This window comes from Bradyrhizobium sp. CCGUVB4N, assembly GCF_024199945.1.
Taxonomy (GTDB): Bacteria; Pseudomonadota; Alphaproteobacteria; order Rhizobiales; family Xanthobacteraceae; genus Bradyrhizobium.
The window spans coordinates 6,251,720-7,174,465 of record NZ_JANADP010000001.1; the positions used below are offsets into that span (position 1 = coordinate 6,251,720).

842 protein-coding genes, 1 tRNA gene, 2 other RNA genes, 4 pseudogenes and 1 riboswitch (2 of these 850 only partly in view) are annotated in these 922,746 nt (G+C 64.0%); of the genes and pseudogenes, 364 read left to right on the plus strand and 485 right to left on the minus strand.

Annotated elements, in window-relative coordinates:
• Positions 1-525: the 5' portion of an aldehyde reductase gene (locus NLM31_RS29100; RefSeq protein ID WP_254194487.1), read on the minus strand. The gene continues 504 nt to the left of window position 1, outside the view; 525 of the gene's 1,029 nt are visible here — the first part of the coding sequence; its start codon is at positions 523-525; the stop codon falls past the left edge of the window.
• A 95-nt stretch (positions 526-620) separates the two neighbouring features.
• Between NLM31_RS29100 and NLM31_RS29105 the strand changes: the two genes are divergently transcribed.
• A complete protein-coding gene (locus NLM31_RS29105; protein WP_254194488.1) occupies positions 621-1,019 on the plus strand; it encodes a helix-turn-helix domain-containing protein in 399 nt (132 codons plus the stop codon).
• 240 nt (positions 1,020-1,259) lie between these two features.
• Here the strand turns inward: NLM31_RS29105 and NLM31_RS29110 are convergent, their stop codons facing one another.
• From NLM31_RS29110 to NLM31_RS29120, 3 genes are all read right to left on the minus strand, one after another.
• Positions 1,260-2,060: a phytanoyl-CoA dioxygenase family protein gene (locus NLM31_RS29110; RefSeq protein WP_254194489.1), complete on the minus strand. Its 801-nt coding sequence runs from the start codon at positions 2,058-2,060 to the stop codon at positions 1,260-1,262.
• A 261-nt stretch (positions 2,061-2,321) separates the two neighbouring features.
• Entirely contained in the window at positions 2,322-2,687 is a 366-nt protein-coding gene (gene dksA, locus NLM31_RS29115; protein WP_008142458.1) for an RNA polymerase-binding protein DksA, read from the minus strand.
• A gap of 215 nt (positions 2,688-2,902) precedes the next feature.
• Positions 2,903-3,514: an NAD(P)-dependent oxidoreductase gene (locus NLM31_RS29120; RefSeq protein WP_254194490.1), complete on the minus strand. Its 612-nt coding sequence runs from the start codon at positions 3,512-3,514 to the stop codon at positions 2,903-2,905.
• A gap of 133 nt (positions 3,515-3,647) precedes the next feature.
• Between NLM31_RS29120 and NLM31_RS29125 the strand changes: the two genes are divergently transcribed.
• Positions 3,648-4,019 (plus strand): helix-turn-helix domain-containing protein, encoded by a 372-nt coding sequence (locus tag NLM31_RS29125; RefSeq protein WP_254132587.1) that lies wholly within the window; start codon positions 3,648-3,650, stop codon positions 4,017-4,019.
• Positions 4,020-4,044: 25 nt separating this feature from the next.
• On the opposite strand, the gene NLM31_RS29130 is transcribed toward NLM31_RS29125, so the two are convergent.
• Entirely contained in the window at positions 4,045-4,458 is a 414-nt protein-coding gene (locus NLM31_RS29130; protein WP_254132588.1) for a flagellar assembly protein FliX, read from the minus strand.
• Positions 4,459-4,727: 269 nt separating this feature from the next.
• Here NLM31_RS29130 and NLM31_RS29135 point away from each other — a divergent pair, with 269 nt between their 5' ends.
• The 4 genes from NLM31_RS29135 (at position 4,728) to NLM31_RS29150 (ending at position 7,276) form a co-directional block, all read left to right on the plus strand.
• Entirely contained in the window at positions 4,728-5,864 is a 1,137-nt protein-coding gene (locus tag NLM31_RS29135; RefSeq protein WP_254132589.1) for a flagellar basal body P-ring protein FlgI, read from the plus strand.
• Positions 5,864-6,247 (plus strand): flagellar assembly peptidoglycan hydrolase FlgJ, encoded by a 384-nt coding sequence (gene flgJ / locus NLM31_RS29140; RefSeq protein ID WP_254132590.1) that lies wholly within the window; start codon positions 5,864-5,866, stop codon positions 6,245-6,247. The genes NLM31_RS29135 and flgJ overlap by 1 nt, the downstream gene beginning before the upstream one ends.
• A gap of 11 nt (positions 6,248-6,258) precedes the next feature.
• Positions 6,259-6,756 carry a hypothetical protein gene (locus tag NLM31_RS29145; protein ID WP_254194491.1) on the plus strand — a complete coding sequence of 166 codons (498 nt, stop codon included), beginning with the start codon at positions 6,259-6,261 and terminating at the stop codon, positions 6,754-6,756.
• Positions 6,757-6,916: 160 nt separating this feature from the next.
• The gene (locus NLM31_RS29150) at positions 6,917-7,276 is read left to right on the plus strand and encodes a flagellar protein FlaG (RefSeq protein ID WP_148778243.1); all 360 of its coding nucleotides are present in this window, start codon (positions 6,917-6,919) and stop codon (positions 7,274-7,276) included.
• A gap of 14 nt (positions 7,277-7,290) precedes the next feature.
• On the opposite strand, the gene NLM31_RS29155 is transcribed toward NLM31_RS29150, so the two are convergent.
• From NLM31_RS29155 to NLM31_RS29180, 6 genes are all read right to left on the minus strand, one after another.
• Positions 7,291-7,659, minus strand: coding sequence for a hypothetical protein (locus NLM31_RS29155; protein WP_254132592.1), 369 nt, complete (start codon positions 7,657-7,659; stop codon positions 7,291-7,293).
• Positions 7,660-7,671: 12 nt separating this feature from the next.
• Entirely contained in the window at positions 7,672-8,040 is a 369-nt protein-coding gene (flaF, locus tag NLM31_RS29160) for a flagellar biosynthesis regulator FlaF (protein ID WP_027534793.1), read from the minus strand.
• A 292-nt stretch (positions 8,041-8,332) separates the two neighbouring features.
• Positions 8,333-10,636 (minus strand): DUF1522 domain-containing protein, encoded by a 2,304-nt coding sequence (locus tag NLM31_RS29165; protein WP_254194492.1) that lies wholly within the window; start codon positions 10,634-10,636, stop codon positions 8,333-8,335.
• 219 nt (positions 10,637-10,855) lie between these two features.
• The gene (locus NLM31_RS29170) at positions 10,856-13,147 is read right to left on the minus strand and encodes a DUF1522 domain-containing protein (protein WP_254194493.1); all 2,292 of its coding nucleotides are present in this window, start codon (positions 13,145-13,147) and stop codon (positions 10,856-10,858) included.
• A 324-nt stretch (positions 13,148-13,471) separates the two neighbouring features.
• A complete protein-coding gene (locus NLM31_RS29175) occupies positions 13,472-15,763 on the minus strand; it encodes a DUF1522 domain-containing protein (RefSeq protein ID WP_254194494.1) in 2,292 nt (763 codons plus the stop codon).
• 450 nt (positions 15,764-16,213) lie between these two features.
• Entirely contained in the window at positions 16,214-18,505 is a 2,292-nt protein-coding gene (locus tag NLM31_RS29180; protein ID WP_254194495.1) for a DUF1522 domain-containing protein, read from the minus strand.
• A gap of 323 nt (positions 18,506-18,828) precedes the next feature.
• Between NLM31_RS29180 and flbT the strand changes: the two genes are divergently transcribed.
• The gene (gene flbT, locus NLM31_RS29185) at positions 18,829-19,266 is read left to right on the plus strand and encodes a flagellar biosynthesis repressor FlbT (protein ID WP_254194496.1); all 438 of its coding nucleotides are present in this window, start codon (positions 18,829-18,831) and stop codon (positions 19,264-19,266) included.
• Positions 19,267-19,338: 72 nt separating this feature from the next.
• Here the strand turns inward: flbT and NLM31_RS29190 are convergent, their stop codons facing one another.
• The 9 genes from NLM31_RS29190 to NLM31_RS29230 form a co-directional block, all read right to left on the minus strand.
• Complete coding sequence (locus tag NLM31_RS29190) at positions 19,339-20,835, minus strand: aspartate aminotransferase family protein (RefSeq protein WP_254194497.1); 1,497 nt, start codon at positions 20,833-20,835, stop codon at positions 19,339-19,341.
• Entirely contained in the window at positions 20,832-22,067 is a 1,236-nt protein-coding gene (locus tag NLM31_RS29195) for a RimK family alpha-L-glutamate ligase (RefSeq protein WP_254194498.1), read from the minus strand. The genes NLM31_RS29190 and NLM31_RS29195 overlap by 4 nt, the downstream gene beginning before the upstream one ends.
• A gap of 16 nt (positions 22,068-22,083) precedes the next feature.
• Positions 22,084-23,688: a hypothetical protein gene (locus NLM31_RS29200; protein ID WP_254194499.1), complete on the minus strand. Its 1,605-nt coding sequence runs from the start codon at positions 23,686-23,688 to the stop codon at positions 22,084-22,086.
• 10 nt (positions 23,689-23,698) lie between these two features.
• Positions 23,699-24,481: a hypothetical protein gene (locus tag NLM31_RS29205; RefSeq protein WP_254194500.1), complete on the minus strand. Its 783-nt coding sequence runs from the start codon at positions 24,479-24,481 to the stop codon at positions 23,699-23,701.
• 72 nt (positions 24,482-24,553) lie between these two features.
• Complete coding sequence (locus NLM31_RS29210; RefSeq protein ID WP_254194501.1) at positions 24,554-26,947, minus strand: flagellar hook associated protein; 2,394 nt, start codon at positions 26,945-26,947, stop codon at positions 24,554-24,556.
• A gap of 18 nt (positions 26,948-26,965) precedes the next feature.
• Positions 26,966-28,849 carry a flagellar hook-associated protein FlgK gene (gene flgK, locus NLM31_RS29215; protein WP_254132603.1) on the minus strand — a complete coding sequence of 628 codons (1,884 nt, stop codon included), beginning with the start codon at positions 28,847-28,849 and terminating at the stop codon, positions 26,966-26,968.
• Between the two features lie 34 nt (positions 28,850-28,883).
• Positions 28,884-30,716 carry a flagellar hook protein FlgE gene (locus tag NLM31_RS29220; protein ID WP_254132604.1) on the minus strand — a complete coding sequence of 611 codons (1,833 nt, stop codon included), beginning with the start codon at positions 30,714-30,716 and terminating at the stop codon, positions 28,884-28,886.
• 190 nt (positions 30,717-30,906) lie between these two features.
• Positions 30,907-31,419, minus strand: a complete 513-nt coding sequence (gene msrB, locus NLM31_RS29225) for a peptide-methionine (R)-S-oxide reductase MsrB (protein WP_254132605.1) — start codon at positions 31,417-31,419, stop codon at positions 30,907-30,909.
• A gap of 86 nt (positions 31,420-31,505) precedes the next feature.
• Entirely contained in the window at positions 31,506-32,960 is a 1,455-nt protein-coding gene (locus NLM31_RS29230; RefSeq protein WP_254194502.1) for an FAD-binding oxidoreductase, read from the minus strand.
• Between the two features lie 110 nt (positions 32,961-33,070).
• On the opposite strand from NLM31_RS29230, the gene NLM31_RS29235 reads away from it, so the two are divergent.
• Genes NLM31_RS29235 through NLM31_RS29245 form a run of 3 tightly spaced genes read left to right on the plus strand, consistent with a single transcriptional unit; the run spans position 33,071 to position 34,566 of the window.
• Positions 33,071-33,607, plus strand: coding sequence for a histidine phosphatase family protein (locus tag NLM31_RS29235; RefSeq protein ID WP_254194503.1), 537 nt, complete (start codon positions 33,071-33,073; stop codon positions 33,605-33,607).
• Positions 33,608-33,663: 56 nt separating this feature from the next.
• The gene (locus NLM31_RS29240; protein ID WP_234679478.1) at positions 33,664-34,089 is read left to right on the plus strand and encodes a universal stress protein; all 426 of its coding nucleotides are present in this window, start codon (positions 33,664-33,666) and stop codon (positions 34,087-34,089) included.
• A gap of 15 nt (positions 34,090-34,104) precedes the next feature.
• Positions 34,105-34,566, plus strand: coding sequence for a hypothetical protein (locus tag NLM31_RS29245; protein ID WP_254194504.1), 462 nt, complete (start codon positions 34,105-34,107; stop codon positions 34,564-34,566).
• A gap of 135 nt (positions 34,567-34,701) precedes the next feature.
• Here NLM31_RS29245 and NLM31_RS29250 read toward each other — a convergent pair whose 3' ends face one another.
• Entirely contained in the window at positions 34,702-34,938 is a 237-nt protein-coding gene (locus NLM31_RS29250; protein ID WP_128958298.1) for a DUF1127 domain-containing protein, read from the minus strand.
• Positions 34,939-35,124: 186 nt separating this feature from the next.
• Between NLM31_RS29250 and NLM31_RS29255 the strand changes: the two genes are divergently transcribed.
• Entirely contained in the window at positions 35,125-36,468 is a 1,344-nt protein-coding gene (locus NLM31_RS29255; RefSeq protein WP_254194505.1) for a PLP-dependent aminotransferase family protein, read from the plus strand.
• A 17-nt stretch (positions 36,469-36,485) separates the two neighbouring features.
• Here the strand turns inward: NLM31_RS29255 and NLM31_RS29260 are convergent, their stop codons facing one another.
• Positions 36,486-37,079, minus strand: coding sequence for a YdcF family protein (locus tag NLM31_RS29260; protein WP_254194506.1), 594 nt, complete (start codon positions 37,077-37,079; stop codon positions 36,486-36,488).
• A gap of 65 nt (positions 37,080-37,144) precedes the next feature.
• Complete coding sequence (locus NLM31_RS29265) at positions 37,145-37,732, minus strand: hypothetical protein (protein WP_254194507.1); 588 nt, start codon at positions 37,730-37,732, stop codon at positions 37,145-37,147.
• 60 nt (positions 37,733-37,792) lie between these two features.
• Between NLM31_RS29265 and NLM31_RS29270 the strand changes: the two genes are divergently transcribed.
• Positions 37,793-38,227, plus strand: a complete 435-nt coding sequence (locus NLM31_RS29270) for a hypothetical protein (RefSeq protein WP_254132612.1) — start codon at positions 37,793-37,795, stop codon at positions 38,225-38,227.
• A gap of 6 nt (positions 38,228-38,233) precedes the next feature.
• On the opposite strand, the gene NLM31_RS29275 is transcribed toward NLM31_RS29270, so the two are convergent.
• The 3 genes from NLM31_RS29275 to NLM31_RS29285 form a co-directional block, all read right to left on the minus strand.
• Positions 38,234-40,633, minus strand: coding sequence for an EAL domain-containing protein (locus NLM31_RS29275; RefSeq protein WP_254194508.1), 2,400 nt, complete (start codon positions 40,631-40,633; stop codon positions 38,234-38,236).
• Positions 40,634-40,738: 105 nt separating this feature from the next.
• Positions 40,739-42,154, minus strand: a complete 1,416-nt coding sequence (locus NLM31_RS29280; protein ID WP_254194509.1) for an MFS transporter — start codon at positions 42,152-42,154, stop codon at positions 40,739-40,741.
• Between the two features lie 132 nt (positions 42,155-42,286).
• Entirely contained in the window at positions 42,287-42,793 is a 507-nt protein-coding gene (locus NLM31_RS29285) for a ferritin-like domain-containing protein (protein ID WP_254194510.1), read from the minus strand.
• Positions 42,794-43,221: 428 nt separating this feature from the next.
• Here NLM31_RS29285 and NLM31_RS29290 point away from each other — a divergent pair, with 428 nt between their 5' ends.
• The 14 genes from NLM31_RS29290 (at position 43,222) to NLM31_RS29355 (ending at position 63,429) form a co-directional block, all read left to right on the plus strand.
• Entirely contained in the window at positions 43,222-44,304 is a 1,083-nt protein-coding gene (locus NLM31_RS29290; RefSeq protein ID WP_254194511.1) for a YbhN family protein, read from the plus strand.
• A gap of 98 nt (positions 44,305-44,402) precedes the next feature.
• Entirely contained in the window at positions 44,403-46,355 is a 1,953-nt protein-coding gene (locus NLM31_RS29295) for a hypothetical protein (RefSeq protein WP_254194512.1), read from the plus strand.
• 166 nt (positions 46,356-46,521) lie between these two features.
• Positions 46,522-48,069 carry a DUF1800 domain-containing protein gene (locus tag NLM31_RS29300; RefSeq protein ID WP_375167504.1) on the plus strand — a complete coding sequence of 516 codons (1,548 nt, stop codon included), beginning with the start codon at positions 46,522-46,524 and terminating at the stop codon, positions 48,067-48,069.
• 15 nt (positions 48,070-48,084) lie between these two features.
• Entirely contained in the window at positions 48,085-49,278 is a 1,194-nt protein-coding gene (locus NLM31_RS29305) for a DUF1501 domain-containing protein (RefSeq protein WP_254194513.1), read from the plus strand.
• Between the two features lie 201 nt (positions 49,279-49,479).
• Positions 49,480-51,078 carry an alkaline phosphatase family protein gene (locus tag NLM31_RS29310; protein WP_254194514.1) on the plus strand — a complete coding sequence of 533 codons (1,599 nt, stop codon included), beginning with the start codon at positions 49,480-49,482 and terminating at the stop codon, positions 51,076-51,078.
• Between the two features lie 248 nt (positions 51,079-51,326).
• Positions 51,327-52,667, plus strand: a complete 1,341-nt coding sequence (locus NLM31_RS29315) for an MFS transporter (protein WP_254194515.1) — start codon at positions 51,327-51,329, stop codon at positions 52,665-52,667.
• 127 nt (positions 52,668-52,794) lie between these two features.
• Positions 52,795-53,700, plus strand: a complete 906-nt coding sequence (locus NLM31_RS29320) for a LysR substrate-binding domain-containing protein (protein WP_254194516.1) — start codon at positions 52,795-52,797, stop codon at positions 53,698-53,700.
• 128 nt (positions 53,701-53,828) lie between these two features.
• Positions 53,829-54,773, plus strand: a complete 945-nt coding sequence (kdgD, locus tag NLM31_RS29325; RefSeq protein WP_254194517.1) for a 5-dehydro-4-deoxyglucarate dehydratase — start codon at positions 53,829-53,831, stop codon at positions 54,771-54,773.
• 26 nt (positions 54,774-54,799) lie between these two features.
• Positions 54,800-56,158, plus strand: coding sequence for a glucarate dehydratase (gene gudD, locus NLM31_RS29330; protein WP_254194518.1), 1,359 nt, complete (start codon positions 54,800-54,802; stop codon positions 56,156-56,158).
• Positions 56,159-56,181: 23 nt separating this feature from the next.
• On the plus strand, positions 56,182-57,630 hold the full coding sequence (locus NLM31_RS29335) for an aldehyde dehydrogenase family protein (protein WP_254132624.1): 1,449 nt from the start codon (positions 56,182-56,184) through the stop codon (positions 57,628-57,630).
• Between the two features lie 117 nt (positions 57,631-57,747).
• Positions 57,748-59,289, plus strand: a complete 1,542-nt coding sequence (garD, locus tag NLM31_RS29340; RefSeq protein ID WP_254194519.1) for a galactarate dehydratase — start codon at positions 57,748-57,750, stop codon at positions 59,287-59,289.
• 40 nt (positions 59,290-59,329) lie between these two features.
• The gene (locus tag NLM31_RS29345; protein WP_254194520.1) at positions 59,330-60,535 is read left to right on the plus strand and encodes a mandelate racemase/muconate lactonizing enzyme family protein; all 1,206 of its coding nucleotides are present in this window, start codon (positions 59,330-59,332) and stop codon (positions 60,533-60,535) included.
• A gap of 191 nt (positions 60,536-60,726) precedes the next feature.
• On the plus strand, positions 60,727-60,996 hold the full coding sequence (locus NLM31_RS29350) for a hypothetical protein (protein WP_254194521.1): 270 nt from the start codon (positions 60,727-60,729) through the stop codon (positions 60,994-60,996).
• A gap of 180 nt (positions 60,997-61,176) precedes the next feature.
• On the plus strand, positions 61,177-63,429 hold the full coding sequence (locus NLM31_RS29355) for a TonB-dependent siderophore receptor (protein ID WP_254194522.1): 2,253 nt from the start codon (positions 61,177-61,179) through the stop codon (positions 63,427-63,429).
• Positions 63,430-63,432: 3 nt separating this feature from the next.
• Here NLM31_RS29355 and NLM31_RS29360 read toward each other — a convergent pair whose 3' ends face one another.
• Positions 63,433-63,789, minus strand: coding sequence for a hypothetical protein (locus NLM31_RS29360; RefSeq protein ID WP_254132631.1), 357 nt, complete (start codon positions 63,787-63,789; stop codon positions 63,433-63,435).
• Positions 63,790-64,141: 352 nt separating this feature from the next.
• Here NLM31_RS29360 and NLM31_RS29365 point away from each other — a divergent pair, with 352 nt between their 5' ends.
• Positions 64,142-65,284 carry a hypothetical protein gene (locus NLM31_RS29365; RefSeq protein ID WP_254194523.1) on the plus strand — a complete coding sequence of 381 codons (1,143 nt, stop codon included), beginning with the start codon at positions 64,142-64,144 and terminating at the stop codon, positions 65,282-65,284.
• Between the two features lie 30 nt (positions 65,285-65,314).
• Here NLM31_RS29365 and NLM31_RS29370 read toward each other — a convergent pair whose 3' ends face one another.
• On the minus strand, positions 65,315-65,911 hold the full coding sequence (locus NLM31_RS29370; protein WP_254194524.1) for a DUF2147 domain-containing protein: 597 nt from the start codon (positions 65,909-65,911) through the stop codon (positions 65,315-65,317).
• 108 nt (positions 65,912-66,019) lie between these two features.
• Entirely contained in the window at positions 66,020-67,048 is a 1,029-nt protein-coding gene (locus NLM31_RS29375; RefSeq protein ID WP_254194525.1) for an NAD(P)/FAD-dependent oxidoreductase, read from the minus strand.
• Between the two features lie 182 nt (positions 67,049-67,230).
• On the opposite strand from NLM31_RS29375, the gene NLM31_RS29380 reads away from it, so the two are divergent.
• Positions 67,231-67,698, plus strand: a complete 468-nt coding sequence (locus tag NLM31_RS29380; protein ID WP_254194526.1) for a thioesterase family protein — start codon at positions 67,231-67,233, stop codon at positions 67,696-67,698.
• 64 nt (positions 67,699-67,762) lie between these two features.
• Here the strand turns inward: NLM31_RS29380 and NLM31_RS29385 are convergent, their stop codons facing one another.
• Both NLM31_RS29385 and NLM31_RS29390 read right to left on the minus strand, forming a co-directional pair.
• A complete protein-coding gene (locus NLM31_RS29385) occupies positions 67,763-68,083 on the minus strand; it encodes a 2Fe-2S iron-sulfur cluster-binding protein (RefSeq protein WP_148775221.1) in 321 nt (106 codons plus the stop codon).
• 175 nt (positions 68,084-68,258) lie between these two features.
• Positions 68,259-68,633, minus strand: coding sequence for an Hpt domain-containing protein (locus NLM31_RS29390; RefSeq protein ID WP_254132636.1), 375 nt, complete (start codon positions 68,631-68,633; stop codon positions 68,259-68,261).
• 393 nt (positions 68,634-69,026) lie between these two features.
• Between NLM31_RS29390 and NLM31_RS29395 the strand changes: the two genes are divergently transcribed.
• Positions 69,027-74,750, plus strand: a complete 5,724-nt coding sequence (locus NLM31_RS29395) for a negative regulator of septation ring formation (protein ID WP_254194527.1) — start codon at positions 69,027-69,029, stop codon at positions 74,748-74,750.
• A 73-nt stretch (positions 74,751-74,823) separates the two neighbouring features.
• Here NLM31_RS29395 and NLM31_RS29400 read toward each other — a convergent pair whose 3' ends face one another.
• The 7 genes from NLM31_RS29400 to NLM31_RS29430 all read right to left on the minus strand — a co-directional run bounded on the left by NLM31_RS29400 (position 74,824) and on the right by NLM31_RS29430 (position 84,177).
• The gene (locus tag NLM31_RS29400) at positions 74,824-75,477 is read right to left on the minus strand and encodes a response regulator (protein ID WP_254132638.1); all 654 of its coding nucleotides are present in this window, start codon (positions 75,475-75,477) and stop codon (positions 74,824-74,826) included.
• The gene (locus NLM31_RS29405) at positions 75,474-79,037 is read right to left on the minus strand and encodes a PAS domain-containing hybrid sensor histidine kinase/response regulator (protein ID WP_254194528.1); all 3,564 of its coding nucleotides are present in this window, start codon (positions 79,035-79,037) and stop codon (positions 75,474-75,476) included. Before NLM31_RS29405 ends, NLM31_RS29400 begins: the two co-directional genes overlap by 4 nt.
• A 196-nt stretch (positions 79,038-79,233) precedes the next feature.
• Positions 79,234-80,724 carry a monocarboxylate uptake permease MctP gene (mctP, locus tag NLM31_RS29410; protein ID WP_254132640.1) on the minus strand — a complete coding sequence of 497 codons (1,491 nt, stop codon included), beginning with the start codon at positions 80,722-80,724 and terminating at the stop codon, positions 79,234-79,236.
• The gene (locus NLM31_RS29415; RefSeq protein WP_254132641.1) at positions 80,714-80,890 is read right to left on the minus strand and encodes a DUF3311 domain-containing protein; all 177 of its coding nucleotides are present in this window, start codon (positions 80,888-80,890) and stop codon (positions 80,714-80,716) included. The genes mctP and NLM31_RS29415 overlap by 11 nt, the downstream gene beginning before the upstream one ends.
• 470 nt (positions 80,891-81,360) lie before the next feature.
• The gene (locus NLM31_RS29420) at positions 81,361-82,242 is read right to left on the minus strand and encodes an MlaD family protein (RefSeq protein WP_254132642.1); all 882 of its coding nucleotides are present in this window, start codon (positions 82,240-82,242) and stop codon (positions 81,361-81,363) included.
• A gap of 16 nt (positions 82,243-82,258) precedes the next feature.
• A complete protein-coding gene (locus NLM31_RS29425) occupies positions 82,259-83,041 on the minus strand; it encodes an ABC transporter ATP-binding protein (protein WP_187437178.1) in 783 nt (260 codons plus the stop codon).
• A 2-nt stretch (positions 83,042-83,043) separates the two neighbouring features.
• Entirely contained in the window at positions 83,044-84,177 is a 1,134-nt protein-coding gene (locus NLM31_RS29430) for an ABC transporter permease (protein WP_254194529.1), read from the minus strand.
• A 134-nt stretch (positions 84,178-84,311) separates the two neighbouring features.
• Between NLM31_RS29430 and dgcA the strand changes: the two genes are divergently transcribed.
• Positions 84,312-85,307 (plus strand): N-acetyl-D-Glu racemase DgcA, encoded by a 996-nt coding sequence (gene dgcA / locus NLM31_RS29435; RefSeq protein WP_254194530.1) that lies wholly within the window; start codon positions 84,312-84,314, stop codon positions 85,305-85,307.
• Here dgcA and NLM31_RS29440 read toward each other — a convergent pair.
• Positions 85,277-86,473, minus strand: a complete 1,197-nt coding sequence (locus tag NLM31_RS29440) for an MFS transporter (protein ID WP_254194531.1) — start codon at positions 86,471-86,473, stop codon at positions 85,277-85,279. The genes dgcA and NLM31_RS29440 overlap by 31 nt on opposite strands.
• Before the next feature lie 75 nt (positions 86,474-86,548).
• On the opposite strand from NLM31_RS29440, the gene NLM31_RS29445 reads away from it, so the two are divergent.
• The gene (locus NLM31_RS29445; RefSeq protein ID WP_254194532.1) at positions 86,549-87,877 is read left to right on the plus strand and encodes a hypothetical protein; all 1,329 of its coding nucleotides are present in this window, start codon (positions 86,549-86,551) and stop codon (positions 87,875-87,877) included.
• Positions 87,878-87,960: 83 nt separating this feature from the next.
• Here NLM31_RS29445 and NLM31_RS29450 read toward each other — a convergent pair whose 3' ends face one another.
• Both NLM31_RS29450 and NLM31_RS29455 read right to left on the minus strand, forming a co-directional pair.
• The gene (locus tag NLM31_RS29450; RefSeq protein WP_254194533.1) at positions 87,961-89,241 is read right to left on the minus strand and encodes an acyltransferase; all 1,281 of its coding nucleotides are present in this window, start codon (positions 89,239-89,241) and stop codon (positions 87,961-87,963) included.
• Between the two features lie 145 nt (positions 89,242-89,386).
• Positions 89,387-89,581: a hypothetical protein gene (locus NLM31_RS29455; RefSeq protein WP_254132649.1), complete on the minus strand. Its 195-nt coding sequence runs from the start codon at positions 89,579-89,581 to the stop codon at positions 89,387-89,389.
• A 224-nt stretch (positions 89,582-89,805) separates the two neighbouring features.
• Here NLM31_RS29455 and NLM31_RS29460 point away from each other — a divergent pair, with 224 nt between their 5' ends.
• Entirely contained in the window at positions 89,806-91,614 is a 1,809-nt protein-coding gene (locus tag NLM31_RS29460; protein ID WP_254194534.1) for a caspase family protein, read from the plus strand.
• A gap of 67 nt (positions 91,615-91,681) precedes the next feature.
• Here the strand turns inward: NLM31_RS29460 and NLM31_RS29465 are convergent, their stop codons facing one another.
• From NLM31_RS29465 to NLM31_RS29480, 4 genes are all read right to left on the minus strand, one after another.
• A complete protein-coding gene (locus tag NLM31_RS29465) occupies positions 91,682-92,665 on the minus strand; it encodes a threonine/serine dehydratase (RefSeq protein ID WP_254194535.1) in 984 nt (327 codons plus the stop codon).
• A gap of 63 nt (positions 92,666-92,728) precedes the next feature.
• Positions 92,729-93,772: a glycosyltransferase family 1 protein gene (locus NLM31_RS29470; RefSeq protein WP_254194536.1), complete on the minus strand. Its 1,044-nt coding sequence runs from the start codon at positions 93,770-93,772 to the stop codon at positions 92,729-92,731.
• Positions 93,772-94,584: a UDP-2,3-diacylglucosamine diphosphatase gene (locus tag NLM31_RS29475; protein ID WP_254132653.1), complete on the minus strand. Its 813-nt coding sequence runs from the start codon at positions 94,582-94,584 to the stop codon at positions 93,772-93,774. The genes NLM31_RS29470 and NLM31_RS29475 overlap by 1 nt, the downstream gene beginning before the upstream one ends.
• A 208-nt stretch (positions 94,585-94,792) precedes the next feature.
• A complete protein-coding gene (locus NLM31_RS29480) occupies positions 94,793-95,365 on the minus strand; it encodes a TetR/AcrR family transcriptional regulator (RefSeq protein WP_254194537.1) in 573 nt (190 codons plus the stop codon).
• 117 nt (positions 95,366-95,482) lie between these two features.
• On the opposite strand from NLM31_RS29480, the gene NLM31_RS29485 reads away from it, so the two are divergent.
• Both NLM31_RS29485 and NLM31_RS29490 read left to right on the plus strand, forming a co-directional pair.
• On the plus strand, positions 95,483-95,863 hold the full coding sequence (locus NLM31_RS29485) for a DUF4267 domain-containing protein (RefSeq protein WP_254196287.1): 381 nt from the start codon (positions 95,483-95,485) through the stop codon (positions 95,861-95,863).
• 1 nt (position 95,864) lies between these two features.
• Entirely contained in the window at positions 95,865-96,185 is a 321-nt protein-coding gene (locus NLM31_RS29490; RefSeq protein ID WP_254194538.1) for a DoxX family protein, read from the plus strand.
• A gap of 36 nt (positions 96,186-96,221) precedes the next feature.
• On the opposite strand, the gene thiD is transcribed toward NLM31_RS29490, so the two are convergent.
• Positions 96,222-97,022, minus strand: coding sequence for a bifunctional hydroxymethylpyrimidine kinase/phosphomethylpyrimidine kinase (gene thiD / locus NLM31_RS29495; protein ID WP_254194539.1), 801 nt, complete (start codon positions 97,020-97,022; stop codon positions 96,222-96,224).
• 259 nt (positions 97,023-97,281) lie between these two features.
• Here thiD and NLM31_RS29500 point away from each other — a divergent pair, with 259 nt between their 5' ends.
• The 5 genes from NLM31_RS29500 (at position 97,282) to NLM31_RS29520 (ending at position 101,841) form a co-directional block, all read left to right on the plus strand.
• A complete protein-coding gene (locus NLM31_RS29500; RefSeq protein ID WP_254194540.1) occupies positions 97,282-99,261 on the plus strand; it encodes a PAS domain-containing sensor histidine kinase in 1,980 nt (659 codons plus the stop codon).
• 97 nt (positions 99,262-99,358) lie between these two features.
• Positions 99,359-99,604, plus strand: coding sequence for an Lrp/AsnC ligand binding domain-containing protein (locus NLM31_RS29505; protein WP_045008738.1), 246 nt, complete (start codon positions 99,359-99,361; stop codon positions 99,602-99,604).
• 104 nt (positions 99,605-99,708) lie between these two features.
• A complete protein-coding gene (locus tag NLM31_RS29510; protein ID WP_254194541.1) occupies positions 99,709-100,155 on the plus strand; it encodes a PqqD family protein in 447 nt (148 codons plus the stop codon).
• Positions 100,156-101,148, plus strand: a complete 993-nt coding sequence (locus NLM31_RS29515) for a hypothetical protein (RefSeq protein WP_254194542.1) — start codon at positions 100,156-100,158, stop codon at positions 101,146-101,148. It begins immediately after the preceding gene.
• A gap of 12 nt (positions 101,149-101,160) precedes the next feature.
• Entirely contained in the window at positions 101,161-101,841 is a 681-nt protein-coding gene (locus NLM31_RS29520) for a glycosyltransferase family A protein (protein WP_254194543.1), read from the plus strand.
• Here NLM31_RS29520 and NLM31_RS29525 read toward each other — a convergent pair.
• Together NLM31_RS29525 and NLM31_RS29530 are read right to left on the minus strand one after the other, a co-directional pair.
• Complete coding sequence (locus tag NLM31_RS29525) at positions 101,816-103,405, minus strand: nucleotidyltransferase family protein (protein WP_254194544.1); 1,590 nt, start codon at positions 103,403-103,405, stop codon at positions 101,816-101,818. The two genes, NLM31_RS29520 and NLM31_RS29525, sit on opposite strands and share 26 nt — an antisense overlap.
• 180 nt (positions 103,406-103,585) lie before the next feature.
• Positions 103,586-104,512 (minus strand): cytochrome c, encoded by a 927-nt coding sequence (locus NLM31_RS29530; RefSeq protein WP_254194545.1) that lies wholly within the window; start codon positions 104,510-104,512, stop codon positions 103,586-103,588.
• Positions 104,513-104,666: 154 nt separating this feature from the next.
• On the opposite strand from NLM31_RS29530, the gene NLM31_RS29535 reads away from it, so the two are divergent.
• A complete protein-coding gene (locus NLM31_RS29535) occupies positions 104,667-105,086 on the plus strand; it encodes a CHRD domain-containing protein (protein ID WP_254194546.1) in 420 nt (139 codons plus the stop codon).
• A 74-nt stretch (positions 105,087-105,160) separates the two neighbouring features.
• On the opposite strand, the gene NLM31_RS29540 is transcribed toward NLM31_RS29535, so the two are convergent.
• Positions 105,161-105,784, minus strand: a complete 624-nt coding sequence (locus NLM31_RS29540; protein WP_254194547.1) for a class I SAM-dependent methyltransferase — start codon at positions 105,782-105,784, stop codon at positions 105,161-105,163.
• A gap of 87 nt (positions 105,785-105,871) precedes the next feature.
• Between NLM31_RS29540 and NLM31_RS29545 the strand changes: the two genes are divergently transcribed.
• On the plus strand, positions 105,872-106,261 hold the full coding sequence (locus tag NLM31_RS29545; RefSeq protein ID WP_254196288.1) for a VF_A0006 family four-cysteine protein: 390 nt from the start codon (positions 105,872-105,874) through the stop codon (positions 106,259-106,261).
• Between the two features lie 7 nt (positions 106,262-106,268).
• Here the strand turns inward: NLM31_RS29545 and NLM31_RS29550 are convergent, their stop codons facing one another.
• On the minus strand, positions 106,269-107,552 hold the full coding sequence (locus NLM31_RS29550; protein ID WP_254194548.1) for a cystathionine gamma-synthase family protein: 1,284 nt from the start codon (positions 107,550-107,552) through the stop codon (positions 106,269-106,271).
• Positions 107,553-107,717: 165 nt separating this feature from the next.
• Positions 107,718-108,143 carry a DoxX family protein gene (locus NLM31_RS29555; protein WP_375167505.1) on the minus strand — a complete coding sequence of 142 codons (426 nt, stop codon included), beginning with the start codon at positions 108,141-108,143 and terminating at the stop codon, positions 107,718-107,720.
• A 317-nt stretch (positions 108,144-108,460) separates the two neighbouring features.
• Between NLM31_RS29555 and NLM31_RS29560 the strand changes: the two genes are divergently transcribed.
• Positions 108,461-108,748 (plus strand): hypothetical protein, encoded by a 288-nt coding sequence (locus NLM31_RS29560; protein ID WP_254194550.1) that lies wholly within the window; start codon positions 108,461-108,463, stop codon positions 108,746-108,748.
• Positions 108,749-108,845: 97 nt separating this feature from the next.
• Here NLM31_RS29560 and NLM31_RS29565 read toward each other — a convergent pair whose 3' ends face one another.
• The 5 genes from NLM31_RS29565 to NLM31_RS29585 form a co-directional block, all read right to left on the minus strand.
• Positions 108,846-109,295 (minus strand): cytochrome c, encoded by a 450-nt coding sequence (locus NLM31_RS29565; protein ID WP_254194551.1) that lies wholly within the window; start codon positions 109,293-109,295, stop codon positions 108,846-108,848.
• Positions 109,296-109,391: 96 nt separating this feature from the next.
• On the minus strand, positions 109,392-111,701 hold the full coding sequence (locus NLM31_RS29570; RefSeq protein WP_254194552.1) for a xanthine dehydrogenase family protein molybdopterin-binding subunit: 2,310 nt from the start codon (positions 111,699-111,701) through the stop codon (positions 109,392-109,394).
• A 114-nt stretch (positions 111,702-111,815) separates the two neighbouring features.
• Positions 111,816-112,751, minus strand: a complete 936-nt coding sequence (locus NLM31_RS29575; protein ID WP_254194553.1) for a DUF1152 domain-containing protein — start codon at positions 112,749-112,751, stop codon at positions 111,816-111,818.
• 37 nt (positions 112,752-112,788) lie between these two features.
• On the minus strand, positions 112,789-113,313 hold the full coding sequence (locus NLM31_RS29580; RefSeq protein ID WP_254194554.1) for a GNAT family N-acetyltransferase: 525 nt from the start codon (positions 113,311-113,313) through the stop codon (positions 112,789-112,791).
• Positions 113,314-113,344: 31 nt separating this feature from the next.
• A complete protein-coding gene (locus NLM31_RS29585; protein WP_309143710.1) occupies positions 113,345-113,668 on the minus strand; it encodes a DUF1127 domain-containing protein in 324 nt (107 codons plus the stop codon).
• Positions 113,669-114,413: 745 nt separating this feature from the next.
• Between NLM31_RS29585 and NLM31_RS29590 the strand changes: the two genes are divergently transcribed.
• Entirely contained in the window at positions 114,414-115,520 is a 1,107-nt protein-coding gene (locus NLM31_RS29590) for an acyltransferase (protein ID WP_254194555.1), read from the plus strand.
• Positions 115,521-115,528: 8 nt separating this feature from the next.
• Here the strand turns inward: NLM31_RS29590 and murJ are convergent, their stop codons facing one another.
• From murJ to NLM31_RS29615, 5 genes are all read right to left on the minus strand, one after another.
• On the minus strand, positions 115,529-117,055 hold the full coding sequence (gene murJ, locus NLM31_RS29595; RefSeq protein WP_254194556.1) for a murein biosynthesis integral membrane protein MurJ: 1,527 nt from the start codon (positions 117,053-117,055) through the stop codon (positions 115,529-115,531).
• Positions 117,056-117,102: 47 nt separating this feature from the next.
• Positions 117,103-118,254: a DegT/DnrJ/EryC1/StrS aminotransferase family protein gene (locus NLM31_RS29600; protein ID WP_254196290.1), complete on the minus strand. Its 1,152-nt coding sequence runs from the start codon at positions 118,252-118,254 to the stop codon at positions 117,103-117,105.
• Positions 118,255-118,318: 64 nt separating this feature from the next.
• A complete protein-coding gene (locus NLM31_RS29605; RefSeq protein ID WP_254194557.1) occupies positions 118,319-119,323 on the minus strand; it encodes a Gfo/Idh/MocA family protein in 1,005 nt (334 codons plus the stop codon).
• A 182-nt stretch (positions 119,324-119,505) separates the two neighbouring features.
• Positions 119,506-120,918, minus strand: coding sequence for a mannose-1-phosphate guanylyltransferase/mannose-6-phosphate isomerase (locus NLM31_RS29610; RefSeq protein ID WP_254194558.1), 1,413 nt, complete (start codon positions 120,916-120,918; stop codon positions 119,506-119,508).
• A gap of 7 nt (positions 120,919-120,925) precedes the next feature.
• On the minus strand, positions 120,926-121,915 hold the full coding sequence (locus NLM31_RS29615) for an SDR family NAD(P)-dependent oxidoreductase (RefSeq protein ID WP_254132677.1): 990 nt from the start codon (positions 121,913-121,915) through the stop codon (positions 120,926-120,928).
• 190 nt (positions 121,916-122,105) lie between these two features.
• Between NLM31_RS29615 and NLM31_RS29620 the strand changes: the two genes are divergently transcribed.
• Together NLM31_RS29620 and NLM31_RS29625 are read left to right on the plus strand one after the other, a co-directional pair.
• On the plus strand, positions 122,106-123,065 hold the full coding sequence (locus tag NLM31_RS29620; protein ID WP_254194559.1) for a lysylphosphatidylglycerol synthase transmembrane domain-containing protein: 960 nt from the start codon (positions 122,106-122,108) through the stop codon (positions 123,063-123,065).
• A gap of 28 nt (positions 123,066-123,093) precedes the next feature.
• Positions 123,094-123,861 (plus strand): glycosyltransferase family 2 protein, encoded by a 768-nt coding sequence (locus NLM31_RS29625; RefSeq protein ID WP_254194560.1) that lies wholly within the window; start codon positions 123,094-123,096, stop codon positions 123,859-123,861.
• 286 nt (positions 123,862-124,147) lie between these two features.
• On the opposite strand, the gene NLM31_RS29630 is transcribed toward NLM31_RS29625, so the two are convergent.
• From NLM31_RS29630 to rfaD, 4 genes are all read right to left on the minus strand, one after another.
• Entirely contained in the window at positions 124,148-126,064 is a 1,917-nt protein-coding gene (locus NLM31_RS29630; RefSeq protein ID WP_254194561.1) for a nucleoside-diphosphate sugar epimerase/dehydratase, read from the minus strand.
• A gap of 86 nt (positions 126,065-126,150) precedes the next feature.
• The gene (locus tag NLM31_RS29635) at positions 126,151-127,434 is read right to left on the minus strand and encodes an O-antigen ligase (RefSeq protein WP_254194562.1); all 1,284 of its coding nucleotides are present in this window, start codon (positions 127,432-127,434) and stop codon (positions 126,151-126,153) included.
• A complete protein-coding gene (gene rfaE1 / locus NLM31_RS29640) occupies positions 127,431-128,915 on the minus strand; it encodes a D-glycero-beta-D-manno-heptose-7-phosphate kinase (protein WP_254196291.1) in 1,485 nt (494 codons plus the stop codon). Before rfaE1 ends, NLM31_RS29635 begins: the two co-directional genes overlap by 4 nt.
• Before the next feature lie 28 nt (positions 128,916-128,943).
• A complete protein-coding gene (rfaD, locus tag NLM31_RS29645) occupies positions 128,944-129,924 on the minus strand; it encodes an ADP-glyceromanno-heptose 6-epimerase (protein ID WP_254194563.1) in 981 nt (326 codons plus the stop codon).
• A gap of 173 nt (positions 129,925-130,097) precedes the next feature.
• On the opposite strand from rfaD, the gene waaF reads away from it, so the two are divergent.
• Both waaF and NLM31_RS29655 read left to right on the plus strand, forming a co-directional pair.
• On the plus strand, positions 130,098-131,168 hold the full coding sequence (gene waaF, locus NLM31_RS29650) for a lipopolysaccharide heptosyltransferase II (protein ID WP_254194564.1): 1,071 nt from the start codon (positions 130,098-130,100) through the stop codon (positions 131,166-131,168).
• Positions 131,161-131,706: an HAD-IIIA family hydrolase gene (locus tag NLM31_RS29655; protein ID WP_254194565.1), complete on the plus strand. Its 546-nt coding sequence runs from the start codon at positions 131,161-131,163 to the stop codon at positions 131,704-131,706. The genes waaF and NLM31_RS29655 overlap by 8 nt, the downstream gene beginning before the upstream one ends.
• Here the strand turns inward: NLM31_RS29655 and NLM31_RS29660 are convergent.
• From NLM31_RS29660 to NLM31_RS29670, 3 genes are all read right to left on the minus strand, one after another.
• Positions 131,703-132,086 (minus strand): XRE family transcriptional regulator, encoded by a 384-nt coding sequence (locus NLM31_RS29660; RefSeq protein ID WP_309143711.1) that lies wholly within the window; start codon positions 132,084-132,086, stop codon positions 131,703-131,705. The genes NLM31_RS29655 and NLM31_RS29660 overlap by 4 nt on opposite strands.
• Positions 132,086-132,367 (minus strand): type II toxin-antitoxin system HigB family toxin, encoded by a 282-nt coding sequence (locus NLM31_RS29665; protein WP_375167506.1) that lies wholly within the window; start codon positions 132,365-132,367, stop codon positions 132,086-132,088. Before NLM31_RS29665 ends, NLM31_RS29660 begins: the two co-directional genes overlap by 1 nt.
• A gap of 272 nt (positions 132,368-132,639) precedes the next feature.
• Positions 132,640-133,677, minus strand: coding sequence for a glycosyltransferase family 4 protein (locus tag NLM31_RS29670; protein ID WP_254194566.1), 1,038 nt, complete (start codon positions 133,675-133,677; stop codon positions 132,640-132,642).
• Positions 133,678-133,802: 125 nt separating this feature from the next.
• Between NLM31_RS29670 and galE the strand changes: the two genes are divergently transcribed.
• From galE to NLM31_RS29685, 3 genes are all read left to right on the plus strand, one after another.
• Positions 133,803-134,816 (plus strand): UDP-glucose 4-epimerase GalE, encoded by a 1,014-nt coding sequence (gene galE, locus NLM31_RS29675; RefSeq protein WP_254194567.1) that lies wholly within the window; start codon positions 133,803-133,805, stop codon positions 134,814-134,816.
• Positions 134,817-134,935: 119 nt separating this feature from the next.
• The gene (locus tag NLM31_RS29680; protein ID WP_254194568.1) at positions 134,936-136,738 is read left to right on the plus strand and encodes an ABC transporter ATP-binding protein; all 1,803 of its coding nucleotides are present in this window, start codon (positions 134,936-134,938) and stop codon (positions 136,736-136,738) included.
• Between the two features lie 36 nt (positions 136,739-136,774).
• Positions 136,775-137,476, plus strand: a complete 702-nt coding sequence (locus tag NLM31_RS29685) for a fumarylacetoacetate hydrolase family protein (protein ID WP_254194569.1) — start codon at positions 136,775-136,777, stop codon at positions 137,474-137,476.
• A gap of 75 nt (positions 137,477-137,551) precedes the next feature.
• Here NLM31_RS29685 and NLM31_RS29690 read toward each other — a convergent pair whose 3' ends face one another.
• Complete coding sequence (locus NLM31_RS29690; protein WP_254194570.1) at positions 137,552-138,010, minus strand: nuclear transport factor 2 family protein; 459 nt, start codon at positions 138,008-138,010, stop codon at positions 137,552-137,554.
• Positions 138,011-138,144: 134 nt separating this feature from the next.
• Between NLM31_RS29690 and NLM31_RS29695 the strand changes: the two genes are divergently transcribed.
• Both NLM31_RS29695 and NLM31_RS29700 read left to right on the plus strand, forming a co-directional pair.
• Positions 138,145-138,957 carry a uridine kinase gene (locus NLM31_RS29695; protein WP_254194571.1) on the plus strand — a complete coding sequence of 271 codons (813 nt, stop codon included), beginning with the start codon at positions 138,145-138,147 and terminating at the stop codon, positions 138,955-138,957.
• 13 nt (positions 138,958-138,970) lie between these two features.
• The gene (locus tag NLM31_RS29700; RefSeq protein WP_254194572.1) at positions 138,971-139,798 is read left to right on the plus strand and encodes a molybdenum storage protein subunit alpha; all 828 of its coding nucleotides are present in this window, start codon (positions 138,971-138,973) and stop codon (positions 139,796-139,798) included.
• An 81-nt stretch (positions 139,799-139,879) separates the two neighbouring features.
• Here the strand turns inward: NLM31_RS29700 and NLM31_RS29705 are convergent, their stop codons facing one another.
• The 3 genes from NLM31_RS29705 to NLM31_RS29715 all read right to left on the minus strand — a co-directional run bounded on the left by NLM31_RS29705 (position 139,880) and on the right by NLM31_RS29715 (position 142,180).
• Entirely contained in the window at positions 139,880-140,809 is a 930-nt protein-coding gene (locus NLM31_RS29705; protein ID WP_254132692.1) for an aspartyl/asparaginyl beta-hydroxylase domain-containing protein, read from the minus strand.
• Positions 140,810-140,953: 144 nt separating this feature from the next.
• Entirely contained in the window at positions 140,954-141,109 is a 156-nt protein-coding gene (locus tag NLM31_RS29710) for a hypothetical protein (protein ID WP_254194573.1), read from the minus strand.
• 147 nt (positions 141,110-141,256) lie between these two features.
• Positions 141,257-142,180 (minus strand): LysR family transcriptional regulator, encoded by a 924-nt coding sequence (locus NLM31_RS29715; RefSeq protein WP_254194574.1) that lies wholly within the window; start codon positions 142,178-142,180, stop codon positions 141,257-141,259.
• Between the two features lie 204 nt (positions 142,181-142,384).
• On the opposite strand from NLM31_RS29715, the gene NLM31_RS29720 reads away from it, so the two are divergent.
• The 3 genes from NLM31_RS29720 to NLM31_RS29730 are packed head-to-tail and all read left to right on the plus strand — an operon-like array spanning position 142,385 to position 144,607.
• Positions 142,385-143,095, plus strand: a complete 711-nt coding sequence (locus NLM31_RS29720) for an SDR family NAD(P)-dependent oxidoreductase (protein ID WP_254194575.1) — start codon at positions 142,385-142,387, stop codon at positions 143,093-143,095.
• 15 nt (positions 143,096-143,110) lie between these two features.
• Complete coding sequence (locus NLM31_RS29725) at positions 143,111-143,347, plus strand: 4-oxalocrotonate tautomerase family protein (RefSeq protein ID WP_254194576.1); 237 nt, start codon at positions 143,111-143,113, stop codon at positions 143,345-143,347.
• A 30-nt stretch (positions 143,348-143,377) separates the two neighbouring features.
• The gene (locus NLM31_RS29730) at positions 143,378-144,607 is read left to right on the plus strand and encodes a YbfB/YjiJ family MFS transporter (RefSeq protein ID WP_254194577.1); all 1,230 of its coding nucleotides are present in this window, start codon (positions 143,378-143,380) and stop codon (positions 144,605-144,607) included.
• Between the two features lie 17 nt (positions 144,608-144,624).
• Here the strand turns inward: NLM31_RS29730 and NLM31_RS29735 are convergent, their stop codons facing one another.
• From NLM31_RS29735 to NLM31_RS29750, 4 genes are all read right to left on the minus strand, one after another.
• Positions 144,625-146,085, minus strand: a complete 1,461-nt coding sequence (locus NLM31_RS29735) for an NAD(P)/FAD-dependent oxidoreductase (RefSeq protein ID WP_254194578.1) — start codon at positions 146,083-146,085, stop codon at positions 144,625-144,627.
• Between the two features lie 160 nt (positions 146,086-146,245).
• Positions 146,246-147,667, minus strand: a complete 1,422-nt coding sequence (ahcY, locus tag NLM31_RS29740; RefSeq protein ID WP_254132698.1) for an adenosylhomocysteinase — start codon at positions 147,665-147,667, stop codon at positions 146,246-146,248.
• A 116-nt stretch (positions 147,668-147,783) separates the two neighbouring features.
• Complete coding sequence (gene metK / locus NLM31_RS29745) at positions 147,784-148,980, minus strand: methionine adenosyltransferase (RefSeq protein WP_254132699.1); 1,197 nt, start codon at positions 148,978-148,980, stop codon at positions 147,784-147,786.
• Between the two features lie 59 nt (positions 148,981-149,039).
• Positions 149,040-150,395, minus strand: coding sequence for a hypothetical protein (locus NLM31_RS29750; protein WP_254135466.1), 1,356 nt, complete (start codon positions 150,393-150,395; stop codon positions 149,040-149,042).
• Positions 150,396-150,588: 193 nt separating this feature from the next.
• Here NLM31_RS29750 and NLM31_RS29755 point away from each other — a divergent pair, with 193 nt between their 5' ends.
• The 4 genes from NLM31_RS29755 to NLM31_RS29770 all read left to right on the plus strand — a co-directional run bounded on the left by NLM31_RS29755 (position 150,589) and on the right by NLM31_RS29770 (position 154,585).
• Positions 150,589-151,677, plus strand: a complete 1,089-nt coding sequence (locus NLM31_RS29755; RefSeq protein ID WP_254194579.1) for a retroviral-like aspartic protease family protein — start codon at positions 150,589-150,591, stop codon at positions 151,675-151,677.
• A 99-nt stretch (positions 151,678-151,776) separates the two neighbouring features.
• A complete protein-coding gene (locus NLM31_RS29760; RefSeq protein WP_254194580.1) occupies positions 151,777-153,495 on the plus strand; it encodes a caspase family protein in 1,719 nt (572 codons plus the stop codon).
• 34 nt (positions 153,496-153,529) lie between these two features.
• Positions 153,530-153,826, plus strand: coding sequence for a hypothetical protein (locus NLM31_RS29765; RefSeq protein WP_254194581.1), 297 nt, complete (start codon positions 153,530-153,532; stop codon positions 153,824-153,826).
• A 138-nt stretch (positions 153,827-153,964) separates the two neighbouring features.
• Complete coding sequence (locus NLM31_RS29770; RefSeq protein WP_254194582.1) at positions 153,965-154,585, plus strand: DUF2939 domain-containing protein; 621 nt, start codon at positions 153,965-153,967, stop codon at positions 154,583-154,585.
• A 1,672-nt stretch (positions 154,586-156,257) separates the two neighbouring features.
• On the opposite strand, the gene NLM31_RS29775 is transcribed toward NLM31_RS29770, so the two are convergent.
• The 9 genes from NLM31_RS29775 to NLM31_RS29815 form a co-directional block, all read right to left on the minus strand.
• Entirely contained in the window at positions 156,258-156,980 is a 723-nt protein-coding gene (locus NLM31_RS29775) for a hypothetical protein (RefSeq protein ID WP_254194583.1), read from the minus strand.
• 494 nt (positions 156,981-157,474) lie between these two features.
• Positions 157,475-157,705 carry a hypothetical protein gene (locus tag NLM31_RS29780; protein WP_254194584.1) on the minus strand — a complete coding sequence of 77 codons (231 nt, stop codon included), beginning with the start codon at positions 157,703-157,705 and terminating at the stop codon, positions 157,475-157,477.
• Between the two features lie 579 nt (positions 157,706-158,284).
• Positions 158,285-158,614: a hypothetical protein gene (locus tag NLM31_RS29785; RefSeq protein WP_254194585.1), complete on the minus strand. Its 330-nt coding sequence runs from the start codon at positions 158,612-158,614 to the stop codon at positions 158,285-158,287.
• Between the two features lie 520 nt (positions 158,615-159,134).
• Positions 159,135-160,253, minus strand: coding sequence for a cobalamin-independent methionine synthase II family protein (locus tag NLM31_RS29790; protein WP_254194586.1), 1,119 nt, complete (start codon positions 160,251-160,253; stop codon positions 159,135-159,137).
• 21 nt (positions 160,254-160,274) lie between these two features.
• A complete protein-coding gene (locus tag NLM31_RS29795; RefSeq protein ID WP_254194587.1) occupies positions 160,275-160,991 on the minus strand; it encodes an ABC transporter ATP-binding protein in 717 nt (238 codons plus the stop codon).
• Positions 160,984-161,739 (minus strand): ABC transporter ATP-binding protein, encoded by a 756-nt coding sequence (locus NLM31_RS29800; RefSeq protein WP_254194588.1) that lies wholly within the window; start codon positions 161,737-161,739, stop codon positions 160,984-160,986. Before NLM31_RS29800 ends, NLM31_RS29795 begins: the two co-directional genes overlap by 8 nt.
• Positions 161,736-162,764 (minus strand): branched-chain amino acid ABC transporter permease, encoded by a 1,029-nt coding sequence (locus NLM31_RS29805; RefSeq protein WP_254194589.1) that lies wholly within the window; start codon positions 162,762-162,764, stop codon positions 161,736-161,738. Before NLM31_RS29805 ends, NLM31_RS29800 begins: the two co-directional genes overlap by 4 nt.
• A gap of 8 nt (positions 162,765-162,772) precedes the next feature.
• Entirely contained in the window at positions 162,773-163,642 is an 870-nt protein-coding gene (locus tag NLM31_RS29810; RefSeq protein WP_254194590.1) for a branched-chain amino acid ABC transporter permease, read from the minus strand.
• 74 nt (positions 163,643-163,716) lie between these two features.
• Positions 163,717-164,907 (minus strand): ABC transporter substrate-binding protein, encoded by a 1,191-nt coding sequence (locus NLM31_RS29815; protein ID WP_254194591.1) that lies wholly within the window; start codon positions 164,905-164,907, stop codon positions 163,717-163,719.
• A 532-nt stretch (positions 164,908-165,439) separates the two neighbouring features.
• Here NLM31_RS29815 and NLM31_RS29820 point away from each other — a divergent pair.
• Together NLM31_RS29820 and NLM31_RS29825 are read left to right on the plus strand one after the other, a co-directional pair.
• Positions 165,440-165,706 carry a hypothetical protein gene (locus NLM31_RS29820; protein WP_375167507.1) on the plus strand — a complete coding sequence of 89 codons (267 nt, stop codon included), beginning with the start codon at positions 165,440-165,442 and terminating at the stop codon, positions 165,704-165,706.
• A gap of 37 nt (positions 165,707-165,743) precedes the next feature.
• Positions 165,744-166,619 carry an NAD(P)-dependent oxidoreductase gene (locus tag NLM31_RS29825; protein ID WP_254194592.1) on the plus strand — a complete coding sequence of 292 codons (876 nt, stop codon included), beginning with the start codon at positions 165,744-165,746 and terminating at the stop codon, positions 166,617-166,619.
• A gap of 3 nt (positions 166,620-166,622) precedes the next feature.
• On the opposite strand, the gene NLM31_RS29830 is transcribed toward NLM31_RS29825, so the two are convergent.
• The 3 genes from NLM31_RS29830 to NLM31_RS29840 all read right to left on the minus strand — a co-directional run bounded on the left by NLM31_RS29830 (position 166,623) and on the right by NLM31_RS29840 (position 169,131).
• A complete protein-coding gene (locus NLM31_RS29830; protein WP_254194593.1) occupies positions 166,623-167,186 on the minus strand; it encodes a sugar transferase in 564 nt (187 codons plus the stop codon).
• A gap of 85 nt (positions 167,187-167,271) precedes the next feature.
• Positions 167,272-167,769, minus strand: a complete 498-nt coding sequence (locus tag NLM31_RS29835; protein ID WP_254194594.1) for a hypothetical protein — start codon at positions 167,767-167,769, stop codon at positions 167,272-167,274.
• A gap of 24 nt (positions 167,770-167,793) precedes the next feature.
• Positions 167,794-169,131 (minus strand): FGGY family carbohydrate kinase, encoded by a 1,338-nt coding sequence (locus tag NLM31_RS29840; RefSeq protein WP_254194595.1) that lies wholly within the window; start codon positions 169,129-169,131, stop codon positions 167,794-167,796.
• 136 nt (positions 169,132-169,267) lie between these two features.
• Between NLM31_RS29840 and rfbF the strand changes: the two genes are divergently transcribed.
• The 13 genes from rfbF to NLM31_RS29905 all read left to right on the plus strand — a co-directional run bounded on the left by rfbF (position 169,268) and on the right by NLM31_RS29905 (position 184,770).
• Positions 169,268-170,035 (plus strand): glucose-1-phosphate cytidylyltransferase, encoded by a 768-nt coding sequence (gene rfbF / locus NLM31_RS29845; RefSeq protein WP_254194596.1) that lies wholly within the window; start codon positions 169,268-169,270, stop codon positions 170,033-170,035.
• On the plus strand, positions 170,026-171,114 hold the full coding sequence (gene rfbG, locus NLM31_RS29850) for a CDP-glucose 4,6-dehydratase (protein ID WP_254196294.1): 1,089 nt from the start codon (positions 170,026-170,028) through the stop codon (positions 171,112-171,114). Before rfbF ends, rfbG begins: the two co-directional genes overlap by 10 nt.
• 24 nt (positions 171,115-171,138) lie before the next feature.
• On the plus strand, positions 171,139-171,936 hold the full coding sequence (locus tag NLM31_RS29855; RefSeq protein WP_254194597.1) for an aldolase/citrate lyase family protein: 798 nt from the start codon (positions 171,139-171,141) through the stop codon (positions 171,934-171,936).
• Positions 171,937-171,969: 33 nt separating this feature from the next.
• Positions 171,970-172,686, plus strand: coding sequence for an SDR family NAD(P)-dependent oxidoreductase (locus tag NLM31_RS29860; protein WP_254194598.1), 717 nt, complete (start codon positions 171,970-171,972; stop codon positions 172,684-172,686).
• Positions 172,670-173,794 carry a 3-dehydroquinate synthase family protein gene (locus NLM31_RS29865; RefSeq protein ID WP_254194599.1) on the plus strand — a complete coding sequence of 375 codons (1,125 nt, stop codon included), beginning with the start codon at positions 172,670-172,672 and terminating at the stop codon, positions 173,792-173,794. Before NLM31_RS29860 ends, NLM31_RS29865 begins: the two co-directional genes overlap by 17 nt.
• Before the next feature lie 147 nt (positions 173,795-173,941).
• Positions 173,942-174,898 carry an NAD(P)-dependent oxidoreductase gene (locus tag NLM31_RS29870; RefSeq protein WP_254194600.1) on the plus strand — a complete coding sequence of 319 codons (957 nt, stop codon included), beginning with the start codon at positions 173,942-173,944 and terminating at the stop codon, positions 174,896-174,898.
• Positions 174,895-176,700, plus strand: coding sequence for a thiamine pyrophosphate-binding protein (locus NLM31_RS29875; RefSeq protein ID WP_254194601.1), 1,806 nt, complete (start codon positions 174,895-174,897; stop codon positions 176,698-176,700). The genes NLM31_RS29870 and NLM31_RS29875 overlap by 4 nt, the downstream gene beginning before the upstream one ends.
• Positions 176,700-177,149: a GtrA family protein gene (locus NLM31_RS29880; protein ID WP_254194602.1), complete on the plus strand. Its 450-nt coding sequence runs from the start codon at positions 176,700-176,702 to the stop codon at positions 177,147-177,149. The genes NLM31_RS29875 and NLM31_RS29880 overlap by 1 nt, the downstream gene beginning before the upstream one ends.
• Complete coding sequence (locus NLM31_RS29885; RefSeq protein WP_254194603.1) at positions 177,146-178,075, plus strand: class I SAM-dependent methyltransferase; 930 nt, start codon at positions 177,146-177,148, stop codon at positions 178,073-178,075. The genes NLM31_RS29880 and NLM31_RS29885 overlap by 4 nt, the downstream gene beginning before the upstream one ends.
• A 1-nt stretch (position 178,076) precedes the next feature.
• Positions 178,077-179,015 carry a glycosyltransferase family 2 protein gene (locus NLM31_RS29890; protein WP_254194604.1) on the plus strand — a complete coding sequence of 313 codons (939 nt, stop codon included), beginning with the start codon at positions 178,077-178,079 and terminating at the stop codon, positions 179,013-179,015.
• A complete protein-coding gene (locus tag NLM31_RS29895; RefSeq protein WP_254194605.1) occupies positions 179,012-180,376 on the plus strand; it encodes a glycosyltransferase 87 family protein in 1,365 nt (454 codons plus the stop codon). Before NLM31_RS29890 ends, NLM31_RS29895 begins: the two co-directional genes overlap by 4 nt.
• A 62-nt stretch (positions 180,377-180,438) precedes the next feature.
• The gene (locus NLM31_RS29900) at positions 180,439-181,221 is read left to right on the plus strand and encodes a hypothetical protein (RefSeq protein WP_254194606.1); all 783 of its coding nucleotides are present in this window, start codon (positions 180,439-180,441) and stop codon (positions 181,219-181,221) included.
• 408 nt (positions 181,222-181,629) lie between these two features.
• Complete coding sequence (locus NLM31_RS29905; protein WP_254194607.1) at positions 181,630-184,770, plus strand: hypothetical protein; 3,141 nt, start codon at positions 181,630-181,632, stop codon at positions 184,768-184,770.
• A 40-nt stretch (positions 184,771-184,810) separates the two neighbouring features.
• On the opposite strand, the gene NLM31_RS29910 is transcribed toward NLM31_RS29905, so the two are convergent.
• Positions 184,811-186,451, minus strand: a complete 1,641-nt coding sequence (locus tag NLM31_RS29910; RefSeq protein ID WP_254194608.1) for a hypothetical protein — start codon at positions 186,449-186,451, stop codon at positions 184,811-184,813.
• Positions 186,452-186,879: 428 nt separating this feature from the next.
• On the opposite strand from NLM31_RS29910, the gene NLM31_RS29915 reads away from it, so the two are divergent.
• Positions 186,880-188,394 (plus strand): hypothetical protein, encoded by a 1,515-nt coding sequence (locus NLM31_RS29915; RefSeq protein ID WP_254194609.1) that lies wholly within the window; start codon positions 186,880-186,882, stop codon positions 188,392-188,394.
• Here the strand turns inward: NLM31_RS29915 and purU are convergent.
• The gene (gene purU, locus NLM31_RS29920) at positions 188,391-189,254 is read right to left on the minus strand and encodes a formyltetrahydrofolate deformylase (RefSeq protein ID WP_254196295.1); all 864 of its coding nucleotides are present in this window, start codon (positions 189,252-189,254) and stop codon (positions 188,391-188,393) included. The two genes, NLM31_RS29915 and purU, sit on opposite strands and share 4 nt — an antisense overlap.
• A 159-nt stretch (positions 189,255-189,413) precedes the next feature.
• On the opposite strand from purU, the gene NLM31_RS29925 reads away from it, so the two are divergent.
• Positions 189,414-190,253, plus strand: a complete 840-nt coding sequence (locus NLM31_RS29925) for a uroporphyrinogen-III synthase (RefSeq protein ID WP_254194610.1) — start codon at positions 189,414-189,416, stop codon at positions 190,251-190,253.
• 10 nt (positions 190,254-190,263) lie between these two features.
• Here NLM31_RS29925 and NLM31_RS29930 read toward each other — a convergent pair whose 3' ends face one another.
• Positions 190,264-190,944 (minus strand): redoxin family protein, encoded by a 681-nt coding sequence (locus tag NLM31_RS29930; protein ID WP_254194611.1) that lies wholly within the window; start codon positions 190,942-190,944, stop codon positions 190,264-190,266.
• 21 nt (positions 190,945-190,965) lie between these two features.
• Positions 190,966-194,289: an adenylate/guanylate cyclase domain-containing protein gene (locus NLM31_RS29935; RefSeq protein WP_254194612.1), complete on the minus strand. Its 3,324-nt coding sequence runs from the start codon at positions 194,287-194,289 to the stop codon at positions 190,966-190,968.
• Positions 194,290-194,592: 303 nt separating this feature from the next.
• Here NLM31_RS29935 and NLM31_RS29940 point away from each other — a divergent pair, with 303 nt between their 5' ends.
• The gene (locus tag NLM31_RS29940) at positions 194,593-195,849 is read left to right on the plus strand and encodes an MFS transporter (RefSeq protein WP_254194613.1); all 1,257 of its coding nucleotides are present in this window, start codon (positions 194,593-194,595) and stop codon (positions 195,847-195,849) included.
• Positions 195,850-195,942: 93 nt separating this feature from the next.
• Here the strand turns inward: NLM31_RS29940 and NLM31_RS29945 are convergent, their stop codons facing one another.
• Positions 195,943-196,617 carry a Crp/Fnr family transcriptional regulator gene (locus tag NLM31_RS29945; protein ID WP_254132732.1) on the minus strand — a complete coding sequence of 225 codons (675 nt, stop codon included), beginning with the start codon at positions 196,615-196,617 and terminating at the stop codon, positions 195,943-195,945.
• A 337-nt stretch (positions 196,618-196,954) separates the two neighbouring features.
• Between NLM31_RS29945 and NLM31_RS29950 the strand changes: the two genes are divergently transcribed.
• The 6 genes from NLM31_RS29950 (at position 196,955) to NLM31_RS29975 (ending at position 204,070) form a co-directional block, all read left to right on the plus strand.
• On the plus strand, positions 196,955-197,776 hold the full coding sequence (locus tag NLM31_RS29950) for an ABC transporter ATP-binding protein (RefSeq protein ID WP_254132733.1): 822 nt from the start codon (positions 196,955-196,957) through the stop codon (positions 197,774-197,776).
• A complete protein-coding gene (locus NLM31_RS29955; RefSeq protein WP_254194614.1) occupies positions 197,773-199,704 on the plus strand; it encodes a long-chain fatty acid--CoA ligase in 1,932 nt (643 codons plus the stop codon). The genes NLM31_RS29950 and NLM31_RS29955 overlap by 4 nt, the downstream gene beginning before the upstream one ends.
• Positions 199,705-199,780: 76 nt before the next feature.
• Positions 199,781-200,674, plus strand: coding sequence for a branched-chain amino acid ABC transporter permease (locus NLM31_RS29960; RefSeq protein ID WP_254194615.1), 894 nt, complete (start codon positions 199,781-199,783; stop codon positions 200,672-200,674).
• Between the two features lie 3 nt (positions 200,675-200,677).
• Entirely contained in the window at positions 200,678-201,751 is a 1,074-nt protein-coding gene (locus tag NLM31_RS29965) for a branched-chain amino acid ABC transporter permease (protein ID WP_254194616.1), read from the plus strand.
• 45 nt (positions 201,752-201,796) lie between these two features.
• Positions 201,797-203,080 carry an ABC transporter substrate-binding protein gene (locus NLM31_RS29970; protein WP_254194617.1) on the plus strand — a complete coding sequence of 428 codons (1,284 nt, stop codon included), beginning with the start codon at positions 201,797-201,799 and terminating at the stop codon, positions 203,078-203,080.
• Between the two features lie 150 nt (positions 203,081-203,230).
• On the plus strand, positions 203,231-204,070 hold the full coding sequence (locus tag NLM31_RS29975) for an ABC transporter ATP-binding protein (protein ID WP_254194618.1): 840 nt from the start codon (positions 203,231-203,233) through the stop codon (positions 204,068-204,070).
• Between the two features lie 3 nt (positions 204,071-204,073).
• On the opposite strand, the gene NLM31_RS29980 is transcribed toward NLM31_RS29975, so the two are convergent.
• Complete coding sequence (locus NLM31_RS29980; protein WP_254194619.1) at positions 204,074-205,225, minus strand: AGE family epimerase/isomerase; 1,152 nt, start codon at positions 205,223-205,225, stop codon at positions 204,074-204,076.
• 86 nt (positions 205,226-205,311) lie between these two features.
• On the opposite strand from NLM31_RS29980, the gene NLM31_RS29985 reads away from it, so the two are divergent.
• Positions 205,312-206,535: a phenylacetate--CoA ligase family protein gene (locus tag NLM31_RS29985; RefSeq protein ID WP_254194620.1), complete on the plus strand. Its 1,224-nt coding sequence runs from the start codon at positions 205,312-205,314 to the stop codon at positions 206,533-206,535.
• Here the strand turns inward: NLM31_RS29985 and NLM31_RS29990 are convergent.
• From NLM31_RS29990 to NLM31_RS30045, 12 genes are all read right to left on the minus strand, one after another.
• The gene (locus NLM31_RS29990) at positions 206,532-207,629 is read right to left on the minus strand and encodes a DegT/DnrJ/EryC1/StrS aminotransferase family protein (RefSeq protein ID WP_254194621.1); all 1,098 of its coding nucleotides are present in this window, start codon (positions 207,627-207,629) and stop codon (positions 206,532-206,534) included. The two genes, NLM31_RS29985 and NLM31_RS29990, sit on opposite strands and share 4 nt — an antisense overlap.
• A 6-nt stretch (positions 207,630-207,635) precedes the next feature.
• Positions 207,636-208,100 carry an acyltransferase gene (locus tag NLM31_RS29995; protein ID WP_254194622.1) on the minus strand — a complete coding sequence of 155 codons (465 nt, stop codon included), beginning with the start codon at positions 208,098-208,100 and terminating at the stop codon, positions 207,636-207,638.
• Positions 208,097-209,158 carry a Gfo/Idh/MocA family protein gene (locus tag NLM31_RS30000; RefSeq protein WP_254194623.1) on the minus strand — a complete coding sequence of 354 codons (1,062 nt, stop codon included), beginning with the start codon at positions 209,156-209,158 and terminating at the stop codon, positions 208,097-208,099. The genes NLM31_RS29995 and NLM31_RS30000 overlap by 4 nt, the downstream gene beginning before the upstream one ends.
• A 135-nt stretch (positions 209,159-209,293) precedes the next feature.
• A complete protein-coding gene (locus NLM31_RS30005; RefSeq protein ID WP_254194624.1) occupies positions 209,294-210,499 on the minus strand; it encodes a glycosyltransferase family 1 protein in 1,206 nt (401 codons plus the stop codon).
• On the minus strand, positions 210,465-211,397 hold the full coding sequence (locus NLM31_RS30010) for an NAD(P)-dependent oxidoreductase (protein WP_254194625.1): 933 nt from the start codon (positions 211,395-211,397) through the stop codon (positions 210,465-210,467). Before NLM31_RS30010 ends, NLM31_RS30005 begins: the two co-directional genes overlap by 35 nt.
• Positions 211,398-211,401: 4 nt before the next feature.
• A complete protein-coding gene (locus NLM31_RS30015) occupies positions 211,402-212,253 on the minus strand; it encodes a class I SAM-dependent methyltransferase (protein ID WP_254194626.1) in 852 nt (283 codons plus the stop codon).
• A complete protein-coding gene (locus tag NLM31_RS30020) occupies positions 212,243-212,848 on the minus strand; it encodes a DapH/DapD/GlmU-related protein (protein WP_254194627.1) in 606 nt (201 codons plus the stop codon). The genes NLM31_RS30015 and NLM31_RS30020 overlap by 11 nt, the downstream gene beginning before the upstream one ends.
• A 42-nt stretch (positions 212,849-212,890) precedes the next feature.
• Entirely contained in the window at positions 212,891-213,883 is a 993-nt protein-coding gene (locus NLM31_RS30025; RefSeq protein ID WP_254194628.1) for a glycosyltransferase, read from the minus strand.
• Between the two features lie 99 nt (positions 213,884-213,982).
• A complete protein-coding gene (asnB, locus tag NLM31_RS30030; RefSeq protein ID WP_254194629.1) occupies positions 213,983-215,818 on the minus strand; it encodes an asparagine synthase (glutamine-hydrolyzing) in 1,836 nt (611 codons plus the stop codon).
• Between the two features lie 3 nt (positions 215,819-215,821).
• A complete protein-coding gene (locus NLM31_RS30035; RefSeq protein ID WP_375167508.1) occupies positions 215,822-217,435 on the minus strand; it encodes a lipopolysaccharide biosynthesis protein in 1,614 nt (537 codons plus the stop codon).
• 585 nt (positions 217,436-218,020) lie between these two features.
• Positions 218,021-218,443 carry a hypothetical protein gene (locus NLM31_RS30040; RefSeq protein WP_254194631.1) on the minus strand — a complete coding sequence of 141 codons (423 nt, stop codon included), beginning with the start codon at positions 218,441-218,443 and terminating at the stop codon, positions 218,021-218,023.
• On the minus strand, positions 218,443-218,655 hold the full coding sequence (locus NLM31_RS30045; RefSeq protein WP_254194632.1) for a hypothetical protein: 213 nt from the start codon (positions 218,653-218,655) through the stop codon (positions 218,443-218,445). Before NLM31_RS30045 ends, NLM31_RS30040 begins: the two co-directional genes overlap by 1 nt.
• A gap of 417 nt (positions 218,656-219,072) precedes the next feature.
• Here NLM31_RS30045 and rffA point away from each other — a divergent pair, with 417 nt between their 5' ends.
• Entirely contained in the window at positions 219,073-220,215 is a 1,143-nt protein-coding gene (rffA, locus tag NLM31_RS30050; RefSeq protein WP_254194633.1) for a dTDP-4-amino-4,6-dideoxygalactose transaminase, read from the plus strand.
• A gap of 61 nt (positions 220,216-220,276) precedes the next feature.
• On the opposite strand, the gene NLM31_RS30055 is transcribed toward rffA, so the two are convergent.
• Positions 220,277-220,978 carry a hypothetical protein gene (locus tag NLM31_RS30055; protein ID WP_254194634.1) on the minus strand — a complete coding sequence of 234 codons (702 nt, stop codon included), beginning with the start codon at positions 220,976-220,978 and terminating at the stop codon, positions 220,277-220,279.
• A gap of 315 nt (positions 220,979-221,293) precedes the next feature.
• On the opposite strand from NLM31_RS30055, the gene NLM31_RS30060 reads away from it, so the two are divergent.
• Complete coding sequence (locus NLM31_RS30060) at positions 221,294-224,899, plus strand: autotransporter domain-containing protein (protein ID WP_254194635.1); 3,606 nt, start codon at positions 221,294-221,296, stop codon at positions 224,897-224,899.
• A 1-nt stretch (position 224,900) separates the two neighbouring features.
• Here the strand turns inward: NLM31_RS30060 and gspM are convergent, their stop codons facing one another.
• The 9 genes from gspM to NLM31_RS30105 form a co-directional block, all read right to left on the minus strand.
• Entirely contained in the window at positions 224,901-225,482 is a 582-nt protein-coding gene (gspM, locus tag NLM31_RS30065; RefSeq protein ID WP_254196296.1) for a type II secretion system protein GspM, read from the minus strand.
• Between the two features lie 8 nt (positions 225,483-225,490).
• On the minus strand, positions 225,491-226,528 hold the full coding sequence (locus NLM31_RS30070) for a PilN domain-containing protein (protein WP_254194636.1): 1,038 nt from the start codon (positions 226,526-226,528) through the stop codon (positions 225,491-225,493).
• A gap of 1 nt (position 226,529) precedes the next feature.
• Complete coding sequence (locus tag NLM31_RS30075; RefSeq protein WP_254194637.1) at positions 226,530-227,372, minus strand: general secretion pathway protein GspK; 843 nt, start codon at positions 227,370-227,372, stop codon at positions 226,530-226,532.
• A 143-nt stretch (positions 227,373-227,515) separates the two neighbouring features.
• Positions 227,516-228,235: a general secretion pathway protein GspJ gene (locus NLM31_RS30080; RefSeq protein ID WP_254194638.1), complete on the minus strand. Its 720-nt coding sequence runs from the start codon at positions 228,233-228,235 to the stop codon at positions 227,516-227,518.
• A complete protein-coding gene (locus tag NLM31_RS30085; RefSeq protein ID WP_254194639.1) occupies positions 228,232-228,630 on the minus strand; it encodes a prepilin-type N-terminal cleavage/methylation domain-containing protein in 399 nt (132 codons plus the stop codon). The genes NLM31_RS30080 and NLM31_RS30085 overlap by 4 nt, the downstream gene beginning before the upstream one ends.
• The gene (locus NLM31_RS30090) at positions 228,608-229,105 is read right to left on the minus strand and encodes a prepilin-type N-terminal cleavage/methylation domain-containing protein (protein WP_254135469.1); all 498 of its coding nucleotides are present in this window, start codon (positions 229,103-229,105) and stop codon (positions 228,608-228,610) included. The genes NLM31_RS30085 and NLM31_RS30090 overlap by 23 nt, the downstream gene beginning before the upstream one ends.
• 19 nt (positions 229,106-229,124) lie before the next feature.
• Positions 229,125-229,580 carry a type II secretion system major pseudopilin GspG gene (gspG, locus tag NLM31_RS30095; RefSeq protein ID WP_254194640.1) on the minus strand — a complete coding sequence of 152 codons (456 nt, stop codon included), beginning with the start codon at positions 229,578-229,580 and terminating at the stop codon, positions 229,125-229,127.
• Positions 229,581-229,605: 25 nt separating this feature from the next.
• Positions 229,606-230,817, minus strand: a complete 1,212-nt coding sequence (locus NLM31_RS30100) for a type II secretion system F family protein (protein ID WP_254194641.1) — start codon at positions 230,815-230,817, stop codon at positions 229,606-229,608.
• Positions 230,818-230,872: 55 nt separating this feature from the next.
• Positions 230,873-232,558, minus strand: a complete 1,686-nt coding sequence (locus NLM31_RS30105; RefSeq protein WP_256561805.1) for an ATPase, T2SS/T4P/T4SS family — start codon at positions 232,556-232,558, stop codon at positions 230,873-230,875.
• A gap of 212 nt (positions 232,559-232,770) precedes the next feature.
• Here NLM31_RS30105 and gspD point away from each other — a divergent pair, with 212 nt between their 5' ends.
• Both gspD and NLM31_RS30115 read left to right on the plus strand, forming a co-directional pair.
• Positions 232,771-235,074 carry a type II secretion system secretin GspD gene (gene gspD, locus NLM31_RS30110; protein ID WP_254194642.1) on the plus strand — a complete coding sequence of 768 codons (2,304 nt, stop codon included), beginning with the start codon at positions 232,771-232,773 and terminating at the stop codon, positions 235,072-235,074.
• A 4-nt stretch (positions 235,075-235,078) separates the two neighbouring features.
• On the plus strand, positions 235,079-235,675 hold the full coding sequence (locus NLM31_RS30115) for a prepilin peptidase (RefSeq protein WP_254194643.1): 597 nt from the start codon (positions 235,079-235,081) through the stop codon (positions 235,673-235,675).
• 134 nt (positions 235,676-235,809) lie between these two features.
• Here the strand turns inward: NLM31_RS30115 and NLM31_RS30120 are convergent, their stop codons facing one another.
• Positions 235,810-236,316 (minus strand): tetratricopeptide repeat protein, encoded by a 507-nt coding sequence (locus tag NLM31_RS30120; protein ID WP_375167555.1) that lies wholly within the window; start codon positions 236,314-236,316, stop codon positions 235,810-235,812.
• Positions 236,317-236,550: 234 nt separating this feature from the next.
• Between NLM31_RS30120 and NLM31_RS30125 the strand changes: the two genes are divergently transcribed.
• On the plus strand, positions 236,551-237,255 hold the full coding sequence (locus NLM31_RS30125; RefSeq protein WP_254194644.1) for a WbqC family protein: 705 nt from the start codon (positions 236,551-236,553) through the stop codon (positions 237,253-237,255).
• A gap of 70 nt (positions 237,256-237,325) precedes the next feature.
• On the opposite strand, the gene NLM31_RS30130 is transcribed toward NLM31_RS30125, so the two are convergent.
• A complete protein-coding gene (locus NLM31_RS30130) occupies positions 237,326-238,246 on the minus strand; it encodes a right-handed parallel beta-helix repeat-containing protein (RefSeq protein ID WP_254194645.1) in 921 nt (306 codons plus the stop codon).
• Positions 238,247-238,833: 587 nt separating this feature from the next.
• Between NLM31_RS30130 and NLM31_RS30135 the strand changes: the two genes are divergently transcribed.
• A complete protein-coding gene (locus tag NLM31_RS30135; protein ID WP_254194646.1) occupies positions 238,834-239,496 on the plus strand; it encodes an acetyltransferase in 663 nt (220 codons plus the stop codon).
• 14 nt (positions 239,497-239,510) lie between these two features.
• A complete protein-coding gene (locus tag NLM31_RS30140) occupies positions 239,511-240,434 on the plus strand; it encodes a hypothetical protein (RefSeq protein WP_254194647.1) in 924 nt (307 codons plus the stop codon).
• Positions 240,435-240,444: 10 nt separating this feature from the next.
• Here the strand turns inward: NLM31_RS30140 and NLM31_RS30145 are convergent, their stop codons facing one another.
• The 3 genes from NLM31_RS30145 to NLM31_RS30155 all read right to left on the minus strand — a co-directional run bounded on the left by NLM31_RS30145 (position 240,445) and on the right by NLM31_RS30155 (position 244,600).
• The gene (locus tag NLM31_RS30145; RefSeq protein WP_254194648.1) at positions 240,445-241,083 is read right to left on the minus strand and encodes a class I SAM-dependent methyltransferase; all 639 of its coding nucleotides are present in this window, start codon (positions 241,081-241,083) and stop codon (positions 240,445-240,447) included.
• 14 nt (positions 241,084-241,097) lie between these two features.
• Positions 241,098-242,093: a glycosyltransferase family 2 protein gene (locus tag NLM31_RS30150; RefSeq protein WP_254194649.1), complete on the minus strand. Its 996-nt coding sequence runs from the start codon at positions 242,091-242,093 to the stop codon at positions 241,098-241,100.
• Between the two features lie 152 nt (positions 242,094-242,245).
• A complete protein-coding gene (locus NLM31_RS30155) occupies positions 242,246-244,600 on the minus strand; it encodes an FG-GAP-like repeat-containing protein (RefSeq protein WP_254194650.1) in 2,355 nt (784 codons plus the stop codon).
• A gap of 204 nt (positions 244,601-244,804) precedes the next feature.
• Between NLM31_RS30155 and NLM31_RS30160 the strand changes: the two genes are divergently transcribed.
• On the plus strand, positions 244,805-245,107 hold the full coding sequence (locus NLM31_RS30160) for a hypothetical protein (protein WP_254194651.1): 303 nt from the start codon (positions 244,805-244,807) through the stop codon (positions 245,105-245,107).
• Between the two features lie 128 nt (positions 245,108-245,235).
• Entirely contained in the window at positions 245,236-246,429 is a 1,194-nt protein-coding gene (locus NLM31_RS30165; protein WP_254194652.1) for a CaiB/BaiF CoA-transferase family protein, read from the plus strand.
• A 644-nt stretch (positions 246,430-247,073) separates the two neighbouring features.
• Here the strand turns inward: NLM31_RS30165 and NLM31_RS30170 are convergent.
• Positions 247,074-247,542: pseudogene (locus tag NLM31_RS30170) on the minus strand (enoyl-CoA hydratase/isomerase family protein); the annotation flags it as partial.
• 205 nt (positions 247,543-247,747) lie between these two features.
• Between NLM31_RS30170 and cysQ the strand changes: the two are divergent.
• Genes cysQ through cysN form a run of 3 tightly spaced genes read left to right on the plus strand, consistent with a single transcriptional unit; the run spans position 247,748 to position 251,333 of the window.
• Positions 247,748-248,539, plus strand: coding sequence for a 3'(2'),5'-bisphosphate nucleotidase CysQ (gene cysQ / locus NLM31_RS30175; RefSeq protein ID WP_254194653.1), 792 nt, complete (start codon positions 247,748-247,750; stop codon positions 248,537-248,539).
• 23 nt (positions 248,540-248,562) lie between these two features.
• Complete coding sequence (gene cysD / locus NLM31_RS30180) at positions 248,563-249,462, plus strand: sulfate adenylyltransferase subunit CysD (RefSeq protein WP_254194654.1); 900 nt, start codon at positions 248,563-248,565, stop codon at positions 249,460-249,462.
• Complete coding sequence (gene cysN / locus NLM31_RS30185) at positions 249,462-251,333, plus strand: sulfate adenylyltransferase subunit CysN (RefSeq protein WP_254194655.1); 1,872 nt, start codon at positions 249,462-249,464, stop codon at positions 251,331-251,333. Before cysD ends, cysN begins: the two co-directional genes overlap by 1 nt.
• 30 nt (positions 251,334-251,363) lie before the next feature.
• Here cysN and NLM31_RS30190 read toward each other — a convergent pair whose 3' ends face one another.
• The 10 genes from NLM31_RS30190 to NLM31_RS30235 form a co-directional block, all read right to left on the minus strand.
• Positions 251,364-252,164 (minus strand): YdcF family protein, encoded by an 801-nt coding sequence (locus NLM31_RS30190; protein ID WP_254194656.1) that lies wholly within the window; start codon positions 252,162-252,164, stop codon positions 251,364-251,366.
• Between the two features lie 84 nt (positions 252,165-252,248).
• Positions 252,249-253,586 carry an FAD/NAD(P)-binding protein gene (locus NLM31_RS30195; protein WP_254194657.1) on the minus strand — a complete coding sequence of 446 codons (1,338 nt, stop codon included), beginning with the start codon at positions 253,584-253,586 and terminating at the stop codon, positions 252,249-252,251.
• A gap of 271 nt (positions 253,587-253,857) precedes the next feature.
• Positions 253,858-255,375: a tripartite tricarboxylate transporter permease gene (locus tag NLM31_RS30200; protein ID WP_254194658.1), complete on the minus strand. Its 1,518-nt coding sequence runs from the start codon at positions 255,373-255,375 to the stop codon at positions 253,858-253,860.
• A gap of 11 nt (positions 255,376-255,386) precedes the next feature.
• The gene (locus NLM31_RS30205; RefSeq protein WP_254194659.1) at positions 255,387-255,929 is read right to left on the minus strand and encodes a tripartite tricarboxylate transporter TctB family protein; all 543 of its coding nucleotides are present in this window, start codon (positions 255,927-255,929) and stop codon (positions 255,387-255,389) included.
• 136 nt (positions 255,930-256,065) lie between these two features.
• Positions 256,066-257,040 carry a tripartite tricarboxylate transporter substrate binding protein gene (locus tag NLM31_RS30210; RefSeq protein WP_254194660.1) on the minus strand — a complete coding sequence of 325 codons (975 nt, stop codon included), beginning with the start codon at positions 257,038-257,040 and terminating at the stop codon, positions 256,066-256,068.
• A gap of 236 nt (positions 257,041-257,276) precedes the next feature.
• The gene (locus tag NLM31_RS30215) at positions 257,277-261,194 is read right to left on the minus strand and encodes a VCBS domain-containing protein (RefSeq protein ID WP_254194661.1); all 3,918 of its coding nucleotides are present in this window, start codon (positions 261,192-261,194) and stop codon (positions 257,277-257,279) included.
• Positions 261,195-261,778: 584 nt separating this feature from the next.
• Positions 261,779-262,576: an enoyl-CoA hydratase/isomerase family protein gene (locus NLM31_RS30220; RefSeq protein WP_254132776.1), complete on the minus strand. Its 798-nt coding sequence runs from the start codon at positions 262,574-262,576 to the stop codon at positions 261,779-261,781.
• Positions 262,577-262,600: 24 nt separating this feature from the next.
• Positions 262,601-263,800, minus strand: coding sequence for an alanine--glyoxylate aminotransferase family protein (locus NLM31_RS30225; RefSeq protein WP_254194662.1), 1,200 nt, complete (start codon positions 263,798-263,800; stop codon positions 262,601-262,603).
• Between the two features lie 115 nt (positions 263,801-263,915).
• Complete coding sequence (locus tag NLM31_RS30230) at positions 263,916-265,199, minus strand: MFS transporter (protein WP_254194663.1); 1,284 nt, start codon at positions 265,197-265,199, stop codon at positions 263,916-263,918.
• A 53-nt stretch (positions 265,200-265,252) separates the two neighbouring features.
• Entirely contained in the window at positions 265,253-266,455 is a 1,203-nt protein-coding gene (locus tag NLM31_RS30235) for an alanine--glyoxylate aminotransferase family protein (protein WP_254194664.1), read from the minus strand.
• Positions 266,456-266,587: 132 nt separating this feature from the next.
• On the opposite strand from NLM31_RS30235, the gene NLM31_RS30240 reads away from it, so the two are divergent.
• The 4 genes from NLM31_RS30240 (at position 266,588) to NLM31_RS30255 (ending at position 271,848) form a co-directional block, all read left to right on the plus strand.
• Positions 266,588-267,325, plus strand: a complete 738-nt coding sequence (locus NLM31_RS30240) for a GntR family transcriptional regulator (RefSeq protein WP_254194665.1) — start codon at positions 266,588-266,590, stop codon at positions 267,323-267,325.
• Between the two features lie 105 nt (positions 267,326-267,430).
• The gene (locus NLM31_RS30245) at positions 267,431-270,406 is read left to right on the plus strand and encodes an FAD-binding and (Fe-S)-binding domain-containing protein (protein ID WP_254194666.1); all 2,976 of its coding nucleotides are present in this window, start codon (positions 267,431-267,433) and stop codon (positions 270,404-270,406) included.
• Complete coding sequence (locus tag NLM31_RS30250) at positions 270,399-270,827, plus strand: heme-binding protein (RefSeq protein WP_254194667.1); 429 nt, start codon at positions 270,399-270,401, stop codon at positions 270,825-270,827. Before NLM31_RS30245 ends, NLM31_RS30250 begins: the two co-directional genes overlap by 8 nt.
• A gap of 784 nt (positions 270,828-271,611) precedes the next feature.
• The gene (locus NLM31_RS30255) at positions 271,612-271,848 is read left to right on the plus strand and encodes a helix-turn-helix domain-containing protein (protein ID WP_254194668.1); all 237 of its coding nucleotides are present in this window, start codon (positions 271,612-271,614) and stop codon (positions 271,846-271,848) included.
• Positions 271,849-273,100: 1,252 nt separating this feature from the next.
• Here NLM31_RS30255 and NLM31_RS43460 read toward each other — a convergent pair.
• The 7 genes from NLM31_RS43460 to NLM31_RS30280 all read right to left on the minus strand — a co-directional run bounded on the left by NLM31_RS43460 (position 273,101) and on the right by NLM31_RS30280 (position 278,303).
• On the minus strand, positions 273,101-273,307 hold the full coding sequence (locus NLM31_RS43460; protein WP_375167556.1) for a DUF3363 domain-containing protein: 207 nt from the start codon (positions 273,305-273,307) through the stop codon (positions 273,101-273,103).
• A complete protein-coding gene (locus NLM31_RS43465; protein ID WP_375167509.1) occupies positions 273,277-273,717 on the minus strand; it encodes a DUF3363 domain-containing protein in 441 nt (146 codons plus the stop codon). The genes NLM31_RS43460 and NLM31_RS43465 overlap by 31 nt, the downstream gene beginning before the upstream one ends.
• Before the next feature lie 182 nt (positions 273,718-273,899).
• On the minus strand, positions 273,900-274,157 hold the full coding sequence (locus NLM31_RS30260) for a hypothetical protein (protein ID WP_254194669.1): 258 nt from the start codon (positions 274,155-274,157) through the stop codon (positions 273,900-273,902).
• 796 nt (positions 274,158-274,953) lie between these two features.
• Positions 274,954-276,042, minus strand: a complete 1,089-nt coding sequence (locus NLM31_RS30265; RefSeq protein WP_254194670.1) for an IS110 family transposase — start codon at positions 276,040-276,042, stop codon at positions 274,954-274,956.
• A 393-nt stretch (positions 276,043-276,435) separates the two neighbouring features.
• Positions 276,436-276,882 (minus strand): hypothetical protein, encoded by a 447-nt coding sequence (locus NLM31_RS30270; protein ID WP_254194671.1) that lies wholly within the window; start codon positions 276,880-276,882, stop codon positions 276,436-276,438.
• Between the two features lie 99 nt (positions 276,883-276,981).
• The gene (locus tag NLM31_RS30275; RefSeq protein WP_254194672.1) at positions 276,982-277,431 is read right to left on the minus strand and encodes a hypothetical protein; all 450 of its coding nucleotides are present in this window, start codon (positions 277,429-277,431) and stop codon (positions 276,982-276,984) included.
• Between the two features lie 548 nt (positions 277,432-277,979).
• Positions 277,980-278,303 carry a DUF736 family protein gene (locus NLM31_RS30280; RefSeq protein ID WP_254194673.1) on the minus strand — a complete coding sequence of 108 codons (324 nt, stop codon included), beginning with the start codon at positions 278,301-278,303 and terminating at the stop codon, positions 277,980-277,982.
• A gap of 1,043 nt (positions 278,304-279,346) precedes the next feature.
• On the opposite strand from NLM31_RS30280, the gene NLM31_RS30285 reads away from it, so the two are divergent.
• A complete protein-coding gene (locus NLM31_RS30285) occupies positions 279,347-280,513 on the plus strand; it encodes a hypothetical protein (protein WP_254194674.1) in 1,167 nt (388 codons plus the stop codon).
• A gap of 390 nt (positions 280,514-280,903) precedes the next feature.
• Here the strand turns inward: NLM31_RS30285 and NLM31_RS43470 are convergent, their stop codons facing one another.
• From NLM31_RS43470 to NLM31_RS30300, 5 genes and pseudogenes are all read right to left on the minus strand, one after another.
• Positions 280,904-281,086: a transposase gene (locus NLM31_RS43470; protein WP_375167557.1), complete on the minus strand. Its 183-nt coding sequence runs from the start codon at positions 281,084-281,086 to the stop codon at positions 280,904-280,906.
• Between the two features lie 97 nt (positions 281,087-281,183).
• Positions 281,184-281,480: pseudogene (locus tag NLM31_RS43475) on the minus strand (transposase).
• Positions 281,477-281,653 carry a hypothetical protein gene (locus tag NLM31_RS43480; RefSeq protein WP_375167510.1) on the minus strand — a complete coding sequence of 59 codons (177 nt, stop codon included), beginning with the start codon at positions 281,651-281,653 and terminating at the stop codon, positions 281,477-281,479. Before NLM31_RS43480 ends, NLM31_RS43475 begins: the two are co-directional and overlap by 4 nt.
• 791 nt (positions 281,654-282,444) lie before the next feature.
• Complete coding sequence (locus NLM31_RS30295) at positions 282,445-283,227, minus strand: enoyl-CoA hydratase/isomerase family protein (protein ID WP_254194675.1); 783 nt, start codon at positions 283,225-283,227, stop codon at positions 282,445-282,447.
• 132 nt (positions 283,228-283,359) lie between these two features.
• Entirely contained in the window at positions 283,360-285,450 is a 2,091-nt protein-coding gene (locus tag NLM31_RS30300; RefSeq protein WP_254194676.1) for a molybdopterin-dependent oxidoreductase, read from the minus strand.
• A 252-nt stretch (positions 285,451-285,702) separates the two neighbouring features.
• Here NLM31_RS30300 and NLM31_RS30305 point away from each other — a divergent pair, with 252 nt between their 5' ends.
• The 4 genes from NLM31_RS30305 to NLM31_RS30320 are packed head-to-tail and all read left to right on the plus strand — an operon-like array spanning position 285,703 to position 289,959.
• A complete protein-coding gene (locus tag NLM31_RS30305; RefSeq protein ID WP_254196299.1) occupies positions 285,703-286,659 on the plus strand; it encodes a tripartite tricarboxylate transporter substrate binding protein in 957 nt (318 codons plus the stop codon).
• An 8-nt stretch (positions 286,660-286,667) separates the two neighbouring features.
• Entirely contained in the window at positions 286,668-287,138 is a 471-nt protein-coding gene (locus tag NLM31_RS30310) for a (2Fe-2S)-binding protein (protein WP_254194677.1), read from the plus strand.
• On the plus strand, positions 287,135-289,264 hold the full coding sequence (locus tag NLM31_RS30315) for a molybdopterin cofactor-binding domain-containing protein (protein WP_254194678.1): 2,130 nt from the start codon (positions 287,135-287,137) through the stop codon (positions 289,262-289,264). The genes NLM31_RS30310 and NLM31_RS30315 overlap by 4 nt, the downstream gene beginning before the upstream one ends.
• Positions 289,261-289,959 carry a substrate-binding domain-containing protein gene (locus tag NLM31_RS30320; protein WP_254194679.1) on the plus strand — a complete coding sequence of 233 codons (699 nt, stop codon included), beginning with the start codon at positions 289,261-289,263 and terminating at the stop codon, positions 289,957-289,959. The genes NLM31_RS30315 and NLM31_RS30320 overlap by 4 nt, the downstream gene beginning before the upstream one ends.
• Before the next feature lie 9 nt (positions 289,960-289,968).
• On the opposite strand, the gene NLM31_RS30325 is transcribed toward NLM31_RS30320, so the two are convergent.
• The 4 genes from NLM31_RS30325 to NLM31_RS30340 all read right to left on the minus strand — a co-directional run bounded on the left by NLM31_RS30325 (position 289,969) and on the right by NLM31_RS30340 (position 293,719).
• Positions 289,969-290,775, minus strand: coding sequence for an SDR family oxidoreductase (locus NLM31_RS30325; RefSeq protein ID WP_254194680.1), 807 nt, complete (start codon positions 290,773-290,775; stop codon positions 289,969-289,971).
• 77 nt (positions 290,776-290,852) lie between these two features.
• Positions 290,853-292,145 (minus strand): TRAP transporter large permease, encoded by a 1,293-nt coding sequence (locus tag NLM31_RS30330; RefSeq protein ID WP_254132798.1) that lies wholly within the window; start codon positions 292,143-292,145, stop codon positions 290,853-290,855.
• Positions 292,136-292,681, minus strand: a complete 546-nt coding sequence (locus NLM31_RS30335) for a TRAP transporter small permease (protein WP_254194681.1) — start codon at positions 292,679-292,681, stop codon at positions 292,136-292,138. The genes NLM31_RS30330 and NLM31_RS30335 overlap by 10 nt, the downstream gene beginning before the upstream one ends.
• 66 nt (positions 292,682-292,747) lie before the next feature.
• Positions 292,748-293,719, minus strand: a complete 972-nt coding sequence (locus tag NLM31_RS30340) for a TRAP transporter substrate-binding protein (protein WP_254132800.1) — start codon at positions 293,717-293,719, stop codon at positions 292,748-292,750.
• A 561-nt stretch (positions 293,720-294,280) separates the two neighbouring features.
• On the opposite strand from NLM31_RS30340, the pseudogene NLM31_RS30345 reads away from it, so the two are divergent.
• Positions 294,281-294,616: pseudogene (locus tag NLM31_RS30345) on the plus strand (cyclase family protein); the annotation flags it as partial.
• 13 nt (positions 294,617-294,629) lie between these two features.
• On the opposite strand, the gene NLM31_RS30350 reads toward NLM31_RS30345, so the two are convergent.
• The 6 genes from NLM31_RS30350 to NLM31_RS30370 form a co-directional block, all read right to left on the minus strand.
• The gene (locus NLM31_RS30350; RefSeq protein ID WP_254132801.1) at positions 294,630-295,358 is read right to left on the minus strand and encodes a Crp/Fnr family transcriptional regulator; all 729 of its coding nucleotides are present in this window, start codon (positions 295,356-295,358) and stop codon (positions 294,630-294,632) included.
• 246 nt (positions 295,359-295,604) lie between these two features.
• Entirely contained in the window at positions 295,605-295,739 is a 135-nt protein-coding gene (locus tag NLM31_RS43115; RefSeq protein ID WP_256561808.1) for a hypothetical protein, read from the minus strand.
• Between the two features lie 91 nt (positions 295,740-295,830).
• The gene (locus tag NLM31_RS30355; RefSeq protein WP_254194682.1) at positions 295,831-296,544 is read right to left on the minus strand and encodes a helix-turn-helix domain-containing protein; all 714 of its coding nucleotides are present in this window, start codon (positions 296,542-296,544) and stop codon (positions 295,831-295,833) included.
• A 106-nt stretch (positions 296,545-296,650) separates the two neighbouring features.
• A complete protein-coding gene (locus NLM31_RS30360) occupies positions 296,651-297,754 on the minus strand; it encodes an ABC-type transport auxiliary lipoprotein family protein (RefSeq protein WP_254194683.1) in 1,104 nt (367 codons plus the stop codon).
• A gap of 3 nt (positions 297,755-297,757) precedes the next feature.
• Positions 297,758-298,528 (minus strand): ABC transporter ATP-binding protein, encoded by a 771-nt coding sequence (locus NLM31_RS30365; protein WP_254194684.1) that lies wholly within the window; start codon positions 298,526-298,528, stop codon positions 297,758-297,760.
• 2 nt (positions 298,529-298,530) lie between these two features.
• On the minus strand, positions 298,531-299,667 hold the full coding sequence (locus NLM31_RS30370; protein ID WP_254194685.1) for an ABC transporter permease: 1,137 nt from the start codon (positions 299,665-299,667) through the stop codon (positions 298,531-298,533).
• A gap of 211 nt (positions 299,668-299,878) precedes the next feature.
• Here NLM31_RS30370 and NLM31_RS30375 point away from each other — a divergent pair, with 211 nt between their 5' ends.
• Together NLM31_RS30375 and NLM31_RS30380 are read left to right on the plus strand one after the other, a co-directional pair.
• Complete coding sequence (locus tag NLM31_RS30375) at positions 299,879-300,154, plus strand: hypothetical protein (RefSeq protein WP_254132806.1); 276 nt, start codon at positions 299,879-299,881, stop codon at positions 300,152-300,154.
• Positions 300,155-300,643, plus strand: coding sequence for a phage holin family protein (locus tag NLM31_RS30380; protein WP_254194686.1), 489 nt, complete (start codon positions 300,155-300,157; stop codon positions 300,641-300,643).
• A gap of 11 nt (positions 300,644-300,654) precedes the next feature.
• On the opposite strand, the gene NLM31_RS30385 is transcribed toward NLM31_RS30380, so the two are convergent.
• The 3 genes from NLM31_RS30385 to NLM31_RS30395 form a co-directional block, all read right to left on the minus strand.
• Positions 300,655-303,345 carry a bifunctional acetate--CoA ligase family protein/GNAT family N-acetyltransferase gene (locus tag NLM31_RS30385; protein ID WP_254194687.1) on the minus strand — a complete coding sequence of 897 codons (2,691 nt, stop codon included), beginning with the start codon at positions 303,343-303,345 and terminating at the stop codon, positions 300,655-300,657.
• A 603-nt stretch (positions 303,346-303,948) separates the two neighbouring features.
• Complete coding sequence (locus NLM31_RS30390) at positions 303,949-307,977, minus strand: FG-GAP-like repeat-containing protein (protein WP_254194688.1); 4,029 nt, start codon at positions 307,975-307,977, stop codon at positions 303,949-303,951.
• A gap of 705 nt (positions 307,978-308,682) precedes the next feature.
• Entirely contained in the window at positions 308,683-309,522 is an 840-nt protein-coding gene (locus NLM31_RS30395) for a universal stress protein (protein ID WP_254194689.1), read from the minus strand.
• 195 nt (positions 309,523-309,717) lie between these two features.
• On the opposite strand from NLM31_RS30395, the gene NLM31_RS30400 reads away from it, so the two are divergent.
• The 3 genes from NLM31_RS30400 (at position 309,718) to NLM31_RS30410 (ending at position 313,066) form a co-directional block, all read left to right on the plus strand.
• The gene (locus tag NLM31_RS30400; RefSeq protein ID WP_254194690.1) at positions 309,718-311,241 is read left to right on the plus strand and encodes a bifunctional aminoglycoside phosphotransferase/ATP-binding protein; all 1,524 of its coding nucleotides are present in this window, start codon (positions 309,718-309,720) and stop codon (positions 311,239-311,241) included.
• A 25-nt stretch (positions 311,242-311,266) separates the two neighbouring features.
• A complete protein-coding gene (locus NLM31_RS30405) occupies positions 311,267-312,241 on the plus strand; it encodes a CHAD domain-containing protein (RefSeq protein ID WP_254194691.1) in 975 nt (324 codons plus the stop codon).
• Positions 312,242-312,337: 96 nt separating this feature from the next.
• The gene (locus NLM31_RS30410) at positions 312,338-313,066 is read left to right on the plus strand and encodes a CBS domain-containing protein (RefSeq protein ID WP_254194692.1); all 729 of its coding nucleotides are present in this window, start codon (positions 312,338-312,340) and stop codon (positions 313,064-313,066) included.
• A 33-nt stretch (positions 313,067-313,099) separates the two neighbouring features.
• Here NLM31_RS30410 and NLM31_RS30415 read toward each other — a convergent pair whose 3' ends face one another.
• The 3 genes from NLM31_RS30415 to NLM31_RS30425 form a co-directional block, all read right to left on the minus strand.
• Positions 313,100-313,558: a RidA family protein gene (locus tag NLM31_RS30415; RefSeq protein WP_375167511.1), complete on the minus strand. Its 459-nt coding sequence runs from the start codon at positions 313,556-313,558 to the stop codon at positions 313,100-313,102.
• 21 nt (positions 313,559-313,579) lie between these two features.
• Positions 313,580-315,271 carry a benzoate-CoA ligase family protein gene (locus NLM31_RS30420; protein WP_254194694.1) on the minus strand — a complete coding sequence of 564 codons (1,692 nt, stop codon included), beginning with the start codon at positions 315,269-315,271 and terminating at the stop codon, positions 313,580-313,582.
• Between the two features lie 146 nt (positions 315,272-315,417).
• Positions 315,418-315,936, minus strand: a complete 519-nt coding sequence (locus tag NLM31_RS30425) for a MarR family winged helix-turn-helix transcriptional regulator (RefSeq protein WP_254132816.1) — start codon at positions 315,934-315,936, stop codon at positions 315,418-315,420.
• Positions 315,937-316,189: 253 nt separating this feature from the next.
• Here NLM31_RS30425 and NLM31_RS30430 point away from each other — a divergent pair, with 253 nt between their 5' ends.
• Both NLM31_RS30430 and NLM31_RS30435 read left to right on the plus strand, forming a co-directional pair.
• Positions 316,190-317,365 (plus strand): ABC transporter substrate-binding protein, encoded by a 1,176-nt coding sequence (locus NLM31_RS30430; RefSeq protein ID WP_254194695.1) that lies wholly within the window; start codon positions 316,190-316,192, stop codon positions 317,363-317,365.
• Positions 317,366-317,395: 30 nt separating this feature from the next.
• The gene (locus NLM31_RS30435) at positions 317,396-317,854 is read left to right on the plus strand and encodes a cupin domain-containing protein (RefSeq protein WP_194481488.1); all 459 of its coding nucleotides are present in this window, start codon (positions 317,396-317,398) and stop codon (positions 317,852-317,854) included.
• 9 nt (positions 317,855-317,863) lie between these two features.
• On the opposite strand, the gene NLM31_RS30440 is transcribed toward NLM31_RS30435, so the two are convergent.
• From NLM31_RS30440 to NLM31_RS30455, 4 genes are all read right to left on the minus strand, one after another.
• Positions 317,864-319,114, minus strand: a complete 1,251-nt coding sequence (locus NLM31_RS30440) for a flavin-dependent oxidoreductase (protein WP_254194696.1) — start codon at positions 319,112-319,114, stop codon at positions 317,864-317,866.
• A gap of 53 nt (positions 319,115-319,167) precedes the next feature.
• On the minus strand, positions 319,168-321,519 hold the full coding sequence (locus tag NLM31_RS30445) for a bifunctional salicylyl-CoA 5-hydroxylase/oxidoreductase (protein WP_254194697.1): 2,352 nt from the start codon (positions 321,517-321,519) through the stop codon (positions 319,168-319,170).
• Positions 321,520-321,615: 96 nt separating this feature from the next.
• Positions 321,616-322,452 (minus strand): enoyl-CoA hydratase family protein, encoded by an 837-nt coding sequence (locus NLM31_RS30450; protein ID WP_254194698.1) that lies wholly within the window; start codon positions 322,450-322,452, stop codon positions 321,616-321,618.
• Positions 322,453-322,478: 26 nt separating this feature from the next.
• On the minus strand, positions 322,479-323,240 hold the full coding sequence (locus NLM31_RS30455) for an SDR family NAD(P)-dependent oxidoreductase (protein WP_254132821.1): 762 nt from the start codon (positions 323,238-323,240) through the stop codon (positions 322,479-322,481).
• Between the two features lie 194 nt (positions 323,241-323,434).
• On the opposite strand from NLM31_RS30455, the gene NLM31_RS30460 reads away from it, so the two are divergent.
• The 5 genes from NLM31_RS30460 to NLM31_RS30480 are packed head-to-tail and all read left to right on the plus strand — an operon-like array spanning position 323,435 to position 329,160.
• Positions 323,435-324,253 (plus strand): alpha/beta fold hydrolase, encoded by an 819-nt coding sequence (locus NLM31_RS30460; protein ID WP_254194699.1) that lies wholly within the window; start codon positions 323,435-323,437, stop codon positions 324,251-324,253.
• A gap of 7 nt (positions 324,254-324,260) precedes the next feature.
• The gene (locus NLM31_RS30465) at positions 324,261-325,550 is read left to right on the plus strand and encodes an acyl-CoA dehydrogenase family protein (RefSeq protein ID WP_254194700.1); all 1,290 of its coding nucleotides are present in this window, start codon (positions 324,261-324,263) and stop codon (positions 325,548-325,550) included.
• 2 nt (positions 325,551-325,552) lie between these two features.
• Positions 325,553-327,079 (plus strand): class I adenylate-forming enzyme family protein, encoded by a 1,527-nt coding sequence (locus tag NLM31_RS30470; protein ID WP_254194701.1) that lies wholly within the window; start codon positions 325,553-325,555, stop codon positions 327,077-327,079.
• On the plus strand, positions 327,076-328,164 hold the full coding sequence (locus NLM31_RS30475) for an NAD/NADP-dependent octopine/nopaline dehydrogenase family protein (RefSeq protein WP_254194702.1): 1,089 nt from the start codon (positions 327,076-327,078) through the stop codon (positions 328,162-328,164). The genes NLM31_RS30470 and NLM31_RS30475 overlap by 4 nt, the downstream gene beginning before the upstream one ends.
• Positions 328,165-328,167: 3 nt before the next feature.
• Positions 328,168-329,160 carry a 3-hydroxybutyryl-CoA dehydrogenase gene (locus tag NLM31_RS30480; RefSeq protein WP_254194703.1) on the plus strand — a complete coding sequence of 331 codons (993 nt, stop codon included), beginning with the start codon at positions 328,168-328,170 and terminating at the stop codon, positions 329,158-329,160.
• Here the strand turns inward: NLM31_RS30480 and NLM31_RS30485 are convergent.
• The 6 genes from NLM31_RS30485 to NLM31_RS30510 all read right to left on the minus strand — a co-directional run bounded on the left by NLM31_RS30485 (position 329,157) and on the right by NLM31_RS30510 (position 335,502).
• Positions 329,157-330,203, minus strand: a complete 1,047-nt coding sequence (locus tag NLM31_RS30485) for a peptidase M29 (protein WP_254194704.1) — start codon at positions 330,201-330,203, stop codon at positions 329,157-329,159. The genes NLM31_RS30480 and NLM31_RS30485 overlap by 4 nt on opposite strands.
• 37 nt (positions 330,204-330,240) lie before the next feature.
• Positions 330,241-331,008 (minus strand): ABC transporter permease, encoded by a 768-nt coding sequence (locus NLM31_RS30490; protein ID WP_254194705.1) that lies wholly within the window; start codon positions 331,006-331,008, stop codon positions 330,241-330,243.
• Complete coding sequence (locus NLM31_RS30495; protein ID WP_254194706.1) at positions 331,005-331,790, minus strand: ABC transporter permease; 786 nt, start codon at positions 331,788-331,790, stop codon at positions 331,005-331,007. The genes NLM31_RS30490 and NLM31_RS30495 overlap by 4 nt, the downstream gene beginning before the upstream one ends.
• Positions 331,787-332,632, minus strand: coding sequence for an ABC transporter ATP-binding protein (locus tag NLM31_RS30500; RefSeq protein WP_254194707.1), 846 nt, complete (start codon positions 332,630-332,632; stop codon positions 331,787-331,789). The genes NLM31_RS30495 and NLM31_RS30500 overlap by 4 nt, the downstream gene beginning before the upstream one ends.
• 123 nt (positions 332,633-332,755) lie before the next feature.
• Entirely contained in the window at positions 332,756-334,450 is a 1,695-nt protein-coding gene (gene ilvD / locus NLM31_RS30505; protein ID WP_254194708.1) for a dihydroxy-acid dehydratase, read from the minus strand.
• A 68-nt stretch (positions 334,451-334,518) separates the two neighbouring features.
• Positions 334,519-335,502 (minus strand): ABC transporter substrate-binding protein, encoded by a 984-nt coding sequence (locus NLM31_RS30510; RefSeq protein ID WP_254132832.1) that lies wholly within the window; start codon positions 335,500-335,502, stop codon positions 334,519-334,521.
• A 177-nt stretch (positions 335,503-335,679) separates the two neighbouring features.
• Here NLM31_RS30510 and NLM31_RS30515 point away from each other — a divergent pair, with 177 nt between their 5' ends.
• A complete protein-coding gene (locus NLM31_RS30515; protein WP_254194709.1) occupies positions 335,680-336,588 on the plus strand; it encodes an NAD(P)-dependent oxidoreductase in 909 nt (302 codons plus the stop codon).
• A gap of 23 nt (positions 336,589-336,611) precedes the next feature.
• Here NLM31_RS30515 and NLM31_RS30520 read toward each other — a convergent pair whose 3' ends face one another.
• The 7 genes from NLM31_RS30520 to NLM31_RS30550 form a co-directional block, all read right to left on the minus strand.
• Entirely contained in the window at positions 336,612-337,175 is a 564-nt protein-coding gene (locus tag NLM31_RS30520; protein ID WP_254194710.1) for a flavin reductase family protein, read from the minus strand.
• A 9-nt stretch (positions 337,176-337,184) separates the two neighbouring features.
• Positions 337,185-338,414, minus strand: a complete 1,230-nt coding sequence (locus tag NLM31_RS30525) for an acyl-CoA dehydrogenase family protein (RefSeq protein ID WP_254194711.1) — start codon at positions 338,412-338,414, stop codon at positions 337,185-337,187.
• Between the two features lie 64 nt (positions 338,415-338,478).
• Positions 338,479-339,747: a CaiB/BaiF CoA-transferase family protein gene (locus NLM31_RS30530; RefSeq protein WP_254194712.1), complete on the minus strand. Its 1,269-nt coding sequence runs from the start codon at positions 339,745-339,747 to the stop codon at positions 338,479-338,481.
• 1,276 nt (positions 339,748-341,023) lie between these two features.
• Positions 341,024-342,235, minus strand: coding sequence for a hypothetical protein (locus NLM31_RS30535; RefSeq protein ID WP_254194713.1), 1,212 nt, complete (start codon positions 342,233-342,235; stop codon positions 341,024-341,026).
• Complete coding sequence (locus NLM31_RS30540) at positions 342,232-343,317, minus strand: glycosyltransferase family 2 protein (protein WP_254194714.1); 1,086 nt, start codon at positions 343,315-343,317, stop codon at positions 342,232-342,234. Before NLM31_RS30540 ends, NLM31_RS30535 begins: the two co-directional genes overlap by 4 nt.
• Before the next feature lie 13 nt (positions 343,318-343,330).
• Positions 343,331-344,974, minus strand: a complete 1,644-nt coding sequence (locus tag NLM31_RS30545) for a hypothetical protein (RefSeq protein WP_254194715.1) — start codon at positions 344,972-344,974, stop codon at positions 343,331-343,333.
• 329 nt (positions 344,975-345,303) lie between these two features.
• Positions 345,304-345,654: a hypothetical protein gene (locus tag NLM31_RS30550; RefSeq protein ID WP_254194716.1), complete on the minus strand. Its 351-nt coding sequence runs from the start codon at positions 345,652-345,654 to the stop codon at positions 345,304-345,306.
• Between the two features lie 695 nt (positions 345,655-346,349).
• Here NLM31_RS30550 and NLM31_RS30555 point away from each other — a divergent pair.
• Positions 346,350-346,604: a DUF3551 domain-containing protein gene (locus NLM31_RS30555; protein WP_256561816.1), complete on the plus strand. Its 255-nt coding sequence runs from the start codon at positions 346,350-346,352 to the stop codon at positions 346,602-346,604.
• Positions 346,605-347,103: 499 nt separating this feature from the next.
• On the opposite strand, the gene NLM31_RS30560 is transcribed toward NLM31_RS30555, so the two are convergent.
• Positions 347,104-347,271 carry a hypothetical protein gene (locus NLM31_RS30560; RefSeq protein ID WP_254132865.1) on the minus strand — a complete coding sequence of 56 codons (168 nt, stop codon included), beginning with the start codon at positions 347,269-347,271 and terminating at the stop codon, positions 347,104-347,106.
• Positions 347,272-347,516: 245 nt separating this feature from the next.
• On the opposite strand from NLM31_RS30560, the gene NLM31_RS30565 reads away from it, so the two are divergent.
• The gene (locus NLM31_RS30565) at positions 347,517-347,714 is read left to right on the plus strand and encodes a hypothetical protein (protein ID WP_254194717.1); all 198 of its coding nucleotides are present in this window, start codon (positions 347,517-347,519) and stop codon (positions 347,712-347,714) included.
• On the opposite strand, the gene NLM31_RS30570 is transcribed toward NLM31_RS30565, so the two are convergent.
• From NLM31_RS30570 to NLM31_RS30585, 4 genes are all read right to left on the minus strand, one after another.
• Positions 347,711-348,103 (minus strand): VOC family protein, encoded by a 393-nt coding sequence (locus tag NLM31_RS30570; RefSeq protein WP_254194718.1) that lies wholly within the window; start codon positions 348,101-348,103, stop codon positions 347,711-347,713. The two genes, NLM31_RS30565 and NLM31_RS30570, sit on opposite strands and share 4 nt — an antisense overlap.
• A 330-nt stretch (positions 348,104-348,433) precedes the next feature.
• Positions 348,434-348,682, minus strand: coding sequence for a hypothetical protein (locus tag NLM31_RS30575; RefSeq protein WP_254132868.1), 249 nt, complete (start codon positions 348,680-348,682; stop codon positions 348,434-348,436).
• A 112-nt stretch (positions 348,683-348,794) separates the two neighbouring features.
• Positions 348,795-349,043: a hypothetical protein gene (locus NLM31_RS30580; protein WP_254132869.1), complete on the minus strand. Its 249-nt coding sequence runs from the start codon at positions 349,041-349,043 to the stop codon at positions 348,795-348,797.
• A gap of 243 nt (positions 349,044-349,286) precedes the next feature.
• Positions 349,287-349,547, minus strand: coding sequence for a hypothetical protein (locus NLM31_RS30585; RefSeq protein ID WP_254194719.1), 261 nt, complete (start codon positions 349,545-349,547; stop codon positions 349,287-349,289).
• Positions 349,548-349,763: 216 nt separating this feature from the next.
• Between NLM31_RS30585 and NLM31_RS30590 the strand changes: the two genes are divergently transcribed.
• Positions 349,764-349,949, plus strand: coding sequence for a hypothetical protein (locus tag NLM31_RS30590; protein ID WP_254194720.1), 186 nt, complete (start codon positions 349,764-349,766; stop codon positions 349,947-349,949).
• 72 nt (positions 349,950-350,021) lie between these two features.
• On the opposite strand, the gene NLM31_RS30595 is transcribed toward NLM31_RS30590, so the two are convergent.
• Positions 350,022-350,195, minus strand: a complete 174-nt coding sequence (locus NLM31_RS30595) for a DUF3606 domain-containing protein (RefSeq protein WP_254194721.1) — start codon at positions 350,193-350,195, stop codon at positions 350,022-350,024.
• Positions 350,196-350,473: 278 nt separating this feature from the next.
• On the opposite strand from NLM31_RS30595, the gene NLM31_RS30600 reads away from it, so the two are divergent.
• Positions 350,474-351,205, plus strand: coding sequence for a Crp/Fnr family transcriptional regulator (locus tag NLM31_RS30600; RefSeq protein WP_254194722.1), 732 nt, complete (start codon positions 350,474-350,476; stop codon positions 351,203-351,205).
• 17 nt (positions 351,206-351,222) lie between these two features.
• Here NLM31_RS30600 and NLM31_RS30605 read toward each other — a convergent pair whose 3' ends face one another.
• On the minus strand, positions 351,223-351,891 hold the full coding sequence (locus NLM31_RS30605; RefSeq protein WP_254194723.1) for a phytanoyl-CoA dioxygenase family protein: 669 nt from the start codon (positions 351,889-351,891) through the stop codon (positions 351,223-351,225).
• 267 nt (positions 351,892-352,158) lie between these two features.
• On the opposite strand from NLM31_RS30605, the gene NLM31_RS30610 reads away from it, so the two are divergent.
• Complete coding sequence (locus NLM31_RS30610) at positions 352,159-353,406, plus strand: NRAMP family divalent metal transporter (RefSeq protein WP_254194724.1); 1,248 nt, start codon at positions 352,159-352,161, stop codon at positions 353,404-353,406.
• A 138-nt stretch (positions 353,407-353,544) separates the two neighbouring features.
• Here NLM31_RS30610 and NLM31_RS30615 read toward each other — a convergent pair whose 3' ends face one another.
• A complete protein-coding gene (locus NLM31_RS30615) occupies positions 353,545-353,730 on the minus strand; it encodes a hypothetical protein (RefSeq protein WP_254194725.1) in 186 nt (61 codons plus the stop codon).
• 172 nt (positions 353,731-353,902) lie between these two features.
• Between NLM31_RS30615 and NLM31_RS30620 the strand changes: the two genes are divergently transcribed.
• A complete protein-coding gene (locus NLM31_RS30620) occupies positions 353,903-355,117 on the plus strand; it encodes a mandelate racemase/muconate lactonizing enzyme family protein (RefSeq protein ID WP_254194726.1) in 1,215 nt (404 codons plus the stop codon).
• Positions 355,118-355,120: 3 nt separating this feature from the next.
• On the opposite strand, the gene NLM31_RS30625 is transcribed toward NLM31_RS30620, so the two are convergent.
• From NLM31_RS30625 to rocF, 4 genes are all read right to left on the minus strand, one after another.
• The gene (locus NLM31_RS30625) at positions 355,121-355,405 is read right to left on the minus strand and encodes a hypothetical protein (RefSeq protein ID WP_375167558.1); all 285 of its coding nucleotides are present in this window, start codon (positions 355,403-355,405) and stop codon (positions 355,121-355,123) included.
• Between the two features lie 114 nt (positions 355,406-355,519).
• Positions 355,520-356,056 (minus strand): c-type cytochrome, encoded by a 537-nt coding sequence (locus tag NLM31_RS30630; protein ID WP_254194727.1) that lies wholly within the window; start codon positions 356,054-356,056, stop codon positions 355,520-355,522.
• A complete protein-coding gene (gene soxC / locus NLM31_RS30635; protein WP_254194728.1) occupies positions 356,043-357,314 on the minus strand; it encodes a sulfite dehydrogenase in 1,272 nt (423 codons plus the stop codon). Before soxC ends, NLM31_RS30630 begins: the two co-directional genes overlap by 14 nt.
• 160 nt (positions 357,315-357,474) lie before the next feature.
• Positions 357,475-358,452, minus strand: coding sequence for an arginase (rocF, locus tag NLM31_RS30640; protein ID WP_254194729.1), 978 nt, complete (start codon positions 358,450-358,452; stop codon positions 357,475-357,477).
• A gap of 243 nt (positions 358,453-358,695) precedes the next feature.
• Here rocF and NLM31_RS30645 point away from each other — a divergent pair, with 243 nt between their 5' ends.
• Positions 358,696-358,956 carry a hypothetical protein gene (locus NLM31_RS30645; protein WP_254132878.1) on the plus strand — a complete coding sequence of 87 codons (261 nt, stop codon included), beginning with the start codon at positions 358,696-358,698 and terminating at the stop codon, positions 358,954-358,956.
• Between the two features lie 15 nt (positions 358,957-358,971).
• On the opposite strand, the gene NLM31_RS30650 is transcribed toward NLM31_RS30645, so the two are convergent.
• Entirely contained in the window at positions 358,972-361,716 is a 2,745-nt protein-coding gene (locus tag NLM31_RS30650) for an EAL domain-containing protein (RefSeq protein WP_254194730.1), read from the minus strand.
• Between the two features lie 65 nt (positions 361,717-361,781).
• Entirely contained in the window at positions 361,782-362,969 is a 1,188-nt protein-coding gene (locus NLM31_RS30655) for a FecR domain-containing protein (protein ID WP_254194731.1), read from the minus strand.
• A 130-nt stretch (positions 362,970-363,099) separates the two neighbouring features.
• Here NLM31_RS30655 and NLM31_RS30660 point away from each other — a divergent pair, with 130 nt between their 5' ends.
• Positions 363,100-364,896, plus strand: a complete 1,797-nt coding sequence (locus NLM31_RS30660; RefSeq protein ID WP_254194732.1) for a ShlB/FhaC/HecB family hemolysin secretion/activation protein — start codon at positions 363,100-363,102, stop codon at positions 364,894-364,896.
• A gap of 148 nt (positions 364,897-365,044) precedes the next feature.
• Complete coding sequence (locus NLM31_RS30665; RefSeq protein ID WP_254132882.1) at positions 365,045-365,875, plus strand: alpha/beta fold hydrolase; 831 nt, start codon at positions 365,045-365,047, stop codon at positions 365,873-365,875.
• 450 nt (positions 365,876-366,325) lie between these two features.
• On the opposite strand, the gene NLM31_RS30670 is transcribed toward NLM31_RS30665, so the two are convergent.
• The 3 genes from NLM31_RS30670 to NLM31_RS30680 all read right to left on the minus strand — a co-directional run bounded on the left by NLM31_RS30670 (position 366,326) and on the right by NLM31_RS30680 (position 367,856).
• Entirely contained in the window at positions 366,326-366,667 is a 342-nt protein-coding gene (locus tag NLM31_RS30670; protein WP_194481422.1) for a phasin, read from the minus strand.
• A 146-nt stretch (positions 366,668-366,813) separates the two neighbouring features.
• Positions 366,814-366,999, minus strand: a complete 186-nt coding sequence (locus NLM31_RS30675; protein ID WP_027531907.1) for a hypothetical protein — start codon at positions 366,997-366,999, stop codon at positions 366,814-366,816.
• A 392-nt stretch (positions 367,000-367,391) separates the two neighbouring features.
• A complete protein-coding gene (locus NLM31_RS30680; RefSeq protein WP_254194733.1) occupies positions 367,392-367,856 on the minus strand; it encodes a hypothetical protein in 465 nt (154 codons plus the stop codon).
• Positions 367,857-368,052: 196 nt separating this feature from the next.
• Between NLM31_RS30680 and NLM31_RS30685 the strand changes: the two genes are divergently transcribed.
• Positions 368,053-368,409, plus strand: coding sequence for a hypothetical protein (locus tag NLM31_RS30685; protein ID WP_254132884.1), 357 nt, complete (start codon positions 368,053-368,055; stop codon positions 368,407-368,409).
• 46 nt (positions 368,410-368,455) lie between these two features.
• On the opposite strand, the gene NLM31_RS30690 is transcribed toward NLM31_RS30685, so the two are convergent.
• Complete coding sequence (locus tag NLM31_RS30690; protein ID WP_254194734.1) at positions 368,456-369,019, minus strand: hypothetical protein; 564 nt, start codon at positions 369,017-369,019, stop codon at positions 368,456-368,458.
• A gap of 49 nt (positions 369,020-369,068) precedes the next feature.
• The gene (locus tag NLM31_RS30695; RefSeq protein ID WP_254194735.1) at positions 369,069-369,602 is read right to left on the minus strand and encodes a GcrA family cell cycle regulator; all 534 of its coding nucleotides are present in this window, start codon (positions 369,600-369,602) and stop codon (positions 369,069-369,071) included.
• Between the two features lie 163 nt (positions 369,603-369,765).
• On the opposite strand from NLM31_RS30695, the gene NLM31_RS30700 reads away from it, so the two are divergent.
• Both NLM31_RS30700 and NLM31_RS30705 read left to right on the plus strand, forming a co-directional pair.
• Positions 369,766-370,374: a S24 family peptidase gene (locus NLM31_RS30700; protein WP_027531902.1), complete on the plus strand. Its 609-nt coding sequence runs from the start codon at positions 369,766-369,768 to the stop codon at positions 370,372-370,374.
• 106 nt (positions 370,375-370,480) lie between these two features.
• Positions 370,481-370,756, plus strand: a complete 276-nt coding sequence (locus NLM31_RS30705) for a hypothetical protein (RefSeq protein ID WP_148776744.1) — start codon at positions 370,481-370,483, stop codon at positions 370,754-370,756.
• A gap of 39 nt (positions 370,757-370,795) precedes the next feature.
• On the opposite strand, the gene NLM31_RS30710 is transcribed toward NLM31_RS30705, so the two are convergent.
• Positions 370,796-371,770, minus strand: coding sequence for a quinone oxidoreductase (locus NLM31_RS30710; protein ID WP_254194736.1), 975 nt, complete (start codon positions 371,768-371,770; stop codon positions 370,796-370,798).
• A 224-nt stretch (positions 371,771-371,994) separates the two neighbouring features.
• On the opposite strand from NLM31_RS30710, the gene NLM31_RS30715 reads away from it, so the two are divergent.
• From NLM31_RS30715 to NLM31_RS30725, 3 genes are all read left to right on the plus strand, one after another.
• A complete protein-coding gene (locus NLM31_RS30715) occupies positions 371,995-372,195 on the plus strand; it encodes a hypothetical protein (protein ID WP_057749711.1) in 201 nt (66 codons plus the stop codon).
• A gap of 147 nt (positions 372,196-372,342) precedes the next feature.
• Entirely contained in the window at positions 372,343-373,290 is a 948-nt protein-coding gene (locus NLM31_RS30720; protein ID WP_254132889.1) for a MoxR family ATPase, read from the plus strand.
• 6 nt (positions 373,291-373,296) lie between these two features.
• Entirely contained in the window at positions 373,297-374,676 is a 1,380-nt protein-coding gene (locus NLM31_RS30725) for a VWA domain-containing protein (protein ID WP_254194737.1), read from the plus strand.
• 20 nt (positions 374,677-374,696) lie between these two features.
• On the opposite strand, the gene NLM31_RS30730 is transcribed toward NLM31_RS30725, so the two are convergent.
• Positions 374,697-374,882: a hypothetical protein gene (locus NLM31_RS30730; RefSeq protein WP_254194738.1), complete on the minus strand. Its 186-nt coding sequence runs from the start codon at positions 374,880-374,882 to the stop codon at positions 374,697-374,699.
• 352 nt (positions 374,883-375,234) lie between these two features.
• Between NLM31_RS30730 and NLM31_RS30735 the strand changes: the two genes are divergently transcribed.
• Complete coding sequence (locus tag NLM31_RS30735) at positions 375,235-375,456, plus strand: hypothetical protein (RefSeq protein ID WP_254132892.1); 222 nt, start codon at positions 375,235-375,237, stop codon at positions 375,454-375,456.
• A gap of 9 nt (positions 375,457-375,465) precedes the next feature.
• Here the strand turns inward: NLM31_RS30735 and NLM31_RS30740 are convergent, their stop codons facing one another.
• The 3 genes from NLM31_RS30740 to NLM31_RS30750 are packed head-to-tail and all read right to left on the minus strand — an operon-like array spanning position 375,466 to position 379,414.
• Positions 375,466-376,857 carry an NCS2 family permease gene (locus NLM31_RS30740; protein WP_254194739.1) on the minus strand — a complete coding sequence of 464 codons (1,392 nt, stop codon included), beginning with the start codon at positions 376,855-376,857 and terminating at the stop codon, positions 375,466-375,468.
• Positions 376,858-376,871: 14 nt separating this feature from the next.
• Positions 376,872-378,737, minus strand: coding sequence for an adenine deaminase (locus NLM31_RS30745; RefSeq protein WP_254194740.1), 1,866 nt, complete (start codon positions 378,735-378,737; stop codon positions 376,872-376,874).
• Between the two features lie 8 nt (positions 378,738-378,745).
• Positions 378,746-379,414: a TetR/AcrR family transcriptional regulator gene (locus tag NLM31_RS30750; RefSeq protein ID WP_254194741.1), complete on the minus strand. Its 669-nt coding sequence runs from the start codon at positions 379,412-379,414 to the stop codon at positions 378,746-378,748.
• A gap of 232 nt (positions 379,415-379,646) precedes the next feature.
• Here NLM31_RS30750 and NLM31_RS30755 point away from each other — a divergent pair, with 232 nt between their 5' ends.
• Positions 379,647-380,660 (plus strand): formamidase, encoded by a 1,014-nt coding sequence (locus tag NLM31_RS30755; RefSeq protein ID WP_254194742.1) that lies wholly within the window; start codon positions 379,647-379,649, stop codon positions 380,658-380,660.
• A 35-nt stretch (positions 380,661-380,695) separates the two neighbouring features.
• Here NLM31_RS30755 and NLM31_RS30760 read toward each other — a convergent pair whose 3' ends face one another.
• On the minus strand, positions 380,696-382,492 hold the full coding sequence (locus NLM31_RS30760; protein ID WP_254194743.1) for a GAF domain-containing protein: 1,797 nt from the start codon (positions 382,490-382,492) through the stop codon (positions 380,696-380,698).
• A 174-nt stretch (positions 382,493-382,666) separates the two neighbouring features.
• Here NLM31_RS30760 and NLM31_RS30765 point away from each other — a divergent pair, with 174 nt between their 5' ends.
• Positions 382,667-383,986 carry a dicarboxylate/amino acid:cation symporter gene (locus NLM31_RS30765; RefSeq protein WP_254194744.1) on the plus strand — a complete coding sequence of 440 codons (1,320 nt, stop codon included), beginning with the start codon at positions 382,667-382,669 and terminating at the stop codon, positions 383,984-383,986.
• A 101-nt stretch (positions 383,987-384,087) separates the two neighbouring features.
• Here NLM31_RS30765 and NLM31_RS30770 read toward each other — a convergent pair whose 3' ends face one another.
• Together NLM31_RS30770 and NLM31_RS30775 are read right to left on the minus strand one after the other, a co-directional pair.
• Entirely contained in the window at positions 384,088-385,461 is a 1,374-nt protein-coding gene (locus NLM31_RS30770; RefSeq protein ID WP_254194745.1) for a hypothetical protein, read from the minus strand.
• A gap of 97 nt (positions 385,462-385,558) precedes the next feature.
• Complete coding sequence (locus NLM31_RS30775) at positions 385,559-386,818, minus strand: allantoate amidohydrolase (RefSeq protein ID WP_254196301.1); 1,260 nt, start codon at positions 386,816-386,818, stop codon at positions 385,559-385,561.
• A gap of 402 nt (positions 386,819-387,220) precedes the next feature.
• Between NLM31_RS30775 and NLM31_RS30780 the strand changes: the two genes are divergently transcribed.
• Genes NLM31_RS30780 through NLM31_RS30805 form a run of 6 tightly spaced genes read left to right on the plus strand, consistent with a single transcriptional unit; the run spans position 387,221 to position 393,085 of the window.
• Complete coding sequence (locus tag NLM31_RS30780) at positions 387,221-388,333, plus strand: BMP family ABC transporter substrate-binding protein (RefSeq protein WP_254132899.1); 1,113 nt, start codon at positions 387,221-387,223, stop codon at positions 388,331-388,333.
• Positions 388,330-389,442, plus strand: coding sequence for an ABC transporter permease (locus NLM31_RS30785; protein ID WP_254132900.1), 1,113 nt, complete (start codon positions 388,330-388,332; stop codon positions 389,440-389,442). The genes NLM31_RS30780 and NLM31_RS30785 overlap by 4 nt, the downstream gene beginning before the upstream one ends.
• Complete coding sequence (locus tag NLM31_RS30790) at positions 389,442-390,368, plus strand: ABC transporter permease (RefSeq protein WP_254194746.1); 927 nt, start codon at positions 389,442-389,444, stop codon at positions 390,366-390,368. Before NLM31_RS30785 ends, NLM31_RS30790 begins: the two co-directional genes overlap by 1 nt.
• 11 nt (positions 390,369-390,379) lie before the next feature.
• A complete protein-coding gene (locus NLM31_RS30795) occupies positions 390,380-391,063 on the plus strand; it encodes a cysteine hydrolase family protein (protein WP_254194747.1) in 684 nt (227 codons plus the stop codon).
• Positions 391,060-392,592, plus strand: a complete 1,533-nt coding sequence (locus NLM31_RS30800) for an ABC transporter ATP-binding protein (protein WP_254194748.1) — start codon at positions 391,060-391,062, stop codon at positions 392,590-392,592. Before NLM31_RS30795 ends, NLM31_RS30800 begins: the two co-directional genes overlap by 4 nt.
• A gap of 13 nt (positions 392,593-392,605) precedes the next feature.
• Positions 392,606-393,085: a nucleoside deaminase gene (locus tag NLM31_RS30805; RefSeq protein WP_254194749.1), complete on the plus strand. Its 480-nt coding sequence runs from the start codon at positions 392,606-392,608 to the stop codon at positions 393,083-393,085.
• Between the two features lie 170 nt (positions 393,086-393,255).
• Here the strand turns inward: NLM31_RS30805 and NLM31_RS30810 are convergent, their stop codons facing one another.
• A complete protein-coding gene (locus tag NLM31_RS30810; protein ID WP_254132904.1) occupies positions 393,256-394,362 on the minus strand; it encodes a hypothetical protein in 1,107 nt (368 codons plus the stop codon).
• A gap of 572 nt (positions 394,363-394,934) precedes the next feature.
• Between NLM31_RS30810 and NLM31_RS30815 the strand changes: the two genes are divergently transcribed.
• From NLM31_RS30815 to NLM31_RS30830, 4 genes are all read left to right on the plus strand, one after another.
• Positions 394,935-396,506: an ABC transporter ATP-binding protein gene (locus NLM31_RS30815; protein ID WP_254194750.1), complete on the plus strand. Its 1,572-nt coding sequence runs from the start codon at positions 394,935-394,937 to the stop codon at positions 396,504-396,506.
• A complete protein-coding gene (locus NLM31_RS30820; RefSeq protein WP_254194751.1) occupies positions 396,490-397,581 on the plus strand; it encodes an ABC transporter permease in 1,092 nt (363 codons plus the stop codon). The genes NLM31_RS30815 and NLM31_RS30820 overlap by 17 nt, the downstream gene beginning before the upstream one ends.
• Positions 397,568-398,485: an ABC transporter permease gene (locus NLM31_RS30825; RefSeq protein ID WP_254194752.1), complete on the plus strand. Its 918-nt coding sequence runs from the start codon at positions 397,568-397,570 to the stop codon at positions 398,483-398,485. Before NLM31_RS30820 ends, NLM31_RS30825 begins: the two co-directional genes overlap by 14 nt.
• 79 nt (positions 398,486-398,564) lie before the next feature.
• Positions 398,565-399,641, plus strand: a complete 1,077-nt coding sequence (locus tag NLM31_RS30830; protein ID WP_254132908.1) for a BMP family ABC transporter substrate-binding protein — start codon at positions 398,565-398,567, stop codon at positions 399,639-399,641.
• Positions 399,642-399,741: 100 nt separating this feature from the next.
• Here NLM31_RS30830 and NLM31_RS30835 read toward each other — a convergent pair whose 3' ends face one another.
• Positions 399,742-401,091 carry an 8-oxoguanine deaminase gene (locus NLM31_RS30835; RefSeq protein ID WP_254132909.1) on the minus strand — a complete coding sequence of 450 codons (1,350 nt, stop codon included), beginning with the start codon at positions 401,089-401,091 and terminating at the stop codon, positions 399,742-399,744.
• Positions 401,092-401,244: 153 nt separating this feature from the next.
• Between NLM31_RS30835 and NLM31_RS30840 the strand changes: the two genes are divergently transcribed.
• Both NLM31_RS30840 and NLM31_RS30845 read left to right on the plus strand, forming a co-directional pair.
• On the plus strand, positions 401,245-402,072 hold the full coding sequence (locus NLM31_RS30840) for an FAD binding domain-containing protein (protein ID WP_254132910.1): 828 nt from the start codon (positions 401,245-401,247) through the stop codon (positions 402,070-402,072).
• The gene (locus NLM31_RS30845) at positions 402,069-404,798 is read left to right on the plus strand and encodes a molybdopterin cofactor-binding domain-containing protein (RefSeq protein WP_254132911.1); all 2,730 of its coding nucleotides are present in this window, start codon (positions 402,069-402,071) and stop codon (positions 404,796-404,798) included. Before NLM31_RS30840 ends, NLM31_RS30845 begins: the two co-directional genes overlap by 4 nt.
• Before the next feature lie 22 nt (positions 404,799-404,820).
• On the opposite strand, the gene NLM31_RS30850 is transcribed toward NLM31_RS30845, so the two are convergent.
• The 5 genes from NLM31_RS30850 to NLM31_RS30870 form a co-directional block, all read right to left on the minus strand.
• Positions 404,821-405,763 (minus strand): IS630 family transposase gene (locus tag NLM31_RS30850; protein ID WP_254128247.1). Its coding sequence is split into 2 segments (ribosomal slippage): positions 404,821-405,423 and positions 405,425-405,763, totalling 942 coding nucleotides; the frame shifts between segments, so codons are not numbered across the junction.
• 97 nt (positions 405,764-405,860) lie between these two features.
• Positions 405,861-406,748, minus strand: a complete 888-nt coding sequence (gene uraD / locus NLM31_RS30855; RefSeq protein WP_254132912.1) for a 2-oxo-4-hydroxy-4-carboxy-5-ureidoimidazoline decarboxylase — start codon at positions 406,746-406,748, stop codon at positions 405,861-405,863.
• A 7-nt stretch (positions 406,749-406,755) separates the two neighbouring features.
• Positions 406,756-407,691 carry an allantoinase PuuE gene (puuE, locus tag NLM31_RS30860; RefSeq protein ID WP_254132913.1) on the minus strand — a complete coding sequence of 312 codons (936 nt, stop codon included), beginning with the start codon at positions 407,689-407,691 and terminating at the stop codon, positions 406,756-406,758.
• The gene (locus NLM31_RS30865) at positions 407,692-408,105 is read right to left on the minus strand and encodes a DUF3830 family protein (protein WP_027531871.1); all 414 of its coding nucleotides are present in this window, start codon (positions 408,103-408,105) and stop codon (positions 407,692-407,694) included.
• A 99-nt stretch (positions 408,106-408,204) separates the two neighbouring features.
• Complete coding sequence (locus NLM31_RS30870; protein ID WP_254132914.1) at positions 408,205-408,483, minus strand: hypothetical protein; 279 nt, start codon at positions 408,481-408,483, stop codon at positions 408,205-408,207.
• Positions 408,484-408,728: 245 nt separating this feature from the next.
• Between NLM31_RS30870 and NLM31_RS30875 the strand changes: the two genes are divergently transcribed.
• Positions 408,729-408,947 carry a hypothetical protein gene (locus tag NLM31_RS30875; RefSeq protein WP_254194753.1) on the plus strand — a complete coding sequence of 73 codons (219 nt, stop codon included), beginning with the start codon at positions 408,729-408,731 and terminating at the stop codon, positions 408,945-408,947.
• 286 nt (positions 408,948-409,233) lie between these two features.
• Here the strand turns inward: NLM31_RS30875 and NLM31_RS30880 are convergent, their stop codons facing one another.
• On the minus strand, positions 409,234-409,632 hold the full coding sequence (locus tag NLM31_RS30880; RefSeq protein ID WP_254132916.1) for a hypothetical protein: 399 nt from the start codon (positions 409,630-409,632) through the stop codon (positions 409,234-409,236).
• 278 nt (positions 409,633-409,910) lie between these two features.
• Here NLM31_RS30880 and NLM31_RS30885 point away from each other — a divergent pair, with 278 nt between their 5' ends.
• The gene (locus NLM31_RS30885) at positions 409,911-411,149 is read left to right on the plus strand and encodes an MFS transporter (RefSeq protein WP_375143595.1); all 1,239 of its coding nucleotides are present in this window, start codon (positions 409,911-409,913) and stop codon (positions 411,147-411,149) included.
• Positions 411,150-411,156: 7 nt separating this feature from the next.
• Here NLM31_RS30885 and NLM31_RS30890 read toward each other — a convergent pair whose 3' ends face one another.
• The 4 genes from NLM31_RS30890 to NLM31_RS30905 all read right to left on the minus strand — a co-directional run bounded on the left by NLM31_RS30890 (position 411,157) and on the right by NLM31_RS30905 (position 415,864).
• Positions 411,157-412,476 carry an alpha/beta hydrolase gene (locus NLM31_RS30890; RefSeq protein WP_254194754.1) on the minus strand — a complete coding sequence of 440 codons (1,320 nt, stop codon included), beginning with the start codon at positions 412,474-412,476 and terminating at the stop codon, positions 411,157-411,159.
• A gap of 139 nt (positions 412,477-412,615) precedes the next feature.
• Positions 412,616-414,403, minus strand: coding sequence for a chloride channel protein (locus tag NLM31_RS30895; RefSeq protein WP_254132918.1), 1,788 nt, complete (start codon positions 414,401-414,403; stop codon positions 412,616-412,618).
• Positions 414,404-414,411: 8 nt separating this feature from the next.
• Entirely contained in the window at positions 414,412-415,065 is a 654-nt protein-coding gene (locus NLM31_RS30900; protein WP_254194755.1) for a class II aldolase/adducin family protein, read from the minus strand.
• 172 nt (positions 415,066-415,237) lie between these two features.
• The gene (locus NLM31_RS30905) at positions 415,238-415,864 is read right to left on the minus strand and encodes a MarC family protein (protein WP_254194756.1); all 627 of its coding nucleotides are present in this window, start codon (positions 415,862-415,864) and stop codon (positions 415,238-415,240) included.
• Positions 415,865-416,014: 150 nt separating this feature from the next.
• On the opposite strand from NLM31_RS30905, the gene NLM31_RS30910 reads away from it, so the two are divergent.
• The 4 genes from NLM31_RS30910 to NLM31_RS30925 all read left to right on the plus strand — a co-directional run bounded on the left by NLM31_RS30910 (position 416,015) and on the right by NLM31_RS30925 (position 419,717).
• Entirely contained in the window at positions 416,015-416,584 is a 570-nt protein-coding gene (locus tag NLM31_RS30910; protein ID WP_254194757.1) for a ferritin-like domain-containing protein, read from the plus strand.
• Between the two features lie 187 nt (positions 416,585-416,771).
• A complete protein-coding gene (locus NLM31_RS30915; protein WP_148771077.1) occupies positions 416,772-417,155 on the plus strand; it encodes an Hsp20/alpha crystallin family protein in 384 nt (127 codons plus the stop codon).
• Positions 417,156-417,163: 8 nt separating this feature from the next.
• A complete protein-coding gene (gene lon / locus NLM31_RS30920; RefSeq protein ID WP_254194758.1) occupies positions 417,164-419,557 on the plus strand; it encodes an endopeptidase La in 2,394 nt (797 codons plus the stop codon).
• A 4-nt stretch (positions 419,558-419,561) separates the two neighbouring features.
• The gene (locus NLM31_RS30925) at positions 419,562-419,717 is read left to right on the plus strand and encodes a hypothetical protein (protein ID WP_254132923.1); all 156 of its coding nucleotides are present in this window, start codon (positions 419,562-419,564) and stop codon (positions 419,715-419,717) included.
• 76 nt (positions 419,718-419,793) lie between these two features.
• Here the strand turns inward: NLM31_RS30925 and NLM31_RS30930 are convergent, their stop codons facing one another.
• The 3 genes from NLM31_RS30930 to NLM31_RS30940 form a co-directional block, all read right to left on the minus strand.
• Entirely contained in the window at positions 419,794-420,096 is a 303-nt protein-coding gene (locus tag NLM31_RS30930; protein WP_148771079.1) for an HU family DNA-binding protein, read from the minus strand.
• A 333-nt stretch (positions 420,097-420,429) separates the two neighbouring features.
• Complete coding sequence (locus NLM31_RS30935) at positions 420,430-421,662, minus strand: acetyl-CoA C-acetyltransferase (RefSeq protein ID WP_254194759.1); 1,233 nt, start codon at positions 421,660-421,662, stop codon at positions 420,430-420,432.
• Positions 421,663-421,902: 240 nt separating this feature from the next.
• Positions 421,903-422,544 carry a general secretion pathway protein GspN gene (locus NLM31_RS30940; RefSeq protein WP_254194760.1) on the minus strand — a complete coding sequence of 214 codons (642 nt, stop codon included), beginning with the start codon at positions 422,542-422,544 and terminating at the stop codon, positions 421,903-421,905.
• Positions 422,545-422,976: 432 nt separating this feature from the next.
• Here NLM31_RS30940 and NLM31_RS30945 point away from each other — a divergent pair, with 432 nt between their 5' ends.
• Positions 422,977-424,782 (plus strand): multicopper oxidase family protein, encoded by a 1,806-nt coding sequence (locus tag NLM31_RS30945; RefSeq protein ID WP_254194761.1) that lies wholly within the window; start codon positions 422,977-422,979, stop codon positions 424,780-424,782.
• Positions 424,769-426,937 (plus strand): alkaline phosphatase family protein, encoded by a 2,169-nt coding sequence (locus NLM31_RS30950; RefSeq protein WP_254194762.1) that lies wholly within the window; start codon positions 424,769-424,771, stop codon positions 426,935-426,937. Before NLM31_RS30945 ends, NLM31_RS30950 begins: the two co-directional genes overlap by 14 nt.
• Positions 426,938-427,048: 111 nt before the next feature.
• Here the strand turns inward: NLM31_RS30950 and NLM31_RS30955 are convergent, their stop codons facing one another.
• From NLM31_RS30955 to NLM31_RS30970, 4 genes are all read right to left on the minus strand, one after another.
• Entirely contained in the window at positions 427,049-428,512 is a 1,464-nt protein-coding gene (locus NLM31_RS30955) for a GH1 family beta-glucosidase (protein WP_254194763.1), read from the minus strand.
• 145 nt (positions 428,513-428,657) lie between these two features.
• Positions 428,658-429,065: a hypothetical protein gene (locus tag NLM31_RS30960; protein WP_254194764.1), complete on the minus strand. Its 408-nt coding sequence runs from the start codon at positions 429,063-429,065 to the stop codon at positions 428,658-428,660.
• 143 nt (positions 429,066-429,208) lie between these two features.
• Positions 429,209-431,677, minus strand: a complete 2,469-nt coding sequence (locus NLM31_RS30965) for a TonB-dependent receptor (RefSeq protein ID WP_254194765.1) — start codon at positions 431,675-431,677, stop codon at positions 429,209-429,211.
• Between the two features lie 169 nt (positions 431,678-431,846).
• Positions 431,847-433,205: a histidine kinase gene (locus NLM31_RS30970; protein ID WP_254194766.1), complete on the minus strand. Its 1,359-nt coding sequence runs from the start codon at positions 433,203-433,205 to the stop codon at positions 431,847-431,849.
• A gap of 193 nt (positions 433,206-433,398) precedes the next feature.
• Here NLM31_RS30970 and NLM31_RS30975 point away from each other — a divergent pair, with 193 nt between their 5' ends.
• Together NLM31_RS30975 and fghA are read left to right on the plus strand one after the other, a co-directional pair.
• Entirely contained in the window at positions 433,399-434,019 is a 621-nt protein-coding gene (locus tag NLM31_RS30975; protein WP_027534106.1) for a response regulator transcription factor, read from the plus strand.
• An 82-nt stretch (positions 434,020-434,101) separates the two neighbouring features.
• On the plus strand, positions 434,102-434,947 hold the full coding sequence (gene fghA, locus NLM31_RS30980; RefSeq protein WP_254194767.1) for an S-formylglutathione hydrolase: 846 nt from the start codon (positions 434,102-434,104) through the stop codon (positions 434,945-434,947).
• 12 nt (positions 434,948-434,959) lie between these two features.
• On the opposite strand, the gene NLM31_RS30985 is transcribed toward fghA, so the two are convergent.
• Positions 434,960-435,463 (minus strand): DUF3280 domain-containing protein, encoded by a 504-nt coding sequence (locus NLM31_RS30985; protein ID WP_254194768.1) that lies wholly within the window; start codon positions 435,461-435,463, stop codon positions 434,960-434,962.
• A 127-nt stretch (positions 435,464-435,590) separates the two neighbouring features.
• On the opposite strand from NLM31_RS30985, the gene NLM31_RS30990 reads away from it, so the two are divergent.
• The 6 genes from NLM31_RS30990 (at position 435,591) to NLM31_RS31015 (ending at position 440,444) form a co-directional block, all read left to right on the plus strand.
• Positions 435,591-436,772 (plus strand): ABC transporter substrate-binding protein, encoded by a 1,182-nt coding sequence (locus NLM31_RS30990; protein ID WP_254132935.1) that lies wholly within the window; start codon positions 435,591-435,593, stop codon positions 436,770-436,772.
• On the plus strand, positions 436,757-437,740 hold the full coding sequence (locus tag NLM31_RS30995) for a YVTN family beta-propeller repeat protein (RefSeq protein WP_254194769.1): 984 nt from the start codon (positions 436,757-436,759) through the stop codon (positions 437,738-437,740). The genes NLM31_RS30990 and NLM31_RS30995 overlap by 16 nt, the downstream gene beginning before the upstream one ends.
• Positions 437,737-438,543, plus strand: a complete 807-nt coding sequence (locus NLM31_RS31000; RefSeq protein ID WP_254194770.1) for an ABC transporter ATP-binding protein — start codon at positions 437,737-437,739, stop codon at positions 438,541-438,543. The genes NLM31_RS30995 and NLM31_RS31000 overlap by 4 nt, the downstream gene beginning before the upstream one ends.
• Positions 438,540-439,388, plus strand: coding sequence for an ABC transporter permease (locus NLM31_RS31005; protein WP_254194771.1), 849 nt, complete (start codon positions 438,540-438,542; stop codon positions 439,386-439,388). The genes NLM31_RS31000 and NLM31_RS31005 overlap by 4 nt, the downstream gene beginning before the upstream one ends.
• 29 nt (positions 439,389-439,417) lie before the next feature.
• The gene (locus NLM31_RS31010) at positions 439,418-440,011 is read left to right on the plus strand and encodes a hypothetical protein (RefSeq protein WP_375143596.1); all 594 of its coding nucleotides are present in this window, start codon (positions 439,418-439,420) and stop codon (positions 440,009-440,011) included.
• A gap of 133 nt (positions 440,012-440,144) precedes the next feature.
• On the plus strand, positions 440,145-440,444 hold the full coding sequence (locus tag NLM31_RS31015; RefSeq protein WP_254194772.1) for a copper-binding protein: 300 nt from the start codon (positions 440,145-440,147) through the stop codon (positions 440,442-440,444).
• 152 nt (positions 440,445-440,596) lie between these two features.
• On the opposite strand, the gene NLM31_RS31020 is transcribed toward NLM31_RS31015, so the two are convergent.
• Together NLM31_RS31020 and NLM31_RS31025 are read right to left on the minus strand one after the other, a co-directional pair.
• Positions 440,597-441,154, minus strand: a complete 558-nt coding sequence (locus tag NLM31_RS31020; RefSeq protein ID WP_254194773.1) for a PQQ-dependent catabolism-associated CXXCW motif protein — start codon at positions 441,152-441,154, stop codon at positions 440,597-440,599.
• Positions 441,151-442,029 carry a substrate-binding domain-containing protein gene (locus NLM31_RS31025; RefSeq protein WP_375167512.1) on the minus strand — a complete coding sequence of 293 codons (879 nt, stop codon included), beginning with the start codon at positions 442,027-442,029 and terminating at the stop codon, positions 441,151-441,153. The genes NLM31_RS31020 and NLM31_RS31025 overlap by 4 nt, the downstream gene beginning before the upstream one ends.
• Before the next feature lie 126 nt (positions 442,030-442,155).
• Here NLM31_RS31025 and NLM31_RS31030 point away from each other — a divergent pair, with 126 nt between their 5' ends.
• Together NLM31_RS31030 and NLM31_RS31035 are read left to right on the plus strand one after the other, a co-directional pair.
• Complete coding sequence (locus NLM31_RS31030) at positions 442,156-443,079, plus strand: quinoprotein relay system zinc metallohydrolase 2 (RefSeq protein WP_254194774.1); 924 nt, start codon at positions 442,156-442,158, stop codon at positions 443,077-443,079.
• A 44-nt stretch (positions 443,080-443,123) separates the two neighbouring features.
• Positions 443,124-443,942, plus strand: coding sequence for a quinoprotein dehydrogenase-associated SoxYZ-like carrier (locus NLM31_RS31035; RefSeq protein ID WP_254194775.1), 819 nt, complete (start codon positions 443,124-443,126; stop codon positions 443,940-443,942).
• A 178-nt stretch (positions 443,943-444,120) separates the two neighbouring features.
• Here NLM31_RS31035 and NLM31_RS31040 read toward each other — a convergent pair whose 3' ends face one another.
• Positions 444,121-444,480: a hypothetical protein gene (locus NLM31_RS31040; protein WP_254132944.1), complete on the minus strand. Its 360-nt coding sequence runs from the start codon at positions 444,478-444,480 to the stop codon at positions 444,121-444,123.
• Positions 444,481-444,567: 87 nt separating this feature from the next.
• Between NLM31_RS31040 and NLM31_RS31045 the strand changes: the two genes are divergently transcribed.
• The 5 genes from NLM31_RS31045 to NLM31_RS31065 are packed head-to-tail and all read left to right on the plus strand — an operon-like array spanning position 444,568 to position 448,234.
• The gene (locus NLM31_RS31045) at positions 444,568-445,548 is read left to right on the plus strand and encodes an ABC transporter substrate-binding protein (protein WP_254194776.1); all 981 of its coding nucleotides are present in this window, start codon (positions 444,568-444,570) and stop codon (positions 445,546-445,548) included.
• Position 445,549: 1 nt separating this feature from the next.
• On the plus strand, positions 445,550-446,287 hold the full coding sequence (locus tag NLM31_RS31050) for an ABC transporter permease (RefSeq protein WP_254132946.1): 738 nt from the start codon (positions 445,550-445,552) through the stop codon (positions 446,285-446,287).
• Positions 446,277-447,017 carry an ABC transporter ATP-binding protein gene (locus NLM31_RS31055; protein WP_254194777.1) on the plus strand — a complete coding sequence of 247 codons (741 nt, stop codon included), beginning with the start codon at positions 446,277-446,279 and terminating at the stop codon, positions 447,015-447,017. The genes NLM31_RS31050 and NLM31_RS31055 overlap by 11 nt, the downstream gene beginning before the upstream one ends.
• A gap of 48 nt (positions 447,018-447,065) precedes the next feature.
• Positions 447,066-447,860, plus strand: a complete 795-nt coding sequence (locus NLM31_RS31060) for a pentapeptide repeat-containing protein (RefSeq protein WP_254194778.1) — start codon at positions 447,066-447,068, stop codon at positions 447,858-447,860.
• A 26-nt stretch (positions 447,861-447,886) separates the two neighbouring features.
• A complete protein-coding gene (locus tag NLM31_RS31065; protein ID WP_254132949.1) occupies positions 447,887-448,234 on the plus strand; it encodes a hypothetical protein in 348 nt (115 codons plus the stop codon).
• 10 nt (positions 448,235-448,244) lie between these two features.
• Here NLM31_RS31065 and NLM31_RS31070 read toward each other — a convergent pair whose 3' ends face one another.
• The 4 genes from NLM31_RS31070 to NLM31_RS31085 form a co-directional block, all read right to left on the minus strand.
• Entirely contained in the window at positions 448,245-448,454 is a 210-nt protein-coding gene (locus NLM31_RS31070) for a hypothetical protein (protein WP_188104815.1), read from the minus strand.
• A gap of 105 nt (positions 448,455-448,559) precedes the next feature.
• Entirely contained in the window at positions 448,560-449,471 is a 912-nt protein-coding gene (locus tag NLM31_RS31075) for a hypothetical protein (protein ID WP_254194779.1), read from the minus strand.
• 24 nt (positions 449,472-449,495) lie between these two features.
• Positions 449,496-449,576, minus strand: a complete 81-nt coding sequence (pqqA, locus tag NLM31_RS31080) for a pyrroloquinoline quinone precursor peptide PqqA (protein ID WP_012029362.1) — start codon at positions 449,574-449,576, stop codon at positions 449,496-449,498.
• Between the two features lie 171 nt (positions 449,577-449,747).
• On the minus strand, positions 449,748-450,140 hold the full coding sequence (locus tag NLM31_RS31085; RefSeq protein WP_254194780.1) for a calcium-binding protein: 393 nt from the start codon (positions 450,138-450,140) through the stop codon (positions 449,748-449,750).
• A gap of 333 nt (positions 450,141-450,473) precedes the next feature.
• Between NLM31_RS31085 and NLM31_RS31090 the strand changes: the two genes are divergently transcribed.
• The 5 genes from NLM31_RS31090 to NLM31_RS31110 all read left to right on the plus strand — a co-directional run bounded on the left by NLM31_RS31090 (position 450,474) and on the right by NLM31_RS31110 (position 455,268).
• Positions 450,474-452,138, plus strand: coding sequence for a methanol/ethanol family PQQ-dependent dehydrogenase (locus NLM31_RS31090; protein WP_254194781.1), 1,665 nt, complete (start codon positions 450,474-450,476; stop codon positions 452,136-452,138).
• 21 nt (positions 452,139-452,159) lie between these two features.
• A complete protein-coding gene (locus NLM31_RS31095) occupies positions 452,160-452,504 on the plus strand; it encodes a cytochrome c (RefSeq protein ID WP_254194782.1) in 345 nt (114 codons plus the stop codon).
• Complete coding sequence (locus NLM31_RS31100; protein ID WP_254194783.1) at positions 452,501-453,427, plus strand: ABC transporter substrate-binding protein; 927 nt, start codon at positions 452,501-452,503, stop codon at positions 453,425-453,427. Before NLM31_RS31095 ends, NLM31_RS31100 begins: the two co-directional genes overlap by 4 nt.
• A 293-nt stretch (positions 453,428-453,720) precedes the next feature.
• On the plus strand, positions 453,721-454,761 hold the full coding sequence (locus NLM31_RS31105; protein WP_254194784.1) for an FUSC family protein: 1,041 nt from the start codon (positions 453,721-453,723) through the stop codon (positions 454,759-454,761).
• A gap of 81 nt (positions 454,762-454,842) precedes the next feature.
• The gene (locus tag NLM31_RS31110; RefSeq protein WP_254132956.1) at positions 454,843-455,268 is read left to right on the plus strand and encodes a hypothetical protein; all 426 of its coding nucleotides are present in this window, start codon (positions 454,843-454,845) and stop codon (positions 455,266-455,268) included.
• A 55-nt stretch (positions 455,269-455,323) separates the two neighbouring features.
• On the opposite strand, the gene NLM31_RS31115 is transcribed toward NLM31_RS31110, so the two are convergent.
• The gene (locus NLM31_RS31115) at positions 455,324-456,292 is read right to left on the minus strand and encodes a helix-turn-helix domain-containing protein (RefSeq protein ID WP_254132957.1); all 969 of its coding nucleotides are present in this window, start codon (positions 456,290-456,292) and stop codon (positions 455,324-455,326) included.
• A gap of 513 nt (positions 456,293-456,805) precedes the next feature.
• Between NLM31_RS31115 and xoxF5 the strand changes: the two genes are divergently transcribed.
• The 7 genes from xoxF5 to NLM31_RS31150 all read left to right on the plus strand — a co-directional run bounded on the left by xoxF5 (position 456,806) and on the right by NLM31_RS31150 (position 464,678).
• Positions 456,806-458,611 (plus strand): lanthanide-dependent methanol dehydrogenase XoxF5, encoded by a 1,806-nt coding sequence (gene xoxF5, locus NLM31_RS31120; RefSeq protein WP_254132958.1) that lies wholly within the window; start codon positions 456,806-456,808, stop codon positions 458,609-458,611.
• 111 nt (positions 458,612-458,722) lie between these two features.
• Positions 458,723-459,211 (plus strand): c-type cytochrome, methanol metabolism-related, encoded by a 489-nt coding sequence (locus tag NLM31_RS31125; RefSeq protein ID WP_254135484.1) that lies wholly within the window; start codon positions 458,723-458,725, stop codon positions 459,209-459,211.
• Between the two features lie 61 nt (positions 459,212-459,272).
• Entirely contained in the window at positions 459,273-460,382 is a 1,110-nt protein-coding gene (locus tag NLM31_RS31130) for an S-(hydroxymethyl)glutathione dehydrogenase/class III alcohol dehydrogenase (protein WP_254132959.1), read from the plus strand.
• 33 nt (positions 460,383-460,415) lie between these two features.
• Complete coding sequence (gene gfa, locus NLM31_RS31135; RefSeq protein ID WP_254132960.1) at positions 460,416-460,976, plus strand: S-(hydroxymethyl)glutathione synthase; 561 nt, start codon at positions 460,416-460,418, stop codon at positions 460,974-460,976.
• A gap of 621 nt (positions 460,977-461,597) precedes the next feature.
• Positions 461,598-462,050, plus strand: a complete 453-nt coding sequence (locus NLM31_RS31140; RefSeq protein WP_254132961.1) for a (2Fe-2S)-binding protein — start codon at positions 461,598-461,600, stop codon at positions 462,048-462,050.
• A gap of 1 nt (position 462,051) precedes the next feature.
• A complete protein-coding gene (locus NLM31_RS31145) occupies positions 462,052-464,364 on the plus strand; it encodes a molybdopterin cofactor-binding domain-containing protein (RefSeq protein ID WP_254194785.1) in 2,313 nt (770 codons plus the stop codon).
• Between the two features lie 53 nt (positions 464,365-464,417).
• Complete coding sequence (locus tag NLM31_RS31150; RefSeq protein WP_254194786.1) at positions 464,418-464,678, plus strand: hypothetical protein; 261 nt, start codon at positions 464,418-464,420, stop codon at positions 464,676-464,678.
• A gap of 166 nt (positions 464,679-464,844) precedes the next feature.
• Here the strand turns inward: NLM31_RS31150 and NLM31_RS31155 are convergent, their stop codons facing one another.
• The 4 genes from NLM31_RS31155 to NLM31_RS31170 all read right to left on the minus strand — a co-directional run bounded on the left by NLM31_RS31155 (position 464,845) and on the right by NLM31_RS31170 (position 469,188).
• Positions 464,845-466,572, minus strand: coding sequence for a methanol/ethanol family PQQ-dependent dehydrogenase (locus NLM31_RS31155; protein ID WP_254196303.1), 1,728 nt, complete (start codon positions 466,570-466,572; stop codon positions 464,845-464,847).
• Between the two features lie 127 nt (positions 466,573-466,699).
• Positions 466,700-467,350 (minus strand): Rieske 2Fe-2S domain-containing protein, encoded by a 651-nt coding sequence (locus tag NLM31_RS31160; RefSeq protein ID WP_254132965.1) that lies wholly within the window; start codon positions 467,348-467,350, stop codon positions 466,700-466,702.
• A 265-nt stretch (positions 467,351-467,615) separates the two neighbouring features.
• Positions 467,616-468,080, minus strand: a complete 465-nt coding sequence (locus NLM31_RS31165) for a group III truncated hemoglobin (protein ID WP_254194787.1) — start codon at positions 468,078-468,080, stop codon at positions 467,616-467,618.
• A gap of 256 nt (positions 468,081-468,336) precedes the next feature.
• A complete protein-coding gene (locus NLM31_RS31170; RefSeq protein WP_254194788.1) occupies positions 468,337-469,188 on the minus strand; it encodes a 3-hydroxybutyryl-CoA dehydrogenase in 852 nt (283 codons plus the stop codon).
• 272 nt (positions 469,189-469,460) lie between these two features.
• Here NLM31_RS31170 and NLM31_RS31175 point away from each other — a divergent pair, with 272 nt between their 5' ends.
• From NLM31_RS31175 to NLM31_RS31195, 5 genes are all read left to right on the plus strand, one after another.
• Complete coding sequence (locus NLM31_RS31175) at positions 469,461-469,805, plus strand: helix-turn-helix transcriptional regulator (RefSeq protein WP_254194789.1); 345 nt, start codon at positions 469,461-469,463, stop codon at positions 469,803-469,805.
• A gap of 11 nt (positions 469,806-469,816) precedes the next feature.
• Entirely contained in the window at positions 469,817-470,287 is a 471-nt protein-coding gene (locus NLM31_RS31180; protein ID WP_254132969.1) for an ArsI/CadI family heavy metal resistance metalloenzyme, read from the plus strand.
• Positions 470,288-470,298: 11 nt separating this feature from the next.
• Positions 470,299-470,709 (plus strand): arsenate reductase (glutaredoxin), encoded by a 411-nt coding sequence (gene arsC / locus NLM31_RS31185; protein WP_254132970.1) that lies wholly within the window; start codon positions 470,299-470,301, stop codon positions 470,707-470,709.
• A complete protein-coding gene (locus tag NLM31_RS31190; RefSeq protein WP_254132971.1) occupies positions 470,709-471,395 on the plus strand; it encodes an MIP/aquaporin family protein in 687 nt (228 codons plus the stop codon). Before arsC ends, NLM31_RS31190 begins: the two co-directional genes overlap by 1 nt.
• Before the next feature lie 136 nt (positions 471,396-471,531).
• Complete coding sequence (locus tag NLM31_RS31195; protein ID WP_254132972.1) at positions 471,532-472,230, plus strand: ABC transporter permease; 699 nt, start codon at positions 471,532-471,534, stop codon at positions 472,228-472,230.
• On the opposite strand, the gene NLM31_RS31200 is transcribed toward NLM31_RS31195, so the two are convergent.
• Positions 472,204-473,013, minus strand: a complete 810-nt coding sequence (locus tag NLM31_RS31200) for a substrate-binding domain-containing protein (RefSeq protein ID WP_254194790.1) — start codon at positions 473,011-473,013, stop codon at positions 472,204-472,206. The genes NLM31_RS31195 and NLM31_RS31200 overlap by 27 nt on opposite strands.
• A gap of 105 nt (positions 473,014-473,118) precedes the next feature.
• A complete protein-coding gene (locus NLM31_RS31205) occupies positions 473,119-473,394 on the minus strand; it encodes a hypothetical protein (RefSeq protein ID WP_254132974.1) in 276 nt (91 codons plus the stop codon).
• Between the two features lie 222 nt (positions 473,395-473,616).
• Between NLM31_RS31205 and NLM31_RS31210 the strand changes: the two genes are divergently transcribed.
• From NLM31_RS31210 to NLM31_RS31220, 3 genes are all read left to right on the plus strand, one after another.
• Positions 473,617-473,889, plus strand: coding sequence for a hypothetical protein (locus NLM31_RS31210; RefSeq protein WP_254194791.1), 273 nt, complete (start codon positions 473,617-473,619; stop codon positions 473,887-473,889).
• A gap of 163 nt (positions 473,890-474,052) precedes the next feature.
• Complete coding sequence (locus NLM31_RS31215) at positions 474,053-475,408, plus strand: hypothetical protein (RefSeq protein ID WP_254194792.1); 1,356 nt, start codon at positions 474,053-474,055, stop codon at positions 475,406-475,408.
• Between the two features lie 63 nt (positions 475,409-475,471).
• Entirely contained in the window at positions 475,472-475,756 is a 285-nt protein-coding gene (locus NLM31_RS31220; protein WP_254194793.1) for a TonB-dependent receptor plug domain-containing protein, read from the plus strand.
• Positions 475,757-475,769: 13 nt separating this feature from the next.
• Here the strand turns inward: NLM31_RS31220 and NLM31_RS31225 are convergent, their stop codons facing one another.
• The gene (locus NLM31_RS31225) at positions 475,770-477,086 is read right to left on the minus strand and encodes an esterase family protein (RefSeq protein WP_254194794.1); all 1,317 of its coding nucleotides are present in this window, start codon (positions 477,084-477,086) and stop codon (positions 475,770-475,772) included.
• On the opposite strand from NLM31_RS31225, the gene NLM31_RS31230 reads away from it, so the two are divergent.
• The 3 genes from NLM31_RS31230 (at position 477,079) to NLM31_RS31240 (ending at position 480,554) form a co-directional block, all read left to right on the plus strand.
• The gene (locus NLM31_RS31230; RefSeq protein ID WP_254194795.1) at positions 477,079-477,282 is read left to right on the plus strand and encodes a hypothetical protein; all 204 of its coding nucleotides are present in this window, start codon (positions 477,079-477,081) and stop codon (positions 477,280-477,282) included. The two genes, NLM31_RS31225 and NLM31_RS31230, sit on opposite strands and share 8 nt — an antisense overlap.
• 68 nt (positions 477,283-477,350) lie before the next feature.
• A complete protein-coding gene (blaBJP, locus tag NLM31_RS31235) occupies positions 477,351-478,241 on the plus strand; it encodes a BJP family subclass B3 metallo-beta-lactamase (protein WP_254194796.1) in 891 nt (296 codons plus the stop codon).
• A 303-nt stretch (positions 478,242-478,544) separates the two neighbouring features.
• The gene (locus NLM31_RS31240) at positions 478,545-480,554 is read left to right on the plus strand and encodes a bifunctional diguanylate cyclase/phosphodiesterase (RefSeq protein ID WP_254194797.1); all 2,010 of its coding nucleotides are present in this window, start codon (positions 478,545-478,547) and stop codon (positions 480,552-480,554) included.
• 4 nt (positions 480,555-480,558) lie between these two features.
• Here NLM31_RS31240 and NLM31_RS31245 read toward each other — a convergent pair whose 3' ends face one another.
• The 8 genes from NLM31_RS31245 to NLM31_RS31280 are packed head-to-tail and all read right to left on the minus strand — an operon-like array spanning position 480,559 to position 488,924.
• Positions 480,559-481,278, minus strand: a complete 720-nt coding sequence (locus NLM31_RS31245; RefSeq protein ID WP_254194798.1) for an ABC transporter ATP-binding protein — start codon at positions 481,276-481,278, stop codon at positions 480,559-480,561.
• Positions 481,271-482,026 (minus strand): ABC transporter ATP-binding protein, encoded by a 756-nt coding sequence (locus tag NLM31_RS31250; RefSeq protein WP_254194799.1) that lies wholly within the window; start codon positions 482,024-482,026, stop codon positions 481,271-481,273. The genes NLM31_RS31245 and NLM31_RS31250 overlap by 8 nt, the downstream gene beginning before the upstream one ends.
• The gene (locus tag NLM31_RS31255) at positions 482,023-483,021 is read right to left on the minus strand and encodes a branched-chain amino acid ABC transporter permease (protein ID WP_254194800.1); all 999 of its coding nucleotides are present in this window, start codon (positions 483,019-483,021) and stop codon (positions 482,023-482,025) included. The genes NLM31_RS31250 and NLM31_RS31255 overlap by 4 nt, the downstream gene beginning before the upstream one ends.
• On the minus strand, positions 483,018-483,893 hold the full coding sequence (locus NLM31_RS31260) for a branched-chain amino acid ABC transporter permease (protein WP_254194801.1): 876 nt from the start codon (positions 483,891-483,893) through the stop codon (positions 483,018-483,020). Before NLM31_RS31260 ends, NLM31_RS31255 begins: the two co-directional genes overlap by 4 nt.
• A gap of 12 nt (positions 483,894-483,905) precedes the next feature.
• Positions 483,906-485,147, minus strand: coding sequence for an ABC transporter substrate-binding protein (locus NLM31_RS31265; protein ID WP_254194802.1), 1,242 nt, complete (start codon positions 485,145-485,147; stop codon positions 483,906-483,908).
• A gap of 23 nt (positions 485,148-485,170) precedes the next feature.
• A complete protein-coding gene (locus NLM31_RS31270; protein ID WP_254194803.1) occupies positions 485,171-487,546 on the minus strand; it encodes a xanthine dehydrogenase family protein molybdopterin-binding subunit in 2,376 nt (791 codons plus the stop codon).
• Entirely contained in the window at positions 487,543-488,067 is a 525-nt protein-coding gene (locus tag NLM31_RS31275; RefSeq protein ID WP_254194804.1) for a (2Fe-2S)-binding protein, read from the minus strand. The genes NLM31_RS31270 and NLM31_RS31275 overlap by 4 nt, the downstream gene beginning before the upstream one ends.
• Entirely contained in the window at positions 488,064-488,924 is an 861-nt protein-coding gene (locus NLM31_RS31280; RefSeq protein WP_254196304.1) for a xanthine dehydrogenase family protein subunit M, read from the minus strand. Before NLM31_RS31280 ends, NLM31_RS31275 begins: the two co-directional genes overlap by 4 nt.
• Before the next feature lie 252 nt (positions 488,925-489,176).
• On the opposite strand from NLM31_RS31280, the gene NLM31_RS31285 reads away from it, so the two are divergent.
• Positions 489,177-489,797, plus strand: a complete 621-nt coding sequence (locus NLM31_RS31285) for a TetR/AcrR family transcriptional regulator (RefSeq protein WP_254135486.1) — start codon at positions 489,177-489,179, stop codon at positions 489,795-489,797.
• Here NLM31_RS31285 and hutU read toward each other — a convergent pair whose 3' ends face one another.
• Genes hutU through hutI form a run of 3 tightly spaced genes read right to left on the minus strand, consistent with a single transcriptional unit; the run spans position 489,798 to position 494,249 of the window.
• Positions 489,798-491,468 carry a urocanate hydratase gene (gene hutU, locus NLM31_RS31290; RefSeq protein WP_254194805.1) on the minus strand — a complete coding sequence of 557 codons (1,671 nt, stop codon included), beginning with the start codon at positions 491,466-491,468 and terminating at the stop codon, positions 489,798-489,800.
• A 10-nt stretch (positions 491,469-491,478) separates the two neighbouring features.
• The gene (gene hutH / locus NLM31_RS31295) at positions 491,479-493,038 is read right to left on the minus strand and encodes a histidine ammonia-lyase (RefSeq protein ID WP_254194806.1); all 1,560 of its coding nucleotides are present in this window, start codon (positions 493,036-493,038) and stop codon (positions 491,479-491,481) included.
• On the minus strand, positions 493,035-494,249 hold the full coding sequence (gene hutI / locus NLM31_RS31300; protein ID WP_254194807.1) for an imidazolonepropionase: 1,215 nt from the start codon (positions 494,247-494,249) through the stop codon (positions 493,035-493,037). Before hutI ends, hutH begins: the two co-directional genes overlap by 4 nt.
• Before the next feature lie 85 nt (positions 494,250-494,334).
• On the opposite strand from hutI, the gene NLM31_RS31305 reads away from it, so the two are divergent.
• The 6 genes from NLM31_RS31305 (at position 494,335) to NLM31_RS31330 (ending at position 500,319) form a co-directional block, all read left to right on the plus strand.
• Positions 494,335-495,693, plus strand: coding sequence for a formimidoylglutamate deiminase (locus NLM31_RS31305; protein ID WP_254194808.1), 1,359 nt, complete (start codon positions 494,335-494,337; stop codon positions 495,691-495,693).
• A complete protein-coding gene (hutC, locus tag NLM31_RS31310) occupies positions 495,690-496,418 on the plus strand; it encodes a histidine utilization repressor (protein ID WP_254194809.1) in 729 nt (242 codons plus the stop codon). The genes NLM31_RS31305 and hutC overlap by 4 nt, the downstream gene beginning before the upstream one ends.
• Before the next feature lie 106 nt (positions 496,419-496,524).
• Positions 496,525-497,469 (plus strand): ABC transporter substrate-binding protein, encoded by a 945-nt coding sequence (locus NLM31_RS31315; RefSeq protein WP_254194810.1) that lies wholly within the window; start codon positions 496,525-496,527, stop codon positions 497,467-497,469.
• A 69-nt stretch (positions 497,470-497,538) separates the two neighbouring features.
• Positions 497,539-498,312 (plus strand): ABC transporter permease, encoded by a 774-nt coding sequence (locus tag NLM31_RS31320; RefSeq protein WP_254132995.1) that lies wholly within the window; start codon positions 497,539-497,541, stop codon positions 498,310-498,312.
• Entirely contained in the window at positions 498,309-499,094 is a 786-nt protein-coding gene (locus NLM31_RS31325; RefSeq protein ID WP_254194811.1) for an ABC transporter ATP-binding protein, read from the plus strand. The genes NLM31_RS31320 and NLM31_RS31325 overlap by 4 nt, the downstream gene beginning before the upstream one ends.
• On the plus strand, positions 499,087-500,319 hold the full coding sequence (locus tag NLM31_RS31330) for a Zn-dependent hydrolase (protein ID WP_254194812.1): 1,233 nt from the start codon (positions 499,087-499,089) through the stop codon (positions 500,317-500,319). The genes NLM31_RS31325 and NLM31_RS31330 overlap by 8 nt, the downstream gene beginning before the upstream one ends.
• Here the strand turns inward: NLM31_RS31330 and bamA are convergent.
• A complete protein-coding gene (bamA, locus tag NLM31_RS31335; protein WP_254194813.1) occupies positions 500,316-502,832 on the minus strand; it encodes an outer membrane protein assembly factor BamA in 2,517 nt (838 codons plus the stop codon). The genes NLM31_RS31330 and bamA overlap by 4 nt on opposite strands.
• 240 nt (positions 502,833-503,072) lie before the next feature.
• Between bamA and NLM31_RS31340 the strand changes: the two genes are divergently transcribed.
• Positions 503,073-503,441: a hypothetical protein gene (locus NLM31_RS31340; RefSeq protein ID WP_254194814.1), complete on the plus strand. Its 369-nt coding sequence runs from the start codon at positions 503,073-503,075 to the stop codon at positions 503,439-503,441.
• Between the two features lie 34 nt (positions 503,442-503,475).
• On the opposite strand, the gene NLM31_RS31345 is transcribed toward NLM31_RS31340, so the two are convergent.
• From NLM31_RS31345 to NLM31_RS31365, 5 genes are all read right to left on the minus strand, one after another.
• Complete coding sequence (locus NLM31_RS31345) at positions 503,476-505,044, minus strand: GMC family oxidoreductase (RefSeq protein WP_254194815.1); 1,569 nt, start codon at positions 505,042-505,044, stop codon at positions 503,476-503,478.
• Between the two features lie 40 nt (positions 505,045-505,084).
• Positions 505,085-505,942 (minus strand): carbohydrate ABC transporter permease, encoded by an 858-nt coding sequence (locus NLM31_RS31350; RefSeq protein ID WP_254194816.1) that lies wholly within the window; start codon positions 505,940-505,942, stop codon positions 505,085-505,087.
• Entirely contained in the window at positions 505,939-506,826 is an 888-nt protein-coding gene (locus tag NLM31_RS31355) for a carbohydrate ABC transporter permease (protein ID WP_254194817.1), read from the minus strand. Before NLM31_RS31355 ends, NLM31_RS31350 begins: the two co-directional genes overlap by 4 nt.
• Before the next feature lie 65 nt (positions 506,827-506,891).
• On the minus strand, positions 506,892-508,175 hold the full coding sequence (locus tag NLM31_RS31360; protein WP_254194818.1) for an extracellular solute-binding protein: 1,284 nt from the start codon (positions 508,173-508,175) through the stop codon (positions 506,892-506,894).
• A gap of 104 nt (positions 508,176-508,279) precedes the next feature.
• A complete protein-coding gene (locus NLM31_RS31365) occupies positions 508,280-509,314 on the minus strand; it encodes a substrate-binding domain-containing protein (RefSeq protein WP_254194819.1) in 1,035 nt (344 codons plus the stop codon).
• Positions 509,315-509,451: 137 nt separating this feature from the next.
• Here NLM31_RS31365 and NLM31_RS31370 point away from each other — a divergent pair, with 137 nt between their 5' ends.
• Genes NLM31_RS31370 through NLM31_RS31385 form a run of 4 tightly spaced genes read left to right on the plus strand, consistent with a single transcriptional unit; the run spans position 509,452 to position 513,423 of the window.
• Positions 509,452-510,222, plus strand: a complete 771-nt coding sequence (locus NLM31_RS31370) for a glucosamine-6-phosphate deaminase (protein WP_254194820.1) — start codon at positions 509,452-509,454, stop codon at positions 510,220-510,222.
• Complete coding sequence (locus NLM31_RS31375) at positions 510,219-511,367, plus strand: N-acetylglucosamine-6-phosphate deacetylase (RefSeq protein WP_254194821.1); 1,149 nt, start codon at positions 510,219-510,221, stop codon at positions 511,365-511,367. Before NLM31_RS31370 ends, NLM31_RS31375 begins: the two co-directional genes overlap by 4 nt.
• Positions 511,368-511,376: 9 nt before the next feature.
• Positions 511,377-512,411 carry a Gfo/Idh/MocA family protein gene (locus NLM31_RS31380; protein ID WP_254194822.1) on the plus strand — a complete coding sequence of 345 codons (1,035 nt, stop codon included), beginning with the start codon at positions 511,377-511,379 and terminating at the stop codon, positions 512,409-512,411.
• Positions 512,412-512,433: 22 nt separating this feature from the next.
• Positions 512,434-513,423, plus strand: a complete 990-nt coding sequence (locus NLM31_RS31385) for a Gfo/Idh/MocA family protein (RefSeq protein ID WP_254194823.1) — start codon at positions 512,434-512,436, stop codon at positions 513,421-513,423.
• Positions 513,424-513,439: 16 nt separating this feature from the next.
• Here NLM31_RS31385 and NLM31_RS31390 read toward each other — a convergent pair whose 3' ends face one another.
• The 6 genes from NLM31_RS31390 to NLM31_RS31415 are packed head-to-tail and all read right to left on the minus strand — an operon-like array spanning position 513,440 to position 519,311.
• Complete coding sequence (locus NLM31_RS31390; RefSeq protein WP_254194824.1) at positions 513,440-514,489, minus strand: LacI family DNA-binding transcriptional regulator; 1,050 nt, start codon at positions 514,487-514,489, stop codon at positions 513,440-513,442.
• A complete protein-coding gene (locus NLM31_RS31395) occupies positions 514,486-515,130 on the minus strand; it encodes a ThuA domain-containing protein (protein WP_254194825.1) in 645 nt (214 codons plus the stop codon). Before NLM31_RS31395 ends, NLM31_RS31390 begins: the two co-directional genes overlap by 4 nt.
• Positions 515,131-515,140: 10 nt before the next feature.
• Positions 515,141-516,238, minus strand: a complete 1,098-nt coding sequence (locus NLM31_RS31400; protein ID WP_254133011.1) for a Gfo/Idh/MocA family protein — start codon at positions 516,236-516,238, stop codon at positions 515,141-515,143.
• A 22-nt stretch (positions 516,239-516,260) separates the two neighbouring features.
• A complete protein-coding gene (locus NLM31_RS31405; RefSeq protein WP_375167513.1) occupies positions 516,261-517,109 on the minus strand; it encodes a carbohydrate ABC transporter permease in 849 nt (282 codons plus the stop codon).
• Positions 517,102-518,043 (minus strand): carbohydrate ABC transporter permease, encoded by a 942-nt coding sequence (locus NLM31_RS31410; protein WP_254194826.1) that lies wholly within the window; start codon positions 518,041-518,043, stop codon positions 517,102-517,104. The genes NLM31_RS31405 and NLM31_RS31410 overlap by 8 nt, the downstream gene beginning before the upstream one ends.
• A gap of 2 nt (positions 518,044-518,045) precedes the next feature.
• Positions 518,046-519,311 (minus strand): extracellular solute-binding protein, encoded by a 1,266-nt coding sequence (locus NLM31_RS31415; protein WP_254194827.1) that lies wholly within the window; start codon positions 519,309-519,311, stop codon positions 518,046-518,048.
• A gap of 165 nt (positions 519,312-519,476) precedes the next feature.
• Between NLM31_RS31415 and NLM31_RS31420 the strand changes: the two genes are divergently transcribed.
• A complete protein-coding gene (locus NLM31_RS31420; protein WP_254194828.1) occupies positions 519,477-520,235 on the plus strand; it encodes an SDR family NAD(P)-dependent oxidoreductase in 759 nt (252 codons plus the stop codon).
• Between the two features lie 130 nt (positions 520,236-520,365).
• Positions 520,366-520,719, plus strand: a complete 354-nt coding sequence (locus tag NLM31_RS31425; protein ID WP_254196306.1) for a RidA family protein — start codon at positions 520,366-520,368, stop codon at positions 520,717-520,719.
• Positions 520,720-520,776: 57 nt separating this feature from the next.
• On the opposite strand, the gene NLM31_RS31430 is transcribed toward NLM31_RS31425, so the two are convergent.
• From NLM31_RS31430 to NLM31_RS31445, 4 genes are all read right to left on the minus strand, one after another.
• The gene (locus tag NLM31_RS31430; protein ID WP_254194829.1) at positions 520,777-521,934 is read right to left on the minus strand and encodes a tryptophan 7-halogenase; all 1,158 of its coding nucleotides are present in this window, start codon (positions 521,932-521,934) and stop codon (positions 520,777-520,779) included.
• The gene (locus NLM31_RS31435) at positions 521,931-525,704 is read right to left on the minus strand and encodes a LodA/GoxA family CTQ-dependent oxidase (protein ID WP_254194830.1); all 3,774 of its coding nucleotides are present in this window, start codon (positions 525,702-525,704) and stop codon (positions 521,931-521,933) included. Before NLM31_RS31435 ends, NLM31_RS31430 begins: the two co-directional genes overlap by 4 nt.
• A gap of 89 nt (positions 525,705-525,793) precedes the next feature.
• On the minus strand, positions 525,794-527,395 hold the full coding sequence (locus NLM31_RS31440) for a S10 family peptidase (RefSeq protein WP_254194831.1): 1,602 nt from the start codon (positions 527,393-527,395) through the stop codon (positions 525,794-525,796).
• Positions 527,396-527,664: 269 nt separating this feature from the next.
• A complete protein-coding gene (locus NLM31_RS31445; protein ID WP_254194832.1) occupies positions 527,665-529,398 on the minus strand; it encodes an alpha-keto acid decarboxylase family protein in 1,734 nt (577 codons plus the stop codon).
• Between the two features lie 214 nt (positions 529,399-529,612).
• On the opposite strand from NLM31_RS31445, the gene NLM31_RS31450 reads away from it, so the two are divergent.
• Positions 529,613-530,674, plus strand: coding sequence for a LysR family transcriptional regulator (locus NLM31_RS31450; RefSeq protein ID WP_254194833.1), 1,062 nt, complete (start codon positions 529,613-529,615; stop codon positions 530,672-530,674).
• A gap of 78 nt (positions 530,675-530,752) precedes the next feature.
• Here NLM31_RS31450 and NLM31_RS31455 read toward each other — a convergent pair whose 3' ends face one another.
• Positions 530,753-532,348: a protease pro-enzyme activation domain-containing protein gene (locus NLM31_RS31455; protein WP_254133024.1), complete on the minus strand. Its 1,596-nt coding sequence runs from the start codon at positions 532,346-532,348 to the stop codon at positions 530,753-530,755.
• A gap of 622 nt (positions 532,349-532,970) precedes the next feature.
• Between NLM31_RS31455 and NLM31_RS31460 the strand changes: the two genes are divergently transcribed.
• The 6 genes from NLM31_RS31460 (at position 532,971) to NLM31_RS31485 (ending at position 539,305) form a co-directional block, all read left to right on the plus strand.
• Positions 532,971-533,969 carry a LacI family DNA-binding transcriptional regulator gene (locus tag NLM31_RS31460; protein WP_254133025.1) on the plus strand — a complete coding sequence of 333 codons (999 nt, stop codon included), beginning with the start codon at positions 532,971-532,973 and terminating at the stop codon, positions 533,967-533,969.
• Between the two features lie 153 nt (positions 533,970-534,122).
• Complete coding sequence (locus tag NLM31_RS31465) at positions 534,123-535,622, plus strand: sugar ABC transporter ATP-binding protein (RefSeq protein ID WP_254133026.1); 1,500 nt, start codon at positions 534,123-534,125, stop codon at positions 535,620-535,622.
• 51 nt (positions 535,623-535,673) lie between these two features.
• Positions 535,674-536,726: an ABC transporter permease gene (locus tag NLM31_RS31470; protein WP_254194834.1), complete on the plus strand. Its 1,053-nt coding sequence runs from the start codon at positions 535,674-535,676 to the stop codon at positions 536,724-536,726.
• A gap of 122 nt (positions 536,727-536,848) precedes the next feature.
• Positions 536,849-537,934: a substrate-binding domain-containing protein gene (locus NLM31_RS31475; protein WP_375143654.1), complete on the plus strand. Its 1,086-nt coding sequence runs from the start codon at positions 536,849-536,851 to the stop codon at positions 537,932-537,934.
• Positions 537,935-538,042: 108 nt separating this feature from the next.
• The gene (locus tag NLM31_RS31480; RefSeq protein WP_254196307.1) at positions 538,043-538,381 is read left to right on the plus strand and encodes a hypothetical protein; all 339 of its coding nucleotides are present in this window, start codon (positions 538,043-538,045) and stop codon (positions 538,379-538,381) included.
• A gap of 18 nt (positions 538,382-538,399) precedes the next feature.
• Positions 538,400-539,305 carry an SMP-30/gluconolactonase/LRE family protein gene (locus NLM31_RS31485; protein ID WP_254194835.1) on the plus strand — a complete coding sequence of 302 codons (906 nt, stop codon included), beginning with the start codon at positions 538,400-538,402 and terminating at the stop codon, positions 539,303-539,305.
• 15 nt (positions 539,306-539,320) lie between these two features.
• Here NLM31_RS31485 and NLM31_RS31490 read toward each other — a convergent pair whose 3' ends face one another.
• Both NLM31_RS31490 and NLM31_RS31495 read right to left on the minus strand, forming a co-directional pair.
• A complete protein-coding gene (locus NLM31_RS31490; RefSeq protein WP_254194836.1) occupies positions 539,321-540,202 on the minus strand; it encodes an NAD(P)-dependent oxidoreductase in 882 nt (293 codons plus the stop codon).
• Between the two features lie 35 nt (positions 540,203-540,237).
• A complete protein-coding gene (locus NLM31_RS31495) occupies positions 540,238-540,993 on the minus strand; it encodes an SDR family oxidoreductase (protein WP_254194837.1) in 756 nt (251 codons plus the stop codon).
• 100 nt (positions 540,994-541,093) lie between these two features.
• Here NLM31_RS31495 and NLM31_RS31500 point away from each other — a divergent pair, with 100 nt between their 5' ends.
• The gene (locus tag NLM31_RS31500; protein WP_254194838.1) at positions 541,094-542,041 is read left to right on the plus strand and encodes a 2-hydroxyacid dehydrogenase; all 948 of its coding nucleotides are present in this window, start codon (positions 541,094-541,096) and stop codon (positions 542,039-542,041) included.
• A gap of 88 nt (positions 542,042-542,129) precedes the next feature.
• On the opposite strand, the gene NLM31_RS31505 is transcribed toward NLM31_RS31500, so the two are convergent.
• The 5 genes from NLM31_RS31505 to NLM31_RS31525 form a co-directional block, all read right to left on the minus strand.
• Complete coding sequence (locus NLM31_RS31505; protein WP_256562333.1) at positions 542,130-544,148, minus strand: alpha-glucosidase; 2,019 nt, start codon at positions 544,146-544,148, stop codon at positions 542,130-542,132.
• Complete coding sequence (locus tag NLM31_RS31510) at positions 544,145-544,999, minus strand: carbohydrate ABC transporter permease (protein WP_254194840.1); 855 nt, start codon at positions 544,997-544,999, stop codon at positions 544,145-544,147. The genes NLM31_RS31505 and NLM31_RS31510 overlap by 4 nt, the downstream gene beginning before the upstream one ends.
• Positions 544,996-545,943 carry a carbohydrate ABC transporter permease gene (locus tag NLM31_RS31515; protein ID WP_254194841.1) on the minus strand — a complete coding sequence of 316 codons (948 nt, stop codon included), beginning with the start codon at positions 545,941-545,943 and terminating at the stop codon, positions 544,996-544,998. The genes NLM31_RS31510 and NLM31_RS31515 overlap by 4 nt, the downstream gene beginning before the upstream one ends.
• Before the next feature lie 29 nt (positions 545,944-545,972).
• Positions 545,973-547,214 carry an ABC transporter substrate-binding protein gene (locus NLM31_RS31520; protein ID WP_254194842.1) on the minus strand — a complete coding sequence of 414 codons (1,242 nt, stop codon included), beginning with the start codon at positions 547,212-547,214 and terminating at the stop codon, positions 545,973-545,975.
• Between the two features lie 75 nt (positions 547,215-547,289).
• Complete coding sequence (locus NLM31_RS31525; RefSeq protein ID WP_254194843.1) at positions 547,290-548,363, minus strand: ABC transporter ATP-binding protein; 1,074 nt, start codon at positions 548,361-548,363, stop codon at positions 547,290-547,292.
• Between the two features lie 286 nt (positions 548,364-548,649).
• Here NLM31_RS31525 and NLM31_RS31530 point away from each other — a divergent pair, with 286 nt between their 5' ends.
• On the plus strand, positions 548,650-549,636 hold the full coding sequence (locus tag NLM31_RS31530) for a LacI family DNA-binding transcriptional regulator (RefSeq protein ID WP_254194844.1): 987 nt from the start codon (positions 548,650-548,652) through the stop codon (positions 549,634-549,636).
• A gap of 68 nt (positions 549,637-549,704) precedes the next feature.
• On the opposite strand, the gene NLM31_RS31535 is transcribed toward NLM31_RS31530, so the two are convergent.
• The 18 genes from NLM31_RS31535 to NLM31_RS31620 all read right to left on the minus strand — a co-directional run bounded on the left by NLM31_RS31535 (position 549,705) and on the right by NLM31_RS31620 (position 569,905).
• Positions 549,705-550,406, minus strand: a complete 702-nt coding sequence (locus tag NLM31_RS31535; protein ID WP_254194845.1) for an HpcH/HpaI aldolase/citrate lyase family protein — start codon at positions 550,404-550,406, stop codon at positions 549,705-549,707.
• 12 nt (positions 550,407-550,418) lie between these two features.
• Positions 550,419-551,222, minus strand: a complete 804-nt coding sequence (locus tag NLM31_RS31540) for an SDR family NAD(P)-dependent oxidoreductase (protein ID WP_254194846.1) — start codon at positions 551,220-551,222, stop codon at positions 550,419-550,421.
• Between the two features lie 7 nt (positions 551,223-551,229).
• A complete protein-coding gene (locus NLM31_RS31545) occupies positions 551,230-552,912 on the minus strand; it encodes a hydantoinase B/oxoprolinase family protein (RefSeq protein ID WP_254133042.1) in 1,683 nt (560 codons plus the stop codon).
• Positions 552,913-552,924: 12 nt separating this feature from the next.
• A complete protein-coding gene (locus tag NLM31_RS31550; protein ID WP_254133043.1) occupies positions 552,925-554,991 on the minus strand; it encodes a hydantoinase/oxoprolinase family protein in 2,067 nt (688 codons plus the stop codon).
• Between the two features lie 161 nt (positions 554,992-555,152).
• Positions 555,153-556,094 carry a nitrogen assimilation transcriptional regulator NAC gene (nac, locus tag NLM31_RS31555; RefSeq protein ID WP_254194847.1) on the minus strand — a complete coding sequence of 314 codons (942 nt, stop codon included), beginning with the start codon at positions 556,092-556,094 and terminating at the stop codon, positions 555,153-555,155.
• 122 nt (positions 556,095-556,216) lie between these two features.
• Positions 556,217-557,425, minus strand: coding sequence for an aspartate transaminase (locus NLM31_RS31560; protein ID WP_254194848.1), 1,209 nt, complete (start codon positions 557,423-557,425; stop codon positions 556,217-556,219).
• Between the two features lie 29 nt (positions 557,426-557,454).
• Positions 557,455-558,195 (minus strand): ABC transporter ATP-binding protein, encoded by a 741-nt coding sequence (locus NLM31_RS31565; protein ID WP_254194849.1) that lies wholly within the window; start codon positions 558,193-558,195, stop codon positions 557,455-557,457.
• Positions 558,188-558,958, minus strand: coding sequence for an ABC transporter ATP-binding protein (locus NLM31_RS31570; protein WP_254133047.1), 771 nt, complete (start codon positions 558,956-558,958; stop codon positions 558,188-558,190). Before NLM31_RS31570 ends, NLM31_RS31565 begins: the two co-directional genes overlap by 8 nt.
• The gene (locus NLM31_RS31575) at positions 558,955-559,941 is read right to left on the minus strand and encodes a branched-chain amino acid ABC transporter permease (RefSeq protein WP_375167559.1); all 987 of its coding nucleotides are present in this window, start codon (positions 559,939-559,941) and stop codon (positions 558,955-558,957) included. Before NLM31_RS31575 ends, NLM31_RS31570 begins: the two co-directional genes overlap by 4 nt.
• Positions 559,942-559,984: 43 nt before the next feature.
• Positions 559,985-560,857, minus strand: coding sequence for a branched-chain amino acid ABC transporter permease (locus tag NLM31_RS31580; protein WP_254133049.1), 873 nt, complete (start codon positions 560,855-560,857; stop codon positions 559,985-559,987).
• Positions 560,858-560,877: 20 nt separating this feature from the next.
• Positions 560,878-562,062, minus strand: coding sequence for an ABC transporter substrate-binding protein (locus tag NLM31_RS31585; protein ID WP_254194851.1), 1,185 nt, complete (start codon positions 562,060-562,062; stop codon positions 560,878-560,880).
• Between the two features lie 205 nt (positions 562,063-562,267).
• A complete protein-coding gene (locus NLM31_RS31590) occupies positions 562,268-563,749 on the minus strand; it encodes an aldehyde dehydrogenase (protein ID WP_254194852.1) in 1,482 nt (493 codons plus the stop codon).
• A 290-nt stretch (positions 563,750-564,039) separates the two neighbouring features.
• Positions 564,040-564,618 (minus strand): histidine phosphatase family protein, encoded by a 579-nt coding sequence (locus NLM31_RS31595; RefSeq protein WP_254194853.1) that lies wholly within the window; start codon positions 564,616-564,618, stop codon positions 564,040-564,042.
• Positions 564,619-564,675: 57 nt separating this feature from the next.
• The gene (locus NLM31_RS31600) at positions 564,676-565,755 is read right to left on the minus strand and encodes an ABC transporter ATP-binding protein (protein ID WP_254194854.1); all 1,080 of its coding nucleotides are present in this window, start codon (positions 565,753-565,755) and stop codon (positions 564,676-564,678) included.
• A gap of 8 nt (positions 565,756-565,763) precedes the next feature.
• Entirely contained in the window at positions 565,764-566,597 is an 834-nt protein-coding gene (locus tag NLM31_RS31605; protein WP_254133054.1) for a carbohydrate ABC transporter permease, read from the minus strand.
• Positions 566,598-566,610: 13 nt separating this feature from the next.
• Positions 566,611-567,528: a carbohydrate ABC transporter permease gene (locus NLM31_RS31610; RefSeq protein WP_375167560.1), complete on the minus strand. Its 918-nt coding sequence runs from the start codon at positions 567,526-567,528 to the stop codon at positions 566,611-566,613.
• Between the two features lie 171 nt (positions 567,529-567,699).
• A complete protein-coding gene (locus NLM31_RS31615) occupies positions 567,700-568,962 on the minus strand; it encodes an ABC transporter substrate-binding protein (RefSeq protein WP_254194856.1) in 1,263 nt (420 codons plus the stop codon).
• 1 nt (position 568,963) lies between these two features.
• Positions 568,964-569,905: an N-acetylmuramic acid 6-phosphate etherase gene (locus tag NLM31_RS31620; RefSeq protein WP_254194857.1), complete on the minus strand. Its 942-nt coding sequence runs from the start codon at positions 569,903-569,905 to the stop codon at positions 568,964-568,966.
• A gap of 93 nt (positions 569,906-569,998) precedes the next feature.
• Here NLM31_RS31620 and NLM31_RS31625 point away from each other — a divergent pair, with 93 nt between their 5' ends.
• Genes NLM31_RS31625 through NLM31_RS31645 form a run of 5 tightly spaced genes read left to right on the plus strand, consistent with a single transcriptional unit; the run spans position 569,999 to position 574,931 of the window.
• The gene (locus NLM31_RS31625) at positions 569,999-570,877 is read left to right on the plus strand and encodes a BadF/BadG/BcrA/BcrD ATPase family protein (protein WP_254194858.1); all 879 of its coding nucleotides are present in this window, start codon (positions 569,999-570,001) and stop codon (positions 570,875-570,877) included.
• On the plus strand, positions 570,868-571,623 hold the full coding sequence (locus NLM31_RS31630; RefSeq protein WP_254133059.1) for a GntR family transcriptional regulator: 756 nt from the start codon (positions 570,868-570,870) through the stop codon (positions 571,621-571,623). The genes NLM31_RS31625 and NLM31_RS31630 overlap by 10 nt, the downstream gene beginning before the upstream one ends.
• The gene (locus tag NLM31_RS31635; protein WP_254194859.1) at positions 571,620-572,645 is read left to right on the plus strand and encodes an SIS domain-containing protein; all 1,026 of its coding nucleotides are present in this window, start codon (positions 571,620-571,622) and stop codon (positions 572,643-572,645) included. Before NLM31_RS31630 ends, NLM31_RS31635 begins: the two co-directional genes overlap by 4 nt.
• The gene (nagA, locus tag NLM31_RS31640) at positions 572,645-573,787 is read left to right on the plus strand and encodes an N-acetylglucosamine-6-phosphate deacetylase (protein ID WP_254194860.1); all 1,143 of its coding nucleotides are present in this window, start codon (positions 572,645-572,647) and stop codon (positions 573,785-573,787) included. The genes NLM31_RS31635 and nagA overlap by 1 nt, the downstream gene beginning before the upstream one ends.
• A 46-nt stretch (positions 573,788-573,833) precedes the next feature.
• Positions 573,834-574,931, plus strand: coding sequence for a Gfo/Idh/MocA family protein (locus NLM31_RS31645; RefSeq protein WP_254194861.1), 1,098 nt, complete (start codon positions 573,834-573,836; stop codon positions 574,929-574,931).
• Between the two features lie 131 nt (positions 574,932-575,062).
• Here the strand turns inward: NLM31_RS31645 and NLM31_RS31650 are convergent.
• The 5 genes from NLM31_RS31650 to NLM31_RS31670 all read right to left on the minus strand — a co-directional run bounded on the left by NLM31_RS31650 (position 575,063) and on the right by NLM31_RS31670 (position 579,643).
• Positions 575,063-575,138 (minus strand) — tRNA-Lys (locus NLM31_RS31650).
• Positions 575,139-575,304: 166 nt separating this feature from the next.
• Positions 575,305-575,901, minus strand: a complete 597-nt coding sequence (locus NLM31_RS31655) for a Spy/CpxP family protein refolding chaperone (RefSeq protein ID WP_254133212.1) — start codon at positions 575,899-575,901, stop codon at positions 575,305-575,307.
• Positions 575,902-576,127: 226 nt separating this feature from the next.
• Positions 576,128-577,024 carry a DctP family TRAP transporter solute-binding subunit gene (locus tag NLM31_RS31660; protein WP_254194862.1) on the minus strand — a complete coding sequence of 299 codons (897 nt, stop codon included), beginning with the start codon at positions 577,022-577,024 and terminating at the stop codon, positions 576,128-576,130.
• 288 nt (positions 577,025-577,312) lie between these two features.
• The gene (locus tag NLM31_RS31665) at positions 577,313-578,875 is read right to left on the minus strand and encodes a 2-isopropylmalate synthase (RefSeq protein WP_254194863.1); all 1,563 of its coding nucleotides are present in this window, start codon (positions 578,873-578,875) and stop codon (positions 577,313-577,315) included.
• Between the two features lie 522 nt (positions 578,876-579,397).
• The gene (locus NLM31_RS31670) at positions 579,398-579,643 is read right to left on the minus strand and encodes a hypothetical protein (protein WP_254135493.1); all 246 of its coding nucleotides are present in this window, start codon (positions 579,641-579,643) and stop codon (positions 579,398-579,400) included.
• A gap of 300 nt (positions 579,644-579,943) precedes the next feature.
• Between NLM31_RS31670 and NLM31_RS31675 the strand changes: the two genes are divergently transcribed.
• The 10 genes from NLM31_RS31675 to NLM31_RS31720 all read left to right on the plus strand — a co-directional run bounded on the left by NLM31_RS31675 (position 579,944) and on the right by NLM31_RS31720 (position 591,543).
• Positions 579,944-581,167: an SMP-30/gluconolactonase/LRE family protein gene (locus tag NLM31_RS31675; RefSeq protein WP_254194864.1), complete on the plus strand. Its 1,224-nt coding sequence runs from the start codon at positions 579,944-579,946 to the stop codon at positions 581,165-581,167.
• Positions 581,168-581,263: 96 nt separating this feature from the next.
• On the plus strand, positions 581,264-582,007 hold the full coding sequence (locus NLM31_RS31680) for a 3-deoxy-manno-octulosonate cytidylyltransferase (RefSeq protein WP_254194865.1): 744 nt from the start codon (positions 581,264-581,266) through the stop codon (positions 582,005-582,007).
• A 50-nt stretch (positions 582,008-582,057) separates the two neighbouring features.
• A complete protein-coding gene (locus NLM31_RS31685; RefSeq protein WP_254194866.1) occupies positions 582,058-583,176 on the plus strand; it encodes a D-alanine--D-alanine ligase family protein in 1,119 nt (372 codons plus the stop codon).
• A 55-nt stretch (positions 583,177-583,231) separates the two neighbouring features.
• Positions 583,232-584,329, plus strand: a complete 1,098-nt coding sequence (locus NLM31_RS31690) for an FAD-binding oxidoreductase (RefSeq protein WP_254194867.1) — start codon at positions 583,232-583,234, stop codon at positions 584,327-584,329.
• A 227-nt stretch (positions 584,330-584,556) separates the two neighbouring features.
• A complete protein-coding gene (locus NLM31_RS31695; protein ID WP_254133219.1) occupies positions 584,557-585,801 on the plus strand; it encodes an ABC transporter substrate-binding protein in 1,245 nt (414 codons plus the stop codon).
• Between the two features lie 91 nt (positions 585,802-585,892).
• On the plus strand, positions 585,893-586,768 hold the full coding sequence (locus tag NLM31_RS31700) for a branched-chain amino acid ABC transporter permease (protein WP_254133220.1): 876 nt from the start codon (positions 585,893-585,895) through the stop codon (positions 586,766-586,768).
• 1 nt (position 586,769) lies between these two features.
• Positions 586,770-587,696, plus strand: a complete 927-nt coding sequence (locus NLM31_RS31705; RefSeq protein ID WP_254133221.1) for a branched-chain amino acid ABC transporter permease — start codon at positions 586,770-586,772, stop codon at positions 587,694-587,696.
• Positions 587,696-589,177: an ATP-binding cassette domain-containing protein gene (locus tag NLM31_RS31710; RefSeq protein ID WP_254194868.1), complete on the plus strand. Its 1,482-nt coding sequence runs from the start codon at positions 587,696-587,698 to the stop codon at positions 589,175-589,177. The genes NLM31_RS31705 and NLM31_RS31710 overlap by 1 nt, the downstream gene beginning before the upstream one ends.
• Positions 589,178-589,231: 54 nt before the next feature.
• Positions 589,232-590,470: an ABC transporter substrate-binding protein gene (locus NLM31_RS31715; RefSeq protein WP_254194869.1), complete on the plus strand. Its 1,239-nt coding sequence runs from the start codon at positions 589,232-589,234 to the stop codon at positions 590,468-590,470.
• Positions 590,471-590,643: 173 nt separating this feature from the next.
• Entirely contained in the window at positions 590,644-591,543 is a 900-nt protein-coding gene (locus tag NLM31_RS31720; RefSeq protein ID WP_254194870.1) for an SMP-30/gluconolactonase/LRE family protein, read from the plus strand.
• 16 nt (positions 591,544-591,559) lie between these two features.
• Here the strand turns inward: NLM31_RS31720 and NLM31_RS31725 are convergent, their stop codons facing one another.
• From NLM31_RS31725 to NLM31_RS31760, 8 genes are read right to left on the minus strand one after another with little or no spacing between them, the layout of a single operon-like run.
• Positions 591,560-592,825 carry an MSMEG_0569 family flavin-dependent oxidoreductase gene (locus tag NLM31_RS31725; protein ID WP_254194871.1) on the minus strand — a complete coding sequence of 422 codons (1,266 nt, stop codon included), beginning with the start codon at positions 592,823-592,825 and terminating at the stop codon, positions 591,560-591,562.
• A gap of 12 nt (positions 592,826-592,837) precedes the next feature.
• Positions 592,838-593,125 (minus strand): MSMEG_0570 family nitrogen starvation response protein, encoded by a 288-nt coding sequence (locus NLM31_RS31730; RefSeq protein ID WP_254194872.1) that lies wholly within the window; start codon positions 593,123-593,125, stop codon positions 592,838-592,840.
• Positions 593,118-594,284, minus strand: coding sequence for an MSMEG_0565 family glycosyltransferase (locus NLM31_RS31735; protein ID WP_254194873.1), 1,167 nt, complete (start codon positions 594,282-594,284; stop codon positions 593,118-593,120). Before NLM31_RS31735 ends, NLM31_RS31730 begins: the two co-directional genes overlap by 8 nt.
• The gene (locus NLM31_RS31740; RefSeq protein ID WP_254194874.1) at positions 594,281-595,276 is read right to left on the minus strand and encodes a sll0787 family AIR synthase-like protein; all 996 of its coding nucleotides are present in this window, start codon (positions 595,274-595,276) and stop codon (positions 594,281-594,283) included. The genes NLM31_RS31735 and NLM31_RS31740 overlap by 4 nt, the downstream gene beginning before the upstream one ends.
• A gap of 2 nt (positions 595,277-595,278) precedes the next feature.
• Positions 595,279-595,827 carry an MSMEG_0567/Sll0786 family nitrogen starvation N-acetyltransferase gene (locus NLM31_RS31745; protein ID WP_254194875.1) on the minus strand — a complete coding sequence of 183 codons (549 nt, stop codon included), beginning with the start codon at positions 595,825-595,827 and terminating at the stop codon, positions 595,279-595,281.
• Positions 595,824-596,942, minus strand: coding sequence for an MSMEG_0568 family radical SAM protein (locus NLM31_RS31750; protein ID WP_254194876.1), 1,119 nt, complete (start codon positions 596,940-596,942; stop codon positions 595,824-595,826). Before NLM31_RS31750 ends, NLM31_RS31745 begins: the two co-directional genes overlap by 4 nt.
• On the minus strand, positions 596,869-597,924 hold the full coding sequence (locus tag NLM31_RS31755) for a Nit6803 family nitrilase (protein WP_254194877.1): 1,056 nt from the start codon (positions 597,922-597,924) through the stop codon (positions 596,869-596,871). The genes NLM31_RS31750 and NLM31_RS31755 overlap by 74 nt, the downstream gene beginning before the upstream one ends.
• Positions 597,925-597,962: 38 nt before the next feature.
• Positions 597,963-598,445 (minus strand): MSMEG_0572/Sll0783 family nitrogen starvation response protein, encoded by a 483-nt coding sequence (locus NLM31_RS31760; RefSeq protein WP_027526573.1) that lies wholly within the window; start codon positions 598,443-598,445, stop codon positions 597,963-597,965.
• A gap of 331 nt (positions 598,446-598,776) precedes the next feature.
• On the opposite strand from NLM31_RS31760, the gene NLM31_RS31765 reads away from it, so the two are divergent.
• Positions 598,777-600,165, plus strand: a complete 1,389-nt coding sequence (locus NLM31_RS31765) for a PLP-dependent aminotransferase family protein (RefSeq protein WP_254194878.1) — start codon at positions 598,777-598,779, stop codon at positions 600,163-600,165.
• Between the two features lie 26 nt (positions 600,166-600,191).
• Here NLM31_RS31765 and NLM31_RS31770 read toward each other — a convergent pair whose 3' ends face one another.
• The 4 genes from NLM31_RS31770 to NLM31_RS31785 all read right to left on the minus strand — a co-directional run bounded on the left by NLM31_RS31770 (position 600,192) and on the right by NLM31_RS31785 (position 605,004).
• A complete protein-coding gene (locus NLM31_RS31770; RefSeq protein WP_254133233.1) occupies positions 600,192-601,151 on the minus strand; it encodes an ABC transporter permease in 960 nt (319 codons plus the stop codon).
• On the minus strand, positions 601,148-602,260 hold the full coding sequence (locus NLM31_RS31775) for an ABC transporter permease (protein ID WP_254133234.1): 1,113 nt from the start codon (positions 602,258-602,260) through the stop codon (positions 601,148-601,150). The genes NLM31_RS31770 and NLM31_RS31775 overlap by 4 nt, the downstream gene beginning before the upstream one ends.
• Positions 602,253-603,800 carry a sugar ABC transporter ATP-binding protein gene (locus tag NLM31_RS31780; protein ID WP_254194879.1) on the minus strand — a complete coding sequence of 516 codons (1,548 nt, stop codon included), beginning with the start codon at positions 603,798-603,800 and terminating at the stop codon, positions 602,253-602,255. The genes NLM31_RS31775 and NLM31_RS31780 overlap by 8 nt, the downstream gene beginning before the upstream one ends.
• 73 nt (positions 603,801-603,873) lie before the next feature.
• Entirely contained in the window at positions 603,874-605,004 is a 1,131-nt protein-coding gene (locus tag NLM31_RS31785) for a sugar ABC transporter substrate-binding protein (RefSeq protein WP_254194880.1), read from the minus strand.
• 453 nt (positions 605,005-605,457) lie between these two features.
• Here NLM31_RS31785 and NLM31_RS31790 point away from each other — a divergent pair, with 453 nt between their 5' ends.
• A complete protein-coding gene (locus NLM31_RS31790; RefSeq protein ID WP_254194881.1) occupies positions 605,458-606,768 on the plus strand; it encodes an ABC transporter substrate-binding protein in 1,311 nt (436 codons plus the stop codon).
• Between the two features lie 573 nt (positions 606,769-607,341).
• Positions 607,342-607,521 (plus strand): hypothetical protein, encoded by a 180-nt coding sequence (locus NLM31_RS31795; protein ID WP_254194882.1) that lies wholly within the window; start codon positions 607,342-607,344, stop codon positions 607,519-607,521.
• Positions 607,522-607,697: 176 nt separating this feature from the next.
• On the opposite strand, the gene NLM31_RS31800 is transcribed toward NLM31_RS31795, so the two are convergent.
• From NLM31_RS31800 to NLM31_RS31840, 9 genes are all read right to left on the minus strand, one after another.
• Positions 607,698-608,867 carry a Gfo/Idh/MocA family protein gene (locus tag NLM31_RS31800; protein WP_254194883.1) on the minus strand — a complete coding sequence of 390 codons (1,170 nt, stop codon included), beginning with the start codon at positions 608,865-608,867 and terminating at the stop codon, positions 607,698-607,700.
• A gap of 44 nt (positions 608,868-608,911) precedes the next feature.
• A complete protein-coding gene (locus NLM31_RS31805; RefSeq protein WP_254133240.1) occupies positions 608,912-609,226 on the minus strand; it encodes a septal ring lytic transglycosylase RlpA family protein in 315 nt (104 codons plus the stop codon).
• A 103-nt stretch (positions 609,227-609,329) separates the two neighbouring features.
• The gene (locus NLM31_RS31810; protein WP_254194884.1) at positions 609,330-610,175 is read right to left on the minus strand and encodes a CmcJ/NvfI family oxidoreductase; all 846 of its coding nucleotides are present in this window, start codon (positions 610,173-610,175) and stop codon (positions 609,330-609,332) included.
• 366 nt (positions 610,176-610,541) lie between these two features.
• Complete coding sequence (locus tag NLM31_RS31815; protein ID WP_254194885.1) at positions 610,542-611,480, minus strand: ABC transporter substrate-binding protein; 939 nt, start codon at positions 611,478-611,480, stop codon at positions 610,542-610,544.
• Positions 611,477-612,571: an LLM class flavin-dependent oxidoreductase gene (locus tag NLM31_RS31820; protein WP_254194886.1), complete on the minus strand. Its 1,095-nt coding sequence runs from the start codon at positions 612,569-612,571 to the stop codon at positions 611,477-611,479. The genes NLM31_RS31815 and NLM31_RS31820 overlap by 4 nt, the downstream gene beginning before the upstream one ends.
• Before the next feature lie 27 nt (positions 612,572-612,598).
• Positions 612,599-613,771, minus strand: coding sequence for an acyl-CoA dehydrogenase family protein (locus tag NLM31_RS31825; protein WP_254133244.1), 1,173 nt, complete (start codon positions 613,769-613,771; stop codon positions 612,599-612,601).
• Complete coding sequence (locus NLM31_RS31830; protein WP_254133245.1) at positions 613,765-614,565, minus strand: ABC transporter ATP-binding protein; 801 nt, start codon at positions 614,563-614,565, stop codon at positions 613,765-613,767. The genes NLM31_RS31825 and NLM31_RS31830 overlap by 7 nt, the downstream gene beginning before the upstream one ends.
• Entirely contained in the window at positions 614,559-615,581 is a 1,023-nt protein-coding gene (locus NLM31_RS31835) for an ABC transporter permease (RefSeq protein ID WP_254133246.1), read from the minus strand. The genes NLM31_RS31830 and NLM31_RS31835 overlap by 7 nt, the downstream gene beginning before the upstream one ends.
• On the minus strand, positions 615,559-616,662 hold the full coding sequence (locus NLM31_RS31840) for an ABC transporter substrate-binding protein (protein WP_254133247.1): 1,104 nt from the start codon (positions 616,660-616,662) through the stop codon (positions 615,559-615,561). Before NLM31_RS31840 ends, NLM31_RS31835 begins: the two co-directional genes overlap by 23 nt.
• A gap of 487 nt (positions 616,663-617,149) precedes the next feature.
• On the opposite strand from NLM31_RS31840, the gene NLM31_RS31845 reads away from it, so the two are divergent.
• Positions 617,150-618,130 (plus strand): ABC transporter substrate-binding protein, encoded by a 981-nt coding sequence (locus NLM31_RS31845; RefSeq protein WP_254133248.1) that lies wholly within the window; start codon positions 617,150-617,152, stop codon positions 618,128-618,130.
• A gap of 136 nt (positions 618,131-618,266) precedes the next feature.
• Here NLM31_RS31845 and NLM31_RS31850 read toward each other — a convergent pair whose 3' ends face one another.
• On the minus strand, positions 618,267-618,701 hold the full coding sequence (locus NLM31_RS31850) for a hypothetical protein (protein WP_254194887.1): 435 nt from the start codon (positions 618,699-618,701) through the stop codon (positions 618,267-618,269).
• A gap of 333 nt (positions 618,702-619,034) precedes the next feature.
• Between NLM31_RS31850 and glgC the strand changes: the two genes are divergently transcribed.
• Positions 619,035-620,297 (plus strand): glucose-1-phosphate adenylyltransferase, encoded by a 1,263-nt coding sequence (glgC, locus tag NLM31_RS31855; RefSeq protein ID WP_254133250.1) that lies wholly within the window; start codon positions 619,035-619,037, stop codon positions 620,295-620,297.
• Positions 620,294-621,730, plus strand: coding sequence for a glycogen synthase GlgA (gene glgA, locus NLM31_RS31860; RefSeq protein WP_254133251.1), 1,437 nt, complete (start codon positions 620,294-620,296; stop codon positions 621,728-621,730). The genes glgC and glgA overlap by 4 nt, the downstream gene beginning before the upstream one ends.
• 84 nt (positions 621,731-621,814) lie before the next feature.
• Here glgA and NLM31_RS31865 read toward each other — a convergent pair whose 3' ends face one another.
• A complete protein-coding gene (locus NLM31_RS31865; protein WP_254133252.1) occupies positions 621,815-622,609 on the minus strand; it encodes a class III extradiol ring-cleavage dioxygenase in 795 nt (264 codons plus the stop codon).
• A gap of 157 nt (positions 622,610-622,766) precedes the next feature.
• On the opposite strand from NLM31_RS31865, the gene NLM31_RS31870 reads away from it, so the two are divergent.
• Positions 622,767-622,946 (plus strand): hypothetical protein, encoded by a 180-nt coding sequence (locus NLM31_RS31870; protein WP_027519499.1) that lies wholly within the window; start codon positions 622,767-622,769, stop codon positions 622,944-622,946.
• Between the two features lie 7 nt (positions 622,947-622,953).
• Here NLM31_RS31870 and NLM31_RS31875 read toward each other — a convergent pair whose 3' ends face one another.
• Positions 622,954-624,423: a carboxylesterase/lipase family protein gene (locus tag NLM31_RS31875; RefSeq protein ID WP_254133253.1), complete on the minus strand. Its 1,470-nt coding sequence runs from the start codon at positions 624,421-624,423 to the stop codon at positions 622,954-622,956.
• A gap of 319 nt (positions 624,424-624,742) precedes the next feature.
• Entirely contained in the window at positions 624,743-624,991 is a 249-nt protein-coding gene (locus tag NLM31_RS31880; protein WP_309143731.1) for a hypothetical protein, read from the minus strand.
• A gap of 189 nt (positions 624,992-625,180) precedes the next feature.
• Between NLM31_RS31880 and NLM31_RS31885 the strand changes: the two genes are divergently transcribed.
• The 3 genes from NLM31_RS31885 to NLM31_RS31895 all read left to right on the plus strand — a co-directional run bounded on the left by NLM31_RS31885 (position 625,181) and on the right by NLM31_RS31895 (position 628,707).
• Entirely contained in the window at positions 625,181-627,871 is a 2,691-nt protein-coding gene (locus NLM31_RS31885) for an alpha/beta hydrolase fold domain-containing protein (protein WP_254194888.1), read from the plus strand.
• Positions 627,872-628,000: 129 nt separating this feature from the next.
• Positions 628,001-628,273 (plus strand): hypothetical protein, encoded by a 273-nt coding sequence (locus NLM31_RS31890; protein ID WP_254133256.1) that lies wholly within the window; start codon positions 628,001-628,003, stop codon positions 628,271-628,273.
• A 128-nt stretch (positions 628,274-628,401) separates the two neighbouring features.
• Positions 628,402-628,707: a hypothetical protein gene (locus NLM31_RS31895; protein WP_254133257.1), complete on the plus strand. Its 306-nt coding sequence runs from the start codon at positions 628,402-628,404 to the stop codon at positions 628,705-628,707.
• A 273-nt stretch (positions 628,708-628,980) separates the two neighbouring features.
• Here NLM31_RS31895 and NLM31_RS31900 read toward each other — a convergent pair whose 3' ends face one another.
• The 8 genes from NLM31_RS31900 to NLM31_RS31935 all read right to left on the minus strand — a co-directional run bounded on the left by NLM31_RS31900 (position 628,981) and on the right by NLM31_RS31935 (position 638,776).
• Positions 628,981-629,133, minus strand: coding sequence for a hypothetical protein (locus NLM31_RS31900; RefSeq protein ID WP_254133258.1), 153 nt, complete (start codon positions 629,131-629,133; stop codon positions 628,981-628,983).
• Positions 629,134-629,226: 93 nt separating this feature from the next.
• Positions 629,227-629,751 (minus strand): septal ring lytic transglycosylase RlpA family protein, encoded by a 525-nt coding sequence (locus NLM31_RS31905; protein WP_254194889.1) that lies wholly within the window; start codon positions 629,749-629,751, stop codon positions 629,227-629,229.
• Between the two features lie 148 nt (positions 629,752-629,899).
• Positions 629,900-630,058, minus strand: a complete 159-nt coding sequence (locus NLM31_RS31910) for a hypothetical protein (RefSeq protein WP_254194890.1) — start codon at positions 630,056-630,058, stop codon at positions 629,900-629,902.
• Between the two features lie 149 nt (positions 630,059-630,207).
• On the minus strand, positions 630,208-632,727 hold the full coding sequence (locus tag NLM31_RS31915) for a M56 family metallopeptidase (protein WP_254194891.1): 2,520 nt from the start codon (positions 632,725-632,727) through the stop codon (positions 630,208-630,210).
• A complete protein-coding gene (locus NLM31_RS31920; RefSeq protein ID WP_148753097.1) occupies positions 632,724-633,116 on the minus strand; it encodes a BlaI/MecI/CopY family transcriptional regulator in 393 nt (130 codons plus the stop codon). Before NLM31_RS31920 ends, NLM31_RS31915 begins: the two co-directional genes overlap by 4 nt.
• Positions 633,117-633,404: 288 nt before the next feature.
• Positions 633,405-635,057 (minus strand): NAD-dependent malic enzyme, encoded by a 1,653-nt coding sequence (locus NLM31_RS31925; protein WP_309143712.1) that lies wholly within the window; start codon positions 635,055-635,057, stop codon positions 633,405-633,407.
• Positions 635,058-635,356: 299 nt separating this feature from the next.
• On the minus strand, positions 635,357-636,355 hold the full coding sequence (locus tag NLM31_RS31930; RefSeq protein ID WP_254196309.1) for a tripartite tricarboxylate transporter substrate-binding protein: 999 nt from the start codon (positions 636,353-636,355) through the stop codon (positions 635,357-635,359).
• Positions 636,356-636,445: 90 nt separating this feature from the next.
• The gene (locus tag NLM31_RS31935) at positions 636,446-638,776 is read right to left on the minus strand and encodes a mechanosensitive ion channel domain-containing protein (protein WP_254194892.1); all 2,331 of its coding nucleotides are present in this window, start codon (positions 638,774-638,776) and stop codon (positions 636,446-636,448) included.
• A 253-nt stretch (positions 638,777-639,029) separates the two neighbouring features.
• Between NLM31_RS31935 and NLM31_RS31940 the strand changes: the two genes are divergently transcribed.
• Together NLM31_RS31940 and NLM31_RS31945 are read left to right on the plus strand one after the other, a co-directional pair.
• Positions 639,030-639,653: a hypothetical protein gene (locus NLM31_RS31940; RefSeq protein ID WP_254133263.1), complete on the plus strand. Its 624-nt coding sequence runs from the start codon at positions 639,030-639,032 to the stop codon at positions 639,651-639,653.
• 412 nt (positions 639,654-640,065) lie between these two features.
• Complete coding sequence (locus tag NLM31_RS31945; protein WP_254194893.1) at positions 640,066-640,950, plus strand: MBL fold metallo-hydrolase; 885 nt, start codon at positions 640,066-640,068, stop codon at positions 640,948-640,950.
• A 361-nt stretch (positions 640,951-641,311) separates the two neighbouring features.
• Here the strand turns inward: NLM31_RS31945 and NLM31_RS31950 are convergent, their stop codons facing one another.
• The 8 genes from NLM31_RS31950 to NLM31_RS31985 form a co-directional block, all read right to left on the minus strand.
• Positions 641,312-642,241, minus strand: a complete 930-nt coding sequence (locus NLM31_RS31950) for a polyphosphate kinase 2 family protein (protein WP_254194894.1) — start codon at positions 642,239-642,241, stop codon at positions 641,312-641,314.
• Complete coding sequence (locus NLM31_RS31955) at positions 642,201-643,220, minus strand: branched-chain amino acid ABC transporter permease (protein WP_254194895.1); 1,020 nt, start codon at positions 643,218-643,220, stop codon at positions 642,201-642,203. Before NLM31_RS31955 ends, NLM31_RS31950 begins: the two co-directional genes overlap by 41 nt.
• Positions 643,217-644,098: a branched-chain amino acid ABC transporter permease gene (locus NLM31_RS31960; protein WP_254133267.1), complete on the minus strand. Its 882-nt coding sequence runs from the start codon at positions 644,096-644,098 to the stop codon at positions 643,217-643,219. The genes NLM31_RS31955 and NLM31_RS31960 overlap by 4 nt, the downstream gene beginning before the upstream one ends.
• 7 nt (positions 644,099-644,105) lie before the next feature.
• Complete coding sequence (locus NLM31_RS31965; RefSeq protein ID WP_254194896.1) at positions 644,106-644,810, minus strand: ABC transporter ATP-binding protein; 705 nt, start codon at positions 644,808-644,810, stop codon at positions 644,106-644,108.
• Entirely contained in the window at positions 644,810-645,580 is a 771-nt protein-coding gene (locus NLM31_RS31970; protein WP_254194897.1) for an ABC transporter ATP-binding protein, read from the minus strand. Before NLM31_RS31970 ends, NLM31_RS31965 begins: the two co-directional genes overlap by 1 nt.
• Positions 645,581-645,595: 15 nt before the next feature.
• The gene (locus NLM31_RS31975) at positions 645,596-646,906 is read right to left on the minus strand and encodes an ABC transporter substrate-binding protein (RefSeq protein ID WP_254194898.1); all 1,311 of its coding nucleotides are present in this window, start codon (positions 646,904-646,906) and stop codon (positions 645,596-645,598) included.
• 93 nt (positions 646,907-646,999) lie between these two features.
• Positions 647,000-647,704 (minus strand): NUDIX hydrolase, encoded by a 705-nt coding sequence (locus NLM31_RS31980; RefSeq protein WP_254133271.1) that lies wholly within the window; start codon positions 647,702-647,704, stop codon positions 647,000-647,002.
• A 29-nt stretch (positions 647,705-647,733) separates the two neighbouring features.
• Positions 647,734-648,759: an ABC transporter substrate-binding protein gene (locus NLM31_RS31985; protein WP_254194899.1), complete on the minus strand. Its 1,026-nt coding sequence runs from the start codon at positions 648,757-648,759 to the stop codon at positions 647,734-647,736.
• A 139-nt stretch (positions 648,760-648,898) separates the two neighbouring features.
• Between NLM31_RS31985 and NLM31_RS31990 the strand changes: the two genes are divergently transcribed.
• Complete coding sequence (locus NLM31_RS31990; protein WP_254194900.1) at positions 648,899-649,348, plus strand: cupin domain-containing protein; 450 nt, start codon at positions 648,899-648,901, stop codon at positions 649,346-649,348.
• A gap of 45 nt (positions 649,349-649,393) precedes the next feature.
• On the opposite strand, the gene NLM31_RS31995 is transcribed toward NLM31_RS31990, so the two are convergent.
• Positions 649,394-650,179: an ABC transporter permease gene (locus tag NLM31_RS31995; protein ID WP_254194901.1), complete on the minus strand. Its 786-nt coding sequence runs from the start codon at positions 650,177-650,179 to the stop codon at positions 649,394-649,396.
• Positions 650,179-650,997 (minus strand): ABC transporter ATP-binding protein, encoded by an 819-nt coding sequence (locus tag NLM31_RS32000; protein ID WP_254133275.1) that lies wholly within the window; start codon positions 650,995-650,997, stop codon positions 650,179-650,181. Before NLM31_RS32000 ends, NLM31_RS31995 begins: the two co-directional genes overlap by 1 nt.
• Positions 650,998-651,116: 119 nt before the next feature.
• Between NLM31_RS32000 and NLM31_RS32005 the strand changes: the two genes are divergently transcribed.
• Both NLM31_RS32005 and NLM31_RS32010 read left to right on the plus strand, forming a co-directional pair.
• Complete coding sequence (locus tag NLM31_RS32005; RefSeq protein ID WP_254194902.1) at positions 651,117-651,899, plus strand: ABC transporter ATP-binding protein; 783 nt, start codon at positions 651,117-651,119, stop codon at positions 651,897-651,899.
• Positions 651,896-653,455, plus strand: coding sequence for an ABC transporter permease/substrate-binding protein (locus NLM31_RS32010; RefSeq protein ID WP_254194903.1), 1,560 nt, complete (start codon positions 651,896-651,898; stop codon positions 653,453-653,455). The genes NLM31_RS32005 and NLM31_RS32010 overlap by 4 nt, the downstream gene beginning before the upstream one ends.
• 28 nt (positions 653,456-653,483) lie before the next feature.
• Here NLM31_RS32010 and NLM31_RS32015 read toward each other — a convergent pair whose 3' ends face one another.
• The 3 genes from NLM31_RS32015 to NLM31_RS32025 form a co-directional block, all read right to left on the minus strand.
• A complete protein-coding gene (locus NLM31_RS32015) occupies positions 653,484-653,861 on the minus strand; it encodes a rhodanese-like domain-containing protein (protein ID WP_254133278.1) in 378 nt (125 codons plus the stop codon).
• 138 nt (positions 653,862-653,999) lie between these two features.
• Positions 654,000-655,712, minus strand: a complete 1,713-nt coding sequence (locus NLM31_RS32020; RefSeq protein WP_254194904.1) for an LTA synthase family protein — start codon at positions 655,710-655,712, stop codon at positions 654,000-654,002.
• A 190-nt stretch (positions 655,713-655,902) separates the two neighbouring features.
• On the minus strand, positions 655,903-656,568 hold the full coding sequence (locus NLM31_RS32025) for a TetR/AcrR family transcriptional regulator (protein ID WP_254194905.1): 666 nt from the start codon (positions 656,566-656,568) through the stop codon (positions 655,903-655,905).
• A gap of 106 nt (positions 656,569-656,674) precedes the next feature.
• On the opposite strand from NLM31_RS32025, the gene NLM31_RS32030 reads away from it, so the two are divergent.
• Complete coding sequence (locus NLM31_RS32030; protein ID WP_254194906.1) at positions 656,675-657,292, plus strand: hypothetical protein; 618 nt, start codon at positions 656,675-656,677, stop codon at positions 657,290-657,292.
• 5 nt (positions 657,293-657,297) lie between these two features.
• On the opposite strand, the gene NLM31_RS32035 is transcribed toward NLM31_RS32030, so the two are convergent.
• From NLM31_RS32035 to miaA, 10 genes are all read right to left on the minus strand, one after another.
• Positions 657,298-657,669: a lysozyme inhibitor LprI family protein gene (locus NLM31_RS32035; protein ID WP_254194907.1), complete on the minus strand. Its 372-nt coding sequence runs from the start codon at positions 657,667-657,669 to the stop codon at positions 657,298-657,300.
• A 3-nt stretch (positions 657,670-657,672) separates the two neighbouring features.
• Complete coding sequence (locus NLM31_RS32040) at positions 657,673-658,524, minus strand: SDR family oxidoreductase (protein ID WP_254194908.1); 852 nt, start codon at positions 658,522-658,524, stop codon at positions 657,673-657,675.
• 524 nt (positions 658,525-659,048) lie between these two features.
• Positions 659,049-660,068 (minus strand): ketol-acid reductoisomerase, encoded by a 1,020-nt coding sequence (ilvC, locus tag NLM31_RS32045; protein ID WP_028145443.1) that lies wholly within the window; start codon positions 660,066-660,068, stop codon positions 659,049-659,051.
• Positions 660,069-660,200: 132 nt separating this feature from the next.
• Positions 660,201-660,803 carry a LysE family translocator gene (locus NLM31_RS32050; RefSeq protein WP_254133284.1) on the minus strand — a complete coding sequence of 201 codons (603 nt, stop codon included), beginning with the start codon at positions 660,801-660,803 and terminating at the stop codon, positions 660,201-660,203.
• A gap of 7 nt (positions 660,804-660,810) precedes the next feature.
• Positions 660,811-661,686, minus strand: coding sequence for an EamA family transporter (locus NLM31_RS32055; protein WP_254194909.1), 876 nt, complete (start codon positions 661,684-661,686; stop codon positions 660,811-660,813).
• Between the two features lie 49 nt (positions 661,687-661,735).
• The gene (locus tag NLM31_RS32060; protein WP_254194910.1) at positions 661,736-662,431 is read right to left on the minus strand and encodes a class I SAM-dependent methyltransferase; all 696 of its coding nucleotides are present in this window, start codon (positions 662,429-662,431) and stop codon (positions 661,736-661,738) included.
• A 3-nt stretch (positions 662,432-662,434) separates the two neighbouring features.
• Positions 662,435-662,977, minus strand: coding sequence for an acetolactate synthase small subunit (gene ilvN / locus NLM31_RS32065; protein ID WP_254133287.1), 543 nt, complete (start codon positions 662,975-662,977; stop codon positions 662,435-662,437).
• 23 nt (positions 662,978-663,000) lie between these two features.
• Complete coding sequence (locus NLM31_RS32070; RefSeq protein WP_254133288.1) at positions 663,001-663,972, minus strand: threonine dehydratase; 972 nt, start codon at positions 663,970-663,972, stop codon at positions 663,001-663,003.
• A 4-nt stretch (positions 663,973-663,976) separates the two neighbouring features.
• Positions 663,977-665,752 (minus strand): acetolactate synthase 3 large subunit, encoded by a 1,776-nt coding sequence (locus tag NLM31_RS32075; RefSeq protein ID WP_254133289.1) that lies wholly within the window; start codon positions 665,750-665,752, stop codon positions 663,977-663,979.
• A 329-nt stretch (positions 665,753-666,081) separates the two neighbouring features.
• Positions 666,082-667,023: a tRNA (adenosine(37)-N6)-dimethylallyltransferase MiaA gene (miaA, locus tag NLM31_RS32080; RefSeq protein ID WP_254194911.1), complete on the minus strand. Its 942-nt coding sequence runs from the start codon at positions 667,021-667,023 to the stop codon at positions 666,082-666,084.
• 11 nt (positions 667,024-667,034) lie between these two features.
• Between miaA and serB the strand changes: the two genes are divergently transcribed.
• Positions 667,035-667,940, plus strand: coding sequence for a phosphoserine phosphatase SerB (gene serB, locus NLM31_RS32085; protein ID WP_254194912.1), 906 nt, complete (start codon positions 667,035-667,037; stop codon positions 667,938-667,940).
• A gap of 128 nt (positions 667,941-668,068) precedes the next feature.
• On the opposite strand, the gene NLM31_RS32090 is transcribed toward serB, so the two are convergent.
• The 12 genes from NLM31_RS32090 to NLM31_RS32145 form a co-directional block, all read right to left on the minus strand.
• On the minus strand, positions 668,069-669,580 hold the full coding sequence (locus NLM31_RS32090; protein WP_254133292.1) for a Do family serine endopeptidase: 1,512 nt from the start codon (positions 669,578-669,580) through the stop codon (positions 668,069-668,071).
• 142 nt (positions 669,581-669,722) lie between these two features.
• Entirely contained in the window at positions 669,723-669,929 is a 207-nt protein-coding gene (locus NLM31_RS32095; RefSeq protein ID WP_057747247.1) for a DUF2065 domain-containing protein, read from the minus strand.
• Positions 669,930-670,000: 71 nt separating this feature from the next.
• Entirely contained in the window at positions 670,001-670,897 is an 897-nt protein-coding gene (gene hflC / locus NLM31_RS32100) for a protease modulator HflC (protein WP_254133293.1), read from the minus strand.
• Positions 670,894-672,030 (minus strand): FtsH protease activity modulator HflK, encoded by a 1,137-nt coding sequence (gene hflK, locus NLM31_RS32105; protein ID WP_254133294.1) that lies wholly within the window; start codon positions 672,028-672,030, stop codon positions 670,894-670,896. The genes hflC and hflK overlap by 4 nt, the downstream gene beginning before the upstream one ends.
• A gap of 160 nt (positions 672,031-672,190) precedes the next feature.
• Positions 672,191-672,706 carry a dihydrofolate reductase gene (locus NLM31_RS32110; RefSeq protein WP_254194913.1) on the minus strand — a complete coding sequence of 172 codons (516 nt, stop codon included), beginning with the start codon at positions 672,704-672,706 and terminating at the stop codon, positions 672,191-672,193.
• Entirely contained in the window at positions 672,706-673,191 is a 486-nt protein-coding gene (locus tag NLM31_RS32115) for a GNAT family N-acetyltransferase (protein WP_254194914.1), read from the minus strand. The genes NLM31_RS32110 and NLM31_RS32115 overlap by 1 nt, the downstream gene beginning before the upstream one ends.
• Positions 673,192-673,196: 5 nt before the next feature.
• A complete protein-coding gene (locus NLM31_RS32120) occupies positions 673,197-673,991 on the minus strand; it encodes a thymidylate synthase (RefSeq protein WP_254133297.1) in 795 nt (264 codons plus the stop codon).
• Positions 673,992-674,162: 171 nt separating this feature from the next.
• On the minus strand, positions 674,163-675,143 hold the full coding sequence (locus tag NLM31_RS32125; protein ID WP_254133298.1) for a tripartite tricarboxylate transporter substrate-binding protein: 981 nt from the start codon (positions 675,141-675,143) through the stop codon (positions 674,163-674,165).
• Between the two features lie 136 nt (positions 675,144-675,279).
• Positions 675,280-676,794: a tripartite tricarboxylate transporter permease gene (locus NLM31_RS32130; protein ID WP_254133299.1), complete on the minus strand. Its 1,515-nt coding sequence runs from the start codon at positions 676,792-676,794 to the stop codon at positions 675,280-675,282.
• A gap of 7 nt (positions 676,795-676,801) precedes the next feature.
• Positions 676,802-677,566 (minus strand): tripartite tricarboxylate transporter TctB family protein, encoded by a 765-nt coding sequence (locus tag NLM31_RS32135; RefSeq protein WP_254133300.1) that lies wholly within the window; start codon positions 677,564-677,566, stop codon positions 676,802-676,804.
• Positions 677,567-677,660: 94 nt separating this feature from the next.
• Entirely contained in the window at positions 677,661-678,191 is a 531-nt protein-coding gene (locus tag NLM31_RS32140; protein ID WP_254133301.1) for a chromate transporter, read from the minus strand.
• A complete protein-coding gene (locus NLM31_RS32145) occupies positions 678,188-678,793 on the minus strand; it encodes a chromate transporter (RefSeq protein ID WP_254133302.1) in 606 nt (201 codons plus the stop codon). The genes NLM31_RS32140 and NLM31_RS32145 overlap by 4 nt, the downstream gene beginning before the upstream one ends.
• A gap of 95 nt (positions 678,794-678,888) precedes the next feature.
• Here NLM31_RS32145 and ssrA point away from each other — a divergent pair.
• The 10 genes from ssrA (at position 678,889) to NLM31_RS32195 (ending at position 687,076) form a co-directional block, all read left to right on the plus strand.
• Positions 678,889-679,264: a transfer-messenger RNA gene (gene ssrA, locus NLM31_RS32150) on the plus strand.
• A 114-nt stretch (positions 679,265-679,378) separates the two neighbouring features.
• The gene (locus tag NLM31_RS32155; RefSeq protein WP_254133303.1) at positions 679,379-679,897 is read left to right on the plus strand and encodes an SspB family protein; all 519 of its coding nucleotides are present in this window, start codon (positions 679,379-679,381) and stop codon (positions 679,895-679,897) included.
• A gap of 89 nt (positions 679,898-679,986) precedes the next feature.
• Positions 679,987-681,420 carry a class II fumarate hydratase gene (fumC, locus tag NLM31_RS32160; protein WP_254133304.1) on the plus strand — a complete coding sequence of 478 codons (1,434 nt, stop codon included), beginning with the start codon at positions 679,987-679,989 and terminating at the stop codon, positions 681,418-681,420.
• Positions 681,421-681,699: 279 nt separating this feature from the next.
• Positions 681,700-681,888 carry a DUF4169 family protein gene (locus NLM31_RS32165; protein WP_254194915.1) on the plus strand — a complete coding sequence of 63 codons (189 nt, stop codon included), beginning with the start codon at positions 681,700-681,702 and terminating at the stop codon, positions 681,886-681,888.
• Positions 681,885-682,136, plus strand: coding sequence for a ribbon-helix-helix domain-containing protein (locus NLM31_RS32170; protein ID WP_254133306.1), 252 nt, complete (start codon positions 681,885-681,887; stop codon positions 682,134-682,136). Before NLM31_RS32165 ends, NLM31_RS32170 begins: the two co-directional genes overlap by 4 nt.
• 139 nt (positions 682,137-682,275) lie before the next feature.
• Positions 682,276-682,551: a FeoA family protein gene (locus NLM31_RS32175; RefSeq protein ID WP_148754161.1), complete on the plus strand. Its 276-nt coding sequence runs from the start codon at positions 682,276-682,278 to the stop codon at positions 682,549-682,551.
• A gap of 24 nt (positions 682,552-682,575) precedes the next feature.
• On the plus strand, positions 682,576-684,447 hold the full coding sequence (locus tag NLM31_RS32180) for a ferrous iron transporter B (protein ID WP_254194916.1): 1,872 nt from the start codon (positions 682,576-682,578) through the stop codon (positions 684,445-684,447).
• 387 nt (positions 684,448-684,834) lie between these two features.
• Positions 684,835-686,160 (plus strand): MFS transporter, encoded by a 1,326-nt coding sequence (locus tag NLM31_RS32185; protein ID WP_254194917.1) that lies wholly within the window; start codon positions 684,835-684,837, stop codon positions 686,158-686,160.
• A gap of 98 nt (positions 686,161-686,258) precedes the next feature.
• Positions 686,259-686,510 (plus strand): ABC transporter substrate binding protein, encoded by a 252-nt coding sequence (locus tag NLM31_RS32190; RefSeq protein ID WP_256562340.1) that lies wholly within the window; start codon positions 686,259-686,261, stop codon positions 686,508-686,510.
• A gap of 296 nt (positions 686,511-686,806) precedes the next feature.
• Complete coding sequence (locus tag NLM31_RS32195) at positions 686,807-687,076, plus strand: antibiotic biosynthesis monooxygenase (RefSeq protein ID WP_254133310.1); 270 nt, start codon at positions 686,807-686,809, stop codon at positions 687,074-687,076.
• A 191-nt stretch (positions 687,077-687,267) separates the two neighbouring features.
• On the opposite strand, the gene NLM31_RS32200 is transcribed toward NLM31_RS32195, so the two are convergent.
• On the minus strand, positions 687,268-688,260 hold the full coding sequence (locus NLM31_RS32200; protein ID WP_254194919.1) for a helix-turn-helix domain-containing protein: 993 nt from the start codon (positions 688,258-688,260) through the stop codon (positions 687,268-687,270).
• 803 nt (positions 688,261-689,063) lie between these two features.
• Here NLM31_RS32200 and NLM31_RS32205 point away from each other — a divergent pair.
• The 3 genes from NLM31_RS32205 to NLM31_RS32215 all read left to right on the plus strand — a co-directional run bounded on the left by NLM31_RS32205 (position 689,064) and on the right by NLM31_RS32215 (position 691,589).
• A complete protein-coding gene (locus tag NLM31_RS32205) occupies positions 689,064-690,239 on the plus strand; it encodes an OpgC family protein (protein WP_254196310.1) in 1,176 nt (391 codons plus the stop codon).
• 30 nt (positions 690,240-690,269) lie between these two features.
• Entirely contained in the window at positions 690,270-690,704 is a 435-nt protein-coding gene (locus NLM31_RS32210; RefSeq protein ID WP_254194920.1) for a GNAT family N-acetyltransferase, read from the plus strand.
• Positions 690,705-690,905: 201 nt separating this feature from the next.
• Entirely contained in the window at positions 690,906-691,589 is a 684-nt protein-coding gene (locus NLM31_RS32215) for a helix-turn-helix domain-containing protein (protein ID WP_254194921.1), read from the plus strand.
• Between the two features lie 98 nt (positions 691,590-691,687).
• On the opposite strand, the gene NLM31_RS32220 is transcribed toward NLM31_RS32215, so the two are convergent.
• Together NLM31_RS32220 and NLM31_RS32225 are read right to left on the minus strand one after the other, a co-directional pair.
• Positions 691,688-692,443, minus strand: coding sequence for an outer membrane protein (locus NLM31_RS32220; protein ID WP_254194922.1), 756 nt, complete (start codon positions 692,441-692,443; stop codon positions 691,688-691,690).
• 165 nt (positions 692,444-692,608) lie between these two features.
• Positions 692,609-692,875 carry a hypothetical protein gene (locus NLM31_RS32225; RefSeq protein ID WP_254194923.1) on the minus strand — a complete coding sequence of 89 codons (267 nt, stop codon included), beginning with the start codon at positions 692,873-692,875 and terminating at the stop codon, positions 692,609-692,611.
• A gap of 122 nt (positions 692,876-692,997) precedes the next feature.
• On the opposite strand from NLM31_RS32225, the gene NLM31_RS32230 reads away from it, so the two are divergent.
• Positions 692,998-693,495 carry a GNAT family N-acetyltransferase gene (locus NLM31_RS32230; protein ID WP_254196311.1) on the plus strand — a complete coding sequence of 166 codons (498 nt, stop codon included), beginning with the start codon at positions 692,998-693,000 and terminating at the stop codon, positions 693,493-693,495.
• 42 nt (positions 693,496-693,537) lie between these two features.
• Here NLM31_RS32230 and NLM31_RS32235 read toward each other — a convergent pair whose 3' ends face one another.
• Positions 693,538-693,963, minus strand: a complete 426-nt coding sequence (locus NLM31_RS32235) for a cupin domain-containing protein (protein ID WP_254194924.1) — start codon at positions 693,961-693,963, stop codon at positions 693,538-693,540.
• A gap of 60 nt (positions 693,964-694,023) precedes the next feature.
• On the minus strand, positions 694,024-694,617 hold the full coding sequence (locus NLM31_RS32240; RefSeq protein ID WP_254194925.1) for a TetR/AcrR family transcriptional regulator: 594 nt from the start codon (positions 694,615-694,617) through the stop codon (positions 694,024-694,026).
• 98 nt (positions 694,618-694,715) lie between these two features.
• Between NLM31_RS32240 and NLM31_RS32245 the strand changes: the two genes are divergently transcribed.
• Entirely contained in the window at positions 694,716-695,453 is a 738-nt protein-coding gene (locus tag NLM31_RS32245; protein WP_254194926.1) for a 3-oxoacyl-ACP reductase family protein, read from the plus strand.
• A 123-nt stretch (positions 695,454-695,576) separates the two neighbouring features.
• Positions 695,577-695,939, plus strand: a complete 363-nt coding sequence (locus tag NLM31_RS32250) for a hypothetical protein (protein WP_254133319.1) — start codon at positions 695,577-695,579, stop codon at positions 695,937-695,939.
• 186 nt (positions 695,940-696,125) lie between these two features.
• Here NLM31_RS32250 and NLM31_RS32255 read toward each other — a convergent pair whose 3' ends face one another.
• The 4 genes from NLM31_RS32255 to NLM31_RS32270 all read right to left on the minus strand — a co-directional run bounded on the left by NLM31_RS32255 (position 696,126) and on the right by NLM31_RS32270 (position 702,763).
• Positions 696,126-696,371 (minus strand): hypothetical protein, encoded by a 246-nt coding sequence (locus NLM31_RS32255; protein ID WP_254133320.1) that lies wholly within the window; start codon positions 696,369-696,371, stop codon positions 696,126-696,128.
• A 25-nt stretch (positions 696,372-696,396) separates the two neighbouring features.
• Positions 696,397-697,521 (minus strand): DUF2336 domain-containing protein, encoded by a 1,125-nt coding sequence (locus tag NLM31_RS32260; protein WP_254194927.1) that lies wholly within the window; start codon positions 697,519-697,521, stop codon positions 696,397-696,399.
• A gap of 220 nt (positions 697,522-697,741) precedes the next feature.
• Complete coding sequence (locus NLM31_RS32265; protein ID WP_254194928.1) at positions 697,742-701,374, minus strand: AsmA family protein; 3,633 nt, start codon at positions 701,372-701,374, stop codon at positions 697,742-697,744.
• A 159-nt stretch (positions 701,375-701,533) separates the two neighbouring features.
• Positions 701,534-702,763, minus strand: a complete 1,230-nt coding sequence (locus NLM31_RS32270) for a cytochrome P450 (protein ID WP_254194929.1) — start codon at positions 702,761-702,763, stop codon at positions 701,534-701,536.
• Positions 702,764-702,895: 132 nt separating this feature from the next.
• Between NLM31_RS32270 and NLM31_RS32275 the strand changes: the two genes are divergently transcribed.
• Positions 702,896-703,519, plus strand: coding sequence for a TetR/AcrR family transcriptional regulator (locus tag NLM31_RS32275; protein WP_254194930.1), 624 nt, complete (start codon positions 702,896-702,898; stop codon positions 703,517-703,519).
• Between the two features lie 59 nt (positions 703,520-703,578).
• Here NLM31_RS32275 and NLM31_RS32280 read toward each other — a convergent pair whose 3' ends face one another.
• Positions 703,579-704,274, minus strand: coding sequence for an alpha/beta fold hydrolase (locus NLM31_RS32280; protein ID WP_254133325.1), 696 nt, complete (start codon positions 704,272-704,274; stop codon positions 703,579-703,581).
• A gap of 178 nt (positions 704,275-704,452) precedes the next feature.
• On the opposite strand from NLM31_RS32280, the gene NLM31_RS32285 reads away from it, so the two are divergent.
• On the plus strand, positions 704,453-706,126 hold the full coding sequence (locus tag NLM31_RS32285; protein ID WP_254194931.1) for a serine hydrolase: 1,674 nt from the start codon (positions 704,453-704,455) through the stop codon (positions 706,124-706,126).
• A 54-nt stretch (positions 706,127-706,180) separates the two neighbouring features.
• Here the strand turns inward: NLM31_RS32285 and NLM31_RS32290 are convergent, their stop codons facing one another.
• Positions 706,181-707,395, minus strand: a complete 1,215-nt coding sequence (locus tag NLM31_RS32290; RefSeq protein ID WP_254194932.1) for an ABC transporter substrate-binding protein — start codon at positions 707,393-707,395, stop codon at positions 706,181-706,183.
• Between the two features lie 179 nt (positions 707,396-707,574).
• On the opposite strand from NLM31_RS32290, the gene NLM31_RS32295 reads away from it, so the two are divergent.
• Positions 707,575-708,024: an ester cyclase gene (locus tag NLM31_RS32295; RefSeq protein ID WP_254196312.1), complete on the plus strand. Its 450-nt coding sequence runs from the start codon at positions 707,575-707,577 to the stop codon at positions 708,022-708,024.
• Positions 708,025-708,105: 81 nt separating this feature from the next.
• On the opposite strand, the gene NLM31_RS32300 is transcribed toward NLM31_RS32295, so the two are convergent.
• From NLM31_RS32300 to NLM31_RS32310, 3 genes are all read right to left on the minus strand, one after another.
• Positions 708,106-710,691 carry an EAL domain-containing protein gene (locus NLM31_RS32300; RefSeq protein ID WP_254194933.1) on the minus strand — a complete coding sequence of 862 codons (2,586 nt, stop codon included), beginning with the start codon at positions 710,689-710,691 and terminating at the stop codon, positions 708,106-708,108.
• A gap of 157 nt (positions 710,692-710,848) precedes the next feature.
• A complete protein-coding gene (locus NLM31_RS32305) occupies positions 710,849-712,141 on the minus strand; it encodes an MFS transporter (protein WP_254135499.1) in 1,293 nt (430 codons plus the stop codon).
• 91 nt (positions 712,142-712,232) lie between these two features.
• Positions 712,233-714,662, minus strand: coding sequence for an EAL domain-containing protein (locus NLM31_RS32310; protein WP_254194934.1), 2,430 nt, complete (start codon positions 714,660-714,662; stop codon positions 712,233-712,235).
• A gap of 285 nt (positions 714,663-714,947) precedes the next feature.
• Between NLM31_RS32310 and NLM31_RS32315 the strand changes: the two genes are divergently transcribed.
• Positions 714,948-716,114 (plus strand): ABC transporter substrate-binding protein, encoded by a 1,167-nt coding sequence (locus tag NLM31_RS32315; RefSeq protein ID WP_254194935.1) that lies wholly within the window; start codon positions 714,948-714,950, stop codon positions 716,112-716,114.
• Between the two features lie 6 nt (positions 716,115-716,120).
• Here NLM31_RS32315 and NLM31_RS32320 read toward each other — a convergent pair whose 3' ends face one another.
• The 4 genes from NLM31_RS32320 to NLM31_RS32335 form a co-directional block, all read right to left on the minus strand.
• Positions 716,121-717,098, minus strand: coding sequence for a hydroxyacid dehydrogenase (locus NLM31_RS32320; protein ID WP_254194936.1), 978 nt, complete (start codon positions 717,096-717,098; stop codon positions 716,121-716,123).
• Positions 717,099-717,110: 12 nt separating this feature from the next.
• Complete coding sequence (locus NLM31_RS32325) at positions 717,111-718,847, minus strand: TRAP transporter large permease subunit (RefSeq protein ID WP_254194937.1); 1,737 nt, start codon at positions 718,845-718,847, stop codon at positions 717,111-717,113.
• A gap of 37 nt (positions 718,848-718,884) precedes the next feature.
• Positions 718,885-719,916: a TRAP transporter substrate-binding protein gene (locus NLM31_RS32330; protein ID WP_254133333.1), complete on the minus strand. Its 1,032-nt coding sequence runs from the start codon at positions 719,914-719,916 to the stop codon at positions 718,885-718,887.
• 363 nt (positions 719,917-720,279) lie between these two features.
• Positions 720,280-720,723: a DoxX family protein gene (locus tag NLM31_RS32335; protein WP_254194938.1), complete on the minus strand. Its 444-nt coding sequence runs from the start codon at positions 720,721-720,723 to the stop codon at positions 720,280-720,282.
• Between the two features lie 96 nt (positions 720,724-720,819).
• Between NLM31_RS32335 and NLM31_RS32340 the strand changes: the two genes are divergently transcribed.
• The 4 genes from NLM31_RS32340 to NLM31_RS32355 all read left to right on the plus strand — a co-directional run bounded on the left by NLM31_RS32340 (position 720,820) and on the right by NLM31_RS32355 (position 726,263).
• A complete protein-coding gene (locus NLM31_RS32340; RefSeq protein ID WP_254133335.1) occupies positions 720,820-721,740 on the plus strand; it encodes a LysR family transcriptional regulator in 921 nt (306 codons plus the stop codon).
• 144 nt (positions 721,741-721,884) lie between these two features.
• Positions 721,885-723,381 (plus strand): caspase family protein, encoded by a 1,497-nt coding sequence (locus NLM31_RS32345; RefSeq protein ID WP_254194939.1) that lies wholly within the window; start codon positions 721,885-721,887, stop codon positions 723,379-723,381.
• Between the two features lie 151 nt (positions 723,382-723,532).
• Positions 723,533-725,200, plus strand: coding sequence for a SulP family inorganic anion transporter (locus tag NLM31_RS32350; protein ID WP_254194940.1), 1,668 nt, complete (start codon positions 723,533-723,535; stop codon positions 725,198-725,200).
• Positions 725,201-725,285: 85 nt separating this feature from the next.
• Positions 725,286-726,263, plus strand: a complete 978-nt coding sequence (locus NLM31_RS32355; RefSeq protein ID WP_256561875.1) for an ABC transporter substrate-binding protein — start codon at positions 725,286-725,288, stop codon at positions 726,261-726,263.
• Between the two features lie 8 nt (positions 726,264-726,271).
• Here the strand turns inward: NLM31_RS32355 and NLM31_RS32360 are convergent, their stop codons facing one another.
• Together NLM31_RS32360 and NLM31_RS32365 are read right to left on the minus strand one after the other, a co-directional pair.
• Positions 726,272-726,631 (minus strand): hypothetical protein, encoded by a 360-nt coding sequence (locus NLM31_RS32360; RefSeq protein WP_254133339.1) that lies wholly within the window; start codon positions 726,629-726,631, stop codon positions 726,272-726,274.
• A 52-nt stretch (positions 726,632-726,683) separates the two neighbouring features.
• On the minus strand, positions 726,684-728,108 hold the full coding sequence (locus tag NLM31_RS32365) for an FAD-binding oxidoreductase (RefSeq protein WP_254194941.1): 1,425 nt from the start codon (positions 728,106-728,108) through the stop codon (positions 726,684-726,686).
• Positions 728,109-728,195: 87 nt separating this feature from the next.
• On the opposite strand from NLM31_RS32365, the gene NLM31_RS32370 reads away from it, so the two are divergent.
• Positions 728,196-728,699 carry a thioesterase family protein gene (locus tag NLM31_RS32370; protein WP_254194942.1) on the plus strand — a complete coding sequence of 168 codons (504 nt, stop codon included), beginning with the start codon at positions 728,196-728,198 and terminating at the stop codon, positions 728,697-728,699.
• A 16-nt stretch (positions 728,700-728,715) separates the two neighbouring features.
• On the opposite strand, the gene NLM31_RS32375 is transcribed toward NLM31_RS32370, so the two are convergent.
• A complete protein-coding gene (locus tag NLM31_RS32375; RefSeq protein WP_234679956.1) occupies positions 728,716-728,886 on the minus strand; it encodes a DUF1328 domain-containing protein in 171 nt (56 codons plus the stop codon).
• Positions 728,887-729,126: 240 nt separating this feature from the next.
• Between NLM31_RS32375 and NLM31_RS32380 the strand changes: the two genes are divergently transcribed.
• The 8 genes from NLM31_RS32380 to NLM31_RS32415 all read left to right on the plus strand — a co-directional run bounded on the left by NLM31_RS32380 (position 729,127) and on the right by NLM31_RS32415 (position 737,170).
• Positions 729,127-731,703 (plus strand): ATP-dependent helicase, encoded by a 2,577-nt coding sequence (locus NLM31_RS32380; protein WP_254194943.1) that lies wholly within the window; start codon positions 729,127-729,129, stop codon positions 731,701-731,703.
• A 7-nt stretch (positions 731,704-731,710) separates the two neighbouring features.
• Positions 731,711-731,998 carry a type II toxin-antitoxin system HicB family antitoxin gene (locus NLM31_RS32385; RefSeq protein ID WP_254133343.1) on the plus strand — a complete coding sequence of 96 codons (288 nt, stop codon included), beginning with the start codon at positions 731,711-731,713 and terminating at the stop codon, positions 731,996-731,998.
• A gap of 88 nt (positions 731,999-732,086) precedes the next feature.
• The gene (locus tag NLM31_RS32390; protein WP_254133344.1) at positions 732,087-732,503 is read left to right on the plus strand and encodes a hypothetical protein; all 417 of its coding nucleotides are present in this window, start codon (positions 732,087-732,089) and stop codon (positions 732,501-732,503) included.
• Positions 732,503-733,171: an OmpA family protein gene (locus NLM31_RS32395; RefSeq protein ID WP_254196313.1), complete on the plus strand. Its 669-nt coding sequence runs from the start codon at positions 732,503-732,505 to the stop codon at positions 733,169-733,171. The genes NLM31_RS32390 and NLM31_RS32395 overlap by 1 nt, the downstream gene beginning before the upstream one ends.
• Before the next feature lie 172 nt (positions 733,172-733,343).
• On the plus strand, positions 733,344-733,862 hold the full coding sequence (locus NLM31_RS32400) for a DUF962 domain-containing protein (RefSeq protein ID WP_254194944.1): 519 nt from the start codon (positions 733,344-733,346) through the stop codon (positions 733,860-733,862).
• 32 nt (positions 733,863-733,894) lie between these two features.
• On the plus strand, positions 733,895-734,926 hold the full coding sequence (locus tag NLM31_RS32405) for an NAD-dependent epimerase/dehydratase family protein (protein ID WP_254133346.1): 1,032 nt from the start codon (positions 733,895-733,897) through the stop codon (positions 734,924-734,926).
• Between the two features lie 31 nt (positions 734,927-734,957).
• A complete protein-coding gene (locus NLM31_RS32410; protein ID WP_254133347.1) occupies positions 734,958-735,584 on the plus strand; it encodes an isoprenylcysteine carboxylmethyltransferase family protein in 627 nt (208 codons plus the stop codon).
• 281 nt (positions 735,585-735,865) lie between these two features.
• Entirely contained in the window at positions 735,866-737,170 is a 1,305-nt protein-coding gene (locus NLM31_RS32415) for a sorbosone dehydrogenase family protein (RefSeq protein ID WP_254133348.1), read from the plus strand.
• 3 nt (positions 737,171-737,173) lie between these two features.
• Here the strand turns inward: NLM31_RS32415 and NLM31_RS32420 are convergent, their stop codons facing one another.
• Positions 737,174-737,998 carry an aspartate dehydrogenase gene (locus NLM31_RS32420; RefSeq protein ID WP_254194945.1) on the minus strand — a complete coding sequence of 275 codons (825 nt, stop codon included), beginning with the start codon at positions 737,996-737,998 and terminating at the stop codon, positions 737,174-737,176.
• Between the two features lie 37 nt (positions 737,999-738,035).
• A complete protein-coding gene (locus NLM31_RS32425) occupies positions 738,036-738,953 on the minus strand; it encodes a LysR family transcriptional regulator (protein ID WP_254194946.1) in 918 nt (305 codons plus the stop codon).
• Positions 738,954-739,084: 131 nt separating this feature from the next.
• Between NLM31_RS32425 and NLM31_RS32430 the strand changes: the two genes are divergently transcribed.
• Together NLM31_RS32430 and NLM31_RS32435 are read left to right on the plus strand one after the other, a co-directional pair.
• Positions 739,085-740,383, plus strand: coding sequence for an MFS transporter (locus NLM31_RS32430; protein ID WP_254194947.1), 1,299 nt, complete (start codon positions 739,085-739,087; stop codon positions 740,381-740,383).
• 21 nt (positions 740,384-740,404) lie between these two features.
• Positions 740,405-741,478, plus strand: a complete 1,074-nt coding sequence (locus tag NLM31_RS32435; protein WP_254194948.1) for a tartrate dehydrogenase — start codon at positions 740,405-740,407, stop codon at positions 741,476-741,478.
• A 7-nt stretch (positions 741,479-741,485) separates the two neighbouring features.
• Here NLM31_RS32435 and NLM31_RS32440 read toward each other — a convergent pair whose 3' ends face one another.
• The 3 genes from NLM31_RS32440 to NLM31_RS32450 all read right to left on the minus strand — a co-directional run bounded on the left by NLM31_RS32440 (position 741,486) and on the right by NLM31_RS32450 (position 744,125).
• Positions 741,486-742,433, minus strand: a complete 948-nt coding sequence (locus tag NLM31_RS32440) for a LysM peptidoglycan-binding domain-containing protein (RefSeq protein WP_254194949.1) — start codon at positions 742,431-742,433, stop codon at positions 741,486-741,488.
• 523 nt (positions 742,434-742,956) lie between these two features.
• Positions 742,957-743,199: a hypothetical protein gene (locus NLM31_RS32445; protein WP_254194950.1), complete on the minus strand. Its 243-nt coding sequence runs from the start codon at positions 743,197-743,199 to the stop codon at positions 742,957-742,959.
• 62 nt (positions 743,200-743,261) lie between these two features.
• Entirely contained in the window at positions 743,262-744,125 is an 864-nt protein-coding gene (locus NLM31_RS32450; protein ID WP_254133354.1) for a DUF3313 domain-containing protein, read from the minus strand.
• Positions 744,126-744,296: 171 nt separating this feature from the next.
• Here NLM31_RS32450 and NLM31_RS32455 point away from each other — a divergent pair, with 171 nt between their 5' ends.
• Positions 744,297-744,974 (plus strand): TetR/AcrR family transcriptional regulator, encoded by a 678-nt coding sequence (locus NLM31_RS32455; protein WP_375167515.1) that lies wholly within the window; start codon positions 744,297-744,299, stop codon positions 744,972-744,974.
• Between the two features lie 102 nt (positions 744,975-745,076).
• Positions 745,077-745,469: a PRC-barrel domain-containing protein gene (locus NLM31_RS32460; protein ID WP_254194952.1), complete on the plus strand. Its 393-nt coding sequence runs from the start codon at positions 745,077-745,079 to the stop codon at positions 745,467-745,469.
• A 147-nt stretch (positions 745,470-745,616) separates the two neighbouring features.
• Here NLM31_RS32460 and NLM31_RS32465 read toward each other — a convergent pair whose 3' ends face one another.
• Positions 745,617-746,333 carry a hypothetical protein gene (locus NLM31_RS32465; protein WP_254133357.1) on the minus strand — a complete coding sequence of 239 codons (717 nt, stop codon included), beginning with the start codon at positions 746,331-746,333 and terminating at the stop codon, positions 745,617-745,619.
• A gap of 282 nt (positions 746,334-746,615) precedes the next feature.
• Between NLM31_RS32465 and NLM31_RS32470 the strand changes: the two genes are divergently transcribed.
• Both NLM31_RS32470 and NLM31_RS32475 read left to right on the plus strand, forming a co-directional pair.
• A complete protein-coding gene (locus NLM31_RS32470; protein ID WP_254133358.1) occupies positions 746,616-747,539 on the plus strand; it encodes an ABC transporter ATP-binding protein in 924 nt (307 codons plus the stop codon).
• A complete protein-coding gene (locus NLM31_RS32475) occupies positions 747,536-748,297 on the plus strand; it encodes an ABC transporter permease (protein ID WP_254133359.1) in 762 nt (253 codons plus the stop codon). The genes NLM31_RS32470 and NLM31_RS32475 overlap by 4 nt, the downstream gene beginning before the upstream one ends.
• Positions 748,298-748,350: 53 nt before the next feature.
• On the opposite strand, the gene NLM31_RS32480 is transcribed toward NLM31_RS32475, so the two are convergent.
• Positions 748,351-748,674, minus strand: a complete 324-nt coding sequence (locus NLM31_RS32480) for a hypothetical protein (RefSeq protein WP_254133360.1) — start codon at positions 748,672-748,674, stop codon at positions 748,351-748,353.
• 359 nt (positions 748,675-749,033) lie between these two features.
• Between NLM31_RS32480 and NLM31_RS32485 the strand changes: the two genes are divergently transcribed.
• Complete coding sequence (locus tag NLM31_RS32485) at positions 749,034-749,828, plus strand: L,D-transpeptidase (RefSeq protein WP_254133361.1); 795 nt, start codon at positions 749,034-749,036, stop codon at positions 749,826-749,828.
• 2 nt (positions 749,829-749,830) lie between these two features.
• On the opposite strand, the gene NLM31_RS32490 is transcribed toward NLM31_RS32485, so the two are convergent.
• Both NLM31_RS32490 and NLM31_RS32495 read right to left on the minus strand, forming a co-directional pair.
• Positions 749,831-751,093, minus strand: a complete 1,263-nt coding sequence (locus NLM31_RS32490) for a hypothetical protein (RefSeq protein WP_254194953.1) — start codon at positions 751,091-751,093, stop codon at positions 749,831-749,833.
• A 53-nt stretch (positions 751,094-751,146) separates the two neighbouring features.
• The gene (locus NLM31_RS32495) at positions 751,147-754,338 is read right to left on the minus strand and encodes a CHAT domain-containing tetratricopeptide repeat protein (RefSeq protein WP_254133363.1); all 3,192 of its coding nucleotides are present in this window, start codon (positions 754,336-754,338) and stop codon (positions 751,147-751,149) included.
• Positions 754,339-754,558: 220 nt separating this feature from the next.
• Between NLM31_RS32495 and NLM31_RS32500 the strand changes: the two genes are divergently transcribed.
• Positions 754,559-754,813 (plus strand): acyl carrier protein, encoded by a 255-nt coding sequence (locus NLM31_RS32500; protein ID WP_254133364.1) that lies wholly within the window; start codon positions 754,559-754,561, stop codon positions 754,811-754,813.
• Between the two features lie 23 nt (positions 754,814-754,836).
• Positions 754,837-756,537 carry a fatty acyl-AMP ligase gene (locus tag NLM31_RS32505; RefSeq protein ID WP_254194954.1) on the plus strand — a complete coding sequence of 567 codons (1,701 nt, stop codon included), beginning with the start codon at positions 754,837-754,839 and terminating at the stop codon, positions 756,535-756,537.
• A gap of 6 nt (positions 756,538-756,543) precedes the next feature.
• On the opposite strand, the gene NLM31_RS32510 is transcribed toward NLM31_RS32505, so the two are convergent.
• Genes NLM31_RS32510 through NLM31_RS32520 form a run of 3 tightly spaced genes read right to left on the minus strand, consistent with a single transcriptional unit; the run spans position 756,544 to position 760,086 of the window.
• Positions 756,544-757,485, minus strand: coding sequence for a hypothetical protein (locus NLM31_RS32510; RefSeq protein WP_254194955.1), 942 nt, complete (start codon positions 757,483-757,485; stop codon positions 756,544-756,546).
• Positions 757,486-757,522: 37 nt separating this feature from the next.
• Positions 757,523-758,905 (minus strand): MBOAT family protein, encoded by a 1,383-nt coding sequence (locus NLM31_RS32515; protein ID WP_254194956.1) that lies wholly within the window; start codon positions 758,903-758,905, stop codon positions 757,523-757,525.
• 38 nt (positions 758,906-758,943) lie between these two features.
• On the minus strand, positions 758,944-760,086 hold the full coding sequence (locus NLM31_RS32520; protein WP_254194957.1) for an acyl-CoA desaturase: 1,143 nt from the start codon (positions 760,084-760,086) through the stop codon (positions 758,944-758,946).
• Between the two features lie 137 nt (positions 760,087-760,223).
• Here NLM31_RS32520 and NLM31_RS32525 point away from each other — a divergent pair, with 137 nt between their 5' ends.
• Positions 760,224-761,081 (plus strand): alpha/beta hydrolase, encoded by an 858-nt coding sequence (locus NLM31_RS32525; RefSeq protein WP_254194958.1) that lies wholly within the window; start codon positions 760,224-760,226, stop codon positions 761,079-761,081.
• 200 nt (positions 761,082-761,281) lie between these two features.
• Positions 761,282-762,205, plus strand: a complete 924-nt coding sequence (locus NLM31_RS32530; protein WP_254194959.1) for a glycerophosphodiester phosphodiesterase — start codon at positions 761,282-761,284, stop codon at positions 762,203-762,205.
• A gap of 7 nt (positions 762,206-762,212) precedes the next feature.
• Here the strand turns inward: NLM31_RS32530 and NLM31_RS32535 are convergent, their stop codons facing one another.
• Positions 762,213-764,495 carry a fused MFS/spermidine synthase gene (locus NLM31_RS32535; protein ID WP_254194960.1) on the minus strand — a complete coding sequence of 761 codons (2,283 nt, stop codon included), beginning with the start codon at positions 764,493-764,495 and terminating at the stop codon, positions 762,213-762,215.
• A gap of 171 nt (positions 764,496-764,666) precedes the next feature.
• Here NLM31_RS32535 and NLM31_RS32540 point away from each other — a divergent pair, with 171 nt between their 5' ends.
• Positions 764,667-766,277 carry an NAD(P)/FAD-dependent oxidoreductase gene (locus NLM31_RS32540; RefSeq protein ID WP_254194961.1) on the plus strand — a complete coding sequence of 537 codons (1,611 nt, stop codon included), beginning with the start codon at positions 764,667-764,669 and terminating at the stop codon, positions 766,275-766,277.
• Positions 766,278-766,564: 287 nt separating this feature from the next.
• Here NLM31_RS32540 and NLM31_RS32545 read toward each other — a convergent pair whose 3' ends face one another.
• On the minus strand, positions 766,565-766,720 hold the full coding sequence (locus tag NLM31_RS32545) for a Flp family type IVb pilin (RefSeq protein ID WP_148754203.1): 156 nt from the start codon (positions 766,718-766,720) through the stop codon (positions 766,565-766,567).
• 165 nt (positions 766,721-766,885) lie between these two features.
• Here NLM31_RS32545 and NLM31_RS32550 point away from each other — a divergent pair, with 165 nt between their 5' ends.
• The gene (locus NLM31_RS32550; RefSeq protein WP_254194962.1) at positions 766,886-767,773 is read left to right on the plus strand and encodes a 50S ribosomal protein L11 methyltransferase; all 888 of its coding nucleotides are present in this window, start codon (positions 766,886-766,888) and stop codon (positions 767,771-767,773) included.
• Positions 767,774-767,936: 163 nt separating this feature from the next.
• On the opposite strand, the gene NLM31_RS32555 is transcribed toward NLM31_RS32550, so the two are convergent.
• The gene (locus NLM31_RS32555; protein WP_254194963.1) at positions 767,937-768,119 is read right to left on the minus strand and encodes a hypothetical protein; all 183 of its coding nucleotides are present in this window, start codon (positions 768,117-768,119) and stop codon (positions 767,937-767,939) included.
• Positions 768,120-768,304: 185 nt separating this feature from the next.
• On the opposite strand from NLM31_RS32555, the gene NLM31_RS32560 reads away from it, so the two are divergent.
• Together NLM31_RS32560 and NLM31_RS32565 are read left to right on the plus strand one after the other, a co-directional pair.
• The gene (locus NLM31_RS32560; RefSeq protein ID WP_254194964.1) at positions 768,305-770,134 is read left to right on the plus strand and encodes an aminopeptidase P family protein; all 1,830 of its coding nucleotides are present in this window, start codon (positions 768,305-768,307) and stop codon (positions 770,132-770,134) included.
• A gap of 225 nt (positions 770,135-770,359) precedes the next feature.
• Positions 770,360-771,640 carry a multidrug effflux MFS transporter gene (locus NLM31_RS32565; protein ID WP_254194965.1) on the plus strand — a complete coding sequence of 427 codons (1,281 nt, stop codon included), beginning with the start codon at positions 770,360-770,362 and terminating at the stop codon, positions 771,638-771,640.
• A 171-nt stretch (positions 771,641-771,811) separates the two neighbouring features.
• Here the strand turns inward: NLM31_RS32565 and ligA are convergent, their stop codons facing one another.
• The 20 genes from ligA to rsmH all read right to left on the minus strand — a co-directional run bounded on the left by ligA (position 771,812) and on the right by rsmH (position 798,218).
• Entirely contained in the window at positions 771,812-773,959 is a 2,148-nt protein-coding gene (gene ligA, locus NLM31_RS32570; protein WP_254194966.1) for an NAD-dependent DNA ligase LigA, read from the minus strand.
• 96 nt (positions 773,960-774,055) lie between these two features.
• Positions 774,056-775,729, minus strand: coding sequence for a DNA repair protein RecN (recN, locus tag NLM31_RS32575; protein WP_254194967.1), 1,674 nt, complete (start codon positions 775,727-775,729; stop codon positions 774,056-774,058).
• Positions 775,730-775,755: 26 nt separating this feature from the next.
• A complete protein-coding gene (locus NLM31_RS32580; RefSeq protein WP_254133378.1) occupies positions 775,756-776,643 on the minus strand; it encodes an outer membrane protein assembly factor BamD in 888 nt (295 codons plus the stop codon).
• Positions 776,644-776,877: 234 nt separating this feature from the next.
• Positions 776,878-777,840: a UDP-3-O-acyl-N-acetylglucosamine deacetylase gene (gene lpxC, locus NLM31_RS32585; protein ID WP_254133379.1), complete on the minus strand. Its 963-nt coding sequence runs from the start codon at positions 777,838-777,840 to the stop codon at positions 776,878-776,880.
• A 361-nt stretch (positions 777,841-778,201) separates the two neighbouring features.
• Complete coding sequence (ftsZ, locus tag NLM31_RS32590) at positions 778,202-779,998, minus strand: cell division protein FtsZ (RefSeq protein ID WP_254194968.1); 1,797 nt, start codon at positions 779,996-779,998, stop codon at positions 778,202-778,204.
• Between the two features lie 87 nt (positions 779,999-780,085).
• On the minus strand, positions 780,086-781,408 hold the full coding sequence (gene ftsA, locus NLM31_RS32595) for a cell division protein FtsA (RefSeq protein WP_254133381.1): 1,323 nt from the start codon (positions 781,406-781,408) through the stop codon (positions 780,086-780,088).
• A complete protein-coding gene (locus tag NLM31_RS32600; protein WP_254133382.1) occupies positions 781,405-782,421 on the minus strand; it encodes a cell division protein FtsQ/DivIB in 1,017 nt (338 codons plus the stop codon). Before NLM31_RS32600 ends, ftsA begins: the two co-directional genes overlap by 4 nt.
• A gap of 349 nt (positions 782,422-782,770) precedes the next feature.
• Positions 782,771-783,757 carry a D-alanine--D-alanine ligase gene (locus NLM31_RS32605; protein WP_254194969.1) on the minus strand — a complete coding sequence of 329 codons (987 nt, stop codon included), beginning with the start codon at positions 783,755-783,757 and terminating at the stop codon, positions 782,771-782,773.
• A 22-nt stretch (positions 783,758-783,779) separates the two neighbouring features.
• The gene (murB, locus tag NLM31_RS32610) at positions 783,780-784,700 is read right to left on the minus strand and encodes a UDP-N-acetylmuramate dehydrogenase (protein WP_254194970.1); all 921 of its coding nucleotides are present in this window, start codon (positions 784,698-784,700) and stop codon (positions 783,780-783,782) included.
• Positions 784,701-784,945: 245 nt separating this feature from the next.
• The gene (gene murC, locus NLM31_RS32615; RefSeq protein ID WP_254194971.1) at positions 784,946-786,349 is read right to left on the minus strand and encodes a UDP-N-acetylmuramate--L-alanine ligase; all 1,404 of its coding nucleotides are present in this window, start codon (positions 786,347-786,349) and stop codon (positions 784,946-784,948) included.
• A gap of 122 nt (positions 786,350-786,471) precedes the next feature.
• Positions 786,472-787,572, minus strand: a complete 1,101-nt coding sequence (murG, locus tag NLM31_RS32620; RefSeq protein WP_254194972.1) for an undecaprenyldiphospho-muramoylpentapeptide beta-N-acetylglucosaminyltransferase — start codon at positions 787,570-787,572, stop codon at positions 786,472-786,474.
• Positions 787,573-787,702: 130 nt separating this feature from the next.
• Positions 787,703-788,854: a putative lipid II flippase FtsW gene (gene ftsW, locus NLM31_RS32625; RefSeq protein WP_254133387.1), complete on the minus strand. Its 1,152-nt coding sequence runs from the start codon at positions 788,852-788,854 to the stop codon at positions 787,703-787,705.
• Positions 788,855-789,082: 228 nt separating this feature from the next.
• Positions 789,083-789,394: a hypothetical protein gene (locus NLM31_RS32630; RefSeq protein ID WP_254194973.1), complete on the minus strand. Its 312-nt coding sequence runs from the start codon at positions 789,392-789,394 to the stop codon at positions 789,083-789,085.
• 90 nt (positions 789,395-789,484) lie between these two features.
• Complete coding sequence (gene murD, locus NLM31_RS32635) at positions 789,485-790,882, minus strand: UDP-N-acetylmuramoyl-L-alanine--D-glutamate ligase (RefSeq protein WP_254194974.1); 1,398 nt, start codon at positions 790,880-790,882, stop codon at positions 789,485-789,487.
• 10 nt (positions 790,883-790,892) lie between these two features.
• On the minus strand, positions 790,893-791,996 hold the full coding sequence (gene mraY / locus NLM31_RS32640; protein ID WP_254133391.1) for a phospho-N-acetylmuramoyl-pentapeptide-transferase: 1,104 nt from the start codon (positions 791,994-791,996) through the stop codon (positions 790,893-790,895).
• Between the two features lie 176 nt (positions 791,997-792,172).
• Entirely contained in the window at positions 792,173-793,552 is a 1,380-nt protein-coding gene (gene murF / locus NLM31_RS32645; protein ID WP_254194975.1) for a UDP-N-acetylmuramoyl-tripeptide--D-alanyl-D-alanine ligase, read from the minus strand.
• Positions 793,549-795,006: a UDP-N-acetylmuramoyl-L-alanyl-D-glutamate--2,6-diaminopimelate ligase gene (locus tag NLM31_RS32650; RefSeq protein ID WP_254133393.1), complete on the minus strand. Its 1,458-nt coding sequence runs from the start codon at positions 795,004-795,006 to the stop codon at positions 793,549-793,551. The genes murF and NLM31_RS32650 overlap by 4 nt, the downstream gene beginning before the upstream one ends.
• 80 nt (positions 795,007-795,086) lie before the next feature.
• Positions 795,087-796,835 (minus strand): penicillin-binding protein 2, encoded by a 1,749-nt coding sequence (locus tag NLM31_RS32655; RefSeq protein WP_254133394.1) that lies wholly within the window; start codon positions 796,833-796,835, stop codon positions 795,087-795,089.
• The gene (locus NLM31_RS32660) at positions 796,832-797,224 is read right to left on the minus strand and encodes a hypothetical protein (protein WP_254133395.1); all 393 of its coding nucleotides are present in this window, start codon (positions 797,222-797,224) and stop codon (positions 796,832-796,834) included. Before NLM31_RS32660 ends, NLM31_RS32655 begins: the two co-directional genes overlap by 4 nt.
• A gap of 4 nt (positions 797,225-797,228) precedes the next feature.
• Positions 797,229-798,218 carry a 16S rRNA (cytosine(1402)-N(4))-methyltransferase RsmH gene (rsmH, locus tag NLM31_RS32665; RefSeq protein WP_254133396.1) on the minus strand — a complete coding sequence of 330 codons (990 nt, stop codon included), beginning with the start codon at positions 798,216-798,218 and terminating at the stop codon, positions 797,229-797,231.
• Positions 798,219-798,730: 512 nt separating this feature from the next.
• Here rsmH and NLM31_RS32670 point away from each other — a divergent pair.
• Positions 798,731-799,513, plus strand: coding sequence for an N-acetylmuramoyl-L-alanine amidase (locus NLM31_RS32670; RefSeq protein ID WP_254133397.1), 783 nt, complete (start codon positions 798,731-798,733; stop codon positions 799,511-799,513).
• A 115-nt stretch (positions 799,514-799,628) separates the two neighbouring features.
• A complete protein-coding gene (locus tag NLM31_RS32675) occupies positions 799,629-800,651 on the plus strand; it encodes a D-cysteine desulfhydrase family protein (protein WP_254133398.1) in 1,023 nt (340 codons plus the stop codon).
• On the opposite strand, the gene NLM31_RS32680 is transcribed toward NLM31_RS32675, so the two are convergent.
• The 3 genes from NLM31_RS32680 to NLM31_RS32690 form a co-directional block, all read right to left on the minus strand.
• Positions 800,648-801,880 (minus strand): RNA polymerase sigma factor, encoded by a 1,233-nt coding sequence (locus NLM31_RS32680; protein WP_254135502.1) that lies wholly within the window; start codon positions 801,878-801,880, stop codon positions 800,648-800,650. The two genes, NLM31_RS32675 and NLM31_RS32680, sit on opposite strands and share 4 nt — an antisense overlap.
• Positions 801,880-802,230 (minus strand): YciI family protein, encoded by a 351-nt coding sequence (locus NLM31_RS32685; RefSeq protein ID WP_254133399.1) that lies wholly within the window; start codon positions 802,228-802,230, stop codon positions 801,880-801,882. The genes NLM31_RS32680 and NLM31_RS32685 overlap by 1 nt, the downstream gene beginning before the upstream one ends.
• 87 nt (positions 802,231-802,317) lie before the next feature.
• A complete protein-coding gene (locus tag NLM31_RS32690; protein WP_254133400.1) occupies positions 802,318-802,668 on the minus strand; it encodes a YciI family protein in 351 nt (116 codons plus the stop codon).
• Positions 802,669-802,817: 149 nt separating this feature from the next.
• Here NLM31_RS32690 and rnpB point away from each other — a divergent pair.
• Positions 802,818-803,234, plus strand: an RNA gene (gene rnpB, locus NLM31_RS32695) — RNase P RNA component class A.
• Positions 803,235-803,368: 134 nt separating this feature from the next.
• Here the strand turns inward: rnpB and NLM31_RS32700 are convergent.
• The 3 genes from NLM31_RS32700 to NLM31_RS32710 all read right to left on the minus strand — a co-directional run bounded on the left by NLM31_RS32700 (position 803,369) and on the right by NLM31_RS32710 (position 805,087).
• Positions 803,369-803,854: a hypothetical protein gene (locus NLM31_RS32700; RefSeq protein WP_254194976.1), complete on the minus strand. Its 486-nt coding sequence runs from the start codon at positions 803,852-803,854 to the stop codon at positions 803,369-803,371.
• Between the two features lie 14 nt (positions 803,855-803,868).
• Positions 803,869-804,582 carry an alpha/beta fold hydrolase gene (locus NLM31_RS32705; RefSeq protein ID WP_254133402.1) on the minus strand — a complete coding sequence of 238 codons (714 nt, stop codon included), beginning with the start codon at positions 804,580-804,582 and terminating at the stop codon, positions 803,869-803,871.
• A gap of 73 nt (positions 804,583-804,655) precedes the next feature.
• Positions 804,656-805,087, minus strand: coding sequence for a DUF983 domain-containing protein (locus NLM31_RS32710; protein ID WP_254133403.1), 432 nt, complete (start codon positions 805,085-805,087; stop codon positions 804,656-804,658).
• Between the two features lie 79 nt (positions 805,088-805,166).
• On the opposite strand from NLM31_RS32710, the gene NLM31_RS32715 reads away from it, so the two are divergent.
• Positions 805,167-806,537 (plus strand): PLP-dependent aminotransferase family protein, encoded by a 1,371-nt coding sequence (locus NLM31_RS32715; protein WP_254133404.1) that lies wholly within the window; start codon positions 805,167-805,169, stop codon positions 806,535-806,537.
• Positions 806,538-806,655: 118 nt separating this feature from the next.
• A complete protein-coding gene (locus NLM31_RS32720; protein WP_254194977.1) occupies positions 806,656-807,399 on the plus strand; it encodes a TSUP family transporter in 744 nt (247 codons plus the stop codon).
• Here the strand turns inward: NLM31_RS32720 and NLM31_RS32725 are convergent.
• The 5 genes from NLM31_RS32725 to NLM31_RS32745 all read right to left on the minus strand — a co-directional run bounded on the left by NLM31_RS32725 (position 807,386) and on the right by NLM31_RS32745 (position 815,484).
• A complete protein-coding gene (locus tag NLM31_RS32725; RefSeq protein ID WP_254194978.1) occupies positions 807,386-808,672 on the minus strand; it encodes an O-antigen ligase in 1,287 nt (428 codons plus the stop codon). The two genes, NLM31_RS32720 and NLM31_RS32725, sit on opposite strands and share 14 nt — an antisense overlap.
• Positions 808,673-808,755: 83 nt before the next feature.
• Entirely contained in the window at positions 808,756-810,162 is a 1,407-nt protein-coding gene (locus tag NLM31_RS32730) for an MATE family efflux transporter (RefSeq protein ID WP_254194979.1), read from the minus strand.
• 75 nt (positions 810,163-810,237) lie between these two features.
• The gene (locus NLM31_RS32735) at positions 810,238-812,037 is read right to left on the minus strand and encodes an ABC transporter ATP-binding protein (protein WP_254133408.1); all 1,800 of its coding nucleotides are present in this window, start codon (positions 812,035-812,037) and stop codon (positions 810,238-810,240) included.
• Positions 812,038-812,558: 521 nt separating this feature from the next.
• Positions 812,559-814,145, minus strand: coding sequence for a DHA2 family efflux MFS transporter permease subunit (locus NLM31_RS32740; RefSeq protein ID WP_254194980.1), 1,587 nt, complete (start codon positions 814,143-814,145; stop codon positions 812,559-812,561).
• Positions 814,146-814,173: 28 nt separating this feature from the next.
• Positions 814,174-815,484: an HlyD family secretion protein gene (locus NLM31_RS32745; RefSeq protein ID WP_254194981.1), complete on the minus strand. Its 1,311-nt coding sequence runs from the start codon at positions 815,482-815,484 to the stop codon at positions 814,174-814,176.
• Between the two features lie 197 nt (positions 815,485-815,681).
• On the opposite strand from NLM31_RS32745, the gene NLM31_RS32750 reads away from it, so the two are divergent.
• From NLM31_RS32750 to NLM31_RS32760, 3 genes are read left to right on the plus strand one after another with little or no spacing between them, the layout of a single operon-like run.
• Positions 815,682-816,317: a TetR/AcrR family transcriptional regulator gene (locus NLM31_RS32750; RefSeq protein ID WP_254194982.1), complete on the plus strand. Its 636-nt coding sequence runs from the start codon at positions 815,682-815,684 to the stop codon at positions 816,315-816,317.
• Between the two features lie 54 nt (positions 816,318-816,371).
• A complete protein-coding gene (locus NLM31_RS32755) occupies positions 816,372-816,716 on the plus strand; it encodes a DUF6665 family protein (protein WP_254194983.1) in 345 nt (114 codons plus the stop codon).
• The gene (locus NLM31_RS32760; RefSeq protein WP_254194984.1) at positions 816,713-817,906 is read left to right on the plus strand and encodes a LanC-like protein; all 1,194 of its coding nucleotides are present in this window, start codon (positions 816,713-816,715) and stop codon (positions 817,904-817,906) included. The genes NLM31_RS32755 and NLM31_RS32760 overlap by 4 nt, the downstream gene beginning before the upstream one ends.
• Before the next feature lie 57 nt (positions 817,907-817,963).
• Here NLM31_RS32760 and NLM31_RS32765 read toward each other — a convergent pair whose 3' ends face one another.
• From NLM31_RS32765 to NLM31_RS32775, 3 genes are all read right to left on the minus strand, one after another.
• The gene (locus NLM31_RS32765; protein WP_254194985.1) at positions 817,964-819,151 is read right to left on the minus strand and encodes an extensin family protein; all 1,188 of its coding nucleotides are present in this window, start codon (positions 819,149-819,151) and stop codon (positions 817,964-817,966) included.
• 330 nt (positions 819,152-819,481) lie between these two features.
• Positions 819,482-819,814, minus strand: coding sequence for a hypothetical protein (locus tag NLM31_RS32770; RefSeq protein ID WP_254194986.1), 333 nt, complete (start codon positions 819,812-819,814; stop codon positions 819,482-819,484).
• 112 nt (positions 819,815-819,926) lie between these two features.
• A complete protein-coding gene (locus NLM31_RS32775) occupies positions 819,927-820,817 on the minus strand; it encodes a DUF2147 domain-containing protein (protein ID WP_254194987.1) in 891 nt (296 codons plus the stop codon).
• A gap of 187 nt (positions 820,818-821,004) precedes the next feature.
• On the opposite strand from NLM31_RS32775, the gene NLM31_RS32780 reads away from it, so the two are divergent.
• The gene (locus tag NLM31_RS32780) at positions 821,005-821,778 is read left to right on the plus strand and encodes a DUF2147 domain-containing protein (RefSeq protein ID WP_254133417.1); all 774 of its coding nucleotides are present in this window, start codon (positions 821,005-821,007) and stop codon (positions 821,776-821,778) included.
• Between the two features lie 187 nt (positions 821,779-821,965).
• Positions 821,966-823,426 (plus strand): FecR domain-containing protein, encoded by a 1,461-nt coding sequence (locus tag NLM31_RS32785; protein WP_254135503.1) that lies wholly within the window; start codon positions 821,966-821,968, stop codon positions 823,424-823,426.
• A 130-nt stretch (positions 823,427-823,556) separates the two neighbouring features.
• Here NLM31_RS32785 and NLM31_RS32790 read toward each other — a convergent pair whose 3' ends face one another.
• Together NLM31_RS32790 and asd are read right to left on the minus strand one after the other, a co-directional pair.
• On the minus strand, positions 823,557-824,126 hold the full coding sequence (locus tag NLM31_RS32790; protein WP_254135504.1) for an NUDIX hydrolase: 570 nt from the start codon (positions 824,124-824,126) through the stop codon (positions 823,557-823,559).
• A 66-nt stretch (positions 824,127-824,192) separates the two neighbouring features.
• Positions 824,193-825,056 carry an archaetidylserine decarboxylase gene (gene asd, locus NLM31_RS32795; RefSeq protein WP_254133418.1) on the minus strand — a complete coding sequence of 288 codons (864 nt, stop codon included), beginning with the start codon at positions 825,054-825,056 and terminating at the stop codon, positions 824,193-824,195.
• Positions 825,057-825,091: 35 nt separating this feature from the next.
• Between asd and NLM31_RS32800 the strand changes: the two genes are divergently transcribed.
• Positions 825,092-826,756, plus strand: a complete 1,665-nt coding sequence (locus NLM31_RS32800) for an aminotransferase class III-fold pyridoxal phosphate-dependent enzyme (RefSeq protein ID WP_254133419.1) — start codon at positions 825,092-825,094, stop codon at positions 826,754-826,756.
• Positions 826,757-827,061: 305 nt separating this feature from the next.
• On the opposite strand, the gene NLM31_RS32805 is transcribed toward NLM31_RS32800, so the two are convergent.
• From NLM31_RS32805 to NLM31_RS32815, 3 genes are all read right to left on the minus strand, one after another.
• Entirely contained in the window at positions 827,062-827,721 is a 660-nt protein-coding gene (locus NLM31_RS32805; protein WP_014492925.1) for a hypothetical protein, read from the minus strand.
• A gap of 155 nt (positions 827,722-827,876) precedes the next feature.
• Positions 827,877-828,566, minus strand: coding sequence for a methyltransferase domain-containing protein (locus tag NLM31_RS32810; RefSeq protein ID WP_254133420.1), 690 nt, complete (start codon positions 828,564-828,566; stop codon positions 827,877-827,879).
• 33 nt (positions 828,567-828,599) lie between these two features.
• Positions 828,600-829,652, minus strand: coding sequence for a glycosyltransferase family 1 protein (locus NLM31_RS32815; protein WP_254133421.1), 1,053 nt, complete (start codon positions 829,650-829,652; stop codon positions 828,600-828,602).
• A 274-nt stretch (positions 829,653-829,926) separates the two neighbouring features.
• Here NLM31_RS32815 and NLM31_RS32820 point away from each other — a divergent pair, with 274 nt between their 5' ends.
• Positions 829,927-830,631 (plus strand): L,D-transpeptidase, encoded by a 705-nt coding sequence (locus NLM31_RS32820; protein WP_254133422.1) that lies wholly within the window; start codon positions 829,927-829,929, stop codon positions 830,629-830,631.
• A gap of 106 nt (positions 830,632-830,737) precedes the next feature.
• Positions 830,738-831,157, plus strand: coding sequence for a cytochrome c family protein (locus NLM31_RS32825; protein WP_254133423.1), 420 nt, complete (start codon positions 830,738-830,740; stop codon positions 831,155-831,157).
• Between the two features lie 11 nt (positions 831,158-831,168).
• Here the strand turns inward: NLM31_RS32825 and NLM31_RS32830 are convergent, their stop codons facing one another.
• Positions 831,169-831,564 carry a nuclear transport factor 2 family protein gene (locus NLM31_RS32830; protein WP_254133424.1) on the minus strand — a complete coding sequence of 132 codons (396 nt, stop codon included), beginning with the start codon at positions 831,562-831,564 and terminating at the stop codon, positions 831,169-831,171.
• A 132-nt stretch (positions 831,565-831,696) separates the two neighbouring features.
• Between NLM31_RS32830 and NLM31_RS32835 the strand changes: the two genes are divergently transcribed.
• Positions 831,697-832,182, plus strand: coding sequence for an Lrp/AsnC family transcriptional regulator (locus NLM31_RS32835; protein WP_254133425.1), 486 nt, complete (start codon positions 831,697-831,699; stop codon positions 832,180-832,182).
• Positions 832,179-832,694 carry a GNAT family N-acetyltransferase gene (locus NLM31_RS32840; protein WP_254133426.1) on the plus strand — a complete coding sequence of 172 codons (516 nt, stop codon included), beginning with the start codon at positions 832,179-832,181 and terminating at the stop codon, positions 832,692-832,694. The genes NLM31_RS32835 and NLM31_RS32840 overlap by 4 nt, the downstream gene beginning before the upstream one ends.
• Here the strand turns inward: NLM31_RS32840 and NLM31_RS32845 are convergent.
• Entirely contained in the window at positions 832,628-832,909 is a 282-nt protein-coding gene (locus NLM31_RS32845) for a hypothetical protein (protein WP_254133427.1), read from the minus strand. The two genes, NLM31_RS32840 and NLM31_RS32845, sit on opposite strands and share 67 nt — an antisense overlap.
• On the minus strand, positions 832,906-833,685 hold the full coding sequence (locus tag NLM31_RS32850) for a thioredoxin family protein (protein ID WP_254133428.1): 780 nt from the start codon (positions 833,683-833,685) through the stop codon (positions 832,906-832,908). The genes NLM31_RS32845 and NLM31_RS32850 overlap by 4 nt, the downstream gene beginning before the upstream one ends.
• Before the next feature lie 99 nt (positions 833,686-833,784).
• On the opposite strand from NLM31_RS32850, the gene NLM31_RS32855 reads away from it, so the two are divergent.
• The 7 genes from NLM31_RS32855 to NLM31_RS32885 all read left to right on the plus strand — a co-directional run bounded on the left by NLM31_RS32855 (position 833,785) and on the right by NLM31_RS32885 (position 841,854).
• A complete protein-coding gene (locus tag NLM31_RS32855) occupies positions 833,785-835,005 on the plus strand; it encodes a helix-turn-helix domain-containing protein (RefSeq protein WP_254133429.1) in 1,221 nt (406 codons plus the stop codon).
• 27 nt (positions 835,006-835,032) lie between these two features.
• Entirely contained in the window at positions 835,033-835,671 is a 639-nt protein-coding gene (locus tag NLM31_RS32860) for a PQQ-binding-like beta-propeller repeat protein (RefSeq protein ID WP_254133430.1), read from the plus strand.
• A gap of 141 nt (positions 835,672-835,812) precedes the next feature.
• Positions 835,813-837,381 (plus strand): DUF4403 family protein, encoded by a 1,569-nt coding sequence (locus tag NLM31_RS32865; RefSeq protein WP_254133431.1) that lies wholly within the window; start codon positions 835,813-835,815, stop codon positions 837,379-837,381.
• 135 nt (positions 837,382-837,516) lie between these two features.
• Positions 837,517-838,620 carry an ABC transporter ATP-binding protein gene (locus NLM31_RS32870; RefSeq protein WP_254133432.1) on the plus strand — a complete coding sequence of 368 codons (1,104 nt, stop codon included), beginning with the start codon at positions 837,517-837,519 and terminating at the stop codon, positions 838,618-838,620.
• A 63-nt stretch (positions 838,621-838,683) separates the two neighbouring features.
• Positions 838,684-839,742 carry an ABC transporter substrate-binding protein gene (locus NLM31_RS32875; protein ID WP_254133433.1) on the plus strand — a complete coding sequence of 353 codons (1,059 nt, stop codon included), beginning with the start codon at positions 838,684-838,686 and terminating at the stop codon, positions 839,740-839,742.
• A 22-nt stretch (positions 839,743-839,764) separates the two neighbouring features.
• Entirely contained in the window at positions 839,765-841,027 is a 1,263-nt protein-coding gene (locus tag NLM31_RS32880; protein WP_254133434.1) for an ABC transporter permease, read from the plus strand.
• Positions 841,024-841,854, plus strand: a complete 831-nt coding sequence (locus NLM31_RS32885) for an ABC transporter permease (RefSeq protein ID WP_254133435.1) — start codon at positions 841,024-841,026, stop codon at positions 841,852-841,854. Before NLM31_RS32880 ends, NLM31_RS32885 begins: the two co-directional genes overlap by 4 nt.
• A gap of 59 nt (positions 841,855-841,913) precedes the next feature.
• Here the strand turns inward: NLM31_RS32885 and NLM31_RS32890 are convergent, their stop codons facing one another.
• Complete coding sequence (locus NLM31_RS32890; RefSeq protein ID WP_254194988.1) at positions 841,914-843,653, minus strand: caspase family protein; 1,740 nt, start codon at positions 843,651-843,653, stop codon at positions 841,914-841,916.
• A 328-nt stretch (positions 843,654-843,981) separates the two neighbouring features.
• On the opposite strand from NLM31_RS32890, the gene NLM31_RS32895 reads away from it, so the two are divergent.
• Complete coding sequence (locus tag NLM31_RS32895) at positions 843,982-845,196, plus strand: ABC transporter substrate-binding protein (RefSeq protein ID WP_254133437.1); 1,215 nt, start codon at positions 843,982-843,984, stop codon at positions 845,194-845,196.
• A 209-nt stretch (positions 845,197-845,405) separates the two neighbouring features.
• On the opposite strand, the gene NLM31_RS32900 is transcribed toward NLM31_RS32895, so the two are convergent.
• Both NLM31_RS32900 and NLM31_RS32905 read right to left on the minus strand, forming a co-directional pair.
• Positions 845,406-845,936 (minus strand): PRC-barrel domain-containing protein, encoded by a 531-nt coding sequence (locus tag NLM31_RS32900; protein WP_254133438.1) that lies wholly within the window; start codon positions 845,934-845,936, stop codon positions 845,406-845,408.
• Between the two features lie 219 nt (positions 845,937-846,155).
• Complete coding sequence (locus NLM31_RS32905) at positions 846,156-846,731, minus strand: hypothetical protein (RefSeq protein WP_254133439.1); 576 nt, start codon at positions 846,729-846,731, stop codon at positions 846,156-846,158.
• A gap of 180 nt (positions 846,732-846,911) precedes the next feature.
• On the opposite strand from NLM31_RS32905, the gene NLM31_RS32910 reads away from it, so the two are divergent.
• Together NLM31_RS32910 and NLM31_RS32915 are read left to right on the plus strand one after the other, a co-directional pair.
• Positions 846,912-847,652: a response regulator gene (locus tag NLM31_RS32910; RefSeq protein WP_254133440.1), complete on the plus strand. Its 741-nt coding sequence runs from the start codon at positions 846,912-846,914 to the stop codon at positions 847,650-847,652.
• 15 nt (positions 847,653-847,667) lie between these two features.
• Positions 847,668-849,005, plus strand: a complete 1,338-nt coding sequence (locus NLM31_RS32915; RefSeq protein WP_254133441.1) for an ATP-binding protein — start codon at positions 847,668-847,670, stop codon at positions 849,003-849,005.
• Here NLM31_RS32915 and NLM31_RS32920 read toward each other — a convergent pair.
• On the minus strand, positions 849,002-849,217 hold the full coding sequence (locus tag NLM31_RS32920; RefSeq protein WP_254133442.1) for a hypothetical protein: 216 nt from the start codon (positions 849,215-849,217) through the stop codon (positions 849,002-849,004). The two genes, NLM31_RS32915 and NLM31_RS32920, sit on opposite strands and share 4 nt — an antisense overlap.
• 237 nt (positions 849,218-849,454) lie before the next feature.
• On the opposite strand from NLM31_RS32920, the gene NLM31_RS32925 reads away from it, so the two are divergent.
• The 7 genes from NLM31_RS32925 (at position 849,455) to NLM31_RS32955 (ending at position 855,857) form a co-directional block, all read left to right on the plus strand.
• Positions 849,455-850,009, plus strand: coding sequence for a lytic transglycosylase domain-containing protein (locus NLM31_RS32925; RefSeq protein ID WP_254194989.1), 555 nt, complete (start codon positions 849,455-849,457; stop codon positions 850,007-850,009).
• 52 nt (positions 850,010-850,061) lie between these two features.
• A riboswitch (TPP riboswitch) is annotated at positions 850,062-850,206 on the plus strand.
• Positions 850,194-851,204, plus strand: a complete 1,011-nt coding sequence (locus NLM31_RS32930; protein WP_254194990.1) for an FAD-dependent oxidoreductase — start codon at positions 850,194-850,196, stop codon at positions 851,202-851,204. It overlaps the preceding riboswitch by 13 nt.
• Positions 851,205-851,211: 7 nt before the next feature.
• Positions 851,212-851,409 carry a sulfur carrier protein ThiS gene (gene thiS / locus NLM31_RS32935; RefSeq protein ID WP_254133445.1) on the plus strand — a complete coding sequence of 66 codons (198 nt, stop codon included), beginning with the start codon at positions 851,212-851,214 and terminating at the stop codon, positions 851,407-851,409.
• A 4-nt stretch (positions 851,410-851,413) separates the two neighbouring features.
• Complete coding sequence (locus NLM31_RS32940; protein ID WP_254133446.1) at positions 851,414-852,196, plus strand: thiazole synthase; 783 nt, start codon at positions 851,414-851,416, stop codon at positions 852,194-852,196.
• The gene (locus NLM31_RS32945; RefSeq protein WP_254133447.1) at positions 852,183-852,788 is read left to right on the plus strand and encodes a thiamine phosphate synthase; all 606 of its coding nucleotides are present in this window, start codon (positions 852,183-852,185) and stop codon (positions 852,786-852,788) included. Before NLM31_RS32940 ends, NLM31_RS32945 begins: the two co-directional genes overlap by 14 nt.
• A gap of 164 nt (positions 852,789-852,952) precedes the next feature.
• Positions 852,953-854,851 carry a phosphomethylpyrimidine synthase ThiC gene (gene thiC / locus NLM31_RS32950; protein WP_254133448.1) on the plus strand — a complete coding sequence of 633 codons (1,899 nt, stop codon included), beginning with the start codon at positions 852,953-852,955 and terminating at the stop codon, positions 854,849-854,851.
• A gap of 235 nt (positions 854,852-855,086) precedes the next feature.
• The gene (locus NLM31_RS32955) at positions 855,087-855,857 is read left to right on the plus strand and encodes a hypothetical protein (protein WP_254194991.1); all 771 of its coding nucleotides are present in this window, start codon (positions 855,087-855,089) and stop codon (positions 855,855-855,857) included.
• Between the two features lie 150 nt (positions 855,858-856,007).
• Here NLM31_RS32955 and NLM31_RS32960 read toward each other — a convergent pair whose 3' ends face one another.
• Together NLM31_RS32960 and NLM31_RS32965 are read right to left on the minus strand one after the other, a co-directional pair.
• Positions 856,008-856,553, minus strand: a complete 546-nt coding sequence (locus NLM31_RS32960; protein ID WP_254133450.1) for a phosphohydrolase — start codon at positions 856,551-856,553, stop codon at positions 856,008-856,010.
• 25 nt (positions 856,554-856,578) lie between these two features.
• Entirely contained in the window at positions 856,579-857,064 is a 486-nt protein-coding gene (locus NLM31_RS32965) for a DUF4262 domain-containing protein (RefSeq protein ID WP_254194992.1), read from the minus strand.
• A gap of 96 nt (positions 857,065-857,160) precedes the next feature.
• Between NLM31_RS32965 and NLM31_RS32970 the strand changes: the two genes are divergently transcribed.
• On the plus strand, positions 857,161-857,670 hold the full coding sequence (locus NLM31_RS32970) for a mismatch-specific DNA-glycosylase (RefSeq protein WP_254133452.1): 510 nt from the start codon (positions 857,161-857,163) through the stop codon (positions 857,668-857,670).
• Positions 857,671-857,783: 113 nt separating this feature from the next.
• On the opposite strand, the gene NLM31_RS32975 is transcribed toward NLM31_RS32970, so the two are convergent.
• Positions 857,784-858,329: a hypothetical protein gene (locus NLM31_RS32975; protein WP_254133453.1), complete on the minus strand. Its 546-nt coding sequence runs from the start codon at positions 858,327-858,329 to the stop codon at positions 857,784-857,786.
• Positions 858,330-858,658: 329 nt separating this feature from the next.
• Here NLM31_RS32975 and NLM31_RS32980 point away from each other — a divergent pair, with 329 nt between their 5' ends.
• Complete coding sequence (locus tag NLM31_RS32980; RefSeq protein WP_254127844.1) at positions 858,659-859,591, plus strand: transposase; 933 nt, start codon at positions 858,659-858,661, stop codon at positions 859,589-859,591.
• Between the two features lie 310 nt (positions 859,592-859,901).
• Positions 859,902-860,546 carry a glutathione S-transferase family protein gene (locus NLM31_RS32985; RefSeq protein WP_254133454.1) on the plus strand — a complete coding sequence of 215 codons (645 nt, stop codon included), beginning with the start codon at positions 859,902-859,904 and terminating at the stop codon, positions 860,544-860,546.
• A 167-nt stretch (positions 860,547-860,713) separates the two neighbouring features.
• Here NLM31_RS32985 and NLM31_RS32990 read toward each other — a convergent pair whose 3' ends face one another.
• Together NLM31_RS32990 and NLM31_RS32995 are read right to left on the minus strand one after the other, a co-directional pair.
• Positions 860,714-861,442: an SDR family oxidoreductase gene (locus NLM31_RS32990; protein WP_254194993.1), complete on the minus strand. Its 729-nt coding sequence runs from the start codon at positions 861,440-861,442 to the stop codon at positions 860,714-860,716.
• A gap of 277 nt (positions 861,443-861,719) precedes the next feature.
• Positions 861,720-862,157, minus strand: coding sequence for a VOC family protein (locus tag NLM31_RS32995; protein ID WP_254133456.1), 438 nt, complete (start codon positions 862,155-862,157; stop codon positions 861,720-861,722).
• A 228-nt stretch (positions 862,158-862,385) separates the two neighbouring features.
• Between NLM31_RS32995 and NLM31_RS33000 the strand changes: the two genes are divergently transcribed.
• The 3 genes from NLM31_RS33000 to NLM31_RS33010 all read left to right on the plus strand — a co-directional run bounded on the left by NLM31_RS33000 (position 862,386) and on the right by NLM31_RS33010 (position 863,931).
• Positions 862,386-862,610 (plus strand): hypothetical protein, encoded by a 225-nt coding sequence (locus NLM31_RS33000; protein WP_254133457.1) that lies wholly within the window; start codon positions 862,386-862,388, stop codon positions 862,608-862,610.
• A 207-nt stretch (positions 862,611-862,817) separates the two neighbouring features.
• A complete protein-coding gene (locus NLM31_RS33005) occupies positions 862,818-863,210 on the plus strand; it encodes a hypothetical protein (RefSeq protein ID WP_254133458.1) in 393 nt (130 codons plus the stop codon).
• Between the two features lie 25 nt (positions 863,211-863,235).
• A complete protein-coding gene (locus NLM31_RS33010; protein ID WP_254133459.1) occupies positions 863,236-863,931 on the plus strand; it encodes a glutathione S-transferase family protein in 696 nt (231 codons plus the stop codon).
• A gap of 117 nt (positions 863,932-864,048) precedes the next feature.
• Here NLM31_RS33010 and NLM31_RS33015 read toward each other — a convergent pair whose 3' ends face one another.
• The gene (locus NLM31_RS33015) at positions 864,049-864,483 is read right to left on the minus strand and encodes a hypothetical protein (protein WP_254133460.1); all 435 of its coding nucleotides are present in this window, start codon (positions 864,481-864,483) and stop codon (positions 864,049-864,051) included.
• Positions 864,484-864,830: 347 nt separating this feature from the next.
• On the opposite strand from NLM31_RS33015, the gene NLM31_RS33020 reads away from it, so the two are divergent.
• The 4 genes from NLM31_RS33020 (at position 864,831) to NLM31_RS33035 (ending at position 866,786) form a co-directional block, all read left to right on the plus strand.
• Positions 864,831-865,217 carry a RidA family protein gene (locus NLM31_RS33020; RefSeq protein ID WP_254133461.1) on the plus strand — a complete coding sequence of 129 codons (387 nt, stop codon included), beginning with the start codon at positions 864,831-864,833 and terminating at the stop codon, positions 865,215-865,217.
• 107 nt (positions 865,218-865,324) lie between these two features.
• Positions 865,325-865,585 (plus strand): hypothetical protein, encoded by a 261-nt coding sequence (locus tag NLM31_RS33025; RefSeq protein WP_254133462.1) that lies wholly within the window; start codon positions 865,325-865,327, stop codon positions 865,583-865,585.
• A gap of 218 nt (positions 865,586-865,803) precedes the next feature.
• A complete protein-coding gene (locus NLM31_RS33030; protein WP_254133463.1) occupies positions 865,804-866,055 on the plus strand; it encodes a hypothetical protein in 252 nt (83 codons plus the stop codon).
• Between the two features lie 92 nt (positions 866,056-866,147).
• Positions 866,148-866,786, plus strand: a complete 639-nt coding sequence (locus NLM31_RS33035) for a hypothetical protein (RefSeq protein WP_254133464.1) — start codon at positions 866,148-866,150, stop codon at positions 866,784-866,786.
• 6 nt (positions 866,787-866,792) lie between these two features.
• On the opposite strand, the gene NLM31_RS33040 is transcribed toward NLM31_RS33035, so the two are convergent.
• The gene (locus NLM31_RS33040; protein WP_254133465.1) at positions 866,793-867,278 is read right to left on the minus strand and encodes a J domain-containing protein; all 486 of its coding nucleotides are present in this window, start codon (positions 867,276-867,278) and stop codon (positions 866,793-866,795) included.
• A 111-nt stretch (positions 867,279-867,389) separates the two neighbouring features.
• Between NLM31_RS33040 and NLM31_RS33045 the strand changes: the two genes are divergently transcribed.
• The 3 genes from NLM31_RS33045 to NLM31_RS33055 all read left to right on the plus strand — a co-directional run bounded on the left by NLM31_RS33045 (position 867,390) and on the right by NLM31_RS33055 (position 869,279).
• On the plus strand, positions 867,390-868,157 hold the full coding sequence (locus NLM31_RS33045) for an SDR family NAD(P)-dependent oxidoreductase (protein ID WP_254133466.1): 768 nt from the start codon (positions 867,390-867,392) through the stop codon (positions 868,155-868,157).
• A 214-nt stretch (positions 868,158-868,371) separates the two neighbouring features.
• The gene (locus NLM31_RS33050; protein ID WP_237865850.1) at positions 868,372-868,620 is read left to right on the plus strand and encodes a helix-turn-helix domain-containing protein; all 249 of its coding nucleotides are present in this window, start codon (positions 868,372-868,374) and stop codon (positions 868,618-868,620) included.
• Between the two features lie 122 nt (positions 868,621-868,742).
• Entirely contained in the window at positions 868,743-869,279 is a 537-nt protein-coding gene (locus NLM31_RS33055) for a collagen-like protein (RefSeq protein ID WP_254133467.1), read from the plus strand.
• A 3-nt stretch (positions 869,280-869,282) separates the two neighbouring features.
• Here NLM31_RS33055 and NLM31_RS33060 read toward each other — a convergent pair whose 3' ends face one another.
• On the minus strand, positions 869,283-869,495 hold the full coding sequence (locus NLM31_RS33060; RefSeq protein ID WP_254133468.1) for a hypothetical protein: 213 nt from the start codon (positions 869,493-869,495) through the stop codon (positions 869,283-869,285).
• A gap of 96 nt (positions 869,496-869,591) precedes the next feature.
• Positions 869,592-869,858 carry a DUF2277 domain-containing protein gene (locus tag NLM31_RS33065; protein ID WP_254133469.1) on the minus strand — a complete coding sequence of 89 codons (267 nt, stop codon included), beginning with the start codon at positions 869,856-869,858 and terminating at the stop codon, positions 869,592-869,594.
• A 128-nt stretch (positions 869,859-869,986) separates the two neighbouring features.
• Between NLM31_RS33065 and NLM31_RS33070 the strand changes: the two genes are divergently transcribed.
• From NLM31_RS33070 to NLM31_RS33085, 4 genes are all read left to right on the plus strand, one after another.
• Positions 869,987-871,048, plus strand: coding sequence for an alpha/beta fold hydrolase (locus NLM31_RS33070; protein WP_254133470.1), 1,062 nt, complete (start codon positions 869,987-869,989; stop codon positions 871,046-871,048).
• 143 nt (positions 871,049-871,191) lie between these two features.
• A complete protein-coding gene (locus tag NLM31_RS33075; RefSeq protein ID WP_234680080.1) occupies positions 871,192-871,536 on the plus strand; it encodes a hypothetical protein in 345 nt (114 codons plus the stop codon).
• Between the two features lie 76 nt (positions 871,537-871,612).
• The gene (locus tag NLM31_RS33080; RefSeq protein WP_254194994.1) at positions 871,613-872,014 is read left to right on the plus strand and encodes a DoxX family protein; all 402 of its coding nucleotides are present in this window, start codon (positions 871,613-871,615) and stop codon (positions 872,012-872,014) included.
• Positions 872,015-872,045: 31 nt separating this feature from the next.
• On the plus strand, positions 872,046-872,648 hold the full coding sequence (locus NLM31_RS33085; protein WP_254133472.1) for an MSMEG_1061 family FMN-dependent PPOX-type flavoprotein: 603 nt from the start codon (positions 872,046-872,048) through the stop codon (positions 872,646-872,648).
• Between the two features lie 190 nt (positions 872,649-872,838).
• On the opposite strand, the gene bfr is transcribed toward NLM31_RS33085, so the two are convergent.
• The 3 genes from bfr to NLM31_RS33100 all read right to left on the minus strand — a co-directional run bounded on the left by bfr (position 872,839) and on the right by NLM31_RS33100 (position 874,198).
• Positions 872,839-873,327 (minus strand): bacterioferritin, encoded by a 489-nt coding sequence (gene bfr, locus NLM31_RS33090; protein ID WP_011089420.1) that lies wholly within the window; start codon positions 873,325-873,327, stop codon positions 872,839-872,841.
• A gap of 132 nt (positions 873,328-873,459) precedes the next feature.
• On the minus strand, positions 873,460-873,732 hold the full coding sequence (locus NLM31_RS33095) for a bacterioferritin-associated ferredoxin (RefSeq protein WP_148750587.1): 273 nt from the start codon (positions 873,730-873,732) through the stop codon (positions 873,460-873,462).
• Positions 873,733-873,898: 166 nt separating this feature from the next.
• Entirely contained in the window at positions 873,899-874,198 is a 300-nt protein-coding gene (locus NLM31_RS33100) for a hypothetical protein (protein WP_254133473.1), read from the minus strand.
• Positions 874,199-874,332: 134 nt separating this feature from the next.
• Between NLM31_RS33100 and NLM31_RS33105 the strand changes: the two genes are divergently transcribed.
• Entirely contained in the window at positions 874,333-874,671 is a 339-nt protein-coding gene (locus NLM31_RS33105) for a hypothetical protein (RefSeq protein ID WP_254133474.1), read from the plus strand.
• A gap of 239 nt (positions 874,672-874,910) precedes the next feature.
• The gene (locus NLM31_RS33110; RefSeq protein ID WP_254133475.1) at positions 874,911-875,195 is read left to right on the plus strand and encodes a hypothetical protein; all 285 of its coding nucleotides are present in this window, start codon (positions 874,911-874,913) and stop codon (positions 875,193-875,195) included.
• Between the two features lie 84 nt (positions 875,196-875,279).
• On the opposite strand, the gene NLM31_RS33115 is transcribed toward NLM31_RS33110, so the two are convergent.
• The gene (locus NLM31_RS33115) at positions 875,280-876,503 is read right to left on the minus strand and encodes a lytic murein transglycosylase (protein WP_254135505.1); all 1,224 of its coding nucleotides are present in this window, start codon (positions 876,501-876,503) and stop codon (positions 875,280-875,282) included.
• A 99-nt stretch (positions 876,504-876,602) separates the two neighbouring features.
• Here NLM31_RS33115 and NLM31_RS33120 point away from each other — a divergent pair, with 99 nt between their 5' ends.
• Positions 876,603-877,094, plus strand: a complete 492-nt coding sequence (locus tag NLM31_RS33120; RefSeq protein ID WP_254133476.1) for a hypothetical protein — start codon at positions 876,603-876,605, stop codon at positions 877,092-877,094.
• Here the strand turns inward: NLM31_RS33120 and ettA are convergent.
• Complete coding sequence (gene ettA / locus NLM31_RS33125) at positions 877,054-878,703, minus strand: energy-dependent translational throttle protein EttA (RefSeq protein WP_254133477.1); 1,650 nt, start codon at positions 878,701-878,703, stop codon at positions 877,054-877,056. The genes NLM31_RS33120 and ettA overlap by 41 nt on opposite strands.
• Before the next feature lie 234 nt (positions 878,704-878,937).
• Between ettA and NLM31_RS33130 the strand changes: the two genes are divergently transcribed.
• Positions 878,938-879,153 carry a hypothetical protein gene (locus NLM31_RS33130; RefSeq protein ID WP_254133479.1) on the plus strand — a complete coding sequence of 72 codons (216 nt, stop codon included), beginning with the start codon at positions 878,938-878,940 and terminating at the stop codon, positions 879,151-879,153.
• Between the two features lie 159 nt (positions 879,154-879,312).
• Positions 879,313-880,275: a D-2-hydroxyacid dehydrogenase family protein gene (locus tag NLM31_RS33135; protein WP_254133480.1), complete on the plus strand. Its 963-nt coding sequence runs from the start codon at positions 879,313-879,315 to the stop codon at positions 880,273-880,275.
• Positions 880,276-880,348: 73 nt separating this feature from the next.
• Here the strand turns inward: NLM31_RS33135 and NLM31_RS33140 are convergent, their stop codons facing one another.
• Positions 880,349-881,512, minus strand: a complete 1,164-nt coding sequence (locus tag NLM31_RS33140; protein WP_254135506.1) for a L,D-transpeptidase — start codon at positions 881,510-881,512, stop codon at positions 880,349-880,351.
• Between the two features lie 364 nt (positions 881,513-881,876).
• Between NLM31_RS33140 and NLM31_RS33145 the strand changes: the two genes are divergently transcribed.
• Positions 881,877-882,800, plus strand: coding sequence for a hypothetical protein (locus NLM31_RS33145; RefSeq protein WP_254133481.1), 924 nt, complete (start codon positions 881,877-881,879; stop codon positions 882,798-882,800).
• Positions 882,801-882,863: 63 nt separating this feature from the next.
• Here the strand turns inward: NLM31_RS33145 and sseA are convergent, their stop codons facing one another.
• The 3 genes from sseA to NLM31_RS33160 form a co-directional block, all read right to left on the minus strand.
• Positions 882,864-883,721, minus strand: a complete 858-nt coding sequence (gene sseA, locus NLM31_RS33150) for a 3-mercaptopyruvate sulfurtransferase (protein ID WP_254133482.1) — start codon at positions 883,719-883,721, stop codon at positions 882,864-882,866.
• 137 nt (positions 883,722-883,858) lie between these two features.
• A complete protein-coding gene (locus tag NLM31_RS33155; RefSeq protein ID WP_254133483.1) occupies positions 883,859-884,272 on the minus strand; it encodes a rhodanese-like domain-containing protein in 414 nt (137 codons plus the stop codon).
• 38 nt (positions 884,273-884,310) lie between these two features.
• Positions 884,311-885,486, minus strand: coding sequence for a VWA domain-containing protein (locus NLM31_RS33160; protein WP_254133484.1), 1,176 nt, complete (start codon positions 885,484-885,486; stop codon positions 884,311-884,313).
• Between the two features lie 123 nt (positions 885,487-885,609).
• Between NLM31_RS33160 and NLM31_RS33165 the strand changes: the two genes are divergently transcribed.
• Together NLM31_RS33165 and NLM31_RS33170 are read left to right on the plus strand one after the other, a co-directional pair.
• The gene (locus NLM31_RS33165; RefSeq protein ID WP_254133485.1) at positions 885,610-885,855 is read left to right on the plus strand and encodes a GlsB/YeaQ/YmgE family stress response membrane protein; all 246 of its coding nucleotides are present in this window, start codon (positions 885,610-885,612) and stop codon (positions 885,853-885,855) included.
• Between the two features lie 105 nt (positions 885,856-885,960).
• Positions 885,961-886,803, plus strand: a complete 843-nt coding sequence (locus tag NLM31_RS33170; RefSeq protein ID WP_063201884.1) for a MoxR family ATPase — start codon at positions 885,961-885,963, stop codon at positions 886,801-886,803.
• Positions 886,804-887,064: 261 nt separating this feature from the next.
• Here NLM31_RS33170 and NLM31_RS33175 read toward each other — a convergent pair whose 3' ends face one another.
• The 5 genes from NLM31_RS33175 to NLM31_RS33195 all read right to left on the minus strand — a co-directional run bounded on the left by NLM31_RS33175 (position 887,065) and on the right by NLM31_RS33195 (position 892,152).
• Positions 887,065-887,607 (minus strand): transposase, encoded by a 543-nt coding sequence (locus NLM31_RS33175; RefSeq protein ID WP_254133486.1) that lies wholly within the window; start codon positions 887,605-887,607, stop codon positions 887,065-887,067.
• A gap of 144 nt (positions 887,608-887,751) precedes the next feature.
• The gene (locus tag NLM31_RS33180) at positions 887,752-889,398 is read right to left on the minus strand and encodes a GMC family oxidoreductase (protein WP_254133487.1); all 1,647 of its coding nucleotides are present in this window, start codon (positions 889,396-889,398) and stop codon (positions 887,752-887,754) included.
• Positions 889,399-889,414: 16 nt separating this feature from the next.
• Positions 889,415-890,008 carry a GNAT family N-acetyltransferase gene (locus tag NLM31_RS33185; protein ID WP_254133488.1) on the minus strand — a complete coding sequence of 198 codons (594 nt, stop codon included), beginning with the start codon at positions 890,006-890,008 and terminating at the stop codon, positions 889,415-889,417.
• 128 nt (positions 890,009-890,136) lie between these two features.
• A complete protein-coding gene (locus NLM31_RS33190; RefSeq protein ID WP_254133489.1) occupies positions 890,137-891,075 on the minus strand; it encodes an SMP-30/gluconolactonase/LRE family protein in 939 nt (312 codons plus the stop codon).
• Positions 891,076-891,318: 243 nt separating this feature from the next.
• Positions 891,319-892,152, minus strand: a complete 834-nt coding sequence (locus tag NLM31_RS33195) for an AraC family transcriptional regulator (RefSeq protein WP_254133490.1) — start codon at positions 892,150-892,152, stop codon at positions 891,319-891,321.
• Between the two features lie 174 nt (positions 892,153-892,326).
• Between NLM31_RS33195 and NLM31_RS33200 the strand changes: the two genes are divergently transcribed.
• Positions 892,327-893,430: a mandelate racemase/muconate lactonizing enzyme family protein gene (locus NLM31_RS33200; protein ID WP_254133491.1), complete on the plus strand. Its 1,104-nt coding sequence runs from the start codon at positions 892,327-892,329 to the stop codon at positions 893,428-893,430.
• 9 nt (positions 893,431-893,439) lie between these two features.
• On the opposite strand, the gene NLM31_RS33205 is transcribed toward NLM31_RS33200, so the two are convergent.
• Positions 893,440-893,790 carry a hypothetical protein gene (locus NLM31_RS33205; RefSeq protein ID WP_254194995.1) on the minus strand — a complete coding sequence of 117 codons (351 nt, stop codon included), beginning with the start codon at positions 893,788-893,790 and terminating at the stop codon, positions 893,440-893,442.
• A gap of 183 nt (positions 893,791-893,973) precedes the next feature.
• Between NLM31_RS33205 and NLM31_RS33210 the strand changes: the two genes are divergently transcribed.
• A complete protein-coding gene (locus tag NLM31_RS33210; protein ID WP_254133493.1) occupies positions 893,974-894,198 on the plus strand; it encodes a hypothetical protein in 225 nt (74 codons plus the stop codon).
• A 279-nt stretch (positions 894,199-894,477) separates the two neighbouring features.
• Here the strand turns inward: NLM31_RS33210 and NLM31_RS33215 are convergent, their stop codons facing one another.
• Positions 894,478-895,134 carry a glutathione S-transferase family protein gene (locus tag NLM31_RS33215; protein ID WP_254133494.1) on the minus strand — a complete coding sequence of 219 codons (657 nt, stop codon included), beginning with the start codon at positions 895,132-895,134 and terminating at the stop codon, positions 894,478-894,480.
• A 120-nt stretch (positions 895,135-895,254) separates the two neighbouring features.
• Between NLM31_RS33215 and NLM31_RS33220 the strand changes: the two genes are divergently transcribed.
• Positions 895,255-896,478: a polyhydroxyalkanoate depolymerase gene (locus NLM31_RS33220; RefSeq protein ID WP_254133495.1), complete on the plus strand. Its 1,224-nt coding sequence runs from the start codon at positions 895,255-895,257 to the stop codon at positions 896,476-896,478.
• Between the two features lie 3 nt (positions 896,479-896,481).
• On the opposite strand, the gene NLM31_RS33225 is transcribed toward NLM31_RS33220, so the two are convergent.
• From NLM31_RS33225 to NLM31_RS33260, 8 genes and pseudogenes are all read right to left on the minus strand, one after another.
• Positions 896,482-899,856 carry an adenylate/guanylate cyclase domain-containing protein gene (locus NLM31_RS33225; protein ID WP_254194996.1) on the minus strand — a complete coding sequence of 1,125 codons (3,375 nt, stop codon included), beginning with the start codon at positions 899,854-899,856 and terminating at the stop codon, positions 896,482-896,484.
• Between the two features lie 294 nt (positions 899,857-900,150).
• Complete coding sequence (locus NLM31_RS33230; protein WP_254194997.1) at positions 900,151-900,666, minus strand: hypothetical protein; 516 nt, start codon at positions 900,664-900,666, stop codon at positions 900,151-900,153.
• A 337-nt stretch (positions 900,667-901,003) separates the two neighbouring features.
• A complete protein-coding gene (locus NLM31_RS33235) occupies positions 901,004-902,872 on the minus strand; it encodes an ABC transporter ATP-binding protein (RefSeq protein ID WP_254133498.1) in 1,869 nt (622 codons plus the stop codon).
• A 9-nt stretch (positions 902,873-902,881) separates the two neighbouring features.
• Positions 902,882-903,803 (minus strand): annotated as a pseudogene (locus NLM31_RS33240) (2-hydroxyacid dehydrogenase).
• Between the two features lie 7 nt (positions 903,804-903,810).
• On the minus strand, positions 903,811-905,139 hold the full coding sequence (locus NLM31_RS33245) for an FAD-binding oxidoreductase (protein ID WP_254133500.1): 1,329 nt from the start codon (positions 905,137-905,139) through the stop codon (positions 903,811-903,813).
• A 40-nt stretch (positions 905,140-905,179) separates the two neighbouring features.
• A complete protein-coding gene (locus tag NLM31_RS33250; protein WP_254133501.1) occupies positions 905,180-906,055 on the minus strand; it encodes an ABC transporter permease in 876 nt (291 codons plus the stop codon).
• 4 nt (positions 906,056-906,059) lie between these two features.
• Entirely contained in the window at positions 906,060-907,010 is a 951-nt protein-coding gene (locus NLM31_RS33255) for an ABC transporter permease (RefSeq protein WP_254133502.1), read from the minus strand.
• A gap of 27 nt (positions 907,011-907,037) precedes the next feature.
• Complete coding sequence (locus tag NLM31_RS33260; protein ID WP_254133503.1) at positions 907,038-908,729, minus strand: peptide ABC transporter substrate-binding protein; 1,692 nt, start codon at positions 908,727-908,729, stop codon at positions 907,038-907,040.
• A gap of 201 nt (positions 908,730-908,930) precedes the next feature.
• Between NLM31_RS33260 and NLM31_RS33265 the strand changes: the two genes are divergently transcribed.
• Positions 908,931-909,566: a cupin domain-containing protein gene (locus NLM31_RS33265; RefSeq protein WP_254194998.1), complete on the plus strand. Its 636-nt coding sequence runs from the start codon at positions 908,931-908,933 to the stop codon at positions 909,564-909,566.
• Between the two features lie 136 nt (positions 909,567-909,702).
• Positions 909,703-911,556, plus strand: a complete 1,854-nt coding sequence (locus NLM31_RS33270) for an ATP-binding protein (protein WP_254196314.1) — start codon at positions 909,703-909,705, stop codon at positions 911,554-911,556.
• 19 nt (positions 911,557-911,575) lie between these two features.
• Here NLM31_RS33270 and NLM31_RS33275 read toward each other — a convergent pair whose 3' ends face one another.
• Entirely contained in the window at positions 911,576-912,601 is a 1,026-nt protein-coding gene (locus tag NLM31_RS33275) for an AraC family transcriptional regulator (RefSeq protein WP_254196315.1), read from the minus strand.
• 185 nt (positions 912,602-912,786) lie between these two features.
• On the opposite strand from NLM31_RS33275, the gene NLM31_RS33280 reads away from it, so the two are divergent.
• Both NLM31_RS33280 and NLM31_RS33285 read left to right on the plus strand, forming a co-directional pair.
• Positions 912,787-913,236, plus strand: coding sequence for a cupin domain-containing protein (locus NLM31_RS33280; RefSeq protein ID WP_027529369.1), 450 nt, complete (start codon positions 912,787-912,789; stop codon positions 913,234-913,236).
• A gap of 108 nt (positions 913,237-913,344) precedes the next feature.
• Positions 913,345-914,838 carry an NAD(P)/FAD-dependent oxidoreductase gene (locus NLM31_RS33285; protein WP_254194999.1) on the plus strand — a complete coding sequence of 498 codons (1,494 nt, stop codon included), beginning with the start codon at positions 913,345-913,347 and terminating at the stop codon, positions 914,836-914,838.
• On the opposite strand, the gene NLM31_RS33290 is transcribed toward NLM31_RS33285, so the two are convergent.
• Positions 914,835-916,397, minus strand: a complete 1,563-nt coding sequence (locus NLM31_RS33290) for a TadE/TadG family type IV pilus assembly protein (RefSeq protein ID WP_254195000.1) — start codon at positions 916,395-916,397, stop codon at positions 914,835-914,837. The genes NLM31_RS33285 and NLM31_RS33290 overlap by 4 nt on opposite strands.
• Before the next feature lie 323 nt (positions 916,398-916,720).
• Here NLM31_RS33290 and NLM31_RS33295 point away from each other — a divergent pair, with 323 nt between their 5' ends.
• Complete coding sequence (locus NLM31_RS33295) at positions 916,721-917,794, plus strand: hypothetical protein (protein WP_254195001.1); 1,074 nt, start codon at positions 916,721-916,723, stop codon at positions 917,792-917,794.
• Here the strand turns inward: NLM31_RS33295 and NLM31_RS33300 are convergent.
• Entirely contained in the window at positions 917,791-919,161 is a 1,371-nt protein-coding gene (locus NLM31_RS33300; protein WP_254195002.1) for a cytochrome-c peroxidase, read from the minus strand. The two genes, NLM31_RS33295 and NLM31_RS33300, sit on opposite strands and share 4 nt — an antisense overlap.
• Positions 919,162-919,178: 17 nt before the next feature.
• The gene (locus NLM31_RS33305; RefSeq protein WP_254195003.1) at positions 919,179-920,879 is read right to left on the minus strand and encodes an alkaline phosphatase family protein; all 1,701 of its coding nucleotides are present in this window, start codon (positions 920,877-920,879) and stop codon (positions 919,179-919,181) included.
• Positions 920,880-921,111: 232 nt separating this feature from the next.
• Between NLM31_RS33305 and NLM31_RS33310 the strand changes: the two genes are divergently transcribed.
• Entirely contained in the window at positions 921,112-922,287 is a 1,176-nt protein-coding gene (locus NLM31_RS33310) for a beta-propeller fold lactonase family protein (protein ID WP_254195004.1), read from the plus strand.
• Between the two features lie 4 nt (positions 922,288-922,291).
• Here the strand turns inward: NLM31_RS33310 and NLM31_RS33315 are convergent, their stop codons facing one another.
• A protein-coding gene (locus tag NLM31_RS33315; RefSeq protein ID WP_254195005.1) for a S9 family peptidase crosses the window boundary here: on the minus strand, positions 922,292-922,746 show its final stretch. The gene runs 799 nt beyond the window's last position; only the last 455 of its 1,254 coding nucleotides appear in the window; its start codon lies beyond the right edge, outside the window; it ends in the stop codon at positions 922,292-922,294.

Genomic DNA, 922,746 nt, shown 5'->3' on the forward strand with positions numbered 1-922,746 from the left:
GCCCTCGCGCGCGATGAAATCCCAGGCCGCCCGCTCGGCCAGCGTCTTGGACTTGATATACGGCTGCACGTCGCTGCCGGCGAGATTGGTCCACTCGGTCTCGTCGAACGGCTTCTCCCGCGGCAGATGGCCGTAGCCGATAGCGCCCAGCGACGAGGTGATGACGACCCGTCTGACTCCGGCATCGCGCGAGGCGCGCAGCACCCGCAGCGTGCCGTCGCGGGCCGGGACGATCATCTCGTTCTCGTCCTTGGGCACGCTGGTCGATAGCGGCGAGGCGACGTGGAGCACGTAGTCGCAGCCCGTCACCGCCGCCTGCCAGCCCTCGTCCGCCGTGAGGTCGGCGGTGAAGAAGGACAGATTCTCCGGCGACGCCGCCCCGCCCTCGCGCAGCATGGCCAGCACATCGGTTTGCCGGTCCGGCCGCCGCACCGTCGTTCGCACCACATGACCGGCGGCCAGAAGCTGCAGGACGACATGGATACCGACGAAGCCGGATCCGCCGGTGACCAGAACGATGCTCATTGCCAAATTCCCCTTAATCGCTCCGGGTGGCTAGATTGGTTCCGCCACCCTGCTCAGAGCCGCATCTGGTCACTATCTCCGGGGGAACAAGTAGAATGGATTTCGAGACCGGTATGGAAAACCTGACCAGCGCTTGCGACGGCGACTGCGATTGCAGCCCGGACCCCACCCTGCTCGCCGATTTCAAGCGCGCGATCCATGCGCTCGGCGGCAAGTGGAAACTGGAGATCCTGTTCGCGCTGATGAACGGTGCGGTTCGTTTCGGCGCGTTGCGGCGGTCGATCGGCGGCATCACCCAGCACATGCTGACCACGCAGCTGCGGGAGCTCGAGCAGGACGGCTTGGTGTCGCGCACCGCTTTCGCGGAGAAACCGTTGCGGGTCGAGTACGAGCTGACGGACGCGGCTTACGGCTTGCTGCCGGCGCTTAAGGAAATATTGAGCTGGTCCAGGGTTTATGGGGATGCACGCCTTGCTGCATCGCATGAAGCCTGATTGCAGCGATGTGTGAAGCTGCTGGATCAGGGCCTCAGCATCCGAGACGATCTCGTTGATGCGACTCGCAAAACCTCCCGCACGTGAAGTGAAAGCTGTTTCTCATGTGAACTCACGTGAGCTTGCAGGAATCGACTCCAGGTCCTTGATCCTGATTCACTTTCCGCCATCGCGACGATAAGCGCGATGTCGTGGTGCCCGAACCGGCACCACGACATGACGAGATCGAAGCTCCGCGTCTCAGGCGTAGCCGAGCGCGAGCCGGATTGCGGTCTCGACCGGCGAGTAGACGCCATCGGGCCGCTTCAGCCTGTACGGCTCGGCGAGAGGAAGCGACGGCTGTGCCATGAAGCGCGGCCGCGTCCCCTGGTGCCTCTGCGCGGCATGAACCAGGAAGGGATGGCAGAGATAGACGGTGCCGGCAGCGCCGGTCGCCAGCGCAATCGGACAATCGGCTCCCATCTCGTCCAGCACCATGCGCGCCCTGCCCGCGTCGCCCGCCGGCGCCAGATAGCGCGCCATCGGAACATGCGAGCCGACCCGGATGCGCGTCGGCGCATCGTCCTCGCCGACGTCGGAGAACAGGAACAGGAGCAACAGCGCCCGTCCGCGCGAGGTGACGTTGACGCGCCAGGCCGAGAAGTCGCGCGTCTCGTTCGGGTCGCAATCCGCGCCGGGAAAGCTGAGATCGACGTGCCAGCCGGCGTCGCCCGGATCGTCCGGATGCGGAAAGCGCACTGGAATCGTGCCGATGTCGCGACGCGGGCGCCAGCGTCCAGACCCGACGATCTGGTCGAATGCCGCATGGAGGACGGCCGTGTTGATGGCGTCCCGGAACGGAGGATCGCCATAGCCCGGCAACCGGATCACCGGCCGCGTCCAGGTCGACGGGTCATCCTCCCTGCACGGCAGGTCGCGCCACATGATGGCGCGCGCGGCCTCGGCGAGGTCGCGGGGAAAGGCATTGTCGATCCGGACGAAGCCTTCGCGAATGAATTGGTCGATTTGCGCCTCGTCGAGCGCGCGGGAATTGGCAGTCATGCTGTCTCTCAATTGCTCGCCAGCCTTCGTCGTCCGCGCGTTGCGGAACCGGCCGGCTCAATCGGTTGGGAATCCGCGAGTGGAACTCGCGGGACGCGATGCCTCTGCGATGGAGGCGCCTGCGCTCAGCCCAGGAAGAAAACCGAAGCGATATTGAGAGTGCAAATCATCATGGCGGCGCAAATTTACGCGCCAAACCAGCGGCGCTCAAGCGGCACCGTAAGCTCAAAAATAAAGAGCCGCATCGCTGCGGCTCGGACTCTATTCGTCGCGATAGACCTTCTCGCGTTTCTCGTGGCGCTCCTGCGCTTCCACCGAGAGCGTCGCGATGGGCCGGGCCTCGAGCCGTTTCAAAGAGATCGGCTCGCCGGTATCCTCGCAATACCCGTAGGTGTTGTCCTCGATGCGCTGGAGCGCGGCGTCGATCTTGGCGATCAACTTGCGCTGGCGGTCGCGGGCGCGGAGTTCGATGGCGCGGTCGGTTTCGGACGATGCCCGATCGGCGAGATCGGGGTGGTTCACGTTCTCCTCCTGCAGAGCCTGCAGGGTGAGCTTGGACTCTTTGAGGATCTCATCCTTCCAGGCGAGGAGCTTCATACGGAAGTACTCCTTCTGCCGGTCGTTCATGAAAGGCTCTTTTTCGGTCGGTCGGTAGTTTTTCAACTTTTCCAAGGGCGGCCTATCTTCTTAAGCAACGACTCGTGAACGGAACGAAGTCCGTTGAGCCGGGGCTTATATAGCTACCCCATGTGACAGACAATATTTCCTTAATAGCGCGGTTACCGCCCCCAAGCCCTTGCACAGGAAGGTTTATCCGTAAGGGCCCGGGGGCGGCCAAAAGCCTAGTAACCGACCGTGAAACGCTGCCTCAGATGGGCCGGCTTCTCGATCTCGTCGGCGAGCGCGATGGCGTAGTCGGCGAAGCTGATCCAGCTCTTGCCGTTCGCATCTGCGAGAAGCTGATCGGTGCCGAGACGGAACTTGCCGGTGCGTTCGCCCTCAATGAACAGTGCCGAGGGCGAGAGGAAGGTCCAGTTCAGCTCCTTTTCCTGCCGTAGCAGGTCGAGGAAAGCGCCACCCGCCTCCGCCTCGGCTTTGTATTGGGCCGGAAAACCGGGGGTTGTGACCAGTTTGACGCCGGGAGCGACCTCCAGGCTGCCGGCGCCCCCGACAACCAGGTAACGACCGACCTTGGAGTCCTTGGCAGCAGCAATCAGCTTGTGCGGGTCGCTCGCCAGGAAGTGGACGGAACTCACCGCAACATCATGCCCGGCCCAGAGTTTGGTCAGGCCGGCCTGATCGAGCACATCGCCTTTGGTCGGCGTGACGTTCGGCAGGCCTGCGATCTTCTCCGGGTTCCGCGCGATGGCGGTAACGCCATGGCCACGGCGGGACAGTTCCTTGGTGATCTCCGAACCGGCCCGGCCCGAGGCGCCGGCAACTGCGATTTTCATGGAAGGCTCCTTCGCTTCTATAGTAACCAATGGTGACTAGATATCGCAAAGAATGCTGGTGTTAAGAGAGCACTTTGTGCTTACCTGCTTACGCAGGAGTAACCGGCAAGCCGAAGCAAGTGCGAGGATTGAGATGAAACCCAATGTCTATGCCGCCGAGTGCCCGACACGCCAAATTCTCGATCGCGTCGGCGACAAATGGGCCGTGCTGATCCTGTTGCTGCTGCGCGAGGAGCCGATGCGCTTCAATCAGTTACGCCGCACCATTGAAGGTATCTCGCAGAAGATGCTGAGCCAGGTTCTCAAGTCACTCGAACGCGACGGCCTGATCAAGCGCCGCGCCATCGCGACCGTGCCGGTGACGGTTGAATATTCGATCACGCAGCTCGGCGTGACACTCGCTGCTGCGGTCGACCCGTTGCGCGATTGGGCCGAGGAGAATCTGAAAGACGTGCTCGCCGCCCAGCGCCGCTACGATTCGCAGCAGAAGGAGGAAGCGGCGTAAAGCCGTTGTTCTCGCGGGATCGCGGTCAGCCCCGCCCGGCCTTCGCCAGTTCGACCTCGACGCGCAGCTCGATCTCGGACAGCACGGAATCGAGACCGGGATCGCCGGAGGACGATTTCAGGTTTGCGGCCGCGTCGCGCAGCCGCATCACCGTCGAGGCGTCGAGATTGCCGGACAAGAGTCCCATCTTGAGATCGTCGAGCACGTCGAGCGCGGTCTTGCCGCGGGCGACCGAGCGCTTGCGGCGCTCGACCGGATCTTCCTCGATGCCTTGCAGCGCGAGCAGCGCGTCGATGTTGGCGGAAGCTTTCGGTGCGGCTGCGGCGCGCGTCTCTTGCGCCGACGAGGTGTCGGGCAGCACGAAGGTGCCGGAGCTCGTTCGCCTGGCCTGGCTGGCCGGCGTTCCAAGCGTGGTGCCATTCGGTCCGTAGATGCGCATCGGAGCAATCCGGGTGATCGATGCGCCACATTCGCCGCTTTATGGTTAACGGGGCGTAAACGGCCCGGCAAAATCTGCCGACAGGCGGCAGTTTCGCTCCTCAAGGCGAATGCCTGCTGGCGTCGATCCCAAGAGATTTATTCAACCTATTCAATCGACTATCCCCTCTGCCCCGTGTTGGCACAGCGCTCGCAAGGAAAGCGTCGGACCAGCTCGTCATGGGAGTGTCGCAGAGGGTCCGAGATGTGAGGAGCCTCGGGGAGCAGAGGATGCCAGGCGTTCGTTGGGTAAGGATTCTGAGTGGGGTTTTTGGGGTGGCCTGTGCCGCGCTGTCAGCGCTGGCGCTCTCGGCGGCCTCTGCAAACGCGACCTCGCGCATCAAGGATCTCGCCAATATCGAAGGCGTGCGGCAGAACCAACTTATCGGCTACGGCCTCGTCGTCGGCCTCAACGGCACCGGCGACACCCTCAACAACATCCCCTTCACCAAGCAGTCGCTGCAAGCGATGCTCGAGCGCATGGGCGTCAACATCCGCGGCGCTACCATCCGTACCGGTAACGTCGCCGCCGTGATGGTGACCGGCAACCTGCCGGCTTTCTCCACGCAGGGCACGCGCATGGACGTCACCGTCTCCGCGCTCGGCGACGCCAAGGATCTGCGCGGCGGCACCCTGCTCGTCACCCCGCTTCTCGGCGCCGACGGCAACGTCTATGCGGTCGCGCAGGGCTCGCTCGCGATCTCCGGTTTCCAGGCCGAGGGCGAAGCGGCGAAAATCGTGCGCGGCGTTCCGACCGTAGGCCGGATCGCCAACGGCGCCATCATCGAGCGCGAGATCGAGTTCGCGCTGAACCGGCTGCCGAACGTGCGCCTGGCGCTCCGGAACGCAGATTTCACCACGGCCAAGCGCATCGCAGCTGCGATCAACGATTATCTCGGCGTCAAGAGCGCCGAGCCGATCGATCCCTCGACGGTGCAGCTGACCATCCCGCCGGAGTTCAAGGGCAACGTGGTCGCCTTCCTGACCGAGATCGAACAGCTCCAGGTCGATCCGGATCTCGCCGCCAAGATCATCATCGACGAGCGCTCCGGCATCATCGTGATGGGCCGCGACGTCCGCGTCGCCACCGTCGCCGTTGCACAGGGCAACCTCACGGTCACGATCTCCGAGAGCCCGCAGGTGAGCCAGCCCAACCCGCTGTCGCGGGGCCGGACCGTGGTCACGCCGCGATCGAGCGTCGGCGTCACCGAGGACGGCAAGAAGTTCGCCGTCGTCAAGGACGGCGTCTCGCTGCAGCAGCTCGTCGATGGCCTCAACGGCCTCGGCATCGGCCCGCGCGACCTCATCAGCATCCTCCAGGCGATCAAGGCCGCGGGTGCGATCGAAGCCGACATCGAGGTGATGTGATGCAAACCGGCATGCTCAACACCGCGCACGTCGTCACCGCCGCGCTCTCGAACCCTGCCTTCTCGGTTGAGAGTCGCAACAACCGGCCCGACTTCGAGCTCGCCGCCGCGCTTCAGAAGGTCTCGCCGCAACAGCAGGCCAAGGCGCAGAAGACCGCAACCGACTTCGAGGGCATGTTCCTCAACAGCATGTTCGCGCAGATGACGTCGGGCTTGAAGGGTGAAGGCCCGTTCGGCGACACGCCGGGCACCGGCGTCTGGCGCTCGATGCTGACCGAGCAATATTCCAAGAACTTCGCCAATGCCGGCGGCATCGGCGTCGCCCGCGACGTCTACCGTACCCTGATCATGCAGCAGGCCAAAACCACTCTTCGTACGGCATAAGGTCAAACGAGATGAACCACTTCAGCCCGTCACGTCAGCCGATGCCATCGCAGCGCCCGAACAGCACGCCCGAGAGCGTCGCGGCGCGCAAGCTCGCAGAGGACCTGATGGACGCGATGAGCGCCCTGCTCGGCCTGATCGAGCGCGAGACCGAGCTGGTTCGTGCCGGCAAGGTCCGCGAGGCGATGACGATGGAGAGCCAGAAGCAGGAGCTGTCGCGGCGCTACGTCGGCGCCGTCGGTCAGTTGAAGGCGAACCAGGCCCAGCTCTCGAAATCCGCGCCCGAGCTGCTCTCGACGCTGCACCGTCACCACGACGCCTTCCGCGCCATGCTTCAGGTCAATCTCACCGTGCTCGCGACCGCTCATGCGGTCTCCGAGAGCGTCGTGCGCGGCGTCAACGCCGAGATCCAGAAGCGCAACGTGCCGAACACCTATACGGCCGCGGGACGCCGCGCCACGCCTGGTCCGCGTCACATCACGCCGCTCGCGGTCAGCCGCACGCTCTGAACGCAGACAAGAAACTCGATCCAATTTTACGAAAAACCGCGCGGCGATAGCGTCGCGCGGTTAGTCACGTTTGCTTACCGGGTGTTCAACCCTGGTGTTCCATGGTTGCGCATTGAGAGGGGTTGGGATTTGACTCACACAAGGCAACCAGGAGGCTGCCATGAGTACAGATTTCAGCATCAGGCCGGTGGGGATACCGGCCCCCGTACAGATCGTCACGACGTCGAATTCGGCGGCGAACGATGCCGTGCAAACCGATTTGCCGGTGAGCCAGACGGTCGCCGCAAGCGATACGAGCGCGGCTGCGAGCAATGATCTGCAGAGCAATGCGAACATCTCGCGCCAGGTCGTGTTCGACCAGGCGTCCGCATCGATGGTCTTCCAGGTCGTCAACGACCGGACCGATGCCGTGGTCAATCAGTTCCCCGACGAGGCGATGCTGCGCCGGCGAGCCTATTTCCACGCACTGGATTTGAAGTCGGAGCCCTCGCGTCCGCTCAATACGGACCTCAGCGCTTAAAGAGCGCCCGCCGATCAGCTGTCGAGCGTGGCCTGGGCGGTGTCGAGATAGCTCGAGCCGGTCGCCGGGTCCGTGACGACGTTCTTGATCTGCGCCGTGCCGGTGTCGGTCAGCGTGAACTTCGTGTTGCCGAAGCGGAACGACGAATCCTTGATCAGCACCTGCTGGTATTGCGAGGTCCCCTCGCTCTGATAGTGGATCTGCGCGCGGAAGCCGTTGACCTGCGAGATGTTGAGCGAAAACTTCTTGCCGTCGGCGTAGGTGCCCGTCCAGTTGCCCTGGTACAGCGACGAATCGACCGCAACGTATTTGGACGAGCCTGTCGTGCTCGAAAGCGTATTCGCCTTATACGCGGTCGACAGGATGCTCATGATGTCGGACATCACGAGTCTCCGTCAGGGCCGGCCGGACAGACCGGCAGCAATATTGCGGTTGATCTCGATCAGCGGGCGGAAGTGATCGAACTGCGGGCTCATCTGCAGCGCCGCGGTCTGGCTCAGCACGAACACGCTGATGTTGGCGATCTTCTGCCGGACATCGAGCGGCTGCGGGTTGTTCTCGCGCATCGCTTCGCTGAGGAAGATGGTCCAGAGCTTGCGGTTGAACATCAGCGCCTGCGTGGTCTGCTCGCTGAAGGGGTCAGCGGCATTGATCGCGTCCTGGAGCTTGTTGGCCGCCTTCAGCAAGGTCTGCGCCTCGACATCTCGAGGAGATGCGGTGGTCGTTGCAACACGCGCGTAGGCCGAGGCAGCGGAATTCGACATCAATCACACCTTGGAAGCTTCCTAGCCCGTTGAACGGACTTAAGGATTTCTTTCCCAACCCTATGCAGTAGCGCTTAAGATTTGCTTACATGTGCGCCTGGAAGCACTCCGGATTATTACGGGTCGCGGAGTCCTTGTAGGCGCGAGGCTAGATGCGCAAACGCAGGCTGTAAACTTGCACTGCATCATGCCCATCGATCTCAGCTAATCTTGTCTTAGCGAACTCCCTCAAAAGAACGGCGGAGCTTTAGCCCCGCCGCGCTGTCTCAAGATTCGATTCTGCGTTTGCGACTTAGCGGAGCAGCTGCAGTACGCTCTGCTGCGACTGATTGGCCAGCGACAGTGCGGAGACCGCGATCGACTGGCGGGTCGACAGCGCCTGGCTGTTGGCCGCTTCCTCGTTGGTGTCCGCAAGCGTCAGGTTGGACGAGCCGGTCTGCAGCACGTTGATCAGGTTCTTGGAGAAGTCCTGGCGGACCTGCACGATCGACAGGTTCGAACCGAGCGAAGAACCTTCCGAGCGCAGCGTGCTCGAAGCAGCGTTCAGGCTCTGGAGGACCTTGTTGGTGGCGCCGTTGTCGATGAAGTCGGTGCCGGGGACGAGATTGCTGAGGCCAAGACCGGCCGCGTTGAACACCACGCCGTTGATGCCGAGCGTGGAGCTGCCGGTCTCGTTGAAGACCAGCTTCAAGGTGTCGCCGTTCAGCAGGTTGACACCGTTGAAGGAGGAGTCCTGCGAGGTCGTGTCGATCTGCGCCAGGATGTTGTTGAACTGGCTGACCAGGCTCGAACGCGCGGTCTGCGCCACGGGATCCTGAACCGGGGGCTGCGCGGTGGTGAAGGCAAGCACGCTCGTGAGCGTACCGCCGACCGCGCCGCCTGCGGTCGACGAACCGAGGGTCGACGATGCGTATTCGTTGACGGTGGTGACCGTCAGTACGCCGTTGGCGTCGATCGTCGCGGTCAGGTGGTTGGCCTGAAGCTGGACGTTGAGCTGGTCGAGCGTCTTGACCGTGCCGTTGGTGCCGTCGCCGAAGGTGACGGAAACCGGCGTGCCGCCGTTGAACGAGGAGAACGTGAGGGTTTTGCCACTGACGCCGCCCACACCAGACTTGCGGTCCGCGCTGAACGCGGTCGCCGTTCCAGTATTGCCGCTGAGGCCGAAGGCGTTCAGCGCGTTGCCCGTGCCGGTGATCGAGAGGTCGGCGTTGATGCCGGTCGAGATCGACAGCTGGCCGCTCGAGTTCACCGACGACGGGATCTGGCCCGAAGTGGTGCTGAGCGTGGCAGCACCGTTGAAGAGGCTGGCGGTCTTGACGCCGGTCGCCAGGTCGATCGAGTTGAGCAGATCGGTCAGCGTTGCGCTCTGGATGTAGACCGTCGAGTTGCCGTTGCCGTCGGTCGCGACGTTGCCGCTGACGCCATACCCGTTGGCCACGCTCGAGGCCGATTGCGGCGTCTGCGCGTTCTTGAAGGTGATGGTGTGACCATCGACGTTCAGCGTCGAGCCGTCTTGGACCAGCGAGCCGAGCGAACCCGCAGTCGTCGACCGGTTCGCCGACACACTGGCATTGCCCGCGCCCGTCGCGACCGTCAGGCCGAGAGCGTGGAGAAAGTCGGCGTTGCCCGTTACGCTGAGATCTGCGCCGGTCGAACTCTTCAGCGTGACGACACCACCTGCCGAGATGGACGATGCAGTCTGTGCCGTACCGACAGGCGGCGTGCCGCTGGTGCCGCTCACCGAGATCGTCGCAGCGCCGGCGCTGATTGCCGCGGTATTGACACCGCTGGCGAGATCGATCGCGCTGAGGACGTCGTTGACGGTCGCCTTGGGCGATGCGGCCGTTCCCTCATAAACGATCGAGTTGCCGTTGCCGTCGGTGGCAATGCTTCCGGTGGCATTGAGGCCCCAGCCAGTCGGTTGCGTTGTCGGAGCCGAGCCGGTGCGGAAGGTGACGGTCTTGCCGTTCACCGTGATCGTGTCGCCGTCCGCGGGCGGGGTGCTGAATGTCGTGGATGTCGTGCTGCCGAGCAGCGTGTCGGTGCCGATGAGCGCGGTGCTGCCGTCGGCGGCCTTTGCCACGGTGCCGGTATTCAATGTACCAGCGCTCGAACCGAGCGAAGCACCGAGGGCGGCCGCTGCCGTCACCGGCGTGACACCGCCGGGCGCACCGGTATAGAGCACGTTGCTGTTGGCGGTCGCGCTGGCATAGGAGGTCGTGCCGCGCAGATCCGCCGGCGTCGCACCTGGGATCGTGGTCGAGACGTTGGACTTGGTGGAGTAGCCGACCGTGGTCTGCAGCGCCTGGTTGGCGATCGACTTCGCGCTGTCGATCAGCTTCTGCAGCGAGGTGATGCCGGTATTGGCGGCCTGCAGCACCTGCACACCGTTGTTGATGCCGTCGAGCAGGTTGCTGATGTCGCTTGCTCGGTTGTCCAGCCCCTGCGCCGTGAAGAAGTTGGTGGGATTGTCGAGCGCCGTGTTGACCTTCTTGCCGGTCGACAACCGCTCCTGCGTCGTGGCCAGCAAGTCGGCCGTCGACTGCAGCGACAACAGGTTCTGGCGAACGGACGCCGAGAGAACGATGTTGGACATTGGCAGGTCTTCCTCTTGAACCGGATACGAATCGGCCGCGCGGGTCTGGAAGCGGGCTTTTGTCCAGTTTTAGGACCTGTCCTTTAAAGTATGGTTAACGCCGGTTTAAGGGATAGGGTTAATGGCGGGTTTACGCCCCACCCCTGCCCCAGGACGCAAAAAAGAGCGGCGGGGCAAAAGCCCCGCCGCCTGTTTTTATTGAGTAATTTCAGTCGCTTGTTAGCGGAGCAGCTGGAGCACGCTCTGCTGCGAGGTGTTGGCCAGCGACAGCGCCGAGACCGCGATCGACTGGCGGGTCGACAGCGCCTGGCTGTTCGCCGCTTCGACGTTGGTGTCGGCCAGGGTCAGGTTCGACGAGCCGGTCTGCAGCACGTTGATCAGGTTCTTGTTGAAGTCCTGACGCACCTGCACCACCGAGAGGTTCGAACCGAGTGCGGAAGCCTCGGACCGCAGCGTGCTCGACGCAGCGTTCAGATTTGTCAGCACCTTGTTCGACGCGGCGTTGTCGATGAAGTCGACGCCGACGGTCAGCGCAGCGAGGCCCAGACCCTTCGAGTTGTAGGTCACGCCGGTGATGTTCAGGCTCGACTTGCCGGTCTCGTCGAACACCAGCTTGAGCTGGTCGCCGTTCAACAGGTTGACGCCGTTGAACGAGGAGTCCTGCGAGGTCGTGTCGATCTGGTTCAGGATGTTGTTGTACTGCGACACCAGATTGGCACGAGCGGTCTGCGCCACCGCATCCTGGACGGGAGTCGATGCCGTCGAGAAAGTCAGCGCGGTGGTAAGCGTCCCGCCGATCGCACCGCCCGCAGTGGTCGAGCCAATCGTCGAGGACGCGTAGTCGTTGGATGCCGTAATGGTCAGCTGACCGTTGGCGTCGATCGTCGCGGCCAGGTTGTTGGCCTGGAGCTGCGTGTTGAGCTGATCGAGCGTCTTGACCGTGCCGTTGGTGCCATCGCCGAAGGTGACGTTGACCGCCGTGCCACCGTTGAAGGAGGCGAAGGTCAAGGTCTTGCCGGCAATGCCGCCGATGCCCGAGGTGCGGGCCGCGGTAAAAGCGGTCGCCGTCCCGGTGTTGCCGGCAAGGCCAAGTGCGTTCAGCGCATTGCCCGACCCAGTAATCGTGAGATCTGCATTGATGCCGGTTGCAAGCCGGAGCTGGCCAGAGCTGTTGATCGACGAGTTGGACTGGCCGGTGGCGGTCTTCAGCGTCGCAGCGCCTGCGGCGTTGATGGTCGCGGTCTGCACGCCGGTGGCGAGGTCGATCGCGTTCAGCACATCGGAGACCGTGCCGGACGACAGATAGACCGTCGAGTTGCCGTTGCCGTCGGTGAGGACGTTGCCGCTGACGCCGGAGCCGCTCGGGATCGCCGGAGCACCCGTGGAGCCCGGAACGGCGCCGTTCTTGAAGGTGATGACATGACCGTCGACGTTCAGCGTCGAGCCGTCCTGGATCTGCTGACCCAGCGAGCCGGAGCTGGTGGTGCGGTCCACGTTCACCGTCGCGTTGCCGCCGCCGGTGGCGGTGGACAGGCCGAGGGCCTTCAGCAGGTCGGCCTTACCGGTGATGCTGAGATCAGCACCGCTCGAGCTATGCAGCGTGAGCTTGCTGGCCGTCGTGACACCGACGTCCGAAACGGCGGTCGCGTTGGCGCTCTGGGAGATCGTCGCCGCACCGGAGGTGATCGACGCAACCTTCACGCCGCTGGCGAGGTCGATCGCGGTGGTGAGATCACCGACCGTCCCCTTCGGCGTCGTGGTGTCGCCCAGGTAGATGGTCGAGTTGCCCGCGCCGTCGGTGGTGATGTTGCCGCTGGCGCCGAGGCCGCTGGCAACGGTCGAGGAGGTCGGAGCCACGCCGGAGCGGAAGGTGATCGTGTGACCGTTGACGGTCAGCGTGTCGCCGTCCGAGGGCTGGGCGTTGCCGACCAGGCCGGTCGCGGTCGCAGCACCGGTGCCGAGCAGCGTGATGCCCGCCGTGATGGCCGTCGAACCGTCGCCGGCGGTTGCCGTCGCACCGGTGAGAACGCCCTGGGTCGCACCGAGGGTCGTGGTGCCGCTCGCAGCGTGGATGCCGCCGGCGGTGCCGTCATAGAGCACGTTGCTGGAAGCAGAAGCACTGGCGAAGCTGGTCGTGCCGCGCAGGTCCGCCGCCGTCGCACCCGCGATCGTGGTGGAGACGTTGGACTTGGTGGAATAGCCGACGGTGGTCTGCAGCGCCTGGTTGGCGATCGACTTCGCGCTATCGATCAGCTTCTGCAGCGAGGTCAGGCCGGTGTTGGCCGCCTGCAGCACCTGCACGCCGTTGGCGATGCCATCGAGCAGGTTGTTGATGTCGCTGGCGCGGTTGTCGAGCGACTGGGCGGTGAAGAAGTTGGTGGGATTGTCCAGAGCCGAATTGACGCTCTTGCCGGTCGACAGACGGTTCTGTGTGGTGGCGAGAAGATCGGCGGTGGACTGGAGAGAGAGCAGGTTCTGACGAACCGACGCAGAGAGAACAATACCGGACATGACTCTTACCCTTCTGGCTTACGCGTCTTCGTTCGATCGCTTCTGGATCGAGTGACGGCCACAGGGTGCGCTGACATGGCTAACAAAGGGTGAAACGCGTCTCACTGTCATAAGCGCCGGTTCACCATAAACCATTGTGACGCGTTGCCAGGCCTCGCAATCGGCCTGAAATCATTGGCGATTCTGCGCGCTTACTCTCCATTAACCATAACCGCTGGTTACTTTTTCGATCGCTCCCGCCTCCTCGAATGCCGATGGCGAACGAAAAAAGCGGCGGGGCCGAAGCCCCGCCGCCTGGATCTTGCTTGCGATGTCGTCCGCTTGTTAGCGGAGCAGCTGCAGCACGCTCTGCTGCGACTGGTTGGCCAGCGACAGCGCGGAGACCGCGATCGACTGACGGGTCGACAGCGCCTGGCTGTTCGCCGCTTCGACGTTGGTGTCGGCCAACGTCAGGTTCGACGAGCCGGTCTGCAGCACGTTGATCAGGTTCTTGTTGAAGTCCTGACGAACCTGCACGATCGTCAGGTTCGAACCCAAGGCGGAGGCTTCCGAACGCAGCGTGCTCGACGCGGAGTTCAGGTTGGTCAGCACCTTGTTGGTCGCGGCGTTGTCGATGAAGTCGACACCGCCTGTCAGCGCAGCGAGGCCCAGACCCTTCGAGTTGTAGGTCACGCCGGTGATGTTGAGGTTTGACTTTCCGGTTTCATCGAACACCAGCTTGAGCTGATCGCCGTTCAAGAGGTTGACACCGTTGAAAGACGAGTCGAGCGAGGTCGAGTCGATCTGCTGGAGGATGTTGTTGTACTGGCTGACCAGATTGGTACGGGCCGTCTGGGCAACAGTATCTTGCGTGGGCGTAGACGCCGTCGAGAACGTCAGCGAAGTGGTGAGTGTACCACCGATGACGCCGCCCGCGGCACTCGAACCGATGGTCGAGGACGCGTAGTCATTGGTGCTCGAGACCGTCAGCAGGCCGTTGGCGTCGATCGTCGCGGTCAGGTTGTTGGCCTGGAGCTGCGAGTTGAGCTGATCGAGCGTCTTGACCGTGCCGTTGGTGCCGTCGCCGAAGGTAACGTTGACTGCCGTGCCACCGTTGAAGGAGGAGAAGGTCAAGGTCTTGCCGGTGATGCCGCCGATGCCCGAGGTGCGGGCCGCGGTGAACGCGGTCCCGGTGCCGGTGTTGCCGGCGAAGCCGAGCACGTTCAGCGCATTGCCCGTGCCGGTGATCGACAGGTCGGCATTCACGCCGGTCGAGACCTTGAGCTGGCCCGAGGCGTTGATCGACGAGTTGGTCTGGCCGGTCGCGGTCTTCAGCGTCGCCGTGCCGTTGGCCGCGATGGTCGCGGTCTGCACGCCGGTGGCGAGGTCGATCGCGTTCAGCACGTCGGAGACCGTGCCGGACGACAGATAGACCGTCGAGTTGCCGGCACCGTCGGTGAGGACGTTGCCGCTGACGCCGGCGCCGCTCGGGATCGCCGGAGCACCCGTGGAGCCCGGAACGGCGCCGTTCTTGAAGGTGATGACATGACCGTCGACGTTCAGCGTCGAGCCGTCCTGGATCTGCTGACCCAGCGAGCCGGAGCTGGTGGTGCGGTCCACGTTCACCGTCGCGTTGCCGCCGCCGGTGGCGGTGGACAGGCCGAGGGCCTTCAGCAGGTCGGCCTTACCGGTGATGCTGAGATCAGCACCGCTCGAGCTATGCAGCGTGAGCTTGCTGGCCGTCGTGACACCGACGTCCGAAACGGCGGTCGCGTTGGCGCTCTGGGAGATCGTCGCCGCACCGGAGGTGATCGACGCAACCTTCACGCCGCTGGCGAGGTCGATCGCGGTGGTGAGATCACCGACCGTCCCCTTCGGCGTCGTGGTGTCGCCCAGGTAGATGGTCGAGTTGCCCGCGCCGTCGGTGGTGATGTTGCCGCTGGCGCCGAGGCCGCTGGCAACGGTCGAGGAGGTCGGAGCCACGCCGGAGCGGAAGGTGATCGTGTGACCGTTGACGGTCAGCGTGTCGCCGTCCGAGGGCTGGGCGTTGCCGACCAGGCCGGTCGCGGTCGCAGCACCGGTGCCGAGCAGCGTGATGCCCGCCGTGATGGCCGTCGAACCGTCGCCGGCGGTTGCCGTCGCACCGGTGAGAACGCCCTGGGTCGCACCGAGGGTCGTGGTGCCGCTCGCAGCGTGCGTGCCGCCGGCGGTGCCGTCGAACAGGACGTTGCTGCTCGCAACCGTGCTCGCAAACGAGGTCGTGCCACGCAGGTCGGCGGCCGTCGCACCGGAGATCGTGGTGGAGACGTTGGACTTGGTGGAATAGCCGACGGTGGTCTGCAGCGCCTGGTTGGCGATCGACTTCGCGCTATCGATCAGCTTCTGCAGCGAGGTGATGCCGGTGTTGGCAGCCTGCAGCACCTGCACGCCGTTAGCGATGCCATCGAGCAGGTTGTTGATGTCGCTGGCGCGGTTGTCGAGCGACTGGGCGGTGAAGAAGTTGGTGGGATTGTCCAGCGCCGAGTTGACGCTCTTGCCGGTCGACAGACGGCTCTGCGTGGTGGCGAGAAGATCAGCGGTGGACTGGAGGGAGAGCAGGTTCTGACGAACCGATGAGGAGAGAACAATACCGGACATTGAGTGTTACCCTTCTGGTACGCAACGCAACAAACTTCGATTAGGATTAATCGATGCCGGGACGGTGAACGTTGAGGGCTAACAAAGCATGAAGCGTGTCGCGCGAGTCCTTGCTTGGATTCACCATATGCGCGCTTCGCACCGCATCGCGCCCGCTTCTATCGTCATGATCGAATGATGCTTTTCGATGCAGCGGCGGCGCGTTTGCCACTTGTCAACCATAACTCAGAGTGAGCAATTCGCTGCATTCAATTGCATTGTCTCCATCTAGGCGCGTTGGTGCAGCGGCAGGACATTTGCCATTTGTCAACCATAACGCGCAGTACACAAACTGCTTGCCTTCGAAGGCATCGTCTTTATCCGAGGCAGCGACACCGTAATGCCGCGCAAAAAGAAAGCGGCGGGGCCGAAGCCCCGCCGCCGGATCTTGCTTGCGATGTCGTCCGCTTGTTAGCGGAGCAGCTGCAGCACGCTCTGCTGCGACTGGTTGGCCAGCGACAGCGCGGAGACCGCGATCGACTGACGGGTCGACAGCGCCTGGCTGTTCGCCGCTTCGACGTTGGTGTCGGCCAACGTCAGGTTCGACGAGCCGGTCTGCAGCACGTTGATCAGGTTCTTGTTGAAGTCCTGACGCACCTGCACCACCGAGAGGTTCGAACCGAGGGTCGACGCTTCCGAGCGCAGCGTGCTCGACGCAGCGTTCAGGTTGGTCAGCACCTTGTTGGTCGCAGCGTTGTCGATGAAGTCGACACCGTTGGTCAACGAGGCAAGACCCAGGCCCTTCGAGTTGTAGGTCACACCCGTGATGTTCAGGCTCGACTTGCCGGTCTCGTCGAACGTCAGCTTGAGCTGGTCGCCGTTCAAGAGGTTGACGCCGTTGAACGAGGAGTCCTGCGAGGTCGAGTCGATCTGGCTCAGGATGTTGTTGTACTGAGACACCAGGTTGGCGCGAGCCGTCTGGGCAACCGTGTCCTGGACGGGGCTGGAAGCCGTCGAGAACGTCAGCGCCGAGGTCAGCGTACCACCGATGACACCGCCCGCGGCGCTCGAACCGATGGTCGAGGACGCGTAGTCATTGGTGCTCGAGACCGTCAGCAGGCCGTTGGCGTCGATCGTCGCAGACAGGTTGTTGGCCTGGAGCTGCGAATTGAGCTGATCGAGCGTCTTGACCGTGCCGTTGGTGCCGTCGCCGAAGGTAACGTTGACCGCCGTGCCACCATTGAAGGAGGAGAAGGTCAAGGTCTTGCCGGCAATGCCGCCGATGCCCGAGGTGCGAGCCGCGGTGAACGCGGTCCCGGTGCCGGTGTTGCCGGCGAAGCCGAGCACGTTCAGCGCATTGCCCGTGCCAGTGATCGACAGGTCGGCATTCACGCCGGTCGAGACCTTGAGCTGGCCCGAGGCGTTGATCGACGAGTTGGTCTGGCCGGTCGCGGTCTTCAGCGTCGCCGTGCCGTTGGCCGCGATGGTCGCGGTCTGCACGCCGGAGGCAAGATCGATCGCGTTCAGCACGTCGGAGATCGTGCCGGACGACAGATAGACCGTCGAGTTGCCGGCACCGTCGGTGAGGACGTTGCCGCTGACGCCGGAGCCGCTCGGGATCGCCGGAGCACCCGTGGAGCCCGGAACAGCGCCGTTCTTGAAGGTGATGACATGACCGTCGACGTTCAGCGTCGAGCCGTCCTGGATCTGCTGACCCAGCGAGCCGGAGCTGGTGGTGCGGTTCACGTTCACCGTCGCGTTGCCGCCGCCGGTGGCGGTGGACAGGCCGAGGGCCTTCAGCAGGTCGGCCTTACCGGTGATGCTCAGGTCGGCACCGCTCGAGCTGTGCAGCGTGAGCTTGCTGGCCGTCGTGACACCGACGTCCGAAACGGCGGTCGCGTTGGCGCTCTGGGAGATCGTCGCCGCACCGGAGGTGATCGACGCAACCTTCACGCCGCTGGCAAGGTCGATCGCGGTGACGAGGTCACCGACCGTCCCCTTCGGCGTCGTGGTGTCGCCCAGATAGACGGTCGAGTTGCCCGCGCCGTCGGTGGTGATGTTGCCGCTGGCGCCGAGGCCGCTGGCAACGGTCGAGGAGGTCGGAGCCACGCCGGAGCGGAAGGTGATCGTGTGACCGTTGACGGTCAGCGTGTCGCCGTCCGAGGGCTGGGCGTTGCCGACCAGGCCGGTCGCGGTCGCAGCACCGGTGCCGAGCAGCGTGATGCCCGCCGTGATGGCCGTCGAACCGTCGCCGGCGGTTGCCGTCGCACCGGTGAGAACGCCCTGGGTCGCACCGAGGGTCGTGGTGCCGCTCGCAGCGTGCGTGCCGCCGGCGGTGCCGTCGAACAGAACGTTGCTGCTCGCAACCGTGCTCGCAAACGAGGTCGTGCCACGCAGGTCGGCCGCCGTCGCACCGGAGATCGTGGTGGAGACGTTGGACTTGGTGGAATAGCCGACGGTGGTCTGCAGCGCCTGGTTGGCGATCGACTTGGCGGAGTCGACGAGCTTCTGCAGCGAGGTGATGCCGGTGTTGGCAGCCTGCAGCACCTGCACGCCGTTGCCGATGTTGTCGAGGAGGTTGTTGATGTCGCTGGCGCGGTTGTCGAGCGACTGTGCCGTGAAGAAGTTGGTCGGATTGTCCAGGGCCGAGTTCACGCTCTTGCCCGTCGACAGACGGTTCTGCGTGGTGGCGAGAAGATCAGCGGTGGACTGGAGGGAGAGGAGGTTCTGACGAACCGATGCCGAGAGGACGATACCGGACATAACTCTGTTACCTTTCTGGTAAACGACGCTACTGTTACGCGTCTGCATGGATCTTGATTGATCCAGCGACCGGCGGACCGTGGCGCCGAGAATCTAACGAAGCATGAAATGAAATCGCCGCTTTCGCTGAGTCGCGGCGTGATTCGGGCAATCAGTGCCGACGTGACGCGGCGCCGCCGGGCAATTTCAACATTGATATGATTGAGCTTTTCCGTGGCGCTGGCCCGGATTCACAACTCGTTAACTAATGTTGAGGGAGTATTGCACCCTGATACGCCGCAACACGCGCTTCGGTTACGAAAGCGTTGATGGAGAACAGGCAAATGGCCCTCAAGGTCGAGCTCAGGCCGCACGAACGCATCATTGTCGGGAACTGCGTCATCACCAACACCGACCAGCGCGCCCGCCTTCTGATCGACGGCGAGAACGTGCCGATCCTGCGCGAGCGCGATATCCTCACGCCCGAGACCGCGGATACGCCCGCCAAGCTCGTCTATCTGGCGGTCCAGCTCATGTACATCTCGCCGGATCCGCAGGGCCAGCACGGCACCTATTTCAACCTGGTACGCGACATCGTCACCGCCGTGCCAAGCGCCTGGCCGATCATCGAAGAGATCAACAACCACATCATGAGCGGCGATCTCTACCGGGCCCTGAAGGATGCCCGCAAGCTGATCGCCTATGAAGACAAGCTGCGTGAGCAGTTCGAGGCCACCCACCCAAAGGGTGGCATCAAGGGTGACGTCAGCTCGGCCGCCTGAGCGCTTCGCACATCTGAAACGAAGCCGCCCCGGACCATGTCCGGGGCGGCTTTATTTTGACGCTCTCTGATATCACTGCGCCGCGAGCGGCGGCGCAGCGACCTCGATCAATCCGCCGGTCCGCCGCGTACCGAACTTGATCACGGCCGACACCAGCGCGTCGATGTCCGTCTCCGCGGTGCGATGATTGACGATCGCCGCGCGGATCGCGAACCTGCCGTCCAGCGTCGTGCTTGACGGTGCGGCAATGCCGGACTCCTGGACATCGGCGACAATCTCCCGATTGATCGCATCGTCGGCGCGATAGCGGAAGCAGACGATGTTGAGATTGACCGGCGCGAGCAATTCGAGCCGGGGCTCGGCGAGCACGCGCGTCTCGAGATATCGCGCGAGCGCGCAGCTGCGTGCGATCACCTCACCCAGCCGGTCGGTGCCGAATGTCTTCAGCGTGAACCACGTCTTCAGCGCGCGAAAACCGCGCGACAGATCCGGACCGAGATCGCACGGCCAGACAGCACCGGCCGCAAGCCCCCTCGCCTCGCGGCTCAGATAGGCCGCCGGCTGTGCAAAGGCCTGCCGATGCCGTTCACCGTCACGCACCAGCAGGAAGCCGGCGTCATAAGGCACCTGCCCCCATTTGTGGAAGTCGAGCGCGATCGAATCCGCAAGCTCGATGCCAGCGAGCAGCGGCGCAAGCTCGGGCGAGAGGATCGCGAGCGCACCAAAGGCACCATCGACGTGAAACCAGATGCCCTCTTCGCGGCACAGATCTGCGATCGCCTTGAGATCGTCGATCGCGCCGATGTCGACCGTGCCGGCCGATGCCGTGACCAGGAAGGGCTTGAAGCCGACCTCACGATCAACAGCGATCTGCGCGCGCAGCGCGGCGACATCGATGCGATGATCGGTGTCGACACCAATCTTGCGCAGCGCGTCGGTGCCGAAGCCAGCGATGTCCATCGCGCGGGAGATACAGCCATGCGCGGCCTTCGACGCATAGGCCGTGAGCAACGTCCCGTCATTGCCGATGCCGTGTTGGCGCGCCAGCGTACCGAGCGCGCTGGTGCGCGCCACCAGCACCGCCATCAGATTGGCCATCGACGTACCGGTGACGAAAATGCCGCTCGCACCTTCCGGAAAGCCGAACAAGCCGCGCATCCACGCGACGATCTGACGCTCGACCTCGATCGGCATGTGATCGCGTCCGCCGAGATTGGCATTGAGGCCTGCTGCAAGCATCTCCGCGACCATGCCGACGGCGGTGCCGCCGCCATGCACCCAGCCCATGAAGCCGGGATGAACGTTGCCGGTCGCGTAAGGCGCGACGTGCTCGGAGAATTCGCGATAGACGTCGGCGAGAGACGTCGCTTCGCGTGGCACGTCGGTCCGGACTGCCGCGCGAACCTCGTCGGGGATCGGCTGCCAGACCGGCCGCGCGCGGACATTGGCGATGCCGTCGATCGCCTCGTCCAGCATGCGATGGGCGAGTGCACGAAACTCGCTCCAGTCCTGCGGATCGAGCGATCCGTTCGTGACAGATGCCTGCGCGTTGCGGATGATCTCGTTCATGCTGCACTCTCCACGCCCGCTTTGGCATGCCGCGACAGCATCGCGGTGAACGCGGCAAAGATCTTGCGCATCTGCGGCGGCTTGTACGGAAACACCACCGGCGAATCCATGTTGTGCACGACGGCGGTGTTGTCGGCCTCGAACACCAGGAGCTCGCCGTTCTGGTTCTCGGCGCAATCGACGATGAAGTAATCGAGGCCGACGCGCCGGCTCATCTCGTCGAGTGCATTCTGGTGACGTGTTGCGAAGGCGCGATCGAAGTCTTGCATGAAGATGGCTTCTTCGGCGCGCTTCTCTTCGCTGAACGCCATGTAGGCGTTGAGATACCAGATGTCCCAGCGATCGGCGATCGCCATGTGGCAGGCATAAGGCTTGCCGTCGACCATGGTGAGCCGGATCTTGCGAAAGAGTCCGTCGGGGCTCGCGTAGTTGACGAAACGCGCCACGAAGAAATCCAGCTCCTGCCGTTCGGCAAGATAGGCCGCGAGCGCCGTAGCATCGTCAACCTTCGCAAGCCCGACGCCGGCATGCGTGCCGCGCGGCCGTGCGATCATCGGAAAATGCAATTCGCCCGAGATCTCCGCGCAAGCGATCCGCCCTTCCGAAAGAGCCGTCAATTGCGCACGCGTCGCGTTGGCGGTCACGGGAATGTCGAGACCGGGGATATCAGCCAGCAACCGGTAGAGCTTGTCGCGATCGAGATTGCCGATCAACTCGGGGCGATTGAGCAGCGGTCGCGGCCAGCGCGGCGCGGCTTTCTCGATCATCGCCAGCGCTTCGCGGCATTCCTCGGAGTCGGATGCGACCACGATGGCAACGTCGTGCTCAGGCAGCGTTTCCGGCAGACCCTTGTCTTTGGTCACATAGAGCGTCAGGAGTTCGATATCGGAGCCTTCGAGCAGAAATTCGATCGGCGTGTTGCCGCCCATGTCGATGTCGGCCGCAAGCGCAAGCACGCGCAAGCCGGGCTTCGGCGCCGCAGACGGCGTGCGAAACAATTGATGGAAGGAGAGCACCTCGGACTGGATCACGAGGCCTGCTTCCTTCTCGCCCATCAGCTGGGCGATCAGCGACAGATCCAATCCCTCGCCAGCCTGCGCCGTCCCCTCCGCGATCCGCGCCAGCAACCGCTCGCGCAACGGGTGCAGATCGATGCCCTCGAAGGCCTGGCGGGTCAAATGCGCAAAGCCGATGCGATCGGCAAAGTTCGGCGCGGCAAGCGGATGCAACATCTCACACCTATGAGGGCTACGCCGGCACAGCGGCGGTATGGTCAAGCAGCAGCTCGGTCTTCACCAGGACGTGGGCGATGCGATCGAGGATATGCTGCACATTGTGTTGCGCTTGCGCGCCGTCCGGCGACCAGGCGTCGGTGACGAGCCGTGCGCCGATGCAAAGGCGCAACGCAGCCTGCGGCGCGCCGTCCGGTTGCTCCAACCGCACCGGCTGGCCGACGAGACAGCGTTGTGCGGCAACCTGCCGGTCCGCCACGCTCCCGACGATGTCGTCGTTCATGTCCCGCGCCAGAGCGCGATGAACGGCGCTGGTATCGGCGATGGATACCGGCTTGCCGTTACGAAGCAGCGTGAATGGAAAGATCGTAGGCCGCGCGAATTCCTCGTCGTCCACGCCCGCCTCGTCGAGGGCCGCCGGTACGGCGCGCAGCGACGGCGACAGCGCGATCATGCTGCCGATGCCGGCTGCAAGCTCGGCGACCGCCTTGGCACGGAACGCCCCCGGCACGGCGTAGTAGTTGCCGATCTCGGCCAGCGCCGCTTCCCAGCGCAGCCACTGGCCGAAATTCGGACGGCGTTCGAAGCGCGAGCGCAGCGCCGTCCACATCATCGGCCAGTCGCAGCGGCCGGCATAATCGAAGAAGCCCGGCGCGATCCCTTCAATCCGGTCGAGCGCGCGCGACAGTCCTTTCGGCACCAGCAGTGCACCGCTGAAGGCAGGACCGCCGAAGAACTTCGAGCCGGTGATCAGCACCATGTAACCGCGATCGAGATAGGAGCGCAGCCGGCGACGGCCAAGCCGCGCCTGACAGGCATCGACGACGACCTGAACCTTGCGCGGCCAGCGCCGCGCGATCTCATCGAGACAGGCGGCGCTCGGCGCACGCCAGCCGAGCTTTGACGAATCCATAATGTGCAACAAAACGCGCCGGCCTTGCGCGAGGCTGTCCTCGATTGCACGCATGACCTCGGCATCCGCGTCGGTGCGCATCGCGAGGCCGGACGTGGCGTCGAGCAGCGGTACCGCGATGCTGTCGCCGGAAAGACCCGCGATCGCAGCGTCCTTTCGCACAGCAACGCCGCTCGCCGTCATCGTGCTGAAATGGTGCCCGCGTGCGGTATGAGCCGTTCCGCTGCCGGTCTGGTCGGCCCCGACCACGATGGACACGGGCGGTCCTCCAAGCACCGCGTGCGCCAGGAACAAGGCATGGAGCTGGGAATCGGTACCCGATGGCGAGAACACGACATCGACGCGCGGCGAGAGCTGGAAGTGCCCGCGCAGTTCGTCGCGCAGGTCCTCGCAGCGCCGGTCGAAGGCGATCTCGACTTCGTCGAACAGCGATTTATGGACCAGCTCCTCGCGCGCCAGCGCGGCTCGGTCATAGCCTGCCTGCGAGATCGTCGACGCAGTCGATGAGGCGAAATTCCAGATCTCGGGTTCGGGCGACGGCGCGCAGCCATAGGCATTGACGCGCTCCCTCGGGTCGAGCGCCAGCCGCTGGTCGCCGCCGGAGACCAGCAGCGTATCCAGCGGCGTGAAGAGATCACGCAAGCGATAGCGCGAGCCGCCCTCGGACGCTCGCTCGATATCTGCGAGGTGGGATGCGCCGATGCTCATCCCGACAGGCTCACGCCGCGTCAGCCGCCGCCGCAGGGGCTGGCGCGAATTGCGAGGCGATGTCGCCATGGAACACCGAAGGACCGACGTGGTCGAGCGAGCTCTGGATGTCGGCCCAGATCTCGCCGCCGATATCGGTCCAGCGCTTGCAGAAGGCGAAGTCTTCCGAGAGATAGGTGCCGGTCGCCGGATCGATCATGCATTCGAACAGTGCGAAGCGGTTCTGGCTCGCGACCAGCGAGTCATGCGAATGCTCGCGGAAGAATTGCAGATTGGCATAGTCCGGATGGCGGCACATCGCCTCCAGCGCCTGGCGCCGGATCATCAGGAAACCGGTGCCGGCATAGCGCACGCGGGTAAAGCCGTTGACCACCACGATGCGGTCGGGATCCTCGATCTCGAGCACGTAGTCGAGCGAGGCCGCCGTGACGTCGGTCCGTCCCGCCTTGATCGCGCGCGTCGCCTTGTCCCAATTGACCCGCTTGATCGGATAGCAGCCGGCGACAACGTCGGCGCCGGATTCGATCAACCGGAAGACCTGCTCCGGCTTGAAGCCGATATCGGCGTCGATGAACAGGAAATGCGTCGCGTCCGGGTCGTCCAGGAACATCGCGACCAGATTGGCCCGCGCGCGCGTGATCAGCGCGTCGCCGTCGCGCAAGTGCACCTTGAGCCCGAGATTGGACATGCCATGCACGGCGCGCTGCAGCGCGAAGATCGAGCTCGCGTAAATGCTCGACACCTGCCCGCCGAAGCATGGCGTAGCCACCACCAGTTGCACCTTGTCCGACATTGACGGCTCCGCCCCCGCTCAAATCCTCACCAAGAGGTAAACAGGCATGGTTAACGGCGCCTTAATGCGCCCTTACAGGTACTTGACCAACGAGAGCTGCGCGAGGTTGGCGGTAGTCTGGTAAGACGCCTGCAGCGCGTTCTGAAGCGACAGGATTTCGCTCGCCACCTGGTCGGGCGAGGCCGACTCCGCCTGATCGACGATGTTCTGCAGCTGCGCCTTGGCCTGGGTCTGGCGCGTAGTCGCGTCCTTCATGGTGTTCTGGGCCATCGCGATGTCGGTCTGGATGTCCTCGATTTTCTGTTGGCCCGCCTGCGGGGTCAGCGCCTGGGTGGTACGCAGGCTCAGCGCAGCGACTTGCGCGCCCGAATACTGCCCGGTCGGCGACGTCGAGAACGTGCCGTACACGGCGACCGCCTGCAGCTGCTTGCGGATCGCGTCCTCGTCGGCCTGGGCGCCATATTGCACCGTGACGGAATCATCGACCCGCGCCACCGCGGTCGAGCGCGCCGAGCCCGGCCCGTCATTGCCGGTGTACCATTTCACGGTGTTGGCCGTGCCGTTCACCAGCGTCGTCGCCGAGCTTGCCGGCGACGAGCCGACGCGCAGCGGAGCCTTTGCCGCCGTGACCGGGGAGGACGTGAAGCCGAGCGCCGCGAACGCCGTGCTGTTCGAGCTCGTGATGTTGAGGCTGCCGGGATCGTCCGTGTTGATCGTGATCACGCCACCATGGATGGTCGATGGTTTCGAGGTGCCAGTGAGCTGATCGATCTTGCTAAGCAGAGTTGAGACATTGTCGGTAATGTTGATCTGGTTCGGGCCGGTGGCGCCCGAGGCGACAAAGGTCAGCGTCTGACCGTTCACCGTAATCGTATCGGGGCTAACGGCAGGCGGACCCGCCGACCCCGCCTGGAACGCCGTCGAGAGGACTGAGGGACCGCCCGTCGTCGCAGTGCCGCTCAGCACAGTTGAACCTGTGATCGGAGCCGTCGACGGCACGCTGCCGCGCGTCACGCTGCTGAGACCGAGCGCCGTGGCCGCCGCACCGCCGGTGACCGCCACGTCTGTGCCGGTGCCAGTGGCGATCTGGATATTGCCGCTGGCGCTCAGGGTCACGTTGGCGGAGGGGACGCCTGCGGCCGTCGCGATCGCATTCAAGATATCAGACACCTTCGCGGTGCTCCCCGACGCCAGTCCGATCGTGGTATTGCCGCTGGCCGTCGTGACCGTGGTGACGGTGGGGTCGAAGGTGATCGTGTGGGCGCCGCTCGCGCCGGTGATGGTCAGAGTGGTACCGGTCGGAGCGTTGGCGAGCGCGTTGAGAATGGTTCCGTTGAGATGGGGTGTCGCCGAAGAATCGAGCGACGTGGCCGTCGACGCAGCCGCCAATGCGCTGTCCTGCAACGCGACCGAGCCTGTTCCGGTCGTCGAGGTATAGGAGCTCAGATTGCCGGTGGCCGCCGCATTCGCGGTGGCCGATCCCGCCGTATTGAAGAAATTGTCGCCGGCGGCAACGGCCGATGCTGCCACCAGCGAGGTGTTGGCGAGCTTCGTGATCGCGGTGTTCAGCGCGGTGTTGAGGTTCGACGAGGTAATGGCTGGGTTGGGTGGTACCGCCGGAATGACATTGGGGTTGCCGGGATCGATCGCAAAGCTGCCGACCGGCGTCGGCGTAGCGCTGGACGCCGTCAGGTCGATCTGCTCGGTCGAACCATCCGGCAGCGTGAACTGTACGCTGAGCTTGTCGCCGTTCTTCGGATTGACGCCGTTGAGATTGACCGAGAACGACACCGGCGAGCCGCTTGGGCCGGTCACGGTCGCACCCGTTAGTGTCGAGGAGACCGCCGCGATCTTGAGCCCGAACGGCGACGTCGCCGAATCCTCCTGCACCTGGATCGCGCCCGAGGGCAGCGTCGACTGCACAAGCCGCCCCATGCCATTGGTGCCGAGGTCAGCCGCCTGGCGCTCCGCCATGACTTGCTTCAGGCCGGCCTGCGTCGTCGTGCCGTTGATGATGTCGCCGGCGTTGGCGACCGATTGCGTGTTGTAGGCGGTGCCGGAGAACAGGTAGCGGTTGCCGGACTGCGTGTTGAGAACGCCGACCATCGAGCCGAACTGCGCGGCGGCGGTGTTCTGCGCCACCGTCTGGCCGTTGACGTTGAGATCCTGCGACGAGGTGGCCGAGCCCGTCTGCACAGTGTTGCGGATCGTGGTCAGTGACTGCAGCGCGGTGTTGGCGAGGTTGATGTTGACGTTGACGTTGGTGATCGTGTCCGTATAGGCGGCGATGTTCGAAAGCTGCGCGCGCGAGGCGATCGCAAAGCCTTCGTTGGTGCCCATGCCTGAATAATTCTGCGACAGCTTGCCGGTCGAGAGCTGCGTCGACAGGTCGGTGAGCTGCTGGTTGATGTTGCGGATCTGCGCGCCGAGGACTGACGAGCCGTAATTAATGCTGCTGATCGACATGTTTCAGCGCCCTACTGATTACCCTTGAGCCTGGATCAACGTATTCATCATGCTCTGCACCACCGACATGACGTGGGCGTTGGCGGCATAGGCATTTTGAAGCTGGATCAGGTTCGACATCTCCGAGTCCAGGTTGACGCTGGAGGTCGAGTTGAACTTGGCCTGGAGCGTCGAAACCACGACGCTCTGGCCCTGCTGGAGCGCGGTCGCCTGGGTCGAGGCGTTGGCCTGCACGCTCAGGAACTGCTGCAGATAGTTCGAGACGCTGCCGGTGAACGGCTGGCTCGCCGAGCCGAGACCGGTCTGCGGTGAATAGGAAAACACCGTGTTGGTGAGCTGCGAATAGAGATAGTCCGAGCGCGTGGTGTCGCCCGTGGGCGTCACCGGCGAGGTGCTGTAGATCGACAGCCTTGTCGGATCGGTGACCAGTGACGGGTTGACCGAAATGCGGCCGGCAAGGCCGGTCATCTGCGAACCCGACGCCGTGATCGCACCGGTGTAGAGCGCCGTGCTGCCGTCGGTGAACAGCGGCAGTTGCGGGCTGCCCGACGTCAGCGACGAGATCGTCTTGGTGGCGGCCGACGAATTGACCTTGGCGAGACCGGTGCCGTCATCGGTGATCCGCAACGTCGTGGCGGTAGCCGGCGACGGGGCGGCGGAAAACGACAGATGCGCACCGGAAAGCGTGGCACTGAGCGCCGACGCGATCGCGCCCATGCCGGCGGAGAAATTGACTCCAACTTGCATCGGATTAGCGTTAGCAGCGTTCTGAAGCGGCAAAGCCGCCGGATCGGTGACGTTGACCAGCGTGATCTGGCGCTGCGTGTTGGTCGTTGTATCCGTGTAGGTAATGTTGACGGTGTTGCCGGGCGCCGCACCCGCGAGGTCGACGTCGAAGCCGGCCGGCGGGCCCGCAACCGCGCTGCCTGCCGTGGTCTTGTCGGACAGTGCGCTCGACATCGTCGCGGCGAGCTGGTCGACCTGGTTCTGCGCCTGCACCAGCGTCTGGTCGCGCAGCTTGAGATCGGCTGCGATCTGGCCGGAGGAGACAACGTTGTTGGCGACGACGTCGAGCGATGATCCGTTTGGCAGCTTGATGGTCAACGCCCCCACACCGGACTTGGTCGGATCGACGTTGTAGAGCGAGGTCGCCGAAAGCGTGCCGGTAGATGCGAAGGAGAACTGCGAGGCCAGTCCCGCGCCGACAAGCTGAATGCCGGTGGTGGTATAGATGTTGGTCTGGTTTGATCCGTCGGTGGTGACACGAACGTCGACGAATTTCGACAGCGTGTTGATGGCCTGGTCGCGCTGGTCCATCAAAGATGCGGCGGATGGATCGCTCGGAGCCAACCCCTGGAGCTTGGTGTTGATGTCGGCGATCTGGCTCATCGCCGCGTTGGCCTGCTGCGATGAGGTGCCGAGATCCTGCTCGACATTGGAGCGCAGCGACTGGATGCCCTTGGTGGTGACGTTGAGCTGCGTCGCCAGCGACTGCGCGGCACCGAGCGCGACCGTTTGCGCCGACGACGAGCCCGCACTGGTCGAGAGCGCCTGGAGCGAAGAGGTGAAATTGTTCAGCGCGTTTTCGAGCGTGCCGCTGTTGCCGGGCGTGCCATAGACATTCTGAAGCTGCTTCAGAATGTTGGCCATCTGGTCGGCATACCCGCTGCCGCCGGTCTCGGTGCGCAGCTGGTTCTGCACATAGCTGTCGATGTCGCGGCTGACGCCGGTCGTCTTCGCGGTCGAGCCGAAGTCACCCGTGGTGACTTCGATCTGGTTCGGCGTCTGGGCGACGTAACCCGGCGTCTGCGAGTTTGCGACGTTCGACGAGACGATCGACAGCGCGGCCTGGTTGGCACGCAGACCGCTCATCGCACTGGCAAGGGCTGAACTCAAACCCATCTTACTTGCCGCCTTTGGTTACGTTACGCGCTGATCAGCGCAACACGTTGAGGAGGTCCTGGACCATCGAATTCGCCGTCGTGATCACCTTGGTGTTGGCCGAATAGGCCTGCTGGGTCACGATCAGCTTGGTGAATTCGTCGGCGATGTCGGTGTTGGATCCCTCCAGGGACGAGCCGCTGATGGTGCCCGAGGCGCCGTCGATCGCCGGACCAGACTGATCGGTGACGGCATAGGCGCCGCCATCCAGCGCCTTGAGGTAGTTGGTGCCATTGAAGTGCGACAGCGACACCTGAGCGAGGTCGAGGTTTTGGCCGTTGGAGAAGGTGCCGACTACGAGGCCGTTGTTGTTGACGGCGACCGAACGGAGCTGGCCGGCGGCGTAGCCGTTCTGCGTGATGGTGTTGATGGTGACGGCACCGCTGGTGCTGGCATATTGCGTCAACCCACCCGAAGAGATGTTGAAAGCGACCGAGCCGAGTGATTGGCCGCTGACGCTGACGTTGTTGATGGTGATGCCCGAGCCGGTCGGCGTCGACAGCGAACCGTCGCTGGCAAAGGTGAAGGTCTGGCCGCTATTGACCCAGCCGACCGTCGTACCGGTCGCGTTCGGGTCGGTCTGATAAAACAAGTTCCAGCTGTCGGTATGTCCTGTGCCCAGTGCCGCGCTGTCGGTCTTGGCCCAGCGCAATTGCATGTTCACGGGCGTGCCGGCCGCGTTGTAGGCCGTCACGGCACCGCCGCTGATGGATTCCTTGGTGAAGGTCGCGATGTCGTTGCCGATCACCGTCCCAGTGCCGGCCGTGCCGCCGCCGTTGCGCGCCTTGGTCACCGGGCTCGTGAATCCGAGCGCTGAGAACGCGGGCGCGGTGCTCGTGATGCTGAGATCCTGCGCCGTGCCTGTGTGGAAGGTGATGGCGCCGGTCGAGGCGTTGATGGTCGGCTGCACGCCCGTGGCGGTCCCGATCGCCGTGAGCAGGTCACCGACTGTATCGTCGGCGCGGACGTGGGTTGCGTCCTGCGCGCCGGTGCCTGCTGCAGTGATAGTGATGGTAGTCGCGGGCGAGGTGCCCACGACGATGGTGTTGCCGGCGACGAAGTTCGACGTCAGCGAGTCGCTCGGCGCGGTGCCCGACAGCTTTGTTGCAGTGGTGATCGGCACTGGCGTCGTATTCTCGTTGTGGACGGACGTGCCGGTGATCGAGGCATCCGAATAGGGCGTCGCCGGCGTGCCGATCGGCAGCGGGTTCGCCGCAAAGTCGGACGGATTAAGACCACCATTGGCCAAGAGCGAACCGCTGGCCGCCGTCGAACTTGCCACCGTGTTCGGCTGAGTCGGAAGGTTCGCCGCATACTGAATCGCGGTGGTCGCCTGGGCCGGAACGAAGTTGTTCTGGAATTGCAGCACCGTCGGCACGTTGCCGGTCGGGTTGCCGGTCTTTGGATCGACCGCGACGCCCATCAAATAGTAGCCGGCACCGTTGACGAGGTTGCCGTTGGCGTTGACCTGGAAGTCGCCGCGGCGGGTGTAATTCGTGACGCCGTTGAATACCGGCACGTTGTCGACGACGCCGGTCGCCTTCTGCACCGAGAAGAAGCCGTCGCCGGTGATCGCCATGTTGGTGGCGACGGTGGAGGACGAGATCGTGCCCTGGGTGGTGATGGTCGCCTGCGCATGCGCAGTGACGCCGCCGGCGACCTGCTTGCTCGGTACGGAGGCGTCGGGGATGAGATCTTCGAATGAGGTCCCGATGCCCTTGTAACCGGTGGTGGACGAGTTCGCGATGTTGCCCGAGATGTTCTGAAGCGCGTAGGACTGCGCCTGCAGGCCACCCACCGAGGTGTTCATTGCATCGAAGATACCCATAACTTTGTCTCCAAATCCGATCTCGGCGGCCGGCAGACCATGGCCGCAGTCGGAGGAGACGTCGCAAGGTCTATGCCAATGCGGGTATTCTCAGGAAATCAATGACTTAAATAGACATGCCCCGGTCGGATGACCGGGGCATAATTGCCGGACCGGCAACAATTGCCGGGGAAACACTTCATATAACGCCCTAAGTCGCCGACGGCGCCGCGGGATGAAACACCAGCCCGAAACCGTCGATGCAGTAGCGCAATCCGGTCGGCTTCGGACCGTCGTCGAAGACGTGGCCGAGATGGCCGCCGCAGCGACGGCAGTGCACCTCGGTGCGCACCATGCCGAAGGTGCGGTCCTCGGTCTTGCCCACATTGCCCTCGATCGGCTGGTAGAAGCTCGGCCACCCCGTGCCGCTCTCGAACTTGGTCTCCGAGGCGAACAGCGGCAGATCGCAGCCGGCGCAGGCGAAGGTACCCTTGCGATGCTCCTTCAGCAGCGGGCTGGAGCCCGGCCGTTCGGTGCCTTCCTTGCGGAGGATCTCGTATTGCTGCGGGGTGAGCTGGGCCCGCCACTCAGCGTCGGTCTTCTCGATCTCGAACTTTTGCGCGGCCTTCTCTCCAGCCTCGGCGGGCGTTGCCCTCAACCAGCGGAAGGCCGAAAGGCCAAACAGGCCGGCGACGGTCGTCAACAGGATGCGGCGGTCAAACATGTCATTCTCCGTGCGCAGGAAGTCCACGCCCTGAGATACGGGTTCTAACGGCGGACGTTACACTTCCAGGCGGGATTTTTCTCAACTTATTGCGAGACGCCCTGCTCCTGGGAGGCCGGTTCCGCCTGCTCCGTCGCTGGCGGCTGCGGAGCCGGCCGCGGCCGAACCCCGGGCGGCGGACGGCGCGGACCGGTGCCGGCAGCCCGATTGGCCTCGGCCAGCCGCGCCTCGCGTTCCCTGTCCTTGACCCGGGCCCGCTCGCGGTAGCGGGCGAGCGACCCCGCGGCGGCGGAACTTGCCCTGCCCCAAACTCCGACCAGTTGGCCTGCGACCCGTCCGGTGGTGCCGCCGGCCCAGACCAGCTCGAACGGTGAGAACAGCTTCCAGCGCTCGTCGCCCCACAGGATGCTGCGTGCGATCAGCTGTCCGGCCATGGCGGAGGTGTTCATGCCCTGGCGGCCGAACCCGCTCGCCACCCACAGGCCTTTGCGCAGCTGGCCGATCTGCGGCATGCCGTGCACGGTCTGGCCGGTGGCACCGCCGAAGGTGTCGGTGATCTCGACATTGCCGAGCTGGGGAAAGATCGTGCGGATCCGCCGCTTGACGGCGCCGGCAAATCGCTGCGGCCGCGCCGCCCAGGTCGTCTCCGGGCTCTCCCACATCAGGCGATCGCCATCGACGATGCGGAAATGATCGACGCCATCGGAATCCATCACGGATCCCTTGAAGCCGATGATCTCGTGCACGCGCTCGCCGAGCGGCGCGGTGATACCGGCATAGCGCCAGACCGGTAGCAGCGTCTCCGAGAGGCGCCGCAAGGGCGCGCCGAGATGAATGTTGCCGGCGAGCACGATGTGCGTGGCGCGCAGCCGCGCCGACGGCGTGACGATGCGCTTGCGGATACCGGAATGATCGATGCTGACGACCGGCGTATCCTCGAAGATGCGGGCACCGGCGCGCCGCGCCAGCACGGCAAGGCCATGCACATATTTGCGGCCGTCGACCTGGAATGCTTTGGGATAGTAGATGCCGTGGAAGTAACGATCGGTCTTGAGCGCCTCGCGAACGCGATCGACCTGCCAGCCCTCGACCTCGGTGTCGAAATCCTCGTTCAGCATCTGGAGCCGGCTGATCAGCCGGTCGCCGGCATCGACGTTGGAGACTTCCAGAACGCCGTCGGTGAGGCCGATGCCCGGCATGTTCTCTTCAGTGGCATTGGCGCGGACGAACTCGGCGCCCTCCTTCGAGAGCGTCCACAATTCGCTGGCGTCCTCGAAGCCGATGCGCTCGATCAGCTCCGTGAGCGGCAGCGCGAAGCCCGGCGTCACGGTGCCGAGCTGGTTGCCGGAGGCGTTCCAGCCGATATGGCGGCCCTCGAGCACCGCGACGCTGGCCCCGAGCCGGGCCGCCTCCAGCGCAATGGAGAGGCCGGCAAGCCCCGCCCCGATCACGCAAATGTCGGCGTCGAGATCAAACGACAGCCGCGCACGTTCACGAAAGCCGGCTTCTTCCTGGGACACGCTTGTGAAAGTCTCGCTCATGTCGTTTTGTCAACGGAGCAATCTTCTTAAAGGACCAATCGGGCGCTTGTCACCTTGTCCTCAACCGGCGCCTGTAGATTATTCTGGACGTGGAACGATTCGAGAATGCCATGCGCCGTTTGATGCTGCTGCGTCACGCCAAGACCGAGACCGACGCGCCGAGCGGCCGCGACCAGGACCGCCGGCTCGACGACCGCGGTCAGCGGGACGCCGCCGAGATGGGCGACTGGATCGCCGCTCACCCGCCCGTGCCCGAACTCGTGCTGGTGTCGCACGCCGTCCGTGCCCGGCAGACCTGGGACATTGCCTGGCAGGCAATGAAGGACCGCATCGCAGCACCGCAGGTCGAGATCCTGCCGGAACTCTACGGCGCCGATCCCGCGCAGATCCTTGAAACCATTCGCACTGCAACCGTCCCGGCCAATCCCAGGCAGTTGCTGCTGGTCGGGCATAATCCGGGCATGCACGAGGCCGGCCTGATGCTGATGGGCAGCGGCGATCCGGCCGGCGCCAAGGCTCTCGCCGGCAATCTGCCCACGGCGGGGCTTGCGGTCCTCGACTTTGACGTCAAGGATTGGGGTGACGTGGCCTACCGCCGCGGCAAACTGGTGCTGTTCGTCAGCCCCAAGTTGCTTCGACTGGGATGAGACGCGCGGGCGCCGTCTCGACCGGTTGATGCAGCTTGGTCACTAGGGAGGCGCAGATGTTCAAGTCCATTCTCGTGCCCATCGACCTCGCCGACACCGATCTGGCAAAGCCTGCGATCGCGACCGCGACAACGCTGTCGCAGAACTGGAGCGGATCGGTCCGGCTGCTCAACGTGCTGCCGATGACGCCGGTGATGCTCGCCGAATACGTCCCGGCCGACTTCGACGAACAGCAGCGCCAGACCTCGGAAGAAGCGCTCGCCATCGTCGCCCGCGAATCCGGAATCGAGGCCTCGCACATCTCAAGCGTCGTGCGCCAGGGTGGCATCTATCACGAGATCCTGGAGGAAGCCGCGCACATGAAGGCCGACCTGATCGTCATGACCTCGCATCGGCCTGCGATGCGGACCTATTTCCTCGGCTCCAACGCCGGGCATGTCGTGCGCTACGCGAAATGCTCGGTGCTGGTGGTGAGGCACTGAACTCGGAGCAATGTCGTGAAGCAATGGTGGCGGAGATGGACCTACGAGGTCCCGCTTGCAATCGGCGATGCACTGTGGGAAGTGCTGGTGGTGCAACTGGCCGCGCTGCTGGACAGGCTGACGGTGCGGAAGGTCATCGCCTTCATCCCCGTCGTCATCCTGATAGGCGCCTACTACCACAGCATCCCGATTCCGCCGGAACTGATGCTGATCGGCGACTTCCTCGCCTATATCGACATCTTCTCGGTGCTGTTCCTGATCGGGGTGCTCAGCCGCGTCACGACGATCTTGTTCGTCGTCAAACAGGCGGCGGCACGCGTCGCGATGCTCGCAGGCCACGTCGCCGCTCAGTTGCAGCGGCTCGATGTCCGGCATCGGCGCACGCGCAGCGCTCCGGCGAGGCCTCGCCGCAAGCCTGATCGGTCCGAGGACGATCGAGCCTATGGCGGCGTATGGGGCCAGGTCGCGCTGGCTTGATTACGGTCCGGATTATCCGCTGCGCTCGCAATGACGATGCGGCGGCTGTTGCGGGCTAAAACTCCGCTCTCGTCTCCCGGCTCTGCGCCGCAACACCAAGGCGTTGCAGCGCGTCCGGGGCGAGAGCGAAGGCACTCACAGATACCGCGTCAGCTCGGCCTTGAACTGGCCGTAGACGGCGTCTTCGATCTGGCTGCGGTTGATCCCGATGTCGCGCAAAGCGCGGTCGTCGAGCTCGTTCAGCGTCTTGACGGCGGAGCGGCGCTCCAAGCGGTCGAACAGGGCATAGGCGGCGTTGACGAGCGTGGCAAAAAATCCGCTCGACGAGGATGGGCGTAAACTCCGCCCGGCAGTTTGCGAGATCGTGGTCATGTTTCTTCTCCGGCCTTTGGTCCTGCGCGGCGAAGCGGATGCCGTTGGCGCAAATGCCTTAAGCATCTGCACCTCATTTGCCATCGGATTGCTCTCGCTTTCCTCGGCTCAATCGCGGACCTTGATGGAACTTAAATGCTCCAGTACATTGCTCGGAGCAAGGAAAACATTGCTCTCGGTGCAATAATGTCCAAGTTCGAGTACGTGAAGCTTGCGGATGCCATTGCCGCAGATATCTCTAAAGGCACGTTAAGACCCGGCGACCGGCTGCCGCCGCAACGCAATTTTGCCTATGACCGTGGCATAGCGGTCTCGACCGCGAGCCGTGTTTATACGGAGCTGCTGCGCCGCGGGCTCGTGGTCGGCGAAGTCGGGCGCGGCACCTTCATCTCCGGCGACATCAGGCGCGAGGTCGAGACCATCACCGAACCGCGTGATGCGCGCATCGATTTCGAGGTCAATTATCCGTTATTGCCGCAGCAATGGGCAATGATCGCCAAGAGCCTCGCCGGGCTCGAGCGCGTCGACGCTTTGGAAGCCGTGCTGCGCTCGTCGACCAGCACCGGCACCAAGAGTGCACGCAACGCGGCTGCCGCCTATCTGGCGCGCAAGGATTTCACGCCTCAGGCCGAGCAGATCCTGTTCACCGCCAACGGCAAGCAATCGCTCGCGGCCGCGCTCGCAGCGCTCGTGCCGACCGGCGGCCGTTGCGGCGTCGAGGCGCTCACCTACCCCTACGTCAAGAGCATCGCGGCACGGCTCGGTATCACGCTGGTGCCGATTCCGATGGACGAATTCGGCGCGCGGCCTGACGCGATCCAGAAGGCGCATCGCGAAGCGCATCTGTCGGCGCTGTATCTCCAGCCCATCATCCAGAATCCGCTCGGCGTCACCATGAACGCGACACGGCGCGCCGACATCATGCGCGTTGCCGAGAAGCTCGACCTCACCATCATCGAGGATACCGTCTACGGTTTCCTCGCCGACGACACGCCGCTGGCGGCGCTGGGGCCGGACCGCTGCATCGTGCTCGACAGCCTCTCGAAGAAGGTCGCGCCGGGTCTTGCGCTCGGCATCCTCGTCGCGCCGCCTCACTTGCGCGAGAGCGTGATGAGCGCGGTCCGCACCGGCGGCTGGATCGCCTCGGGCCACGCGCTCGCATCCGGTCAGCGATTGATGGCCGACGGCACCGTCGCCGAGCTGACACGGCTCAAGCGCATCGACGCCGCACGTCGCCAGCAGACCGCGGCACGATTGCTCGCCGGTTACCAGATCGCCGCCGATGCGCGCTCCTATCATCTCTGGCTGACGCTGCCGCCACACTGGCGCTCGCAGACATTCGTCGCCGCGGCGGCCCGGCGCGGCATCGCGCTGACGCCGTCCTCGACCTTCGCGGTCGCGCATGGCCATGCCCCGAACGCCGTGCGGCTGGCGCTCGCCCCGCCCTCGTTCGAGCAACTCGATTCCGGCCTGCGCACGATCGTGTCGCTGCTCGGCACCAAGGAGGAAGATTTCGACTCGACGGAGTAGCCCCTCGCCGGTCAACGCTACGGCCATTCGGCGATGAAGCCTCTCGCCTTGTACGGCCCGATCTTGTCCCATTCGTGCAGGACACGACGACGAAATTCATCGTCGGTATGCCAGAGCGTGCGTGGCGTCGCAAAACTGTCGACGGTGAGCAGCAGCTTCGTCACCTCGGGCCAATGCCGGTGCAATGTCATCGGATAGCGCCGCGCGGTCCAGGTGTTGCCAAGGCAGATCACGCTGCGGATATTGTGCAGTCCCAGCGCCGCATCGATGATCGGCAGCGAGAAGATCACGTTCTCGCCGGTGTTCATCGCGCGATGCTCCTCGAGAATCCGATCCCCCGGAATGCCCGCATCAACCATGGCCGCCTTGATGATCATGCACTCGGATTGCTCCGAGCCGGGCGTTACGCCGCCGCTGACAATCGACCAGCGGAAAGAGCCCTCGCGCCAGAGCCGCGCGGCGGTTTCGGCGCGCAGCACCACGTCCTCGCGGGTGCCGAACAGAAACAGCAAGTCGGCCGGCTGAAGCGGCGTATCGATCAGATGGGTGCGATTGATCTCGGCGATCTCGTCCGCCGTCGGCAGGCGCGTACTGCGATTCCCAACTGTCATCGCGGCACGATGCGGGACCGGCGCGCGGCTGCGAAGTCAATTTTGATTGCGGCCGGTTACGAGCGCTAGGGCAGCAGGCCAGCCGGCAGCCGATCAAAACTGTAGCTGCGCGGCTGGTTGCGCCGGACGAAGCCGCCGACTTGCCAGGCGAACAGCGCGGCAAAGCCGAGGATGAACAGGAGACCGGCGACTTCGCCGATCATCAGCGCGCGGATCAACAGTCCGGCCATCGCCACGGCCAGCACCGCGAGGAACGCCAGCACAGCCGCATAGGTCTTGCGGCCGAGGCCTGCGGTCAGCGCGGCGCGGCTGCCGGCCTTCGCCATCCGCGCGTGCAGCTCGACGAGAAAATCGCGAAACCCGCGGTCCTGCGGCGCCATCAGCGCCGCGGTCTGCCAGCTCGTCGACAGGATCGCGATGCGGCCGCCGCTGGTACGGCAGACATCGGCGCGAAAGCGGTGCTGCTGCATCGAAACCGGTCGGAACGACAGCCGGATTGCACTGATCTCATCATAGCGCCAGACGCCCGAGCGGCCGGCGATGTGCCAGGACAATCCCTCATCCGTCAGCTCGAAGCGATGTGCCGAGCCGATCAGCGACGCCTTGTAGGCGTAGCTCGTGACCGACCGCCCCTTCCCGTCCGAAACCTGCATCACTCAATCCCGTCCGCGATCCGCTTGCGCGACCGCCCTCCCCCATCCTACAAGCAGGGCATGGCTGAGACGACCTATTTCCCGCGCCACCTGATTCTCGGGGCCGCCATGATCTCGGGCGTGCTGCTCGCGCTCGCGGTGCACATGTTGGGTGCACGCTACGGGCTCGACCTCGGCGGTCTCTGGCGCTCGGACACGCATGAGTTCATGCCGACCGGAGCTGCGATCGCCTGGTGGCTGATTGCGACCGTCGGATTCTCCGGCGGTTATTTCACGGCGTCGTTGATGCAAAGCGCCGTCTCCGGCCAGATCCCGCAGCGGATGCGTCAGTTCCTGATCGCGGTCGGCGTGCTCCTGCTCGCCGGCGCCGGACAGGCGGCCTCGGCGCCGAGCCCGATCCCGACCATTTCCGGCGTGCTCGCAGGCCTCGCGGCGCTGTGTCTCGGCGCCGTGATGGCATTCTGCGGCGCGCATTTCGCGCTTCGCCGCGGCTAGGCCTTTTCAGGCCGAAGCGCGCAGCCGCGGCCGTTCCAGCATCATCGCGACCTCGGAAGCGGGCCGCGGCATGCTGAACAGATAGCCCTGCGCCTGGGTGCAGCCTTCGCGCCGGAGCAGCTCGAGCTGCGCATCATTCTCGACGCCCTCCGCCGTGGTGACGATGCCGAGGCTGCGGCCAAGACCGGTCACGGCGCGGATGATCGCGACCGAATCCTCGCGCGTGGCGAGCTCGGAGACGAACGAACGATCGATCTTGATCTTGTCGAACGGAAAGCTGCGCAAGTAGCTCAGCGAGGAATAGCCGGTGCCGAAATCGTCGAGCGAGATACGCACGCCCATGGCGCGCAGATCGTGCAGCGTGGTCAGCGTCGCCTCGCTGTTCTGGAGCAGTACGGATTCGGTGATCTCGAGCTCGAGGCGGCTCGCCGCGAGCCCCGATTTCTCCAGCGCCTCGGTCACCGATGCAATCAGGTTCGGATTCTTGAACTGCACCGGCGAGAGGTTGACGGCGACGCCGACGTCATCCGGCCAGGTCGCAGCATCTGCGCAGGCACTGCGCAACACCAGCTCACCGAGCTGGATGATCAGGCCAGTTTCCTCGGCGAGGGGAATGAAGTTGAGGGGCGAGATCAGGCCGCGCTGCGGATGGTTCCAGCGCATCAGCGCTTCGAATGCCACCACGCGATCGCTGGCGACGTCGCGGATGGGCTGATAATACGGCTGGAATTCATCGCGCTGCAGCGCCGCCCGCATATCCATTTCCAGCAGGCGCCGCGCCTGCGCGCGCGCGTCCATGCCGGTCTCGAAGAAGCGATAGGTGCCGCGGCCGTCGGCCTTGGCGCGGTACAGAGCGAGGTCGGCGTTTTTCAGCAGCTCGTCGGGATTGCTGCCGTCCTGTGGCGACAGCGAGATGCCGATCGAGACGCCGATCACGATCTGATGGTCGTCGATCGCGTAAGGCGCGGAGATCACCTCGACCAGACGGCCGGCGAGCGCCCGCGCGGCAGCCTCTTCCGAGCGACCGATCTGGACCACGGCGAACTCGTCGCCGCCGAGGCGGGCGACGGTGTCGTGTTCGCCCACGGTGGCCTTGAGCCTGCGTCCGACTTCCTTCAACAGCGCGTCGCCAATGGGATGGCCGAGCGAGTCGTTGATGTCCTTGAAATGGTCGAGGTCGAGGCAGAGCACCGCGAGCTGGTCGTTCGCGCCCGCCCGACGCAGCCCCTGCTCGAGCTGCTCGTGGAACAGGACGCGGTTCGGCAGATTGGTCAGCGCATCATGGCGCGCCATGTGCGAGATCTTGGCCTGCGCCTCCAGCCATTCGGTGATGTCCTCGAAGGTGGCGACCCAGCCGCCGCCCTGCATCGGCTGATTGACGACACGGATCGAGCGATCGAACCGGGTCACGACCTGGCTGGTCGTGCGGCCCTCCCGCGCGTCGGCGACGAGCCGCGCGAAGAATTCGTTTGCATCGCCCTGCCACTGGCCTTTGGCCTGCTCTTCCCGCAACACGTCGACGAGCAGCCGGCCGGTGAGCGGAATGTTGGTGCGACCGAGCATCGCGGCGTAGCGCTCGTTGAACAGCTGGATCTTGCCCTCCGCATCGAACATGCACAACCCCTGCGACATGTTTTCAAGAGCGGTATCCAACACGACCTGCTGGCGTCCGATCTCGCCCTTGGCGCGACGGTCGAGTACGGCGGCCGCGAGCGCGATGACGAGAATGGCAGCGGCCGCGCTGGCGGTCAGGATGGACAACGACGCCGGCGGGATCGAAAGACCACTGATCACGAGCGTCGGATCGGGCGTCAATTCCAGTGCGCCCATCGCGGTGAAATGGTGAGAGACGATGGCAACCGTCAACAGGATCGTCGCGGCAATCGCGTCGGACAGGCTATCGCCTCGTCCCGCGACGTGCAGGGCGAACGATCCAAACAGGATGCCGAGCACGATCGAGACCGTCACGGTTCCGGTGGCCCAGCCGACATGGGCGGGAATCTCGAACGCCATCATGCCGGTGTAATGCATCGCGGCCACGCCTGCGCCAACGACGGCGCCGCCGACAGCGACCAGCCCCCTATGCGTGGACGAAACCGAGATGCTGAGACCGATGAAGGTGACTGCGATCGCAAACAGCAGCGACAGGATCGTCACGGGAATGTTGTAGGCGCCGCCGGCGCCCGGCCCGTAGGCCTGCATCGCGATGAAATGGGTTGCCCAGATACCGCAGCCGGCCACCATGGCATCGAGCGTGATCCACACCAGACGCGCCGACCCGCTCGCCGCACGCGCGCGGTGAAACAGGCTGATTGCCGCCGCGCTGGCGAGCAGACATACCACCCCGCCGAGTGCGACCAGGCGCAAATCATGCTGGTCCGTGAGACAAAACAGAACTTGATACATTGCCGGCCCCTATTCCATCGGGCACTAGAACCGGCAGAAATGGACAGTCGGTAACCGGCTATGCGCCGGTTACCGGAATGGTGAACAGGGAATGTGTGCGCTTACTCACATTTGTTCGCCGCCCGCCTTTGCACCGAAGCCGATCACGCCGGCCGCCAGCAGCAGCACGGCCGCTGATATAATTAGCGACTGGTGAAGGCCGATCATGAATGCGCTGTCGGAGGCTACCAGCGAACCGAACAGTGCAACGCCGAGGACACTGCCGGTCTGTCGCGTCGCGTTGAGCACACCCGCAGCGATACCGGAGCGCGCCTTCTCGACGCTGCCGAGCAAGGTGGAGGTGAGAGGCGGCACCAGGAGGCCAAGTCCGCCGCTGATCGCGATCATCTGCGCGAAGATCGCCCAGTAGCTCGTCTCCGGCTCGATCCAGAGCAGACCAAGACAGCCAAGCGCCGAGATACAGGCGCCGACAACGATGGTCGGGCACGGGCCGATGCGCTCGGCGAGGCGCGGCGCCAGCAGATTGACCGGCAACACCGCGCCCATCATCGGTACGAAGGCGAGCCCGGTCCACCAGGCCGACAGGCCGTTGATCCGCTGGAAGTAGAGACTGAGCACAAAGATCAGGCCGTAGATCGCGATATTGACGAGCAGGCCGACGACCGTGGTCAGGGTAAACAGCCGATGACTGAACAAGGACAACGGAAGCATCGGTTGCTCCGTGCGGCTCTCGCGCCAGACGAACAGCGTCGCGAAAACGGCGGCCGCCGCGAAGGCCGAAAGCACGAGCGGATGCTCCCAGCCGAGCCCGCCACCCTCGATGATTGCGCCGGCAAGCGCCCCCAGCGCGCCAATCGCGGCGAGCTGGCCAGGCAGATCGATCTCGCGCGAACGCGCCCGCGTGGTCTCTGTCGCATAGCGCCAGCTCAGCCACAGACCGGCGAGGCCGATCGGCAGATTGACGAGGAAGATCGCGCGCCAGCCGACCAGCGTGATCAGCGCGCCGCCGACGAAGGGACCGGCGGTCAGCGCCAGGCTTGCGCCCGCCGCCCAGACCGCGACGGCACGGCCGCGCGCGCGGTCGTCCGTATAGGCATGATTGAGCAACGCCAGCGAATTCGGCACCAGGATCGCCGCCGCCAGCCCCTGGACCAGCCGCGCGCCGATCAGCACGATGGTGTTGGGCGACAGCGCGCAGGCGAGCGAGGCCGCGGTGAAGATCGCGAACCCCGCCATGAAGATGCGCTTGGCGCCGATCCGGTCGCCGAGTGCGCCGGCCGTAAGGATGAAGGCGGCAAAGGCGATGGTGTAGGCGCTCACCACCCATTGCAGTTCGGCAACGCCGCCGCCGAGCGTTTTGCTCATCGCATCGAGCGCGGTGTTGACGATGGTAACGTCGAGCTGCACCACGCCGTAGCCGAGGCTCATCGCCGCCAGCGTCAGCGAGGTCGCAAGGCGCGAAGCGGTGCGCGTGACATCCTTCGCGCCGAAGGTTTCATATTTGACGGTGTTGGCTCGCATGCTGCCACCTCGATTGCAGCCCCATGCGACATATACGCGCCCGGCCCGTCGTCATGTTTCGACAATGACCGAATGATGGATGCGCGAGCGCCGCGCGGATGACCGCGCGGCGCTTTGGCGGCCAGGCCGGCGTTAGCTCGCGGCCCGCAGGTTCACCTTGCTCTCGGCAAGCGTCGTCAGTTTCTTGTCGGTCGCCTTCTCTTCCTCGAGCGTTTTGGCCAGCACGGCGGCACAGTCGCTGCGGCCGAGCTGCTTGGCCCAGGCGATCAGGCTGCCGTAACGGACGATCTCGTAATGCTCGGCGGCCTGCGCCGCGTTGATCAGCGCGGCGTCGAGCACCGCCTTGTCCGCGACCTCGCCGGCGGTCTCGTCGGCCTCCTCGATGATGCCGTCGATCGCCGGGCAGTCGACCGCCTTCACCTGGGCACCATGCATCTTGAACACTTCCTCGAACCGCTTGACGTGCTGCCTGGTTTCTTCGAGGTGCGTCAAAAAGCCCTGCTTCAGCTGCGGATCGGTCGCCTTATCCGCCATTTTCGGCAGCGCCTTGGTGAGCTGCTGCTCGGCGTAATAGATGTCCTGTAGCTGATGCACGAACAGGTCGTTCATGGTCTTGATGTCTTTTGTGAACAGTCCCATCGTTCCGATCCTCGCAGGTTTCGGGAACATGGCAGCACCGGCCCGCACGAGAAGCCTGTGTTTTGCCGTGTTCGATTGCTGATGGGGCGCTAACCGGTCCGCAGCAGCGTCGTTCCAAAAAATGCCCGGATCGTTTGCTTCGGAACAACGCTTGCGACCGCAGGATTTGAAACCATCTGAACATGCGGGTGCACGATGCAGGGTCGCTCCCTCGACTCATATGCTTAACGCGCGCGCCATGTGAACCACTTATGACAAAAACAGCCGGTCCGGCGCAGAACCAGTCGTTGTCAAGGGCTGCACAAGTCGCTGTTTTTGCCTTAAATGAGCTACATCATGCCTAGCGATCGACGCCCATTTCGGGCAGTGATCGCAACCGACCGGCCAATGTCTGGCCCGGTCGGTCTTGCCCCCCGCCGGGAGGATGAATGCACGGACTGCTGCCCGCGCTGAAACGCGGCTTCAAGAAATGGATCGGCTGGCGACGGCTCGGTATTGCCGCGAGCGTGATGATCATCGCCTTCGCGGTCACCACGCTGCTGCGGACCCTCAAGGGCATCGATACCGGCGTCATCCTGACCGCTTTGACCGATATTCCCCGCGGACATATCGGCCTGGCTGCGATCTGCGTGTTCTTCGCGTTCTGTACGCTGACGTTCTACGACTTTTTTGCACTGCGAACGATCGGCAAGAAGCACGTGCCCTACCGCATCGCAGCGCTGTCGAGCTTCACCTCCTATTCGATCGGCCACAACATCGGCGCCACCGTGTTCACGGGCGGCGCGATCCGTTTCCGGATTTACTCGGACTACGGGCTGAATGCGATCGACGTCGCCAAGATCTGTTTCCTCTCCGGCCTGACCTTCTGGCTCGGTAACATCTTCGTGCTCTCGATCGGCATGACCATCCACCCGGATGCGGCCTCCTACATGGATCAGCTGCCGTCGTCGATCAATCGGCTGATCGCGCTCGGCGGCCTCGCCTCCATCGCCGCCTATCTGGTCTGGCTCTGCATGGGCGACAAACGCCGCGAGCTCGGCCAGAAGGGCTGGAAGGTCGTGCTGCCGTCGGCGCCGCTGACGCTGGTGCAGATCCTGATCGGTGTGGTCGATCTCGGCTTCTGCGCGCTTGCGATGTACCTGCTGATGCCGGCCAATCCGCCGATCGACTTCCTGTCGCTCGCCGTGGTGTTCATCCTGGCGACGCTGCTGGGCTTTGCCAGCCACGCCCCGGGCTCGATCGGCGTGTTCGACGCCGCCATGCTGGTGGCACTGCCCGAATTCGGCCGCGAGCAATTGCTGGCAACCCTGCTCGTGTTCCGCATCCTCTATTTCGTGATCCCGTTCGGCCTCGCCATCTCCATCATGGGCACCCGCGAGCTCTGGATGAACGTCGTCCGTCCCTGGCAGGAGCGGCGGCGGCTGGCGGAAGCCTGCGCGCAGGCCAACCTGCCCAATCAGGTGACGCCGATGGAGCGCGAGCGATTGGTGCGCCAGGCCAGCAAGCGATAAGGCACGCCCGAGCCCGTAAGAGCCTCAGACAAAGGTTGCGGGGCGGAGAGCAATGCTCTCTTATTTCCGCCTCAACTTTGCCGTTGAAGACGCGGGCCATGATCCCTGTTTCCCTACGCCATTTTCTCTCGAGCGCCCTGCTGCTGGCCGGGCTCCTCACCGTTTTGCCGCTTCCGCGCGCCGTTGCGCAGGATGCCGGCGCCATGCAGATCACCTGGGAGGTCCGCAACCGCTTCCGCCTGTTCCGCGAGGAGCGCGACTTCCTGCTGCATGTCGAGAATGCGCGTAACCGCAGCATCCTCGCCGCCGAGCAGTCGCTGGAGCTACAGAGCGAGGGCCGCGGCTGGGCCCGCAACATGGTCAACCGCCTCTGCATCGATCTCCAGGGCCGGGTCAACCAGCCCTGCACGCGCGACAACGTCAAAGAGAACTACATCACCCCGATCGACCACCCCATCACCGTGCGCCTGACCGGCGCGGTGCCGGTCGGCGCCACCTGCGCGTGGACGTTCGACGACGGCGACGGACCGCAGACCTCGACCTTCGACTGCGCCGAACCGGTCAATCTGCGGGTCCGCTATGGCAAGCAGACGGTGGCGAGCGTCGACGTCTCCTCCGGCTCCGATCCGAGCCAGCGCATCCAGACCGAGATCCAGGTCCGCGACATCTTCATCGCCGGCCTTGGCGACAGCATTGCCTCCGGCGAGGGCAATCCGGACCGGCCGCTGGCGCTGTCGGACGAGGGCTTTTGCTTCCGCTCCTATCTCGGCACCGCCGGCGGACAGTATTACCGGCCGAGCCGCGCCGGCTTCAAGGGCGGTCGCGCCTGCGAGGCACCGGATACGCTTGCCAATTGGCAGCACTACAGCGCGCTCTGGCTCAACTCGCCCTGCCACCGCTCGCTCTACAGCTACCAGACCCGCACCGCGCTCGCGCTCGCGGTACGCTACACCCATATCGCCGTCACCTATCTGCCGCTCGCCTGCACCGGCGCCAGCATCAGCGACGGGCTGCTCGGCTCGCAGCGCGCCCGCGAATGCCCGCCCGGCAAGTCCGGCGTCTGCAACACCAGCGTCAATGCCCAGGTTGCGGAGTTGCGCGAGGCGGTCACCGCGGCCAAGAAGCGCCAGCCGGATCGCAATCTCGATCTGGTGCTGCTCTCGATCGGCGCCAACGACGTCTACTTCTCCGGCCTCGTCGCCGACGTCATCGTCGATACCGCGACCGAACGCGCGCTGTTTCGCCGCTCCGGCGTGATGGCGAGCGTCGACGATTCACGCGATGCGCTCCAGCGCGAGCTGCCGAAGAATTTCGTCAAGCTGCGCGAGGAGCTGAAGCCGCTGCTCGGCGGCGACCTCTCGCACGTGGTCTACGTCTCCTACGCCAATCCGGCGCTCGCTGATGGCGGCGTGCCCTGCCGCGGCGGCCGCGCCGGCTTCGACGTTCATCCCGCCTTCAATGCCGATCCGCAACGTCTCGCCCGCGTCTCGACCTTCGTCGACACCGAGTTCCTGCCACAGCTGAAAGGGCTCGCAACCTGCACGCAGGGCGCGCTGTGCCGCGATCCCGAGGCTGACCGAATGACCTTCGTCGACACGCATCAGGCTGCGTTCGCAGATCACGGCTTTTGCGCTCATTCCGGCAATGATCCCGAATTCGATCGCACCTGCTTCGCCGAGAACGGCCAGAGCTTCAATCCGGACATCGTCAGCGCGGCGAGCCAGCCGATGCTGTGCGGCCGGGGCGCCTCGGAATATCGCGCCTATCTGCCGCGCGCGCGCTGGATCCGCGATGCCAATGACAGCTATTTTGCCGCGATGACCTATCCGCAAGGATTGCCGGCGGCGAGCCAGCCGAACGACATCCACGACGCGACCTGGGGCGTGCTGTCGGCCGTCTATGGCGGCGCCGTGCATCCGAGCGCCGAAGGCCACGCGGCAATGGCGGACGCCACACTGCCGGCCGCGAGCGCGGTGCTGGGCCTGGATGCCGTGCCGCCAGGCGTCACGCGCGGACTATTGGCCCCACTCCTGCCGGCCGCTCGGCAATAGCGGACTTGGCGGCAACGGAACCATTGTTGCCGCTCGCTAGAAATTGATGCGCTGCCGTCAATTGAGTCCATTCCATTCAGGGCAGGTTCAGCCGGCCGGCGCATGATGACGCACGCGTCATGGCATGTGGGCGTCCTCATGCAGTCCGAACCCGTCGGGACCGATCGTGGATAGCAGAAGCGGATGTCGTCGGCTGCACTGGTCGCGCGTTGCGGCGTTCGTGGCGCTCGCTGCGGGCCTGCAAGCGAACACGACCCGCGCCGACGACCTCAATCCGCACGATCTCGCTCTGCTCGATCGGCTGACCTTTGGCGTCAGCACCGCGAGTGCCGCGCACATGCACGGCCTTGGTGCCGAACGCTGGCTGCAGGAGCAGTTGCATCCGGCCGGCAATCCGGTTTTGCCCGACGCGGCCAAGGCGCAGATCGACGCGATGCCCGACGTCCACAGCTTCCCCTTCGACATTGCGGTTGCCTTCGAGCAGCAATCCAAGAGCGCCAATCAGGTCGCCGATCCCGAGCAGAAGAAAGCCGCGCAGCAGGTCTTTCAGCAGGCGATGAACGATCGCGCCAAGCAGGCCGCGACCCGTACCATCCTGCGCGCGCTCTATGCGCCCGACCAGCTGCGCGAGCGCATGGTCTGGTTCTGGTTCAATCATTTCAATGTCCACCAGTACAAATCGAATCTGCGCGTTCTGGTCGGCGACTACGTCGATCACGCCCTTCGTCCCAACTCGCTCGGCAAGTTTCGCGACCTGCTCGCGGCGACCGTTCGTCATCCCGCGATGCTGCGCTATCTCGACAACGCCGACAACGCGGCAGGCCATCTGAACGAGAACTACGCCCGCGAGATCATGGAGCTGCACACCATGGGCGTCGGCTCCGGCTACACGCAGGCCGACGTCGAGGCGCTCGCGAAGATCCTCACCGGGGTCGGCATCGACACCAAGCCGGAAGACCCGAAACTCAAGCCGGAATTGCAGTCCCAGCTCGTGCGCGAGGGCGCCTTCGAGTTCAATCCGTCCCGTCACGACTACAGCGACAAGAGCTTCCTCGGCCACACCATCAAGGGCCGTGGACTTGCCGAGGTCGACGAGGCCATCGACATTCTGGTCCGCCATCCGGCGACCGCGAGCCATGTCTCGCGCAAGATCGCGACCTATTTCGTCTCGGACAATCCGCCGGAGACGCTGGTGCAGCGGATGGCGCAGAGCTTCAAATCCACCGACGGCGACATTGCGTCGGTCCTCGCAACGATGATCCATTCGAGCGAATTCGAAGCCGCGCTGAAACCCGGCACGCGCTTCAAGGATCCCGTGCAATACGTGCTGTCTGCCGTCCGCCTCGCCTATGACGACCGGGTCATCCTGAACACGGCGCCGATCCAGGGCTGGATCAACCGCCTCGGCGAGGGCCTGTTCAACCACGAGACGCCGGACGGCTACGCGCTGACCTCGGCATCGTGGAACGGCCCTGGACAGATGATGGTGCGCTTCGAGATCGCGCGCCAGATCGGATCGGGCTCGTCCGGCCTGTTCAAATCAGACGGACCGAACCCGGTCGAGCAGCCCGCGTTCCCGCTGCTCCAGAATGCACTCTACTTCAACGGCCTTCGCAAGACGCTGGGCCCCGCGACCTTGGCCTCGCTCGACCGGGCGATTTCACCGCAGGACTGGAACACGCTGTTCCTGTCGTCACCGGAATTCATGCACTGAGCTACGGAGATCACCATGAACCGTCGCGAGCTGATCAAGACGTTTGCCGCACTCGCGCCGCTCACGGTGGCAGGCCGCGTCTGGGCCGCGCCGGCAACCGATGCCCGTATGCTCGTGGTGTTCCTGCGCGGCGCCTATGACGCAGCGAATGTCGTGGTGCCGGTCTTCAGCGAATTCTATCGGGCATCGCGACCGACACTCGCCATTGCCAAGCCCGATGTCGGCAATCCCAACGCCGCGCTTTCGCTCGACGCCGATTGGGGACTGCATCCGGCCCTGCGCGACAGCATCTATCCGCTCTGGGCCAAACGCGAGATCGCCTTCATTCCCTTCGCCGGCACCAGCGACGACCTGACCCGGAGCCATTTCGAGACCCAGGACACGATCGAGCTCGGCCAGTCGGCCTCCGGCTCGCGCGACTATCGTTCGGGCTTCATGAGCCGGCTCGCCACCGAGCTGACGCGGGTCAAGCCGATCGCGTTCACCGACCAGCTCCCGCTGATCTTCCGCGGCAAATCGCAGGTGCCGAACACCGGCATCAACAACGTCGCCAAACCCGGCGTCGACGACCGTCAGGCCGATCTGATCAAGAAGATGTATGCCCAGTCCAACCTGGCATCCTCGGTGTCGGAAGGCTTTCGCGTGCGCGACGACGTCTACCGCTCGGTCTCCGAGGAGATGAATGCCGCCAATCGCGGCGCCGTCTCGCCGCGCGGCTTCGAATTGTCGGCCCGCCGTATCGGCCGATTGATGCGCGAGCAGTTCAACCTCGGCTTCGTCGACGTCGGCGGCTGGGACACCCATGTCAACCAGGGTGCCGCCAACGGCTATCTCGCCGACCGGCTCGGCGAGCTCGGACGCGCGCTCGTCGGCTTCTCCGAGGAAGTCGGGCCGGCCGCGTGGCGCGATACGGTGGTGGTCGTGATCTCGGAATTCGGCCGCACCTTCCGCGAGAACGGCGACCGCGGCACCGATCACGGCCATGGCAGCGTCTATTGGGTGCTCGGCGGCGGCATCAATGGCGGCCGCACTCTCGGCGAGCAGGTCAAGGTCGAACAGCCGCATCTGTTCCAGAACCGCGACTATCCCGTGCTGACCGATTATCGCGCGCTGTTTGCCGATCTGTTCGGCCACGTCTTCGGCCTCGGCAACGAGAGCCTTCAGCGCATCTTCACCGGCGTGCACCCGACGAACCTGGCATTAGTTTGAGTTGACGATCGCGCGCACAGAAAAATTTTCGCGCGCCACGTAGTCGCGACGTCATCCAACGGTCATCGCCGTTACCTAGTTTTCCCAACGCTACAATTTGACGCAGGTGTTGACGCACGTGGCGGGAGCGCAGGCTCACCGCTGCGCGTGGTCGTTCGCCTGCACGTCAATCCGCAACAGACATCATTGGGGAGCTCCATCATGACGATCGAAAAGCGGCCGCGCGCGGCCGTCGCAATCGCTTTTGCCTCGACTCTTGGTCTTTCGCTGCTCGCCCATTCGTTCGCGCGCGCGGACGATAAGGACAAGGGCGACGTCAAGCATGTGCTGCTGATCAGCGTCGACGGCATGCATGAGGTCGATCTGCAGCGCTATGTCGGCTCTCACCCTTCGTCGAGCTTGGCCAGGCTGCTCGCGCATGGCGTCCATTTCGCCGATGCGCACACCTCTCGCCCCTCGGACTCCTTCCCTGGTCTCCTTGCATTCATGACCGGAGGGACGCCGAAAACCCACGGCGTGTTCTATGACGATTCCTACGACCGCACGCTGTTCGCGCCCGGCAGCAACTGCCAGGGCAGCCCCGGAACCGAGACGCTGTTCGATGAATCGATCGACTACGACTTGACCAAGCTCGACGGCGGCGGCCCTGCCGGCTCCAGTCATATCGATCCGACGCATCTGCCGATGCGCCTGACGAACGGCAAATGCGAACCGGTCTATCCGCATCAGTTCCAAAGGCTCAACACCATCATGGAAGTGATCCACGAGGCGGGTCGGCGCACGGCCTGGTCGGACAAGCATCCCGCTTACGAGATCATCAGCGGTCCGTCCGGCAAGGGCCTCGACGAGCTCTATGCGCCCGAGATCAACTCGACCTCGGTGCCGGGTCAACCCGGCGCGGACTGGACCACCGACCCGAGCTTCACGCGCACCTATGACCAGCTCAAGGTCACGGCCGTGCTCAACTGGATCAAGGGCTTTGATCACACCGGCAAGGCCAAGACCGGCGTTCCCGCAATCTTCGGCATGAACTTCCAGGCTGTCAGCGTCGGCCAGAAAGTGACCGCCGACGGATATCTAGACGCCGCGGCAACGCCGAGCCCGCAACTCCAGGCCTCGCTCGACTTCGTCGACGCCTCGCTTGGTCAGATGCTCGATGCGCTGGCGGACCAGCACCTCGCGCGCGATACGCTGGTCATCGTCGGCGCCAAGCACGGCCAGTCGCCGATCGACGTCAACAAGCTGCACATGCTGACCGGCAGCACCAATCCGAAGCTGGGCGGCGGCGCGCGCGCCGACGTGACCGATCCGGCCGATTTGTTGACCAATGGGGGCGTCACGCTGGCCCAGGAAACCGCCGACGACGTTGCGCTGATCTGGCTGAAGAACCAGGCTGATGCCGAGAAGGCTGTCGCAATCCTCGAAGCCGACCGCAAAGGCAGCAACAAGGCTCACATCGAGAAAATCTATGCCGGTGAGGATTTGGTCGATCGGTTCGGCGATCCGGCCGGCGGCCGTACGCCTGACATCATCATCCAGCCGATCGCCGGCACGATCTACAGCAAGAGCAAGGCCAAGATCGCCGAACATGGCGGCTTCGCCGAGGACGACACGCATGTCCTGCTCGTCGTCTCCAATCCAAAGCTCGCGCCCACACTCGTTCGCGAGCGCGTCGCGAACAGGCAGGTGGCGCCCACCATCCTGAAAGCGCTCGGCCTCGAGCCGGACGATCTCGAGGCGGTGCGCGGCGAGGACCATACGCGCCTGCTGCCGGGCGTGCGGCTGCGCGACCGGGACTGACCTTTCAAAGAAGCGCGGGAGGACGACAATCCTCCCGCCGCATTCACATCGTCGCCCGCCCTTGTGCGCAATGGCGCACTGAAACGGGCGACGCTTTTTCTCCTGGCGCTCACACTCCGTTCCGGCCCCTGCCGTTCCATCAATTCAAAAACGGCATCAATCGATACTCCCTTGAACTTGGACACTTTCCCGCGTGCGCCTCTAGGAGTCGCACCGAGGAAACATTTCAAGTTCTAAGGAGGCGCCAGATGAGCGCAGTGGTGTCCGCAACGGACGTGAGGAGGTCTCGCGTCAGGCTGTTCATCGTGACCATGCTGTTCCTGGTTACGACGGTGAATTACGCCGACCGCGCCACGCTCTCGATCGCGGGCGCCGCGCTCTCCAAGGAACTCCATCTCGATCCCGTCGCCATGGGCTGGATCTTCTCGGCCTTCGGCTGGTCCTATGTGGCCGCGCAGGTGCCGGGCGGCTGGCTGCTCGACCGCTACGGCTCGCGCCTCGTCTATGCCTTCAGCATCATCATCTGGTCGCTGTTCACGATGATGCAGGGCTGGGTCGGCTTCTTCAGCGCCGGCACTGCCGTCGCCGTGCTGTTCGCGCTGCGGCTCCTGGTCGGCGTTGCGGAAGCACCGTCCTTCCCCGCCAATGCCCGCATCGTCGCGGCTTGGTTTCCCGGAAATGAGCGCGGCACCGCATCGGCCTTCTTCAATTCCGGGCAATATTTCGCCACCGTGATCTTCGCACCGCTGATGGGCTGGATCGCCCATGATTACGGCTGGCGCTACGTGTTCTTCGTCATGGGCGGGCTCGGCGTCATCATGGGCCTCGTCTGGGTCAAGACCGTTTACGGGCCGAAGGAGCATCCCGGCGTCAACGAGGCCGAGTTCGACTACATCAAGGACGGCGGCGCGCTGGTCGATCTCGACGCACCCAAGGACGAGCGCGCGCCGGACTCCGGTCCGAAATGGGACCATATCCGCCAGCTGCTCTCCAACCGCATGATGCTCGGCGTCTATCTCGGCCAGTACTGCATCAACACGCTCACCTATTTCTTCCTGACCTGGTTCCCGGTCTACCTCGTCAAGGAGCGTGGCCTGTCGATCCTGCAAGCCGGCTTCGTCGCGACGCTGCCCGCCCTGTGCGGCTTCATCGGCGGCGTGCTCGGCGGCGTCATCTCCGACGCCATCCTGCGCAAGACCGGTTCGCTGACCATGGCGCGCAAGATCCCGATCGTCGGCGGCATGCTGCTGTCGATGTCGATCATCGCCTGCAACTATGTCGACGGCCAGGCGCTGGTGGTCGGCTTCATGGCGCTCGCCTTCTTCGGCAAGGGCATCGGCGCGCTCGGCTGGGCGGTCGTCTCCGACACCTCGCCCAAGGAAGCCGGCGGCGTCTCCGGCGGCCTGTTCAACTCCTTCGGCAACCTCTCCTCGATCACCACGCCCATCGTGATCGGCTACATCGTGGCCGCGACCGGCTCCTTCAACGGTGCCCTGGTGTTCGTCGGCATCAACGCGCTGGTGGCCGCGGTCGCCTACCTCGTCGTGGTCGGCAAGATCGAGCGGGTGGTGCTCAAACGTTCCTCCTGAGCGCTCCGAGTGATCGGAGCGGGACAGGCAACTCAACGGCGGCCCTCAAAAGCCGCCGTCTTTGTTTTGGGGATGATCGATGCTAGAAGTGCCGGGGAAACGCCTTATTCATCTAAGGCATGTATCGATGTTCGACCTCAACCAGCTCCGCTGTTTCGTCACGGTGGCGGAGGAACTGCACTTCGGCCGCGCCGCCGCGCGGCTGAACATGACCCAGCCGCCGCTGTCCCGGCAGATCCAGGTGCTGGAGCACATCATCGACGCACCGCTGCTGGAGCGCACCAGCCGCTCGGTGCGCCTGACGCCGGCCGGGCGCAGCTTCCTGCCCGAGGCCCGTCGCATCCTGAAGCTCGCGGAGAGCGCCTCGCAGGTCGCCCGCCGCATCGCGCTCGGCAAGACCGGCTCGCTGAAGATCGGCTTTACGGCCGCAGCCGCCTACGGCTTCCTGCCCGAGCTGGTCGCGGCCTGCCGCGCCAAGCTCCCGGAGGTCGATTTCTCGCTGAAGGAGATGGTCTCGGGCGATCAGTTCGAGGCGCTGACCTCGGGCCAGATCGATGCCGGCCTGCTGCGGCCGCCGATCGCGCGGCCCGAGCTGACCAGCCGCCGCGTCGTCGCCGAGCCCCTGCTCGCCGCGATCCCGAAAAAGCATCCGCTGGCCAATGCCGACAGCATCACCATCAAGGATTTCGACGACCAGCCCTTCGTGATGTATTCGCCCTATGAGAGCCGCTACTTCCACGACCTCCTGGTGGCGCTGTTCACCCGCGCCGACATCCTGCCGCGCTACGTCCAGCACCTGAGCCAGATCCACTCAATCCTGGCGATGGTGCGCGCCGGCCTTGGCCTCGCCATCGTGCCGGCTGCGGCCGCGGGCCTGAAAATCTCCGACGTTCGGCTGCGCCCCCTGAAGCTGCGCAACCGTGTTCCGGTCGAGCTCTTCATGGTCTGGCGCCGCGACGACGAGAATCCGCTGCTGTCCGCGCTGGTCAAAATCGCCAGCGAACTATCTTCCGCCGAGGTGTTGGAAGATTGATGCTCAATTCGCATCGGTCGATATAGGCTTTGGCTTGGACGCGCATCGAACGGTTGCCTAAACAGCAGCCCATGGACGCGCGCCTCAGGTTGCGTCCCCGATAAACACGAGAGCAGGGAGCAGCGCCCATGAGCAAGATGACCCCGCAGGAAATGGCCCAGAAGATCGGATCCGGCCTCCTGTCCTTCCCCGTCACGCCGTTCAAGGCGGACTATTCCTTCGACGAGGCGACCTACCGCGCCAACATGGATTGGCTGTGCGGCTATGATGTCGCAGGTCTGTTCGCCGCCGGTGGCACTGGCGAGTTCTTTTCGCTGACCCCGACCGAAGTTCCGCAGGTGGTCAAGGTCGCCGTCGAGGAGACCAAGGGCCGCGTGCCCGTGCTCGCCGGCACCGGCTACGGCACGGCGATCGCCCGCGAGATCGCTGTTGGCGCCGAGAAGGCCGGCGCTGACGGCCTGCTGCTGCTGCCGCCCTACCTCACCCATTCCGAACAGGAAGGCCTTGCCGCTCACGTCGAGGCCGTCTGCGCCGCCGTCAAGATCGGCGTCATCGTCTACAACCGCGACAACGCCATCCTCCAGCCCGACACGGTCGCCCGCCTCGCCGAGCGCTGCCCGAATCTCGTCGGCTACAAGGACGGCATCGGCGACATCGAGCTGATGACCCGCGTCTACACCAAGCTCGGCGACCGCCTGACCTATGTCGGTGGCCTGCCGACCGCCGAGACGTTCGCGCTGCCCTATCTCGACATGGGCGTGACGACCTATTCCTCGGCCGTGTTCAACTTCGTGCCGGAATTCGCCACCAATTTCTACGCCGCGGTGCGCAAGCGCGACCATGCGACCATCCACGCGGGCCTGAAGGATTTCATCCTGCCGCTGATCGCGATCCGCAACCGCAAGAAGGGTTATGCGGTCTCGATCATCAAGGCCGGCATGAAGGTGATCGGCCGCGATTCCGGCCCGGTCCGGCCGCCGCTGACCGATCTCACCGAGCAGGAGATTGCGGAACTGACCGCGCTGGTGAAGAATCTGCCCGCCGCAGGATCGACACAACAGGCGGCAGAATAAAACAACACAACAGGGAGGAGCGTGCGATGGCCCAGACTGATATTTCCGGCGCGCCAATCGCTGGCGCACCGGTCGTCACAACGATGCAGGTGATTCCGGTCGCGGGCCGCGACAGCATGCTCCTCAATCTGAGCGGCGCGCATGCGCCGTTCTTCACCCGCAACATCGTCATCCTCACCGACAATGCCGGTCACACCGGCGTCGGCGAGGTGCCGGGCGGACAGAAGATCTGGCAGACGCTCCAGGACGCCCGCGATCTCGTCATCGGCAAGACCGTCGGCGCGATGGACAACATCCTCGCCGACATCCGCACCACCTTCGCCGACCGCGACGCCGGCGGCCGCGGCAAGCAGACGTTTGACCTTCGCGTGATGATTCATGCGGTCACGGCAATCGAATCCGCCCTGCTCGACCTGCTCGGCCAGCACCTCAATCTTCCCGTCGCGGCGCTGCTCGGCGAAGGCCAGCAGCGCAAGAGCGTCGAGACGCTCGGCTACCTCTTCTTCGTCGGCGACCGGCGCAAGAGCAAGCTCGACTACGTCAAGGGCGAGACCGGCAAGCCCGACTGGTTCAACCTCCGCCATCAGGAAGCGATGACGCCTGAGACGGTGGTGCGGCTCGCGGAAGCCACCCAAGACCATTACGGCTTCGCCGACTTCAAGCTGAAAGGCGGCGTGCTCCGCGGCGAGCAGGAGATCGAGGCCGTCACGGCGATCGCAAAGCGCTTTCCCGATGCGCGCGTTACGCTCGATCCGAACGGCGCCTGGTCGCTCGACGAGGCCATCGGCCTCTGCAAGAACATGCACGGCATCCTCGCCTATGCCGAGGATCCCTGCGGCGCCGAGGCCGGCTTCTCCGGCCGCGAGATCATGGCCGAGTTCCGCCGCGCCACGGGCTTGCCGACCGCAACCAATATGATCGCGACCGACTGGCGCCAGCTTAGCCACGCGCTGCGCCTGGGTGCGGTGGACATTCCGCTCGCCGACCCCCATTTCTGGACCATGCAGGGCTCGGTGCGCGTCGCCCAGACCTGCCGTGACAACGGCCTGACCTGGGGCTCGCACTCCAACAACCATTTTGACATTTCGCTCGCGATGTTCACCCATGTCGGCGCCGCGGCCCCCGGCAAGGTCACCGCGATCGACACCCACTGGATCTGGCAGGATGGCCAGGCGCTCACCAAGGAGCCGCTGCAGATCAAGGGCGGCAAGATCACGGTCCCGGATCGCTCAGGCCTCGGCATCGAGATTGACCGTGCGGCCATCGAGGCCGCACATGAACTTTACAAGCAGCATGGACTCGGCGCCCGAGATGACGCTATGGCCATGCAGGACCTGATCCCCGGCTGGACCTTCGACGACAAGCGTCCTTGCCTCGTGCGTTAGAAAACTTTCCCTGGAGGAACGAGATGACTGCGATCCTGAAGAACTTCATCGGCGGTGAATGGGTCGACGGCTCCGGCGTCACCAAGAACATCAACCCCTCCAACACCAACGATCTGGTCGGCGAATACGCCAAGGCCGACAAGGCGCAGACCGAGAAGGCCATCGCGGCCGCGAAAGCCGCCTTCCCCGCCTGGGCCCAGTCGACGCCTCAGGTGCGCTACGACGCGCTGAACAAGATTTCCCTCGAGATCCTCGCCCGCAAGGAAGAGCTCGGCCGCCTGCTCGCCCGCGAGGAAGGCAAGACGCTCCCCGAGGGCATCGGCGAGGTCGCCCGCGCCGGCCAGATCTTTGCGTTCTTCGCCGGTGAGGCGCTGCGCCTGATCGGCGAAAAGGGTGCCTCGGTGCGTCCCGGCCTCGACGTCGAGCTCACCCGCGAGCCCGTCGGCGTCGTCGGCATGATCACGCCCTGGAATTTCCCGATCGCGATCCCGGCCTGGAAGATCGCGCCCGCGCTCTGCTACGGCAACACGGTGGTGTTCAAGCCGGCCGAACTGGTTCCCGGCTCGGCGCATGCGCTGTCCGAGATCATCACGCGCTCCGGCATTCCGGCAGGCGTCTTCAACCTCGTGGTCGGCTCCGGCTCCGTGGTCGGCCAGACCCTGCTCGACCACCCTGACGTGGCGGCGATCTCCTTCACCGGCTCGGTGCAGACCGGCCGTAAGATCGCGCAGGCCTGCGTGCTCTCGAACCCGATGAAGAAGTTCCAGCTCGAGATGGGCGGCAAGAACCCGCTGGTCGTGCTCGACGACGCCGATCTCAAGACCGCCGTCGAGGTCGCCGTCAACGGCGCCTATTTCTCGACCGGCCAGCGCTGCACGGCGTCGTCCCGCCTGATCGTCACCGAAGGCATCCACGACCGCTTCGTCGCGGCGGTGGCTGAGCGCCTGAACAGCCTTTCGGTCGACGACGCGCTCAAGGCCGGCGTCCATATCGGCCCGGTGGTCGACCAGAGCCAGCTCGACCAGGACCTCCGCTATATCAAGATCGGCCAGGATGAAGGCGCCAAGCTCGCCTTCGGCGGCGAGCTGCTCAAGCGCGAGACGCCCGGCCATTATCTCGCGCCGGCGCTGTTCACCGAAGCCAACAACAACATGCGCATCGCGCGTGAAGAGATCTTCGGGCCCGTTGCGGCCGTCATCCGCGCCAAGAACTACGACGAGGCGCTGGCGATCTCCAACGACACCGAGTTCGGCCTCGCCTCCGGCATCTGCACCACCAGCCTGAAATACGCCTCGCACTACAAGCGCAACAGCGAGTCCGGCATGGTGATGGTCAATCTGCCGACCGCCGGCGTCGACTATCACGTTCCGTTCGGCGGCCGGAAGGGCTCGAGCTACGGCGCCCGCGAGCAGGGCTCCTATGCGCGCGAGTTCTACACAACGGTGAAGACGGCCTATACCTATCCGGGTTGATCGGTCGATATCGTAGGGTGGGCAAAGCGAAGCGTGCCCACCGCTTATGTTCGGCGTGAAGCATGGTGGGCACGGCGCGTTGCGCCTTTGCCCACCCTACACTTTCGGAGTCCGACCATGGACCAGGACGTCGCAGCGAAAGAACAGCCCCGCTACATCAAGCTCAACGCGCGCGACAACGTCGCGATCGTCGTGAATGATTTCGGGCTTCCCGCCGGCTCTCGCTTCGCCTGCGGACTGACGCTGCGCGCCTTCGTCCCGCAGGGACACAAGACGGCGCTGGTCGACATCGCCGAAGGCGCGCCGATCATCCGCTATGGCGAGGTGATCGGCTACGCACTCTCGCCGATCCTGGCCGGCGAATGGGTGGACGAGGCGCGCATCCGCATGCCGGAGGCCCCGGCCCTCGACAAGCTCGAAATCTCCACCGCCGTGCCTGCGCCGCTGCCGCCGCTCGAAGGCTTCACCTTCGAAGGCTTTCGTAATCCCGACGGCTCGGTCGGCACCAAGAACATCCTCGGCATCTCCTCCTCCGTGCAATGCGTCAAGGGCACGATGGAATATGCGGTGAAGCGCATCCGCGCCGAGCTGCTGCCGAAATACCCGAACGTCGATGACGTCGTGCCGCTGACGCACGCTTATGGCTGCGGCGTTGCTATCACAGCGCCCGATGCGGTGGTGCCGATCCGAACGCTGCAGAACCTCGCGCTCAATCCGAATTTCGGCGGCGAGATCCTGGTCATCAGTCTCGGCTGCGAGAAGCTTGCGCCCGAGCGGCTGGTGCCCGAAGGCATCAGCGACGCCATCGTGCGCATGCAGGACGAAGCCTTCGACGGCTTTGGCGCGATCGTCGATGCGATCATGACGCAAGCGGAAGCCCGCCTGAAGATCCTCAACAAGCGTACCCGCGAGACCTGCCCGGCTGCCGATCTCGTGATCGGCCTGCAATGCGGCGGCAGTGACGCATTCTCCGGCGTCACGGCGAACCCCGCCCTCGGCTTCGCCGCCGATCTCCTGGTGCGCGCAGGCGCCACCGTGATGTTCTCGGAAGTCACCGAGGTGCGCGACGCCATCCAGCTTCTCACCCGCCGCGCCATCAACGAGGACGTCGGCCGCGCGCTGGTGCGCGAGATGGCCTGGTACGATTCCTATCTGGCGCGCGGCGGTGCCGATCGCAGCGCCAACACCACCCCCGGCAACAAGAAGGGCGGCCTCGCCAACATCGTCGAAAAATCATTGGGCTCGATCGTCAAGTCCGGCTCGTCAGCCATCACCGGCGTGCTCTCGCCCGGTCAGAAGGCGACGCAGAAGGGCATGCTGTTCGCGGCGACGCCGGCTTCCGATTTCATCTGCGGCACGCTCCAGCTTGCCTCCGGCATGACCTTGCAGGTGTTCACCACCGGCCGCGGCACGCCTTACGGCCTCGCGGCGGCGCCCGTGATCAAGGTCGCGACCCGCACAGAGCTGGCGCGACGCTGGAAGGACCTGATCGATTTCGACGCGGGCGGCATCGCGACCGGCGAGAAGACGATCGAGGAAACCGGCTGGGACCTGTTCCGCCTGATCCTCGATGTCGCCTCCGGCCGTACCAAGCCGTGGTCGGATCGCTGGGGCATTCACAACGACCTCACGCTGTTCAATCCGGCACCGGTGACCTGAGCACCGGCAACTCGTCCAAGAGGACTCCAAGAGGACCTCGATGTCCCGCGTCACGACCCTGCGCACGATCCGCATCGACGAGCGGCCGAACCTGATCTGGGTCGAGATCGAAACCGACGAGGGACTGAGCGGCCTCGGCGAAAGCTTTCGCGGCGCGCAAGCGGTCGAGGCGGCCGTGCACGAACTCGCGGCGCCGCTGGTGCTCGGCCAGGACTCCCGCCGCATCGAGGCGATCTCGCGCCAGTTGCTGACGCCCTATCTCGGCTTTCACAGCGTCAGCGCCGAGGTGCGCGCGGCCAGCGCTATCGACATCGCGCTATGGGACCTCAAGGGCCAGCGTCACGGCATCCCCGTGCACGAGGCGCTCGGCGGCGCGAGCCGGCTCGAGATCCGCGCCTACAACACCTGCGCCGGCTATGCCTACAACACCAAGAGCTCGAAGCGCCGCGAGATCGGCGCCGACGATGCCGCGCTCGGCCCCTACGACGATCAGATCGCCTTCATGCGCGACTCCGGCGCGCTCGCCGAAAGCCTTCTGAGCGAAGGCTACGGCGCCATGAAGATCTGGCCGTTCGATCCGTTTGCCGCGAATGGCGGCCATGCGATCTCGCTCACGGATCTCAAGACCGGACTGGAGCCGTTCCGCAAAATCCGCGACGCCGTCGGCGACCGCATCGAGATCATGTGCGAGTTGCACAGCCTGTGGGGCATGCACACCGCCGAACGCATCTGCCGCGCGCTCGAAGATTACGGCGTGTTCTGGGTCGAGGATCCCCTCAACAAGATGGACGACGTGCAGGGCCTTGCCGATCTCAGGCGGCGCGTGAAGACACCGATCTGCGGCAGCGAGACGCTGGCGGGCGCAGCCAGCTTCCGCAATCTGCTCGCGGCCGATGCGGTCGACGTCGTGATGCTCGACATCGCCTGGTGCGGCGGCCTGAGCGAGGCGCGCAAGATCGCGGCGTTGAGCGAGGCCTACAACAAGCCGCTCGCCCCGCACGATTGTACCGGACCGGTCGCGCTGATGGCGGGGCTGCATCTGGCGCTGCATGCGCCGACGGCGATCTTCCAGGAGGTCGTGCGCGCGACACTGTCGACCTGGTACCGCGACCTCGTCACGGCGCTGCCTGTCGTGACCAACGGCATCGTGTCGGCACCGACGGCCCCCGGTCTCGGGCTCGCACTCAATCCGGATTTGCGCCGCCGCGCCGACGCGGTGGTGCGAGAAACCAAACTCGGCGCGTAAAGCACGATCGTCCGTCGCTCGCGAAACCTTGCGGAAACATTGGCGCGGAAAACTTCTTCCTCGTTTCGTCCTGCCGTCGCACGCAACCAAATTGACCCGCCCGCGGAAGACGAATGTTCGCACACAAGCGAACCTGCCGCGGCACTGCCGCGACCAAACCTCCGATTGATATCTTCAACGGAGATTTTGAAATGCGTATTCTCTCGATGATTGCCGTTGCCGGCGCAATGATTGCAAGCACAGCCAGCGCATTTGCCGGCGAACTCCCCTCTTACGAGGCGAAGTCGTTTCCGATCTCGACGGTGCAGGTTCAGGTGCTCGGCGGCGCCGGCGTCGAGGAGCAATCGACTGCCCCCACGATGATCGTCGCCGGCATGCCGGCCTCGCCCGCGCAAATGTCGGTGCTGTCGCCGCGCGTCAAGCGGCTCGCCAGCGCGGACGCAGATGGCCAGGCGCGTTGATCGGCGCGGACTCCGCCATTTTCTTATTCACGCATCCGCGCGCCGACATCAATCGGCGCGCGTTCGCTTTACATGAATACTAATTCCAAATCTGATGATTGAGGGCCATTGCGTCCCTCCTGCACTTCAAGCTCCGGACCATGCTTGTTAGTCGTCCCGTCGCAAATGATGGGGTCGCGAATGACAACATATCTGAGGACAACGGCGGGATTGATCGGCGGCGCACTGCCGCTGTTGGCGGGCTTGCTGGACGCAGCGCCGGCCGAGGCGCAATCATCGCCGCAGGAACTTCCCGCCGTCGTCGTCGAGCAATCGCGGCCCGCGGCGCGCTCGCATCAGGTGCGCTCGCAGCGCGCACAGACGGCAAGCCGCCGTCGTCAGGCCCAGCACGCGCCATCCAGCACCGACGCAACCGCAGCCGGCACCGGCGCAGAGACCGCGACGAGTCCTGTCCGCGGCTACATCGCAACCCGCAGCGGCACCGGCACCAAGACCGACACGCCGCTGCGCGAGACACCGCAATCGATCAGCGTGGTGACCGCCGACCGCGTCACCGACCAGGGCGCGACCACCGTGCAGGAAGCGCTGCGCTATGTTCCCGGCGTGTTCGCCGACGCCTATGGCGCCGACTCGCGCGGCGACTATCCACGCATCCGCGGCCAGGACCCGAACATCTATCTCGACGGCACGCGCATGGTGAACACCAACAACTTCAACGAATGGCGGCCCGAGCCCTATACGCTCGAGCGCATCGAGGTCTTGCGCGGCCCCGCTTCGGTGCTCTACGGCGACACCTCGACGGCAGGCTTGTTGAACCTGATCTCGAAGCGGCCGCAGGCGGAGGCCGCCAACGAGATCGGCGTGCAATATGGCAGCTTCAACCGCAAGCAGGTGCAACTCGACTCCACGGGAAAGCTGACGAAGGACGGCGAGTGGCTCTATCGTTTCATCGGCGTATACCGCGACAGCAACACGCAGACGGACTACGTCAAGGACGACCGCATCCTGCTCGCACCGTCGCTGACCTGGCGGCCGACCAACAACACGAGCTGGACCGTGCTCGGCACCTACCAGAAAGACACGACTGGCTCGTCTACGGCGTTTCTGCCGCATGAGGGCACACTGTTTGCGGGCCCAAACGGCTTCATTCCGGTGCAGCGCTTTGCCGGTGAGCCCGGCTTCGACAAATACCAGACCGCGACCGGCGCGATCAGCAGCTTGTTCGAGCACAGCTTCAGCGACGGCCTGAAAATCCGGCAGAACCTGCGTTACGCCCATGTCGAGGGCATCTACCGGTCGACATGGCCGGATCTGAACTTCGTCGATCCAAGCGATCCGAACTATCCATTTCTCGATGCCAGCCGCCGCACCGTGGCCCGCAGCGTGTGGAGCCGCCAGACGACCAAGGACAATCTGAGCTCGGATACCAACGCAGAGCTGAAATTGCACACCGGGCCGGTCGCACACAAGGTGCTGTTCGGCGCGGACTACCGCGAGGTCAGAGAGCGCGCGCAATCTGGTTTCACCACGGACCCGACGCCGTTCGATCTCTACGCCCCGGTCTACAGCGGCGTGACCGCGCCGGCGATGGCCCCCGAACCGGATCTGCGCCAGAACCAGCTCGGCCTCTACGCGCAGGACCAGTTACGGCTCGGATCATGGCTCGCCGTGCTCGGCCTGCGCCACGACTACGTCACCAGCGATACGCAGGGCTCTCCGGTCGAGCATTACCAGGCGACCACCGGCCGCGCCGCGCTGATGTACGAGCTGCCGTTCGGCGTCACGCCCTACGTGACCTATGCGCAGTCGTTCAACCCGGTCTTCGGCAGCGGCATCTGCGTCACGGTCTGCGCGCCGCAGCGCGGCGAGATGGTCGAGCTTGGCTTCAAGTACAATCCGACGCCCGGCAATGCCGTCAATGGCGCGATCTTCGACACGACCGAACGGAACCGGCTGGCCAGCGACCCCGACAATGCGATGTTCTCGATCCAGACCGGCAAGGTCCGCATCCGCGGTGTGGAACTCGAGGTGCTGACGCGCATCACGCCGGAGCTCGACCTGATCGGCGCCTATACCTACCTCGATGCACGCGTGCTGAGTGGCGACAATGCCGGCAAGCATGTCGAGACTGTCCCGGATCATCAGGCCTCGCTCTGGGCGAAGTACCGCCTCTCTTTACTCGGCTTGCCCGGCGTCACGCTCGGCGGCGGCGTCCGTTACATCGGCACCTCCTGGGACGGCACCGACACCATCCGAACGCCAGAATACACCCTGTTCGACGCGATGGTTCGTTATGAGACCGGCCCCTGGCGGCTTCAGGTCAACGCCAGCAACCTCTTCGACAAGCGTCACGTCACCACGTGCCTGGCGCGCGGCGACTGCTTCCTCGGCATCGGCCGCACCGTGCTCGGCAGCGTGACCTATAAATTCTAGGAGCTACGTCATGCTGCCCGGCATGAAGCAGCGCACGCGCGGGTGGCCGTCGATATAGTGCTTCCACACCATGGTGCGACCGATCTTGTTCGGCTCGGTGATCACGGCACCGTCGGGCACGACGACCCACTCCTCGTCGAGAAGCACACGATAGTGTCCCTTGTCGGATTCCCAGTCGACATCGGCGACGACATAGCCGTCGGCATCCGAACAGCACTGTCCGTACTGGCTGCGCAGGCTCTCGAACCAGGGTTTTAACGGCGAGTTGGCATAGCGCCCGTCGTCACGCGCCAACGCCGATGTCGCCAGCAGCATTGTCAGTCCCAGCAACGTCGCCGCACACGGTCTTGCGAGTTTCATAACGTCATCTCACGGATCGAAGTTGGCGCCGCGAGGAACAGGCGACGTCGCTCGCGCCCTCGAACAGGCACGGCAGCGGCGACTCGCTCCTCCGGCGGATTTGCCGATAGCTATGCAAATCCAGCGCCACCGCGCATTCCGGGGAACTACTGGCGCGGCCGCCTTCCTCGATCCGACTGCATGTCCTGCATGTGTGATGTGCCGACGCTCCGCCGCGCCTCACTTCGGAGGCTTTCCTTGTCGTGTCAGGACGTGTACGAAGCGGGCGCGGACGCGCCCGCTATCCGCTTAACCGACTGTTTCGAATGGAAGAATTGGGTATCGGCGTGACAGGCCTTGGACCGTCAGCGCTATGAGTGACTCGAGGGACCTGCTTCCCGGTCAACAGGACCCGACCGATTTGCCCGCAAACCAGGTGCAGTTTGCGCTGGTGATTTCGCGCATGCTCGAGACGGTGAAAGACGACGCCGAAGCCCGGCGGCAGATGGTCTACGATCTCGCCCGCTACAAGCTCCAGGAGCAGTTCACCTACGCCGACGCGAAAAACATCGAGCAGATGAAGCAGGCCCTCGAGGTCGCGATCGATGAGGTCGAGAAGTTTTCGCGCGAACAGGCACCGCTGGAGCGCTTGCCGCCGCAGCAACTCACGTCATCCAGGGTCACCGAAGCAGGCACTCTTCTGGTCTCCGGCGATACAACGGTTTTGCCTTCGGCGATCAAGTCCCGCAGCAAGCTGCCAGTGGTCTCTGGTCCGCTCTGGCCTGTGATCAAGCGTACGGCGGCCATCCTGCTTGTCGTTGGCGCAACCGTCGTGATCGTCTCGCAGCGAGACCGGATCGCCGCACTGCGCCGGCAGATGTCGTCGCAGACGCCGGAGACCGCGCAGGTCGCGCCAAAACCCGAGACGACGATCACGGTGGCCAAGCCGGAAATGGTGCCCTCTCCGCCACCTCCACCCACGCGCGTGCTTCCCAGCGATTACGGCATCTATGCCTTGATCGACGACAAGTCGCTGGCTGAGCTGAACGCGACCGGCGTGATGGCGCCGGACATGCGCATTGCGATTTCACCGGAATTCAAGAAGCCCGATCGGCCGCATCTGCCGAACGGCCACGTCAAGTTCATCGTGTTCCGCCGGGATATTGCAAATGTGATCCCCGAGCGCGTCGAGGTCCGCGTTGTCGCGAAGGTCAAGGAGTTTTCGACCGACGCCGCAGGCAAGACGACAAGTGGCGGAGACGACGTCGGCGTGATCCGCAACTTCTCTTACCCGTTCCGGATCTCGCCGATTCCGGGGAAAGCCGAAATGTACGAGCTGCACGCCAGTGATGTGGAGCTCGAGCTTCCGCCGGGACATTACGTCCTGAGCCTGGGACCGCAGGCCTATTATTTTCAGGTCGACGGCGAGATCACCGATCCCCGGCAATGCCTCGAGCGCGTCGTTGCCGGCAACGGCACGTTCTACGCGCCTTGCAAGAAGGCGCGGACGTATTGATGTCCGTTGCCCGGGCGGCGTGAAAGCCGTCTACTTCTTGGCCGCCGGCGCCATCATCATGGCGCCACCTTTTTTGGTCGCGGGCACGGGCGCCGGCTTGGTCGCGGCGGCCTGCGCGGGGAGATATTTGGCGATGATGGCGGGATCGACTTCGGCCATACTTGTATCCGGCAAACGCTGCCAGGTCTCGTCCTTGCCGAACAGGGAAATGCCGAGGAAGCCGCGCATGGTCAGGACCTGACCATCCGGGCTCACCGTCATCTTGGCCTTCCAGATGTTGCCGTCACGCGGATTGACGACGTTGCCACCCTCATACTTCAACCCGTCACGCTTCATGTCGCGGATGAAGGAGAGGCCGAGCACCGGCTGGTTCTTGCGATCGTCCGTGCATTTCGTGCAGGCTTCGTTCGGATCGTCGCCGGGGCGCGGAAACGTCTTGGCGATGACGCCTTCGAAGATGCCGTTGTGGTCGATGAAGAGGAACCAGCCCACCGTCTTGCCGTCCTCGACCTTCTGCCAGAGACCCGCAGCGGTTGGCTGCTGCGCTTGTGCCGCAGTCGGGCGCGCCGCGCCGAGCGACAGCGCGAGGAACGCGATCAGCCCAAAGCTGGAAAAGAGTTTCCGCATTATGATCACCTTGCTAAGCCGCCACTGCAATGGCCGCAGACTACGGCGATTTCGCGAACGATTCCAGCACCAGGAACATGGGGCATCGCTCGTCCGCTCCCGTCGCGATCAGTTGACACCGAGCTTCTTTTGCAGGCTAGAGGACGAGGTCGTGTACTGGAACACGAGCCGCTTCTCCGGATACACGTAGCGGTGGGCTTTTTGCGACATCAGTGCGCCCTCGTGGAAGCCGCACAGGATCAGCTTGATCTTGCCGGGATAGGTGTTGATGTCGCCGATGGCGAAGATGCCCGATACGTTGGTTTCGAACGCAGAGGTCTCGACCGGCACCAGATTGTTCTCCAGCGCAATGCCCCAGTTCGCGACGGGGCCGAGCTTCATGGTCAGGCCGAAGAACGGCAGCATGGTGTCGCAGGCGATATCGCTGACATTGTTGTCGTTGCCCTTGACGGTGGCACCGGTCAGCTGGCCATCGGCGCCTGAGAGCGCGGTGACCTGGCCGAGCCGCAGGTCCATCTTGCCACTGGCGACCAGCGCGCGCATCTGCTCGACGCTGTGGGGGGCGGCACGAAAATCGTCGCGCCGGTGCAGCAGCGTGATGCGCTTCGCCAACGGATGCAGATTGAGCGTCCAGTCGAGCGCGGAATCGCCGCCGCCGACGATCAGCACATTCTTGTCGCGGAACGTTTCCATCTTGCGCACGGCGTAGTGCACCGAGGTGCCTTCATAGGCTTCGATCCCCGGCACCGGCGGACGCTTGGGCTGGAACGAGCCGCCGCCGGCCGCGATCACCACCACCTTGCATTCGAACACCTTGCCGGCGTCGGTGGTGCAGCGAAACGCGGGATCGCCGATCTTCTCCACGGTCTCGATCATCTCGCCGAGATGGAAGGTCGGGTGGAACGGCTTGATCTGCTCCATCAGCGCCTCCGTGAGGCCCTGCCCCGACACCTGCGGGATGCCGGGAATGTCGTAGATCGGCTTTTCCGGATAGAGCTCGGCGCACTGGCCGCCGACCTTGTCGAGGATGTCGACGAAATGCGCCTTCATGTCGAGAAGGCCAAGCTCGAAGGCGGCGAACAGACCGCAAGGGCCAGCGCCAATAATCAGCACATCGGTTTTGATCACGTCGCTCATGTCGTCTCTTTATCGGTCGTTATCGGTTGGACGGCGCCCGGCGGGCAGAGGTGACCCTGCCTGTCTAGCCAACGGGGATGGATCAGGGAAGGCATAAAAGCGGGAGCGCCCCGCAGCCGCGCCCACTTGCCGGGTCAAAATAACTGGGCTGTAACGAGGTTGGATATGACGGAGATCAATCGGTGAACGCACCAAGCCGCCTCGATACGACGCCGCGCCTGGAGGACTTCCCTTTTCGCCTCAGTGACAACGTCCGCTTCGGCGATCTCGACCCGAACCAGCACGTCAACAACGCGGTCTACGCCACCTATTTCGAGACCGGCCGCGTCACGCTGATGAAGCTCCCGGAATACGGGCTGACACCGCCGGGGCTCGCCTGGATCATGGTGCGGCTCGACATCCATTTCCGCGCCGAGCTGCACTGGCCGAACACGATCGAACTCGGCCTCGGCGTGGTCAAGCTCGGGCGCACGTCGGTGACCTTCGAGCAGGTCGTGTTTTCGAACGGGACGTGCATCGCGTCAGCGACGTCCGTCGGCGTCTTGCTCGACGAGGCGACGCGCCGGCCGGCACCGCTGACCGCAGAGGTGATCGGGAAATTCAGACCCTGGCACAAGCGCGGCATCGAGGTCACGCCGCCGAGCAATTAAGTGCATGATCCGGAAAAGTGTGTAGCGGTTTTCCGGAAAGATCATGCTCTCTTGGAGGGACGGATCAGGCCTGACGTTCCGGCGTCGACACCACGAGCCCGTCGAGCTCGTCGGCGACCTTGATCTGGCAGGACAGGCGCGAGTTCGGGCGCACGTCGAAGCCGAAGTCGAGCATGTCCTCTTCCATCGGCGTCGGGCTGCCAACCTTCTCGCGCCAGGCTTCGTCGACATAGACATGACAGGTCGCGCAGGCGCAGGCGCCGCCGCATTCGGCTTCGATGCCGGGAATGCTGTTGCGGATGGCGGCTTCCATCACGGTCGCGCCGTTCTCGACATCCACCGTGCGGGTTTCGCCCTTGTGGTCGACAAAGTGAATTTTGGCCATGGGTGCTCGTGCTGCCGCGATCTGGGGAAAAAGGAGGGTCCGGGCTGTCCTATAACGGGTCGGTCAGGGCAGCGCCATAGCGTTTTCAAGCGAAGTGGATACCGGTTCGCGGGAAGAAAACGCGTCAAAACAAAAGACTAATGCGCAAGTCCCCGACTTCCAAGGGGGCGTCGGCCTAGTGCTTGAGGATGCTCGCAATGGCCGCACGAACCTCGGCGACCGCCTCCTTCAGCGCGGCGAAGGCGTGGGGCTGGTTGTGGCCGATCCGGATCGCGGTTTCCAGGCTGGCGGCGGCATCCGCCACCGCAAAGGCGCCGATCCCGCGCGCCGAGCCCTTGAGCTTGTGCGCGAGCGCGCCGGTCTCGGCCGGCAGCGCCGTCATCGCCGCGATCAGCCGAACGGCCTGCTCGGCGAACATCGCAAGCACTTCCTGCTCCAGCTCGGCATCGCCGAGCGTCATCCGCGCGAGGTGGTCGAGGTCGAGGGGGCTGTCGATGGGCGCAAGCGGGGGCGAGGGCATCCAGTCCATCCGTTGCAGTTCAGGCATCATGGCGCAGGCCCCGGCATCGCGCGACGGTCCGCCGGTCCGGCGGTTCGCCCCCACCGAAGCATGGAAATGGTTAACGAAGTGTTTGCGCCGTTTTACGCAAATCCGCCCGTTTATTGACGAAAAGTTGCCGCAATCGACCGAGTTCCGTGGAGAATTTCATTTAGGCCTAAGGTGTTACGGCGCGATCCTGTTAACGATGATTAAGATTGTATTAATCGCAGGCATTTCATTCGCGACGCTCTGCCAATAGGATGTTGCGGAAATTGGCGGACAAGCCGTCCGGGTGGGGACGGCTCGGAGATCCGCGCAAGCGGCATGATCCGGTCTGTGGGCTTGCGCAGCGCGCAGGGCTCGCGGGGGGACGCGTACAAGTAACGAGGGCTCGGACTGAACATGGCCAACACTCCCAAGAAGGTCAAAGACCCCACAGAAGTTGCGCTTTCTGCGATCCAGGAAGCCCTCAACATCAGCGACACGGCTGCCGACACCAGCCGCAACGCATCGATGCGCAACGAAACGGCGCCGCAGGTGGCGCCGCCGACACCTCCCGCGTTCGACGAGCCGACATTCGAGCCGCGGCCGGCCGCCAACGAGCGCGCCGTGTTCGATCCGATCGAGGAACCGCGCGCCTCGCGCCGCGCCGCCAATGACGACCGCGAGACCATCGGCCAGCTGCTCCAGTCGCTGCAGACGGGCCGCCCTGCCCGCAACATCTACACCGGCGCGACCATCTTCACCGTCGTCTGGCTTGCGGCCTGCGCCGCGCTGACGGTCGGCTTCCTGCCCTCGATCCGGGCGGCCATGGGCGAGAGCGGCGGCGTGCTGGCGATCGCCGGCCTCGCCACGATGTTCTTTGCGCCGATCATGCTGTTCTACTTCCTCGCCAGCCTGGTCTGGCGCGGCCAGCAGATGAGCCAGGTCGCGCAGGCGATGGCGCAGGTCGCGATCCGCTTCTCCGAGCCGGAAGGCTCGGCGTCCGATTCCATGGTCACCGTGGGTCAAGCCATCCGCCGCGAGGTCGCGGCGATGGGCGACGGCATCGAGCGTGCGATCGCGCGTGCCGGCGAGCTCGAGACGCTGGTCGCCAACGAGGTCGCCGCACTCGAGCGCGCCTATTCCGACAACGAAGTGCGCATCCGCGCCCTGCTCCAGGACATCGCGCATCAGCGCGACAACCTGGTCGGCCAGGCCGAGCAGGTCCGCAGCGCCATTTCCGGCGTGCAGATCGACCTCCGCCACGACATCGCGCTGATCTCGGACGCGATCGCCTCGCGCGTCGACGAGGTCGCGAAATCCATCACCGGCGCGCTGGAAGAGCGCGGCGCCCACATCACGGGTGCACTGAGCCACGCCGGCGACAACATGATCCTGGCGCTCGGCGAGCGCGGCGGCGACCTGCTCGACCGCCTCGAGGAAGCCAGCGCCGAGACCACCCGAGCGGTGCTCGACGCCAGCGAGCGGCTGACCACCAGCCTCAACTTCAAGACCGGCCACGTCCACGACGAGTTCGTCGACCTCGCCGACCGCGTCCACGAGATGCTGAACGAGCGCATCGACCGCATCACCGGCGAGTTCGAGCAGCGTTCGGCCGCGATCGTCGACGGCATCTCCGAACGCACCGAGCAGGTGCATGACTCCTTGAAGAATTCGTCGGACTCGCTGCTGCTCGAGCTCGAGCTGCGCTCCAACGACCTCTCCGCCAAGATCGACGACGCCGGCAACCGCCTCGCCGGCCAGATCATGACCTCGGGCGACAAGGCGAGCGAGGCGCTCGACGCCACGGTCAACACCCTCGTCGCCAAGGTCGTCAGCCAGACCGAGACCGCGCACGACTCGCTGTCGCTGCAGATGAGCGCGTTCGACGAGCTGGTGAAGAACCAGGGTTCCGAGCTGGTCGAGAAGTTCGCCCGCGATTCCGGCACGCTGGGTGCCCTGATCACGCGCCACATCTCCGAGTTCGACCGCACCGTGAAGACCTTCGGCGGCGAGATCGTCGAACGCATGGGCCAGCGCACCCACGACATCCATGAGTCGCTGAAGACCTATGTCGAGAACTTCGACACCCGCTTCACCTCCAACGGCGGTGCGATCACGGCCGTGCTCGACCAGCGCCTGGTGCAGTTCGAGACCACGATCGGCGAACGCGTCACCAATCTCGACGCCTCGCTCAACGGCAAGATCACGAGCCTCGACGGCACGATCGAAGGCCACATCAGGACCTTCGACGAACAGCTCATCGGCCGCGTGGCCGCGCTTGAGGAGTCGTTCGACACCCGCGCCAAGTCCGTCACCGAAACCATCGACGGGCGTCTCAACACGCTCGCGATGTCGCTGACCGATGGTGCCGCCCAGGCGATCCAGTCGGTCGACACGCGCTTGACGCACCTCACGACGACACTCACGGGTGGCGCATCGCAGGCGCTCGAGTCCATCGACGCCCGCCTCACCCACCTCACGTCGACGCTGACCGACGGCGCCTCGCAGTCAATCCAGGCGATCGATACGCGGCTGACGCACCTCACGACGACGTTCAACAGCGGCGCATCGCAGGCGCTGGAGTCCGTCGACAGCCGCCTCACCTATCTGACGACCGCTTTGACCAACGGCGCCTCGCAGGCCGTGCAGTCGATCGACACCCGCCTCACCTTGCTGACCTCGACGCTCACGGACGGCACGGCGCAGGCGATCGAGGCGGTCGACCGCCGCATCACCGGCGTCGCCGACCTCATCGACGGCCGCAGCATGCACCTGACCGACACGGTCACGGCGCGCTTCCAGGACATCCACCAGGCGATCGAGACCAAGGTCGGTTCGGTTGCCAACGACATCGACGTCCGCGTGGCGCAGTTCGAAGACCTGCTCGGCTCGCGTGTCGAGGCCGTTGCCGGCCGCATCGAGAGCAGCGGCCGCCAGGCCAGCGAGGACATGATGTCCCGCGCCGAGATGATCTCGACCGCGATCCGCTCGCATGTCGAGGACGCCGAGCGCTCGCTCACGAACCTGGTCGTCAACACCAGCGAGACGATCCAGACCGGTGCGCGCACCGCCCAGCAGTCGCTGATGACGGTCTCCTCCGACGTCAACGCCCAGCTCAAGATGACCTCCGCCGAGGTCGAGCGCGCGCTGACCGCGGTCGGCACCGGTGCTGCGAACTCGATCCTGACCAGCGCCCGCGAGGCGCAGTCCTCCCTGGTCGCGGCCTCGGGCGATGCCTCCAACCAGATCAAGGGGCTCGCCGCCGACGTCGAACGCACGCTGTCCGCAGCCGGCTCGGCCACCGCGGCCTCGATCCTGGCCGGCGCCCGCGAGGTACAGACCACGCTCGTCACCGCCTCCTCGGACGCCGCCAACCAGGTCAAGACGCTCACCGCCGACGTGCAGCGCTCGCTGTCGCTCGCCGGCACCAGCACGGCTGAATCGATCACGGCCGGCGCCCGCGATGCGCAGGGCACGCTGATCGCGGCCTCGACCGAGACCGCCAACCAGATCAAGGCGCTGTCCTCCGACGTCCAGCGCTCGCTCTCGATGGCGGGCACCTCGACGGCCGAGAGCATCATGACCGGCGCGCGTGAAGCCCAGAGCACGCTGGTCAACGCGTCCTCGGATGCTGCGAGCCAGGTCAAGTCGCTCGCGGCCGAAGTGCATCGCTCGCTCTCGCAGGTCGGCCAGTCCACCGCCGAGACGATCACGGCGAGCGCCCGCGACGCCCAGAGCACCCTTCTTGCTGTCTCGGCAGAACAAACCGGCCAGGTCCGTTCGCTCGCAGCCGAGATGCAGCGCGCGCTGGCGACCGCCGGCGGCGCCACCATCGAGGCACTCACCAGCGGCGTGCGCGAGGCCCAGGGTACGCTGATCACCGCGTCGACCGATGCAGCCACCCAGATCAAGTCGCTGACGACCGACATCGAGCGCACGCTGACCGCGGTCGGCGCCGACACCGCCTCGACCATCCTCAGCAGCGCACGCGAGGCCCAGACCTCGCTGACCTCGACCTCGGCGGATGCCGCAAGCCAGATCCGCACGATCTCGACCGAGATCGAGCGCGCGCTGAGCACGGCGACCGCGAACGCGACCAACGACATCCAGACCAGCGCGCTCAACGCCCAGAATGCGCTGATCAACGCCTCCAACGAGGCGAGCTCGCGGGTCAAGTCGAGCTCGGCCGACGTCGAGCGCTCGGTGCTCTCCGCCTCGAGCAGCTTCGGCCAGGCCATGACCGGCAAGACCGACGAGATCGTCACCTATGTGCAGCAGCAGGCTGACCGCCTCTCGAACATGATCGACGCCAAGCGCGGCTCGCTCGTGGATGCGATCGGCTCGAAGACCAGCCAGCTCACGCTCGACATCGACCGCGTCACCTCCGACGCGCTGAAGTCGATCGAGACGCGCGGCACGGCATTCTCGCAGACCATGATGGGCAACGGCAACGAAGTCGCGCGCACCATCAACGCGGCGAGCGAGATCGCGACCAGCGCGGTCGGCCGGTCGCTGAAGGACCTCGAGACGGCCTCGCGTGCGGCGATCGACCAGTCGCGCCAGGTGTCGATTGCGGCCGTCACCGAGATGCAGGAGACCAGCAAGATCCTGCGCACCGACACGGTCGCCCTGTTCGAGCGTCTGCGCGAAGGCAACATCCTCCTCCAGGAGGTGCTGACCGGTGCGCACGACAACCTCAACTCGCTTGAGCGGGCGCTGGTGACGCGCGTCGCCGACTTCGTCTCGGCGATGAACGACGTCACCTCGCGCAACGGCGCGGCGACCCAGAACCTGGAAGACCAGCTCAACGTCTTCAACACGAAGACCACCCGCGCGCTGCAGGATCTCGGCGAGCTGTCGACCCAGTTCGACGCGCACGGCAAGGCGCTCGTCGATGCCGCGCAGGTCGTCGAGCAGAGCAACAAGAACACCACCGCCTCGCTTGCCGAACGCAAGGCGGCGCTGGAATCGCTGGTCACCACCATCGACCTGCGCACCGCCGATCTCGACCAGCGCCTGTCGCGCTTCACCGGGCTGCTCGATGAGTCGCTCGCTGCAGCCGAAGAGCGTGCCCGCGACATCGCCCGCGTGGTCGCGGAGACCGCCGGCGCAGGTTCGGCCGCGATCACCCGCCAGTTCGAGGCGGTGCGGTCGGCGTCCGAAGAAGAGCACCGCCAGACCATCGAGGCCATGCACGACATCTACCGCACGACCACCGACGAAGCGGATGCGATGTTCAAGCAGTCGACCGAGAAGTTCGGCAACCTCGTCTCCAGCATGAAGCAGATGGCGTTCGAGATGCACAACGAGCTCGAGGCCACCCGCAACGAGCTGCGCCGTGGCGTCCTCGAGATGCCGCAGGAGGCCGCCGAGAGCACGGCGCAGATGCGCAAGGTGATCGTCGACCAGATCGAGGCGCTCGCCGAGCTCAACCGCATCGTCGCCCAGCACGGCCGCGGCCTCGACGTCACCACGGCGGGCCGCGCTTCCGTCGCCGTCCAGCGCCAGGAAGAGCCGGTGATGGCAAGCACGGGCGGTCGTGGCACCGAGACGCGCATGCGCGACACCGGCAGCGCCTCGACGCTGCCGCCACCGGACCTCGGCATGCCGGCCTCCTCGCGTCGCACCGAGGCTCCGTCGGTTGCCCCCGGCAGCAACGGCAACGACCCGGGCCGCGACGGCTGGCTGTCGGACCTGTTGAACCGCACCGACGCCAATCAGCCTGCTCCGGCCGGTCGTGAGGCCCCGCGCGGCCGCCAGACTGCAGCACCCGCTCCGCAGCCGCAGGCCCCGCAGAGCAACGGCAATCCGCTGGAATCGCTGTCGCTCGACATCGGCCGGCTGATGGACCGCAACCTCGCCTCCGAGATGTGGGATCGCTACCAGCGCGGCGAGAACAAGGCCTTCACCAAGCGCCTGTACACGCCCGCCGGCCAGAAGGCCTTCGACGAGGTCGCCCGCAAGTATCGCGCCGACCGCAACTTCAAGGGCACGGTCGACCGCTATATCAGCGAGTTCGAACGCCTGCTCGACGAAGTCGCCCGCGACGGCCGCGGCCCGCAGGAACTGCGCAGCCACCTGACCTCGGAGACGGGCCTGGTGTACACGCTGCTTGCCCATGCGGCGGGCCGGCTGGGGTAAGGCGCGTCACGACAGCGCACAGGACTGAAAACGGAGGCCTCACGGCCTCCGTTTTGTTTTTGACCTGGAGACGTCAGGTTCCCCCGGGCTGCCCGAACGACAGCCGCTCGGCCAGAACGGCGGCCTGGGTCCGCGAGCCGACACCGAGCTTGCGCAGGATCGTCGAGACATGTCCTTTCACGGTCTGCTCGGCGATGTCGAGCTCGCCGGCGATCTGCTTGTTGAGCTTGCCCTCGACAATCATCGCGAGAATGCGCAGCTGCTGCGCCGACAGCGAGGCCATTCGTGCGGCAAGCTCGACATCGGCGCTCTGGATCGAGCCACGGCCGCCGGCATTCGGCGGCATCCAGATTTCGCCGGCGAGGATCTTCGTGATCGCATCCGCCATCTCGGGCAGACCGAGCGATTTCGGGATGTAGCCGGATGCGCCATAGGCAATGGCGCGGCGGATCGTGGCGGCGTCCTGCCGGGCCGAGATGATCGCAACCGGCACCGTCGGGAACTGCGCCGACAGAATGAACAGCGCGGCAAATCCCTGGATCCCCGGCATCGTCAGGTCCCACAGGATGAGGTCGATCTCGTCCGACTGGGCCGAGAGCACGCCCACCGCTTCGTCAAGCGACTGGCACGCGATGATGTCGAGATCGGGCAGCACGGTCGACAGCGCGCTGCGCAAGGCGGCCTGCACCAGCGGATGATCATCGCCGATAAGGATGCGCATGGTCACGCCGAGGCGGCTCCCTGTTTCGTCCCGAACTGCCGGCTCAGGGCTTCGTTGCCGAGGAAGCGCCGCAACGCCGCCGGCTTGACCGGCTTCGACAGGACCTCGCAGCCGCGCGCCCTCGCCGCGGCGCGCACGGCCTCGCTGCGATCTCCGGTGACGACGAGCGCGCAGATGCCGCGTCCCGACTTCTGCCCGAGATCGTCGAGAAAGTCCAAGCCGGTGCGTTCCCCGTCGAGATGATAGTCGACCAGCACGACGTCGGGCGGGCTTGCCGCAGCCACAGCCATCGCGCTGGCGGCATTGGTGGCGACCAGCACGCGATGGCCCCAGCCGCCGAGCAGCGCCGTCAGGCCGTCGAGGATCGTCGCATCATTGTCGAGACACAGGATCGTCAGCGGCCGCTCCGTCACCGCAGGTGCCGCTGTCGCCGCCTTGCGCTGGAGCGGCGTTCCCGGTCCGAGCGCCAGCGGCACCGTGACGGCAAAGCATGAGCCCTGTCCCGGGCGCGAACGGACATCGACGCGATGCGCCAGCAGCCGCGAAACGCGATCGACGATCGCGAGCCCCAGGCCCAGCCCCTTCTCCGATCCAGGCGCCAGGCGCTGGAACTCCTCAAAGATCCGCTTCTGATCCGCTACGGCGATGCCGATGCCGGTATCCCAGACCTCGATGCGCAGATCGCCGCCACGGCGCCGGCAACCGAGCAGGATGCGTCCCTTGGATGTCTCCTTGGGCGTGTAGCGCAGCGCATTCGACAGCAGGTTCTGCAATATCCGCCGCAGGAGATGCGGATCGCTGCGCACCGCGCGGTGACAATCGACGACGCGGAAGACCAACCCGCGCTCGCGCGCCATCGCGGAAAATTCCACGTTCAACTGCACGAGGAGATCCGCGATCGGAAAGTCGAACGGCTCGGCGCGGACGGCGCCGGCATCATAGGAGGAGATGTCGAGCAGCCTGTCCAGCACGTGCTCGGTCGAGCGTAGCGCCGTGATGGCGCTGCCTGCCAGGGCGCGTTCCTTCTCGGCCGCGCCGGCTTGCGAGGACGCATGCAGGCTCTCGTCGAGCGCCGACAGGAACAGGCGCGCCGCGTTCAGCGGCTGCAGCAGATCGTGGCTCGCCGCCGCCAGGAAGCGGGTCTTGCCGAGATTGGCCTGCTCGGCCTCCGCCTTCGCCTGCTCGAGTGCCTCGGTCCGCTCACGGACGCGCAGCTCGAGGTCCTCGTTGGCGTGCCGCAGGGCTTCCGCGGCGCGGTGACGCTCGGTCACGTCGGTGTAGGTCGAGACGTAGCCGCCCTCGGCAGCGCGATCGTAGACGATCTCGAGCACGGTGCCGTCCGGCCGCTTGCGCTCGTAAAGATAAGGCCAGCTCTGCGTGGCGACGTCACGATTGACCAGGAGCGCGGCGAATTCGGACGCGGCATATTCGCCGCGCTCGACGTTGAAGGCAATGAGCTCCGCGAGCGAAAGGCCGACGCGCACGAAATCCGGTGGCAGGTCGAGCAGCGCGATGAACCGCCCGTTCCACGCCGTGATGTTGAAATCGGCGTCGAAGGCGCAGATGCCCTGCGGCACGCTCTCGAGCGTGCTCTGCAGCAGGCTGCGGTTGAAGCGCAGGGCCTCCGAGGCCTCGTCCAGCATCGCCATCGCCGCCCGGCGTGACAGCGAATGCCCTTCCAGCGAGGCCGCGATCACCACGCGCGCCGAGGCCGCGCCGATCGCCCCGGCGAGAAGATTCTCGGTGAAGCGGATCGAGTCGAGATCGACCAGGCCCGATGGATCGAGGCGCGGCCCCGTGCCCGACATGCGCGCCGCGAGATAGCCGTCGAAGGCTGCCGCGCCGCGCTCGGCACCGACAAAGCGCCGCGCGAGCGCACGAAGATCGTCGAGCCGGATCACCACGCGTGATGACAGTTTTGGTACCGTCTCGCGGACGACACCATCGGCAAACGCCGCGGCCTGGTTGCGCTCGATGGTGGTTTGCCGCCCCAGCACCGAGAACACCAGGAAGCAGGCGAGGTTGGCGGCCAGGCTCCACAGCGTCGCATGCGAGATCGGATCGAGCCCTTCGAGGCCGAACAGCGCGTTCGGCTTGAGGAACGCGAGCTGCCACGGGCCGGTGCGAACGATCTCCTCAAAGGCGGGCCATAGCGGTGCGGCCGAGGGAAGCAGCAGCGTATAGGCCCAGATGAAAAATCCGGCCGCGATCCCGACCGAGGCGCCGATCTTGTTGGCACGCTGCCAGAACAGGCCTCCGACGAACGCCGGACCGAATTGCGCGACCGCAACGAACGACAGTAGGCCGATCACGGTGAGCGGATAGGCCTGGTTGACCAGGCGGTGCATCAGATAGGCCAGCAGCAGGATGCCGAGGATCGAGAGCCTGCGCACCGTCATCAGCACCGAGGTCACCGGCCGGCTTTGCGCGCGCAGACCGAAAAAGCGCGAGCGCAGCAGCAGCGGCATGATGACGTCGTTGCAGAGCATGGTGCTCAGCGCGACGGAGGTCATGATGACCATGCCGGTGGCAGCCGACAGTCCGCCCAGAAAGGCGATCAGGCTGACCGTGCCGGCATTCGCGGCAATCGGCAGCGAGATGACGTAGGTGTCGGGGTCCATCATCGCACCGAACCTCGTCAATCCGGCGGCGGCGATCGGCAGGATCAGCAGGCTGAACAGCGCGAGATAGGTCGGGTAGAGCCACGCTGCGGTGCGCGTGTGGCCCGGGCTCTCGTTCTCGACAACGGCAACGTGGAACGCCTGCGGCAGGCACAGGAAGGCGATCGCCGAGATGATGATCGTCGTGGGCCAGACCGGCTGCGCGGGATCGAAGGTCAGGATATTGGCCAATTGCGGATCCGAGGCGAACTGCGACACCAGCGCGACCGGTCCTCCGGACAGACCGAACAGCACGAACAGCGCGACAACGAGGAATGCGACCAGCTTGACCACGCTCTCGAAGGCGATCGCGAGCATCAACCCGCGATGATGCTCGCTGGCGTGGACATGCCGGACGCCGAACACGATCGCGAAGAGCGCCATCGACGCGGCGACGCCGAATGCGGAGTCCTGCCAGAACCGCAGCGCCTCGCCGCCCGCGCGCTCGGGCTGGAGGATCAGGTAGTCGAAACTCTTGCCGACGGCCTTGAGCTGAAGCGCAATATAGGGAAGCACGCCAAGCAGCGAAGCGAGCGTCACGAAAGCCGCAAGCACCTGGCTCTTGCCATAGCGCGCGGCGATGAAGTCCGCGATCGAGGTGACGTTCTGGGCTTTCGCGATCGCGATCACCTTGGACAGCAGCGGCTGGCCGAACAGCAGCACGAGTGTCGGGCCGATATAGATGGTGGCGAAGTCCAGCCCGCTCGTGGCGGCACGGCCGACCGATCCGTAGAAGCTCCACGAGGTGTTGTAGACCGCGAGCGTCAGGCAGTAGCTGACGGCCGCCGCCCCGGATCTCGGCGAAACCAGCGGTCCGTCCACGCTCCGCCGATCGCCCCACCAGGCAATCAGGAACAGCGTGGTCACGTAGCCAGCCGCGACCGCAAGAACGAACCACGCCTGCAAGACATCCTCACTCGAGATCGATCCGCGCGCCCGTGGACGGGTCCGGAACGCGGGCGGATACTAGAGCGTTTTCCAGCGAAGTGGACACCGGTACGCGTAAAGAAAACGCGTCAAAACAACAATCTGGAGCTTTCAATCCCGGAAGGCACGCTTGGGATTGGCGGCCGGATGTCCGGCCGCCAATCAAGGCCTGCGGTCAGGCCGCCTCGCGCGACACCCGGGCCTGCGGCAGGCCCTTGAGCACGAGGTTGACCACGACGGCGACCACGATGTTGAGCGCGAGCGCCAGCACCCCGGTGTAGATCGCGACCTTGCCGGCACCGAAGTCGATGCCGTGCAACGGCTTCAGCCCGTCCGACCAGGCCAGCCACGATCCGCCTGCGAGCCCGACGGCCCAGCCGGCCAGCAGCGCGGTGCTCGAGAACCAGTTCAGATAGAGGCCGAACACCAGTGCCGGCAGGGTCTGCAGGATCCAGAGGCCCCCGAGCAGCTGCAGGTCGAGCGCGAACTGTGTCGGCATCAGCAGGATGGCGAGCAGCGCGCCGACCTTCACCAGCATGGAGGTGATCTTGGCGACCTTGGCCTCGCCTGCCGGCGTCACCTTCGGATCGATCCACACCTTCCAGAAATTGCGGGTGAACAGATTGGCCGCACCGATGCTCATGACCGCCGCCGGCACCAGCGCGCCGATCGCGATCGCCGCGAACGCAAAGCCTGCGAACCAGCTCGGGAACAGCGTCTTGAACAGCTCCGGCACGACGTCGTTGTTGCTCGCAAGCTTGAGTCCCGCCGCATGGCCCATGTAGCCCAGCAGCGCGAGCAGGCCGAGCAGCAGCGTGTAGGCCGGCAGCAGCATCGCATTCTTGCGAATGGTGTTGCCGCCGGAGGACGCGAAGATGCCGGTCAGCGTGTGCGGATACATGAAGGCGGCGAGTGCCGAGCCCAGCGCCAGCGTGGCGTAGGGCACGATCTGCGCCGGCGCCAGCAGGATGCCGCCCGAGCCTTTCGCCGCGAATGCGGCATCGGCCGCCGTGAAGATCGCGCCGTAGCCGCCGAGCTTGGACGGCACGATCGCGATCGCGGCGATCACCACGATGTAGATCATGATGTCCTTGACGAAGGCGATCAGCGCCGGGGCGCGCAGGCCCGACGAATAGGTGTAGAGCGCCAGCACCAGGAACGCGAGAACGAGCGGTACCTCGCCGGTCAGCCCCAGCGCCTTGATCGCCACTTCCATGCCGATCAGCTGAAGCGCGATATAGGGCATCGTCGCCAGCACGCCGGTTGCGGCGACGGCAAGCTCGAGCCCACGTGAACCGTAAGCGCCGCGCACGACGTCGCCTGCGGTGACATAGCCGCGCTCCTTGGCGACCTTCCACAACACCGGCATCACCGCGAACACGAAGGGATAGACGATGATGGTGTAGGGCAGCGCGAAGAATCCGTAGGCGCCGACCGCGTAGACCAGCGCCGGCACGGCGATCACGGTGTAGGCGGTGTAGAAGTCGCCGCCGACCAGGAACCAAGTGATCCAGGTCCCGAACTTGCGGCCGCCGAGGCCCCACTCGTCGAGATGAGCGAGCGTCTCCGGCTTGCGCCAGCGCGAGGCGACGAAGCCCATGCCGGTGACGAGGATGAACAGGGCGAGGAATACGGCAAAGGCCGCGCTATCGACATTAGTCAGCACGGCGCACGCTCCTGTAGACGATGTAGGTGAGCAGCGAGGTCAACGGCACCCAGGCGAGCTGGTACCAGTAGAAAAATGGGAAGCCGAACAGAAGCGGCTCCCGGACGTTGTAAAACGGCACGATCATCAGGCCGATGAACGGCAACAACAGCAACAGACGTATCACGCTCTCTCCTCCCCTGTGAGTGAAGTCGACGCGCTTTTCGTGAAGCGCACCTTGAGCGCGATATAGCTGACATCGCCCGCCAGCCCCTCCCCCTACCTTGGCTCGGCCGGACCCCCATACTTTCGTATCGCTGCCCGGGTTGGAGCGGAGATCGCGAATAGCGAGTGGCGAATGGAGACGGAGGCCTTGCGGTCTCAGCCTTTGTTCGAGCTTGTCATTGCGAGGAACAATCGTAGCCCGCATGGAGCGGAATGCTGGAAAGGTCCCGGATTGTGCTCCGCTCCAATCTCTCACCGTCACCCTGAGGTGCGCGCTCAGCGGCGCAACCGCGCCGCTGAGTAAGCCTCGAAGGGCGACGGCCCGGCTGCATCGGGGCCGCGCATCCTTCGAGGCTCGCTACGCTCGCACCTCAGGATGACGGGACCGATAGCGAAGTCGACACGACGAGGAGTGGCCCGTGGACTACACGCCTACTGCCGCCTGCCGCTCGCGGCCGGTGCCGGCTTCGGCGCCTCGGCCGGCGGGGGCGCTGCTGCCGGTGCGCTGTTGCTGGCACCGAACAGCACCCGGGTCGGGTTGCGGTCAAAATTGTTCACCGCGCGGCTGATGTCGCCGAGCGTGCGGCGGCCGTCGGTCATCAATGCACCGGAGCGCTTGTCGAAATCCTCGGCGAGCTCGCGGATCGACTTGACGGTCAGGAACAGCTCGCCGCCGTCCTTGCCGCCGGCGAGCGTGTTGAGACCGAGCATGAGGTTGTCGGCCTTCAACATCACGCCATCGACCTTGGCCATCACGCCGTCGATCTTCTCGGAGTTGCGGGCGAGCGAGTTGGTGAAGGTCTCGAGGTTCTTCAGCGAGTTCTTCACCGACTCCTGATTGTCGGCGACGATCTTGTTGATGTTCTGCAGCGTGCCGCGGATCGCCTCGGTGACGTCCTGGAGCTTGTTGGGATCGGCCGTCAGCGTCGGGATGCCGTCTTCGTCGAGCGGCGGCGGCGGCGCCGCATCCTCGCCGCCCTTGAGCGAGATCGCGGCAACGCCGGTCAGGCCCTGGAATTCGAGGCCCACGAGGGTGTCCTTGCGAAGCGGCGTGTTGTTCTCGATCATGGCGAGTGCGACAACCCGCCTCGGATTGTCGAGCTTCACCGAGACCACTTCACCTACCCGGATACCGTTGAAATTGACGCTGCCGCCGTTGCGCAGGCCCGCGGCCGGGCCCTCGAACACGACGCGGAAGGGGCTGCGCTGCTTGGTGGTGTGCAGCGACTGGAACCACAGCACGAAGCCGATCGCAGCCGCGAGCACCGCCAGCGTGAAGGATCCGATCAATACGTAGTTCGCCCGCGTTTCCATCAGCTGCTCCAGCACCTCAAGTCACGACCGCGCGGGCGCGCTTGCCATGGAAATACTGCCTCAGCCAGGGATGCTGCGAGGCCTGCATGTCGGCGATCGACCCTGCAGCAATGATCTTACCGTTCCCTAAAACGGCGATCCGATCGCAAGCCGTGTAAAGGCTGTCGAGATCGTGGGTTACCATGAAAACGGTCAGCCCCAAAGTCCGCTGCAGCGTCCTGACCAGATCGTCGAAATCACCGGCGCCGATCGGATCGAGGCCCGAGGTCGGCTCGTCCAGGAACACGAGATCGGGATCGAGCGACAGCGCGCGGGCCAGTGCGACGCGCTTGATCATGCCGCCGGACAGCTCCGAGGGAAAGCGCTCGGCCACTTCCGGCTTGAGACCGACCATGGCGAGCTTGGCCATGGTGATCTCGTCCATCAGCCGCTGCGACACGCGAAGATATTCGCGCATCGGAAACTGGATGTTCTGCCGCACCGTGAGCGAGGAAAACAGCGCGCCCTGCTGGAACAGCACGCCCCAGCGCCGCTCGACGTTACGGCGCTGCGACGTGTTTGAGGAATCCAGATCGACGCCGAACACTTCGATGGAGCCCGCGACCTTCGGGACGAGACCGATGATGGTCCGTGTCAGCACCGATTTGCCCGCGCCCGACGGGCCGACAAATCCCAAAATCTCGCCGCGCTTGACGTCGAGGTTGAGGCCGTCGAGCACCCGCGTCGCGCCGAACTGCACGGTGATGTCGCGGACGCGGATGATGGGGTCTTGAATCGCGTTTTGAATTTCTTGCGCCATCGTCACATTCCGATCGAGGCGAAGAAGATGGCGAACACGCCGTCCATCACGATGACGAAGAAGATGCCCTTCACCACCGAGGCGGTCGTGTGCTGTCCGAGCGATTCCGCGCTGCCCTGCACGGCGAGGCCCTCGACGCAGGCGACGATGCCGATCACCGCGGCCATGACGGGCGCTTTCACGATGCCGACGATGAAATGATCGATCGAGATGGCGTCGCGCAGCCGCAAAAGAAACGCCTCCGGATCGACGCCGCCATAGAGCCAGGCGACGAGCCCGCCGCCATAGAGCGCAGCCATGGCGCCGAGGAAGGCGAGGATCGGCAGCGCCAGCACCAGCGCCAGCATGCGCGGCAGCACCAGCACCTCGATCGGGTCGAACCCCATGGTGCGCAGCGCGTCGATCTCCTCGCGCATCTTCATCGAGCCGAGCTCGGCGGTGTAGGCACTGCCCGAGCGGCCGGCGACCATGATCGCGACCAGCAGCACGCCGATCTCGCGCAACACCAGCACGCCGAGCATGTCGACGACGAAGATGTCGGCGCCGAAGCGGCGGAAATGGAAAATGCCCTGCTGGGCGATGATGCAGCCGATCAGGAACGTGATCAGCACGATGATCGGCACCGCACGCCAGCAGACCTGCTCCATGTGATGCACGGTCGAGGTCAGGCGGAAGGAGCGCGGATGAATCAGCACATGCGCGACCGCGGCCAGCACCGCGCCGAGCATGTCGATCAGGCTCGCGATGGTGCCGCCGACGCCGGCGACGGCGCGGCCGATCTGCTCCAGCATGCCCGAGATCGTGATCGTGCTGCTGTCGACCACCGGGGTCGCGCGGACCCGGCGCACCTCGTCCACGAGGCTCGAATAATTCGCCGACAGCCCGGCGATCTGCGCCTCAACGGCGCCTTGGGTCAGGCTGCGGCGCAGCCGCTCGATCAGCCACGCACCGAAGGTGTCGAGCTTGGCGACCTCGGAGACGTCGATGAAGATGCTTTGGGAGCTGCCGGCGAGCTTCTCGGCGTCGGCCACCATCCGCTCCAGCACCGGCGCGAAGCTCGCGGTCCAGGTTCCGGTGGCGCAGAGGGCCAGCGCGTTGCCTTTGGCTATCCGTTCCAGCTTCGGATCGCCGCTCAAGATATCCGCTCCCGTGCCGGGGCGGAGGAAATCAGATAGTTGCGCACGCGCCCTTACCCAGAAAAGGTATCCCCAACTGGTTAACGTTAGTTGCTAGAGGTAACCAGCAGGTTCAGATTTCGCCAGAGTTCAAAATGACTTCCAGCAAAGTTCCAGCCCTGGCCGCACGAATCGAGCGGTTTCCCATCGCCGGCAGTTTCACGATCAGCCGGGGCGCCAAGACGGAAGCGGTGACAGTTGTGGCCGAAGTGAGCCGAAACGGCCTGATCGGCCGCGGCGAATGCGTGCCCTATCCCCGTTATGGCGAGACGCCCGAGGCGACGCTGGCCGCGGTCGAGGCCATGCAGGCAGCCGTGGCGGGCGGCCTGACGCGGCAGGCCCTCCAGGCCGCCATGCCGCCGGGAGCTGCCCGCAATGCGCTGGATTGCGCCCTGATCGACCTGGAGGCCAAGACGGCGGGCCTGCGGGCCTGGAACCTGCTGGACCGCCCGATCCCGGGCGAGCGCACCACGGCCTACACGATCTCGCTCGGCACGCCTGAGGCCATGGCGGCGGCGACTGCGAAAGCGGCGCGCCGGCCGCTACTCAAGATCAAGCTCGGCGGCGACGGCGACCCGGAACGGATCGCGGCCGTGCGCAGGGCTGCCCCCGAGTCCGAGCTGATCGTGGACGCCAACGAATCCTGGACCGAAGCCAATCTGGAAGCCAACCTCGCCGCCTGCGACGCCGTCGGCGTCACCCTGGTCGAGCAGCCGCTGCCGGCCGGCAAGGACGACGCGCTGGCGCGGATCAAGCGGCCGCTCGCGGTCTGCGCCGACGAGAGCGTGCATGATCGTGGTTCGCTGGCGCCCCTGCGCACGCGCTACGACGCGGTGAACATCAAGCTCGACAAGACCGGTGGTCTCACCGAGGCGCTCGCCATGGCCGATGCAGCGCAGGCACTCGGCTTCGAGATCATGATCGGCTGCATGGTCGCGACCTCGCTGTCGATGGCGCCCGCCATGCTGGTGACGCCGCAGGCGCGCTTCGTCGATCTCGACGGACCTCTGCTGCTCGCGCGCGATCGCGATCATGCCCTGCGCTATGACGAGAGCCTGGTCTATCCGCCGGACGCTTCGCTCTGGGGCTGAGCGATGAGCCGACGCCGCGCCGTCCAGATCAGAAGCGCGCCGGCCGCTGCCATCGCCGCCATGACGTAATAGAGGCTGTCGCCGATGTGGGCGTAGATCGCGCCTGAGGCGATCGAGCTTGTCGCGCCCACAACTCCGCTGCACGCGGCATAGTAACCCTGCCCCCGCGCAATCTGATGCGACGGCACGCGCTGCACCAGCAAATTCATGGTGCCGACGATGGTGATGCCGAACGTGAGGCCGTGGCCGAGCTGCGCGATCGTGAGCAGCGCCAGCGACGGCTCTTGCGCCGTGACGATCCAGCGCAGCACCGCGCTGACGCCGCCAATCGCCATCAGCGATGACGGATGCAGCGAGAAGCGCGGCGACAGCGCGAACACGACGATCTCGGCGATCACGCCCAGCGTCCAGAGTCCTGCGATGGTGAACCCGCCGAGCCCGTGGGCCTGCCAGCTGATCGCCGAAAATGAGTAATAGGCGGCATGACTGCCCTGGATCAGCGCGGCCGAGATGATAACCAGCCAGAAGCCGGCATCGCGCAGCAGGGCATTGCCGCCATGCTTTTCCGCGGTCCTTCGCCTGACATCGTCGAGCGGCTGGAGCAACAGGCCTGTGATGGCCGCAACCAGGGCCCATGCGACGATGATCCAGATCAGCTCGCGCGTGGCGATGCGCTCCACGAGATAGCCGCAGGCGAGTGCGCCGGCGGCAAAGGCTGCCGAGCCCCACAGCCGAACTGGCCCATAGTCGAAGCCGTAGCGAATGACGCCGCGCAACGCGTACGCATCCGTCAGCGGGACGACCGGCGTCCACACGATGCAGGTCAGCGCATAGAGCAGGAGCAGTGCCAGCGGCTGGTGCTGCAGGCCGACCAGCGCAAATCCCGCCGCCGTCGCGACGACCGAGACCATCATGCCGGCGCGAATCGCATGGCGCTTTTCAGCAAAGGCGGTTGCGTAGGGCAGCGTGGTGAAACGCGTGATCCCCGGCAGCGCGTTGATGATACCGATCCAGGCCGCATCGACGCCGACCGCCTTGAGCCAGACCGGGAAGAACGGCAGATGCGTGCCCGACACCGCGAACACGGCCGAGTAGAACAGCGCGAGACGCACGGCGAATCGCCGCTTGACGGATGTCGCGATGGGGATTTGTGATTCGCCTGCCATCAAACCAATTGCGATTCGGTCGATATCGTGGTGATCGTTACAGTAACGCGCACTGATTTGCGCGACGAGATTGTCATGGCCAACGAAGCATTCGCCCTCTCGCCCATGTCTGCCCGCGCGGCCGAGCCGAACGAGCAGGATTACGACGCGATCCGCGAAGCTTTCATGGAGACCGCGCGCGGCCGCTGGTTCCTCGGCGAATACGCCAAGCGCAACCGCAATGCCGACACGCGCATGGTGCTCGACGCGGTCGCCAAAATCGAAGAAACCCTTGCGGCACAGCGACAACCCGTCGTCGAGGACCGCCTCCCCGAAGCGCTGGTCGCGATCCGCCGTGCCATTGACGACGCAGAAAACGCCGCCGCCAAGGCGTGCGATCCGGCGGCGCTCGAGGCAAGCCTCGCACCGATCCCCCGCGGCGTGCGCATCATCAAGGAGATCTCCTGGCGCTGGCGCGAGATCGGCGCCGACGGGCGAATCTGCGACTTGATTGATTCGCAGCTCGCCTCGATCGAGGCGGCCTGCGCGCAGATTTCGACCATCGACCCGCGCGGCGACCTCAAGGCCGCCTTCGATCTGCTCAAGGACCGGGTCGAGCAAACCGACGCTGACGGCGTCGCAGCGTCGCAGGCCGCGGTGCGGCCGGCACCTGCGCAGGCCACACCGCCGGTGGCCGAAGCGCCCGCTGCGATGGCGAGCGAAGCACCCGTGGGTTCTACGGAGACGCCACAGGACATCGCGGCCGAGGCCGTCGATGACGCGAGCGACATTGCCGAGGACGCGACGATGGACGTCGCGATCACGCCCGAGATCGCCGAAGGCCACGTCGCCGTCGAAGCCAGCCTTGCGGTCGAGGACGGCCTCGCCGATCCCGCGTCCGTCGCCGAGATCACGGACGAGTTCTCGCTCGATGCCGCGGCGGAAGCCGAGGATGAAGCGATACTCGACGCCATCGCGCTGGAGATGGCCGCGCCCGATCCGGAGTTCGACGCGATCGTCGAGCCCATGGAGATGGAAGCGGCTGTTCCCGAGCCGATGGTCGCGGAGGTCGCCGAACCGGTCGTCATGGAGGCGCCGATCGCGCCACATATCGAGGCGCCGGTCGTCGAGGCGCCGGTTGCCGAAGCACCGATCGCGATGGAATCGCTCGCGCGCCTCACCGATGCCATTGCGGAAGCCGCGGCTGAAGTGATGGAGCAGCCGGCCCCCGCCATGGCGGCCGCGGCGACATCCGGCGCAGCACCGACCGCGTCGCTTCCGATGCCGTCCCCCTTGCCCGAACCCTCGCTCGGCGCCACCATTCTCGCCAGCGGCATCGTGCAAAAACCCCGCGCTGCGGCCAACGACGCGCTCGCGCCGATCCGCCGCATGACCCAGGCCGAGAAGATCGCGTTCTTCTCGTAAGCCTCTCGACTCTCTCCATCGTCCTCGTGAGCGCAGCGAAGCGGTCTCGCTTTCGCGGTCCCATCAGGCCGGAAGAGAGCTGATCAATACCCTTGTTTGCCCAATGCTTCTTCGCGGCGAAGCGGGGAATGGATCCCGGCAGCCAGATTGGTCGATGCGGCGTCGATGGCGCCGCTGTCGGGATTGACCAAATCGTCGGCCGTCGAAGCAGCTGCGGCGTTCCGCCTATCGACGAGTTGCTTGCCATATCTTCGCAGCGGCGTCTCAAAATATCGGAACGACAGATCGCTGAGCAATGCGAGCAGCCCGACAATGGCAAGGACGATGACGGCCTTCATCGTGGCATCCGGCAACTGTCCGGGATGGGCGCGTTCCCAGGTCTCGCGCACGAAGGCAATCACAGGGTTGTGCATGAGGTAGAGCCCGAACGACCTCGCCCCGATCCAGACCAGGATTGACCTGAGCAATCCGGGTGCAAGCAGGTATCCACCGTTGAAGGACGCGATATAGACCAGGGCGCCGCAGATCAGTGTCACGATCACCGGGAAGAACGTGACCAGGCCGGGGCCGCCGCCTACCGCCGCGAGCGCAAACAGCAGGATGACAAGAAGTGGCCATCGCACAAAACGGTTTTGCAGGAAGTACGGCGTGAAGGCCACGTCGGCGGCGCTCTGCTTGAACAGCGCGATCAGCACGCCGAGCGAGATCGCATCGAAGCGGGTCATCCAGGTCAGGGATGTCCGCTCTCGCATCGCCATCCAGGCGACAATCCCGGCCAGTACCACCGCCATGGCGCGGCGAGGAAGCAGAACGAGCAGCGGAAAGGCCAGATAAAATTGCTCTTCCAGACTGAGGGACCAGTAGACGCCGGAGGAGCCGCACCAGAGGTTCGGCGAGGAGGTACAGTACGCGTAGTGAAAATTATAGACGTTGAGGGCCGCGGCAAGAAAATCGCCGACATTGCCGAAGAAGGAAAAGTAAGCCCCGGATCGATTGTAGACGAGCGACATCACGATCGGAATGAGCAGCCACAACCATGCCAAAGGCATGATGCGAAAGGCGCGGCGGATCCAGAAATCGGTTACGACGCGCCAATAGGCGGGCGCCCCCTTGCCGGCAGCCAGGACGAAATCCCGATAGAATGCACGCGTGATCACGAATCCGGAGACGCAGAAGAACAGGTCGACGCCGAATGCAAAGTTAAGATAACTCTCCAACGTCGGCGGGAGCCACCACATCGCCGTACGATGGTGAGCAATCAGGACGAATAGGATCGCAATCGCGCGCAACACCTCGATTTCCGGCAGGATCCGATGGCTCGCACCACCTTGCGAATGGCGGCCATCCCCCTGTTTGCCGTGCATGCTATCCACTCGATCTCTGCTTCTTGGCGGCACGGTTCTTGCCGTCCCGCAATTAGAGCGCCCGTAGCAGCCTGAATACCACCTCCCACCCTGGTTAAGTCAATCCTGCGAGGTCACTAGGGGGGCCCGGGGCCAGCGCAAGGCGTCACGCCACACGCTTCGTCTCTGCGATGACCACGCCGGCTGCCTCCGAAGCCGGGTCCGGGCCCGACTGGATCATGCCGTCACCGCGAACGCGCAGGTCTGCGTGAGGATCGATGGCAAGCCGCTCGAACAGGGCTTGCAATTCCGGCCTGAGGCCGTCGCCGCGAAGCGCGGCGATGGCATGAAGCTTGTGCATGTCACGCTCCTTCGTGTTTGTCGCACGATAGGACCCGGCACAGGTCGATCCACCCGATTTCGGATGTGCAACACCCTTGGGGATCGGAACGCACCATAGGCTCCGACGTGATCTACATCACGCACGGGACAACGGGTGATCGCGATCACGGACCGTGGGTTCGAACGCGCCCTAGCTTCCTCGCAACCAATCTCGCATCGAGATGAGCCCCGAGGGAGCACGCCATGTTCCGCCTGAAATCCGCCCTGATGACCGCCGGCCTGCTGGGAAGCCTGTTCGGCTTCGCCTGCGGCCCTGTTGCCGCGCAAGTCGCCCCTGTCGAGCCGGCCGCGCCTGCCGCCCTGCAAGGCCCGGAGCAGCGGGTGGCGCTGGTGATCGGCAATTCGAACTACCGGAACGCACCGCAGCTCGCCAATCCCGACAATGACGCACAGTCGATGGCGCAGTTCCTCAACTCCGCCGGCTTCGAGGTGATCTCGGCGACCGACCTCGGCCAGAACGACATGCTGCGCGTGGTGCAGGATTTCTCCGCAAAAGTGTCCGCGCGCGGCCCGAACACGGTGGCGATGGTCTATTACGCCGGTCACGGCGTGCAGCTCGCCGGCGAGAACTATCTCGTCCCTGTCGACGCGAAGGTGTCGAACCCGACCGAGCTCGTCAACGACTCGGTCCGCCTGGTCGACGTGATGTCGACGCTGGAGACGATCCCGAGCCGGATGCGCATCGTCATCCTCGACGCCTGCCGCAACAACCCGTTCCCCAGCGTCAACGACGCCGGCCGGGGCCTTGCCATCGTCGATGCGCCGAACGGCTCCATCGTCGGTTATTCGACCGCACCGGGTGCCGAGGCACTCGACGGGAACAACGGCCACAGCCCCTACACGCAGGCCTTCCTGAACGTCGCGCGCGAGCCCAACGTGCCGATCGAGCAGCTGTTCAAGCGCGTGCGTCTCCAGGTGAACCAGACCACCAGCGGCGCGCAGATTCCGTGGGAGAGCTCCTCGCTCACCTCCGACTTCACCTTCTTCGGCGATACCTCCGTTGCCGCCAACCGCGCGCCGATGAATGCGCCGGTGGTGCAGATGGCCTCGAACCTGCCGAGCCGCTCGACCCGTCAGGCCTATGACTACGTCGTGTCCGAGGGACGGCCGGAGTACTACCAGGAGTTCATCCAGATGTATCCGCACGATCCGCTGTGCGATCACATCCGCTGGCTGCTGTCGAACCTGCTGCTCTCGCAGGCCTGGCACCAGGCGGTGCTGGCGAACTCGCCGATCGGCTACCAAGCCTTCTACAACAACTACGGCAACAGCCCCTATGCGCAGATGGCGCACAAGCTCGAGGTACAGCCGAAGCTGATCCCGCTGATGCAAGCGACGAAGTTTCTGGCCCCGCAGAACATTGCCCCGACGCTCAAGATCGGCAATCTCGGCCAGCCCAAATACATGCCGCTGATCCAGCAGGGCAACGGCGGCTCGCAGATCAACGCCAACCTTCCGGTCGTGCAGAAGCCGGTCGACAGCAACGTCATCGGCAAGCTCGGCAATGGCGGCCAGATCGTCAACCTGCCGGCCGGCAATTCGCAGAACGGCGCGCCGTCGCAGACCCCGGGCAAGATCGTCACCCTGCCCGCGCCGACCAACACTGCGACGAACAACAACGGCATCGGCAAGATCACGACACTGCCGGTGACCACCACCAATCAGAACACCGGCAACAACAATGCCGGCACGGCCAACGGCAACCCCGGCAAGGTCGTGAGCATGCCGGTGACGATCGGCAAGGGCGGCTCGACCGTCGATGTGAAGACCACGGACGTGAAGACGACGAATGTTCAGACGCAGAACAACCCGATCCACATCAACAACGGCGTGAAGCTCAACAACAATCCGGTGAACAAGGTGCAAGTCCAGAACAACCACCAGAACAACCGGCCGCAGTTCAATGCGATGGGGAATGGCGGCGGCAACAATGTCCGTCAGTCGATGAACCAGTCAAACGGCGGCAACAACCACCGCAGCTTCTTGCACTGATTGCGGCAACCGCACACGACAAAGGGGCAGAGCGGCAACGCTCTGCCCCTTTCGTCATGTCAAAAGCTCAGGCGACCAGCTCGGCAAACAGATCCGCATCGACATTGCCGCCGGAGAGCACGATCACCACGTTCTTGCCGGCGGCGTCGAGACGGCCCGCGAGCAACGCGGCAAGGCCCACCGCGCCGCCGGGCTCGACCACGAGCTTCAGCTCGCGATAGGCAAAGGCGACGGCCGCCCCGACTTCCTTGTCCGACGCGGTCACGCCGCGTGCCAGAAGCTTGCTGTTGATCGCAAAGGTCATCTCGCCGGGGATCAGCGCCATCAGCGCATCGCAGATGGTGCGGCCCGCCGGCGGATGCGGCTCGCGATGGCCTGCGGTCAGCGACAGGCCGTGATCGTCGAACGCCTCGGGCTCGGCCACCACGATCTGGGCTTGCGGATAACGCGCCTTCACGGCCGTGGCGACGCCCGCGATCAGGCCGCCGCCGGAGGCCGGCGCCACCACGATGTCGGGCGACAGGCCGAGCGTTGCCATGTCTTCCGCGATCTCCCGGCCGGCGGTGCCCTGCCCCGCGATCACGAAGGGATCGTCATAGGGCCTGACCAGCGTCGCGCCGCGCTTCTCGGCAATGCCGCGCGAGATTGCCTCGCGGTCGTCGTTGTAGCGATCGTACAGCACGACCTCGGCGCCGTAGGATTTGGTGCGCTCGCGCTTCGACAGCGGCGCATCCGCCGGCATCACGATGGTCGCCTGCATGTCGAGGATCTTTGCCGCCGCCGCCACGCCCTGGGCGTGGTTGCCGGAGGAGAACGCGACGACGCCGCCGGCGCGCTTGTCCTGCGGGATCGAGAACACCTTGTTGAAGGCGCCCCGGAACTTGAAGGAGCCGGTGCGCTGGAGCATCTCCGGCTTCAGGAACACCTTTGCACCGACGCGCTCGTTGAGCACGGGAAACGACAACAGCGGGGTGCGGACGGCGAAGGGCGCGAGCACGCGCGCTGCGGCGTCGATATCGGCGGGGCCGATCGGAAGGGGCTGTTCGGACATGAGGCGATGTTATCGCGGCGGACGCGGCGCGGGCAAGACACCTCCGCGCGAGGATTTTACCCTTTAAGCGACGAAGCGCGGCTGTTCCGCGCCCGCCCGGCCAGGCAGCACCGCACCGACCGCCCGGATGCTGTCCACAAAGGCCCGCGCCGAGGCTTCCCAGGTGTAGTTGGCGGCGAATTCGACGCAGGCCTGCCTGGAAACATCGAGCGCGGCGAAGCAGGCGTTACGCAGATCATGATCGAGCGCCCCGACCGGCGCATCGCCGATGACGTCGCGCGGCCCCTTCACCGGGAAGGCCGCGACCGGCAGGCCGCTCGCCAGCGCCTCGAGCAGGACCAGGCCGAACGTGTCGGTCTTGCTCGGAAACACGAACACATCGGCCGCCGCATAGATGTCGGCCAGTTCTTCGCCGTGCTTCTCGCCTAAAAAGATCGCATCGGGATAGGCTTCTTCCAGCGCGTTGCGCGCCGGGCCGTCGCCGACGATCACCTTGGTGCCGGGCAGGTCGAGGTCAAGGAACGCCTCGAGATTCTTCTCCACCGCAACGCGGCCGACCGACAGGAACACCGGAGCCGGCAGGCAGAGGTCGACGGCGCGGGGATGGAACAAATGGGTGTCGACGCCGCGCGGCCACAGCACGACATTGTCGAAACCGCGCTCGCCGAGCTCCCGGGCCAGCGCCGGCGTTGCCGCCATCACGGCCCGGCTCGGGCAGTGGAATCGGCGCAGCGCCCGCCAGATCAGGGATTCCGGAACCGGCATCCGGGCACGGACATATTCGGGAAAGCGGGTGTGGAAGCTGGTCGTGAACGGCAACTTGCGCTGCCGGCAATAGCGGCGGACCATCAGGCCGATCGGCCCTTCCGTCGCGATATGGATACTGTCGGGCCGCGCTTCCTCGATCAGCTTTGCGATGCGCGCCGGACGCGGCATCGCGAGCCGCACGTCGCGATAGCTCGGCATCGCAAAGGTGCGGAACGATTGCGGCGTCAGAAACGTGAACTCGACACCGAGCGTCTTCGCAGCGTCAGCGAGCTTGGTCAGCGTCCGAACCACACCGTTGACTTGCGGGTGCCAGGCGTCGGTCGCGACCAGGATGCGCATCAAGCGGCCCTTGCTGCCACCTGCGGTACGGCGGCAGGCTTCTGCGCGTGATCCGCCCAGGTGATGATCTCGAAACGGCCGTCATCGTGCTCGACCAGCGCCGTGCAGCTCTCGACCCAGTCGCCGCAATTCATGTAGCGGATGCCGTTCTCGTCGCGGATCACGGCGTAGTGGATGTGGCCGCAGATCACGCCATCGGCGTCATGACGCCGCGCTTCGGCAGACAGCGCCTGCTCGAACGCGCCGATATAGTTGACCGCGTTCTTGACCTTCTGCTTGGCCCATTGCGACAGCGACCAATACGGCACCTTGAACATGCGGCGGAAGAAGTTGACGAAGCGATTCATCTGGATCGCGAAGTCGTAGGCCTTGTCGCCGAGATGGGCGAGCCAGCGCGCGTTCTGCACCACGAGATCGAAGATGTCGCCGTGGATGACGAGATAGCGCTTGCCGTCCGCGCCGGTGTGGACGGTGTTCTCGACGACGTCGATGCCGCCGAAATGCGTGCCGTAATAGTTGCGCAGGAACTCGTCGTGATTGCCGGGCACGTAGATGATCTTGGCGCCCTTGCGCGCCTTGCGCAGCAGCTTCTGCACCAGATCGTTATGCGATTGCGGCCAGTGCCAGCTCGATTTCAGCGCCCAGCCGTCGACGATGTCCCCGACGAGATAGATGGTGTCGGCATCGTGGTAGCGCAGGAAGTCCAGCAAAAGGTCGGCTTGCGAGCCGCGGGCTCCGAGATGAACGTCGGAGATGAACAAGGTGCGAAAGCGCCGTTCAGGGCTCTCGTCACTCACATCGTAACTTCCCATGCGACAGCCTAACAATGTCCCGTGACAGGGGGATGACCAATGAACCTTTGAGGCACCCTCAGATACGAATCAAACCTCGCCTCGCCCTCCCCGCGAATATCAGTCGCATGCGACAATCAGGCGACATGGGGCGGCATTGGTTGCCCGCAAAAGCCCGGACCGGAAGCGCGGCACACGCCAGAGACGACGCGAGCCACGGGCGGGCGCGCTATTTTCCGGAAACGACCATCGCCCGAACAAGGAGTGCGATTCGTTCACTACGTGCGCCGAGCCTAATTCGGCCCGATCGTTCGAGTTCAACGAGCCCGTGCAGGGCCGCCCAAAACGTCTCGGTCGCGACATCCACATCGACGCAAAACGGCGTTACCACTGCCGCAAGGGCCTCGAACCCGGCCCGTAATTCCGGTCTGGTCCCGGCTTCGGCGAAGCGCAGATCCGTCGGAAGAGTGAACATGGCCTCATAGAGCGCGGGATTTCGGTGGGCAAAGGCGAGGTAGGCCGTCGCGACATTCTTGATTGCGTTTCGCCCGGTCGACCCACCTGCCGCCTCCCGAAGAGCCACAGCGATGTCGCGGAAACCCTCGAGGGCTACTGCGGTAACGATCGCATCCCTGTTTTCGAAATGTGAATAGAGGACCGGCTGACTGTGTTCGATCTCATCGGCAAGCCGACGGATCGTCACGGCGTTCCATCCCTCGCGCTCTGCGATCACGCGCGCTGCCGCGACGATGCGGCGTTCGCGTTCAGCGCGTTGCCTGTCTTTCCGCTCGGCGATCCCCAACCTTCGATCTCCCAGGCCAAGATGGTCGACACTTATTATCGATGCTTGACGATCTAGCAACGCTAGAATATGTATTCTAGCAATGCTAGATTATCTTGGATCGATATAATGAATCTCATGCACTGGCTTCCGCTTGGAACCGCGCTGCTCGTGGCTCTCGGGATTATCGCGATCGGCATCCAATATGTCGTCAGTCCGCGGACCGCGACACGCAGTTTCGGCCTGCCACTCCCTGAAGACGGTGCCAACACCGACTGGTGGCTTCGCCTCAAGGGCGTTCGCGACATCGCGTCGGGATTGACCGTGCTGGCATTCATGGCGTGGGGTGTCCCCCGGGGGATCGGCATCATCCTGTTTGTCGAAGCCATCATCCCCGTCGGCGACATGCTGGTCGTGCTCGGCGGCCGAGGCTCCGCAAGACGCGCGTTCGGCATTCACGGCCTCACGGCGGCGATCATGATTCTGGCAGCCATCCCCATGATGATGGATGTGCCCTGAGATGACCCATATTGTTTCGGTTTGTCTGCTCGTTGCCGGGCTCTTTGGCGCGGGCCTCCATAACGCGATCGCCGGTTCCGCGACGCAAAGCAGCTTCGTTCGATGGGGTTACCCGCGCTGGTGGGGCAGCCTTACCGGCGGATTGGAGATCGTGAGCGCCGTTCTGATTGCGCTCCCTGCGACTCGCGTCGTTGGCCTGGTGCTGGGCGCAGCAATTATTTTGGCCGCTGTTCTGACCGTGGTGCGCCACCGCGAATTTTCGCACCTTGTACCGCTCGGTGTGTTTGCCACCTTGATGGCTCTCGCAGGAACGTTGTCTTGAGGGCCGAAATTGCCGGCCGGCTAGCCGCAGCCGACGTCAGTAGAACTTGTGGAAATGATGGACCGGCCCGTGGCCGTGACCGACGCTGAAGCGGTCGGCAGCTTCGATCGCCGCGCTGATCCAGGCTTTGGCGTTGCGCACGGCCGTCTCGAGATCCTCGCCCCTGGCGAGGCCTGCTGCAACCGCCGAGGACAGCGAGCAGCCGGTGCCATGGGTGTTGCGCGTAGCGACGCGCGACGCGGCAAGCGCGATCGTCTTGTCGGCGCCGACGAGATAGTCGATGCTCTCGCGGCCCTCACCGTGTCCGCCCTTGATCAGGACCGCGCGGCAGCCGAGTTCGAGAAGGCGGCGCCCCTGGCTTTCGATCTCGATCTCGCTTCGTGCGATCGGCTCGTCCAGCAGCGCGGCCGCCTCCGGCAGATTGGGTGTGATCACCGATGCCAGCCGCATCAGCTTCGTGCGCAACGCCTCGACGGCCTCCGCCGCCAGCAGGCGATCGCCGGAGGTCGCGACCATCACGGGATCGAGCACGATATGGCGCGGCTTCCAGCGCACCAGCGCAGAGGCGATCGCGTCGATGCTCTCGGCCTGCGCCACCATGCCGATCTTCACCGCGCCGACATCGAGATCGGAGAACACTGCATCGATCTGCGCCGTGACGAACGCGGCGGGCACCGCATGAATGCCGGTGACGCCTTTGGTGTTCTGCGCGGTCAGCGCCGTGATCGCGGACGCGCCATAGACGCCGAGCGCGGCAAAGGTCTTCAGGTCGGCCTGGATGCCGGCGCCGCCGCTCGAATCCGAGCCGGCGATGGTGAGCGCCACGGGCGTGGTCATCGCAGGATACGCTTGCTTGAGGAAAACTCGGCCATAGCCAGTCCTAGCGCGCCCCCGCAGCCCCAGCAAGCCGGCGAATCAGGCACAGCCGGTGCTGCGCGGCTGTCGCCCCGGAAGCGGGCATAACCTGAGAAAATAAGACCAGGGCATCGTCCGGCCTTGGCGCCCATCCCCGCGAATGACACGTTAGCAGGTGGATTCGTCCAGCGACGCCTTGTTGCGGGCCGGCCTCGGCCCGCAATCCTTTCGGGAAGAAATCATGTGGGCCTATTTTGAACGTATCCTCGATTCCTCGATGTTTTCACCGCACGGCATCTGCCTGCTGTGGGAGCCCGAGCTGATCTGGCTCCATGTCGTCTCTGACGCCTGCATCGCGGCGGCCTATTTCTCGATCCCGTTTGCGCTCGCGATCCTCGTCACCAAACGGCGTGACCTCCAGTTCGGCTGGGTCTTTTGGGCGTTCGCAGCCTTCATCATGGCCTGCGGCCTGACCCATGTGCTGTCGATCTACACGCTGTGGGTGCCGATCTATGGTATCGAGGGCCTGGTCAAGGCGATGACCGCCATCGCATCGATCTTCACCGCGGCCGCGCTCTGGCCGCTCCTGCCAAAGATCCTGGCGATCCCCTCCCCGTTCGAGCTGCAGAAGGTCCAGGCCGCGCTCCAGGAGGAGGAGATCAAGAGCCGGGACGCGACATTGTTGCTCAGACAGGTGGGAGAGGCCCAGCGCGCGATGCGCGAAAGCGTGACGCGTCTCACCGCCATCGTCGAGACCGCGGTCGACGGCGTCATCCTGTTCGACGCGCAGGCCCGCATTCTCCTTTTCAATCCCGCGTGCGAACGGCTGTTCGGCTATCGCGCCCAGGAGGTGATGAATCTCGACATCGGCATGCTGATGTCGAACGACGAGAGGCGCCCAACCACCGGTCATGCGCGGCGTTTCGCAACCGGTGAAGCCATCGGCCTGTGCAAGGACGGATCGAGCTTTCCGATGAATTTGTCGGTTGGCCAGGCATGGCAGGACGGCGAGCTGATCTATGTTGGCATCATCCACGATCTGACCGCGCGCAAGCTGACCGAGCAGCAGCTCCAGCAGGCGCAAAAGATGGAGACGGTCGGCCAGCTCTCCGGCGGCATCGCGCATGACTTCAACAATCTCCTGACCGTGATCATCGGCAACGCCGAGCATCTCAGCGAGCAGCTGAAGGCGCGGCCCGATCTGCGGCAATTTGCCGACGATATCTGCGAGTCCGGCGAACGCGGCGCGGAGCTGACGCAGCGACTGCTGGCATTCAGCCGCCGCCAATTGCTGCAGCCAAAGACGATCGATTGCCGCGAGCTGCTGCAATCCATGCTCAAGCTGCTCAAGCGCACCTTGCGCGAAAACATCGAGATCAAGACGGCGTTCGGCCCTGGCACCATCCAGGCCTTTGCGGACCGTGCCCAGCTCGAATCCGCCGTGCTGAACCTGGCGCTCAACGCACAGGATGCGATGCCGTCCGGTGGACATCTGACGCTGAGCACCGAGCTCGCCGCAATCGACGAGGACTATCGTGCCCTGCACCCGGAAGTGACATCCGGCGCCTACGCGCTGATTTCCGTCACCGACGACGGCGAAGGCATGACGCCCGAAGTGATCGAGCACGCCTTCGAGCCGTTCTTCACCACCAAGGAGGTCGGCAAGGGTTCAGGGCTGGGACTGAGCATGGTCTACGGCTTCGCAAAGCAATCCGACGGCCATGTCTCGATCTATAGCGAACAGGGCCTGGGGACGACGGTCCGGATCTACCTGCCGCGCACCGGCGGCGGACAATCGCCGACCGACGTGCTGGACGGCGAGGACACAGCGCCGCGCGGCCACGAGACCATCCTGATTGCCGAGGACGATCCGTTCGTGCGCTCCTCGGTGATCCTCCGGGTGGAGGCGCTCGGCTATCGCGTCGTCGCCGCCGTCAACGGCCAGGAGGCCCTGCAGCGGCTGCGCGCCGATCCCGGCATCGACATGCTGTTCACCGATATCGTCATGCCCGGCGGGATGAGCGGCTGGGAGCTCGCCGATCAGGCCCGGCGGATTCGGCCGGGCCTGCCGGTGCTGTTCACTTCCGGCTATGCGCTGGAGACCCTGGTCGAGCAGGGCCGCGCGCAGGCGGAGGCCGTGGTCCTGACCAAGCCCTATCGCAAGATCGAGCTCGCCCAGCGGCTCAGGGACGCCTTCGCCGCGGCGACGGCGGCTTCGTAGGGCATCGGACCGTCATATGACGGCCTGCAAGTCCGCTTGCTAAATCGGGCTGATTTTGGCCTATTAGCCGGCAAGATATGCCTTCGGAGTGACTGCAATGGTTCCCTTTTTCGTCCAGATCAAATGCAAGCTTGGTCAGTCCTATACGGTCGCCAATGCGCTTGCCGAAGCCGAGATCGCCTCCGAGATCTACTCCACGGCCGGCCATTACGATTTGCTGGTGAAGTTCTATGTCGACAACGACACCGACATCGGCCACTTCATCAACGAGAAGGTGCAGGTGCTGCCCGGCATCCAGGACACGCTCACCATCATCACCTTCAAGGCGTTCGGCGCCAGCTAGCAGGCGCAATTGGCGCAAGCGGCGATGTTGCGCAGCCGCTCGCCTGTGCTAGCGTCCGGGCCTTGGAATTGAAGTGAGTACTGCAAGTCATGGTACGATAAGTCATGGCCCTCACCACGACGGTGCCGCTGCTGATCAGCCAGCAATTCGATAGTGAAGTCGTGTTGGCCAACTATCAGAATGGCGTCTACTACAACCTCGACGGCAGTGCTGCGCAGATCTGGCTCGGCCTCAAGGTCAACCGAACGGTTGAGGAGATCGGACGCGCGCTGGCTGCTGCGACTGAAGGAGATGTGACGTCAATCACGCAACAGGTGCAAGCCTTCGTCGACAGCATGCTGGCGGAAGGCCTCATCGCGAACGGTGCCGCCGATGCGCGCAGTGAGAGCCCCGTTGAGACGTCCATTAGCGCTTGGACACCGGTGCTGTCGAGCGCATTCGTCGCCCCGGAATTCCAGCGCTTCGACAATCTGCGGGAGCTGCTGTTGATGGATCCCGTGCACGACGCCGGCGAGGAAGGCTGGCCGCTGCGCGAGACCCAAGAGAACTAGATGAAGGCGAGCGACCTCATCCGGCGGGAGATCGCGGGGGTCTTCGCCAGGACAACGTCGGAGCCGATCGAGGCGCATGCGCGCTGCGGGCCGTTCGGCTTGCATCTCGGCTTTGCCTCGCAGGATTTGGCCCGCATGTTCCTGCCGGCCTATGTCCAGCGCGCGGCCGATGGCGTCGATCTCGAGCTTCGCTTCGTCACAGCAACCGACCATGATCTCTCGGCGCTGGTGCCGGAAGCTTCCGAAAAACCGCGGCTGCTGATCGAGGACGGCATCTATTCGGTCTGGCAGCCGGCCATCATTCCCGTGCTGTACGCGATCGACCTGGTGGCGCGGCGCGGCATCGCGTGGTTGCCGAAGGGCGAGGCACCGCCCTGGATCCGCAGCCGGCCCGCGATCTCCCTCATCCACGCCCTGATGCAGGAGACACCCTGGTGCGCCGTCCACGCCGCGGCTGTGGGGAATACGACCGGATTCACGCTGCTCGCGGGCGAGGGTCACAGCGGCAAGACCACCGCGGCGCTCGCCTGCGTCAAGGCCGGCTGGCGCTACGCGGGCGACGACTTTGTCGCGGTCAACAGCGTCACCGGCGCGATCGAGCCGCTGTTCTGCTCCGCGCGGCTGCGCCCTGCCCTTGTCGACGCGTTTGGCGACCTGATCGGCGACACCACGCCGGTGTCGGATTTCAACGGCGAGCTGCGCCACGAGCTCAGCCTGGCCGGTCTCGGCGAGCGCCTCGGTGGCGGCAAGCTGCGTGCGCTTTTCATTCCGCGCCGGCGCGGCGCGGCCTCACCCGAATTCACACCTGCGAAGCCATCGGATGCGTTTCGCGCGCTGCTGCCGACCACGGCCTACGAGCTGCCGGGCTGGCCGAACCAGATCGCGGAGAAGGTGGCGCGGATCGCAGGTCTCGCGCCGGTGTTCTTTGCCGATACCGGCACCGCGCCTGCCGAGATTCCCGCCGCGTTCGCCGATCAATTGCAAAGACTTTGAGGCCGCACCGACATGCGTGTCTCCGTCATCATCGCCGCCTACAATGCCGAGACCTACATCGCCGAGGCGGTCGAGAGCGTGCTCGGCCAGACCGTGCCGCCCGATGAGGTGATCGTCATCGACGACGGCTCGACCGACGACACGCGCAATGTGCTCGGCGAATTCGGCGACCGCATCACCGTGCTTGCCCAGAGCAACAACGGCCAGGCCGTCGCCGTCAACAAGGCGCTCGCGACCGCGCAGGGCGAGCTGATCGGCTTCTGCGACGCCGACGACCTCTGGACGCCGCGCAAGCTCGAATTGCAGCTGGCACTGCTGGACCATCAGGGCGGCGTCGACGCCGTGTTCGGCAAGGTCGAGCAATTCATCAGTCCCGACGTGCCGGACGCGCAACGCGAGCGCCTCAAGCCCGCGGTCGCGATCATGCCGGGCGAATTGAAGCAGTGCATGCTGATCCGGCGCGCCGCGCTCGACCGGGCCGGGCCGTTCGACGAGAGCCTGCCCGCGACCTTCTTCATCGCCTGGCTCGGCCGCGCCAAGCAGAACGGGTTGAGGAGCGCGCATGTCGACGACATCGTGCTGCGCCGCCGGCTGCATCTCGGCAACGGCGGACGCATCAACACGGACGCCCAGAACCGCGAGACGCTCCTGGCGCTGCGCCAGGCCATCAAGGCCCGGCGCCCGCCGGAGTGAACACCGTCTCGCCGTTCGCCGACACGGATTTCACGAACAGCCCGAGCAGACGCGGATCGATCGAATGGCCGATGTCGGTCGGGCGCTGGCAATCGAGCATCCGCAGCGCGACGACGATCTTGCGTTGGTGTTCGCCAATGACTCTTGCCTGCAGCGCGATTCTGAACGGCATCGGATCGGTGCGCCCCGCCGCCATCTGCTGCACCGATCCGATGCCGGCATAGGCGACGAAGCGGAAATTGTCCGTGCCCGGCGGCAGGAACGGCACGACCACGAGCTCCACGGCGACGGGATCGCGGGTCCTGTCGTCGACGGGCATTTCGAGGACGGCGAATGGACGGTCGGTCCACCGCCCCTCATCCTCCGGAATGGAAAAGCCCTGCCCGAACCAGATGCCGCTCCCGCGCGACGGATACGCCGCGCGCGCGATCTGCTGCCAGATCCGCTTCAGGATCGCATCCCGAAACAAGGGAAACTGCACGATGCCCGCATCGAATGCCGCGATCGCCGCGCCGGGCAGCCGCAGCCAGTCCCAGCCCCGGAACGGCACCTTGAAACGCGCGCGAAGCGCCGAGAAGAAGGCAGCGCCAAAGTGCTGCCACTGCGTGCGCCGCGCGCGCGGCACGGCGCGGATCGAAATCTCGATCGACTTCCCCGGCGGCCCGTAGTCCCATAGCTGCTCGACGAGGCGATCCGGCACAAGGGCCGGCATCTCGCGCGCGACGACGTCGAGCAATTGCGCGGCAAACAGGCTGCCATTGTAGCGCGTCACGATCGCGCGGAAGCGGTCCCAATCGACCCTGGCGCCGGCCTTGCTCTCGAGCACATGGACGATCTCGAGCGCGCGCGACACCATCTCGTTCTGATCGGCGGGCTCCGGCCGCATCGCCGCGATCGCCAGATGCTCGGCAACGCCGGGGATCAGCACCTCATGGGTCAGCAGCGTCCCGGTCTCGGCGGTCGCGAACAGCTCTTCAGTAAAGCCTTCGTCGTCGAGCCAGAACAGTGCCCGCCAGTGCAGGTCGATGGCGCGGGCGAAGCCGGCCCGCGACATCGCCACCGCATGGATGTCGCGATCGAAATCGGCTTCCTGGAACAGCTCGACCCGCATGCCGTGGCTGCGGAAATCGGCCTGCCGCAGCACCTCGATCGCGCGCGGCGCCTCCGCGCGGCGGACCAGGAGATCGTAATCCCCCGTCATGCGCTTCGCCATGTAGCTCTCGTCGCGCGCGAACAGCGCGCCGCCCTTGATCAGCAGCGCGGCGATGCCGGCGGCCTTGAGCGCTGCGGACGCCGCGACGACATCGCGCACCCGCGTCGCATTCGACAGCCAGACATGCTTGACGACGCCGCGCATTTTCCTGGTGTCGGCATCGACGATCCCGGCCATGTCGGCGGTTGCCACAAGCAGCGGCATGGTGCGGTAGACGACCTCGTCGGCCGCATCGAGCGGCTCCGCGGCGCGCCAGGCCAGATAGGCATCGATTGCAGTCCGGCCCTGTCCGAGCGCTGCGCGAAACAGCGTGAGATGACGTGGGCCCAGCGCGGCCGGAAGTTTTGGCACGATCTCAACCGAACGGTTGAGCCGCGGGGCGTGCTTCGTGCGACACGGTCAAATCACACGCCGAAACGATCAGCCAGAGCTGCACGAAAAACTCACGCCCCATGTGACGCAATTCCAATTCTCAACCCGCGACCGACGATGGGGGCGCAATCACGGCGTGTCAATTGGAAAGGACCTGCTTCAGCCGCCACTCTCCTTGCGTTTGGGCGGCGTCGGTCCGTCGACCGGCGGCAGCGACTTCAGATAGGCGGCCATCGCGGCGCGATCCTCCGGCGTCAATTGCGCGAGGTTCTTGATCACCGGTCGCATCGCGCCCGATGCGGTGTCGCCCTCGGGCATGTCGCCGGTCTCGAGGAAGTCGGCGATGTCCTTCTCGCTCCAGCCGCCGATCCCCTTCTGCGTGATGTTCGGCACCCAGCCCTCGCCGTCGGGATTGGGACCGCCGGCGAAGCGCTCGCCGCGGTTGATCCCGCCGAGGGCGTTGCGCGGACTGTGGCATTCGGCGCAATGGCCAAATCCGTTCACGAGATAAGCCCCGCGATTCCATTGTGCGGACCGCGCGGCATCCGGCTTGAACGGCCTGACATCCATGAACAGCAATTTCCAGATGCCGACGTTGCGGCGGATGTTGAAGGGAAACGGCAGATCGTGGTCGCGCACCCGCCCCGCGACCTGCGGCAGCGTCTTCAGATAGGCAAAGAGATCGCGAACGTCGTCGACTTTCGCAATGTGATACGAGGTGTAGGGAAACGCCGGAAAATAGTGCGTGCCCTCAGGCGAGATGCCGCGCATCACCGCGTTGACGAAATCGGCCTCGCTCCAGCGGCCGATGCCGTCGGTCGGATCGGGCGAAATATTCGGCACATAGAACGTGCCGAACGGCGAGCCGAGCGCCAGGCCGCCGCCGAGCCGCAGGCGATCGGGCTGGTTGGGTACGGCGTGGCAGGACGAGCAGCCGCCGGCATTGAACAGCTCCTGCCCATTGGCGAGATCAGGCCCGCGCGTCGGTGCCGGCAACGCCAAGGCGGTCGGCGCGGTCAGCCACCAATAGACGGCAAGGGCTGCGACGGCGGCGATCAGGATGGCAGAAATTGTTCGTCGCAGCATTTAGGGATCCCATCAGGCTCTGGCGAATTTACGGATCATCCCGCAGCCGCTCCAGCCACGAATAATTTAGATGGTTTGAGCGGAATCCGGGAATAAAGTCGGAACCGCACTGTTTGCAAGTTGACAGCAATCAGGCGTCAACAGGGAGAGACCCATGAACAAAGCGCTTTTTGCCACGCTGGCGCTCGGAGCCGCCGTCGCATTCGCCGGCCCGGCCAGCGCGGAGAAACTGAAGGCGACGCTGGACGGCAAGTCCGAAGTCCCCGCCAATGCCAGCGCCGGCACGGGCACGGCCGATATCGACTATGACGCCGCCACCAAGAAGCTCTCCTGGAAGGTGACCTACTCCGGGCTCTCCGGCCCCGCCACCGCCGCGCATTTCCACGGCCCCGCCGAAGCCGGCAAGAACGCCGGCGTCATGGTGCCGATCCCCGGCATTGCAACGAGCCCCGCCGAAGGCTCGGCGACGCTGACCGACGCGCAGGCCTCCGATCTGCAGGCCGGCAAGCTCTACGTCAACATTCACACCGCGGCCAACCCGGGCGGCGAAATCCGCGGCCAGGTGACCAAGTAGATTTCATAAAGACGTCATCGACGAAGGCCGGACGCGAGGAGCGCGTCCGGCCTTTTCGATTCCGGCGGAGCGCGTCAGGCCGGGCGCTTGCGCACGGCGACCTGGTGGCTCCTGAGGATCACCTCGGCATCGTCGTGCCAGGCGAGGAATGTGTCCACGGCGGGCGCGACACGCATCCAGTCGGGATTGTCCGGCTTCCAGGTGTAATCGTCCATCAGCATCACGCCGCCCTCGCGCAACAGACGCCAGGCGCCGAGGCAATCGATCATCACGTCGTCGCGCTGATGGCTGCCGTCGACATAGATGAAATCGAACATCGCGTTCTCTTCGCGCAACATGCCGAGCGCTTTGATCGAGGTGCCCACGATCTTGCGCAGCCGCGGACCATAGGTGGCGAGGTTGCGGTCGAAGCGAGCGGCATCGTCGCCATCGAAGAGATCCACGCAGGTGAGCTGCGCTCGCGCGAAGAATTCGAGCCAGAACAGCGCAGACCGCCCCTCCTTGGAGCCGATCTCGAGCACGCTTGCGGTCGTCTCGCGTATGTCGCCGAACAGCGCGCTCCAGGCAACCGTCCGCGCGGCGACGTAATCGCGCCGAAATTCCTTGCCCGCAAAGACGTGCGCGTAGGGGTCCTGGGCCCGCGCCAGCGCGATAACCCGCGCGCGAAGCTGCGCCTGTCGGGCGGAGGGATCGCTCACGAGCGCCCGGAATCTGACTGCGCGACGCCGACCATTGTGTCACCGATCTGGCGCTTTATGATCGCTCCCAGAGCAAAGGTGCGCAACATGACCACTCCCAACGCGAACCATCCCGCCTTCTCTGACAAACTATCGCAGCCAGGGTCCTGCGGGAAGCCTGCCCCCACACCATTGCATCATCTGGCGGGCCTTGTCGTTGCCGCAGCAATCGTTGCCTTCTCCGGACCGGTCGTCGCGCAAAACGACCTGGAAAGGCAGGCTCAATGCGAACTGTCGGCGATCCGCGATACGAGATCGCCGCTTGCCGTCCAGACCATCCGTTCGGCCTGCAACTGGCTCGTGGTCAATGGCGACTCGCTGCTGAATGCGTCCAGCAAGGGCTATTACATCTGCCTCGTGCGGCAGCTCTCGGGCGCGCAGAGCAACGAGGCCGCCGCGGCCATCATGTCGGCATGCCGCGCGTCCAATCCGCTCTGAGGAGCGCTTAGGCCGCGCTCAGCGCATGCTCGAGATCCGCGATCAGGTCCGACGGATTTTCGATGCCGATCGACAGGCGGATGGTGCAATCGAGCACGCCGATCTTGCGGCGGATGTCGGCTGGCACGCCGGAATGGGTCATCGTCGCCGGCAGGCTCGCCAGCGATTCCGTTCCGCCGAGACTGACTGCGAGCTTGAAGATCTGCAGGGCGTTGAGGAATTTCTCCGCCGCCGCCTGGCCGCCGACGATGTCGAACGAGAACGTCGACCCCGCGCCGAGACATTGCCGCGCGAACACGCGCCCCGCCGGCGAGGTCTCCTCGTGATGACCGAGATAGTGGACCTTGGCCACCTTGGCGTGGTCGCGCAGATAGTCGGCCACGAGGCGCGCGTTGCTGTCGGCCTTCTCCATGCGCAGGCTCAGGGTCTCGAGCGAGCGGTTGATCATCCAGCAGGAATGCGGATCGAGCTGGGTGCCGATGGCGCCGCGCAGCGCCTTGACGCTTTTCATCATCGCCTTGGTGCCGAGCGCGGCGCCTGCGATCAGGTCGGAATGACCGCCCACATATTTGGTCAGCGAGTACAGCGAGATATCAGCGCCATGCTCGATCGGCCGCTGAAACACCGGCCCGAGCAGCGTGTTGTCGCAGGCGATGATCGGCGTGTGGCCCTGGGCCTTGCCGATGGTGTCGGCGACGCGGCGCATCAGCGCGACATCGACGAGGCCGTTGGTCGGGTTGGCCGGGGTCTCGATCAGGATCATGGAAACCCGGCCCTTGCGCATCGCCTCCTCGGCGGCCTGATTGACCGTCGCCTCATCGATGCCGTCGGCAAAGCCGACCGCGCCGATCGAGAAACGCGACAGCGTGTTGGTCAGCAGCGTTTCCGTGCCGCCATAGAGCGGCTGCGAATGCAGAATGACGTCGCCCGGCCGGACGAACGCCAAAATCGTCGTCGAGATCGCGGCCATGCCGGACGAGAACAGCGCGCAGCTCTCGGTACGCTCGTAGATGGCGAGCCTGTCCTCGACGATCTCGCTGTTGGGATGGTTGAAGCGCGAATAGACGAGCCCGGCGCCCATGCCTTCCGGCGGCTCGCGGCGGCCGGCCACGAAATCGAAGAAGTCCTGCCCGTCCTCGGCCGTCTTGAAAACGAAGGTCGAAGTCAAGAACACCGGCGGCTTGATGGCGCCTTCCGAGAGCTGCGGATCATAGCCATAAGTCAGCATCAGCGTTTCCGGATGCAGCATATGGTTGCCGATATGGGTTTTCGACGGAAACGGTTTTGCCATGGCCTGTCTCGCTGTTCCTGATTCACATCCGCCCCGCTTGTGCTCAAGGATAGCTGATGTAGGGCCCGCTGACAGTGACGCTCAGATCAAATTTGCGGCTGGACTCGCCGCAACGTGCACAAAAAACCCGCCGTCACCGGCGGGTTTTTCAGAGTTCTCGCTTGTTCAGCGCGCTGGCACTGCTCCCGGCAGGACGTCCCCGTCGCGCGACAAGCGCGCATCGAGGCTGAGGGCACCGGCGCCAAACGCGACGATCTGAAGCAGGCCGCCTGCCATCATCACGTTCTTGAGGAAATGAATCATCTGGTTCTGGTCGGCGAAGTTGCCGTGGAAGACGACGGCCGTTGCGAGCGAGAACACGGCGAGCGCGAGCGCAACCGAGCGTGCCTGGTAGCCGGCGATCAGCAGCAGACCGCCGCCGAGCTCGACCAGAACTGCGATCGCATAAGCGGCCGGCGGCACCGGAAGTCCGGCTGAGGCGATGTAGGCGGTCGTGGCGCCATAGGACGCAAGCTTGCCAACGCCGGTGAAGACGAACGGCAGACCGATCAGCAGGCGGCCGAGGAGAGAAGCGTAACGCGTGGTATCCATGATCATTACTCCTGTGCTTTGTCAGGCGTGACGGGTGTGATGGGGGCTCATCGTTCGCCGCCGCTGCAATTTCGTTTTGCGGGGGATCAGCGGGCGACGAACTGCTTCGTTGCGTCCTCACAATGGCCCGGGATCATTGGACTAAAAATAGAAATGATGGAAAATAACCGTTTCCAATTTCGACCCTTTGACCAACCAGGGTTTGCGCCCCAAGAGTCCGCGCCCAGTTGTGCTGGCGCGCTTCGCCCCGTCCAGATTCAAAGCTAGACTGCGACCTGACGCGCGCTCGCTTGTCGCGCCCGAGCCCGGAGCGGTCGATGATCAAGGTCCTGATGGAACGGGATATGCCGCAAAACTTCGACCCCAGCGACGCGGCACAAGCGAGCCGTCATGCGCGCATTGCGCTCGACGCGGTGACTGCGACCGCCGGAAAAATGCACTGGCTCTGCACTTACGCGACGGATGACCGCAAGTTGTTCGGCCTCGTTGTCGTCGAGAACGAGGATGTCATCGCCGAATATGTGAAACGCGCCGGCATCGACAGTGGCATCAAGATCCACCGCGTCACCTGCGTTCTCGATCCGGCGCTGGCTGCTCCGAAATAGTCCTGTGGCCCGGATGGAGCGCAGCGCAATCCGGGTCTCACCGTGCAACAGCTGTCCCGGATTTCGCTACGCTCCATCCGGGCTACAAGCAAACGGATTACTTCAGCTTCACCCGATACGTCTCGTGGCAGTCCGTGCAGCGGTCGTTCATCGCAGTGTAGGCGGCCTTCAGGCTCGCCAGATCGGTGACCTTGCCCTTGACCTCGGCGATCGCCTTCTGCACCGGCGGAATCTTGGAGTCGAAATCGGCCTTGTTCTGCCAGACCTTTGGCGAGGAACCATAAGTCGCGTTCACAACGTCCTGCTTGGGATTGACCTCGAAGGTCTTTGCGATCTTGGCGACGTCAGCCTCGAGACTGGCGATCGCCTCGTCGACGGCCTTCTGATTGTAGGGGATTTCGCCTTTCGTCATCTTGAGGATCACGCCGTACATGCTCTTGGCCTGCGAGCGCATCAGATTGTCCTGCTGGACGGCAACCTCCTGCTGCGCCATCACGGCGCTCGCACCCAGAACAAGGGTGCCGGCGACAATCAAAATTCGTTTCATCGGCGTGTTTCTCCGGCTCGCAAGTCGGTTTGGGGGGAGATCATTCATGGTTAGAACCCGGCGGCGGGCGATTATTCCCGCCGCCGGCGCCACGCCTTACAGGCTGTGGCGGCGGTGATGCTCGTTGATCGCGATCCAAACACGTTCTGGTGTCGCCGGCATGTCAATGTGGTCGATCTTGTATTCGCGCCAGAGCCCGTCGACGATGGCGTTGACGACGGCCGGACAGGAGCCGATCGCGCCGGCTTCGCCCGCGCCCTTCACGCCCATCGGATTGGTCGTGCAGGGAATGTTGTTGGTCTCGAACACGAAGGACGGGCCGTCGGCTGCGCGCGGCAGCGCGTAGTCCATGAAGGTCGCGGTGATGAGCTGGCCGTCGCCCGCGCCGTAGACCACCTGCTCCATCAGCGCCTGGCCGATGCCCTGCATGGCGCCGCCATGCACCTGGCCCGCCAACAGCAGTGGATTGAGCGTCTTGCCGAAATCGTCGACGATCACATAGTTGACGATTTTGATGATGCCGGTCGCCGGATCGATCTCGACTTCCGCGACATGCGTGCCGTTGGGATAGGTGCCGTCGGCGCTGGCAAACGTCGCGCTGGCGTTCAGCTTCGACGGATCGGCGCCCGGCCGCTTGGCGAGATCGGCGAACGAGATCGAACGGTCGGTGCCGGCAATACGCACGACACCTTCCGAAATCTCGAGGTCGCCGGCGCTCGCTTCCAGCGCCTGCGCCGCGATCTCTTTCAGCTTCTGCCCGAGCTCGCGTGTTGCGCGCTCGACGCTGACGCCGCCCGAGGGGATCGAGGCCGAGCCGCCGGTGCCGAGGCCCGTGGCGATCATCGCGGTGTCGCCCTGATGGACGTGCACCCGCTCCGGCGCGACGCCGAACTGTTCGGCGACGATCTGCGCATAGGCGGTCTGGTGGCCCTGCCCGCTCGACTGCGTGCCGATCAGCACGGTGATGTCACCATTGGGGTCCATCCGCACATTGGCGGTCTCCTCGCCCATGGTGCCGCAGACCTCGACATAGCTCGCAAGCCCGATACCGCGGATCAGGCCGTTCTTCTTGGCCGCCTTGGCGCGCTTTCCAAACTCCTTCCAGTCACCGATCTCCATCGCGCGCTTCAGATGCGCGGCGAAGTCGCCGGAATCGTAGACCTTGCCGGTCGCGGTCTTGTACGGCAGCGCCTTGGGCTGGATGAAATTCTTGCGGCGGATCGCGTCCGGCGTCATGTCGAGTTTTCGCGCGCAGGCATCGACCAGGCGCTCGATGACATAGGCCGCCTCGGGCCGGCCCGCACCGCGATAGGCATCGACCGGCACGCTGTTGGTGAAGATGGTGCGCACCCGGCAGTGGAAGGCCTGGATGTCGTAAAGGCCCGGCAGCATGCCGGCGCCGCCATGCGGAATGTAGGGCCCGAAGGTCGAGAGATAGGCGCCCATGTCGCCCATCAGGTCGCAATCCATCGCGAGGAATCTGCCGTCCTCGGCCATCGCCATCTTCGCGGTGGTGACGTTGTCGCGACCCTGCGCATCGCCCATGAAGTGCTCGGAGCGGTCGGCCGCCCATTTCACCGCCTTCTTCAGCTTGCGCGCCGCGACCGCCACCAGGGCGTATTCACGATAGGGAAACAGCTTCGTGCCGAAGCCACCGCCGACATCGGGGCAGATCACGCGCATCTTCTCGGTCGGGATATTCAGCACGTTCTGGCAGAGGATGTCGCGGAGGCGATGGCTGCCCTGGCTGCCGATTGTCAGCGTGAGATGATCGTTCTTGGCGTCGTATTCGCAAACCGCCGCGCGCGTCTCCATGAAGCTCGCGACCACGCGCGGATTGACGATGGAGATCTCGGCGACCGTATGCGCCTTGGCAAACGCGGCTTCGGTCGCGGCCTTGTCGCCGATCGACACATCGAACAGCACATTGCCGGGCTTGTCTGGCCAGACCTGCGGCGCGTCCTTCTTGACGGCGTTGACGAGGCCGGTCACCGACGGCAGCGGCGACCATTTGACGTCGATGGCTTCGATCGCGTCGCGGGCCTGGTCGATGGTCTCGGCGACGACGAAGGCGACGGAATCGCCGACATGGCGCACCTCGTCCTTGGCAAGGATCGGGTAAGGCGGGCCGGTGAAGGGATCGGTCTCGAAATTGAACAGGCAGGGCAGATTGCCGAGATCGCCGACTTCGGCGGCGGTCAGGATCAGCGCCACCCCGGGAAGGGTGCGGGCGCGGCTGGCGTCGATCGTGAATTTGGCATGCGCATGCGGCGAGCGCAGCATCAGGCAGCGAAGCGCAGCCTGCGGCGCGTAATCGTCGGTATAGCGGCCCTTGCCGCGGATGAGCGCGTCATCCTCCTTGCGCAGCACGCTTTGGCCAACGCCGAACTTGATGGGAGCCGCCATTTTTTCTTGTCCCGTCCTATGGTTGTTTTGCCGGCATATTGCCGTGGAAAAAGTGGCAAGGCAAACGGCTTTAGGCGGCCTCGACCTGCGAAAAAATGCCCTTGCCCTCCTCTGTCAGAGGGGGATCGAACGGAATGGCCGCAGTTCGGTCATTTCCCTGTGAAGATCGATGATCCGGCGAGCATCTTCGGTACGCTCGGTCTCGGCCAGCTGGCCGGCATAGGCCATGCGATGCGCCACCGCGGAAGACTGGAACGTCCAGTACTGCGTCATCAGCGGGTTGATGAAGAGCTCGTTCCCGCTGGTCCGGTTAGTGGCATGATAGTTGCCAAACTCACCCCGCAGTGCACTAGCGATCGAATTACAAACAATGCTCGGGTGCTGCGGCTGACGCTGGTTGGCGTAATCGACCAGATCGAGGAACGCATCCGCCTCCTTGCTGCCCTGCGACAACGAGAACGCACCGAGAAACCCGTCGTCCCGAATCAACCGGGCAGCGTTCTCCAGGAACGCATGGTGCGAAACACCATGATAGTGATCCACGCCGAAGCCGATCGCGGCAAGCAACGTCTTTTCACCAGCCGCTTGATCAGCGGCCACAAGCGAGACCGCATCCTCGACTACGCTGCCGACGCCGGGTTCGTCGCCAAACACGAGACTATCCGTTCCACCATCGACCAGCAGCACGGTGTCGATGTCATGGCGATCGATGATTGAACGATATGCAGCCGCGAGCGGGCGAACGCCGCTCTTCGCAAACGCGTAGATCGGCACGAGTTGCTCGCGCCGGCTGAGCCATTCGGCCAGCCATTTCTCCGGAAAGTACGGAATCTCTGCGGCACGCTGGTCTATTCGCCAAGTCGTCTCCCCGACACGTTCGCCGCCGCACAGCCATAAATTCGTGAAGGAAAGGCTGGCGAACACTACCCGCTTGCCCTGTGCCATCAGATGCTCCGCAAGCGGAACACCGGCAAAGACGTCAAAGCCTCCGCCGCAGCCGGCAATCAGCACATTGGTCCCGCCGTTCAGTCGTTCGAGAAATGGAATCATGTGACGCTAAATCCGTTGCAGCCGCATCAGACCGACGTTAGGGACCGAATTTCCTCACCATAAGATAATGGTCATAAGTCGCGTCACCCACGCGAATGACACCGGGGTCCGTGCCGTAGATTTCAAACCCGTTGCGCTCATAGGTCCTGATCGCAGCGGTTGCCGTTGATCCCACGGCAAGATGCACCTGCTCGACACGTGCCTCGGCTCGGGCAAGAATATCCTTGATCAACCGATCTCCGACGCCTTTGCCTCGATCGCTCTCCCGGACATAGACCGAGAAGATGTGCCCCCGATGCTTTGATTTCTTGTACCGCGAGACATAGAAGCCTGCGACTCCGATTAATCCGCCACATTCAAATGCGCCGAGAACGGTGTCGCCCAGCCAATGGCGATAGGCGGCCACCATCGCGTCGCCGCCTTCGTCCTCTTCGGGAGAACCAAACGTTTGAGGGTACATCTGGATTGCCTCCGCGCGAATTTCGCGAAGACAATCCAGATCATCGAGAGTCAATCGTCGGATTTTCATATCCGACTGAGCTGGCATTGCGTCTGACGTCATGATGTCAGCCTTTCTATTGCGGTCGCATCGCTTACATCCCGCCACGACTCAACAGATACCGCGTGCTGTCTCTCAGCGCATCGATCGATCGCTGAGGCGTGAGGTGGTCGATCTCGCCGCGCGTCAGGCCGATATCCATCAGCTCCCTGTCACTCAGGTCCTGCAACGACAGCCGTGGGCTCTGGCGCCGTTGCTGAAACGCAAGCCAATATTGCCTGATCAGGCCGAGGATACTTCGCGTCGAGGCCGCCGCGGGTCCGGCAGCGTCCTTGTCCGGCAAGGCGTTGTCCAGCGCTGCGGCCGACGCCTTGAGGCGTGCTGACAAAGCCTGGTCGACCGCGCTCTTCGCCGACACGATCGAGAGCCTGAGGCCGCGCCTCGCGGCGTCGCCCTCTATCCCGGGAGAAACGTCCGTTAGTTGTGGTGGCATCGCATGCTCCTGCTGTTGTGCCGGCAGGGAGCGTGGCCAAACAAAAGGCCCCGTCCGATGCCGGCGGGGCCTGGTGGAAAAGATGTCGTCGACGAATTCCTAGCGCGCGACTCCTTCCACGGCCCAGCCGAAGCGGGTCATGTGCGAGAAGTTAACGTCGCGCGACCATTTAATCATGGGCACGCCGATAGCACGGCGATCGTGCAAAATCAAGAGATGTGCGGAGTGTGGCCACATCCTGCAGGCGAGCCTCACTCCGGCGCGACGACGCTGCGACACATCGGACAGCAAGGCCATAACTGAACCAAGTCGCTCGACGAGTCTTTCCCAGGCGATCGGATCGCGCGTTCGCGTCGTGGTCGAGGCCGTCTCAGCTGACGTAGCCCGCTCCGAAATGTGCGGGCGCATGGGCGGGCGGTGGCGGAAGATTCGCTCAAGTTGTATCTTTAATTTAACTCGCGCGATACACCCTCTGGTTTAGTGATATCCCCGTTGGGAATGGGGGAACTCGCATGATGAGGGATGTTTTTGACGCTGCGGCTGCAGGGCCGGGCGTCAGCCGTCTCCAACGACCAGAGGTCACGGAACGGAACCCGCGAGAGCATCATATCGCTCACACAGATCGTGAATCGCCGGCGCATGCGTCCGGGGCAGCGCCTGGCCGATGATTATGCCGCCGCTCACAAGGGTGAACGCCTCGCCAGCCTCGCCATTTGACCCTCGGCTGGAATCCCTGCGTGGCCTCGCCTGCCTGACGGTGTGCGTATTCCATGCGACGCACGTCTTCACGAACAATCCGCAATCGGTTTTCTTTGACACGCTGCTGCTGGCCGCGAATCCAGCCGCGGCCGTGATGTTCTTCTTCGTGCTGAGCGGCTATGTGCTCGGGGCCTCGCTGGAGCGCGACCTTGCAATCGCGCCTTACTTGGCGCGGCGGCTGTTCCGGCTGATTCCACCGTTCGCGGCAGCGGTCCTGTTCGCTTTCGCCTGCGAGCGCCTTTGGCGTCTTGATCCGGCCCCGGCCGGGCTCACACCCGGCTTCGAGCACCTGTTCTGGCCGCAACCGACCTGGAACGATCTGTGGGACAATCTGCTGCTCGGCTCCAATCGGGTGAACGGTCCGACCTGGACGCTCTTTCCCGAATTGTTGGGATCCATGATGCTGCCGTTCGCGGTCGCTGCGCACGGCAGGATTGAACCACGATGGCGCTGGGCACTGTTCGCCGCGGTCACGGTCCTGCTCGCGAGCGGCCCTTACCGAACGCTGCTGTGGTTCTATTTCGGCTGTTTTCTCGTCAAGGAGTTTGCCGCACTGCTCGCAGGTCGCAGGCAGCTTGCCACGGTTGCGTTCATCGCGGGCCTGGTCGGACTGGAGATAGCCGGCTCCTACGATGAGTTCTACACGGCGGGCATTGTGCTGGTTTCGGCCACTGCAGCCGCGCTGATGATGGGTGCCGTGGTGTCGTCACGCGACATGCTGCAATGGGCGACGACCGCGCCGCTGCGGTTTCTTGGCCGAATCTCGTTCAGCCTCTACCTCGTGCACTGGCCGATCTTTTATCTCTGCGCCCTCGTCGCGGTCGATCTTGGCTCGATCGCGCCGACGCAGGTCTGGGGCAATTTGTTCGTCATGGTAACGTCGCTCGTCGCGGCGATCGCCATCGCGGCGCTGGCGTATCGGTTCATCGAAGCCCCTTCGATTCGGGCAGGTGCGTTCGCGGCACGTCTCCTGGCGGGGATGTGGCGAAGCCGGGCAGCTGTCCACGGCGCCGGCTGATATCCGCTCTAGCTGCGCACCAGCGAGACCAGCCAGCCGCGGCCGAACAAGACCAGGATCGCGAGCGCGTAGACGATCGTGCCGCCGAGGGCCAGCAGGACCAACGTCACTTCGTCATGGAAGCGCATCGCGCCCAGCGCAGAACCGCCAAAGCGTGCGATCAGCCAGAAGGCGCCGGCGAGGATCAGTCCGGTCAGCAGGAATTTGCCGAGCGACAGCAGCCAGGCCCGGTCGAGCACGAGGAAGCCGCGCCGAACGGCGAAGAACAGCACCAGCAAGAGATTGGTCCAGACGCCGACGGCGGTTGCCAGCGCCAGGCCGATCTGGGCGAACGATCCCATCAAAGCGAGTTTCAGCGCGACGTTGACCGCGATGCCCGACAGCGAGGCGCGGACCGGCGTCGCGGTGTCCTTACGCGCATAGAAGGTCGCGACCGCGCTGCGGATCAGCACGAAAGGGATCAGGCCGATCGCATAGGCCGCGAGCGTGCTGCCCGCGGCAACCGCATCGGCCTTGGAGAACGCACCGCGGGCGAACAGCGCGCGCATGATCTCGTCGGGCACGGTGAGGAAGGCCGCGACGAACGGCACCGAGAACAGCAGCGTGAAGTCGAAGGCGCGGCGCTGCGCCTTCATCGCGCCGTCATGATCGTTGGCCGTGATCCGCCGCGACATCTCCGGCAGCAGCACCGTGCCGATCGCAATACCGATCACGCCGATCGGCAATTGATTGAGGCGGTCGGCGTAGTACAGCGCCGACAGCGCGCCCGCGGGCAGGAAGGTCGCGATGATGGTGTCGGCGAACAGCGCGACCTGCGTGCCCATCGAGCCCAGCGTCGCGGGTCCCAGTGCCCTGAAGAAGCCGCGGACGTCTTCATCGAGCTTGAGCGGCGCAAAGCGCGGCAGTCCGCCATGGCGGGCTAGATCGCCGGCGAGCAGGAAATATTGCAGGAAGCCGGAGATCAAGACGCCCCAGGCGGCTGCGTGCCCCGCAGTCGGAAACCAGGCGGCGAGCGCCAGCGTCATCATCATCGCGACATTGAGGAAGATCGACGCGGCAGCCGCACTGGCAAAGCGCTGCATCACGTTGAGCATGCCGCCATAAAGCGTCACCAGCGTGATCAGCAGCAGATAGGGAAAGGTGATCCGGGTCAGCTCGATCGCGAGCTTGCGCTGCTCGGCATCCTCGGAAAAGCCAGGCGCCAGGATGCTCATGGCCTGCGGCATGAACAGCCAGGCGACGACCAAGAGCACCACCTGCGAGGCCAGCAGCAGCGTGAAGATGCGGTCGGCGAACAGCCGCGCCGCCCCCTCCCCGCGCTCGCCATGGACATGGGCATAGGCCGGCACCCAGGCGGCGTTGAAGGCGCCTTCGGCGAAGATCGCGCGGAAATGGTTGGGCAGCCGCAGCGCCACGAAAAAGGCGTCGGCCACGGGGCCGGCGCCGAGGATCGCCGCGAGCATGATGTCGCGGGCAAATCCCGTCAGCCGCGAGAGCAGCGTGTAACCACCGACCGTGAAGATGCGTCCGAGCATGCGTCCCTTCTAGAGGAAGAGACGGCTCGCTGCAAAATCAGGGCGAATCAGCTCGCCAGCGCGCCGCGCACGGCCGCGATTACCCGCTCCTGGTCGGCTTCGGTCAGATAGGCGTGCATCGGCAGGCTGATGACGTCCTGCGACAGGCTCTCGCAAGCAGGCAGGCCGCCGTCGGCGACCGGATACTGCTTGTAGGCGGTCTGCTGGTGCATCGACTTGCCGTAATAGATCGCGGTCGGCACGCCCTGGGCCTTCAGCGCGGCGGCGAAGCCATCGCGGTCGGTCCCCTCGGGGAGACGGATCGTGTACTGCGCCCAGACCGAGGTATTGCCCGGCGCCAGACGCGGCACGGTCACGACGTTGGACAGGCCCCGCGCATAGCGCTCGGCGACCTTGTTGCGGGCGGCAATCTCGTCGTCGAAGATCTTCAGCTTCTCGATCAGGATCGCGGCCTGCATGGTGTCGAGCCGCCCGGTCAGGCCGAGGCGGACGTTGTCGTATTTGTCGACGCCCTGCCCGTGCACGCGGATGCTGCGCAGCGTCGCCGCCAGCTCGTCGTCATCGGTGAGAATAGCGCCGCCGTCGCCGAAGCAGCCGAGCGGCTTGGCCGGGAAGAAGCTGGTCGTGGTGGCGAGCCCGAAGGTGCCGAGCTTGCGACCCTTGTAGCTTGCGCCAAAACCTTGCGCGGCGTCATCGATCACGAACAGCCCTTCGGCCTGTGCGATCTCGGCGATGGCATCGTGGTCGGCGGGCTGGCCGAACAGATCGACCGGGATCACCGCGACAGGCTTCAGGCCAGCCTTGCGCGCAGCCGCAATGCCGCGCTTGAGCGACTCCGGGCTCATGTTGAAGGTCGTCTCGTCGACATCGACATAGACCGGCGTGGCTCCGGTCCGTGCCGCCGGCGACGCGGTTGCAATGAAGGTGAAGGAAGGACACAGCACGGCATCCCCGGGCCCGACGTTCTTCGCCATCAGCACCATCAGAAGCGCATCCGTGCCGTTCGAACAGGACACCACGTGCTTGGCGCCGCAATAGGCGGCGAGCTGCTTCTCGAGTTCGAAGACCTCGGGTCCATTGACGAACTGGCAATGGTCCATCACGCGCTTCACGGCGGCATCAAGCGAGGCACCGAGCCGGGTGCGCTGCGAGGCAACGTCGATGAAGGGAATGGGTTCGGGACGCAGATGCTGGTTCATGGCCTGGTTCTTCGCCTGGTTCTTGGCGCCTTGCGGGTTTTGAGCGGTCGACATGGAAAGGGTTTTAGCCGGCGATGCGGCACGGACCCTTGCGGGCGGGCGACGTGGCTGCGGGCCGCGACGGCGTCTCGAGGCACTGCGTCGCGATCTCGAGGCTGGCGACACCCTCGTCACCGGTGACTGCCGGCGTCTCGCCGTTGCGCACCGCCTTGAGGAAGGCGATCAGCTCGGCGCGGAGCGGCTCGTCGTGACCGACCGGCAGATGCCGCATCGAGTAGCTGCCGTCCGGCTTGAAGCCGAAGCATTCGGTGACCTGGCGCGTCAGGAGATCGCCCATCACGTATTTGTCGCGGGTCGCGACCGTGACGCTGCGCGCCTTGAACGGCGTCAGCCAGTTGGTGTTGATGTGCGCGAGCACGCCGTTGGCGGTCCGGAACTGCAAGAGCGCGATGTCCTCGCGCTCGGCGACCGCGCTCGACAGCTGCGGCTGCACCTCGACGATGTCGGATTCGGTGAACCAGCGGATCAGATCGATGTCGTGCACGGCCAGATCGATGACCACGCCGACATTGGACATGCGCGGCGGGAACGGACCGACGCGCGTGATCGCGATCGAGAGAATGTCCTCGCCCGCGATCGCCTGCTTGACGGCGGCGACCGCCGGATTGAAGCGCTCGACATGGCCGACCATCAGCGTGACGCCGGCCTTTTGCGCGGCGGCGACGATCTCGCGGCCCTCGGCGACCGTGGACGCGATCGGCTTCTCGACCAGCACGTGAATGTTCTTGGCGATGCAGGCGAGCGCAACCTCGTGATGCAGATGGGTCGGCGCCGCGATGGTGACGGCATCGACGCCTTCGGCCAGGAGCTGGTCCAGCGTCTCGAAGCTCGCGCAATTGGCGAGTTCGGTCGCGCGCGTCCGATGCGCCGGCGAAGGATCGACCACGCCGACCAGGCTGACGCCGGGCAGACCGCTCAGCACGCGCGCATGGTTGCTGCCCATCACGCCCGCGCCAATGACGCCGACGCGCAAGCCGGCCTTTGCCGGTTGTGACCCTTTGGAACTCATCTGATCGAACCCCGATTCAACGCAAATCCCCGGGCCGCTTCTAGCACGGGTGCCACATTTGTGGCGAATGCCGGCCAAACTGCCCGGACACGATTTGATTCAAAAAGTTACACGTTCTCCGGGCCTTAAGCCGCACAAAGCGGGCTTTCCAGGCCCGGATTCCGTGATTCGGAGTTGGCTGGTTACGACCTTTGATAGTCGTCTTCAATCCGGATGATGTCGTCCTCCCCGAGATAGGAGCCGGTCTGGACCTCGATCAGTTCCAGCATGATCTTGCCGGGATTCTCCATCCGGTGGACGGCGCCCATCGGGATGTAGATCGACTCGTTCTCGTGCACCGTCTTCACGGTCTCGTTCACGGTGACGCGGGCCGCACCACGGACCACGATCCAGTGCTCGGCGCGGTGATGATGCTTCTGCAGCGACAGCCGCCCGCCCGGCTTGACCACGATGCGCTTGACCTGATGGCGCTCGCCATTGTCGACCGACTGGTAGCTGCCCCAGGGGCGATGCACCTTGAGATGCTCCTCGGTGACCTTCGGCGCGACCGCCTTGAGCTTGGTCACGAGGCGCTTGAGGCCGTTGGCGTCCTTCTGGCGCGAGACGAGAACCGCGTCCGCGGTTGCCACGACGACGAGATCGTCGACGCCTTCGAGCGCGACGAGCGCATGATCGCTCGTGACGTTGCAGTTGCGCGAATCCTCAAACACGGCGGTGCCGTGCGCGGAGTTGCCCTGCGCATCCTTGTCGGACAATTCCCACACCGCACGCCAGGAGCCGACGTCGGACCAGCCGCAGGACACCGGCACAACGGCTGCGCGCGAGGTCTTCTCCATCACCGCATAGTCGATCGAGATCGCCTTCGCCGCGCCAAAGGCCTGCGGCTCCAGCGTGACGAAGCCGAGATCACGGCCGGCATTGGCGACCGCATTGGACACCGCCTCCACGCTCGCCGCATCGACCTTGCGATATTCGTCGAGCAGCAGGGAGGCGGGAAACATGAAGTTGCCGCTGTTCCAGAGATAGCCCGAATTGACGTAGTCGGCGGCCTTCACGGCATCCGGCTTCTCGACGAAGCGCGCGACCGCGTGGACTTCGCCGGAGATCACCTCGCCCGGGCTGATATAGCCGTATTCGGTTGCCGGCCGCTCCGGCTTGACGCCGAAGGTGACGATGCGCCCGGTGCTCGCGGCCGTGAGGCCCTCGCGGCACGCCGCGACGAAGGCGGCATTGTCCTGCACCACGTGGTCGGCGGCGAGCGCGAGCACGATCGCTTCGCCGGTGCGGTTCTGCGCGAACGCCGCGCCGGCGGCGATCGCGGGACCGGAGTCGCGCCGCATCGGCTCGAGGATCACGTCGGCCTCGATGCCGATCTCGACCAGCTGCTCCAGCACCATGAAGCGATAGGACGCATTGGTGATGACGATGGGGCGATCGAACAGCGAAGCCTCCGAGACGCGCAGCAGCGTGTCCTGGAAGGTCGAGCGCGCGCCGAACAGCGGCAGGAACTGTTTTGGGCGCACCTCGCGCGAAGCCGGCCACAGCCGCGTGCCGGCGCCGCCGCACATGATCAGGGGGATAATGCGTTTGTCCATCGTCATTTCAAACCTTGTAGTGGTCGCGATACCAGGTGACAAAATTGTGGACCCCGTGCTCGATCGGCGTTGACGGTGCAAAGCCGGTGTCGCGCATCAAATCCTCGACATCCGCGAACGTTTCCACCACATCTCCCGGCTGCATCGGCAGCAATTCTTTGACCGCCGTCCGACCCAGCTCCCGCTCCAGAAGTCCGACGACATGCATCAGCTCTTCGGGGCGGTGATTTCCGACATTGTAGACCCGAGACGGCGCATTTGCGGCAGCCGGATTGTCCGCAGGCACAAGATCGATCAGCTTGGACACTACACGGGTCACGTCGTCAATATAGGTGAAGTCGCGGCGCATCTTGCCGTGGTTAAAGAGCCGGATCGGCTGGCCCGCCATGATGGCGTTTACAAACAGAAACATGGCCATATCAGGCCGTCCCCACGGGCCATAGATCGTGAAAAAGCGCAAGCCCGTGACCGGCAGCCGGTAGAGATGACTGTAGGACTGCGCCATCACCTCGTTGGCCTTCTTGGTCGCGGCGTAGAAGCTCACGGGATGATCGGTCCGGTCCTGCACGGAAAACGGCAGTTTAGTGTTGGCGCCGTAAACGGACGATGACGAGGCGTAGACGAGATGGCGACAGCCGCACGTCCGGCAGCCCTCGAGCAGATTGAGAAAACCCTGCAGATTGGAATCGGCGTAGCTCTGCGGATGCTCGATCGAGTGGCGCACGCCGGCCTGGGCGGCGAGATGCACGACCTCTGGAAAGCGATGCCGCGCAAACAGCGCCGCCATCGTCTCGCGATCGGCGAGATCAGCCTGGACAAAAGAGAAACGGGATTCGTTGCCGAGCAGCGAAAGGCGCGCCTGTTTCAACGCTGGATCGTAATAGCTGTTGAGATTGTCGAGCCCGACCACGGGCCGCCCCTCGGCCAGGAGCTGCCGGGCGACGTGAAAGCCGATGAAACCGGCGGCACCCGTCACCAAAATCGCCTGATCCGTCATCCTGTTCCCAAGCGATCCCGAGCAATCCCTGAAGCCAGCCCGTAAAGTTTCTCTGGCCGGTATCAAGGGGGCGCAATAGACCGCCGCCCTTCGTGATAGCTATTGCAAGATCGGCGCCAAAACCATACCAAAGCGGCCGAATTCGGCGCCTCGCGTCGGGTTGCCCCGAAACCCTGTTCAAGCGGGCGAGATGCGCCGAATCCTGCTGTCGACGGCCAAAATCCTGATCTCTGCAGCGCTGCTCTATCTGGCGCTACGCAAGGTCGATCTGACCGAGCTGTTCTCGCGATTCACCGTGTCCAGCCTGTTCTGGATCGGCATGGCGATCGCGGTCACGTTCTTTCAGATCTTCGTCGGTGTGTTGCGCTGGCGCGAGGTCAGTGCCGCATGTGGCGCGCCGCTCGGGATCAGCCGGGCCATGCGCTACAACGTGATCGGCTCGTTCTTCAACCAGACCCTGCCGTCCGCTATCGGCGGCGATGCCGTGCGCCTGTGGATGGTCGCGCGCGCTGGCGCTGGCTGGCGTGCGGCGACCTATTCGATCTTCGTCGATCGCGCGATTGGGCTGATTGCGCTCGCAGTCCTCATCGTCGCGAGCCTACCCTGGAGCTACAGCCTCATCGCCGATCCGCACGGGCGTTCGGCGCTGCTTCTGCTCGATCTCGCGGCGCTAGCCGGCGGCGTCAGCTTCATGATCTTCGGTATCCTGCCGTGGCCGTGGCTGAAGACCTGGTGGGCCACCCACCACGTGCACGCCTGTGCCGTGATCGCCAATCGGGTGATCTTCCACCCAACGCGCTGGTTCTATGTCGCGGTCCTGTCGATCGCCATTCACGTGCTGGCAGTGGTGATGGCCTGGTGCGTCGTTCAGTCGATCTCAGCGCCGGTTTTGTTCGGTGACGTTTTTCTGCTGATTCCACCGGTCATGCTGATCACCTTCGTGCCGATCTCGATTGCGGGCTGGGGCGTGCGCGAGGCGACGATGGGCCTGGCTTTCGGCTTCGCCGGCCTCGCGGCCCATGAAGGAGTTAACGTCTCGCTGCTGTTCGGCGCAGTCCTGTTTATCGTCGGTGCGATTGGCGGTCTGGTCTGGATCTTCAGCGCCGAGAAGGCGGCGCAAAGATCAGAATCGATCGAGCCGCGTGAATGAACATTCATAGGCCTTGACGGACCCGGGCATGAAGATCAGCGTCATCACAGCCAGCTTCAACTCCGAGGCGACGATCGGCGCGACCATCGCGTCCTTCCTGGAACAGACGCATCCCGACAAGGAGATGCTGGTCATTGACGGCGTCTCCAGAGATTCGACGCTCAGAATTGTGGAGTCGTTCGGCTCGAGCGCGATTCGCGTAATCTCCGAACTTGACAACGGCATTTACGACGCAATGAACAAGGGCTTGCACCAGTTTACGGGCGATGCGATCGGCTTTCTTAATTCGGACGACACCTTCCACGACAGCACCGCGATGGCGGCAATCGCGGTTGCGCTAGAAAATTCAGACATCGTCTACGGCGATCTCGACATGGTCACCGATCATCGCACCAAGACGCTGGTTCGTGTCTGGCGTGGCGGACAGTTCCACCCATGCGCGTTCCAGCTTGGCTGGGTCCCGCCCCATCCTACCTTCTACATTCGAAGAGAAGTCGCGGAGAAAGTCGGTGACTACGACACCAGTCACGTCACCACTGCCGACTACGACTACATGCTGCGCGCGATGGCGTTGAACGACTTCAGGATCAAATATCTCTCGCGCGTGCTTGCCGATTTCCAGATGGGCGGAATCAGCACGAGTAGCTGGCGCCTCACGCTGCGGGCTAATCTCGAATGCCTCCGCTCCCGCCGGGAACATCTTAACGCGCCGCTGATCGACGCCGCGTTCTTTCTGCGCTTCATCAGACGGATCTTTCAGCTTCGACCTCGACCGTTTTCGTCCACACGCGATTGAGACGGCGCCCGTCCCACTGTCAGAGAGCCTCTGCGAACAAGGCGCCCAAATCGATCCCGAAGGTCATGGCAGCAGTGATATCAGCAATCCAATCCACTGCAGATCGCGATGAGTGTCAGTTTCTCGGAGTGCGTGCTGGGGCTGACTACGCGAGCGAGCCCCCTGACGAGCGCGCTCATTTCCTGAACCTCGGATGCTGGTGGAAACGTAGTTGCGGAGCGGAGCCTCCACCCCGCCGGAATATCTGTGATTAACCGGCCTCAGCGACCGGACGGCGCTTTGCGCCTTACGACGCCGCGTTGATCGCGAACTCCGGAACAACATCCTTCAGGATCGTCCGGATCGCATTCGGATCGTCGCGCGCGATGGCGTCTTCGAGCGCTGAGATCCATTTGCGCAACGCTTGCATCGGCGGCTCGTTCGGCTTGGCGGCCATGATGCCGGCGATGCCGATCTCGACAGCCGGCTCCTCAGAAGCGAACAGGATCTCGTTGAGCCGTTCGCCGGGCCGCACACCGCTGAACACGATCTCGATGTCATGGCCGGGCTGCAGGCCCGAGAGGCGGATCATGCGTTCGGCGAGATCGACGATCTTCACCGGCTGGCCCATGTTGAGCACATAGACCGACACGCTTTGCCGCTCGGTCGCGAGCGCATGGGTCGCGGCCGTGATGACGAGATCGCAAGCTTCGCGGATCGTCATGAAATAGCGGACCATATCCGGATGCGTCACCGTCACGGGGCCACCCGCTTCGATCTGCGCCTTGAACTTCGGTACCACCGATCCGTTCGAGGCCAGCACGTTGCCGAACCGGACCGAAATCAGACGCATCGGCGGCTTGCCGCCGATGGCTTGAACCGCGAGGTCGTGGTCGAGCGCCTGGCAGTACATCTCGGCGAAACGCTTGGTCAGGCCGAGCATCGAGACCGGCTCGATCGCCTTGTCGGTCGAGATCATCACCATAGCCTCGGCGCCAGCCGCTAGCGCCGCATCGGCGACGTTGAGCGAGCCGAATATGTTGGTCTTGACGCCCTCGCTCCAGTCCCGTTCCAAGATCGGAACGTGTTTGAGCGCCGCGGCATGGAACACGATGTCTGGCTTGAACTCGCTCATCAGGTGCATGATGCGGGTGCGGTCGCGGATGTCGGCGATGCGTCCATCGATCTCGGCGCTGCTTTCGAGGACCGCGAGCGCCTCGGTCACCGAGTAGAGCGCTGGTTCCGAATTCTCGATGACCAGAAGCCGGGCGGCGCCGAACGCGACCACGCGCTCGCAGATCTCCGCCCCGATTGAGCCGCCGCCGCCGGTGACGATCACGGCCTTGTTCTTGATCAGTGCCTCCAGCCGCGCATAGTCGATCTTTTCGCTCGGACGTAGCAGCAAATCCTCGACCGCGACCGAGGTCAGCCGCGGCGTGTCGCCGCCCTCGAGCGAAGGCAGGCGACTGACGATCAGCCCGAGCCGCCGCGACCGCATCAGCACGGACTCCGGATGCGCGTCCGGCTCGAACGCAGACGGCGTCATGATCACCCGGGAGATCGGCTTGTTGCGCTTGCCGAAATCGTTGATCACGTCTTCGATGTCGTCGAGGCCGCCGACGACGGGCACGTTGCGGATGAACTGCCCGAGATCGGACCGTGACGGCGACAACACACCGATCGGGCGCAGATGCTTGATCGCGCCGCTCTCGATCCCACGCAGAACGACCTCGGCGTCAGCGGCACGCCCGACTAAAAGGGTAGGCGCGGCATCCCCGCTCCTAGCGTGATGTAGCACGCGGGTGTAGCGGAAATAGCGATAGGCAAACCGCAGTGCGCTCAGCGCTGAAACTTCCAGAAACCAATAGAGAACGATGGTCACCTTGCCGAGGAAGAAGCTGCCGCGGACGTTGGGGGCGACGAAGATGTAGTCGAGCACGAGCAGCGCCACCGTCAGCACGGTCGCGACGCGGATGACATTCAGCGCGTCCGGCAGCGAGATGAAACGCCACTTTGTCGTGGTTAGGTTGAAGATGAAGAACACTACCACGCTGAAGGCGAGGAAATAGGGCAGGATCTGGAGCAAGAGCGGCAGGCGCTCGTAAAAGCCCTCCCCACCCTCGAAGCGCAGGTAGAAGGCGGCGAACAGCGCCGCCGCGGTGGCCAGCAGGTCGTGGAGCGCGATCAAGAAATTGCGCAAGGTGAGATGCGAAAAACGCGTCATCCGCCGACCGGTGCATATCCAGTTTGATTTGAGGCCCGACTGCGCTGATAGCTCATCTGGCCGCGACTTGCCAGCATCGGCGTGGATCAGGAACGGCCTTCTTCCGGCGTCGGCGCCTCGCGCCGCACTCTGGCGACCATGCCGCCGGCAACGCCGACGCCGAGGACGTACATCCAGCCCTCGTGGAAATCGAACAGGTGGGAGTTGAATAGCGAGGTAAAGACGTTCTGCGCGACGACCAATAGGCCGATCCAGTTGGCAAGTCCATCGCCACGAAATAGCCAGAGATGCGCGAACCAAATTGTGTAGAGGATGACCACGCCGATGATGCCCCACTGCACGGCCACGTACAGGGTCTGATTGTGCGGATTGCCGATCACCGCGTGGGAGGCTTGGTCGTTGTTGCCAGTCACGACCTGCTCGAATAGCCCACGCGTCGAGCCCGTGCCGTGGCCCCTAATCGGCGCCTCCGCGAAAAAGCCGAGGGACTTTCGCCAGAATTCGAGCCGCAGCCCGGCCGAGGTAGACTCGCCCTTCTCTACGTAGCGCGAGTAGTCGCTCGCAAACGTATCGGCCGTCTTTCGCAACTGCGGCGAGGCCTGCCAGGCGAGCAGCGCGCCAGCAGCGATTGCAGCCGAAGCGATAAGGACGCTGCGCCAGTTCAGATGCAGCAATGCGAACACGGCGAGCATGATCGGAACGGTGACGAGCGCAGTGCGCGACACCACGACGAAGGCCATGTTGGCGAAGAAGCTGAGCGCTAGCGATGTGAGTAGCGCGGCCAGCCAGTACCGCTTCGCGCGCAGCACGCGCACGATCGGGTATGCAAGCGCGACAGCGCACAAGGTGAATTCCTGGCTCTGGTCGATGTAGTTCTTTACAAAGATGCCGCGCTCGACATTGCCGGGTTTGATCGAGAGGTGCGGGTAAAAGGCGACCAGCCAGGACATCACCGACAGAAACGCACAGGAGGCGAGGAAGGCAAGAAACACCCAGTGCCCGCGCGGGGAGCGCTCGAAATGATAGAGCAGGACGGGAAGCACGAGCAGCTTGACGGTCGGCCCCACGGCATAGAGGCGCGCGCCCCAGGCCGCGTCCGACCACAGCGTTCCCACCAGCGCCAGCAGGAACAGCGCGATCGGCGCCGCAGAGATCGGACGCTTCAGCGATTGCATGAATGCATGGACATCGAGAAACGGCACCATGCAGACCAGGAACGCGGCGTTGAAGATCGCCACGAGCGACGTCGACCAGGGCAGCGAGGCCACGGTCAGGATCGCGAACAGGTCGACCGTCTCGCCCCAGGCCGCCGGGCTTCGAATGCGCCGCCCCAGCATCTGGAGGGTCGTCTCCCGCGCGAGCGCCGTCACTTCGTCTCTCCGCGCGCGCGATGAACCAGCGCGGTCGTGCTGAAGCCCTTGAGGATGTCGACCAGCACGACCACCCCGCCGGCGGCTTCGACGACCTCGTGGCCGACCACCTGCTCGCGGGTGTAATCGCCGCCCTTCACCAGGACGCTCGGCGTGATGCGCGTGATCAGGTCGATCGGCGTGTCCTGCTCGAAGATCACGACGAGATCGACGGCTTCGAGTGCGGCGAGCACTTCGGCACGCGCGCGCTCGTCCTGGACCGGGCGATCCGCGCCCTTCAGCCGCCGCACCGAGGCGTCGCTGTTGAGACCGACGATCAGCCGGTCGCAGGCGGCGCGCGCCGCGGTCAGAACCTTGACGTGGCCGGGATGCAGGATGTCGAAGCAGCCATTGGTGAAGCCGACGCGCAGCCCCTCGCCCTTCCACTCGGCGAGCTGGGCCTCGAGCGCGCCGGGCGCGCTCACGACCTTCTCCTCGGCCGCGAGATAGGCATGCGGCAGGATCTTTCGCCGCAGCTCGTCGGCGCTCACGCTGGCGGTGCCCTGCTTGCCGACCGCGACCGCGGCCGCCGCACTCGCCATGCGCAGCGCCGTATCCCAATCCGCCCCCGCCGCGCGCGAGACCGCGAGCGCGGCGGCGACGGTGTCGCCGGCGCCGGAGACGTCGCGCACCTTCACCGGGAAAGCCGGAACATGGACGGCCTCGCCCTTGCGCGGCACCAGCGTCATGCCGTGCTCGCCCTGCGTGACCAGGATCGCCTCGCAATCGGCGAGCCGCATCACGTCCTCGCTGGCATCGACGATGCTCTGCGGCGTGTCGGCACGGCTGCGGGTGGCTTCCGAGAATTCCTTGCGGTTGGGCGTGAGCAGCGTGGCGCCGCGATAGATCGCCCAGTTCAGGCTCTTGGGATCGACGATCACGGGCTTGCCGAGCTTTCGCGCGGCGTCGATGGTATGGCGGATCACGCGCGCGGTCAGCACGCCCTTGGCGTAGTCGGACAGCAGCACGATATCGGCGCGCGCGATCTGCGGCACGATCGCCTCGATCAGCTTCGTCTCGACCTCGTCGGAGGCCGCTACCGCCTGCTCCCAATCCGCGCGCAGCATATGCGTGGAGAAATGCTCGGAGACGAAGCGCACCTTTCGCGTGGTCGGCCGCGACGGATCGCACACCAGCGCGCTGTCGATGCCGGCATGGTCCGCCAGCGCGGCCTTGAGTCGCGCTCCCGCATCGTCCTCGCCGACGAGGCCGACGAAGATGCAGCGCGCACCGAGCGAAGCGATATTGCGCGCGACGTTGCCGGCACCGCCGATATGGATCTCGCTGCGCTGGGCCGCGATGACGGGCGTCGGCGCTTCCGGCGAAATCCGCGACACCTCGCCGTAGACGAACTCGTCCAGCATGATGTCGCCGATGCAAAGCACCGTGCGGCCGGAGATGGCTTGCGCGAGGGCATCGAAATCGAGAATGGGCGTCGGCATGGTCATTGGGCCTCAGATCCTTGGGGCCTTATCGGAAACGGTCGGGCCGGTCGAGATAGTCCCCGACAAAGGCCTTCACTGCGTCTTCGAGCGTCGTGAAGCCGCCGTTATAGCCGGCGCGGTGGAGACGATCGACCTTGCTCTCGGTGAAATATTGATAGCTGCCGCGGATCTGCTCGGGCATGTCAATGTATTCGATGTTGGCCTTCGTACCGAGCGCAGCATAGGTCGCGAGCATCAGATCCTTGAAGCTCCGCGCCTTGCCGGTGCCGACATTGAATAGCCCCGACACCGCAGGCGTCGCCAGCAGCCACAGGATCACGCGCACGACGTCGTCGACATAGATGAAATCGCGACGCTGGTCGCCGTCGGCGATGCCGTCGCGATGCGACTTGAACAGCTGCACAACGCGGCCCGCCTTGACGTCGTCGAAGCGACGCGCCAGCACGCTCATCATCGTGCCCTTGTGGTATTCGTTCGGGCCGAACACGTTGAAGAATTTCAGGCCCGCCCATTGCGGCGGCAGCGGATCGCCGTTCGCTACGCGCTCGGCGACGGCGAGATCGAACAGCTGCTTGCTCCAGCCGTAGAGATTCATCGGCCGCAGTTTCTTCAGCGCCGGCAGCGAGGCATCGTCGTCAAAACCCTCCGCGCCGTCACCATAGGTCGCCGCCGACGAAGCGTAGATCAACGGCGCCGCATTGGCCGTGCACCAGTCGAGCAGGCGCATCGAGAAGCGGAAATTGGTCTCGATCACGAGATCGCCGTCGGTCGCGGTGGTCTCGGAAATCGCCCCGAGATGGATCACGGCATCTAACTTGCGCCCCTTCAGCCAGTCGGCAAGCTCGGCCGGTGGAACGATATCCACAAGCTGCCGCTTGGCGAGATTGCGCCATTTGCCGTCGCTGCCCAGGAGATCGCAGATCACGACGTCGCTGCGGCCCGCCTCGTTGAGCGCGGCCACGACATTCGATCCGATAAAACCGGCTCCGCCGGTCACCAGCAACATTCCAACCACCCTGCCCGATCTTCGCGGCCCGATACCTGCCCTAGCGCATCATCTACCAAAGTGTAAGCATTTTGGGCCTGACGCTCGGGGCTCGCGCTTCTGCCCGCTTTACCTGCCGGCCGGGAGCGGCTAACCGAACCGCCACATCAGGGCGCCCGCGGCACAATTAACGAATGAACAACGATTCGCAATTTGGCGGAAATGAGGATCGGAGCGACACAAGCCCGATCCTGATCGTCCCTTATATGTGGATCGGCGATTTCGTCCGGAATCACACCGTCGTGCGTGTGCTGAAGGAGCGCTGGCCGAATCGGCCGGTCGATCTCCTGACCACGTCCCTGTGCGCCCCCCTGGTCGACTACATGCCCGGCGTGCGCGCTGGGCTCGTCTGGGACCTGCCCCGCAGCCGCCTTGCCGTCGGGCGCCAGCTTGGCCTCGCCCGGTTCCTGCGTGAGCGGAACTACGGCACCGCCCTTGTGCTGCCGCGGACCTGGAAGGCGGCCATTGCGCCGGCGCTGGCCGGCATCCCGGAACGGGTCGGCTTCGTCGGCGAGTTCCGGTTCGGCCTGCTCAACCGCTGGCGCTGGGGCGAGAAGAAGCTGCCCCGCTTCATCGACAAGAACGCCGCGCTGGCCCAGCCCGACGGCGCGCCCCTGCCGCCGGAATGGCCGGTTCCGCAATTGCGGGTCCCGGCTGACGAGATCGCCCGCTGGCGCCAGGCCAACGGCCTCAGCGCCGGAGCCGCCGTGGCGCTCGCGCCAGGCTCGGTCGGTGTGTCGAAACGCTGGACCTATTATCCGGAGGCCGCCCGCCTGCTGGTCGAGCGCGGGCTCGAGGTCTGGGTGGTCGGCGGTCCCGCGGAAAAGGGCCTCGCCCAGGAGATCGTCGCGGCCGGTGGCCAGCGCGTCCGCGACCTCACCGGCAACGATCTGCGCAACGGCGTTCTCGCCATGGGCGCGGCCGGTGTCGCGATCTCGAACGATTCGGGCCTGATGCATATCGCGGCCGCGCTCGACACGCCCACCATGGGCATCTTCGGCCCGACCAGCCCCTATCTCTGGGCCCCGCTCAACGGCCTCGCCGCGACCGTGGTGCAGACCAAGAGCGTGCTCGCCTGCCAGCCCTGCCAGAGCACGATCTGCAAAATGAACGACCACCGCTGCATGCGGGATATCGCGGCGTCGGAGGTCGTCGAGATCGCAAGAGACGTGCTGGCAAGGACGCAAGGACGTGCAAATGTCTGACGGCCGCGCGGCGAAGCCCGCCGCATTCCTCGATCGCGACGGCGTCATCAACCTCGACGATGGCTATATCGGCACGCGAGATCGCATCCGTTGGACGGAAAACGTCGCCAGGGCCATTCGCCGCCTCAACGAAGCCGGCTATTGGGTGTTCGTCTTCACCAACCAGTCCGGCGTCGCGCGCGGCCTCTACAGCGAAGCCGATGTGAACGCATTGCACGGCTGGATGCGCGACGAGCTCGCGCGCGACGGCGCAGGCATCGATGACATCCGCTTCTGTCCGTATCATCCGCAGGGAACGGTCGCCGGCTACAGCAAGGAGCACGACTGGCGCAAGCCGGCGCCCGGCATGTTGCGCGATCTCATCCAGCACTGGCCGGTGCAGCTCGACGGCAGTTTCGTCATCGGCGATCAGCCGAGGGATCTCGAGGCCGGCAAGGCGCTTGGACTGCCGGGCTTTCTCTTCGAAGGCGGCGACCTCGATGCGTTCGTGGCTGAGGTGATCAGTAGCTTGAGTGGCCCAGTCAGCGCACCCGACTAGCCATATGCGCGCCCAAGCTCATATTGAGCTGTCAGAGCACCAATTGGAATGCTCCATTCCTTGGCAATGGTGCGGATCATTTCCAATGTCAGTGGACGGACGCGATTCAAGATTTCGGATGCCCGATTGCGTCCAATCAGAGCCGCCAATTCGGCTTGCGATCGTCCCATGGACTCGATTGCGAAATGGAGAACGTCGACTGGATCGCCGTGAGTGGTTGCGAAGTGATTGTCTTCGTACTCCTTGATGAGCGACGACAAAACTTCGAATCGATCACCGTCGGGCGTGCCGGGCGTTGGCTCGACCTCGAAATAACGAGATACTTCGCGGATCGCCCAGTCATAGTCGTGTTCATTGTGAAGGGGCCTTACGTCCATCATCACACCGTCTCCGCGTCTATTCCGTCGTACTCTTCGTGCGTGCCGACAAACTTGATGAGGGCCTTTTTGAACTTGTAGGAGAAATGAACCACTAGGCGATACTCTTTGCCGCCGATGTCGAAGATAGCTCTGTTGTCTCCAACAAAGTCCACGTTGTTTCCAAATGCCTGTTTGAGGTCTGCCGGGCTCTTCCAGTCCCCCTTGGAAACGATTTCGTACCAAGTACCCAGCGGCGTCTCCGCTGGGGGTATCCCTCCCAGAAGGCCCTGAGTGCCCTTCAAGCAATTACGTTCATTGCCACAGCACGTTCCCAAAATGGGATCAATTCAAATTCCCAAGACGGGAACAAAGTCTCTGCCCGCAGCATGAGCGCGAGAGGTGCCCGACGGCACACAACTTTTGCGATCATGACTGTCTAAAGGTGTTTTGCCCGACGAGTCAAATAAATTTCGTAAAATCAGCAATCGTATTACCCCAGCACTGACGAGCTATTGATGCCGCCGGCACGCGCTACTGTGCATGGGGTTGTTTTCACGTTTTTGTCCGCGCTCAATCAGAGCAACGGACGATAGACCTCGCCGATCCGCGCCGCCTCGGCATCGAGGCTGAACTTGGCGAGCACCCGCGCCCGCCCCTGCTCGCCCATCGTGGTCGCCAGAGCCACGTCGCGCATCAGCGGCTCGAGCGCTACAGCCAGCGCCTCCGCATCACCGGTCGGGATCAACGCGCCGCTCACGCCGTCCTCGACCGCGAGCTCGGCAGCTCCAGCGCGGGCGGCGACCAGCGCGCTGCCGGCCGCCATCGCCTCGATCAGCGTCAGGCCAAAGCCTTCGTTGCGCGAGGTGAAGGCGTAGATCGTCAGCCGCTGATACCAGCGCTGCACGTCTTCGATCGGCAGCTCGCCGGTGATGACGATGCGCGATTGCAGGCCGGCTGCCGCGATGCGCTTCTTCAGATCGTTGGCGAAGGGCGTCTGCTCGGCCGTGACTTGTCCGACGATCACGGCCGTGAAATCCGGATAGCGCGGCAGCAATCGGCACATCGCATCGACGAACACATCGGTGCCCTTCTGCGCACGCACGCGGCCGAAGCAGCCGATGGCATAACGGCCGGGCAGCGCGGCTTCCGCGAACGCCGCGGCGCGATCGACCGGCGGCGCATAGACGTCGGTGTCGACGCCGTGCGGGATCACCGTCGCTTTGACTTTGAGGAACGAGGCCGAGCTGTCCGATGTCGCGATGATCGCGTCCATCTGCCGGATCAGCCAGCGCGTGATCCAGCTGTGATGCCGCTGCGCCGCGGAGGTGAACACCAGCTTGAGTGGCCAGCCGAGCGCGCGTAGCAAAACGCCCGCGATCATCTCGTTGTTGCGGCGCGCATGCCAGATCAGGGGCGACTTGCGGCGCCATAGCTTCAGGACATCGGCGACGCCCAGCCGCGCAATCCCCTCCGGCGCGTCCGATCCGAACCACGCGGCGCGATAGAGTTTTGCCAGCCGCGGCGCCACCATCCGGTTGGTCGCGGTGACCCCGGAATAGCGCCTGTGCAGATTTGGCACGATCACTTGCAGATCGCCCGGGAAATTCGCCACGTCATGCTCCGTTTCGCAAAGTCCTATACGCAACATTAAGCATAGTGACCAGTTCAGCCGGCCCGAAACCCCCTCTTCACCGCGCAAACGTTAACTTGGTGCGTTGATCGAAGACGGGTGAGATCATGACTGTGCTAGTCACCGGCGGCGCCGGCTATATCGGAAGTCACACGGTCCTGGCGCTGGCGGAAGCCGGCGAGGACGTCGTCGTGATCGACGATCTCTCCACCGGTTTCTCCGCTTATCTGCCCGAGGGCGTGCCGCTGTTCATCGGCGATGCCGGCGATGAGAACCTGCTCGAGGGCGTGATCGCCCAGCACAACATCGAGAGCATCATCCATTTCGCCGGCTCCGTGGTCGTGCCGGATTCGATGCGCGACCCACTCGGCTACTACCGCAACAATTTCATGACCGCGCGCAATCTGCTCAACGTCGCGGTGAAGCGCGGCATCAGCCGCTTCATCTTCTCCTCGACCGCCGCCGTCTACGGCAATCCGGACCAGGTGCCGGTGCCCGAGCACGCGCCGACGCGGCCGCTGTCGCCCTACGGCTCCTCGAAGCTGATGACGGAGATCATGCTGCACGACGTCGCCGCCGCCTACGGCATGCAGTACGTGACGCTGCGCTATTTCAACGTCGCGGGTGCCGATCCGCAGGCCCGCATCGGGCTTGCCACCGTCGGTGCCACGCATCTGCTCAAGATCGCGGTGGAAGCCGCGACCGGCCAGCGCGCCAAGATCGACGTGTTCGGCACCGACTACCCGACCCAGGACGGCAGCTGCATCCGCGACTTCATCCACGTGACGGATCTGTCGCAGGCGCATCGCTCCGCCCTCGCCTATTTGCGCAACGGCGGCGCCTCGACCACGCTGAACTGCGGCTATGGCCGCGGCTATTCGGTGCTCGAAACCATCGACGCCGTGCGGCGGGTGTCGGGCCGCAGCTTCGCCGTGCAATACGCCCCGCGCCGGCCCGGCGACATCATGACCATGGTCGCCGACACCAGCCGCATCCGCGGCCTGCTCGACTGGAAGCCGCAATACGAGGACCTCGAGACCATCGCGGCGCACGCGCTGGCCTGGGAGGACAAGCTGTTCCGCGAGCGCCATGGCGAGCTCCGCCACGCCGTCTCGGCCTAGAATCCATCCGGGCGCAAGCCCTTAATTGGGCTTGAAAACCGTAGCTTTAGCGGGCACAGAGGCCATTCGATCCCTGACGCGCGGGCAGGCTTTTCGCCTTGGCCGTCAATGGACTACGGATGGCCCAGTTTCCAAAGAAAATCACCGACGATCCCTATGAGGCGATGGTCCTCATTCGCCGCCTCGTGGCGGAACAGGGGATCATCTACTGGCGGCGCTACCTCGTTGCCTTTGCGCTGATGGCGGCGGCCGCCGGCGCCACTGCGGGCGCGACCTACGTGCTCGGCCAGGTCATCAACCAGGCCTATGTCGACAAGAACATCCCGGGCATCGCGATGTTCTCGGGCATCACGGTGATCCTGCTGTTCATCAAGGGCGTGGCGACCTACGGCCACATGGTGATCCTGACCAAGATCAGCAACGCCATCCTCGCCACCAACCAGCGCCAGCTGTTCGCCAAGCTGATGCGCGAGAGCGTCGGCTTCTTCTCGGAGCGGCATTCATCCGAATTTCTGGCGCGGCTGACGGCCGGCGCCAAATCGATCACCGACGTGCTCAACATGCTGGTCAACGCCATCGGGCGCGACCTGCTGATGCTGCTCGCCATGATCGGTGTGATGGTGTGGCAGGATCCGCTGATGTCGCTGATCGGCCTCGTCGCTGTGCCGCCGGCGATGCTGGTGCTGCGCAAGCTGGTCAAGCGCATCAAGGGCCTCGCCTACAACCAGTTCACCGGCACCGCCGACATCCTGGAGACGATGCAGGAATCGCTGCAGGGCATCCGCACGGTGAAGGCGTTCACGCTCGAAGACACCATGCAGAGCCGCATCGACGAGAACATCGCGATCGTCGAGCGCAACGCCAACAAGATGGCCCGCGTCGCCAACCGCTCCAACCCGCTGATGGAAATGCTCGGCGGCTTCGCGGTCGCCGGCTGCCTGCTCTATGGCGGCTACAGCGTGGTCGCGCTCAACGCCACGCCCGGCGCGTTCTTCTCGTTCATGACCGCGTTCCTGATGGCAACCGAGCCGGCCAAGCGGCTGGCGCGGCTCAACATCGACCTCAACAGCCAGCTCGTCGGCGCGCGCATGCTGCTCGAAGTCGTCGACAGCCCGGCCAGCGAGCATTCCGACGACGACAAGCCCGCGCTGAAGCTCTCCGAAGCGAAGATCGAGATGCGCGACGTCAGCTTCTGCTACCGTGCCAACGAGACCGTGCTCAACCGCATGAGCTTCGTCGCCGAGCCCGGCAAGGTCACCGCGCTGGTCGGCCCATCCGGCGGCGGCAAGTCGACCGTGCTGGCGCTGCTGCTCCGCTTCTACGAGGTGACGCAAGGCGACATCGTGATCGACGGCCAGTCGATCGGCGCGGTGTCGCGCAAATCGCTGCGGGCGCAGACCGCCTATGTCGGCCAGGACGTCTATCTGTTCCGCGACACCATCCGCAACAACATCGCCTTCGGCAAGCCGGGCGCGAGCGAGAATGAGATCATCGAGGCGGCGAAGGCGGCCTGCGCGCATGATTTCATCATGGGCTTCCCGCTCGGCTACGACACGCCGGTCGGCGAGCACGGCACGCAGCTGTCCGGTGGGCAGCGCCAGCGCATCGCGGTCGCCCGCGCGCTGCTCAAGAACGCGCCGATCATCCTGCTGGACGAAGCCACCGCCGCGCTCGATTCCGAGTCCGAGCGGCAGGTGCAGGAGGCGATCGAGCATCTCTGCCAGAACCGCACCACCATCGTGATCGCGCATCGTCTGCACACCATCATGCACGCCGACGCGATCCTGGTGGTCGAGGGCGGCGAGATCGTCGAGCAGGGCCGGCATGAAGACTTGCTGCGCCGTGGCGGCCGCTACGCCTCGTTCTTCCGCCTGCAGCACTACGACACCGGCGCGCTGGCGCCGATCAGCGCAACCGCATAGAGTTCCCTATCAACCCAAGAGCAGCGAGACCGCTTCATGAACGCCGCCTCCTATGTCATCCCGCTTCCGCCCCAGGCTTCGCTCCCCGTCGTCGGCGAGGCCGGCCGTTATCCGGTGCGCCGCATCTGGTGCGTCGGCCGCAATTATCTCGAGCACATCCGCGAGATGGGCAATGACGAGCGCGCGCCGCCGTTCTTCTTCGCCAAGCACGCCGACATGCTGGTGCCCGATGGCGCCACCATCCCTTATCCACCGCTGACCAAGGACCTGCATCACGAGGTCGAGCTGATCGTCGCGCTGAAGAGCGGCGGCCTCAACATCCCCGCCGAGAAGGCGCTCGATCATGTCTACGGCTATGCCGTCGGCATCGACCTCACCCGCCGCGACCTCCAGATCGCCTCGCGCAAGAAGGAGCGTCCGTGGGAGATCGGCAAATCGTTCGATGGGTCGGCGCCCGCCTCCGCCATCCAGCCGGCCTCCAAGATCGGGCATCCCACCAAGGGCAAGATCTGGCTCACGGTCAACGGCAAGGAAGCCCAGACGGGCGACCTCGAGCAGATGATCTGGAACGTGCCGGAGACGATCTGGCAGCTGTCCCAGCAGGTGAAGCTCGCTGCCGGCGACATCATCATGACGGGCACGCCGGCCGGCGTGTCGCAGCTCCAGCCCGGCGACAAGCTCGAATGCGGTGTCGACGGCGTCGGCACGCTGAAGGTCAGCATCGGCCAGCCGGAATAAGCTGCCCGGCATCTGGAAATCGAAAGGCCCCGGACAGGTCCGGGGCCTTTTGCATGTCGAGCATGTGATCGCGATCTACCAGGCCTTCACTGGCCGATCGGCGTGGCTCGTCTGCGGCACGCCGCGATTGAGCGACATGTGCGAATGCACGCACAGCCAGCGATCGCCATCTCTCGAAAAGATCATGGTCGCACGGCCGGGGCGCGGAAACGCGCTGCCGTCGGGATGATAGCCCGTGCTCGTCCACGGTGCGATCACGGTCGCCGTCGTGCCGTCTGGTGAGGCCAGAACCGAGATCTGCTCGAGCACGAAGCGGAAGTCGGTCGTCTTCGGCCAGACATTATTCCATTGCGTCGTGACCCACTGGTCGAGGCCGGGGATGACGTCGTTATGCGTCCCGAACGCCAGCACATCCGGATGGAACAGTGGTCGCGCCGAGGCATAGTCGACCTCACGAACGTACCCTGAGAAGGTATCCAGCCACGCGCGGAAGAATTGCACGGTCTCGGTGTTCGCAAGTGGCAATTGGGCCATTGCCTGCTCCATGTTTGGCCGGTAAATCGCGACGAACCTTGTTGCCATGGACCGGCCAGTGCAGCAAGATTCGCGTGTCGGGACCGGAGGGTCCCACCGCAGAGACCGCATCAGAAAACGAGAGGATGTCTCGGATGTCGAACACAATCACGGAGCTCGAGGGGCTGCTGATGCAGCGCCCGCTCACCGACCCACAGCTTGTCGCGGCCGCAGAGAAGGCTTCGGACTTCCGCATCCTGCCGGATGCAACGGTCATCAAGATCGGCGGGCAGAGCATGATCGATCGCGGTCGCGCCGCGGTCTATCCGATCGTCGAGGAGATCGTTGCGGCCCGTAAAGCCCACAAGCTCCTGATCGGCACCGGCGCCGGCACCCGCGCGCGGCATCTCTATTCGATCGCCGCCGGGCTTCGCCTGCCCGCCGGCGTGCTGTCGCAGCTCGGCGCCTCCGTAGCCGACCAGAACGCCGCGATGCTCGGACAGCTCTTGGCCAAGCACGGCATCTCCGCCGTCAGCAGCGCCGGGCTCTCGTCCGTGCCGCTGTTTCTCGCCGAGGTGAACGCCGTCATCTTCGCAGGCATGCCGCCCTATAGCCTCTGGATGCGGCCCGCGGCGGAAGGCGTGATCCCGCCCTACCGCACCGATGCCGGATGCTTCCTCGTCGCCGAGCAGTTCGGCTGCAAGGCAATGATCTATGTGAAGGACGAGAACGGTCTCTACACCGCGAACCCGAAAACGTCGAAGGACGCGACCTTCATTCCAAAAATCTCGGTGGCCGAAATGAAGGCCAAGGGTCTGCAGGATTCCATCCTGGAATTCCCGGTGCTCGATCTCCTCACCGCAGCGCGCCACGTCCGCCAGGTGCAGGTCGTGAACGGCCTCGTTCCCGGCAATCTCACCCGCGCGCTCGCGGGCGAGCATGTCGGCACCATCATCACCGCGAGCTGAAGAGAGCACCGTCATGGCTGACACCAACCAGATCAAGCACGTCGCCTCGCCGCTCGCGCGCCAGACCCTTCTGGACAGCGATCTCACCCGCCCCGTCGCCGGCAATCGCCCGATCAAGCTGCTGCCCTGGCTGCAGGTCATCAAGATCGGCGGTCGCATCATGGATCGTGGCGCTGAGGCCATCCTGCCGCTCGTCGACGAGCTGCGCGCGTTGCTGCCGGAGCATCGCCTGCTGATCCTGACCGGCGCCGGCATCCGTGCCCGCCATCTCTACAGCGTCGGTCTCGACCTCGGCTTGCCGGCCGGCTCGCTCGCGCCGCTCGCCGCCAGCGAGGCCGGCCAGAACGGCCACATCCTGGCAAGCCTGCTTGCGCCCGAGGGCGTCTCCTATGTCGAGCACGGCACCATCGCGAGCCAGCTCGCGATCCACCTCCAGGCGGCGCGCGCGGTCGTCGGCAGTGCGTTCCCGCCCTACCACCATCACGAGTTCCCGACCGCGCGCATCCCGCTGCATCGCGCTGACACCGGCGCCTTCCTGCTCGCCGACGCGCTCGGTGCCGCGGGTTTGACGATCGTCGAGGACGTCGATGGCGTCTACACCACCGATCTCAATGGCGCAGACGGCAAGAAGGCCGAGCTCTTGAAAGAGACGAGCTTCGCCGAACTTGCGAAGCTCAAGGGCACACTGCCGTTCGATCCCGCGCTGCTCGAGGTGATGGCGAATGCACGCCACATCGCGCGCGTGCAAGTGGTGAACGGCCTCGTGCCCGGCCGGATCAGCGCGGCCCTGCGCGGACAGCATGTGGGGTCGATCATTCAGACCGGTGCCAAGCCGGTGTGATCGCGGCTGCGGCGTCTCCACAAACAGAAAGCCCCGGAGATTGCTCCGGGGCTTTTTGATTCAGGCAATGCGATGCGCCGATCAGGTCAATGCCGAATACACGATGAGGCCAAGAACCAGAGCGGTCAGCGAATATTTCAGCGTGTAGTAGACGTTACGATTCCACTCCTTGACCTTGCGGCTGCCGAGATGGATCTCGTAGAGCTTGCCGAACACCTTGTTGAGCACGCCGACGCTCTCGCCTTCGACGTTCTGTGTCGCTGACGCCTTGACGATGTGATGGCTGACCCAGCGGTTGATCGCGGTCATGAAGCCGAACTTCATCGGACGCTCGACATCGCAGAACAGGATGATGCGATTGACGTCAGTCTGGTTCTCGGCGCTGTGGATGAAGGTCTCGTCGAACATGAAGGCCTCGCCGTCGCGCCAGACGCATTCGACGCCGTCAACGAGGATGCGGCACTTGTTCGAGTTCGGCGTGACGAGGCCGAGGTGATAGCGCAGCGATCCGGCAAAGGGATCGCGATGAGCGCCGAGCTTGCCGCCCGGAGGCAGCATCGCGAACATGGCGCCGTGCACGCTCGGGATCGACTTGAGCAGCTCCACCGTCTTCGGGCACAGCGTGTTCGCCGAGGGCAGGAAGTCGTCGTACCATTTCAGGTAAAAGCGTTTCCAGCCGCTCTTGAAGAATGAGTAGAAACCCCAGTCGTTGTTCTTCGCTGCCGCGCGGATAAAGCCTTCGTCGAACAGGCGGACGGCCTCGTCGCGGATGGTCTCCCAGTTCTCGCTGAGCGGCTTCAACTCGGGAAACTGCTCGACCGAGATGACAGGCTTGTTCGGCACGGCCGAGCCCGCATACATCAGCACGTTATAAGGTGCGAGATAGGTCGAGTGATCGCCGAGCTGGCGCGCGAAGCGCAACCGCTGCTTGCCCCGAAAGTGAACGTAAATCGTCGATGCCGCCAGCACATACAAAATGACAAGCTGCGGCGCAAAAAGCTGTTTCAGCATTTCCCCAAATCCCGAGTAACCCAGCCGGGGACGTGATCTACCGCGGCCGGCCCCCACCGGCAAGATATTCACCGGGGGGTTGCGGTCACGCTGGGGAGAGTTCGGGGATGGAACCCGGGCTAAAATGGACCAAAACCGGCCGAATCACGCCCGGGACAGCGCCTGGAGGCCCTTGAAGGTCAGGCGCTTAGGGTCGGTAACGCCGGCGAGATAGAGCCGGCGGATGAAGGTAGTGACGGCGTCGCGGTCGCAATCGGTCAGCGCGACGACGGCGTCGACCGCGATCTTCTGGGCTTCCATTGGGCTCACCTCGGCCATGCGAGTAACCCCGGCCGAGACAGGCTAGGACTCATCCGTTAATCCGGCGTTAACCGTTCGGAACCATCGCCGATTCAGCCCAGCGGCCGTATACGCAAAACAACGCATTGGCAGTCGCGGCGCGACACCTCAGCGAGCGCCAATGCTCTTCCTGAACTGTGCAAAGTGCTTCTTCAGACGGGGCACGGCAAAATCGGCGAAGGCACGCACCTTCGGCACCGAGAGCCGGCCCTGCGGCGAGATCAGGTTCGCCGGCATCTCCGGATCCTCGTCGCTCGCAAGCAAGACCTCGAGTTCGCCGCGCGCAACCTGCTCGGCAACTTGATAGGAATACATCCGCGCGATGCCACGCCCGGCCACCGCGGAGGCGACCGCCGCATAGGTGCTATTGACCATCAGGCGCGGCGTGAACTGAACCGTCCGCGGCACCGTTGAATTCCTCGACGGCGCAAAGGTCCATGAATTCGGCAGATGCGCCATCGCCACGATCTGGTGTTTGGCGAGGTCGCCTGGCTCCGCGATGCGCGGATGCTGCTTCAGATAGCGCGGCGCGGCCACCACGACCCGACGGACCTCACCGAGAGGCATCGCCACCATCGCTGAATCCGCCAGCGGACCGATGCGAAGCGCGATATCGAACCCCTCCTCGATCAGGTTGACCGCACGATCGAACAGCAGAAGCTTTGCCGAAACGGTCGGATAAGCGTCCAGAAACGCATCCAGGATCGGGCGCAGCACCATCTCGCCTGACACCACTGGCGCCGTGATCGTCAGCAGGCCACGTGGCGCCGCGCGCGGGCCGGCCGCAATGGCGTCGGCCTCTTCGAGTTCGGTCAGCACGCGCCGGCAGATAGCGACATAGCGCTCGCCCTCCTCGCTCAGCTTGATCGACCGCGTGGTCCGGTGCAGCAGCTCGGCGCCGACGTGCCCCTCCAGGAAGGCGATGGCGCGGCTCACCGCCGCCGGCGAGCGACCGAGCTTGCGGCCTGCGGCGGCCAGGCTGCCCTCGTCCACCGCGAGGACGAACACCTTCATCGCATCCAGACGATCCATGCCTTCCCGCCGCCCCGTGAAATTCCAATGACAAATTAAGCCCTTGTCCCAGTCGCGACAACTGCCGCCGGACGCCGGTCCGGCATTCATACGCGCCGCGAAAGAGTGTCTGCCGGACGGCGTGTATTCGCGAGCAGGCCGGCGCGGCGTACCTCAACGCCCAAGCCAGCCGGTGCTGGCGCGGATCAACAACAGGAGCCCGTCATGGGTATCGAGCAAAAGGTTGCCATCATTACCGGTGCATCGCAGGGCATCGGCGCCGCCCTCGTCCAGGGTTTTCGCGATCGCAATTATCGCGTCGTTGCGACGGCGCGCTCCGTCAAGCCGTCCGGCGATGACGATGTCCTTGCCATTCCCGGCGACATCGCCGACCGGAAGACTGCGGAACGCGTGGTTGCGCAGGCCGTCGCCCGCTTCGGCCGCGTCGACACGCTGGTCAACAATGCCGGCATCTTCGTCGCAAAGCCATTCACGCAGTACACGGCCGAGGACTATGCGGCGGTGATGGGCACCAACGTCGCCGGCTTCTTCAACATCACGCAGCTCGCCATCGCCGAGATGGAGAAGCAGGGTTCTGGCCACGTCGTGCAGATCACGACCACCCTGGTCGATCAAGCCAACTCGAACGTACCCTCGGTGCTGGCCTCGCTGAGCAAGGGTGGACTGAACGCCGCGACCAGGTCGCTCGCGATCGAATACGCCAAGCGCGGCATTCGCGTGAACGCGGTTGCGCCCGGCATCATCAAGTCGCCGATGCACCCGGTCGCGACGCATGCCCAGCTCGGCGCGATGCACCCGGTCGGTCACATGGGCGAGATGTCCGACATCGTCGATGCCGTGCTCTACCTGGAGCAGGCAAGCTTCGTGACCGGCGAGATCCTGCATGTCGACGGCGGCCAGAGCGCCGGCCACTGACCGCGGAGCAGCACCATGCCCATCGTCACCATTCAAGTGACCCGAGAAGGGACGACGCCGGGAACGGCGTCGCTCACGGCGGAGGAGAAAGCCGCGCTGATCAAGGGCTCGAGCGAGCTGTTGCGCGACGTTCTCGGCAAACCGCTCGATTCCACCTTCGTCGTGATCGAGGAAGTCGACACCGACAATTGGGGCTGGGGCGGCCTACCCGTACCGGAATTCCGGCGCCGCCGCGCGAGCCCAACAGAATGATCCGTGCGCCATCGTGCGCAGGAGGATGACATGACCAACGCAAACACGAAGCAACACATCGAGACCCGGCTGCACCCGCAGCCGGGATCAGAATCACAACGAACCTGGCGCTATGCGGTGGCAGGACTGTCCGCATCGCTGGTCGGACTTGGCCTCGCCCGCTTCTCCTACACGCCGCTGATCCCGGCGCTGATTGCCGCGAAGTGGTTCAGCGCGTCCGACGTCGTCTATCTCGGCGCCGCGAACCTCGCCGGCTATCTCGCGGGCGCGCTCGCCGCACGGACTGTCGCGGCGCGCGTTGGCGCAGTTCTCGCGCTGCGGGCGATGATGGTGCTGGCGACCCTCTCGTTCTTTGCCAGCTCAGCGCCTGTGTCCTTCACCTGGTTCTTCGCCTGGCGATTCCTCTCCGGGCTCACCGGCGGAATCATCATGGTGCTGGCGGCGTCCGTCATTCTGCCGCACACCTCGCCTGCCCGGCGCGGCATCGTCGGCGGCGTGATCTTTGCGGGCGTCGGTCTCGGTGTCGCGGCATCGGGCACGCTGGTGCCGCTGTTGCTGCAACAGGGCCTGCAGCAGAGCTGGGTTGGCCTTGGCGTCCTCTCGGCCGTGCTGACGCTCGCGAGCTGGTGGAATTGGCCTGCGGACACCACGACCGGCGCTGCGCCCGCGCATCAAGCGAAGCACCATCGCACGCCGACTGCGGCCCGTGCGCTGCTGATCCAGTATGGGCTCAACGCGGTGGCGCTGGTGCCGCATATGGTCTTCATCGTCGATTTCGTGGCGCGCGGTCTCGGCCAGGGCATTGCGGCCGGATCGCGCTATTGGGTGCTCTACGGCCTCGGCGCCATCGTCGGCCCGCTCGTCACCGGTCATCTCGGTGACCGATCCGGCTTCGGCCCGGCGCTGCGCGCGGCCTTTTTGATCGAGGCGGCCGCCGTGTTGCTCCCGACCGTCAGCACCGCGCCGGCGTCACTGATCGTGTCGAGCATCGTGGTCGGCGGCTTCACGCCGGGCATCGTGCCACTGGTGCTCGGACGTATCCACGAGCTTGTCCCGCACTCGAGCGAGCAGCAGCGCGCGACATGGGGCCATGCCACCACCAGCTTTGCGCTATTCCAGGCTGCCGCGGCTTACGGCTTCTCCTGGATCTATGCGAACACCGGCGGCGACTATCTGGTTCTGTTCGCGCTCGGCGGCGGTGCCGCGGTGCTGGCGCTCGCGATCGACCTTGGCCTCGCGCTCACCACGCGCAAGGCATAGAAGCGGCGGCGGCGTGATCAGGAATATCGCATCACGCCGTCGTCGATGCGGCCGAAGCGCAACGAGACGATGTCCAGCGCATAGTTCTGGTACAACCGCCATGGCTGCTTCGAGCCTTGTTTCGGCATCTTGGCGACCGAACGCTGCACATAGCCCGAGGTGAAGTCGAGCGAAGGCTGCGCGGTGATCTCGGGGTCGTCATTGTGCGGCATGGCCTGGCGGAAATTATGCCGGTCCATGTAGTTGATGAGACGGCAGACATATTCACAGGTGAGATCGCATTTCAGCGTCCAGGAGGCGTTGGTGTAGCCGAAGGCCGACGCCATGTTCGGCACGTCGGCATACATCATGCCCTTGTAGGTCAGCGTGTTGGCGAAATCGACGGCACGACCGTCGACGCTGACATCCAGGCCGCCGACGACCTGGAGCACCAGCCCCGTCGCCGTCACGATGATGTCGGCCGCAAGCTCGCTGCCGTTCTTTAGCCTGATGCCGTCGTGGGTAAAGCTGTCGATCTCGTTGGTGACCACGGCGGCACGCTTTTCGCGGATCGCCTTGAACAGATCGCCGTCGGGCACGAGGCAGAGCCGCTGGTCCCAGGGGTTGTAGCGCGGCGTGAAATGGGTTGCGATGTCGTAGTCGGGGCCGAGCGCCATCCGTACGCCACCGAGGATCAGGTTCTTCACCTTGTCCGGCCGCCGCCGGCTGAGCTGGAAGAAGAACATTCCCCACATCACGTTGCGCCAGCGGATCAAATGATAGGCCAGCCGCGCCGGCAGATTGCGGCGCAACTTGTTGGCGACGGGATCCTGGGCGGGACGCGACACCACATAGGTCGGCGAGCGCTGCAGCATGGTGACCTGCGCCGCTGTCTTGGCGAGCTCCGGCACCAGTGTTACCGCGGTCGCGCCCGAGCCGATCACGACGACGCGCTTGCCCGCATAGTCGATGTCCGCGGTCCATTTTTGCGGATGCACGATGCGGCCGGCAAAATCGGCGACGCCCTTGAACTCCGGCGTATAGCCCGCCTCGTATTTGTAATAGCCGGAGCACATGAACAGGAAATTGCAGGTGAAGCGCACCAGCTCGGTCGCCCCCTCCCCCGTGATACGCTCGGCCTCGACGGTCCAGCGCGCCTCCGGCGTCGACCAGGCCGCGCGCTTGACGCGATGACGGAAGCGGATGTGCTTCTCGATGCCGTTTTCGGTCGCGGTCTCACGCACATAGTTCAGGATCTGCGGCCCGTCGGCGATCGCCTTCGGATCGGTCCACGGCTTGAAGGAATAACCGAGCGTGAACATGTCGCTGTCGGAGCGGATGCCGGGATAGCGAAACAGGTCCCAGGTGCCACCGATGCAGTCGCGCCCCTCCAGGATGACGTAGCTCTTGCCCGGGCACTTGCTCTGAAGATGATAGCCCGCGCCGATGCCGGATAGGCCGGCACCGACGATCAGCACGTCGAAATGTTCTTGTTGCATGGTTTCCTCCGCAGGGGAGGATTGTCCGCCCGCCAATGGTGGCCGTCAATTGGCAATCAGCCGTGCAGCAACTGGAAAGCGAGTTGAATTCCATGCGCCGAAACAACAAAGCCCCGGATCGCTCCGGGGCTTTGCGTCGTTGATCTCTGCGATCAGCGGCTCAGTAGCGGTAGTGGTCGCTCTTGTACGGACCTTCCTGCTTCACGCCGATATAGTCGGCCTGGTCCTTGCGGAGCTCGGTGAGCTTGACGCCGATCTTGGCGAGGTGGAGGCGCGCGACCTTCTCGTCGAGCGACTTCGGCAGCACGTAGACTTCCTTCTTGTACTTGCCATCCTTGTTGTTGGCGTACAGCTCGATCTGCGCCAGCGTCTGGTTGGTGAAGGACGCCGACATCACGAAGGACGGGTGGCCCATTGCGTTGCCGAGGTTCACGAGGCGCCCCTCCGACAGCATGATGATGCGGTGCTTGTCGGGGAATTCGATCTCGTCGACCTGTGGCTTGATGTTGGTCCACTTCAGGTTACGCAGACCCGCAATCTGGATCTCGTTGTCGAAGTGGCCGATGTTGCAGACGATGGCGCGATCCTTCATCGCACGCATGTGCTCAATGGTGATGATGTCCTTGTTGCCGGTCGCGGTGACGAAGATGTCGGCGCGGGGCGCGGCGTCTTCCATGGTCACGACCTCATAGCCTTCCATCGCCGCCTGCAGCGCGCAGATCGGATCGACTTCGGACACCATCACGCGGCAGCCGGCCTGGCGCAGCGAGGCGGCCGAACCCTTGCCGACGTCGCCGAAGCCCGCGACCATCGCGACCTTGCCCGACATCATGACGTCGGTGCCGCGGCGGATGCCGTCGACCAGCGATTCACGGCAGCCATAAAGGTTGTCGAACTTCGACTTGGTGACGCTGTCGTTGACGTTGATAGCCGGCCACAGCAGCGTGCCCGCCTTCTGCATGTCGTAGAGACGATGCACGCCCGTGGTGGTCTCTTCCGAAACGCCCTTGATGCTCTCGGCGATCGCGGCGAAGTAGCCCTTCGGCTTTTCCTTGAGCTGCTTCTTCAGAAGCGCGAAGAAGACTTCCTCTTCTTCCGAACCGGGCTTGTCGAGGAAGGCGGTGTCGCCCTTCTCGGCGCGCAGACCGAGATGGACGTACATGGTGGCGTCGCCGCCGTCATCGAGGATCATGTTCGGGTGACCGCCGCCGTGCCAGTCGAACAGCTTTGCGGTGTAATCCCAGTAATCCTTCAGCGTCTCGCCCTTGACCGCGAACACCGGAATGCCGGCAGCGGCGATCGCAGCCGCAGCGTGATCCTGCGTCGAATAGATGTTGCAGGAGACCCAGCGAATGTCGGCGCCAAGGGCAGCCAGCGTCTCGATCAGCACGCCGGTCTGGATGGTCATGTGCAGGGAGCCGGCGATACGCGCGCCCTTCAGCGGCTGCTTCGGGCCGTACTCTTCGCGGGTGGCCATCAGGCCGGGCATCTCGGTCTCGGCGAGCGAGAGTTCCTTGCGGCCGAAATCGGCGAGCGAGATGTCCTTGACGATGTAATCGGTGAAGCCGGGCTTCGCGTTCATTGCGAGTGTCCTGTTGTTGAACGGGCATTCCGGGACGCCTCCAAGAGGAGCCCCGGAATCGCGACGTGAGGATTAAGGATTCCGGATTCGTGCGAACCCGGAATGACGTACAAAAATTAGACCGCGCGCTTGAGCGCTTCGACGAGATCGGTCTTCTCCCAGGAGAAGCCGCCCTCGTTGTCCGGCGTGCGGCCGAAATGGCCGTAAGCCGAGGTGCGCGCGTAGATCGGACGGTTGAGATCGAGATGGCTGCGGATGCCGCGCGGGGTGAGGTCCATCGCCTTGGCGGCGGCCTTCTCGAGCTGGTCCTCCGACACCTTACCGGTGCCGTGGGTGTCGATGTAGATCGACAGCGGACGCGCCACGCCGATGGCGTAGGCGAGCTGCAGCGTGCAGCGGTCGGCAAGACCGGCGGCGACGATGTTCTTGGCGACGTAGCGGGCAGCGTAAGCCGCGGAGCGGTCGACCTTGGTCGGATCCTTGCCGGAGAACGCACCGCCGCCATGCGGAGCCGCACCGCCGTAGGTGTCGACGATGATCTTGCGGCCGGTCAGGCCGGAGTCACCATCGGGACCGCCGATGAAGAACTTGCCGGTGGGGTTGATGTGCCAGATGGTCTTCGGCGTGATCCAGTCCTTCGGCAGCGCCTCGCGCACATAGGGCTCGACGATGTCGCGGATCTGCTTCGACGAGATGTCCTCGACCAGATGCTGGTGCGACACCACGATCTCGCGCACGCCGACCGGCTTGCCGTTCTCGTACTGCACGGTGACCTGGCTCTTGGAGTCCGGACCCAGCACCTTCTCCTTGCCGGAGTGGCGCGCTTCGGAGATGAGGCGCAGGATCTTGTGGGCGTAGAAGATCGGCGCCGGCATCAGGTCGGGCGTCTCGTTGGTCGCGTAACCGAACATGATGCCCTGGTCGCCGGCGCCCTCTTCCTTGACTTCGCCCGGCTGCAGCGCGTCGACGCCCTGTGCGATGTCGGCCGACTGCGGATGCAGCAGGATTTCGATGTCGGCCTTCTGCCAGTGGAAGCCGTCCTGCTCGTAACCGATGTCCTTGATGGCATCGCGCACGACGCCCTCGATCTGCTCGTTGGTGACGGACGACGGACCGCGCGTCTCACCGGCGATCACCACCTTGTTGGTGGTGGCCAGCGTCTCGCAGGCGGCGCGGATCTGCCAGGGATCGATGCCGGCCTTCGGCCCTTCCCGGTAGAACAGGTCGACGATTTCATCGGAAATCCGGTCACAGACCTTGTCCGGATGGCCTTCGGACACGGACTCGCTGGTGAAAAGATAGGACGCGCGCATCAGTAACCCCTTGTTCCGCCGCTTCAGGCGGAGTTTGCGATGTTTACCCTTGGATTATGTCAATCACGCCGGCGCGAGATGACGTAGGATTCGTCGAGAAACCAGAGCCCGTTGTACTTTCGCAGCACATCCCTGGCGGCATCCAGAGTGCGGCCGTTTTGAGTCATATCTGTCAACCGGTCGTCCTCAATCTGAGCGACATACACCGCCGCATTCCACGCTGCAAAGGCCGTCGAGGTTCCGATGGTACCCGTCACCTCGTTGGGCAGCGCTTCCATATCATACCTGAAGATCGAACGGTTATCCGCGTAAGCATTAAAATTTAAGTCGCGGCCCAACGACCCAAGCTCATACTTCACGGCGCGCAATAGCTCATGGCGGCTCACCGAGAAAGGATTTTCTCCGGGCCAGATCGCCTGGATCATTTCCATGCCGGGATCGTGACCATGGGAGTGAATACCGATCAGCCGGCCGCCCGGCCGCAACGCCCGCGCCAGCGGTGCAATGATCCGTTTGGCCCGGAAATTGACCGAGGACAGCGCCCGGTATGGCTGGGATGCAATGACGAGGTCGAAATTGGCCTCGGTCTGGCCCGGCCGCGGAATGGTCGAATCCAGCAGGAATCGGTGGTCCTCGCGATAGAGCACCAGCACCACCGGCCGCTCATACAGCGGCATGGCGGTGCGCGGGCTGATCGCGGCACGCCAGTTCTGCTCCAGGAACGGCCGCAGCTCGGCGATCTGCTGCTCGAATTCGCCCGATGAGCCCCCCCGCAGCGGGACCTCGTGCCAGACGGTGGCAGCGGCGGCCGCAGGCGACGCGGGCGTCAGCCAGGGCGCCTCCGAATAGAACATGTTGGTGAAGACGAAAACCGACGCCGGATGCTCGAAAATGCGGTCCGGCACCTTCTCCAGCGTCAGGCGCAGATCCTCGAGACTGAGCTCCTTGCCGGCCACATAGAACGGCATGTGCGGGTAGCGCTGGTGCGTCGCGCGCAGCACCCGTGCCAGCACCGTGCCGTCGCCGACACCGGCATCGAAAATGCGCAACGCCGGGGGTCGCGGATGGATGCTGGCGAGTTCCAGCGCGACGCGCTCCGCAACCACCCGCTTCTCGCTGCAGGTGTGGACAAACAGCAGATATTTCTGCCGGTTCTCGAAGAAACGGAAATTGCCGCGCGGATCGCGCTTTTCCGGGGGCACCTGAAGACCCCGCGGCGGCGGCAGGCCGCCCGTCGTGGACGCGGCGATATAGGCCTGGATCCGCTCCAGCGTGTCGATGGTGATGCGCTTGCCCTCGCGCAGCCGGTGCACGAGCTTCCCATCGTTCACCGCACGCCGGCCAAACGTCGATTCCGCCATGTCCGCCTTGCGGCAGAACTCGGTGATTTGGCTCAGGATTTCGTCGTTTTTCATGAGTGGGACGGCGGTGGGCAGGAATGTTGGGCACGGCCCTCCTAGCAAATTCTGCCCATTGAGGGAATACCCCCTGGAATTGCTCAACAGCCGATCGATCGGCCGCACCACGCTCCGGGACACCCCCATCGTGCGTTTGGCCGCCCCCACACTTCCCGGTATACGTAGCGAACGGGGATGTTCGGGGCAGGATATGTTGAGGTCATTGTGGCTCGCCGCTTGTGTTCTGGCGGCAGTATCGGGCGGCGCACGCGCAGGTTATCTGGACGACAATCCCGACGAAGTGTTCGCATCCGTCTATGAAAGGATCGGCGTCCTGCCCGTTGCGGCCGCGCGCGACCCGTTCATCTGGCTGCGCCTGGAAGAGCTGAAGCGCGAGCCGTGCGACCAGAAGAGCATCGGCGATCTCGCACTGACGCTGGACAAGCTCGGCTACCGTCGGCAGGCCGCTGATGGGCTCTACAAGTTCGTCATGAATTGCGGCGCGCCGATCACGGCACTGCATCGCTCGATCAACATCTATCTCAGGCTCACGGATTATCCCCGAGCGGTCGAGGTCGCCGACGAGTTCATCCGGCGTGCACCGACCAATCACGACGCGCATTACTTGCGGGGCGTCGCGCTTGACGGCGTGCAAGACTACCGCCGCGCGCTGGCCGATTATTCCGATGCCATCGAGCTCTATGGCACGGACAAGAAATCGATCTCGAGCCGCGTCTTCCTGCGCATGGCTGGCGCCTATGCCGCTCTCAAACAGTTCTGCGAGGCAACAGCGCCGATCAGTCTATGGGTCGCGCTCGATCCGGCCGCTCGCGATACCAGCCAGACGCGGAAAATCATCGCGGACTACGAGAGCCAGGGCAACTGCGTCGCCTCGACCGAATCCCGCAAGGAAAGCTTCCCTCTGCGCGGGGGAAGGGACGTCGTCACGGTGAAGGCTGCGATCAACGGCGTCTCCGGACTATTCGTCCTCGATACCGGCGCGAGCTACGTGTCCGTGAAGGCCGCGTTTGCCGACCGCGCCAAGATCTCCGACACAGGCGCCAGTGAGATCACTCTCATAACGGCCAACGGCCAGATCAAGGCGAAGCTATCCAGGGCCGACAAGGTTGCGCTCGGCAAGCTGGAAGCAACCAACGTGCCCGTGGCGGTTCAGACGACGGATGACAAGAGCTTCGGCGCCGGAGTGGATGGCCTGCTCGGCATGAGCTTCCTGTCGCGATTCGAAGTGCAAATGGCCGGCGGCTTCATCGAGGTCCGCACCCGCCAACCGAAGAAGTAGGCCTGCCCTCGCAACTCACGGGATCTGAACCGGCGATCCCTCAGGGGCGACAAAAGGGGCATGTCCCCCTTCCGTCGTATCGCCCGCATCCGAAGCCCCATGCGCCGCCTGCTTTTGGCATTCGGCCTGCTGGCCGCTGCGTTCTGGTCGGCGCCCTGCTCCGCCCAGTCGCGCAGCCAGCTCGGGCCGCTCTGCACCACCGAGACCACCCCGGCGGACCAGATGGTCGACGCCTGCAGCAAGATCATCGCGCTGAAGGTTTTCAAGGGCGAGCAGCTCGCGACCGTCTATTTCTGGCGCGCGGTGGGCTGGAACAAGAAGGGCGACTACGCCCGGGTCATTGCCGACACCACCGAAGCGATCCGGCTGCAGCCGAGCCAGGCAGTCTACAACATGCGGGGCTCGGCCTATTACGACAAGGGCGACTACGACATCGCGATCGCGGATTTCGACGATGCGCTGAAGCTCGGACCGCCGAGCGGCATCATCTTCCACAACCGCGGCAATGCCTGGCGCGGCAAGGGCGACTACGCCAAGGCGATCGCCGATTACGACATGTCGATCAAGGCCGATCCGAAATCGGCATTCTCGTTCCAGAACCGCGGCATCGCGAAGGAGGCGCTCGGCGACCTCGACGGCGCGCTCGCCGACATCAACCAGGCGATCCGGCTCGATCCGACGCTGCCGCAGCCGCTGATCAACCGCACAGCGATCTGGCGCGCGAAGAACGATCTCGATCGGGCGATCGCCGACGGCAGCGAGGCGATCCGGCTCGCCAAGGACAAGCCGCCGGTCAACATCATGACGCCGCCGAACAGCGTGCTGATCTCCGCCTACACCCAGCGCGCGCTGGCCTATGAAGCCAAGGGCGACTACGCGCGTGCGAAGGACGACTACAACGCCTCGCTCGCGATCGTGGCCTCGGACGCCGGCAGCAAGGCCAATCAGGCCACCGCAAAAGTGAGGCTGTCGCTCGTGACGGACGCGACTGCCCCGATCCCGCGCGATGCGCCCGCCTCGTCGGGACAACAGCAGACCACGCCCACGCAGCAGCAGGCTAACGCCGCGTCTGCGCCCTCGCCTGCCCCCGCGACACCCGGCAGGCGCATGGCGCTCGTGATCGGCAACGGCGCCTATGCCCATGTGAAGGCACTGCCCAACCCACCCAACGACGCGCGCGCCGTCGCCAAGAGCTTGCGTGAGATCGGCTTCATCGTATCGGAGGGCGTCGATCTCGACCGCGCCGCGATGCAGAAGATGACGCGCGAGTTCTTGCGTGATGCGGCGCGGGCGCAGGTCGCACTCGTCTACTATGCCGGTCACGGCGTGCAGGTCGACGGCCGCAACTATCTCATTCCCATCGACGTCGAGCTCAAACCCGGCGCGAGCATGACCGAAGCGATGATCGACATGGACACCATCATGGCCGGCCTCGATGACCAGGTTCGTACCAACATCCTGATCTTCGATGCCTGCCGCAACAATCCGATGGCGCAACAGGTTGCAAGCACCGGCGGCAGTCGCGGCATCGAGGGCGCGCCAGGCCTCGCGGCACCGTCGAGCCTCGGGTCCGGCGCAACGCTGGGGGCCGGCACACTGATCGCATTCGCGACAGCGCCGGGCCAGGTGGCGCTCGACGGCGAAGGCGCGAACTCCCCCTTCTCCGCAGCACTCTCCCGCCACATCGGCACGCCCGGCCTGGAAGTGCAGCAGATGCTGACACGGGTGCGAGCCGAGGTGGTCTCGGGCACGAAAAACAAGCAAGTGCCGTGGTCGAACTCGTCGCTGCTGGGCGAGGTTTATCTGGTGGAGAAGTGAGGGCCGCGCAGCTCCCGGGCCCTGCTACGGCGTCTTGACCACCGTCTCTAACGCGGCATACGCCACCGACGTCAATAAATTGATCCAGACCGATGATGACGGCTTCCGGATCGGGATTGGCGACGTCGATCACAATCCACACTTCAACTCCCTGCTGGCTCAAGAGGCCAGCGGCTTTTCTTCTAGGCGCCAGAGCCGCGTGCTACACTGGCTCATGATCAGGGGGAATCTGCGGACCGCATTGCGATCGATGGGCACCTGGGCTTGTTATGGCCTGATGCTCTGGCTCCTTGCTAAGCTCTGGCCAGTTTTGCTTGCCCTCGGCGGTTGACACTCGCCGTGGGGGGGAGCGCTGTTTCGTTCCATCTTCCGGTTGGCGATACTAACCGCACAGGTTTTCCATCCTGTCGTACTAGGCCGGCCAACTTGCGCGGCCGAAGACGAGCCAAAATAGTTTGCGACGGGCCCCATGGGGGCCCTGCTTGTTCGAGGAACGATGCACTTGTTGGGTTGGAACAGCGTGAGATGGTTCCTTTACACAATAGCCACTTTGGCAATCTGCCTGGTCATCTATGTTGGCTCAGCGTTTGCTTCTTTGGCTGCCCTTGTCGTGGCTGTTCGCCGTGGGGACGTCGAACTGGTCATGGCGCACACAGATTTGCCACGGGTGCACCATGCTATGGTCGATCAACTCGTTGAAGCGTATCTCCGACGGCTGGGACGGGCGCGACCGATAAAGCCGTTGGAGCGGCTCGCAATCAATACGTTCGGCGCCGGCATCGCGGACGAGCTGACGGGTAAGCTGATGACCCACAAAAATATCGCGGCGCTGCTTCAAACAGGCGCTGTCCGAGGCGATGTCGACATCGAAGCCATACCTCCACTAGCGAATGTCGATCTGTCAAACGTTGCGACTTACATGGGACGGATCGTGCCGATCAAACCGGTCGAGTTCTCATTGCAACTGGGCCCCGGGGAAGATACTGGAAGCATAAGCATGCATTTCAGCCGCGGCGGCTGGAAACTCTCGGCCATAAATTTGCCTTCCCGCGTGCTGGCCATGCTCGTGGAGCGATTGCCGGTGCGCTAGAATCGAATGTTGTTTTGCTGCGCCAAGCAGCGACAGTCCAACACCGCCGACTTCATTTCAATCCCCCCATTCCGCAGGAAAAATCGTTCCAAGATTGCTCTTCGCGCTGCTATATCGGTCGCGGCCGTTTGGTCGCGACTTCAGGTGTTCAGCGTTAGTCCAAGCCTGTGGGCCTGCGGGCCGCGATAATGCCTCAGCGAACGTCGCCGGGTTTTTCGTGCGCGCGACTGCCGGGGCGCGCGCTGCGGGCCGAGGCCGGAACACGTGGCGCGGCCCAAGAACCTCGCCCGCGAGCGCGGGCACGGCCTGATGGCGATCATGCTGGCGAAGCGTTTTTACAGGTGATGGATTCGCGCCGGCCGGCTGCTCATCAATATAAGACGCGGGAACTGAAAGGCGTCATTAACGAGCTGGTTGAGGCTGAGCTGATTTAGATTGAGAAGGTTGTACCGCAGCAGGGCGGCCCGTCGACGTTTCGGTATTCAATACGGGCTTCGGACCACCTTCTCGATAACGCTTGATGCCGTCCAGCGGTAATCCTGATTCCGGCAACGACGACAACAATTCCCACGATTGCATTTGCAGCTCGCAATGACATACATGCTGACGCTAAGTCGAAGCTGATCTCGATCGCGCCATATGCTTTGATTTTGCCAACCCTCTCGGCAGTAATAGGCGATCGACCCGATTGCGAGGGTGGCCGCCGAAATCAACGCTACGTTCCAATACGTTGGGTCGACCGAGGTCTGTCCCCACAGCGCGACGAGCCATTTGAGGACCCCCAAAAAAATAGCACGGTCCTTCCTACCACGTAGATCGCAAGTGCGAGAAAGTCCACTACGCTGAAAGGCTCGTCAACGCGAAGCGAGTCACTCGCGAGTTTTCATCGTGGAAGACAGCATCTTTGATATCCATCCCACCTGACGTCAGTCGATCAGCTTCTTGCTTTTTTCGGAATGCTTCGACTTTCGCCTCAACGATACCCGACACGCAAGAACACGACGTTGGTCCATTCAAAACCAAGACTACAGCGCTAGCTGAGGCGGAGCGGTTAGCAGCCTTCCACAAACGAAGAGTGCAGAGATCCGCCGACGCCTCCGACAGGTGTGTTCGGAACAACGCTTACAGATCATCCGTGCAACTTCACACGAGAATCCACCGCTTCTCACGCCGCTGATTCTCGACTTTCCAAGCACGGAGCTCGTTACGGGGAGCGGGCTGTATGGCTGGAATTTAATTAACCTTGAGGCGCTTAGTCTTGGCAATCATGCACAATTCAGTCGGTAATGTGTTTGGCAAGCTGGAGTGGACACGGGCACTCTAGGCGCGATTTGTTTTACGGGCGCTAACACAAGCGACGGGATAGACAGCGGCTGATGATGCACCGCCGTCGGCTGAACGGTGAAACGACAAGGGCGCGCCGGATCATCGGCGATCACTTTGCACCAGCCCAACTTAAGATTTTGGATCGAAGAAAGTGCATCGCCGAAAACAAAAACAGCAATTGATAGCTTCCAATCGGCATCTTGAGCGCACGGTTGTCTTGATGTCCAACCTTCTAGAGCCACAATCCCGAACGCAACGATCGCGCGAATCCGTAAAGCATTTTTCGGTCACGTAAAATTCCTTGCGCCAATATGCATTGCCCGCGCTCGGTCAGTATATTTTTGATTCAATCTATCCCTTGCGGGACCGCCTCCCGATCCCGCCGCGCAATATAGCTTCCAACCAACCACTCTCTCCAGCGCACCATGATGGTGGTCACGATCGCAGCGAGGGCGCCGAGCAGCATGAGGAGATACGGTCGCCTCGGCGGCAGTACCACCGTTTCCAAGGTCATGCCGCTCTGGCTTTTTGTGATCGCCGCCGACACCGCACTTTCGAGCGAGGTGCGGCTAGCGATGCGGGCCGCAACCGGATCGGTGGTGGCAAGCTTGGGCATTTGCGAGAAGTCGGATAGCGCTGCGACAATGGACGCCGTCTTAACGGCCTGGAAGTCGAGCAGCTCAGTGCCAGCGGCCTCCACGACGGCGCGCGCCAGCGCCGGATCTGCGGAAGCGAACTTGATCTCGACCGCAGACGATCCTGGCGTCGGCGGCGCACTCGGGAGCGCCCTGACGTTGACGGCTGGCCTGCCTAGCACACTGGCCGTCTCGAATACGTGCGCGGCAGCGGGGTTGCCAGCGTGACGGGCGGCGCCCATAGCAAAGCCGGCCGAGCGCACGAATTCCATCAGGAAGTTTGTATCGATGATCGGCGTGGGCGTCAGGCTGCCCACGACCGTCACGCGGTCGATCGCAACGATCTTCGTGGCCGTGTACCCTGAAAACTGGAGCCACCACGAAGTAAAGCCAAATAGCGCACCAAGAAGCGCTACCGACACGTAAAGCAGCACGGAACCAGAATTTCTCATAAGGCTGACGTCCCCGTCTCCGCCCTGCACGTCGGAAAACTAGCACACGGTCTGGTTGAGTATCAATTAGTCAATTTGTCGAATTGGTTAGTTTCGTAGCCGTCAATTCAAAGGGCCCGCCAGTCAGGCTGGCGGGCCCTTTGATCTCTCTTCAGCTTGGGCCTATCGCAAGCGGTTCTTTCCCCACAGCTGCACGTCAAGGGCTTTGTCTCGCACAACACCTTTGTGCAAGCGCTGATCGAGTTCGGCTGAATCGCCGGCCTAGCCCTGATGCTGCTGTTCCTCTTCATAATCGAAGCGCCTGGCGTTGCGATGGCGAGGATTTCGTCAGAATTTCGCTTCGCGTTTGCCGGCCTCGTTTTCATCGGGCTGATGGCTTCCGCCCATGGCCGTGTCAGCCGCGACCAGATGTTGTTCCTAGTGCTGGGTTATGTAGCTTCACTTCGGAGTTCCAGGCTCAAGGCGAGTTAGAGCCATCAGCACTTGTGCCACGGCCGCGAACGGCGTCGATCGCCGCGGACCTCGCGGACCTGGGCGTAGCTGATCTGGAACTGCAGGTCGGTCAATGCGGCAAGGAAGGCACGTTTCACGGCTTCGAGATTTCCGGTACGCTCGCGATGCGAGCTGGACTGCGGAACATTGGGGGGGCGCACGATCAGGCGCCGTGGCCGCCAACGACGATGGTCTTGTTGGATGCGGCCGATCATCCCAGATGACCGTCTAGTCGGCCGGGATGGATTCACCGAGGCGGGTCATAGGGCGACCTCATCAGTTCGGCCGCTTGCGATACGAAACGGACTTCGCCGCCGGTAACGCCTAATTGTCGAAAGCTAGAAGCTTCCCGCCGCGATCGACCAGAGCTAATCAGTTCAAATTGCGAAGCATCGATCCGTGGTTGCGCGGAACGCTTGCGACGCGGAGCCGTAGATTGTGCGCACTTGGGCTCGGGCTTAGCGCCTTCCTCGAGGCCGAGAACAGCAGCCCGGATTTCAGAACGAACCAGACAACAAAGCCCAGGACCATCTTCGTGATGATCCCGGCCATCTCCTCGGATTCTGGTTCTTTCACTGATAGATTCGTTCAACTTGAGTCGATGATCTTGCAAGCAGCAATATCGAGAGATCCGCACAAATTGTTGATAGGACTTCGGTTGTTGGCATGAATATCGATAGAGCGCAGCGCATCAGAATAATTCGTGAATCGTCAGGAGCGAGTTCAGATCATGGAATGCAGACGAAGGCCTATCGGGTGATTCAAATGAAAGCGCGGGATCGTGGCTCCGCGTTTTATTCGGAACCCAGCTTCGTGGTGATCTCTCTGACCCAATGATCGGCTTTCTTGCGCACCCGCTCTGACGGGTGCCCGTCGCGGATTTGCGCGAGGTAGGGAACGACCTGCCGAAGGATGCGTTTGCATTCGCGCGCATTCTTGCGGTCCAAGTCCGTACGTGCCCGCCCCACTGGAGGATGGATAAGTCGAACAGCGACCTCGGTCCATTTCAACCTATCTGTAGCGCTCAACTTTGGCTCGAAAATTGCTGAGCGGATGATTTCAGGCATCTTCTCAAGAGATTCGCGGAGAACTTGTTGGTACTCTCTCTCGATCTCATCAGGCATGGTACGTTAGCCGCTCAATGGAATCAGGGCACGAACCTATTAAAGCTCCGCGCCCTAGCGTTGTCACTGTGTGGAAAACTACCGCCTCAGCCGGTGCGCGCTCACCCGCGCGCGCAAGTCGTTGCGAACTGCAACATAGTCCCCGTACCGGTTCCCGACACCATATCGAGCCGGCGGAGACTGTCCCTGGTGTTGGCAAAAGCCGTTTCCTCGATGCCTCCTTTTTCGCACAGTCGTGGCTCGATACGGCTTGCCTATGCGACAGCTCCTCGCCCGGACAAGCCTGCACCCCAGATTATTGCCAACCTGCCTACCCCTGCGAAGCAGTCGCCAATCGAAGCTATGACAGCAACGCCGTCCTCTATCTAATCCCTAATTCGCGTGTTCAACCGCCACCGGAACCTGATCGCGCGCTTGTTCTCGATCGGCCTTGGCCCAGAGCTTCTCCCCAACTAGGACGAAGGTGGGGACCACGCTAAGAATTGCGAAGCTTTCTGGCCTCCCTAAGAGACGTCGAGCTTCAGTTGCCCCAAACTTCCTTCGCTATCTCGACCGCTAGGCCCAGCTTGGCCCACTGCTCCTCCTCGGAGAGGATATTGCCCTCCTCCGTGGAGGCAAAGCCGCATTGCGGTGACAGCGCGAGCTGGTCCAGAGGTGCGAATTTTGAGGCTTCTTCCAGACGACGCTTAATGTCGTCCTTCTTCTCGAGCTCGCCGAACTTCGAGGTGATGACGCCGACCACAACGACCTTGTTGCCTTTGGGCAGGAAGCGCAGCGGCTCGAAGCCGCCGGCGCGGTCGCTGTCGTATTCGAGGAAGTAGCCGTCGTAATTGGTGCCGGCGAGCATGGTCTCGGCCACAGGCTCGTAGCCGCCCGAAGAAATCCAGGTCGAGCGGAAATTGCCGCGGCAGACATGCGTGGTCACCACCATATCTGCTGGCTTCTCGGCCAGCGCGTAATTGATGATGCGCGCGTAGATCTGCTGGAGGCCTTCCGGATTGTCGCCGCGCTCGCGCGCCTTCTGCAATTCGTCCGGCGAGCAGAGATAGGCCCACACGGTGTCATCGAACTGCAGATAACGGCAGCCGGCGTCGTAGAACGCCTTGACGGCCTTGCGGTAGGTCTTGCCGAGATCCTCGTAGAAGGCGTCCAGATCGGGATAGACGTCCTTGGAGATCGCCTTGCGGCCGCCACGGAAGTGCAGCACGGCGGGCGACGGGATCGTCATCTTGGCGGTGACGTGGGCCTGGTCGGCGACCTTCTTCAGGAAGCGGAAGTGGTCCAGCATCGGATGGTCATCGGGGAAATCGAGCTTGTCGATGACCCGGACCGCGTCATGCCGCGTCTCGACGCCTGCGAACTGGATGCCCGTGTCGGGGTGGAACATTTCGCAGCCGGTGAGCTTGGCCAGGAAGTCGAAATGCCACCAGGAGCGGCGGAATTCGCCGTCGGTCGCGAGCTTCAGGCCGACCGAGGCCTGCTTGTGCACGACCTTCTCGATCTCCATGTCCTCGATCTTGCGCAGATCGTCGGCCGAGATCTCGCCCTTCTCGAGCTTCGCGCGGGCTTCCTTGATCTTGGCGGGGCGCAGGAGGCTGCCGACCTCGTCGGCGCGGAAGGGGGCTTTGGTTCGCTGCATTCTCAAACTCCCAAGAATTTTTTAGTGGGCCGCCGCCCCAGCGACGCCGAGGTGGCGCTCCAGGACCGAAGGGTCGGCCTTCAGCGCGGCGCTCGGGGCGTCGTGGACGATCGTTCCGCGCTCCAATATCACAACACGGTCGGCGAGCCCCAGAATCTTTTGCGCGTTCTGCTCGACGATGATCGAGCAGATGCCGCCCGCCCGGGTGATGGTCCCGATCGCCTTCAGCAGTTCCTCGACAATGATGGGGGCCAGGCCCTCGGTCGGCTCGTCCAGCAGCAGAACCTTCGGGTTGAGGGTCAACGCGCGGCCGATCGCCAGCATCTGCTGCTCGCCACCGGAGAGCTCGTTGCCGAAATTGCTCCGCCGCTCTTTCAGCCGCGGAAACATCTCGTAGACCTTCTCGACGGTCCAGGGACCGGGCTGGGCTACCGCGGTCATGTTCTCCTCCACCGTCAGCGAGCGGAAGATGTTGCGCTCCTGCGGCACCCAGCCAATGCCGGCACGCGCGCGCTGATCCGGCCGCATGGTCGTGACGTCGGTGCCGCCGAGGGTGACGTTGCCGGAGAAACGGCGGGTCACGCCGACGATAGAATTGATCAGCGTGGTCTTGCCGGTGCCGTTACGCCCGAGCAGCGCCAACACCTGCCCCTCGGCAAGGCGCAGCGACATGTTGGGCAGCACCACCGCCTCGCCATAGCCGGCGCGAAGTGAATCGATGGCGAGCAGGTCAGACATTGACCGCCTCCTCGCCGAGATAGACCGCCTTCACCTGCGGATCGCGCGCGACCTGGTCGGGCGGGCCTTCAGTCAGCAGCGCACCGGAGACCAGCACCGAGATACGGTCGGCGAACGAGAACACGAGGTCCATGTCGTGCTCGATCAAGAGCACGGTCACGTCGCGCGGCAGGCTGCCTACGACGGCAAGGATGTCGTGCCGCTCGCTTTCGGGCACGCCGGCGGCGGGTTCGTCGAGCAGCAGCACCCGCGGCTTGGCGGCGATCGCGACCGCGATCTCGAGCAGGCGCTGCTTGCCGTAGGGCAGCGTCACGGTCTCTTCGTTCATGACGTCGAGCAGATGGAAGCGCGTCAGGAGATCGGCAATCTCGCCGTTGACGTCGCTCCGCGTGCCCATCCGCCGCCACCAGTCGCCGCCATGGCCGAGGCGTTCGGAGACGGCAAGGCCGATGGTCTCGAGCGGGGTGAGATCAGGATAGAGCTGATTGATCTGGAAGGTGCGCGACAGGCCCCGCAGCACGCGCTTGTGGACGGGCAGATCGGTGATGTCATGGCCTTCGAGCAGGATACGCCCGGAGTTCGGCTTGAGCACGCCGGTGAGTTGGTTGATCACCGTGGTCTTGCCAGCACCGTTCGGACCGATCAGCGCATGGCGGGCGCCCTGCTCGATCTTCAGCGACAGGTCGCGGGTGACGCGGAGGCCACCGAAGGTCTTTTCGAGATTCTGGGTTTCGAGCGCGATGGTCATGAATCGCTCTCCGGCACGGCGACGACGGCTTTTCGTCCGGCGACCTGCTTGATGATCAGGTTCGGCACATAAAGCACCCAGCGATGCAGACGCTGGCGGCCGACCAGCACGATCACGACCAGCACGAGGCCGATCCAGAACTGCCAGTATTGCGGGGTGATGGTGGAGAACACTTCCTGGAGCATACGAAAGATCACCGCGCCGATCAGCCCGCCATAGAGATAGCCGGTGCCGCCGATGACGAGCACCAGCATCAGATCGGCCGAGCGGTCGAAGGCGAACACATCGAGCGAGGCGATCGCCGTGGTCTGGGTGAACAGCGCGCCTGCGATACCCGCATAAAACGCCGCGAGCGTGTAGATCGCGATCAGGCGGCGGTTGACGGGAATGCCGATGGCAGCGGCGCGCAGCGGGTTGTTCTTGATCGCACGCAACGACAGGCCGAACGGCGAATGCACGATGCGACGGGCGAGCAGGAACAGCACGAACAGCACGGCCAGCGAATAGAAGAAGCCGGTCTTGCCGAACATGTCGAACGGGATCTCGCCGAGGATCGGCTGCATCTCGATGCCCTGCAGGCCGTCGGTACCGCCGGTGATGTTGGAGAAACGCTCGGCGAGCGCCTCCAGCAGCAGCGCGATGCCGAGCGTGACCATCAGCCGGGTCAGGTCGACGCCGCGGATCACCAGGAAGCTGGTGGCGAAGCCGAGCACCATTGCGGCGAGACCCGCCGCGATCAGCGCCAGCACCGGCTCATTGATGATGCCGTGAAGCGCCAGCAATCCCGCAGCGTAGGCGCCGACGCCGAAAAAGGCGGCGTGGCCGAGCGAGACGATGCCGGCATAGCCAAGGATCAGATCGAGCGACATCGCGAACAGCGCCAGCCGCAGGATGTCGGTCATGATCAGATAGCGCGTGGGAAACAGGAAGCCGCACGCGAGCACGACGAGCCAGAAGGCAGCCTCGCCATAATGCCAGCGCGCCTGCCGCTGGGCGTGATAACCGACGTCGGAAGAAGCGTTCATCGGCAAACTCAACGCGCGGCCGTGCGGCCGAACAGGCCGTTCGGGCGCCAGATCAGGATCACGATCATCATGGTGTAGATCACGAAGGGCCCCATCTTCGGCACGTAATATTTGCCGGCGACGTCGCCGATGCCGAGCAGCAGCGAGGCCAAAAACGGTCCGGTGATCGAGGACGAGCCGCCGACGGTGACCACGATCAAAAAGTAGATCATGAATTTCAGCGGGAAATACGGATCGAGGCCGAGGATCTCGGCACTCAGGGCGCCACCGAGGCCTGCAAGGCCGCATCCGAAGGCGAAGGTGAAGGCGAACACCTGCGGCACGTTGATACCGAGGCCGCTCGCGGCGCGGGGATCATCGACGGCGGCGCGCAGGCGGCTGCCGAAACGGGTCTTGGCCAGCACCATCTGGAGACCGATGGTCAGCAGGCCGCAGATCACGATGATCATCAGCCGATAGCGGCCGATGCCGACGCCGAACAGGTCGAATTGGCCCTGCAGCGCGGCCGGCAGGTTGATGAAGACCCGCGACGAGCCCTGGATGTAGTCGACGGCCGCGACCGACATGAACGTCAGTCCGATCGTGAACAGCACCTGGTCGAGATGACTGCGCGCATAGAGATGGCGATAGAGCGTACGCTCAAGCGCAATTCCGATCGCAGCCGCGGAGACAAAGGCGAGCGGCAGCGCGGCGAAGAACGGCCACCCCATCCTGTTGACCAGCACCATGCAGACATAGCCGCCGGCCATGGCGAAGGCGCCATGAGCGAGATTGACGAAGTTCATCAGGCCGAGCGTAACCGCGAGCCCGCAGGCCAGCACGAACAGCAGCATGCCGTAGGCAACGCCATCGAACAGGTTGGTGAGGATTGAGGTCATCGTCTCAGCTTGAAGTTAATCGTCATGGCCGGAGCGCGCCAAGCGCGCCCCCGGGATGACGCGCTTTTCGCGCGTCACTTCTTGGTCTTGCCGAGATCCTTGACGGCCTCGAAGGTCGCGAATTCGATGTTGTAGAGCTCGCCGTCGACCTTCTCGACCTTGCGGATATAGACGTTCTGGATGATGTCGCGCGTTTCCGGATCGATCGAGATCGGACCGCGCGGGCTCTCCCACTTCTGACCCTTCATGGCTTCGACCAGCTTGGTGCCGTCGGTGTCGCCATTGGTCTTCTTCAGCGCCTCGTAGATCAGGTGGATGCCGTCATAGCCGCTCACCGCCATGAAGCCGGGACGCGTGCCGAAGGCCTTCTTGTAGGCGGCCACGAAGTCCTTGTTCATCGGCGAGGGATGCGCCGCCGAATAGATGTGCGCGGTCACGGTGCCGAGAACGGCGTCACCCATGTTGTTGAGCAGGTCGTCGTCGGTGACGTCGCCCGGCCCGATCACCTTGATGCCGGCCTTGTCGAGGCCGCGCTCGGCATATTGCTTCATGAAGTTGCCGCCCTGGCCCGCCGGCACGAACACGAAGATCGCGTCGGGCTTGGCATCCTTCATGCGCTGCAGGAACGGCGCGAAGTCGGGATTGGCGAGCGGCGTCTTGACCTCCTCGACCACCTCGCCGCCACCAGCGGTGAAGTGCTCCTTGAAGAAGTTGAGCGCGTCATTGCCCGGCGCGTAGTCCGAGGTCAGCGTCGCCACCTTCTTGATGCCGTTCTTCACCGCCCAGTCGCCGATGATGGTCGAGGACTGCGCGAGCGTGAAGCTGGTGCGCACGATATAGGGCGAGCGCTCGGTGATGATCGAGGTGCCGGCCGCCATCACGACTTCCGGGATCTTGGCCTGGGTCGCCAGCGGTGCCGCGGCGAGCGCCGCCGGCGTCACGCCGAAGCCGCCGATGAAATTGACCTTGTCGTTGACGATCAGCTCCTGCGCGGCAGTCTTGGTCTTGTCCGGGATCGCGGCATCGTCCTTGACGATGATCTCGATCTTCTTGCCGGCGATGGTGTCGCCCTTCTGCTGCATGTAGAGCTTGATCGCGTTCTCGATCTGCTTGCCGGTCGAGGCCTGCCCGCCGGTCATCGGCAGGATCAGGCCGACCTTGACGGTGTCTTCCGCCTTGGCCGGCGCGACGGCCGCAAGGCCCGCGATGGCGGCAACCGCAGCCGCCCAAGAGACCGTTTGCGTAAACTGCTTGCGTCCGAACATCAGATGTCCCTCCCCTTCATTCCTAACTTTTTGTGCGCCGGACCGAGTGCCCGGTCCTTGCCTCACCTTAACCCACACACGAGCGAACTCGCGCGTCACAAGGCGTCTTTCGCGCCCTCATTGTCAATCGGACGTTTGGCGACCATTCGGCGCAAGCGGCGCGTCCCGATAACCAAGCGTGGAGTGCGAAGTCGCGGTTACGCCGGGGTAACCCGAGCACCTCGATCCTAGCCGCGTCCATTTGTACGATTGTACAAATAAAATGGACCTGTCAACGAAAAAGCCCGGCCACCGACCAAGCCAGATTGTCGCGAGCCGATGGTGGCACTCTAGAAAGGCGAACTGCCGGGTGGATGGAGGATTTCGCCTTTCATTTGCAGAATTTGAACATTGGCGAGCGAGGCGCCCATCTATTTCGGTATTTTGATACCCATCTCGAATAAGCCAATTTTACCTTGTTGAAGGCTACCGTTCCTGACCCGCTGGTTATCCGGCGTTTGACCATCCCCGTCCCGATTCCGGCGCCCGCACGATGTCCATGCGTTTCCATTCTCTCCTGCTACTCGTCGGGTTTGCCGCGGGCCTGTCCGGCTGCGGCACCGTCAACGAGAAGCTGTCGGCCGGTATGGGCGACTACGTCCCGCAATGGGCCGGCGGTCTGCCTGCGGACGCCCCGCCGCGACCAGGAACGCCGCAATACGATGCATGGATGAAGGAACGGGAGCAGAGACGACTACAGCCTGCAGCGACGCGCGACGACTCGAAAACCGGGCAAAGCAGGCTTGACGCCGCGCAATAGCGTTGCTTGTAAACGCCGGTTGAGGGTGGATTAGAGCATGCAGGACGACAGCACAGGCAAGTGCACGGAATGTCTCGTGATCGGCGGCAGCGGACTTGTCGGCAGCTACCTCGTCGACCATCTCGCCCGCCGCGGCGAACGCGTGGTTGCGATGTCACGCGCTCTCCGCGAAACGGCCGGGGTGCGCTGGATCCAAGCGGACCTCCGGCACGCGGATGCGCCGACGGACCTGAACTTCACGACGCTGTACTGCACCGCCAGCGCCATCCTGCTTGCCGACGCCCTGCCTCGCCTCCTCACCCCATCCGTAAGGCGCGTGGTGGCGTTTAGCTCGACGAGCGTGTTAACTAAGCAGGACACCGAGGTCGACGAGGAGCGCGAGATGATCCGCTCGCTGACGCGGGCCGAAGAGGCGGTGGTCGCGGCCTGCGAGCGCGCGCACATCGACTGGACCATTTTGCGCCCGACTTTGATCTACGCTGAGGGACGGGACACTAACATCACACCGCTGTCGCGATTGATTCGCCGTTTCGGCTTCATGCTGCTGGTCGGGGGCGCCCCAGGACTGCGGCAGCCGGTCCACGCCGAGGATCTCGCGATCGGCGCGATTGCCGCTGCCGCGAGCCCGGCGGCCCGCAACAAGTTCTATGCGCTGCCGGGCGCCGAAACACTAACCTATCGCGAAATGATCGGCCGGATATTCGATGGCATGCGGCGACCGCGACGACTGATCTCCGTCCCGCCCTGGCTTTGGCGCACCATCTTCGGTGCGGCGAGGCCGCTCTTCCCGACCGCGAACGTCGCTATGGGCCTGCGCATGATAAAGGACATGACCTTCGATGCGAGACCCGCAACCGAGGACTTCGGCTGGAAAGCGCGCAGCTTCCATCCGGTGTTTGATCAAGGAGACTAAATCTCAGCCGATACGTGCCACGCGATCTACGGCCATGCCGTGCCCGCGCAACGTTGCCCAGAGCAGCTTCAGGTCTCCCAGCAGGCTTCTGCTGTTGACATACTGGGCATCAACCTCCGCTAGCCGCTCCGGCTCCGACATGTCAATGTCGTTGACCTGGGCAAGGCCGGTGATGCCGGGGTACACATTGAACACACCCAGCCGGCGCCTTGCTTCGACCAACGCTGTCTGCGACGGCAGGCACGGTCGCGGCCCGACCAAGCTCATTTGACCGGCTAGCACATTGCACAATTGCGGAAGTTCATCGATCTTGAAGCGCCGAAGATATTCACCGAGAGGCGTGACCGAGGAGGCCTGCACCTCGTGGGTGGGCAGCTCGCAGGTGCCAATGTACATTGTCCTCAGCTTATAGCAGGTGAACGGCTCGGCGTTCCTGCCGATCCGAACTTGCGCAAAGATCGCCGGTCCCGTTGACTGCAGCCGGATCAAGATGATGATCATCAGCAGGATCGGCCAGAACATCAGCAGGAACGCCGCACTGACGAGTATGTCGAACAGCCTCTTCATCTCTTACTGTCATCTCTCACGCGTTCCGCCCTTTCCTTCCGATCCATCTGGCGCGCATGGACAATCGGGACCAGATCGATCGCAGCTACCGCTTTCCTTCGAGCCAGTCTCTATAAAATAGCTGGGCCGGATAAAAATCCTTCGGCAGGCCCTCGATCCAGCTCAGCGCGCCGTTCGCGGGTCGGCCCTCACCTGAATGCATCCGCACCGGGTCGAGCTCGCTGGTCAGACTGCAACGATACAACAGCGAGATGAAGTGGCCGCGGTCATGTTCGCGGAGCTCGGCAATGTTGCAAGGCGCCGCGTCGCTCTCGACAGTCGCGCCGATCTCCACACGCGCCACCGCATCGATCCGCGACTGGAATTCTTCGCGGAAGCGGATGATGCCGCCGGGAATGTGCCAGCCGGTGTCGTATTCATCTTCGCGCCAGGCGAGCAGCGTGCGTCCGTTGCGCTGAATCAACAGGTCGACGTTGATTAGCGGCGTCACCTTGCGAATGAAATGAAAGACCTCGTCGGACAAGCCCTTGCGCGGGTCTCTCATCTTCGCGAGCACGTTCTCAAGATCGACTTTGGCAGTCATCGGGAGCTCCTTAACGACGGGCAATCAACTGGCAGGCGTGTGGGCTCGCGACAAAGCCAGCAGTCCATCGAGCGTTTCCTCTCCGCTGGCGGTCTCGGCGAGGCGCGGCGTTCGACCACTCAGCGCTGCGAGCACCGGCAAGATGAATTGAGCGCGCCGGCTAAGGCCTCCCGAAACAAGAACGGTCTGCTCATGTCGGTCCGGATCGAGATGATCCATCGCCAGAATATACTGGGCGAGCCAGGCCTTGGCGATTGCGGACATGACGGCTCGCGCTGAGAGGCCGCCCTCCCTGATGGCACTGATTGCGCCGCCGCCACGATAGCGCCAGGCCGCCTCGAACACGTTCAGGTCGACATCGAGCGCCGCCTCCAGCACCTCGGCCGCCGACAGCTCGGCAAACTGACTCCAGAAGAAAGGCTTGCCACCGCCGAGCACAGCGCTTCCGTCCAAGAGCTCCGCGAAGACGCTCAGCGCGCGACCGGATGGGATGAAAGGGATGGCCGCGAACTCGGCACCATCGGCTCCTGGACGCCGCTCGACGTCGGGCGGGATGGTAGCCGTCTTGAACAGGACCTGCGACCCCGTGCCGAGATTGATGACCACCTTCGCGACTTTCGGGAAGCCCGTGCCTGCCGCAGTGGATTGTACATCGCCTAGACATCCAAACACCGGTAAGTCAAGACCAGCGAGGCGAATGCGGCCAGCCATCTCACCCATCGGCACGATCCGAGACTTGGCGATGTCGAATTCACCGAGCCCCGCCAATGCGGCGAGTTGGGGCGACCAGCTGCGCCGCGTCAGATCGTAGAGGCCGGTGCCGGCCGCCATCGACACGTGGACTCCAGGATCACGCTCGCCGCCCCGCCACAGCAGCCAGTCCGGCAACGTGAAGATCCTGAACCGCTCGGCCAGACGGCGGTGGGCCGCAAGATGCGCCAGGGACGACACCGGCAAACCCGGTCGAACGCGCATGCCGGTCAGCGACAGCAATCGTTCTGACGAGGCGCTGATGCGATCAAAGATCGAGGAACCCGACGCATCGGTTGAGGACGCACGTCCGTCACGCCAGCTGATATAGGGGGTCACAGGCAGGCCTGCGGCGTCGGCGACGATGACACCGTGCAGCTCGGAGCAGAGCCAGAGCGCCGCGACCTTCGGATGCCTGCTCGCGAGGGCGCCCGCCGTCGCCTCGAGCGCGGCCCAATAGCCCTCGGGAGATATCTCCACCTCGCCTGCGGGACCAAAGCTCGGGACTGGCGAGGCGGTCTGGGCTTCGTCCAGGACCTTGTATGATCCCGTGGAAACCACTACAGATTTCACGCGGCTGGTTCCGAAATCGACGAGCAGAATGTCAGCCATTGGGCACCTCTTCGATCTGTACCATCCCTGAACATTTCGATAGGACGATTGAGGACATTGCAAGGCTTTGCAATCGGGCAGCCTTGCAGAGTCAGGACGGCAGACGAATTGGTTCACACATGAGAGGTCTTCTCAGATGAAGGTCGTGCTTCTTGCAGGCGGTCTTGGCACTCGTATCTCAGAAGAATCCGCGCTGCGGCCGAAGCCGATGATCGAAATCGGAGGACGGCCGATCCTCTGGCATATCATGAAAATTTACCTCGCGCATGGTCTCCGCGACTTCGTCGTTTGCTGCGGTTACAAGGGGTACATGATCAAGGAGTACTTCGCAAACTACGCGCTGCACATGTCCGACGTGACCTTCGACATGGAGACCAACTCCATTGAGGTGCATCAGAAGAAGGCCGAGCCGTGGCGCGTCACGCTGGTGGATACCGGCGAGTCGACCAACACCGGCGGACGGTTGAAGCGCATCTCCGATTACGTGCAGGAAGACTTCTGCATGACGTATGGCGACGGCGTCGGCTCGATCAACATCACCGAGCTGCTCGCCTTCCACCGCCAGCACGGCAAGCTCGCGACAATGACCGCGACGCAGCCTCCCGGCCGCTTCGGCGCCGTGAAGATCGAGGATCATACGGTGACGTCGTTCCTCGAAAAGCCCACGGGCGACGGCGCCTGGATCAATGGCGGCTTCTTCGTGCTATCGCCGAAGACGCTGGAGCTGATCGAGGGCGACAGCACGATCTGGGAGCGGGAACCGCTCGAAACGCTGGCACGCAGCGGTCAATTGCAGGCATTCTTCCATCGTGACTTCTGGCAGCCGATGGACACACTGCGCGACAAGAACCACCTTGAGGAACTCTGGCAGTCTGGCAAGGCTCCCTGGAAGGTCTGGTCGTGACTCCGCGCGAATTCTGGGCGGGCCGCCGCGTCTTCCTGACGGGCCATACCGGCTTCAAGGGAAGCTGGCTGTCAATCTGGCTGAAGGACCTCGGCGCGAACCTCACCGGATTTGCGTTACCGGCGCCGACCAAGCCGAGCCTGTTCGAAGCGGCAGACGTTGCGTCCGGGATGAATTCGATCATCGGCGACATCCGCGATGCGGATACGCTTATCAACGCGATGCGCGATGCGCGGCCGGAAGTCGTTATCCACATGGCGGCGCAGCCGATCGTGCGGCTGTCGTACGAGCAACCGATCGAAACCTATTCGACCAATGTGATGGGCCTCGTTCATATGTTCGAGGCCGTGCGCAAGTCGCCGGGCGTGCGGGCCGTGGTCAACGTCACCAGCGACAAGTGCTATGAGAACAAGGAATGGGTTTGGGGATACCGCGAGACCGAAGCGATGGGCGGTCACGATCCCTACAGCAGCAGTAAGGGCTGCGCCGAGCTCGTCACCACGGCCTATCGCCGCTCGTTCTTCAATCCAGACACCTACAACCAGCACCGCGTCGCGCTGGCCAGCGCGCGCGCGGGTAACGTCATCGGCGGCGGCGACTGGGCGCGTGACCGACTCATTCCCGACATCATGCGCGCCATCGAAGCGAAGCAGCTGGTGCGGATCCGCAATCCGCATGCGATCCGTCCCTGGCAGCACGTGCTGGAGCCGCTCAGCGGATATCTGAATCTGGCGCAAAAACTGTTCGAGGCGGGGCCGGCCTTTGCCGAAGGCTGGAACTTTGGGCCGTCCGAGACCGATGCACGCCCGGTGCAATGGATCGTCGAACATCTGACACAAATGTGGGGCGATGGTGCGGGCTGGCAGCTCGATCAGCAGGACAATCCACTGCACGAGGCGCACTATCTGAAGCTGGATTGCTCCAAGGCCCGGTCGGAACTTGGATGGAAGCCGATCTGGAGCCTGGAACAGGCGCTCAGCCGGATCGCAGATTGGCACAAGGTGGCTTTACAGGGTGGTAGTGCGTATGCCAAGACACTCGCGCAAGTGCGGGATTATCAGGAAGAGCTTGGGTTCTAGGCTTCGATTGCGTCGGGGAAAATCATGAATAAGCGCGAACGGGAAATGCTCGAAATTCTGAAGAAGCTGCGCCAGGAGTATGGTGCGGTTTCCGTCAAGGCGGAGTTCGAGGCGGAGGGTACCCGCACGGACGAATTACTTCGCCTGATTGATTTGGCGCGTCGCGCCGATCTCAAAATCGGTCTGAAGATCGGCGGCTGCGAAGCGGTGCGGGACCTGATCGAGAGCAAGCAGTTCGGCGTCGAGTACATCATCGCGCCGATGGTTGAGACTCCCTATGCGCTGAAGAAGTTTATCGACGCGAAGAACAAGGTCTATACGGCCGAGCAGAAGGAAGACACGAGCTTCCTCGTCAACATCGAGACCATCACGAGCTTCAACAGCCTCAACGAGATGGCCAAGGTCGCGCAGGTCAAGGACGGCATCCAAGGACTCGTGTTCGGCCGCGTTGACTTCGCGGGCTCGAACGGTCAGGACCGCTCGGTGATCGACAGCGAAGGCGTCACCAACTACGTGCTCAAAACCGCCGCGGTGTCCAAGGCCGCCAAGCTCGAGCTGGTTGTCGGCGGTGCGATCGGCATCGACTCTATTCCCGAGCTGAAGAAAATGCGCGAGGTTCACCTCACCCGGTTCGAAACCCGCAAGGTGATCTTCGGCGCCGACGCGCTCTCGAATCCGAAGATGGCCGAAGGTCTCAAGAACACGGTGAACTTCGAGCTCCAGTGGCTCAAGAACAAGCGCGACTATTACGGCGAGATTCAGGGCGAAGACGCTGCGCGCATCGAGATGCTCGACAAGCGCTGGGAAAAGATCAAGGGCTAAGAGACGCCCGTCTCTCTGCTCAAGGCAAACGTCATGAATACCGCCGGATTTTCCGTTGCCGTTTTCGGAGCAACCGGCGCGATCGGTCAGGCGATCTGTCACTGGTACCAGGCGCGCGGCCATCATGTTGTAGCGATCGGTCGCACGTCGTCGGTTCCCAAAGCCGCCGACAGCACGCAGCGGATTAATTGGGACATCGGTTCACCGGATCGCTTCCCTGAAGCTCTTGCATCGCGACGACTGAATGCCGTGGTCTGGGCCCAGGGCATGAACTTCAACGACGACATCTTTTCGTTCGACGCCACCGAGCATCAGCGGATCTATTCCGCGAACGTCGTGTTCGTGCTGGAAAGCCTTAAGACGCTGCTGAAGGACGAACTGCTGGCGCCAAAGGCGCGGCTGTGTGTGATCAGCTCGATCTGGCAGAACATTGCCAAGCAGAAGAAGATGTCCTACGCCATCACCAAGTCTGCGCTCCAGGGCCTGGTGCAATCTCTATCGATCGATCTCGGAAGCTCGGGGATCCTGGTCAACGCGGTCCTGCCGGGCGCGCTCGATACGCCAATGACGCGGGCGAATTTGAGTGCAGACCAGATCGCGCGTCTTGAGCACATGAGCCCGCTTGGAACACTGCCGTCGCTCGACGACGTCTGCAACTTGGTAGGGTTTCTGTGCTCCGAGGCAAATACCGGCATCACCGGCCAGTTCATCGCTGCGGACCGAGGCTTCTCCCATGCAAGAATCATTTGAGATAGCGGCATCGACCGGTAGCTATCCCGTCACCGTCGGCCAGAACCTGTTCTCGCAGATCGTCACCGAAAATCCCGACGCGATCTACATCATCGACAAGATCCTCGAGCCGCGGCTGCCGGCGAACATCAAGAAGCGCATCGTGATCGAGGCGCTGGAGAGCAACAAGTCGCTCGAATTCGCGCCGCACGTGATCGGGGAATTGCGCAAGCTCGGCGCCGACCGAACCAGTCATCTGTTCGCGATCGGCGGTGGCATCATCCAGGACATCACCACCTTCGCCGCATCGATCTACATGCGCGGCGTCGATTGGACTTACCTTCCGACCACGCTGCTCAGCATGGTGGACTCCTGCATCGGCGGCAAATCGTCGATCAACGCCGCCGGCTACAAGAATCTCGTCGGCAACTTCTTTCCGCCCAACAACGTTGTGGTCGACGTCTCCTTCATCGACACGCTGGACGCGGAGATGATCGTCGGCGGCCTCTATGAGGCCGGCAAGATCTGCTATGCCAGCGGCTATCAGGGCTTCCTCGACTATCTCGCCCAGGAACCGGCGCGCGCGATGACCGCCGAGCGGGCCCAGCGCGTGATCCTGAAATCGCTGCGCACCAAGAAGTGGTTCATCGAGGTCGACGAGTTCGACCGCAAGGAACGCCTGCTGCTCAATTTCGGCCACACCTTCGGCCACGCGATCGAGGCCGCGACGGAGTTCGCCGTCTCGCACGGCATCGGCGTCGGCCTCGGCATGCTGGTCGCCAACGAATATGCCAAGCGCCATGGCAACCTGACGAGCGACGGACAGAAGCGCGCCGATCATCTTGCAAGCCATGTCAGGGCGCTGCTCGGAAACGGCGCGTCGTCCTGTCTGCCGCGGGGCATGCCGACGATCGATCTTGCCCTGGTGATGGACAAGTTCGATTACGACAAGAAGCATCGTCCCGGCTTCTACCGCACCATCGTGCCCACCGGCGACGGCGCTCTCGAGCTGATCTCGGTGCCGAAGACCGACGAGACCCGCCGCAACATCGTTGCGGCCTACGAGGCTGCGCTCGGCGACATCCCCTGGCCGTTCGCCAAATTCGAGCGCGCCGCGCTGGCGTCGTAACGTCCGCACACACTTCACAGGCCAGACATGACAGCTCCGTCCGAGACGAACGCAGGTTCCGATTGGTCGCTGACGAGCGACCTTGAATTCGTCACCGAGGCCGTGGGCAAGGAGGTCTGGGCCGAGCTGAAGGGCGCCAGCATCTTCATGACCGGCGGCACCGGCTTCATAGGCTGCTGGCTGCTCGAATCCCTACGCCACGCCGACATCAAGCTCGGCCTCGGCCTCAACGTCATCGTGCTCACGCGCAATCCCGCCGCCTTCCATCGCAAGGCGCCACATCTGGCCGGCTACGAGAGCTTCCGTTTCGTCGCCGGCGATACTTCGGACTTCGCGAGCCCCGACGGCGCATTCTCGCACGTGATCCACGCGGCGACCGACGCCAGCGCCGAGCTCAACGAGAAGGACCCGCGCCAGATGTTCGGCACGGTGGTCCAGGGAACCCGGCGGGCGCTCGATCTGGCGGTGGAAAAACAGGCAGGCCGCTGCTTGTTTCTGAGCTCCGGCGCAGTCTATGGGCGGCAGCCCTGGGAGATGATCCAGGTCGGTGAGGACTGGATCGGCGCGCCCGACTGCACCGACCCGAAGAATGCCTATGCGGAAGGCAAGCGTGCCGCCGAAATGCTGTGCGGCATCTACCGCAAGCAGTTCGGCCTAAACGTCACGATCGCCAGAATTTTCGCCCTGCTCGGCCCTTACCTCGCGCTCGACATTCATTTTGCCGCCGGCAATTTCATCCTCGACGCCATGCGCGGCCAGACGGTCGTGGTCCAGGGCAATGGCCAGCCCTGCCGGTCCTATCTCTATGCATCCGATCTAACCGTCCAGCTGCTCCACCTGCTCGTCCGCGGGGCGCCCGGCAAAGCCTATAATGTCGGCTCGGACGAATCGATCTCGATCAAGGAACTGGCGGAACGGACGTCCCGGCTGCTCGGGACGGGCGAGGTGAAGGTGCTGGGCACGGCCGATGCGGGCTGGAATCCGGGCCGATATGTGCCCAAAACCGACCTTGTGACCAAAGAGCTGGGCCTGTACAGAACTGTGACATTAGACGAGGCGATCCGCCGAACGGCCCTCTGGCACGGATGGAAACCGAAAAAATGATGAAGTTATCGGACTGGGTAGCGCAGAAAGTCGCCGAGTTGGGCGTTCGCCACGTGTTCATGGTCACGGGCGGCGGTGCCATGCACCTCAACCACTCGTTCGGCAGCCACAAGCAGCTCGAAGCGGTCTTCAACCATCACGAGCAGGCCTGCGCGATGGGCGCCGAGGCGTATTATCGCCTCACCAACCGCCTCGCCGTCGTCAACGTGACCTCCGGACCCGGCGGCACCAACGCCATCACCGGCGTCTACGGCGCCTTCGTCGATTCCATTGCCATGGTGGTGATCTCCGGCCAGGTCAAGTTCGAGACCACGGTCCGCAGCACCGGCCTGCCGCTGCGCCAATACGGCGACCAAGAGCTCGATATCGAGGAGCTCATTCGCCCCATCACCAAATACTCGGCGATGGTCACCGATCCCAAGACCATCCGCTATCACCTCGAGAAGGCCTTCTACATCGCGACCTCGGGACGTCCGGGTCCTGTGTGGCTCGACATCCCGCTCGACGTCCAGGCTTCAAAGATCGATCCCGATGAACTGCAGGGCTTCGATCCCTCCGAGCTCGACGAGCCCTGGAAGAAGACCGACCTCAACGCCGCCTGCAAGGCCATCCTCGAGAAGGTCGCCTCCGCCAAGCGCCCGGTCGTGTTCGCCGGCGGCGGCGTGCGCCTGAGCGGCCAGCACGATGCCTTCCTCAAGGTCATCGACAAGCTCGGCATTCCCGTGGTCACGGGGTGGAACGCGCATGACGTGATGTACGACGCGCATCCGACCTATGTCGGCCGGCCCGGCAGCCTCGGCGATCGCGGCGGCAATTTCGTCGTCCAGAACTCCGACTGCCTGCTTGTACTCGGCAGCCGGCTGAACATCCGTCAGGTCAGCTACAACTGGAAGACCTTCGCCCGCGAGGCCTACAAGATCTGGGTCGAGATCGACGAGGTCGAATTCAAGAAGCCGTCGGTGAAGCCGGACATGCCGATCCTGGCGAGTCTGACCGACCTGCTTCCGGTCCTTGCCGAGATGCCCTATGCGGGGCCGACCGAGGCGCACCGCACCTGGCTGGCCTGGTCCAAGGACAAGCAGGCGCGTTTCCCCGCCGTGCTGCCCGAGTACTGGAACAACCAGCTCGTCAATCCCTACTGCTTCATGAAGAGCCTGTTCGACGAGCTCGACGAGGACCAGATCGTCGTCACCGGCAACGGCAGCGCCTGCGTGATCAGCTTCCAGGTCGCCGACATCAAGCGCGGCCAGCGGCTGTGGACCAATTCCGGCTGCGCCACCATGGGCTACGATCTGCCGGCAGCGATCGGCGCCTGCAAGGCCTCTGGCGGCAAGCCCATCGTCGCCCTCGCAGGTGACGGCAGCATCATGATGAACCTGCAGGAGATGCAGACCATCATCGGCATGAACCTGCCGATCAAGATCTTCATCCTCAACAACAACGGCTACGTCTCGATCTTCCAGACGCACCGCAACTTCTTCAACGGCGTCGAGATCGGCGGAGGACCGAAGAGCGGCGTGAGTTTCCCCGACTTCGAGCCGCTCAGCAAGGCGTTCGGCTTCCCGTATACGCGTTGCTCGCGCCACCAGGACATGGCCGAGGCGATCAAGAGCACGATGAGCGTCGACGGTCCCGCGGTGTGCGAAATCATGCTCGACGAGAACACCAAGTTCGAACCGAAGCTGGGCGCCAAGGCGCTCCCGGACGGCCGCATCGTGTCGCCGCCGCTGGAAGACCTCTCGCCGTTCCTGCCGCGTGACGTGTTCCGCGACAGCATGATCATAGATACGATCGAAGAGTGATGGTGGCTTCCGTGCGCTCGCAGGCGTGGGATGCTTTGAAGTATCTTCGTCAGCACGAGACGAAGATCCGCTTCCTGCTTGCGGGTGCGCTGAACACCGCCTTCGGCCTCGCGGCCTATCCGAGTCTGTTCTTCCTGCTCGCTCCGCTCAAGCTGCACTACATGGTCGTGCTCGGAATCACTCAAGTCACCTGCGTGACATTCTCCTATTTGACCAACAAGTTTCTGGTGTTTCGCACGAGCGGCAATTACCTTCGCGAGAGTGGGAAGTTCGCCTCATTTCATCTCGGCTATTTCCTCCTGAACCTGGTCGCGCTGCCGTTTCTCGTTGAGGTCATGGGTGCCTCACCGGTCTGCGGGCAGACGTTTTTCGCATTTGCGGTGGTGGTCACCAGCTATTTCTGGCACAGCAGGATCACGTTTGCCGCTGCACCGACGAGCAAAGAATGATCCAGAACGGCTACCTCACAAGGCACTGCCCGATCTGCGGCAGCAAGCCGCCGGCCAAGCCGGAAATCTCCTCGGAGGTCCCCGCCGAGACCAAGGACTTCGAGTCCCTGGTTCCCTATTGGAACGGGTTCTTCAAGAACAAGGTCTTCTTTTCCTATTACCGCTGCGAGACCTGCGGACTGCTCTACACGCCCACATTCTTCACCGGGCCTCAGCTCGAGCAGCTCTACGCGCAGATGCCGCCGAACATGGACGTGGTGCCGCTCGATTCGCTCGAGCGCACCCAGCGCGGCTATTTCGACATACTGAAGTCCGCAACGCCCCTCAAGGGCGGCTTCATCGAAGTCGGCCCGGACGTCGGCCTGTTCACCAAGAACTGCGTCAAGGACGGAGGCTTCGACCAGTATTGGCTGTTCGAGCCCAACCGCGACGTCGAGCCGGCCCTGAGCTCGACGATGGGCGCTGCGAAATTCCACATCATCCACGACATGTTCGGCTTCTCACAGGTCCCAGACGGTGCCGCGTCGGTGGCCGTGATGGTTCACGTCATGGATCACCTGCTCGACCCCGTCGCGACCTTGCGCGAGCTGCGGGGAAAACTCGCCGCTGGCGGAAACATCATGCTCGTCACCCACGACGAATCCTCGCTGCTTCGCCGCGCGATCGGCTGGAAGTGGCCCGCCTTCTGCCTCCAACATCCCGAGATCTACAATCTCGATACCATGCGCAAGCTGTTCGAGGCCGCAGGCTATGACGTCGTAAAGCAGGCCAAGACGGTGAACTACTTCCCCGTCGCCTTCCTTCTCAAGCAGCTGTTGTGGGCCTTAGGGCTCAGGGTCAGTTCCTTTCCGAGCTTCGGACAGATCGCCATCGGGCTCAAGCTCGGCAACATGCTGACCATTGCGACCCCGAAGAGAGCCGTCTAACATGGCTGACCGCAAGCTGCTCAGCATCGTCACGCCCTGCTACAACGAGGAAGACAACGTCGACGAGCTCTATCGCCGCATCAAGGCCGCGATCGCCAGCGAGACTGCCTACGATTTCGAGATCATCTTCATCGACAATGCGTCGAGGGACGGTACGGTCGCCAAGGTGAAGACGCTCGCCTCGCTCGATCCTTCGGTCAAGCTGATCGTGAACACGCGCAATTTCGGCCACATCCGCTCGCCCTATTACGGCATCACGCAGTCGAGCGGCGCGGCCACGATCTATCTCGCCTCCGACCTCCAGGATCCGCCCGAGATCATTCCCCAGTTCATCCGCGAATGGGAGAACGGCTACAGGTTGGTGATGGCGATCAAGCCCGTCAGCAAGGGCAACGCCATCGTCCACTCGCTGCGCAAGAGCTACTACCGCTTCCTCGACGGCATTTCGGACATCTCGCTGCTCAGCGACTCGACCGGGTTCGGCCTCTACGACAAGGAAGTTCTGGACCACGTCCGCGAGATCGCCGACCCCTATCCCTATCTGCGCGGACTGATCTGCGAGCTCGGATACGAGATCAAGACGATCCCGTTCGAGCAGCCGCGCCGGTTGCGCGGCATTTCCAAGAACAACATTTACACGCTCTACGACATCGCGATGCTCGGCATCGTCAGCCATTCCAAGGTACCGATCCGCATTGCCGCCTTCTTCGGCTTCCTGATCGGCTTTCTCAGCATCCTGGCCGCCCTCGGCTATCTTGCGCTAAAGCTGATGTTCTGGGACGACTTCCCGTTCGGCCTCGCCCCGATCATGATCGGCGTCTTCTTCCTATTCGGCATCCAATTGCTGTTTGTCGGCATCATCGGCGAATACATCGGCTCAATCCACACCTACGTGCAGCGCCGGCCGACCGTCGTGGAAAAAGAAAGGATCAATTTTTGATCCTGCCCGCCAGCAGCAAGCGAACGACGCCTCTCCTTCTCGCATGTTGTGTCGTTCAGCTGGCGGGATGCGCGTACTACTGGCTGTTCTTCAAGGAGAACGGCTATCTTCCCTCGCCGTTCGTGTACGACAAGGCCGATACGTTCATGGATCTGTTCCATACAATGTATTGGGCCGACGAGTCCGGCCGCTACACGGCCTGGAGTTCGGTCTACCCGCCCCTCAACTTCCTGTTTCTGAACGGCGTGAGATGGTTGATGTTGGGCAGCGCGCACGAGTCGGATGCGTTCAACCTGCGCGACTCGGCGCAGCCCTTCTTCCTCTACGTCCTTGCCGCCTACGCCGTCGCTGTCCTCTTCATCTTCCGCGACGAGTTGTGGCGTGACTTCACCCGGCCGCAGAGGGCGCTGATTTTCGTCGCGGTTCTGTTCTCCCCACCGATCCTGTTCACGGTGGAACGCGGCAATCTGATCATCTTCGCATTGGGATTTCTCGCGCTGGCGCTGTCGAGTCGCGGCTGGGTACGGGTATTCGCGATCGGCATGCTGATCAACATCAAGCCGTACTTCGCGCTCTATCTGATCGCCTTCGCCGTGACGCAGAGGCCGAAGGAACTGGTCTCCTCCACCCTGATGGCGGCGGCCATCTATCTCGTCACCGGTATCGTCCTCGACGCGCAATTCCTCACCTTCGTGACCAACCTCTTCCAATTCTCCCAGGAGTTCAGCCTGTTCTCGCCGCGCGAGCTGCTCGGCCTGCCCTCGAGCGTCTCGGCCTTCAGCTCCGTGCTGCGGCTCTACCAGTACAGCGGCGGCAGTCTGTCGATCGCCGGCTTCGATATCGATGCGATGGCCGGCCTGATCGAAGCCGCAAAATGGGCGTTGATCCTCGCGCTGTTCATCTCGCTCTGGCGCGCGAGGGAACGTCTCCCCGTCGAGGCCACACTTGCGGCTACGACCGTCGCGATCACGAATCTCGGTGTCTGGGTCGGCGGCTACTCGTTCATCTTTTATGCGTGCCTGATACCGATCTTCTGTCGCCTGACCTACAGCAGGATCTATCTCGCCTGCGTCTGTGTGATCCTTTTGCCGATCGACGTCATCACGCTATTCAATGAGAATCTCGGCAATCGCTACTCGTTTCTTTCCGACGCGACGGTGCCTATCTCCTTTCAACTGACTATCGGCGCCTTCGTGCGTCCCGTCATCAATCTGTTCCTTCTGTTCGTCATGACGATCGAGATGCTGACGAACCGCTCATTTTCGATGCCGCAAAGTCTGACAGATGCCCGCTTGGCGGTCGACGATCCTTCGTCGCCGCTCGCCACCTTCCAACACGACGTACTCACGAGGCCGGCATGACCGATCTGCCAGAGGTCAACTCGAAACCGATCTCCATCAGGAGAATCGCGATGATCGTCCTGGTGGCCGCCATTCTCGGCACCATGGCCGGCGTTGCGGCCACGCGCCTGACTGCCGCAAGCAACCAGGCGATCGCCATCATCAGCATCGGGCGGCAGGATCAGGCCGGCCAACCCGCCTACATCGAAGAACCATTCGGCCTGATCGAACGGATCAAGTCGAGCGGATTTGCCAAGACGGTGTCGGCGCGGGCCGGCATTTCCGAGCTGTCCACCCAACTTCCTGCGCGGCAATATGGCGGCGGTGGCGCGCTTGAAGCCCGTACCCTCAGGGATCTCGGACTGATCGAGATCAGGATCAACCTGCCGCATGCGGAATCGGCGCAAAAGGCCATCTCGGCCGTCGTCGACCAGCTGCTTGCCGACCACGAGGCGAACGCCGCTGCACTGGGTGAAAACATCCGCTCGGCCTTGCCGCTGGTCGAGAAGGGCGTGTCGCAAATGGTTGAATCGCGCGACATGATCACCAAGCGCCTCGCAAATCTGCCACAGGATGGACAGACCGATGAGGAGGCCACGCGCCTTCGTTCCGCCCTTGCCTTGACGGAAAGCGGACTGAGTTCACTTGTGAACAGCGCAAAGGATCTGACGATCCTGGCGGCCAACGTCCGAAAGACCCAGATCGTCGCCGCTCCGACCGTGACGACGACCAGTGCCAGCGCGTTCTATCGGATCGTTGCGATGGGCACGCTGGCGGGTGTGGTCATCGCATTTCTCCTGCTCCAATTGTTCCCAGGCCTTTTCCGCGCAAACCACCCCAGCGGTATGAAACCTGCCTCTCGCTGACATATTGCGGAACGCCTGTCACGGCTCTGCTGCGCCAGGAGTATGAATTTCGCGGCACGGACCTTGGCAGCCAAGCGATCTGGGCACCGTCGCTCGCGGAAGAAGACAGCCTCGCAGCCAAATCGGTCACGACGGAGACCCGGTCGTACGCGGCGAGCGTACTTTTCCGGTTGTCGAATAACCCATAGCTCCACATTCAATCTCCAAGTGTAGTTTTAAAGGAACACACAACTGTCAATAAAATGCCGATCAAACCGCAAGACGCCAAAAGACCTGAAGCAACAGGCCGTAGCATCTTTGAAGATGAGATCGCCTGCTGTAAGAGCAATCGTGCGCATGCGGGTTTTTCCCAACATTCGGTTCTCCCGAGCGGTTCAAGAGCACAGGCAGCGCTGAGGCGATGACTTCATGACGGTCTCTGAAAAAACGGCCAGTGCATACGGCGCCAGCGGCCGGTTGCACAGAGACCCGATCCTGATCCTGGTCCTGGTTCTTGTCGCCATCGGCCTGCTCTCCAAGCTCACGCAGGGGCGGGAGCTCGTCTCGGACAGCCTGATCTTCAATCAGTCGATGATCTTAGGCAAGAGCCTGTCCGAGCAGCAATCCCCGATCGAGCTGGGAGCCCTCGAAGCAAGGTTCCCGGCGCTGAAGTTCGATCTCGACTTCAAGGTCGCGGATGCAACGGGCCATCCCAATTTGCTCCAGACTGACACCGTCAATCAGGGCCTTCGCCTCGAGCTGAGTGGCCGCGTTCTCGCGCTCATTGTCGGCAGTCCACGTGATGGCGTGCCATATCAGATCTCCCCCATTTCCACGAACCTGTCGACCGGAACATGGCATCATCTGACCCTTCGCACGTTGATCGGGCGCTACATCGACGTCACGCTCGACGGCATCCTTCGCGGCATCGTGCGGGTGGACAAGCCCTTCTCCCTCCAGGACATCAGGATTGGCGCCGGGTTCGACGACGCAAGACGCTTCCAGGGCGAGTTGAAGAACATTCAAGTCTCGGCTGGGTCGTCATTCCTGTTTCGCGTGTGGTTCTCGATCGTGGATATTCGATTTGCCTGGTACCTTGGCCTATTCGCCATCGTCCTCCTGCAGAGGTTCTTGGCGCATCATCCTCTACTCTACGCCCCCGCGAGCGTCGACATTCGGCAGGCAGCCGTCCTAAGAAGCCGACTGCAGCAGATTCCGCAAACCTTGCTGCCGTTTGCGCTGATATGTCTGGCTGTGCTTCTGAACGTGAGCGCCTGCCTGTACTCGGCTGTGGTCCGCCACTTCCTCCAGGAATCCGAAATCGTCACGCAAACACTCCTGCCGGGTTTCGAGCGGTTGGAGGGGGCGCCACCGTTCAACTCGACGCTTCTCCTCTTCCTGCTCGTCCAGATGTCGCTGGTTGGCACTCTGGCCATTTTCTGGGGTGCGACGCTTCTTCTAGCACCGAAGCTCGATCGCATCCCTCGCAGGCTGGTTGCGGTCGCCTGCGGTTTGTCCGCGGCTCATCTGCTGATCACCCATGGCATTTCGTCGAAGGTCCTCGTTGCCTGCGCGACCCTCATCCTGCTGGCCGCAATCATGCCTTGGCCCTATCTGGCCTTTACGCTGGCGAGAACGCCGATCCTGGCGACATTGACGGTGACGCGGCGCAGCTATCGGTCGCTGCAACTCGCCGCCGCTGCGATCAGGCCTTTCTGGGCCGCCGCGACGCCGGTGATCGCCAGGCTTTCGGTGCGCAACCTAGCGCGCGTCCGTCGCGGAGTTGCCCTGGTCGCGGGGCTGCTGCTGTGCGCCGCTCTGGCGTGGCCTGTCCTTGCGGCCTGGTATCCGGTCGTCATTCCCAACGACTATGTGGAGGCGGCCGACCATTTCCGTCTCAGGACACCGTCAGGGACGATCGACATCAGCAGGGACCAGATATCCGACTGCGTCGGCAAGATCGACGTGAAGAACAGCACGGATGAGGCCTCCTCGCCGAAAGGGCCGTCACCGACGTTCAGTTGCGGCGGAGTCACCCTTTCGGTCGACGAATGGAGCCGTTTCCAGGACTCGCTGGCGACGACCGCCAACTGGCAGGGAGAGGTCGGGCGCACGCTGTTTCATCACTCCTACATTTTCGTGCCGGCCCAGCATCTCCTGACCTACGGAATCGATCGGGCCGTTCCTTATCTCTACGGATACGGCAACACGCTCCTGCACGCCGCTCTGATGCGGCTTGACGGCGGCTCGTCGCTGAGCTCCTATTTCTCGACGTTCCCGATTGCAGAGTTGATGGGCCTTGTCGCAATTGCCTTTCTGGTTCTGCTCGTCACCCGCAACGGCTGGATGGCTGTTGCGGCCTTCGCGCTGTCGCTCGCTGCGTTTTACTCCATCACCTATGTCCCGGTCTTCCTTGCCGCGAGCTTCAGCCCGGTGCGCTATCTGGGCCTGCTGCTCCAGCTCGCGTCAATCTACTTATGTTGCAGGAATCCGACGAGCCTCCGGGCGCAAATGCTGCTGCCGCTCACCGCGGCCGCCTCGCTGTTCTGGAATAAGGAGTTTGCGCTTGTCGGCCTCGTCGGCCAGGGACTGCTGACGGTTGCCCCCCTCATGCAACTGACTCTGGCGCGGCGGATCCTCCTGGTCGGATCGCTGGTGGCGTGTGTCCTGGTTTATCTCATGCTGTTCTGGACCTCGCCCGACATCATCAGGACGGTTGAGCTGTCGTTCTTCAATATCGGCATGCCCTTCATGGGACGGAGGGACGCGGCATGGTTCTTTGCGGGCCTGATCGCGTTCGAAGCCGGTCTGTTCAGCCTGGCGCTGCTGTTTCCGAAGCCCGAACGCACACTGCGGCTGTGCTATCTGCCCGTGCTCGGCCTGTTGATCGTCAAGTACATCTACAACCCGTCGTCACCGCACCTCTATCTGGTTCACACGCTGCTATGGCCGGCGGTGCTGCTCTATCTGCCTCCGATCACGGCGAGGATGAGGCCCCTTATCGCGGTCATCGCGGTCTGCGTCGCCGCGATCGCCGGCGGCGCCTACAAGTCGGATGCCGCGGCGTTCCGGGCCCTTCTCATCGATGACTACGTGGTCAGTAACTGGCCCTCGCTGGGCGAATCCATAGGATTCGTGACGCCGGAGAAGTCGATCAGCGAACGGGTCGCGAGCATCCGTGAACAGATCGGTCCCAACGATACGCTGATCATTCTGTCACCCTACGACCAAGTCCTGAATTTCTACGTCAATCCGAAAACGCTCTGCGGCCATTTCGATATCTTGAGCAACCTCGCCAGCCACGCGATCGAGGATATCATCCTGGCCTGCGCGACCCGATCGCCCAATACGCTCATCGTCTATGATCGCGCAGCAGAGAGCCCGTGTCCGACAGGGTACCTTCAAGCCCAGTCGCGGTGCCCGCTGAGGGCAACAACGAAGGCCAACTTAACCGCGCTCAGAGACAAGTTGCTGCCCTCCGTCAAGCTCGTCGGATCAGACCAGAATCTGCTGTTCTACCGGCCGGGGATCGACGCCAACGAAGACAAAAGCGCTTCGCGCGAACAGTGAGCGGCAACAACTCAAAGCTGCGCGATACCTCGAAGGAACCTCACAGCTTGGCACAGCAGAGATCATCCATGCGGACGTCGGGATCGATCTTGTATATCGGCAGATAAATGCATCGCGCGAGCACATAGGTGGCGCCGAAGCTTCGAATGAATTTTTCCGGTGTCTTCGCGCCCGGATCCTTCGGATCGTAGGCAACACCGAGATAAGTGATCGGCATCAGGTGCGGATGGCCCTTCATCGCGTCGAACGTCATGTCGTCGATGAAGATGCGCGCTTCCTGTGGCCTGATGCCGCACTTGCCGACAATCTTCGTCACGTTCGATCTCACCGCATTCCAGTCCGTATCGAGGGGGATCGACGGTCCCGACCAGCCGGCGACGAATTTCGGCTTAAATTGAACGAGCACCAGGCTCGCCGACAGAACACACACTGCAAGGCTGATGCCACCGATGGGCCACAGCGCCAGTCGCATGAAACCTCGGATATGACCGAGTGCCATGGCATTGATGAGCACGAGTGCGAAGTTGATGTAGAAGGCGCGATAGAAGTTTGTCGGCACATCGATGAAGAAGAGGCCGAGATGCCCAGCGATGGCGAGGAACAGGTAGAGCTGTGGCACCGTCACCAATAGCAGCGCCTTGGCATGAACGGAGTGCTCATTCGAGACGAGGCGTCGAACGATCTCGATGCCTGCATAGATGAACAGACAGCACGCAATGAGCAGGTTGAGCACAACCAGCACCGAAATGAAGACATTAAACGATACATAAAGCGTCTTGCTCTTGTCCGTCTCCGTGCCCGGCAGATAGCCGTGCTCGTAGGTCGGTTCGAACAAGAACTGGTGTTGATATTTGTTGAGCTTGTCGGCGAGGTAGTCCGAGACGGCGCCTGGCCCTTCCTGTTTCGCGAGTCCTGGCAAGGTCATGACATCGACGAAGCGCTCGACACCAGGAAGGCCAGGACAGTTGAGCGCAGGGACTTTCGAGCTCACCAACGCGCCGGTTGCGATGCAAGCAACGCACAGTCCGGCGAAGATCCGCACCGTGATCAAACGCTGCTTGATGAAGAGTCCCGTTGCGATCAGAATACCGATCGGTGCGAGAACAAGGCTCTGCAAATGGGTAAAGAAGGCGAACAACCCCAGCACCGTTGACACAGCAAGGTACAGGCCGACAAGTATGGGATGTCTGTTGTCGCGCTGCAGAAGCGCATATCCTGCCACGCAGGCCGCGCCGTAATAAAGGAGAGCGGTCTCCATCCGGAACAGCACGAGCCCTGCCCCGGCCACGCCGATGAAGCCGGCAGTCACGAGCAACGTTGCTGCCGGAGCACGATCGCGACGAAGCAGCATCAAGGCGGCGGCCATGGCAAGAATGACGCCGACAGTCGGAATTTCCCGAATCAGCAACCACCCAAAGGAAAAGTCGAAAGCGGAGAAAGAGTAAGCGACCGGACGAAGCAGGAGCGGAATTCCCCGCGTTGTCGACAAGCACTGCGGAAACAGCAGGTATTCCTGCACGCCATCGGCGAGATATCGCGCCTTCAGAATGCGGAAAGCAACCTCGTCGGGGTAGAGCGGCATTTGCAGCCACTGCGCGAGATAGAAGACCGCGGCCCCGAGAACTGTCAGTCTGCACGCCCACAAAGAAAGAGACTGTTTCTTATTTAATTCGGATCCCATGAAGTCGTCCGTCCAACCAGTTACCACGTTCGCCGGCGACTTCGTCGCGCAGCTTCAACCGCCCAAATCGGACCTCTTGATAGCACGACCATGGCTTTACCGCTGAAACACCGCAAGATCAGGAGAATACTTCGATTTCCACCAAATAATCACGTTCCGAGACCGCAACCGGACCATATGCATAGGGTTGTTTTGCGGAATTTGGGACCGAAGGACAGCCGGCCGGATGGATAGAACGTTGGCCGCCGACAATAGTCGCTTGATTTGGTCGCTCGGGACGGATAGCTCACTCTACCGACGTGAGCGCGCGGGCGCACCTTTCAGCGTTGACTTGAAAGCCATTTCACGCCGATCCTCTTGATACATTTGACCACGCCCGGATGTCCTCTCCCATCGCACATCGGTTGAAAGTCCATTCAAACCTGTACGTGGTAGCCTGGATCGCGGCGGCCGCGCTACTCACGTGGGGCATCGTGCTGTGGGGCACCGGGCGAGGCCTCGACGTGACCGACGAGGGCTTTTATCTCAATTCAATCAACCGGCCTGATTTGTACCCCGCGACGTATACGCAGTTCGGATTTCTGCTGCATCCGATCTATCTGTTACTTGGCGGAGACCTCGTGCTGTTGCGGTTGAGCGGCGTCCTGCTCATGACGCTCGCCGCTGGTTTTTTCGTGTTGTCGTCCTTCCGCCTGCCCGCCATCCCCGCTCTGCCGAGCGCCGCGCGCCTTGCTCTCGTGCTCGGCGGCTCATCCGCGGTCCTGCTGGCTTACTATTCCTGGGCCCCGACGCCGAACTACAATCTCCTCAACTTGCTCGGCGTCATGCTGATCTTCGGCGGCTGGTTCCGATTTCTGACGATTCCGGAACGGGCCATGCTGGTCGGGTGGCGCAGCTCACTCGTAACCCTCGCGTTCGCGATCGGATTTGCCATCGTGGCCCTGGTCAAGCCGACGTCGGCGCCCGTGCTCGCTCTCGGCGTAATGGCACTGACCTTGCCTTTCGGCCGGCGCGCGTTGATCGAGGTGATCGCGGGCGGAGCGCTGTCGATCGTCCTCGCCGTGCTGGCGCTCGTGGCGATCGACGGCAGCCTCGCCGGCGCGATCATGCGCTATCGAAACGTGCTTGCGCTCAACGAGCTCTCCGGGACGGGCCACGACCTCGACAGCACCTTTGCAGTCGGTGCGGGAATGCTTCTCGGCATTGCCGGCAGCTATGCGCTTGGACGCTGGCTGATGCCCAAGGCGGACCGACGCCACCTTGCCGCGATCCTGGCGCTGATCCTTGCGCCGCTCGCGCTTGCGCTTGGAACGAATACGGGGATCCTGCAAAGTGTCCCGCGGGCCGGCATCTTCTGGGTCGTCGCAGCCGCCCACATTCTCATTTTCGTTGCGCCTTCGAACGTCCGCCTGCCACTTGCATGCGTCGCGATGGCGATCTGTACCACCCTGGTGGCGATGGTCATCGTGCGGGCGATACAGAAGCCCTATCGGCTGAATGGCCCGTTGTGGGCCCAGACCGAATGGATCTCGTCGGCAAGCCGCAAGCATGTCGTAAAGGTCGATCCGGTCACAGCCAACTACTTTCGCACGCTTGTGAGCGGCGCAAAATCGGCCGGCTTCAGAAGCGGCACGCCGATCATCGATCTGACTGGAATGGGACCGACCACGGTCTATATGCTCGGTGGCGCCGCCGTCGGACTGCCGTGGATCAACGGTGGCTATCCCGGCAGCCGGGGCCTGGCACTGTACGTCCTGTCAACCGTCCCCCGCGACCAGCTGCGACACGCCTGGATACTCACCTCGCCCGGCGGCCACGGCTATCTGCCGACCGATATCTTGACGGATCTCGGCCTCAAATTTCCAGACGACTATGAAGAAGTCGCGCGCGGGACGACGAGCTTTATGAACTCGCTCCACATCCTCTGGCGTCCGCGCGCTTAATCAGTGAAGACCACCGTCTTGCGACCGTTGGGGATCACGCGATCGTCGAGGTGATAGCGGATAGCACGCGCGAGCACACGGCGCTCGATGTCGCGGCCCTTGCGGACGAGATCTTCCGGCCTGTCGCGGTGGCTGATGCGCTCGACGTCCTGGTCGATGATCGGGCCTTCGTCGAGGTCGCGCGTGACGTAATGGGCGGTCGCGCCGATCAGCTTCACACCGCGCTCATGCGCCTGGTGATAGGGCTTTGCGCCCTTGAAGCCCGGCAGGAACGAGTGATGGATGTTGATGCAGCGGCCGGAGAGCTTGGCCGACAGGTCATCCGACAGGATTTGCATGTAGCGGGCGAGCACCACCAAATCAGTCCCGGTCTTGGCGACGAGATCGAGAATCTGCGTCTCCTGCTCGCTCTTGGTCTCCTTGGTGACCGGCAAATAGTGAAACGGGATGCTGCCGAAATCGAGCCCGGCATAGACCTCGCGCGGATGGTTGGAGACGATCGCGGCGAGCGTCATCGGCAACTCGCCGGTGCGCCAGCGATAGAGGATGTCGACCAGGCAGTGGTCCGACTTCGACACCAGCAGCATCACCTTGCGATGCGCGGCGCGGTCGCGCATCTGCCACTCCATGCCGAAACGCTCGGCGATCGCAGTAAAGCCGGTCTGGAGCGCAGACAGTTCCACGGCAAGATCGGCCGCGGTGAAGACGACGCGCATGAAGAATTTCTTGGTCTCGACGTCGTCGAACTGCTGGGCGTCGAGAATGTTCTGTCCGGAATTCGCCAGGAAGGTCGACACCGCCGAGACGATGCCGGGTCGATCCGGACAGGACAGGGTCAGAACATATTGATGATCGGGCATGACTTTGAAGAACTGGCTCTTGATGACGGTTTGTGCAACGGCGGCGGAACGACCCGCGATTTGCATCCTGCTCTAGCACCGAGGCGACCCTTGCGCCAATCCCGGCGACGGTGTCAAAGTGAACGGACGATTGCGATTTTTGCTCACCGGAGCACGCCCATGGCCGACCGTTTGACCGGCACCCGCATCCTGATCCTGGAAACCCGCGAGGAGGCGCAGTTTTCGAAACTCCTGGCCGAGCAAGGCGCCGAGGTCGTGCAGTGCCCGATGTTCACCATCCAGGACGCCCCGGACCCTGCCCCGGTCGAGGCCTGGATCCGCCGCGCCATCGACAGGCCGTTCGACGACCTCGTGCTGATGACCGGTGAGGGCCTGCGGCGGATCATGAAGCTCGCGCGCGCACGCGGCCTCGACCAGGCATTTGTCGCGGCGCTGGCCCAATCGCGAAAATTCACCCGCGGGCCGAAGCCCGGCAAGGCGCTGCGCGAGATCTCGCTCGAGGCGCAGCAGACCACTGAGAAACCCACCACCGAGGGCGTGATCGAGATGCTGGGCAAGCTCGACCTCAGGGGACGCCGCCTCGGGCTTCAGCTTTATCCGGACAAGGATCACAGCGCACTGACCGGCGCGCTGGCCGCGCAAGGCGCCGAGGTCGATACCGTGCTGCCTTATGCCTATGACTCGAAGGCTGCGGACGCCAACATCGTCGCCGCCATCGACGACATGGCGGAGGGACGGATCGATTCCATCGCGCTCACCAATCTCGGCCAGGTCCGCCGCCTGATCGAGGCCGCCAAGGCCCATGGCAGCGAGGCGACGTTGCGCGCGGGATTCGAGCGGACGCTGATCGCCTCGGTCGGACCGGCCGTTTCGGGCGAGCTCGCCGCGCACGGTCTGCGCACCGACATCTCGCCTGCGGAAGACGCCTATTTCATGCGCCCGCTGATCTCGGCGATGGCGGCGGCGCTCGCGGAAAAACGGTCGAGGACAGCAAGCTGATCCCCTATGTCTAGCCCGCCACCTGCGAAGCAGCCGACATCAACTCCTGCGGGCTCGGCATTCCGAACATGCGCCGGCCGCCTTCGGGGACCTCGGTAAAGGTCCAGCGCACGATCCCTTCCCGATCGAGCAGGAACTGACCGAACAACTGGCCATTGCCAGTTGCCGCCATGCTCTGATCGGCTTCCATCATCTCATATCCATCCTTGTTGTTGAGCTGCTCGGAAGCCGCCACGCGATTCATCGGCCCGGATAATTCCCCGGGAAGCTCCACCTGCATGCTCATGACCACGTCCATGCCCACCTTGCGCGGCCAATCGGTTTCCTTCTCGGTGAACTCGAGATTGGGCAGGCCGAACGCACGGTGCGACACCCGCTGGGGATCGGACGCGGCGAGCAGATTGGGCAATGGGTGATATCGGAAGTAGAGCCGCGCCCGATCGATCGGCGTGTTGACGACGGTGAGGCTCTCGACACCCTTGTCGCGCAGGGCCGCATCAAGCTGCGCCTGGGCCGCAATATGGCGGCGGCAGAACGGGCAGTGCAGACCTCGAAACAGGCCCACCAATATCGGACTATGCCCGCGAAAATCCTCGAGTGCGACCTTTCCTTCGCGCGTGATGGCGTCCAGCACGATGTTGGGCGCGCGATCGCCCGGTTGAAGCGGTCCATCGACATGATGTTCTGACATGGTTGAACTCCTTCACATGACCTAGTCAAGAAATGGCAGTACAATCAGTCCGGCAGGATCAAGCCCGTGCCTGGTGCAGACATCATCGGCCAGCGCGAAATAGCGCTCCGCCTCGGGCATGTCGCCACGATCAAGGTTCAGTGTCGCAAGACCATCATAGCACGGAAAGAGCTGCTGTGGCTCGCCGATCTCGCTCGCCACCTCGATGGCCTCGTTGTAGCAGCGCGCCGCGAGATCAGGACGGAAGTGGCATTGATGGATCTGCCCGAGCACGATCAGGGGCACCGGGAGATGCTCGCGCTGGTCGAGCGCACGATCGATCTCGATCGCCTTTTCGGCCGCCGGCACCCCTTCGTCGGTACATCTGTCCGTGAAAGTACAGCAGGCGACGGCAAAGTTGGCCAGGAGACGCGCCTGGAAGCCGAGATCGCCGATGCGATGCGCGACATCGAGCCCACGCCGGCAAACGTCGATGGCTTGCGCCGGGTCGATCAGCGTGTAGAGCACCCCGAGGTTGGTGTAGCCGCGGCACGCCACGTTGAGGATGCCGGCGGCTTCGGCAGCCGCGACACTTTGCTCCACCTCGCGCACCGCCTCCTGGTGTCGCCCAAGCCGTGCCAGCGCAACCCCTTTGGTGTTGAGTGCCTCCGCAATGGCGCGCGCCGCCTCGAGCCCGGCCTGCCCGTCCGCGTCCACCGGCACGGAGCGTGCGTAACCGAGAGCCTCGTCGGCCCATCGCGCGGCAGCGACGTGATCACCCACGCGACATGCGAGACGGCCGCGCTCCTGCAGGAGATGCGCCCACTCGATCGGCGCTTCGGTGCCGGCCAGCCGTTCTGCCGCCTCTGCATAGTGCGTCTCTGCGTTGACGCGCTTGCCGGCATCCCACAACAAGCGGCCGAGCTTGCGAAGAATTCGCGCTTCGCCGATGCGATCTTCCACCGCGCGGTGCCCCTCCAGCGCGCCCTGGTAGTGCTCCTCGGCCACGCTTCGGCGGCCGGCCACGCGACAGAGGTCCGCGATCCGCTCGTACAGGACCAGGCATTCCGGCTCCCGTTCGACGCCGGTCAGTACGGCGAGGGACTGCTGGTAGAACCGAAGCGCATCGTCATTGGCGTGACTTCCGCGTGCGCGATCACCGGCCGCGCGCAGATAGCGCGCGCCTTTCGGCTTGTTCGCGCTCAGACTGAAGTGGTGTCCGAGCAGCACCAGATCTTCGAGCCGCTCCGGCTCGTTGCCATAGAGCCGCTCCAGCGCGGCTCCGATCCGTCCATGAAGCTCGATCCGGCGCTGCAGGAGCAGGTTCTGATAGATGACGTCCTGAAGCATGGTTTGCGTGAAGCGGTAGGTCCGCAGCGAAATCGAGTTCGAGCCCGCGACCTCCTCGATGATCTCGGCGTCGCACAGGAGTTCGAGCCCTGCTTCGACGCTCGCCCGCTCGGTCGCCGCAGCACCGAGCACAGCCGCATCAAAGCGCGGGCCGATCACTGCGGCCTCCTGGGCCAGGTGGCGCACCCGATGCGGCAAACGGTCGAGACGCGCCAGCAACAGAGCCTGAATGCTCGCCGGAATCTCCGCGGCGGCTTCCTCCGACTTCATTCGCCATAGCGCGCCATCGCGTTGCAGGGCGCCGGCTTCGATGAGGCCGCGGATGATCTCCTCGAGGAAAAGCGGATTGCCGCCCGCGCGTTCGAGGATTCGATTGAACAGCCGTCCCGGTGGCTCGCACCAGCCGTGACTGAAATAAGCCGCCAGCAGCTTTTGTCCGTCGGTGTCGCCAAGTGGAGGCAGCCGAAGGGTCGTATGACTGATCCGGCCGGAGCCGAACTGGTCCAACTCCAGCATTGGCCGATGTGTAAACAGCAGCATCAGCCGCGTCCGCTCCAGACGATCCATCAGGAACCGCAGCGCTTCCAGCGATACCGCATCGGCCCAATGCAGGTCCTCGACGATGATCAGAAGCGGCGACAAGGCGAGGCGCCGTTCGAAGACGGTGCGGATCGCGAAAAAGATCTGCCGGCGGAGCTGTTCCGGCTCGACATGCCTGAGCACGGCGTTGGGGTCGCCAAGGCCAAGGACGTGCAAATAGAGAGGCATCAGGCGGTCGGCCTCCTCGGCCGGGATGCCAAGCTCTGACAGCGCTTCGGCAACCTTTGCCTCCGTCTCCGCGGCGTCGGCCTTCTGCGCGATGCCGTAGGCACTGCGCAGCACGGCGGCGAGTGTGCCGTAGGATTGTTCGCCCAGCGGCGAACAGACTGCATGCCGGATCGCCACGCCTGCGAAGGGATCCTCATCGCGAATGCGCGCGACGAATTCGTTGACCAGGCGCGTTTTTCCGATCCCCGCTTCGCCGACCAGCCGCACCAGTTGAGCCGCCCCGCCGCACGCGCGATCAAGGCTGCCGATCACGCGCGCAAGCTCGGCGTCGCGCCCGATCAGCGGCGCATCGAGGCCCAACGCGTCGAGGCCTCGTGCCGCACGGGGCGTCTCGAGCGGTCCCCTCAAGCGATGGACCAGAACGCTGCCCATCTTGCCCTTGAGCGAGACCTCGCCAAGCGAGTCATAGGAGAACGCGTGCCGCGTCAGACGATGGGTCAAGGGCCCGACCAGCACCTCGCCCGGAGCCGCCATGGACTGCAGTCGCTGGGCGGTATTCACGGTATCGCCGGTCACCGAGTAGGATTTGGCAACGCCAACGCCCAGCCCACCCGCGACGACGTGCCCGGTGTTGATTCCGACATGGAGCAGCAGTGGCGAACCGGCATACGTCTTCGCGCGTTCGCTGAGCCGCGCCGTCCGGCTGATCATGTCGAGGGCTGCGCAGACCGCCCGCTCCGGGTCGTCCTCGTGCGCGGCCGGTGCGCCAAACAGGGCAAGCAGCGCATCGCCGATGAATTTGTCCACGAAACCGCCAAAGCTTTGCACCGCGGCGGTCAGCTCCTCGAACAATTCGTTCTGCAGCGTCTGCATAACCTCGGGATCGAGCCGCTCGCTCATCGCGGTGAAGCCGCTGAGGTCGGCAAACAGCACGGTGACGGTGCGGCGGTTTGCTTCGCTATCGATTTTATCCGCCTGCGGTCGAAATGCGTTTTGAGTCTCGAACGCCGGCACGAGCGGTGGAGAGGACGACGACCTGATCGGAGCCGTCATCGCGCTCGTTCGCTGCAATGCCCGCTCGCCGCTCGGGGGGGCCTGACCGACAAGCATGCCGCATTTCGGGCAGTAGACGAAATCGGGAGCGCATGGAAAACCGCAGCCAGCGCACGCGCACGGCTGCTTCGTGCCGCACTTCGGGCAGAAGGCAAAACCGCTCTGAACCTCAGAACCGCAACCCGAGCACGTCATGGCTCAAGACCTGGCGGAATCCGCTATCTGCTGGACCGATCCAATCGGCCCAGGATATGGCCACAATGGGCTCGGTGCGCAGGAAGTGCAAGCGGCGGGCCGGGCTACCCCTCCCGTAGGGGACCCGCACGGCGAGGCGACGTCGTGGATGGGCACGCGAACGGCAGCTGCTGCGCGCCAACCCGCAGCCACATGCTGGCATGCGATAGCGTCAATTGACACAACCACCATCACCGCTACCCTGCCGGACAGAAGAACAAATAATTAAGGGCCGGGAATCGCCGTGAAACCCGTCAACGCATCTTGAGCACACCCACAAGACCATCCGCGCTCGCGCCATTCCGCATCCGCAACTATCGCTTCCAGTGGCCGTCCGACCTGCTCACGTCCTGGGCGTTCGAGATCGAGACGCTGGTGCTCGGCTGGTACATCCTGGTCGAGACGGGCTCGGTGCTGCTGCTCACCATTCTCGCATCGCTGCAATATGTCGGGACGTTGGTTGCGCCCGTGCTCGGGATGGTCGGTGATCGCATCGGTCATCGCGATCTTCTCGTCATGCTGCGTCTCACCTATACGGTCCTCGCCTCGACCATCATGCTGCTGGCGCTGACCGGTCACCTCGCACCGCTCAAGGTGATGATCATCGTGACGATCATGGGCCTGATCCGCTCCTCGGATCTCGGCCTTCGCAGCGCACTGCTCGCCGACATCATGCCGAGCGAGCTGCTGGTGGGGGCGATCAGCCTGTCACGCACCACCCAGGACAGCGCGCGCATCGCCGGGGCGCTGACCGGAGCCGGACTGTTCGCGACCTTCGGCATCGGCAAGGTCTACATGGTGATCGCCTGCCTGTATTTTGCGGCAGCTATTCTCATGTTCTGCCTGACACGACCGGCGAAGTCCGCGGAGCATCGCCTGGTGGAAAGCCATTCGGGCTCGCGGCTGCTGCGCGATCTCAGGGAAGGCATCGTTTATTCCTGGAACGGGCCGGCCATGCTGGCGGCGCTTTGCGTCGCGTTCCTCGCCAATCTCACCGCGTTTCCGCTGACGAATGGATTGCTGCCCTTCATCGCGCGCGACATCTTTCATACCGACCAGACCGGCCTCGGTTATCTCTCGGCGAGTTTCGCCCTGGGCTCGCTGATCGGCTCCATCACACTCAGCCTGGTGGGTGGCCTGCGCATTGCCCGGCTTCTGATCGGCGCCACGCTAGCCTGGTACACGTTGCTGCTGGTGTTCGTCGAAATCAGGACCATGCCTGTGGCCATGGCCTGCCTCGTGCTGGCCGGCATCGCCCAGAGCATGTCGATGATCTCGGCAGCCGTGATCCTGATGCGGACGGCGAGCGCACACCTGCGTGGCCGCGTCATGGGAGTGCGCATGATGGTGATCTACGGCCTGCCGATCGGATTGCTCGCGGCCGGCAGCCTGATCGACGTCATCGGCTATTCCGCAACGGGGTCGCTCTATGCAGCGGCGGGCTTCATCGCGATGCTGGCCATCGCCATCCGCTGGCGCGCCGACCTCTGGCCGGTGCACGCGCCCGCCAATGCGCGCTAGAGTCGCGTTCCGATGAATCGGAACGCGACTCTAGATTCTCGTTTTGACGCGTTTTCTTAACGCGAACCGGCATCCACTTCGCTCGAAAACGCTCTAATCCCCGTATCCGCGCAGCCGCTCGACATTGAGGATCGTGACACCGCCATATTCGAGCCGCAGCAGCCCCTCCTTCTCCAGCCGGTTCAGCGCGCGGTTGGCGTTCTGCCGCGACATGCCGGAGAGCGCGCCGATCTCCTCCTGGGTAATCTCCAGATGCGCGGTCGATTCCGGATAGAGGATCGGATTGAACAGCGAAGCGATGCTGCGCGCGAGGCGCGAAGTCGCATCGAGCGTGCGGTTGACCTCGAGCATGCCGATGAACTGGCCGAGCCGCTCGTTGAGCTGGCGCACCAGGAAGCGGTTGAAGCCGACGCTGTTCTCGAACAGCCACATGAAGGCGCTGCGCTCCATCAGCGCGACCCGGCTATCGCGCAACGCGACCACGTCGTAGCGGCGCGGCTCGTTCTTGAGCACGCTGCCTTCGCCGAACCAGGCGCCCGCCGTAAGCCCCGCAAGGCTGGTCTCCTTGCCGTCACGCGAGACGCCGCCCATGCGGGCAAGCCCGCTCACCATGCCGGCCCAATAATCGAATTTGTCGCCGCGCATGAACACGGTCTCGCCGGTGCCGTAGGACCGCTCCGTGATCCCGGCGCGGGCCACCTCGATCTCCGCTGGCGTGAGCTCGCGCGACCAGGCGGCCACGCGCTTCAGTTGATCCTCTGAAATCATGATCGAGAGGCCAGCCGCACCGTTTCGTCACTCCATCCTTCTGCTGCACTGCAGCACGATCGTTCCGGCCTCCATCCGACGAAAGGAGTAAGCCGCTGCAGCCCTGAAAACTTTGTCGCAGAATTGTCAGGTCGGAGACATTTCAAAATAGCGCTTTCCCCTATTGAGAGCCACCTCGGGTGATGCGGCTTTTGATCCCAAACGGGGACGAAAGTGGCGCGGCTCCGGTCGGGACCATGTGTTGCATGGCCTCACCGGCACGACCGTACTAGGATTGCCCGAGAGGAACGGACGAAGAGCGCCACTGAATGCGCCATCACCGGGAGGGATTTGTTTGGTGGCTACCAGTCTCGAAGTGCGCGGCGTGTCCTTGCGGTTCGGCGGCGTTCGCGCGCTGACCGACGTCAGCTTCGCCATCAACGAGGGCGAGCTGTTCTCGATCATCGGCCCCAACGGGGCCGGCAAGACCTCGATCGTGAATTGCATTTCCGGGCGCTACAAGCCGACGGAAGGCCAGCTGTTCTACCAGGGCCGCGACATCACCGGCCTGACGCCGAATGCGCGTCCCAAGCTCGGCATCGGCCGCACCTTCCAGAACCTGGCGCTGTTCCACCACATGAGCGTGCTCGACAACATCATGGTCGGCCGCCATCACCTGTTGAAGAACAATTTCCTCACGGGTTCGCTCTACTGGCTCACCGGCGCGCGCAAGGAAGAGCTCGAGCACCGCCGCAAGGTGGAAGAGATCATCGACTTTCTCGACCTCCAATCGGTGCGCAAAGCCACCGCCGGCACCCTCTCCTACGGCCTGCGCAAGCGCGTCGAGCTTGCGCGTGCCATGGCGCTGGAGCCGCGCCTCATCCTCCTCGACGAGCCGATGGCCGGCATGAACTTCGAGGAGAAGGAGGACATGGCCCGCTACATCGTCGACCTCAACGAGGAATTCGGCATGACGGTGGTGATGATCGAGCACGACATGGGCGTGGTGATGGACATCTCCCACCGCGTCATGGTGCTGGACTTCGGCCGCAAGATCGCCGAGGGCGACCCCGCCGCCGTGCTCGCCGACCCCCACGTCAGGCGCGCCTATCTCGGCGAGGAAGACGAGACGCTGGTCGATCCGGACGATGCCCCTCCGGCGCAGGAGAGCGCGGCATGATGGATTACGCAGCCCGCGTCGCCCAGGCCGACACCTATCCGAAAATGCTCCGGCTCAACGCCAAGGAGCACGGCAACGAGATCGCGCTGCGCGAAAAGGATCTCGGCCTCTGGCGCCCCTTCACCTGGACCGATTACCAGACCCGCGTGCGCCACTTCGCGCTAGGCCTGGTCGAACTGGGCCTTGGCCGCGGCGATGTCATCGGCATCATCGGGGATAACCGTCCGGACTGGGTTGCGGCGGAAGTGGCGGCGCATGCGATCGGCGGATTGAGCCTCGGGCTCTATCGCGATGTGCTCGATGAAGAGGCCTTGTATCTCCTCAACTATGGCGAAGCGCAGCTCGTCTTCGCCGAGGACGAGGAGCAGGTCGACAAGCTGCTGGCGCTGGCCGAGCGCGTGCCGCGGCTCAAGCACATCATCTATTCCGACCCGCGCGGGATGCGGAAATATGACGACCCGCGCCTGATGTCGGCAGAAAAATTCGCCGAGCTCGGCCGTGCCCGGGCCGCGCGCGAGCCGGAGCTTTACGACAGGCTGGTCGATGCCACCAAGGGCGAGGATGTTGCGATCCTCTGCACCACGTCGGGCACGACGTCGCATCCGAAGCTCGCGATGCTCGCCGCCGGCCGCGTGCTCGGCCATTGCGCGACCTATCTCGCCTTCGACCCGAAGGGCCCCGACGACGAATATGTCTCGGTGCTGCCGCTGCCCTGGATCATGGAACAGGTCTATGTGCTCGGCAAAGGCCTGCTCTGCCGGATGAAGATCAACTTCGTCGAAGAGCCGGATACGATGATGAACGATCTGCGCGAGATCGCACCGACATTCGTGCTGTTCGCGCCGCGGGTCTGGGAATCCATCGCGGCGGACGTCCGCGCCAAGGTGATGGATGCGACGCCGTTCAAGCAACGGCTGTTCGACGTCGGCATGAAGTCGGGTCTGGCCGCGCTCGAACAGGGCAAGCGCTCGGGCTTTGCCGACGCGATCCTGTTCCGCGCGCTGCGCGACCGGCTCGGTTTCACGCGGCTGCGCTCGGCCGCGACCGGCGGCGCCGCGCTCGGGCCCGACACCTTCAAGTTCTTCCAGGCCATGGGCGTGCCGCTGCGCACGCTCTACGGTCAGACCGAGCTGCTGGGAGCTTACACGCTGCATCCCGCGGGCAAGGTCGACCCAGACACGACGGGCGTGCCGATGGCGGACAGTGTCGAGATCCGCATCGACAATGCCGACGTCCATGGCGTCGGCGAGATCGTGGTGCGGCATCCCAACATGTTCCTCGGCTATTACAAGAATCCCGAGGCCAGCGTCGCCGACATCCGCGATGGCTGGATGCTGTCGGGAGATGCCGGCTATTTCAACGCGGACAGCCAGCTCGTCGTCATCGACCGCATCAAGGATCTCGCGGAGACCTCGCGCGGCGAGCGCTTCTCACCGCAATTCATCGAGAACAAGCTGAAGTTCTCGCCCTACATCGCGGAAGCCGTGGTGCTGGGCGCCGGCCGCGACGCGCTCGCCGCGATGATCTGCATCCGCTACTCCATCATCTCGAAATGGGCAGAGAAAAAACGGCTTTCCTTCACCACCTACAGCGACCTCGCCTCGCGGCCCGAAGTCTACAGGCTGCTCCAGAAGGAAGTCGAGACCGTCAACGCCACGCTGCCGCCGGCACAGCGCATCTCGCGCTTCCTGCTGCTCTACAAGGAGCTCGACGCCGACGACGGCGAGCTCACGCGCACGCGAAAGGTGCGCCGCAGCGTCATCAACGAGAAATACGAAGGCATCATCGACGCCATCTATCGCGGCGCCGCCGACATCCCCGTCGACACCGTGATCCGCTTCCAGGACGGCACCACGCAGCGCGTGCGCACGACGCTCCGCGTGGTAGATCTGGGCGAACACGGGCCCATGGCGGAGGCCGCGGAGTGAATTCGCTTCCGATGCAGAACCCGCAATTGATCCACCCCTTCTCGCGCCGTTGCGGAGAGGCGAAGGACAGCATCACATGAACAGCGCCTTCCTCATCCAGCTCCTGGTCAACGGCCTCGTGGTCGGCACGCTCTATGGCGTGGTCGCGATGTCGTTCGTGCTGATCTACAAGGCGACGCAGGTCGTCAATTTCGCGCAAGGTGAACTGCTGCTGGTCGGCGCCTGGGTATGCTGGGCGCTGCTCGCCAAATACCAGGTGCCGTTCTGGATCGGCATGCCGATGACGCTGGTGTTCATGTTCGTGTTCGGCATCGCGATCCAGGTGCTGATCCTGCGGCCGATGATCGGCGAACCCATTATTTCTGTCATCATGGTGACGATCGGCCTCTCCACCGTGCTGCAGGCGACGCTGAAATGGATGTTTGGCGTCAATCCGCAGCCGTTCCCGCGCGTGTTCGAGAGCCAGTCGGTCGGCCTGTTCGGCCTCCAGATCCAGACCGTCTATGTCATGAGCCTGGTCGTGTCGGTCGCTATGATGATCGGTATGGCCTGGTTCTTCCGCGCCTCGAAATACGGCCTTGCGATGCGCGCCACCGCGTTCAACCAGCAGGTGGCGCAGTCGCTCGGCATTTCCGTGAAAAACGTGTTCGCAATGGCCTGGGCGATTTCGGCGACAGTGTCGGCGGTCGCCGGTGTGGTGGTTGCGGTCGTAAACGGCGTGTCGTCAGGCCTTGCCGCCTACGGCATAAAAGTGTTTCCGGCGGCGATCCTGGGCGGGCTCGATTCCGTCGGTGGGGCCGTGCTCGGCGGCATCATCATCGGGGTGCTCGAGAACGTCGCGCAATATGTCGACAGCCAATACCTGCACTGGGGCAATCTCTACGAGATCGCGCCGTTCTACGTCCTCATCATCGTGCTGATGATCAAGCCCTACGGCCTGTTCGGCACCCACGACATCGAGCGGATCTGATCCATGGCCGGCCCTGCCCTCATCCCTGCTGGTGATTTCCGCACCTCCTACGCGGCCGACACCACGATTTTCCCGACCACGACCAGCCGCAACTTTGCGATTGTTGGCGTCTTGCTGCTTTGCCTCGTGCCGCAGGTCCTCGGCGGCTACTGGCTCAGCATCCTGATCCAGATCGGCATCTTCTCGATCGCGGCGCTCGGGCTGAACATCCTGGTCGGCTTCACCGGCCAGATCTCGATCGGGCATGCCGCCTTCTTCCTGCTCGGCGCCTTCACCTCGGCCTACATCTCCAACAACGCGCCGATCCCGGTGTTCTTCGCGATCCCGCTCGCCGGTGTCGTCACCGCGCTGGTCGGGCTGATCTTCGGCATTCCGGCGGCGCGCCTGAAAGGGCTCTACCTCGTCATCGCGACGCTGGCCGCCCAATATATCCTGCTCGACTTCTTCTCACGTGCCGAATGGTTTTCCGGCGGCTCCGTGCCGGCGAGCGCCGAGCCGTTCTCGATTCTGGGCTACACCTTGCGCGGCGATAAGCAATATTTTTACGTCGTGCTGGCCTATGTGCTCTTCAGCTACATCCTCGTCACCAATTTGATGCGCACCCGCGATGGCCGCGCGCTGGTGGCGATCCGCGACCATTATCTCTCCGCCGAGATCATGGGCATCAACCTCACCAAATACCGCACGCTGTCGTTCGGGCTCGCCGCCTTCTTCGCCGGCATCGCCGGCGCGCTCTACGCGCATTACCAGCTGGTGGTCTCGCAGGAAGGTTTCGGCATCGAGCGCTCGATCCTGTTCCTCGCCATGATCATCATCGGCGGCACCGGTTCGATCATGGGCACGCTGATGGGCACGGCGTTCGTGGTGCTGTTGCCGGAGTCCATGGAGTTCATCAGCCTCTCACTGAAGGGCGGCGCGATCGACAAGGCGTTGTCGCTCAACAACAACATCACCTTCCTGCGCGAAATCGCGATCGGGGTGATCATCATCGCGTTCTTGATGTTCGAGCCGGACGGGCTCGCGCATCGCTGGCGGCAGATCAAGGCATACTGGAAACTCTACCCGTTCTCGCACTGAGCGCGGGCTGCTTCACTTAAACAATAAAACCGGAGGAACCGACCCATGACAATGAAGTCCCTTTTGAGCACCGCATCGCTCGCGCTTGTGATCGCGGCCTTCTCCGCGAGCGCGCAGGCGCAGATCGCGATCGGGCATCTCGCCGACTATTCCGGCGGCACCTCCGACGTCGGCACGCCCTACGGCCAGGCCGTCGCCGACACCTTTGCCTGGGTCAACAAGAACGGCGGCGTCGGCGGCAAGCAGCTCAGCGTCGACACCAACGATTACGGCTACCAGGTGCCGCGCGCGATCGCGCTCTACAAGAAATGGTCGGCGCCGGACAGCAAGGTCGCCGCGATCATGGGCTGGGGCACGGCTGACACCGAGGCGCTGACCGGCTTCCTCGCCCAGGACAAGATCCCCGACCTCTCCGGCTCCTATGCCGCCGCCCTGACCGATCCCGAAGGTACCAGCGGCAAGGCCAAGCCCGCGCCCTACAATTTCTTCTACGGCCCGAGCTATTCGGACTCGCTGCGCGCGATGCTGATCTGGGCCGCCGAGGACTGGAAGGCCAAGGGCAAGCCCGGCAAGCCGAAATTCGTCCACATGGGCGCCAACCATCCGTACCCGAACGCGCCGAAGGCCGCCGGCGAAGCGATGGCGCAGGAGCTCGGTTTCGAGGTGCTGCCGCCGCTGGTGTTCGCGCTCGCGCCGGGTGACTACAGCGCGCAGTGCCTGAGCCTGAAATCCTCAGGCGCCAACTACGCCTATCTCGGCAACACCGCGGCCTCCAACATCTCGGTGATGAAGGCCTGCAAGACCGCCGGCGTCGAGATCCAGTTCCTCGGCAATGTCTGGGGCATGGACGAGAACGCCGCCAAGACCGCGGGTGACGCTGCCAACGGCGTGATCTTCCCGCTGCGCACCGCGGTGAGCTGGGGCGGTGACGCGCCCGGCATGAAGACGGTGATGGAGATCTCCAAGATGTCCGACCCCACCGGCAAGGTCTATCGCCCGGTTCACTACGTCGCGGCGGTTTGCTCGGCGCTCTACATGAAGGAGGCGCTTGACTGGGCCACCAAGAACGGCGGCGCCACCGGCGACAACGTCGCCAAGGGCTTCTACCAGAAGAAGGATTGGGTGCCGGCCGGCATGGAAGGCGTCTGCGCGCCCTCGACCTGGACCGACAAGGACCATCGCGGCACGCTCAAGGTCGAGCTCTATCGCACCAAGATCTCGGGTGCGACCGACGGCGACCTCAACGACCTCATGGCCAAGGGCACGATCAAGCTCGAGAAGGTCAAGACCGTCGAGCTGCCGCGCAAGCCGGAACTGCTGGGCTGGTGATGCGATCTCGGACGTCATGGCCGGGCAAAAGCGCGAAGCGCGTTTTCGCGCAGATGTCCCGGCCATCCACGTCTGACCTCACGCACAAAGTACGTGGATGCCCGGGACAAGCCCGGGCATGACGAGCGCAGCAAATTGGCGGCACCGAACATGACCGACATCCTCGAAGCATCCCGCGCCAAACCGACGGCCGTGGCCCCCGCTCCCCTCCTCGCCGTGCGCAACATCGAGGTCGTCTATGACGACGTCATCCTGGTGCTGCGCGGCCTCAGCCTCGACGTGCCCAAGGGCGCGATCGTGGCGCTGCTGGGCGCCAATGGTGCCGGCAAGTCGACGACGCTGAAGGCGATCTCGGGATTGCTCAAGACCGAGGACGGCGAGGTCACGCGCGGCGAGATCCTGTTCGAGGGCGAGCCCATCGCCGGCATCGATCCCGACAAGATCGTCCGCCGCGGCATCTTCCAGGTCATGGAGGGCCGGCGCATCGTCGCCGACATGACGTCGCTGGAAAACCTCAGGCTCGGCGCCTTCACGCGCAGGGATCGCGAGGTCGATGCCGACCTCGATATGGTCTTCAACTATTTCCCGCGCCTGAAGGAGCGCACGGGACTGGCCGGCTATCTCTCCGGCGGCGAGCAGCAGATGCTCGCGATCGGCCGCGCGCTGATGGCACGCCCGAAGATGATCTTGATGGACGAGCCGTCGATGGGCCTGTCGCCGCTTCTGGTGAAAGAGGTGTTCTCGATCATCCAGAAGATCAACCGCGACCTCGGCGTCACCATCCTGCTGGTGGAGCAGAACGCGCGCGCCGCGCTGTCGGTGGCAAGCCACGGCTACATCATGGAGCAGGGCAAGGTCGTGCTCGACGGCACCGCCGACGAGCTGCGCGACAACGAGGACGTCAAGGAATTCTACCTCGGCGGCGCCGGCGACCAGCGCAAGAGCTTCAAGAACCTGAAGAGTTTTAAGCGGCGCAAACGGTGGCTCTGAGCTCTAGCTCAGCACCTGCTCCGCTTCCGTGACCGCGCAGAGAACATGATAGAACGACGACGCAGGAATGGTGTCGACCAGCGATTTGCCGTCGCTGTCGAACTGGTCGTACCAGCCGCCCCGCACGGGATGGCTGAGATAATGCCGTTCGAGCCGCACCAGCGACGCACGCGCTTCGTCCGCCGCACCCGCTTCGCCGGACTCGGCCTGCGCGATCCAAGCTTTCGCGATCTCGGTCTGCGGCCACAGCCGGCGCGTCGCGCGGCGGATATTGCCGGTGTCGTCGCCCTCGTCGACGAGACAGCCGGTGGCCGTGTCGCGATAGCGCAGCGCCGTCGCCAGCAGCTCTGCGCGCCGCTGTCCGGTCGGACAGCCCGTGATGCGTTCAAATCCCTTCAGCAGCCAGACCCATTCCGCCTGGTGGCCGGCCTCGACGCTGACCGGCTCGATCTTCGACCAGTCCTCCTCGAAATATTCGCCGAGCGCGCATTTCCGCTTGTCGTAGAGATTGGCCAGGAACAGCGCGAAGAACTCGCCGGCGCGGTTCTGGAACGACAGATCGTGGGTCGCGTCGAAGCACGCGATCATCGCCTCGAACAGATGCATCTGCGGGTTTTGCCGCCGCGGCAGCGACACCGGCAGGCTCTCATGCACACCGCCATGCGGCGAGCGCAGATGGCCGTCGAGGAAGCCGAGCAGCGCGTCGATCTCGGCGCGGATCTGCGCGTCCTGGTCGAGCGCATAGACGGTTGCCAGCGCAAACAGGATGAAGGCGTGGTCATAGGCGTCGCGCCGCGCATCGAGCACCGCGCCATCCGGCGTCAGCCGGTGGACATAGCCGGGCTTTCCGTCCGGCGCCTTGGCCTTTGCGAGCAGATGCTCGAGCCCCTTCAGCGCGATGGCGCGGCCTTGCGGATACCAGCCCATCTGCGCCGCCTTGGCGTAGCACCAGATCTGGCGCGCCTGCACGAATACGCGGCGCGGCGCGGCTCTGTCCGCCGTGCCGTCGCAGTGCAGCCGATCGATGAAACCGCCCGTTTCATGGTCCCAGCCAACGGTCGACCACAGCGGGATCGCGTCCTCGATCATCCGGCGCTTCAGGCGCGCGACGACGTCGGCCGCCTCTTCCGCCGGAATGATGCTCTCGTCCGCCATTGCGTCCCCTCCACGCCCCGCCAATGGCCGTCTGATACCCATGCGAGCGGCGGCGTGCAACCGATGCCAACCCGGAAAGACCTACCATGACCGCCCATTACGACGCCCTCGAGACGCGTGAGCCAGCGGCGCGCGAGGCCGAGCTGTTCGCCCGCCTGCCGGACGTCCTGCGAAGTGCGATGTCCGCCCCGGCCTATGCCGAGCGGCTCACAGGCGTAGATCCCGCCGCCGTGACCTCCAGGGCGGCGCTGGCGCGCCTGCCGGTTCTGCGCAAGTCGGAACTGCCCGCTCTGCATAAGGCCTCAGTGCCCTTCGGAGGCTTCGTGACAACCGCTCCGGGATCCTTCGCCCGCCTGTTCACCTCCCCAGGCCCGATTTTCGAGCCGGAGGACACCCGGGCCGACCCCTGGCGGGGGGCGCGGGCGCTGTTTGCCGCCGGCCTCCGGCCCGGCGACGTCGTGCTCAACACCTTCAGCTATCACCTTACCCCCGGCGGGTTCATCTTCGATGCCTCGGCTCGCGCCCTCGGCTGCGCGGTGATCCCGGCCGGCCCCGGCAACACCGAACAGCAATTCGAGTTGATCGAGGCCTATCGGCCGGTCGGCTACAGCGGCACGCCGGATTTTCTGAAGATTTTGCTCGACGCCGCCGCAGCCTCGGGGCGCGACGTCTCCTCGATCAAGCGGGCGCTGGTGTCGGGCGCCGCCTTCCCGCCTTCGCTCCAGGCAGAGATCAAGGCGCGCGGCATCGACGCCTACCAGGCCTTCGGCACCGCCGATCTTGGCCTCATCGCGTTCGAGACCGAGGCGCGCGGCGGCATGGTCGTGAACGAGGACCTGATTTTCGAGATCGTCCGGCCGGGCACCGGTGATCCCGTTGCGCCGGGCGACGTCGGTGAGATCGTGGTGACGTCGCTCGACCCGCACCATCCCTGGATCCGCCTCGCGCTCGGCGACCTCACCGCAGCTCTGCCGGGCGTGAGTGCTTGCGGCCGTACCAACATGCGCATCAGGGGCTGGATGGGCCGCGCCGACCAGACCACCAAGGTCAAGGGCATGTTTGTGCGTCCCGAACAAGTCGCCGAGATTGGCAAGCGCCACCCAGCGCTCGGCCGCCTGCGCCTCGTCGTGAGCCGCAATCGCGAGACCGACGCGATGACCCTGCGGGCGGAAACCGGCGCACCAAGCGATGTGCTGCGCGAGGAACTCGCCGCAAGTCTGCGCGCGGTGACCAAGCTCGGCGGCGGCGTCGAACTGGTGTCGCCTGGCGCGCTACCCAACGACGGAAAGGTGATCGTCGACGAGCGCTAGAACGCGCGGATCGCGCGAATGACTTCGTCCTGCTGCGCGGGCGTGATCTCTGCGAACATCGGCAGCGACAGGATGTTGGCCTGGTCGGCGCAGGCGTGCGGAAATTGCTCGGCCGTGTGCTCGAAGCGGCTGTACGCGGGCAATAGAGGCAAGGCTGTCGGATAGTTGATCGCGGTCTGGATGCCCTTCGCGTTCAAATGCTTTGCGAGCGCATCGCGCCGCACATGTTTGATCGTATAAAGATGATAGACATGCTGCCGCCCCGCGGCGACCTGCGGCACATCGATGTCCTCGACCTGCTTCAGCGCCGCATCATAGATAGCGGCTGCTTCCTGGCGTCCCTTGGTCCAATCCGCCAGATGCGGAAGCTTGGCCGACAGGATCGCGGCCTGCATGCCGTCGAGACGGCTGTTGATTCCCTCGATCTGGTGCTGATGCTTCACGAGGCCGCCGTGGCGGGCCAGCATGGTCATCCGCTTGGCCAACACATCGTCATTGGTGACGACGGCGCCGGCGTCGCCCATCGCGCCGAGATTTTTGCCGGGATAGAAGGAATAGGTCGCGGCGGAGCCAAACGTTCCGACCATCTTACCCTTGTAGTGCGCCAGATGCGCCTGCGCGCAATCCTCGATTACCCACAGGCCATGCCTGCTCGCGATCGCCATGATCGCGTCCATGTCGGCCGGCTGCCCGTAGAGATGCACCGGGATGATGCCCACGGTCCGCGGCGTGATCGCTGCTTCAATCGCCGCGGGATCGATAGTAAACGTCGTGCCGTCGGTGTCGCAGAACCTAGCGCTTGCGCCGGCATGCGTGATCATCGCCGACGTCGAAATCCACGAATGTGCGGTCGTGATCACTTCGTCGCCCAGCTTCACCTTCAGCGCCGCCATGGCGAGATAGAGCGCGTCGGTGCCATTGGCGCAGGAGACGCAATGTTTGACGGATGCGGCCCTCGCGAAGTCGCGTTCGAAGGCGTCGACATAGGGACCGCGAATGAAGGCGTTGTCGCGGATCACGCCGGCCATCGCCGCGTCGATCTCGCTCTTGATGTTCTGGTACTGGAGCTGAAGATCAGCGAAAGGGACTGCCATGCGCCTCTATCTCAGCGGCACGAGCCGCGCCGGATTGCCGGCATAGGTGCCGGCGACCGTGATGTCTTTAGTTACCACCGCGCCAGCGCCGACCACGACATCGTCCACGATCCGCACCGGCATGATCGTCGCATTGGAGCCGATCGACACGCGGTTACCGATCCGGGTCTCGCGCCACAATTCCCTGCGGCCACGCGCCGGTCCGCCGGTTGCGAAGGTATCGTTGATGAACATCACGCCATGGCCGATGAAGCAGTCCTCGCCGATGGTGACGAGTTCGCAGACGAAGCTGTGCGACTGCACGCGCGTGCGGGCACCGACAACGACGCCCTTCTGTATCTCAGTGAAGGGACCGATGAAGCAATGGTCGCCGATCGTGCAACCATACAAATTGCAGGGCTCGACCATCTTGACGCCGCTGCCGAATGCGACATCGCGAATGCTGGCTTGATAGAATTCGGGTTCGCTCATGAAGCGACACCGAGCCGGCTACGGCGCGGCACGAAGTGCAGCGGCACCTCCTCCCCGGTCTCGATCGATTCATAGAGCGCCGAGATCAGCTCCAGGCTCTTGCGGCCCTGCAATCCGTCGACCAGGGCGGCACCGCGATCAGCGAGACATTCGATGACGTGCTGGTAATAGGCCTGATGGCCGAAGCCATAGACGTTCGGCGGATTGACCGAGAATTTCTCGACCACCTCCTTGTCCGACGGACGCACGTCGACGAAGCGCCAGTGCCGGATCTGGTTCATAGCGAAGCCGCCGACTTCGACGGCGCCCTTTTCGCCGAGGATCGACAGCGATCCCTCGAGATCGGCCGGGCGCGCGGCGGTGGTCGCCTCGATGATGCCGAGCGCGCCGTTGCGGAACTTGAGCGTCGCGACCGCCGTGTCCTCGGTCTGGATCTTGACCAGCGCGGTGGTGCTACGCGCATGAACGCTGACGACGTCGCCGAAGAACCACTCCAGCATGTCGATGTGGTGGCTGGCCTGGTTAGTCAATACTCCTCCGTCCTGCGCCCAGGTGCCGCGCCAGGAATCCTGATCGTAATAGGCCTGGTCGCGGCACCAGCGCACGCGCACCGTGCCGAGCACGAGCTTGCCGAAACGGCCGGCGTCGAGTGCCTCGCGCGCCTTGACGATCGGAACGTTGAAACGATTCTGCTTGACGACGAACAGCTTGACGCCGGCCTCGTCACATGCGCGGATCATGTCATCGGCGTCCTGAAGACGCAGCGCCATCGGCTTCTCTACGATCACATGCTTGCCGGCGCGGGCGCAGGCGATCGCATGCTGCGGATGCAGGCCACTTGGGGTCAGCACCGCAACCGCGTCGATATCCTTGCGCGCGAGCATCGCGTCGAGGTCGTCATGCGCGTCAACCCCGAACATTGCCGCGATCGTTTCCGCGCGTGCCCGCTGGGAATCGCAGACGGCGACGAGTGTCGCGCCGGCGATGTGATTGCCGCCGAGCAGGTCGGAGTGACGCTTGGCGATGCGCCCGCAGCCGAGCAGACCAAATCTGATCATGGGACCTCGATCTTCAACGGGCGCCCGAAGCAACTGCGCCTGGCGCCTCGCCCAGAATGAGCTATATTAACAAAAGGCTGAACAAATCAAGGCTTTAGACCGGCGCTGGCCCACCTTTACGAAGCCCAATTGGGGCTAGCGGGCCGCTGGACCGCCCATTACGTCGGTCGTAAGCCGGACAAAATCGTCAACGAAGCCCCGAACCCGGTTTTCGAGGTCCGGCTGCAACTGCCTGACCACCATGACTGGCCCCGTCGCGGCGATCTCGCGCATGTGGTCGGCCAGGGCGCGGGCGTCGTCGATGCCGAAATAGCGCGCCCCTCCGCCGGTTTGCTCGCGGTGAACATCGAGATCCGACAGCAGCATCGGCACGCCGAACGATTTCGCTTCCTCGACCGTTGTGCTCCATCCCTCGCATCGCGACGGGTTGATCAGCGCGATCGATGTGCGCAGCAGCGCGTAGACGTGACCTAGCGGGATCATGCCGAGATGGCGGAAGTTCCGGGCAACGCCGCGCGCCTCGGCCGCGCGCATTACGCTGGCGAAATATTCAGGCTCGCGCGCGTCGTAGGTGCTGCCGGAAGCCGCGACGACGACGTCGAACCCGTCTCGCTTGAGCAGATCGAGCGCATCGACCACGAGCTGGTGGTTCTTGTGCCGCCAGAACTGGTTCGGCAGATAGAAATAGCGCCGCGGCAGCCCGTATTGCGCGACGACATCGGCTGGATCGGTTGCGAGCAGATGTGCCGGCGGCGCGGTGGCGAAGCGCACCACGGAAACGCCATTGGTGAGGCCGGGATAAAACCGCCTGAGATCGCCCAGCGCGCTCTCGCTGCTCAGCATGATGTGCCGGCGCGAGGCGATCTGAACGCGAAAGCCGAGATCGCGGCGCCAATAGGCGGACCGCGAGAACAGATGCGGCAGCAACCGGTGCTGAAAATCCGGGAACCACGCGATCGTCGGAAACGGCAGGCGCCAGCCGAAGAAGCGCGCAGATTCGAACACCATGTCGATCTTCCGCTCGCGGAAAAGCGCAGCCGCGGGCCGGTCGAGCCCGAATGCAAGTGCCTTGATGAGCGTGCCGCCGGCGCGGTCGAACACCGGCGAGCGGACCACCTCCACGCCCGGAATCCGCGCAAAGATGGCGATCTCGTCAGCATCATCCTTGGCGCCCGCGAACAGGACCGGCGCGATCGCACCGGGACGATAGCGGTTCAGGACCTCGAACAGGTTGCGCTGATAGTTGTACCCCCCCGCCCACAGCCGGCTTGGGATGTTGGTGAAAGCGACCCGCAGCGTCGACTGCTCAGTCACGATGCCGGCCTTTGAACCAATCGACATAGTCGGCAAGTCCGCGCGCGAGCGGGATCCGCCAATCGAACTTCATGTCGCGCAAACGACCGTCATACGCAAGCAGGCTCGCCGGATCGCCCGGCCGCGCAGCACCGGAGAAGCGGAGCTCCGTCGCTCCACCCCAGCATCCAATGAGGCTTCGTGCAATCTCGGCAACGCTCGTTCCCTGCCCCGAGCCGCCATTGATCACGCGAAAGCCCTGGTGCTGCGCACCTTCCCCGACCTGCGCCAGCAAGCGCGCGACGTCGCGAACGTCGGTCCAGTCACGTATCTCCGCCCCGGTTCCGCCGAGCGTGAGTACCGGCCCTCCGGCATCCAGCCGCGAACACATGTCCCAGAGCAGTTGCTTGCGCAGATTTGGCCCATAGACCGAGAACAGCCGCACGATGGCGCAGCGGACGCCGTAGCTGCGCACATAACTCCGGCACAAGTGCTCCATGATCAGCTTGTGCTCGCCATAGGGCGACATCGGCGTCAGGGAAGCGTCCTCCGGGATCGGACCCGGGTGATCCGAACCATAGACCGCCGCACTCGAGGCCACGACCAGTAGGCATTCGGGCGCAGAGCGGCGCAGCCATTCCAACAGGCGCGCCGTGCTCGCCACGGTCCTGGAAAAATCCTCGAACGGGCGTTCGATCGAGAGCCCGACGGAAGATCCGCCAGCAAGGTGAAAGATCCGCGAAGGCAATCCGTGCGCGGCCGCAAGCGCATTCAGATTGGCCGCATCGACCTCGCCATTGATCCAGCTCTGCAAGCCGAGCGCACGCGCATCACCCGGATCGAGCGCCCCGTGGCCGACGCCATGCACCACGCCGCCGGTATCCGCCAGTTCGCGGACGAGGTGGCGGCCGATGAATCCGTTGGCACCAGTGATCCATGTGGACATGGCTTTAGGCCTTGTGACAGACGAACGAATAGAGCCGTCCGGGCCGCTGGTCAAAGCGCTCGGCGAGCGGAAGCAGGGATGCGAAGACGCGCGGCGAGGCCAAGACAACGCGCCACAACGGCCCGACGGGGATCTTCCGGGTCAGTCCTTCGATGACCGCGGACCGCAAGGTGTCCATGGTGTACGGGAACAGATTGATGGGACTTCGCAGCGGCGCAAGGGTCTCGATCGCGGCAAAGCCGGCCGACTTCAAGGCGCCAGTATAGCGGTCGAGCAGATAGGCGCGTTCTCCCCCGTAGAGATGGTGCAGCGGATGCTGATCCAGAAATTGCTGAAGGTCGGCTTCCTTGCTGATGACGTGCTCACGCGCCGCGATGAGCACACCGCCCGGACGGAGCACGCGAAACATCTCGCGGCAGGCATCGTCGAGATCGCGCATGTGGTGCAGCACGGCGCGCGCAAAGACAACGTCGAAAGAGCCGCCGGCGAATGGAAGGCGCTCGGAGAATTCCTCGACCACGTGGATAGGCAGCTGCGCACGTGCTGCGAGATCGCGGATCGCCGCAGCGCCGACGACCGCGCTGCTATCCGGCTCAAGTGCGGTGACCTCGAAGCCGCTGCGGGCGAGCGCATAGCTCGCGATGCCGCGACCGGCGCCGACATCGAGCGCCGAGCCGGACCGCCCGGACAGGAGAGCGGCGACCGCCTTCCATTCGGTGCTCTGGAAATAGCGCTCGGCAGCGTCAGCGAGAGGATCATCGTAAAATGCATCACGCATGAGCTGACCTTGATCCGGCTGATTGCGCAGCCAGATCACGGCCTCCTCCCATGTCGTGAACTTGTCTTTACCGCTCATCGGGCCGGAGCTCCCTGACCAGCACCGCCGGATTGCCGGCCACGATCGAGAAGGCCGGGACGTCCTTGGTCACGACCGCGCCCGCCGCCACCACGGCGCCCTCTCCGACCGTCACGCCGCGCAGCACCATCGCGCCGGCGCCGACCCAGGCGTCATCGCAGATCCTGACCGGAGCTTCGTCGAGCGAGATGTCGCGGGGATGGCCACGCGTGAAGATCCGCCGAACCTGGTCGTGACGTGCGGCCGCTTTGATCGGATGAGTCAGGTTGTCGAAGACGTTGACCGAATGCGAGATCAGAACACGATTTCCGATCTCGATGGAAGCGGCCGACCAGATCCGAGTGCCCTCGCCGACGAAGCACCACTCGCCGATTTTGATCTCACCGCCATGGGCGAACGTCATGAGCTCACCAAAAATCCGGCTCTGCGGCCCGACGACGATCTTGTCGGAGTCGCCATAGACATTCCTAATCCTCGCGCTTGCACCGAGTGCAGCGCCGCTCCGCAACCGGCAGGTCGCACGGCCAACCACCCGCTGTATGAGGTAGTCGGCATTGCGACCGGTGAGCCTTTGGATCACGAAATTGAAGCTCATGCGATCAACTGAAAGCGCGTCGTCTCGGAGGCTCTAACACAGCTAGATGCGTCCGACGAGGTCACAGAACTGCTTCCACTGCACATCTTTGCTGTAGATGGTCCGGATACGATCCCGGCCGCGGGCGGCAATCTCGGCCGATGCTGGCCAATCCAGCAAACGGCGTGAAATGACCTCGACGGCCCGTTCCGGCGTGTTGTAAATCGCGATGGTGACATCCTCCTCCATGGCGTCCGGATAGCTGCCGGCGTCGGACACGAGCAAGGCGCCGCATCCCATCGCCTCGAAGCAGCGCATGTTGCCGCGCTCGGTGCCCGCCATGTCGATCGAGCCATTGAGCACGATCTTCGACGAACCGATCAGCTCATAGAGGTCTCGCCCGAACACCGGCGGCCTGGCAATGGCGGCGATGGCCGCGGGGCGCCGATGCTGCCGCATCGGCAGCAGCCGCCCGATCGCGCTTTCGGCGAGCTTGGTCAGGCGCGAGGCATCGAGGCAAAACACGACATTGTGGTTTTCGGCGAGCTGCGCCACCTGCTCCAGCGTCCGCGCGCGGGCGCGATGATGTCGCGAATAGCCGCCGACGAAGGAAACATCGATCGGGCGCTCTCCGCGGCCGTACTCGTCCATCACGGGATCATGCGCCGGAAAGAACGGTTCGGCCCGGCATCCCGCGCGACGCCACATCTCGAGGATCGACGGAAAGTTGCCGAGCACGGCGCCATAGGCCGTGAAGTCGGCGCCGCCCGACGGCGCGACGCGCCAGCACAGAGCCGTATTCACGCAGCCCGGCAGCTTGGCGACGAACGCACTCGGATAGCGCACGGGATCTAGATTGTAGAACACCTCGGTTGCGTGGTGTTCGATCTGGGCGAGCAGGATGGCCTCGAGCGCGGGCTCGCCCGGCATGCCCTGCTCACGTGCCCAGCGGCGCTGCAAGACCTCGTCGTCGCCGTTGGTGAAGAAGGCCTCGGCCGATCCGTCCTGCACCGGCTTCAGGACATGCGATGCGCCGAAGCGGTCGTCCAAAAACACACGTCGCCGTTGGGCGAAACTTTGAGTGTTCGCCGCAAGCCGGTTCAGCCGCGCCAGATAAGACGGATAAAGGCCGCTATTTTGGAAAAGACGCATTGCTTATGTGGACCTTGCCAGCATCCATTTCATATTGAGGTAGGGCCAGATCCGGCCGACCGTCTCCCAGTCCCATGTCTTCGAGGCCGTCAAGCGGCCGACCGTGCGGGACAGGCTGACTTCATCGACCATCTCGGTGAAGGCCGGCACATTCTGGTCGAGCAGGGCTGCGACCCAGCCCGCGAGCGGTCCGTTCAGCCATTCCGGCATTGGCGAATTGAAGCCGACCTTGCGCCGCGCGGTCCGGATCGATTCCGGCATCTGGCCCGCCATTGCCCGCCGCGCGATGGCCTTGGTCATGCCATTGGCAAACTTGCTCGATTCCGGCAGCGCCATCGTATAGGCCACGAGACGCCAGTCCATGAACGGCATCCGCACCTCGATGCCGTGGGCCATCGAGATGCGGTCGAAATTGCGCAGGAGGGTCGGCAAGACCGTGCTGTGAAACATGCGATAGAGCCGCCGGTTCAGCCCGCCCCATTCGGCCGGCAGTTCATCGTCTTGAGCAACCAGCGGGAGCTCCTCGGGCACGGTCAGACCACCGCGCAGGAAGCCGTGGCCTCTGGCCTTGATGGTCCAGGCCCGCACGAGGTCAACGCTACGTCGCGCCAGCGCCGAACGGGAGGCGAGGTCGGCCGCAGCATTTCTGATCCGGAAGGCGCCGGATTGCCCAGCTTGCAAATAGGCCCCCATCAATTCGTCCGCGCCGTGCCCGTCCAGCGACACCGTCACGTTGTGACGCCGCAGTTCCCGATAGATCAACCACACCGCGCTGGGCAAGCTGATATAGACGTCGTCATGGTCGTCCAGAATCCGGTCGATATCGGTCAGCGCGTCCCCTCGCCCGATTTCGAGAAAGGTGGGCGCGACATCGGCCCAGGCGGCCGCCTGCTCGGCCATCGGCCGCTCATCATGTGCTGCGCCCGGAAACGTCGCGACGAAGGCGTGGCGCCATGCGTTGCTGTCGCGCGGCCCCATTCCGGCCTTCTCATGCGCGGCCATCGCGCAGATCACCGCCGATGAATCGAAGCCACCGGAGAGACATGTTCCGATCGGTACGTCGCTGCGCATCCGCAAGGCGACAGCGTCCAGGAACAACTCGCGAAAACGATCGACGCGTTCGGCTTCGGTGCCCGGAATCTCCAGCAGATGATCGACCGTGCGCCACCAGCGCCGGACGCTGACCTTGCCATCGCGCAGCCACATGCAATGCCCGCCCTGCAAGCGGCGGATGCTCCGAAACAGCGTCCACTCGCTGCCCTCGATACTGAAGGCATCGAGCAACAGGCGCCGCGCCACATCGGTATCGACCGTCGCGTCGACCAGGCCGCACCGCGCCAGCGCCCGCTGCTCGGAGGCGAAGACGAAACGCTCGGACGACAGGCTGTACAGCAACGGCTTGATACCGAACCTGTCGCGCGCGAGAAACAACTCGCCGCTGATGGTATCGAAGATCGCCAGCGCCCACATCCCGTTGAAGCGCGGCAGCATGTCCTCGCCCCAGGCCTGCCAGGCCGCGAGAACCACCTCGGTGTCGGACTGGGTGCGGAAGATCGCACCGCGATCTTCGAGTTCGCGGCGAAGCTCGAGGAAATTGTAGATCTCGCCATTGTAGACGATCACATGGCGACCATCGGCCGAGATCATCGGCTGACGACCGCCTTCCCCGGGATCAATGATCGCGAGGCGGCGATGTCCGAGCGCGAAGTTGCCGTCCGCACTGAACCAGGCTCCCTCGCCGAACGGCCCCCGATGCGCGATCAGATCCGTCAGACGGCTGAGGTCCGCGGGCGATACGGCGCGACCATCAAGATTCACGATGCCGGCAATTCCGCACATGCTCTAGACCGCCTTGAACGGCACGAAACGGCTGACGATGGCGCGGAGGTCACGCAAGCAGACCGCGCGATAGGGGCCGGCTTGCGACGCCGCGACGGCGACGACGAAGATGATCGCCGCCGACAAGGCCCCCATACCACCAACGTACCACCATGCCGCCGAAACCACTACTGCATGACTGAGGCCATAACGCAGAGCAAGCGACGTCAAAATCCCCACGCCCAGCGGTACCAGCATGAAATGGACAACGCGTGACCACACGCCGGCTGCGCTGATGCTGCGGCGGACCAGCGCCATGGTCGCGATCATCTGCGCGATCATACCGATGCATGTGCTCCAGCCCGCGGCCTGCCAGCCGAACCGCGGTAGTGCAATGAGGCTGGTCGCGAGGGTGGCCGCGCCGGTGCACAATGCGATCAGCGCATTGTCGCGCGAGCGTCCCTGCGCCAAGAGATAGAACGCCAGAACGTTGGCGCTCGAACCCAATATGCCGGCGATCGACAGCACCACCAGTACAGTCTCGGCCTCGGCGGCAACCTCGGCCCCCGTCCACAGATGAAGCAACGGTCCGGCGATGGGAATGAGGCCGCCCAGCGCACTGGCGGCGAGCACGTTCAATATCCACGAGGAACGCAGCAGCAGGTCGACCTTGCGGTCCTCGTCCTCCTCCTGAAGCGAACTGAAAAAGGGAAACAGCGTCTCTCCAACTTTCAGCACGCCGATATAGACGGCTTCCTCGAGGCGTTGCGCGACGCCATAGAAACCGACGAATTGCGGCTGGAGCAGCGCGCCAAGCAAATAGCGGTCTGCCTGTCCGGCAAACAGCGCACCGCCCTGTGCCGTAGCCTGCCAACCGCCGAGCCGCACCAGCCGTCCGAGGGCGTCTCGATGAATCGCCGGTCGCGCCAGCCATTCCCCGACGGCGCTGCGCGACCAGGCCAACGCCACGATCAGGCTGGTGGCAAAACCGAGTGCCTGACATCCGAGGAACGTCGAGGCGCGCGGCGCAGCCGGAATCATAAGAAGCATGGAGACTGTCGCAGTCACGGTGCTAGCGATGTTGATGGAGGCGATGCGCCGGTAATCCTGGCGCGCCGTGAACAAAGTGAGGAAAATCGCCGACAAGCATTGGCACAGCCAGCCAAGACCGGCCAACACAAAAGCGAGCCCGAGATCGTCGGCCGCAGTCCCGCCGAGATGGAAACCGAGCCGTGCGAGGGGCGCGCCAGCGACGCAGACGACAATCACGATCGGGCCGCCGACGCCGACCGCGAGCGCCACTGCGGTTGCAAACAGGCGTCGCGCATCGCGGCGGTCGGACGGCGTCAATCTCTGCGCGAGCTCGCGCGCCGTCGACAGGGCCAACGAGTTGCTGAACACGAGCGCCGGCGCGATGCAGGCCGTAACCAGCCCTGCGACACCGAACGCTCCGGGACCGAGGCGAGTGACGACGAACGGCAGAATGGCAAGGTTAAGCAGCACAGCGACCACAAATGCGATCGCATTCCAGGCAGAATTTCCGAGCAGATCGGACGAAACTTTTCTCACGTCTGTCCAACCCGCGCCGCCGTGCCAATTCGCGCGCGCTCGACAGTCGATTCTGGAGGCGGAACACATCGCATGGGTCTGATCTTGGACATGGCATGTGAATCGAATGGTAGCCAATGCCATTCAATTGGGCAGGAAGCAAGGGCGCCCGCTGCGTCAATACCCACGCCCCCAGCGGCGTTCAAGAACTGGCCGCTTTCTGGCTCTTAATCGCGCCAATGCAGGCGTTCCCGCGACCGGTCGATGTGGTCGAAAGCATCCCTAAACACCGCCGGAATTGAGAAATTGAGCACCTCTAGCAAGCAATTGGGCAGCTCTCGCAATGGCGACCAAATTTATCCCATTCAATTGGCCCTACGTCACGGACAATGAGCAGGCCAATATCGAGCTCTCAAGAACCATCATTTGTTGGGCCATGGCGCCGTCACCCGGCGCTCCCATCAGTGGCTGGAAGAGCGCCGGTTGCGCCAAGGCGCTACTCACACACTCCTGCCGCGCTCGACCTCGCGGCCATTCTGCTCGACCTCAGAAGCGGTGACGAGGTCATGCGGAGCCGCTCTTTGTCGCCGATTGAACAATCGTGGCCGAGCTCGGCACCGAGCGGCAAGGCGGTTTGGAGACATAGCCCGCGCACCAGGCTCGCCATCACGCGCGTCAGCCCCATTGCACCACCGCGACACGACCGGCGACGAGCGCGGAGACGAGCAGGACCGGAATGTTGACGAGCGCAAGCTCGGTGATGTTGGCGATCGCAAAGGACAGTGCGCGGCCGAACTGGCCGATGCTTGAGCGCCGGGATGGCGCGATGAACGGCGGCCTTGCGGCACGGCGCGGGAACGGGAAACGGCGCAGCGCATCGAAGCCGGCGATAAAGATCGCGAACAGCAGCTGCAACAACACGAAGGCGATCGCCACCGCGAGCAGGCTTCCGAACATGGCGAGCGCGAAAAGCTGCGAGATCTGGCCGAGCAGCAGTGCAGCGTTTTGCATCCACACGGCCCGGCTATACAGGCCGCGGACGCGATAAAGGCCGGAGCAGAGGTTGGCGGGCAAGCTCAGCACCATTCCCAGTGTCATCACGGCATCGCGGCGGCGAACGTCGGCATGGCGTCAAAACCGAGCACGGCCGACGGCGGTGCAAGATACAGGGCCGCGCAAAGCAGGACACCAAGCAAGGTGACGATGGCGAGATAGATGCGCAGCATCCCGAGGTAGACGCGCGCAGTGCGTCCGTCGCGCTCGACAGGGGACTTGAAGGAGAGAAACCGATTGATGGCCCGAAACTGCAATCCGGCTCCGCCACGATGACGAGGCTTCCGGCAGCATAGATCGCAAGCCACGCTGCGAGCACGTCGCCACTCCAGAGGTGCAAGAAAGCGGAAATCAGCAGTAATTGCCGGGTCAGCCCCAACACCGTCTGGACTAGGTTCGCCGACCAGCCACGAACAAACCGGTGATTGCGGCCGCTCCCTTCGTCGCTTTTGGGGCCATCCGTCCTGCCTGGCGCGTTAACTTGCGTGTCGGTCAAGCCGCATGCTTCCCGGCGAAAACACGCCGCGATCCACCGAGAGTGCTCGCGATGGTGCAGCGCGGCCGTTCCACCGGACTGCGCACGATCGCCAGTTGATTTTCGCAGCGGGAGACGTCAACGTGGGTTCGAAGCAGCGCGTTAGTGCGGTTCTTAAGGTGGTTCAACGGCTTAGGCAATGGCATTCGAATTCATCCCGTTCAATCGGCCCTACGCAACCGGAAAAGAGCACGGCTACATCCAGAATGCGCTGGACAGCCTTCACGTGTCCGGCGACGGTCGCTTCACCAAACTTTGCCATCAATGGATCGAGCAGCGCACCGGATGTACGCGGGCGTTGCTGACACACTCCTGCACCTCAGCCCTCGACCTTGCTGCGATGCTGCTCGACCTCAAGAACGGCGACGAGGTGATCATGCCTTCGTTCACCTTTGTTTCGACCGCGAACGCGTTCGTGCTGCGCGGCGCCGTCCCGGTCTTCATCGACATCCGCGAAGACACCCTCAACCTCGACGAACGGCAGATCGAGGCCGCGGTCACCCCGCGTACGCGCGCGATTGCTCCAGTGCATTATGCCGGCGTCGGTTGCGAGATGGATGCGATCGTCGCGATCGCCCGGCGTCACAATCTGCGGATCGTCGAGGACGCCGCGCAGGGAGTCGAGGCGAGCTACAAGGGCTCGCCGCTCGGCGCCATCGGTGACTTCGGCAGCTTCAGCTTTCACGAAACCAAGAACGTCATCTCGGGCGAAGGTGGCTGCCTGCTGGTGAACGACCCTGAGCATGCGTTGCGCGCCGAAATCATGCGCGAGAAGGGCACCGATCGCAGCCGGTTCTTCCGCCGCGAGGTTGACAAATACACCTGGCAGGACATCGGCTCCTCCTTTCTGCCGAGCGATATCACCGCGGCCTTCCTCTGGGCCCAACTTGAGGAGGCCGAGCGCATCACCCGCGAGCGGCTGACGATCTGGAACAGGTATCACGACATGCTGGCGCCGATGGAGCAGCGCGGCCTTCTGCGCCGCCCTATCGTGCCCCACCATTGCCGCCACAATGGACATCTCTACTACGTGCTGCTGCCACCGGAGATCGATCGCTCCATGGTGCTGGGAAAGCTCAGAGACGCGAACATCTCTGCGGTCTTCCATTACGTCCCGCTGCATTCCTCACCCGCGGGGCAGCGGTTCGGACGGAAGCACGGCGATCTGGCAATGACAACCGAACTCTCGGAACGTCTGATCCGGCTGCCGATGTGGATGGGTTTGCAGGAGGTCCAGCAGGACCGGATCTGCGACACGCTCGGGACGATCCTCGGACGGTAGAGCGCTTTCCGGCCAAGCGGACACCGATTGGCGTCGAGAAGCGCGTCAAAACGAAAATCTGCTAGAGCCCGTCCGGTTCGCCATTCTTGGGTTTCGAGTGCGGCACGAACGGCGCAAACGACGGGCCGCCCGGGGTCGGCATCGTCAGTTGGCCATTGCTATCCGCGGAAGCGGCCGCCATCCCAGGCGCGCTTACAGGACCGGACGTGCCTTCCGGCCGCTGAAGCGCCAGCACCTCGCTGCGATCGCCCTGCTTGAATGTCACCTCGCGCGGCTGGACCGAGGCCAGCGACCAGCCGTCCAGCGTTTCGCCCTGCCGCAGCCGAACGATCTTCTGATCCGTGCGGTTGACGAGGATCGCGATCGCATCACCCTCGCCCACCACGGCCCCGACCAGCATCAGCGGTGGCGGCGCCTCGACCGGCTTCGGAGGCGGCGGCACGTGCACCTCGTCCGCCGGTGCCGCGGCGACCGCGCGCGGCGGCGGCCGGCGCGAGGCCGAAAAGATCGGGCGCTCCTGCGTCCCGGTCAGCGCCTTCAGCGGCACCGACCAGAGCGGATTGCCGCGAGGCGCAGGCTTGCTCGCGGCCGGCGCGGGCCGGGCAATCGGTCTGACCGCACCGACATCGACGCTCTCGGCGGGACTGCTGACGGCATCGTCAGGCAGGATGTCCATGCGCGACGAAGTGGCCGCCAAGCTACCGGTGATGCCGAGGGCCGCACAAAATACAGCCAATCCGACCGATCTCAGCCACCCGGACATCGAACTCCCCAGCGATCGGCCAGCGCGCGGCAAGCCAGATGCACCAAACTAGTTCTGATAGGCCCCACGATCAACCCGTAGCCGTCCCCTTAGACCCAGCTGAAGCCGCTGCGACTTCCGGCATGTTGCGACGCATGAAATTGTTGCCCAATGGCCACGATCGCTGGAATTACAAGCGAAACGACCGGGAACCCTATGCAAATCAATGGTCATTCATTGCGGCCGGTTGCAACGCCATGAGATCATGGCGCCGGGGGCATGCTGTTACATCTTGCTCGATTGCATTGATTTATCTTGACGATTTGCGAAGGGCCGATGGCAGGATCAATCATAGCGCGCGCGAGGACCGATAAGCGGCTGCGTGCCGTCGTCCGGCACTCGCTGGCGGCTCTGCTCGCGACCACGGCGCCTGGCCTCGTCGCCGCCCATGCCGGGGACGGCACTTGGGTTGGTGGTACGTCCACTGACTGGACCGACGGCACGAACTGGACCTCGACGCCAACCGTGCCGGACGGCACTGCCACCTTCACCGACACGGGCTTGAGCGCGGTCGACAGCAACGGCCTCGTCAACATCGGCGCCGTAGTGTTTACGGCTGCGCCGAATGCGCAGGCCTATACCATCAACACCAACGACATCTTCGTGGTCAATGGCGTCGGCATCTCTAACAATTCGACCAACCCGCAGACGTTTAACGTCGGCGCCAGCATGGTGTTCACGAACTCGAGCAGCGCTAGCGGCGGCAGCAATTTCGTGACGTACAACGTCAGCGGCGGCGCGATGAGCTTCAACGACACCTCGACCGCAGGCACGGCACACATCACCAATGCCGGCGACATCGAATTCAACAACAGCAGCGCTGCCGGCACCGCGACGATCGTCAACAGCGCGGTGATCAATTTCAACGACACGACCTCGGCAGGCGGATCGAGCATCACGAACAACGCGACCGGCTTTGTTACCTTCAACACCTCGTCCACCGCCGGCACCGCGACGATCTCCAACAGCGGCTTTCTCATTTTCAGCAACTCCGCCACCGCGGCCGGCTCCACGATCACGACCAACAATAACGGCACCACCAGCTTCACGGGCACGTCGACCGGTGGCAGCGCCCGCTTCATCACCAATGCCGGCGGCACCGTCGACATCTCTGGCCTGACCAGCGGCGGCATGACGTCCGGGTCGATCGAAGGCGCAGGCAATTACGTGCTCGGCGCCAACACGCTCACCACCGGCAGCCTCAACACCTCGACCCAGGTCGACGGCGTGATCTCCGGCACCGGCGGCGGCCTGACCAAGGTCGGCACCGGCACGCTGACGCTGACCAACTTCAACTCCTACACCGGCGCGACCACGATCTCGGCCGGAACGCTGGCGCTGTCGGGGACCGGCAGCATCGCAAGCTCGAGCGTCGTCACGGTGAATGCGACGTTCGATATCTCGGCAATTACCCCGTCAGCCACCGCTATCACGACGCTCGCCGGCAGCTCGAGCGGTGTCGTCAACATGGGCACCAAGGGGCTGTTCATCACCAACGGCTCAACCGAGTTCGCGGGCGTGATTCAGGGCAGCGGCGGCTTTGAGGTCGGCGGTGGAACGCAGACGCTGTCGGGCGTGAACACCTACACAAATGTCACGCAGATCGATGCCGGCGCGACGTTGGCGCTGAAGGGCAGCGGCTCGATCGCGAATTCGCTCTACGTCGCGTTCGCGGGCGCGGGCGCAACGCTCGATATCTCACAGACCACGTCCGGCGCATCGGTTACGCAGCTGTTCTCGTTCGGCGCCACCGGCGTCGTCGCGCTCGGATCGAAGACGCTGACGATTACGTCCAACAGCGGCACGGCCTTCGGCGGCGTGGTCCAGGACGGCGGTATCGGTGGCGGCACCGGCGGCAATCTGTTGATCGCGACCGGGGGACTGCAGCAGCTCTACGGCACCAACACCTATACCGGCACCACCACGATCGCGAGCGGCGGCGAGCTCGACCTGGTCAATCTCGCCGGCAGCGACGGCAGCATCGCGACCTCGAGCAACGTCGTCGCCAACGGCATCTTCGACATCTCGGCGCTGAGCACCGGCACCGCGATCAAATCGCTGTCCGGCTCGGGCAACGTCAATCTCGGCGCAAACACGCTGACCATCACCAGCGGCAACGGCACTTTCGCCGGCGTCATCGGCGACGGCGGCGCAGGCGGCGGTCTGACCATGGCTGGGGGCACCGAAACCCTGACCGGCGCCAACACCTATACCGGCGCCACCACCGTGAACGGCGGCACGCTGGTCGTGAATGGCTCGATCACGAGCGCGTCGACCGTCAATGCCGGGGGCACGCTCGCCGGCACCGGCACCGTCGGCAATGTCGCGGTGACCGGCGGCACGCTGGCACCGGGCAACACCGGCGCGGTCGGAACGCTTTCGATCAACGGATCGCTGAGCTTCACCGCGGCCTCGACCTATATGGTGCAGGTCTCCTCCAGTACCGCCAGCCTCGCCAACGTCACGGGCGCAGCCACGCTCGGCGGCGCGACGGTGAGCGCGACCTTCGGCTCCGGCACTATCAAGAAGCAGTACACGATCCTGACCGCGGCCGGTGGTCTCGGCGGCTCGACCTTCAATTCGGCCGTCGTCTCCAACATGCCGTCGATCAACGCGACGCTGAGCTATGACGCCAACAACGTGTTCCTCAGTATCGGCGTCAACTTCACGCCGATCGGCGGCGGCCTCACCGTCAACCAGCAGAACGTCGCCAACACGCTGACCAATTTCTTCAATTCGACCGGCGGCATTCCCGCCGCCTTCGCCGCGCTGACGCCGGCGGGGCTGACCACCGCCTCGGGCGAGCTCGGCACCGGCATCATCCAGTCCGCGATCAACGCCGACGGCCAGTTCCTCAACCTGATGCTCGATCCGACCGTCGTCGGACGCTCGAGCGGCTTCACCAAGGCCGGCAGCGTCGCGCAATTCGCCGACAGCGATGACGCGGCCGCCTATGCGTCGATGCGTCCGGCCACCGCGCGCGAGCGCGAGGCCTATGCCATGGCGACCAAGGCGCCGCTGCTGTCGTCGCAGCCGATCAATCGCTGGAGCGTCTGGGCGGCCGGTTATGGCGGCTCGGCGCAGGTCGGCGGCAATGCCGCGGTCGGCTCGCAGGACCTCACTGCGCGGGTCTGGGGCGGCGCGGCCGGTGCCGACTACCGGATTTCGCTGGACACGCTCGTCGGCTTCTCGCTCGGCGGCGGCGGACTGAACTACTCGCTTGCCAACGCGATGGGCGCGGGCTCCGCCGACCTGTTCCAGGCCGGCGTCTACGGCTGGCACAATTTCGGCCCGGCCTATATCGCCGCCGCCCTGGCCTATGGCTGGCACGACGTCACCACCAACCGTACCGTGGCGCTCGCCGGTGCCGACCAGCTCCAGGGCCGGTTCAGGGCCGACACCTTCTCGGCCCGCTTCGAGGGCGGCTACCGCTTCACGACGCCGCTGATCGGCATCACGCCCTATGCGGCCGCGCAGGTGACGAATTTCAACCTGCCCAGCTATTCCGAAGTCAGCCTCAATGGCGGCGGCCTGTTCGCGCTGAACTATGCCGCGCAGCCGCTGAACGATACCCGCTCCGAGTTCGGCCTGCGCACCGACAAATCCTACGCGATGCAGAACGGCGTGCTGACCCTGCGCGGCCGCGCCGCCTGGGCACACGACTACAATCCGAGCCGCGCCGTTACCGCGCTGTTCCAGACCCTGCCCGGCGCGAGCTTCGTCGTGAACGGCGCCAGGGTCGACGCCGATTCCGCCCTTGTCAGCGCCAGCGCGGAAATGAAATGGCTGAACGGCTTCTCGCTTGCCGGCACCTTCGACGGCGAATTCTCCGGCAACGTCACCAGCTATTCCGGCAAGGGCGTGTTCAAATACAGCTGGTGAGCTACTTCCCCGCCTGCCACTGCCCGGAAACACCCAGGATCACCCTGACGCGGCCGGTGCTGGCCTCGTTCAGGGCCGTCGATTGCGGCACCTGGACGTCGAGCTGGTCGACGAACAGGAACGGCATGCCGGCTTCGAGATCGTAAAGCACCTTCTGCAGCGCGGGCTGCTCCAGCTCACAGCTGACGACGAGGCCGACGAATCCGTCCTTTGCTTGCGCGCCTGAGACGTCGACCTGTGAGGACTGCACCGAGCCACCGACATTGCCGACCGCGGCCGCAACCCGCTGCAGCAGATTGGCGCCCGCGACCGTCACCGTCGGCCCCTCCAGGAACGGCGTGCCGGGATGCTCGGCCGAGATCGCCGCGGCGTTCTTGGCGGCGCCCTTGCGGCCGCGCAGCTGGTCGAGCAGGTCGGAGGTCTGGGCCAGGGCCTGGCGGTGGGCGATGACGTCGGCGATCGACAGGCCCGCCGTCAGCAACAGCCCGGCCGTCACCGCGAGATAGAGCGTGACCGCGATCAGCGGCGAGGCGTGCAGCCAACGCGCGATTGCGCTTCCGCTTGTCATCCCGGCGCTGCTCATGCCGCTTTTCATGGCGCATTCCTCGGTTCGATCTGCGCTTCGATGTGAAAGCGCTCTCCGGGATCGGTCGAGCTGCGCGTGGTCGGCGCGTAGAAGGTCGCGCGGGTGAAATGCTGGGACTGCTCGATCAGCGGGATCAGCGAAGGTGCATCGCGGGTGATGCCGGCAATCTGGAGCTTGTTGCCGGCCAGATGCATCTCGGTGACATAGGTGTGGTCGGGCAAGAGACGGCTGAGCGATTCCAGCACGATCACGCTCGCCGGCGTATCGTATTTGCGCCGCTCCAGCAGCGCCAGCGGCGAACGCTCGCCGCCGTCGGCACCGCGGATCGCGGCGCGGCGCTGGGTGATCTGCTGCTCGAGCTCGCTCTCCTGCGCGCTCAAGCTGTCGGCCAGATAACCCGCGACGATCGAGCCGAATATGGCGGCGATCGCGGCGACGACCAGCACCGCCTGCAGCATCCGGCTCAACCGCACCGGGTCGATCGCGCCGCGCGACTTCTGCTCGAATACCTTGATGCGGCCGCCCTCGGCCGGCTCCGTCAGAACCGCGATCGCAGACGGATGAAATCCGGACACGGCCTCGACATAGCCCATCGCCAGCCGGCGCGGCGCCGCCGCGATCATCGTGGTGATGCCCTCTGCGCCTTGCGCCACCGGCGCGCTGCAACCGAACACGGCGTCGCCCGCGCTCCACGGCGTCAGCCGATCGATCTGTGCCCGCACGATGCCCTCGAGGAAATCCGCCGCGCGCGCCGGCAGCTCCAGCGGACGGAACAGGAAGCGCGTCGGCCGCAGCACGATCTCGACGCGGCAGCCGCGGACGATGGGCGCGAGATTGGCGCCGGTGAACTTGCCGTCCGCGAACGCGATCTCCTTCGGCGCGTTCTCCGGCTTCGCAGCCTCCAGCACGAACGCGCCGGTCTCGCCTTCGACCAGCCGGACCAGGCGCGGCGAGACCATCCGCTCCAGTCCGGCCACGGCAGCACCGGCCACCGTGCCGGTCCAGGCATCGAAGATCGCGCGAATGGAATTGAGCGAACTCATCTCACAGGGGCTTTCCGGCAGAGCCGTCGAAGGCGTTGTGCCACGACAATACACGATAGGGCTCATCGCCGCTTTCGAGAAGCAGGATGACGATCTCGGCCGAGCTTTGCCGGTGCGATGGCGCCTCGGTGGTAACAGTCACGCGGTAAGCCTTCGAACCCTCGATCGTTGCGCTGGCACTGCCGGCGAGCCCTATCAGGGACCGCGGGTCCACGCTGGGGTCGGCACGGTCGCGCAGCAGGCGCTGCAGGTTCTCCGGCGTCATATTCGGCAGCGCCGCCACCACCTGCGGCGCGGCATCCAGCACGTTCACGGTGCGCATGTTGCTGAACACGGTGACGAAGGGGAGCACGCGCTCGATCACCGCCGGCGGGATGCCGCGCACCAGCCACAGCTCGTCGCTATGCGGAAACGGCGCGTGGCGCGGCAGATAGGGCGCGCCGATCGTACGGTAGTAGGAATCCTCCGGATTGTCCTGGCCGGTCTCCGTCGACGACCGCCACGCCAGAATCCGATCCGCATAGTCCGGCGCATCCGACGCGGAGACGCCGAGTCCTGTCATCAGGCCCGCGAGGACCGCCTTCGGCGCCATGTTGAGATCGATGCGCGCGGCCTCCGAGCGGAACGTCACGGCCACCCTTCCCGCCCCGACGCGGGCATTGAAGGTGCCGCTGGTCGGGCGCGTCGCCTCGCTTTCCGCGGTCAGCCGATAGGCCGCGAGCTCGACGCCCGCATTCACCAGTGCATCGGCCTGCAAGCGGTCGGTGTTGACGGCGACGGTGACCGCGGTGTTGGTCACATAGGTCAGATAGACCAGCGCGAGCGTGGCGAGCGCAGCCAGCATCCAGAGCACCACGATGACGATGAAGCCGCGGTCGTCGCCGAGTGGTCTTTCACCGACTGTTGTTTGACCAAGTATTCTTTGGCCAAGTATTCGCGGGGCAAGTGTTCGCCGGCACAGCGCGTCCCGATCATCCGCGGCGCCGCTCACAGCTGCTGCTCCTCTTTCTTCTCCGCCTGTTGCGGCGTCGGGCCCGCCGTGACGCAGGTCGTCGGATTCTTGGCGCGTGCGCATTCGGCCGGCGCATTGATGTGCGGCAACACGGCGGCCGAAACCGCCAGCACCTGACCGTTGGCGCCGTCGCGCACTGTGATGCGGATGCGATCCGGCAGTTGCGACTGACCGTGCCAGGTCGGCTGCCACTGCCGATCGTGCCCGGCATAGGCGAAGCTGACGCGGAACGGCGCGCGGATCAGCACCACCTGATCGACGAAACGGATCTGCCCGTCGGTCGGCATCGGCTGGAACGGCGCGCGCTCGCGCACCAGCGCCAGCCCCTGCGCGTCGGCCTTCTCGATCAGGCGGATGAATTCCAGGCCCGGGCGCGCGCTCGGGCCGAGCGCGGTGCGCAGGAAGGTCACCGACAATTCAGCGCCGTCGAACAGCGGCACCTTGGCGTCGCCGTTCACGGTCATCTGCTCGGCGACGGAGAGATCGGCGACGATGCGGTCGAGCCCGGTGGCGAGGCGCTCCGCGCGCTGCACCCGCGCGATGCCGCGATTCCAGTTCGGCAGCCACTGTGCCGTCACAGTCGCCAGCGCGGCCAGGATCACGGTCATCAGCAGCGTCGCCAGCAGCACTTCGAGCAGCGTGAAACCCGCCTCGGAAGCGAGCGCGCGGCAGAGGCGTTTCGTTGCGCGGGTCATTGCGTGGACCTCGGCACCAGCTTCACCGTCGTGACCTGGATCGTGCTGCCGTCGGGGCGCTGGAGGCGCAAATTGACCGCCAGCGGCACGAAGCGATCGGTGGCGGGATTGCCGCCGGCCACATTCATCGGCGCGATATCGACGCGCCAGCGGCTGCCGGCGAGCTGGCCGCTCTGCCGGCCGGGTTTCAGCAGTCCGCGCGCCGGCAAATCCGCAAGCAAGGTCTCGGCCGTACCGGCCAGCGCCAGATGCTGGTCGATCGAGCGCGTGCCCTTGGTCGTGACGGATATGACCGAGCCGATGGTCCCCAGCACGATGACGATGATCGCAAGCGCGACCAGTGCCTCGATCAGCGTGAAACCGGCGGCGCCGTCAGAGCAGCTTCTGCGGGACAATCTCGACGCCTCCGGTCAGCCAGTTGACGCGCACCTCGTAGCCCATGCCGGGCCGCGCCAGCGCGATCGTCCCGCCGCACGACATGCCCGACGGAAAGAAATCGATCGACCGCCCGGTGGCACGATCGGCGCAGCGCGCGGCCAGCGTCGCCTGCACGACCACGTCGCGCGGCAGGCGGATGATCTGTCCGGTGACGCCGGAACGGATCGCGCGCGCCTCGGCGTCGACCAGGGTCGCGACCCTGACCTGGCGGCGCAGCGCGCTGTTGCGATCGGATTTCAGCAGCGCCGCGGTCTCGACCGCGTAACTCTCGAGCTTCGCCCGCGTCGTCGAACGCGGGATCGCGGGAAGGATGATCGCCGCGAGCAGGCCGATGATCGCGAGCACGCACAGGATCTCGATCAGCGCGAAGCCTTCGGCATCGACGGCCCGCGCGTCGAAGGCTTGCGCATCGAAGGCTTGCGCGCCGAACACCGGCGCCTCACCAACCGGCTTAGCGCGCGCCGCTGACAATGTCGGACGCCGTTCCACTGCCGCCTTCCTGACCGTCTGATCCGAGCGAGATGATCTCGTAGGGAGCGCTCGCGCCCGGTGAACGATAAACATAGACGTGGCCCCAGGGATCGTTGGGCACCACACCGCCACGCAAATAAGGCCCGTTCCAACCGGCCTGGTTGTTGCTGCGCGTCAGCCCGGCGAGACCCTCGTTCGACGTCGGATAGCGGCCGAGATCGAGATAATAGAGATCGAGCGCGCTGGAGAAACTCTCGATCTGGATTTTCGCCGCCTTGGCCTTGGACTCGCTGAGATAGTTCAGCACCCGCGGACCGACCAGCGCCATGATCATGCCGATGATGGTGATGACGACGAGCATCTCGACCAGGGTGAAGCCGGCCTCTCCGCAAGCGACGCGCCGCCGGCGTCGCCTTGACGATGGATATCTGGTCACTTCATGCCCCTCCCACTACATCCGCCTAACCGACAATCTGGCTCACCGACATCAGCGCCGTCATCACCGATGTGATCAGGCCGCCGACGACGAGCGAGATCGCGATGATCGCCGCAGGTCCGGCAATGCCGACGGCGCGATCGAGCGTGCGTTGCAGCTTCGCCTCGTAGAATTCGGCGACCCGGCCCGACAGCATCGGCAATTGCCCGGTCTCGTCGCCCAATCTCAACATGCGCACCGCCATGGGCGGCAACGCCTCGGTCTCGGCGAGCGCATCGGAGAGTTTTGAGCCATGGCGGACACGGTCGGCAGCATCGCTCCAGACCCCGGACGATCCGGTCGTCGCCATCATGTCGACGAGGATGCGCAGCGTTGTGGTGAGGTTGACGCCGCTGCCGAGCAGCAGGCCGAGATTGCGGCAGAACAGCGCCGTGCGGTAGGCGCCCATCACGTTGCGGATCGCCGGCAGCCGCACGATCGCATTGGTCAGTCCGCGGCGGACACGCTCCTGCCGCAACACGAGCCACGTCGCCGTGACAATGGTCGCAAGCCCGGCCAACACCGCGTCGGAATTGCCGCGCAAGAACGTCGAGATGTTCAGGAACACGCCGACGATCGGATCGACCTTGGCACCGAAATCCTGCAAGACGCTGGCGAACTGCGGCAGCACGAATGTCAGGAAGAACAGCAGCACGCAACCGGCCGCGCCGAGCACGAAGATCGGATAGCGGATCGCATCCGTCAGACGCCGCTTCAGCGCCTCGCCGCGCGCGCGTTCGCCGGCCAGCACCTCCAGCACCTGATCCAGCGATCCCGACGCCTCGCCGACCCGCACCAGCGCGATGTACATCGGTTGAAACAGTCCCTCATGCCGCGCCAGTGCCTCACCGAAGCTCTCGCCGGAGACGACGCGCGCCCGGATGTCGGCGACGACGGACCTCAGCCGTCCGAAATCCGGATCGGCGGCGAGCAGCTCGAGCCCGTCATTGATGCGGGCGCCGGCGCGCAGCAGCAGCGCGAGGTCACGGGTGAAGATGGTGACGTCCTCGGCCGTCGGCCTGTTGAAGAGGCTGAGCGCACCACGCGCCGCGCCGCCCTCCTCCGGCGTGACGTTGTCGACCAGCACCAGGCCGAGCCGTTCGATCCGCTGCGCCACGTCGCCCGGCGCCGGCGCGGCGATCGCGCCGGAAACCAGTTCGCCGTTGGCATTGAGCGCGCGGTAGCGAAAGTTCGGCATGGTTTCTAGGACACCTGCATTCTCTGAGACACTTGGACGTCAAGACATTTGGATGTTAGCGCACCGTGGTGACGCGGAAGACCTCGGGCACTGTCGTCAGCCCCGAGCGGCATTTTGCGACGGCATCCTCGAGCATCGTCGTCATGCCGCCCCGCATCGCGGCGGCATCGATGGAGTGGGAGTCGGTCTGCGGCCCGATCAGCGCACGGACCTCGTCGGACATCTCGAGGATCTCGAACACGCCGTTGCGGCCGCGATAGCCGGTGCCGCCGCAGCGCTCGCAGCCGCCGGCCTCGTGCACGACCTCGCCGCACTTGAAGCCGATCACGGCGAAGCGCGGGTCCTTGGCGAGATCGGCCTCGGTCAGCGCGTGCGGCACCTTGCAACGGTCGCACAGCATGCGCACCAGCCGCTGCGCCACCACCGCGCGCAGCGTCGACTTGAGCAGGAAACCCTCGATGCCGAGATCGATCAGGCGCGGTACGGCCGCAGCCGCGGTCTCGGTGTGCAGCGTCGTCAGCACGAGATGGCCGGTGAGCGCGGCATGGATCGCGATATGCGCGGTCTCGGCGTCGCGGACCTCGCCGACCATGATCACGTCGGGGTCCTGGCGCACGAAAGAGCGCATGGCGGCAGCGAAGGTCAGGCCGATCGACGGCTTCACCTGGGACTGGTTGATGCCGGGGATCTCGTACTCGACGGGATCCTCGATGGTGAGAATCTTGCGCGTCGGCTCGTTGAGGATCGACAGCATGGTCGCAAGCGTGGTGGTCTTGCCGCTGCCGGTCGGACCCGTGACCACGATCATGCCGTGCGGCATCGCGAGCAGGCGCGTCATCACGCTCTCGTCGCGGGTCCGCAGGCCGAGCTTGCTCATCTCGAGCAGGCCGCGATCCCGCGGCAACAGGCGGATGACGGCACTCTCGCCATGTTGCGTCGGCATGGTGGCGACACGTACGTCGAGCTCGCTACGTCCGACGCGGACGCGTGCCGCGCCGTCCTGCGGCAAACGCCGCTCAGCGATATTGAGGCTTGCGAGAATCTTGATGCGCGAGATCAGCGCCTGCGGCGGGATGCCATGCGGTGACGGCAGCGGGCGCAGCAGGCCGTCGACGCGCATGCGCACTACGAGACCAGTCCGGAACGGCTCGACATGGATATCGCTGGCACGCAGATCGACCGCGCGCTCCAACAGATCGTTGAGCGCGCGCACCACAGGCGCACCGCTGGCGAGATCGCGCAGGCTCTCGATGTCGTCGTCAGACTGCCCCGCGCGGCCGGTGCTTTGGTCTGCATTCGCATCGTCAGCATCGGTTCGCTGGTCCAAGACCGTCGTAATGTCCTCATATGACGCTACGACGACATCGACCGGCGTTCCGAACACGATTTCGGCGGCACGAATGGCCGCCGTGTCGGAGGGATCGGCAACAGCCAAGCGAAATCCACCATCCGGCGCGCCAAAGGGAAAGATGGTGGATTCGCGTAAAAATCGCCGCGAAAAACCTTCGAGGCTGGGCGTGGTCGTAAGCAGTTGCGGAAGGCTCATCCGCGGCAGGGCAAAATAGTCGGACAGTTCGTCGGCGAATTCCGCCGCCGACAGATCTGTGGTCTCCCAAAATTCTCGCAGTGGATGCGTCTGCGCCGGATTGGCTGACCGCTCGACACGAACATGCGCTCGCGGCGGCAGTGAATATTTTTCCAGGAGATGCTGCCTGAAGCTATCGGCGGAGCGGTCGCGCATCGCATTCACGGCGTTGACCTTGTTACTTGAATACAACAGCTTCTATGGAGCACGGAAGGTCCTTTGCCCTTGACTTATTTCTTAGCAAAAACATAATCGTGCGGCAAATTATTGCGCGTCCGAGCCAAGGGGGATCGGGCGCTTTTTCTCGCAGCGTTGGTAGGCGTATCTTGTTCGAAGTGGTCCGACCGCTTTTGCGCCACCGCTCAGCGTTGACTGGAACGCTCGTCCTCCTGTCGTCTGCCTTCCTGCTGACAGCGTGCATCGTCACCGCCGACCAGTCGGTCGAGGCGGACCCGAAGGACCCGCGCGCACAGGACCTTGTCGACAAGATCCGTGGCATCGATCTCCAGCCCCGGCAACCTGCGGATGCAGGGGCAACGGGTGTCGGCCAGCCGAGATCGTCGAAACCTGCGATCTATCTGAGCGATGGTGCGCCGCAAGGCGGCGCGCTGGCCGAGCGCGATGATGGCGGCGGCAGCGGATACGACCTCAATTTCGAGAATGCGCCGGTCGCGACCGTGGCCAAGGTCATCCTCGGCGACGTCCTCAATGTCGGCTACACGATCGATCCCCGCGTACAGGGCACCGTGACGCTCGCCTCGGTGCGCCCGGTTCCGAAGGCGGACGCGATCTACGTTTTGGAGAATGCGCTGCGCATGTCCGGCGTGGCGCTGGTGCGCGACCGCACCGGCTATCGTCTGCTGCCGGCGCCGGAAGCCGGCCCCGGCGGCATCGACCGCTCGGCCAGCACCGAAGCCGGCCAGGGCATCACGGTCGTGCCGCTGCGCTACACGTCGGCGCAAAACATCTTCAAGCTGCTCGATGCTTTCGGCGTGAAGGCCTCGACCATGCGCCCCGACAATTCCCGCAACACGCTGATCGTGAGCGGCAGCGGCACGGATCGGGCGACCGCGGTTGACACAATTCTGTCATTCGACGCCGACTGGATGCGTGGACAATCGGTCGGCATCTTCCCGGTGCGCAATTCTGCCCCCGAACCTGTGATCTCCGAGATCGAGAAGATCATGGATTCCGGCGAAGGCGGCATGGGCCAGAACGTCATCAAGCTCCAGCCGATCGCGCGGCTCAACTCGATCCTCGTGGTGAGCCAGAAGCCGGAATATCTGAAGCGCGCACAGACCTGGATTGCGCGGCTCGACCGTTCCGATACCGATGGCGTGAACCTGAAATCCTATCCACTGCGCTACGGCAATTCCAAGGTGGTCGTCGCGCTGTTGAACGACATGTTGTTCAACCAGAGCTCGGCGAGCAACTCGTCGCTCGACAGCGCGTCGAGCCAGGTCGCTCCCGGCGCGGGTCTCACGACGTCGACCTCAACCAATCCTATCGCCTCGCTGAGCGCACTGCCGACCGCCGCTTCAGGCGCCGCAACGCCGGTGACCGGACCGGCGGGCTCAGCGCTAGGTGCCCGCGCCGCTCCGGCGGCAGTCGCGACGCCGGCGCAGGACAACAACAACTTCGGTAGCCCCAACGGCAATGGCGCGAAATCCGGCGTCAACGGCATCCTGCAGAACGTGCGGATCACCGCCGACGTCACCAACAATGCCGTTCTCGTCTATGCCAACCAGGACGCGCAGCGTATCGTCGAGCAGACCATCCGCCAGATCGACAGGCCGCAGCGCCAGATCGCGATCGAGGCGACGATCGCCGAGGTGACGCTGAACGACCAGTTGAATTACGGCGTGCAATTCTTCCTGGCGAGCCAGAAGGGCTCGGTCTCCAACGTCATCTCCGGTGTCAGCAATGCCGCTACGGTCGGCAGCGGTGCCGTCGAAGCGGCGTCCAACGCCGTCAACGCCGCCTCCGGCGCGCTGCTGGGACGCGTCTTGCCGGGCTTCAACTTCCTGATCGGCTCGGAAAACTCGCCGCGCGTCATTCTCGACGCGCTGCACGGCGTCACCGACGTCAAGGTGTTGTCGAACCCGTCGCTGGTGGTGCTGGACAACCAGGCCGCGACCTTGCAGGTCGGCGATCAGGTGCCGTTCTCGACCGGCACCGCGACGGTGCTGACCGCCAACAACACCGTCGTCAACACCATCGACTACAAGAACACCGGCATCATCCTGCGCGTGCTGCCGCGCGCCAATGCCAACGGCAACGTCGTGCTCGATATCGAGCAGGAGATCTCGAGCGTGGCCGCCGGCAGCGCGAACTCGCTGACGCCGACGATCTCGCAGCGCCGGGTCAAGAGCTCGATCGCGGTGACGAGCGGTCAGACCGTGCTCCTCGCCGGCCTGATCAGCGAGACCGAGAACAAGCAGCGCCAGGGTATTCCCGTCCTCGATTCCATTCCCGGCGTGGGCGACGCCTTCTCGCACCAGACCACCGCACGCGCCCGCACCGAGCTGATCCTGTTCATCCGCCCGACCGTCATCAAGGACGGCGTCGATGCCCATGTCATCGCCGAGGAGATGCGCTCCAAGATGAACAGCCGCCTGGTCGGGACCAGCAATCCCGTGGTCACCGTCAGCCCGCCCAGGGCCGCGCGCTGACGGCGTGACCGGGGAAGATGCGCATGACGGGATAAGCGCCCCGCTGGCCCTCAGCCTCGCGCTGCTCGTCGCCGTGTTCGCAAGCCTCGTCACGGCCCCCGCCGCGGAAGGCCTCTATGGCGCGTTCCTGGCCGCTCTGATGCTCGCCATCGCCACGAACGATGCCCGCCATTACCTGATCCCGAACGAGCTGACCGGGGCCGCGTTCGCGCTCGCCCTGCTCCGCGCTGCCGCTGCCGTGCCCGATGCGGGCGCCCAGGCGCTGCTCTGGCCGGTCGCGCGCGCCGTGGCTGTGGCGCTTCCGCTGCTGCTGCTGATGCTGGCCTACCGGTACTGGCGCGGCCGCGACGGGCTCGGGCTCGGCGACGTCAAGCTCGCCGCCGTCAGCGGGGCCTGGCTCGATCTTGCGACGGTGGCGGCGGTGATCGAGCTCGCGGCGCTGCTGGCGATCGGCGCCTATCTCGCCAACGCCGCATTGCAGCGAAAACCGCTGCGCGGGACCGCTTTCCTGCCGTTCGGACTGTTTTTGGCGCCATCGATCTGGATCGGGTGGCTGGGCGAGACCTGGTATCTGAACTGGCTCGGCGGCTGGGCTGGCTAAAGCCCGGTGCGCTCAGGGTGAATCCCCAACGCGGCACAGGCGCGAGGCAACCGACCTCCTACCGTCGTCTACTGTGCGTGGGGTTGTTTTCGACCTTTTTGCCGAAGGCGTCCTGGAACCCCGGGCGACCGGCGTCAGCGCTCGCGGCTCGGCGCCCATTCCAGCGCCCGCAGGCGGGCCTGGGCGATCTCCCCGCGCGTCATCTTGGTGGTGACGGCGTCGCGGATCCGGGCCCGGGATTCCCGAACCCGCGGCGGCGACGCGGCGGTCGACAGGTTCAGCCATTTGGAGGCTTCGACGATGTCCTGCGGCACGCCCTGGCCGCGGTCGTAGAGCAGCCCCAGCGAATACTGCGCACGGGTATCGCCCTGCTCCGCCGCCCGCCGGTACCACATCGCGGCTTCCGTGTAGTTCTGCGGCACGCCGCGCCCGGTCTCGAACAGGAAGCCGAGATAGGACTGCGCCGCCACGTTGCCGCGCTCGGCGAGCGGGATGAAGACGCGGGACGCCGTGACATAGTCCTGCCGCTTGAGGGCGGAGATGCCCTGGCCGAGGGATTGGGCGTGGACCTGTCCGCCCGCGAGCAGCAGCACGGCGAACACCGCCGCCACGGCGCCCCGCTTCCAGTCATCGCCAAGCACCAGCAAGATCCTCTCCGCGCGATCGGCCACTGTCGCATCGACCCATGTTCATCCCGGATGACCCGCACCGTAGTCGCCGCGTGCCGGAAAATCCATAGCAAGGCGGACCCACACCGCGGGCTTGTTCGGGCGCAACCACCGGGATGCCGTCGTGCTCCGTAACAATGGGGAGTGAATTCATCGCGCAGCCACTGTAAACACGGTCCTGATGCAACTGCCCCAGAAGCCATAGCTGTGCGAATTTCGATTATCCAATCCTGCTACATTCCCTGGAAAGGCTTCTTCGACCTGATCGGGCAATGCGACGAATACGTGATCTTCGATCGCATGCAATATGTGAAGCGGCACTGGCACAACCGCAACCGGATCAAGACCGCCAGCGGCGTCGAATGGTTGACGATTCCCGTCGTGACCAAGGGACGGTTCGACCAGCCGATCGACGAGGTCGAGATCGAAAAGCCGTGGGCCGAGAAACACTGGCGAACGCTGGAGCTCGCCTATCGTCGCGCGCCATTCTTCGACACATACGCGCCCGCGGTCCGCGCCTGGTACGAGCGCGCCGACAAGGAGGAACGGCTCACCAACGTCAACGAGCTGTTCACACGCGAGATCGCAAGCCTGCTCGGGCTGACCACGCGAATTGTCAGGGACACGGCCTATCCGGCGGAGGGCGTGAAAACGGCGCGGCTGCTCGCGATCGCACAGGCCGCCGGCGCCGACTGCTATCTCAGCGGCCCTTCAGCACGCGCTTATTTCGACGAGTCCCTGTTCGCCACCGCCGGAATCGCCACGGAATGGATGAGCTACCAGGGCTACCTCGAGTATCCGCAGCTCCATGGCGCGTTTGAACACGGCGTGTCGGTGCTCGACCTGCTGTTCCACACCGGCACTGACGCTGCTCGCTATATCCAGCGTTCGGCGTCCCTACCGTTGCCCTGACTGGCCTCCAGACACGAAAGGGCTCCGAATGACGCTTCGCTCGGAGCCCTCGTCGGTGTGGAGGTATTGCCTATTTCAGCGGGATTGCCGTCATCGTGCCGTCGCTTCCATTACCATTGAGCTGGTTGGTGGAGTAGGACGAAACGGTGCCAGAGACGCCCGTCGTATTGCCGGTGATCGCCGATTGACCGACCTGGACCGTGGTCGCGCCGCCGGAGTTGTTAACGCCCGTGGCGTTGCTGTTGGCCTGCGTCCGCATGATCATGACGTTGGTCGTTCCGGCACTCGCTGTCGCTACGATACCGGAGAGCGTGTTGTTGCTAGCTACGCTGTCCTCGATTGCAACCTTGACATTGCCGTTGCTTCCGTCTGCAGCAATACCGAACACGTTGCGATCGACCACGGCTTTGTTGATCGTGCCCGTGGCAGAGCCGCCTGAACCCGGGACGACGCGAATTCCCGCACCGGTGGAGCCCGTGCCATTGCCGAACACGGTCGTGCGGTCCACTAAAAACCCCACGCTCGTGGTCGCCTGAATCAGGATTCCCGACCCAGTGAAGCGTCGGATCACGCAATCCTCGACATGGAGGAAGCCACCCGAATTGAACAAGATGCCGTTGATGCCGGATCCAAGACCTTCGATATCGAGCCCCTTCAGGTAGAGGTAGTCAGTTGAAGCGCCCGCGAAGACGATGCCGTTGGTGCCCGAGACCAGAACGCCGGCAGTCCCCGCCTCGCAGGAAATCGTCAGCGATTTGGTGACGGTCACTGCACCGAACCCACCTGGATCCAGGCAGTTAATTTCGCCCGCCGGTGCGGTTTTCGAGATCGCGCCCGCGAAGGTCTTGCAGGGCGCCGTGCGGCTACAGGGATTGGCATCGTCACCGACGCCGGAGACCCAGGTTCGGGTCGCCTGGGCGTTGGCCGGTGCCGACGTTAGGACAGGCAGGAACAGTCCAATGGCCAAGGCCATCAAAGCAATACGACGCATGGAATATCTCCCTAAGAAAAGTGAGCGTTTGTTGACCAAGACGAGAGCCCCGAGCGATGTTCAAGGCTTGTTAAGCGTAGGACCAATGGGATAGGCGCTCAAACATCACTCATACTTGCTGTCACACGCGTAGGGCGCGCCGCCTCCAGACATCTTCCCGATGTTCGCAGATTTTCCGCCGCTGAGTTTTCGAACCGCGCCAAATCGTCGAACGATAGGCCGCGCGGTCCAGTACCACAGTGACATAGTTCCGAAACCGCCCTGATAGGTCGGTTCGCCCCCCGGTAGAGGTTCAACGCATAAGCACGTTTTCTTTGTGAAAACTCCCCCTTTGGCGCCACCACGGACGAAAATGCGTCATATGACAAGTAGAACACGCCAAACAACAGCAGATTGAAGCAAGAACTCTAGCCAGAGTCGGAAAGGCGTGTCTTTGAGGGCGGCGATGAGGACCAGTTCATCAGTCGTGATCGGCGAGCCCCACGCCCTTGATCCTCAAAATAATTCCAGCGGCCGCATCAATCGTTGACGCGTTCCTCCCCACATCGCAATACTTGTCTAAGGCACTAGCGTGAGGTCCAGTAGCGATGCAGAAGATCGTCATTTTCGGTATAGGCGAAATTGCCGAACTCGCCGATTTCTATTTCACGCATGATTCCGATTTGGAGGTTGCGGGCTTCACCGTAGATCAAGCCTACGTCAAGGATCCCATGTTTCGCGGGCGCCCGCTGGTATCGTTCGAGAACGTGACACAGTCGTTTCCACCATCGGATTTTGGTTTTTTCGTTGCAGTGAGCTACTCGAAGCTCAACGAGTTGCGGGCATCCCGGGTCGCGGCTGCTCGCGCTGCCGGCTATCGGCTGGTCTCCTATGTGAGCAGCAATGCAACGACCTTTCGCGGCCTGGAGATCAGGGAGAACTGCTTTATTCTCGAGGACAATACCATCCAACCCTTTGCGCAGATCGGGGCCAACGTCACGTTGTGGAGCGGCAATCATATCGGTCATCATTCCGTGATTGAGGACGACGTTTTCATTGCCTCGCATGTAGTCATTTCAGGCGGAGCAAGGATCGGTCAAGGAAGCTTCCTCGGCGTCAACGCTACCGTCCGCGATCACGTTACGATCGGCAAGAAATGCGTGATCGGCGCGGGAGCGCTCGTGCTCGAGGATCAACCCGATCTTTCGGTCCTGGCGCCACGCGGCACTGAACGATCACCCGTCCCCAGCAACCGGCTTCGCCGCATTTGAGAGACTGCCGAAAGATGCGCTGGAAGAAACTCGGACGCGTTTTCGTCGCTAACGGCACCTCGGAGTGGGTCCACAGCCACGGCATCGTTCCGATTGCGCGGGCGCTGGATGCGCATCGCTATAGAATTTATTTTAGTCCACGCGACCGGCAGAACCGGTCCAATGTGAGCTGGCTCGACCTTGATATTCGCGATCCGACCAAAGTCCTGCGGCTCTCGGAGCACCCACTCCTGTTGCCTGGACCGCTTGGAGGCTTCGACGACAGCGGGGCCATGGGGTGCTGGGTTGTCGAGCATGACGGTGTCGAGCGGCTTTATTATCAGGGCTGGATGCGCGGGGTGACCGTGAGCTTCTACGTCGCGGTCGGCGTGGCCGAACGTCCGGCCGGCAATCCGGATCGTCCCTTTGAACGAATCAGCGAAGGGCCAATTCTCGACCGTTGCCGCCAAGAGCCGATTTTCATCGCCGACCCTGCCGTCGTGATTGAGAATGGACATTGGCGAATGTGGTATCAGTCCGGGCGCCCATGGACGCGCCCGGCCGACGTCGCTCTGCCATCGTACGACATCCGCTATGCGCAGTCGGCCGACGGCTTGAACTGGAATCTGACGGGCATTCAGTCGCTAGCCTTCCAACATCCGGGCGAGGTGGCCATCGCTCGCTTCTGTCCCTTGAGGGAGCCCGATGGAAGCTACAAGGCATGGTATTCATACCGAGCTAACGATTGGGGTTATCGCATCGGCTTCGCAACTTCGAGCGACGGCATTTCATGGACGCGTCGCGACGAAGAGGCCGGCATCGAACGCGATGCCAGCTGGGAAGGCCCAATGATATGCTATCCGTTCGTGTTCGATACCGTCCTCGGCCGGATGATGCTGTACAATGGCGGACGCTATGGCGACGCCGGGTTCGGGATCGCGGTGCTGGAGCAGGATTGACGCGGAAAAGTCAGATGTGCCTGACGATCATCGTGAATTCGTAAAGTCCGTAGTCCTGCAGCAGCGCCACTGCTCGCCCGTAGTGACGCAGGCAGTGCGAAAGCATCGCGCCGGGATCCGCGTAGTACAAGTTCGGCGACCGGCGCTCAGGGTCGCTTGACAGGCTGAGAACATTGAACGCGAAGCCGCCCCGCCCCGCCTTGGCTAGCGTCTCGATGGTCTCGTAGACGTAACGTTCCCAATTCTCCTGGAGCACATCACCCTTGACGTTGAAGATGCCGCTGGCCACGGCGAAATCCGCGACAGCGTGCGGTTCCGCGCCGACGTGCCACTGGCGGTCTGCTCCGTCGCCGTGGATTCGTCTCGCCTCTTCAATCATGGCTGGCGCGATATCGTAGCCGATAAACGGGCCGCGATGTCCGGCGTGGCGGAGGAAGCGCAGGAAGTCGCCATATCCGCAGCCCAAATCGAGAACCGAGCTCTCCGCGGAGCCATCCAGCAGCCGGAGAAATTGTTGATGCCGAAGGTCGTGAGAGGGCGCGCCGTTCCAATCCACGCCGCGCGGCGTCGCACCATGAACCTGGACCTTGGAGGTGTAATACGCAGCAACACTGCTCAAAATCGGAGATTCAGCGCTAACCGTCGTCATAGGATTCTCCGACACTAGGTTCGCGGCCCGCTGTCATGCCGGGCTTCCCGAGATGGAACATGAACGACATTGGAGAGGCTAACCGCTGCGTCACGGGCACGGTGGACCGATCGAACCACCGTGTAGGGCCGGCGTTTGACTTCGGCGACCACATTGGCAATGTAAATTCCCAGAATTCCAAGAATGAGCGTTGTTAGCCCGCCGAAGAACCAGATCGAGACGATGATCGACGTGTAACCATCGACGCCAATGCCGGAAAGAAGATAACGGCTAACATAATATCCGATCGCGAGCGTCGACAGCACAAAAATGCATAAGCCCAGATATAAAACCCCGTAGAGTAACTTCGTCGACGTGGTTGTCAGAAACTTGACCGCCATCGCAACGCGCATTCTGACGGAGTAAGTCGTTGGCGACTCCGAGAGCTTCTCGACCGGGAGCTGAACCTGCCGAAACCCCGTCACTTGCCACAAATGCGCGATCAAAAACTCCCGATCACGATGACGGATGAGCGCGCGGACGTAGTCGCGCGTCATTAGGCGGGCCACTACGACATTGCGCGGGAGCCTATGATCACTGAGAATGTTTACGAGCGAGAAGAACAGCGCCCCGGTGGTACGCTCGAACAAGCCTCCGCGTCGCGCCGTCTGCACTCCGAACACGACGTCGCAATCTCCCTCCATGTGCCGCACATAGAAACGCGTGAGGAGCTCGGGCGCCTCCTCGAGATCGCTATCAATAAGAAAGATGAGATCGCCTGTTGCATGCGCGAGTCCCGTCATCAAGGCCTTGTGGTGACCGAAATTGCGGGACAGGTCGACGACAACAACACGAGGGTCCGCTTCGTGGAGCGCTACGGCACGCGACAGACTATCGTCAGGAGAGCCGTCGTTCACCATCACGATTTCGATGTCTTGGGTGATGGGCTCGGCGGCGACAACCGCGCGGCGATAGAAGTCGTCAATCGTCGCCTCTGACCGGTAGAGCGTAGTCACGATGGACAGCTTCACGGGAAAATCCCTCCAGATCATCGAACGTTCCGGGATTTGCCGCATTCTCCAGGCGCGTGCAAGAGCAATCTATGCAGGCGGCGGTGGGGCCGGACAAGTGTCGAATCGTGGAGGTCTCAGTGGCCGGCAGCCGTACAATCCGCCGCGCCCGACTAGGTGACGATATGCCATCCGGCACTGTCGTTGACGGTCCCGATCTGCTGATTGACCGCGACCTGCGTCCCGTTCATCTCCCACACGACGAGGGCATGCGTAGTGGAATTCTCAAACAAGAGATCGGTCTTGTGATCGCCGTTGAAATCGTTGGTGCTGTCGAAGGAGAAGCCCGATGCCATCGTTCCGATCTGCGGATTGGCGATGACCTGCGTGCCGTCCAGCTCCCAGATTGCGACCCCCTTCGTGGTGCTGTTGAGCAGCAAGAGGTCGGTCTTGCCGTCGCCGTTGAAGTCGCCGGTGCCAGCGAAGGCCCAGCCGGCCCCCGCATTGATCGTGCCGATCTGAGGATTCGCCATGACTTGGGTGCCGTTCATTTCCCAAATCGCAACGCCCTTCGTGGTGCTGTTGAGCAGCAAGAGGTCGGTCTTGCCGTCGCCGTTGAAATCACCGCTTCCCACGAAGCTCCAGCCCGACGCCGCGTTGATCGTGCCAATCTGCGGGTTCGCAGCGACCTGGGTTCCGTTCATCTCCCATATCGCAACGCCATGGGTCGCGTTGTTTAACATCAGGAGATCGGTCTTGCCGTCGCCGTTGAAATCCCCCGTACTGCCAAATCTCCAGCCCGACGCTGCATTGATCGTGCCGACTTGGGGATTGGCGGTGACCTGGGTGCCGTTCATGGTCCAGATCGCGACACCATTCGTCGTGCTATTGATTAATAGCAAATCGGTCCGGCCGTCGCCGTCGAAGTCGCCCGTTCCGGAATATTGCCAGCCGTCGGCGGCATTGATCGTTCCGATGGTCTGACTCGCCAAAATCTGAGCGCCATCCATCTCCCAGACGACGACATCATGGGAGGTGTCGTTGACCATCAACAGATCGGAATTTCCATCATTGTTGAAATCGCCATGCGTGGCATAGTGAGAGCCGGAGGCCATCGTCCCGACCTGCGGTTTCACCGAAACGGCAACACCGTTCATCAGCCATTCCGTGACACCTTGTGTGCCGCTGTTGACAAGGAGCAGGTCCGTGTTCTGGTCGCCATTGAAGTCGAATCCAGTCGCGCTGGCGTGCTTTGCACCACTTGCGGTGGCGCTGGTTGCGAAGTTGCCGTCGCTGAACTGGAAATACTCCACCCCGCTCACCGTATCGGTCCCGTCCGGCGAACCGGGGCGCTCATCGACGATCGTGTAGGCCTGCGTGTTCTCGTCGTAGGAAATAAGGTAGTTCAGCTCGCTTCCGGAGTAGACGGCGGTGTCGATGCCCGCACCACCAATGATGGTATCGTTGCCGCCGCCCCCCGTGATGGTGTCGTTCCCCGCGCCACCTTTCAGCACGTTGGCGATGACGTTTCCAATGATCGTGTCGTTGCCGGAGCCGCCCGTGGCGTTGTCGATATAGGAGCGCGCGTCACCATTGTAGAGATAGGCGTTGTAGACGTTGCCAGCCGCGTAATGGCCATTGCCGAGATAGGCCAGCTGCGTGGTGGAGAACACCGACGAGGCGCCGGGATTGAGATTGATGGTGAGATTCGTCGTGTAGTTCGACAGATCGTAGGTATCGACGCCATTGCCGTCCCAGACCGTGTCGTAGATGCGGTTGGCCGAGCCGCCGACGCCGCCACCCGGCGCGAGCTGCCCGACGCCGTTGATGAACTCCTGCCCCGTCGTCGGGCTCCAGGTGTAGACGGTGTTGCCGCTCTGGGTGTTGTAGTTCGCGCCATACAGTGTCTGCAGGGCGAGGATATCGTTGGCCATATAGGTCTGCGGATATCCGTAGGCTTCATTGGTGTAGCCGGTCAGGGGCCCACCGACATAGCTGCGATAGCTCATGACGGTGTATTCGCTGTCGTCATGCGCGCTCGGCACCGCGACATTGGCGACGCCGCCGGTCTCCTGGCTATGCTTGAGGCCCATGGCATGCCCGAGCTCGTGCAGAGCCGTCGTGAAATAGTAGTTGCCGAGCTGTGCCTGCGTGTAGTCGTACTGCGTGCCGAACCAGACGTCGCCGCCGGCCGCGTAGTTGCCGGGGTAATAGGCGTAGGAGGTCGGATTGGCCGCGGGCGATTGCGCGACCATGATGTCGGCGGAGCCCGAGCCGTTATACGTGATGCTGGCGTTGGTGTAGCTCTGGATCAGCGCAATGGCGTAGTTGATCGCCGCTTGCATCTGGGTCGGCGCAGCCGAAAAGCCCGACGTCGTCGGTTCGCCACTGCCGCCGGAGTAGGGATTGGCATAGGTGCTGGACGACGTGGGGAAGCTGTAGCTGATCGTGCCGGACCATTTGGTACCCGCCAGCAGGCCGTCGATGTCTGCGTTGTTGGTCGCACTAACGTTGACGGAGGTGGCCAAGGGTATCTCCGGAGGAGCAAGCCCCCGGTCGATTCGGGGCGCGGACGGTTGATTCTATCTTCAGAAACATACGTTTGGTTTAAATTTGGCGATGCGGCCAGACCTCTTCCATAATGCCGTGTGAGGAGCCAGATTCAGTACTTATACGGGCAACGACCACAAGGCCGGTTCCAGCTGCCCCACCCATGATTATAAAGGGCAATCATGAAACTACGCCTGCTCTCGGCCGGCTTTTTCGGTGCCCTGGTGACATTCGCCGGGATGGATCACCTACCCCTCGGAGGAGTGCCTGTCATGGTCGGAAAAGCCAATGCGGACGACGGCGGCAACGCGCTGCGCGCGCCCTCGGTTCCACCGGCCCGCGCCCCTTCGGCAGCCGTCGCCGAGGAATACGAGCTTGCCCGCCAGAAGGGGACGCCGGAGGCGTTCGAGCTCTTCATCGCACGCCACGGTGACGACCCCCTGGCCGAGAAGGCGCGCGCCGAGCTGAAGCGCTTGGCGCGCTGATCTCTCCAAGGGACACAGGAAGCACGAGGCATCGCATTTTGGCAGACGGCATCGGCGCCGGGCCGGACTTGCCGCATGATCTTTCGGCACTATGGTAGGCCCGCAATCTGGTCCCGGAGCCGCCCAAAATGCCCTTTCCGCATGCCTCGGAAGCCCTGTCACGCTTCACCGTGCTCGATCTGACCCGCGTCCGCTCCGGGCCCACCTGCGTGCGCCAGCTCGCGGACTGGGGTGCCACGGTGATCAAGGTCGACGCGCTCACCGAGGATTCCGGCGGTGAACAGCCTGGCGGACCGCGGCGGGGCTCCGACTTCCAGAATCTGCACCGCAACAAGCGGGCCATGACGCTGAACCTGAAGGACGAGCGTGGGCTCGCCGTCTTCAAGCGCCTTGCGGCCAAGGCCGACGTCGTCGTCGAGAATTTCCGGCCCGACGTGAAGAAGAAGCTCGGCATCGACTATGAGAGCCTGCGCGAGATCAACCCGCGCATCGTCTATGGCAGCATCTCCGGCTTCGGCCAGGACGGCCCCTATCACAAGCGGCCGGGCTTCGATCAGATCGCACAGGGCATGGGCGGGCTGATGTCGATCACCGGTGCGCCGGGCGAGGGCCCGATGCGGGTTGGCATTCCCGTCGCCGACCTCACCGCCGGCCTGTTCTGCGCCATGGGCATCCTCACCGCGCTGCTCGAGCGCGAGGTCTCCGGCAAGGGCCAGTGGGTCCAGACCTCGCTGCTGCAGGCCCAGATCTTCATGCTGGACTTCCAGGCCGCGCGTTGGCTCATGGAAAAGGAAGTGGCAAAACAGGCCGGCAACAACCATCCGACCAGCATCCCGACCGGCGTGTTCAAGACCTCGGACGGCTACATCAACATCGCCACGACGGGCGGGCGGATCTGGGAACGCTGCGCGCAGGCGATCGGCGCGCCGGAGCTCTACAGCCATCCCGATTATGCGACGGCCCCTGCCCGCTCCAAAAACCGCGATGCGCTCAACGCCGAGATCGAAAAGCGCACGGTGACGAAGTCGACCGAGACCTGGGTCCGCGAATTCAACGAAGCTGGCGTGCCCTGCGGGCCGATCTATGCCATCGACCAGATGTTCGAGGATGCGCAGGTCAGGCATCTCGGCATCGCCCAGGATGTGCCGAACGACGAGGACCGCCACATCCGCCTGGTCGGTCAGCCCGTGACGCTGTCGCGCACACCGAGCAAGATGGTGACGCGGCCGCCGGAATTCGGCGAGCAGACCGACGAGGTGCTCGCCGAATTCGGTTTCGATGCCGAGGAAATCGCGAAACTCAGGCAGGCCAAGGTGGTGTAGGCGTCGGCGCGGCCGCCCCGTAAAAAGGGCAGGCCCTTGCGGAGCCCGCGCCCAAATCCGCAAAAACCGGCGGCCTTGACTAGGCGATCAGGAGTTGTGCGCGTTGATCACCGCGCCGGCTTAGACGGCCACAACAGCGACCGCCGAGGCCTGGCTGCCATTCACGCTGAAGTACAGGGTCCGATTGCCTGCCTCAGGTCCGGGCCCGCGCGCGACGTCCTTATTTTTCTCGACAAAACAACGAGATAGATGCAATTCGCTGAGATGGGCGGCCGCGTCAACCGCGAATGGAAGAGAAGAACGTCGTCTGAATTGCCGCCTGATCCACACACGGCTCGCCCCGCACGTGCTCGGAGCCACTGGCGTGCTCGGGTACAAGCTAGTCCAGAGGCTGCCGGCGCCGAGGTCTCAGATTTTCGGAACGAATCGTCGCCAATTCAATGCTTCCGCAGGGAGGATGCGCCGCGCCCGCCTGATCCAGTTCTGCACCGATTGCGCATGCGCCGGCCGGAAGGCTCCGTTCGCAGAAAACTCGCCTTCGTATGCTCAGGATATGTAGCGGCATCGAGTAGGTGGACGCAGCCCTGCCCCGACGATCGGCAAGAACGGTATAAATACACCGCAAATTCTCCCCTCGGCAGTCCTCACTGCCCCGTCGAGGACGACGACTTGCGCTCCTCGCAAAAGGCCTTCAAGCATTCCCTAGTGTCCCTGGTCATCGCAAGCAGCCTAATCTGGCGGTCGGTATCGGCAATGCTCTCATCGAACGACATCGATGCGATTGCGCACACAGCGGATTTGCCTCGGCGGCTCACAGGAGGTGACTCGTCGACGATGCGGCTGATCAGCCAATCTACGTTGGCGTCGAGCTCGGCCGCCGGGACGACTTAGTTGTGCAGGCCTGCCGGCGGGCGCCCACTCGTTTGACAAGCCGCGGCGGCGCGACAGCAGGCTCAGTCCCTGTAGCGGGAAGTCGCCAACCTTCACCTCGGTCAGGCCGAAGACGACATCGTCGACCGCGAACGCCATGGCGGTCATGCAGAGCAGCCCCATACAGCTGGCGATTGCTGTCGCCCGACCCGCGGCCGCACTTGTCTTTCCGGCGGATTCCGAAAATACTCCCCACACCCGTAAGTGGTTCTACCTGCGGCATACCCGCCGCCAACGGCCGGTCTGCTATATTTCCGAACAATGGATCTTGTGAGGGGGTTATGAAGGGGATCATCCTGGCTGGCAGCGCCCGCTCGCGCCTTTGTCCGGTCGCAACCGCCATGTCTGGGCAACGCACCGGTCAAACGCACCAATGAGCAGCGCCGGAATGTTGGCCGAGACGGATCGCTTTGCGCGCCTGTTCGGCTTGATCGCCGTTCGCGCCGGCGAAGCCATCATGAGGGTCCGCGCGACGGCGAGCGATCCACAACACAAGAGCGATGGCTCGCCGGTCACCGCCGCCGATCTTCAGGCCGACGAGGTCATTCGGTCGTGCCTCGCACGCAACCTTGCGGACCTGCCCGTCATTACGGAAGAAACCTGCGACGGCGCCGTGACGATACGGCAACCGCGCTTCATCCTCGTCGACCCCCTCGACGGCACCAAGGAATACATCCAGGGAGCCGCCGAATTCACGGTCAATATCGCCCTGATCGAAGACGGGTCGCCGGTCGCGGGCGCGGTCTATGCGCCAGCCCTGTCCCAGCTCTATCTCGGCGGATCAAACGCCTACAAGCTGCATGTCGAACCCGGCTCGTGTGGCCCCTCGTTCAGCGACATGCAGACCATCGAGGTGCAGGTCCCCTCTCCCGAAGGCTTGCGGGCCGTCACGAGCCGGTCGCACCTCGACGAGGCCACCCAGGCATGGATCAGCCAGCGCCGGATCCGGGAACTGAAGCCCTCCGGATCGTCGCTCAAATTCTGCGCAATCGCAGAAGGTGCGGCAGACGTCTATCCGCGTCTGGCTCCCACCATGGAGTGGGATACGGCCGCAGGGCATGCGGTGCTGCTGGCGGCCGGCGGACGCGTTGTCGGCCTGGATGGAGATGACGTTCGCTACGGCAAGCCGGCCTACCGCAACGGACACTTCGTTGCCTGGGGCGGACACATCGGCGAATAGCGCAACTGGATCAAAAGAAAAACATGTTGCCCCGACATCTCCGCCGCCTCGAGGCTGAATCGATCGAGATCATGCGCGACGTGGTCGCCGAATTCAAAAAGCCGGTCATGCTCTATTCGATCGGCAAGGATTCGAGCGTGATGCTCCATGTGGCGATGAAGGCGTTTCATCCCGCCAGGCTCCCCTTCCCGCTGCTCCATGTCGACACGACGTGGAAGTTCCGGGAGATGATCGCTTTCCGCGACGAGACGGCCAGGCGCATCGGCGCCGATCTGATCGTCCATGTGAACAAGGAAGGCGTCGAGCGCGGCATCAGCCCGATCGCCTCGAGCTCCTCTTTGCACACCCAAATCATGAAGACCGACGCACTGAAGCAGGCGCTGGATCTCTACCAGTTCGATGCGGCCTTCGGCGGCGCAAGGCGCGACGAGGAGAAGAGCCGGGCCAAGGAGCGCATCTTCTCGTTCCGCTCCGCCGGCCATGTCTGGGATCCGCGCAACCAGCGACCGGAGCTATGGAACCTGTTCAATACCCGCATCCGGCAGGGTGAGACGATGCGCGTGTTCGCGATGTCGAACTGGACCGAACGCGACGTCTGGGAATACATCATGCTCGAGAACATCCCGGTCGTGCCGCTTTATTTCGCCAAGACGCGCCCCGTCGTGCGGCGCGGCGGCACGCTCATTATGGTGGACGACGACCGCCTCCCACTGGAGCCGAACGAGACGGCTGAAATGCGGATGATCCGCTTCCGTACATTGGGATGCTATCCCCTCAGCGGCGCGATCGATTCCAGCGCGACGACGATCAGGGACATCGTCGCGGAGATGCAGACGGCAACGGCCTCCGAACGGCAGGGCCGTCTTATCGACTCTGATGAGGCCGCCTCGATGGAAAAGAAGAAGCGCGAGGGCTATTTCTGATGGATGCCTCCGTTCTTCGCGAGCCGCATGCGACCGGGACCAAGGACCAGCTCCGCTTCATCACCTGCGGCTCGGTCGACGACGGCAAGTCGACCCTGATCGGGCGGCTGCTGCACGACAGCAAGCTGATCTTCGAGGATCAACTGGCCGCACTCGCGCGCGACAGCGCCAAGCATGGCACCACCGGCGACGACATCGATTTCGCACTCCTGGTCGACGGCCTCGAGGCCGAGCGGCAACAGGGCATTACCATCGATGTCGCCTACCGCTTCTTCACGACCCAGCGGCGCTCCTTCATGGTTGCGGACACGCCGGGCCACGAGCAGTACACGCGCAACATGGCCACCGGTGCCTCGACCGCGCAGCTTGCGATCATCCTGATCGATGCCCGCAAGGGTGTCCTGGTGCAGACCAGGCGCCATTCCTTCATTTGCTCGCTGCTCGGCATCAAGCACGTCGTCGTTGCCGTCAACAAGATCGATCTGGTCGATTACAAGAAGGACGTGTTCGATCGCATCGTCGGCGACTACGTCGCCTTCGCCACCGGCCTTGGCTTCTCCTCGATCGTTGCTGTCCCGATGTCGGCGCGCTACGGCGACAACGTCATCGAGCGCTCGGGCAATACCGAGTGGTATAACGGCCCTTGCCTGCTCGATTATCTCGAAAGCATCGACATCGCGAACGAGACGACCGGACTGCCATTCCGCTTTCCCGTGCAGTGGGTCAACCGCCCCAATCTCGATTTCCGCGGCTTCACTGGAACGGTGGCATCAGGCAGCATCTCGCCCGGCGACGAGATCGTGGTGTCAGCGTCCGGCCATGCGAGCCGCATCAAGGAGATCGTGACCTACGACGGCGAATTATCGAAAGCCGAGGCCGGCGATGCCGTGACGATCACGCTCCAGGACGAGATCGACATCGTCCGCGGCGACATCCTGGCGAAGCCGACCGAGCGTCCCGAGGTGGCAGACCAGTTCGCCGCCCATCTGATCTGGATGGATCAGGACCTGCTCGTACCCGCGCGCAACTATGTCGTCAGGATCGTCAACCAGACGATCACGTCGGCGAGCATCACCGCGATCAAATACCGCATCGACGTCAACACCCGCGAGCACCTTGCAGCGACCACGCTCGGCCTGAACGAGATCGCGTTCTGCAATTTCGCCACGGCGCTGCCGGTTGCCTTCGACCCCTATGAGGCCAACCGCCGGACCGGCGCCTTCATTGTCATCGACCGCTACACCAACCGGACCGTGGGCGCCGGCATGATCGCATTTCCGTTGCGGCGTGCCAGCAACATCGCCTGGCAGCCGCTCTCGATCGGCAAGGCCGAACGTTCCGCGCTCAAGAACCAGAAGCCACGGATCATCTGGTTCACCGGCTTGTCCGGTGCAGGTAAATCGACGATCGCCAATATTCTCGATCAGAAACTGTTCGCGACCGGCAACCACACCATGCTGCTCGACGGCGACAATCTCCGCCACGGGCTCAACAGGGACCTCGGTTTCACGGAAGCCGATCGGGTCGAGAATATCCGGCGCGTGGGCGAGGTCGCCAAGCTTATGGTCGACAGCGGCCTGATCGTGATCTGCTCGTTCATCTCCCCCTACAAGGCCGAGCGTGACATGGTCCGCGGCCTCGTGGCCGAGGGAGATTTCATCGAGGTGTTCGTCAACACCCCGATCGAAGAGTGCATGCGGCGCGACCCCAAGGGGCTCTATTCCAAGGCGAGGGAAGGCAAGATCAAGAACTTCACCGGCATCGACGCGCCTTATGAAGCGCCCGAACGCCCGGAAATCCGGCTGGAGACGATCGGTCACCGCCCGGACGAGCTCGCCGATCAGATCGTCGAGCTCCTCAGGCGCCATTGAGCCGCGTTAGGTTGACCTTGGGCTGAGGTCTCAGCCCTGCGGCCCCGGAAGCAATTCGTCGATGCGGCCGGTGGCCCGATAGGTGATCAGGCCGAGCCACTCGCGGACCGCGATGTTGGTGCGCGACAGACCGTCCTGTGCAACGTCCGAGAAAGAGAGAACGTCCCGTCCCGTGCCGACACGCCAATCGACCGGACAAGGCTCGACCGCAAATCCCACTTTCCGAAACAGACCGATCGACCTCGGCATGTGAAAGGCCGACGTCACGAGCAGCCAGCGCTCGCCGGGTTTCGGATCGACCAGGGCTTTGGTGAACAGCGCGTTCTCGTAGGTGTTGCGGGCGCGGCTTTCGAGGATCAACCGGCTCTTGTCGATCCCCAGGCTTTCGAACAGCCCGGCTGCGAAGTCGGCCTCCTTCGCCTCGCCGAAGATCAGGTTGGCGTTGCCGCCCGTATAGACCACGCGCGCGGTGGGATATTTCCGAGCCAGCGCAGCGGTGACGATGATCCGGTCGGACGCCGCTGTTACAACCGGCGTGCCGTGAGCCGCGGACAGATCGACGTCGATCGACGCACCGAGGACGATGATGCCATCCGGCGCGGCCTGGGATGGGCTCCAGGCCGGGAAGCGGGACTCCAGCGGATAGAGCAGCAGGTTTCCGACCGGTGCGAACCCGCATAACGCGAGCATCAATGCAGCCAGGACCAGAAGCGTGCGACCGAGCCTGAGGAATAGCGTCATGAGCAGGAGCGAGCCGAGTACGCCGAGGGCGATCAGGAAATTCAGCGGCAGCGCCATGATGCCGAGCGTCTTGGACAGAACGTAGAACACGATTTTCCTCCGGCCACAAAGATGGCCGTCATATCATCGATTGACGGAGGAAGCAGGCCTCGCCCCCAAGCCACCAAACGAGGTTCAGGCGCGAGCCAGGCGCGCGGCCAGTTCGGCGCATTGATTGCGGATGTCGGGAATCGCGATGATTTCCCAGAAGGCGGCACGCGTGAGGGGCCCAACGACGAAAAGCCGTTGGGACGGAGATCCGCTCCCGTCAATGATCGCGCAATCCGCGCTGACATCGATCCCGATGCCCAGTGGATCGATGCGTGCCCGTCCCTCCTGCAAGAGGCTGCGCACCACGGGATTTGCGGTCGCGCGTGGATCCTTCACCACGCCCGTGCAGTCCACGACGGCTCCGACCTGCGTCGTGTGGATGTCGCTGCCGCCGCGGGGGCGATATCGAACCGATACTCCGCCTTCGCCCGGCGTCACGGCGACAACTTTCGCTGCCATGACCTTCAGCTTCTGCTCGGAAAGAGCGCGTGCAATCCGCGCCTCCACCTCGGGCGCCATGCGATGACGGTGAACGTCCCACCACGCGCGCGCATGCTCGAGAAAGCGTCGCCGCGACGGCATCGAAAGCTCACGCCAGATTCGCTGGGTGTAGGGGCGAATGGCGTCGACGACGCTGCGCCAGTCGCCGCCATCGGCCATGTGCGCTTCGACCCTGCGCCGGAACCATCGGAACAGCTCTCCGCTCCCGTGTCCGAAGGGAACATCGGCCTCTTCGATGCGCATCGGCGGGACGCGCCGATGGGCCGTCGCCAGCAGACCGCGTCGCGACATCGCGACGATCTCTCCTCGATGGCCATCCCGCAGCAGCGACAAGACGTAGTCGACCATGGTCAATCCGGTTCCGAGAATGAGAACCGCGCCGTCCGTGTCCATTCCGACCGGCGGCGCCCAGGGATTGGCGTAAGCGCCCGGCTTTGGCTCCGCCGTATCGTGGCCGGTCGCGAGGACCGCGATTTCGCCGGTCAGGCGCTGACCGCCGGCCAGAGTCACCTCCACGCTCGCGGCATTTTCCCGAACCTCGACACAGGTGTCCTGGACGATCGTCAGTCTGCGCGAATTGCTCGCGATGATCGGCTCGATCAGGCTTGCGATATAGGTTCCATAGACCCGCCTGGGAACGAAGCAGTAGGGATCGGGACAGATGGCGATATCTTGCGACGCAGCCCATCGCCAGAAATGGTCAGGCTGATCCGGCAGCGCACTCATATTGGCTGCCCGAACATTGAGAAGGTGGTCGGGATTCCCGGTGTGGTAGGCCAGACCTCGCCCGATCTCGGCGCGTGTTTCGATCAGCGTGACTCGGAAATTCGAAGCCGGTTGATGCAGAAGCTGGTGCGCGAGGAGGACACCGCTTGCCCCGCCCCCTATGACAATTGCGTGTCGACTAGCGGACTGAGACATAGACTTGCAAACCATCGTTGGTGCGCGTTACGAGCCTCGTCATATACCATGGGATGTTTTGCAACCGATCGCAACCCGGCACCGATATCCGATGCGGTCGTCCGATCAACGACAAAGCCCGGCGCGAGCCGGGCTTTGCAGAGGCGAATTCGTTTCTCTCAGTACTTTCTCTTAGTACTTGGCAACCACCGGGCTAGCGAACTTGTAGTTCACGCCGACCCGGAGGATGTTGTCGGTGATACGCGAACTGTAGTTGAATTGTTGCTCAGTCCTAGCGCGATGTCGTCCTGGGCCGTTGCGTCCATCCGACGCGGCCAAGCAACGCGTCGATCGCCGGCCAGAACAGCAGCACGATGGCCAGCGTCGTGATCGAGCCGACCAGCCCGTTCGACCAGAACACCTTCAAGTCGCCGCCTGAGCCGATCATCGAGAGGCGGAAGGCGTCCTCGGCGCGGTTGCCGAGCACGAGTGCCAGCGTGAACGGCGCCAGCGGAATGCCGATCTTCTTGAAGACGTAGCCGACGACACCGAAGCCGAGCATCAGCCAGATGTCGAACATCGCATTCTGGATCGCATAGGCGCCGATCGCGCAGGACACCACGATCATCGGCGCGACGGCCGCGAACGGCACGCGCAGGATCGAGGCGAAGATCGGCACCGTGGTCAGCACCAGCACGAGCCCGACGACGTTGCCGAGATACATCGAGGCGATCAGGCCCCAAACGAAATCCTTGTGCTCGACAAACAGCAGCGGTCCGGGATTGAGCCCCCACACCATCAACCCGCCGAGCAGGATCGCAGCCGTGCCGGAGCCGGGAATGCCGAGCGCCAGCATCGGCAGCAGCGCCGAAGTGCCGGAGGCATGCGCGGCCGTCTCCGGCGCGAACACGCCCTCGATGCGGCCCTTGCCGAAACTCTCGGGCTCCTTGGCAAAGCGCTTGGCCAGATTGTAGCCCATGAAGGACGCCGCGATCGCGCCGCCCGGGGTAATGCCGAGCCAGCAGCCGATGAAGGAGGAGCGCAGCAGCGTCACCCAATATTTCGGCAGGTCCTTCCACACGCTCAGCACCACGCGCAGCGAGATGCTCGCCGCATGCCCTCGCAGCGCCAGCCGTTCCTCCATCGTCAGCAGGATCTCGCTGATGCCGAACAGGCCGATGACGGCGACGAGGAAGTTGATGCCGCGCAGGAGCTCGGACGAGCCGAAGGTCATGCGCAACTGGCCCGACACGGTGTCCATGCCGACGCCGGCGAGCAGAAGCCCGAGCGACATCGAGATGACCGTCTTGTGCTTGGCCTCGCGCCCGAGGCCGACGAAGGAGCAGAAGGTCAAGAGATACACCGCGAAGAACTCGGGCGGGCCGAACTTCAGCGCGAAGGACGAGATCATCGGCGCCAGGAAGGTGATGAGCAGCACCGCGACCAGCGAACCGATGAAGGACGACGTGAACGCCGCGGTCAGCGCCTCGGCCGCCCTGCCCTGCTGCGCCATCGGATAGCCGTCGAAGGTGGTCGCGACCGACCAGGCTTCGCCGGGGATGTTGAACAGGATCGAGGTGATCGCGCCGCCGAACAGCGCGCCCCAATAGATGCAGGACAGCATCACGATCGCCGAAGTCGGATCCATCGTGAAGGTGAGCGGCAGCAGGATCGCGACCCCGTTGGGGCCGCCGAGGCCGGGCAGCACGCCGACGAAGATGCCGAGCACGAGCCCGACCATCATCAGCACGAGCGTCTTCCACGTCAGCAGAACGGCGAAGCCGTGAAGCAGGAGACCAAAAGCTTCCATCGCGGGTCCGCCTAGTAGCCGAAGGCCGCTTCGAGCGGCCCCTTCGGCATGATGACGTCGAAGGCGATGTCGAAGGTGACGAACATGATCGCCGTGAACAGGAAGGCCGTGAGCAGCGACTTCCACAGCGCGATCTTGCCGATCGCCCGCATGAAGCCCGCGATCAGCAGGAAGCTCGCGACGTAGAGGCCGAAGAACTGCGTCACCACGCAGAACAGCAGCGTCGGCACGAACACCGCCATCACCCGGCGCGCCTGCGCACGCGTGACGAAGGTGTCCGCGGCCCCGCGGCGCGCGACCAGCGCGGCGATCAGGCCGTAGAGGCTGCCGCCGCCGAGGATGAGCGACAGATAGAACGGGAAATAGCCGGGCTCGGGCCCGGTCGAGTCCCAGGAGGCACCGGAGCGCCAGTTGTCGTAGCCGAGGGTCGCGGCCAGCGCGAGCAGCAGGAGGCAGACGATGATTTCGACCGTGCCTGAGCTCGTGACGGAGGAGGAATTCTCTTCAGGCGCGGTCGGATCGTCGACGACGATTTCAAGATCGGTTTGGGACATGCTCTGCCAGATTAAATTACGCTGTCATCATCCGCGAAAGCGGATGATCCAGTACGTCGTGCAGAAGCCGTCTTTCGTCGAACTCTGTGCAAGACTGGATGCCCCGCCTTCGCGGGGCATGACGTGGAGGATGTGGTCACTTCGCGACGAAACCTGCTTCGGTCATCAGCGCCTTGTTCTGCGCATCGTCCTCCTCGAGGAATTGCACCATGTCCTTGCCGGTCAGGAAGATCGGCTTCAAGGCCTGCTTTTCCATGTAGTCCTTGTACTCCGCGGTCTGCGTCACCTTGTGGAACAGCTCGACATAGAACGCCTGCTGCTCCGGCGTGACCTTGCCGGGCAGGAACATCGCGCGCAGCATCAGATACTGGACGTCGACGCCCTCCTCCTTGCAGGTCGGGATGTCGGCCCAGGACTGCGTGTCGGTCACCTTGCTGGTGTAGGAGATGCGCTCCTTGTCGAACACGCAGAGCGGCCGCACCTGGCCGGCACGCCAGACCTCGAGATTTTCGCTCGGGTTGTTGACGTTGGATTCGGTGTGGTTGCCGACCAGCTGGGTCGCGGCCTCGCCGCCGGACTTGTAGGGCAGATAGGAGAATTTCGCGCCGGTCTTCTGCTCCAGGAACACGGTCAACACGTGATCCTCGCGCTTGGAGCCGGTGCCGCCCATCTTGAACGGGGCGCTCGCCGCCTTCGCGGCCGCGACGAACTCCTTCACCGTCTTCGGTCCCGCGCTGTTGTCCCACAGCACGAACTGGTCGAGCGCGATCACCGAGACCGGGGTCAGCTCGCGCCAGTTGAACGGGATCTTGGCCGACAGCGGCAGCATGTAGATCAGCGAATAGGCGATCAGCACCTTGTTCGGATCGCCCTCGCTGGACTTCATGTACATCAGCGCTTCCGCGCCGGACGCGCCGCCCTTGAGCGAGACCACAATGGGCTGCTTCATCAGATTGTTCTTCTGGATCGCGGCCTGCATCATCCGCGCCATCTGATCGGAGGCGCCGCCCGCGCCCGCCGCCACCACGATCTCGACGGGTTTGGTCGGTTCCCAGCCGGCGGTCGCCGGTGCGACCCAAAGCGCAGCCGCCAGGGTCATTGCGGCCTTCATTCCATGTCCCACGCGCGTCTTCCTCAATTCCAGTCTATGTTCTTGTTCGGATTGGCAATTCGTGAAAGCCAAAGACCAGCTGCATTGTGCGGGCGAACGCCGGCCAGTTCAAGCCGCCCGGCGTCGCACCGCTTATGACTTTGGAATGAGACCGATTGCAAGCGCCGCCGGCCCGCAAAAAAGCGCGGACCCCTTGCGGAGCCCGCGCCCGGTTCGCAAGGCCGGTGCGGCGACGGCTACACGATCAGGATGTCATGCGGATTGATCACCGCCGCGGCCTGGACTGCGACGATCGCATGCGCCGAGCCTTGCGTCCCGTCCGCGCTGAAATAGAGCGTCTGGTTGGCCGTATCGAAGTGGAATTCGGCCGCGCCGGTGAACGTATCGTCGGCCGAGCTTTCGAATATCGACGTCACGTCCATGCCTGCCGTCAGGCCGCCACCGAAGCCGCTCGCCGAGATCGCGATGCGACCGTGCTCGGTGGAGGTGTTGAAGTCGGTGATCTGGCCGGGCGCGGTCGGCGGCTGGAAGAAGGCGAAAGTATCGTTGCCGCTGCCGCCGGTCATGACATGACCGGCCGGCGTTCCGATCAGGACATCGTTGCCTGCGCCGCCATTCAGAGCCTCGGTCCCGTTGGTAGCGATGAGGATGTCATCGCCGCCGGTCCCGTTCAGCACTGACGCGCCGGCTGCGTTGTTGATGATGGTCGCGGTTGCAGTATTGGCCGATGTCGTCATCCCGTCCGAAGCCGTGTAGTCGAACGAACCGCCGGGCGTAGCGTCGTCGGTGAAAGACGCCTGACCCAAAGTTACGCTTGCGCTGCCGCCCGAGCTCGCCGTGATCGCGCCGAGCGCGAGGTGGTCCGTCGTATCGGGGTCGGTGTCGTTCAGCGCCAGCGCCCAACCGGGGATCGCGACGGAGCCGCCGGCACCGACATCCGTGACCACGGTTTCGCCGACCGCGGTCGGCGCGTCATTGGTGCCGTCGAGGGTCACCGTGACATCCTGCGTGGCCGTACCGCCATGACCATCGTCGATCGTGACGAAATAGTCCTGGGTCAGCGTCTGGCCCTGTGCCAGGAACTGGATGTCGGCGTTGTTCACCGTGAAGTGCCAGCCGACCGATCCCGTTCCTCCGGACTCGCTGAGCGGATCGAGCGAGAACGTGCCGAGATAGCCGCCGCTCGCCGGCGCGAAGCTCGCGGTGTGCGTATCGCCCGTCTCTGCATCGGAGAACGAGATCGAACCCGCGGAGGATTCGGTTGGGGGGCCCATCGCCGGATTGACGTTGACGGAGTCCAGGATCATACCGTCGGCATCGTCTGCATAAGAGAATTGCAGGGTCGACGTCGAGAGCAGGGAATCTCCGGAAACCTCGAAGGCGTAGTGATGGATTCCTGGCGCGACGTCGCTCACTGACATGAGACTGACGCCGTCCCAGGTCAACGAGAACGGGGTACTGAAGCCTTCGGGATCGCCGATGAGATCGAAACTGAGGAAATAGTGCTGTCCCGGCGTGGTCGCGACGTTTTGGGACAATGTCTCCTCGCTGCCGGTCGGTGCGAGTTGTACCGAGTAATGGCCGAAGCTGCCGCCGACCTCGAGCTGTGCGACATGGATGTGCGAACCGCTGGTGGACCAGCCCGACAGGTCGCCGGTCTCGAAATCGCCGTTGACGATTGCCGCGGGGCCAGCGTCTTCAGTGACCGACCCGCTCACATTGGCGGCCATGACGATCGGGAAATCGTCGGCGCCTGCAATGTTGAAGGTCAGCGTCGTCGTCGCCTGATGGCCCTGGCCATCATCGACCGTGAAGTTGAACTGGTCGCTGACATGGTCGCCGGCCTGAAGCGGATCGACCGAGGCATTCGCGTAGTAGGCGTAGCTGCCGTCCGCGTTGAGTTGCAGAGAGCCATAGGTGCCGGCGACCAGCGCGCCGACATTGGCCGCGCTGCCGTTCACCTCCGAGATGTTGCGCGGCATCGACAGGTCGACCGGATGGCTCGCATCGGCGATGGCACCACTGGCAAGCAGGGCGCCGGTATCGGCAACTGACGTGTCGGACGTATCCAAGCTCACCGGACTCACCAGCAGCGGATCAGACGCGCCGTCAATCGTCACCGTCACCGTCTGTGTCGAGCTTGTCGTCGCGTCGGCGACGATGACGTCATACTGCACGGTGAGGGTTTCGCCGAGACTCAGGAAGTCGAGGTCGGAATCCTTGATAGCGAAGCTCCAGTCGACGCTGCCCGTGCCCGCTCCGGTCGAATCATGCAGTGCCGTGGCGAGCGCATTCTGGAGGTCCGCGAGCGTATCCGGCGGCACGAAGCTGGGATTGACCGACCACACCGCAGAATCCAGCGCGACACTGACGGAATGGGCGTCCGACAGATCGACATCATTGAAGCTCAGCGTTCCCGTCGGCACTGGGCTCGTGGTGTCGATGGCGCTCGATCCGGTCACGCCGGGCTGCTCGGACAGCGACGCCGATTGCGGCCCGCTGGTGATGACGGGTGCATCATTGGCGCCGGTGATGACGACGGAGACGGTCTGGGTCGAGCTGGTCGAGCCGTCCGCGACCTTGATGTCGTAGTTCACCGTCAGCGTCTCGTTGGCCGCGAGATAATCGAGATCCTTGTCGGGAATCGCAAAATTCCAGTCGATGCTGCCCGTGCCTGTGCCTGCGGAATCGTGCAGCACCGTCGTCAGCGCCGCCGCAAGATCGGCCTGCGTCGCGGCCGGCGGCGTCGCGCCGGAGGTCGAATCCAGCGTCACGGCCACCGTGTGCGTGTCGCTGGTGTCCTGGTCGGTGAAGGCGAGCGTGCCGGCCGGCGTGGTCGGCGTCGTGTCGGGCGCGGACGAACCCGTGGTGGCGTCCTGCTCGGCCACGGTGGAGGATTCTGGAGCGCTGGTGATGACGACGGGATGATTGACCCCGAGGATCGTGATGGCGACGTCCTGCGTGGCGGTGCCGCCGTGACCGTCGTCGACCGTGACGTGATAGACGAGCTTGAGCGTCTCGCCATTGCCAAGGAAGTTGGCCTCGGAATTGGGAAACGCGAAATTCCAGTCGATATCGCCGATCACATGCCCGGTCGAATCGTGGAGCGAGGTGCCGAACGCGGCCAGCAATTGCGCATTGGTCAGCGGGATCGCGCCGCCGCCCGAACGGGTCGCCGTCACCGTCGTCGAGACAGTATGCGCGTCGGCGAGATCGATGTCGGTGAAGAGCAGGCTGTCATGCGCGGTCAGATTGCCGGTCGGATCGACATGATGATCCTCGACGAGGGCGGCCGATTCCGGGCACGACAGGAACGCCGGCTTGTCGTTGGTGCCGATCACGGTGACCGTGACCGTCTGCGTCGAGAGTCCACCGGCATGATCGTCGAGTTGCACGGTGTAGGTGATGTCGAGATGCTGGCCGGCCGCAAGATAGTCGAAGGCGAGGTCGGGCGCCGAAAAAGTGGTGTTGATGGTGCCGGCGCTCGAGCCGGAATTCTTGATGACATTGTCGACATGATAGAACGCCATCAATTCGGCGTCGCCGAGCGCGCCCGGCAACAGGCCCGCGGTGGCGCCGGATGCGGATACGCCGATCACGGTCGCGGTGTGGCCGGTGTTGGTGAGATCGTCGTCGGTGAAGTTGAGCGCGACGTGGACCGTGTCGGGCGATAGCGACAGCGTCTGGTTGGCCTGCTCGCTGACCGTCGCCGTCGTCGTCATGTTGATGACGGGCTTGTCGTCGGTGCCGGTGACGGTGACCTTGACGGTCTGGATCGCGGTGCCGCCGTGATTGTCGGAAACCGTCATGTCGTAGGTCAGAACCAGCGTCTGGTTCTTCGCAAGGAAATCGAAATCCTCATCCGCGTCGCTGAAATTCCATTTGAGTTGGCCCGAGCCGTTGGAATCGCCGAGAATCTGCGAATGCATCGCAGTCTGGAAATGCGCCAGGGAGGCCGCCGGAATGATCGTTCCGCTGGACAGCACCGCCGACTGCAGCGTCGCCGACGTGGTGTGGATGTCGGTCTTGTCGCTGTCCTTGAAACTCATCGTGCCTGACAACGTGTGCAACGTCGTGGAATCGGTGGTGTCGGCGAATTCGGTGAAGCTGCCCGTTGTGGATGAGGACGTGAAAACCGGCGTATGATTGGTCATGGAAAATCCCTGCCTGCGTTTGTCATCAAGGCGCAGCCGCACGAGGGCACGGCGACGCAACTAATCGCGTCCGCAAGATCGGACGTGACTCAACGTTCGGGAATCAAAGGCCTTGGCTTAAGGGTCTTGGCTTAGGAGTTTGGCTCAGGAGCTTGGCGTGTTCGCGATGCCGTGCCTGGCTTCGGGAGGTCAGCAGCAATGAATTTTGGCGCGGCTCGCGTCGTCGAAAGCTAGTTCATTACGTCTACAGTTCAATTTCAGTTCAATGACGTCGGGTTGCAGCAAGGTCGGCCGGAACGCTTCACGCAATTCACGTCACTCAATTTGACTGGACTTGAAATCACTTGCCGGCCGGCCCGTCAAAAATGCGAGACGGCCCCATGCAACCTCTGCGATATTATGCCCGGCCGCATCGCGGCGTCAACGTGAACGCGCAAGAGCGCACGCTTGCAATTGCGGTTCCGGGCAACGGAACCGCTTGACTCATTTGTGACATCGGGAGTTGTGCTGAACGACTGACGATTGACAGAGATCGCCTTGGCTTTTCGTGCCAGTGCAATGGCGCGAAAAGCAAAGTGCCGGCGCTACTTGCCCTTCCAGTTGGGCGTGCGCTTGTTGAGGAAAGCGTCCATGCCCTCGCGGAAATCCTCGCTCATATAGGCCTTGAGGATCAGGTCCTCGCCCTGCTCGCGCGACAGCGTGGGGCGGATGCGGCGTACCGCTTCCTTGGTCGTTTCGAGCGTCAGCGGAGCGTGGCTTGCGACGAGCTTTGCCGTCTCGTCAGCGCGGCGCTGCAGGGTCTCGACATCAGGCACGATTTCGGTGAGCAGGCCGAGCGACAGCGCTTCCTGCGCCTCGACCAGCCGCGCCCTGAAGATGAGATCCTTGGTGCGGGCGGGACCCACCAGCGAAACGACGCGGCTGATGTTGGACATCGACAGGCAATTGCCGAGCGTGCGCGCGATCGGGAAACCCATGCGCGTCGTCTCGGTGCCGATGCGCAGATCGCAGCATGCGGCGATGCCGGCGCCGCCCCCGGTGCAGGCGCCGGCGATGGCCGCGATCACGGGGACGCGGCACTGCTCGAGCGTGCCGAGCACACGGTCGATCCGCGCCTCGTAGTCGAGCGCATCCTGTGCCGTCTTGAACGCGCGGAACTGCGAGATGTCGGTGCCGGAGGCGAACGCCTTGTCGCCGGCGCCGGTGAGGATCAGCGCCTTGATCGAACGATCGGCGTTGATCTCCAGGCAGATCTCCGCCATGCGGTCATACATGGCGAAGGTCATGGCGTTGCGCGCCTGCGGGCGGTTGAAGGTGATCCGCGCGATGCCGTCCGTGACGGAGTAGAGCAGGTCTTCGTTGGTCGTCGTCGGTGCGTTCATCGCGCTATCACCTTCCAAGTTAGTTCAGGCCACCTGAGCCTTGGTCATCGGCACCGCGTCGCGTCCCTTCAGGACGTCCATGGCCGCCAGCACGCCACCGCTCCGGTGCGGAATCTTTGCAAGATCCAGGCCCATCTCGACGCCGGCGAGCGTGCCCATCAGCATCAGATCGTTGAAATGACCGATATGGCCGATGCGGAACACCTTGCCCTTGACCTTGTTCAGGCCGGTGCCGAGCGACATGTCGAAGTTTTCCAGCACCACCTTGCGGAAGGCGTCGGCATCGTGTCCGTCAGGCACGCGCACGCCGGTCAGCGCCGGCGAATGCGCGGCCGGATCGACGCACTGCGTCTCCAGGCCCCAGACCTTGGCCGCAGCACGCGTCGCGGCGCTGTGGCGCTTGTGGCGGGACCAGACGTTCTCGAGCCCTTCCTCTTCCAGCATCTTCACCGCTTCACGCAGGCCGTAGAGCAGATTGGTCGCGGGCGTGTAGGGGAAGGTGCCGAGCTTGTTGAAGGTGATGACTTCCTGCCAGTCCCAATAGGAGCGCATGCCGGGGTTGGCCTTCGCCACCGCGAGCGCCTTCTCCGAGACGGCATTGAAGCTGAGACCCGGCGGCAGCATCAGGCCCTTCTGCGAGCCGGCGACCGACACGTCGATGCCCCAGGCGTCGTGCTCGTATTCCATCGAGCCGAGGCCGGAGATGGTGTCGACCATCAAGAGCGCCGGATGCTTGACGCGGTCGAGCAGCTTGCGCACGTCGAGCGGCGGCGTCACGCAGCCGGTCGAGGTCTCGTTGTGGACGACGCAGACCGCCTTGATCGCGTGCTGCTTGTCGGCGACGAGGCGCTTCTCGATCTCGGCGAGGTCGGCGCCATGGCGCCAGTCGCTCGGAATGAAGTCGACGTCGATCTTGAATTTTTCGGCAATGCCGCGCCACAGCACGGCGAACTGGCCGGTCTCGCACATCAGCACCTTGTCGCCGGGGGCGAACACGTTGACCATGGCCGCTTCCCAGGCGCCGGTGCCGGACGAGGGGAAGATGATCACGGGCTGCTTGGTGCGGAATACCCGCTGCATCGAGGCCAGGACCGCGAAACCGAGCTCGGCGAACTCCGGACCGCGATGGTCCAGCGTCGGCATGTCCATCGCCCGCAGCACGCGGTCGGGCACGTTGGTCGGTCCTGGAATCTGGAGAAAATGCCTTCCAGTATGCACGGTCATAGGCGTCCTTCCCGGTCTAGCCTTGTTTTGATGGCCGCCGAATAGCACCATTTGACCGGCTTGTCCCCTCTCCAAAGGGCTGCTCCCATGCATAAGCGGGGCCCCTCCGCCGCCCCTACTCCGCGGCCACCACGTTGCCGGACGGCAGGCGCCCTTCGGCCTCGGTAAACGGCCGTTCCGGGTGCATCAGGAAGGCCGAGACACCGCCGAGCAGCAGCAGCCCCATCGACATCAGGAACGGCAGGTACCAGTTTCCGGTCGCGTCGATCACGAAGCCCGCGACCAGCGGCGAGACGATGGCCGCAAAGGCCGAGCCGGTGTTCATCAGCCCCGACGCGGTCCCCGAATATTTCGGGGCGATGTCCATCGGGATCGACCACATCGGGCCGATCACCAGTTCGGCACAGAAAAAACCGGCCGACAGGCACAGCGCCACGATCGTGATGTCGTGGACGAACAGGATCGGGAACAGCGAGAGCAGCGCTCCCGCAAACCCCGCAGCGGTGACGCTGAGCCGCGCCAGGCGGACATTGCCGGTGCGATCGAGGATTTTGTCCGAGATCACGCCGCCGACGCTGTCGCCGATCACGCCGGCGAAGAAGACCCCGGAGGCGAACAGCGCCGAGTTCTTGATGTCGAGATTGTAGTTGTTCTTGAAGAACAGCGGCAGCCAGTTGAGATAGAGCCACAGGCACCAGCCGTAGCAGAAATATGTCAGCGTCACAGGCCACATCCGCCCCAACAGCGGGCCCCAGGGCACGCGGGGTCGCTCGCCGGTCGGGCGCGGCGGCAGCGCGGCAAGCTCCGCTTCCGTGATGGAAGCGTGTTCTTTCGGCTCGTTGCGGAAGTACCAGACCCAGATCACGCCCCAGACCAGGCTGACGAGGCCGAGCACGACGAAGGCGCCGCGCCAAGTCAGCCAGAGGATCAGGAGCGCCACCACCGGCGGCGTCACGGCATTGCCGAGCCGGGCAAAGGAATGAGTGAGGCCTTGCGCAAAGCCGCGGCGATTGGCCGGCGTCCAGTATTGCATCGCGCGCGTCGCGGTCGGGAACGTCGCGCCCTCGCCGAAGCCGAGCGCGAAGCGGGCGACGAACAGCGCCGTGAGCCCGTTGACGAAGCCGGTCGAGATGGTCGCGACCGCCCAGATCATGCCGCACCAGAACAGCGTCTTGCGCGGCCCGAACCGATCGCCGACCCAGCCGCCGATCACCTGGAACAGCAGATAGGGATAGGCGAAGGCCGAGAAGACGAGGCCGAGCTGGGTATTCGAGAGCGCGAGCTCCTTCTGGATCTCGCTCGCAGCGGTGCCGATGTTCACCCGATCGACATAGGTGATGAAATACATCGCGCAGAGCATCGCCAGCACGACATGCGTGGCCTTGAACCGAATTCCCATCTCCACCCCTCCTGATCGTTCTTATGATTGGCCTTGCGTGTCCCTGCGCAATTCTAGGTGCTGACCACTTTCAGATGCGGCGATGCATTGCCCTGCGGGCGCTGCTCCAGCAGCTTCATCGCGACGTCGACGCCGCCGGAGCGGTGCGGCACGCCGGCGACCGACAGGCCCATCTCGACACCGGTGAGCGCGCCGAGCAGCGTCAGCGCATTGCATTCGCCGAGATGGCCGATGCGGAAGACCTTTCCGGCGACCTTGGAGAGGCCCGAGCCGAGCGACATGTTGTAATTCTCGAGCACGATCTTGCGGAACTGGTCGGCATCATGTCCCGGCGGCATCAGCACCGCGGTCAGCACCGGTGAGAATTCCGACGGCTCCTGGCAGAGCACTTCGAGGCCCCAATGATTGACGGCGGCGCGCGTCGCGGCCGCAAGCCTCTCGTGTCGTGCGAACACGTTGTCGAGCCCCTCTTCGAGCAGCATCGCGATCGCTTCGCGCAGGCCGTAGAGCAAATTGGTCGCCGGCGTGTAGGGGAAGAAGCCGTTGGCGTTGGGCTTGAGCATCTCCTCCCAGTCGAAATAGGAGCGCGGCGTCTTGTTGGTCCTCGCCGCCGCGCGCGCCTTCTCCGAGATCGCGTTGAAGCCGAGACCGGGCGGCAGCATAAAGCCCTTCTGCGAGCAACTGACGCTGACGTCGACCTTCCACTCGTCGTGGCGATAGTCGACCGAGCCGAGCGAGGAGATGGTGTCGACCATCAACAGCGCCGGATGCGCGGCGCGGTCGATCGCGGCGCGGATCTCGGCGATGCGACTGGTGGCACCGGTCGAGGTCTCGTTGTGCACGACCATCACGGCCTTGATCGCGTGCGTCTTGTCCTCGGTGAGTTTTGCTTCGACCATGGCCGGGTCGGCGCCGCGACGCCAGTCGCCGGGCACGAAATCGACCTCGATGCCGAAGCGCCCGGCCATCTGCCGCCACAGCGTGGCGAAATGGCCGGTCTCGACCATCAGCACCTTGTCGCCGGGCGAGAGCGTGTTGACGATCGCGGCCTCCCAGGCGCCGGTGCCTGATGAGGGGAAGATGATGACCGGCCCCTTGGTCTGGAAGATCTTCTGGCTGCCTTCGAGCACGGCGCAGCCGAGTGCGCCGAATTCGGCGCTGCGGTGGTCGATGACCGGCATGTCCATGGCGCGCAGGACGCGCTCGGGGACCGGGCTCGGACCCGGAATCTGAAGGAAATGGTGTCCCTGATGCATGAAAACCTCCCTGGCAACGGATTTTGGCCTGCTCGATCGCCATTTTGCATTCATTTTTTGTCATTTCAATCGAAATTTGGTATTTGATTGCGGGCGTCGACGCGGTTAATCGAGCAAACTATTGTGCTGCAAATGAAATCCACGATTCCCGACACCGGGGTCCCGATCGCCCCACCCGCCACGAATGGCGGCGACCGCGAGGCGGCCTCGCTCCATGGCGAGATCCTACTGCGGCTGCGCGACTACGTCGTGGAAGGCAACATTCCCGACGGCGCCCGCGTTCCCGAGCGTCAGCTCTGCGAGATGCTCGGCATCTCCCGGACACCCTTGCGCGAAGCGCTGAAGGTGCTCGCGGCCGAGGGCCTGATCGAGCTGCTGCCCAACCGCGGCGCCCGCATCCGCCAGCTCAGCCAGCGCGACCTGGAGGAGCTGTTCGACGTGATGGCCGGACTTGAGAGTCTGGCCGGGCGCCTTGCCTGCGAGGCGATTACGGACGAGGAAATCACCGCGATCGAGCAGCTGCATTACGAAATGTACGGCCACTATCTGCATCGCGACATGCACGGCTATTTCCAGGCCAACCAGCGCATCCACGAGAGCATCGTCGCAGCCGCGCGCAATGAGACGCTGAAGACCGCTTACGCCAATTTCGCCGGACGCATCCGCCGCGTCCGCTACTCCGCAAACTTCGCCCGCAAGCGGCAGCGCTGGGCGGAGGCGATGCGCGAGCACGAGGCGATCCTGGACGCCCTGCGCCGGCGCGCCGGCAGCGAGCTCAGTGACATCCTGTTCCAGCACCTGCGCAACAAGCGCGTGGCGGCGATCGAACACCTGGCCGAGCCCGAAGCCGACGCACCGGCCGCGCCTTAACAGGCAGCAGGCTTGCTCATTTTGAATTCATAATATATTCGATCAGAAACAAGAATGCATGCCCGGCTTAGCCAACGGCCGCGCTGGATCGCTCCAGGACCAGGGATGACAAACGCCTCCTCGCTCGAACGGCGCCTGCGCGCGGACATGACCGGCGACGTCCTGTTCGACGGCTTCAGCCGCGGCCGCTACGCCACCGATGCCTCGTTCTACCAGATCGTGCCATCCGGCGTCGTGGTCCCCAAGACCATGGACGAGGCGCTGCGGGCCCTGGCGATCGCCCGGGATGAGGGCGTGAAGGTGACCCCGCGCGGCGGCGGCACCTCGCAATGCGGCCAGACCGTCAATGACGGCCTCGTGGTCGACCTCTCGAAGCACCTCAACGAGATCCTGTCGCTCGACGTCGCGGGCCGGACCTGCGTGGTCGAGCCCGGCATCGTGCTGGACGACCTCAACCGCCAGCTCAGGAAGCACGGCCTCTGGTTTCCGGTCGACGTCTCCACGGCCTCGCGCGCCACCATCGGCGGCATGGCCGGCAACAATTCCTGCGGCGGCCGCTCGCTGCGCTACGGCACCATGCGCGACAACACCCTGTCGCTGGAGGCTTCGCTCGCCGACGGCACGCTGAGCCGATTTGGCGAGGTCTCGCGCGATCTCTCCGACCTCGATGCCGGCGACGGCATGCGCGCGCTGTTCCGCGACATGCTCGATCTCGGCACCCGCGAGGCCGACGAGATCGCGGCGCGCTTTCCCAAGGTGCAGCGCCGCGTCGGCGGCTACAATCTCGATGCGCTGACGCCGCGCAATGCGCGCAACAACATGGCGCATCTCCTGGTCGGCTCGGAAGGCACGCTGGCCTTCACCACCAAGGTCGAGCTGAAGCTGTGGCCCGTCATCCGCAACAAGGCGCTCGGCGTCTGCCATTTCGGCAGCTTCTACGAGGCGATGGATGCGGCCCAGCATTTGGTCAAGCTCAAGCCGATCGCGGTCGAGCTGGTCGACCGCACCATGATCGCGCTCGGCCGCGATATCGCGATGTTCAAGCCGATCATCAATGCCGCGATCAAGGGCGACCCGGACGCCGTGCTGGTCGTCGAGTTCGCCGAGGAAGACCAGGCCGACAATCTCGCACGCCTCAAGCAGCTCGGCGAGCTGATGGGCGATCTCGGCTTCGGTTGGAACAACGACACCCGCAAATGGGGTGGCGTCGTCGAGATATCAGAGCCCGCACTTCAAAGCGGCATCGCCGATTTCCGCGCTGCCGGCCTCAACGTCATGATGTCGATGAAGCAGGAGGGCAAGCCGGTCTCCTTCGTCGAGGATTGCGCCGTGCCGCTGCCGCATCTCGCCGACTACACTCAGCGCCTGAACGAGGTGTTTGCCAGGCACGGCACCAGCGGCACGATGTATGCGCACGCCTCCGAAGGCTGCCTGCATGTGCGCCCCGTGCTGAACCTCAAGCTCGACAAGGACGTCAAGGCGATGCGCGCCATCGCCGAGGAGGCCTTTGCGCTGGTGCGCGAGTACAAGGGCTCGCATTCCGGCGAGCACGGCGACGGCCTGGTGCGTTCCGAATTCCACGAGACCATGTTCGGCGAGCGTCTCGTCGCCGACTTCAGGGAGGTGAAGCACCGCTTCGATCCCGACGGCGTCCTCAATCCCGGCAAGATCGTCGATGCGCCGAAGATGGACGACCGCTCGCTGTTCCGCTTCAAGCCGGACTATCGCGTCGCAGACCTCAAGACGAAGCTCGACTGGTCGGCTTATCCCGGCGCCGGCGGCGGTTTCCAGGGCGCGGTCGAAATGTGCAACAACAACGGCGCCTGTCGCAAGCTCGAGGGCGGCGTGATGTGCCCGTCCTATCGCGCCACGCGCAACGAGAAGGACGTCACGCGCGGGCGCGCCAACACGCTGCGGCTCGCGATCTCAGGCCAGCTCGGCCCCGATGCGCTGTCCTCCGACGAGATGATGGAGACACTGAAGCTTTGCGTCTCCTGCAAGGCTTGCCGCCATGAATGCCCGACCGGCGTCGACATGGCCAAGATGAAGATCGAGGTGCTGGCCGCGCGCGCAACCTCCCACGGCCTGACGCTGCGCGATCGCCTGGTCGGCTATCTCCCGCGCTATGCCGGCCTCGCCTCGCGTTTTGCTCCGCTCGCCAATTTGCGTAACCACAGCCCGGTGCTGCGAAAGCTGTTCGAGCGCTTTGCCGGCATCAGCGCGCGCCGCGCCCTCCCCGCCTTCCGCAGTGACGTCTTCGTGCCGCCGGCAGAAGCGGTCGGCCCGGCGGACGGACGCGAAGTCGTGCTCTTCGCCGACACTTTCAATCGCATCTACGAGCGCGAAAATCTCGAAGCCGCGTTGCGCGTGCTGACGGCCGGTGGCTATCGCGTGCATCTGCCAAAACCTGCGAGCGGCAACCGGCCGCTGTGCTGCGGCCGCACCTTCCTTTCCGCCGGTCTCGTCGACGAAGCCAGGTCCGAGCTCGATCGTCTCGTCGCCGCCTTCGCGCCCTTTGCCGCGCGCGGCGTGCCGATCGTCGGCCTGGAGCCGAGCTGCCTCCTGACGCTGCGCGACGAGCTCGCCTCGCTGCGCAAGGACGATGACGCCAAGGCGGTCAGCGCGCATGCGCTGACCTTCGAGGAATTCCTGGTGCGCGAGGCCGAGGCCGGCCGGCTGCAACTGCCGCTCGGCACCGTCGCCGACAAGGCGGTGGTCCACGGCCATTGCCATCAAAAATCATTCGGCGCGTTCAAGCCGGTCGAGCAGGTGCTGCGGCTCGTCCCGGGCCTTGAGGTCAAAACCATCGAGTCGAGCTGCTGCGGCATGGCGGGCGCTTTCGGTTACGGCGCCGACACCTATGATGCCTCGATCGAGATGGCCGAGCTGTCGCTGCTGCCCGCGGTACGGACGGCTGATCAGGCCACGCTGGTCGTCGCCGACGGCACCTCCTGCCGCCACCAGATCCACGACGGCGCGCAACGCGAGGCGCTGCACGTCGCCCGCGTGCTGGCGATGAGCCTCGATCGCGCCACAACCAATTCCACTTCAACCGCTGTAAAGGAACCCAGCCATGGCTGATCTCACGCTCGACACCGCCCGCAAAATCCTCGACGCCGCATTCGCGAAGGCGACCGAGCTGAAGCTCAAGCCGCTCGTCGTCACCGTCCTCGACGCCCGCGGCGTGCTCAAGATCGCCGCCGCGCAGGACGGCACCAGCCTGATGCGCGCCGAGATCGCCCACGGCAAAGCCTATGGCGCACTCGCCATGGGCCTGGGCTCGCGGGCGCTGTTTCAGCGGGCGCAGGAGCAGCCCTATTTCATCGACGCCATGAACACGATCGCAAAAGGCGCGCTGGTGCCGGTCCCCGGCGGCGTGCTGATCATCGACGGCACGACGCTCCTCGGCGCTGTCGGCATCTCTGGCGACACCTCTGACAATGACGAGGCTTGCGCGATGGCCGGCATTCAGGCGGCGGGGCTAAAGGCCAGCGCTGGATAGTACTCGTTCCTGATGCTGCCCCCGAGCTGGGTGAGCCCAGCGGCGCAATGCCGCTGACTTGTCTCAACCGTCTGAGATTCATGTCCAAAGCGCGCGGCCGCACCGACGATATCGCATCATCGAACTTGCTCAAAGTAGCGTGAGTCTAATGACTGCGGGTTCGGCTGCGTCAGGAAATATTCGCCGTCACTGGGGGCGAGGCAACCTTCCCAAGATGGCGACACGAATGCTCAGACTTTCGTACCTCAGCATTTTGCCTCCTCAACGCCGCGAGCGAGCGCATCTCTCACTACGTTTGCTGATTCTTCAAGCCTTTGTAGGAGCGTGTTCAGCTTCGCGGTCGTTGCCTCCTCCAGGTGAAGGTTTTGAGGAGTTAAGGTCGTCCGTATCAGTTGATCGAGCGGCAATGAGTCAATTCTTAAGCTCGTCGGAGAACCCTTATCGCATTCAAACGATGACTCAGGAATCAAATTACCGTCCGGGGTAAGCCTACACGATAGCGTCAAGCTGGATAAAATTGCTTCTTCTAGTAACCCGGCTGGAATTTCAATCATTGCGACAACGGTACCCGTCCCAACAACTCTGTATCCAAACTGGTATAGATAGCACGACGCGCAAACCTCGCGCAGATAAGCGCGTTCGACGAAGGGTTCAATTGCTTGTGGAACGGAAAGAGCCAATACCGAGAACTCCGTCAGCCAATAAGTTGGGCGCCCCAAGGAATACCTAATTTATCGGTATCTGAAAAGTAGTTCTATGTGTCTCGCCTCTTTCCGGAGGCTAGATGCCCAAAACGGTTACCTCGCCTATTCAAAAAAAGCTCGCCACAATGTTGGTTGAGCTGAGAAGGGGTGCAGGTCTCCGGCAGGTCGATCTCGCCAATAAGCTCGGGGTGTACCAGTCTTGGGTAACCCACATGGAATCCGGACAACGTCGAATTGACGTTGTGGAACTGATCGAGCTGGGACGAGCAATTGGGTTCGATCCGGCCGAGATCGTACGGAAACTCAACAAGCGCTAGGCGTGGTCTGAAGCCACTTTTCGGTGATGACGCCGCAGGTTAGCCCTTAACAAACCTTCCCATACTCTGGCTCGATTTCAACTTTTCTCGCTGCCGATCCTGGCTCCTCTAGCGCGTTATCCCGCGCTTGATAGCCGACGATCACGATATGCCCTCCCGCCAACGCAAGCACGTGCCCTCGCGCTAGCACCAAACCGGCTGCCAAGGCACCGGCGCGAAGTCGTGAGGTCGCTAGATCACGGCAAAGCGGCCGCTGTACGACATCAGCATCCACCGGTGCACGCGGCTAACTTTGTCAGTATCCACCTGGTGAAGGCCCCCGGCCTCCAGCTGCCCATCATTCCCGTCTCGAACGCCAAGGCTGCTGACATGAAGTTGTCAGCAGCCAGCGAATAAGATTCCCGTCGCGGGATCGATGGGAGTTCATGCCGCGACACATATCGGTGCGGCCGGTCGCAATCCACATCCGCACGTCCCACGCAACGGGGATCACCTTAGGCGTCCATCTGCCAGCGCCGCGACCGCGGCCTTCAGTGTCGCTACATCGACCGCACCCGTGATCCGCATCCGGGGCCCGGCCGCAAACTCGATCTCAATCGTCCCGCTGCCAGCCGGCCCGACTGAACCGGGCGCCCCCGGGTCCGGGACTATCCTCGCTGGCACGACCCCGATTCGTCGCCCGGTCGCCTCCTTAGGCTCGAGGCGAAAAAACTGCCGCCATCGTAGCAACAATGAGCGCGAAATATCGCCCCGCCGACGCGGTCACCTGGCGAGGTCCCTGTAAGCTCTCTCCATGACGATCCTTGAGCTTCTCATCCTAGGACCAGCGCCGCCGCCGACCCGTGTCCACCACCTCAAGCCGTTCGAGTTGGGCACTGCGCCTATCACTGTCCATAAGGACGGTTCTCAACAACACGCCTCATTCGGCAAGGCGGCGTTCGCCGGACGGATATTTTGGTCACCGAACTTCGCGTTCCGATATTCGAGCCCGGTGCGAACCGAGATGTCTGCAGCGGCGCGGGACAGTTCGCCCCCTTAAAGCATGCCCGGCATATTCCGCGCGTAGAGAACCTGCTTTCTCCCTAGATACTAGCTTACAGTATAGCCGGGGCGCACCGACCGCCTGAAATAAATCCTCGAGCCGTTGTCAAGACAGAACTGCGACTCGAACAGCATTGCGCGAGCGGTGCACCTTTTTCGTGCCGAAGCGCCCAATCAAGATCGCCCGCGCCGACTTTCCAGCTCCAGTCAGTCAGCTGGCGACCATTCCGTCCTGCCGCAGAGCCTCCAATCCCCGCGCATGAGACGCGAAAAACTCCCCGGAGGCATTCGGGTCGAACTCCCGAAGGAGTTCGTCCCTGTCGATCCCATGATTTGCTACAGCCATCTTCGAGATAGTCCGATTAATCTCCCGCCGTTCAGTACTACTCAATCTGAGCTCAACGATCGTGTTCCGAATGACGGATCATCGTTGACGCGCAAGCCGCCAATCTCGGCAAAGTTCGTCCTCCCCCCTGCACCATCGACCACAAAATGACGACGTTCGCTAAATTCATCCGAAAACCGCTCACCGATGATCCGTCCGACCAGGCACCGACCATCTAGCTCAGGGGCGAAAATCGGGTAGTTGCTGGCCGGCCTCTCGATGCTCGATCCAGTGGGCTCGCGGTGCATGGTCCTGATGACGTCGCCGCGCTCATGCAAGCGCCTGATCTTTGATTCAAGCGCGGCACGAGCCGCCAGCGGCCGGGGAGCCCTGTTCGGCAAGTCCCATCTGTTCAAGGGTCCGCGGCCGTCCAGTTCGTGCCGTACGCCGAGACGAATTCCTTTGAGGCAGCGCCGCAAGGCTAAGGCGCCCATCGGTCGCATCCCGGACAATGGCCGCTAGCGCGCAGAAGCCAAGGGAAGTGCAGCCGTGCTGCGATAGCAAGATCTTGGTCTTGGTCATCCCTGCCTCTCAGCACCACGTGACTATGTGAATGCCGCGTGAAGTAATCGGCTGCGCCCCAATCGAGCTTGGCACCAAAATCCGGTTCCATCTGACGCACGACTCAGCGAATAGACCGCTTCATATCTGACCGTTCTGCGCCGTCCTCAGGCGCGACGATGAAGCGGAACTGGTGGCGGTCCCCCGCCTTGCGCTCGGTGAAAGCCTTAGCGTCGGCGCGGTCCGCCTCAGCATCGCGCAGCCCACCTAGCGCCCCCTCGCGCGTGACACTGTCGCATTGAACGTAACGCAAATGCGCTCGAACTGTGCCTCTCTCGTCCGACTTGATACGGACGATGCGTTCCCTGATCACGACACGCACTGGCCGCTCGCGCGCCCGCATCGCGCAAGCGTCGTTCCGTAGGTATGACAGCGGGCCGATCTTACCGCCCGAGAATGACGAGCCTCGTCGCGAGCTCGGCGCGGCCTTCTGAGCCACCTGCCGAACGCGTCTCAATTAGCTTGCCGTTTTTCTGGCTCGACGATTGCCAAGCTTGCCGAGCTTTACGTCAATTCGTCGTCGGTCGCATCCATGGTGAGCGCCCACATCAAGAATGCCGCCGATATGTAGGACCAATGGCAACGCGGCAATACGCAGACGCAATCGACAAAGGAAACCTTCGCTATACGTTTGGTTTGGCGACATCGCAAGGCCTGACGGCGCTAAATCTGGGATGTGCAGACAACGGCTTCGGCGCTCTGTATCGCCAATGGTTTTATCTTGCAGGTTTAATCGGGCGTGTTGGTTGTTTGCTCTGGCCCATTCTCGCTTCCTCTCTCTGCTGTGACAAGGTCCTTGCATCTACGCCGCGCAGCCTCGCCGAGCACGAGAGTCCCGGTGCGCCGTGCAGGTTTCCGCGCTCGTCGACGGGGATAAATACGCTGCAACAAGGCAGCCGGTAACCGTCGCGGCGCATCTTTCCATCGGTCTGACGGAGCCACATCACAGGCACTTCGGCGTGGTCCAGTCGCTCCTTCCGGAGCGTGGCCACACGCAAGATAACGTGCGTTCCGTCGTCGTGGATCTGCACCAGGTCTCATCCGCTCGTCGCGGAGCTCCGTGTTCAAAACGTCGCGTTCATCAGCTCAATCGGTCTCCCAAATCTGCCCCTGCGACCTCACGCGAGGGGCGCGAGCAGCCTGCGTTCCTTGACGGCGGCGCGGGCGCTGACGTCCGCTTTTGCAGCATCGGGATCGCCGCAATAGAATGTGCCATCGACCCACATCGCGTGCATGATCACGGCGAGCTTGCGCGCCACCGCCACGGTTGCCTTGCGGTGCGAGCTGCGCTTGGCGAGCGCCAGACCCCAGCTCCTGACCTTGTCTTTCTTCTTGTAGCGGGTCAGAAGCGCGCTCGCCGCCTCGTACAGCGCGCGGCGCACGTCGCCGTCGCCGGCCTTGCTGATCCGGCCCTGGATGTCGATCGAGGAGCCGGACTGCCAGCGCCGCGAGGTCAGGCCAAAATAGGCGGCGACGTCGCGCGAGCGCCTAAACCGGGAAGGATCGTCAATCGCGGTCATGAAGCTCAGCGCCGCGATCGGACCAACGCCCGGAATCTGCATGAAGCGCCGGCACAGCGCGTGACCGGCGACCAGCTTCACCACCAGATTGTGCAGCCGGCAGTACTCCTTCCACAGCGCCGCGCGCGCGTTCAGCATGGCGTCGATCAGCTCGCTGACTAGCGCATCCTCTGCCACCGCATCGCGCACCGCTTGCGCAAAACCGCCCCGCCCGACCCGGTTCAGGCGGATGCCAAACGCCTTCAGCGAGTGCCGGACCGCATTCTCGAGGTCCAGAAACTTGCGCTTCAGATTGCGCCGGTGCGTCAACAAAAGCCGCAGCCGGTAGCAGGCTTCGCTCTTGATATGAGCCCGCCGGAACCAGCCGGTGCGCATGATGTGGGCGATGCCGAGCGCATCCGTCTTGTCGGTCTTGTTGCGCTGCGCCTTGAGCGCCGCGCGGACGTGCTGGGTCTCCAGACAGACCGCCGGCAAGCCGAGTTTGACGAGCTCCGGATGCAGCCAGGGCGACAGCGCACCGGCCTCATGACCGAGCCGCCGTAAGCGGCCGAGATACGGTCTGAGCGCCGCCTTGATCGCCTCCGGATCGGTCACGACCGCGGTTTGCAGGGCCACCTCCCCCTTGTCGTCGACCACGCAAATCGCGCTCTCATCCATGCCGACATCCAGTCCACAGAACCATTCCATCGCACGCCTCCCGCGTTGCTGAGGCGGCGCAGTGTGCGGTTTATTCGGCCGCTGAGCCACGTCAGCAGCGGCAAGTCCCGGCGCAGACCGATTACGGGCGGCACTCCGAATTTTCGCATTTTCGCCCCTCGCTCTCCCACCCGTTCACGCTTCCTCTCTCTGCTGTGATGGGACCTTTGCAAGCACACCATGAAGCGTCGCCAACAGCAAAATACTGGGCGGGACGTCCGCATTTTAGGGAGCTGACGCCTAGCAAAAATATGAAAAATCTAACCGCTTAACGGGCGCCCTCCTTCGAACTCCGCGGATTGGTGCAGATTCCTGCGTCGGTAAGGTGATTTTCTGTCTCGAACGAGAAAAAACGTCGAGCGCCTTCAAACTTCACGTGAAAATCTACTCAGTGGGAATGCGACTCTTCGATGGAAACGGGGCGCTTCGAGCCCTGATCGTGGTCGGACCGACGGCGCATTCTTCGCCGGGCCGGGCATCGACCTTGATGCGACAGGTTGCCTGCGCTAGCCAGCTCGGCGCCAAGTGGCGCTGAGCTGGCAACGGCGGGTTGCCCTCTAGGACATCGAAACTGAGCAGCCCAACGGTCAGCTCCATGCGAAGTCCGGCCGAATTGACTGCGGAAGCGTGAGCGCTTCGCCCCGGAGGGACCACTTCCGTGAACAAGTCCGCTTGAATCAGACGCTCTTCGAGCCAGATTCCAGCCTCCGCGCTGGCCTCGATTTCGGGAAGCGGCGCGTCCTGTCGCTCCGCCGACGGCCCCGTTTCGACCCAGATCAGGCGCAGTTCGGTCTTTGGATTGACCGATGATTGAGCCTTCTTGCGCAGCATGTCCTCGAAATTCGCGCAGACGATTTCGACGTTTGGCGGCAAGCTCGATCAGGTGAAACTCAAACGACCGCCCGGTGTAGCGCGGTCCATTTCCGGCCCTTAGAGTGGGGTGCCGTGCGGACTCTCCTTGTCAGCACGACGGCTGGAAAGGCACGTTCCAAACGGTGGGTTTGCTATCGCGCAGTGGAAGTGTCCTAGGCTCGCGACGCGAAAATCGAACAGATCCGCGAAGATCCATTTGGCCTCCGGAACCGCCTTGCGGCCAACCTCGACATAGGAAGGATTGCGCTCGATACAGACGATTTCTGGCTGCGCGTCGCCCCGCTCGCGGGCATATTGCGCTCGACAAAACACGTGAAAAGCAAGCGCCCCAATTCCCGCACAGAGGGTCGATCGTCCGCCCGCCGCTGGCGTCGATCGCGAAGTCTCGCGCAAGCCCTGTCGGCGTAAAAACGCCCCCGACGCTCCATTAATGCTGTTTGCACCCTCGTGCCAATGATCGAGAACGAACCTCCCCTCCTCGTATTTGAGAACGTCTTTTTTCAGCAATTCCTCGGCCTAAGCATGGGCTCTGGCTTCCGCTTTCGTCAATTTTGCCATCGTGACTTCTCGCTTTCGGACCCTCGAAAGGGCGTCTGACAGTCTGCGCGGCGTGCGTGGCCACCGCCATGCCGCCTGCCCGTCGGCGAGACCGGGGTTTCGGGGGCAAGACCTTGTTTTGGCGCCCCCGCGAGGAGCGCGTATCCGACGGTGCGCAACGCGGTTGCGCTGAGCAGCAGAGCTGCGACGCGCGACCGACTTGTCGCAACGGAGGGCAAAAGAAGGTCTTGCAGGTGAGGGGCAGCGCCAACCAAGCCCCTCACTGAGCGAGAAATGTCCTGAAGACCTCCTCCCAATGAAGCTCACGGTCGCTGTGGTACGGCGCTCCAGAAGCACACAGATCGAGAACCGTTCCGTCTCCGATTGCCTACGCTGGGAACGCGCCATCGGGCGGAAAAATTCGTCCTGGTTACGAGCGACAGCGATCCAAAGCTGGCATCCTAGACACAAGATAAGGGCTCCCGAACGATGCGCGGGAGCCGAAAATATTGAGCTAGCTACTTCTCGGGATTCCAAATCAAGAGGAAGCCGCCTTCGTCGCCCAAACCAACAGCTTGGCCGAGGTTGGCGTAGAGCTTGCGGGAGCCAAGCTCTGGTGCAGCGACCGACAGGCTGACGTAGTCTTTGCCGCTGCTCTCGCCGCGTCGGATCCAGCCGGCTCCGATCTCGACGCCCTGGGTGATGACACGGAAATCTGGCTGGGTATCGGCCGATTTGTCGCGGTTGAGCACGATGTCGATATCGGCACGGGTGGACAAGGTTTTGAGCTGCCCTCTGAAGCCGCCGTTATCATTGCGAGTGACGACTCCGATTGCAGTCATTGTCTGTCTCCTTCATTGCCGCAGGGCAGATCCCCTGCGATGGCGAGACCGCTATGGCGGCCGGGACCGCAGCCGAACCCTTGGGGCGAAGCACAGCGGCGCACCCGAGTGAGCGCTTTTTGGGAGCGCAGCGCCGCGAGGAGCCGTCATGCCGGCGGGGAAAAAGCAGCGTGCGAGGGTTTCGGACGGCGCGACAGCTGCCATAGGTCGTAGCGTCATGAGCAGGGAATCGTGTCTTACGGAACTGAAGAGCAAAATGTGCGGCAGAGCGCGTCACTTCGCGGAAATTGGCGCGATGTGCATCTCGATACTGATCAATACGACGATCGCTAAGAGGCAAGCAAAGAGACTAAAATCGAAGCGATCCGGGCTCCTTCATCATCACACCGTGCAGCGAGGCTCACGGCCGGAAACGCCGCTGCTGACGCAGCGAGGTACGTCAAAAGGCTCAATAACGCGAAGATGATCGATTTGACGAAATAGCGATCAGCCTGATCGAGATGACGCCGGTACTCCGACCTGGGCGCATGATGCGGCAATTTTGCTTGTCTTGGAGTTGCTTAATCCGTTGAATGATGTTTGCTCTGCTTCATGACGATCGATAGCTCCGCAGCCCAACCAAGTAGCGATAGCGATTCGCTTGTTGCCACATCTCGGCATTGCACGCGCTTGCCTCGCTATCCCGCAAACGCTGCTTGGCCAGCTGAGATGCGAATTGACATGCTCGCTGCCTATCTCGATTTCCGGAGTGTGAACGAACTCCTGCGCGCCATCTCCAAGGGACTTGCGCCAGCGCCGACGAGCTGCCGAATCCGGGGCCGATCGCGGGAGCCAATTTGGTCTAAGGTGGTCGTAGACGACTATGTCGCGCGGGCCTGCGCTATCCGGCAGAAGCGGCCGTCAACCGATCTGGCAGTGCTGGTATGAGGCCCCCGAAGACTGCTTCAAAATTACCTCGGTATTGCAGAAGGAAGCCCTTAAAGAGCGGCCGATGGGCCTACTTTTTCGAGCCTCCGAGTTGGGCCCGTGAACAGGGATGTCATGTGAAGGCGGAGCCTCTCGGCGAGGATTACGCCGCGGCCGTCGAACGCGCGGAGTACATTCTCTTGCCGGCTTTCGACAGCTGGCGTTCTCGTGGCCTTACGGACTTGGTGCCCCTCGGCATCACGCCCGGATCATTTGACTGGCTCGCCGGCGTGTTCAAGGCTCATCAGAAATTTAGGGAAATCGACCACAAAACCCGACGTCTTTATGAGCAAGGCTTGGCACTGTTCTCCGATCACCTGTTGAAAGATGGCACACGCGCGGGGTCGAAGCAGATTGACGACTTTACGAAAGGTTTCGTCGACGCCGTCTATGCGAAGCTACTCATTGTCGAAGAACAAGGTGCCGACGGAAACGTCGTCCGACGTGAACGCCGCCGCTTCGCCAATGCCGCGATGACGGCGTGTCGTCGCGCCTGGTTCGTCGGTCAGCGGGCAGAAGAAAAGAGAGTGCCCGCCGTCAACCCATTCTCAAAGATGGGCCTGAAAACGCGCGCGCCAGGACAGCCGATACGCGAGACACCCACTGCGACGTGGGACGAACTCGTCGCATTTCGTGTCAAGGCGAGCGAACTTGGCTATCGATCTGTGGCGACGGCAGCACTTGTCGCGTGGGAGTGGCTCCAGCGAGAAGAGCACGTATTCGGTGCTTTCGAGATCAGGCACTATCGACCGAAGGAGCGCCCAAATAGTGTGCGCATCGTCCATCCCAAGAATGGCGAAGAAGCTTGGTGGCCACTTTTCGACGAGAATGGCGAGACTTTGTTTCCCGAATTGATGACCGAACTCGACGAGATCAAACAGGTCTACGTTTCAGGGCTCGTCTTTCGACGCGACCATAAGCACCGGAGATCACCTAACCCGCTGCCATGGATCACCGCTAGACGGGATCTTCGCTACCTGCGAGGTGTCGTGAAAAAGGTAGTTCGCGCGGCCGGTCTACGAGAAGAGCTTTCATTCACCTCGTTTCGACACGGCGGCTTTACCGAAGGGGCAGATAGCGACCTCACAGATTCTGAGCTGCGAACCGCAAGCCGACACCGCTCATTGCGACAGCTGCCGACTTATGCGAAGCGTACTCGGAAACAGTTAATCTCAGGCACCAAAAAGCGGCGAGAGGAAAGAACGAAGGTGACCAGTCCATCAGACGCCAGTCTACTGGAATGACGGCTGGTGGCACAAATCGCTGTTCTACGGTTAGTGCAGCGTCACCTTCTTCGTATTCATTATTGACCCGACAATTTCGCGGTTCACTTACTCATAAAATGGGGCGATATACCGCACAGTTTCATCACGACTTCCTCTGTTTGCTGGCGGTGGACGAGAGAAGACGAAAAGGCCCGCCAGGAGCCCGTTGCAGCTCAACGATTGGATGCGGTCCCGGGCTTTTTGGAAGGCGATTATTCCTGCACTGAAAAAGTCAAACCGCGATGGCCCGCTGCACCTCAGCATCATGTCACGTTGGATGATGTAGCTGGCGGCGGGAGACCGCGTTCAGCAGCAAGAGCCGGGAAGGTCAGCCAACGATCGCCGGAAGACTGACGATCGGTTCATCGCTCAATGGCGCGATGGTTTCCAGCGCCATGTAGCGAGCGCGCTGGACGGCCCAGTCGTCGTTTGCTCGAGCAAGATCGCACCAATGAGGCGAACGATGGTGTCTTCATTGGGGAAGATGCCGACAACCTCGGTCCGGTGCTTGATTTCGCCGTTGAGGCGCTCGATCGGATTGGTCCAGTGCAGATTGGTTCGGTGCTACGGGGAACGTCATTTAAGCGAGCACACCGGTCTCGGCCTCGTCCGGGAAACCGGTAAGCTTGGCCAGCATGGAGACCTTGCGTTATTGGGCGCGAGCGGCTTCGCCATCGTCCTGTGCAAACGTGGTGGCGATGAAGGCCGAGACGATCCGGCGGCCGCATTTCCGGCATGGGCCAAGAGCATTGCGTATGAGGGGCACGCGGCAGCGTTGCCGGCTCGCGTTGAGCACCTTGGCGACGGTGGCCCTGATTCCCCCATGGGCGTCGGAGACGACCAACTTGACGCAGTGGCTAGAACTTCCCGCCGGCCATCGCTGTTATAAACCGACTGCGACGATCACCGCGACCGACACGACGCGGCCCTGCTCGCGCACCTTCACATAGTTGGCGTCGATGCACCGATGCGGCCAGTCGTCCTCGTTCCGCCGGGCGAGTAACGCTTCACTTTGCCGTCGATCTCTGCGCAGAGCCGACTCACTTCGCTCGTGCAGACACCGATCATGCCCATCGCCTGCACAACGTCGTCCACCGAGCGGATCAAAACGCCCAGCACATAGGCTTCCTAGACCACGGTGGTAAGCGCCTTCTCGGCCACCCGGCGCGGCTCGAGGAAACCGTCAAAGCAGGAGCCCTTTCACAGCTTGGGGTGCGAACCTCGACCGTGCCTACCCGAGTCTCCAAGGTCCAGTGCGCTAGCCGTTGAGCTGAGCCAAATGCCTGGCTTCCTTCGCGCCGTAGGCTGCACCGGTTTGGCCTGCGGCTTCCATCTCCATCAGCCGCTGGGCACCAGCTCATCATCTCGCGCAAGAGGTCGGCAGCCGATAACCACCGCAAAGCCGCTCGCCGCTACGGCGCTTTTGGAGGCGCGCGGTCGGGCGGCTTTACTCTACCGAGCTAGACCAGCACAGTGGACACGACAAGTTGGTACCATTCTGTTTGAACCATCAAACAGTCTACTGTTTGACCAGATCAAGTTCAAGATGCAACCCTCATCATAAGGCCTTCGTGCGGTATAGGGCTGGATGAGGGCATCGCGTCGGGAAACTGAGCCGCAACAGCAGGGCGCCTAGTTTGCAAGATTGCACAAAGTAGCCCCAAATCCCACGTCAAGAATGCCCCCTTAAGTCGGCCAACGTTCCAACAACAGGATGCTTCGCTGCAGCCTCAATATGCGATGAGTGACAAAATTATGGGATTTCGCATTGAATCGCCAGCAGAAGCAGCTGACTCTCTGTTAGCGGCACTAGAGGCAGCAAGCCCCCGAATATAAGCTAATTACCTCGCGGATGGAGCCACCGCCTGCTCAAGCAATAGCCGTGCCTAGAGGTAGGTCCAGCTTGACTATTATCTCCCCGGCCACAAAGGCCTGCGCTTCTCACTGAATGCTTTCATCCCCTCTTTCGCGTCCTCGGTCATTGCGAGCAGTGCGATCTGGCATTCGGTGTAGGCGATGCTCTCGTCGAACGACATCGAGGCGATGGCGCGCATGGCGTATTTGCCGCGGCGGATTGCGGTCGGGGATTTGTCGACGACGCGGCCGATCAGCCAGTTGACCTTGGCGTCGAGTTCGGCTGTCGGCACGACGTAGTTGAGCAGGCCCGCAGCTTGCGCGGCTTTCGCATCGAACGGCTCGCCGGTGAGCGCCCATTCGTTGACGAGGCGTCGCGGTGCGATCTCCTGCAACAGGCTCAGCACCTGCATCGGGAACACACCGACCTTCACCTCCGGCAGGCCGAAGATGACATGATCGGCCGCGACCGCCATGTCGGTCATGCAAAGCAGGCCCATGCCGCCAGCCATGCAGACGCCGCCGACGCGGGCGATCGCAGGCTTCGTCGCGTTCTGCGACAGACGCAGCAGATCGGCATAATCGACGTTCGGCCTGGAATGATCCATCGCGAAGGCCGCACCGGAGTTCTGCAGATCGGCGCCGGCGCAAAACGCCTTGTCGCCCGCGCCGGTCAGCACGATGACGCGGACGTCCTTGTCGTCATGCGCATCGCGATAGCCGCGGGTGATGCCCGCGATCACGTCGCCGTTCAGCGCGTTGCGCTTCTCCGGCCGGTTGATGGTGATCCAGAACGCCTGCCCGCGCTTCTCGGTGATGACGCCTGTGGTGTCGGTCATGACGCAGCTTCCTTGCTTCCGGTTTGCAGCCATTTGCGGCAGCTCGGGCGCGCGGTGCAAGGGCAATTTATCACGCGCGACGGCTTTAGCGCCTCGACGCAAATTTGCGCGCGATCAGGGCACGAGCGCGGCTCAGGCCGCGGCCGCTTTCCTGATCCAGACCTTGTTGTCGTGGAACGCAGCGCCGCCGATCGGGGCGATCGTATCAGCACCGGTCAGCATGTTGATGCCGCGGCCACCGATATGATTCTTGTTGGGATGCACGGACTCCGCGATCAGCACGCCCCGCCGCACGCCCTCGAACAGGGCCGCAATCAACGTGGTCTCGCCGCGGGTATTGCCGAGCGTCACGGCGTCGCCGTCGGCGATGTCGAGTGCAGCCGCATCCAGCGGATGGATCATCACGCTCGCCTTGCCCTCGCGCGCCTGCGAGGACGGGGTCTCGTTGAAGGACGTATTGAGGAAGCTGCGCGACGGGCTGGTCGCAAGCCGGAACGGATGGGCCTGATCGGTGTGCTCGATCACGGCCCAATGATCCGGCAGCGACGGCATCTTGTCGAAATCGCCCATGGTCTGGCCGAACGGCGGATGCGCCCAATCGGCCTTGAAGTGGAATTTCTTGTCGGGATGCGCGAAGCCGTCGAGATAGTGCGAGGTGCGGAAGTCCGGCTGCAGGTCGCGCCAGATGTCGGCTTCGAGACCGGCAATATCCCCGTGGTCGCTGAGCTTCAACGTCGCGTCGATCAATTCGCGCGGCGTCATCTCGAAGCCCGGATGCTTGGCGCCAAGCCGCGGCGCCAGCGCCTGCAACACCTGGTGGTTGGAGCGGCATTCATCGGGTGGGTCGATCAGCTTGGGGCCGACCGAGATGTGCTGGTGGCCGCCGCCGTAATAGAGATCGTCATGCTCCATGAACATGGTCGCGGGCAGCACGATGTCGGCCATCAGCGCGGTCTCGGTCATGAACTGCTCGTGCACTGCGACGAACAGATCCTCGCGCGCAAAGCCCTGCCGTACCAGCGCCTGCTCCGGCGCTACTGTCATCGGGTTGGTGTTCTGGATCAGCATCGCCTTGACCGGACCCTTGCCCAGCAGGGCCTCGGCATCGCCGGTGAGGATGCGCCCGATCTGCGACTGGTCGAGCGCACGGACCGTCTTGTCGATCGCATCATGGCCCTCGATGACGGCTTCATTGAAGCGCCACAGCGCGTAATTGTTGAAGAAGGCGCCGCCGCCCTCGTACTGCCAGGCCCCGGTGACCGCGGGAATGCAGTTCGCCGCATGCATCTGCGTCGCGCCGTTGCGCGACCGCGTAAAACCGTAGCCGAGCCGGAAGAAGGTTCGCTTGGTCTCGCCGACGGCCTTGGCGAAGGCCTCGATCTCCGCCACCGGCACGCCGCAGATCGCAGATGCCCATTCCGGCGTGCGCGTCTGCAGATGCGCCTCGAGCTCGACGGGGCAGTCAGTGTATTTGTCCATGTAAGCGCGGTCGGCATAGCCGTCGCGGAAAAGAACATGCATCACGCCGCAGGCAAACGCGCCGTCGGTGCCGGGCCGCAGCAGGATCTTGATATCCGCCTGCTTCATGGTCTCGTTGTCGTAGATGTCGACAGCTGCGATCTTCGCGCCGCGCTCCTTCCGCGCGCGCGCAGCATGTGTCATCACGTTGACCTGCGTGTTGACGGGGTTGGTGCCCCAGATCACGACGAGGTCGGAGAGCGCCATCTCGCGCGGATCGACGCCCGCGATCTTGCCGGTGCCGATGGCGAAGCCGATGCGCCCGACATTGGCGCAGATGGTCTGGTAGAAGCGCGAGTATTTTTTCACATGCGTGAGACGGTTGAGGCCGTCGCGCATCACCAGCCCCATCGTGCCGGCGTAATAGTAGGGCCAGATCGACTCCGCGCCGAACTCGCGCTCGGCCTGATTGAGGCGATCGGCGATCTCGTCGAGCGCCTCGTCCCACGAAATCCGCGCAAACTGGCCGGAGCCCTTTGGCCCGATCCGGCGCATCGGAAACGTCACCCGCTCCGGATGATGGATGCGCTCGGCGTAGCGAGCGACCTTGGCGCAGACCACGCCAGCCGTATAGGTCTGCTTTTTCGAACCGCGAACGCGGCCGATGCTGCGGCCCTCGACCACCTCGATATCGAGCGCACAGGCCGACGGGCAATCGTGCGGACAGGTGGAGTGGCGGATCTCGATCTTGGCGTGCTGGTTCATGACCAATTTGGTAACACCAAAATAAGAGGCAGCCGAGGGCATTTATCCGGCAATGCCCATGCAAAATGCTCAAACCGTGCGCCCGGCCTGTTCCTCCCGCGACTGCGAAATGCCCCGCGGCCACACCGAAAACGGCCCGATACTCCAACCGAAATCGACTTTGGGAGGCGTCGACAGTCTGCGCCCGCTGCCGCTACAGTGCCGGCCAATAAAAACGAGTTCAGGGAGGTGGGTGTGACGGCCCGACAATTGATGCTGGCGCTTGCCGCCGGCCTGCTCACCGCTTTCTCCGCGAGCCCGTCCCTGGCGCAAGGCTACCCCGCGCACGCAGTCCGCATCGTTGTTCCCTTCGGCGCCGGCGGACCGGCGGATGTCGCTGCCCGGCTGATCGGCCAAGTGCTACAGGAGCGCTTTGGCCAGCCCTTCGTGGTCGAGAACCGCACCGGTGCCGGTGGCGTCATCGGCACGGTCGAGGCCGCGAAGTCGCCGGCCGACGGCTACACGTTGCTGATGATGTCCAACACCCAGACCGCGAATGAATCGTTGCTGACGCCGGAGCAGCGCAAATACGAGTTGATGCGCGACCTCGCGCCGATCGCACCCGTGAACTATTCCGATCTCGTCATCGTGGTGAACCCGCAAGTTCCCGCGAAGACGCTCCGGGAGTTCATCGCGCTCGCCAGGGCGCAGCCGGGCAAATTGAACTACGCCTCGTCCGGCCAGGGCACGCCCTACCACATGGCGGGCGAACTGTTCAAAGCGATGGCCGGTATCGAAATCGTCCATGTCCCCTATCGCAACAGCGGCGAGGCGCGCAGCGGCGTGATCGGCGGGCAGGTGCAGATGATGATCGACGCGGTGCCCGCGATGGCGCCGAACATCGGCGAGAACCAGGTCCGCGCACTCGCGACCACCGGCCAACAACGCTCCGCAGTGCTGCCCAATGTGCCGACCGCCGGCGAAGCGGGTGTTCCCGGCTATGAGGCGACGATCTGGCTCGGCCTGATGGCCCCTGTGGGCACGCCAAAACCCGTCATCGACAAGCTCAACGCCGCCGTGAACGCGATGGTGAAGCGGCCCGACATCGTCAAGCTCTGGACCGAACAGGGTGCCGTGCCCATGTCGATGACGCCGGAGGAGTTCGACAAGTTCCTGCGGGGCGACATCGCGAAATGGGCGGATGTCGTCAAGAAGTTCGACAAGTCCTGAGGCAGGTCATGCCCACCATTCAGTTCCAGCTCAACGGCGCGCCAGTGGCAGTGGACACCGATCCAGACCAAACACTGCTCGACGTTCTGCGTAACCGGCTCGGCATCAGCAGTCCGCATTTCGGCTGCGGCGCCGGCGAATGCGGCGCCTGCTACGTCCTGGTCGACGACCGCGCGATGGCCTCCTGCGACATGCCGATGTGGTCGGTGGCGGACAAGCAAGTCGTCACACTGGAGGGCCTCGGCACGGCCGAACAACCGCACCCGCTGCAACGCGCCTTCATCTCCGAACAGGCGATGCAATGCGGCTACTGCGTCTCGGGGATCCTGATCAGCGCGGCGGCGTTGCTAAAGCGCAATCCGTCACCGACAGAGGCGGAGGTCAGAACGGCGCTCGATCGCAATCTGTGCCGCTGCGGATCGCATAACCGCATGGTCCGCGCCGTCCTTCGGGCGGCGTCGGAGATGGCGACGTCATGAGTGCGCCGGCCCCTGCCCCGAAACTGCCGGTCAGCCTGGCCGCCAATCCAAAGCTATCGTCGTGGGTGAAGTTCACCGGCGAAGGCCGTGTCGCGATCTCGCCCGGCAAGGTCGAAATCGGCCAGGGCATCGTCACGGCACTGGCGCAGATCGCGGCCGACGAGCTCGACGTCGAGATCGGCCGCATCGAGATGATCCGCGCCTCGACGGCTGCGAGCCCGAATGAGGGTGTCACCTCCGGCAGCCTGTCGATCCAGCAGTCCGGCCGAGCGCTGCGCCACGCCTGCGCCGAGATACGCCAGCGCTTCCTCGCGGCAGCCTCGGATCGTCTCGGCGTCGACGCATCGCTGCTCGGTGTCGAGGACGGCACGATCTCCGGGCCCGGTAATGTCAGAACCAGCTATTGGGAGCTGGCTGGTGACGTCTCGCTGGATCGCGATGCGACCGCAGGGGCTTCGGCGAAGACTGCCGCCAAGCGCGCGGTCGCCGGGCATTCGGTCCAGCGCGTCGACATACCCGACAAGGTGTTCGCGCGGCCGCGATTCATCCATGACCACGCGTTGCCGGGGCTGGTCCATGGACGCGTGCTGCGGCCGGACACCGCGGGCGCCAGGCTGACTGCGCTCGACGAAAAAGCCGCGCGCGCTGTGTCCGGGCTCATCGCGATCGTCCGCGACGGTGGCTTTGCGGGCGTTGTCGCCGACAGCGAGATCGCCGCGGAAGCGGCGCTGAAAGCCCTGCGTAAGGGCGCGACATGGACGGCCGGCGAGCCGCTGCCGGATGAAAACGATCTTGCTGGCTTCCTGAGAAGCCAGCCGGTCGAAACGACCGTCATCGACACCAAGGCGGCGGTGACGACAAAGGCTGCACGCACGCTCCGCCGGCAATATACCCGCCCTTACATCGCACACGGCTCCATAGCACCGTCCTGCGCGATGGCGCGATGGGATGGCGAGCGGCTCCATGTCTGGACGCACAGCCAGGGCGTCTATCTGCTCCGCGCCGATCTCGCGATCGTGCTCAAGCTGCCGGCCGAGAACATCGTCGTCGAGCATATGGAGGGCGCGGGCTGCTACGGGCACAATGCCGCCGACGATGTCGCGCTCGATGCCGTGCTGCTGGCGAAAGCTGCCGGCGGCCGTCCCGTACGGGTGCAATGGTCGCGCCACGACGAGATGTCCCACGCACCGTTCGGCGCCGCGATGGCCATCGAGATCGAGGCCGATCTCGATGCGGATAACGAGATCGTCGGCTGGCGCCATGCGATCTGGAGCAACGGCCACGCGGCGCGGCCCGGGCGTGCGGCGCAGCCTGCCCTGCTCGCCGCATCCGAGATCGCAAGTCCATACCCTCGCATGATCTCGACGAATCCACCGGCCGCCAATGGCGGCGGTGGCGACCGCAACTCCGTTCCGCTCTACGATCTCCGGACCTGGACGATCACGAGTCACCGCCTGCTGACCATGCCGGTGCGCACCTCGGCTCTGCGGACTCTCGGCGCACGGGGCAACGTGTTCGCCATCGAATCCCTGCTCGACGAAATCGCAGCCTTGCGCGGCGAGGACCCGATCGCGTTTCGCCTGCGGCTCCTCCGCGACGAGCGGGCACGCGAGGTCATCTGCGCAGCGGCGCGACGCGCGGCCTGGAAACCCGAGAGGCGATCCGGCATCGGCCATGGCGTCGGCTTTGCCCGCTACAAGAACACCGGCGCCTATTGCGCCGCCATCGCCGAGATCGAAGGCACCGACGACATCCGCGTGAGGCGGCTCACGCTTGCGGTCGACGTCGGAGAGGCCATCAATCCGGACGGCGTCATCAACCAGATCGAGGGCGGCGCGATCCAGGCGACGAGCTGGGTGCTGAAGGAACGCGTCCGGTTCGATCCGTCGCGCATCACATCGACCTCCTGGACGGGCTATCCGATCCTGACCTTCAGCGAGGTGCCCATGGTCGATGTCGAGATCATCCAGCGACCGGAGATCGAGCCCGTCGGCGCCGGCGAAGCCGCGCACGGACCGGTGACGGCGGCGATCGCCAACGCGGTTTCCGATTGCCTCGGCGTACGCGTGCGCGACCTCCCGATCACACGCGACAAGATCATCGCAGCCATGGAGCTTGCATCGTGACCACAGTCAACATCTTGAGCGGCGGCGCAGCGCAAGGCCTGGTACGCGGCATCAGCGAGCCCTTCAAGGCGAAGAGCGGATTTGGCATCGACGGCGAGTTCGGCGCGGTCGGTGTCATGGCGGACAAGCTGCGCGCGAGCACGCCGGCCGATCTCGTGATCCTGACGCAGGCCCTCCTTGCAAAGCTTGCCGCGGAGAAGCTTGTCGTTCCCGCCTCGATCGCCAATGTCGGCCGGGTCGAGACCGCGCTGGCGGTCCGCAGCCGCGATCCCAGGGTGACCGTAAGGACGGAAGCCGATTTGCGCGAGGTCCTGCGCTCCGCCGACGCCATCTACGTTCCCGACACCAAGGCCTCGACCGCGGGCCAGCACGTTGCAAAGGTGCTGGATCAGCTCGGTATCGCCTATGAGCTCACGTCGCGCCTGAAGATCTTTCCGAACGGCGCAACGGCGATGCGCGAGCTGGCGACGTCCACTGCGACGCGGCCGATTGGGTGCACGCAGGCGACCGAGATCATCGCGACCGACGGCATCGCGCTGTCGGGTTCGTTGCCGCCGGGCTGCGAGCTGGTGACGATGTACACGGCTGGCGTGACCACACAAGCGGCGCACCCGAACGAAGCGTCCGCGCTGATCGCCCTGCTCACTGGCGCAGATCACAAAGAGCTGCGCCAGCGCGTCGGATTTGCCGGCTAGATGCGAACCTTATGTGTGCAGCTGGGTGAGACCGGTCGGCGGGCCATCGACCCCGGTCCAGCCGCCGTCGACAAAGAGCGTGCTGCCACTGACATAGCTCGCGGCATCGGAGGCGAGATAGGCGACGGCGGTGGCGACCTCGTCGGCGCTGCTCCAGCGGTTGAACACGGTGTGGCCAGCGTAGAGATTGTAGATGTCGGGCCGCTGCTTGAACGGGCTGGTCAGCGCGGTCTCGGCGATGCTCGGCGCGATCGCGTTGACGCGCACGCCGGAGCGGCCGACCTCGGAGGCAAAGCCCTTCACGAGGAGACCGATCGCCGCCTTGGTCGATCCGTAGACGCCAAGGCCGGGCTCGATGGTCACCGCGCGCACTGACGAGCAGGCGATGATGCTGCCGCCCTTTTGCTCGACCATGATGCGGCCAAAGGCTTGGAAGAACCACACCGTGCCCTTGACGTTGAGGTTCAGCACGCGGTCGAGATCCTCCTCGGTATAGTCGAGGATGGTCTTGCGGATATTGAGCCCGGGCGTGGTCACGGCGATGTCGAGCCGCGAAAATTTCTGCATCACGGTTTTGGCGAGCGCATTGACGTCGCCAGCGCTCGCGGCGTCGCAGCTAGCTGCTTCCGCCCAGCCGCCCTTGTCGCGGATGCCCGCAGCCGTCGCCTCTGCCGCGTCAAGCGCGCGATCGGCGCAGACGACGCGGGCGCCGAGCCCGGCCAGCGCCTCGGCCGACGATTTGCCGATGCCCGATGCGGCGCCGAGCACCACGGCCGTCTTGTCGGTGAGGTCGAAGAGCTTGCGATAGTCAGTCACGGACAGATTCTCCTGTTGCTGTGACGCAAACTATCGCAAGCGCGGTTCGCCGGCCAATGCCGGCGAACGCACGACAGCTATCCCTTGTATCCCATCAGCAGACGGGGCAGCCACAGCGAGAAAGCCGGGACGTAGGTCACGAACATCAGCGCTGCGATCAGGGCGGCGTAGAACGGCAGGATGGTCCGCATCACCGCGCCCACCGAGATGCCGCCGATGGCGCAACCGACGAACTGCGTGGTGCCGACCGGTGGGGTGTTCAGCCCGAGCGCGCAGTTGATCAGCATCAGCATGCCGAACTGCACCGGATCCATGCCCGCCTTCATCGCGATCGGCAGGAAAATCGGGGTGCAGATCAGGATGGTCGCCGCCATGTCCATGAACGTGCCGAGCACGAACAGGATGATGTTGATCAGCAGGAAGATCATCCAGGGCTGCGAGGAGACCTTGCTCATCAGGTCGCCGGCGAAGTCGGCCACCTCATACAGGCCCATCAGATACTGGAACATGGTGGAGACGCCGATCAGCAGCAGCACCACGCCTGTCGTCTTCACCGCCTTGGCGGCGGCGTGCAGGAAGTTGCTCCAGGTCATGGTCCGGTAGATGAAGAACGTCAGCACGATCGTGTAGGTGACGGCAACAGCGGCAGATTCAGTTGCCGTGAACACACCGGACAGGATGCCCGTCAGGATGATGCCGACGATCAGGAGGCCCGGCAGTGCGGCCGCGAACGAGCGAAACACCTCGGCCCAGCCGGGAAACTTGCCGGCGGGATAGCCGCGCTTCACTGCGACGGCGTAAGCGGCAACCAGCATGCAGATCATCAGCACCAGCGCCGGCAGGAGGCCGGCCGCGATCAGCGCACCGATCGAGACCTTGCCGCCGGCGGCGAGCGCGTAGATGATCATGTTGTGGCTGGTCGGCATCAACGCGCCGACGAGCGAGGCGTGGGTGGTGACGTTGACGGCGTAATCGGTGTCGAACCCCTCTTTTTTCATCATCGGGATCATCACCGCGCCCATCGCCGACACGTCGGCCACGGGCGAGCCGGAGACGCCGCCGAACAGCGTGCAGGCGACCACGTTCGACATGCCGAGACCGCCGCGGATGTGGCCGACGAGATTCTTGGCGAGTTGCACGATCTTGTCGGCAACGCCGCCGTGCAGCATCAGCTCACCGCTGAAGACGAAGAACGGGATGGCCAGGAACGAGAAGATGTTCATCCCCGACATCATCTGCTGGAAGATGACGGCGACCGGCAGGCCCTCATAGAGGATGGTGCAGATGGCCGAGAGACCGATCGCAAAGGCGACCGGTACGCCGAGGATCAGGAAGCCAAAGAACGTGGCGCCGAGAATAATCAGTTCCATGAGGGGACGACCTCTTCGCCACGCAGGAGAGCAATGATGTGCTCGATTGAAAAGGAGACGATCAGAATGCCGGAGGCAACCAGCGGCACGTAGCGAACGACCTCAGGGAAGCCGAGATTGGGGATATGCACGGTCCCGACCGAAGCACCGAGGATCCAGCCGTTGTAGACCATCGCCACGCCGAACAGAGCCACAAGGACATGGATGACGAGCTCGACCTTCTCTCGCAGGTGATCCGGAAGCATCACCAGCAGACTGTCCATGCCGATGTGTCCGGCATCGCGAACGCCGACGGCGGCGCCGATCAGCGTGACATACAGGATCAGGACCAGCGCGAGATTTTCAGTCCAGGTCGGACTGGAGTTGAGAACGTAGCGCCCAAACACCTGGTAGAACACGATGGTGACGATGACGAGCAGTCCGGTCACGGACAGGTACATCCCCGCCCGGGCGATGGGCGCATTGATCCGCGACAGCAGACTGGTCGACGGACGTCCCGCCTTCTGCTCGTTGTCTGCGACGTGTGGGTCTGTCATCTCGCCCCTCCTTGTGAGGATCCGGTGTCACCTCGCGGCGACACCGGACCCGATCCCCGCTGTGTTTTACTTGGTGTCCTGGATCCGCTTGACGAGGCTCGAGAGCTTCTCGTCGCCGGCGAACTTCTGGTAGACCGGCTTCATTGCGTCCACGAACTCCTGCTTGTTCGCGATCGTGACGACCTGCACGCCGGCCGCCTCGACGGTCTTGCGCGACGCTTCCTCACGTTCGTCCCAGAGCTTGCGCATGACCGGCACCGATTCCTTCGCCGCCTTGCGGATCATCGCCTGATCCTCCTTGCTCAGCGTGTCCCAGACCTTCTTGGACATCACGAGGACTTCGGGGGCCAGCGAGTGCTCGGTCACGTTATAGAATTTGGCGGCCTCGAAATGGCGCGAGGACTCGTAGGAGGGCCAGTTGTTCTCGGCGGCGTCCACGAGACCGGTCTTGAGCGCGGTGTAGACCTCGCCATACGGCATCGGCGTCGGATTGGCGCCGAGGCTCTGGATCATGCCGACCCACAGATCGGACTGCTGGACGCGGATCTTCAGGCCCTTGACGTCTGCGAGCGACTTGATCGGTGCCTTGACGGTGTAGATCGAGCGGGCACCGCTGTCGTAATAGGCAAGACCGACCAGGCCCGCCGGCTCCATGGCCGCCAGGATCTCGTCGCCGATCGGACCGTCGAGCACGTTGCGCATGTGCTGGGTGTCCCGGAAGACGAAGGGCAGACACAGGGCGACGGTTTCCGGCACGAAGTTGTTCAACGGCGAAGCGTTGATCCGCATCATGTCGAGCGCGCCGATCTTGAGCTGCTCGATGGTGTCCTTCTCCGACCCCAGAGCGCCGTTCGGAAACACCTTGACGCCAAGCTTGCCGCCGCTCGCGGTGGCGAGCTGCTTGCCCATGAACTTCACGGCTTCGACGGTCGGATAGTCGGCGGGATGGACGTCGGCCGAGCGGAAATCGCGTGCGGTTGCGAGCGGCGCCGACACCGCCAATGCAGCGGCTGCGATGATACCGATTAACGTCTTCATCTGGGGTCTCCTCCTGAGTTGATTATGTCGTCGTTGGGCACGTATTGCGGGCCGCCTTGGGTCGCTCCACTTCAGGTGTGAAGTCAAGCGCTGCAACTGCACCACCTTCGTAGGATTGCGTGGCGGAGTCGAGGGGATTTGGCTGATTGGTAATGTCTGCCCGGGACAGTGCGACGCGCATCGCGCCCGCTGCTGCGGGGGACCTGTGCGGCAAATGCCGGCTCCCCGGCAATCGAGCCGCGTCACCGGCCGATGCCGGATGCGCGGTAACGATGCTCATCGTATCCATGGACGTTCCTCGGGTTTCGTGCTCGACCGCTATTGATTGCGGCTTGAGGTTCGGGCGAGACGATCGGCTCATCCTGTACGAACGCGCCGCATCGGCGCGATATCGCCAGTGTCGTCCCTAAGGCGGGCGGCATTCTGAGTCCAAGCCAAATGCGGCATTGATCGATGCTGGAGTTGCATTGATCAATCACGCGGCACCCCCGAGAACGATCGGCGGAAAATTTCAATTTTCCGAATATTGCCACGAGGGAGCGTTAGTTGACGTCGCAGCCGGAGGACCTGCCGGACCGTCAGGGCTGGGCTGTCGAGCAGGTCTCGCTATCCACCCACAACGGCACGCATCTCGACGCGCCCTGGCACTTTCACGCGACCATGGATCGCGGCGAACGGTCATGGACCATCGACGAGGTTCCGCTGGAGTGGTGCTTGCAGCCCGGCGTGAAGCTCGACTTCCGGCATCTGCCGGATGGCTATGTCGCAACCGTCGACGACGTCGCGAAGGAGTTCAAGCGGATCGGCCACACGCCCTCGCCGCTCGAGATCGTCGTCGTCGACACACGCGCCGGCGCAAAATTCGGCCAGGCGAATTACGTCAACTCCGGCTGCGGCTAGGTAAACGCGATCACTCGCCGTCGAGGCCGCTTTCGGCAAGCTCGCGCAGCGCATCGGTATCGAGCACGACGATCGCGCCATGCTCGAGGCGCACCCAACTCCGTCCGGCCCAGGCGCGCAATTGCTTGTTGATGCTCTCGCGAGTCATGCCCACCATCTCGCTGATCTCCTGCTGGGTGATCGCGAGCGTGCCACTGCCGGAGTCGAGCTTGCGCTCCTCGGTGAGGCCGAGCAGCGCGCTCGCCAACCGGCCCGGCAGATTTTGCAAGATCACCTGCTCGACCTGCTGGCTGGTCCAGCGTAGCCGCGCGCAGAGCAGTTCGATGAATTTCATCGCCAGCGCCGGCTGACTCTTCACGAACGGCAGGAAGTCGCGGCGGTCGATGATGTAGAGCTCACAATTGGTGTTGGCGGTCGCATCCGCCGACCGCGGTGCACCATCAAGCACAGCGATCTCGCCGAAGATTTCCCCGGGACCGATCAGATTGAGAATGGCGTTCCGCCCGTCCGGCGACGAAGAGGAAATCTTCACTGTTCCGGAGATCACCGCGAACAGATTATTGCCGGGGTCGCCCTTGGCGGCGATCGTCGCGCCACGCTTGACGGTGGTGTGCTTGGCATAGCGGCAGAGCTGATCGAGCGCGTCCGGATCCAGATCTGCGAAGATCGGATGCTTGCGCAGAACCGACAGTTTGTTACCCGACGGCTGCCGGGGGTCGCCGGTCTTGTCCTGAGGCACGCCGGGACTCCTAAGACTGCGAGGCACTTGCAGTTCCTGCGTAGTCAACGTTAGCAGGCTTTTCAACCGGAAAGCACGGACACAGTTTGAGGCAAATGCCGCTAAAGTGCCGCGTTCGTGCTGCGAAATCGCACCCGCAGGGTGCGTCGATACTTTTCACGCCATGCAGAGTTGCATGGACGGCAAGCTACAGTTGGGCCTGCCAACCAAACTTACCGGCTGTCGCGTCAAAATGCGACAATGATCTCAGGAGCTTCGGCGCTGCGTGTCCGAATCGAGCCGGCCCGCGCTGGTTTGTCGATCCGCCCAAGCCAGCGCGGCTGCGAATGTCACAAAGATCGCCACGACGGCAATGATTACCAGCAATGCGTCAATCGGCATCGCACCCTCCCACCTTGTTCCGGCCATTATTCGCGACGCGCGACCGGCGTCATTGATCGGAATCAAAAATGGGCCGGGGGCGGGCTGGGACTCAGGCCGCAGCCAGTGCCTCGACGCGTGCGGGATCGCGCAGGCTGATTCCGCCATGGAGGATCTCGATCGCTCCATGCCGTTCCAGTTTGGTGAAGGTGCGGCTGACGGTCTCGATGGTCAGGCCGAGATAATCGGCTATGTCCTGCCGGCTCATCGGAAGCGGGACAGTACGCGACGATCCCTTGAGCGAAACCAGCCGCTCGCGCCAGCCAAGCAGAAACGTCGCAACCTTCTCCTCCGCGGAGCGACGGCCGAGCAGGACCATATGGTCGCGCGCCTGGCTCAGCTCACGGATCGCCAGCTCGTTGATTCGCCTGAGCAGATGCGGCCGGTCCTCGATGAAGCGACCGAACGGCGCCTTGGCGAACTGGCACACGGTCACCGCCCCAATCGCATCAGCCGAGAAATTGTGGCGCCCGGATATATTCATCCCCAGGAAATCACCGGGCAGCGCAAAACCCACGATCTGCCGCCTGCCGTCAGGCAGCAACTTGTAGAGCCGCATGACGCCTTCGAGCAGATTGTAGAACGAGGTCGTGATGTCCTCCTCGGAGAACACGGTCTCTCCCGCGACGAAATGAACGCGACGCCCGAGATGCTCGAACTCCCTCAGCTCGGCCGGGTCCAGCGACGAACAAACCGCGAAGCCGCGAACCGCGCAATCGCTGCAAAAATGACCATTCGGCTCGATCCTCACCACGGAAGTCCTCATCCATCGTTCAAGCGCCGGCTGCATTTTACTGCACTGCGCCAAAGGCGATTGACCCAGATCAATTTTGCCGGACATGCCCGCCCCCCTTCTGTTGAAGAGCCGAGTGTCAGACCGCCTGCACCGTCCAGCCAATCAGCTCCTTGGCGATGCGGGCAAAGGCCGCGTCGAACGCCGCGACCGCTGCAGCAGGCTCGACCTTGTCGAGCTTCTCGCTGGTTTCGACGAGGCGTGAGGCGATGACCTTGCCGGCCTTGTCGACGATCCGCGCCGACAGTCCGATCTCGACCCGGGTCTCGCCCTCCGTCGTGATCCGGAAGCGCCGGATGTCGATCAGGAGCTGGTAGTCCGCTTGCCCCAGGTCGGTCGTCCGCAGCGGCGCATGCGCGATGTCGTAATTCTCGAAGCTGTCGATCAACCGCGCCTGCACCAGCTTCGGAATGCTGTCGGCCCACATGAAGTCGGCAAAGCCCTGGTTGTCGCCAACCGGTGCGAACAGCATGCGCTGCGTCTGCAGCATCGCGACAGCGGTCGGCTCGGGAATGGCCAGCGACGCCGAGAGCGTCTTGCCGGCCGGCCCAAGATTTTGCGGCGCGCGGAGATCATAGGTGATCTTCTGCGCCGGTGTACCGCCACCGGTCATCTTTTCGAGGCCCGCCAGAATGCCGTCAAGCTTGCCGGTGTTGCGCGCCAGGCCGTCGGAGAATGTCTTGAAATTGGCGATGGTATCCTTGAGCGGACCGGAATTGTCCTCCAGCACGGTGTCGACGCGCCGCAAGGCATCGCGCGCCGCCTGCGTCATGCTCTGGCCTGCGCCGGCCTCGGCGATCAGGATCCGCGGCTCGCCGGATTTGGCGAGGATCGTGCCCCCCTCCAGCGTCACCACCGGCACGCCGGTCAGCCCCTGGAAATCGAGCCCGACCTTGGTGTCGGTGTGCACCGGCGTTGCCGATGCGACCGAGATCGTCGCGTTGACGAAGCGAGGATTGTCAGGCGCCAGGCCGAGTTGGGTCACCTCACCGACACGGATGCCGTTGAACAGCACACCGGCCCCGACCAGAAGACCCGGCACCGGCCCCTGGAACTGCACGTGGTAATTCGTCCGTGGGCCGACGCCGCCGCTGTTGTTCAGCCAATAGACGAAGCCAAACACCGCGACGATCGCGGCCAGCACGAAGCTGCCGATCAGCACGTAGGGAGCGCGCGTTTCCATGTCTCATCTCATCTCGTGGTGAAGCATCTGCGAGCGTTTGCCGTGGAAATAGGCCCGCACCCAAGGATGCTCGGATTGCAGCAATTCGCGCATCGGGCCGATCGCCACGATCTTGCCGTCGGCAAGTGCGGCGACGCGGTCGCAGACCGTCGTGAGGCTCGCGAGATCATGGGTCACCATGAAGACGGTGAGCCCCAGGGTCTTTTGCAGGGTCCGGATCAGCGCATCGAAATCGCCAGCTGCGATCGGATCGAGACCCGATGTCGGCTCGTCGAGGAAGAGGATCGGCGGATCGAGCGCGAGCGCGCGTGCCAGCGCCACGCGCTTGGTCATGCCGCCGGACAGTTCTGACGGATATTTGTCGCCGTCCTGCGCCCGCAGCCCAACCATCTCGAGCTTGGCCGTCGCGATCTCGTCCATCAGTTCCTGTGACAGCGCGAGATTTTCGCGGAGCGGAAATTGCACATTCTGCCGGACCGTCAGCGAGGAGAACAGCGCGCCCTGCTGGAACAGGATGCCCCAGGTCGCTGCCCGGCTGCGGTCCTGCGCGCCATCAATCGGCCGTCCCATAACTTCGATAGTCCCGCTGCGACGCGAGATGAGGCCGATGACGGTGCGCATCAGCACCGACTTGCCGCCTCCGGACGCCCCCACCAGCCCGAGGATCTCGCCACGGCGGACGTCGAGAGACAAATGATCGAGCACGGTCTGGCGACCGAAGCCGACCACGAGGTCATGGACGCGGATCGCGAACTCACCCTGAGGCTCGGGCATCGTCACATCCCGATCGAAGCAAAGAAGATCGCGAACAAGCCGTCCAGCACGATCACCAGGAAGATCGACTTGACCACCGACGTCGTCGTCTGCCGACCAAGCGACTCTGCGCTGCCCTTCACGCGCAATCCCTCGCTGCAGGCGACGATACCGATCACCAGCGCCATGAACGGCGCCTTCAGGATGCCGACCTCGAAATGGGTGACGGAAATGGCCTCATGCAGCCGCGCGACGTAGATCGCCGGCCCCATATCACCGTAGAACTGCGCAACCAGGCCGCCACCATAGAGCGCGGCAATCGATCCGATGAAGGCGAGAATTGGCAGCGCGACAACAAGCGCGGCCACGCGCGGCAAGATCAGAACTTCGACGGGATCGAGCCCCATGGTCGAGAGCGCATCGATCTCCTCGCGCATCTTCATCGAGCCGAGCTCGGCCGTATAGGCGCTCCCCGAACGTCCCGCGACCATGATGGCAACGATCAGCACGCCGAGCTCGCGCAAGACGAGGATGCCGACCATGTCAACGGTGTAGGATTCCGCGCCGAACCGGCGGAAATGAAAGAATCCCTGCTGGGCGATGATGGCGCCGATCAGGAACGTGATGAGCACGACGATGGGAATCGCCTGAAACCCGATCCGGTTGAGCTGATAGACCAGCGACGTCAGCCGTAGCGAGCGCGGCCGGCGCAAGACGCCGATGAGCGCCATGAACAAAGCGCCCAGCATTTGCAGAAAAATCGTGACGTCTTCGCGGGCACCGATCGTGGCCTTGCCGAGATCGTTCAACCTGAGCAGCACCGGATTGGTCGGGGCCGCTGGCGGCGGCGTGTGCCGGTTGACCTGGCGCACTTCCTCCAGCAGGCCGCTGAAACGATCGGCCACACCGACGATCTCGGCTGGCCTGCCGGATGATGCAGCCTTGCGCGACAATTTCTCCAGGATCCAGGCACCGAGCGTATCGAGCGCGCTGATGCCGGACATGTCCAGCGTCACGGTCCTCGACCGATCGACATCCGTTCCAACAGATCGGGACAGGGTTTCAAGCTTTGCGACGTTGGCCGCAATCCATGGCCCCTCGGGCCGCAATTCGAGCGCATCACCCGACGGGGTTGCCAGCAGCAGAGGTTCCGAATTCACGCGCATATCCTCATGGGACGACCGGCCCCAATGGTTCTATTCTAGGCCGGCAACGAGCGGGTCGATTGACTTGCCTCAAACAGACTTGCCTCAAACAGACCTGTCTCAAACAGATCTGCCTCAAACACAGGCGCACTCTCGCCCCCTTGACCCAAATCAAAGGCCGTCAGGCTTGTCCGCATAGGCTCGCGCCATTGAATGGAGACCGCCAATGTTCGACACCGGCAGAATGAGCGACGAGCTGAAAGCGCTGAAGATCGACGTCACAAATCTGCTGAGCACCGCTGGCGAGGGGATGTTCGAGACCTCGAAGGATCGGACCGAGGCCCTCGCCGCTCAGATCAAGGCCGCGCTGGCCGAACTCGGCGAAACCGTCGGCGACGAGCAGGAGCAGCTGCATGATCTTGTCGCCGAGCGTCCAGTGGCCTCGCTCGCGTCCGCCTTTGCGCTCGGCGTGGTCGTCGGCTTCATGCTGAGGAGGCACTAGGTGAATACGGAGAATGTGGTCAAGCATCTGCGCGCCTTGTGGCGCACGGACAGGATCATCGCGGATATCAGGCTCCGCCATCTGCTGACCGGACTTGGTCTGCGCGCCTTCGCGGCGCTGATCGCCGCATTCGGACTGCTGATGCTGGAGTTGTCCGCCTATTTCGCCCTCGTCCAAATCTGGAGCGCAATCGCCGCGGCGGCGGTGCTCGGAGCGATCAACTTTGCCATCGCTGCGGTTCTGTTCATCATCGCCGGACGCCCGCCCTCGGGCCGCGACATCGAGCTTGCCAATGAAATCCACGGCACGTCGATCGAGGCTCTCCAGGTCGAAGCCCGGGCGCTTCAGGCTCAATTATCGGGCGCGGTCCATCATCCGCTCAGCACGATCGTACCGGTATTGGTGCCGCTGATCGCAATCATCGTCAAGAACATGCGAAAGACGGCCAGAGAACCCGCCGCAGATGCAGCGCCCGAAGCACGCTCTTAGCTGGCCACGCGTCAGAGTTTCAGGCGGACGTCGCAGATATCAGGTTCCGTCGGATCGGGCTTGATCTCAAAGCCGAGCTGCCGGCACATCTCCAGCATCACGACGTTCTCCTTGAGCACGTCGCCAGAGATGGTCTTGAGCCCTTCCGACCTGGCGTAGTCGATGATCAGCTGCATCAGGGCCCAGCCGAGCCCTCTGCCCTTGAGGTCGGAGCGCAGCAGGATCGCATATTCGCCGCTCTCGTAGATCGAATCCGAGTGAAGCCGCACCACGCCGACCATCTCGCTGTTCTCGTCAAACGCGATGAAGGCCATGGCACGGGCATAGTCGAGCTGGGTCAGGCGCGCGATGAATTCATGGGTGAACTCCTTCATCGGCGCGAAGAAGCGCAAGCGGAGATCCTCAGGCGTGACGTGACGCAGGAATTCGTGAATGGTCGGCTCGTCTTCGGGCCGCAGGGGCCGCACGAAGATACGCCAGCCGTCCTTGAGCGCGAGCCGGCGCTCCCATTGCGAAGGATAGGCGCGGACGGCGAAATTGGCGGGGCCGGAGCCCGCAAACTTCCGCTGTGGCGGCCCCACCGCGACGCGGGCGTCGACCGCCGTCGCACCGGTCTCATCCGCGAGCAGCGGATTGATATCGAGCTCGCGGATTTCGGGGATGTCGGTCGCCATCTGCGCCAGCTTGACCAGTACCAGCGCGACGGCGTCCTGCTTGACCGCCGGCACGTCCCGGTAGGCGGGCAACAATCGCGACACCCGCGTGCGCTCGATCAGGTCTCGGGCGAGCTGGAGGTCGAGCGGCGGCAGCGCCAGGGCCTTGTCGTTGATGATCTCCACCGCGGTGCCGCCCCGGCCGAACACGACGACGGTGCCGAACGTCGGATCGTCAGCGAGGCCAAGAATCAACTCACGCGCCTTCGCCTTGACGACCATTGCCTGGACGATGAGGCCATCAATACGGGCTTCGGGACGCAGCTTCCTCGCCCGCGCGAGAATGCCGGCGGCGGCCGCGCGTACCACACCCGGATTGGTCAGATTGAGCACGACACCGCCGACGTCGGACTTGTGCACAATGTCGCGCGACATGATCTTGAGTACGACGGTGGCGCCTTGGGCGAATATCTCATCCGCACAGGCGACCGCCTGCTCGACATCTGCAGCCGCGTAGGTCGGCACCATTGCGATGTCATAGCAGCCAAGCAGATGCTTGATCTCGACGGGATCGAGCCATTTGCGCCCGTCAGCGATGGCCGTCGTGACGATTTGCTTGGCAGCCGCGACATCCGGCACGAAGGTGTCCGGCATCGCCGGCGGAACCTGGCTCAGCTCGTCCACGACCTCGCGATGCCGGACCATATGCATGAAGCCACGCACCGCGTCGTCTTCGGTCGGATAGTTCGGAATGCCAGCGGCGGACAGCTTTGCAATGATGTCCTGATCGGCACCGACCCAGGCGGCGAGCACGGGCTTGGCCCAACTGCGATGCTTCGCGCGATACTTGAGGACGAGTTCAGTCACGGTCGTCGCGATCTCGGCGGCCGATGCGATCGCGGTCTGCACGTTGAGCACGAGAATTGCGTCATTGCCGGGATCGTCGAGCAGCACCTCCAGCGCAGCGGCATAGCGCGCCGCATCGGCGTCGCCGACGATATCGACGGGATTGGCGCCGGACCAGGTCGACGGCAGCACCGCGTCGAGCTTCTCGCGCGTATCGGGTGTCATGGGCGCGGGAATTCCGCCGAGATCCGCGAGCCGGTCGACCGCCAGGACACCGATGCCGCCACCATTGGTCAGGATAGCGAGGCGCTTTCCCGCCGGCGATCCGATCCGGCCGAGCGTCTCGGCACAATCGAACAGTTCGCGTAGATCGGATACCCGGAGGACGCCGGCGCGCCGGAAGGCCGCATCATGGACGGCGTCGGCACCTGCGAGCGCGCCCGTATGCGTGGCCGCAGCCTTCGCGCCATGCGCCATGCGGCCTGATTTCACCACGACGACCGGCTTCACGCGCGCCGCAGCGCGCGCCGCCGACATGAATTTTCGCGCGTCCTTGATGGCCTCGATGTAGAGCAGAATGGCGCGGGTTTTATGATCCATCGCGAAATGGTCGAGCAAATCAGCGATGTCGACGTCGATCTGGTCGCCGATCGTAACGATGCCGGAGAAGCCGACGCCGCGTTGCGCAGCCCAATCCACCATGCCGGCCGCAATCGCCCCCGATTGCGAGATCAGCGCGAGATTTCCAGCCCGCGGCATGTGCGCGGCGAAACTCGCATTCAGATTTGCGCCAGGCATCATGATGCCGAGGCAGTTGGGGCCGATCAGCCGCATGCCGTATTTGCGGGCAGCCGCGATGGCGGCCTCCTGAAGCGATCCCGGTCCATGACCGAGTCCCGCCGAGACGATCAGGGCGCCGGCCGAACCGCGCCGACCGGCCTGGTCGATGATGTCAGGGATCTCTCGCGCCGGCGCGGTGATGACGACGAGCTCAGGTACGAAGGGCAGCCGGTCCAGGCGGCTCACCGTCGCGACGCCGCCGATCTCGGCATGGCGTGGGTTCACCAGGCCGAACTGCCCCTTGAATTCCGCCTTGCGAATGTTCTCCAGGACAGCGCGTCCAACGGAGACCGGGCGGGAACTTGCGCCGACCAGCGCAACCGACCGTGGCGACAACAGGTTTTTCAGGCGATAAGTCGACATGATCACAATCATCCGATCGGGCAACGGACCCGATAGATGCGATGCTAGCCCGGATATGGAGTGAGCGCACCTGGTGTCCTGAACCGGAAGTTGCGGAATCGCGTTGCGCTCTGCTGGGGCATTGTATCGGCAGAAGCGCTCGATGAGGCAAGGATGTCGTCAGCGGACCAGTCTCCCGCCGGAATGACTTGGGATCGGCGTTGTGTCGGTCGATGAACGATGGGATGCCGGCCTGACGGCAGCGACGTTGCGATAGGCGTCGGGCCTAATCTTTTTAATCGGTAAGAAGCCTGAAGAAGCGCTCGACTTGGTTGAGTCATGACGAACTGGTCGGAGTCAGGTGCGCGTGCCAACCGCGCTTTTTAGCCAGTCAGTATTGGATCGGGGGAGTGGTCGCTGCTGCGGCCCCCATCCTGGTACAGCGACGCGAACCCACTGCAAATCCATCATTACGAACCAGTGACTCGCGACACCAAATTGTGCCAAGCACCGATGAAATGGATAAACGAACCTCGGTCATTATCCGCGAATTCGAGCGCTGGCGCTGAAAGCGGGCCACTGGTGGCGAGCAGAATCTGACTGGACGTCGTGCCAGCCTGGATCCTAGCTCACGAGATGCCAATCGGCAGCAGCATTGATCGTTCCGATTTGAACCTTGGCCTCGACCTGTGTGCCGTTCATCTCCCAGACCTGCAACGCGTGGGTGGTATTGTTCTCGAACAGAAGATCGGTCCTACCGTCGCCGTTGTAGTCGCCCTTGCCGACGTATTGGAAACCGGGATCCATGACGCCGACCTGCGGGTTGGCCATGACCTGGGTGCCGTTCATCTGCCAAACCGCGACGCCGCCAGTCGTGCTGTTGAGCAACAGCAGGTCGGTCTTGCCGTCGCCGTTGAAGTCACCCGTGTCGGCGAAGTGCCAGCCAGCCGCGGCGTTGATGGTACCGATCTGCGGATTGGCCATGACCTGGGTTCCGTTCATCTCCCAAACCGCCACACCATTGGTGGTTGAGTTGACAAGCAGAAGGTCGGTCTTGCCGTCACCATTGAAGTCGCCGGTACCCTCGAATTGCCAGCCGGCCGCGGCATTGATGGTACCGATCTGCGGATTGGCCATGACCTGGCTGCCGTTCATCTCCCAGACCGCCACGCCATGAGTGGTTGAGTTGAGAAGCAGCAGATCGGTCTTGCCGTCACCGTTGAAGTCACCCGTGTCGGCGAAATGCCAGCCGGCCGCGCCATTGATAATACCGATTTGCGGGTTGGCCATGACCTGGGTGCCGTTCATCTCCCAGATCGCAACACCATCACTGTTGTCATTGAAGAGAAGCAGGTCGGTCTTGCCATCACCGTTGAAATCGCCGGTGCCTTCGAATTGCCAGCCGGCCGCGGCATTAATGGTGCCGACCGTGGCGTTCGTCATCACCTGGGTACCGTTCATTTCCCACATCGTAACAGCATGGGTCGTGTCGTTGATGAACAGCAAGTCGGCTTTGCCGTCACCGTTGAAGTCTCCCGTGGCAGCCAGTTCGGACCCTGACGGCGCGGTGCCGATCTGGGGATTCGCCACTACCGTAGTTCCGTTCATTTCCCAGACCGCAATGCCATGGCTGGTGTCGTTCTGGAGCAGCAAGTTGGACATGCCGCCAGACGTACCGAAATTGACGTCCGTCTGGTCGAGCGTGAAGGTGATGCTGGCACTGGCCGTGTTGCCGGCGGTGTCGGTATCGGTCACGACCACGGTATGGCTGCCGTCCATCACCGGCGCGACGTAGCTCGCCGATGGCAGCCCGCCGTCCACTGAGTAGGTGCGGGTGACATCGCCGGCCGCCGCGCTGATGGTGAGCGCGTCATCCCGTGTGATGTGGTCGCTGTCCGAGATGCCGGTGTCGTCGGTCAGCGCCACAGTTGGCGTCGCGATCGTGGTGTCGAGCGTGACCATCAGCGCCGCGGTCGTTGATGAATTCCCGGCCGCGTCGTCAAAGATCGCGGTGATCGACTTCGTGCCGTCCGCGCCAAGATCGCCGGCCGTCACGGTCAACTGGACGGATCCGGCCGACACGTCGCCTGCGGTGATGGTGTGCAGCAGGGGATGCGTCAGCGATGCTCCACCGAGTTTCAGCTCGACCGTATCGCCCGCCTGCACGGTTGGATCGAGGGCCACCTGGAACGTTGGCGTGGTATCCTTGGTGATGTTGTCCGTGCTCGATACGCCTGTATCGGAAGCCGCGGTGAGATCGGGCGTGCCGCCTGTCGGCACCGTAGTGTCCTCCATCACGGCAAGGACGGCGGACGCAGTGCTCGTATTTCCCCACGCATCGGTCGCTTTCGCGGTGATATTATGCGTCCCATCAGCCAGCGCCGATGTCGTGATACTGAACGCACCAGTCGTCAGGCTCGCGGTGCCCGTGCCAAGTACTGTAGTGCCGTTGCTGTCATACAGTGTCACCGTGCTGCCGAGCTCGGCCGTGCCGTCGATCTTGACGTGCGAAAAGTTGGTAATGCGATCGCCGATCGTAGCGCTGTCCGTCGTCGCGTCGAGAGACAGGCCGGTCGGCGCGACCGGCGGCGTCGTATCCGGATGGACACTGACCTGAGCTACCGCCGTTTGCCACCATCCGTTGGCAATATATTCATTCGATATCCAGAATCCGCCCGGGTTGTTCGGATCGGCGATTGCGGTCGAATAGGTGCCCCAGCGCTGGTCGTTCAGAGCACCGGAATCGAAAAACGTAGTGCTCGCCTGGTAAAGCGTCGGCGCGGTGAAGGCGGAAGCGCCGGCGCCGAGCACCGTATAATAGTCGGCGGGATACATATTCGACCCGGAGGCCGAAAAATTGATGAGCACGTCGCCGTTGTGGTCGACCGCAATCGAAGGATTGAACACCGCGACACCCGCGCCGATGGAGGCGCCGGAAATCACGTTCCCGATGACAAATTGCGGATTCGTGGGATCGGTGACATCGAGCTTGAACCACTCGATTTCCGCGGGCGCCCCCGCGCTCGGCATGACTTCGCTCACGCCAAAGACGTAGTTGTGTCCTCCGGAGGAGGTGTAGGCAAGGCTTTGGAGGCGCCCGTCGTTAATGTCGAGCGTCTTGGTCGTGCCTAGCTGCGCGGCGGTGAAGTTGTTTCCGCCCCCTCCCACATCGGCATCGCCGAGGAAGAGCGTTTGGGTCCCGCTGAAGCCGTGCGTCGGATCGTAGGTTTGATATGTGAGCCCTGTCTCCCTGCCGGTCGAATAGGTGCTCAAATAGTAGGTTTCCCCGTTATCGCCGGCGATATTGCGCGCGATGCCGCCGGTCGGTGACACGCTTTGGCTGGCGTCGGGTGTGATCGCGGCGTTTCCGGCGGCTATGACGCTGCTTTCGTTGACGACGAGTTCGCCGTTGTTGTAGCCGCCTCCCGCGTCGAGATATTCGGGCGTGGAGATGTAGATCTTGCCGTTGCTGACCGACAGATAGGGCATGTCCGCTTGGGTCGTGTTGCCGTTGGACGTGTCGATCGAAGCCAGATACCAGCCGTCGTTCGGATTACTGTCCACCGACACGGCGATATCGATGTTGGTGGCGAAATTCCCGGTTCCCGGCTGGAAATTTTCCGCGATGATCACATAGTGACCGGTCGAACTGTCATAGGCGGCGCGCGCGTCGAGCAGCCTGTTGTCGAGCGTGGCGCCAAGCGGCGAGAACAAGGTGGACAATGATCCATTGGATACGATCGGATGCCCGCTGAGGTCGGTTATCTCGTAGTGAGTGGTCTCCGCGGTGAGAATGTAATTCGAACCGACCGCTAGCGCATTTTGGGGCGGAGTGTTGGTCAGATCGGACAATCCGGAAAATGACAGGTCGACCGAGGTGGAGCTCGTCGGTGGCGTCGCCGAATAGAAATTGAGCGCCGGCACGCCGGCGCTGGCACCGATCGCCGTGGCGCCGTAAAGGCTTTCGATCGTGGCAAGCAGGGAATATTGATCCGCCGGCGAGTCGTTGACGACCCCCGCGGGGACGCCCGCGCCGACGACGATGCCCGCAATGTGATCGGGGTAGGTCACCGCCGGATTGGTGTTGTTTTCGTCGAAGGTGACGATCAGCAGCGAATTGTTTGCCTGCGCCCAGGCAACGTAGGAGGAGAGATTGGCCTGGACCCAGGCGTCGCCCGCCGGAATGCCGCCACCATTGTCGCTTGTCGGCGTCATGTTGTCGGCGTCGTTGGGCGAAACAAAGGAAACGGTCGGAAGGTTGGCAAAGCCGGCCGCGGTCTGCGGAAAGGTGCTGAAATCGTGACCGTCGTTGGCCGAATTGGCGAAGTCCATCCAAGGTTGCCGTTCGGGGTCCGCCGTGGTTTCGGCATAACCGCCGAAGGTGTAACCGTGCGCGGCGAGTGTGCTCGCCAGCGTCGGCACGCTGGCCGGAAGCTGGGCAACGGCGCCGTTGGTGGTCACGCCCTGCGTCGAGCCGGAAAACAGGGCAATGTAATTGGGCTGACTCGGATGGGTCACACCGTAGTAGTTGGTGAGAAGCATCCCCTGAGAGATCAGCGAGTTCAGGTAAGGCGCCTGGGCACTCCCTACGATGTCGGAATAGTTCTCATTTTCCAGGGAAAGGACGACAATGTGGCTCGGAGTCGTGGTCATGATCGTCAGCCCTCCATTGCGGTTCGATCGCAGTGCCTGTTGGTCGAGAGTGCAGGTTCCGAGACGACCGCTGCCACGGTCTCGAAACGCGGGCTACTTGGCGTCCGCATGAATTTCCCTCCGGAGCGCGGCAATAGACATCCAGGCGCGCCGCTACCGCGGTTCGCTCGGCCTCTCCAAAACAGCCGCTAACAGAAAGTCCCAACTCGCTGAATCCGAGACGCGACAAACTGCGATTTGTCTCGATACTCGCTGAGTTCACCTATCGAGCCAATGGCTCGGAGGGGGTACCTCATTCAATCACATGAGGCATGATGTGCTGAGAACTCAATAACCATTTTGGTTATCAGCGCCCACCAAAGGCCTGCTTGCGACCGACGATGAAGCTTGTAATTGCAACAAAGAAAACGATCCGGCTCACTGTCGTGCAGAAGCATTTCATGGTCCTGCACGCGCCCGAGCGCGCGGAGGATCTAACAAGAACGGCGTAGGCACCAAGCGTTGACGTCCACCCGATCAAGCGCCCCAGAAAGATGTCGAGAGAAACGACCGGCAGGCCACCATCGCAATCTGTTGCCGACTACAATATCCGGCGCCCTGCCCCGTCGCAGAAAAATTTCATCCCAGCAGCGGATGCCAGCCACCGCAACGGACGGCCGGCTGCGACAGCGTCGACGCGATGTTGCGAACTTCCGGTTCAGGACGCTAGTGCGACATCATCACCCAGCACGGTGGCTGGCCGATGATGGTCTTCGTTACGCCGCCCCAGACGATCTCGTTCAGACGCGAATGGTGGTAGGCGCCCATGACGATCGCATCGACAGCATGCGACTGCGCGAAGCTTCCCAGCACCTTGCCGATCGAGCTACCACCGCCCTTCACGGTTTCGAAGGATGCATAGACCCCATGCTCCCTGAGATGATGGACGAGACTGGTGCCGGATTGCGTGACCGCTTCGTCCTTGTCGTCCGCCACCGTGATCACCCGCACCACAGCGGCAGCCTGCAGGATCGGTAACGCGTCGCCGACCGCACGTGCCGCGCGTGCCGAATGGTCCCAGGCAATCACGACGTTCTCGAATTCCGGCCGCAACGCCTCTACGTGCTGCTCCGGACAAAGCAGCAATGGCCGGCCGGATTCGAACAGGAGCGTGTCAACGATGTTTTCCGTTCGGCTGTCGTGCGGCTTCACGGGGACCATGGTGAGGTCGCTGAAGCGCGCGTGCTCGGCCAGGGTCTGGGCGATCTGGTCCGCCGGGACTCTGCCTGACCGGCTTTGGGCGCGAATCCCGGCACGCGAGGTCGCAGTGGAGAACGTGTCCAGGAGCTGCTGCATGTCGTCCGCCTCGCGCGCGGCACTGAATTCGGCGGCCTCCGGATCGTCAGGGAACACCACCTTCGGTCGCGCGAAGGCATCGTCCTCGAGCGCAAGCCCGGTTATCCTGGCGCCGAGATCGGCGGCAACGGCGACGCACTTCTCAATCGTGGCCAGCGTGGACGAGCGCGGCTGGCCAATGAGCGGCAGAAACACGTCCTTGATGGGCATCGGATTCTCCTTGCCGGCCAGAATAGGCCGCCTTCGGTCCGGGGCCTTGATCTTCCTCAAGCCGGGAAAACTCCGCATCGCCAACCGACGACCGGCCTTGACGGACGTCAAGGACTGGTCGCAGTCCCGACCTAAAGGTTACCTTGGTGTGCGGCCGGACCGCTTGGCGCCCTCATCTGCAATAGGCCGGAAGGGATGACCGACAATTCTGCGACCCAGGAACGGATCTTCGCGGCACTGACCGCACATCCCGGCGCGAAGCGGATCGACACACACGCGGCCTCGGTCTTCCTCGACGGGACGCGCGCGCTGAAGATCAAGCGGGCGGTCAAATATCCCTTTCTCGATTATGCGACACTTGGGAAACGCAAGATGGCGTGCGAGGAGGAGGTCAGGATCAACCGGCCGCATGCGCCACAGATCTATCATCGCGTCGTGGCCATTACTGAAGAACCGGACGGGTCGGTGAAGGTCGACGGCAGCGGCAAGCCGATCGAATATGCCGTGGACATGTCGCGTTTCGACGAGAGCCGAACGCTGGATCATCTGGCGAAGGCCGGACGGTTCGACGCGGACTTTGCGTCGGCCGTCGCCGACGCGATCGCGGCTTCGCATGCGGCAACGACGCCCGCCGACGGCAAGGCCTGGATAACCTCTATCCCCGCCCTGATCGACGGCAACAGCAATGGCCTGCGAATCGGCAATCATCTCCCGGCCATAGAGATCGAGCAGCTTGCGCAGGCCTCGCACGCGGCATTCCTGCGCACCCGTCCCTGGCTCGAAGAGCGCAGCCGCCAAGGCTTCGTGCGCCGCTGTCACGGCGATCTGCATCTTGCAAATATCGTGATGATCGAGCAGCAGCCCGTGCTATTCGATGCCATCGAGTTCGACGCACAGATGGCGACTGTCGACGTATTCTATGACCTCGCGTTTACGCTGATGGATCTGCTCCACCACCATCAACCGCTTGCAGCCAATACCGTTCTGAACCGGTACCTTGCCGCGACGCGGCTGGAAAACCTCGACGCGCTCGGCGCGCTGCCGCTGTTCATGTCAATGCGCGCAGCGATCCGGGCCCAGGTGGCGTTGGCACGGCTGAAGCCACCACATTCCGACGATGCCGGCATTCTCGATGAGGCGCGCCATTATTTCGACCTTGCCCAGGCGCTGATCCAGCCTCCCGCTCCCCGTCTGATCGCGGTGGGTGGACTATCTGGCACCGGCAAGACAGTTTTGGCACGCGCGCTCGCGCCTACCGTCGCTCCGCAGCCTGGCGCCGTCGTGCTGCGTAGCGACGTCATTCGCAAGCAGATGTTCGGTGTTGCCGACACGGACCGGCTGCCGCCGTCCGCCTATACGCCCGAGCTTGCGGCCCGCGTCTACGAGGCAATGGCCGAGCGCGCCCGGCGTGTGCTGGTTCAGGGCCATTCAGCAATCGTCGATGGCGTGTTCGCCCGCGATTTCGAGCGGGATGCCACCGCCACGCTGGCGAGGAATTGTAACGTACCCCTCACCGGCCTCTTCTTGGTCGCGGATCTGGCGACCCGCCAGGCCCGAATCGGCGGTCGCAGCGGTGACGCATCCGACGCGACGCAAGAGGTTGCCGCGTTGCAAGAGCACTATAATATCGGCCATATCGGTTGGACGACCATCGATGCATCCGGGACACAAGCGCAGACGCTCCAGAGCTGCCAGGACGCGATCGCTGAGGGCAGGTAAGGCAATCTGATTGGCGCGGGCTAGGATGGCGCGACCCACCACGAATTCTACGGCGACCGCCCTCGCCAGGCCGGCGGCGAGCCGCAATACGCTGCCCGGGCGCCTCAGCCCCGGCATGGCCTGCGACACCGCCTTTCGGATCATCGCCCGCCGTCACCTCGCCGCCGTCCTTGCCCAGCACGACGGGACCTGTCGAGGCGATCCGGAGGCGCTGCATCAGATCCGAATCGCGCTGACGCACCTGCGGACCGCGATTCGCTTCTTTTCGCCCATGGTCGACGATGCGCTGCGCCCCAAGGTCTGGGCCGAGTTGAAATGGCTGAACAGCCAGCTCGGCATGGTGCGGGATCTCGACGTCGCCATCGAACGCGTCGTGGCCGAGACCGGGAACGAGCTCGCGGTGATCGCCGAGCTGCAGCACTGGGACGACAAGCGCGCCGAAAGCCATCGCCTGCTGGCCCGCGCGCTGCAATCGGCGCGATATCGCCGCCTGGTCGAACAGACCTCGAGCTGGATCGAGAGCGGCCCTTGGTCGACCCGGCGCGGCAAGGAGGCCATCAGGCTGCGCCGTTGCCCGCTCGCCGACCACGCGACGGCGCAACTGACCGAATGGGAAAAGACGCTGCTCAGGAAGGCCAAGAAGCTGCGCAAGCTCGACGTCGAGAAGCGGCACAAGCTGCGGATTCTCAACAAGCGACTGACCTATTCGATTGAGTCGCTGGAGGACCTGTTCGCCGAGAAGTCGCTGACGAAGCAGAAGTCGATTCTCAAACAATTGCGCAGGGCGCAAAAATCGCTCGGACAGCTGAACGACGATGCGCGCGGCCAGACGCTGGCCGCGTCGTTGAACGAAGCCGCCCCCGAGGCCGCCGTTCGCTTTCTCGACCGCAAGCGGGAAAAGAAGCTGTTGCGAACGGCTTCGACGGCCTATCGCAAGCTGGACAAGGCAAAGCCCTTCCGCTCCTCCGACCTGACGCCAGACCCGGAACCGGAGGACTAGCTCGACGCCAGCGCTGCTTGACCTGCGTCAAACCAGGCCGCTGCCGCTGATCTAAGCTCCGCACATCGATATTCGTGTGAACTTGCGGAGCCCCCCATGCGCGCCCACCAGATCATGACCCGCTCGGTTATCTCGGTCACCCCCGACACCAGCATCGTCGAGGCCGCGAACATCATGCTGAAGCGCCACGTCAGCGGCCTGACTGTTGTCGACGGTAGCGGCAAGCTGGTCGGCGTCGTCTCGGAGGGCGACTTCATCCGCCGCAGCGAAATCGGCACCGGGCGCAAGCGCGGCCGCTGGCTGCTATTCATCCTCGGTCCCGGCAAGACAGCCAGCGATTTCGTCCACGAGCATGGCCGCAGGGTGTCGGAGGTCATGACCGCCTCGCCCGTCACCATTACCGAAGACGCCGCGCTTGCGGAAATCGTCGATCTTATGGAACGGAATAACGTGAAGCGGCTGCCGGTGGTTCGCGGCGACAAGCTCGTGGGCATCGTATCACGCGCCAACCTTCTGCAAGCCGTGGCGGGCCTCGCTCGCGACGTGCCGGACCCGACCGCCGACGATGATCACATCCGCGGGCGCATCATCGATGCCATGGAGAAGAACGATTGGTGCCCGTTCGGACTGAACGTCATCGTTCGCGACGGCATCGTTCATTTGAGCGGCGTCATCACCGAGGAGCGCGCGCGGCAGGCTGCGGTCGTTGCCGCGGAGAATGTCGCGGGCGTCAGGAAGGTGCACGACCATCTATGCTGGGTCGACACCATGTCCGGCGTCTATCTGAACTCACCCGAGGACGATGATCTCGCCAAGGCAAGCTGACAAGGCAAGCTGACGCGGCGAGCTGAGTGTCGTTCAGCGAGGAATGACGGCGGTTGCTTCGATCTCGACGCGTGCCGCTTTCTCAACAAGGCGGACGACCTGGACAAGCGCCATTGCCGGATAATGCGCGCCGAAGATCGTGCGGTAGATCTTGCCGAGCTCCTTCAGGTTCGTCAGGTATTCGTCCATGTCGACGACATACCAGGTCAGGCGCACGAGGTGCTCGGGCCGCGCACCGGCCTCGGCAAGGATTTCCGCGATGTTGCTCAGGGTCTGACGCACCTGCGCGACAAAGCCGTCCGCGAGACGCTCCTCGGCATCCCAGCCGATCACGCCGCCGGTCACCACGAAGCGCCCTTCGGCAGCCATGCCGTTGGCATAGCCCTTCGGCATCGGCCAGCCGGATGGCTGGAGCACCTGTGCCCTCGGGCTGACGTCATCCTCGGCTGCACCGGGCAGCACCGCGAGCTGTGGGCCTTTCGGCGTCGTCACGGACAAATCCTGATCCTCATCTCATTCTGCCGCGACGCCCGAGGACGTCGCCGTCGCTTGCGCCAATTGCCGCAAGGCGAAGCGCTTCAATTTTCCGGTCTCGGTTTTCGGCAGCTGGGTCACGAACTCGATCGCGCGCGGATATTTATACGGCGCGATCTCGCGTTTGACATGCTCCTGCAACTCGGCTGCGAGCTTTGCATCCGGCGTCACGCCGGGTGCGGCAATGACATAGGCCTTCACAATCATCCCGCGCGCCTCATCCGGCGCACCGACGACGCCACACTCGGCAACCGACGGATGGGTGAGCAGCGCTGCTTCCACATCCGTTCCCGCGATATTGTATCCGGATGACACGATCATGTCGTCGGAGCGCGACTGGTACCAGAAATAACCGTCGCTATCCATCAGATAGGTGTCGCCGGTGATGTTCCAGCCGTTCTGGACATATTTGCGTTGCCGCTCGTCGGCAAGGTAGCGACAACCAGTCGGCCCGCGCACTGCAAGCTTCCCCATCGTGCCCGGCGGCAGGTCATTGCCATCATCGTCGACGATCTTCGCCTCATAGCCAGGCACCGGCTTGCCGGTCGCGCCGGGGCGAATTTCGTCCTCCGTCGCGCTGATGAAGATGTGCAGCAGCTCAGTCGAGCCAATTCCGTCCATCAGCTTGATGCCGGTGGCCTTGAGCCAAGCGTCGAATGTCGGCTTGGGCAGCGTCTCACCCGCGGACACGCACTTCCTTAGCGAGGAAATGTCGCGCCCCGGAAGCTTGCCGATCATGGCGCGGTACGCGGTCGGCGCCGTAAAGCAGACCGTGGTCTTGTACTGCTCGATCGCCGTCAGGATGTCGTCGGGCGTCGTCTTCTCGAGGACGACAAAAGAAGCGCCGATGTGCATCGGGAACAGCACGCCGCCGAAGCCGAAGGTGAAGGCCAGCGGCGCGGAGCCGACGAAACGGTCTTTCTGCTCGGCCTGCAGGATGTTGCGCGCATAGCCGTCGCACACCGCCAACATGTCCCGATGGAAATGCATGGTGCCCTTTGGATCGCCGGTGGTCCCCGACGTGAAGGCGATCAGGCAGATATCGTCAGCGGCGGTATCGACCGCGGCGAACTCGGCGCTCGCATCTGCGATCAGTGCTTCGAGCGAGTCGGGTGCACCGTTGCCCCAATAGACCACGTGCCTGAGATCCGGCGCAGTCAGCTTCGCCTTCTCCATCTCGTCGGAGAGTTTTCCGTCGCAAAGCGCAATCGTGATCTCCGCCTTCTGGATCGGATAGGATAGCTCCTTGGCGCGCAGCAGCGGCATCGTCGCCACGCAAATGCCGCCGGCCTTGATCACCGCAAGATAGGTCGCAACCATCATCGGGCTGTTGGCGGAGCGCAGCATCACGCGGCCGCCGGTGACGAGACCGAGTTTTCCGACCAACACATTGGCGATGCGGTTCACGAGCGCCTGCAGCTCGCGATAGGTGTAGCTGACGGCGGGGCTGATGACGCAAGGCTCATCGCCCTGCCCCTGCTCGACCCAGCGGTCGAGGAAATAGCTGACGCAATTCAATCGCTGCGGATAGCGCAGCTCCGGCCGTGTGAAGATGAACTCCGGCCACAGCTCTGGCGGCGGCAGATGCTGCCGCGCAAACGTGTCGACGTGGGCAGTCACGGCGTTGCCGTCATGCGAGCCCGAAACTTGAACCTTGGCGGCGTTGGCCATCGCACGCTCCTTTCAGCATGGAAAGCACCCGGCAGCACTCAACGGAAAACATTTTAGGCTTAAAACAATTCGGCGCAATAGCGGATTTTGGGCATCCCATGCATTTTCGTGCGGCAAAAGGGATTGGCGACCGGTCGCCCGCGGACCTAGGGCCGGCGGCGGCCGGCCGATTTCTGCGCCGACGCCTTGGTCTTGGCCAGGAGCCGCATCAATTCGCGAACGTCCTTCGGCGTCAAATCGGCGAAGAGATCAGCGATCCAGGTCTCGTGTTCCGAGGCCATCCTGCGAAACTCGGCACGACCAAGCTTCGTGAGGCGGATCACCTGGACGCGGCGGTCGGTCTCCGAGGTCCGGCGATCGAGATGGCCGGATTCGACCAAGCGCTCGACGAGGCCGGTGACGTTGCCGTTGGACACCATCATGCGCTTGGAGACATCCGACAGCGTCATGCCGTCAGGCGCCTTGTCGAGCTGCGCCATCAGATCGAAACGGGGCAGCGTGACGTCGAAACGTTGTCGCAGCCGGCCGCGGACTTCTCCCTCGATCAGGGTCGTGCAGGTGAGCAGGCGCAACCACAGCCGAAGCTCTTCGGCATGGTCCTCCGGCGTTTCGACGGCCTTGGTCTCGGAATCGAGCATCTCGCTGCAGTCACTCACGGCCGGCATTGGCGCCGGCACGGATTCCCAACGTTTTGAGCTTCAAATAAATCGACGCCGGCCGCAAGCCCAAAGCTGCAACAATCGACCGCACATCAATTTCTTTAGGCTTCAAATAATTGGCGCGCGGCTTGCATGCACCGCTTCCGCGCGAGATGGCGACGCCTTGAGCTCAGCTTGCCGCGGTAGCCATCATCGGCATAAGCTTGGATCGAAGTATGGGGCCTGCAGCGCAGGCCCGATCGCCACGGGGGGACAGATCATGAAGACGCAAATGACCTTGGCCGCAGCCGCCTTGCTGCTCGGGACCGCGATGAGCCCTGCCCTCGCACAAGAGAAGATCAAGCTGGGCGTGATCGTGACGCTGTCGGGGCCCGGCGCGGCGCTCGGCCAGCAGGTTCGCGACGGCTTTGCCCTCGCGGTAAAGGATCTCGGTGGCAAGATGGGGGGCCGCGACATCGAGGTCGTCGTTGTCGACGACGAGCTGAAGCCCGACGCTGCGGTGACGAAGGTCAAAGGCCTACTCGAACGCGACAAGGTCGACTTTGTCGTCGGGCCGATCTTCTCCAACATCCTCCAGGCCATCCACCGGCCGGTCACGGAATCCAAGGTATTCCTGATCAGCCCCAACGCCGGCCCATCGACCTTTGCCGGCAAGGACTGCAACCCGTTCTTCTATGTGACGTCCTATCAAAATGACCAGGTGCACGAGATCCTCGGCAAGGTGGCGCAGGATCGCGGCTACAAGCGCATGTATCTGATGGTGCCGAACTATCAGGCCGGCAAGGACTCGGTCGCCGGTTTCAAGCTCGACTACAAGGGCGAGATCGTCGAAGAATCTTACATGCCGCTCAACACGCTGGACTTCCAGCCGGAGCTTTCCAAGATTTCCTCGCAGAAGCCCGATGCGCTGTTCACGTTCATGCCGGGCGGCCTCGGCGTCAACCTCGTCAAGCAATACAAGCAGGCCGGTCTCGCCGACAACATTCCGGTGCTCTCAGCCTTCACGGTGGATGAATCGACCCTGCCGGCACAGCAGGACGCGGCGGTCGGCATGTTCGGCGGCGCGAACTGGGCGCCCAATCTCGACAATCCCCAGAACAAGAAGTTCGTCGCCAGCTACGAGGCCGCCTATAACGGCGTGCCCGGCACCTACGCCTTCCAGGCTTATGACGCTGCAATGCTGATCGACAGCGCGGTCAAGGGCGTGAAGGGCGACCTCTCCAACAAGGACGCCGTTGCGGCCGCCCTGAAGAAGGCGGACTTCACGTCGCTGCGCGGGTCGTTCAAGTTCAACACCAACGGCTATCCGATCCAGGATTTCTACCTGACCAAGGTCGCCAAGCGTCCAGACGGAAAATTCCAGACCGAGATCGTCCAGAAGGTTTTCGAGAACTACGGCGACCGCTATGCCAAGGACTGCAAGGCGGCGAACTAACGCCGCGCGTCGCGTTAAGGGAGGACTGCAATGAAGAGCGAAATTACCGGCATCACGCGGGCTAACGAGGGGATCCAGGGCATCTCCTGGAACATCCTCGGCCAGACCTATGTGCCGAAGAGCAACACCGAGAACAGCTTCTCCTGGCACGCCACACTGCCGCCGGGCACGTTCGTGCCGCCGCACATTCATCCCGACCAGGACGAATATCTCTACATGCTGGAGGGCAAGCTCGACTTCGTGCTCGGCAATTCGGAGGCGCAGGCGACGCCCGGCGATCTGATCCGCCTCGGCATGGGCGTGCCGCACGGCATCTTCAACAAATCGGACCAGACCGCAAAAGTGCTGTTCTGGGTGTCGCCGACCAAAAAGCTGTTCGACCTGTTCTGGGGCCTTCACAACATGAAGGAGCAGAAGCCCGAGGATGTTGTGGCGATGGCCGCCGAGTTCAACATCCACTTCCTGCCGCCGCCGCCGGGCGCCGGCTAAGGGCTCACGTCAGGCGCGCACCGCCGCGAGGCCGGGTACCGCGGCAAAGCCGGCTTTTGTGGCATAACCACGCACGATCGCCTCGCGCTGGGAGTAGCTCAGCACGTTGTCGACATTGTCAAAGCCGTCGGGCGCCAACTGCTCGACGGCGTCGATGACGCCCTCGGGCCCGCCGCGCCGGTTGGAGCGGACGATATCCGCCGTCATCGGCAGGCGCTTCTTCTCATATTCCATCAGGGCCTGACGCGGATGCTCGGCGCGTACCAGCGCGTCCGCAAGGCAGCGCGCATCGAGGATCGCCTGCGAGGCGCCGTTGGAGCCGACCGGATACATGGGATGCGCGGCATCGCCGAGCAGGGTGACGCGTCCGGACGACCAATAGGGCAACGGATCGCGGTCGCAGGTCGGATATTCATAAAACTCCGGCGTCGCCGAAATCAGGCTCTTCACGTCGATATAGGGCACCGAGAAGCGCGCGACATGCGGCATCACCTCCTCGCGCCGGCCCGGCCGTGACCAGTCTTCCTTCCGCGGCGGCGGCGCATTGCCCTCGCCCACTTTCACGAGCACCGCCCAGTTGGTAAGACGGCTCGCCGGGCTCGATCCCTCCGCGATCGGATAAATCACCACCTTGGCGTTGAGGCCACCGGCAACGATCATCGATTTTCCGGTGAGGAACAGCGGCCAGTCACGCGCACCGCGCCACAGCATCAGGCCGTTCCAACACGGCGGCCCTTCGTTCGGGAACAGCGTGTCGCGTACGCGTGAGTGGATGCCGTCGGCGCCGATCAAAATATCGCCGCGCGCGGTGTGGATATGCGAGCCGGCACGATCGAAGAAATAGGCCGTGACGCCGCCCTCGTCCTGCGTGAACGCACCGAGCCGGCAGCCGGTGTGGATCGCCTCCGCTCCGAGCCGCTCCTCGACGGCGCGATGGATGACACCCTGAAGGCGGCCGCGGTGGATCGAGAACTGCGGCACGTCGTGACCCGCATCGACGCCGCGGGCTTCGCGCCAGACCTCCTGGCCATGGCGGTTGAGGTAATAGAGCTGGTCGGTGCGGATCGCGACGTCGTCGAGCTTTTGCAGCAGGCCGAGACTGGCAAGCTCACGCATGGCGTGGGGCAGCGTATTGATACCGACGCCGAGTTCGCGGATCGTATCCGATTGCTCGAAAATCTCGCAGCCGATGCCGCGGGCCCGCAGCATCAAAGCCGTGGTGAGACCACCGATACCGCCGCCGACGATAATCGCCTTCATCGCCCTTAACTCCACTCAATACACAGGCAACGGGGTTAACGTCGCACGAGCGGTCACTCCGCCGCAAGCGGCTTTGTCGCCTCCGCCTTGAGCTCAGCGCGGGTCTTGGGCTTAGCCTTAATTCTCAGCTCCTCGAGATCCTGCCGATCGCGCACGCTGTTGCGGAAAATCTGGTCCTTCCCGGGCAGATATTGCGGCGGGCAGAATGCGTCGTTTGCGCCATACCAGGCCGCCGCCTTCATGGTGAAGAAAGGATCAACCAGGTGCGGCCGCCCGAGCGCGACGAGGTCGGCCCGACCAGCTGCCAAGATGGTATTGGCCTGGTCTGCGGTCGTGATGTTTCCGACGCACATGGTTGCCACGCGCGCCTCGTTGCGGACCTGGTCGGAGAATGGCGTCTGGAACATGCGGCCATAGATCGGCTGTGCATCGCGCACGGTTTGCCCGGTCGAGACATCGACGAGATCGACACCGGCCTCGGCAAAGGCGCGCGCGACGGCCACCGCATCATCGCCGGTAATGCCGCCGTCGGCCCAGTCGGTCGCAGAAATACGCACCGACATCGGCTTGTGCCTCGGCCACACTGCCCGTAGTGCCTCAAATATCTCGAGCGGGAAGCGCAGCCGATTTTCAAGCGAACCGCCATACGCGTCAGTGCGGGTGTTCGTCAGCGGTGAAATGAAGCTGGCAAGAAGATAGCCGTGGGCGCAGTGCAGCTCCAGCATATCGAAGCCGCAGCGCTCACCACGCTTCGCCGCGGCGACAAAAGAGCCCTTCACCGCATTCATGCCGGCGCGGTCGAGCTCGCGGGGCACTTGGCTGTCTGGAAAATAGGGTAGCGGCGACGCCGAGACGACATCCCAGCCGCCTTCGTCCAGCGGACGGTCGATGCCATCCCACATCAGCTTGGTCGCACCCTTGCGGCCGGAATGGCCGACTTGCAGGCAGATTTTTGCGGCGGAGTTGCCGTGGACGAAATCGACGATGCGCCGCCACGCCGCCTCCTGCTCGTCATTCCACAATCCGGCGCAGCCGGGTGTGATCCGGGCGTCGCGGCTGACACAGGTCATCTCGGTGAAGATCAGGCCGGCGCCACCGATGGCGCGCGAGCCGTAATGTACGAGGTGGAACTCACCGGGAACACCTTCCTTCGCCGAATACATGCACATCGGCGACATCACGGCGCGGTTGGCGATCTCCATCTCGCGCAAGCGGAACGGCTGGAACAGCGGCACCATCGGCTTGTCGGTGTTGACCTCGAACCCATTGCCGCGCACTTGCCTGGCGAAGGACTTCTCGACCTCGGCGACGAAATCCGGCGCGCGAAGCTTCAGATTGTCGTAGGTAATCGCCTTCGAGCGCGTCATCACGCCAAAGGCGAACTGCACGGGATCGAAATCCCAGAAGCGGTCGACATGCTCGAACCAGACCAGCGAGACGTCGGCCGCGTGCTGGGTCTTCTCAACCTCTTCGCGGCGACCATGCTCATAGACGTCCAGCGCAGCTTTGATGTCGGGCGCCTTCGCCATCGCTTCGGCCAACGCGATCGCATCTTCCATCGCGAGCTTGGTGCCGGAGCCGATCGAGAAGTGCGCGCTGGCCTTGGCGTCGCCGAGCAGCACCATGTTGTCCTTGACCCAGCGCTTGCTGCGGATCATCGGGAAATTTCGCCACATCGAGCGGTTGGTGAGCAGCTTGTGCTCGCCCAGGAACCAGCCAAAGATCTCGGCCATGCGCGTGGCGGATTGGCTCTCGTTCAGCCCCGTCAGTCCCGCGCGCTCGAACGTCTCCGGATCGGTCTCGAAGATCCAGGTCGAGTGGCCCGCTTCATATTGGTAAGCGTGGGCGATGAACGGTCCCCACTCCGTCTCCTGGAAGATGAAGGTGAAGGCATCGAGCGGCCTGGTCGAGCCCATCCAGGCAAATTTGTTGGTGCGGAGGTCAACCTCCGGCTCGAAGTGCCCGACATGCTTCTCGCGGAATCGGCTATTGATGCCGTCGGCGAGCAAGACGAGATCGGCATCGGCAAAGCGCGACTCGTCCTCGACATCGACTTCGAAATTCAGGCTGACACCGAGCTCTCGCGCGCGCTCCTGCAGGATCAGCAACAATTTCTGCCGCGAGCAGCCGCAAAAGCCGTTGCCCCCGACCCGATGCACGGTGCCGCGAAAATGCACGGCGATATCATCCCAATAGGCGAACTCCTGGGTGATGCGACGATAGCTTGGAAGGTCGTGCTTTTCGAAATTGTCGAGCGTGGCATCCGAGAACACCACGCCGAAGCCGAACGTATCGTCGGCGCGGTTGCGCTCATAGACAGCGATGTCGGCGCCAGGGCGCTGTTTCTTGAGCAGGATCGCTGCGTAGAGACCCGCGGGTCCACCACCGATGATCGCGACTTTCATGGGAGCCTCGCCAATTCACCCGGCCATGAAAACTATTTTAAGCCTAAAATAATTTCTGGCAAGTCCCCATTCCAGGCCTTCGCAGGAAAAGGCTGGTCAGTCGCCCCTGAAGACTGGCTTGACCTTGTTGGCAAAAGCCTCGAAGGCGCGCTCGAAATCGGCCGTCGTCATGCACAGGGCTTGAGCAACGGCCTCCGCTTCGATCGCTTCCTCCACCGACATCGCCCATTCCATGGCCAGCATCCGTTTGGTCATGGTGTTGCCGAAGGTCGGGCCTTCCGCGACCTGCTTGGCCAACAACTGCGCCTGGGGCAGAACCTGCTCAGGCGTGACGATGCGGCTGAAGAACCCCCAGCGCTCGCCCTCCTCCGCGGTCATGAACCGGCCGGTGAACAGAAGCTCGGAGGCGCGGGACTGACCGATGATCCGCGGCAGGATCGCACAGGCGCCCATATCACAGCCGCCAAGACCCACCTTGTTGAACAGGAACGCGACCTTGGCTCCGCTCTCGGCGAGCCGCATGTCGGATGCCATGGCGATGATCGCGCCGGCGCCGGCGCAGATGCCCTCGACCGCCGCCACGATCGGCTGCGGGCAGGCCCGCATCGCCTTGACGAGGTCACCGGTCATCCGCGTGAAAGCGGTCAGCCCCTTGGTGTCCATCTTGACCAAAGGCCCGATGATCTCGAACACGTCGCCTCCGGACGAGAAATTGCCGCCGGCGCCGGTGACGACGATCGACTTGACCGCGTCGTCAAATGCGCAGGCGCGAAAGAAATCCGTCAGCTCGCGATAGCTCTCGAACGTTAGCGGATTCTTCCGCTCGGGCCGATTGAGTGTCACGGTGGCAACGCCATCGACCACCGCCAGCAGGAAGTGTTGCGGTGAATAGTCGGCGAGCGGCACGGTGACGGGATTGGCTGGTCTGCTCATGAGATTTCCTTCCTTGTTCCGCGCGGTTAGATCTCGCCACCGGCGACAGCAATCGCCTGCCCCGTGATCGCACTGGCGTTCGCGCTGCACAGCCAAAGCACGGCATTGGCCACTTCCTGCGGCGAGATCAGGCGTCCTTGCGGATTGTGTTTTGCGAGCTCGGCGATCGCCTGCTCACGGGTTCGCCCGGTCTTCTTCATGATGTTGTCGATGCTGCCGGCAACGAGATCGGTATCGGTAAAGCCCGGGCAGACCGCATTCACGGTGATGTTGCTGCCGGCCATCTCCAGCGCGAGCGAACGCACGAGACCAATCACAGCGTGCTTGGCCGCCGCATACGCGCTCACATAGGCGTAACCCTTCAGCCCCGCCGTCGATGCAATCGCGATAACCCGGCCGTAGGGGCGATCCTTCATTCCCGGCAGGACTGCGCGGACGGCATGGACAACGCCCATGAAGTTGACGTCCATCATGCGCGCAAAAAGGGCGCTGTCCGATTTCGCGAACGGCGCGGATTCGGCGCTGCCGGCATTTGCGATCAGGATATCGATCGGCTTTCGCGCATGCGCCGCGGAGATAGCCGCCTTCAGCCCAGCCTCGTCCGAGACATCGGCAACGGCTGCATGATGCGCGGCCCCTGCGCTTACCGCCTCTTCGAGAGTAGCCGCGTTCCGACCGAGCACCGTCACGGTGGCACCAGCGTCGACAAGGGACGCTGCGATCGCGCGGCCAATGCCGCGACCGCCACCGGTCACCAGTGCGTGCGGCGAATGCGGCAATGCGGACATGAGCGGGCTCCCTCGAGATCTGCTGATCCTTCCTCCGATATATTTTAACCTTCAAACTTTTGCAACGAAAGCGCAGATCGGCGACGCAAACGCCCGCGCGCGAAGCGGCCCGAAAATTGCTTTAAGTATAAAATTATCTCTTCCCATCGCCCGCAGGCCTGTTAGCATCGCCGGGCCAAGCAAAAGGATGTCGCGTGTCGCAGCCTGCGCCAATGATAACAAGGGACGGACGTTTCGCCTATGAAACTGCGGGCGATCCGGCAGCGATACCCCTTGTTTTCCTGCATGGCATTGGTGGCGCGGCGCGGGCCTGGCGGCAGCAGCTTGCCACGTTCGGCAACCGTTTCCGCGCGATCGCATGGGACATGCCGGGCTATGGCGGCTCGGCACCACTGGCCAGCGTCAGCATCGCTGCCCTGGCCGATGCGCTCCAGCAATTCATCGAGCAGATCGGCGCGACAAGCCCCATTCTGGTCGGCCATTCGATCGGCGGCATGATCGTCCAGAAATGGCTGGTGCAATCGCCGACACTCGCGCGCGCTGTCGTCCTCGCGCAAACCAGCCCGGCCTTTGGCAAGACCGACGGCGACTGGCAGAAATCGTTCATTGCCGCACGCCTGGGTCCACTCGATCGCGCCGAGACCATGAAATCGCTGGCGCCGTCGCTGGTGAAGGAGCTCGTCGGCGACGAACCCGATCCCAAGGGGATGGAGCTTGCACGCGATTGCATGGGGAGTGTACCCGAAGCGAGCTATCGCGCCATGATGCTGGCCCTGATCGGATTCGACCAGCGCAGCACGCTCAAGGACATTTCCGTACCGACGCTGTTGCTCTCCGGTTCGAAAGACAACAATGCGCCTGCGCCAATGATGGCAAAAACGGCAACTTACATTCCCTCGGCCGAATATGTCGAACTCCCCGGCGTCGGCCATCTCGCCAACCTCGAGCGGCCCGATGCCTTCGACAAGGCTCTTGGCAACTTCGTCGACTCCGTTGCTGCAAAACACCGGTAACTGCGCCATGACCATGCAAGTCAGCAAGACCATTGGCACGAGCGACAAGGTCGCGCTGGATGCGCCGATCTTCGATCCCGTGGCTTTCCGCTTGAGCGACGAACAAGCCGGGATCATCGCGCGGGCGCGCGAGATCGGCCAGAGCGTGTTCGCGGCTCGTGCGGCGGCTTACGATCGCGAGGCGATCTTCCCGACCGAGAATTATCGCGACCTGCACCGCGTCGGCCTCCTCGGCATCGCCGTACCGAAGAAGCATGGGGGGCTCGGAGCTGACTACCAGACCTACGCCCTTGCAGCGGCGGAGATCGGCCGCTATTGCGGCGCGACCGCGCTGACCTGGAACATGCATGTCTGCTCCACCCTGTGGTCGGGCCCTTTGGCAGATGATCTCGACATGGATGCGGAGACCCGCGCGGAACACGAAAAGCGGCGGGCCGTCCACTACAAGCGCATCGTCGAGGACGGCGCGATCTATTCGCAACCATTCTCCGAAGGTGGCGCGGCAGCCGCAGGCGGCGTTGCCTTCGGCACGGAAGCGAAGCCTGTCGAAGGCGGCTGGATCGTCAACGGCAAGAAGATCTTTGCATCCCTCTCCGGCCACGCCGACTATTACGGCGTGCTCTGCACCGAGATCGAGGAAGGCGAGAAGGCCTCACGACGCAATACGCTTTACCTCGCGATCTCCGCCAAATCACCGGGTGTTTCCGTCGTCGGCGACTGGGATCCGCTCGGCATGCGCGGCACGGTCTCGCGGACGCTGCTGTTCAAGGATGTATTCGTGCCGGAAGACTCTGCGCTGATGCCGCGCGGCGTCTACTTCCAGGCGGCGATGCGCTGGCCGCATATGTTCCTGACGCTTTCGCCCACCTATATGGGGCTCGCGCAAGCCTCTTACGATTTCACGGTGCGCTATCTGCGCGGCGAGGTGCCGGGCATGCCTCCGGTCAAGCGCCGGATGTACCCGACCAAGCAGATCGCGGTCGCGCAGATGCAAATCAAGCTCGAGCAGATCAAGGCAATCTGGTTCCAGGCCGTTACCGAAGCGCGCGCCAATCCAAGCAAGGAGCAGACCCTGCGCGCCTATGCCGCGCAATATTCGGTGATGGAAGGCGCCAATGAACTCGCCGCGCTTGCGATCCGCACCTGTGGGGGACAGGCGATGCTCCGCTCGCTGCCGCTCGAGCGCATCTATCGTGACAGCCGCTGCGGCTCACTGATGCTGCCCTGGACGGCCGAGCTCTGCCTAGACCGGATCGGTCGCGAGGCGCTGTACGAGGCCGGCGAAACGGACGACTGACGGTGGACCTCTGCAGTCTGATCGATCGCAACGCGGCGTTTTCGCCGGACAAGACCGCCATCGCCTTCGAGGGAGAGCGGCTGAGCTATGCTGCGTTCGCCGATCGCATCGAACGGGCGGCAACAGCCCTGAAGCAGGAAGTCGGTGTCGGCCGAGGCGACCGCGTCGCGATCCTGAGCCTGAATCGGCCGGACTATCTGGTCCTGCTCTATGCATGCGCGCGGCTCGGCGCGATGCTTGTGCCCTTGAATTGGCGGCTGGCGGTCGCCGAGCAGCTCTTCATCCTCACCGATGCCGGCGCCAAGGTGCTGGTGCTCGAGCAGGCATTTGAGGGAATTCTTCCCGAACTCGCGCCGGGCACCACCTGCATCGGCCTCGATTTTGCGCCACCGCACGGCATGGCCTTTGAAGGCCTGCTGGCGCGCAAGGGAAGCAGCGGACGCAATCCGCACACCGATCTCTCCTGCCCGCTGCTGATCGTCTACACGTCGGGAACGACCGGGCGGCCGAAAGGCGCGGTGCTGCGCCAGGAGGCGCTGTTCTGGAACGGCGTCATGAGCCAGCACATGCACAACATGACATCCGACGATCATGTGCTGACGGTGTTGCCGTTCTTCCACGTCGGCGGGCTCAACATCCAGACGACCGCCGCGCTCCAGCTTGGCGCAACCGTCACGATTCACGCCCGCTTCACGCCCGACACGGCGCTCGCCAGCATCGAACGGGAGCGGCCGACGCTGACAGTCATGGTGCCGGCGATCATCCAGGCCGTCAGCGAGCACCCCGCCTGGGCCAAGACGGATCTCTCATCGCTGAAGGCCGTCGCCACCGGCTCGACAATCGTACCGCCGCACCTGATCGATCGCTTCGTCGCGCGCGGCGTGCCGGTGCTACAGGTTTACGGCTCGACGGAAACTTGCCCCATCGCCGTCTACACCCGCCTCGGCGGCGACCTGTCGCGCGCCGGATCGACGGGGCTTGCCGGCCTGTGCTGCGAAGCGAAGGTGATCGATCAGGCCGGCAACGAGGTGCCGGCGGGCACGCCGGGCGAGATTGCGGTCCGCGGCCCCAACGTCCTCTTCGAATATTGGGGCAATGCCGACGCCACACGCGAAGCGCTGCGCGACGGCTGGTACCGCACCGGCGATATCGGCCTGTGCGACGCGGACGGCTACTTCTGGGTCCGCGACCGCAAGAAGAACCTGATCATTTCCGGTGGCGAGAACATCTATCCGGCCGAGGTCGAACGGGTGCTGCTCGAGCATCCCGACGTCAGCGAATGCGCCGTGATCGGCCGGCCGGACCCGCGCTGGGACGAAGTCCCCGTCGCCTATGTCATCCGGCGAGCCGACTGCCATCTCGAAGCGGACGAGCTGAGAGCGCACGTTCAGGCGCAGCTCGCCCGCTACAAGGTTCCACGCGACATCGTCTTCGTCGCTGACATGCCGCGCACAGCGCTCGGCAAGGTCCAGCATTTCTTGCTGAAGCAGATTGATGCGCAGTCGCGCGCGCAAGGAGAAGCATCTTGAAGATTGCGGTTCTGGGTGGGGGAAACGGCTCTTTCGCGGCCGCAGGCGACTTTGCGCTGTCGGGGCATGAGGTCCGGCTGTGGCGCCGGGACGCAGAGCAGGTCGCTGCACATCGCGCCGCTGGCTCACGCATCCTGGTGAAGGATCACAACGGGCAGCACGATGTGAAGCTCGCGCTTGTGACGACCGATATCGCCGAAGCCGTCAACGGGGTCGAACTGATCGTGTGCCCTGCTCCCGCCTTCGCGCAGCAGGACATCGCCCGGCTCCTCGCACCGCACCTGCGGGATGGCCAAGTCGTGTTTCTGCCACCCGCGACATTCGGCTCAATGATCTTCGCGCAGGCCGCGCGCGACGCCGGCAATCGTGCCAAAGCAAGCTTCGCCGAAACCGGAACGCTGCCGTGGCTCACCCGCAAGCACGGGCCATTCGAGGTCGCGATCACCATCCGTGCCAAGCGGCTGCCAGTCGGTGTGTTCCCGCTCGACCAGGCGTCACATGCGCTCGAGGTGATCGGACGCGCCTTCCCGGGCGTGATCGAGCCGTGCGGCGACGCGCTGTCCGGCGCGCTGATGAATGCAGGCTGCATCATCCACCCGCCGCTAATCGTGATGAACGCCGGCCCGATCGAGCATTTCGAGCGGTGGGACATCCACAAGGAGGGAACGCAAGCCGCGATCCGGCGAGTGACTGACGCACTCGACGCCGAGCGGATCGGCGTGCGCGAGGCGCTCGGCTATGGCGCACCGCATTTTCCGCTCGCCCACCATTACGCCAAGGAAGGCGAGATCTGGATGTACGGCCGTGGCTCGCATGACCGCCTGACGGATTCCGGCGACTGGCGAGAGCGGATCGTGCTGAGAGAACACCGCTACATGCGCGAGGATCTGCGGCTTGGGCTATCGCTGCTGGTCTCGGTTGCGGGGCTCGCGGGCGTGGCCGCGCCGCTCGCCAAGGCCTTCCTGGCCATCGGCGGCGCCATCTGCGGCGAGGATTTTGCGCAAGGCGGGCGGACGCTGGAAACGCTGGGGCTTGGCAAACTTCACAAGGCCGAATTGCAGTTGCTGCTTCGCGAAGGATTCTGACCGATGACTCGTCGCGCCAACATTGCCTGCCTCGGGGCCGGACGCATGGGCCGCGGTATCGCCGTCGCGTTCGCCTATGCGGGGCATACGGTCACGATGATCGACATCAAGGCCCGTTCAGCCGACGATTTCGCCAGGCTGGAGGCGGACGCGCTCGGCGAAGTCCGTAAGACCTTTACCAGCCTCGCAAAGCTGGGGCTGCTGACCGAGACCGACGTCGATCCGCTGATCGCGCGGGTTTCGGTGGTGCCGGCGAGCCAAAGCAGCGCCGCGCTGTCGGAAGCCGGAATAGTGTTCGAGGGCGTTCCTGAGGTCGTCGAGCTCAAGCGGGAGGTGCTGGGAGCGGCTTCAAAACAGGTCGGCCCCGACACGATCATCGCATCGACCACGTCGACCATCCTGGTCGACGATCTCTCCGGCGCGATCGTGAACCCTCGCCGCTTCCTCAACGTGCACTGGCTCAACCCGGCCTATCTGATCCCGCTGGTCGAGGTGTCGCCCGGCAAAGCCACCGATCCCGCCATCATCGACGAGGTCAAGTCGCTGCTCGAAGGCATCGGCAAGGTGCCCGTCGTCTGTGCGGCGACGCCCGGCTTCATCGTTCCGCGCATCCAGGCGCTGGCGATGAACGAGGCCGCGCGCATGGTCGAGGAAGGTGTCGCCAGCGCGGAGGAGATCGACAAGGCGATCCGCTACGGCTTCGGCTTCCGCTATGCGGTGCTTGGATTGCTCGAATTCATCGACTGGGGCGGCGGCGACATTCTCTATTACGCCAGCCGCTATCTCGAAGGCGCGCTCGGCAGCGACCGCTATCGGGCGCCGGACGTCATCTCACGCAACATGCATGAAGGCCGGATCGGCCTCCGCACGGGCGCAGGCTTCCTCGACTATTCAGGCATGGACGTTGACGCCTATCGCGCAAAGCGGCTCCAGGCCATGGTCGACCTGCTCCGGCACTTCGACCTCGCTCGCCCGCCGGTGCTCGACCGCGGCTAGCCAAAAACGTCCTGAAGCATGCCATCCCGTACGACCGCCACGCCATCAAGCTCGATGGTCGTCCCCATCATCGGCAGGTCGAAATGGCCGGCAGTATAGCGACCGGCAAATTCATTGGCACCGGTCGAGAACAGGAAGTTGCCGGAGACGGCGCGGATCTCCGTGCCGTTGGTGTCGCGCTGGTCGTACATCGACAACGCCTCGTAGCGCGCACCCGGGTTCATGCCGAAACCGACATGCGACACCGCATAGGCCTCCCGATCGCCCCAGGCGGCAAGATAGGCGCGCATCATGGCGGCATCCGTACCCTCGCCCTCCAGCTCGACCACGTAATCGTCCTTCAACGTCATCTTCACCGGCGACGCCAGGTAGCGCTTGAAGGTGAGATTGATGTCGCCTGGGGCCATCACCAGCGTGCCATTGATCGTCCCACTCTTCGGGAAGCAGACGACGATGCCGCCTGGCCAATGCGCCAGCGTTCCCGGCTTGTCGGTCCAGCCCCACACGCCGACCGTCGAAGCGCCGACCATGTCGACATCAAGCGACGTGCCGGCCTTCGAGGTGACCCGCATGCGCTTCGTTCCACGCAGCATTTTGGCCGCTGCGCGAACGCGCTTCTCCAGCGCCGGGTCCGGCACCATGCGCTCCAGCGCCTCGGGATGTTCGTTGGAGATCACGAGTATCCGCGCACCGGCCTTCAGAATTTCGGGCGTTTCCACCGCATGCATCAGGCCTTCGATGGTGCAATCCACCACGAAGCCGGCTTGCTGAAGTGCAGTGATGACCGGCCCCAGCTTTTGGATCGCTTCGCTGGCGCCGGTTGAGCGGACCGGAACGATGTTCCGATTGCGTGGCGTCGGCATGATGACATGAAAAGGCTTCGCCCCCATGCGCAACAGCGCGAGCTCCGCCAGATGTACATTCAACGCGCGCGACTGCGTCTCCGAGAGAATCGCCGCGGTATCACCGGCCTTGACGGCGCAACGCTCAAAGATCTCGCAAAACGCGTCGATCCATTTTGCCTCGATCCGATCAGCCAGCATGGTTCACTCCCGGTCTTCTGGTTTCTTGTTTGTCAGGTCACGCTTCGGGGAAGCCCCGCAAGAGGTACGACCGCACGGCGCCCAACAGGCCGTTCAAGATCAACCCCAGCAGCGAGATCGTAATCAACGGTACGAACATGTCGACGGCCTGGAAGGTACGCGCCGCCGTCACGAGGGCATGGCCCAATCCGTCCGTCGACGTGATCATCTCGGCCAGAAACACCACGATGCAGGAAATGACAAGGCCGATCCGGCACCCCGTCAGGATCGACGGCATCGCCGCCGGCAAGACGACCTTGAACAGGATTTCATAGCGCGGCGTTCCCGCCGCCATGGCCGACCAGATCAGCTTCTGCTCCACCGTTGAAGCCCCGTAGTAGGTGGACAGCAGAATGGGAAAGAGCGCGTCCGCCGCCACCAGCGTGATCTTCGATCCGTGGCCGAAGCCGAGCAACAGCAACAGGGCCGGATAGAGCGCGACCTTCGGCAATGGCGCCAGCACCCGCACAATCGGCCGGACGATGGCATTGATCGCCGGACTGGCAGCAGCCGCGATGCCGATACCGACGCCAAGGACGACCGCAATCGCAAAACCTGCGAACAGCCGGATCAGGGTCGCCGCGATCTCCTGCTGGAAGGTCCATGTCACGAGTTGCTGGAGCAGCCGGCCGAAGACGGCACCCGGCGGCGGCAGCAAAACCGCGGGCGCGAAGCCGAATGATACCAGGCCTTGCCACAGCGCAATCACCAGTACGATTGGCGCGAGCCCAAAGATGACGTTTGCTGAGAGAGAACGCGACATCATGAGAAGCTCAACGGCATGTCGAACTGAGGTTCGGACCAGCGCACCAGTCTTGCGCGGACGCGCTCGAAGACCGCATCGAGGCAGATGCCCATGGCGCCGACGATGATGATCATCGCGTAAACCGTATCGTATTGGCCCATGTCGAGCGCGTTGAACAGGATGTTCCCCGCTCCCGACTGGCGTGCGATCATCTCGCTGGTGATCATCGTAATCAGCGCCAGCACCAGGCCGGTGCGGCACCCGGTGAGGATCTCCGGGAGCGCGGCAGGCAACACGATCCGGACCAGGCGCTGCAAGGGCGACAGCCCCATCGCCGCGCCCGACCACAGCATCTTCTCCTCGACGGCCTTCGCACCTTCAAAACTGTGATAGATCACCGGAAGGCTGACGCCGAGGAAGATCACCAACGTCTTGGTGATGTCACCGACGCCGAGCCACAACATGATGATCGGCATCAGCGCCGCCTTCGGCACCGGATAGATCACCATCAGGAGCGGATTGAAGAAGGCTGCGACGGCCCGGCTACGGCCCATCAACAGGCCCAGTGGAATCGAAACCAGCACCGCGATGCCGAACCCGATCGCCATGCGACGGAGCGAAGCCAGGATGTTGATCAGGGATTCCTTATCGCCGAGGATATCCGGGATCGCGCGAATCGCTTCGATAGCCGTCGGAAAGCTGTCGTTCTTCAGCGCAAGCGACGCGACCTGCCATACCGCCAAAAGTCCAATGCAGGCCAGCACTGGCGCGGCACGTTTCGCCATGGCAGACGGCGAGATCATGAGGGCGAACCCGCTTCGTCGCTTTCATCGAACATACGCTCGATGTCGACGACGTATTTCTGGTAGCGCGGATCGAGCAGCAGCTCGTTGCGACGCCGCGGCCGCGGCAGATCGATATCGATGATTTCCCGGATGCGGCCCGGAGACTTCGACATCATCACAACCTTGTCCGAGAGGAAGACGGCTTCGTCGACCGAATGGGTGACGAACAGCACCGTCTTGCGGTCACGCTCCCAGATATTCAGGAGATCGTTCTGGAGACGCGTCCGGGTATGAGCATCGAGCGCACCGAACGGCTCGTCCATCAACAGGACTTCTGGATGATAGGCGAGCGTCCGGGCCAGTGCGACGCGCTGCTTCATGCCACCCGACAGCTCCTTGGGATAGAAATTCTCGTAGCCCTTGAGCCCGACCATTTCGATCAGAGCGCGGCTCTGCGCTTCCGCCTCTACGGCTCGCACACCTTGCTGGCGCGGGCCATACATCACGTTGCCAAGTACGGTCTTCCACGGGAACAGCGCAAACTCCTGGAATACCGGCCCGCGATCCGGACCCGGGCCCGTGATCGCCTGTCCTTTCATTCTCGCCGCGCCGCTGGTCGGGCTGACGAAACCGCCGACGATGTAAAGCAACGTCGACTTGCCGCAGCCGGACGGACCGAGAATCGAGACGAACGCTCCCTCTTCGATCGTTAGCGAGATGTCAGACAGCGCAAGATGATCCTTGCGCGCCGAGGTCTGGAAAACCTGCGAGACGCGGTCGATCTCGATGATTGCCGAAGCCGGCTTCTGTGACGTCACCGGTCTCACCCATTCGCTCGATCTCGAAGGCACTACCTTCATCCCGTCTCTCGCTTCACTCGCGCGCAAACGTCACGCAACCGACCTGCTGAATGTCCTCCATCAGCGGAGCAAGCTTAGCAAGAAACCTGCCAAACGGGCCGCCATTTTCGCGCGCGCGACTTCTTAGTCGAACCACGGCCACTCTGCGGGTCCCTCATGCGTGACCGCTCCACCCGGTGCCTGGCCGACAAGACGCGCATATTTCGCCAGCGCACCGGCACGATGACGCGGCGGGCGTTGCTTCCAGTCGCGTCGGCGTGCAGCGAGTTCCTGCTCATCGACCAGCAGGTCCATGCGGCGACCGGCGGCGTCAATCCGGATCTTGTCTCCATCGCGGACAAGTGCCAGCGGACCGCCGACAAATGCTTCTGGAGAGACATAGCCGATACACATGCCACGCGTGGCACCGGAGAACCGACCGTCAGTAATGAGGGCCACCTTCTCACCCATGCCCTGGCCGTAGATCAGCGCGGTGACACCGAGCATCTCGCGCATGCCAGGACCACCCACCGGCCCTTCATTGCGGATCACGAGGACCTCGCCAGCCTTGTAGCTGCGGTCACGAACGGCCGCGACGCAAGCCTCTTCATCCTCGAAGACGCGCGCTACGCCCTCAAAGAACTGGCTCTTCAAGCCGGCGACTTTGATGACGGCGCCGTCGGGACAGAGATTGCCCTTGAGAACCGCGACACCGCCGTCGGGCATGATCGGCGCGCGCGCCGTGTAAACCACCTCGCCATCGGGCACGTTGGCCGCGTCATATTCTTCCGCGAGCGTACGGCCGGTGATGGTGAGGCAACTACCGTCGATATGCCCGCTTTGAATCAACTCGCGGATCACAACGGCCGCACCGCCGATATCGTAAACATCCTTCGCGGTGTATTTGCCCCCCGGCCGCAGATTTCCGATCAGCGGCGTCCTGGCAAAGACCTCGCCGACATCATCGATCGTGAACGCAATGCCGGCTTCGTTTGCGATCGCAGGCAGATGCAGCGCCGCATTGGTCGATCCGCCCGTGGCGGCAACGATTGCGGCTCCATTCTCCAGGGACTTCCGCGTCACCATGTCACGCGGTAGCGGCCCACCTCGTTCGAGCATCTCCATGATCAACCGCCCTGCGTGGCGCGAGATCTGCGCACGCTCCGCATAGACGCCGGGCACCATCGACACATTGGGAATGGTCAGGCCCATGGCCTCCGATACCATTCCCATGGTGTTCGCGGTGAACTGACCGGCGCAGGCACCAATGGTCGGCAGGCAGGCGCGCTCGATCCGCTCGAGCGTCGGGGCGTCGATCTCTCCGGTCATGAAGCTGCCGACAGCCTCGTACGAGTCGAGGACGGTCAGCGTCCGTCCATCCACGCGACCCGGCAGCGAGCTGCCGCCATAGATGAAGATGGAAGGCACGTTGCAACGAACCATGCCCATCATCACGCCCGGAAGCGTCTTGTCGCAGCCGCCGTATCCGATCAGCGCGTCGTAGGCGAGACCATGGACGACGGCCTCGATGGAGTCGGCAATCAGCTCACGCGAGAGCAGGGAGAACTTCATCCCCTCGTGATTCATGCTGATGCCGTCGGACACCGAAATGGTCGAGAATTCACGCGGTGTGCCGCCGGCCTCCTCGACCCCGGTCTTGGCTGCAGCCACCTGGAAGTCGTGGGTCATGTTGCAGGGCGTCTGCTCGCCCTTCATGCTGACGATGCCCACCATCGGCTTGGCGATGGCCGCGTCGTCCAGCCCCATGGCGCGCATGAACGCACGGTGCGGAGCCCGGTCGAGGCCGTCGGTCGTTATCCGTGATCGCAACTTCTTCATGCCTGCATCATCTTCATGCAATGTCCCGCACGTGGCGGGACATTGCGACCTCATGGTCCTGCAAACACCTATTGCAGTGGCGCGACGATCGTCGGGTGCTTGAACTGAGCAACATCCAGCTTCGGCAGCATTCCCGTTTCCGCATAGATGTCGAGCATCTTCTGGATTGCCGGGAAATTCGGCGCCGCGCCGGGATCGCGACCGAAATCGTTGTCCTTGAGCAGATAGGTCTCGAGCACCGGGATGGGTGCTTTCAAGACTTCATTGACGACCTTCAACGTCTCTTCGCGGTTCGCGAGTGCCTTTTTCATGCCCGACGTGATGTCACGGACATAGGCCTTCACCAATTCCGGGTTCTTGTCGACGAAATCGGCACGGCAAGCTTCAAGGATGTGCACGATGTTCGGCATGGCCTGCGACAGCGAGAACAGTTTTCTCGTGCCGCCCTTGGCCTCAGCTCGCGCCGCAAACGGCTGGTTCATGTTGACCGCATCGACCCGACCCTGACGCAGAGCATCCTCGGAGACGGCAAAACCGACCTCGACCAGCTTGATGTCCTTGGCCGGATCGACGCCGTTCTGCTTCAAGAGCAGGTTGAACGGGCCCTGCGTGCCGCCGCCGATGACGGAAATGCCGACCGTCTTGCCCTTGAGGTCTGCAATCGTCTTGATCGGAGAGTCATCCATGACCGCCCAGTAGACCGAGAAGCCACCGGGTTTCTCGAAGACGTGTTGGGCCACGATGTAGGCCTTGAGATTACCGCCGACCACGCCGTTCGCGAGTGAGAGCGGCGCCTGCGTCGCGCAATCCAACGCACCAGCCGCCAACGCCTGCGTCATCGGCGCCGTACCCTGAAACTGGGTCCACTCGATGTTATAGGTCTTGCCGATATCGGGAAATTCGGCCGGCCTGCGCATCATCCAGTATTTGGATTCCTCGGCCGGGATGGTCCAACCCACGCGGATCGTCTGCTGCGCCCATGAGGGGCTCGCACCGGCGATCATAGCCGCCACAGCCCCTGCTGCCAGCATCCACCTCGAAACTGCCCGCATCGTGCCCACTCCGTTGCTCCGGCGTCGACCGACGCCACCCAACCCGACCACCTCAAATGTTTCATGGTTCAAACAATCAGGCAAGCCATGCAAGCGGACCCGGTTTCGCTACGGGATGCGTTATGTATGGTGCGCAGCGGTCGCGCGGCGTTGCGCCGCGACAGAAGGAGGCAACCTATGGCTGATGCGAGCAAGGCAAACCCGCAGGGCGTCGAGAGGCTCGGCTATCTCGGCCTGGGACTGATGGGGACGCCGATGACCCGGCGCCTCCTCAAGGCCGGCCATCACCTCAGCGTCTGGAACCGCTCGGAAGGCAAGCTCGCTCCACTCGTGGAGGCTGGCGCCAAGCGCGCGGGCACGCCACGTGACCTGTTGGCGAACTGCGACATCGTCTTCATGTGCGTGACGGATGCCGCAGCCGTCGAAGAGGTGATCTTCGGACCGGAAGGTTTTGCGGCGGCTCCCGGCGCAGGCAAGCTCGTGGTCGATTTCTCGTCGATCCATCCCGACGCTGCGCGCGAGCTGGCAGCGCGGTTAAAAGCTGCGAACGGCGCAGGCTGGATCGATGCACCAGTGTCAGGCGGCACCAAGGGTGCCGAAGAAGGCACGCTTGCCATCATGGCCGGCGGAGAGGCCTCCGATATCGAGCGGGCACGGCCCTATGTGCTGGCTATGGCGCGCAGGTTCACTCATATGGGTCCCACCGGCGCAGGCCAGACCACAAAGCTTTGCAACCAGGTGATCGTCGGCTGCGCGATGGCCGTGCTCGCAGAGGCAACGCGCCTTGCCTCGAATGCCGGAATTGATGCAAGCCGGCTGCCTGAGGCGCTCGCCGGCGGCTTTGCGGATTCGATCCCGCTTCAGCTCTTCGTGCCGCGCATGGTCCACGGCATTCATTCGCCTCCTCTCGGCCACATCGCGACGATGCTGAAGGATCTCGACACTGTCGCCGAAGTTGCCCAGACAACGTCAACACCGGTGCCGATGGCGACCCTCGCCGGACAGATCTTCAGGCTCGCGAAGGCTGCGCGTGGCGCAGACGCGGACGCTCTGGAAATCTACAAGCTCTCGGCCACGGACCGTTGACCGACGAGCGTCCGTGGATCGCCCTATGGCGACTTCTTGCGCTCGTCGTCGGACAGAAACCGGCCATATCCGCCCCGCGCAAACAGCAGCGGCTCCTTTGCGTTGTAGGCATAGGCCTCGACCGCACCGAGAAAGATCACGTGATCGCCGCCATAATAGCGATTAACGGACCGGCACTGGAAATTGGCCACGCTCTCGGCGAGCACTGGCGCATTGCCGAGGCCCGGCGCCCAGTCGACGCCGGCGAACTTATCCTCGGACGATTTTGCGAACTTGTTGGCAAGTGCCTGTTGCGTTGTGCCGAGCACGTGCACGGTGAAATGGCTGGCGTTCTGAAACACGCTCAAGCTCGAGGAATAAACTCCAAGGCTCCAGAGCACGAGGGGAGGATTCAAGGAGACCGATGCGAATGAATTACAGGTGATGCCATACGGCTTACCATCGGCGGCCGTGGCTGTAATGATCGTTACGCCCGTTCCATACGCGCCGAGCGCATTGCGAAAATCACGCGGATCAATCTGCGAGCTGTCGCTCGCGAACTCGTTGGCTGGATCGGGAGCGGCAGGCTGCTTTGGCTGGTCATTCATCGGCCGGCCTCACAAGGTGAGATTCTCGGACGGCAGGCCGAGTGCCACGCGTCCATAGTTGGTTCCGGCCGCATCGAAATTGAATGCGAGGTGCGAATTGATGGCATGCGCATCTCGGAACTGCCGTTGCAACACCCCCGTCGTGAACAGGCCGCGCGCGCCACTTGCCGCAAACAGCATCGAGACGACATCCGTACAGAGATTGACCGAGAATGCCCCATCACGCCGATACCTGGTCTTGATCGCCATGTCGGGCGTGTGCTTGCCGCGCGCGTGCTCCATCGCCTCGATGCAGGCCGCACGCATGATGAGGCGCGCAGCATCGATCTTGGCGGAAGCCTCCGCGATCTTGATTTGCGTGCTTTGGAAGTCGCTCAGCTTGGCGCGGTTGTATGTTGATATGCGGTGACGTGCGACCTCCGCATAGTCGTCGAGGCACGCCTGCGCATTTCCGAGCGCGACGCCGGAGAGAACATAAGGAAACAGTGAGAACACCGGCAGCGCGTAGAGCGGATTGGGATTCACACCGCTTCCGGGCGTTGCGCCTCCAGCCAAATCACGGACAGCGACCGTCATATGCTCGGGCACGAAGGCGTCCCTGACTTCGACATCCGACGATCCGGTGCCGCGCAGTCCGGCGACGTTCCAGGTGTCGAGGATCTTGTAATCGGCCTTCGGCAACAGGAAGATGCGGTATTCGATGCCGTCAGCCTCGTCGTCGGACGACACGACGCTCGCGAGCATGTTCCATTCACAGGAGCCGACACCAGACGAGAACGGCCAACTTCCGTGCAGCCGGTATCCGCCCTCGACCTTACTGGCGCGGCCGGCGGGGAAGATGAACGATGATGCGATCAGAACGTCCGGATCACGGCCCCAGACCAGATCCTGCGCGCGCGGCTCGAACATGCCGAGCATCCAGTGGTGGCTTGCCAGATTGGCCAGATTCCAGGCGACCGACGCATCAGCGCGACCGAGCAGCTCGGCGCAATCGATCAGGGCGACGTAGTCAAGCTCCGAACCGCCGATGCGTCTCGGCTGAAGTATCCGAAACAGGCCGGCATCATGCAGGTCGTGTTCGGTTTCCGGTGGCAGATGCCGCAGTTCCTCGGTGCGAGCCGCGCGTTCCCGCAATTGCGGCACGAGTGACTGGGCCTTGGCAATCATCGTCGCATAGGCTAGTTCGCCGGGATCCGTCGCTACCGACCGACCCATGTTCGGCTCCTGACCAGGCACCATTCGTGTCCCTCGCTCTGACGCATTTATGCGGCGGGAACCTCGCCAAATCAAGCTGGTGCAACGGTCAGTCGGACGTCGTGGCCTTGCGCAACCCAAATGCCCCTTTTTCGGCCAAAGCCACAATCCGGTCCGCGTCGTAACCGAGCGTCTCGCGCATGACGCCCTCGGTATGCTGGCCCAGCAGCGGCGCCGCCACGGGATCTATCGCCGCTGTCAGGCTCATATTGATCGGCGGCTCGATATTGGGCACCCACTCGGCTGTGCGATGCGGGATCCGGCTTAGGCGCGCGCGCTCGCGCGCCTCTGGCGCATTGAAGCCCTCCTCGACGGTCCGGAGATAGCCAACCGGGATGTTGGCCAGCTTCATCTTCGCCATCCAATTCTCGAGCGTGTCGCTCGCGAACACTTCGGCGATGGCTGCGCGCAACAGCTCCTTGTTCTCGGATCGCGCCCTTCGCGTGGCGAATTGCGGCTCGTTGATGAGATCCGGGCGGTTCATCACCTCGACCACCAGTCGCCGATACAGCCGATCATTGGCGCAGGCCATGTAGAGCGGACCGTCGGATGCCTCGTAGACACCGACAGTGGGAGAGCCACTCGGCGAATTGCCGAACCGGCCGGGATTCTCGCCGCTGATGAGATAGGCCATGCCGTAGAATCCAGTCATCCCCATGGCGACGTCGAACAGCGCGACCTCGACATGCTGTCCGCGGCCGAGTCGATCCCGCGCTATCAGTGCCATCAGGATGGCATTGCAGGCCGACATTCCCGTCGCCATGTCGACAATCGGCGGGCCGGTCCGAACCGCCGGACCATCGGCAAATCCGTTGAGCGACATGAAGCCGCTCTCGGCTTGCGTGATAGGATCAAACCCGGGGCGCGAGGCAAATGGTCCGGTTCGTCCGTAAGCGGAGATCGAGCAATAGACCAGCCGCGGGTTGAGCGGCGCAACAGCCTCGTAGTCGAGGCCGAACTTCTTCATGACCCCGCTGGAAAAGTTCTCGACGACCACGTCCGCCTTGCGGATCAAATCCAGTGCGATCTCGCGCGCCTCCGGCACGGCGAGATCGAGCGCGATGCCGCTCTTGTTGCGGTTCAGGCTGAGATAAGCCGCACTCTCACCGCCGATGTCGGCATGTTCATAAGCACGGGTGTCGTCGCCCCCATCGGGATTCTCGATCTTGATGACGCGCGCGCCGAAATCCGCGAGCGTCTGCGTGCAGGCCGGACCCGCGACCACGCGGGTGAAATCGACGACCAGAAGACCATCAAGCGCGGTTGGTCCTCCCCCCGACCGCGAGGGCCGTTCCGGCAATTGAGGCTTGGTGGACATCCTGGGCGCTCCCTTACATCGGCTTGTGCTCGCCGAATTTCCTGCAAGCGAACTTAAAGCCTGACGGGGACGGCTGTGCAAGTGCTGCAACAGCAGGGCTTCAATACGCAAAAGAACCCGGCAGCGGTCAAGCTGCCGGGTCCAAAAGCATCTGCGAACGGTACCTTCCGCACCACGGGAAACCCCACTCAGCGAAGCGACCTTTGCCAATAAAGCGTATTCGACCAGGCCCAGGGCACCTCCGGTTCATACAGCCGATAGCCCGCCCTGATGAATTATTCGTAGAGAAGCGTCTGTCTGTTGCGTCCGAAACAATACTGTCCAATCGGCTACTCCGGCCCCCGCGCTTCGACGGCCCGCATCAATCTGCGCTGAAGTCCTCTTGCCCAATGTCGTTGCACGATGCCGACGCTCGATAGGTAACTTAGTTTCGCGCGTCGGTTGGGGTACGACGCGGGCGAAGGCGGTTAGAACATCACAGTAGCAGGCAAACCACGACGCCCCGAGATCGAAATCTGTCATGGTCGCGCATCGAAGAACGTAAATCGATGCAGATCGACCAACATCTCGACAACCTCAGCGTCGAACGCATCAACCATCCAAATCTTGTGCATGGCACACCCATCGGAACAGAACGACCTCAACCCGGCCACGCGAAGACATCACCACCACGGGAAGCTCACCTGCCCAGCGCGACCTTCACGCCGAGCCAGACGGCTCCCATCGGGCCGGCCGCAAGTAGTCTCGTTCGCATTCCAATCGCTGCAGTTAGGCTTTGGCCTAACTTTCGATAATTGGCGATTATCAAAACATCGCGACAGGCGGCGCCTTAGAGGAGATGAATTTCGCCATTGGCCGGCACACGGATTTTGTCTTTAAAAGCGCAATTGAGTCTACCGCAGGCGCGTTTCCTCAGATCACACAAGCGTCCGCCGCGTAGTCGATCGCGCGTAGCTATGAGATCAGGCTTCGCTTCAGCGCGGATCAATTCAGCTGGCCGCTTGAATCTGCTCCGATTACGCTTGCTCAAGACTGCCTCCGTCATGATCAATGGACGATCCGGAAGTTCGGACACAAACGTCAAAATGATGTCTATGGGCGTTTTGTTCTCTTCGTCCAACCTAGCGACGACGACGAGCCCGGGCGGGTCTTCGCGCTACGCCGCAGCGTCCACGCTAGGCATTTCCACACACCCGCGACAGACTGGAGCTCGTTCGCATTCCGAGGCCCAAGGAATTGATAACTTGACTCTCGCCGCCGCCGCGTCTCGATGGCGTCATGCTTGGCCAAGTACGCCGCCATATCCGCACCCACGCGACGCCCCCCCCTCAAGATCACCTTCGGCGAGATGGGCGTGCGCGACGTCTTGAAGGTTTAAGGCACGATTGGGCGGTATCAGTAATGCAAACAGTAGCGTCCAGAGCGTCAGTGCACAGATCGGGATCGTATAGTACTGGGTGAATATCGGGTGGGTGATGAAGAAAGTAAGATTGATCGCAAGCCCGCTTCCGAGCAAGAGCGCAAGACGGTTCTTACCCTGATGCCAGACCCCGAGCGTCCAAAGCAGCGAAAGAACAACGAAGAGCGACTGGGGGTCGCCGAGATAGGCTCGAATGGTCTCACCGTCTAATGAAGGAGCAACCACATCACCGGCGCCATAGGTGGTCGAGAAGGGACTACCTGCGTTGATGGCATTGGCCGCGAGGGTCGGGCTCATGCCAATCACGAACGCGATAGCGAACAGCACTCCCTCACAGAACCTCGCTGCCTTGCGCGTCGCAAGAAAGGCTACGAGCAAATAGGTGCAATAGCCCGCCGACAGAAGAATGTTCGGCACCCGCATGTTGACCGCAGTGCCGATCAAAAGGCCTATGATCGGAATGAGAAGCATCCTCTGCCTTTGCCGCTCTTCAGCGAACAGCCGAGCTGTCAACAATCCGACAGCGGCGCAAAGCACCATGGTTGGCGCGATTGAGTAACTCGCCTTGACTGGATTGATCATCACGTAAATCGCGACAAAACCGAATGCGCTCGCAAGGGCCAGCTGCGCTCTCGATCGCGATAGCCAAATCGCGGCACAGACAAACAGGAAGATGATCAGCGTACAAACGGAATAAAGCGCCACGACCTGGTGACCAGACGGGAATAGCGCCAGCATCAGGCCGGTGCCCGGCGGGTACTGAAGGACCAACTTACCCGTCGCTGACATCGGCGTGTGGCAGACCGGGCCCTGACCCTCGAACCAGGTCGGCAGCTTCTTCATCTTGGCGAGAAAATAGCCGTCGTCATCCCGCGCGAAGTTGGTATCGAGGCCGCCAAGACCAAAGCGCTGAAACAGATGCGCCTGCCGCAGGTAGCATATATCGTCGTTGACGCCCCGGTCCTCGGACCATCGCGACATCGAGATTAGGTGGCTCGCAAGGATCGCCGCACAGACGAGGATTCCGACAACCTTGCCGATTCGCAGAAAGCCTTCAGGTGGGGTCAAGGTAATAGGTCCCGCTTGGTGAGGAAAAGCCCATGCAGGTCTGACGGGCCCTGGGGAGTTCGGGATTGCGGGCTAAAGGGGACAGGCTTTCCTGACGCTGCGCCATCGTGCTCGCTCGTTTCGATCGCATCAACAACAAACAGAGGCCTTTCCTTGCTGCTTAGATAAATCCTGCCGACATATTCGCCGATAATGCTGAGCGAAACGAGCTGGAAAAGCGAGGCCAAAATGGTCGAGATCATTAGGCTGGTCCAGCCCGGCACGACTTCAAGATACATCCAGGAATAGAGGGAATAGCCGGCTACGATCAGGAGAACGAGAAACATGCCGAGCGCAGCCAGTGACGAGAACCGCAGCAGCACCATGGAATAGCCAAGGAAGGCATCGGTCGCAAAGGCGACCATCTTGCGGAACGGGTATTTGGTCCTGCCGGCGAAGCGTTCCTGCCGGTCATAGACAAACGCCACTTGTCTGAAGCCCAGCGAAGCGACCATGCCGCGGATGAACCGGTCCCGCTCGGGCATCCTTGCAATGAGGTCGGCGACTCGGCGGGACATCAGCCGGAAGTCGCCAGTATCGCGCGGTATGATGATGTCGGTGGTACGCTCCAGCAGGCGATAAAACAAGGTTGCGGACTTTTTCTTGAACCACCCCTCCCCGGCACGGCTGCGCCTTTGGCCGTAAACCACATCTGCGCGGGTTTCTCGCATACGCTCAAGCATCGGTCCGATCAGCTCCGGCGGGTCCTGCAGGTCGGCGTCAATGACAAGGACCACGCTGCCACTCACCGCGGCAAGGCCTGCGGTGAGTGCGATTTGATGCCCGAAATTCCGCGATAGCCGGATACCGGTAACCGCGCCACACTTGGCAATCTCGCCGTGAATCATGTCCCATGTGTTGTCGGTCGACCCGTCGTCGATGAGGATAATTTCGTAGCTATCGCCGAAGATGGCCGCAGCGCTAACGCGGCAACGCTCGACGAGATGAGCGACACCTTCCTGCTCGTTGAAGCAGGGCACAACGATCGATAAAAACGGCGGAGCCGAAGCGTCAGAAGAACTAGCGACCGATGCGTGTGTCATGGGGGACAATGCCTTAGGGGGCTGAACGGGAGGTGGCCGCCGGGTCGAGACCGTTGCTGATCCGAAAGCCCACACAGGCAGGGTCAGGACGGGTATAAAGTCCGACGCTGAAGCAGCCTCCGACATGTTTCGCCCATGCCTCGGCCAGAGGCGTGAAGGGATTGGCCCGTGCCGTCTCCATGTCTGTCAGCTGCTGCTGAAGGCTTTCGAGATAAGGGCCGAGTGAGTGCTCATCCGGATGGTAGCGGACGGAAATCGTATTCTTCACGCCTAAGGCTGTCAAAAATTGCGGGAGCGAGTGGACTCCTTCATAGGCGATCGGTCCTCCGGCCTCGATGATGATGGGCCGGTCGGGCGTCGCCCTCGCGAGCTGCGCAAGCCTTTGCAACTCGATAAAAAACGTCCTGGTCGTTTCGATATTTCGTCTAACGGCCGCCGCCAGCGCTGGCGGCCGGCCGAGATGGCTCGTCACCAGGAAGAAAATGACGAAGAACGCGGCGGCGCACAGCGCATGATCCACGGTTCGCTTCGGGTAGCGAAGCCCGACTCTAGATGCAATCTCGGCAATCAGGATGCATGCCGTGAGCGGGATCAGCAGCATTGCCGGAAAGTCATAGCGGTTGTTGTGCGGGAATAGCATGCGATAAAGCCCGCACTGGGCGGCGTACATGGCGATCACGAAGGCATAGGCGGCGAATGCCGGCGCCGACTCCAAAACCCGCTCCTTCCAGGTGCGGGTCGGTATGACCCTAAGCAATTGAAGCACAACGATCGGCAGGAGCCACACCCACCAAGTGCGCGCCAAGCCGTCTAGCAAGCCGAGCGCCGCGTACCGTAACGTGACGACAGCTCCGGCGGAGTGGCCATAATAGTCGGCACCTGCCGAGCGCAACTCGCGAAGGATGACAAGGCCGATGGCGAGGATACAGGCCACGAGCAGCAAGCCGAGCACAGCGACAAAAAACAGGGACATCCGCCGGCCAATGACCGCATAGCCAAGGACAAAAGCCGGCAGTCCGGCGGCAATCGGCAGGAAGGTTTCCTTGAGACCGGAGAGAATGATGGCGAACATAGTGAGCGCCGCGGCTGCACAGAGCCTTACCGGTTGTCGCTCGGCAAAAAGGATGGCATCGGCTGAGAACAGCATCAGCCCAAGGCAGGCCGCGCCAAATATCTCGGACGGTCCCAGCCGAGACCAGACATCGGCCCACATGGGCAGCAGTGCTATGGCCGCCGTCAGGGCGCCGCTGAGCCACAGGCCGACGAAGCGCGAAAGTCCCCAGCAGATCGAAGCCAAGAAGATAGCGAAGCAAATGCTGTTAACCAGATACCAGAGATGAACGTCCGCTCCGAGAAGCGAGGTTTCCGCAACCTTCAAGAAGTAGAAGCTTGGACGAAACCGGCCCTGCAGCTGACCAACTTCGGTCTTAGTGATCAGCGTTTCCCATATCTCGCCGAATGGCAGCCGGAGATCGGGTCCCAGGTAGGTGAAGACTTCATGATCGTCGATCAGCCCCCAGTCCGCCTCCGTCACTTGCCTGCCGGTGAGCGATAGAGAAAAGGCGCAGGCCAATATTGCAACTGCGAACAACTGACGAGCGCGACCTTCCGGAAAAAGCAGCCGCTCAACCATTGATTTTATAGAAATATTCTGCAACGTCCTTCAGCCTATAATTGGTCCTACCCGACGGGTTGCACACTTGCAAGTCGCACCAGCAACATCGTTTGGACTTTCGAGGTAGCGATTACTGGCAGGCCTTCGCGCCGCGAGATCCGACGTCAGCGCCGCTATGTCGGAGTAGCTCCCCCACAATCGAATCTGCGCGGACCATCTAGCGACATCTCCACACCCACGACCCGCCGTGGCTTGCTGGCGCACGCAAGCCATAGGATCGATAGTTTGACTCTCGCCGACGCCGCGTTTCGATGGCGGCGATGCCTCGCCAAATCTCTGGCAAGCTCACGATAATCGGGCCTTATCGAGACTCAGCTCTGACCAACATTTATCCACGAGTGCGCTCGATAGATTAACACGCTTTCTCTTCGATAAGGTTGCTTGCTCAGCGGCCGGTGCGGATAAATTAGCGTACGATCGAACGTCATCCCCTTGGCATTGCCGAAGTTGAATGGAGCACCAGTAATTCCGGTGTGGGTACGGTTGTATCGCAGCGTCTGCGGTGCGAAGCGGGCGAAGTACGTTTTGACGTGGCTTTCCTCGATAGCGAAAACGCCGTCATGACCAGTAGTCGTGTCGTTGCGCGAGGTAGTCCTTCGGAACGACGGATAGAATTGATCGGCGAGATCGCAGATGGCCTGGATGCAACGGGCGGCCGGCAAGGTGTTCGAGTTCGTCTCTTTCCAAGGCTGCCCCCAGTTTCGAATTTTAGAAATCGTACAGAGCGGCTGCGATCTGAGCAATGTTTTCCAAATGGAGTCCAGGCGCTCGACCTAGTCGGCCGAACCTGCGCAACTTTAGGACAAGAAGCGAATTCCGCCTTGTTCCGCCGCCTGCGATAACCGTCGCGTATGGGCAGGAAGCGAGAGGTAGCTATTTGAGGCCGCAGAAAGTGGGCCCGCCTAAGCAAGGAGTTAATTCGCTGACCAGATGTTATAGAGTTTGGCAACTGATAAGCTTTCGGCAATTTCCATATAGTCAGCGAGCGGCCTCTGTTTCGCGTAAAATCCTATTAGCCTGCCGACTGGTGCCGCTGCCATTTTTCCTTGCCAGTCTTCAATGAACGATTCTGGCCGAAGTGCGAGATCTGGTCTCATACATGACGCGAGGCGTTCGCGCGAACTAACTATGGTTTGGATCCCGACAGATCCATCGGTTAGAACAGATTGCGTGCTTAACTACTGTTTCGTAAAGCTCGGTAGGACAAAAAGGGTTTCCGATTGCAATAAAAAAGGCCCGCGGCGGATTGCTCCACGTGGGCTGAACCGAACTTGCCGATGATGTGATCCCGCCGGTGTTTTGTCCGACGTGCCAAAGCCTATATTGAAACGGATTCGCACATCCCCGGAGTACCATCATGCGCGCGCTTCCCACTCTCCTGTTGATCGGGATCACAATGGCTGTGGCCGCTCCGGCCTCAGCGCAACGGTTTGCCGGCAATGCGCCTGTGTGCCTGCAGAGGTGGCAGTGGGGCGGCTCCAGCTACATCACGTGCCAGTACAATACGTGGGACGAATGTCGCGCGACCGCTTCGGGTCTTTCCGCCATGTGCCTGCAGAACCCCTATGTGCCGCAGCCGCCGTATCCGGAGCGCGGTCCGCGTTATCGATAGCGTCTTCCGACTGTAATCGTCGCGTCAGATTCATCGATTTAACTTCGGGCACCGGTCCTATGCCGCGCGCGGACCGGTTGGAATGGGAATGGGGGCCTTGGCGCATGCAAGCGACGCCGGGGCCCTTTTTGATTACCCCCGAATAACCCTCTCGAAAATCGATCAAGTCATCCGAGACCCTGCGGGAACAGGCCTGTCGGCACAGCATCCGATGACATGAAACAGGCCGCCGAACGGCCCTACCCGGGTCCGCCGATGAGCTTGTCGAAGCCCACCAAAGCGCCAAAGGCGATCCCGGTGACGACAATAAAGGCGGCAAAATACCAGATGCGGCTCATACGGGCATAATCCGCACGCAGCCGAATGGTTCTGGGGAGCAAGCTCTCCGCCCGTCTGGTGGTCTAGGCCGAGGTTCGGACGGAGAGCTGCGCGCCGGGCCCCCGTCGCGTGACAATGCTAGGAACGTGCCATGACAGTAGTGTGAAATTTTCGGCGCAGCTTAGTGGACGTTGATCCTGTCCAGAGGAAGCCGAAGTTCGGCCGCGCGCTCCGCCTGATCCCTCTTGCGGAACTCGGTTTCGACCTGTTCGAACCTGGCGAATTCCTTCTGCGCTGCCTCCAGGAGGCGATTGCGCCGGTCTGAATCACGCTGCGTGCTTTCCGACATGATCAGACTCCCCAGGCTACTCACAGGACCTGTCCCAGATAGACTGGCCATCGCGAAAAAGGTTCGACGGAGATGGCGGATTTATGACGGCGCTCTGTTGACCCAATTGCCTCACGGCAGCGGAGGATGCGTCCCGCGCAGGCTGATCAAACTCTTCCGATGATGCCATTGTGCCGGTGTTTTGCCCGACGTGTCAAACGAACGAAGCCACACGGCCCGCGTTGACCGGTCCGAAAGGATCGGCCATGACATCAAAGCTGACACAAAAAACCTCACGCGACATGCCGGGACCCGAGCCGCGCAACGACAGCGAACGCGACACGCAAGAGGCGATCATCGCGGATGCCGACAAGACCGACGGCGACGACCGCGATCTCGTTCACGGCGACGGCGGCACCCTCGACATGCCGACGAAGCCCGGCGATCTCTCGCGGGACGATTAGCGTTTCGCGTCTGTCCGCGCGCGTGCGCGGAGCCAGCTCGGCCAACCGACACGGACCAGCGTCTCGTCCGGATCGGAGAGCGCGAATTCGTACATTCCCCACGGCTTGTCTTCGGGTGATTGCCGGAATTCGCGCGCGGCAGCGTCGACATCCTCGAGGTAGAGATAGAGCCCGAACGGATTCCTGCCCGGCGTGAGCCATCCCTCGACCGCGTCCGTCAGATGCAGATACCCGCCCTTCGCGTTCGCGAGCATGCGATAGGTATCGGGCTCTCCCGGAGCCGGCCTTTCGCTGTCCGGGCGCACAAAGCCCAGCCGATTGTAGAACCGCTCTGACGCATCGAGGTCATTGCACGGCAAGATCGCGATCAAGGCTCCGGAAGGGCTCATCCGTGCACTCCAAGTCAAACACTTCAAGTCAAACCGGCAAAATCACCGGCCATTCCCAAACCCGTTTTATCGCGTCGCGTGGGCCTGCGCAAAAAAGCCCGCAGCGGATTTCTCCACGCGGGCCGAACTCTTTCGATGATGCGATGGTGCCGGTGTTTTGCCCGACGTGTCAACGCGACCGGACGGCCCCGGCGCGGACGGGGGGCTCGGGCGCCGGAGCCGCCATTCCAGGCCGGTCGATCGGCGGGAAGACCGGCCACATAACAAAGTCGCGTCCGGAACCGAAAGTTCCCGGCGAAGGCACTATGATTTTAAGGACGCGACAATCGCTCACGCCGCGTGCGACATCGCCGCCGCGCGCCCTTCCCGTTCCTGCAGCATGGCGATCGAGGCGCGCAGATTGTCCCTGCGCGACCGCAAGGCCTGGGCCAGCATCGAATAGGTGGGACTGCGGGGGTCGGCATTGCCGGCGTTGCGCTCCTCCTCGGCAATGTCGCTGTCGAGCATCTGGATCCGCCAGCGCAGATCCGAGATCAGAGCGTGGAGCGCGGTCGCTTCGAAACGGGACGTTGACTGCATGGGATCGCCTCAATCTGAAACGGCTCGATGGGCCGGGCCGTGATGAAGACGTCATGCAGCAAGAGCGATGCCAGCTCGCTTCGAGGGGAACCGGAGCAAGAGCTAGAGCCTCTCACTCCTCCTTCAGCTTCCGCTCGATGTAAGCATCCACCGTCTCGGCGAATGAGCGCTGCACGCCGACCGAGGTGACATGCAGCTCGAGCGCGTCCTGCTGGAGCGCGCGCAGGCCGCGGCTGCGCGCGCTGACCGGCGCCATCGCGACATAATCGTCGATGGCGCTCATCGCGAGCGGAATGCCCTTCGGGTCTCCTCGCGCGATCAGCAACCGCAGAAAGCTCAGGCAATCGGCCAGGCCCGGCATGGGTCGTCTCTCAGCCTTGCTGCGATTTCGACTTCGGCTTCCTGACGGGCTGGGTATGGGTGCCGAACAGTGCCAGCAGCAACGCGACTTCTTCCTTCGAACCGACCTGGATCATGATGATCTCCTTTTCGCTCCGTTGGTCGGACCCAACGGCTAAGGCGTTCAGGACGATCTGGTTTCAGGAATGTTTCAGTTCTGTTTCGTCCTCAGGACCGGCCGCATCGCGCAAGGCCGACGCGCGCGTCAGACGTTCGGCTGCCACCCGATAATCGCACCGACGAGGCAGAGCAGCGCGCCGAAGGCCGTGCCGGCCATCTGCATCCAGTACCGGATCGGCATGGTGTCGCGGTAAAATTCCTGCCGCGACCACCGCGACCAGTCCCACCAGTCATCGCTGACGAACAGGATCTTCCGCTCGACATAGCCGTACCAGGCCTTGCGGGCGCAATAGATGCTGATCCCGATTGCAGCGAAGCGATAAAGGAGATCGAGCGCGGGGTTCATGCAAGCATCCGTTCGGCAGGCCGGGCCCAGAAGCCCTGGCCACAGCTCCGCTAGTCTTGGTGTCGCCGACGAGGATGCTGGTTCAATCGCAGCCATCGCCGGGCACAGGTTTTACCGGACGGGTTAAATTTTAATCGAATGCTTGGAAGCGGATTCGGCGGAACGAAATGTCTTCGCGCCATGCTGGCACACACGCGCTCCGAGGAGAGATGTGCGATGTATTACGTCGCCGCCGCATTGCTGGGACTGTCAGGACTGTTCTATTCCGCGAGCCATCACGAGCTCGGCCAGTTCGGCTCGAACGTGTGCAGCTATGGCGGCCCCTTCTGCGACAATCCGGTGGTCGTCTTCACCGGTGCCGCGCTCGCCGCCGCCTGGGGCATGTTCGTCAGCATCAAGTAGGCGCCCATCACGGCCGGAGCTGGTGATCGCAACCTGGCGATCGCCTGCGCCCCGCCTGACCGGCGGGCCGGCTCAGGTCGCCAGCTCCTTGCGGACCGCTGCGGCCGAATTTCCGACCTTGTCGACGGCCCGCTGCAGCTTCTCCCTGGAGACGCCGAGCGCGTGGGTCCAGTACTTGACCTCCCAGGCCTCGTGCATGTTGATCTTGCTGCGGTCCGGCTGCTCGCGCTTCGTCAGATGGTCCATCGCCACGTCCTCCCTCGCACAGAAGAACGCCACCCGGCACCCGCCGTTCCGAAACGGATCGGCGGCGCGGGGGCATCGCGCGCTGGGGATCGGGATGTCCCGTCGCGCACACCGCGAGGCCTGCCGCGCTTAACATTTGTTGTGTTTGCGCCTTTCGCTAACCCCTCGTCCACAATGTTGAGAAGCCGGTCCGGCGTCACTTAACCTTTGTTGTCAACAGCACGGCGGGGTCTGTGCTTTTTGGCCATCACGCGTCCAGGCGCGTGGGGGTGAAGGACGTGACAAGCGACAATATCTGGGCGCCGCTGTTTCAGCGCCTGAAGACGACGACCGGGGCGGACGACAAGGACCTGCAAGCTTTCGCGGCGCTGCCGTTCACGCTGCGCCACTACCGCGAAAACCAGACGGTGCTGCGCGACGGCGAACAGCCGAACGAATGCTGCCTGATCGCCGTCGGCTTCTGCGCCCGCTCCAAGACCATCGCGGACGGAAGGCGCCAGATCCTGTCGATCCACATTCCCGGCGACCTGCCCAACCTGCAAAACCTGCACTTTCCGACCGCCGACCATGATCTGATCGCGCTATCCGACTGCACGCTGGCCTTCATCGCCCACAAGGCGCTGAACGACCTCATTGGCGCGCGGCCCGGCGTCGGCGTCATGTTCTGGCGCGACACGCTGGTGGATGCCGCGGTGTCCCGGGAATGGATCGTCAATGTGGGCCAGCGCTCGACCCACAGCCGGCTTGCGCATCTGATCGTCGAGTTGCGCGAGCGGTTGCGCCTGATCGGCCGCGTGATCGACAACACCTTCGCAATCCCGCTGACGCAGGAGCAGTTCGGCGAAGCCATGGGCGTGACCAGCGTTCACACCAACCGCATCCTGCGCGAGCTGCGCATCGACGGCGTTCTGGAGCTTCAGCGCGGCACGGTGCGGATTCTCAACGAGCACAAGCTGCAGGAGCTCGCCCAGTTCGACGGCCGCTATCTGCATCTGTCGCCGTCGTCCTAGACCGGCCGGCTGCGCCCCTAGGGAATAAACACCTCGGACGTGTCCATGCGCACATTGCGAAGGGCGCGGCAGGACTCGTGTGCCTCGCGCATGCGCTCCGGCATGAAGCTCAGCAGCAGAGAACGCCGCCGCGCGCCGGAGCGGTTCAGCGTCGCGCCGTGCGGCAGGTCGGCGTCGAACACCAGGATGTCTCCCGCCTCGCCCGCAAGGATCAACGACGAGGACTCATCCGGCTCGCTGCGATCAAGATGGCGCGGCACGACGCGCGTGGCGCCGTTCTCCGGCCCGTAAGCGTCGAGGAAAACGAGAGCGGCGACGGCGTTGCTGCCGACACCATCGCGGTGCAGAGGCTGATGGCCACCGTCCTTTCGCGGCTCACGCCCCTCGACCTGGGCGAGAAAGAACGGGCCGGCCAGCAGCGCGGCCCCCGCCGCCAGCAGCGGCGCCAGACGGCAGGTCTGCTGCACCGTCGGATCCAGATCGACCAGCGCGTGGCGCCAGCCGGCGCCGCGGGGCACCGCCCATTGATCGCCGGTCCCCACCCCCGCATCGAACGCAGCCCGCAGCGCCTCGCGCCAGGCTTCGGGCACCGCACCGCGGAGCAGGAGATAACCGTCGCGACCAAGCGTCAGCGCCTGGTCCGGAGCGAGCGGGGCAACCTTGGTCGGCGTCGGGCCATGGCTCATGATGCTCCGTACAATCTCAGCGTGTTTTTCGCAAGGGCGTCGCGCCCTGCCGCCTGCGAGGTCACTGCCTTGTCTTGAAGCGGAGCTGGATCGCCGTCGGAGAGCGGCCACGGCCACGGCATGTCGCTGGCCCGCCCAGGAACTTTCCGGCTATGATCGCGCTTAGGCCTTGAATTCGCAATTTCCGGAAGGTCAGCCCTGTCGAACCGATCGCAACATCGCCCCACCAAGCACGAGCGCACCGACGCGCCGGCGAAGTCCGCTCCGATGCTGCTGCAGCGGCTCGGTCCCGGCCTCATCACCGGCGCGGCCGACGACGATCCGTCGGGCATCGCCACCTATTCGCAGGCCGGCGCTCAATTCGGCTACGGGCTGCTCTGGACGATATTCCTGACCCTGCCGTTCATGATCGCGATCCAGCTCGTCAGCGCGCAGATCGGCCGGGTCACCGGCAAGGGGTTGGCCGCCAACGTCCTGCAGCTCGCACCGCGCTGGATCGTGATGGGGCTCGTGGCGCTGCTCGTCGTCGCCAACACCTTCAACATCGCCGCCGACATCGCGGCGATGGCGGAGGCGCTTTCGCTGGTCATCGGCGGGCTCAATCACGAGCACGCGCTGATCTTCGCGGCCGGATCGACCCTGCTCCAGGTGTTCGTGCCCTATCGACGCTATTCGCCGGTGCTGAAATTCCTGACGCTGACGCTGTTCGCCTATGTCGCCACCGCCTTCACCGTGAACATCCCGTGGAGCACGGCGCTGCTTGCCACGGTGTGGCCGAAGGCGACCGTCAACGCCGATTATCTCATGATGGTGGTCGCGGTCCTCGGCACCACCATCAGCCCCTATCTCTTCTTCTGGCAGGCCTCCCAGGAGGTCGAGGAGATGAACCAGGGCACGCGCGACAAGCCGCTGCGCGACCTGCCGAGCGGCGGCGATCCCGAGATCGCGCGCATCAGGGCCGACACCACCGTCGGCATGCTGCTGTCGAACGGCATCGCCTTTTTCATCATCCTGACCACGGCTTCGGTGCTGAACGCCAACGGCGTCACCAACATCAATTCGGCAACGGAGGCGGCCGAGGCGCTGCGGCCGCTCGCCGGCAACTTCACCTTCGCGCTGTTCGCGCTCGGCATCATCGGCACGGGCCTGCTGGCGATCCCGGTGCTCGCGGGCTCGGCGGCTTACGGCGTTGCGGAGATCTTCGGCTGGCGTGCCACGCTGGAGGCAAAGCCGGAGAAGGCGGTGGGCTTCTACACCATCATCGCAGCCGCGACCGTGATCGGCTTCGGCCTCGGCTTTACCGGCATCAGCGCAATCCACATGCTGGTGTGGAGCGCCGTGCTCAACGGCATCGTCGCCGTCCCGATCATGGCCATGATGATGTTGATCGTGTCGAACGGAGCCATCATGGGGCGGTTCAAGGCCCGCTCCTGGCTCATCGCGCTCGGTTGGCTCGGCACCGCGCTGATGGCGCTGGCCGTCCTCGCCCTGCTCGGCTCGTCCGCGATCGGTTAGAGCGGCGACAGCGCCGCCGAAATCTGCGACGCGATGACGAAGGCCGCGAACACGGCCGGCACGCTGATGAACCGCAAGAACTGGTCGACCGAAAGCATTGTTGTCTCCCCCAAGACAAGGCGCCCTCGCACGTGCGCGCTACTCCACCCCTTGCGCGACGTGCTGATCGGCTGTCAGCAACCGATCGGAAACGGCAGCTCCGCTGATCGTGAGGAGCGCCAGAACCGAAATCATGGCCAAGAACTGCATGCCCCCTTGATCGGTTCCGATTGTGGCCAAAAACGTCTGGGCTTGGCGCAATTTCGGGACGATCCAGAGAAACATTCATGATCACCCGGAATCCCCGGGCTTTCCGCCACACCGCCGAAAAACGACACCCGGCCAAGCGCTTGCAGGCTTCACGGCCGTCGGTCGTTAGCCTAACAATTGTGGCTGGGCCCGAGCTTGCGCCCGGACCACAAAACCAACAACGCCCGGCCGGGCGACAGGGAGCGACATGACAAAATCATCAAAAGCAATAAGTCTCGAAATCCTCGCTTGCGACGCCGGCTGGAGAAACTACCACTTCGTCAAGGTGACGACGGAAGACGGCATCGTCGGCTGGAGCGAGTTCGACGAAGGCTTTGGCTCGCCTGGCGTGGGCGCTGCGATCCAACGCCTGTCCGCCCGCGTCATCGGCCAGAATGTCTTTCAGCACGAGCGCATCTTCGCCGAACTGTTTGCCGCCACCCGCCCCGCGGCCGGCGGTGTCGTGGCGCAAGCGCTCGGCGCCATCGAGAATGCATTGCTCGATGCCAAAGCGAAATGCCTGGGCGTCCCCTGCTACGAACTCCTTGGCGGCAAGATCCGCGACCGTGTTCGAGTCTATTGGTCGCATTGCGCGACCTGGCGGATCAATCATCCGTCCTGGTACAAGCCGCCGATCGAAAATCTCGACGGCGTCAAGGCGATGGGCCGCGAGGTGCGCGAGAAGAGGTTCACCGCGCTCAAGACCAACATCTTCTCCTATGACGACGGCAAACCGACCGGCTGGCGGCCCGGCTTCGGCTCGCCCTTTGCACCCGAGATCAATGTCGACCGCAAGATCCTGCGCGATTTGCGTACGCATCTGGAAGCGATCCGCGACGGCGCGGGCCCCGACGTCGACATCTTGCTGGACTGCAACTTCAACGCCAAGACCGAAGGCTATTTGAAGATCCTGCGCACGATCGCCGACCTCGACATGTTCTGGATCGAGATCGACAGCTTCAACCCGCAAGCCCTCGGCTATATTCGCGGGCAGAGTCCGCATCCGATCTCGTCCTGCGAGACGCTATTGGGCCTGCGCGAATTCCTGCCCTATTTCCACGAGCAGGCGATGGACGTGGCGATCATCGACACACCCTGGAACGGTGTGTGGCAATCGATGAAAATCGCCTCAGCCGCGGAAGCCTTTGAGGTCAACGTCGCGCCGCATAATTTCTACGGCCATCTCTGCTCGATGATGAACGCGCATTTCTGCGCGGCGGTGCCGAACCTGCGCATCATGGAGATCGACATCGACCGCCTCGCCTGGGACCGCGAGCTATTCACGCATGAGCCGGAGATCCAGAACGGTCACCTGATCATTCCGGACCGTCCGGGCTGGGGTACCGAGCCGAATGAGGAAGCCTTGCGCGCCCATCCGCCAAAGACGACAGGCGGGCTCCTCAGCTACGGCCGCAAGAGCTGACGCTCACGGCGTTACAGGATTGACGGTCGGGGACGTCTTGGGCCCCGGCCGTTCCGGCTCGACCGGCGATTTTGGTTCGGTCGGAAGCACCTTGGCGCCTGCCGCATGAGCGGCTTCACCCGTGTTCGCATACATTGCGACATGAGCCGGCTGAGTCTTGGCACGGCTCCACGGCCCATGGTCGACGACCAACATCGCAGCAATCGTCAAGGCGGCCACAATCATCGCGATCACGCCGGGATGGCGAAGCGCTGAGGACATGGAGTTTGCGAAGCGGCCAGTTGTCATCGAAAGACCCATCATTTTTCCTCTCGCAGGTTAATTCAAATGCGGCCCACGAGTTCCGCGCCAGACTTAAGCAAGTTCCAAGCCAATCCCCGGAACTCGACCGTCTCGCTTCGTTCACTTTACGTCGGGGCGCGCGTCACCGACGAACCTGTCTCGGTTTGGCATTTTGATCGCCGCGAGCGATTTGGCATCGAGCGTCGCATCCGCGCCGACCAATCCATTCAAGTTTAGGATGTAGGCTGACACTGCGTACACATCTTCATTGCTCAGCGACTGCGGCGCATTCTGCGGCATGGCGCGACGGATGTAGTCGAACAAGGTCGGCGCATAAGGCCAGAAGCTTCCGACAGTGCGGATAGCCTTGGCGGTCGCGATTGTGCCCTGCCCGCCGACAAGGCGATCGCCGATGCCACCCTCGCCCTTGTCGCCATGGCATGACGCACATTGCTGGGCGAACACCTCGCGCCCATGATTGACCGAACCGCTCCCTGTCGGAAGATTGCTGCCATCACGCCCGACATCGATATTCCAGCCCGCGATCTCGGCCGCCGTCGCCGGCCGCCCGATGCCATAACTTTGCGCCCGCGCGGCGCTCGCCGAAGCGCCGAGCAACATTGCGAGGACGACGCCGCAGATCTCACGCCAGCGCATTGGTCACCTCCCCGTCGGCAGCGACACGCCAGGGCCAGATCGCGTTGTTGTGGTAGAAATAATTCTCGCCACGCACCGCAAGCAGCTCGGCGAGCGTCGGCTGCACATAGCCGGTCTCGTCGATCGCACGGCTCTGGATCACCGCGGGCTTGCCGTCCCATTGCCATGGCAGGCGGAAGCGCGTGAGGGCTCGGGTCAGCACCGGCTCTTGCAATTGCGCGTCTTGCCAGCTCTTCCCATCATCGACGGATACCTCGACCCGCATGATCTTGCCATGGCCGCTCCAGGCGATGCCGGTGATTTCGTGGAAGCCGGGTGCGTTGAGACGCTGACTGCCCGAGGGACGCGTGATGATGGACTTCGCTTCCATGTAGAAGGAAAACTCACGTGCCGTACCATCTGGTAGGAGATCGGTGTACTTTGAGGTCTCCTCGCGCGAATAAGCGGGCTCGGCCGTCACGTGCAGGCGCCTCAACCACTTCACATTCATATTGCCTTCAAAACCCGGCAGGAGCAGCCGCAACGGATAGCCCTGCTGCGGGCGAAGCCGCTCGCCGTTCTGGCTATAGACGAGCATGGCATCCTCAAGACACTTCTCAATCGGAATGCTGCGGGTCAGCGCGGCGGCGTCCGCACCTTCTGCGATGATCCATTTGGCTTCCGGCTTCAGCCCGGCCTCCTGGAGCACCAGCTTCAGGCTGACACCGGTCCATTCGGCACAGCTCAGCAGGCCGACGAGGTCTGACGCAGTCTTGCCGTAAGGCTTGGTGTAACCGGGATTGCCGGAGCATTCGAGAAAGTGGATGCGCGACTCCGACGGGAAGCGCCGCAGATCGTCCATGGTGAAGATCAAAGGCCTTTCGACGAGGCCGTGCAGCATCAGTCGGTGCTGCGCCGGGTCGATGGTGGGAACACCGCCGTGATGACGCTCGTAGAACAGGCCGTTCGGCGTGATAATGCCGTCGAGTTCCTGCAGCGGCGTCCGGCCGGACGCGGAGATGTACTGTTTGAGGCTCTTCGAGATGTTCTTGACGACGCCCTTCTCGAAGGGTGACGGGGCTCCGTAGGGCTGGCTGCCCATCGGCTCACCCGGCGCTTTCATCCAATCCGGAACGTTGGGCGGAAGATTTTCGCTCTCCGCGGCGGCTGATGCACCGGCTCCCAGGACAACGCCACCAGCCACGGCACCACTCCCTTTCAGGAAGCGACGACGTGTGGTCGTTGCGGATTTGTCGCTTGTGTCGATCGTGCTGCTCATAGCGGACCCTCGGATGAAGCTCGGCCCGCATGAAACCTTTCGCGACGCGCATTTGCAATTCGCGTGCATTTCAAAAACAGGCGATTTCGATCGGGACTGACCTAAATCCGCCAGCTACGACAGCAGTTCCATTCTTTGCGATGCACAAACGGCTCGCGCGTCACTCACCGGGCGCGATTGCGTTACTGGGGGTCGGCCGATCTGTGATCTGCTGGCCGAACAGGCTGCCGATCAGTTCGACCGCGGTGCGTGCCGTGCGGCCACGCTCGTCCAGAAACGGATTGAGCTCGACGATGTCGACCGATCCCACCACGCCGGAATCGTGCAGCAACTCCATGATCAGATGCGCCTCGCGATAGGTTGCCCCTCCCGGCACCGTGGTGCCGACCCCCGGTGCGACGCAAGGGTCGAGAAAATCGACATCGAAGCTGACATGCAGCACGCCGTTGCTCGCCTTGACGCGTTCGATGACGCGCCGGATCAGCACTGCGACGCCGAACTCGTCGATCTGGCGCATATCGACAACCCTGATCCGGCGTGCACGCATCAGCTCCTTTTCGAGCTTGTCGATTGAACGCGCACCGAACAGGTCGAGCCGATCCGGATCAATCGAGGCGCGCGGATCGTCGCCGAGCAGGCCGTCGAGCCCGGCCTCACCGCACAGGAACGCCGCCGACATTCCATGCATATTGGCTGTGATCGTCGTCTCCGGCGTATTGTAATCGGCATGGGCGTCGAGCCAGAGCACGAACAGTTCACGGCCGCGCTCCTGCCAATATCGGGCCATGGCATTGACCGACCCCATCGACAGCGTGTGATCGCCCCCGAGAAAGATCGGCAGGGCACCGGTTTGCGCAATCTCATAACCGCGACGACTGAGTGTACGCGTCCAGCGCTGGATCTCGCGATAGTGATTGGCCTTCTCCGGCGGCCTGTCCGCGAGATCCCCGACCTCGGCCACGGAGAGATCGCCGTAATCGACGACCTCGAAATCCAGGCTTTCAAGCAGCGTTGCAAGGCCCGCAGTCCGCAGCGCCGCAGGACCCATCAAGGTGCCGCGCTGTGAAGCGCCCATATCGATGGGCGCGCCCAGCAACGCGATGCGCCGGGCTCGATCCGTGCTGGTTCGATCGGTCACGGCAATCTCCTGAGATCAGCAAGGCTGCACTAGCGTAGCAGAGATTCGCATCCGTCGTTTCACGGGGGGAGCCGGAACAAATTCCCGCCCGCCGCATTGTCCCTGCAAGGCCGGCACCCGCCGTTCAAAACGGCGCCTGTCGCGGATAGCCAAAGGTCTTCGGGCCCGCTGTTCAAAACGAGCGCACGCGCGGATAGCCAAAGGTGCCGGCCTCAGTTTCGTCGTCAGGTCTGGAGATCGTACTTGAGCACGGACATTCCGCAGCCCAATCCTCAGCCAGGCATGGCCGAGCGCGCCATCGATGCGGCGACCGACGTGTCCCACACCATCGGCGAGGTTGCAGGAGGTTTGCGTGCCGCCGTCGATCGCCTCACCTACGCGATCGATGAAGCGCGAAAGCCCGGACGGCCGCTCGCGACAGTCGCGGCGATCACGCGCGAAGCCCCCTTAGCCAGCCTGTTTGTCGCGTTCCTCTTTGGCGTGGCGGTTGCGCGCCGGCGCTAGGATCAAAACAGGCACTCAGGCCGCGCTGACCGTTTCCAGCCGGTTCACCAAAAATTGCTTCTCGAACGCGTCTGCAGGCATCGGACGGCCGAAGAAGTAGCCCTGCCCCTCCTCGCAGCCCATGCTGACGAGGAAATCCGCCGTCGCGCGATTCTCGATGCCTTCGGCAACAACGGTCAGACCGAGTTGCCTGCTGAGGCCGATGGTCGAGCCGACGATCGCCGCGTCGTCGGAATCCGCGAGCAGATCGAGCACGAACGAGCGGTCGATCTTGAGGCCATCGAGAGGAAACTTCTTCAGGTAGCTGAGGCTTGCATAGCCTGTTCCGAAATCGTCGAACAGAATGCGGACGCCGAGCTGCTGGATCCGCTTGAAGATGTCGAGCACCCGGCCCTCGTCATGCAGCAGGATGTCCTCGGTGACTTCGATCTCGAGCAGCGAGGGGGTCAGCCCCGTCGCTTTGAGCAGCTCCGCGACTGAATGCGCGAGATCACCGGAGTCGAGCTGCGACGGCGAGAGGTTGATTGCGACGCGGACAGCGTTGCCCGACAGCTCCCACGCACGCGCCTGCCGGCCGGCGGTCTCCATCACCCAGTTCGCGATCCGCTCGGACAATGCCGAGGTGTTGACCACCGGCATGAACTCACCGGGCGAGACATAGCCGCGCACCGGGTGCCGCCAACGGATCAGCGCTTCGGCCCCAATCAGGCCACCATCTATCAGACGAACCTGAGGTTGGTAGAACAACTCGAATTCGCCGCGGTCGGCGGCAAGCGCCAGTTCGCTCTCAAGCGTCAGCCGGCTCTCCAGCTCCTGCCTGATCGCGTTTTCGAAGATCACATGGCTGCCACGCCGGGTCGCCTTGGCGCGGCTCAGCGCCAGATGGCCGTTGCTCAGGAGATCGTCCGCGCTCTGTCCACCCTCCGGATAGACGGCGACGCCGACGCTGATCTTGACGCGGTGCTGGCGCGAGCCCGTCACAAGCGGCGCCTCGAACGCGCGCGCAATCCGCTCGGCAAACGCGGCAATCGGCTCGTCGCTCGCCGCGCAATCCAGCGCCATCGCAAACTCGTCGCCACTGAGCCGGGCGACCACCGCCCTGCCGTCGGCCTCAGTCCGCAGGCGCTCGGCGACCGCCCGCAGCACGAGATCGCCGATCGCGTGTCCAAGCATGTCGTTGATCTGCTGAAAGCCATCGAGGCCCAGCACGAGCAGTGCGACCTCGGAGGAACGCCGCTGCGCCACGGTAAGCAGGCTGGCAAGCCTGGTGTGGAGCGTATTGCGGTTGGCAAGACCGGTCAGCGCGTCATACTCGGCGAGATATCTGACACGTTCGGCCTCCCGCTTGCGCACGGAGATGTCGCGGAGGATCGCGCCATACTGGAAGCCCTCTGTCCCCTGCCAGCCCGAGAAACTCGCCTCGACCGGGAAGGTTTCGCCATTCTTGCGCCGGCCCTCGAACTCGACGACCACGGCTCCGCCGGGGACCAGAAGCGCCTGGCGCGCAGCGTCGCGTATGGCGAAGGTTTTCGAGCCGTCCTCTGTCGGCATCGCGCAAAGCGTTTCGAACGGGCGACCGATCATCTCGGTTGGCATGTAGCCGAAGATGGCACTCGCGCCGGGATTCCAGACCGTGATCCGGTGATCTTCGTCGGTGCAGACCAGACCGTCGCCGAGCGACATCGCGATGCGATGAAAGCGGCTTTCGGCGATGCGGCCCAGCAGGCTGCGGAAATCGATCTCGTCCAGCGCGATCGCCGTCAGATAGGCGACGATCGCGATGTGGAACAGAGACGTGTCGATGACGAGCGGCCAACGTTCCTGCACAAGCGCCGCAGTCAATTCGATGCCGGCTCCGGCTGCGACCAGGATCGCGACGCGGACACCCGGTGCGACACGGCGCCATGAGTACATCATCAACAGGCAGATCAGGCCCAGGCCCATGATCATGCCGGCACTAGACGTCCAGCGCAGCATGCGGTTCTGAAGGACCGATTCAGTCGCCAACGCCTGCAGGACAGGGCCCGCAACGATGCGGCCATTCGGGACACTGAACCGGTCGCCCAGCTCCAGTGCCGTGGCACCGACGATGACCTTCTTGTCCCTCAGCTTGTCGAGCGCTGCCGCATCTCCTCGCAGCACGTCGACATAGGACACGATCGGAATGGAAGCAGCACGAATGCTGAAGTCGATCAGGAAGGGTGGCCGGCGATTGGCGTCCTGCCCGGCCAGCACGACGGCCATCGACGGCATCTGCGCGTCGCCCAGCTTCTCGCCGACCGGATAGCGGCGGACGAGGCCATCGGATTCGACCGCGACATTGACGACGGCCGGCCACGACTGGTTGCTGAACGGCTTCAGCGGACGATTGACGTGAGCCGCACCACCGTTGGGCGTCGGCTGCTTGAAGGACGGCAGGATCGTCGAGCCGCCGACTTCCCGAAGCGCGGTGAGGAAGGCGTCGTCGGAGGCCGAATCCGACGGCGTGCTGAAATCGATGTCAAAAGCAACATCCTGCGCACCGGCGGCTTCGAGCCTGTGCAGGAGGTCGGCGTGCAGGCTGCGCGGCCAGGGCCACACGCCGATCCGATCGATCGAGGGCGCATCGATGGCGACCACGACCACGTTGCCGCTAGCCGCCCGCGACTCCCAGGCGAAGCGAAGGTCGGTGAGCGCGTTGCGGAGCGAGCCGTGCCAACCCGTGGACAGCACGACCGCCAGCGCGATCACGACAAGGATATGTGGTCGATAGCGTTTCACCTTGCTCCCCCGCACTGGCGACGCTCGCCGCCAAGTGCCCCCCGCATTATTCCGACAGCACGGCCCTAGTGATGCTTGTACCAACCGTAGTGGTTGCCGTTGTTGCCGCTATTGCCGTTTCCGTTGCCGTTGTTGCCGTTGCCGCTATTTCCGTTGCCGGTCGCACCGCTCACACCACTTATGGTTCCCGAGACGCTGTCGGTCGCGTCCTTGGTCGACTGGGCGATGGGCGCCACTGTCGTCGTCGGACTCGATGCCGTTGATGCCGCGGTAGAAGCGGAGGCACTGCTGCTCACGCTGACGGCCGTCACGGTCGTGCTGTTGGCGGTCGCGGTCGTCGTGCTCGACTTGCTGTCGCTCCACACCGTGTCGGTGCTGGCGTTCGCGTTACGCACCCGCCCCGGCGCGACGGTGTCGTGGGCGAGCCCGTGCGTAACCTTGTGGAAGTTCAGCTTGACCTCACCGAGCGAGCTCGAGATGCGGACCACGCCGGATTTGGGCGCGGCCTGGTGTGATTGCGTCGGCGCGCCGGCTGTCCTGGTGCCCTTGTCGATTGCACCAAGCGCATGGATCGGATGGCCGTTCGCCGCATCGCGCGGCGCCGAGAGGCCCGACTTCGGCACGAGAACGCGCTCGATCGTGGAAGCGCGCGGCTTGCCTTGCTCGATCGGATTGAGCGTACCGGAACCGCTGAGGCTGAGACCGGGCTTGCCGTGCTCGAAGGCGGTGGCCACCTGCCCCGGCATGACCTGGGCGATCTGGCCAGTCTTGAAATCGGAGACTTCAACCTGGCCGCGGAGCACGCCGACCTTGGTGCTGCCTGCGCCCACCGTGACGCTGAAATGCGTGCCCTTGACCACCGCGGCGAGATACGGCGTCTCGACCTCGAAATGCTTGACGTTGCGCTTCTCGACCTCCAGCAGGATCGAACCCGCCTGCTGGATGATGGTGGTCGAAAGCCCATCCTTCTTTTCGGCCGGCACGCCGACCACCGAGTTGGGCGAGATCAAGATCGTCTCTTCACCACGCACGAGCAGCACGCGTCCGTTGCGCCCGGTGCGAATGGTATCGCCCGGTTTCAGGGTCTCCTGCTGATTCAATGACACCTGCTGGGCGCCGCTGGTCGCGAGCCAGACCTCGCCCGACGACTTGCTCACCGACCAGACGCCGTCGTCCGCAGCGGACGCACCAAACGCAGTTCCCAGGATCAGCGCTGCCATCACGGCGCACTGCATTCCAATTCGGACGAACATGATGACCCTCAGCCTGAAGTAACTGCGAGCCTGATGCGTATCCGAGATCACTCAAGATTGGCTTAGCGGGAACCCGGGAGTCCGGAGCCCGCATTAACCAATCGTTGACCATAAAAACCTATGAAAAATCATGTGGCTACTGAATTCTTACCGGCGCCTGGAGACCTCTCCGTCAAAGTACGGAGAACGGTGCGCGCTTGGCGCAGCTGGACGGTATCTTGCTGCCGTGCTGGCACTGCTCGGACCGACGCTTGCGGGAAATCCTCAGGCGTTCGCGCAGCAGGCGAACCAGCCGGGGTTCGATCCGCGCCAGCCGGAGAAGTATTTTGAAAACCAAACCGAGCAGGAATCTCTGAGCCGGCCTCCGGTGAAGTTACCCTCGGTCGGCCAGCCCAATACCGGCGGCGACACCAAGCCGCAATTTGTCCTGCGCGGCATCAACGTCAGCGGCGCCCACGTCATCCCTCAGGATCGCATGGCCGCCCTCTATCAGCCCTATCTCGGCAAGAAGGTCTCGCAAGCCGACCTCGCTGCGATCGCCGGCGCAATCAGCGATCTCTACCGTGCCGACGGCTTCCATCTCAGTCGGGCGATCGTGCCACCGCAGGACATCGCCGATGGCCGCGTCCGGATCCAGGTGATCGAAGGCGCCATCGTGCAAGCCGATCTGAAGGGTGACGGCGCCGAGCAGTTCGGCGTGAGGCCTATGCTCGGGCCGGTCCTGGCCGAGCAGCCGTCGCGGCTGTCAACGCTCGAACGCCAGCTCTTCCTCATCAACGGCAGGCCGGGCGTACGGATCACCGATACCGCACTTGAGGAGATCGGTGGCGCGACCGGTCGTTTCCGCCTCACCGTCTATCTGAAGACCTGGCACGTCTTCACGTCGTTCGGCCTGGACAATCTCGGCTCGTCGTCGGTCGGCCCATGGCAGACCTACGCTACGGGCGCCTTCAACTCCTATCTCACGCCGGGCGACACGCTCGCGGTCAACCTGTCGACCATTGCGAACGATCCGCGCGACCTCGGCTTTGCGCGACTGTCCTATGACGCGCCAGTCGGCGTCGACGGCGTGCGCCTCGGCGCCTCCGTCCTCTACAGCGCAGTCCGGCCGGGAGATGCGCGCCGTCTCGACAGCGACATCACCACGACCGAGGCTTTCGAGGTACGTGCAAGCACCGTGCCCTTCATGTCGCAATCGTCCGGACTGACGCTCACCATGGCCGGGACTTTCAGCAACGTATCGGAGCACGATCTCTACGGCCCCTGGTACAACGACCACATCAGGACCGCGAGCCTCACAGCCGATTACCGCCTCCAGGATCGCTTCGGCGGCACCAACTACGCGACGATGACCTTCCGCCAGGGCCTCGACGTCTTCGGCGCTTCGCATTTCGACGACGATCTGTTGTCGCGCGACGGCGCGTCCTCGAATTTCTCGGTGCTGAATGTCTGGTTCACGCGCTACCAGACGCTCAATGACGCCTGGTCACTCAAACTGTCTGCGGCGAGCCAGACCGCATCGCGGCCACTGTTTACCTCGCAGCAGTTCTATCTTGGCGGCGCGGCCTTCGGCCGCGGCTACGGTGCGGCCGAGATCAGCGGCGATAATGGCCTTGCCGGCTCGCTCGAAGTTCGCTTCGACCAGAAGCTCAACTACCGCTATTGGAGCGGCTACCAGCTCTACGCCTTCGGCGACGCCGGAGCAGTCTGGAACCACGGCTACCGTCTGAGCGACGGCCTTGCGCTGACATCGGCCGGTGCCGGCATACGGTTCTTCCTGCCGCAGGATTTCCAGGCAGATCTGGGCGTCGCCGTGCCACTGAGCTATCGGGCGCCCGACAATGAGCGGCGCAGCCCGCGCTTCCTGTTCACCCTGTCGAGCGCGTTCCGGCTTTGCCCCGAACGCGGCAGGCCGAACTGCCTCTAATCTTGCGCCCCGGCGACGCCGGCACGCGGGCCGTTTTGGGGCCCCTTCTCGCAGACTTGCCTAAATTTAATCCCGTAATGTGCTCACGATTTCTCGATCTGGGCGTTTTCAATGGCCATGTTCAGTCAAAAGTGATTGAGACGGAACAATGAAAAGGGTTTTTGCAATTCTGGCTTTTCTGTGCGTCCTTGCGGCGGGCCAGTATGTCGTCGTCAGCAAATTCGCGATCCGTCACGAGATGCTGTCCTTGTTCGACGCCACGCGTCAGCGGCCGATCTCGGTCGAAATCGCGGTGCGGCGCGATTACGAGACCAAGGCCAATCTCGGGCTTTGGAAGCTTCCGGTCGCCATCATCAGCAACGGCAACACGGTCAAGGCCACCGAATATTCGTTCCTCGCCAACGTGCTTGCCGCGCGCGGCTATCTCGTTGCCAGCATCCAGCAGGATCTGCCGAGCGATCCGCCCCTGATGACCCGTGTCGGCCAGCAATATGTCGGCCGGCGCGAGGTCTATATGCGTTGCGAGGCCAACATCCTCTACGTGCTGACCACGTTGAAGGGGCGGCAGGAGAACGCTGACTACGATCACATCACGCTGGTCGGTCACTCCAACGGCGGCGACGTCTCGATGTATGTCGCACAGCAGCATCCCGAGTTGGTGTCGAAAGTGATCACGCTCGACAATCTCAGGGTGCCCTTCGTGCTCAACGACCGCATGAAGATCCTGTCATTCCGCTCCAAGGATCCGCATTTCCAGACCGACCCCGGCGTGCTGCCGACGCCTGAGGAGGCCAAGGCGCGCGGCATCGACATCATCCACACCGGTGCGCAGCATACCGAGATGAGCGATCGCGGGCCCGACTCGGTCAAGGAGAAGATCCAGGCGACACTCGATCGCTTCCTACGCGACAGCGCCAGCAGCGCGCTCGCGCCGGCCGATACGACCTCCCCGATGATCATGAATCCCGGCGACTACTAGCCGGGATCCTTTGCGGCAGATCAACGCAGCTCCATGCCGGCCGCGATAGCAGGGCGGTACAGCATGGGAGAGGCAATTGTCGCACCATCTCGAAAGGCTTGATACGGCGAGGCTTGGCCTGCCCCCGGCGCGGTCGCCCGGGCTCGTACGACATATCTATCGCTCGGCCCGCAAGCTGCTGCGGTCGATCATCGCCCGCATCGACCTCTCGCAATTTCCGGGATCGTGCTGCGGCTGAGTTTTGCGCGGAACGCGGCAACAAGCCCTTGAAATGCAAATCCCTGCCGGAAGAACCGACAGGGATCAGCAGAAAGGACGACGGACGGCGAATGAGGTTCATCCGGTGGCCCATCATGGACCTGCACCGGAATTGAAATGCGCAGCGCGTCCCTGCGCAAGATCAATTTGTAAGCACACGCGCGTGGCGCGAGAAATCAGAACTTTCCCTTGTCAGGACTTGCCCTTGCCGGGTTGCATGAAGTTGCCGGTCATCTGGCGCATGTGATCGCCGGCATTGGTGAACTGGCTTCGCAGGAACTCGGACTGGATTCGCATCGCTTCCTGAAGGTCGGTTGCGTGAACCAGCTTACGAGCGTGTTCGAATGCCGCTTTCATGTTCTGCTCGGTGAAGGCGAGCGCCTGCTTGGATACGTCCGCGCTTGCTCCGGGAACGGACGACATCGATTTGGTGGCGGCATCGAAAAACATGCCGAATGCCTTCTCGGCCTGGTCGATGGTCTTCTCAGCCAGGTCGCGCAGTTCGGCCGGAACTTCGAGCTTCGGTTCGATCATGGTCGCACTCCTCCCTCTTTTTCCTGACTGATTATCACATTTGCCGCACCGCCTTCCAGCGGCCAAGCGCCGGCGACGGACGCCATCTGGCGGTCCGTTTTCCGGCTTGAAAGGTGGACAAAGCGTGATTCCGGCCCGTGGCCGGCTCAAGACAGCGGATGTTCGGGGATGGTTTCGTCGGTGACGAGGTCTTCGACGAGCTTGATGACCTCAAAGCGCTGCCGGGGAGCGAGCTTGAGAAAGGCGCGCAGCAGGCGGAGACTTTCGACGGTACCGTTCGCGGGGGCGCCGAGCTTGAGATGCAGTTCAGCCGCGAAATTGAGGTTTTTCATCTCGCACCTATGACAGGATTCGGCCCTTCGGTGTCGGGCATCGGGAGCCCGGCCGATAACCGTATGCCGTTACCGAACATCATGGCGACGGCGAACTCTAGGTCGGAACACCCCAGCAGATTGACATGCTGAGCTGCATATCTGGAGAGACTCGGCTCGACCCGAGAAGTTGTAATTATGGCAAGGAACAACCCCTCGAGCAAGCCAAACCGTTGGGCTTAGCGATGCTTCGTCGGCATCGTGGCACGGCAATTCCGGATAACAGGAATACGCGCTGCCGTCACCCACCTGCGTCAAGAAGCAGCAATCAGTCACCACACGGCCCCGATCGCTGTCAATTAGACCTGCGTTTCATCTTGTTTCCCGTGTGAACCGCGATTGGCAGCCACGGACTAACGCTTCTTGAGCGTATACACGTAATCGTTGAGCCCGATTTCGGCGGTTGTATCGTCCACGAAATGAACGTCGATCTCGCAGCCGGTCTCGAGCGTCCTGATATGAGCCGCGGTGAAGCCGAGCGAAACGGCAAGGGCCTTGGGATCCACCTTCTTGTCGGCGCGCTGCATCTCGTCGAATGCGCCCTGGAAGAGCATTTCGGGACCGTAGTCCGTCACCTTGTACTGTAGCTTGGCGCAGGCAAATGGACGCGGACCGGAGATCTCCCTGGCCTTCAGGACCACCGTCTTGCCCATCAGCCGCGTGCGCTCGGCATCGTCTGGCTTGCGGTGCGGATCGGCCCATGGTGCGACCACGGCCGTCGTCAGCGTCCAGCTGCCGATATAGAAGGGATCGGCGGCCACGGCAGGGCCAGCCATCGCGATCGATGCGAGCAGACAAATCGTGCGGGTGAATTTCATCCAACGAGTCCCCTTGATCTCCTGGCTTGGACTCGCCGCCCCGCGTCGGGGTTCATCGCTCCCGATATTTCTCGCTCCATGAACCGTTGTTCAAGATCGTACGACCAAGCGATTGCGAAACGGCCACGCAGATCACGGGCGCCATGGCTGATGGACTGTCTGATTCGGGCGCGCGTCAGCACCAAAGGACGACGGCATGCTTTCTCGCTGCGATCTCATCAAGGGCGCCGCGGTTGCGCTTCTCACACTCTCGACACAGGGCGCATGGGCGCAGGAGACCAAGATGAACCTTTTCAAGATCGTCACCATCAAGGACGAGATCATCATCGGGCTGTCGCCCGAGGAGCTTCAGGCGCTCGGCGGTAATGACGCGAGCGCGATTGCGCACGCGTTGGCGCAAAAGGGCGACCTCACGGTCTGGCAGTACAACGTGCATCGCGGACAGAACGGAGAGATGCAGCAGGCGCCCACTGCCAAGATCGGCTTGCTGGCCAACGCCTCGCTCCGTGTCGAGCCCTACACCACGCCCTACCAGATCATGCCGCATCCGTAAGGAGAGACGGAAGAACGCCGGCGGCGCAAGCCGCCGGCGGCCACATTCAGCGGCGCCGCGCCGATACATTGGTGGCAAAGCCGTAGACCAGCGCCAGCCGGTCGAGACATTCGCGAAAACGCCGCGCAAAATAGTCGTTCCAGCGCTGGGTGCGGACGGCGCGTCGCAGCCCGATCTGATCCATCGTCAAACCAAGCACCAGCACGTCATGCACCAGCGCGGCGCCGTCGGTGCCGAGCTCGCGCTCGACCTGGTTCAGCCGCAATACGGCCTGACGCTGGCTCTCGGTGATGGGCTCGCGGGAGCGCGCGCCGTCGACATATTCGCGGGTCGGGTCCATGGCCTGAGGGCCCCGCTCCGCCCGCTCCCAGTCGCTCTGGTAGGCGCGGCCACCCCGATATTGCGCCTCGTCGATCTGGTGATGCGAGTGCAGCCGGCCGAGCGGATCGTTGCGGATCGACCGCACCGCCACGATCTTGTCGTCCTGATCGAGCGCCAGGGGATTGTCGACCTCAACCTCCGCCAATTCTGCATTGAACGGCAGGTCGCGCGACCGGCGGTCGTGAAGCCCGGTCAATTTGTAGGACATGTTGCGTCTGGCACGTGCCACTCGGAGACTCCTTGCGAATTAAGATCAGAAGGAATGCTGGCCGCGCCGGTCAGGCGGTGGAGACCAGCCTCAGCACGACGGCACCGGCGGTACGGCCGGATACTGCTCCGGGACCGCGGGTCAGGTGCGCATGCGGCGCGCAATAGCTCGAACCAGGCTGGCGCGGGTGACCGCAGAAGCTGATCTCCTCTCCCTCACCGTCACCACCATAGGGATAGCGGCAATCGCCTCGCTCGAGCTCGAGCAGTGTGATCAGTCGCGGCTGGACACCGACGCAGCGCAGTTTGACCGGATTGGCCGGTCTTAATGCTGAAGGCGGCGGCAGGTTCAGGCCGGGTATTGCAACACGAGGCGGCGAGAGCGGACCGGGCTCGCCCGGCAAGGACGGTACGATCGATGGACTCGTCATCCGTTCGGGCTCGGCGAGCCCAAGCCGCTTGGCACGACCGATCACCGCATTGCGCGTGTAAGCTGTTCCAAACCTTGCGTTAATCTCCCTTCCGATCTCCGCATATGACAGTCCCTTGAAAAAATAGTCGCGAAGCGCGTCGGAATGCTCCGACGACCAGTGGCCCGGTTCCATGCTGCTGTCCTGTGATGCGCCCCGATCGCACGATCCTGAGGCGGAACGCACATTCCGTTATTCCGAAGACAAAGTCAAGCGCGAATTCTGATATTCATAATTGCATCAATTCCGAATTTCGGATTACAAGAGGCGGAGCCAATCGGCAATCGAGGGAATCACCATGTTGGACGTTGCGATGATCGAGCGGGGCCTGGAGAAGACGGGCAAGAGCAAGGGCGGGCTGGCCGCGGCAATGGGCGTTCGCCCGGGCGCGGTGTCGGAGATCCTCGGTGGCGAACGCCTGGTGAAGGCCTCTGAAATCATTCCAATCATGGAATATCTTGAGCTCAATCTCGCGCCGATCATGGGGCGCGTCGGTGCCGGCGCCGTGATCGAGCCAGATGTCGAGCAGGTGCCGCCGGAGGGGCTCGGCGATATCGCGCTGCCGTTCCCGATCATGGAAGAGACCGTGGCCTTCGAGATCGTCGGCGATTCGATGCTGCCCAAATACGAAAGCGGCGACGTGATCGTGGTCTACAAGGACCAGCGTCATCCACTGTCGAGCTTTTACGGCGAAGAGGCCGTGGTCCGGCTCAAGACCGGTGAACGCTATTTGAAGACCATCGAACGCGGGAAATCTCCCTCCGTCGTCAATCTCAACAGCTTCAACGCCAAGCCGATCGTCGGCGTCAAGCTCGACTGGGTCGGAGAGATCTGCCTCTCGATGCCCAAGGGCCAGCTCGAACGGCTGCGCGCGAAGTCGGCCCGCCCCCGCAAGAAGGGGCGATAGGCGCGAATTTCCGATTTTTGGAAATTGACCTTGACTTAATTCCGTTTTTCGGAAATAATCTGCCGCGCCCTCGCCGATTGGGGGGGGGGGGCGGCAGGATCGCTTCATGCAGTATTTCGTCGTGATGATCGACTACGGGCGGCGCGGTCGCGAGGCGATCGTCGACCCCGAGATCACAAGACGCGAGGTCATCTCCCGCGTCACTTCCGGCGAATACCAGAACATCTCGTTCATCCACGAAATCGCAGAGAATTCGGTCGAGGACGTCACCGAGGCCATCCTGGCCGAGGCTGCCCTTCCCCAGATCCCGCCTGAAGATGTCGACCTCCAGGCCATCCGCCACGATCACGCCCGCGACCTGCGCAAGCACGAGAAAGCGTGACGCAGGCCCAGGCGGCTTGCGCCACGATTGCGTTGGAGATCACACCGTCAGAACGGTCGATCCCGTGGTCTTGCGCGCGGCGAGATCGGCGTGCGCCTTGGCAGCATCCTTCAACGGATAGGTCTGGCGCACCTCGATCTTGACCGCCCCGGACTTGACGACGTCGAACAGCTCGTTCGCCATCGCGACGAGATTCTCGCGCTTGGCGGCGTAAGTGAACAGCGTCGGGCGGGTGACGTAGAGCGAGCCCTTCTGCGCGAGCAGGCCGAGATTGAGCGGCTCGACCGCACCGGAGGAGGCACCGAACAGCGCGGCAACGCCGAGCGGCGCGAGGCAATCCAGCGACTTCAGGAACGTGTCCTTGCCGACGGAATCATAAACCACCGGCACCTTCTTGCCGCCGGTGATCTCGTCGACGCGCTTCACGAAATCCTCGCGCGTGTAGATGATGACGTGGTCACAGCCGTGCGCCTTGGCGAGTTTTGCCTTCTCGTCGCTGCTGACGGTGCCGATCACGGTCGCGCCGAGATGTTTTGCCCACTGGCTCAGGATCAGGCCGACACCGCCGGCCGCCGCATGCAGCAAAATGGTGTCGCCAGCCTTCACGCGATAGGTCTGCCGGATCAGGTACTGCGTCGTCAGCCCCTTCAGCATCATTGCGGCCGCCGTCTTGTCGTCGACACCGTCAGGCAGCTTCAACAGCCGGTCGGCCGGGATCAGCCGCGCCTCGGAATAAGCGCCGAGCGGTGATGCACCATAGGCGACGCGATCGCCCGGCTTCAGATCGGTGACACCTGGCCCGACCTCCTCGACAACGCCCGCGGCCTCACTGCCGAGCCCGCTCGGCAATGGCGCCGGATACACACCCGAGCGGTTGTAGATGTCGACGAAGTTGAGACCAACGGCAGTGTGGCGGATGCGCGCCTCGCCCTGGCCGGGCTTGCCGACATTGACCTCCTCCCAAACCAGGACTTCCGGACCGCCGGTCTTGTGAAAGCGAATGGCATGCGTCATGGGCGTTGCTCCCTTATCGTTGCAGTGAAGGTCCGAGAACCGGATCGGCCTGTGAAATAGGCATTTGGTCCGCCCGTTACAGTACAGAGACGTAACAAGAATGTCACAGCGAACGACAAACGCTCGCCGTTCCGCCTCTGTTCGAAAGAGTTGATGACGGCATCGACGCAACCGGCAGTAGCCTTTGCGCGGGGTTTGGTGGTCGCCTGCGAAGGAGAGCCGAGATGCCAGCCTATGTACAGCATCATCAGGACATCGAAATCGCGCCTGTGATTTGCCCGACATGCATGGGGTTCCTGCCGATGTACGTGCGCGAGGTCGAGCCGCACTGGAGCCTCGCCAAGATCGACTTCGTCTACGAGTGCGCCGATTGCGGCGCTGAGGTCCGGCAGACCATCCGCAAGCCGGAGCTGCTGCGGCACTGACCGCACCGTCGGTCGCCCCTTAAGTATTTGCGCTGAACGGAAAAAGCGGCCGTCGGCGCGGATCAGGCCCATCCCAAACGAGGCTTGTTCTTTGCCGGGAACGCAGGCAGAACAAGCCTCAAGCAAGACCTTTGGGAGCGCCCTTTCGTGGCTGAACAGAAGGCCTCGACCTCGATCGAGGCAGTGGAGAGCGGCCTCGCCGCGCAAGGCTATATCGCGAGCCGGCAGATCGCGACCGCCGTCTATTTGTCGCAACAGATCGAAAAGCCGATCCTGGTCGAGGGCCCTGCGGGCGTCGGCAAGACCGAGCTCGCCAAGGCAATCGCCGCCTGGCGCGGCATGAAGATGATCCGCCTGCAGTGCTACGAGGGCCTCGACGAGGCCAAGGCGCTCTATGAGTGGAAATACGCCAAGCAGCTGCTCTACACGCAAATCCTCAAGGACAAGCTCGGCGAGGTCCTTGGCGGCGCGCAGACGCTGCACGCCGCGCTCGAACAGCTTCATGATTTTGGCGACGTGTTCTTCTCCAAGGAATTCGTCGAGCCGCGTCCCCTGCTCCAGGCACTGGAGCAACCGGGCGGCTGCGTGCTGCTGATCGACGAGATCGACAAATCGGATGCCGAGTTCGAATCGCTGCTGCTGGAAATCCTCTCGGACTTTCAGGTCACGATCCCCGAACTCGGCACCGTCTCGGCGATCACGCCGCCGACGGTGATCCTCACCTCCAACAGCGAGCGCGATCTCGGCGACGCCTTGAAGCGGCGCTGCCTGCACCTGCATATTGGCTTCCCCGAGCAGCGGCTGGAAGAGCGCATCGTCGAGAGCCGTGTCCCCGGCATCTCGCAGACGCTGCGCCGGCAGATGGTCGGCTTCATCCACGAAATTCGTTCGCTGGATTTGAAGAAGCTGCCCTCGGTGAGCGAGACGATCGACTGGGCCCGCGTGCTCGTGTTGCTGCAGGCCACCGAGCTCGACACCGAGATCGTCAAGGACACCCTCAACGTGCTCCTGAAATACGAGGCCGACATCGAGGCGGCTCACCCGCAGATCACGACCTTCATTGCCAAGGCGACCCGGTCCAACGTCTTCGGTTGACGCCCGATGCGCGAGAACCTTCATCGTTTCTTTCGAGCTGCGCGGGGGGCGGGCGTCCACGTCTCGCCCGCCGAAAGCATCGATGCGATGCGCGCCGTCGCGCAGGTCGGTCTCACCGACCGCGCCATCCTGCGCGACGCGCTGCTCCTGACGCTCGCCAAGTCGCAAGACGAGAAGCTCGCGCTGGGCGACTGTTTTGATCTGTTCTTCAGCCAGCCCGAGCCTCGACAGGATCAACCCGAGGCCGACGATAGTGACGACGCCTCGCAAGACCCGGATCAATCGCCGTCCGCAAGCTCGGCCAGCGACGCGGGCGAAGCACAGCCTCCGGAAGGATTGGGCCCGCTTGCACAGATGCTGATGTCGCAGGATCGCAATGCGATCTCAGCTGCGATCGCCAGCGCCGCGGGTGCAGCCTCGCTCTCCGACATCCGCTACTCCACCCAGCGCGGCATATTCTCCAGCCGTATCCTCGACGCCATGGGCCTTCAACGCCTGCGCGACGATCTCGACGAGCTGACCGCGACGAACCCGGCGCTCGCCGAACGCCTGCGCGCCGCGCTCGATGGCCTGCGCGAGGCGGTGCGCGATACCGTCTCGCAAGGGCTTGCGCTCTATGCCCGCGAAGAGGCTGAAAATCTCCGCAACGAGATCCTGCGCAACGCGCCGCTGGCTCGCATCGAGCGGCGCCAGGTCGCTGAGATGCGGGCGCTCATCCGCCAGATTGCGCGCCGCCTGCGTGAGCGCTACTCCAAGCCGCGTAAGCGCCAGCGCCGTGGCCATCTCGATGTCCGCCGCACGCTGCGCCGTAACGCCGCCTGGGGCGGCGTACCGTTCCTGACCGCGTGGAAACGCAAGCACCGCGATCGGCCAAAGATCGTGGCGATCTGCGACGTCTCGGGCTCGGTCGCACAGGTCTCGGACTTCTTTCTGCTCCTGATTCACTCGCTGCACGAAGTCGTGGACGACGTCCACTCCTTCGCATTCTCGTCACATCTGATCGAGGTCAGCGAAATCCTGGAGAAGAAGTCGCCCGAAGAGGCGATGGCGGAGATCATGTCGAAGGTCGGCTTCGGCTCGTCGGACTACGGCTCTTCGCTGGTCGACTTCGAGCACGACTTCATGAGCACGCTGACGCCGCAGACCACGGTGATCGTGCTCGGCGATGCCCGCAGCAACAACCTCGACCCGCGTGCCGACATCCTGCGCCGCATCTCCGAACGCTCGAAACGACTGGTCTGGCTCAACCCCGAAGGACGGCTCGCCTGGGGCTTTGGCGATTCCGAGATGCCGCGCTATGCGACCTTTTGCAGCGTGGTGCGGCAATGCGCCACCGCGCAGCAGCTCGAGCGCGCAGTCTCGGATATCGTTGCGACCTACCAGTAAATCCTCAGTTCAGGCCGACGTCAGCTTCGCGCAAGCTCGACGTGGTGAACGGCATTGCACTCGCGAAAGTGATGGGCAGTTTCGTCGAGCGCGCGCTGTTCCCATTCCTGCGCTTGCGTCAGCCAGAAAACCCGACGCTCAAAATCGAGCGCGGCGCGCTCACGGCACAGGGATTCCTGACTGCGAATTTCCACCAGCCTGTTCATGCACTCACACTCCTTGTCGTGTGAAGCCATTCCCTAGGAATCAGCGTAGCAGAGTCACGAACCCAGCGTCTCATCATTTCTGTGCATAACGCGACGCAGAATGAGACAGCAACGCTTCCCGTGCACTGCGGCCGTCGCAGCGCAACATCAAATGAAGATCATCAATTAGTGATAAGCGACCGGGACGATAATCGTGTCCGAGCGATCTTAACTATTGTGGCGCAACAGACTGCGGCAATTCGTGAAGAGAAGTTCTAAACAGCGCACCGAATTCCCGACTCATTGTCGTCGCATGGTTTTCATGCAGCGCCGCTAACAGGGGCGCACGAACGTGACTATCGCTTGAGGCAACATGAACGACGATTTCGAACTCGATCTTTCGCCGGATCAATGGGCAGCCCTGCGCACACTTCGTAACCCCGTAGCGAACAATCGCCTCGCGAAGGCCTATCTCCTCGACAGCCTCGTCAAGCTTGGTCTCGTTGTCATTGATGACGGCGTGCCCGCCATGACCCCCATCGGACGCAAGGTGCTGGTGCGCGGATCGTGCCGGCTGCTGGACCTCGCGGCCTGACGACCCGCGTCAGAAGATCTGTGCGATCACGATCGCGTATGCGACGAACACGACCCCGAGCCCCCACACCATCGCCGGAATCTGCGACCGGCGACCGACCGCCACTTCGAGAGCGATGTAGCTCAGCGTCCCCAGCGCCATTCCGTTGATGAGGTTATTGGTCAGCACGGTGATCAGCAGCGTCAGCACGATCGGAACCGCGTTGGCCAGATCGGTCATGTCGATGCGGGCAAGTCCCTGCATCATGAGCACGCCGACGAGCACCAGCGCGGGCGCGGTCGCTTGCGCCGGGATGATGACGAAGATCGGCCAGAAGAACAACGCAAGGAAGAAGAATCCCGCGACGGTCAACGAGGTCAGGCCGGTGCGACCGCCGGCCTGCACGCCGGTGATGGATTCGATATAGGCCGTGACGACGGAGGTCCCGAGCAGCGGCCCGACGATTGAAGCCGTCGCATCCGTCGCGAATGCGGCGGTGGCATTCGGGATCGAGCCGTCCGGCTTGCGCAGATTGGCGGCCCCTGTCACGCCGATCAGCGTGCCGAGCGTCGAGAAGAATTCGGCGCACAGGAAATAGAACAGCAGCGGCAGCGCGACGACGAAATGGCTGAAGAGATAGCCGATGTCGAGCGCCATGAAGGTGCTGGTCGGCCAGCGCGGCCATGCCATGATGGCCGATGGCACTGACGTCACCATTTTGCCGTTGGCGCCTGGAACGAAGAAGCCGATCAGCGTGAGCACCGCAATCGACAGAATCAGCGCAGCCGGCACTCGGCGCACCACCAGCACCGGCGTGAGCAGGAGACCGAACAGCGTCAGCAGCACCGGCGGGCTGCGCAGGGAGCCCATGGCGATGTAAGTCGACGGATTCTGGACCACGAATCCGGCGCCCCGCAGCGCAATGAAGACGATGAGGGTACCGACCGCCGCCTGGATGCCGATCTTTAGCGCTTCCGGCACGTCCTTGGCGACTTTCTCACGCAGCTTCGACAGGCTGAGAATCAGGAACAGCACGCCGGTGAAGGCGACCATGGCGAGTGCGCCCTGCCAGGGCATTCCCATCTGCTTGACGATGACATAGGTGAAGATGACGTTCGAGCCCATCGCGGGCGCCACCGCAAGCGGCAGATTAGCCCACAGCCCCATCATCACCGAGCCGACGATCGCGGCGAGCGCCGTGGCGCTGACGAGATCGGCACGGTCCATCCCGGCGTTGGACATGATCGCGGGATTCACCGCGATGATATAGGCCATCGCCGCGAACGTCGTCGCGCCGGCCATCACCTCGCGGCCGACGGTGGTGCCACGCTCGGTGAGGCCAAAAGCACGATCAAGCAGCCCCAAGGCTGCGGGTGGTACTGGCTCCGCGGGAGCGGCTTGCGGCTTCGTCATGTCGTCCATCCCCAGTCCTCCCCCTACCACACCACCGGATGCGCTTCGCCGGTCTGCACGTTGATGAATCCAAGCGGCGCCTGCTCGCACGGTGCCACCAGCACCCAACTCCAGGGCGCGCAGGTCAGCGTCGCAAACATGAGCCTCTCCGGAAATCCCGGATACCAGCGCGGCCGGAACGTCGGCTCGTACATCCAGTCGACCTTGCGACCTTCCGCATAAAGCGCCTGCATCTCGGCATCGAGTGCTTGCGCCGAACGACAGCTCATCAGCCCACCGACTTCGAAGCGCACCGTGGCGACGAGTTCGCCCTCGCGCACCAGCGCCCAGCCGCCCTGAAGCTCGATCAGCGCGTTGACCGCCTTTGCCATCGCCGCATCGGACGAGCCGACCACCCAGATATTGTGCTTGTCGTGCGCCACCGAGCAGGCAACGGCCGTCTCCGACGTGCGCGGACCACAGCCGCGCCAAAACATCTTTGCGACGCGCCCATCGCCGGAAAACCGATCGACGATGGCGAATTTAGTGATGGCCTCGCTCTCGTCGCGCTGGACCGCCCCGTCACGCACCGGCAGTTCGAGGGTGTAGAATTCGGGATGCCAATGGAAGGGACGGATCACCGCCGCCTTCATCGTGGTACGGCCCGGCTCGGCCGGCAGTTCGAAATCTTGAGGTTTGATCGAGCGCTTGATGTTGACCGTCTTGGTGGCCCAATCCGGCCACTGGATTTCGGGCACCTGCCCGAGATAGCGCTTGCCCTCGGAGACCTGCGCGCCATCGGCCCACACTTCGGCGATCGTAAGCTTGGTGACGTCCGAGAGCAGCACGACATCGCCGAAACGTCCTGGAGCCAGGCTCCCGACGAACGGCGTGATGCGCATATGCCGCGCCGGGTTGATGGTGAGACACTGGATTGCGATTTCGGGCGCGAGACCCGCCTCGATCGCGACCCGCGCATTGTGATCGCTGGCGCCGAGCTCGAGCGTGTGGCTGGCGCTGCGGTCATCCGTCGTGAATGCGATCTGCGACCAATCCTGCAGGCCCTTCGCAAGCAGCCATTTCACGATCTCATCCATCGCGTAGACGCGCAGCTCGACGAACAGGCCGCGGGTGAGCTTGTCCCAGGTCTCCTCCGGCGTCTGCACTTCGTGATCGGAGGCGAGCCCCGCGGCGGCAAAGGCATTGATGGAAGGCAGATCCCGTAAGCCCGACGCGTGGCCCTCGACGACGCCGCGCGCCGCGAACGTCGCCTCGATCATGCCCCAGAGCCGCTTGTAGGAGGGATTGTCGGGATTCCACACCGCCGGCCAGTCCATGACCTCGTCGAGACCGGTGACCATCAGGCTTTCGGCCATGAAGCCCGCCTGCTCATCGCGGCCATACCAGCCGCCGCCCCATTCGTAGGCCGTGGGTGGCACCGCCGAGCCCGGCTGCGGGAAGATTTTGAGCGGCGAGCCGCGGCGGCGCGCCTCGAACCAGAACTCGAGATTGCGGGCGCCGTTGACGTTGGAGAACTCGTGGCTCGCCTCGCAGGTCCAGGTATTGCCGTGCGGCAGCACCAGCGCCGCCTCCCATTCCGGCGTCAGATGCGAGCTTTCGATGTGCTTGTGCACCTCGCCGAAGCCGGGGACCGCCGCAAGATCCGGCCGATGCACGCGCTCGCGGACCTCGCCGGGGTAGCTACCGGCCGGCCCGACCCAGGCAATGCGCCGGCCCTTGAAGACGATCTCCTGATCCTCGCTCCAGGTCCGGCTGTGCACGTCGAGCAACCTGCCGACCCGCAAGGAGCGATCGGCCGGGCGACGGCCGAGCGCCGTCAGCACCAGATCCTGGCGGATGCGAACTTCGTCGGGTGCGTTGATCAGGAGATCATCGGGGATCGCATTCATGGCCTGTCTCACTCCACGCCGGTGTTTTCGCGCGCCGGGCTTCGCTTACGCGGCGATTTGCCGGCCTTGCCGTTGCGCGCCGCCGCGGCATCGCGCTGACGGACATCGTTCAAAAGGGTCTTGAGCGCCCACTCGACCGTGTCGGCGATCTCGGCACTGGACATTCCAAAGTCCTCGCGCATTGCATTCCAGGCCAGCACGTTGTTGAGGTAGGAGGCGAGCGCCTCCGCCTGTCGGACCTCCTTTGCGGGGAGATGCCGCACCAGCGGCGCCATCGCCTTGCGATGCTGGTCAATCAGATGCCGTCGGAAACCGGCGCGCACCCGGCGGCCCGCCCGCGTCATCGCAATGGCGCGCGCCAGATGCGGGTGACGGTCGAACCGCTTGCACAGCTTGCGGAAAATATCCGGCAGCTCGTCGGGCGAACTGAAGGGAATGTAGCTGAAGACGTTGTCCTCGATCCACTCGCCGGCCGCCGCAAACAGTTCGGCGCGGGTCTTGAAGTGGCGATAGATGGTTCGTTCGGCCACCTTTGCCCGCTTGGCGACCGCGGCCATGGAGATGTCGTCGGCCGCCTCATCCTCCAGCGTCTCGACGAAGGCCGCGACGATGCGCTGTCGCGTCATCTCGGCATATTCGTCGCGAAGGCTGGCGATATGTCGCTTTGCTGTACTCATGTCATAAGTCTGACATCAGGCGGATTGGAGGGTCAAGCCGAGACTTGAGGCACGCCGCGCCGCGACAATGGGCGCCTGCACGCTCCGGGGCTGGCGACCCAGGCGAGCACGGCTATCGCCTTCCGCCTGAAAAATGGACTTTTGCGCGTCACCAAAATCGGATTTGCTCGCCCAAGAGCTGCGCGCAACGGCGTCGCGCGGACGGCAAGGGAGCCGACGGAAGGAGTTGATCATGAACGGGCTTGGCGGGCTGAACAAATCGCCTGAGGGCGTGGTCATCGGGCTGGTGCAATTGCAGTTGCCAACCGTCGTGACCAAGGCCGATCTCGCCAGGCAGACCGAGCGTATCGTCTGGATGGTCGGCAAGGCCCGCCGCAATCTTTCCACCATGGATCTGGTGGTGTTCCCCGAATACTCGCTGCACGGCCTCTCGATGGACACCAATCCCGAGATCATGTGCCGGCTCGATGGGCCGGAGGTCGCGGCATTCAAGAAGGCCTGCATCGACAACAAGATCTGGGGCTGCTTCTCCATCATGGAGTTCAACCCGCACGGCAATCCCTACAATTCCGGCCTGATCATCGATGACCACGGCGAGATCAAGCTCTATTACCGCAAGCTTCATCCCTGGATTCCTGTCGAGCCGTGGGAGCCGGGCGATATCGGCATTCCCGTGATCGAAGGCCCGAACGGCGCCAAGATCGCACTCATCATCTGTCACGACGGCATGTTCCCGGAGATGGCGCGGGAATGCGCCTACAAGGGCGCGGAGATCATGATCCGCACCGCCGGCTACACCGCGCCGATCCGCGATTCCTGGCGCTTCACCAACCAGGCCAATTCGTTCCAGAACCTGATGGTCACCGCCAACGTCTGCATGTGCGGCTCGGACGGCTCGTTCGATTCCATGGGCGAAGGCATGATCGTCAATTTCGACGGCAGCGTGCTGGCGCACGGCACCACCGGCCGTGCCGACGAGATCATCACCGCCGAGGTGCGCCCCGACCTCGTGCGCGAAGCCCGCATCAACTGGGGCGTCGAGAACAACATCTACCAGCTCTGGCACCGTGGCTATGTCGCGGTGAAGGGTGGCGCGATGGACTGCCCCTACACCTTCATGCAGGACATGGTCGCGGGCACCTACCGGCTGCCATGGGAAGACCAGGTCAAGGTCACCGACGGCACCTCCTGCGGCTTCCCGGCACCGACACGGATGTTCGGAAAGACGGCAAGGGCCGCCGAATAAAGGTCTGCACCCGAGAGGCGGCAGCAAACGACTTGCTACGCAAACCGCTTAACTTTGGAGTCGATCGCGCGGATTTCATCCGCGGCGATCCCCGCCAGATCCTTTAACTGCGCCAGCTGGTCCTCGGACATGTCCCGCGGGCGGGTGTCAAGCAAGCAGAGCGTACCGATACAGGTCCCGTCGGCCAGATTTAACGGATAGCCGGCGTAAAACCTGATCCGCGGCCCGCCACGCACCAGTGGATTATCGGCAACGCGGTCATCCCGGAGAGCATCGGACACGATGACCGGCTCCCGATGATAGACGACGTGGGCGCAGAAGGAGACGTCGCGAGGATTCTCTTGCACGGCAACCCCTTGCCGGGACTTGAACCATTGACGGTTCTCGTCGATGAAAGTGATGGTTGCCATCGGCACGTTGAACAGAGCCACCGCAAGGCGCGTAATCCGATCGAACCGTTCCTCCGGCGGGCTGTCGAGAAGTCCAAGTTCGCGCATTGACGCCAGCCTTTTCTCCTCATCCTCTGGCACCGGCGCCCGTACCCAGCGACAGGCCTCCCGCAGAACCCACGCACGCATCTTCGTGCGCGCGTAGCTCTCCGTAAACGGCGTGATGAGCCAGTCTTTGACGCCATCCTCGGTATCCTCATCTCCGGCAATCGCTACAACCGGGAGGTTGTCGTCGTTCATCCCGCGGATCGCCTCGCAAATGCCCCGACTGTCTCGAGCTGCATCACGGTCGATAATTGCCAGTGACGGCGGGTCCCTGGAGATGATGGCTTGTGCGGCCTCGGCGCTTGCGCAGAAATTGGCACGAAGGCCTTCGGCGCTCGCTGCGCCTGTGAGCGCCGCGGCAATCTTGGGATCGGTCACGCTGATGAGTATTGAGCGTTGGACCAGTGCCGGCTCCAGGGGCGTCAGGGCGCTGAATTCCTCGCCAGCCACGTGAGGCGCACGGGCGTCTGACGCCTCCAACGAAATGACCTCCCCTTCAGCCGACGCTGAGACAACGAGCGCCGATCCGTCAGCGCGCAGATCAGCTCTCAGCTTTTCGACGATGCGCTCGACTGCGTCATCGTTTCGGAGCGGATCGTGATGTGCCAATGCAACATGCTTCACATGGGACCGCTGCGCCAATTTGACAACGAACTCACCGGTGCTGTGGCCCCAGCCGACTTTCGAGGGATACTCCGCCGCGGTGTATTGCGCATCGTGGATCAGCAGATCCGCGCCTTCGATGAAATCAGCATGCCGCTGATCCAGAACAGAAAACTCTCCATTCCCTTCGGCAAGGGCGCGGGAGAATGGCTCATGGTCACAGCAGTACACGGCCGCGACGCCGTCGGCCTCCAGGCGATAGCCCAAAGTCAGGGCAGGATGGTTCAAATACTGCGTGGTCACCTTGACGTCGTCGATCTCGAAGGTGCCCTCCACCAGGTCGTGATAGCGGATCGTGGCGCCAAACTCGTCGGTGGTGACCGGAAAATACGTGTGCTGCATCTGTCCTGCGAGCGTCTCCCGCAGTGATTGGTTGAGCCCCTTCGGTCCGTAGATGTCCCATTTGGTTCCTGACACGAAGAACGGGACAAAGAACGGAACGCCTTGAATGTGATCCCAATGCGTATGGCTGATCAGGATATGGCCGGCGAGATTCTTGACGCCTCCGGACATCAGCTTGAGGCCCAGGCCGTGGAGACCCGTCCCGCAATCGATGATCACGAGCGTCCCACGCGCCGTCCTGACCTCGACGCAGAGCGTGTTGCCCCCATAGCGGATGGTGGTGGGTCCAGGCTTTGGTATCGAACCGCGTGTGCCCCAAAACTGAACTTGCATCAGTTCCTCCGAGCCATCGTACCTGCAGCGGTATCCTATCGGTTCTGCCGCTCGACGGGACCAAAATCGGCGCACCGGCGGCAGGATCGGCCGCTCGCTTTCGCCAAATCGCGACAATCTGGCACGGTTGTTGCTCCATTGTGATGTTCTGAACGCCACAACGGGGGATTTATCATGTCGACCATTGCCGCGGCCCCGGCCGCAGAGCGCAAGCCACTTTACGCCTCGCTGTTCGTCCAGGTGCTGGCGGCGCTGATCCTGGGCATCATCCTCGGCGTGGTCGCCCCGGACTTCGCCATCAGCCTCAAGATCCTCAGCGACGCCTTCCTGAAATTGATCTCGATGATCGTGGCGCCGATCGTGTTCTGCGTCGTCGTGCACGGCATTGCCGGCGCCGGCGATCTCAAGAAAGTCGGCCGCGTCGGCGTCAAGGCGCTGTTGTATTTCGAAGCGATGACGACGGTGGCGCTCGTGGTTGGCCTTATCCTGGCCTACGTCTTCGGCCCCGGCCACGGCATGAATATCGATCCTTCGACGCTCGATGCCAAGGCGCTCAGCACCTATGCCGATAACGCCCACAAGCTGCAGGGCGCGGGCATCGGCTCCTTCCTGATGAACGTGATCCCGACCACTTCGTTCGACGCGTTGTCGCGCAACGACGTGCTCCAGGTGCTGTTCTTCGCCGTGCTGTTCGGCGTCGGCCTCGCGCTGGTCGGCGGCGAGAAGGGCGCGCTCGTGACCTCGATGATCGACGCGGCCTCGACGGTGCTGTTCCGCGTGATGGGGCTCATCGTTCGCGTTGCCCCACTCGGCGTGCTCGGTGCGGTTGCTTACACCGTCGGTAAATATGGCGTCGGCTCGCTGAAGCAGCTCGTCTCGCTGGTCATGCTGTTCTACGTCTCGGTCGGCATCTTCGTGCTGGGCGTGCTCGGTGGCGTCATGGCACTCGCCGGCATCAACATCCTCAAATTCCTCGCCTACCTGCGCGAAGAGCTGATGATCGTGCTTGCGACCGCCTCCTCCGACGCCGTGCTGCCGCAGATCATGAAGAAGCTGGAGCGGATGGGCGTGAAGGATTCCGTGGTCGGTCTGGTCATTCCGACCGGTTATTCCTTCAACCTCGACGCCTTCTCGATCTACCTGACGCTCGCCGTCGTCTTCATCGCGCAGGCCACCAACACGCCGCTGTCCTTTGGCGATCTCCTGCTGGTGCTGGGCGTCTCGCTGATCACGTCAAAGGGCGCGCACGGCGTACCGGGCTCGGCGATCGTGATCCTCGCTGCCACGCTGAATGCGGTGCCGAGCATTCCCGCGATCGGCCTCGTGCTGGTGCTCTCGGTCGACTGGTTCATCGGCATGGCCCGCGCAGTCGGGAACCTCATCGGCAATTGCGTGGCGACGGTCGTCGTGGCCGCCTGGGAAGGTGACCTCGACCGCGCCAAGGCGGCCAAGGTTCTCGAGGGTGGCGAGCTCGTGGATGTGACGGCGGGCTAGAGCATGATCCGGAAAAGTGTGCAGCGGTTTTCCGAAAAGATCATGCTCAAACCATAACCCAGGCGCGATGACGATTCGTTTCATCGCGCTTTGTCCGCAGGTCAGTCATTCCACTGGAGGAGCGGCGTTCCATACGCCCTCCTCCAGACCGACAGGAAGCGCGGAAACCAGGAATGGGCGACCGCGCCCTTGTAGGCCCAGGTGCGGTATTTCAGGCCCTGCTCGGAGATCAGCTCCTGATAGCCACCGTGGACTTCGGTCGCGGTGCGAATGTCCTTCAGTATCCCTTGCGCGCAAGCGCGGTAGGTCTCGCTGCCTGAAGCCTCGTCGAAGTCCAGCATGCGATCCGCGAACTCGACGTTGAATGTCGGCCAGGACGAGCGCCCCTGATAGGCCGGCGCCGCGATCTTGTGAATCATCTTGTTGCGCGGATTATCCGCCGACACCAGGAAGTGGAACGTGCTGGGAATGCGGAAGCGCGGCTCGGCAATGATCAAATCCGTCGTGGCCGCAAACAAGGCGCGCTCGCTCGCATCGCTCATGTCCCAGAAGCCGCGATGCACGCCGACGAAATCCAGCGCGACCAGGGACACCGGCGTGCCCGCCGATCCATCCAGCGAATGCCTGATATGGCCGTCCTTGCCGAACAGGCGGAGCAGGTCCCGCTTGTACTGCCTGAGGTCGCGCCCGAGCAGGCGCTTCAGCTCGTTCTCGTCGACCACACCGAGCTGCACACCCCACACGAAGGTCGTGTAGACGCAGGCATTGGTGACAAACCGCCGGCGCTCGGCGCGCGTGTCCGTTGCCGCAGAGCGAGGCCCGCTGGCGTCGCACAGCAAATATCTGACGCCGTCAGCGTCGAACGGCTCGAGCTCGCTTGCGAGCTTCAGGATCGCGCGCTTCAGATCGCCGCCGTATTCGGCCAGCAACAGCCGGCCGGCATGCGCGCATTGCGACATCGCCAGATAGGACGACGCCCGCTCTTCGGCGGAGAGCATCTGCTGGAGGCCGGCGAGAATGCCGAGCAGCGTATCCGAAGGACGCGAAAAATAGTTCACGCCGAGATACCGGCCGCGTCCCGCTGGAACGATGGTCGTCGTGACGACGTCGGCGCGAACCGCCTCCAGCAACAGGCGCACGCTCATTTCGAGCAGCCGCGCCCGGCGCACCGCGTCCTGCGCATCCATGATGGTCTCGGGGTCGAGAACGTCGGGATAGAACCAGGCGAAGTCGCGTGGGTAGTAGGCGGAGGCGTGCGGCGCGCCCGTGACGAGGAACGCCTCGGTCACCGAAAAGGCGCTGTCCATCGAGTGCCGGTAAAGGTCCTCGATCGCCGACAAGGAATGATGCGACTGTCTCAGGAAACGATCACCGAGAAAATTGACCGCCTGAAGCGCATTGGCGACAAAGGTCGCGGCCATGCCCTGGTAAAACCGGTTCTCTCGATGGGCTGGAAAGGAAATATCGCTGTTCATTCGCTTACGTCGGCTGATGTCTGGTGATCCCGCGGCTGGGCAGTCGCTATTTTAGCCCTGTCTGATTCGTATCTCTACCCGGTGACTTGCGGGGGCCTTAGCCCTCCCGCGGCCTGAAATTCTCGATCACCCGCAGCAGCACCCGCGCGCCGGCGTCGACGTCCGCGAGCTCGACATGCTCGTCCGGATGATGGCTGATGCCGCCGCGGCAGCGGACGAAGATCATGCCGACATCGGCAATATCGATCATTGCCATGCCGTCGTGCCCTGCTCCGCTCGGCAGTTCGAAGGCGGAAAAACCTTCGGCGGCGATGGCGTGCGCGATCTGATCCTTCAGCCAGGGCGCACACGGTGCGGTGCGGTTCTCATGGGTGACGTCGAGCTGAAGCGCCAGTTGCCGGCGCCTTGCGATGGCCTCGATCTGCCGGACGACGTCGGCGACCGCGCGCTTGCGATGCATATCGGTCGGCGCGCGCATGTCGATGGTGAACGATACGTCGCCCGGAATGACATTGGTCGCGCCGGGCCTCGCCTGGATATAGCCGACGGTGCCGACCAGGCCGGCCTCGTCGGTCCGGCAAAACTGCTCGATCGCGCCAATGCATTCGGCCGCGCCACTGAGGGCGTCACGGCGCAGTGCCATGGGCACGGTGCCGGCGTGGCCGGCCATTCCGGTGAGCCGAGCTGCCAGCCGCGTGGCGCCCGCAATCGCAGTGACGACACCGACGGGGAGATTCTGCGCTTCGAGCACCGGCCCCTGCTCGATGTGCAATTCGACATAGGCCAGCAGCTCGCGCCGGGCGCGCGCGGCCGCGCCGATATGGTCGGGGTAGAGGCCAAATTTGACGAGCGCTTCGCGGATCGATACGCCGTCGCGGTCGCGCGTGTTCAAGACGCTCTCGTCGAAAGTGCCGGCGACTGCGCGGCTGCCGAGCAGCGTCGAGGCGAAGCGCACGCCCTCCTCGTCGGCAAAGCCGACCACCTCGAGCGCAAACGGCAGGCGCTCGCCACGGCGGTTGAGCTCGGCGACGCAGGCGATCGCCGTGATCACACCAAGTGGTCCGTCCCATTTGCCGGCGTCACGCACCGTGTCGTAATGCGAGCCGAGCATCAGGCAGGGTGCTCCCGGCCGCTCGCCTTCGTAGCGGCCGCAGACATTGCCGATCGCATCGAGATGGGCGCTCATGCCGGCCTCGCGCATCCAGCCAAGGATGAGGTCCGAAGCCGCGCGCAGTTCCTTGGTGAGATAGATGCGGGTGAGCTTGCCGTCTTCTTCCGAGATCGCCGCGAGCTCGTTGATCCGACGCACGATCTCCTCGCCGAGCGATGCATTTTGAACGGCGGTCACGGCAGCCATCTCGATCAAGCTTTCATCCTGAAGACCGCGCGGGCGGTCGCAACCCTAACCGATACAAGTTCGGTGCCAGCGAATTCAGGCAGCCGGCGCACTTCGACCCAGCGCGTGGTTAGCATGAATGCGGGTGATCGGCCGACCGTCCCAGTCTCATCATGCGCACGTGAGAGCCGGTTAAGGCTGCTTAACTACCTTGCATACAATCAGACGATACTGCTCATAATTTAAGCTGGTGATTTCCTGATCAGGATTTCTAAAGCGAATAAAACTTATATTTTACAATATCTTATGAAGAAATGCCTGCCCCGCAGCCTCTGGCATGAAGCTTGCGACATCCTATCCCGGGCTCCGCCAGACCGGCGCAGCCGCGAGATTAAGGCGGTTCATCCGCCAAGGGAGCAACCAATGGATTTTGGCAGGATTTCACGACGGCATTTGTTGCAGGGCGGTGCCGCCCTCACCCTCGGCGCAGCGGCCGGCGCCCGTCCGGCCTTCGCGGCCGACACGACCATCGGCTTCATCTATGTCGGCTCGCGCGATGACTACGGCTACAACCAGGCGCACGCGCAAGGCGCTGCGGCGCTGAAGAAGATTCCCGGCCTCAAGGTGGTCGAGGAAGAGAAGGTGCCGGAGACCGACGCTGTCGAGAAGACGATCGAGTCCATGATCAACCTCGACGGCGCCACGCTGATCTTCCCGACCTCGTTCGGCTACTACAACCCGCACATGATCAAGATGGCTGCCAAGTACCCGAAGCTGCGCTTCGAGCACTGCGGCGGCCTGTGGAGCGACAAGGATCCGAAGAACGCCGGCAGCTATTTCGGCTACATCGACGAAGCCCAGTACATCTCCGGCATCGTCGCGGGCCTGACGTCGAAGAGCGGCAAGCTCGGCTTCGTCGCAGCCAAGCCGATTCCCCAGGTGCTGCGCAACATCAACGCCTTTGCGCTGGGCGCCAAGTCCGTCAATCCGAAGGCCACCACGCAGGTGATCTTCACCGGGGACTGGTCGATGCCGGTCAAGGAGGCCGAAGCCACCAACAGCCTGATCGACCAGGGTGTGGACGTGCTGACCTGCCACGTCGACGGCCCCAAGACCATGGTCGAGAACGCGGCGCGACGCGGCGCCTTCGTCTGCGGCTATCACACCAACCAGTCGGCGCTGGCGCCCAAGGCCTATCTCACTGGCGCCGAGTGGAACTGGGAAGCGCTCTATCCGAAGTTCGTCAAGATGATCGCCGCCGGCGAAGGCATCCCGAATTTCTACCGCGGCGGCCTGAAGGAAGAGATCGTAAAGGTCTCGGCCTATGGCGAGGCCGTCTCGGCCGAGGCGCGCAAGGCGGCAGACGAAGCCAAGGCCAAATTCCTGTCCGCGGACGGGTTTGCCATCTTCAAGGGCGGCCTGGTCGACAACAAGGGCAAGACGGTGATCGCGGCCGGCACCGATCGCGGCCAGAAGGATCCCGAACTCGAGAAGATGGACTATCTGGTCGAGGGCGTGATCGGAGCGACTTCGTGACAGCGGAAGCAGCGGATTCCGCCGAGGCGGTCGGGGCAGTTGCCCCGGCCGCCAAGCCGGGGTTTCTCCAACGCCACGGCGGCACGATCGAATATGTCCTGATCCCGGGCGCGGCGCTCGCCGGCGCGCTCGTGGTGTTCGGCATCTTCGTCATGCTGTTCGGCAAGAACCCGCTCGACCTCTATTTCTACATGTATTACGGCGCCTTCGGCACCTGGTTCTCCTGGCAGAATACGCTGACGCGCGCAGCGCCCCTCATCCTCACCGCGCTCTGTACGGCGCTGCCGGCGCAACTCGGCATGGTCATCATCGGCGGCGAAGGTGCGTTGCTGATCGGCGCGCTGTCGGCGACGAGCGCCGCGCTGTTGCTTCAGGGCATGCCCCCGCTCGTCGTGCAGATTGCCATGGTCATAGCCGGCGTTATCGGCGGTGGATTGTGGATCATGCTGGCCGGCGCGCTTCGGCAGTATCGCGGCGTCAACGAGACGATCTCGAGCCTGCTGCTCGTCTACATCGCGCTCGCGATCCTCAATCATCTCGTCGAAGGCATGATGCGGGATCCCGCGAGCCTCAACAAGCCATCGACACGCGAGATCGGCGCCGCCAACATGATCGGCACGATCCCCGGCACCGACGTGCATTGGGGCCTCGTCTTCGGCCTGATCGCGGCGGTCGCTGCCTACATCCTGATCTATCATACCGTGTTCGGCTTCGCCGCGCGGGTTGCCGGCGGCAACATTCGCGCCGCGAAGATCGTCGGCCTCGGCGTCAGCAGGCTGATCCTGACCATCTGCTTCCTCGCCGGCGGCGCCGCTGGTCTTGCCGGCATGGTCGAGGTTGCCGCCGTGCAAGGCCGCACCAACGCCAATCTCGCGGCAGGCTACGGCTTCACCGGCATTCTGGTTGCCTTCCTCGCCCGACAAAATCCGCTTGCGATCATTCCTGTCGCGATCCTGCTCGGCGGCATCAGCGCCAGCGGCGGTCTGTTGCAGCGCCGCCTCGGACTGCCGGACGCGTCCGTGCTGGTGCTCCAGGGCATCATCTTCGTCTTCGTGCTCGCCAGCGATGCGCTCTATGGCCGCATCGGTTTCCTGAAAGGCAAGTCCTGATGGCAGACGGATCGATCGGACTCTGGACCGTCCCGCTCGCCGTGCTCGGTGGCGCCATCCGCGTGTCGACGCCCTTCCTGTTCGTGAGCCTGGGTGAGTGCATCACCGAGCGCTCGGGGCGCATCAATCTCGGCCTTGAAGGCACGCTGGTGATGGGCGCGATGAGCGCCTACGGTATCTCCTATCTCACGGGCTCGCCGTGGTTAGGGGTGCTCGCCGCCGGCATCACCGGTGCACTTCTCGGTGCGCTACATGCCAGCATCTGTTCGTTGCCTCGCGTCAACGACGTTGCGGTCGGCATCGCCCTGATGCTGTTCGGCACCGGCCTCGCCTTCTATCTCGGCAAGCCGCTGATCGAGCCGACCGCGCCAAGGCTGCCCGCGATCGATTTCGGCTGGTGGAGCGACATCCCGCAGGTGCGCGCCGCGCTCCGCGTCAACGTCCTGTTCCTGATCGGCGTCGCGCTGGCACCGATCCTCTATTGGGCCTTCCGCACCACGCGGTGGGGCCTGCTCATCCGCACCGCCGGCGAGAGTTCGGATGCTGCGCGCGCGATGGGCCATTCCGTGCTGCTGATCCGCCTGCGGGCCACCATGGTCGGCGGCTTCCTCGCCGGCATCGGCGGCTCGTTCCTGTCGCTGTTCTATCCCGGGAGCTGGAACGAAGGCCTCTCCTCCGGCCAGGGCATCACGGCGGTGGCGCTCGTGATCTTCGCGCGCTGGGATCCCCTGCTCTGCCTGTGGGCCTCGCTCGCCTTCGGCGGCGCGGCGGCGCTCGGACCCGCGCTGCAATCGGTCGGGGTCACCTCCGGCTATCACCTCTTCAACGCCGCGCCCTACATCCTGACGCTGGCGATCATGATCATCACCTGCTCGCCGAAACGCACGTTGACCGGAGCCCCGGCCGAATTGTCGATCACCCGCTAGAGAGCCCAATCATGCCCGAGCGCTATCTCAAGTCCGAGCCCTACGCCTGGCCCTACAATGGCGATCTCCGCCCGCTGAACACCGCGCTCATCATCATCGACATGCAGACCGATTTCTGCGGCGTCGGCGGCTATGTCGACAAGATGGGCTATGATCTCTCGCTGACACGAGCGCCGATCGAGCCGATCAAGAGGCTGCTCACAGCGATGCGCGCCCAAGGCTTTCACATCATTCATACCCGCGAGGGCCACCGCCCCGATCTCTCGGATCTTCCCGCCAACAAGCGCTGGCGCTCACGCCAGATCGGCGCCGGCATCGGCGATCCCGGCCCGTGCGGCCGCATCCTGGTGCGCGGCGAGCCCGGCTGGGACATTATCGAGGAGCTCGCGCCGCTGCCCGGCGAGCCCATCATCGACAAGCCCGGCAAGGGCTCGTTCTGCGCCACCGATCTGGAGCTGATCCTGCGCGTGCGTGGCATCGAGAACATCGTTCTCACCGGCATCACAACCGATGTCTGTGTCCACACCACCATGCGCGAGGCCAACGACCGTGGCTTCGAATGCGTGCTGCTGCACGATTGCTGCGGCGCGACCGACAAGAGCAACCACGATCACGCGCTGAAGATGATCAAGATGCAGGGCGGCGTGTTCGGCGCCGTCTCGACGTCGGATGCCTTCATCGGAGCGATTTCGTGATCATCGGCGAGCCGCCTCCGCCGTCAGGTGCGTTTGGCGTCGACGCCATCGCCATGACCATGCGCTTCGGCGACTTCCTGGCGCTGGATAATGTCGAACTGAAAGTGCGGCCCGGATCGTTCCACGCGCTGCTCGGCGAGAACGGCGCCGGCAAATCGACGCTCGTCAAATGCATCATGGGCTATTACCACGCGACCGAAGGCGACATCCTCGTCGGCGGCCGCGAGCAGGCGATCGCCAATCCGAAGGATGCTCATGCGCTCGGCCTCGGCATGGTCTACCAGCATTTTACGCTGGTCCCGGCCATGACGGTCGCCGAAAACCTCGTGCTGGCGCGCGATGACGTGCCGGCCGTGGTGAACTGGCCGAAGGAGATGAAGGAGCTCGAAACGTTCCTCGCCCGCATGCCCTTCAAGGTGCCGCTCTCTGCAAAAGTCTCCGACATCTCGGCCGGCGAGCGGCAGAAATGCGAGATCCTGAAGCAGCTTTATCTGAAGCGTCGCTTCCTGATCCTGGATGAGCCGACCTCGGTGCTGACGCCGGCGGAAGCCGACGAGGTGCTCGGCATGCTCCGCGACATGGTCGTCAAGGGCGAGCTGACCATTTTGATGATCACGCACAAATTCCGCGAGGTCATGGCCTTCGCCGACGAGGTCACGATCCTGCGCCGCGGCAAGCTCGCCGGTGCCGGCAAGGTCGCCGAGCTGACGCCGGACGCGATGGCGCGCACCATGATCGGCGCCGAGGAATTGACCGTGCAACCACCGCGGACCGGCGAAGCGGGACAGGCGCGGCTGGAGCTGGCAAAGGTTCGCGCGCTCGACGATGCCGGTGCCATCGCCGTGCATGACGTTTCCCTCACCGTGCGCGCCGGCGAGATCGTCGGCATCGCCGGCGTCTCCGGCAATGGCCAGCGCCAGCTGGTCGAAGTCCTGGCCGGCCAGCGCGAAGCGGAGGGCGGCGAAATCCGCGTCGCAGGCGATCCCTATCATGCCAGCCGCGAGGAGATGCGGCGCCACAAGATGTCGCTTCTGCCCGAGGAGCCGTTGAAGAACGCCTGCGTCGGCGGTATGAGCGTCGCCGACAACATCGCCTTCCGCGAGTTCGACCGGGCGCCCTTCGCGAGCGGCGGCTGGTGGCTCAATCGCGGCGCCTTCCGCGACGACGCGAAGAAGAAGATCGGCCAATACAAGATCAAGACCCGCACCCCGGATACCCCGATCTCGGCGTTATCAGGCGGCAACGTGCAGCGCGCCGTGCTCGCCCGCGAACTCGGCAGCGAGGTAGAGGTGCTGATCGCGGCCAATCCCTGCTTCGGCCTCGACTTCGCGGCCGTGGCGCAGATCCACGCCGAGATCATGGCTGCGCGCAACCGCGGCGCCGCGGTGCTGCTGGTCAGCGAGGATCTCGACGAATTGCTCGAACTGTCCGACCGGCTCGTGGTGATGTTCCACGGCGAATTCGTATATGAAGCACGGACCAGCGAAGCCGATCTCACCGAGGTCGGCCGGCACATGGCGGGGCACTAACCGCGGAGGCGCAATGAACGGCGAGCGCGACGAGCACTTCCTTCGCCAGTCCTTCGCGGTCGCCCGCCGCTCCCTCACGCACGGCAATCATCCCTTCGGCTGCATTGTCGTCGATGCCGACGGCAAGGTGCTGATCGAGACCGAGAACGGCTACATGCCGGATCACGACGGCACCGCGCATGCGGAGCGTCTGGCCGCCACGCAAGCGTGCCGCACGCTCGGCCGCGAGGTGCTGGCGACGGCCACGCTCTATTCCTCCGCCGAACCCTGTGCGATGTGCGCCGGCGCGATCTACTGGGCCGGGATCGGCCGCGTGGTCTACGGGCTCAGCGAGCACCGCCTGCGCGGCGTCACCGGCAATCACCCGGAGAACCCGACCCTCGACCTGCCCTGTCGCGAGGTGTTCGCGAGCGGCCAGCGGCCAACCGAGGTCGTGGGACCGCTACTCGAAGACGAAGCCGAAGCCCTGCACGACGGCGTGTGGACGAAGTAGGTATCCAGCAATCAGTATCGTAGGGTGGGCAAAGGCGCCCTTGCGCCGTGCCCACCATCTAGAAGTCGTGGGCACGCTTCGCTTTGCCCACCCTACGGCAGCGTCGCTCACCGCAAACACGAATGGCGCCACGCATCCCTGCGCGGCGCCATCCGGAGATCGTCGCCCGATCAGAACTTCACAGTGATACCACCGTAAACCGTGGACTCGGTGCAGCTCTTGGTGCTCTGGCCGGTGGCGGCGACCGTGCAGACGCCGGGCATCGCATTGTGGTCGAGGCCGAACTTGTTCTGCCAGTAGCGATAGGCGACCCAGAGATCAACGAAGTGCGAGTACTTGTCACCCCAAGCCGCCTTCGAGGCGTCGAAGGTCAGACGGATCGGTTCGCTGTTGAGCTCGGTCTTGGACGCGGTCGAGAACCGGCCGATGCCCGAGAGCGCAGGAAGTCCGTTGGAGTCGCCCTTCGGGCCGTACCAGCCGGCGCGGCCGCTGATCGACCAGAACTGCATGTTCGGCGGCAGGAAGCCGAGGTCCATGTAGTAGTTGACTTCGACGGCCCAGGTCGGGTTGTAGCTGACATTGCCGTCGGAGTTACAGGTCACGCCGGGCGTACCCGCGCCGAACAGACCGCACTGCGTGAAGGAGTTGTGGTTCGAGAACTCCCAATACATCAACGGAGCGACGTTGATATAGCCCTTGTAGGGAAGGTCGAAAGCGAACTGGAGACCGGCGACGACGTCACGCTTGGCGGGCGCGAGGAAGGTGTTCTCGCTGTTGGCGTCCATACCCACTTCGAACGAGATGTTGTGCAGCGGACCCATGGTGAAGGTCTTGGTGTTGAACAGCTCGTTCCAGCCGAGGGTCGAGCGGAACAGGCCGTAGATCTCGGTGGCACCAGCGCAATTGCTGGCGGTGCCGTTGATGTTCACGCCGGGTGCAGTACAGGGCGAGGCCGGATCGTTTTGACCCGACTTGAACATCGAGATCGTGAAGAAGTTGGTGCCGTAGGCCCAGAGATCGAAATGGGTGAAGGAGTAGACCTGCTTGGCGGTGGTGCCGTTGATGCTGCCGTCGGGGCGAACGCTCCACATGCCGGGATCGGTGCCCTTGGGCATCCAGGAGAACGACACGCGGTTATCGATCACCAGGAAGAACGGGAGGTCAGCCGCCTTCTTCGGCGCCTTGACCTGCATATCCGCCGCGTGAGCCAAGCCACCGATGGCCAGCGTAGCAAGTGACAGCGCCGTTGCTGCAATTGCCTTGAAACGAAACGACATCGTGAATACCCCCAAGTTTGGACACGTAAAGATGAATGTCCCTTGGGGGCGACACTTGCGCTGAAGTCCTGAGGTGAGAAGCCTCAACTTTTTTCAAGGCATGCCGCTTGTTTCGGCAGCGCACCGCGCTTCACTGTGGAATTTTGCAGAGTTAGATGCTGCACCGTCGGCGGCCGTCGACAACGTCTTGCCGAACATTCCCGTCTGATTCTGTTTGGCTTTTGCGTCGACGCGACAACCCGAGCGCGACTGTCGAAGACGCCTGTCGTGGTCACCGCGGAATGCATACGAGCGCTGGCGCGACTTTGCTCAACTTCACGTCAAGCCTGCATAGCGGGTTCCGATTTGGCTTGTACCGTCACAAATTTGCAACAGCCGCCATGCGCGGCGCGCGACCGCAAGAGCCGTGCAAGGGGCCGTCGGTGACGTCCGACGGCTGAAAACGGCCGCGACTCACGCGGACGGCCGCCTGCCGAAGCGTTAAGCAAGGGATGACGCTTTTTCACACCTTACGCGGCGGTTCAAACTAGCCCACTATTGAGGCACTTCATCCCATGCAAGCGCATCAGCGAATGTTAGATCCGACGCCTAACGGCCTGCATTCCGGCGAGTCCCCGTTGCTTCAAACGGTGGGGCTCACCAAACGCTATGGGGATTTCCTCGCCAACGATTCCATCGACATCGACATCTGGCCGAAGGAAATCCACGCGCTGCTCGGCGAGAACGGTGCCGGCAAGTCGACCCTGGTGAAGGCGATCTATGGGCTGATCCAGCCCTCTGCCGGCGAGATCCGATGGCAGGGCGATCGAATCGTGCTGTCCGGCCCGTCGGAAGCGCGCAGCCGCGGCATCGGTATGGTGTTCCAGCACTTTTCGCTGTTCGACAATCTCACCGTCGCCGAGAACGTCGCGCTTGGCCTCGACGGCAGGGAAACCTTCAAGGACATGTCGGCGCGGCTGGAGCAGGTGTCGAGGACCTATGGCCTGCCGCTCGATCCCAGGCGCGAGGTCTGGCAGCTCTCCGTCGGTGAACGCCAGCGCATCGAGATCGTTCGCGCGCTGATGCAGGACCCGAAATTCCTGATCCTGGACGAGCCGACCGCGGTGCTGACCCCGCAGGAGGCCGACCAGCTCTTCATCGTGCTGGAGCGGCTCAAGGCCGAAGGCCGCGCCATCCTCTACATCAGCCACAAGCTCGAGGAGGTGAAGCGGCTCTGCGATACGGCCACGATCCTGCGCGGCGGCAAGAAGATCCAGACCTGCAATCCCCGGCTCGAGACCGCCGCATCGCTCGCACGCATGATGGTCGGCAGCGAGATCAAGGAGGTGAAGGCGCCCGCAGGCCGGCAGACGACGATACCGCGGCTGGTCGTCAACGATCTCTCGCTCGCGCCCGACGAAGCGCATGGTGTGCGGCTCGAGCATATCTCTTTCGAACTGAAGGGCGGCGAAATCCTCGGCATCGCCGGCGTTGCCGGAAACGGCCAGGACGAGTTGTTCGCAGCATTGTCCGGCGAGCGGCTGTCGAAGGATCCCGGCACGGTCGTGATCGAAGGCATCGCCGCCGGCCATCTCTCGATCACCAAGCGGCGCAAGCTCGGCGCCGCCTTCGTGCCCGAAGAGCGGCTCGGCCACGGCACCGCGCCGCGCATGAAGCTGTCGGAGAATGCGCTGCTGACAGGACACGCCGCCAGCGGCATGGTCAATCACGGCTTCATCGACACCGCAGCCACGCTGAAGACCGTGGACAAGGCCACCGAAACCTTCGACGTGCGCAAGGCCAAGCGCGATCCGGAAGCGGCATCCCTCTCCGGCGGGAATCTGCAAAAATTCATCGTCGGCCGCGAGATCCTGCGCAACCCGGCCGTGCTGGTGGTGAGCCAGCCGACCTGGGGCGTCGACGCAGGTGCTGCCGCCGTCATCCGCCAGGCGTTGCTGGATCTCGCGACTGCAGGCGCCGCGGTGCTGGTGACCAGCCAGGACCTCGACGAACTCGCCGAGATCGCCGACCGCATCGCCGTCATGTTCCACGGCCGACTGTCGGAACCGCTCGCCACGCGCGACGCGACACGCGAAAAGCTCGGCCTGTTGATGGGCGGCAGCAGCCTGGAGCCGAAGGAGGCCGCGCATGCAGTTGGTGCTTGAGAAGCGCGCCGAGCGCTCCAACGCGATCGCGCTGGTCTCCCCGCTCATCGCGATCGGCCTGACCATCGTGACCATGACCATCCTGTTCGCGATCCTCGGCAAGAATCCGCTGCTCGCCCTGCAAGCCTATTTCATCGCGCCCCTGACTGACGGCTATTCGCTGCAGGAGATCGCGGTGAAGGCGACACCTTTGGTGATGATCGCGATCGGGTTGTCGCTCTGCTATCTCGCCAACGCCTGGAACATCGGCGCCGAAGGGCAATTCCTGATCGGCGCCGTTGCCGGAAGCTGGATCGCAGTGAAGACGCAGGGCACCGACGCCGGTGCATGGGTTCTGCCGGCGATGCTCGTGCTCGCCGCAGCCGCGGGCGCGCTCTATGCGCTGATCCCGGCGATCTGCAAGGTGAAGTTCGGCGCCAGTGAAATCCTCACCAGCCTGATGCTGGTCTATGTCGCCGACCTCCTGCTGGACTATCTCGTCCGCGGCCCCTGGCGCGATCCGAACGGCTTCAACTTCCCGACCACGGCTGAGTTCGATCCTGTCGCGACAGTGCCGCTGCTGATCGAAGGTGGCCGGCTGCATCTCGGCTCGATCATCGCGCTGCTGGTCGTTGCGGCGGCTGCGATCCTGCTCGGGCGCACCATCAAGGGGTTCGAGATTCGCGTCGTCGGTGCCGCGCCGCGCGCGGCGCGTTTCGGCGGCTTCAACGCCAACCAGCTCATCATCCTGACCTTCGCGGTGTCAGGCGCACTGGCCGGCCTTGCCGGCATCATCGAGGTCGCCGGCCCCGTCGGACATCTCCAGCCCGGCATCTCGCCCGGCTACGGTTTCACCGCGATCATTGTCGCCTTCCTCGGCCGATTGAATCCGATTGGAATACTAATTGCAGGCCTTTTTCTCGCACTGACCTTTATCGGCGGCGAGCAGGCGCAGATCACAATGAAGATCCCGTTGGACGTCACCAAGGTCTTTCAGGGCATTCTGCTGTTCTACGTGCTCGCCTGCGATTCCCTCATTCTCTACCGCTTCAAGCTGGTCTTCCCAAACCGTCAGGTGACCCGTGGAGCTGGTTGAAGCCATCATCCTGTCGGTGCTCGCTGCATCGACACCACTGTTGATCGCGGCGACCGGCGAGCTCGTCACCGAACGCGCCGGCGTGCTCAACCTCGGCGTCGAGGGCATGATGATCGTCGGTGCCGCTTGCGGCTTTGGCGGCGCGTGGCTGACCGGCTCGATTCTGATCGGCGCATTGTTCGGTATCGTCGCGGGAACGCTGATGTCGCTGATCTTCGCGCTGATGGCGCTCGGGCTCGCCGTCAATCAGGTCGCGACCGGCCTCGCGCTGACCATTCTCGGCGTCGGTCTCTCCGGCCTGATCGGGGCCGGCTTCGTCGGCGAGCGCATCACTCCGGTGGCGCATCTTTATATTCCCGGCCTCACCGACATTCCGCTGGTCGGCCGCGTTCTGTTCGGCGAAGACGCCTTCGTCTATTTCTCCATCGCGCTCATTATCGGCGTCTGGTGGTTCCTGTATCGCACACGCGCGGGATTGATCCTCCGTGCCTGCGGCGACAACCACGTCTCCGCGCATGCGCTCGGCTATCCCGTGCTGCGCATCCGCACTTTCGCCGTGATGTTCGGTGGCGCCTGCGCCGGGCTCGCTGGCGCCTATCTGCCGCTCGCCTACACGCCGTTCTTCATTCCCGGCATGACGGCGGGCCGCGGCTGGATCGCGCTGGCGCTGGTCGTGTTCGCGTCGTGGCGCCCGGGCCGGCTGGTGGTCGGCGCCTATCTGTTCGGCGCGGTGACGATCCTGCAACTGCATGCGCAAGGCTGGGGTGTCGGCATTCCCTCGCAATTCATGTCGGCGCTGCCTTACCTCGCGACCGTCATCGTGCTGGTTCTGCTCTCCCGCGCGCGCTCCGGCGGCTCGACTGCACCGGCCGCGCTCGGCACCGTGTTCGTGCCTGACCGCTAGAGTGTTCATTTCCACGGCGTGCGCGATGGGGCGCACACGTCGCGGATCGTGGCTTTCCCCTGATGTTTGGAGATTGATGATGAGGAAATCACTTCTTGCGCTGGCTGCCGGCCTTCTGCTTGCCGGGAGCGTCAGCACAGCCTCCGCCGCCGACAAGCTGAAAGTCGGCTTCATTTACCTCGGCCCGATCGGCGATCTCGGCTGGACCTATCAGCACGAGCTCGCTCGCCAGGCGCTGGTGAAGGAGCTCGGCGACAAGATCGAGACCACCTATCTCGAAAACGTGCCCGAGGGTCCCGACGCCGAGCGCGCCATCGAGCAGCTGGTCCGCGCCGGCAACAAGCTGATCTTCACGACGTCGTTCGGCTACATGGACCCGACGCTGAAGGTCGCCAAGAAATATCCGAACGTGCATTTCGAGCACGCCACCGGCTACAAGCGCGACAAGAACATGTCGACCTATTCGTCGAAATGGTACCAGGGCCGCTACATCCAGGGCCTGATCGCGGCCAAGATGTCGAAGTCCGGCGTGCTCGGCTATATCGGCTCGTTCCCGATTCCGGAGGTCGTCTCCGGCATCAACGCCACGATGATCGCGGCGCAGACCATCAACCCGAACATCAAGGTCAAGATCATCTGGGCCAACACCTGGTTCGATCCGGGCAAGGAGGCCGACGCCGCCAAGGCGCTGATCGACCAAGGCGCCGACGTCATCATGCAGCACACGGATTCGCCCGCAGCGATGCAGATCGCCAGCGAACGCGGCAAGTTCGCCTTCGGCCAGGACTCCGAGATGATCAAGTTCGGGCCCAAGACCCAGCTGACCTCGATCCTCGACACCTGGGGCCCCTACTACATCGAACGCGTCAAGGCCGAGCTCGACGGCACCTGGAAGTCCGAGGACAGCTGGGGCGGTCTCGACAGCCACATGTTCGCGATGGCGCCGTATACCAACATGCCTGACGACGTGAAAAAGATGGCCGAGGATGCCCAGGCTGCAATCACCGCGGGCAAGCTGCATCCGTTCAAGTGCCCGGTCGTTGGGCAGGACGGCAAGGAAATCGAGTGCAAGGGCGGCGCCAATCTCGCGGACGGCCAGATCCTCGGCATGAATTTCTACGTCAAGGGTATCGACGACAAGCTGCCGGGCAAGTAGCACGCTTCTTGCATTGTCTAAAACACCTGCTCCTCCCGGAGGAGGTTCGGAGGGGGTGGCCAGAAGCACCCGGCACTTGTGGTCGCCCCCTCCTTCTATTTCACCCCGCGTGCATCGCCCGCGCCGCGGAACTATGCCGGCGGATGAGGTCCGGGACGTCCAGTCCCGGGATCGCGCCGTCGACCACGGCCCAATTCCCCGCCACCATCACCCGATCGGCCCGATGAGCCCCGCACAGCACCAGTGCAGCCAGGGCATCGCCGTGGCCGGAAAAGCGCAGCTCGTCCAGCCTGAACAGAGCGAGGTCGGCGGCTTTGCCGACCGCGATCTCGCCGAGCTCCGGCCGACCGACGCACGCGGCCGAGCCCTTGGTGGCCCAGCGCAGCGCATCCTTGTGGCTGACCTTGGTCACGCCGTAGCGCGCCCGCTGCAGCAGGAAGGCGGCACGCACCTCCTGCATCAGATTGGATCCGTCGTTGGACGCCGAGCCGTCCACGCCGAGCCCGATGCCGACACCGGCCTCTTCCATCTCGCACACCGGGCAGCAGCCGGAGGCCAGCAACTGATTGCTGCACGCGCAATGGCTGATGGTGGTCTTCGCCTTGCCGAGGCGCGTCATCTCGTCGGCGTTGAAAAAGATGCCGTGAGCGAGCCAGGTCCGCGCATTGAGCCAGCCGCATTGCTCGAGATAGTCGAGCGGACGACAGCCATACATCTGCTGGCAGAATCTGTTCTCGTCCTCGGTCTCGGCGAGGTGGGTGTGCAGGCGCACGTCGAGCTTGTCGGCAAGGTCGGCGGTGGCGCGCATCAGCGAGGTCGTCACCGAGAACGGCGAGCAAGGTGCCAGCGCAATCTGCACCATCGCATCCGCACCGCGCTGGTGATGCTTTGCCACGACGCGCGCGCTGTCGGCGAGGATCGTGTCCTCGTCCTGCACGACGCTATCCGGCGGCAGGCCGCCATCGCGCTGCGACAGGTTCATCGAGCCACGCGTCAGCAGCACGCGCATGCCGAGCCGTTTGGCGACGCCGACCTCGATGTCGACGGATTCTTCAAGCCCTGCCGGGAAGACGTAGTGATGATCGGTCGTGGTGGTACAGCCCGAGAGCAGGAGTTCGGACATCGCAACGGTGACGCCGAGTTCGAGACGCTCCGGCGTCAGCTTCGCCCACACCGGATAGAGCGCCTGCAGCCAGGGAAACAGCTCGCGGTCCATCGCCGCCGGCAGCGCCCGCGTCAATGTCTGATAAAAATGATGGTGGGTGTTGATGAGGCCCGGCAACACGACGTGCTCGCGCGCATCGAACACCCCGACATCGGCAGTTGCCGGTGTTCCGCCAGCCGGCACGAGTTCAACGATACGGCCATCCTTAACGACGATGCCGCCCGCGGCGCCGTCGGCGAGGATGGCCAGGGGATTCCTGATCCAGATCGGCTTTGCGTCGCTCATGAACCTGTTTCTCCTCGCCGTCGTTAACGAAGGGCCTGCAAGGCAGAGGCCATCCCGAAGGCGTTATTGCTGCGACTTGTTGTTGCCACTTGGCGCTGGTCTTGCAAGACTTTCCCTTGGACAAATTCACCCGGCGCAGGCGTCGTTGCAGCCATGGACTTGAATACCATCACAGCGGTCGCCCATCCGCAAACGCGCGGCGACTTGCCCGTTTGGACGCCAGGTGATGCTTGGCTCGCGGGCGGCACGTGGCTGTTCTCGGAGCCGCAAGTCCACCTCACGCGACTGATCGATCTCACCGACCTGAAATGGCCGGCGCTGGCGATCACTGAGAGCCATCTCGCCATCGCCGCCACCTGCACCATCTCGCAACTCGATGCGCTCCCCTGCCCGACCGACTGGCTCGCGGCACCGCTGATCAGTCAATGCTGCCGCGCGTTTCTCGCCTCCTTCAAAATCTGGAAGACGGCGACCGTGGGCGGCAATCTCTGCATGTCGCTGCCGGCAGGGCCGATGATCTCGCTCACCGCTGCACTCGACGGCGTCTGCACGATCTGGAAAGCCGGCGGCGGCGAGCAGAGGATTCCCGTCGCCGAATTCGTCACGGGCAATCAGCGCAATCGCCTGTCGCCGGGCGACCTGCTGCGGCAGATCGACATTCCGCTTGCTGCACTGAAACGTCGCTCCGCGTTTCGCCAGATCTCGCTCGCGCCGGTCGGCCGCTCCGCGGCCCTTCTGATCGGGAGCCTCGATGGCGCCGGAGCGCTGAAGCTAACCGTGACCGCATCGACCGTGCGCCCCGTCCTGTTGTCGTTTCCAAAGCCGCCCGACGCGGCCGCACTTCGCACAGCAATCAGCGAGGAGATCACCGACGATCTCTATCACACCGACATTCATGGCAAGCCGCTCTGGCGCAAGCACATGACGCTGCGGCTCGCAGAGGAGATCCGCGCCGAACTCCTGGGTGCAACGCCGCCATGAGCGTCGAGGTCAATGGCGCGAAATTCCCGCAAGCGCCGCGCGCCGGCCAGTGCCTCCGCACGTTCTTGCGCGAGCTCGGTCATTTCGGGGTGAAAAAGGGCTGCGACGCCGGCGATTGCGGCGCCTGCACCGTGCTGCTCGACGGCGAGCCCGTGCACAGCTGCCTGATCCCCGCGTTTCGCGCGGAAGGCCGCTCGGTCACCACCATCGAAGGTCTCGGCGGCGAACATGGCGCGCACCCGATGCAGCAGGCCTTCCTCGACGCGCAGGGGTTCCAGTGCGGCTTTTGCACCGCCGGCATGATCCTGACCTGCGCCTCGCTGAACCAGGGGCAGCGCACCGATCTCGGCGCTGCGCTGAAGGGCAACATCTGCCGCTGCACCGGCTACCGCTCGATCGAGGATGCGATCCACGGCAAGACCAATGTCGAGGACAGCGTCGAGGCCGGCGGCGCGTTCGGCCGCAGCCTGCCGGCGCCCGCGGGCCCGGACGTCGTCCGCGGCAAGGCGCGCTACACGTTCGACACAGAGGTCGACGGCCTGCTGCACATCAAGCTGCTGCGCTCGCCGCACGCGCACGCACGAATCGTCGCAATCGACAGATCGGTAGCGATGACGGTGCCTGGCGTGCACGCGATCCTCACGCATGAGGATGCACCGTCGGTGCTGATCTCGACGGCGCGGCACGAGAAGGACTGGATGGACCCCGAGGATACCCGCATCCTCGACGACGTCGTCCGCTTCATCGGCCAGAAGGTTGCGGCCGTGGTCGCCGAGAGTGAGGGGGCTGCCGAGGAGGCCTGCCGTCGGCTGAAGGTCAATTACGAGATCTTGCCTGCGCTGATCGACGCTGAACAGGCGATGATGCCGGGCGCGCCTCTTGTTCATCCCGATCGCACCACGGCGAACCGGGTCGCTGATGCCCGGCGCAATCTCGTCGCGGAGACGCACGGCGAGTTCGGCGATGTCGCTTCCGCCCTCGCTACATCCGCAGTGACCTACGAAGCCACCTTTCACAGCCACCGCGTGCAGCACGCGGCGCTGGAGACCCATGGCGGCCTCGCCTGGCTTGACGATACAGGCGTCCTCAACGTTCGCACCTCGACACAGGTGCCGTTTCTGACCCGGCGCGCGCTGTCGGACATCTTCCAGCTTCCCATGGACAAGGTCCGCGTGTTCTGCGAGCGCGTCGGTGGCGGTTTTGGCAGCAAGCAGGAGATGCTTGTCGAGGATATCCTGGCACTCGCCGCGCTGAAAACGGGACGACCCGTCAAGCTCGAGCTCACCCGCGAGGAGCAGTTCATCGCGACCTCGACACGGCATCCGATGCGGGTCCACATCAAGGCCGGCGCCGATGCCGACGGCAAGCTCACCGCGCTGCAGCTCGACGTGCTCTCTAACACCGGCGCTTACGGCAATCACGGCCCCTCCGTGATGTTCCACGCGGTGAACGAGTCGATCGCCGTCTACAACTGCCCGAACAAGCGCGTCGACGGTCACGTCGTCTACACCAACACGGTGCCATCGGGTGCGTTTCGCGGCTATGGTTTGCCGCAGACCGTGATCGCGGTGGAAGCCGCGATCGACGAGCTCGCCAGGCAGCTTGGCATCAGCCCCTACGACATGCGCCGCCGCAACATCGTCAGGCCCGGCGACCCCATGCTGTCGCCGCCTGAGTCGGAGTATCACGACGTGCTCTACGGCTCCTACGGGCTCGATCAATGCATCGACCTCGTCGAGCGCGCCATGCGGGCCGATGGCCCGCAGCCCGAGCTGTCGGCTGACTGGCTGACCGGCGACGGCATTGCGCTGACCATGATCGACACGGTGCCGCCCGCCGGCCACATCGCGGACGCAATGATCGTGCTCAACGACGACGGAAGCTTCGATCTCACCGTGGGCACCGCCGAGTTCGGCAACGGCACCAGCACCGTGCATCGGCAGATCGCGGCGACAATTCTCGCCACCACCGTCGACCGGATCTGCCTGCGCCAATCCGACACCGCCCATGGCGGCCACGACACCGGCGCCTATGGCAGCACGGGCACGTTCGTGGCAGGCAAGGCGACGCAAGCCGCGGCCATGCAGCTTGCGACCGAGTTGAAGGCGGTCGCTGCCGACGCGTGGCTTTGCGACGCCGGGACCTGCACCCTCGAAGGTGAGTGCGTCGTCAGCGGTGTGCGGCGGATGTCCTTTGCCGAACTGGCGAAGTTTTCGCGCGAAGCCGGCCGTCCTCTCACAGCGCAGGGCAATTCCGGGGGAACGCCGCGCTCGGTCGGCTTCAACGTGCAGGGCTTTCGCATCGCCGTGAACAAGGGCACCGGTGAGATCAGGATTCTCAGGAGCGTGCAGGCCGCGGATGCGGGCGTCGTCGCCAATCCCATGCAGTGCCGCGGCCAGGTCGAGGGCGGCGTTGCGCAGGCCCTCGGCGCGGCGCTCTACGAGGAGATGGTGATCGACGCGAACGGCCGTGTCACCAATCCCAAGTTCCGCGATTATCACCTGCCGTCCTTCGCGGACGTCCCACGCACGGAAGTGTTGTTCGCCGAGACGTCCGACACGATCGGGCCGTTAGGGGCGAAGTCGATGAGCGAGAGCCCGTACAATCCGGTCGCCGCCGCGCTCGGCAATGCGATTGCCGATGCCACCGGCATCCGCTTCACCGCACCGCCGTTCAAGCCGGACCGGCTGTTTCCGGCGCTGCACGACAAGTTCGGCGACGACTAGAGCATTTTCCGCTTGATGTGGATCAGGCCCCGTATCCTGCATGTCGAAAGTAGTTGTCGCACTGGTCGGGCGCAAATGTCTTCATGAGCTTGCCGATCAGTTTCATGAGCGCCTTGACGGTGCGTGCCGCGCCCTTGCGCAGCGCGGTCTTCAGCTTCGAGAATGCCATTTCGATCGGGTTGAGATCGGGCGAGTAGGCCGGCAAATAGCGCACCTTGGCGCCGACCGCTTCGATCGCCTGGCGAACGCCGTCGATCTTGTGGGTACGCAGATTGTCCATGAAGACGATGTCTCTTTTGCGCAGCGTCGGCGCGAGGATCTGCTCGACATAAGCGAGGAATGACGGCCCGTCCATCGCCCCGTCGAAGACATACGGCGCCGTCAAGCCATCGATGCGCAGCGCGGCAACGAGTGTCAGCGTCTTCCAGTGGCCGTGCGGCACGCTCGCAACGAGACGCTCGCCACGCGGTGAGCGGCCGTAATGCCGTACCATCTTCGTCGTGACCGCCGTCTCGTCGATGAACACGAGGCGCGGCGCTTCAAGCTTGGATTGCTCGGCCTTCAGCTCGGCGCGCGCGGCAGCGACATCGGAGCGATCCTGTTCAGCGGCGTGCAGAGTTTTTTTTGAACGTGATGTCGTGGCGTTCGTAGAAGCGCCAGACCGATGTCGTCCCGACTTTCAGCCGCTTCTCGGACTTGAGCCGCGCGCGAATCTCTTCGAGTGTCAAGTCCGGCTCCGCGGCGATGAGATTGAGCAGCCACTGGCGATGCGCCTCGAGCGGAGAGCGGCTCTGGCCCGTGCCGGGCAATGCCGCCACACTGCCCGTCCTCGTCCAGCGCTCGATCCAGCGGATCGCGGTCGAGGCGCTGAGACCGAGCACGCGCGCGGCTTCCCGTCTGCTCTCGCCGTCTTCGACAAGTGCCACCGCACGCACTCTCAGGTCTTTCGAATATCCCTTCGCCATCGCTCGCCCCGTCGTTAAAGCCAGAGCAATCGAATCTGATTTGCGCGACCGAGGGAATCCCCTGTACCCTTCCGATTCACATAAAGTGGAAACCGCTCTAGCTCCCGCGATACGTCGAATAGCTCCAGGGTGTCACCAGCAGCGGCACGTGATAGTGCGCCTCCGGTTCGCTGATCGCGAAGCGCAGCGGGATCTCGTCGAGGAACGGCGGATCTGACAACGGCACGTTGCGCTCGGCGTAATATGTGGCGACGCGGAAGCGGAGCTCGTAACGGCCGATCGGCAGCGGGCGACCGCCGATCAGCGGTTGATCGGTACGGCCATCCGCATTGGTGACGCTGCGCGCGATGACGCGGCTCTCGCCGAGCGCAGCGAGCTCGACGAGCTCGACGGGAATGCCCGGCGCGGGCTTGCCGGCGTGATTGTCCAGGACGTGGGTCGAGAGTCGGCCGTGCACCTTCAGCTTGTCGTCGGCGACGACGAGCTGATCGAGCCGCAGCGCCGAGATGCGGCCGATCTCCTCGATCGCGCGGCGCGTCTCGGTCTTGGCAATGTTGCGCAGGCGCACCTCGAAGTCGCTCAGCACGGAATCCTTGGTGTGACGGCGCACGCAGACGATATAGGGGATACCGAATTTCTCGCGATAGGCGTTGTTGACGCGCTCGAACGCGGCGTACTCCGCCTCCGACAGCCGGTCGAGGCCGGCGCTGTTCTGCTCACTGGTGGATTCCGCCGTCAGGCCCGCCGCGCGCTGGGTCTTGTTGGCGAGATCGGGATGCGCACGGATCAGTGCCAGTTGCACATCGGGTTCGGCGGCCTGTATCGCCGAAATCAGTGCTGCATACAGCTGGTTGACGCCGGCAAACGGCCGCTGCGCTGCGAGCTGCTCGGCGATCCAGGGCGAATATTCGACGACGTTGGCGAGCGCGGCGACGAAGTCGGCCTTGCTTGCAGCGTTGAGGTCGGCGAGCGAGATTTGCGCCATCGTGACTTTACCCGATCCCGAACGCATCGGCGGCAAGATGCGCATGCTTGTCGTGCCAATGCTGCGCGATCTGCAGCCGCGTCGGCACCCAGACGCGCTCGTGCTTGCCGATATAATCGAGAAAGCGGATCAGGCCAGCAGCGCGACCGGGCCGGCCGGCGAGACGGCAATGCAGCCCCACCGACATCATCTTCGGCGCGGTCTCGCCTTCGGCATAGAGCACGTCGAACGCATCTTTCAGATAGGTGTAGAACTGCTCGCCTTCGGCAAACCCTTGCGGGTTGATGAAACGCATGTCGTTGGCATCGAGCGTATAGGGAATGATGAGCTGCTTGCCGTTTGCGCCCTTGACCCAATAGGGCAGATCGTCGGCATAGGAATCGCAGAGATAGAGGAAGCCGCCCTCCTCCATCAGCAGCCGGTTGGTGTTGATCGAGGAGCGCCCGGTGTACCAGCCGAGCGGCCGCGATCCGGTCGCCTCGGTGTGGACGCGGATCGACTCGGCAATCTCGGCGCGCTCCTGCGCTTCCGTCATGTCCTTGTGCTCGATCCATTTCAGGCTGTGGCTCGCGATGTCCCAGCCGGACTCCTTCATGGCAGCTACGATTTCCGGATTGCGCTTCAGCGCCGTGGCGACGCCGAACACGGTGGTCGGCCACTTCCGCTCATCGAACATCCGCCACAGCCGCCAGAAGCCGGCGCGCGAGCCATATTCGAACATGGATTCGATATTGGCGTGGCGCTGGCCGGGCCAAGGCTGCGCGCCCAGCACGTCGGACAGGAACGCTTCCGATGCGCGGTCGCCGTGCAAAATGTTGTTCTCGCCGCCTTCCTCGAAATTAACGACGAACTGCACCGCGACCCGCGCGTTGCCGGGCCATTGCGGATGCGGCGGATTGCGGCCGTAACCGCGGAGATCGCGCGGGTAGCTGCTATCAGTCACTCAGACTTCCTCGAAGCGGATCGGCAGCGCGCCCTTCCACAGCACGCTCTTGCCCAGCGTCGCCAGGTTCTCGAGGCCCGAGGTCACCGTGATGAAGTGATTGCCGGCGAGCTGGCCCATCTTGCTGGCGAAGTGGACGCCGCCATAGGCCATCAGGATCTCGGTTTCGCTGATGCCGCCGGGATAGAGGATGATCTGGCCCGGCGCGGGATAGCTGGTGTGGTTCTCGTAGCCGACGCCGAAGTCGAGATCGCCGAGCGGCATCCAGACGCCTTCGCCGCTCCAGCGCACATGGATGATGTGGCTCTCGAACGGCAGCGCCTTGCGGAACGCCGCGACGGTCTTGGGCGCCGCCTGCTCCTCGAAGCGGGCGTCGAAGGTGAAATCGCCTGCGCGGATAACGAGTTTGCTCATCTCATCTCTCTGGATCGGGGGCCAAGGGATCGGAGGCCCACGGGGAACCTGCAAGCAAAGAGCATTCCGGCGGGCTTCGCGCAAGTGGCGCCGAGCCCCTCACCTGCGGTCGTAAGACCAGCCGAACAGTCCGCTCCGCCGCACCTCCGGCTCGGGCTCCGCGGCCGGTGCGGGAGCCTCCTTCAGTTCCGCCTGCGGCGGGGGCGGCGTGGGCGCCGGCAGGTTCTCGCATTTCATGGAATAGACCAGCTTGCCGTCGGCCGTGCGCCCGATCGGCGCGCAGGGGTCGGGATGCGCCGCCGAGGTTTTCGGAGTCAATTTGACCTGCGCCGCAGCCGGCGCCGCGATCAACAGCAGGATCAGCAGATATTTCGACATCGTTGTCGGGCCTTAAACCGTCATTGGCCCCATTCAACCGGATTGCGTCCGTCAAGTCCATCGGGCCCGGTGGGGCGATTGCCGAATATTTAGCCGGGACCAAAAAACTTGCTCGCCCCTTCGTGAAAGCGGCGCGACCGATCGTGAAGCCAGCGCTGCTGATGCCGGGCGGCCCGCATCGCCATGTGAGGCGTGACGACGATGACACTTCTGACAACCGGGACGTCGTCACGGGAGAAACAACCATGCAAAAGACTTTCACGATTCTCAGCGCTGCTCTGATCGCCGCCGTCACCGTCCAGACCGCTGCGGCGAGCGACCGCCATCATGTCCGCAAGGCGCAACCCGCCCCCATCAGCCAATCGGCCCGCGACTCCAACGCAGCGATGTGGCCATCGCAACCAACGGCCCCCGACTGGTCGCGCTACGCCAACGGCGCAATGTCGGCGCCGGCGGGACGGTGATGGTGGAGGCGTAGAGCGGCTGCAACGCGCAGTGCCGTAGGGTGGGCAACGGCGCGAAGCGTCGTGCCCACGATTCCGGTGATGAAACGCAAAATGCGTGGGCACGCTTCCGCCCTCGCTCTTCGAGCTACGGCGGACAAGTCGCTTTGCCCATCCTGCCCGCACCTCTCGTGCCGACGCTGCCGCGTCCACTGCAAGCCCGGCTCGCGATCAGTGACAACGTACGATCGCCCCTTACCGGCGAAGGTTGACAGGCCGTGCAGGTGTTTTGCCCGTTGGGCAACCGTCAGTACGGATTGTAGTAGCGTGGCCCGCCATAGTAGCCGTAGCCCGGCCCATAATAGCCCGGGCCGCCACCATAATAGCGCGGGCCGCCATAGTAATAATTGTCGTAGTAGTCCTGGCGCCGGCTCTCGGCGATCGCGCCTCCGATCAGGCCGGCCGCGGCGCCCATGAAGGCAAGGCCGGCGGCGCTCGGTCCGCGCCGATAATAGCGGTGACGTCGCGCGGCGCTGAAATCGGTCGCGCTTGATGAGCCTTGCCCTGCCGCCGCGGCCGTTGCCTTGGCCGGCGTCGGGGACGCAGCAGCCGACGGCGATACGGACGCCGCGACCAGGGCGAGAGTGGCGAATGCGGCGAGCGCAGTGCTGCGGCCGACCTTCGAATTCACGGACTTGTCACTCATTTGAACGTCCTCTGCTCTCGCCCAAAAAGGAGATATGGAAACGATAGATAATGCGCAAAGCACTGAAATGGTTTCGTGATCGCGGCAATCTGCCACGCTTTGAACGATTGTAAACTGAACCGCCCGATCCAGCTTGCTCCATTCAACCTGAGCGGATAATGAACAGGCGCGCCGTTTTCCGGCCGCCGTAAGCGTTCACGTGAACCAACGCATCAACCGACGCCGTCGGAATCGATGCTATTTTTTTGGTTCAACGTGACTGACGCGTCCTGCCATGAATGCCTATTCCCTTGGATCAAGCTTCCACATTTTCGTCTTCACCGGTCGCGCTGTCGCGACACCCACCACTGCTGCTCTATATCGCCTCGCGCACCCTGTCGGAATTCTCCTATCAGGTCGCCACGGTCGCCGTGGGCTGGCAGATCTATGCGCTGACCGGCAGCGCCTTCTATCTCGGCCTCGCCGGTCTGGTGCAGTTCATTCCGAGCGCGCTGCTCGTGTTCGTCGCCGGACACGCTGCCGACCGCTACGACCGCCGCCGCATTGTCCAGCTCTGCGAGCTGACACAGGGCCTGGCAGCCGGCTACCTCGCCATGCGACTGCTCACGGGGACGTTGATCGCGCCCGAGATCTTCATCGTACTCGGCGTCTTCGGACTGTGCGGCGCCTTTGAGGCTCCGGCCTCGTCGGCGCTGCTGCCGGCTGTTGCACCTGACGGCATGCTGCAACGCGCGACTGCGCTGTCGACCGGCACCTGGCAGGTCGCGACCATCGGCGGCCCGGCCGTTGGCGGCCTGGCCTATGCATTGTCGCCGAGCGCGCCGTTCACGCTGATGGCAGTGCTGTCCCTGATCGCCTGCGGCCTCAGCGGTCTGATCCGTGTCGAGCGAACGGCGCCTTCCGAGCACGAAAGCATCGACGGACTCTTCGCCGGCCTTCATTTCGTGCGCAACAACCCGGCGATCCTCGGCACGATCTCGCTCGACCTGTTTGCGGTCCTGCTCGGCGGCGCCACCGCGCTGCTGCCGATCTATGCCAAGGACATCTTGCAGGCCGGTCCCTGGGCGCTCGGCGTGATGCGCGCAGCGCCCGCGGTCGGCGCGCTCTGCATGACCGCGGTGATCGCACGCCATCCGATCGCTCGGCGCGCAGGTCTACGAATGTTCCAGGCGGTGATCGCCTTCGGGCTCGCGACCATCGTGTTCGCGCTGTCGCGCAACATCTGGCTCTCGGTGATCGCGCTCGCCGCGATGGGTGCCGCCGACACCATCAGCGTCGTCGTCCGCGTCGCGCTTGTGCAGTTGGCGACGCCCGATGCGATGCGCGGCCGCGTCGGCGCGGTCAACTTCCTGTTCATCAACGCCTCAAACCAGCTCGGCGAGTTCGAGAGCGGCATGGCGGCGGCGCTGCTCGGCGCGATGCCGGCCGCCGCGCTCGGCGGCCTCGGCACCATCGCGATCGCGCTGCTCTGGATGAAGCTGTTTCCGGTGCTGCGCGAGGTCGACAAACTCGAGTAAGCGACCTCTAGGCTCGGTAGCTCCAGTACTTTCGGAGCGCATCGCCTGAGGCCTGGAGGTCGAAGCGCTGGTCGGGCGCGAGCTGCTGCACGATCAGATTAAACATGTCGTTGAGGATCGAACGCTTCTCGCCGAAATAGGAGTGATGCAGGCCGACCAGGCTGGTGTCGACCAGCGACGCATCGATCGTATCGATGCCGTCGACCACCGTCAGGGCATCGCCGGCCTCGCCTGCCCGGGGATAGCCGTGCACGAATTTCGAGGCCAGCAACGCCACATCGCGGGACGAGGCATAGAGCGTGACACGCGCCGCGCAACCCTTGAATTTTGCGGCGAGCTGGACGAAGCGATCGCGGTCGATGTCGGGCGCGGCGAAGATGATCTGGCCGAGCTTTGCGGCGCCGGCCGGCAACTGCCAGGAGGTGACGCGTTCGAGCGTGTTGATGACCGCGCGATTGCCCATGCTGTGGGCGATGATGTGAACCTTGCCGGCGCCGACCTCGCCAAGCGCGAGTTGGAGGAACGCCTCGAAATGATCGCGCGACCAGTCGATCGTGCTCTCGTCCACGGTGTATTTCTTGGTGTCGGCCGCCGACGCCCAGCTGTACAGCAGCGTCCGGCCTGCAAATTTCAGATCGACTGCAAGCTGCCCGGCCCGCCGCGCCGCATCCTCGAACGTCACGTTGTAGCCGTGCACGAAGATCAGGACGTCATGCTCGCTCGCAGCGGCAAGCGACTCCTTCAGGCTCGTGACGAAGGCATCCCGGCCAAGCGCGGCGACAGTTTTGAGGATCACGTGCTTTTCGGGATTGGCCGAGAGTTCGAGACGCCACCAGCTCGGGCTGGTGAGTTCGCCGAGGTCGCGGCCGCGCGTGGGCACGCTGACCTCTGCGACGCCCAGGGACAGCGTGCCTCGCGCGCCGCTGAAATAATGCGCCGGCGTGTCGTCGCCTCTGGCGCGATCAGTGCCGTAGAAGACGGGGATGGTGACGACGCCGGTTGTCTCATCCGTGGTCGGCCGGACGGTATCGGAGACGACGGGCGGCGACACGCGGCCGCGACGGGTCACGGTCTCCCTGGTAGCAACGGGCGCTGCCATGTCTGCCATCACGCGTTCGACGAGTTCCATCGCCGGGGGCTCGGCGAGCAGCCGCACGACCAAGAGATCGAGCGTCTGGCGAAGCTTGGCCGGATCCTCGCCCTGGCCGGCGCGCGCGGCGAGCTCCTGCAATTCCTCGCCGTAAGCGGGCCATTTGTCGCCCAGCAGATCCTTCAACCGGGGCCCGAGTTCGAGCAAGGCAAGCAACAGGCGAAGCGTGTCCGACATCGCACGTCCCTCGTCGCTGAATGCGGCCAAGGCACTGGCCCGGCCGTCCATCCCTAGCCTAGAGGTTGTGAACGATCTGGCAAGTCCGCTGCGCGTGCCAGCGTCAACTTGCCATCCTGATCTGTCTGGGGCGCGCGCTTTACGACAACGCGCCCAGCACGCCGCGCGTGGCCTTGTCGATCTCCTCGACATAGCGGCGGCGGGCGAAGGTCTCGGTCAGGAAACCGACCACCTTGCGGCTGTCGGTTGAATCGACCACCGCCAGCATTTCGGCTTCCGCCTCGTCGAACACCGCCATCGCGCTCTTCACGTTCATCTCCGGGATCAGCACGATCTCAGTCAGGCGCGCGAGCTCGATGACCTGGATGTCGTCGGCGATGGTGTCGAGATCGCTGGAGAACAAATCGGGCAGCAGCACGAGTCCCACATATTCGTCAGCATTGTTGACAATGACGATGCCGGGCCGCGATCCCAGTGCGAATTCCCGCCGTGTCGCGGCGATCGTGGTGCTCGACGGCACCTTGCCGACGTCGGAGCGCATCAGCCGCTCGACGGTGAGGTTGCGCAGCCAGCCGACGTCGTTGGCGCTGCGGATGGTCTCGCCACGCAGATGCAGGCGCCAAGTCGAGAACGAGTGGCCGAACATGAAGCGCACGCAGATCGAGGTGACGATGCAGCCGGCCAGCACCACGGCGGTGACGTCGACATTGCGGGTCATCTCGAGCACGAGGAACGACATGGTCAGGGGACCGCCGACGATGGCGACGCCGAGCGTCGCCATGCCGGTCAGCATCGCCACCAGCGGATCGATCACGAAGTTCGGACTGATCAACAGCAGCACCGCCGAGAAAAACTTCCCGATCAGGCTGCCGACGAACAGCGAGGCGAAAAAGAGCCCGCCACGGAAACCTGATGCCAGCGAGATCAGGCAGGCCGTCACCTTCAGCGCGATGATGATCGCGATCAGGCCGATCGTCATCTCGTGGAAGAGGTCGAGCACCATGGCGCCGTGGCCCGCCGCCAGCACCTGCGGCGTGACGATGGCGAAACCGCCGACGATGAGGCCGCCGATCACCGGGCGCAGCCAGACCGGCAGCCATTTGAACAGCCGCTCGAACATCGAGGACGAGCGCATCACGGCGATGCCGACGCCGCTGGTGACGAGCGCAAGCCCGATCAGCGCCAGATATTGCTCGACGCCGACGGCGCTGACCTTCGGGATTTCGAGGGAGTAAGGCGCGCCACCGAGCCATTGCGCGGTCAGCGCGCCGGCGAGCGAGGCTGCCAGGATGGGGGCCGCGCTGCCGACCGAATAGACGCCGACGATCAGCTCGCAGGCGTAGAAGGCGCCGGTGATCGGCGCGCCGAAGGCCGCCGCGATCGCCGCCGCCGCGCCGCAGCCCACGATCAGGCGCAAATCGTTGCGCCGGAGATTGAAGAACTTGCCGAACAGCGAGGCGATGCCCGAGCCGATCTGGGTGTAGCCGGCCTCGAGTCCGACCGAGGCACCGCAGCCGTTCGAGATCAAGGTCTGGCTCGACACCACCACGCTGTCGCGCATCGACAGATTGCCGCCGCGCAGCGCATTGGCCTCGATCGGGTCGACCGCGCTGGAGATCTTCCACCGCCGCCGCCACCATTCCATGATGCCGAGCACGAGGCCGCCAAGCGCCGGCGCGATCATCGCCGCCCAGGGGTTGATATAGGTGTTGGCGGAGAGGCGCACGTCGATCGGGATGCCGTAGATCACGACATGGGCGATCTGCGCGATCTCGGCCATCAGCGTCACGATCGCGCCGGCCAGCGTGCCGATCACGAGCGCCAGCGGGATCAAATAGAACTCGTTGCTGCGCAAAAGGGCGCGCAGCCGGACCATGGTGCGGTTCGTCCCCTTGCCGTCGACGATATGCCTGATCCGCGCGAACACCAGCCGCCCTACCCGTCCGACACGCCGTAGCCGGCCATGCGCTGGCGGACCCGCTCGATTTCGGCGCTCGACAGCAGCGGCGGTTTGCCGATCTGGAGACAGCCGTGATATTGCCGCGCCAGCGTCTCGACCTCGACGGCGAGCCACATCGCCTTGTCGAGCGTCTTGCCAACCGCGATCATGCCGTGATGGTCAAGCAGGCAGGCGAGCCGGCCGACGAGCGCGCGCACCGCGTGCTCGGACAGCTCTGCCGTACCGAAAGTGGCATAGGGCGCGCAGCGGATGTTGTCGCCGCCGGCGGCCGCGATCATGTAGTGCACGGGCGGGATGTCCAGGCCCATGATCGCCAGGATGGTGCAATAGGTCGGATGGGCGTGCACGACGGCGTTGACGTCGGCGCGCGCCTTCAGGATGTCCAGATGGAAGCGCCACTCGCTGGACGGCTTCTGGCCGGGGGCATGCGAGCCGTCCATCGCCATGAAGACGATCTGGTCCGGCGTCATGGTGTCGTAGGGCAGGCTCGTGGGCGTGATCAGCAGCCCCTCCCCGTGTCGCAGGCTGATATTGCCTGACGTGCCCTGGTTGATGCCGAGCGCATTCATGCGGCGGCAGGCGTCGATGATGGCCTGTCTCTTGTCGAGCTCGTCCGCTGTCATCGACATCCCGATTTCATCTCGACCTTCTTGGCGATGGGCGCTTCTTGAGAGGGGAAGTACGTCAAAGCAATGTGGCAGTGCAAGCGAAAGCGGACCTGTTCAGGCGCCGTCTTGCCGGCGGATCAGCCACATCATGAATTAGGTCGTAAAATCAACAGATTAACAGATTGCCACAGCCCTATGACAGGCTGGCCCGGACGGCCGCAATCCCGTTGATCACGAACTGCACCGAATAGGCCGCGAGCAGCATGCCGAGCACGCGTGACAGCACGGCATTACCGGTGCGCCCCAGCGTCCGCGCGATCAGGTGAGCCGAGATGAAGCAGAACATGCAGATCAGGCAAACCGTGAGGACGACCGCGATGATGATCGCAAGCCTCGGCCCATAGCCGGCATTGCCCGTCAGCAGCAGCGTGGTCGCGATCGCGCCGGGGCCGGCCATCATGGGAATGGCCAGCGGAAACACCGCGACATCGGAGGCGTGCTCCGCGGTCGCCTTGTCGGCCTCCCGCGCCTCGCGATGCGGCCGGTCGCCGAAGATCATCTGGTAGGACACGCCGAACAGCAGCAGCCCGCCCGCGATCTGGAACGCGGGGATGCCGATCCCGAGCTGGCGCAGCAGCCAATTTCCGACGAGCGCAATCACGATCAGGATCGAGGCCGCGATGAAGGGCGCGCGCAACGCCACCGTCCGCTTGATCTTGTCGGGCATGCCCCCGGTCGCAGCCAGGAACGCCGGCGCAAGGCCGACGGGATCGACCACCAGCAACAACGTCACGAAGGCGGACAGGGCGAAGTCGAGCATGGGCTGGGCGTCTCGGGCGAGCGTGGTTGTCGTAGCCAGCCATAGCTGCTCGCGGGCGCCTTCGCGAGGAACATTTGCCGATCCCGGATCTTGATCGCGTGAGGATTGAGGAAGGCCATGCCTTCCCGTGTCACCTCATGAGGAGGATCCATGGCTAAGAAAGCAAAGAAACGTGCATCTAGGAAAAAGACCGCATCGCGGCGCCCGCGTCAGGCGCCTAAGATGCTCAGCGACCTGTTTCTGGAAACGCTGAAAGACATCTATTTCGCCGAGAACAAGATCATCAAGACGCTGCCGAAGATGGCCAAGGCCGCCCATTCGAAGGACCTTGCCGCCGCCTTCAACAAGCATCTGCGGGAGACGCAGGGCCAGGTCAAACGGCTCGAGCAGATCTTCAAGATGCTGGACAAGCCGGCGCGCGGCAAGCCGTGTGAGGCGATCAACGGCATCACCGAGGAGGGCGCCGAGATCATGAAGGATTTCAAGAACGCCCCTGCCCTCGACGCCGGCCTGCTCGCCGCGGCGCAGGCCGTCGAGCACTACGAGATCTCCCGTTACGGCACGCTGCGCACCTGGGCCGAGGAGCTCGGCATGCCCGAGGCGGCAAGGCTCCTCCAGGACACGCTGGACGAGGAAGAGGCCACCGACCACACCCTGACCGAGCTTGCCACGTCGGTCATCAACCTCGAAGCGGAGGCCGAGTACCGCGAAGCCGCCTGATTCCGACCATCCCGCCCAATTGTTGCCTCCGGCGCCGCGGAACATCTCCGCGGCGTCGATGCGTCTGAGCGCAAGGGCCTCGTCTCGATCGAGGGCCAGACATGCCCTGAACGCGCGATGCTGGAATTTGCGGGAACCATCACCATATCCCCGTTTTCCAACCGCAGCGCCTTTCCCGAGTTTTGCCATGCAACCCAAAAACCCCTTCGACTGGATGCTGTCCGAAGCCCTGGACCAGCTGACCCGCGGCGAACGGCTGCGCCAGCAGTTCGGCCGTCAGGAAGCCTGCTGGGAGCCGCCGATCGACGTGCTCGAGACCGAGCATGAGCTTTTGATCCTGGTCGCGCTTCCCGGCGTCAATCCGGACAATGTCGAGACGGTGATCCAGGACGGCGTGCTTATCATCTCCGGCCAGCGCACGCTGCCGCCGGAGCTTCGCAACGCCCGCATCCACCGCCTCGAGCTGCCGCAGGGGCGCTTCGAGCGCCGCATCGCATTGCCCCTTGGCCGCTACGCCATCAGCCGCTTCGTGATGGACGGCTGCGTCGCACTGCGCCTCGCCAAATCCTGAGGTCGATCATGGCCACCGAACAGATGAATACCGCACAGACCAATCCAGACGTGAAGATCCCCGACGACGCGCTGATCATCATCCCCGTGCGCGAGATGGTGCTCTTCCCCGGCGCCATCGCGCCGATCGCGATCGCGCGGCCGAAGTCCGTCGCCGCCGCGCAGCAGGCGCTGCGCGAGCAGCGGCCGATCGGCATCGTCCTGCAGCGCAGCCCCGAGACCGACGAGCCCGGCCCGGACGATCTCTACAAGGTCGCGACCATCGCCAACATCGTGCGCTACATCACCGCGCCCGACGGCACGCATCACATCGTCTGCCAGGGCGTGCAGCGCGCGCGCATCCTCGACTTCCTGCCGGGGACGCCGTTCCTGGCTGCGCGCTTCCAGCAGATTCCGGAGCCGACCACGTCGTCGGCCGAGATCGAGGCGCGGGCGCTGAACCTGCAGCGCCAGGCGATCGAGGCGGTCGAGCTGCTGCCGCAGGCGCCGCCCGAGCTGGTCGCGATGTTCCAGAGCACCACCGCGCCCGGCGCGCTGGCCGATCTGGCGACCTCGTTCATGGACATCAAGCCGCAGGACAAGCAGGAGGTGCTGGAGACCATCGACCTCGCTTTGCGCGTCGAGAAGGTGTCGAAGCATCTGGCCGAGCGGCTGGAGGTGCTGCGCATCAGCAATGAGATCGGCCAGAAGACCAAGGCCTCTTTCAACGAGCGGCAGCGCGAGGCGATCCTGCGCGAGCAGATGGCGACCATTCAGCGCCAGCTGGGCGAAGGCGACGGCAAGGCTGCCGAGGTCGCCGAGCTGACGGCTGCCATCGCCAAGGCCAACATGCCGCCGGAAGCGGATGCCCACGCCAAGAAGGAGCTGCGCCGCTACGAGCGCATGCCCGAGGCCGCCGGTGAATCCGGCATGGTCCGCACCTATCTCGACTGGCTGATCGAGCTGCCGTGGGCGCTGCCCGCGGAGAAGCCGATCGACATCAAGGAAGCGCGTCGCATCCTGGATGCCGATCATTTCGGCCTGGAGAAGATCAAGGGCCGGATCATCGAATATTTGGCGGTGCGCAAGCTCGCGCCGCAGGGCAAGGCGCCGATCCTGTGCTTCGTCGGACCGCCCGGCGTCGGCAAGACGTCGCTCGGCCAGTCCATCGCACGCGCGATGGATCGCCCCTTCGTGCGCGTCAGCCTCGGCGGCGTGCATGACGAGGCCGAGATCCGCGGCCACCGGCGCACCTATATCGGCGCGCTGCCCGGTAACATCATCCAGGGCATCAAGAAGGCGGGCGCACGCAATTGCGTCATGATGCTGGACGAGATCGACAAGATGGGCCGTGGCGTGCAGGGCGATCCCTCTGCCGCCATGCTGGAGGTGCTCGACCCCGAGCAGAACGGGACGTTCCGGGACAATTACCTGGGCGTGCCCTTCGACCTGTCGCGCGTGGTGTTCATCGCGACGGCCAACATGCTGGACCAGATTCCGGGTCCGCTGCTGGACCGCATGGAGCTGATCAGCCTCGCCGGCTATACCGAGGAAGAGAAGCTGGAGATCGCCAAGCGCTATCTGGTGCGGCGGCAGCTGGAGGCCAACGGCTTGACGGCCGAGCAGGCCGAGATCGAGCCGGAGGCGCTGAAGCTGGTCGTCAAGGGTTACACCCGTGAGGCCGGCGTGCGTAACCTCGAGCGCGAGATCGGCAAGGTGTTCCGCCATGCCGCGGTGCAGGTTGCCGAAGGCACGGCTGCGAAGGTCGTGGTGACGCCGAACGACATCGGCACCGTGCTCGGTCAGCCGCGCTTCGAAGGCGAGATCGCGCAGCGCACCAGCATCCCGGGCGTGGCCACCGGCCTTGCCTGGACGCCGGTCGGCGGCGACATCCTGTTCATCGAGGCCTCGCGCGTGCCCGGCCGCGGCGGGATGATCCTGACCGGCCAGCTCGGCGACGTCATGCGCGAGAGCGTGCAGGCGGCGATGACGCTGGTGAAGAGCAAGGCGTCGCAGCTCGGCATCGATCAATCGGTGTTCGAGAAGAACGACATCCACGTTCACGTTCCGGCGGGTGCGACCCCGAAGGACGGACCGAGCGCGGGCGTGGCGATGTTCACGGCGCTGACGTCACTGCTCACCAACCGCACGGTGCGGAGCGACACGGCGATGACCGGCGAGATCTCGCTGCGCGGGTTGGTGCTGCCGGTCGGCGGCATCAAGGAGAAGGTGGTGGCTGCGGCCGCCGCCGGATTGAAGCGAGTGATGCTGCCGGCGCGCAACAAGCGGGATTACGACGACATCCCGAAGAGCGCGCGGGACAAGCTCGAATTCATCTGGCTGGAGCGCGTCGACGAAGCCATCGCCGCAGCGCTCGAGCCGGCGGAAGCCCAAGTCGATGCGAAGATCGAAGCGGCGGAGTGATGCGATGAAGAAACTGCTGGAAGAAGCGAAGCGATCGCGGAAGACGCAGCGGCTGCGCCAGCTGCTCGATCGTGCCATCGACCGGGTGCGCGATGCGCTCGCCGGGCCCGAGCCGCGGCTTCAGCCGATCCCGGTTCGGGCCAGGCGCCGCAAGGGCTGAACCCCTCCGCTTCAGCCCTCGCGGTCACTTAACTCAAACCAAAAGGCCCCCTCTCATCGAGGGGGCCTTTGCGTTATCAGGCCACGGCGTCCTTGGCGGCCTTGACCGGGCGGGCGCGAACGATCTTCCGGGCCGGCTTGGCCTTGAACATCATCTCTTCACCCGTGAACGGGTTGGTGCCCTTGCGCGCCTTGGTCGCGGGCTTCTTGATGACCACGAACTTGGCGAAGCCCGGCACCAGGAACAGGCCGTTCTTCTTGAGCTCCTTGTGGCCGACGTCCGTCAGCGTCTCCATGACGCTCTTGACGTCGCGCTTGGAAAGCTCGGTGGCGGTCGCGATCTTTTCGATCAGCTGCGATTTGGAAAGTTGGGTCGGCATCGTGTCTCCTCTGATTCGTTGCCGGTTGCATATTAGACCAACCGGCGAAGGCCTATAGCCTTCTGCACAGTTTTGTCGCGGTTTTACGGGCTTTTTTGGCCCCCTGAGGCAAAAAACCCTGCATTTTAGCGGCTTCCTGCGCGGAAGGCGCCTCGGGCAGCGGTTTTTGCCTTGTTTCAAAGGCCCGCAAGCAGCCTTGCTAAAGCTGATTCGATGCTTTCGACAAGCGACGACCGGCATCTTTGTAGGATGCCGGTCGCATTTCACCCTAGAAAATAAGGCTGGATCGCCATCGTGCGGCGTTTTTCCCTGCTTTTTACGGGTCGCAGCACACTAAACACGCTCGATGATGACGGCAGGCGCCATGCCTCCCGCGGCGCACATGGTGACGAGACCGCGCTTGAGGTCGCGCCGTTCGAGCTCGTCGAGCACGGTGCCGATCAGGATCGAGCCGGTCGCGCCGATCGGGTGACCAAGCGCGATCGAACCGCCATTGACGTTAACCTTGGCGCGGTCGAGCTTGAGATCGCGGATATATTTTTCCGCAACGACCGCAAAGGCCTCGTTGATCTCGAAGAGATCAATGTCGTCGATGGTGAGCCCGGCTTTCGCCAGCACCTTGCGCGTCGCCGGCACCGGCGCGTTCAGCATCAGGGTCGGCGAGTCCCCCATGTTCGCCATCGCCACCACGCGGGCGCGGGCCTTGAGACCATGCGCCTTGGCATAGGACGGTGACGCCAGCAGGATCGCGGCGGCGCCATCGACGACGCCGGACGAGTTGCCGGCGTGATGCATGAAGTCGATGTCGAGGTCCGGATATTTCTGCAGGATCAGGCCGCGATAGGTCGTGCCCTTGTCGTCCAGCGCATAGTCGGCGACCGCCGGGAATGCGGGCTTGAGGGCTGCTAGACCTTCCATCGTGGTCTGCGGCCGCGGATATTCCTCGTGGTCGAGTGCGAGGCTGCCGTCCTCGCGATGCACGGGCACGAGGCTCTTCTTGAAGTGGCCGCCGGCAATCGCCTGCGCCGCACGCTTCTGGCTTTCGAGGCCGAGCGCATCGACGTCCTGCCGCGTGATGCCTTCCAGCGTCGCGATCGCATCGGCGCAGACGCCCTGGTGCGACTGTGGATGCCGCGCACGCAAGCGCAGATTGCCCGAGTCCATCATCATCGGACCGCCGCCACGGCGTCCCTCCATCGACATCATCTCGCATCCGCCGGCGATGACGAGATCTTCCGCGCCTGCCATGATCGAGGATGCCGCCATGTTGACGCTGGTGATGCCGGAGCCGCAGAAACGATCGAGCGTCACCGCGCTGGCGCGCACGTCATAGCCGGCATCGAGCGCCGACATGCGGCCGAGATCGCCACCCTGCGTTGCGACCTGCGCGCTGCAGCCCCAGACGATGTCGTCGACATCGGCAGTGTTGATGCCGGTGCGGTTCGCAAGCGCACGGAGCACGGTGGCGCCGAGCTGCTGCGGGTGAATGCCGGAGAGTGCCCCCTTGCCGGCCTTGCCGACACCGCGCGGGGTGCGGCAGGCATCGATGATCAGCGCGTCGGTCATGGGCGTTGTCCTCTTGTTCTTGACTGTTGAGGACGGTTTTGAATCAGGGGGACAACGGAGTCAATCGGCGCGCCGCGCGCCCGCTTCCCACCCCTTCGCAAAAAACGCGAAAACAACCCCATGCAAAGTAGGGATTGGGGTGCCGGGTGCTACCTCGCCTATTCGTAGAGCAATTGACACGTCGGGCAAAACAGGAGCAACAATCTATGATCGCCAGAATATCAGCCGCTACCTGATCGGCTAACGATGGACGTGCGGCCGCCTGGGTTCATCGGTCGGCGACGCCACAGCCGCGACTTCAACGCGCGGCGCCATCGGCGCAGCCGTTCCGGGCTCCGGAAAATTCAGCACGACGGTCTGCTGGTCGCGCACGAACGTCGCCTCGCGGCCCTGCACCGCGCGCAATCTCCAGCCCTGATAGTCGTCGCCTGTTCTCAGCCGCACGGCAGCCTTGGAGGTCTGGTCGACGAAAATGCCGAGGCTTCGGTCGTCGCCGATAACGGTGCCGACCAGCGAAAGCGGTGGAGGATGCGCCTCCTGCGCCGGCTTCGGCGGCGGTGGCTTCGCGACCGCGACCTCGGTCACCGCGACCGGCGGCGGCCGTCGCGAGGGCGAAAATACCGGACGCTCGCGCGTGCCGCTGAGGATCTCAAACGGGACCTCCCACAGCGGATTGCCTCTTCGCGCGGGCTCACCCGGCTGCTCGGCGGGCGTGCGCGGCGCCCAAACGGAAGCCGCGATGGAATCCCCGAGCGGTGTTGCGGCGAGATCACCGACGCCACGCGCGGCTTCGTCACTGAAATTATCCGCGGTCAGCGCCGCATGTGGTGCAAGCACGCAGAGCGTGGAGACCAGGAACAGATACCATGTCAGTTTCGCCACGGTTGTCCGCTCCGCCATCCAGTGCGCTCGTTGTTGCATGCGACGTGACCCTGATCAAGCAGATCGACCAAGCCAACACCGCACGCAGGCGCCGACGACTCTCGCGCACGACTGACGACGTCGTCGGACGTTGCTCGCGATGTCTTTCGTCTCCGTCGCCTGCACAGCCCTGATCGTCGTCGCCTGCCAGGTGTGAGTTCCATCGCCTGCGATCGTGCCTGTCATCGTCGTGTAAACAACCTGTCAGAGAGCGGGTGCTACACAACTACCCGCGTCGATACGACGCAGCAATTGTCATCTCTCCGTCATTCCTCAGCGAAGCGGGATCCGGGTCTGTCCATGATTGATTCCGAAGCGCGATCACGTGGTTGGCTTGGTCGGATCGCGCGAAATCAATCGACACGACGATGGCCGATCGGCGTGTTCGCTGTCGTGTCCTGGTTTGCAATGCTGGGGCTCGGAGCGATCAGCTTCGTGGCTTTGCTCGGAACCAGCGGGTTTACTCAGCCCTCACAACCACAACGCGAAGCCTGTCAGCGGCCGACATCCGGCAGCGCCATACAGGAACCGCAGGACCTTCGCAGCCACGACGGGATCCTGCAGGTCGAGCTTTCCATTCACAACAGCAAGCAGCCGGACGGCTCGACCCGTTACTGCTACCTGACGCCCGATGGCGAGATGTCGCCGACATTACGGGTCCAGCCGGGCGATCTGCTGATCGTGCGCTTCAAGAATGATCTGACCGAGCTTGCGCCGGCACGCCCGGTCGCGGATCAGCCGCAAGCACTGCCGTTCCCCGCGCCGCTATGTGTGTCGAAAAGGATCTCGGATCCGTGCGGCAGCGACGCCATGCGAGCGACATCGGCCAATCTGCACTTTCACGGGCTGACGGCGCCGCCGGTATGCCATCAGGACGATGTGCTGAAGACCTCGATCCAGCCGGAGGATCCGCCCTTCGAATACCGGTTGCGCATTCCCGCCGACGAGCCGCCCGGAGTCTATTGGTATCACCCGCATATTCACGGCTTCAGCAAGGCCCAGGTGCTCGGCGGGGCGTCGGGCGCGCTGATCATCGAAGGCGTCGAGCGGGCCGCTCCGGAACTGGCTGGTCTCCCCGAGCGGGTGTTGGTGATCCGCGACCTCGACCTTTTGAACCCCGACGCACCGCCCGCAAAATCCGAGCCGATCGTCCCGAAAAATCAGATCGACAGTGACGGTGACACCACCAACAACGGCACCGGCTTCGGCAGGCCGGCGAAAGACCTGTCCGTCAACTTCGTGCCGGTGCCTTATCCCGATTATCCGCCGGCATCGCTCAAGATGAAGCCGGGCGAGCGACAGCTATGGCGCGTTCTCAACGCCTCGGCGATCACCTATCTGAATCTCGCCGTCGTGTTCCGGCGCGCGCCGCAGCCGCTCGGCATCGTCGCCATCGATGGCGTGCCGGTCCATTTCAACGGCAGCCCGGCGCTTGCGGTCGAATGGGTCAATCGCATCGGCGTGCCGCCCGGCTCCCGCGTCGAGTTCATCGTCGAAGGTCCGCCGCTCGGCGTACCGGCGCTCTTGGTGACGCGAACGGTCGATACCGGGCCGGCCGGTGAGAACGATCCGAACCGCGCGCTCCTGTTGATCACGGCCGCGGACGATGCACCCGAACCGCAATCGAGGCTGCCGGCAAATCCGCAACCACTGCCATCAGCCGTTCGCCCCTGGATCGGAGACGTCACGCCGGCGCGCGTCAGGAAACTGTACTTCTCCGAGCAGCCGACCAATCCGGACGATCCCAACAGCCCCGTGACGTTCTACATCACCGTTGATGGCGAAAAGCCAAAGCCGTTCGATGCGGGTTCGGACATTGCGGACATCGTCGTCAGGCAAGGCGACGTCGAGGACTGGATCATCGAGAACCGCTCGACGGAATTGCACGACTTCCACACCCATCAGCTTCACTTCGAGCTGCGCGAATGGTCGGGCATGCAGGTCAACGAGCCGTTCGTGCGCGATACCGTCAACGTCCCTTATTACAACGGCCGCATGCTGCAATATCCGAGCGTGCGGCTGCGCATGGATTTTCGCGACCCGAACATCGTCGGCACCTTCGTCTACCACTGCCACCTCCTCGAGCACGAGGACAACGGCATGATGGGACGAATCCGCGTCGAGGCTGCCAACACCGCCGTTTCCACCGAGTCGTCAGGTCAACTACTACCCAAGGGAGCGCAGAATGAGCCTAAATAGACGCAAGTCACGTTTGCTAGACAGTTGCCGCATCGGACTGAGTGCATTGGCGATGGGGCAATTCTGCCTGAGTCCGGTGCTTGCGGGCGGCGCGCCGTCCCCCGCCGATCACTACACGCGGTCACCGATCAAGCACGTCATCGTCATCATCGGCGAGAACCGCAGCTTCGACCACGTGTTCGCCACTTACGTGCCGAAGGATCGCCGGCACACCATCAACAATTTGCTCTCCAGGGGCATCATCAAGCTCGACGCCAACAAGAATGCGGTCCCCGGCCCCAACTTCGAGCAAGCGCATCAGCTGGCGGCAAAGGACATCGGTTCAAAGGACGCGTTCCTGCTGAGCCCGCCGAAGCAGACTTTCCCCAACGACCAGCTGCCGGCTCCGCTGGTCGGCGGACCCAAGGTCTCCTACATCCCCAACCAGTGCGGCAGCACGCCGATCGCGCAATGCCAGGCGAGCCTGACGCTCGCGCAGCAAACGGAAACCGGCCTGGACCCGAACTACTATTCTTCACTGCTGACCGGCGGCACCGGCCAGACCTCGAAGACGCCGGACCAGCGCATCACCGCCGTCAACACCCTGCCGGCCGGCCCGTTTCAGCTGACCAACGGCAACACGTTCCTCTACGAAAGCTACGCAGCGAGCCCGGTGCATCGCTTCTACCAGATGTGGCAGCAATTGAATTGCGGTAAGGGCTCCGCCAGCCGGGACAATCCCTCGGGCTGCACCGGCAATTTGTTCGCCTGGGTCGAAGTGACCGTCGGTGCCGGTGCCAACGGCGCTGCGCAGCCGGAGACCTTCAGCACCCAATATGCGCCGGACGCAGTGACCACGGGAGAAGGTTCGACCGCGCTCGGCTTCTACAACGTGCAAAAGGGTGACGCGCCCTATTTCACGAGCCTGGCGGACAAGTACGCGATGAGCGACAACTTCCACCAATCCGTCAACGGCGGCACCGGCGCCAACCACATCATGTTCGGCCATGCCGACGCGCTCTGGTTCAGCGACTCCGACGGCAAGCCGGCGGCTCCGCCGAACGGCGTGCAGGTCTTCGGCGGCACCCCCGATGCCGGCGTCGTCCATATGATCGAGAACCCCAATCCGGCGTCCGACACCAACAACTGGTACACCGAGGACGGTTACGGCAATAGCTTCAACTCGGGCTATCCGCCTCCGTTCTCCGTCTCGCCCGCCTCGGGCGGCGGATCGTACAGCGACTGCTCCGATCCCACCCAGCCCGGCGTCAAGCCGATCAGGGATTACCTGCAGTCACTGCCGCGCCCGATTGATCCCCACTGCGAGCCCGGCCACTATTACCTGCTGAACAACTACAATCCCGGCTGGTTCGGCAACGGCAAGAACGCCTACGTCGACCATAATCCGTCGAATACGCCGTTCACCATTCCGCCGTCGTCGACCCGCAGCATCGGCGACCTCCTCAACGACAAGAATATTTCCTGGAAGTATTACGGCGACCAGTGGGACAACTACGTCGACGATCCGTACCAGCTCAATTGGGGTGCGACGGGTCCGACCGCGGATGAATACTGCAACATCTGCAATCCGTTCCAGTACGACACGTCCATCATGTCGCATCCGGACCAGGTTGCCGAGCACCTGCACGACTCGACGAAACTGTACGCAGATATTTCCGCCCGCACCCTGCCTGCAGTCTCGATCGTCAAGCCGAGCGGCTTCGTCGACGGCCACCCGGCGTCCTCCAAGCTCGATCTGTTCGAAGGCTTCACCAAGAAGATCGTCGACCAGATCCAGGCCTCGCCCTACGCGCACGACACCGCCATCTTCATCACCTTCGACGAAGGCGGCGGCTATTACGACTCGGGCTACGTGCAGCCGCTCGACTTCTTCGGCGACGGCACCCGCATTCCGTTGATCGTGGTTTCACCGCTTGTGAAGCCAGGCCATATCTCGCACCACTACGCGGATCACGTCTCGATCATCAAATTCATCGAGCGCAACTGGCAGCTGCCGACGATCACGCATCGCAGTCGCGACAACTTCCCGAACCCGGTCGCCGAGTTCGGCAATCCCTACGTTCCCCTCAACAGCCCGGCGATCAGCGATCTCTTCGACTTCTTCGAGTTCGCGGAGCACGGAGAGCCTGGATTCCCCGGCTTCCCGGGGCATTAGTCAGCCGGATCCCAATCCGGATAGCGAATGATGGCGGCCGCCCTCACGGGCGGCCGTTGCTTTTTGGAGATCAGCGAACCGCTCGACGGCAATGGAGATGCGGGAGAAAGATCACGCCCCCGCCGCGTTGTTTGCGATCACGTTGCGGTAAAAGCTCGCGCTGAGCTTTGGCGTGCGCACCTGGGTATCGAAATTGACGTGATAGAGCCCGAAGCGCTTGTTGAGCCCAAACACCCATTCGAAATTGTCCATCAGGCTCCAGAGGAAGTAGCCGCGCACCGGCACGCCCTCGGTGGTGGCGCGCTGGAGCTGGGCGAGATAATTGCGCAGATACATGATGCGGTCGGTGTCGTAGATCTTGCCGTCCTGCATCACCTGGTCGTCGCCGGACGTACCATTCTCGCTGATATAGATCGCATCCGTCTTCCAGATATTTGCAGCCAGCTTCGGCACCCAGTAGATCGTCTCGGGGCCGACGCGCAGCCAGTTCGAATTCATGTGCGGAAAGTCTTTCGGGACCGGCAGCGGCATGAAGCCCGCCCCCTGGTCGGAGGCGACGATGTAGTGCTGCGGCGCATAGATGTTGAGGCCGAGGAAGTCGACCGGCGACGAGATGATCTTCAGCTCGGCGTCAGTGTATTTCGGTGCATCGGCCCCGGCGTAATTGAGGAACGCCTCGGTGTATCGGCCCGTCATGATGACGTTGAGATAACCGGCGTTCAGCTCCCGCAACGCAATCTCGGCGGCACGGACGTTCGCGGGCGTGTCGATCGCCGGAATACAGGCATCGATGTTTTCGGCCGGCCCGACGCGCGTGCCGCGGCGGCCATGAGCGCGCACCGCCTGCACGGCGAGCCCATGCGCGAGCGCGCTGTTGTGCCGGATCTGGTTCACTTCGGCCTGCGGCAGGGTCAGGCCCGGCGCATCGATGCCGACGCCGTAACCGAAATAGACGAAGCGGCCGCTCTCGTTCAGCGTGAAGACATTCTTGACGCGATCGGTCAGGTGCTCGGCGACATAGGCGGCGTAATCGCCAAAGATCTTGCAGGTCTCGGTCGAACGCCAGCCGCCAAACCGGTCCTGCAGCGATTGCGGCAAATCCCAGTGATAGAGCGTCAGCCACGGCTCGATGCCGTTCTTCAGGAGTTCGTCGACCAGGCGATTGTAGAAGTCGAGCCCTTTCGGGTTCGGCTTGCCGTCTCCGTCTGGAAACACCCGCGGCCAGGCCACCGAGAAGCGATAGGCCTTGCAGCCGAGCTCCTTGATGAGCGCGATATCGTCCTTGTAGCGGTGATAATGCTCGTTGGCGCGGTCGCCGGTGGTGCCGTCCTCGATCTTGCCGGGGAGGCGGACGAACTTGTCCCAGATCGAGGCCCCTCGCCCGTCCTCCTCGACCGCACCCTCGACCTGATAGGACGAGGTCGCCGTGCCCCAGAGGAAATTCTGCGGAAAGCCGCCGGCGCTGCGCGACACCACTGCGGACATGGCGTCGGCGCGTTCCAGCGGAGCGGTCATGCCGGCTGCGGACAACCCCGCGATTTTCGCGAACTGGCGACGCGAGACCTTGTCCGACATTGATGCTGTGCCCCGAATTGATTGATGCGGCGGCACAATGACGGGGCGCAGGCGGTTTGAAAAGCGCCGGAACCGAAGTTTGAGGATGCAGAATTGCGCGGCCCAGGGGCGCGACATGTCGATGCAGGCGGCGGATTCGCCGCGATCAGCGCGAGCGTTTCGGCAGCTTTGGCAACCTGTCGGGATTGAACGCCGGGACCTGCCCGGTTCGTTCGGAGGCAGCCGCCGGCTGCTCCGTCAGGATAAGCGTTCCCTGGAGGATGACGCCTCCTGCCTGCCCGGCCGTCGCCGTGTAGGTCGCGATCTTGTCGGGGCACGTGCCCTTGATGTCCAGCGTCAGTTCATCATAGACGCCGAAGACGGTGACACGTCCTTCGGTATGACGCTTCGTCGACACGGTCGCGGTGAAGCGATCGCCATCGAGCTCGAGGGAACCGTGATACGTCATCAGGCTGTCGCGGCCCCAGATCTGGCCGTCCGCGACATGGACGATGCCGGTGCCCTGGTCGAGCGGCGTTTTGTACCACGCTGCGTAGGTGCCGTCCTTCAGCATGGGAGCAGTCTCCCTTGGTCTATCCGTGCCAATCATCCGCACGGTCAGCACTAAGGAACGGTTAATCACGCGGCCCGTGTCATTCCGGGCTCCGACGAGCCAGGCGCAGGGCGTTGGGCGGGCGTCCGCTTCCCCAACCCGCCTCAGAACGTCACCTGCGCTCCCGCGTAGAACGCGCGCGGACGCGCCGGGCTCAGCGAGCGGGGGTCATTGAAATTGTTGCCGCCATTCGCAAAGTTCGGCAGCGCGGTGGTGTCGAAGAAGGTGCCGTAGGTCGAATATCGGTTGTCAAAGACGTTGTCGACCTTGCCGTAGATCTGGAAGTTCTTGGTGATCTGGTAGGACGTGTGCAGGTTGAACACGGCGTAGCTCGGCAGCTTGGTCTCGAGATTGGCTTCGTCGCCGACATAATACTGGCTCGAGACCCAGAGTGCGTCGCCGCCGATTTTCCAGGCATCGGTGAGGGCGTATTCGATACCGGCCTTGATGCGATGGCGCGGGATGGCCGGGATCTGGTTGCCGGGCACAATCGATATGATGCCGCCGTTGGCGACGGCTGTCGGACTGTTGGAGGCGACGTCGAGTGCATCGAGGAAGCGGGCGTCGACGAAGGCATAGCTCGCGTGGAACTGAACCTCGTTGGACTTGAGGCTGATCTCGGCCTCCAGGCCCTGCCGGCGCGTCGAGCCGACGTTCTGGAAGAAGCCGAAGCCCTGCAGCCCCGCGATCGGCAGCGCCAGGATGTCATCATAGTTGGTCGCGCGGAATCCGCCGATCTTCCAGCCGAGCTGGCCGATGGTCAGATCCTTGGTGCCGCGGAAACCGGCTTCGACGGTCTTGGACACCACCTGCTTCAGATCGGGATCGGAGACGAGAAACGCCGCGATCAGGCAGGGATTGTTCGGATCGGCGCAGCCGAGTTCGAGCGGCGTCGGCACGCGGTTGGCTTCCGAATAGCCGGCATAGGCGGTCAGCTCCGGCGTGATCTTGTAGGTGCCGCCGATCACCGGATTGAAACGGTTGTAGGTGTGGTCGCCGTTCAGGGCGGTGCCGAGCTGATCCTCCAGCGTGACACGGGCGGCATTGAAGCGGCCGCCGCCGGTGATCGCGAAGGCGTCCGTCACGTTGAACGTGTCGAGCGCGTAGAGACCCTGATACTGGTTGACGGTACGCAGCGACACCGGACCGATCGAGGTCGGGTTGCCCGACTGTCCCAGAAAGATGCCGTTGCCTGTGACGACGTAGTTCTCGCCGATCGTCCCGAGCTCGGAGCTCGCGTCGAAATGGGTCACGCTGGCGTCGTAGCTCGCGCCGAGCACGAGACGGTTCTCGTGCCCGAACAGCCTGTCGCTGTTGGTCGCCTGGCCGGAGATGCCAAACGAGGTCGAACGCGTCGTGGTGCGATCGATCTCGCCGAGCACCGCTCCGGCCGCGAAGGGATTGGCGAGCTGGACGCCGTTCAGGCCGAAGGCGGGTGTGGAGTCGTCGCCGAAGCACAGCGTTGTCGGATCGGCGCCGCAGGGTTGAGCGTCGGTCGGGTTGCCGTCCTGGGTCTTCTGGTTGAAGCCGCGCACATGCGCCGTGCCTTCGAAGGTCCAGGTCGGCGTCGCCTCGACCTTACCGGTTAAATTGACGTAGCCGACCTTGTTGGTGTTGGTCTGCGGCGTGGTGTACGTCGCGCCCCAATAGTTTTGGAGCAATTCAATCGGCACGGTGCTAGGGCCGGCCAGATGATTGTCGGCGACGCCCATGTTGACGTGGAATTCGTTGCCCTCGAAGCGGTAGCCGACGTCGCCGTAGAAACGACGAATGTCCGAGGATGAGAAATTGCGGAAGCCGTTGTCATGCGCGCCTTCCAGCGCGCCATAGACCGCCCAGTTGTTGTCGATCTTCTTGCCCCACTGCGCGGAGCCTTGGATGCGGCCGAACGAGCCGCCCATGACGTCGATCTCGGCGCCCTGATAGGTAAAGCCGTCCTTCATCAGCAGGTTGACGGCGCCGCCGAGCGCGTTGAGGCCGAAAGCGGGATTGTTGGTGACGATCGTCGCCGAGCGGATCGCCGCGGTCGGGATCGCGTCCCAGTTCACGGTGTCGGAGAACGCTTCGTTGATGCGCACGCCGTTCTGATAGACGGCAAGCCCCTGCGGCGTGCCGGCCAGCGGCGAGGCGACATAGCCGCGAAACTCGATGTTCGGCTGAAATGGGTTGCCGGTGACTTCGGTGAGATTGACGCCCGGGACATATTGCTGAAGCGCATCGCCGATGTTCAGCGAGCCCGTGCGCTTGATCTGGGACGGATCGACGGCGCTGACGCTCGCCGGGATCTTGTCGACATCGATGCTGCCGGAGGCACCAGGCGAGGTCGGGTAGACGTAGATCCTGGGTGCCGTGGGCTTGCCGACGCTCGCAGCCGTGCGCGCGACCGGCCGCGACGGCGCTCGCCGTGCGGCTGGCGGCGGCGCCACCACCTCCACCGCGGGCAGGTTCTGAACGTTGGTCTCCTCGTCCTGCGCCGCGCGCGCGCTCGTTCCGAAACAGAGTCCGGACACCAGCCCGGTCGAAACCGAGGCCATCAGCAGAATTCGCGTGTGTCCCAGCTTGCGCATTCCCATTGTCCCACCCGTAACCCTCGGCTGTTTTTCGCCGTTTGGTTACGACGAGTGTATTCGGCGGCGGCTCGGGCACCAGCCACAAAAGGTCGCGCACAATCCGCACCCGTTTTCCCGACGAAATCGGGAATTTTTCCCGATCGGGACTTTTCCCCGACTTGACCGGGCGCAATCAGGCCGCCGCGGTCGGAACCAGCGCCTCCACAGTGACGCCGCCCTCGCCGGATGCCACGTTGAGCGTGCCGCCCAGCGCCAGAATGCGCTCGCGCATGCCGACGAGGCCGAAGCCGAGTTTTTGGCCGGGCTCCATGCCGCGGCCGTTATCGCTCACCCGCACCCGGGCGCAGGAGCGGCCGTCGCGGCCCGGCTGCTCCGCCGGCTCGATCACCACATTGATCGCGGTCGCGCCGGCGTGGCGGAACGCGTTGGTGAGCGCCTCCTGCACCACGCGATAAATCGTCAGGTCCGCGGTCTCGCCCGTCACGCCCAGCGCCGGCGAGATCGTGGTTTCGATGGTCACCTCGGGATGGGATTCCCGCCACAGCCGCGACAGCGATTCCAGCGCCTTGCCGAGGCCGAGCTCGGCGAGGCCGACCGGCCTCAGGCGCTCCAGCACGCGACGGGTGAACTGCTGCAGCGCGTTGATCTGCTCAAGCAGCGCGCCGCCGTGTTTTCGCACGGCCTCCGCGCTCGGCGCACGTCCGTCGGCGAGCTTGGCCAGCGCGCTGGCATGCGCGCGCAGCGAGAACAGATACGGCCCGAACTCGTCGTGCAGTTCGCGCGCGATCTCCTTGCGCTCGACGTCCTGGAGCGACACCGCGCGCTCGGCAAGCCGCCGCTTGCCCTCGACCGCCTCGCCGAGCGTCGCCGCGAGATGATTGAGCTTGGTGCAGATCGCAGCGAGCTCGGGCGCGCCGCCGGGCGCCGCGCGCGCGTCGTAACGGCCGTCCTCGAGTTCGCCCATCGTCTGCGTCAAGGATTGGAGCGGTGCGAGCGCCCTGCCGACCACATTCATCATCACCAGGAACAGCACCAGCGCGATGACCGAACCGACCTCGAGCTGCGTCACGATGGCGTCCCAGATCTCGGCGATCTCGTCATTGGGATGCGAGGTAATCACCAGCGAGCCGGGCTTGCCATGCACCGAGACCGGCACGCTGACGGCGGTCTGCTCGGGGTGAACCAGGCTGACGAACCAGGCGGGCGGCCCGGAGGTGTCGTCATCGGTCTCCGTGCGAGGCGGCGTCAGCGGGTTCCCGCCGGCGTCCCGGAGCGCAATGCTGACATGGCGGAGCCGATTGAGGTCACGCGCGATCTGGTTCAGCCTGGCATCGGGATCCGGCGCCTCGTTGAGATCGGCAACGATCATCTCGATGAATTCGCGCGCCAGCCGGATCACGCTCTGGTCCTCGGCCTGCACGCGCGGCCCCGCCTCCGCGACCTGGCGGCCGATGTTGACGGCGAGCCCGAGCGCAAGCAGCAGCGCCAGCAGGAGGTTGATGCGCCCGCGCAAGGATAGATTTTGCCACATTGCTCTCGCCTGCCCCACGAAGGATCGCTCGCGCCCGTCCGATAGCGTTGACAGAGACGAAGCGCCCGATATCTAATCGGAAGCGTACAGCAATCCCGGCCGGGTTGCATGACCCGACATGAGGCGCACGTCTCGCCTTGTCCGGCATCATGCGGCACGAAAAAAGAGTCCGGTGCTGTCGCGGGGAACGCTTATGCGCATTCTGATCGTCGACGATCATCCCATTGTCGCCTCCGGCTGCCGCGCCGTGCTGGCCGACGAAGGCGAGATCGAGATTTTGGAGGCCGCCGACGCCGAGGACGGCGAATGCGTCTTCATCGTCGAGCGCCCCGACCTCTGCGTGATCGACATCAACCTGCCGACCGTCTCCGGCTTCGAGCTTGCGCGCCGCATCCTCGAGCGCGCGGCCGATGCCCGCATCATCATGTTCAGCATGAACGACGACCCGGCCTTCGCCGCGCGCGCGATCGAATGCGGCGCCAAGGGCTACGTCTCCAAGACCGGCGACCCCGATGATCTCGTCGAGGCGATCCGCACCGTCGGCGGCGGCGGCACTTATCTGCCGAGCGCGATCGCGCGCAGCATCGCCTTCGCAGGGCCGACGCTGGCGCAAAGCCCGCTGTCGAAGCTGAACGCGCGCGAGATGGAGATTTTGCGGCTGCTCAGCGCTGGAAAGAGCCTGTCCGAGATCGCCTGGCTGGTACAATCGTCCTACAAGACGGTCGCCAACACCTCCTCGATCATGCGCCAGAAGCTCGGGGTGAAGACCTCGGTCGAGCTGGTGCGGCTGGCGATCGACAGCGGCGTGGCCTGACCCAGAGTTTGCGCGCGCCGCAAATTTCGGTCACACAAGCATTGCATTCTTGATGTGGTGAGATGCCACGGAGCACAATTGCATGACGATCCAGACTGTCTCGACCAACACTTCCTATGGCGGCGTGCAGGGCGTGTATCGCCATGCGAGCCAGGCGACCGGAACCGACATGGTGTTCTCGGTCTATATTCCGCCGCATGCCGACGGCGCCATGCTGCCCGTGGTCTGGTATCTCTCCGGCCTCACCTGCACCCATGCCAACGTCACCGAGAAGGGCGAATTCCGCAAAGCCTGCGCCGAGCTCGGACTGATCTTCGTCGCCCCCGACACCTCACCACGCGGGCCCGACGTGCCGGGCGATGCCAACAACGCCTATGATTTCGGCTTGGGGGCCGGCTTCTATGTCGATGCCACGGAAGCGCCGTTCGCGCGCAATTATCGCATGTGGAGCTATGTCACCGACGAGTTGCCCAAATTGGTATCGGGAAATTTTCCCGTCGATGCCAAGCGGCAGTCGATCATGGGTCATTCCATGGGCGGCCATGGCGCGCTGACGGTGGCGCTGCGCAACCCGCACCGCTATCGCGCCGCCAGCGCCTTCGCCCCGATCGTGGCGCCGTCGCAGGTGCCATGGGGCATCAAGGCCCTGACCGGCTATCTCGGGCCGAACAAGGAGGCCTGGCGCAGCCATGACACGGTGGCGCTGATCGAGGACGGCGCGAAATATTCAGGCTTCCTGGTCGACGTCGGCGAGGCCGACAATTTCCTGAAAGAGCAGCTCAAGCCGGAGCTGCTGCAGGCGGCCTGCAACAAGGCCAACATCCCGCTGACGCTGCGGCGCCAGCCGGGCTATGACCACAGCTATTATTTCATCTCGACGTTCATGACCGACCATCTGCACTGGCACGCGGAGCGGCTGAAGGGGTGAGTTCTCTCACCCCTACTCCGGCTTGCCGTAGTTCGGCGCCAGCAGGCGGTTGCGGATCAGATAGCTCATCGTGCGCGACCAGGATTCGTCGGTGTTGCCGCGCATGTCGGCGCTGGCGGCCGTGATCATCTTGCCGGTCTTCACGTCGCGCAGATAGATGTTGAGGTTGATGATCAGGTTCGAAACCTTCTGCACCATGCCGGTGATCTCGAGGTCGGCTCCCAACTGCCCGGCCAGCTTGAGGTCGCAGTCACCGCAGGCCTGCAGATTGGCGTGATGCGCGGCATCCCTGATCGGCGCGATATCGAGCATCTGGAACCGGCCTGACTCAGCCAGTTCCTTGCGCAGCTGGTCGCTGATATGCGCGAGCCGCGCCTCTTCCGGCCTGGAGCCGTAGAACTCGCCGGGCAGGCTGGTGTCGATCAGCTCGAAATCGAACACGGCGAGCTTCGGCGGATCGGCGGCTGCCTGCGATCCCATCAGCAGCAAAGCCGCGAAACATATCAGCGCTCGCATGATCGTGATTCCGCCCGTGGTGTCGCGACGACCAAATGCGGGGTTGCAAGCCCGGCCAAATCGGTCATGCTTCAAGAGAGACAATTCTTCACCGACGGTCAAGCCGGGGAGAACGTCAGGAGGAAGCATGATCCGATGGTTGCTCGGCCCGATCGGCCTGTGTCTGGCAGCGATGCAAGCGCTCGCGGCCGACCCGGTCACGATCGGCGTCGGCTATCTCGGCGTCGCCGGCACCAGATCGACGCTCTCGCTGGTCGAGCAGCCCGCGGACAATGACGGCGTCGCCGGCGCGAAGCTCGCGATCGAGGACAACAACACCACCGGGAAATTCCTCAACCAGCGCTTCACGCTGGAAGAGCGCCGCATCAAGGAAGGCGAGGACGTGGTCCAGGCCGCGACCGCGCTTGCCGAGCACAACGGCTTTGTCATCACCGACCTTCCGGCCGACGCGCTGTTGAAGGTCGCGGACGCCCTGCGCGACCGCGGCACGCTGCTGTTCAACGCCGGCGCGATCGACGAGCGGCTGCGCGAGGCCGATTGCCGCGCCAACGTGATCCACAGCGCGCCCACGCGGTCGATGCTGGCCGATGCGCTCGGCCAGTATCTGGTGTGGAAGCGATGGCCGCGCTGGCTGCTGGTGGTCGGCTCGCATGACGAGGACAAGCTCTACGCCGATGCGCTCCGTCGGGCCGCCACGCGGTTCGGCGCCAAGATCGTGCAGGAGCGCACCTTCGAAGACACCGGCGGCGCGCGCCGCACCGACTCCGGCGTGACGCTGATCCAGCGGCAGATGCCGGTGTTCACGCAACAGGCGCCCGCCTATGACGTGCTGGTCGCCGCCGACGAGAGCGAGGTGTTCGCGGCCTATCTGCCCTACCGCACCTGGGATCCCCGCCCGGTCGCAGGCTCGGCTGGCCTGGTGCCGCGCAGCTGGGACGCCGCGCAGGACCAGTGGGGCGCGACGCAGATGCAGAACCGCTTCATGAAGCTGAACTCACGTCGCATGACCGCGCTCGACATGCAGGCCTGGACGGCCGTGCGCATGATCGGCGAGGCCACCTCGCGCACCAATTCGGGCGACGTCAAGAAGGTCACCGATTTCATCAAGGGACCGGACTTCTCCGTCGCCGCTTTCAAGGGCACCAAGCTGACGCTGCGCGACTGGAATCTCCAGCTCCGCCAGCCGATCCTGCTGGTCGACGGCCGCATGGTGGTATCGGTGTCGCCGCAGGAAGGGTTTCTGCACCAGGTCTCCGAGCTCGACACGCTCGGCTACGATCGTCCGGAGAGCAAATGCAAGCTGAAATGAGGACACGGATGTTGCGCGTGGGACTGCTGTCCGGACTGGTGCTGGCGGCAGCGCCCGCGCATGCCTTCGTCGCCTATGTCTCGAACGAGAAGAGCAACACGGTGTCGGTGATCGACACCGACAGCTGGACGGTGACCAAGACCATCAAGGTCGGCCAGCGTCCGCGCGGCATCGAGTTCACCCGCGACGGCAAGTTCGTGATGGTCGCGGTCGGCGACGACGACACCATCCAGGTGATCGATGCCAAGACGCAGGCCATTGTCGACACCCTGCCCTCCGGGCCCGACCCGGAATTATTCACCCAGGATGCCGCCGGCAAGACGCTCTATGTCGCCAATGAGAACGACAACACGGTCACCGTGATCGATCTGGAGAAGCGCGTCCGCCTCGGCGATATCCAGGTCGGCGTCGAGCCCGAAGGCATGACCATCAGCCCCGACGGCAAGACTTTGATCAACACGTCTGAGACGACCAACATGGCGCATTTCATCGACACGTCGTCGCGCCAGATCGTCGCCAACGTGCTGGTCGATGCACGGCCGCGCTTTGCCGAGTTCAAACACGACTCGTCCGAATTGTGGGTGTCGTCCGAGATCGGCGGCACCGTGTCGATCGTCGATCCCCAAAAGCACGAGGTGATCGGCAAGGTCAATTTCGAGATTCCGGGCTTGAGGAAGGAGGCGATCCAGCCGGTCGGCATCGGCATGACCAAGGACGACAAGACCGCTTTCGTCGCGCTCGGCCCCGCCAACCGCGTCGCCGTGGTCGATGTCGCCACGCGCAAGGTGACGAAATATCTGCTGGTCGGCCAGCGCGTCTGGCACATGGCGTTCACGCCGGATGAAAAATATCTGCTCACCACCAATGGCGTGTCGAACGACGTTTCCGTCATCGACGTCGCCGCGCAAAAGGTGATCAAGACCATTCAGGTGGGCGAACTGCCCTGGGGCATCACGATCGCACCATGACCAGCCCTGCTCCCATCGCCGAACCTCGCGAGACACCACGGCCCGATCCCGCCACGGTGCCGGCGCTGTCGATCGACGGCGTCAGCCATTCCTACGGCCCGCGCCGGGCTCTGATCGATGTCTCTTTCAACGTGCAGCCGGCGAGCTTCACCGCCTTGCTCGGCCTCAACGGCGCCGGCAAGAGCACGCTGTTCTCGCTGATCACGCGGCTGTTCGGCATCCAGACCGGCCGCGTCGGCATTTTCGGCCATGACATCAGCCGTTCACCCGGCGAGGCGCTGCGGCTGCTCGGCGTCGTGTTCCAGCCGCGCACGCTCGATCTCGATCTGTCGCTGACACAAAACCTGCTCTATCACGCCGCGCTCCACGGCATCAGCCGTCGCGAGGCGGCCGCGCGCAGCGCCGAGCTGCTCGCGCGCATTGGCCTCTCGGACCGCGCCGGCAGCAAGGTGCGCGATCTCTCCGGCGGGCAGATGCGTCGGCTGGAGATCGCACGCGCACTCTTGCACCGGCCGCGGCTGTTGCTGCTGGACGAGCCGACCGTCGGGCTCGACGTCAAGGCGCGCGCCGACATCATCAGCCATGTCCGCCAGCTCGTGACCGAGCAAGGCATCGGCGTGCTCTGGGCCACTCATCTGTTCGACGAAATCATGGCCGGCGACGACCTCGTGGTGCTGCACCAGGGCAAGGTGCTGGCGCAGGGGCCGATGAGCCGCGTCATCACCGAGGCCGGCGCCCAGGACGTCAACACCGCCTTCATGCGCCTGACCGGTGCGCAAGTGATGCCGGGAGGCGGCGCATGAGCAGCATCACCACGCGCCACGCGCCGCGCGGCTTCTCGGCCGGCGAGTACATGACCTGCCTGACCGGCATCGTCTGGCGCGAGGGCCTGCGCTTCCTGCATCAGCGCGAGCGTTTCGTCTCGGCGCTGGTGCGGCCCCTGGTGTGGCTGTTCATCTTCGCCGCCGGCTTCCGCCAGGTGCTCGGCATCTCCATCATCCCGCCTTACGAGACCTACATCCTCTACGAGGTCTTCATCGCACCGGGGCTGATGGCGATGATCCAGCTGTTCAACGGCATGCAGTCCTCGCTCTCGATGGTCTATGACCGCGAGATGGGCAATATGCGTACGCTGCTGGTGAGCCCGCTGCCGCGCGGCTTCCTGCTGTTCTGCAAGCTTCTCGCCGGCACCGCGGTGTCGCTGCTCCAGGTCTATGCCTTCCTGATCATTGCCTGGTTCTGGGACATCACGCCTCCGCCGATCGGCTATCTCACCGTGTTGCCGGCGCTGATCCTGTCCGGGCTGATGCTCGGCTCGCTCGGCATGCTGATCTCCTCCGGCATCAAGCAGCTCGAGAACTTTGCCGGTGTCATGAACTTCGTGATCTTCCCGATGTTCTTTGCCTCCTCCGCGCTCTACCCGCTCTGGCGGGTGCAGGAGGGCAGCCCCTATCTCTATTATGTCTGCCAGGCCAACCCGTTCACCCATGCGGTCGAGCTGATCCGGTTTGCACTGTATGGGCAGATCAACTGGATCTCGCTCGCCGTGGTCGCCGGCTGTACAATCGTCTTCATGATCGCCGCGATCTATGCCTATGATCCCTCGCGCGGGCTGGCACGGCGCGGGCCTGCGGGAGGCGAAGGATGACGGTTCGAACACTTGCTCGGACACTTGCCATGGCAGCGCTTGCGTTTGCGGTCTCGACCGCCGCCGCACGCGCAGCCGATCCGCGCTATCCCGACTGGCCCTGCTCGCAGGCCAAGGTGCCCGAGATCTCGCTTGCGGCGGTCTGGGCCGGTCCTGCGCTCGACGACGCCGCGAGCAAGTGGAAGGACGACAGCAAGGTCAGCGCCCTGGTCTCGAAGCTCGCGGCGCGCAAGACGCCGCTGGATGAAGCCGAAAAGTCGGTGAAGGAATTCTTGAGCGGCTCCGCGGCCGACAAGACCGCCAACGCAAAACTGCTGTTCGCCGGCCTGTTCGACACGCTGAACGCCCAGCGTTCCCAGGTCATGAGCGGGCTCGAACGCGTCAGCCGCAAGCAGCGCGAGGCCGCCGACAAGATCCGCGACGAGACCATCCAGCTCCAGGCGCTGCAGGACGCGACGCCGCGCGACGACACCAAGGTCGACGCGATGAGCAACCAGCTGATCTGGGAGACCCGCATTTTCGAGGATCGCCGCAAGGTGGTGCGCTTCGTCTGCGAGGTTCCGACCACGATCGACCAGCGCCTGTTCGCGCTCGGCCGCGTTATCCAGCAGGAAATGGAATAGCGTCAGTCCCTCTGACGGCTTTCGTAAAAGTTCCCGCGATATCAAGGTGATCATTCATGTTTGCCGCGCTATCTGCCGGAACCAAATCGTTCTAGGATGGCTTGTCCTGTGAATCCAGTAACGGGAGGCCTCGATGGGAACAGCAAAATTCATCCTCGCAGGTGCTGCAGCCATCACCGTGCTCGCATCCTCCGCCTTTGCTGACGACATGACCGGAATGGTCACCAGCATCAATCGGCTCAACAACACGATCTCGATCCAGCAGATGCAGAAGGGCACGGTCGGCGGCAGCGCCGGCGGCGCGGGCGCGCTCCAGCAGTACAAGGCCAAGGACGCCGCGATGCTGGATTCCGTCCATGCCGGCGATCGGGTGACATATTCCGCGACGGACAGCGATGGCACGGGCACACTGACGAAGCTGCAGAAGCAATAGCAATCTCATTTGTAGCCATCCTTCGAGACGCCCGCCTTTCGGCGGGCTCCTCAGGATGAGGTCTGGCTTCGCGGCGAGATGTTAGACCCTCATGGTGAGGAGACCGCGAAGCGGTCGTCTCGAACCACGAGGCCACCGCTGTCGCGTCTCGCCTACTGCTCCGGGCGAGGCTCCGGCTGTGCCTCCTCCGTCGGCAGATTCGCGCGCTCCCAGCCGTCGGTGCCATCAGGGTACCAGGCGACGTTGGCATAGCCGTAAGCGAGCGCGCGCTTGGCGGCGTTCCAGGACATCCAGCAATCGGCGAGGCAATAGATCACGAGCAGCGCGGCCTTGTCGCCGTGCGACGCCTGCGCAAGACCGCGCTGAAGATAATCGTCCATCGCCGACGGCAGCGCGCCGTAGCCTGTGTCGGGCAGCCAGACGCTGCCGGGAATGTTTTTCCGCGGCGCATCCCGCCACACCGTGCCCGCAGGCAGGTTCTTCGGCTTCGGCGCGCGCGGCAGCACATCGATGAAGGCACCGCTCTTCGCGCGCCAGATCGCCTCGGTCTCCGCCGTCGTCAGCACGCGCGCGCCTTGCAGCGTCGCCGGCACCGGCGCGCGGTAATTGTCGGTGCGATAGCCCCCGGGCTCGAACGGCTCCTGCTGCTGCGCCAAAGCCGGCCCCGCCAGCATGGCGGCGACCAGCGCAGCGGCAAGAGGTCGCCTCATGGCGCCTTCTTGGCCGCCTCCACACCGAGCGGCTTGTCGTTTTCATCCAGCAACGGCACGCCGAAGTCGAGCAGGATCTTGTTGATCTCGCCCTGGTTCTCCTGAATCAGCTTGTTGAGCTGGCGCTTCCAGTTCTGGTCGGCGGCGCGCACGCCCATGCCGATGCGATAGACCAGCTTGGGGCCGGTGGTTTCCTTCACCAGCGGGGTCACGTGCATCGCGCCGACCTTCTTGGCGTAGTAGCCCGCCATCGGTCCCCACAACACGCCGGCGTCGATCTTGCCGGCAGCGAGATCGTCGATCATGGCCTGCGCCGAATTGTCGTAGCGCGTGTCGATCATCAACGGATAGGGTTTTGCGTCGCCCATCAGCCCTGCGATGGCCATGTTGGTCGCGGGCGGCGTGCCGGCGACGATGCCGACATGCTTGCCTTTCAGCTTCGGGTCTTCGAGCGTGTCGACGTCCTCCAGCCCGCTGCCCGCTTTCGCAACCAGCGCATAGGACGTGCGATAATAGGGATTGGTGCCCTGCACGAGGTCGTCGCCTTGCGGGAAGCCCATGATGACATCGCAGCGATGCGCACCCAGCGTCATGCGCACGAAGCCCGTGGCCTGCGGGAAGAAGACGTAGTCGAGCTTCTTCTGAAGCTTGTCCGCGAACAGCTCGGCGAGCTTGTTCTCGATGCCCTCGCCCTTCTCGTTGGAGAACGGCAGATTGCGCGGATCGGCGCAGACGCGCAGCACCTTGGGGTCGACCAGCTCGAACGAGAGGTCACCACCATCGGTCGTCTGCGCGCGAGCGATGTCGCCGATCGCACACGACACCGCCATCACACACAGTGAAATCAACCAGCGACGATGTCGTCCGGCCTCCATCGCGCTTCCTCCTCATTTCATTCGAATGCTATCCATGCAACGCAGGACGCACCATGTTCTGCCAAACTTCGCGTTGGCTTGTTGTGCTGCAGTGCAATGCGGCAAACCCTGAACTGAGGCGGAAACGTGTCGCATCTCGCGTCAAAGATCGCAGCCCTGTCCCTGCTGGCAGCGACGCTAGCACGCGCCGGGGCGGCCGAATTGCCTGTGAGCGAAGTTGCACCGGGAATCTTCGTGCACTCCGGGACCATCGCCCTGATGACCCGCGGGAACGAGGGCGACATCGCCAATGTCGGCTTCATCGTCGGCGAGGCTGCGGTGGCCGTGATCGATACCGGCGGCAGCCTTCGTGAAGGCGAAGCCCTGCTGGCCGCGGTGCGGGCCCGTACCAGCAAGCCGATCCGCTACGTCATCAACACCCACGGCCACCCCGACCATGTCTTCGGCAATGCGGCCTTTGTGGCGGAGGGAACCAGCTTCGTCGGCCACAGCAAGCTGCCCCAGGCGCTGGCCACGCGCGGGCCGTATTACCTCGATAATTTTCGGCGCATCATGGGCGATGAGCTGATCGATCCCGTGAAGATCGTGCCCCCCACTGAGCTGGTTCGGGACACCATGACGCTCGATCTCGGATCGCGCCGGCTGACCTTGCGCGCCTGGCCGGCCGCGCACAGCGACAACGACCTGACGGTGTTCGACGAGACGACCAGGACCCTGTTCGCAGGCGATCTGGTCTTCCTCCGCCACATCCCGGTGATGGATGGCAGCATCCGCGGCTGGCTCGCCCTGCTGAAGGAGCTGGAGGCCGTTCCGGCAGTTCGCGTCGTTCCCGGTCACGGCCCTGTGAGCGACTGGCCTGCCGCGCTCTCGGATGAGCGGCGTTATCTCTCGACGCTGCTGTCGGACGTCCGTGCCTCGAACAAGAAGGGCGAGCCGATCCGGACCGCAGCCGAGAAGGCCGCGGCCGCCGAGCGGTCGCATTGGGAACTGTTCGACGACTACAACGCCCGCAACGCAACCGCAGCATTTTCTGAAATTGAATGGGAGTAGCGGCCGCGCTACCCTTGTCCAATAATTCGCACGAGACCCTGACCATGATGGGATGCACACGCCGCCTGCCGTTGATCGCCGCGTTGCTCGGCATCGCCTTCGCGCTGCCCGCGAGCGCCGAGGAGGCCTACGATCCCTGGCCTGGCCTGGTGCAGGATATCTTCAGCAACCGTCCGATGAACGACGGCAACGCTGTCATCGCCATCGAAATGCCCTATCGCGCCGAGGACGCGGCGATCGTGCCGGTGACCCTGCGCAGCAAGCTGTCACCGGGCGATGCGCGCCGCATCCGATCGATCACGCTGGTGATCGACCGCAACCCGGCGCCGATGGCTGCGAAATTCGAGCTTGGCGCGGATGCCAATGTCACCGAGATCTCCACGCGCGTGCGTGTCAATAATTACACCGACGTTCATGCGGTGGCGGAGCTGAGCGACGGCCAGCTCTACGTCTCCAAGACCTATGTGAAGGCGTCGGGCGGTTGCTCGGCCCCGGCGGGGAAGAACGCGGAGGAAGCCCAGAACCGCCTCGGCCAGATGCGCTACCGGCAATTCGCGCGCGAGGAGGCGCCCGCGAGCCGCATCCGCGAGGCCCAGATCATGATCGGCCATCCCAACAATTCCGGCCTGCAGATGGATCAGGTCACGCAGCTCTACATTCCCGCCTTCTTCATCAACCAGCTGAAGCTGACGCAGGACGACAGCCCCGTGCTGTCGATGGAAGGCGGCATCTCGATCTCGGAAGATCCCAACCTGCGCTTCACCTACGTGTCCAACGGCGCGAAGCGATTCCGCGCGGAAGCCAAGGACACGGACGGGCACGTGTTCCGCAACGAGTGGGACGTGGAGAAGCCGGGGACGTGAGAGCCACTTACTTCCCCTCTCCCCTTGCGGGAGAGGGTGGATCGCCGCGATTAGCGGCGAGACGGGTGAGGGGTATCTCTCCACACGCAAGCACGCGGAGAGATACCCCTCATCCGGCGCTTCGCGCCACCTTCTCCCGCAAGGGGAGAAGAAAGATGGCTCCGTCCATGCCGCTATACTAGAAACACCTCACCTCGGCCTCGGCCTGGGCCCGCCGCAAATCATTCACGGCCGAATTGGCCTGCTCTGACGTCCGGAACTGGGTGCCGAGATTGCCGCGAACCTGGGACATGCTGAGCGCGGTCTCGGCGGTGACATAGCGTTCGTAGCTGACAATCGAGGCGACCACGTCGATCGAGCAGGAGCATTGCTCGATCGCCTGCCGCGTCTCACCATTGGCTTTCATGCAGCCATAGACGTATTCCGCGCGCGCCGACGTCGGATAATCATTGGCCTCCTCGGCCCGCACCGTGCAGACGGTCGCCGCAAGCACGACCATAGCGGCGACAATCGGTCGTACCTGTCCCGCAAAACTCATGAGCGTCCTCCCGCTGGTTGCGATGGAAGCTATGCTATGCCTATTGTCCTGAAAAGCACCCTATCCGAGGAAATGGCTCACAAGGTGATGAGAGTTTTGGCACGAATATTGGCGCTCGCAACGACGTTGGCGCTGACGCTGGGTACGGCGGCCCATGCCGCCGACACCATCCGCCTGGCGGTGCAGAAGACCGGAACGTTCTCCTGGGAACTGGCCACCATCCGCGAGGCCGGACTCGACAAGGAGGCCAATCTGGCGCTGGAAGTCACCGAGCTTGCGAGCCCCGAGGCCGGCAAGATCGCGCTGCGCGCCGGCAATGCCGACATCATGCTGTCGGACTGGCTGTGGGTGTCGCGCGAGCGCGCGCTCGGCGCCAAGCTCACCTTCTATCCCTATTCCAGTGCGCTCGGCGCTGTGATGGTGCCCGCGGCATCACCGATCAAGACACTTGGCGATCTGAAGGGCCGCAAGCTCGCCGTCGGCGGCGGTCCCCTCGACAAGAGCTGGCTGCTGCTGCAGGCACGGATGAAGCAGGACGGCATCGACCTGAAGTCGGATGCGACGATCGCCTATGGCGCGCCGCCTTTGATCGCCGCCAAGGCGCTCGACGGCGAGATGGATGCGAGCCTGAATTTCTGGAATTTCTGCGCCCAGCTCGAGGCCAAGGGTTTTCGGCGCCTCGCCGGCATCGAAGAGATCTTGCCGAAGCTCGGCGCCAAGGGCGCGGTCTCTGCCGTCGGCTACGTCTTCGACGAGGGCTGGGCCGCGAGCCATCGCGACGCCGTGGCGCGTTTCATCGCCATGACCCGCAAGGCCAAGCAGTTGCTGGTGACCTCGGATGCGGCCTGGGACAAGATCGCCCCGCTCACCGGCGCGAGCGATCCTGCCATGCTCAAGACCTACCGCGACCGCTATCGTGACGGCATTCCACGCCGGAACATCAGCGATGAGGAAGCGGACGCGCGCGTGCTCTATCGCGTGCTGGCCGAAATCGGCGGCCGCGAGCTGGTCGGTCCGGCGGCCGAGCTCGATCCCGGCACGTTCTATCACGCCGTCCCCGGAGACTGAGGTGCTGCGCCTTCTCTCGTTCGCCCTGTTTCTCGCGATCTGGTGGACCGCCGCGCTGTTCGTCGGAGGCGCAAAGCTGCCCTCCCCGCCCGCCGTGCTCAATGTCATTGTCGCGGAAGCGTCGAGCGGCGCGCTGTTCCTGCATCTCGGTGCGACGCTGGCACGCGTGGCGCTCGCCTTCGTGCTGGCGATGTCGCTCGGCAGCGCCATCGGCTATCTGATGGGCCGGGTCAAGCTCGCCGACCGGCTCGGCGATCCCTGGCTGATCCTGCTGTTGAACCTGCCGGCGCTGGTGGTGATCGTGCTGGCCTATATCTGGGCCGGGCTCACCGAGACCGCCGCGATCGCAGCGATTGCCATCAACAAGCTGCCGACTGCGGTCGTCACCTTGCGCGAGGGCACCCGCGCGCTCGACCGTTCGCTGGACGAGATGGCGATGGTCTTCGCGATGCCGCGCTGGCGCGCGTTCCGCCATGTCGTGCTGCCGCAGCTTGCGCCCTATATCGCGGCCTCAGCCCGCTCCGGCCTGTCGCTGGTGTGGAAGATCGTGCTGGTCGCCGAGCTGCTGGGACGGCCGAACGGCGTCGGCTTCGAGATCGGCGTTGCCTTCCAGCTGTTCGACACGCCGCGCCTGCTGGCCTATTCCCTGACATTTGCCGCGGTCGTGCTCGTGATCGAGACGGCGCTGGTGCAACCGTTCGAGGCCCGCGCAACGCGGTGGCGGCCCCGTGCGGCTTGAGGTCGAGATCACAGGCAAGACTTTCAAAAGTGCCGCGGGCGGAACGCACGAGGTGCTGGCACCCGTCAAATTCGCGCTGCAGTCCGGCGAGGTCGGCGTGCTGATCGGCCCCTCAGGCTGCGGCAAGAGCACGATGCTGCGCATCATCCTCGGGCTCGACCGCGAATTCGACGGCCATGTCGCGCGCCCGCCCGAGGTGCGGATCGGCATGGTGTTCCAGGAGCCGCGGCTGCTGCCGTGGCGATCGGTCGAGCAGAACGTGCGATTGGCGGCACCCGATGTCGCCGAGGCCAAGCTGTCGGAGCTGTTCAAGATCCTGGAGCTGGAGGCGCACCGCAGCCACTTCCCGGGCGAACTGTCGCTGGGCCTCGCCCGCCGCGTCGCGCTCGCGCGCGCCTTCGCGGTTGAGCCCGACCTGCTCGTGCTCGACGAGCCGCTCGCCTCGCTCGACGACGCGCTCGCCGGCCGCCTGCGCGACGAGATTGCGACGCTGGTGGCGAGCCGCTCCGTGATGACGCTGCTCGTCACCCACAGCCTCGACGATGCCATCCGTCTCGGCGACCGCCTGTTCTTCCTGTCGCCGCGCCCGGCGCGCATCGTGCAGGAGGTGCCGATTGCCATCCCGCGCGCCGAACGCGGCGAAGCCGAGATTGCGGCGATCAGGGCGGGGCTTGCGCTGCGCATCCAGGCGGAACAAGGCGACGAACGCGCCGGGCGGGATGTCTCATAGGCAATCGCGCGAGGCGCGTGCTAGGTTGGGTCGCAGCGGAGTCTTCTGATGAAGCGAACGATCGCCCTGACGGCGCTTGGCCTCGCTCTGCTCGCGCCAACATCCCGCGCGCAGGACATGATGCGGGACCTCGATCTGACGTCGCCTGCCATGGTCTCCGCCGAGATGAGCCGGCAGGAGGTCGAGGCGACGCTGGCCAATGCGAGCGCCGGCGCGCCCGCCGATTTGACCGGCAAGCGGCTATCGGGGCTCGATCTCAGTGGTCTCGACCTGACCAAGGCCATCCTCCGCGCGGCACGGCTCAACAAGACGAAACTCGCCGGCGCCCGGCTTGACGGGGCGGTCCTCGATCAGGCGTGGCTGTTGGATGCGGACCTCACGGGCGCGAGCCTGAAGGGGGCCAATCTGTTCGCGTCACAGATGGCGCGCGCTCGCCTCGACGGCGCCGATCTGACCGGTGCGCGCATTGCGGCCGATCTCAGCGGCGCGAGCCTGGTCGGCGCGTCGATCGCGGATGCGCATCTCGGTGCCGACATGCGCAACCAGTCGATGGGACTGATGCGCGCCGTGCTGCGATCTGCCAATCTGGCGCAGTTGAACGCGCGCAACGCCGACCTGTCCCGGGTCGATCTCGAATTTGCTTCCCTCAAGGGGGCCGACCTGACCGGCGCGTCGCTCAGGAACGCTCAGCTCGGCGGCGCCGACCTGACCGGCACGACCATCATCGACGCCGATTTCGACGGCGCCGATCTCGCCTCCGCCAGGCTGATTGCACCGATCGGCCTTGACCGGGCCAAGAATTTCGACAAGGCAAAGAACCGTGAGCGCCTGATCAGGGAATAGCGGCGCACTTTTGGGAGGACTGGCTGATGCGTTGGTGTCTCGTTTTGATCGCGGTGTTGGCGTGTGCCGGTGAGGCCGCCGCGCAGACCAAGGGCAAGGGCATCCGGCTCTGGAATTTGACCAGCGAGACGATCTCCGGCTTCCAGCTCGCACCCAGCGGCAAGACCGATTGGGGCCCGAACCAGTGCCTGAACGACAAGGACAAGGAGGTCGACCACGACGAGCGGCTGCGGATCACCGGCGTCGAGCCCGGCCGCTACGACGCCAAGGTCAGCTATCCCAATTCACGGCAGTGCGTGGTCCGTGACATCGAGATCAAGGCCGATGCGGTGTTCTCGATTGCGGATAAGGATTTGAAGGACTGCACGAAGTAGCGCGAGCCGCTCACGCCTTGTCGTTCGGATGCGGATATTCGCAACGCCAGCGCACGGCCTGCCACTTCGGATGCTCACCGACCCATTGCGCGATATAGGGCGGTGCGGCCATGGAGCATTGCGCCGGCGAGCCGCCAAAGTTGAACACCAGATGCTGCTCCTCGCAGGTCGCAGGCGAGAGCACCGCACACACAGTCACCACCAGGTCGATCGGATTCATGCCGGGATCCTTGCGCGAGAGCACTTCAGACTAGCACAAGGGGATACGTCCCGAGGAGCCGGAAGTTTCAATCCGGCGTGAGGAGCAGGCGGGGAACCCGCTTTGCTAGAAGTTGATGCCGAACACCACCCGCGCCTGGTGCCGTTCGAAATTGACGAGATCGAGATTGGCCCCGGATCCGGCCGGCCGGCCCCAGGCCTGCATGCTCCAGCTCAAGGTGAGCCGCGATTGCTCGGAGAGCTGGAAATAGGCGGTCGGTCCGACGAACAGGGCTTGCCCTGAGAACTCGCCAAGGCCGATGCCTTCATACTGGCGGAAGTAGCGCATCTCGCCGCCGAGCAGGAAATTCGGCCGCACGCGCACCATGCCGGCGACAGCGGCGCCGATGGTGGAGCTCTTCTCGGACAGCCCGCTCACCTCGAACCGCGCCCATTCGGGCTGGTAGATCAAATTGAGCGCGCCGATGACGAAATTCGGGATCAGCTCGCGATCGAAGGCGAGCGTGAAGTCGGTGCCGTACATCCGTCCCTTGGCGCCGCTGACCTCGTCGATGCGATCGCCATGGGTCTCGGCAGCGATCGTCATCCCGAATGGGGCCTTCTCGCGATCGAGCAGGCGATAACGCAGGTCGAGCGAGAGGCCCTGGAAATTGAACTGACGGCGGTCGTCGATATCGGGGACGCCGGTGATGTCGTGCAGCGTCGCGGTGCCGCCGACCTCGACGCGAAAATTGGGCAACGGCACGATTTCGATCTCGACCTCCTGGCCGAGGGCGCGATAGGTGCCGCCGCCCTTGCCGAAGCGTCCCGTCGTCTGGGTCTGGAATTCGCGCTCGCCGGGATTGCCGACATCACTGCCGATCATGAAGCCGAAGATATGCTCGGTATCGAAGCCCTCTTCGGCCCTGGCGCACATTGGCAGGAGCGTGAGCGTGAGCGTGCACGCGATCGCCGTCCGGAATGTGTGAGCTCCAATGCGCATCACGAACACTACCACGGCTTCGATGGCCCACGCCATCGAAGCCGTGGCAGGTCGTCAGTCTTACTTGCGCGCAGCGCAGGCGTACATGTTGATTTCCATGCCGACCGGCACTTCCACGATCTTCGGAGCTTTCCAGGCCATTCGGGGTCTCCCCAGGGATTGAGCGCGACATCGCGCCGGGCAAAACCTAGGGCTGCGTCAGTCACGGCGCAAGCCTGGAATCGGACCACGAACACAGCGAACTGTCGCGCGGGACGCGCACAGTTCACTCTCGGGCAAACCGCCTTCGCTCCCAGTCAAGCGCGGCTGTGCTCAACGCAACAAGCGCAGCAATGCGCGGCCGGCGCGCGAGTTCAGCTCCTTCGCATCCAGCGTTCCATCCTTGTCGGGATTCGCCGCATTGAAGCGCTGCTCCACCACTGCAAGATATTCATCGAGCGTCAGCGTGCCATCGTGATCGGGGTCGGCGGCGGCGAGCTCTTTCGCCGTTAACCGTCCGCGCAATTCGCGCATGTCGAGCGTCCCGTCATGATCGGGATCGAGCTTTGCGAACAGCGCGGCGGCGGCCTTCTTCACCTCGGCCAGATCGAGCGTGCCGTCATTGTCGGTGTCGAACATCTTGACCGCGCCGCCGGATGCCGACCAGGCCGGACCGGAGAGCACGGCGAACGTGAGCGCAAGCGCAATTGAGCGACGCGATATCATTTTGACCTCCCTCATCATGAGCCCCGATTCGCGCAGGCTCGCGACAACATAAGTCCGCAAGCCGGCCGCGGTTCAAGCCGAATTGCCATGGTCACCGCGACGAAACCGGGGCCGCGCCAAAATTCTCGCGCTGCGCCAATCTTCGCACCGTGGAAATTGGTGCAGCGCATTCGCGCAAGACGAGCAGAATTCTTCGAAGATTACCGCATCAAGCCCGGCATCTGGCGTCCAAACTATCGGCAGCGCGCTTTCGACTTTCGTATTGACGGGTTTTGCTTTCGGGCGGAGTGTTGCAATCGCAGCGTCAAAAGGCGCGCATATTGGGAGGAACGGATGAAACGCTTTGCGATGGCCGCGAGCCTCGTCATATCCGCATGCTCGGTTGCGAGCGCACAAACGACCGATCAGTTGGTCAAGGGCGCAACCGATACGTCGAACGTTCTGAACTACGGGATGGGCTACAATCTGCAGCGCTTCTCGACGCTGAACCAGGTCAACAAGGACACCGTCAAGAACCTCGTCCCGGTCTGGAATTATTCCTTCAACGACGATCGCAGCGAGGAATCGCAGCCGCTGGTGTACCAGGGCGTGATCTACGTGACCTCCCACAATGCGACCATGGCGGTCGACGCCAAGACCGGCAAGCAGATCTGGAAATCCAAGATCGAATATCCGGCGGAGACGCCGCGCATCGTCTGCTGCGGCATCATCAATCGCGGTGCCGCCCTGTTCGACGGCAAGCTGTTCCGCACCACGCTCGACGCCAACGTGATCGCGATCGACGCCAAGGACGGCAAGGAGCTGTGGCGGCAGAAGGCGGCCGACATCAAGGAAGGCTATTCGATGACGGTGGCGCCGCTGGTCGCGGACGGTGTCGTCATCACCGGTATCTCCGGCGCCGAATTCGGCACCCGCGGCTTCATCGACGGCTGGGATCCGGCAACGGGCAAGCATCTCTGGCGCACCAATTCGATCCCCTCACCGGACGAGCCCGGCGGCGACACCTGGAAGGGCGACACCTGGAAGCTCGGCGGCGGCTCGACCTGGATCACGGGCTCCTATGATCCCGAGCTGAACACGGTCTATTGGGGTATCGGCAATCCCGGCCCGTTCAACGCGGCCGTGCGGCCCGGCGACAATCTCTACACCTGCTCCGTGCTGGCGATGGATCCCAAGACCGGCAAGATCAAGTGGCACTACCAGTTCTCGCCGAACAATCCGTTCGACTATGACTCGGTGGCCGAGATGGTCCTCGCCGACATGAACGTCGAGGGCAAGCCGACCAAGGTGCTGATGGATGCCAACCGCAACGGCTTCTTCTACGTGCTCGACCGCACCAACGGAAAGGTGCTCGCGGCCAATCCTTACGTGAAGGTGAATTGGGCAACCGGCGTCGATCTGAAGACCGGCCGTCCGATCGAAACCGACGTCGTCAAGGATGCGCGCGAGGGCAAGAAGGTCACCGTCTATCCGTCGATCCTCGGCGGCAAGAACTGGGAGCCGATGTCGTTCAACCCGCAGACCGGCCTCGCCTACGCCAACACGCTCGCCTTCGGCGGCAAGTACAAGTCGGAGCCGGCCACCTTCAAGCAGGGTGAATGGTATCTCGGCATGGACCTGACCGATCCCTGGGAATGGGGTGACGGCGCGCGCGGCCATCTGAAGGCGATCGATCCGATGACCGGCAAGGCGAAGTGGGAGGCGGCAAGCGACATCCCGCGCTTCTCCGGCGTGCTGTCGACCGCGGGCGGCGTCGTGTTCACGGGTGCGCTGACCGGCGAGTTCGAAGCCTTCGACGCCGACACCGGCAAGAAGCTCTGGCAGTTCCAGACCGGCTCCGGCATCGAGGGACAGCCGGTGACCTGGCAGCAGGACGGCGTGCAGTACATCGCCGTCACCAGCGGCTATGGCGGCGTCTACTCGCTGTTCTCCGGCGACGAGCGGCTGGCCAAGGTGCCGCCCGGCGGCTCGCTCTGGGTCTTTGCGGTGAAGCAGTAACGGCAAGACACGTTGAGAGACATGGCTCACAAGACGGTGGCGATCCTCGCCACCGTCGCGGTGCTGACGGTCGCGCTTGCGGCGACCGTTCGTGCCGCGGATGATTCGAACGGCAATCCGCTGCAGGCGCAGATCGACCACGGCAAGTCGACCTACGCCGAAAAATGCTCGCACTGCCACGGCCCCAACATGATGAATTCCGGCACCATCACGCCGGACCTGCGCGCCTTTCCCGACGACAGGACGCGCTTCGTCACCACCGTGAAGAACGGCAAGAACAACAAGATGCCGCCCTGGGGCGACATCCTCAACGATGACGAGATCGGCGATCTCTGGGCCTTCATCTCGAGCCGGAGGAAGCCATGAGAGGCCGGTTGGCAGCACTCGGTCTCGCCGCGACGCTTGCGGCTTCGGCAACGGCGGCGTGGGCGGCGGATCCCCTCAATGTCTGCCTTGACGAGGACCGGCCGCCGCTCTCGGCGCATCACCGCGGCAAGCCGGACTCGGGCTTCGACGTGCTGCTGGCGCAGGCGATCGCGGACCGGATGGGGCGCCCGCTCAGGATCCAGTGGTTCGAGAGCAAGCTGGATGAGGATTCGAGCCCGCAGCTCGAAGCCAATGCGCTGCTGTCCGACGGCCGTTGCTCGCTGGTCGGCGGCTACGCGCTGACAACGGATTCCCTCGTCAAGCCCGGCGTGCCGACGGCGCGCCTACCGGATTTCGCAGGCGCCACGCGCGATGACCGGCGCCGCCGCGTCACGCTCGGCGAACTCGCGCCGACCCGGCCTTACGTCTATTCGCCGATGACGGTGGTGCTCGGGCCGAAGGCGCGCGACCACAAGGTCAACGATATCGGCGACCTCGCAGGCCTGCGCCTCGCCATCGAAAGCGGATCGCTCGGCGACGCCATCCTGATGACCTTCGACAAGGGACGGCTGATCGACAACATCACCCATCTCGTGCCCGCCCGCGACGACCTTCTCGGCGCGCTCGATCGCGGCGATTATGATGCGACCCTGATCGATCTCGCCCGCTACGACGCCCACCGCGCCGCGCATCCGGACACTACGATATCAGGCTCCGGCTATTATTATCCGATCGGGGCCAATCGCGGCTATGTCGGGCTTGGCAGTGATCCTGCCCTGATCGAGGCCGTCAACAAGGCGCTCACGGATCTCGCGGCCGAGGGCAAGATCGCCGAATTCGGCAAGCAAGCCGGCCTGACCTATCTGCCGCCGCGCGAGCCGGCGATCCTCGGGGACGTCTGGACGAAGATCATTCAGCGGTGATGCGGCCTCACGTGCCGCCCCATCACCACTGTCATGCCCCGGCTTGACCGGGGCATCCAGTACGCCGCGGCCCATCGGATCAATCACTCACGTTTCGGAATACTGGATCGCCCGGTCCCGGCTCCGCCAAGGCTACGCCGAGGCCCACAAAGGCGCTCGGCGCGCCGAAGCTTCAGCGAAGGCGGCAAGCCGGGCGATGACAGCGAGGGTGTGGCGAGATCATCGTTGAACGTGCTGAAATCACGAGGCCGCTTCTGTGCTATCTCTGAAGTCTCATTTCACGACGGTGCCCCTTGAACGCCCCGACCATCCCGCCCTCCTCGGGCCTCCGCGATCTCCTCGCCCGCGAGATCAAGAGCAGTGAGCTGCTGCGCGCCCTGATCGTGGTCGGCCCGTTCGTGGCCGCCTGGTTCATCTCGCGCGAGACGGCGCTGTTGAATCTGGGACTGATCGCGGTGTCGCTGCTGATTCCGGCCCTGCGGCAGCACTTTCCGCCCAAAGTGGTCGCATGGCATTATCTGGTGATACTCGTGACGTTTGCGGCACTCTTCCTCGCCGCCCCGATCAAACCGCTGTTCGTGGTTCTGACCGCGCTTGCCGGCTTCCTCGCGGTGGCGGTGACACGTAACGGCGAGCATTTTCGTACGCTCGGCAATTGGGTGTTCATTCCGGCCGTCTACCTCGCCTGCGAAGTGCGCGAAGGCGTGAGCGCCTCGGAGGCGCTGCGGCATGCCGGCATCATCATCGTCTCCTCGCCGGTGGCACTGGCGCTGGTCTGCGGCATCCAGATTTACGATCAGCGGCGGCGCGGCAATGCCGCGACCTCGTTCGGGCCGCCTGCGGCCGAGTGGATGCTGCCCGCCGCGGCCACCGCCATGGCGGTGTTCGCCGCGGCGGCGCTGGTCGAGATCCTCGACCTTGCGCAGGGACAATGGGTGATGTGGTCGGCCGCGAGCGTCGTGGTCGGCGATCTCTCGGCCTCCACCGACAAGCTGAAGCAACGCGCCATCGGCGCCTTCGTCGGTGTGCCCTCGGGCTTCCTCGCCGGTCTCGCACTGCCGCAGAACCGCGTCGGCTATGCGTTTGCGGTTCTCGCAGCCACACTGACGCTGATCTCGTTCTCCCGCTATATCGTCGGCTTCGGCCTGCGCTGCTTCTTCATCGCGCTCGCCGCATCCTTTGCCGGCGGCGCCAGCGGCATTGCGGAGGAGCGCGTCGCCAATGTGATCATCGGCGGCGCGTTTGGCCTCATCGCGGTTGCCCTGACCGATATCGTCTGGCAGCGCGTGATGCGGAAAGGTGGTTCGCCCCCTTCGCATCCGACCAAAGCCTAGTGTCGGGAACGCATTTGCGAGCTATGATCGGACGGTACAACCGGACGCCTCTTGCCGTCAGGGACGAGAAAGGCCGCTCGCATGAGACCCGATGCCGTCGCCGTGGCCGCCCTGGTCATCCTGCTTTTCCCGATGGGCTATTTCCTGCTGGCCTCGCCCGCTTTCCTGCTGGTCAAGCTCGACATCCCGCCGGTGACGCAGCTGCTGCGCGGGATGTTCAACATCCAGTTCAGGATGATTAGCGTGGCCGGCATCATCGGGACGGTGGCTTTCATCTTCGCGGGACGACCGCTGTTCGCAGCGGGCATCGGCCTGATCGCGGCCCTCGCGATCTGGGGACGCCCGTGGTTCATGCGCCAGATGGACGATCAGCTCAGCGCCAGAGATGCGGGCAATGCGGACGCGGTGCGCCAGCTACGTCGTTTGCATTGGAGCGGAATGCTCTGCAACGCGGTGCTGGTGGCCGCTCTCGTGGCCAGCATTCCCTACGTTGCCACATCGACGTGAGGGGATCGCGGGTCCGGCCAACGCAACCCGCGACGAGCCGCAGCGTGACGCCCGCTTAATTCTCGTCCACGGCAACAGCGCTCTGCTGCCCCTTGTGGATCGAGGACGGCACCACGCCGAAATATTTCCGGAACACGCGGCTGAAATGCGATGAGCTGGAGAAGCCCCAGGAGAATGCGACATCGGTGATGGTCTTGCCGCCGTGCGCCTCGAGCTCCTGGCGACAGTTCTGCAAGCGGGCCTGCCAGATGTAGTCGCTCACCGTCGTGCCGCGCTCGGAGAACAGCATGTGCAGATAGCGCTTGGAGCAGCCGAGCTCGGCGGAAATCTGGTCGATGCACAGATCGGGATCGCGCAAGTGCTCGCGGATGAAGAATTGGGCACGCACATACATCGCCTCGGGCCCGACCCGATCGAACATCGTGTCGGCTTCGCGCAGCGGCAGCAGCAACAGGTCGATCAGCGAATCAGCAACACCGACCGCGCTGTTGGCCGACAGCTTCGCCGCCTCGTCGAACGTGGCATGGACGAAATCATGGGCGATCCGCCCGGTCCCCGTCTTCGCCGACAGCTTGCAGGCCGGCATGCGCTGAGACGGAAAGCCGCGATCGCGCAGCAGCGCCTTCGGCACGATCACCACATCGTGGCGCGTGAAGGCGGGACTGACGATCAGATGCGGGCATGAGACGTCATAGGCGATGATGTCGCCGGGGTTCAGCTCGATGTGGCGGCCTTCCTGCTCGAAATAGGACACGCCGTAGGTCTGGAAGTGAATCTTGATGTACGGGTGTTCATTGGCCTTGGCGCGCGCCAGCGTGTGCGCGATGCGATGCTGGCTGACCTCGATCTGACAGAGCTTCAGGCGCGAAACGGTGGTGTAGTCGATGCGCCCCTCAAGCGAGGATGCTTCGAGCGGATCGACATCGAAGTGTCCGCACAGACTCGTCAGCCCGTCGATCCAGCTTTGGATCTGGCGCTTCGGCGTCAGTCCGGTCGTCGAGAGCGTGTGAATTGTGTCGGACATTAATCCAGCCACTGGTGATACCCGGAGATTCTACGCGAATCGCGGCCAGCGCCTGCTGGAGCCCTCAGCCATGATTGCGTGACGTTTACCTCAAATTTGGGCGGTCTTTTGAACGAGCGCCATCGTTCCTTTGCCACCCTTGAAAGTTAATCCTCCGCCTTAGTTGCAGCGCCGTCAAGGGGAACCTGATCGCTGCGCGCGGCGCCAGGCCGCACGGAAGCCGCTGAATTCGCTACCGCAAAATCAAAAACTTTGCCTCCGTGCGCTGTCGAGCAAAGCGGGTTCACTCTTGGGCAAGTTTCCCGTTGGCGAAGTCGTTAGGGATTGCGGCAGGAACAAAAAGAACGGGCCGCTCCTGCACGTGGACCCGTAGCTCTCATCGGAGGAGGAAACAGCACAGCATCGTTTCTGGTCCCCAACGTGACCGCCCTGCACGAGCAGACGCCGGACGAGAAGCCCGGTGATTGAGCAATGCTTCGGAAACAATAAAACGAGACCAACGGAGGAATGACTATGCGCAAGGTGCTACTGGCGACCTTTCTTGGCTCCGCGGCGGCTCTCGCCGTCGGGAGCGCGTCAGCCAATGACGAAGTGCTCAAGATGTCGCAGAACCCGAAAGACTGGGTGATGCCGACCGGCGACTATGCCAATACCCGCTACTCCAAGCTCAACCAGATCAATGCACAAAATGTCGGCAAGCTCCAGGTTGCCTGGACCTTCTCGACCGGCGTGCTGCGCGGCCACGAAGGCGGCCCGCTGATCGTCGGCAACATGATGTACGTCCATACGCCGTTCCCGAACAAGGTCTACGCCATTGACCTTTCCAACGAGAACAAGATCGTCTGGAAGTACGAGCCGAAGCAGGATCCGAACGTCATCCCGGTGATGTGCTGCGATACCGTTAACCGCGGCCTCGCTTTCGGTGACGGCAAGATCTTCCTGCATCAGGCCGACACGACCCTCGTCGCACTCGACGCCAAGACCGGTCAGGTTGCATGGACCGCCAAGAACGGCGATCCGAGCAAGGGCGAGACCGGCACCTCGGCACCGATGGTCGTCAAGGACAAGGTGCTGATCGGCATCTCCGGCGGCGAGTTCGGCGTTCAGGCTCACATGAGCGCCTACGACATCAAGACCGGCAAGCTGGCCTGGCGCGGCTTCTCGGAAGGCCCGGATGACCAGATCCTGGTCGACGACAAGACCACTGCGCTCGGCAAGCCGATCGGCAAGGACTCCAGCCTGAAGACCTGGCAAGGCGATCAGTGGAAGATCGGCGGCGGCGCGACCTGGGGCTGGATCTCCTACGATCCCGAGATGAACCTGATCTATTACGGATCGGGCAACCCCTCGACCTGGAATCCGAAGCAGCGTCCGGGCGACAACAAATGGTCGATGACCATCTGGGCGCGTAACCCGGACACCGGCGTCGCCAAGTGGGTCTACCAGATGACGCCCCATGACGAATGGGACTATGACGGCGTCAACGAGATGATCCTCTCGGACCAGTCGATCAACGGCCAGGCCCGCAAGCTGCTGACGCATTTCGATCGTAACGGCCTCGGCTATACGCTCGATCGCGGCACCGGCGAGCTCCTGGTCGCCGAAAAGTACGATCCGAAGGTGAACTGGACCTCCGGCGTCGACATGGACAAGAACTCCGCCACCTATGGCCGTCCGAAGGTGCTCGACGCAGCTTCGACCGACAAGGCCGGCGAAGATCACAACGTGAAGGGCATCTGCCCGGCCGCGCTCGGCACCAAGGACGAGCAGCCGGCAGCCTACTCGCCGGACACGCAGCTGTTCTACGTTCCGACCAACCACGTCTGCATGGACTACGAACCGTTCAAGGTGAGCTACACCGCGGGCCAGCCCTATGTGGGTGCGACGCTCTCGATGTATCCGCCGCAGGGCGATACCCATATGGGTAACTTCATCGCCTGGGACGGCAAGACCGGCAAGATCGTCTGGTCGAACAAGGAGCAGTTCTCGGTCTGGTCGGGTGCCCTCGCGACCGCCGGCGGCGTGGTGTTCTACGGCACGCTCGAAGGCTACCTGAAGGCAGTCGACGCCAAGACCGGCAAGGAGCTCTACAAGTTCAAGACTCCCTCCGGCATCATCGGCAACGTCACCACCTATGAGAACGGCGGCAAGCAGTATGTCGCAGTGCTCTCCGGCGTGGGCGGCTGGGCCGGCATCGGTCTGGCAGCTGGCCTGACCGATCCGACCGCAGGTCTCGGCGCAGTCGGTGGCTACGCCGCGCTCAGCAACTACACGGCGCTCGGCGGTACGCTGACCGTGTTCTCGCTGCCCGCGAACTAGCCTCAGCTCCGTATCGCTCCGGCGCGTGGATCAACTCCACGCGCCGGCTCGTCTCCACCGAACGCCTTCGAGGAACACCTCTTGCGTAAAATCTGCTCTGTCATTGCTGCGATGATCTTCGTTGCGTCCGGAGGAATTGCTGTCGCGGACGGCTCGGGCGACCCGACCGCCGTCAAGCAGAACGAAACTGGCGAATGGCTCGATAAGGAAGGTAACCCGACCTACAAGGTCAACGGCGAGACCGTCGACTGGTACACCTATTCCGGATACCGCCGCTATCACTCGGACTGCCATGTGTGTCATGGCCCGGATGGCATGGGCTCGACCTATGCACCCGCACTGAAGGATTCGCTCAAGACGATGAGCTATGCCGATTTCCTCGGCGTCGTCGCCTCGGGCCGCAAGAACATCTCCACCGCCGCAGAGAACGTGATGCCGGCCTTCGGAGATAACCCGAACGTCGCCTGCTACATGGACGATCTCTATGTCTATCTGCGCGCCCGCTCCAACGAGGCCTGGGGCCGCGCCCGTCCCGGCAAGCATGAGGACAAGAACGACGCCTATACCAAGAATGAAGACTCGTGCATGGGCAAGAAGTGAACGTTTGGGACCCGGCTGAGACTCAGGTCTTGGCGCCCTGCGAGAATTTGAGGAGTTACCGATGAAGACACGTGCCGCCGTTGCTTTTGAAGCCAAGAAGCCGCTCGAGATCGTCGAAGTCGATCTGGAAGGACCGAAGGCCGGCGAAGTCCTGGTCGAGATCAAGGCGACGGGTATCTGCCATACCGACGCCTACACGCTCGACGGTTTCGACAGCGAAGGAATCTTCCCGTCGATCCTCGGCCATGAGGGCGCCGGCATCATCCGCGAGATCGGTGCAGGCGTGACCTCGGTCAAACCGGGCGATCACGTCATTCCGCTCTACACGCCGGAATGCCGGCAGTGCAAAAGCTGCCTGAGCCAGAAGACCAATCTCTGCACCGCGATCCGCGCGACGCAGGGCAAGGGCGTGATGCCCGACGGCACCAGCCGCTTCTCCTACAAGGGCAAGCCGATCTACCACTATATGGGCTGCTCGACCTTCTCCAACTTCACGGTGCTGCCCGAGATCGCGGTGGCGAGGATCCGCGAGGACGCCCCCTTCGACAAGAGCTGCTACATCGGCTGCGGCGTCACCACCGGCGTCGGTGCCGTCGTCAACACCGCGAAGGTCGAGCCAGGCTCGAACGTCGTCGTGTTCGGCCTCGGCGGCATCGGATTGAACGTGATCCAGGGCGCCAAGATGGCCGGCGCCGACAAGATCATCGGCGTCGACATCAACGACACCAAGGAGGAATGGGGCCGCCGGTTCGGCATGACCGATTTCGTCAACCCCAAGAAGATCACCGGCGACATCGTCCCGCATCTGGTGACCCTGACCGACGGCGGTGCCGACTACACCTTCGACTGCACCGGCAACACCACCGTGATGCGCCAGGCGCTGGAAGCCTGCCATCGCGGCTGGGGCACCTCGGTCGTCATCGGCGTCGCCGAATCCGGCAAGGAGATCGCAACCCGTCCGTTCCAGCTCGTCACCGGCCGCAACTGGCGCGGCACCGCCTTCGGCGGCGCCCGCGGCCGCACCGACGTGCCGAAGATCGTCGACTGGTACATGAACGGAAAGATCCAGATCGACCCGATGATCACCCACACGCTCAAGCTCGAAGACATCAACAAGGGCTTCGACCTGATGCACGAGGGTAAATCGATTCGTTCAGTCGTCGTGTTCTAGCTCGCAAGCGTCACACCCAAGGAGGATCGACCCATGACTGCACTCCATCCCTCGATCGACAACGGTCTCAAACAAGGCACCGGCCACTTTGCCGGCGGCACGCTCGCCTGCAAATGCAAGGACCATCAGGTCAAGGTCGGCATCAAGGGCGACGTGGCGCACAACCACGCCTGCGGCTGCACCAAGTGCTGGAAGCCGCAGGGCGCGAACTTCTCGGTCGTGGCGGTCGTGCCGCGCCAGAACCTCACCGTGCTCGAGAACGGCGACAAGCTCCAGATCGTCGACGCCTCGGCGGTGATCCAGCGTCACGCCTGCAAGGCCTGCGGCACCCACATGTTCGGCCGCATCGAGAACAAGAACCATCCGTTCTACGGGCTCGATTTCGTTCATCCGGAGCTGTTCCAGGAGCAGGGCTCGCAGGCGCCGCAATTCGCCGCCTTCGTCTCCTCGGTGATCGAATCCGGCGTCAAGCCCGAACAGATGGCCGGCATCCGGTCGCGGCTGAAGGAAATCGGGCTCGAGCCCTATGATTGCCTGTCGCCGGCGCTGATGGATGCGATCGCGACCCACGTGGCGAAGGCCAAAGCCGCCTGACAAGGCCGCAAGACAATTGTCCGTCCCCTCGGGAGTCATCAGAGGGGACGGACAGCTCTCGAATGATTGCGGCGAGTTTGCCGCCTGTGCACTTTGCGTATGCGAGCGCGTTCCGCTCCCTCAGTCCTGGTCTCTGAATGACTGCGCAGTGCCGCCCTCTTCCTGCTTGAAGTCAGCGCGCCTTGCGATTCTCCCTCCCTCGACTGAGGACTACTGCTTCGTCCGCGCAGTCCCTCTGGCGGACGAAGCTTTTTTCACCTCGCGCAGATTTTGTATTTGCCGATCGCGCGGCGTGTTGCCGCGCCCTGCTTTTGACAACCTTCGTTGCGATCTTTTCCCGTCGAGAACAGCTCGTTAAGAACACTTGGCTGTGAACGCCGACCCGGCGCGATGTCTGCTACCATTCCGCCGTGATGATGCCGCGCGACATTCAATCAATTAAGAACAAAACGGGAGGTATCGAGCACATCCGCACATGACGATTCGCATTTCAGCTTCCTGCCGGGATTTGCCCGCGGAGGATCACAGGCGGAGATGCGACGGCACGACGTACGGACCATTTCGCCGATCGACATCGGCAAATCCTGAAATCATCGAGCTTATGAAGAGCGAGGGACGATCATGATCAAATTGAAGATCAACGGCCAGGAACAGAGCTGGGATGGCGACCCGGATCTCCCGCTACTCTGGTTCCTGCGCGACGAGGCCGGGTTAACCGGCACGAAATTCGGTTGTGGCCAGGCCCTGTGCGGCGCCTGCACCGTCATCGTCGACAAGGAGGCGGTCCGCGCCTGCATCACTTCGGTCAACGACGTCGCGGGGCGCGAAATCACCACGATCGAGGGGCTGCACCCCAATGGCGATCATCCCGTCCAGAAGGCCTGGCGCCAGGTCAATGTTCCCCAATGCGGCTTCTGCCAGGCCGGCCAGATCATGCAGGCGGCTGCGCTGCTGATGGACAACCCCAAGCCCTCGCATGACCAGATCCGCGAGGCGATGTCCGGCAACATCTGCCGCTGCGGCTGCTACCAGCGCATCGAGAACGCCGTCCACCTCGCATCGACGGGAGTGTGACATGAATTTCATCGACAATCCCCGGAAGCTTCGTGGCTTCGAAAAGCATCTGAAGGTCGAGAAGGTCTCGCGTCGCAGCATCCTGAAGGGGCTCGGCGTCACCGGCGGCTTCGTGCTCGCCGCCCCCGTGATGTCGCGCCAGGCCTTTGCCTATGAGACCGGCGCCGGCAAGATGCCGCATGGCGTCGTGGTCGATCCGCGCGTGTTCGTCGCGGTCGCGCCCGACGGCACCGTCACCATCCTCGCCCACCGCTCCGAGATGGGCACCGGCGTGCGCACCAGCCTGCCCTTGATCGTGGCCGAGGAGATGGAGGCCGACTGGTCCAAGGTCAAGGTGCAGCAGGCCCATGGCGACGAGGTCAAGTTCGGCAACCAGGACACCGACGGCTCGCGCAGCACGCGGCATTACCTGATCCCGATGCGCCAGATCGGCGCCTCTGCCCGGACCATGCTGGAGCAGGCTGCGGCCAAGCGCTGGAACGTGCCGGCGACCGAGGTGAAGGCCGTCAATCACGAGGTCGTCCACAGCGCCAGCGGCCGCAAGCTCGGCTTCGGCGAGCTCGCGGCAGATGCCGCCAAGGAATCGGTGCCTGCCATCGAGGGCCTCAAGCTGAAGGACCCGAAGGACTTCCGCTATCTCGGCAAGGGCCAGGTCAGCATCGTCGATCTCCACGACATCACCACCGGCAAGGCGCGTTATGGCGCCGATGTGCGCCTGCCCGGGATGAAATACGCCGTGATCGCCCGCCCGCCGGTGACCGGCGGCAAGCTCACCTCGTTCGATCCGGACGCCGCGCTGAAGGTGCCGGGCGTCGAGAAGGTGATGAAGGTTCAGGGCTGGCCGTGGCCGTCGAAATTCCAGCCGCTCGGTGGCGTTGCCGTGATCGCCCGCAACACCGGCGCGGCGATCAAGGGCCGCGACGCGCTGAAGCTCGTCTGGGACGACGGCGCCAACGGCAAATACGACTCGGTCGCCTACCGCAAGGAGCTCGAGGACGCCTCGCGCAAGCCGGGCCTGGTCGTGCGCCAGGAGGGCGACGCGGACGCCGCGCTGAAGTCCGCCGCCAAGGTCGTGGTCGGCGAATATTACTTGCCGCACCTTGCCCATGCCAGCATGGAGCCGCCGGTCGCGGTCGCCGACGTCAAGGGCGACAAGGCGGAGATCTGGGCGCCGGTGCAGAGCCCCGGCGGCACCCGCGAGGACGTCGCCAAGACACTCGGCATCCCCGAGGGCAATGTCACCGTCAATGTCACGCTGCTCGGCGGCGGTTTTGGCCGCAAGTCGAAATGCGACTTCGCGCTCGAGGCTGCGCTGCTGTCGAAGGAGCTCGGCACGCCCGTCAAGGTGCAATGGACGCGCGAGGACGACCTCCATCACGACTTCCTGCACACCGTCTCGGCGGAGCGGATCGAGGCGGGTCTGGACAAGGACGGCAAGGTGATCGCCTGGCGCCACCGCAGCGTGGCGCCCACCATCGCCTCGACCTTCGCGGCCGGTGCCAAGCACGCGGCGGCGTTTGAGCTCGGCATGGGTCTCGTCGACATGCCGTTCGAGATCGCAAATATCTCTTGCGAGAACCCGGAAGCTGCGGCGTTCACCCGCATCGGCTGGTTCCGCTCGGTCTCGAACATCCCGCGCGCTTTCGCCGTCCAGTCGATGGTCGGCGAGATCGCGAACGCAACCGGACGCGACCAGAAGGAGACGCTGCTGGCGCTGATCGGCAGTCCCCGCATCGTCAAGCCGGCGGTGAAGGACTTGTGGAATTACGGCGAGCCCTATGACAGCTACCCGATCGACACCGCGCGCCTGCGCAAGGTGGTCGAGCTGGTCGCCGAGAAGGGCGAATGGGGCCGTCAGGTTCCAAAGGGCCACGGCCTCGGCATCGCCGTGCACCGCAGCTTCGTCAGCTACATCGCGACCATCGTCGAGGTGGCCGTCGACGAGAAGGGCAAGCTGACGGTGCCGCGGGTCGACACCGCGATCGACTGCGGCACCTATGTCAACCCCGAACGCATCGCGTCGCAGATCGAGGGCGCCGCCATCATGGGCTTGAGCCTCGCCAAATATGGCGCGGTCACCTTCAAGGACGGCAAGGTCGAGCAGAAGAATTTCGACGACTTCCAGGTGATCAGGATCGACGAGGCTCCGCTGGTGACCAACGTCTACATCGTGCCACCCGGCCCCGACACGCCGCCGAGCGGCGTTGGCGAGCCCGGCGTGCCGCCGTTTGCGCCTGCACTGACGAACGCGATCTTCGCAGCGACCGGCAAGCGCATCCGCGCGCTTCCGATCGGCAAGCAATTGGAGGCTTGACGGAACAGACACGGCCTCGCGCCGTTTCTCTTCGATCTGACAGGAGCAGATCGATGACCAACATTCCAAGGGCGCTCGCAGTCTCGCTGCTGTCGAGCGCCTTTCTTTTGACGGCTGCAGCCGCGTTCGCCCAGAGCACCACCGCGCCGCCGACCACGGCGACACGCCCCACCGCGCCGGAACAGAATTCGCTTCCCAACGCCAGCGCCCCACCCGCCTCCACGACCCAGACCACCGGACAGAGCCCGAGCGATCCAAAGGTTCGCGAGATGAATCAGGCGGAGAAGGACAAGGTGGATCGGCAGGGGAAGTAGTGCGGGACGCTCTCGCGCACTGATGTTCTCTCATGACCGGGCTCGTCCCAGTCATGACGAGCAACGGCGGCAATCCCATCACCCCACGCAAAATGCGGCGGACGTTGACCGTCCGCCGCACTCGCCACCCCCCTGCTGCTCCGCCTAATTCGATCCGCCGCGGAGCTTACTTCTTCAGCGCGAACACCCAGATCACGCCGCCTTGCGGCACGTTGGACTCGATGCCGATATTGTTGGTCGCGAGCGCGTCCTGGATGCGCTGCGCGTCCACGCCCCATCCCGACTGGATCGCGATATATTGCGTGCCGTCGATCTCATAGGACACCGGCATGCCCATGATGCCGGAATTGGTCTTCTGCTCCCACAACACTGCGCCGGTCTTGGCGTCGAAGGCGCGGAAGTTGCGGTCGTTGGTGCCGCCGGCGAAGATGAGATCGCCTGCGGTCGCCGTCACCGAGCCGAACAGCTGCGACTTCGGGAAATTGTGCTGCCACACCTTCTTGCCCGTCGCAGGATCCCAGGCCTGGAGCTCGCCGAAATGATCGGCGCCGGGCTTCGCCTTCAACCCGATGTCCTCGGGCTTGGTGCCGAGCCAGAGCTCGCCCGGCTTGAGCGGCACCTTCTCACCGGTGAAGCCGCCGCAGAAATTCTCGTTGGCGGGGACATAGACGAGACCGGTCTTCTGGCTGTACGCGGCCGACGGCCAGTCCTTGCCGCCCCACAGTGACGGACAGAACTCGACGCGCTTGCCGATCGCCGGCTTGTGATCGATGTCGACGATCGGACGGCCGCTTTCGGCGTCGATGCCCTTCCAGACGTCGGTGGCGACGAACGGCCAGCCGGCGACGTAGTTGATCTTCGTCGGCGTACGTTCGAGCACCCAGAAGATCGCGTCGCGGCCGGGGTGGATCAGGCTCTTGAAGCTGCGGCCGTCGCGCTGCAGATCGACCAGCATCGGCGCGTCGACCTCGTCCCAGTCCCAGGAATCGTTCTGGTGGTACTGGTGATAGGTCTTGATCTTGCCGTTGTTAGGATCGAGTGCAATCACCGACGAGGTATAGAGATTGTCGCCGGGATGGGTTTCGCCGGGCCACGGCGCGGCGTTTCCGACACCCCAATAGATCGTCTTGGTGTCCTTGTCGTAAGTGCCGGTCATCCAGGCCGAGCCGCCGCCGGTCTTCCAGTCATCACCCTGCCAGGTATCGTGACCGGGCTCGCCTTCGCCGGGAATGGTGAAGGTGCGCCACAGTTCCTTGCCGTCCTTGGCATCGTAGGCGACGACGTAGCCGCGCACGCCGAGTTCGCCGCCGGAACCGCCGACGATGACCTTGCCGTCGACGATCAACGGCATCAGGGTCATGTACTGACCCTTCTTGTAATCCTGCACCTTGGTGTCCCACACCACCTTGCCGGTCTTGGCATCGAGCGCGACGACGTGGTCATCGGTGGTGGCGAGATAGAGCTTGTCCTCCCACAGCCCGACGCCGCGGCTGGTCGGATGCAGCTGGAACAGATCATCGGGAAGCTGACGCTTGTAGCGCCAATATTCGTCGCCGGTTTTCGCGTTCAGCGCGATCACCTGCCCCATCGGCGTCGCCACGAACATCACGCCGTTGTTGACGATCGGCGGCGCTTCGTGGCCTTCGACCACGCCGGTGGCAAACGTCCAGACCGGCGTAAGGTCTTTCACGTTCGAGGTGTTGATCTGCTCGAGCGGGCTATAGCCCTGCCCGTCATAGGTGCGCCGATAGAGCATCCAGTTGCTCGGTTCCGGATTCTCCAGACGCTGCTGGGTGACGGGCGCGTAGCTCTCGATCGGGCCCGCGATCGCGGCGGTCGAGGCAACACAGGTGAAGGCGACGAAGCCGGACAGCAGTAATTGCTTCCTGGTCATTGACCTCATGGACGTTTCCCCTTTTTCATCCGATTGAATTCTTGTGTTGAATTCTTGTCGTTCGTCCCGAAATCCGCCCCTCGGCGGATGCGGCCTCTCGTGAGGCGGGCACATCCCGCAACGTCCATCATCCCGGCTGCGCGCCACCTACCTTTCCGATGAAACCGCCCGCGACGCTGAGCGAACCGTCAGCGAGCGCCAGCGGCAGCGCGGCAAGCCGCCGCGGCGCCGGCCCGAACACCACCTGCGCACCCGCGCGTGGGTCGTATTCGGAGTTGTGGCACATGCACTTGAACACGTCCTTGTCGCCGACATCGCTCTTGACCCAGGCGGTGACGGGACAACCGGCGTGGGCGCAGATCGCCGAATAGGCGACAATGCCGTCGACGGCACGCGCGCGCGTCTGTTCGTCGAGCTCGGCAGGATCGAGCTTGATGATCAGGATCTCGTTGAGCCGCGAGGCACTGCGCACCACCGATGTCTTGGGATCCTGCGGCCAGGCATGCACCGGCGGCCCGCCAAGCGTCAGATCGGATGCCTTGATGAGCTTTCCTTCGTTGTCGCCTTCGGAGAACACGAGCGCATCGCCCTTCTGCGGCCGCTCGTCCGAGCCGGGCGGATCTTCGCCTGCGCGCGCGGGCGCGGAGCAGCCGAGACAGGCGGTGGTGGCGAGCGCGCCGAGCAGCAGCGTTCGCCGCGTTTGCTCCGCGCTCACATCGGCTTCGGTTTCCGCATTGCTGTCGGATGATGATGAGGTGCTGAATGATGCGCGCGACATGCATGCTAGCAGGCGCTGGAACTCTGCCGAAATGAAGGCGAAGAATTGGCGCCGCAGTGCATCAATATGGCTATGCTCGCTTTGATTGAACACGATCGCACGCATTCAAACGCGTTTTTGCCATTTCAATGTCATGCCGCGCGATCTGCATGATGATTTTGCAGATCAGACCGATGATGTTGGAATTGGTGCAACGCGCTAGTCGTGGCGCGATGCAACCGGAAAGCGATTCAACTGCACGTTTATCGAGCAGGCATTTTGTATTTCAGGACCGGAGCACGTGGCGCGGCGCCGCAATGCGTCCCGCAATGGTGGCCGACGCCATCTCAAAACTGTCGGCGATGCGTCGCGCCTTGTCGATGAAGAGGCTGGCTGCCGGCGGCGGGCAGACCTCGCGCGCGGTCTGTTCGAACAGGTTGAGCCAGCGATCGAAATGATCGCCGACCAGGCTGAGCGGCACATGCGCCCGCATCGGCGAGCCGTGGTAGCGCCCGCTCATCAGCACCACCGACGACCAGAAGTCTTTGAGCTTGGCGAGATGTTCGTCCCAATTCTGCACGATCGCGAACACCGGCCCAAGCAACGCATCCTCGCGGACGCGTCCGTAGAAACGGGTGACGAGTTCCCCGATCATCTCCTCGGTGATCCCGGTGCGCTCGATTGCATCCTGCGTCAGCAGGTTCCGCCGTTCGGCCGCAGCTTCGCGCTCGGCCTTCAGTCGATCCGACATGTCGTAGTCCGTTGTTTCTTCCCCTCTCCCCTTGTGGGAGAGGGTGGCTCGCCGCGGAGCGGCGAGCCGGGTGAGGGGTTGTCTCCACAAACTCACACATTTGAGTTTGCGGAACCAACCCCTCATCCGGCGCTTCGCGCCACCTTCTCCCACAAGGGGAGAAGGAAAAGGAGCGCCTGATCCGATGTTAGACAAATCACGCGACCGCATCTTTGCGATAGCGCAAACTGCGGGTACTTAGCACCCCGCCTCGCAATCACGTGCCGTAGCTGTAAAAGCCCTGCCCGGTCTTGCGGCCGAGATGGCCGGCATCGACCATTTCCTTGAGCAAGGGGGCCGGACGGTATTTGGGGTCGTTGAAGCCCTTATAAAAGACCTCCATCACCGACAGCATGGTGTCGAGGCCGACGAGGTCGGCCAGCGCCAGTGGCCCGATCGGATGGTTGCAGCCGAGCTTCATGCCGGCGTCGATCTCCTCCGCAGTCGCAATCCCCTCCTGGAGCGCGAAGATCGCCTCGTTGATCATCGGGCACAGGATGCGGTTGACGGCGAAGCCCGGGCTGTTCTTGGCGGTGATCGCCACCTTGCCGACGCGCTGGGCGAAGTCGAGTGCCTTGGCGTGGGTGTCGTCCGAGGTCTGCAAGCCGCGGATCAGTTCCAGCAGCGCCATCACCGGAACCGGGTTGAAGAAGTGCATGCCGATGAAGCGATCGGGCCGATCGGTCGCAGCCGCGAGCTTGGTGATCGAGATCGAGGAGGTGTTGGTCGCAAGCAGCGTGCGCGGCGACAGCGTGGCGCAGAGGTCCTTCAGGATCTTGACCTTGAGCTCCTCGTTCTCTGTCGCAGCCTCAATGACGAGATCGCAATCGGAGAGCTTGGCGCGGTCGGTCGTGCCGGTGATGCGCTTGAGCGTGGCGTCGCGATCGGCCGCCGACATCTTCTCTTTCTTGACCAGGCGCTCGAGGCTGCCGCCGACGGTGGCGACACCGCGGCTCACCGCCGCATCGGAGATGTCGACCATCACGACCGAAAGCCCGGCCGCGGCGCAGATCTGGGCGATGCCGTTGCCCATGGTCCCTGCTCCGATGATGCCAACGGTATTGATCATGGAATGACGTCCTTCTCGTTGAACGGGCCCGGCCTTGAGCGGCGTACCCGGTTTGACCTGAATTTCGAGCCGCGGGCCGCCCTAAGTGCTGCACCGCATCCAGGCTCTTCCTTAACCCATCCGTGGCGAGAATAAAGTCGCCTTTCCGCTGTCAAAGGGCATGATTTCGTGGTCTCGCGGCCTGATCGGCCCGCGTTTTGCGGCCCGTTCCGCCCCTGGGAATGCCGAGATTCAAGTTGACGCGCAACCATCATTTCAATAATCGTTGAAATATGGAAAAGACAGACGCCGTCGCGGCGCTCGCCGCTCTGGCGCAGGACAATCGTCTCGATGTCTTCCGCCTGCTGGTGCAGGCCGGCCCCGAAGGCATGACTGCAGGCGCGATCGCGGCGGCGCTGGATCTCGCGCCCAATACGCTGACGTTTCACTTCGACCGGCTGCGGATGGCCGGCCTTGCCACGGTCCGGCGCGAGGGGCGCTCGATGATCTATGCGGCGCGGTTCGAGACCATGAATGCGCTGGTCGGCTTCCTCACCGAAAATTGCTGCGGCGGCGTCTCCTGCACGCCCGCATCGTCCTCGAAATCCGCGCGAAAGCGCAACAAGGTTTTGGCCTGAAAGGACAGAGCATGAAGCGCCTGCACGTTCACGTGTCCGTCGACGATCTCTCCCGCTCGATCGGGTTCTACTCCGCCCTGTTCGCGAGCAAGCCTTCCGTGGTGAAGCCCGACTACGCCAAATGGATGCTCGAAGATCCCCGCGTGAACTTCGCGATCTCGACGCGCGGGCGCACACCCGGCCTCGACCATCTCGGCATCCAGGTCGAGACCCACGACGAGCTGCAAGAGGTCTATGCGCGGCTGCACCAGGCCGGCGGCGACATCATCGAGCAGGGGCAGACGGCCTGCTGCTACGCCAAGTCGGAGAAATCATGGATCGACGATCCCGCCGGCATCGCGTGGGAGACTTTTCATACCACCGGCGAAAGCATCGACTACGGCGATGGCAGCGGTGAGAACCGCGCGCGAGTTGCGCATGAGAAGACAGGCGCCTGCTGCGCGCCGCAGGCCGCGCCAAAGCCGTCACAGGCCTGTTGCTGAAGGTGGCGGCAATGGACGCAATCATCTACCACAATTCCGCCTGCGGCACCTCGCGCAACACGCTTGCCATGATCCGGCACGCCGGCATCGAGCCGCATGTGATCGAGTATCTCAAGACGCCGCCGTCACGTGCCCTGTTGCAGCAGCTGGCCATACGCATGGGTCTTTCGGTGCGCGAGCTGCTGCGCGAGAAGGGCACGCCCTATGCCGAGCTCGGGCTCGACAACCCTGACCTGACCGACGACGAGCTTCTCGACGCCATGATGGCGCATCCGATCCTGATCAACCGGCCGATCGTGGTCACGCCGAAAGGCGTGAAACTCTGCCGCCCGTCCGAGCAGGTGCTGGATCTCTTGCCCCCGCAGCAGGGCGAGTTCGTCAAGGAAGACGGCGAGCGCGTCCGGCTGGATCGCAGCGCCTGATGCCGGGCCTTGCACAGCGCGCATTTGCCGAATGGCTCGGGACGGCGTTCCTGCTCGCCGCGGTGGTCGGCTCGGGGATCATGGCCGAGAGGCTCGCGGGCGGGAATGTCGCGCTGGCGCTCCTGTGCAACACCATCGCCACCGGCGCCATTCTCGTCGTGCTGATCCTGATGTTTGCTTCCGTGTCAGGCGCCCATTTCAATCCGGCGGTGACATTGGCCTTTGCGCTACGCGGCGAAGTGGCCTGGATCGACGCTGCGATCTACATTGTCGCGCAGATCGCCGGCGCAATCATCGGCGTGTGGATTGCGCATCTGATGTTCGGGCTGCCCGTCCTCCAGATGTCGCTGACCGAACGAAGCGGTGCGGGACAGTGGCTCGCCGAAGCGGTGGCGACCTTCGGACTGCTGCTGACGATCTTCGGCGTCGCGTCGCGAGCCTCGGCTGCCGTTCCCTACGCGGTCGGCCTGTACATCACATCGGCCTATTGGTTCACGGCCTCGACGTCGTTTGCCAATCCCGCCGTCACCATGGCCCGATCGCTATCCGACACCTTTGCAGGCATCGCCCCGCACGACGTGCCGGCCTTCATGATCGCTCAGCTCATCGGGGCAGCCCTCGCCATTCCGCTGGCGGGCTGGCTGTGGGGCAGAGCAAGCGTGAAGCACGCTGCTGCCTACGAATGAATAGAGTGTCCAAACCGCTCGTCACCTGTATTCTCTGACTGTCGGCGGGAACGGCAGGGACCAGTGTGAAGCGGCATCGCAGCCACGATATCGACCATCTCATGACATGCGGCCTGGCCCTGGGGCATCAGGCCGGATGAACGACTTCGCACGCTCCATCGTTGCCGCGTTCACGCTGATTGGCGAAGCCGATCCGGAGCTGCTCGGTATCGTCGCCTTGTCGGTGCGCGTGAGCCTGACGGCCAGCATCATCGCGCTGCTGATCGGCGCGCCGCTCGGGGCACTGCTGGCGATCACCCGCTTTCGCGGGCGGCAGGTGGTCATCGTGCTGACCAATGCGCTGCTCGGACTGCCGCCCGTCGTGGTCGGGCTTGCACTCTATCTTCTGCTGTCGCGCTCCGGCCCGCTCGGCGCAGCGGGCCTGCTGTTCACGCCGGCGGCCATGGTGATTGCGCAGACGCTGCTGGCGACCCCGATCGTGGTTGCGCTGGTGCATCGGCCGGCAAGCCTGCTGTGGGCGGAATATGGCGACCTCGCACGGATCGACGGACTGTCGACACTGCGCAGCATCGGCCTCTTGTTCGCACTCGGCCGGACCTCGCTGCTGACCGCCTTTCTCGCGGCGTTCGGGCGGGCGATCGCCGAGGTCGGCGCCATCATCATCGTCGGCGGCAACATCCGCGGCTTCACCCGCACCATGACGACGGCGATCGCGCTTGAGACCAGCAAGGGCGATTTGCCGCTGGCGCTCGGGCTCGGACTGATCCTGCTCGCGCTCAGCGTCGCCGTCTCGACCGTCGCCTTCCTGCTAGTGGGACGCGTTGGGGAAAAATAGCTGCTCGCCGCCGACCTTGTAGCCGGCGATCGCATCCTGCCCCTTTGGCGCGATCAGCCAGTCGATGAAGGCCTGCCCGTCCTTCGCCTTCACATTCGCATGCTTGTCCGGATTGACGAGCATGACGCCGTACTGATTGAACAGCCGCTTGTCGCCCTCGGTCAGGATCGCAAGCTCGCCCCGATTCTTGAACGACAGCCAAGTGCCGCGGTCGGACAGAAGGTAAGCCCCCGACGACGACGCCATGTTCAGCGCCGGCCCCATGCCTTGCCCGATCTCGCGATACCAGCTGTCCTTCCCGGTCGCAGGATCGATGCCGGCGTCCTTCCACAATCTCAGCTCGGCGGCATGCGTGCCGGACTTGTCGCCACGCGAGATGAACGGCGCCTTTGCCGCCGCGATCCTGCGCAGGGCATCAGCGACGTCCTTGCCGCCGGCAATCTTCGCGGGGTCGCTCTTCGGGCCGACGATGATGAAATCGTTGTACATGACGTCAAAGCGCTTCACGCCCTGCCCTTCGGACATGAACTTGTCTTCGGCCGGCCTGTCATGGACGAACACCACGTCGGCATCGCCGCGCCGCCCGATATCCAGCGCCTGGCCGGTGCCGACGGCAACGACCTTCACCTCGATGCCTTCGGCCTTCGAGAACAACGGCAGCAGATAGCCGAACAGGCCCGACTGCTCCGTCGACGTCGTCGAGGCCACGGTGATGCTGCGGTCCTGCGCGTGGGCGCCTGTCGACCAGACCAGAACCGCGGCGATGGCGGCAAGTTTCTTCATTGCGTCGTCCTCACTCCCCCGATGTTTCAAACTAGGCGGGAAGGACGACGCAGGAAAGCCCGACATTCGGCGCAAGATCAGCGGCCGGGGCAGTACCGCATGACGTCATGGCGGCCGCAGCCTCGTGATGATGTTTGATATCTCGTCGAGCTGGGCTTTGGCCGTCGCCAGCAGACCGATCAGATCGCGCGCCGACTGCGCCGATGCATCTGCCCCCGCCTGATCGATCACGCTCAGGCCTTCGGTGAGACGGGCGATGACACGCACGAGCTCGTCGCGGCGCGCCTCGAGATCCGCAAGCGTTGCATCGAAGCGCTCGTCAAGCCGCGCGCTTTGCAACGAGCGGATCGGAACGATCCTGTCTTCCGGAGGATCGGACATGCGAAGGTTCGCCTTGCTGCCCGAATATCCTAAGCGAGGCGGCGCGGAACGTTGCGGCGGTGCTTTGTCGCATCCGGGTTCCCGGACCGGTTTGCGAAGGGAACGCCCTCACGCCGGCCTCACGGCCGTTGAACCCCGCGTGAGCTGCCGCGCAATCATGTGGCACCGCGGAATATCGCCCGTTTCGCCTGATCCATTCAGTGAAACGGTTTGGAGCGTCCCATGACCAAGACAAGCATCATCGCCGCCCTGCTGATCATTCTGCCGCTTGCGATCGCGGGCCCGGCCCAGGCGTGGCCCGGACAGTCGTCGAGCATCGACTGCGCCTGGGGCGGCGAACCCACGGACTGCGAGGCGCTCACCATGGCGCTGGTCCACAAGCACGCCCTTGCGCATCAGCACATCCGCAAGGCCGAGCACGCGGCCGTCCCGCATGCACCAACGCATCAGCCGGATCGCGACGAAGATCCGCTCGCATCGATGCATTTCGAATGAACGCTGTGGCGCGTGGCTGTGCAGATGTTCTGCAATTGGTCCCGCCTAGATTGACAGGGGTGTGACGGCCGGGGCAGTTTTTCACATTGCTGGCGAATCAGCGATTGCCCTTACGGCCCGAGTACCTCTTGGACAACTCCCAGTGCTTTCGAGACTGATATCGTTGCTGAGCCGCATTCCTGCGGTGAAATGGGCGTTCAACCGGCTTCGGCCCCTGCCGCATAGCGGCAGTCTCGACGCGGCGCCGATCGCAGCGGAAGAAGAGCCTGCCGTCATCGCTGTTGCCGAAGCTGCGCCGGCCCTCGATACCGACATCAGCACGGAACCGTTGCATCGCGATGCCGGCATCGAAGTCGCGGCCCCGGTCACCGAAGACAACACCATTATCCCTGTCATCGAAGAGAGCCCGATCGCGGCTGCGACCGATATCAGCGTCAACGACGATTCATCGCTGGAGACGCCGGCCGGCGTCGGGCCTCTCGTCGTCGAAGAGATCGCAGTTCCGTCGCTTGAGGTCGCAATCGCGCCGGTTGATGCGCCCGAACTCACCAGCAGCGAGCCGCCCGCGGAACTCGTGACGGATGTTGAACCTGACGTCGTCGAAGAGACCTCGATCTCCGCTGTCGAAGTCGAAGTCGTTGATGCTCCCGAATCCGTTGCCGTGAGCGATCTGCCTGTCGAACTCCAGGCGACACCCGAACCCGAGGCCGTGAACGAGACACTGGTCTCCGCTGTCGAGGTCGAGGCAATCGAGACACCTGAGCCCGTCATCGGTAGCGATGCTGCTCCGGAACTCCCTGAAGATGTCGAGCCGATCGTCGCGGAGCAAGTCGTCGTTGCGCTTGTCGAGATGGCGACGATTCCGGTCGAGGTCTCCGAGCCCGTCACCGAAGACGAACCTGTATCCGTCGCTTCCTTGGAGATCGAGCCGGTCGCGGTCGATGAGACGCCCGTCGTCGTCGTCGACGCTGAGGTCCCCGCGCCTGTCGTCGTCGAGGCCAGCATCGACAGCGAGCCCGCTCCCAGCGTCGCCGCAGAGATCGACCCGGTCGTCGCGAACGATCCCGAACCCGTCGCAGCCACTCTTGCCGAGGCGACGATCGCCGACGCACCCGTTGCCGCCACGCACGTCGACCCTGAGCCGGCGCCCACCCCGAAGAGCCCGAGCACGCCGAAGGCGCGCGCAAAGATCGTCGAGCCCGCCGATCGTGCCGCGCTGGTCCGGCAACGCTGGACGGAGACCGGGATCAGGATGTGGAATCCGCGGCTTCACGGCACCGGCGAAGCCACACTGAATATCCAGGGACGCATCGGACTGCTGCCGCCCGAGCCCGGCGAGACGATGCCGCGTTACGACAAGCTCGAATTCAAGATGCTCGGCGGCCAGATCGTCTGCGAAGGCGTGATCGTCGAGGCCCCTGTGCATGCGGGCCAGCGCAGCTTCACCCGGCTCGCCGAGCCGCGTGGCACCGATCGCACCCGCGAGCCGGTGCGGGAACGCCAGGCCGCCCTCGCCTGATCCTTTTCCTCTGCGATGACGCGCCCCATATGCTAGGCTGACGCCCGGGATGTGGGAGATCGCATGTCCGCAAAATTACAAAGCCTGATCGTGATCGCCGCGCTCTGCGTTTCGCAAGGCGCGCTCGCCGCGTCCCATAAGCGGCCGCGCCACGTCCATGCGGCGCCGCCTGCCACCGATCCGGCATCCCCTTACAAGGCCAACCGGCTGTCCTTCTCACGTGGCGAGACCATCCTCGACACGCCCGGCCAGACCACCGTGCTGACGCGGCAGATGCTCGACGACATGAATGCGACGAGCTTGCGCGACGCCATGCGCTCGACCGCCGGTGTGACGATCGGGCGCTAGGCCATTTCGCGCATCAAGGGATCGGATAGCCCTTCCAGACCCATTCCAGTGCCGAGGGCAGCGTTTGCGCGATCGTGGGACGATCGACATGCTTGGCATTGCGCACGAACAGGAACTGGTAGTGGTAACCCTTCTCCGCCAGCACCTTTGCCGTCAGCGCGTTCGACAGGGTCCAGTCGTGCATGCCGTCGGGGATGGTCGGATTGGGATAGAACAGATCCTGGTCGCCGCCGAAGAACCAGAAGCGGATCGGCTTGGTCGGCGCGGCGACGATCAGCGGTACGCCGGGCGGCTCGGCCGGCGTCAGCACGCCGGCCTTCGAGATGAGATTGGGCGTGGCCGGTCCCGTCCATGCGCTGTGATATTCCCATGCGCCACCGCGCAGTGACGGATCATGCGGCCATTGCTGGTTGACCATGGTCGGCGAGAACGCTAGCACGCGGTGATAGAGTTCGGGATGGAACCAGGCCATGGTGAAGGCTGCCACGCCACTCGAGCTCAGCCCCATGGTCGCGCGTCCTTCGGGATTCCTGGTAAGCTTGACGCCGGCGTTCTGCTCGACCAGCGGCAGCACCTCGCGCTCGATGAACTGCGCATAGACACCCGACACCGCGTCATATTCGCGGCCGCGCTGGCTGCCCTGCGCATCCTGCCCGCCATTGCCGACCTGGATCGCGATCATCGGCGGCACACGGCGCTGCGCGATCAGATTGTCGAGCGTGGTCGGCAGATCCTTGTAGGCAGCGGAGCCGCCGTCGCCGATCACGATGAAGGGCGCTTCGGTACCAGGGACGTATTGCGCCGGCACATAGACGTCGATGGTGCGCGACCAGATGCCGGGATGGCTGGTGGTGACGATCATGTTCGACTTGTCGTCCGGCGCAGTCACCGTCGTCATGATCGAGGAATTGGTGCAGCCGGCGACGTCGTCGCGGATCAGGCCGGGATTGTAGATCGTGCTGTCCTTCGACGACAGCGTGAAGGATTTTATCGTGCCGCGCGGAACGCCCTCTTTCGCAATGGTCTCGGGCGCCGGATTGTGGGTAGGACCGATGATGAAATTCCCCTCGGCGCCCGGCGGCGGCAAGGTGCCATCGGGCAGCTCGGTCGCGCGCGGATAGTTCGGATTGGAGGGATCGCGCGTCGGCGGCGTGGTCTTGAAATCGAGGCCGGTGGTATCGATGAAGAACGGCGCCGCCTTGTCGCTGGTGTTGGCGCCCGGCGGCACGGCCATGTTCTGGGTCACGCAGGCCGGCTGCGCGAAGGCGATCGATGTGAAGGAGACGAGGGACATCAGCGTCCCCGCAAGGACGGACAATGATTTGGTCATTTCAGCTCCCGATGTTGACGTGTCTTTCTGGCCCGTCTTGACGCAAATTATGGCGGCCGGCTCGCACGCGGTCAAACGCGATGGGCGCAGTGCAGCAATCGTCGCCATGCTCAAACCGGACAGCGGCCGTTATTCCGCGCATGACGTGGCATTTTTCGAACATCAGGCCGTTGCTGCCGCATCGCGCAACATCTAGCGTGCGACCCGACGATCCGCGGCCTCACCCGCGGTCGCAACGACAACAACAATCCGGGAGGACGATCCATGAGAAAGCTCACGGCCGCGCTATGCGCGATGGCGCTCTTCACCCCAGTTGCGCAAGCCCAGACCATCAAGGACTTCCTGGCGGCAGTCATGGTGAAGTGGACCGCGCCGTTCGAGCCGTTCCAGCTCATCGACAATATCTATTATGTCGGCACCGACGGCATCGCCGTCTATGTCATCAAGACGTCGCAGGGCCTGATCCTGATGGACACCGCGATGCCGCAGTCGACTGGCATGATCAAGGACAACATCGCCAAGCTCGGCTTCAAGGTCGCCGACATCAAATACATCCTCAACACCCACGCCCATCTCGACCACACCGGCGGCTTCGCCGAGATCAAGCAGGACAGCGGCGCGCAGCTCGTCGCCGGCGCGCGCGACAAGCCGCTGCTCGAAGGCGGCTACTATCCGGGCGACGAGAAGAACGCGGACCTCGGCTTTCCTCCGGTGAAGGTCGATCGTACCGTGAAAGAAGGCGACAAGGTCACGCTCGGTGATACCACGCTGACGGCGCATGAGACGCCCGGCCATTCGCCGGGCTGCACCAGCTGGGAGATGACTGTGAAGGACGGCGGCCAGGACCGCGAGGTGCTGTTCTTCTGCAGCGGCACCGTCGCGCTAAACCGCCTGGTCGGCCAGCCGACCTATCCCGGCATTGTCGACGACTATCGCGCAACCTTCGCCAAGGCCAAGGCGATGAAGATCGACGTGCTGCTCGGGCCGCATCCCGAGGTCTATGGCATGCAGGACAAGCGCGCGCAGCAGATCAAGAACCCCACGCCGAATCCATTCGTCAAGCCGGGCGAGCTTCCGGCCTACGCCACTGGCCTGTCGGACGATTTCGACAAGGCGCTCGCCAAACAAACGGCCGCGCTTCAACCGGCGAAGTGACGGCCGCCGTCACCTCTGCGCGGCGGTCGTCCGCGACCGCCGCCGCGATCGGCGGCACCACGCGGCCGAGATTGCTATGGTTAGCAGACCGTAGCCGCGATCATCTCGGACGATCTGCCGCGCGAAACGCCGCTCGCTTCCGCGGCATATCCTTAACAGCCCCTCACCAATGCACGCGGGTGGAAAATCCTGCGGTCGCGTGCAACCAGCGCTGGCGCATCCTCGTGGAACCCGTCTAACGCGCTCTTTACCCCCGCTGTGCAAGATCGCCTTCGTTTGAAGGGATTTGGGGCGCGTATTGCAATGCCTGCCGTCGATTTGAAAGCCTATCTCGCCGCCACGGTGCGGCTGTTTCGCGTGCCGACCGATCCGGATCTGACGCGCGCGCAATTCGACGCCTTCTCCAAGCAGATCCCCCTGCTCTACTTCATCCTGATCACCAACACGATCGCGGTCGCCTATACCTACGTGCCGTTGGCGCCGGCCTCGCTGAGCATGATCGTGCCCGCCGTGTTGACCGCGGTGACCGGCCTTCGGACCGTCTGGTGGCTGCGTCAGCGGCATGTTGTGCGTAGCGACGCCGACATTCTGCGCAATTTGCGCCTCACCAACTTGATCGCGGCGCCGATCGCGGCGGGTTTCACGGCCTGGTCGTTCGCGCTCTATCCCTATGGTGATGCCTTCGCCAAGAGCCAGGTCGCGTTCTACATGGCCGTGACCGTGATCGGCTGCATCTTCTGCCTGATGCATCTGCGTTCAGCCGCGCTGATCGTGACGCTCGTCGTCAACGTCCCCTATGTGCTGTTCTACTTCGTCACCGGCGAGCCGACGCTGAAGGCAATGGCCATCAACAATCTGCTGGTCTCCGGCGCGATGGTAACGGTGCTGTTCATCTACTACCGCGACTTCGCCGATCTCGTCTCCAATCGCAAATCGCTGCTGATGCAGCAGGCGGCCACGCAAGCGCTATCGGACGAGAACTTCCGCCTCGCCAACCTCGATTCCCTCACCGAGCTGCCGAACCGCCGTCGCTTCTTCGCCGAGCTCGCGAGCGCCTTCAATGATGCCGAGCGCAGACACGTTCACGTCGCGGTCGGCATCATCGACCTCGACGGCTTCAAGCCGATCAACGACAATTACGGTCATTCCGTCGGCGACCGCGTCCTGATCGAGGCCGGCCGCCGCACCCGCGAGGTCTGCGAGGGCTTTGGACCGCAACGGGTGGAGTTTGCGCGCCTGGGCGGCGACGAGTTCGGTCTCGTCGTGTGCGGCGACCCCGAGGATGTCGATCTGGCGCGGCTCGGCGAACGCATCGGCGAGCAGGTCAAGCTGCCCTACCAGCTCGACACCGCCCATACCGGACTGTCCTGTTCGATCGGCTTCGCACTTTATCCAAACTCCGCGACGACGTCGGAAGCGCTGTACGAATGCGCCGACTATTCGCTCTACCACGCCAAGCGCCACCAGCGCGGCCGCACCGTGATCTTCTCGGGCGAACTCGAGGCGGAGATCCGCAGCCGTGGCGTCATCGAGAACCTGCTGCGGACGTCCGATTTCGGCGCCGAGATGGAGCTGGTGTTCCAGCCGATCGTCGATGCCATGAGCGAGCACACGGCAGGCTTCGAGACCCTGGCGCGCTGGCACAGCCCTCGCCTCGGCTGGGTCTCGCCCGCCGACTTCATCCCGGCGGCCGAGCGCATCGGCCTGATCCGGCCGCTGACGCAGGTGCTGCTCGCGCGCGCGCTCGCGACCGCAAAGTCCTGGCCCGACCACATCCGCCTGTCGTTCAATCTCTCCGCCCACGACGTCTGCGCGGCCGAGGGCATTTTGCCGCTGATCGCCATCATCGAGAGGAGCGGCCTGCCGCCGCACCGGATCGATTTCGAGATCACGGAGACGGCCGTCACCTTCGACTTCGTCCGTGCCCAGCAATCGATCGCGACGCTGAAGGCGATGGGCTGCGGCATCTCGCTGGATGATTTCGGCACCGGCTATTCCTCGCTGAGCCATGTGCACCGCCTGCCGCTGGACAAGCTCAAGATCGACCGCAGCTTCGTCGCGGACATCAACGAGAATCCGGTCAGCCACAAGATCATCAAGTCGCTCACGGGCCTTTGCGACGACATGGAGATCGCCTGCGTGGTCGAGGGCGTCGAGACCCGCGCCCAGCTCGACACGCTGCGCCGGCTCGGGTGCGACTTCATCCAGGGCTATTATTTCGCAAAGCCCATGCCGGGCGCGGCAATCGAGGACTATCTCGCCAAGGAACGCGAGCGCCTGGACCACGGCTCAACCAGCAAGGTTGTCGCCTGAGGCATTACACCGCGCAATAGCGCTCCTGGATGTCCTTGTCCGCGAGCAGTGCGGCCGCACTGCTCTCATGCACGACCTCGCCCTGATCGATGATCACGGCGCGGTCGGCCAGGCGCAAGGCCCATTCGACGTTCTGCTCGACCAGCAGCAGCGTCTTGCCTGCGTCGCGCAGGCGGCGGAACAGCACGCCCATCTCCTCGACCAGCACCGGCATGATGCCTTCCGAGGGCTCGTCCAGCAGGATCATCCTGGGATCGGCGATCAGCGCGCGCGCGATCGCCAGCATCTGCTGCTCGCCGCCGGAAAGCGTCACGCCCTCCTGGTCGAGCCGCTCCTTCAGCCGCGGAAACGTCTCGGCGATCTCGTCGATCGCTGCGCGCTCGTCGATCGCGCGGCCGGCTGCCACGAGGCCGAGCCGCAGGTTTTCGCGCACGGTGAGACCGGGAACGATGCGCCGTTCCTCGGGGACATAGGCAAGCCCAAGGTGGAAACGCTGATGGGCGCGGAGCGGCAACAGCTCCTTGCCAGCAAAACGGACGTGCCCCGTCGCCTTCGGCATCAGCCCCATCATCGCCCGCAAGGTCGTGGTCTTGCCGGCGCCGTTGCGGCCAACCAGCGCGACCACCTCGCCCTCCTTCACGTGCAGCGAGATGCCGTGCAGGATGTGGCTCGCGCCGTACCAGGCATGGAGATCGTTGATATCGAGCAGCGCGGTCTCAGCCATAACCTTCACTCTGTCCGAGATAGACCCGGCGGACCTCCGGATTGCTCCTAATCTCGTCGGGCGCGCCGTCCGCCAGCAGGCGGCCGTGATGCAGCACCACAACGCGCTTGGAGAGGCCCAGCACCATCTTCATCTTGTGCTCGACCAGCAGCACGGTGCGCTTGTCGGCGAGCCGCTCCAGCAGCGCGACCATGTCCTTGGTCTCTTCCGGCCCCATACCGGCGGTCGGCTCGTCGAGCAGCAGCAGTTCCGGCTCCGAGACCAGCGCGATTGCGATCTCCAGCGCGCGCTGCTGGCCATGCGAGAGGAATTTTGCCAGCTCGCCGCGCTTGCCGAGCAGGCCGACCGCGTCGAGCGCGGCGTCGGCCTTGGCATTGAGCTCCGGCAAATGCGCGCGGTTGTGCCAGATGTCATAGCTGACGCTCAGCGCCTGCGCCGCCACGCGCACGTTCTCGTGCACGGACAAGTCCGGGAAGATGTTGGTGATCTGGTAGGAGCGCGAGATGCCCTGATGCACGAAGCGATGCTGCGGCAAGCCGTTCAACTCGCGCCCGCGGAAGTGCAGCTTGCCCGAGGTCGGCGTCAGCGCGCCGGAGAGGATGTTGAAGAAGGTGCTCTTGCCCGCCCCGTTCGGCCCGATGATCGAGGTGAGCTGGCCCGCGGCAAAGGACACGGTGATGCCCTCGAGCGCGGTGAAGCCGCCAAAGCGCTTGCCGATGCCGTCGGCGCGAAGCAGTTCGCCGGTCATGGCCGCGCCTTTCCGACACCCAGCGCGTCCAGCAGCGTGCCCCAGATCCCCTTGGGCAGGAACAGCACGAACAGCACGAAGATCGCGCCGACGAAGATCTGCCAGTGCGGCGTCCAGACCGAGATGACGTCCTCCAGGACGAGGAATGTGGCCGCACCGACGAAGGGCCCGAAGAAGCTGCGGGCGCCGCCGAGCAGCACCATCATCACGATCATGCCCGACGTCTGGTAGTGCAGGATATCCAGCGGCACGATCGACAGATGCAGTGCCAACATGCAGCCGCCGAGCGAGGAGATCGCGCCCGACAGCATGAACACGATCAGCTTGCTGCGCTCGACATTGTAGCCGCAAGCCCGCGCCCGCTGTTCGTTCTCCCGGATCGCCTCGATCACCGCGCCGAATGGCGAGTTCAGGATGCGCGACTGGAACCACATGGCGAGCGCCGCGAGCGCCATCAGCACGTAATATTTGTTAACGGGATCGAGGAAGTTGACGGAGAGACCAAACAGGTTGATGCGGTCGACGGTGAAGCCGCGCAGGCCATTCTCGCCGCCGGTGAAGGACGCGGCCTGCAGTGCGACGTAATAGACGAGCTGGGCCAGCGCGAGCGTCACCATGGAGAAATAAATACCGCGCGTCCGCGTCGAGACGATTCCGATCGCGGCGGCAAGGCAGGTGCTGAGCAGAACGGCGATCGGCACCGCCAAGAACCAGGGCAAACCGTAGCGGCCGATCGCGATCCCGGTGAAATAGGCACCCGCGCCAAAGAACGCCGCCTGGCCGAACGACAACAGCCCGGTGTAGCCGAACAACAGATTATAGCCCATCACCACGACGCCGTAGATCAGGACGTTGACGGCCAGCGCCTGCGACGGCAGCAGCCAAGGCAACACGGCCAGCACCGCGACCGACAGCAGCACGCGCTGCTCAAGAAGCCAACCGAGGCCTCCGGACGCTGGCTTGGCGACCGCTTCGCCGCTCGATGGTGACGTCACGCGGTCCTCCCCCTCACGCCGAACAGGCCTTGCGGGCGGATCAGCAGCACCACGGCCATCAGGGCGAACATGACGATGGTCGCCATTTCCGGCGCAAACAGCGCCACCAGGCTGATGGAAATGCCGACCATGAGACCGGCGACGACGGCACCAACGATCGAACCGAGGCCGCCGATCACCGTGACCACAAAGGCTTCCGCCAGCACCAGCGAGCCCATTTCCGGATTGACGCTGCGCATGGGGCCCGCAAGCACGCCGCCAAGCGCGGCAAGCCCGACACCGAGGCCGAAGATCGCGAGCCAGACCCGGCCGATATCGACGCCGAGCACCTGCATGATCATGGGATCACGCGCGCCGGCGCGCACGATCAGGCCGATACGGGTCTTCTCCAGCGCCAGCCACAGCAAAAGAAGTACCACGGCGACCAGCGCAATCACGAACAGGCGATAGCGCGGGAAGAAGCCGATGCCGAGATCAAGCACGCCGATCAACTGCGGCGGGGTCGGGAACGGAATGCCGTCGCTGCCGAACACGATGCGTACGCCCTCAACCAGGATGTAGCTGAGACCGAAGGTGAGTAGCAGCGGATCGTCGATCGAGCGTCCGTAGAGTCTGCGGATCAGGACGAACTCGATCAGCATGCCGAAGGCGCCCATCAGGATCGGCGCCAGCAGCAACCCCCACCAGAAGCTTCCGGTGAGAGACGCCAGATACAGCCCCGCATAGGCGCCTATCATGAACAGCGCGCCGTGGGCGAAATTCACCACGCCCAACATGCCGAACACGATCGTCAGTCCAAGCGCAGTGATCACCAGGACCGCCCCAAGGGCGATCCCGGAGAGAAGCTGCATGATGATCAGCGACAAGTCCATCGTCACGCTGCTTCAGGTCGCGTGGCCGAGCTCGCTGCAGCTGCGCAGCATATCGTCGGAGCCGGCGTCGTTGGCGAGAATCGCGAACAGATCATTGTCGTTCGCCATGGCCGACTTCTTCTTGGACTCCAGCACCAGCACCGACTGCACCGACTGATGGTCGCATTTGCGGTAATGCTGCGGACCCTTGGTCAGATCGTATTGCAGCTTCTCCAGCGCATCGACGACCTTGTCGGTGTCGGTAACGCCGGCGGTCTGCATCGCCGCCAGCAGCGATCCAACGCCGGAATAGCCGTACGCACCGTAGTCGGTCGGGATCGCGCCGGCATTGGCCGCTTTGAAGGCCGCGTTGAAATCGGCCGCTGTCTTGCTCTGGGTCTCCAGACCCCAATAGTAATTGGCGCCGCCGACCACGCCCTCGAACACGTCGGGGCCGACCGCGAGGCGCTGGTTATGCAGGATCACGGGCACGACGATCTTCATCTGCTGCTTCACGCCGAAATCGACCGCCTGCTTGATCGCATTGGCCTGGTCGCGGCCGAAATTGGAGATGCAGAGCACGTCCGGCCGCATCGACATCAGGCGCGGCATGAAGGTGGAATAATCGGCGGCACCGAACGGATGCAGGATCTCGCCGACATTGTCGGCGCCGATCGCAGCTTGCGCGCGCTTGAAGCCGCGCAGCATTTCATGGCCGTAGGCATAATCCGCGACCAGATGTGCGACCTTCATGCCCTTCTTCAGGGTCTGCCGCGCCACGGCAGAAGTCGTCATGTGCGGGTTCAGCGCCTCATGGAAGGTGTATTTGCTGAAATCCTTGGCCTCGTTGATGGTGTCTGACTGGCTGATCGACACATAGATCACGCCGCGGGCACGGGTCACCTCGTTGACTGCGAGCTGCACGGCGCTCGAGAGCGCGCCGACCACGGCATGGACCTTGTCCTTTTCGATCAGCTCCAAAGTGCGGGTCGCGGCCTCGCCGGCGTTGAGCTTGTCGTCGCGCACCAACAGCTCGACCTTGCGGCCGCCGATGCCGCCCTTGTCGTTGACGAGCTTGACGGCGAGCTCCGCACACTTGACCTGGTCGCACGCTTCCGCGGCGAACGGGCCGGTCAGCGGCGTCGGAAAGCCGATGCGGATCGTTTCATCCGCTGCGCGTCCGAGCCGGGGCATGGCGAGCAGCGCCGCACCGGCCGAGAGGCCGGCGAGCGCGGTACGGCGGGATATTTTCGCGGTCGAACCGGATTTGGGCATGATCTCCTCCAACTGTCTTTTTTCTAGAATCGCTTCAGGGCTTTCAGGACTCTTGTGGGCGTAATCGGGATCGCATTGATCGTGGCATCGAACGGCGAAAGCGCATCGTTGACGGCGTTGAGCACGCAGGCGGACGCTGCGGCCGTGCCGGCCTCGCCGACCCCCTTGGCGCCGAGCTCGGTGTCGGCGGTCGGCGTCTCGACATGCGCGATCATGATGTCGGGCATCTCCATCGGCATCGGCACGAGGTAATCGGCAAGCGAACCGTTCATGAGCTGGCCGGTTTCGCTGTAGCGGCATTCCTCGAACAGGGCCGCACCCAGCCCCTGCACAATGCCGCCGCGTAGCTGCTCATCCACCAGCATCGGATTAATGACGCGACCGCAATCCTCGACGATGAAATGCTTCAACACCTTGATGAAGCCGGTCTCGACATCGACCTCCAGCGAGCAGCCCTGGATGCCGTTGGTGAAGGCGAAGGGATAGCCTTGCGGCGAGAAGTGGTGACTGACGGTGAGCTGCGGCTGCGTCCCCGGTGGCAGGGTGTCCGAGCGGAAATAGGCAATGCGCGCGATCTCGGAGATCGGCAGACGCTGCTGCCGCGTCGCGGCATCCACCACCTGGCCGTCGATGATATCGAGCGCCGCCGGTTGCTCCTGAAGGATGAGCGCCGCGATCTCCAGAATGTTGCGTTTGAGCACGCGCGTGGCCTGCAGTGCGGTCTCGCCACCGATGCCGGCGCCGCGGCAGGCCCAGGTGGCGCCGCCATGCGGCGTGACCTCGGTATCGCCGGTGACGACCTTCACGTGGTCCTGCGCGATACCGAGCTGATCGGCCACGATCTGGCTGATGATCGCCTCCGTGCCCTGTCCCTGCTCGGTGACGGAGATCAGGCAACGTACCTCGCCGGACGGCGTCAGGCTCAGAATGGCACCGTCCTGCGAGGAGATGCGCGCACCGCCCACACCATAGAAGGCCGGCCCCGGATTGGTGATCTCGATGAATGTCGCAATCCCGATGCCGCGATAGACGCCGCGCTTGCGCAAGTCCGCCTGCCCGGCGCGCAAGGAGTCATAATCCATCATCTCGTGCAGGCGCTTCAAACACGCCTGATGCGACAACGCCTCGAAACGGTAGCCGGTCGGCGAAGTCTGCGGATAGGAATCGTCGGCGATGACGTTCCGCGCACGGATCGCGAAGGGATCGAGGCCAACCTTGCTTGCAGCCATATCGACCAGCCGCTCGGTGACGGCGCAGGCGATGGGATGGCCAACGGCGCGATACTGGCTGGTCTGCACCTTGTTCTGGAACAGCACTTCCAGCGTGGCGCGATAGTTCTTGAAGCGATAGGGACCACCCATCAGGCGGATCACCTGGTTGCCCTCGACCACGCTGGTGCGCGGATAGGTCGAGAAAGCGCCGATCGCAGTGAGATCGAGCACGTCCATCGCGAGAATCTCGCCCTTGGCGTCGAGCGCCATGCGGGCCCGGACGCGATGATCGCGGGCGTGGATGTCGGAGACGAAGGATTCGATGCGGTCGGCGACGTATTTGACGGGGCGACCGAGCAGGATCGAGAGGCCGACTACCGCCATGTCCTCATGATAGACGTGCAACTTCATCCCGAAGGAGCCGCCGATGTCGGTCGCGATGACGCGGACACGGGCCTCGGGGATGCCGTAGTGGCGCGAATAGAGGTCCTGGAACTGATAAGGCGTCTGCGTCGCGTGATGCACGGTGAGCATGCCCGCGGACGGATCGTAGTCGGCGACGATGGCGCGCGGCTCCAGCGTCACCGCGGTGTGACGGCCGAACGAAAATTCCTCTTCCACCACGTGGGCGGCGTGCGCGAAGGCATCATCGACGGTGCCGCTATCGAGCTGGCTACGGAAGCAGACATTGTTGGTGCTACCGGCATTGATCAGCGGCCCGCCGGCCCGGCGCGCCGCGTCGATATCCACGACCAGCGGGAGGTCCTCGTAGTCGACCCCGATCAGCTCCAGCGCGTCCTCGGCAATCGCCCCGCTCTCGGCAACGACCGCGACCACCGCCTGCCCGGCCCAGACGACGCGCTCGAGCGGCAGTGGCCATTGCGGTGTGGAGGTCATGCCCTTGAAGTGATCGAGCGTGCCGGTCCAGGACGTGCAGATCTTTGCCAGATCCTCGCCGGTCGCGACGAGATGCACGCCTTCGAGGGCGCGCGCTTCGTCTGTCTTAATCGCGACGATCTTCGCATGGGCATGCGGGCTGCGCAGGAACGCGGCATAAAGCATACGCGGCAGCTTGAGATCACTGACATAGCGTCCACGTCCAGCCAGCAGGCGCTTGGCGTTGGGCCGCGGCACCGAGCGGCCGATATAGGAGTTGGGACGATCGAGCGAGGTCAGCGGCGCGCTCATGGCGTACCCCCGGCTTCCCGCCGTGCTTTGGCAACGGCGTCGATCGCATCGACGATCGCCTCGTATCCGGTGCAACGGCAGTAATTGCCCGACAGCGCGTCGCGGATGTGCTCGCGGCTCGGCTCCGCCACCTGCGAGAGCAGCTCTTGCGCGTTCACCAGCATGCCCGGCGTGCAGAAGCCGCATTGCAGCGCGTTGCGGCGATGGAATTCAGCTTGGAGATCGGCGATGACGCCGCTCTCGGTGAGGCCTTCAATGGTGTTGATCTCGGCGCCATCGGCCTGCACCGCGAACATCAGGCAGGAATGCACGGCGCGACCGTCGAGCTGCACGAGACAAGCGCCGCAAGCGCCCATCTCGCAGCCGGCATGGGTGCCGGTCAGCTCCAGCGCGTTGCGCAGGCAATCGACCAGCGTCTCGCGCGGCGCAACCTCGCAGGCGACCTTGCGGCCGTTGACGACGAAGCGGACGCGCACGGTCTCGTCGACTTCATCCAGCAGGGATTCGTCGAAGCCACTCATGCACCGTCCCTCAAGCGCCCGAGCAGGCGCCCCAGCAGCACGCGCGCGAGATGCAGCCGCATCGCCGGCGGCACCTCATCGCTGTCGGGCGGCGCGAGGTCGCTTTCGAGCGCAACTTGTGCAGCGGCGATACGCTCCGCATCCAGGCTCGACCCGATCAGGGCCCCCTCGGCGCCCTTCACGCGCGTTGGAATATTGCCGACCGAGAAGAAGGAGATGCGGATGTCGTCGATGTGGTCGCCGGCGCAGGTTGCAAGCATGCCGCAGCCGACCAGCGCATAATCGCCGCGCCGGCGTGCCAATTCATCGAAAGCAAAGCGCTGGTCAGCCTTGAACAAGGGAATGTAGATTGCGGTAATCAGTTCACCGGGCTGCAAGGCGGTCTCGAACAGGTCGAGGAAGAAATCGTCGGCCTTGATGCGTCGGGTACCGGAGGAGCCGGCGATCTCGATCTCGGCATCGAGCGCCAGCGTCATCGCCGGAAATTCGGAGGCGGGATCGGCGAGCGCGACGCTGCCGCCGAACGTGCCGCGATTGCGGATCGCGGGGTGGGCAACGAAGGGCGCGGCCGCGTGCAACAGCGGCGCGAACTCGGCGATCAGCGGCTCGCTCAGCATTTCGCAATGGCGCGTCAGCGCGCCGATGCGCAAAAAACCGCCTTCGCGCCTGACGCCGCGCATCTCGGCAATGTGGGTGATGTCGATCAGGAGCCGCGGCGCCTGCAGCCGCAGCGACAGCGCCGGCACGAGGCTCTGGCCGCCGGCAATGAAGCGCGCATCGTCGCCAGCGCGCGCATGAGCATCCAGCGCCTGGTCGATCGTCGCAGCACGAAAATAGCTGAAAGCCCTCGCCTTCACCGCCGTTTCCTCGAGATCCATCGGCTCATCAGCCGGGATGCCAGATTTGTAACCATCTGGTCTCAAAATCCTGACACGCCGCCGGAGAGCGGTCAACAGGAAATGACCATTTGGTCACAAATGCACCTTTAGGCTAAGAAGGCGGAAGAGATCGCGATTCACGGTCAAATGGCGAAGAAGACGCAGAAGACGGCGAAGCGACCGGCCCGACGAAGGGCCGAGACGGACAAGGCCGCGCCAAAGCGCCGCAACATGCGCGCGCCCGACCGCGAGCGCGCGATCGTCGACGAGGCCATCCGCTTCTTTGCCGAGCGCGGTTTTGAGGGCCAGACCCGCGAACTGGCAAAACGCATGGGCATCACCCATTCGGCGATCTATCGCCACTTCCCGAGCAAGGAGGCGCTGATCGAGCGGGTCTACCAGGAGGTCTATCTCAGCCGCTGGTCGCCGGACTGGGGTCCACTGATCCGCGACCGCTCACAGTCGCTGGAGGCGCGGCTGACGCGCTTCTATCTCGACTATGTCGAGCGCGTGTTCGAGTACAATTGGGTGCGGATCTTCGTCTCATCCGGCATGAAGTCGTTCGGCATCACGGGCCGCTATCTCGACATCGTCCGCCGCGAGATCATCGAGCCCGCGGCGGCCGAGCTGCGGCACGATCTGAAATTGCCCGATGCAAAGGCCCATCCGCTCGGCGAACGCGAGACCGAGCTGTTCTGGGGCCTGCACGGCCGCATCTTCTATCTCGCCATCCGCAAATTCATCTACGAGACGCCGATCCCGTCCGATCTCGACGCCATCGTCCGTGACGCCGTCCAGACCTTCATGGACGGCGCCAAGACGACGATGCCGAAGCTCCTGGTTCGCGGCTAGCTACTTCGCAAGGCTCGGCAGGTCGAGCCCCTTGTCGCGGGCGCAGTCGATCGCAATGTCGTAGCCCGCATCCGCATGGCGCATGACGCCGGAGGCCGGGTCGTTCCACAGCACGCGCTCGATGCGCTTTGCTGCCTCGGGCGTACCATCGGCGACGATCACCATGCCGGCGTGCTGCGAATAGCCGATGCCGACGCCGCCGCCATGATGCAGCGAGACCCAGGTCGCGCCGCTGGCGCAATTGAGCAGCGCATTGAGCAGCGGCCAGTCGGATACCGCATCCGAGCCATCCTTCATCGCCTCGGTCTCGCGGTTCGGGCTTGCCACCGAGCCGCTGTCGAGATGGTCGCGGCCGATCACGATCGGCGCCTTCAGCTCGCCGCGCGCGACCATCTCGTTGAAGGCAAGGCCGAGGCGATGGCGATCGCCGAGGCCGACCCAGCAGATCCGCGCCGGCAGCCCCTGGAACTTGATGCGCTCCTTGGCCATGTCGAGCCAATTGTGCAGATGCTTGTCGTCGGGCATCAGCTCCTTGACCTTGGCGTCGGTCTTGAAGATGTCCTCGGGGTCACCCGACAGCGCGGCCCAGCGGAACGGCCCGACGCCGCGGCAGAACAGCGGACGGATATAGGCCGGCACGAAGCCGGGGAAGTCGAACGCGTTCTTCAGCCCCATGTCCTGCGCCATCTGGCGGATGTTGTTGCCATAGTCGAGCGTCGGAATGCCTTGCGCGTGGAAATCCAGCATGGCCTGGACGTGCTCGACCATCGACGTCTTCGACGCCCGCTCGACGCCCTTCGGATCGGAGGCACGCTTGCTCTCCCAATCGGCCAGCGTCCAGCCTTTCGGCAGATAGCCGTTGATCGGATCATGCGCGCTGGTCTGGTCGGTGACGATGTCGGGCTTGACGCCGCGGCGCACCAGCTCGGGGAAAATCTCCGCGGCATTGCCGAGCAGTCCGACCGAAACGGCCTTCTTCGTTGTCGCGGCTTCCGCCATGATCGCCAGCGCTTCGTCGAGGGTTGCGGCCTGGCGATCGAGATAGCCGGTGCGCAGGCGCATCTCGATGCGGCTCGGCTGGCATTCGACCGCAAGCATCGAAGCGCCCGCCATGGTCGCCGCCAGCGGCTGCGCGCCGCCCATGCCACCGAGGCCGGCGGAGAGAATCCATTTACCAGAAAGACTGCCGCCATAGTGGCGGCGCCCAACCTCGACAAAGGTTTCGTAGGTGCCCTGCACGATGCCCTGGCTGCCGATATAGATCCAGGAGCCCGCGGTCATCTGGCCGTACATCATCAGGCCCTGGCGATCGAGCTCGTTGAAATGGTCGAGCGTCGCCCAATGCGGCACGATGTTAGAGTTGGCGATCAGCACACGCGGCGCATCCGCATGGGTTCGGAACACGCCGACCGGCTTGCCGGACTGAACCAGCAGCGTCTGGTCGTTCTCAAGCTTGCGCAAGGCGGCCGTGATCCGATCAAAACTCTCCCAATCGCGCGCGGCGCGGCCGATGCCGCCATAGACGACGAGCTCGCTCGGGCGCTCGGCGACATCGGGATCGAGATTGTTCATGAGCATGCGGAGCGGTGCTTCGGTCAGCCAGCTCTTGGCGCTGATGTCGCTGCCGCGGGGGGCGCGGATGGTGCGGTCATTGTCCAGTCGGCGGTTCATGAAGACCTCTTCAGACAAGTCTTGGAAATGGATCGGGTGAGAGCGAAGTGAGCGCGACGGCCGGGAGCGCATCAGCTTCGATCAGCGCGGCGGCTATGGCGAGGTCGTCGGCCATGTAGCGATCGGCACCGAGCTCCGCGACCTGCTCGCGAAGCAAGGCGATAACCGCAACGAGCGGCGCGCTGGTCGCATGCGGCGCGCGCAGCGTGATGCCCTGGGCTGCGACCAGAAGCTCGATGCCGAGGATCGCGGCAAGATTGTCGGCCATATCGGAAAGCCGCCGCGCGGCATGCGCGGCCATCGAGACGTGGTCTTCCTGGTTGGCGCTGGTCGGCGTCGAGTCGATCGAGCAAGCCGCGGCGCGCTGCTTGTTCTCGGCATAGAGTGCGGCCGCCGTCACCTCCGCGATCATGAAGCCGGAATTGATGCCGGGATCCGGCGTCAGGAACGGCGGCAGGCCGAAATTGAGCGCTGGATCGACCAGCGTGGCGATGCGCCGCTCGCTGATCGCGCCGATCTCCGACAGTGCCAGCGCGATCGTATCGGCGGCAAAGGCGACCGGCTCGGCGTGGAAATTGCCGCCGGAGACGATCTCGCCGGTCTCCACCAGCACCAGCGGATTGTCCGTGACGGCGTTGGCTTCGACAATCAGCGCGCGTGCCGCCTGCGTGATCAGGTCAAGCGCGGCGCCTGCGACCTGCGGCTGGCAGCGCAGGCAATAGGGATCCTGCACGCGCTCGTCGCCCTCGAGATGCGACAGCCTGATATCGCTGCCGTCGAGCAGTGCGGTCAGCGTTGCTGCCGCGGCGATCTGGCCAGAGTGGCCGCGCAGCGCCTGGATTTCGGGCCGGAACGGCGCCGTCGACGCCATCGCCGCATCGACCGACAGCGCGCCGGTCACGAGCGCGGCGCGGGCGAGGCGAAACGCGCGCAGCACGCCGGCGATGGCGTAGGCCGTCGAGAACTGCGTACCGTTGATCAGCGCGAGCCCTTCCTTGGGGCCGAGCGTCAGCGGCGCAAGGCCGGCCGCGGCCAGCGCCTCGCTGCCTGACACCGTCTTGCCATCGACGATCGCCTGCCCTTCGCCGATCATCACTGCGGTCATGTGCGCGAGCGGTGCGAGATCGCCGGAGGCGCCGACCGAGCCCTGCTGCGGGACCAGCGGATAGACACCGCGCGCCAGCATGGCCTGCAATTGCTCGATGACCTCGCGGCGCACACCGGAGGCGCCGCGGCCGAGCGAGACGATTTTGAGCGCCATCATCAATCGCACGATCGCCTCCGGCGTGGCCGGGCCGACACCGCAGCAATGCGAGACGATGAGATTGCGCTGGAGCAGCGCGGTCTGATCGGGCGGAATCCGTTTTGAGGCCAGCTTTCCGAAGCCGGTGTTGATGCCATAGACCGGCGCGGCAGCCTGCGCGGCCTTGGCGACAATCTGCGCAGCCGCCTCGACGCGCGGCCAGAACGCGGGATCGAGTTCGACGGAATCGCCAGCCAGCACACGCGCAAGATCGTCGAGGCTCACCGTACCCGGCCTGACGACGATTGTTGCGCCCTGCCCGGTCACTGGCCCCTCCAGACACGGCGGTGCAGCGGATTGAAGCCGATGCGGTAGACGAGCTCGGCGGGACGCTCGATGTCCCAGATCGCGAGGTCGCACCATTTTCCGGCTTCCAGCGTGCCGGTCTCCTCCAGCACACCGAGCGCCCGCGCGCCTTCGCGGGTGACGCCGGCGAGGCACTCGGCCACATTCATCCGGAACAGCGTCGCGCCCATGTTCATGGCGAGCAGCAAGGAGGTCAGCGGCGAGCTGCCGGGATTGCAGTCGGTCGCCAGCGCCATGGGGACGCCGTGCTTGCGGAACGCCTCAACCGGCGGCTTCTGGGTCTCGCAGATGAAATAGAAGGCGCCGGGCAGCAGCACCGCCACCGTTCCGGCCTTCGCCATCGCACTCGCGCCGGCTTCGTCGGTGTGCTCCAGGTGATCGGCAGACAGCGCCGAGAACTTCGCAGCGAGCGCAGCGCCGCCGAGATTCGAGAGCTGATCGGCGTGGAGCTTGACCGGCAGACCAAGCGTCCGCGCCGCCTCGAACACCAGCGCAGTCTGCGCCGCCGAGAACGCGATGCCTTCCATGAAGGCATCGACAGCATCAGCAAGGCCCGCCCTCGCGACAGCCGGCAGCATCCCGTTGCAGACGAGATCGATATAGCGATCCTTATCGCCTTCGGCTTCCAGCGGCAGCGCGTGCGCGCCGAGGAACGAGGTGCGGATTGCGATCTTCCGCTGGCGACCGAGGCTCCGCGCGGCCGTGAGCTGGCGCATCTCGGTCTCGGTGTCCAGGCCATAGCCGGACTTGATCTCGACCGTGGTGGCGCCCTCGCCGATCAGCGCATCGAGCCGCGGCAATGCGCTTGCGACGAGTTCCGCTTCGCTTGCCCTGCGCGTCGCAGCCACGGTCGAAACAATGCCGCCGCCGGCGCGCGCAATCTCCTCGTAGCTCGCGCCCTTCAGGCGCAGCTCGAATTCATGGGCGCGGTTGCCGCCATAGACGAGATGGGTGTGGCAGTCGACGAGGCCCGGCGTGATCCAGCGGCCCTCGCAATCGACCCGCTGGATCGCATCCGCATCCGTCGGGAAGTCTGCGGCTGCGCCGGCATAGGCGATGTGGCCGCCGCGTATGGCGATGACGCCACGTTCGATCTCGCCGAGGTCGGGACGATCGGCCCGCATCGTGGCAAGCCGGGCGTTGTGCCAGATCCGGTCGAAGCGCTCTGCCATGCGTGTGTCCCTTGGCCGTGGGATGCTTGACTTATATGTCTAGACATATAATCGTAAGGCGGTTCTGTCCAGCCGGTGTGCAAACATGACCCGACTGCATTTCGCCTCCGCGCTCCTGCCCTCGGGCTGGGCCAATGACGTGCAGGTGGTGATCACCGCCGGCGCGATCGCGGAGGTGACGCCGGACGTAGCGCCTGCCGCCGGCGACGAGCGCCACGCCATCGCGATTCCGGGATTGGCGAGCCTGCACAGCCACGCCTTCCAGCGCGGCATGGCAGGGCTTGCCGAACTGCGCGGCAATAGCACCGATACGTTCTGGACCTGGCGCGAAACGATGTACCGCTTTGCGCTGGCAATGACGCCGGACGATGTCGCCGCCGTCGCGACCCTGCTTTATGTCGAGATGCTGGAGCAGGGATTTACCCGCGTCGGCGAATTCCATTATCTACATCACGATCGCGACGGCTCGCACTACGCCGATCCCGCCGAGATGGCCGCACGCATTGCGCAGGCTGCCGAAGCCTCCGGCATCGGGCTGACGCTGCTGCCAAGTTTTTATGCGCATGGCTCCTTCGGCGGCGCCGCGCCGCACGACGGCCAGCGCCGCTTCATCAACTCTGTCGATCAATTCGCGAAGCTGATGGCCGCCTCGCGCAAGGCGATCGCAAACTTGCCGGGCGCCAATATCGGCATCGCACCGCACAGTCTGCGCGCAGTGGCGCCGGACGAGCTCGCGGCGATCATTCCGCTCGCAGAGGGCGGACCTGTGCACATTCATGCCGCCGAGCAGGTGAAGGAGGTCGAGTTTTGCCTGGCCTGGTCGGGACGACGCCCGGTGCAATGGCTGCTGGAGCATGCGCCGGTCGATCGACGCTGGTGCCTCATTCACGCGACCCACATGACGGATGAAGAAGTCGGTGCATTCGCGAAGACCGGCGCAGTGGCGGGTCTCTGCCCTGTCACCGAGGCGAGCCTTGGCGACGGCATCTTTCCAGGGCGGGAATTTCTCGACGCCGGCGGGCTGTTTGGTGTCGGTACCGATTCCAACGTGCTGGTCGGCGCGGCCGACGAGCTGCGTCAGCTTGAATACGGCCAGCGGCTGAAGCACCGCGCGCGCAACGTGCTCTCAGCCGGCGCCGGCCGTTCGACCGGTCGCACGCTGTTCGACGTCGCTCTTGCGGGAGGCGCCCGGGCTCTGGCACAGCCGATTGCAGGCCTCACACCGGGTGCCCGTGCCGACATCGTCACGCTGGACTCTGCACATCCGTCGCTGGCAGGACGCGCGCGCGACCCCGCGATCGACGGCTGGATCTTTGCGGCAGGCAACGGCGCGATCGATTGCGTCTGGGCCGGCGGCAACAAGCTTGTCGAGAGTGGCCGACATCAATTGCGTCAGGCTGCGCGCGGACGCTTCAACGCAGCCGTACGGAGGCTCGTTGCATGAGCCTCGCCACCGACGCGACCGACAAGCCCACGCTCTACAAGCGCATCCGCGCCGACATCGAAAAGCGTATCCTGACCGGCGAATGGCCACCCGGCCACCGCATTCCCTTCGAGCACGAGCTGGTCGCACGCTACGGCTGCTCGCGCATGACGGTGAACAAGGCGCTGTCGGAGCTCGCGCAGGCCGACCTGATCGAGCGCCGGCGCCGCGCCGGCTCGTTCGTCCGCCGGCCGCAGCATCAGTCTGCAGTGCTGAAGATCGCCGACATCCGCGCCGAGATCACGGCGCTCGGCCGCGGCTATGGCTATGAGCTGATCAGCCGCAAGCTTCGCGCGGCGACCGCGGCCGATCGCGAGCGTCTTGGTGTCAAGAAAGCCGGCAAGGTGGTCGCGATCAGCTGCCGCCACAGCGCCGACAACGTGCCGTTTGCGGTCGAGGACCGGCTGATCGATCTCGCGTCCGTGCCAAATGCCGCGTCCGCGGATTTTTCGCGCGAGCCGCCGGGTTCGTGGCTGCTTCATCATGTCCCATGGACAGAGGCCGAGCATACGATCAGCGCCATTGTCGCGGATGACCGCACGGCGGAAGCGCTCGACATCGCCGTCGGAGCACCCTGTCTCGTGATCGACCGCTATACCTGGCGCAGCGCGCGCACCATCACCGCGGTGCGGCTGCTCTATCCCGGTGACTCTCACCGCCTTGTCGCCCGATTCAAGGGAGGCTGAGAGAACGATGTCGGCACAAATCGTGCAACGCTTCGGGCAACGGTCCATTGGGGCCGACAGAGATCAACAGGACGTCAAACCATCGATCGGCAAGAGGACGACAATCATGCGTAGTTCGACAGTTTTTGCGACAATCATTGCTCTCGCAGCCGCCACTCCCGTGCTCGCCGACGACGTCAAGGTCGGCGTCGGCATCTCCGGATGGACGGGCTTCGCGCCGCTGACGCTGGCGAAGGAAGCCGGCATCTTCAAGAAGAACGGCCTCGACGTCACCATCAAGAAGATCCCGCAGAAGGACCGCCATCTCGCGATCGCCTCCGGCGACGTGCAGTGCGCGGCGACCACGGTCGAGACCTGGATCTCCTGGAACGCCAACGGCGTCGCGACCAAGCAGATCTTCCAGCTCGACAAGAGCTTCGGCGCCGACGGCATGGCCGTGCGCAACGACGTCGCCTCGATCAAGGAGCTTAAGGGCAAGACCGTTGCCGCATCCGCGCCAGGCACCTCGCCCTATTTCGCGCTGGCCTGGATGCTGAAGAAGAACGGCCTCACGGTGAAGGACGTCACCGTCGTGAACCTCGAGCCGGCTGCGGCTGCGCAGGCCTTCGTCTCCGGCCAGAACGACGCTGCGATGACCTACGAGCCGTATCTGTCGACCGTGCGCGCCGCGCCGGACAAGGGCAAGATCATCGCCACCACGCTGGACTACCCGATCGTGATGGACACATTCGGCTGCACGCCGAAATTCCTCAGCGAAAACCCGAAGGCAGCGCAGGCACTGGCCGACAGCTATTTCGAATCGCTCGACATGATCGCCAAGGACCAGGCCAAGGCCTATGAGATCATGGGCGCCGACGTGAAGCAGACCGGCGAAGCGTTCGGCAACTCGGCCAAATATCTGCGCTGGCAGGACAAGGCCGCGAACCAGAAGTTCTTCGCGGGCGACTTCCTCGCCTTCAACAAGGATGCCGCCGACCTCCTGCTCGAGATCGGCATCATCAAGTCCGCGCCGAAGGTCGAGGACCTCTACGACGCAAGTTTCATCAAGTAAGCCCCGACACAGCGCTGGTCCTGCCCCGCGGCGGACCAGCGCAAGATCGACCATTCGGATAGACCATCGATGCGTCCCCTGGATTCCGTGACATCGAGGCAGCGCGTGGCCTATGGCCTCGCGTTCTTCGTGCTGTTCGTTGCCCTCTGGTCCTGGGCCACCTTCGGCGGCCATGTGTCAAAAACCTTCCTCGCCAATCCGCTGACCATGCTGCAGGAGGGCTATGACCTTCTGGCCAAGCAGGGATTTCTGTTCGACATCGGCATGACGATCTGGCGCGTCGTCGGCGGCTTTGCCCTGGCCGCGATCATCGCGGTACCGCTTGGCGTGTTGATGGGCGCCTACAAGCCGATCGAAGCCTTCCTCGAACCGTTCGTCTCCTTTGCGCGCTATCTGCCTGCCTCGGCCTTCATTCCGCTCCTGATCCTGTGGGCCGGCATCGGCGAATTGCAGAAACTGCTGGTCATCTTCATCGGCTCGGTATTCCAGGTCATCCTGATGGTCGCCGTGACAGTTGGCGCGACGCGGCGCGATCTGGTGGAGGCCGCCTATACTCTCGGCGCCAGTGACCGCGGCATCATCCGCCGCGTGCTGCTGCCCTCCTCCGCGCCCGAGATCGCGGAGATCCTGCGGCTGGTGCTGGGCTGGGCCTGGACTTACGTCATCGTCGCCGAGCTGATCGGCTCGTCCTCCGGCATCGGCCACATGATCACCGACAGCCAGGCGCTGCTCAATACCGGTCAGATCATCTTCGGCATCATCGTCATCGGGCTGATCGGCCTCCTCTCGGACTTCATGTTCAAGGCATTCAACGCCTGGCTGTTTCCGTGGAGGCTCGCATGACGACCCTCAAGATCGAACAGGTCTCGCGGACTTTCCCCGCGCGCCACGGCAACGCTCCCACGAGAGCGCTGGAGCCGACCGACCTCACCATCGGCAACAACGACTTCGTCACGATCCTTGGGCCCTCCGGCTGCGGCAAGTCCACTCTGCTTCGCATCGTCGCCGGCCTCGATCGCCCGACCGGCGGGCGTGTCACGCTTGACGGGCGCGAGGTCACCGGCCCCGGCGCCGATCGCGGCATGGTGTTCCAGTCCTACACGCTGTTTCCCTGGCTCACCGTGCGCGAGAACATCGCCTTCGGCCTGCGCGAGCGCGGCGTGTCAGAAGCGGAGCGCACCAAGATCGCCGACGCCTTCATCCGCCAGGTCGGCCTGTCCGGCTTCGAGAACCACTGGCCAAAGCAGCTCTCCGGCGGCATGCAGCAGCGCACCGCGATTGCGCGCGCGCTCGCCAATGATCCGAAGATCCTGCTGCTCGACGAACCTTTCGGCGCACTGGACAACCAGACCCGCGCCCTGATGCAGGAAATGCTGCTGGGCATCTGGGAGCGCGACCAGAAGACGGTGCTGTTCGTGACCCACGACATCGAGGAGGCGATCTTCCTCGGCAGCCGCGTCATCGTCATGAGCGCGCGTCCCGGCCGGATCAAGGCCGAGATCAATGTGGACCTGCCGCATCCACGCTCCTACAAGATCAAGACCACGCCGGAATTCGTCCAGCTGAAGGAACGGCTGGTCGAGGAGATCCGCACCGAGGCTCTGAAGGTTGCCGAACATGCCTGACACTCACCCCCGCGCCAATGGCGAGCGCGTCCTCGCCGATCTCAATGCGCTGCGTGCCCTCGGCGCCTACAAGACCGGCGTGCACAAGCCAACATTCTCGGCGCCGCACAAGCAATCGCTGGACTGGCTGGTGCGGAAGCTGCCCGAGGCCGACCTCACCGGCGCGATCGACGGCATCGGCAACATCGTCGGCACCAGCACGAAGTCGGGTCCAAAACTGCTCGCTGGCTCGCATCTGGAAAGCCAGAACTACGCCGGCTGGCTCGATGGCCCGCTCGGCGTCGTCTATGCGCTCGAGGCCGCGCGCGTGCTCAATACCGATCCCTCCGTGAACGGCTCGGTCGAGGTGGCCGCATGGGTTGACGAGGAAGGCCATTTCGGCAGCTTCCTCGGCTCGCGCTCCTATGTCGGGCAGGTGACCGAGGCCGAGATCGACGTCGCGCGCGATCGCACCAATGGACGCGCCATGCGAGATGCGCTCGGCGACATGGGGCTCACTGGACGACCGCGCGTCACGGCCGAGCCCGGACGGCATGTCGGCTATCTCGAGGCGCATATCGAGCAGGGCGACACGCTCGAGAGCGGCAAGCTCGCGATCGGCGTGGTGACCTCCATCGTCGGCATCTGGCAGTACCGCATCAATTTCACCGGCGAGCAGAACCACGCCGGCACCACGCGCATGGCCGTGCGCAAGGACGCCGGCCTCGCGTTGGCCAGATTTTGCGTGGCGATCGACGAGCGTTTCCCGGCAGCGTGCGGCCCCCGTACGGTCTGGACCACCGGCCGCATCACGCTCGATCCGGGCGCGCCGAGCATCATTCCAGGCGGCGCGGAGATGCTGTTCCAGATCCGCGACGACAATCCGGCCGTGATCGCGCGGCTGGAAGAGCTGTTGCGAACCATGGCGGACGAGGCCAACGCCAAAGGCCCGTGTACCGCGACCGTGGAGCGGATCCGCGTGGGCGCGCCCGCCATGATGGATACAGGCTTCCAGGACGCGATAGATGCCGCGAGCAAGGCCCTGGCCGGCGGACGATCGCTGCGCATGCCGAGCGGCGCCGGTCACGATGCACAGATGCTCGCGACGATCATGCCCGCCGGCATGCTGTTCGTGCCCTCGATCGGCGGCATCAGCCATCACTGGACCGAAAACACCGCCGATGCCGACATCGTCACCGGCGCGCAAGTCTTCGTCGACGCCTGCCGACGAATACTGGCACCCTAGAACGACGTACCGCCGCCGAACCTGAACTGCTGGACGATGTCGTATTTACCCTTCGTCAGCGGCACCGCGTAGTCGAAGCGCAGCGGGCCGAACGGCGAGGCCCAGATCAGGCCGACGCCGACCGACGAGCGCACCACACTGCTGTCGTCATATTGCAGTCCGCAGGTCGGACAGGCCTTGGTATTGACTTCACCCGTCGCCGCCCATGACGTCGGCCCCTGATAACCCCAGAGCGAGCCGGCATCAGCGTAGACTGCGCCCTTCAGGCCGACTTCCTTGGGCAGGAACCAGAACGGCATCTGCATTTCCATGGACGCGCCCCAGTACTTCGTACCGCCGAGCGCATCGCCGGTGGCGCCGAAGCTTGCATAGGTGATGTCACGCGGACCGATACCGTTGGGCGCGAAGCCGCGCACGAGGTTCGGGCCCATCTGGAAGTGATCCAGCATCCGCAGATCGTTGTTGCCGATCTTGTTGAGAACACCGCCCTGGAGATGGATCACACTGATAATCTCGGACACCAGCGGCGTGTAGTATTTGGTGTCCAGCGCGGTCTTCAGATAAGTGACGTCGCCGCCCACTCCGGCAAAATCCTGCTTGAAGTCGACGAGCAGGCCGTCGTTCGGGTTCTTGGTGTTGTCGAGTGTGTTGTAGGTGAGCGTGTAACCCACGGCCGACGTCAAGGTCGGGCCGTTCGCCAATTCCTTGCGGATCGGCAGGCTCGATTCGCCGTCAGCATAACAGCCGTAGCCGTAGTATCCCGAGCTCGTCGAGTTGGTGGGATCCACTCCGCCCAACACGTTCTGGATATAGGCCGGCGTCGGGTTGAAGGCCAGCGACGTGTTGGCTGCGTTGTTGTTGCAATTGTTGTAGGCGGTGGGGAGCGTGATGGTCTGCTGATAGAGCGAGTAGCGGAGCTGGAGCGACAGGTCCTCGCGCAGCGCGAAGCCCAGGCGCGGCGAGAAGCCGAGCGTCGTCACCGAGTAGCTGGTATAGCTGTTCGACAAATTCTCGCGCCAGTAGGTGTCAAGTCCGAGTGCGATCCGGTAGTCGAGCAAATAGGGCTCGACAAAGGACAGCGACACGCCGCGGGCATATTGGCCGTAGGTCACCGACGCCTTGGCATAGAGGCCCTTGCCGAACAGGTTGCGCTCGGAGACCGAGACCTCGGCGAGCGCGCCGTCGGTCGTGGAGTAGCCGCCAGAGACCGAGAAATCGCCGGTCGACTTCTCCTCCATGTCAACAATCAGGATCACGCGGTCGCTGGACGAGCCGGGCTCCGTGGTGATCTTGACGGTCTTGAAATAGTCGAGGTTCTTCAACCGGCGCTCGGCGCGGTCGACCAGGGCGCGGTTGTAGGCGTCACCCTCGGAGATGTCGAACTCGCGGCGGATCACGTAGTCTCGCGTGCGGGTATTGCCCCGCAGGCTGATACGCTCGATATAGGTGCGCGGGCCTTCATCGACGTTAAACACCACCGAGACGGTGTGTGATTCGAAATTGCGGTCGCCGCTCGGTCGCACCACGGCAAACGCGTAGCCGCGGCGCGAGGCCTCGATCTGCATCTCCTCGGTAGACTTCTCGACCAGCTCGACATTGTAGAGCGAACCGACATTGACGCGCGAAATGCCGCGCAGCGTACTCGCGTCGAAATTGGCGATGCTGGAGCGGAACTCGACCGCGCCGACACGGTACTGCTGACCTTCCTCGATCTTGAAAGTGACGAGGAAGCCCTTCTTGTCCGGATCATATTCGGTCAGCGCCGCTACGACCTGCGCGTCGGCGAAGCCGTTCTTGAGATAGAATCGGCGGATCAGGTCACGGTCGGCCTCGACACGGTCGGGATCGTAGATGTCACCGCTTGAGAGGAAGCTCAGCAGATTGGTCTCATGGGTCTTGATCACGTCGCGCAGGCGCGCGGCCGAGTAAGCGCTGTTGCCGATGAACTCGATCGATTTGACGCCGGTCTTGGCGCCCTCCTCAACCGTAAAGACGAGATCGACGCGATTGTTCGGCTGCTCGATGATTTCAGGCGTGACGCGCACGTCGTAGCGGCCCGAGCGGCGATAGATCTCGGCGATCCGCAGCGTGTCGGATTGCACCATCGCGCGCGAGAAGGTCCCGCGCGGCTTGGACTGGACCTCCGCCGTGAGCTGCTCGTCCTTGATCTTCTTGTTGCCCTCGAAGGCAACGCGACCGATCACGGCGTTTTCCACCACCGACACGACGATATGGCCGCCCGCCCGGTTGACTTTCACATCCTGAAACAGACCGGTCTCGATCAATGCCTTGAGACCGTCGTCGAGAGCCGCCTGGTCGAACTGCCCGTTGGGGCTGGCCTTGAAGTAGGAGCGAACCGTCTCGGCCTCGACGCGGCGATTACCTTCGACCACGATCGTATCATTGACTTGCGCCGCCGCGACCGGCTGCGGCAACAGCACCGAGGTCAGTGAAGTTGCAATCGACACGCCACCCACGACCGCCGCGACAAGCCAGGCCCGCAAAAACGACATTCCACACCTCAAGAGCACCTGACTTGCTCTGAAACGGGAAAGCTGTGGCCACGGTGTGGCTTTCAGATTGCTGTACTGTTTCTGCGGATTGAGTTTGATTGATCCGCCGAAGCACATAGCGCCCTACGCACGGCGTTTGCGCAAATCGCCAGACATATCAGGCAAAACAAGGCTTGTTTACACGCCGCTGGAGCGATGCGAGAGCCGCGGACATCAGCCAACGCGCATGGGATGTCCGCAATGAAGCCGATCGTCACGACCAGTCTGGCGCTGGTCGCCATCCTCGCCTCGACCGTGGCCACCAACGCCGACACGGTCGGCAGGCGCGACCGCCTGCAGTTGTCGAAAGAGGCCGTCTATGAGTACGGCCCGCACGGCCCTAATCGGACCTATCAATCCGGCTCCCGCACGCGCATCTATGTCAGCAAGCGCTCCTGGCTGGATGGCGGGACCGAGGTTCTCCCCGGCGACCGCAAGTTCAGCGACTACGCCTATCCACCCGGCACGTCATTCGCCAATCAGAATAACAACCGCCCGCTCGACCGGCAGCCGCTCAGCCCGGCTTCGGACCTCGGCGGATTTGCGCAGAGGATCCCGCTCGCCTGGTAACGGGCTTGGGACCATCTCGCACGCCCGTCACATCTTATGCCGCGCCCTTCAACCGATCGGCCATGCGCTCAGCGATGGCGACCGTGGTCAAGTGAGTGTTGGCGCGCGGCACTTCCGGCATGATCGAAGCATCGATCACGCGCAATCCCGTGCATCCGATCACCCGGCATTCGGGATCGACGACCGAACGCGCGTCGCCAATTGCGCCCATTCTGCAGGTGCCGCTGGCGTGCTGCGCGTCGCTGCACTCGGCGAACAGCCAGTCGTCGAGCTCCGCGTCGCCCAGCGGCTCGTCCATGGAGCGTCCACTGGCGCCATAGTCGACGCGATGAGCGATCTCGGCCACCGCAGGCTGCAGGCAGATATCACGCAGGCGACGAACGCCGTCGCGCATCCGCGCGAGATCGCTGGGGTCGGACAGCATGCGCTCCTCGACGTCAGGATCGACCTCGGGATCGGCCGAGACGATGCGGACGTGCCCCTGGCTGAACGCCTGATAGACGGAGACGGCGATGCGCCCCAGCGTGACTTCCACCATCGATTGCGACGAGCGCGCAAGATTACCGGCGATCATGATCATGTCGTTCTCGCCGGCGCCCGCGAGACCGGACGAGTAGCGCAGGCAGCAATTGGTGTGCCGGTGCATCAGCGTGCTGACCTGACTGCCTTCGCGCAGATGCAGCAATGCGTTGACGATCGGATGGTCCAGCAAATTCTCGCCCGCCGGCAAGTCGGCACGGACCGGGATGCCGAGCCTCTCCAGCACGGCGGCGGGCCCGATGCCGGAGCGCTGCAAAATGGCCGGCGAATGGATGGCACCCGCGCAGAGGATGACGTCACGCGTCGCGCGGGGTGTGTAGGATCGGCCGTTCACGCGGACCATGACGCCGTTGGCGTGCAGCCGGTTGCCCTCGAAGGTGATGGTGTCGACCAGCGCCTGACCGACGATGTCGAGATTGGCGCGATCGCGCGCGGGCTCCAGATAGCCGTCGTTGGTGGAGATCCGTAAGCCGCCCTCGCTGTTGATGGCGTAGGGCGAGACGCCGGTGCCCACGGGCGCGTTGTGATCCTCGCACCAGCCATAGCCGAGGCCGAGCGCCGAGGCGCGCAGCGCGCGGTCGACATTGCCCCAATCCGGGATCGGCGCGCGGTACACCGGGATCGGACCGCGATCGCCGTGATAGGACGCATCGGAGAAATTCTTGTCCGTTTCGAGCTTGCAGAAATAGGGCAGAAGCTCGTCCCACGACCAGCCGGTGCAGCCCGCGGCCGCCCAGCGGTCGATGTCGTCAGGAACGGCGCGGATTGCGATCTGGCCATTGATTGTCGAGCTGCCGCCCATGGCGCGGCCACGCCAGAGCAGCAGCGGCTGCTGCCGCTCGGTGCGGCGCGCCAGCAGCTTCGGCCAACGGAAGTCGTCGTCACCGATGGCGCGCATGGGGTTCGGGATGCGAATGTGGTCCGGCGTGGTGGCGGTGCGAAGATCCTGCCCCGCCTCGAGCAGCAGCACACGATGCGACGGATCTTCGCTGAGGCGCGCGGCCAACGTCGCTCCGGCGGAACCTCCGCCGATGATGATCGTATCGTATTCCTGTTCAATCACGTCCTGTGCGCTCCTTCGACAGCCCCATGGGACGCGACGATCATTCCTTCAAACCGGTCCCGGCCACACCACGCACGAAATTTCGTCGCATCAGCGAGAAGAACAGCGCGCTGGGAACAAGGGCGACCGCAGCAGCCGCGCTGAGATGGCCGATATCCACGGTGAAGCCGGTCTGGAACAGGGCCAGCCCGACTTCGAGCGTATACGTATCCTTGTTGGTGGTCACGACGAGCGGCCATGCGAACGCGGTCCAGGCCTGGAAGAATGCCAGCACCCCAAGCGCCCCCAGCGGCCCCCGCATCAGCGGGAGCACGATCCGCAGAAAGATCCACCCCTCGCCTGCCCCATCCACCCGCGCGGCTTCCAGCAGCTCGTCGGGGATCGACGTCGTCACATATTGCCGCACCTGGAAGATGCCGAAACTCATGACGAGATAGCCGACCAGGAGGCCGGGCAGCGTGTTCAACATACCCGCGGCCTGAACATTCAGATAGAGCGGGATCATGTAGACTTCGAAGGGCACGACTGACGTCGCGATGATGACGCCGAAGACGGCCGGAAACCAGGGAAGATCGAACTTGCCGAGCACGTAGCCGGCGATGGCGGAGGTGGCGACGATGCTGGTCGTCGAAATCCCTGCAAAGATCAGTGTATTGCCGATCCAACGCAGCAGCGGCGTTTCGTGCAGCACGCCGAGAATGTTCTCCAGTGTCGGCTGGTTTGGAATGATGGTGGGCGGCCAGGCCAGCAATTCTGGCGGCGTCTTGAACGCGTTGCTGATCAGGAAGACCAGCGGCAGCAGCATCATCAGGCCGACAACGGATAGGACAACGTCGATCGCGAGGCCGGCTGGCGTGTTGCGATCGATATCGCTGGACGGATGGTCTGGATCGCTCACGCCCGGCTCCGATCCCGAAACAACCTGAACTGCGCGCCCGTGAGAATGAGCACGATCACGAGAAGGACGACGGCCTCGGCGGCGGCATAGCCGACCCGGTAATTTCGAAAGCTGTTTTCGAGCATGTCGAGGACGAGCACGCGAACCAGATGCCCCGGCGCACCCTGGACGTCCGAGGCCAGGACGAAGGCTTGCGCATAGATGTTGTACGACGAGATCAGCGTGATCACCGACACGTACAGCATCACCGGCTTCAGCAGAGGGATTGCGACGTAGCGGAACGCCTGGAACGCGGATGCGCCGTCGAGCCGCGCCGCCTCGTAGAGCGCCTCCGGAACGTTTTTCAACCCGACGAGAAAGATCAGTACGGCATAGCCGATCGCCTGCCAGGAGCACAGAACGATCAGGCAGACCACCGACAGGACGGGGTCGAACAGCCAGGACTGCGCCGGGATTCCGAACCATCCGATCAACGCGTTGAGCGGCCCGAGCCGCGCATCAAAAATCCATTTCCAGGCCATCGCCGCCGGCACCAGCGACACGACATGGGGCAGGAAGATCGAGGTTTCGTAGAAGCCGCTGCGCCGGAGCCCCTGCCGGCTGTTGATCAGCGCAGCGAGCGCGAGCCCCACGGGAATCGTGATCACCAGCACGCCGAAGGCGACGATGGTGGTATTGAAGATCGCTTCGATAAACAGCGGATCGCTCATCAGTTCGACGAAGTTGTCGAACCCGACGAACGGCTTGCGCCGCGAGATGATGTTCCACTTGAACAGGCTGAGACGCAATGTCTCAGCGATCGGGTAAACGCGCAGGCAAGCATAGAGGCCGAGAACCGGAAGCAGCGCCAGAACCGGAAACAGCCATTTCGGCTTGGAACGCATGGAGTCTCCCGGAGTGGCCGCCGGCTAGCGCTGCAAATGTGTCGACGCGACCATCGATTGCGAGCTCACTTGGCCAGCAGATCTTCCCGGGCGAGGATCTTGTCACTCTCCTCAGCAGCAGATTTCAGGAAAGCGTCGACGGCGGCATCATTTCCTGCCAGCGATTTGTCGGTGAAGGCCTTCTCGAGCCGGGCCGCGAGCCGGGTGAGAATTTCACTCGCCGGACTGATCGCCGGCACCGTGAAGAAGACGTGGTCGGCGGGGGTATTCACGAACGCGCCGAGCTGGGGAATCTTGCTGATGACCGCGGAGTAGTCGAGCCCCTTGCGATTGGGCACCCACGCCGTGTTCTCGACCAGCCACAGCAAATTCTCCGGCTCGTTCGCCTTCTGAACGAAGTCCCAGGCGATCTGGCTCTTCGGCCCCTTGTTGGGGACGTAGAGATCCACCGGGACCATCAGCGTGCCCTTCGGCAATGGCGCCGTCGCGTATTTGAGGTTGGGCGCCTTCTTGGCAACGTCGCCGATCACCCAGGACTCCCGGATGAACATCGCGGTCTGGCCGAGCTCGAAGGCTTCGGCGTCCGCCTTCATCTCGGGCAACACCGTCCGATAGGTCACGACGTTGTCGAGGTACTGCTTGAGCGCGTTGCGGCCGGCTTCGTTGGCATAGGCGGCGCGCCACTTGCCGCCCTTCTCCTCCAACAGCGTGCCGCCGTGATTATAGAGGATGGTCCAATATTTCTCCGCGATGCCGGAGCCACCACCGCTGAGACGCAGGCTCCAGCCGCTGACGGTCGGCGTGCCGGATGCGTCGCGTTGGACGAGCTTCTGCGCATAGGCCGTGTATTCCGCCATCGTCTTGGGAGGCGAATTGAGACCGGCCTTGGCAAACATGTCGGTGTTGTAGAACAGCGCGCCCTGCCCCTGGAACAGCGGCACACCGTAAATCTTGCCGTCATACGTGGCGGTCTTCACCCGCGTCATGTCGTAATTGGCTTTGACGAAACCCACGATCGCGGCCGGCGGCTCCGGGATGAGGCCCGCCTCCAGATATCGCGCAGCCTCGACCTCCATCTCGATGACGTCTCCGGCGGAGCCGGATGGAAGCGAGAGCGCCAGCCGCTTCTCATGTTCACGCAAGGCGATGGCCTCGACGCTGATGTCGAGATCGGGATACTTCGCCTTCAGCTGGTCTCCGACGCGCTTGTAGAACGGGGCGAGGTCGGGCCAGCCGCTCCAGATGGTCAGCTTCTCCGCCGACGCAGGCAAAGCCAGCATCGGGAGGGCGGCAGCCACCGCCAGCAACCGGGCCGCCGACAGCCAGAAGGATTTCGCAATGAAGGCCATGTCCCCGCTCCCAGAACTCTAAAATTCCGATCAAAGGCTGTCATGCAACCGGTTGCGTGTCAATTGCGATCCGTTGCCGCTTTCCAAGGCTGTTGACCAAATCGTCAGCGGTTTTTTCGTTTCGCAGGCGCCGGACCGGTGCTCGCGCGAACGACGAGATGAGAGTTCAGCTTGTGGCGGATCTCGCCTGATGCGCCACCATTCATCTGGCTGAGCAGGAGGCCAACCGCGACATCGCCGGCATCGGCGCAACGCGCCGACACCGTGGTGAGTTGCGGGTACGTGGTTTCGCCGAGAACATCATCGCAACCGACCACGCTGAACGATTTGGGCACGTCGACATCGAGGGCCGCAAGCCCGGCCAGCAGCCCCTGGGCTACAAGGTCGTCAAACGCGATGGCCGCGGTCACTCCGCTGGCGACGATCGGGGCAGCGGCCAATCGGCCGGTGTCGTAGGATGGCGGGCGAGCCGGAATGGCGATCACCTTGAGCCCGCGCTTCGCCGCCTCTTTTCGGACCGCATTGCGCCGCTGCTGATTGGACCATGACGTCGTGGGGCCGCTGACATAGGCGATGTGCCGGTGCCCAAGCTCGGCGAGATGCGCGATCGCGGCCGCAACACCAGGCGCGGTATCGATCAGGACCCGCGTGATTCCGTCGATGTCGCGATTGATGAGCACCAGCGGCCGGCGCGCGGCATAGATGCGGATTTGCGTCTCGTCCAGACGGGAGGAGGCGAGCACAAGCCCCTCCACCTGGCCGATGAACCGCCCGAGCAGCAATTCCTCACGCGCGGGATCCTCGTCCGAATTGCCCAGAAAGACGCAAAGTCCCGCCCTGTCGGCATGAAGCTGCGCGGCTCTGATCAGCGGCGGAAAGAACGGGTTCGCAACGTCTGAGACGATGAGTGCGACATTGCCGTGCCGCCCGGTCGACAATGCGCGCGCAACCTGGTTGGGCACATATCCCAGTTTGTCGGCGACCGCCTTGACGCGCCGGACGGTCTCCTCGCTCAGCATTCCGGGGCGCGTGAAGGCGCGCGAGACGGTCGCACGAGAGACCCCGGAGATCTTTGCGACCTGACTGATGGTCGGCGCAATCTCCGAGCGCCGCTCCCTGCCGTCGGAATCGCGTTTCACCGGTGGCGTCTCCTGTGCGGGATCTCGACATTACACATGCCTTGATCGCCGCCGGGGCGCAAGCTTGACATGCAACCGATTGCATAACATTCTTGCCCTTGTAGGTTGATCTGCGGCCGGACAAGACACGAGTAGATATGATGGCTTCGGTCGCGCCAGGGATCGCGATATCAGAGACGCGGGATGCGATGGGCCGGGCTGCGGCCCTGGACATCGCCGTCGCGCTGCGCGATCGCCTCGCGCGGCAAGATCGCGTGAGGATGGTATTCGCCGCCGCGCCGAGCCAGGCGGAGATGCTGGACGCGCTGGTCGCAGAGCGCGATATCGATTGGCGACGCGTCATCGCCTTCCACATGGACGAATATCTCGGGCTTCCCGCGCACGCGCCCGAGCGCTTCGGCGTGTGGCTCACCCGCCATTTCTTCTCGCGCGTCCCTCTGGGCGCCGTCCATTTGATCGGACAAGAACCGGATCCGGACCGCGAAGCGGCGCGTTATGCGGCCCTTCTCAGCGATGCCCCGATCGATATCGTGTGCCTCGGCATCGGAGTCAATGGGCATCTGGCGTTCAACGATCCGCCCGTCGCGGATCTGCACGACATCAAGCAGGTCAAGATCGTCGAGCTCGACGCGATCTGCCGTCAGCAGCAGGTCGACGACAAGTGTTTTGCGACACTGGGCGACGTGCCGACGCACGCGATCACCCTGACGGTTCCCCGGTTGCTGGACGCGGATCAGCTTTTCTGCGTGGTGCCCGGCGCGGCGAAGCGAGCGGCCGTCGAGCAATCCCTGTACGGCCCGATCGGCGCGGCCTGTCCGGCGAGCGCATTGCGTACGCATCCGCGATGCATGCTGTATCTCGATCGGGATTCCGCACCGCCACGGCTCCAAGCCACGGCACGCGCATGAGCGATCAGGAGACACAAATCTCGGGCCGCGATCCGGAGACTGGTCAGCCTCATACGATCACCATTTCCGATGGCTGCATCTCCGACATCGCGCCCGGCGGTGCTGATGACGAGCACTGGTTGTCGCTCGGACTGTTCGATCTGCAATTGAACGGTTTTGGCGGCCATGACCTCAATGGCGGCACCGATCCACAGACGGTCCGCGATCTCGCCCTCGCCGTCCATGGCAGCGGCGTATCGCGTTTTGCGCCGACGCTGATCACGGCATCACGTGCTGCGCTCATCGATGCGTTGCGGGCGATCGCAGAGGCGCGCGACAGTGACCTGCTGGTCAGGCACGCGATCCCCTTCGTCCATGTCGAAGGGCCCCATATTGCGCCCGAGGACGGTCCTCGCGGCGCGCACCCGGCCGAACACGTCAGACCACCGGATCTCGATGAGTTCGACGCCTGGCAAGCGGCCTGCGGCAACCTCGTCGGCCTGGTGACCTTGTCACCGCACTGGCCGAAGACGGCCGACTACGTGCGAGGCCTTCGCGCTCGCGGAGCCCATGTTGCGCTCGGCCATACCAACGCCACGACGGATCAGATCTCTGCAGCGGTCGAGGCCGGTGCCATGTTGTCGACGCACCTCGGCAATGGCATCGCGGCCCAGCTACCGCGGCATCCCAACCCGATCTGGACGCAGCTCGCGGAAGATCGGCTCTGGGCGAGCTTCATCGCCGACGGCCACCACCTTCCGCCCGAGACTTTCAAGGCCATGCTGCGGGCAAAGGGCCTCGGGCGATCCATGCTGGTTTCGGACGCCGTCGCGCTCGCCGGCTGTCCACCCGCGATCTACGACATGCCCGTCGGCGGGCGCGTCGAACTGAAGGCGAATGGCCGGCTGGAAGTCGTGGGCACGCCGTTTCTGGCGGGCGCAGCGGCCAGCCTGCCGTTCGGGATCGCGACGGCGAAACGCATGACCGGATTGACGCTGGCCGAGGCATTGAGGCTGGCAACGATCAATCCCCGCGCGCCATTCCAGCTTCCGGCTCTCACAGTCGGCTCGCCCGCCGATCTGCTTCGATTTCGTCTCGGCGATGATGGCTCCATCATTCCCGAGACCACCTATGTTGCCGGCCAGCCCTTTCCGGCCAAGCCTTGAGGAATTGAGATGAGCCAACTTCGCATCGGGTTGGTCGGTCCGGGCGCGATCGGCGAAACGCACGCGCGTGCGATCAGGGCGCTCGACGCAACCGTGTTGGCTGCTGTCGCCGGCGGCACGCCCGAGCAGATCGCCGCGTGCATCGATGGCCAACCCGTTCCGACATTTGCAACCACCGAAGCCATGCTGGCCGGCTCAGAGATCGACGCCGTCGTCATCTGCACGCCGAGTGGCGCGCATCATGACGCAGCCCTCGCCGCCATCAGGTCGGGGCGGCATGTGCTTGTCGAGAAGCCGCTTTGCGTCGATCCAGCCGAGGCTGCATCCCTGGTCCGCGCGGCCGAGAGCTCGCAGCTGACATGCGGCGTGGTCTCGCAGCGCCGCCTCGAGCCACAGCACCAGGCGATCAAGACGCTGCTCGAGGCAGGCCACCTCGGGCAACCGCGCCTGATCGAAGCGGCGATCCACTGGTATCGATCCGACGCATATTATGCCGAGAAGCCATGGCGCGCCGAAGCCGATCACGGCGGCGGCTCGCTCTTCAATCAGGGCGTCCACAATCTGGATCTGATGCTTTGGCTGTTCGGACCGGTTGCGAGCGTTCAAGGCAAGACGGCGACGCTCGGACATTCACACGCGATCGAAGATACGACGGCGGCGCTGCTGTCCTTCGCCTCCGGCACGCTCGGCGTGATCGTGACGAGCACGGCACTGCCACCGGGACGGCCGGCCATGCTCCGCCTGTTCACTGATCGCGGCAGTTGCGAGCTCGCGCACGACAGCATCGTTCGCTGGGATTTTCCCGGTGTCTCACAGCCGGCGAGCGCGACGGGACCGGGAAGTGCCGCCAACGACCCAAAGGCGATCGGCATCGAGGGGCATATCGCGCAATGGCGCGACTTCGTCGGGGCGGTCCGGGAACGACGAGCACCCGCCACGCCGTTCCGGGATGGATTCGAGGCTACGCGCGTGGTCACCGCCATCTATCGCTCGGCCGCGGAAGGCCGGGCCGTCACCCCGAACGACATCTCGCCACTGGTATAGCTCGATGGCCGATAGCGCCCCCATGCTCGACATCGCCATCATTGGCGCCGCTCATCCACACGTCGAATACGTGCTCTCGGAGATCGCTGTCAGGACCGACGTTAGGATCGCGGCAGTCGCCGATCACGACCCGGTGCGTCTCGTCGAGCTCGAACGGCGCACGCAGGCGCGCGGCTACACCGACCCGATCGCGCTTTTGGACGCGCATAAGGTCCAGGCCGTCGCGGTCTTCACCGAATTCGGCCTCCGAGCTCCGATCGTCGCCGAACTGCTGCGCCGGAATGTTTTTGCGATCGTCGACAAGCCTATGGCGGTGACGCTTCCCCAGCTCGCCCTGATCGAGGACACCCTCGCAGGCCGCAACCTGCTGACACTTCTGCTCGAGAAGCGCTTCTATCCTGTGACGCTCGCGCTTCGTTCGGTGCTCGACAGCGGCGAACTGGGAGACATCGTCTCGATCAGCTCGACCGGACCCCACAAGCTCGTACCAAGCCGGCGTCCCGCATGGATGTTCGAGCCGTCGACCTATGGCGGCATTCTCGCCGACCTGACGGTCCACGACATCGATCTGGCGCTTTGGCTGACGGGCTGCACCAGCGGCACGATCAGCGGCTGGGTCTCGCCTACCCCCGCTGCCGGCACAACGAGCTTCCCTGCCCTGGGACGCGCCATCCTCGCCTGCGACAACGGCCCGCAATTCTCGATCGAAGTGGACTGGATTCAGCCCGAAGCTTCTCCCCGTCACGGCGACTATGCCATGCGGATCTCGGGGACACGCGGGCGCGCGGACGTTCTCTTCGCCGAGAACCGCCTGCTCGTCGAAACCGCGACACGAGCGAGACGTGAGGTCGAACTTCCCCCGGGCGGCTCGCCTGCCGGCTTCGCCTTCGATCATCTCGCGCGCGGCGAAGCCTTGCAAATTTCGGCAACGGACGCCCTGCGCGCCACGCGCATCGCGATCCTCGCCGAGGAAAGCGCGAAGCAAGGCGGCAAACCGATACGCTGGGGCTGAGAGGCGATGCTCGACGTTACGGCAGATTGTCCCGCAGAAAAATGTCGATGCGGATGCGCTCCTGGTCGGGGCTGATCGGCTCGCCGGAGCAATGCGCAAGCAGGACGCGCGCCGCGGACCGCGCCTCGTGGCCGGGATCCTGGTTGATGATGGCATCGAGCGTGCCGCGAACCAGGAAGCGCCGCGTGTATTGCGTCAGCTCATGGGTGATCCAGACCACCTCGCGCGCGCGACCGGAGGCCTCGAGCGCATCCGCGATGCCGCGGTTTCCGGCGCCGCAGCAATAGATGCCGCGCAGATCGGAATGACGTGCGAGCAGCGCGGCGGTGAGCTCCCGCGTGCGCTCGCTGTCGTCGCGCCCCTCGATGACTGGTAACGCACGCAGGTTCGGATATTCGCTGGACAGGATCTGGTGGAAGCCGAACTGCCGCTCGGTGTGATCGCGCAGCGACAGCGATCCCGCGATCACGGCGACCGTCCCCTCGCCCCCGGCCAGGAAACGTCCCATCAGCGTCGACGCAGTCCGTCCCGCGGCCGGGTTGTCGATACCGACATAATGCAGGCGGCGCGAGCTCGGCGCGTCCGACACTAGGGTGACCACGACAACCCCGCGCGCGGTGAGTTCGTCGATCGCGGCGCGCACCCGGGGATGGTCGAGCGCGATGACGGCGACGCCCTGATAGGCCGGCGACAGGTTTTCCAGCGCACCGGCCAACACATCCGGATCGAACACGTCGACATGGAGGATATCGATGAATCCGCGCTGGCCGGCGATCCAGTCCGCGGTGCGCTGGACCTGCTCGGTCAGGTTGGTCATGAAGCTGTTGCTGCCGGACGGCAGCACGAAGGCGAAGCGAAAACTCTGCCCACGTGCGAGCCGCGCGGCCGCCACGTCCGCGCGGTAGCCGAGCTTGGCGACCGCAGCCTCGACGCGCGCGACGGTCTTGGCGCGCACGCCCTCGCGCCGGTTGACGACGCGATCGACAGTAGCGAGCGAAACGCCCGCCGCACGCGCGACGTCTTCCAGCGTGGCACGAACGGCCGGCTGCGTCGCGCCAGCTGTCATTCGCGCGCCGCCCACAACATGCCGCGGGTCATCAAGGTCCGGATCTCCGGGACGTCGAGCTCGTAGGCACGATGGCCGAGTGAGGAATAGAACACCCTGCCCGCGCCGTAGCGCTTCTTCCAGACCACGGGCATCACCACCCCATCGATCCAGGATGCGTGCTCGCCGGTAAAGGTCGTCGTCGCCAACACCTCAATGGCGGGGTCGATATGCATATAATATTGCTCGGACCGATGCTCGAAGTCTTTCAAGCCTTTCATGATGGGGTCGTCAGGCTTGGTCACGTCGACCTTGTAATCGATGATGTTGCCGGGATGCGCAACCCACTGCCCACCACACAGAAACTGGTAGTCCACAGAATCGCGGAACGCATCGCACATGCCACCATGATGGCCGGCGAGCCCGACGCCCCCACGCACCGCTGCACAGAGATTGAGCGCGTCCGCCTTCTCGATCTTCGACATGGTGTAGATCGGGATGATCAAGGAGAGATCATGGATTTTGGGATCGCCGAACGCCTCCGTCGTGGTTTCGATCCGGACCTCGAAGCCTTCCGCCTTCAGCCAGCCGCGGATCATCGAGGCACAGAGATCGGGATCGTGTCCCGGCCAGCCACCCCATACAATCATTGCCTTGCGCATGGTCATTTCCTCAGTCGATCTGTCCGGTTTCACGTCCGGCCGGCAGCATCGCCGGCCGCTCGACGCGGTTCTCGATCTTGACGCGCCGCCCTTCGTCGGCGGAGGTCTGGAACGCCTCCATCACCTCCAGTACATGGAAGGCGAGCGCGCCGCTGGCGCGGTGCGGCCGGTTGTTCAGGATCGCGGAAGCCATGTCGGCGACGCCGATGGAACGGAACTCGCCTTCGACATGACCGTGTGTCAGCGGCACCGTCTCAAATTCGCCGCCGGTCTTGGCGACCTGCACCTCACCCCCGAAGCGGTTCGGGTCCGGCACCAGCATGCTGCCTTTGTCGCCATAGATCTCGATCGGCGCGTGCCGATGCTTTGGCACATCAAAACTCATTGCGATCGAGACGACCGCCCCGCTCTCGAATTCCAGCGTGCCCGCGACGTGGGTCGACACCTCGACCGGGATCAAGGTACCGTTCATCGGCTGGCTGGTGACCAGGCGCTCGGATCTCGGGCGCGCGGTCGAGCCCATCACGCTGGCGACCGGACCGAGCAGCTGCACGAGATCGGTGATGTAGTACGGACCCATGTCGAGCATTGGTCCGCCGCCGCGCAGATAATAGAATCCCGGCGCCGGATGCCAACGCTCGTGGCCAGGGCAACCGAAGAAGGCGCTGCCTGCCACTGGCGTGCCGATCGCGCCGTCGTCGATCAGCTTGCGTGCGGTCTGGTGGCCGCCGCCGAGGAACGTGTCGGGCGCGCAGCCGACGCGCAAACTCTTCTGCGCTGCAAGATCCATCACCTTGCGGGCTTCCGCGACGTTGATGCCGAGCGGCTTCTCGGAGTGAACGTGCTTGCCGGCGTTCAGCACCGCGAGGCTGACGTCGGTGTGGGCGAGCGGCACCGTGAGATTGATGACGATCTCGATATCGTCGCGCTTGAGCAGCTGATCGACCCGCATCGCCGGCAGTCCGAACGCGGCGCCCTGCCGCTCCGCGACATCGCTACGCATGTCGGCCAATGCCCTCACCTCCATGACCGGGAAGCGCTGCGCCGCCTTGATGTAAGCGGTGCTGATGACACCGCAGCCGATGATTCCGACGCCGACTTTTCTCATTTTTTTCTCCGTGAAGTCCTGCTCACCCCTTGACCGCGCCCGCCGTGAGGCCGGCGACGATGTGCTTCTGTGCCAGCAGGAACAGAATGATCGTCGGCAGGATGGTGAGCGTGATGAAGGCCAGGATCAGGTGCCACTCGGACGAATATTCGCCTTGATAAATCATGATGCCGAGAGGCCAGGGATAGAGCGCATCGGTGTTGAGCATCACCAGCGGCAGCAGATAGGCATTCCAGCTGTTGACGAAGGTAATGGTCCCGACCGTCGCCAGGATCGGCCGCGACAAGGGCAGCGTCACGTAGCGGAAGAATTTGATGTAGCTGCAACCGTCGACCAACGCCGCCTCGAGCAGCTCATGGGGGATGTCCTTGAAGAAGCGCCGCAGCAGCAGCACGCTCATGGCTAGGCTGAAGGCGACCTGCGGCAGCGCGACGCCGAAGTAGGTATCGAGCAGTCCGAGATCGCGCACTTTGATGAACAGCGGCAGCACGGCGGTCGCGGCAGGAAACAGCAGGCCAAGCGTCAGGTAGCTCAGCAGCATCGATGAGCCGTAGAACCTGACATGGGCAAAGGTGAACGCTGCCATCGAGGCGGTGATCAGGGTCAACGTCACCGTCAGCGTCGAGATGATCAGCGAGTTACGCAGGAGCTGCCAGTAGCGCCCGGAGAACAGGATGTCGGCATAGTTCTGCCATTCCCAGTGACGAGGCAAGCCAAACGGACTCACCCGCAGTTCGCCCAGCGATTTGAAGCCGCCGAGCAGGGTCGCGAGTAGCGGCACCAGCACGAAGATGGCAACGACGGCGAGGAACGCCGCCTTGAACAGCATGGCGGGATCGAACGGCGCGCGGGTGGTCTCGGCACTACTCATCGCGCATGAACCATCGCTTGTAGGTGAAGGCAAAGGTCACGCAGATCACGAACAGGATGACGCCGATGGCGCTGCCGTAGCCGACCCGCATGCGCGAGATGCCGTTGTTGTAGAGGAAGCTCACCATGGTGTTGGAGGAATCCGCCGGTCCCCCGCGCGTCAGCGGCATGACGAGATCGAACAACTGCAATGAGCCGACGATGGCGAAGAACACGGAGAGCCGGATCGTGGGATAGAGCAAGGGGATGACGACATGCCGCAGCGTTTGCGAGCGCGTTGCGCCGTCGATCCGCGCCGCCTCGACCAGGCTCTTGTCGAGACTCTGAAGCGCCGCGATGAACAGCATCATGTGGAAGCCAAAGTACTTCCAGACGATCACGATCAGCACCGCCAGCATCGCCGTGTCTGTCGAGGCCAGCAGATGCGGCGGCTCGGCGCCGAAGGTGCGCCAGATCGAAGCAACGAGGCCGTAGTCGCCGTCGTAGACAAAGCTGAAGATCAACCCGGTCGCGATCTCGGCCAGGATGTAGGGCATGAAGAACAGCATCCGCAGCGCCACCGCGCCGCGAAACTTCTCGGCGAGCATCAAGGCCAGCGTGAGCGCGAGCGGCAGCTGGATCGCGAGCGAAACTGCGATGATCAGCCCGTTGTTGCGCAGCGCGAGCCAGAAGGCGCGCGTCTCCAGCACGAAGCGGTAATTGTCGAAGCCGATCCAGTTGGTCGGCTTGCCAAAACCGTTCCAGCTGAAGCCGGAATACCAGGCGGCCTCACCGATCGGCAGCACCACGAACAGCGTGAACAGCAGCAGCGCCGGCGGCAGGAACAGGATCAGGACAGTGAAGCGGCCGTCCCAACTCGGGCCGCGGGCCACGACCTGCGGGGCCGTCTCGTCAGCAACGCCCATCGGCGACGCGATCGCGATCCGTCGCGCCACCGTCAGTTACCCTGCTTGTACGCCGCTTCGATCGCTTTCGCAGCGTCCTGCGGGCTCATGCTGCCACCGGCGATCTCTGCCGTGACATCGTTGACGACACGACCGACGGAGGGTCCAAGGCTCTGGTCGTAGAAGTTCTGGTGATAGTTGGACTTCGCCAGATTGGCCGCGATCTGCTTCATGAACGCGCTGTTGAGGCCGGCCTCGCCGCCCTTGACGACGGGAACGATGAAGTTGCCGGCGGCAAGCCGCGCCTGCACGTCCTTGGAGATAAAGTACTTGAGGAAGTCGGTGGCTTCCTTGGGCGCCCCCTTGGTGATCAGCCAGCCGGTGATGCCGCCGAGCGTGTCTGACGGATCACCCTTGCCACCGGGGACGACCGGAAAATCGAACCAGCCGAGCTTGTCGTCGGTGAGACCGACCTTGTCGGCGGCGAGCGCGCGCTGGGTGTGGTAGAAGGACGAGATGGCCAGGATCATCGCGGCCTTGCCGTCACCGAAATAGCCGACGGCCTGCGGGTTCTTAAAGCCGAGGAAGCCGTTCTGGAACGGCTGCAGATCGACAAGCTGCTTGAACAACTCGCCGGATTTCTGAAAAGTTTCACCGGCGAAGCCACCGTTTTCACCCTTCAGCGCTGCCTCGAAGGCCGGCTTACCGCCGACGCGCACGGCGAGATGCGTCCAATAGAAATGCAGCGGCCATTTGTCGGCACCGCCAACCACAATCGGCGTAACACCCGCGGCCCTTAGCGCTTTCACCGCGCCGAGCAGATCGTCCCATGTCTTGATCTTGCTCGCATCGACATTCCCCTTGGCCATCAAATCCTTGTTGTAGAGGAAGCCGACCTGCGACAGCGCGATCGGAAGTCCAAAGACGCGGCCGTTCTGGGAGAAGGCGGCGAGCGCCGCCGGTGCGATCGTGTCGCCGTAGCCCCCGCTCCTCACGGAATCGGTGATGTCTTCCAGCACGCCCGCGTCGATCTGCGTCTTCAGCACCCCGCCGGCCCAGCTATAGATGATGTGCGGCCGGTCCTTCGATTGCAGCATGGTCGGCAGCTTGGCCTTGTAGGCCTCGTTCTCGAGGTACTGCATCTCGATTTTCACACCCGGATGCGACGCCTCATAGGCACGCGCAACCTCCTCCCAGATCTTCACCTGGGCCGGATTGACCTCGATATGCAGCCATTTGACGGTGGTGTCGGCCGACGCGGAACTGGCCCAAAGCAGGCATGCAACAGCGGTGAGTCCCAGCTTGGCAAGCAGCCTCATCACATCCTCCCGATCGAGTCTTATTCTTTGACTGCAATCCTGCCTTCAATTTTTGAGGTACGCAACTAAAATTCTGACCTATGCACCTCACGGGCAGAATGGCTAAAGTGCGGAAAAGAGTCGGGGCGGCCTGATCGCCGCCCGCAACAAACTTGAGAGGTGCCCATGGCTGCCATCTATTCCGACCTCGCCGGCAAGGTCGTTCTCGTCACCGGTGGTGCAGCGGGAATTGGTGCTGCGATCGTGCGGCGCTTCGCGGAGCAGAAATCCAAGGTCGTGTTCTTCGACATCAAGGTCGACGAAGGCCAGCGCCTGGCGCGCGAGCTATCCAATCAGGGACTGGCTGCGCATTTCCAGCACGTCGACCTGACCGACATTCCCGCGCTACGCGCCGGGGTGGCGGAGGCACGCAAGGCGCACGGCGCGATCAACATCCTGATCAACAACGCGGCGCATGACGAACGGCACAAGACCGAGGAGATGACGCCGGAATATTGGGACGACCGCATCGCGGTGAATCTGAAGCACCAGTTCTTTGCGTCGCAAGCCGTGCTGCCTGACATGAAGGCAGCGAATGCCGGGGCCATCATCAATTTCGGCTCGGTGTCGTGGATGGCCGGACAAGGCGGCATGGCCGCCTACACCGCCAGCAAATCAGGCGTGATCGGTCTGACGCGCTCGCTGGCGCGTGACTATGGTCCCTACAATATCCGCGTGAACGCGATCGCGCCGGGCTGGATCATGACCGAGCGCCAGCTGGAGAAATGGATGACGCCGGCGGGCGAGGTCGAACTGCAGCAGCGACAGTGCCTGAAGCGCAGGCTGGTGCCGGACGAGGTCGCGAAGTTCACCGTCTTCCTCGCTTCCGACGAGGCTTCCGCTTGCACCTCGCAGCACTATGTCGTCGATGGCGGGTGGGTCTAAGATGCTTTGAGGATGGCCGGCGCACAAGCTTCGAGCCGGGACGCGTTGATGATGAGGCGTGTTGACTTGTCAGGTGGGCGATTATACGCCGTACAGCTTTCGTCGCACCGGCAACGTCAAAGGCAGCATCATGATCAAGCGCGTCCTACCGTATGAGGGATTGCTCCACGAGGTTGTCGAGCACAACGGTGTGCTCTACATCGGCGGGATTGTCCCCGAGGACACAAGCCTCGATATGGCCGGCCAGGCACACGATGTACTGGGCCAGTTGTCGCGCTTGCTGGACACACTGGGATCCGACCGGTCTCATGTGCTGCAAGTGACGATCTTCCTGACGAAGCTCAGCGAGAAGGCCGCATTCAATACGGCCTGGAAAGCATTTTTCGCGGAGACTTCTCTACCGGCGCGCGCGGCTATCGGAGTGGCCGACCTCGGCCCCGGCGTCAAGCTCGAGATGACCGCAATTGCGGCTCGTCGAGCCTAGAGCTGAAGGCAGACATCCGATCCGAGGCGAACGAACGGCGCGGCGTTGTTCGAGCTATCAAACCAACATCCGTTGTTGCACAACCCTCTCCTCGGCAGACTGCGCTGCGCCGCCGCGAGCATATCGTCGTTGCCAGAACGGCGATTTCGGCCAACGCCGCTCCAGGCCATAGAGATAGTTTCGGTTCACCACATATTCGGTGTATCGGGCGTCGAGATATCGGGCGTAGCGATCGTTGCCGTCGGAACGCCCGCCGAGGACGCCGGCAATTGCAGCGGCGGCGCGAATGCCGTCCTCCAACGCGTTCATGATGCCCTGTGAGGAAATTGGATCACAGGCCGCGGCCGCATCTCCTACGGCCAACCAATTGGCGCCGGTGACGCGGTCCAGGCGAAAGCTTGGTGCGGCGCGCACGACGATATCCTTCAGCCGATATCCTTCGATCGCCTGCGCCACATGGCTCGTCGTGCGGAGAAGAGCGAGCCACTCGCTCGCGTGCGCAAGATTATGGTCCCGAATGATCGAGGCGTCCGAGGCAAAGGCGATGGCGAGCCTGCGATCGGGCAACCGCGCCTTGTACCACCAGCCGAGCTCCTGCGCTTCGAGCAGAGTAAGTTGCGAGGGAGCGGCCGCCTCCGGCGCATCGAAGAACCCATAGACAAAGCTCAATCGATCCAGCGGGATCTGGCGCGCGCCCATCTGGCGCGCAATCACCGAGCGCGATCCGGTGGCATCGACGATGTAGCGCGCCGTGAGATGCCGGCCGTCCCCGCTCGGGGTGATCGCGCCGAGAACGATACCTCCGTCCGCAGCCTGCTCGAGTGAGGCGCATTTGGCGATCGGGAAAAGGGCAACGCCGCGGCTTTCTGCTTCTCCGAGCAGCAGTGCCTCGAACCGGGCGCGGTCCAGGTGCCAACCGCTGCCCTGCGGATTCAACACGAAATCATTATAACCCAGCTCCGTCCCGCCCCATGCCGAACAACTGCCGAGGCATGCCTCATGCCTTTGCTCGAGAAACTTCTCCCAAGCCCCTAGTTCACCGAGAAGTTTCCGTACATCGGGCGGGACGGTCTCACCGACCGCCAGCCGCGGTCTGGTGGTTACGGAATAGGACAGGCCGGTCCTGACGCCTGTTCGAGCGAGCGCGATAGCGGTAGCGCAGGCGGCGATTCCTCCACCGACCACGACGACGTCGCTCCTGATCGCTCCGCTCAATGGACACTACCCATCCCAAACATGCGTCCGGTCTTGTGCCGCTGCCGCTTCGGCGACGGCGTGGTGAGCCGCAGCATTCGAATGACCTCGTCGACGGCCGGACAACCATTGGCGATCCAGCGTTGAACGACTGCACGACACGTCATGCCGGGAGAGTCTACGGCCATCTGGCCAAATACGCCTCCCATCGGTCCATTGGGCGCAATCCACGTTGTAAGGAAGGCGCTCGCCCCGGGATCTCCCGGCGTGATCATGTTGTTACGAGGCGATGCGAGAGCTGCCATGAACGCAGCCGGCGGCTGATCGAACCACCAGGCGATCGTATGCGCCACTCCGGACTCGTCAGTGAGCGAATTCGCCGTGTGCCCGGGCGTGCCTGTCTGCTGTGACTTCAATTGCTTGAGCACCGCCTCCATGGCAGCCGCGGGTGGCAGCCCCTTTGGCGGAGGCGGTTTCGGACCGCCGGCCAAAGACAAGGTATAGTCCCTCAGGAGATCGATCTCATCATCGGTAAACACCCTGAACATCGCGCCTGTCTGAAACTGGATCAGCTGGTTCAGCCTGCTGTTCTCCCAATCACCGGGTGTCAACAGGTCGGACTTTATGAGCTGCAGGAACTGGTCCGGCACGGCGAACAGCTCGTTGATCGGCGTCCCGCGCAATGCGTGGGCCTGGTGGTTTCGACTGCCGAAATCGGCCTTGCTCTTGATGAGCGCGATCATCCTCTCTTCCAGGCTCGGAGGATTGGTTATGAGATCATGGAGCTGCGCGCCCAAACTTCCGATCTGCCCGAATGCGACGTAGCCGTTCCAGATCCGCCGCCATGCCTTGTTGACCGCATCGGTCCCACCGGCCCCCTGTATCGTCTGGAGATAGAGCAGAACCGCATCGAGCGCACGACGACCGTGGCCGTTGACGGCGTTGTCGATACCGATATGCATGACGTAGAAATGCGAATTCAGTCCCAAGCTCGCGAGGAGATCGCGGGTTGGCTTGAGACCGAGCACCTCCCACTCCAGCTGCAGCGTCATGCCGAGGATCTCTGGATAGTATTCCTCGGTGAACTCCGAGATCGCGAGCTCGAATGTCGGCACCGTAAACGCGCTGTCCAGAAGCTCCTCGTCGAACGCAAACTCGCGGCTGGTGAGCTCCGGTGGATAGAACCCGACGCTATGACAGAGGTCGAGATAGATGTTGCAGTGGTTTTTCGACACCTCCCCGTCGCCGAACTCGTCCATCCAGATCGAAAACAGCAGCGCGCGCACTTCGTCCGTCGGGCCAGCCTTCCCGATGTTGCGAAGCCAGGCGCCGTCCAGCAAGTTCAGCGGCGTAAACTGCTTGATACGGGTAATCATCTGCCCGACGTTCGTGATCAACGGGTCGGGGTCCACGAGATCGGCGTCATCCGACAGTTCCTGGTAGATCAGCTGCATCCTGTCCTCGATCGCCTGAGGCGAATAGGGGAAGAACGTGCGATCGTACGAGGCAACCGTGGGATCGAGCGAAAAGACTTCGGCCCATTTCAACCAGAAGTCCACATAGCGCCGTGCATTCCGCAGCGCTCCGGGATATTCGTCGATGTTGAGAAGTTGATGAAACAACTCCCGAACAGCACCCGGATTCAGATTGTCGGGGGTCGGCCCGGCGTCATCATGTGTCGGCTTCGGATCTGGAGTGGGAATTTCCGTGGCATAGTTCGGGAAAGGCACGACCGGCGTTTGGCCGGTGTCGCGCAGCAGGCTCTCGACCTCGAGGTACCAGTCTTCATGCACGCTGGTGCCAGGTGGACTGGACTGGGGCAGATCGGCAATCGCCGGAGACTGCAGCACCGTGCCGATGCGGTGCCAGTTGTAGAGCATGTCCTTGCGCTCTTGATATCTTCCCCAATTCTCCGCATCCGCAGCGTCAGTGCCCCAGCCGCGCAGCGACCATAGCTGCGGCCCCAGCTGGAAGCCGTCGGTTGGATCGTTGAGGTCGCGTGGTCCCCAGCCCACCTGGGATGCGTCGTAGACCGCAACTGGCCGCTGCGCCGGCCACGACCAGAACAAGGTCCGAGTCTTGCCCACAGGAGGATCGAGCGGATGGGTTGCGCAAGAATTGTAATCGGTGTGCCACGGCAGGGCCAGGAACTTGGAGAGATCACCGGGCTCAAGACCCGACTGATCGTCATGGCGAGGAACGTAACCGACACTGAGGAATGGTCTACCGCCGGCGAGTCCGGCATCGTAAGCAAGCGCCTTCGCCCGAATTCTGAACGGCCCGGCTCCCGACGTCTGCCAGGGAAGTACGTAGAGCGCCGGCTCGCGCATCACGAATGTCAGATCGATCCCCGGGCTCAACCTGCCGCCGATGCAATTGACGAGCGTCGCTTTGTCGAGGAACTCCCCCGGGCCGAGGGCGCTCAAGCCAGGCCGAAAATGGCCGAGCCCCTTGTTCCATTGCTGCAGGAAGAAGTACTGCGTTCTCCGCAGAGCGAGCAGCGACTCATCTGCATCGCCGAGGTGCAAGGGCATTAGTGTAGTATTTCTCTTCTGATCCTGCGACGGATCCCTGAAGACTGCGGAAAGACCGGCGAGTGACGTCCGCGCGGGATCGGTCGTTTCCGTAATCCGCGCCAAAGCAGCATGTGCGGAGATGCCGGTTTGGCTGAGATTGGCCACCCAGTGCTGCTGGCTCGCGCTTTTGAGGATGGGCGCAACCTGGTCGACGAAAGTGGGCATGTAGGCCGGGTTGTAGTCCTTGGTCGCGTTGTCGAATATGTCGGGGGCGAGTTCGAGCTGTCGTACCCAGACGTCGTAGACATCATCCCACATCGAGACGACGTTGAGGATTTGCGGCGCGAAGGAAGGATCGGTCGCCGTCACCCACGCGCCGTGGGCGGCTGCGCGGCCGCCGTCCTCAAACACAATCGTCGCGCTGACTGGCCCGTCCGACGTGTCGTCGAACCATTGATCGTTGTTGACGTCATCGTCGAGGGGCGACTTTCCCGCAATCTTCCACGCAACCGCGCGGCCGCGACCGCCGAGCACGAGAAGCCGGCCGGAGGAATCGGTTTGAATTTCGCCCAGGCTGTCGATCGCGCCAGACGGGCAATCGAGTTGCCCAAGGTCATCGGATGGAAACGATTTCGGGTAGTTCGGCATATCGACGACCGCTCCGCGGGCACCGTCGAAATATCTGGCAGGTGTCGGTGCATCAAAGCGGACAGGCGCTGCCGACACGCCGGATACGACACGCGGGCCCGGATCGATCACGAGCTTGCGCAAGCGATCCGGCGAAGCGAGCGTTCCGAGCTTATCGGGCGGCTGCGGAGCGCCGGCCTGCGTCAGGGACGGATTTCGGATCGGGGGAAGATTCCCGTCCTCGTAGCTTGCGATTCCCTGCGGATCGCTCTCGGCGAGAATGAACCAGTTGGTCTTCTTGTTCGCGACATGCACGGTCCAGATGATGTCTGCGATCCTTCGCCCGTCGATCTCGTCGCCGATCCGCACTTCGCGCCCGTCGCCACGGGGCCAGCTTTCCGAACCGCCATCAGCGTAGGAAAAAAGGCGAAACCGCGCGGCGTGACGCTTCAGGGCCCCGGACCCATCGCGAAGATCGCTGCTGCGAATGGGATCGGACTCCGTCCCGCGCCGGATCGGCAATCCGCCTGTCAGACGGCCGCCGCCGGGGAGTAAGCTGCCCGCCATCGTCTCCGGCGCGATGACATAGTCATCGGAATTGCCGACACGCGCGACGCCGATGGCGGGATGAATTCTGAATATGGTCATGACGCCGGGCCCACAAGATGCTCGGGGGTTACCATCTCGCTTGCGCTGATGAACCCCCGATGAGGAAACAGAAAGGTCTTGCGAAACGATCAGTAGGGAGTCCGGCTCATACGCCTTCGTACCGGGACGCCGTGAAGTCTGGTAGCAGACCGAGCTGACGCTGATGCGACGGCCAGCGGTCGAGGCTCCAGCTCGTCATAGAATCCGGCGAGGTCCGCTTTCATCGCTGCCCTCGAAGCATTGTCGAGATAGACCATGTGGCCCGAGGGATAATTTCGAATCGTTATCCTGCCGGCCATATCCGAACTGCCAAGGGGCATGTCTTCGAAGTTCAGGATCGTTTGAAAGAACGGTGTGACGGCATCGTAGTAGCCGTTGGCCGAAAACACTTTCAAATTGAGATTGAGCGCCATGGCTGCGGCAAGGTCGCCAGCGGTGTAGAGGGTGTCGGCACCACCCTTCTGTGCGCCTGTTGGATCGACGTGACCGAAATCCCAGTTGTTGAACGCCTGATCGTTCGAATCCAAAAATGGCGATACCGACGTATATTTCAGCTCGTCATTGAGATAGACGTTCCACATGGTGGTATAGACGCCGCCGATAGCGTTCATCGTCGGATCGTTGTTGCCGGAGTTCGGATCAATCGACCCGGCGATTCCCTGTTCGCTCGCTTTAACGCGCCCATCATAGGCGCCGATCGCCTTCCCATCGCTCTGGAGTAGACTTGTCAGAAAAACCGTTCCCTCTGCGGCGGCGGGATTGAGCTTCCAGTAGCTCAAGACGACTTCCGGTATTCCAATCATTTCGCTCAGACGTCGAAGCACCGCCTGATCAATCTGTGGATACCGAGGCAACGCTTGAGCGTAGTCCCCACGGGCGAATTCCTCGACCGATTTCATGAAGGAAGCAAGATCGCCTGGCACCGGCTTGACCTTGTGGTGAAAGAGCGCGTCAGCCGCCAGGGTCGGCAGCATCCCGATTGGATTGCTCGTCTTGGAATAGTCCAGGATGGAGGATTGCAGGACGACGCCGTTCAGGTCCACGCCATCCTCGTGCAGCATCCAGGTGAGGACGCAAGTTCTGGGCGTGCCGTACGACTCGCCAAAAAGGAATTTCGGCGAATTCCAGCGCTGGAAGACGGTCAGGTAGCGCTTGATGAACTGTTTGATGCACCGGGCGTCCTGGTCGACACCCCAAAAATCCCTGTTCTTGTTCGGCGCGATGGCAGCCGAATAGCCGGTCCCGACGGGATTGATGAAAACCAGATCCGAATGATCGAGTAGGCTATCAGGATTGTCTTCCAGCGCGTAGGGCGCGGGCGGCGTGAAGTCCGGCAGGCTGGTCTTGATGCGGCGCGGGCCGAACGAACCGAGCAACAGGTAGACTGACGACGAGCCTGGCCCTCCGTTGTAGAAGAAGGTGACAGGGCGCTCCTTTGCGCTCTTCACGTTCGCGGTAAACGCCACATAGAATATCTTCGCCGCCGGCTGCCCACTATAGAGGTCGGCCGTGACCAGATGCCCGGCCCGGGCCGTGTATTTGAGCGTCGCGCCCCCGATTTTGAGCTGATGCTGAGTGGCAACCGACCTTTCCGTGACGTCCGTGATCGAGTCGTTCTTGCGCGAGCCGTAGATGACGGTATCGATGAACGGCTGGTCCGACGACAGTTCTTCAGAAGGCATCAGGCTCATGAATGACCTCGTTGAAATCGGATGTTGGCCGGCTGGTCCCGTCGAAATGCTAATGCGCTTGTCGCAATATTCAGTCTCGTCACAACAGTCGTGATCGCGCCGTGCGGCCCGAGAGGGCCGCAACGAGCACCTTCCACGATCTCGGTGGGACGCTATGCTGCAAAGGGCTCGCGAGGAACCCGCAATAAATTCTCAATGGATGATAAGAATCGCACAGCTCAACTTCCCGGCGAGGCAATGATCGGTCGGGCATGCAGCTCTGCTCCGCCCTAAGGCACGATGCGTCTCAACAGGGGCGCCTCGAAATTCGCCTGAACCGCCCAGGGAGCCGCACGACCGGTCGTGTGACGGATCACGCTCGGGATATCCTTTTCATCGAGCACGACGTCGATCAGGATCGGAGACGCGGTCAGCTCAGCCGCCTGTCGCAGTGCCTCGTCGAGCTCGGCCAGCGTTTTGGCCCGGGCATGCCGTGCGCCGAAAGCCTGGGCCAGAGCGGCGTAATCCCAGCGGCTGAGCGCATTGTAATAGTCCGGCTGTCCCTGCGCGCTGTCATAGTACTCAGGATGCCCCATGAACTGCTGAATGCCCATGATCCCGTTGTTCATCACGCAGATCACCGCGGGCAGTTTGTACTGAACCAGTGTGGAGAGCACCTGCGGCCCCTCACGGAAGGCACCGTCTCCCACGAACACGACCGGCCGCCTGGTGCCGGCGCAGGCTGCGCCGACCGAAGCTCCAAGGCTGTATCCGATCGACATCCAGATGGATTGCGACACATATCCCTGCCGGGCGGCGATCGGCAGTCCTGCGGAAGCGAAAAGCGACAGGCCGGTATCCGCGATGACGAGCTTGTCCCGCACGAAATCCGACATTCGCGCGAACAGAAGATCGAAAGTCATGGGTGAATCGCCGGCAGAGGGGCTGGAGCCCGGCTGTCGCAAGGCAGTCCCGTCCCACCGAAGCGGCACGGCCGCATGACTTGCCAGCCGGTACGTCAGCCCGACCACGAACTCCCTGAGCCCGACATCGGGGTAGATGTGATGCCCGATGCGTATGCCACCGTGCGATGCAAGTATCATGCTGTTGTAGTCTTTCGCGACGATGTCGCCGACGAAATCCGTGATCGCGGTGCCCAGGGCAATGACGAGATCGGCCCTCTCGACGAATTCCTGAAGGTCGGGTGGCGCGAACCGTCCATCATAGACGCCGAGGAAGCCCCTTGTGGTCTCGGCCAGCACCGATTTTCCGGCCAGCGTCGTCACGTAAGGCAGCCCGCCCGCGCGCAACAGCTCGGCGAACTCCCCGTGCAATTGCCAGCGGTCGAGCTCTTCGCCGGCCCACACGACAGGGCGCTGCGCGCCGGCAAGCCGCGCCATGGCGTCGTCGAGGCATTCCGATAGCGAGTCCGCATTGACCGGCTTCAGCGAGGCGCTGAGCTTCCCCACCGGCAAGGGGCAGGACTGCCCCCACAAGTCCTGGCTGATTTCGAGATAGACCGGGCGCCGGTGTGTCATGCAGGCGATCAGGACCTCGTCGATCTTGTCCGGCGCCTCCTCCGCCCGCTCGATCACGGCGGTCGCCGCCGTCACCTGCGCATAAATCGCCAGGTCCGCCCTCAGCCGGCCGGTCGAGTGCAGGAACATGATGCCGTAATCGACTTCGAGATCGAGCTGGTTGGTAGAGGGACCTCCATTGATGACGACAACCGGACATCGCTCGACAAAAGCGCCGGTGACGCCGTTGAGCGCACTCAAGGCGCCGACGCCATAGGTCCCGCACATCGCGCCATAACCCCGGATGCGGGCATAGGCGTCGGCCGCATACGCTGCCTCCATCTCATACGTCGTGAAGACAGCCTTCAGCCGGGAATTTCCGGCGAGCGCGGCAAGCAACCCACTGCAATAACTGCCCGGCACGTTGAACAGATGCTCGATGCCGAGCTCCTCCAGGCGGGTAACGAGATAGGATGCCACCGTGCCGTTGCGGGGCCTTTCAAGCATGGCCATCCACCTCCAGCGCCGGTTCGGCGTCCGCCGTTACCGCTGTCTCGAACCGGATACTGCAGCAGCCATGACCAGACGGCATACAGACCAGCAACAATCGATGATTGATCGTGTGGCGCCACCAAGTGGCGCACACCTGGAGATAGTCGGACTGCAAGATGAAAAAAGGAGCAATTCCGCCCTGTATTAAGCGGAGAAGCGTGCGCGCGAGGTGACGGCGCGTCGCCAGCTTCCCACCCTTCTTTTTTTCTACCATTACGCGAGTTTAGCCCTCGCCGCTGTCTTGGGAACTCGCTATAAATTCTCTATGCTTGATAAGAAATGCACAGGCGATCTCGACTGGGAAGACTTGCGCTATTTCGCAGCGCTTGCGCGGCATCGCTCGCTGTCCGCAACTGCCCGTGCGCTGCGCGTCAATCATGCGACGGTGTCCCGCCGCGTTGCTCACCTCGAGGCGCTTCTCGGGCGCGCCTTGTTCGAGAGCCGCGCCGAGGGCTACATGCTGACGGCCGACGGCAGGGCCGTGCTGGAAGAAGCCAAGGTCATGGACAGCGCAGCGCTCTCGGTTCTGCGGCGCCTCGATGCGAGCGCAGAACTCAGCGGCCTCGTCCGATTGACGGCCGGACGCAGCCTGGCCGAAGGATTCCTGATCGACCGGCTGGACGGGCTGCATCGACGTCATCCGGGAATAGATCTCGAGCTCATCGGCGATGTCAGGCTCCTGAGCCTTGCCCGGAGAGAGGCCGACATTGCCTTGCGTTTCGGTCACCCTAAGGGCAGTGAGCTCGCCGCCCGGCGCGTGGGCACGATCTACTTTGGCCTCTACGTCGCTGCGAACCTGCGCTCCGAACCGGACATGATGACGCGATTGCCGCTTGTCGGCTTCGACAGGAACGGCGATTCGATTGCCGAAGCCGAATGGCTCGAGCAGCATTTTCCGGGACGCCGGTTCTCCTTTCGCGCCAACAGCCAGATCGCGCAGGCTGCTGCGACACGGGCAGGCTTCGGAATCGCGCTGCTGCCGCGCTATCTGGCCGACAATGATCGCAAGCTTGCCGAGATCGACTGCGACGCGCCGATGCTCGAGCGCGAGCTCTGGCTTCTGATCCGTCCCGACCTGACGAAAGTGCCTCGTGTCCGCGCGGTCGCCGACTATCTCGTCGAGATCTTCCGCCGCGAACGGCAGCACTTCGCGGGCCATTCCCACGCCGCCGGGCGTGAACCGATGGAAGTGCAGCCGGCGGAAGAAGAAGAAGAGGCCCCGGAAGCCTGAGCTGCGGGGCCCCTCCTCCGCCGGCTGCACCGTCGTGCCGATGAATGGCCAGCCACCTTCCACCGGCACGACGAGAAGTCACGCGCTCACACCAGCCAGTCTCGTCACGAGTTGCTTCAAATCCGGCGTCCCGATCCCGGTGACGAGGTCATAACCCGGCCCGCAACTGTAGGCGCCGTTGCTTTGAGTCAATATGTCGCGGAAGCAGTTGCTGCCGATCATCGGGTAGATCAGCGGATTGAGATAGGGAAGCGGTGCTTGGCGGTTGTTCTGCCGCGCCTCGTTGATCAGCGCACACAAGCCGGCCCATATCGGCGCGCTCCAGCTGGTGCCGCCATACTGCAAGCGCTGGCCGTTGAGGATGATCAAGCCGCCTTCATTGGGATCCGCCGCAGCGCCGACATCGGGGACCATCCGTTGATTGCCGGCCGGCACACCATTGCCCTGTTGCCACGACGGTCGCGGAAAGAATTTGCTCTTCCCACCGCCGCTGCCCGTCCAGCCGGTTTCGGACGCCACCTGCCCGTTCGCCGCCAACCGCAGCGACGTGCCGCCGACCGCCACGACATGCGGGCTGGTCGCCATCCACTCGGCCGCCAGCGGGCCGTTGGCATGATGGCCGTCCGGCCCCGGGTTTGACCCGGCATCGCCGGTCGACACGAACACGTTGACGCCCAGGGCGGCGAACCGGACGAAACGGGCCTCCTCGGCGTTCACTTCGCCCTGCGTCATGAAGGCTTCACTGAGGCCAAGGCTGATCGACACGACACGCAAAGTCGGTTGCGCCAGCGCGTCGGCGTAGATGCGGTCGAGCGCGCGGTCGAGATCGATAAAGGCGAGCGTGCCGGTGGCGTAGATGCGCACGTTCGCCTCGGGAGCGATGGTGCTCGCCCATTGCGCATCCAACGTCTCCTCGCCCGAGGGGGCAGGCAACGCTCCGCCCTTGACGTTGATCTTGGTGATGCGCGCCATGCTGCCGGCAACGCCGTTGGCCGTCCAAAACGCCGTCAGGTCGGAGTCCAGCGGGAACGTATCGATCAGGATGGCAATCTCCTGCCCCTTCCCGCTCAGGCCGAGCCCTGCGCCGCTGTAGGCCTTCAGGATTTCCGGAGCCAGATACGGCGGCGCGTTGGCGATCGCCGGCTCCACGGCCGCCTCCGACTTCACCTGCATGTACGAGCGGAGATGCTTGCGGGCTTGCCGATAGGGTTGCAGCCCGCCGATATTCACCACCGCACCAGCAACATCCACCGGCAGGCTCGGGACGTCGGACGCAGCAGTGTACGTCTGGCCCTCCCGCGTGACTCGCACCATGTGCACGCCGAGGCTCGCCTCGACCTGCGAAGCGGGAGCGGTGGCGTAGATGGTGGTGCGGTCGGGCGTCACCTGCGTGATGGTGAAGCCCTCCTTCTTCAGCCAGCTCTCCAGCGCGCCGGCTGCGGCCGAATCGACCGCGTATTTCGTCTTCAGCTCCTGTGGCGAAATCGTTTCGCCCTTGTCGACACGCGCCTCAAGCTCCTTCTGGACATCAGGCGCAACGCCAAGCGCAAAACTTACGTCCATCTTCTCGTCGCGGTGCCGCGGATCGGCCGCGCTGGCGATCAGGCCGTGCGCCGTCACGCCCGACGACGGAATGGGGACCACGCTGTTTGGAAACATTTTTCTGTCTGTCATTTTTACAGCCCTCGTTTCACAGGTTCATTGTTCGGATGGCAATTTGCTCAGGTGACAATTCTCGGCGTCGTCATTTGCAATTTCATTTTGATGCCGCACCTCGTTGAAACGAGGCGAAGCCAACCCGCACGCGAGCTTAGCCCTCGCCGCTCTCCTGGGAATTCGCAATAAATTCTCTGTGCTCGATCAGAAATGCACAGGCCCCCAAGGAGGAGCCGCAATGTGAGCCGGCTGACCAATTGCACGACTGCGGCGACACACTCGCTGACACCGATCGGGCTCCTGCGACCGTGGCGATCCAGAAGTGCGAGTTCTATGATTGAGGCTCAGCGCGTTGGAAAATTCGGCGCGGTATCGCCGACTGTCAACCGCTCCGATCCATCGTCGGTCAATTCGAGGAGATACCGCAAAGCAGAACCAGGGTCGGCAAGAGAGTCGTCGAAAACAATTGCCGCGGCAAACTGTTATCGATACCGTAAGCTGATCATCGTTCGCTGTCGCGAGCGTCGGCAGGCCAAATCCCGTGGCACGGAGGCAGGCTCCACACACACCAAGCAGACATCGCGTTGAGATGAAGCGAACTCGGACGACGACCAGAAAGGCGCCCAAGCGGCCAGCGACCATGGCTGAGGTGGCGGCGCGGGCGGGCGTTTCCACCATGACCGTCTCGCGTGCGTTGAAGAGCGATGGTGCCGTCTCCCAGGAGACGCGGCAGCGCATCCTCGCCGCCGTCGAAGAGCTCGGATATGTGCTCGACCTGTCTGCGGGCGCACTGTCCTCGAAGCGGACGGGTTTCGTGGCGGCCCTCATCCCTTCCATCAACAACTCCAATTTCTCGGACACTGCGCGCGGCATCACGGAGGCGATCGAAGGCCAGGGGCTGCAGATGCTTCTCGGCTACACCGACTACGATATCGACAAGGAGGAGCAGCTCGTGCGGGCGATGCTGACGCGCCGGCCCGACGGGATCATCGTCACCGACGGCCGGCACACGCCGAAGGCGCGGCGGATGCTGCAATCCGCCGGCATTCCGGTGGTCGAGACCTGGGATCTGCCTGCCGATCCGATCGACCATGTCGTGGGCTTCTCCAATGCCGAAGCGTCGCGCGCGCTGGTGCACCGGCTCTATCAGAAGGGCTACCGCAACATTGCGTTCATCGGCGGCGCAAGCAGGCGCGACACGCGCGGCGCAGATCGCCGGCTCGGCTACAAGCGAGCCGTCGAGGAGCTCGGCCTGCCGGTCGGGCGTACGATCTCGTTCGGCAATCCGCCAATCTCCATGCAACAGGGCGGCGAGGCCATCGTCCAGCTCATCGAGCAATGGCCGGACGTGGACGCCGCCGTTTGCGTCTCCGACCTGTCTGCCTTTGGCGCGATCATGGAATGCCATCGCCGCGGCTGGGCAGTCCCTGGCCGGATCGCGGTGGCCGGCTTCGGCGACTTCGAGGTTTCGCGCTGCTCCTGGCCGAGGATCACGACCGTCGCCGTCGATTGCCGCAATATCGGACTGGAAGCCGGCAGCGTCCTGCTGCGCGCCATCGACGATGTGAGGGAAGGCCGGAGACCCGGGCCCGAGACCTTGATCGTCCCCTTCGAGGTCATCGAGCGCGAAAGCAGCTGAGCCCGGCTTGACAGCGTCGCCCGACCGGGTACGGTGTTATCGATAACAAATATGACGCCATAACGGATCACGATCGCCAAGCGCCTGGTCAACGGTCGGGAGATGCTCCCAATCGTTCGCGGCCGGCTGGCGATTTCGGGAGGAGAGCCAGGCATGGCATCGGGTGCGCTGCGCTTCGATGGAGTCGTCAAATCGTTTGGCGGCACTCGCGCGCTCAAAGGCGTCAGCTTCGGCGTCGGGCGCGGCGAAATCGTCGCCCTGCTCGGCGAGAACGGCGCGGGCAAGTCGACCCTCATCAAGGTGCTCGGCGGCATCCATCGTCCGGATGCCGGCGCGGTGACGATCGCAGGCGAGCCCTATCACCATGCGCCCGGCGGCCGCGCCGACCACCAACCTGTCGCCTTCATCCATCAGGATCTCGGCCTCGTCGAATGGATGACGGTGGCGGAGAATGTCGGCCTCGCGCAGGGCTTTCCGCGAACCCGGCCGTTCGGCCTCATCGACTGGCGTGGCGCCGAGGCGCGCGCGACCAAAGCGCTCGCGCTCGTGGGCTGCGATATCGACCCGACCACGCGCGTGTCGAGCCTGTCGCGCACCGAGAAGTCGCTGGTCGCCATCGCCCGCGCGCTCGTCGTCAATTGCGATTTCCTCGTGCTCGACGAGCCGACCGCGAGCCTGCCGGCAGACGAGGTTGAACGCCTGTTCGCGGCGCTGCGGCGCCTGCGCGAGCAGGGCGTCGGCATGATCTATGTGTCGCACCGGCTCGACGAGATCTTCCGCATCGCCGATCGCGTCGTCGTGTTGCGCGACGGTCAGCTCGTCGGAGAGAAAGCGATCAGCGAGACTTCGCCGGAGGATCTGGTGCGGCTGATCGTCGGCAGGCCCCTGCTCGACATGTTCGAGAAAGCGGCTTCCCACTCCGGCAAGACCCGCGTCACGGTGCGAGGATTGATCACCCCGAAGGCCGGCCCTGTGGATTTCGACGTGCGCGAGGGCGAACTCCTCGGCCTCGTGGGCTTGCGCGGCGCGGGCCAGGAGGACGTCGGCCGGGCGCTGTTCGGCGCGGTCGCACACCGCGGTGAGATCCTGATCGACGGCACGGCCCCCGATCTGTCCAGCCCCGTGACCGCCATGGCCGGCGGCATTGGTCTGGTTGCCCGCGACCGAACGGAGGAATCGATCGCGGCATCCTTGTCGATCCGCGAGAATGCCTTCCTCAACCCGGGCGCTTCCGGGCGCGGCCTGTTCGACGTGCTGGCACCGCGCCGCGAAGCGGAAGAGGCGGTCAAGCTCGGCGCCCTCGTGGGCCTGCGGCCCAATGATCCGCATCTCGCCATCGAGGGGCTGTCAGGCGGCAATCAGCAGAAGGTCGTCGTCGGACGCTGGCTTGCCACCGGCCGCAAGCTGCTGGTGGCCGAGGATCCGACTGCCGGCGTCGACGTCGGAGCCAAAGCCGAAATCTATCGGCTGATCGCGCGCGCCATCACCGAAGGACTTGCCGTCGTCGTCGTCTCCACCGACTTCGAGGAAGTTGCGCATATCTGCCATCGCGCGCTCGTCTTCAACCGCGGCCGGATCATCACCGAGATCGCCGGCGACAACCTTACGACCGAAGCCCTGATCACCGCCGCGTCGGCCTCCGAGGCCGCGTAAGGGACAAATCGCACGGGCTCGCGAGAGGCCCGCCGGGAGGAACGCATGGGAATGAATTCGATCGAATCGAACGCACTGGAGCCGACACGCGCGGATCTCGCCGGCGCGTCGCTGTGGCAGAAGATCACGCGGCTGCTGCCGGTGTACGGCCTGCCGATCATCACGGTGGCGCTGATCGCGCTGTTCTCGATCCTCCTGCCCAACACGTTTCCGACGCTGCTCAACCTGCGCTCGATCGTGTCCGATAAGTCGATCATCGCCATGCTGTCGCTCGCAGCGATGATCCCGATGGCCGCCGGCAAGATCGACCTCACGGTCGGCTATGGCATCGTGCTCTGGCACATCCTGGTGATCAGCCTGCAAACCGCCTTCGGCCTGCCCTGGCCGGTTGCCGTCCTCGTCGTCATCTGCCTGGGCGCCTTCACCGGCCTTCTCAACGGCCTGCTGGTCGAAGTCGCGCGCATCGACAGCTTCATCGCCACGCTCGGCACCGGCACGGTGCTCTATGCGCTGGCGCTTTGGCACACCGGCGGCCGGCAGGTCGTCGCGATGCTGCCGGAAGGGTTCCTCGCTCTCAACGGCACGATGATCTTCGGCCTGCCGATCACGGGCTTCTATGTGCTCGTTCTCGCGGTGGCGATGTGGCTGATGTTCGAATATCTGCCGCTCGGCCGCTACATCTACGCCATCGGCGCCAACCCGAAGACGGCCGCGCTCAACGGCATTCCGGTGCAGCGCTTCACGGTCGGCGCCTTCATGGCCTCGGGCATCCTCACCGCTGTCACCGGCGTTTTGCTTGCCTCGAAGCTGCGCATCGGCCAGGCGAGCGTCGGCCTCGAATATCTCCTGCCCGCCCTGGTCGGCGCCTTCCTCGGTTCGACCACCATCAAGCCCGGCCGCGTCAACGTCTGGGGCACCATCGTCGGCGTCGCGGTGCTCGCGGTCGGCATCGCCGGCATTCAGCAGTTCGGCGGCTCCTTCTGGGTCGAGCCGCTCTTCAACGGCCTCACGCTGCTCGCCGCAATCGGAATGGCCGGATACGCGCAGAGGAAGCGCGGGGCCGTTGCGAAGGTCCCGGTCGGCGCACCCGATCGCAAGGCTTGAAACCAACCAACGATGGAGTTCGTGGCCGGCGACGAGCCGGCCACAACGGAAAAGTCCGGCGCAAAGCCGGCGATGAAACCGAAACGGCAATTTACCAAGGAGAACGCTCTATGTTGCATTCGATGATAAGAACCGGCGCTGTCGTCGCCGGCCTCGCATTCGGTCTTGCCTCCGCCCACGCCGACTCGCTCGCTGATGCCAACGCCTTCGTCGAGAAATATGCTTCCAAGGTCGACAAATGGGACGGTCCGACCACCGCTCCGAAGATCGCCAAGGGCAAGACCATCGTCGTGCTTGCTTCCGACATGAAGAACGGCGGTGTGCTCGGCGTCACCAAGGGCATCGAGGAAGCGGCGAAGGCCGCCGGCTGGACCGTGCGCACGCTTGATGGCGCCGGCTCGGTCTCCGGCCGCACCGCCGCCTTCGGTCAGGCCATGACGCTCAAGCCCGACGGCCTCGTGATCTGCGGTTTCGACGCGGTCGAGCAGAAGCCTGGCATGGAGGCGGCCAAGGCCGCCAAGATTCCGATGGTCTCCTGGCACGCCGCTCCCGCCATCGGCCCAGTGCCCGAAGCCGGCGTCTTCGCCAATGTGACGACCGATCCGATGGCCGTCTCCACCGCCGCGGCCAACTGGGCGTTCGTCGATGCCAAGGGCAAGCCGGGCGTGATCATCTTCACCGACTCGACCTATGAGATCGCGATCGCCAAGGCCAAGAAGATGAAAGAGGTGATCGAGGCGCTCGGCGGCAAGGTTCTCGAATGGGTCGATACGCCGATCGCCGAGACCTCGACGCGTATGCCGCAGCTCACCACCTCACTGCTGCAAAAGCACGGCGCCGCCTGGACGCATTCGCTTGCGATCAACGACCTCTACTATGACTTCATGGCGCCCTCGCTGTCCGCGGCCGGCATCAAGGGCACCGGCGCGCCCGTCAATGTCGCTGCGGGCGACGGCTCCGAAAGCGCCTATCAACGCATCCGCTCCGGCGCCTACCAGGCCGTCACCGTGGCCGAGCCACTGAACCTCCAGGGCTGGCAGCTCGTCGACGAACTGAACCGCGCCATCGCCGGAGAGAAATGGTCGGGTTATGTCTCGCCGCTGCACGTGGTGACCAAGGCCAATGTCGAGTTCGACGGCGGCCCGACCAATACGTTCGATCCGGGCAACGGCTATCGCGACGCCTACAAGAAAGCCTGGGGCCTCTAAGCGTCCTTCCCCTCACCCCGAGCACGGCATGACCGTGCTCCCTCGGCGGTCGGCCGGAAGCTGACCGCCGATTTTCTTCCACTCCATCAGACAGACGAGCGAATGCCTATGTTCATCCGTTGCGCTTTTTTCAGTGGCCGCATCAAGCCGGGACGCGAAGCCGAATTCACCGCCTATGTGCGCGAGAAACTCGTGCCGCTGTGGACGCGCTTTCCCGGCGCCGAGGAGGTTCGCGTGCTGCGCCAGGAGGAAAGCGACAGCGACGCCCAGCGTTACGAGATGGTGCTCGCGATCCGCTATCCCTCGCGCGAGGCCATCGAGCAAGCGCTCGCCTCGCCGGTTCGCTTCGAGAGCCGCGAAGTGACCAAGGGGCTGACGGAGATGTTCGACGGCTCCATCTTCCACACGGTCTTCAAGGCCGATGATTTCGCGCTGCCGACCGACTGATCGCGGAGATCTGACGCCGTGAGCACTTACGACGTTCTCGACCAGCGCTTTCAGGCGCTGATCATCGGACATGCCAAGCTCGACAGGCTCTGGACCGGCAGCCGCTGGGCCGAGGGCCCGGTCTATGTGCCGGCCGCCAAGTCGCTGCTGTGGTCCGACATTCCCAATGACCGCGTGTTGCGCTTCGACGAGACCGACGGTTCGGTCTCGGTGTTCGAAAACCCCTGCGGCTATCACAACGGTCATAGCCGCGATGCGCAGGGACGTGTGATCGCCTGCGAACACGGCGGCCGCCGCATCTCGCGGCTGGAGCCCGACGGCCGCTGGGTGGGACTGGTCGAGCGCTTCGAAGGAAAGCGTTTCAATTCTCCCAACGATGTCGTGGTCAAGTCGGACGGAACCATCTGGTTTTCCGACCCGACCTACGGCATCGACAGCGAGTATGAAGGGCACGCCGGGCCCAGCGAGATCGGCGCCAGCAACGTCTATCGTTTCGATCCGGCGAGTGGCGCACTGTCGGCGGTTGTGACAGACATGGTGAAGCCGAACGGTCTCGCCTTCTCGCCCGACGAGCGGCTGCTCTATGTCGCCGAAACGGGCGCGACGCACGTGCCGGGCCTGCCGGCTATCATCCGCGCCTATGACGTTGCACCGAGCGGGCTTGCGGTGAGCGAAGGCCGCACCTTCGCGACCTCACCGGCCGGATTCTATGATGGATTCCGCGTCGATCGGAACGGCAATATCTGGACGTCGACGGCGGATGCCGTCGCCATCTATGCGCCCGACGGCACGCTGATCGGACGCATTCCGGTGCCTGAGATCGTCTCCAACCTGACCTTCGGCGGACCGAAACGAAACAGGCTCTACATCACCGCCCAGACATCGCTCTACGCGATCTTCGTCAACGCGCACGGATTGTCCTGAGCCCGCACGGGCGCATCAGGTGGGCGGCGTGCGCGCCGCCCAGAATTCCATGAGCGCGGCCTGATCCATCGCCCCGCACCCGATCGCGGTCAGCAGGCGATGGATCTCGGCGCAGACGACAGTCATCGGCATCGCGATGCCCGTCTGGCGCGCAAGATCCTGCGCGCCGTTCAGGTCCTTCACCATGTTGTCGATGCGGCCCGTCGGACGATAGTCGCGCGCGGCAAAGCGCGGCATGTATTCCTGGAGGATCGCGCTGTCGGCGCGGCCGCCACGCAAGGCTTGCGGAATCTTGGCCGCATCCACGCCGGAGGCCTCAGCCAGCGCCGTCGCCTCGGCGACGGCGACGAAGTTGAGCGCGCACAGAACCTGGTTGATCAGTTTCGTGGTCTGTCCTGCGCCGCTCGGGCCCATATGCGTGAAATTCGAGGCGACCTCGGCGAGCACCGCCCGCGCCTCCGCGACATCGGCAGCGTCCCCACCGGCCATGCAGGTCAACTGGCCGATCAAGGCTTTCGGCGCGCCGCCGGACAGAGGACTGTCGACCCAGCGCAGACCGGCTGCGGCCGCGTCCTTCGCCAGCGCGCGCGTGGATTCCGGATCGATCGAAGACATGTCGATGATGAGCGTGCCCTTCCGCGCGCCTTCGGCGACGCCTGCCGGTCCGAACACGGCGGCTCGGACGATCTTGGGCGAGTTGAGGCTGAGGATCACGGCGTCAGCTTCGGCCGCAGCCTTCGCAGCGGTGGTGGCCGCGGTCGCGCCCTTTTCGACGAGGCTAGCTACCTTCGCAGCATCAAGATCGAACACCAACAGGCGGGTGTTGGTCTGAGCCAATCGAGTTCCGATCGCGCCGCCCATGGCGCCGGCGCCGATCAATGCGACTGAACAGGGCATTTCGACATCTCCGCGGTGAGTTTCGGCGGCACGCCTCAGAGCGAGGCCGTGATCCCGCCGTCGACATAGAGCACGTGCCCGTTGACGAAGGAGGACGCGCCCGAAGCGAGGAAGATGCAGGCGCCAACGAGTTCCTCGACCTTGCCCCAGCGGCCCGCGGGGGTGCGCTTTTCGAGCCAGGCCGAGAACGCGGAATCCGCAACCAGCGCGGCATTGAGCGGCGTATCGAAATAGCCGGGCGCGATCGCGTTGACCTGAAGGCCGTGTTTCGCCCAGTCCGTCGCCATGCCCTTCGTCAGATTTCCGACCGCGCCCTTCGTCGCCGTGTAGGGCGCAATCGACGGGCGCGCGAGCGCAGTCTGCACCGACGCGATGTTGATGATCTTCCCGGCGCCACGCGCGATCATGTGGCGCGCGCAGGCCTGGCCGACATTGAAGACCGAGGCGATGTTGGTTTGCAGCAGGCGTTGGAACGCGTCCGCCGGGAAATCCTCGAGCGGCGCGCGGTGCTGCATGCCGGCATTGTTGACGAGGATGTCGATGGGCCCGATGTCGGCCTCGAAGCGGTCGACGGCCGTACGGGCCGCGGCGTGATCAGCGGCATCGAAGGCGAGCGTTCGCGCGCCGGCAATGGAGCTCGCGGCAGCCGCAAGCTTGGCCTCGTCGCGACCGTTGAGAACGACCTGCGCACCGGCCTCGGACAGGCCGCGCGCAAGCGCAAAGCCGATACCTTGCGAAGATCCTGTCACCAGCGCTCGGCGTCCTGTCAGATCGAACAAGTTGATTGCCACCCTGTTTCCTTTTCTTGCGGCTCGACATACCACTCTCACTACACTATGTTATCGATAACATGAACTGTCAAGACCGCGCCAAAGAGGAGCGCTCACCTGCATGTCGAAGCCTGAAATCCTTCAGATGGGCCCCTATCCGGAATGGGATCAGCTCCCGCTTGATGAAACCTACATCGCGCACCGCTACTTCGAGGCGGCCGACAAGCCCGCCCTCCTCGCCGAAGTGGGAGCCCGCGTGCGAGCCATCGCTACACGGGGCGAGCTCGGCGCGAACGCGGAACTCATCGCGGCATGTCCAAAGCTCGAGATCATCTCGATCTACGGCGTCGGCTTCGATGCCGTGCATCTGGACAGCTGCCGGTCGCGCGGCATCCGCGTCACCAACACGCCGGACGTGCTGACGAAGGACGTGGCCGACCTCGCGATCGCGATGATGCTCGCGCAATGGCGCGGCGTGAACGGTGCCGAGCGCTGGGTGCGGGACGGTTCATGGGCCGCCAAGGGACTCTATCCCCTGAGGACACGAGCCTGGGGCAAGCGCGCAGGCGTCCTCGGCCTCGGCCGCATCGGGTTTGAGGTGGCGCGCCGGCTGGCCGGCTTCGACATGGACGTCGCTTATTCCGACATCGAGGCGAAGCCATACGCCGGCGATTGGACCTTCGTCGCCGATCCGGTCGCGCTCGCCGCGCGTTCGGATGTCCTGTTCGTCACGCTCGCCGCCTCGGCGGCAACGCGGCACATCGTCGGACCTGCGGTTCTTGAAGCGCTCGGCCCCAACGGGCTGCTCGTCAACGTCTCGCGTGCCTCCAACATCGACGAAGAGGCACTCATCTCGACGCTTGCCGGCGGCAAGCTCGGCGCGGCGGCGCTCGATGTCTTCGAGGGCGAACCGAACCTGAACCCGAGATTCCTGGAGCTGCCGAATGTCCTCCTGCAGCCTCACCACGCCTCCGGGACGGTCGAGACCCGCAAGGCGATGGGTCAGTTGATGCGCGACAATCTCGCCGCGCATTTCGCTGGCCGCACGCTGCCCAGTCCCATCCTCTGACTTGTCGACGGGGCACCTGCCGCAGAAGGAACCTTCCACACCCGTCCTGCAAGCCGGTGATATAAAGTCGCAGGCAAGCCAGGAGGCCCTACACCTCGCGCAATCCTGCAAAAAGCGGTTTGAATTCGCTATCGGTCCGATACAACACTGCGGGTCGCCCCAACGGTGCAGCGACCGATATCTCCTGCCCGCCTGTAAATGACTGACCGGTCCAGACATGGATCCAGTCGCTCCCTGCCGGAAGGTAGAGGCTTCGCTGATCCTGGGAAGCCTGCCAGACGGGCGCGACAAGCAGATCGCGGCCATAGAGATAGCAATCCTGAATGCCGTAGGCTCGCCGGTCGTCTTCGTGATGGAGGAACAGCGGACGTTGGACCGGAAGGCCCAGACGCGCAGCTTCCAGCGACAAGGTTCTTAGATAAGGCGAGAGGTGAACGTAGATCGCAGTCATCCCGGCGAAATGCTTGAGGACCGCTGGATCGCCATCGAGCTGCAGATTGTCACGGGGCCTGTTGCCTTCGTGGCTGCGCATCACGGGCGTGAAGGCCGCCATCTCGCTCCAACGCATCAGCAACTCGGGCGTGCGCAGATTGCCGAACAGGCTGGTGTAGCCGCCGATGTCGGAGTGATGAAACGCATTGCCGAGCAATCCCGACGACAGGGCGGCGCAGATCACCGTGACCAGACCGTCATGCCGCGAAAAGTCGACCGATTGATCCCCGGCCCAAAGCCACGGGCACGACTTCTGCACACCCGTGAAGCCGGACCGCATGAAGAACACGGCCTCTCCGGTGCGGCCGCGGCTCGCCACCGCCTTCGCGTTCACTTCGGCCCACAGCGTCGGCCAGAGGTTGTGCGCAAGCCGTGCATCGACGCCGCTGGCGAGACGCACGTCCACCGGCAGATACTCACCGAAATCTGCCATCCAGCCGGACAGACCATAGTCGAGCATCTTCTTGCCGATGATTTCCTCGGAAAACCATGCCGCGGCGTCCGGATTGGTGAAATCGACGGTGCCGCAGTGAAACTCGCCGAAGTCGATCAGGGCCGTTCGCCCCGAGGCGTCCTTGACGAAGTAACCGGCATTCTCGGCCTCCTCGAACAGCACGCCGTCGTTACAGAGATACGGGTTCACGTAACCGAGAAAGCGGATGCCTTGGTCGTGCAATTCGGCGATGCGCTGCCGCAGGCCCGGATAACGCGTCTCGTTGGCCTTCCAGTCCCAGAACAGCCGCGCGCCAAAGGCGGTCGGCCGGATCCCGACCCAATCCTCGCACCAGAGGCCGGACACCTTGACGCCGGCGGCGCGCATCTTCGCGAGGCGAGTGAACGAATTCGCGCCATCCTTCAGGCCGACGATCGCGCCGTTGTAGATCCATTCCGGAAGCGGCGGTTGGCGGCCGAAACGACCAGACAGCGTCTCCACCAGCGCGACGAAGGTCGGAGCGGCAAACAGCTCGATGCGCACCGGAACGGACCAGACTTCGATCTCGTGAAATTCACATTCGCGAAAATCAAACACGCTGTAAGCAGACGTCTCGACGTGAAGCGCGTAGCGCGCCGACGACAGGTAGGTCGGCTGCGGATAGTTGGTGTGATAGTAGTCGCCACCCGCCTGCCCGGCCACGTCCGCCTTGAAGGTGATCTCGGTGGTCTTGTCGCGCCCGACACCCGGCTCGGAGCTCCACAGCGGAAACCGCCGGCCACGCAGGTCGAAATAGGAGAATTGCTCGCCGCCACCCCAGACATGCTCGTCGCGGTCAGCCGCGACGCGCAGCCAGAATCGGTTCACGGACGGATCGAGCGACCGTAGCGCCAACGCATTGCCTTCGAGCGTCACGGCGAGGCGCGGAGGCTGCCCCTTGGCCGCGGACAGCAGGAGCGTGTTGCCGTCGATCTCGGCATGCCCGAGCGGGCAGCGTTCGGCCAGGCGATCTTCGATTACGAAGCGGCCGCGGTGCATTTTGATGCTGTCATCGCCTCGGCCGACGAAGAAACACGGCGCCGCAGCACTGTGAGCGAGAATCCGGCGGCCCGACATGGAAAGCGCAAAGCCGGATGGGGTTGTCTCGAGTTTCAAGTCCATTCCACTTGGCCTTTCCGTCAGCCCTTGATGCCGCCTGCGGTCAGCCCCGAGACGACGCGCTCCTGGAAGATCACGATCAGAATTGCGATAGGCACGATGCCGACGACGAGCGCAGCCGAGATCACCGGCCAGGGAAACGCAAACTCACCCTGATAGAGCTGGATGCCGACCGGCAGCGTCCGCAATCCGGGATTGGAGTTGAACGACAAGGCCAATAGGAATTCGTCCCAGGCGTTGACGAAGGCGAGGATGCCGGCAGTGAAGACGCCTGGTGCCGACAGCGGCACCACAACCCTGAACAGCGCGCCAAATCGCGTGCAGCCGTCGATCATGGCGGCATTCTCCAGATCGCGCGGGATGCCTTCGAAGAACGACGTCAGCACCAGGGTGCACACGGGCAGGCTGAGCACAGTGTAGGGCAGGATCAGCGCCGTCCACGAGTTGAGCAAATTGAGCGCACGCATCGTCTCGAACAAGGGGACCAGCAGCGTCACCAGCGGAAAGGTCGAGACCGCGATGATGACGGACATGATCAGCCCCCTGAACCGCAGGTTCAGCCGCGCCAGCGCATAGGCCGCGAGAACCGACACCAGAAGCGTGAGCGCAGTCGAGAGCAGCGCGACCATAAAACTATTGAACAAGAAGATGAGCAGCGGCTGGTCGGAGAACGCCTGGATGTAGTTCCGCAGCGTCGCCGCGTGCGGCAGCCAGGTGATCGGCTTCTGCGTGAGTTCAGCCTCGGTCTTGAATGAGGTCAGCAGGATCCACAGCGCCGGAAACAGGCCGTTGACGACGAGAATGAGCGCGGCAATGGCGCGGAGCGGTTTTCCCGACAGGACCGAGTTGAGGGTGGAGGCGACCGCCGTGCTCACGCTGCGGCCCCGCTGCTGCGGATCATCCGCAGGTAGAGCGCCGTGACGAGCATCGACAGTCCGAACATCACCACCGCGAGCGCCGATCCGTAGCCGAGGTCGAGGAACGACACGGTATTCTGGTGGATGTACATGGCGAGCGTCGCGGTTTCGGTGCCCGGCCCGCCGCCTGTCATCATGTAGGGAATGTCGAAAGTCTGCAGCGCAGTGATGGTGCGGAAGATCAGCGCGACCACGATGGTGGGCTTGAGCAGCGGCAGCGTGATCTCGAAGAACTGCCGCACGCGGCCGGCGCCGTCGACGTCCGCGGCCTCGTAAAGCGAACGTGGAATGGTCTGCAGGCCCGCGAGAATGATCATTGCCATGAAGGACGAGGCCTTCCAGATGATCGCAAGGCAGATCGCGGCGAAGGCGAGACGCGGCGAGTTGAACCAGATCACGGTGGGCAAACCGATCCGGTTGAGCACATCGTTGACGACGCCATACTCGGAATGGAAGAACCAGCCGAAGATCAGGCCGGCGAAGGAGAGCGGCAGTGCCCAGGGGATCAACAGCGAGAGCCGCACCGGCCATTTCATCTGGAACGGCAAATTGGCGAGCAGCGCCAGCGCGAACCCGACGACGAGCGAGCCGGGCACGGTGATGAGCGTGATCAGCACCGTGTTCCAGGTCGCCTGCCAGAACACGGGATCGTCAGGCATCTGCCTGAAGTTCGCAAGGCCGGCAAAGCGCGCCAGCAGGCCCGACGTCAGCGACAGGTCGAGAAAGCTGGTGTAGATCAGCCGCGACACCGGATAGACGATCATCACCCCGAGCAGAATCGCGGCGGGCAAGAACAGCAGCACCGCAAGCGTGGTGTCGTCCGGATCGAACCAGCGCGACAGAAACGCACGTCGTGCGGTAGCGCCGCCCGCTCCGTTCTTGACCGTGGATGTCGTTGTCATGCAGACCAACCCGGATGTGCTGGACGCCGTTAGCGGATGATCCGCTTGAGGCGCGCCTCGATCTTGGCCGCGCCGTCCGCCGGCGTTGTGGCACCCGCCAGCACCGCGTTGACCGTGGTGCGGATCGCTTCGCTGACCTCGTTGTAACGCGGCGTCACGGGTCGCGGTTTTGCGGTCTCGACGATCGCCTGAGCATCGGCGAACCATGGCACCGCCTTGGTTACGTCGGCGTCCTTGTAGAGCGTGCCGTAGGTCGGCAGCAGCGAGCCGTTGATGGCCACGTATTTGGAGACCTCGGGGCTCGACAGATACGCCACCAGCTTCTTGGCTTCCTCCTGGTTCTTGGAAAAGGCGGACACACCCCACTCCCAGCCGCCGAGGCAGGTCGCCTGCTCGCCGCCCTTGACCGCCGGAAGCCGCGCGACACCGACCTTGCCGGCCACGGCGGACTCGGCGCCTTGCGACATCGCCCAGGCGTACGCCCAGTTCACCGCGAACAGGACGTTGCCGGCCTGAAACTCCTTGCGCGTGTCGTCGGTTGCAACCTCGGCGATGTTCTTCTTGGCGACGCCGCTGTCGGCAAAGCCCTTCCAGAGCGCCAGCGACTTCGTCGCGGCGTCACGATCGAAATCGAGCTTGCCGTCCTTGGTCACCACCTTGCCCTGGCTCCAATACGGCACGAGGAAGGTGCAGACCGCGCCTTCGATCGCCTTGCCCTGGAAAGACAGGCCCTGCAGGTTCGGATTCTTCTCGCCGTCCTCGACCTTCTTGGCGGCGTCCGCGAGCTCGTCCCAGGTCTTTGGCGGCTGCAGCCCGTATTTGTCGAGCAGGTCCTTGCGATAATAGAGGAACATGGAATCGGCAAAGGCGGGAAGCGCGACCACCTTGCCGTCGACCGTGTTCGCCTCGGCATAGGCGCGCAGATAAGAAGACATGTCGCTTGCGATCGGGCTGGTCCAGCCCGCGGCCGCGAACTGCGCCGGCCGGATCACGTCGAGCATCAGCACGTCGAGCGAGGAATCCTTCGCCGTGAGCACCGTGTTGAGATATTGCGCCTGCAGATCCGAGGTCGTGCCGCCGAGCTCAATACTGACCTTCACCCCGGGATTGCGCGCCTCGTATTGATCGAGCAGCGTGCGCCAGATGCCGGGCTGCCCCTGGCTGGTGACGAAGACCTTCAAATTGGTCTCGGCGGCGGCGCCGGTTGCGAATGCGAACGCTGCGCAGCCGAACAGCCATCCCGCTAACTTTGAAATGCGTGCCACACTCATATTGTCCTCCCGGAAAAGCTCGCCGCTTGCTCGCGACGTTGCTGGCTTGTCGTCGATGGCCTCGCTGCGCCCGTTCTATTGCAAGGCGCGCTCCGTCTCCGCATCGAACAGGTGAATTTTGGCGGGGTCCAGCCCCAGCTTGATGGCCTGACCGGCCTGCGGCCGAAGCTCGGGCGGCAGCCGCGCGGTCAAGGTCGCGCCGCCCACCGTAAAATGCACCAGCGTGTCGGAGCCAAGCGGCTCGACGACCTGAACCTGGCTGTCGAGGCCGACATCGGACGCGCCCGGCGTAAAATGCTCGGGCCTGATGCCGACGATGAATTCGCGCCCGTCAACTGCCGAAAGGCCAGCGCCGGCGAGGCCCGCGAGCGGCAAACGGTTGCCATCGGCGAAATCGAGATAACCCTGAGTGGCCTTGGCCTTGGCAAAGTTCATGGAGGGAGCGCCGACGAAGCCACCGACGAAAACGCTCCCGGGATTGTTGTAGACCTCTTCCGGCGTTCCGATCTGCTCGATGTCGCCCCCGCGCAGGATGACGATGCGATCGGCCAGGGTCATCGCCTCGACCTGATCGTGGGTGACGTAGACGATGGTGGTGCCGATCGTCTGGTGCAGCCGCTTGATCTCGGTGCGGACCTGACCGCGTAGCTTTGCGTCGAGATTGGACAGCGGCTCATCGAACAGAAAGACCTGCGGCCGCCGCACGATGGCCCGGCCCATCGCAACCCGCTGCCGCTGGCCGCCGGAGAGCTGTCCCGGGCGCCGGTCGAGCAGATGGGTGATGCCGAGCATCTCCGCCGCGTCGCGGATCTTGGCGGCCGCATCCGTCGCGTTCGCGCCGCGTACCTTGAGGCTAAAGCCCATGTTCTCGCGCACCGTCTTGTGCGGGTAGAGCGCGTAGTCCTGGAACACCATAGCGATGTCGCGCTCGCGCGGCGGCAGATCGTTGACGATGCGGTCGCCGATCCGGATCTCGCCACCACTGATGCGTTCGAGGCCGGCGATCATCCGCAACGTGGTCGACTTGCCGCAACCGGACGGACCGACCAGCACCAGGAATTCGCCGTCGACGATCTCAAGGTCAATGGCCTTCACGACGCGGAACGCGCCGTAGCTCTTCTCAAGCTTGCGCAGGCTGACCGAAGCCATGAGCCGTGTCTCCCGTCCCGACGGTTCTTGAAGCCGTGGTGATAGCCGATAGTAGCGCTACGATTTTTGGAAATCAACGACCGAGCCGCACCAACTGATCCAGAGGATAAGGGGGCATAGTCCTGTTCTATCTAGCTGATAACAATAGAAATATCCCCTTATTGGAAAACATGATTGTATCAATCGGACGCTTCAGCTATATAATAGCGCTATTATTCGAGCCACTGTAGAGATGGCGGCACCAAAGCCCATACGCACCCGGCGCAAGATGCAACGGGTCACGATCATGGATGTGGCGGCGCGCGCGGAGCTGTCGCCCTCCACGGTATCCCTCTATTTCAGAAAGCCCGATGCGGTCTCGGCGGCGGCAAGCGAGTCGATTGCACGCGCCATCGAAGCGCTCGACTACGTGCCGAACCTGATGGCCGGAGGCCTGGCGGCGGCCTCATCGCGCGTCGTGAGCATCATCGTGCCATCCGTCCGCAATGCGTTCTTCGCCGAGACCGTCGCGGCCCTGCAGGACGAGCTCGGCAAGCAGCGACTTCAGGTGATGCTCAGCCACACTGAGTACAAAGAGCACGACGAGGAGAATCTGGTCCGCACGGCACTCTCCTGGGCCCCCGCCGCTGTCGTCTTGACCGGTCTCTCGCATAGCACCGCAACGCGCAGGCTGCTCCGCGACAGCAAGGTGCCAGTTGTCGAAATCTGGGAGCTCGGCTCCCCGACCATGGACATGGCAGTCGGTTTTCACCACGGCCAGGTCGGTCAGACCGCTGCGTCGCATCTGTTGCAGCGAGGACGCAAGCGACTGTTGTTTCTTGGTGCCCGGCTCCATGAGGATCGCCGCGCGGCGCGGCGGGCCCAGGGCTTCGTCGAGACGGCGCGAAACGCACCTGACGTCACCGCAGAGATCATCCAGCACCCTGCGCCGGCGAGCGCAGAGGTCGGCGCGATGCTGCTCGGTGAGGCCATGCATCGCTTTCCGCACGTCGATGGGATTGCCTGCTCGAACGACCACATCGCCCTCGGCGTGATCTTCGAATGCCAGCGGCTGGGCATTGCCATCCCCGATCGCCTATCGGTGGTGGGCTTCGGCGATTTGAGCTTCAGCGCGTCCGCAAATCCGTCGCTTACGACGATCCGCCCTCCCGGCGACCTGATCGGGAAGGAAGCCGCGCGGCTGATCATCGCACGGCTCCTGCACCCCGACGCCAAGTCGGAACAGGCCGTCATCGATACGCGCTTCACCCTGCTCCATCGGCAAAGCAGCTGACGATCGGCAAGACGTCGCTTCTGCCGATCGGCGCATCCCCGCGTGGCGCGCGTCCCGACGCCGCAAGCTTACCGGCCAAGCGCTTTCTTGATTCCGGCGAGACCAATCCGCAGGAATGGGTCCGAATGGATGTAGAAATATTTGACGCCGCGCCCGAGCCAGAACGGCAGTTCCTCTGATGTCACCAGCGTCCCGGCGATCTTGCCCGCCGCGCAAATCTTTTTCACGGCAAACTCGACCCGATCGATCACTGCTTGGGGCCTCGGTTCACCGAACGCAGGGGCCGGCGGATATCCCATGTTCTGAGAGAGATCGCCGGGGCCAATGAAGAACACGTCAATGCCCTCCACCGCGAGAAGCTGATCGATATTGTCGATTGCCTGAGGCGTCTCGATCATCGCGATGATCAACCGCTTCTGGTGGTCGGCGGGACAGGCGTATCGCACAGCATCGACGATTGCGCGCGCCTGCTCCGCCGTGTCGACCATTGGCACCATGAGGCCATCAGCGCCCGCATTGAGGTAGCGGATGAGCACTGGCCGCTCATGCGAATGCGGGCGCACGATCGCCGCGCCGCCTGCACCACGGATGACTTGCGCTGCCACGCGCACGTCCTCGAAACTCCAGGTGCCGTGCTCGCAATCGACGAATATGGCGTCTGCCCCGAGCTCGATGAGCCGGACCGCCAATCCCGACGAGGCATGATGCGGCGTGAGCATCGTCACCGCCTCGCCCTTGGCAAGACGTTCGCGCAGCCTGGCTCCGTTCATGGGAAGTCCTCTCTAGCTCTTTGGCTTGTCTTTCAGATCCGCGGGCGCGCCAACCCAGCGGGCCACCTCGATATCCGACGATGTGTCGCGCATGAAGGTCGGGCAGATATGCAGCTCCGGAATGACTGCACCCTTTTGCAGGCTTGCGCAGAGCAGAACCGCGCGCGCGACGTCGTGCGGATTCAGCATCACGGCACGCTCATTGTCGAGCGGCGGCCGCGCGCGATTGTCCATGATCGGCGTATCCGTCTCGCCCGGCAGGATGGTCGTCGCACGAATACCCTGATTGCGGTAGGTGTTGTGCAGGAAAGTCATGAAGTTCTTCACGCCGGCCTTGGCCGCACCATAGGCGGCGCCGCCGAGCAGATTTGGATTCACGACCGCGAGCGACGACACGGTGATGATCGTGCCTTCCGTCCTGGCAATCATGTCCTCCAAAACGGCCTGCGTCAGATTGAACACCGCGGTGAGATTGACATTCACCGTGGCGTTCCATTCGGCTTCGCTGAGGAAACGCGCATTCAACACCTTGCTGGCACTGCCGGCATTGTTGACGAGAATGTCGATCGCTCCGACGTTGCGCTTGACCCAGGCGACCGTCTCCAGGATCGCCTCGCGCGATGCCACATCCAGCTCGTGAGCGACAGCCTTTCCGCCGGCCTTCTCGATGATCGCGGCGACATCGCGCAGCGGCTCGATCCGGCGTCCGGTCAGGACAACCGTTGCGCCCTCCCCTGCGAGCAGGATCGCGGTCTCGCGGCCGATCCCCGTTCCAGCACCGGTAACGAGTGCGACCTTTCCATCGAGCAGACCCATGTTTCCCCTATTCGGCTGCAGTCGCCGCCACGCTGGAGCTCTGATAGCCGTAAATCTGCCTCGCCGCCTCGGGCGTGATCAAGCCCTCGGCGAGGTCGAGCTCGATCGCGGCCGCCGTACGATCGGCCGTGCGCCCCCAGCCTCCGCCACCGGGCGTCTCGACTTCCAGGCGGTCGCCGGTCTTCAGCACGACCTTGCCCTTGGGAAACTGGGGCTCGCCATTCCTGTACACCTTGCCGGCGCTCCCGGACTTGCCGCCGACGACACCGAAACAGGGATGTCGCACGCGCTCTGACGCCAGATAGATGTTCATCGGGTTGCGTCCGAGGTTGCGCAACACGACGCGTTGACCGAGACCGCCGCGGCTCCTGCCGGCGCCGCCGGAATCCGCAATCAGCTCCTTGCATTCCGTGAGCGCCGGGACCGCGATCTCGAACATCTCGATCGCCGTCACCCGGCAATTGGACGGGAAGCTCAGGGTGTCGAGGCCGTCGAATTCGGCGCGGGCGCCCTGCCCGCCGTGAAAATTCTGCACCGAACCGTACTGCGAACCATCGTCACGCCGTCCGACGCAATTGGCGGCCCAGATCGGCGCACCGCCGCTATCGCCCATCACCTTGTCAGGCACCACGCCCTCCAGCGCCTTGAAGATCAGCGACGGAATCACATGCCCGATCAGGTTACGCGAATTGCCGGCGGTCCATTCCTCGGGATTGAGAATGGAACCGAGCGGCGCCTCGTCCGTGATCGGCGTGATGCAACCCTCATTGTTCGGCGTATCGGGGTCCAGCAGGCATTTCAGCGCATAGACCGAATGCGCATAGCGATAGTTGGTGCGACAATTGATCGAGTGGAGGATCTGCTCCGACGTTCCGGTGTAGTCGACATGAATGGAATCATCGCGGACGATCACCGCGGCCTTGAGGGTCACATCGGTATCGTATCCGTCCAGCAGGACCTCGGCGCTGTAGGTACCGTTCGGCCACTGCCGGATCGCGCGCCGGGTTTGCGCTTCGGAGCGGGTGTGGATCGCGTCGGCCAGCTCGTCGATCCCGTCGAGACCATACTCGTCCAGGAATTTGACCAGTTCGCGGCCCATGACGTTGTTGGCCGCCACCATGGATTCAAGATCGCCCATCACTTCGGTGGGAAGCCGAACGGACGCGGCAATGATGTCGAGCACGTCCTGATTGGGGACGCCGGCCTTGTGCAGCTTCACGATCGGGAAGCGGATACCCTCCTCGAAGATGTCGCTGGCTTCGGAATGCAGGGGCGCGCCGCCGATGTCAGGAAGATGCGCGATCGAGCCGGCATAGGCCACGACCTTGCCGTTCTTGAAGATCGGCGTGATCATCGTGACGTCGGGCAGATGGCCGGTACCAATCTCGGGATCGTTGGTGGCAAGCACGTCGCCCTCTTGCAACGTCTCCGCCGGAAACTTCGGCAGGAAGTATTTCTGCGCGGCCACCGGCAGCGAGGTGATGAACACAGGGATCGACCAGGTGCATTGGGCCAGCGCACGGCCGCGGCTGTCGAGCAGCACAGTCACGTAATCGTGGTTTTCGCGTACGATCGGCGAGAATGCGGTTCGGCCGAGCACGATGTCGGCCTGATCGGCGATGAAGATCAGGCGATTCCACATCACCTGCAGATTGATGGGATCATTGAAATCGGCAGCATTCACGGACATGGGGCGTGGTCCTCAGGCGATGTTGATCACGAGATTGCCGTTGACGTCGACGTGAGCCGTCCCGCTCGGTCCGACGACAGCGGTCGATTCCCGCTGCTCGACGATCGCCGGTCCCTGGATCTTCCCATCGACCGGCAGCTTGTAGTGATCGTAGACCGGCGTATCGACGAAGCCGCCAGCTTCGCTGAAATAGACCGAACGTGCGCCCTTCCTGGCCTCGGCAACATCGCGCGCATGGGGGCGAGTCACCTGATCCTTCTTGCCGCTGCAGCGCAGACGCCAGGTGATGACCTCGACGGATGAACCAGCGACGGTGCGCCCGAACAGTTCGCGATAAAGCTTGTAGAAATTGCCGAGCAGCTCCTCGTGGAATTGCTTCGGCGGCAGGCTGCGATCCGGCAATGCAACGGTGATCTCGTGGCCCTGGCCGACGTGCCGCATGTCCACGGTGTAGCTGTTGGTGATCGTGTCCGGTGCGACACCCGCGGCGCGCACGACGTCCGCCCCTTGCGCGGAGAGGTCGCCGAGCAGGCGATCCATCGTAGCGAAATCCCAGTTGTCGACCTGCATCGGGAAGCTCGCGGAGAGGTCGACCGCAACGGGAGCAATCAACAAGCCGATCGCCGAGGTGACACCGGCGCCGGTCGGGCAGATGATGCGCTTGATACCGAGCTTGCGCGCGATGCCATAGGCATGCACGGGACCGGCGCCGCCAAAGGCGACCATGGGCAGGCTTCGCGGATCGACGCCGAGGTCGGTCGCATGCACGGCCGCCGCCTTGCTCATGGATTCATTGACGAGATCGTGGATACCGAAGGCGCAGCGCGGCACGCTGACGTCGAGCGAAGCTGCGAGCTTCGACATGGCCGAGAGGGCGGCGTCCTTGGAAACCTTGAACGACCCGCCGACGAAGGATTCGGTGCCCATATAGCCGAGCAGGATATCGGCGTCGGTCACGGTTGGCTCGGTGCCGCCGCGCTGATAGGCGGCCGGCCCCGGCAGCGCGCCCGCCGAACGCGGACCGACGTCGAGCAGACCGAGCGGATTCTTCGCTGCGATCGAGCCGCCCCCAGCGCCGATCTCGATCATGCGGATCGACTGGATCTTCAGGGGAAAGCCCGAGCCTTTGCGGAAGCGATGATAATGCGCGACCTCGAGATCAGTGCCGACCGTCGGCTCGCCGTTCGGAATCAGACACAGCTTTGCGGTGGTGCCGCCCATGTCGAACGACAGCACGCTGCCCTCGCCGGCGATGCGGCCGAATTCGGCGGCTGCAACGGCGCCGGCGGCCGGGCCCGATTCAATGAGCCGCACCGGCAGCTCGGCAGCCCGGCTGCTCGGCACGAGGCCGCCCGACGACGTCATCCAGAGCACCTGGCGATGGATACCCTTCGCGGCGAACTCACGCTCGAGATGCGCGACGTGGCCGGACATCTGCGGCCGCGTGTAGGCGTTGACGACGGTGGTCGAGGCGCGGTCGAATTCACGAACCTCCGGGCAAACTTCCGACGACAGCGACACGAAGATACCGGGATATTCCTCGCGCAGCAGCGACGCGATGCGCTGCTCATGATCAGGATATTTGTAGGCGTGCAGCAGACAGACGGCGACGGACTTGATGCCTTCCTCGCGCAGTCGGCCGGCGATCTCGCGGACCGTCTCTTCCTCGAGCGCCGTGACGACCTCGCCGTCCGCCGATATGCGCTCGATCGCACCGAAGCTGTTCGCGCGCGTCACCAGCGGATCCGGGTATTTCAGGTTCAGGTCGTAGAGATCGTAGCGTCCTTCGTTGCGGATGCGCAGCATGTCCTGGAAGCCGGCGGTCGAGATGAAGCCGGTCTTGACGCCCTTGCGCTCCAGCACCGCATTGGTGACGACGGTGGTCGCCCCCAAGACCTGAAGGCCATCGAGGTCAACGACGTCGCCGAATTCCGCGAGCAGTTCGGACACCCCGCGAACCACGGCCTCGGCCGGATTGGCCGGTGTGCTCAACACCTTGTGGAGATGAAGTTCGCCCTTGTCGTCGAGCAGCGCGAAATCGGTGAAGGTTCCCCCGGTATCGAATGCGAGCTTGGCCATCTTTTTCCTCGAAGCGATTGTTTTCGAGGGTAGGAAATGCGGCCGCACGCGACCACCACAACTCCCGTCTGCCGCCATAGGTTTTGTTTATGGCATGGCGAAACCGGCACAATGCAGCCGAGCTGCGGCGGTGCTCGTGCCATAGATTGCAAGCGTTCTGCCTAGACCGCCCGAATGCCTTGCGGATGACTGCGCATCAGCTTCTCAACGACAGTCAGAAGCACCGAGCGCGTGGCCAGCGCGGGCTCCGACAGCGGCAGATGATCGGAGACGCACAAGGACACGGTCGCCTCGATGGCGGGGCGCACCAGCCGCCGCACCTCGACACCCGCAAAGCTCGACGCGCTGGCGGCGGCGACCGAGGCCGGCAGGATGGTCGAGCCGAGCCCTTCGGTCACGGCCGCACCAAGCGCAGAGACGGATTCGATCTCGGAGGCGACGTTCGGCGTCACCCGCGCTCGCGCCAGCGATTCATCAATCAGGCGGCGCAGGAAATGGCCCTGGCTCGGCAGCAACAGCCTGACGTCAGCCAGCGCCGACAGCGGCAGCGGTTCGTCCGTCGTCTTCTTCGCCGCAGGCTCGACGCGCGACACGAGATACAGCTCCTCGCGGAACAGCGGCTGCAGCTTGACGCCCTTGATCGGGCCTGAGCCATAGATCATCGCCATGTCCATCTTGCCGGTCATAATGAGCTCACTGAGCACGTGACCGAAGCTGTCGTTGATATGGACGATGATCTGCGGATGCAGCGCGGACATCTCTTTCAGGATCGGAAGCGACAGCGTGCTCGACGCCGAATAGGTCGCTAAGCCAATCGACACGCGCCCGGCCAGGGCCTTGGTCGACTGGTCGATGTCGATCTGCGCCTGCTCGATCTGCTTCAACAGCAACTGGGCATGACGATAAAGGATCAGGCCGGCTTCGGTTGGGACAATGCCATGATTGCTGCGCAGAAGCAGCTTGTGCTTGAAATGGCTCTCAAGCGCAGCGATCTGCTGCGAGAGCGCAGGTTGCGCCGTACGCAGCAGGCCGGCCGCGCGCGAGACGCTTCCGGCATCGACGACTTTGACAAAGCTTTTCAGCTTCCTGAAATCGACGCTCATATGTGTCGAATACCGGCTCTGAGGATGTCACTCTGACCAGCAATATCCTTTATCTAGCCTGTTGATTTCAATGAGATTCTTCGCGAAGCGCCCCTGGTTCTTCGGTCCGCGCCCCAGCGTGCTCAACGAAGCGCCCGACAGGCCTTTTCGATACGGTCGCAGGCCTCCTTGATCGCCTCTATCGAGGTCGCGATCGACAGGCGGAAATAAGGCGAGAGGCCGTAGGCAGCGCCCTGCACCGCAGCAACGCCAACACCATCCAGAAGATAAAGTACGAAGTCGAGATCGTTCTCGATGACCTTGCCTTCGGGCGTGGTCTTGCCGATCACGCCCGCGCAGCCGGGATAGAGATAGAAGGCACCGTCAGGCACGAGGCACGACAGACCCGGGATTGCATTCAGCCGTGCACAGGCATAATCGCGCCGCTCCTTGTAAAGCCTGACGCTGTCGCGAACGAACGACTGGTCGCTGGTCAGCGCATGGGCCGCAGCGGCCTGGCTGATCGACGATGGGCACGACGACATCTGCGATTGCAGCTTGTTGATCGCCGAAACCAGCGGCGCGGGGCCGGCGGCATAACCGATCCGCCATCCGGTCATGGCATAGGTCTTTGACACGCCGTTGGTCAGCAGGATGCGATCCTTCAACGCGGGCACCGCCGCCGCAAGCGTCGTCGCCGGTTCGTCGCGGTACCAGATCTGGTCGTAAATATCGTCCGAGAGCACGAGGACGTCGGGATGGCGCGACAGCACAGCGCCGAGCGCTTCGAGATCGCTGCGGGAATAGGCAGCTCCAGTCGGATTTGAGGGGGCATTGAGGATCAGCCAGCGCGTCCTCGGCGTGATCGCGGCCTCCAGCGCGTCAGCCGTCAGCTTGAATCCCTGGTTCTCGGAGCAGCGAACGATCACCGGCTTGCCGTCGTTGGCAATGACCATGTCGGGATAGGAGACCCAGTACGGCGCGGGAATGATGACCTCGGCGCCCTCCTCCACGCTCGCCATCAACGCGAGGAACAGGATCTGCTTGGCGCCGCCGCCGACGCAGATCTCGTTGTCGCTATAGTCGAGCCCGAGGCGACGCTTGTAGTCGGCAATAATCCCCTTGCGCAGCGCCACGGTGCCGTTGACGGCGGTATATTTCGTTTCGCCGCGATCGATCGCCGCGTGAGCCGCCGCCTTGACGTCGTCGGGCGTGTCGAAGTCAGGCTCGCCGATCGCCATGTCGACGATGTCGCGGCCGGCAGCCTTCAGCTCGCGCACGCGCGCGGACGCCGCGGTGGTCGGGGATATCTTGATGCGCGAGACGCGCGCGGCCGGCACGAAGATCGTCACTGTGGTCGTCCTTTTGATTGTAAATCGTGTCAGTGCTCGACGTCGGTCTCGCCGCGCATGCGGCCGGTGAGGAACAGCTCGCCGAGCTCGTCGTGGGTGATGTCTGCGGGCCGCCCGTCCCAGATCACTTTGCCGAGCCGCAGGATGACGGCGCGCTGGGCGACCTGCATGGCCTTTTTGGTGTTCTGCTCGACCAGCAGGATGGTCTGGCCGGCCGCGTTGATACGCAGCAGCTCGTCGAACACGACGCCGATCGCAGTCGGCGACAGGCCGACCGAGGGTTCGTCGACCAGCAGGATCTTTGGCCGCTGCAACACAGCCATTGCGACCTCGAGCAATTGCTGCTCGCCGCCGGACATGTTGCCCGCCAGCGTGTTGCGGCGTGTCTTCAGGATCGGGAACAAGTCGTAGACATAGTCGCGCTCCGCCTTCACGTTCCTGTCGCGCAGCGTGTAGGCGGCCATCTGCAGATTCTCGTCGACCGTCATCACCGGAAAGTTGCAACGGCCCTGCGGCACCCAGGAGATGCCTTCGGCCAGGATTGCGCGGGACTTGAAGGCTGAAATGTCCTTGCCCCGCCAGTTGATGCTGCCGCCCTTGGCGGTCGTCATGCCGTAAAGCGTCTTGAGCAGCGTCGATTTGCCTGCCCCATTCGGACCCATCAGCGCAACGAACTGCCCCTGCGGCACATCGAGATCGACGCCGTTGAGGATATCGAGCGAGCCGTAGCCCGCGCGCAGTCCCTTGATCGAAAGAGAGGGTTCAGCCACCGAGATAGGCCTCCCGCACCGCCTGATTCTGGACGATCTCGTCCGGTGTTCCCTCAGCGAGCTTGCGCCCCTGGTCGAGCACGACCACGCGCCGGCACAGGCTGGTGACCACGTCGATGTTGTGCTCGATGATCAGGAAGCTGACGCCGAACGAGGTGTTGGCAAGACGAATGCTCTCGACCACACGTTCGATCAGCTTCGGATTGATGCCCGCCATGGGCTCGTCGAGCAGGATGAGCTTCGGCTCCGGCATCAGCATGGAAGCAAACTGGATCAGCTTCTGTTGTCCGCCCGAAAGCTTTCCCGCGGGCTGGAAGCGCACGTCCCAGAGGCCGGCGATCTTGATCAGCTCGCGCGCCCGTTCCCGCAGGGCTTTAATGCGATTGCGCGCGGCGGCGCCGATCCCGAAGGTCGACAGGATTCCAGGGAAGGTAAACATCTGGCCGGCGATGACGAGGTTCTCCTCGATATCGAGCGCAGAGAACACCACCGTCTTCTGGAACGAGCGCAGCATGCGTCCTTCCCGCGCAATGTCGTTGAGCGACCAGCCGGTGATGTCCTGGCCATCGAGCTTCACAGCACCTGCGCTGGGCTTCGCAAGCCCGGTCACGCAATCGAAGAAAGTCGACTTTCCGGAACCATTTGGTCCGATCAGCCCGCAGATCTCGCCGCGGTTGACGTGCAGGTCGACACCGTCGACCGCGCGCACCGCGCCGTAGGATTTGCAGAGCCCGGAGATGTCGAGAATCGGCAGCCCGCTCATTTGCGCCTCTCGAGGAATGACCAGAAGCGGCCGATCAGCGGCGCGAAACCGTTCGGGAAATAGAAGACGAGGGCGAGCAGGAAGAAGCCGTAGGCGATCATGCGCAGTTCCGGCGCGACGCGCAGGGCTTCGGTGAGACCGACGAACAGCAGGCTGCCGAAGATGACGCCCGAGATGGTGCCTGCGCCGCCGCCGAGCACGATGATCAACATCGTGGTCGAATAATACATCTGGAAGGTCAGCGGGCTCACCACCGTGAGGTAATGCGCATAGAGGCTGCCGCCGAGCCCGGCAAACGCGGCGCTGATCATGAACACGATGAGCTTGTAGTACCAGGTGGGGATACCCACGGATTCAGCCAGCGTCTCGTTTTCGCGGATGGCGATCATGTTGCGCCCCGCGGGCGAACGCACGATCAGATAGATCGTCAGGGTCGCCAGCGCCGCGATCGCGAGCACCAGATAATAGAAACCGACGGTGCCGGAGACCGTGAATGAAGCCGGCCCCAACGCAAAGTAGGGCTTCGGTATAGCGGCCAGGCCCATGTCGCCACGCGTCAGGCTGATCCAGTTTTTCGCAATCGCCTGCCCGATGATCACGAAGCCGAGCGTGCACATCACGAACGAGGTCGAGCGCAGGCGCAAAGCGGGAATTCCGAGCGGAAGCGCGATCGCACCGGCGATGAGCCCGGCGGCGAGGAAATTCAGATAGAACGGCGTACCGAAATGCACCGCCAGCAGCGCCGATGCATAAGCCCCGATGCCGAAGAACGCTGCCTGCGCCAACGACAGCAGCCCGGTGTATCCGAGCAGCAGATTGAGACCATGAGCCGGCAGCAGGAAGATCAACGCGATGATGATTGCATGCAGCGGGTAGTTCCCGAGGAACAGCGGTGCCAGGCACGCCAGCGCCGCCAGCGCAAGGCCGAACGCGACGCGCAGATCCGTTCCGGTCTTCGCCACTGGGCTTTCTGCCGGTGTCATGGTCTGGTCTCGGACAATCTCGGTCAATGTCACATCCCAGCGATCAAAAGCGCGCCTGCGCGGAGAACAGCCCGTGCGGACGCCACATCAGCACCAGCATCAGGGTTGCAAAGCCGACGGTGTCGCGGAACTGCAACCCGACATAGGTCGCGACCAGGCTCTCGGCGATGCCGAGGATCATCGCCGCGACGAAGGTGCCACGGACATTGCCCAGCCCGCCCATGATGATGATCGGCAGCGTCTTGAAGGTGATGAGCTCGCCCATGCCGCCGTAGACACTGACGTTGACGGGCGCGGTCAGCACACCTGACAGCCCGGCAAGGCCGGCGCCGAGGATGAAGGTCCACAGCGCGATGTGGCGGACGTCGATGCCGACCACCGCACAGCACTCGATATTCTGCGAGACCGCGCGCATCGCCTTGCCCATGCGACTGTAGGTGACCATCAGTTCGAGGCCGACGAACACGATGAGGCCGACAATGATGATGAGGATGCGCTGCTCGGCCAGCGTGAAGCCAAACAGCGTCACCGGCTCGATATAGCCGCCGGAGAAGAACTTGTAGCTGCCACCGAACACCAGGATGACGGTATTCTGGAGGATCAGCGCGACGCCGAGGGTCGCGAGCACCCCGGCCTCGGCTGGCGCTCCCACGATCCGCTGCATCACGAGATTGCCGACGACGACGGCGATCAATGCCGTCGCCACCACGCCGATCACGATCGCCACCGGATAGGGCAGGTCGAAATAGTCGATCGCGAACCAGGCGCCGAAGGTCCCCAGCATGTAGTATTCGCCATGGGCGAAATTGATGGCGCGCAACACGCCGAAGATCATCGTCATGCCAACGGCAACGATCGCGTAGACTGATCCGGAGACGATCCCGTTAACGACCTGCTCGATGACCGTGTAGAACATATGAGTCTCGTTGCTTTGCCTTACTTCGGATAGTCGATCTCGGCCGAGTAGGCTCCCTTGATCGCGGGCTTGCCGTGCTCGATCTCCAGCAGGATCATCGGCAAGCGGGCCTGATTGTGATCGTCGAACGTCACCTCGCCAACTGCGCTATCGTAGTGGATGGCGGAGAGTGCGGCGCGGACCTTCTCGCGGTCGACGCTCTGGGCCTGCTCGATCGCCTTGGCCAGCAGATGCACCGTCTCCCAATGCACATAGGCGTGATTGTTTGGTGCCTCGCCGTACTCGGCGATGAACTTCTCCACGAAGGCCTTGCTCTTCGGGGAGTCGTACGCCGGAAGCCAGGCCGCCGCCTCGATGGCTCCTTCGAGCGCCTTCGGTGCCGCCTTGATCGAGCTTGCCGTATTGAACTCGGCATTGCCGATCAGCGGAATCTTGCCGGCGATCCCGACCTCGATCATCTGTCGACCGACGATGGGCGTCGAATCTGCATTGCCATACATGATGATGGCCTGGGCGCCGGAATCGCGGATCTTGGAAAGCACGCTGCGGAAATCGACTTCACCTTCCTTATAGTAATCCTCGGTCAGGATCTGGCTGTTGAAGCGAGGCAGGTACTTCTTGGTGAAGGCGATGGCCGCGCGCCCATAGTCGGTGTCGACGGAGAGGACGGCGTATTTGGTAAAGCCCTTCTTCTCGGCGGCGTATTGCAGCACGATCAGCGCGCGGTTCTCGTCGGTCGGATAGTTGCGGAAGGTCCATTTGAAGCCGCCGACACCGGCCTTGTACGTGATCATGGGGTTGGACGACGCCGCATTGAGGAGCAGCACACCCGCGTCCTCGGCAACCGGCTGCATGGCGAGCGTGACCGAGCTCGAGACGTCGCCGATGATGTAGTCGACCTGGTTCTGGTCGATCAGGCGCCGGGTCGCCGAAACGCCCTCGACCGGCGTCCCCTGGCTGTCCGCGGGCATGACGTTGATCTTGCGGCCCCCAACACCTCCGGCTGCGTTGATCTCTTTCGCCGCCATCTCGGCGCCGCGCAGCGAAAAAGCGCCATATCTGGCATTCGGACCGCTCATCGGCGCGACGAGGCCAAGCTTGACCGTGCCATCCTCAGTCCGGGCGAAGGCAATGGAGGAAGCGGATTGCAGTCCAATCAGGGCGGTCCCGATGCAGAATCCCCGTCGGCTCAACTCAATCGTCATTTCCCCGCTCCATTGCTGCTGCAAATCTATGCGCCTGACCACTCCGCCGCTTTTGCGATCTTGCTCTTGGAATTTTTTGCTGCGGCCGACGGTAAAAAATAGATTTGCAGCTGCGGGCGGGGGAAGCACGACTGCGGTCTGCCGCCATAGCGAATTCTTATGGCGGGATCCACGCGCGCGTGCCGCGAGCCGGCGACCGTCCGGATCAATCCAGCTTGATCCAGACCCCCTTCGTGTTCAGGTACTCGTCGAGCTGCTCGGTACCGCCTTCTCGGCCATATCCGCTCATCTTGTAACCGCCGAAGGGCAAGGCAGGGTCGATGGCGTGATAGGTGTTTACCCAGACCGATCCGGCGCGCAGACTGCGCGAGATGATGTGGGCCTTGCTCACATCACGCGTGAACAGACCCGCCGCGAGCCCATATGGCGTCGCATTGGCACGCGTCACGGCTTCATCCAGCGTGTCGAACGGCAAAGCGGAAATGACCGGACCGAAGATTTCGTCACGGGCGATCTGCATGTTGTCGGAGACGCCGGCGAACACGGTCGGCTCGACGAAATTGCCCTTCGCAAGCGCGCCCTCTTTCAGTCTTCGGCCCCCGGCCACGAGCTTCGCACCCTCGTCGCGCCCGCTCCGCAGGAATCCTTCGACCTTGTCGAGCTGTCGCTCGGACACGATCGGTCCGATCTCGGTTGTGGGATCGGCGCCATCGCCGATCTTCAGGGCCGAAGCAAACTTGCCGAGCCGTTCGACCAGCTCGTCGTGGATCGATCGTTCGACGAACAAACGGGAGCCGGCGATACAGATCTGGCCCGAATTGGCGAATGCGGCCATCGCGGCAATCGGCACAGCTTTGTCGAGATCCGCGTCGGCACAGACGATGACCGGCGACTTTCCACCGAGCTCGAGCGCCACCCGCTTGAGGTTGCCGGCCGAGGCGCGAACGATGGCCTGTCCTGTAGCTGTCGAGCCAGTGAAGACGATCTTGTCGACCCCGGAATGTTCAGCCAGCGGCGCACCCGCCTCCTGTCCGGTCCCGGTCACGACGTTGACCACGCCGGGCGGCACACCCGCCTCGTTCATCAGATCCGCGATCAGCAGTGGCGTCAGCGGCGCCTCTTCGGAGGGCTTGAGCACGATGGTGCAGCCGGTCGCGAGCGCAGGGCCGATCTTCCACACAGATGCCGCCGTGGGTGCGTTCCACGGGATGATGGCGCCAATGACGCCCACCGGCTCCTTTCGCGTGAAGGAGACGATGTCACCCGGAAGCGAATTGTCGATTGTCTGGCCGTGGATCGCGGTGGCCATGCCGGCGTAATATCGGAGCATGCCGAGCACGCGAAGCTTGTTCGCCCGCGTCCTGACGATCGGCATGCCCATGTCAGTCGTGTCGGACTGGCTGATCTCCTCCCAGTGCTTCTCGAAGAGGTCGGCGATCCGCAGCAGCAGCGCTTGCCGCTCGAACGGCTTGAAGCGGCTCCACGGGCCATCAAACGCCCGACGGGCCGCGGTGACGGCAAGGCCGATATCGGCCGCGTCGCCACGCGGCACGCGACCGATCACCTCGCCTGTCGCAGGGTTGCGCGTCTCGAAGACCTTCCCCGAGCGGGCTTCTACCCATGCGCCATCGATGAACATCTTGCGGGTTCGGCCGTCGATCGGAAATCGAATCTCGGCTTTTGTCATTGGTCTGCTCCTGTCTCGACGGAGGCGGTTGCAAGATGCTCGCCTTCGTTTGATGCCGTGCCTTCATTGCAACGTTTCTTCGCCTCGGAAGCTCACGGATGCAACCCTCTCGACGCCCTCGCGAGAGACGATGTGGCGTGCCTGATCGCAGCAAGATCGTCACCGCCGCCGCGCGTCGCGGTCTGGCGTCGTCCGAACGCGTCGGAGACAAAGCCTGCGGCTGATGCGCCCAGCGCCAATGGCTCGGGAACTCCTACGGATCGTCCAATCGGGATTGCTCTTCGCGAAAATCACAGCTCTTCGAGGCGACGCCACGCATGCAGCACGCGACGATCATGCAGTCGAAACGCGAAGAAGCAACCGCCGCCAGCGGGTTGGTCATGGGCGCGAGCAATCGCAAAACCGGAATAATGGCAGTATAGGAGAGTACCAACGCCACCGTGGCCGACAAGGAGCACATCACCCGGCCTGTCGTGCGCCAATACGCGCTCTACCTCCTGGACAATGCGCAACTGGGCGTCAATCGCTCGTTCCCAGCCACGAACGCTGATGCGGGGGTGCCCGAAGAACTGATTGGCCACTGCCTCGAACTCGTCGGGGACGAGGAAGCCCGTGGCCGATCGGTCGTTCTCATGCATCGCCTCGCACACCTCTACGTCAACGCCCAGCTTTGCGGCAATGATCTCAGCCGTCTCGATCGCCTTCCGCTCTCCGCTGGAGATGACCCGCGTGGTACCCGACAGCGATCCGGTGATCGTCACGGCTTCTGTACGCGCCTTCCCAACCGCACTCAGACCCCAGCGCGGAACGGGGATCGACGGATCGATATTCACCTGAGGATGGGTCAGATAGCGTACGACATTTGTCATGATTGAACGATCGCGCCATCGAGCCTGCTTGCAACCGGAGTCGCACCGTTAGTCGATCTATGTGGCAACGCGCAACCCGGAAGCATCAAAGACGTGCACGTCGGAAGTCGCCGCAACGACCGTCACCGTTTCGCCTGGCGCCGGCGTCTGGCGGCCGCGGATCTCGACAACGAACATCCTGCCGTCGACGCGGCGCACATAGGCGAACGAGGCCTCGCCAAGCCGTTCGACCAGCTCGACGATGCCCTCGGCGACGAATCCGCCGTCGGTGCCCCGGACAAGATGCTCCGGACGGACGCCGACCGTCAGCGTGTCGCCGACTTTCAATGAGGGCGCCGGCAAATCGAAGTTGCGAAAGCCGGGTCCAGTCACACGTGCGCATCCACCCTCCACACTGCCAACCTTGGCCTCGAAGAAATTCATCGCAGGCGAGCCGATGAAGCCCGCAACGAACAGATTGGCGGGCGCATAGTAGAGATCCAGCGGCCTGCCGACCTGCTCGATGCAACCCTTGTTCATCACGACGATCCGATCGGCGAGTGTCATCGCCTCGACCTGATCGTGCGTGACATAGACGATGGTGGATTTCAGCAGCCTGTGCAAATTCGCGATCTCAACGCGCGTCGAGACGCGCAGGGACGCATCGAGATTGGAGAGCGGCTCATCGAACAGGAAAACGGCCGGCTCGCGCACGATCGCGCGACCGATCGCGACGCGTTGTCGCTGGCCGCCGGAGAGATCGCGTGGATAGCGCTCGAGCAGCTCATCGAGTCGCAGCATGCGGGCCGCCTCCGAGACACGCCGATCGCGCTCAGCGGGCGGGACTCCGGTGAACTTCAACCCAAACGTCATGTTCTTGCGTACGTTCATGTGTGGATAGAGCGCGTAGGACTGAAACACCATGGCGATGCCACGCTCGGCAGGCGCGAGCGTATTGACGAGCTTGCCGGCAATATGGATGTCGCCGCCCGATGCACCGTCGAGCCCGGCAATCATGCGCAGCAGCGTCGACTTGCCACAACCTGAAGGGCCGACGAGAACGACAAATTCACCATCCTCGATGCTGAGGTTGACATCGTTGAGCACTGTCGTCGCGCCATAACGCTTGTTGAGGTGCTCGATGCGCAGATTGGCCATTTGACAACCTATTTGACTGCGCCGGAGGTGAGGCCTGCGATGAGTTGGCGCGAGAGGATCACGTAGATGATGACGACAGGCAGGATCGCCATCGACAGCGCGGCGAGCACGGAATTCCAGTCGGTGATGTATTGGCCGAGAAACTGCTGCACGCCGAGCGTCACCGTATGGGTCGAATCGCTCGACGTCAGAATCAATGGAAACCAGAGGTCGTTCCAGATCGGCACGATGGTGAAGACGGCCACCGTCGCGATCGCCGGGCGCAGCAGAGGCAGGACCACCTCGAAGAAGATGCGGGTTTCCGGCACGCCGTCGCAGCGTGCCGCGTCGCGCAGGTCCTTGGGGATCTGCTGAACGAACTCGCTCAGGATGAAGATCGACATCGGCAGCCCCTGCGCGACATAGACGAGGATCAAGGCCGTCAGCGTGTCGTTGAGGCCGGCGGACCGCATCATATTGAGGATCGCGACGGACCCGAGCCGGATCGGAACCATGATGCCGATCGACAGAAACAGTGCCAGCGCCGTCGAACCGCGAAAGCGGTATTCGGTCAGCGCCCAGGCCGCCATCGCGCCGAACAGCAGCACGAGCCCCATGCTGACGAGGGTCACGATCAGCGAATTCGAATAGTAGGTCAGGATATGGGAGGAGCGAAAAACCTTCTCATAGCCGACGAGGCTGAAAGTCGTGGCGTCCGGCGGCGCAAGCGGGCTGCCGAAGATGGCGCTGCGCACCTTGAACGAATTCATGACCACGAGCAGGATTGGACCGACCGCCAGCAGGCTATAGGCGATCAGGACGAGATGAACGCTCAGGCTCCTTGCGCGCTGCTCCGCCGTCATCCCGCCACCCCTTTCAGAATGCGTAACGGCGGATGCGCCGCTGCACGAAGAAGAGATAGAGGCAGAGGCCGACGAGGATGACAAGGAACATGACGGTCGCGACCGCGGAGCCCATGGTCGGATTGCCGAGCTGCAGCTGATTGCCGAAGAAGGTGCGGTAGAAGAAGGTGCCGAGAATGTCGGTCGCGAAATTCGGCCCCGCAAGCGCGCCCTTGATTGAATAGATCAGGTCGAACGCGTTGAAGTTGGCAACGAAGGTCAAGACCGAGACCAGGCTGATCGTCGGCAGGACCAGCGGAAGCTTGATGTGGAAGAAGATACGGAAATGTCCGAGCCCGTCGACGCGTGCCGCGTCGATCAATTCTTCGGGGATGTTGAGCAGGGCGGCATAGATCAGCATCATCGGGATGCCGACAAATTGCCAGACGGAAATGAGGGACAGCGTCACGAGCGCGCTCGATTCGAGCCCCAACCAGGGAGCAAACAGCGAGCCCAGACCCACGGCCTTCAAGGCGCCGGCAGCGACGCCCCATAGCGGGGAAAGGATCAGGTTCCAGGAGAAGCCGACGATGACAACCGAAAGCATCGTGGGCAGAAACATGACTGTGCGATAAAATCCCTTGAGCCTCAGACCCGGCAGGCTCAGCAATCCAGCGAGCGCGATACCGACTGGATTCTGCACGCACATGTGCACGGCGAAGAAGATCAGATTGTTTCCGAAGGCATTCCAGAATGGCTTCGACCAGAGCGCATCGCCGAGCAGCGTCGCGAAATTGGCGAGCCCAACGAAAGACCGGGCTCCCGACGGATCGCTCGTATAGGTGGAGAGCGTCATCGTCGCAACGAGCGGATAGATCGAGAATAGAGTATAGATCGCAACCGCCGGCCCGAGAAAGAACAGCAGAAGACCCGCGAGTTTTGCGCGAGGCATCTGGGCAGTGATGTTCGAAACGGATTCGGGCATGACGGGAAGAGATTGAACCTAGCGTGCGTTATCGTCCCTCTCCGCGCCTGCGGCTAGTGCCGCGAGTCGGCGGAGTATGTAGGTAGGATCGAACAAGGAAAATCCCTCTCCCCGCAAGCGCGGAGAGAGGGACTGGCTTCACTTGGCAGGCTTGTACCACTTGTCGAGGCCGTCCTGCAGTTGCTTGCCGGCAGCATCAGGCGTCAGCTTGCCGTTCACGACCTGCGCCGACACGTTCCAGAGCTCGTTTTCCAGGTTTGGCGTACCGCGAGACAGGATCTGATACGAGTTGCGGATCGTCGACTTGCAGGTCTGGCGCCAGCCGACCATCGTCGCCGCGACGTCGTCATCGACCTTCACCGGCGTCTTGGCGAGAGGAAAGAAACCGGGAAGCGCGTTGGCGTAGATCGTTGCGAACTCCGGCGTCGTCAGCCATTCCAGGAACTTCTTCGCATCTTCCTTGTTCTTCGAAGCTGCGTTGACACCCATCGCGATGTCGGTGTGATCGGAGATATAGCAATCCGCCGTGCCGGCCGGCCGCGGCGGCGGGAATGCCCCCATGGCAAACTTCGCCTGGCCGCGGAATGTCGAGATGTCCCACGAGCCAGCCGCATAGATTGCGCCCTTGCCGAGCGAGAACAGGTTCTGGCTGTCAGCGTAGGTCTGCGCCTGGAAACCCGATCCAAGATACGGTGCCCAGCTCGCGATCTCTTTGAAGGCGGCAACGTATTGCGGATCGGTGAGCTTCTCCTTGCCGGCAATCAGATTGGCGCGACCCGCCTCGCCCTTCCAATAGTCCGGACCGACATTCTGGAATCCCATGGTCGCGGCCTCCCATTGATCAGCCGTGCCCATCACCAGCGGGACATAGGTCCCGTCCTTCTTGAATTTCTCGAGCACGGCGTGGAATTCGTCGAGCGTCTTCGGTTCGGACACGCCGAGTTTGGCGAATGCTTCCTTGTTGTAGATAAACCCTGCGATTACCGAGGCCATCGGAACACAGAAGGTGGTCTTGCCATCGTCGGTCTGCCACGCGGCCTTCGCGACATCAGAGAAATTGTCCATGCCCTTGATGCCGTCGACTGCGTCGAGCTGATGCTTTTGATAGAGCGCGAGCGAGGCGTCGAACGGACGGCAGGTAATCAGGTCGCCGGCGGTGCCGCCATCGAGCCGCGCATTGAGAGCGGCGTTGTATTCCTTGGGCGCGGACGGCGCGAATTCGATCTTGATGTCGGGATAGTGTTTGTTGAAGGCGGGAATGATCTTCGAATTCCAGATATCGGCGTCGTCGTTACGCCAGCTCTCGATCTTCAATGAGCCTGCCTGGGCCGACGCCAGCCCCGCGAGCAACGCCAACGCGGCAACCTCAGCTCCCAATGCGGCCTTGAATGTCCGTCTCATGCTACGCTCCCTTGTTCGGGCCTTCGCCCTCGATTTCGTTGACCTTTGCGCGGCGCAACGCGTCGTCTATGCGGCCTTCCGCAGCAGCGAGCCAGTTGACGGCTTCGCTCATGCTGGCGATGCCGTGGGCAATCAGCACCGCTGGCTTGACATCGCCGCCGGCCTCAAGCAACGCCGCGGCCGCTTTGGCATCGCTGACACCAGCGATCGATGCCACGATCCCGCGCGCCCGTTCCCGCAACTTCGCATTATCGGCCTTCAGGTTGACCATCAGCCCCTGGTGGATGTGACCGAGCTCGAGTCCCATCAATGATGAGAGCATGCCGAGCGCGGCCTTTTGCGCGGCTCCGGCCGCGAGCCGCGTCGAGCCGCGCAGCGCCTCCTCCCCGCTTTCGAGCAGGATCGAGGCGTCGGCGCCTGTGAGCAACGGAGAGGCAGGATGGTGCGCAATGCCGACCACGAAGGCGCCGCGCCTGCGCGCCGCTGCGGCCGCGGCGACGGTGAACGGCGTCGAGCCGCTTGCCGAGACGGCGATCACCGCGTCGCGGGAGAGATCGCCAAGCTCGGTCATGGACCTCTCGCCGGCTACAGCATCATCCTCCGCCGCGCCGTCGATGCGAAATGGCTCAGTGGTCCCGCCGGGCAGGACAATTGCGATGCGGCTCGGGTCAAGGCCGAACGTACCGGGAAGCTCGGCAGCATCCGCGGCCGCCGCAAGGCCCGAAGACCCCGCACCGGCAAAGACCAGACGCCCGCCGGCCCGCCAAATGGCGGCGAGCCGAAGTGCCGCTGTGCGAATGTCCTTTGAAGCAACCGCAACCGAAGCAATCGCCCGGCGGTAGGAGGCAAGCATCGCGTCTGCAAACACCGCTTCATCGGTCGTCACGATGTCAGCGGTGTCGCCGCACCTCTCTCCCGTCTCCGCACTCGGCAGTACCAGCATCGTGAATACCAATGGTAGATACCTCTTGTATTCGTTTTAGCCACGTGACATACCACTTGTCTAGAGGCGTTAAGAATATTTTTAGGAGGCTCCTTGGCGACAGCCCGGTTCTTTCTCGGAGTAGACGGCGGCGCCACCCGTTGCCGCGCGAGACTGCGGGATTCGTCAGGCCAAGAGCTCGGGCGCGGGCTCGGGCCGGCTTCGAACATCTATCTCGACTTCGACGAGGCGATGCGCGTCGTGCGCGAAACCATCGAATCCGCGATCAGTGCCGGCGCGCCAAGGCAGGAGATCGCAGTCGGCCTTAGTCTTGCTGGGCTTTCGGACGACAGGGAGGCAGCGCGCGTCTCCGCCGCCCTGCCCGGCTTTGCCCGCATCGTCGCTGTCAACGACGCTGTCGCCGCCTGCGTCGGTGCGAACGGCCTCGGCGACGGCGGCCTCATCATCGCCGGCACGGGCTCGGCGGGCATCGCTCGCGTGGGAGCTCGAACGACCATCATTGGCGGACGCGGTTTCTGGCTCGGCGATGACGGATCTGCCGCACGCCTCGGCGAGTCGGCGTTGCGCGCGACGCTGCGTGCGATTGATGGCCTCGAGCCGATGAGCGGGCTCGCGCAAGCGCTCGGGCGTCATTTCGATGACAATCCGTTACGGATGAGCCGCTGGGCAGCGGACGCGAGACCCAGAGACTACGGCGCCTTTGCACCCCAGATCCTGGACGTCGCCAGATCCGGAGACATGCGCGCGCGCGAAATTGTCGGCGAGGCAGCCAGTGCGATCGCGACGCTTGCAAACGCGCTGACGGCGCTCGGCGCGCAGCGCATTGCGCTTGCCGGCGGCTTCGGTGAGCCCTTGCGGCCCTTCTTGCCGCCTGATGTGGCCAAGCGCCTCGCGCCGCCGCGGCGCGACGCAGTCGATGGCGCAATCCTGCTCGCCGGTGGAACGCTCGCGGAGGACCCGCAATGTCCATGACGGTCGAGACGGCGCCAGGCCAGAAACTCTATCGGGCCGTGGTCGACGCGCTTCGGCGCGAGATCGAGACCGGACGGTTCGCGGAGACGCAATTGCTTCCGGCCGAGCGCATACTGTGCGAGCTGCTCGAGGTATCGCGCACCACGTTGCGCAAGGCGATTGCCGATTTGATCGCCGAAGGCGTGCTGTTTCACCGTCATGGCGCCGGCACCTTCATCCATCGTGCAACGCCGCGCGTCGAACAGCCCTCCTCGCGTCTGACGAGCTTCACGGAAGACATGCGGCTGCGCGGATTGGAGGCGAGCTCACGCGAGCTCGAGCGCGGCGTGTTCCTGCCGACGCCGGAAGAGGCCATGATGCTTGGCGTACGGCCGAACGAACGGGTGTTCCGACTGGGACGCTTGCGCCTAGCCGACGGTTCGCCCATGGCCATCGAGCGCGCCGCCGTGCCGATAGGTTTTCTTCCTGAACAGGAGTCAGTCGGCGATTCGCTTTACGAGGCGCTCTCCGCGAACGGCTTCAAGCCGACCCGGGGCCTGCAGCGATTACGTGCGACTCTCCTCGATCATACGGATGCCGAACTGCTCGGCGTCGCACCGAACAGCCCGGCGCTCTATATCCAGCGTATCGCCTATCTCGCCGACGGATCCTGCGTCGAGTTCACGAAATCCTGGTACCGCGCCGATGCCTATGATTTCGTCTCTGAACTCACGCTGTCACCACCGGCCCGAAAGTCGCAGCGATGACGACCCTCATGTTTCAGGAGATCGGCGAGTCGGGCGATGCGGTCGCGCGGCAGCTCAGCGAGAATGCGGAGCCGCTTGCTAGACTGGGAGCGCGCCTGCGCACCCTCGACCCGCCCCTCGTCGCAACCATCGCCCGCGGCTCGTCGGATTGCTGCGCGCTCTATCTGAAATACCTCGTCGAAATCGTTTCGGGCGTACCCTGTGCCTCCATCGGCCCCTCCATCGCGACACTCTATCGTACGCCGATGCGGCTCGAAGGCGGCGTTTCCGTCGCAATCTCGCAATCGGGACGCAGCCCGGATATCGTCGAAATGCAGCGCGCCGCACGACGCGGCGGTGCGCTGGCCGTCGCACTGGTCAACGACATAGACTCTCCATTGGCGCGAGAGGCCGAACTGCTGCTGCCATTGGGCGCAGGCACGGAACGTTCCGTCGCCGCGACCAAATCGATGATTGCAGGTCTTGTCGCGGGCGCGAGCCTTGTCGCGGCCTGGCGCGAGGACCTGCAACTCGCAGACGCCCTCGCCGCCTTGCCGGGCGTTCTGCGCGGTCAAGAGACGGCGCCCCCCGCGGCGATGCTCGAGAGGCTCGCAAATGCCCGCAGCGCTTTTGTGCTCGGTCGCGGTGCCACGCTTGCGATCGCCGCGGAGGCGGCGCTGAAGCTCAAGGAAACCTGCGCGATTCACGCCGAGGCTTATTCCGCAGCCGAGGTGCTGCATGGCCCGGCCGAACTCGTCGCCCCGGGCTTCCCCGTCATCGCCTTCCTGCCGTCCGACGCGGCGCGCGAAGGCATGCTGCCGACGCTCACGGCGCTGACCAAGGCCGGCGCAACGGTGATTGCAATCGAAGCGGGCGGCGTCGATGAGGAGGATCGTCTCGCGACGGCAAAGGTCGAGGCAACGCTCCTGGAGCCCATCGTCATGATCCACCGCTTCTACCGCCTTGCCGAGGCGCTTGCGCTCCGGCTCGGGCGCGATCCCGACCGCCCGCGCAATTTGCGCAAGGTGACGGAGACTGTTTGATGATCGTTCTGTCCGGCGCGCGGATTTTTGATGGCGAACGTTTTCTCGATGACCACGTGGTCGTCATCGAAGGCGCCCGCATCGCCGCAATCGTGCCCCATGCCGATAGGCCTCACGGCGAGTTGCACGATCTCGGCGGCGGCCTGCTTGCGCCCGGCTACATCGATGTGCAGGTCAATGGCGGCGGCGGAATCCTGTTCAACGACGATCCAACGCCTGAGGGCATCGCTCAAATCGCCGCAGCGCATCGCAAGTACGGCACCGTTGGGTTGTTACCGACGCTGGTGACCGATACGCCGCAGGTGATGGCAGCGGCCATTGCCGCGACGCGCGAGGCGCGACAACGGACTCCGGCGACGCTCGGCATCCATCTGGAAGGCCCGTTCCTGGATCCGCTCCGCAAGGGCGCACACGAGCTCGGTTATATCCGCGATCTCGAGCCGAGCGACATCGCGACGATCGCCGAGGCGAATTGTGGCGCCGTCATCCTGACGCTCGCGCCTAACAGGGTCGGAGCAGCGGACATTGCCAAACTCGCGCAGCATGGCGTGCTGATTTCGCTTGGCCACTCCAATGCAAGCTACGCGGAGGCTTGCGCGGCCGTCAAATCCGGCGCACGGGCGTTCACCCATCTCTTCAATGCGATGAGCGCGCCCGCCGGACGCGAGCCAGGCATGGTCGGCGCGGCGCTCGATCTCGACGAGGCTTTCGTTGGAATCATCGCGGACGGTCATCATGTCCACGAGGCAAATTTGCGTATCGCCTTCGCCGCCAAGCGGCATGACCGCTTCATGCTGATTACGGACGCAATGCCACCGGCGGCCGGCGGGCCGGATCAGTTCGACTTACAGGGCCGCCGCGTCACTCGTAAAGACGGCTACCTGCGGCTCGAGGATGGAACGCTCGCGGGCTCCGTTCTGACCATGGACGAAGCTGTACGCTACGCGGTCAACGACGTGCGGCTCGATCTCGCTGACGCCCTTGCAATGGCGTCCCGCATTCCGGCGACGTTTCTCCGGCGCGACAGGGACCTTGGCCGCATCGCGCCAGGCTATCTCGCGAGCCTCGTACATCTCGGTGACGATTTGCGCGTGCTCGAAACCTGGATCGAGGGCCGGCCGAGTGCCGACGACGACTCCTAGCGCGACGAGCCGGCAACCAACATCTGACCGAGAGACCGATTGAGCCATGTCCTCGCCCTCCATCTCGACAGCACAAAAGGTTCGCGTTCTCGTGGTTGGCCTCGGCACCATGGGGACCAGCCATGCCCGCGCCTACAGATCGATCGAGGGATTTGAGCTCGTCGGTCTTTGCACCTCGCGTGCAGCCGAGCGTAGCGATCTCGAGGCCGAGTTTCCCTCCCTTCCGCGCTTCGAAAGCTTCGACGAGGCGCTCACCAGCCTACGTCCCGATGCCGTCGCGATCTGCACCTACACGGAGCATCACGCCGCCATGGCCTTGCAGGCTATCGCCGCAGGTGCGCATGTTTTCTGCGAGAAGCCGCTCGCCAACACGCTGGAGGCCGCGCGACGGGTCGTCAGCGCGGCACGGACGGCCGGAAAGGCGCTGCTGATCGGCTATATCCTGCGCGTGCATCCCGCATGGTCGCAGTTCGTCGAGATCGGCCGGACGCTCGGAAAGCCGCTCGTGATGCGTATGAATCTCAACCAGCAGTCCGCGGGCTCCTTCTGGGAGGTTCATAAGAATCTCATGCGGTCGACTTCGCCGATCGTCGATTGCGGCGTCCATTACGTCGACATCATGTGCCAGGTGACGCGAGCGCGTCCCGTTGCGGTCCATGCGGTCGGGGCGCGGCTGACGAACGAGATCGCGCCGACCATGTACAATTACGGGCATCTTCACATCGTGTTCGACGATGGATCCGTCGGATGGTACGAGGTCGGCTGGGGTCCGATGATGAGCGAGACCGCTCATTTCGTGAAGGATTTGATCGGCCCGAACGGCAGCGTGTCGATGGTCGCGAAAGAGAGCAGCGAAGCCGCCGCGCATTCGGCCGACCATGACACGCATACGCGGACCAACGCCCTTCGCATCCATCACGCGGCGCGCGGCGCCGAAGGCCATTTTGCAAAGCCGGACGAGTTGATCTCGACAGCTGACGAACCCGGCCATCAGGAGTTATGCGAGCGCGAGCAGCGGCTGTTTCTGGGTGCTGTCCGTGGCGAGATTGACCTGTCCGAGCATCACGAGGACGCGATCAACTCACTCCGTATCGTCTTTGCCGCCGATGAAAGCGTTCGGAGCGGGGAAGTCGTCCGCCTGTAACACCAACCGGCATTCTGCCCCCGGCGTCCGCAAGGTGCGTTCAGCCAATCCATCATTGGAGAGCTCGCGTTCGCCAGTCACGGTGCGCACAGAGGGCGCTCCGACGACGACTTCGCGGCAAGAGTTATTAGTGGTGGGCGCACCAGGGCTCGAACCTGGGACCCGCTGATTAAGAGTCAGCTGCTCTACCAACTGAGCTATGCGCCCGAAAGGCGGTCAATGCCTTGCGAGGCCGGTCGTTTAGCAAAGCGATCCGGGTCTGGCAAGCGATGTGACGCATGTTTTCCAAGGTTCTTCCACAGCCGCCAGAATGCGAAAAGCCGCTGGATTCCAGCGGTTCTCAGAGGTTAATATCCGGGAAATCCCGGAGTGCTCAAAGACGCCCTTCCCGATCCGGGCCATCGTCGCGGTCGCGGCCGCGGAAGTGGTCCATGCCACGCTCCATCATGCGGTCCATGCCGCGCTCCATGAAGTGGCGGGGCGGGCCGTCCTCGCCGCCGCCGAACGGGCCGCGGTGGTGGGTCAGCATGGCAAGACGGCGCTTCTGGCCGTCGTCGAGGCTCTTGTAGAGCGGATCGGCGGCATCGGCGATCTTCTTCAGCGCCGCCGAGGTCGCGCCCATGTCGTCGGCGCGCTGGCGCAGGCGGGCGACCGGATCGTCCGGCTTGTTGCCGTCCTTGGCAGCGTCTCCGGAACCGGCGTTCATCCGCGCATTGGCGCGGTCGATCCGCAGCTTGGCGAAGTCGCGCACGGCGGCCTCGACCGGCGGCCATAGCTTCTCCTGGTCGGCGTTGAGCTTCAGCCCGGCATGGACCGCTGCGATCCGCGCGTCGACGAAGGCGGCGCGGTCTTCAGGGTTCATGCGGATGTGGCGGAAGTGCTCCATCCACGGGCGATGATATTGGGCATAGACCGCGCCCGAGCCGGCGATGCTGAGCACGGCGATGGCGGCGATGGTGAACTTCCTCATACGAACCTCCTCTGGAAGGATATCCTGAAGATGAGGGCCGGAAGGCCGAGGTGCAACTTACAACTTGGACAGAGAGGGCGTTCTGACGGAGATGTAATTCACTTGAACGTCCGTTCAGGCACCGCTGGACATCATCCGTAACAAAAAAGGGCTTCCGTGCAGCCCGCACGGAAGCCCTCCTTCATATTTCGTTTAGATTCGTTCGACGTGCGCTCGGTTCGTCGTGCTAGTTCGTCGTGCTCTTGGCTTCCTTCAGGAACTCGTCGATCAGCGGCTGGCCAACGAGCGCGTCGTCGTTTTCCTTCTGCGACTGCGCGTTGTTGAAGTCGGTCGCTTCCTTCATCGCCTTCGAGAGCTGGTCGCGGATGTCGGCCGGCAGATCGTCCCAGAACTTCTTGTTCACGATCACGACGTAGCCGATGTAACCGTGATTGGTCTCGGTGATGTACTTCTGCACCTCGTGCATCTTCTGGGTATAGATGTTGGACCAGGTATTCTCCTGGCCGTCGACCACTCCGGTCTGCAGCGCCTGGTAGACTTCCGAGAACGCCATCACCTGCGGCAGCGAGCCGAGCGCCTTGAACTGCGCCTGCAGCACGCGCGAGGACTGGATGCGGAACTTGACGCCCTGATAGTCGCTCGGTGCCACCAGCTTCTTGTTGGCGCTCATCTGCTTGAAGCCGTTATCCCAATAGGCAAGGCCGGTGATGCCCTTCGGCTCCAGCAGCTTGAGCAGCCGCGCGCCGAGCGGGCCTTCCGTCACCTTCCGCAGCGTCTTCAGATCGGGAAGGATGTAGGGCAGATCGAACACCTCGAACTCGCGGATGCCGAGCGGGCCGAATTTCGAGTTGGACGGCGCCAGCATCTGCACGCTACCGAGCTGCAGCGCCTCGAGCTCTTCCTTGTCCTTGTACAGCGTCGAGTTCGGGTAGACCTCGACCTTGACCTTGCCGCCGGTGTACTTCTCGGCGAGTTCCTTGAATTTTTCGGACGCCTTGCCCTTCGGGGTGTCGGTCGCGACGACATGGCTGAACTTGATGATGATGGGCGATTGAGCCGATGCCGGCCCGGTCAATGCCAAAGCCAATGCCGCGACGGATGCCGCGATCGCGAAGGTGCGCATATTCTCTCCCTTATTGTTCTCTTGGGCTGCCCAATGTGGGCGCCTATCCTCAAGCCGGGAGCATCAATAGCGGCTCGCGCATTGAGCCGCTATTGGCCGTTAGCAGGGCTGCTATTCGCCGTTAACACCGCGGATTCCGCTGCACTCCCTCTCCCGCTTGCGGGAGAGGGCTGGGGAGAGGGTAGCTCCACGTCGAGATATTCCCGGTGAGGAAAGAACCCTCACCCGGCGCTACGCGCCGACCTCTCCCGCAAGCGGGAGAGGTGCAACAACCAGCAGCGTCGAGCCTCAGCTCGCCGCAGCCGTCGTCACATTGTCGCGCTGGCGCTTCATGACGATCTTGTTGAGCGCGCCGAGATAGGCCTTGGCGGACGCCACCAGCGTATCCGGATCCGCCGCACGCGCCGTCATCGCACGTCCCTCATGCGACAGTCGCACCGAGACTTCCGCCTGCGCGTCGGTGCCTTCGGTCACGGCGTGGACCTGATACAGATCGAGCTTGGCCTCGTGCGGCACCAGGCGCTTGATGCAGTTGAACACCGCATCGACGGGACCGTTGCCTTCGGCCTCCTCGATCTTGATCTGGCCGTCGACGTCGAGCTTCATGGTCGCGCGCTGCGGGCCATGCGTGCCGGCGATCACGGTCAGCGAGGTCAGCTTGATGCGGTCGTGCGAGGCCGCCATCTCCTCGTCGACCAGCGCCTCGATGTCCTCGTCGTAGATGTCCTTCTTGCGGTCGGCGAGCGCCTTCATCCGCGTGAACGCATCTTCCAGCTGGTTCGGGCCGAGCTTGTAGCCCATCTCCTCCAGCTTGTGCACGAAGGCGTGGCGGCCGGAATGCTTGCCGAGCACCAGCGAGGACTGCTTCAGACCGACCATTTCGGGCCGCATGATCTCGTAGGTCGAGGCATCCTTCAGCACGCCGTCCTGGTGAATGCCGCTCTCATGCGCAAAGGCGTTCCGGCCGACGATGGCCTTGTTGTACTGCACCGGGAACGAGGTTGCCGCCGACACCACTTTCGAGGCGCGGGTCAGCTGGGTGGTGTCGATCTTGTTCCAGTAGGGGAATTTGTCGTTGCGCACGTTGATCGCCATCACGATCTCTTCGAGCGCGGCGTTGCCGGCGCGTTCGCCGATACCGTTAATGGTGCACTCGACCTGACGCGCACCGCCGACCACGCCGGCCAGCGAGTTCGCCACCGCCATGCCAAGGTCGTTATGGCAGTGCACGGAGAACACGGCCTTGTCGGAGTTCGGCACGCGTTCGATCAGCGTCTTCATGAAGTGGGTGTATTCCTCCGGCACCGTGTAGCCGACGGTGTCGGGGATGTTCACCGTGGTCGCACCGGCCTTGATGACGGCCTCCACGATGCGGCACAGATAATCCATCTCGCTGCGGGTGCCGTCCTCGGCCGACCATTCGACGTCGTCGATCTGGTTGCGGGCGCGCGCAACCATCGCGACCGAGGTCTCCAACACCTCCTCCGGCGTCTTGTTCAGCTTCACCCGCATGTGCAGCGGCGAGGTCGCGATCACGGTGTGGACGCGGCCGCGTTTTGCAAACTTCACGGCTTCGGCGCAGCGGTCGATGTCGGCTGGATGCGCGCGAGACAAGCCGGCGATGACGGCATTCTTGGAGCGGCGCGCGATCTCGCTCACCGCCTCGAAGTCACCCTGCGAGGTAATGGGGAAGCCGGCTTCGATGACGTCGACGCCCATATCGTCCAGGAGCTCCGCGACCTCGAGCTTCTCCTCGAAGGTCATGGTGGCGCCGGGGCACTGCTCGCCGTCGCGCAGCGTGGTGTCGAAAATGATGACGCGGTCCTTGTCGGACTTGTTCGCGGGGGCCATTGCAAATTTCCTTTTGAGCTTTTGCGCCGTCAGTCTGCTGGGCGCTTGAGGTGTCCGGTGATCTCGACCAACCCCTGAGCGCCCAGGCGCGTGGCGCCCAGCCGGCCCTCAGGGGCAAGTAAGAAGAAGGCCGCCAATAAGGAGGGTGGGCAGCAGCGCGGCCGGGATCGTGGCGGCGGCCAGAGCCACCTCCCCCGAAATCCCATCGATTTGGCCGCGAATCAGCATTGCCAGACCCTTTTGAGCCCCAAATCCTCGGTCAAAACCGTTGACGGTTGGTTGCCGGGAGGCTCAATGCGCCGTTTCTAGACGAGAAATGGCCGCAACTGCAACGCCAAAAGATGGTCAGGGGGACTGACCTGGTTACGGGCCCTCGCCGTTCGTGCTGTCATGCCAGACGACCGCCCCTTTTTGCTGGATCAGGGGCGGCAACAGATACGAAAAATCCGAATTTCGGTAAAGCGGAATATTTTTGAGCGCGCGGTTACAAGGATGACGGTCGCGCTTGTCGTCTCTAGAAAGCTACCCCGTGCGACGCGAGCGGGCCCTGCTTTCCCAACGATCCAGCATCTGGCCGAGTTCGCCGACGGCGGGGGACGGAGTTTCGTTGGTGTTGGCGGCAACGGTGGGGTTCAGCCAGTCCGGCTGCGTGTAGCCGCCCGTGCGGCGAGCCGCGGCACGCCGTTTGCGTGACTGGAAATCGCGCGTGAAATAGCCGGCCGCATACGCGATCCCGAGCAACACGATCAATGTAATGACACCCTGCACCATTGGCTGCGGCCTTTCTTTCAAGATTTCTGCGCAGCAATAGAGGCGACGTCAAGGCTTGACAGGGCCCAAACTGGGGCTCGGTTAATTCCCCACAGGCGCGCGAATTGTCGCGTCACACCGTGCAGAACGGCCGTTCACATTTATTCCCGCATGAATCGGCAGATTGACGATTTCGACGATCTTTAAATCGCACGGAGGATGTGACGTCGGCCCTCGCAACTCATCGCGGACGGGACTAACCTTGCCCTTGCTCGGCCGGATCAACCGGCCAGCTGAACACAACCTGGGAGGACGCGAATGACACGCCAACAGCAGCGTGAGCAGGATGCCGCGCTTTCACGACGGACGCTGGTCCAGGGACTTGCACTCGGTGCCGCGGCCACGATGGCCGGAGCGGGCACCGCACTGGCACAGACCGGACCTGCCGCCCCGCCGACGACGATCACAACACCGCCGCGCGACTTCGGCCCGCACGGCGCACCGACCACCTATTTCTGGGACCCCGATATCATCGCGGTCGATCCCTCCTTCAACGATCTGGCGCAGCCCAACACAGCGATCAAGCGACTCCATACCGGTCTGCTGTGGGCGGAAGGCCCGGCCTGGAGCGCGCAAGGACGGTATCTGCTCTGGAGCGACATTCCCAACAACAGGCAGATGCGCTGGAGCGAGGATGACGGCCGCGTCAGCGTGTTCCGCACGCCTTCCAACAATTCCAACGGCAACTCGTTCGACTTCCTGGGCCGCCAGCTCTCCTGCGAGCATCTGACCCGGCGGGTGACACGCTACGAGCATGACGGCACCGCCACCGTGCTGTGCGACAATTATAACGGCAAGAAGCTGAACTCGCCGAACGACGTCGTCGCGCATCCTGACGGCAGCTACTGGTTCACCGACCCGCCCTATGGCGGCCAGCTGTATGAAGGTGAGCCCGATGCGGCGGGCGGACCGAGCAACGCGGGCGGCAAGCTCAATCCGCGGATCGGACAGCCGGCCGGCTTCACACCTGGCAAGCGCGAGCTGCCGACCAATTGCTATCGCATCGATCCAAGCGGCCGCGTCGATCTCGTCGTCACCGAGGAGCAGGTGCCCGATCCCAACGGCTTGTGCTTCTCGCCCGACTTCAAGAAGCTCTATGTCGTCTCGACCGGCAAGGGACCGGGCGACACCGGCCCCGGCGGCAAGGGCGAGATTTTCGTGTTCGATGTCGGCGCGGACAACAAGCTGTCCAACGGAAAGCGCTTCTCCGATTGCGTGATCGACGGCGTGAAGTGCGGGCCGGACGGAGTGCGCTGCGACGTCAACGGCAATGTCTGGGCTTCCAGCAATGCCGGTCGCGCGGTCGGCTATAACGGCGTGACAGTGTGGTCGCCGGACGGCAAGCTGCTCGGCCGCATTCGCCTGCCGGAAGTCTGCGGCAACGTCTGCTTCGGCGGTCCGAAGCGCAACCGCCTGTTCATGGCCGCGAGCCAGTCGCTGTATGCGGTGTTCACCGCGACGCAAGGTGCAGGGCCGGGCTGAGCAGGCGTGAGCTGAATTGCGACGAGGCGCCAGCGTTCCCCGCTGGCGCCTCAAACTTGCGTGCGATGTTGCCCGTTCAGGAAACGAAAGGTTTCAATGCGTCCGATCGTAATCATACCCACGCGGCTCGGTTCAACCCGGCTCCCCGGCAAAGCACTGACGGATATCAATGGTCAACCAATGATCTCTCACGTCTGGCGAAGAGGCCTCGAGGCCGATATCGGCCCCGTCGTCGTCGCCTGCGGCGATCAAGCCATCGTGGACGTCATCGACGATCTGGGCGGCCGGGCGATCTTGACTGACCCGGCCCTCCCGACGGGATCGGACCGTGCGCACGCAGCGTTGCAGTTGATCGACGCGGAAGCGGCCTACGATGTCGTCGTCGTGCTTCAGGGCGATCTGCCGACCATCGATCCATCGACGATACGGGCGACAATGGAGCCATTGTCGCGGCATGCCGATTGTTCGATCGCCACGCTTGCCACCGAGATCGAGGATCCCATCGAGCTCCAGGCGCCGAGCGTCGTCAAGATCGCCCTTGCGATCCACCCCGGAGAGACCATCGGTCGCGCGGTCTATTTCAGCCGAGCCGTGATCCCCTCAGGGGCCGGGATGCACTATCATCACGTCGGCATGTACACTTACCGCCGCGAGGCGCTGGCGAAATATGTCGGCCTGCCACGCGGCGTTCTCGAGCAGCGAGAAAGCCTTGAACAGCTCAGAGCGATCGAGAATGGCATGCGGATGGACGCGAAGGTGATCCAGACGGAGCCGCTCGGCGTGGACACGCTGGCCGATCTCGAGCGCGCCCGAGAACTTTTGGCGGAAAGGGCGATCTAGCCGCCCGAGGCAACACGTGACTTCCGGACAGAGCGCGTGATAATTGAGCCATGGCAGACAAAATTCGCGTCGTGGTTCTCTATGGCGGCAGGTCCGGCGAGCACGAGGTCTCGCTGAAATCGGCGGCCTCCGTGCTCAGGCATCTCGACCGTGCGCTTTTCGAGGTGATCCCGGTCTCCATCGACAAGACGGGTCGCTGGCAATGGAACGATCTTGCCAGGATCGATCCTGCGCAGGCGGCCTTGCCGATCCTGCCCGATGCGCCCGAGATGCGGCTTGCCAGAGGCGCCGATGGACGCGGCATTCTCGTGCCGATCTCAGAAGACGCCACAGGGCCGATCGAGATCGACGTCGTCTTTCCGGTCATGCACGGCCCCCTTTGCGAGGACGGCACCGTGCAGGGCCTTCTGGAGCTGGCCGAGGTCGCCTATGTCGGTTCGGGCGTTCTGGCCTCCGCGGTCAGCATGGACAAGGATGTCGCCAAGCGGCTCGCGGACTTCGCCGGCGTTCCGGTCGCGCCGTATCGCGTGCTCACCCGCAAGGCCTTCGCCGCGGATCGCGCCGCGTCCCTCGTCAAGGCGGTCGAGGGTCTGAGCCTTCCTGTGTTCGTCAAGCCGTGCAACATGGGCTCCAGTGTCGGCATTCACAAGGTCAAGACGTGGGATGCGCTCGGGCCTGCACTCGACGATGCGTTTCGCTATGACCTCAAGGTGCTGGTCGAACAGGGCATCGACGCCCGCGAGATCGAGGTCGCCGTGCTCGATGGCGAGACGCTGTTTGCGAGCGTCGCCAGCGAACTCAATCCGAACGCCCATCACGAATTCTATTCTTACGAGGCCAAATATCTCGATCCCGACGGCGCCCGCGTCGATCTTCCGGCAAGGCTCGACCCGGCACAGATGGAGCGCGTGCGCGCGCTCGCGGTGCAAGTGTTCGCGGCGCTCGAATGCAGTGACCTCGCGCGGGTCGATTTCTTCCTCGATCGGCAGACCGGCGAATTCTGCTTCAACGAGATCAACACCCTGCCCGGCTTCACGTCGATCAGCATGTATCCGAAGATGATGGAAGCCTCTGGCGTGCCGTATGGAGAGTTGCTGACGCGCCTCGTCCATCTGGCGCTGGGTCGCCATCAGCAGCGTCACGCCCTGGAACGTGGCTATTCGAGCTAGGTTGTCTCCTCCGGATTAGCCGGATCAGGAAACAAGCCATGTCGGGAAACAAGCCATGCGCGTTGTGATCTGCGGCGGCGGCGTGATCGGGGCCTGCACCGCATACTTCCTCCGCCGCCTCGGCGTCGATGTCATCGTCGTGGAGCGGACCGAGGTCGCGGCCGCGGCCTCCGGCAAGGCCGGCGGCTTTCTGGCGCGCGACTGGTGTGCGGGCACGCCGCTTGATGCGCTGGCGCGACGCAGTTTTGCGCTCCACGCACAACTGCCCGGCGAGATCGCGGGCGATTGGGGCTACCGCCCGATGAGCGCGTATGGCGGCTATGTCGCTCCCGATGGCGATCCGCGCCGGATGACGCCATCAGCGCTCGGCTGGCTCGGCGACGGCGTCGTCATCACGCAGCGCATCGGCACGACCGACACGACCGCGATCGTTCATCCGCAAAAATTCACCTCGGCCGTGATGAACGCGGCGCTGGCGCAAGGCGCAGAGCTTCGCCACGGCCGAGTCACCGGTATCGTCCGCGACGCGACGCGTGCGAAGGGTATCGCGGTCGAAGGCAGCGTCATCGAAGCGGACGCCGTCGTGATCGCGATGGGACCATGGTCGCTGCTCGCGGCGCAATGGATGAGCCTGCCGGCTGTCTATGGCCAGCGCAGCCCGAGCATCGTCTACGACATCGGCCCCAACGTGCCGGCCGATGCATTGTTCCTGGAATGTGAGACGGATGGCAGCGCCGTGTCGATCGAGGTGTTTCCGCGTGCCGACGGCAGTACGCATATCACGGCGCTGTCCGACATCGCGCAGCTGCCGCTCGATCCGGCAGCGGTGACGCCGGACCGCGATGCGATCGCGCGCTTGCAAGCCATGTCGGAGCGGCTGTCGCCGCTGTTTCGTCCTGAAAAAATCATCGCGCAGCAGGCCTGCTTCCGCCCCGTCACGGAGGACGGCCTGCCGCTGATCGGCCGGGTGCCGCAGAGCGAGGGCCTCTATGTCGCGACCGGACATAATGTGTGGGGCATCCTGAATGCGCCCGCGACCGGCGAAGCGATGGCTCAGCTGATCGCGGATGGTACGACGCGCGAGGTGAACCTCGCGCCATTCAATCCGGCCCGGCTCTCGCCGCTCGATCCGTCGACGCTGCGAGCGCGCTGAGCCCGCTCAACAGCGGAGTTGTGAACCTGCGATGCGCTCGCATGCCCATCGCCGAAATCTGCATGCCTGCACGCGGAATGTCAGTCCGCTCTGCCCGATATTTACGCAGACGCTAGACTTTAGTCCCCATCGTACAATCCTGAATACAGTTTTACTTGCCGAGGATTCTCTCGCCGTTATAGTCGCGCCAATAGCTCAAAGAAGCTTGGTTCAAGGGAGAGAACAACATGAATAAAGCACTCTCTGGTGCATTGCGAAGTGCGCTTGGCGCAGTCGCGACCGGTGCATTGTTGGCAGCGTCAGGCCCGGCCTTTGCGGCCGACCCGATCAAGATCGGCGTCATCGCGGAAGCGCAGGCGATTGCCGGCGCATCGATCCCGCAAGCGGCGCAGCTCGCCGCCGACGAGATCAACGCGGCCGGCGGCGTCGACGGCCGCAAGATCGAGATCATCGGTTACGACAATCACTCCTCCTCCGCCGACTCGGTGCGCGCCTTCCAGCGCGCGGTGAACGAGGACAAGGTCAACGCGGTCATCGCCAGCTATATCAGCGAAGTGGTGCTGGCGCTGGAGCCTTGGGCTTCGCGGCTGAAGACGCCGTTCGTCACGCCCGGTGCGGCCTCCAACGAGATCAGCAAGAGCGTTCACGCCGATTACGAGAAGAACAAGTACACCTTCCATGGCTATCTGACCTCGGCGGCCCTCGCGCTCTCGGTCTGCGACGGCGCCAAGGACCTGCTCGTCGACAGGCTGCACATGAAGACGGCGGTCATCATGAGCGAGGACGCCGCCTGGACCAAGCCGCTCGATATCGGCTACGAGGAATGCCTGCCCAAGATCGGGCTGAAAGTGCTCGATCACATCCGCTTCTCGCCCGACACCACCGACTTCACCCCGATCTTCAACAAGATCGAGGGCTCGAAGCCCGACGTGATCATCACCGGCATCTCCCATGTCGGCGTGCAGCCGACGGTACAGTGGAAGAACCAGCAGGTGCCGATCCCGATGTTCGGCATCTCCTCGCAGGCCACCAACGAAACCTTCGGCAAGGACACCAACCAGGCCGCCGAAGGCGTGCTGTATCAGGGCGTCTCCGGGCCAGGCGTCGCGGTGACGCCGAAGTCGGTGCCGTTCGCCGAAAACTTCAAGAAGAAGTTCGGCAACTACCCGTCCTATGCCGGCTACACCGCCTATGACGAGGTCTACTACATCGCCGACGCCGTGAAGCGCGCCGGCTCGACCGATGCCGACAAGCTGGTCGATGCGCTGGAGAAGACCGACTGGGAAGGCACGATCGGCCGCGTCCAGTTCTACGGCAAGGACGATCCGTTCACGCACTCGATCAAATACGGCAAGGGCCTGATCACCGGGCTGATGCTGCAATGGCAGGACGGCAAGCAGAGCGCGGTCTGGCCGAAGGACGTCGCCAAGGTCGACATCAAGTTCCCGAGCTTCATCAAGCTCTCGAACTAGCAGGAGTAGCTCCCGGGACCACCTCCCGGGAGCTTCCATTTGCGGCGTCCCGCAGCACCTTCCCTCAAGTGAGACTCTCGGCCAATCATCAATGCGAGCTTTCCAGATCCTGATCGATGGCTTTGCCATCAGTGCTCTCTACGCTCTCGGCGCCACCGGCTTCACACTGATCTTCGGCGTCTCCGGCGTGCTCAACCTTTCCCACGGTGCCATCATGGTGGCGGCAGCGGTGGCGGCCTGGGCCGCCGCCAGCGTGCTCAATGTCGGCACCTATGCCGGCGCGCTGATCGGGGTGGGCGTCGCCCTGCTTGCGGCGTTCGCCACCTACTTTGCGGTGGTGAAGCCGATCCAGGACTCCCGGCGCATCCCGAATGAGGAGAAGGAGATCTTCGTCCTCACGGGAACGCTGCTCTGGGGCATCATGATCCAGGAGCTGATCGCCTATTTCTTCACCAACAATGCCAAGACCGTGCTGCCGATCGTCGAGGGTGTCGTCGAGATCCTCGGCGTCCGCACGCCGAAGAACGAGATTTTCACGGCGATCGTGTGCTGCCTCGTCATCGCACTGCTGTGGCTGCTGGTGAACCGCACCCGCACCGGCAAGGCGGTGCTGGCGGCCTCGATGAATCCGCGCGGCGTCACGCTGCTCGGGCTCGAGCTCACCAACATCTACATCGTGGTGTGGGGCATCTACGGCATCCTCGCCGGCATCGCCGGCGTACTGCTCGGCATGTTCCTGGGCGTTAGCTCCTACAGCGTGGGTCCGCTGACCGCGAGCGCGTTCTCGATCGTGGTGCTCGGCGGCCTCGGCAGCGTCTCCGGCTCGCTGATCGCCGCCTTCGTGGTCGGCTATCTGGAAACGCTGACGGCCTACCTGGTCTCGCCGGCCTACCGCACCATCCCGGCGCTGCTGCTGCTTGTCTTCGTGATGTACATCCGGCCCCAGGGCCTTCTGGGGAGGCGCTGAGATGGCGAGCTTCTTTACCTCGCGCCTGTTCTTCGTGTCGCTGGCGCTCGTCATCGTCGCGGCAACCCTGCCGCTCTATGTTTCCGGCTATGTGCTCGGGCTCCTCACCGTCGCGTTCTATTTCGGCGTGTTCGCGATGGCCTGGGACCTGCTGTTCGGCTTTGCGGGCGAAGTGAATTTCGGTCCGACCTTCCTGATCGGCGTCGGCGCCTACACCGCCGGCATTCTCAACGCCCAGTTCGGCTGGTCGGTCTATCTCTGCATCGTGCTGGGCGCGAGCGCCTCGGTCGTCGCCGGCCTCGTGCTGGCGCTGCCGGCGTTGCGCGTCCGCGGGCCGTATTTCGGCCTGACCACGCTGGTCGCGGTCTTGATGCTGCAGAACTTCATCGTCGTGTTCGCCGACCTCACCGGCGGCGAGATCGGCCTCACCATCCCCGACGTCATCAGCATCAATGCCGGCACGAACTACTGGATCGCGCTCGGCTTCATGACGATCTCGGCCGCGATCCTCTATGGCCTGTCGCAATCACCGATTGGCCTGGTGCTGCAAGCCAGCGGCCAGGATCCGGTGCAGGCCGGCGCGCTCGGCTTCAACATCGTCAAGCACAAGCTCGCCGCCTTCATCGTCAGCGCGTTCTTCTCAGGCCTGTCGGGTGCGCTGCTGGTGTTCTATTTCGGCACCGCCTCGGTCGGCACCGTCGTCGACGTCGCGGTCGGCGTGAATGTCATCGTGTCGGCCGTGCTTGGCGGCCGGCGCACCGTGCTGGGCGCAGCGTTGGGGGCGATCTTCCTGATCGTCGCCGGCGAATTCCTGCGCCCGACCGGTGAGCTCGCGACCTTCATCGTCTCTGCGGTCGCACTGCTCGTCGTCCTGTTCTTCCCCGGCGGCTTCCTCGGAGCGGCCCTCTCGCGCGAGGCTCGCTCGTAATGGATCAGAGGCTTTCAAACCGGCCCGTGCTCGAAGTCCGCGGCCTGACCAAACGCTTCGGCGGCTTGACCGCGGTGAAGAACCTCGGCTTCGAGGTCAACAGCGGCGAGATCTTCGGCCTGATCGGGCCGAACGGCTCGGGCAAATCCACCGCGATGAAGAGCGTGATGGGCATCGAGCGCCCGACTGCCGGCGACGTGATCTTCGAGGGCGAGAATGTCGCCGGCCTGCCCGCGCACAAGATCGCGCGCAAAGGCTTCGGCATGGTGTTCCAGCACTCGCGGCCGCTGAACCGGCAGACCGTGCTGGAGAACATCATGGTGGCGCTGCTGCCGGACAGCCTGTTCATGCTGTTTCCGGACAAGGCGCTGGTCGAACGCGCCAAATGGATCGCCGATCGCGTCGGCCTCGGCAGCGTGATGAACCGCCGCCCGCCGACGCTGCCCTTCGCCGATTTGCGCCGGCTCGAGCTCGCCAAGGCGATCGCGCGTGACCCCAAAGTCGTGCTGGTCGACGAGCCCTTCGCCGGCCTGACGCGCGCCGAGGTCGACGTCTTCTCCGACCTGATCCGCAGCTTCCGCGATGACGGCCGTGCCGTGATGCTGGTCGACCACAACGTCAAGAGCGTCGCGGCACTGGTCGACCGCGTGCTCGCGATGTATCTCGGCGAAGAGATCGTCACCGGCAAGGCTGACGACGTCATGAAGAACGAGACGGTGCGCCGGGTCTATCTCGGCGGCGCCATCGAAACCCATGCGCGGCCCGAGACCAGCTTCAAGGACAAGGTGCCGCTGCTCCAGGTCGAGAATGTCAGCGTCCATTACGGCAAGGCGCAGGCGCTGGAGAACGTCTCGATCCACATCCACGAGGGCGAGTTCGTCTCGATCGTGGGCCTCAACGGCGCCGGCAAGACCACGCTGTTCAACACCATCTCCGGCTTCCTGCCCTACACCGGCGAGATCATCCGTGGCGGCGAAACGCTGCGCGGCACCAGTCCGGCCAAGATCGCCCGCAGCGGCCTCGTGCAATGCCCGGAATCGCGCGAGCTGTTCGGGGAGATGAGCGTGCGCGAGAATCTCGATCTCGGCGGGCAGCATCTCGCGGACGACAAGCGCGCGGCGCAGCTCGCCTGGCTGTTCGAGCTGTTCCCGATCCTCAAGGAGCGCCAGGGCCAATTGGCGCAGACGCTCTCCGGCGGCGAGCAGCAGATGCTGGCAATCGGCCGCGCGCTGATGATGCAGCCGCAGATCCTGATCCTGGACGAGCCGACGCTGGGCCTCGCGCCCGTCATCCTCGAGCTTTTGTCCAAGGCGCTGGAGAAGCTGCGGCAGACCACCTCGATCACGGTGCTGCTCGGCGAGCAGAACGTGACATTCGCACTTCCGCACGCCGACCGCGTCTATGTGCTGGAGCACGCAAGGATCGTCTGGGAAGGCGATCCCGGCCGCTTCGCCAGCGAAGCCGGTGCCGATTTTCTCTAGTTCGCACGTATCAACAACAAAACAACCCAAGAAAACAACGAAAGGGAAACGACCATGCGATCATCGAGCATTTTTGGCTCCGCCCTCCTCACCTCCGCGCTGGCGCTGTGCCTCGCCGCCCCCGCCTACGCGCAGTCGAACGATCCGATCAAGATCGGCGTCATCGCCGAGGTGCAGTCGATCGCGGGTGCCGCGACGCCCGGCGGCGCGCAGATCGCCGCCGACGAGATCAACGCCAAGGGCGGCATTCTCGGCCGCAAGGTCGAGATCGTCACCTATGACAACAAGAGCTCCTCGGCCGACTCGGTGCGCGCGTTCCAGCGCGCGGTGAGCGAGGACAAGGTGTCCGCGGTGATCGCGAGCTATATCAGCGAGGTCGTGCTCGCGCTCGAGCCCTGGGCGGCGCGCCTGAAGATGCCGCTGATCACCCCCGGCGCCGCCTCGAACGAGATCACCAAGGCGATCCACAACGACTACGAGAAGAACAAGTACACCTTCCACGGCTATCTGACCTCGGCCGCGCAGGCCCAACTCGTCTGCGACGCGGCGAAGGATCTCCTCGTCGACAAGCTCAAGTTCAAGACCGTCGCGATCATGAGCGAGGACGCCGCCTGGACCAAGCCGCTCGATGTCGGCTACGAGGCCTGCCTGCCCAAGGCCGGGCTGACGGTCGTCGAGCATATCCGCTTCTCGCCCGATACCACCGACTTCACGCCGATCTTCAACAATATCGAAGGCAAGAAGCCGGATGTAATCGTTACCGGCATCTCGCATGTCGGCGTGCAGCCGACGGTACAGTGGAAGAACCAGCAGGTGCCGATCCCGATGTTCGGCATCAGCGCGCAGGCGCTGAGCCCGACCTTCTGGAAGGACACCAATGGTGCCGCCGACGGCGTGCCGTCGCTGGCCGTCGCGACGCCCGATGTCGCCGTGACCTCGAAGACGAAGCTGTTCGCCGCGGCCTTCAAGGCCAAGTTCGGCACGCCGCCGGCCTATACCGGCTACACTGCCTATGACGAGGTCTACATCATCACCGACGCCATCAAGCGCGCCGGCTCGACCGATCCGGACAAGATGGTCGCCGAGATGGAGAAGACCGACTTCGAGGGCACGATCGGTCAGATCAAGTTCTACGGCAAGGACGACGAGTTCACCCACGGCATCAAGTCCGGCGCGGGCGCGGTCACAGGCCTCGTCTTCCAGTGGCAGGACCAGAAACAGGTCGTGGTCTGGCCGGAGAAGATCGCCGAAGGCAAGCTGAAGTTTCCGAACTTCGTGAAGCTGTCGCAGTAAGAAGCCAAAGAACGCTTTCACAACGACGATTGCCCGGGGCCTGTCCCCGGGCATTTCGTTTCTGCCTCGATGCACTCTCGAAGTGAAGCACGCTTGCAAATTCGGCAGGGTCGATCACAGTAAGGACCGCACGCAGGCAATCCCAAGAATCTGCGGCTCATCAAGGAGGACACATGCTCCCCTATGTCGCCCACGACCCTCGTTTCGACCAGCTGGTCTTCGGCCACGTCAATCTTGAGAAACTCACCAGCGGTTGCCGCTGGGCCGAAGGCCCCGCCTACTTCCCGGCCGGGCGCTACCTGATCTGGTCCGACATTCCGAACAACCGGATGATGCGCTTCGACGAGACCGACGGATCGGTGTCGGTGTTCCGATCGCCGAGCTTCAATTCCAACGGCAACACGACCGATCGCCAGGGGCGGCTCGTGACCTGCGAGCATTTCATGCGGCGCGTCACCCGGACCGAGCACGACGGCTCGATCACCGTGCTGGCCGACGCGTTCGAGGGCCGCCGGCTGAATTCGCCCAACGACGTCGTGATCAAGTCAGACAACTCGATCTGGTTCTCCGATCCGACCTACGGCATCGACAGCGATTATGAAGGGCAGCAGAGTCCGTCCGAGATCGGCGCCTCCAACGTCTACCGGATCGACGGCAGCTCCGGCGCCATCACGCGCGTCGTGTCCGACCGGGTGAAGCCCAACGGGCTGGCGTTCTCGCCGGACGAGACCCGGCTCTACGTCGCCGATACCGGCGCGACCCATGTCCGCGGGCTTCCGCCGACGATCTGGTCCTACGAGGTGAAGGGGCAAACGGTCGGGGAAGCCTCGCTGTTTGCCACCTGCCCGGACGGGCTCTATGACGGCTTCCGCTGCGACATCCATGGCAACGTCTGGACCTCGGCGGGCCGCAGCGTGTTCTGCTATGCGCCTGACGGCACCCATCTCGGTACGGTCCCGATCGGCGAGATCGTCGCCAATGTCTGCTTCGGCGGCCCGCGCCGCAACCGCCTCTACATCTGCGGGCAGACCTCGCTGTATTCGATCTATCTCAACACGAAGGCGGCGGTTTAAGTGGATTGCGCCGATATTATGCGACCTCACGCGTTTCGACGCGTAACGCGCTCGATCGCTCGTTGATGTGCTCCGCGACAAAGCCGGTGTCTCGCCCGATTCCGACAAACCGGCCGGAGCCCCAGGTGTAGAGCCACGGCAGGCCGACCACATAGGCGCCGTCAACCGACGTGATGCCCCGCCTGTGGGTCGGATACCCGGTGCCATCGAACATCGGCAGGTCGATCCAGGACCAGTCGGAACGGAAGCCGGTCGTCCAGATGATGCTCGTGACGCCGCTCGCTACGAGATCGAGCTCCCTGGGGACCGCACTTGGAGACCATACGGGCTCATAGTGAGGCGTCAGGGGTGCAGCGATCCTGTTCTTCGCGATGTGGTCGTCGATCAGCCGGCATATGCCGTTGTAGACCCGATCAGCGCTGTCGAGATTGACTTGAAGATCATCGCCAAACTGCAAGGAGGTTCCGCGACCGTCCTTGAGGCGGCCGTAGAGCTTCATGCCTTCGAGCGCGAATTTGCGCAGGTCGATGTCGCGGCCGCCGTCCCGCCCGGTCAAATAGTGATTGGCGTTCTTGCGAACGCCCTCCTTCAGCGAATGCTTGTCGACGGGCAGGTCATACTGGCCGAGATCGTCGAGCCAGTCGACCGCATCCCGGCCTCGATAGAAGCGCGGGCAGCGCGGCGCGCTGCCGACGGCGAGATGCACCTTGCGACCGGCCAGATGCAGGTCTTCGGCGATCTGGCAGCCCGACTGCCCACTCCCCACCACGAGGATCTCGCCCGGCGGCAACTGATCCGGATTGCGGTATGCGGAGGAGTGGATCTGCGTGATCGATGCATCGAGCCGGTCGGCAAACGGCAACACTTTCGGGATGTGATAGCCGCTCACGGCCAGCACGACGCTGTCGGCGGCGATTTCGCCCAGCGTCGTCTCGAGCACGAAGCCGCGACCAGACTGCCGAAGGCGTGTAACGGTGACGCCTTCGCGGATCGGCGCACCGATGTGCTTCGCAAAATCCTCGATGTAGGAGACGATCTCGTCGCGCAGCATGAAACCATGCGGATCGCTGCCGGTGTACGGAAAGCCGGGAAGCTGGCATTGCCAGTTCGGCGTTACCAGACAGAATGCGTCCCAGCGCTGGGTCTTCCAGGAATGCGCGATGGTATTTTTCTCAAGCACGACATGCTCGATGCCACGCGCCTTGAGTTGCGCGCTCATGGCAAGGCCAGCCTGGCCGCCGCCGATCACCACAACCGGATAATGAGAGTGAAGGTCGGACATGATCAGCTCCTGCTATTCTTCAAACGAGACGATTGTGACGGAAGCACCCGGCGTGGCCTCGAACTGCGCGGCCACGGCTTCGATCCGGGCAAGCTGCCCGAGTGCGCGTGAGCACAGAAAGCCGTACTTCTCACGGACACGCTCGGCCGCGATCGTCAGCGCGATGCGGCTTCGGTCGCGAAAATCGTCGAGCGCATAGGTCGTGCCGGCGACGAAATGATCCTTGATGACGAGCGAGGGCGAATAGCAGGCCTCTATCCGCTCATCAGGCCAGCGCACGTGGAAGTGCATCTCAGGCATAATGCACCTCGCGCATCTCCTGATAGGCCGTCATGTGTGCCCTGGCGGTGCGGCTCCAATCATGATGCCGGGCGACCCCAGCGCCATTCGCGATCAGGCGCGAGCGCAGGGGCTCGACGAGCGCACTGAGGGCGGCATCCGCGATCGAGCCCGCGTGATGCGGATCGCACCAGGCAACATCGTCGGGGCCGAGATATTCCGTGAAAGGTGCGATATGCGAGACCGCCGCCGGCACGCCACTGGCCATCGCTTCCAGCACAGTCAGGCCAAAGCCTTCGCGCAAGGACGGAAACAGCAGCACATCGGCCAGACGATAGAGCGACGGCATGTCGGCATCCATCAGCGGACCGGTCTCGATCACGGCATCCGCTGGAAGCCCTGCATCGCGCAGCCGCGACTTGAACTGTTGGCGATAGAAGCCATGGTCGAGGAGAGACGCGCCGCCGGCGATGACGAGCTGCGCGGACCGATGCACGGCGTGCACCTGCCGGAAGGCGTCGAGAATGCCGAGCGCGTTCTTGCGCTGCTCGACACCGCCGACCGAGAGCAGGATCGGGCCGGAGCGAAGGCCGAGCCGGGCGCGCAGCATCTGGTCGGCGGATGCCGGGGTGGCTGAATAGCGCACCGTGTCGACGCCGTTGCCGACCAGCGTCGCCGAGCGCGACATCTCCGCCATCAGCTGCGCCTGCCAGAACCGGCTGACGACGAACAGGCCGTCGGCGTGAACAATCGAGCGACGGTCGAGTTCGCAGAGCCGCTCGTCCCTGAATGCATCGATGTGATGAACGGTGCGGACGTAACGTTGAATCAGGCCGCGCTGCTTCAGCGTCGCGAGCGCATTGCCGGAGATACCGTCCTGGGCGTGGAAGACGTCGTACTGCCGGTTTGCGGCATCCTCGAAATGCCTGACATAGTCCGCGATGCGCGCCTCGACCATCGCGACGACGTCGCCGGAGGTGGGCGACGCCGGCACGGAGCGCGTCGCGGCGCGGCTACGGCGGAAGAAGCCTTTGCCTGCGGGATCGGGCGCGTGCACGACCGGCTCATGTCCGAGGTCTGCCAGCGCGTCGGCAAGCGCGAGCGCGTGCACCACGCCACCGCGTGGATTAATCGAGTGCGTGAGGATCGCGATCCGAAGCCCGGATGAACCACCGCTCATGCCACGCTCCGCTGCTGATGGCTCCGACCTGGCGCACATCCGATCAAAGGCTGAGCCGCGAAGTCCCAGACCGTTGCGCGGCCGCAAGCAGCGCGAATGTCCACGCTCGTTCCCACGCTGACGTCTCCGATCGCGGCTGCCGCGATGCCGCGCCGCTGGAAGCGCGACAGGATCTCGTCGACGGAGTCGGGCTTCGCCGACAGGAGATAACCGAAGCTCGGGAATGTGAGCAGCCAGCGCTCGAGCGGCGCACCGGCGGGAATTGGAATCGCCTCAACGTCCAGCGTGATGGCGACCTGCGAACACTCGGCCAGCATCGCCGCAGTCCCGACGACACCGCCCTGGCTGATATCCTTGGCGGCGAGCGCGAGCCCCGTCTCGGCAATGGACGGCAGGATCTCCAGATCGTCGCGCAACCGCTGCGCCGGTGCGTCGGTCGCCGCTTCCCAGTTCGCGAACGGCTCGCGGTAACGGCCGCGAAGATCTATCGCCGCGATGATCTTGTCGCCGGGCCTGGCGTCGAAGCTGGTGAGGAGGCGCTTCGCGCGGCCAAGGATTGCGACGGCAAACTGGCTCTGGCCGCTGCGCACATTGGTATGCCCGCCGATGACGGGCACACCGAATGTCTTCGCGGCGGCTTTCAATCCTTCTAGGATGGGCGCGGCCTTGTCCGCACCATTGGACCAGATCGCGTTGACGATGGCAGTCGGCCGCCCGCCCATCGCCGCGACGTCCGAGATGTTGACCATGGCGCCGCACCAGCCGGCAAACCAGGGGTCGGCGGCGACGAATTCGTTCATGAAGCCTTCGATCGCGAACAGCGTGTAGCCATCCCCCTCCGGGATCGCCGCGCAGTCGTCCCCCACCGCGATGGCGTCGCCCCCCGAGAGGTCGAGCGCGGCCGCAACAGAAGCGATGTCGGCCTTGGCGGCGATGCCGCGGCTTTGGCGGAGCCTTTCGGCGAGGCTCGTGAGTGCGGCGTCCGTCAGCATGATCAGGCCGCCAGTTTTGCGAGCGACAGGAAGCCGGTTTCCGGCGTCCGGAATGGCGGGTAGTGGTCAAGGTCGGCCTCCATGCGATGGTGCGGCCGGCCGAGCAGTTCGAATTCGCCGAGCGAGCGCCAGTGCATGTGCTGGAACAGAAGCGCATTCTGGCTCTGCACGTTGGCAAGGAAGCGCCGGCAGCCGCGCGCGTGCGCAGAGGAGACGGCAAGCCGGATCAGACCGGCGCCGACCGCGCTTAGGCGGCGATAGCCCTTTTCAACGGCAAGGCGGGAGCCCCACCACACATCCGCCTCGTGTTCATCGGCGTGAATGCGCACGGTGCCGACGACATCGGCCTCGGCTACGCCGAGCAGCGATACGGCGACGAGCGGAATGGCGATATCGTCGACCGCGTCGCGATCATCGCCGGAAAACACGTTCTGCTCTTCGCAAAACACGTCGCGACGCAGGGCTGCTGCGGCGGCACGCTCCCAGGCTTCGGTTGCGAACTTCACCTGGAATTCCGGCGCCACGAATGGTTTGAACGGTTCGAACATCATGCGCTGGCTCCGCGTTCGTAGGTGGACAGGGCCGAGCAGGCGCCGCATTTGCCGCAACCTGCCTTGATGTCGGTGGCGCGCAGTCCGCCGGCGCGCAGCATCCCGGCGAGCGGACGCAAGATGTCGTGCATGAATGCCGCGGACGGCGTCGGATGGCTCTCCAGCGGCGTGCCGGCAATCGGCACGAACGGCACGACGAAGGGATAGACGCCGATATCGACGAGCCGGCGCGACAGCGCCAAGATCTCGGAAGGCTCGTCACCGAGGCCAGCGAGGATGTAAGTCGAGACCTGACCGCGTCCGAACACCGGGACGGCCGCAGCGAACGCTTCCATATATTGTTCGACCTGGACCTGCGCCTTGCCCGGCATGATCCTCTGCCGCACCGCCGGCCCGATCACCTCCAGATGCATGCCGAGCGCGTCGACGCCCGAACTCTTCATACGCTGGAACCAGGCGAAATCATCTGGCGGTTCGCATTGCGCCTGGATCGGGAGATCGACGGCAGCTTTGACGGCCTCTGCACTCTCCGCAAGGATCCCGGCGCCGCGGTCGGACGTATGCGGCGTGCCCGTCGTCATCACCATATGGCGGACACCGTCGAGCTCGACGGCCGCCTTGGCCACTTCGGCGAGCTGCGCCGGCGTCTTGCGCTCGACCGTACGCCCCGCCGCCAACGACTGCCCGATGGCGCAGAACTGGCAGGTTTTGGTGCGGCTCTGGTAGCGAATGCAGGTCTGCAGCACGGTGGTGGCAAGGACGTCGCGCCCGTGCAGGGTTGCGATCTTCCAATAGGGAACGCCGTCCGAGGTCGCGCGGTCGTAGAATTTGGGTCGCAGCGGAAACGAGACGTCGGCCAGCACCACGCCATCGCGCGAGATGCGGCTGCGCCCGGCCTCGTCCGGACGCTCGACGAGGTAGGGGCTCTCGAAGGCCGGCGCGTTGTGAACCGGAATCATCACGGTCGCGCCGTCGATCGTGAACGGCGTGTGATCCGACGGCCCCGCACCGCCGCGGCGGCCGGTTCCCGCGGTCTTGGGATCAGCGAGCCGGACCCCGAAGGACTGCAACTCGTTGATCAGCTGCTCGGTCGGCATCGCCTTGGGTTGCGGCATCTGCGGTCTCATCTGATGGGTCTCCGGGAATGGGCGCGAGGCGGTTCGGGTGAAAGCCGTGCATCGGTCGCGCGGCTCGGTCGTTCAGCACCAGCGAAAGCAGCTCCGGCCGGGCGTAGTGGCCGACCGAATCCATCATCCGCTTGCGTTTGGTGATCAGGGCGAGATCGAGATCGGCGACGAGGATGCCTTCGCCGCTGGTCAGCGGCGGCACCAGATGATTGCCTTCGGGAGAGACGATCGCGGTCATGCAGCCGCCGCGCAGGCCTTTGCGCAGGCCCTCCTCCGGCGAGATCTTGGCGATCTGTTCCTCGGTCAGCCAGCCGGTGGCATTGACGACGAAGCATCCGCTTTCGAGCGCATGATGCCGGATCGTCACTTCGATCTGGTCGGCAAAGACCTGTCCGACCAGCGACCCCGGAAACTGGGCCGCATGGATTTCTTCGTGCTGGGCCATCAACGCGTAGCGGGCGAGCGGGTTGTAATGCTCCCAGCAGGCCAGCGCGCCGACCCGGCCAACCGCGGTCTCGACCACCTTCAGGCCGGCGCCATCGCCCTGCCCCCAGATCATGCGCTCATGAAACGTCGGCGTGATCTTGCGCCGCTTCAGGACGATCGCGCCGTTCGCGTCGAACACGAGTTGCGTATTGTAAAGCGAGCCGTGATCGCGCTCGTTGACGCCGAGCACCACCACCATGCCGTGACGCCTGGCCGCTTGCGCGACCGCGTCCGTCACGGGACCGGGCACGACGACGGCGTTGTCGTAGAGCTGGATGTGTTCGGCGCCGCTCAGGACCGGCGGACGGACAAAGGAGAAATACGGGTACCAGGGAACGAACGTCTCGGGAAAGACGGCGAACTGGACCCCCTTAGCCGCCGCCTCCGCAATGGCCGCCAGAATCCGGTCGACCGTTCCGGTCGGCGTGTCCAGATCCGGCGCGATCTGAATCGCACCAGCCCTGATCGTGCGTTTCGCTGTCACTGTGTTCCTCCCTCGTCCGTCGCGTGAGCCAGCCGAGGTCAGACGGTCCAGGTGTGGATCATGAACGCGTCGTCCCTGCGGTGAAGCAGGATGAGATCGAGCACATCGAGCGGATTGATCGGCCGAATGCCCGGAATGAGCGACGGTTCGCCATGGCCGTAGAGCGCCTGCAGCGCGAACCGGCAGGCATAGACCTTGCCGCCTTCATCCATGAACTTCGCGAGCTGGTTGTTGAAGTTCTGCGCGCCCGGGAAAGCTTCGTCGCCGATCTTCGGAAAGCCGCGCTGAATACCGAGCGTGACACCGGGACCGTAAAGCAGAACGGAGGTCTCAAAACCCTTCCGCTTCAGGCGCAGCGCCTGGAGAATGTTGACGAGGCCGATAGAGCCTTCGAATGCGACGGTGTGGAAGGTGACGAGCGCCTTCTCACCGGGCTTTGCTTTGACGTCCTCGAACACCTTCTCTTCGTAGTCGACGAGAAAGTCGCCCTTCTGGCGCGCGGGCATGTTCACTGCTGGCATAGACACCTCCTGTTCACGTCCGGCCTCCCGGATCGGGATCAGGTTTTGCAATCAATGTGCCAAAGGGCGTTCTGCACTACAAATCATCAAACCATACAATATACATTCATTTATACATTCAATGTTGAATGGAGACCTGACTGGATTTGGCTATGCTCGCGTTGAGTGCGAAAAATACTGCCTGAAAAATACTGGGCAACGCGCTCGATCGGTGTGCAACACACGCGGGCCGACCGCCTCGCCGAAGCACCCCAACGCCGCGATACCATTGCCTCAACACTTGCAACAATATACAGTCAATTCTGCTGACGTAACTTGACGGAACCGAGCAATGGCCGACTGGCGACCCGACCTATCGAACAGTGACAAGCCGCGCTATCTCGCGATCGCAGATGCGATTGCCGACGATATCGCCGCCGGACGGCTCGTGATCGGCGATCGCCTGCCGCCACAGCGCAAACTCGCCAAGCGCCTCGATGTCGATTTCACCACCGTCGCGCGCGGCTATGTCGAGGCCCAGAAGCGCGGACTGATCGAATCGAAGGTCGGACAGGGAACCTTCGTTCGCGACAAGCCGCGACCGCGTCGCTCGGCGACGAGCTTTCCGCCCCGTCCCGTCGACCTGTCGATGAACCTGCCGCCCGAGCCGGATGATCCCGAATTGATCGAGCGGATGCAGGCCGGCGCCGAACATGTGCTGCGCGACATCGTTCCGCTGCTGCGCTATCAAGGCTTTGGCGGCACGCAGGCCGACAAGGATGCCGCGTCGAGCTGGCTCGGCCGCCGTGCGCTGGTGCCGGCACAGAGCCGCATCTTCGTCTCGCCGGGGGCACATCCGGCGCTGCTCGGCATTCTGTCGATCCTTGCGAAATCAGGCGAGGTGGTGCTGTGCGAGGCCATCACCTATCCCGGCATCAGGTCCATCGCCGCGCAGCTCGGCATCACCCTCGTCGGCCTGCCGATGGATGACGACGGCATCGAGCCGCAGGCCCTGACCGATGCCTGCAAGAAGCTGAAGCCCAAGGCCATCTATCTCAATCCGACGCTGCAGAATCCGACCACGCTGACGATTCCGGATTCGCGACGGCGCGAGATCGTCGCGATCGCGCGACGCTTCAAGCTGCCGATCATCGAGGACGATGCCTATGGCTTCATTCCCGAGCACGGCCACGGCCACGCGCCCTTCGCGGCGATCGCGCCCGATCTGACCTGGCACGTCGCGGGGCTGGCAAAATGCATCGGAGCGGGCTTGCGCACCGCCTACGTTGTCGTGCCCGATACGCGCTCGGCCTGGCCGTTTGCCTCTGCGCTGAGGTCGGCGACCGTGATGGCGTCCCCCCTCACCGTGGCGATCGCGACGCGCTGGATCGAAGACGGCACCGCGGACACGATGTTGCGGTTCATCCGCGCCGAGACTTCGGCGCGGCAGAAGCTCGCCGCCGAAATCTTGCCCAAGGGGTCCTATCGCGGCGATCCCCTCAGCTTCAATTTGTGGGTCGCGCTGCCCACGCCCTGGCGGCGCTCGGCTTTCGTGGAGCATATGCGGCAGACCGGCATTGGCGTGGTCGCAAGCGACGCCTTTGTCGTGAGCGATCTGCCTCCCGAGGCCGTGAGAGTCTGCATCTGCGGCCCTTCAAGCCGCGCGCAGATCAGATCCGCGCTCGAATACGCCGCTCACGCGCTGGTCGAAACGCCGGCCCTGGCGTCGCCGTTTCTCTGATCCGCAAGGGGGACGATGCCGCAGCGTCAGCTCGTGACGCGTTCGCCGCGCCCGTAGACCAGCAGCATGAAGATGATGACGAGGCCGTAGATCACCTGGCGGCCGGCCTCGGGCATGTCCATGATCGACAGCACACTGTTGAGCAGCACGATCAGCACGACGCCGATCAGCGTGCCCAAATAGCGGCCGCGGCCGCCGAGGATGTTGGTGCCGCCGATCACCACCGCCGCGATCGACGGCAGCAGATAGGCATCGCCCATGCCCTGATAGGCCTTGGTGGAATAGCCGGCGAGCAGAACGCCGGCGAGTGCGGCGGCGAGACCGCAGAGGACGAAGCAGATCACGGTGATGCGGCGGGTGTCGACACCGGCGAGATATGCCGCCGCTTCCTTGTTGCCGATGGCATAGACGTAGCGGCCAAGCGTCGTGCGCTGAAGAACAATCGTGACGACCACCGACACGGCGATCCAGACGAACAAGGCGTTGGGGATGCCGAGCGTGCGGTCGCCGGCAAGCATCCGCATCAGATCGGTGGCGGCGGTTTGCGGGGCGTAGCCGCCGGTGTGCGCCACCATCAGCCCGCGCATCACCGCGTTGACGCCGAGCGTGAAGATCATCGAGGGCACGCGCAGATACGCAACCCCGATGCCGTTGATGAGACCGACCAGCAGCCCGACGCCGAGCCCGACCGGAATGGCGAGCGGCCCGCCGATCGACGTCGCCATCATGGCGGCCGCGGCCAGCGTCCACGGCACCGACAGATCGATCTGCGCGATCAGGATCACCATCATCATCCCGGCGGCGACGATGCCGAGGAAGGCGCCGATCTGAAGCTGCTGCAGCAGATAGGTCGGCGACAGCAGTGGCGCGCTGCCGAAGCGGGCAAACGTATAGATCGTGCCCGCCACCAGGATGACGAGGATGAACAGCGCCGCGATCAGGATCGGACGGTCGTCGCGCGAGAGACTGAGTGAGGCCGAACTCATCGAAACAGCTCCAGCGTATTCTTGACGCGCAGCACGCCGAGCGCGCCGATGCTGACCGCCGCCAGCAGGATCAGACCCTCGAACAGCGGTTGCAGCAGCGGCGCGATGTCGAAGATGCGGAAGAAGAACGAGATGACGCGCAGGACCATGGCGCCGAAGATCGAGCCGATCGCGCTGCCGGTCCCGCCGAGCAGCGACGTCCCACCGATCACGACGGAGGCGATGGAGTTGAGCGTATAGGCGCCGGCCTGCGGGATGTCGGCATTGCCCGAGGAGGTCTGGATGGCAAGAAAAAGTCCGCCACAGCCGGCGAAGAAGCCGGCGAGCGTGAAGGCTGCGATCTTGGCGCGATCGATCGGCAGGCCGGACATGTAGGCGGCGCCCTCGGCCGAGCCGACCGCATAGACGGCGCGGCCCAGCACGGAGCGGCGGAACGGCACCCAGACCAGCAGCGCGATCAGGGCGAGCAGCACGAACGGCACCGGGATCCAGGCCACCGGCGCAAACCAGGGCGCCGCGCCATCATCGAAGATATGGACGGTCGCGGCAAAATCCCCGAGCGAATTGGTCAGCGCCCAGTTGAGATCCTCGTCGATCTTGCCGCCCGGCGTCGGCCGCAGGAACAGCGCAATGCCGATATAGACCGCGCCGGTCGCGAGCGTCGCGATGATCGGCTGGATGCGCCCATAGACGACGACGCAGCCATTGATGAAGCCGGCCAGCGCGCCGGTCGCAAGACACACGACGATGCCGAGCAGGATGCCACCGACACCGCCGGGAAAGGTGCCGAGGCCGAGATGCAGGCCGAAGATGTCGAGATGCAGCGGCGTGCCGCCGGCCGCCCCCGTGAGCAGATAGCTGGCGAAACATCCGACCATGGTCATGACGGCGCCGACGGAAAGGTCCAGCCCCGATGCCAGCACCGGCACGGTCTGGGCCATCGCCAGCATGGCAAGCGCGAAGATCTCGTCGCCGTTCTGCACCAGAACCGCCGACGAGAAGCCCTTGGGGTGGGCGAGGTTGTAGAGCAGATAAAGAATCGAGAACAACAGGACGGCGGTAACGATGCCGATGTTCTGACGAACCCTGATGGCGATATCGTCAAGCATGGGCGGCTCCGGGCGTGTCCGGCGTCGCGGCGTCGATGTTCAGCGCGCTCGCGATGATGTTGGTCTCGTTGAGCTCGTCGCCTTCGAGCTCGCGCACGATGCGCCCGTCATACATGATCGCCACCCGGTCGCAGCAGCCGATGAGCTCGTCATAGTCGGTCGAGTAGAACAGGATGGCGGCGCCCTGGTCGGCGAGCTCGCGCATCAGCCGGTAAAGCTCCTGCTTGGTGCCGACGTCGATGCCGCGCGTGGGATCGTTGAGCAGGATGATGCGCGGATCGGTCATCAGCCATTTGGCGAGAACGACCTTCTGCTGGTTGCCGCCGGAGAGCGTGGCGACCGCGTCGCCGGGCGCGCCGATCTTGATCTGCAGCCGCGCGATGGCGCGCTTGATCGCCTCCGTCTCGCGCGCACGGTCGACCAGAGGCCCGGTCGAGATCGTGTCGAGCGAGGCGATCACCAGATTGTCTGATATCGACATCGGCAGCATCAGGCCTTCGGTCTTGCGATCCTCCGGCACAAGCGCAATGCCGACCGACTTCGCCGCCGCCGGAGACGCGGGGCGCACCTCGCGGCCTTCGACGGTGACTTGTCCGGACACGCCGCGCAGCACGCCGAACAGCGCCAGCAGCAGGGATTTCTGGCCCTGGCCGTCGAGCCCGCCGAGGCCGACGATCTCGCCGGCGCCGACGCGGAGCGAGATGCGATCGAGGCGCTTGTCCCAGCTCAGATTGTCGACAGCCAGCATGGGCTTCGGCGATCCGCGCGCGGGCTTGGGCGGATATTGGGCTGCGATGTCGCGCCCGATCATGAGTTGAACGATATCGGCGGTCGAGCGCCGGCCCTTGTCGAAGGTCTCGATATGGCGTCCGTTGCGGAACACGGAGGCACGGTCGGCCAGCGCCTCGACCTCGTGCATCCGGTGCGAGATGTAGAGAATGGCGACGCCCTCGGCCTTGAGCCGTGCCAGCATGGCGTACACCTTCTCGACGTCGGCACTGGTCAAGGCCGACGTGGCTTCGTCGAGGATCAGGAGCTGCGGCTTCTTGCCGAGCGCCTTGGCGATCTCCACCACCTGGCGGCGCGACAGCGGCAGGTCGCGCACGCGCATCAGCGGATTGACGTCCTCGCAGCCGATCTCCGCCAGTAACGCCTCGGCGCGGCGGCGCTGCGCCCGCGCGTCGATGAGGCCGAAGCAGCGCGGCGGCGACGCGATCGAGATGTTGTCCGCGACCGAGAGGTCGGGCATCAGCGACAATTCCTGGAAGATGCAGACGACGCCGGCTGCATTGGCCGCCGACGGCGTCGCGAAGCTGACATCGCGTCCATCGAGCCGCATGGTGCCGGTATCGGGCTGGACCACGCCGGCGATGATCTTGATCAGCGTCGACTTGCCGGCGCCGTTCTCGCCCAGCACGGCGTGGATCTTGCCGCGCTCGCAGGCGAAGTCGACGCTTTCGAGCGCCCGCACGCCGGCGTAGCGCTTGGAAATTCCGGACAGGGTGAGAAAGGCAGATTGGGTCAGGGTGGCATCCGACATGGCGGGCTCTGGCGGGCTCACGCAGCGGCGGCCCGGCAACAGCCGGGCCGCAACCAGGACATCTCCAGCAGGCTCACTGGGTGTTCTTCTCGCTCTGCGACATGATCTCCGGCGCCGTGAAGTTGACGCCGCAGGGCGCGAACTGGTTCGGCGCGAAGAAGTTTGCGTTGAGGTCCGGCCAGAAATTGGTGCCGGGCTTCAGGTCCTTGTAGGTCGCGACCGGGATCGGGATCGAGATCAGCTGCGGCATCACATTGCCCTGCAGCGCGGAGATCGCCGCCTTGGTGGCGATGGCGACCAGCGCCGGAGACTGGCCATAGGACATGCCCTTGAACCCGTCCTTGGCGTGATCGGCGATCTGCTTGCGGTACTCGTTCTCGCCCTCACCCGACATCGGGACGAAGGGATGCTTCGCCGCCATCATCGCCTGCACGGTGCCGTCGGAGCCGCCTTGCGTGAACACGCCGTCGAAATGGCCGTGCACCGCGAGTGCGTCCGCCGTCACCTTCTGCGAGGTGCCGGTATCCCAATTGCCGACCACTTCGGTGATCTTGAAGCTGTTGCCCGGCGCTTCCATGACCTCGCGGAAGCCGAGATGGCGGTCACGGTCGACCGAATTGCCCGGCAGGCCGCGGACTTCGAGTATGTCGCCCGCCTTCTTGCCGCTCTCGTCGATCAGCCACTTCGCCGACATGCGGCCCATTTCCTTCTGGTCCTCGTTGACCATCATCACCTTGTCGGTGTCCAGGACGTTGTCGAAGGGGACCACGACCACGTTGTTCTTGTCGGCAAGACGGATAATGCGGTCGAAGCCATCGGGAGCCACTGCGATGGTGACGATGGCGTCAAAACCCTGATTGATGAAGTCCTCCATCGCGCCGAGTTGCGCTGCAACATCGGTGCCGGTCGAGACGACCTTGAACTCCTTGATGTTCTCCTTGATGCCCGCCTGCGAGGCGAAGGCCTTTGCGGTCTTCACCATCTGGATGCGCCAGGTGTTGCCGACGAAGCCGTTGACGAGCGCGATCTTGTAGGGACCTGGCTTCTTGTCCCATTGGAAAAACTTGGTTTGGGCAGACCAGGGCTTGAAGCAACCCGGATCGGCGCCCGGACCGGACACCACTTTCGGCCCTGCCAAGGCACTGATCGGGGACAGCAGCAGGCCAACGCAAGCGAGCCCCGCAAAACGAAGCGTCCACACCATGTCTCTTCTCCTGAGCTTTTGTTTCCACCCTTAACGCGGCGCAATGGCCAAGCCGGGAATTGGGCTTCCCGTGCAATTTGCGCCGCTAGGATGGCACGCAACCTCCGATGCGCACAAGCCGAATGGCTGCCGCCAGTCAGGCCTGCGGCGAAAGCGCGGGAACGAAACCATCACAATTGCGGGAGACGATGAAGTGCCGGGCGACGCTGAAAGCACACGCACGACAAGCGGATGTTGGCGTCCGGCCTGATGCAGCGCAATCGAATGATTGCGAACCAAAGCACGGCGCAGCGCAAAAAGAATGATACTCAGGGAAAAATGCCGTCGCGATTATGGTCGGCTGCGCGTCCGAATTGCCTGGTGCGGCGCATGTTGACTTTCATGCATGCCCTTCAAATACTCGCGGAAAAATAGACAGCCAGTCGCAAACGACTGACCGGAGGGAGGGATAGGATGCCGACTTCACGCAGGCAGCTGCTGAAGGGTACGGCGGCTGCCGCCGCCACACTCAGCCTCGATTGGACCCGGGCCCAGGCGCAAGCCGAGAATTTGCGCATTGGCCTGATCTACGATCTCACCGGACCATTCGCCGCGGGCGGCTCGGTCGCCTCCTCGGTCGGCGCGCAGATCGCCATCGATCTCGTCAACGAGAAGGGCGGCATCGGCGGCAAGACCAAGATCGTGCCCGTCCCCGCCGATTCCCAAAGCAAGGCCGATGTCGCCATCAACGAGGCCGAGCGCCTGATCAGCCAGGAAAAGATCGACATCATCAACGGCGTCTATTCCAGCGCGCATGCCGTGCCGATGGCGGCGAAGGTCGAACAGCAGAAGAAGATCCTCTGGATCACGACCGCGGTCTCGACCGCCGTGTTCAAGGATAAGAACCTGCAATATGTGTTTCGCGCGCAGATTCACTCCGACCAGTACGGCCAGGCGTTTGCGGGATTTCTCGCCGAGCACGCCAAGGGCAAGCTCGGCATGGAGCCGAAGGACGTCAAGGTCGCGCTGATCCACGAGGACGGTCCCTATGGCGTCGGCGTCGCCGCGGCTGACGAGGCCTATGCCAAGGAGGCCGGCATCCAGGTGGTGCTGCGCGAGGGCTATTCGGCCTCGGCGCCCGATCTCTCCGTGCTCGTGACCAAGCTCAAGCGCGCCAAGGTCGACGTGATCTCGCACGCCGGCTACAACCCCGACATCACCCTGTTTCTGCGCCAGGCGCGCGAGAGCGGCCTCCGCTTCAAGATGCTGTTCGGCGCCGGCGCCGGCTACAGCCAGCTCGACAAGCTGCGCACGACCTTCGGCGCCGACATCGACAATTTCTGCAACATCGATCCGGTGCCGGCGCAGCTGCTCGATCCGTCGAAGCTCGCACCCGGCATGGGTGATCTGATCAAGACCATGGTGACGCGCTACCAGGCCAAGACCGGGGCCACCGACGTGCCGCCGCACTGCTCGATGGGTTTCAATCAGACCTGGGTGCTGCTCAACAACGTGCTGCCGGTGGCGAAGGAAAAGTACGGCAGCTTCGAGCCGGAGGCCATCCGCAAGGCCGCGCTCGATGTCGACATCCCACCCGGCGGCACCATCCAGGGCTACGGCGTGAAATTCTTCCCGCCGGGCACGCCGCTCTCGGGCCAGAACGAACGTTCGACGCCGGTGGTGATGCAGAACGCCGGCGAGCACATCTCCGTGGTGTGGCCGACCAACATCCGCACCCAGGATCCCGTGTTTCCGCTGCCGAAGGGCTCGACCTACGGGACGTAGAGCTACAACTCGCGCTGGATCGCTTCCGGCCTCCCCCTTCCAGGCCGAGCAATCGCACATGGCCCTTTGGAAAGAACTGGGCACGCGCCTCGCCCTTCGAGACGACCGCTCCGCGGTCTCCTCAGGGTGAGGCTAATCGGCACCCGAGCCCTCCCAGACAGTTGCCGCACTCTCCGTCCTCATCCTGAGGAGCCCGCCCAAAGCGGGCGTCTCGAAGGATGACCGCAGGGAAATCACTCTCACATGCGATAGCCCTGCCCTCCAGGGAACGATAGAGAGCGCGCTCCGCGCTCATGCCGTTGTAGCCGGCGCTGTCTGCATCCAAAGGTCATTGCTTTCGCGCTGTAGTTGGATTTTCGACCGCCGGGGCAACCGCACAGGTTGTGAAACGAAGTCTTATTGAAACAAAAATCTTCTAGAATGTGATCTGGATAATTAGTGCTGCTTCATTTCCTACGTACAAGCAGATCAGCCAGTCGCCTCAGGTTGGCTTAACCGGCAACACTGGCTTTCGAAGCCGTCCAGCGCGGATCAGACGGTCTCAGATCGTGAATTCCAGCGATGGGGGTGACCATGCCCGCCATATTCGAATTGCTCTACAAGGAGTATTGCCGCGCGCGCCTTGCAGAGATGCGCAAGCAGCTTCTGCTCACGCGCAAACATCCAAAACAATTTCTGCCGGACGACGAACCCACCGATCCCGATGGGATAGACCCGCAACACGACGCCGACTTGAAGCGGGCGAGGGAATAATCACGCCACGGCACCGGTATCTTGGAAAGCAGCACATTTCCAGGAGGCAACATTGAATACGCCCGAATTCTATACTGCGTCGATTGCCTGCCTCTCCTGCCTGACCATTGCCGTGATGATGGTTGTCGGAGCCTGGTAGGTGGAAAGATCGATGGCGGCGAACGCGCGGCGGCGTCCTACAGCACCACGCGCCGTCCCTCTTCCGCCGCCCAATAGCCGGCATAGTTCACCTTGATCGTCTCATAGGCCAGCGCGAGATCCGACAGCGGCTGCCGTCCCGTGGCCGCGCATTCCATGAAATCCTGGATCTCCTGGAGATAGCCGCGCGTCCATTCCTCCTCGAGGCAGACATATTGCCAGCCGGTTTTGCGGTCGACCTTCTCGGTGATGTAGACCGAAGCGAGCTTCTCCTCGGAGGTCTGGTAGCTCATCAAATGATTGTTCGGGGTGATGTTGGCGAACAGCGAGCCCCCGCTGGTGTAGGTCTCGATCAGGTTGCGCACGCCGCCCATGATCATGTCGCCGGAGAACACCGTGGCCTTGGTGCCGTCGGAGAAAGTCGCCGTCAGCGTGCCCCAATCCTCGACATCGACCGGATTGGCCTTGATGTAGGTTCGCTCCTCCGGCCTCAGCGCGGCCGTGACATTGCCGACATCGCCAGTGACGCTGGCGACCTTGATGGTCTCGCCGCGCGCCTTCGCCTCGACCTGCTTGAGATAGAGCACGGCCGAGAGCGGATGGCAGCCCATCCGGATCAGCGAGCCGCCACCGGTCATCGCCCATTGCGCGGCGTGCGCCGCGTGCGAGCCGGAATGGCTCTCCTCGCCCTTCATGAACAGTATCTTGTCTTTGGTCGCCTTGAGGATCTCCGCGGTCTTGGTCACGGCCGGCGCGTAGATCCAGTCCTCGGCATACATGAACAGCTTTCCGGTGCGCTCGATTGCGGCACGCGTTGCGTCCATCTCCTTCAGGAGGCGCTCATACATCAGTGCCTTCGGCACATGTTTGCCGATCGGCTGCTTGTCGCCGTCACGGCCGAAATAGCCGGCAAACGGCTTTTCGCAGATGACGTGCTTGCCCGCCTGCATGGCTCCGACGATCATCTCGGCATGGAGATTGGGCGGCGTGCAGATGTCGATCACATCGAGCGCGCGGTCCGCGATCAATTCCGCAAAGCTGCGATAGACCCGCGGGATGTTATGACGGGCGGCAAATTCGACGACATGATCGCCGCGTGCGGCGACCGCCGCAACCTCGACATCCACGCCGTAGACGCGCCGGAACGCATACATATGCAGCTCCGACACGAAGCCGCAGCCGACGAGTCCAACCTTAATTCCGGCCATAGCACCCCCCTTGCTTTGGGCGGCACTATAGCGAGATGGCAGAGCTATTCCACCGAGACCCGCACCACGCCTGCGCTCATCATGCCGAGCGCGCGGGCGGCGGGCACCGAGAGATCGACGATGCGGCCGCGGATGAACGGGCCGCGATCGTTGACGCGGCATTGGATGGTGCGGCCGCTATAGGACACCTTGAGCACGCTGCCGAACGGACGCGTCCGGTGCGCGCAGGTCAGCTCGCCGCCTCTCCCGGCTTTCCCGTATCCATAATAAGAGGCAAGTCCGCTTTCGGCATGGGCGACGGAAAATGCAGAAAGCGAAAAACTGATCAGGCAAAACAATAGCGTCGGCTGCGCTCGCACGGCACCGCTCCCGGTTTACCCTGCCACGCGCTGCAACGTCGTCCGGTTCCATTTGGTTCCGGGAACACTGCCGGGCATCGCCCGGCAGTGCCATCACACATTGTTACTGTTTATGAAAGACCAGCGTACGCACCTCGATGCTCTCGCGCGGCGCGGCGTCGGCCGGCGTGGTCGGATCGATAAAGGCGGTATGCGGCCCGAAACGGGTGCGGCCGTCGGTCGCCGAGTCATAGCATTTGAGCAGCAGCGCCTCGTCCGCTGTCATCTCCGGGAAATAGAACCAGCGGTGGTTCGGATTGTATTTCACCGAATAGGTTTCGCCGCGGCGATTGGGATAGATCAGGTCGGACGCGACGAGATCCTCGGGAGAGACCGTGGTGCCATCGACCATCGCGAGCGGTGAATCGCGTAAAGGTCCCCGGATCGGCCGCCAGAGGTTGATCACCTGGACACGCCCCTTGAGCAGTTCCTCGGCTTCGTCAGGCAGATGCTCGCGCACACGGTTGGCACCGGAGACGTCGGTCTGGTCGACATGCACGCGCGTCGCGGGCTGGCGCGGGCCGCCGTCGCGAATATCAGGAGCACCCTCGACGCGCCTGCGCACGGTGTGGTCGAAGATGACGACGCGGTCGGCTTTCAGCGTCGCGCGCAGAAAGGCCTCGACAGCAGGATAGTAGACAGCGCGGATTTCCTCGTCGTTGTAAAAGTCCTTGACCTGGTTCGGATGGCGCACCAGCGCAAAGCCCTCGCGATCGAGCGAGAAATTGTCGGCGATCAGGCGCGCATCGAAGATCGGCACCTGGTGCGGCTCGGGCAACGACGTGCTTTTCGGCTCGCCCGGCGGTGGATCGAAGGCGTAAGTGCGTGGCTTGCCGGAGACCGGCGCGAGATAGTTGAGTTCGGCGGTGACGAAGGGAAGCGATTCGATTTTTGTTTCTTGCAGGCCCATGGCCGGTCTCCCGATGTGGTCGTCCGGTTGATTTTTGACGGAGTCGAGCGTGGCGCAAGAGTGAGGATGCAAATAGCAATGCGGGCCTTGTTCTCGACGTGAAATGCAGAAGGAACGTGTCGAGGAAGGCGACTGAGTTGGAATGCGTTCTATCCGGTTCACGGATGCTTGAGAGCCTTGTGAGATCTCGTGCCCCGGACGCAGCGCATCACTATAAGCGCGTTTACGCGCGTCTTCGACGCGCTATGGGTGCGCTGCTGAGCCGGGGCCGATGTTGTGAGGGAATTTTGCGCCGCATGGGTCCCGGCTCTGCGCAGCAGCGTTTCACGCTGCAGCGCGTCCGGGACACGAGAACAAGCCGAGTGGCTACAACCCCGCCTTCGCAATAGCATCCGCAAACGAGCGGTCGACAATCTCCGCCGCATCGAGCTTCTGCTTGATCAGGCCCCAGCGGAAGTAGAGATCGATCGTGCTCTGCTCGTCCGCGACCACGCCGTCGTCGATCGGCGCGATGCGGATTTTAGCGCGCGACAGCCAATTCTGCGGGACGGCGGTCGGGATGTTCATCAGCTTGCCCCAGGTCTCGGCATAACCGTTGGCATTGGTCAGCGACCACGCCCGCGCCACGGTGAGACGGCGGATGAAGTCGGTCAGCTCCGCGCGCTTGTCGCGGATCGCATCCGGCCGCGCCACCTGGAAGCTCAGGCCCGGCGTCAGGCCTTCCGAAGTGATGATGCGGCGCGACTTGAACAGCACCTCTTCCTGGCTGACGTAAGGCTCCCAGGTCGACCACGCATCGACCGCGCCTTGTGTGTAGGCGATCTTGGCATCCGACGGCGCCAGAAATGCGATCTGCACGTCGCTTGCAGCCCAGCCGTTCTTGTCCAGCGCGGCCAGGATCAGCTGGTGTCCGATCGAGCCGCGGCCGGTGGCGATCTTCTTGCCCCGGAGATCCGCAAAACTCTTGATCGGCGAATTTTCGGGCACGAGGATCGCGAGCCCCTCGCCGGTCTGCCGGATCGCGGCGATCGCCTTCACCGGAGCGCCGGAGGCGGCGGCGAAGGTGAAGGGCGCGTCGCCGACGAGCCCGGTCTCGATGGCGCCTGCGCTCAGCGCCTCCAGCAGAGGTGCGGCCGCCGGAAACTCCTTCCACTCGATCTTGTAGGGGAGATCCTTGAGCACGCCTGCGGCTTCCATCACCGCCTGCGAATTGCCCTTCTGGTCGCCGACGCGCAGCGTCGTCTGCGCGGCCGCAAGATCAGCGCCCGCAAAAGCGAGCGCTGCAGCAATGATGAACCGGATCATTCCGCCGCGATCCCCCGCTGCTGATCGCGTTCGGCGATCAGCTTGCGTGTCAGCGGAATCAGCTCGCGGCCGTAGTCGATGGCGTCCGGAAGCGGATCGAACCCGCGGATCAGGAAGTGGCTGACGCCGAGATCGTAATAGTCGGCGAAGACCTCGGCGACCTGCGCCGGCGTGCCGACCAGCGCAGTCGAGTTGCTGTTGGCGCCGGTGAGCTTTGCGATCTCGGTCCACAGCCGCTTGTCGACGCGCGCGCCCTGGTCGGCGGCCGCCAGCAGGCGCTTGGCGCCCTCGGTCGCGTGATTGGGCCGGCGATAGCCGGTCTGGTCCTGCAGCGCCGTGGCACGCTCGAGGATCCCTTCGGCCTTCTTCCAGGCGGCCTCCTCGGTGTCGGCGAGGATCGGCCGCACCGACAGGCTGAAGCGCGGGCTTGGCCGCCCATGCTTTGCGGCCGCCGCGCGCACCCGCGCGGTGACGTCGCGCACCTGGGCGTAGGATTCGCCCCACAGCGCAAAGGTGTCGGCATGCTTGCCCGAAACCTCGATCGCGGCATCGGAGCCGCCGCCGACGAAGGTGTAGATGCCGCCCTTCTGCAGCGGCTTCACCTGCGAAAATCCGTTCTCGACGGTGTAGTACTTGCCGCTGTAGTTGAACGGCTTCTCGCTGGTCCATTCCAGCCGCACCACGTCGAGGAATTCGCTGGTGCGGGCGTAGCGCTCGTCCTTGTCGTCGAGCGTGTTGCCGTCCTGGCGCAGCTCGATGGCATTGCCGCCGGTGATGACGTGCAGCGAGACGCGGCCGTCATAGAGTTGATCGAGCGTGGCCAACTGGCGCGCCAGCAGCGTCGGCGCCGTAAAACCCGGCCGCTGCGCGATCATCACCTTGAGCTGCTTGGTGATGGTCAGCACGTGCTGGGCGATCTGCAACGCATCCGGCGTGGTCGAATGGAACGCCAGCAGCGCACGGTCGAAGCCCGCGAGCTCATGCGCCTTCGCCACCGTCTCGATGTAATGCGGATCGAGCACCGGCCCCTGGCGCACGATGGTCTCGGAAGCGTTGCTGTTTGCGATGAAGCCGATGAACTCGACCGACATGATGGTCTCCCTGTTGTTTTCTGAAAGCTAGTGGCCCAATGCGGCGCGGCCGAGGCCGGTGCGCGTGGCATCGTCCTGCGGCGTGTGCACGCGTCCGCACAGGACATCGCGATAGTGCCGCTCCAGCGGATTGCTGCGGGACAGGCCGTGATTGCCGGTCAGCGACAGCGCGTCCTCGACCGCGGCGACCGCATTGTTGGTGACCGTCAGCTTGATGACGTTGGATTCGCCGGTGGAGAGATCGACGCCGTCGTCGAAATCGCGGGCGAAGGTGTCGAGCAGCCGGGCATTGACCGCGAGCCTGGCCTCGATGGCACCGAGGATCTCCTGCGCGCGCGGCAGGGTGGCAAGCGGCGCGCCGAGACTGGCGGGAACGCGCTGCTTCAGGAACTGGACGAACCAGTCCCGCGCCGCACGGGCAATGCCGTCATAGATCGCGGCGACGAAGACGGTGTGCACGGTTGCCTGCGTAATGTCGCGCGCATTCCAATCCGCGGGCTTGCGGACATCGACCTCGGCATCGAGCGGGATCACGACATCATCGAAGATGACGTCGTGGCTGCCGCTGGCACGCAGGCCGTGATGATCCCAGGTCTCGACGATGCGCGTGCCCGGCAGGCCCGCCGGCACCAGGAACTGGCCGACGCGCGGCTCGGCCTCGTCGGTCCGGGCCCAGACCAGGTACCATTTCAGGATCGGCGATCCCGTCGAATAGATCTTGTGGCCGGTCAGGCGCCAGCCGGTCTCGGTGCGGCGCGCAATCGTCGCCGGCAGCCCGCCGCGCGACGGCGAGCCGAGCTCGGGTTCGACCCGCAATGCGTTGACGAGCGCTGTGCCTTCGACCGTCTCGCGCGCGAGCTTGCGCGACAGCCGCAACGGCCAGGTCGGGCTCCGCCCCATCACCAGATGGTTGATGTAGTGCATCGACAGCACCAGCGCGGTCGACGGATCGGCCTTGCCGATGATGCCGAGGACACGCGCGGTGTAGCGCGCGCCCGCACCGGCCCCGCCGAGCGCGGCCGGCACCGTCAGCGCGAGCAGGCCGGCCTCGGACAGCTCGCGAAAATTCTCGAAGGGAAAGCTGCCGGTGCGGTCATGCTCGGCCGCACGCGCGGCAAAGCCCGGCGCGAGCGCCTCGGCGCGGGCGATGTAGTCGGGCTCGCTATGGGCCACCCGTCCCTGAACTACAGAAGTCACCATGTCGCATCCAATCCCAAGAGGCCAAGAATCTGACGGCGCAGATCGGCCAGATACGGGTCGCCGCGATGACGCGGATAGGGCCGGTCGACGCGGATGTCGGCCTTCACGCGCGCGGGCCGCTCGCTGAAGACGATGACGCGGTTGGCGAGCACCAGCGCCTCCTCCGCATCATGCGTGACGAGGAGCGTGGTGAAGCCCTTGCGCTGCCACAGCGACACCAGCTCGGCCTGCATGGTGATGCGGGTGAGTGAGTCGAGCTTGCCCAGCGGCTCGTCCAGGATCAGGATCTTGGGATCGTTGACCAGCGCACGGGCCAGCGCGACGCGCTGCGCCATGCCGCCGGAGAGCTGATGCGGATAGGCGGTGCGGAAGTCCGACAGCCCGACGAGGTCGAGCGCGGCATCGACGCGGTGCCGCTGGCTCTTCAAGATGCCCTGCGCCTCCAGCCCCAGCGCGACGTTGTCCCAGACCGTGCGCCAGGGAAACAGCGTCGGGTCCTGGAACACGACGACGCGCGACGGATGTGGCCGGGTGATGCGGACTTCGTCCTCGCGCAGGCTTCCCGATTTGGGCTTGTCGAGGCCGGCGACGAGCCGCAGCAACGTTGATTTGCCGCAGCCGGACGGGCCGAGCAGCGCAACGAACTCGCCGGGCTCGACGGCGATGCTGACCTCGCTGAGCACCGGCAGCTCGGCGCCGTCGATGTCGAAGGCATGGCTGACCTGCTCGATATCGAGCGCGGCGCCCGCAGCCGGATGCGCGGGGACTTCGGCCAATGCGGCTGCCGCTACCATTTCACGGTCCCCTTCTGCCAGACCAGCAGGCGGTCACGGACCGAAAACAGCAGCGTGATCGCGCCGGAGCAGAGCAGCGACATCACGATCAGCGCCGCATACATGTTGGCGTAGGCCGCCCAGCCTTGCGCCCATTGCAGGTACCAGCCGAGCCCGGCTTTGACGCCGATCATCTCGGCGACGACGAGCACGGCAAAGGACGCGCCGAGGCCCATGAACAGGCCGACGAAAACGTGCGGCAGCGCGGCGGGGATCGCCACTTTCAGCACCAGGAACGATGGCTTTGCCCCCAGCGTGCGCGCGACGTCGTAATAGGCGTTGCTGACGCTGGCGACTCCCGACCAGGTCAGCACCGTGACCGGAAATCCGGTCGCGAGCGCGATCAGGAAGGTCGAGGCGCTCCAGCTCGACGGGAAGGTGAAAAAGGCAATCGGCAACCAGGCTGTCGCCGGCAGCGGGCCGATGAAGCGCAACAACGGATGCACCCAATAGCCGACCGCGCGCGACCAGCCGATCGAGACGCCGGTCAGGAAGCCGACCGTGGCGCCGATGAGATAGCCGCCGAGCTGAAGCTTGACCGAGGCGAGCACGCTGTCGAGCAGTTTTGGCAGGTCGTCGGTATAGACCTCGATGATCGATTGCGGCGGCGGAAAGAACGGCAGCGGCAGCCAGGCGAATTTTGCGGTGGCGAGCTCCCACAAGGTCAGGACAGCGCCGAGCGCAATGAGCCACGGCGCGCGCTGGCGCAGGGCCTTGCCCGCCGATCCCAGATAGTCCGCACCGACAGTCCCGAACAGGGCGATCGCAGCGATGACGAAGGCGGCAATGCCGAGCGAATGCGTGCGCGACCAGTCGCCGACGTCCTCCCACCACAGGCAGGAGAGACCGAACACGATCCAGGCCGCGCTGGCGGCCACGCCGGCGCCGGATTCCCGCAGCCATGTCGCAAGCAGCGACCCGCCCGAAAGGCGCGGCGCGCCGGACGCGACGCCGTCAGACAGCGAATACGTCGACATAGATGCGCTCCGCGAATTTGGCGGTATCGGTGCTCTGCTTGAAGACCTGCACGCTCTTCAAATCGTCGGCATATCCCTTGAGCTCGCGCTTCAGCACCTCTCCGACGGGATGATGATGGTGGGTGTGGTAGCGCACCATACCCTCGATGTCGGCGAGCGATGCCGTCTTCGGCGCGTAAGGCTGGAACGATTTCGCCGTCACGGCCGGATTCTGCGCGGTGAACATCGCGGCATCGAGCAGCGCTTGCGTGAGGGCGCGCGCGACCTGCGGCTCCTCGCGCACCAGGCTGCCACGCAAGCCGAGGATGCAGCAGCTCTTGTCGCGATATTCGCCATCGAGATTGGAAGCGACTTCCTTGTACTGGCTGTCCTTGAGCCAGAGATAGCCAAGCGGGTCCGACGACAGGAAGGCCTGTACCTCGCCCTTCTGGACCGCGACGTCGAGCAAATTGCCGGGATAGGCGCGCCAGTCGACATCCCTGGTCGGATCGATGCCGAGCTTGGCCAGCTGAATGGAGAAGAAATTCTTGTCCGGGCCGCCGAGGTCGCCGACCGCGACGATCTTGCCCTTGAGATCGGCGAGCTTGCTCACGTTGGAATCGGCGCGGGTCAGCACGCGCATGCAGCCGCCATGGGTGCCGGCGGCGATCTTAACATCAAAGCCCTGCTCCAGCGGCTTCAACCAGCGTAGCGCCATGCCGAGGCCGGCATCGCTTTTTCCCGTCGCGATCGCCTCGAGCAACTGGTCGGTCGAGCCGGAATAATTGATCAGCTCGACGTCGAGATTCTGCTTCTGGAAGAAGCCGTGCTCGATGGCGACCGGCACCGGAGCGAGACAGACCGCACCGGCATTCCAGGACAGTTTCAGCTTGCGCGGCGCGCCGGTGAGCGCGGGCGCGTCCGAGGCCGTCCGGCACAGCGGGAACTCCGAGAGGTCGACGCCGGGCGCGATCGCCTGTGGTGCAAAGGCCTGTGCTGCACCGAAAGCACCGAGCGGCGCGGCGAAAGCTGCAGCCAACCCCGCCTGAAGCAGATGACGCCGATCGAGGCCCGCCCCGGTGCGCTTGTCGTCGTTGCCCATCAGCCCCACTCCTGAGTTGGCACGGCTCCACCATTCACGCAACGCTTCGCGTTGCGCATGTTCCGTGCGGAGCTGCGTTAAGAGAATATTTTTCGCGGGCACTTTTTGCGCCGCGTTGATGCGATGCGCAAATCATGCGGCGCGCCTGCCGCATCGTCAATGAAATGGAATTTCGAATGTGGCGCGATGCGAAGTCATTCTCTCCATCGACGCGCAGAACGACGATGAAACGATTTTCGCGGTGGCATCATCCCGCAACGACGCGCTGCGGCTCCATCGGTTGCTGGATTTTTGCGCATCTGCGACCGCGCACGCCGCGCGTTCTCGAAATCTGCGCCGCGCTGAAACGTCATTGCCCAAGGCATCCGCAATACGGATAGCCATTTCATTGACTGCGCATCACGCAACCATAGACTTGAATCTCTCGCTGCATCACGCGCCCACGTGTCGTGGGCCAAAGTCACAAGCAAGCAACACGACAGATCACATGAGCATCAACTCCCACGACCATTCCATCACGCGCCGGTTGGCGGCCTCGCTGTTTGCTGCCGCCGTCACCTTGTCGACGGCAGCCGCGTCGTTCGCGGCCGATACGGTCGTGCTGCGCGTCGGCGACCAGAAGGGCGGCAACCGCTCGCTGCTCGAAATCTCCGGCTACGCCAAGGACCTGCCCTACAGAATCGAATGGTCGGAATTCCCGGCGGCAGCGCCGATCCTGGAAGCGCTCAATGCCGGCGCGCTCGACGTCGGCTACACCGGCGATCTCTCCTTCCTGTCGGTCTATGCGGCCGGCGCGCCGATCAAGGCGATCGGCGGCACCAAGTCGGATGCGAAGACGCAAGCGATCCTGGTGCGCCAGGATTCACCGATCAGGTCGGCCGCCGATCTCAAGGGCAAACGCCTCGCCGGCACGCGCGGCGGCTGGGGCCAGTTCCTGATCGATGCGACGCTGGAGAAGGCGCAGATCAAGCTGGAGGACGCGACCTTCGCGCCGCTCGGCCCGGTCGATGCCAAGGTCGCGCTGGTGGCCGGCTCGGTCGACGCATGGGCGGTGTGGGAGCCCTATGTCTCGTTCGCCACCTTGAAGGACAAGGCGCGCGTGATCGCCGACGGCGAAGGCCTGACGCCCACCATCACCTTCATCGTCGCCACCGACAGCGCCATCGCCACCAAGCGCGCGGCGGTGCAGGACCTGCTGCAGCGGCTGAACAAGGCCCGGCTATGGTCGCTGGATCACATCAGTGAATATGCCAGGAGCACGGCCGAGCTGACAAAACTGCCCGAGGACGTGCTGCTGGCGGCCTACACCGCGCAGCGCACCAGCCCGATCGTGATCGACGAGAGCGTCGTGAAGGAGGTACAGGAAGCCTCCGACCGCTCGACGCGCTACGGCATCCTGCCGAAGACCCTCGACGTCAGCAAAGCCGTCGACCGCAGCTTCACCGCCGCGGCCGCGGGATCGAACTAGCGCGGGAGCGGCGAGATGCGCAGGCTTCGCCTCAAAGCCGGCCCGCTGCATCTCGCCGCGATCGTGCTCGGGCATCTCGCCTGCATGAGCTTGATCGTGTGGCTATCGCTTTAGGCCATCACTCAGGCCTGCGCGATCACCAATAGTGTTGGTAGTAGGGACGGTAATAGGCCCGCGGCCGATAGTAGCCATAGCTGTAATAAGGACGGGGACGATAGTAGGGACGGTAGCCGTAGCCGTAACCCGCTCCGTAACCGCCGCCATAATAGGCCGGCGCATACCCGTAGCCGTAGCCCGGCCCTGGATACCCATAGCCACCGTAATACGGCCCGCCGCCGTAATAACCATGGGGCCCGCCGCTGGCGATGGCGCTCCCGATGATCGCGCCGGCCGCAAGGCCGCCAAAGCCCCATCCCCAGCCACGCCAATAGACCGGCGTGACATCATCCCCGGCCGCGGCCTTCATGGTCGCAACATGGGTCGGTAGCGGGGCCGCTGCCGCCTGCCCGGTCGGGCCCGCCACGACCGCAGCCGTGAGCGAGCAGGCAATTGCCGTTTTCCAGATCTTCATCGCCTTTCTCCCTCTGAGGTTTCGTTACGGAAAAGGATCGCAGCGTCATGTTTCAGGCATCCCGCCGTCAAGTCGAATCCTCGAGCTTGCGTGCAGCGCACAAGATGCCGCAGGTGCCCGAAATATGATCCTCCGCGGCGCCGACATGACACCGGGACGACGGCTCCGGAGGGCCGGCGCCCCCGGGGCAAAGCGTTAAGCTTCCCATGCGTTCGCAACCAACAAGCACCTTCCCGATTTACTATTCGTACCGTTACTATCGGTTCCAACGATGCGCGGCCGGGAAGCGTCTCGCGAAGGCCTTGGTATGCGCCTGAGTTCAGGGAGGATGACATGAGTGCTGCCGGAAATGAGCCGCTTGCCCGCCAGGCCCTGGCATTTGTCCTGGCTGGCGGACGCGGCAGCCGGCTGCTGGAATTGACCGACCGGCGCGCCAAGCCCGCGGTCTATTTCGGCGGCAAATCCCGCATCATCGATTTCGCGCTGTCGAACGCGGTTAACTCCGGCATCCGCCGCATCGCGGTCGCCACCCAGTACAAGGCGCACAGCCTCATCCGGCATCTTCAGATGGGCTGGAACTTCTTCCGTCCCGAGCGCAACGAGAGCTTTGACATCCTGCCTGCGAGCCAGCGCGTCTCGGAGAACATGTGGTATGTCGGCACGGCGGACGCGATCTACCAGAACATCGACATCATCGAGTCGCACAACGCCCGCTTCATCGTGGTGCTGGCCGGCGATCACGTTTATAAAATGGATTACGAGGTGATGCTGCGACAGCACGTCGACAGCGGCGCCGACGTCACCGTCGGCTGCCTCGAGATGCCGCGCGCGGAATCCTCCGGCTTCGGCATCATGCATGTCGACGAGAACGGCTGGATCCAGCAGTTCCTGGAGAAGCCCAAGGATCCGCCGCCGATGCCGGGCAAGCCTGATGTCTCGCTCGCCAGCATGGGCATCTACGTGTTCGACGCCAAATTCCTGTTCGACCAGCTGAAGCGCGACGCCGAGGATACCAACTCCAGTCACGATTTCGGCAAGGACATCATTCCCTACATCGTCAAGAACGGCCGCGCCATCGCGCATCAGTTCTCGACCTCCTGCGTGCGCTCGGGCAACGACCCCCGCTCCTATTGGCGCGATGCAGGCACGGTGGATGCCTATTGGGCCGCCAATATCGACCTCACTGACGTGGTGCCGGAGCTCGACCTGTTCGACCGCGCCTGGCCGATCTGGTCTTATGCGGAGATCACGCCGCCGGCGAAGTTCGTCCATGACGAGGAGACCCGGCGCGGTTCGGCCGTGAGCTCGCTGGTCTCCGGCGGCTGCATCATCTCCGGCGCGGCGCTGCGCCGCTCCCTGCTGTTCACCGGCGTGCGCATCAATTCCTATGCCCATGTCGAGAACGCCGTGATCATGCCTTACGTGAATGTGGGACGCGGAGCTCGCTTGAAGAACGTCGTGATCGATCGCGGCGTCGAGATCCCCGAAGGCCTCGTGGTCGGAGAGGATCCCGAGTTCGACGCAAAGCGTTTCCGCACCACCGAACAGGGCATATCGCTCGTCACCCAATCGATGCTCGACAGGCTCAATACATGACGCCTGTTCGCGTCCTTGCGGTCGCCTCTGAAGTCTACCCCATCGTCAAGACCGGCGGCCTCGCGGATGTTGCCGGAGCGCTGCCGATCGCGCTGAAGGCGCATGGCGTCGAGATGCGCACGCTGATGCCGGGCTACCCGGATGTGATGCGACTGCTGTCGGGCGCGGAAGAGATCCGGCGCTGGCCGGATTATTTCGGCGGGCCCGGGCGACTGCTCGCGGGCTCCCATGACGGGCTCGACCTGTTCGTGCTGGATGTGCCGCATCTCTACGCGCGGCCCGGTAATCCCTACGTCACCGCCGAGGGTGTCGACTGGCCGGACAACGGCGTGCGCTTCGCCGCGCTGGCGCGCATCGCGGCCGACATCGGCCACGGTCTCGTCGCGGCCTTCGTGCCCGATGTCGTGCATGCCCATGACTGGCAGGCCGGGCTGGCGCCGGCCTATCTGCACTACGATGGCGGGGCGCGGCCCGGCACCGTGATGACCATTCACAACATGGCCTATCAAGGCAAGTTCGACCGCACGCTGGCGGCCGCGATCGGCTTGCCCCACGACGCGTCGTTCGACGTCCACGGCCTCGAATATTTCGGTGGCATCAGCTTCTTGAAAGCCGGGCTGCAACTGGCCGATCGCATCACCACGGTGTCGCCGACGTATGCGCAGGAGATCCAGAGCGACGAGGGCGGCATGGGGCTCGGCGGCCTGCTGCGCGAGCGCGCAAGCGTGCTGAGCGGCATCCTCAACGGCATCGACGTCGACGTGTGGAATCCACACACCGATCCGCACATCGCCTACCGCTTCAGCGCCGAGGAGCTGTCGTTTCGCTCGGCCAACAAAGCGGCGCTGCAGCAGCGGTTCGGCCTAGAACCGCGGCCGGATGCGCTGCTGCTCGGCGTTATCAGCCGCCTGTCATGGCAGAAGGGGCTCGATCTGCTGCTGGATTCCATGCCCACCATCCTGGGCGATGGGATGCAATTGGCCCTGCTCGGCAGCGGCGATGCCGAACTGCAGGATCGCTACCAGGCAACTGCGCGCGGACATCAGGGCCGGATCGCGGCCGTGATCGGCTATGACGAGGCGCTCGCGCATCTGATCCAGGCCGGCTCAGACGCCCTGATCGTGCCGTCGCGGTTCGAGCCGTGCGGGCTGACCCAGCTCTGCGCGCTGCGCTACGGCGCCGTTCCGATCGTGTCGCGCGTCGGCGGCCTCGCCGATACCGTGAACGAGACGACCGGCTTCACCTTCGGGCCCGTGACATCGGCCAATCTCTCGGCAGCGCTGGGGCGCGCGAGCTTCACCTTCCATGACAGGGCGGCGTGGCGGCAATTGCAGCTCGCGGGCCTCGCGACCGACGTATCCTGGCGCAACCGGGCCGGCGAGTACGCGGCACTCTATCGCGGCCTGATGGCATCCCGCTTGCGCGGTGCGTAGGGCGGATTAGCCGAAGGCGTAGTCCGCCGCCTTTGGTGCGGCCCGATGGCGGATTACGCTTCGCTAATCCGCCCTACGAATTCATCACCCGAACACATACGACGCCATCGCCACATTCGCGACCTCGTCGACGAAGACGCGCTTGCCGACGTCGTTGCCGGCCGCGCCCGCCGCGACCATCAGCGGCAGCAGATGGTCCTCTCGCGGATGGGCGAGGCGCGCACTCGGCGCGTTCTCCCAGTCGACCAGCATCGCATTGCGACGCGCCGCATCCGGATTGCCGATCGCCTCGTTCAGATAGGCCTCGAAATCGTATGAGACGGGCTTGGACTCCGCGCGGCCAAAACCGCGCATGTTGTGATAGGTGAGGCCGCTGCCGACGATCAGAATGCCTTCGTCGCGCAGCGAGGCGATCGCCTGCCCGACCTTGACGTGCTCGGCCGCGTCATAGCTCGACTTCAGCGACAGCAGCACAATCGGCATGTCGGCGTTGGGATACATCAGGCCGAGCGGCACGAACGTGCCATGGTCAAAACCCTGATTGGGATCTTCCCGGCAATCCAGGCCCGCGCGCGTGAGCAGCGTCCTCACCTCCGCAGCCAGCTCGGGCTGGCCCGGCGCCGGATATGTGATGTGGTAGGTATGCTCGGGGAAACCGTAATAGTCGTACACCATCGGCGGATGCGCCGAAGTCGACACGGTGAAGGCGTCGGCCTCCCAATGGCCCGTGATGACGAGCACGGCCTTGGGCTTTGCGGGCAGAAGCTGCGGCAGCCGACCGAACTCTGCGGCCGTCTTTGCATACTGCACCCGCCGGTCCTCCATGAAGGGCCAGGGGCCGCCGCCGTGGGACAGGAACAGGGTCGGAAATCGCGTCATTTGTGCCAGCTCGTTTCGTGGACGACATGCGCGTGTAGCAGTCGCGCAATCGGCGGCGAGCATAGGCAAACCCGTATGGTTAGCAAGTCGTTAACGATTTGCCGCCCACAATCCGGCGTGGCCGAAGGAATCGGCCTGAAGACAAGCGAGACGTGAGATGAAGAAGTTTGCGCTGGGGGACGTCGTCAACAGTGACAAGGGCCGCCGCGGCGTCGTTCGCGCCGCCTATCGGTCGAAGGAAGGCCAGCAGTTCTATGCCGTCGAGAAGGACGGCGCGATGGACTATCTGGAAGAAGACCGGCTGAGCCCGGCGCCGCGCGTCGAGCTCGCGGCTTAACTCCAACTCATTTTCCGTTTTCGCGCGCGAGCCGGTCCAGACGCTCCACCCAGGGGTCGTCGCCGCTCATGATGCGATCATTCGTGATCAGCAGCAGATGATCGCGGTCCGCGACCGCGTCCCAGTGCGGCAGCTCCGCGCCGTTCGGGTCGCCGCTCCTGGCAAAGTTGATCCAGTAAGCCCGCATGCGGTTTGCGACCTCGCGGTCCCGTCGCGAGAAGATGCCCGCACCGGGCACGCCCTCCGCGCCGAAGATGAACTGCAGCTCGCGCCCGTGGCCTTCGTCGGGATTGCTGCGCCGGGCTTCCGGCACGTAGGCAAAGCGATAGCGGAAGGTCGGTGCGCCGGTCGCGGCATGAAGCCGGGCGAGCATGCGCACCGGCTCGGAGAAGACCTTGTCGGTGTAGAAGCTCGCCGCAACGTCCGACGGCCTCGCGGCACCCGGATAGAGCTTGCGCAGCGCGTCGATGCTCTCGCCCGAAGCGGACAACATCTCCTTGACCTCGAGCTCGCTGTCGAAACGGGTCTCGTCGTCATTCGACCCGATGATCAGGGGAATGCGGCTCTCATGTGCCGCTGCAAATCCCGCGGCGACGTCTTCCGTCACCAGCTGCCCGTCCATCGCCGGCGCAAAGCTGCGCGGCGCTTTGTCCAGCAGACGTTTTTCCGTGGCAAGCAGACGTGCCGGTTCGACGGCACGCAGATCCGCCCCGTGCCCGAGCGCTGCAACAAATTGCCGGCCTGCGGCCTCGGCCTCCTGCGACGAAGGCAGGCGTGCGCGGCCGGGCACCGATTGCAGGATGGCCTTTTGGAAGAGATCGCGGGACTGGGCGCACAGCATCAGCAGCGCGATCGACGTGGCACCGGCGCCGTTGCCGAACAGCGTGACGTTGTTCGCATCGCCGCCGAAGGCCGCGATGTTGTCGTGCACCCAGCGCAGCGCCGTGACCTGGTCCATCAGGCCGAAATTACCGGAGCCGCCGTCCGACAGCGCGGGATGCGTCAGCCAGCCGAGCGCGCCGAGACGATAATTCACGGTGACGATGATGAGCCCGGCCTGCGCAAACAATGAGCCGTCGAACAGCGGATCACTGGCGGTGCCCACGAAAAAATCGCCGCCATGAATGAACACCATCACCGGCAGCGGCCCGTCGACGCCGAAGGGACGAAACACGTTGAGCGTCAGGCAATCCTCGCGCCCGGCCGGCAGCGATGGCTGGAGACAGGGCGCGCCATAATCGTAGGCCGTGCTCATCTCCGAACTCTCGGGCAATGCCTGCGGCGGACGCCAGCGCAGGCTGCCGACCGGCGGCGCTGCATAAGCAAGGCCCTTGAATGAGGCCACCTCGCCTTTGACGGCGCCGAGCATCTGGCCTTCGCGCGTCAACGCAAATGGAAATTGCCCAACCGGCTGGGCCACGGCCGCGCCGGCAGAGAGCAATGCAAAGGCTGCAATGAGCGCAAGCAGGGACCGCATCTTCGGGGGATCTCGATGCGCGAAAATGTTGCCCGTCAGGTTACGTCCGCGGCCCGCTGTGAGGCAAGCGTTGCGACGTTCTTACCTCGCCCCGCTTACGGGGAGAGGTCGGATCGCTCTTGCGATCCGGGTGAGGGGGTACAGGCCCATCGGCAATCTCATCTGTGGAGAGAGGCCCCTCACCCCAACCCTCTCAGCGCGAGCGAAGCTCGTCGCGCCCCCGCATCCGCCTTCGCCCGAAGGCGGGCTTCGTCGGACAAGAGCGCGGGGCGAGGGAGCGCACCTTCGGCGCGGCAAGCGACCGGCTTGATCGCAGCCGCTACCCGCCCTTGGCAATGATCTCCGCCAGCGCACGTCGTGCGATGATGCCGAGCTCGCCGAGCGTGGAGTGGCCGGATTGCGCCGCCTCGATCAGGCGCTCGGCGATGAACCTGCGGCTGTCATGACCGCCGCCATGCGGCAATTGGCGGCACGTCTCCTCCAGGACGACGTCCATGTTGGCTTTGGTGCGCTCACTCAACTCTGTCATGACGCCCGGTCGGTACGCGTGGCTTGTAGCCGCAAGCATACACAGACGGATCATGCATGATTAGCCCGGGTAATCACGGCCATTGTGCATCGCGATGCGTGCATTGAAGCAGGGTTCGCGCCGCCACGATGACGCCGCAACGACTACCGAAGATTGCACTTGCTCTGATGACAAGCCGGGCCTGCAGGACTAGCCTGCCGGCAAAACAAAATACACGGGAGGAATACCATGCCGGACGCAATGGTCGCCGCACGTGAGTCCAAGGCGGCGAGTGGAACAGCCCAACAGGTCGATGTTGCCGTGGTCGGCGCCGGATTTGCCGGCCTCTATCTTCTTCATCGCCTGCGCAAGGCCGGCCTCTCGGCCGTCGGTCTCGACGAAGCCGGCGACGTCGGCGGCACCTGGTACTGGAACCGCTATCCCGGCGCGCGCTGCGATATCCAAACCATCGACTACAGCTACACGTTCGATCCGGAGCTCGACAAGGTCTGGACCTGGTCGGAAAAATACGCGGCCCAGCCCGAGATCCTGCGCTATCTCGGCTTCGTCGCCGACCGCTACGATCTGCGCCGCGACTTCCGCTTCAAGACCAAGGTCACCGAAGCCAGATGGGACGCGAAGGCCGAGCGCTGGCAGCTCAGCACCGACAACGGCGCGCCAGTCTCCTGCCGCCATTACATCATGGCCACCGGCTGCCTCTCCGCGCCCAAACCGCCGGAGATCGACGGCGTCAAGGACTTCAAGGGCCAGGTCTACTTCACCGGACGCTGGCCGCATGACGGCGTCAATCTCGCCGGCAAGCGCGTCGCCGTGATCGGCACGGGATCGTCGGCGATCCAGTCGATCCCGTTGATCGCCGAGCAGGCCGCGCACCTCGCCGTGTTCCAGCGCACGCCGAATTTCGCGCTGCCTGCGCATAACGGCCCCTCGCCGGCCGATCGCAGGGACTTCTTCCTGAGCGACCGCGCGGCCTATCGCGAGCAGGCGCGCCAGTCGATGACCGGCGTTCCCTATCCGCAGCAAACCGTCGTGAGCTGGCAATTGAGCGATGCCGAACGTCGTGAGCGGTTTGAACGTGCCTGGGCAGCCGGCGATCTCGTCCACATCCTGACGCAGCTCTGGGCCGATCAGGGCGTCGACGTCGACGGCAACAAGATCGTCCAGGACCTGATCCGCGAGAAGATCTCGGCGGCCGTGAAGGATCCGGAGACGGCCGCGGCGCTGATGCCGCACGATCATCCCTTTGGCGCCAAGCGTCCCTGCCTCGATACCAACTACTACGCGACCTACAACCGGCCGAACGTCACGCTGGTCAATCTGCGCCAGGAGCCGATCAAGGCGATCACCGCAGGCGGCATCACCACCGGCAAGCGCAGCTTCGACGTCGAAATCATCGTGTTCGCGACCGGCTTCGACGCCATGACCGGCGCGATCCGCGCCGTGCATCCGATCACGGGGCGCAACGGCAAGTCGCTCACCGATGTCTGGGCGCAGGGACCGCAGAGCTATCTCGGTCTCACGGTCGAGGGCTTCCCGAACTTCTTCATGATCACGGGACCCGGCAGCCCGTCGGTGCTGTCGAACATGGCGGTGTCGATCGAGCAGCATGTCGACTGGGTCGTCGATCGCCTCGCCGCATTGCGCGACGCCGGCTTCACCACGATCGAGCCGACCGAGACGGCGCAGGCCGGCTGGGGCCGGCACATGACCGACTGCTCGATGGTGACGCTGCACCGGCTCGCCAACACCTGGTACACGGGCGCCAACGTGCCCGGCAAGGTGCAGGGCCTGATGCCCTATACCGGCGGCGTAGGTCCCTATCGCAGCATCTGCGACGAGGTCACGAGCCGCGGCATGCTCGGCTTCAAGCTCACCGGTCCCAACGTCGCCGCGCAATGCAATGACGGCGAGGTGGTGAAGCTGCAGCCGGACGTGCGGCTGGTGCTGAACCTGCTGGCGTCGCTGAACCTGCCGCCGATCGAGTCGATGGGCGCGATCGGCGCGCGCGCCTTCGTCAATGAGTTCAACAAGGGCCGGCCGGCGGGACGGCTGATCGGCGAAATCGTCGACGGCACCCTGCCCGGCGCCGATGGCCCGCTGCCTTATCGCGTCTACAAGCCGGCCACACCGGGCCCGCATCAGGTCGTCGTTTATTTCCACGGCGGCGGCTGGGTGCTCGGCGACGAGCAGTCGGACGAACCGTTCTGCCGCGACATGGTGCGGCGAACCGGCATGACCTTTGTCAGCGTCGGCTATCGCCACGCGCCGGAGCACCGCTTCCCCACCGCGGCCGAAGACGGCTATGCGGCGACGCGCTGGATCTCGGAGCATCTGGCCGAGCTCGGCGGTAAGCCGGGCCCGGTGCTGGTGGCAGGCTGGAGCGCCGGCGGCAACATCGCCGCCGTCTCCTGCCAGCTCGCGCGCGACCGCGGCGGGCCGGAGATCGCGGGCCAGCTGCTGGTGTGTCCGGTCACCGACTGCAGCTTCGACCGGCCCTCCTACAACGACAATGCGACCGGCTACTTCCTGACGCGGTCGCTGATGTACTGGTTCTGGGACCTCTACTGCTCGCCGGCCGACCGCACCGATCCGCGCGTCTCGCCGCTGCGCGGCAAGGTCGCCGGCCTGCCGCCGGCCTTCGTCGTCACCTGCGAGTTCGATCCGCTGCGCGACGAGGGTGTCGCCTATGCGGACGCGATGGCGGCCGCCGGCGTCCCGGTCGAGCAGCTCAAGGCGCACGGCCATTTCCACTCGTCCTTTGCGATGGTCGATGTGGTGATCACCGGCGTCTCCGGCCGGGTGCAGATGGCCGAAGCCTTGCGGCGCTTCGCCGGGCTTCCGCCGGAGGTCAGCCGCGGCGACGACACCGGTCAGGGCCATGCGAGCCCAGGGCACAGAATCGCTGCAGCCGCGAGTTGAGACGCCATCGGCCGGGAACCTTTTCCCGGCCACTGCGTTATCGGCGCGTGGCATTGAGATGCAGCGATGCGTATGGGCCCTGGCACGCCGATGAGTGTGTTGGGGCCCTGTTTGCGTGAGGCGAGGACGATGGGTGGCGTATCAGTTGATTCAAAGGTCGATTTCAGTGCGCTCGCGGTGCTGCACAAATGGCCCTCGCTCGGAAACCAGCGCCGGCCGGACCGGGTATCCTATCAGGTGAGCGAAGGCACGCTCGACGAGTGCATCTCGGCCTTCATGGAGAAGCCCGCGCCGACCCGGCATCTCTATGACATCCACACGGCGCCGCAGCCGCCGCTGGTCACGGACATCCTCTCGCCGGAGCACGTCCTGGAGCTGTCGCGGCTGCGGGAATTTCTCTGACCGCACGAACATTCCAATACCGCACGCTCACGACAAGCGTCCCGCTGGCGTCCTGTGATTTCCGCAGGAACCTTCTTCCGGTTTTTCCCGTTAACCGGGATCGGAAGCCAAAAGCGTGAGTGTCTGAGATGCTTGAAGCTGGCGTGAAATCCCCGGACGTGCCCTATGGCGCTGACCAGACCTTGTTCGTGGTGATCGATCGCCTCGACAAGGCGACCGAGATCCGCATCGAGCGGAGCGATCTCGAAGCCACCATCGGCGAACTCGTCGCCGGCTGCTTCAACGACCCGATCAAGGTGATCTCGTTCAACACGCTCGAGCACTGGATGAAGGATATCTCGACCGAAATCGCCGATGAGATCCAGGCCCGCTGCGATATCGACGGCGTGACGCTGCCCGATTATCTCAGCGATTTCGTCGAGAGCCATAGCTAGCGCGCCCTGTCGTCTCGCGCGATCATCGCAGCCAACAAAAAGCGCCGCTTCCGCGGCGCTTTTCGTGTGTCGGCATCACAACCCTAGTGGTGCCAGAAGATTGCCAGCAGCAGAATGACCGGCAGCGGCACGCCAAGCAACCAGAGCAGTGCACCTCGTCCAAAGCCCATGACTTCCTCCTCCATGTCTGTGCTGACATGACGCCGGACAGGAGAAGAAGTTCCGCGGTTTGCGGCGAGGGCAAATGCGTTCAGAGCATGGATCTAAACGGCGTCAGGCGCGCCGGCGGCCGGCGATGACTTCGATCTCGCGGCGGCGGTCGCCGGCGAAGGTCAGGAGCTTTTCGATCGTCAGCGTATCCGTGATCCGTTTGGCAAGTCGCTCGGCGCGCGCAGCCTGATCTTCGAGATACTGGATCGTGTTCAAGCGCCGTCTCCACCAAAGCCCCGAATTGCCGGGCGCCCATGGTGCGGGAGAGCAGCTAACAGCCGGTTAAGCGCGGCGTATCCGGATCATGCTCTATTGCACGACGTCGAGCCGGACATTGGCGAGACCCTTGTCGACCATGCCGAGCGCCTCGGCGGCGGACGGCGAGATGTCGACCACGCGGCCGCGGACGAACGGCCCGCGGTCGTTGACACGGACAGTCACGAAGCGGCCGGAGGAGACATCGGTGACGCGCAACTTGGTGCCGAACGGCAGCGTCGGATGGGCCGCGGTCAATTCGTTCTTGTCGAACTTCTCGCCGCTCGCGGTCTCCGTATCCGAATAGAAGCTCGCAACGCCATGCGACGACGTCTGCCTCGCGCTCGCGACGTCATGAGACCGATGCGGCCGGTAGATCGGACGCGGATGCAGCGCCGCGACCCGGTGCGGACGCTCGATCGCGGTCTGCCTTGTGGTGGGAGCGAGATCGGCCCTTTGCCGGCCGGTCGGTGATTGCGCGCACGCCGCGAGCGAGGCGGCGCCGATGATCGCGAGCAGCAACCGGCTCGAGGTTGCCAGCGAAATTCGGGCAGTTTCGGCACTTGCAATGCATGACATGATGCGCCCTCCGAACAACCCTGAGTTTCGGTGGGCAATGAGGGCAGAACCTTGGCTGAACAAAAGCGGCCTTGCGGCCACCATCGTTTCGCGCCGGCTGTGATGAATCCACCACAGTTGTCCCGGATCGATACAGATGAGCGGGGAACTAGTTCGATACGATGCGCCAGACGATCGGGTGCGTCTCCGGCCGCGCCTCGCCGCGCTCGACCTCGCCGGTGACGAGCCGCATCAGTTCACGCCGATAGAGCAGCCGCCAGCCGGATTTCAGGCTGGCGAGAAAGTCGAGCTCCCGTTGCGTCAGCATGCACATCATGAACCCGGTCAGCTTGCGAGGGCCGCGCCGAATTCCGGGCCCGCGGCCGGCTACCTAACGTAATGTTACATACCGTAGCGATCGCCGCGGCCACGCGCAAGCCGCGATTGACGCGATCGCGGCGCCGTCCCGGCGCGCCGCTAGAAATTCGGCCCCAACGCGATCTTGGTGATCGTTCCGTTCCTGATGCCGATGCGCCATTCCGCCGAGCCGTTGGCGAACTGGGCGACATAGATGTCGCTGTCGAGCGCGGTGACGCCGCGGAACGAGACCGCGCGCAGCGCCCCGAGCCGCGCCACGATGGCCTGGTCGAACGGAAGCTGCGCACGCGTGATGTTGGCGACCTCGGTCGTCATGTGGTCGTAGTCCGGCTGCCCCTTGCCGATGCCCTCGATATATTGCCGCAGCATCGCCTCGCCATTGGCGATCGGGACGGCGCGACGCGACGCGCGGCCCGGCCGCGCCAGGACGTTCGAGGCCTCGACATTGTGGAAGCGCGTTTGCCGGCCCGGCACCACGATCTCCATGCACTTGCCCGACTTGTCGGCAATGACCCATGGATTGTTCACGGTGGTCAGGGCGACCCAGGTCATGTCCGACCTGACGACGCTCTGCGCCTTGCGCTCGCCGTCCGCACCGAGATTGAAGACCTGAATATCGTCCTCCGTCTCGTTGTAGAGCATGATCCTGATCGGCGAGGTGCCGGCACGGCCGCGCACATTCGCTTCCTCGGAGCAGGAGACGATACCGCCGAGCTCGTCATTGCCGTCGGGCCGGAAGATCACGTCGCCCGCCTTGCCGTCGGGCTCGAGCATCACGCGGAATTCCGCCGTGCCGTTCGCGAACTTGGCGCCATAGATGTCGTAGCCGCCGGGCCCGACGCCGCGGAAGAAGATCGACTCGACGGCACCGAGCGCCGCGAAGGTCGCGCGCAATTCGTCGAGCCGACGATGGATGCTGGCGGCGAGCGGCGCGCTCATCCGATCGTAGTTCGGCGTGCCGGCTCGCACATCCTCGATCCCCCTGAGGATCACTTCCTTGCTGCCTGCAGCCGGAATCTGCTCCCTGAACCTGTCAGGCACTTCCGCGAGGCGGCGCGCGAACTCGGCCTCGATCGCCTGGGCCTGCGCCGCATCGATCCGCTGCGCGAGGCGGGCGCCGGAGGTGGCGTTCTGGACCAGCACACGCGCCACGTTGGCCGCGTCATCGCGCAGGAAGATCAGGAGATGATCGCCGTGGAGCGAAAAGGCATCGGCGCCTTCGGCGAGAATCTTCGATCGACCCTGCCCGGTCTCCTGCACCTGCAGCAGATCGCCATCGCGCCGCACGGTGAGCACGCGGTTCGGCGCGACCTTGTACCAGCCGACATAGTGATCGAGCGACACCGGATCGGTCGCCGGCGCCGGCATCTCGGCGACGCGAACGGCGCGCACGTCGCGGCCGTTCATGCGCAGCGTCAACTCGGACGAGCGGCGCTCCGCGTCGATCGGGAACGTGATCTCGCCGAACGTCGCCGCATAGGACGCCGTGCCGTCGCTGGCGACGGTCAGGCGCAGCCTGCGTTGCCCGGTGAGCTGCCCGTAGATGTCGTCGCCCTCGCGGAAGACGGCGAACACCGAGGCGGGGCCCATGGCGTAGAAATTGACGAACGGACGGTAATGCTGCGCCGGCACATCGCCGAGATCCGCGCCGGCGGGCACGGGATCCGGCGTGCGATAGGCGATCATGCCGGCCGACACGATCACCACCGGCACGATCGCGGCCGCGATCCACAGCCGCTTGCGCCAGCCGACTGCCACCGGCAGCGCGGCGGCTGCGATGATGCGCTCGATCCGCGCCCGCACGGTCGACACCTGCGCCATCGCAAGCTCCATCGGCCGCGGCTTCACGGAGGAAGCGACGTCGAGCAGGATTTCCGCGTAGGACAGCCGGTCGTCGATCATCTCGATCGCCCGGGCATCGCTGATGATCTCGGCAAGCTCGGCCAGCCGCGCCAGCTGCCACCATGAGAACGGGCTGAACCAGAACACCGCGCGGTTGAGCGAGGCGAGCAGGAGGACATAGAAATCGCCATTGGCGACATGCGCGCCCTCATGCGCGAGCACCGCGAGGCGCTTCTTCGCGTCCCAGCTGAAAAACTGCGGCGGCACCAGGATGGTCGAGCCGAAGGTGACGGGGCCGCCGACATCGCGGCTGACGCGCACATCGGCATCGATCATCTCGCGGCTCTTCACCGGTTTCGCCGCGCGCGCCAGGCGCCAGGTCAGGCAGAGGCCGATGGCCAGCCGCAGCAGCAGCAGGCCGGCGACGCAGACATAGGCGGCGGTTGCGACCATCCACCAGTCGATCGCGATGCCTCGCTTCACCATCGGCGCGATGGCCCCAGCGGGCGCGATCGGCAGGGTCGGCTGCGGCCGCTCCAGCATCGCGAAATCGGTCGGCCAGGTGTCGTCCGGCACCGGCATGGACAAGGGCATCCGGTCGATGGTGAGCGTCGGCCAGTGCATCACGAACGGCATCGCCAGCGATGCCAGCAGCACGACCACCCACGCCGTCATGTGGACGTGCGGATTGCGGACACGAAACAGGATGAGACCGATCCAGACGACGCCTCCCAGCGCGAAGGAGCGTAACGCCGCCTCAGCCAGAGCCGCGATCATTCTTTCTTCACTCCCCTCGCCTTCTTCGCCTTGGCCACCTGGTCGGCCAGCGCACGCAATTGTTGCTGGTCGAGCATCGCATTGTCCACCATGCCGACGAGGACCTCCTCCATCGAGCCGTTGCAGAACCAGTCGACGATCCGCTGCACCGCCTTGGCCGCAACGCGGGCCCGCTCTTCGGCGGCGTGGTAGACATAGGTGCGCCCGTCCACGGTGTGGCGAGCGTAGCCCTTTTCCTCCAGCCGGCGCAGCACCGTCCGCACCGTCGATTCCTTCAAGCGTCGCGATAGCCGCTCGCGCACGATTTCGGCCGTGACCGGCCCATGGGCCCATACCAATTGCATGACCTCGTGCTCGAGATCGCCCAGGTCGGGCAAACGATCGTCCATGGTGGCTTACCTAACGGCTTGAGTTTCTTGTAATGCTACGCAGCGTCGCACATATGGCGACGGCAAACAATTGCGATTCCGGCGGAACCGGGCGGGCCAGCAAGGCTGTCGCATATGCAGGAGGACGTGGCGGACTGGTTGCCCGCGGCCCATCCTTTGAGACGCCCGCCTACGGCGGGCCCTCAGGATGAGGTCGCGTTTGCGGCGAGATATCAGCCCCTCATGGTGAGGAGCCCGCCAAAGCGGGCGTCTCGAACCATGCAGGCCGAACTCTCCCGGCAGACTCACTCAGTACTTCGGCTCGTACATCTGCGACTGGACCAGGCCCTTCACGTCGTTGGGCGGGGGTCCGTCGGCGAGCCCGCGCTGATAGGCGACATCGGCGACAGCGGCCGCGATACGGGCCGAGACCTCGCGGATGCGGGGCAGCGCAGGATAGAGGCTGCCCTGATCCAGATCCTCCTTGCCGACGCAATTGGCGAGCGTATGAGCGGCCGCCATGAACATCTCGTCGGTCACGAGCCGTGAGCGGCTGGCGATGACGCCGAGGCCGACGCCGGGGAAGATGTAGGAGTTGTTGCCCTGGCGCGGCACGAAGGTGCGGCCGTTGAGCTTGACCGGATCGTAGGGACTGCCGCAGGCGAACAGCGCGCGGCCGCCGGTGTAGCGATACGCATCCTCGGCCGAGCACTCGGCCTTCGAGGTCGGGTTGGACAGCGCGAACACGATCGGCTGTTCGTTGAGCTCGGCCATCGCCTTGAGCACCTCGGGCGTGAAGGCACCACCCACCGCGGCAACACCGATGATCGCCGTCGGCTTCAGCGTCTTGATCGCGGTGAGGAAGTCGGCGATCGGCGCCTGATCCTTGTGGGCATAACGGAGCTTGTGGCCGTGCAGGCCCTCACGGGCGCCGACGACCAGACCGCGGGAATCCACCAGCCAGTTGCGCCGCAGCGCCTCGGCCTCCGTTGCGCCCTCCGCCATCATGGCGGAGACGACGAGGTCGGCGATACCGGTCGCTGCCTCGCCGGCACCGAGGAACAGGATGCGCTGATCCCGCAGCTTGCCGCCGCTGACACGCAGCGCCGAGAACAGGCCGGCAAGCGCGACCGCCGCGGTGCCCTGAATGTCGTCGTTGAAGACGCAGGCTTCGTCGCGGTATTTGTGCAGCAGCTTGAACGCGGAATGGTTGGCGAAATCCTCGAACTGGATCAGCACATCGGGAAACGTCTTTCGCGCGGCCGTCATGAACTCATCGACGAAGCTGTCATAGGCCTCGCCGGTCAGCCGCCGCTCGCGCAGACCGAGATAATAGGGATCGCTCAGGAGCTCCTCGTTGTTGGTGCCGACGTCGAGCACGATCGGCAGGCAGTGCTCGGGATGCACACCGGCACAGGCCGAATAGAGCGAGAGCTTTCCGACCGGAATGCCCATGCCGTTGGCGCCGAGATCGCCGAGGCCAAGAATCCGTTCGCCATCGGTGACGACGATGAGCTTTGCGGGATTGGGCCAGTTCTTCAGGATGTCCGCGATCTGGCCGCGATCGCGCGAGGAGATGAACATGCCGCGCGGCCGCTGGTAGATCAGGCCATATTTCTGGCAGGCGAGCCCGACCGTCGGCGTGTAGATGATCGGCTGGATCTCGTCGATGTTGTCGACGACGACGCGGAAGAACAGCGCTTCATTGCGGTCATGCAGCGCGTTCAGCGCGACGAATTTTTCGAGGTCGGTCGGCAGCGTGCGCAGATTGGTCAGCACGCGCTCGGCCTGCGTCTCCATCGTCAGGACACAAGCCGGCAACAGGCCGCGCAAGCCGAGTGCATCGCGCTCCGCTTCCGTGAAGGCTGTGCCTTTATTGAGCAAGGGATCACGCAGCAAGGCCATGCCATGCGCGGACTCGGACGATGTCGATTGGGTGCTGACCCGAGCAGGTCTATTCACGAATTCCCCCAGGGAGTTTCTTATTGAAGGGGAGCCATTGTCGGCCAGCACTTCATCGAGATCAAGGACGTTGCTCCTTGGGCCGCGATTGTGATCTCGCACCGCAGCGAGATTTTTGTGAGAGGAAAGCAGGCAGCCGAGGCAAAGCTTAACGCTGAAAAACAGCTCGTTCTCCTCATGGTGAGGAGCGCGGCACGCGCGTCTCGAACGATGAAAGGCCCCGATCTCACCCGCGGCCATCCTCCGAGACGGCCGCTACGCGGCCTCCTCAGGATGAGGAGGCGTGCATGACAGCAAGATTATTCCGGCTTGATGTCCGCGGCCTTCACCACCGGCCACCATTTTTCGGTCTCGGCCTTCTGGAAGGCGCCGAGGGCGGCGGGCGACTGCTGGTCCTGCGGCGGTATCTCCTGGCCCAGTTCGGCGAAGCGCTGCTTGACGGCGGGATCGGCAAGCGCGGCGACGATGGCCGCGTTGAGCTTTGAGACGATCTCCTTCGGCGTGTTCTTCGGTGCCCAGATGCCGTGCCAGTAGGAGATGTACAGGCCGGGCAGGCCCGCTTCGTCGACGGTCGGAATGTCGGGCGCGGATGCGAGCCGCGTCGGCGATGTCACCGCGAACGCCTTGATCGCCCCGTTCTTGTATTGCGGCAGCGAGTTCGAGGCCTGGTCGAACATGATGTCGATCTGTCCGGCGACGAGATCGATCATCGCGGGCCCCGCACCCCGGTACGGCACGAACTGGAAGTCGGTGCCGGTCTTCTCCTTGAAGAACACGCCGGCGACGTGCGCGCCGGTGCCGGCGCCGGCGGTCCCCGCCGTCGCCTTGCCGGGATTGGCCTTCAGCCAGGCGATCATCTCTTTCAGATTGTTCGCCTCGAGCGACTTCCGGCCGACGATCAGCTGTGTGCCCATCGCGACCAGCGCGACCGGCTCGAAATCGGTGACGACATCATAAGGCAGCTTGAAGATCGCGCCGTTGAGCACATGCGTGCCCCAATGGCCGATGGTGATGGTCGTGCCGTCAGGCGTTGCGCGCGCGACGCGGGCACCGGCGATGCTGCCGGACGCGCCGGCGACGTTCTCGACCACGATCGTCGCATGCAGCTCGGCTGCGATCCGCTCCGACAGGATCCGTGCCAGCGTATCGGTCGGCCCGCCGGCCGCAAACGGGACCACCAGCGTGATGGGACGGGAGGGAAACGGCTGGGCGCAGCCCGGAGCAGTCCACGCGACACTTCCGATCAACGCACAAATGACGATCACATGACCGCGCAATCCGGCCCACAGCCCCCGCACCATTCTTCCCACCCTTTTTGCCGCCCGCATGTCATCAGCGGGCTGGAGGGCGAGTGAACGCTGCCGGAAGAACGGAGGCAAGCCGGAAATTTATCCAGCCGCCCGCCGCGGCGTCAGATTCGTGGCGACGTCGGCCGGTGGCGCGACATGCATCAAAATGGTCTGGGTCGCGGATGCCACCTCGATGCCGTTCTGCTGGAAGCGCTGCTTCATGCGGCGGTTGAATTCGCGCTGGACCGGCCAGCGGCCGGCCTCGGTGCAGCGGATCTGGCCGACGATCGACACCATGGCACCATCGACCTTGTCGATACCCCAGAGCTCGAGGTCGCCGCGGATCAACGGGCGGAATTCCGTCTCGCGGCGCATCTCCTCGACGATGTCCTTGAGGATCTGGCCGGCGCGGTCGGTGTCTTCCTTGTAGGCGACATTGATGCTGACGGAGGCGTTGCCGGCGCCACGGCTGGCATTGGTGATGGTCGTCACCGCGCTGAACGGCACGATGTGCACGGAGCCGTCGCCGGCGCGCAGGCGTATCGTACGAATGGAAACGTTCTCGACCACGCCCGACAGGCCCGACACGCTGACGGTATCGCCGACCTGGACCGTATTCTCCAACAGCAGGAACAGGCCGGTGATGAGATCCTGCACCAGCTTTTGCGAACCGAAGCCGATCGCGATGCCGACGATGCCGGCACCCGCGAGCAGCGGCGCGACATTGACGCCGATTTCGCTCAGTGCCGTGAGGCCGACGACGGTGGCGATCAGGCACAGCAGCGCCGTCCGCAGCATCGGCTGGAAGGTGCGCAGGCGCGCCGCGCGGGCATAATGCCCGTCACGCGACAACGTGTTGATCTGGCGGTCCAAGAGCGCATTGCTGGCCTCCCAGATCACCGCGGCGATGAAGACCGCGACGCCGATCGTCGCGAGGGCGGAAATCAACTGGCTGCCGATCTGGCCGCCATAGAACCAGACGATGGCATCGACGCCCCAGACCTCGAGCACGGCGACGAAGCCGACGAACGCGATCACGCCGGAGACGATCTTGCGCAGCAGCGGCAGATAGCGGTTGGCGCGGATCTCCAGCCCCGGAAAGCGCTGGAGGATCTCCGGCTGGATGCGGAAGCCGCGATCGATCAGGCTCAGCGTCACCATGATCGCAACCCGCGTGATCAGCACCACCACGATGGTGCCGACGAAATATTGCAGCAGCAGCGAATAGCCGTTGCGGATGTTCAGCGCCCACACCGCCCACAGCGCCAGATCGAGCGCGATGGCCAGATAGTGCCAGCCGCCGGCGATGCGGTTGCGCAGGCGCGCCGCGATCCCCTGCCGGTCCGCAGGCGCGCGAATGGCGTCGGCGACCTGGCGGCGGCATTGCAGGATGATGACGACGACGAAGAGATGCACGACCAGCATCACCATGCGGATGAGCGCGGCATAGCCGGCGCGATGCAGGCCGAGCAGCAGCGCCACGTTGGCGAATGCAATGCCGGTGACCGCGACGCCGACGATGCGGCGCGCCCAGATCTCGACATAGGCTGCCGTCTCGGCGCGCACCGGAAACAGCCCGAACGGCCCGGCCGGCGCACGGACGACGCAAATGAGCCCGCGCGAAAACGCATAGGCGTTGACGACGGCAAGGATCACGAGGCGGACGGTCGCGGGCTCGCCGATCTCCGTTCCGAGCAATGCGGTCGCGATGCCGACGAATACGACCACCGGAAGCAGTTCGAACAACAGCCGCCCCAGCACGAAAGGCAGCCGCAGTAACAGCTGCCAGACCCGCGCCAGGCTGTGCCTGCGCTTGTGCAATTCCGGCGACGGCGTGACATCGGCGACCGATGACGGCGGATCGGCAATGGGCAGCGCCTGCACCGGCAGGCGCGCGGTCTGCGGCACGCGCCCTTCGAGGAAGACGACCGGGCGGCGGATCAGGCGGACAATCACCCATTCGGCCGCAAGCGCGCAGCCGAACACCAGCGCCAGCTTCCAGGCGATCTCGATCAGCAGATTATAGGCGTCGGGATCGTTGGCGGTCCGTACGATCCAGTAATAGAACGCCGGGAAATGCGTGAGCGTCCGCGCCATGTCGGCGACGTCGCGCGAGATCTCGCCGATCTCCTCCGACACCGTGAGCAGAAGCTGCGCGCCGAGTCCGTCAGCCGACAGCGGGATCGGCGACTTCTGCTCGGGTGCGGGCTGCTGCGGACCGGACGCATTCGCGATCGCGCGCAGCGTATCGATCATTTGCGCGCGCTTCTTGTCGTCCTGGAGCGTCTCCAGCGCCCGCTTGGCCTCGTCAGGCGACAGCGCGGCCATGCCGCTCGCGGCCGGCGCAGGCGGCTCTGCCCGGGCGGGGGAGAAAGACGAGAGCGCGAGAAAGAGGGCGGCGACAAGCGCCGAGGCAAGCTTATGCGACACGCGGATTCCCCAAAATAAATGAAATGCGCCGGCGGAATCGTGACCGCGAAGCACTGCGTCATGTCGGATAGCGGCTATTCGCCCCGATCATGTGTCGGAAGTTTGCCGATCAGGCGACCATCTCTTGGCATTTCCCTTGGCATTTCCCTTGGCATGTCCTCTGGCATTTCCCCCAACGCAGATGTGATGGAACCGCGTCATGGCCAGTGCCGCAAAAGCATGCGAAATTGGCGCGGGAATTCGGGGGCATCACATGATGGATTTTGACCGGCGCCGGCTCGTGCTTGCGGGGGCTGCGATCCTGCTTGGCACGCGGGCCGCGGTCGCACAGAGCGGACCCACCTTCACCTATCGCGGCATCACGGTCGACACCAGCGCTGCGCAAAGCCAGCCCGATATCAAGGACGTCGTCACGTCGCTGAAGCATCAGATCGACATCGTCGTCGAATGCGGTGCCAAGCCCGAGATCATGACCTTCTTCAAAAGCCAACCGGTCTCGGTCAAGCCCGGACAGGGCGACGGTGGCGGCCACTTCTCGTCCAAGGTCCAGGGCGTCACGGTTGACGCGGCCGTCGTTGCGCCAGAGAAGCCGGTGCTGCTGCACGAGCTGCTCCACGCCTATCATTTCCGCGTCCTGCCGGGAGCGCTGCAGAATCCGGATCTTGTGCGCTTCTACGGCATCGCCAGGCAGAACGAACTCTATCCACCGGACTCCTACGTCCTGAAGAACGTGCAGGAGTTTTTTGCGGTGACCGGAAGCCTCTATCTCTGGGGCAATGTCGACCGCCCGCCCAACAACCGCGCCACCCTGCACGAGAAGCAGCCGGTGTATTATCAGTGGCTCGGTGATCTCTTCGGCGTGACGAAGAAGGCGTAGTCGACGCGCGAGGGGGCAAAACGCACAGCGCCGGGCAGGTAGGGGCTCTGCCTTGCTGATGCAGCCCACTAAACCTTGACCCGGCGTGCCGTTCGCGGTTTCTGCCGCTATGCGATAATCCGAACGAGCTCCATCGCAATTAACGCGGCTGGATTTGCGGAGGTGGCGTCATAGACCTCCCCTTGCTCATGAAGTGGACCCGTCGCTTGTTTGCGACCATCTGCATGCTCCTCCCGTGACATAAAACTGTCAAGCGGGATCGATGAGTTTCAAATCACATTTGACGATATGTTCCATGCTGTTCCCGCGACACATCGGCTGGTTGCAACGATGGAATAAATCATCGGCGGCAGCGTTTGTGTCGAAGAGAACACCCGCCTCCTCCGTCCTCATTCATTTCAGAAAGCCAGAGATGAAAGCATCATTTTGCATCGCCGTGCTCGCGGCGCTCGTCACCGGATCAGCATTCGCGCAGACGCCGCCGCAGACCTCGACCAAGAAAGTCGACGGCACCGAGAACGTCTACATCTTCCGCTATGGCGGCCATCAGTCGATGTTCGTGGTGACGCCGCAAGGGGTGATCGCCACCGATCCAATCTCCTACTTGCGTCCCGCCAAGCCCTATATCGATGCGATCAAGGCCGTCACCGACAAGCCGATCAAATACGTCATCTACAGCCACCACCATTACGACCACATCGCCGGCGGCCAGCCCTTCAAGGATCTCGGCGCCACCTTCATCGCGCATCGCCGCACCAGGGAGCGGCTGCTCGAGCTGAAGAAACAGAATGCGCTCCTGGCCGATATCGTGATGCCGGATCAGGTGGTCGACGGCAAGAAGACCATCACGCTCGGTGGCACCACGCTGGAGCTCGACTATGTCGGCCGCAACCATTCCGACAACTCGCTGGTGATGCGGCTGCCGAAGGAGAAGCTCGTCTTCGTGGTCGACTTCGCGCCGATCGAGGCGGTCCAGTTCCGCAACATTCCCGACAATGCCTCGCCGCTCGAATATATCGCCTCGCTCAAGAAGCTGGCTTCGCTCGACTGGGAGCGGATGATCCCCGGCCACCCCTATGCCGGCGGCCGGCTCGGCACCAAGAAGGATGTCGAGGACGACATCGCCTACATGGAAGATCTCTCGGCCGAGGTGAAGAAGGCGGCCGACGCCGGCAAATGCTTCGACACCGCGATGAAGGAGGTGAAGCTGCCGAAATACGAGAAGTGGACGAATTACGAAGCGAGCCTGCCCGCCAATGTCGAGCGCTTCTGTTACTGGTGGGGTCGTGGGTACTAACGGCTAGCACCGAACGCGACGGCTTGCACCGAACTCGGCGGCCTGCACCGAACTCGTAGGGTGGGCAAAGGCGCTCAAGCGCCGTGCCCACCACCTCTCTCGATCGCGAAACATGCGTGGGCACGCTTCCGCCGTCGCTCTTCGAGCTATGGCGGACAAGTCGCTTTGCCCACCCTACGAGAGCGTTCGTGATGGTGACATCATGCCTCTGTTTTGCCCGACGGGTCAAGCCATTTTCTAAAAATCCGAACATCACCCACAGCGACCGGCAAGCCGTTGATTCCCTCAGCGCCGGCTACTGTGCATGGGGTTGTTTTCAGATTTTGCCGATGACGGCGGCCGCGCTGGCGGTTTCCTCCCGTCACTTTCCCCGCTTCTTGTCCCCCTTCCCTTCCTTCTCCAGCGCCTTGCGCACGTTGTCGAACTCCGCCGCCGAGGCCTTGTCGGCGCGGGGAAAGCGCAGGTCCAGTTTTTCGAGCTCCGCGACAATGACGGAGCCGATCACCACGCGGGCAAACCATTTGTGGTCGGCGGGCACGACATACCAGGGCGCATGCGGCGTGGCGGTGTGGCGCACGATGTCCTGATAGACCGCCTGGTAGCGCGGCCACAGCGCGCGCTCCTTGATGTCGTCCATCGAGAACTTCCACTGCTTGGCCGGCTCCTCCAGCCGATCGAGAAAGCGCTGGCGCTGCTCCTCCTTGGAGAGATTGAGGAAGAACTTCAGCACCAGGGTGCCGTTGCGCGCCAGGTAACGTTCCCAGGCGGCAATGTCCTCGAACCGTTCCTGCCAGATATTCTTGGTGACGAGCTTCGGGGGCAGCTTCTCCTTGGCGAGAACCTGCGGGTGGACACGCGTGACCAGGCACTCCTCGTAATGGGAGCGGTTGAAGATGCCGATATGGCCGCGCTCCGGCAGTGCAATGACGTGGCGCCAGAGGAAATCGTGGTCGAGCTCCTTGCTGCTCGGCGCCTTGAAGGCGGACACCTCGCAGCCCTGCGGATTGATGCCCTCGAAGATCGCCTTGATCGCGCTGTCCTTGCCGCCGGCGTCCATGGCCTGGAACACGATCAGCACCGACCAGCGGTCCTGGGCGTAGAGCTTCTCCTGGAATGCGACCAGCCGCTTCTTGTTGGCGTCGAGAATCTCCTGCGCCGTCTCCTTGTCCAGATCGCCCTTCTCGTTGGTCTTGTGGTCCTTCAGGTGGAACTTGCCGGAGCCGTCATGCCGGAATGGCGTGATGTAGCGGTCAAGTTCCTGGGCGAGCGATTTGGACGGCTTTTTGCTCATGAGCGCGGGGCACCTTGCGTTGCGACTTCAATCGGTCGAGCAGGCTACCAAGGATGCCCTTCGGAAGGAATATGATGAAAAGCACCAGCAGCACGCCGTAGACGAGGTTGTCCCAGCCGACCGCCTTGGTGCCGAAGCCGATGCGCAGGGTCTCCGCGAGCAGGATGGTGATGACGGCGCCGACGGTCGGGCCGAGCGAGACGAACAGGCCGCCGACGATGGCCGCGAACACCATCTGCAGCGACACGGCGATGCCGGAGACCGTGTCGGGCGTGATGAACATCTGGTACTGGCAATAGATCGCGCCCGCCAGCGCCGTCATCACGGCGCTGATCAGGGTGATCTTCAGTTTCTCCGCGGTGACGTCGACGCCGGCCGCGGCAGCCGCGTCCTCATCCTCCGAGATCGCCTCGAGCGCGTAGCGGCTCATGCTGCGATCGATCAGGTGCCAGACGACGATGCCGCCGAGCCAGACCGCGAGCGCGATCAGGTACCAGGTGATCTTGTCGTCGAATTGCAACGCCAGCAGCTTGTTGCCCGAGGCGCGGTTCGGCGTGTAGCCGAGCGAGCCGCCGGTATAGTCGCGCGTCGCCGTGATCACCTGGAGCACGATGCCCGACAGCGCAAGCGTCACCAGCACGAAGTAATGCCCGGTGATGCGGAAGCGGAAGCAGGGATAGCCGACGATCAGCGCCAACGCGCCCGCCGCGACCATGCCGATGGGGATGCCGATCCATGGCGACAGGCCGAGATGGTTCCAGAGCAGCGCGGTGACATAGGCACCGATCCCCATGAAGCCGCCATGGCCGAGCGAGACCAGGCCGAACCGCCCCATCATCGACCACGACGTATAGGCGAACGACCAGATCAGGATCAGCACCAGAATGTGCAGATGATAGGGATCGCGATAGACGAAGGGCAGCGCGACCAGCGCGGCCAGTCCTATCCCCCATGCGACGCGCCGGCCCTGCCCCATCATCGGCGCCTCGCGAGCAGGCCCGCGGGCCGGATGAACATCATGACGATGAAGAAGGCGAAGGCGAGCACGTAGCCCCATTCGAGATCGGAGAACAGACCACCCAGCGAGATGATCTCGGCAAACACGAAGGCCGCAATGAAGCCGCCGATGAAATTGCCGAGCCCCCCGAGCACGCAGATCAGGAAGGTGATCGGCCCGAAGGAGAGGCCGACGAAGGGGTGCACGTCATATTGCAGCACCAGCAGACAGGCGGCGAGCCCGGCCAGCCCGCCGCCGATCGCGGAGGTGATGAGATAGATCCGCCTGGTGTCGACGCCCATCAGCGCCATGATCTGGCGGTCCTGCGAGATGGCGCGGATCGCGGTGCCGGTGAAGGTGCGCGTCATGAAGAGATAGACCGCGACCATGCCGACCAGCGCCGCCAGGAACGACAGAAGTCGCGCGTAGCTGAAATTCATGTCGCCGAAGGCGAGCACCGGCAGGCGGATGCCGAGGTTGCGGAAGTCGATGCCGAAGGCGACGGTGGCAAAGCTCTGCAACACGAACAGCACACCGCCGGTTGCAAGCAGCTGGTTGATCGGTGGCGCTGTCAACAGCGGCGCGATCACGAGATAATGCAAGAGCGCGCCGAGGATCGCGACCAGCAGGATGGTCAGGGGCGCGGCGATGAAATAGCTGATGCCGTAATACTGGACCATAAAGTACATGGCGTACATGCCGATCATCACGAGCTCGGCGTAGCAGATCCAGGTCACGTCGATGACGCCGAAGATCAGGTTCAGCCCGAGCGCGAGCAGCGCCAGCACGCCGCCGAGCAGGATCCCGTTGATCACGGCCTCCAGCAGATAGATGTCGAAAATATCCAGGAACGCCTGCATATGCCCCTCACACCCCGAGATACGCTTCCTTGACCGTGTCGCTCGCCAGCATCTCGGCCGAGGTGCCCGAGGCGCGGATCGTGCCAGCCTCGATCAGATAGGCCCGGTCGACCACGCGCAGCACCTGCTGCACGTTCTGCTCGACGATCAGCACCGTCAGCCCGCTGGCGCGGATCCGCTTCACCAGCTCGAACACCTGCTGCACCACGACCGGCGCCAACCCGGCCGAGGGCTCGTCGAGCAGCAGAAGTTTCGGATTGGACATCAGCGCGCGGCCGATCGCGCACATCTGCTGCTCGCCGCCGGACATGGTGCCGGCCATCTGGTGGCGCCGCTCCTTCAATCGCGGAAACAGATCGAACACGACCTCCAGACGCTCGGCGTATTTCCCCCGCGCCTCCTTCATGAAGGCGCCCATCTTGAGATTGTCGTCGACCGAGAGCCGCGGAAACAGCCGCCGGTTCTCGGGCACATGCGCAATCCCGAGGCTGACGATCTTGTGCGGCGGAGTGGCGATGACATCGACGCCTTCCATCTTGATTGATCCGCGCGTGGGACGGATCAGACCGGAGATGACACGCATCAGCGTGGTCTTGCCCGCGCCGTTCGGACCGATCACGCCCACGGCCTCGCCGGCCTTCACGTCGAGATTGACGTCGAACAGCGCCGGGAATGTGCCATAGCCGGCGTTGACGCCGCGAAGCTCCAGCATCACTGGCCTCCCGCGCGGCGGCGCGCTTCGGCGGCCGCAGCCTGCGTGGTCTCGGCATCGGTGCCGAGATAGACCTCGATGACGCGCGGATCACCGGCGACTGCGCTCGGCAGGCCCTCCGAGATTTTTTCGCCGTGATCGAGCACCATGACGCGGTCGACCACGCGCATCAACACGCCCATGATGTGCTCGACCCAGATGATGGTGATGCCGAGCTCGTCGCGGATGTTGCGCAGCATGTCGGCGGCCTGGTCCATCTCGGCCTCATCGAGGCCGCCGAGACTCTCATCGGCGAGAAGAAGTTTGGGTGTAGTGGCGAGCGCTTTCGCAAGTTCGAGCTTCTTCAAGCCTGCTGCGCCGAGGCCATCGACACTGGCGTGGCGATCGGTCGGCAAGCCCACCATCGCAAGTGACCGCTCCGCCGCCTCCTCGGCCTGGACGCGGCTATGGCGGCCTTGGCCGTAGAATCCGGCAAGCGCGACATTCTCGAAAATGGAGAGCCGCCGGAACGGCCGCGGAATCTGGAAAGTGCGGCCGATGCCGCGGTTGATGATCCGGTGCGGTGCCAGCCCCGCGATCTCCGAGCCATCGAACAGGATCGATCCTGAGCTCGGCGCCAGCGTGCCGGAGAGCATGTTGAAGATCGTGCTCTTGCCCGAGCCGTTGGGACCGATCAGGCCGAGGATCTCGCCCTGCTCGACCCTAAACGACACGTTGTTGACGGCTGTGAAGCCGCCAAACCGCTTCACCAGCCCGCTGACCTCCAGCACCGCAACGCTCCGCTGCTACTGGTTACTGTAGGTGGTGCCCTTCGGCAGCGGCAGCACGGCTTCGCGCTGCGCCTGGCTCTTGGGCCACACCACCGAGGACTTGTCGTCGATGTATTGGATCACGACCGGGAACGAGCGCTCGTTCTGGCCCGCCATCGGTGTGCCCTCGCCGTAGAACTTGACGCCGAAGCCGAGCATGGTGCCACCCTCCGGAATGTCGGTGTCGAGCGGCGCCTTGCGCAGCGCCTCGGGATCGACCCCGCCATACTTCTTGATCGCGCGCGGCAGGACGTCATCCATGAACACGTAGGTGTTGGATGCACCGATGCCGACATGGGCGGAGCGGATGGCAACGCCGGGCCTGATCTTGTCGAACTCCTCGCCGACCATCTTGATGATGGGCGCAAGCTTCGGGTTCATGGTCTTCTGGTTGGCCAGCCAGATCGAGATCGGATCGGTGTTGAAGATGTAGCTCGCGTCAGCGCCCATCCCCTCCTTCAGCTTCTCGTAGACGCCGTAGCCGGCGCCATGGCCGACGAGGGCTGCGAACTTCAGGCCCTGCTCACGCGCCTGCCGCAGCAGCAGCGTGATGTCGGGATTGTAGCCGGTGTGGAAAATCACGTCGGGCTTGGCGCGCTTCAGCTTGGTCACCAGCGCGGAGAGATCCGGCGCGGTCGCGGAGTAGCCCTCCTTCAGCACGACGTTGAAACCCGCCTTTTTCGCGCCGGCCTCGTTGCCCTTGGAGACGTCGACGCCATAGGAGCCGTCCTCGTGGACGATGGCAACGCGGAGATCCTTCGGCTCCTTGCCGAGCTTGCCTTGCGCGTTCTGCGCGATGAAATCCATCGTCATCGCGCCGAACTGGTCGCCGCTCGCCTGCGGGCGGAACACGTATTTGTAGTTCTTGTCGGCGAACACCGCGGACGAGATGCAGGTCGTCATCCACATGAACTTCTTGAGCTGCTCGACACGGGCGGCGACCGGCACGCATTGCGCCGAGGAGAAGAAGCCGAGCACCATGTCGACCTTCTCCTGCTCGAGCAGGCGGACGGATTCGTTGATGGCGATGTCGGGCTTGCTCTGCGCGTCGGCGTAGACCGCCTCGACCTTGTAGCCCTCGACGCCGGTCTTGCTGAAATGATCGAGGATGATCTTGGTGCCGAGATATTCGAGCTCGGAGCCGCCGCCGGCGAGCGGGCCGGTCAGGTCGAAAATCACGCCGATCTTGATCTTCTTCTCCTGAGCCTGAACCGAAACGGTCAGGCCCATCGCTGCAATCGCGACCAACAGCCCACGTACCAAGCGGGCAGCCATGCGCAGGCGCATCTAAACCTCCTTGGACGATTGTGCATTGCAATTTTTTGTTTTGCTTTTGCGCCCATCACATGGGCTCGGCCGCGCGATGTCAAGCCTCGCGCGTCAGCGCGAAGCGAACTGCTGCGCGATGAAGGCCGTGACAAATCGCGGCATGGCCGGCATGAGATCATCCATTCCGCGCACGAGATGGATGGCCGACAGCTCTGGCTCGTCCTGGCGAGCCAGGTTGGCTTCGATCCGCGCGCGCGCAGCCTCACCCGGCATATCCAGGTTGAGGATCTGTATCATTGCAAGTGCGCTGCCGGTGACGACACAGTGCCAGTCTGTCTCCGCCGAATAATCAGCGGGGAGCAGGCCGGTCTCCTCCTCGAGCTCGCGAACGACGCTGCCGGGAATGTCGAGGGTGCCGTCCCTGACATCGTCGAGATCGGGTGTGCCTGAGGCGAAGTAGATGCGTCCCGCATTGGCTGTGTGATGCGCCATCTCGCCCATCAGGAAAGCGCCGTCGGAGGTGCGCAGCGCACCCATACCGAACCCGTTGAACACGGCCGGATCGGGAAAGCCCCAATCGCGCCAGGCCAGGAAGCTGGCAAAATCCGTCTCGAAATAGGTCGCAGCGAGATGACCGTCGGTGAAGACGGCATCGCGCCCGAGCAGTACCCGGCCGTTCCAGAGTTTCGGCCGCGCTCGCTGCTGCTCGGCGAAATGCGCGGCGATCTCGGCACGCCGCTCCTCGGCGAACGGCCAGATCACGGGGCGCACGGCAAGGTCAAGCGTCGTAACGCGATGAATGGTCAGTGACGTCATGACGCCTGATTACCCAGCCTTCGCGTCAGTTATTTGGCGCTCCCTGTGGTCTTCTTGGCCTGTTCGACAAACTTGTTGGTAAAGGTCTTGCTGACGTCGATCTTGGCATTGGCCACCTCGGGCGAACCGACACTGAACACCGCCAGCACGGCGTCCGCTCCCTTCGGATCCATCTTCCCGGTCTCGGAGAACATCGGGATCGTGTTCTTCAGCGCGGCGAGATAAAGATCCTTGTTCTTGCCGACCATCTCGTCCGGCATCTTGGCCATGATTTCTTCGGGCGAATGCGAATGGATCCAGGCGATCGTGGCCAGCATCGCGTTGGTCAGCGCCTGCGTCTCCTTCTCGTGTCCATTGACCCAGGCCACGGTCGAGTACAGCGCGCCACCCGGATATTCACCACCGAAGGTCTCGAGCGTGTCCTTCTGCGTACGGGTGTCGCTGAGAATACGCAAATCCTTGTGGCTGCCCTGAAGCACGGTGACGGAGGGATCGAGCATCACCGCGGCATCGATCTGCCCCTGCTCCATCGCAGCCACGGCCGTGGCGCCGAGGCCAACGCCGATCACCGCGGTGCCGGCGGGATCGAGGCCGTTCTTCTTCAGGAGATATTTCAGGAAGAAGTCAGTGGAGGAGCCGGGCGCGCTGACGCCGACCTTCTTGCCGGCCAGATCCTTGACCGATTTGATGTCGCCGGTGTGCGACGGTGCGACGACCAGCACAAGGCCCGGATAGCGGTCATAGACCACGAATGCCTGCAGCTCCTGCTTCTTGGCCGCCAGGTTGACGCAATGGTCGAAATAGCCGGACACCACATCGGCGCTGCCGCCGAGCACGGCCTTGAGCGCGTCCGAGCCGCCCTTGAGGTCGACCAGGTCGACGTTGAGGCCGGCTTTTTCGTACTCACCGAGCTGCTTGGCCAGCACCGTCGGCAAATAGCACAGGCAGGCGCCGCCACCGACCGCGATCGTGACCTTGCTTTGCGCTGCGGCAAGACCGGTGGTGAGCGTCAGCGCGAGCAGCGCGCCGGCGAGCCTGGCAATCGTGTTCTTCATTGGTTTCCTCCGTTCGGCTGGCGGCACCATAGAGCAGCGGGACTGGCTTGAGAAGCACCGCTTAAGTGGCACTGGCCATTGGTCTTTCGGCGCAATAGCATGGGTGCACAACAAGCATTCCTGATGGGGAGAATCGTCCATGAATCGCCTTGCTGCCGGGCTGTCGATCACCGCCGCCTTCGTCGCCGGATGCGGCGCGACCTACCTGCTCGGGCCGGCGCTGGCCGCCGAAAACATCACCGCGCAGATCATCCATACCGGCGAGATGGAAGGCGACGCACTCGGTACCGCCAACCAGGTCGGCTACCGCTCGAAGACCTTCATGACCGCCGATGGCTCGACCGTGTCGATCCAGGTCGGCAATGTGCCAAAACACCTGCATCCCAACACCAACGAGATCCAGTACATCCTGGACGGGACCGGGACGATCTGGCTCGGCGACAAGGAAGTGACGGTGAAGCCGGGCGACCTCGTCATCATCCCGAAGGGCACACCGCATGGCGGCACCAAGCCGATCAGCGGCCAGGTCAAGGCGATCGCGATCAAGACCCCGCCGCAGGCGCCCGACGACGTCAAGCTGCTGGATTGAGCATTTGCGATCGGGGCTCGCGCAGATGCGCGGGCCTTTCTTCCGCTAGCCGCGACTGTCCACGGTCGGCCGCCAGACCAGGAGGCGCCGTTCGACCAGCGTCACTCCAAAATCGATCAGGATGACGAAGGCCGACAGCACGAACATGCCGGCGAACACGCCGGCGACGTCGAACACGCCTTCGGCCTGCTGGATCAGATAGCCAAGCCCCGCGGCCGATCCCAGATATTCGCCGACGACGGCTCCGACCACGGCGAAGCCGACCGAGGTGTGCAGCGAAGAGAACATCCACGACAGCGCCGACGGCCAATAGACGTGCCGCATCAGCTGCCCCTCGCTCATGCCGAGCATGCGGCCATTGTCGAGCACGGTACGGCTGACCTCCTTGACGCCCTGATAGACGTTGAAGAACACGATGAAGAACACCAGCGTCACGCCGAGCGCGACCTTGGACCAGATGCCGAGCCCCAGCCACAGCGCGAAGATCGGCGCGAGCACGACGCGGGGCAGCGCGTTGGCCATCTTCACGTAAGGGTCGAACACTGCGGCAACCAGCGGCTGCCGCGCAAACCAGAAGCCGACCAGGACGCCGCTGAGCGAGCCGATCACGAAGGCGAGGATCGATTCCCAGAGCGTGATCGCGAGATGCTTCCAGATCACACCGGAAACGAACCATTTGACGATTTGCTCGAACACGTCGACCGGATTGGAGAAGAAGAACGGCGGCAGCAGGATCTTGCCGAACACCGGCACGGTCGATAACAGCTGCCACAGCACGATGCAGACGATCGCGACCAGGACTTGCAACGCAAGCAGCGTAACGCGCGACATCAGACCGCCTCCGCCGCGTGGTTGGATTGGGCGTAGCCCTTCATCACCTCGTCCTTGAGCACGCTCCAGATCTCGCGATGCAGCGCATGGAACTCCTTGTCCATCCGCACCTCGAAGATGTCGCGCGGGCGAGCGAGCGTCACGCGCCAGTCGCCGATGATGCGCGAGGACGGCCCCGCCGACATGATCACGACGCGATCGGCGAGCGCGATCGCCTCCTCGAGATCATGAGTCACGAACAGGACGGCCTTGCGGTCGGCATTCCACAAGTCGAGCAGGAGGTTGCCCATGACCTGCCGCGTCTGCGCATCAAGCGGCCCGAACGGTTCGTCCATCAGCAGGATCTTTGGGTCGCGGATCAGGACCTGCGCCAGCGCCACGCGCTTGCGCTGGCCGCCGGAGAGCATGTGCGGATAGCGGCCCGCAAACGCGCCGAGGCCTACGGAGGTCAGCCATTTCTGCGCTTGCGGCAGCGCCTCGGCGCGCGGCGTGCCCTTGATCTCGAGCCCGATCGCGACATTGTCCAGCGCCGTCTTCCAGGGGAACAGCGCATCGGCCTGGAACAGATAGCCGGCATCGCGGTTCAACCCCGCGAGCGGCTGATCGAAAATCCTGACGCTGCCGGCAGCTGGCTTGAGCAGCCCTGCGGCGACGTTGAGCAGCGTGGATTTTCCGCAGCCGGTCGGGCCGACAATGGCGACGAACTCGCCCTGGGCGACCGCGAGATGGGCCTTCTCCACCGCTGTATAGACCCGCCCGTCCCCCAACCGGAACGCGACCTTGGCATCTTCCAGCGCCACCGCCGTGGGCGTTGTCATGTGTTTCCTCCGAACTTGGCTTGATGCCTTAGCCGCTCGCGCGGCCAAGTTCAATCAACCGGCCAAGCGTGCTACGCATGGGGTCTGGCCCCCCTTGCCGCCCCTTGAGCCCATCCGCGATGCCCTCCAAGCTGGCGATCACCTACCGAAACGTCACCAAGAACTTCGGCTCCCTCAGGGCCGTCGACGACGTCTCGCTCGACATCGCCGAGGGCGAGTTTCTGGCGATCGTCGGCGGCTCGGGTTCGGGCAAGACGACGCTGCTGCGGCTTGCCAACCGGCTGATCGAGGCCGATGGCGGCACCATCACTGTCGAGGGCGAGGACGTCCAGAACGTCGATCCCGTCGCGCTGCGGCGTCGGATCGGCTACGTCTTCCAGAGCGGCGGGCTGTTTCCGCACTTGAGCGTCGCCGACAATATCGGGATCACGCCAAAGCTGCTCGGCGCGCCCGCAGCCGAGATCGCGGAGCGCGTCAACGAGCTGATCGAGCTGGTGCAGCTCGACCGTACCTCCCATCGCGACAGGCTGCCGGAGGCGCTTTCGGGCGGGCAGCGCCAGCGCGTCGGCGTGGCGCGGGCGCTGGCAGCAAGGCCGCGCATCGTGCTGATGGACGAGCCGTTCGGCGCGCTCGATCCCCTCACCCGCGATGCGCTCGGCGAGGATTTTCGCGAGCTGCACCGCAAGCTCGGCCTGACCACCGTGATGATCACGCACGACATGACGGAGGCGATCCTGCTGGCCGACCGCATCGCGGTCATGCGCGGCGGCAAGCTGCTCGCGCAGGGTACGCCGCCGGAACTCTCGACGAGCACCGATGCCTATGTGCTGGAGCTGCTGCGCACGCCACGGCGCCAGGTCGAGCGGCTCAACGCGCTGCTACCACAGGGCGGTGCGGCATGAGTTTCCTCAATGATCCGCGCTGGGGCGAGGCGCTGTCGCATTTGCCCGATTACCTCGGCAATCATGTCCGGGTGAGCCTCGCCGCGCTCGCGCTCGGCCTGATCGTCAGCTTGCCGCTCGCAATCCTCACACGCAACCGCCCGGCGCCGCGCGCCATCCTGCTCGCGCTCGCCAGCGTCGTGCAGACCGTGCCGGGGCTGGCGCTGCTCGCGCTGTTCTATCCGCTGCTGCTGCTCGCGGCGTCCGTGACGCTGAAATGGTTCGGCGTCTCCTTCTCCGCGTTCGGGTTCCTGCCGGCGATGCTGGCGCTGGCGCTCTATTCGATGCTGCCGGTGCTGCGCAACGGCATCACCGGGCTCAACGGCATCGATCCCGCGCTGATCGAAGCCGCGAAGGGCGTCGGCATGACGGAACGGCAGTCGCTCGCGATGGTCGAGCTTCCGCTGGCGCTGCCGGTGATGATGGCCGGCATCCGCACCGCCGCCGTGTGGGTGATCGGCACCGCGACGCTGTCGACGCCGATCGGTCAGACCAGTCTCGGCAATTACATTTTTGCGGGGTTGCAGACCCAGAATTGGGTGTTCGTGCTGTTCGGCTGTTTCGCGTCGGCCCTGCTCGCGCTCGCCGTCGATCAGCTGCTCGGCTTGATCGAGAGCGGGCTGCGCCAGCGCGGTCGTCTCCGCGCCGGACTCGGCGCGATCGGCATCGCGGCACTGGTTGCGGCGACGCTGGTGCCGACGATGGGACGTTCGTCGTCCGGCTATGTGGTCGGCGCAAAAACCTTCGCCGAACAATACGTGCTCTCGGCCCTGCTGCGGGACCGCCTCCAGGCGGCCGGTCTCTCCGCCACGGCGCGGTCCGGTCTCGGCTCGAGCGTGATCTTCGAGGCGCTGAAAGCCGGCGACATTGATCTCTATGTCGACTATTCCGGCACGCTCTGGGCCAACCAGCTGCACCGAACCGACATCAAGCCTCGCGCGGAGCTGGTGGCAGATTTGAAGACGGCGCTCGCCAAGGACAACATCACGCTGCTCGGCGAGCTCGGTTTCGAGAATGCCTATGCGCTGGTGATGCCGAAAAAGCGCGCCGACGCGCTTGGTATCCACACCATCGCCGATCTCGCCGCGCATGCGTCGACGATGTCGATTGCCGGCGATTATGAATTCTTCTCGCGGCCGGAATGGGCGGCGCTCCAGAAGGCCTACGGTCTTCAGTTCAACGCGCAGCGCCAGATGCAGCCGGATTTCATGTACGCCGCCGTCGCCAGCGGCGAGGTCGACGTGATCGCCGGCTATACCAGCGACGGGCTGATCGCGAAGTACGAGCTCGTGGCGCTCGACGATCCCAAGCAAGCGATCCCGCCTTACGATGCCATCCTGCTGCTGGCGCCGAAGCGTGCCGGTGACGAGAAGCTGCAGGCAGCCCTCAAGCCACTGCTCGGCAGGATCGACATCACCACGATGCGCGAAGCAAACCTGCGCGCCAGCGGCAATGATGCGAATTCATCGCCGGATGCGGTGGCGAAGTGGCTATGGGAGAAGGTGGGCCGGCGCTAGGGCGTGCCTCCCTGCGCCGCCGCCCTTGCTACGCCTTCTCGGTCGCCCCTCCGGCATCGACCCAGTCCTTGAAACCGCCGACGTTGTAGACGTGGCCGTAGCCCATGTCCTGAAGCAGCTTGCCGGCGAGCGCGGAACGGCCGCCGGAGGCGCAATAGAGGATCACGGTCTTGTCCCTGGCGAGCGCCTTGTCGTGATAGGGCGAGTCCGGATCGGCGCGAAACTCCAGCATGCCGCGGGAGATATTCACTGCGCCCGGAATCTTGCCGCTCTTCTCGATTTCAGGCGCATCGCGCACGTCGAGCACGAGCGCGCCCTTCCCGATCATCTCTTTCGCCTGGGCCGGCGAGATCTTCGGCACGGCCGCGTTGGCGGCCTCGAGCATCTGTTTCACGGAAATGGGCAAATGACTTCTCCTGTGGTTCGCAATCCGTTGAGCGCCCCCATTAGCCGGCATCATCCGTCGCGGCGTCCCTCATTCGGAGGAGGACACCGGGCCAAAGTATCAACGGACGCAGTGGCGAATGAATGGCCGCGATGGAAACTACAGCCCGCGGATCATCCCGGCATTGATCAGCAACCGGTTGAGCCGCCGCGCCTCGGCGCCGTCCTTGCAACCGTAGAAGATGCCCTTGCAGCGGATCATGATCTCCTTCTGCGCGACGAAGGACGGATCGAGCGGAATGCCTGCGGCTTCCTGGATCACCAGCGGCAGATAGGGACCATCGATCGTGTCCATCACCGCGTCGCTCTTCACAGGCTCGAAATTGACGGCGTCGATCGCGTAATAGGTCGCGTAGAGACGCGGATCGTAGGCGTCGAGCTTCTTGCCGATCGCACCTTCGTCGAGCCCGGGCTCGAGCAGATTGGGCGCGAACTCGGGCTGATGATCGCCATAGCGCACGATCAGGAAGGGCTCGCCCGGAAAATTCTTCTTCAAGCCTGCAATGAAGGCCTTGTATTGCTCGGCGCTCATCGCCTGCCGGCGCAGATATTCGTCGATGGACGGCGCGTTGCCCGGCGCGCGCCAGTTCGGCACCAGATCGGGGCGGAAGCGCGTCTCCCAGGGGAAATGATTGGCGCCGAGATAGATGAAGCTGAACAGCGGCTTGTTCGGCGTCCGCTCGTCCATCAGCCGCAGCGCCTTGTCGTAGAAGAAACTGTCGGGCTCGACATCCTTCGCGCCGAGATCCCGGGAGTCCAGGAAGCGCTCGACGCCGGTCGTCAGCTGGAAGCTGCGCGCGCCCATGAAGCCGCCATAGGCGGGATAGAGCGACATGGTGTCGTAGCCGCAGCGGCGCAGCGCCAGCGGCAGGCCGCGCTCGACGCGCCCCGAGGCGATGCGCGTCACGAAATAGGCAAAGCGGCCGAACGAGCGCGAGGACAAACCGGCAAGCACGTTATATTCGGTGAACCAGCTCGGCCCGCCATTGCTTTCGGCCAGGAAGGTACGCTCCTTGCCGTCCCAGGACTTGAAGTGACTGCCGTATCCCGGCGGCACCTTGATGCCCTGTGCGGCGCGGATGTCAAAGCTCGATTCATCATGGATCATGATGATGTTCGGCCGCCGGCCGGCCGGATGGCAAGAATCCACCAGCGGCATGTTGAGCCGCTCATTGGTCGAGGCGTCCGACTCCATGAAGCCGTACTGCACGAAATCGGATACCGCGGTGACGCCGGAGCGGAAGAATTTCGAGAGATAGCCGTCGTCGTAATAGCCGCGCCAGGCTTCGTCCGGATGATAGACGGAATATCCGACCAACCCCGCGAGACAGGCGAGCATCGCGGCGAGTGCCGGCAGGCGGCGGATGCGGAATGGATCGAGCCACCACAGCGCATACATCAGCGGCAGCGTAACGAGGCCGGCCCCGATCACCGACCAGCGCAGATTCGGGAAGATCGTGAACAGGAACGCGACCGTGTCGCGGTCGATCATCATCAGGTCGATGAAGTTCACCGTCATCTGCACGACGTCGTGCTTGAGCCGCGACAGCAACACCAGCACGACGACCATGGTCAGCGACAGCGCGCCCGACAGTGCCGGCCGGCGCAACAGCGTGACCCAGAAGAAGTTGAGGATGCCCCAGGCGAGCAGGAAGGACAGCCGCGAGCCGAAATCGGTCTCGGTCTCGTACATCAGCGCAAGCGCTGCGAAATGCGGCGCGGCAACCGCGAGCAGCCGCCAGATGCCGAGCGCGGCGACGCTCGCCAGGACGGCGGTGGTGGCGGAAGGGCCTGGATTGGGCGCGGACGCCATCGACGACACGCAACTCTGGTCCGGCGCGGTGATGCCAAGCCGTCTGACCGGCCCGCGGCGTTCGGCGCAGCCGGAAAGCCTGCGCCGTGTCATAAAACTGTAATGGAATGGTCACGGGCAGGCAACGCGATCCGCCACCCGACCTTCGCTTAATGTTAGCGGGAGGCGAAAGGCCGCACCTCAGGCGACGCTAGGGTTGGGCGATCCCGGCGATGAACAGATCGATCACCCCCTCCGCCATCCGCTCGATTTCGTCTTCCGCCACGCCCCAGCGCGGAAAATGGCCGTCGAGGTTCATCCGGGCAAAGCCATAGATCAGGGCACGGCCGGCGATCAGGATGCGCTTGAGATCCGCCGACCGCAGCAGGCCGTGCGCGGCCGCCTCGGCCAGCATCCGCTCGGTCAACGCGACCAGTTCGGCATTGTCGCGCGTCAGCTCGGCCGAGCTGCCATGGGCGAAATAGCGGCCTGTCGAGATGATCTCGAAATGGGCGGGATTACGCATCGCCCATCGCACATAGGCGATGCCGAAGGCGCGGAAGCGGACCAGCGGGTCGGCCGACGGCGCCTCCGCCAGCGCAGCCTCGATCTCGACGCGAAAGCGCCGCTGCGCCTCCTCGGCCACCGCAGCCATCAGGGCGTCGCGGTTGGGAAAGTGCCGGAACGGCGCTCCCGGCGACACCGCCGCCCGACGCGCCGCCTCGCGCACGGAGACCTCGGCACCCTCAGCCGCCAGTTGCAGCGCAGCATCAATCAGCACGCGGCGGAGGTCGCCGTGATGATAGGGCCGGGCTTCGGATGTCTGGCGACGGGCGCGAGGTTTGGAGGTCCGAGGCTTGGTCTGACGGGCGGGCATGGCGCCTTCTAGCATCACCCGAACGTGAATGTAAGCAGCGATTACACCATTGACGGCTACATCGCTCCGAAATGTAATCAATGATTACATAAAGGAGGAGACCACCATGTCGCGACGTCAAAGCTGGTTCGAAGGCTGGCGGCTGCTCGCCGTCCTCACGCTGTGCCTGATTGCCTTATGCCTCTGGATCGCCTCGATGCGACAGTTCGAGGTCGAGGGCGTCCGGATGGTGATCCGTTTCACGGCGCGCAGCTCGCTCTCGCTGTTCTGCCTGGCGTTCAGTGCCGCGGCGCTGGCGCGGCTCTGGCCGAACGCCTGGACGCGCTGGCAGCGCCGAAATCGCCGCTATCTCGGCTTGAGCTTTGCCGCCTCCCACACCATCCATGCGGTTGCGATCGTCGTATTCGCGAAAATGGACCCGGCCGGCTTTGCGGAGGCGACCTCGCCGGCCTCCTACATCTTCGGCGGCATCGGCTATGCCGTGATCGTCGCCATGAGCGCGACCTCGTTCGACCGAACGGCCGCACTGATCGGACCGCACGTCTGGCGCGCGCTGCACCTCATCGGCGGCTACTATCTCTGGTTCCAGTTCATGGTGTCGTTTGGCAAGCGCGTGACGACCATGCCTGGTTACGCGGCGTTCCTCCTTCCGCTGCTCGCCGTGATGGCGCTGCGGATGATCGCGATGGCCTCACGCGCGACCCCGCAAGCCGCCAAAGCCTGATCGCGTCAGCGGCCGAGGCCCTCGAGCTCGCGCGCGCGGACCTCGGTCATCCGGCGCAGGCACTCGCCGGCATCGACGCGCGCAATGGTGCCCTCGCCCATGCCGTAATACAGGCAATTGGCGTCGCGGTACTGGATCCAGAGCCGTTGCGCAGCGCGAAGCTGGTCGCGCTGCGCATCCGCCGTATTCTTCATTGCCTGCTGGTAGGCGATGGTCATGCGCTTGTCCCATTGCGCGGTCTGCGCCTTCAGGCACTCGACCATCTCCGCGGTCGAGCCATCGCAGGACCGCGGATCGCCCTGGTCCCCGGCTTGCGCCACAGAGGCCAGGACCGTGGAGACCAAGGCGCAAAGGGCCGCAATCAGAATGCTTCGCATGCTCTAGCCCTGCGGCAGCAGCCCGAGCCGCTTGGCGATGATGCGGTCGACCGTTCGCTTGGGCAGCGTGGCCGTCATGAAGTGCCGCAGCCGATCGGGCGCGATCTGGTAGCGAACCTTGGGGCTCGCAGCCGTGAGCGCTTCGAAGACGACTTCGGCGATCCGCTCGGCCGGCAGCCCGGTCTCACCGAGCTTCATCATAAACGCCATGACCTTGTTGAGCGCCGGCAGATAGGGCGAGTTCTGATAGACCGACATATCGGACTGCTCGGCCTTGCTCCAGATCGGCGTCTTCACCGCGCCGGGCGCAACGATGATGACGTCGATGCCGAACAGCATCAGCTCACGGCGCAGGCTTTCCGACAGGCCCTCGATCGCGTGCTTGGAGGTGCAATAGGGCGCCGACAGCGGATTACCGTTCTTGCCCGCGACCGAACTGATCATCACGATCCGCCCTTTCGGCCCCTTCAGCGACGGATCGGCGCCGAGCAGCGGTCCGAACGCCTGCGTCGCGATCACCGGGCCGATGACGTTGATGTCCATCTGGCGGCGGAAATCATCCGCCGACAATTCGAGCACGGGGCCGGCGACGGCAACGCCGGCGTTGTTGACGAGACCAGCCAGTGTCTCGCCGCCCAGCGTCTCGCGCACCTGGCGCGCAGCGGCCAGCACGGCGGCCTCGTCGGTGACGTCGAACAGCAGCGGTGTGAAGTTTTGGCCGAACTCACCGTTCAGCCGATCGGCATCGGCCTGCTTGCGGACGCTGCCGAAGACGCGATAGCCGCGCCCGATCAGAAATTTCGCAATGGCCCAGCCAATGCCGGTGGACGCGCCGGTAACGACGACGGATCGCATGGTCCTCTCCCCCCTTTTGTGCCCCGCGACCAATGTAGGGGGAGGCTCCGCCAGCGCAATGCCATCGGGTTCTCAGGCCGCGCACCGATGATCTTTTTCGAGCCTGCGCCGCTCTGCAAGAAGGCGTGGCAAGTGTCGGTTCTTAAGATGAAGTGGCGTGCGAACGTCGCGAAATGCGATTGATTGCACGTTGAAAGCACGGATGAAGAGCCGAATCCTAGACTCTGAGGACACAGCGCTTTTGGCGATCGTGCGCTCCGGAAAAATTCTGAGAAACGACGCGAACTCAAGAATGTGGTTTAAGCGTCAGTTCTTGGCTCTCTGGGAGCACATCAACTCGCGAAGAACTTGAATGAAGCAGCAATGCTTCGGGCGAGAAGAAAAGAGCGAGACCGCAGGTTGCGATCTCGCCCAGACATAATCGCGAAGATTTAAGATTTGGTTTGGCGAGCGAAGCTTGTGCTTTCGCTCTCGCGTCCCGAACGTAGCGCGTCGGCGACGCGCCACGTCCAGAGATCGCCGCCTTAGTTCTTCGACTTGTCGACCAGCGCGCCCTTCTTGATCCAGGGCATCATGTCGCGGAGTTTCGCGCCGACTTCCTCGATCGGGTGCTGGGCGAGCTTGGCGCGGGTCGCCTTGAACGAGGTCTGGTTGACCTTGTTCTCGAGCATCCAGTCGCGGGCGAACTTGCCGCCCTGGATGTCGGCGAGGACGCGCTTCATCTCGGCCTTGGTCTCGGCGGTGACGATGCGCGGACCGGTGACGTACTCACCGTATTCGGCCGTGTTGGAGATCGAGTAGTTCATGTTGGCGATGCCGCCTTCATAGATCAGGTCAACGATCAGCTTCACTTCGTGCAGGCACTCGAAATAGGCCATCTCCGGGGCGTAGCCGGCTTCGACCAGGGTCTCGTAGCCGCCCTTGATCAGCTCGACCAGGCCGCCGCAGAGCACGACCTGCTCGCCGAACAGGTCGGTCTCGCATTCTTCCTTGAAGGTGGTCTCGATGATGCCGGCGCGGCCACCGCCGACAGCGGAGGCGTAGGACAGGCCGAGGTCATGGGCGTTGCCCGAGACGTCCTTGGCGATCGCGATCAGGCAGGGCACGCCGCCGCCGCGCTGATACTCCGAGCGCACGGTGTGGCCGGGGCCCTTCGGCGCGATCATCAGCACGTCGAGGTCAGCGCGCGGGTCGAGCAGGTTGAAGTGGACGTTGAGGCCGTGCGCGAACACCAGGGCAGCGCCCTTCTTCATGTTGTCGTGCAGGTGCTCGCGGTAGATGTCGCCCTGGAGCTCGTCCGGGGTCAGCATCATGACGAGGTCGGCCCATTTGGCGGCTTCGGCGACTTCCATCACCTTGAAGCCGGCGGCTTCCGCCTTCTTGACCGAGCCCGAGTCCTTGCGCAGCGCAATCGCCACGTCCTTGACGCCGGAGTCCTTCAGGTTGAGCGCATGGGCGTGACCCTGGCTGCCATAGCCGACGATGGCGACCTTCTTCCCCTTGATCAGGTTCAGGTCGGCGTCGCGATCGTAATAAACACGCATAGTCGTTTCCTCGTTCAGGGCCAGAATCGGCCGATAGTCAGTGTCCGAAGGGTGAAATTTGCGGATTTCGAGGGCTGTCTAGAGCATTTTCAGCCCTTAGGGAAACCCGTTTCTGCATGGAAATCCGCGACATCATGCATCCATGAAAACGGGGTAGAGGGAGGCGAGCAGCAGGAGCGCCATCAGGATATTGAAGGCGCGGACCAGCCGCTCCGAGGTCAGCACCGGGCGTAGTGCAGTGCCGAAGAAGGCCCAGACCACGGTCGAGGCCGTACCGACCAGCAGGCTGATCAGGGTCTGGATGGCGATGTTGATCGGGAATTGGGCAATCGCCGCATAGGCCGTGATGGTGCCGATCACGATTACCCAGCCCTTGGCATTGATCCACTGGAACATGGCGGCGCCCCAGAAGGTCATCGGGCCCCGACCATCCTCGCTGCCCGGCGTGGTCGGTCCCGACATGGCGATCACGGCGGCAAGATAGATCAGATAGGCCGCACCGGCATATTTCAGGATGGTCTGGAGGATCGGGTACGCCAGAAACACCGTGCCGAGCCCGAGGCCGACAGCGCCGACCATGAAGGCAAAGCCGATGACGATCCCTGCGATGTGGGGAATGGTGCGCCGGAAGCCGTAGGTCAGGCCCGAGGCCAGCAGCATGATGTTGTTCGGCCCCGGGGTGAAGTACATCACCACCATGAAGGCGAGGAACGCATAGAAGAGCGAGTAGGCCATGTTCACCTCACGCAGCCTTCGCGAGCGGTTGGGGCCGCTTGACCAGCACCATCACCGCAATGCCGCCGATCACGGTCAGCATGCCGGCGAGACGCAGCGGCCCGAACCGTTCGCCGAACACGACGCTGGAGGCGGCCGAGCCGACGAACGGCACCAGCAGCGCGAACGGCACCACTTGCGCCGCGGGATAGTCACGCAGCAGCCGGCCCCACAGCCAATAGGCGATGCTGGTGGAGATCGCGCCGATCACCAGCAGGCAGATGAGGCCGGTCAGCGACATATGGATCAGCGACTGGAAGGTCGGCGCCGGCCCGTTCACGACGAGCGCGAGTGCGAACAGCGGCACCGCGGCCGTGAGGCACAGCCAGGCGAACAGATCGAACATCGGCGCGCCGCGCGCACCGCGCAGCAGGAGATTGCCGACGGCAAAGCAGATCGGGGCGATCATCAACACCGCGAAAGCGCCGACGCTGAAATCATAGCCGACGGTGCCGCAGATCATGAGCAGCCCGATTGCCGCAATGACAATTCCTAGCGTCTGTACCGGCGTCGGCCGCTCGCCGAAGACGAGCGCCGCGAAGCCGATCGTGAACAACGCCTGGCTCTGCACGACGACGCTGGTCAGCCCCACCGGCACACCATGAGCGATGCCGTAGGCCTGGCTCAGGAACTGGCCGAGAAACAGCGTAAAGCTGATGGCGATCAGCAGCGACCAGGCGACCTTCGGCTTCGGAATAAACAGGCACGGCACCGCGGCGATGGAAAAGCGCATCGCGGTCATCAGCTCCGGCGAAAATTCGTCGAGCGCGATCCGGCTCGCCACAAAGGCAAACCCCCAGATGATCGCCACCATGAGGGCGATGAGGATATCGGCCGGCTTCATTGTTGTTTCCGGTTCTGCCCTGTCGTGCAGCCCTGCTTGTTCTTCTGGTCTAGCCTTGCTCGCCGGCTTTGGGTTTGCGGAGGAGATAAGTGCCGTGCATCGGTGCGTGATAGTCGGCCGAGATCAGCGTGAAGCCGACGTCGGTCAGCATCCGCTCCATCACCCAGCCGAAGGTGGAATATTCGTCGCGCATATGCGTCACCACGCCCTCGCGCGAGAAATCATGGTTCTTGATTTGGTAGTCGGCCCACTCCTCGACATTGCGCTCGACGGCATCGGGCATCGAGGCGTAGACGATGTCGCGCAGGTAGAAGCTCGCGCCGGGCTTCAAAGCGCGAAAGATCCGCGACATCGCCACGACCTTCCAGAAGTCGGGCAGGTGATGCAGCGTGAACTCGCTGACGATCAAATCGTAGGATTCCGGCCGGTAGGCAAAGCTGAGCAGGCCGGCGGACTGCGTCCGCACGGGCGCCTTGCGGTCGCGGGCATAGATCTCGGCCAGCGCCAGCATCGCCGGCGAGATGTCGATGGCGTCAACCTCGGCGCCCATCAGCGCCGCTTCGGTGGCAAGCACGCCATTGCCGCAACCGATGTCGGCGATTCGCCAGCCGCGCTGGACTCCCAGCATTTTCAGTGCGGCGCGCGCCCGCAGATCGGCATCGTCGTGGGCGTCGTAGATCGACGCCACCGCGGGCTCGATGCCCATCCGGTTCCGCTCGTTATAATACCAGTCGCGCGCCAGCATGGTTCACATCCCTTCGGGCCCGCGGCCGATCGCGGCAACGCCGGTGCGCGACACCTCGACAAGGCCGAGCGGGCGCATCAGGTCGATAAACTGGTTGATCTTGTCGGTATTGCCTGTGATCTCGAACACAAAGCTCTCGGTGGTGGCGTCGATCACGCGGGCGCGGAACGCGTCCGCCAGCCGCAGCGCCTCGACGCGGTGCTCGCCCTGCCCGCGCACCTTCACCATCGCAAGCTCCCGCTCGATCGAGCGCTTGGTCTGGGTCATGTCGACGACCTGGTAGACCGGGATCATGCGATCGAGCTGGTGCTTGATCTGCTGGATCACCATCGGCGTGCCCGTGGTGACGATGGTGATCCGCGACAGATGCTTCTGCGCTTCAGTCTCCGAGACCGTGAGGCTCTCGATGTTGTAGCCGCGGCCGGAGAACAGGCCGATGACACGGGCGAGCACGCCGGGCTCGTTCTGCACGAGCACTGCAAGCGTGTGCGTCTCGTTGGGATCATGGCGGTCTTCGATGAAGTAGGCGGATGCGGGCTGGTTCATTGTCGTCCCCTCTTGTCTCTTCCTCACGCCATCGCTGGCGCGTCCGTCCCGACCCAACGGCGGAACAGATCGAAATCGATATTGCCGCCGGACAGCACGAGACCGACGCGCTTGCCCTTCAGCTTGCTCTTTTCCTGCAGCGCCGCGGCGAGCGCGGCAGCACCGGCGCCTTCGGCGAGATTGTGTGTATCGGTCCAGTAGGCGCGGATCGCGGCGGCGACCTCGTCGTCCGAGACCTCTACGATGCGTGAGGCCCCCTTGCGGATCAGCGCGAGCGCATCTTCGTCGGGGATACGCGTCGCCATGCCGTCGGCGAGCGTATTCGCCGTCTCAGTGGTCACGATCTTGCCGGCGGCGAATGAGAGTGCGTAGGACGGCGCTTCCGTCGACTGCACACCGACGATTTCCGTCTTCAGGCCAAGCAGGTCACGCGCCATGATGCAGCCGCAGATGCCGGAGCCCTGCCCGATCGGCACGTAGAGAACGTCGAGATCGGATGCGGACCGGAACAGCTCGAGCGCATAGGTCGCAACGCCCAGCACGAGGTCCGGGTGGAATGACGGCACCATATGGAGCCCGGCGAACTGCGCACGCCGCTCGGCCTCCTCGCGCGCGGCCTGAAAGTCCTCGCCGTGCTCGACCAGCTCGGCGCCAAAGGCCTTCATCGCGCGGTTCTTCTCGACCGAATTGCCGCGCGGCACGTAGATGACTGCCGGCACGCCGTGACGGCTCGCGGCAAAGGCCAGGCTCTGGCCGTGATTGCCGCGCGTCGCCGAAATGATGCCGGGCGTGTTCGGCCGCTCGCGCTTGAGACGGTCGAGATAGACGAGCCCGCCGCGCACCTTGAAGGCGCCGATCGGCGTGTGGTTCTCGTGCTTGACCACGACCTCGGTCCCGAGCCGCCCAGCGAGCAAGGGCCAGGCGCGCGCCGGCGTTGCCGGCACCGCCTGCCCCACGATCGCATGTGCTCGCTCGAGCTCCGTCAGGTCGAACATGGCCTCACACCAGCGCCTTGCCGCCGGCGAAGGCCTTGGCGGTGGCTTCATCGTTGGCCTGCTCGGGCAACAGCATCTCGTTATGCGCCTTGCCGGAGGGGATCATCGGGAAGCAGTTTTCCAGCGCCGCAACACGGCAGTCGAACAGCACCGGGCGCTTGACCGAGATCATCTCCTTGATGGCGCCTTCGAGATCGGCAGGCTTGGTGACCTGGAGACCGACGCCGCCATAGGCTTCCGCGAGCTTGACGAAATCCGGCAACGCCTCCGAGTAGGAATGCGACAGCCGGTTGCCGTGGAGCAATTGCTGCCACTGCCGCACCATGCCCATGTACTGGTTGTTCAGGATGAAGATCTTGATCGGCAGCTCATACTGAACGGCCGTCGACATCTCCTGCATCGTCATCTGCACCGAGGCGTCGCCCGCGATGTCGATGACAAGGCTGTCGGGATGCGCGACCTGCACGCCGATCGCCGCCGGCAGGCCGTAGCCCATGGTGCCGAGACCGCCCGACGTCATCCAGCGATGCGGCTCCTCGAAGCCGTAGAACTGCGCCGCCCACATCTGGTGCTGACCGACTTCGGTCGTGATGTAGGTGTCCTTGCCGCGCGTCGCCTCGAACAGGCTCTGGATCGCGTGCTGCGGCAGAATGATGTCGTTGCTCTTCTTGTAATAGAGCGAGTTGCGGGCGCGCCACTGCGCGATCTGCTGCCACCAGGTCTTGATGTCGGGCTTCTTCGCCTCGGCCTTGAACACCTGGAGGATGTCGCCGAGGATGTTGCCGCAATCGCCGATGATCGGGACATCGACGCGGATGTTCTTGTTGATCGAGGACGGGTCGATGTCGATGTGGATCTTCTTCGAGTTCGGCGAGAACGCATCGACACGGCCGGTGATGCGGTCGTCGAAGCGCGCGCCGACGCACAGCATGACGTCGCAATCATGCATGGTCATGTTGGCTTCGTAGGTGCCGTGCATGCCGAGCATGCCGAGCCAGTTCTTGCCCGATGCCGGATACGCACCCAGGCCCATCAGCGTGGAGGTGATCGGGAAACCGGTGACCTCGACCAGCTCGCGCAAGAGCTTGGTCGCCTCAGGACCGGAATTGATGACGCCGCCGCCGCTGTAGATCACCGGGCGCTTGGCGCCGGCGAGCAGCGACACGGCCTTGCGGATCTGCGTCGCATCGCCCTTCACGCGGGGCGCGTAGGAGCGGTGCACGTCGGACTTGCGCGGCGGATGATAGGTGCCGGTCGCGAACTGCACGTCCTTGGGAACGTCGACCAGCACCGGGCCCGGACGGCCCGTGGTCGCAACGTAGAACGCCTCGTGCAGGACTTTGGCGAGATCGTTGACGTCGCGCACCAGCCAATTGTGCTTGGTGCAGGGACGCGTGATGCCGACCGTGTCGCATTCCTGGAACGCGTCGTTGCCGATCAGATGCGTCGGCACCTGGCCGGAGATGCAGACCAGCGGGATCGAGTCCATCAGCGCGTCGGTCAGCGGCGTCACCATGTTGGTGGCGCCGGGGCCGGAGGTCACCAGCGCAACGCCCGGCTTGCCGGTCGAGCGCGCGTAGCCCTCGGCGGCGTGGCCCGCGCCCTGCTCGTGGCGAACCAGGATGTGCTGGACTTCGCTCTGCTGGAAGATCTCGTCGTAGATCGGAAGCACCGCGCCGCCGGGATAGCCGAAAATGTCGGTCACGCCGTGATCGATGAGCGCGCGGACGATCATCGCGGCGCCGGTCATCTGGTTCGGATCGTGGCTCTTGTCGGTCATTGGCTTGCTCCGGATGCGCTGTTGTCAGCGGCTTCGTTCGTGTCGGGTTCGGGAAATAAAAAAGGCCCCGAAGAGGGACCCTGCACACCGCCTGTCATGTGGATGGCAGCTAGCCACCCCCGGCGGTGTGCCTGGGTACGACGGCGATAAGGAGTTTGGTAATAATGTTACGCATGGCAGGCGCTCGGCTTCCCAAAGGTTGCGCGAAACATAACGACCAAAGCCCCGATGTCAAGGCAAAGCGGCCATTCCCGCGCGATTTTGGCAGTGTAGCGGTGTTCCCGTAGTTCGGCGAGAGGTAAATGCGGGAACCCGAGCACAAAAGCACGTCAATCGGGATCCCGGACCGCGTGGGCGGCATCCGCCAGCCACCCCCTTGCCGCCCCAGGCTTCACCCACTCGAATTCCGGCAATTGATGCCGAAACCAGGTGAATTGCCGCTTGGCGTAGTGGCGGGTGTCGGCCCGGCCGATTGTGGCGGCCTCCTCCAGGCTGAGCTCGCCGCGCAGGTGCCGGGCCAAGGCCGGCACACCGTGGGCCTTCATGGCCGGCAACAGCGGATCGAGGCCGCGGGCGGCGAGCCGCTCCACCTCTGTCAGGGCACCGGCGCCCAGCATAGCGTCGAACCGGGCATCGATGCGGGCATAGAGCTCGTCGCGCTCGGGCGCGAGAAACACCGCGCGGACACGATCCTTGGGCAACAGCGGTGGCTCGCCCTCATGATGCCAGTCGAGCAGCGAACGACCGGTCGCCTCGACCACTTCGAGCGCACGTGCGATCCGCGTCCTGTCGCGGAGATTCAGTTGATCGGCGGCGCGGGAATCGCGACGCGCGAGTTCCGCATGCAGGGCCTCCACGCCGTTGCGCTCCAGCCGGGCACGTACGTCCTCACGTATTTCCGCAGGGATCGGCGGCACCACCGAGAGACCCGCCGTCAAAGCCTTGAAATACAGCCCGGTGCCGCCGATGAAGATCGGCAGGCGGCCCTCGTCTTTCGCCTCTTCCAGCATCTCCGCGGCGTCAGCCACCCAGGCACCGGCGGAGAAATTCACGGCCGCATCGACATGGCCATAGAGGCGATGCGGAACGCGCGCCTCCTCATCCTGCGTGGGACGCGCAGTGATGACGCGGAGGTCGCGATAGACCTGCATGGAATCGGCATTGATCACGATTCCGCCCGTGTTCAGCGCAAGCTCGAGCGCCAGGGCCGACTTGCCGCTGGCGGTCGGGCCTGCGATAAGCACGGCCTTGCTCGAATGCCTCTCGCTCACGAAAACCTCAAATGTCCCTCGTCGCCACGCTGATCTGCAATCCCGCCAATCCCGCCCTCGACTCGACCATTGTCGACGGCGCCCGCGCCGTGCTGCCGCAAGCGGCCCCCGCGCACTGGCTGTTCGACGGGGTTGCGGTCGACATTCCCTTCGGCGCCGACAGTAACCTCGAAGCCGACCGTCACGCCATCGAAGAGCGATTGCGCGAGCTTCGCGGCGATCTGCCCATCGACATCGTGGTGCAGCCTGCCGGCGTCCGGCGCAAGAAGCTTTTTCTCGCCGACATGGATTCGACCATGATCGGCCAGGAATGCATCGACGAGCTCGCCGATCTCGTCGGGATGAAGGCCCACGTCGCCGCCATCACCGAACGCGCGATGCGCGGCGAGATCGAGTTCGAACCGGCACTGCGCGAGCGCGTCGCGCTGCTGAAGGATCTCCCGGCCAGCGTCGTCGACGAGGTGCTGGCCAAGCGCATCACGCTGACCCCGGGTGGCCGCGAGCTGGTCGCGACCATGCGCGCCAACGGCGCCTATACCTGCCTCGTCTCCGGCGGCTTCACCCTGTTCACCAGCGCGGTCGCCGCAAAAATTGGTTTCCAGGAGAACCGCGCCAACGAGCTCGTCGTACGCGACGGCAAGTTCACCGGCGAAGTGAAGGAGCCGATTTTGGGTCGCGCCGCCAAGCTGGCAACTCTGGTGGATTTGATGGAGTCGTTCGATCTCGACGACATCGACTCGGTTGTCGTCGGCGACGGCGCCAATGATCTCGCGATGATCCAGGCCGCCGGACTGGGCGTGGCGTATCACGCGAAGCCAGCGGTGGCGGCCGCCGCAGCTGCCCGGATCGACCACGGCGATCTCACCGCGCTGCTGTATGCGCAGGGCTATCGGCGGGACGAATTTGTCGAGGCGTAGTCTCTAACTGCGGCCCCGCAGCGGTAGGGTGGACAAAGGCGCATCGCGCCGTGCCCACCATCTCTTGCTACGGCAGAAAGATTGGTGGGCACGCTTCGCTTTGCCCACCAGACAGGACTGTGCGTCCCTTACTGCACGCTCAGCGCCACGAACCGCAGCTCGCCGTCGCCGTTCGAGACCAGCAGCAGCACGGACTTCTTGCCGTCCTTCTTGAGCTGGTCGACCCGCTTCTGGATGTCGGCGCCGCTCGCGACCGCTTCCTGCGCGACTTCGACGATGACGTCGCCGGCGGAGAGCCGCTTCTCGGCGGCATCCGAATTGGCGTCGACATTGGTGACGACCACGCCCTTGACGGTGTCCTTGATCTTGTAGCGCGTGCGCAGATCCTTGTTCAGCACGGCGAGATCGAGGCCGAGCGCCTTCTGCGTCACCGGCTTCTCCGGCGGCGGCTCGTCGGTCTTCACCGCGGCCTGCACCTTGTCCGGATCCTGCAGGCGGCCGAGCGTGACCTTCTTGGTCTGCTCCTCGCCCTTGCGGATGATGATGACGTCGACCTCCTTGCCGACTGCGGTGTCTGCGACGACGCGGGACAGGTCCTTCGGGTCCTTGACGTCCTTGCCGTCGAACTTGACGACGACGTCACCGGGCTCGATGCCGGCCGGCTTGGCCGGGCCCTTGTCGTCGACGCCGGCCACCAGCGCGCCGCGCGCCGGCTTGATGTTGAGGCTCTCGGCGATCTCGTCGGTGACGCTCTGGATGCGCACGCCAAGCCAGCCGCGGCGCAATTCGCCGAACTGGCGGAGCTGATCCACGACGCCCGCGACCGTCTTCGACGGCACGGCGAAGCCGATGCCGATCGAGCCGCCGGAGGGCGAGATGATCAGGGTGTTGACGCCGATGACGTCGCCTTCGAGGTTGAACAGCGGGCCGCCGGAATTACCGCGATTGATGGCGGCGTCGGTCTGGATGTAGCTGTCATAGGGCCCCGAGGAGATGTCGCGGTTCTTGGCCGAGACGATGCCCGCGGTCACGGTGCCGCCGAGGCTGAAGGGATTGCCGATCGCAACCACCCAGTCACCCAGGCGCAGCTTGTCGGAGTCGCCGAACTTCACGGCAACCAGCGGCTTCGGCGGCTTGAACTTCAAGACTGCGAGGTCGGTCTTCTTATCGACACCGACCAGCTCAGCCTTGATCTTGGTGCCGTCGTTGAGAATGACGTTGATCTCATCGGCATCGGCGATGACGTGGTTGTTGGTCACGACGACGCCGGAGGTGTCGATGATGAAGCCGCTGCCGAGCGAGTTGGCCTTGCGCGGAGGGCCGCCGCCGTTATCGCCGCCCTTGCTGCCGCCGCCGGGGCCTTTGCGGTTCTTGAAGAAATCGTCGAAGAATTCCTCGAAGGGCGAGCCGGGCGGCAGTTGCGGCATGGTGTTGCTGCCGCCGCCCTTGGCCTCGACCGTCTGCGAGGTCGAGATGTTGACGACCGCGTCGATCACCTTCTCGGCGACGTCGGCGATGCCCTCCGGTCCGCGTGCCTGTGCCGGCGAGCCGAACACACTGAAAGCGCCGATGGCGAGCGCGGCCAGCCCAAATCGCGCATGTTGGCGCAAGCGGGTCGTGACAATGGTGGCAGCGGTCATTGTGGTCTCCAGAGAAAAGGATTCGGCCTCAAGACTGCGCTCGAACGGGGTCACGGCGCAAGCCGGAGCTTAACGGGCCCGAAGACCCACACAATACGGCGAAAACCCGCCCCTCGCCTTCACTTTGGCGTTGGCCCAGCGGCTAGATCGGACGCCGCATCACCCAGATCAGGATCAGGCCGGCCACGGCCGATCCGATCCCGACCGCCCGCAGGATATTGTCCGGCGTGGCAATGGCGCTCTTCATGGCTTTCCGCATCCAGTTCGGACTGGCCGCGAACATCAAGCCTTCCAGCACGAACAGAATGCCTAAGCCGATGAGGAAGTCGGCGAACGCAATGGACCTCATCGGATTGGAACCTCCCGTGGTGCTGTTCTTGTCTGGACGAAGGGCGGCTAAACCTGCCGCCCTTGTCTAGCTTACGGTTTCGCCGGCGTCTCGGTCGCCGTCTTGCCCGACGGGTTACCAAAATACCGGAAGAAATCCGAGTCCGGCCGCAGCAGGTAGCGGGTGTCGTCCTTCTTCAGCCCGTTTTCATAGGCCGTCATCGACCGGTAGAAGGCGAAGAAGTCAGCATCCTTGCCATAGGCTTCGGCGAACAGGCGGTTACGCTCGGCGTCACCGACACCGCGCGTCTGCTCGGCCTGCGAGTTGGCCTCGGCAATGATCACGGTTGCCTCGCGATCGGCCTTGGAGCGGATCTCCTGTGCCTTCTGGCCACCCTGCGCGCGGAACTCGGCCGCTTCACGCTGACGCTCGGTCTGCATGCGCTGGTAGACCGCCTGGCTGTTCTGCTCGGGCAGATCGGCGCGACGGATCCGGACGTCAACGACCTCGATGCCGTAACCGTCGGCCTCCTTGTCGAGCTGCTCGCGGATGCGCCCCATCAGCTTCTCGCGTTCATCACGCACCACGGTGATGAAGTTGACCTCACCGAGCACGCGGCGCAGCGCCGCGTTCAAGAGCGAAGTGAGCTGGAGATTTGCCGCCTGGATCGAACCCACGCTCTGGTAGAAGCGCAGCGCGTCCTTGATGCGGTAGCGCGCAAAGGCGTCGACCACGAGCCGCTTCTGGTCGGAGGCAATGACCTCCTGCGAGGGGTTCTCGAGGTCGAGAATCCGCTTGTCGATGTTGATCACGGAATTCCAGGGCGCCTTGAAGTGCAGCCCGGGATCGGTGACGACGTCCACCGGCTTGCCGAATTGCAGCACGATGGTCTGCTCGGTCTGCTGCACCGTGAACAGCGACATGTAGGCGACAATCGCGACCAGAAGTGCCGCAAGCAGCACGACGATACCTGTAACCGGAGACCTCATCTTGTGCCTCCGCTCGACTGCTGGCCCGTCGTCGTGGGCTTCTTGGCCGACAATTCGTTGAGCGGCAGATAGGGCACGACGCCCTGGCCCGAGGGGCCACCGTCATAAATCAGCTTGTCCGAGCCGCCGAGCACGCGCTCCATCGTCTCCAGATAGATCCGTTCACGCGTCACGTCGGGCGCCTTCTTGTATTCCTCGTACACCTTCAGGAAGCGGGCGCTCTGGCCCTTGGCCTCGGCGACCGCCTGCTCCTTGTAGCCTTCGGCGGCTTGCAGGATCTGCGCAGCCTTGCCGCGCGCTTCCGGCACGACCTTGTTGGCATAGGTCTGCGCTTCGTTCTGCAGCTGCTCGAGATTGGCGCGCGCCGCCTGCACGTCGCGGAAGGCATCGATCACCTGCGCCGGCGGATCGACCTTCTGCATCTGCACCTGGGTGATCTGGATGCCGGCGCCGTAGCCGTCGAGCGTCTTCTGCATCAGATCCTGCACGGTGCTCTCGGTCTGCGTCCGCGCGCCGGTCAGGATCGGCTGGATGTTGGAGCGCCCGATCACCTCGCGCATCGCGCTTTCGGCGACGGCCTTCACGGTGCCTTCGGGGTTCTGGATGTTGAACAGGAAGTTGCCGACGCCGTTGGGCTTGATACGCCACAGCACGGTGAAGTCGACATCGACGATGTTCTCGTCGCCGGTCAGCATCAGGCTCTCTTCCGGCACGTCACGGATCGAGCGGCCGCGGCGGGCCGGATCGTCGATCAGCGTCATGCCAATGGAAATGGTCGAGACGCGCAGCGCCTTCGGCAGCAGCACGGTCTCGATCGGATAGGGCAGATGATAGTTCAGGCCGGGGTCCACGGTGCGCACATGCTTGCCGAAGCGCAGCACGACGCCCTGCTCTTCGGACTGCACGCGGAAGAAGCCCGACAGCAGCCAGAGCGCGACGACGATGAGCAGGATCAGCGTGATGCCGATGCCGGAGAAATAGCCACCCGGCATGATCTGCTGCAGCCGGTCCTGGCCACGCCGCAGAAGATCCTCCAGATCCGGCGGCCTCGGCCCGACCGGTTGCGGGCCTGTGCCCCATGGTCCTTTCGGACCCGAGCCCCATGGGCCACCGCCCTGATTCTTCCACGGCATTCGACGCTCTCCTCGGCAGACCGGGACTAGAACTAAAGCCGGCCCGCATTGTCCGGTCCGGCTTTATAGGGGACCGAAAGGACCCTTACAACGCAAGCCTGACCGACCCACGAGCTAAGCTCGGGGGTAGAAAAGTCAATGTTAACATTGGCGAATGCGGTTAATGGGACGGCCGCCGACGATATGTCACATAGGAGAAGTCGGCGCTGTCGTCCGGCCCGGCCGGATGGCGAACGCGCCCGGTCTCGTCCCACTGCGCCCTGTCGATCTCGAAATGCGTGTCGCCATCGGGTCGCGCATGCACTTCGGTGATTTCAAGGCGATCGGCCCGGTCGAGCCATTGCCGGAAGATTTCGGCGCCGCCGATCACGGCGATTTCAGCGGCTGAACGCCGCAGGGCGTCACCAAGCGCAACCGCGGCCGCATCCGCCGCCGATGTCGTGACGACGGCGCCAGCGGCGCGATAGGCCGCATCGCGCGTGATCACGATGTTGGTGCGGTTCGGAAGCGGCCGGCGCCCCGGTAAAGACTCGAAGGTCTTACGGCCCATGATCACGGGCTTGCCTATGGTGAGCGCCTTGAAGCGCGCCAAGTCGGACTTCAATCGCCACGGCATCGCGTTGCCGGCGCCGATGACGCCGTTCTCCGCGATCGCAACGACGAAGACGATCTCCATCAGGGCGCACTCCCTGCAAGCCGCGTCAGTGCAGGACCGGAGACCCGGCACAGCGTCCAGTCGTCCAGCATCGCGGCGCCGAGCGATTTGTAGAACGCGATCGACGGCGCGTTCCAGTCGAGCACCGCCCATTGCAGGCGCGACCAGCCGTTGTCGACGCATTCCTTCGCCAGATAGACCAGCAGCGCCTTGCCGAGGCCTTTGCCCCGATGCGACGGCCGCACATACAAATCTTCGAGATAGATGCCGTGGCGACCGCTGAAGGTGGAGAAATTCAGGAACCAGACTGCAAAGCCAGCGGGCTCGCCGTTCCACTCGGCGATCGCGCAAAACAACCGCGGATCGCTGCCGAACAAGGCCTCGGCAATGTCAGCCTCGGTTGCCTCGACCTCATGCGAGAGTTTTTCGTACTCGGCGAGTTCGCGGACGAAACCAAGCACGAGCCCTGCTTCGCCAGGACGTACGCGGCGGATGTTCAACGCCATCGACGCTAGACCGCGACTGCCGCCTTGATGTGCGGATGCGGATCGTAGCCGACGAGCTCGAAGTCCTCGTAGCGGAAGGAGAAGATGTCCTTCACATCGGGGTTGATGCGCATCACCGACAGCGCACGCGGTGCGCGCGTCAATTGAAGCCGGGCCTGCTCCAGATGGTTGGAATAGAGATGGGTGTCGCCGAGCGAATGCACGAAGTCGCCGGGCTTCAGGCCCGTGACCTGCGCGACCATCATGGTGAGCAGCGCGTAGGAGGCGATGTTGAAGGGCACGCCGAGGAACACGTCGGCCGAGCGCTGATAGAGCTGGCACGACAGTTTTCCGTTGGCGACATAGAACTGGAACAGCAGATGGCAGGGTGGCAGCGCCATCTTGTCGACATCGGCCGGATTCCAGGCGGTGACGATCAGCCGGCGCGAATCCGGGGTGCGCTTGATCATATCGATGACCTTGGCGATCTGGTCGATGCTGCCGCCATCAGGCGTCGGCCAGGAGCGCCATTGATGACCGTAGACCGGGCCGAGATCGCCATTGGCATCCGCCCACTCGTCCCAGATCGTGACGCCGTTATCCCTGAGATATTTGATATTGGTGTCACCCTTCAGGAACCACAGCAGTTCATGCACGATCGCCTTCAGCGGCAGCCGCTTGGTCGTCAGCATCGGGAAGCCGGCGGACAGATTGAAGCGCATCTGATGGCCGAACACCGACAGCGTGCCGGTACCGGTCCGATCTGTCTTCTCGGCGCCGTCTGAAAGAATCCGCTCGAGCAGGTCCTGATACTGGTGCATGTGCGATAGAGCCTTTGGGGAGGCGGCGAACTTAACGGCGCCCCCGGCGCTGTGACAGCGGCGATTCGCTGGTCCCGCCGATTATACCCGGAAAAGTGAGAACTCCCGGCGCAAACGACAAGGGGCGGAACTGGTGTCCCGTCCCTCGCCTATCGGATTGATTGTACTGGCTTAACTTGCCGGCTTGAGCACCGGGGTCCACTTCGCGATCTCGGATTTGACGAGGGCGGCAAGCGCCTCCGGGGTCCGCTCGGCCGCGGTGGGGATGACGCTGCCGAGCTCGAGCAAGCGCTTCTTCACGGTCTCATCGTCGAGCGCCTTGGCGGCAGCGGCGTTCAGGGTCGCCAGGATCGCGGGCGAGGTTCCCTTCGGCGCGAACATCGCATTCCAGGCCTGGGCCTGGAATGTGGGCAGGCCCGCTTCCGCCGTTGTCGGCACGTTCGGCAACGACGGATTGCGCTCCGGCGTTGCGATCGCATAGGCCTTGATGGTGCCGGCATTGATCTGCGGCACGGCGTTGACGATCTGGTCGCACATGTAGTCGACCTGGCCCGCCACCAGCGCGTTCATCGCCGGGCCGGTGCCGTTGAAGGGCACGCCGACCGGCTTGACGTCGAGAATGGAGTGCAGGAGCTCGCAAGACACGTGCGAGACCGAGCCGACGCCGGCATGCGCGGCGTTCACCTTCTCGGCATTCGCCTTCACGTAAGCGACGAACTCCTTGAGGTCCTTTGGCGGAAAATCCTTGCGCGCCAGGATCAGGATCGGCGTACCCGCGAGCAGCGCGATCGGCTCGAAGTCCTTCTCGGGATGGTAGGCGAGCTTCGGATAGAGCGGCACGGAGGCGGCGTGCGTGCCCATATGCCCGGTGATCAGCGTATAGCCGTCATTGGCGGCGCGCGCGGCGCGCGTGGTCGCAGTGGTGCCACCGGCGCCGACCACGTTCTCGATGATGATGCTTTGCCCTAACGTCTGCGCCATGTGGCCGGTGACGATGCGCGAGATCACGTCGGTGGGGCCGCCCGCCGCGAACGGCACGATCATGGTTATGCTGCGCGTCGGATAGGTCTGCGCTTCGCTGGTCGCGACAAAGCCGCACAGCGATGCGAGCACGGCTGCACATGCGCCCGTGAGCGCGCGAATGGAGGTCATCTGGATCATCTCCGACATAAACAAAAATGCCGGCCTCGCGGCCGGCATTTTCATTTCACGAAGACATCACACAAGTCGATTGGACTTCCGAATGCGGCGTGCCGACGCGTGACACGCCGACGCAGGTACGCGCCGCTCAGTTCTCGGATTCGGTGAACACCTCGTCGCGCTTGGCGCGCAGCATGGGCAACAGCGTGAGCACCAGCAGGAATGCCGCGATCGCGAGCAGCACCGCCGAGAGCGGACGCGTCAGGAACACGCTCCAGTCACCACGCGAGATCAACAGCGCGCGGCGCAGGTTCTCTTCCATCAGCGGTCCGAGCACCATGCCGAGCAGCAGCGGCGCCGGCTCGAAATCGTGCTTGATCAGCCAGTAGCCGACGAGACCGAACACGCCTGCGAGGATGACGTCGACCGGGGCGTTGTTCACCGAGTAGATGCCGATCGCGCAGAAGATCACGATCGAGGGGAACATCAGCCGATACGGCACGCGCAGCAGGCGGACCCAGATTCCGACCAGCGGCAGGTTGATGATGATCAGCATCAGATTGCCGATCCACATCGAGGCGATCATGCCCCAGACCAGATCAGGCTGCTTCTGCATCACCTGCGGACCCGGCACGATGCCATGAATGGTCATCGCACCCACCATCAGCGCCATCACCGCGTTCGGCGGGATGCCGAGGGTGAGCAGCGGGATGAAGGAGGTCTGGGCGGCTGCGTTGTTGGCGCTTTCCGGTGCCGCCACGCCCTCGATCGCACCGCGGCCGAACCGCTTCGGATCCTTGGCGAGCTTCTTCTCGAGCGTGTAGGCCGCGAACGACGCGATCACCGCACCGCCGCCGGGCAGAATGCCGAGGATCGAGCCGAGCACGGTGCCGCGCAGGATCGCGGGCGTCGAGTCGGCTAGGTCCTTCCTGGTCGGCATCAGGCCGGTGATCTTCTGCTGCACCAGATCGCGATTCATCTCGGCGCCGGCGTCGAGATTGCGGATGATCTCGGCAAAGCCGAACACGCCCATCGCCACCGTCGCAAAGCCGAGGCCGTCGGCAAGCTCCGGAATGTTGAAGGCCATGCGCGAAGCACCGGTCTCGATGTCCGAGCCGACCATCGACAGCAGCAGGCCGAACACGATCATCGCGATCGCCTTCAGCACCGAGCCCTTGGCGAGCACGACGGCGAAGATCAGGCCGAGCACCATCAGCGAGAAGTACTCGGCCGGACCGAACGCCAGCGCAAGTTTTGTGAGTGGTGCACCGAGAACCGCGATGAGCACGGTCGCGACGCAACCGGCGAAGAACGAGCCGATCGCGGCGATCGCCAGCGCCGGACCGGCACGGCCCTGCTTGGCCATGGCGTGGCCGTCGATGGCAGTGACCACCGATGTCGCTTCGCCTGGAATGTTGACCAGAATCGAGGTGGTCGAGCCGCCATACTGGGCGCCGTAATAGATGCCGGCGAGCATGATCAGCGCGCCGACCGGCGGCAGCCCGAACGTGATCGGCAGCAGCATCGCGACGGTCGCGATGGTGCCGATGCCCGGCAGCACGCCGACCAGCGTGCCGACGAGCGCGCCGATCAGGCACATCAGAAGGTTGATCGGAGAAAAGGCGACGGCGAAACCGTGAGCGAGGTTGGCAAAAAGCTCCATGACAGCCTCACTGAGCCAGGAAACGCGGGAACATCGGCATTGGCAAACCGAGCACGTAGGGGAAGAGAAGCGCACAGCCGACCGTCAGGCAGGCGCCGACGATGGCCGCCTCCACCCAGCGCGTTTCATGCGATCCCAGCGCGGCGATCATGAAGCTCACAAACGCCGAGACCACGAGACCAAGCGGCCGGATCGCCAGCGCGAAGAACAGGATCGCGCACATCACGAACAGGGGTCCGCGCCATGAATAATGCGCGAGCGAGGGACCCTCGGCCAAAAGGCCCGTCAAGGCGATGCCCGCGGACAGAGCCACCAGCAATCCCCCGAACATCCGCGGTGCGGTGCCCGCGCCAAAGGAGAAGCCGCGCATACCCTGCAGGTCGCTCGAGGCCCACAGCGCGAACAGCGCAAGCGCCATGAGAATGACGCCGCCGATATAGTCCTGCGCCGACCTGATCGTCATGAACAGTGTGACAATCGCCACCGCGAACAGCGGATAGGAATAGATCAGTGCCAGCAGAACGTCCGATGACGCCTTCTTGGTATCACCGCCGACCGCGCCGAGCAGCGCAGCCGGACCGCCCGCGACCAGTGCAGTCGCGTGGCTGATCAGGACCGATGCCGGACCGCGCCCGGCACCCCAGCCAAAGATCGTCCCGATCGACCAGATGAATTCGAAAATTTGTGGCGCGATGGCCAGCAGGCAGAAGCCGATCGCCACCGATGTGTTTCTTGTGGCTGACGCCGCCGAGTGGCCCATTGTGTCGGCCATGCATGTCTCCTCCGCGACCCGTAAGCCACGAGCACTGTTGTTCTAATCGGCTGGAAATCGATCCCCGGCCCGGATCATTGCCTAGCGATTTTCATCACACAATGCCAGCAAAACCCAACAGGCCCCCTGCTAGCAGAAGCCACAGTGGATTGACGCGCGAGACGGAGGCGATCACTGCAACCGTGGCGGTCAGGAGCAGCGCAGCAATGGTGCGATCGGTCGACCGTGCCAGGATCAGAGCACTCGCCGCCATCAATCCGATCGACAGCGGAACCAGTGCAGCCTGGATCAGGCCGGGCCAGCGCGATTGGCTCGGCCGGTTCAAAAGCCGGCTGACATAATAGGCAAGCAGCGCCGTCGGCAGGCACATCGCCAACGTTGCGGCCAGCGCGCCGGGAATGCCGGCAACGGCATAGCCGATTAACGTGACGATAAGCACGTTGGGACCTGGCGAAAGCTGCGCGATCGCATAGGCGTCCGCGAACTGCTTGTCGGTCATCCAGTGATGCACATCGACGGCGATGCGGTGCATCTCGGGCACCGCGGCCGCGGCGCCGCCGACCGCGAACAAGGACATTAGACCAAAGGTGGAGATCAGCGCCCAGATCGGGTTCTCGCTGCTCATGCTGCTACCTTCCGCCGCATCAGATAGGTGACGCCGATGCTGAGCGGGATCGCGACCAGCAGCACCGCCTGCAACGGCCAGCGAAGCACGCCGATGGCTGTGAACACGCCAAGCATCAGGATGAGCACGACGACGTCCATCCGCTTCAGCAGCGGCGTCATCATGCGGAAGACCACCGCGATCAACAAGCCGACCGCCGCGCAGGAAATGCCTGCGAGAATACGACGCAGCACCTCCACGTCGCCGAACCGGGCGTAGATGATCGCGAGCACCGTCATGATCAGCGTCGGCGGCAGCAACAGCCCGGTGAAGGCTGCGACGCCGCCGGCGATGCCGCGCAGCCGCGAGCCGAACACCATCGACAGGTTGACGATGTTGGGCCCGGGCAGGAAATGGCAGAGCGCAAAGGTCTCGTTGAACTCGTCCGCGGTCATCCATCGATGCTGGTCGACGATGGCGTGCCGGGCAAACACCAGGACGCCGCCGAAGCCGGCCAGCGACATCCGGGCAAAGGCCAGAAACAGCGCGGCGAGACCTGGCGGAGCGGCGTGAGTTGGCGAAGGATCCGGCTCTTGGGCGGCCGGTGCTGAATCCGGGGACATGCCAACAGCTTAGAACGCGGTCCGCCGCGGGGCCAAGATCAGACAGAACACCGGTCGGAACCTATCCAAAGGAACCTCCGCGCCGTCGCGCCAAACCCCTGTCTTTCTATACCTTTGCCCCCTATATTGGGGGTGCCGGTTCGCCGGCTATGGAAATAAACGGTCGTCGCAATAAACCATTCGGACCCGGGGGCGGTACCCGGCGCCTCCACCAAAGCTCATCGTTTGGCGGGCTTGGCCCACTGGCAAGTGAGCTTCGGCGGGGGCGAAATAGGATCGACGAGGGCGTAAAGGGCGTACTTTTTCCCGGTATTGTTCCGCCGTTATCGGGCTACTGCAATAGTTGCCAACGACAACTTTGCTCCGGTTGCTCAGGCTGCGTAACGCAGTTTGAAAGACCATCTTAAAGTCCTAACGGGTTAAGCTCCGTTAGGCGGGGTTCGGAGGCACCTGGCAACAGAAGCCTCCACTTACCTCTGATTTCCTTCCCGGCGGGGACTCCTGCTGACCCGTCAGGCGCGGTACTATTGCGGCTTGGCGAGTCGGGCCGGCAGGGCCCGTCTCCTGGAATGCAACAGGACCACCATGGCGACCGATCATATCCGATACGATGTGCTGGCACGCGACGCGCTGCGCGGCGTGTTGCGCAAGGTGCTGACCGACGCCGCGGCCCATGGCCTGCCGGGTGAGCACCATTTCTTCATCACCTTCGTATCGAAGGCCGAGGGCGTGAAGCTGTCGAGCCGGCTGCTTGCGCAATATCCGGAAGAGATGACGATCATCCTCCAGCACCAGTTCTGGGATCTGACCGTGCTCGAGGACCGTTTCGAGGTCGGCCTGTCCTTTGGCGGCATCCCGGAGCGGCTGATCGTGCCGTTCAGCGCCATCAAGAGCTTCCTCGATCCGTCCGTGAAATTCGGCCTCCAGTTCGACACCTCGGATGTCGCGGAGGTGACGGGCGAGAATTTGCCCGTGGCCCCGGCCCCATCCGCCGTGGCGGCACCCGCGCCGGCCACCGAGACGGCCGAGACCGCGGAAGAACCGACCCCGCCGAACCAGGGCGGCGCCGAGGTCGTGCGGCTCGATCGTTTCCGCAAGAAATGATCTAGGTTGGCCGCGAGACCGTCGCGCCCGGCCAAACTCCCTATATAGAAGAGCACATCAAGAGGCCGCGCGGCGTCTCGCGCGGCAGAATGGATGTGCTCATGGCCAAAGCTGCCCGCGCGAAGACCACCCGCCCCGCGACCCGCATCGAGACCGACAGCTTCGGTCCCATCGAGGTCCCCGCCGATCGCTATTGGGGGGCGCAGACCGAACGCTCGCGCCAGAATTTCCGCATCGGCATTGACCGCATGCCGATCTCGCTCGTGCATGCCCTCGGCATCGTCAAGCTTGCGGCCGCACAGTCCAACCTCGAGCTCGGCCTGCTCGACAAGCGCCGCGCTGGCGCCATCATTCGCGCCGCGCACGAGGTGATCGAGGGCAAGCTCGACGATCATTTCCCGCTCGTGGTGTGGCAGACCGGCTCGGGGACGCAGAGCAACATGAACCTCAACGAGGTCATCGCCAACCGCGCCAACGAGCTGCTCGGCGGCGAGCTCGGATCCAAGAAGCCGGTGCATCCCAACGACCACGTCAACATGAGCCAGTCGTCGAACGACTCTTTCCCGACGGCGATGCACATCGCGGCCGCAAGCCGCGTCACGGCGGATCTCGTCCCTGCCCTCGGCGAACTGCACCGCGCGCTGCGCAAGAAGGAGAAGGAGTTCGCCAAGATCGTGAAGATCGGCCGTACCCACACCCAGGATGCGACGCCGCTGACACTTGGCCAGGAATTCTCGGGCTACGCCGCGCAGGTCGAGAGCGGCATCGCGCGGCTCAAGGTCGCGGTGAAGGACCTCTATCCGCTGGCGCAGGGCGGCACCGCCGTCGGCACCGGCCTCAATTCGAAGCCGCGCTTCGCAAGGCTGTTTGCAAAGCACGTCGCCGGGATCACGAAACTTCCCTTCACCAGCGCCGCCAACAAATTCGAGGCGCTGGCTTCGAACGACGCCTATGTGCTGGCGCACGGCGCCATCAATTCCGTCGCGACGGGCCTTTTCAAGATCGCCAATGACATCCGCCTGCTCGGATCGGGCCCGCGCTCGGGCCTCGGCGAACTGATCCTGCCGGAGAACGAACCGGGCTCATCGATCATGCCGGGCAAGGTCAATCCGACGCAGTGCGAGGCGATGACCATGGTGTGCTGCCAGGTGTTCGGTAATCACACCGCGATCACGGTCGCCGGCAGCCAGGGCCATTTCGAGCTCAACGTCTACAAGCCGGTGCTCGCCTACAACATGCTGCACTCGATCCGCCTGATGGCGGACGCCGCGCGCTCATTCACCGAGCATTGCGTCAGCGGCATCCGCGCCGACCAGAAGCACATCAAGGAGCTGATGGAGCGTTCGCTGATGCTGGTGACCGCGCTCGCGCCGAAGATCGGCTACGACAACGCGGCCAAGGTGGCCAAGACCGCGCATGCCAACGGCACCACGCTGAAGGAGGAGGCACTGCGGCTCGGCTTCGTCTCGGCCGACGAATTCGACCGCCTGGTGCAGCCGGAGAAGATGACGCGACCCGGGTGAATTCCGAATTCCGATAGTCATCCGTAATGATACGGAGCCCTAAAAGCTCATAATTATAAGGCTTAAAGGACAGGATTTGATTACCGTCAATGTGGCGGCGGCGGCACCTGCTACGCAAAGCCCCTCTGCCCTTGACGGGGCGAAATTCATCGTTTGATGGCCGACAGGCCGATTGACGAGGACGAGCGAATGACGATCAAGTCTTGTGGGGCGCAACGCGGCGCCCTGTTTCTGGAAGTTTCATCCAGCCTGAAGAGGAGCGGATGATGGAGACGCGGCATGGGGAACGTCATCAACCTGAATCGTTTCAGGAAGCGCGCCGAGCGGGAAGCATCGGCGAAGCAGGCGGACGCCAACCGAACGAAGTTCGGCCGCACGAAGGCCGAGCGATCGTCGGCGGAGAAGCAGGCGGACCAGGCGAAGGCGCATCTGGACCAGCATCGGATCGATCGCGAGGAGCAGCCATGAAGTCGCCCGTCGTGAAGCGCTCGATCGTGGTCGCCGGCCACAAGACCAGCGTCAGCCTGGAAGAGGCGTTCTGGAACGGCATGAAGGAGATCTCGGGCCTGCGCAACATGACGCTGTCCGAGCTCGTCGGCGAAATCGACGGCGGCCGCCAGCAGGGCAATCTGTCCTCGGCAATCCGCCTGTTCGTGCTCGACTACTTCAAGAGCCGCGCCATGGCCGCCCAGCCGGAAAAGGTCCCGGCGCAGTAGCGCCAAGGACTGGCGCCAAGGACTGCTGCCAAGGCGTTCGGCCCACGGCTTCGTGATCTGCACTTTAAAATCACTCTAAGGTGCAGTTTCAACGAGCGTGCGCGCTTGACCTCCCTGCCCTGCGTTGAAAATACAGGGCATGACCGACACCCACGATACGCGCCGCGAGATGCCGCTGGGCCTGGCCAAGCGCGGCTATACCGGCGTCATCCAGCACCTCTCCGCCAAGGACGCCGGCTCGGCACTCTCGGACATCGAGCTCGAGAGCCGGCTGATCGAGCTCGGCTTCGTCGAGGGCGCGCGGGTCGAGGTCCTGCACGAGGGGCTGGTCGGACGCGACCCGATCGCCGTGCGCGTCGACAACATCACCATCGCGGTGCGCCGCCGCGAAGCCATGGCCATCATCGTCGCCTGAGATTGCGGCCGGACATCTGATTCCATGGAATTACCCCTTCTGCATCTCGCCCTGGTGGGCACGCCAAACAGCGGCAAGACGTCGCTGTTCAATGCGCTGACCGGCAGCCGGCAGAAGGTGGCCAACTATCCGGGCGTCACCGTCGAGCGCAAGGAAGGTTTTTTCGTCACCCCGCAGGGGCGCCAGGTCTCCGTGGTCGACCTGCCCGGCACCTATTCGCTGCGCGGCCGCAGCCCCGACGAGGAGATCACCCGCGACTTCGTGCTCGGCAAGGCTTCCGGCGAGACTGTGCCCGACCTCGTGCTGTGCGTGGCCGACAGCACCAATCTGCGCCTGACCATCCGCCTGCTGCTGGAGCTGAAGCGCACCGGGCGGCCGATGATCCTCGTGCTCAACATGTTCGACATCGCGAGCCGCCGCGGCATCTCGGTCGACGTGGAGCGGCTCGCCAAGGAGCTCGGCGTGCCCGTGGTCACCTCGATCGCGGTGCGCAAGGGCGGCACGGCTGACCTGCTGGCGCTGACCGACGAGATCTCGGCCAAGCTCTCCGCCGAGCCGGTCGAAAACAGCTGGCGCGCGCTCAGCGTCGCCGAATTGCGCGCGACCCAGCGCGAGGCCGACCGCATCATCTCCGACTGCGTCAGCCTGCCTGCCAGGCCCGACACCTGGACCGCGCGCATCGATGCGATTGTGCTGCATCCGGTCGGCGGCCTGATCGTGCTCGCGCTCATCCTGTTCGTGATGTTCCAGGCGGTGTTCGCCTGGGCGCAGCCGCTGATGGAGCTGCTGCAATCGGGCTTCGACGCGCTCGGCGACTTCGTCCACGCCACCCTGCCCGAGGGCCTGCTGCAGAGCTTCCTTCAGAACGGCGTGATCTCCGGCGTCGGCAGCGTCATCGTGTTCCTGCCGCAGATTATCATCATCTTCCTGTTCATCCTGCTCCTGGAAGATTTCGGCTACATGGCGCGCGCCGCGTTCCTGATGGACCGCATCATGGGCGGCGCAGGGCTGCACGGCCGCGCCTTCATTCCGCTGCTGTCGAGCTTTGCCTGCGCCATCCCCGGCATCATGGCGACGCGCGTGATCGACAACAAGCGCGACCGCCTGACCACGATCCTGATCGCGCCGCTGATGACCTGCTCGGCGCGCATTCCGGTCTACACGCTGATCATCTCCGCCTTCATTCCGGCCAAGGACGTCTGGGGCTTCATCAACCTGCAGGGCCTCGTGATGTTCGGGCTCTATGCGGCCGGCATCACCAGTGCGCTGGTCGTCTCGTTCCTGATCAAATTCTTCATGCTGCGCGACTATGCGCCGGCGCCGTTCATGCTCGAGCTGCCGGACTACAAGATGCCGCGGCTGAAATCGATCGCGATCGGCATCTTCACCCGTGCGAAGATGTTCCTGCAGCGCGCCGGCACCACGATCTTCTCGATGATGGTGCTGATCTGGTTTCTGGCCTCGTTCCCGCAGCCGCCCGCAGGCGCCACCGAGCCCGCGATCGACTTCAGCCTCGCCGCCATCATCGGCAAGGCGATCGAGCCGCTGCTTCATCCCGTCGGCTTCAACTGGCAGATCGCGGTCGCGCTGATCCCGGGCATGGCGGCGCGCGAGGTCGCGGTCGCAGCCCTCGGCACCGTCTATGCGATCGAGGGCGGCAAGGAAGCGGCCGAGCAGATCGGCCAGGTGCTGGCGACGAAGTGGTCGCTCGCGACCGCGCTGTCGATGCTCGCCTGGTACATCTTCGCCCCGCAATGCGCCTCCACGCTCGCCGTCATCCGGCGCGAGACCGGAAGCTGGGGCTGGATGGCGGCGACGTTCGCCTACATGCTTGTCCTGGCCTATGCGGCGAGCCTTCTCACCTACAACGTCGCGGTCGCGCTGGGCGCAGGCTAGCCTCTCTCGCGACCAAGGCCGCGAAAACAACCCCATGCACAGTAGACGGGGGCTGTGAGATCAGTGGCTTACGCCTGTGCAAAATCATGCGACCGCAGCCAAGGCTCGCGAGCCAGTTCCAGCTTCAAACCGTGACAGCTCGTAGGATGGGTAGAGCGAAAGCGAAACCCAATCGCCTCCGCGCGTTCCGGGACGTGATGGGTTTCGCTTTCGCTCTACCCATCCTACGCACTTGATCCGCACGCCAGCTCAAACCATGACAGCGTAACTGTCGCTTTGACGTCAAAAGCAAATGCCGTTTGCGCTCATCGTATCCGGGCGTCATAGTTTCGTAACGCTGCCCGGCAGTTTGAACCGGCTTTGAGTGAGCAAGCGGGAGGCCGCGCCATGCAAGACGTCGAGACTCGTGTCATTGGCAAGGTGATGTGGCGGCTCATTCCGTTCCTGATCGTGTGCTACTTCGTGGCCTATCTCGACCGCGTCAATGTCGGCTTTGCCAAGCTGCATATGAACCAGGCGCTCGGTTTGAGTGAAGCAGCGTTCGGGCTGGGCGCCGGCTTGTTCTTCGTCGGATATTTCCTGTTTGAAGTGCCCTCGAACATCTTTCTGGAAAGGGTCGGCGCGCGCGTCTGGATCGCCCGCATCATGATTACCTGGGGGATCGTCTCGGCGGCTTTCGCATTCATCCCGTCGATATCGGCAGCAACGGGAATTCCGACGACGGGCGTTTTCTACTCGCTTCGCTTGCTGCTCGGCGCCTGCGAAGCCGGTTTCTTTCCCGGCATCATCTTCTACCTGACGCTCTGGTTCCCCGCGGTTTACCGCGCGCGGGTCATCAGCCTGTTCATGCTGGCAATCCCGATTTCGTCCATCGTCGGATCACCCATCTCCGGGATGCTGCTCAGCGTGACCGGCTGGGGATTGGAGGGCTGGCAGTGGCTGTTCATTCTCGAAGCGTTGCCGTCGGTTCTGGTGGGCATTGGCGTCCTGCTCTATCTGACCGATTTCCCGCGCCAGGCCCGCTGGCTGCAACAAGACGAGATTGCCTGGCTGGAGAACGTGCAGGCCACCGAGAAGCGCAACAAGGAGCGCGTAGAACATTTGTCCCTGGGACAGGCGCTCACTGATCCTCGCATCCTAGCGTGCGCCCTGGTGTACTTCTGCCTGAACGCTGCAAGTTATGGCGTGGCGTTCTTCTTGCCGACCATCATCAAGGGTTTTGGTGTCACTGACACCCAGACCGGCCTGCTCGCGGCGCTCCCCTTTGTTTTCGGCGCCGCGGGCATGGTGCTGCTCGGTCGTCATTCCGATCGGACCATGGAGCGAAAGGGTCACGTCGCCGCGGCGCTATTGATGGCAGCCGTCGGAATTGGGTTGGCAGGTCTCGTTTCCAATTCCGTGCTCATCATGGCGTTGCTCTGCTTTGCACAGATCGGCGTCTCCGCGGTCCCCCCGATGTTCTGGCCACTGCCGGCAAGTTTCCTGACCGGCGCATCGGCCGCCGCCGGCATCGCCGCGATCAACTCGCTCGGAAACCTTTCTGGTTTCGCTGGTCCTTACGCAATGGGCTATCTGAAGGACCTGACCGGCAATTTTACTGCGGGCCTGCTCTTGCTGGCGGGTTGCGCGCTGGTCGGCGCCATCGTCGTCATGATGCTGCGGATCGATGTACGGCGCGAGCAATTGTCCGGTGACGTCGCGATGGCGCACTAGGCGGCTTCCGGGGCCCCCATGAAGCGGCGCGAGTTCATCACGCTGATTATTGGCGCTGCGGCATTGGGACCGGTCCCGCCCAGCTGGCACTCCGCCGCCTGCCCGCCATTCTGCAGTGGCCCGAACAGGCGGAAGAAGGCGGACTGATGGGATACGGTCCTCGTCTCAGCGCGGTCTTCGACCAATGCGCGCGTCAGGTCGCAAGACTATTGCGAGGCGCAAAGGTGGCCGACGTCCCTGTTGAGCAGCCGATCAGGTTCGAACTGGTCATCAATCTCAAGACAGCGCAAATGTTAGGTGTCGAAATTCCGCCGGTGGTACTTTCGCGTGCCGACAGGACGATCGAGTGAGCCGTCGATTTCCGCCTCCGGCTCATCGGTTCCGTTGACACAGTGTCCCGACATGTCAGCTCGCAGGGACAGACCGGACGTTTGCAGCCGCGCCTTAGGCCGACGCTTTTGACTCGCAGCGGACATCCGACTGATGAGGCCATTCTGTCGGACAAAGGGCAAGGTCCGGTGGCATCAGTGCGACCCGGAAATGAAATAGCTCCAAGCGGTGTCCAGTATTATACTGGTGCTACTGGAAGTCCTGTTTCAAGCGTTCGTGGGAAGATTGTTACGACCGGTTCAGGGAGGAACATCTGATGACGACTATGTTTGTTAGACACATGGTTTCCGACTACAAGATCTGGCGGAAGGCCTATGACGATTTTGCCCCGGTTCAGAAGGCGAAGGGCGTCACAGCCGAGGCTGTCTACCGAGCGGTCGAAAATCCCAATGACATCACAGTAACTCACGAGTTTGCCACGATTGAAGCTGCGCAAGCCTTCGCGGAGAGTGCTGAATTGAAGAATGCCATGCGGAATGCAGGAGTGGCAGGAGCTCCAGCGATTTGGTTTACGAACAAGGCGTGAAGTATCGATCCCGGCCAAGTGCCGGGATTTTTTTTGTTGTGGTGCGCCATGTTGCCTGTTGGCCCATCGGTCCCGTTGACACAGTGCCCCGACATGTCAGTTCGCAGGGACAGACCGGACGTTTGCAGCCGCGCCTTCCGACGCTTTTGACCCGAAGCGAACATGGCAGCAGCATCTCGCGCATGGGCCGATCAAGGGCAGATGGCCCGACGGCGATCCTTGCCGATGTAGCGAACCCCACGCGGCGAATCGCCGAAGCGAGCCCGGAACAGGCGATTGAAATGCGAAACGTCCGAGAAGCCCACCTCCAGCGCGATGTCGGAAATCAGTTGCGTGCCAGAGCGCGCCTCGGTCAGCAGTTTGAGCGCAAGTTGCAGACGTAGCTCGTTCACGTGCCCGGTGAACGATGATCCCGACAGTGCCATCAGGCGCTGCAGATAGCGAGGTGAAATGCCCTGGCGACGAGCGACCGTCTCGACGCTGAGCCCGGGCTGCTGAAAGTGCGTTGCGATATCGTCGAGGACGGCACTGTGGCGCGCGGCCACGACCGCACTCGCATCGCTCTCGCCCAAGGGAGCGCACTCGCCAACTACGAGGGCTACGAGATCACAGGTGTGAGCGACGACGACATCACGCAGCCTTGGGGCGGCCAGAGCCCCCTCCCTGAATGCCGACTTCAGATAGGCCATGAGGATACGAAGCGGTTCATTCCGCTGAGGGATCGGTCGCATTGCGAGGCTCTCGATGTCGGTCACGCGCTGCGCCAGCGCCTCGCGGGGCACCGCCAGACCGAATAATATTCCGTTGAGATAGGTGACCGTGGCGGGCTCCGAATGCAGAATCGAGATTGCATCGCCTGCGCAAAGCTCGATGTCGCGGCCGCGCTGCGTGAGCTGACTGTTACCGGGCGAGCAGACGATCAGCCCGATCGAGTCGTCACCGTCGGCAGTGTTCGTCCGCAAGCGCTTGAAGCGCATTGGCGAGCCTTTCAGCGCGAGCGTGCGCAAACCGCGGATCGCTTGCAGCGTTGCGTCGACCTGAAACGGAATGTTCGCGAGAGGCTCGACATCGGCGTGGACGATCCCCCGCACAAAGCTCTCGCGCCATAATGGAAGTCGCATCCGCTCCGGATGTTCGCGCGTCGAAAATCGATGCGATACGAAATCGGCTGCGTCCGTAGACATGGGGACCTCCAGCCTTGATAAGACATTCGGAGTCAAGTTCGGCGACAAGCCAGCTGTCGGTATCGGTATTTTGCAATTTACGCACCGACCGCCTCTTGAGGTACGCAGGACTCCAAGAAGCTACGTCATTTGTCTGCTAGTCTCATTCACCTGTGATTGATGCTGGTGTGAACTGGCTCACGTGACGACCAGAAAATTACGACAATCTTTAATTGCGAATTTCGCGCATAAACTTCTCCTTTAAGAGGAGACGATTGCGATGGCTCTATTTCAAATTGCCGCCATCGGATCCAATTTTGGAATCCCCGACAAGGGGCAAAGCCAAATCCAACTTTATAATGCTGTTCGCGACTGTTTGGACTCATCGATGCGAGCAGAAGTTCTCGGAACGAGACTATCCTCTGATACCGATTTTCCGTCGTGCCTTGATCGTCGCATCACCATTGAGATTCGTCGGACACAAATTACGTCCCGGCCATGCTCCTTTTCAGCCGCCGGGTGAAGTGGTCGAAATCTGTCATATGGGACGTCAACCGTGGCGATCAGGAAGGGATTCGATCATGTCCGCCATCGTCGACATGCTCTATCGTGAATATTGCCGTGCCCGTCTCACCGAAATGCGAAAGCAGCTTTTGATACGGGGTGCCGGCGACAAGACTTTGCAAACGCCTTGGGAGGATAACGATCCAGCCGACCCTGGCGCTCAGAGGAGCAGCTGGCGGACCAAGGAGCCCCCATCATCCATCAGGTAGCCGGCGCGCGCCATCGACCCCATGAGCGCGAGCGCGCAGACAGGCCTGCAGATGGATGATCGAACTCACATTTCGACGCGATTGTTCGGTGAAACTCCACCGGAGTTCAAAACGGCGAGCCGCGATCTGCGTATCGACATCGCTCGCGGGATCGCGTTGTGGTGGATCTTTCTCGATCACGTTCCCAACAACATCGGGAGCTGGTTGACGCCGCGCAACTACGGCTTCTGCGACGCCGCCGAGATCTTCATGTTCATCTCGGGCGTGACCTGCGCGCTGGCCTACGACAGGGCACGTCAGCGCGAGGGCTGGAGCGGCATGATCGGCCGTTCGCTGAAGCGGGGATGGGACATCTATGCGGCGTTTCTGCTGCTCACGCTCGCTTGCGCCATCCTCGTCTACCTTGCGGGCAGCGATGATCTCGCCGATGACAGCAATACGCGAATTCTGCTCGAACATCCGGGCCCGACGCTCGCTCACGCCGCAATCCTGCAATACCGCCCCGTCAACACCGACGTCTTGCCGGTTTTTGTGATTTTTCACGCGCTGTTCGCGCCGCTGCTGTGGCTGCTGCTGCGAGCACCGAACGTGACCCTCGGATTGTCGTTATTGCTCTACGCGCTCGTGCACGTCTTCGGTTGGACGGTTCCGGCCTGGCCCGGCGGCGTCTGGTTCTTTAATCCGCTGGCCTGGCAGCTTCTGATCGTGCTGGGTGCATGGAGCGTCATTGAAGGAGAGAAATTCCGGCCGTGGGTGATGTCGCGCTGGGCGCTTGTTCTTGCCGTTCTTTATCTGGCTTGCGGCCTGGTTCTTGCACAGGGTTGGAGCATCGCGGCTCTGATCCCGCCATTTCTGACGGACCTGCTATTTCCACTGGATAAATCGAATCTCAGTCCGGTACGGCTGCTGCATTTTGTGGCTCTCGCGATTGTGGTGCTGCGATTCATTCCCCGGAATTGGGGAGCGCTATCGACGCCGGCGCTGGTCTGCGCGAGGTGGTGTGGCGAGAATTCGCTGCCGATCTATTGTCTCGGCGTCCTTCTGGCGCTCGCCAGCCAGTTCACGTTGCTGGACCTCTCCGAGGGGCTGGCGATGCAGATCTTGGTCAGTTTTGCCGGCGTGTCGATCATGATCGTCGTCGCGCGGCTCCTGAACGCGATCAGCCTCAAGCGCGAGCGGACGTCAGGGTGGACGCAGGCGATCGATAAAATTCCGCTGGTGCGCTAAACTCGCAAGCTGGACTGGTAGGGAGGCGGAATGAGTACGATCGTCGAGGTTCAAGCCACGGACCCGCTCATGCCGGCGGTATACGCCTTGCGGCATGATGTGTTCGTTGTCGAGCAAGGTGTCCCGGAAGAACTTGAAGTCGACGATGACGATAAGGTCGCCACCCATCTTGTCGCGGTATCTGACGGCCGCGTCATTGGCACGTTACGCATTTTGCGCCATGGGCGTACCGCGAAAATCGGCAGGATGGCCGTGTCGACGTCATCGCGGAAAGATGGCATCGGGAGAGAGCTGATGGAGTTCGCCGCGACCAGTGCCTCCCGCCGCGGTGCCGAGGAAATCATTCTCGGCGCGCAACTCACAGCACGCGAATTTTACAAGCGACTGGGGTACACGGAGGAAGGAGCGGTGTTCGATGATGCAGGCATACCACACGTGATGATGCGCAAGACATTGCAGCGATGAAGTTCCGGTGCCGCTGGACAAGCCGGCCCCATGCTGTCCGTTGGTACAATGAACCTTAGGGCGATAGCCAGCGGTCGCGGCTTCGAACACCCTCGACATCAGCAGGAATGCGCGGCGCGATCGGTCTCCATGCCCGAAGCGCTGCGGTCGGCAAACCCGATCATCTCCAATTGATCACCCTGGAATTGAGAAGTTGGTCCAATGCTGATGCACCTGACCTCCGCGGCGCTGCCCCGCCCGCATTGTCTCAGCGAGCTCGGAATCGCCGCCGCTTCGGATCCGATGGTCAGTCTGAACGAATTTACCTACCGGCGCGGCAGCGAGATCTACGGCGAGAAGGAGTCCGCCGACTATGTCTATCAGGTCAAGGCGGGCGCGGTACGGAGCTACAAGCTGCTGTCTGACGGGCGCCGCCAGATCAGCGCCTTTCACGTCCCAGGCGACGTCTTCGGACTTGAGAATGGCAGTGCCCATCGTTTCACGACGGAAGCGGTGGTGGATGCGACGGTGCGGCTGATCAGGCGCGAGAGCCTCGACGCCATCGCCGGGAGCGACGGCATCTTGATCAGGAGCCTGCTGCGCCTGACCACGATGAACCTGCGGCACGCGGAAGACCATATGCTGCTGCTCGGACGGAAGACGTCGTTGGAGCGGGTCGCCGCCTTCCTCATCGAGATGGACAGGCGACTGACCGCCGCAGGCATTCTCGCGCTGCCGATGTCCCGGCGCGACATCGCCGACTATCTCGGCCTGACGCTGGAGACCGTCTCGCGAACGCTGTCGTATCTGCGCGATCTCGGCATCCTCGGGTTCATCGACAACAACCAGCGTCACATCGTTCTGCTGGACAGGCAGCAACTCGCCGGGCTCGACCGCCGCAACTGAGTTGCCGACTGCCTGGTTGGTGCGAGACCGTGGTCCATCTGCCGATAAAAAAGGCCCCGGACGATGCCGGGACCTGAAGTTACGGGGAAGCCACAAGCTCAGTAGCGGGCCGCCACCGGCGCGCCATACACGCCGAAGCGATAGTTCACCCGGACCGTGATCATGTCGACATCCTGGCTGACCCCGCTGCCGAGCAGGGTGATGCCGCCGGGTGTGACCACGCCTGCGAAGGTGGTGTTGTCGCGCCCCATCCAGAGATGGTCGTATTCGACACCGACCGACCAGTTCGGCGCAAAGCCGTATTCCCAACCAACGCCCGCCGTACCGCCCCAGCGCGTGTGGCCCGCGGAGGCGAGGCCGACACCGGTGACGTTGTTGAAGATATCGAAGCGATTGTGCGTCACCGCAGCGCCACCCTTCACGTAGAACAGCGACGCGTTCCAGGCCCAGCCAAGTTGGGCCGTGAAGAGGCCGATGCCATCGGTCTTGCCCGTGGTCGAAACCAGCGGATCGATCAGGGTCACGCGCGTGTTCTTGATGTCGGCCCAATCGCCCTGGGCTTCCAGACCGAGCACGAACTGATTGGTCTGCCAGCGATAGCCGATCTGTCCGCCGACAAGGCCGCCGGAGCGATTGGCGCAACCACTTGCGAGCGTCCCCGCGGGCGTCAGGAAATCGACGCAACCATGGCTCTGCCCCCAGCCTCCATTGGCGCCGATGTAGAACCCGCTCCAGTTATAGATCGCAACCACTGGTGCCGGCGGCGGCGCCTTGACGGCCATGTCAGCTGCCATGGCGGGACCCGCCATGCTCAACGCCGCGACGCCGATCGCAGCTATCGAAAGCTTTTTCATTGTCTCGTCCCCTTTGCTCAGATCTTTTCCGTTCAAAGACAGCAGCCCCTATGCAGTCTGGCGTGCATAAGCCCTGCGAACAGCCTGAAGTTTAGGCGCGAGGGCTTTCCTGGCCCGTATCAAAATGGCAACACTCAAACGCTATCGCTATGCACGGCCGAGTGCTTACTCCCTTTGCGAAAGTCCAGGCGCCGAGGTGCTATCCCCGTCATCGGCGAGCCACGCCTGGATGTCGGACGCGAGAATGAGTCGTCTGGGAAGGTGAGGATTGATCGTGCCCGCAAAGACAGCGAGCCCTTCGTCGAACTTCCCGCGTGCGAACTGCTTGGCCTCGTCCTCGGTCGCGAACGTTCTTGTCTCACGCGGACTGCGTTGCTTCAGCAAAGTCCCGCTCTTGCGAATTTCAAAAGTGACGTACCAGGTTGGATTCATTGGACCCATCAACATGTCACCAGCCCCGGTGGCGTGTTGTGGTGCGGCCGCGTTCTCAGCGCTTGATTCAGATCAAGCCGCCACTTGACTATCTGACGCGAGCGATCGACACCTCGATCGTCATGGATCAATTCAGCACCGACAGATTGGCCGCCGAGAGGCTCAGCGAGGACCACCTCGCCGACCTCGTCGCACTCCATCTCGATCCCGACGTCTCCCGTTATCTCGGCGGCGTGCGATCGGCCGAGGTGACGCAGGCCTATCTCGCGACCAACATGGCCCATTGGGACCAGCATGGCTTCGGGCTGTGGGTGCTGCGGACGAAAGACGGCGCCTTCGCCGGACGGGCCGGCATCCGGCACATTCTCGTGGACGGCATCGACGAGATCGAGATTGCCTACACGTTCAAGCGCGATGTCTGGGGCCAGGGTCTTGCGAGCGAGATCGCGACCGCGCTGACGGACATCGGGCTGTCACGGCTGAAATTGCCGTCGCTCATCGGGCTCGTCTTCGTCGCCCATGGCGCATCGCGGCGCGTCCTGGAGAAGACGAACTATCTGCTCGAGAAGAGCACGACGCATCATGGCGAGGACGTCGTGATCTACCGGATCAGGCCGTGAGAGCTGCTCGTCCCACGGCCTCCAACTTGAACCGCGCGCGCCTCACGGCTCCATCGTGTAGGAGCGCCCCGGTTCGAGCACGTAGATCGTGAGAAAGCGCAGCGGACGGTCCGGGTCGCAATTGCGAAAATGCGTATGCAGAGCGTCCGCCCGGTCTTGCAACGTCTCGCCCGCGCGATACACGCGCGGCTCGTCGCTGCCATAAGCGGACTCGGCTACGCCTTCGACGATGTAGATCGCGCCCGCCACGGGATGACGGTGAAGCGGAGCGACGCCGCCGGGCGGATAGGTGACCTCGACGACCATGAGCTCCTGATTGCCGGGCAATGGAAGACGTTCGAGAATTTTGCGTGTGACGCCGGCGAAGCCGGATTGTTGGGTGTTCGTCTGACCGTTGGGATGTTCAACCAAGGAGGCACCTTTTCGTCGCTTGAGCTCGTAGGATGGGTAGAGCGCAGCGAAACCCATCACACATCAACAAGCTCGACCGCAGCGATGGGTTTCGCTTCGCTCCACCCATCCTACAGACTAACCCTCGACCGGCCACGCCGCCATCGCCGCCTTGACTGCACCTCGCAGGTCCGCCTGCGTGGCGCCGTCCTTGGCCTGGATGGCCATGCCCTGGAAGACGCCGAGATAGAACCGGCTCAACGCATTCACGTCCGTCGTACCGGGCAATTCGCAGCTGGCAACCGCCGCTTCGAGCCGTGCGCGCAGATTGTCCAGCAACTCGAGCCTGACCTTTCTCACCTCGCGCGCGATCGTGGCCGGCCATTCGTCGCTGACGGCGCCCAGCGCGACCATGCAGCCGGCGGGGGCCGTGCGGGATTTCGGCAGATTGTCGGCCGCCGCGATCAGCAGGTTCTCGACGCCGGCGCGTGCGGTCGCTCCCTCCGCGAGCTTGTCCCAGACCGCCTGGCCCTCGGTCGCGGCGTAATGCTGGAAAGCCGCCAGATACAGCGCTTCCTTGCTGTCGAACGCCGCATAGAGGCTCGGCGAGCGGACGCCCATGGCCTCGCACAGGTCGTTCATCGAGGCGCTGGCAAAACCCTTGCGCCAGAACAGCAGCATCGCGGCCTCCAGTGCCGCCTCGCGATCAAATTCCCGTGGCCGTCCCGCCATGACGCCCCTTTCTGTAATGATCAACACATAATTCACTTGACGGGGCCGATCAAGATCCCAGATATTCTGTGTCGATCATTACAGAATAGGAGATTACGATGACACTGGCAGGAAAACGGGCCCTGGTGACGGGCGCAAGCAGGGGTATCGGCGCGGCCATTGCAAAGGCGCTCGCCGCGGAAGGCGCCGATGTCGCCATCACCTATGAAAAGTCCGCAGATAGCGCCGCAAAGGTCGTCGACGCCATCAAGGCCTCGGGGCGGAAGGCGATCGCGATCCAGGCCGACAGCGCAGATGTTACGGCCGTCAAGACCTCGGTCGACAAGACCGTTGCCGCCCTGGGCGGGCTCGATATCCTGGTCAACAACGCCGGCATTCTGCGCCTGGGCGGCCTCAACGACATGTCGCTCGCCGACATCGACGCGCTGCTGAACGTCAACGTGCGTTCGCCGATCGTGGCGAGCAAGGCGGCGCTGCCGCACCTCGGCAAGGGTGGTCGCATCATCACCATCGGCAGCTATTTCGCCGATCGCGTGCCGTCGCCGGCGCTCGGCATTTACGCGGCATCGAAATCGGCACTGATCGCGTTCAACAAAGCGCTGGCGCGCGAACTCGGCCCCAAGGACATTACGGTCAATCTGGTGCAGCCGGGCTCGATCGACACCGACATGAACCCGGCCCACGGCCCGACCGCGGATACGCTGAAGCAGTTCATGGCACTCGGCCGCTATGGCGCGCCGGATGACATCGCCAACGCTGTGGCATTCCTGGCGAGCGAGAAGGCCAAGTACATCACCGGCTCGACACTCACCGTGGACGGCGGCGCGAACGCGTAAGCTTTAAGGGGGACGCAGCCGGGCCATGGTCCGGCTGCGCTCCCGCTCCTTCTCGGCAAATCACAAGAACGTCCCACTCGAATTTGAATGGCGTTCCCGCGATCGACTGTCTATGGTCGACCCATGTCGCGCCTCTTATGTCTGTTTGTTGCTGTCATCCTGTCGCTGCTGCCGGCCGTTGCGCCTGCTGCGCCCAACGCAAAAAAGCCCAAGCAAGCTTGGCATGGCTATGGCTTCCTGCCGGGCTATCGCCAGCCGCTGAGCAACAGCCAGCCGATCTACATGCAGAAGAACGGCTTCCGTCGCTATGCGCGCGAGAACCAGCGCCCCTGGTACATCGATCCGGTGCCGAGCTATTACCGCTTCATTGACGGCGAATGGCACTATTTCGGCCGGCCCGGTTTCGGCGGCTCCCGCTACAATGGCGGCAGCTTCGGTCCATGCTGGACGCGGACCCCGATCGGCGCGATCTGGAATTGCGGCTGATCGCACGACGGATCCAGTCATGCCTCCGCGAGTCTGAAATCGCAGGGTGGGCAAAGGCGCATGTGCGCCGTGCCCACGGATCCGGCACGATGACAGAAAGTCGTGGGCATGCTTCGCTTTGCCCACCCTACGATAGCTGCGGCTAATCGCCCGGTCGCGAAATTGCACGGCCGCAGCCGCGCTGCCTTACCGGAAGTACCCGAGCACGAGATCGGTGTCTGCGCTGGCGGCGACCGTGCCGTTCAGCTCGGCATCGATGACACGGCGGCAGGCTTCGATCGCGGCGTGGTCGCCGAGATCGTTGGCGGCTTCCAGCACGAGCCATGCGGCGTCGACCGTGGCTTTCTCCGGAGCCGCTCCGCCCGTCTCGGCGGGGAGGTTCTTGGCGAGGCCTTTGTTCTTGCGAACTGCGGTACCGAATTGAGGCAACATTGCAAATACTCCCTCGATGTCCCGTTCAGTGAACCTGGAGCTCGGGCTGACGACCCGTCGCGGGATCGGTGCCGGCGCTGTTCTTGCGCGACTGGTAGAATTTCAGAATGCTGCGTGAGGTCTCGATCTTGAGCCGGCCGAAATCGCGCTCGTTGTCGTGGAGCTCGCGCGCCGTGATCAGATGATCCTTGGCGCCGAGGAACAGCAGCGACATCGTCGTGTCCCAGGAGAAATCGAGCGCCTTGCACAGCACCAGGATCATCTCCCGATTGCGGTCCATCAGCGCCCGCTCGATCACATCGACCGGCAGCGACGACAGCAGTGACAGGCCGATCTGCACCTCGTCGAAGCGATGCTGGCGCGCGTAATTCGAGATCGAGATCTGGTTCAGGTTGCCCTGCCGGTACTGCGTCGTCACCACGCGCTTGGCGACGAAATAGCTGCGCGAGGATGGGCCGAACTTGGACTGCAGATCGCCGGTAACCTCGGTCACCGAGCTCTGGATCTGCGACATCATCTCGGGGCGCTCGGTCTCGAGCCGGCGGCGGACGTCTTCCGACGCCTTGGAGATGAGCTGCTGGAAGATGTGGCGCGGCACGTCCTTGCGCAGGCCGAGCTGCTCGGCGAGGATCGAGTCGCCCTCCGCGCGGCGGACCATGTGCAGCAGGCCCGAGCCGGAGAAGCGCGCGCCCTCGTTCCTGGCGACCGAGGTGACAACCTCCTGGTTACCACGTTTGACGAGCACGTCGGTCACGGCCTCGCCGATCGCATCACGCTGGGAGATCGCAAGCAGATGGGCCTGGCCCTTGGTCATGGCGCTCTCGACCAGGACCTTCTCGTCGATCCGGTTCGAATCGCGCAGCACGGGACCAGCGACCTCGATCTCGTCGTCCAAAGCGAGCTTCTCGATGACGTTGAGCGGTGCATGATCGCAGCCGGCCATCAACTCGGAGAGCTGCGCCCGCGCCTCGACCTCGATCTCGTCGGCAAGCCGGCCGATGACCTCGCCGAACATGCTGATCTCGTCGTCGACATAGCGACCGGTGATCAAAAGGTCGGTCGCATGCCACAACGCCTTAGCCCGGCTTTCGTCGGTGCCGCGCGCGATCGCGTCGTCCAGATCCTGCAGAAGCGATGGTGCCCCGTTCATCTCGATAACCCCAGTTCTTGGTATTCAAGTTCTTGGCGGGTGATCCTGCTTGTGCGAGCAGGACTCCGGATTCCTCTGGGACAGAGCCTAGGGAACAAACGCGAGAATCCGGTAAAATCGGCAGTTCAGTTTTGCCGGGCAGAATTCATTCAAATGCGAGCGAATGTGTTTACGACCGAGCAGGGCCTGCGCGGCCGTAGCAGCGAAGAGAGCCGATTTCTCAGGGATTCGACGGCGTCAGGACCAGCGGCGGCTTCGGCCGGGGCTTTGCGGGCGGCGGGCCTGGCGCGGGCCGCACGTCGATCGGGGGCGGCAGGGGTGCGACCTGCTGGCTCGCGAGCGGCGGGCTCGGCGCCGCAGGGGCGGCCAGCGGCGCCTTCGGCATCGGTGCGACCTTGGGCTCAACCTTTGCCTTTGGCGGGGCGCGGCGCGGATCGCGGCCGGGCATCGGCACGTCGGTCAGCGACGGCGCGGGCTCGGGCTCGGGCGACACCAACGTCGGCAGCGCGGCGGTCGCCGGCGGCGGCTCGCCGCGCTCGATCGCATCCAGCCTTCGCGTCTCGCGATCGATCGTACGCACCGCAAGCCACGACGACAGCGGCGTGAGATCGACGGTGCGGCTGAGCTTGTCGGGTGGGCCTGCCGCAAACAGCTGGATCTCCGGCGGCGCACCGGAGAGACCGGTCATGATCGGCGTCAGGCTGGCGCGGATGTCGGCCTGGTCGGCGGGAATGTCATAACCGCCGGAGACGATCGCGCGCGCATTCTTCGCTTCAAGGGGCGTTGCGCCGACGCGCAGGCGGCCGTCGCGGATCGTGAACGCGATCTGCACTGATGCCACCGCAATGGGAGCGGCCGACAATGCGGGCTCGACGAGCTGACGCAATCGGTTGTCGTCGCCGACCTGCCCGCCGTCGCTGGCACGGATCGCGATCTCGAAGGCGCGCGGATTGAGCCCGCTGATCTCGGCCGCGTCCAGCGTCACCGTGCCGTTGCCGGCGAGCGCGCCGGTCAGCGCCGAGACGCTGCGGCCCTGGCTCGTCAGCGTCATCTGCACCGAGGCGCGCCCCTTCGTCAAAGCCAGATCGCGATAGCGCAGCGAGGCCGCATCGACATTGGTGAGGTCGAGATGCGCGTTCAGCGCCAGACCGCTGGGGCCGTTGCGCGCATCGAGGCTTGCGGTCATCTCGCCGCCACCGACGCCGCCCTTGAGCGCATCGAGCGCAAGCGACTGACCATCGCCCTTGATCGTGCCGCTGAACGGGCGCATCTCGATCCCGCCCGGCAGGCCGCCGCGCAATGCCTGGAACGCGATCCGGCCGCGCCAGCCGCCGACGAGACCCGCGCTCAGCGCCTCGCCGCTGTCACGCCCGGCCGCGCCGACGGCAAGCGCGAGCGCGGGCATCAGATCGAGCGTGTCGAGCCCGAATTCGCCGTCAATGCGCTTCTCCTGATCGAGCGTCATGGCGAGACGGCCGCGCAGGTGCGAGCCGAAAGCGGTGCTGTCGAGATCGTCGAAGGTCAGGCGATTGCCGGATAGTCCGACGCGGGAGGAAAGATTGACATTCTGCGCCGATTTGTCGGCCGCGCTGGTCCCGAACAGCGGCGCCAGATTGGCGTTGCGGACGCGCAAATTGATGCTGGCCTTCGGCTCCGGCGTCGACAATTCGACGCTGCCTTGCGCGTCCGCATCCAGCCCGCCGCCGCTGAGCTTGGCGTTCAGTTGCAACGGTCGGCGCCACGCGCCGCTCAGCTTGCCTGCGATCTGCGAGGCGCCCTCGCCTGCCGCGACGATGCGATCGAGGCCGAGCAGCGCCGTCAGCGAAGCGGCCTGCGGCGATGACAGTTTCGACTCCAGCGTGAAGTCGCTGTCGCGCATTTTTTCGATATCGATGCCGTTGACCGCGGCCACCAGCGGCTGCGCGGCGAGCGTCGCGGTGGCCTTGAGCTGCGGCGCATCGAGGTCGAACACGACGCGCGCGTCGCTGCGATCGGCGTGTTCGGCGTTCTTGTCGAGGCTGAGGTCGAGCTTCAGGCGTGTTGCGCCCGGCAGCGGCGCGATCGCATCGAAGCGTGCGCGCAGCGCCGGCGCGATCGGTTCCAGCAGCGCCGTGAGGTCGCCGAGCGAATTGGCCGAGGATTTCAGCGCGAGCTTGCCGGTGGCCCTGGTGCGATCGAAACTGCCGCTCGCCTCCGTGGTCACGCCGCTGGCTTGGCCGAAGCGCAACTGCTCCAGCGATAGCGAGGTCGGACCGTAGCCGAGCCTTGCCGCGAACGGCCGCAGCTCCTGTCCGGCCGAGATCGCGCGGCCGACGTCGAGCGAGAGCTTTACCTCCTCCGGCCATTCGCCCTGCGGTCCAGCCAGCGCGCGGACAAAACTCGCGGCGATGTCGAGATCGAGACGGTCCGCCTTGAGCTCGGCATCGATCCGCGAGCCTTTGCTGGCGCCGGTCTGCACGAAGGCAATGCGGCCCTCGACGGCGCCACCTTCGATGTCGGCCTTCATTTTTTCGATGGCGAGATGGTTGGCGGCGATCGTCACGTCGCCGGCAACGCGCAACGGCCGCGTGCTGCGACGGTTGACCTCGCTGCGGCCCAGGAGCCAGGCCACCAGCGTATCGGGATCGGAGGACTCGACGCTGAGGCGACCGCTGAAGCTGTCGGCACCCGGCGTGGCGCCGTTGAGCGAGAGCTGCGTCATGCCGGGGGCACGCAGCTCGAGCCGCTGGAAGGTCCAGGACCGGCCGTCCGTCTGCAGCTCGGTCGTGATGTTCTGGAGCGGGCGGCCGCCCAGCATGATCTGGTCGGAGTTGAACTCGATCTGCGCCGGGATCGGCGCCTGCGGGATCGCGGCAAGACCCGCACGCAGCGCCGGCAGGATGCGCAGCGGCTCGGCATCATCGCGGCCGGCGAGCTTGTCGGCATCGACCTGCCGCGCCGACAGCACCGCGCGCAGCAACGGCGAGGCACCAAACCTGAGATCGCCGACGCCGCCGAGCTTCAGGGCGGTGTCTTCCGGGCCAAAGCTCGCGTCGACCTGGTCGAATTTGGCACCGGCCGGATCGGCCTTGAGTTTTGCGGTGAGCTTCCAGGGCATCGGCCCCGCCTCGCCCGGCTTCTTCGCCGGCGGCACGGCCAGCGTCAGCGCGCCGTCGAATTTCGGCTGGCGGTTGTCGAAGGCAAGGACGCCTTCGAGATCGGCGAGAATGGCGCGCTCGCCGGGATCGATGTTGAGGTGAAGACGGGTGGCGCTACCGTCGGGACTCGGACCGGAAGAGACGCGGAACGGATAACGCACGCCTGCGGCGGTGAAACTGCCGTCGCCGCGCACCGACCCCGCGAGCGAGCGGACGTCGCCGGAGAAGACGATGTCGTTGAGCTCCAGCGTCGAGCGGCTGGCGGCGTCATGAAACGCGATGCGGCCGGTGAGGTTCAGGCGTTCGATGGCGAGCGAAGCCAGGTTGAAGGTGCCGCTCGCCGTGGACGGCAGATCGACCCTGCCCCTGGTGTCGAGCCCGAGATCGACCGCCATGCCGCCGACCGAAAGCTCGGTGGCGCGCCATTCGCCGCGCATCAGGGAGCTCAGGCTGAACTCGACATCGAGCTTGTCGGCACGCAGCCGGCCGAGATCGTTATTGCCGCCGAAGGTGACCGAGCGCAGCCGCAGCGTCGGCGCCGGCAGCAGCCGCGCATCGAGCTCACCCGCCACGCGCACCGGCACGCCGATGATCTGGCTCGCCTCCGCCTCAAACTGGGGTCTGAACTGGTTCCAGTCAACGAAATAGGGCCCGACCAGCGCGGCCAGCAGCGCTAAGATAAAGGCAATTGCCAATCCGAGCAGCGTCGTCTGCACGGGTCTCCCCTCGGCCAAGCCGGCACCCGGGTCAAACCCAAGCCTTTCAAACCCAAGCCTACAACCAAGCTTCAGGCGCGCCGGAACTGCCCCTTATATAAAGGGAAGTGTGGCGAAGTCACAGCGACTGTTGCGCACGGAGGTTAACGCCGGGCGCCCTCACCAGCTCGCCGGCAGTTGCTTGAGGCCCCTCAGTACGAAAGTCGGACGCCATGCTGGGTTTTCGACGTCGTCGATTCGCAGATCCGGCAGCCGGCGCAACAGCGTCGCGATGGCGATCTCGGCCTCGATGCGCGCCAATTGGGCCCCCAGGCAGAAATGGATGCCGCCGCCGAACGACAGCGGCCGGACGTTCGGCCGGGTGATGTCCAGCCGGTCCGGATGATCAGGATAGACCGCCGGATCGTGATTGGCCGAGCCGAGCAGGCAGAGCACGGTCTCGCCCTTGGGGATCCGCTTGCCGCCGAGATCGTCGATCTCCTCCAGCGTGACGCGGCCGGTCATCTGGACCGACGAATCGTAGCGCAGAAACTCCTCGATCGCGTTGGTGATCAGGTCCGGCCGCGCCTTCAAGAGCGCGAGCTGGTCCGGATTGCGATGGAGCGCCAACAGGCCGTTGCCGATCAGATTGACGGTGGTCTCGTGGCCGGCGCCGAACAGCAGGATGATGTTGGCCGTCAGCTCCTCATTGGTGAGCTTGTTGCCGTCTTCTTCGGCCTGCACCAGCTGGGTCGTGAGATCGTCGGCGGGACTGCGCCGGCGCAGCTCGAACAGCTGCTGGAAGTACATCTGCGCCATCATGTTGGCGGCGTTGCCCTTCGCGATCTCCTCGGGCGTCATCGGCACCGGATCGAGCAGCCGCCCACCCTCGCGCGAACTCTTGTAGAAGACCTCGCGATGCTCTTCGGGGATACCGAGCATGTCGCAGATGATGGTGACAGGCAGGCGAAAGGCGAAATCCTCGATCAGGTCCATGTGGCCGCGGTCGATCACCGCATCAATGGTCTGGTCGACGATCTCCTGAATACGCGGCCGCATGTCCTCGACGCGCCGCGCGGTGAAGGCCTTCACGACGAGCCCGCGCAAACGGGTGTGGTCGGGCGGATCGGCCTGCAGCATCCAGTAGCTCATGCTGCGAAACACCGGCTCGTTCATGATCGCGGGGCCATAGCGGCGCGTCGTGCGCTCGACAAAGTCCTTGCCGAAGCGCTTGTCGCGCATCACGAGGCTGACATCGGCATGGCGGCTGGTGACGAACTGGCCGAACGCCGTCTCGTGGATCGGATCGATGGTGCGCAGCCGATCGTAATGCGGATAGGGATTGCGGATGAAGTCCGGCGCCAGAGGATTGAACAGCGGATCGCCAGCGGGTTGCACTTGCTCGTTCAAGGTGACCTCGACATCGGTTGCCGCATGACACGATACGCGAGGCTGCCCCGAAAGCCTCCGCGTAACCATCCCTGTGAATTATCAACTCGATACATTGTTGTATCGAGTTGCATTCTGCCCTAAACTGGACCGATGTCAAGGGTGAGAACCAGGCCGACCAGGGACGACACGCGCGACAAGCTGTTCGAGGCGGCAGCCCGCGTGTTCGAACGAGACGGCATCGGCGGCGCCAGCATCGAGGCGATCGCGGCCGAGGCCGGCTTCACCCGCGGCGCGTTCTATTCGAATTTCAAGAACAAGGACGAATTGATCTTCGCCATGCTCGAGGATCACGTCGAGCAGTCGTTCCGGCGCAATATGGAAATCCTTGCGCGGCACACAAATCTCGACGACTTCATCGCGGCCCTGAAGACGATGGATCGCGGCCGGCAGGATCCGCTCGCCCGCTCCCCGCTCCTGCATATCGAGATGATCCTGTTCGTCGCGCGCGCCGAGAAGCGCCGGCCCGAACTGGCGAAACGCCTGCGTGCGCGGCGCAAGCTGATCGCCGACATCGTCGAGGCGACGTTGAAGGACAATGGCAGAGGCGAGACGCTGAACCCGCCCTGGATGGCGTCGGTGGTGCTGGCGCTGGAAGACGGCTTCCGCCTACACCGGCTGATCGATCCGGAGACGACGCCCGCCGACAGCTTCTTGCGCGCGATCACGGATTTGCGGCGCAGGACGGGATTGGCGTCGGACAGCGGCTCATCATAAAAGAGAGGCCGTTTTGCGAACGGCCTCTCCTGCACGCTGGCGATCGATCGCCTGTTTGATCAGCCTTTTTGAACGGCGGCCGCGGCCTTGCGGATCACGTCGATCACGACATTGGGCTGGGAGAGCATCGGCACGTGGCTGCTCGTCACCTCGGTGACAGCAGCGCCCATGCGCTTGGAGACCCAGCGTTGCAGATCGGGGTGCACGGTGTGGTCCTGGGTGGCCAGGACGTACCAGCTAGGCTTCGACCTCCACGCGACCTTGTCGGCCGTGAGCTTCTGTTGCTGGAACAGATTGGCGACGGGCGCATAATGCGTCGCCCACACCAGCTTCTGGTCGGCCGCGGAAAGGTCGCCGCAGAAGAACTCGGTGCCGTTCGGAAGCAGCCAGGCCCGCCCATCCGCGACCTCGACGCGCGAGAAAATATCCGACGGAAATTTCTCGAGCTGGTCCTGCACGGTCTCGCCGGCATCCGGCGCGACCGCGGCGATGTAGACGAGGCCGACCACGCGCTCGTCGGTGCCCGCCCCCGTGATGGTGGCGCCGCCATAGGAATGACCGACGAGGAGGACCGGGCTGCCGACACGGTTGAGCGTGCGCTTCACCGTCGCCAGATCCTCTTCGTAGGAGTCCAGACCATATTGAACGGCGATCACCTCGTGCCCGTCGGCCTGCAACGCCGGAATGACCTTGCTGAAGCACGAGCCATCGGCCCAGATGCCGTGACAGAAAACGATCGTTGGTTTCGCGGGCATTTGCGCTCCTTTGCAATTGAAGAGCGGAGTATGGGCGAGGCAAGAGCTACGTCTTTCGCGATAGCACGATTGACGGCATCAGATCACGGTGCGGACCGCTTGACGCCAAAAGCGCAAATCCTGTAATGTTACAATCTGTAGCATTAAGCCTGTTTGCCAATCGAGGGTGCGAGACACCATGAAGGCCTGGCTCTGGCTTGTTCTGGCGGTCGTGCTCGGCACGTCGCCCGCGTTCGCCGTCAGCGAAAGCGATCTGAAGGCCGCGCTGTCGCAGCGCTTCACCGGCGATCGCACCGGCGCTTGTGTTGCGGCCGGCGTGATCGACAACGGCACCGTCGCGACAGCTTATTTCTGCGCCGATCCCAAATCCGCGCGCCCCTATGACGAACACACGGCCTTCGAAATCGGCTCCGTCACCAAGACGATGACCGCGGCCCTGCTCGCCGAGCTGATCGCGACGCATGACATCGCCCTCGACGATCCCATCGCGAAACTTTTGCCGCCCGGGACGAGCGTACCGTCATTCAACGGCCACGAGATCACCGTCGGCGAGATCGTGACGCACACGTCGGGCCTGCCGGCGATCCCCCCCGACTATCACCCGCCGGACCCCAAAAATCCCTATGCCGGCGCAACCGAGCGCGACCTGCTCGATACCCTGGCCGCAATCAAGCTGACGCGTGAACCGGGCTCGAAATGGGAATATTCGAATCCGGCGATGATCGTCCTGTCCTATGCGCTCGCCAAACGCGCGGCCAAGGATTACGAGACGCTGCTTAGCGAGCGCCTGCTCGGTCCGCTCGGCATGAACGAGACCTATGTGGCCTCGCGCCCGCCGCAGGTGCATCTGGCGCAAGGCCATTATCCCAACGGCGAGGCCGCACCGCCTTGGGATTTTCATCCCGACATGGCCGGCGCCGGCGGCGTGCGCGCGACGCTGGCGGACATGTTGCGCTACATGGAAGGCGAGCTCGGCACCCGCGACAGCGCGATCACGCCGGCGCTCGCACTGACCCAGCAAGAGGTTGCGGACGTCGACAAGCACCGCATGGGCATGAACTGGTTTCTGTCCGTCGTGAATGGGCACACGATCGCCCTCCATGAAGGCGCGACCGGCGGCTACTCATCCTTCGCGGGGTTCGATCGTGACGCGAAGCGCGCCGTGGTCCTGCTGAGCGATACGTCCCTGGTCACGCTCCGCGGCCTCGGACAATTGGGATTTCACCTGCTGGATACCTCACGATCGACCGGCGCGCCGCACATCGCGATGGACGCCGATGCCAAGCTGATCGACGCGTTGGTCGGCAAGTATCGCCTGCAGGGCGGCCTTGGCATCGAACTGCGGCACAAGGACAGCGGCCTGACCATCCAGGCCGACGGCCAGAACGAGTTCCAGATGGGCTATGACAGCGCCGGCGATTTCTATCCGCGCAAATTTGACGCGGTGTTGCGGCCCAGGCGCAAGGCGGACGGAACCTATGGCTTCACCTGGTTTCAGGGCGGAGGCGCCGTCGAGGCCAAGCGTATTGATCCGCTTCCGGCGGCGACGCGCAAGTGGATGCCGACCGACACGCAACTCCAGGACTATATCGGGCTCTATCCGCTGACGCCGAACTTCGGACTGCGCGTCTTCGTCGCGGACGGGGGGCTCAATGTGCAGGGGACCAACCAGCGGCCGGTCAAGCTCGCGCCGGTCGAGCAGGACATATTCGTCGCGGAGCAGGTCGGCGCAGAGATTGATTTTGCGCGTGATGCCGGAGACAAGATCGTGGCACTGACCCTGAAGCAGCGCGGACAGGTCCTGAAGGGCGAGCGCCAGCAGGGTACGACGGCCGCACCGGCCAATCGCTGAAAGGCCCAAGGGACGCAGCAACCTTGCTGCGGCCCTTGGGTTGAGAACCTGCCGTCAGCGTGATGCCGTGCTGAGGTTCTCGCCGAAGAACTTCCAGGTCTTGCCGTCGAACTTCGCGAGCTTGAACGTGTCGAACGTCGAATAGTCCGTCGGCGTCACCGACACCGTGATGCCGGGAAGGAACAGTGGCAGCGAGACCTTGCTGATGTTCGTGGCCTGCTTCAGCACGTTCTCGCGCGTCAGCACGTCGCCGCAGTTCTTCAGGATGATGGCCGTGAACTGCGCGGAGGTGTAACCGATCTGGTTGCTGCCATCGATCGGATTTCCTTCCGGATACCACTGCTTCATGAACGCCAGATAATCCTGCACGCCCTGATCGGAATCCCAGGCGGGATCGCCGACGACCTTGGTGGCGAGCGCCGTGATCAGGCCGGTGGAGGCTTCAAGCCCGGCCGGCTCGAGCACGCCGCCGATCGAGCTCGCGACCGACACGATGAAGTGCGTCGGCTTCCAGCCGAGATCGGTCACCTTGCGGATCGCCTGCGCGCCGAACTTCGGCGTCGTGATCGTCATCAGGACATCGGCACCCGCGCTCTTCAGATTGACGATCTGGGAATCGATGGTGGGATCGGTCACCTCGTAGCTGAGCTCCTTCACGATGAGATCGGCCTTCTCACCGAGCCCTTCCTTGAAGCCCTTCAGGTAGTCCTTGCCGAAATCGTCGTTCTGATAGATCACGCCGATCTTGGCGTTGGGAAGCTCCTTGAGGATGTACTTGGCGTAGATCTTGGCTTCCTGCGCATAGGGCGGATAGAACGGCGTGGTCCAGGGGAAGTTCTTCGCGTCGTTCCACTTCGAAGCGCCGGTCGAGATCAGCAGGTGCGGAATCCGCTTGCCGTTCAAGTATTTCTGGATGGCGGAATTTGTCGGCGTGCCCAGCGATCCGAAATTGGCGAGAATCTCGTCCTGCTCCACCAGCTTGCGCGTCTGCTCCACCGTCTTCGGCGGGCTGTAACCGTCGTCCATGCTGAGGAACGTGATCTTGCGGCCGTTGATGCCGCCCTGGCTGTTGATCATCTTCCAGTAGGCGGCCTCAGCCCTGCCCTGCGTGCCATAGGCGGACGCGGGCCCGCTATAGGGCATCGTCTGTCCGATCTTGATTTCAGTGTCGCTGGCGCCGGGATCGTACTGCTTGTCGGCGGCCCAGGATGCCGCAGTCGAAAAAATGCCGAAGGTGGCGACAGCCGCCACCGCGATGCAATAACGCATTGAGTTTCTCCCTTGTGCGTCGCTGTTTGCCGCGACGTCAGCGGGGATAATGATCTTCGGTTTTTGGAATGTCGATCTTTAAGTCGCGACCTGTCGTCGGGAATCGGGTGGGCCGGGAGCGGTGCCATCGGCATAGCTACTCATGGCGGACACCACAGCACACAACAGGAGAAGCGATCGTGTCGATTGAAGAAGACAACAAAATCATCGTTGGCCAGTGGTTCACGAACTTCTGGGGCGAGACCTGCGACCTCGGAATTGTCGATGAACTCGCTGCGCCGGACATGCTTCTGCAGTATTCACTCCATGAGCCGCGGCGTGGCCGTGAGGACATCAAGGCCTTCATGACGGACTTCCGGAAAGCGTTCCCCGATCTCAACTTCTGGGGCGCTGCGGACCTGATCGCGGAAGGCGACTACGTCGTCGGCCGATGGGAGGGCGGCGGAACGCATACCGGGCAGGCGTTCAGTGACTTTCTGGCGGGATCGCTGCCGGCCAACACCGGTCGCAAGATGAAGTTCACCGGCACGACCGTGTTGAAACTCAAGGACGGAAAGATCCTCGAGGAAATCGGTCTTGATGACGGGGTTACGGCCTTGCAGCAGCTCGGTCTCATCCGCGCGGCGTGAATCGCAAATTGCCCTGTGCGCACACCTCGACGAAGAAGCCGGCGACTTGGCGGTCGCCGGTCCCATTCCGGAGTGCGCGCGCTACGCCGACCGCTTCACCGCGGCCGTACCTGCCGGCTTGACATCGAGCCGGCCAAGCATCGCCTTCGCCTGCTCCGCACAATGCTCGATCAGCCAGCGTTCGAACGCGACCGGAGCGAGCGCGGGGGCATAGAGGAAGCCTTGCACGACATCGCAGCCGAGCTCGGCCAGCATCTTGCGCTGGCCTTCGGTCTCGACGCCTTCCGCGACAACAGTCATACCGAGGCCCTGGCCGACGCGCACGACGGCGGTGGCGATCGCAAGCGCGCCCGCATCCTTCTCGATGTCGCGCATGAAACTGCGATCGATCTTGAGCTCGCGGATCGGCAGATGGGCGAGCCGGCTCAGGCTCGAATAGCCGGTGCCGAAATCATCCACGGACAGACCGATGCCGAGCGCGCGGATCGCGTGCATCGTCTCCAGCGCGGTGGCGCCATCCTGCATGAAGGTGCCTTCGGTGATCTCCAGCATCAGGGCATCCGGCGGCAGCTTATATTCGGCGAGGATGTCCTCGAGCCGCGCGGCCAGCGTGACGTTGCGGAAATTGATCGGCGACAGGTTCACCGACACGCTCGGAATATTGAGCCCGGCGCGACGCCAGCTCGCCATCTGCCTGCAGGCCTCGCGCACCGACCACAGGCCGATCTGCTCGATCAGGCCGCACTCTTCCGCGAGCGGAATGAACTTTGCCGGCGAGACGTCGCCGAGCGCGGCATCGTGCCAGCGCGCCAGCGCCTCGACACCGTGGATGGCGCCGTCGCCACTGCGGATCTGCGGCTGATAGCTGAGGCTCAGCGCATTGTCGGCAATGGCACGGCGGAGTGCTGCGATCATCGCCAGCCGCTGCTCGGCCAATCCGTTCATTTCAGCACTGAACATGCGGTGGGTCGACCGGCCCGCCTGCTTGGCCATGTACATGGCGGCATCGGCCTGCTGCATCAGCGTGTCGATGTCGGTGGCATGGTCGGGATAAAGGCTGATGCCGATGCTGGCCGACATCGGCATCAGCTTCGAGCCGAGCCGCAAGGGCGAGGCCAGCGCTTCGGTGATTCCGGCCGCGACGCGCTCGGCGCTCTCGGCGTTACGGTTCGGCAGCAGAACGACGAATTCGTCGCCACCGAGCCGGCCCAGCATGTCTTCTGGCCCGATCTGCTCACGCAGGCGCTGCGCCAGCCGGATCAAGAGCTCATCGCCTGCTGCGTGGCCGAGCGTGTCGTTGACGTCCTTGAAATGGTCGACGTCGAGGAAGGCAAGCGCGACATGACCGCCGGTCGGGCAGGCGTCGATCGCAGTGGTGATCAGGTGACGCAATTGCGCACGATTGGGCAGGCCGGTGAGGATGTCATGATAGGCAAGCCGCGCGATCTCGGCACGCGCTTCCTTGCGCTCGATCGCGAAAGCGCCGAGGTTGACGCAAGCGTCGACGATGCGCCGGTGCCAGTTGCTCGGCGCCCGCGGCTCACGGAAGTAGAACGCGAAGGTGGCGATGACGCGGCCGTCCTTGGCCTTGATCGGCGTCGACCAGCAGGCACGCAGGCCGATCTCGAGCGGCATGGCCTTGTAGGGCTGCCAGCGCGGATCGGTATCGAGATCGTCAGCCAACACCGGCTCGCCGTAAAACGCGGCGGTGCCGCACGAGCCGACGCCGGGGCCGATCGGAATGCCGTCCAGCGCGCGGGAATAATCGTCCGGCAGGCTCGGACCGCCGAGCGGATGGATCAATCCGGCGGAATCGACGTGGAGCAGCGAGCAGACGACGTCGGGCGCGATCTCCTCGACGCGGCGGCACAGCCGGTCGGCGATCTCTGTGATCGCGATTTCGTCGGCGAGCGCACTCATGATGAGCTGTTGCAGCGAGCGCAGCTGCCGGGACTCGGTGATGTCCTCGAGCAGCGCGAAGATGTGTTTGACGCGGCCCTTCTTGTCGCGGAAGGCGTCGATCCGGGCTGAGACCCAGATCTCCGCGCCGTCCTTGGTGTAGACCAGCGTCTCGACCTCGCCGCGCCGGCCGCCGCCGAGCAGCCGCTTGACGAGCTTCGCAATGGCGGCGCGATTGGTATGGCAGCCGGCGATCAGCTCGCCTGCACGCCGTCCCTCGGCTTCCTCGCTGGTGTAGCCGAACAGCGTCGTGAAGGACGAATTGACGTAGCGGATGTTCTGCTCGACGTCGGTGATGATGACCGCGCGATTGGTCTGGTCGGAGACGGCATTGAGCAGCCCGATCCTGACGCGGCGCTCGGCGTCCGCAGTGACGTCGCGCGCGAACACGATGTGATGGATTGCGCCGTCGATCGCCGCCGACGACAGCGCGATCGTCGCCTTGATCCGGCTGCCGTCGCGCCGCATCAGGCTGATCTCGTCGCGAAAATCCGCGACCGGGTCGGCCTCGAGGCATTTGAGGGCGAGAATGGCGGCATCGCGGCCGAGCACGTCAGCGCGCGCAAGCTTCCAGATCCGCTCCGCGCCGGCGTTGAAATGCGTGATGCGACGCGCAGCATCGACGATGACGATGCCGTCGTCGGCGCATTCGAGCGCCGCACGCAGCACGTCCGGCATTTCGGTCACGGGACAGTCGGAGGCAGACATCGCTAGGCTCGGCAGCATCAGGACAATGCGGCAATCGGCCCCAAGCTAGCGCTCCGATGGTGTCCAAGACGTTTTTGCAACCGGCTCGCACCCGGCCAAGCCGCGACATGCTTAACATTCCGCGAAAGAAGCGGAGGTAATCCGGTGCAGACGGAACCTATTTTGTGGCCTGAAGCTTGTGCAGGCGCCCGGCCACGGCCCGCACCCTGCGCGGCGCGGCCTGCCAGATCGACAGTGCCGACAGGAGGCTGACGACGATGGCGATGGCAAAGGCGAGCGTGTAGTCGCCGACGCGGTCATAGAGCAAGCCTGTCACCCACGGGCCAGCCGCGCCGCCCGCCAGCGCCGCGAGCATGATCATGCCGAAAATGCTGCCCTGGTGCCGGCCCTGGAAAATCTCGAACACCACCGCGCCCATGATCGAGGTGAGGCCGTAACCGAGCGCGCCTTGCGTGAACACCATCAGCCAGACCAGCCAGAACGAGGGTTGGAACTTCAGTGCCATCAGCGCTGCGAAGCAGATCGCAAAGCCGGCGCAGCTGATGGCCCACACCCATTCCCGCCCGATCCGGTCGGAGATATGGCCGAGGAAAATCTGGCCGGGGATACCGAGCAGGCTGACGGCGCCGAGCGCCCAGACTGCAACGCTCGGGCTGAAGCCGATGTCGAGCAGAAACTTGGTCTGGTGCACTTGCACGGCGTACCAGATGTACAGGCCGCAGAAATAGCCGAGCGCGATCCACCAGAAACGAGCGGTCGCAACCGCGCGTCGCAGCGTCCAGTCAGTGGCAGCCCAGGCCGGATCGACGATGTTGGAGACCGGCTTTGCACCGCCCGCGGCCGGCGCCGCATCGCCGTCGGGCTGGAGGCCGATGTCTTCGGGGCGCTTGCGCAGGAGCAGATTGATCGGCGCCAGCACGATCAGGATCATCAGGCCCATCGCGGTGCAGGCGGTGCGCCAGCCGGTCTGCTCGATCAAATGCTGCACCCATGGCAGCAGCGTCACCGAACCGATGCCGACGCCGGCGAAGGCAATGCCGATGGCGAAGCCCCGCTTGCGGATGAACCAGTTCGGCAAGAACAGCGACTGGCCGGAATAGCCGAGACACACCGAGCCGGCGCCGACCATGACGCCCAGCGTCATGTAGAGATGCCAGGGCTGGCTGGTGAGCGGCGCAAGCAGCAGCCCGCCGGCCATCAACAGCACGCCGAGCTCCATCACGGCGCGAGGTCCCGCGCGATCCATCAGCCGGCCGATCAGTGGGCTGGCAACCGCCGACGCGACAAAACCGAAGGAGAAGGCGCCCGCGGTGACGCCGCGCTCCCAGCCGAATTCAGAGAGAATGGGCGGATAGAACAATGAAAAGGAGGTGCGCGCGTTGACCCCGATCGCCATCGTGACAAAGGTCACCGCGACCACGACCCAGCCGTAGAAGAACGGAAGCCGCATTTTTGTTTTTTTCATCCCTGGACGATCACTACCGATCATCCGGGACTGCCTGGGTCAAGCGATTTTCGCGAATGCCGCCTGGGCGGCCGGCTCAGGCAGCGTCGCGTTGCGAAGGCTGGGCGGGCGTCTCGAGCTCGATCTGGTCGACCGGCAGCGGGCGGCCGAACAGATAGCCTTGCGCAAAGTTGACGCCGAGCGCCCTCAGGCGTTCGAACTCATCGGCGGTCTCGACGCCCTCGGCGGTGACCGACATGTCGAGCCCGCGCGCCAACGTCACGATCGAGGAGATGATGGCGGAAGAGCGCGGCTGATGCGTGAGATTGCGGACGAACGACCGATCGATCTTGATCTTGTCGAACGGAAACGCGGTGAGATAGCTCAGCGAGGAATAACCGGTGCCGAAATCGTCGAGCGCAAGCTCGATGCCGATATGCTTCAGCCGTTCCATGAACGCATGGTTCTCGGTGCCGCGCTCGAGCAGGACGGATTCGGTGATCTCGATCTCGAGCCGTTGCGGCGACAGGCCGGAATCCCGCAAGGCCGCGCAGATGACGTCGAACAGGTCGGCTTCCTTGAACTGGATCGGCGACAAATTCACCGCGACCATCAGATCGGACGGCCAGTTTGCCGCGTCCGCGCAGGCGCGACGCAGCACGAATTCGCCGAGCGGCACGATCAGCCCGGTCTCCTCGGCGAGCGCGATGAACTGATCCGGCGGGATCAGGCCGCGGGCCGGATGCCGCCAGCGCACCAGCGCCTCGAACCCGCGTCGCGCGCCCGTGCTGGCATCCATGAACGGCTGGTAGTGCACCTCGAACTGACAGCGCGCGATGGCGTCGCGCAAATCGCCTTCCAGCGTGTTGCGCGCCTCGAGCTCGGCCGACATCGCCTCGTCGTAGATGGTGAAGCAGTTCCGGCCCGCCGATTTCGAGCGGTAGAGCGCAAGGTCGGCCTTCTTCAGCAGCTGCTCCTGGTCGCGGCCATGATCCGGCGCGATCGCGATGCCGATGCTGGTCCCGATCTCGACGCGATGTCCGGGCAACAGGAACGGCTCGGCCACGAGCTTGGCGATCCGCGCCGCCAGTTCGGTCGAGCAGGCGCGCTGGTCCTCGCAGTCTTCCTGGATGATGGCGAATTCGTCGCCGCCGAGCCGTGCTAGCACATCGGTGGCGCGCACCGCGGATTTCAGCCGCTGTGCCACCAGCCGCAGCAGCGCATCGCCGGCGCCATGACCGAGGGAATCGTTGACGTTCTTGAAGCGATCGAGATCGAGCATCAGGATCGAGAAGGTCGGACCGCCGTTCTTCAGCTGGCCGTTGAGCTCGTCGAGCCGGGCGAGGAAGAAGGCGCGGTTCGGCAATCCGGTCAGGACGTCGGTCTGCGCAAGTTCGAGCACACGACGATTGGCCAACGACAGCCGCCGCGAGTTGCGGCTGGCGAGCATCAGATAGGTCGACAGCGACAGCGTCAGCAGCATGCCGACGATCAGCACGGCGCCCGCGCGGTCATACGTCGTCTCCAGCGAGCCGCCGGCGGTCGGAACCGCCCGCACCTGCCAATCGGTGTCCCCGATCTTGAGACCACCCGACCAATGGCGCCCCCGCGCAACATCGCGCATCGATTGCGGCGCGGCGGCTGCGGAAGCGTAATCGGGCAACATGCCTTCCAGGCTGACGATGCGCGCGCTGAACGGCTGATACACGTTCACGCTGACCGCGGGGCTCGCCCCGGTCCTGACGCGGATGGCCTGCATCAGCAGAGGCAGATCGAAAATGCCGACAACGAAGCCCGAGATGTTGCGACGGCGGTCGGCGACGGTGTCGCGCGAGGTGCCCTTGGCGTAAACGGGCACGACCACGAACACGTTCGGCAACTGCCCGGCATTATTCGTGGCAAAGAGCTCGGTGCGGATCGCCGCGATCTGGTCATTGTCGCGGGCACGTTCGAGCGCCACCTTGCGATCCGGCACGCTCAGATAGTCGATGCCGTAGACACGCGATGTCTTCGACTGCGTCGAGTAGAAGATGGGGTAATATTCCTCGCCCTGCGGCGCGGTGACGAAGCCATTGCCTTCGAGCGACTTGATGCGATAGCTGGACACGCCCTCGGCGATGGCTGCGGCTTCGTACTCGGCACGCTCCTTGCGCGTGATCCGTGGCAGCCAGCCGATACGCAACAAGCCGGGATATCGTTCGAACAGCTTGCCGCTGAAGGTCTCGAACTCGCTGCGGGTGACGCCTTCGTTGGAGGATTCGAACAGGGTCCGCAGCGCCACCAGCCGGCTGATATATTCGTTCATGCCGTTCTGCATGACGATGGACTGCGTCTCGGCCGCGTTCTCGAACTCGATCTTGTTGACGCGGTCTTCCCATCGCGCCACCGCCGCGGCGCCCGCGATCGAGAACAGCAGGCCGACGGCCGCCGCGACCAGCGCAGGGCGATGGAGGCCGAGCAGCGGCGCAATGCGCCACCGTCCAGTCACACGCCTTCGATCCTGATCATTCTGATCGCGACCGCCCATCTTGATTCCGCACGTCCCCTCGGCGCAGCGGCCGAACTTAGGGTTGAGCCACCGTGGCGACTATCGGACAAGGATCGGGGTTAAGAACTGCACAATATTGGAACCAACCTGTCCCGCATTGCGAGGTGTAGTTAACGATTGACCTGCGTGTTCCCGAAAATGTGGTCGCCAATTGCAGGATTGCCCCGGACTTCTACGGACCGCTCTCCCCGCGCCGGTTAGCGCCCTGTTCAGCCCAGGGACCTATCGTGGCGGCAACTTTTCCAGCATCCGGCGAGCCCTCTCATGAAACGATCGCACGCAGCGACATGCATCGCGCTTGCCGCCGCGCTGCTGGCGGCGGCGACACTGACGGCAAAAGGCGACGAGGCCGGCGTCAGCGAGGACGCAATCCTGTTCGGCCAGGCCGCCGCGCTCGAGGGTCCCTCTTCCATGCTCGGCCAGCACATGCGCCACGGCATCGTCGCGGCGTTCACCGAGATCAATGCCAAGGGCGGCGTCCACGGCCGCAAGCTCCAGCTCATCAGCCGCGACGACGGCTACGATCCCGATCGTTCGGTGGTGCAGACTCTGCGTCTGATCGAAGACGACAAGGTGTTCGCGCTGATCGGCGCCGTCGGGACCGCGACCGCGATGGCAACCATCCCGATCACGAGCACGCGCGATGTGCCCTTCATCGGACCGGTGAGCGGTGCGGAACTCCTGCGCGACCTCGAACTGACGAATGTCGTGAACATTCGCCCGAGCTACGGCGCGGAGTCGGAGACGCTCATCAAGCATCTCATCGAGGATCGCCACTTCACCCGGATCGGCATCTTCTACCAGGACGACTCATTCGGCCATGACGGCCTTGCCGGCGTGAAGACTGCGCTTGCCAAGCGCGGTCTCGAGCTCGCCGCCGAAGGCACCTTCGAGCGCAACACCCGTGCGGTCGGCGCGGCCTGGCGCACCATCAAGCGCGCCGAGCCCGAGGCGATCATCATGGTCGGCACTTACGGTCCGAGTGCCGAATTCATCAAGCTCGCACACCGCAGCGGCGTCTACCCGACCTTTGCCAGCATCTCCTTCGTCGGTGCCACCGCGCTCGCCAGGGAACTCGGCTCCGACGGCGAAGGCGTCGTGGTCGCGCAGGTCGTACCGTTTCCCTGGGATCGCTCGATCAAGCTCGTTGCCGACTACCAGGCTGCGCAGAAGGCGATCGATCCGACGCTGACGCCGGATTTCGTCTCACTTGAAGGCTATCTCTCCGGCCGTCTCGCGGCGGCCGCACTCGAAAATCTCGGACCGAACCCGACACGTGCGGGGCTGCTGCGCACCATCAACGACATCGGCCGCTTCGACATCAGCGGCAGTATCTTCACCGTCGGCTTTCGCGCCATCGAGACGCCGCCGAAGGTGTTCCTGACGGTGATCCAGAAGGACGGGACCTTCCGGGCGATCGATAGGCTGTAGGACCTTTTATGCCCGCCGGGTCCAGTGGTCGGCATTGACGGCACCTTGCGGGGCCTCGCCCTTGATGATGGCGTCGACCTGCCGCACCGTTTCCAGCGACTGGTATTCGATCGCCTGCGGCGTCAGCCCGCCGACATGCGGCGTCGCGACGACGTTGGCGAATTTTGCCAGCTCCGGCGTCGGCATCTGGTCGGGCGCGCGGCCGACATCCATCGCAGCGCCCGCGATGCGGTTCTCCAGCAGCGCCTTCGCGAGCGCCGCCTCGTCGACGAGATTGCCGCGCGAGAGATTGATGAAGACGGCATGCTTCTGCATGCGCGCCAGCGCCGCCTCTCCGATCAGCTTCTCGGTCTGCTCGTTGGCGATTGCGAGGCAGACGACATAGTCGGACGCCGCCAGGAGTTCGTCGAGGCCGACCTGCCTGATCGCGCTGTCGCTGACATCAGCGAAGGGATCGGAGACCAGCACCTCCATGCGCATCACCTTGGCGATCTCGGCGAGGTAACGACCGATGCTGCCATAACCGATGATGCCGATCTTGCTGCCGGCGAGCTGACGGCCCATCCGTGCCTCCGGCTTGCGGCCGGCATGGTAGTCGGCCGTGGCCCGCGACACGCCGCGCGACAGGTCGACCATGAAGCCGACCGCGAGCTCGGCGACCGCCTGCACGAAGCCGGGACCGGCGCGGGTCACCAGCACGCCGGCCTGCGAGGCGGCATCGACGTCGACGTTGCGGATGTCGACGGCGCAGCGGACGAAGGCCCGCAAGCGTGGCAGCTGCGCAAAGATCTCGCCGCGGCCCTCGGTCATGCGATCGGCGACGATGATGTCGGCGTCCCCCGCTGCACTGACGAGGCCCGCGGAATCCAGCGCCCGATCCCCCTCGTGCAGGACCAATTCGGCAATGGCGCGCAGGCCGTTCAGGCTGCGATCTCCGTAATAATTGCGGCGCATCTCCGGCGTGTGGGCCAGCAGGACTTTCACGACGACACTCCTTCAGTAGCCGAACGCGCGCGGCAAGGCGGTGCTCAGCCACGGCACGAAGGCGATGACCAGCAGGCAGAGGAACAGCAGGCCGAGATAGCCCAGGATCGGCTTCACCGTCTGCTCGATCGGCACGTTGCCGATCAGGCAGGCGCCGTAGAGCCCGAGCCCGAGCGGCGGCGCGAACAGGCCGACGCCCATCGCGATCAGCACGGCGATCGCGAGCAAGATGAACAGCCAGGTGCCGCTCGTCTTGGACAGTCCCAGCATGAAGTCGCCGACCGCATGCGGCACCTGCTGCAAGGTCAGCGTGAACGCCAGCGACTGCGCGGCGGCAACGATGAACAGCACCAGCCCCGCGCGCGTCGCCGCCTGCACGAAACTGTGCGTCGCCGTTCTGAAACTGAGCTCGCGAAACACCACGCTCCCGACGATGAGCGCGTAGGCGACGGCGAAGGCCGAGATCTCGGTCGCCGTGGCAAAGCCGCTCTTGAAGCCGAAGAAGATCATGAAGATCAGGCCGAACGAGGCGATCGCGCCGCTCCACAATCCTGACACCGGTACCTGCGGCTCGACCTCCTCGGCCTCCGCCGGCGTCTTGCCGAAGATGATGGAGAAGGCGATCAGCACCGCCGCCATCAGCGCCGCCGGCAACAGGCCTGCCATGAACAGGCCGCCGATCGACAGGTTCGCGACGAAACCCAGAATGATCAGGTTGATGCAGGGCGGAATCGTCTCCGCCATCACCGCGGACGCCGCGAGCAGCGCCACCGCGCTGCCCGGATTCTGCTTCGAGCGGCGCGCCGCCGGGATCAGCACCGAGCCGACGGCCGCGACGTCGGCCATCTTCGAGCCCGAGATGCCGGAGAACAGCACCATCGAGGCCACCATCACGACGTTCAGGCCGCCGCGCATGCGGCCCACCGCGCGCTGCAACAGCTCGATCAGACGCACGGACATGCCGTTGGCTTCCATGAGGTAGCCGACGAGGATGAAGAACGGGATCGCGAGCAGCACGAAATTGTCGATGCCGCGCGCCATCTGCTGGGCGAAGATGACGCCGGGCAGCGCGCCCTCGACCCAGATGAAGATCAGCGCGGCCAGTGCCAGCGCAAACCCGATCGGCAAGCCGCCGAACAGCGTGGCGAAGAAGCCGATCAGCATCAGCACGCCCGCCGACGGCACCGAGGACGGCGATAGGTAATCCCAGGCGAGATAAAGCCCGGTCACGACGGCGACCGCGATGAGGCCTTTGACGATGTCAGGCAGCGGTCGTGCGCAGAGATGGTCGATCGCGAACACCGTCATGAACAGCGCGCCGACGCCCATCGGATAGAAGGTCAGCTCCAAAGGCAGGCCGGAGCCGGTGGTCTGCCCCGCGGTCAGCGAGCCCAGCTTGATGGCGTTGTAGGCGACATAGCCGGAGATCAGCACGACGAGCACGGCGCTGGCGGCATCGACCAGGGTGCGCAGCCGCAGCGCCAGCAGATCGCGGAAGAAGGACACGCCGACATTCTCGCCGCGCGCAAGCGCACTTGCGGCGCCGAAGAAGGCCGATCCGACCATCAATCCGCGCGCGACGTCATCCGACCATTCGACCGGCGCGTTGAAGCAGAAACGCAGCAGCACGGAGCCGCAGACAACCGCGAGATCGGCGGCCAGAAGGATGGCCGCGATCGCGTCACTCACGCGAAGCAGAAGCGCGATGCTCCCGTGCCGACCGCCCGAGAGCGGCACGGCTTCCGTCATCGCCAACTCAGATTTGGCCAACCCGGATTTGGCCATCTCAGGCTTGCGTCGAGCGAATGATGTCGATGACGGCCTTGGACTCCGGCCGCGCCTTGATGAAGTTCTCGGTCTGCGGCGCGACGCGCTTCTTGAACGCCTCGCGATCGCATTCGGCGACCGTCACGCCCTTCTCGGTCAGAGCCGCCAGCGCTTCCTTCTCGACTGCGAGCCCATGGGCGCGCGTGTCGACCGCGGCCTTCTTCGCGGCGTCGAGAAAACCCTCGCGCAGCTTCGGATCCATGCGGTTGAAGGTCATGTCGCTGAAATAGACCGCGAGCGGCGAGAAATTGTGCTGCGTCAGCGCGTAGAACTTCGCCGTTTCGAAGAACTTGCTGGCGAGGATCGTCGGCGGATCGTGCTCGAGGCCATCGAGCACGCCGGCCTGCAACGCCGTGTAGATTTCGCCGAACGCCAGCGGCGTCGCGGCCGCGCCCATCAGACGCAGGCACTCCGTGATGACGGGATTCGGCAGGGTGCGGATCTTGAGACCGGCGAGATCCTCCGGCGTCTTCACCGGCTTCTTCGCAAACACGCTGCGCGAGCCGAAATTATAGGCCCAGGCGATGATGCGGATGTTGCTGCCCTTGAGCAGCGCGTCCTCGATCGGCTTGGCGGCACCGGCGTCGAACGCCTTGGTCTGCTGCGGAAAGCTCGAGAACAGAAAGCCGAGGTCGTAGGTGCCGACCAGCGGCACCAGATTGGCCGAGATCGACGAGCCGGAGATCATGAGATCGATGACGCCGAGCTTCACCGAATTGATGACGTCGATTTCCTGGCCGAGCTGGTTGTCCGGGAAGAACGCGACCTCGACCTGCTCGCCGAGCCCGTTGCCCTTCAGATTCTTGACGAGATTATCGTAGTAGACGCGGCCGTTGGCGAATTTGGGATCGTTCGGCAGCGAGGAGGAGCATTTCAGCTTCAGCGTCGCGGCTTCGGCGCGGCCGATGATGGCTGGAGAGAGCACGAGGCCGGCGGTCACTGCCGTCGACGACTTGATGAACGTGCGACGGCTGACGGGCACGATAGTCATGGTGTCTCTCCCCAATATTATTTTTTGCAGCCGCGATCGTTGTCGCGGCGCGTTGGCCCGGACTGTATGGCCAAAGCGACGGGGCAGGCAAGGGTTGCGGCCGGCGCAGCCGAGACGGGACGAGCGCAAGGCGCGCCGGCGGAGACTGCAGCGGAATGCCTATATTTGCCGATGTTTTCGATCATGCCGCAGCGCGACCGAACGGCAGGCTATGCAAGATTGACGCAGATCGATCCAATTCAGGCATGGATCAATACCGAACGCAGATTGATGGGCTTTTGACGACTGCACGCGTGTTGGCACGCAACAAAAAGCTGCGGGACCGTGATCCCGCAGCTCTCGCGTTTCAATGATGCGACGATGTCAGCGCGACGACGCGACGCTCAACTGCCCGTTCGCCGCCTCGACATCGCGTGAGGGCCGCAGCGCGAAGGCGCCATCGCCGAGCAGCGCCTGCGCGACCAGCGCGATCACCCAGAACGCGGGGTATTCCCAGCCGCCCTTCGGGTTGGTGAAGAAGAACCCGGCGGCACCGTGCACGGTGAAGATCGCGCCGAGCAGGATCGGAATGCCGGCCAGCGCCGCATAGCGGGTCCAGACGCCGAGGATCAGGGCAATGCCGCTGAGGACTTCGACGGTCATCACAAGGTAGGCGAACTCCGGCGGGAAGCCGAGGCTGCCGAAGAACTTTGCCGTGCCGGCGGGGGTGAACACGAACAGTTTCAGGCTGGCATGGGCCAGGAACAGCGCGCCCAGCGTCACGCGCAGCACCAGCGCGGCGTAGGGAGCGGTACGGGAATCGATCATGGCGGTCTCCATTGTTGGGGCCACCTATGATCTATTCTCACTTGGATGATAATCGGCTATTCTTGAAATATACTTCACACCAATAGAGTGAAATAGATGCTCGACCGGCTGACCAGCCTGGAAGTCTTCGCCAAGGTGGCGGCGAACGGCAGCCTGTCCGGCGCGGCCCGGGCCATGGGTCTGTCGCAGACCATGGTCACCAAGCACGTGGCCTCGCTGGAGGCCCGGCTCGGCATCAAGCTGTTCCACCGCACCACGCGGCGGCTGTCGATCACCGAAGCCGGCCGCCTCTATCTGGAATCCTCCGAGCGGATCCTTGCCGACATGGAGACGGCCGATGCCGCGGTCGCACGGGAGCGCGCCGAGCCGCGCGGATTGTTGCGGGTCAACGTGCCCGTCGTGTTCGGCACGCGGCAGATTGCGCCCGTCATTGCAGACTTTTCGGAACGCTACCCCGAGGTGACCATCGAGCTCGGCCTCAACGATCGCCTCGTCGATCTCGCTGAGGAAGGCTGGGACCTCGCGATCCGCATCGGCAAGCTGCGCGACTCCAGCATGGTGGCGCGAAAGCTCGCACCGAACCGCCTCGTTGTGTGTGCCGCCCCGTCCTATCTGGCAAAACACGGCACGCCGCGCACCGTCGCCGACCTCGCCGCGCATAATTGCCTCGGCTACACGCTCACCCAGCAGGGCAGCGCCGCAGAATGGCCGTTCGGCGTCGACGGCGAGATCCGCATCCAGATCAGCGGCACGTTGCGCGCCAACAATGGCGATGCGCTGCGCGCCGCGACGCTGGCCGGCCTCGGCCTCGCCCGTCAGCCGACCTTCATTATCGCCGACGATCTGCGCGCCGGCACGCTGGTCGCGCTTCCGCTCGATCAGCCGGAGATCCAGTCCTCCGCGGTGCATGCGGTCTACCTGCCCGATCGCCGGCCGCCGGCGAAGGTGCGCGCCTTCATCGACTTTCTCGCCGCACGCTTTGCGCCTGACCCGCCCTGGGACCGTGGATTGTTCTGAAGGCACGGCACCGCGCGTCGGTTCTGGCAGACCCCCTGCCCCATTTTGCCGCACGCGAGAGCGTGAGCTAGCGCACAGACAGCGCCGCGGCCGACGACTAGAAAAGGTAATATCCTCGCGCTCATTGCCGATGGAGGTGACACCATGCGCCGTCCAGTCCTTTGCAATTTAGTTCTTGCTTCCGGTCTCCTTGCACTCACGCAACTCATGACGCCGACACAGGCCGCGGCCGAAGCCCGGCTTGCGCTGGTGATCGGCCAGTCCGCCTATCGCACGGTGCCGGAATTGCCGAACGCCGCCAACGATGCCAAGGGCATGGCCGAGCTGCTCGGCAATGCCGGCTTCACCGTCACCGCGGCGCCGAACCTCGCGCAGAGCGAGATGCGCCAGACGATCTCCGATTTCGCCGGCAAGGTCAGCGCCAGCGGCGCCGACACGGTTGCGCTGGTGTTCTATGCCGGCCATGGCTTGCAGATCGACGGCGAGAACTATCTCGTGCCCGTCGATCTCGATCCCAAGCGCGAGGCCGACATTCCGCTGCAGGGCGTGCGGCTGAACGATCTGCTCAACACGCTCGGCGCGCTGCCGACGCGGGCGCGCATCTTCATGCTCGACGCCTGCCGCAACAATCCGTTCCCGGCGCTGAGCGGTGCCGGCCACGGGCTTGCGATCGTCGACACCAAGGCGGGCGCGCCGGGCTCCTTCATCTCGTACTCGACCTCGCCCGGTGCCGAAGCCGAGGACGGATCCGGCGCCGACAGTCCCTACACCACGGCAGCGCTGACCGTTGCCAAGCAGCCGAATATCCCGATCGAGGAAGTGTTCAAGCGCATTCGCATCGCGGTCGCGCAATCGACCGACGGGCGGCAGATCCCCTGGGAAAGCTCGTCGCTGACGACCGACTTCAAATTCTACGGCGGTGACAGCGGCAGCGGACAGCCCGCGGCGCCGGGCGCAAATGCGATGGCCCTCGCCAGCGCGACGCGCAGCGTCGAGGACTGGCGCAAGGATTTGCAGGGCAAGGATGCCAAGGCCGCCTATCAGCTCGTGATCGCCGACGACACCGTGCCTGCGTATCAGGCCTATGTCGAACTCTATGCGCAGGACGCCCAGACGCCGCGCCTGCGTACGGTGCTGGAGCGGCGGCGTCAGATGCTGGCATGGGACCGTGCGGTGGCGATCAATACCCGCGCTTCGTACGAGACCTATCTCGCAAACTGGGACAACAGCGATCTCGCCGCGACCGCGCGCCGGCTGCTGCTTCGCGTGCAGAACCGCAATTATGCCCTGCCGGTTGCCGCCGCCGCAGTGCCGGTCGCCGTCGCGATGGCACCGACCTGCCCGTGCTCGGCACCGACGCCGCCGGCAACGCCGATCAACCCGACGGTTGCGCCCGTGATCAAGAAGCGCGTCGACGACACGCCGCCAAAGCGCAAGGTCGTCGACACGCCGCCGAAGCGCCGGCCGCCGCCTGACGAAGTCGTCGTCGAGCGCGCGCCGCCTCCCGGCCCGCCGCCTGAAGCCGTCGGAATCGGTCTCGGAATTGGCCTCGGCATGGGCATGGGAATGGGCATGGGCGGCCATGGCGGTGGAGGCATGGGACGCGGCGGCGGCGACTATAACCGCGGCACCAGGTACTGACACCGCCGCACTGCGATAGGCATTGATGTCCGCAAGCCTCGCTTGCGGACATTTTTGTTGATGATCGCGAAGTTGCGCAGTCGGCCGCCCTCCAATCCGGAAATGTTGTAGTCTGACGGACCACCGCAGATTTTCCGGGGATTCCGCATCGATGCCGCAAGACGCTCACGCCAGGAAAGCATGGCCGCTGTTTGGCTCGCTCGCCTCCTATGCCCTCCCCGGCGATCTCATGGCGGGGCTGACGCTGGCGGCGATCGCGATCCCCGAGCAGATGGCGACCGCGCGGCTCGGCGGCTTCGCGCCGCAGATCGGCTTCTTCGCCTTCATGGCGGGCTCGCTCGGCTTTGCTCTGCTCGGTGGCAACCGCTTCCTGTCCTGCGGTGCGGATTCCACGATCACGCCGATCTTCGCCGGCGGGCTTGCCGCTTTGGCCACTGCCGGCTCACCGGAATATCAGGGGCTCGCGATCGCGCTGGCCCTGATGGTCGGCGCGATGATGCTCGCCGGGGGCGCGTTCCGGCTCGGCGGTATCGCCAACCTTCTGTCGATGCCGGTGATGGTCGGCTTCCTCGCCGGCATCTCCGTCCACATCATCGTCTCGCAATTGCCGGGCGTGCTGGGACTGGACTCGCCGAGCGGCCCGACGCTCGATCGCATCGGCGTGCTCGCAACCGAGATCGGCCGCACCAATCCCATCACCTTTTGCATCGGCTTCGGCGTGCTCGCAGTGGTCTTCATCTCCGAAAGGATCAGCGCGAAAATCCCCGGCGCATTGATCGGGCTCGTTGCCGCGACGCTGGCCACGATCGCGTTTGGCCTGGAGAGCAAGGGCGTCAAAGTCGTCGGCACGGTGCCGGGCACGCTGCCCCGGCCGACCTTCCCTGATCTGGCGCCGGAGCAATGGGTGCACTTGGTGCCGCTCGCCTTCGTCGTGACCGTGGTGGTGATGGTGCAGACCGCAGCCACCACGCGGTCGTTCCCGTCCGATCCCGACAAGCCCGCCGATGTCGATCGCGACTTCCTCGGCGCCGGCGCGTGCAGCGTGCTGTCGGGCCTGTTCGGCGCGTTTCCGGTCAATGCCAGCCCGCCGCGTACGGGCATCGTTGCCGAGACCGGCGGGCAATCGCAGCTTGCGGGCCTTGCGGCCGCAGTGATCGTCCTGTTGCTGCTCGCGTTCGGAACGGGGCTGCTGCAGCATGTCCCGGATGCAGCTCTTGGCGGCATCCTGCTGTTCGTGGCGCTGCGGATCATCCGCACCAAGCAGATCGTGACGATCTATCGCCAGTCCTTCAGCGAGTTTCTGCTGATCGTCGCCACCGCCGCGCTGATCATCGTGCTGCCGATCCAGCAGGGCGCGTTCCTCGGCATCGTACTGTCGCTGTTGCACGGCATCTGGAGCACGACGCGCGCGAGACTGGTCGAATTCGAGCGTGTGCCGGGCACCACGATCTGGTGGCCGGCGCACCCGCACATCACCGGCGAGCGCATCGCCGGCGTCGCCGTGATCGGGCTGCAGGCGCCGCTGTCCTTCCTCAATGCGCCGGGCTTCCGCAGCGACGTGACGAAAGTCCTCGGCACGGCGACGCCGCAATTGCTGGTGCTCGAGGCAAGCGGCATGGTCGAGATCGACTTCACGGCCGCGCAGATCCTGCTCGACGTCTTCAAAGTCTGCCACGAACAAGGCGTCACGGTCGCGCTGGCGCGGCTGGAATCGGTGCGCGCGCAGGACGCCTTCGAGCGCTTCAGGCTGTTCGATGTGCTGCCGAAGGAGCACGTCTTCCACAGCGTGGACGAGGCCGTACGCAAGCTGGCGAAGTAGCTGCGGGGCGCCGAGCGATCTATCCCGCCGCCTCCAGTGTGCTACCCTGCGGGCCTCAAATATCTGGCCTTATCCTGGACGCTGCATGAAGCGACGAGGGTTCATCACGTTGCTCGGAGGCGCGACTGTTGCGTGCACAGTCGCGGCGCGCGGGCAGTCAACGAAACGGCCGACCATTGGCTTTCTTGGAACAGTCGCGCAATCATCGTGGACCAGGTCGACCGCTTCTTTCGAAACGAGGTTACGCGAGCTCGGTTGGATGGAAGGTCGCAATGCTGTTGCCCTCGATTATCGCTGGGCAGACGGACGCAATGACCGGATCGCCGAAATAGCCGCGGAGTTCGTCCGTCTCAAGGTCGACATCATTGTGACCGGAGGAAACGCGGTCCTCGCGATCAAGAAGCTGACATCGACGATTCCGGTCGTGTTCGCCGTAGCTGTGGACCCGGTTGGCAGTGGCTTCGTCGATAATCTGTCCCGACCGGGAGCCAACGTGACCGGACTGTCGATCCAGGGGCCCGATCTTGCAGGCAAACGAGCTGAACTTTTGCGGGAAGTCATTCCCGGGCTCCGACGGATGGCAGTGATGGCCAACGTTGCCTATCCCGCGGCCAAGCAAGAGCTGGCCGAGGTTCAGGCCGCGGCGCACGCGCTTGGCGTTGAGGTCATCGCACTGGAAATCCGCGGCGAGCAGGATATCGCACCTGCATTCGAAGGACTGAAGGAACGAGCCGAAGCGCTCTATATCGCGAGCGAAGCATTGGTAGACGCCAAGCAAGTTACGATCAACGAGCTGGCGTTGGGCGCACGGCTGCCGACAATCTGGGGGGTCAGTGGCGGTGTCCAAAGCGGCGGACTCATGTCCTATGGACCGAGCCTCCCGGCTCTGTTCCGACGGGCGGCCGATTACGTCGATCAGATACTCCGCGGGGCCAAGCCGGCCGATCTACCAGTCGAACAGCCGACCAAGTTCGAACTCGTGATCAACTTGAAGACCGCGAAGACGCTGGGGCTGAATATATCGCCCGCGCTGCTCGCCCGCACCGACGAGGTCGTCGAATAGGATCATGTCTAAACCAAAGCCGGATGATCGCGCTGCGCCGTTTCGCGGATCCAACTGGCGTGGATCGCGCGGAACAGGATCTGCGCCGTCTTGATGTCGTTCGCGGCCATGCAGAGATTGACGATGCGATGCACCGCGTCGTCGCGCATCAGGCCGTCGGAGATCTTCATCGCGATTTCCATCGCGACCTTTGCGGCGCGCTCATAACGCGCGCTCTCGCTTTTGTCGTTACAGGCGGAGCCTGCGGCGCTCTGGACCGCAGCGTCACAGATGGAGCGGATGCGCGCGACCGCCTCGATATCGCCGAGCGGCCACTCGATCGCTTCGTCCCATATATCTTCTCGCGTCCTGCGCGCGAACCACTGCATTGTCTCGCTCCGCCGTGATGGAGCGAGCATAAGCGAAAGGCAATGGCGCGCGCTACGCCTCCGGCACGATCTTGCCGGGGTTGAAGATGTTTTGCGGATCGAGTGCCATTTTTATCGCACGCATCGCATCGATTGCTTCAGGGCCGAGTTCCGCCTTGAGATATTTCTGCTTGCCCTGGCCGATGCCGTGCTCGCCGGTGCAGGTTCCATCCATCGCCTGCGCGCGTTCGACGAGGCGATGCATGAACTCCTCGCCGCGCGCCATCTCGGCCGCATCGTTGGTGTCACACACCAGCGAGCAGTGGAAATTGCCGTCGCCGACATGGCCGACAATCGGCGACAACAGGTTGAGACGCTTGAGATCTTCCTCGGTCTCGCTGACGCAGTCGGCGAGCCGCGAGATCGGCACGCAAACGTCGGTTGCAACCACGCCGATGCTGTCGCCGGGCCGCAGCGCCTTGACGGACCAATAGGCATCGTGCCGCGCCTGCCACAATTTCGTGCGATCTTCCGGCTTGGTGGTCCAGGAGAAATCGCCGCCACCGCACTCCCTTGCGATCTCGCCGAACGCCTTGGACTGCGCATCGACCTCGACCTCGCTGCCGTGGAACTCCATCAGCAGAAGCGGCGTCTCCGGCAGCGTCAGCTTCGAATAGGAATTGCAGGCCTTCACCTGCGCCGTGTTGAGCAACTCGATGCGCGCCACGGGAATGCCGGTCTGGATCGCCAGGATCACCGCCTGACACGCACCGTGCACGGTCTCGAAGGAGACCGCGGCCGCGGCGATCGTCTCGGGAATGCCGCGGAGACGAATGGTCAATTCGGAGATGATGCCGAGCGTGCCTTCGGCGCCGACGAACAGATGGGTCAGGTCATAACCGGCCGAGGACTTCTTCGCGCGTGTGCCGGTGGTGATGATCTCGCCATCGCCGCGCACGACTTTCAACGCCAGCACGCTGTCGCGCATGGTGCCGTAGCGCACCGCGTTGGTGCCGGAGGCGCGCGTTGAGGCCATGCCGCCGAGCGAGGCGTCCGCGCCGGGATCGATCGGAAAGAACAGGCCCTGGTCGCGCAGGTGCTCGTTGAGTGCCTTGCGGGTGACGCCGGGCTGGATCACGCAGTCGAGATCCTCGGCATGCACCGCGAGCACCTTGTTCATGTCGCGCAAATCGATCGAGATGCCGCCGGCGGGCGCGTTGACCTGGCCCTCGAGCGAGGTGCCGGTGCCGAAGGGAATGACCGGCACGCCGTGCTTCGCGCAGATCCGCACCACGTCCTGGATGTCGGCGGTCTCCTGCGCCATCACCACGCCGTCCGGCGGCTGGTTGACGATCCATGTGGTGGTATGGCCGTGCTGCTCGCGAACGGCCTGCGAGGTGATGAGGCGGTTGCCGAAGCGTGCGGCAAGCTGCTCCAGCGCGCTTGCAAGGGCTTTCGGCTCCGGCCGCGGCGGATTATTGGTGATGGTCGTACCCACGGATAGTCCTCCCGACACTGGAAACCGTGGCAAAGGACATCTCACCGGTCAAGTCAAGCGACCGGACGCATAGCCAGGGAATGAGACATGCCGGAGAGTGCCACCGCCCCTACGCCTGAGCCGTTCCGCGCCTCGATCATGCAGATCGAGCCGCAATGGATCGACTATAACGGCCATCTCAACATGGCCTATTACAACGTGATGTTCGACCGGGCGATCGACCAGATGTGGCTGCAGCTTGGGATCGGCCCGGGATACATGAAGGAGCGCAACGGCTCGACCTTCACCGCCGAGTGTCACGTGCGGTATCTGCGTGAGATTCACCTCGGCGATCCCGTGCAGGTCTCGGTCTGGCTGCTGGAGGCCGACGACAAGCGACTGCACACCTTCCAGGAGCTGCGGCACGCAACCGAGGGCTGGCTGTCGGCGACCTCCGAGAACATGTCGCTGCACATCGACATGGGCTCGCGCAAGGTGGCGGCCTTTCCGCCGGATATTCGCGCGCGCATCGCGGCCGTCGTCGGGGCTCACAGCGCCGTGCCGCGCCCCGAGGGCATCGGCCGAAACGTGGCAATGCCCTCGAAGCGTTAGTGCATGATCCGGCGCACTAGATCCTGCGGCCGCGGGCAAGGCCGACCACGGCCGAGACCAGGAACAGGACGATCGCGACGAAGAAGATGATCTTGGCGATTTCGATCGATGCGCCGGCGAGGCCGCCAAAGCCCAGAAGACCGGCGATCAGTGCGATAACGAGAAATGTCACAACCCAGCTCAGCATGGCCTTAACCTCTGTTTTGATGTCTGTCTGCGATCGGCGCGGCTGAGGCGCCTCACTTGAACAAACAATCTCCGGCTCGGAACATTGGTTCCGGCCCGCCGGGGCTGGAAATTCGTCCGGCACGCAGGAACAAATCAGCCCGGCGTGCACGTGGAAAACCCTTGCCGGCCGCCCCATATAGGCGGCAATCCCTGTTATGAAGGCTCCCTTCCGCCACCCCGCGGTGCCATCGTGGGGCCAATGATTCGCATGACCGAGCCGAGCAAAATCACCAGCGTACCCGACCACCAGCCCGCAGCCGGCGGCATCGCCGCGCGTGCGCGCGCCTCGGTGGGCCCGAAATATCTGACCGGGCTCAATCCCGAGCAGCGCGACGCCGTCGAAACGCTGGACGGCCCGGTCCTGGTGCTGGCCGGTGCCGGCACCGGCAAGACCCGCGTGCTGACCACCCGGATCGCCCACATCCTGAGCCAGGGCCGCGCCCGCCCCTCCGAGATCCTGTCGGTGACCTTCACCAACAAGGCCGCGCGCGAGATGAAGCACCGGCTCGGCCAGATGCTCGGCCAGGCTGTCGAGGGCATGCCGTGGCTCGGCACCTTCCACTCCATCGGCGGCCGCATTCTGCGGACCCATGCGGAGCTGGCGCAGCTCAAGTCGAATTTCACCGTGCTCGACACCGACGACCAGGTGCGGCTGCTGAAGCAGCTGCTGCAGGCCGACAACATCGACGACAAGCGCTGGCCCGCGCGCATGCTGGCCGGGCTGATCGATGGCTGGAAGAACCGTGGCCTGGCACCGTCGCAGGTGCCGTCAGGCGAAGCCGCCGTCTTCGCCAACGGCAAGGGCGGCAAGCTCTATGCGAGCTACCAGGAGCGGCTGAAGATTTTGAACGCGGCCGATTTCGGCGACCTGTTGCTCGAGGACATCCGCATCTTCCGCGAGCATCCGGATATTCTCCGGCAGTACCAGCAGCGCTTCAAGTTCATCCTGGTCGACGAGTACCAGGACACCAACGTCGCGCAGTATCTGTGGCTGCGGCTGCTGTCGCAGGCGCCGTCTTCCACCTCTCCCCGCGTGCGCGGAGAGGTCGCATCGCAGAGCGATGCGGGTGAGGCGGACTCTCCGAGCACCGAGCTCGTGGAGACTCTCCCTCTCCCCGCAAGCGGGGCGAAGGAGCAGACGCCGCACGTCAAGAACATCTGCTGCGTCGGCGACGACGACCAGTCGATCTATGGCTGGCGCGGCGCCGAGGTCGATAACATCCTGCGCTTCGAGCACGATTTTCCCGGCGCCAAGGTGATCCGCCTCGAGCGCAACTACCGCTCAACCGGCCACATCCTCGCGGCCGCCTCGCACCTGATCGCGCACAACGAAGGCCGGCTCGGCAAGACGCTGCGCACCGAAGACCAGGACGGCGAGAAGGTCACGGTCACGGGCTCGTGGGATTCGGAAGAGGAAGCCCGCGGCATCGGCGAGGAGATCGAGCAGATCCAGCGCAAGGGCGAGAAGCTCAACGAGGTCGCCATCCTCGTGCGCGCGTCCTACCAGATGCGCGAGTTCGAAGACCGCTTCGTCACGCTCGGCCTGCCCTATCGTGTCATCGGCGGCCCGCGCTTCTATGAGCGCGCCGAAATCCGCGACGCATTGGCTTATCTTCGCGTCATCAACTCGCCTGCCGACGATCTCGCCTTCGAGCGCATCGTCAACGTGCCTAAGCGCGGGCTTGGCGATGCCACCATACAGATGCTGCACGACCACGCCCGCAAGCGCCGCATTCCGCTGTTCGAGGCGGCACGCGCGGTGGTCGAGACCGACGAACTGAAGCCGAAGGCGCGCGGGTCCTTGCGCGACGTCGTCGCCCAGTTCGACCGCTGGCGCGCCCAGCGCGAGGTCACCGCGCACACCGATCTCGCCCAGATCGTGCTCGACGAGAGCGGCTACACCGAGATGTGGCAGAAGGACCGTTCGGCGGACGCAGCCGGCCGGCTGGAGAACCTCAAAGAGCTCGTGCGCTCGATGGAAGAGTTCGAGAACCTGCAAGGGTTCCTGGAGCACATCTCGCTGGTGATGGACCGCGATGGCGGTGCCGAGGAAGACGCCGTGTCCTTGATGACGCTGCACTCGGCCAAGGGTCTCGAATTCGACAACGTGTTCCTGCCCGGCTGGGAGGAAGGCCTGTTCCCGAGCCAGCGCACGCTCGACGAGCAGGGCCGCGCCGGTTTGGAAGAAGAACGCCGGCTCGGCCATGTCGGCCTCACGCGCGCGAGGCGGCGCGCGAAAATCTATTTCGCGACCAACCGGCGCATCCATGGCACCTGGTCGACCACGATCCCGTCGCGCTTCCTCGACGAACTGCCGGCGGCCAATGTCGAGATCACGGAATCCAAGGGTGGCTCGGCCTGGGGCGGCACCGGCGGCTACGGCGCCTCCCGCTTCGACGACATGGAGGCGTTCGGCTCGACCTATTCGACGCCGGGCTGGCAGCGCGCCCAGGCCAACCGCAATCGCGGCGGCGGACGCAATGGCGGCGGCGGACGTGGCGGCTTCGAGGAAGAGGCCCCGAACTTCTCGTCGTCCTCGTCATCCGGCCCCGATTTCGGCAGCTTCTCCTCGCGTCGCCGCGGGCCGATGACGATCGAGGGCGAGCTGGTCGCCAAATCGACCGGCACGACATCGGAATTCTCGCTCTCCGACCGTGTCTTCCACCAGAAGTTCGGCTACGGCCGCGTCACCAAGATCGACGGCAACAAGCTCACCATCGCCTTCGACAAGGCCGGCGAGAAGAAGGTCGTGGACAGCTTTGTGCAGCGGGCGTGAGGCCGACATGCCTCACTACGTCGCCATCATCGAAGACGCGGGCCCGGATGACGTCAGCCTGTGGTTTCCGGACCTGCCCGGCTGCATCTCCGGCGGCGACGACGCCGACGAGGCCCTGGAGAATGCGCCCGAGGCGATCGCATTCTATGCGCAGGAGCTGACCGAGGACGGCCGCGAGCTTCCCCCGCCCAGGACATTGGACGAACTCAAGGCCGATCCCGAATTTGCCGACGACATACGGAACCACACGGCCGTCCTGATCGAATTTCCTCCCAGCGACGACGCCGAGGAGTGAGGACTGTTAGCCGCACTGGCCGGACTCTCGACGGTTCTGGTTCGAACAGCCCTTGACCATGGCGAACTTCCCCGTATCAGATGCAACCATGGTCCGGGGCTCCATCACACTGATCGTGCTTTTGTTGGGGATGCCGTCGCTTGCGACGGCGGAGACCATGAGCTTTGGCGATTCGATCGGGCTGCTGGCAAAAAGCTGCGGTGCGGAAATCGTCGCCAATTGCCGCGGCGTCAATCCGGATTCCACCCGCCTCAAGGAGTGCCTGTCCCGCAACCGGGACGTGCTCTCCCAGCAGTGCCAGAGCGACTATCTCACGGCGTTCGATGCCATCCAGAAGCGCGTCGCCGCCCGCGTCACGGTCGCGAACGCCTGCCAGCGCGAGATCGTCAAGGTCTGCGGCGGCTCGACCAAGGAAACCAGCAAGTCGATCCCCTGCCTGATCTCGACGCCCAAGGGCATCAGCAACAACTGCCTGAAGGCCGTCGACGACGCGGGGTATCGATGATGCGGGCAACCGGGCACTTCACCGCCGGAATCGGTTTCGCGTTGGGTCTCGCTCTGCTCGCGGGCGCAGCGGGCGCGCAGACGGCGCCGACCCGCGACGACATCGTCGGCAAGCTCAATCATTTCGAGGAAGCCCCCGAAGTCGATCTCCCCGCGCTGAAGCAGCAGGTGATGGAGCGGGCCAAGGCCAGGATCAAGAACGATCCAGGTCCGGTGAACCGGCCTCTGATCGCGCCGGATCTCGCCAAGCTGCCCGCCTTCAACGCCCAGATCCAGTTCGACGCGGACACGCCGATCATCCAGCCGGACTCCTACCAGACCGTCGGCCGGATCGCCGACGCGCTGGTTCACGCCTCGCTGCTGCCCTACACCTTCCTGATCGTCGGCCATGTCGAGTCCAATCAGAAGACGCGGGAAGCCAACGCGATCCTGAGCCAGCGCCGGGCGGATGCGATCCGTGATGTGCTGGTGAACACCTTCAAGATCTCGACCAAGCGGCTGCAGCCGATCGGGCTCGGCGAGGAGCAGTTCCTCGACCGCGCCAAGCCGACCTCGGCCGTCAACGGCCAGTTGCAAATCCTGACCTTTGCCAAAGTGCCCGAAGAAGCGCCTGTGCATCCCGCAGCAGCCCCTGCGCCTGCGGCGAAAAAGCCCGCCAAGAAGCATTGAGCGCGCATCCGTCGCGTGTGGCGGAACCCGTTGAACTTCTGACTATTTTGTGACCTGTCTCACAGCGCGACAGCATGGTCCTGCGCGACAATAGCGCCGGTTTGTGCACTGCCCTATCAGGTGCTATAGGCTGTCTTCGCCCTTCCCCGCCCCCGTGCCGCACGAGACCAAGATGGCTGGCTATTTTCAACGCCAACTGGCCGATTATGTCGAATACCATCGCGATCCCTGGAATTGCGCGATGCATGTGGTCGGCATTCTCCTGCTGTTCACCGGCGCGACGCTGCCGCTGACGCTGGTCCATTTCTCCGTGTTCGGGGTCGAGGTCAGCCTCGCCGTGATTTTGGCCCTGCCCGTACTGGTATACTGGCTGATGCTGGACGCCGGCGTCGGGTTCGGCATCCTCGTGTCGATGATCGTGCTGCTTTCGGTCGCAACCGCGATCGGCAATCAGGTCTCGCTTGCCATGATGTGGTCGATTTTTGCGGTGCTGATCGTGCTCGGCGTCGCATCGCAAATCGTCGGGCACAGGGTGTTCGAGGAACGGCAGCCGTCGATGGTCGACCACCCCACGCATTTCCTGCTTGGACCGATGTTCGTCATGGCAAAATTTTACATTGCACTGGGTTTTCGTCGCGACCTCGCCGCGATTCTCGCGCCTCTTCCGACCAACTCCCTTTCAACCCGATAGCTTTCTCGAAGCGGAACAGCAAAACCTACTTCATGACTCTCGTACTGGTTACCGGTGGCAGCGGTTTCATCGGACAGCATCTTGTCGAAGCGCTCCGCGCCCGTGGGCAGCGGGTACGTGTTCTCGATGTGCGACCGCCGGCCACGGCGAACACGGATGTTGAGTATGTGCATGGCTCGGTGCTGGACGGTGCCGCGGTCGATGCCGCGCTTTCGGGCATAGATCAGGTCTATCACCTCGCCGGCCTGCCCGGCATGTGGGTCGCCAACAAGCAGGACTTCCACGACGTCAATTTCCGCGGCACCGAGGTCGTGCTTGCGGCTGCGATGAAGCACAACGTCTCGCGTTTCCTGCACTGCTCGACGGAATCGATCCTGTTTCCCTATGCGAACCTCAACGGCGTTGCCGCCGAGGAGGCGCTGCAGCCGGCTGACGCGATGCCGGGCGCCTATACGCGCTCGAAGTCGCTCGCCGAGCATCACGCTGCGAAAGCCGCAGCCAGCGGCTTCCCGCTCGTGATCGGCACGCCGACGATGCCGATCGGCGCCGCCGACCACAATCTGACGCCGCCCACCGCGATGCTGTGGTACTTCCTGCAGAAGAAGGTGCAGCCGCATCTCGACTTCCTGGTCAACCTCGTCGACGTCCGCGACGTCGCGATGGGCCTGTTACTGACCATGGAGCGCGGCCGCACCGGTCAGCGCTACATCCTCGGCGGCGACTGCGTCCGGCTCGGCCAGATCCTGCGGATGATGTCGGCGATGAGCGGACGGCGGCAATACCCGGTCGTCGTTCCCGGCAAGATCGCCGAGCTCTCCGCCATCATGCTGGAATCGATCTCCGATCGCATCACGCACCGTCCACCCAACGGCACCGCCGAGGGCGTGCGCATCGCGCTCGCCGCAAGCGATCTTTCGATCGGCAAGGCGCGTACCGAGCTCGGCTATGCGCCGCGCCCGATCGAACCGGTGCTGCACGAAACCATCACCCATCTGCTCGCCCGCAACGGCCAGCAGCCCTCCGGCGCCATCAAGCATCACGCGCTCTCCTCGCGCGCGAGCTAAGGCCGCCGCCCAAACCAAAGAACCTTTCCGCATGTCCTTCGATTTCAGCAAGCTTCTCTCCGTGGCCTGGGGTGGCTGGACCACGGCCTGGCCGACCGAACTCCTCGCCCTGATCTGGGTCGCCTTTCTCGCCAGCTGGGTGGGCGCCTCGTTCTGGCAGGGACAGACCAAGAAGCAGGTCATGACGCTGGAGTCGCAGCGCTATCGCCTGCCGATCCTGGTCGGCGGCATCCTGTACACGCCCTTTATTGCGGAGATCCTGGGCTGGAAGCCGCTCTGGGTGCTCGGCAACACCGGCATCGCCGTTGCCGCAATCCTCTCGGTCGCCGGCATCGCCTTCGCCTGGTGGGGCCGGCTGCATCTCGGAAAGTTCTGGTCCAACACCATCACCCACAAGGAAGATCACCGCGTCATCGACACCGGCCCTTACGGCATCGTGCGTCACCCGATCTACACCGGGCTGATCTTCGGCATGCTGGTGACCGGCGTTGCGATCGGCCTGGTGACGACGATCCTCGGCGCCATCCTGATCTCGCTCGGCATGTGGCAGAAGGGCCGGATGGAAGAGGTGTTCCTGTCAAAGGAGCTCGGCGAGGACGCCTACGGCGCCTATTGCCGCCGTGTACCGATGATCATCCCGTTCACGTCGCCGCGGTGATGTAGCCCCTGAACTCGCCGGTATCGTCCTGGCTTTCGCCGGGACAGCAATGTGGTGGCGGCTGCCATGCAAATTCGGCGTGCAGCCATTTGCGCCGTGAACGGCTCGATCCGACCCTGCACAGGTTGACCTTTTTACCGCCACCCAGTTGGATGCGCGCGCAAAACGGCATGACGACGTTCCATCGTGGATCTGGAGAGGTCGACGACCCGGTCTGAGCCCGCGCGGGGCTTTGGACGATCCGTCGTTGGACAGTGCCGCAGGTTCGACAGGGGATTTTCATGACATTTTCCAGCATCTTCGCGCAGTTCGTCGCGTTCGTGGGCGGCATCGCGCTGCAATGGCGAAAGCTGTCGGGCACCACGCCCGCGCCGGCCTGGGGGCAGGCCCCGGCGATTCCCGACGCGAAGCCGCAAGGCGCGCTGCCGACGCTGAAGATGCCGACCGCCCGCGGCTGGAGCGAGGGCCAGAAGCCGACGGTCGCGCCCGGGCTCAAGGTCAATGCGTTTGCCACCGGCCTCGACCATCCGCGCTGGATCGAGGTGCTGCCCAATGGCGACGTGCTGATTGCGGAAGCCACGCAGATCGCGGGTGCTCCGAGGTCGGTGTTCCACTACGCGATGCAGGCGACGATGCGGCGCGCCGCGGCACTCGGCGAGTCCGCCAACCGCATCACGCTCCTGCGCGACAAGGACGGCGACGGTGTCGCAGAACATCGCGGCGCCTTCATGGAGAACCTCAGCCAGCCGTTCGGCATGGCGCTGGTCGGCGACACCTTCTATGTCGGCAACACCGACGGCGTGATGGCCTTCCCTTACGTCGCCAATGCCGACCGCATCACCGCGTCCGGCAAGCGGCTCACCACTTTCAAGCCCGCCGGCCACTGGACGCGCAGCCTGCTCGCGAGCCCCGACGGCAAGAAGCTCTATGCCGGCGTCGGCTCGCTCAGCAACATCGCCGAGATGGGCATGGAGGTCGAGGAAGGCCGCGCCGCGGTCTACGAGCTCGATCTCGTCGCCGGCACGCACCGCATCTTCGGCGCAGGCCTGCGCAACCCGGTTGGACTCGCATGGGAGCCCAACACGAACGTGCTCTGGACCGTCGTCAACGAGCGCGACGGGCTCGGCGACGAGACGCCGCCGGATTACCTGACCTCGGTGCGTGATGGCGGCTTCTACGGCTGGCCCTATTGCTACTGGGGCAAGACGGTCGACGACCGCGTGCCGCAGGATCCCGCGATGGTCGCCAAGGCGCTGCAACCCGACTACGCGCTCGGTGGCCACACCGCTTCGCTCGGCCTGTGCTGGATGCCATCAGGCACCCTGCCGGGCTTCCCCGACGGCATGGTGATCGGCCAGCACGGCTCGTGGAATCGCAGCACGCTGTCCGGCTACAAACTGGTGTTCATCCCGTTCGAGAACGGCAAGCCGTCCGGCCCCGGCCGCGACATCCTGTCGGGCTTCCTGTCCCCGGACGAGAAGGAATCCTACGGCCGCCCGGTCGGCGTCGTGATCGGCCCCGACAAGAAGTCGCTGCTGATGGCCGACGACGTCGGCAACGTAATCTGGCGCGTGACGGGCGCTTGAGGATTACGTTCCAACGCAAAGCGTAGCGCGCTGCTTCTTCAGCAGCGCGATCACGGACAGCGCGGTGATCATCCCGGTCTTGGGATTTTCGGACGGGATGTTCTCGATGCCCATCGAGAACCGCGCCGAATCCGCCTCGACCTCGATGCGATGAACGTTGCGCGTCACGGTGGGGTCGGCCCAAACCTGCATCTGGGTGCGATCCGGCCCGATGCCCGCCAGCGACAGCGCAACGGCGACATTGACGTTCGCCGGAAAGCCCTTCGCCGCGTCGCGCGCGCTGCCTTCGAACAGCTTGAGCGGCTCGCGCAGATTGTCGATGTCGATGTTGTTCTGAACGATGAACGGTGCGCCCTTCAGCCCGTCGACCGGCTTGCGCGTGACCATCTTCACCGAATGAATGGTGCCGACCGCAGCCGCGTTGACCGCGTCGAGCCCGATCAGCGCGCCGGTCGGGACGAGGATGCGACCGCCATTGGCGCGGGCGAGATCGATCAGATCATCATTGTCGAGCAATCCGCCGACGCTGACCACGACCGCGGACCTGCCGCGCTTCACCGCCGGCTCGACGATCGCACGCAACTGGCTGCTCGGCGCGCACTCGACGACGATGTCGGCGGCGTCGCCGAGCTGGTCGATCGGCAGGATTTGCGGCAGATGGCGAAGGCCGTTCAGAAATGCCTGATGCTTGGCGGGATCGCGCACGGCCACGGCCGACAGCGTCAGGCCCTCGATGCCTTGATCGAGCGCGGTCGCGATCTTGGTGCCGATCGAGCCCAGGCCCGCGATGGCCACCCGCAATTCGTTGGAAGCTTTTTGTCCGCTCATCGCATCACACCCTATGTCCAAACCCAGTCATAACCGCTCACGCCTCCCGCGCATAGCTGCGCAGGCGCGCCTCGAGCACTGCGAGCATCGCATCGCGGGCCGGATCGCGCGAGCCGCGTAACCAGGCCGCGGCCAGCGGCAGCCGGCCGACGGGGCCGCTCTGCTTCGGCCGGAGCGGCACGAAGCGCACGCCCGTCACCGCCATCCGCGTGGTCCAGCGCGGTACGATGGCGACGCCGAGCTTCGTTGCCACCAGATGGATGATGGTCTGCTTCTCGTCGGCGACCTGCACGATGCGCGGCGTCAAGCCGGCCTGCTCGAACAGTTTTATCGTGAGGTCGTGGCTATGTGGTCGCGAGCGGCGGTCAGGGACGAGCATGGCTTCGTCGGCGATGTCGGCCAGCGTGATCGACTTGCGCCCGGCGAGCGCGTGGCGCTGCGGAAACGCGACGATCGCGGTTTCCTGAAGCAGAGGCCGAAACTCGAGCCGCTTGTCCGCCCGGTCGGGCGGACGGACGAAGGCGAGATCGAGCGCGCCGGTCAGGACCTTGGGCAACAGCCGGACGGTCTTGTCCTCCAGAAGCTGCACCGCGACCTCCGGATGTTTTGTCCGGAAATCGCGCAGTAGCGGCGGCAGCAACCCGGCCGCGGCGCTGTCGATGGCGCCGACCCGCAGCCGCCGCGCAGCGCCCGCCCGCGAGCGATTGCGCAGATTGCTCTCCACGGCCTCGACCCGGGCAAGGATGGCGCGGGCGTCGCGCAGCAGCGACGTGCCGTCCTCGGTGAGCGAGACCGCGCGGGTCGTGCGCGCGAACAGCCGCGTTCCCAGATCCTCTTCCAAAAGCCTGATCTGGCGCCCGAGCGCCGACGGCAGCATCTGGAGATGCTGCGCGGCGCGGCCGAAATGCAGCTGCTCGGCCGCCGCCACGAAGCATCGCAACTGATGCAATTCCATTCCGGATCCTCTCGTCTCGCCGTCGGAGGATTATATCATTTTTTTGTATAAACCAGTGCCAATTGAGTCCGCCAGCCGCTCCCGCCTAGGCTCGCTGCCACACAACAAGCCGGAACCGTGGGGAGGCCAGAGTGGCGAGCGAGATTCAGACGCGCGTGCTGCGCAAGATCACCTGGCGCATCGTTCCCTTCATCATGCTGCTCTACTTCGTGGCCTTCATCGACCGCGTCAATATCGGCTTTGCTTCGCTGACGATGAACAAGGACATCGGCCTGTCGCCGACCGTCTACGGTTTTGGCGCCGGCATCTTCTTCTGGGGCTATTTCCTGTTCGAGGTGCCCTCCAACATCATCCTGCACAAGGTCGGCGCGCGGATCTGGATCGCGCGGGTGATGATCACCTGGGGCATGGTCTCGGCGGCGATGGCGTTCGTGCAAGGCGCGACCAGCTTCTACATCCTGCGCTTCCTGCTCGGCGTCGCGGAAGCCGGCTTCTTTCCCGGCATCATCCTCTATCTCTCCTACTGGTTCCCCGCACGCCAGCGCGCCGCGGTGACCGCATTGTTCATGGCGGCAGCACCACTCTCGACCGTGCTGGGTTCGCCGGTGTCCGGTGCACTGCTGGAGATGGACGGCCTGCTCGGCTTCAAGGGCTGGCAATGGCTGTTCGTGCTGGAGGCGCTGCCGGCCGTGCTGCTCGGCTTCGTCGTGCTGGCCTTCCTGACCGATCGCCCGGAGAAAGCAAAATGGCTCGCCGATGACGAGCGCCGCTGGCTGGTCGAGACCATGAACGAGGAGACCACCAGCAAGGCCGCGACTGCGAGCCACAGCATCTGGCGCGGGCTGGCCGATCCGCGCGTGCTGGCGCTGTCGCTGATCTATTTCGGCACCTCGGCCGGCCTCTACACGCTCGGCGTCTGGGCGCCGCAGATCATCAAGCAGTTCGGCCTGTCTTCGCTCCAGGTCGGCTTCCTCAACGCGTTGCCGGCCACGGCGGCAGTCGTCGCCATGGTGCTGTGGGCGCGGCATTCGGACCGCACCGGCGAGCGCACCTGGCACGTCGTGCTCGCCTGCCTGATTGCCGCCGTGGGCCTCGCCTATGCCGGCCTTGCATCCGGCGTCGTCGCGGTGCTCGTCGCGCTGACGCTCGTCAATATCGGCATCTCCTCCGCAAAGCCGCCGCTCTGGAGCATGCCGACGCTGTTCCTCTCCGGCCCCGCGGCCGCGGCGGGCATTGCCACCATCAACTCGATCGGCAATCTCGGCGGCTTCGTCGGTCCGGCCATGATCGGCTGGATCAAGGACCAGACCGGCAGTTTTGTCGGCGGTCTGTACTTCGTCAGTGGCCTGCTCGTTCTCTCGGCGGTGCTGACCCTGCTATTGTCGCGCGCGCAGACCGCGCCCGTCGAACCCGTCCCGCAATCCCACTGACACCCCAAACGGAGCACATCCATGCGCACCCATTCGATCGCAGCCATTCCCGCCGACGGCATCGGCCCCGAGGTGATCTCGGCCGGAATCCGCGTGCTGGAGGCGCTGGCAAAACGCAGCGGCGACCTCGCCTTCAACGTCAAGACCTTCGACTGGGGCTCGGACTATTACAAGAAGCACGGCGTGATGATGCCGGCGGACGGCCTTGCTGAGCTGAAGACATTCGACGCGATCTATTTCGGCGCGGTCGGCGCGCCCGACGTGCCCGATCACATCACGCTGTGGGGCCTGCGCCTGCCGATCTGCCAGGGCTTTGACCAGTACGCCAATGTGCGGCCGACCAAGATCCTGCCCGGTGTCGCCTCGCCGCTGCGCAATGTCGGCGTCGGCGATCTCGACTGGGTGATCGTGCGCGAGAACTCGGAAGGCGAATATGCCGGCATGGGCGGCCGCGCGCATAAGGGTCTGCCGGAAGAGGTCGGCACCGAAGTGGCCGTCTTCACCCGCGTCGGCGTGACCCGGATCATGCGCTACGCATTCCAGCTCGCGCAATCGCGTCCGCGCAAATTCCTGACCGTGGTGACCAAGTCGAACGCGCAGCGCCACGGCATGGTGATGTGGGACGAGATCGCCGCTGAAGTTGCGACCGAATTCCCCGACGTCACCTGGGACAAGATGCTGGTCGACGCCATGACCGTGCGCATGACGCTGCATCCGAAGAGCCTCGACACCATCGTGGCGACCAACCTCCACGCCGACATTCTCTCGGACCTCGCCGGCGCGCTTGCCGGCAGCCTCGGCGTGGCTCCGACCGGCAACATCGATCCGCAGCGCCGCTTCCCCTCGATGTTCGAACCGATTCACGGCTCGGCCTTCGACATCACCGGCAAGGGCATCGCCAACCCGGTCGCGACATTCTGGACCGGCGCACAGATGCTCGAGCATCTCGGCGAGAAGGATGCCGCCGCGCGCCTGATGAAGGCCGTCGAGCAGGTCTGCGCCGCCGGCGTGCTGACGCCCGATGTCGGCGGCAAGGCGACCACGAAGGAAGTGACGGATGCCGTGATCGACGCGATCCACGGCTCGAACGTCTAGAGGAAAGCTACTTCCGCCGTGAAGGTGCCGCCGCCGGCGGCACCACCATTGCGGCCGCGGCGTCCGGCGGCGTCAGATGCCGCGGGACGATGATGGATTGGCCCGGAGTGAGCGTTGCGTTCTCCGGCAGTGAGTTGCTCTGCGCGAGCGACCACAGCGGCACGCGGTTGGCGGCGGCGATGCTCTCCATGGTGTCGCCGCGACGCACCGGCAAACGCACGCCGCTGTCCCACAATTCGACCAGCGAGTCGCCCGGCACGAGATAGCGCAGCGGTACCGAATCGGCCTCGGTCTGCGCCGCCTGGATCCGCGGCAACTGCGTCACCATCTCGACGATCTGGCGGTGAATGTCGTCCGACTTCTCGATGTTGATGTGCGAGACGCGGCTGTTCTGCTTCAGGTCATAGCTCGCATAATGGCCGCGGAAGCCCGGCACCGCGACCACATTGCCGCCGCCGAGCACACTGTCGGAGAGGAAGATGTTGATGAAGCGCTCGACATTGAGCGGCACGTCATCGGTCGCATGGGCGGGATCGATGGTGATGACGAGGCTGATCGGGATGTTCTCCTTGGCCGCCATCTCGGAGATGAGAACCGAGCACAGGCCGCCCATGGAGTGGCCCATCAGCACGATCGGCGCCGGGCTCTCCTTGTAGCTGGCGATGGCGCGATTGCCGATCAGCCGGCACAGAGTGAACTCGTAGACGTCGGCCGAGAAGCCGGCTGCCGTGAGCTTCTCGCTGAGCCGGTCCATGCCGGTCGAGAAGATCGGCCCCATGGCGCCGCGGAACAGGTAGATCTTCGGCGGCGGCAGCGGCTCAGCCGGCGGAGGTGGCGGCGCGACAGCGGGGGCCGCAGCCGGCTTCGACTTGGCGGGCGAGGCTGTGGCCAGACAAGGGTTCAAGGCGAGCAGCGCAAAAGCTGCCAGCACCACAAGTCGCCTTGGATCAATCATCAAGTCCTGCAGTCCCACAACGGAAGGCACAGGCCTCCCCCGCGGCGCTTAGTGACCCCAGATTGGGCGGTTTTTGGGGCACGGAACCGTGGCCACGGCCGACCAGCAATAGCCCTCACTCCGACCATATCAACATCCTGGCCTCACCTAAACGGAGCCAATGGCTCGGCTTCGCACGCCTCGGACAATACCGAACTCTGGATTCCCTTGTACTCGTCATTGTCGAAGAAAACCGAATAAGCAGGCGGTCCGCCCGCCGATGGGCCTGTCTGCCTCAGGCACACGAAATACGATCCGGGCCCATGGTCGCTGTAGCGAACGGCCGATGTCTCGAGGCCTCCGCCCAGCTTGGCCTCCGCGGCTGCTTTCCTCACCCCGTCCTGCACCGCCTTGGCGCCCGGCGCACGCGAGGGATGATAGGCCGGAGGCAGATTCGCGCTCGACGCGCATCCCGCCAGCAACAGCGCCAGGACAGCGGCCAGCGCCCGCGGAGATGCGCGGTGCCGCGTTCGATACTTGCGTGTCATCCCTGGGTCAGGAAGAGATAGAGGCAGCCGGCGACCGTCGGCAGGAACGCAACCAGGGCCGTCATCCAGAAGCCGGGTTCGAGGATCGCGTTCAGATCGTCCGTCTCGCTCGTTGCGCGCCGATCCGCGTTGGTTCTGCTCCACGCTTCATCGGCGGTAAACAGGGGAACGCTCCTCGCCTGCGTTGCACTTTGGCGCAAAGCGCGTTGGGGCGGGCGATGTATTCCAGGTGTCGGCATGTCGTTGACTCGGATCGGTTACAAACAGGTTGAGGTTGGAGGTCGCAAAGAGCGCAGCCACGTCATTGCGTGAGCGTCTGCTCCGGAGACGCCTCGTGCGCGGATGGTGCGGCGGGACTGCTGGCCGGACTTTCCTTGGCGCCTGAATCCGTCCAGCCTGGCGGCAGCCCCAACCCCTGCCCCGCAAGGCCCGTTACGCCTGGAAACCGTCCGAACGCTTCGCACGCGACGTATTTGGGCGCACCGCCGAGTCGCACGCGAATACTGTCCATGGCAGGCAGCGCAGGGACGCCGCCGAACGGAGATTCTCCGGTCGCGACCAGCTTGGCGAAGTCGGCGCCGAAATCGGCGGCGAGATCATATGCATCGCCCTCGTTCGCGACCCGCGGCGAGTTCGTGATGGAATTGGCACCACGCGCCCAGACCATGGCGGCCTTCTCGAATCCTGCAAAGTCGTGCGCTTCCGCCTCGACGGACAGGCTGCCGAGCCCGACCGGAAGCCGCGGCACCGGCACAGGCACGCCGGGAAGCGCGACGGTCTTGGCGATCGCCAGGGCTTTCGATGCGCCCGCGGCAGTCGGATTGGTCGGCGCGGCATGCGTCACCGTCGCCTGCACCGTCAGGTCCGCATCGTCATCGGCGGCCACGATGCGGAAGCGCTCACTCAGGCGCAGACACAGCTCGCGGCTGATCGCGTTTGCGACGAGGCGGCGTTCTTTTTCGTTCAAGGGGACATCGGCGCGCGCCTGGAAGACGGTCGATGCGATCCGGATCGTCTTGGCCGCCAGCACGTCCTTCTTGTTCACGCGGATCTTCGACCGCGTCACCAATCCGTTGGCGTCCGACATCCGGTCGTAGCTCCTGAGCGAGCCGGCCTGCTCGAGCGGCGCGGTCGCGCAGCCCCCGAGAGCCAGCGCGACACTCATCAGGGCCGTCCGTGGCAAGCGCATGGTCCCGTTCCCGCATCGGCGGATTATTAGATAGATCGCTCTAATATTCACTCTCACGCCCCTCGCCACCCGTCAACATAAATAGATGGAACTCTCTAATTTTGATTTTCTCGTGGCAAATCCTCGTGGTAAACGGGGCGAGTGTGAATGGAGATGTCTGGTTTGAGGAAAGTCGATCCCGTCAAGCATGAACTGAAGCGCCAGGAGATCCTCGGCGCGGCGATCCGCTGCTTCATCAGGGACGGCTTCCGCGGCGCCAGCACGACGGACATCTGCACCGAGGCGCGCATCAGTCCCGGCCACCTCTACCACTACTTTCCGAGCAAGGAGGCGATCATCGAAGCGATGATCGATATGGGTCTTGCGCATGCGGCGGAGCGGTTCGAAAGGATTCTCGCGGCCGACGACGTGATCGACGCGCTGCTCGCCGATATCGAGGACAACAGCCTGCGCTTTCGTCCCGCCCAGGCCCTCAATCTGGATGGCCTCGCCGAGGCCGCCCGCAATCCGGATTTCGCAAAGATCATCGAGCGGCACACCGCAGCCGTCCGCCGCATGTGGAGTGATTTCCTGCGCCACGCGCAACAGCAGGGACGGGTGGATCCAGGACTCGATCCGGATGCGACGGCGAACATCCTGATCGCCCTCATCGACGGATCCCGCGCGCTGCCGATCCGCAACCCGAAGCTCGACATCAAGCAGAGCGCGGCGCATCTAAGGACGATGATCGCCCGCTTCCTGAAGCCGCCCGAAGCGCAGGGCATCGCGAGCAAGCCGCGCGGTCAAAAGACCAGCGGTCCGCTCAAGCTGGTCAGGAAGCGATAAGCGAGTTCGCCGGCAACCAGCGACCTCTCGCCCTCGCGTCTGTAGGAACCTTTGCCGCTCCCTCCTGTTGCCACCGCGATCAACTGGTTGAGGAGGACCAAGATGAAGAAGCTCGCTATGGCATGTGCATTTGCAGTTGTTGCTGCGACTGCCGCTCATGCCGCGACGACCACCGTGAAGTCGGCGCCGACGGAAAGCTGGACGGTGACCAACTACTACAAGCAGGCCGTCTACGATCCCAAGGAAAGCAAGATCGGCGACGTCGACGACGTGCTCGTCGACAAGTCCGGCAAGATCACCGGGCTCGTGCTCGGCGTCGGCGGATTCCTGGGTGCCGGCGAAAAGGACGTCATCGTGCCCTTCAGCGCCATCAAGACCGCCAAGAAGAACGACAAATGGTGGCTCACCATCGACGAGACGAAGGACACGCTCAAGGAAGCGCCGGGCTTCAAATACGACAAGGCGAGCACCACCTGGGTGCCCGAGAAGAAGTAATTCGCCGCGATCGACGCCTGGACAGGGCCCGCTGCACCTGCAGCGGGCCCTTTTCACATTCCGACGGCGTGGCGGCCAAGACAATGCCGCCGTCGACAATCAAGTCGACGGCGGCATGATGAAGTCAGCCGTTGCGGGCGAAAGTCTTCAGTTTCTCGCCGGAGCCGTTGCCGCCGCCGAATGCGCGGCCCGCGGCGCGCCGGGTTGGGCGACCGGGCCAGCCGGACCGCGCGAGCGGGCGATCGCGGCGTCGATCTCGGCGATGACGCGGCGCTGGATTGCATCGTTCTTGTCGATGGTGATGTGGCCGACGCCGCTGCCGCGCACGTCGACATTGTCGAGCTTGCCGCGAAGGCCCGCGTCGGCCCGCACCGGCTCGCCAGGACCATCGCCGATATAGATGTTGATGTAGCGCTCGGCGCCGGTCGACAGCTTGGTCTTGAACACGGAGTCGAGCCCGATCGCGAGCTTCACCGGCACACCGAGACGGTTGAGCTTGGCGATCATGTCGGGCAGCGCGGTGGCGCCCGAGGAGTGCCCGACCAGGACGATGGTCTTGAGGCGGCCGGCCTTGTATTCGGTCGCGGCTTCATCGGCGAGCGAGGACCAGGACACGAAGTTCGCGACGGTCACCGGAATGCCCTGCGCCTGCAGCCGTGCGCCGATCGTATCGAGCCCGAGCGAGAAGATGTTGAGCACGCCGCGGAGCAGATAGACATGCGTCGTCGCCGCAGCCTGGCTCGGCGCGGCCCTGGCGGTGGTCGGGCTCATGGCAACAGCTGACAGCAGCAGCAGGCAGGTCGCCCACATGCGGAGAGTGGACAACTGGCTGGCGCCGGCGGTGTGACGGCCGTTCGGTCTCATCGATCTTTTCCCTGGGGACATACGCTTCGCGATTGGCCGGAATCGTAGCCACGGCCTGCTCGCAGACGCAACAAAGAGCCGCGTGAATGGTGATCTTAGCCGCAATCCGTGACCATCGCGCAACACCTGCCCGAAACCTGCCACTTAAGGGCCTGTTTTGAGACCATTTTTCTCCAGGCAATTGCGGCCGGGCAGGGCCATTCCTATTTCGGGGGTCCGCCGGTCTTCCGCCCGCCAGGGTGCGGGTTCCGGCGCATCCCTCCCCACCCCCGACCGGCCCTCATGTCCTCCATCATTTCCGTCGCCAACCTGTCGAAGACCTATGGGTCCGGCTTCAAGGCGCTCAAGAACGTCAATCTCGACATCAAACGCGGCGAGATCTTTGCGCTGCTCGGCCCCAACGGCGCCGGCAAGACCACGCTGATTTCCATCATTTGCGGCATCGCCAACCCCAGCGAGGGCAAGATCAGCGTCGGCGGCGAGGACATCCAGACCTCCTACCGCAAGGCGCGATCGATGATCGGCCTGGTGCCGCAGGAGCTGCACACCGATTCCTTCGAGAGCGTGTGGGCAACGGTGAGCTTCTCCCGCGGCCTGTTCGGCAAGCCGAAGAACCCGGCCCTGGTCGAGAAGATCCTCAAGGATCTGTCGCTCTGGGACAAGAAGGACAACAAGATCATCACGCTCTCCGGCGGCATGAAGCGCCGCGTGATGATCGCGAAAGCGCTGTCGCACGAGCCGCAGATCCTGTTTCTGGACGAGCCGACCGCCGGCGTCGACGTCGAGCTGCGCAAGGGCATGTGGGAGGTGGTCCGCACGCTGCAGCAGTCCGGCGTCACCATCATCCTCACCACGCATTACATCGAGGAAGCCGAGGAGATGGCCGACCGCATCGGCGTGATCAACAAGGGCGAGATCGTGCTGGTCGAGGACAAGGCCACCTTGATGCAGAAGCTCGGCAAGAAACGGCTGACGCTGCATCTGCAGAACAAGATCGCCGCGCTGCCGGAGAGCCTCGCCCATTACGAGCTCGACCTCTGCGACAGCGGCGCGACGCTGGTCTACGATTACGACACCAAGGGCGAGCGCACCGGCATCACCAGCCTGCTCAGCGACCTTCGTACCGCCGGCATCCGTTTCAACGATCTCGACACGACCCAATCGTCGCTCGAGGACATCTTCGTCGACCTCGTGAGGGCGTCATGAATTACCGCGCCGTTCGCGCCATCTATCTGTTCGAAATGGCGCGCACCTGGCGAACGCTGTTTCAAAGCATCGTCTCGCCCGTCGTTTCGACCTCGCTCTATTTCGTGGTGTTTGGCGCTGCGATCGGCTCGCGCATCAGCGATGTCGAGGGCGTCAGCTACGGCACCTTCATCGTGCCGGGCCTGATCATGCTCTCGGTGCTGACACAGAGCATCAGCAACGCCTCGTTCGGCATCTACTTCCCGAAATTCGTCGGCACGATCTACGAGATCCTGTCGGCGCCGATCTCCTATTTCGAGATCGTGCTCGGCTATGTCGGCGCCGCCGCGACCAAGTCGATCATCCTCGGCCTGATCATTCTCGCCACCGCCGGGCTGTTCGTGCCGCTGCACATCCATCACCCGATCTGGATGCTGACCTTCCTGGTGCTGACGGCGGTGGCCTTCAGCCTGTTCGGCTTCATTATCGGCATCTGGGCCGACGGCTTCGAAAAGCTCCAGATGATCCCGATGCTGGTGGTGACGCCGCTGACCTTCCTGGGCGGAAGCTTCTACTCCGTCAACATGCTGCCGCCGACGTGGCACACGGTGGCGCTGCTCAATCCGGTGGTCTATCTGATCTCCGGCTTCCGCTGGAGCTTCTACGAGATCGCCGATGTCAGCGTCGCCGTCAGCTTCAGCATGACGCTGGCGTTCCTGGCGATCTGCCTCGCCGTGATCTGGTGGATCTTCCGGACCGGTTATCGGCTGAAGAACTGACTGTCATTCCGGTGCGCGACGAAGTCGCGAGCCCGGAATGACGGGCGGTGGACTTACCGATAACAGCGGAAGTGGTGATAGCCGTCGTAGTAGCCGCGGCAATGGCGGTGGCCGTGGTAGGGAATGCCCAGAATACCATCGACGGCGCCCACAGCGCCGCCGACACCGGCACCGACGACACCTCCGACCGCACCGCCCACGGGACCGGCAATCCGGTTGCCTTCATAGGAGCCTTCCTGGGCGCCACGCACGATGCCCTGGGCGTGGCCGGCTTGCGGCGCGCAAGCCAGCGCAAGAAGGACAGCGGCGCCCGCGAAAAACAGGCGAACGGGTAGACCCGCCGGCAACTGCGCGGCGGCGATACGAGCTTTGTTCATCTTGAGTCCCCGGGAGTAGACGGCGGCGACAGCCGCCAATTGGTAGGCCGTGTTCAACGCCCGAAGCGGCCAAATGGTTGCGTCTTTGTGACGAATTGTCGGCGTTGTGAACGCAGCTCCCGCTCGCGAAAATGTCAGCATCGTCAGAGCCGGCGCGGCACAAAGCGGCCTTGCTTACGCCCGGCATCACGTTAACGATGGGTGAGCAGCCCGCTGGAACGAAAGCCGGATTGCAGGCATAGTGCGAGCCGGGGACGGAGAGCCGCGGTGTTATTGTTTGAGCATGATCTTTTCGGAAAACCGCTACACACTTTTCCGGATCATGCTCTAGCGCGAACAGGCCGGAGGCCAGATTTCAGATGCGTTCCTTTTTCGTTGCGTTCACGTCCCTGATGCTTTTGAGCGCGGGCACCGCGCAGGCCAAGGTCGACATTACCGTCGACAAGAACAATCAGCAGATGACCGTCGTGGTCGACGGCGTCACCCGCTACCACTGGCCGGTGTCGACCGGCATCCCCTCGCGCGAGACGCCGGCCGGCTCGTTCCGTGCCTTCCGCATGGAAGAGGATCACTATTCCAAGGAATTCGACGACGCGCCGATGCCGCACTCGATCTTCTTCACCAAGGTCGGGCATGCCATTCACGGCACCGACTCGGTCGGACGATTGGGTACGCCCGCCTCGCATGGCTGCGTGCGGCTGTCGCGCCAGAACGCCTCGACCCTCTACGCGCTGGTGCAGGAGCAGGGCGTGCTCAACACCACGGTGACGCTGACGGGCTCGGCGCAGGTGGCGCTGGCCCGCAACCCGCGCGGCCGGACCAACAATGCGGTGGCCCGCGCCGAGCAGCCGGCTGAGGAGCAGTATGCGACGACAGGCGATCCCGTGAATCTGGCGCCGCCGATGCAGCCCCCTCGCCGCTACATGCCGCAGGACGACAACTACATCTATCCCGCCGACGGCAGCGACACCGGCGCTCGTTACCCGGCGCCGCGTCCGATTGCCCGCCCTCCTGGCGCGCAGGTCTACCAGCAGCTGCCGCAACCGCAGCCGAGCTACGGCTCCGATCCGGTGCAGGCCCATCAGGGTTACTACTATCAGCAGCAACAGCCGCGCCAGTATTATCAGCCGCGCAATTATTATTATCAAAACTGAGGTTATCTGAACGCGGCGTCGCCGCGTTCGACAATCTTCCGCGCAGCATCGACGAAGGCGCGGGCAACCGGCTCGAGGATCTCGGGCCCGGTTGCCGTGAGATCGTCTGCCGGCGTGTGGAAGGTCTGATGGCGACCGGCCATGCCGAGGAAATTGGCGTAGCCCGCCGCATGCACGTCGCGCAGCTCGCCGACCGCCTGCTTCTCCGTCACCAGACGTTTTGCCGCGACCGCGGCGAAGACCTCATCGGTCAGCGCGACGGCTGACTTGCTCAGCACGAGATAGTGCTCCTCCTCGGGCCGGCTGATCCGCGCGCCTTCCGCAAAGGCGTAGCACGCGTTCGACGAGCCGAAGTGGATCCAGGCCAGCGTGTCCTTTGGCGCGGGCGCGCCGTCTTTCAGAAACAACTCCATCCCGCCATGGCCGATCTCGTGGCCGGCGGTCGCAATGAAGACGAAATGCGCCGGCCATTTCTCCGCAGCCGCCGTGCGCGCCAGCGCGAGAAAATTGGCGATGCCGGGACCACGTTCGCAGACGCAGCTGTACCAGCCGGTCATCGGCGTGGAGACGACGATGGTCGGTCCGCGGCCAATGCCGATCTCGGCGATGACGTTGCGGCCGGAGACGTTGTGATCGTAGTGCCCGGCAAGGTCGAATGTGACCGGAGCGCCTGACGCGAGCGCACGCTCGAACGGATCGCGGGCCTTGGCGCCGACCACCATCACCGGTACCGGCCAGGGTGCGTCCTCCTGCGTGACGTTGTAGGCGAAACGGTCGTCCGCGGGATTGCCGATCGTCAGCAGGATGGCGGCGGGTTTCCTCGCCGTGGCCTCAGCGATCGCCGCGCGATGCGCGGGACCGAGATAGGCTCCGCGATCGAATGGCAGATCGACCCAGAGAATCTTGCCGGCAACGTCGCCCTCTCGGGCGAGCGGCGCGGAGAGATGAAAGCTGGCCTTATCCTCGGGCGGCCACCAGAACGGCGTTACCTCGACGCGCGTGCCGGCCGCTTCCGCACTCGCGCGCTCCACGACGTATTGCCGGCCAAGCACGACGGGTTGGAACTTGATGGCGAAGCCGGCCTCGGACAGCTCGCCCGCGACCCAGTCAGCGGTCGCGCGATCGCCGGGCGAGCCGAAGCGGTGCAGGCCGAACGAGGCGTAGCGCGCGACATCGGCATACAGGCTCGCGCCCGATAACACGTCCTTGGCGGCTGCCTGTCCAACCATCAGAGCCGCCATCGTTGCCATGAGGATGAGCCGCATGTGAATCGCTCCCGGTCTTTTTGCAAACCAGTTTCGCCTCTTCGCGGCCGTCGTCAACCGCCCTCGCCGACCAGCACGAATGGTGCCCACACCGCCGGATCGGCGTTACGCGGTGACGACCGATCGGCAATCAGCTCTTTCATCGAGCGCCGCAACGCTTCGGCGCGGCCGATGCCGGGATGCGCGCTGAGCTCCGAGAAGGCGCCCGTGGTCAGGCGCACCGCCGCATCGGAATCGACCGGCCAGTGCGAGACCAGCAGCGCGCGAGCGCCGGCATAGAAGAACGCGCGCGCGAGGCCTGACAGGCCCTCTGCACCCGGCTGGTCGCCCGCGGCCGTATTGCAGGCCGACAGCACCGCCCAATCGGCATCGAGCTTGAGTTTTGCGATGCGGCTCGCCGTGAGCAGACCATCATCGTCACTGGTCGGCCTGTCCGGCAGTGTCAGCACCAGCGCCGGCTCGCTGAGACCGTTGACTTCGCCCGCGACAAGCCCGTGCGTGGCGAAATCGACGACGCGGTACTGATCGAGCGCGAGCTGATTGACGCTGGTGACGGTCGCGGCCGCACCGAGCTTGACATCGTCCTGCGGCGAGGCACCGAGCGCCTTCGCCACGGCCCGGAGCTCGCCCGCTGTTTCCGGCAGCGCCGGCAATCCGGTGCGCAGGCGCTCGAGATCGACCGCGGAACCCTCATAGTAGTTCTGGTAGGGCTGCACATTGCGCCCTGGCCGCTTGTCGCCGGGCGAGCGCTGCAAGATCGGATCGCCGAAACCGATGAACGGCTTTTGCGCCCGCGAGTCCCTGGCCAGGCTGCGCAGCGCGCGCAGGCTCGGCACCGAGGGCAACACGGTGATGGCGCGCTCGTTGAGCAGCCACGCTGCCTGCCGGTAGCGATCCGGGGACGCTCCATCCGGCTTCTTCGTCACCAGCACCTGAAACGGCAGGCTGGTCAGCGCACCCGCGGGGACGATCAGCAGTTTGGGCTTACCGGCGATATCCGCCGCGATCGGGCCGAACAATCCACTGTAGAGTTCGAAGGACGCATCGAGGTCGAACGCGGATTGGACCGCCTCGGGATCGCTGAGCCCCTGCCGCAGATGAGCGACGCGGTCGCTGATCTTGCGGCTATCGAGCGCGATCTGGCGCAGCGCGCTGGCCTCGCGTGTGACCGCGAAAGCATAGGTCTTGTCACTGAGCGTGATGAACGCCACCAGCGCTTCATCGGGTTTCAACAGGCCCTGCGTTTGCGCGATCGGCAGCGGCTGCGGATTGGACAGTTCGGCATAGGCCGGAAAGCTGCGGTCGAGCTGCGCCGTGACGTCGTCGAGCGACTTCTGCGCTTGCGATGCTTGCGCGCGCAAATTTGCGAGCAAGGTGTCGTTGCGTTTTCCGTCCGCCTGCGCAAGCTCGGATGTCACCCGCCTGCTGAGCGTATCGAGGCTCGCCTTCAGATCTTGCTGCCGCCGGACTAGGCCCGCGATCGCATCGTTGCCGGCGCCAAATCGGGCTGCCATCTGCGACAACGCTGCGCCCGCTTTGGTCTCATGCGCGCGCTGCGCGGCGCCGAAAGCCTCATCCTTGGCCATAGCATCCGGCTTACCGTCGGAGACGCGCCAGATCCCCTCGATCAGCCAGGGATCGATGTCGGTGAAACGGGTGAACTGCGCATTGCGCTCTGCGTTGAGCGTCGCCGCGGCGAGCCGCAGCTTCGCAAGGCTCTCCGGCCACTTGCCCTCGCGTCGATCGACGTCAGCCAGATTGATCAGCGTCGCGATCGTGTCCTGATGATGAGACCCGAGCTTGTCCTGCGCGATCGCAAGCGCCCGCTCGAGCCGGCTGCGCGCCTCGGCCAACTGACCGGTTTTGAGGTCCAGCAGCGCGACGGCGCGCAGATCCTTGATCAGCTGCGGGTGAGTCGCGCCAAGCGCGCGCTCGTCGATCTCGAGACAACGCACCAGATACGGCCGGGCTTCGTCCGTCTTGCCGGCGTCCATCAAGGCCTGTCCGAGTGAGCCGGCCGCAAGCGCGCTTGGGCCGCTGCCCTCGCCGAACTTGCGCTCCATCACCGCAAGCGAGCGGCGGTAGAGGCCGAGCGCCTGGTCGCTGCGCCCGAGGCTCGCATAGCTGTTGGCGAGATTGTTGAGGGCGCGCCCGACATCGGGGCTGTCCGCGCCAAAGGCCTTCTCGTCGATCGCGAGCACGCGCTCCTGCAGACCCGCGGCGGCCTCGTGCTTGCCCTGCGCCGAGTAGACGTTGGCGAGATTGTTCAGCCCGATCGCCGTGGTCGGATGGTTCGCCCCGTAGATCCGCTCATAGACCTGAAGCGTCTGCTGGTAGAGCTTCTCGGCCTCCACGTAGCGGGCCTCGTGCTCCAGCACGGTCGCGAGATTGCCCATGGTGGCCGCGACATTGGGATGCGCGTCGCCGCTACGCGTCCGCGTGATCGCCAGCGCGCGCCGCATCGTGGCTTCGGCGTCGGACAAGCGCCCCGCATCGAGATAGAGGTTGCCGAGGTCGTTGAGCATCTTGTCGTAGTTCGGTGCAGCCTCGGCATTGCCGCCGAAACTGCGATCGAGCAACGCGATCCCCTGCTGCAGCAGGCGTTCGCTGTCGTCGAAGCGGCCCTGCAGGCCGTAGGTGTCGCCGAGATTGTCCATGGCGGACGCAATATCGACGGGAGGCGCATTGGCGGCCTGCAGGCCGGTCAGCGCGCGTTCGAAGTAACCGGCAGCCTCCCTGTAGTTCTCCTTGTCGCGCGCCAGTCCGCCGAGCGCGGCCAGCGTATCCGACAAGCGGACGTCATTGGCGCCGAAGGCGCTGGTGCCGAGCGCCAGCGCCCGTTCGGCCACCGTCGTCGCCTCCGCACGCCGGTCGAGCATGCCAAGCGAACCCACCAGAATGTTGGAGGTGCGCAGCGTCGAGGCGACATCGTTGTTGCGAAGCTTGATGGCGAGCGCGGCGTTGAGCTTGTCGGCGGCTTCGCCGAAGCGGCCGAGATTGTGCAGGAACATGCCCTCGTTGTGCAGCACGCCGGCATAGTTCATGTTGTCGGCGCCCTGCCGGCGGCGCACCAGGTTTTCGAGCTTCTGGGCGGCCGCCAGCCCCTCGGCCCAATGCCCGCCCTGCGTCGCGGCATTCATCTGCGCCAGCAGCGAATCAAAATCATTGCCGCGCTGGGCGGTGGCCGGCTTCGATACGGTCAGGGCCGCGAGAAAAAGGGCGGCGAACAAGCGGGCGCGGCTCATGCGAAAATCCCGTCACGCGCGTCAAACTGCAATTTTGGAAAGATAGGGGCGGTCGCCGCCCCTGTCGACCGCGGGAAATCGCGCCCGCTTGTGCACGAAATGAGCATCCGGCGACGCAGGAAAGCAACAGTCCCCAACCTTCAACGGCTGCGGCGTTTGGGCCAAATTGACAACCTTGAGGTCGCCCGTATTGTCGTTCTGAGTATTTCTGGGAAATGACATGACACGCGAGCAGATTTCGGATTTCTGCGTTATTGCGCTAGCCAATATCCTGAGAATCTCCAGGGACCGCGTCGACACCGGCACGAAATTCAGCCGGCTCGGCATCGATTCGGCGATGCTCGTCTACCTCATGATGGAACTCGAGGAGAAGCTCGACCTCGAACTGTCGACGGACGACTTCTACGACCACCCTACGGTTGAGGCGCTGTCGCGATTTCTCGCCGACAAGCGCGCGCTCCGCTCCGCCGCCTGAGGGCGGCTGAAGCCGGCGCCCCCGTGGACAACCACCGCTCGCTCGTGGCGCTCCTGGCCCGGCGCGCGGCGGAGCAGGCTGACGATCGCGCCTATGTCTTCGTCTCCGATCGCGGGACGGAGGAAGCCTCCCTCACCTTCCGCCAATTGCATGATGCCGCGCGCGCCCTCGCCGCGCGCCTGACCGCGACCGCCCAGCCCGGAGACCGTGCAATCCTGGTGTTTCCGCCGGGCATCGAATTCATGGTGGCGTTCTTCGGCTGCCTGATCGCCGGCGTGATCGCCGTCCCGATGATGATGCCGCGGCGGAACAGCGCCCGCGATGCCAGCGCCGCGATCCTCGCCAATTGCACGCCGGCGCTCGCGCTGACCACTTCGGCCTTCGCCCTGCGCGGCGATCTGCGGGAACGCTTTGCGCAGGAGAACATCCGGTGGATCGAAGTCGATCTCACCGAAGCGGCCGACGCCACGGTCGAGCAGCAAGAGCCTACTCCCGACGACATCGCGTTCCTGCAATACACCTCCGGCTCGACCTCCGAGCCGAAAGGCGTGATGGTCAGCCACGCCAATCTGCTCGCCAATCTCGAGATGATCCGGATTGCGCTCGGCAACACCAGGCAATCGACCTATGTCAACTGGGTGCCGCTCTATCACGACATGGGGCTGATCCTGAACGCGTTGCAGGCGCTCTATGTCGGCGCGACCTGCGTGCTGATGGCGCCGAACGCGTTCATGCAGCGGCCACTCGGCTGGTTGCGCGCGATCTCGCATTATCGTGCGGAGGTCGCCTGCGGCCCCAATTTCGGCTTCGACCTCTGCGTCAGCCGCTATCGCGCCGACCAGATGGAGGGCGTGGACCTGTCCTCGCTCAGGATCGCGCTCAACGGCGCCGAGCCGGTGCGCGCCGACACCATCGCGCGCTTCATCGAAACCTTTGCGCCGCACGGCTTCGACGCGCGCGCGATGTATCCCGCCTATGGCATGGCGGAGGCGACGCTCCTGATTTCCGGCGGAACGCGCGGCGGTCGCCACGTCGCACGCCATGTCAGCCGCGCCGCGCTTCAGGCGCATGTGGCCAAGCCGCCTGCCGATCCGGGCGACGCGCAACTCGTCGTCGGTTGCGGCCGCGCGCTGACCGGCGAGCAGATCGCCATTGTCGACCCCGAACACCGTGTGCGGCTCCCGGCCGACCATATCGGTGAAATCTGGGTCAGCGGCGCCAATGTCGCCCGCGCCTATTGGCGCAACGATGCGGCGACGCGCGAAGAGCTCAATGCGGAGATCGCGGGCGAGGATGGTCGATGGCTCCGCACCGGCGATCTCGGCTTCCTCGATCATGCGGGCGAATTGTTCGTCACCGGCCGGATCAAGGATCTCATCATCATCCGCGGCATCAATCACTATCCGCAGGACATCGAGCGCACGGTGCAGTCGCAGGACGGCGCCTTGCGCGAGAACTGCGGCGCGGCCTTTTCGGTGCCGGACGAACATGGCGAGGAAAGTCTCGTCATCGTCCAGGAGGTCGAGCGCACCGCCCGTCACACCATCGACACCGCCGAGATCAAGGGGCAGATTCGCGAGGCCATCGCCGACAGCCACGAGATCTCCGCGCGACACATCGCGCTGATCCGTCCCGGCGCGTTGCCAAAAACCACCAGCGGCAAGATCCAGCGCAAGCTTGCGCGCAGACTCTGGCTCGACGGCGGGTTCGAGGAAGTCGGCTGAGCCGGCTCAGAAATCGATCTTCGCGCTCTCGCCATCGCGCAGGCTCGCGATAATGCCTTGCTCGATCCTGCGCGCGAGTTTCGGGCGATAGTGGATGAAATCCACGAAGTTATCGCGGTCGCGGGTCAGCGCGTTGTCGACGCGATAGCTGATGAAATTGCTGCGCGCGCGCCCTGCAATGACGGCTTTCAGCGCGGCATCGCAAGCGCCGCGCTCCAGCGCCAAATCCGTGCCTGATATCGGCACGGTGGCCGCGAAAGTCGGCGGCACGATGATGACGATGGGTACGTCGGCCTGCAGCTTCCGGACGACGTCCTGCAGGGCGCTGATCTCGGGAAACGCCGCTCGCGCCGAGACAGCAGGTACAGGGTCTCGCGGCGCGTTAGCCTCCTTGAATTGGCCGGGCGGCCAGATGTCCTCATAGCTGACAAAGCCGTCCGGATTCATCCGCTGCCGCCAGCCGAGGCCGATCCCGAGCCGCTGAAAGGCCTGCTCGATCGCCTGCCAGGAGATCAGCCGCACCGCGTAGGTGACGACACTCGTGTCGTAGAGCCAATAGGGAAACGGAGCACCCTCCTCTTTCGGCCGCGCATGCACACACCAGCCGGGGTCGGCAGCAATCACCAGCGCGCCAACCTGCTTGTGATTGCGCAGGAAGAAGTCGAGCACTGCGAGCTGCTCGCGCGGAGCCGAGCCGGTGGTGTAGAGCTGCACGAAGCGCAGGCTTGTTGCGCGGGACAATGCCTCAGGCTCGATCATCTGCGCCGTCGAGTTGCCGAGGATGGCGGCGTTGAAATTCGGGTCTCTGGCGCGGCTCGCAGCCGTGATCTGGGTGAGACGATTGTCGACGCCGTCGATGCCCAGCAGGCCGAGCTTGCCGCTGTCATAGGGATCGACGACGACCATCAGCGCCAGCACCAGCATGGCCGCGCCGATCAGCGTGCCCATGCAGGCAGCAAGGCTCCTCCCCCAGCGGGGATCGGTGTCAGAACTTGAAGTAGACGAATTCATGGAGATCCCGACCACCCATGTGGAGCAGCAACGCGAAAAGACTGAGACCGAGAACGCCCGCAAGGACAGGACTCGGACGGCGCGTGAAGACCGCGACGATGTCCTGGCTCGCCGGCAACAGGAAGGCGAACAACGGCGCCACGATCAGCGGCCAGAGGTGCTGCCCGCGCGCGAGCGGCAGCGGCTGGGCGAGCCCGGCGAAGACATGCCAGGCGGCCTCGACCGAGCCGGCGCGAAAGATCACGCCGGTCGCCAGCACAAACAGCACGGTGAGCGCCCAGCCGAGCCATGATGGAAAGTGTGGACCATAGCGCCGCCAGAGTGAACAAACGACCTGCGCAACACCGTGCAGCACGCCCCACAGCACAAAAGCCCAGCTCGCGCCATGCCACAAGCCGCACAACGCCATGGTGATCAGCATTGCGCCGAAGAACTGCACCGGCAGAAAGCGCCGCGGCAGGATGCGCAGATTGACCAGTGGATAGAACACGTAATCGCGCAGGAACAACATCAGCGTGATGTGCCAACGCTGCCAGAAATCCTGGATGTTGGTCGAGCGCAGCGGCGCATTGAAATTATACGGCAGTTGCACGCCGAACAGCAGCCCAAGGCCGATCGCGATGTCGGAATAGCCGGAGAAGTCGAACAGGATCTGGAACGAGAAGCAGAAAGCGAGCCAGGCATCGCCGCTTGCAAGTGGACCGCTCGCTGCCTGCGTATAGATCGGATCGAGCAGATGCGCGATGCTGTCGGCGATCACGACCTTCTGGAACAGGCCGATCGCGATGAAGCAGATTGCGATGCAGAACTGACGCTGCCAGCCCGGCACATAGACCTGTCTGCCGAACTGATGCATCACCTCCGACCAGCGCGCCAGCGGGCCGGCGATCGCCTGCGGAAAGAAGGCGATGTAGAGCGCATAGCGATCGAGCGCGTAGAGCGGCGCCTTGCCGCGCTTGAGATCGACCAGATACATGATGTGGTGGAAGGTGAAGAAAGAGATGCCGAGCGGCAACCCGATGTCGAGCATCGGCAACGTGGCGCCCAGCACATGTCCGAGATTGGCGAGGATGAAGTTGGCGTATTTGAACAGCGCCAGCACGCCGATATCGAGCGCGATGACAAGCGTCAGCACCAGCTTCCACTTCACCCGACCATAGGCGACCGAAGCGAGCCAGTTGATGACGATCGAGGCGACCAGGAGCAGGATGAAGGACGGACTGCCCCAGGCGTAGAAGGCCAGCGACAACGCCACCTGCGCGCCGATACGCAGATGCGGGTAGGGATCGACCAGGCGGTAGATCAGCAATGCCGCCGGCAGGAAGACCAGGAGGAAGGGGTAGTCGTTGAACAGCATCGGTTCAGCGCTGCGCCGTCATCGCCGGATGCCGATCCTTAGCCCGTTTCCAGATCGGGCTCTGCATCGCCCGGCTGCCGCAGCATGCGCCGGGCGATCTTCTCCTCGCTCGGCACCTTGACGTCCCAGGCGAGCCCGAGCGCCTCCAGCGCGCGGATAAAGATGAAGCCGGGATCGAACTCGAACCAGCGCAGCCCGAACGCCGCCGAATACGGGAAGGCGTGATGGTTGTTGTGCCAGCCCTCGCCCCAGGCGAGCCACGCCATCACCCCGAGATTGCGGCTGTTGTCGTCGCGGGTGACGAAGGGCTGCGCGCCGAACGTGTGCATGATGGAGTTGATGGCGGACATGGTCTGCTCGACCACCAACATGCGCACCACGCCGCCCCACAGCAGGCCCGTCAGCGCGCCCCACGGGCTCATTGTGGCCAAGCCACCGATCGCGGCCGGGAGCAGCAGGCCGAGCGCGACCCAGCTGTGATAGTAGCTGTTGACCGCGACCAGGGTGCGGTTGGCCATCAGATCCGGCACGTAAAGGGCGACGTTGGGATAGTCGTGCGCGATCATCCAGGTCAGATGCGCGTGCAGGAAGCCGCGCAGGCGACCGAGCAGACCGTCGCCATGCAGACGCGGCGAATGCAGATCGCCGTCGTGGTCGGACAGTTCGTGGTGCCGGCGATGCATCGCCGCCCAGGACAGCATCGGGCCGCGGCCCGCCATCGATCCCATTACGATCAGGATCGCGCTCATCGCGGTCGAGGTGGCAAAGGCGCGGTGGGTGAAGAGGCGGTGATAGCCCACGGTCAGCCCAAGCCCGGTGATCAGCCAGAAACCGAAGAACAGGCTGAGCTCAACGACGCCGATCGGACGGTAGAACAGGAGGCCCAGCGCAACCAAGGTGCCGACAAAGGGCAAAACGTCGAAAATGATGAAATGCCGCCGCTGCATCTTGTGAAAATGCCGGCTGCGAATGATGCGGTGATCGCGTTTCTGTTGCACGGGCGGGATTCCAAAGGCGCCAAGACTACATACAAGCCGGGCGATCGCAACCCAAGCCGCCGCCCGAGGTTTCAACAGGTCCCGCCCGCGGGGCTGCGGCGCCAGGTCACGCCCAAAAGCGGTCGATTCCCTCACTTTTGCGAGAGAATCAGCCGCTTCAGCCACCCCGGCGGGGCCGGTCATCCAGCTGTAAAAAGCCCGCAATACCGTCCGCCCATTCGTTGAGCATGGACACCCGGCGGGGCGCTGCGCCCGGCATCGCGGCAGGCGCAGCACCGGTTCCCGCCCGCGCGATTTGAACACCGGATGCGGAGACTGTCATGAAGAGAGGCATCGCCGTTTTCGCCTCAGCCGCAGCGCTGATGGGCATCTTCTATTTCAGTGCAGGCAAATGGGCCATCCATCACAGCACAGTCGCGCTCGCCGACATCTTGCGCGACGACCGCGATGTCACCGTGGAGGTGTCGGTCCGCCGCGACCGCGAGATGGAAGCGATGGCTGAAATGATCGAGTTGCCGGTCGTGATCCTCAGCCACGGCAACACGGTCAAGCATACCGAATATTCGTTCCTCACCAACACATTCGCCGCCCGCGGCTATCTGGTCGTCAGCATCCAGCACGATCTGTCGACCGACGATCCGATGGTGACGAAGGCTGGCGAGGAATATGTCGGTCGCCGCTCGCAATACAACCGAGGCATCGCCAACATCCTGTTCACGATCGACGCGCTCAAGAAGGTGTATCCGAACGCGGATTACCGCCATCTGACGCTGGTCGGACACTCCAACGGCGGCGACATCTCGATGTACTTCGCCAAGCTGCACCCGGAGCTGGTGAAGAAGGTGGTCACGCTCGACAATCTGCGCGTCCCCTTCGTCACCGACGGCAGGGTCAAGATCCTGTCCTTCCGCTCGAAGGATCCGCAATTCAAGGCCGATCCCGGCGTCGTTCCAGACGATGAAACCTGCGCCAAGGCGGGCATCCAGGTGGTCCGGACCGAATTCCAGCACAACGATCTCAGCGACCGCGGCTCGGACCAGGTCAAGGGCTTCATCGGCAGCACGGTCGACGATTTCCTGAACGACCTGGGCGAGGACGACAGCCCGTTCAACATGCCGCGCCCGTCGAAGCCTCATCCCACCATCGACCAGCTTGCGGCCTCCGTGCCCGACCGCTGAACGCTGCGGCCTCTCGCGCATTTTCCGCCTCGCCCCGACGTGCCGCCCCCTGCCCGGTGGACGGCGCGGCCGATGCCGATTATTGATCGATCCGGCCTTGCGGCGGTAGCCGCCATCCCTCTTGCCCGGCGCGGTTCATGATGTCATTCCGTCTTGCGCTACTCCTCGGCACGATCTGTCTTCTCGGTGCAGGAAAAGCCATGGCCTTCGACCTCGAGGCGCATCGCGGCGGGCGGGCGCTGATGCCGGAAAACACCCTGCCGGCCTTTGCCAATGCGCTCTCGATGGGCGTGGACACGCTTGAGCTCGACGTCGGCGTGACCGCCGACGGCGAGGTCGTCGTGTCGCATGAGCGGGGACTCAATCCCGATCTCGCGCGCGACGCCAACGGCGCCTATGTCGCGGCGCCCGGCACGCCTTTCGTGAAGCTTCGGTTCGCCGATGTCAGGACCTACGACGTTGGCCAGATCCGGCCCGATAGCGCCTACGCAAAACAGTTTCCCGACCAGCACGCGGTGCCGGGGACCCGCATTCCGACGCTCAAGGAGCTGTTCGCGCTGGTGCGCAAATCCGGCAACGAGCGCGTGCGCTTCAATATCGAGACCAAGATCGATCCGGATCATCCGGATCAATCGCTGGAGCCGCAGGCCTTCGTCGCAAAGCTGCTCGGAGTGATCGCGGCCGAGAAATTTTCCGACCGCGTCATGATCCAGTCGTTCGACTGGCGGACCCTGCTGCTGGTCCAGCAGCAGGCCCCGACAGTTCCGACCGTGTATCTGACGCTGCAGCGCGGCTCGGCACCGACCATCGCGCTCGACAAGGCCACCAGCTGGACGGCGGGTTACAGCCCGGCCGATCACGGTGGCTCCCTGCCGCGCACGATCAAGGCCGCGGGTGGCACGGTGTGGTCGCCCTATTTCGGCGACGTGACCGCGGCGCTCGTCACCGAAGCCCATACGCTGGGGTTGCGCGTCGTGGTCTGGACCGTCAACAAGCCCGACGACATGGCGCGGATGATCGAGATCGGCGTCGACGGCATCATCTCGGACCGGCCCGACTTGTTGCGGCAGGTCGCCGGCGACAAGGGACTTGCGCTGCCGGCGGGCACGGCGGTCCAGCCGTAGGAAACCGCTACTGCTCGCCGTAGCGCAAACGCCGATACAGCGCGCCGAGAATGTTGGAATAGTCGTCGGTCCAGACCCGGACCTTCTCGTCCGCGTCGGTCTCCTCCCACTGCTTGGAGGAGGCGAGCTTGCCGACGTCATCCGCCTCGCGCGCGGAGATGACGACATCGGTCGAGAAGATGTAGTCGGCGTCGCGGCCGGAATCTTCGTCGTAGACCCAGCTCTTGAGATCGTTTGCATCTGCAATGCCGACCACGACGGGCTCGAGATCGAGATGCCGGTTGGAGACATGCATCACCACGGCACCGTGCGGGGCGAGCTTGTCCTTGTAGATCTTCATCGCCTCTTCGGTCGCCAGATGAATCGGGATCGCATCCGACGAATAAGCATCGACGATGATGAGGTCGTAGACGCCGTCGGGCTCCCGCGCGAAGGTGAGCCGCGCGTCCCCGATCACTGGCTTGAAGTTCGGCTGGCAGCTCGAGATGTAGCGGAAATTCTTCGGATCACGCGCGGCATCCACCATCGACTGGTCGATCTCGAAGAATTTCCAGTCCTCGCCTGGCTCGGCGGCGCAGGCCAGCGTGCCCGATCCGACGCCGATCGCAGCGACCTTCAGCGGCGCGCCCTTGCGCTCACGGATCGCGGTGATGGCCTGACCGATGCCGCCGTCCTTGTGATAATAGGTGATCGGCTCGGGCCGGCCGGTGACCGGCGTGCCGTCATTGTTGAGGAAGCGCTCGGCGCCGTGAATCGTGGTGCCGTGCATCAGCACATGGAAATAGCCGCCCGGCGTCACCACGATCTTGTGCACGCCGAAGAAGCTGCGCACCGTGGTGACGCGGCCCTCGTCGGCCGGATAGATCCGAGTCAGGGCCAGCGCCAGCGCGACCGTGGCAAAGATCTTCCAGCGATCTGCGTTGAGCGCCAGCGCCAGAAGCGCGGCGAGCACACCGACGGCGGCGGCGAGCCAGACGCGGTGATCCTCGAACCAGGTCGAAAGATCGCCCGTCATGTAAGACGGTGCAACGAGCGCTGCCGCGAGCACGGCAAGCGCCAGCCAGTACCATCTCACGATTCCTGCAAGTCGCTCGTTGGCCGACGGGCGGCACAGCGCGGCGAGCGCGACCAGGATCGGATATTCGGCGATCCATGAGAAGGTGAAGGGCGCGACGAGGCCGGCAAAGAGGCCGCCGACCATGCCGCCGAACGACAGCGCGACATAGAAGCCGGTGAGATATCTGGCTGCGGGCCGGGTCCGCGCCAGTTCGCCGTGACAAGCCATGGCGATGACGAAGAAGCACAATTGATGTCCGCCGAGCGTGAGCAGCAAATTCTGCTCGCCGCCGAAGGCGAGCAGGAAGATGACGCCTGCGATCGCGACCGGCTGGAGCATCAGCATCCATTTGTGCGGCAGCAGCGGCCGCGACTGGAACACCACGACCCAGGTCAAGAGGTACAGGGACAGCGGCAGCACCCACAGCAGCGGCGCCGCCGCGACGTCGGTCGAGATATGCGCGGTGACCGCGATGAGCAGGCCTGACGGCACCGCGGCGAGGAAGATCCAGCGCAACCGCGTCACCAGCGTCGGCGCCGGCGCATCGGCTTCTTCCGCTTGCACATCGGCTAAAGCCAGCTTTGGCGAGCGCAGCAACAGCACGCCACAGGCGGCGATCAGCAGGATCAAGACGGCATAGCCGCCGGTCCAGAGCCGGTTCTGCGTGTGCAGCGTGAATATCGGCTCCAGCAGGAACGGATAGGACAACAGCGCGAGGAAACTGCCGATGTTGGAGGAGGCATAAAGGAAATAGGGATCACGGCCATCAGGATGGCCGGTGCGGACGAACCAGGCCTGCAGCAGCGGGTTGTTGGCGGCAAGCGCGAAGAACGGCAGCCCAATCGACATCACGAACAGGCCGAGCAGCCAGAACGCGTAGCCGGCGCTTGGGGGCTCGCCATAGGCACTGGCGATGCCGAGCGGCAGCGTGACGAAGGCCGCGATCAGCAGCACCAGATGCACCACGACCGGGACCACGCGGCTCTTGATCTGCATGAGGAGATGCGCATAGGCGTAGCCCGCCAGCAGCAGCGACTGGAAGAACACCATCGCCACCGACCAAACGGCCGGCGAGCCGCCGAGCCGCGGCAGCACCATTTTCGTGAACAGCGGCTGCACCGAGAACAGCAGGAGCGCGCTGACGAAGATCGCGGCGGTGTAGACCGTCAGCAGCAACCGGTTGCGCGACGAGGACGGCTGCTCCGTGGCGGCGGGTTGCACGATCGAATCCATGGGAGCTCCGGCCAATTCCCCCGGCGGGCGCCGGGCGCGCGCAATGGAGCACACCGCGCCTGAACGGGCAATAAATGGTCTCGTGATGTTGCAAGGAGGAATGCTTGATATACAGGTGTCATTTCGGATCAGGTCCGACGGACCATCCTCAATGGAACAGCTCGAGCTTTCATGACCGAAACCGACGTCGTCATCATCGGCGCTGGCCATAATGGCCTCACCTGCGCGGCCTATCTCGCAATGGCGGGCTTGCGCGTGTATGTCGTCGAGCGCCGCAAGGTGGTCGGCGGGGCCGCGGTCACCGAGGAGTTTCATCCGGGCTTCCGTAACTCGGTCGCGGCCTACACCGTGAGCCTGCTCAATCCGCAGGTCGTCCGCGATCTCGGCCTCGCCGAGCAGGGCTTGCGCGTGGTCGAGCGGCGCGCGCAGAACTTCCTGCCCGCGCCCGACGGCAACTATCTCCTCACCGGCGAGGGCCGGACAAAGGCATCCGTCGCGCGGCTCAGCGCGCGCGATGCCGATGCGCTCGACGGGTTCTCGCGCGAGCTGGAAGACATCGCCGACGTGTTGCGGCAGTTCGTGCTGCGCGCGCCGCCGAACCTGCTCGCCAGTTTCGGCATCGGCGCCATCCGCGAGGCCGCGAACGCGTTGTCGACAGCCAACATCCTGCGCGGCCTCACGCTGGAGCAGAGCCGCAGCCTGCTCGATCTCTTCACCCGCTCGGCCGGGGAGATGCTGGACGAGCGGTTCGAGCACGATCTGGTCAAGGCGCTGTTCGGCTTCGATGCCATCGTCGGGAATTACGCGAGCCCCTACGCCGCCGGCTCGGCCTATGTGATGCTGCATCACGCCTTCGGCGAGGTGAACGGCAAGAAGGGTGTCTGGGGCCACGCCATCGGCGGCATGGGCGCGATCACGCAAGCGATGGCGCGCGCTGCGCGGGCTCGCGGCGTCACGATCGACCTTGATGCCGGCGTGCGCGAGGTGATCGTCGAGCGCGACCGCGCCGTCGGCGTGGTGCTGGAGAACGGCTCGACCATTCGCGCAAAATACGTCGCGGCCAACGTCAATCCAAAACTGCTCTACACGCGGCTGATCGCGGCCGATGCCCTGCCCGCGGATTTCCTCACCCGCATCCGCCACTGGAAGAACGGCTCCGGCACCTTCCGCATGAACGTGGCACTGGACCGCCTGCCCTCGTTCGCCGCGCTGCCAGGCGACGGCGATCACCTCACCTCCGGCATCATCCTGGCGCCGAGCCTCGGCTATATGGACCGCGCCTATCTCGATGCGCGGGCGCAGGGCTGGAGCCAAAAACCGATCGTCGAGATGCTGATCCCCTCGACGCTCGACGACACGCTGGCGCCTGCGGGGCAGCACGTTGCGAGCCTGTTTTGCCAGCATGTTGCGCCCGAGCTGCCCGACGGAAAATCCTGGGACGACCACCGCGACGAGGTCGCCGACCTCATGATTGCGACGGTGGACGGTTACGCGCCGGGCTTTGCGGCCAGCGTGCTCGGCCGCCAGATCCTCTCCCCGCTCGATCTCGAACGGCAGTTCGGGCTACTCGGCGGCGACATCTTCCACGGTGCACTGTCGTTGAACCAGCTGTTCTCGGCCCGGCCCATGCTGGGCCATGCCGATTATCGCGGGCCGTTGAAGGGCCTCTATCATTGCGGCTCCGGCGCCCATCCCGGCGGCGGCGTCACCGGCGCGCCCGGCCACAACGCGGCACAGGCGATCTTGCGAGATCACCGCGGCCTGTTTGCAAGCCTTGGATAGGTCTGTGGACGGGCTGTGGACAGGCCTGTTGGCAGAGCTGTGGAGAAGCCGTGCAAGGGCGGCGTGATGGGTTGGTGCAAGTCCGGATCAAGCTGTGGAGAAGGGGTTGATAAGCCGCGTAGAAGCCGGTGGATTGCGACTTGATTCATGGGGGACAAGCTGGGGAGTGCTGTGAAACGTGCTGCCAAAACGACTTCGCCCGCCAGAGGGCAATTCCCCCAGCGGGCGCTCGTCAAATAAGCCGTCTATGAAGAAACTAGCCCCCGCTGGGAAATGGGAGGCAGAAATTACTTCAAGGAGCTGCTAATCGAACCGAACTTGTCGTTCATGGTGGTGCCCAGGCTGTTCACCACGGTGATGATCGCCAGCGCGATACCGGCCGCGATCAGGCCGTATTCGATCGCGGTTGCACCGGACTCATCGGACCAGAACTTCGAAACCATGCGCTTCAAGACTTCGCCTCCATTTCCATTTCAGGGTGTGCTGGTTGGTTCCAACATCCGGAAATCTACGGGAGACAACCTGCGGTCTAGTTAACTTGGGAACTGCAAGTTATACGGAAAATTGGGAACAAAAGTTCCAAAAATTAAACTCGACGGAACTCCAGAATGCAGCCTTTACCCACCCATCGCGCGAGTTTTTCGATCGGCAACGAGGCTGCCGCCAGGCGTGTCGTCGACGTCCTCACGGAGGTCTTTTTCGAGGGCGATGCCGCCGTCGCCGCCTTCGAACGGCCGGACGGACAATGGGACGTCACGCTCCATTTCGCCGAGGCGCCGGATCAGGAATTGCTCCGCGAACTCGTTGCAACTTCAGCAGGAAATGACATCGCCGCGACGCTTGCCTTCGACACGATCGAGGCCAAGGACTGGGTCAAGGCGAGCCTCGAAGACCTGGTCCCCGTACCGGCCGGACGCTTCGTCGTCCATGGCAGCCACGACCGTGACCGCGTGGCGCCAAACAAGCTCGCGATCGAGATCGAGGCGGCGCTCGCCTTCGGAACCGGCCACCACGGCACCACGCGTGGCTGTTTACTTCTGCTTGACCATGTCCTGAAACATGCGCGGCCGAAGCGCGTGCTCGACCTCGGCACCGGAACCGGCGTGCTGGGGATCGCGGCGGCGAAGGCGCTGCATCGCGCAGTGCTGGCCTCCGACATCGACGCGCCTTCCGTGCGGGTCGCGGCCGAGAACGCGACCCTGAACGAGGTCGGCAACCAGGTGCGGGTGATCCGGGCGACCGGCTTCGCTGCGCCGGACTTTGCCAAAAGCGGCCCGTTCGACCTGGTGCTGGCCAACATCCTTGCCAATCCGTTACGCCAATTGGCAGGTCCGATGACGCGACATCTCGCGCCCGGGGCCCGGGTGATTCTCTCGGGCCTGTTAACCCACCAGGCCCCCGCCGTGATTGCCGCCTACCGCGCGCGCGGCCTGGTGCCGTTGCGGCATCTGCGCATCGAGGGATGGAGCAGCCTGTTGCTGCGGAAACTCGATTGAGCGAGATGCGCTCCCTCGCCCCGCTTGCGGGGAGAGGGTTGGGGTGAGGGGGAGTCTCCACGGGAACGGTGAGAGTTGAACTCGCGGAGAGTCTCCCTCACCCGGCTCGCATCTCCGATGCGATCCGACCTCTCCCCGCAAGCGGGGCGAGGTTAAGAGCGTCCTACTCCGCCGCCGGCTTTTCGTCCCGACGCATTGCGGGCTGGCTCTGCAACGCCCGCCTCGCGCGACGCTCGGCGACACGATCAATCATCTGGCTGATGAGGCCGCGCGGCTTCTTCGGTGTCGTTGCTGCGGGTGCGCGGCGCACCGGCGGCGAAATCTTCTCAAACGTGAACGCTGGCATCGTGTGTCCCCTCGCCGTTGAGATGAACCACTTGCTCGAATTTCCCTGTTATCCGGACGAAGCGCAACTGCTGCATCCTTTACTCCACTCAATTCGAATGGAACCTTTTCAAGCACAGTCCATGCCAGATGAAATGGCAAATGCGTCTACATTGCGGACTGATCTCCATAATCCTAAACTGAGCCATGTTCGAAGCGCACTTCCAGACATTCGAGGAGCCCGAGGCCGGCGTCGCATTGACGGCGCGGCTTTCCGCACTCCGTGAAGAACTCGCCCGCCGCAAGCTGACCGGCTTCGTCATTCCGCGCGCCGATCAGCAGCAGAATGAATATGTAGCCCCCTCCGAAGAGCGGCTCGCCTGGCTCACCGGCTTTACCGGCTCGGCCGGGCTCGCCGTGGTGCTGACCCAGCAAGCTGCATTGTTCGTCGACGGCCGCTACACGATCCAGGCGGCCAAACAGGTCGACGCCAAGGCCTGGGCGGTGGAATCGCTGATCGATCCGCCGCCGGAGAGCTGGGTCTCGGCGCACCTCAAATCCGGCGACCGCCTAGGATTTGATCCGTGGCTGCACACTTTTGCGGCAGCCGAGCGCCTCTCGGCGGCCTGCGCCAAGGCCGGCGCCGAACTGGTCGCGGTCGACAGCAATCCCATCGACGCGGTCTGGCAGGATCGGCCGCAGCCGCCGATCGCGCCGGTCGCGATCCACGGCCTGCAATATGCCGGGGTCGCCGAGGCCGAGAAGGTGGCGCAGATCAAGAGCGAGATCGACAAGCTTGGCGCAGACGCGCTGGTGCTGTCCGACAGCCATGCGGTCGCCTGGACCTTCAACATCCGCGGCGCCGACGTCGCGCATACGCCGCTGCCGCTGTCCTACGCGCTGGTGCCCAAGGTCGGCCGGCCCACCGTGTTCATCGACCACCGCAAGCTCTCCAACCTGACGCGCGACCATCTCGAGCAATCGGCCGACGTGCGCGAGCCCGATGCACTGACGCCGACGCTGATGGCGCTCGCCAAAAGCGGCGCTGCGATCGCGCTCGACAACGCGACCGCGGCCGACGCGCTGAGCCGGTTGATTGCGGGCGGCGGCGGCAAGCCGCTGCGCGGCAGCGATCCGATTGCGCTGCTCAAAGCGGTGAAGAATGCCACCGAGATCAAGGGCACGCAGACGGCGCATCGCCGCGACGCCATCGCGCTGGCGCGCTTCCTCGCCTTCATCGATCGCGAGGCAGGAAGCGGCAAGCTCACCGAGATCGACGCGGTCGAGGCGCTGGAGACCTTCCGCCGCGACACCGGCGCGCTCAAGGACGTGTCGTTTCCGACCATTTCCGGCACCGGCCCGAACGGCGCCATCGTGCACTACCGCGTCACCCGCAAGAGCAACCGGCGGATCGCCCCCGGCGACCTGCTGCTGATCGATTCCGGCGCGCAATATGAAGATGGCACCACCGACGTCACCCGCACCATGGCGGTGGGCGAACCGACGGAGGAGATGCGCGACCGCTTCACCCGCGTGCTGCGCGGCCATATCGCGATCGCGCGCGCCATCTTCCCTGACGGCACCACCGGCGCGCAACTCGACACGCTGGCCCGGCAATATCTCTGGGCCGCCGGCGTCGATTTCGAGCACGGCACCGGCCACGGCGTCGGCAGCTATCTCAGCGTGCACGAAGGCCCGGCGCGGATCTCGAAGCTCGGCACCACACCGCTGAAGCGCGGCATGATCCTCTCCAACGAGCCGGGTTACTACAAGACTGACGGCTTCGGCATCCGCATCGAGAACCTCGAGCTGGTGGTCGCCGCCGACATCAAGGGCGCCGAGAAATCGATGAACGCGTTCGAGACGCTGACGCTGGCGCCGATCGATCGCCGGCTCATCGACGCAGCGATGCTGAGCAAGGAAGAGCTCGCCTGGCTCAACGCCTACCACGCGCGCGTCCGCGCTGAAGTGGGACCGGCGCTGGATGAGACGACAAAGACGTGGCTCGACCAGGCCACGGCGGAGCTGAAGGCCTAGACGGTGCCCGCATAGCACTACGCGGTTTGCGCAAGGCTCAGCCGCTTTTGCCTGCGATCGCGGCTGACTTGGTGCATTCCTCGCCACGCTTCCCCGTAAAACGACGGCTTCCTGCGCACTGTGATTATAACAGTCCCGGAATCGGTATGGCCGCATTCCGAAACGCCAATATCCGTCTTGTGCGAGCACGCTACAGTCCGATTCGACTTCGAGAGACGGACACGCATGCACGGCATGATCAGCAGGCCGCAGGACGCGGCGACGACAAACATCGCGACCTCGCGCGTGGTGTTGCTGCTGCTGGTCGTCATGACCGGGATCGCGCCGATCTCGCTCTACATCCTGGTTCCGGCGCTACCCGTGCTGGCGACGAATTTCGGCCGCGACATCTCGATCGCGCAGATGACGGTGTCGCTCTACATGGTCGGCATCGCGCTGTCGCAGCTGATCATGGGGCCGCTGTCGGACAGGTTCGGCCGGCGCCCCGTGCTGCTCGGCGGCCTCGCGCTGATGGTGGCGGCGAGCGTCGCCTGCATCTTCGCCGAAACCCTGCCGCAACTGATTGCAGCGCGCTTCTTCCAGGCGCTGGGCGGCGCCTCCGGCATGGTGGTGAGCCGCGCCATCATCCGCGACATCTACCAGCGGGACCGCGTGGCCTCCATGATCAGCCTCGTGGTCGCCGCCCTGATGATCGGCCAGATGGTCTCGCCGCTCACCGGCGGCTTGATCGAGACCGCGTTCGGTTGGCGCGCGATCTTCTACGCCGTCACCATCGCCGCGATCGTCGTCGCAATCGGCATCGCGATCGCGTTACCCGAGACGCGCCGAGACCGCGCGGTCGGCAGCGGCGGCTTTCGCAGCGACGTCGGCACTCTGATCAAGAGCCGTGCCTTCATCGGCTATGTGATGTGCCAGGTGCTGGCGTCCCAGATCATCTTCACCTTCGCAGGCGGCGGCCCCTACATCGTGGTGACGCAGATGGGGCGGACCAGCGCCGAATACGGCGCGTGGTTCGCAACGACGGGCTTTGCGTATCTGGTCGGCAATCTGCTCTGCGTGCGCTTTGCGCCGCGGCACTCGCTGGAGAAGCTGATCTGGTTCGGACTCGGCCTGCAACTCTGCGGCAGCCTGTTGAACCTGCTCTGGAGCTTTACCGGCTGGAACGAAGCACCGGCCTGGCTGTTCGGCACGCAGATGATCGTGATGGTCGGCAATGCCTTCGTGATGGCAAATTCCGCAGCCGGCGCCATCAGCATCCGCCCGGAAGCCGCCGGCACCGCGTCAGGCGCGATGGGCTTCCTGCAGCAGGGCATCGGTGCCTTGATGTCGCAATTCGGCGCCTATCTCGGCGGCCACTCCGCAACGACGCTGCCGCTGACATCGGCCGTCCTCGCCATCTCGCTGCTCTGCGCCTGCATGATGATCTTCGTCGTCCCGCGCCGCGAATTGGTGGTGAGCGAGGAATTGATCGAGCAGGCGGAAGAGGAAGAGACGGGGATGATGTGAGGGACGCCCACAGCAGCGCCCCAACCTCGCTGTCATGCCCCGGCTTGACCGGGGCATCCAGTACGCCGCAGCATCAGTAGCAGCAGCGAGATCTCCAACGTACGTCTCTGGAATACTGGATCGCCCGGTCAAGCCGGGCGATGACAGAAGAGCAAGAGGCGCGAACGCCCCTCACTCCCCGATCAGCGTCAGCCACTCGTCCTCCGTCAGCACCTTGACGCCGTGCTTGTTGGCGTCCGCGAGCTTCGAGCCCGCGCCGGGGCCGGCGACGACGAGGTCGGTCTTCTTCGACACCGAGCCCGAGACCTTGGCGCCCAACCGCTCCGCGGTCGCCTTGGCCTCGTCCCGCGTCATCTTCTCCAGCGAGCCCGTGAACACCACCGTCTTGCCGGCGACGGCCGAGTTGCTCTTCGGCTTCTCGGCGTCGACGATCTCGACCTCCTTGGTCAGCCGCTCGACGATGCCGCGATTATGGCTCTCGCCGAAATAATCGGCGATGCTCTTGATCACGGTGTCGCCGATCTGGTCGAGCGCGTCCATCTCCGCCATCGCCTCTTCGTCGCCCTTGGCGACCTTGAGGCAGGCATCGTGGAAGGCATCCCAGGAGCCGTAGCCGCGCGCCAGTGCAAGCGCCGTGGTCTCGCCGACATGCCGCATGCCGAGTGCATAGACGAAGCGCTCCAGCGCAATTCTGCGCCGGCTCTCGATCGCACCGAACAGATTGCGCACCGAGGTCGCGCCGTAACCCTCGATCTCCTCGAGCTTGAGCTTCGAATTGCGCTTCTCCAGCGTGAAGATATCTGCGGGTTCCTTGACCCATCCTTCGTCGAAGAAATACTGAAGCTGCTTCTCGCCGAGGCCATCGATGTCGAAGGCGCGCCGCGACACGAACAGCTTGAGATGCTCGATCTTCTGATAGGGGCAGGCGAATTCGCCGGTGCAGCGGGCGCGCGATTCCTCCTCACCAGCGGCCGTCTCCCCGCGCACGACATCGGTATGCAGCGGGCACGGGCACTTCTTCGGGAAGGTGAATTCCTTGGCGCTCTTCGGCCGCTTGTCGAGGACGACGTCGACGATCTGCGGGATCACGTCGCCGGCGCGCTGGACCACGACGGTATCGCCGATCCTGATATCGCGCCCCTCGCGCAGCACCTCGCCCTTGTTGCCGATACCCTTGATGTAGTCCTCGTTGTGCAGCGTGACATTCTGCACGATCACGCCGCCGACACCGATCGGCTCGAGCTTGCCGACCGGTGTGAACGAGCCGGTGCGGCCGACCTGGATCTCGATATCGCGGAGCACCGTCAGGGCGCGCTCGGCCGGGAATTTGTGCGCGATGCCCCAACGCGGCGTGCGCGAGACGAAACCGAGCCGCTCCTGCCAGTCGATGCGGTCGACCTTGTAGACGACGCCGTCGATATCGTAGTCGAGCTCGGCGCGCTCTTCCTCGATGCTCTGGTGGAACGCGATCAGCTCCTCGACGGAGTGACAGAGTTTCGTCAACGGATTGGTCTTGAAGCCGCAGCGCTCGAACCAGTGGATCATGCTGCTCTGCGTATCCTCGGGCATCGCGCTCATCTCGCCCCAGGCATAGGCGAAGAAGCCGAGCGGACGCGATGCGGTGATGGTCGGATCCTTCTGACGCAACGAGCCTGCCGCCGAATTGCGTGGATTGGCGAAAATGGTATCGCCGGCCGCCTTCTGCCGTTCGTTGAGCGCGAGGAACGCCTTCTTGGTCATATAGACCTCGCCGCGCACCTCGCAGATGTCAGGGATGTTGCGGCCCTTCAGCTTGTGCGGCACGTCCTCGAGCGTGCGGATGTTGGCGGTGACGTCCTCGCCTTCCGCACCGTCGCCGCGCGTCGCCGCCGTGACGAGCTCGCCGCCCTCGTAGCGCAGCGACATCGACAGGCCATCGATCTTCGGCTCGGCCGAGAAATTGATCTTGTCGTCGTCGAGCTTGAGGAAGCGCACGATGCGGCCGACGAAGTCGCGCACGTCCTCGTCGGCAAAGGCGTTGTCCAACGACAGCATCGGAACGGAGTGCCGCACTTTCCTGAAACGCCCGGACGGCGCCGCACCGACTTTCTGTGAGGGCGAGTCCCCACTGACGAATTCCGGAAAGCGTTTTTCGATCGCATCGAAGCGCTGACGCAGGGCGTCGTATTCGGCGTCGGTGACGGTCGGCGCGTCGTCCTGATAGTAGCGCTCGTTGTGTCCCTCGATCTCGAGCGACAGCCGCATATGCTCGACCTTGGCCTGCGCCTTGGTGAGGTCGGCAACGTCACGAAGCGGTTTCGATTTTGCTGCTCTTGCCATGGTGCTTGGATACGACGGAGCGGGCGGGAGGGTAAAGGCAGGTCGGGACTTGTTCCCCCGGATGCAGCGCGACGCGCCGCGTCCGGGACACGAGGTCTAGGCCGTCGCCGCCTTGAGCAGCCGGTCGGCAGCCGCCCTCGCCTCGGCCGTAATCTCGGCGCCGGCGAGCATGCGGGCGATTTCTTCACGGCGGTGGTCGGCGGCCAGCGCGTTGACGCGGGTGGCGACGCGCTTGCCCTTGTCCATCGCATCCTTGGAAATCAAGAGATGCTGGCCGGCGCGGGCCGCGACCTGCGGAGCGTGGGTCACGGCCATCACCTGCACCTTGCCGGCGAGCCGCGCCAGGCGCCCACCGATGGCGTCCGCGACAGCGCCACCAACACCCGTGTCGATCTCGTCGAAGACCAGCGTCGGCGCCGAGCCACGGTCGGACAGCACGACCTTAAGCGCCAGCAGGAAGCGCGACAGCTCGCCGCCGGAGGCGACCTTCATCATCGGCCCCGGCTTGGTGCCCGGATTGGTCTGCACCCAGAACTCGACGCGATCGAAGCCTTGCGGACCCGGCGCGGCCTCGTCGGTCGTGACCTGCGTGATGAATTTTGCGCGTTCGAGCTTGAGCGGGGCGAGCTCGGCATTCACGGCCTTATTGAGCTTCTCGGCCGATTTCTGCCGCGCCGCGGAGAGCTTTTGCGCAGCCGCCGCATAACGTGCATCGGCCTCGATCGCGGCCTGCTCCAGCTTCTTCAGGCGCGAGGCACCGGCATCGATCAGCACGACGTCGGCGGCATATCGTGCGGCAAGTGCGGCCAAGCCATCGACCGGCGTCGAATATTTACGCGAGGCGGCGCGCAGAGCGAACAACCGCTCCTCGATGCGTTCGAGCTCGGCCGGATCGAAGTCGGTCGCAGCCAAGGCCGCCTGGAGGTGCTGATCGGCCTCCTCCAGCGCATTAATCGCGATGTCGATCGCCCTCACCGCGGGCTCGACCAGCGCCGGCGAATTGACGCCACGGCGTTCCAGCCTGCGTACCGCGGCCGACAGCGCCGCGACCGGCGAATTATGACCGCCGACCACCTCCTGCGCCTCGCGCAGATCGGAGGCGATCTTCTCGCCCTGCATCATGGTGGTACGGCGTGAGGCGAGCGAGGTCTCCTCACCGTCCTTCGGCGCGAGCTGCTTCAGCTCGTCGGAGGCGTGGCGCAGATAGTCGGCCTCACGCGCGGCCCGCTCCATGCCGGCGCGATGCTCTTCCAGCTCGGTGTTGGCGCTGCGGCGCGCGTCCCAGAGCGCTTCGACGGCTGCGACATCCTTTTCGAGGCCGGCAAAGGCATCGAGCAGGCGGCGATGGGTGGCGGCATCGACCAGCGCGCGCTCGTCATGCTGGCCGTGGATCTCGACCAACGCTGCGCCGACCGCCTTCAGCGTCTGCACGCTGATCGCCTGGTCGTTGATGAAGGCGCGGGTGCGACCGTCGGCGAGCTGGACGCGGCGGAGAATCATTTCGCCGGTGTCGTCGAGCCCGTTCTCGGCCAGAATTTTCGTCGCGGGGTGATTCTTCGGGATATCGAAGACGGCGGTGACCTGCCCCTGCTCCGCGCCATGGCGCACGAGGCCGGCGTCGCCGCGGCCACCGAGCGCCAGTGCAAAGGCATCGAGCAGGATGGATTTGCCCGCACCGGTCTCGCCGGTCAAAACCGCAAGTCCGGTGGCGAATTCGATATCGAGCCGTTCGATCAGGACGATGTCACGGATCGACAGACGCGCCAGCATGGAACCAGATTTCCTAGCCGAGACCTTTAGAGGCCAATCCCCTTGAAGGTCCGGCTGATCCAGGACCCTTGATTCTCGCTCGGCTCGAGACCGCCGGATTTTACAAGATTATAGGCGTCCTTGTACCACCGGCTGTCGGGAAAATTGTGCCCGAGCACGGCGGCGGCGGTCTGGGCCTCGCCGACGATGCCGATCGCCATGTAGGACTCGGTGAGGCGATAGAGTGCCTCCTCGACGTGACGCGTGGTCTGATACTGCGTCACCACGGCCTTGTAGCGGTTGATCGCGGCGGTGTAGTCGCGCTTGCCCATGTAGTAACGGCCGACAGCCATTTCCTTGCCGGCGAGCTGGTCGCGTGCGCCCTCGATCTTGGCCTTGGCGGAGGTCGCATATTCGGACGTCGGATATTTGCGCACCACCTCTTCCAGCGAGGCGATCGCCTTCTCGGTGCGGCCCTGGTCACGGTTGATGTCCGGAATCTGGTCGTAATGCGAGGCCGCGATCAGGTATTGCGCGTAAGCGGCGTCCGGGCTGCCGGGATGCAGCGTGACGTAACGGGTGGCAGCGCCGATGCAGCTGTCATAGTCGCCGCCCTGATAGGACGCGTAGGCCGACATCAGCAGCGATTTGCGCGCCCAGTCGGAATAGGGATGCTGGCGGTCGACCTCTTCGAACTTCTTGTTCGCCGCCTTCATGTCCTTCTTTTCGTTCATGAGGTACAAGCCCTCATTGTAGATCTTGTCGGCAGGCTCCTCGACGAAGGTATCGTCCTTGGCGGTGAACTTGTCCCAGAGCGAGCCGGTGCCGCAACCGGCCAGCGGCAACGCGAGCAAGAAGAGAGTCGCAGCCTGAAGCAGCCCACGGGCTCGCGGTGAAACCAAGAGATATCCGCGCGTCATACGCTGTGCCGACATGAATTTGAGACCTGACGCCCTGTGATGCGGTGCCCGCCAGCCCGTGATCCCCGTCACGGGCGCGAAATGTGTCCGTGGTGCCTGCCATGCGACCACGTCGGTGTAACCGAAAAACGATTGTTAACCCATCGGATAGGCAGGCATTCCGCCCGGATTAAGGCGAAAACGCCGCAATCCTAGTCGATCATGGTTACCAGGAGTTTCCCCGATAAAAATGCCGCTTGGGGCAGCCGTTCAGGACACGTCCGGCCCGTAGGCCGCGGCGATCCGGCCGCCAACGATACCGCTGCCGACCTCGACAACGCCACGCGTGGTGCGGCGGGCCGCCTCGCCCTCGACCACCCGCCAGGCGCTACGGTCGGCGAGCAGTGCGGTCAGGACGGCGTGGTTGAGCTTGTGACCGCCACGCACCGAGCGATAAGCACCAAGCAGCGGCAGGCCGGCCAGAGCGAGATCGCCGATCACGTCAAGAACCTTGTGACGGGCGCATTCGTCGGCGTAACGCAGGCCCTCTGTGTTGAGCAGCCGCTCCTCGTCGAACACGATAGTATTTTCGAAGGAGGCGCCGAGCGCATAGCCCGCGCTCCAGAGCCTGGCGACATCGCCCATCAGACCGAAGGTCCGGGCACGGCCGACTTCGCGGCGGAAGCGCTCGGGGCTCACGTCGAAGCCGTAGCTCTGCTGGCCGATGACGGGATTGGTGAAATCGATCTCGACCTCGGCGCGGAAGCCGTTGGCGTAGGGCCGGATCTCGCCGAAGGAATCGCCGATCTTGACCGAGATCGGCTTCAAAACCTGGATGAACCGGCGCTGCGCCGGCTGGTTGACGATGCCGGCCTGGTCGATCGCCGCGATGAAGGCCGCGGCGCTGCCGTCCATGATCGGTACTTCCGGACCATCGACTTCGATGATGGCGTTGTCGACGCCCATGCCCCGCAGCGCAGCAAGCACATGCTCGGCGGTGGAGATCAGCGGACCATTGCGGTCGCCGAGGACGGTCGCGAAATCGGTTGCGACCACCTGCTCGGCGGTCGCCTGGATCTCGCGGTCACTTCCCTCAAGTCCGGTGCGGACAAAAATAAGACCTGCATCGACGGGTGCAGGTCCAAGCGTAAGGGTGACGGGAAGACCGGAATGAACGCCCACGCCTGCCACGGTGGCTTGCGCACGAAGCGTTGTTTGCCGGCTAAATTTCATCAGGAACCGCCCCACTACGACCACTGCGACTTATACTAGACCCGACTGATCGATCGAGATCGACCGTCCGAATCTCCGTATCCCCAAGTCACACCGAACCATAGTCACTGCCTCAAACAGCGCCAACTCACGCTTTTTTACCGATTGTTACCCCAAACCTGCCGTATTCGCGCCAAGGCTTAACCAAATTGCGCCGGAGTTTCGGGCCGTTGTCGGCAGCTTTACTGATGCACCGAACAGGTAATTAATGATTTAAAATCAGTTGCTTGAACGCGCAATCCGGATATGCACGGGACCAAAGGAAAGGCCCCGGCAAGCTTCCCGCCGGGGCCTTTCTGCATCTGCCTTATTGTAACAAATCTCAGGTCGCCTGCCGGCGCAGGAAGGCCGGGATATCAAGATGGTCGTCTCCCTGTGGCGCCGGCGCAACAGGTGCGGGGCGGCCATGGGCGTCGAGTCCCTGCGGCGCGGGCCGGCGGGCGTATTCCGACACCGGTTCGCTGGCGGCGATCTGCTGCTGCACCGTCCGCTGCGGCTTGCGATCGGGCAGCGCCGGCATGGCGGGACCGGCGGTCCGGGCGGCGATCGGGGCCTCGGTCTCCTCGTCGCGCCGGCCGAGGCCGACATTGGCAAGGCGCTGCAGCAGCGACAGACGGGTCTTCTGCGGCGTTTCCTCTTCCACCTCGCCACGGGCCTGACGCAGCTCGGCCTGGGCCGGCATCGGCAGTTCCTCGAGGCGCGGCATGCGCGGGGCGCGGGCCGGAGCACGCTCGGCCTGCGGCGGGATGAAGGTTTCCGGCGTCATCGGCTCATGCATGCCAACCGGCGCCTGCTCGGGCTCCGGAAACAGCGTGGGCTTCTGCGCGATCGGGCGCACGGTGACGTCGCCATAGGTCTGCGGCGCGGGCGCCGACGGAACTTCGGACACGGCAGCGGCGATGGCGGCAAGCGCCGCACGCTCGACATTGGGACGCTGTGCGACAGGCGCGGCAGCGGCGGGTGCGGCCGGGATCTGCGATTCCAGCTTCTGGGCGCGCTCGGCCAGACGCTGGTTGTCGGCACGGAGGCGCGCGGTCAGGTCGGCGAGACGGCTCTCGGCAGCGGCGGCCGGGACAGCGGGAGCCTGCTGCAGCTGCTGCGGTGCGGCGTTTGCGACCGGAGCGCTGGTGCCCTGGGTGTTGCGGGCAATCGCGGCCTGCTCGATGCCGGTGGCAACGACCGAGACGCGGATCAGGCCATCGAGCGCTTCGTCGAAGGTGGCGCCGACGATGATGTTGGCGTCCTGATCGACTTCCTCGCGGATGCGGGTCGCGGCTTCGTCGACCTCGAACAGGGTGAGGTCCTTGCCGCCGGTGATCGAGATCAGGAGGCCCTTGGCGCCCTTCATCGAGGAGTCGTCGATCAGCGGATTGGCGATCGCGGCTTCAGCGGCGGTGAGCGCGCGCTTGTCGCCGGAGGCTTCGCCGGTGCCCATCATCGCCTTGCCCATCTCGCGCATGACGGCGCGGACGTCGGCGAAGTCGAGGTTGATCAGGCCTTCCTTGACCATCAGGTCGGTGATGCAGGCCACGCCCGAGTAGAGCACCTGGTCGGCCATCGCGAAGGCGTCGGCAAACGTGGTCTTCTCGTTGGCAACCCGGAACAGGTTCTGGTTCGGGATGATCAGCAGCGTGTCGACGACCTTGTGAAGCTCGTTGATGCCGGCTTCGGCGGTGCGCATGCGGCGGCCGCCCTCGAAGTGGAACGGCTTGGTCACGACGCCGACGGTGAGGATGCCCATGTCGCGCGCGGTCTTGGCGATGACCGGAGCAGCGCCGGTGCCGGTGCCGCCGCCCATGCCGGCGGTGACGAACACCATGTTGGCGCCCGAGAGATGATCGCGCAGCTCGTCGATGACTTCTTCCGCGGCGGCAGCGCCGACGTTCGGCTGCGAGCCGGCGCCGAGGCCCTGCGTCACCGCGGTGCCCATCTGCACGATGCGCTGCGCCTTCGACATCGTCAGCGCCTGCGCATCGGTGTTGGCGACCACGAAGTCGACGCCTTGGAGGCCCGCCGTGATCATGTTGTTGACGGCGTTGCCGCCGGCGCCGCCGACGCCGAACACGGTGATGCGGGGCTTCAACTCGTGAATATCAGGAACGTTGATGCTGATGGTCATGTTTGCCTCTCGATCACGCGCGCGTGGGTTCGCCCCGGCCTGCGGCCGCGGGAGTTGGTGAAAATCGACAATTGGGGAAAGCGGTCATCAAAAGCCCTCGCGTAGCCATCGCCCGACCTTTCCGAAATAACCGCCCGTTCCTGTCCTGACCTGCTGCCGCGTATGCCGCGGTTCGACATGTTCGTGGTGAACATATTGCGGGTAGACGAGAAGTCCGGCCGGCACCGCAAACGCGGCGTTCTTCGCCTCGTTGGGCAGCCGGCCAAAACCGAGCGGACGTCCGACCCGCACGGGCCGGCCGAGAATCTGGGTTCCGAGCTCGACGAGGCCGGTGAGCTGCGAGGCGCCGCCGGAGAGCACGACACGGCCCTTGGGCTCCGCCGCGAAGGGCGAATCCTTCAGCTTGTCCCGAACCATTTCGAAGACTTCCTCGGCACGATGCTTGACGATGTTGGCGATGGTGGCGCGCGAAACGATCTGCGGCAGATCCTGATCGTCACCGGCTGTCGGTACAGACATCAGCTCACGCGAGTCCGATCCGCCGGTGATGACGGTGCCGTATAACGTCTTGATTCGCTCGGCATCGGCAATGGTCGCCGAGAGTCCGCGCGCGAGATCCATCGTGATATGTTGCCCACCGACCGCAAAACCGGCCGCGTGCACGAAGCGGCCGCCGGAATAGACCGCGATGGTGGTGGTGCCCGCGCCCATCTCGACCACGGCCGCGCCGAGATCGGCCTCGTCGTCGGTCAGCACCGACAGGCCGGCCACATAGGGGCTCGCCGCCATGGCTTCGACGTTGAGATGGCAGCGTTCCACCGCCAGCATCAGGTTCCGCGCCACGGTGGCGTCGCAGGTGACGACGTTCATGTCGACGCCGAATTGATGCGCGACCATGCCGCGGGGATCGCGGATGCCCTTGACGCCGTCGAGCGTGTAGCCGACCGGCAGCGCGTGCAGCACGGTGCGGCCCTCGCCGGTGGCGTGGCGCATGCCGGTGGAGGTGACGCGGCTGACATCGGCCGGCGTCACCGCGCCGCCACGGATATCGGCTGCGGCTTCGACAAGCTGGCCCGCGAGCCGGCCGCCGGAGACCGACAGCAAAACGGACTCGACCCGAACCTTGGCCATCTTCTCGGCAAGCCCGACGGCCTGGCGCACCGCCTGCTCGCATTCGGCGAGATCGACCACCGCGCCGGCCTTCATGCCGCGCGACTGGATCTGGCTGTAACCGATCAGTTCGACCGCATGGGTACGGTCGCGCAGGGCCTCGCTCGGCGCCGACGGCTTCAGCCGGGCAATCATGCAGGCGATCTTGCTGGTGCCGATGTCGAGGCAGGCGACGAGACCGGCGCGCTTGTGCGGCATCGGGCGCATCTTCGGCGTCTGGGTGCGATCAAGACCGGTCATGCGGCGTCCCCGGCCTTCTTTTTCTTCTTGTCCTTGAACAGATCCTCGCGCGCCTTGGCGGCGTCATCGGACAGCTGCACCACCAGACGGTCGGGCAGGCGCATGTCGATCGCGACGATATCCTTCGAGAACAGCCTGTCGTCCTTGTCGAGCTTGGAGAGCGCGGCGAGCGCGTTGCCGACGTCCTGCTCGGGCAGACGGATGTCGAGGCCGTCCTTCAGCCTCAGGTTCCAGCGCCGCTCGCCGACATAGATCGCGGCCTTCGTCACCGAGTTCACCTGCGGATAGCGGGCGAGCAGCGCAAGGAAGTCGCGGGCCTGCGTGTCGGCGCCCTTGCCGACCACGAGCGGCAGCGACAGGAACCGGCGCGAGACATAGGGTTCGAGCAGCGCGCCGTCGTCGGCAATGACGGAGAGCCGGCCGGCCTCCTGCCACAGCGCGAACGCCTTGCGCTCGGTGATCTCGATCATGAGCTGGCCCGGATACAGCTTCAGCACGGTCGCATCCGCGATCCAGGGATTGGCCTTGAGCTTGTCGCGGACGTCGTCGGCATCGAGGAACAGCAGCGAGGAGCGGCCGCTGACGCCGCCGATCGCGAGGATCTCGTCCTGGCTGAGCTGCTTGCGGCCGTTGATCACGACCGAAGTGATGCGGAAGCCGGCCGAATTGGCCATGGCGTTGCGCGCGTCGCTGACAGCGGTGATGAAATCCTGGAGATGGCCGCCCTTGACGATGCCGAGGCCGCAGCTGCCGATCAGCAGCAGCACGGTCATGCTGATCCCGACCCGGCGCGGCAGATAGCGCTCGACGACCGCGATCAGATGCGGCGGCGGCTCGCGTTCGACGACCGCCTTGGCCTTGATTTTTTGCTTGGCAGCGGCGCGCTTCTCGGCGCGCTTGTCCTGTACCCACTCGCGCAGAAGCACGACCGCTCCGATAGCGGCCGCCTTCAGATCAGCTTGGGGCCTCAGCGATCTCAAAAACGACCGGGAGAGGCTTCCTGCACCATCCATTGCACGAGCTCGTCAACAGTTTGCCCACGACACCGCGCGGGTCCTGGCGAACATGACGTCTCGAACTTGCCGGGCCGGGTAACTGGTCTTCGGCTGAAGAAACCGCTCCCCTTCAAAGCGTTCGCCGGTCGGGGACAATCCGAAACAGCTCACGCGCCGGCAGCCAAAACGCCATATGCGCCGCCAGCGTTAACCTTCGGACTTCCTGGTAAACAAAAGGTAAAGTTCGTTAACGAAGAATGCTTTTTGCCCAGCTCGGTGAGGCAGTTATGCCACGATCTCCGGCATTTTACCGGCTTTGGGCACCAAAACGGCCGTTTTCGCCCTCTCGGCCGTTAACCAATCCTAATTATTTCCGCACCCGCCGCACCGCCAGCTCGATCAGGTCGCGGAGGAAGTCGGCAAACGCGATGCCCTCGGCTTTCAGCGCCTTGGGGTAGAGCGAGGACTTGGTCAGCCCGGGCAGCGTGTTGGTTTCGAGATAGATCAGCCCCTTCTCCGAGACGATGAAGTCGGAGCGGGAATAGCCGGCGCAGGACATCGCACGATGCGCGAGCATCGCCTGGCTCTTGAGCGCGGCGGTGACCTCGGCGGTGAAGCGGCCCGGGCAGATCTCCTGGGTCGTCGACAGCAGGTACTTTGCGGCGTAGTCGAAATTGCCCTCACCTGGGATGATCTCGATCGGCGGCAGCGAGATGAGCGAGCCGTCGATGCGCTCGAGCACGCCGCAGGTCGCCTCGACGCCGGCGATGTAGGGCTCGATCACATATTCTTCGTGCCTGGCCGCATTGCGGACGGCGACGAGATCCTGCTTGGCATTGACGAAGATCAGGCCGTAGCTCGATCCATCGCGCGCCGGCTTTGCGATCAGCCTTCCATATTCGGCGAAGGCCTCATCGATATTCTCGAGCGCGATGCCCTCGGGCGGCGTCACGCCACCGAGCGCGGCAAAGCGCTTGGCCGCGATCTTGTCGAAGGCGAGATGCGAGGAGGCCGAGCCGGAGCCGGTGAACGGCACGCCGCGCGCTTCACACATCACCTGCAATTCGCCATTCTCGGCGCCGCCGCCATGCAGGCTGAGTACGAGGACGCGGTCTTCCGCCTTGGCCTTGTCGAGCGCCTGCGCCAGCGGAATGCCGCGCGTACCAGGCTTGAACTCGTCCTCGAAGGGCCGGGAATGTTCGAGCAACTGCTTCGACTGGACGGTGTGAACGTTGTCCTCGACGTCCCACCACCAGAGATCGGCCTCGGGGAGCGCCTGGTGCAGCGCCTGGGCTGACGCGACGGAAACCAGACGTTCGCGGTTGGAGCCGCCGAAGAGGATGGTGATGCGCATAGTCTCTCGTCGCCTCTCCAAATTAGCCGGGAGTTCCAATCCGCTTGATTTCCCAGTGCAGCTCGATTCCGGAATTCGCCTTGACGCGTTCGCGGACGGTCTCGCCCAGCGTCTCGATGTCGTGCGCGGTGGCATCGCCGGTGTTGATCAGGAAGTTGCAGTGCATCTCCGACACTTGCGCACCACCGACGCGCAAGCCCCGGCAGCCGGCGGCATCGACCAGCTTCCAGGCGGAATGGCCGGGCGGATTCTTGAAGGTCGACCCGCCGGTCTTCTCGCGGATCGGCTGCGCCGTCTCGCGATGGCTTTGCACGTCGGCCATCCGCGCGCGGATGGCCTCGACATCCCGGATCTCGCCACGAAAGCGGGCCGACGTGAAGATGATGGAGGGATCGACGCCGCTGTTGCGGTAGACGAATTTCATGTCGGCGTTGGCGAAGATGTGCTTCGTGCCGTCGCGGCCGACGCCGCGCGCCTCGATCAGCACGTCCTTGGTCTCGCCGCCATTGGCGCCCGCGTTCATGCGCAGCGCGCCGCCGATCGTACCGGGAATGCCGAAATAGAATTCGAGCCCGCCGATATTGGCGGCGGCCGCGACTTCCGCGACGCGCTTGTCGAGCGCAGCCGCGCCCGCGATGACGACATCACCGTTCGCAGTCGCCTCACCGAAAGCGCGCGGCGCCAGCCGGATCACCACGCCGGCAATGCCGCCGTCGCGTACGATCAGGTTGGAGCCGACGCCGACGACATAGACGGGGATGTCGCTGGCGAGATGCGCAAGGAAGTAAGCGAGATCATCCTCGTCCGCCGGTGTGAACAGCACCTGCGCCGGACCGCCGACGCGAAACCAGGTGAGCTCGGCCAGCGACTGATTGGCAAGCAGCCGCCCGCGCAATTGCGGCATCGCGGCTTTGAGCGAGGGCGTGATGTCGGGGAAGCTCATGCCGCACCGACCATGACGTTGTTGGCCAGCGCTCGGGGCTTACCCCTCTCCCCAGCCCTCCCCCGCAAGGGGGGAGGGAGCCTAACCAGCGTGCTCGCCTCACCTGACATCGCAGCTGCACTCTGATCCTTTGATGGAGTTAGGAAGGCACCGGCGGATGGGTTCCCTCCCCCCTTGCGGGGGAGGGTTAGGGAGAGGGGTGGCCACACGAGCGGTGGTCGACGATGGCTCGACATCCGCTCGCCCTACCCCAACGCCTTCAACTGGTCCGGCAGTGCGTACGCCCATTGCGTGATGTTGCCGGCGCCGAGACACACGACGAGATCGCCTGACTTGGCAATTCCCTTCACAATGCCGGCGAGCTCGGTGGCTGCCGGCAGCGGGATCACCTCGCGGTGGCCGTGGGCGCGCAGGCCCGCGACGAAATGATCGCGATCGATGCCGTCGATCGGGGTCTCGCCCGCGGCATAGACGTCGGCAACGACCACTGCATCGGCATCGTTGAAGCAGGTGCAAAATTCCTCGAACAGCGATTGCAGGCGGGTGTAGCGATGCGGCTGCACCACGGCGATGATCTTGCCGTTGGTGGATTCCCGCGCCGCCTTCAGCACCGCCGCGATCTCGACCGGATGATGGCCGTAATCGTCGATCACGGTGACGCCGTTCCACTCGCCGGTCTTGGTGAAGCGGCGCTTGACGCCGCCGAAGCCGGCGATCGCCTTGCGGATATCTTCATCGGACACGCCAAGCTCGCGCGCGACCGCGATCGCAGCCGTCGCGTTGGAGGCGTTGTGGCGACCCGGCATCGGCAGCATCAGGTCGGCGATCTCGTGCACGGCGCCCGTCTTGCGATCGCGGAACGCGACCTTGAACTTCGATCCGCCCCCCGTTGGCGTCAGGTCGAGCAACCGCGCGTCGGCCTGCGGATTCTCGCCGTAGGTGATGATGCGACGATCCTCGATCTTGCCGACGAGGGTCTGCACGACGGGATGATCGATGCACATCACGGCAAAGCCGTAGAACGGCAGGTTCTCGATGAAATGGCGAAAGGCGTCCTGCACGGCGTCAAACGTCTTGAAATGATCGAGATGTTCAGGATCGACATTGGTGACGATCGCGACATCGGTCGGCAGCTTCAGGAACGTGCCGTCGCTCTCGTCGGCCTCCACCACCATCCAGTCGCCGGCCCCTAGCCGCGCGTTGGAACCATAGGCGTTGATGATGCCGCCGTTGATCACGGTCGGATCGAGCCCGCCGGCGTCGAGCAGGGTTGCAACCATCGTGGTCGTCGTGGTCTTGCCGTGCGTGCCGGCAATCGCGACGCAGCTCTTCAGCCGCATCAATTCGGCCAGCATCTCGGCGCGACGCACCACGGGAATGCGCCGTTCGCGCGCCGCCATCAGTTCCGGATTGTCGCGCTTGATCGCGGTGGAGACGACGACGACCGCGGCCCCGTCGACGTTCTCGGCCTTGTGGCCGACCGAAACCTTCGCGCCCTTCTTGCGCAGGCGGTCGAGATTGTAATTGTCGGAGGCGTCCGAACCCTGCACGACATAGCCGAGATTGACCAGCACCTCGGCGATGCCGCTCATGCCGATCCCGCCGATCCCGACGAAGTGGATGGGTCCGATCTCGCGCGGCAGTCTCATGCTCTCTTCCCTGACCTCGCCGCCTTGCGCAGGCGGCATCTGGCGAAAGTCACGGCCAAATCAGCCGCGCCGTTCTTACTGGATGCCCCGCTTTGGAAGGCCAAGACAAGGGCTTTTTCGCGTCAGATTCCCGCGACTTTGACCACCAGATCGGCCAGCCGCTCGGCGGCATCGAGCCGGCCTGCCCCCTTCGCCGCCGCTGCCATGGCGCCAAGACGCGCCGGCTCGGCGGCAAAACCCGAGATCTCGGCGGCGAGGCGATCAGAGGTGAACTCGGTCTGCGGGATGCGGATGGCGCCATCGACCTTGGCCAGCACGCCGGCATTGGCGAACTGATCCTGGTCGATCGCGCCCGGCAGCGGCACCAGGATCGACGGCCGGCCGATCGCGGCGAGCTCGGCGACGGTGCCCGCGCCGGAGCGCGACACCACCAGATGGTTGGAGGCAAGCCGCGCCGGCAGATCCGCGAAGAACGGCGCGAGCTCGGCATTGATCTTGAGCTTGTCGTAGACCGCACGCACCCGGGTCATGTCCTCGTCGCGGACCTGCTGGGTGAGAATGAGCCGACCCCACAGCGCGGGCTCGAGCCGCTCGATCGCGCCCGGCACGACGTCGGCCATGATGCGCGCGCCCTGGCTGCCGCCGACGACGAGCAGGCGCAGCGGGCCATTCACCTCGGGTGCGGCATATGGCACGGCCGCAGCCGCGAGCACCCCCGGCCGCATCGGCGTGCCCACCGTCGTGGTCTTGGCCGCCAGCGCCGGATCGCGGTCGAGCACGCCCGGCAGCGACGTCGCGATGGCGCGCACACGGCTCGCGAGAAACCGGTTGGCGCGGCCGAGCACCGCGTTGGCTTCGTGGATGATGCTCGGTACGCCCGCGAACTTTGCCGCGACCAGCGGCGGCAATGTCGGATAGCCGCCGAAGCCGATGACGGCAGCTGGCTTCAATCGCTTGATCAGGCGGTAAGCGGACAGCGTGCCGGTGGCGAGCGTGAGGCCGGCATAAGCGAGCTGGATCGGATTGCGGCCGCGCGCGGTCTCGCTCGCGACGACGTCGATCATGTCCTTGGTGAACAGCCCGCTATAGCGCAGCGCGCGCTCATCGGTGACGAGGCGCACGCGAAAGCCGCGCCGGATCAGCTCGACGCCAAGCGCCTCGGCCGGAAACAGATGGCCGCCGGTGCCGCCCGCGGCGAGAAGAATCAAGGGGGAAGTGTCCATGGAGAGGCCTTTTACAAGGTCTTTCTCGTCATTACGAGCGCAGCAAGCGGCATCTCAAACCCTCATCCTGAGGAGCGCAGAGCGCGGCTCCTCCAGCGACAACGGCTTCGCCGTTGCGCGGGGGTGAGGATCACGCGTAACTGCGCATCGCCTCGGCATGGCCGCTGGCCTCGACCTCGGTGCGCGGGCGCAGCCGCGTCAGGGCCAGCATCATGCCGACACCATAAGCGAGCGACACGATCGAGGAGCCGCCGTAGGAGATGAAGGGCAGCGTCATGCCCTTGGCGGGAATGAGCTGGAGGTTGACCGACATGTTGATCGCGGCCTGTACGCCGAACAGGATCGCGAGCCCAGAGGCTGCAAAGCGCGAGAACATGTCTTCGTTGGCATAGGCGCGCGACAGCGTCCGGATCACGACGAAGGCAAACAGCGTCAACATCGCCAGACACAGGATGATGCCGAATTCTTCGGCGGCAACCGCGAACACGAAGTCGGTGTGGCTGTCCGGCAGACTGCGCTTGGCGATGCCTTCGCCCGGTCCGAGGCCGAACCAGCCGCCGTTGTAGAAGGCCTCCATCGCGGTATCGACCTGAAAGGTGTCGCCCGAGGCTGGATTCATGAAGCGCTTGATGCGCCCGGCAACGTGGGGAACAAAAAGATAGGCGCTGAACAGCCCGGCCGCGCCGATGCCAGCGAGGCCAAATACCCAGATCATGCGCATACCCGCGATGAAGAACAGCGAGCCCCACACCATCAGGATCAGCATGGTCTGGCCGAAGTCCGGCTCCATCACCAGCAGGGAGACCAGCATCATCAGCAGCACCAGCGCCATCGAGGTCGCTGGCATCTCCGGCCGCTTGGTCGATTCCGCGAACAGCCAGGCGGCGATGACGACGAACGACGGCTTTGCGATTTCCGAGGCCTGGATGTTGACGCCGAGCAGCGTGATCCAGCGGCGAGAGCCCTTGACCTCAGGGCCGATGGCGAGCGTCACCACGATCAGGATGATGCTGATCGTGAAGATGATCAGCGCGCTTCGCCGGATCGAGCGCGGCGACAGGAAGGACACGCCGACCAGCACCATGAAGGACGGCGCCAGGAACATCACGTGACGGCTGAAGAAGTGGAAGGGATCGAGCCCGATGCGGGTCGCCACCGGCGGGCTCGCCGCCAGCGACAGGATGACGCCGGTCAGCATCAGCACCAGGATCGCACCGAGCAGCGGCTTGTCGACGGTCCACCACCACTCGGTAAAGGGGGTGCGTTCTTCACGGGAGAGCATGGGCGGCCGCTTTCGGACAGAGGTCCGTCCATTGGTCGCCGAGGTTGGTTACCGGGGGGTTAAGGAATCGTTCAAGTTTTGAAGAGTCTCGTGCCCCGGACGCAGCGCAGCGTCTCTTCGACGGTGCGCTGCAGAGCCGGGGCCCACGTCTCCCAGCAATCGCGTGGCGTGGGTCCCGGCTCTGCGGAGCAGCGTTACACGCTGCACCGCGTCCGGGACACGAGAGCCCTATTCGTAGTTGATCGCGACATCCCCCGCGCGCGGATCGCGCTTGAAGACCTCGCCTGGCTCGGGAATGAAGCCGATCCTGACCGCTCGCTCGCTGCTCCAGACGACGACGACGTCAAGATGCCCACGCACGCTGACAAAGGTCGGCGTATCCTCCGGCGAGAACGTCCGACCGCGCGCCACGATGCTGGCCTGGGTGCTGTCAGGCACCTTCGCGCCACACGACTTCCAGACCACGACGACCAGCTTGCTGCCAGTTGGCGAGGCGAACAACTTCTGGCGAACGACACGACACGCGCCGAATTCGTGCATGACGCTGTCAAAGAAGACAACGCAAAGGAAACCGACGGGAATAGCAAGAGCAGCGACGACGAGTCCGATCCTGCGTCGCCGCGACATGCCTCAGACCACCGGCTTCACACCCGGCAGCGCCTGCACCAGCTCGCGGAACTTCGTGCCGCGGATTTCGAAGTTGCGGTACTGGTCGAAGGAGGCGCAGGCCGGCGACAGCAGCACGACCGCGTCGGTGAGACCCGATGCTTCCGCATCGCGCGCGGCATGCGCGACCGCGACGTCGAGCGTCTGGCTGATCTCGTGCGCGACCGGGCCGAGCGTGCCGGAAAACTCCTGGGCGGCCTCGCCGATCAGATAGGCCTTGCGGATGCGCGGGAAGAAGGAGGTCAAGCTGGTGATGCCGCCGGCCTTCGGCTTGCCGCCGGCGATCCAGAAGATCTCCGAAAAGGACGACAGCGCATGCGCGGTGGCATCGGCATTGGTGCCCTTGGAGTCGTTGACGAACAGCACGTTGCCGCGACGGCCGACCTGCTCCATGCGATGCGCCAGGCCCGGAAAGCTGCGCAGGCCGTTTTGCAGCACGTCGAGACCGATGCCCATCGCGAGCGCGGCTGCGGCCGCGCACGCCGCGTTCTGCGCGTTGTGCAGCCCGCGCAGCGAGCCGATGCCACCGAGCTTGGCGATCTCGCTGCGGGCGCCGCCCGCGGTGCGCACGATGGTGCCGTGCTCGACATGAATGCCGCTCGCCAGCGGATTCCTGACGGAGATCCGCACCACATTCTTGCCGGCGCGGTCGAGCCGGTCGGCGATGTCGCGGCAATAGCCGTCGTCGACGCCGACGATCGAGGTGCCGCCTGCCTGCACGCCCGCAACGAGACGCTCCTTCACCGCGGCGTAATGTTCGATGGTGCCGTGACGATCGATGTGATCCTCGCTGACATTGAGCAGAATGCCGACGGAGGGATCGAGCGAGGGCGTGAGGTCGATCTGGTAGGACGACATCTCGATGACGTGGACGCGGCCCGTGCGCGGCGGCTCCAGCGACAGGATCGCGGTGCCGATATTGCCGCCCATCTGGGTGTCGTAGCCGGCCACCTTCGTGAGATGCGCGATCAGCGCCGTCGTGGTCGACTTGCCGTTGGTGCCGGTGATCGCAATGAACGGCGCGTTCGGCGCGTGGCGCCGGCGCTCACGGCAGAACAGCTCGATGTCGCCGATCACCTCGACACCGGCCTCGCGCGCCTTCAGCACGCTCCAGTGCGGCACCGGATGGGTCAGCGGCACGCCGGGCGCCAGCACGAGCGCCGCGAAATTGTCCCAGGCGACGTTGCGCAGATCGGCGGTGATGAAGCCGGCCTGCGCCGCCTTGGCGACGTTCTCGGCATTGTCGTCGGCGGCGATCACTTCGGCGCCGCCGGCCTTCAGCGCGTGGCAGGAAGCGAGCCCCGAGCCGCCGAGGCCGAACACCGCGACCGTCTTGCCGGCAAAGGATGTAACCGGGATCATCGCGATACCGTCAGCGCAGCTTCAGCGTGGAGAGGCCGGCGAGCGCCAGCATCACCGAGATGATCCAGAAGCGGATCACGATCTGCGGCTCGGTCCAGCCGAGCTGCTCGAAATGGTGGTGGATCGGCGCCATCCGGAAGATGCGCTTGCCCGTGAGCTTGAACGATACCACCTGCACGATGACGGAGACCGCCTCCAGCACGAACAGTCCGCCGATCACCGCGAGCACGATCTCGTGCTTCACCGCGACCGCAATCGAACCGAGCATGCCGCCGAGCGCGAGCGAGCCGGTGTCGCCCATGAAGATCGAGGCCGGCGGCGCGTTGAACCAGAGAAAACCGAGGCCGGCGCCCAGCAGCGCGCCGCAGAGCACCGCCAGCTCGCCGGTGCCCGCGACATATTTGATCTGGAGGTAGTCGGCGAACACCGCGTTGCCGGCGAGATAGGCGATCATCGCAAAGCTCGCGGTCGCGATCATCACGGGAACGATGGCAAGGCCGTCGAGACCGTCGGTGAGGTTCACCGCGTTGCCCGCGCCGACGATGACGAAGGCACCGAACACGACGAAGAACCAGCCGAAATGCAGCACGGTGTCCTTCAGGAAGGGGATCGTCAGCGCGGTCGAGGCGGGATCGCGGTTCAGCCGCACCAGCGCATAGCAGGCGACCAGCGCGATGACCGCCTCGATCAGCAGGCGCAGCTTGCCGCCGAACCCGCTCGTGGTCTGCTTGGTCACCTTGAGGTAATCGTCATAGAAGCCGACGAAGCCGAAGCCGAGCGTCACCGCGAGCACGATCCAGACATAGGGATTGAGCGGATTGCACCATAGCACGGTGCCGACCGTGAGGCCGGACAGAATCATCAGCCCGCCCATGGTGGGCGTGCCCTTCTTGGCCAGATGCGATTGCGGGCCGTCGGTCCGGATCGGCTGTCCCTTGCCCTGGCGGATGCGCAGATGATCGATGATCCAGGGTCCGAACAGGAACACGAACAGCGCGCCGGTGACGATGGCGCCGCCGGTGCGGAAGGTGATGTAGCGAAAGACGTTCAGAACGGTGCGCACCGCACCGAAGCCTGGAAATGTGTTGGAGAGCTCGATCAGCCAGTAAAACATTCAGACGGTCCTATGGCGCCTTTCGCACGCAGGCTTCTTCAGACGCAGATTTCGACTCACGCGCATTCGCTGGTTTTCATCATGGGTCGGGCGACCTCAAAGAAACCGGACGGCAAGAAACGTGCAGCCTTGGCACCGCAAAGAGTGGGATTCGGGAACAGCGCCTTCCAAGCAGTTTACGCCTTTGCCTGCAAGGCGGCCACTAGCCCCGGCACAAACTTGTTGACCCAGAACATCTTCTTGCTGCCCTTGACAACCACGACATCGCCTGCCTTCAGCAGGCCCGCGACCTCGCTGGCTTTCAGCGTCGCGGGATCGTCGTGCCAGCCGAGCCCTTTGCCGGCGGGAAGCGCGTCATAGAGGTGCCGCATCAAGGGCCCGACGCAATAGATACCGTCGATGCCGTCGAGATGCGTGGCCAGCGCGATGTGGTAGCTTGGTGCGTCGTCGCCCAGTTCCAGCATGTCGCCGAGCACCGCAATGCGGCGGCCGCCCGTCATGTTGCGCGCCTGCAGACTTTGCAGCGCAGCAGCGACGCTCGCCGGGTTGCCGTTGAAGCTGTCGTCAATCACGGTGACGCCGCCGACCGCCTGTTCGACGCCGCGGCCGGTCATGATGCCGACGCGGTCGAGCTTGATCGCGAGCGTCGCGGCATCGAGATGCGCGGCGTGAGCCGAGGCGAGCGCAGCGAGCGCATTCTGCACGCGGTGCGGCGCCCCCGGCGTGAGGCTGAAGGCGATCTCCTTCTTGCCGATCGCGGCCACGACCTGCCAGCTCTCGCCGTGCGGCGCGTGTGCGACTTCGTGCACCTCGGCCTTCTCGCCAAAGCGCACCACCTTGCCCTTCCAGTCCGGCGCCTTGATGCCGGCCGGCAGCACCAGCACGCCGTCCTCCGGCAGGCCGAGCGCGATCGACACCTTCTCGCGGCGGATCGCATCGAGCGAGCCGAGCTTTTCCAGATGCACCGGCTGGACATTGACGACGAGCGCGACGGTCGGCCGCGTCAATTCGCTGAGCCTTGCGATCTCACCTCGCTGGTTCATCCCCATCTCGACGACCCAGAGGCTGGCATCGGGCCGGGCATTGCACAGCGTCAGCGGCACGCCCCAGAAATTGTTGAAGCTCGACGGGCTCGCATAGGCATTGGGATAGGCCGCCAGAAACTCCTTGGTGCTGGTCTTGCCGGCGCTGCCGGTGAGCCCGATCACCGGACCGTTGAAGCGCGCGCGTGCGGCGCGCGCGAGGCCCCAGAGGCCGTCGATCAGCGTGTCCTTCACGACGATCTGCGGAATGCGAACGCCCGCGATCTCGTGCGGCACGATCATCGCCACCGCGCCCGACGCTTCCGCCTTGTCCGCGAACTCCCAGCCGTCGCGCGCGCTGGCGAAGGCCGAGATGAAGCCGCCGCTCGGCGTGCCGCTCAACGCCACGAACAGGCTGCCCGGCTTCACCAGGCGGCTGTCCTGGGTAACGAAGTCGATGGGCGTGTCCGGGAATGATCCGCTCGCGCCAAGCGCACGCGCCACCTCGGCAACCGTCCATAGTGGCGCGCTCATGCGACCCTCGATGCTAATGCGGCGGCGACCGCCTCGTGATCACTGAACGGCAGGACCTCGCCACCCACGATCTGCCCAGTCTCGTGGCCCTTGCCGGCGACGAGCAGCGCATCGCCATCTTCCAGGTCCTCGATCGCGGCGCGGATCGCAGCTGCGCGGTCGCCGATTTCGCGCGCGCCCTTTGCGGTGGCGAGGATCGCGGCGCGAATAGCTTCCGGCTTCTCGCTGCGCGGATTGTCGTCGGTGATGATGACGCGATCGGCATTCTCCGCCGCGATCTGGCCCATGATCGGCCGCTTGCCGGCATCGCGATCGCCGCCGGCGCCGAACACGACGATCAGCCTGCGCCTGGCGTAGGGCCGCAGCGCCTGCAACGCTTTCGCCAGTGCATCGGGCTTGTGCGCGTAGTCGACGAAGATCGGCGCGCCGTTCCGCTCGCCGACGCGTTCGAGCCGGCCCTTGGCGCCTTCGAGATGTTCGAGGCTCGCAAACACACCGGCCGCATCGCTGCCGGTGCCGATGGCAAGGCCGGCCGAGACCAGCGCATTCTCGATCTGGAATTCGCCGGCCAGCGGCAGCCGGACCACATGGCGCTTGCCGCGATGTTCAAGTGCAAGCTTTTGCGAGAAGCCCTCGACCTCGACATCGGTGAGACGAATGCCCTCGCCGGCCCCGTCGCCGTGACGCCCCACCGCCATCACGCGCAAGCCGCGCCCCGTCGCCGCGTCGATCGCTTCCGCGGAGCAATCGTGATCGGCCGAGATCACTGCAGCGCCGCCCGGCGGCACGAGCTCGCGGAACAGCCGGAGCTTTGCTGCGAGATAGTGCGCGACGGTCGGATGGTAATCCATGTGGTCACGCGAGAGATTGGTGAAGCCGCCGGCGCAGACGCGCACGCCGTCGAGCCGATACTGGTCGAGCCCGTGGGACGATGCTTCGAAGGCGAGATGCGTCACGCCCTCGCGCGCGATCTCATCGAGCTGCCGATGCAGCGCGATCGGATCCGGCGTCGTCAGCGAGCCATAAACAGTGCGTTTCGGCGAGACGAGACCGATGGTGCCGATGCTGGCCGAGGCATGCCCCAGCCGCTCCCAGATCTGGCGCGTGAATGCGGCCACCGAGGTCTTGCCACTGGTTCCGGTCACCGCCGCAATCGTCGCGGGCTGGGCCGGGAAAAATCTCGCTGCAGCCAGCGCCAGTGCGCGGCGCGGATTGGCGACGGAGACGAACGGCACCTTGCAGCCATCGGGCGCATGATCGCCGACCACGGCGACCGCGCCGGCCGCAATCGCAGCATCGACGAACCGCGCGCCGTCGGTCTTGCTGCCGGCGAGCGCGAAGAAGAGATCGCCCGGCTTGACCACGCGGCTGTCGAACGCAACGCCGCCCACATCGAGCGCGGCGGTAGCGGGCTCGATTGCGGCATCATTGCCTAAGAGGTCACGCAGCTTCATGGTCTTCCGGTCACCGTGCCGAAAAGCCGAATCTTGAGGAAAATCCCCGACTCAGCAGCGGCTACGGCCTACCCGATTGATTACTGGGTTGTCCTGGATGCTGCAAGAATAAGGCGGTCCGCAGGCGGCAGGTCGTAGCGGGGCTCGATGCCGAGCAGCGGCCCGATACGGCTAATGACGTTGCCGGCGGTCGGAACGGCGTTCCAGCCCGACGTGATGAAGCCGTAGGTTTCCTTCAGAGGCTGTGGCTCGTCGAGCATGATCAGGAGCTGGTATTTCGGCTTGTCCGCCGGCAGGATCGCAGTGAACGCGGTCAGCACCTTCTTCTTGGCATAGCGGCCATTGACCACCTTTTCCGCGGTGCCAGTCTTGCCGCCGATGTAGTAGCCGGGAACATTCGCTCGCTTGGCGGTGCCGATCTCTGCGTTCAGCCGCATCAGGAAGCGCATCTTGTCCGAGGTCTCGGGCTTGATCACACGCTTTGCGACCGCCCGCGCCTCCTCTTCGGTGCGCTTGAGGAAGGTCGGCGGAATCAAAAGGCCGCCGTTGGCGAGGGCGCTGACGCCCATCACGGCCTGCAACGGCGCGACCGCCATGCCATGGCCGAACGAGATGGTGATGGTGTTCAAATCGCTCCAGCGCCGCGGCAGGATCGGTGAGGCGCTCTCCGGCAGCTCGGTGCGCAGCCGCTCCATCTGCCCCATCTTGCGCAGGAACGCCTTGTGCGCTTCCACGCCCTGCGACAGCGCGATGCGCGCCGCGCCGACGTTAGAGGAGAAGGTGAAGACCTCCTTCATGGTCAGGAAGCGGCCCTTCGGCTCGTCGTCATGGATCGCGAACTTGCCGTAGTGCAGCGGCCCGCGCGCGTCCCACAGCGAGTCGAGACCATACTTGCCGGTGTCGAGCGCCATCGCGAGCGTGAACGCCTTGAAGGTCGAGCCCATCTCGTAGACGCCGGTCGTCAAGCGATTGATGCGGTCCGGGTCGTGGGCTTCCTTCGGATTGTTCGGGTCGAAATCCGGCACCGAGACCATCGCGATGATTTCGCCGGTGTTGACGTTGGTGACAAGCCCGGAGGCGGCCTTGGTGTGGAACTTCTCCTTGGCCTTCAACAGCTCGTCGCGCAGCGCGTGCTCGACGCGCAGATCGACCGACAGCTCGATCGGCTTCTGCAGGCGGTCGGTGGCAAAACCTGCACGGTGGAGATCGGCGAGCCCCTGATTGTCGAGCCACTTCTCCATGCCGGCGATGCCCTGGTTGTCGATGTTGACCAGACCGATGAGGTGGGCGACCTCGTTGCCGGTCGGATAGACACGCTTGTTCTCGCGCAGGAAGCCGATGCCGGGAAGGCCGAGCTTGTGGATGTCCTGCTGCTGCTTTGCCGTGATCTCGCGCTTCAGCCAGACGAAGCCCTTGCGCGTCTTCAGGCGCTCCCGCACCTCGGCTTCGTCGAGGTCGGGCACGGTGGCGGTCAACAGCTCGATCGCCTCGTCCTTGTCGATGATGCGGCGCGGCTCGCCGAACATGCTTGCCGCCTTGACGTCGGTCGCGAGGATCGCGCCGTTGCGGTCGACGATATCGGGCCGCGCAGTCGCGACCACTTCCTGCGAGGCGGCCCGCCGCGCGCTATGAGCGTCGGCGCCGATCGCGAACATCACGAGCCGGCTGCCGATCAGGGCATAGACCAGGGAAAAGGCGACCATTGCGAGCCCCACGCGCGCCCGCGCCTTCGCGGCGCGATCGACATTGCGCCCGTAGAGCAGGCTGCGGATCAGCCGCTGCCGCCACGGTTCAGTCGGCTTGGGTTTGGCCGGAGTCGCAGCGCTCATTGCTTGTCCTCGGGCTGAGGCACGGAGCCCGTCACGGTATCAGGGTCGCTCGCGGCTTCGATGGTGTTGAGCATGGCGCCGATCGGATCGGGCTCGCCCGGCCGGAACATCCGCGGCGGACGCTCCGGCAGGTTCTTCAGCGAGTCATATTGTGTACCGTTGACCGGCTTCAGCGGCAGATGGCGCTCGACGAGGCCCTGCAGACGCAAGGGCGCATCGAGCTTGGCCCATTCGGAGCGCAGCTGCGCGATCGCGTCGCGCTGCTCGCGAATCTCCGCGTGCAGCCGCAGCACCTTCTCGGTGCGGGCCGTGGAGTCCATCTTGATCCGGTAGACATAGGCGGCCGCGAAAATCAGCGCGCCGATGACGAGCAGGTGGATGAAGCGCATGTGCTTAGCCCCCCCTCATCACGTCGGAGAGCTTCGGCCAGGACGACGGCTCTGAATCGTCGTGTGCCGGCGCCGAGGTGCGCTCGGCGGCACGCAGCTTTGCGGAACGGGCGCGCGGATTGTGCGCAACCTCCGCCTCGCCGGCGATCACCGGGCGCCGCGTCAAGAGCTGGAAGCTCGGCGCGCCTTGCGCCACTTCCGGCAGATGCCGCGAGCCGCCGCCGGTCTTGGCGCGCAGGCTAAGAAAATTCTTGACGATGCGGTCTTCCAGCGAGTGGAACGAGACCACCACCAGGCGTCCGCCGGGCTTAAGCACGCGCTCCGCCGCCGCGAGCGCGGTCTGAAGCTCCTCGAGCTCCTCATTGACGAAGATGCGCAGCGCCTGGAACGTCCGCGTTGCTGGATGAATGTCGCCGGGCTTCGAGCGCACCACCCGGCCGACGAGATCGGCGAGCGCGCGCGTGGTGGTGAACGGCGTCTCCTGCCGGTCAGCCACGATGGCGCGGGCAACGCGGCGCGAATGCCGCTCCTCGCCGAAGAGATAGATGATGTCGGCGAGATCGCTTTCCGAGGCGCGCGCGACGATTTCGGCAGCCGTCGGGCCGACCTGCCCCATGCGCATGTCGAGCGGACCGTCGAGGCGGAACGAGAAGCCGCGACCGGCCTGGTCGAGCTGCATCGAGGACACGCCGACATCCATCACGACGCCGTCGACCGCGTCGACGTCTTGCGCCGCGCAGACCTCGGCAAGATTCGAGAATCGGTCTTCGACCAGCGTCAGCCGGCCCGCGGCATGCGCGACCAGCTCGGCGCCGCCGGCGATCGCGGTGCGGTCGCGATCGATCGCAATGACGCGGGTTCCCGGCACATCGAGAATGGCGCGGCTATATCCGCCGGCGCCGAAGGTGGCATCGATATAGATGCGGCCCTCGCGCGGCGCGAGATGCTCGATCGCCTCGCGGCCAAGCACGGGAATGTGCGGCGCGTCACTCATGCGTCGCACCTGCCGTGCACGCAGGTAAAATATGGGGCGAAGCAGCCCATCACGCCTCGAATAATTCCGCGTCGCGGCGGTTCCACGACAAAGCCCCAGTCCAACATGCGTGCCGAGCCCGGTCGTCCCGGGCGGCAAGCCCGGTGATCCCAGTGGAATATGTCGGGCAGCCATGGGATTTCGAGCCAAAATCGCTTCTGGCCGCCTCCGGACGCGGGTCGGCTCTTCACCCCTCAGTAACGGCCCTTAGCGTTAAGAAAGCGTTGATCGGCTCATTACAAGTCGAAAAGGCGACCCATCGGTGATGCGTCATCCACACACATGCGCCAAAATGCACCCGTTAACCGCATCGCGTGATTGCGCGGACCGGACAGTAAAGAAATAGTAAAGAGAAGGGCTTGGCCCATTATCCTGTCCGACCCGAGTTGGTTATGTCGTCCGGTCCGTCCACGCCATCTGGAACTGATTCGAAGCGTCAGCGCGTTCTCCCGGTTCCCAAGGCCGCGGCGAACATGCGGACGTTCGAGCCGGATTCGTCGACCGTCTCCGACATCATCCCCTCGCCCAATCACGGCGAGCGCAACAAGGGACGGCAGCCCGACATGATCCTGCTGCACTACACCGGCATGCCCGACGTCGAGGGCGCGCTGGCGCGACTGTGCACGGCGGGCACCGAGGTGTCGGCGCACTATGTCGTGCTCGAAGACGGCCGCATCGTGCAGTGCGTCCCCGAAGCGCGGCGCGCCTGGCACGCCGGCGTCTCGTCCTGGGCCGGTGAGGACGATATCAATTCCTGCTCGATCGGGATCGAGATCATCAATCGCGGCCACGATTGGGGCTATCCGGAATATCCGCTGCGCCAGATCGCCGCCGTGATCGCGCTGTGCCGTGGCATCATGCTTCGCCGCAAGGTGACTCCGCAACGCGTGCTCGGTCATTCCGACGTTGCGCCCGCGCGCAAGAAGGATCCCGGCGAAAAATTTCCCTGGCATTCGCTGGCCAATTCCGGCGTCGGTCATTGGGTGACGCCGGCGCCGATCGTGCGCGGTGAAACGCTGATGCTCGGCACCATCAGCGACGAGGTGCTGAGCCTGCAGCAGGCGCTGGCGCGCTATGGCTATGGCGTGCCGCTGACCGGCAAATACGACGCAGCGACGATGGAAGTCATCACGGCATTCCAGCGCCACTTCCGCCCGGCGCGACTGGATGGTGTTGCCGATCACTCGACGCTGTCGACCTTGCAGGCGCTGCTGGCGAGCTTGCCTGCGGACGGGACTGCCGTCGCGTCGAAGTGACGCCTCGATAAAAAATGGTCCGCTGTTCGCTCGAATGTGATCACGCAATCGTCGCTGCGATTGCGTGCGTCGGGCTATTGTCCCGCGATCAGACGCAAGCAGGACGAACGATACGATGCAGATCGATCGCAAGCCACTGACTGAGCGATTAGCAGCCTTTCCTCGCCTGGGGTTGGCCGATCTTCCCACGCCGCTCGAACCGATGAAGCGGCTGACGGCCCATCTCGGCGGGCCACGACTGTGGATCAAGCGTGACGACGCCACCGGGCTCGGCTTCGGCGGCAACAAGCTGCGCAAGCTCGACTACGTCCTGCACGATGCCGTCTCAAAGGGTGCCGATACGATCGTCTCTGGCGGCGTCGTGCAATCGAACAGCCAGCGGCAGGTCGCAGCGGTTGCTGCAAAGCTTGGGCTCGCCTGTCATCTCGCCGTCTATCACGGCCGGCTCGCGCCGCCGACGCCGGAATACGAGACCTCGGGCAACGCCTTTCTCAATCGGCTGTTCGGCGCGCAGCTGCACGACGTGCCCTGGACCGGCGACCGCAACGCGGCCATCCGCACGCTCGTCGACGATCTCCAGGCGAAGGGGCGCAGGCCCTATTTCGTGCCCTACGGCGTCTCGAATGCGCTCGGCGCTGTCGCCTATGCCACCACGATTTCTGAAATCGTGCGGCAGGCGGCGCGGTCGGGCTTCAAGCCGGCCGCGATCGTGCATTGCACCGGCAGCGCCGGCACGCAGGCCGGCCTCGTCGTCGGCGCGGCGGCGGCGATGCCGGACACGCAAATCGTCGGGATCGATATCGACGCCGAGCCCGCGCGGGTGCGCTCCGATGTAGTGGCCCTCGCGCGGCAAGCCGCGGATTTACTGGAGGTCGGCTTCGACGAGTCCACGGTCGAAGTGGTCGCCGGTCACGCCGGACCGGCCTATGGCGTGCCGCACGAGGCAACGATCGAAGCGATCCGGCTTGCAGGGCAAACGGAGGCACTCGTGCTCGACCCCGTCTATTCGGGCAAGGGGCTCGCCGGCCTGATTGCGATGATCCGCCAGGGGCGTTGGCGCAACGACGAGGATGTCATCTTCCTGCACACCGGCGGCGCGCCTGCGCTGTTCGCCTATCAGAGCGCGCTCGGCATCTAGTCGAGCTCCCGCACGCGCCGCGCATAGAGCCGCCGCAACGGCGCGAGCTGCGTCGCCTCGGTCGCGACACGGTAGGCCTCGCGCGCGTCATCCTTGCGGCCGAGCCGTCGCAACAGATCGGCACGCACCGCCGGCAACATCTCATAGCCGTCCAGCCCGCCGCGCGCGGTGATCGCGTCGACGAGATCGAGCGCGCGCGCCGGGCCGTCGACCATCGAGATCGCGGCGGCATGGTTGAGCTCGATCACCGGAGACGGGCTGATGCGCAGCAGCACTTCGTAGAGCCCGGCGATCTGCGGCCAATCGGTCGCCTCAAAGCTCGGCGCGCGGGCATGCAGCGCGGCGATCGCGGCCTGCACCGCATAAGGCTGCGGCCGACCCGGCACGCGCAGCGCGTCATCGACGAGACGCAGCCCCTCCTCGATCTGCGCGCGATCCCAGAGCGAGCGGTCCTGCTCTTCCAGCAGAACGATGTCGCCGGCCGCGGTCTCGCGACCGGCCCGGCGCGCATCGTGCAGCAGCATCAGCGCCAGCAATCCTTTGATCCCCGCGCGCTCGGGCATCAGCCGGTCGAGCAAACGGCCGAGCCTGATCGCCTCGACCGCAAGGTCGGGCCGCATCAGGTCGGCGCCGGAGGTTGCGACATAGCCCTCGGTGAAGACGAGATAGATGACGGCGAGCACGCCGTCGAGCCGCGGTGCCAGCGCATCGCGCTCGGGCACTTCATAGGGAATGCCGGCGAGCCTGATCTTCTGCTTGGCGCGCACGAGGCGCTGCGCCATCGCGTCCTCACCGACGAGGAAGGCGCGCGCGACCTGCGCGGTGGAGAGGCCGCAGACCGTGCGCAGCGTCAGCGCGACCCGCACTTCCGGCGCGAACGCCGGATGGCAGCAGGTAAAGATCAACCGCAGCATATCGTCGTCGAGCATCGCCGTGGGTTCGGCCGGCGTGTCCGCGTTGAGCTCGAGCTCGTGCAGGAGCGCCTGCCGCTTGCCGCGGAAGGCGGCCTGGCGACGCACACGGTCGATCGCCTTGTTGCGGCCGACATTGACCAGCCAGGCGCGTGGATTGCCGGGCAGCTCGCCCGCCGCCCAGCGCTCCAGCGCGACCGCGAACGCGTCCTGGAGCGCATCCTCGGCCAGGTCGAAATCACCGACGAGGCGGATCAGGGTGGCGAGCGCCCGCCCCGCCTCGTCGCGGAAGATCCTGTCGATGTCGGCTGGTGCGATCACTTGTAGATCATGACCGGCCTGACCTCGATCGATCCGCGCTTGGCCTCGGGGATGCGCGCGGCGAGCGCAACGGCGTCGTCGAGGTCCTTGGCTTCGACCAGATAGTAGCCGCCGAGCTGCTCGCGCGTTTCCGCGAACGGACCGTCGGTGGTCAAGGTCTTGCCGTCGCGCACGCGCACCGTGGTCGCCGTCGTCGTCGGCTGCAGTCCATCGCCGGCCTTGAAATGGCCGCTCTGGATGATCGACTGCGTGTAGGCGCCGTATTCTCCCGCGAGCTTCTGACGGTCGGTGGCGCTCATGTCGGTCATGTAGTTTTCGTTCCGGTAGATCAGCAGCAGATATTGCATCGCTCAACTCCTGTTGTTTGGGGGATGACCGACACCAGTCGAACGGGGCCGGCACCAAACGACATCATCGCGAGATTATTTTCGAGATCATTTGTAGATCATGACCGGCCGAACTTCGATCGACCCTTCCCGGGCGCCGGGAATCCGTGCCGCGAGCTCGATCGCGGCGTCGAGATCCCTGGCCTCGACGAGATAATAGCCGCCGAGCTGCTCGCGGGTCTCCGCGAAGGGACCATCGGTCGCCAGCGTCTTGCCGTCGCGAACGCGCACGGTGGTCGCCGTCTTGGTCGGCTGCAGTCCGTCGCCTGCCTTGAAATGGCCGCTCTGGACGATCGACTGGGTGTAGGCGGAATACTCCGCCAGCAGCTTCTGGTAATCGGCGGGCGCCATCTGGCCCTGTTGCGCCTCGTTCCGGTAGATCAGCAGCAGATACTGCATCGCTCAACTCCTGTTGCTGGCGGGATCGCCGGCACCCAGTCGAACGGGGTCCGCGCCCAACGACATGTTCAGGATAAATTATTTACACCGCCGCGTGCGCGACGATCTCCGCTTGACGAAACCGTCACAAATGCCCATTGCCTAGGCCGTCAGTCGGCCGGACGGCCGCTCCGGCAAGTGCCGAAAGGCCGCCGGGGAGGAAAGTCCGGGCTCCCTTGACATGCGGTGCCGGATAACGTCCGGCGGGGGCGACCCCAGGGAAAGTGCCACAGAGAACGAACCGCTCCCTCCTCGGAGGAAGTAAGGGTGAAAAGGTGCGGTAAGAGCGCACCGCGGGTCCGGCAACGGAGCCGGCATGGTAAACCCCACCGGGAGCAAAACCGAATAGGGACGGCGTAGCGGGCTGTTCGCGAAAGCGATAACGCCGCGGGGCGATGTCAGGCCCGCCGTCCGGGTAGGTTGCTCGAGGCCATGTGCAAACATGGTCCCAGAGGAATGGCCGTCACGTACCGTCTGCGCAAGCGGGCGGTGCCCTACAGAACCCGGCTTACAGGCCGGCTGATATACTAAAGCGCTTTCGAGCGAAGTGGAGTTCCGGCTCGCGTCAAGAAAGCGCGTCTTAACTAGGAAGCAACGAGGGGTCCGATGCCGACGCATCGGACCCCTCACCAATTTTGGGCCGGGGAACTCAGGATGATGCCTAATTGTATCCGAAATAGTGAGGCAAGCTCATGCAGTGGGAGAGCATCACCCAAAGCGGAATTGTACAAAAGAAACTCCAGCCAACGCTCACTACGACGAACGTAAAATTGTAGGGAAAGATGAGCGGATCGGGTTGATACCGCTCGCGAAGCTTGGGCGCTGCGTTTGGGAATGGCCTATAAGTGCCCTTCGCACTCTCATAGACTTTCGTCACAAAGCGGTCCCACCATATCGCGTTATAACAAATCCAGATTGTGGGTAGCGCAGCGAACAGCCCAACGAAGAGCCACAGCGAAGACGCCTGCCCATTGGTGCTGTAGATGATCCAACCCGGACATCGACCGTTGCTCGGATCGACCAGGCCAAGAATCAGCACGGCCGCGACAAGCCACACCACGCAACTCGCGGCAGCGCATTGGATCACCTTCCTGCAAAATTCGGGATCGAAATAAGGAAGGCTTGACCGTTCATCGGTCGACTGCATCGCATCTTGGCCTGTTACTCAACGATCTCCCGCAACACGCCCATCAGCGCTTCCGGCGCCGTCACGTTCGGCGCATGGCTCGCATCGAGCTCGAAATAACGCCAGCCCTCCTCGCTCTTGGTTCGCTTGGCGAATTGCCCGAACACATCGCCCGGCGGAATGCGCTTGCAGTAGATGTAGCTGCGCGGCATCGCGGGTTCGCCGTGACCGAGCTTCAGCTTCGTCTCGAAGCATTTGAGCGGCATGTTGATACGGCGCGCATTGAGCCAGTCGAGATCGGCCTGCGGCGTATCCGGCGGCGGCGGGTTGGGCGGAATGCGGTAGCCGTCGGCCGCGGCCGCCGCCTTGCGCATCGGCTCTCGCCCGGTCTCGTTGAGATCAAACAATGACTGGCCATCGCGCGGTACGAAGGCATCGAGATAGATCAATTGCGTCACGCGCTCACGCGCGCGATCGGCAACGCCGGTGGCGACCATGCCGCCATAGCTGTGACCGAGCAGCACGATGTCGCTGAGGTCCTCGAACTTGATGACGTTGAGGATGTCCTGGATATGCGTCTCGAGATCGATCTCGGGACTTGCGAGATGCGATCGCTCGCCGAGCCCGGTGTAGGTCGGCGCGACCAGGCGGTGACCGGCCTGCGCCATCAGCGGGTGCATCTTCTTCCAGGCCCACCCGCCGGACCACGCGCCATGACAGAGCAGGAAGGTTCTTGCGCGTGCGGCCATCGGCGTTTCCATCGTTCTTGTTTGATACGATGGAGTGTAGCGGGGAGCGGCGCGATGTAAACGCCGCGGGGCATCAAGCCGCGCGCGGCGCCTTCACCAGCACGGGCGCAAGCTGAGAAGCTTCGCGCCGCAGCTTGCTCGCCTCGAAGCCGTGCATGCCGATCTGCCATTGCAGCCCGACGATGGCGCCCTTGGTCGGCTGCAGCAGCGCCAGCGAGGCAAACAGCGTCACCGGCAACCACACCGCCAATTGCAGCCAGACCGGCGGCGCGTAGGCGGTCTCGACCGCGAGGATCGCCGGCACCACGAGATGGCCGACCACGACCATCACCAGATAGGCCGGAAAATCATCGGCGCGCTGGTGGAACAGCTCCTCGCCGCAATGATCGCAAGCGTCGGCCACCTTGAGGAAGCGGCCGAACATGTGCCCCTCGCCGCAGTTCGGGCACTTGCCGCGAAACCCGCGCCACATCGCCTTTGCCAGAGAGATCGAACCGGTCGCCATGACGACACCTCTTCCGTTTTGCTGATCCATACAATAATATCTTGCATCCATACATTCAAAGGATATGGGCCTAAATTGCATGGATTGGACTCCTACAATCTCGGAGCTGAGCGGGCCGCGCTACCAGCGCATCGTCGAGGCCATGGAGGCCGACATCGCCGCCGGCCGGCTGGTGCGGGGCCAGCAACTGCCGACGCAGCGTGCGCTCGCAAAAGCGCTCGGCATCGACCTGACCACGGTGACGCGCGCCTACACCGAGGCGCGGCGCCGCGGCATCATGGAGGCCCGCGTCGGCCAGGGATCGTTCGTGTCGGAGACCAGCGCGCGCCGCGCGGTCGACCTGCCGCATCCCGTCGCGATCGACCTCTCGATGAACGTGCCGCCGCATCCGCTCGAAGCGCAGCTCGACGAGCGCATCATCGCGGGGCTCGAGGCCATTCGCGCGCAATCGGGCCTCACCGCATTCCTGAATTACCAGCCGCCCGGCGGCAGCGCCCATGAGCGCGAGGTCGCCGCGCGCTGGATGCGCACGCGCGTTCCGCATGCGCATGCCGACAAGCTCGTGATCTTTCCGGGCGCACAGACGATCCTGTTCAACCTGCTCGCCCATCTCGCACGACCGGGCGATGTCGTGCTGACGGAAGCCATCACCTTCCCCGGCATCAAGGCCGTCGCAGCACAGCTCGGCGTCAGGCTCGTCGGCGTCGCCATGGATGACGGCGGCGTGCTGCCCGATGCGCTGGCGAAGGCCTGCCGCACGCACAGGCCGAAGGCCGTCTATCTCATTCCGACGCTGCACAACCCGACCACGGCGACGCTCTCCGCCGAGCGGCGCGGCGCGATCGCCAAGATCGTCCGCGACGCCGATACGATGCTGATCGAGGACGATGCCTACGGGCTGCTCGATCGCTCGGCATCGCCGATCGCCAATCTCATCCCGGAGCGGACATATCTGGCGACCACGCTGTCGAAATGCATCGCGCCGGCGCTGCGCGTGGCTTATCTGCTGCCGCCCGACGGCGGTGCGCAGCTTCAGATGCGCGGCCATCTCCAGGCGACCGTGCAGATGCCGGCGCCGCTGATGGTCGCGCTGGTGACGCACTGGCTCGAGACCGGTGTCGCCGACCGCATCATCACCGCGATCCGCAACGAAGCGGTCGGCCGCCAGCAATTGGCACAGCGCGCGTTGAAAGGTTTTCAGTTCCAGGCGAAGCCCGCCGCACATCATTTGTGGCTGCACCTGCCGGAGGGACGGCCGGACGTCGCCGCGCATCTCTTGCGAAATGGGCTCGCGATCGTTGCCGGCGACGCCTTCACCGTCGACGGAACCTCGCCGCATGCGGCGCGCGTTTCACTCGGCGCGGCGCGCAACCGATCGGAATTGACCGAGGCGCTGCGCATCCTCGTCGGCGCACTGCACAAGCCTGCCGACGTCAGGCAGATCGTCTAGCGAACCAGGGAATTGCGCGGGCCTGCGGTTTTGAAATTGACCTCTCGCGCCGCATCTGTGCTAAGCGCCATGAGGCGATCACGGCTTCCGGGTCGCCGGTCATGGCAGGGATTCATCGGTGGAAACGCTCACTTACGCGCTGCTCCTGTTCGGCGCGCTGGCTGGCGGCTTCGTCTCGGGGCTGGCGGGGTTCGGCACCGCGCTGATGGCGCTCGGCATCTGGCTCTACGTGCTGCCGCCCTCGCTCGCGGTGCCCCTGGTGCTGATCTGTTCGGTGATCGCGCAGACCTCGACGCTGCCCTCGATGTGGAAGAGTTTTGATCTCTCGCTGGTGTGGCCGTTCCTGATCGGCGGATTGATCGGCGTTCCGATCGGCACCACCTTGATCGCCTCCGCCGATCCGAAAGTGTTCAAGCTGAGCGTCGGCGTTTTGATCCTGATCTTCTCGACGGCCCTCTATCTCAACAAGAGGCCGCTCGCCGTCACCTTCGGCGGCCGCATCGCCGACGGCGCGATCGGATTTGCCGGCGGCATTCTGGGCGGGCTCGCCGGACTGTCCGGACCGTTGCCGATCCTGTGGGCCAACATCCGCGGCTGGAACAAGCACGAGCGGCGCGGCATCTTCCAGCTGTTCAATTTCACGGTGCTCGCGACCGCGCTGGTGGTGCAGACGGCCTCGGGCCTGGTCGCATTCAAGGTGGTCTGGCTCACGATGGTGGCATTCCCGGGCACGCTGATCGGCGCATGGGCCGGCGCGCGCGTCTATCACGCGCTCAGCGACAAGCACTTTGGCGATGTCGTGCTTGGCCTCTTGTTCCTGTCGGGCGCCACCCTGGTCTGGAACAGCATCAGCTCGCTCTGACGTCCATCGTCGACTGCTTCGCCAGCGCCATGCCGCCGGCGACACCGACGCCGAGCACATAGATCCAGCCCGGCGCGAAGTCGAACAGATGGGTGTTGAGCAGCGAGGACAGCATGTTCTGCACGACGACCAAAAGGCCGATCCAGCAGGCCAGCCCCTCGCCGCGGAACATCAGCAAATGCGCAAACCACAGCGCATAGAGAACCAGAACGCCCGCCACGCCCCACTGCACGGCAACGCTCAGGGTCTGATTGTGCGGATTGCTGACGATCTGACCGCGCAGCGGATCGACGTCCTCATCCGCGGCCACGCCCGCAAACAGTTCGCGAATCGAGCCGGTGCCATGACCGATCAGCGGCGCATCCGCGATGAACCCCAGCGATTTCCGCCAAAATTCCAGGCGCGAGCCCATGCCGCTGACCTTATTGTCCTGCGTACTCGTCTCATAGTCGCCCTGGAATTTCGCGACCGTCGCACGCAGATGCGGCGAGACGGACCAGAGAGCGACCGCAACCAGCGCCATCGCGCTCGCGGCGAGCAGAGCCATCCGCCAGCGCAGATGCAGCAGTGCAAACACGAGAGCCAGGATCGGCAGCGTCACCAGCGCCGTCCGCGAGACCACCACGAAAATCATGTTGAGGAGAAAGCCGAGCAACAACATCGCAAGCAATATCGCGCTGCGGACGCGGCCGTCACGAAACAGCGTCACGATCGGATAGACCAGCGCGATCACGCAGAGCCCGAACTCCTGGCTCTGGTCGATATAGTTGCGCACCGCAATCCCGCTCTCGACCTTGTAGGGTCCGCGCGACAGATAGAGTTTCAGCGACAGGGCGGGATCGATCGCGACGGCGAAGGAATAAACCATCAGCAACGCGCAAGATGCAAGGAACGCGGAAAACATCCAATTGCCGTAGGGCCAACGCTCGAACTGGTAGATCAGAAGCGGGATCGCGAGAAGCTTCAATGCCGGTCCGACTGCGTGCAGCCTGTCCGGCCAGGGTGCATCCGACCAGAGCGTTCCGGCCAGCGCGAGAAGCACCAGCCCGATCGGCAGCAGGCAAACCGGGCGCAGCAGCGAACGCGGAAACTCACGCAAATCGACGAAAGCGAAGGCGATCAGCCAGGGGATCAGCGCAAAGGTCACACCGGTCGTCGTCCACGGCAGCAACAGCGCGACCAGCGCGACGAAACGGGCCGGCGTGCGGTAGCGCGCGGCCCAGATCTCGGAGAGCACGGACGCTCGCCCCAGCTCGTTCGACACTCCGGTCATTTCCATCCCTTGCAGGTTCGCGCCATCCCACGGCCCGGCAAACTAGCCGGAGCCGTGGGTGGGCGACAAGCGTGGGGCCCTCGCTACGCGGGCTCGCTCACCGGAGGCGCAACGGGCTCGGACGTCACCTGCCTTGGCGCATCCGCCTGCTGCCCCGGCACCAGGCGCTTCCTGAACTCGCGGCGCAGCAACCACAGGCTCTGCACGGCCTGCAGCGTCGTCGCCGCATTCGACAGGTACCAGACATACTCGATCCGAAAACCGGGCCGCGTCGAGAGCCAGATCGCCGGCAAGGAATAGGTGATGACGCGCGTCGCCGAGCTCCACAACACCGGCTTGGTGTTGCCGAGGCCCTGGAACATGCTGGAACAGGTGAAGATCAACCCCTGCGCCACCATGTTCAGCGAGATCATCTTCAGAAACAGCAACGCGACGCTCATCGTCTCCGGGTCATTCGAGAATCCGGCGAGCAGCAATCCGGGCTTGAGCTGCACGAAGATCGTCAGCGCGATCATCACGAACGTCGCGATCAGCGCCGCCCTGACGAAGGTCTCCCGCACCCGCTCGTAGTTGCCCGCGCCGAAATTCTGGCCGACGATCGGCCCTGCCGCGAGCGAGACGGCAAGGGCCGGCATCTGGATCAAGCCCACGACACGCGTCCCGATGCCAAAGCCCGCCTGGGCCGCCGGACCGAGATCGCGCAGCACGTAGTAGATCGCCGCCATGAAGATGAAGATCATCACGAACTCGCCGCCCGCGGGCAGGCCGACATTGAGGATCCTCTTCCACTGCCGCAGCTGCGGACGCCATTGCGCAGGATGGAAGGCGACATAGCGCTCCAGCCTGCGAAAATAGTACAGCAGCATCAGCACGCCGATGAAGACGGCGATCGTGCTTGCCAGGCCCGCGCCGGCGACGCCGAGCGCGTATCCGGTGCCCCAGCCCGTGATCAGGACCGGCGCCAGCGCGATATTGATGATGACCGCAAGCACCTGCACCAGCATGCTCGGCCGCACGATGCCGGTGGCCCGTAGCCCCGCCCCCATCACCTGCGTGATGAATTGCAGCGCCAGCGCCGGCATGAACCAGAGGAAATAAGTGGTGCCGGCATTGATGGTGGCCTCATCGACAGCAATCGCGCGCATGTAGGGGCGCGCGAGCGCAAAGCCGCCGAGCAGCGTCAACAGCCCGAACAGCGCCGACAGCACGATCGCCTGGTTGAACACGAGATTGGCGTCGTCGCGATCCTTGCGGCCCACGGCATGCGAGACCAGCGCCACCGTGCCGACACCGAGCATCTGCATCAGTCCGTTGACGAGGAAGCCGGCGTTGCCGGCCGCGGCGACGCCCGCAACCGCGGCATCGCCGAGCCCGGACACGAAATACAGATCGACAAGCTGGCAGATCATGATCGTCATCATGCCGACCACGATCGGTGGCGCCATGCTCAGGATGTGGCTTACGATGGAGCCGCGCGTCAGGTCCTTCATTTCATTCCACCCTTGACGGATTTCATTCCAGTCTTTGGCGACGTGACGGCAGGGCTTGCGCCCCGCCGCCGCGCCTCACTCAGCTGCTGCGATATGCCCGAGCTCCACCACCTGGCGCTCGAACAGGCTGCGATAGATTCCGCCAGGCTTGCCCGCGAGCGTGGCATGCGTGCCCTGCTCGGCGATCTCGCCGCGGTCGAACACCAGGATGCGATCGAGGCTGCGCACCGTCGACAGCCGGTGTGCGATCACGATCGAGGTGCGGCCTTTCATCAGCCGCTCCATCGCCTGCTGGATCAGCGCCTCCGATTCCGAATCGAGGCTCGAGGTCGCCTCGTCCAGGATCAGCACCGGCGCATCGGCCAGGAAGGCGCGCGCCAGCGCCACGCGCTGCCGTTCGCCGCCCGACAGTTTCACTCCGCGCTCGCCGACCAGCGTGCCGTAGCCCTTCGGCAGGCGCAGGATGAAGTCGTGCGCATTCGCCAGCCGCGCCGCCTGCTCGATCGCCTCGAGGCTGGCACCGGGCCGGCCATAGGCGATGTTCTCGGCGAGCGAACGATGAAACAGGATCGGGTCCTGCTGCACGATCGCGATCTGGCTGCGCAGCGATTGCTGCGTGGCCAGCGCGATGTCCTGCCCGTCGATCAGCACACGACCGCCGGTGACGTCGTAGAGCCGCTGCACCAGCTTGACGAACGTCGTCTTGCCGGAGCCGGAGCGACCGACCAGGCCGACACGCTCGCCGGCACGGATCCTGACCGACAGCCCGTCGTACAGCGGCGCGCGATGGCCGCCATAAAGGAACGTGACGTCGTCGAACACGATCTCGCCGCCTTCGATCGCGATCGGCCGTGCGTCAGCGGCATCCGCGATGCCGATCGGCTCGTCATGGATCGCCACCAACTCCTCCATGTCGTTGACCGAGCGCTGGAGGTTGTTGATGTGCATGCCGACGTCACGCAGATAGGCGTGAATGACGTAGTAGCTCGTCAACACATAAGTGACGTCGCCGGGCGAGGCATGTCCGTACATCCACAGCAGCACGGAGCCGCCGATCACCGACGCACGCAGGCACAGCAGCAGCGAGAGCTGCGCCATGGCGGTGTAGTTGTAGCGGAACCAGGTGCGACGCACGCGCGTGCGCCAACGCTTGATGACGCGGGCGAGCCGCGCATCCTCGCGCGACTCGGCGCCAAAGGACTTCACCACCGCATTGCATGTCAGCGCATCCGCCAGCGTGCCGCCGACCTTGGTGTCCCAGGCGTTGGACACGCGCGCGGCCGGCGCGATGTAGCGCGTCGAGAACAGCACCGTCATCGTGACATAGGCCGCCGCGCCGAGCGCGATCACGGCGCCGAGCGAGGCCCAATGCACGCCGAGCAGGACCATCGATCCGATCAGGACGGCCAGCGACGGCAGCAACGCCAGCAGGATGGTGTCGTTCAGCAGATCGAGCGCCCACATGCCGCGCGTGATCTTGCGCACGGTCGAGCCCGCGAAGGAGTTGGCGTGCCAGTCGGTTGAGAAGCGCTGCACGCGCAGAAATGCGTCCTGCGCCACGTCCGACATGATCTTCAGCGTGAACGGCACGATCACCTGCAGGCCGGTCAGGCGCAGCACCATCGAGGCCGCGCCCAGCACCACGATGCCGCCCAGCGCCACCAGCGCGGCGTGGCGGGCGTCAGGATCGGACGGGCCGCGCGTCAGCGCGTCGACCAGATGTCCTGAAAACACCGGCATGAACAGGTCGGCAACGGTCGCCCCCAGCAGACCGACGGCAATGGCGAGCGTGCGCCCCGGCTGGTTCAGCCAGTGCCGGAACACGAAGGGCAACACCACGCGGATCGCCGCGGGCTTTTTTGACAGAGAGGTCATGGCGTCATCCGGCCGCTTTGCCGCGGGCCGGCTCCATCGATGGACGCGGGCCGGCCGCGAGGGCCGAGACGGCGTCACTTAAAACTGAATTTGACTTGGGAAGCGGAGCGATCGGGGCGTTTGGGCAAAACCCTGGCCCAATCGAAGCTGGCGGAAGCGGCCTCTAGCAGGCCGAAACGGTACCGAGCCAGACCATCATCGAGCGCGGAAACGCGATCTGCGAATGCGACGAAATCATGCAAATCTCTCCCCGGTTCGATTGAATGAGGTGCGCTTTATAGATGTGTGATTCGCGTTTTGCAACGGGCCCCGCGCGAGATCACGCACGAGTGTTGCATTTTGGTGCGCGGTGCTGCCGCCCCATCACTGCTGTCATGCCCCGGCTTGACCGGGGCATCCAGTACGCCGGGACAAATGTGGTGAGAGCGAACTCTGCAACGCCGGCCTCTGGAATACTGGGTCGCCCGGTCCTGATGCGCAATTGCGCATAAGGCCGGGCGACGACACCGATCGTATGACCGTCAGTGCGCGTCGCCGCCAGCGCCGAACGGCGAAACCGGCTTGTTCAGCAACGTGACCAGGAGGCTGAGGCTCAGATAGAACAAGGTCAGGATGAAGAACGCGTCGCCAAAGCTCATCACCACGGCCTGGCGGTGCACGATCTGGCTGAGCTGCTTCATCGCCATCAGCGTCGAGTCTCCGAGCCCCTGGAATTTCTGCTGAAGCAGGGTCAGGGTCTCGGTCGCGGTGGCATTGCCCCAGGTCACGCGCTCCTGCAGACGCGTGATGTGCAGGTCGGCGCGATCGTTGAGCACGGTGTTGATGACGGCGAGCCCGACCGCACCGCCGAGATTGCGCATCAGATTGAACAGGCCGCTCGCGTTCTTCACCTTGTCGGGTGGCAGCGTGCCGAGCGCGATGTTGTTGGTCGGCACCATCGCGAACATCATGCCGACGCCCCGCAGGATCTGCGGGATCAGGAGCTCGTAGAAATCGAAGTCGCGCGTGATCCAGGTCATCTGGTAGGAGCCGATCGCGAACACGATCAAGCCGAACGCGATCATGTAGCGCATGTCGAGGCTCGCCATCAGCCGGCCGACCAGCGGGGCGACCAGGAACATGGTGATGCCCGAGACGAACATGGTCTCGCCGATCATCAGCGCGCTGTAGCCGCGCACCTCGGCGAGATAGCGCGGATAGATGTAGGTCAGGCCGTAGAGGCCGATGCCGATGCAGAATTGCAGCGTGGAGCCGACTGCGAAATTGCGGTTGGAGAAGGCACGCAGATTGACGATCGGCTCGGCCGCCGTGAAGACGCGCACGAAGAAGGCGATGGCCGACACGGCGCAGATCCAGGCGCAGATCGCCACCGACGTGTCCTGCAGCCATTCATATTGCGGACCTTCCTCCAGCACATATTCCAGCGTGCCGAGGAAGCCGGCCATGAAGATCAGGCCCCACCAGTCGAAGCGGTCGAGCAGCTCGAAATGCGGCTCGTCGAAATCGACCAGCGCGAGCACGCCCAGGGTGATGCCGATGCCGGGGACGACGTTGATGAAGAACAGCCAGTTCCACGACATCAGATCGGTGATGTAGCCGCCGACCGTCGGGCCAATCGTGGGAGCCAGCGTCGCCACAAGCCCGATGATGGGACCGACGATGTGGAATTTCGTGCGCGGGAACACGGTGTAGGCCGAGGCGAACACCGTCGGGATCATGCCGGCGCCGAGAAAGCCCTGGAGCGCGCGCCAGAGGATCATCTCCTCGATGGTCGTGGCGAAGCCGCAGAGCAGGCTCGAAATCGTGAATCCGGCCGCCGAAATCGCAAACAGGAGCCGCGTGCCGAAGGCGCGCGACAGGAATCCCGACAACGGGATCGCGATCACTTCGGCGATCAGATAGGCGGTCTGGACCCAGGAGACCTCGCTCGAGCTCGCCGACAGGCCGGCCTGGATTTCGCTGAGGGATGCCGACACGATCTGGATGTCCAGGATCGACATGAACATCCCGAACACCATGATGATGAAGGCGATCAGCCGCTTCGGCGCGATGCGCTCCGAATCGGCTGATGCCATCATGGCAGGTGAAGCAGTCGTGGCGTTCGCCATGGTCTGACCTCGCAGCGCTCGGACGCGCTTACTGCGGATGGATCATGGTGGGATCGTCGAGATCGATCTCGCTGTCGGCGTCGGCGGCGCCCTTGTTGGTGTCGACCGTCGCATAGACCGACATGCCGGCGCGGAGCAGGTTCTGCCTGGCAACCGCCTTCGGCACGCGGATGCGGACCGGCACGCGCTGCACGATCTTGGTGAAGTTGCCGGTGGCGTTGTCCGGCGGCAGCAGCGTGAACACCGAGCCGGAGCCCGCCGCGATGCTGTCGACGACGCCGGAGAACTTGCGCATGCCGTAGGCATCGACCTTGATCGTCACGGGCTGGCCGGGACGGATGCGCTTGAGCTGCGTTTCCTTGAAGTTGGCGTCGATATAGACGTCGTCGAGCGGCACGACATTGCCGAGGCGCTGACCGACGGCGACGAAGTCGCCGGCGTTGACGAGACGGTTGGAGAAGATGCCGTCGACCGGCGCGCGCACCGCCGTGAAGGCGAGATCGCGCTCGGCCTTGGCGAGCGTGGTCTTGAGCTCGGCAAGCTGCGCCTGGGCTTCGGCCTGCTGCGCCTTGGCGACGTCGACATTGCTCACCGCGACGTCGTAGGCGGCCTGTGCGGCCTTGACCGCGGCGGCGCCCTGGTCGCGACCGGCTTCCGAGGTTTCGAAGGTCGCGCGCGAGGCAAAGCCCTTGTTGCTCAGCGCCTGCTGGCGCTCATAGTCGAGATCGGCGCGCTTGAGGCCGGCCTCGGCGGAGACGAGCTGCGCCTTGGCCTGTGCGACCTGGCTGTCGAGCGCCGCGATCTGGCGGCCGATGCGGTCGATGGTGGCCTGCTGGGTCGCGATCCGGGTCGCAGCCGCGTCGACGGCGATCTTGTAGTCGCCGTCGTCGATGCGCAGCACGGTGTCGCCGGCATGCACCAGCGTGTTGTCACCGGCCAGGATCGAGGAGATATGGCCGGCCACGCGCGCGCCCAGCATGGTGTTGTTGGCACGGACATAGGCGTCGTCGGTGGACACGTAGAAGCGGCCGACCAGCGTGTAGTAGCCGGCATAGCTTGCCGCCGCGAGCGCCAGCACGAGGCCGATGCCCATCATGACGAATTTACGCTTGCCGGATTTTGGCGCGGCAGCGGCGGGCGCGGATGTCGGAGCCGGCTGGTCGGTCACGGGCTTCTCCGGCGCCTCGCTGGTGCGGCGCTTGGTTTCTTCGGCCACATGAGAGCGCAACTGCTCGGCGAGGACTGCGGATGTTCCGGTCGCAGCTTCACCGTTCGGCGTCGTCGTCTCCACCGCTTCCTGGCGAAGGACGCGCGCAGCCTGGTCTCTCGATGTGGCCATAAAGGCCTCCCCAATAAGAGTGCGATCCGGGGCAGCCGTCGCACGGCCGCGTTCCCGCTCACCCATCCCAAATATCATTGACCGAACGGTTCGGTCAATATACTTAATATTCCCGCGCGGACCCTACTGGTCCGAATCCTTTATTTCGGTTTCATGCTTCGAGCCCGATTCGAGAAACCTTTCGAGACGCTGAACCAATGGTTGTAGCCAGCCCTGAACCTCTGCGCGTCCTCCAGGAGGAGGACAGCTCCAAGCGCCGCCAGATCCTGGCCGGCGCCCGTAAGGTGTTCATGGATCTGGGTTTTGACGGCGCCAGCATGGGCGAGATCGCGCGCGCGGCCGGCGTCTCCAAGGGCACGCTCTACGTTTACTTCGCCGACAAGAGCGCGCTGTTCGAAGCCATCCTCGAGGAGGAGGCGCTGTTTCATGGCCAGGTCGTGTTCAACTTCGACCCCGCGCGCGATGCCGAGACCACGCTGAAGGATTTCGGCCAGGCCTATCTGCATCTGCTCTGCCGGCCCGGCGGCGGATCGGCGATCCGCACCGTGATGGCGATCGCCGAGCGCATGCCCGACGTCGGCCGCCGCTATTATGGTTGCGTGCTCGAAAAGACCATCAGCCGGTTGTCCGACTATCTCAAAGCCCATGTCGCCCCCGGTGATCTCGCGATTGACGATTGCGACCTGGCCGCCTCGCAGTTCATGGAACTGTGCAAGGCTTCACTTTTCCTGCCCTTCGTCTTCCAGGCCGCGCCGCCGCCGACAGAACAGCGCATGACGGAAGTGATCGACAGCGCGACGCGGATGTTCCTCGCCGCGTACAAGGCGAAGTAACGGCGACGGGCCACGCGTTGCGCACGCGGTTGGCGCCGCATTATATTGAGCGCCATGTCCCGTGATCTTCGCCCGCCGGTCGATATCCTCCACTACGAGATCGTCCAGGAACAGGCCTCCGCGCTTGGACGGATGGGCCGCACGCTCGAGCAGGCGCTCGCGCAATTGCGCGAATTCGACGCCGCGCATGCGGTTCCGGAGATCCCGGATGCGATGCAGCCGGCGAGGCGCAAGCTGGTGATGGAAGCCGGCCAGGCGCTCTGGATGTTCGTGGTGCAACGCGAGGCAACCGGCTTGCGCGACAGCCGCCACATCATGCGGACCTACAATGTCCCGGCCGACGTGCAGCGATGCATGGGGCTGGCGCCGGCGACGGACGTCGCGAAACGCAGATCATGATTGCCCTCGGTCGCCACCGCGCGCTTGTGCACGACGCCTGGAGCGAGCCGGCCGCCCGCACCGCGATTGCGGACATCGTGGCCGATGCCATCGCCGATTTCGATCCCGAGACGTTTTGGCCCGGTCACCCCGGCGACGATGGGGCCGGAGACGGCAACCCCAGCTTCTATTTCGGTGCGGCAGGCGTCATCTGGGCGCTCGATTATTTGCATCGTGTCGGCGCCAGCCCCATCGCGAAGGACTTTCGCGCGGTCCTGCCAAAACTTCTCGAACGGACAACCGCCAGGTTCGAGAGCAGTTCGCCGGCCGGCTACGCCAAGCACGGCTCGCTGCTGTTTGGCGACATGGGGGCCGCACTCCTCGCCATGCGCCTCGATCCCACACCAAGCCTCGCCGATCTCGTCTATGCGCGCGCGGAAGCCAATACCGAACTCCCGATCCGTGAGCTGATGTGGGGCATGCCCGGATCCATGCTGGCTGCGGTCCACATGGCCGAGATGACACGGGAGCCGCGATGGCGCGGACTGTTCGAAACGCAAGCGGCCCGGCTGCTGGATGATCTGGAGGAAACGCCGCAAGGCCGGCTCTGGACCCAGGATCTCTACGGCGCCAAGGACCGCTGGCTCGGGCCCGTGCATGGCTTCGCCGGCAACATCATCCCGTTGCTGCGTGGATGGGACTGGCTGACACCGGCACAGCAGGCGCAGGTCGCCGAAATCGTGCCGCAGACGCTGGCGGCGAATGCGTGGTCGTCCGAGCTCGGAGCCAATTGGGGCGCGAGAAGCAAGCGCGAGACGCCACCGACCTTGTGCCAGCACTGCCACGGCGCCCCCGGCATGGCGACGACATTGGCCGACGCGCCGCTCGCGACGCCTGAGTTTGACGCGCTTCTGCACGATGCCGGCCGATTCACCTGGGCCGCCGGACCGCTGACCAAGGGTTCGAACCTATGCCACGGCACCGGCGGGAACGGCTACGCGTTCCTCAAACTTTATCGCCGCACGAACGATCCGGTCTGGCTCGACCGCGCACGCCAGTTCGCCATGACGGCCATTGTCCAGTATCGCGGCGCCAAGATCGTCGTCGGCCGCGGACGCTATTCGCTCTGGACCGGCGACGTCGGCCTGGCGATCTATCTCTGGGACTGCATCACCGCTGAGCCGCGCTTCCCGACCATCGACGTGTTCTGATCTGCGGCGGTGGCGCGCGGTGCCGCGCTACGCCCCGCCCTCTTCAATCTTGCGCGGCTAGTCGTCCGAGAACTCGTCTTCCTCGTTGACCTTGTCGTGCTTGCTCTTGTGCGCACCGAGCGCGCCGGTCACGGAGGGATCGCGATTGCTCGCATACGGCGTGCGCCGCTGTGCGCGCCCGGCAACCTCTTCGCCGGAGACTGCGGCGGGCTGGCAGATCAGACGGCGGCTGGCGCGGCGCATCAGGTCGACGTGAATGTGATCGTAGTGATAGACGTTCGAGCCCGGCGCCAGCACGGTGGTGAAATGCGCGCACGCACCCGACTGGACGTCGCGCAAGAACCCCTGCTCTTCCGGCATCCCGCGCCAGCCGTCCTTCACGGTGATGCGGCGACCATCGGCGAGCACGAAGGCGGCGACATCGAGCGCGTTGCCGAAGGCGTGCTCGGAGATATGAGCGTGCGGATTGCCGTTCATGCCGCGACAGGAATAGGCGGAGATCTGCTTGATCTCGACCACGCGGGCGCCGAACCAGCGCATCGCCGAAGGCTGCACGGTGTCGGCGAACCAGCGGTCGAGTTCCGACACGATGGGACAGGCCAGCGTCGCGGTCGGCTTCACCGCGACGGGACCGACGGCGGTGACGGGATTGCCCTGCGCGGGACCGAGCCGCGGCAGCGGCTGTTGCATGGGCGCCTGCGAGTAAGGCGCCGGACCGGGCGGCCGCGCCGGATAGCTCGGCGCATTCATGTAGCGCGCGGCGCCCGCGGCATCGGTGCCCTCGGGCGGCAGGTCGATCTCATCTTCCTGCGGCGCCACGCCGGGCGCGCTGAGCGACACCGGTCCGGAGGACGCGCCATAGCCGGCAGGCTGGCGCACCGCGCTCTCGGGATAGTTCGACCGTTGCGGATAGGAATTCGGCTGCGGCTGCGTCACCGGCCAGCGCGGCTGATTGCCGACATTGCCGGGCGGGCGCAGGTCCTCATCGGCGAAACCGTAGCTGCTGGAGGGATCGCCGATGGCGGCGACCTTCAGCGGAAACTCGGCGCCGCACATGCCGGGTCCGGAGATCGGATCGATCCGGACGATGTCGGCACTCTCCTTCACGGCGCCCGATTTCAGGCACGCCGCTTCTGCCTCGGCCCGCCACGGTTCACGTTCGGCCTGAAAAAAGCCGCGTCCGCAACCCGCAAGCGAAACAAGGACGATGGAGCCGACGAGATACAAACGAACTCCGCGCGTCATGCACGCACGTTCGGTGAATTTACTTAAAGACTCTTCAACGTGTCGATTTCAGCTTTGCTTTACCATGACGCGTCCGCAGCCGCAGATGAACGACAGAGAGGCTGGCTTTTTTCAACGGTCAGTTTCTGTTAACCATGATGTCCGCGATCCCAAGCGGGATCTCAGGGAGCAACGTCATGACGTTCGTCGGGAGACTGAGCGTTATCACAGCGTACGTTGCCATGGCCTTTGTCGTCGCCATCGTGCTCGGCATGATCTAGCAGCGTCCGCCGATCTTATCGCAGAGCTCGCCCGGCTGAGACAGATTGTCCGCCGGGTGCTCTGCGCTGCTCAGAAATTCGAGCAGTCCGATCCGGTGATGCCGCCGATCTTGAAATCGCGGCACATCATGCCGGGATCGTCAGGATCGGGATAGCGATCGTCCTTCACGCGCACGGTGTGGCTGAAGCGCCAGCCGCGCCCGCGCATGCAGCGCTTGTACGCGGCCGACATCGCCGTGCCGTTCTGCGGCGCGCCGAGCTGCGCATCGCAGAATGAGCTGTCGACATTCAGCGCGTCGTCGCCGCGCTTCTGCTTCAGCACATTGGCCCAGATGTCGGTGTCGGCGTGGACCGAGATCGCGCTGCCGATCAGCAGCGCAGCGATGATGGCGAGGCGTTTCATGTGCAATCTCCTTGCATGCGTCGTCAGCCATCGGTCGCGCGCAAGCGAGATGCAGGTTCGGTGCAGGACGATTACAAATTGGACAGGGGAGCCAGGCTGCCCACGACCATACCTACGACCTTGCGCCCCACTGGCGCGCGGTCGTGATCAGCTTCTCCGGCCGCGGCTCGACGCGCGTCCAGTCGTTGCCGGAGCACCAGAAATGGCCGAGCGCGCAGGCTTCGACGTAAAGCTTGCCGGAGCTCTTCAGCGTCATCGTCGCATAATAGGTGTTGCCGCTGGAGCGGCTGTAGATGCTGCCGGCCCAGACATCGTGCGCTTTCGGTTTCATGTTGACCAGCACGCTCTCGCCCCGGGTCGACGCCTCGGTCAGCGCGAAGCCGCACAGCGCGGGGCCGCAACGTTCGATGCGGACCGTGCCTTTGGCGCCGTCGCTCTCCCATTCGCCGAACGGCATGTAGGCCGGCTCGTCGTCGCTGCGCGGTGCGATCGTCGTGGCCGGCTGGAGCGTGGGATCCGGATTGGGGGCCGGTGGTTCCGGCTGCGGCAGGGGAATCGTCTTCGGCGGATCCAGGCGTGACAGATCAACCCGCGGCGGATTGGGGCTCAGCGTCTCTGGTCTTGGCGTCTCGAGTCTTGGCGCCTCAAGTCTTGGCGCCGGCGGCGGCGCGAAGGGCTGTGATGTCGTGGCGGCAAGCACGGGGGCGGGCGGCGCGACGACCGTCGCCTGCGCCGGCCTGACTGAGGCAACGGGATAGACCGGCTGTGGCGCCTGGACCGCGGGTGCAGGCGCAGGCGGCGGGGCGGATGTGGTGGCGACATCGTCCGTCGTTCGCAGCGATCGGCTTGACACCGAAACGCATGACGTGGATCGGCAGTTGCGCGGTGCCTCGACATGGAACCGATGGCCGCTGATCGTGAAGGAGTAGGAACCGGCCTGCGCCGCAGGCGCGATCACCGTCAGTGCGATCAACGTGCCAGGCAAAATCGCAAGCCGCTTCATCGATGTCTCCCACTCTGTCACGGCGACGTTACGCGGATGAAGGGCGTCCGAATGTGCGCTGGCTCACCCTGGGAGCCATCGTGAGGTTCATCACAGAAGGCCGGAGGGCGCCGGCATAAGGTCGAACCACATCCGGTCCACGACCGACTTCAGTCCATATCGGGACCACGCCATTTCGGAGGTTGTCATGAACAAGCTCACCATCGCCGCCACCGCGCTCTTCCTCGCTTCGACCGCCGCCGCGCATGCCGGCAACTCGATCTCGTTCCAGATCGAAGGCCAGCGCGTCCGCATCGAGACGCCGCGCAACTGCGCCTCGCTCGATTGCGTCACCATCGTGGCGCCGGGCCTGTCGAACAAGCCGATCAAGCTGAACAACATCAACCTCAACGGCCTTGGCGGCTCCAAGGACGATGACGACACCACGCCGGCGACGACGACGGCAAAGCCCGCGCCGGCTCCGGTGCAGCAGCAGCCCGTGGCGCCCGCGCCGGTGCAGGCCACCGCGCCAGCCGCGCCCGCTGTTGCCGCCGCCGCTCCGGCCACGACCGTCGCCGCTGCGCCGTCTGTCGACACGACCACGCAGCCTGCGCCGGTTGCAGCCCCTGCTCCGGTTGCCGCTGCTCCCGCTTATGCGCCGGCTCCGGCCCCTGCTCCCGTCGCGCCGGTGCAGGCCGCGAACACGCCGGTCGGCGTGTGGGCGACCGAAGAGAACAAGGGCAATGTCCGCGTCGAACAGTGCGGCGCCAATCTCTGCGGCTATGCCGAGAAGACCAACGAACGGATCCTGATCAACATGAAGCCCGATGGCGCCAAGTGGAGCGGCCGCATCCACGATCCCGACTCCGGCAAGAACTACGACTCGACGATCGCGATGAAGGGTCCGAACGCGATGCGCGTGCAGGGCTGCGCCTTCGGCGGCATGTTCTGCGGCGGTCAAACCTGGAAGCGCGTGAGCTGAGGCCGAAGCATCGCCCGCAGGCAAGCATTCCTGTTCTTATGATGGCGCCACGTCCCTGACACCGGGACGTGGCGTTTGAACGTTCTCCCGTTCCGTGCGACAGACGTTCATCCGCCATTCAGCCGGCTCCGGCTGATATCGGCCGATCTCGCCTCGTGTTCTCACCGGGACCTCATTCGTGGCTTTGATGGTGGCTTGGCGCCGCGTCGTGTTTACTTTGCCGCTGCTGGCGCTGCCGCTGGCCGGCGCGGACAGGGCATGCGCGTCCGACGCCATCGAGCTCGCGCAAGCGCAGCCACAGACACAAGCGCAGCCGCAGGCACAACCGACGCCCGCGCCCTCCCCGACCCCATCGGCCTCGCCGGCGCCTGCCGCCGATGCGCAAGCCACCGCCGTGGAGCCGATCGGCAACGTCGCGACGGTGACGGGGATCGCGACCGTGATCCGCGACAAGAACTCCTATCCGCTGAAAGTGCGCGACGACATCTATCTCAACGACGTCGTGCAGACCTCCTCGAACTCGTCGCTCGGCATCACCTTCAACGACGCCACCACGTTCAACCTCTCCGCCAGCTCCAAGATCACCATCGACAATTACGTCTATGAGGACGGCGGCAAGCAGAACTCGGCGATCTTCGACATCGGCAAGGGCACGGTTGCGTTCGTCGCGGCGGCGGTGGCGAAGACCGGCGACATGAAGATAGCAACGCCGACCGCGACGCTCGGCATTCGCGGCACCACCGGCGTCGTCGACGTGCCCGAGAACGCGACCGCGAACAACGCGAACAACGTCAACATCAAGCTCTATCCCGACGCCGACGGGCGCGTCGGCCATATCGACGTCAACGACCGCGCCAGCGGCACGCGGCTCGGCGCGCTGACGCAGGCCTCGAGCGGCTTTGCGATCCGGCCGGGTGCGGCCGGCCCGGGCGGCATGCGCTTTGCCGCGGTGCCGATCACGATCCCGCCGCAGCAGATTGCGCGCGACCGCGGCTTCGTCACCCAGGTGCATGCGGCGCAGACCACCGGCCGCCAGATCGTCACCGAGCAGCGCGACTTCCGCCGCGCCAATCCGGCCGCGGTCAGCCGCATTCCGCGACCGGCGCAGCCGCCGCAGCAACAGCAATTGCGTCCCAACACGGCGCCGAACCAGCAGCCGCAGAACGGCCAGCCGGGTCAGAACAACCGTCCGGGTCAGCAGCAGCCGGGTGCGCCGAACCGCCAGGGTACGCAGCAGCCGCAGCGCCAAGGACAGGGCGGCGCCGCGCAGCCGGGCGCGCCGCGCGCGGGCCAGGGTCAGCAGCAAGGCACAGGACAGCCGCAGGGCACGGGTCAGCCGCGCACCGGACAAGGCACGCAACCCGGCGGCACGCGGCCGACGCAGCCACAGCGCGGCGGACAATCTCCGCAACCGCCTGGTGCGGTCGCGCCTCAGCCGGGCAGCGCCGCGCCGGCGCAACCGAACGGGACCACGCCGCAAACGCCGCGCACCGGGTTGCAGCCCGGCACACCGCCGGCCGCCCAGCCGCAACAAGGCGCCGCGCCACGCCAGCCCGGCCTGCAGCAGCGCCTGCCGGCCGCGCAGCGCCCAGTCGCCCCGCGCAGACCCGCGCCGGCTCCGGCACCGAAAGAAAAGAAGAAGCGGTAGGGCCTCGCCGCGGAGCAAGCTATCGTAGGGTGGGCAAAGGCGCGTGAGCGCCGTGCCCGTCTTCGGTATCGTGGGCACGCTCCGCTTTGCCCACCCTACGATTGTGCGATTCCGGACTCGCGGGTAGCGCCTACGCCTCGCCGCGCAGCCAGGCCTTCACTTTCTGCAACAGGCCATGCCGCAGTTCGTCGACAGAAGCGACTTCAACCGGCGTCAGCGTCTGCAAGGCGGCATCGATGTCGTCGGCCGCCAGCGTTGGCGTCGGCTCCAGTGCGGGTAGAGGTGCAAGCCCGGCCGCGGCGATCGCGATCGGGCCGACCTGGGTGAGGAAGGCGCGCTCATATTCGCGCGACAGGCGCGCCAGCGCGTCGTCCAGCGTCACCCAGTCGACGGCCTTGATGTCGTTCATCAGCTTGCGGACGGGACCGCCCTCGGCCTCCATGCGCCAGAAATGCACGATCTTGATGGGGCCGCCGGACTGGTAGGCGATGGTGCCGAGAAACTCGTGCACGAGCACGTCGTGGCCGGTCTCCTCCAGCACCTCGCGGTGCGCGGCCTCCTTCGGCGTCTCGCCGTCGTCGAGCTTGCCCTTGGGCAAGACCCATTCATTGCGCTTGCGCTGACGCACGATGGCAATCAGCGGCGTGTCGCCACGCCGCAGCACAATACCACCCGCCGCCATCACCGGCGCCCGCGCCATCACAAAACCCGTATCGTCCAATCGCCCCCGCCGACGGTATAGGCGGCGGGGACGGCGGTTTGAAGGCTATTTTCTTCGCAGCAGCGCCTGGCCTGCGCGGATGCGCGCTCCTTCTCCGATACCGTCGCAGAACGAAAAATCACCCGGTGCCAGGATGATGATGGTCGAGCCGTGCTCGAACCAGCCGAGCTCCTCGCCCTTGGTGACGTTGACATCGCAGGGAAAATTGACCGGCCCCCTGGTCTGCGCGTTCAGCACCATGTCGAGGAAATGCAGACGGATGCTGGCGACCAGGATCGCTGCGACCGGCACCAGCGTCACCGCCTCGCCGGTTGCGAGATGCGTGCGGATCACCGCGCGCTCGTTCTTGCAGAAGAGACGCTCGACCCGCTTCAGCGCGATCGGGTTGACGTTCCAGACATCGCCATGGATCAGCGTGACGCGCTCGATATGTGCATCGAACGGTGCATGGAAGCGATGATACATGCTCGAGGTCAGCCGCAGCGTCACAAAACTTCCGTTGCGGTGCTGCTCGACCAGCGCGGGGTCGCCAAGCAGGTCGAGCAGCGAATAGGGCGCGCCCTTGACCTGGAACAGCTCGGTGTCGGCAATCCGGCCATGGGCGCCGACGATGCCGTCCGAGGGGCTGGCGACCACCGACGGGTCCGGATCAAACGGCCGCAGGCCCGGCTTGAGCTCCCGGGTGAAGCAATCGTGCAGGCTCCTGAAATGGTCTTTCTTCGCCTCCGACAGATCGAGGTCGGAGAACAGCTTCCACAGCGCGATGGAGCCGTCCCGCACCAGCGGGTTCTCGATCTTGGAGAACCAGCCCATGAAGCGGGTCAGCGCCGCGCGGGGGATGCGGTTGGTCAACAGGAAGTTGAGGTCTTCCTGCTGGGTGAAAGAGGCGATGAGGGCTTTGACTGTCATGAATCTGTCAGCTCGCAGTATTAGCGCTTGTTGTCATGGAAACGACACTCCCGATTCTCTCATTTTCCGTGGCCGCCGCAGCGTCCGCTGCCGCCGTCCTCCCGAAGATCAAGGCGCGGGTCGAACTGTCCCGCGCCAAGCACCGCTCGCTCGCCGGGCACTCCAAGATGTCGCGCCGGGTGGCAAAGCTGCTGCCGTTCTACGAATTCGAGGGTGACAAATATTTCGGCTGCGACGGCGCGCCCGCGAACGTGGTGAAGCAGCGCAAGGACGCCTTCTTCCGGCTCGCAGCTCTCTACGCTGACCGCTACCCGAAGGGCCGCGCGATGACGAAGGAGGCGGCGGAGACGATCTCCGACCTCAACTTCACCGAAAGCTACCGCGTGCCATTCCAGTTCGCGCGTCTCGTCCGCGAGCATCTGGGCACCTCGACCTTCATGGAATCCTCGAGCGGCGTCACCGTCACGGATGTCGACGGCAATACCTCCTACGACCTCACGGGCTCCTACGGCGTCAACATCTTCGGCAACGACTTCTACAAGGAGTGCATCGAAGGCTCCGAGAAGCGCGCGCATGCGCTCGGTCCGGTACTCGGTCCCTACCATCCCGTCATCCTCGAGAACGTGCAGCGGCTCTGCCAGATCTCGGGCCTCGACGAGGTCTCGTTCCACATGTCCGGCACCGAAGCCGTGATGCAGGCCGTGCGGCTCGCGCGCTACCACACCAAGCGCACGCATCTGGTCCGTTTCGCCGGCGCCTATCACGGCTGGTGGGGCGATGTGCAACCGGGCGTCGGCAATCCGATCGCCGCGCACGAGACCTATACCCTTTCCGAGATGTCGGAGAAGACGCTCCACGTGCTGCGCACGCGCAAGGACATCGCCTGCGTGCTGGTCAATCCGCTGCAGGGCCTGCATCCGAACGGCAACGCGCCCGGCGATTCCTCGCTGGTCGACTCGTCGCGCGGCGGCAATTTCGATCGCGCCGCCTACACGGAATGGCTGAAGAAGCTGCGCCACGTCTGCACCGAGCGCGGCATCGTCTTGATTTTCGACGAGGTCTTCGTCGGCTTCCGTCTCGCTGCCGGCGGCGCCCAGGAATATTTCGGCGTCAAGGCCGACATGGTGACCTACGGCAAGAGCCTCGCCGGCGGCCTGCCGGTCGGCGTCGTCTGCGGCAAGAAAGACCTGATGCGCCGCTTCCGCGACGATCGTCCCGCCGACATCTGCTTCGCCCGCGGCACCTTCAACTCGCACCCCTACGTCATGACGGCGATGGACGAGTTCCTGAGCCGGCTCGCCAGCCCGAATTTCCGGGCCATCTATGACGGGCTGGACGCGACCTGGAACGGCCGCGCGCAAAAGCTCAACCAGATGATGACCGACGCGAAGCTGCCCGTGCAGTTCGCCAACTTCTCGTCGATCTGGACGGTGAAATACACCACTCCGTCCCGCTACAACTGGATGCTGCAATATTACCTGCGTGCCGAGGGCCTGTCGCTGAGCTGGGTCGGCACCGGGCGGCTGATCTTCAGCCTCAACTACACCGACGCCGACTTCAGCGAAGTCGCCGACCGCTTCGTCCGCGCGGCCGAGAAGATGAAGGCCGATGGCTTCTGGTGGCACGATGGCGCGCTCACCAACAAGAACATCAAGCGGCAGATTCTGAAAGAGATGCTGGCCAAGCGTTTTGGACGCTGAGGCCACTACTCCAACCACATTCACCGTCATTCCGGGGCGCGGTCTCTCCTCCCCCTCTCCCCGCCTGCGGGGAGAGGGTTGGGGTGAGGGGGAGTCTCCGCGCGTCTGGTGAGAGTTGGTGAAAAACCCACCAGCAACACCCCCGCGGAGACTCCCCCTCACCCGTCGCGCTGCGCGCGCCGGCCTCTCCCCGCAAGCGGGGCGAGGCGAAGAAGCCGCAGCGGCCATCCCTAACACGTGGATGCCCGGCACGAGGCCGGGCATGACGTAACCATCAGACATCGGAGTGTTGGATCGAAGCGCGCTCAGGCGTGCTGCTCTTCGAGCGTCGGCTCGGAGATGAGTCCCAGCGTGTGCTCGGGGTTGAGGTGCAGGCCGGGATCCATCAGTTCGCCGCGCATCAAGGCGAGCGGAGCGCTGCGATAGAGCATCAGATCGTGGAAGGGGTCGGTCAGGATCTTGGTCATCCAGACCAGGCCGGTCTCGACGTCGCGGATGAAGAACAGATGCACGGTGCGGAACAGGAGACCGCCGCCGCCGATCACGAGCCAGATCTTGGCCACCTGCCGCATGAAATCGGTCGCGGAAGCCCAGGGCGTGAACAGGCCGAACAGCGTCGGATCGACCACCAGCACCAGCGGCGACAGCGCCCAGATCGCCATCAGCACCACCTTGCGCTGAAGGTTGTAGCCGACCTTGATGTCTTCCTTGTACTCGTGCGTCGCCTGGTTGATGTGGTCGTAATCATGCGGCTCGAAGAAGAAGTGACCGGCCTGGCGCGAGGTCATCGAGACCAGCCAGCCGACCAGCGCCGAGATCATGGGATCGACGAACAGCCAGACATAGGCAAAGAGAAAGCTCAGCGCGCTGACGAAGTGCAGGCTCTGATTGATGCGGCTGTGGTGATAGTAGCGATGGTCGTCCCAGCGCTGGATCCGCAGCTGCTCGAGATAATTCTTGATCATGCTATTCCCCAAAATGCTTTCGGGTAAGGGATTTACAGGGATTCGATGTACGCCGTGTGACATCATCATTTTGTCATGTGACGATGTGCAGCGACGCGATGACGCACGCGAACGCGTGAGCGGCGGATCGCACCGCCGCTCTCTCGCAGCCCTGCTCAGGCTGCCTTGGCGACGTCGACCTTGCGGAAGCGCACCAGCGAGAAATGACCGAGCGGCGGAATCAAACGGCGCTCGGCGAGCTCGATTCCCTTGGCGCCGGACAGCCATTTGGCATAGCGCGACCAGGCGAACTCGGCGGTACGGAAGCCGAGCGGACGCACCACCGGCTGGAGCTTCTGCTCGATGAAGCGGCGCATGCCGGTGTCGGCGCTGACGCGGGTGAGGATGATCAGCTCGCCGCCCGGACGCAGCACGCGGGCGAATTCGTCGAGCGCCTTCTCCGGATTCGGCACCGCGGTGACAACGTATTGCGCCATCACGACGTCGAACGAATTGTCGGGGAATTCGAGCTTCTCGGCATCCATCACCGCGAGGCCTTCGACGTTCTTGAGGTTGCCCTCGGTGACGCGGCGGCGCGCCTTGTCGAGCATCGCTTCCGAAATATCGGTGCCGAAGATACGGAGGTTCGGAGCATAGAGCGGCAGCGAGATGCCGGTACCGACGCCAACCTCGAGCACGCGCCCGCCGATCTTGTTGGTGGCCGAAATCGCCGCCTGACGTCCTTTTGCGAACACGCCGCCGAACACGAGATCGTAAACGGGCGCCCAGCGATCATAGGCCTGCTCGACCGTACCGCGGGTGAGGTCGAGCTGCTGGGTGCCGTCAAGGTTCATGATCTTAGCCATCGATGAGGTTCTCGCTGTGGGTCAAAGGTTGGATCAGCCGCGCACCGGCCGCCGCGCCATCACGGGCGAGGCGCGCAAGGCACGGCTGGGCTGGAGTGAGGTGAGATTGCCGACGAACTGGCGCGCGCTGTTCTCCCAGGAGCGCTCCAGCGCGAAGTTGCGGCAGGTCTCGCGCGACATGGTGAGTGCGCGCAGACAAGCGGCACGCAGATCGTTGTCGATCGCGCCAATCGGATGATCGGCGATGACATCCTTGGGACCCGTCACCGGAAACGCCGCAACCGGCGTGCCGCAGGCGAGCGCTTCGAGCTGCACCACGCCGAACGTGTCGGTGAGGCTCGGAAACACGAAGACGTCGGCGGCAGCGAGATGCGCGGTCAGATCCGCGCCCTTCTTCTCGCCGAGGAAAACCGCGTCCGGATATTTCTTCTCGAGCGCGGCCTTCTGCGGGCCGTCGCCGACGACGACCTTGGTGCCGGGCAGATCGAGCGACAGGAACGCCTCGAGGTTCTTCTCGACCGCGACGCGGCCCATGGTCATGAAGATCGGGCCCGGCAGATCGAGCTTGGCCGGAGCGTCCGGATGGAACAGCTCGGTGTTGACGCCGCGGCCCCAGAAGCCGAGCCGCTTGAAGCCGCGCCCGGAAAGCTCCTGCCGCAGCGACGGCGTCGCCACCATGGTCATGGCGGCGGCATCGTGGAAGTGGCGCAGCACGGCATAGCCGACGGCATCGGGAATGCCGGTCCGCACCGAGACGTATTCCGGAAAGCGCGTCGTGTAGGAGGTGGTGAAGGCGAGACCGTTGCGGCGGCAATAGGCGCGCGCAGCCCAGCCGATCGGGCCTTCGGTGGCGATATGCAGCGCTTCGGGCGCGGCCTTCTCGATCCGCCGCGCGATCTCCTTTCCGCTCGGCAGCGCGATGCGCAGGCCCGGATAGGTCGGCAGCGGCCAGGACCTGAAGCCATCAGGCGTCAGGAAGTCGATCTCGACATCGAGGGCCTTGGCGGCAGCCGCCAGCGAGGTCAGCGTCCGGACCACACCGTTGACCTGCGGATGCCAGGCGTCAGTCGCGATTAATACCCGCATGGGGAAATCCCGAGAGTTTGATGATTCTCGGCTTAGGACCATCAACCACGGATATTTCAGGCGTGTGACGTCACATAAGTGTCGGCGCGCTGTTTTGTTCGTTAACGGGCGCGCCCGGCCACGAAACTGTCATGAAACAATCCTTGCCACGACGAAACCGTTTTCGGTTTTCCGAGCAAACGTCCCGAAACTTATTGTCGTTAGTGAATTGGGCAACGGAGCACCGAAACGGTGCCGGGGTGACCAAGAAACACCACGCAAACAGGGGCGACCAATGTTCAATCTGGACACGTTCAAGACGTTTTCGCGCGCCGTTGCCATGAGTGCAGTGGCCGTGACCGCAATCGCATTTGCCGGCCCGGCCAAGGCTGCGCCCGTGCAGCTCTTCCCGTTCTTCCAGCCGCTGCCGACGATGACCGCGCCGCAGCCGCTTCAACCGTACCAGCCCTATCAGGCGCCGACCTATCAGACTGCGCCGTCCGAGGATCAGGACGCCGTCGAGACGCCGGCCCGCTTCCGGCGCCAGACCGTCAGCTATGCGACGCGTGAAGCGCCGGGCACCATCATCATCGATACGCCCAACACGTATCTCTACTACGTGCTCGGTAACGGCCAGGCGATCCGCTACGGCATCGGCGTCGGCCGCGATGGTTTCACCTGGTCCGGCACGCAGTCGGTGACCAAGAAGGCCGAATGGCCGGATTGGACCCCGCCGCCGGAAATGATCCAGCGCCAGCCTTACCTGCCGCGCCACATGGCCGGCGGCCCCGGCAATCCGCTCGGCGCCCGCGCCATGTATCTCGGCGGCACCGTCTATCGCATCCACGGCACCAACGCCCCCGATACCATCGGCAAGCACGTCTCCTCGGGCTGCATCCGCCTGACCAACGACGACGTCTCCGACCTCTACTCCCGCGTCAACGTCGGCACCAAGGTGATCGTGCTGCCGATGACCGAGCGGCGCGCTGAGCTTCGGTAGCGCCGGTCGCAAGCGACAGGACATCGTGACGCAAACGGCCCCGGAACCGACCGGGGCCGTTTTCGTTGGCAACGGGCAGACCTTGTCATCTCACGTGGAGGCGCAGATGCAACCACGCCCGCAGACGTCGCCGGACACATGGCTGCGTCCGATCGCGGCCGTCGGAGCATTGACGCTGCTCCTCGCCGTGCCCTCCGCGCTCGCGCAGCAGCCGGCGAGCGAGGATGCTGCCCAGCAGACCTTCAACAATTCCTGCCGCACCTGCCATTCGGTGAAGGAAGGCGACAATCGCCTCGGTCCCAACCTCAACAAGATCGTCGGACGCAAGGCAGGCGCGCTGCCGAACTACAACTACTCGCCGTCGATGAAGGATGCCGGCTTCGTCTGGGACCGGGACAAGCTCACCCGCTTCATGGTCAAGCCCGACGAAATCGTCTCGGGCAACAAGATGCAGCCCTATGGCGGCATCTCGGCCGACGACGCCGCCAAGGTGGTTGCATATCTACAGGCGGCAGCCAGCCAATAGAATCACGGGGGCTAGGTGGTGGTCGGCTCATATCGTCGCTCGATATAAAACGATTTTGCGGTGATCAGCCAGATGCCGCTGATACGGTGAAACGCGAGATAGTCGATGTATTGGAGCACATCGATCCGAACGCGAACCTTCACCAGAGCCTGCGCCGGTGACGCCAAGTCAAGCAGCAGTATCTCCTGAAGACGCTGGGCATTCCTTGATTGGGGGGACGGCGTCGATGCGAGCATCCTCCTGTAGTCGGCGGCTGGCAGTATCCGCAATTCGGCATCGCGAAATCCGTGCAGTTGCGCCGTCAGCGCGAAGACGCGATCGAACTGCGAGACGTCATTATCGTACATCAGTTTGAAGTAGCGCTCGACAGCCTCCAGCAGAGGCGCGACATCCGGGCTTTCGGTCATGGTTCACTCCATCAGCGGCAAGATCGGAGCAATCCATCCCACGGAAAGCCGAGGCATGTCCTTGCGAACTGGGCTAGTCTTGGCGACGCGGGCGCAACATTGTGCCCTTCTCGATCCAACAGGATGCGGTTCATGCCAAAATGCGAGCTGGATGCGATCGACCGGCGCATCGTCACCGAACTCCAGAGGAATGCACGACTGAGCAATATCGAATTGGCCGAAAGGGTCGGATTGTCACCGTCGCCCTGCTTGCGGCGGGTGCGGCGGCTGGAGCAAGACGGCTATATCGACGGCTACCGCGCGTCGTTGCGACGCGGCCGTCTCGGCCTCGGCTTCTCGGCCTTCCTCGGCGTCAAGATCAACGGCCATGCCAACAACCAGGCGCTGGGCTTCGAGAGAACGGTCGTCGCCATGCCTGAGGTCGTTGCCTGTCACCTCGTGTCCGGAGAGGCCGACTACCTCCTCGAGATCGTCGTACCCGAGCTCGAGGACTATCAGCGCTTCCTCGTCGACAAGCTGCTCAACCTGCCAATTGTGAAGGAAGTGCGCAGCAGCATTGCAATCCAAACGCTGAAAGCCGGCGCACCGTTGCCTCTGGCACATCTCGCATCGCCATGATCAGATTGCTCACCCCCGCCGACGCGCCCCTCTACCGCGCAATCCGGCTCGAAGCGCTCGCGGCGCATCCCGAAGCCTTCACCAGCACGTTCGAACGCGAGCAGGAGAAGCCGCTCGCATGGTTCGAAGAGCGCCTCACGACATCGGACGTGTTCGGCACGTTCATCGCGGACGAGCTGGTGGGGACCGCCGGCTTCCGCCGCGAGGACGGCGCGAAGATTGCGCACAAGGCGGTGCTGTGGGGCATGTATGTGCGGCCCGGCGCGCGCAAATCCGGCACGGCCAGGCTGCTCGTCGATGCGGTCGCGGCTCATGCGGCACAGCGCGTCGAGCAGCTTCATCTCGCCGTCGTCAGCGAGAACCTACCTGCGTTGCGTCTCTACGCGGCTGCAGGGTTTGTCGAATACGGTCGCGGCGTGAAGGCGCTGAAGCACAATGGCCGATATTACGATGAGACGCTGATGGCTTTGTTCTTCGACCCCGAGATCAGGCGCAACCACGCCGCTGAGTGAAACGCACTCATCAGCAGATACATCGGCACCATCCCGCCGAGCGACAAGCCGTGTCCGGCGGAGCAGAGCACGTCCGCCGGGCCGCCCCCGAGCACGGCCGTCAGCACGGCCATGATCGCGAAGGTGGGCGTGGCCGCAAGACCCAGCCATCGGGCGAGGCGGGACGCGGCCTCCGTGCCGTCACGGCTGGTGCCGGCGGGATGGACCTCGCTCACTGCGCGCCCGGCGTGCGGAGCGCGATCTCGCCGGCGTCCGAGACCTCGACCCATTTCTTGTCCGGCGCAGCACCCGCCTCGTAGCTGTCGTTCCAGTTCCACCATTTGTAGGTCGGCGACTTCGGATAACCGGCCGGCGAATCCTCCCAGGGCTCCTGGCGGCCGAGCGGGGTGATGTCGAGATAGTTCCAGGTGCCGCCCATCTGTTCGTCGCCGCGGCTCTTGATCAGATAGGTGCGGAAGATGCGCGTGCCGTCGCGGTAGAACACGTTGGTGCCGTGCCACTCGCCGACGCCGAAATCGGCATCGAAACTGTCGGTGATGGTGACCCACGGAATGTTCCAGCCCATCCGCGCCTTCAGCCGCACGATGTCGGCTTGCGGCGCGCGCGAGGCAAACACCAGCGTGGTGTCGCGGGCGTTCAGATGGGAGACATGGGCGACCTGGTCGGCCACCATGGAGCAACCGCGGCAGGCGTGGTCAGGCCAGCCGAACACCCCCGGCTCGAAGAAGGCCCGGTAGAGGATGAGCTGCTTTCGGCCCTGGAACAGATCGAGCAGACTGGCCTTGCCCGAGGGCGCCTCGAATGCGTAGGTTTTGTCGACTTCCATCCACGGCATGCGCCGGCGTTCTGCGGCGAGTGCGTCGCGGGCGCGGGTATGCGCCTTTTCCTTCACGAGCAGTTGCTGACGGGCTGCCTCCCAGTCCTGCGGCGACACCACCGGCGGTGTTTGCATGGCGGCGTTAGTTCCTGCTTTTTCAACTGATGTCATCATGTCTCTCCAAACCTCTTGCTCACCGCACATCGTCGGCCGTGAGCGAGTTCTCGCACCGGACGAGGCCCCGGTGGGAGTAACAAGTGTGGCGGGATTTTCATGGAGTCGCTGATCACGGCCGCCGCGCGCGCGTTGGAGGCCGGCGATCCCCTCGGCGCCCTGAACCGCGTCGCGCTGCGCAACGATGCGCCGTCGCTGGCGCTACGCGGCATCGCGATGGCGCAGCTCGGCGATCTCGCGAAGGCGAAGACACTGCTGCGCAGCGCCGCCCGCGCGTTCGGGCCGAGAGAGGCGGTCGCGCGCGCCAGATGCGTGGTGGCCGAGGCCGAGATCGCACTGGTCTCGCGCGACCTGAGCTGGCCAGCCAAGACGCTCGCAGCCGCACGTGCGACGCTCGCAAGCCATGGTGATCTCGCCAATGCCGCCCATGCCGGCCATATCGAGGCCCGTCGGCTGCTCCTGCTCGGACGGATCGACGAGGCCGAGCGCACGCTGGCCGAGATCGGCGCCTCCCCGCTGCCGCCTGCATCCCTTGTGGTGCGCGAGCTGGTGGTCGCCGGCATCGCCATCAGGCGGCTGAAAACCAGAGATGCGCGCGCCGCGCTCGACCGCGCCGGCAAGGCAGCGCTGCAAGCAAGAATCCCGGCGCTCGCAGCCGAGGTCGACAGCGCCAGCCTCGTCCTGAACACGCCTGCTGCGCGCCTGATCGCGCGCGGCGGCGAGCACCCGCTGCTGCTCGGCGAGGTCGAGAGACTGGCGACCTCGACGGCGCTCGTCGTCGACACCTTCCATCACGTCGTGCGCAGGCAAGGCACGGCCGTGTCGCTCGGAACGCGCCCCGTGCTGTTCGCGCTCGCCCGCCTGCTGGCGCAGGCATGGCCCGCCGATGTCTCGCGCGAGGCGCTGATATCGGGCGCGTTTGGGGCCAGGCACGTCGATGAGTCCCACCGCGCGCGCTTGCGCGTCGAGATCGGTCGGCTCCGCACCCAGCTCAAGCCGCTGGCCGAGATCAGCGCCACCAAGAATGGCTTTGAGCTGGCGCCGCGGAAAACGCGCGACGTCATCGTGCTGGCGCGGCCCGTCGAGGAGAAGCACGCCGCCGTGCTCGCCATTCTCGCCGACGGCGAGCCGTGGTCGAGCTCGGCGCTCGCGCTCGCGCTTGGCATGAGTGCACGCACGGTGCAGCGGGCGCTCGAAGAGCTGGCGCGCGCAAACAAGGTGCAGTCGTTCGGCCACGGACGGGCGCGCCGCTGGATGACCCCGCCGGTCCCCGGATTCCCGACAGGCTTGTTACTCCCCGGACCGCTCCTGAAGGCGTAGATTGGTCACATCACAGGGATCGAGCAGATGAAGCGTTCCGCCGCAGAGATCGTCACGGAGTACGGGCCTTTCGAAGGCGTCGAGGCCGTGCATGGCGTCACCTATGACGGCACCCATGTCTGGTTCGCATCGGGCGACAAATTGAATGGCCTCGATCCGGCCAACGGCAAAATCGCGCGCTCGCTCGATGTCGCCGCACATGCGGGCACGGCGTTCGATGGCCGCCATTTGTTCCAGATCGCGGAGGATCGCATCCAGAAGATCGACGCCGCGACAGGCAAGGTGCTCGCCACGATCCCCGCGCCCGGTGGCGGCGGCGATTCCGGATTGGCCTGGGCCGAAGGCTCGCTCTGGGTCGGTCAGTATCGCGAGCGCAAGATCCATCAGATCGATCCCGACAGCGGCAAGATTCTCCGCACCATCGAGAGCAAGCGCTTCGTCACCGGGGTGACCTGGGTCGACGGCGAGCTCTGGCATGGCACCTGGGAGGGCGAGGACAGCGATATCAGGCGGATCGATCCTGATACGGGCAAGGTGCTCGAGCAGCTCGACCTGCCGGCCGGGACGATGGTTTCGGGGCTGGAATCCGACGGCGGCGACCGCCTTTTCTGCGGCGGCGGCGACAGCGGCAAGGTGCGCGCGGTCCGCCGTCCCAGGCGGGGCTAGCTGCGGGCTGGCCGCCCGAACAGAGGGACACCGCACAGCCGCAGCCGTTAACCGATTTGCCGCAATTCCACCCCACCGGTGCGCTCTAGCGCCCTCCTCGCCCGCCCTGTAAAATCCCCGTCGGGGCGGCTTGGGGGATTGATGCGTCTGACGTTGAACTTGAAGACTGTCCTGATCGCCGTTGCGGTGCTCGCGGCGTCATTTTTCATCAGCCTGAAGGCAATGGATTGGCTGTCGCCGCGCGCGACCAATTCCGCGCCGCCGGTCGCGCAACTGCCGCCGCTGCCGCCGGTCTCGAAAAGCTCGATCGTGGTGGCGCCGGTGGCGATCGCGCTGTCGGCGATCCGGGAGCAGGCCGAGAAGGCCTCGCCGCGCAATTTTGCCGGCAAGGCCGAGAACCCGATCTCGCAGATTCTGCAGGACGCCGATATCGGCTGGACCGCCGCCCGCGGACCGATGTCGGCTGTCGGCGACAAGGACGTGCTGACGCTGTCGACGCCGATCACCGGCAAGCTGAACGTGACGGGATCGCTCTCGGCGAAAGCCACCGGCGCGCTCGGCGATGCGCTGGGCAGCGTGCTCGGCGGGGACGCGGCGAAACGGATCGGCGCCGTCAACATCAAGAATTTGAACGCCAGTGCCGAGATCAAGGGCAACGTGGTCGTCACCTCGCGCCCGAAGCTCGCGGCCGCCTGGCATCTCGAGCCGAATTTGGGCGCACAGGTCAATCTCGGCGATACCAACCTCAACGTCGCCGGCGCCAAGGTCAACGTGCCGGCGCAGGTGAAGCCGCTGATCGACAAGACCGTCGGCGATCAGCTCAACGTCGTCTCGGAGCGCATCCGCAACGACCCCAGCCTGCGCGAGAACGCGAAGGTGCAATGGGCCAAGGCCTGCCGCTCGATCCCGCTGCAAGGCGGCGGCTCCTCGGCGGCGCTGCCGCCGCTCTGGCTCGAGATGAAGCCGACCCGCGCCATCGCGGCGCAGCCGCGCGTCGACGCGCAGAACGTGACGCTGCTGCTCGGCCTCGAGGCCGAGACGCGCGTGACGTCGTCACAGACCAAGCCGGACTGCCCGTTCCCCGACAAGATCTCGATCGTGCCGCCGACCGGCACCGGCGTGAACATCGGCGTTCCCATCGACGTGCCCTTCACCGAGATCAACAAGCTGATCGCGGCACAGATGGTCGGCCACACCTATCCCGAGGATGGCTCCGGTCCGGTCGAGGTCACGGTGAAGAGCGTCAACGTCGTGCCCTCCGGCGAGCGGCTGCTGATCTCGCTCTTGGTGCGCGCCAAGGAGAAGAAGAGCTGGCTCGGGCTCGGCGCCGAGGCGACCGTGCACATCTGGGGCCGGCCGATGCTCGACCAGGCCCAGCAGACGCTGCGGCTCGCCGACATCCAGCTCGCGGTAGAGTCCGAAGCGGCCTTCGGGCTGCTTGGTGCAGCCGCCCGCGCGGTGGTGCCGCAGATGCAGCAGGCGCTGGTGCAGAAGGCGACGCTCGACCTGAAGCCGATCGCCGCCAACGCGCGCGAGAAGATCGCAGGCGTCATCGCCGACTTCCAGAAGAGCGAGGACGGCGTCAAGGTCGAGGCCAATATCAGCAGCCTGACGCTGGCCGACATCGCCTTCGATTCCAAGACGCTGCGCGTGGTCGCGGAAGCCGGCGGCACACTCAACGTGTACGTGACGAAGCTGTCGGGGATGTAGCGCGCGTTCCTGCACGGAATCCGCGCTGTCCTGATCGCTTCCGCCGCTGGCATTCTCGTCGGAGGGTGCTAAGCTGCCCGTCGCAACCTCGGATGAGGTGCTGACAGCGGCAGTTGAGTGGGGCGCGAAGACGATATGGAAGCCGGCATGGTCACGCCCGCACTGGTGCGGTTTTCCGGCATTCAGAAAACCTATGATGGCGAGCATCTCGTGGTGAAGAACCTCGATCTCGACATCAAGAAGGGCGAGTTCATCACCCTGCTCGGCCCGTCGGGCTCGGGCAAGACGACCACGCTGATGATGCTGGCGGGCTTCGAGGTTCCGACCCACGGCGAGATCTACCTCGCGGAACGGCCGATCAAGAACATGCCGCCGCACAAGCGCGACATCGGCATGGTGTTCCAGAACTATGCCCTGTTTCCGCACCTGACGATCGAGGAGAACGTCGCCTTTCCGCTGTCCGTCCGCAAGGTCGGCAAGGCGGACACGCAGGCGCGCGTCAAGGCGGCGCTGCGCATGATCAAGATGGAAACCATGGCGCAGCGGCGGCCCGGGCAACTGTCCGGCGGCCAGCAGCAGCGCGTGGCGCTGGCCCGCGCGCTGGTCTTCAACCCGCAGCTCGTGCTGATGGACGAGCCGCTGGGCGCGCTGGACAAGCGACTGCGCGAGCAGATGCAGCTGGAGATCAAGCAGCTGCACGAGACGATGGGCATCACCGTCGTCTATGTCACCCACGACCAGAGCGAAGCGCTCACCATGTCGGACCGCATCGCCGTGTTCAACGACGGCATCGTGCAGCAGATCGACCGTCCCGATGCGCTGTATGAGCACCCTGTCAACAGCTTCGTCGCCAACTTCGTCGGCGAGAACAATGTGCTGGCCGGCACCGTGGAGACGATCGAGCAGGACTATTGCCGTGTCGCGCTGGCGGCCGGCGGCGCCGTCATGGCGCGTGCGGTCAACGTGTCGGGCGCAGGCGCATCGACCTCCCTGTCGGTCCGGCCGGAGCGGATCGCCATTATCCCTGATGGCGCCTCCGGCGACGGACCGAACCGGCTGCCGGCCAAGGTGCAGAACACAATCTATCTCGGCGATCACGCGCTGGCTGTGCTCGATGTCGCCGGCAACGCCGAATTCATGGTCAAGCTTCAACCGGGGGCGCATGATAGCCTGAGGCCTGGCGAGAATGTCTTCGTCACCTTCCGCCCCGAGGACTGCCTCGCCCTCGATCCCGTCTGATCCGACCAACGCACTGCAATCGATCGACTCAATGCAAACGCAGATGAAGAAGGAACAAGGACCATGCTGAAGCGCAAGATTGGCAAGATTGCTCTGGGTTTCGCCGCGGCGTTCAGCGCCAGCGCCGCGCTGGCCACGTTCGCGCAGGCGCGCGACCTCACCGTCGTGTCGTGGGGCGGCGCCTATCAGGACGCCCAGAAGAAGGTCTATTTCGAGCCATTCAAGAAGACAGCCGGCGTTGCCATGAACGACGAGTCCTGGGACGGCGGCGTCGGCGTGTTGCGCGCCAAGGTCCAGGGTGGCGCCGCCACCTGGGACCTCGTCCAGGTCGAGAGCGACGAGCTCGCGGTCGGCTGCGAGGAAGGCCTGTTCGAGAAGCTCGACTATTCCAAGATTGGCGGCGAGGCCGCTTATATCCAGCCGTCGGTCAATCCCTGCGGCGTCGGGGCCATTCTCTATGATTTCGTGCTCGGCTACGACAAGGACAAGCTGAAGGACGCCCCCAAGGGCTGGGCTGACTTCTTCGACACCAAGAAGATCCCGGGCAAGCGCGCCCTGCGTCAGGGTCCGAAGACCACGCTCGAGATCGCGCTGATGGCCGACGGCGTCCCGCCGAAGGACGTCTACAAGGTGCTGGCGACCGACGAGGGCGTGGATCGCGCATTCAAGAAACTCGACACCATCAAGGGCGACCTCGTCTGGTGGAAGGCCGGCGCCCAGCCGCCGCAATTGCTCGCCTCCGGCGAAGTGGCGATGACATCGGTCTACAATGGCCGCATCGACACCGCGAACAAGAACGAGAAGAAGAACTTTGGCATGGTGTGGGACGGCGCGCTCTTCACCCTCGACAGCTGGGTCATCCTGAAGGGCAGCCCGAACAAGGACGCGGCCTACAAATTCCTGGACTTCGCCGGCAAGGCGGAGAACCAGTCGAAGCTGTCGGAGAACATTGCCTACGGCACCTCGAACAAGGACGCCGCCGGTCTGATCCAGCCGGCCGTCCTGAAGGACCTGCCGACAGCGCCTGACAACATCAAGAACGCGGTCGAGATCAACGTGGCCTTCTGGCTCGAGAACATCGACAAGCTGACCGAGCGCTTCAACAAATGGGCCGCGAAGTAGCGCGGCCTGCAAGGCCCGATTCATGACGGATGCGCTTCTGACCGGCGCCAATGCGTCGACCAACGTGCCGCTCAAGCGCCGATTGAGGCGCGCGGAGCGGACACGCCAGGTCAAGGCATTGGCGCTGGTGCTGCCGCTTCTCGTCTTTCTGCTCTTCACCTTTGCGGGCCCGATCGCCGGCATGCTGTGGCGCGCGATCGATGACCGGGAGGTCCGCCAGGCCTTGCCGCAAACCGTCGCGGCTCTCGCTAGCTGGGACGGCAAGGACCTGCCTGACGAGAAAGCCTACGCGGCGCTGGCGAGCGACATCGTGGCGGCACGCGCCGCCGGCACCATCGCCATCGCGGCCAAACGACTCAATTACGCCCTGAACGGCTTTCGCACGATCCTGACCAGCACGGCACGCAATCTGAAGACTGTGCCGGAGCCCGGCACCGCGAAGGAGACGCTCGGCAAGATCAATCCGGCCTGGCGCGAGCGCACCACCTGGACGACGATCAAGGATGCGGGTGGCCCAGTCACCGGCTTCTACCTTCTGGCGGCGCTCGACCTGACACGGAACGTGGACGGCGCGATCGTCGCGGCCGCGCCGGATCAGGCGATCTACCGCGATGTCTTCGCCCGCACCTTCCTGATCAGCCTCGGTGTCACCGCGCTCTGCCTGATCCTCGGCTTCCCGGTCGCTTACCTGCTGGCGACGCTGCCGCCGGGCCGATCGAACCTGCTGATGATCTTCGTGCTGCTGCCGTTCTGGACATCGCTGCTGGTGCGCACCTGCGCCTGGATCGTGCTGCTGCAGAGCAACGGCGTCGTCAACGACAGCCTGCACTGGCTCGGCATCATCGACGCGCCGCTGCGCCTGATCTACAACCGCTTCGGTGTCTGCGTGGCGATGACCCACGTGCTGCTGCCGTTCATGATCCTGCCGCTGTACAGCAGCATGAAGGCGATCTCGCCGGCTTACATGCGGGCCGCCGCCTCGCTCGGTGCACCACCCCTCACCGCCTTCCTGCGCATCTACCTGCCGCAAACCCTGCCCGGCATCGGCGCGGGAAGCCTGCTCGTCTTCATCCTCGCGCTCGGCTACTACATCACGCCTGCCCTGGTCGGCGGCGCCGCCGACCAGATGATCAGCTACTTCATCGCGCTCTACACGACCGAGACCGCCAATTGGGGCCTCGCTTCGGCGCTCGGTGCCGTGCTGCTGCTGGCGACCATTCTGCTCGCTCTCGTCTACGGCAAGCTGGTGCAGGGCCAGCAGGTCACGGGAGGGATGAAGAATTGAGCGACAGTCCTTCCCTCCGCACGCCCAGCCAGCGTATCGCATGGACCTCGACCATCGTCATCTCGACGCTGGTGTTCATCTTCCTGATCGCCCCCATCCTTGCGATCATGCCGCTGTCCTTCAGCTCGGGCTCGTACCTGACCTATCCGCTGCCGGGCCTCTCCTTGCGCTGGTACGACGATTTCATCAATTCGCCGCGCTGGATGAATTCGCTGAAGAACAGCATGATCATCGGCGTCGCCTCGACGCTGCTGTCGATGGTGCTCGGCACGCTGGCAGCTCTCGGCCTCGCGCAATGGAAGAGCCGGTTCAAGCCGCTGGTGCTGGCTTTCGTGCTGTCGCCGGTCGTCGTGCCCGGTGTGATCACGGCGGTCGGCCTCTATTTCTTCTTCGCGCCGATCGGACTGACCGGCAGCTATCTCGGACTGATCCTGGCTCACACGGCGCTCGCGACGCCCTTCGTGGTGATCACGGTCGGCGCGACATTGCAGAGCTTCGACACCAACCTCGCACGCGCCGCCGCCTCGCTCGGCGCCTCACCGCTCGAAGCGTTCCGCCGCGTGATCCTGCCGCTGATCCTGCCGGGACTGGCGTCGGGCGCGCTGTTCGCCTTCGCGACCAGCTTTGACGAGGTGGTGATCGTGCTGTTCATGGCAGGGCCAGAACAACGCACACTGCCGCGCGAAATGTTCAGCGGCATCCGCGAGAACATCAGCCCGACCATCACCGCCGCCGCGGTGATCCTGACCACGGTCTCGGTCATCCTGCTCGCGACGCTCGAAGGCCTGCGCCGGCGCAACGAACGGCTCAAGGGTGGTAGCGGCTGAGCGACGGCCAATACCAGCAGCCTTGACCGACAGAGCTTTCGGGAGAAGGGCGAGCGCTCCTAGATCTTGCCTCCATTTTGAGCGCAGGCAGCAATCCGCGAGGAATCATTAATTAGCTGCCGGTGTGCCTGTTGGCGGCATCTTGCGACAAGATCTTCCCCCTCCGGCTTCGGCTGCTGTGTGAGCTGCATCTCACGGCCTCGGCGTTCGTCAGCAATCAAGGTCGTCGATGTTCTCTTTCCCGAACCGGAACGAGCTGAACTCTTCTTGTCCTCTCTCACAGGCTCGACGAGCTGCCAGACCGGATGAAGCTCTATGGAGGCCCTATCGGAAGACTTGCCCTGGCGGGCGGAGGTCATCGTCAGAGTATTCCGATCTAACTTGACCGCAATTGTATCACCCACTTGCAGTGTGAACGTATTCTTGGAAATGTACTCTGCAAACCGTGTATAGCCGGCTGGCGTCTGTTGCCACGATCGTTTCGTTGGCGGCCCCCAAAGATAATATCCGCTCGCGAGGCCGGTGGCGGAGACTTTGGTCACCACCAGCATGGTGTAGCGCCCCTCGCCGTTTTCCCATCCGAGCTTGTTCGACCACACCCCGACAAACTGCGAATTGGGACTTGAGCGATCGACCTCGTCGACTGAGATCGTAAACTGGGGCAGCGTGAGTTTCTGTTGTGCAGCGATCGCTTGGACGCGCTGGTTGTCTTCATTTGTAAAGGGACGAACTGACGCGGGGCTCGAACCTCCCGGTCCCTGCTTGAGGCTCGGGTCGGCTCCAGATGGAGGCGAGGTGGATGGTGAGGTCGCAGCCAGCTGGCTCGCACGGAGATCCACGAGCCGTTGGCGCGCCTCCCAAACATGGTTGCTTCCTGGGTATCGCGACAGAAATTCTTCGTACAGGCCCGGAACAGTTGAGGTCTGAATGGAGTGCCAGAATTGATCGTCTTCGGCGGTTGTCTGCGCGGACGGAGCGCCCTGCGTTGACGCTGCAGCGGGCGCGGACAACGCCTTCAGGTAGATTTCCTCTTTGGACAACGAACCATACACAAATGGTTGCTGCTCGCGCTTGGTCGCCGTCATGACGTCATCTCGGACCCGGCGAAACAGAAACGAGATTTCGAGCCCCGGAGTTTCGATGTGCTTCAGCAGAGCTGTCGTGAACGGACTATTTCGACCGTCGCCGTCGCTCGCCGTCGTACCATCGCGAGCTGCATACGCAACGAGGACATTGTCGGTTGGCTCGGTTGGCGCAAGTCCTCGGGTAACCGCCCGCGTGGCGAGCGAACGTTTCATCTTCGCAGCGAACGGGTTGTTTCGGCATGCATCCAGAATGATGAGACCGAGCTGGTGCGCCTTGCTGACCTGGAGATTGACTGACCGCAGGCTGATCGCCTCGCTCTCGACATCAGCGTCGCTTCGCAGCTCGGCATCCGTTGGAATCAGCCAGTTCTCGCCCCCGACCTCCATTCCATGACCTGCGTAGAAGACGACCGCAACAGACGCACCCTCGGCGGCATGGCCAAATTCTACGAACGCCCTTCTCATATCGGCACCCGTGCCATTGATCAGCCGTGTCACTTTGAAATCAAGCCGCTGCAGGGCGCTGGCGAGATCATTCGCGTCCTGTGGGGGATTCGAAAGTGCCGGGACCCGCTGATATGCACCATTGCCGATCACCAGCGCGACCCGATCGCCTGCTCTAGCGGCTCCTGTCCAGAATAGAGCGCAAAGAACAAAGACGCGGACTGTCAGACCAGCTCTTGCCCAATTCATCCTGCAATTCAGCATATCCATATCGCATCACTCGCAATTGCTGCACTGACTGCTGGTGGATCTGGCCAACCGCCTCTCCAGCAAACAGCCTGTGCCCCCGTTTCAAAATTAGCGGGTCATCTCTCTCCGCGGGCACAAAATAGCCAGCACGCTATTCAACCACTCTTTGTCAGAAATTTCGCAATTTGTGCCTTTATCGTCAATATCACGCACGTAACGCGAGCCCATCTCTCCCCCCTACTTATTTCTCAGCCCGCCGCATGCCTCCCTGGCTTTGCCCCCGCGACGGTTTGTCGCTAGAACAGTCGGCGCAAACAAAGCCCAAACAACAACGCTGAGGGAGAAACACATGCAAAAACTGATCGCCGCAGTTGCGGCCGGCCTTGCGCTCGCCGCCACGTCCGGCGCGGCGCAGGCGCAGATTTCCGACAACGTCGTCAAGCTCGGCGTGCTCACGGACATGTCGAGCCTTTATGCCGACGCGACCGGCAAGGGTTCGCTCGCCGCTGTCGAGATGGCGGTCGCCGATTACGGCGGCAAGGTCGCAGGCGTTCCGATCCAGATCGTGTCCGCCGACCACCAGAACAAGCCCGACGTCGGCGTCAATATCGCCCGCAACTGGTACGACAACGAGAAGGTGGACGCGGTGATGGACGTGCCGACCTCCTCGGTCGCGCTGCCGATCTCGGCGCTGACGCGCGAGAAGAACAGGATCAACATCAATTCCGGCGGCGGCTCCTCCGACATCACCGGCACCGCCTGCTCGCCCAACACGGTGCACTGGACCTACGACACCTATGCGCTGTCGAACGTCGCCGGTAAGGCGATGGTGAAGCGCGGCGAGGACACCTGGTTCTTCGTCACCGCGGACTACGCGTTCGGCATGGCGCTGCAGCGCGACGCTGCCAACGTCGTCAAGGAGAGCGGGGGCAAGGTGCTCGGCGAGGTCCGCCATCCGCTCAACTCATCCGACTTCTCCTCCTTCCTGCTGCAGGCCCAGGCCTCCAAGGCCAAGGTGGTCGCGCTGGCGAACGCCGGCGGCGACACCACCAACGCGCTGAAGCAGGCGGCCGAGTTCGGCATCACGCAAGGCGGCCAGAAAATGATCGCGCTGCTGCAGGAGATCACCGACACGCATTCGCTCGGCATCAAGGCCACGCAGGGCCTGATCGTCACCGACGCGTTCTACTGGGACATGAACGACGAGACCCGCGCCTTCTCCAAGCGCTTCAACGACAAGGTCGGCCACATGCCGACTATGATCCAGGCCGGTCTTTACTCGGCGACTATGCACTATCTGAAGGCGATCGAAGCCATCAAGACCGATGAAGCTCCGAAGGTGATGGAGCAGATGCGCAATACGCCGGTGAACGATTTCTTCGCCAAGAACGGCAAGATCCGCATCGACGGCCGCATGGTCCACGACATGTATCTGTTCGAGGTGAAGAAGCCGGAAGAGTCCAAGGGCGAGTGGGATCTCTACAAGCTGCTCGCCACCGTTCCTGGCGACGAAGCCTTCCGGCCGCTCGACAAGGGTGGCTGCCCGCTGGTGAAGGGGAACTGAATCTTTTCTCCCTCTCCCCGCCTGCGGGGAGAGGGTTGGGGTGAGGGGGACTCTCCGCGAGGACGGTGACAATTGGACTCGCGGAGACTCCCCCTCACCCGATCGCTTCGCGATCGACCTCTCCCCGCAAGCGGGGCGAGGTAAGAAGACACGACAGCGCGCCCGGTGAAAACCGGGCGCGCTGCGTTTAGGCCATCACGCGATCTGCATTACTCCGAGTACTTGAACTCGGGCATGTTCTTCAGCTCGTCCTTGGTGGCGTTGAAGACGGCGTGGTCCGGATACCATTTCGACGAGGACGACGCTGTGGTCGTGGTCTTCTCGGTGCCGGTCGCAGCGCCCGTTGTGGTGGTCGCAGCGGGCTTGGCACTCGGGTTCGCGCCGGTGCCGGTATAGGCCACCGCCTCGTTGACGAATTTCAGCTTCTCATAGGGCACGGCCACGAGATGCTCGCCCATGCCGAGGAAGCCGCCGACGCCGATCACAGCGATCTTCACGGCGCCGCTCTTGTCCATCAGCAGGTCGTTGATCGAGCCGACGCTCTCGTTGGCGTCATTGTAGATCTTCAAGCCGACCATTTTCGACGCGCGCCACTCGCCCGAAGCGGTCGTGGTGGTGGTCGTCGCGGTGGTGGCCGCGGTCGGCGACTTGTCGGTTGTGGCGGTCGGGTTCTGCGCGAACGCAACGGTCGCAAGCAGAGCGGTGCCGGCAAGGCCGGCGGCGATCGATTTCATCAACATTGTTGTCCTCTCCTTCAGCAGAAAACGCATGCGGAGAAAACAGCCACCATCATCCGCAGTTCCTGTGCTGCGGCAATTTCGTTGCCTCATTGCGGCGCTGCGCTGCGAGGAAGGTTCCTGTCGAGGAACGTGCGAAACGCACAGTTCCTCGCCGACGATCTTGCGCCCTGGGATGTAGCACGATCGCGGCGAGGAACGCGCCGACCTGCGTCGCGCGGGTCAGCTCTGGTAGTCGATCAGAAGCGCGGAGATGTCCGTGCTGCTCGCGGAGCTCGTCGTGCCGTTCGCGTTGTAGGACGAGTTCGACGAAGACTGCGACTGCTGCAGCGCCTGGAGGAACTGCTCGAGGATTTTCGCCGTGCTGGACTCGGTCGAGCTGCTGCTCGTCGAATCCGTCGACGACGAGGCGTCCGAAGAACCGCCATCCGACGGCGGCGGACCGGGAGGCGGGCCGCCCGCACCGCCCGGACCACCGGGCCCTTTGCCGAAGGCGGACTGGAAGACGCCCTTCAGCTCGTCGGCCTGGTCCGACGTCAACGTCCCGTTCGAGACCTCGCCTGCGATGAGATCGTCGATCTTCGACTTCAGGCCGTCCTTGGACGGCTTGGTGCCGCTGGACTGATCGCTGGACCTGCTCTGCTGAAGCGCGGTGTCGATGTCTTGCAGGGCGGTCGTGAGGGCGGACTGGTCCGACGACGAGATCGTGCCGTCCGACACTTCCGATTGCAATTCCTGCTGCAGCCGCTGCAGCGGCGACTGGTGATTACTGGCCGAGGTCGCCGAAATCGACGTCATGAGTGCACCGTGGTTTTTGCGGGGTTTCGTACATTCCGGCGCCACGGTATGGTTAACGGGCTTAACGAGACCTTGCCGTATGACTACCCAGTCGTTGCGGGGTGTTGCGGAAATACATTCGGAAACAAACGGAAACAAAAATCTTCGCCTTTTGGCCCGAATCTTGGACAAACAAAGCTCATGGCCATTCCTTCTCCCAACATCCTGATCGTCGAAGACGATCGCGAAACCCGGACGTTGATTGCGAAATATCTCCGCAACAACTCCTGCAACGTTACCGCTGTGAGCGACGGCCGCGAGATGTCGCGTGCCATGGCCGACCACCGCGTTGATCTCATCATCCTTGACGTCATGCTGCCGGGCGAGGACGGCCTCAGCCTGTGCCGCAAGGTGCGCTCCGAGGCCCAGACGCCGATCATCATGCTGACCGCGCGCGGCGAGGACGTCGACCGCATCGTCGGCCTCGAGATGGGTGCGGACGATTATCTGCCGAAGCCGTTCAACCCGCGCGAGCTGCTCGCCCGCATCAACGCGGTGCTGCGGCGGCAGGCTTCCGCACAGGCCGCGAGCTCGATCGAGGGCGCCTCCACCCTCGCCTTCGAGGGCTGGCGCATCGACCTGCGGCTGCGCGAGCTGCGCAATCCCGAAGGCGCGCGCGTCGCGGTGACCAGCGCCGAGTTCGACCTGCTGCGGACGTTCTGCGAGCGTCCCGGCCGCGTGCTCTCGCGCGACAGCCTGCTCGACCTCACGCAGGGCCGCAACACCGGCTCGTTCGAGCGCTCGATCGACGTGCTGGTCAGCCGCATCCGCCGCAAGATCGAACCCAATCCGGCCGATCCCACCATCATCAAGACGGTGCGTTCCGGCGGTTACCTGTTTACGCCCAGAACGGAAGCGGTTACGACGCCCCTGAGCAACTGACGGGGCGTTAAGACGATGAGGCCGTTCGGGTTCTTCCACCTCAAGGGCATCGGCGGGCAGATCGCCGCGCTGGTGCTGGCCTCGACCGTCGCGCTGCATCTCGTCGTCACCACCGCCTTCCTGATCAGCCGGCCCGACCGCCCGGACCAGCCGCCGGACGGTGCGCCGCAATTGATGGATGCCGCGCTGCTGCTCGGCTCGGCCAAGCCGGACGACCGGCCGCGTCTCGCCGCAGATATCGCGCGCGCCTTCCCGAAGCTCAACATCGAGATATCGGCGCCGGGCACGGCGATTGTGGTCGAGGACAGCGAAAGCCAGCACCTGCACGGGCTCCGTCGCCATCTCGGCCGCGGCTACAAGGTGGTGCAGCTTGCGCCCGAGGGCGGCGCCCACCGCATCGGCGTGCAATTGCCTGACGGCACCATGATCGCGGGCCATGTCGAGAACGGTCCGCGTCCGTGGTTCTGGGGCGCGCCATGGCTGGTGACGCTGATGACCGCCTTCATCTGCATCAGCGTGCTCGGCCTGTGGGCAGCGCGCGCGCTGGCGACGCCGCTCTCGTCCTTTGCCAAGGCGGCCGAGAATTTCAGCCTGGACGGCGGCGCAGAGCCCCTGCCCGAGCGCGGCCCGGAGGAGATCCGCTCGGTTGCCCGCGCGCTCAACCGCATGCATGAGCGGATCGCGCGGCTGATGTCGGACCGCACCCGCATGCTGGCTGCGATCAGCCACGATCTGCGCACGCCGATCACGCGGCTGCGCCTGCGCGCCGAGTTCATCGAGGACGAGGGCAACCGCAAGCGCATGCTGATCGACCTCGACCAGATGCGCTCGATGCTGGAAAGCGTGCTGTCGCTCCTGCGCAACGACCGCAAGATCGAGGCGATCACGCTGGTCGATATCGCGAGCACGCTGCAGCTGATCGCCGATCAGTTCGGCGACATGGGCCATGTCGTGCACTATGACGGCCCGTCGTCGGCGACAGCGGCGGCGCGCCCCGACGATCTGCATCGCGGCGTCACCAACCTCGTCGAGAACGCGGTGCGCTTCGGCGCCGAGGTGACGATCCGCCTCGATGTCGACGGCACAAGACTCGTCATCGACGTCGAGGACGACGGCCCCGGCATTTCGGACGCGCGCAAGCAGGAGATGCTCGAGCCGTTCGTGCGCGGCGACGACGCGCGCACCATGGACGATTCCACCGGCTTCGGCCTCGGCCTGTCGATCGCGCGCGCGATCGCGCTCGCCCATGGCGGCGAGCTGTCGCTGCACGACCGCCAGCCGCACGGGCTGATCGTGCGGATGCAATTGCCGGTGTGGCAGCAGCCGCCGCTGGCGGCGCAGGTCGCTGCTTAAGCTGCGAGCGGCGGATAATCCACGGCAGACTCGTCGAAGATCGCGATCGCCTCGAAGCGATAGCCGCAGGCCTGGCAATTCCAGAGATAGGAGACCCGCCCCTCGCCCGGCTCGATCCAGTCGGGCTGCGCGATCGGCGCGCCGCACTGGGCACAGGGATTCTGTCTGGGAATGTCGCCGGTGTGGGTCTTCACCATGGTTGTTTTTGTCATGGCACCTCTCCCGATTCGCAGGGCGCTTCTTACTCGCTTTCGCGGACGAGCGCGAATAGACAGGCTTGCTGCCGCGACACGCGTGTCCACCTGAGGGAACTCTTGCGCCGGCATTGAGTCGTAACAGCGGCTCTGCGCCGCCAAATCGGTCACGGCGGCGTTTGGTCACATCATCGCCGCGTTCGGGAGGCCTAACGGCAACCGGGCGCAGGTTGCTCAGGCATTCCGGGGTATCTGATGAAAATTTTACGCGCTGCCGCGCTCATTGCGGCAGGAATGATGTTGCCGCTGGTGTCGCCGCAGGCCGCCTTCGCGGGCCAGGCCGAATATGCGGAGATGGTCGCGATGCATGCGCGCGCCAACGGCGTGCCGGAGGCGCTGGTCCATCGCGTCATCATGCGCGAGAGCCGCTATCAGCCCGGCCTGCTCGGCCGTGGCGGCGCGATCGGCATGATGCAGATCAAGCTCGCGACCGCCCGCGGCCTCGGCTACACCGGCGATGCCGCAGGCCTGCGCGACCCCAACACCAATCTCACCTATGCGGTGAAGTACCTCGCCGGCGCCTATCACGCCGCCAATGGCGACCACGACCGAGCCGTGCGTTATTTCGCGGGCGGCTATTACTACGTTGCAAAGCATCAGCGCCAGCAGGCCATGCAGCAGGCGAGCTTCGTGGCGAATGACCAGGCCTGGCTCGAGCCCAACGGCAATCCGCAGCCGTTGTTCGGCGGCCCGGCGCATCGCAAGCTCGCCCAGCACGTCCGCAACGCGCGGGCGCAGGCGCCCAGATAACGCCCTGTTCCAGCCAAACGCGTTGACACAGGCCCCCACTAGCCTACATTAGAGCCGTTCCGAGGGGTGCTCCGAGGAGGAGCTGAGATACCGCTAAATGGGCAAGCCTGCACTTCAGCAAGCCGGCCCAGGACCGCGGTGACCCTTTGAACCTGATCCGGGTCATGCCGGCGAAGGGACAGGGATGTTGCAGACGACCAAGCGACCGGATTCTCCGGTATCCATCATCGGTGCAGGCATAGCCGGAGCCTGGCAGGCGCTGTTGTTCGCGCAGGCCGGCCATGCCGTGACGTTACACGAGCGCAGTGACGCCGGCATGACCGACGCCACCAGCCATTGGGCCGGCGGCATGCTCGCGCCTTATTGCGAGGCGGAGGTCGCCGAGCCCATCATCAGCCGCCTCGGCCTGCGCTCGCTCGATATCTGGCGGCGCGAACTGCCGGATACCCCCTTCAACGGCTCGCTCGTCGTCGCCCATCCGCGCGAGCGCAACGATTTCGAGCGCTTTGCGCGGATGACCGAAGGCCATCGCCGCCTCGATGCCGCGGGCCTTGCCGAGCTCGAGCCGTCGCTGGAAGGCCGCTTCCGCGACGCGCTGTTCTTCCCGACCGAGGGCCATGTCGAGCCACGCCGCGTGCTGCCGAAGCTGCACGAACGCATCAAGGCCGCCGGCGGCACCATCAAGTTCGGCAGCGACGTCACCGCCAACGATCTGGAAGGCATCGTCATCGACTGCCGCGGCCTGTCCGCGCGCGAGGAACAAGGCGAGCTGCGCGGCGTCAAGGGCGAGATGATTTTGATCGAGAGCAGCGAGGTGCAGCTTGCGCGCCCGGTGCGGCTGATCCATCCGCGCTGGCCGCTCTACGTGATCCCGCGCGAGGACAATCTGTTCATGCTGGGCGCGACCTCGATCGAGGCCGAGGACACCGGCGTCAGCGTCCGCTCCGCGCTGGAGCTGTTGGGCGCGGCCTATGCGGTGCATCCGGCCTTCGGCGAAGCCCGCATCGTCGAATTCGGCTCGGGCCTGCGCCCCGCGTATCCGGACAATCTGCCGCGCATCGGCGTGCGCGGCGGCCAGATCAGCGTCAACGGGCTCTACCGCCACGGCTTCCTGCTCGCGCCGGCGCTGGCCGAGCTGACGCTCGCTTACGTCGAGCGCGGCCAGATCGACAATGAGGTGATGCAATGCGCGTGATCGTGCAATGATTGTGATCGTAAACGGCGAACAGCGCGAGATCAATGCGGCCAGCGTCGATGCGCTGCTCTCGGAGCTCGACTACGAGGGCACGCATTTCGCCATCGCGCTCAACTACGACGTCGTGCCGAAGAGCCGCTGGGCCGAGACCGCACTGAAGGCCGGCGACGAGATCGAGATCATCACGCCGCGGCAGGGAGGGTGAGGACATGGTGACCTTCTACGGCAAAACCTTCGCCTCGCGCCTGCTGATCGGCAGCGCGCTCTATCCCTCGCCTGCGATCATGCAGGACGCGATCCGCGCCTCGGGCTCGAACATCGTCACGGTGTCGCTGCGGCGCGAATCCGCCGGCGGCAAGACCGGCGACGCGTTCTGGAAGCTGATCCGCGAGCTCGACGTCGCCGTGCTGCCGAACACCGCCGGCTGCCGCAGCGTGCGCGAGGCCGTCACCACAGCCAAGCTCGCGCGCGAATTGTTCGGCACATCCTGGATCAAGCTCGAAGTGATCGCCGACAACGACACGCTGCAGCCCGACGTCGTCGGCCTGGTCGAGGCCGCGACGATCCTGATCAAGGACGGTTTTGAGGTGTTCCCCTATTGCACCGAGGACCTCTCGGTCGCGAACCGGCTGGTCGATGCCGGCTGCAAGGTGGTGATGCCGTGGGCCGCGCCCATCGGCAGCGCGAAAGGCATCACCAATCGCGACGCGCTGAAACTGATGCGCGAGCGGCTGCCCGATATCACGCTGGTGGTCGATGCCGGCATCGGCGCGCCCTCGCACGCCGCCGAAGCGCTCGAGCTCGGCTATGACGCCGTGCTGCTTAACACGGCGATCGCAAAAGCCGCCGATCCCGTCGCGATGGCCAGAGCTTTCCGCCTCGGAATCGAGGCCGGCCGCACTGCGTTCGAAGCCGGGCTGATGAACGCCCGCGACTTCGCTTCCCCCTCCACCCCTGTCGTTGGGACCCCGTTCTGGCATGCCGTATCCTGATCGCTTCTATCCCGTCGTCGACAGCCTCAAATGGGTCGAACGCCTGACCAAGCTCGGCGTCGGCACAATTCAACTCCGCGCCAAGGAGCTAAACGACGCTGACGCGCTGCAGATCGTCACCGATGCGCTGGCCATCACCAACGGCACGCAGGCCAAGCTGGTCGTGAACGACTATTGGCGCGCGGCGATCGTCGCCGGTGCAAAATATCTGCATCTCGGCCAGGAGGATCTGGCGGATGCCGACCTCAAGGCGATCCGCGAGGCCGGCCTGTCGCTCGGCGTCTCCACACATGATGACGCGGAGCTCGAAACCGCGCTCAAGGCCGAGCCCGATTACGTCGCGCTCGGTCCGATCTTTTTCACCACGCTGAAGTCCATGCGCTTCGAACCGCAGGGCATTCCAAAAATCACCGAATGGAAGAAGCGCATCGGCACCATCCCGCTGGTCGCGATCGGCGGCATCAAGTTCGAGCACGCCGCGGAGATCTTTGCCGCGGGTGCCGATTCCATCGCCGTCGTCAGCGACGTCACCCAGAATGCCGACCCGGATGCGCGCGTGCGGCAATGGCTCGGCCTGAAGGAGGCTGCGTGATGCGCCTCACTCAATCTCTATCCCGTCACCCTGAGGTGGCCGCTTCTTCAGCGGCCCTCGAAGGGCGACAGCCCGGCTCCATCCTTCGAGGCTCGCAAGTGCTCGCACCTCAGGATGACGAACAGCACGCGACGACGCGATAATCATATTCAACGGAGGATCCCATGAACATCCGCTCCAACCCCGACAAGACCGTGCCTGCCGTCACCACCGGCCCGCTGCCCTCTTCGCGAAAAATCTTCGCATCGCCCGATGCCGCGCCGGATGTCCGCGTGCCCCTGCGCGAGATCATCCTCTCGGAAGGTGCCGGCGAGCCGAACCTGCCGGTGTACGACACCTCGGGCCCCTACACCGATCCGTCCGTGACCATCGACGTCAACGCCGGTCTCGCGCGCGGCCGCAAGGCGTGGGTGCTGGAGCGCGGCGGCGTCGAGGAATATGACGGCCGCCAGATCAAACCGGAAGACAATGGCAGCGTCTCCACCGACCACGCCGCGCGCGCCTTCAGCGCCTATCACAAGCCGCTGCGCGGCCTCGACGGCCACAAGATCACCCAGCTCGAATTCGCCCGCGCCGGCATCATCACCAAGGAGATGATCTACGTCGCCGAGCGCGAAAACCTCGGCCGCAAGCAGCAGCTCGAACGCGCGGAAGCCGCCCTTGCCGACGGCGAGAGCTTTGGCGCCGCGGTGCCCGCCTTCATCACGCCGGAGTTCGTGCGCAGCGAGATCGCGCGCGGCCGCGCCATCATCCCCTCGAACATCAACCACAGCGAACTCGAGCCGATGATCATCGGCCGCAACTTCCTGACCAAGATCAACGCCAATATCGGCAACTCGGCGGTGACGTCGTCGGTCGAGGAAGAGGTCGAGAAGATGGTGTGGGCGATCCGCTGGGGCGCCGACACCGTGATGGACCTCTCCACCGGCCGCAACATCCACACCACCCGTGAGTGGATTTTGCGCAACGCGCCGGTTCCGATCGGCACCGTGCCGATCTACCAGGCGCTGGAGAAGTGCAACGGCGATCCGGTCAAGCTGACCTGGGAGCTCTACAAGGACACGCTGATCGAGCAGTGCGAGCAGGGCGTCGACTATTTCACCATCCACGCCGGCGTGCGCCTGCAATACATCCACCTCACCGCCAGCCGCGTCACCGGCATCGTCAGCCGCGGCGGCTCGATCATGGCGAAGTGGTGCCTGGCGCATCACAAGGAAAGCTTCCTCTACACCCATTTCGACGAGATCTGCGACCTCATGCGCAAGTATGACGTCTCGTTCTCGCTCGGCGACGGCCTGCGTCCGGGCTCGATCGCCGACGCCAACGACCGCGCGCAATTTGCCGAACTCGAAACGCTCGGCGAGCTGACGAAGATCGCGTGGGACAAGGGCTGCCAGGTCATGATCGAGGGCCCCGGCCATGTGCCGATGCACAAGATCAAGATCAACATGGACAAGCAGCTCAAGGAATGCGGCGAAGCGCCGTTCTACACCCTCGGGCCCCTGACCACCGACATCGCGCCGGGCTATGACCACATCACCTCGGGCATCGGTGCCGCCATGATCGGCTGGTTCGGCTGCGCCATGCTCTGCTACGTCACGCCGAAGGAGCATCTTGGGCTACCCGACCGCAACGACGTCAAGGTCGGCGTCATCACCTACAAGATCGCCGCGCACGCCTCCGATCTCGCCAAGGGCCACCCGGCCGCCCAGCTCCGCGACGACGCGCTCTCGCGCGCCCGTTTCGACTTCCGCTGGAGCGACCAGTTCAACCTCGGCCTCGATCCCGACACGGCCAAGAACTTCCACGACGAAACCCTGCCGAAGGAAGCCCACAAGGTCGCGCATTTCTGCTCGATGTGCGGCCCAAAGTTCTGCTCGATGAAGATCACCCAGGACGTCCGCGACTACGCCGCGACGCTGAACGATCCGAACAGCATCGGCATGTCGATGAGCGGCACGGCCGAGGACGGCATGGCCAAGATGAGCGCGAAGTTCAAGGAGATGGGCGAGAGCCTGTATCTGGATGCGGAGAAGGTGAAGGAGAGCAATCGGGTGCTGTGAGCCTATAAGCGCGCACCCACCAAACGACAGGCCGGGCGCTGAAGCGCCCGGCCTTTTTTGTTTGCGGCAATGAGCGAGCACGAAATCGTCATTCGCTTCCTTCTTTTGCATGGTGGTTGCACTTCGCTAACCAACCTGTGAAGTCTTCGCACCCTTTGGTTGTTATCTCATTTTATGTCGGTACAAGGTAGAACAAAGGCACGTAGGCGAGCCGTATCGCACCTTGAAGTACAGATTGCACCATCTGATATTTTCCTTCCTGCTCGCTGGGACGTCCGGCGCGCTGGCGCAGGAGCAGCCGCACGAGGTTGCCCGGCCGATCGCACCTGCGGAAGTCGTGCTCTACATCCAGTCAGACTTGAAACGCACGGACTTCGTTCAGCCGCTGGTTTGCGCGCTTCGGCGTGTGCTCACCGCCCCCGTCTCTGTGCAAGCTCTAGACCTTCCGCTCGGATCCGAATTGCTCGCAACGCCCACGCAATTCGAGGCGACCAAGGTGGCAGACCGGTTCATCCAGCGAACAGCGGACGAAGGAAATGCGCCCTCGTTCAAGTATCTTCTTGTTCCGTTCGATCTGAACGTCGAGGCCTGGAATTGGCGCTATGCGTTTTCCGCGAGCTTTGGCGACGAAACGACGTCCTACCACGTCGGTGTCGTCTCCACCGCGCGGATCGTCGCTGGCAATTGGTGGCTGCAATCTCCATGGGATCACGAGATCACGGCGACCCGAGCTTACAAGCTGATTCTCAAATCAATCGCGTACCGCACAGGGCATCGCGGCACGGATGCCTGCATTCTCTCAACGCCACTTAGTCTCGAGGAGTTGGATCGAAAATCATCCGAGTTTTGCCCGGATGACCGTGCCGCGCTTGTTGCCGCTGGCGTCCTCAAGGAGAAAGAAGAGCAGAACGACCCCGGCTGCATGACCGTTGCAGGGCGATTGCTTGTGCCAATGCTCGTGACAGCACGCAGGATGCTGGACGATTGGTGGGCTACGCTGCACTAACCTACCCTGCGCAGCAAACCCGTAGGGTGGATTAGCGTAGCGTAACCCACCAGTTGGCATCCAACGCCTCTCCAGACGTGGTGGGTTACGCCTTGCGCCGTCGCGTGTTGAATGACCGCACTTGTGAGCGGCTAACCCACCCTACGCTGCTCAGCTCAACGACGCCAATTCACGCGCAAGATTCTCGCGCGCCCGCTGATCATATTTCGCAGCGAAACCGGCATCGGGATAGATGACCGGTCGGGCGGCGAACCGGCGCAGCACCGCGGCGCGGCCGGCGCGATAGTCGGCATCGCTGACGTGGATGAACTCCTGCCGGATGGCCGCGGCATAGGCGTCGTAGCGCGCCGGCTCCGCGCCCAAAATGCTGAGATCGATCGAGATCAGGATGGCCCCGAGGCGATCATCCGCCGCGACGTCGTGCGTCTTCGTCAGACGGATCAGGCGACCGACCTCGCGGCTGATATCGGCGCGCACGTGCGCTTCGGCCAGTTGTGCGCTGAGCTCTTCGTTATCCGACCGGGTCGGATCGTAAACGACATCGTGCCACCAGATCGCTTCCGACAGAACCTCGCGCTCGTGAGCCGAGAGCCCTTCCACCTGCGCAAGCGCGGCGAGGCAGTCCTCGATATGCGCGAGGTTGTGATAGTGGCGGCCCGGCGCGGCATAGGCGACGGCCAATTCTTCGCGGTCCATCGTCAGGCCATTTCGAAGGACAACATCAAGAGACCGTCCTCCTCAACAACGGTTGGTCCCGTCTGACGTCGAGCGAGCAGTCCGCCTCCCAGGGGAAATGACGATCAACGTCCTGCCAGACGACCTGGAGACAGGGGAATGCGAGCCGCGATTTTCGGTAGAACCAGATCGCAATGCCGAGATAATCAGGATAAGCCGCGAACGGCACCTGCCAGAAGCCGAGCTTGTAGCCGTTCTCCAGCAGTTCGTCGGAGATATCACCGTCGACGAATTTATGCCCCGCGGCGGCGCGATCGCGGATAAGATTGATGATGGCCTGCGCGCTGTGGAAGCTCTGGCCGAAGATGATAAGTTCGGGGTGGCCGTAGTTCAGGTACAGACCGATTGAAAATGCAAACGGCGGATTGGCATCAGGTATGCCCGTGATATGGCAGCCGTGATTCCGGACGTTGCGCAAAACGACCTTGTCGGCTTCATGTTCGGGCTCGGGCCACTCAAACTGGTCTAGCATGCTTCCCCCAACCGGCCTGAGGCACGCGGCGCTCGCGTGCCCTGACAATACCGACGGCAGATTCAGCGAAGAAGCAAGTCAATAGTCGCATCGAAAATGTCCAACACTAGTCACCGCCTCCCCGACCAGCTCCGCGAAAACCTCCGCCTCGTCTTCGTAGGCACCGCCGCCTCGACGCGCTCGGCTGAACTCGGGCATTACTACGCCCATCCCGGCAACCGCTTCTGGCGCGCGATCCATGAGGCCGGGATCACGCCGCGACGGTATCAACCGGGTGAGTTCGCATCGCTGATCGAGCTCGGGATCGGCTTCACCGATCTTTCCAAGTCGGGTGCGGGGATGGATCACCAGATCGCGGCGGAGACGATCGACGTGCCGGGCTTTCGGGCCAAGATCGAAAAATATCGGCCGCGGACGATTGCGTTCACGAGCAAGAAGGCGGCGAGCCTGTTTTATGGCCGGCCGTCGAGTGGGATTTTGTTGGGGCGGCAGGTGCGTGACGCGAGTTGGCCTGAGGTGTTCGTGCTGCCGTCGCCGTCCGGGGCGGCCTCGGGGCATTGGACGCTGGAGCCGTGGCGAGAGCTGGCGGCGTGGATTGGTGCTTAGGAGAGACGAGCGAGGCGCACCCCACAAGTGCTCCGCTAGTATCTAGCGGCGACCGAACAGGTTACGCCTCGCGCACAAGAAGACTCAAGCCGAGACTGCTAACGTTGTGAGCGCTAGTTGACCAACGTCAGATAGCAATCCGCGTTATATTGATTCCACGAGAGCAAACCAAAGTTGCCGTCGGTGTCGCCCTTGTCCTGCCAGTTCTCGTATCGTCCATCGGTAAAGTAGCAGGCCCAGGAATTGTTGACGTGCTCAGTCACATTGTTCTTGTTGGTCCCGGCGGCATCTCCCGCTTCGGCACGCCATACGCCTGTCTCCTTGTTGTAAAAAAACAGGAAGTGGCGGGAGGCGACGCGCCCAGTGTCGTCCCAATTGTGCATTCCGATCCGAACAATGCAGCCATCTTTCCCGCTGCAAAACTTCACGACAACTTCTTCGGGGATTATCGTAGTGGTTCCACGCTGGGTCTTTGGCGCCACGAACGTTGCCCTATCGGGCTTGTTTGGCGTCGGATACGCGTCGCTAAGCGCCTTCATTTCATTTGGGTCTACCCTCGGCAACGTGATCGCGGGGCCGCTCTGAGCGCTCTCCTGCCCGTGAGAACTTGAAAAGCTCAGGAGAACGACGGGCATCAAAACGAATAGCAATGGTCGCATTGCACTACTCCTTCGATAATGAACTTTGGAAAAAAGCCGACTGGTTCTTATTGTTTGGTTCCAAGTTTAATATATGCAATTATTGGGTGCAACTACCTTGTGATGTCACTCTTACGGGCAGACGCCGCTCAACACGCGAAGCACCTCATCCTTGTAAGTCAGATCGTGCCGGATCGGCTAAGATAGCCGGCGCGGTAACGGACGGGAGACCGCTTCATCCAAGGGCCGCGAAGCCCGTGCCTCAGCGCGGCGCCCCGTCCGTTGTTCCATCGAACCCGAACAGTCGCGAGGGCCGCCTGGCGAGCCCGGTTGCGCAAGGAGGGGTGCAGATGGACGCGATCTATGTTGGCATTGATGTGTCAAAGGACCGGCTGGACGTGCATGTACGTCCAAATGGAGAAGCCTTTGCCGTCGCGCGCGACGGCAAAGGCTTGGAAGAGTTGGTTACGCGTCTTGCGGCTTGTTCGCCAACGCTGATTGCGGTGGAGGCGACAGGCGGGTTCGAGACCATCGTTGCGGCAGCGCTGGCCGGCGCCGAATTGCCGCTGGTGGTGGTCAATCCGGCCCAGATCCGGCACTTCGCCCAAGCCGTTGGTCGGCGTGCCAAGACCGATCCGATCGATGCGGCGGTCATCGCACGGTTCATCGAGGCCGTGAGACCAACGCCGCGCGCTCTGCCGGATCAGCAGGCGCGGCTGCTGGCGGAGCTGGTCAGTCGCAGGCGGCAGATCATCGAGATGATCGTTGCCGAACGCCAGCGCGAGAAGCGGGTCGAGAATGTGCGCGTTCGCAAGAGCCTTGTTCGCCACATCAAGGTTCTCGAGAAGGAACTACCGGAGATCGACAACGACATCGACACCTTGGTGCGCGGATCGCCGGTCTGGCGCGACAAGGAGGAACTGATGATCAGCTTTCCGGGAGTGGGCAACACGCTCGCTCGCACGTTCTTGGCCGAGGTGCCCGAACTCGGCACCCTCAACCGTCGCCAGATTGCAAGCCTTGCCGGCCTTGCTCCGTTCACCCGTCAGTCCGGCCGCTGGAAGGGCAAGAGCATGATCGGGGGCGGAAGAGCCGCGCTGCGCGCTGGGCTCTATATGGCTGCTCTATCCGCTAGCCAGCATCATCCGCAGCTCAAAACGTTCTATCGACGCCTGCTGGCCGCCGGAAAGCCCAAGATGGTTGCCCTCATCGCGGTCGCGCGCAAGGTTCTCACCATCCTCAACGCCATGCTCAGAGACCAAAAACAATGGCAATCCGCTTGACAAAGAACACAGTCGCTGAGGAGACCGCGCAGCGGTCGTCTCGAAGGATGGCCGCGGGCGAGATCGGGGCCTGCATGGTTCGAGACGGCGCTTCGCGCCTCCTCACCATGAGGGGTTGGCTCTCGTAGGGTGTGCAAAGGCGCCCCAGCGCCGTGCCACGATCTCTCCACCAATCGACAGAACGTGGGCACGGCGCGCGAAGGGCGCGCCTTTGCCCACCCTACGGGACCGTGCGCACCGGAGAGACTGTCGGAATCCGCTCCGCTCGTTCGTCCTCTGGTCCAAACCGCCATCACCCCGGAGATCTCGCATGCCCACCATCACCGCCTTCGCAAACTCTCCCGACCGCGGCAGGGGTCTGGCGCGCGACATGCGGATTCGGTGGGCGTTGGAGGAGGTGGGCCAGCCCTACGACGTTCGCCTCGTAACGTTCGATCACATCAAGCAGCCTGAACATGTTGCGCTGCATCCGTTCGGGCAGATCCCGACCTTCGAGGACGGTCACCTCGTCTTGTTCGAGACCGGCGCCATCGTGCTGCATATCGCCGAGCGTCATGCCGGTCTGCTGCCGGGCGAGCCGAACGCCAGGGCGCGCGCCATCGCGTGGATGTTTGCCGCCGTCAACACCGTCGAACCGCCGATCGGCGAGCTGGGGACGGCGATCCTGACCGAACGTGACAGCAGCTGGTATGAGGTGCGGCTGCCGATCCTGAGGGACCGGGTCTGCGTCCGGCTCGGCGAACTGGCCCGCCATCTCGGCGGCGCCGACTGGCTCGACGGCGCGTTCAGCGCCGGCGATCTCCTGATGGTGACGGTGCTGCGCAGGCTGGCTGCATCGCGCATCCTCGACGACTATCCGACCCTCTCCTCCTATGTCGCCCGCGGCGAAGCGCGGCCGGCGTTCCAGCGCGCGTTCGATGCGCAGCTGGCGGTTTTCACGGCGGCGGCCGGCTAGGCACGGTGCCGTATTCCGTAGGATGGGTAGAGCGAAGCGAAACCCATCAACTGGACCGAAGCAACAGGTGCGCCTGTTCGACTGCGCCACAGGGCTGGCTAGACCGCAGACCGGGTGATGGGTTTCGCTGCGCTCTACCCATCCTACAAAAGCTACGGCACCGCGCCCTACAGATCGAAATTGGTCGGCATCATCACCACGTCGCGGATGGTCATGCCGCGCGGCCGCGTCAGCATGAACATCACGACGTCAGCCACTTCGCTGGCCTCCAGCAGGCTGCCGGAATCCCTGGCTTCCCTGAGCTTCTCCGCCGGCCAGTCCGCGAGCAGCGCGGTGACGACCGGGCCGGGCGAGATCGAGCCGACGCGAATGCCGTGCTTGAAGACCTGGCGCCGCACCGTCTGGACGAAGCAATTGATCGCCCATTTGGACGACGCATAGACCGGCTCCCATGGCGTCGGAAAATGCGCGGCAAGAGAACTCGTGACGATGATGTCGCCGCTCCGGCGTTCGATCATGTGCGGCAGCACGTCGTGCACGTTCTTCATCACGACGTTGACGTTCAAATTCAGCATCCGGTCGATCGCCATCGTGTCGGCATCGATGAGGTCGCCACCGACATAGGTGCCCGCATTGGCATGCAGGATGTCGAGCTGCCCTGCCTTCTCCAGAACGCGCGGCAGCAGCGTCGCGCAATCCTTCGGGTCTAGCAGATCGACCACCAGCGGGATCACCGCGTCACCATGCCTGCTGCAGAGCGCCTTCAGCGCGGCCTCGTCGCGATCGACCATCACCACGCGCGCACCCGCGGCCAGCATCGCCTCGGAACTCGCCAGGCCGATGCCCGACGCGGCCCCGGTCACCGCGGCAACCTTGCCTGCCAATTCGTTTGCCATGAGATCACCATCCTGCTGATGTCGGCAGTATAGCGATGCAAAGCGCGCTCGCGAAGTAGATCGGCGTGAGCGTGGATTAGCGATTGTACGTCACACTCAGCCGTCGTCCCGGCGAACGCCGGGACCCATACCGCGGATTCTATCGGTTGTGGCGACAGCAGTACCGGACTTCGAGTCCTCGCCAAACCACTCCCTGGGGTTATGGGTCCCGGCGTTCGCCGGGACGACACTTTCGGTTTGGATACGACATTCCGCCAAACCGCGACGCGTCACTGCGTCACCCCGCATACGCCTTATCGAGATCCGCGATCACGATCTTTCGCATCGCCATCATCGCCTGCATGACGCGATTGGCCTTGGTGCGATCGGCATCGCCGAGATACCGGCCGAGCGCGGTCGGAACCACCTGCCACGAGAGCCCAAACTTGTCCTTCAGCCAGCCGCACCTCGATTCCTCGCCGCCGTCGGCGGTGAGCCGGCTCCAGAAATAGTCGACCTCGTCCTGCGTCTCGACGCTGATGAAGAACGACACCGCCTCGTTGAAGCGGTATTGCGGCCCGCCATTGAGCGCGTTGAAGCGCTGTCCTTCCAGCTCGAACACCGCCATGAAATCGCTGACGGTCTCGACCTTCGCGTTAGGGAATACCGATTTGTAGAAGGCGACGGCTTCCGGAACATTGTTGTCGAACCAGAGAAACGGCGTGATGGAGGTCATATGCGAATATCCTTTTGTCTGGGACCGGACGGGCGAACTGCAAGCCGCCATCCCAAGGACGAGCCCGGGCACGTCGCCCCGACAGCGATACGGAATTTTTTAGGCCCAAGCAGGTCCTGGGGCGAATTTTGCTCCGCTCCTCGCGTCCTGCGCTTGCCTTGCATCAGTGTGCACTGCTAGCCTGCACTACCATAGGTTTATTATTTTGCAGCGATTGGAGGATTGGATATGACAGACCGATACACCAAATCCGTGCTGACGGTCATTGCAGCAGCGCTCAGCATCATCGCGGCCCGGCAATTCCTCCAGACTGCGGAGGCGCAAACAGGCCAATGTGGAAATCAGGCGCACCCATGCGCCACTTACAACGTCTATTGGGACAGTAGCTTCAGCGAATGGAAGCCGTGCTACGAAAGCTCGCGCGGCTGTTACGTGGTCGGCACGGTCAGATGAGTTCGCACAAGTCCACGGCGCGGTAAGCTAACCCGCAATTCGCCTTACCTCCGTCAAATGAATGACGCCGGCCGTCCTCCGATCGATCGACGTCGCATGCAGCCTATTGCAAGGGCGTGATGGCGGCGATACGACTTGGAGTGAAAGAACGTGGGACGGAACAGCCGAGCCTCAACCGGCGCACGTCATGTCGAGGAAGCCGCCGCCATGAGCGACGATCTCTCCGGTGTCTGGGACGGCACTTACATTCAACCCGGCACGGGAATGGTCACGTTCACCGCGACGCTGGTCGAGGCCGGCGGCGCGCTCGCAGGCCACGTCACCGAACCCTGCTCGAATCCGCGCTGTCCGGTGCGAACCCACAGCGCCTCGATCACGGGCCATCGCTCAGGCCACGCCGTGTCGTTTGTCAAACGCTACGAGCCGCCAGGTTACGGCTTCGACATCGTCCATTACGATGGCATCATGAACGGAGAGGCGACCGAGATCGACGGGCGCTGGCGGCTGCCGGGCACATCAGGCTCGTTCCTGATGATCCGCTCCAGCAAGCGCGCGCAGGCGCACACCATCGGCAAGCGCGCGGACCAACCGGCCCCATAGTCCAATTTTACTGGGAGGAGCCATCATGCTGACCCTCTATTCGTATCCGGAGCTGTTCGGCGTCGCCGACAACAACGGCTACGGGCTCAAGGTCTACGCTTTCCTGAAGCTCGCCGGTGTGCCGTTCGTGCACGAGCATGTGTTCGACGCCTCCACGGCACCACGCGGGCAGCTTCCCTACGTGGTCGATGACGGCGAGACCATCGGCGACAGCGAGACCATCATCGCGCATGCGATCGCCAAATATCATCTGACCATCGATGCCGCGCTGTCGCCCGCGCAGCGCCGCACCCATCATCTCGTCACGCGCATGCTCGACGATCTCTACTGGGTGATGTCCTATTCGCGCTGGAAGGACGAGCGCTATTATCCCGCGTTTCGCGACGGCTTCATTGCGCAGCATCCGCAGATCGACGCCGCAGGCTTCGAGAAGGCGAAGGCCTACAATGCGCAGCGCTATCACTACCAGGGCATCGGCCGCTACACGCCCGAGCAGGCCTACGCACGAGGACTGGCCGATCTGCAGGTGCTGGCCGAGATCGTGCCCGCAAACGGTTTCGTCGATGGCGAGCGGCCGACCAGCTGCGATGCCGGCATCTACGGCTTCATCGCCAACATCTATTATTTCCCGATCCCGACGCCGCTGAAGGCGTTCGTCGATGCGCACAAGAACCTCGTCACGCATTGCGAGCGGGTTCATGCGATGGTGAGCGGAAAGTAGCCACGGCCGGGATCTCGTAGGGTGGGCAAAGCAAAGCGTGCCCACGCATTTTTCGCGATCGAGAGAGATGGTGGGCACGGCGCAAGTGCGCCTTCGCCCACCCTACGACACCGTCTCCTACCGCATCGTGATCGCAAGCCCGCTCAGATCGGCATTCGCCATCAACCCCGTCTGGTAGCCCGACAGCTCCAGCACCGCGCCCTTCTGGTTGGTCAGCACGATGGCGCGGGCGCCGCGGCCGACCGCGAGGCCGGCACCGGCGGCGCCATAGACGCCGGCGACATCGGAGGGACGGTTGATGTTGGAGACGCGGCCGCGCAGCACGGTCTTGGAGCCGCCGAAGACGAGCCCGTAATCGAGCCCGCCGGTCGAGAGCGAATAGGCGCGGCCGCGGAAGTTCAGCACGCCCGAACCGCCGGAGCCACCGATGATCCAGCCCGCCTTGTAGATCGTCAGCACCACGGTGCCGCCATCGGCCTGCGCCGCGGTCGAGAGGCCGGCCAGTGCTGCAAGGGCGACGAGCGCGGCACGCAGGGTGGAAGCAATCTTCATGAGGCGTCTCCGGGGGCTATTTTTCAAGGGGAAAGCGAATCAGTCGCTGCAATGTATCCGATCGATCGCGGCGGCAACATGATGGGGAGCGCCGTCGGTGCGCTCCCTCGCCTCGTTCTTACGGGGAGAGGCGAAGCAACCCGCCCGCGCTCCCCCGCATCACCCCACCATGCCATCCTGCCAGTGTTTTGCCCGACGGGTCAAACATTTTTTCTGTCTTCCCGAAATCTCGATTTCGCCAATGATCCGTACTGTGCATGGGGTTGTTTTCGCGTTTTGTGTTGGAGCATGCCCCGCATGACGCTACGCTCTCCCGCACGCCATCATCATTGCATGCGAGGTCCCCCATGCCGATCCAGCATTTCGCTGCCCCGCCGCACGTCAAGGCGCCGCCGCTCTCCTTCGCGACCCGCGTCGGCGACCTGCTGTTCGTCTCCGGCATTCCCGGCTTCGACGCCCATGGTGCGCTGCCCGACGGCTTCGAGGCGCAATTCGCCAATGTCGTCGTCAACATCAAGCGCGTGCTGGACGAGGCCGGCGCCACGATGCGCGACCTCGCCAAGGTCAACGTGCTCCTGACCCGCGCCTCGGACGTGGCCGCGATGAATGCGCTCTATGCCGGCGCGTTCGGCCCGCCGCCCTTTCCCGCACGCACCACCTGCGTGGTGCACGCGCTGCCCGATCCGAAGATGCTGATCGAGATCGAGGCGGTGGCCTCGCTGGCGAAAGGATAGTCAACCGGGATCTGCCTGACATATCCGTGATCGGTCACGCCGGGCTTGCAAGCTGCGCAGTTTTGCCGCACCAGTCTCCCGTCACGTTTCCCATCAGGAGATCTTTCATGCGTCGCGTTCTCGCCCTTTGTGCCGTTGCCGGCATCGCTTCTTCCGTGTTCGCCGTGCCGGCGTCGGCGGCAGCCGGCTATTACGTGATCCGCTGGGACAACACTGGCATCTGCCAGGTCTGGAACGAGGATCTCCGCTACAAGCCGTTCCAGTGGGGCGCGTCGACCTACAAGGTCGTCAGCAAGCCGCTCCCGACCTTCACGCAGGCCTCCGAGCTGCAGATCAAGTTGCGCGCCGAGCGCCGCTGCTTTCTCTGAGCCGATCGGCCAATCGAGTTTCGAGGGCGGGTTGCGCAGGCAGCCCGCCCTCTGCTTTTGGCCAGCGAATTCCGCCATTTCCGCCATTTGCGGTTTGAACCTGATCAGCACACGGAACTACTCACCTCTTGTTCGGGGCACAGGCTGAGAGCGCCCCGCAACCCCTCCCCGCCATTGTCGGGAGGCGCATCACATCTTTCATTTTGAGGAGCTGATCCATGCGTCGTCTTTCCATGCTGTGCGCTGCCGCCGGTGTCGCTGCTGCCGCCTTCGTCGCCGCGAGCCCGGCCGAAGCCGGCTATCATCTGATCCGCTGGCAGGACAGCGGCGTGTGCCAGATCTGGGACGAGAGCATCCCGACCACGCCGTGGCCGGCCGGCTACCATCGCGCCAGCGCGTCCGTGCCGACCTTCCTCGACGCGCTCGCGCTGAAGGATAACGCATTGAAGGCCGGTCACTGCAGCTGGTAAGAATTCGATCGGCGGACGACAGGGCCGGGCAAGGATGCGATACTAGCATCCTTGCCCGGTCGTTTTTTCACCTCGCGGATTGGAGCAGGTCGATGCGCGCACGGACGACGACGCTGGCTGCTTTCTCCGCTTTGCTGCTGCTCGCCGCAGCGGCGCAGGCGCAAGCCCCGCAATCCTTCCGCGTGATCTCGCCGATCTTCAGCCAGCTCGTCAGTTTCGCGATGCCGTCGAATTTCGCGGCCGTGTTCGAGAACACCAAGGGCGGCCACTACATCCGCGAAGCCGTGCTCAAGGGCGAGACGCCCGAGCGCTGGACGCAGATGATCACGGTCACCGGCGAGAAGGGCATGACGCTGACGCCGGGCGCATCGCCGCAGATTTTTGCGGGCACCATCGCAGGCGGATTCAAGACGGCCTGCCCGGACAGTTTTGCGGCGAGGCCTTTGGGCGAGACGACATTCGGCCGCTTCGAGGGCTTTGTCGCCGTGGTCGGTTGCGGCCGCATCGACAGCGGCCCGACGCGGCACAGCGAGACTGCGCTGCTGATCACGCTCAAGGGCACGACCGACTATTACACCATCCAGTGGGCCGAGCGCGGCCCCGAAAGCGACGAGCCGCCGGTCAACGACGACCGCTGGGAAGCCCGCCTGCGCGATCTGAGCCCGATCGATCTCTGCCCGATCATGCCGGGCGAAGCCGCGCCCTATCCGAGCTGCGTCAACAAGAGCTGAGCGCCGTCAGGCGTCCTTGTGCGCGCCGGGGTGAATGAGAATATCGCGCGCGGAGCTGAGGTCGATGAAGGCCTGCGCGCTGCCGCCCTGGTCGGGATGCATGCCCTTGGCGGCGCGGCGATAGGCCTGGTTGATGTCGTCGCAAGTGAGCTGCACCGCGAGCGGCAGGCCCAGCATCTTGCGCGCGCGGTCCTCGCTGGACAGCTTCTTCGGCGCGGCGTTGCGGCGGCCGAAGCGTGGCGCGGTCAGATCATGGACGACGTCGAGGATCACGCCGACGCGGCGCCGTGCGGCCAGCGTGACGCCGTGATCGTCATTGTCGGCAGCCTGGCGCAACACGGGCAGCGCCTGCTCGGCGGCCTGCCGCAGCGTGGCATTGGTGCTCATCCGCACGATCTCGGCCACCAGCCGCCCTGCCTCGGCCCAATCGGCGAATTCCGCCGACCGCAGGCGCTCGAGCGCCAATTTCCAGGATTCAAGTCGTTCCATCATGCGCGCAACGTTTAGCAATGAAGACGAGTATGCCAAGGCGGCCGTTTCCGACCCCTTAATTTCGAGTTAGCCTTTCATGAAACTTAGAAACGAATCCGGGAGGAAATTGTCATGGCATTGCTCGCAAACCACATCGCTGTCGTCACGGGCGCCGGTTCCGGCATCGGCCGGGCCATCGCCGCCGGCTATGCCCGCGAGGGCGCGCGTGTGGTGCTGCTCGACGTCAACGGAGACACGGTCGCGGCAGCCGCCGAGGAGATCCGCAAGGCCGGCGGCAAGGCCGAGAGCTTTGCGCTCGACGTGACCAAACGCGACGATTGCTTTGCGCTGGCGAAGACCATCGCCGACAAGGTCGGGCAGGTCTCGATCCTCGTCAACAATGCCGGCATCACCCGCCGCAACGCCTTCACCGCCGAGACCGAGGCGGTCGCGAAGGACTGGAACGACATCATCTCGCTCAACCTCAATGGCGTCTTCAACATGACGCAGGCGTTCCTCGCGCCCTTACGTGCAGCCAAGGGCCGCATCGTCAATATCGGCTCGATCCAGTCCTTCGTGCATCTGCGCACGCCGAGCTCGGCGGCATACACCACCTCGAAGCACGGTGTGCTCGGCTTCACCAAGGCGCTCGCGGTCGAGCTCGGCAAGGAAGGCGTGCGCGTCAACGCGATCGGGCCGGGCTTCATCGAGACCAACATCAACGCTCATGTGCGCGCCACCAATCCGGCGCTGGTGCAGGCCTTCGTCGACCACACCCCGCTCGCGCGCACCGGCAAGCCGGAGGACATCGTCGGCCCAGCGATCTTCCTCGCCTCGGACCTGTCGTCCTACGTCACGGGTACGATCGTGATGGTGGACGGCGGATATCGCACGGTGTGAGGCGCGAAATCGGTCCGCATCGCTATGCATCTCGTGCCAATCGCGGCGGCGCGGCGGCATTCCCAAGGTCAATTCGTGCGATCGCGCGCAATTAACCTTTCGTTAACCAAACCCGCCCACCGTAGATGTACGGCTTAGGATATTCGGCTTGGGGGTCGTTTGTTCTCGATCCGCTTCCAACGATGGAAGCGGGCGTTGATCGGGGAGTGTATTGATGACCACTGTTCATGTCGCGGCGCCCGAGCAGGGCGCGCAATTTCTTGCACCCAATGAGATCGTTCCACTGTTGATCGGCGCGACCGTCGGCGAGGTCGAGCGTGAGCTCGTGCTCCAGACGCTCGCACGCTGCGACGGCAACCGCACGCGTGCCTCGCGCGTGCTCGGCCTGTCGGTGCGCACGCTGCGCAACAAGATCAGGATCTACGCGGCGTCCGGCATCGAGGTGCCGGCGTATCACGATTGACGCGCCGGGCCGCGCTCCGCCGCGCCGATTGATGTTGATCAAGCCCGCCACGAGGCGCGGGCGGAATTGCTGCTGTCGTCAAACGCCGCTAAGTAGCTTGCGTGCGCAAAAGGAGCAGCGGCGTGGCAGACGAACAGGGACGGCAGGGACCCCAGGGTCCGCGCGGACGGCAGGGCGAACCGGGACGGCCGGGACCGCAGGGTCATCCGGGCAAGCGGGGCCCCGACGGCGCACGCGGCAAGCCGGGCCCGCAGGGCAAGCCGGGACCGGCCGGAAAAGCCGGAGCGCAGGGCAAGGCAGGTCTGCCGGGCAAGGCGGGCGAAGCCGGTGCGCGGGGCGCCGCCGGATCGCAGGGCGCCGCAGGTCCGCAAGGGCCCGCCGGTCCTCAAGGCCCGCGCGGCGAAGCCGGTCCGCCCGGCCAATTACCGTCGATCGAGCAGGTGCTCCCCTGGCTCGAGCAACTCTTCGACGCCTGGGATGAGCGCCGCCGCCGGCGCGAGCAGCAGGCCGCCGAGCGCGAAGCGCAGGAAGCTGCCGAGCGTGCGGCGCTGGAGGCCGCCGTGCAGGAGGCTGACGATGCCTCCGCCGATGGCGAGGATGACGAAGACGACGATCACAAGAAAAAGAAGAAAAAGAAGAAGCACGGTCACAAGGACTAGCGCCTACTTCCGATCCTCACGCCGCGGCAGCATGCCCATGCGCTCGAATTGCCAGCGCATGGCGCGGTACCAGAGATAACCGACCGCCGCGCCGCAGATGGCCAGGATCACCATGTTCGCGCTCGAGAACGAGCCGCTCCACCACATCATCCACGCGGTCCACAACAGCGTGAAAACGATGGCACCTGCTTTCAGCGGAAGAAGGGGGCGGTTCATGATCGTGCTCCGGGTTGTCAAAACCCCGGCGAGCATCATCGCGCGTGACGGCCATCGCTTCCGTGAGCCAGATCACGGTCGAGCCCGGCCGGACCGTTAGCCGAAACGCAGCCGCGAACGTTCCTTCGCCTTCTCCGCCTCGACCTCGCGGTCGCGCGCCGGTGCATGGGTGTGAAGCGACGTCAGGAGTTTTCGCGCAGCCTCCGAGACCTCGACGACCGCGCGGTCGAAGGCTGCCTCATTGGCCTGCGACGGCCTGCTGAAGCCGGAGAGCTTTCGCACGAACTGGAGCGCGCTGGCATGGATCTCGCCCTCCGTCGCCGGCGGCTCGAAATTGAACAGCGTCTTGATGTTGCGACACATGCAGTCTCTCCCGATGATTTCCTCATAAGACGATCGGCGGAGCCGAAATCCTACATCTTTCCGGACACTTCTGCTAAAGTCCATCCCAACGCGGCCACGAGCCATGAGCCGCTTATGGGGAGACAAACATGAAAGCTTCTTGTGCGGCGCTGTCGGTCATTCTGCTGTCCATCTCGACATCGGTATTCGCCGCCGACTATCCGGCGCCGAAACAGGGCGATTGGGTTGCCAAGGATTTCAAGTTCCACACCGGCGAGGTCATGCCGGAACTGAAGCTGCATTACACCACTGTAGGTGAACCGACCGGACAACCGGTGCTCGTGCTGCACGGCACCGGCGGCTCGGGCGCGAGCATGCTGACACCCGCATTCGCCGGCGAGATGTTCGGCGCCGGACAGCCGCTCGATGCGTCCAAATATTACATCATCATTCCCGACGCGATCGGCCACGGCAAATCGTCGAAACCGTCCGACGGCATGAAGACGAGCTTCCCGAAATACAATTACGACGACATGGTCGAGGCGCAGCATCGCCTCGTGACCGAAGGCCTCGGCGTCAAGCATCTGCGGCTCGTGATCGGCAACTCCATGGGCGGCATGCAGACCTGGCTGTGGGGCGAGACATATCCCAAGGACATGGACGCGCTGGTGCCGATGGCCTCGCAACCGACCGAGATGGCGTCGCGCAACTGGATGATGCGGCGGATCATGCTCGACACCATCCGCAACGATCCCGATTACAATGGCGGCAATTACACCAGCCAGCCGCGCATGATGAAATACGCCATCACGGCCTATGGCATCGCCAGCATCGGCGGCACGCTGGCCTATCAGCAACAGGCACCGACTGCCGCAAAGGCCGACAAGATCGTCGACGATCGGCTGGCGACACCGATCACCGCGGATGCCAACGACTACGTCTACCAGTGGGATTCCTCGCACGACTACAACGCCGGCGACAAGCTGGAGCAGATCGAGGCCTCGCTGCTGCTGATCAATTCCGCCGATGACGAGCGCAATCCGCCCGAGACCGGCGTGACCGACGCTGCAATGAAGCGTGTCAAGAACGGCAAGCTGTATCTCATCCCGGCAAGCACCGAGACGCGGGGCCACGGCACTACCGGCAACGCGAAATTCTACACCGAGCAGGTTCGGCAATTGCTGCAGACTGCACCGCAGCGCACGATGTAGGCATCGTCGGAACGACCTCGATGTCGCAACGCATCATATGCGGCGCATCAGCGCCGCATATTATTTGAGCATGCAATGAGCCGGCGGCTCGGGCTTAATCGCGTCAACGATACGAATCGACACGCGATGAGGAGGAGGATTGCATGCACAGGCTTGCGCTGTGCGTTTGGCTCGCCGCGATGACGAGCGCCGCGTTCGCGTTCGACAACGGCCAATACGACAACGTTCCGCCCGACATCCGCGCCTGGTTCAAGAGCGTGATCGCGCCGAACGGCGTACCCTGCTGCGACATCTCCGATGGCCATCGCACCGACTACGACGTGCGCAAAGGCACCTATTGGGTGCCGATCGAGGGACAATGGATGGAGGTGCCCGAGCGCGCCATCATCCGCGATCGCGGCAATCCGGTCGGTCAAGCCGTGGTGTGGTATGTCCACCACCGCGGCGCCATCATCATCAGTTGCTTCGTGCCCGCCGACGCAGTGTAGCGCGCATGATGGCGCCTCGCCGCCGCGCGTGCTAGTTCAGCTGATGCCCCCTGCAAACGACCGAACACGCGCCGTGATGCGCTTCGTGCTGGCGGCGTTCTACCTTGCAGCGGGGATCGCGCATCTCCGTGTTCCGGACAAGCTGCTCGCGATCACACCGTCCTGGGTCCCGTTTGCTGCGCGGCTGATCCTCATCACCGGCCTCTGCGAAATCGCAGGCGCCATCGCGCTGGTGACGCGACCATTGCGCTGGTGGGCTGGCGTCGCGCTTGCACTCTATGCGCTCTGCGTCTGGCCGGCGAACATCAAGCACGCCCTCGAAGGCATCGACCTTCCGCCCATCCCCAACAGCTGGCTCTATCACGGGCCGCGGCTGGCGCTCCAGCCGGTGATCATCTGGTGGGCGCTTTACTGCGCCGGCGTGATCGACTGGCCATGGCGGTGTCATAAAGGGGATAGTGGTCAGGCCGGGGAATGATATCCTTGAAGCCTCAATCAGGGAGACCTTCGTGACCGACCTCTGCGCCGAAGACCTTGCCACCATCTATGCGAAGCCGACCCCGCGCGTGATCGCGAAGGCGCGTCCGGCGATCGACGTGCATGCGAAGAAATTCATCGAGATGTCGCCATTCTGCGTGCTCGCGACATCAGGCCTCGATGGCAGCGTCGACGCCTCACCGCGCGGCGGCGGCATCGGATTCGTTCATGTCGCCGGCCCCAATCAATTGCTGATGCCCGACCGCGCCGGCAATAACCGCATCGACAGTTTCCGCAACGTCGTCGAAGGCTCGGGCTTCGTGCACCTGCTGTTCTTCGTGCCGGGCATCGACGAGACGCTGCGCGTCGGCGGGCGCGGCACGCTGTCGGCCGATCCGGAGCTGCTCGCGTCGATGGTCGAGTTCGGCAAGCCGCCGCGTGCGGTGCTGAGCGTCGCTGTCAGCGAGGTCTATTTCCACTGCGGCAAGGCGCTGATGCGCTCAAAGCTATGGGCACCGGAGAAGGTAGAGCGCTCGGTAATGCCGAGTGTCGCCCAGGTGATCCACGACCAGACCGGACTCGGCGAGCCGGAAAGCCAGGAGATCGTGGAAGAGCGTTACAAGACTCAGCTGTGAAAGGCACGACAATCACGGTGTCGTCCCGGACAAGCGAAGCGCAGATCCGGGACCCATAACCACAGGGAGTGGTTTGGCGAAGACTTGGAGTTACCAGCTCGCGCCGCAACCACTCTCTGTGGTTATGGGTCCCGGCGTTCGCCGGGACGACAGCTGAGCTTGTGGCAACCGCGATGGACTTGGACGGAGCTTAGTGCCCCTCGCCCTCGAGCCCGCCGACGTGCTTCTGGGTGTAGAGCTCAAGGCCGATGCGGCCGATCAGATCAAGCTGGGTTTCGAGGAAGTCGATGTGGTGCTCCTCGTCGCTCATCAGCTTCTCGAACAGGTCGCGGGTGACGTAGTCCTTGACGCCGTGGCAGTAGGTCGCCGCTTCCTGGTAGAGCGCGCGCGCGCTCATCTCGGCGGCGAGGTCGCACTCGATGATTTCCTTGACGTTCTGGCCGATGCGCAGGGGATCGAGCACCTGCATGTTCGGGAAGCCGTCGAAGAACAGAATGCGCGCGGTGAGCTTGTCGGCGTGCTCCATCTCCTCGATGGACTCCTTGCGCCAGACCTTGGCCATGTCCAGCAGGCCCCAATTGTCGAGGAAGCGATAGTGCAGCCAGTACTGGTTGATCGCAGTCAGCTCGTGACGCAGCGCCTTGTTGAGATAGTCGATGACTTTTGCGTCGCCCTGCATGGTTCACTCCAGATCTTGCAGTCCAAATCGGACCTATCCGACTTTAGAATGCTTCTAAATGAGATTAAACGCGAGAGCAACCGGCTACGGGGACGCAGCCGGGGAAAAACTCAGCCGAATTTGCGGAAGTTATCAGCAGGCCGCGAGGGCGAACTGGGCGGGCTGGGCCGCCTCATCGTTGGCGGCCACGGTGTGGCTGTGCGGGCAGCCGGAACAGCAGGACTTGGCACAGGGGCCGAGCGCTTCGTCGATGATGGTCTTGATCGTCCGGGCGCAGCGGCCGCACTCGGCGCTGCAGCCGAGGCATCCGTAGATCTGCTTGGCATGACGCACGGCATCGTCGGACTCGGCGACGGCGGCGCGGATGTCGTCATCGCTCAGCACGTTACAGGAACAAACGATCATGGAAGCGGTAGGCCCTTCGGTGATGCGCCATCATCGATATTTAAGGGGCCGTCCGGATGCAAAAGGAAAAACCGGTATTTCAAGCTATTCCAAACTGGCCAGGAAACAGCCTAGAACGGCTCTAAAATAGCGCGTTGCGCTGGATCAAGATGATACCGAACTGGGCTCAATCGCTGCTCCCGCCTCCCCCGCTATCGCCCCCGCCACCGCAATCTCCGCCACTGCTGCCGCTATCGCTGACGGCGCAACTGCCGCTGTCGGTCGAACTTCCGGAACTGTCGCTGGAAAACCAGCTTCCGAGCGAGAAGCCGTCATTCGTCGTATCCGAATAGCTGTCGCCGCTTCCGCCGTTACCGCCTGCCCTCGCGCGCGGGCGCGCCGCGCGGTTCTGAAAATGGGTGATTAGGGCATAGCCAACCACGCCGACGGCACCCAGTGCGATCAGGGCATTGGTCAGGACGTTCATCGTCGTCTCCCAGGCTTGAAAGCCGCCATTTCCACCAATTGGTCGCGGCCGACCAACGCGCCGTTCATTGATCATTCAAGCGAAATATGGAACTTTGGCCGGAAGAGTTCCGTGTTCGCTGAAAGGTCGCCCGAATGAAGAAGTCGCTTATGGCGGTCGCCGCCGCCGTCACCCTGGTTTTGGCCGCGGGCACACCGGCCCATGCACAGCGCGGTGTCGCTGCCGGCGTCGCCGCCGGGATCATCGGGGGCGCCATCGTCGGGGGCGCACTGGCCTCCCCGTATTATTACGGACCCGGACCGGGCTACGCGTATGGCCCGGGTTACGGCCCCGGCTACTATCCGCCCCGCTACTACGCGCCGGGTCCTGGCTACGTCGCCGACGATTATTATGGCGATGGCTGTGTCTGGCAGAGGCAGCGCTTCTGGGACGGCTACGCCTGGCGCGTCCGGCGCGTCCGAGTTTGCGGCTGAGGCGCGTTAAGCCGCTCGGCTGGACCGATTCAAAATGAGCCGGTTCACTACGGATGCGCCGTTCATCTGCGGGCCTGAAAAAGACCGCTTTTTCTCGTCACAGCTCCGTGTGCGTTTACCGCGGATTGACCATTTGCGCGCTTCCTAGCTGCAAGGCCAATTCGATCCAAATGCGCGTGAACTTTTAAATCCCGGGCGCCTCTAACAAGGTGCGTCCATCTCCCAGGAGAGCCAAGAGCATGAAGAAGACTATTGTTGCCGCCCTCACGGTTGCGACGATCGCCGGTTCGCTGGTGACCGCCACGCCGTCCGCCCAGGCCCATGACGGCGTCGGTGTCGGCATCGCGGCCGGCCTGCTCGGCGGCGCGATCATCGGCGGCGCCATCGCGTCGAGCCGTCCCGCTTACGGCGGACCGGTGTACGTGGCCGAGCCCGGCCCGCCGCCCCCGCCCTGCTACTGGCAGCGCCAGCGCTATTGGGACGGTTACGGCTGGGTCGTTCGCCCGGTTCGCGTCTGCTACTGATCTGATCGCACGGCGCTGATCGAGCGCCGCGATCGAAGCCCGGCCGAGACCATCGGCCGGGCTTTTTCTTTTTAGCGGGCCTTGTCAGCGCGCCGCCTGGATCGAACGCAGCACCTCTTCGCTCGGCCAGCAATCGACCTTGAGCCCGGCCGACTTCTGATAGGCGCCGAGCGCAGCGCGCGTCTGCATGCCGGCCTTGCCGTCGATCTTGTCCTTGTAGAGACCTGCGCGCGTCAGCCCGCGCTGCATCGTCTCGACGTCCTTCGTGCGCAACTGCTTCGACGCGGACCACGGCGTCGCGAACGGGAGCGGACTCGTCATGCGGTCGCTGAGATGACCGACGAACAGCACATAGAGGTCCGAGAAATTGTATTCCTTGATGACGAAGTAGTTCTTCGTGGTCAGGAACGCCGGACCATAGATGCCCTCCGGCTGGAGCAGTGATGCCGGCTGTGCCTGCTCGGCCGCGCTGAGCTTCTCGCCACGCACCGGCACGAAGCCTTCGCGCAACCACTGGCCGATCGGCTTCGTCACCTCGGGCACGCCGGTGGTGCAGTCGACCTTGGCCGGCGCTTTGACCTCATAGGCCCAGCGCACGCCGCTCTGCCAGCCCTTGTTGACGAGCTGCTGCGCGGCCGAGGCCAGCGCATCCGGCACCGAGTGCCAGATGTCGATGCGGCCGTCGCCGTCGAAATCGACGCCATGCTTGTAATATTCGGACGGCAGAAACTGCGTGAGCCCGGTGGCGCCGGCCCAGGACGAGCGCATGTCCTTGCGCGTCACCACGCCCTCGCCGAGGATCTTCAGCGACAGGATGAACTCGTTGCGATAGGTGTCCTTGCGCCGGCCGACATAGGCCTGCGTCGCCAGCACGCGGACGAGATCGTAAGGTAGCGTGTAGCGGCCATAATCGGTCTCGCGGCCCCAGATCGCGAGCATCACGGTGGCGGGCACGCCGGAGCTGTTCTCGATCTTCGTCAGCGCAGCATTGTATTTCTGCAGCAACCGCTGCCCCTCGCCCGCGAGATTCGCAATCGAGCCTTCCCGGACATAGTCCGCCGGCACCTGCACGAATTCCGCCTGCGACGGCGCGCCGGTCGCAGGCCGGCCCGGCAGGATCAGATCAGGCAGCTTGTAATCCGGCTCGAGCCCGCGCGTCTGTTGATCGAACGTCGCGCGCGAGACACCGGCCTCCTGTGCTTCCGGCCAGAGCGAGGCGATGAACTGCGTGAAGGCGGCATCGGCGGCGTGGATCGGTTGCGAGCCGAGCAGAACCAACCATAGCAAGGCGCCGGCCAGCTTGATCATTGTCCGATATTGCATTTCCGCACCTGTTCCTGAAGGCTCGGACATCGACCGAGTCGCAACGCTCGTTTGCGGTTGTAGCCGGAGAAGGTCGGAAGCGCGATGTTCTTCCCGAAGGTCAACGTCAAGGATGACCCTGTTCGTCGATGGCACCGACCGGACCGCCAGTTCTTCGCTAATGGCGCCTGCCAGGTGCTGGCCTATGCATTTCTGGAACGATACGCGGATCTCGGCTTTCACGCGCGCTGGATCAAGCCGGCGCCCGGCTATATCGGCCACCACATCTTCGTCACCGATGGCCGCAATACGTTCGACTACCACGGACTCACGACGGAAGCTCAGCTGCTGTCGCTCAGCTTTCGGCGGGCACGCCGGTTCTTTCCGGGTTGGGACGCAACGCTCGTCGATCTGCCGATGGACGTCCTGATCTCGAATCAACGATCTCGCGAAATCGAAGGGCTTTGGCTGCGTGAGCCAAAGCAGTTTCTTCACGACGCGCTGCCACGCGCCCACGCCTTTCTCGACAGGTTCGGGAACCTGCGAGACCGGCTGATCACCGCGTCAGCTTCTTGTACTTCACGCGGTGCGGAATGATGCTGTCCTGGCCGAGCCGGCGCATCTTGTCCTTCTCGTAGTCCTGGAAGTTGCCTTCGAACCACTCGACGTGGCTCTCGCCTTCGAAGGCCAGGATGTGGGTCGCGATACGGTCGAGGAACCAGCGATCGTGGCTGATGATGACGGCGCAGCCGGCAAAATCCTCCAACGCCTCTTCGAGCGCGCGGAGCGTGTCGACGTCGAGGTCGTTGGTCGGTTCGTCGAGCAGCAGAACATTGGCGCCGGATTTCAGCATCTTGGCGAGATGGACGCGGTTGCGTTCACCGCCGGAGAGTGCGCCGACCTTCTTCTGCTGGTCGGCGCCCTTGAAGTTGAACGACGAGCAATAGCCGCGCGAGTTCACTTCCTTCTTGCCGAGCAGGATCAGTTCGTTGCCGCCGGAGATTTCCTCCCACACAGTCTTCTTGCCGTCGAGCGCATCGCGCGACTGGTCGACATAGCCGAGATGCACGGTCTCGCCGACCGTGATCGTGCCCTTGTCCGGCGTCTCCTGCTTGGTGATCATCTTGAACAGCGTGGTCTTGCCGGCGCCGTTGGCACCGATCACGCCGACGATGCCGCCGGGCGGCAGCTTGAAGGTGAGATCGTCGATCAGCAGGCGATCGCCATAGCCTTTGCTGAGGGTTTCGAAATCGACCACGTTGGCGCCGAGACGCTCGGCGACCGGGATGATGATCTGCGCGGTCTGGGTCTGCTTCTCGCTCGCCTGCTTGAGCAGCTCCTCATAGCGCTGGTAGCGCGCCTTCGACTTGGCCTGGCGCGCCTTCGGCGAGGACGCGACCCACTCCTGCTCGCGCGCAATCGTCTTCTGGTGCGCGGCGTCCTCGCGGCCTTCCTGCTCCAGACGCTTCTGCTTCTGGATCAGCCAGGACGAGTAGTTGCCCTCGTAGGGGATGCCCTTGCCGCGATCGAGCTCGAGGATCCACCCCGTGACGTTGTCGAGGAAGTAACGATCGTGGGTGACGATCAGGATCGCGCCGGGATAGTTGCGCAGATGGCCTTCGAGCCACGAGACGGACTCAGCGTCGAGATGGTTGGTCGGTTCGTCCAGCAGCAAAAGCTCGGGCTGGTCGAGCAGAAGGCGGCACAGCGCGACGCGGCGGCGTTCACCGCCGGAGAGCTTGGTCACATCGGCATCGTCGGGCGGGCAGCGCAGCGCGTCCATGGCCTGGTCGACCTTGCTGTCGAGATCCCAGAGGCCCTGGGCCTCGATCTCGTCCTGCAGCTTGGTCATCTCGTCGGCGGTCTCGTCCGAATAGTTGACCGCAAGCTCGTTGTAGCGGTCGAGGATCGCCTTCTGCTTGGCGACGCCCTGCATGACGTTCTCGCGCACGGAAAGCGCCGCGTCGAGATGCGGCTCCTGCTCGAGATAGCCGACGCGGGCGCCTTCGGCGACCCAGGCCTCGCCGGTATATTCCTTGTCGAGGCCCGCCATGATCTTGAGCAGGGTCGACTTACCGGAGCCGTTGACGCCGAGAACGCCGATCTTGGCGTCCGGGTAAAAGCTCAGCCGGATGTTGTCGAGGACCTTGCGGGTCGGGTAGCTCTTGGTCAGGCCTTCCATGAAGTAGACGAACTGGCGCGCCATCTGTCCCGTGAAACCTTCAATTTGAGGAGTTTTGCTTGCCGCCGATGTAGCGATCCCGCCCCCAAAGGGCAATGTTTTCCCTCCGTTCACCACGGATGAATACCGGGCGGACACCATCCTGACCCCGTTCCGGACAATTGAAACCATCTTTTAATAAATCAGGCCAAAGCTCGGTTTCGCGCGGAAACAGCGCCACCCGCTCAGAACGAACGGGGAGCACAGCGAGGCCCCATCATGGCTCTGATCGAGACCCATTCCCTCCCCGTTCCGGCAGAAGCCGGCCGCACCTCCGCGCTCGTCTCGGAGATCAAGGGCTTCTGGAAACGCTTCTTCGCCACGGCCTTCAACCCCTACCGGCCCGAACTGCACTACATGCGCGGTCCTGGACCTGCCTGGCGCGCCAAGCACGGCATGGATGCGCCGGTCCGGCTGAAGCCCCGCGACCTCTGAGCCGCCGTTCCCTCCCGGATTTGCCAACGGATTCTTGAAGACCCAGACTGCTTGCGCACAGGCCTGATTGCGCGCAACCATGGCCCGGTTCCGACGATGGCGCCCTTCCGCCTGGCGCCGCCACCTCTCGCCGTCAACTCTGGTCCTGGATGAACGCTAATGACGCGGCTGCGCTGTGCAATTCTCGACGACTATTTCAATCTCGCCCTCGACGTCGCCGACTGGTCGAAACTGTCCGACCGCGTCGATGCCACCGTGTTCAGCCATCCCTTCGCCTCCGAGCAGGCCGCAGCCAGCGCGCTGGCCGATTTCGACATCATCTGCGCGATGCGTGAGCGCACGGCATTCCCCAAGAGCCTGTTCGAGAAGCTGCCGAAGCTGAAGCTGCTGCTCACCTCCGGCATGCGCAACGCCGCGATCGACATGGAGGCTGCCAAGGGACGCGGCGTCGCCCTCGGCGGCACGCAATATTCCCGCGATCCGACCGCGCCGCTCACCATGGGCCTGATCCTGGAGCTGACCCGCGGCATCGGCCGCGAGAATGCGCGCATGCATGCCGGTGAGCCCTGGCAGACCTTTGCCGGCGTCGAGATCGAGGGACTGACGCTCGGCGTCGTCGGGCTGGGCAAGCTCGGCACCAAGATGGCGGGCATCGCCAAGGCCTTCGGCATGAACGTGATCGCCTGGAGCCCGAACCTGACGCCGGAGAAGTGCGCGGCCGCCGGCGTCGGCTATGCCACCAAGGAAGAGCTGTTCGCCAAGGCCGATATCGTCACCATCCATGTGGTGCTGAGCGAGCGCTCACGCGGCCTCGTCGGCCGCGCAGATCTGGCGCGGATGAAGCCGACCGCCTTCCTGGTCAACACTGCGCGCGGGCCGATTGTCGATGAGACGGCCCTGCTTGAGGCCTTGCAGCAGCGCAAGATCGCCGGCGCCGGCATCGACGTGTTCTCGGTCGAGCCACTGCCGGTCGATCATCCCTTCCGCAAGCTCGACAATCTCGTGCTGACGCCGCATCTCGGCTACGCGACCGAAGACGGTCTGCGCATCCATTACGGCCAGATGGTCGAGGCGATCGACGCCTTCACCAAGGGCAATGATCTGCCGCGCAAGCTCGCCTGAAGCGACGCGGACCTGAAACGACGAAGGGCGCGCCGATGGCACGCCCTTCGCAATTTCAATTGTCTTGCAGCGCTTAGCGCACGGTGACCGGCGCGGGCAGCGGCGGCACCACCGTCGGCTGCGTGCCCGGGACCGGACCGGCGGGAGCCGCGCCCGGCGCAGGCGCAGCCGATGCGGTCGCCGTTCCCGGCGGCGTACCACCCTGCATCACCACCACGCGGGTGCCGACCTTGGCGCGGTCGAACAGATCCGAGACGTCCTCGTTCAGCATGCCGATACAGCCGGAGGAGACGAACTTGCCGATCGTCGAGGGCTGGTTGGTGCCGTGAATGCGGTACACGGTCGAACCGAGATACATGGCGCGAGCGCCGAGCGGATTGCCTTCGCCACCGGCCATGAAGCGCGGCAGATAGGGCTGGCGCTCGATCATTTCCGCCGGCGGATGCCAATCCGGCCACTCGGCCTTGCGGGTGATCTTCTGCACGCCGGTCCAGGTGAAGCCGTCGCGACCAACGCGGACGCCGTAACGGATCGCGCGGCCATTGCCGAGGACGTAATAGAGATAGGTGTTCGGAGTATCGACGACGATCGTACCCGCGGGCTCCTTGGTCTGGAACGCGACCTCCTGGCGGCGCAGATTCGGCGCGAGCTGCGCCGGCGCCGCATCAGGCTGCTCCTCGGGCGGCAATGACGCCACCGACATCGGCCGGTTACCGGCGCCGGGCTGCGGCGAGACCGCACCGGTCGCGGCCGGGCCAACGGCCTCCGGCGGACGCATGCCATCATTGCCGGGCGCCTGGCCCGAACGATCGCCATAGATCACCGGGGGCGGACCGGCGGGGCGGCCGTAGCGGGGATCATCGGGCGACATCACCGGCCCCTGCGGCGGCGCGGCCGAATAGACCGGCGGAGCGCCAGCCGGGCGGCCGTAACGCGGATCATCCGGCGACATCACCGGGCCCTGCGGCGGGGCAGCCGAATAAACCGGGGGAGCGCCGGCCGGACGGCCGTAGCGCGGATCGTCGGCCGGACCGGGCGGCGGCAGCGCGGCCTGCGGCATCGCGTCGTCGTCATCCTCCAGCGAGTCGAAGTTCGGCGTGCGGTCGCCGGGCCGGTATTCGGCCGGAGCGCCGTAGCTCGGCGCCTGCTGAACCGGATAGCTTTGGGCCTGTGCGAGCGAGGTTCCCGCCGCAGCGACTGTTGCGGCAGCGCATATCGTCAGAAAATGTTTGATCATCATCGCTCTTGTATAGTCCCCGGGCCCCGTCCGAGCCGTCAACGGCCAGATGACCGAAGATAGCGGCACATTCAAGACATAACAGGCTGATTTGGCCTGATTTAGCGATTTGTGATGCAATCGCACATAGTTGCCCCGTTGCATCACGGGGATGGAAATCGCATTACGCCTTAGATTGCCGGAGTCTTCGGCCCCGATTTTTGCGGAACGGCGCGGAGACGTTGCGATATGGTCGAATCAGCCTGATTCGCCACCGATTTGAGCTCGGATCCCATGTGGCGAAGGCGGCAATCAGTACCGTCACCGCGTTCAGATGGCTCATGGGCCCTGGCCAGCCGCCGGGGCGGAAACGCGTAACCCGTCAATGCTTCCCGGCTTTCGCTTCCTGCTTGCCGCGATCCTGCTGTCTGCCTCCATCCTGGTGTTCGGCTTGGGAGCCGCCTCGCTGCTGCGGGCGAGCCACGAGCAGTATGTCAACAACCCCTCCTGGCGGAATGGCCCGCAGGAACAGGTGTTCGCGCAGACCTCCGAGCCGACCCAGCCGGTGCTCGCGGCGCTCCGCGTGGAGCCGGTCGCGCCGGTCGTCAATGAGCCGGCGCCCGCGATGCAGGACCAAGCCCTGAGCAACGAGGTCCCGAGTATCGGCCTGCCCGCGGTCGAGACTGCGCCCGAGCAGATGGCCGCCGTGGCGCTCGAGGCCAAGGTCCAGTCTGAGCCCAAGCCTGCCCCCAAGTCTGATCCCAAGCCTGAGGCCCAGCCTGACCCCAAGTCTGAGCCTCAGCCTGAGATCGTCGCCGTCGCGCCGCCTGCAGAGCCCGCTCCGCCCGCCACCGAGGTGCCGGCGCCTGAGCAAGCCGAGATCCAGGCTGCGGCTCCGGCCCCCGCCGACACACTCACCCCCGCTGACACGACCGTTTCCATGGCCCAGACGACGCCCGCACCAGCCGTGAGCGCCACCGACGTGCCGCGAACCGCAACACCAGCGCTGGCATCACGCGTCAGCGACATTGCAGCAGCCAGGGTGGCTGCGCTCAACGACCTCGCGCCGGCGAAGACCAAAGCCAACAGCGCCGCGCCCGACAGCAAGCCGCGCGCGCTCAAGAAGAAGCGCCACCGCATCGTGCGGCGCCCGCCGCCTCAGCAGCTCCAGCAATCGTATGATCCGTTCGGCCAGCAGCGGCAGATGCAGCAGCAGCAGCAGATCCAGCAGCAGCAGATGCAGCAGCGACAGATGCAGCAGCAACAGCAGCAGCAGGTGCTCGCCACCACGGCCTCGCGCACGCGCTGAACGTCTCCTCACCTCGCCCGTTCTCGTCCGCCGAAGCGAAGGCGGATGTGGGGCCGCGACGCGTTACGCCGGCCCCGTCGCGATCGGCGGGCCCTTCTCCTGGCCCCATTCCGACCATGAGCCGTCATAGAGCGCGGTGTCGGTGACGCCCAGGCGATAGAGCGCGAGCGTCAGCACGCCGGCCGAGACGCCGGAGCCGCAGCTCGTCACGATCGGCGCGTCAAGCTTGACGCCGGCGCCGGTGAAGGCGGCGCGGAGATCGTCCAGCGGCTTCATCGTGCCGGTCGCGGCATCAAACAGCTGACCATAAGGCACGTTGCGCGAGCCGGGGATGTGGCCGGAGCGGATGCCAGCGCGCGGCTCGGGGGCGCGGCCTTCGAAACGATCGGCAGCGCGTGCGTCGATCACCTGCTCGACACGGCTTTCGACGTTGGCGATCAGCTGCTGCATGCTGCGCACGCGCTTTGAATCGTAAGTCGCCTTGAACGTCGCGGGCTTCGGCTTCACCTCGCCGCTCTCCACGGGGCGCCCCTCAGCGCGCCACTTCTTCAGACCGCCATTGAGGATGCGGACGTTGCCGTGGCCGAAGGCCAGAAACATCCACCACGCACGCGGTGCAGCGACCCAACCGCCGGCATCGTAGAGCACGACCGTGTCGGCATTGGAGATGCCGAGATGACCGACATCGCGGCCGAACTGCTCGGCGCTCGGATACATGTGCGGCAGCGGGTTAGAATGATCCGACACCGCTTCGACGTCGAAGAACACGGCCCCCGGCAGATGCGCGGCGAGGTAGTCATCCTTCGGCAGCGGCAGCACGCCCGGCAGCTTGAAGCTGGCGTCGAGCACCTTGACGTTGGCATCGTTGATGTGGGCGGCGAGCCATTCCGTGGAGACGAGGGGATCGGTGGGGGTGGTCATTGGCATGCTCCGGCAATTGTCTCAGTCGTCATGGCCGGGCTTGTCCCGGCCATCCACGTTCTTGCTGTCAGCGGGTGAGGACGTGGATGCCCGGGACAAGCCCGGGCATGACGGTGTGGCTGATAGTTGAAACTCAATCAGGCTTTCTTCTTCGGCTCCCACTGCTCCGTCGGACCGCCGGCATCGCGCCAGGCGGCGTAGCCGCCGGCGATGTGGGCGACGGGCTTCAGGCCCATGTCCTTTGCGGTCTTGGCCGCGAGCGCAGAGCGCAGGCCGCCGGCACAGTGGAAGACGAACTTCTTGTCTTCCTGGAAGATCGGCTTCGCATACGGGCTCTGCGGATCGATCCAGAATTCGAGCATGCCGCGCGTGCAGGAGAATGCGCCGGGGATGCGGCCGTCACGCTCGATCTCGCGGGGGTCGCGGATGTCAACGATGACGACGTCGCCGTTCTTGGAGATCTCGATGGCGTCCCTGGCGGTGAGCGTCTCGATCTCGGCATTGGCCTCGTCGATCAGCGCCTTGATGCCGCGGGTGATGTTCTGGGGCATATGCTTCTCCCTCTTGTCGTCGTTCGCAGGCGCGCGTGCTAGTGCGTCAATTCCTTCATCGCACTCTCCAGACCTTCGATCGTGATCGGGTACATGCGGTTGGCAAAGATGCGTTTGATGATGGTGGTCGATTCCGAATAGTCCCAGTGCTTCTGGGCAACCGGGTTCAGCCACACCGTGTGCGGATAGGTCCGGATGATGCGATCGAGCCAGACCGAGCCGGGCTCCTCATTGACGTGCTCGACCGAGCCGCCGGGCACCATGATCTCGTAAGGCGACATCGAGGCGTCGCCGACGAACACGACCTTGTAGTCGTGCGGGTATTTGTGCAGCACGTCCCAGGTCGGCGTGCGGTCCGTGAAGCGGCGCTTGTTCTGCTTCCACACGCCCTCATAGAGGCAGTTGTGGAAGTAGAAATACTCCATGTGCTTGAACTCGCTCTTCGCCGCCGAGAACAGCTCCTCGACCTGCTCGATATGCGAATCCATCGAGCCGCCGATGTCGAAGAACACCAGGAGCTTCACCGCATTGCGCCGCTCGGGGCGCATGTGAACGTCGAGATAACCGTGATTGGCGGTCTCGCGAATGGTGGTATCGAGATCGAGCTCGTCCGGTGCGCCGGTGCGCGCGAACTTGCGCAGGCGCCGCAGCGCCACCTTGATGTTGCGGATGCCGAGCTCGACATTGCCGTCGAGATCCTTGAACTCGCGCTTGTCCCACACCTTCACGGCGCGGTTGTTGCGGTTCTTCTCCTGGCCGATGCGGACGCCTTCGGGATTGTAACCATGCGCGCCGAACGGCGAGGTGCCGGCGGTGCCGATCCATTTCGAGCCGCCCTGGTGCCGGCCCTTCTGCTCCTCGAGGCGCTTCTTCAGGGTCTCCATGAGCTTGTCCCAGCCCATGGCCTCGATCTGCTTCTTCTCTTCCTCGCTGAGGTATTTTTCGGCGAGCTTCTTCAGCCACTCCTCGGGGATCTCCGCCTTCTCCATGGCGTCGAGCAGGCTTTCCAGCCCCTTGAACACGGTGCCGAAGACGCGGTCGAACTTGTCGAGGTTGCGCTCGTCCTTCACCAGCGAGGTGCGCGACAGGTAGTAGAAATTCTCGACCGAATAGTCCGACAGATCGGCGTCGAGCGCCTCCATCAGCGTGAGGTATTCGCGCAGCGTCACGGGGACCTGCGCATCGCGCAGAGACGTAAAGAATTGCAGGAACATGGGTGACAGATTGCCCGTCGGGTGGCGAACGTCAAGGGGCGGAGGCCTTCGCTGCGCGCTGGACCGGCAGGCTTTTTGCTCTACAATTGGGGACCTCAAGGGGTCTTTTTGGGGACGTTTGCAATGGGAATTCTCGCAGCGCTCATCATTGGCGCGATCGCCGGCTGGTTGGCCGGCAAGATTGTCCACGGGGCGGGATTTGGGCTGATCGGCAACATTGTCGTCGGCATCATCGGCGCGCTGGTGGCGGGCTGGGTGCTGCCGCAGCTCGGTATCGCGCTCGCCACGGGCACGCTGGGCTCCATCATTGATGCCACGGTTGGCGCGGTGATTGTGCTCGTCATCCTTTCGCTGATAAAACGGGTCTGAAAGCCTGACCGAACCAGGAACGGCCGCCATGAGCGGCCGTTCCCATGTCGTGACCACGGCAATGCCATTGGCAATTCCCGGGACGACGACCAACAAGGACGCGCAATGAAATTTACCGGCACCAAGGACTATGTTGCGACCGACGATCTCAAGGTCGCCGTCAATGCCTCGATCGTGCTGGAGCGCCCGCTGCTCATCAAGGGCGAGCCCGGCACCGGCAAGACGGTGCTGGCGGAGGAAGTGGCGAAGGCGTTGAACGCGCCGCTTCTGACCTGGCACATCAAGTCCACCACCAAGGCGCAGCAGGGCCTCTACGAATACGATGCGGTATCGCGCCTGCGCGACAGCCAGCTCGGCGATAGCAGAGTCTCCGACATCAAGAACTACATCAAGCGCGGCAAGCTGTGGGAGGCCTTCACCGCCGAGCAGCGCCCGGTGCTGCTGATCGACGAGATCGACAAGGCCGACATCGAATTCCCGAACGACCTGCTGCTCGAGCTCGACCGCATGGAATTCCATGTCTACGAGACCGGCGAGACCATCAAGGCCAAGCAGCGCCCGATCATGATGATCACCTCCAACAACGAGAAGGAGCTGCCGGACGCTTTCCTGCGCCGCTGCTTCTTCCACTACATCAAGTTCCCCGACGCCGACACGATGGGCCGCATCGTCGACGTCCACTTCCCCGGCATCAAGAAGCGTCTCGTCGAGGAAGCGCTGCGCATCTTCTTCGAGGTGCGCGAGGTGCCCGGCCTGAAGAAGAAGCCGTCGACGTCGGAATTGCTCGACTGGCTCAAGCTGCTGCTCAATGAAGACATGAGCGTCGAGCAACTCCGCGAACGCGACCCGCGCAAGCTCATTCCACCGCTGCACGGGGCGCTGCTCAAGAACGAGCAGGACGTGCACCTGTTCGAACGGCTGGCGTTCCTGAGCCGACGGGAAGTTTAGGGCACAATGCCGTAGGGAGGGCAAAGGCGCAAAGCGCCGTGCCCACCATTCGGTAATGATTGGCAAGATGCGTGGGCACGCTTCCGCCTTCGCTCTTCGAGCTACGGCGGACAAGTCGCTTTGCCCACCCTATGATATCTGGCGTTCTTGAGCAGAAGGGAAGTGTAAGGACCGGACTTGTAGGATGGGTAGAGCGCAGCGAAACCCATCATTATGCTGCGTTCGCTAAAGCCCGATGGGTTTCGATTTGCTCAGGGCCCCTCAACTTCGCTCTCCAAATTTGGTATCGCCGTCATATTGTGACAGATCCCCGGCCCAATCTTCCGGATAGGCGCCGAGCTCCACTTGCCGATGGAATGACGACGGCGCCCAGTCACGGACTCGATTGACCAAGCCGTGCTTCACCGGATTAATGTGCACGTAATCTATATGCCGAGCATAATCTTCCTCATCGCGAATGGTGTGTTCCCAATACCTACGCTGCCAGATGCCGCGCTCCGCTTTGCTTGAGCGACTTGCTGAAACCGGTTCTTTGGTCACAAGGCTGCGGGAGAACGCCGCCTTGATCTGCCGCCAGCGCATTGCAAAATCAGCATCTCCGTCGGGCATCGTCCAGACAGTGTGAAGATGCTCAGGCAGCACCACGATCGCGTCGATGGTGAATGGGTGCCGTTGACGGACTTCGCGAAAGGCCGCGCGCAGCAGGTCAATGTTCGCCGTCAGGAGGGATTGCCGGCGGTCGAGCAGATTGACAGTGAAGAAAAAGCTTCCGCCGGGGACGAAATTGCGCCGATAGGAGGTCATACCTGATGATAGCACAACTTAAGATAAGCATCGAAATCTTGTAGGATGGATAGAGCACAGCTAGACCCATCGTGCCTCCACGAGTGCTGCACGATGATGGGTTTCGCTTCGCTCTACCCATCCTACGAAGTTACGAAGTTTACCTCACGCCACCGCTGCGTCCGGAAGCCGCACAGCTTCCATCGGGACCTTGCCGCGGATCAGGTCGGAGGCGCGGTCGGCGATCATCATCGTGGAGGCGTTGAGGTTCGCCGAGATCATGCGCGGCATCACGGAGGCGTCGATGACGCGCAAGCCTTCGAGGCCGTGGACGCGGAGCTGGTCGTCGACGACCGCCCACGACGAATCCGCCGGGCCCATGCGGCAGGTGCAGCCGGGATGGAAGGTGGTGGTGCCGCGTTCGGTGGCGGCGTGCAGGAATTCGTCGTCGGTGTTGACGTTGGGGCCGGGGAAATCCTCGTAGGCATAGTAAGGCGAGAGCGGCGCGGACTTCAGCAGGTTGCGCGCGAGCTTCATGCCGCCGACGATGACGCGGCGGTCGAGCTCGGCGTCGAGATAATTGGTCTGGATGATCGGCGGCGCAAAGGGATCATTCGAGCGGATGCGGACATAGCCGCGGCTCTCCGGGCGCTGCTGCCAGGAGGCGACGGTCATGCCGGGTTCGTCCTCGAGCTGGCCCTGCACGCCTTCCTTGTAGCTCGCCGGCGTGAAGGTGAGCTGCAGGTCGGACGAATCCGCGCTCTCGCCGGAGTGCCAGAAGCAATAGACCATGGTCGGCGACAGCGAGAGCAGGCCCTTGCGCGCGGTCGCCCATTTCAGCGCCTCGATCCACAGCGAGAAGCCACGACGCAGCTCGTTGATGGTCTTGATGTCCTTGACCCGCGCCACGGTGCGCGGGGCGTAATGGTCCTGAAGCCCCTCGCCGACCGGCAGGGCGTGACGCACCTGGATGCCGTGGGCGTTCAGCAAATCCGGCGAGCCGATGCCGGAGAGCTGCAAGAGCTGCGGCGAATTATAGGTGCCGCCGGAGAGGATGACTTCCTTGTTGGCGCGTACTTCCACCGGCGTGCCGCCACGGCCGCCCTTGGTGTAGCGCACGCCGACGGCACGCTTGCCCTCGAAGATGATCTCGGTCGCATGCGCATGCGTGTGCACATGCACGTTCGGCCGCTTCATCGCGGGCTTGAGGAAGGCGGTCGAACCGGAGACGCGCAGGCCCTTGTCGATGGTGCGCTGGCAGTAGGAGACGCCTTCCTGCTTCGCGCCGTTGTAGTCGGGATTGCGGGGGATGCCGAGCGAGACCGCGCCTTCCATGAAAGCTTCGCAGAGCGGATCGCGCCAATCCATCGTGGTGACGGTGAGGTTGCCGTCACGCCCGCGAAAGGTATTGTCACCCTCGCCGACCCGCTTCTCCAGCCGCTTGAAGTAGGGCAGCACGTCGGCATAGCCCCAGCCGCGATTGCCCATCTGCGCCCAGGTGTCGAAATCCATCCGCTGGCCGCGGTTGTAGATGTGGCCGTTGATCGAGGACGATCCGCCGAGCGTCTTGCCGCGCGGCGCGTAGATGCTGCGCCCACCGGTGTAGGGCCCGACCTCCTGCTGGTAGGCCCAGTTGATGCTCTTCATGTGGAAGGTTTTGATGAAACCCGCCGGCAGATGAATGTAGGGATGCCAGTCGTTCGGGCCCGCTTCGAGCACGCAGACGCTGGTGTTGGGATCTTCGCTGAGCCGGCTGGTGAGGACGCAACCGGCGGAGCCCGCGCCGATGATCACATAGTCAAATCTATCCATGGTGCCCCGGCCGCCCCTAGCGCGGCTTGTCGTTGAGTTGATAGTTGAGATGCGCCTTCACCGTCGGCCATTCCGCCGCGGTGATGCTGTACACGACGGTGTCGCGCAGCGTGCCGTTCGGCGCGACCTGGTGGCTGCGCAAAATGCCGTCCTGTTTGGCGCCGAGGCGCTCGATGGCGCGCCGGCTCTGGTGGTTGAAAAAATGCGTGCGGAATTCCACCGCGATGCAGTTCAGCGTCTCGAAAGCATGAGTCAGCAGCAACAGCTTGCACTGCGTGTTCAGAGGCCCGCGCTGCGCGCTCTTGCCATACCAGGTCGAGCCGATCTCGACGCGGCGGTTGGTGGCATCGATGTTCATGTAGGTGGTCTGGCCGACGATCTTGCCGCCGGCATCGAACACGGTGAACGGCAGCATCGAGCCCGCGGCCTGGAGGCCCAAGCGGCGGTCGATCTCCTTGGCCACGTTCTCCGGCGTCGGGATCGCAGTGTACCAGATCGTGTAGAGCTCGCCGTCCTTCACGGCCTCTACCAGCCCCTCGCGGTGCTCTTTCGACAGCGGTTCGAGACGGGCGTGCTGTCCACGCAGGGTAATGGGATCAGGCCAGGGCATTGAAGTCTCTCCTTACGTACGGCGTCGCGTCATTGCGAGGAGCGAAGCGACGAAGCAATCCAGACTGTCACCTCGGCGGCATTCCTGGATTGCTTCGCTCCACTCGCAATGACGGTAACTAGCACCGTTTATTTGTTTAGGAAATTGAGAGGCAAACCACCGCGCGGCCAGTCCATGGCGATCAGCTCGCCCTTGCCTGACAGCGTGATGTAGGCGGTCTTCAGCTCGGGGCCGCCGAAGGCGATGTTGGTGGTGACGCGGTCGCCGGTCGGGACCTGCTCGACCAGGGTGCCATCCGGCGCGATCACCGAGATGCAGCCGGAAACGAGCGTGGCGACGCAGACATTGCCGTTGGCCTCGACCGCGAGCGAGTCGAACATCTGGTAGCCGCCGAGGCCGCAGATCGGCTTGCCCCGCTCGCCGCGATAGATCACCTCGCGCGGCTTGAGCACGCCGGGCGCGGAGAGTTCATAGGCCCACAGCCGCGCCGTCGGCGTCTCCGCGATGTAGACGGTGTTCTCGTCCGGCGACAGGCCGATGCCGTTGGCCGGCAGCACGCCGTGCACGATTTCGACGATCTCCTTCATGCCGGGCTTGAGGTAGTACATGCCGCCGACATCCATCTCGCGGGGACGGCGTTTGCCGAGATCGGAGAACCACAGGCCGCCATGCTTGTCGAACACGAGATCGTTCGGCCCGCGCAGATCGTGCTCGCCGCATTTGGTCACGACGGTCTCGATCTTGCCGGATTGCAGATCGACGCGCTGGATCGAGCCGCCGAGATAATCCTCGGGCTGCGGGCCCGGCATGATCATTTTGCCGGTCGGGATCCAGGAGAAGCCGCCATTGTTGCAAATGTAGATCTTGCCGTCGGGACCCAGCGCCGCGCCGTTCGGGCCGCCCGGCACTTTCGCGACGACCTCCTTGCGACCATCGGGATAAACGCGGGTCAGGCGCTGTCCGCGAATTTCCACCAGCACCACCGAGCCGTCCGGCATCACGACCGGCCCTTCCGGAAATTCGAGGTCGGTGGCGAGAACACGGATATTGGGCGTGGCAGTGGACATTTGGGGGACTCTCCCGGCTGCTTGTTATGGCTTGCTCGGGATGTCCGGCACGGGCCCCGCTGGCAAGTTTTGCCAGCGGTTATGACAAACCAGGTCCCCCTTGCCAAGCAAGCGGGCGCAATGCTGCGTTGCAGCCGCGAAGCGCGATGAGGGCATCGCGCCTTGCGCTATTGTTTGAGCATGATCTTTTCGGAAAACCGCTCTGCACTTTGCGCTAACGCGGCCCTTCGGGTCCGGATCATGCTATTCTTTGATGGGCACCCAGATTTCGAAGCCGCCATTGCCGGTCACGGGATCGAACTTCTCGTCGTAGCGTTCGAAGTTCGGCGCATCTGCGGCCTTGTGGCCCGACCCCGGCAGCCATTGATTCCAGATCGCATTGACGGTGCGCCTGATGGAAGCGACGTGATCGGCGTGCGTGAACACCGCGTAGCGCTGCTCGGGGATGCGGATGCGGCCGAAGCCGCGTGGCAGGTCGGAGAAGTCAGCGACCTCGACGCCGGCGATGTAATCGAAATTGCCGGAATCATCGCCGTTGCAGCAGACACCGTAAGCGACGTTGCCGATGCGCTCGGGAATGTCGGCAACCTCCTGGTGGAAGCGCGCCCACATCCCCGGGATGATGGCGCCGTTGTCGCAGGAGATGCGCTCGGCGAGACCGGCGACGAGAATGGCCTTTGCGGTTTCGAAACGCGGGGCTTTGAGATTGTCTGACAGGGTGGAGTCCATGAGGATCGGCTCCTGAAGCTTGAGATGGTGGGTGCACGTCGCCGCCCTCACCGCTTCGGGCGTGGTGCCGAACTGGTCGCGGAACGCGCGGGTGAATGCTTCGTGCGAGCCGTAGTCCGCCTCCAGCGCCAGCGACAGAATGTCCGGCGCTCCCCTGGCAAGGCTGCGCGCCGCCTCGCTCAGCCGCCGTGCGCGCACGTAACGCATCACCGGATAACCGGTGGCTGCGGCAAACGCACGCACCATGTGGAACCGCGACACGCCACCGATCGCAGCGATCTCGTCGAGCGTCATCGGCTCGGCCAGATGGCTTTCGATGTACCAGAGCGCGCGCTGGGCTGGGTTCATGGTGACTAAGCTCTCGTTCGAAGCACGGCCATGATGCGCGCCGCCGCCGGAGCGCGCTTGATCGGCATTGCGGTCTGCGCATGAGGATAGTCCGGGAATGGCCAGTGGCAACGCCCCGATATTCGCAGCTACACTGTCTGGAACCGCTCAAAGAAAGCATGGAGGAACCGCGTCATGGAAATCACCGATGTGCGGGCGCACCATATCCGCATTCCCTACGACGCCGGTGTCGCGAGCTTCCGCCAGGGCGCATCCGCCATCTCAGCCCTCGACATGGTGCTGGTGGAGGTGACGACCGATGCCGGGCTGACGGGATGGGGCGATGCCTTCGCCTATGTCTGCCCGGCCACCACGCGGAGCGCCGTCGAGGAGATGATCGCGCCGCAGGCGCGCGGGCTGAAGGTGCCCGACGCGGCCGGCATTCCGGCCGCCATGGAGCAGATCCAGCGCAACCTGCATCTGTTCGGCCGCTACGGCATCACCATGTTCGCGATCTCAGGGCTCGACATCGCACTGTGGGACCTTGCCGCGAAGATCGAGGGCGTGCCGGTGCATCGCCTGCTCGGCGAGACGAAGCGCGCAAAGATTCCCGCTTACGCGAGCCTGCTGCGGATCGGCTCGCCCGAGAACATCGCCGGCGAATGCAGGAAGGCGCTCGCGCTCGGCTATGGCGCCATCAAGCTGCATGAGACCACGACGCCAGCGGTGTTCGCCGCGCGCGAGGCGATCGGGCCCGGTATCCCGCTGATGGTCGACATGAACTGTCCGCTCACGGCCGAACAGGCGATCGCTTTCGCCGGAGCGTGCAAGGACGCGCAGCCGATGTTCCTGGAGGAGCCGGTCTGGCCGCCGGAGGATTTTGCTGGGCTCGCCGAGGTCCGCAGCAAAGGTGGACTTGGCGTCGCGGCCGGCGAGAATGCCTGCACGGAATATCAATTCCGCCAGATGATGGATGCGGGTGCCGTGAGCCATGCGCAGCCGTCGGTGATCAAGGTCGGCGGCATCACGGAATTTCTGAAGGTTGCGCGGCTCGCCGATCAGCGCGGCGTCAAGATCGTCCCGCATTCCCCTTACTTTGGTCCGGGCCTGCTGGCGACCTTGCATCTGCTGGCGACGCGCGACGACGGGCTTGTCGAGATGTTCTATCTCAGGCGTGAGGCCTGCCTCTGGGGCGGCCGCGCCGATGTCGACACGACCGGACATGTCGCGGTACCAACGGGCCCGGGACTCGGCCTTGATCCCGATCGCGGCGTGATCGAGCGCTACCGCGTGGCGTGATCGCTGCCGCTACTTCGCAGCATCCTTCGGCGGCGGCGCGTCCTGCTTCTTCTTCAGATCCTCCGCCTGTTTCACTTGCGCCGTCTGCAGATCGCCGATGGTCTTCTGCAAGCCTGCAAGCGTCACCTTCAGCGTGTCGATCTGGCGGTTGGCAGCGTCGATCTTCTGTTGGTGATCGAGATTGAGCTTGCTGATGGTCTTCTGGAGGAAATCGACATTGCTCTGGAGACAACTGGTGCGCCGCTCCATCGTCTTCTCCACCGTGCAGATCTCGATGCCGGGCACGTCCTGCGCCAGCGCCGGCGTATGCGCGACGAGCGGTAACATGGCGAAACACACGGCAGCGATCCGGCACAGCATCCAGGTTCCTCTTCAAATTAATCACGGCAATGTGCGCCGATTGCGCGCGCCTTCCCGAAGCTACCACACTCGCACCGCATTCTCGCGATGAGCTTGGCTTGTTCCCTTGGACGGGGAGCGGTGAACCGCACGCGGAAGAAGTAGGCGCTCTTTCCGCGGCTTTGATTAGGGGAGATTTTTGGAATGGCAACGCGCGATAGACGTTTGGCAGAATTCGATGGCGCCGGAGAGCCACCACCTGGCCTGCCGGTCGAGGTGCTGTGTGAGGATCACAGCGGGACATATCAACTGCCGTTCGCCTGCCGCTATGTCGAGGGCCGCTGGCAGAATGACGCGGCCGGCGTCCCGGTGGAAGCCACCGTCATTGGTTGGCGCGTGCCGCGCGTGAAGCATTCCGGCGTGGCCTGACGGTTTGGTTCTGTCTCAAAATGCAACGGGGCCGCGCTCCGCCTTAACGAACGGAACGCGGCCCGAACGAATCACGTCCGAATCAGCCGTTTGACGCTGTACGCGGCTGTTCACGGCTAGATGTCGACAAGGCGCCGCCGGGGCGCACAATATCTGCGCGGTGCGAGATGCGCCCTCGCCAGATACCGGCCGCAAAAGTTAACGATGGCAAAGACATGGAGGTCGGCGAGACGCAGGCCGCCGCCGCCCCGGAAACAGGCAGGACCGTAGGCCGCCTGCCTAATATTCGACCTCGAGCTCCTCGATCTCGGCCGGCTCTTCCTGCGCCGCCGCGATCCATTCCCTCATCTCGGGCATCGCCATGATGGTATCGGCATAGGCCTTCAACCGTGGCTCGAGCTTGACGTCATAGGTGACGAAGCGCGTCACCACGGGCGCGTACATCGCATCCGCCATGGTGCGCGTCTCGCCGAACAGGAACGGGCCGCCGGATTTCTCCAGACAGTCGCGCCAGATCGACCAGACCCGGTCGATGTCGGCCTGCGCGCGCGACCAGATCTTGAAGCCGGGGAAGTGGCCCTTCAGATTGACCGGCAGCGAGGCGCGTAGCGTGGTGAAGCCCGAATGGATCTCGCCGCAGATCGAGCGGCAATGCGCGCGCTGGACGCGATCCGCCGGCAACAGGCCGGCGTCCGGCATCACCTCGTTGAGATATTCGGCAATGGCAAGCGTATCCCAGACCGTGGCGCCGTCGTGGCGCAGACAGGGCACCAGGATCGAGGACGACAGCAGCAGGATTTCGGCACGCGCCGAGGCGTCATCCGGTGCGGTGACGATCTCCTCGAAATCGAGCCCGGAGAACTTCGTCAGCAGCCAGCCACGCAGCGACCAGGACGAATAGTTCTTGCTGCTGATGGTCAGTGTCGCCTTCGCCATAGGGCCTTCCCTCACGTTTACGGCCAAAGGAGCAGCAAGCGACGTGCCAATTTGAGGGGCGGCCAGTGTCCGTCTGGCTCCGATATTGCATGGCAACATCGGAGAGGTGGGCGCTTCAGTATGATGTCGATGTATTATCAGGCTTTTCAGAACCAGATGGACCTGACGGCGCCGTGGCGGGCGGGCGCCTCGTCCGCGCTCAAATTCCTCGATCTGGTGCCGCAGGGCATGTCCGACAGGGTGGTCGGCCGGCTCTCGGCGGCGCTGGAGTTGATCTCCCGCTCCACCCTCACCTATCACCGCCCGGCCTACGGCATCGACAGCGTGATGATCGGCAATCGCGAGGTCGGCGTCACCGAGGAGATCGCCTATGCGACGCCGTTCGGCTCGCTGCTGCACTTCAAGAAGGACGGCGTGACCGAGCAGCCGCGCATGCTGCTGGTGGCGCCGATGTCCGGACATTTCGCCACGCTCCTGCGCGGCACCGTGAAGACGCTGCTGCAGGACCACGACGTCTACATCACCGACTGGCACAATCCGCGCGACATTCCGCGCAGCGAGGGCCGCTTCGGGCTCGACGACTACACCGAACACCTGATCGACTTCCTCGGACAGCTGGGTCCGCGCCCGCATATGGTGGCGATATGCCAGCCGTCAGTGTCGGCGCTCGCGGCCGCCGCGATCATGTGCGAGGGCAATCACCCGTCGCGGCCGGCGACGCTGACGCTGATGGCCGGGCCGATCGACACGCGGATCCAGCCGACCAAGGTCAACGACTTCGCCAAGAGCAAGCCGATCGAATGGTTCGAGCAGAACCTGATCAACTACGTCCCGGTGCAGTGCCGCGGCGCATTCCGGAAGGTCTATCCCGGCTTCGTGCAGCTCACCGCCTTCGTCTCGATGAACCTCGAGCGCCACATCAAGCAGCACATGGATCTCGCCAACCACATCGCCAAGGGCGAGAAGGAGAAAGCGGCAAGCATCAAGACCTTCTACGACGAATATTTTGCGGTGATGGATTTGCCCGCCGAGTTCTACATCGAGACCGTGCGCGACGTGTTCCAGGAGCACCTGCTGCCGCAAGGCAAGCTGATGCATCGCGGCCGCCCCGTCGACACCAAGGCCGTCAGCCGCATGGGGCTGATGACGGTCGAGGGCGAAAAGGACGACATCTGCTCGATCGGCCAGACGCTCGCCGCGCAAGACCTCTGCACCAGCGTGCGCGCCTATCGCAGGGTCCATCACATGCAGGCCGGTGTCGGCCATTACGGCGTCTTCTCGGGCAAGCGCTGGAATAACGAGATCTACCCGCTGCTGCGGGATTTCGTGCACGTGAATTCGTGACTATCATTCCCCGCCGCCAAGACGACCCGCCGCGGAAACGGCACGCGCCTCACGCTCCTGCGCAAGCAGCTCTTTCGCTTCCATCAATTCAGGAAGGTTGCGCTCGGCCTCGAACTCAGCGAACACCGGCGCGAGCACTTCATAGACCGCACCGGCTCGGCCGTTTGTCCTGTGCAGGCGGGCAAGTCCAAGCGCGCTGCGCAGCTCGAAGGTCTTCGTCCGCTGGTGTCGCGCGATTTCCAACGCTCGCCTGAGGTCGGCTTCGGCCCTGGATTCGTCTGAAGAATCCTGACGCCATAGCAGCTTTCCGCGGACACGATGCAGCTCGGCATCAAGCCAATGCTGGCCGGACTGTCCGGTCCGGGCGATCAGTTCGTTCAGGATGTCGAGCCCTGTTTCGACCTGGCCCATCTCCGCATTCGCCACGGCGACATGCAGCCCCCAGAACGGTTCGCAGAGGTAGCAATCGTTCTCGTGCAGCAAGGTCCAGCCGTGACGCATGTCCGCCAGTCCGGCCATTCGGTCGCTGGCGCGCCACTTGGCCAGTCCGTTCAGGTAGGTGCCCGCGGCCACATACAGCGGCATGGTGTGGTCGCGCGCGAGACCGAGCGCCAGGATCGTCTCGGTTTGCTGCAACATGCCCCCGCATACGCCGTCGAACACAGCGCGATGAACCAGCGCATTGGCCCGGGAAAGCGCCCGTTTTTCTCCCGACGCACCCACCGCTTCGGCGGCGAGCTCGCGCGCGCGTGCAGTGAGACCGAGCGGCCAGAGCACCAGGGCAAGAAATCTCATGATCACGAACGGCAGATCCAGTGTCGAAGCCCTGAATGTCGCCGGATCCGGTTCGGCAGCATAGATGGCCAGCGCCCGCTCAAGATGCGTTCGCGCGTTCAAATAGTCGCCGCCGAACCAGCAGGTGACGCCGCTCGTCCATTGGGCAACCACGGCCGCCACCGGCGAGTCCGGCCGTCGATCCGCGGCGCCCCTGATGGCGTCCACAAGCTCCCGCATCGGAGCGAATTCGCCGTGTGTCAGGCAGGCATTGAAGAGCCCCGAATGAACAGGCGCAAGTTCAACGGGATCATCGATGTCGGCTGCGAACCGGCGCGCACGCGTCCATGCCGCGATCGTTTCGGGAGCGCTGTGCCCGAGGCTGCCCCTCAGTGCGCGGCCGTACGAGATCTGCAGATGCAGCCTGGTCATCATCCGGCGGGGGTCATCCGGCAGCTCGTCGGCGGTCGCGACGGCCTTGCCGAGATGCGCGACCGCCTCGGAATAGGCAGAGCGTTTCAGCGCCTGCTGGCCCGCCTTGCGCCACCATTCGAGGGCTACCTCGCTCAGCCCCGCTTCGGTGAAGTGATGCGCCAGAACTTCCGGCTCGATCTCGGCGACGACCGGAAACTTCTCACGCAGGACCTCGCCAATTCTTGTGTGAAGCAGGTGCCGTTTGCTTTTGAGCAAACTCTCGTAGGCGGCCTCCTGAACGAGGGCGTGCTTGAAACTATAGCTTGCGTCGGGCGGAACCCCACGGCGAAGCAGCAGTTCGGCTTCTTCAAGTTGTCCCAGCGCGGCACTCAGCGTCAGATCATCGCGTCCCGCCACATACTTCATGAGCGCGTATGAGAAATCGCGGCCGATGGCGGCACCTATCTGCGCCACCTCCTTGACTGGAGCGAGCCGGTCGAGCCGCGCCATCAGCGAATCCTGCAGCGTAGCGGGAATTGCGAGCGGCGGGAGCGGACTATTCAGGCGATAGCGCCCGGCATCTTCGACCAGCAGGCCGGACTCCAGCACCATCTTGGTCAGTTCCTCGACGAACAGCGGGACACCATCCGTCCTGTCGATGATCTGCTTCATCATCTCGCGTGGCAGCTGGCGACCGACAACCACCTGTTCCACCAGCGCGCGCGTGTCCTGCCGATCGAGCCGGTCGAGACGCAGCAGGCCGACATTGGCAAGGCCCGACCAGGACGGCTCGAACTCAGGCCGGGATGTCATGAGCATGAGGATCGGCAGTGCCCTGATCCGATCGACCGCGAGATCGAACAGCTCAAGGGTCGTGGCATCGGCCCAATGCAAATCTTCGCAGATAATCAGCAGAGGCTGACCTCGCGCCAACCCCTCGAGCTGATCGAGAAGGGCGGCAAACGTCTGTCGCCTCTGCTGCGCCGGACTCAAGCCGAGGGGTGGGCAATGGTCGCCGGTCGGAAGCGAAAGCAACGCCGCAATGAGCGGTGTTGCCCGGGCGACCTGCTGGGTTCCAAGCGCCAGCATGGCCTCGAGCTTGCTGAACCTTTGTTCCGGCGTGTCGTGCGCGCGGATTCCGGCGGCGCGCTCGAGCTGTGCGACAAAGGGATGAAGCGCGCTGTTGGTATGATAAGGCGAACACTGATATCGCACGCGACGGTGCGTCCCCAACGAGGGACTTTCGGACAGCGTTGCGACGATGCGCGACTTGCCGATACCCGCCTCGCCGGAGATCAATACGATCTGGCCGTGACCTTGCCATGCGTCTCGCTGGCGCGAGAGAATGAATTCGATCTCATCCTTGCGGCCGACAAAGCCGATCGAGCGCGCGGCACGGACCGCCTCGAAACGGCTCTCGGATGCGGTCGCGCCTTCCACCGCCCACACTGCGACGGGTTCGCCTATCCCCTTGACTTCGCGGCGGCCAAGATTGCGAAACGTGAAGAGATCCCCAAGCAGCCGGCGGGTCGATGACGCAACGACGACCGCCCCGGGTTCCGCGAGGCTCTGAAGCCGAGCAGCGAGATTTGGCGTGTCGCCGACGGTCGCATGCTCCTCCGACGCATCTCCACTGATGAGGTCGCCCACCACCACGAGACCGGTCGCAACTGCAATCCGCAGCTCCACCCGTTCGCCGGCGCCTGTGTCGAGCTGGCGAATTGCGGCGATAATGTCGAGGCCCGCGCGCACCGCGCGCTCCGCATCGTCTTCGTGGGCGCGCGGATAGCCGAAATAGACGAGTATTCCGTCGCCGACGAACCTGGCTATGCTGCCGTCATAAGCCGCAATGACCCGCGCACATGCGGCGCGGTAGACCCGGATCACTTCCCACATATCCTCGGGATCGAGGCGCGCCGAGAGCTTGGTCGAGCCGACCAGATCGCAAAACATGACGGTGAGGTGGCGCCGCTCGGCGTCGTGAGGAGGAGCCGGCGATGCGATCAATGCGGCCGGATCGAGGTCGGCAATGGCTCGTTGCATCTTGCGGCGATGACCGAGCAGGACTCCGAGCTTGTCGAAGTCTTCGTCCATCAGCTCGGGGAGGACGCCAACGTCGATCCCGTTTTGGGCAAAACGCTCCGCGTATTGCCCAAGCCCCAGCTTCTCGAGCCACTCCGCAATCTGCATGGCTCACCCATCTTATGACTGGCGATTAGCAGAATTTTGGACCACGGCCGCGGCGAGACAATATCCCAACGCCACCATGATGGCACGTCTTGTTTGCCCTGCGAAAATTAGGTTACTCGTTACCGATGACGCTTCGGTCGGGACACGACCCGATGTGAACGGCCGCGCTACCAAACATCGCCGACACGCAGCGTTTGACAGCGGAGGTTGCGATGATTAGTCACGCCTCACTCCAGCTCTGAAGCCGACCGACTGCACCTGGTGCTCACATGCAATGCCAAGGAGACGTCTGCTTCATTGCTCGTTCGTCGGCGCCTCATGGCTGCGAGCCATCGTGCCCGCCGCAACCTGAAGCGAAGATCCGACCGCCCAGCAGACCGCAACAAAGCCTATCAGGGCGTCGGGTAGATTTTGATCAAGGACAAGAATGCTTACGGAAAGAGTTGCGGCAATCGCCGCGCCGAACGTTCCGGCCGCGCTCATGATTTCAGCCGGCTCAGAGCCGTTCCATTCTTCCGAGATGCTCGATTTCGGCCGCCGCGCGAGATTGCCGGACAAGTCAATTCCGACATAAAAGCTGAGAGCTCCGTAGAGCATCGTTATCAGCACGATCCAGCCGCTCTCAAACAGCCCATCTTTCTGACGCAACAGGGTCGCCCCCACATAGAGACCGCAAGAGGCTCCAACGGCCGCCAGCCCAATTCTTTCAAGGGTATGGGCAGACTTGATCAGGCTGGAACGGGCGATCCCGAGACCGCTGACGTACCTTGTGAGGGAAAATGCGGTCGAACTTGCACTGGTATTCTTCATTGGGGGCTCCTTATGAGCAATTGGCAGTCTACTGGCCGACCCGAATAGAATCTGCCGGGACGCGGTTCTCGATGCCCTTGATTCCAATGTCAGAAAGATCTGTGCTGAGTGATGGGGCTGACTTGCTCGCGAAGGCGAGAGCCAATCCGAGGCTGCGCGCACGCCGCTGCGCAGGCATTGCAACTCACCCGTGCCTGTCAGCCAGCTCCGGGTGCGGCAATTTCTTGCTGGAGTGATAGTTCAAATCGTGAGGGATGAACTATGAAGCGGTTCACAGATCACTGTTCTCTGCCCCGCCATCCAGTCACAATCTCCGGAGGACGTGCGAAGCTCGCAGTCAGCCCGACCACTCCTCGCCCCACGCCTGCACGACATGGCCGGGCGAGACTTCGCGATATTGTCGGATCGGCGGTTGATAGTCCGGTGCACGCACCGGGCTTCTGATTTCGTCGTTGGCCACTTCGCGCTTGCTGCCGCGGCGTGCGGGGTCGGGCACGGGAACGGCGGCCATCAGCCTCTTGGTGTAGGGATGCTGCGGGTTGCCGAACACCGCAGCGCGCGGACCTATCTCGACGATCTCGCCGAGATACATCACCGCGATGCGGTGGCTCATGCGCTCGACCACGGCGATATCGTGGGAGATGAAGAGATAGGCGAGCCCCATGCTGGCCTGAAGGTCGAGCATCAGATTGACGACCTGCGCCTTGACCGAGACATCGAGCGCGGAGACCGCCTCGTCCGCGACGATCAGCTTTGGCCCGAGCGCGAGCGCACGCGCGATACAGATGCGCTGGCGCTGCCCGCCGGAGAATTCATGCGGGAAGCGTGCGGCCATGTCGGCGGTGAGGCCGACGCGCACGAGCAGGTCGGCGACCTTGTCGCGCGCCTGCGACGCCGAGGCGAGGCCGTTGGCCAGCAGTGGCGCCGCGATCGCCGTTCCCGCCGACATCCGTGGATTGAGGCTCGCGAACGGATCCTGAAACACGATCTGCATGTGCTTGCGGAAATCGCGCAAGGTGCGACCGCTCATGGCGAGCACATCCTGGCCGTCGATCAGGACGGTGCCGGCATCCGGCTCGGTCAGCTTGAGGATCGATCGCCCCGTCGTCGACTTGCCGCAGCCGGATTCGCCAACCAGCGCCAGCGTCTCGCCGGCGCGCAAGGTGAACGAGATGTTCTCGACGGCATGAACGCGGCCGGAGACCTTGCCGAACAGACCCGCGCGGATCGGAAAGCGCGTGGTGAGGTTTGATACCTCGAGCAGCGGACGCTCCGCGCTCGACACCGTATCGGGCGTCTCCGCCGGTTCGTCCGAGGTGCCCGTGACCTTGTCGACGATGGGAAAGCGCATCGGCCGCGTCCGGCCGTCCATCGAGCCGAGCCGCGGCACGGCGGCGAGCAGTGCACGCGTATAGGGATGCGAGGGTGCGGCGAAGATGCGCGACGTCGCGTCGGTCTCGACAGCCTGTCCGCCATACATCACCACGGTACGATCCGCGATCTCGGCGACCACGCCCATATCGTGGGTAATGAAGAGGATCGACATCCCCTCCTCCTGCTGAAGCTCCTTCAGCAATTCCAGGATCTGCGCCTGGATGGTGACGTCGAGCGCCGTGGTCGGCTCGTCCGCTATCAGGAGTTTTGGCTTGCAGGCCAGCGCCATCGCGATCATCACGCGCTGGCGCATGCCACCGGAGAAACGATGCGGATGCTCGTGGAAGCGCGATTTTGCAGCGGGGATACGGACACGATCGAGCAGGCGGATGGTCTCGGCCTCGGCCGCCGCACGCGACAGGCCGCGATGCTGGATCAGCGCTTCCGCGATCTGGAATCCGATGGTGAGCACCGGATTGAGGCTGGTCATCGGCTCCTGGAAGATCATCGCGACATCGTTGCCGCGGATGTCCTTCATATCAGCTTCGGGCAGCGTCAGCAGATCGCGGCCGACCAAATTGATGCGACCTTCGATGCGGCCGCTCTCTTTTGGAATGAGCCGCATGATCGAGAGCGCGGTGACGCTCTTGCCCGAACCGGACTCACCGACGATCGCGACGGTCTCGCGTGGCGCGATATCGAAGGAGACGTTGCGAACGACCGGGATCCATTGCTGGTCGCGCAGGAAGGACGTAGTCAGGCCCGAGACCGACAGCACGGGCGCCAGCGCGCCGGCAACGATCTGATCGGGTCTGCTTGCGCCGATGCTCATGCAAGTATCCTAGTAGCCGCGATCGCGGTCGATACGCCCCGGTAGGGGCTCGCCGCGGCGGTGGCGTGCGATGGTGTCGAGCACGTAGTCGACCGCGGTTTCCGGCTTCGTCGTGCTGGCGATGTGCGGCGTGAGAAGAATACGCGGATGACTCCAGAACGGATGGCCCGCGGGCAGCGGCTCGGGCTCGGCGACGTCGAGCACGGCGGCCGACAGCACGCCGCCGTCCAGCGCCGCGACGAGGTCGGCCTCGACCAGATGGCCGCCCCGCCCGACATTGAGCAGCCGCGCGCGGCAGACGCGCAAACAGATTTGCGTTCAGAATGCCGCGCGTCTCCGATGTCAGCGGCAGCAGGCAGACGAGGATGTCGGCCTGCCCCAGGAAATCCGGCAGGGCCTCCGCACCCGCATAACAGGTGACGCCCGCGATGCTGCGTGGCGAACGGTTCCAGCCGAGCAGCGGAAAGTCGAACGATTTGAGCCGGTCGAGCACGGCCTGGCCAAGCAGACCGAGCCCCATCACACCGACACGCCGTTCGCCCGTGTGCGTCACGGAGAGCTCGCGCCAGACTTGATCGCGCTGCTGGCCGATGAACTGCACGAGATCACGATGCAGCGCGAGCACCGACATGCAGGCATATTCGACCATGCGCTCGGTGATACCGGGTTCCATCATGCGGACCAGCGGGACATGCGGAGGTAGTTTCGTGATGTCGAACTGATCGACGCCGGCGCCGACCGAGAACACCAGCTCGAGATTGGGGAACGTCGCCGCAATATTGTCGGGCGGCTGCCAAGCCACCAGATAACGCACCGCCTGGGGATCGCCGATATCCGGCCAGACCCGGAACGGCACGTCCGGCGCGCGCTCGGCGAAGAAGCGGGCCCACTCCGCGCCGCGCGCCATGTTGGCCTTGTAGAGAACCGTCATGCCGCCCTCAGAATGGGCTGACCGGCGCGAGCCGCCGGCCGTCGATCATGCGCTTGTGGCTGTAGGCTGCGGGATCGACCAGCGGGGTCGCGCCGGTCACGATATCGGCGGCGAGCTTGCCGGCCGCAGGACCGATGCCGAAACCATGACCGGAGAAGCCGGTCGCGAGGAAGAAGCCGGGCAGCGCGTCGACCGGCGAGATCACGGGAATCGTGTCCGGCGTACAGTCGATGGTCCCGCCCCAGGCCTCCGCGATCTCGATGTCCTTGAGCTCCGGGTTTGCCTTGATCAGCGAGGCCAGCGCCGCAGTGACCAGTGACATATCAGGCTCGGGATCGCGCACACGCTCGGTCTCGAACGGCGACGGCTTGTCAAAGCTCCAGCTGGTGCCGCGCATGATCTGGTCGAAGAACGACTTGCCGAACGACAGTTTGAGCCCACCCTTGCGATGCTGATAGGTCGGCCAGAACGTGCGCGCGTAGCGGAACAGGTCGGGCGACAACTCCACCGTGCCGCGGTTGCGCAGCGCCAGCGTGAAGCCACCATCGAGACGGCGGCGGATGCAGTAGAGATCGGTGCCGAGCGCACCGGAGGTGATCTCAGGTGCCGGCGTGGTGCGGCATGCGGTGGCGTTGACGAGACCGATCGGCAACTCGATGCCGTGACGGCGGCAGAACAGCGACGACCACGCGCCACCCGACAGCAGCACCGCTTGCGTGCGAATGGTGCCCTTCTCGGTGACGACGGCGCTGACGCGTCCTCCTTGTGTCTCCAGCCCGCGCGCGGCGCAGCCCTGATGAATCGTGACGCCGTGCTTTCGCGCGGCCGTCGCCAGCGCAGGCACGGCCATCGACGGTTCGGCGCGGCCGTCGCTCGGCGTGTGCAGCCCGCCGACCCATTTGTCGGTATTGCCCGGCATGCGTTCGGCGACCTCGGCCGGGGTCAGCACGGTCGAATGCACCTGCATTTCGCGCGCGACCGCCGCCCAGCGCTCCCAGCTCGCGAGCTCGTCCTTGCTCTTCGTCAGGAACAGCACGCCGGTGCGGCGGAAGCCGGCATCGACGCCGGCGTCGTTCTGCATATCCTCCCACAGACGTAGCGCCTCGCGCGCCAGCGGAATTTCCTCACGCGCCCGGCCCTGCTGGCGGCACCAGCCCCAATTGCGGCTCGACTGCTCGCCGCCGACATGACCTTTCTCGACCAGAGCGACGGAGAGACCCTTCTTCGCCAGATGATAGGCCGCCGAGACGCCGATGACGCCGCCGCCGATGACGACGACGTCCGCCTGCGCCGGCAGGCGTTCGTCGCTGTTTATACGGTTGAGCGGCGGGGACATGATGCACTCCTGGAGATCAGTTCGGTCGAGAGCTTGCTCGTCATGAGATGTTCATTCGCGGATCGAGCGCGTCGCGCAGGCCGTCACCGAGGAAGTTGAAGCTCGTCACGGCGAGCGTGATGGCGACGCCCGGCGCGATCGCGAGCCACGGCGCGCTGGTGAGATAGATCTGCGCATTGTTGAGCATGTTGCCCAGGCTCGCGGCCGGCGGCTGGATGCCGTACCCGAGATAGCTGAGATAGGATTCCAGCAGGATCGCCTGGGCGACATTGAGCGTTGCCGCCACCAGGATCGGCGCGACCGCGTTGGGCACGAGCTCGCGGAACATGATCCGAAGGTTCGACGAGCCGAAGGCGAGCGCGGCCACCGCAAACTCGCGCTCCCTCAGCGAGCGCACCTGCGCCTCGACGACGCGCGCCACCAACATCCATGACGTCGCCGCGATCAACACGGCGGTCGTGACGAAACCGGGCTCGGTGAGCGCCGCCAACGCCAGCAGCAGGAAGATGGTGGGAAAGCACAGCACGGCGTCGACCAGCCGCATCAGCACCGCGCCGACGACGCCGCCATAGAAGCCGGCGAAGGCGCCGACGACGATGCCGACGGCCATCGCAATCACCATTGCAACGAAGCCGATCGACAACGAGACGCGCGCGCCCATCATCAGCCGCGCCAACACGTCGCGGCCGAGTTCATCGGTCCCGAGGATGTGCGCCCCCGAGAGCGGCGGGGCAAACCGTTTCATGATATCGATATAGGTGTCGTCGAACGGCAGCAGATAGGGACCGAACGCCGAGCCGAGCACCAGGACGAGAATGACGATCGCGCCCGCGAGCGCGAGCCGGTGGCGGCAGAAGCGTTGCCAGGCGCCCTGACCGGGGCCGGATTGAGCGGTGGACAAGACTGCGGTCGCCATCGCTTCAGCCCACCCGAATGCGCGGATCGACGACGGCATAGAGGATGTCGGCAACCAGCGAGCCGATCAGCACCATGACCGCAGAGAACATCAGGATGCCCATCACCACGGGATAGTCGCGATAGCCGATGGAATCCAGGAACAGCCGCCCCATGCCGGGCCAGGTGAACACGGTCTCGGCCACCAGCGCGCCGCCGAGCAGCGTCGGAAACTGCAACCCGCCCACCGTGATCATCGGCAGCAGCGCATTGCGCAATGCGTGCACCGTGAGAATCCGCCATTCCGGCATGCCCTTGGCTCGCGCGGTGCGGATGTAATCCTGGTTGATCACTTCAAGCATGGAGGAACGCATGAAGCGACTCCACATCGCGGTCTCGACCAGCCCCAGCACCATTGCCGGCGCGATCAGATGATGCAGCAGGTCGAGGAAGGAGCCATCGCCGACGGTCGCGCGGTTTCCGGCCGGCAGCCAGCCGAGCGTCACCGAAAACACATAGATGGTGACGAGGCCGAACCAGAACGTCGGGATCGACAGCGCGATCATGGCGCCAACGGTGGCGAGCGAGTCGAACAGCGAATATCGCCTCAGCGCGCCCAACATGCCGATCCAGCAACCGAGCAGCACCGCGATGATGGTCGCCGTCACCATCAGCTCAAGCGTCGCGCCAAGATGTGACGAAATCACCGACAGCACCGCCTCGCCGTCGCGATAGGACTTGCCCCAATCGCCTTTGAGCATGCGGCCGAACCAGTCGAGATACTGGATCGGCAGCGGGCGATCGAGCCCGAGCTGCCTGGTGACGCGGTCGAGATCCTCCTGCGTCATCTGCGCGGACACGGCGAATTGCGAGAGCGGACCGCCGGGCGCCAGATGCAAGAGGGCGAAACCGATCGCCGAGACGATCACCAGCAGCATGACCGCCTGTGCCAGGCGATTGGCGACGTAGCGAACCATCTCAGACGATCTCGCGAATGGAACGCATCAGGCCCAGTACCATTCGCGGATGTTCCAGCAATTGATCGAGGTGTTGATGTTGGGACGGAAACCCTGCAGCCCCTCCTTCACGCCCTCGACGATGTAGCCCTGGAACAGCGGCAGGATCGCGAGGTCGTTGCGGATGAGCTTTTGCAGGTCACCATAGGTGGTCTTGCGCTGCGCGAGATCGAATTGCTTGGCGCCTTGCGCGAGCAGACGATCAGCCTCGGCGTTCTGGTATTGATAGGTGTTGTAACCGCGGCCGCCCTTGGCAGGGATCGCGCCCGATCCGAACCGCGGCGTCACGTCGGGGTCGCTGCCCAGCATGAAATTCACGCCGACGATGACCGAATTGAACTTCGACTGCTGCCAGAAGTCGCCCCAGATCACGGCGGCCGGCATGTTGTTGACGCGCATGCTCGCGCCGATCGCGCGCCAGTCCTGGATCAGGAGCTGCTGGGTCTGCTCGCGCACGGCATTGCCGGACGTCGTCGAGTTGGTGAATTCGAGCTTGACGCCACCCTTCTCACGCACGCCGCCCGCGCCGCGCACCCAGCCGGCTGCATCGAGCAGCGCATTCGCCTTGGTCGGATCGTATTTGTGCTGCGGCAGGCCCTTCTGGAACGACCACGCCTCCTGCGGCACGAAGCTTTCGGTCTGCATCGGCAGGCCGTAGTTCAAGGCATCGATGATCGCCTGCTTGTTGATGGCGAGATAGAGCGCCTCGCGCACCGCGCGGTCGGCGAAGGGGCCGAACTCCAGATTCGGCGCGATGTGCTCCACCGAGGACGTCGACGAGACGAAGATCTTGCGCGCCTTCAGCGTCTTCGCCTCCTGCACGAAGTTCGGCAAAATGCCCTGCAGGCCGGTGTAATCGACCTGTCCGGTACGGAACTGGGTGTAGAGGACGGTGAGATCAGGGATGTACTTGAAGACCACGCGTTCGACGTAGGGTCCCTTGCCGTGATAGCCGGCATAGGCATTGAACTGAATGTGGTCGCCGGGCACGCGCTCGCCCCAGCGGAACGGTCCGGTGCCGACAGGCGCATTGTGGAACGGCGACGAATTCGGATCCGACACCTTCTCCAGAATGTGCTTGGGCACGATGAAGGTCAGCGACAGGATCGACATGTAGGGCGAATAGGGAGCCTCCATTCGCCAGTGGATCTCGTCGGGCGCGACGATCGTGATGTCCTTGACCAGGCTGTGGCCGACGCGGTTGCGGACACGGAAGTCGGGATTGTTGATCAGCTCGAGCGAGAACTTGACGTCGTCCGCCGTGAAGGCCGTGCCGTCGTGCCACTTCACGTCCTTGCGCAGCTTGATCTTCCAGGTCAGGCCGTCGGCCGAAAGGCCACCATTCTCGACCGTCGGGACTTCGCGCGCGAGATCGGGCACGAACTTGCCGTCGGGATCGATGAACCAGAGCGGCGAGAACACCTGCCACCAGACGCCCTGGTCGACTTCGATGCCGGGCATCAGCGGATGAAAGACGGTCGGCTCCTGCGACAGCGCCGCGATCACCTGCCCGCGCGGCTTGTCCGGCGGATTGCCCGGACGCTCGGTCTGCGCAAAGGCGCGACCTGCAAGCGTCCATCCCGCCGCGGCGCCGGCGCCGAGTTGAAAAAACTGTCGGCGATTTGGAATGCCGAGATGATGCAGTCCGCCAACGCCGAACTTGCCGGTGCTGTCTGCCATGACCAGTCTCCGTTCCCGCACGCGGCACCTCTCCCGCGCCCCGAGACCCGGCAAAGGGACAGGAGTGGGCTTTAGTGCTTCTAAATTTTTCGATCAAAAGTTCATCATGACTAAATACAGCTGTCAATCGCATTGCTAGGATGCGCGACCTTTTCACACCGCCGGCCATTCCGGCGGCAAGGTCATGCACGGGAGAGCGACATGGATGGTCGCGGCGACACCAACGGTCCGAAAGACGCCCCGACGATCGAGGCCGACGATGCGGTCGACCAGAGGCTCGGCGAGACCGTGCGGCTGCTGCGCCAGCGCGCCGGCCTATCGATCCAGGACGTCGCCAACAAGACCGGCCTCTCCAACGGCATGATCAGCCAGCTCGAACGAGCACGCGCCATGCCGTCGATCCGCACGCTGCGCCTGCTCAGCATCGCGCTCGAGGTGCCGATCTCCTATTTCTTCGAGACCAGCGATCCCGCCGCCGACGTGCAGCGCTACATCGTACGCAAGAACAACCGGCGCCTGCTGCGGCTCACCGCCAGCGGCGTCGTCAAGGAGGCGCTGACGCCGGAAGGCAAGGGTCAGCTCGAGCTCTACGAGCTCACGCTCAATCCCGGCGCCTCGTCCGGTACTGATTTCCTGCAGCACACCGGCGAGAAGGCCGGCTACATCCTCTCCGGCAGCCTGCGGCTGTGGCTCGACAACCAGGCCCATGTGCTCGAGGCCGGCGACAGCTTTCGTTTTCCGAGCATCGTGCCGCACATGTTCGACAACCCGACCCAGCAGGCCGCACGTGTGATCTGGGTCACGACGCTGCGCCAGACCGATTCGCCGGCAAGTTGACACAAAGCAACGGCTCGCCCCGATACTGACGGAAATTGCCCTCGACGCCGCCGCAGGGAGTCTGTAGCTCACATGGAGCCGGACTCATTTGACAGGGCGGACGCGAGGGTCCGCGGTGGACGTCGTTGGTAAGACCATGAAACTCAGGGGGCTTCTGACACTCGCGATGGCCGCGCAGGTAGTCGTGACCGCCGCGGCTCTCCTCGTCTCTTATGCCGTGGCCGGCCCGGGGTTCGGCGTTGCGGAGATCCTTGCCCTGCTCGCAAGCGGCGCCGTCGCGCTGCTGATCGCCCGGCTCTGCACGCGCACGATCGAGACGGCTCAGGACAAGCGCATGGCCGCACAACTGGCCGAGCAGGCGCAGTCGAGCGCGCAGATGACCCAGGCCGTCATCAAGACTGCGCTGGATGCTTTCGTCCAGACCGACGCGAACGGGATCATCCTGGAATGGAGCATTCAGGCCGAGGCGCTGACCGGATGGACGCGCGAGGAGGCGCTCGGCACTGACGTCGTCAATCTCCTCATCGCCGAGCCGCTCCGCGACGGTTTCAGGCAACGCATGATGCGCCTTCTGCCGGAGCTCTCGCATACGCCGATCGGCATCCGGTTCGAGGCGACCCTGCTGCACCGGGAAGGCGACGAGATCCTGATCGAGGCGTCGAGCACCACGCTCCAGCTCGGCGGACGCACCGTCATCAATAATTTCGTCAAGGACATCACCCAGAAGCGCGCCGCCGAGGAACAGCTGATCCAGGCGCAGAAGATGGAAGCGGTCGGCCAGCTCACCGGCGGCATCGCCCATGAATTCAACAACATGCTCACGGTGATCACGGGCACGATCGAGATCCTCGCCGATGCCGTGAAGGACAACCCGCCGCTCGCCACCATCACCAAGCTGATCAGCGAGGCAGCCGATCGCGGTGCCGCACTGACCTCGAGCCTGCTGTCCTTTGCGCGCAAGCAGGCGCTGCAGCCGGCCGATATCGACGTCAACGACCTGCTCGAAGAGCTCGCCAAGCTGATGCTGGCGACCTTCGACAAGAAGATCGAGATCGTGAAGAGGCTCGACGGCACCATCTGGCTCGCCTTCGCCGACCGCGGGCAGCTCTCCTCGGCGCTGCTCAACCTCGCGATCAACGCCCGCGACGCAATGCCTGAAGGCGGCAGGCTGACGCTGACGACGCGCAACGTGGTGTTCGGCGTGCGCGAGGCCGTCGCGGTCGGCGCCGGCTATGCCGGCGACTATGTCGAGATCCAGATTGCCGACACCGGCACAGGCATTCCGCAGGCGATCCTCGAACGCATCTTCGATCCGTTCTTCTCGACCAAGGAGGTCGGCAAGGGCACGGGCCTCGGGCTCAGCATGGTGTTCGGCTTCGTCAAGCAGTCGGGCGGCGGCATCAAGGTCAGATCGGAAGAAGGCGGCGGCACGACATTCACGATCTACCTGCCGAAGGCCGAGACAAGCGTGCTTCGCCCGACCGGCTATGACGAGCGCAAGATCGTGGGCGGGACGGAGACCATCCTGTGCGTCGAGGACGACCGCGATGTCCGTCACTACGTCACGGTCCAGCTCGAAAGCCTCGGCTACAAGGTCATTCCGGCCACCAACGCAGCCGACGCCCTCGCCATCGCGGCGGAGGGTACGTCCTTCGATCTGCTCTTCACCGATATCGTGATGGCCGGCGCCTTGAATGGACGGGAGCTCGCCGACGAGATGGTGGCTGCGCGCCCCTCCTTGCGGGTGCTGTTCACGTCGGGTTATGCCCACGACTCCCCGCATGGGCTGGGACAGGCCACCATGGGTGCGCCGCTTCTGACAAAACCCTACCGCAAGGCCGAGCTCGCCCGCATGCTGCGCCGCTCGCTCGATACCGCCGTCGATGCGGCAGGCGACCCGATCCCGACGCCCTATTCGGTGCAGGCCGAGGTCGAAGGGTTCTTGCGCAAGCAGGAGACCGACGAGAGCGCGACGCGATCGCGAAAATGAACCTTGCCGGCGCCGCTCGCTAGCTCATCCGCCGTCGCAGCGTTGCCGACGGCGTCTCGCCGAATTTTTCGCGGTACGCTCCGGCCATGCGGCCGAGATGCGTGAAGCCGAGATCGAAAGCGATGTCGGTGATGGAAACATCCGGCGAAGCCTGCGCGAGCCTCGCATGAAGACCGGCAAGACGCATATCGAGCAGCATCTCCGAGATCGACACACCGAAATGACGGCGGAAGCCGAGCTGGAGCGCGCGGATGCCGATGCCGGACGCGGCCGCCAGCTGCGCGAGATCGAGCGGCTCGCCGGCATTTTCCGCAAGATGGTCCCGTGCGGCGCGGAGTGCGCGCGGCAGGCGCTCGGCCTGTCCCGAGAACGTCCTGATCGCATCCGACAGGCCATGCCGCTGGCCATTGAGGAGGCGATCGAGCAGCACCTCACGCCAATCAGCCATCGCAACTGGGGAAAGCCGGCCAGACCGTCCGAGCCGCTCGGCGAGCCTCATCAGCTCGGCAAGGCTCGTTTGCAGCTGGCGGCCGGACGGCGCGTTCAGGTCGATCACGGGATCGAACTCGACCGCGCCGGCCGCCCTGCCCGACAGCGCCGCGGCGCGCTGCTCAACCATGCGACGGTCCAGCAGCAAAATCGCTTGCGCACAGTCGCGCCACGTCATCCGGGTCGGGACCGTCGGCGACAGCAGCGACGCCGTCCGGTCCGGCGCGGCGTCGAAGCCACCGGCCCCCGCACAAATGTGGGCGGTGCCCGTGAGCGGGATCTGGACCAGGAAGAAGCGGTCGAGGCACCCCGGATCGATGCTGACAGTCCCACCATAGGCAACGTAGTTGATGGAAAAGCCGTCGAACGCCGCGCAATTGTGCCGCGCCGAAAATCCGGAAGCGCGGGCCTGCGCCGGCTTGAGATCGTGCGGACAGAAGATGCGCCCGATCTGCTCGGCCGCCTCGTCGACATCATCGGTGGTGACGCGAGCGAAGCCCGCCAGCCGTTCGGCTACGGGCGTTGTCGTGCTCATTTCCTGCACGGCTGCGGACATCATCGACCACGCTTCGCGTCACGGAATTGCTTTAAGCCTATAATAGTTCCGCGGACGCGAAAAGGGCCGCGTCGCAGAATCGTCGTGCTGCATGGCAACAGCCGCGACGGATTCGTTTAGCGGATAGACAGCCGCCCGGGCGTGGCCGAAGCTCCATCCTGGCCGGAATCCAACAGGAGGCGAGCATGACTGCACTCGAAAAGGGCATTACCGCAAACGGTACGGGCTATGGCGGCAAGACCTGGAACATCCTGGGTCAGGTCTATTTCCCCAAGGCCGTCACCGAGTCCACTTTCGCATTCGAGACCAACAGCGACCCCGGCCAGTTCGTGCCGGTGCACATCCATCCGACCCAGGACGAGTTCATCCTGGTGCAGGAAGGGACCCTCGATCTCAAGCTCGACGGCAAATGGGTCAAGGCCCATGCCGGTGATCTCGTGCGCATGCCACGCGGCATTCCGCACGGCTATTTCAACAAGTCCGACAAGCCGTGCCGCGCGTTGTTCTGGGTCTCGCCGATGCAGAAGCTGGAGGCGCTGTTCAACCAGCTCCACAATCTGACCGACCCGGCCGAGGTCGTGCGCATCTCGGCGCTGCATGAGGTCGACTTCCTGCCGCCCGAGGCCAACGACTAGGCGTCAGGCGCTCCTCGTCCACTTTCATCCGCTTGCTGGTCCGCCGGCCGCACCTTGCGGCCGAACGAGATCGCTTGCGCGCGAAACCCATTGATTGCGAGCCATCCCATGGTCAGCCCAAAGCATGTCTGCGTGATCGGCGCCGGCGTCTCCGGCCTCGCCACAGCAAAAGCGTTCTCCGCCCGCGGCCACCGCGTCACCATCGTCGAGCGTAGCGCCGATCTCGGCGGCGTCTGGGAGCCGGCGCGCTCCTATCCGGAGGTGCAGACGCAAAGCCCCAAGGATCTCTACCGCTACACGGATCGCGCCATGCCGGACTCCTATCCGGAATGGCCGACCGGGCCGCAGGTCCACGCCTATCTCGCCGACTACGCGAAAAGCTTCGGTCTCGACCGCATGCTGCGCCTCAACACTGGCGCGGCCGGCATGGCGCGGCGCACCGACGGCAGACCGGGCTGGACGCTCGCGCTAGCGGGCAAGGACGGCGCCACCACGAACGAGGATTTCGATTTCGTCGCGGTGTGCACCGGGCAGTTCAACGAGCCGCGCGAGCTGCATTGCCCCGGCGAGGACGGCTTTCTGGCGCAGGGCGGACAGATCCTGCACTCGTCGAAATACAGCGATCCCACGCTGGCCAAAGGACGCCGCGTCGTCGTGCTCGGCGGATCGAAGTCGGCGACCGACATCGCGGTGAACGCGGTGAAATCAGGCGCACGCGAGGTCACCATCGTGATGCGCGAGCCGGTCTGGCGCATCCCCTATTTCATCGGCGGGCTCGTGAACTTCAAGCGCATCCTCTACATCCGCGCGCAGGAGGAGATGTTTCCGGGCTGGGGCATCGGCGCGATGTCGCGGCTGGCGTACCGCATCGCCGCGCCCCTGATCTGGGCAAACTGGCGCGGGCTCGAGAGCCTGTTGAAGGCGCAGCTCAAGCTCAACAAGTGCAGGATGGTGCCGAAGGAGCGGATCGAGGATGGCGTCAACTGCTCGGTACCGATCGCAACACCCGGCTTCTACCCGATGGTCGCAGATGGCCGGATCAAGGCCGTGTTCGGCAGCTTCGACCGCTACGAAGGCGACACCATTGTGATGAGCGGCGGCGAGCGCATCAGCGCCGACATCGCCGTGCTCGCGATCGGCTACAAGCTCGGCGTACCCTTCCTGCCGGATGCCTATCAGCAAAAGCTGGTCGATGCGGACGGGCAGTACCGGCTCTACCGCCTGATCGCCAACCCTGACCTGCCCGACCTCGGCTTCGTCGGCTTCAACTCGTCGTTCTGCACCGTGCTCTGCGCCGATCTCGCCGCGAACTGGCTGGTGCGCTATGCCGACGGGCAACTCGCCAGGCAGCCGACGGCGCAGCAGATGCGCGACAACATCGAGATGATGCTGCACTTCAAACGCGTTGAGCGGCCGGCCGCCGGCGTCTATGGCGGCTTGTGCGTCGCGCCTTATCACTACCGCCATTTCGACGAGTTGATGGCCGACATCGGCACCAAGACGCAGAAGCGCGGCGGGCTCGCCGGACACTTCCTGCCGCCCGACGCGGGCGCCTATGCAAAATTCCTGTCGTCGGCGCCGGAGTACCGGGCGGCGGGTTAGTTGGTGATGCGGGCTTCCTGCACCGCATGATTGAACATCGCGTTCAACGCCGCCGTGATGTCGGCCGGCGTATTCGCGGTGTAGAAGAAGCCCGGCGAGGCGCAGTTCTGCAGGCTCGCCGGAATGTTCGGGATGTTCCAGTTGGCATAGTCGTCCTCGTCCCCGGCGAAGGACGTGTTGACCGGATTGATCTTCTGATAGGGAATGTAGAGCACGGAGATGATGACGCCGCGGTTCTTCAGCGGCGTACACGACGTGGCCGGATCAATCGTCGTGGCATGGTTGCTGCCCGACCATGAGCCGTTCGGAACGCCCTTCACCTGCGGATCCTGCGCACCATCGGTCACGAGGAAGACGTAGGGCAGCGTGTTGTTCCACGCACTGCCGTCGCCCACGCTCGTGATCAACGTGTTCACGCTCGACAGCGCCGTGTCGATATGCGTGCCACCCGACCCGAGATTCGTATTCATGTTGGTATCAAGCAAGGTCGCGAGGTTCGCGGCCGCATAGTTGATCGTCGAGGAATTGGTCGTCGACCCGTTGATGCTGCTGGTCAGCGGGAAGTACGAATAGAGATAACGGATGAAGGGATAGAGGCCGATGCGAAACTGGTTCGCCACTTTCTCGGTATTGTTCGCCGTGACGAACAGCTGATTCACCGCGTAGCCGACGGCGTCCAGTCGCAACTGAATGCAGGAATCGGTTCCGTCAGTCGGACAGTTCGCCACCGTCGCGAGGTTGGAGTAGAGCGAGTTCGGCAATCCGGAGACGATCGACGACGGCAACTGAACTCCCATGGGGTTGCTGGTCTTTGTCTGCAGCAGGCCTCTGTACCCGCTCTGGCTGACGCGCGAGATCGCATAGCCCAGGCAGTAATTGTTGGTGGGATAGCCCTGCGTCCCCGAATCCGTGCAGGCGCTGTTCTGCGGCGAGAAATGGCAGGCCAGCGTGCAGCCCGTCGGGTACTGCCGGTAGTTGTCGGGATTGATCGACTGCATACGCTGGGCTTCCGCCGTGGTCGAGGGCAGACCCATCGAGCCCGAGACGTCCAGCGTCAGGTAGAAGTCGAGATACAGCGGCAGCGTGGTGGTCGAGGACGAGCTGCCGGTCACGGTCAGCTTCCTGTAGCCGAGAAGCTGCATGAAGGTGACAGGCACATCCGCGCTGAACTGCACGTTCGAGACGAGCTTGTTACCGGTCTTGGTGACCGTGCTTGTCACACCGAGATTGGTGTAGCTGCCGGAGAACGTCGCAGCATTTCCGTTGAAGACGTTGTTCGCTTCCGTGACGCCGGCGCCAACGGATCCATTCGACGTCATCGCCATCGCCGCGTTGTAGCCGGCCGAGTTCACTGAGATCGACGCCACGCCCGCCGAATCCGCCGAACCCTGCAGCTTGGCCTTGATGCGCGTTGCCATGCTGTAGTCGATGGCGCATCCGATCGAGGCGATCAGCGGCACCAGTGCGATCGCAAACATGGCGGCAACGTTGCCTCTGGAGTCGCGCTTCAATCGCGAGACGAGCCGGGCTACATGGTGGATCGTTCCGGGAATTGCCATTGCCAAGCCCTCGCCCGACTCTTTGTTTGATCAATCACTAAGAGGAATTTCTGGAAGCGAAACCGACGCCAGGAACCAACGCACGGGTCGCGCATCGCTCCTGATGAGACGGAGCATTCTGCAGATGCCGCGCTACTTAATCGTAAAGTTCTCTTGCGAATCGCAGGTGCGTTTTGTCAGCTTCCTGTCAGCCTGACGGATTGATCCGTTTTTCTACGGAGTCTCGGCGCAACGCGGACCGATCAGGAGTTGCGCCTCGCCAAGCTGCACCTTGATGCTTACGCTCGCAGCAGCGAACGAATCGACCGACCCGGGAGCCCGCGATGCGACCACAACGCCAGGCAGCCGCGGCCATCGCGGCGCTCACCCTCTTCCTCGCAACGCCTGTCGCCGGCAGAGCGCAAACGCTCACGGCAACGCAATCAGACGCGCAAGCCGCCTACGATCGCGCGCTCGGCGATTTCAAATCGATCCTTGGCGAGCGCCGCCGCCAGATCGAGGCGAAGCAGCCGCTGCCCAACCTACCCGGCCAGGCCTTGTATCTTGCGCGCGTCGCAATGATCAGCGCTTACAAGGATCTCACCGACGCCGTGCCGTCGCGGATCGGCAAGCCGAACAAGTTCGGGATTCCGCCAGCCTATTTCGATGCCGCGATCGAGCCGCTGGTCGACGAATACGCTGACATCTTCGAGGTCATGGAGGCGCCGCCCGCGAACGCACAGAACTCGGCAACGCCGTTCAAGGACGTCATCGATCTCGGGGCTGCGATTGCGCGTGCCAAGGGGCTTTCGCCTGCGGACGCCAGCGCAGCCGGCCTCATCAGTCTGGGGCTGTTCTATGCCGAGACCAACGGCAAGCAGAACGTCCGCAATGCGCGCTCGAACACCTACATGGGCAGCCTGCAGACCGGCCCGTCCGAGGACCGCAACGGCCAGCGCAAATGGGAGGCCATCAAGGGCACGATCGCGGCCGCCGACCCCGCATTGAACGCGCGCGACGACAAGGAAGAGGCGCGGTCCCGCGGCACTGATCGCCGCTTCAACCACTGGACCAATGTGCGCGACGGCCTCATGAACGCGCATGCAGAGCTGTTTGCCGAAATCCCGGCGATCGTGAAGACGTTGCCCGATCCGATCGAGCAGATGAAGCTGTTCGAACTGATCCAGATCATCCCGACCCCGACGCGCTCGGCACTGAGGTCGGGCGACCTGCTGAACTACCGGGTGTCAGATCCCACCATCATGAAGCACCTGCGCAACAATAGCATCTTCGCCTTCGGCAGGACCGACCGCGCGCGAAGTTCGGCCAGCTTCCGCGAGATTCTGGGCGCGATGTGGCTGTTCAAGCGGAAATTCGACAAGGCGATGGTGAAATACGCGGAGATCAGGCCGCGCTAGGGGCGCGCTGTGCCGGACACACCCTGGTTCTCCGCCTTGTAGCCGTCCGTCAGCGTCTTCAGGAAGGCGATGATGTCGGTCATGTCCTGATCCGTCATTGCCGGCTTGTCGCCGAGGTGACGATCGAAAGGCGGATCCGTCACGTCGACATTGGCGTGATATTTTTGCGGAATGTCGTCGTATTTCTGCACCGTGCCGTCGGCCGCGCGCCGAAACACTTTCTCCGGATTGGTGTCGCGGAAATTGTAGAAATCCATCACCTGCTCGAGGGTGGAGAAGACGCCGTTGTGGAAGAAGGCGTGACGCGTCGCGGTGTTGCGCAGCGTCGGCGTCAGGAACATGCCGCAATACTGCGTCTGCTCGGAAATGTCGGTCCGATGCGGACCGCAGACGCCGAGATCGAAATAGCCGGAATCCTTGTTGCCCGCGAGCGCGGCATTCCGTGGCGCACCGAGCGCCTCATATTGGTGATCGGTAAACATCGGCGGCAAGCCATCGCGGGTCGGCGCCGAGGTATGGCAGCCGGCGCAGTTCGCCTTGTCGGGGTCGTTGAACAATTGCAGGCCGCGCAATTCGCCCTCGGACAACCGCGCCTTGCCCTCGAGCCAATAGTCGTACTTGCTGGTGTAGGGATGGAAGCTCGGCTCTTCGACCTGGTAGCGCGCAACCGCGAACATCGCCTCCGCAATCAGCAGCCGCTGGTTTCTCAGCACGCCGGCGCCGAACAGCTCGACGAAGCGGCTGGCATAGGGCGCACGGCGCAGCTTGTCGGCCACGATCTCCGCGCTGCCGCCATCCATCTCGTTGGCGTCGAGCAGCGGAAACAGCGCCTGGTCCTGCAACGTGTCGGCGCGGCCGTCCCAGAACAGGCCGCCCTGCGGCACGATATTCGCCGATGCGCCGGAACCACCCGCAGTCTTGGTCGTGCGCGCGGCCTGCTGGCCGAGTGCGGCCATCTGCGCGAGGGGGATGATGTTGTCGTCGTCGCCCTTGTCGGGGCCGATGCTGAAATTCGGCTGGCGATCGAGATAGGTCAGCGACGGCACTGCGCGTGCGCCTTGCCGCGACAGATTGGCACCGCCGAGCATCACCGGGCCGTCATTGGGCGGGCCGTAGGCGCGATCCGGACTGTGACAGGATGCGCAGGACAGCGAGCCGGATGACGACAGCGAGGCGTCGTAGAAGATCTCTTTGCCGAGCAGGGCCATTGCGGACAACGGGGCGACGGGCGGACGCATCAGGCGAACCGGGTTCGGATTCGTGCCCGGCTGGTTTGCCTCTGCAAGTCCTTGCGTCCCGGCCGCAAAGACGGCGCCGGCCAGAGCGAGCAGGCCGGCGCCGAGGAGCCACAAAGTGCGGCTGTTCATTATGATGTCCCGCTGGACTAGTGGTGGTGGTGGTGCTCGTCCGGCGGGCTGACCATCACCGTACCCGTGGTCGGATCGAGGAACAGCGCGTCGGTGCGGAAATCATGGCTGTGATCCTGGTCGAAGTCGAACAGGTCCATCAGCGATCCGCTGGTCGCATCGAACGAGCCGCCCCCGAGACGCTCACCGCGCAGCCAATTGTCCTCAATGAAGCGAACCACCGAAGCCTGGGTCGTGTAGGTGTGGCTGACATAGTTGGTCTTGGCGTAGGGCGAGACCACGATCAGGGGCACGCGGGTGCCCGGGCCACAGCGACCGTTGACCGGCTTGCCGCTGAGACCGTTCGGCGCCGGCTGCTTGTTGGCGCCGAGGCCGCACAGGCCCGGACCGTTCACCTGGTCGGCGGTCGAGTCATAAGAGGCGGTCTTCGGCGGCATGTACTGATGGTCATACCAGCCGTCCGAGTCGTCATAGGTGATGATGACGGCGGTCTCGCGCCATTCCGGCTGCTTCTGCAGGAAGTTGATCAGCTCGACATTGCCGGCCTGCTCGTCGAGCGGGTCGGAGTTGCCGGCGTGACCGTCCTGGAAGGCAGGCATCTTGACATAGGAGACGGCCGGGAAATTGCCGGCCTTGATCGCGGCATAGAGGTCTTCGAGGTCGTAGTTGTGGTTGGCGGGATCGACCTTGCCGTTGAAGTCATGGGTATGGCCGATCGCGTGCACCGAGCTCGGCCGCGCATGGGTCGGGTTGGCCGTGGACGCATGATACTGGAAGAAGGCGTGGTGCGGGATGTAGTCGACGATGGTGCCGTTGACGTTGGTCGAGAACGTGCTGCGGGCGCAACCGGTGGTGCCGTTGGCGTTCTTGAGGGTCAGGTCGAAGCCGCCCATGAAGCTGCCCCAGCTGATGCGCTCATCAGTGAGCAGGTTGCCGATGTTCTTGCCGCCCATCAGCATGGTGCTGGTCGTGCTCGAGCAGGCATCGTTGCCGGGATCGGTGTCACCGGTCAGGGTGAGGCCGCCCTGGCCGTCCGCGATCGACGCCGTGGTGCCGATGACCGGCTGCACGCCGTTGGTCTGGCCGCCGACCACTTCCAGCATGCCCGGCGTCGACGGACCGAAGGTGTCGGTCCAGTTGTTGTCGCTCATGGCGAAGTGCTGGGCGTAGTTCCAGAATGCGGTGGTGGTGTTGCCGTCGAAATAGCCCATCACCTGGCCGTTGGTGCCGAACGCGCCGGCACCGCCGGCGGTGCCGCGGCCGGTGAATTTCGGGAACAGGTCTTCCTTGCCGTTGTCGACGGCCTGCTGTTCGGGCGTATAAGCGTGGTTCTGCGAGCGCGTGTTGGCCTGGGTGCGGTCAAGGCGGAACGGGTCCGTCGCGCCGGTGCCGTTGGCCGGATTGTTGTTCGGGTTATTCACCAGCAGATTGGCGTTGGCGAGGTTGTTGACCCGGGGCGTATGCGGCTTCGGCACAAACGGGATCGAGCCCGAGGGATTGGCCGCGTTCGGATAGGTCGCGAAATAATGGTCGAACGAGCGGTTCTCGTTGAAGATGATCACGAGATGCTTGATCGGGGTTTCCGTATGAATCTCATGCGGATGGCGATGATCGCGGTCGTGATCGCGACCAAAATCTTCTGCGAGCACCGGAACGCTGCACGCAAGAGTCGTCGCGGCCGCGAACATCGCAGCCGTCGTCAAAAATTTGGATTTCATTTTTGTTCGCCCTGAAGGAATGACGGGGCAACCCTAGCGATCACATTTGACAGAGCTGTGTCAGTTTGACGCAAGAGACACTTTGCGCAGTTGTTGGGACAAAGAAATTCACAGGCCCGCGCATCGGCGATTATTCCCCGCCTGGAATAAAAAATCGCTGCGCCGGAATTGTTGCGAACCCGCTTTGGTTGCATTTAGTTTTGTCGAACAAAAACAATCCTGCGGGGGAAACATGAGAGCCACTCGTCGCACGCGCCTGGGCCGTGTTGCATCTACCATCGCCGCAAGCGCTGTCACTGGCCTGGCGAGTTTCACCGTCCATGCCGAAATCCTCGTCACGGCCAATGACGGCAAGATGGTGCTGGAGAACGGCAACGCCGTGGTGCGCAAGCAGCCTCTGCCCGACACGGTCAGCATCATCGATTTCACCGATGGGATGCTCAAACTTCTGGCTGAAGTGCCGGCTCCCGCAAGCGTCGTCGGCCCGCCGCCGAGCGTCGCGGTCGCGCCCGATGGTTCCTTTGCGCTGGTCACGGGCGCGATGAAGGTCGACCCGACGGATGCGACCAAGACGGCGCCGGACGACAAGCTCAGCGTGATCGACCTGAAATCCCCACAGCCAAAAGTGCTGGCGACACTGCAGGCCGGCGCCGGTGCGGCCGGCGTGTCGATCAACCGTACAGCGACCCTGGCGCTGGTCGCGAACCGGAGCGAAGGCACGGTCTCGGTCTTCACCATCAGCGGCAGCACGCTGACGCCGGCAGGCAAAATCCAGCTCGGGGATGCAAAATCAGGTCCGAGCCACGCCGTCTTCTCCCATGACGGCACGACCGCGCTGGTCACCCGCGACGGCGACAGCCGAACCTCGCTGCTGACGGTGGACGGCAACAAGGTCGAGTACGCCAAGCGCGACCTCTATTCCGGCGTACGTCCCTACGACATCGATCTCACTGGGAGCGCCACCGCCATCATCGGCAACGTCGGAGCCAGCGGCGGCGACGCCGATACGATCAGTGTGATCGACATGAATGCGAAGCCGATCCGCGTCGTCACCACGGTCAGCGTGGGGCAGACCCCCGAGGGCGTGAAGATGTCGCCGGACGGCAGTTACGTCGCCGTCACCGTCATGAACGGCTCGAACAAGCCTTCCGCTTCGCCCTTCTTCAACGATTTCGGCCTGCTGAAGGTCTACAAGATTACCGGCACCGAGCTTGCGCCAGTGGCGGAAGCGAAGATCGGCCATTGGTGCCAGGGCATGGTGTGGTCGAAGGACTCCAAGTTTGTCGTGGCCCAGTGCATGGTCGAGAGCGAGCTGATCGCGTTCTCGTTCGATGGCAAGGCGCTGACCAAGACATCGACGCTCAAGATGCAGGTGAGTCCCGCCGGCATCCGCACGGCCGAGCCGTAAGGGCTCATCGATCGAGCGAGATGAGATACTGGTCGGCGACTGCACGCCAGCGATCGGGATAAAGCCGCAGCAAATGGCCGTCGCCGGGGATGCCGTGCAACAGCTCAAAGCGCGCATTGCCGCCGGCGGCGGCGAATGCCTGCTGATACTCGCGGATCAGATCTTCCTTGTAGAGGCGATCGTTGTCGGCATAGAGCCAGAGCTGCTTGACGTTGGCGCCCGCGCCGCGGCCGGCGCTCGCGTAATATGGCGTGGTCACCGGTCCGTACGGGTACCAGCCGCCGCAGAAGTTCACCACGCCCATCACCTCGCCCGGCTTGAGGCCCGCATAGTGCATGGCGAGGAAGCCGCCGCGCGACTGGCCGGCGAGCAGCACCTTGCCCGGCTTGACGCCAGGAAGCGCGCGGCCATAGGCGATCGCGGATGCGAGATCCTCGACGGCCTCAGCGACACCGGCCG

Coding starts and splice junctions, on each gene's coding strand:
- NLM31_RS29105 (WP_254194488.1), top strand. CDS start 621: ATGGATTTCGAGACCGGTATGGAAAACCTGACCAGCGCTTGCGACGGC.
- NLM31_RS29110 (WP_254194489.1), bottom strand. CDS start 2,060: ATGACTGCCAATTCCCGCGCGCTCGACGAGGCGCAAATCGACCAATTC.
- dksA (WP_008142458.1), bottom strand. CDS start 2,687: ATGAACGACCGGCAGAAGGAGTACTTCCGTATGAAGCTCCTCGCCTGG.
- NLM31_RS29120 (WP_254194490.1), bottom strand. CDS start 3,514: ATGAAAATCGCAGTTGCCGGCGCCTCGGGCCGGGCCGGTTCGGAGATC.
- NLM31_RS29125 (WP_254132587.1), top strand. CDS start 3,648: ATGAAACCCAATGTCTATGCCGCCGAGTGCCCGACACGCCAAATTCTC.
- NLM31_RS29130 (WP_254132588.1), bottom strand. CDS start 4,458: ATGCGCATCTACGGACCGAATGGCACCACGCTTGGAACGCCGGCCAGC.
- NLM31_RS29135 (WP_254132589.1), top strand. CDS start 4,728: ATGCCAGGCGTTCGTTGGGTAAGGATTCTGAGTGGGGTTTTTGGGGTG.
- flgJ (WP_254132590.1), top strand. CDS start 5,864: ATGCAAACCGGCATGCTCAACACCGCGCACGTCGTCACCGCCGCGCTC.
- NLM31_RS29145 (WP_254194491.1), top strand. CDS start 6,259: ATGAACCACTTCAGCCCGTCACGTCAGCCGATGCCATCGCAGCGCCCG.
- NLM31_RS29150 (WP_148778243.1), top strand. CDS start 6,917: ATGAGTACAGATTTCAGCATCAGGCCGGTGGGGATACCGGCCCCCGTA.
- NLM31_RS29155 (WP_254132592.1), bottom strand. CDS start 7,659: ATGTCCGACATCATGAGCATCCTGTCGACCGCGTATAAGGCGAATACG.
- flaF (WP_027534793.1), bottom strand. CDS start 8,040: ATGTCGAATTCCGCTGCCTCGGCCTACGCGCGTGTTGCAACGACCACC.
- NLM31_RS29165 (WP_254194492.1), bottom strand. CDS start 10,636: ATGTCCAACATCGTTCTCTCGGCGTCCGTTCGCCAGAACCTGTTGTCG.
- NLM31_RS29170 (WP_254194493.1), bottom strand. CDS start 13,147: ATGTCCGGTATTGTTCTCTCTGCGTCGGTTCGTCAGAACCTGCTCTCT.
- NLM31_RS29175 (WP_254194494.1), bottom strand. CDS start 15,763: ATGTCCGGTATTGTTCTCTCCTCATCGGTTCGTCAGAACCTGCTCTCC.
- NLM31_RS29180 (WP_254194495.1), bottom strand. CDS start 18,505: ATGTCCGGTATCGTCCTCTCGGCATCGGTTCGTCAGAACCTCCTCTCC.
- flbT (WP_254194496.1), top strand. CDS start 18,829: ATGGCCCTCAAGGTCGAGCTCAGGCCGCACGAACGCATCATTGTCGGG.
- NLM31_RS29190 (WP_254194497.1), bottom strand. CDS start 20,835: ATGAACGAGATCATCCGCAACGCGCAGGCATCTGTCACGAACGGATCG.
- NLM31_RS29195 (WP_254194498.1), bottom strand. CDS start 22,067: ATGTTGCATCCGCTTGCCGCGCCGAACTTTGCCGATCGCATCGGCTTT.
- NLM31_RS29200 (WP_254194499.1), bottom strand. CDS start 23,688: ATGAGCATCGGCGCATCCCACCTCGCAGATATCGAGCGAGCGTCCGAG.
- NLM31_RS29205 (WP_254194500.1), bottom strand. CDS start 24,481: ATGTCGGACAAGGTGCAACTGGTGGTGGCTACGCCATGCTTCGGCGGG.
- NLM31_RS29210 (WP_254194501.1), bottom strand. CDS start 26,947: ATGTCGATCAGCAGCATTAATTACGGCTCGTCAGTCCTCGGCGCGCAG.
- flgK (WP_254132603.1), bottom strand. CDS start 28,849: ATGGGTTTGAGTTCAGCCCTTGCCAGTGCGATGAGCGGTCTGCGTGCC.
- NLM31_RS29220 (WP_254132604.1), bottom strand. CDS start 30,716: ATGGGTATCTTCGATGCAATGAACACCTCGGTGGGTGGCCTGCAGGCG.
- msrB (WP_254132605.1), bottom strand. CDS start 31,419: ATGTTTGACCGCCGCATCCTGTTGACGACCGTCGCCGGCCTGTTTGGC.
- NLM31_RS29230 (WP_254194502.1), bottom strand. CDS start 32,960: ATGAGCGAGACTTTCACAAGCGTGTCCCAGGAAGAAGCCGGCTTTCGT.
- NLM31_RS29235 (WP_254194503.1), top strand. CDS start 33,071: ATGCGCCGTTTGATGCTGCTGCGTCACGCCAAGACCGAGACCGACGCG.
- NLM31_RS29240 (WP_234679478.1), top strand. CDS start 33,664: ATGTTCAAGTCCATTCTCGTGCCCATCGACCTCGCCGACACCGATCTG.
- NLM31_RS29250 (WP_128958298.1), bottom strand. CDS start 34,938: ATGACCACGATCTCGCAAACTGCCGGGCGGAGTTTACGCCCATCCTCG.
- NLM31_RS29255 (WP_254194505.1), top strand. CDS start 35,125: ATGTCCAAGTTCGAGTACGTGAAGCTTGCGGATGCCATTGCCGCAGAT.
- NLM31_RS29260 (WP_254194506.1), bottom strand. CDS start 37,079: ATGACAGTTGGGAATCGCAGTACGCGCCTGCCGACGGCGGACGAGATC.
- NLM31_RS29265 (WP_254194507.1), bottom strand. CDS start 37,732: ATGCAGGTTTCGGACGGGAAGGGGCGGTCGGTCACGAGCTACGCCTAC.
- NLM31_RS29270 (WP_254132612.1), top strand. CDS start 37,793: ATGGCTGAGACGACCTATTTCCCGCGCCACCTGATTCTCGGGGCCGCC.
- NLM31_RS29275 (WP_254194508.1), bottom strand. CDS start 40,633: ATGTATCAAGTTCTGTTTTGTCTCACGGACCAGCATGATTTGCGCCTG.
- NLM31_RS29280 (WP_254194509.1), bottom strand. CDS start 42,154: ATGCGAGCCAACACCGTCAAATATGAAACCTTCGGCGCGAAGGATGTC.
- NLM31_RS29285 (WP_254194510.1), bottom strand. CDS start 42,793: ATGGGACTGTTCACAAAAGACATCAAGACCATGAACGACCTGTTCGTG.
- NLM31_RS29290 (WP_254194511.1), top strand. CDS start 43,222: ATGCACGGACTGCTGCCCGCGCTGAAACGCGGCTTCAAGAAATGGATC.
- NLM31_RS29295 (WP_254194512.1), top strand. CDS start 44,403: ATGATCCCTGTTTCCCTACGCCATTTTCTCTCGAGCGCCCTGCTGCTG.
- NLM31_RS29305 (WP_254194513.1), top strand. CDS start 48,085: ATGAACCGTCGCGAGCTGATCAAGACGTTTGCCGCACTCGCGCCGCTC.
- NLM31_RS29310 (WP_254194514.1), top strand. CDS start 49,480: ATGACGATCGAAAAGCGGCCGCGCGCGGCCGTCGCAATCGCTTTTGCC.
- NLM31_RS29315 (WP_254194515.1), top strand. CDS start 51,327: ATGAGCGCAGTGGTGTCCGCAACGGACGTGAGGAGGTCTCGCGTCAGG.
- NLM31_RS29320 (WP_254194516.1), top strand. CDS start 52,795: ATGTTCGACCTCAACCAGCTCCGCTGTTTCGTCACGGTGGCGGAGGAA.
- kdgD (WP_254194517.1), top strand. CDS start 53,829: ATGAGCAAGATGACCCCGCAGGAAATGGCCCAGAAGATCGGATCCGGC.
- gudD (WP_254194518.1), top strand. CDS start 54,800: ATGGCCCAGACTGATATTTCCGGCGCGCCAATCGCTGGCGCACCGGTC.
- NLM31_RS29335 (WP_254132624.1), top strand. CDS start 56,182: ATGACTGCGATCCTGAAGAACTTCATCGGCGGTGAATGGGTCGACGGC.
- garD (WP_254194519.1), top strand. CDS start 57,748: ATGGACCAGGACGTCGCAGCGAAAGAACAGCCCCGCTACATCAAGCTC.
- NLM31_RS29345 (WP_254194520.1), top strand. CDS start 59,330: ATGTCCCGCGTCACGACCCTGCGCACGATCCGCATCGACGAGCGGCCG.
- NLM31_RS29350 (WP_254194521.1), top strand. CDS start 60,727: ATGCGTATTCTCTCGATGATTGCCGTTGCCGGCGCAATGATTGCAAGC.
- NLM31_RS29355 (WP_254194522.1), top strand. CDS start 61,177: ATGACAACATATCTGAGGACAACGGCGGGATTGATCGGCGGCGCACTG.
- NLM31_RS29360 (WP_254132631.1), bottom strand. CDS start 63,789: ATGAAACTCGCAAGACCGTGTGCGGCGACGTTGCTGGGACTGACAATG.
- NLM31_RS29365 (WP_254194523.1), top strand. CDS start 64,142: ATGAGTGACTCGAGGGACCTGCTTCCCGGTCAACAGGACCCGACCGAT.
- NLM31_RS29370 (WP_254194524.1), bottom strand. CDS start 65,911: ATGCGGAAACTCTTTTCCAGCTTTGGGCTGATCGCGTTCCTCGCGCTG.
- NLM31_RS29375 (WP_254194525.1), bottom strand. CDS start 67,048: ATGAGCGACGTGATCAAAACCGATGTGCTGATTATTGGCGCTGGCCCT.
- NLM31_RS29385 (WP_148775221.1), bottom strand. CDS start 68,083: ATGGCCAAAATTCACTTTGTCGACCACAAGGGCGAAACCCGCACGGTG.
- NLM31_RS29390 (WP_254132636.1), bottom strand. CDS start 68,633: ATGATGCCTGAACTGCAACGGATGGACTGGATGCCCTCGCCCCCGCTT.
- NLM31_RS29395 (WP_254194527.1), top strand. CDS start 69,027: ATGGCCAACACTCCCAAGAAGGTCAAAGACCCCACAGAAGTTGCGCTT.
- NLM31_RS29420 (WP_254132642.1), bottom strand. CDS start 82,242: ATGGAAACGCGGGCGAACTACGTATTGATCGGATCCTTCACGCTGGCG.
- NLM31_RS29425 (WP_187437178.1), bottom strand. CDS start 83,041: ATGGCGCAAGAAATTCAAAACGCGATTCAAGACCCCATCATCCGCGTC.
- dgcA (WP_254194530.1), top strand. CDS start 84,312: ATGACTTCCAGCAAAGTTCCAGCCCTGGCCGCACGAATCGAGCGGTTT.
- NLM31_RS29440 (WP_254194531.1), bottom strand. CDS start 86,473: ATGGCAGGCGAATCACAAATCCCCATCGCGACATCCGTCAAGCGGCGA.
- NLM31_RS29445 (WP_254194532.1), top strand. CDS start 86,549: ATGGCCAACGAAGCATTCGCCCTCTCGCCCATGTCTGCCCGCGCGGCC.
- NLM31_RS29450 (WP_254194533.1), bottom strand. CDS start 89,241: ATGCACGGCAAACAGGGGGATGGCCGCCATTCGCAAGGTGGTGCGAGC.
- NLM31_RS29455 (WP_254132649.1), bottom strand. CDS start 89,581: ATGCACAAGCTTCATGCCATCGCCGCGCTTCGCGGCGACGGCCTCAGG.
- NLM31_RS29460 (WP_254194534.1), top strand. CDS start 89,806: ATGTTCCGCCTGAAATCCGCCCTGATGACCGCCGGCCTGCTGGGAAGC.
- NLM31_RS29465 (WP_254194535.1), bottom strand. CDS start 92,665: ATGTCCGAACAGCCCCTTCCGATCGGCCCCGCCGATATCGACGCCGCA.
- NLM31_RS29470 (WP_254194536.1), bottom strand. CDS start 93,772: ATGCGCATCCTGGTCGCGACCGACGCCTGGCACCCGCAAGTCAACGGT.
- NLM31_RS29475 (WP_254132653.1), bottom strand. CDS start 94,584: ATGGGAAGTTACGATGTGAGTGACGAGAGCCCTGAACGGCGCTTTCGC.
- NLM31_RS29485 (WP_254196287.1), top strand. CDS start 95,483: ATGCACTGGCTTCCGCTTGGAACCGCGCTGCTCGTGGCTCTCGGGATT.
- NLM31_RS29490 (WP_254194538.1), top strand. CDS start 95,865: ATGACCCATATTGTTTCGGTTTGTCTGCTCGTTGCCGGGCTCTTTGGC.
- thiD (WP_254194539.1), bottom strand. CDS start 97,022: ATGACCACGCCCGTGGCGCTCACCATCGCCGGCTCGGATTCGAGCGGC.
- NLM31_RS29500 (WP_254194540.1), top strand. CDS start 97,282: ATGTGGGCCTATTTTGAACGTATCCTCGATTCCTCGATGTTTTCACCG.
- NLM31_RS29505 (WP_045008738.1), top strand. CDS start 99,359: ATGGTTCCCTTTTTCGTCCAGATCAAATGCAAGCTTGGTCAGTCCTAT.
- NLM31_RS29510 (WP_254194541.1), top strand. CDS start 99,709: ATGGCCCTCACCACGACGGTGCCGCTGCTGATCAGCCAGCAATTCGAT.
- NLM31_RS29515 (WP_254194542.1), top strand. CDS start 100,156: ATGAAGGCGAGCGACCTCATCCGGCGGGAGATCGCGGGGGTCTTCGCC.
- NLM31_RS29520 (WP_254194543.1), top strand. CDS start 101,161: ATGCGTGTCTCCGTCATCATCGCCGCCTACAATGCCGAGACCTACATC.
- NLM31_RS29530 (WP_254194545.1), bottom strand. CDS start 104,512: ATGCTGCGACGAACAATTTCTGCCATCCTGATCGCCGCCGTCGCAGCC.
- NLM31_RS29535 (WP_254194546.1), top strand. CDS start 104,667: ATGAACAAAGCGCTTTTTGCCACGCTGGCGCTCGGAGCCGCCGTCGCA.
- NLM31_RS29545 (WP_254196288.1), top strand. CDS start 105,872: ATGACCACTCCCAACGCGAACCATCCCGCCTTCTCTGACAAACTATCG.
- NLM31_RS29550 (WP_254194548.1), bottom strand. CDS start 107,552: ATGGCAAAACCGTTTCCGTCGAAAACCCATATCGGCAACCATATGCTG.
- NLM31_RS29555 (WP_375167505.1), bottom strand. CDS start 108,143: ATGGATACCACGCGTTACGCTTCTCTCCTCGGCCGCCTGCTGATCGGT.
- NLM31_RS29560 (WP_254194550.1), top strand. CDS start 108,461: ATGATCAAGGTCCTGATGGAACGGGATATGCCGCAAAACTTCGACCCC.
- NLM31_RS29565 (WP_254194551.1), bottom strand. CDS start 109,295: ATGAAACGAATTTTGATTGTCGCCGGCACCCTTGTTCTGGGTGCGAGC.
- NLM31_RS29570 (WP_254194552.1), bottom strand. CDS start 111,701: ATGGCGGCTCCCATCAAGTTCGGCGTTGGCCAAAGCGTGCTGCGCAAG.
- NLM31_RS29575 (WP_254194553.1), bottom strand. CDS start 112,751: ATGATTCCATTTCTCGAACGACTGAACGGCGGGACCAATGTGCTGATT.
- NLM31_RS29580 (WP_254194554.1), bottom strand. CDS start 113,313: ATGACGTCAGACGCAATGCCAGCTCAGTCGGATATGAAAATCCGACGA.
- NLM31_RS29590 (WP_254194555.1), top strand. CDS start 114,414: ATGCCGCCGCTCACAAGGGTGAACGCCTCGCCAGCCTCGCCATTTGAC.
- murJ (WP_254194556.1), bottom strand. CDS start 117,055: ATGCTCGGACGCATCTTCACGGTCGGTGGTTACACGCTGCTCTCGCGG.
- NLM31_RS29600 (WP_254196290.1), bottom strand. CDS start 118,254: ATGAACCAGCATCTGCGTCCCGAACCCATTCCCTTCATCGACGTTGCC.
- NLM31_RS29605 (WP_254194557.1), bottom strand. CDS start 119,323: ATGAGTTCCAAAGGGTCACAACCGGCAAAGGCCGGCTTGCGCGTCGGC.
- NLM31_RS29610 (WP_254194558.1), bottom strand. CDS start 120,918: ATGGACAAACGCATTATCCCCCTGATCATGTGCGGCGGCGCCGGCACG.
- NLM31_RS29615 (WP_254132677.1), bottom strand. CDS start 121,915: ATGACGGATCAGGCGATTTTGGTGACGGGTGCCGCCGGTTTCATCGGC.
- NLM31_RS29620 (WP_254194559.1), top strand. CDS start 122,106: ATGCGCCGAATCCTGCTGTCGACGGCCAAAATCCTGATCTCTGCAGCG.
- NLM31_RS29625 (WP_254194560.1), top strand. CDS start 123,094: ATGAAGATCAGCGTCATCACAGCCAGCTTCAACTCCGAGGCGACGATC.
- NLM31_RS29630 (WP_254194561.1), bottom strand. CDS start 126,064: ATGACGCGTTTTTCGCATCTCACCTTGCGCAATTTCTTGATCGCGCTC.
- rfaE1 (WP_254196291.1), bottom strand. CDS start 128,915: ATGCCGACGCCCATTCTCGATTTCGATGCCCTCGCGCAAGCCATCTCC.
- rfaD (WP_254194563.1), bottom strand. CDS start 129,924: ATGTTGCTGGTGACCGGCGGAGCCGGTTTTATCGGATCGAATGTCGTG.
- waaF (WP_254194564.1), top strand. CDS start 130,098: ATGAACAACGATTCGCAATTTGGCGGAAATGAGGATCGGAGCGACACA.
- NLM31_RS29655 (WP_254194565.1), top strand. CDS start 131,161: ATGTCTGACGGCCGCGCGGCGAAGCCCGCCGCATTCCTCGATCGCGAC.
- NLM31_RS29660 (WP_309143711.1), bottom strand. CDS start 132,086: ATGATGGACGTAAGGCCCCTTCACAATGAACACGACTATGACTGGGCG.
- galE (WP_254194567.1), top strand. CDS start 133,803: ATGACTGTGCTAGTCACCGGCGGCGCCGGCTATATCGGAAGTCACACG.
- NLM31_RS29680 (WP_254194568.1), top strand. CDS start 134,936: ATGGCCCAGTTTCCAAAGAAAATCACCGACGATCCCTATGAGGCGATG.
- NLM31_RS29685 (WP_254194569.1), top strand. CDS start 136,775: ATGAACGCCGCCTCCTATGTCATCCCGCTTCCGCCCCAGGCTTCGCTC.
- NLM31_RS29690 (WP_254194570.1), bottom strand. CDS start 138,010: ATGGCCCAATTGCCACTTGCGAACACCGAGACCGTGCAATTCTTCCGC.
- NLM31_RS29695 (WP_254194571.1), top strand. CDS start 138,145: ATGTCGAACACAATCACGGAGCTCGAGGGGCTGCTGATGCAGCGCCCG.
- NLM31_RS29700 (WP_254194572.1), top strand. CDS start 138,971: ATGGCTGACACCAACCAGATCAAGCACGTCGCCTCGCCGCTCGCGCGC.
- NLM31_RS29705 (WP_254132692.1), bottom strand. CDS start 140,809: ATGCTGAAACAGCTTTTTGCGCCGCAGCTTGTCATTTTGTATGTGCTG.
- NLM31_RS29710 (WP_254194573.1), bottom strand. CDS start 141,109: ATGGAAGCCCAGAAGATCGCGGTCGACGCCGTCGTCGCGCTGACCGAT.
- NLM31_RS29715 (WP_254194574.1), bottom strand. CDS start 142,180: ATGGATCGTCTGGATGCGATGAAGGTGTTCGTCCTCGCGGTGGACGAG.
- NLM31_RS29720 (WP_254194575.1), top strand. CDS start 142,385: ATGGGTATCGAGCAAAAGGTTGCCATCATTACCGGTGCATCGCAGGGC.
- NLM31_RS29725 (WP_254194576.1), top strand. CDS start 143,111: ATGCCCATCGTCACCATTCAAGTGACCCGAGAAGGGACGACGCCGGGA.
- NLM31_RS29730 (WP_254194577.1), top strand. CDS start 143,378: ATGACCAACGCAAACACGAAGCAACACATCGAGACCCGGCTGCACCCG.
- NLM31_RS29735 (WP_254194578.1), bottom strand. CDS start 146,085: ATGCAACAAGAACATTTCGACGTGCTGATCGTCGGTGCCGGCCTATCC.
- ahcY (WP_254132698.1), bottom strand. CDS start 147,667: ATGAACGCGAAGCCCGGCTTCACCGATTACATCGTCAAGGACATCTCG.
- metK (WP_254132699.1), bottom strand. CDS start 148,980: ATGCGCGCGTCCTATCTTTTCACCAGCGAGTCCGTGTCCGAAGGCCAT.
- NLM31_RS29750 (WP_254135466.1), bottom strand. CDS start 150,395: ATGAAAAACGACGAAATCCTGAGCCAAATCACCGAGTTCTGCCGCAAG.
- NLM31_RS29755 (WP_254194579.1), top strand. CDS start 150,589: ATGTTGAGGTCATTGTGGCTCGCCGCTTGTGTTCTGGCGGCAGTATCG.
- NLM31_RS29760 (WP_254194580.1), top strand. CDS start 151,777: ATGCGCCGCCTGCTTTTGGCATTCGGCCTGCTGGCCGCTGCGTTCTGG.
- NLM31_RS29770 (WP_254194582.1), top strand. CDS start 153,965: ATGGGGGCCCTGCTTGTTCGAGGAACGATGCACTTGTTGGGTTGGAAC.
- NLM31_RS29780 (WP_254194584.1), bottom strand. CDS start 157,705: ATGATCGGCCGCATCCAACAAGACCATCGTCGTTGGCGGCCACGGCGC.
- NLM31_RS29785 (WP_254194585.1), bottom strand. CDS start 158,614: ATGCCTGATGAGATCGAGAGAGAGTACCAACAAGTTCTCCGCGAATCT.
- NLM31_RS29790 (WP_254194586.1), bottom strand. CDS start 160,253: ATGCAGCGAACCAAAGCCCCCTTCCGCGCCGACGAGGTCGGCAGCCTC.
- NLM31_RS29795 (WP_254194587.1), bottom strand. CDS start 160,991: ATGTCTGACCTGCTCGCCATCGATTCACTTCGCGCCGGCTATGGCGAG.
- NLM31_RS29800 (WP_254194588.1), bottom strand. CDS start 161,739: ATGACCATCGCGCTCGAAACCCAGAATCTCGAAAAGACCTTCGGTGGC.
- NLM31_RS29805 (WP_254194589.1), bottom strand. CDS start 162,764: ATGAACGCTTCTTCCGACGTCGGTTATCACGCCCAGCGGCAGGCGCGC.
- NLM31_RS29810 (WP_254194590.1), bottom strand. CDS start 163,642: ATGACCTCAATCCTCACCAACCTGTTCGATGGCGTTGCCTACGGCATG.
- NLM31_RS29815 (WP_254194591.1), bottom strand. CDS start 164,907: ATGTTCGGACGCAAGCAGTTTACGCAAACGGTCTCTTGGGCGGCTGCG.
- NLM31_RS29820 (WP_375167507.1), top strand. CDS start 165,440: ATGTCCATGCGTTTCCATTCTCTCCTGCTACTCGTCGGGTTTGCCGCG.
- NLM31_RS29825 (WP_254194592.1), top strand. CDS start 165,744: ATGCAGGACGACAGCACAGGCAAGTGCACGGAATGTCTCGTGATCGGC.
- NLM31_RS29830 (WP_254194593.1), bottom strand. CDS start 167,186: ATGAAGAGGCTGTTCGACATACTCGTCAGTGCGGCGTTCCTGCTGATG.
- NLM31_RS29835 (WP_254194594.1), bottom strand. CDS start 167,769: ATGACTGCCAAAGTCGATCTTGAGAACGTGCTCGCGAAGATGAGAGAC.
- NLM31_RS29840 (WP_254194595.1), bottom strand. CDS start 169,131: ATGGCTGACATTCTGCTCGTCGATTTCGGAACCAGCCGCGTGAAATCT.
- rfbF (WP_254194596.1), top strand. CDS start 169,268: ATGAAGGTCGTGCTTCTTGCAGGCGGTCTTGGCACTCGTATCTCAGAA.
- NLM31_RS29855 (WP_254194597.1), top strand. CDS start 171,139: ATGAATAAGCGCGAACGGGAAATGCTCGAAATTCTGAAGAAGCTGCGC.
- NLM31_RS29860 (WP_254194598.1), top strand. CDS start 171,970: ATGAATACCGCCGGATTTTCCGTTGCCGTTTTCGGAGCAACCGGCGCG.
- NLM31_RS29865 (WP_254194599.1), top strand. CDS start 172,670: ATGCAAGAATCATTTGAGATAGCGGCATCGACCGGTAGCTATCCCGTC.
- NLM31_RS29870 (WP_254194600.1), top strand. CDS start 173,942: ATGACCGGCGGCACCGGCTTCATAGGCTGCTGGCTGCTCGAATCCCTA.
- NLM31_RS29875 (WP_254194601.1), top strand. CDS start 174,895: ATGATGAAGTTATCGGACTGGGTAGCGCAGAAAGTCGCCGAGTTGGGC.
- NLM31_RS29880 (WP_254194602.1), top strand. CDS start 176,700: ATGGTGGCTTCCGTGCGCTCGCAGGCGTGGGATGCTTTGAAGTATCTT.
- NLM31_RS29885 (WP_254194603.1), top strand. CDS start 177,146: ATGATCCAGAACGGCTACCTCACAAGGCACTGCCCGATCTGCGGCAGC.
- NLM31_RS29890 (WP_254194604.1), top strand. CDS start 178,077: ATGGCTGACCGCAAGCTGCTCAGCATCGTCACGCCCTGCTACAACGAG.
- NLM31_RS29905 (WP_254194607.1), top strand. CDS start 181,630: ATGACGGTCTCTGAAAAAACGGCCAGTGCATACGGCGCCAGCGGCCGG.
- NLM31_RS29910 (WP_254194608.1), bottom strand. CDS start 186,451: ATGGGATCCGAATTAAATAAGAAACAGTCTCTTTCTTTGTGGGCGTGC.
- purU (WP_254196295.1), bottom strand. CDS start 189,254: ATGCCCGATCATCAATATGTTCTGACCCTGTCCTGTCCGGATCGACCC.
- NLM31_RS29925 (WP_254194610.1), top strand. CDS start 189,414: ATGGCCGACCGTTTGACCGGCACCCGCATCCTGATCCTGGAAACCCGC.
- NLM31_RS29930 (WP_254194611.1), bottom strand. CDS start 190,944: ATGTCAGAACATCATGTCGATGGACCGCTTCAACCGGGCGATCGCGCG.
- NLM31_RS29935 (WP_254194612.1), bottom strand. CDS start 194,289: ATGACGTGCTCGGGTTGCGGTTCTGAGGTTCAGAGCGGTTTTGCCTTC.
- NLM31_RS29945 (WP_254132732.1), bottom strand. CDS start 196,617: ATGATTTCAGAGGATCAACTGAAGCGCGTGGCCGCCTGGTCGCGCGAG.
- NLM31_RS29955 (WP_254194614.1), top strand. CDS start 197,773: ATGATGGATTACGCAGCCCGCGTCGCCCAGGCCGACACCTATCCGAAA.
- NLM31_RS29960 (WP_254194615.1), top strand. CDS start 199,781: ATGAACAGCGCCTTCCTCATCCAGCTCCTGGTCAACGGCCTCGTGGTC.
- NLM31_RS29965 (WP_254194616.1), top strand. CDS start 200,678: ATGGCCGGCCCTGCCCTCATCCCTGCTGGTGATTTCCGCACCTCCTAC.
- NLM31_RS29970 (WP_254194617.1), top strand. CDS start 201,797: ATGACAATGAAGTCCCTTTTGAGCACCGCATCGCTCGCGCTTGTGATC.
- NLM31_RS29975 (WP_254194618.1), top strand. CDS start 203,231: ATGACCGACATCCTCGAAGCATCCCGCGCCAAACCGACGGCCGTGGCC.
- NLM31_RS29980 (WP_254194619.1), bottom strand. CDS start 205,225: ATGGCGGACGAGAGCATCATTCCGGCGGAAGAGGCGGCCGACGTCGTC.
- NLM31_RS29985 (WP_254194620.1), top strand. CDS start 205,312: ATGACCGCCCATTACGACGCCCTCGAGACGCGTGAGCCAGCGGCGCGC.
- NLM31_RS29990 (WP_254194621.1), bottom strand. CDS start 207,629: ATGGCAGTCCCTTTCGCTGATCTTCAGCTCCAGTACCAGAACATCAAG.
- NLM31_RS29995 (WP_254194622.1), bottom strand. CDS start 208,100: ATGAGCGAACCCGAATTCTATCAAGCCAGCATTCGCGATGTCGCATTC.
- NLM31_RS30000 (WP_254194623.1), bottom strand. CDS start 209,158: ATGATCAGATTTGGTCTGCTCGGCTGCGGGCGCATCGCCAAGCGTCAC.
- NLM31_RS30005 (WP_254194624.1), bottom strand. CDS start 210,499: ATGTCGATTGGTTCAAAGGCCGGCATCGTGACTGAGCAGTCGACGCTG.
- NLM31_RS30010 (WP_254194625.1), bottom strand. CDS start 211,397: ATGTCCACATGGATCACTGGTGCCAACGGATTCATCGGCCGCCACCTC.
- NLM31_RS30015 (WP_254194626.1), bottom strand. CDS start 212,253: ATGAGCGGTAAAGACAAGTTCACGACATGGGAGGAGGCCGTGATCTGG.
- NLM31_RS30020 (WP_254194627.1), bottom strand. CDS start 212,848: ATGAGCTTCAATTTCGTGATCCAAAGGCTCACCGGTCGCAATGCCGAC.
- asnB (WP_254194629.1), bottom strand. CDS start 215,818: ATGTGCGGAATTGCCGGCATCGTGAATCTTGATGGTCGCGCCGTATCG.
- NLM31_RS30035 (WP_375167508.1), bottom strand. CDS start 217,435: ATGTGTTCCGCCTCCAGAATCGACTGTCGAGCGCGCGCGAATTGGCAC.
- NLM31_RS30040 (WP_254194631.1), bottom strand. CDS start 218,443: ATGACACTGGGAATGGTGCTGAGCTTGCCCGCCAACCTCTGCTCCGGC.
- rffA (WP_254194633.1), top strand. CDS start 219,073: ATGGCATTCGAATTCATCCCGTTCAATCGGCCCTACGCAACCGGAAAA.
- NLM31_RS30055 (WP_254194634.1), bottom strand. CDS start 220,978: ATGTCCGGGTGGCTGAGATCGGTCGGATTGGCTGTATTTTGTGCGGCC.
- NLM31_RS30060 (WP_254194635.1), top strand. CDS start 221,294: ATGGCAGGATCAATCATAGCGCGCGCGAGGACCGATAAGCGGCTGCGT.
- gspM (WP_254196296.1), bottom strand. CDS start 225,482: ATGAGCAGCGCCGGGATGACAAGCGGAAGCGCAATCGCGCGTTGGCTG.
- NLM31_RS30070 (WP_254194636.1), bottom strand. CDS start 226,528: ATGAGTTCGCTCAATTCCATTCGCGCGATCTTCGATGCCTGGACCGGC.
- NLM31_RS30075 (WP_254194637.1), bottom strand. CDS start 227,372: ATGCTGGCTGCGCTCGCCACGCTCGCGCTGGTCTATCTGACCTATGTG.
- NLM31_RS30080 (WP_254194638.1), bottom strand. CDS start 228,235: ATGACCCGCGCAACGAAACGCCTCTGCCGCGCGCTCGCTTCCGAGGCG.
- NLM31_RS30100 (WP_254194641.1), bottom strand. CDS start 230,817: ATGCCGAACTTTCGCTACCGCGCGCTCAATGCCAACGGCGAACTGGTT.
- NLM31_RS30105 (WP_256561805.1), bottom strand. CDS start 232,558: ATGCGCGACCGCTCCGCCGATAGCTTCAGGCAGCATCTCCTGGAAAAA.
- NLM31_RS30130 (WP_254194645.1), bottom strand. CDS start 238,246: ATGCGTCGTATTGCTTTGATGGCCTTGGCCATTGGACTGTTCCTGCCT.
- NLM31_RS30135 (WP_254194646.1), top strand. CDS start 238,834: ATGCAGAAGATCGTCATTTTCGGTATAGGCGAAATTGCCGAACTCGCC.
- NLM31_RS30140 (WP_254194647.1), top strand. CDS start 239,511: ATGCGCTGGAAGAAACTCGGACGCGTTTTCGTCGCTAACGGCACCTCG.
- NLM31_RS30145 (WP_254194648.1), bottom strand. CDS start 241,083: ATGACGACGGTTAGCGCTGAATCTCCGATTTTGAGCAGTGTTGCTGCG.
- NLM31_RS30160 (WP_254194651.1), top strand. CDS start 244,805: ATGAAACTACGCCTGCTCTCGGCCGGCTTTTTCGGTGCCCTGGTGACA.
- NLM31_RS30165 (WP_254194652.1), top strand. CDS start 245,236: ATGCCCTTTCCGCATGCCTCGGAAGCCCTGTCACGCTTCACCGTGCTC.
- cysQ (WP_254194653.1), top strand. CDS start 247,748: ATGTTGGCCGAGACGGATCGCTTTGCGCGCCTGTTCGGCTTGATCGCC.
- cysD (WP_254194654.1), top strand. CDS start 248,563: ATGTTGCCCCGACATCTCCGCCGCCTCGAGGCTGAATCGATCGAGATC.
- cysN (WP_254194655.1), top strand. CDS start 249,462: ATGGATGCCTCCGTTCTTCGCGAGCCGCATGCGACCGGGACCAAGGAC.
- NLM31_RS30195 (WP_254194657.1), bottom strand. CDS start 253,586: ATGTCTCAGTCCGCTAGTCGACACGCAATTGTCATAGGGGGCGGGGCA.
- NLM31_RS30200 (WP_254194658.1), bottom strand. CDS start 255,375: ATGGAAGCTTTTGGTCTCCTGCTTCACGGCTTCGCCGTTCTGCTGACG.
- NLM31_RS30205 (WP_254194659.1), bottom strand. CDS start 255,929: ATGTCCCAAACCGATCTTGAAATCGTCGTCGACGATCCGACCGCGCCT.
- NLM31_RS30210 (WP_254194660.1), bottom strand. CDS start 257,040: ATGAAGGCCGCAATGACCCTGGCGGCTGCGCTTTGGGTCGCACCGGCG.
- NLM31_RS30215 (WP_254194661.1), bottom strand. CDS start 261,194: ATGACCAATCATACGCCGGTTTTCACGTCCTCATCCACAACGGGCAGC.
- NLM31_RS30220 (WP_254132776.1), bottom strand. CDS start 262,576: ATGAACGCACCGACGACGACCAACGAAGACCTGCTCTACTCCGTCACG.
- NLM31_RS30225 (WP_254194662.1), bottom strand. CDS start 263,800: ATGACCGTGCATACTGGAAGGCATTTTCTCCAGATTCCAGGACCGACC.
- NLM31_RS30230 (WP_254194663.1), bottom strand. CDS start 265,199: ATGGGAATTCGGTTCAAGGCCACGCATGTCGTGCTGGCGATGCTCTGC.
- NLM31_RS30235 (WP_254194664.1), bottom strand. CDS start 266,455: ATGCATCAGGGACACCATTTCCTTCAGATTCCGGGTCCGAGCCCGGTC.
- NLM31_RS30240 (WP_254194665.1), top strand. CDS start 266,588: ATGAAATCCACGATTCCCGACACCGGGGTCCCGATCGCCCCACCCGCC.
- NLM31_RS30245 (WP_254194666.1), top strand. CDS start 267,431: ATGACAAACGCCTCCTCGCTCGAACGGCGCCTGCGCGCGGACATGACC.
- NLM31_RS30250 (WP_254194667.1), top strand. CDS start 270,399: ATGGCTGATCTCACGCTCGACACCGCCCGCAAAATCCTCGACGCCGCA.
- NLM31_RS30255 (WP_254194668.1), top strand. CDS start 271,612: ATGCCCAAAACGGTTACCTCGCCTATTCAAAAAAAGCTCGCCACAATG.
- NLM31_RS43465 (WP_375167509.1), bottom strand. CDS start 273,717: ATGCGACCGATGGGCGCCTTAGCCTTGCGGCGCTGCCTCAAAGGAATT.
- NLM31_RS30265 (WP_254194670.1), bottom strand. CDS start 276,042: ATGGAATGGTTCTGTGGACTGGATGTCGGCATGGATGAGAGCGCGATT.
- NLM31_RS30270 (WP_254194671.1), bottom strand. CDS start 276,882: ATGCTGCGCAAGAAGGCTCAATCATCGGTCAATCCAAAGACCGAACTG.
- NLM31_RS30280 (WP_254194673.1), bottom strand. CDS start 278,303: ATGACTGCAATCGGAGTCGTCACTCGCAATGATAACGGCGGCTTCAGA.
- NLM31_RS30295 (WP_254194675.1), bottom strand. CDS start 283,227: ATGACCGACACCACAGGCGTCATCACCGAGAAGCGCGGGCAGGCGTTC.
- NLM31_RS30300 (WP_254194676.1), bottom strand. CDS start 285,450: ATGAACCAGCACGCCAAGATCGAGATCCGCCACTCCACCTGTCCGCAC.
- NLM31_RS30305 (WP_254196299.1), top strand. CDS start 285,703: ATGCTGGCGCTTGCCGCCGGCCTGCTCACCGCTTTCTCCGCGAGCCCG.
- NLM31_RS30310 (WP_254194677.1), top strand. CDS start 286,668: ATGCCCACCATTCAGTTCCAGCTCAACGGCGCGCCAGTGGCAGTGGAC.
- NLM31_RS30315 (WP_254194678.1), top strand. CDS start 287,135: ATGAGTGCGCCGGCCCCTGCCCCGAAACTGCCGGTCAGCCTGGCCGCC.
- NLM31_RS30330 (WP_254132798.1), bottom strand. CDS start 292,145: ATGGAACTGATTATTCTCGGCGCCACGTTCTTTGGCTTCCTGATCCTC.
- NLM31_RS30335 (WP_254194681.1), bottom strand. CDS start 292,681: ATGACAGACCCACACGTCGCAGACAACGAGCAGAAGGCGGGACGTCCG.
- NLM31_RS30340 (WP_254132800.1), bottom strand. CDS start 293,719: ATGAAGACGTTAATCGGTATCATCGCAGCCGCTGCATTGGCGGTGTCG.
- NLM31_RS43115 (WP_256561808.1), bottom strand. CDS start 295,739: ATGCCGATTGACGCATTGCTGGTAATCATTGCCGTCGTGGCGATCTTT.
- NLM31_RS30355 (WP_254194682.1), bottom strand. CDS start 296,544: ATGAGGACTTCCGTGGTGAGGATCGAGCCGAATGGTCATTTTTGCAGC.
- NLM31_RS30360 (WP_254194683.1), bottom strand. CDS start 297,754: ATGGAAACGCGCGCTCCCTACGTGCTGATCGGCAGCTTCGTGCTGGCC.
- NLM31_RS30365 (WP_254194684.1), bottom strand. CDS start 298,528: ATGCCCGAGCCTCAGGGTGAGTTCGCGATCCGCGTCCATGACCTCGTG.
- NLM31_RS30375 (WP_254132806.1), top strand. CDS start 299,879: ATGTTCGACACCGGCAGAATGAGCGACGAGCTGAAAGCGCTGAAGATC.
- NLM31_RS30385 (WP_254194687.1), bottom strand. CDS start 303,345: ATGTCGACTTATCGCCTGAAAAACCTGTTGTCGCCACGGTCGGTTGCG.
- NLM31_RS30390 (WP_254194688.1), bottom strand. CDS start 307,977: ATGACCACGACTCCGAGCCACATTGTCGTCCTTTCCCTGGAAAATGAG.
- NLM31_RS30395 (WP_254194689.1), bottom strand. CDS start 309,522: ATGCCCATCAAGGACGTGTTTCTGCCGCTCATTGGCCAGCCGCGCTCG.
- NLM31_RS30400 (WP_254194690.1), top strand. CDS start 309,718: ATGACCGACAATTCTGCGACCCAGGAACGGATCTTCGCGGCACTGACC.
- NLM31_RS30405 (WP_254194691.1), top strand. CDS start 311,267: ATGGCGCGACCCACCACGAATTCTACGGCGACCGCCCTCGCCAGGCCG.
- NLM31_RS30410 (WP_254194692.1), top strand. CDS start 312,338: ATGCGCGCCCACCAGATCATGACCCGCTCGGTTATCTCGGTCACCCCC.
- NLM31_RS30420 (WP_254194694.1), bottom strand. CDS start 315,271: ATGGCCAACGCCGCCAAGGTTCAAGTTTCGGGCTCGCATGACGGCAAC.
- NLM31_RS30425 (WP_254132816.1), bottom strand. CDS start 315,936: ATGCCGGCCGTGAGTGACTGCAGCGAGATGCTCGATTCCGAGACCAAG.
- NLM31_RS30430 (WP_254194695.1), top strand. CDS start 316,190: ATGAAGACGCAAATGACCTTGGCCGCAGCCGCCTTGCTGCTCGGGACC.
- NLM31_RS30435 (WP_194481488.1), top strand. CDS start 317,396: ATGAAGAGCGAAATTACCGGCATCACGCGGGCTAACGAGGGGATCCAG.
- NLM31_RS30440 (WP_254194696.1), bottom strand. CDS start 319,114: ATGAAGGCGATTATCGTCGGCGGCGGTATCGGTGGTCTCACCACGGCT.
- NLM31_RS30445 (WP_254194697.1), bottom strand. CDS start 321,519: ATGAAAGTCGCGATCATCGGTGGTGGACCCGCGGGTCTCTACGCAGCG.
- NLM31_RS30450 (WP_254194698.1), bottom strand. CDS start 322,452: ATGAGCAGACCAGCCAATCCCGTCACCGTGCCGCTCGCCGACTATTCA.
- NLM31_RS30455 (WP_254132821.1), bottom strand. CDS start 323,240: ATGTCCGCATTGCCGCATTCGCCGCACGCACTGGTGACCGGTGGCGGT.
- NLM31_RS30465 (WP_254194700.1), top strand. CDS start 324,261: ATGACCATGCAAGTCAGCAAGACCATTGGCACGAGCGACAAGGTCGCG.
- NLM31_RS30480 (WP_254194703.1), top strand. CDS start 328,168: ATGACTCGTCGCGCCAACATTGCCTGCCTCGGGGCCGGACGCATGGGC.
- NLM31_RS30485 (WP_254194704.1), bottom strand. CDS start 330,203: ATGCTGGCTGATCGGATCGAGGCAAAATGGATCGACGCGTTTTGCGAG.
- NLM31_RS30490 (WP_254194705.1), bottom strand. CDS start 331,008: ATGATGTCGCGTTCTCTCTCAGCAAACGTCATCTTTGGGCTCGCGCCA.
- NLM31_RS30495 (WP_254194706.1), bottom strand. CDS start 331,790: ATGATCTCGCCGTCTGCCATGGCGAAACGTGCCGCGCCAGTGCTGGCC.
- NLM31_RS30500 (WP_254194707.1), bottom strand. CDS start 332,632: ATGAAGGTAGTGCCTTCGAGATCGAGCGAATGGGTGAGACCGGTGACG.
- ilvD (WP_254194708.1), bottom strand. CDS start 334,450: ATGAAGAAGTTGCGATCACGGATAACGACCGACGGCCTCGACCGGGCT.
- NLM31_RS30510 (WP_254132832.1), bottom strand. CDS start 335,502: ATGCGGGCAGTTTCGAGGTGGATGCTGGCAGCAGGGGCTGTGGCGGCT.
- NLM31_RS30515 (WP_254194709.1), top strand. CDS start 335,680: ATGGCTGATGCGAGCAAGGCAAACCCGCAGGGCGTCGAGAGGCTCGGC.
- NLM31_RS30520 (WP_254194710.1), bottom strand. CDS start 337,175: ATGAATGACCAGCCAAAGCAGCCTGCCGCTCCCGATCCAGCCAACGAG.
- NLM31_RS30525 (WP_254194711.1), bottom strand. CDS start 338,414: ATGGTGCCTGGTCAGGAGCCGAACATGGGTCGGTCGGTAGCGACGGAT.
- NLM31_RS30530 (WP_254194712.1), bottom strand. CDS start 339,747: ATGTCCACCAAGCCTCAATTGCCGGAACGGCCCTCGCGGTCGGGGGGA.
- NLM31_RS30540 (WP_254194714.1), bottom strand. CDS start 343,317: ATGACACACGCATCGGTCGCTAGTTCTTCTGACGCTTCGGCTCCGCCG.
- NLM31_RS30555 (WP_256561816.1), top strand. CDS start 346,350: ATGCGCGCGCTTCCCACTCTCCTGTTGATCGGGATCACAATGGCTGTG.
- NLM31_RS30560 (WP_254132865.1), bottom strand. CDS start 347,271: ATGTCGGAAAGCACGCAGCGTGATTCAGACCGGCGCAATCGCCTCCTG.
- NLM31_RS30565 (WP_254194717.1), top strand. CDS start 347,517: ATGACATCAAAGCTGACACAAAAAACCTCACGCGACATGCCGGGACCC.
- NLM31_RS30570 (WP_254194718.1), bottom strand. CDS start 348,103: ATGAGCCCTTCCGGAGCCTTGATCGCGATCTTGCCGTGCAATGACCTC.
- NLM31_RS30575 (WP_254132868.1), bottom strand. CDS start 348,682: ATGCAGTCAACGTCCCGTTTCGAAGCGACCGCGCTCCACGCTCTGATC.
- NLM31_RS30580 (WP_254132869.1), bottom strand. CDS start 349,043: ATGCCGGGCCTGGCCGATTGCCTGAGCTTTCTGCGGTTGCTGATCGCG.
- NLM31_RS30585 (WP_254194719.1), bottom strand. CDS start 349,547: ATGAACCCCGCGCTCGATCTCCTTTATCGCTTCGCTGCAATCGGGATC.
- NLM31_RS30590 (WP_254194720.1), top strand. CDS start 349,764: ATGTATTACGTCGCCGCCGCATTGCTGGGACTGTCAGGACTGTTCTAT.
- NLM31_RS30595 (WP_254194721.1), bottom strand. CDS start 350,195: ATGGACCATCTGACGAAGCGCGAGCAGCCGGACCGCAGCAAGATCAAC.
- NLM31_RS30605 (WP_254194723.1), bottom strand. CDS start 351,891: ATGAGCCATGGCCCGACGCCGACCAAGGTTGCCCCGCTCGCTCCGGAC.
- NLM31_RS30610 (WP_254194724.1), top strand. CDS start 352,159: ATGCTGCTGCAGCGGCTCGGTCCCGGCCTCATCACCGGCGCGGCCGAC.
- NLM31_RS30615 (WP_254194725.1), bottom strand. CDS start 353,730: ATGTTTCTCTGGATCGTCCCGAAATTGCGCCAAGCCCAGACGTTTTTG.
- NLM31_RS30620 (WP_254194726.1), top strand. CDS start 353,903: ATGACAAAATCATCAAAAGCAATAAGTCTCGAAATCCTCGCTTGCGAC.
- NLM31_RS30625 (WP_375167558.1), bottom strand. CDS start 355,405: ATGACAACTGGCCGCTTCGCAAACTCCATGTCCTCAGCGCTTCGCCAT.
- NLM31_RS30630 (WP_254194727.1), bottom strand. CDS start 356,056: ATGCGCTGGCGTGAGATCTGCGGCGTCGTCCTCGCAATGTTGCTCGGC.
- soxC (WP_254194728.1), bottom strand. CDS start 357,314: ATGAGCAGCACGATCGACACAAGCGACAAATCCGCAACGACCACACGT.
- NLM31_RS30655 (WP_254194731.1), bottom strand. CDS start 362,969: ATGTTCGTCCGAATTGGAATGCAGTGCGCCGTGATGGCAGCGCTGATC.
- NLM31_RS30660 (WP_254194732.1), top strand. CDS start 363,100: ATGTGGCTACTGAATTCTTACCGGCGCCTGGAGACCTCTCCGTCAAAG.
- NLM31_RS30665 (WP_254132882.1), top strand. CDS start 365,045: ATGAAAAGGGTTTTTGCAATTCTGGCTTTTCTGTGCGTCCTTGCGGCG.
- NLM31_RS30670 (WP_194481422.1), bottom strand. CDS start 366,667: ATGATCGAACCGAAGCTCGAAGTTCCGGCCGAACTGCGCGACCTGGCT.
- NLM31_RS30675 (WP_027531907.1), bottom strand. CDS start 366,999: ATGAAAAACCTCAATTTCGCGGCTGAACTGCATCTCAAGCTCGGCGCC.
- NLM31_RS30680 (WP_254194733.1), bottom strand. CDS start 367,856: ATGAAATTCACCCGCACGATTTGTCTGCTCGCATCGATCGCGATGGCT.
- NLM31_RS30685 (WP_254132884.1), top strand. CDS start 368,053: ATGCTTTCTCGCTGCGATCTCATCAAGGGCGCCGCGGTTGCGCTTCTC.
- NLM31_RS30695 (WP_254194735.1), bottom strand. CDS start 369,602: ATGGAACCGGGCCACTGGTCGTCGGAGCATTCCGACGCGCTTCGCGAC.
- NLM31_RS30700 (WP_027531902.1), top strand. CDS start 369,766: ATGTTGGACGTTGCGATGATCGAGCGGGGCCTGGAGAAGACGGGCAAG.
- NLM31_RS30705 (WP_148776744.1), top strand. CDS start 370,481: ATGCAGTATTTCGTCGTGATGATCGACTACGGGCGGCGCGGTCGCGAG.
- NLM31_RS30710 (WP_254194736.1), bottom strand. CDS start 371,770: ATGACGCATGCCATTCGCTTTCACAAGACCGGCGGTCCGGAAGTCCTG.
- NLM31_RS30715 (WP_057749711.1), top strand. CDS start 371,995: ATGCCAGCCTATGTACAGCATCATCAGGACATCGAAATCGCGCCTGTG.
- NLM31_RS30725 (WP_254194737.1), top strand. CDS start 373,297: ATGCGCGAGAACCTTCATCGTTTCTTTCGAGCTGCGCGGGGGGCGGGC.
- NLM31_RS30730 (WP_254194738.1), bottom strand. CDS start 374,882: ATGAACAGGCTGGTGGAAATTCGCAGTCAGGAATCCCTGTGCCGTGAG.
- NLM31_RS30735 (WP_254132892.1), top strand. CDS start 375,235: ATGAACGACGATTTCGAACTCGATCTTTCGCCGGATCAATGGGCAGCC.
- NLM31_RS30740 (WP_254194739.1), bottom strand. CDS start 376,857: ATGGACGACATGACGAAGCCGCAAGCCGCTCCCGCGGAGCCAGTACCA.
- NLM31_RS30745 (WP_254194740.1), bottom strand. CDS start 378,737: ATGAATGCGATCCCCGATGATCTCCTGATCAACGCACCCGACGAAGTT.
- NLM31_RS30750 (WP_254194741.1), bottom strand. CDS start 379,414: ATGAGTACAGCAAAGCGACATATCGCCAGCCTTCGCGACGAATATGCC.
- NLM31_RS30755 (WP_254194742.1), top strand. CDS start 379,647: ATGAACGGGCTTGGCGGGCTGAACAAATCGCCTGAGGGCGTGGTCATC.
- NLM31_RS30760 (WP_254194743.1), bottom strand. CDS start 382,492: ATGCAAGTTCAGTTTTGGGGCACACGCGGTTCGATACCAAAGCCTGGA.
- NLM31_RS30765 (WP_254194744.1), top strand. CDS start 382,667: ATGTCGACCATTGCCGCGGCCCCGGCCGCAGAGCGCAAGCCACTTTAC.
- NLM31_RS30770 (WP_254194745.1), bottom strand. CDS start 385,461: ATGAACAGCGATATTTCCTTTCCAGCCCATCGAGAGAACCGGTTTTAC.
- NLM31_RS30775 (WP_254196301.1), bottom strand. CDS start 386,818: ATGGCTGCCGTGACCGCCGTTCAAAATGCATCGCTCGGCGAGGAGATC.
- NLM31_RS30780 (WP_254132899.1), top strand. CDS start 387,221: ATGGATTTTGGCAGGATTTCACGACGGCATTTGTTGCAGGGCGGTGCC.
- NLM31_RS30790 (WP_254194746.1), top strand. CDS start 389,442: ATGGCAGACGGATCGATCGGACTCTGGACCGTCCCGCTCGCCGTGCTC.
- NLM31_RS30795 (WP_254194747.1), top strand. CDS start 390,380: ATGCCCGAGCGCTATCTCAAGTCCGAGCCCTACGCCTGGCCCTACAAT.
- NLM31_RS30805 (WP_254194749.1), top strand. CDS start 392,606: ATGAACGGCGAGCGCGACGAGCACTTCCTTCGCCAGTCCTTCGCGGTC.
- NLM31_RS30810 (WP_254132904.1), bottom strand. CDS start 394,362: ATGTCGTTTCGTTTCAAGGCAATTGCAGCAACGGCGCTGTCACTTGCT.
- NLM31_RS30815 (WP_254194750.1), top strand. CDS start 394,935: ATGTTAGATCCGACGCCTAACGGCCTGCATTCCGGCGAGTCCCCGTTG.
- NLM31_RS30820 (WP_254194751.1), top strand. CDS start 396,490: ATGCAGTTGGTGCTTGAGAAGCGCGCCGAGCGCTCCAACGCGATCGCG.
- NLM31_RS30830 (WP_254132908.1), top strand. CDS start 398,565: ATGAGGAAATCACTTCTTGCGCTGGCTGCCGGCCTTCTGCTTGCCGGG.
- NLM31_RS30835 (WP_254132909.1), bottom strand. CDS start 401,091: ATGAGCGACGCAAAGCCGATCTGGATCAGGAATCCCCTGGCCATCCTC.
- NLM31_RS30840 (WP_254132910.1), top strand. CDS start 401,245: ATGGACTTGAATACCATCACAGCGGTCGCCCATCCGCAAACGCGCGGC.
- NLM31_RS30845 (WP_254132911.1), top strand. CDS start 402,069: ATGAGCGTCGAGGTCAATGGCGCGAAATTCCCGCAAGCGCCGCGCGCC.
- uraD (WP_254132912.1), bottom strand. CDS start 406,748: ATGGCGCAAATCTCGCTCGCCGACCTCAACGCTGCAAGCAAGGCCGAC.
- NLM31_RS30865 (WP_027531871.1), bottom strand. CDS start 408,105: ATGAGCAAACTCGTTATCCGCGCAGGCGATTTCACCTTCGACGCCCGC.
- NLM31_RS30870 (WP_254132914.1), bottom strand. CDS start 408,483: ATGTCGAAATATCTGCTGATCCTGCTGTTGATCGCGGCGCCGGCTGCG.
- NLM31_RS30875 (WP_254194753.1), top strand. CDS start 408,729: ATGCAAAAGACTTTCACGATTCTCAGCGCTGCTCTGATCGCCGCCGTC.
- NLM31_RS30880 (WP_254132916.1), bottom strand. CDS start 409,632: ATGAGTGACAAGTCCGTGAATTCGAAGGTCGGCCGCAGCACTGCGCTC.
- NLM31_RS30885 (WP_375143595.1), top strand. CDS start 409,911: ATGCCTATTCCCTTGGATCAAGCTTCCACATTTTCGTCTTCACCGGTC.
- NLM31_RS30890 (WP_254194754.1), bottom strand. CDS start 412,476: ATGTCGGACACGCTTCGCCTGTTGCTTGCCTTGCTCGAACTCGGGCCC.
- NLM31_RS30900 (WP_254194755.1), bottom strand. CDS start 415,065: ATGTCGATGACAGCGGACGAGCTCGACAAGAGACAGGCCATCATCGAC.
- NLM31_RS30905 (WP_254194756.1), bottom strand. CDS start 415,864: ATGCTCGACTTCGCCCTGTCCGCCTTCGTGACGTTGTTGCTGGTGGTC.
- NLM31_RS30910 (WP_254194757.1), top strand. CDS start 416,015: ATGGCTAAGAAAGCAAAGAAACGTGCATCTAGGAAAAAGACCGCATCG.
- NLM31_RS30915 (WP_148771077.1), top strand. CDS start 416,772: ATGCAACCCAAAAACCCCTTCGACTGGATGCTGTCCGAAGCCCTGGAC.
- lon (WP_254194758.1), top strand. CDS start 417,164: ATGGCCACCGAACAGATGAATACCGCACAGACCAATCCAGACGTGAAG.
- NLM31_RS30925 (WP_254132923.1), top strand. CDS start 419,562: ATGAAGAAACTGCTGGAAGAAGCGAAGCGATCGCGGAAGACGCAGCGG.
- NLM31_RS30930 (WP_148771079.1), bottom strand. CDS start 420,096: ATGCCGACCCAACTTTCCAAATCGCAGCTGATCGAAAAGATCGCGACC.
- NLM31_RS30935 (WP_254194759.1), bottom strand. CDS start 421,662: ATGACCGACGCGCTGATCATCGATGCCTGCCGCACCCCGCGCGGTGTC.
- NLM31_RS30950 (WP_254194762.1), top strand. CDS start 424,769: ATGAGCCTAAATAGACGCAAGTCACGTTTGCTAGACAGTTGCCGCATC.
- NLM31_RS30955 (WP_254194763.1), bottom strand. CDS start 428,512: ATGTCGGACAAGGTCTCGCGTCGCCAGTTCGCGAAAATCGCGGGGTTG.
- NLM31_RS30960 (WP_254194764.1), bottom strand. CDS start 429,065: ATGCTGAAGGACGGCACCTACGCAGCGTGGTACAAAACGCCGCTCGAC.
- NLM31_RS30965 (WP_254194765.1), bottom strand. CDS start 431,677: ATGGGAATGCGCAAGCTGGGACACACGCGAATTCTGCTGATGGCCTCG.
- NLM31_RS30970 (WP_254194766.1), bottom strand. CDS start 433,205: ATGTGGCAAAATCTATCCTTGCGCGGGCGCATCAACCTCCTGCTGGCG.
- NLM31_RS30975 (WP_027534106.1), top strand. CDS start 433,399: ATGCGCATTCTGATCGTCGACGATCATCCCATTGTCGCCTCCGGCTGC.
- fghA (WP_254194767.1), top strand. CDS start 434,102: ATGACGATCCAGACTGTCTCGACCAACACTTCCTATGGCGGCGTGCAG.
- NLM31_RS30985 (WP_254194768.1), bottom strand. CDS start 435,463: ATGCGAGCGCTGATATGTTTCGCGGCTTTGCTGCTGATGGGATCGCAG.
- NLM31_RS30990 (WP_254132935.1), top strand. CDS start 435,591: ATGATCCGATGGTTGCTCGGCCCGATCGGCCTGTGTCTGGCAGCGATG.
- NLM31_RS30995 (WP_254194769.1), top strand. CDS start 436,757: ATGCAAGCTGAAATGAGGACACGGATGTTGCGCGTGGGACTGCTGTCC.
- NLM31_RS31000 (WP_254194770.1), top strand. CDS start 437,737: ATGACCAGCCCTGCTCCCATCGCCGAACCTCGCGAGACACCACGGCCC.
- NLM31_RS31005 (WP_254194771.1), top strand. CDS start 438,540: ATGAGCAGCATCACCACGCGCCACGCGCCGCGCGGCTTCTCGGCCGGC.
- NLM31_RS31010 (WP_375143596.1), top strand. CDS start 439,418: ATGGCAGCGCTTGCGTTTGCGGTCTCGACCGCCGCCGCACGCGCAGCC.
- NLM31_RS31015 (WP_254194772.1), top strand. CDS start 440,145: ATGGGAACAGCAAAATTCATCCTCGCAGGTGCTGCAGCCATCACCGTG.
- NLM31_RS31020 (WP_254194773.1), bottom strand. CDS start 441,154: ATGAGGCGACCTCTTGCCGCTGCGCTGGTCGCCGCCATGCTGGCGGGG.
- NLM31_RS31025 (WP_375167512.1), bottom strand. CDS start 442,029: ATGGAGGCCGGACGACATCGTCGCTGGTTGATTTCACTGTGTGTGATG.
- NLM31_RS31035 (WP_254194775.1), top strand. CDS start 443,124: ATGATGGGATGCACACGCCGCCTGCCGTTGATCGCCGCGTTGCTCGGC.
- NLM31_RS31040 (WP_254132944.1), bottom strand. CDS start 444,480: ATGAGTTTTGCGGGACAGGTACGACCGATTGTCGCCGCTATGGTCGTG.
- NLM31_RS31045 (WP_254194776.1), top strand. CDS start 444,568: ATGAGAGTTTTGGCACGAATATTGGCGCTCGCAACGACGTTGGCGCTG.
- NLM31_RS31060 (WP_254194778.1), top strand. CDS start 447,066: ATGAAGCGAACGATCGCCCTGACGGCGCTTGGCCTCGCTCTGCTCGCG.
- NLM31_RS31065 (WP_254132949.1), top strand. CDS start 447,887: ATGCGTTGGTGTCTCGTTTTGATCGCGGTGTTGGCGTGTGCCGGTGAG.
- NLM31_RS31070 (WP_188104815.1), bottom strand. CDS start 448,454: ATGAATCCGATCGACCTGGTGGTGACTGTGTGTGCGGTGCTCTCGCCT.
- NLM31_RS31075 (WP_254194779.1), bottom strand. CDS start 449,471: ATGGCGTGGGCCATCGAAGCCGTGGTAGTGTTCGTGATGCGCATTGGA.
- pqqA (WP_012029362.1), bottom strand. CDS start 449,576: ATGGCCTGGAAAGCTCCGAAGATCGTGGAAGTGCCGGTCGGCATGGAA.
- NLM31_RS31085 (WP_254194780.1), bottom strand. CDS start 450,140: ATGATATCGCGTCGCTCAATTGCGCTTGCGCTCACGTTCGCCGTGCTC.
- NLM31_RS31090 (WP_254194781.1), top strand. CDS start 450,474: ATGAAACGCTTTGCGATGGCCGCGAGCCTCGTCATATCCGCATGCTCG.
- NLM31_RS31095 (WP_254194782.1), top strand. CDS start 452,160: ATGGCTCACAAGACGGTGGCGATCCTCGCCACCGTCGCGGTGCTGACG.
- NLM31_RS31100 (WP_254194783.1), top strand. CDS start 452,501: ATGAGAGGCCGGTTGGCAGCACTCGGTCTCGCCGCGACGCTTGCGGCT.
- NLM31_RS31110 (WP_254132956.1), top strand. CDS start 454,843: ATGAGACCCGATGCCGTCGCCGTGGCCGCCCTGGTCATCCTGCTTTTC.
- NLM31_RS31115 (WP_254132957.1), bottom strand. CDS start 456,292: ATGTCCGACACAATTCACACGCTCTCGACGACCGGACTGACGCCGAAG.
- xoxF5 (WP_254132958.1), top strand. CDS start 456,806: ATGCGCAAGGTGCTACTGGCGACCTTTCTTGGCTCCGCGGCGGCTCTC.
- NLM31_RS31125 (WP_254135484.1), top strand. CDS start 458,723: ATGATCTTCGTTGCGTCCGGAGGAATTGCTGTCGCGGACGGCTCGGGC.
- NLM31_RS31130 (WP_254132959.1), top strand. CDS start 459,273: ATGAAGACACGTGCCGCCGTTGCTTTTGAAGCCAAGAAGCCGCTCGAG.
- gfa (WP_254132960.1), top strand. CDS start 460,416: ATGACTGCACTCCATCCCTCGATCGACAACGGTCTCAAACAAGGCACC.
- NLM31_RS31140 (WP_254132961.1), top strand. CDS start 461,598: ATGATCAAATTGAAGATCAACGGCCAGGAACAGAGCTGGGATGGCGAC.
- NLM31_RS31145 (WP_254194785.1), top strand. CDS start 462,052: ATGAATTTCATCGACAATCCCCGGAAGCTTCGTGGCTTCGAAAAGCAT.
- NLM31_RS31150 (WP_254194786.1), top strand. CDS start 464,418: ATGACCAACATTCCAAGGGCGCTCGCAGTCTCGCTGCTGTCGAGCGCC.
- NLM31_RS31155 (WP_254196303.1), bottom strand. CDS start 466,572: ATGACCAGGAAGCAATTACTGCTGTCCGGCTTCGTCGCCTTCACCTGT.
- NLM31_RS31160 (WP_254132965.1), bottom strand. CDS start 467,350: ATGTCGCGCGCATCATTCAGCACCTCATCATCATCCGACAGCAATGCG.
- NLM31_RS31165 (WP_254194787.1), bottom strand. CDS start 468,080: ATGTCGGATCGACTGAAGGCCGAGCGCGAAGCTGCGGCCGAACGGCGG.
- NLM31_RS31170 (WP_254194788.1), bottom strand. CDS start 469,188: ATGATCAATACCGTTGGCATCATCGGAGCAGGGACCATGGGCAACGGC.
- NLM31_RS31175 (WP_254194789.1), top strand. CDS start 469,461: ATGGAAAAGACAGACGCCGTCGCGGCGCTCGCCGCTCTGGCGCAGGAC.
- NLM31_RS31180 (WP_254132969.1), top strand. CDS start 469,817: ATGAAGCGCCTGCACGTTCACGTGTCCGTCGACGATCTCTCCCGCTCG.
- arsC (WP_254132970.1), top strand. CDS start 470,299: ATGGACGCAATCATCTACCACAATTCCGCCTGCGGCACCTCGCGCAAC.
- NLM31_RS31190 (WP_254132971.1), top strand. CDS start 470,709: ATGCCGGGCCTTGCACAGCGCGCATTTGCCGAATGGCTCGGGACGGCG.
- NLM31_RS31195 (WP_254132972.1), top strand. CDS start 471,532: ATGAACGACTTCGCACGCTCCATCGTTGCCGCGTTCACGCTGATTGGC.
- NLM31_RS31200 (WP_254194790.1), bottom strand. CDS start 473,013: ATGAAGAAACTTGCCGCCATCGCCGCGGTTCTGGTCTGGTCGACAGGC.
- NLM31_RS31205 (WP_254132974.1), bottom strand. CDS start 473,394: ATGTCCGATCCTCCGGAAGACAGGATCGTTCCGATCCGCTCGTTGCAA.
- NLM31_RS31210 (WP_254194791.1), top strand. CDS start 473,617: ATGACCAAGACAAGCATCATCGCCGCCCTGCTGATCATTCTGCCGCTT.
- NLM31_RS31220 (WP_254194793.1), top strand. CDS start 475,472: ATGTCCGCAAAATTACAAAGCCTGATCGTGATCGCCGCGCTCTGCGTT.
- NLM31_RS31225 (WP_254194794.1), bottom strand. CDS start 477,086: ATGACCAAATCATTGTCCGTCCTTGCGGGGACGCTGATGTCCCTCGTC.
- blaBJP (WP_254194796.1), top strand. CDS start 477,351: ATGAGAAAGCTCACGGCCGCGCTATGCGCGATGGCGCTCTTCACCCCA.
- NLM31_RS31240 (WP_254194797.1), top strand. CDS start 478,545: ATGCCTGCCGTCGATTTGAAAGCCTATCTCGCCGCCACGGTGCGGCTG.
- NLM31_RS31245 (WP_254194798.1), bottom strand. CDS start 481,278: ATGGCTGAGACCGCGCTGCTCGATATCAACGATCTCCATGCCTGGTAC.
- NLM31_RS31250 (WP_254194799.1), bottom strand. CDS start 482,026: ATGACCGGCGAACTGCTTCGCGCCGACGGCATCGGCAAGCGCTTTGGC.
- NLM31_RS31260 (WP_254194801.1), bottom strand. CDS start 483,893: ATGGACTTGTCGCTGATCATCATGCAGCTTCTCTCCGGGATCGCCCTT.
- NLM31_RS31265 (WP_254194802.1), bottom strand. CDS start 485,147: ATGCCCAAATCCGGTTCGACCGCGAAAATATCCCGCCGTACCGCGCTC.
- NLM31_RS31270 (WP_254194803.1), bottom strand. CDS start 487,546: ATGAGCGCGCCGCTGACCTCGCTCGATCGTCCCAACTCCTATATCGGC.
- NLM31_RS31275 (WP_254194804.1), bottom strand. CDS start 488,067: ATGAGTGGCTTCGACGAATCCCTGCTGGATGAAGTCGACGAGACCGTG.
- NLM31_RS31285 (WP_254135486.1), top strand. CDS start 489,177: ATGCGCGCGCCCGACCGCGAGCGCGCGATCGTCGACGAGGCCATCCGC.
- hutU (WP_254194805.1), bottom strand. CDS start 491,468: ATGAACCGCCGACTGGACAATGACCGCACCATCCGCGCCCCCCGCGGC.
- hutI (WP_254194807.1), bottom strand. CDS start 494,249: ATGGCAGAGCGCTTCGACCGGATCTGGCACAACGCCCGGCTTGCCACG.
- NLM31_RS31305 (WP_254194808.1), top strand. CDS start 494,335: ATGACCCGACTGCATTTCGCCTCCGCGCTCCTGCCCTCGGGCTGGGCC.
- hutC (WP_254194809.1), top strand. CDS start 495,690: ATGAGCCTCGCCACCGACGCGACCGACAAGCCCACGCTCTACAAGCGC.
- NLM31_RS31315 (WP_254194810.1), top strand. CDS start 496,525: ATGCGTAGTTCGACAGTTTTTGCGACAATCATTGCTCTCGCAGCCGCC.
- NLM31_RS31320 (WP_254132995.1), top strand. CDS start 497,539: ATGCGTCCCCTGGATTCCGTGACATCGAGGCAGCGCGTGGCCTATGGC.
- NLM31_RS31325 (WP_254194811.1), top strand. CDS start 498,309: ATGACGACCCTCAAGATCGAACAGGTCTCGCGGACTTTCCCCGCGCGC.
- NLM31_RS31330 (WP_254194812.1), top strand. CDS start 499,087: ATGCCTGACACTCACCCCCGCGCCAATGGCGAGCGCGTCCTCGCCGAT.
- bamA (WP_254194813.1), bottom strand. CDS start 502,832: ATGTCGTTTTTGCGGGCCTGGCTTGTCGCGGCGGTCGTGGGTGGCGTG.
- NLM31_RS31340 (WP_254194814.1), top strand. CDS start 503,073: ATGAAGCCGATCGTCACGACCAGTCTGGCGCTGGTCGCCATCCTCGCC.
- NLM31_RS31355 (WP_254194817.1), bottom strand. CDS start 506,826: ATGCGTTCCAAGCCGAAATGGCTGTTTCCGGTTCTGGCGCTGCTTCCG.
- NLM31_RS31360 (WP_254194818.1), bottom strand. CDS start 508,175: ATGGCCTTCATTGCGAAATCCTTCTGGCTGTCGGCGGCCCGGTTGCTG.
- NLM31_RS31370 (WP_254194820.1), top strand. CDS start 509,452: ATGATGGCTTCGGTCGCGCCAGGGATCGCGATATCAGAGACGCGGGAT.
- NLM31_RS31375 (WP_254194821.1), top strand. CDS start 510,219: ATGAGCGATCAGGAGACACAAATCTCGGGCCGCGATCCGGAGACTGGT.
- NLM31_RS31380 (WP_254194822.1), top strand. CDS start 511,377: ATGAGCCAACTTCGCATCGGGTTGGTCGGTCCGGGCGCGATCGGCGAA.
- NLM31_RS31385 (WP_254194823.1), top strand. CDS start 512,434: ATGCTCGACATCGCCATCATTGGCGCCGCTCATCCACACGTCGAATAC.
- NLM31_RS31390 (WP_254194824.1), bottom strand. CDS start 514,489: ATGACAGCTGGCGCGACGCAGCCGGCCGTTCGTGCCACGCTGGAAGAC.
- NLM31_RS31395 (WP_254194825.1), bottom strand. CDS start 515,130: ATGCGCAAGGCAATGATTGTATGGGGTGGCTGGCCGGGACACGATCCC.
- NLM31_RS31400 (WP_254133011.1), bottom strand. CDS start 516,238: ATGAGAAAAGTCGGCGTCGGAATCATCGGCTGCGGTGTCATCAGCACC.
- NLM31_RS31405 (WP_375167513.1), bottom strand. CDS start 517,109: ATGAGTAGTGCCGAGACCACCCGCGCGCCGTTCGATCCCGCCATGCTG.
- NLM31_RS31415 (WP_254194827.1), bottom strand. CDS start 519,311: ATGAGGCTGCTTGCCAAGCTGGGACTCACCGCTGTTGCATGCCTGCTT.
- NLM31_RS31420 (WP_254194828.1), top strand. CDS start 519,477: ATGGCTGCCATCTATTCCGACCTCGCCGGCAAGGTCGTTCTCGTCACC.
- NLM31_RS31425 (WP_254196306.1), top strand. CDS start 520,366: ATGATCAAGCGCGTCCTACCGTATGAGGGATTGCTCCACGAGGTTGTC.
- NLM31_RS31435 (WP_254194830.1), bottom strand. CDS start 525,704: ATGACCATATTCAGAATTCATCCCGCCATCGGCGTCGCGCGTGTCGGC.
- NLM31_RS31440 (WP_254194831.1), bottom strand. CDS start 527,395: ATGAGCCTGATGCCTTCTGAAGAACTGTCGTCGGACCAGCCGTTCATC.
- NLM31_RS31445 (WP_254194832.1), bottom strand. CDS start 529,398: ATGCTTGAAAGGCCCCGCAACGGCACGGTGGCATCCTATCTCGTTACC.
- NLM31_RS31455 (WP_254133024.1), bottom strand. CDS start 532,348: ATGACAGACAGAAAAATGTTTCCAAACAGCGTGGTCCCCATTCCGTCG.
- NLM31_RS31460 (WP_254133025.1), top strand. CDS start 532,971: ATGGCTGAGGTGGCGGCGCGGGCGGGCGTTTCCACCATGACCGTCTCG.
- NLM31_RS31465 (WP_254133026.1), top strand. CDS start 534,123: ATGGCATCGGGTGCGCTGCGCTTCGATGGAGTCGTCAAATCGTTTGGC.
- NLM31_RS31470 (WP_254194834.1), top strand. CDS start 535,674: ATGAATTCGATCGAATCGAACGCACTGGAGCCGACACGCGCGGATCTC.
- NLM31_RS31475 (WP_375143654.1), top strand. CDS start 536,849: ATGATAAGAACCGGCGCTGTCGTCGCCGGCCTCGCATTCGGTCTTGCC.
- NLM31_RS31480 (WP_254196307.1), top strand. CDS start 538,043: ATGTTCATCCGTTGCGCTTTTTTCAGTGGCCGCATCAAGCCGGGACGC.
- NLM31_RS31490 (WP_254194836.1), bottom strand. CDS start 540,202: ATGCCCTGTTCAGTCGCATTGATCGGCGCCGGCGCCATGGGCGGCGCG.
- NLM31_RS31500 (WP_254194838.1), top strand. CDS start 541,094: ATGTCGAAGCCTGAAATCCTTCAGATGGGCCCCTATCCGGAATGGGAT.
- NLM31_RS31515 (WP_254194841.1), bottom strand. CDS start 545,943: ATGACAACGACATCCACGGTCAAGAACGGAGCGGGCGGCGCTACCGCA.
- NLM31_RS31520 (WP_254194842.1), bottom strand. CDS start 547,214: ATGAGTGTGGCACGCATTTCAAAGTTAGCGGGATGGCTGTTCGGCTGC.
- NLM31_RS31525 (WP_254194843.1), bottom strand. CDS start 548,363: ATGGCTTCGGTCAGCCTGCGCAAGCTTGAGAAGAGCTACGGCGCGTTC.
- NLM31_RS31530 (WP_254194844.1), top strand. CDS start 548,650: ATGGATGTGGCGGCGCGCGCGGAGCTGTCGCCCTCCACGGTATCCCTC.
- NLM31_RS31535 (WP_254194845.1), bottom strand. CDS start 550,406: ATGAACGGAGCCAGGCTGCGCGAACGTCTTGCCAAGGGCGAGGCGGTG.
- NLM31_RS31540 (WP_254194846.1), bottom strand. CDS start 551,222: ATGGGTCTGCTCGATGGAAAGGTCGCACTCGTTACCGGTGCTGGAACG.
- NLM31_RS31545 (WP_254133042.1), bottom strand. CDS start 552,912: ATGTCCGTGAATGCTGCCGATTTCAATGATCCCATCAATCTGCAGGTG.
- NLM31_RS31550 (WP_254133043.1), bottom strand. CDS start 554,991: ATGGCCAAGCTCGCATTCGATACCGGGGGAACCTTCACCGATTTCGCG.
- nac (WP_254194847.1), bottom strand. CDS start 556,094: ATGAGCGTCGATTTCAGGAAGCTGAAAAGCTTTGTCAAAGTCGTCGAT.
- NLM31_RS31570 (WP_254133047.1), bottom strand. CDS start 558,958: ATGAGCGGGCTGCCGATTCTCGACATCTCCGGGCTCTGCAAATCCTAC.
- NLM31_RS31575 (WP_375167559.1), bottom strand. CDS start 559,941: ATGACACCGGCAGAAAGCCCAGTGGCGAAGACCGGAACGGATCTGCGC.
- NLM31_RS31580 (WP_254133049.1), bottom strand. CDS start 560,857: ATGTTCTACACGGTCATCGAGCAGGTCGTTAACGGGATCGTCTCCGGA.
- NLM31_RS31585 (WP_254194851.1), bottom strand. CDS start 562,062: ATGACGATTGAGTTGAGCCGACGGGGATTCTGCATCGGGACCGCCCTG.
- NLM31_RS31590 (WP_254194852.1), bottom strand. CDS start 563,749: ATGACAAAAGCCGAGATTCGATTTCCGATCGACGGCCGAACCCGCAAG.
- NLM31_RS31595 (WP_254194853.1), bottom strand. CDS start 564,618: ATGACAAATGTCGTACGCTATCTGACCCATCCTCAGGTGAATATCGAT.
- NLM31_RS31600 (WP_254194854.1), bottom strand. CDS start 565,755: ATGGCCAATCTGCGCATCGAGCACCTCAACAAGCGTTATGGCGCGACG.
- NLM31_RS31605 (WP_254133054.1), bottom strand. CDS start 566,597: ATGACGGCGGAGCAGCGCGCAAGGAGCCTGAGCGTTCATCTCGTCCTG.
- NLM31_RS31610 (WP_375167560.1), bottom strand. CDS start 567,528: ATGCCTCGCGCAAAACTCGCGGGTCTTCTGCTGTTCTTTCTCGGGCCG.
- NLM31_RS31615 (WP_254194856.1), bottom strand. CDS start 568,962: ATGAGACGGACATTCAAGGCCGCATTGGGAGCTGAGGTTGCCGCGTTG.
- NLM31_RS31620 (WP_254194857.1), bottom strand. CDS start 569,905: ATGCTGGTACTGCCGAGTGCGGAGACGGGAGAGAGGTGCGGCGACACC.
- NLM31_RS31630 (WP_254133059.1), top strand. CDS start 570,868: ATGTCCATGACGGTCGAGACGGCGCCAGGCCAGAAACTCTATCGGGCC.
- NLM31_RS31635 (WP_254194859.1), top strand. CDS start 571,620: ATGACGACCCTCATGTTTCAGGAGATCGGCGAGTCGGGCGATGCGGTC.
- nagA (WP_254194860.1), top strand. CDS start 572,645: ATGATCGTTCTGTCCGGCGCGCGGATTTTTGATGGCGAACGTTTTCTC.
- NLM31_RS31645 (WP_254194861.1), top strand. CDS start 573,834: ATGTCCTCGCCCTCCATCTCGACAGCACAAAAGGTTCGCGTTCTCGTG.
- NLM31_RS31655 (WP_254133212.1), bottom strand. CDS start 575,901: ATGAGGAAGTTCACCATCGCCGCCATCGCCGTGCTCAGCATCGCCGGC.
- NLM31_RS31660 (WP_254194862.1), bottom strand. CDS start 577,024: ATGCGCACCTTCGCGATCGCGGCATCCGTCGCGGCATTGGCTTTGGCA.
- NLM31_RS31665 (WP_254194863.1), bottom strand. CDS start 578,875: ATGGCCCCCGCGAACAAGTCCGACAAGGACCGCGTCATCATTTTCGAC.
- NLM31_RS31675 (WP_254194864.1), top strand. CDS start 579,944: ATGACACGCCAACAGCAGCGTGAGCAGGATGCCGCGCTTTCACGACGG.
- NLM31_RS31680 (WP_254194865.1), top strand. CDS start 581,264: ATGCGTCCGATCGTAATCATACCCACGCGGCTCGGTTCAACCCGGCTC.
- NLM31_RS31685 (WP_254194866.1), top strand. CDS start 582,058: ATGGCAGACAAAATTCGCGTCGTGGTTCTCTATGGCGGCAGGTCCGGC.
- NLM31_RS31690 (WP_254194867.1), top strand. CDS start 583,232: ATGCGCGTTGTGATCTGCGGCGGCGGCGTGATCGGGGCCTGCACCGCA.
- NLM31_RS31695 (WP_254133219.1), top strand. CDS start 584,557: ATGAATAAAGCACTCTCTGGTGCATTGCGAAGTGCGCTTGGCGCAGTC.
- NLM31_RS31700 (WP_254133220.1), top strand. CDS start 585,893: ATGCGAGCTTTCCAGATCCTGATCGATGGCTTTGCCATCAGTGCTCTC.
- NLM31_RS31705 (WP_254133221.1), top strand. CDS start 586,770: ATGGCGAGCTTCTTTACCTCGCGCCTGTTCTTCGTGTCGCTGGCGCTC.
- NLM31_RS31710 (WP_254194868.1), top strand. CDS start 587,696: ATGGATCAGAGGCTTTCAAACCGGCCCGTGCTCGAAGTCCGCGGCCTG.
- NLM31_RS31715 (WP_254194869.1), top strand. CDS start 589,232: ATGCGATCATCGAGCATTTTTGGCTCCGCCCTCCTCACCTCCGCGCTG.
- NLM31_RS31720 (WP_254194870.1), top strand. CDS start 590,644: ATGCTCCCCTATGTCGCCCACGACCCTCGTTTCGACCAGCTGGTCTTC.
- NLM31_RS31725 (WP_254194871.1), bottom strand. CDS start 592,825: ATGTCCGACCTTCACTCTCATTATCCGGTTGTGGTGATCGGCGGCGGC.
- NLM31_RS31730 (WP_254194872.1), bottom strand. CDS start 593,125: ATGCCTGAGATGCACTTCCACGTGCGCTGGCCTGATGAGCGGATAGAG.
- NLM31_RS31735 (WP_254194873.1), bottom strand. CDS start 594,284: ATGAGCGGTGGTTCATCCGGGCTTCGGATCGCGATCCTCACGCACTCG.
- NLM31_RS31740 (WP_254194874.1), bottom strand. CDS start 595,276: ATGCTGACGGACGCCGCACTCACGAGCCTCGCCGAAAGGCTCCGCCAA.
- NLM31_RS31745 (WP_254194875.1), bottom strand. CDS start 595,827: ATGATGTTCGAACCGTTCAAACCATTCGTGGCGCCGGAATTCCAGGTG.
- NLM31_RS31750 (WP_254194876.1), bottom strand. CDS start 596,942: ATGCCGCAACCCAAGGCGATGCCGACCGAGCAGCTGATCAACGAGTTG.
- NLM31_RS31760 (WP_027526573.1), bottom strand. CDS start 598,445: ATGCCAGCAGTGAACATGCCCGCGCGCCAGAAGGGCGACTTTCTCGTC.
- NLM31_RS31765 (WP_254194878.1), top strand. CDS start 598,777: ATGGCCGACTGGCGACCCGACCTATCGAACAGTGACAAGCCGCGCTAT.
- NLM31_RS31770 (WP_254133233.1), bottom strand. CDS start 601,151: ATGAGTTCGGCCTCACTCAGTCTCTCGCGCGACGACCGTCCGATCCTG.
- NLM31_RS31775 (WP_254133234.1), bottom strand. CDS start 602,260: ATGCTTGACGATATCGCCATCAGGGTTCGTCAGAACATCGGCATCGTT.
- NLM31_RS31780 (WP_254194879.1), bottom strand. CDS start 603,800: ATGTCGGATGCCACCCTGACCCAATCTGCCTTTCTCACCCTGTCCGGA.
- NLM31_RS31785 (WP_254194880.1), bottom strand. CDS start 605,004: ATGGTGTGGACGCTTCGTTTTGCGGGGCTCGCTTGCGTTGGCCTGCTG.
- NLM31_RS31790 (WP_254194881.1), top strand. CDS start 605,458: ATGCCGACTTCACGCAGGCAGCTGCTGAAGGGTACGGCGGCTGCCGCC.
- NLM31_RS31795 (WP_254194882.1), top strand. CDS start 607,342: ATGCCCGCCATATTCGAATTGCTCTACAAGGAGTATTGCCGCGCGCGC.
- NLM31_RS31800 (WP_254194883.1), bottom strand. CDS start 608,867: ATGGCCGGAATTAAGGTTGGACTCGTCGGCTGCGGCTTCGTGTCGGAG.
- NLM31_RS31810 (WP_254194884.1), bottom strand. CDS start 610,175: ATGGGCCTGCAAGAAACAAAAATCGAATCGCTTCCCTTCGTCACCGCC.
- NLM31_RS31815 (WP_254194885.1), bottom strand. CDS start 611,480: ATGATCCGGTTCATCATTGCTGCAGCGCTCGCTTTTGCGGGCGCTGAT.
- NLM31_RS31820 (WP_254194886.1), bottom strand. CDS start 612,571: ATGTCGGTCGAGTTCATCGGCTTCATCGCAAACAGCAACGCTTCCGAG.
- NLM31_RS31825 (WP_254133244.1), bottom strand. CDS start 613,771: ATGGTGACTTCTGTAGTTCAGGGACGGGTGGCCCATAGCGAGCCCGAC.
- NLM31_RS31830 (WP_254133245.1), bottom strand. CDS start 614,565: ATGGTAGCGGCAGCCGCATTGGCCGAAGTCCCCGCGCATCCGGCTGCG.
- NLM31_RS31835 (WP_254133246.1), bottom strand. CDS start 615,581: ATGTCGACGTATTCGCTGTCTGACGGCGTCGCGTCCGGCGCGCCGCGC.
- NLM31_RS31840 (WP_254133247.1), bottom strand. CDS start 616,662: ATGGGCAACGACGACAAGCGCACCGGGGCGGGCCTCGATCGGCGTCAT.
- NLM31_RS31845 (WP_254133248.1), top strand. CDS start 617,150: ATGAGCATCAACTCCCACGACCATTCCATCACGCGCCGGTTGGCGGCC.
- NLM31_RS31850 (WP_254194887.1), bottom strand. CDS start 618,701: ATGAAGATCTGGAAAACGGCAATTGCCTGCTCGCTCACGGCTGCGGTC.
- glgC (WP_254133250.1), top strand. CDS start 619,035: ATGAGTGCTGCCGGAAATGAGCCGCTTGCCCGCCAGGCCCTGGCATTT.
- glgA (WP_254133251.1), top strand. CDS start 620,294: ATGACGCCTGTTCGCGTCCTTGCGGTCGCCTCTGAAGTCTACCCCATC.
- NLM31_RS31865 (WP_254133252.1), bottom strand. CDS start 622,609: ATGACGCGATTTCCGACCCTGTTCCTGTCCCACGGCGGCGGCCCCTGG.
- NLM31_RS31870 (WP_027519499.1), top strand. CDS start 622,767: ATGAAGAAGTTTGCGCTGGGGGACGTCGTCAACAGTGACAAGGGCCGC.
- NLM31_RS31875 (WP_254133253.1), bottom strand. CDS start 624,423: ATGCGGTCCCTGCTTGCGCTCATTGCAGCCTTTGCATTGCTCTCTGCC.
- NLM31_RS31880 (WP_309143731.1), bottom strand. CDS start 624,991: ATGCTTGCGGCTACAAGCCACGCGTACCGACCGGGCGTCATGACAGAG.
- NLM31_RS31885 (WP_254194888.1), top strand. CDS start 625,181: ATGCCGGACGCAATGGTCGCCGCACGTGAGTCCAAGGCGGCGAGTGGA.
- NLM31_RS31890 (WP_254133256.1), top strand. CDS start 628,001: ATGGGTGGCGTATCAGTTGATTCAAAGGTCGATTTCAGTGCGCTCGCG.
- NLM31_RS31895 (WP_254133257.1), top strand. CDS start 628,402: ATGCTTGAAGCTGGCGTGAAATCCCCGGACGTGCCCTATGGCGCTGAC.
- NLM31_RS31905 (WP_254194889.1), bottom strand. CDS start 629,751: ATGTCATGCATTGCAAGTGCCGAAACTGCCCGAATTTCGCTGGCAACC.
- NLM31_RS31910 (WP_254194890.1), bottom strand. CDS start 630,058: ATGCTGACGCAACGGGAGCTCGACTTTCTCGCCAGCCTGAAATCCGGC.
- NLM31_RS31915 (WP_254194891.1), bottom strand. CDS start 632,727: ATGATCGCGGCTCTGGCTGAGGCGGCGTTACGCTCCTTCGCGCTGGGA.
- NLM31_RS31920 (WP_148753097.1), bottom strand. CDS start 633,116: ATGGACGATCGTTTGCCCGACCTGGGCGATCTCGAGCACGAGGTCATG.
- NLM31_RS31940 (WP_254133263.1), top strand. CDS start 639,030: ATGATGGATTTTGACCGGCGCCGGCTCGTGCTTGCGGGGGCTGCGATC.
- NLM31_RS31945 (WP_254194893.1), top strand. CDS start 640,066: ATGAAAGCATCATTTTGCATCGCCGTGCTCGCGGCGCTCGTCACCGGA.
- NLM31_RS31950 (WP_254194894.1), bottom strand. CDS start 642,241: ATGAGCAAAAAGCCGTCCAAATCGCTCGCCCAGGAACTTGACCGCTAC.
- NLM31_RS31955 (WP_254194895.1), bottom strand. CDS start 643,220: ATGATGGGGCAGGGCCGGCGCGTCGCATGGGGGATAGGACTGGCCGCG.
- NLM31_RS31960 (WP_254133267.1), bottom strand. CDS start 644,098: ATGCAGGCGTTCCTGGATATTTTCGACATCTATCTGCTGGAGGCCGTG.
- NLM31_RS31965 (WP_254194896.1), bottom strand. CDS start 644,810: ATGCTGGAGCTTCGCGGCGTCAACGCCGGCTATGGCACATTCCCGGCG.
- NLM31_RS31975 (WP_254194898.1), bottom strand. CDS start 646,906: ATGCGCCTGCGCATGGCTGCCCGCTTGGTACGTGGGCTGTTGGTCGCG.
- NLM31_RS31980 (WP_254133271.1), bottom strand. CDS start 647,704: ATGACGTCACTGACCATTCATCGCGTTACGACGCTTGACCTTGCCGTG.
- NLM31_RS31985 (WP_254194899.1), bottom strand. CDS start 648,759: ATGAAGAACACGATTGCCAGGCTCGCCGGCGCGCTGCTCGCGCTGACG.
- NLM31_RS31990 (WP_254194900.1), top strand. CDS start 648,899: ATGAATCGCCTTGCTGCCGGGCTGTCGATCACCGCCGCCTTCGTCGCC.
- NLM31_RS31995 (WP_254194901.1), bottom strand. CDS start 650,179: ATGTCGCGCGTTACGCTGCTTGCGTTGCAAGTCCTGGTCGCGATCGTC.
- NLM31_RS32000 (WP_254133275.1), bottom strand. CDS start 650,997: ATGACAACGCCCACGGCGGTGGCGCTGGAAGATGCCAAGGTCGCGTTC.
- NLM31_RS32005 (WP_254194902.1), top strand. CDS start 651,117: ATGCCCTCCAAGCTGGCGATCACCTACCGAAACGTCACCAAGAACTTC.
- NLM31_RS32010 (WP_254194903.1), top strand. CDS start 651,896: ATGAGTTTCCTCAATGATCCGCGCTGGGGCGAGGCGCTGTCGCATTTG.
- NLM31_RS32020 (WP_254194904.1), bottom strand. CDS start 655,712: ATGGCGTCCGCGCCCAATCCAGGCCCTTCCGCCACCACCGCCGTCCTG.
- NLM31_RS32025 (WP_254194905.1), bottom strand. CDS start 656,568: ATGCCCGCCCGTCAGACCAAGCCTCGGACCTCCAAACCTCGCGCCCGT.
- NLM31_RS32030 (WP_254194906.1), top strand. CDS start 656,675: ATGTCGCGACGTCAAAGCTGGTTCGAAGGCTGGCGGCTGCTCGCCGTC.
- NLM31_RS32035 (WP_254194907.1), bottom strand. CDS start 657,669: ATGCGAAGCATTCTGATTGCGGCCCTTTGCGCCTTGGTCTCCACGGTC.
- NLM31_RS32040 (WP_254194908.1), bottom strand. CDS start 658,524: ATGCGATCCGTCGTCGTTACCGGCGCGTCCACCGGCATTGGCTGGGCC.
- ilvC (WP_028145443.1), bottom strand. CDS start 660,068: ATGCGTGTTTATTACGATCGCGACGCCGACCTGAACCTGATCAAGGGG.
- NLM31_RS32050 (WP_254133284.1), bottom strand. CDS start 660,803: ATGGCCTACTCGCTCTTCTATGCGTTCCTCGCCTTCATGGTGGTGATG.
- NLM31_RS32055 (WP_254194909.1), bottom strand. CDS start 661,686: ATGAAGCCGGCCGATATCCTCATCGCCCTCATGGTGGCGATCATCTGG.
- NLM31_RS32060 (WP_254194910.1), bottom strand. CDS start 662,431: ATGCTGGCGCGCGACTGGTATTATAACGAGCGGAACCGGATGGGCATC.
- ilvN (WP_254133287.1), bottom strand. CDS start 662,977: ATGAACCAGCCCGCATCCGCCTACTTCATCGAAGACCGCCATGATCCC.
- NLM31_RS32070 (WP_254133288.1), bottom strand. CDS start 663,972: ATGTTCGACCTGACGGAGCTCGAGCGAGCACATGCGATCGTGGGGCAG.
- NLM31_RS32075 (WP_254133289.1), bottom strand. CDS start 665,752: ATGACCGACAAGAGCCACGATCCGAACCAGATGACCGGCGCCGCGATG.
- serB (WP_254194912.1), top strand. CDS start 667,035: ATGTCCCTCGTCGCCACGCTGATCTGCAATCCCGCCAATCCCGCCCTC.
- NLM31_RS32090 (WP_254133292.1), bottom strand. CDS start 669,580: ATGACCGCTGCCACCATTGTCACGACCCGCTTGCGCCAACATGCGCGA.
- NLM31_RS32095 (WP_057747247.1), bottom strand. CDS start 669,929: ATGAGGTCCATTGCGTTCGCCGACTTCCTCATCGGCTTAGGCATTCTG.
- hflC (WP_254133293.1), bottom strand. CDS start 670,897: ATGAGGTCTCCGGTTACAGGTATCGTCGTGCTGCTTGCGGCACTTCTG.
- hflK (WP_254133294.1), bottom strand. CDS start 672,030: ATGCCGTGGAAGAATCAGGGCGGTGGCCCATGGGGCTCGGGTCCGAAA.
- NLM31_RS32110 (WP_254194913.1), bottom strand. CDS start 672,706: ATGGAGATCGTCTTCGTCGTTGCGATCGCGGAGAACGGCGTCATCGGC.
- NLM31_RS32115 (WP_254194914.1), bottom strand. CDS start 673,191: ATGGCGTTGAACATCCGCCGCGTACGTCCTGGCGAAGCAGGGCTCGTG.
- NLM31_RS32120 (WP_254133297.1), bottom strand. CDS start 673,991: ATGCACCAGTATCAGGACCTGCTCGAGCGGATTCTTTCAGACGGCGCC.
- NLM31_RS32125 (WP_254133298.1), bottom strand. CDS start 675,143: ATGACCTCCATTCGCGCGCTCACGGGCGCATGTGCAGCCGTGCTCGCA.
- NLM31_RS32130 (WP_254133299.1), bottom strand. CDS start 676,794: ATGGAGCTTTTTGCCAACCTCGCTCACGGTTTCGCCGTCGCCTTTTCT.
- NLM31_RS32135 (WP_254133300.1), bottom strand. CDS start 677,566: ATGGCCGACACAATGGGCCACTCGGCGGCGTCAGCCACAAGAAACACA.
- NLM31_RS32140 (WP_254133301.1), bottom strand. CDS start 678,191: ATGAGCAGCGAGAACCCGATCTGGGCGCTGATCTCCACCTTTGGTCTA.
- NLM31_RS32145 (WP_254133302.1), bottom strand. CDS start 678,793: ATGTCCCCGGATTCAGCACCGGCCGCCCAAGAGCCGGATCCTTCGCCA.
- NLM31_RS32155 (WP_254133303.1), top strand. CDS start 679,379: ATGGCGACCGATCATATCCGATACGATGTGCTGGCACGCGACGCGCTG.
- fumC (WP_254133304.1), top strand. CDS start 679,987: ATGGATGTGCTCATGGCCAAAGCTGCCCGCGCGAAGACCACCCGCCCC.
- NLM31_RS32165 (WP_254194915.1), top strand. CDS start 681,700: ATGGGGAACGTCATCAACCTGAATCGTTTCAGGAAGCGCGCCGAGCGG.
- NLM31_RS32170 (WP_254133306.1), top strand. CDS start 681,885: ATGAAGTCGCCCGTCGTGAAGCGCTCGATCGTGGTCGCCGGCCACAAG.
- NLM31_RS32175 (WP_148754161.1), top strand. CDS start 682,276: ATGACCGACACCCACGATACGCGCCGCGAGATGCCGCTGGGCCTGGCC.
- NLM31_RS32180 (WP_254194916.1), top strand. CDS start 682,576: ATGGAATTACCCCTTCTGCATCTCGCCCTGGTGGGCACGCCAAACAGC.
- NLM31_RS32185 (WP_254194917.1), top strand. CDS start 684,835: ATGCAAGACGTCGAGACTCGTGTCATTGGCAAGGTGATGTGGCGGCTC.
- NLM31_RS32195 (WP_254133310.1), top strand. CDS start 686,807: ATGACGACTATGTTTGTTAGACACATGGTTTCCGACTACAAGATCTGG.
- NLM31_RS32200 (WP_254194919.1), bottom strand. CDS start 688,260: ATGTCTACGGACGCAGCCGATTTCGTATCGCATCGATTTTCGACGCGC.
- NLM31_RS32205 (WP_254196310.1), top strand. CDS start 689,064: ATGGATGATCGAACTCACATTTCGACGCGATTGTTCGGTGAAACTCCA.
- NLM31_RS32210 (WP_254194920.1), top strand. CDS start 690,270: ATGAGTACGATCGTCGAGGTTCAAGCCACGGACCCGCTCATGCCGGCG.
- NLM31_RS32215 (WP_254194921.1), top strand. CDS start 690,906: ATGCTGATGCACCTGACCTCCGCGGCGCTGCCCCGCCCGCATTGTCTC.
- NLM31_RS32220 (WP_254194922.1), bottom strand. CDS start 692,443: ATGAAAAAGCTTTCGATAGCTGCGATCGGCGTCGCGGCGTTGAGCATG.
- NLM31_RS32225 (WP_254194923.1), bottom strand. CDS start 692,875: ATGAATCCAACCTGGTACGTCACTTTTGAAATTCGCAAGAGCGGGACT.
- NLM31_RS32230 (WP_254196311.1), top strand. CDS start 692,998: ATGGATCAATTCAGCACCGACAGATTGGCCGCCGAGAGGCTCAGCGAG.
- NLM31_RS32235 (WP_254194924.1), bottom strand. CDS start 693,963: ATGGGTTTCGCTGCGCTCTACCCATCCTACGAGCTCAAGCGACGAAAA.
- NLM31_RS32240 (WP_254194925.1), bottom strand. CDS start 694,617: ATGGCGGGACGGCCACGGGAATTTGATCGCGAGGCGGCACTGGAGGCC.
- NLM31_RS32245 (WP_254194926.1), top strand. CDS start 694,716: ATGACACTGGCAGGAAAACGGGCCCTGGTGACGGGCGCAAGCAGGGGT.
- NLM31_RS32250 (WP_254133319.1), top strand. CDS start 695,577: ATGTCGCGCCTCTTATGTCTGTTTGTTGCTGTCATCCTGTCGCTGCTG.
- NLM31_RS32255 (WP_254133320.1), bottom strand. CDS start 696,371: ATGTTGCCTCAATTCGGTACCGCAGTTCGCAAGAACAAAGGCCTCGCC.
- NLM31_RS32260 (WP_254194927.1), bottom strand. CDS start 697,521: ATGAACGGGGCACCATCGCTTCTGCAGGATCTGGACGACGCGATCGCG.
- NLM31_RS32275 (WP_254194930.1), top strand. CDS start 702,896: ATGTCAAGGGTGAGAACCAGGCCGACCAGGGACGACACGCGCGACAAG.
- NLM31_RS32280 (WP_254133325.1), bottom strand. CDS start 704,274: ATGCCCGCGAAACCAACGATCGTTTTCTGTCACGGCATCTGGGCCGAT.
- NLM31_RS32285 (WP_254194931.1), top strand. CDS start 704,453: ATGAAGGCCTGGCTCTGGCTTGTTCTGGCGGTCGTGCTCGGCACGTCG.
- NLM31_RS32290 (WP_254194932.1), bottom strand. CDS start 707,395: ATGCGTTATTGCATCGCGGTGGCGGCTGTCGCCACCTTCGGCATTTTT.
- NLM31_RS32300 (WP_254194933.1), bottom strand. CDS start 710,691: ATGTCTGCCTCCGACTGTCCCGTGACCGAAATGCCGGACGTGCTGCGT.
- NLM31_RS32305 (WP_254135499.1), bottom strand. CDS start 712,141: ATGCGGCTTCCGTTCTTCTACGGCTGGGTCGTGGTCGCGGTGACCTTT.
- NLM31_RS32310 (WP_254194934.1), bottom strand. CDS start 714,662: ATGGGCGGTCGCGATCAGAATGATCAGGATCGAAGGCGTGTGACTGGA.
- NLM31_RS32315 (WP_254194935.1), top strand. CDS start 714,948: ATGAAACGATCGCACGCAGCGACATGCATCGCGCTTGCCGCCGCGCTG.
- NLM31_RS32325 (WP_254194937.1), bottom strand. CDS start 718,847: ATGACGGAAGCCGTGCCGCTCTCGGGCGGTCGGCACGGGAGCATCGCG.
- NLM31_RS32330 (WP_254133333.1), bottom strand. CDS start 719,916: ATGACTATCGTGCCCGTCAGCCGTCGCACGTTCATCAAGTCGTCGACG.
- NLM31_RS32335 (WP_254194938.1), bottom strand. CDS start 720,723: ATGATCGATTCCCGTACCGCTCCCTACGCCGCGCTGGTGCTGCGCGTG.
- NLM31_RS32340 (WP_254133335.1), top strand. CDS start 720,820: ATGCTCGACCGGCTGACCAGCCTGGAAGTCTTCGCCAAGGTGGCGGCG.
- NLM31_RS32345 (WP_254194939.1), top strand. CDS start 721,885: ATGCGCCGTCCAGTCCTTTGCAATTTAGTTCTTGCTTCCGGTCTCCTT.
- NLM31_RS32350 (WP_254194940.1), top strand. CDS start 723,533: ATGCCGCAAGACGCTCACGCCAGGAAAGCATGGCCGCTGTTTGGCTCG.
- NLM31_RS32355 (WP_256561875.1), top strand. CDS start 725,286: ATGAAGCGACGAGGGTTCATCACGTTGCTCGGAGGCGCGACTGTTGCG.
- NLM31_RS32360 (WP_254133339.1), bottom strand. CDS start 726,631: ATGCAGTGGTTCGCGCGCAGGACGCGAGAAGATATATGGGACGAAGCG.
- NLM31_RS32370 (WP_254194942.1), top strand. CDS start 728,196: ATGCCGGAGAGTGCCACCGCCCCTACGCCTGAGCCGTTCCGCGCCTCG.
- NLM31_RS32375 (WP_234679956.1), bottom strand. CDS start 728,886: ATGCTGAGCTGGGTTGTGACATTTCTCGTTATCGCACTGATCGCCGGT.
- NLM31_RS32380 (WP_254194943.1), top strand. CDS start 729,127: ATGATTCGCATGACCGAGCCGAGCAAAATCACCAGCGTACCCGACCAC.
- NLM31_RS32385 (WP_254133343.1), top strand. CDS start 731,711: ATGCCTCACTACGTCGCCATCATCGAAGACGCGGGCCCGGATGACGTC.
- NLM31_RS32390 (WP_254133344.1), top strand. CDS start 732,087: ATGGTCCGGGGCTCCATCACACTGATCGTGCTTTTGTTGGGGATGCCG.
- NLM31_RS32395 (WP_254196313.1), top strand. CDS start 732,503: ATGCGGGCAACCGGGCACTTCACCGCCGGAATCGGTTTCGCGTTGGGT.
- NLM31_RS32400 (WP_254194944.1), top strand. CDS start 733,344: ATGGCTGGCTATTTTCAACGCCAACTGGCCGATTATGTCGAATACCAT.
- NLM31_RS32405 (WP_254133346.1), top strand. CDS start 733,895: ATGACTCTCGTACTGGTTACCGGTGGCAGCGGTTTCATCGGACAGCAT.
- NLM31_RS32410 (WP_254133347.1), top strand. CDS start 734,958: ATGTCCTTCGATTTCAGCAAGCTTCTCTCCGTGGCCTGGGGTGGCTGG.
- NLM31_RS32415 (WP_254133348.1), top strand. CDS start 735,866: ATGACATTTTCCAGCATCTTCGCGCAGTTCGTCGCGTTCGTGGGCGGC.
- NLM31_RS32420 (WP_254194945.1), bottom strand. CDS start 737,998: ATGAGCGGACAAAAAGCTTCCAACGAATTGCGGGTGGCCATCGCGGGC.
- NLM31_RS32425 (WP_254194946.1), bottom strand. CDS start 738,953: ATGGAATTGCATCAGTTGCGATGCTTCGTGGCGGCGGCCGAGCAGCTG.
- NLM31_RS32435 (WP_254194948.1), top strand. CDS start 740,405: ATGCGCACCCATTCGATCGCAGCCATTCCCGCCGACGGCATCGGCCCC.
- NLM31_RS32440 (WP_254194949.1), bottom strand. CDS start 742,433: ATGATTGATCCAAGGCGACTTGTGGTGCTGGCAGCTTTTGCGCTGCTC.
- NLM31_RS32445 (WP_254194950.1), bottom strand. CDS start 743,199: ATGCCGACACCTGGAATACATCGCCCGCCCCAACGCGCTTTGCGCCAA.
- NLM31_RS32450 (WP_254133354.1), bottom strand. CDS start 744,125: ATGAGTGTCGCGCTGGCTCTCGGGGGCTGCGCGACCGCGCCGCTCGAG.
- NLM31_RS32455 (WP_375167515.1), top strand. CDS start 744,297: ATGGAGATGTCTGGTTTGAGGAAAGTCGATCCCGTCAAGCATGAACTG.
- NLM31_RS32460 (WP_254194952.1), top strand. CDS start 745,077: ATGAAGAAGCTCGCTATGGCATGTGCATTTGCAGTTGTTGCTGCGACT.
- NLM31_RS32465 (WP_254133357.1), bottom strand. CDS start 746,333: ATGAGACCGAACGGCCGTCACACCGCCGGCGCCAGCCAGTTGTCCACT.
- NLM31_RS32470 (WP_254133358.1), top strand. CDS start 746,616: ATGTCCTCCATCATTTCCGTCGCCAACCTGTCGAAGACCTATGGGTCC.
- NLM31_RS32475 (WP_254133359.1), top strand. CDS start 747,536: ATGAATTACCGCGCCGTTCGCGCCATCTATCTGTTCGAAATGGCGCGC.
- NLM31_RS32480 (WP_254133360.1), bottom strand. CDS start 748,674: ATGAACAAAGCTCGTATCGCCGCCGCGCAGTTGCCGGCGGGTCTACCC.
- NLM31_RS32485 (WP_254133361.1), top strand. CDS start 749,034: ATGCGTTCCTTTTTCGTTGCGTTCACGTCCCTGATGCTTTTGAGCGCG.
- NLM31_RS32490 (WP_254194953.1), bottom strand. CDS start 751,093: ATGCGGCTCATCCTCATGGCAACGATGGCGGCTCTGATGGTTGGACAG.
- NLM31_RS32495 (WP_254133363.1), bottom strand. CDS start 754,338: ATGAGCCGCGCCCGCTTGTTCGCCGCCCTTTTTCTCGCGGCCCTGACC.
- NLM31_RS32500 (WP_254133364.1), top strand. CDS start 754,559: ATGACACGCGAGCAGATTTCGGATTTCTGCGTTATTGCGCTAGCCAAT.
- NLM31_RS32510 (WP_254194955.1), bottom strand. CDS start 757,485: ATGGGCACGCTGATCGGCGCGGCCATGCTGGTGCTGGCGCTGATGGTC.
- NLM31_RS32515 (WP_254194956.1), bottom strand. CDS start 758,905: ATGCTGTTCAACGACTACCCCTTCCTCCTGGTCTTCCTGCCGGCGGCA.
- NLM31_RS32520 (WP_254194957.1), bottom strand. CDS start 760,086: ATGACCGGCCCCGCCGGGGTGGCTGAAGCGGCTGATTCTCTCGCAAAA.
- NLM31_RS32525 (WP_254194958.1), top strand. CDS start 760,224: ATGAAGAGAGGCATCGCCGTTTTCGCCTCAGCCGCAGCGCTGATGGGC.
- NLM31_RS32530 (WP_254194959.1), top strand. CDS start 761,282: ATGGCCTTCGACCTCGAGGCGCATCGCGGCGGGCGGGCGCTGATGCCG.
- NLM31_RS32535 (WP_254194960.1), bottom strand. CDS start 764,495: ATGGATTCGATCGTGCAACCCGCCGCCACGGAGCAGCCGTCCTCGTCG.
- NLM31_RS32540 (WP_254194961.1), top strand. CDS start 764,667: ATGACCGAAACCGACGTCGTCATCATCGGCGCTGGCCATAATGGCCTC.
- NLM31_RS32545 (WP_148754203.1), bottom strand. CDS start 766,720: ATGGTTTCGAAGTTCTGGTCCGATGAGTCCGGTGCAACCGCGATCGAA.
- NLM31_RS32550 (WP_254194962.1), top strand. CDS start 766,886: ATGCAGCCTTTACCCACCCATCGCGCGAGTTTTTCGATCGGCAACGAG.
- NLM31_RS32555 (WP_254194963.1), bottom strand. CDS start 768,119: ATGCCAGCGTTCACGTTTGAGAAGATTTCGCCGCCGGTGCGCCGCGCA.
- NLM31_RS32560 (WP_254194964.1), top strand. CDS start 768,305: ATGTTCGAAGCGCACTTCCAGACATTCGAGGAGCCCGAGGCCGGCGTC.
- NLM31_RS32565 (WP_254194965.1), top strand. CDS start 770,360: ATGCACGGCATGATCAGCAGGCCGCAGGACGCGGCGACGACAAACATC.
- ligA (WP_254194966.1), bottom strand. CDS start 773,959: ATGGCAAGAGCAGCAAAATCGAAACCGCTTCGTGACGTTGCCGACCTC.
- recN (WP_254194967.1), bottom strand. CDS start 775,729: ATGCTGGCGCGTCTGTCGATCCGTGACATCGTCCTGATCGAACGGCTC.
- NLM31_RS32580 (WP_254133378.1), bottom strand. CDS start 776,643: ATGTCGGCACAGCGTATGACGCGCGGATATCTCTTGGTTTCACCGCGA.
- lpxC (WP_254133379.1), bottom strand. CDS start 777,840: ATGAAATTTAGCCGGCAAACAACGCTTCGTGCGCAAGCCACCGTGGCA.
- ftsZ (WP_254194968.1), bottom strand. CDS start 779,998: ATGACCATCAGCATCAACGTTCCTGATATTCACGAGTTGAAGCCCCGC.
- ftsA (WP_254133381.1), bottom strand. CDS start 781,408: ATGACCGGTCTTGATCGCACCCAGACGCCGAAGATGCGCCCGATGCCG.
- NLM31_RS32600 (WP_254133382.1), bottom strand. CDS start 782,421: ATGGATGGTGCAGGAAGCCTCTCCCGGTCGTTTTTGAGATCGCTGAGG.
- NLM31_RS32605 (WP_254194969.1), bottom strand. CDS start 783,757: ATGCGCATCACCATCCTCTTCGGCGGCTCCAACCGCGAACGTCTGGTT.
- murB (WP_254194970.1), bottom strand. CDS start 784,700: ATGAGCTTCCCCGACATCACGCCCTCGCTCAAAGCCGCGATGCCGCAA.
- murC (WP_254194971.1), bottom strand. CDS start 786,349: ATGAGACTGCCGCGCGAGATCGGACCCATCCACTTCGTCGGGATCGGC.
- murG (WP_254194972.1), bottom strand. CDS start 787,572: ATGGACACTTCCCCCTTGATTCTTCTCGCCGCGGGCGGCACCGGCGGC.
- ftsW (WP_254133387.1), bottom strand. CDS start 788,854: ATGCTCTCCCGTGAAGAACGCACCCCCTTTACCGAGTGGTGGTGGACC.
- NLM31_RS32630 (WP_254194973.1), bottom strand. CDS start 789,394: ATGCACGAATTCGGCGCGTGTCGTGTCGTTCGCCAGAAGTTGTTCGCC.
- murD (WP_254194974.1), bottom strand. CDS start 790,882: ATGATCCCGGTTACATCCTTTGCCGGCAAGACGGTCGCGGTGTTCGGC.
- mraY (WP_254133391.1), bottom strand. CDS start 791,996: ATGTTTTACTGGCTGATCGAGCTCTCCAACACATTTCCAGGCTTCGGT.
- murF (WP_254194975.1), bottom strand. CDS start 793,552: ATGAGCGCGCCACTATGGACGGTTGCCGAGGTGGCGCGTGCGCTTGGC.
- NLM31_RS32650 (WP_254133393.1), bottom strand. CDS start 795,006: ATGAAGCTGCGTGACCTCTTAGGCAATGATGCCGCAATCGAGCCCGCT.
- NLM31_RS32655 (WP_254133394.1), bottom strand. CDS start 796,835: ATGAGCGCTGCGACTCCGGCCAAACCCAAGCCGACTGAACCGTGGCGG.
- NLM31_RS32660 (WP_254133395.1), bottom strand. CDS start 797,224: ATGCGCTTCATCCACCTGCTCGTCATCGGCGCGCTGATTTTCGCGGCC.
- rsmH (WP_254133396.1), bottom strand. CDS start 798,218: ATGAGTGACGCGCCGCACATTCCCGTGCTTGGCCGCGAGGCGATCGAG.
- NLM31_RS32670 (WP_254133397.1), top strand. CDS start 798,731: ATGCGGACGTTCGAGCCGGATTCGTCGACCGTCTCCGACATCATCCCC.
- NLM31_RS32675 (WP_254133398.1), top strand. CDS start 799,629: ATGCAGATCGATCGCAAGCCACTGACTGAGCGATTAGCAGCCTTTCCT.
- NLM31_RS32685 (WP_254133399.1), bottom strand. CDS start 802,230: ATGCAATATCTGCTGCTGATCTACCGGAACGAAAACTACATGACCGAC.
- NLM31_RS32690 (WP_254133400.1), bottom strand. CDS start 802,668: ATGCAGTATCTGCTGCTGATCTACCGGAACGAGGCGCAACAGGGCCAG.
- NLM31_RS32700 (WP_254194976.1), bottom strand. CDS start 803,854: ATGCAGTCGACCGATGAACGGTCAAGCCTTCCTTATTTCGATCCCGAA.
- NLM31_RS32705 (WP_254133402.1), bottom strand. CDS start 804,582: ATGGCCGCACGCGCAAGAACCTTCCTGCTCTGTCATGGCGCGTGGTCC.
- NLM31_RS32710 (WP_254133403.1), bottom strand. CDS start 805,087: ATGGCGACCGGTTCGATCTCTCTGGCAAAGGCGATGTGGCGCGGGTTT.
- NLM31_RS32715 (WP_254133404.1), top strand. CDS start 805,167: ATGGATTGGACTCCTACAATCTCGGAGCTGAGCGGGCCGCGCTACCAG.
- NLM31_RS32725 (WP_254194978.1), bottom strand. CDS start 808,672: ATGACCGGAGTGTCGAACGAGCTGGGGCGAGCGTCCGTGCTCTCCGAG.
- NLM31_RS32730 (WP_254194979.1), bottom strand. CDS start 810,162: ATGAAGGACCTGACGCGCGGCTCCATCGTAAGCCACATCCTGAGCATG.
- NLM31_RS32735 (WP_254133408.1), bottom strand. CDS start 812,037: ATGACCTCTCTGTCAAAAAAGCCCGCGGCGATCCGCGTGGTGTTGCCC.
- NLM31_RS32740 (WP_254194980.1), bottom strand. CDS start 814,145: ATGGCGAACGCCACGACTGCTTCACCTGCCATGATGGCATCAGCCGAT.
- NLM31_RS32745 (WP_254194981.1), bottom strand. CDS start 815,484: ATGGCCACATCGAGAGACCAGGCTGCGCGCGTCCTTCGCCAGGAAGCG.
- NLM31_RS32750 (WP_254194982.1), top strand. CDS start 815,682: ATGGTTGTAGCCAGCCCTGAACCTCTGCGCGTCCTCCAGGAGGAGGAC.
- NLM31_RS32755 (WP_254194983.1), top strand. CDS start 816,372: ATGTCCCGTGATCTTCGCCCGCCGGTCGATATCCTCCACTACGAGATC.
- NLM31_RS32760 (WP_254194984.1), top strand. CDS start 816,713: ATGATTGCCCTCGGTCGCCACCGCGCGCTTGTGCACGACGCCTGGAGC.
- NLM31_RS32765 (WP_254194985.1), bottom strand. CDS start 819,151: ATGACGCGCGGAGTTCGTTTGTATCTCGTCGGCTCCATCGTCCTTGTT.
- NLM31_RS32770 (WP_254194986.1), bottom strand. CDS start 819,814: ATGAAACGCCTCGCCATCATCGCTGCGCTGCTGATCGGCAGCGCGATC.
- NLM31_RS32775 (WP_254194987.1), bottom strand. CDS start 820,817: ATGAAGCGGCTTGCGATTTTGCCTGGCACGTTGATCGCACTGACGGTG.
- NLM31_RS32780 (WP_254133417.1), top strand. CDS start 821,005: ATGAACAAGCTCACCATCGCCGCCACCGCGCTCTTCCTCGCTTCGACC.
- NLM31_RS32785 (WP_254135503.1), top strand. CDS start 821,966: ATGGTGGCTTGGCGCCGCGTCGTGTTTACTTTGCCGCTGCTGGCGCTG.
- NLM31_RS32790 (WP_254135504.1), bottom strand. CDS start 824,126: ATGGCGCGGGCGCCGGTGATGGCGGCGGGTGGTATTGTGCTGCGGCGT.
- asd (WP_254133418.1), bottom strand. CDS start 825,056: ATGACAGTCAAAGCCCTCATCGCCTCTTTCACCCAGCAGGAAGACCTC.
- NLM31_RS32800 (WP_254133419.1), top strand. CDS start 825,092: ATGGAAACGACACTCCCGATTCTCTCATTTTCCGTGGCCGCCGCAGCG.
- NLM31_RS32805 (WP_014492925.1), bottom strand. CDS start 827,721: ATGATCAAGAATTATCTCGAGCAGCTGCGGATCCAGCGCTGGGACGAC.
- NLM31_RS32810 (WP_254133420.1), bottom strand. CDS start 828,566: ATGGCTAAGATCATGAACCTTGACGGCACCCAGCAGCTCGACCTCACC.
- NLM31_RS32815 (WP_254133421.1), bottom strand. CDS start 829,652: ATGCGGGTATTAATCGCGACTGACGCCTGGCATCCGCAGGTCAACGGT.
- NLM31_RS32820 (WP_254133422.1), top strand. CDS start 829,927: ATGTTCAATCTGGACACGTTCAAGACGTTTTCGCGCGCCGTTGCCATG.
- NLM31_RS32825 (WP_254133423.1), top strand. CDS start 830,738: ATGCAACCACGCCCGCAGACGTCGCCGGACACATGGCTGCGTCCGATC.
- NLM31_RS32830 (WP_254133424.1), bottom strand. CDS start 831,564: ATGACCGAAAGCCCGGATGTCGCGCCTCTGCTGGAGGCTGTCGAGCGC.
- NLM31_RS32835 (WP_254133425.1), top strand. CDS start 831,697: ATGCCAAAATGCGAGCTGGATGCGATCGACCGGCGCATCGTCACCGAA.
- NLM31_RS32840 (WP_254133426.1), top strand. CDS start 832,179: ATGATCAGATTGCTCACCCCCGCCGACGCGCCCCTCTACCGCGCAATC.
- NLM31_RS32850 (WP_254133428.1), bottom strand. CDS start 833,685: ATGATGACATCAGTTGAAAAAGCAGGAACTAACGCCGCCATGCAAACA.
- NLM31_RS32855 (WP_254133429.1), top strand. CDS start 833,785: ATGGAGTCGCTGATCACGGCCGCCGCGCGCGCGTTGGAGGCCGGCGAT.
- NLM31_RS32860 (WP_254133430.1), top strand. CDS start 835,033: ATGAAGCGTTCCGCCGCAGAGATCGTCACGGAGTACGGGCCTTTCGAA.
- NLM31_RS32865 (WP_254133431.1), top strand. CDS start 835,813: ATGCGTCTGACGTTGAACTTGAAGACTGTCCTGATCGCCGTTGCGGTG.
- NLM31_RS32870 (WP_254133432.1), top strand. CDS start 837,517: ATGGAAGCCGGCATGGTCACGCCCGCACTGGTGCGGTTTTCCGGCATT.
- NLM31_RS32875 (WP_254133433.1), top strand. CDS start 838,684: ATGCTGAAGCGCAAGATTGGCAAGATTGCTCTGGGTTTCGCCGCGGCG.
- NLM31_RS32880 (WP_254133434.1), top strand. CDS start 839,765: ATGACGGATGCGCTTCTGACCGGCGCCAATGCGTCGACCAACGTGCCG.
- NLM31_RS32890 (WP_254194988.1), bottom strand. CDS start 843,653: ATGGATATGCTGAATTGCAGGATGAATTGGGCAAGAGCTGGTCTGACA.
- NLM31_RS32895 (WP_254133437.1), top strand. CDS start 843,982: ATGCAAAAACTGATCGCCGCAGTTGCGGCCGGCCTTGCGCTCGCCGCC.
- NLM31_RS32900 (WP_254133438.1), bottom strand. CDS start 845,936: ATGTTGATGAAATCGATCGCCGCCGGCCTTGCCGGCACCGCTCTGCTT.
- NLM31_RS32905 (WP_254133439.1), bottom strand. CDS start 846,731: ATGACGTCGATTTCGGCGACCTCGGCCAGTAATCACCAGTCGCCGCTG.
- NLM31_RS32910 (WP_254133440.1), top strand. CDS start 846,912: ATGGCCATTCCTTCTCCCAACATCCTGATCGTCGAAGACGATCGCGAA.
- NLM31_RS32915 (WP_254133441.1), top strand. CDS start 847,668: ATGAGGCCGTTCGGGTTCTTCCACCTCAAGGGCATCGGCGGGCAGATC.
- NLM31_RS32920 (WP_254133442.1), bottom strand. CDS start 849,217: ATGACAAAAACAACCATGGTGAAGACCCACACCGGCGACATTCCCAGA.
- NLM31_RS32925 (WP_254194989.1), top strand. CDS start 849,455: ATGAAAATTTTACGCGCTGCCGCGCTCATTGCGGCAGGAATGATGTTG.
- NLM31_RS32930 (WP_254194990.1), top strand. CDS start 850,194: ATGTTGCAGACGACCAAGCGACCGGATTCTCCGGTATCCATCATCGGT.
- thiS (WP_254133445.1), top strand. CDS start 851,212: ATGATTGTGATCGTAAACGGCGAACAGCGCGAGATCAATGCGGCCAGC.
- NLM31_RS32940 (WP_254133446.1), top strand. CDS start 851,414: ATGGTGACCTTCTACGGCAAAACCTTCGCCTCGCGCCTGCTGATCGGC.
- NLM31_RS32945 (WP_254133447.1), top strand. CDS start 852,183: ATGCCGTATCCTGATCGCTTCTATCCCGTCGTCGACAGCCTCAAATGG.
- thiC (WP_254133448.1), top strand. CDS start 852,953: ATGAACATCCGCTCCAACCCCGACAAGACCGTGCCTGCCGTCACCACC.
- NLM31_RS32960 (WP_254133450.1), bottom strand. CDS start 856,553: ATGGACCGCGAAGAATTGGCCGTCGCCTATGCCGCGCCGGGCCGCCAC.
- NLM31_RS32965 (WP_254194992.1), bottom strand. CDS start 857,064: ATGCTAGACCAGTTTGAGTGGCCCGAGCCCGAACATGAAGCCGACAAG.
- NLM31_RS32970 (WP_254133452.1), top strand. CDS start 857,161: ATGTCCAACACTAGTCACCGCCTCCCCGACCAGCTCCGCGAAAACCTC.
- NLM31_RS32975 (WP_254133453.1), bottom strand. CDS start 858,329: ATGCGACCATTGCTATTCGTTTTGATGCCCGTCGTTCTCCTGAGCTTT.
- NLM31_RS32980 (WP_254127844.1), top strand. CDS start 858,659: ATGGACGCGATCTATGTTGGCATTGATGTGTCAAAGGACCGGCTGGAC.
- NLM31_RS32985 (WP_254133454.1), top strand. CDS start 859,902: ATGCCCACCATCACCGCCTTCGCAAACTCTCCCGACCGCGGCAGGGGT.
- NLM31_RS32990 (WP_254194993.1), bottom strand. CDS start 861,442: ATGGCAAACGAATTGGCAGGCAAGGTTGCCGCGGTGACCGGGGCCGCG.
- NLM31_RS32995 (WP_254133456.1), bottom strand. CDS start 862,157: ATGACCTCCATCACGCCGTTTCTCTGGTTCGACAACAATGTTCCGGAA.
- NLM31_RS33000 (WP_254133457.1), top strand. CDS start 862,386: ATGACAGACCGATACACCAAATCCGTGCTGACGGTCATTGCAGCAGCG.
- NLM31_RS33005 (WP_254133458.1), top strand. CDS start 862,818: ATGAGCGACGATCTCTCCGGTGTCTGGGACGGCACTTACATTCAACCC.
- NLM31_RS33010 (WP_254133459.1), top strand. CDS start 863,236: ATGCTGACCCTCTATTCGTATCCGGAGCTGTTCGGCGTCGCCGACAAC.
- NLM31_RS33015 (WP_254133460.1), bottom strand. CDS start 864,483: ATGAAGATTGCTTCCACCCTGCGTGCCGCGCTCGTCGCCCTTGCAGCA.
- NLM31_RS33020 (WP_254133461.1), top strand. CDS start 864,831: ATGCCGATCCAGCATTTCGCTGCCCCGCCGCACGTCAAGGCGCCGCCG.
- NLM31_RS33025 (WP_254133462.1), top strand. CDS start 865,325: ATGCGTCGCGTTCTCGCCCTTTGTGCCGTTGCCGGCATCGCTTCTTCC.
- NLM31_RS33030 (WP_254133463.1), top strand. CDS start 865,804: ATGCGTCGTCTTTCCATGCTGTGCGCTGCCGCCGGTGTCGCTGCTGCC.
- NLM31_RS33035 (WP_254133464.1), top strand. CDS start 866,148: ATGCGCGCACGGACGACGACGCTGGCTGCTTTCTCCGCTTTGCTGCTG.
- NLM31_RS33040 (WP_254133465.1), bottom strand. CDS start 867,278: ATGATGGAACGACTTGAATCCTGGAAATTGGCGCTCGAGCGCCTGCGG.
- NLM31_RS33045 (WP_254133466.1), top strand. CDS start 867,390: ATGGCATTGCTCGCAAACCACATCGCTGTCGTCACGGGCGCCGGTTCC.
- NLM31_RS33050 (WP_237865850.1), top strand. CDS start 868,372: ATGACCACTGTTCATGTCGCGGCGCCCGAGCAGGGCGCGCAATTTCTT.
- NLM31_RS33060 (WP_254133468.1), bottom strand. CDS start 869,495: ATGAACCGCCCCCTTCTTCCGCTGAAAGCAGGTGCCATCGTTTTCACG.
- NLM31_RS33065 (WP_254133469.1), bottom strand. CDS start 869,858: ATGTGTCGCAACATCAAGACGCTGTTCAATTTCGAGCCGCCGGCGACG.
- NLM31_RS33070 (WP_254133470.1), top strand. CDS start 869,987: ATGAAAGCTTCTTGTGCGGCGCTGTCGGTCATTCTGCTGTCCATCTCG.
- NLM31_RS33075 (WP_234680080.1), top strand. CDS start 871,192: ATGCACAGGCTTGCGCTGTGCGTTTGGCTCGCCGCGATGACGAGCGCC.
- NLM31_RS33080 (WP_254194994.1), top strand. CDS start 871,613: ATGCGCTTCGTGCTGGCGGCGTTCTACCTTGCAGCGGGGATCGCGCAT.
- bfr (WP_011089420.1), bottom strand. CDS start 873,327: ATGCAGGGCGACGCAAAAGTCATCGACTATCTCAACAAGGCGCTGCGT.
- NLM31_RS33095 (WP_148750587.1), bottom strand. CDS start 873,732: ATGATCGTTTGTTCCTGTAACGTGCTGAGCGATGACGACATCCGCGCC.
- NLM31_RS33100 (WP_254133473.1), bottom strand. CDS start 874,198: ATGAACGTCCTGACCAATGCCCTGATCGCACTGGGTGCCGTCGGCGTG.
- NLM31_RS33105 (WP_254133474.1), top strand. CDS start 874,333: ATGAAGAAGTCGCTTATGGCGGTCGCCGCCGCCGTCACCCTGGTTTTG.
- NLM31_RS33110 (WP_254133475.1), top strand. CDS start 874,911: ATGAAGAAGACTATTGTTGCCGCCCTCACGGTTGCGACGATCGCCGGT.
- NLM31_RS33115 (WP_254135505.1), bottom strand. CDS start 876,503: ATGATCAAGCTGGCCGGCGCCTTGCTATGGTTGGTTCTGCTCGGCTCG.
- NLM31_RS33120 (WP_254133476.1), top strand. CDS start 876,603: ATGTTCTTCCCGAAGGTCAACGTCAAGGATGACCCTGTTCGTCGATGG.
- ettA (WP_254133477.1), bottom strand. CDS start 878,703: ATGGCGCGCCAGTTCGTCTACTTCATGGAAGGCCTGACCAAGAGCTAC.
- NLM31_RS33130 (WP_254133479.1), top strand. CDS start 878,938: ATGGCTCTGATCGAGACCCATTCCCTCCCCGTTCCGGCAGAAGCCGGC.
- NLM31_RS33135 (WP_254133480.1), top strand. CDS start 879,313: ATGACGCGGCTGCGCTGTGCAATTCTCGACGACTATTTCAATCTCGCC.
- NLM31_RS33140 (WP_254135506.1), bottom strand. CDS start 881,512: ATGATCAAACATTTTCTGACGATATGCGCTGCCGCAACAGTCGCTGCG.
- NLM31_RS33145 (WP_254133481.1), top strand. CDS start 881,877: ATGCTTCCCGGCTTTCGCTTCCTGCTTGCCGCGATCCTGCTGTCTGCC.
- sseA (WP_254133482.1), bottom strand. CDS start 883,721: ATGACCACCCCCACCGATCCCCTCGTCTCCACGGAATGGCTCGCCGCC.
- NLM31_RS33155 (WP_254133483.1), bottom strand. CDS start 884,272: ATGCCCCAGAACATCACCCGCGGCATCAAGGCGCTGATCGACGAGGCC.
- NLM31_RS33160 (WP_254133484.1), bottom strand. CDS start 885,486: ATGTTCCTGCAATTCTTTACGTCTCTGCGCGATGCGCAGGTCCCCGTG.
- NLM31_RS33165 (WP_254133485.1), top strand. CDS start 885,610: ATGGGAATTCTCGCAGCGCTCATCATTGGCGCGATCGCCGGCTGGTTG.
- NLM31_RS33170 (WP_063201884.1), top strand. CDS start 885,961: ATGAAATTTACCGGCACCAAGGACTATGTTGCGACCGACGATCTCAAG.
- NLM31_RS33175 (WP_254133486.1), bottom strand. CDS start 887,607: ATGACCTCCTATCGGCGCAATTTCGTCCCCGGCGGAAGCTTTTTCTTC.
- NLM31_RS33180 (WP_254133487.1), bottom strand. CDS start 889,398: ATGGATAGATTTGACTATGTGATCATCGGCGCGGGCTCCGCCGGTTGC.
- NLM31_RS33185 (WP_254133488.1), bottom strand. CDS start 890,008: ATGCCCTGGCCTGATCCCATTACCCTGCGTGGACAGCACGCCCGTCTC.
- NLM31_RS33190 (WP_254133489.1), bottom strand. CDS start 891,075: ATGTCCACTGCCACGCCCAATATCCGTGTTCTCGCCACCGACCTCGAA.
- NLM31_RS33195 (WP_254133490.1), bottom strand. CDS start 892,152: ATGAACCCAGCCCAGCGCGCGCTCTGGTACATCGAAAGCCATCTGGCC.
- NLM31_RS33200 (WP_254133491.1), top strand. CDS start 892,327: ATGGAAATCACCGATGTGCGGGCGCACCATATCCGCATTCCCTACGAC.
- NLM31_RS33205 (WP_254194995.1), bottom strand. CDS start 893,790: ATGCTGTGCCGGATCGCTGCCGTGTGTTTCGCCATGTTACCGCTCGTC.
- NLM31_RS33210 (WP_254133493.1), top strand. CDS start 893,974: ATGGCAACGCGCGATAGACGTTTGGCAGAATTCGATGGCGCCGGAGAG.
- NLM31_RS33215 (WP_254133494.1), bottom strand. CDS start 895,134: ATGGCGAAGGCGACACTGACCATCAGCAGCAAGAACTATTCGTCCTGG.
- NLM31_RS33220 (WP_254133495.1), top strand. CDS start 895,255: ATGATGTCGATGTATTATCAGGCTTTTCAGAACCAGATGGACCTGACG.
- NLM31_RS33225 (WP_254194996.1), bottom strand. CDS start 899,856: ATGCAGATTGCGGAGTGGCTCGAGAAGCTGGGGCTTGGGCAATACGCG.
- NLM31_RS33230 (WP_254194997.1), bottom strand. CDS start 900,666: ATGAAGAATACCAGTGCAAGTTCGACCGCATTTTCCCTCACAAGGTAC.
- NLM31_RS33235 (WP_254133498.1), bottom strand. CDS start 902,872: ATGAGCATCGGCGCAAGCAGACCCGATCAGATCGTTGCCGGCGCGCTG.
- NLM31_RS33245 (WP_254133500.1), bottom strand. CDS start 905,139: ATGTCCCCGCCGCTCAACCGTATAAACAGCGACGAACGCCTGCCGGCG.
- NLM31_RS33250 (WP_254133501.1), bottom strand. CDS start 906,055: ATGGCGACCGCAGTCTTGTCCACCGCTCAATCCGGCCCCGGTCAGGGC.
- NLM31_RS33255 (WP_254133502.1), bottom strand. CDS start 907,010: ATGGTTCGCTACGTCGCCAATCGCCTGGCACAGGCGGTCATGCTGCTG.
- NLM31_RS33260 (WP_254133503.1), bottom strand. CDS start 908,729: ATGGCAGACAGCACCGGCAAGTTCGGCGTTGGCGGACTGCATCATCTC.
- NLM31_RS33265 (WP_254194998.1), top strand. CDS start 908,931: ATGGATGGTCGCGGCGACACCAACGGTCCGAAAGACGCCCCGACGATC.
- NLM31_RS33270 (WP_254196314.1), top strand. CDS start 909,703: ATGAAACTCAGGGGGCTTCTGACACTCGCGATGGCCGCGCAGGTAGTC.
- NLM31_RS33275 (WP_254196315.1), bottom strand. CDS start 912,601: ATGTCCGCAGCCGTGCAGGAAATGAGCACGACAACGCCCGTAGCCGAA.
- NLM31_RS33280 (WP_027529369.1), top strand. CDS start 912,787: ATGACTGCACTCGAAAAGGGCATTACCGCAAACGGTACGGGCTATGGC.
- NLM31_RS33285 (WP_254194999.1), top strand. CDS start 913,345: ATGGTCAGCCCAAAGCATGTCTGCGTGATCGGCGCCGGCGTCTCCGGC.
- NLM31_RS33290 (WP_254195000.1), bottom strand. CDS start 916,397: ATGGCAATTCCCGGAACGATCCACCATGTAGCCCGGCTCGTCTCGCGA.
- NLM31_RS33295 (WP_254195001.1), top strand. CDS start 916,721: ATGCGACCACAACGCCAGGCAGCCGCGGCCATCGCGGCGCTCACCCTC.
- NLM31_RS33300 (WP_254195002.1), bottom strand. CDS start 919,161: ATGAACAGCCGCACTTTGTGGCTCCTCGGCGCCGGCCTGCTCGCTCTG.
- NLM31_RS33305 (WP_254195003.1), bottom strand. CDS start 920,879: ATGAAATCCAAATTTTTGACGACGGCTGCGATGTTCGCGGCCGCGACG.
- NLM31_RS33310 (WP_254195004.1), top strand. CDS start 921,112: ATGAGAGCCACTCGTCGCACGCGCCTGGGCCGTGTTGCATCTACCATC.